We start from the raw sequence: 922746 nt of genomic DNA on the forward strand, positions 1-922746 counted from the left end.
CAATGGTCCGGCGGCGGAGCCTCCGAGCCCGGCCAGGGCACGGCTGAGACTCCGCTGTACGTCCGTGCTCCCACGACCGAGTTCGCCGGCCAGTTCGTTCGCGAGCCAGGTCTCCCGCCCGGACGGGACCAGGCCGACGGCGGTCCGCCACGCGGCGCGCGCCACCTCGTCGTCCGTGTCGTGCAGGAGCGCGACGGTGATCGACGTCCACGCCGATCGATCCCCGATCTTCGACAGGGTGTGCAGGGCCTGGGCCCGCGCCTGCGCAGACGCCGACCCCAGCTCGGTCACGAGTCCGGGAACCGTGAGATCGGCGGGCAACCGCGTGAGGGCCCAGGTCAGCATGTCCCGCACGAAGAAATCCGGCTCGACGCCGCAGCGTCGGATCAGCTCCTCGGCGTAGCCGGGATGGGGGTTGCTGCCCGCCGCCATCGCGGCCCGCAGCCTCGTCGAGGCGTCGTCGGCGGCGAGCGCCGCCAGCAGGGCAGGGTCGGACGCGTGGGTTGTCTGGTCGGTCATCGTCGACCACCTCCTTCGCCACCCATCTGAGCGCTTGACACAGTGAGAAGGTCAAGCGCTGAGATGTAGTGGTGTGTCTCGGAAATAAGCGACTGGTCTCCGGCGCTCGATCGGTGCCTGGCGGCGTTGTCGTCGGTCGAGATAGCTCCGCTATCCCTCCCTCCTCCGCCTTGCCAGACCACCGATCGCTCCACCGGATACCGGCCACCTATTTCCGAGACACACCACTAGATCTCCCGGCGATACGGTTCGCACCCCGGCGGGGCCTTCGGCGGTTCGCGGTATTCCAGCTCCGGAATGTGCATGGTCATCGGCGCGGACTCGAGTGTGAACTTCTCGCCGTGGTGCGCCAGGTCGATCGGCGGACCCGACAACAACCGGTACGTCGCATTGTCCTTGTCGACGGCCACCACGATCTTCGAGTCCCGGATGATCATGCGGAAGGACATGTAGGTCAACCGCTTCGGGAGCCGCGGTGCGAACGTGATGTTCCCGCCGAAGTCGCGCATACCGCCGAAACCCGCCACGCAGTCGGTCCAGGCACCGGCGAGAGCCGCGATGTGCAGGCCACTGCTGACGTTGTTGTGCAGGTCGTGCAGGTCGGTGAACACGGACTCGGCGAGCAGGTCGTAGGCGAGATCGGGGTAACCGACCTCGGCGGCGGTGACCGCCTCGCAGCAGGCCGACAGCGACGAGTCACGAACGGTCAGCGGGTAGTAGTAGTCGAAGTTGCGCAGCTTCTGCTCGGGCGTGAAGGCGTCGCCGAACAGGTAGGTCGCGAAGACCAGGTCGGCCTGCTTGACCACCTGCTTGCGGTAGAGGTCGTAGTACGGGTAGTTCAACAGCAGCGGATAGCGTCCCACCGAGGACTCGAAGTCCCAGGCGCCCAACAACGTGAACGACTCACACTGCTGGTGCACGCCGAGCGCGTCGTCGAAGGGGATCGTCATGTCGTCGGCGCACGCTTCCCAGTGCGCTGCCTCGGCGGTCGTGACCCCGAATTGCTCGGCGAGATCCGGACGGCGATGCACCGCCGCCACGGCGTCGCGCAGATTCTGTTGCGCCGCCAGGTTGGTGAAGGTGTTGTTGTTCACGACGGCGGTGTACTCGTCGGGACCGGTGACCCCGTCGATGCGGAACTTGCCGTTCACATCGTGGTGCCCGAGACCGGCGAACAGCCGGGCGGTCTCGACGAGAAGTTCGACGCCGCATTCGGTTTCGAACTGTTCGTCGTTGGTGGCCCGCAGGTAGCGCGCGGTGGCGTTGGCGATGTCGGCGGAGACGTGGACGCCCGCGGTGCCCGCGGGCCAGTACCCCGAACACTCGTCGCCGTTGATCGAGCGCCACGGGAACATGGCCCCGCGTTGCCCCAGTTCGGCGGCCCGGGACTTCGCTTTGTCCATGGTGGAGTGGCGCCATCGCAATTCCTCGCCGGCGGCGGCGGGCACGGTGTAGGTGAGCATCGGGAGGATGAAACTCTCGGTGTCCCAGAAGGTGTGACCGTCGTAGCCGGGGCCGGTGAGACCCTTGGCCGGGATCGCGCGGGACTGACCGCGCGCGCCGGCCTGCAGGACATGGAACAACGCGAAGCGAACCGCCTGCTGCAGTTCGGGATCGCCGTCGAGTTCGACGTCGGCGTCGCGCCAGAAGTCCTCGAGGTACCGGACCTGGTTGGCCTTGAGCGAATCCCAACCGGTCTCCATCGCCATCGCGAGGGCCGCGTCGACCTGGGCGCGCAGCGCCGGCACCGAGCGTCGGGCCGACCAGCCGTACCCCATGTACTTGGTGAGGGTGAGACTCTTGCCCTTCGGCACGTTGGCCGCGATGGTGAGCCGGGCCAGGTCGCCGTCGGCGCGGATGAAGGTGTCGGCCTTGTCGGGGAAATAGATCTCGTGGTCCATGCCGGCCGCCATGTGCAGGCCGGACTTCTTGGTGTGGTGGACCAGCATGCCCCAGTAGTTGCGGCAGGTGGCGAGGTCGGAGACCAGCGGGGCGTCGAGCGCCGCCGCCAGACGCGGGTCGTTGCCCGGTGCCGGAACCGGCTCGTTGGCCAGGAGATCGGACTGCAGAACGAGTTTCATGTCCTCGTCGACCGGCTCGACCTCGTACCGGATCGCGGCGATCGTGCGTTTGGTGAAGGACACGAGGCGTTCGGACTTGATGCGGACCTTCCGGCCGGTGGGTGAGGTCCACACCGTGTGACGACGCAGGGTGCCGGTCCGGAAGTCCAGCGTCCGCTCGTGCTCCTCGGTACGCCCGTACCGAAGGTCCATCGGCTCGTCCTCGACCAGCAGCCGGATGATCTTGCCGTCGGTCACGTTGACGACGGTCTGTCCGGATTCGGGATATCCGTAGCCGCTCTCGGCATAGGGCAGGCCGCGCAGCTCGTAGAAGCCGTTGAGGTACGTGCCGGGATGATCGACCGGCTCACCCTCTTCGAAGGACCCGCGTAAACCGATGTGCCCGTTGGACAGTGCGAAGAGCGTCTCGGTTCGGCCCAGCATGTCCAGATCGACGCCGCCGCGCCACTTCAGCTGCCACGGATGGATCTCGAAGCCGAAGTCGTGGCCGTGCTCGGCGGTCATGCGGGGAGCAATTCGACGAGGTCGTTCACGACGATGTCGGCGCCGGCGGCACGCATCGCCTCGGCTTGGCCGCCACCGACCCGGTCGATGCCGACGACGTAGCCGAAGGCTCCCGCGCTGCCGGCCGCGATGCCGGAGATGGCGTCTTCGAAGACGACCGCCGCGGCGGGCTCGACGCCCATCAGTTCGGCGCCCAGGAGGAACGAGTCGGGTGCGGGTTTGCCCTTCAGCCCTTTCGACACGATGTCGAGTCCGTCCACCCGGACCTCGACGAATTTCGACAGGTCGGCCGCATCCAGCACTGCTGCTCCGTTCTTCGAGGAGGTCACCACGGCGATCCGGAGACCGGCGTCGCGCGCCGCCTCGAGATATCGCACGGACCCCGGATAGGCCTGCCCACCGTCCTCGGCCAGGCTGACCAGGAACATGTCGTTCTTCCCGTCTCCGATCGCGGTCACGGTCTGCGCGTCGACATCGTCGATTCCGCGAGAGGCGAGGAAGGCCCGGACGCCGTCCTCGCGGGGACGTCCGTCGACGTAGTCCAGATAGTCCTGATCGGTGAACTCGACGAAGTCGGCGTGGTCTGCGCCGCCCGCACGGGCGGCGAGAAAGGCGTCGAACGCCTTCTTCCACGCCTTGCGGTGCAGCACCGCGGTCTCGGTGAGAACCCCGTCGAGGTCGAACAGTGCGACGGTGATCGAATCTGGCAATCCCAACACGCTTCGCCACGCTACCCGTCCCGGGCGACTCCGGCGCGATTTGCGTGGCCACCCCGGGCGTTTTCTGCCGGCCGCGGGCGCGCGATCGCACGCGTCGTCCCGGACAGCGGTTCCGCCGGCGACGCCTGCGCGCCCGAAAAGGCTTTGACCGGGCGACAACTGGAGGTGAGACGATGGTCCGATGACTCGACGATTCGCTCAGATCGATGTGTTCTCCGCTACCGGGACCGGTGGTAACCCGGTTGCCGTGGTGCTCGATGCCACCGACATCCCCGACGACCGGATGGCCGCGTTCGCGCGCTGGACGAACCTGTCGGAGACGACCTTCGTGCTGCCGCCGACCGACCCTGCCGCCGATTACCGTCTGCGCATCTTCACCCCGGACGGCGAGTTGCCGTTCGCCGGGCATCCCACCCTCGGCTCGGCACATGCCTGGCTGACGACGGGCGGCCGGCCTGCGGGGGAGGACATCGTGCAGGAGTGCGGCGTCGGCCTGGTGCGACTGCGGCGCACTGGTGCACGGCTGGCCTTCGCGGCGCCGCCGTTGCGGCGGTCCGGACCCGTCGACGCCGCCGTCGTCACCGAGGTCGCCGCGGCGCTACGGGTCGACACGGCCGAGGTCCGCGCGGCCGAGTGGGTCGACAACGGGCCGGAATGGATGGTGTTGCAACTCGAATCGGGCGAGCGGGTGCTCGAGGTGACCCCGGACATCCCTGCCCTCGGCGATCACAAGGTCGGGTTGTTCGGGCGGTACGGCTCGGGGGACGGAGAGGTCTTCGGCGAGGTGCGCGCGTTCGTGCCGGGCATCGGGGTCCCCGAGGACCCGGTGACGGGCAGTCTCAACGCCGGCATCGCCATGTGGTTGCGGGCCACCGGGCAGGCGCCGGCGTCCTACGTCGCCGCGCAAGGTGCGGCGCTCGGTCGGGCCGGCCGCATCCACGTCCACGACGACGGCGAGCACATCTGGGTCGGTGGCGACACGACGACGGTGATCGAGGGGACCGTGACGCTCTAGCGATGTCGGGACCGCAGGGGAAGGTTCCGACGCGCTGTGCCAAGGTGGGTGCCATGAGCGACGCCCCGGAGAACTCGGCGCTGGGTGATGCCGAGAGCGGTGGCGGCGAGACCCTGAGCAACAAGGCTGCCAAGAAGCGACGTCGACGCGAACCGCCACCGGACCCGGCGCCGCTGCCCGGCCTCGTCGACGCGCACACCCACCTCGCTGCATGCGGCGGACGCGACGCCGAGACGGTCCGCGCGATCTGCGACCACGCGCAGGGCGTCGGCGTCGGCCATGTGGTCACCGTCGCCGACGACATGGTCGATGCACGGTGGGCGGTCGCCGCCGCGGAGTGGGACGATCGCGTCTACGCGGCGGTGGCCCTGCACCCGATGCATGCCGGCGATCTGAACGACGAGACCGCCGCCGAGCTCGAGCGGATGGTGCGTCACCCGCGAGTCGTCGCGGTGGGCGAGACCGGGCTCGACTACTACTGGCCCGGGAGGTCCGACGACTGTGCGTCGCCCGAGGTGCAGCACGAGACGTTCCGCTGGCACATCGACCTCGCGAAGCGGGTCGGCAAGCCGCTGATGATCCACAACCGCGAGGCCGACCGGGATCTACTCGACGTCCTGGCCGCGGAGGGCGCCCCGGAATCCGTGATCATGCACTGCTTCTCCGGTGACCGAAATGTTGCACGCGAATGTGTCGAGCGTGGGTTCATGCTCAGTTTCGCCGGCACTGTGAGCTTCGCCAACGCCGATGAGCTCCGGGTCGCGGCCGAGTTGGTCCCCGACGACCAGATCCTCGTCGAGACCGACGCGCCGTTCCTGACCCCGCATCCCTACCGTGGCCAGCCCAATCAGTCCTATTGTCTGCCGTACACGGCCCGGGCCCTCGCGGCCGTGCGCGGCGTGGCGGACGAGGAGATGGCTCGCATCCTCGGGGCGAACGCACGGCGCGTCTACGGCATCCCTTTGCCATAATCTGGCCGGTTCGTTATCGTACTGTGATCCAGCTGGCCGACGTGCTGATCCACTCGGCCGGCGTGGTGCCAGTGTTGCCTATCAGGATGTCGTGCCCTTGTCTTCTCTGCCCAACCCAGAGCTGCAAAACCCCGAACTCTCGAACCCGGAGCCGTCCGCTCCGACATCGTCCAATTCGGTGTTCGCCAAGATCAACGGCTCGAAGTCGTTGCGTGTCCGCGTCGCCGTCGGCGCCGTGTGCGCCACCGTCGCGGCCGGCGGGGTCATGGGCGTCAGCATGCACAAGAACGTCGCGATCGACGTGGACGGCGACATCCGGCACGTGTCCACCATGGCGATGTCCGTCGAGAGTCTCCTCGAGTCGGAGGGGCTGGCGCCCGCCGACGGTGACAAGGTGAGCCCGGCACCCGACTCGGGCTTCGGCGACGGCCAGACCATCAAGGTCAACAAGCTCAAGGAACTCACCCTCGACATCGAGGGCAAGCGCGAGACCATCGTCACCAACGCCTCGACCGTGGACCAGTTGATGGCCGAACGCGGACTGACCCACGCCGCCGAGGAGACCGCCTTCGGCGAGGAACTGCCGGTCGACGGCGGTCAGATCGAGGTCGCGCTGCCCAAGCCGGTGAACCTCGTCGACGGACCGGCCCGCAAGCGCCCGACCGTCGCCGCGCACACCGTCAAGGATCTGCTCGAGTCGCTCGGCACCCCGCTGGGCGCCGAAGACAAGGTCACCCCGGCCGCCGACACCAAGATCACCCCGAACCTCAAGATCGTCGTCACCCGGATCAAGACCGAGGACGTCACGCTCACGGAACCGGTCGCCCCGCCGGAGGTCAAGAAAGAGGACCCGACCCTCGTCCGCGACCGCAAGGTCGTCGAGAAGAAGGGCACGCCCGGCGAGGCGCGTGTCACGTACAAGGTGACCACCGTGAACGGCCGGGTCGTCAAGCGCGACAAGCTGACCAGTGAGGTGCTCAGCGAGCCCGTCGCGGCCACCGTTCGCATCGGCACCAAGCCGGGTGCGCCGTTCGTGCCGCCGGGGTCGGTGTGGGACGCGCTCGCCGCGTGCGAGGCGACCGGCAACTGGGCGATCAACACCGGCAACGGCTTCTACGGCGGCGTCCAGTTCGACCAGAACACCTGGGAACGCTGGGGCGGACTCGAATACGCGCCGCGCGCCGACCTCGCCACCCGCGAAGAACAGATCGCCATCGCGAAGAAGACCCAGGCGGTCCAGGGCTGGGGCGCATGGCCGTCCTGCTCGTCCAAGCTGGGCCTGCGCTGATCAGCGACTCGACAGCGGGTTCACCCGACAGCGCGCCCGACGAGGCTCCGCGTCTCCTCGGGCCGGCACAGATCAGGGAGCTCGCGGCGGAGGTCGGCGTCCGGCCGACCAAGACTCTCGGACAGAACTTCGTCCACGACGCGAACACCGTGCGAAGGATCGTCGCGGCATCGGGGGTCGGGCCTGACGACACCGTCCTCGAGGTCGGTCCGGGCTTGGGCTCACTGACCCTCGCCCTCCTCGGGGCGGCGGGCAGGGTCGTCGCCATCGAGATCGATCCGGTGCTCGCAGAACGTCTTCCGGCGACGATCGCGGAGTATGCCCCGAGTCGGCAGGGCAACTTCGAGGTCATCCTCGCCGACGCGCTACAGGTGACGCGCGACGACCTGCCGGTGGTCCCCACCGCTCTGGTCGCGAACCTGCCGTACAACGTGTCGGTGCCGGTCCTGTTGCACCTGCTCGGACTCTTCCCGGAGATCACCACCGCCCTCGTGATGGTGCAGGCCGAGGTCGCCGACCGCCTCGCCGCCGGCCCGGGCAGCCGCACCTATGGGGTGCCGAGCGTCAAGGCGCGCTACCACGGTCGTGTGAGCCGGGCCGGTGCGGTGGGACGCAACGTCTTCTGGCCCGAACCCAAGGTGGAGTCGGGTCTCGTCCGCATCGAACGAACCGACGACCACTCGACCGATCCCGTTGTGCGGCAACAGGTGTTCGCCGCGATCGACGCTGCATTCGCCCAGCGACGCAAGACGATGCGCTCGGCGCTGGCCGGCTGGGCCGGTTCGGCGGCCGAAGCCGAACGCCGGCTCCGTGAGGCCGGTATCGATCCGGGTGTGCGGGGCGAGAAGCTCGACGTCGACGACTTCGTCCGCCTCGCTCGCACGACCTGATTTCGACGCCGGGTCGCTGATCGCCGGAGACCACGGCTCGTCGTGGGGGCGGGCGCAAAACCGCTCGCCGTCGGCGGGGAGAAGCTCGTACCGTGTTGTGCATCCGCAGCATCGACGACGAGGTCCGACATGGTTCCACCACAGACTCTGACGACGCCGAGGCTGAGGCTGCGCCCACCCGCCGACCGTGACATCGAACCGATCTTCCGCGCCTGCCAGGACCCGGACATCCAGCGCTTCACACTGGTCCCGGTCCCGTATACGCGTGCGCACGCCGAACATTTCGTCCGCGACATCGCCCCGGCCGCCGGGTCGTCGGTGTGGACGATCGAGATCCCCGTCGGTGAACTCGTCGGCACCATCGGACTGCGAACCGTCGAGAAAGGCGTTGCGTCACTGGGCTATTGGTGCGCGCCGTCGCATCGGGGCCATCGCTACCTCACCGAGGCGCTCGCCGCGGTCCTCGACCACGCCTTCGCCGACCCCGCCGACGGCGGAGCCGGGTTCGATCGCGTGATCTGGCGGGCGCTGGTCGACAACGTGGCCTCGGCGCGGCTGGCGGCGTCGGCCGGCTTCCGCTACACCGGCCGACGCCCCGAGGACGAGATCGATCAGCTCCCGTCGGGTCGCCACGTCGGCGATGTGCACACCGCCGTGCTGCGGGTGGGCGAAGACCGCACCCCGCAGTCCTGGAACCTCGAGCAATCGGACTCAGTTCGACGCGGCGCGCAGTTTCTCCAGTAGCTCGGGAGCGGCGTCGCGCAGGAACGCATCCTGGGTGTCGCCCCCGATCTGCACCAGCGCGATGTCGGTGAACCCCGCCTCCCAGAAGGGTTTCACCGCCTCGACGATCTGGTCGAGGTCCGGGCCGCAGGGGATGTTGCCCGCGACGTCGTCCGGCGTGACGAACTGCGTCGCTGCGGCGAAGCCCGCGGTGGTGCGCAGGTCGGCGTTGACATCCCACCCGCCGGCGAACCACCGGAACTGATCGTGGGCGCGCTCGATCGCCTTGTCGCGGTCGGGATCCCAGCTGATGGGGATCTGCCCGATCGCGCGGGACCGCTGCCCGTCGACGGTCGGGGTCGACGAATGTTCGTTCCACGCCTTGATGAAGTCGGCGTCGGGTTCGACGGCGATCAGGTGGTCGGCCAGTGGCCCGAAGGTCTCGATACCCGCATTGCCCGCCACTGCGACGCCGATCGGGACGGGCTGGTCGGGCAGATCCCAGATCCGGGCGGCGTCGACCTGGAAGAACTCGCCGCGGAAGTCGACGAGCTCACCGGTGTGCAGTTTGCGGATGATCTCGATCGCCTCGGCGAGCATGTCCTGGCGGTCGGCGACCGAGGGCCAGCCCTCGCCGACGACGTGCTCGTTCAGGTTCTCGCCCGAGCCGAGGCCGAGAGTGAAGCGACCGTCGGCGAGGATCTGCAGCGTCGCAGCCTTCTGCGCGATGATCGCCGGGTGGTAGCGGATCGTCGGGCACGTCACGTAGGTCATCAGGTCGACCCGCTCGGTCGCGTGGGCCACGGCTCCCAGGACCGTCCACGCGTACGGTGCGTGTCCCTGGGCCGAGAGCCACGGGAAGTAGTGGTCGCTCGACACCTCGAAGTCGAAGCCGGCGTCTTCGGCGCCGACGGCGTACCGCACCAGCTCTTTCGGGCCTGCCTGCTCGGTCATCAGGGTGTAGCCGAAACGTGTTGCCATGGAGGTCTCCTCTGCGAGATGGGTCGCTTCGGTGTAGCCATGAGTCATGGGTCCGAAACCCGGGACGCTCGAGACGGTGGTGCCCGGACGACGGACGTTCGACGACGGGGCGCGGTTCTCGACCCCGGAAACGAGGCGCAGATGCCAGACCAGAACGCGGATGGGTCGGTCGACACCGTGCTGCTCGATGTCGACGGTACGCTCGTCGACTCCACCTACCTCCACGCATTGGCGTGGATGCGGGCCTTCGCTGCTCACGACCTGATCCCGCAGTGGTGGCAGGTGCACCGGGCGATCGGCATGGGCGGCGACCGTCTCGTCGGCGAGCTGCTCGGCGAGACGTGGAGGAATCGCTCGGTGACACCTTGCGCGACGAGTGGGAGGACGCCTATCGCGACCTGCTGCCCGACGTGCGGCCCCTGCCCGGCGCGGCCGATCTGGTGCGGGGACTGCTGGACGCCGGCTACCGGGTGGCGCTCGCGTCGTCGGGCAAGTCGGAGTTCACCGACGCCGCCCTCGAGTCGATGGGATTGTCGCGGAACGACTTCGCCGCCGTGACCACCTCGGACGACGCCGATTCGTCCAAACCGGCGCCCGACATCCTGTCGGTCGCCCTGGACGAGGCCGGCGGCGGTAAGGCCGTCGTCGTCGGCGACACCGTGTGGGATGTGGCCTCGGCGCATCGCCTGCCGGCGGAGTGCGTGGCGGTACGGTCCGGTGGATTCGCGGAGGGTGAGTTGCGCGACGCGGGCGCGGTGCTGGTCGTCGAGCACGTCGGTGAACTCGTCGACCGCGGCTGGCGCCCCTGATCGACGGCGGCTGGATCGCCGGACCGACCGCATCGGTGGGCGCGGGGCCGACGCCGGGGCGCTAGGCTGGATCATTGTGTCGCGAACGTCGCTGTCGGTGGTGTCGGACTCCGTCACCGCGCGGGCTCCGTCGAAAGTCAATCTGCACCTCGGGGTCGGTCCGCGCCGCGAGGACGGCTACCACGACCTCGTGACCGTCTTCCAGGCGCTGTCCCTGCACGACGACATCAGGGTCGCCCGGGCCAACGAGATGAGCATCACGGTTCGTGGCGAAGGCGCCGGGTCGGTCCCGACGGACGAGTCCAACCTGGCGGTCCGGGCGGCGCTGGCACTTGCCGAGTGGGCGGACCGTCCCGGCAAGGTCGCGATCGACATCGACAAGACGATCCCGGTGGCCGGGGGCATGGCCGGTGGCAGCGCGGATGCCGCCGGGGCGCTGGTCGCACTCGCCGCCCTGTGGAAGCTCGACATCGGCCGCGACGACCTCGCCGCGATCGCGGCGGACCTGGGCAGCGACGTCCCGTTCGCGTTGCACGGCAACACCGCCCTGGGTACCGGACGCGGGGAGCGGCTGATGCAGGTCCTCTCCCGCGGTGACTTCCACTGGGTGCTCGCGCTCGCACGCGACGGACTGTCCACGCCCGCGGTGTACCGCGAACTGGATCGGCTGCGCGACAGCCGTTCCGGAGAATGCGCCACCGACGACGAGCGGGACCTCCTCCGCCGCCCGGACGAACTCATGCAGGCTCTGGCGTCCGGTGACCCGCACGCGGTGGCGCCCCTGCTGCACAACGACCTACAACCGGCGGCGCTCTCGCTGCAGCCCACCCTCCGCCGGACGCTGCGTGCCGGAATCGACGCCGGAGCACTGGGCGGCATCGTGTCCGGCTCCGGTCCGACATGCGCCTTCCTGTGCGCCGACGAGACCGGCGCGGTGAACGTCGCCGCCGAACTGTCCGGCGCCGGCGTCGCCCGGTCGGTCCGCACCGCCAGCGGTCCCGCCGCCGGTACGCGCGTCCTCGGAGCCGACGTCCGCCACTGATCGCCTACGGTTGCCTGATGTCCCGCAGACCCGCCGCAGTCGTCGCCCCACTGCTCGCGGTCAGCGCCGTCGTCACTCTGCTGCTCGCGCTCTGCATCGTGACGGCCGGCCCGTCGACGGCCGCCGCACCCGCCGACGGTTTCGTCTTCACCACCTCCGAGGTTCCCGACGACGAACTCCCATCGGCGGCCGGCTCGGGCACCCGCCTGACCTATGCGACGCGCGATCAGAACGGCCGCCCGGCGATGTCGAGCGGCGTGTACTGGGTGCCGAAGGGTACGCCGCCCGCCGGTGGCTGGCCCGTCGTGTCCTGGGCACACGGGACGGTGGGCCTGGCCGACGAGTGCGCGCCGACCCTGCACCGGCTGGGTGACGGTGTCGAGGCCCCGGTGCGCGCGGCGCTCGACGCCGGGTTCGCGGTCACGGCAACCGATTACGCGGGGCTCGGGTCGGCGGGGGAGACCGAATACCTCGGCGGTCGCGCGGCGGCTCACTCGGTGATCGACATGATCCGCGCGGCGCGGTCGGTCGACGCCTCGCTCGGATCACGCTGGGTGTCGACCGGGCACTCCCAGGGCGGCCACGCTGCGCTGCACGCGGGCCGTCTCGCCGCGGAATTCGCACCGGAACTGCCGGTCGCCGGCATCATCGCGATCGCCCCGGTCTCGTCGCTGGAGAACCTGTTCGGTCTGTTCGGTCCCCGCGTGCCCGGCCTCGGCGCGCTCAATGTGCTGAGTGCGCCGTTCCTGTTCACCCTCGCCGGTCTCGACCACGCGAATCCAGAACTCCGCGTCGCCGATTCCCTGACGTCGGACGGCAAGCGTTTTCTCGACCGCGCGCGTGCCCGGTGCAACGGGGATCTCGTGGATGCGTTGCGGTCGGTGCCGCCGGGCTCACTCGTGGCGTCGTCGTTCACCGCGGAGCAGGACTTCCGGGACGCCCTGCGGGAGTACGCCGAGGTGCCCGTCTCTGGCTACCCGGTGAAAGTCACGCTCGCACATGGTCTTCTCGATCCCGTGCTGCCGTACCCGCTGAGTCGTTCGCTGCGGTCCGCGATGCGCGACGCCGGCACGGATGTGGACCTCAAGACCTACGCGCGGGCCGATCACAGCGGCGTCGTCGACGAGTCGCTGCCGGACGTGCTGGCCGCGATCCGGGAGTCGTTCGGCCGTTGAGGTCGGGCCGACCGGTTCTCGCGGAGTCGATCACTCGACGCTCTCGCCGAGTTCCATCCAGCGTTCCTCGAGTTCCTCGAGTTCGGATTCCATGCTGCGGATGCTCTCCGTCTCCGCGGCGAGGCCTTGGTAGTCGGACTGATCATGGTCGGCGAGCGCGGTCCGGGCAGCATCGATCTTGCTGTGCAGCTTGTCGATCCGACGCTCGAGCGAGGCGAGCTCCTTGTTGGCCGCGCGCAGCTCGGCGCCGCTGAGGGTGGAGCCCGACACGCCGCCGTTCCCCGAAGCTGTGGCGCTCGTACCGGATCCGCCCGATGTCGATCCGGAACCCGACGTCTTCGCCTGTGCCGAGCGGAGTCTCAAGAACTCGTCGACGCCGCCGGGGAGGTGGCGGAGCCCGCCGTCGAGGACGGCGAACTGCTGATCGGTGACCCGCTCCAGGAAGTACCGGTCGTGCGAGACGACGATCAGCGTGCCGGGCCACGAGTCCAGCAGGTCCTCGAGCGCGGCGAGCATGTCGGTGTCGAGGTCGTTGGTCGGCTCGTCGAGGATCAGCACGTTCGGCGCGTCGAGCAGGATGAGCAGCAACTGCAGCCGCCGCTTCTGCCCGCCCGAGAGGTCGCGGACCGGGGTCGAGAGCTGCGCGCCGTCGAAGCCGAGGCGCTCGAGCAACTGCGACGGCGACAGTTCCTGTGCCTTCGACCCGGAGCCGAATAGGTACGTGGTCTGCAACTGGGCGATAACGACACGGACGGGGTCGTCGAGGTACCGGTCGAGGTCGTCGAGGCGTTGGGTCAGGGTGGCGACCTTGACCGTCTTGCCGCGTTTGACCCGGCCGCCGGTCGGTTCCACGGTTCCGGCGATGAGGCCGAGCAGCGTCGACTTGCCCGCGCCGTTGACCCCGAGGATGCCGGTGCGCTCACCGGGCGCCAGCCGCCACTCGACGCCGTCGAGGACGGTGCGGTCACCGTAGGAGACCGACACGTCGAGCAGGTCGACGACGTCCTTGCCCAGACGAGCGGTGGCCAGTGACTGCAACGCAACCGTGTCGCGGACCGGTGGGACGTCGGCGATGAGGGCATTGGCCGCGTCGATGCGGAACTTGGGCTTCGACGTCCGGGCCGGCGCGCCGCGGCGGAGCCAGGCCAGTTCCTTGCGGGCGAGATTCTGTCGTCGTGCCTCGATCGCGGCGGCCTGCCGGTCCCGTTCCACCCGTTGCAGGATGTACGCCGCGTAACCACCCTCGAAGGGTTCGACGATGCGGTCGTGGACCTCCCAGGTGACCGTGCACACCTCGTCGAGGAACCACCGGTCGTGGGTGACCACCAGCAGTCCGCCGGCGTTGGCCGGCCAGCGTCGCTTCAGGTGGTCGGCGAGCCAGGTGATGGCCTCGACGTCGAGGTGGTTGGTCGGCTCGTCGAGCGCGAGGACGTCATGCTCGCCCGCGAGGAGTCGTGCCAGCGACACGCGGCGGCGCTGACCACCCGACAACGAACTGGTGGGCGCTGTCCATTCGACGTCGCCGAGCAACCCGCCGATGACGTCGCGGACCTTCGCGTCGCCCGCCCATTCGTGTTCGGGACGGTCGCCGACGACGGCGTGCCCGACGGTCTCGTCGTCGTCGAAGACGTCGACCTGGTCCAGCACGCCGATGCGGACGCCGCCGCGGACGGTGACGCGACCGGAATCGGGTTGCATCCGTCCGGCGAGCATCGCCAGCAGGCTCGACTTACCGTCGCCGTTTCGGCCCACGATGCCGATCCGGTCGCCCTCGTTGACCCCGAGGGACACCGACTCGAAGACCTTGGTGGTCGGGTATTCGAGGCCAAGGGTTTCCGCGCCGAGTAGATGAGCCACCCGACAAACGCTAGTGGGTGACCGGTCTCGACCTAACGGCGGATGGCCCCGTTGATCATGGCCGCGAACGCGACGGCGCCGGCCTGGTTGACGTGGAAGGGCAGCGCGATCCGATTCGACAGCGCGCTCTCGTACCAGGGATTGATGAGGTTGCAGGCATCGTGTCCCGCCGATCCTCGGTTGGCGTCGATGAAGGTGCCGCCGACCTCGGTCGACGCCCGCCAGAGCGCGCCGTTGGCGCGGTTGAAGACCTCGCGCATCCACCGGGCGTCGGGGTCACTCAGCGGGACCAGCGGCCAGCACCCGGTGAACCCGATGAAGCCGCCCAGACCGACGACGATGATCTGGGCGTGCGGCGCCTTGTTCCGGATCGCGCGCAGAGCGGGGGTGACGCGGTTCTCCATGAGTTCGATCCGCCACCGGACCTCGTTCTCGAGGGCACGGTTGTGGCGGCAGCGCCGGTCGGTGAACGCCGGGGTCCGGCACTGGCCGAAGATCGCGCCCCACCGCATGTCGTTGCCGCCGATGCTCACGGTGATCAGCTGAGCGTCGCGCGGAACCAGGTGCAGCTGAATGGGTTTCGTGCCACCGCTGGTGTGCTGCGGGGCCCGGTACAGATGTGCCGACTGCGCGCCCGCACACGAGGCGTCGATGAAGCGTCGCGGCAGGGTCGCGGCGGCGACGAGGGTGGGGTAGTTGAACGCCGACCGCTTGCACCCGCCGAAGTAGGCGGGCGTCGGGGTGTAGAAGCTGCCGGACGCACGCGAATCACCGAGAGCGACGTAGGTACCGCCGGTGTAGCGCGTCGGGGCCGCCTGCGCGGGCGCGGCCACCGCCGCCATCATCGACACCACGAACGCGGTGACCAGCACCGTCGCCAAGATCTGGACCCCGCCCCGAAACCTGCCTACCACCGAACACCGCTTCCACTGCCCACCGAGTTTGCTCAGGGAATCGTAAGGCACGACCTCGGGTCCGACGACAGAGTGCGGGATCCGTATTGGAAACCGGCACGAATCCCGCACTCTGCGGGAAGTGGAACCGGCGCGATCCCGGGTGCGTCTACAACCACATGGCTACTGCACCTGCGTTGCGGACCTTCATCCTCACGCGCGACGGCGTGATCACCGCGGCGCAGGCCCGCGAGCAAGGTCTAAGTCGTGCCTCGGTGGCCCGGCGGGTGAAGTCCGGTGAGTGGGTTCGTGCGAGTTCCGGCGTCTATCGCCTGGCCGATCATCCGGTGACCGCACGGACCCGGACCCGACTGGCGACCCTGCAGGTCTCCGCGGACGCCGTTCTCAGCGGACTCGCGGCGGCGTGGTGGCATGGCCTCGTGACCAAACGGCCGACGACGATCACCGTCACCGCTCCCCGAAGCTGGCACGGTTCGCCGGAGAAGGGGACGGTGGTCATCCGGAGATCCCTCGACGCGGCCGACGTCGTGGTCGAGAAGGGACTCACGGTGACCGCGGTGCCGTTGTCCGTCCTCGAAGGCGCCGTTGAAGGAAAGATGGACGTACTCGACCGGGCACTTCAGAACAAGAAGGTCACGGTTGACGCTCTCCTCGAGACCTACCAGCGGCGACGCCGCTGCCGTGGTGCAACCGAGATGGCGAAGATGCTCGTGCTCGTCGGTTCTGGTGCCCGTTCGGCTGCCGAACGGCTGACCGTGAAACTGTTCGCCGAGCACGACATAGCGGGTTGGGTCGCCAACCACCCGGTGTCCGGTTACGAAATCGACTTCGCCTTCGTCGGGAGGAAGGTGGCGGTCCCATCACCCCTCCGCAAAGTGCGGGATTCGTACTGGAAACCGTTACGAATCCCGCACTTTGGAAGAGCTCTGGACCACCTACAGGCCGAGATCCTTGGCGATGATCGTCTTCATGACCTCGCTGGTGCCGCCGTAGATCCGCGTGACGCGGGTGTCGGCGTAGAGCCGGGCGATGGGGTACTCCAGGACATAGCCGTACCCACCGTGCAACTGCAGGCACTTGTCGATGACCTTGCCGGCGGTCTCGGTGGCGAACAGTTTCGCGCGGGCCGCATCGGGGACGGTGAGCTCACCCTCGTTGTGGAGTTCGAGTGCGCGGTCGACGAACTGCCGGATGGCCTCGACCTCGGCGGAGCACTCGGCGAGGACGAACTTGGTGTTCTGGAACGCCGCAACGGGTTTGCCGAAGACGTCGCGCTCCTTGGTGTAGGCGATCGCGTGCTGGACGGCCGCGGCGGCGGTGGCCGACGCCCCGATGGCGATGGTGAGTCGTTCCTGTGCGAGATTGTGCGCCAGGTACGAGAAGCCGGCACCCTCCTCGCCGAGCCGGTCCTCGACCGGCACCTTGACCGAGCTGAACGAGAGCTCGGCGGTGTCGGAGGCCTTGAGGCCGATCTTCTCGATCTTGCGTCCGACGGCGAAACCCTCCGACGAGGTGTCGACCACCAGGATCGACAGGCCCGCACGACGATTCGACTCGTCGAACGGTGCGGTCCGGGCGACGACCAGGATGCGGTCGGCCAAGGCGCCGCCGGTGATGAACGTCTTCGCGCCGTCGAGTACGTAGTGCGACCCGTCCTCGGACAGCTTGGCGGTGGTCGAGATGTTGGCGAGGTCCGACCCGGTGCCGGGTTCGGTCATGGCGATCGCGAACATGAGTTCGCCGGAACAGAATCCGGGCAACCACCGCTGCTTCTGCTCGTCGGTGGCGTACTCGACGAGGTAGGGGAGGATCAGGTTCGAGTGCACCGAGTAACTGCCGAAGGTGACACCGGCCGCCGATGTCTCCTCCGCGATCACCATCGAATAGGTGAAGTCCGAGACGCCACCGCCCCCGAACTCTTCGGGTGCCTCGATGCCCAGGACGCCGAGTTCGCCCAGCCTGTTGTAGAACTCGCGCGGCGGATGGCCCTGCTTCTCCCAATCGTGGTACACCGGCGCGACCTCTTTGGCGATGAAGTCACGGATGGTCTTGCGGAAGGACTCATGGTCCTCGGTGAAGATGCGACGCTGCATTGGTCCCTCGAAACTGTTGTGGGCGGACGGGTCTGACGACATTCACCTCAAGTGGTCATCGCTCCTGATATTCGCGTAGGAGCCCCTTGGAGATGATCTGTTTCTGGATCTCGCTGGTGCCCTCGCCGATCAGCAGGAAGGGCGCGTCGCGCATGAGGCGCTCGATCTCGAATTCCTTCGAGTAGCCGTAACCGCCGTGGATGCGGAAGCTGGCCTGGGTGACCTCGGAGCAGTACTCACTGCACAGGTACTTGGCCATCCCGGCGGCGACGTCGTTGCGCTCGCCGGAGTCTTTCAGTCGTGCCGCATTGACCATCATCAGGTGTGCCGCCTCGACCTTCGTCGCCATCTCGGCCAGCGAGAACGCAACGGCCTGGTGTTCGGCGATGGGTTTGCCGAAGGTGGACCGCTGCTGCGCGTACTTCACCGCGAGTTCGAAGGCGCGCTGGGCGATTCCGCAGGCGCGGGCCGACACGTTGACGCGCCCGACCTCGACGCCGTCCATCATGTGCGCGAAGCCGCGGCCGGGTTCGCCCCCGAGGATGTCGGTGGCGGGCGCGCAGTAACCGTCGAAGATCAGCTCGGTGGTGTCGATGCCCTTGTAGCCCATCTTGTCCAGCTTGCGCGGGATGGTCAGGCCGGGGAGTACCTCGCCGAAGCCGGCCGGCTTCTCCACCAGGAACGTCGTGAGGTTCTTGTGTGGCTTCTCGTTGCCCTCCTCGGTACGGACAAGAGCGGCAACGAGAGTCGACGACCCGCCGTTGGTCAGCCACATCTTCTGACCGTTGATGACGTATCCGTCGTCTCCGTCCCGCTTCGCGCTGGTCTTGATCGCCGCGACGTCGGACCCCAGTTCCGGTTCGGACATCGAGAACGCGCCGCGCACCTCGCCCGTCGCCATGCGGGGGAGGAAGCGCTGTTTCTGCTCGTCGGTCCCGTGCTGGCGGATCATGTACGCCACGATGAAATGGGTGTTGATCACGCCCGACACGCTCATCCATCCACGTGCCAGTTCTTCGACGCACAACGCGTAGGTCAGCAGGGACTCGCCGAGTCCGCCGTACTCCTCGGGGATCATCAGGCCGAACAGGCCCATCTCGGCCATGCCGTCGACGATGGCCTGCGGATACTCGTCGGCGTGCTCGAGTTCCTGTGCGGTGGGGATGATCTGCTTGTCGACGAACGAGCGGACGTTGGCCAGGATCTCCGTCTGGATCTCGGTGAGGCCCAGGGTCTGCGCGAGGCGGGTCATGGTGGCTGTTCTCCGAAGTCGGTCGGGGTGCGCTCGCACCGTCGGGCGGACGCGGTGCGCGACTCGCCACGCGTCCGTCTCACAGCATGCCCGGCTGCGGCCCGGCGAAGTAGTCGCGGTGAACTAAGGGAGCGATAGCGCGAGCCAATGGCACTCGGGTGCGCCAGCGGCGCCTATCGATCCGATAGCCACCGCCGATGACCCCGCTCGCATCGCCGTGTCCTCGACACATAGGCAGCGACAGTCAGGTCGTTCGCCGAGCGAACGTTGTCAGATGGGTTCGACCCTGGTTTGAATCGGAACGGATGTGAGCCATAACACTGACGGAGCGCATCGCAACCCAGATCGCTCGGCTGGAAGAGGTAATGCCCATGACGGTCTCCACCGCCTCCGGATCAGGAGCCGGCGACAAGCCCGGGTCAGCGGCGCGCACGGGACCCGATGGTCCCGCCCACACCGTCGATTTCGAAGCGGCCCAGACGCCGCGAGGTCTCGGCCCACGCGGCGAATCACGCGCCGGCGCCTGGGGTCTCACGGCTCTGCTGGTCAGCCTCTACGTCATCAACTACGCCGACAAGGCAGTGCTGGGCATCATCGCGCAACCGCTCCGCGAGGAGTTGGGCCTGAGCTCATCGCAGATCGGTCTCGTCGGCAGCCTGTTCTTTCTGACGTTCACGATCGGCGGATTCTTCGCGGGACTGCTCAACCGCTGGATGACCCTGCGCTGGTCGCTGGTCCTGCTGGCCCTGTGCTGGGCCGCGGCCATGCTCCCCATGGTGGTGGTGGCGTCGTTCGCGGTCCTCGTCCTCAGCCGGCTGTTCCTCGGTCTCGCCGAAGGCCCGAGTTCGGCGCTCCTGCACACGGCGGCCTACTCCTGGCATCCGCCGGCCCGGCGCGCCTTGCCCGGTGCCCTCCTCGCCGGTGCCGCGTCGATCTCGAAGATCGCGATCGCTCCGCTGCTCGCCGTGATCACAGTGAGCTTCGGGTGGCGCTGGGCACTGATCGCCCTCGCCGCCGGGGGTCTCATCTGGTGTGTCATCTGGCTGTCGACGTGGCGCAACGGCCCGTACATCGCGAGTGGGAAGACGTCGAAGGACGCGTCCACCGCGAGCGCCGACGCCGAACCCGCGACGCCGTGGATCTCGATCTTCCGCTCACGCACCTTCGTCACCGGCGCGCTCGTCGTGATGAGCGTTTATGCGCTGGTCAGTGTCGTGCTCACGTGGTTGCCGTCGTACTTCGAAGAGGGGCTGGGGTACAGCCGCCTGCAGTCCGGGTCGATGTTCGCGTTCCCCTCGATCGTCGGCCTGGTCCTGATGGTGCTGAGTTCGATCACGAGTGATCGGATGATCTCGAACGGGGCGACCTCGCGGATGCTGCGCATCGTCGTGCCGTCGGTCGGGGTTCTCGTCTCCGGCGTCCTGCTGTTCCTGCTTCCCTCGGTCGGCACGCCGATCGTCGCGGTCGCGATCCTGTCGATCGGTTATGGCTTCGCGGCCACGGTGTTCCCGCTGTTCAATGCGGCCGTCGCCGAGATCTGCCCGCCCCGGCAGACCGCCGGAACGCTGGGTGTCTTCCTGGCGATCATGGCGATCGGCGGTCTCGTCGCGCCGTACGCGACGGGTGTCATCGTCGACGCGGCCGCCACGCCGGCCGAGGGTTACGCCACCGCGTTCCAGGTGCTCGGAATCGTCGCCGCGGTGTGCGCGGTGCTCGCGCTGGTCTTCGCCGATCCCGAGCGCGATCGTGCTCGGTTGCGTCCGCACGCGCCGACCGTCGAAGGCGCCACCTCGTGACTTGCGCGTCCCATAGGTAGGGCCTCATCGACTGTGAGTGTGAATCGACTTGTCTGCCAAGCGCCCCGGTGGTCGGCTCGTCACAGCGGGCGATCGGCGTCCGCCGGCGTGGTGCACGTCGGACACAACTTCATCCCTTGCCCTGACATCGAGGAGTCCCCATGCGTGATGCAGTGATCGTCGACGCGGTCCGCGCGCCCATCGGCCGCCGCCGCGGCGCCCTGTCCGGTATCCATCCCGCCGACCTGTCCGCCCACGTACTGGAGGCGCTCGTCGAGCGGACCGGCATCGATCCGGCCGTCGTCGACGACGTCGTCTGGGGATGTGTCAGCCAAGCCGCCGAGCAGGCGGGCAATGTCGCGCGGACGGCCGTGCTCGCCGCCGGCTGGCCCGAGAGCGTCCCCGGAACCACCGTGACGCGCGCCTGCGGGTCCAGCCAGCAGGCGGTCAGCATGGCGGCCGCGGCGGTGGTGTCCGGCCAGCAGGATGTCGTGATAGCCGGCGGGGTCGAGTCGATGAGTCGTGTCCCGATGGGCAGCGCCGCACCGAATGGCGAGCATCAGCCGCCCACGGTCCTCGACCGTTACGGCGTCGACAAGTTCAGCCAGGGGATCGGCGCCGAGATGGTCGCCGCGAAATGGGGATTGGACCGCACCCGCCTCGACGAGTACTCGCTGCGCTCGCACGAACTCGCTGCGCAGGCGGCCGACCGTGGTGCGTTCGACGCCCAATTGGCGCCGATCCCGGGGGTGCTCGAGGGTGACGAGGGCATCCGCCGCGGTGGGACGCTCGAATCGCTCGCCAAGCTCAAGCCGGCCTTCAGCGAGGACGGCGTGATCCACGCCGGCAACTCCTCGCAGATCTCCGACGGGTCGGGTGCCCTGCTGATCATGTCCGGCGAGACCGCGAAGTCGCACGGTCTCACGCCGATCGCCCGCATCCACACCGCGGTCGTCGCAGCCGATGACCCGGTGATCATGCTGACCGGGCCGATCCCGGCCACGGCCAAGGCGCTCAAGCGATCCGGGCTGTCGATCGACGACATCGGGGCCTTCGAGATCAACGAGGCGTTCGCCCCCGTCCCGCTGGCCTGGCAGGCCGAGACCGGTGCCGACATCGAGCGTCTCAACCCGCTCGGCGGTGCGATCGCCGTCGGTCACCCGCTCGGCGGCTCGGGCGCCATCCTCATGACGCGGCTCGTGCACCACATGCGTGACAACGGAATCCGGTACGGACTGCAGTCGATGTGCGAAGCCGGTGGCATGGCCAACACCACCATCCTCGAACTGCTCTGATTCGACAGAAGCGCAGCACCGCTGGCCTCCTGCTCCCTGCTCCCTGATCCGAAAGAAGCGACCCCATCCCATTGCTCCCTGAGGTGTGAGGAGCGATAGCCGCCGGGCCGAGCAAGCGACGAAGGAGCGCGTCGAGGTCGACGAGCCACGAAGGGCCTGGTGAGACACGTTGCGGAGCCCTTCGTGGCTCGCTTCGCTCGCACCTCAGGGAGCAACGGGGCTCGCTTCGCTCGCACCTCAGGGAGCAACGAGGGCTCGCTTCGCTCGCACCTCAGGGAGCAACGGGGGCTCGCTTCGCTCGCACCTCAGGGAGCCGGGCCGGGCTCGCGAGCTCGCTCATCTGGGAGCACGAAAATCTCATCGAAAGGTGCTGGATAACAATGAAACTCAATGGACTGTCGGTCGCGATCACCGGTGGCGCGTCCGGTCTCGGGCTCGCGACGGCCCGGCGCGTCATCGACGCCGGCGGCCTGGTCACCCTGATCGACCTGCCGACCTCGGACGGTCAGGCCGTGGCCGACGGACTCGGCGCCGCAGCGTCGTTCGCGGCCGCCGACATCACCGACCGCGAACAGTTCGCCGCCGCACTCGATGTCGCCGACGACCGAGGTGGCCTGCGCGGACTCGTGCACTGTGCCGGGGCGGGCCGGCGCATGCGCATCCTGGACAAGGAGGGCAGGGCGGGTTCGGTGGAGGACTTCGAGTTCGTCATCAAGCTCAACCTCGTGGGGTCGTTCCATGCGCTCTCGCTCGGCGCGGAACGTATTGCGCGACAGGAGCCCGTCGACGGGGAGCGGGGCGCCATCATCATGACCGCGTCGGTCGCGGCGTACGAGGGACAGATCGGCCAGATCAACTACTCGGCGTCGAAGGCGGGCATCGTCGGGATGACGCTGGTCGCCGCGCGGGACCTGGCCAGCAAGCTCATCCGCGTCAACACCATCGCGCCGGGCACGATGGACACGCCGTTGCTCGCCCGGTTGCGCGACGACGTGCGCGATGCGCTCGCCGCGAGCATTCCCAATCCGGCGCGGCTCGGTCGGCCGGAGGAGTTCGGTCAACTCGCCGCGTCGATCCTGGAGAACACCTATCTCAACGGCGAGACCATTCGACTCGACGGGGCGATCCGGATGGCACCGCGGTAACCCGAACCCCGGCACGTCCGTTCTGCGGCTTCCACAACGCCTTTCGAGAGGATTCATCGCGATGTCTGCCACGGCGCCCACCACTCTCAGCTATCCCGACGCCACGATGGCGGTGCTGCCCGCGAGTATGGCCGCCCTCTACGGCGAGCGCGCGGCCGTCGTCGACGGCGCGACGACGCTCACGTTCACCGAGCTCGACGTGCGCTCGGCCGCCGCGGCGTCGGCGTTGCGTGCGGCCGGAGTGAGCGATCGCGATGTGGTCCTGCTGTACCTGACCAACAGCGTCGAGTTCGTCGTCGCCTACTACGGATCACTGCGGGCCGGTGCGGCGGTGACCCTGGTCAATCCGTTGCAGCCCGTACCGGGTCTGCGACGTCAGATCGCGGAAACCGGTGCGGTGGTGGGTTTCACGCAGGTCGAGCAGTCCGCGCGTCTCCGGTCCGCCGCCGTCGGCACGGCGTTGACGACGGTGGTGACGGTGGACGGGACCGCGAATGCGCCGGAGGGCATCGACTCCGTCCCCCTCGCGGAGTTCGTCGTCGGGCACGAGGCGGCCCCGCCGGTCTCGACCACGAGCGACGACGTCGCGCACCTCGCCTTCACCGGCGGCACCACGGGTGTCTCGAAGGGCGTTCGGGTCCTGCACCGCAACGTGCTCGGCAACGTCACGCAGATGATCGCCTGGCGGGCAGGCTATTCCGTGGCGGTGGGAACCGACGGTCTCCTGACCCTCACTCCCCGGTCGTCGGAGAACCCGGGGGTGGTGCCCGGGCATGCGGCGACGGTCGTCGTGTCCCCGCTGTTCCACGCGCACGCCCTCATCAACATGTCGTTTCTCCTGCTGTGCGGTGCCACGCACGTGTTCGCCGGTCGTTTCGAGCCCGGGCGGATGCTGGCTCTCATCGAGGCGCATCGGGCGTCGTACGTGACCGGGAGTCCCGCGATGTGGCATGCGCTCGCCGTGCACCCCGACGTCTCCACACGGGACCTGACCTCGGTGCGGGTGGTCTCCTCCGGCGCGGCGCCGATCGATCACGTGACCCTGGAGCAGCTCGAGAAGGCGTTCCCGGCAGCGGCGATCGTGGAGGGATACGGCCTCACCGAGGCGACGTGCCTGGTGTCCTCGGCGCCCCTGACGTCCGGGGGTCGATACCGGCTCGGGAGTGTGGGTCTGCCGACGTTCGACACCCAGATCGAGATCCGCGCCGTCGACGATCCGGCCGTGGTCCTCGCGCCGGGGGAGAAGGGACAGTTGTGGGTGCGCGGCCCGCAGGTCACCGACGGCTATCTCGATCACCCTGAGAAGACGGCCGAGCAGTTCGTCGACGGGTGGCTCGACACCGGTGACATCGCCTACCGCGACGCCGACGGGTACCTCTACATCTGCGACCGTGCGAAGGACATGCTGATCTACAAGGGCTACAACGTGTATCCGCGCGAGCTCGAGGAGATCCTGGTGACGCATCCGGACGTCGGTGCGGCAGCGGTCGTCGCCCGGGAGGCGGGTGCGGTGGGGCAGGAGCCGGTGGCCTTTCTCGTTGCCCGGGACGGTCACGTCATCGACGCCGATGCGGTGTCGGACTTCGTCGCCGCGCAGGTGTTGCCCTACAAGAAGATCCGGGACGTGTACGTGGTCGACGAGCTGCCCACCTCGGCGGCCGGCAAGGTCCAGAAGGTGGCGTTGCGGGAGCGCCTGGCGAACGCCTGACAGGGTCAGCGCCGGCGCCGGCGCACGCGCTTGTGGTCAGCGCTGCGCGCGCTTGACCAGGTTGCGCCCGATGATGAGTCGCTGGATCTCGCTGGTGCCCTCGTACAGGCGCAGCAACCGCACCTCGCGGTAGATGCGTTCCACCGCGACATCGCGCATGTAACCGCTGCCGCCGTGGATCTGCACGGCGAGATCGGCGATCTTGCCGACCATCTCGGTGCAGAACAGCTTGGCAGCCGACGGGGCGATGCGGCGGTCGGTGTCGTCGACCCACGCCCGGGCGGCCTCGCGCACCAGTGCGCGCCCGGCCATCACCCCGGCCTGCTGGTCGGCGAGCATGGCCTGGACCAGTTGGAACTCGCCGATCGCGGTACCGCCCTGGGTGGCGGTGGCGGCCCAGGTGACCGACTCGTCGAGCGCACGCTGCGCGGTGCCCACCGAGAGAGCCGCGATGTGCACCCGGCCTCGGGCCAGGCTCATCATCGCGGCCTTGTAGCCCACGTCCTCGCTGCCGCCGACCAGTGCCGACGCCGGCACCCGCACGGCGTCGAAGTGCACGTCCGCGGTCCAGGCGCCCTCCTGGCCCATCTTGCGATCCTTGGCGCCGACGCTGAGGCCGGCGGCGTCGGCGGGGACGAGGAACACCGCGATTCCGGTGCCGTTCTCGTCGGCCGGGCGGGTACGTGCGAACACGACGAACAGATCGGCCAGCGGCGCGTTGGTGATGAACCGCTTCTCGCCGGTGATCACCCAGTCGTCACCGTCGCGGACGGCCTTCGTGCGCAGTCCGGCCGGATCGGACCCGGCCCCCGGTTCGGTCAGCGCGAACGAGGCGACGACCTCGCCGGACGCGATCTTCTCCAGCCACGCCGACTTTTGCGCATCGGTGCCGAAGTGGACGAGGACCTGGCCGGCGATGCCGTTGTTGGTGCCGAACATCGAGCGCAGCGCCAGGGAGGTGTACCCGAGCTCCATCGCGAGTTCGACGTCCTGGGTCAGATCGAGGCCGAGACCGCCCCACTCCTGCGGGATGGCGTAGCCGAACAGGCCCATGCTCTTCGCTGTCTGGCGGATGTCGTCGGGGATGGCGTCGGTGTCGAGGATCTCCTGCTCCCGCGGGACCACCACCTCGCGGACGAACTCGCGCGTCGCGGCGAGGATGTCGGCGAAGTCCTCGTCGCCCACCTCGGAGGAGGTCGTCCGCGCTGAATGCATCACTCCGGTCATGCTGTCACTCTCGCGGCCGGCGGGCGAGGGGTCCAATACGAAACCGGGATCGCTGCGATAGCCGTTGCGTATGAGCGCGGAGGGGTCGATCGGGGCGGAACCTCGATAGATTTGTCCCCGCGGCACTCACCACGGGCCGGCGCTTCGCGACCGGTTGCCCGACGACCGTCACCCCGCCGCCCTCGAAAGGACTCCGATACATGTCATCGCACCCGCCCGCCGCCGCGTTGCTGGAGGGTCGTACCGCCGTCGTGACCGGCGGCGCCCAGGGCATCGGTTTCGAGATCGCCCGCTCGTTCGTCGACGCCGGCGCGCGAGTCGTGCTCGGTGACCTCAGCCTCGACGCCGCGCAGGCGGCCGCGGACGAGCTCGGCGGCCGCGACGTGGCCCGCGCGGTGAGGTGCGACGTCGTCGACGCGGGGGAGGTCGACGCGCTGCTCGCGGCCGCGGTCGACGGGTTCGGGTCACTCGATGTGCTGGTGAACAACGCCGGGATCACCCGGGACGCGACGATGCGCACCATGACCGAAGACGATTTCGATCAGGTCATCTCGGTGCATCTCAAAGGCACCTGGAACGGCACACGCAAGGCGGCGGCGATCATGCGCGAGGCCAAGCGTGGTGCGATCGTGAACATCTCGTCGCTGTCGGGCAAGGTCGGCATGGTCGGGCAGACCAACTACTCGGCCGCCAAGGCGGGCATCGTCGGCCTCACCAAGGCCGCGGCCAAGGAGATGGCCCATCACGGCGTGCGGGTCAACGCGATCCAGCCCGGCCTCATCCGGTCGGCGATGACCGAGGCGATGCCGCAGAAAGCGTGGGACCAGAAGATGGCGGAGATCCCGATGCGGCGCGCCGGCGAGGTCGGTGAGGTCGCGAGCGTCGCGCTGTTCCTGGCGTGTGACATGTCGTCGTACATGACGGGCACTGTCCTCGAGGTGACCGGCGGCCGTTTCATGTGACCGCCGGCCCTGCTCCACGCCTCCTCTGACACCGAAAGGTCACCCATGCGCGACGTCGTCATCTGCGAACCGGTCCGTACCCCGATCGGCCGTTACGGCGGGATGTTCAAGAATCTCACCGCCGTTGATCTCGGGGTCGCCGCGCTGACGGGGATGCTCGACCGGACCGGACTCGACCCGGAGAAGGTCGAGGACGTCATCCTCGGTCACTGCAACGGGAACAGCGAGGCGCCCGCCCTGGGACGAGTCATCGCACTCGATGCCGGGTTGCCGATCACAGTGGGCGGCATGCACATCGATCGTCGTTGCGGGTCGGGACTACAGGCCGTCATCCAGGCCGCCTACCAGGTGTCCTCAGGGGACAACGACGTCGTGGTCGCCGGCGGTGCCGAGTCGATGAGCAACGCGTCGTTCTACTCGGTGGACATGCGGTGGGGCGGGGCCCGCACCGGAATTGCCATGCACGACAGCCTCGTCCGGGCGCGCTCGACCGCCGGCGGCAAGAACTATCCGGTGCCCGGCGGCATGATCGAGACGGCCGAGAACCTGCGCAAGGAGTATGAGATCTCCCGGGAGGAGCAGGACGAGCTGGCTGTGGCATCGCACGAACGCGCGGTCCGCGCCCAGAAGGATGGCGTACTGGCCGAGGAGATCGTCCCGGTCACCGTGGCTTCCGGTGCGAGTGGGCCCGCTCGCTCCGCTCCCGGCGCCCGGTCTGGTGATCAGGTCATCGACACCGACGAGCATCCGCGCCCCGATGTCTCGGTCGAGTCGCTGTCGAAGCTGAAGCCGATCATGGGCAAGACGGATCCGGACGCGACGGTGACGGCGGGCAACGCCAGCGGTCAGAACGACGCCGCGTCGATGGCGATCGTGACCACCCCCGAGGTCGCCGAGAAGCTGAGTCTACGCCCGCTGGTGAAGCTGGTGTCGTGGGGTCTGGCCGGTGTGCCGCCGCGCACCATGGGGATCGGGCCGGTCCCCGCGACCGAGAAGGCGCTTGCCAAGGCCGGTCTGACGCTCGCCGACATCGACGTGATCGAGCTCAACGAGGCGTTCGCCGCGCAGGCACTCGCCGTCACCCGCGAGTGGGGTTTCGGCCGTTTCGGTGCCGGCGGCGATTTCGACCGCACCAACGTCAACGGCTCGGGCATCTCGCTGGGCCACCCGGTCGGCGCCACCGGCGGACGCATGCTGGCCTCCCTGGCGCGTGAACTGCACCGGCGCGAGGCCCGCTACGGCCTGGAGACCATGTGCATCGGCGGTGGCCAGGGCCTCGCCGCGGTCTTCGAACGCGTCAGCTGACCCCGAGACTCACCGGGCCCCACCTGATCCACACCGGTGGGGCCCGGTGTTCCACCCGTCATCCCGCAGTTTCGCGCACGAGGTCGACGAAGGCCTGACCGACGGCCGACAGCGACGGCGGGTGGAATGCGATGGCGAAGGGTCGCACCACATTCGGTTCGATCTCACGGATCACGACCGGCTCGTCGGCCGACTCCGCCACCGATCGTTCGAGTAGAGTGCCGCCGATTCCGGACTCCACCATCGGGAGCCGTTCCTCGCGGATCTCCGACAGCACAGCCAGCGGCGGACGGACGCCCCCGACGCGGATCGCCTCCTCGAACTCGTCGGCCACCGAGTAGCCGCGTGGCACGAACACCATCGGGATCGCCGGCAGATTGTTCAGCGGGATCGGGCCCTCGGGTACGTCGGTGCCCGGCGGGTAGACGAGCACGTGTTCGTGTTCGCCGATCACGATCACCTCGAGGTCGTCGCCGGCGATGGGTAGGTGGGCGACGGCGAACTCGCAATGACCGTCCTCGATGGCCGACGCGGCCCTGGTCTCATCGCGTAACTCGCCGAGTCGCACCGAAACCCGCGGATAGGCGGCCCGGAACCGGGCGACCAGATCGACGACGGGCCCGACCGCGGTCGCGGCGAAGGCCAGGATCTCGAGGTGGCCGGCGAGTTCGTCCGCCGAGGCGGAGAGCAGATCGTCGACGGCGTCCATGTCGCGCACGATCTGTCGCGCGGGACCGACCATCGTGCGCCCGGCCGCCGAGAGGACCATCCCGCGACCGATGCGGTGAAACAGCTGGACTCCGAGTTCGCGTTCGAGCGCCCGGAGTGCTTGGGACACGGTGGGTTGCGCGACACCGAGAGCCGACGCGGCCCCGCCGATGCCCTTGTTCTCGACCACCGCCAGGAAGTACTCGACCTGTCGCAATTCCATGGCGTGTCACCAATCCCGTGGTTCGGCGGGGTCCGGCGCGATCCCGCAGTGGACCTTCGCCGCGGAGATGAAGGCGAGGGCGGCCGGCGAGGGGAGCCCGGATCGCAGCACGAGACCCCACGGTCGGGTGAGCGGTGGGTCGAGCGCGATCCGGCGGAGTCCCGCAAGCTGCCGGTCGGCCACGGTGCGTGGGAGAACCGTTGCGCCCGTGCCCTTCTTGACCAGACTCCATACCGCGGACGGTAATTGGCAGTCGACCACCACGTTCTTGGCGTCGTCGTCGAGGAGTCCGCCGAGGAGTTCCGCGGTGATCGGGTCGCTGTGATCGACGACGAGTGGCAGCGAGCGCACCGCCGACTGCGGTATCGGTTCGGGCAGACCGTCGGCGAGCGTCGTCGGCGCCGCGACGATGAGTTCCTGCTCGGCCATCGGGATGGCGGTGAAGGTCGCGTGCTCGGCGGCCGAGTCCATGATCCCGATCTCGGCGTCCCCGGATCGCAACGCCGACAACACCCCGGTGGGACTGTCGGCGGAGACGACTCGAACCGACAAGCGTGGGAACCGTTCCCGGAACAGTCGGACGATGTTGACCACCGGGTCCACACTGAACGCCGCGTAGGTCACGATGTCGACGCGACCGGCGCGCAGTTCCCGAACCGCGTCGACCTTGGCCTTGGCGCGGTCGACGTCGGCCAGGATGCGCCGGGCGGCGACGTCGAGTTTGCGCCCGGCCTCGGTGAGTTCGAGGCGTCGTCCGGTGCGGTCGAACAGGGTGACGCCGAGACGTCTCTCGAGCGTGCGGATCGCCTGGGACAGCGACGGCTGTGAGATGTAGAGCGACTGGGCGGCCTTCGTGATGCCGCCGTGGTCGACCACGGCGACGAAGTAGGTCACGAGGTGCAGGTCCACCCCGGTCACTCTAGTGACCCGAGTGTCAGGTCACTTGCCGGTCCAGCGCGGCGCGCGTTTCTCGGCGAAGGCGATCGCACCTTCCTTGGCGTCGTCGGAGACGAACACCGGACCGAGGAAGTCCCACTGCTTCTTGATGAGTTCGGGATCGGTGTAGCCGATCGCCATGGAGGTGACCTGTTTGGTGGCGCGGACGGCGAGGGGGCCGTTGGCGGCGATGACGGCGGCCAGTTCGCGGGCCCCGGCGAGTGCCTCGCCGGGTTCGGTGATCCGGTTGACCAGGCCGAACTGGTGGGCGCGTGCCGCGGTGAGCGGGTCGCCGGTGAGCGCGAGTTCCATGGCGAGCTGGTAGGGGAGGATCTTCGGGAGGCGTAGGAGGCCACCGGCGGCGGCGGCGAGTCCGCGCTTGACCTCGGGGATGCCGAACTTGGAGTCGTTTGCCGCGACGACGAGGTCCGCCGACAACGCGAGTTCGCATCCGCCGGCCAGCGCCCAGCCCTCGACGGCGGCGATGAGGGGCTTGGTCGGCGGGGCCTCGGTGAGGCCGCCGAACCCGCGTCCGTCCAGCGCGACCTTCTCGCCGCGAGCGAAGGCCTTGAGGTCCATCCCGGCGCAGAACGTGCCACCGGCACCGGTGATGATGCCGATGGTGAGGTCGTCGCGCGAATCGAGTTCGTCGATCGCGGCGGCGATACCCTCCGACACCTCGAGATTCACGGCGTTCTTCGCCTCGGGGCGGTTGATCGTGATGACGGCGACGCCGTCGGCGAACTCGGTGAGCACGGCACTCATGGGGACTCCTGGAGTTGGTGGACGGGACGGGCGGTCAGGTGTTCTCGGATGTGGAGATCTGTTGCGGCTCAGCCGGTGTGGGCTCGCCGGCGGCAAACCAGCGGATCGGCTCCGGGGTGGTCGGATCGGTCGCCGTCTCATCGGGAACGCGGGCGTCGAGGACGCCGCGTTCCTGCAGGACGACGAGATGGGCGTGGGTCTCCCGCAACGCGAGTCGGCTGAGGGTGAGGGACAGCTCCTCGAACGGACGCGACCACGTCACCGACCGGGTGATCTCCCAGGCCGTGCTCTCCGGATACCGGGTCACGGTCGAGGCGATCTCGTCGAGCCGCTCCTCGTGATGCGTGAGGAGACCGGTGACGCGGTCGCCGAGGCCTCGGAACCGGTACTCGTGGGACGGCAGCGCCTCGTGGTCACGCATCTTCTCGGTGTTGGCCAGCGAGATCAGGTAGTCGGCGAGGGGACTGTCGGTCTGCATGGGATTGGTCGAGATGTTCGGACTGATCCGCGGCAGCAGGTGGTCGCCGGTGAAGACGATGCCGGCGGTGTCGTCGGCGAAGCAGAGGTGCCCCGCGGTGTGGCCCGGGGTCCAGACGGCGCGGAGATCCCAGCCGGGGATGTCGAGCGGGGCGTCCCCGGTCAGCTCGCGGTCGACGGTCCGCCCGTCGGGCAGGCGGATGAAACCGACCAGCCCCTCGTCGGCGACCTCGGTCGGTGCGCCGAGAGCGCGGAGTTCGGATCGCGCCTGGCCGAGTTGGGTCTCCACCTCGGTATCGGAGTAGTGGCGCAGGTACCGGGAATCGTTGCGATGCATCCACAGCTCGGCGTCCACGTGCTCGAGTAGACGCGGCACGAGCCCGAAATGGTCGGGGTGCAGATGGGTCACGCCGATGGACCTGATGTCGGCGAGGTCGTGGCCGGTGGAGCGGATGCCTGCGACGAGGATGTCCCACGACTTGTCGGACGGCCAGCCGGCGTCGATCAGTGCGAGACCGCCGTCGGGCAATCCGAGGGCGTAGACCAGGACGTATCGCAACGGATTGGATCCCATGGGGACCGGGATCGACCACAGCTGCGGCCGGACCTCCTCGACCGGGGGCAACACCTTGTCGGCCCAGGCCTGCTTCTGCAGCGTGCCGGTGACCTCGATCGTGCCCATCCAGCCTCCCGCCGGGTCCGTCGCGTGGTGATACCGCTGATGATCGTTGCAGTGATCAACAGTCATCCGATCACGAGAGGCGATCGCGCTCAAGCTGTGGGCGGCTCAGACATCCTGAGGTAGGACCTATGGATCCAGGTCGGCGAGTCCGGCCGCGGCGCCGTCGCAGCTCGCCGCGACGTCGTGAACCAGTCGCCCGGTGAGTTCCGGTTGGATGAGCGGGAAGAGATGGCTCGCCCCGGGGACGATGGTCAGCGACGCGTGCTGTGCTGCCTCGACGAAACGTTGTTCGTGGACCCGGAACTGGTCTCGGCTACCGTTGACGAACATCGTTCGGCCGGGGTAGCGCCGGACCTCGCCGAGCGCGTCGAACCGCTTGATCTCGGCGACGACGTCGGCGATCGACCCCAGTGCCAGTCCGCCGATCTCCATGTCGGCGGACACCTGACGTCCCACGGCGAGGCGGGTGGCCACCTGACTGATGATCGCCGCCTGACGCGGCAGGAACGCGGTGACCGCACCGAACGTCTCGAACGGCGCGGCCAGCAGCGGACTGGGCTGCGCGGTCGCGCACATCGGGACGAGGGCCGCGACGGCTTCCGGATGGCGTCCGGCGACCGCCATCGCCACGTAGCCGCCCATCGACATCCCGGCCACGACCGCCGGCCGGCCGAACCCGCTGATCTCGGCGAGCACGGCGTCCACCGCGCCGGACATCGTGAACGTCTCGTCGCGGCGCTGCCCGTGGCCAGGGAGGTCGGGGGTGGCGACCGCGCGCCTCGGGTCGGGACCGGCCACAGCCGCCGCGACCCGGTGCAGGGTCCCGCCGCTCACGCGCAAACCGTGGACGAGGACGACGGGCGTGGGTTCGACCACCGGCGCGTCGACGGGAACGGGTGCGGGCTCGGCCATCGCACGCAGTATGCCGCCGAACGGTTCTCGACGCCGCCGGCGTCACCGACTGTTCGTCAGCGGTCTGCTTCGACGTCGGTTTGTTCGGCACCGGTCTGCCCCGGCGTTCCCGCCGGTTCGCCCGGTGGGGGCACCGGTGACACGCGCCGACCGATGCCGATGCGGTCGAGGAACCCGGCATCGTGGGAGACGACCAGCAACGCACCGGTCCAGGCCTCGAGTGCGTCCACGAGTTGCGTGACGGTGTCGAGATCGAGGTTGTTCGTCGGCTCGTCGAGGATCAGCAGCTTGGGTGTCGGGTCACCGAGCAGTGCGTCGGCCAGTGCGACGCGCAGCCGTTCGCCGCCGGACAGTTCGGCGAGTGCGCGATCGGCGCGCGCACCCCGGAACAGGAACCGCGCGAGATGCGCCCGCACCTCCTGCGTCGAGATGTCCGGGTGGGTCCGCGCGAGGTGCTCGGCGATCGAGACGGTCGGGTCGGGGAAGGTGATCTGCTGCGGCACGAAGGCGAACGGTACGACGACGGATTCGGAGACGATCAACTCCGCGATCAGTGTCGATTTCCCGGAACCGTTGGGCCCCACCAGAGCCACCCGCTCGGGTCCGTCCATGCGCAGGCGGTCGTCGACGGCGATCTGGGCGCGCGGGGCCACTTCCGGCGTCGGCACGACGATCCGCGCGGTGCGGTCGGTGCGGATGTCCTCGCGGGCCTCGTCGAGACGTGTTGCCGCAGAGGCCACGTCGTCACGATGGGCGTTGCGCAGTTTGCCCGCCGACACCTGCGCCTCGCTCCGGCGGTTGTGTGCCACGATCTTCGGCACCCGCTTCTCCCGCTCGGCTGTCGCGCCCGTCCGGGCCCGCCGATCGAGTTTGATCAACGCCTCGGTCATCTCGCGGCGCTGCTTGCGCAGATCGCCGGCCGCGGTGGCAACCGCTGCCTCGGCGGCGTCTTGTTCGGCGTCGATGATCTCGCGGTACCGGGAGTAGGGGCCGCCGAACAGCCGCACCCGACCTCGGTACAGCTCGACTGTCGTATCGACACGTTCGAGGAGTTCGAGGTCGTGACTGACCACGACCACCGTGCCAGGGAACGACTCGATGGCGTCGAAAAGCCGGGCGCGGGAGTCGATGTCGAGGTTGTTGGTCGGTTCGTCGAGGAGCAGGATCGTCGGGTCGGCGATGAGTGCGGCGACGATCGCCAGCAGGGTCGCCTCCCCGCCGGACATGGCGCCGACCGTGCGGTCGAGGTCGGGCGGCAGTCCCATCTGCTCGAGGAGTCCGATGGCACGCTCCTCGACGCCCCAGTCGTCCCCAACTGCGTCGAAGTCCTGCGGATCTACCGAACCGCTCTCGATTCGTCGTATCGCACAACGAATCTCGTCGATGCCGAGGGCGTGCGCCACGGTCGACGACGGGTCGGACTGCGGGTCCTGCACGACCACAGCGACATCGGTCGTCGACGTGTCGCCTGCGATCGTGATGCTGCCCGACGCCGGGCGTGATCGACCGGCGATCAGGCCGAGGAGGGTGGACTTGCCCGCACCGTTCGCGCCGATGAGGGAGTAGGTCTCGGCGCCCAGGGCGAGGTCGAGGTGTTCGAAGACGACTGTCCCGTCGGGCCAGGCGAACGAGACGTCGGACAGCACGATGGAAGACGGCATGAGCGCTCCTGAAGTGGGTCGGGTACACCGACAGGGCGTCGGTGGGGTCCGTCGGCGGTGCCGACGGCCGGGGCCACTTCAGTTCTTCATCGCGGTGGATCACTCCTGGCGGGTCTGGGGGCAAGTGGTGACCACCGTAGCGGACGCGCTCGGAGTTGCCAACGGAATTAACCGCCGACGAGTCGGTTCCGGGCTCACCGCTACGGTTGGGGTATGTCATTTCTCCGCACCTCGGTGTCCAACGGCGTCGGCGAGATCGTCCTGGACCGGCCCAAGGCTCTCAATGCGTTGGACCAGAGCATGATCGACGACATGTACGTCACGCTCGGCGAATGGGGTGACGACGACGCGATCGACACCGTCCTGGTCACCTCGGCGAGCGACCGGGCGTTCTGCGCCGGAGGCGACATCCGTGCGATCCGCGAGCACGCCATCGACGGCGACCACGCCTCGATCAGCCGCTACTTCGCCGGCGAGTACCGGCTCGATCAGCTCGTCGCCGACTACCCGAAGCCCTACATCAGCCTGATCGACGGGGCGGCCATGGGCGGGGGTCTCGGGATCAGCGTGCACGGCGAGATCAGGGTCGTCACCGAGAAGGCGATGATCGCCATGCCCGAGACCGCGATCGGGTTCTTCCCCGACATCGGTTCGACCTACTTCCTGCCGCGGCTCCCGGAGGGCGTGGGCATGTGGCTCGGACTCACCGGCGCCCGGATCCGCGGTGTGGACGCGGTCGCCGTCGGACTGGCAACGCATTTCGTGTCCTCCGCCGACCTGCCGGCGGTCGCCGACAGCATCCGTTCCGGTGCCCCGCTGGCCGACGCGCTGGCCACGTCGGGGACCGAGGACACCAGCGACGTGCCGTTGCGCAAGATCGGCGAGTACTTCGCCGACGACAACGTCAACGCCATCCTCGGCGGCCTGCGCGGCGCGGTCGGCGACGACTGGGCCCAGGAGATGGTCGGTCTGCTCGAGGGTGCCTCACCCACCAGTCTGTGGGTCACCGCGGCGATGATCAGCGCCGGGGCGAGGTCGGGGATCGACGAGTGCTTCGACCGGGAACTGCATGCCGCAGAGGAGATCACGAAGACCCACGACTTCCGCGAGGGGGTGCGGGCCGTGCTCGTCGACAAGGATCGCAATCCCGAATTCGATCCGGCGCGCATCGACGACGTCGATCCCGCCGTCGTGGCCCGGATCGTCGGTGCCAACGCTGGTTGAGGTGCCGCCCCGCTGGTTGAGTCGCCGCCCCGCTGGTTGAGTCGCCTCCCCGCTGGTTGAGTCGCCTCCCCGCTGGTTGAGCTTGTCGAAGCCACTGGTCGGGTTTGCGAGGTCGGTTGCCGAGGTGGCCTCGACGGACGCGGCGTCCTCGCTACGCTCGGTCGACGCTGCTCGACCAGCGGGGGGTGGCGTCCTTACCACGCTCGGTCGACGCTGCTCGACCGGCAGATCTCAGGGCGTGAGCTGAAACCACCCCGACAACGACACGCTGTCGGTCGAGTTGCCCTCGGACTCCGGCTGTTTCGTGGCCGACGACTCGTCGAGGTCGTAGCGGACGTCGTCGTCGGGTGCGAGCGGGTTGGCCTCGACCCGTGTCGCCGTCGGGCAGGTGAACGAGCCGGCCGCGAGTGAGCCCGACATGCCGCTCACGCTGAGCTGGCACGCGGACGAGTGGTGGTAGTCGCCGTTGATCGAGACCCCGATCTGGGCGTTGATCGGTCGTGTCAACGGCCCGACGGTCGGACGCGTCGCGCCCACCGGTGGCAACAGGCCGCCGGTCAGTTCGCTGATCAGGAACTCGATCTGCGCGCCGCCGGTGCCGGCGTCCTTGAACACGAAGAGCAGCGAGTCCGGCGGCACGTCGGGCCGCGCCGGGCCCCACCGGTCGAACTCATAGCAGTTGGGCTCGTCGGCGGGGGTGGCGCCCACCGCGGGTCCGCGTCGGGAGTCCGCCGGCGTGTCCGCGACCGCGATTCTGATGTTGCCGTGACGGAACTCGAAGTTCTGGCCACTGCGGTCGACGTTGCCCTGCGGTGGTTTCTCGGTGCAGAGCGTCGAGTCGACCGGGCGTGCGGTCGGCACCGGCGTCGAGGTGGTGGGCGTGGACTGGTGCGGGGCGTCGGAGCCACAGGCGGTGACGAGCGACGCCACCGCCGCGCACATCAGCACGGCGGCGCGCACCGGCCGGCGCCGTGTGCTCGTCGACCGGTCAGTCCGCTGCCGCGACAAGGGGTTCGAGAGTGAGGTCGGGGTGTTCCTTCTCGATGTACTGCAGGCGCCACTTGTCGCTGAAGAGCGCGAGAACGGCGCCGTCGGTGCGGGTGAAGACCTCGACGCCGCGTTGCCGATTCAGTTCGGGCGCGCTGTCGGCATCCGTGCGACGGGCGAGGGTGTAACCGAGCGGCTCGATGATGGTGTCGACGTTGTACTCGGCCTTCATCCGCGCGGTCACGACCTCGAACTGCATCGGTCCGACGGCGGCGAGCACCGGCGACGCATCACCGCGGGTGTCGTTGCGCAGGACCTGGACCACGCCTTCGCTCTCGAGCTGGTCCATGCCCTTGCGGAACTGCTTGTACTTGTCTGCGGTGGTGGCACGCAGGGTCGAGAAGTGTTCGGGCGCAAAGGACGGGATCGGCGGGAACTGCACCTTGGGGCCGTCGTAGAGAGTGTCGCCGGGAGCGAGCGCGGTCGCGTTCACCAGCCCGACCACGTCACCGGGGTAGGCGGTGTCGACCGTCGAGCGGTCGCGGCCGAAGACGGCCTGGGCATACTTGGTGGCGAACGGCTTTCCGGTCTGCGCATGGGTCACGACCATGCCGCGTTCGAACTCGCCGGACACGATACGCATGTACGCCAGGCGATCCCGGTGGCTGGAGTCCATCCCGGCCTGCACCTTGAAGACCACCGCGCTGAACGGGTCGGTCACCGGCCGTGGATTGCCCTCGACGTCGGCCCGCGGCCCGGGCGGGGGAGCGAGCTCCACGAGGACCTCGAGGAGTTGCCGCACACCGAAGTTCAGCATCGCGGACGCGAAGATCATCGGCGAGGTCTGCCCGGCGAGGAACAATTCCTGATCGTGGTCCTGGCCCATCTCGGTGAGCAGTTCGCTCTCCTCGAGTGCCGAGGTCCACTCGTCGCCCTCGCGAGCCAGCGCGTCGTCGGCGGACATGATCTCCTCGGGCGCGATCTTCGCGCCGCCCGCGGTACGGGTGAAGTGCACGTACTCGCCGGTGCGCCGGTCGAGGAGACCACGGAAGTCGCCGGCGATGCCGACCGGGAAGAACAGCGGGGTCGGGGTGAGGCCGATGCGCTCGGTGATCTCGTCGATCAGTTCGAGGGGGCTCTGACCCGGCCGGTCCCACTTGTTGATCACCGTGATGACCGGGATGCCCCGGTGGCGGCACACCTGAAAGAGTTTGAGGGTCTGCGGCTCGAGTCCCTTGGCGGCGTCGATGAGCATCACCGCGGCGTCGACCGCGGTCAGCACGCGGTAGGTGTCCTCGGAGAAGTCGGCGTGACCCGGGGTGTCGACGAGGTTGATGACGCTCGGGATCTCGGGGTCGGCCTGGGCTGCGGCCGAGTAGTTGAACTGCAGCGCCGTCGAACTGACGGAGATGCCGCGCGCCTTCTCCATCTCCATCCAGTCGGAGACGGTCGACTTACGTCCGGCCTTGCCGTGGACGGCGCCGGCCTCGCTGATCATCCGCGCGTGCAGCGCCAACGCCTCGGTCATCGTCGACTTGCCGGCATCGGGGTGGGAGATGATGGCGAAGGTACGACGACGCGTCACTTCGCGACTGATCACCTCGGAACTCACGAGGTTCCAGGCTACCGGGCGTGCAGGGGGCGGCCAAACTCGCTCGCGGCGGAGTGCCGGGGCAGGTTGTGCCGGTATGCGGCACCTTGTGCCCCCGCCCAAAAACTGGGAACCCGTCACCGTTGCTGTGCGTCTGATGGTCGTGCAGCTTCCACCGGGCCTTCGGCGCCGCGTTCTCGCCCGTGACGGGGTACTGACCATGGCGGATGCGCTCGAATTCGGCCTCACGCGGTCCGCGGTCCGGCGTCGAGTCGATTGCGGAGACTGGATGCCGCACACGCGCGGGGTGTATTTGCTCGCCGATCATCCGACGACGCCGGCCACCCGTGCGCGACTGGCAGTCGCGAGCGTGGGCCGCGGTGCGGCGCTGTCCGGATCGGGAGCGGCGTGGTGGCACGGGCTCCTCGACGAGCCGCCGAAGAAGTTCACGGTCACCGCACCGCGATCGCGGCATGGCTCTCCGGTCGAGGGCGTTCGGGTCCGGCGCCGCTGCCTCGCGGACGCGGAGGTGGTGACCCGCAAGGACTTGCTCGTGACAGCCTTGCCGCTGTCCGTGCTGGAAGCCGCACTCGAGCGCGACAGTGGAGTCCTCGACAACGCGCTGCTCGTTCGCAAGGTCTCGCTGCGCCAGCTGCGCGTCGCCGCTGATCGTCGACGTGGCAAGGAGGATGGACCCGCGATCGCGGCCCTCGTCGACGGCGTCGAATCCGGCGCGCGCTCGGTGGCGGAGCGGCTGGCTGTCGACGTGTTGAGCGCCGGAGGTGTGAGCGGTTGGTCGTGCGGTCACCCGGCCGGCGGGTACTTCATCGACCTCGCGTTCCCGGATCGGCTGTTGGCGGTGGAGATCGACGGGATGGCGTTCCACCGCGACGCGGAGACGTTCCAGCGAGACCGCCGACGCCGAAACGACCTCATCGCTTTGGGTTGGACCGTCCTCAACTTCACGTGGAGTGATCTGCGGGAGCGGCCCGACGACGTCGTGGCGCGTGTCCGCCAGGCGCTCGGCTTGCAGCACGACCGGCCGGCATGACAAATCCGGGGGCATCATGAGCCGCTGAGCGGATCAGATTGCCCCCGGACTCGATACGGCGCCCTACTCGAACGGAACCGGCGGCATGGTGACGACCTGCGCGGCGTAGGAGAGTCCGGCGCCGAAGCCGAGGAGTAGTGCGGTCTGGCCAGGCTGTGCCTTGCCGGTGGACAGCAGGTCTTCCATGGCGAGCGGGATCGAGGCGGCGCTGGTGTTGCCGGTGTACTCGATGTCCTTGGCGACGACCGCGTCGTCGCGGAGTTTGAGGTTTTTGGCGAGGAGTTCGTTGATACGGGCGTTCGCCTGGTGCGGCACGAAGACGTCGAGGTCCTCGGAACCGAGCTTCGCGGCCTCGAGGGCGCGGTGGGCGACCTTGCCCATCTCGAAGGCGGCCCAGCGGAACACCGCGGTGCCCTCCATGCGCAGGTAGGGGCGCTGGGTGCGGTCGCTGTCGAGGAAGGTGACCCAGTCGAAGTCCTGGCGGATCGCGTTGAACTGGGAGCCGTCCGAGCCCCAGATCACCGGGCCGAGCTGTTGCTGTTCGGTGGGTCCGACGACGACCGCGCCGGCCCCGTCGCCGAAGATGAAACAGTTGGTGCGGTCGGTCATGTCCATGGTCACCGAGAGTTGCTCGGCGCCGATGACCAGCACGTGGGTGGCGCTGCCGCCGCGGATCATGTCGGACGCGAGTGCCATGCCGTAGCCGAAGCCGGCGCAGCCGACGGTGACGTCGAAGGCGGGCACGCCGTTGCAGCCGAGTTCGGTCGCGACCTTGGTGGCGCCGGCCGGGGTCAGCAGCAGGTGGGTGTTGGTGGCGAGGATGACGGCGTCGATGTCCGAGCCCTGGAGCAGCGCATTGGCGATCGCCTTGCGGCCGGCGTTGACCGACATCTCCATGACGCTCTCGTCGCGACGCGCGAACCGGCGCGTCTTGATTCCCGTACGGGTGTAGATCCACTCGTCGGAGGAGTCGATGTGCTGGCAGATCTCCTCGTTGGTGACGACGCGTTCGGGGCGGTACGCGCCGATGCCGAGCATGCCGATGTTGTTGATGCCAGTGGTGTCTGCGATGACCGCCATGGTGAACCCTTCCCAAAACGTGCCCGGCGAATATGTGACCCGACATACGACGGTACTCACACCGCCTCTTACTGGGAAGTAGCGGGACCCCGCCCGCAATCGTTACGGAGTCGCGAAACGCGGACCGAAGTCGTCCTCGATGAGGGGAATGCTGGTCCGCAGGTCGGTCGACCACCGCCGGGGCGTCGGAAAGCGGCCCGCGGTCACGACGATCAGCACACGATGACGTGCGCGCAGCGCCGAACGCACGAGTCAGTACACCATTCGACGACATCGAGAAGGGGAGTCCGCATGATCCACGCACGCGGGTTGGTCCAGGTGTTCAGCACCGGGAAGGGAAAGAAGAAGCGCGAGGTGAGGGCCGTCGACGGCGTCGACCTCGACATCGCCGAGGGGGAGGTGGTCGGGTTCCTCGGGCCCAACGGCGCGGGCAAGACCACCACGCTGCGCATGCTGACGACCCTCCTGCGGCCGACGGCGGGAACCGCGACCGTCAACGGTTACGACGTCGTGGCCGACCCGGTCTCGGTCCGCCGCAGCATCGGTTACGTCTCGCAGGCCGGCGGCACCTTCAGCCAGGCGCAGGCGGGCGACGAGATCGTCGATCACGGCATGCTCTACGGGCTGTCCCGGGCCGAGGCGACCCGCCGCGGCCACGCCCTGTTCTCCCAGCTCCAACTCGACGGCCTGTGGGAACGCCAGCCCAAGAACATGTCCGGCGGGCAGAAACGCCGACTCGACATCGTGATGGGATTGGTCCACGAACCGTCCCTGGTCTTTCTCGACGAGCCGACCACCGGCCTCGACCCGCAGGCGAGGGCCAATCTCTGGGACCACATCCGGCGGTTGCGCACCGAACGCGGCGCGACGGTCTTCTTGACGACGCACTACCTCGACGAGGCCGACGAACTGTCCGATCGGATCATCATCATCGACAACGGCCGGATCGTCGCCGCGGACACCGCCGACAACCTCAAGGCGCAGGTGTCCGGCGACCTGGTGGCACTCGAGGTCGCCGACTCCGCGGCCGTGTCCACCGCCGCGGAGAAACTGGCCTCGGTCACCGGTGGCCGCGCGGACGGCCGGATCGAGATCGACGGCCGGCACGTCCGGAGCCGGGTGCCGCGGGCGGGCCGGGCCGTCCCCGGACTGCTGCGTGACCTCGACGCCGCGGGCATCACCCTCGACTCCATCGAGGTCATCCGCCCGACCCTCGACGACGTCTTCCTCACCCTCACCGGTCGGTCGCTGCGTGACGCCGAGACCGAGCGGGGCAACGAGATCCATTCGGAAACAACCGATTCGACGAACGCCGACGCCCAGTCGGCCGAACTCAACCAGCAGGGAGCCAGCCGATGACCACGTTCCTCCGCGAGAGCACCATCGTGTTCCGTCGACAGATCCGCATGAACCTGCGCAACCCGGCCTGGGTCCTCATCGGGGTGATGCAACCGGTCCTCTACCTCGTCCTCTTCGGGCCGCTGCTGAAGCCGCTCGTCGCGCAGTTCCCGGGCGGCGCCGACAATCCGTACACGTTCCTGGTCCCCGGTCTGCTCGTGCAGCTCGGTCTGTTCGGCGCGTTGTTCGCCGGATTCAGCCTGATCGGGGAATGGCGCGAGGGTGTGATCGAGGCCGAACGGGTGACCCCGGCCAGCCGCACCGCCCTGCTCACCGGTCGACTCATGCGCGACATGCTGCAACTTCTCGTGCAGGCGCTGATCCTGGTGGTGCTGGGCTATCTGATGGGCATGCGGGGTTCGGTGATCGGCGTGATCCTCGGCATCATCATCACGATGCTGATCGGTGGCGCGTGCGCCGCGGCGTCGAACGCCCTGGCGCTGACCACGAAGAGTGAAGATGTGATGGCGCCGCTCATCAACATGGTCATGATGCCGGTCCTGTTGCTGTCGGGCATCCTGCTCCCGATGACCCTCGGGCCGTCGTGGCTTCAGAGCCTCAGCGACTTCATGCCGTTCCGGTGGATCGTCGACGCGGTGCGCGACACCTTCTCCGGCGACCTCGCCAGTGCTCAGGTCCTCTGGGGCGTCCTCGCGTCGCTCATCCTGGCCGGACTCGGAACCCTGTGGGGCACTTCGGTGTTCCGCAAGGAGAATGCCTGAGGCGCGAGCCCGCCCCCTGCTCCCTGAGGAGCGAGCTTGCGAGCGTCACGAAGGGTCCTGGTGAGATTCGTCGCCAAGCCCTTCGTGGCTCGTCGCTAACGCTCCTCGCACCTCAGGGAGCAATGGCTATGTCGTTCCTTCGGATTAAGGGGGCGGGGGTCAGTCGAAACTGGTGATCGCCGGGGCCGGGGGAAGGCTGACGACCGCGCCCGCGTAGCTCAGGCCGGCGCCGAAGCCGAGGAGCAGCGCGGTCTGTCCGCCCCTCGCCTTGCCGGTGGCGAGCATCTCCTCCATGGCGAGCGGGATGGAGGCCGCCGAGGTGTTCCCGGTGTTCTCGATGTCGTTCGCCATCGGCAGGTCGTCGGGGAAGCCGAGGTTCTTCTTCATCAGGTCGTTGATGCGGGCGTTGGCCTGGTGGGGCACGAAGACCTCGATGTCCTCCACGCCGACGCCCGAGGTCTCCAGCACGGTGGCGAGGGCCCGGGGCAGGGTGACGGCCGCCCAGCGAAACACCTTGGGTCCCGCCATCGTCACCACCATGCGACCGACCGGGTCGGTCTCGGGGTCTTTGTCCTGGTAGGCCTGTGCGCGGTCCATGTATTCGGGGATGTCCCAGTTCTGCCCGATCGCCTCGGCGTTCTCGCCGTCGCTGCCCCAGACGGTCGGGGAGATGCCGTTCTCCTCGCTCGGACCGACGACGACCGCACCGGCGCCGTCGCCGAAGATGAATGCGGTGTTGCGGTCGGTGGGGTCCATGACCACCGACATGGTCTCGACACCGACGAGCAGGACATACTCAGCGCTGCCGGCACGGACGGTGTCGGCAGCGACCCCGAGGCCGTAGCCGAAGCCGCCGCACCCGGCGGCGACGTCGTAGGCGGGGATGCCGTTGAGCCCGATGTCGGAGGCGACGATCGGGCCACCGTGCGGGATCTTGGTCTTCCAACTGTTGGTGGCGAGGATCAGCGCACCGATCTTCTCCTTCGCCACCCCGGAGTTCGCGATGGCCCGCTCGGCGGCCGCGGCGGCCATCGAACGCGCCGACTCGTCGCCGCTGATCCATCGGCGGTTGCGGATACCGCTCCGCTCGAAGATCCACTCGTCGGACGAATCGAGGACCTGGCAGACCTCGTCGTTGCTGACCAGGCGTCGCGGACGGTAGGCGCCGATGCCGAGCATCGAGACGTTCTGGTGTCCGGTCTTCACCGAGAGGTTGACCACTGTTGCCGATCCCTTCATTGCCCGCCGCAGCGATTCTACGGCCGCGCGGCCGCCGAATTCGGTGTCCTCACCAGGCGTGCACGGTGTTCTGCGCGGACTCCAGATCCTGTCCGAGCAATAGTTCGACGGCGTCGCAACCGTTGGCGATGAGGAGTTCGACCTCGCTGCGAGCCGAGGACGGAAACGGTTTCAACACGAAATCGGCGGGATCCTGCCGGCCGGGTGGCCGGCCGATGCCGATGCGCACGCGCAAATAGTCGCGCGTACCGAGTACCTGACTGAGCGACCGCAGCCCGTTGTGGCCGCCCTCGCCGCCGCCCCGTTTGAGACGGACGGCGCCGAAGTCGATGTCGAGTTCGTCGTGGACGACGATCAGGTCGTCAGTCGTGACCGAGTAGAACTTGGCGAGCGGGCCGATCTGACGGCCGGACTCGTTCATGTAGGTGCGGGGTTTGGCCACGAGTACCGACTGGCCGCCGAGGCGTACCTCGGCGACCTCGGCACCGGACTTCTTGTGCACCTTCCAGCGCTCGCCGGCCGAGGCGACGAGGCCGTCGGCGACCATCGCGCCGACGTTGTGCCTCGTCTTCTCGTACTTGGACCCTGGGTTGCCGAGTCCGACAATGAGTTTCACCACTTACGCAGTTTCACCACCCGAACCGGGCAGTCGGTGGTCGGATTACTCCGACTCCGCAGCGGCTTCCTCGGTCGCCTCGCCCTCGGCGTCGCCCTCGGCTGCGGCGTCTGCCGAGCCGTCGGCGTCGGACTCGGTGGCGGCGAGCTGCGCCTCGGTGACCGACACGATGAGGGTCTCGGGATCGGCGGTGAGGGTCACACCCTCGGGCAGGTCCAGATCAGAGGCGTGCACGGACAGGCCGATCTCGGCGCCCTCCACGCTGACGACGATCTGCTCGGGGATCGACAGGGCGTCGGCCTCGACCTCGACGACGCTGGCGTCCTGGACGACGAGGGTGCCCGGGGCGGCGTCGCCCTCGACGATGATCGCGATCTCGACGGTGACCTTCTCGCCACGACGGACGATCAGCAGATCGGCGTGCTCGATGTAGTTGCGGATCGGGTGGACGTCGACCTGCTTGGTGAGCGCGAGCTGGCTGGAGCCCTCGATGTCGAGGTCGATGACGGCGTTGAGGCCGCTGTTACGCAGGATGGCGGCGAACTCACGGGCCGGGAGGTGCAGGTGCTGGGGGTCGGTGCCGTGGCCGTACAGCACGGCGGGGACCTTGCCCTCGCGACGCGCGCGGCGGGCTGCGCCCTTGCCCTTCTCGGTACGGGTGCTGACGGACAGCTTGCTGGTCTGGGTGGCCATGACGGTCTCCTCGCGATCGGTGGGTACGTTCTGTCGGCGTCGCGACGAGCAACACCGGGCACGAGTTCCGACCGCGGGCGTTCCATTCGCCCGGAGGGCGTGAGGAAGACCTGCGATGGCCGCGCCGATCACGGTGACTGGGTCACCCTCGCCGAGACAACGGCGATCAGAGTAGTCGATGACCTGCCGGGATGTCACATCGCCCGCTCGGTTCGCCGCGCTGGGGGATACTGGTCTGCCATGACCTCACAGACGCCGATCGAGATCGTGACGACCCTGCTGGACGAGTTCGCGCGGGGCGACGTGCCCGCCGCGCTGGAGACCATCGACGACGACATCGCCTACACGAACGTCTCGCTGCCGACGATCCGCGGGAAGCGGAAGGTGGCCGGTGTCCTGGGCGGGGTGGCGCGCAAGGAGTCGGTGGGCTTCAACTACCGGATGATCAACGTGTCCGCCGACGACACCGGCGTGGTGCTGACCGAGCGCGTCGACGAACTCCGGTTCGGGCGGCTGCATCTCCAGTTCTGGGTCTGCGGCCGGTTCGAGGTACGGGAGGGCCGGATCACGGTGTGGCGCGACTACTTCGACTACTTCGACATGACCAAGGCGCTCGCGCGGGGCGTCGCGGCACTGGCCGTGCCGTCGGTGCAGCGGCCGCTGCCCGCGCCGGCCGTGTCGGCCTGACCTGGGCGCTGCCGCGCCCCGGAGTCAGAGGATCTCGTCGAGCTTCTCGATGGGCCGGGGGATGCGAGTGCCCTTGTCGGTCACCACGATCGGACGTTCGACGAGGATCGGGTGCTCGACCATGGCGTCGAGGATCTGCTCGTCGGTGGCCGATGCGAGATCGAGCTCCTTGTAGAGGGCCTCGCGTTTGCGGACGGCCTGCGCAGGTGTGATCCCGGCGTCGGCGAACAGTTCGACGAGTTGTTCGCGGCTGTACGGCTCGTCGAGATACTTCACGACTGTCGGCTCGATCCCGGCGTCGCGCAGGGCCTGCAACGCCTTCCGCGAGGTCGAGCACTTCGGGTTGTGATAGATCGTCGCGTCCACGGGTGACACGGTACTCGGTGGGGCGCCGCTTGTTGGCTGAGGTGCGGGGAGCCGCAGCTTGCTCCCTGAGGAGCGCTAATCCCTCTGCTCCCTAATCCGAAAGAAGCGACCCCCATTGCTCCCTGAGGAGCGCCAATTCCTCTGCTCCCTGAGGTGCGAGGAGCGCAAGCGACGAGCCTCGAAGGGCTGGCGACGTCATCTCGCCAGGACCCTTCGTGACGGCCTCCGCAAGCTCCGGCCTCCTCAGGGAGCGGGGGAGGCTCGCTTCGCTCGCACCTCAGCCTGAATCTTTCACGGGTGGGTAGGGTTTCGCCGATCGGTTGTCGGTGTCGCCTTTTGATGGTTGGTGCTGGTGTGTGGGCAGGGTGGATCGCCAGCGTTGGGTTCGCTGGTTGTTCGGGTTCTGAGGTGGGGTGGGCGGCGGTGACGGGGCGCGGTGACCGAGGGGCTGGTTAGGCGGTGAGGCGTTGCCAGCCGTGGCGTATGTGGTGGTTGTAGGGCCAGTCGGTGGGTAGTCGCAGGGTGGTGGTGCGGGCGTGGGTGATGATCTTGCCGCCGACGGTGAACAGGCGGTGGCGCAAGCGTTTGGGTTCCCAGCGGCGGATGGGGTCGTGGCGGTGGTAGCCGAGGGTTTGAGTCCAGGCAATGAGGTCGGAGGCCAGGGCGACGATATCGAGCCACAGTTGGTTTTTGGCGAATGAGTCGAACGGTAGGTTGGCCATGCCGGTGTCTTTGAGGCAGCGGATACGGTCTTCGGCGCGGGCACGTTGACGGTGACGCAGTTCCAGGATCGGCAGTGTCCAGCCGCGGCCGCGGGTGTTGGTGGCGAACACGGTGTAGCGGCGGCCCTCGATGTCGGTGATGAGGTGTTGGGCTCCGTTGTGGGGATATTCGCGGCGCGCGATCAGCCGCATCCCGGGTGGCCAGGGCTCGTAGGCGGTTTCGGTGTCACGGACCGAGCGCGGCATGTGGTCGGTGATCTCGGCGACCTGGGCATCAGCTCGTGGATCGGCGTCGTCGGTGTTGATCGCGGTCACCCAGGCGGCCTCAGGCAGCACGTCCAATGCGTCTTTGACCAGTTCGGAGATGGTGAACCCGACCGAGTACTGCAGGCGTTGCTCGGCCAGGTGGGCCAGGAACTTTTTGGCACACCCGGCCGAATCGGTACGTATGAGCACCTGGGCGCGTTCAGCGGCGGGCAGCTGGGCCAACGCCGCCTCGAGGGCCGCGATGTGCATGTCCGCACCTTTGGGTGAGGCACCTCCACGCCGCAGGTCCAGGTTCAGTGTTTCCCCGGTGCCGAAGGCGCCGTGGTCGACGAACGAACACATCGGGGAATGCCCGAACACCCGCTTATACGTTTTCTGGGCCTGTTCTTTGGCCGAGCCGGCGGTCACGGTCGTGGCATCGAGATCAACGATCACCAGCCCGCCATCGATGCTGCCCGCAGTGCCCTCCAACGGGCGGGCAATGCCCCACACCCGCTCCCGCGCCGCGGCGCGAGCCGCGCTGATCGCGGTACTGACCGCCTCGACATCGGTAGCCAGCCTGCTGATCACCCGCGAAATCGTCGGATCAGAGGCCACCTGCCCGTACAACTGTGGCTGAGCCCGGACTGTGGCCACATCGGCCACACAGTCACCACCGGTCGCCAAGGTGAGCGCCAGATCCAGCACGATCTTGGCCGGATCATGGACCGTCGCCGCGGTCCGCCACGGCGCCATCGCCGCGGTCAGCTCGGCTCCCAGGCCCGAGACCTGCACGGTTTTCGTCAGCAACACCCCGCCCGAGGTCGTCAGCACCGACTCAGTGCGCGTAGGGTCCACCATCAACTCGGGATACACGTTATTCTTCACCTGCGAGGTGCCTTTCTTCTTGTGACTATTTGTTTGTGGTGAATCAATAATCACAAGGCAGACAGGCACTTTCGCGTATCACACGCCGAACACCAGCAACATCAGTGAAATATCCAGGCTCAGGGAGCGGGGGGTCAGGCGATGCCGTCGAAAAGACTTGTGACGGAACCGTTCTCGAAGACCTCGCGGATCGTCTGGGCGAGCAGCGGTGCGATCGAGAGGACGGTGAGGTTCTCGAAGCGCTTCTCGGCCGGGATCGGCAGGGTGTCGGTGGCGATGACCTCCTTGGCGCCGCAGGACGCGAGACGCTCGGCCGCGGGGTCGGAGAACACGCCGTGGGTGGTGGCGATGATGACGTCGCCCGCGCCGGCGTCCTTGAGGACCCGCACGGCGCCGGCGATGGTGCCGCCGGTGTCGATCATGTCGTCGATGAGGATGCAGGTGCGTCCCTCGACCTCGCCCACCACGCGATTGGACTTGACCTGGTTGGGCACGAGCGGGTCACGCGTCTTGTGGATGAACGCCAGCGGCGCGCCACCGAGGGTGTCGGCCCACTTCTCGGCGACGCGCACGCGACCGGAGTCGGGGGAGACGACGGCGATGTTGTCGGTGCCGTACTTGCCCCGGATGTACTCGGCGAGCTGTCCCTGAGCGTGCATGTGGTCGACCGGGCCGTCGAAGAAGCCCTGGATCTGGTCGGTGTGCAGGTCGACGGTGATGATCCGGTCGGCGCCCGCGGTCTTGAGCAGATCGGCGATGAGGCGGGCGGAGATCGGCTCACGCCCACGGTGCTTCTTGTCCTGGCGGGCGTAGGGGTAGAACGGCAGGATCACGCTGATGCGCTTCGCCGAGCCGCGCTTGAGGGCGTCGATCATGATGAGCGCCTCCATGACCCACTGGTTCAGCGGGTACGGGCAGCTCTGCAGGACGAAGGCGTCCGAACCGCGGACCGAGTCCTCGAAACGAACGAACAGTTCGCCGTTGGCGAAGTCGCGGGCGGTCTGCGGGGTGACCTTGATGCCCAGTTCATCGGCGACTGCTTCGGCGAGTTCGGGATGGGCACGACCAGAGAACAGCATCAGGTTCTTCTGGTTGTCAGTGGTCCAGGTCATGAAAACTCTTCTGTTCGTGTCGTTTCGGATCTGCAGGGTCGAGCGCGGGCGGGGTGTCAGGCCGTCCCAGGGTTCTTGTCGCGTGCCTCGAGGGCCGCGCGCGCCGCCGCGGTGTCGGGCCGCTTGCGCACGACCCAGTCCTCGATGACGCGTTGTTCGCCTGCCGAGACCGCGAGGGCTCCCGGCGGTACATCTTGCCGCACCACGGTTCCGGCGCCGGTGTATGCCCCGTCGCCGACGCTGACCGGCGCGACGAACATGTTGTCCGAGCCGGTGCGGCAGTGGTCGCCGATCACGGTGCGGTGCTTGGCAACCCCGTCGTAGTTGACGAAGACGCTCGACGCGCCGATGTTGGAGTGCTCGCCGATGGTGGCGTCGCCGACGTAGGTGAGGTGCGGGATCTTGGACCCGGCACCGATGGTCGCGTTCTTGGTCTCGACGAAGGTGCCGATCTTGCCCGCGTCCCCGAGGGCCGTGCCCGGTCGCAGGTAGGCGAAGGGCCCGACGGTGGCCTCGGCGCCGATGACCGCGTCACTGCCGTGCGTGCGGATCACCTGCGCGCCGGGTCCGACGGTGACGTCGGTCAGAGTGGTGTCAGGTCCGATCACGGCGTCGGCGGCGATGTGCGTGCGCCCGTGCAGCTGTGTGCCGGGCGCGATGTGCGCGTCGGGCTCGATGGTGACGTCGGTGTCGATCCAGGTGGTGGCGGGGTCGACGACGGTCACCCCGTCGAGCTGATGACGACGGATGATGCGGCGGTTCAGTTCGGCGCCCAGGGCGGCGAGCTGGGCACGGTCGTTGCAGCCGGCCACGAGCACCGGATCGGCGACGGTGTGTCCGCGGACGGCCCGTCCCTCGCCGCGGGCGATCTCGACGATGTCGGTGAGGTAGTACTCGCCCTGCACGTTGTCCGTCGACAGCTTCGACAACCCGTCGCGCAGCGCAGCGGCGTCGAAGGCGTACACGCCCGCGTTGACCTCGGTGATCGCGCGCTGCTCCGGGGACGCGTCCTTGTGTTCGACGATCGCGGTGACGGCGTCCCCGTCGCGGATGATGCGTCCGTATCCGGTCGGGTCGTCGGCGACGAAGCTCGTCAGCGTGACCGCGGCCCCGCCGTCGGCGAGATGGGTGTCGATGAGCGCGCGGAGGGTGTCGGCGTCGAGGAGGGGGACGTCGGCAGCGGTGACGACGACGGTGCCGTCGAACTCGTCGGGGAGTCCGCCGAGTCCCACCCGAGCGGCGTCACCGGTCCCGCGGGGCGCGTCCTGTTCGGCGATCCCGATCTCGACGCCGAGGCCTGCCCCGATCTCGCCGATGGCAGCCGAGACCCGTTCGCGTTCGTGGCTGACGACGGCGATGAGATGCTCGGGGTCGATGCCCGCGGTCCCGTGGAGCGCGTGGCCGACGAGCGAGCGGCCGCCGATGGTGTGCAGGATCTTCGGGGTCTTGGACTTCATGCGGGTACCGGCACCCGCGGCCAGGACGATCACGGCCACGGACGGCGACGTTCCCGTCATCGAATGCCCACCCTCTTCCTGATCGGTGACTGCCACGATCATGTCTGTCCGACGGCGCCGGCGGGGGTCGCTGACCGGGTTCGCGGTCGCACGTCGGGTGCGATCCTACGCATCGGTACCCGATGGCAGAAATGCAGCGCGCTGTTTGTGGCGAAACCTCGCGACCGGGCCTGATAGAACACATAGGGACCGCAACGCCGAGGGATCAATCGGTAGATCATTGCCGTTGTCGCTGACGGAACAGGGTGGGTGCGGGGGAACCAACCATGTGCGCCGGAGTTGTCCGGCTCGCGAAACGACCACACGGAGGTAGTGAATGAGCACGCAGAAGACGGCGATCGTCACCGGGGCCGCACGGGGGATCGGTGCGGCGGTGGCCAAGCGCCTGGCCGACGACGGGCTCGCGGTGGCCGTCCTGGACCTCGACGCCGACGCCTGCGCCGACACCGTCAAGGCCATCACCGACGCCGGTGGCAAGGCCGTCGCGGTGGGTGCCGACGTCGCCGACGAGGCGTCGGTGAACGCGGCCGTGGACAAGGTCGTCGCCGAACTCGGAAAGCCGACTGTCGTCGTGAACAACGCCGGCATCACCCGCGACAACCTGCTGTTCAAGATGACCGTCGATGACTGGGACGCCGTCATGGCCGTGCACCTGCGGGGCGCGTTCAACGTCACCAAGGCCGTACAGAAGTACATGGTCGAGGCGGAGTGGGGACGCATCGTCAACCTGTCGAGCACCTCGGCACTCGGCAACCGGGGACAGGTCAACTACTCGGCGGCCAAGGCCGGCATGCAGGGCTTCACCAAGACCCTCGCCATCGAACTGGGCCGGTTCGGCGTGACCGCGAACGCCATCGCGCCCGGGTTCATCGAGACCGAGATGACCGCCGCCACCGCCGAGCGCGTCGGCGTGCCCTTCGAGGACTTCAAGCGCGCCGCCGCCGGCCAGATCCCGGTCAACCGCGTCGGCGTGCCCGAGGACATCGCCCACACCGCGTCGTTCTTCATCAGCGAAGGTGCCGGCTTCGTGTCGGGGCAGGTCGTCTACGTGGCCGGCGGCCCCAAGGACTGATCACTCCCAGACGTCGACTCGACTCCCAGACCTCGATCGAAGTCTGTGAGTCGAGTTGACGTCGAGTGGTCACCTGGCGTGAGTGCCCGCGGGCTGTGGCACAATCGTCAGCGCAGTGATCCGCCATGGTGTAATCGGCAACACTCCTGATTTTGGTTCAGGCATTCTAGGTTCGAGTCCTGGTGGCGGAGCTCATGAGTCGCGGCGCAGCCGCGGCCTCCGGAGAGTCTCACGACGAGCAGCCCGGTCCCAGGCGAGGCTCAACCCCCCGGGCGCGCCAGTCCCAGATTGTTCCGCAGCGTCGATCCCTCGTAGTCGGTGCGATACACGCCCAGCTCCTGCAGCACCGGCACCACCTCGTCGACGAACCGGTCGAGCCCGCCGGGCACGATGTGGGGCACCAGGATGAAACCGTCGGCGACGTCGGCCTGCACGAAATCGTTGATCGTGTGCGCGATCGTCTGCGGCGAGCCGACGAACGACTGGCGGCCGGTGACCTCGATGATGAGTTCACGCGTCGTCAGGTTCTTCGCCTCGGCCAGGTCGCGCCATTCGCGCGCCACGGCGACCGGGTCACGGTGCATGCGCACGCTCGCGCGTCCCTTCGCGACCGTGTTCTCGCCCGGGATCGGATCCACCTGCGGCAGCGGACCGTCGGGGTCGTGGTCGGACAGATCCCGATTCCACAGCTGTTCCAGGAACTTGATCGCCGTCTGCCCGCTGACCTGTTGCAGGCGCACCTCGTGGGCGAGTTCGGCTGCCTGCGCGTCGGTGTCGCCGACGACGAAGGTGGCGGCGGGCAGCACGAGGAGTTGGTCGGGGCGTCGGCCGTACGTGGCGAGTCGTCGTTTGACGTCGGTGTAGAACGCCCGGCCGGCGTCGTAGGTGGCGTGCCGGGAGAAGATGGCGTCGGCGGTCGCGGCCGCGAACTCCCGACCCTCGTCGGAGTCCCCGGCCTGGAAGATGACCGGCCGCCCCTGTGGCGGACGAGGGGTCGGGAAGTGCCCGCGGATGTCGAACTGTGAACTGGTGAACTCGAATTCACCCGCCTCGAGGCGGGCCAGGAACCGGCCGCTCTCGGCATCGGCGACGACGTCATCGTCGCGCCATGAGTCCCAGAGAGACGCTGCGGCGGCGAGGAATTCCTTGGCGCGCGCGTACCGCTGGTCCTCGGGCAGATAACCGCCACGACGAAAGTTCTCGCCGGTGAACTCGTCCCACGAGGTCACCACGTTCCAGGCCGCGCGTCCGGCGGACAGATGATCGAGGGTGGCGAATTGCCGTGCGACGTCGACGGGTTCGTTGAAGGTCGAGTTGATGGTGCCGGTAAGGCCGAGGTGGGTGGTGACCGCGGCCAACGCGGACAGCACGGTGAAGGTGTCCGGTCGACCGACCACGTCGAGGTCGTAGATCAGCCCGTTCTGCTCGCGGAGCCGCAGTCCTTCGGCGAGGAAGAAGAAGTCGAACTTCCCGCGCTCGGCGGTCTGCGCGAGGTGGACGAACGAGTCGAACTCGATCTGGCTGCCCGACGCCGGGTCGCTCCACACCGTGGTGTTGTTGACCCCGGGGAAGTGGGCGGCGAGATGGACCTGTTTGGTCATGCGACACCGGCCTTTCCAGTGGTGAAACGATTGGACGGGCGCGCCAGGCCGAGGTGCCCGCGCAGCGTCGAATGGCTGTACTCAGCGCGGAACAGGTTGCGGCGCCGGAGTTCCGGTACGAGCTCTCGGGTGATCGCGCGCAGGTCCTCGGGCAAGGCGGCCGGGTGCAGTCGTATTCCGCTGATCCCTGCCACCGCGGCCCAGCGCTCGATCTCGTCCGCGAGCCCGACCGGGGTGCCGGCGAAGAGCGCACTGTCGGGCGTGAACGGTCCACCGGCCCAGTCGTCGAGCTGCGCCCGACGCTCGTCGGCCTCCGCCTCCGATGCGGCGAGCACGACGAACAGGTCGACGAACAGGAGTGCTGGATCGGTGCTCTCACGACCGGCGTCGGAGTGTGCGCTGCCCACGGCGTCCACCGCGCGCACGGCGTCGTCGACGTCGCGCGGGCTGATGAACCCGAGGTCGGCGCCCCGACCGATCAGCCGCAGATCGGTGGGGTGGGCGCCGGTCGCGGCGATGACCGGCCGGCCCTGCGGCGGGCGCGGCGTGATGGCGGGGCCGCGCACCGAGAAATGATCCCCGGCGAAGTCGATGTAGTGCAGCTTGTCCCGGTCGACGAAGCGACCGGTTGCGACGTCGCGGATCTCGGCGTCGTCCTCCCACGAATCCCAGAGCAGACCGAGCACGGTCGCGAAGTCGAGGGCCTCGGACGCGAGATCGGCGAGCACCGCCGGATCGTCGGGAAATCGTCGTCGGCCGAACAGCGCGGCCTCGTCCGGGTCCGCGGTCGTACGCAGCAGGACCCCGGCGCGACCCTGACTCACATAGTCGAGGGTCGCGATCGCCTTGGAGACGTGGAACGGCTCGGTGTGGGTGGCGGTCGCCGTCGGGATCAGCCCGATCGAACGGGTCGTGGGAGCGAGACGGGAGGCGAGCAGTACCGAGTCGAGTCCTCCCGTCGCCCGGTCGGTGCGGGAGTGCCCGCGATGCAGGGCGAAGGTGTCCGCGAGGGTGACGAAGTCGAGGAGCCCGGCTTCGGCCTCGCCGACCAGTTGCTGCCAGTGCGCCGCTGCCGTGAGCGCGTTTGCCCGGGCCCCGGGCGCACGCCACGCACCCGGATGCGACCCGCAACCGTCCAGCGCCACGGCGACGCGTACGTGTTCGGTCATCGAGTCTCCCCTCGAGTCGTGTCGTCGATGTGTGTCTCCGTCTCGAACAGTGGCGGCATGACACGGGATTCCAGGGCCCGGTCATCGGATCGGCGTGGGCCTAACCCTTCCGATGTCCCGCCGATGCCGCTTCGGTGATCAGGATGAGGTGTGTTCGGCACAGGACTCGAGACGGTCGGGGAGCGGTATGACGGGACATGAACCCATACCGCTGTCGGTGCTCGACCTCGCGCCGGTCACCGAGGGAAGTGACGCGGCGACGGCGGTGCGCCGCAGCGTTGCCTTGGCCCGGCACGCCGAACGTCTGGGATATCACCGCTTCTGGCTCGCCGAGCATCACTTCGTGGCAGTGGCCAGCTCGTCGACGACCACGCTCATCGGACTCATCGCCGGCGCGACCGAGTCCATCCGCGTGGGATCGGCGGCGGTCCAGAGCGGCCTGCACACCCCGGTGTCGATCGTGGAGGCCTTCGGGACCATCGACGCGCTCCACCCTGGCCGACTGGACCTGGGTCTCGGTCGTTCCGCGCAGCGTCGCACCGAGTTGGCGACCGCCGACCGGAAATCCGCACCCCGCGAGCCCGCACCCCGGCAGCCCGACGAGGTCGTCGACGGCCTGCTCATACCGTCGCCGTTCCCCGTCGAGTCGATCCTGAACGCACCGCGGGTCGTCGCCGCGTTCGACGCCTCGCAGTTCGACGGTGCGTCGCCGCCGGACTTCGACGACGCCGTCGGTGATGTCCTGGCGCTCCTGGCGGGCGGGTTCAGTCACCGCGACGTCGAACTGACCGCGGTGCCGGGGCAGGGCGCCGACGTGGCGGTCTGGATCTTCGGGAGCAGCAAGGGGCAGAGTGCCCAGACCGCAGGTGCGCGCGGGTTGCCGTTCGTCGCCAATTATCACGTCAGCCCGAGCACGGTCCTGGAGGCCGTCGAGGCGTACCGAAGTGCGTTCCGGCCGTCGCCGGTCCTGGCCGAGCCGTATGTGGTCGTCTCCGCGGATGTCGTTGTCGCCGCGGATGAATCGACCGCACGGCACCGTGCATCCACCTACGGACACTGGGTGTACGGCATCCGTAGCGGAGCCGGCGCGCAACCGTACCCGGACCCTGACACGTCGCGTCCGCTCGACGATGACGCGCTCCCGCTGGTCGACGATCGCGTGCGCACCCAGTTCGTCGGCGACCCCGACACCGTGGTGGACGGGCTGCGCACCCTCGTGCGGGTGACCGGCGCCGACGAACTGCTCGTCACCAGCGTCACCCACGACTTCGACCACCGGCTGGCGTCGCATGAGTTGCTGGCGGCCGCATGGGGATTGCGAGGGAAGTGAGATGACCGGCTACGCGGCAGAGGGTTTCGGACGACGCGCCGGTGTGCGGTCGTCGTTGAGGGTGTTGTTCACCGGCATCCGGCGTCGCGTCGACGTGGATTTACTCGCCGTGTGTGCGGCGCTGCATCCGGAGGCACCGCCCCTGGGTCTCCCGTTGGAGTCAGCAAGAACGGTCGGCCGCGGAAAGGTCTCATAACCGGGTCCCGGTGGCACCATGAGGTTCTCCGGTGACGACGGTCGTCGCCGACGAGCAGCCAACGAGGACGTCCACCATGTACGAGACCCCGGATGAACTACAAGAACTGCAGACCCTTCTCGACGCGTCTCTGTCCCGATCCACAGATCATCTGCGGTCCATCATCAGCAGCGAGAACACGGTCGACGCACCGCAATTGGTTGACATCCTGACCGGCATGCGTGTTCTCGCGCTCTCGACCGTGACCGCGGCGGGCGAGCCGAGGATCAGCGCCGTCGACGGGCATTTCCTCCACGGGAAGTGGATCTTCGGCACGGCGCGCACAGCTGCGAAGGCTCGGCACCTCGCCGCCCGTCCGGCCGCCAGCGCGGCTCACATCCAGGGCGAGGAACTCGGGGTGTTCACGCACGGGACGGTCGAGATCCTCAACCCGCTCGACGGCGACCGCGCCGATGACTGGCCCGAGTTGGTGGCCCACTTCAAGAAGATCTACGGCGATGATGCGTTCGACTGGGACGTCGAGGTCATCTACTTTCGCCTGCACCCGCATTGGATGACGGTCTACGCACCGAGCCAGTCTCATTGACTGTGAGTCGACGGTCAGTCGACCGGGACGATGAAGCCTTCTTTCACGAGCCAGTCGTAGGCGACGTCGGAGGGGTCGGCACCATCGATGTCGATGAGTCCGTTGAGTTCCTGCATGAGCTCGTCGGTGAGTTTCGCCGACACCGGAGCCATGAGTTCGGCGATCTCCGGGTTCGCGTTGTTGACGCCGGTGCTCACCACGAGGCAGCCGCTGTAGGGCAGGAAGAACTTCTTGTCGTCTTCCAGGACGACGAGGTCGAGGTTCTTGATGCGACCGTCGGTGGAGTAGACCATGCCGAAGTTGCAGGGTTCGCTCCGTGCGGTCGAGGTGTAGACGACGCCGGAGTCCATGGTCGTCACGTTGCTCTTGGGCACGCCGCCGGGGGCGTCGAGCGGGATGTCGTATGCCTCCAGCATGGGGATGAAACCGTCCGCGCGCGAGAGGAACTCGTCGTTGATGCAGAACGTCCGCTCGGATTCGGGCAGCTTCGCGATGTCGGACATCTTGGTGACGTTCAACCGCTCGGCCGTCGGTGCCGAGGCGGCGAAGGCGTAGGTGTTGTTGAACGACGAAGGCGGTAGCCACTCGACACCGTTGGCGCGTTCGGCGTCACGGACGCGCTCGTACAGCTGCTGCGGATCCGCGATGGTCTCCGTCTCACCGAGATAGGTCTGCCAGGCGGTGCCCGTGTACTCCCACACGATGTCGGCGTCACCGTTGAGAACCGCTTGCCGCGAGGACATCGATCCCGGTGCGTTGGTGAGGTCGTCGACGTCGGCCCCGGCCGCTGCCAGATAGGTCGCGGTGATCTTGCCGAGCAGGACCTGTTCGGTGAAGTTCTTCGACGTCACGGCCACCGACGTGCCCTCCAGCGGACGTTCGCCGCCGGGAAGGGAAGCGGGACGGAAGGTTCCGGACGAACTCACCAGACCACACGCCGACAGCGTCATCACGAGGGCCGCCGACGCGGCCAGGATTGCGAGTGCCCGGGAGCGGAGCGAGCGGGCCGAATGTGACCGGCGCCGGGAGCGCAGCGAGCGGGCCGAATGTGACCGGCGCCGGGAGCGCAGCGAGCGGGCCGAATGCGACCGTGTCATCATGCGATCCCCCGTGGTGTCGCGACGAGTTCGACGAGGCGGCCGAGCCAGTCGATCGTCATGGCGAGCAGGGCGACCAGGATCGCGCCCGAGACCAGCAGCTTGGGCAGGAACAGCGTGATGCCGGTGGTGATGAGCGTGCCCAGGCTGTTCGCGCCGATGAACGTGCTGAGGGTGGCGGTGCCGACCAGGATCACCAGTGCGGTCCGCACCCCGTTGAGGATGACGGGTACGGCGAGCGGTAGTTCGACCTGGACGAGGGTGCGGACGGCGGACAGGCCGATGCCCCGGGATGCCTCGACGGTCCGTTGATCGACCTGACGCAATCCGACGATGGTGTTCTGCAGGATCGGGAGCACCGCGTAGACGACCAGGCCGACGACGGCCGTGTTGAAACCGGTCCCGAGCCAGAAGGTGAACAGCACCAGCAGACCGATCGCCGGCGCCGCCTGCCCGATGTTGGCGATGTTCACCGCGATCGGGTTCAGCCACCGGAGCGACGGTCGGGTGAGCGCGATACCCAGTGGGATCGCGATCACGACGACGATGACGGTGGCGACGAGAGTCAGCTGGATGTGATCGAGGATGGTGGCGCGCAGCGCGGCCCACGACATCGACGCGCTCTCGGTGGTGGTGAACGTGGTGTTCGCGTACCAGATGGCGAAACCCACGCCGACGACCACGATCACGAGCGGTTCGAACCACACGTCGATGGGGATACGGGAGAGCCGTCGTCGAAAGCCGCTCGGGACCGACTCCGGGGCAGGGGGTTTCGCGGTCTCGGTGATCCTCGCCTCTTCGGCGATGAAACCCGTCACCGCTCGGCGCTCGTCTCGGGTGTGCCCACCGGCGCTGTCGCGGAACCGGCGCCTGCGGCCGGTTCCAGGCCGGGCTCGTCGTCGGCCGCGACGACCGGGGTCTCGACGGGAGCCGAACCCTCGGCGTGGTCGAGATAGCCGCCGTGGTCGTCGTCTTCCCGCACCGTCGCGAGTTGGCCGCGGATCGCCTCCATCACCGAGGCGATGTTCAGTGCCCCGACGACCGCGCCGCGTCCGTCGGTGACGAGCACGCCTCCCTGGCTCGTCGCGAGCATCGAGTCGAGAGCGTCGTTCAGCGTCGAGGACTTGGCGACGACCGGGAGGCGATGGTCGAGGTAGTCGGAGACCTCCGGCTTGGCGCGGATCTCCTCGACCGACGGCCATGCGCGTGGGCGGCCGTGTTGGTCGACGACGGCGACCCAGTCCTCGCCGGCCGCCTTCGCGCGGGTCACCACGGCACCGGACGGTTCTCCGACCCGGGCGGTGATCACCTCTTTGAAGTCGACATCGCGGACGCGGGTGAGGGTCAGGTGGGCGAGAGTCGCGCCCGATCCCACGAACTCCTCGACGAACGGGCTCGCCGGATTGGCCAGGATCTCCTCCGGCGGCGCGAACTGTTCGATGTGCCCGCCCTCGGAGAGGATCAACACCTTGTCGCCGAGTTTCGTCGCCTCCTCGAAGTCGTGGGTGACGATGACGATGGTCTTGGCCAGCTCGTGCTGGATCGCGATCAGCTTGTCCTGCAGGCGTGCTCGGGTGATCGGATCGACGGCGCCGAACGGCTCGTCCATCAGCAGCACCGGGGGATCGGCGGCGAGGGCGCGTGCGACGCCGACCCGCTGCTGCTGGCCGCCGGACATGTCCTTGGGGAGCCGTTCGGCGAAGGTCGCGGCGTCGAGTCCGACGAGGTCGAGCAGGTACTCGGTGCGCTCGGCGATACGTTTCTTGTCCCAGTTCAGGATTCGCGGAATGGCGCCGATGTTCTTGCTCACCGACCAGTGCGGGAAGAGTCCGCCGGACTGGATGACGTAGCCGATGGACTGCCGCAGCTTGTCCGGGTTCTCCGCGGTGACATCGCGTCCACCGATGTAGATGCGACCCTCGGTGGGTTCGATGAGGCGGTTGATCATCTTCAGCGTCGTCGTCTTGCCACATCCGGACGGGCCGACGAAGGCGACGATGTCACCGGCGTCGATCTCCAGGTCGAGACGGGCGACGGCCGGCGTGGTGGCTCCGCGGTAACGTTTGGCCACTCCGTCGAGGCGGATGGACTCCCCTGTGACGTTGCGGTTGTTGCCGTTCGGCGCGGACGAGGTGGCGGAGTCGGTCATGAGAGTCCCTTGGAGATGGTGAGTCGGCCGAGCAGAACCAGGAGAGCGTCGAAGACGAGGGCGATGATGACGATCAGGATCGTTCCGGCGAGCGCCATTTCGAGTGCATTGGCACCACCGAGGCGGGAAAGCCCGTTGAAGATCAGCGATCCCAGGCCGGGGCCGAGGACGTAGGCGACGATCGCGGCGACACCGACGATCATCTGGGTCGACACGCGGATGCCGGTCAGGATCACCGGCCAGGCGATCGGCAACTCGACGGTGAGCAGGATGCGCCATCTCGAAAGCCCGATGCCGCGGGCGGATTCGACCACGGCCGGCGGCACGGACCGTAGGCCGACGACCGCGTTGCCGATCACCGGCAGCGTGGCGAAGAAGGCCAGCATCAGAAACGACGGCGTCACACCGAGTCCGAACGGCACGATCAACAGGGCCAGGAGGGCAAGCGACGGAATGGTCAGTGCCACACGGCTCGACGTCAGCGTCAGCGCGCTGGCGAGCGGGAGGCGATAGACCACGGCGGCGATGAGGATCGCCACGGCCGTACCCACGAGCACTGTCTGAAATGACAGCGACGCGTGTTGGTAGGTCAGAAAAGTGAGTGATCGGGCGTTCTCGCTGAGGTAATCCCACAATTGCACTGTCGGTGTCCCATCCCCGGTGTCCCACCCCCGGTGTCTGCGTCGACATTACGCAGAGTTGAACGAGACTGCCGACATTTGGACCGATCCAGTGTGGCTTTCACGCGGCGTGGGTCGATCTCCGCTCGACGCGGTGCCATCCTGGATGGGTGAGTGAGACTGCGCTGACCAGCTCGGAGGTCGGACCCGACGACGATCGGGCCCACCTGGCCGAGGCCGTGCGTTCCTGGACGCGCATCGTCGCCTGGGTGCTGAGTGTCGGCGGGGCCATCGGCTTCGTCGCGGCGTTCGTGCTGACCGTGGAACGATTCGAACTGGCCGCCGACCCCGACTACGTGCCGTCCTGCAACTTCAACCCGGTGCTGAGCTGCGGTTCGGTGATGGCTCAGCCGCAGGCGGCGGTATTCGGGTTCCCCAATCCGCTGCTCGGGATTGCCGGTTTCGCGGTCGCGATCACCACCGGGATGGCCTTGCTTGCCGGGGCGCGCCTTGCCGGCTGGTACTGGGCGGGGCTACAGGTCGGGGTCACCGCGGCGATGGTCTTCATCGGGTGGCTGATCTATTCGAGCCTCTACTCGATCGGGGCGCTGTGTCCCTACTGCATGGTCGTCTGGGCGGTCACACTGCCGATCTTCGTCCTGGTCAGCGTGCGCAACGCGCACGCGAGCGGTCTCACCTCGCGGTCCCGTGTCGCGCTCGCCCTGGCCCGCAATCACGCCCCCATCCTCGTCGCGGGGGTCGGCCTCGTGATCGTGCTGATCGCGGTGCGATTCTGGTCGTACTGGTCCAGCCTGTACTGAACCCGACCTCGCGCGACCGCTCGGAATCTCCCGAGATGCACCACTACGCTGGGCCCATGGCTATCGGGCGTCCATCGGAGGGTTCGGCGGAGGTGCAGCGCGCGCCGCGGGCGCGGATGACCGGCGCGCAACGGCGATTGCAGCTCATCGAGGTGGCGCGCGGACTGTTCGCCGAACGGGGTTTCGAGGGCACGTCGATCGAAGAGATCGCGCAGCGCGCCGGTGTCTCGAAACCTATCGTCTACGAGCACTTCGGCGGCAAAGAAGGTCTGTACGCGGTGGTCGTCGACCGTGAGATGGAGACCCTGCTGGAGATGGTGACCTCGTCGCTGTCGAAGAACCGCTCGCTCTATCGCATCCAGCAGGTCGCACTCGCGCTGCTGACGTACATGGAGGAGCGCACCGACGGCTTTCGCATCCTGGTCCGCGGCGACAGCACCGCGAGCACGGACGAGACGGCGACCTACTCGAGTCTCCTGAACGACGCGATCAGTCAGGTCGAGCACATCCTGGCCGGGGACTTCGAACGACGCGGCTTCGATCCCGCCCTCGCACCGCTCTACGCCCAGGCGCTCGTCGGGATGGTGTCGGTGACGGCGCAGTGGTGGCTCGACGTCCGCGAACCGTCGAAGGAGGTCGTGGCGGCGCACCTGGTCAACCTGTGCTGGAACGGGCTCACCCGACTCGAACCCGATCCCGAACTCGTCGGGCCCGACTACGTCGAATCGCGCAAGCGGACCACCGTCGACGACGCATGACCGGGGGCCCGGCCCACACCCGACCCGAGGTGCCCGGCACGGGGCCCGGACCGCGTCTATTGTTGATTCACTCTGCGTCCCCCGGCCGGAAGGATCAACCGATGTCGACCCCGCACGGCGCCGGCCGGCCGGCCATCGCATCCCGCTGAGGCGCCGCGCGTGGAGACCGTCGGCATCTACCTGGTCGTCATCTTCGCGTGCGGGTTCCTCGCACGTGTGGCCCGCCTGCCGACCCTCGTCGGCTACCTCGCCGCGGGGTTCATCCTGCACGCACCGGGAATCGACGAACTGCCGATCATCGACACGATGGCCGAACTGGGCGTCACGATCCTGTTGTTCACGATCGGGCTCAAGCTCGACGTGCGGATGCTGCTCCGGCGCGAGGTCGTCATCACCACGGCGGCGAACCTGCTCGTCATCCTCGGGCTCACAATGGGTTTCCTCGGCGTCCTGGGTGCCATCGGGGTGCGGCTGCTCGCCGGCGAGGGCTGGGAGACGGTGGCGCTGTTGGGATTTGCGCTGTCCTTCTCGAGCACGGTGTTCGTCGTCCAGGTACTCGACGAGCGGTCGGAGTCGCATTCCCTCTACGGCCGGATCGCCATCGGCGTCCTCGTGCTGCAGGACATCGTCGCCGTCGTCTATCTGACCGCCATGCAGGGCGAGCCGCCGAGCCCCTGGGCGCTGGCCCTGGTGTTGCTGATCCCCGGCGCGTGGATCGTCCGGCGGTTGTGGAACACCCTCGGCCACGGCGAGTTGCAGACGTTGTTCGGGATCGTCATGGCGCTCGTACCCGGCTACTGGCTCTTCGAATCCGTGGGTGTCAAGGGCGACTTCGGCGCGATGATCATCGGCGTCCTCCTCGCTTCTCACCCCCGTGCGGGGGAGCTGTCGCGGACGTTGTTCGGTTTGCGTGAGCTGCTGCTGGTCGGGTTCTTCGTGTCGATCGGGCTGCACGTCACGCCGACGACCGAGACCGTGCTGCTCGGTCTGCTCCTGCTCATCCTGCTGCCGCTCGAGGGAGCGGTGTACACGCTGGTCCTCTCGCTGTTCGGCCTGCGTCGCCGGACGTCGATCCTCACCGGACTCGCTCTGGCCAACTTCTCGGAATTCGGGCTCATCGTGATCGCGACCGGTGTGGGGGCAGGCATCATCGGCGAGGACTGGCTGGTGGTGACATCGGTCGCGGTGGCGGGGAGCTTCGTGTTCTCCACCCTCGTCAACCGTCGCGGCACGGGCCTGGTGACCCGGCTCTCGGCGTTCGTCCCGACCACGGCCGCCGCCCGGGCGCACCCCGACGACGCGCCGATCGTCCTGGCACCGGCGCGCGTTCTCGTCCTCGGGATGGGTCGCGTCGGCCACTCGGTCTACGACCGGCTGGTCGACGAATACGGCCTACCCGTGATCGGCGTGGAGAACGACCCGCTCAAGGCGAGCGAACTGGCCGAGCAGGGTGTCCGGGTACTCGACGCCGACGCCACCGAGACCGACTTCTGGGACCGGGCCGTCGGCGTCGGCGAGCTCGAACTGCTCGTCCTGGCCATGCCCTTCCACGGCTCGAATCTCGTGGCTCTCGAACGGATCGAGGAGCTCGGCGTCACCGGGACCATCGCCGTCGTCGCGCAGTACGACGACGAACGCGACGAGTTACTCCAGCGAGGGGCCGACGTGGCGTTCCACATCTACGAGGGCACCGGCGTCGGACTGGCCGACGCGGCCGCCGAGGCCGCAGGTCTGGAACGCTGAGCGACGGTTCACCCCGACCCGGTGGCCAGGCCGGTCAGCTGCCCGCGCCGGAAGCGTCGTCGCCGCTCCAGAGGTCCTTCTGCATGTAGACGCAGTCGATCCACTGCTCGGCCTTGTGACCGATGGCGCGCAGGCGACCCACCTCGTCGAATCCGAACCGCCGGTGCAGTGCGATCGAGCCCTCACCTCCGGTCGCGGCGATGACCGCGACGATCTGGCGGACGTTGTCCGGGTCGGCGCGGGCGAGCAGCGCGGACATCAACGCGGTGCCGATCCCGCGTCCCCCGTGACCGGGCCGCACGTAGATCGAGTCCTCGGTCGACAGGTCGTACGCGGGCATCGTCCGGAACGTCCCCAGGTAGGCGTATCCGACGACGTGCTCGACCCCGTCGTCGACCGCGCGGGCCACCACGAACGGCCGGCCCGCAGCGGTGATCGCGGCGTGCTTGGCATGCCACTGCGAGACCGACGGAACCAGGTAGTCGAAGGTCGCGACGGTGTGCTGCACGTAGTGCGCGTAGATGTCCGCGACGGCCTCGCAATCGTCGATCGTCGCGTCTGACACGCGGATCGGGGGCGAGGTCGCGCCGGAGGTGCGGTCGCTCATGCCGATGAGGGTAGGGCAGGGGCGCCGACGGCGAGAACTCCGTCGGGACGAGTCCGCCGACCGGGCAGGGCGGGCCGATCGGCGACCCATACAATCGACGGAGTGTCGACGCTGTCTGCCCTGTCCGGTCTGGCCACACTCGCGTGTGCGGACAAGTCCTTCCGCGAGGTGCACAAGCACCGCGACGAGCGCCGACTGGACATCACCGCGCCGGATGCCGCGCGCCCCTTCCTCGTCTCGTGCCTGGTCACCGATGCGCAGGCGCCGCTGTTGGTCGTGTCGGCCAACGGCCGCGAGGCCGATGATCTGACGGCGGAGCTGGGCGAACTCCTCGACGACGCCGGGGCCGTCGCACAGTTCCCGTCCTGGGAGACGCTGCCGCACGAGCGGCTCTCCCCGAGTGCAGACACCGTCGGACAGCGACTGGCCGTGCTGCACCGCCTGGCGAACCCCGGCGACACCCCACTGCGGGTCGTCGTGACCACTGTTCGCTCGCTCGTCCAGCCGATGGCACCGGGCCTCGCCGACGTCGCCACGGTGACCCTGCGTGAGGGCATCGAGGTCGACTTCGACGCACTGCTGTCCCAGTTGGTCGAGATGGCCTACGAGCGCGTCGACATGGTCGGCCGACGCGGCGAGTTCGCGGTACGCGGCGGTATCCTCGACGTCTTTCCGACGACCGCCGATCATCCGGTGCGCGTGGAGTTCTGGGGCGACGAGATCACCGAGATGCGTGCGTTCTCGGTGGCCGACCAGCGCAGCCAGCCCGAGGTCGAGGCCAGCGAGGTGCGGATTCACCCGTGCCGTGAACTGCTCCTGACCGAGAAGGTCCGTGCGCGGGCCGCCGATCTCGCGGCCGCCGATCCGGGCGACACGACCATGACCGAGATGTTGGGCAAACTCGCCGAGGGCATCCCGGTGGAGGGGATGGAGGCGCTGATCCCCGCGCTCGTCGACGGCGACATGCAGTTGCTGACCGAGGTGATCCCCGACGGCACCCGGGTCCTCATCCTCGACCCGGAGAAGGTGCGGACCCGGGCCTCGGATCTGTCGAAGACGGGTGCGGAGTTCCTCGAGGCGTCGTGGACGGCGGCGGCCATGGGCGCCTCGGCGCCGATCGACGGCCGGTCGTCGGAGAGCCTCGGGATCGATCTGCAGGCCAGCGCGTACCGGTCTCTCGACGAGGTGCGGAAGGCGACACTCGCCGCGGGCCGGCCCTGGTGGACCCTGAGTCCGCTCGCGACCGGCAGCGGTGACGAACTCGAACTGGACCTGGCTCCCGGCCCGGCGCCACGGGGCGACGACCGCGAGATCGCGGCGACGTTCGCGCAGTTGCGCGCCCACGTCTCCGACGGCAAGACGGCGGCGATCGTGGTGGCGGGCAAGGGCACCGCGCAGCGTGTCGGCGAACGACTGTCCGACGCCGAGGTGCCCTACGTGATCGCCGAACCCGGACATCGGCCGCAGCCCGGCGAGGTGACCGTCTTCTGCGCGCCGCTGCGTGCCGGAATCGTCTGTCCCGACGCGGGTCTCGTGGTGGTCGCCGAGGCCGACCTCACCGGTACACGGGTCGCGAACGTCCGGGACGGCCGCCGGCTGCCGGCGAAGCGGCGCAACCAGGTCGACCCGCTCGCCCTGGCCGCCGGCGACCTGGTGGTGCACGACCAGCACGGCATCGGCCGGTTCGTCGAGATGATCGAGCGGACCGTCTCGGGTGCCCGGCGCGAGTACCTCGTCCTGGAGTACGCCTCGAGCAAACGCGGCCAGCCGGCCGATCGGTTGTATGTCCCGATGGACGCACTCGACCAGCTCTCGCGGTACGTCGGCGGCGAACAGCCGTCGCTGTCGAAACTCGGCGGGTCGGACTGGCAGAACACGAAGCGCAAGGCGCGCAAGGCTGTTCGCGAGATCGCCGGCGAGCTCGTACAGCTCTATGCCGCCCGCCACGCCGCGCCCGGACACGCATTCGGTCCCGACACCCCGTGGCAGCAGGAAATGGAAGACGCCTTCGACTTCACCGAGACCGTGGATCAGCTCACGGTCATCGCCGAGGTCAAGGCCGACATGGAACGTGCGGTGCCGATGGACCGCGTCGTCGTCGGCGACGTCGGTTACGGCAAGACCGAGATCGCCGTCCGTGCCGCCTTCAAGGCCGTCCAGGACGGCAAGCAGGTCGCGGTCCTGGTCCCGACGACGATTCTCGCGCAACAACATCTGCAGACCTTCACCGAACGGATGAGCGGCTTCCCGGTGCGCGTGCGCGGCCTGTCGCGCTTCACCGATGCCAAGGAGTCACGCGAGATCGCCGAGGCGATGTCGAAGGGCGAGGTCGACGTCGTCATCGGTACCCACCGACTGTTGCAGACCGGGATCGTCTGGAAAGACCTCGGACTCGTGATCGTCGACGAGGAGCAGCGGTTCGGTGTGGAACACAAGGAACACATCAAGTCGCTGCGCACCCATGTCGACGTGCTGACGATGTCGGCCACCCCGATCCCGCGCACGCTGGAGATGTCGATGGCCGGGATCCGCGAGATGTCGACGATCCTGACCCCGCCCGAGGAACGGCACCCGGTGCTCACCTACGTCGGTGCCTACGCGCCCAAGCAGGTCGCCGCCGCCATCCGCCGCGAGCTGTTGCGTGACGGCCAGGTCTTCTACGTGCACAACCGGGTGTCGACCATCGACAAGATGGCCAAGGACATCGCGGCGATGGTCCCGGAGGCGAGAGTTGTTGTCGCACATGGGCAGATGGGCGAGGATCAGCTCGAGCGCACGGTGTCGGGATTCTGGAACCGTGAGTACGACGTGCTGGTCTGTACGACGATCATCGAGACCGGTCTGGACATCTCGAACGCCAACACCCTGATCGTCGACCGCGCCGAGAACCTCGGCCTCTCGCAGCTACATCAGCTGCGTGGTCGCGTCGGTCGCAGCCGCGAACGTGGATACGCCTACCTGCTCTACAGCCCGGACCGGCCGCTGACCGAGACCGCCTACGACCGCCTGGCGACGATCGCGCAGAACAACGAGCTCGGCGCGGGAATGGCGGTGGCGCTGAAGGATCTCGAGTTGCGCGGCGCCGGAAACGTGTTGGGCGCCGAGCAGTCCGGGCACGTCGCGGGCGTCGGCTTCGATCTCTACGTCCGGCTGGTCGGCGAGGCGGTGGAGGCTTACCGTGCCGCCGCGGACGGGAAGCCCGTCGAATCCCGGGAGACGGGCGAGGTGCGCATCGACCTCCCCGTCGACGCACACATCCCGGTCGAATACGTCGATTCCGACCGCCTGCGTCTCGAGGCGTACCGCAAGCTCGCGTCGGCGACCGACGACGCCGCGGTCGACTCGGTCCTCGTCGAACTCAACGACCGCTACGGCCCACCACCGGTGGAGACCACGCGGCTGGCGTCCATCGCCCGGCTGCGCCTGCGATGCCGGGAGCGGGGGATCACCGAGATCGGTCTCGCCGGACAGGGAATGAAGATCTCGCCGCTGTCGCTGCTCGACAGCGAGCAGGTGCGTCTTCGTCGCCTGTACTCGTCGGCCACCTACCGGGCGACGACGTCGGTGGTCACGCTGCCCATCCCGCGCACCGGAGGCGTGGGGTCGGCGCGCCTGCGCGACGACGAGCTGATCGAGTATCTGACGACCTTCCTCACCCAACTGCGGCCGGAGCCGGTCACGTGACGGTGGTGCTGCTGGACCCGGCACGGCCAGATCTGATCCCCATTCGGGCACGCTCATGTCTCGCCGGGCCGGTGCAGGTCACCGAGGACGTGCCCGCGGCGATGCTGTGGGAGTTCGACCACGTCGAACCCGTCTTCGACGACGCACCCGTTGATCCGGGATCGGTGCTCGTCAGTACCGATCCCGAACATCCGCTGGTGCAGGCGCGAATCGCGCGCGGGGAAGACGTCATCGCGGCGCAGGCGGTCTCCGGCATGGCGCTTCTCGAGTCCGTGGCGTTGATGGACACATTGCGTCGGAACGGCCCGTGGGAGAGCACCCAGACGCACCACTCGTTGCGGCGTTACCTGCTCGAAGAAGTCTACGAGTTGCTCGACGCCATCGAGGCCGGTGACCCCGTGGAGCTCCGTGAAGAACTCGGCGACCTCCTGCTGCAAGTGCTGTTCCACGCGCGCATCGCCGCCGACGACCCGGAGTCGCCGTTCGACATCGACGACGTCGCACGGAGTTTCACGTCGAAGGTGACCGGCCGGACCCCGGGCGTGCTGTCCGGCGCCCACTCGGATCTGGAGACCCAGATCCGGGAATGGGAGGAACGCAAGGCGGCCGAGAAGCGCCGCGGCTCGGTGTTCGACGGCGTCGCCACGACCCAGCCCGCTCTCGCCCTGGTGCAGAAGGTCCTCGAACGGCTCACCGCGGCCGGTTATCCCGTCGACACCATCCCCGCGGAGACCCTGACCGTCACGGTCACCGCGGGCGGCGACAGTGTCGAGGCGCAGGCGCGGGACCGTGCGCTCGCGTTGATGGCCGACGTGCGCGCGGCAGAAGCGCGTGCGGCCGAGCGGGGCGTCACCCTCGACTCGCCCGAGGCGTGGTCGGCCGTGCTGGACGAGAGCCCTGCCTGATCCGATCATCAAGCGGCGCAGTTGTCGCGTTTCGTTGCGATCCGCGCAACGACACGCGACGACTGTCGCGGGGTTTGGGGGATGAACCGGATCGAGGCTCAAACGGACAACGCGGCCAGCTGTTTCGTCAACTCCGCCTCATCGATCCGCGTGTGGCGTCCGGCCTCGACGACGATCTCGCCGCCCACCATCACCGTGTCGACGATGGACCGTGATCCGGTGGTGAGCAACGACGCGCCGGGATCGCGGACGGGGAGGGTGGCGTAGTCGCGGTCGAACCGCACCAGTGTGAGGTCCGCGGGCGACCCGACCGTCACGCCGCCGGTCACCGGCGACAGACCGAGCGCGGAGTTGGCGCCGCCGCAGGCGATGTCGAGCATCTGGGGGAACCCGAGCAGGTCCGCACGCCGATGGACGGCGCGCTGTAGGTAGGCGGCGATACGCAGCGTCGCCAGCATGTCCTGGGTGTCGTTGCTGGCGGCGCCGTCCACGCCCAACCCGACGGCCAGGCCGCGTTCCAGCATCGCCGGGATCGGGGCCACCCCGCTGCCGAGCCGCATGTTCGACAACGGATTGTGTGACACCGCCACCTTTCGGGCGGCGAGGGTGCGCTGGCCGGCGTCGTCGAGCTCGACGCAGTGGACGGCGAGGACGCGGTCCCACAGGAAACCGTTACGGTCGAGGTGGTCGACGGCCCCGAAGCCGGTGTGCTGCCGACACATCTGTTCGTCGGTGCCGGTCTCGAGCAGGTGGATGGATACGGGGAGTCCACGCTCCTGCGCGAAGTCCCGGATCGTCCGCATCCCGGCGTCGGTGACCGAGCGCGGATTGGGTACCGCCAGGGCCATCGAGATCGCTGACCCGGCGACCTCGTTGCGGAGATGGTCGACGTGGTCCAGGACGTCGCCGAGGGGTTGCATCAGCCGCGGCTCGAACCCCCACTTGCGGCTCGGGTCGGCCCGGTCGGCGACCCCGCGGCCGAGGATCGCCCGGATTCCGGTGTCGCGCAGTGCCCGTACGACAGCGTCGTGGATCTCGTCCGACGGGTGCGGCCACATGTGTTCGACGACGGTCGTCGTGCCCGATCGCAACAGTTCGAGGCAGGCCGAGACGGCGGCGAGATAGGCCCGCTCGGGTGTGATCGCCACCGATTCCTCGCCCACGGCCAGCAACCATTCGAGCAGCGGCGTGCATTCGGCGATTCCCCGCATGAGCGACTGCTGGAGGTGCGTGTGGGTGTTGACGAACCCGGGAATGACGTAGCCGCCGCCGGTTGAACTACCGGGACGGTCGGTGGGTGCGATCGCGGTGACGATCCCGTCGACGACATGGACGTCGTGATGGGCTTTCCACTGCCCGGCCGTGTAGACGGTGACGTCGCGAAGGGCCGGGGCCGCCGCGGTGACGGCGGCCCCGGGCGATGATGTGTGGGTCACTTCGCGAAGTTCGCGGCGATGCGCTGGGCGAGATAATCGGCGGCCGTGATCGGCGGATAGGTGCCGCCTGCGCTCTCGATCAGTACGTCGGAGTTCGCCTGGGCGAAATACGCGAGCGTGTATCGCGGACCGGTGTACTCGCCCCGGCGGGGAGCCCGGACCCGATGGAAGTTCGACGGCAGCCGGTCGTCGGACCAGCGCATCAGCATGTCGCCGATGTTGCAGGTGATGGCGTCGTCGGACGGTTCCACCGACGTCCAGGCCTGGCCGTCGGCCTCGGCTCCCGGTAGCACCTGCAGACCCCCCTGGCCCGACCGCTGGAACAGCAGGGTGAGTGCGTCGAAGTCGGTGTGTGCGCCGGCGCGCCAACTGTTCTCGGAGTCGATCAGTTCGTCGGGGAACGCGTAGTAGTGCAGCAGCCGCAGGGTGCTCTGGTAGGTGTCCGCCGTCGGGTCGTGCGCCCGGGTGAAGAAGTCGCGGTCGAGACCCAGACGCTCGGCGAAACAGCTGAGCAGGGTCATGGCCACCGACCAGCACCGGTGCTCGAAATCCTCGATGGTGGAGCGGAATCCGGCGAGCTCGCTCTCACTCGGCCACAGTCCGTCCATGCGGGGCCGGGTGAACTGGTAGGACTCCTTCTGGTCCGGTGTGCCGATCGACGGGCGTACCTGGGTGCGGTACTCCCAGCCCGCGTTCTGGCCCTTCTTGAGCGGATACTGCTCCTTGACCGAACGGGGGAGCGCGAAGAACCGGGCGGACATCTCGAACGCGTGGTCCACCGCGGCCAGGTCGATGCCGTGGTCGATCACCTGGAAGAAGCCGATGTCGGTTGCGGCCGACCAGAGTTGGTCGGCGATCTCGTCGCGGCGGTTGTCCAGATCGGCCAGACTGATCCGGCGGATCTCGCGGTCGGTGGTTTCGGTCCCCAGCCCGCCCATCCGGCGTTCCCGGTCGAGCTCGGTCAGGCCGGCCGAGGCGGCCGGCGATGGGGGTGTGGTGGTCTCTGTCATCGTGTGTCTCTCTGTGGTCGGGGAAGACGTGGGCGTCGGGTCAGCGGATCTGCTCATCGATGAACTGGGTCGTGAACAGCTGGTCGGCGGGCAATGCGGCCGGCAGGTCGGCGCCTCCGCCGTTCAGGATCGGCACGAGGTCGTTGATCACGTTCTGCGCCTTCACCATGTCGTAGCTGCCGTAGACACCGTCCGCGCCCGGGGCGATGACCGCGCGATCCTTCAGCAGGCCCGCCGAGTACGCCGCCTCCCCGGCTGAATACGGGGTGAAGGAGACGTCCTGGGACACCCAGTTGACGATGGTGGCGTTGACCGCGTCGGGCGAGGCCACGTAGTCCTTACCGGTCTGCTGGATCATCGGGACCAGCTTCTCCAGACACGGCGACATCTCCTCGACGTCACCGGCGCGGACCGAGACGTTCGACGCGTAGACGTCGTACCCGGCGTCCTTGACCATCGCGTAGGCGACCGGCTTGTTCCACGACGGGGTCTCGTTCTCGTAGGTGTAGGGCTCGGAGTTGGCGAACCCCTGCTGGGTGATCGACGGGTCGCCGACGAAACGTGCCGGGGCGCCGTCGTAACTGGTGTCGAGCTGACCCTGCTGCAGCAGCCCCTTCGCGACCAGCCACTGCGGGAAGATCTGATCCTTCGACACCACCACGCTGGCGTCGGATCGGCCGATGTCGGCGATCGTCTTCACGTCCGGGTGGGTTGCGGGGTCCCACATGATGATCGAGGGGTTGTACTGCAGCAGGGGCGTCACACCGACCACGCGTTGGTCCTTGGCGGCGGAGATCATCTGGTCGCCGTGGACGAGACCGAGGTGGATGGAGTCGTCGGAGTACATGGCCGAGGGCACCGACTGGAATCCGATGGCCGGTCCGCCGGCGCGCAGCGTGATGTCGACGCCGGTGTCCATGCCGTCGAAGACGAGCGGGCCGGAGACCGACTTGTTGTCGGTGTCGACGGTGTACCCGGGTCCGAGAAGTCCGATGACCCCGGCCATGTCCGACTGCGGTTGCCACTGCAGTTGAACCACCGCGTTGTCGGGGCAGGTTCCGGCGAGGGTGGATTCGGCCGGCGCCGAGGGGAGGCTCGACGACGCGGTGTCGTCGGACCCGGAACTCGAGCAGCCGGCGAGAACCGCTGCGCAGATCGTCGCCGCTGTGGCGGCCACGGCCAGACGCGACGTGCGGAGGCGGGACGGTGGGTGAGGGGTCATGGGATCTCCTGGACTGATGCCGTTCATTCGCGACACATTCGCGATCTACATGTGAAAGCTAGGTCGACGTTCCGGATTGCGCCAGCCGGGAACGGTGCCGATCCGAGAGGGCTCCAGTTACATGTAGATAGGCTTTGAACTGCAACTATGTAGCGAATCGGGCCTCGGAACGACCCCGGCCCGCCCCAGCTGGTGACGCAGTGTTTACACATGGTCATCAACTTGAAATACATGTAACCAATCATCGAGTGGCAGTAAGACTGCAAAAGTTACATGTAGACAGCACAGGGGAAGGCCGGATGAAACTCTACGACACGGTGAGGGATGTGGATGCGCGTCATCTCACCAAAGATGTGGTCGCGTCCGTCTCCGGGGTGACGAAGCGATTCGAGTCCGGGACCCAGGCGCTGGACCGGGTGGACCTCGACGTGCGCGCCGGCGACTTCGTGGCCGTCGTCGGACCGTCGGGTTGTGGTAAGTCGACCCTGCTCCAGATGGCCGCCGGTCTCGAGAAGCCCACGGAGGGAAGCGTGGCACTGTCCACGGAGTCGGTCGGGTTCATCTTCCAGGAACCGACCCTCCTCGCCTGGCGCAGTGTGCGGGGCAATGTCGAACTCTGCGCCGAGATCGCCCGGCTGCCGCGGGGTGAACGACGACCCCGGGCGCAGGCCGCGATCGACGCGGTCGGTCTCACCGGGTTCGAGTCGCAATTGCCGCGCATGCTGTCCGGTGGCATGAAGATGCGTGCCTCGCTGGCCCGCGCGTTGACCTCCGAGCCCGAATTGTTGCTCCTCGACGAGCCTTTCGGCGCTCTCGACGAGATGACCCGGCTCGACATGCAATCCGAGCTGCAACGGCTCTACGCCGAACGCCGGTTCACCGCGATGTTCATCACGCATTCGGTGTCCGAAGCGGTCTTCCTCGCCAACCGGGTGATCGTGATGTCCGCACGCCCGGGGCGGATCGTCGCCGACATCGGCATCGACTTCGCTCACCCACGCCACCCGGATCTGCGCTACGACAGCCGTTTCACCGACCACGTCGCCGAGATCTCCGAGACCCTCCGAGGTGCACGATGACCACCGCCGCCCGATCTCGTCCCGCCGCCGGCGAGTACCACGGACCCGTCTCCGCGCCGCAGCCCGAACCCACACGGGGCGAACGGTCGTCGCGGAAGAGTGGCGCCCGCCGTGTCACGGCAGCCGTGCTGAGGTACGGAGCACCCCCGGTCCTCTCCCTCGCCGTGGGGATCGCCGCCTGGTACGCGGTCAGCTATCTCATCCTCACTCCGGAGCGGCGTTTCCTGCTCCCGCCGCCGCACACCGTGCTGACCGAGTCGCTGCTGGACCCGGACAGCGTCGGCCCCATGCTCGACGCGCTATGGGTCACCGCGAAGGTCTGTCTCGTGGGCTTCGCCTTCGCCGCGCTGATCGGGGTCGCCATCGGCGTCCTGATGAGCCGGGGGTCCTTCCTCGAACGCGCGATCTACCCCTGGGCCGTTGTGCTGCAGGTGATCCCGGTGCTCGCGATCGTTCCGCTGATCGGGCTCTGGTTCGGCTACGGGATGGTCGCCCGCACGATCGTGTGCGTGATCATCGCGATCTTCCCCATCATCGCCAACACGCATTTCGGCCTCGTCTCGGTCGACAAGTCCTCACACGAGCTGTTCACCCTGTCGAAAGCTTCACCGGTGCAACGCCTGCTGATGCTCGAGTTCCCGTCAGCTCTCCCGTCGATGATGACCGGCTTCCGGACGGCCTCGGGGCTGGTCGTGGTGGGCGCCATCATCGGTGACATGTTCTTCGCGAAGGGCGAACCCGGTATCGGGACCCTGCTCGACATCTACCGGGCTCGCCTGCAGTCCGACGACCTCATCGCGGCGATCGTCCTGGCCTCGGTGTTCGGCATCCTCGTCTTCGGTGCCTTCAGCATTCTCAACGCCGCCGTGAACCGTCGTCGCTGAGGCCATCTCCGCGCTCGCAACCACCTCGACCCGAACCGATTCGGAGGATTCATGTTCACCGTTCCCACCATCGACATCTCGCCCTACCTCGACCCGGACAGCTCGGCCGCGGCCCGGGACGGCGTGGCGCGCGCCCTCGACGACGCCTGTGGCGGAGTCGGTTTCGTCCAGGTCGTCGGTCACGGGATCGCACCTGGCGTCATCGACGGACTGACCGCGGCGCTCGACGAGTTCTACGCGCTGCCCCTCGAGGTGAAGAAGCAATACACCCGGCCGGGCAGAATCGTGGCTACAGCCCTCCGAAGAGTGAGTCGCTGAGCATGAGTCTGGGTGTGGCCGCGGCGAATCAGATGAACGACTTCTACGAGGCGTTCACCGTCGGCTCGGAGGGTTCCTGGTTCCCGGGCCTCGACCTGCCGGCGTCCAGCTACCCGACGAACACGTGGCCGGACGCGGCGCCGGGATTCCGCCCGGCGGTCGAATCCTGGTTTGACGCGGCGCGGGGCCTCTCACGAGTTCTGCTCACCGCCTTCACCGATGCGCTCGGTCTGCCGCCCGGGTACTTCGACGGGATGACCGATCACTCCATCGACGCGCTGAAGCTCAACAACTACACCCTCCCCGAAGGCGAGATCGAACTCGCCGGGGAGCTGACCGGGATGGGTGCGCACACCGACTTCGGCATCCTCACCGTGCTGTGGGCCGACCAGGTGCCCGGGCTCCAGGTGCTCGATCACGAGGGGCGGTGGCACGACGTGGCACCCGCCGACGGCGCGCTGCTGGTCAACCTCGGCGACGCCATGGCGCGGTGGACGAACGACCGGTGGCGATCGACTGTCCACCGCGTCGACCCGCCCGTCGTCGACGGCCGGATCCTGCGTCGTCGATCGGCAGCGTTCTTCTTCGACGGCAACGCCGATGCCGTCATCGAGACGCTGCCCGGGTGCGCGCGTACCGACCACCCGGGATATCCGCCGATCACCGTCGCCGAGAACATCGATGCGAAACTCGCCGGGATGAAGAGCGGAATCGCACCCGTCGGCGCCGAGCGCGAGGCGCAGCGCGTGATGGCCGCGGGATGAGGCCGGGGCATCGGCCTTCTACGCTGGGACGATCATGACGGGAAACGGAGACGACGGCGCGCTGCTCATGCAGTCGGTCCTGCGCCGGATACGAGACGAGATCTTCGACGGCACGCTCGAACCCGGTGCGTCGCTCTCGGTTCCCGGTCTGGCCGCCCGACTGGACGTGTCCCGCAGCCCGGTGCGCGAGGCGGTCCAACAACTCGTCATGGACGGGCTGGCGGTCTACACGCCTCGTGTCGGTGCGAAGGTGGCCGTCCTCGACGACGAGATGCTGCGGCACGTCTTCGAGGTTCGTGAGGTCCTCGACGGACTCGCCGCGCGCCAGGCCACCATCCGGGTGACCCGTGCCGAGCTGACCGGGCTCTGGGATCGGGTTCGTGAGCAGGAGCGTCTGCTGGAGACCGAGCCCGATCACCGACGCGACGCCGAACTCGATCTCGACTTCCACACCGCGGTCCGGTCGCTGTCGGGCAACGCCCCGCTGTGCGACGCACTGCTGAAGCTCGACACCCAGTCACATCTCTACCGATCCGACATGTGGTCGCACGAGGACAACCGTCGGCACGCCGTGACCGAGCACCGCCGGATAGTCGCGGCACTGGAGGTCGGTGACGCCGACGAAGCCGACCGGGCCGCGCGCGCCCACGCCGCCGGCGTGCTCGTCCGGCTGCTCCGTACCTGAGGCCCTTTCAGCGGCCACGGATCAGTTGAAGAGGTGTTGTCCCCACCATTCGCCGGGGGCGAGTCCGGGAGGTATCGCGAAGACCGACGACCCGTTGGGGATGAGGTACTCGGTCATCGCGTCCTTGCGGGCCAGGGCATGTTGCATCGGGACGAACTGGCGACCGGTGTCGCGGTTGAACGCGATGAAGAACAGGCCGGCGTCGAGGTGGCCGAATCCGTCCGAGCCGTCGGTGAAGTTGTACCCGCGCCGTAGGATCCGGACACCTCCGAGGTTGTCGGGATGCGCAAGCCGGATGTGGGCGTCGCGGGGGATCACCGGTGTGCGGCCGGAGGTGACCGCGAAGTCGGGTGTGTCGAATTCGTCGGTCTGTCCCAGCGGTGCGCCGGCCGCTTTCGTGCGGCCGACGATCTGTTCCTGTTCGAGTAGGTGGGCGCGGTCCCATGGCTCGATGTCCATGCGGATACGTCGGGCGACGAGGTAGGTACCGCCGGTCATCCAGCGGGCGGCCGGCGGGTTGTCCTCGGCACCGACCCACACCCAGCGGTCGAGCAGCTCGGTGTCCTCCGCCCGGAGGTTGTTGGTTCCGTCCTTGAATCCGAACAGGTTGCGCGGGGTCGACTGCGACTGGGTGGTCGACGAGGTGCGGCCGAAACCGAGTTGGGACCACCGCACCGCGGCCACGCCGAAGGCCATGCGGGCCAGGTTGCGGATCGCGTGGACCGCGACCTGAGGATCGTCGGCACATGCCTGGATGCAGATGTCGCCGTAGGACCGTGCCGGTTCGATCTTCTCCGCCGCGAAACCGGGGAGATCCTGCAGGGCAGCGGGTTTACGATCGCCGATGCCGAATCGGTCGGGGCGCGCGGGGTCGGCGGCGCTGGGACCGAACAGTCCCGGACCGAAACCGATGGTGAGGGTGAGGTTCGCGGCACCGAGGCCCAGTGCCTCGCCGGTGTCGGCCGGCGGTGTGTAGTCACCGAGTCCGGTCGCGCCGTCGTCGACGGTCTCTTCCCCGCGGGTCATCCGTTCGGCCGCCGCGGTCCAACGTTGCAGCATCGCGATGAGGTCGGCGCGGGAGTCGGTGACGACGTCGAAGCTGGCGAAGTGGAGCCGGTCCTGCGCCGCGGTGATGATGCCCGCCTGGCGCTCGCCGCGGAAGTCGACGATCTGGGTGGGCGGGGACTCCGAGGACGCGGACGCCCGCCCGATCGCGACCCGCCCGCGGCGACGACCAATCCGGCGCCGGCGCCGCCGATCACCGCGCGGCGGGAGAACCCGCGCCGTGGGGACCGGGGCGGGGCGTCGGACTCCGCGTCGCGCGGGTCGGGGGCCGGATCACTCACTGGGCCAACACGATCCCGGGAACCTGCGACAAGGTCGCCGACAGGGCGTCGATCTGGTTGGACATCGCCTTGCGCTGGTCGGCGGAAACCTCGGTGTAGGACACGTACCCGTCGCCGGAGCGGTAGGTGTTCACCGAGTCGCGGACCGTGGCGAACTGGGCGGTGATGGTGTCCATCAGCTGCGGGTTCTTCGCCGCGATGATCGGCTGCAGTGTCGCGATCGCCGTCTCCGAGCCGTCGAGGTTGCCGGCGAAGTCCCACAGGTCGGTGTGCGAGTACCGGTCTTCCTCGCCGTCGATCTTGGTGGCTGCGACCTCGTCGATGAGCGCCTGGGGGCCCTTCACGAACGACCCGGTCTCGAACTCGAACCCGGGTGCGTTGACCTCGTCGCGGAGCTTCGTCACATCCGCGAGCAGCTGGTCGGCGACCGGCGCAATCGTCTGCGGGTTGTCGGTGGCGGCCGCGTTCTGTGCATCGGCTGGGGTGATCTGGCCGGGCTGATCGCCGATCTCGGCCGGTTGCGGCGGCCACAGGAAACGTTCGATGCGGTGGAAGCCGGTGAACGGCTGGGCGCCGTCTTCGGTGTCGTCCCAACGCATGTCGATGGCGGGGTCGAGGTCGGGGAAGGACTCGGCGACCGGCTCGATGCGCTCGTAGGGCGTGCGCGCGAGCCCGAACTGGGCGCGAGCGGCGTCGAGATCGCCCGCTTTGACGCTGCCGACGAAGGTGGTCACCTGCGCGTGCAGGGTGTTGAGCTGGTTGCGGACGTACTCGAGGTACTGGCCTTTCGCGGCGGTCACGTCCGCGGGTACGTCGGCCTTCTCCTTGCGCTCGCCGCCGACGGTGAGTTCGGTACGGATACCGGTGCCGACCATGCCGGGTTTGCAGGCCACGGTGTACGTGCCGGGTTCGACGATCTCGACACTCAGGTTGCCCGACAGCCCGGGGCCGATGTTCTCGACCTCGCCGAGTACGCGGTTGTTGGTGCCGTACACGTAGAACTCGGTGACCTTGTCGCCGGAGTTGGTGACGGCGAAGTCGACGTCGCCCGTGGTCGCCTCGCTGCTCGCCAGTTCGCACGCATCATTGGTGGAGGTGACCGTGATCGCGCCGTCCGAGGTGGCCTTCTGGGTACAGCCGGCCAGCAGCACGGGCAACACGAGTGCCGCGGCCGCGCCGGCGGCCATCACGGTTCTGCGATTCACTGAGGGTTCCTTTCGGTTGCGGATTCCGCGGATGCGGGGTTCTGCGTGGTCGTCGTTCCCGGCGCGGAGGTGCCGGTGGGGGAGGCTTCGGGAGCCGGGGTCAGTTGCCGTCGGCAGAAGATCGTCAGCACGACGGCCACGTACACGACCCAGGCGACGACCTGCAGGACGGTGGGGTCGGGCCGAAAGTTGAAGATGCCGCCGAGCACGGTGCCGTACCAGGACGACGCGTCGTAACCCTCGGAGATGTCGAAGGCGACGGCTCCGTGCCCGGGCAGCCACCCGACGGTCTGCAGGGCGCCGATGCCGTACGTCAGGATCCCGGCCGCCACGAAGATCAGGAAGACCCCGGTGTAGATGAAGAACAGACGCAGATCCAGTCGGATCGCGCCCTGGTAGATCAGCACGGTCAGCGCGACCGCGGCCACGACCCCGAGCAGCAAGCCGATCAGCGGCCACAATCCGCCGGAAACACTCTCGGCGTAGCCGACCATCAGCAGGGCGGTCTCGAACCCCTCCCGCCCGACGGCGAGGAACGCCAACCCCATCACCGAGGCCCGGCCGGCGACGAGTGCCCGCGACATCCCGCTCTTGAGATCGGTGGAGATGTGCCGGGCGGCCTTGCTCATCCACAGCACCATGAACGTGACGATGACGACCGCGACCAGTGAGGCGATCCCGGCGATGGTGTCGGCCGCGAGCGGGGTCATGGTCGACGTGCCGAAGTGGATCACCAGGAACACCACGACGACCATCGCCACCGCGGCGGCCACGCCCGACCAGATCCACTTGAGCGCATCTCGCCGGCCGGTCTTGACCACATACGCGACGAGAACCATGACCACTATGCCGGTTTCGAGTCCTTCGCGTAACCCGATCAAGCCACTGCCGAACATCTGCGTGAACGTCGAAGGCGCGTCGCTCGCTGCTGCGAACAGGTGGATGTCCGATACGACCGGTGTCACGAATCCATCCCTCCCGGTGCCGTTCGCGCCCACTACTTTGCTGAGGCTTACCAAAGCGAAGACTAGACCCGAAAACGCGTACGGCATAGGGCATATCGGCTCATTCGGCCGGCCTGGCACCCCAAATCACGCCCGGCCAGGACTTTTGCGCACCGTGATTTGATGTCGTCTGTCTGTGCGGTGGGCGGATTGTCGGAATCAGCCTGGACGGGTCGGGCCCGCGACGGGAATCGCCTGGGTCATCATGGGTGGATGGTCTCTACTCTCGACACCGCGCGCCGTGACAACGTGATCCTGGTGCACTGGCACGATCTCGGTCGCCATCTGCGGTGTTACGGCGCCGATGGCGTCGAGAGTCCCGTCCTCGACGACCTCGCGGCCGCCGGCATCCGGTTCGCCGACGCACACGCCACGGCGCCGCTGTGCTCACCGGCCCGCGGTTCCCTGTTCACCGGGCGCTATCCGCACGGCAACGGGCTCGTCGGCCTGGCCCACCACGGGTTCGAGTATTTCCCGGACGTGCAGACCCTGCCGGCTCTCCTCGCGCGTGCCGGCTACAGCTCCGCACTCTTCGGGATGCAGCACGAGAGTGCGGACCCCGGCCGGCTCGGTTTCGACTCGGTGGACGTGTCCGACTCGCGCTGCGACTACGTGGTGGACCGGTCTCAGGACTGGTTGCGACGACATGCGCACGACGATCGGCCGTTCTTCCTGACGGCGGGCTTCTTCGAAACGCATCGGCCCTACCCGGTCGACGAGTACAAGCCGGCGGACACCAGCACGATCGCGGTGCCCGGGTTCCTGCCGGACACCGACGACGTGCGCGACGATCTGGCGGGTCTGCACGGCTCGATCACGAAGGCCGACTCGGCCGTGGGCCGGCTCCTCGACACCGTCGCCGAACTCGGTCTCGACGACTCCACCTGGATCGTGTTCGTCACCGATCACGGTCTGGCGTTCCCACGGGCGAAATCGACGCTGTACGCAGAGGGCACCGGGATCGCATTGATCATGCGCCCGCCGTCGCGGCTGGGGATCACGCCGACGGTCTACGACGATCTGTTCTCGGGGGTCGATCTCACGCCGACGCTGCTCGACCTGGTGGGCGTCGACATCCCGGACACGGTCGACGGTGACTCGCACGCCCCTGCGCTGGTGGGAACCGAATCCACGGCCGTTCGCACCGAGGTGTTCACCGAGAAGACCTACCACGATGCCTTCGATCCGATCCGGGCCGTGCGCACCAAGGACTTCAGCTACATCGAGAACTACGCGGCGCGGCCGGCGTTGTTGCTCCCGCTCGACATCGCCGACAGTTTGTCGGCGCGGTCGCTGGATCGGCAAGAGGTGCAACAGGATCGGTCGCGGGTCGAGCTCTACGACCTGCGTTCCGATCCGCATGAGCGCAACAACCTCGCCGACGACCCGTCGTATGCGCATGTCCGGGACGAGCTCGCGCGGGCGTTGGCCGACTGGCGCGAGCGCACCCATGACGACTTGCCCGATGAAGCGGCCGGCACGGCGACGGCGGAGGCCTTCATGGACGCATTCCACGCCAAGGCGGCGCAGGTCGAGGCCGAGGAGGAGGCATTGCCGTCCCGGCGTCCGCTGGGTGCCCGTCGCGAGTTGGCCGGGGACCTCACGTCGGGCGAGCGCTGAGGGGCGTCGGCGCGAAAGCGTCATCTCGGACACGCGATCTCACGCCACCCACAGCGCGGTCTCGGTGTCAATGGTTTCGACCCGGCTGCGCGTAAAAGGCCAGCTTGCGGTGCTTTTTCCGCTCGCTAGACTCGTCTTTCATGTCAGCGAAGTCCTCGTCGGGACCGGCAAATTATCTGGTGTGTGCCAGCCAGCGCAGCGGCAGCACGCTGCTGGTGGAGTCGCTCGCCGCGACCGGCGTCGCGGGTCGTCCGGAGGAGTTCTTCCAGTACTTCTCGGATTCCTCGGCGGCTCCGCAGCCGCGTGAATGGTTCGCCGGTGTCAGCGATCCCACCATCCTCGAGCTCCTGGAGCCACTCGATCCCGGGGTGGTGGACACCCGCGATTCGGCCACCTGGCGCTCGGATGTGCGGGCGGCGGGTCGCACGCCGAACGGGGTGTGGGGCGGCAAGCTCATGTGGAACCAGACGCCGCTGCTGATCTCGCGCAGCCGGGTCGCGTCGGGTTCGTTGCGCGGCGCCGTCCGCTGGCTGTTCGACGGAGCCGATCCGCTCTACGTGCACGTCCATCGAGAAGATGTTGTGCCGCAAGCGGTGTCGATGTGGCGCGCGGTGCAGACCCGCGTGTGGCGGCACGACGGCTCGGACACCGACGAGCACGACGAGGCGGTGTATCACGCCGGCGGTATCGCCCATCTCGCCGGCATCTTGAGCGACCAGGAACGACAGTGGCGCAATTGGTTCGCCGCCGAGGGGATCGAACCGCTCGAGATCGGGTTCCGGGGCCTGGTCACCGATCCCACGAAGGCGACCGCACTGGTGCTGGAGAAGATCGGGCAGGACCCGGAGCTGGCGCCGCCGCCACCGCTGAAGCCACAGTCCAATTCGCGGTCCAAGGAGTGGGCCCGACGCTATCGAGAAGACGCCGAACGAAACGGATACCCACTGTGACCGCTGTAGACGAGACCTCGCTCGACCGGGCGACCGGCGACCGGGCCGGCCCGGGGACGCCGACGACTTCGACCATGTGACCGCCATCCGGGTGTTGGAGGCCGAGGCGGTGCACATCATCCGCGAGGTGGTGGCGGAACTGGAGCGGCCGGTGCTGCTGTTCTCCGGCGGCAAGGACTCCATCGTCCTGCTCCGGTTGGCCGAGAAGGCATTTCGGCCCGCGCCCCTGCCCTTCCCGATCATGCACGTCGACACCGGCCACAATTTCGACGAGGTGATCGAATTCCGTGACCGACGGGTCGCGCCGACCGCCGAGAATCCCGAGGGCATCGAACTCATCGTGGCCTCGGTCCAGGAGTCCATCGACTCCGGACGAGTCGCCGAGTCCACCGACCCGTCGGGTTCGCGGAACCGCCTGCAGACCCGCACCCTGCTCGATGCGCTGGAGGAGGGCGGATTCGACGCCGCGTTCGGCGGCGCCCGCCGCGACGAGGAGCGTGCCCGCGCCAAGAAGCGCATCTTCAGCTTCCGCGACGAGTTCGGGCAATGGGATCCCCGCGCCCAGCGACCCGAACCGTGGTCGCTGTACAACGGGCGGATCCGTCGTGGGGAGTCGGTGCGTGTGTTCCCGCTCTCGAACTGGACCGAGACCGACATCTGGCGCTACATCGAGCTCGAGGGCCTCGAGCTGCCCTCCATCTATTTCGCCGCCGAGCGGGAGGTCTTCGACCGGGACGGCATCCTGCTCTCGGTCTCGGAGTACTCACGGCCCCGCGACGGTGAGGAGGTACGGACCGAGTGGGTGCGCTACCGCACCGTCGGTGACCTGACCATCACCGGGGCGGTTCGCTCGCGGGCCACCACGATCGCCGAGATCATCGCCGAGATCAGCGAATCCACCGTCTCCGAACGCGGGGAGACCCGCGCCGACGACCGCACGTCCAGCGCCGCCATGGAAGACCGCAAGCGCGAAGGATACTTCTGATGACTCTCACCTCGCCACAGCCGGTCGTCCCCGCCGGTGACGAAACAAGCACGTCCGCAAGGCAATTCCTGCGGATCGCGACCGCGGGCAGTGTCGACGACGGCAAGTCCACGCTCATCGGCCGGATTCTGCACGACACCGGCAGTCTGCCGACCGATCATCTCGCCGCGGTCACCGACGGCGACGGTGATGTCGACCTGGCCGCCCTCTCCGACGGCTTGCGCGCCGAACGCGAACAGGGCATCACGATCGATGTCGCCTATCGCTTCTTCTCCACGCCCACACGGAGTTACGTCCTCGCCGACACCCCCGGACACGAGCGGTACACCCGCAACATGTTCACCGGGGCGTCGAACGCGCACGTGGCGATCCTGCTCGTCGACGCCCGGCACGGCCTGCTGCGGCAGACCCGACGCCACGCCCGGATCGCAACTCTCGTGGGCGTGCCGCACGTGATCGCGGCGGTCAACAAGATCGACCTCGTCGATTACTCCGAGCACCGTTTCGACGAGATCCGGGCCGACCTCGCCGAACTCGCGGTGCAACTCGGGATCGGGGAGATCCCGGCGATCCCGGTGGCCGCCAAGCACGGGGACAACGTCGTGCACCGCTCGTCGAACACCCCGTGGTACTCCGGGACAACGCTGTTGGAGTACCTCGAGGACGTCGAGCTCCACGCGCCCGCGCCGGTGACCGAGGAACTGCGCCTTCCGATCCAGTGGGTGTCGCGTCCCAGCGAGTCGAACCGGCGTACCTACACCGGCCGGCTCGCTTCCGGAACACTGCGCGTCGGTGACGAGATCGTCGTGCTGCCGTCGGGAAGCCGGTCGACCGTCACGGCGCTCGATACCCTCGATCCCACGAGAGACGTTGCGGTGGCGCCTCTCTCGGTGGGAATCCAGGTCGCCGACGACATCGACATCGGTCGCGGCGACGTCATCGTGAGCGGTGCGGACGGAGCGCATGTACCGGTCCTGGCCCGCGAGATCGATGCGCACGTGTGCTGGTTGTCGAACTCGCCGCTGCGGGCCGGTGACCGCGTCGCCCTCAAGCACGGCCCGTCGACGGTCCGCGCCACCGTCCAGTCCCTCGAGCGGCGCCTCGACCCGGACACCCTCATCGAGCACGTCGCTCCCGGTGAGCTCGTGCTCAACGACATCGGCACCGTCACGCTGCGGACGTCGTCGGTGGTGCCGGCCGACCCCTATGCGAGCAACCGCGACACCGGCGCGTTCATCCTCATCGACGAGGCCTCGAACGACACGGTCGGCGCGGGGACGATCCTCGAGCCGCGCGAGGTCGTCCCGGGTAAGGCGACGCGCAACGACATCAAATGGCATCCGAGTTCGCTGGCGCGTGCGGAACGGTGGGCGCACACCCAGCAGCGCGGAGCGACGGTGTGGCTCACCGGTCTACCGGCGTCGGGCAAGTCCACCGTCGCCGTCGCGCTCGAGCGGGCCGTCGTCAGCCGCGGGCGCGTCGCCTACCTCCTCGACGGCGACAACATCCGGCACGGGATCTCCGACGACCTCGGCTTCTCCGCCGGTGACCGCGCGGAGAACATCCGCCGTGTCGGCCACGTGGCCCGACTCTTCGCCGACGCCGGGGTCATCGCGATCGCGTCGATGGTCTCGCCGCTGCGTTCCGACCGGGAGATCGCGCGTGAACTGCACCGCGCCGCCGACCTCGACTTCATCGAGGTCCACGTCTCCACGCCGGTCACCGAATGCGAACGCCGTGACCCCAAGGGCCTCTACGAACGCGCGCGTCGCGGCGAACTCCGCGGGCTGACCGGCATCGATGCGCCCTACGAGAGTTCGGAGAGCCCCGATCTGCGATTCGACACCACCGGCGCGGACATCGACCGGCTGGCGTCGCTCATCCTCGGTGCGCTGATGGATCGCGGCATCATGGCGGGGTGAGTTGCTGTCATCCCCCGGGACCCGCGCACGGCGGCCCGGGTGCGCCGTTCCCGCCGGCCGAGCACGCCGGTGGCGGTCCCGGAGTGCACCCGATCGAGACGGTGGACATCCCGGCCGGGGGCTTCGCCATGGGGGACGCGTTCGACGAGGGGTACCGCACCGACGGTGAGCGACCGGTGCACGAGGTCGAGCTCGGTGCGTACTCGATCGACGCGACGACGGTGACCAACGCCGCGTTCGCCACGTTCGTCGCGGCGACCGGACACCAGACCGATGCCGAGCGATTCGGCGGTTCCGCGGTGTTCCACACCTACGCCACCGCGCCGGGCGAACCCGTGCCGGGAACACCGTGGTGGCTCGCGGTCGAAGGTGCGTCGTGGCGCCACCCGGCGGGTCCCGGCAGCCGGGTCGACGATCTGGCCGACCACCCCGTCGTCCACGTCAGCCACCGCGACGCGCAGGCCTATTGCGCCTGGGCCGGACGTGTCCTGCCCACCGAAGCGCAGTGGGAGAACGCGGCGCGGGGTGGGTTGCGCGGGGCCCGATACCCCTGGGGGAATGAACCACCCACCGCAGAAGCGCCCCGCTGCAACATCTTTCGCGGCGAGTTCCCGGATGCGCCGACCGCCCGGGTCGGCACCGTGCCCGTGCGGGACTTCGAGCCCAACGGCTTCGGCCTGTACCAGTGCGCCGGCAACGTCTGGGAGTGGTGCGCCGACACGTTCAGCGCCCGGTACTACCGCGTGTCCGACCGCAGCAACCCGCTGGGGCCGGGCCGGGGAAGCGCTCGCGTCCTGAGGGGCGGCAGCCATCTCTGCCACGACTCGTACTGTCATCGCTACCGGGTCGCCGCGCGATCGCACAACACGCCGGAGTCGACGGCGAGCAACATCGGGTTCCGGACCGTCGGTCCCGCGGCCGGCTGACTTCCATCCGGCCGACAACCCGTCCTGCACGTCCCGGGACACAGGGCCCGCTCGCTGCGCTCCCGGCGCCCGGGACACAGGGCCCGCTCGCTGCGCTCCCGGCGCCCGGGAACCGAACTCCGCCGTGGTCAGTTGGATCAGCAGACTGTGTGTCGATTTCCGGGAGACCCGATCGGCTGTGCGATCGTGGTTCCCCTCGGGCGGTGTCCGCCCGAAAGTCGTCGGACCGGAGAGGGGAGTAGGGCAGGAATGCGTGTGGAGGGCCGGGATGCGGTGCGTCGGGAGTCGAGGCGGCCGAACCCGTGGAGGAACGGCCTCATGGCCTCGGCCGTGGCGGTCGCGTCGTCGGTGCTGCTGGCCGGCTGCATCGACCTGCCGTCGCTGACCAGGCCGGACATCCCGGAGGGCATCCCGCCGGGGGCAGGCGTGCCCCAGCCCTACATCGACATCAACGCACCCGGGCGTACCGCGGACAGGATGCACGACTGGGCCGTGCCCATCGCGGAGTCCACCGGTATCCCGGTCGTCTCGCTCCAGGCCTACGGCAACGCCGCCGAGATCCAGCGCCAGCAACACCCCGAGTGCGGACTGAACTGGACCACGCTGGCGGGGATCGCCGGCGTCGAGAGCAAACACGGCCACTACCGCGGCTCCGACGTGGCCGACAACGGCGACGTCAACCCGCCCATCCGGGGCGTCAAACTCGACGGCACCCGCGGCAACATGGAGATCCTCGACACCGACGGCGGCGCACTCGACGGCGACGCCACCCACGATCGAGCGATGGGGCCGTTCCAGTTCATCCCGGAGACGTGGAAGCGCTACGGCGTCGACGCCAACGGTGACGGCGTCCCCGACCCCGACAACATCGACGACGCCGCCCTCTCGGCGGCCCGCTATCTGTGTGTCTCCGCCGGCAACGACATGACGACGCCGGAAGGGTGGGAGAAGGCAGTCCGGACCTACAACAACTCGATGGCCTACGTCCTCGACGTGCGCGATCACGCCAACGCCTACTCGATCAACGTCCGCTTCTGAACCCTGCCGGGAAGGGCTTCAGCGCTTGCGTCGACCTTGTCACGTGCGGCTTCGGCGCAGCCACTAGGCTCTTGCCTATCGGCCGGCACCAGAACCGGCCGTCGTCGGCGTAGGCGGCCCCGTCGGAGGACACATCTCCTGGGATCACGCCGACGAACTCGTCCACCGAGATTGGGGTGCAACCGTGGCAATCATCGAGCAGGTAGGTGCGCGTGAGATTCTCGATTCGCGGGGCAACCCGACGGTCGAGGTCGAGGTCGTCCTGGATGACGGCACCTTCACCCGGGCCGCCGTGCCGTCCGGGGCGTCGACCGGCGAACACGAGGCCGTCGAACTGCGCGACGGTGGCGACCGGTACCTGGGCAAGGGCGTCACCAAGGCCGTCGAGGGTGTCCTCGGGGAACTGGCCCCGGCCGTGATCGGGATCGAGGCCGAGGAACAGCGCCTCGTCGACCAGGCACTGCTCGACTGCGACGGCACCCCCGACAAGAGCCGTATCGGCGCCAACGCGCTGCTCGGTGTCTCGCTCGCGGTCGCCAAGGGCGCGGCCGAATCGGCCGGGCTGCCGCTGTTCCGTTACATCGGCGGACCCAACGCCCACATCCTGCCGGTGCCGATGATGAACATCATCAACGGTGGCGAGCACGCCGACAACGGCATCGACTTCCAGGAATTCATGATCGCCCCGGTCGGCGCGCGACCTTCAAGGAGGCGCTGCGGTGCGGTGCCGAGGTCTACCACGCCCTCAAGGGCGTCCTGAGCAAGCAGGGCATGAGCACCGCACTCGGCGACGAGGGTGGCTTCGCCCCCGACCTGCCCAACACCGAGGCGGCCATCGCGGTCATCGGTGAGGCGGTCGGCAAGGCCGGCTACAACTTCGGCCGCGACGTCGTCATCGCGCTCGACGCCGCAGCGACCGAGTTCTTCTCGAACGGTGCCTACAAGCTCGAGGGCAAGGAACTCGGCGCCGACGAGATGGTGTCGTTCTACGAGAAGCTCATCAGCGACTTCCCGATCGTCTCGATCGAGGACGGTCTGTCCGAGGACGACTGGGACGGCTGGGCCAAGCTGACCGAGTCGATCGGCGATCGGGTGCAGCTCGTCGGTGACGACCTGTTCGTCACCAACCCCGAGCGTCTCGAGGAGGGGATCTCCAAGGGCATCGCCAACGCACTGCTCGTGAAGGTGAACCAGATCGGCACCCTGACCGAGACCCTCGACGCCGTCGCACTCGCGCACAACAACGGCTACAAGACGATGATGAGTCACCGGTCCGGTGAGACCGAGGACACCACCATCGCCGACCTCGCCGTCGCCTGCAGCTGTGGACAGATCAAGACCGGCGCCCCGGCCCGCTCCGAGCGCGTCGCCAAGTACAACCAGCTGCTGCGGATCGAGGAAGGACTCGGCGACGCGGCACGGTACGCGGGCGACCTCGCCTTCCCGCGTTTCTCGTTTGGTTCGTGATTAGCTGTCTGCATGGCTTCGCAGCGACGTCACCGCGGTGACGGGCGTCAGCGTGGGCGCGATCGTCGGGTAGACGCGCGCTCACGCGAACGCGCCCGTCGCACGCGGCGGCACGCTCGTCCTGCGTCGTCGACGGTGCCCGAGGAAGCGGTCGAGGCGGCGGGGCACGAGCTTCCCGCCGATCTCGACGCACCGGTCGCCGACGACACCTCGGATTCCGGGGTCCGTCGGGTGGCGCCGGAGCGCGTGCCTCGAACCCGCCGACGTCCGGTCCGCGCCGGCATCGGCGCCCGCCTGCGTGGTGTCGAGATGACCCCGGCCGGCCTTGCGACGCTCGTCATCACCGTCGTGGTGGTGTGCGTGGTGGCACTGACCCTCGCGATGCCGCTGCGGACGTACTTCAGTCAGCGTTCGGAATTCCGTCAGCTGACCGCGTCGAACGAGCAGCTGCAACGCGAGGTCGCGGACTATCAGCAGAAGGTCAACGAGCAGAACGATCCCGCCTACATCGAGGCCCAGGCGCGGACGCGTCTGCAGTTCGTCAAACCAGGAGAGATCCCGCTCGTGATGTTGTTCCCCGCCGACGAGGCACGGCGCGAGGCCGCCGAACGTGCCGAAGAGCGCGCTCGCGCACCGTGGTACGGAAATCTCTGGGACACCCTGTCGACCCCTCCCGGCGTGCAGTGAGTTCCTCCTCCGGCCACGGTGTCTCCGCGGAGGATCTCGCCACGGTGGCCGCCCAGCTCGGACGCGAACCGCGCGGGGTCCTCGAGATCAGCTACCGCACACCTGACGGGAAGCCCGCGGTCGTCAAGACCGCGCCCCGGCTGCCCGACGGCACACCGTTCCCGACGTTGTACTACCTGACCGATCCGCGTCTGACCGCCGAGGCGAGCCGCCAGGAGTCGGCCGGTGTCATGAAGGGCATGACCGCGCGCCTGCACGACGACGCCGAACTCGCCGCGGCGTACCGCCGTGCGCACGAGGACTATCTCGCCGAACGCGACGCGATCGAACCCCTCGGCACCGATTTCACCGGTGGCGGTATGCCGGACCGGGTGAAGTGCCTGCACGTCCTGATCGCGCACTCCCTCGCCAAGGGTCCGGGACTCAATCCGCTCGGTGACGAGGCGGTGGCGCTCGCGGCCGCGAACGGGTTGCGCGGCACCGCGATTCCGGAGGACTGGCCCGAGCCGTCGGACGCGGGGACCGACGAGTGACCGTCGTCGGAGCCGTGGACTGCGGCACCAACTCGATGCGCCTGCTCGTGGCGAAGCCGGGCCCGGACGGGCGCCTCGTCGATCTCCATCGTGAGATGCGTGTGGTCCGACTGGGTTACGGCGTCGACGCGACCGGGATGTTCGCCGCGGAATCGATCGAGCGGACGCGCGTCGCCCTCAGCGACTATGTCGACACGATGGAAGCGCTCGGCGTCGAGAGAGTGCGGATGGTCGCCACCTCCGCGACCCGTGACGCGTCGAATCGCGACGAGTTCTTCGCCATGACCGCCGATCTGCTCGGGTGCGTGTCCACCGGCGCGATCGCCGAGGTCATCACCGGCGACGAGGAGGCGCGGCTGTCGTTCCGCGGGCAGTCGGCGAATTGGATGCGGCGGATGGGCCGTTCGTGGTCACCGACCTCGGCGGCGGTTCGACGGAAGTCGTCCTGGGCGATGCGGACGGTGTGACCGCGGCGTACTCGGCCGACATCGGGTGTGTTCGGCTGACCGAGCGTGCCCTGCCGTCCGACCCGCCCACGCCGACGGAGCTGGCCGCGGCGACCGAGTTCGCGCGCGAACGTCTCGCCGAGGCGTTCGCCGCGGTGCCGGTTCAGTCCGCTCGCACCTGGGTGGGCGTCGCCGGCACGATGACGACGCTCGCCGCGCTCGGTGCCGGCCTCCCCGAGTACGACTCGGACGCGATCCATCTGTCGACGATCTCGCTGCCCGAACTCGACCGGGTCTGCCGGAACCTGATCGGTATGACACGCGCCGACCGCGCGGCGCTCGGACCGATGCACCCCGGGCGCGTCGACGTCATCGGCGGCGGATCACTGATCACCCTCGAGCTCGCGAGAGTGCTGTCGGAAAGTGCCGGTATCGACGAACTCGTCGTGAGCGAACACGACATCCTCGACGGGATCGCGTTGGGAATACTCGACTGAGCAGTGCTCGATCCAGTTACCATGCGTCGCATGGCATACAACCTGCGTTGCCCCTGCGGTGAGTCCATCACGGCCCTCGAAGCCGACTTCGTGCCGTCGGTCCAGGCCCACCTCGCCGCCGAACATCCCGGCCGCGACTACAGCGAGACCGAGATCATGATGATGGCCATGACCGTTCCCGACCGTTCGGTGAAGTCCGACGGCTGAGCGGCGTCGGATCAGACGGCAGCCGGATCGCGCAGCGAGATGTTGTTGCACGCCTCGCAGACCGACTCGGGGATGACACCGCGGCGCTGCAGGAATCCGAAGATCGTGCAGCCCAGGCAGAAGCCGAAGACGGCCTCGAGCGTAGCGGCGGCGATCAGCACGCCCGTGGCGAGTTGGGCGGCGAGCCCGTAGCCGAGCAGGCTGAGCACGAAGGCGGTCCCGCTGACGACGAGACCGATGGTCTGGGCGAACCGCTTGGGCGGCCCCGGGACCAGCTTCTCCTTGCGGATGATCTTCGGCACGAGGAAGCGCACCGAGAGTTGCCCGAAAGGCGACAGGGTCGGTCCCGATGCCACACGCATCGCGAACCCCAGGGCGAGGATGCCGTAGAGCACGGGCGTGTTCACCGACACCGCGATGATCGCGAGGACGACGACCAACCCGGCGGTACTGCGCGCGGCATAGTCGTTGACCGGGTTCGGGAACGTGAGGACAGAGCGCACCGACATCGGGCAACAACCTCCGGAGAGCGGGGACAATCGCCGACCAAGGTACGTGCGACGGCCCCATCGGGCAACGATTGCGCCCAGGGTGAATCGATCGGTGCCGGTCAGGACCCTGCGGTCGGGTCCATTCGCGGCTCGGACGCGGCGATGTCCCGCGGGTCGTCGACGTCCGGTTCGTCCTTGTCGGTCTCGCCGCCGTCGGAGGCGAGTTCAGCCTCGCGGGAGACCTCGCCCTCTTGGTCGATACCGGTCTGCTCACCGACGTCGATGCGGTCTGGCAGTTCGTCCATGTCCACTCCGGTCACCTCTCTGGCCTGTTCGGATTCGGCGTACGGGGCCGAGGTGTCCACCTCGGACGACGCGTCCGCGAACTCGGCATCGATGATGCCGCTCGCGTCGTATCGCGGGTGGGCGTCGGCTTTGGCCTTGCGGGCGGCCTCGCGCATCTCGAACCCGTCGGTCACGATCTCACCGATCTCGCGGGTCACGCCCGCGACGGCTCCGGTGATGATGGTTGCTATCCGGCCGACATGGGTGGCCGTGGACTCGATCAATTCCTGGAACAGATCCTTGTTGCGTTCGATGCTGTCGACCATCGCTTCGGGAATCCCCCTGCAGTTGGTTGCGGCTGGAGCCTGATCGGTGTGCCCAGAGCCTACCCCCGGGGCACACCGATCAAACCGGCGTCAGGCGACCGAGGCGGGCTTCTCGCGCTCGACGATGACGGTGAGATCGTTGTCGTCGCGCGTCATCCAATTGGGCAACGACAGCTTCGCGATCTTCTTCCAGGTCGACGCGAGCTGGTGGCTCAGCGAGCCGGTGTTGTACGGCAGTCCGTAGCGTTCGCAGATCTCCTGGACCTCCGCGGACATCTCGGGGTAGCGACTGGCCGGGATGTCGGGGAAGAGGTGGTGCTCGATCTGGTGCGAGAGGTTGCCGCTCATCACATGGAACAACGGGCTGCCGGTGATGTTGGCCGAACCGAGCATCTGCCGCAGGTACCACTGGCCCCGCGTCTCGTTCTGGCATTCCTCGGACGTGAATGTCTGTGCACCGCTGGGGAAGTGGCCACAGAAGATGATCGAGTAGGTCCACACGTTGCGCACCAGGTTGGCGGTCGCGTTACCGATGAGGGTCGGGACGAAGAGCGGGCCCGTGAGCGCGGGGAAGACGACGTAGTCCTTGAGGACCTGACGACCGGCCTTGCGCCACATGCCTTTCACCAGGCCCTTGATGTCACTCCACTTGCGCTTGCCGGCGATGACGTTCTCGGCTTCGAGGTCGTGCAGCATGACGCCCCACTCGAAGAGCAGCATGAGTGCGGTCGCGTAGCCGAGGTTGCCCAGGTAGTAGGGGTTCCACTTCTGATCGCGGTCCATTCGCAGGATGCCGTAACCGATGTCGCGGTCCTCACCCAGGATGTTGGTGAAGGTGTGGTGCAGGTAGTTGTGGCTGTGCTTCCACTGATCGGCCGGACAGACGGTGTCCCACTCGAACTCGCGGGAGTTGTAGGTGTCCTCGCGCATCCAGTCGTACTGACCGTGCATGACGTTGTGGCCGATCTCCATGTTGTCGAGGATCTTCGACACCGAGAGGGCGCCCACCGCGGCGATCCACGCGGGCGGGAAGAACCCGAGGTACATGAGTGCGCGTCCGCCGATCTCGAAGCCGCGCTGGGCGCGGATCACCGAGTAGAGGTAGTCGCGGTCCTTCTGGCCCAGGTCGGCGACGATCCGGGCCCGCAGGGCGTCGAGGTCTCGCCCGAGCGCCTCGACCTGCTCGTAGGACATGACGACGGTGTTGGGATCGTCCGCGACCTTCTGGTCGGCGCCGACGCGGTGCAGCGCGGGCAGGTTGTCGTCGATGGTGGTCTCGACGTCACGGCTGATGTCGATGGTCATGGCATTGCCTCCTTCTCGGAGAGGAGATGTGGCTGGGAAGGGTGGATCTGGGGGATCAGCTCGTGGACATCAGATGTCGATGTCGACCGAGCCGACCGGCGCGCTGATGCACAGCTGGATCTGGGTGTCGGACTCGTCGTCGATCTCGCCGGTCAGGACGTTGCGGGTGCACCCCGACTTCTTCGTCGCGACGCAGGAGAAGCAGATCCCCATCCGGCACCCGGATTCGGGCGTGAGCCCGGCCGCTTCGGCCTGGTCCAGGATCGGACGGCCGTCGTTGGTTGCCGACGTCCCCGACGAGGAGAACGTGACCTCGCCCTCGACGGAGTCCGGGTCGACGGCCGGGATGACCGGCGCGAAGGCCTCGCTGTGCAACGGCTGGGTGATGGCGAGCTCGGCATGGACCCGTGCGACCTCGTCCATGAGGGCGGCGGGGCCGCAGACGAACACGTCGGCGTCGGACAACCCCGGGATTCCCTCGAGGTGGTCGGCGCTGAAGTGTCCGTCGTCGCGCGTGTGGTACACGCGCAGGTCGAACCGGGGATGGCTGTCCGCGAGCTCACGCAGCTCGTCGCGGTAGGCGACGTCGGCCGGGGTGCGCGCATAGTGCACGAACGTGATCGGTCCCGCGTACTGTCGGGCGACGAGTGTTCGCGCCATTGAGAGTACAGGTGTAATCCCGCTGCCGCCGCTGACGAAGACCGCCGACGTCGGGTCGGTGTCGGGAAGCACGAACTCGCCGTCGGCGGCGGACAGCCCGACGACGTCCCCGGCGCGGGCGTGCTCACGAAGGTGGGTGGACACGAAACCGTCGTCGTGTGCGGTGATGGTCAGCTCGATCTCGCCGTCCGGGCCCGCGGCGGCGTTGGCCGGCGAGAAGCAGCGGGTGTGCCGAACGCCGTCGATGACGACCTTGAGCTGCACGAACTGGCCGGCCTCGTGGCCTCGCCACTGACGGGTCGGACGAATGGTGAGGCGGACGGTGCGCGCCGTGGGACGCTCGACACGGGTGATCTCGCCGCGCAGATCGCGCCAGGTGATCATCGGATCGAGCAACTCGAGGTAGCGGTCGACCGGATGCGGCGACAGCGCTGCCTCCACGATCGAACCGACCAGACGGCTCCACCGGCCGGGCTCGGCGCCGGTGTCGGCGCGGGTCTGGTCCTGGGGTGTGCGGATGCTCATGGGCTGGGCTCCGTTCGGTCTGTTTCGGTGTACAGGTGTACACCGGCAAGTGTGACACAGCGCGATGGTCGATCGTCAAGTGTTCGCTGATGTGACTGCCGTCACGACACCGCCTGTGCCTCTCCGCCGCGTCGGCCGACCCGACGCATAGACTCGGATGCGTGACACGCACGCGAGAGCCGAGCCGGCGCGATGCGCAGACCCGTGCGGACCGCAAGAACCAGACGCGACAGGCGTTGCTGGACACCACGCGGTCACTGGTCGGCGAGCGCAGTTTCGGCAGCATCAGCCTCCGTGAGGTCGCCCGTGGCGCCGGGATCGTGCCGACCGCCTTCTATCGCCACTTCGCATCGATGGAGGATCTCGGGGTCACCGTCGTCGAGGACTCGATGCGCGTCCTGCGACGGGCGCTGCGTGAGGGACGACGCGACCTGGCGGCGCGTGACGCCCTGCCCACCGCACAGAACTCGCTGGCCATCCTGCTGCGGCACGTCCGCGAGAACGAGTCGCAATTCCGGTTCCTGGTGCGCGAGCAGCGGGGCGGCATCGCCGAGATCCGTCGTGCGATCGACACCGAACTCCGGTTGTTCTCCAAGGAACTCGCGATCGATCTCGCCCGGATGCCGGACCTGGCACGGTGGCAATCAGACGACCTCGAACTGGCAGCGGAGCTGATCGTCATCATCATGCTCACCGCGGTGGCCGATCTGCTCGACGGTGAGTATCGCGGACGTTCCGCCGAGCAGGAGATCGTCGAGCGCACCGAGCGGCAACTCGTGATGGTCTTCCTCGGCATGGGTCAATGGCGTCCATCGACCGACTGAGCTGCGGGAATCGGACGCCCTGGTAGTCGCCGACCTACAGGTTGTCCGCGCTCTCGGTGAGTCCCGACCCGCCGGGCGGGAGTAGCGGGCGAGGTGGCAGCGGGGAGGAGTAGACCACATTGGTGGTGACGCTGCCGAGGGTTCCGACCATGCCGCTGACCCGTTCCAGGTGCTTCATGTCGGTGGCGACGACCTTCATGATGAAACAGTCGTCGCCGGTGACGTGATGCGCCTCGATGACTTCGGGTAGCTCCGCGAGCAGGGTGTGCAACGGCTCGTACCTGCTGCTGGGATACCGCAGCCGTAGGAAGGCCAGGATCGCGAACCCGAGCCGCTCGGGGTCGACGCTGGCGCTGTAGCCGCTGATCACCCCGGATTCTTCGAGGCGGGCTTCGAGACCGATGCGTCCGACGTGCACGCCGATCAGGAACGCGGTGTGAACTTCGTCTTGATCGACTCACGAGGTAAGGCGGCGTGGGGGCAGGGGCGCATCGTCGGAGCCGTGCACATGCCGACGGCACAGATCGCCGCGCGCGCTGTCGACGAGATAGCAACGAGCACACCGGTTGTGACGTACTGCTGGGGGCCCGGATGCAATGGTTCGACGCGGGCCGCGCTGGAGTTCGCCAAGCTGGGTTACCGGGTCAAGGAGATGATCGGCGGTTACGAGTACTGGGCGCGCGAGGGCTACCCCGTCGAGAATGATCACAGCAGGATCATCCGGTCCAAAGACCCGCTCACCGTGCCACTGGACTCGGTGGTCTGTGACTGCTGAAACAGTCGTGTCCGCCGACGCCTAGCGGCCGGGCCCCGCGGTTGTCGATTTGCCCTCAGGGCGATTTCAACTGTGGTCCGTCGACGCGATGGTGCCGGACACTGGGCCGAGGCACCGCGCCGGCCCACTCGCCTCGAGGCGGGAGTCGAGGCGGTGTCGTGCTCGTCACGTGCCGACCCGACCGAAAGGTGCCCTCGCGGTGTCTCTGCATTTCCACTGGTTCCTGCCCACCTACGGCGACTCGCGCAATCTGATCGCGGGCGGCCACGGCAGCCAGATGACAGGGGACCGGCCGCCGATCTGCGGTACCTCAAACAGCTCGCCGGCGCCGCCGAGGCCAACGGCTTCGAAGCCGTCCTGACCCCGGCAGGTCTCTGGTGCGAGGACGCCTGGCTGACCACCGCCGCTCTGATCGACGCCACCGAAAGCCTCAAATTCCTGGTGGCGTTCCGCCCCGGGCTCATCTCGCCGACGCTGGCCGCCCAGATGGCCGCCACGTTCCAGTGGCATTCGCAGGGCCGCCTTCTGGTCAACGTCGTCACCGGTGGCGAGTCGAGTGAACAGCGCGCCTTCGGCGACTTCCTGGCGAAGAACGCGCGGTACGAGCGTTGCGACGAGTACCTGGAGATCATCCGCCGGCTCTGGACCGAGGAAGCGCCCGTCGACGTGGTGGGGAAGTACCTGCGCGTCGAGGGTGCGCAGCTCGGACGTCGTCCCGATCCGACGCCGGAGATCTTCTTCGGCGGATCGTCGCCGGCCGCCGGTGACGTCGCCGCCAAGCACGCCGACACCTACCTCACCTGGGGCGAGCGTCCGGACGCGGTGGCCGAGAAGATCGCGTGGGTCAACGGTCTCGCGGCCGCGCAGGGCCGGGAACTCTCGCACGGCATCCGTTTTCACGTGATCGCCCGCGAGACGTCGGAGCAGGCCTGGGCCGAGGCGGCCCGTCTGCTCGGTGCGCTCGATCCGGCCCAGGTCGCGACTGCGCAGCAGAACCTGGCGCGCTCGGAGTCCGAGGGCCAGCGACGTATGTCCGAACTCCACGGTCGTGGAGCCGGTTTCGCCGACCACAACGATCCGCACTCGCTGGAGATCCACCCCGGCGTGTGGGCCGGGGTCGGGCTCGTCCGTGGTGGTGCGGGTACGGCGCTGGTCGGCTCCTACGACGAAGTGGCCGCACTCATCGCCGAGTACGCCGCGCTCGGACTCGACCACTTCATCCTGTCGGGCTATCCGCATCTCGAAGAGGCGTACCACTTCGGAGACGGGGTCCGGCCCGCTCTCGCCCGGCTCGGACTGCTCGACCCGGCGTCGGCCGGCCCGTCCGAAGCCGTGCGCACCGCGTTCCTGCCGCGCCTGCAGGCCGCATCATCCTGATCGACAACACTTTTCACCTTCACCACGTCCCTTCTCGCCTTGTAACCGACACCTCGCGGAGGTAGCCATGTCCACCGAGTCCATCGCGGACCAGATCAAGTTCGCCTACTGGGTGCCCAACGTCAGCGGTGGCCTGGTCACCAGCACCATCGAGCAACGCACCGGTTGGGACTACGACTACAACGTCAAACTCGCGCAGACCGCCGAGAACAACGGTTTCGAGTACGCGCTGTCGCAGGTGCGGTACGAGGCAAGCTACGGAGCCGAATACCAGCACGAATCCACCAGTTTCAGCCTCGCGCTCCTGCTCGCCACGCAGCGGCTGAAGGTGATCGCGGCGGTGCACCCGGGGCTCTGGCATCCGGCCGTCCTGGCGAAGCTCGGCGCCACCGCCGACCACCTGTCCAAGGGTCGCTTCGCGATCAACGTCGTCAGCGGCTGGTTCAAGGACGAGTTCACCCACCTCGGCGAGCCGTGGCTCGAGCACGACGAGCGGTACCGGCGCAGCGGAGAGTTCCTCGAGGTGATCCGCAAGATCTGGACCGAGGACGAGGTCGATTACCGCGGCGACTTCTACCGCATCCACGACTTCACGCTGAAGCCCAAGCCGCTCAACACCGTCGAGCGTCCGAACCCCGAGCTGTTCCAGGGCGGGAACTCCTCGGCCGCCCGCAACAACGGCGGACGCTACGCGGACTGGTACTTCTCCAACGGCAAGGACTTCGACGGCGTGACCGAGCAGCTCGACGACCTCCGCGCCGTCGCACGTGCCCACGAGCGCGAGGTGAAATTCGGGCTCAACGGCTTCATCATCGCGCGGGACACCGAGAAAGAGGCCCGCGACACTCTGCGCGAGATCGTCGAGAAGGCGAATCGCCCTGCGGTGGAGGGCTTCCGGGACGCCGTCCAGCAGGCCGGGAACTCGACAGGCGACAAGAAGGGCATGTGGGCCGACTCGTCGTTCGAGGACCTCGTCCAGTACAACGACGGCTTCCGGACCCAGCTGATCGGCACCCCGGAGCAGGTGGCCGAACGCATCGTCGCCTACAAGCGTCTGGGCGTCGACCTGATCCTCGGCGGCTTCCTGCACTTCCAGGAGGAGATCGAGTACTTCGGTGAGAAGGTGCTGCCTCTGGTGCGCGAGATCGAGGGCGCCCAGAGCGACACCGCCCCGACGCCTGCGGGAGTGGCGTGACCGCAGTGAGCCAGGCGCGGGTCCGGTCCGCCGTGCGGATCGGGTCCGAGGCCGAGGCGCTGTCGATGGCGCGCGAACTGGCCGCCGAATTCGCGGTCGGGGCGGCCGAGCGCGACCGCGAACGTCGGTTGCCCCATGCCGAGATCGACCGTCTGTCGCAGTCGGGGCTGCTGGCACTCACCGTCCCGGCTCGGTTCGGTGGTCTCGACCTGCGTCCCAGTGCGCTCGCCGAGGTGGTGTACATCCTGGCCGCCGCGGACGCGAGCATCGCGCAGATTCCGCACAGCCACTTCGTCTACCTCAACCTCGTCCGCCTGTCCGCGGGAGAAGTGTTGCAGGAGCGCATCTTCGCCGACGTCCTCGCCGGCGGACGGGTGGCCAACGCGCAGTCCGAGCGGGGCGGCAAGACCATCGCCGACATCTCGACACGGTTGAGTCCGGTGGCCGATCGAGCATCGACGCTATTCGTCCTCGACGGTGAGAAGTTCTATTGCACCGGTTCGTTGTTCGCGGACACCCTCGCCGTCCTCGCGCGGTTGGACGTCGCCGTCGGCGACGTCGCGCCCGGGGAGTACGTGGCGTTCGTCCCGGCCGATGCCGACGGCGTGGAGATCGTCGACGACTGGGATGCGGTGGGACAGCGCACGACCGGCTCTGGGACCGTCCGGTTCAGCGGGGTCGGCGTGGGTCTCGCGGATCTGGTGGCGCGCGCACCGGCAACATCTGCGCCCACCGGTTACGGCGCCTTCGCCCAGCTGCTCCATGTGGCGATCGACGTCGGTATCGCCCGCGGTGCGCTGCGCGCGGCGTCGGAGTTCGTGCGTGCGAAGTCGCGACCGTGGTTCGAGGCGAATGTCGAACGAGCAGTGGATGATCCGCTGTTGGTGCAGCGCTTCGGCGAGTTGGAGGTCGAGGTCGCGACCGCCGAGGCGACCCTCGCCGCGGCCGGTCGAAGAGTCGACGCGGCAGTGGGAGGTACCCCGGAATCGCCCTCGCGCGAGTTGGTCGCGGAGGCCTCGATCGCAGTCGCGACGGCGAAGGTGGTGGCCGACCGGGTGGCCCCCTCGGTGGCGTCGGCCCTGTTCGAGGTGAGCGGGACCCGCAGTGCCGCCGGTGGCGGGGGTCTGGATCGCTTCTGGCGCGACGCCCGGACGCACACGCTGCACGACCCCGTGCGATGGAAGTACCAGAACATCGGGCGCTGGGTTCTGCGCGGCGAGGAGCCGCCCCTGCACGGCGTGATCTGACCGCGGGGGCGTCCGGCGTCGGCGTCAGAGGTAGCGGCCGACGAGCGGCACGGCCTTCTTCGGGGTCTTCGCGTTGAAACCGTCGCCGATCGCACGCAGTTTCCACTCGCCGCCGTCGCGGGAGATGACCGCCATCGCGACCGCGGTGAACGGCATCCCGCCCTTGAGGGTGTAACGGGCCAGCTCGGCGGAGGTCGTCGCGTCGACGAGCCGGCAGTAGGCGTTCTCGATCTTCTCGAACGTGTGGCCCCGGTACGACGTGACGATGAACATCAACGCGTCGATCTGGGGTGGGACCGACTGCAGCGCAACGCGGATGACCTCGTCGTCGCCCTCGCCTTCACCGGTGAGGTTGTCGCCGGAGTGCAGGATCGAACGGTTCTTGCTGTTGAGGTGACCGTAGTAGACGGTCTCGACGCATTTCCCGCCCGAGAACATGAGCACCGAGGCGTCGAGGTCGATCGAGCCCCCGCGCCCGAATCCGCCGCGCACCGGATCCCACCCGAGTCCCATCTGGATGTCGGTGAGTGCCACGCCACCCTCCTTGCGGAGGGTGACCTTTTGGCCTTTCGCCAAGCTCACCGGGGCGCCCTTGCGCAGACTGACCTCGGCGGGCTGCGCCGGGGGTGCGGGAGCAGGCGGTGCGGGTGCCGGGGGCGCGGGAGTGGGCGGCGCCGCCGCCGGGGGCGTGGGTGCCGGGGGAGTCGGCGCCGACGGCCGCGAGTAGCTGATCGGCGTGGGCGGGGCGGGTATCGGTTGCGGCTCGTCGTCGACGCTCACCCCGTGGTCGCGGACCAGATCGGCGAAACCGCCGGCGTATCCCTGACCGACGGCACGTACCTTCCACTCGCCGTTGCGCCGGTACACCTCGAGGGCGATGACCACCGACTCGCTGGTGAGGCCGGTGACGGTGAAGTCGTACAGCGGCCGGCCCGCTTCGTCGGTGACGTGAGCGACCGGCGGTGCGAAACGGCCGAAGGTCGACGACGCGTCGTCGAGCGTGATGACCGCGCGGACCGCGTCGATGTCGGCAGGTACTCGAGCGGTCGAGATGTGCAGTCGCGCAGAACCTGGGGCGGCCTGTTCCAGCCGGACGCCGGGCCCGGTCGGCTGGTTGTAGAAGACGAAGTCGTCGTCGGTACGCACCACCCCCCGGTCGGTGACCAGCAGGGCCGACAGGTCGGCGGCGGTCGCGAGGTCCACCGAGACGATGACATCGGGGGTCGGCAACGGGCCGTTCTGGCCTTTGGTCAGAGCAGACATCTCCGGGCGTTTCCTCATTTCAGTCGGGCCGAATACGCACAGCGTAGTCATGTGAGGCGGCGACCCGCGTCTGAAGACCACCCGACCGAGAGGGGGCGACGACAATACGATGTTGGCTCTTTCGTGGAGGGTGGTTTTCAGCGCCAGGTTGGTCAGTGGGTGTGACCCCGGTCCCAGCAAGGTTCCGATTGGGTATACAGCCTGGTCCCTGGTGCGCGACCGCCCTAGTCTCATGTGTCTGAAGTGACTCAGGAGACAGATGTGAATGTTGTGACCAGGATCGGCGTGGTGTTCTGCGCGGTGGCGATGTCGATGGTGATCGGCGCGGGCTCGGCGACGGCGATACCGCTCCCCGTGCTGCCGCCGCTGCCGGAGCCCTTCGCCACGTGGTTCAAGCCCCCGGAACCGCTCGACAAGAAGCTCGCGAAGAGCTATGCCGCACTGACGAAGTCGATGCGGAAGTCCCTGCCCGGCCAGCTCGGGATCGCGATCGTGCCCGTCGGCGGGGACGAGGTCATCTCCCTCGGGTCGCTCAAATCGGGACGTGCATGGTCGACGATGAAGGTCCCGGTGTCGCTCGCCGCGCAGCGCGAGCGCGGTCCCGCGGTCGCCGCGATGGAGGACAAGGCGATCACGTTCTCCGACAACGATGCAGCCGGCGAATTGTGGGGGGTGCTCGGCGGCGGGCACGCGTCCGTCGACGCTGTCAGTGCGGTCCTCCGTGAGGGCCACGACGTCCGGACGCACGTGTCCTCCGAGGTCGACAATCCGCCGTCGTACCCCGGTCACACCGCGTGGGCGCTACGCGACCAGGCGATCTTCGGCGCTCACCTGCCGTGTCTGCCCGACAGCGAACACCTCATCCGGCTGATGAGCGCCGTCGCCCCGAATCAGCAGTGGGGTATCGCGAAGGTGGGGCGCAGTCAGGGAGCGGTGACCGCGGTCAAGGGTGGCTGGGGTCCGGCGACGTCGAAGTCGTCGGCGCATCTGGTGCGGCAACTGGGCATCATCACCACGACCAGCGGCCAGGTCGCGGTGTCGATGGCGGCGATCCCGCGGAGTGGATCGTTCACCGACGGGACCAAGATGCTGACCCGGCTCGGCAATTGGCTCGGAAAGAACCTGGCCGACCTCCCCAAGGGTCGATGCTGATCGCGGGCCGTGACCTCAGGCCGCGGCGTGCGCGGCCGGTGTACGTCCCGCGCCCGCCGGGGTCGTGAGCGCGGCGGCGATCGCCGTCGTGAGCGGAACCGACAGGGCGATCGCGATTCCGCCGACGAACGAGCGGGCCAACTCCACTGCCACGACGTCGGTGGTGAGCAGTCCGCCCAACGGCTGCTGGGCCACCGAGAACAGCAGCATCAGCGGCAGCGCACTGCCCGCGTAGGCGAAGACGAGGGTGTACACCGTGCTCGCGATGTGGTCGCGGCCCACGCGCATCGCGGCGCGGAAGGTCGCGAGCCGTGACGGTTCGCCGGCCGCGGCCAGTTCGAAGGCCGCCGAGGCCTGTGTGATCGTGACGTCGTTCAGAACACCGAGGGTGCCGATGATGAACCCGGCGAGCAGGAGACCGCTGACCGAGATGTTGCCCTGATACACCTGCAGATTGGTGGTCTGATCGCCCGAGAGCCCCGTGAGGTTCATGGTCCGGATGGCGAGCCAGCTCAGGAATCCCGCGAGCAGCAGGGAGGTCAGCGTCCCGAGCAGAGCCGAACTGGTCCGGAGACTGACACCGTGCGCGAGGTAGAGGACCACGAACAGGATCACCGCCGACGACACGACCGCCACCGCGACAGGGGACGACCCGTCGAGGATGGCCGGCAGCGTGAACACGGTGAGTACCCCGAAGGCGATCGCCAGCCCGATGATCGAGCGGAACCCGCGCCACGCCGCCACCAGCACGATCGCGGCGATGAACAGCACGGCCCAGAAGATGATCGCCGGCCCGCGCTGGAAGTCGAAGAAGCTGTACCGGTTGCTGCCGTCGGGGCCGGGGCCGGGGACGGTCGCGAGCCGGATGCCGTCACCGACGTTCAACGTCGGCTGGCCGGCCTGGGGCTCGTCGAGCGTGCCGGCGGCGGGGGCCACGGTGTCGGGCCCGGATCCGGCCTGTGCCCGGTTGGTGGGGATCTCCAGGACGGTGTACTGGCCGGCCACGTCGCCGGAGGTGAACCGGACCGCGTTGAGGATGCACGGCCCACCCGGCACCGGATTCACCGGTATGTCGGCGGTCTCGAGCACTGATCCCGCCACCGAGTTGAGGCAATTCGCATGGAACTGGTCCACGATCTCGCCGTCGACCGTGGTGATCGGCCCGCCGTCGGCGGACCGGAACTGGGTGGGGATCGGGTGTTCGGAATCCGACGGCCACAGGACGACCATGCCGACCGCGACCGCGACCGCGGTCACCGCGAGCGTGCCGATGACGAACCACCGGGCGATCGGCGACAGCGTGTGGCTGATGTCGGACAGCGAGTGCGCATGACCGTGCCCGTGATGTGTGCGGCTCACGCGGTGAGCCTATGCGCACCGCACCCGGGTCGCGATGGGCGACCCGGGTGCGGTGATGGGGTGTGCAGCAGTGCCGACGCTGGTCACAGGGGCAGCAGGATGCCCTTGACCCGCGGATCGGTCCGCAGGAATTCCTGCACGGCAGGGTCTTTGAACGCGGCGACCAGGTTCTTGATGTTCTCGGTGTCCTTCCACTGCGTTCCGATGGTCAGCTGCCCGGCGAACTCGTCGGGAGCGGGCGGAGCGTAGATCTGCTTGGCGATGTCGATGTTCGCGGCGAGGTAGTACTCGGTGTAGCCCACGGTGGCGTCGAGGTCGGCGAGCGAGCGCGACTGGGCGGCGAAGTCGAGCAGGACGAACTGCAGGTTCCGCGGATTCGTGGCGATGTCCTTCTGGGTCGCCTTCCACTTGTCCACGCCTGGTTTCAGCGTGATGAGTCCGGCGCGTTCGAGCAGCCAGAGTCCCTGGGCCTCGTTCGCGGGATCGGAGTAGAGGGAGACGCGGGCGTTCTGCGGCAGGTCGGCGACGTCGCGGTACTTGTCCGACCAGATGCCGAATCCCCAGCGGAACACCGGCGTCGCGGCTTCCTCCTGGAAGTCCGGGTTCGCCTCGAGGACCTGCGACAGCCACAGCTTGTGCTGATAGACGGTGCCCGCGACCTCCCCGTCGCTGACCGCACGGTTCAGCGTCGTGGAGTCGGACAGGCCCTTGAATGCGACCTTGATGTCATACCGGGGTGCGACCTCGTCGGCGATGAACTCGACCAGTGCCTGCTCGGAGGCGTTGCCCTCGGCGGTGACGACGGTCAGTGTCGCACCGGCGGTCTCGTTGGGCGACGTCGAGTCGGACCCGAGGAAGCGCCAGCCGACGACGGCGGCGATCACGGCGACCACGACCAGCGCGCCGACGATCAGCGGCCAGCGGCGACGTGTCGAGATCTCGATTCCGGAACTGCCGGGCGGAGAGGGAGTCTCGCCGGATTTCGATGAGGTGCCGGTGGTGGAACCGGTGTCCTGTGTCATGGGGTGCCTTTCGGGTGTGGCTGGGTGATGCGGTGACGAGCGCTCCGCCGCTCAGGGAGCAGAGCCGGCCGGCGGTTTTGTGGTTCTTCAGTGGTTGACCCGGCGGGACGTGACCGGGTTGAGGCTGCGGGCGAGGGCGTCGCCGGCGACCTGGATCACGGCCACCGTCACGATGAGCACGATGATGGTGGCGACCATGACCCCCTGATCGAATCGCTGGTAGCCGTAGGTGACCGCCACGTATCCGAGTCCGCCGGCGCCGATGGTGCCGGCGATCGTGGAGTACTCGATCATCGCGATGGTGTTGATCGTCAGTCCGCCGACGATGCTCGGCAGCGCCTCGGGAACCTGTGCCTTCCAGATGATCTGGGCGTTCGATCCGCCGGACGCACGTGCCACGTCGATCGTCGAGGCCGGGACCGACCGCAGCGAGTTCTCGACGATGCGTGTGAAGAAGGCGATGCCGGCGATCGACATCGGTACCACCGCCGCGGCGATGCCGATGTTCGTGCCCGTGACCAGGCGGGTGAACGGGATGATCGCCGTCATCAGCACCAGAAAGGGCAACGACCGACCGATGCTGATCACCCACGACAGGGGGGTGTGCAACGAGCGTCGTGCGAAAAGCCCGCCGGGAGCGAGGTTGTGGATGAGTGCGCCCAGCGGGACTCCCACCACCAGGACGACGACCATCACGATGCTCACCATCAGGACCGTGTCGATGGCCGCCGGGATGAGCAGGTCGGGGATCTCGTCGAGCGGCACCGTGATGTTCGCCGAATACGTGGTGCTCACGCGGCCACCTCAGAGCCGGTGACGGTCTCGACGGCGGTACCGCCCGCGGTCGCGGTGGCGTCGAGAAGGCGTGCGGCCAGGCCGAGTTCACCCGCGGCGCCGATGAATGCCGACGCGTGTCCGGTGGGCACCGACACGGTGAGATCGCCGAAGACGGTGCCGTCGATGGTCTGCACGTTGGCGCCCAGCACCGAGATCGAGATGTCGAGTCGCCTGCCCAGCTGGGTCAACCAGTCCGCGGGGACCGTCGCGGAGTGGTAGACCACCGAGATCGGGGTTTCGGCCGAGGCCGGTTGCGCACTCGGCCCGCGCGGCCGGAGTGCCCGTCCCAGAACCGAATCCGGTTCCAGGACCACCTGTTCCAGCCGGCCGTGCTCGACGATGCGGCCGCGTTCGAGACGGCCGACGGTGTCGGCGACCCGCACGACCGTGTCCATCTCGTGGGTGATGAACACCACCGCGAGATCCAGTTCGTCCCGAACGTCGGTGAGGAGCCGTAAGAAGGTGTCCGTGGCCGCGGGATCCAGACCCGAGGTGGCTTCGTCGGACAGCAGGACGGAAGGTTTGAGTGCGAGGGCCCGAGCGATGCCGACGCGCTGCCGCTGACCGCCGGACAGCTGATGCGGATACAGGTCCGCTTTGTCGGCGAGGCCGACCAGATCGAGAAGTTCGCCGACGCGTGCCGTGGTCGATCGCTTTGTCGCACCCAGATATTCGAGAGGCAAAGCGACATTCTGCGCCGCGGTTCGCCGGGACAGCAGACTCGCCGACTGGAACACGGTGCCGATCCGGCGCCGGGCGTCGCGAAGGCCCGACGTGCCCAGTGCGGTGAGATCCTCCCCGTTGACCACGACCTTGCCCGACGTCGGACGTTCCAGCAGATTCAGACACCGGGCCAGCGTGCTCTTGCCGGCACCGGACGGGCCGACGACGGCGAAGATCTCACCGGCGTCGACAGTGAAGTCGACCGCGTCGAGCACCGTCGTCGGGTCGGGCGAACCGACACCGAACACCTTCGTCAACCCGACCACCTCGATCATCGGAGGTCCCCGTTCGCGCCGGTGAGTTGAGCGACCTCCCTGATCGAATCGTCGATGGTCGAGTTGCTCCCACCGACCCGGTACGTGGACCCGCGATGGTTCGCCGGCAGTTGATCGCCGCGCCCGAAGAGCTTGTGGCGCAGGGTTCCCGGGACATAGTCCCGGTCGTAGAGTCCGCGCCGCTCGAGGGCGGGCACCACGTGGGTGATGATGTCCTCGAACGATCCGGGGGTCACCGCGTAGGCGACATTGAAGCCGTCGACGTCGGTCTCGGTCACCCAGTCCTGCAGGGCTTCTGCCACCTCGTCACCGGAGCCGATCAGGACCGGACCCATTCCGCCGATGCCGCCCCACGCCGCGATGTCCCGCACGCGCCATTCCTCGCCGGTGTCGCTCGCCTGCTGGAAAGCGGCGACCGCGGACTGGATCGCGTTGCTGTGCACGTTGCCGATCGGTTCGTCGATCTCGTAACTCGCGAGGTCGATGCCCATCCAGCCCGACATGAAGACCAGCGCACCCTCGGTGCTGGCGTAGGACTGGTACTCCGCGGCTTTCGCGCGGGCTGCCTCCGGAGTCGAGTCGGTGATGATCGTCAGCAGCGTGTAGATCTTCGCGTCGTACGGGTCGCGTCCGGCCAGGATCAGCTCGTCGCGCACCTTGCTCACCACATCACGCAGGATGGCCTTGGTCGGCGCGGCCACGAAGATGGCCTCGGCGTTCTCCGCGGCGAAACGTCGGCCGCGAGGCGAGGCCCCGGCCTGGTAGATGACCGGTGAACCCTGCGGCGACGGCTCGGCGAGGTGAATGCCGGGCACGGTGAAGTGCTTTCCGCGGTGCCCGATGTGATGGACCCGGGCCGGGTCGGCGAAGATGCCCGCCTCGCGATCGCGGAGAACAGCGTCGCGTTCCCACGAACCCTCCCAGAGCTTGTACAGCACGGTGAGGTACTCATCGGCCTGGTTGTAGCGCTCGTCGTGCTCGAGTTGATCGTCGGCGCCCATGTTGCGGGCTGCCGCAGGCAGGTATCCCGTCACCACGTTCCAGCCGATCCGGCCACGGGTGAGGTGGTCCAGCGTCGACAGACGCCGTGCGAAGGGGTAGGGATGCTCGAAACCCGTACCGGTGGTGACCCCGAAGCCGAGGTGCTCGGTGGCGTGCGCCATCGCCGAGACGAGCAACAGCGGGTCGTTCACGGGGATCTGCGCACCCTGGCGGATGGCGGCTTCGTCGTTGCCGGCGTACACGTCGTAGGTGCCCAGGACGTCGGCGATGAACAGACCGTCGAATCCGCCGGTCTCCAGCAAGCGGGCGAGGTCGACCCAGTAGTCGATGGTGTTGTAGTCCCACGACCGGTCGTCGGGGTGGCGCCACAGACCCGGTGACTGGTGCGCAACGCAATTCATGTCGAAGGCGTTGAATCGGATCTTACGTGGGGCATTCGGTTCTGACACCGGAGGAATGATGCTGACGGATCGTCGGAGTGGCCATCGTTGTGCCCACCGCGAACCTAAACTTGTGCCATGCGATCCACAGATGTGTTGCTCGACGGTCTCGGTCGAGTCGTCGAGAACGTTCACGCCGTCCTGGACGACATCTCCACCGAGGAATTGAATCGGGCTCCCGCGCCCGGTGCCAACACGATCGCCTGGCTCGTGTGGCATCTGACGCGCGTGCAGGACTCGCACGTCGCCGACGTCGCCGGAACCGACGAGGTGTGGGTGACCGGGGGATGGGTCGAACGGTTCGGTCTGCCGTTCGACCCCGGGGAGAGCGGGTACGGGCAGTCTGCCGACGAGGCGGCGCGGGTCGTCGTCGACGACCCGGACCTGTTGCGTGGCTACTACGACGCCACGCACGCGGTCAGCGTCGACTACATTGGCGCGCTGTCGGATTCAGATCTCGACCGCGTCGTCGACGAGAACTGGGACCCGCCGGTCACGTTGGGCGTACGACTGCTCAGCGTGATCGACGACGACACCCAGCACATCGGTCAGGCGGCATACGTCCGGGGCCTGTTGTCCTGATGTTCTGGTCCCGCAAACCCACCCCTTTTCCGTAAACCCACAGCGCTCGGACCGGGTGGGTTCACGGAAAAGGGGTGGGTTTGACGGAAGGTTGGTTCGAAATCGCGGTCGGGATCTAGACGGTCAGGACAGGCAGCCCTTGAAGGTCTGGAAGTCACCGGCGAAGGCGGGTCCCTTGCAGGTCGGCCCGTTCTTTCCGTCGACGACGACCTCGCCGCCGGGTCCGGCGATACCGATGGCCAGGCCGGGACGAATGCCGTCCATGGTGACCGTCGCTCCGGGACCGAGGGCGATGGCCGCGGGTCCGGCGAAGTTGTCGGCGGTGACGTTGGCTTTGCCGCCGTTGTCGGTGATGGCCAGCGAGAGTCCGGTCGGGCCGGAGTCGGCGCTACACGAGGCCGCAGAGGCGGACTGGCCGGGAAGTGCCGGACATACGGTGGGCGCGGCGCCGGCGGACGGCGCGGCGGCGAGCGATACTGCGGTCGCACCTGCGGCGACGACGAAACCCAGAGCTGTGTGCGTGACCGTCTTCATGTTGGGACTCCTTTGTCGAGGAACGGTGTCGTGCGTGGAGCGATTCGGAATGGCCGCCGGGCCGGATGGGGTCCGCTTCGCACGCCGCCTCGCCACCGGTCGTGTGCCCAGCGCGCGTAGGTTGAAAACGTGCAACTGCGAATCTTCACCGAGCCCCAGCAGGGTGCGACCTACGACGACCTGCTCACCGTCGCCAAGGCGACCGAGGACCTGGGCTTCGATGCCTTCTTCCGTTCCGACCATTTCGCCGGAATGGGCGGCGACGGCCTCCCCGGGCCGACCGACGCGTGGATCACGTTGGCGGGCTTGGCGCGCGAGACCTCGCGAATCCGGCTGGGGACGCTCGTCTCGTCGGCCACTTTCCGGCTACCCGGGCCGTTCTCGATCGCAGTCGCCCAGGTCGATCAGATGAGCGGTGGCCGTGTCGAATTGGGAATCGGAACGGGCTGGCACGAGGGTGAGCACGAGGCGTACGGAATCCCGTTCCCGCCGTTGAAGGAGCGGTTCGACCGCCTCGAGGAGAACCTCGAGATCATCACCGGGTTGTGGCAGACCCCGCTGGGCGAGGAGTTCGACTACGAGGGCACACACTTTCGTCTCTCGAAATCGCCGGCCCTGCCCAAACCCGTGCAGCACCCGCGCCCGCCGATCATCATCGGAGGCAGTGGCAAGAAGCGGACGCCCGCGCTGGCCGCGCGTTTCGCCGACGAGTTCAATGTCGTGTTCCAACCACTCGACGTCGCCGGGGATCTCATCGGGCGCGTCCGCACGGCGTGCGTCGACACCGGTGGCGACCCGGAGTCGCTGACCTACTCCGCCGCGCTCGTATTGTGTTGCGGCCGCGACGAAGCCGAGTTCCGACGCCGGGCCGAGGCCATCGGCCGGGAACCGGACGAGTTGCGCGAGAACGGGGCTGCCGGAACCCCGGACGAGGTCGCCGCAAAGATCGCGACCTACGGCGAGCTGGGCGTCACGCGCATGTATCTGCAGACCCTTGATCTGTCGGATCTCGGTCACCTCGAGCTCGTCGCGTCTAAGGTCGCCCCGCAGTTGGCGTGAGCGCCCTTGGGCACCCCGTCTGCTGGGTGCGGCGTTCGTAAAGCTTGCTCCGAAGTGTCAGCGGCCCGGCGGCCGTCGTGGACCATGAAAGGCACCCGCCCACGAGTATGAGTGGCTAGATCCCATGCTCCCTGAGGTGCGAGCGAAGCGAGCCACAATGGGTGTTGCAACGTGTCTCGCCAGGCCCTTCGTGGCTCGTCGCTTGCGCTCCTCACACCTCAGGGACCAGAGGTTTTGTGGTTCTTTCGGATTCGGGAGCAGGGGTTATGCGCCTCTTTCGGCACAGGGACCAGGGGTTTGGTGGTTCTGTCGGATTAGACAGTCGAGAGTCCTCGAAGGGTTCCCCCGACCCGGCACCCGGGCCGACCAGGATGGGCCATAATCCACCTCATGGCCGACAGGAGCGAGCACACATCATCGAGATCGCCGGAACGTCAACGGATCAAGAAGCTGGCCCAGGCCGCGCTCAACGCCGACGTGACCGTCGAGCAACTCGAGGGCATCATCGCCGACATGGGGGAGACCCTCGAAGGACTCGGTCCCACCCTGGACGGGCTGAACTCGACGATCGCGAAACTCGACGTGACGCTGGTGCGACTCTCCGGAACCCTCGACCAGGTCGACGCCACCGTCGACCGCATGTCCGACATCGTCGGGCGGCTCGAACGGGTGGTCGGGCGGGTCGAGGCACTCGTCGGTATCGGCGAGGCGGCCTTCCGTCCGCTCGGCGTCCTGGAGTCGGCAGGCAAGTCGGTCGCTGCCCGACTCGGCTGGCACTGAACATCGAAACGAGATCAGGGAATGACACCGGAAGAACACAGTTTTCGTGGCCGGCACGGGCACACCATCGTCTATGACGTCTACCGTCCCGCGGAGAGCCCGCGCGGCGTCGTCGTGGTGGTCCACGGCCTCGCCGAGCACGGTCGCCGGTATCTGCACGTGGCGCAGCGGCTCGTCGACGCCGGTTACCTCGTCGCGATACCGGACCACGTCGGTCACGGCCGGTCGGGTGGCAAGCGACTCCGGTTGCGCCGGTTCGGTGACTTCACCGACGACCTCGACACGGTGCTCGCCCATGTCGCCGACGGCAGCGTCCCGACGTTCCTGATCGGGCACAGCATGGGCGGGTGCATCGCTCTCGACTATGCGCTCGACCACCAGGACAAGCTCGACGGACTGATCCTGTCGGGGGCGGCCGTGCTGCCCGGTGACGACCTGCCCGATCTGGCCGTCCGATTCGCGCCGCTGATCGGCCGGATCGCACCGGGATTGCCCACCACCGAGTTGAGTTCGTCGAGCATCTCCCGGGATCCGGACGTCGTGGCCGCCTACGACGCCGACCCGCTGGTGACGCGCGGCAAGATCCCGGCCGGGCTGGGCGGGGCGATGATCGGCACCATGCGGTCGTTTCCCGAGCGCCTGCCGTCCCTGCAACTACCCATCCTGGTGATGCACGGCAGCGAGGACGCGCTCACCGACCCGCGCGGCAGCGAACTCGTCGAGCGGCTCGCCGGATCGGCGGACAAGACGCTCGTGATCTACGACGACCTGTTCCATGAGATCTTCAACGAACCCGAGCAGGCGGTGGTGCTCGACGCGGTGATCACCTGGTTGCGCGGTCACACCGCGCGCCCGTGACCGTCGCGCGCCCACTCAGGTCAGTCGCACCACTACCCCGGCCAGCAGCACCAGCACGCCGCCGATCTCGCCCACGATGAGCGCGAGCATGAACAGGTAGGTGCCGGGAGTCGGGTCGACGAACTGATTCGTGGTGTCCCGCAGGGCGCCGTGGATGCAATACGCGGCGATCGCCGCGACGAAGAAGACGATCGGGACCGCCGCGGCGATCACGTTGACGGTCGTCGGGAAGGCGCTGAGTTCGACCAGCGCGGCGAGCACCAGGGTGGCGAACGAGTACATCAGCGCGGCCCGATGCGCGATGTCGACATACACATGGGCCGTCCGGTCCGGTGAGGTGCGGATGCCGTGGTACTTCCACACGCCCAAGACGAGTGCCCAGACGAGGATCACACCGGACGCCACGACCACGACGATGGTGTCGACGCCGACGAGGTCGGCGAGAACGGGGTCGGCGGTCATGGCTGAACGCTAGCAGCAGGTGAGTCGACGGGATCGGTCCCTCACGCAGTCCGTTCCCGCTCACACCTCTTCCGGTGAGCGCGGGAACGGAGACTGTGAGCGGGAGAGCCGGTCAGCGGGACGGGACCGGGGTGCTGCTCGAGGTACCGGGTGTGACGGGCCCCGTCGGGGCGAGCTGGGGCACGGTCGGCGTGCTCGTCTCGGAACTGGTGGCCGATTCCGGGACGGACGCGTCCACCGACGCCGAGCCCGACACCGCGGACGGCGCGAGGTCGGCCGAGGACGACCCGGAGGCTGACGACTCCGCTGCGGACGACTCGGCGGACGAGGAGGCCGATTGCGAAGCGGACTCGGTCTCATCCGATCCACGGGCCGACAGACCCGACAGGTCGAGAGCCGGTGATTCCTCGGCCGCCTTCTTCGCCGCCAGGGTCACCTTCGCGGGGCCGTCGGGATCGGGGCTGCCCGAGGCGGAGACGACGGTCGTCTTCGTGGTCACCGGCGGGTTGTTGCGCAGTGTGGTCAGCACGTGCTCCTTGCCGTCACCGAGCGCACGTCCCCAGTTCTCCCACGTGTGGCCGCCGTAGTTCGGCAACGAGATCACCGATACGCCGGCCTGCTTGGCCTGCAACTGCATGAGCACGGTCGACACCGCGGACAGGATCTCCAGGGCCATCGCACTGAGCTGGTCCTGCGGCGACAGCTTGGCCATCTCCGACGGCGTCAGGAAACCGTTGCCCGAGGAGATGATGAGAACCTGGCCGTTGTCGGCCAGCTGCGTCAGGTTCTTCGACGGGTCGTTGTCGGTCCAGCGGGTGCCGCCCGGCGCGCCCCACATGTTGACGACGCCGTTGACGTAGTTGGACACCATGGTCTGCGTGGCGAACACGCCGAGGGCGCCGACCGGGTTGTCGGTCTGGTAGTAACCCGACATCGCCTGCACGACCTTGAACTGCTCGGGGTGGCGCTCGGCGAGGGTCACCGCGGGCCCGCCGGACATCGACAGTCCGATGATCGCGTTGTTGTTGCGGGCCACGCCGAACTCACGCTCGAGGTAACCGGGCAGCTCCGAGGTCAGGAAGGTCTCCTGCTTGATGACCGTGTTCTTGTCACCGGCGCCGCCGTCCCAGTCGGTGTAGAACGACGATGCGCCGCCCACCGGCATGACCAGGGTGGTGTCGGCCTTGGCGTCGTAGACCTTGGCGGCCTGCACGTCCGTGGTCCATGCCGAGCGGGTTTCGCTGGCGCGCATGCCGTCGAGCAGGTAGACGCCGCTGTCGCTGCCGCTCGAGGCGCGGATCTGCACGATCACGTGGCGTTTCTGCGACTCCGACCACACCTTGCAGTTCTGGACGTAGTTGCCGGAGGAGTCCCACGTGCAGCCCGGCCGCAGCACTTCGGGATGCCCACGCAGAGCGCTGGCGGTGTTCGACGAGTTGATCAGCGTGCTCGCGCCGAACAGGCCGAGCGTGAGGATCGCGACCACCGAGATGCCGGTGAAGAGTCGGCGACGAGGTGAGGGTCGGCGTGGCGACTCGGGGGTCTGGCCCGCGGGGGTGGAGGGGACGGGCGGTTCGCTGTGCGAGTGCGACATGGAGCTCCTGACATACGCGGCCACCCGACTACACGGTGCCGATGTCAGGGATGTCGTTCGGAGAGTGGACCGGCGTTACCGGGTGAGCGCATTTTCCGAATGATCTCGGCGGTCTCGTCCGGACGTTCCCACCAGAACATGTGTCCGACGTCGGACATCGCGCCAGGGTGGCCTGCGGGATGAGGTCGGCGAGCCGCTCGCCCTCGGCGAACGCGATCATCTCGTCGACGTCGCCGTGGATGACCGCCGTCGGCATGTCGAGTGAGCCGATCCGGTCGCGGGTGTCGTGTGCCGCGCAGGCGCCCGCCTGCCACGCGACGACTGCCGACGGAACGCGGCGCTGCCTCGACAGCGAGACGAAATGGTCGAAGGCGCCGGCGCGGGCGATGAACTCGGGAGACAGATTGACCTCGAACGCGATGCGGGCGACGCGGTCGGCGTCGCGCGACGAGATCGCCTCGACGAGACGAGCCGCGCCGGACGAGCCGGGTGCGCCGATGGCCCGGGGCCGCCCGCGGTGGTGCAACCGAGGACGAGACTGCGCACACGGTCCGGCGAGTTCAGGGCGAACTCCTGTGCGATCATGCCGCCCATCGAGGTGCCCAGCACATGGGCGGAGTCCCAGCCGAGGCCGTCGAGGATTCCGCGGGCGTCGGCGGCGAGGTCGGCGATGGTGAACGGCCCCTCGGCCCGACTGCTCGTGCCGATGCCGCGATGGTCGTAGGTGGCCACCGCGAAATGCGGGGTGAGGGCGTCGAGGAGTTCATCGGTCCACATCCCGCGGTGTGCGGACATGCCGCCGATGAGCAGCAGCGGTTCGCCGTCGCCGAACACCTCGGTGTCGAGGACGGGACCGGCATCGGACGCGACGGGGATCTGCATGCGGAGATGGTAGCCACGCGGATACCCGGATTCGGGGATTCGCCTCAGAGCGCCGGTGAGATGGCCGCCCACATGTGGGGGAGTTCCTTCTCCCAGTAGTACCAATGGTGGGTTCCGACCTCCTGCAACGCGTCGGTGAACGGCAGACCCGCACCGCGCAACAGCTCGGCGAACCGGCGCGAACAGTCGCTGGTCGCGATCTCGAACGCCGACGATGCGGCGAGTACCACCTGGTGGAGGCCTTCCTCGGGCGTCACGTTCCGCTTGAGGTCGGCGGGACCGAGCCGGCCGGCACCGGAGTACAGGTACAGGGCCTTGCCGCGGAGACGGTCGAGATGCAGCGCCGGGTCGTGGTCCCGCCATCCGGCCGAACCGACCGGCCCCCAGAGGTTGTCGGCGTTCGCCCCACCCCGGGCGAGGGTGGCCCGCACGTACGACTCTCCCTGCGGCGAGGACACCGGAGGACATCCGCTGATCGAGGCCACCGCGCGGTACAGCGACGGGGCCCGTGACGCGAGCGTGAACGCCGCCTGCCCGCCCATCGAGACGCCCGCGATCCCGCGCGAACCGTTCGACTCGAAGCGGGCGTCGATGAGGGGCGGGAGTTCCCTGGTCAGGAACGTCTCCCACATCGGTTGTCCGACGCGCGGATGCCGGCGCTGCCAGTCGGCGTACTGGCTGCCGTACGCACCCGTCGGGAGTATGACGTTCACGTCCTTGTCGGCGAAGAACTCGTCGGCATTGCCGGCTCCACGCCATCCACTGTCGTTGCCGCGCGAACCCGCCCCGTCCAGTAGGTAGAGCGTCGGCCGGGGTCCGGTCTTCGTTCGTGGCGTGAGGACGAAGAGCTTGATGTTCTTGGCCATCGCCGCCGAGTAGACCCAGACTACGGCGCGTGTGGGGGACTCCTGCACGACCGACACCACCCGCGGCGCCACGGGCGCTGCCGCCGCCGGCGCGGCGGCCAGACACAGCATCACCAGACATGCGGCACAGACCGCACGAAGAATAACTTGAAGCACCGTTCCCCCATGTGCGCCGCGCGGACGCTCTTCCCCCGAAGAATGTGGATTCGATCGGTAGGCGGCCGGGCCGCCGGATCGAAGTCGTTCGGCAAGCGTAGGACGTTCGCGCAGTCCTGTCCGGGCCTTGCGAAATCCCGGGGTACCGCGATGGGCGCGACTCCGCGGCTCTCGACGAACGACGCCGCCGGGCACATCCGTTGGGGATGCGCCCGGCGGCGTCGGGAGAGGGAACGGGCTGGGTTGTCAGGCCCCGAAACCGAGCAGCGACTTCACTTCGAGGAACTCGTCGAAGGCGTAGTCACTCCACTCGCGGCCGTTGCCGCTCTTCTTGTATCCGCCGAACGGTGCGCTCGGGTCGAGCTGGGCGCCGTTGAGCGAGATCGAACCCGCACGAATCTGCGATCCGATGCGGCGGACCTCGTCGACGTCCTTGCCGGAGACGTAGCCGGCGAGGCCGTACTCGGTGTCGTTGGCGACCTTGATCGCTTCGTCGATCGAGTCGTAACCGATGACGACGAGGACCGGGCCGAACACCTCGGTGCGGGCGATCTCCATGTCGTTGGTGACGTTGGTGAACACGGTCGGCTTCACGTAGTAGCCGGTCTCGAGACCCTCGGGGCGCCCGGGACCTCCCACGACCGCGGTCGCGCCGTCGGCGACGGCACGCTCGATGAGACCCTGGATCTTGTCGAACTGCGCCTCGGACACGACCGGGCCGAGCTTCACGTCGGTGGTGGGATCGCCGACGGTGAGCTCTGCGGCGACCCCCTTGGCGATCTCGGCGACCTCGTCGACACGCCCTGCCGGGACCAGCATGCGGCTCGGGGCGTTGCAGGACTGGCCCGAGTTCATCATCATCGTCGCGATGCCGCCGGCGACGTTCTTCGCGAAGTCGTCGTCGTCGAGGATGATGTTCGGGCTCTTGCCGCCGAGTTCCTGGGCGACGCGCTTCACGGTCGGCGCGGCACTCTTGGCGACCTCGATGCCGGCACGGGTGGACCCGGTGAACGAGATCATGTCGATGCCCTCGTGGCTCGACAGCGCGGCGCCGACGCCGGGGCCGTCACCGTTGACGAGGTTGAACACACCTGCGGGTACGCCTGCGGCGTCGAAGATCTCGGCGACGATCGCCGCGCTGAACGGCGCGACCTCGGAGGGCTTGAGGACCATGGTGCAACCGGTGGCGAGTGCCGGGGCGACCTTGCACATGACCTGGTTGAGCGGCCAGTTCCACGGGGTGATGAAGCCGCACACGCCGATCGGCTCCTTGGCGATGCGCGAGCTGCCGCGGTCCTCGACGAACTTGAAGTCGGGGAGTTGCGCGGCGGCGGTCATCAGGTGGCCGAGACCGATCGGCACCTGGGCGGCGTTCGTGAGGCCGACCGGCGAACCCATCTCCTCGGTGACCGCGGCGGCGAGGTCGCCCATGCGGTTCTGGTACTCGGCGATGATCCGGTTGAGGACTTCGAGACGTTCGGAGACGGTCGTCTGTCCCCAGGTGACGAATGCGCGACGGGCGGCGTCGACCGCTGCGTCGACGTCGGCCGCGCTGCCGATGGCGACCTGTCCGGCCGACTTCTCGGTGGCCGGGTTGATGACGTCGATGAGGTTGAGCTCGGCGGGCTCGACCCACTGACCGTCGATGTAGAACTTGGTGATGTCCGGCATGGTGCCTCCGTTGCAGCCTGAAGTGAGGACAATTGTTGTCTGTTTCACACTGTAGGCGCTGCCGCGACCGGGGTCTCGCGAATCCCGGCGTTCCGGGGGCGACACTTTGTGACCGGTTCTGGAACAGCCGTCCCAGTCGCATTCTGCGACGCTCGGCCCGGCCGCGAACGACTAGGGTCGAATCATGATCCTCATCGTCGTGAAGTTCCCCATCAAGCCCGAATTCGCCGACGAGTGGCCCGAGTTGTCCCGCGAGTTCACCGAGGCGACCCGCGCCGAACCGGGTAACAAGAGGTTCGACTGGTCGCGATCGCTCGAGGACCCCAACACCTACGTCCTGGTCGAGGCGTTCGACGACGACGCCGCGGAGGCACATGTCACCGCCCCGCACTTCAAGCAGGCCCAGCAGGAACTCCCCAAGTACCTCCAGCGCACACCCGACGTCATCAACACGACGATCGAGGGCGACACCTGGTCCGAACTCGGGGAGTTCCGGGTCGACTGACCTCTCTCAGCGGCCGGCGCGGACCTCGGAGTCCGTGTCGGCCCCCGCCGGGTCCGCCGGTCGCGCCGCGTCGTCACCGATGCCGAGCTTCTCGCCCTCGATGTCCACGTCGGGCAGGATGCGGTCGAGCCAGCGCGGAATCCACCACGCCTTGTCGCCGAGGACGGTGAGCACCGCCGGCATCAGGGTCATCCGGACGACGAAGGCGTCCAGGAACACCGCGGCGGCCAGGGCGAAGCCCATCACCATGATGAAGGCCATGTCCTGCAGCATGAATGCGGCGAAGACCGAGATCATGATGGCCGCGGCCGCCGCCACGACGCGGGCGCTGTGGCGATATCCCTCCACCACCGCGGTCTTCGCGTCGGCGCCGTGGACGTACGCCTCTCGCATCCGGGTCACCAGGAACACCTGATAGTCCATGGCGAGTCCGAACACGATGCCCACCAACATGATCGGCAGGAACGACACCAGCGGCTGCGGGTTGTCGACGATCCCCAGGGCGCCGTCGGTGAAGAGGGCGACGGTCACACCGAAGGTCGCGGCGACGCTCAGCAGGAAGCCGAGCGCGGCGGTCAGCGGCACGAGGATCGAGCGGAACACGATGATCAGCAGGATGAAGGCGAGACCCACCACGACCAGGAGGTAGGGGATCAGCGAACTCGACAGGCGGTCGGAGATGTCGAGTTCGATCGCGGTCTGCCCGGTCACCCCGTAGGAGATGCCCGTCGTGCCCTGTACCCGAGACTCCATCTCGCGGAGCGATTCCACGAGTGCGGGCGTCGCCTCGTCGGCCGGCGCGGTCGACGGGATGATCGTGATCTTCGCGGTGTCCTGGGCCTCGTTGAGCCCGCCGGCACCGATCTGCGCCACCTCGACGTTGTCGACGCGACCCAGGTCGTCGACGAGTGAGTTGAAGGCGCGCAGGCGCTCCCCGGTGTCCTGGATCTCGCGACCGTCCGCGACGACGACCAGCGGTCCGTTCACGCCGGGTCCGTAACCCTCGGCGACCATGTCGTAGGCCCGGCGCTGTGTCTCCGACGGCTCGGCGGTCCCGTCGTTGGGTAGCGCGAGCTTGAGCCCGGCCATCGGGACCGCGAGGACGACGAGGATGCCGACGATCGCGACCGTCACGGTGCGCGGCCGGGCCACGATGCGCTGGACCCAGCGCTGGCCGTTGTGCAACCGCTCCGCATCGTGCGGTCCGACATCGGGAGCGTTGAGGCGCGGCACCCGTCCGGCGAACGCCTTGCCGCCGAACAGGCCCAGGATGGCCGGCAGGAGGGTGAGCGCGACCAACACGGCAGCCACCACGGTGCCCGCGGCGGCGATACCCATCGCGGTGAGGAACGGGATGTTCACGATCGCCAGTGCGGCCAGCGCGATGACGACGGTGCTGCCGGCGAAGACGACCGCCGAACCCGCGGTGCCGACCGCCCGGCCCGCCGCGTCGGCGCGGTTCGCCGACCGGTGGATCTCGTGGCGGTAGCGGGACACGATGAACAGCGCGTAGTCGATGCCGACCGCGAGGCCGATCATCGTCGCGAGAATCGGTGTCTCGTTGCTGAGGTCGAAGAAGTGGGTGCCCATCTGCACGCCGAGCATCCCGATCGCCACGCCGACGATCGCGGTGATGATCGGCATGCCCCACGCGACCAGGGAGGCGAAGGTCAGGATGAGGATCAGCGCGCCGACCCCGATGCCGATCAGCTCAGAGGTGATCCCGAGCTCGAATTGCTGTGTGGCCGAACCCTTCATCTCGACGGTGAGGCCGGCGGCCCGGGCGTCGTCGGCGATGGCGTCCATCTGTTCGCGCATGGTCTCGGTGACGTCCGAGGATGCCTCGACGTCGAAGGAGGCGCCGAGCTGCGCAACGGTGCCCGCCGCGTTGATCGGCGAAGTGGCCTGCGCGTCGGCGGCGGCCTCGTCCGCGCTCTTGCCGAAGGTTTCCCGCTGGAAGGTCGCCGAGAGTTCACGGAGCTGACCGGGGGATTGCTCGGTGCCGTACGAGACGAACGGGTTGGCGATCGAATCGGGGCTCTTCACGTTCTCGACGGTCTTGAGGCCGGCCACCATCGAGTCGATGGCGCTCTGGAACCGGGGCTCGCTCAGCGTCGAACCCTCCGGTGCGCGGACGACATACGTGACACCGATGTCGGAACCGAACGTCGCTTCCCCGGGGAAGCGTTCGATCATCAGGTCCTGGGCGCGCTCCGACGGGATGCCCGGGATCGAGAACGACTCCGAGGTCGGTTTGGCCAGCAGGCTCGCGCCGATGCCCAGCCCGATCAGGACCAGAACCCAGATCGCGATGGTCTTGAGGCGGTTCTCGTACGCCCATCGCCCTAGTCGGTACAGGTGTGTTGCCACGTCAGTGCTCCTCGAGGGATGGGTCGGCGAGTTCGTTCAACGGTGGGATGGGTTGTGCGAGCCCGGACGCCAGCTGGTCGAAGGCGGACTCCAGCACGGTGGCCAGGTCGGCAGCGGTGCCCGGGGTGTCGTCGTGATGGGTCACCCAGAATTCGAGGGCGACGCGGATGGTGGTGATCGCGTTGTGCAGGACGAGGCGCGGATACAGGGTGTGTGCCGGCTGCCGCGCTGCGCGCACAGTTCGGCGAGACGCGCTTCGACGGTGTCGCCCAACTCCATGTCGCGGGACCTGGCCGTCAGCCCCGGATCCGTGTCGAGGAGGCGCAGGAGCGCGACGATCTCGGCGGGTTCGCCGACGTCGGGCGAGGTGGCGGCCTCGATGAGGGCGGTCCGGACCGAGCAGAAGAAGCTCTCGTCCGTCGGTCGGGCCTCGATCCGCGCCACGATCGTGTCGAACAGCGACGACACGAAGTGCAGCAGCGCATCCTCTTTGCCGCTGAAGTAGTTGTGGAACGTGCGGACCGAGACGTTCGCCTCCGCCGCGACGGCGTCGATCGTCACGTGATCCATCCCGGCGCTGGTGGACAACCGCAGCACAGCGCGGGCGAGCGCCGAACGGGTCGCCGCCTTCTTCGCCTCGCGGAGTCCGGGGGAGTTCACCTCACCCACGGTACGGAACTTGCAGAACCCTGCAAACTTGAAGGACTACGCAATATTAGGAGAGTCCTCACACCGTCTACCCGGCGATGGCGTGCGTCACACCATCAGCCCAGTGTCGATGCGCGGGCGACCAACTCGGGCTGGAACACGAGGTTCGACGGGACGTGGCGTTCGGCGGGATCGTCGGCCGCGCTCATCAGCAGATCGACCGCGGTGACGCCGATGCGGGAGGTCGGCTGCCGGATCGACGACAACGGGACGACGGCCGAGCGGGCGAAATCGATGTCGTCGTAACCGATCAGCGCGATGTCGTCGGGAACGCGGACGTCGCCGCCGAGCATCGTCAACGCCTGCAGGACCCCGATGGCCAGTAGGTCGTTGGCGCAGAACACCGCATCCGGTCGGTCTCGGGGGGCCCTGGCCAGCAGGGCCTGTCCCGCCTCGCGTCCGGCCAGCACACTCAGGTTCGCCGTCTGCACGACCTTGAGCGTGGCGTCGTCGACGGCGTCGACCGCCTCCTGCGCGCCCCGGCGGCGGTCCGCGACCTGCCGCAGTCCGGGCGGTCCGCCCACGAACACGATCCGGCGACGACCGGTCTCGCACAGGTGCGACACCGCGAGCCGCCCGCCCGCGATGTCGTCGACGGCGACGGAATCGAAGGGCGAGCCGCCGGCGTCCCGGTCAACGAGGATCACCGGGGTGCCGCGACGGCGCAGCGAGTCGAACCGCCGCAGGTCGTCGCCGATCGGCGAGACGAGCAGCCCGAACACCCGCTGCTCATCGAAGGTGTCGAGATAGGCCTGTTCGCGCGATTCGTCGTCGTCGGAGGTGCCGAGCAGCACCGTGAGGTCGTGCTCGCCGGCCCGTTGTTCGGCGGCGCGGGCGATGTCGGTGAAGAAGGGGTTACCCACGTCGAGTACCACCATGCCGACGCAACGCGAACGGCCCGCACGGAGTTGGCGCGCGGCGTCGTTGCGCACGAAACCCAGCTTGTCGATCGCCGCCTGGACCCGCGCGACGGTCGCGGGCGAGACCTTTCCGGGCGAGTTGAGCACGTTCGAGACCGTGCCCACCGACACCGAGGCCGCCGCCGCGACATCCCGCATGCTCACACCCATGTGTCCATCTCACCAGATGCGATGCCGGTACCCGCGTTTCGCGGACTCGGGAGGGTCGCCCATCTCGCGAGCTGATTGACTACGAACACCCGCGGTACCCCCTGTAGGAAAGGCGATCCATGTCGACTCCGGCCAGCCCGTTCTCCGCGGACTACGAACCCGACCCGCGGCGCTGGAAGGCGCTCGCGGTGTGCCTGGTGGTCGGCTTCATGACCCTTCTCGACGTCTCGATCGTCAACGTCGCGCTCCCGTCCATCGAATCCGGTCTCGGCGCGAACTCGGCCGACCTGTCGTGGGTCGTGTCCGGCTACGCCCTCGCCTTCGGCCTCGTCCTGGTCCCGGCCGGCCGGGTCGGGGACGCGCGCGGCCGCAAGGTGACCTTCCTCATCGGGCTGTCCCTGTTCGTGCTGGCGTCGGCGGCATGTGGGTTCGCCCAGGGCCCGACGCAACTCGTCGTCTTCCGCCTGATCCAGGGCGTCGCGGGCGGCATTCTCGCGCCGCAGGTCTCCGGGCTCATCCAGCTGCTGTTTCGCGGGGCCGAGCGTGGCCGGGCCTTCGGCATGTTCGCCGCGACCATCGGGATCTCGACCGCGGTCGGGCCGCTGCTCGGTGGGGTCCTCATCCAGCTGGGCGGGTCCGCCGACGGGTGGCGCTGGATCTTCTTCGTGAACGTGCCGATCGGCATCGCGGCCTTCGTCGCCGCGATACGGTTGATCCCCGCTCGGCCCGAGGAACTCAAACAACCACTGCGGGGGAGTTTCGATCCCGTTGGCGTCGTGCTCCTGGGTACCGGGGTGTTCGCACTGATGCTGCCGATGGTCCAGGAACAGGAATGGCCCGGCGGGCGTAAATGGTTGTTGCTCGTCCTCGCGGCCGTGCTGATCGGCGCGTTCGTCCTGTGGGAACGCCGGCAGGGCCGCGTCGGCCGCCAGCAACTCGTCGACCTCTCGTTGTTCTCCATGCGGTCGTACACGCTGGGGTGCATCATCGCGATGGTCTACTTCGCCGGGTTCACCACGGTGTTCTTCATCTACACGCTGTTCGTCCAGCAGGGCCTGGGCTATTCGGCACTGCAGGCCGGTCTGGCGGTGACCCCGTTCGCGCTCGGTTCGGCGGTGTCGGCCAGCGTCGGCGGCAACATCGTCAACCGGGTCGGGCGCTCGCTGGTGTTGCTGGGTCTGGGCCTGGTGGTCGTGGGGATGATCGCGACGATCGTCGCCGTCGCGTTCGTGTCCGGTCCCGGTGTCGGGTACGCCGCCGCGCTGCCGCTGCTGGTGGCGGGTATCGGTTCCGGTCTCGTGATCTCGCCCAACCTCACGCTCAGCCTCGACCAGGTGCCGGTCACCAAGGCGGGCATCGCCGGTGGCGTCCTGCAGACCGGTCAGCGCATCGGGGCCGCCGCGGGGATCGCGCTCGTCGGTGCGGTGTTCTTCGCCCAGGTCGCGAACACCGGCGGCGACTGGGCGCGGGCGTTCCAGATCGGACTGGCGACGGCCGCGGTCCTGGTGCTGATCGCGCTGGTGGTGGGCCTCGTGGATCACTTCGCCCACCGCCGCGAGGACGCGGAGGTCGCGTAGGCGGCCGGTCTGATGCCCACGCGACCTCGGCAGTCGAGCCTCAGGAACGCGCCCGGGGCACCAGCCGCTCGAGCTGGGTCACGTGCGCGGGGGTCAGCTCGTCGAGCGAGGCGACACCGAGCAGCCGCATCGTGCGTGCGATCTGCTCGCCGAGGATCTCGATCATCCGGTCCACCCCGGCCTCCCCGCCGGCCATCAGGCCGTACAGGTAGGCCCGGCCGACGAGCGTGAACCGCGCGCCGAGGGCGACCGACGCCACGATGTCGGCACCGCTCATGATGCCGGTGTCGAGCATGACATCGGTGTCCGCGCCGACCTCGCGGGCCACCTCGGGCAGGAGGTGGAACGGGATCGGTGCGCGGTCGAGTTGGCGCCCACCGTGATTCGACAATACGATGCCGTCGGCGCCGAGGGCAGTGACGGCCTTGGCGTCGTCGACGGTCTGGATGCCCTTGACCACCAGCTTGCCCGGCCACTGCGACTTGATCCACGCCAGATCGTCGAAGGTGACGGTGGGGTCGAACATCGTGTCCAGCAGTTCGGCCACCGTTCCTGACCATCGATCGAGCGAGGCGAACGCCAGGGGCTCGGTGGTGAGGAAGTCGATCCACCACTGCGGGCGCGGGATGGCGTTGAGCACGGTCTTGGCGGTCAGCGCCGGCGGGATCGACATGCCGTTGCGCTTGTCGCGCAGACGAGCCCCGGCGACCGGCACGTCGACGGTCACCAGCAGGGTGTCGTACCCGGCCTTCGCCGCGCGGTCGACCAGGGCCATCGAGCGCTCCCGGTCCTTCCACATGTACAGCTGGAACCAGTTGCGGCCGTGCGGATTCGCATCCCGGACGTCCTCGATCGACGCCGTACCCATCGTCGACAGCGAGAAGGGGATCCCGGCCCGGCCGGCCGCGCGCGCACCAGCGTATTCGCCCTCGGTCTGCATCATCCGGGTGAACCCGGTGGGTGCGATGCCGAACGGCAGTTCCGAACGCCCGCCGAGGATCGTGCACGAGGTGTCGACCTTGGACACGTCACGCAGGATGGCCGGATGGAACTCGATGTCGGCGAACGCCTGTCGTGCCCGTCCGATGGACAGCTCGGCCTCGGCCGAACCGTCGGTGTAGTCGAAGGCCGCCTTCGGGGTGCGGCGCTTGGCGATCGCGCGCAGGTCCTCGATGGTGAGGGCGGCGTCGAGGCGGCGCTTCTTCGCGTCGAACTGGGGCTTCTTGAACTGCATCAGCGGCGCGAGGTCGCGCGGCTTGGGAACTCGACGCTTCATGGGAGAACTGCCTTGCATGGTCATGCCTTTCCTGTCCCCACCGCGGTGCGGGAGCGCGTGCCGCGGGAGTGTCGGGGTGCGTAGTGTTGCGGCGGGAACCTGTCGACGACGATAGACCTCATCGCCTCGAGGTCGCCATCGATGAGACCGTGGGCGCGGGCGGTGATCAGCACGTTGCCCAGCGCGGTCGCCTCCACCGGACCGGCCTGCACCGGCAGGCCCAGCCGATCGGCGGTGAGTTGGCACAGCAGCCGGTTCTGCGAGCCGCCGCCGACGAGATGGACGGTCTCCACCGTCGTGCCGGACAGTTCGGCCGCTCGCGCCACCCCGTCGGCGAAGGCCGCCGCGAGGCTCTCGACGATCGTGCGCACCATCTCGGCGCGCGTCATCGGCGGACGCATGCCGCGCTCGTCGTACCAGTCGCGAATGCGTCCGGGCATGTCTCCCGGCGGGAGGAACCGGGCGTCGTCGGTGTCGAAGATCTCGACCGTCGCCGGCGCCTCGGCGGCCTGCGCGAGCAGTTCACCGAGTTCGGCGCGATACCCTTCGCGCTGGTACTGGCGGACCGTCTCGCTGAGCAGCCACAGGCCCATCACGTTGTGCAGGTAGCGGATACGGCCGTCGGCGCCGACCTCGTTGGTGAAGTTGGCCTTCCACCCGTCGCGGGAGACGACCGGCTGCTCGAGTTCGACGCCGACCAGACCCCAGGTCCCGCACGAGATGTACGCCGACCGCGACGGGTCCATCGGGATGGCGGCGACCGCCGACGCGGTGTCGTGGGACGCGACCGCGGTGACACGGGTCGACGTCGACAGTCCGAGGCGCTCGGCGACGTCGCCGAGCAACGGGCCCTGGTCGGTGCCGGTCTCCACGAGGTCGGGGAACAAGCCGACGGGCAATCCGAGACGCTCCATCATCGCGGTGTCCCACCGCCCGTTGATGCCGAGCAATCCGGTGGTCGAGGCGTTGGTGCGTTCGGTGCCGCGTCGGCCCGTGAGCCAGTATGTGATGAGGTCCGGGATCAGCAGGGCGGTGTCGGCCTGATCGAGCAACCCGTCGGCCTTTTCGGCGGCCAATTGGTACACGGTGGTGAACGGCAGGAACTGTAAGCCGTTGCGCACGTACAGGTCCGCGGGACCGAGTTCGGCGTGCACGGCGTCGACCCCGACCACGCTCCGGGTGTCCCGGTAGTGGTGCGGCAACCCGATCATGCGGCCCTCCCGCAGGAGCGCGTAGTCCACCGCCCAGGAGTCCACCCCGATCCCGACCAGATCGTCGGACTGCCTGCCCGCCTCGGCGAGGCCGGCCGACGCGGCGCGGAACAGCGCCGGGACATCCCAGTGCAGAGCGGACCTGCGCCCGTTCCAGATGTGGACCGGGTCGTTGGTGAACCGGGCGACCTGTTCGAGCTCGAGTCGTCCGCGCGAGACGTCGGCCAGCATGACCCGGCCGCTGGTCGCGCCCAGGTCGATCGCGGCGACCTGGGCGGACCGGGTGGATCGGCTCATCGCAGGAACGCGGCGGCGACGCCCGCGTCCACCGGCACGTGCAGGCCGGTGGTGTGCGAGAAGTCGGACGTGCAGAGTGCGAACGCGGCGTTGGCGATGTTCTCCGGCAGCACCTCGCGCTTGAGCAGGGTGCGCTGCGCGTAGAACTTGCCGAGATCCTTCTCCTCGACGCCGTAGACGGCAGCGCGCTTGGCGCCCCAGCCGCCGGCGAAGATCCCCGAACCACGCACCACGCCATCGGGATTGATGCCGTTGACCTTGACCCCGTGCTCGCCGAGCTCGGCGGCCAGGAGACGGACCTGATGGGCCTGGTCGGCCTTCGTCGCCGAGTAGGCGATGTTGTTCGGCCCGGCGAAGACCGAGTTCTTCGACGAGATGTACAGGATGTCGCCGCCGAGCTTCTGATCGATGAGGGCGCGTGCGGCGGCCTTGCTCACCAGGAACGAACCGCGGGCCATCACGTTGTGCTGGAGGTCCCAGTCGGCGGCGGTGGTGTCCAGCAACGACTTCGACAGCGACAGGCCGGCGTTGTTCACGACGAGGTCGATGCCGCCGAAGGCGAGCACCGTCGCGTCGATCGCGGACTGTACGGCCGCTTCGTCGGTGACGTCGGCGGCCACCCCGATGGCGACATCGGTCGAACCGATCTCCTCGGCGGCCGCCCGTGCCTTCTCGGCGTCGAGGTCGGCGATCACCACGCATGCACCTTCGGCGGCCAGACGCGTCGCGATGGCCTTGCCGATGCCGGATGCCGCCCCGGTGACCAGGGCGATGCGGGTCGCGAGCGGCTTGGGCTTCGGCATGCGGGCGAGCTTGGCCTCCTCGAGCAACCAGTACTCGATCCGGAACTTCTCCGACTCGTCGATCGGTGCGTAGGTCGAGATGGCCTCGGCGCCGCGCATCACCTTGATGGCGTTCAGGTAGAACTCGCCGGCGACACGTGCGGTCTGCTTGTCCTTGCCGAAGCTGAACATTCCGACGCCCGGGATCAGCACGATGGCCGGGTCGGCGCCGCGCATCGCGGGGCTGTCCGCGGTGGCGTGACGGTCGTAGTACGCGCGGTAGTCCTCGCGGTAGGCCTCGTGCAGTGCCGTGAGGCGCTCCTTGCACTCCTCGACGCTCGTGTCGGCCGGGAGGTCGAGGACCATCGGCTTGACCTTGGTGCGCAGGAAGTGGTCCGGGCAACTGGTGCCGAGTGCGGCCAGGCGCGGATGCTCCTCTGCCGCCAGGAATTCGAGGACCGGGTCGACGTCGGTGAAGTGACCGACCTGCGGCTTGTCCATCGAGGCGAGGCCGCGGATGAACGGGGCGAGCGCCGCGGCCTTGGCCCGGCGTTCCTCGGCGGGCAATGCGCCGTAGCCGTCGATCGGGCCGCCGAAGGGTTGCGGGCGACCGTTGGCGGCGATGTACTCCTCGGCGGTGCGGATGATCTCCAGCGAATGTGCCTGCGCCTCATCGGAGGTGTCGCCCCAGGCGGTGATCCCGTGGCCGCCGAGGATGCAACCGATGGCCTGCGGGTTGTCCTTCTTGATCGCCGAGATGTCCAGCCCGAGCTGGAAACCCGGACGACGCCACGGCACCCACACGACGCGGTCACCGAAGATCTTGTGCGTCAAGACCTCGCCGTCGGCCGCGGTCGCGATGGCGATACCGGAGTCCGGGTGCAGGTGGTCGACGTGCGCGGCGCCGACGAGGCCGTGCATCGCGGTGTCGATCGACGGTGCGGCACCGCCCTTTCCGTGCAGGCAGTAATCGAAGGCGGCGACCATCTCGTCCTCACGGTCGAGGCCGGGATAGACGTCGACGAGCGCACGCATGCGATCGAGCCGGAGCACGGCCAGGCCCTTCTCGGTGAGGGTGCCGAGATCACCGCCGGAGCCCTTCACCCAGAGCAGTTCGACGTCTTCACCGGTGACCGGGTCGGTGTCGGAGCCCTTGGCGGAGGTGTTGCCGCCGGCGTAGTTGGTGTTCTTCGGATCCGATCCGAGTCGGTTGGACCGCTCGATGAGGGCGGCGACTGCGGGATTGGTCATTAGGGGTGATCTCCTCGGGAGTTCAGGGAACTGGGGCTGGGGGAGGGCTCAGGCGCCCCAGGACGACTGGGTACCGCCGACACGCTCGGCGACGATGCGCTCGTGGTATCCGGAGTCGACGTATGCGGCCATCGGGTCTGCGGGCAGGCCGCGACGGACACGACGCTCGGCGAGCATCGGACGGACGTCGGTGTAGAACGCGTCCATCACGATCGCGTTCGCGCCCAACACGTCTCCGGCGGCCTGTGCCTCGGTCAGCGCATCGGTGTCGACGAGTAGTGCGCGGGCCGTCATCTCCTCGACGTTCAGCACCGAACGGAGCTGGCCGGGGATCTTCTCCTCGACGTTGTGGCATTGATCGAGCATGAGAGCGACCGGCGACCCGGCGTCGAGCCCGCCGCCGCGGATCACCTCGAACAGGATCCGGAAGAGCTGGAACGGATCCGCGGCACCGACGATGAGGTCGTCATCGGCGTAGAAGCGCGAGTTGAAGTCGAAGGAACCCAGCTTTCCGAGGCGAAGCAGCTGCGCGACGATGAACTCGATGTTGGTTCCCGGCGCGTGATGGCCGGTGTCGAGGCAGACCATCGCCCGCTCGCCGAGCGCGGTCACATGGGCGTAGGAGGTGCCCCAGTCGGGGACGTCGGTGACATACGTCGCGGGCTCGAAGAACTTGTACTCCAACACGAGTCGCTGGTCGTCGCCGATGTGCTGGTAGATGGTCGCGAGCGACTCGGCGAGCCGGTCCTGGCGTCCGCGGATGTCGCCCTGTCCGGGGTAGTTGGTGCCGTCGGCCAGCCAGATCTTCAGATCGCGCGAACCGGTCGCGTTCATCACCTCGATGCAGGCGAGGTGATGGTCGATGGCCATCTGCCGCACCGTCTTGTCGGTGTGGGTCAGGCTGCCGAACTTGTAGGCGTCGTCCTGGAAGGTGTTGGAGTTGACGGTGCCCAGGCCGACGCCGAGATCCTTAGCGTAAGCCGCCAGGGCGGTGTAGTCGTCGACGGTGTCCCACGGGATGTGCAGGGCGACGGTGGGTGCCAGCCCGGTCAGCTCGTTGACCTTCGCGGCGTCGGCGATCTTCTCGTGGATGGTGCGGGGGGTGCCCGGGGTGCCGAACACCTTGAACCGGGTGCCGGAGTTGCCGAACGCCCAGGAGGGGAGCTCGATCTCGAGGTTGTCGAGGATCGTCTCGTCAAAGGTGGCCATGAGATTTCTTTCGGTTGGGATTCCCCGCCGCCGGCGTCGGGGTCAGCCGGCGGCGGGGAGGTCTGAGTGGAACAGTCGAACTGGTGGAACGTTTCAATCGTGCACGGCGCGATCAGGCCCGTGGTGTCAGGCCGGGGCTTTGTGTCCCGACTCCGCGGCCGGGTTGGTGCCCGGGGTCGGGTGCGCGGCGGATGCCGGTGTCTCGATGAGCTCGGGTGACAGCGGAGCGCCGTAGCGCTCGACCTCGATCTGCTGCAGCGTCTTGCCCTGGGTGTCCGGAGCCGCGATGGCGCCGATGATCAGCGCGACGGTGAGCAGTGCGACCAGCAGGATGCCGACCGTGGTGAGTCCGGTGGCCGCGAGCATGGTGGGGAAGAAGTAGCTCAACAGACCGGTTGCGGTGCGGACGGCGAAGAACATGACGCCCTGGGCGCTGGCCCGATAGGGCGTCGCGAACATCTCGCTGGCCCAGAGGCTGTAGAACGCCTGCGCGCCGATGCCCGAGGAGATGCCCCACAGGACCGCGAAGACGAGCATCGTGGCGACACCGCTGTCGGTGAAGGCGACCAGCACGATCCAGGCGACGATGCCCAATGCGGCGCCGAAGACGTACAGGGCGCGCTGGGAGACCCGGTCGGCATATCGCATGAAGCCGAAGTAGGTCGCGAGGACGGTGCATCCCCAGACCAGCACCTGCAGCAGGTTCTGCTGGACCGCGCTCTCGACGCCCGCGGTCTCGTAGACACGCGGCATGAAGATGCCGGCCTGTCCGGCCACGGTGTTCCAGAAGAGGTAGATGCCACCGAGCAGGAGTAGTGCGGTGATGTTGACCTTCTTGGAGAACAGGCCCTTGATTCCGCGGGCGCCGACGGAAGCGGTGAGCTCACGGGTCTCGTTGACCGCCTCGTCGGACCAGATCTTGGACTCCGCGAGCCCTTGGCGAATCCACCAGACGACCGCGGCGACGACGAAGAGGTGCAGGAAGATGATCCGCGAACCCAGCAGGCCCATCGGGGCGAGCGCGGCCGCCAGTGCGAAGCCGATCAGGGGTCCGACCGACCAGGCGAGCTGGGCGGTGCCGACGTGTTTGGCGCGTTCGACCGATGGCGCCTCTTCGGCGATGTAGGTCCAGGACGCGGGTACGCCCGCGCCGACCGCGAGGCCGGTGATGATGAACGCCGCCAGCAGCATGGTGAAGTTGAGCGCGAAGGCGGCGAGCAACACGCCGGCCATGTAGACCAGCAGGTCGTAGGTGTAGATCGCCTTGCGGCCGTAGCGGTCGCACAGCGGTCCGCCGATGGCGGCACCGACCGCCGCGCCGAACGCGTTGGCGCTCAGTGCGGCCAACAGGCCGACGGCGAAGTTGCTGATGCCGAACTCGTCCTGCCAGAAGGTCAGGCTGGTGGCGATCGCGATGATCGAGCCGGCTTCGATGTAGTTCGACATGGCAACCGAGATGGTCGCCCGCCAGCCGGTGGTGGAGCGCGCTCCTACTTTCATGGGATTCCTAGCGTCGGAGATCAGTAGAGAGGGTCGGGATCGGAGGGGTCAAGCCGGGTTCGCTGATGTCGGTGTGCCCGTCAGTACGCGTCGTGTGTTCGATGTCGGTCAGTCGAGGTGGAAGTACTCGAGGAGTTCGGTGCGGATGGTGTCGGGATTGGCGCCGTCGGCGTCTCCGCCGGTAGCCGGGAGGAAGTACTCGGACATGCGCGCCTGCCACCGGGCGTTGACGTCCGTTGCTTCCATGGCGGCGGCGGTCGTCGCGAAGTCGTCGGTCTCGAGGTAACCCACGACCATGCCGTCGTCCTTGCGGAGGAACAACGAGTAGTTGCGCCATCCGGTCTCGCGCAGGGCGTCGAGCATCTCCGGCCACACGTCCGTGTGGGCGTCGAGGTAGTCCTCGACGCGCTCCGGGCGGAGCTGGAGCACGAAGCAGACGCGCTGGGGGTCGGACATGGCTGCTCCTGACAAACGACGTGATGGGAAACGCAGACCGTCGAGAGAGGATCAACCCGGCGAATTAAAACGTTTCAATTTGTGATGGCAGCAACACTAAGAGCGGCCTGTGAGGATGTCAAGACCCGGTTCGCACAAAGCGCACCCCGCCGGAACGGGATCGGTCATGCTCTGTTCGTGCTGGGATTCGGGAAGACGCGCGGAGCAGATGTCGGGGGCAGGATCGCGATCGTGACCGGGGGCGGGTCCGGTATCGGGGCCGCGCTCACGCGCGCGCTGGTGACCCGGGGAGCCCACGTCACCTGCGCGGACATCGACCTACCCGCGGCGCAGCGGGTGGCGGACTCATTGTCCGGTGGGCCGGGCACCGCACGGGCGGTGCAACTGGATGTGACGGATGCCGCCGCTGTGCGGCGGGTGGTCGACGAGGTCGTCGCCGAGTGGTGGCGCCTGGATCTGATGTTCAACAACGCCGGGATCACCTGGGGTGGTCCGACCGAGATGCTGACGCCGGAACAATGGGACGCGATCATCGACGTCAACATCCGGGGCGTCGTGCACGGGGTCGCGGCCGCGTACCCGGTGATGATCGAGCAGCGTTACGGACACATCGTCAACACGGCGTCGATGGCCGGGCTCGTCGCCGCCGGACTGATCACGAGCTACGTGATGACCAAACATGCGGTCGTGGGGCTGTCGCTCGCACTACGTACCGAGGCCGCGGGCCGCGGGGTGAACGTGCTGGCGGTGTGTCCCTCGGCAGTGGAGACCCCGATCCTGGACAAGGGTTCGGTCGGCGGATTCGTCGGCCGCTCTTATTATCTGGCGAGTCAGGGTTCGTCGACCGCGTACGACGCCGACCGCCTTGCCCGGGACACGCTCGCCGCCATCGAGCGGAATCAACCACTGCTGGTCGTCCCGCGTCGATCCCGGATCACCTGGCGCGTCCAGCGATTGGCGCCCGGCCTCACGAATCGGCTTGCCGCGCAATTCATCGATCGGCAACGCGCGGAGGTGCGGCCGGAGGGTTAACCGCCGGCGGTGCTGCTCAGGATGGCGATGATGACACCGGCCACGGTCAGTACACCGACGACCCAGGCCATCGTGATCGCGACCCGTCTGCGTCCGAACCGGGCCGCGTTGATCGCGATCCCGAGGCACGCCAGGACCGCGATCGAGTACACCGAGATACCGAGGGTGAGCAGGGCGACGGAGGAGTCGGCGAGCAGGACAACCCGAGTGGACATGACACCGAGTACATCATCAGCGGGCTCGGGGGATGCACGCGGATCGACTCGGAGGGGTGCACGGGCGCCGACGTCGTGACGTATGTCGTCGCGTTGGGTCACGCGGCCGCGGCACGCCGCGGCCGGTAGGCGACCACGAGCACGAGCAGGGCGACCATCGCGAACGACGAACCGACCAGAATCGTTGTGCCGGTAGCAGTTCCGGACGGATCGCTACGTTGGAGTGGGCCGAACACGGTCATCAGCGTGGCGAGTCCGAGCGCACCACCGACCTGCAACAGCGCCTGCATCAGGCCCGAGGCGGCGCCGGCGTCGGCTGCGGGCGAGTTGTCCACGATCAGGACGTTCGCCGGGACCACGGACAGGCCGATTCCCGCACCCATGATCATCGAGGGCGCCAGAATCGCTGCGGCGAAGGTGGAGTCGGGCCCAACGAACGACAACCACACGAGCCCGGCGATCGCCAGGGACAATCCCGCCATCAACACCGGTGCCGCACCGAAGCGCGCGACGAGGCGGGCGGTGAACCCGGTGACCGTCAATCCGATGTTGAGAACCATGAACGGCAGGAACGCGAACCCGGACGCCACGACGCTGTAACCCATCACGTCCTGCAGGTGCAGGGTCATGAACGTGAACATGCCCATCATCGCCCCGGGCAAGAGCAACATCACCACGAAGGGCGCGGCTTTGCGCGCGGAGTTCACCAACCGGGGCGGCAGCAGGGGATGGCTCGTACGACGCTGTCTGATCGCGAACGCCGTGAGTGTCGATGCGCCGACGGCGAGAGAAGCGATGGTCACCGGGTCGGCCCAGGAGACCTCGGAGGCGCGGATGAAGCCGAAGACCACCGCCGCGACACCCGCCGCGGACAGCAGGGTGTCCCAGAGACCCAGGTGACCGGGCTGTCGGGGTGTCTCATCGACGGTGAGCGGTGCGGCGATGAGGATCGCCACCCGATCGGGACGTTGACCAGCATCACCCAGTGCCACGACAGCTGTTCGGTGAGTACGCCGCCCAGCAGCAGGCCGAGCGCTCCGCCCGAGGCGGCACCCAGGGAGAACCAGCTGATGGCCCGGGCGCGATCGGGACCGGGCGGAAAGTTGGCGACGATCAGTCCCAGGGCCGTCGGCGCGGCGAGCGCGGCTCCCACGCCCTGCAGGACGCGAGCGATGAGAAGCATCCACGCGCTGGTGGCGAGTCCGCCGAGGAGCGAGGCCGCGGTGAACAGGGCGATGCCGTAGAGCAGCGCGCGACGCCGTCCGATCAGGTCGCCCAAGCGGCCGCCGAGCAGCAGCAGGCCACCCACCGCCAGCACGTAGGCGTTCATCACCCACGACTGAGACACCTCGCTGAAACCCAGGTCGTCACGGATGCGGGGGAGCGCGACGGTGACGATCGTGCCGTCGAGGATCACCATCAGCTGGCTCGCCACCACGACGACCAGTCCGATCCAGGTGCGGCGGTCGATCGTCGACCCTGCGGTGTCGGAACCTGTCGCGGGAGCGACGCGATCGGTGGTCTGGGACATCAGGGCCTCCCGGGCGGGTAAGGTCGAAAAGGAGAGTGTCTCCAATTGGAGACTGTCTCCGCTTATTGAAGCGGAGATGTTCTCCGGTTACAAGGGTTTTCTTCGGGAGGTGTCATGACCAGCGCATCCGCGCCGGCGAAACCGATGCGAGCCGATGCTCGACGCAACTACGACAAGGTCGTTGCCACGGCGGCCGAGGCATTTCGTGAGTCGGGAATCGACACGTCGCTCGATGACATCGCCAAACGTGCCGGCGTCGGCGCCGGCACGTTGTACCGACACTTCCCCTCTCGCGAGGCGCTCGTCGCGGCCGCGATGCGACAGGACACCGCCGCCCTTGTGGAGTCTGCGCGCGCCGACGAACCGGGGGACCCCGGCGAGCGTCTCGTCGAGTGGGTCCGGGCGCTCGCGCGCCACGTCGGGGCGTATCAGGGTCTGCCCGAGATCATCATCGCGTCGGCGGGCGACCCCGAGAGCCCGCTCTACACCAGTTGCGCCGACCTCCGTGTGGCCGGCGCGGACATCCTCGGTGCCGCCCAGCGGTCCGGCGGAATCCGCGCCGATCTCACCGTCGACGAACTGTTCACGCTCGCGAACATGATCGCTTTGGGCCGTAATTGCGTTGAGTCGCAGCGACTTCTGGATCTCGTGGTCGAGGGGATCAGCGGGCCCGGTATGTGAGTCGAGCCCGCGGGCCCGTCCGTTCATGCTCGGCGCGGACGGGTCCGCGCCCGCTCAGGAGTCGACGGTCACCTGCTCGAAGGTCAGCCGTTCCGGTGCCTCGCGGCCGGCGAAGACCTGACGAGTCGGGAAGCCGCCGGTCCAGAAGTCGTACAGGTACGAGACCAGACCGCCGCGGTGGTAGTCGCAGACCATGACGCCGTCGGTGACCAGGACCGGCCACCCGTCGGGGTCGTCGCCCGTCCGGTGCCAGTATCCCGAGTCGCCGTCGGTGGAACGTCCCCACCCGAACAACGAATCGCCGGACAGGTCGACGGCCGTGTCGGTGCCGTCGTCATGCGCCCACGTCACGATGCTCAAGTCCTCGAGAAGTGGCTCGAGGTCGGCCACCGCGTGGCGCCCCGCCTCCTCGATCGACGCGTCGGGCCAGGGGAGACCGGTCCACACGAGGAAGTCGTCGCAGAAGACTCCCGGTCCGTACGTGTCGGCGAGTGCCTTGTAGTCGGTCGGCAACCGGAATCCGAGTCGCTGTTCGATGAGCGCCCAGTCGACCGTCGCCGGCCGTGCCACCGGTGGTGGGATCAGCGCGATCAGATCCTCGATGGTGTGCTTCGGCATGGTGGTCACCTCACGTTCGGGATGATCTCGAAATGAGCGATGCCGCCCCGGAGGTCCCGAGAGTCGTTCGGTACCACCGGCAGTCATGTAACCGCGGGGATCGAAGCGGTGTCCACGTACGTATTCGGCTGAACGGCCATGCGTTTGATCGACGCGGATCGGGTCGAAGAACTTGGACGCGCCGCCGGAGGTGTCGACCCGAAACGGCGAGAATGCCCGGCCGGAAGTGCCCCCAGTCGGACTCGAACCGACACTGTGCCGATTTTAAGTCGATCAGACGTGCAGAGGTAAAGCTGTCGCAACCCCCTGACCAGCATGTTTACAACGGGGGTCTGTGCCACCTGAACCACATGTGTCATTTTTCGTGTCATGTTCGCACCGCCGACCGCCCCTTTATCACATTCGATAGCTTGTGTCGCCTCTTTCACGTACTCTGTCGCCGTGAGCTGACTCACAGCTCGCACGACCGAGAGAGGTGATCGCCATGAGCGACTACGACAACAAACCGTTGCCCCGGCGGATGGCCGAGGTGCAGGCGAACGTCTGGACCCCCGAAGGTCGGGCGATGATCCGCAACGACCGCGAGGCCGCCGTCGAGGCTCGCCGGATACAGAACGGTGCCGCCCTGCGCGAGCTGGAAGCGCAGTTGAAGCACGCCCAGAACAAGCGCGACATCTCCCGTCGTCTCATCGAGGCTCGTGAGGTCATGGCCGCGCAAAACATCCTCATGCACGCCGCCGACGATCTCGCCAGGGGGAGTGTTCCTGCATTGCTCGAACACAGCCAGGTATACGAAGCCTGGAAGATCGGCGAGCTGAACCGGTTGATGGACCCGTCATGACGAACGACGAAGAAGAAGCGTTCAAGCTGGCAGAGGTCAGGATCAAGAACTTCATGCTCAAGCGCGAAGCTGAGGACAAGGACCGCCGTCGGCAGATCAAGCAGATGCTCAAGGACATCGAGCCGGTGCGGATGGAGTCGCGCCTCATCGACCGGATGGCCGATCTATCGTGGGGCCGAGGCAGTTTCATTAGGGCCGAGAAGGTCAAGCCGAAGCGAATCGGCTGGGTTGATTTCGTCTGGGACATGCGTTACTTCCGCGACCGGGAAGAGAGCAACAACGCCTACTTCTACGAACGAGCGAACGAACTTATTGCCGAGATCGAAGCTGTCGAGCGCGGCAGCTAGTATACGGACTCCGCCGAGGCGAGATCGCCGGCCTCCGGTGGAAGTTTGTAGATTTTGACGCTGGGACGATCGAGATAGCTGAGAACCGCGTCTGTGTCGGCAAAGAGATCGTGACCAGCACGCCAAAGTCCGCGAGATCACGGCGAGTACTACCGATGCCGGTAGAGGTGATGGAAGTCTTGCGCGACGCCAAGGGGCGTATCGAGAGCGAGTTTGTCGCCTCCGACCAGAACGGCGAACCGTACCACCCCAACCTGCTGACATTCCGCTGGGAAAAGATGCTGGATCAGCTCGGTATCGAGCGGGTACGTCTCCATGACGCCAGGCACTCATGCGCAACAGTGATGCACCTGAGAGGCGTGCCTGTTGCGGTTATCGCGGCATGGCTGGGGCACGCAAGCGCAGCGTTTACGCTCGCCACCTATGCACACAGCCAGGAAGAAGCATTAAAAGAAGCCGGTATGAGCTTCGGGAGAACTAATGGATGAACGATCTGATTGACCAGATATTTCGTAGAGGTGACAACGTACTAGTTAAGAGTAAGAACAAGCCTCCCTATGAGGCCATCTATCACGGTCGGGTTCGATATCGACCAGGTGGGATTCATGGACCACTAGCAATCCATCCCACGATGGTCTTCGTAGATGTCAACGGTGATCTGAGGAAAGTTGAATCTTCGCGCCTCGAAAAGCCGCGTCTAACGAGACGCGATGACGGCACTCTTATCGTCCCAGGCTTCTGTCGCCACGCTTACCAGCTTGGGGACTGCAAAGTAGAGGCTGGAACTGCTCGCGGTGAGACGGGAGGCTAATATTGCCGCGCTAGCCCCAGTAGCCCAATTGGCAGAGGCAGGACACTTAAAATGTCTGTGTTGCGGGTTCGAGTCCCGCCTGGGGCACCGACTTAGCACCCGACATGTGTCAACTGTAGGTGTCAACTTCGACCTCGACCCCGGTAAAAACACCGGATGAAGTGCGAAAACGCGAATTTTCTGTGCACTTTTTAAGTCGGCTGCCTCTGCCAATTGGGCTATGGGGGCGAAGGGTCCGCTCGACGACGGTCCCCACGGTGAGCATAGTCAGCCGCGGCAGCGTGTCCGAATTCGTCCGGCGCTGCCACCGACAGACGTCAACTCGACCGCCAGACTTCGGTCGAGGTCTGGCAGTCGAGTCGACGTCTGGGAGTCAGCCGTCCTTGACCGGCCCAGTCGCCGGGGTGATCATGGGGCATGGACGCGGCAGCGGTGACCGGGGCACGCAATTGGGAGGCCGTCCGAGAGCGGCATCCCGCCATCGTCGAGCGCCTCGAGGCGGGTCTGACGCAGGGTGATCCGCTCGCCGACGCGGTGATCGTCGAGGCCAGAGAACGCGGAATCTCCTTCTCCACACTGGTCGCGCTCTTGGAAGAGCACACCTCCGCCGAGGAGGAGACCGATGTCGAACACCTCGAGATGCCCGCCTCGATGACGCATCTGTTGCAGGTCGCGAGCACCCCACCTCCGTGGTTCGACCCGGCCTGGGCAGAGGCCGGCGCCCGCGCCTGGTGGCGGTTCGGGACGTTGCAGTCGTCGACGCTGTATCAATCGCTGATCTACGGATTCAAGGCGCAGGGGTTCGTCCGTCCGCTGGTGGCCACCGGCCGGCTGGGATCGGGGACACGTGATCGGGTCGAGTCGACGGCCCGCTGGGTCGCCGAGGCGACCACGCCCGGATCGATGCTCCCGGGCCGTCCCGGTTGGGCTGCGACGCTTCGTATTCGGCTGCTACACGCCTACATTCGCGACGTCCTGCGGCACCCGCACGGCGATCCGACGGACGACGCCGGGGGCTGGGACGAAGGGGAGTGGGGCGCACCCATCAACCAGACGTATGCGGTGATGACCATCTCGTGCGGCTTCCTGGCTCTCCCTCTCGTCGTCGCACGGGATTTCGGGATCCACTACAGCAGTGCGGAATGTGAGGCGATCACACATCTGTGGCGCTGGATCGGCTGGGTCATCGGGGTCGACGACGACCTCCTGCCGCCGAGTTACGAGTCGTCGAGCGAATTGTTCCGTATCGCAGGCGAATTCGAGCTGCGGCCCGACGATTCGTCGAAGGTGCTGATCAAGGCGCTGCTTCGCGAGGGGTACGACCTTCCGCGCGTCGTGCACGGGGCCGCTCCGATTCCGGTGCCAGGGTTGCTGGTCTCCGCGGTGGATGCGATCACCAGACCCCTGCTCATGTCGTCGTTCTCGGCCATCAGCACACGATGGGTCGAGCGCCCGGTCGCCCGGCGGATGGGTTTGCGCCGGACGCCGTTGCACCATCTCGTCGACGTCGCGCGGCCCGCCGTCAGGCTGCGCGAGATCGCGCGCGCGACCGGACTGCTCGGATCGGAGTCGACGGTGATCGAGCGCGAACTGCGAACGGTCCGACGCGGACTCGGCATGCCGCACGTCTCGGAATCGTCCTTGACCACCTAAATTACTGCTGATAACTTAACGCCGTAAAGTCGACCGACGCGACAGGGGTCCGCATGCTGGTCAGATTGACACGGCTGGTCATATCCATGCCCAAACGAGTGCTGCTGGGCGCACTCATCCTGCTGGTGGTGTGCGGCGCGTACGGCGCGACCGCGGCCGAACATCTGCTGGCCGGAGGGTACAGCGATCCGAACTCGGGGTCGGCGCGGGCCGAGAGAACTCTCGACGAGACGTTCAACCGCGGCGGGGTCCAGGTCGTGCTCAAACTGGACGGTCCCGACGGAGTCGACATCTCCCGCGACCCGACGGCCCGAGCGGTCGGTGAGGACATCGTCGCCGACCTGAATCGCAATCAGTACGTGCAGGACCAGATCCTCTCAGTGTGGGCCAATCCGGCGCTCGACTCCGCGCTCGTCAGTCGCGACCGGACGTCGACTTTGATCATCGCCTCGCTCGACGGTGGCGAGGATTCGGCGCCGGGGCACGCCGAGGAGATCGCCGCGGCCCTGGCCGGTGACCGCGACGGGATCACCGTGCAGGTCGGCGGTCAAGGAATGGTCTTCGCGCAGGTCAACGATCAGACCGCGTCCGATCTCCTCGTCGCCGAGGCCATCGCGATCCCGATCACGTTCATCGTGTTGATCTTCATCTTCGGCGGACTGCTCGCGGCGGCCGTCCCGGTCGGCATCGGCATCGTCTCGATCATCCTCACCTTCGCGCTGCTCCGCGCGATCGGATCGGTCACCGACGTCTCGGTCTTCGCGCTCAACCTCACCACCGCACTGGGTCTCGCGCTCGCGATCGACTACACGCTGCTGATCCTGACGCGCTACCGGGAAGAGGTCGGACACGGTCTGAGCCGGCCCGACGCGATCGTCCGAACCCTGGCCACGGCCGGGCGGACGGTCGCCTTCTCCGCGGTGACCGTCGCCCTGTCGCTCAGCGCGCTCGTGCTGTTCCCGCAGTACTTCCTGCGCAGCTTCGCGTTCGCGGGTCTCGGCGTCGTGGCGGTGGCCGCGGTGTCGGCACTCGTCCTCACGCCGGCCGTGCTCATGCTCCTCGGTGATCGCATCGACGCGTTCGACGCCCGGAAGCCACTCCGGCGCCTGCTTCGGCTGCCGCCGGCGCGGCCCGTCGAACCCGAGGACACCTGGTGGTACCGGCTCGTCCAGTGGGTGCTGCGCCACGCCTTGCCGGTCGCCGCGGTCGTCACGGTCTTCCTACTGGTACTCGGTGCGCCGTTCCTGTCGATGAAGCTGGGGTTCCCCGACGACCGGGTGCTCCCCGAGTCGGCGAGCGCCCACGCGATCCAGCAGGAGATCCGAGACGACTACGAGGACGACCTGTCCGCAGCGGTCACCGTCGTCGTGCGGGGGCCGGTGGACGATGCGACCCTGGCGGGCTACACCCGCGCCCTGTCGACGGTCGGAGATGTCAACTCCGTAGGGTCGTCGGCCGGGACGTTCGTCCGGGGTGCGCCGGCCGCGCCCGGCAGCCCGGACGACACCCGGGGCGACGTACACGTCCTGCAGGTGTCGACCGACCGCGACCCGATGAGTGAGTCGGGGATCGCCCAGCTCGACGAGCTGCGGGCGGTGCCACCGCCGGCGGGAACGGAGACCCTGTTCAGCGGGCTCGCCGCCGCCACCGACGACACCGTCGGGTCGATCTACGCGCATCTGCCCTGGGTGCTCGGCCTCATCGCGATCGCGACGTTCGTGCTGCTGTTCCTGTTCACCGGGAGCGTCGTGTTGCCGCTGAAGGCGCTCGTCCTCAACATCCTGTCGCTGTCGGCGACGTTCGGCGCGATGGTCTGGTTCTTCCAGGAGGGGCACCTCGGAGGTTTGGGGACCACCGCCACGGGCACCCTCAGCGCGACCATGCCGGTGCTGCTGTTCTGCGTGGCGTTCGGTCTGTCGATGGACTACGAGGTGTTCCTGTTGGGACGGATCCGCGAGGAGTGGTTGCGATCGGACCGGACGCGCGCGGCCAGCGACCACGCGGTGGCGCTGGGCTTGGCCCGGACCGGCCGGGTCATCACGGCCGCGGCCCTGCTGATGAGCATCGTCTTCGCCGCCATCGCGGCGTCGGAGGTGTCGTTCATGCGGATGTTCGGGGTCGGTCTCACCCTGGCGGTCCTGATGGACGCGACGATCATCCGCATGTTCCTGGTCCCCGCCTTCATGCGGCTGGCCGGGCGGGCCAACTGGTGGGCGCCGGGTCCGCTGCGACGGCTACACGATCGGATCGGATTGTCCGAGGAGGCCCCGGAGGTCGGGCGTCCCGAGAAAGCGGCGCCGGACACTGCGCCGACGAGGGTCTGACACCGAATACGTCATACGACGGATGAACGGCGGCGGGACAGGTGCTGGAGTGCAGTGACGACACGTAGACGAGCGAGATCACCGCGCGGGTCCGGAGAGATCCTCGCGGAGGAGATCATCGAGGCCGCCGGTGAGTTGCTGGTCGAGAACGGCGACGACACCGCGATGTCGATTCGCGCGGTCGCCAACCGCGTGGGGGTCACACCGCCGTCGATCTACCTGCACTTCGCCGACAAGGAAGCCCTGCTCGACGCGGTGTGCGCCCGCTACTTCGAGCGTCTCGACGACGAGATGGCCGCCGCGTCGGAAGGCGTCGACGACGCCTTCGAACGAGCGCTGGGCCAGGGGATGGCCTATGTCCGCTTCGCCGTCGCCACGCCCGTGCTCTACCGGGTGGCGTTCGGCAAACCCACTCCCGAAGGGCATCCGTCGAAGGTCGACGAGGTACTCGCCGCCAGTGCGTACTCCCGGTTCGCCGGAACCGTCACCGAGCTGGCCGACGGAGGCGTGTTCGATCACGCCGAGATCGCCGACATCGTTCTCGAGTTCTGGGCCGCCGCCCACGGAATCGCGTCGCTGATGCTCGCCAAACCGGGTCTCGCCTGGGGCGACGACTTCGCGCGTGCGGAAGCCATGCTCACCGCCATGTGCCTGGGCCGGGCCTCGCTCGCGACCGACGGCGGCATCGATCAGACCGCAGTGGGCCGCCGGTTGAGGTCGCTGCGCGACCGGGTGAACTGACCCGGTGGCGGGTGTCTGACGACAGAAGGGTCAAGAGTCGGTAAAGTCGACATCGACTCGGTCGTTGCGAGCTCTCGCCAGGGAACTCTCAGAAACGGCCCGACGTTGAGACGGCAGACATCCGTACCGATGAAGGAGCGCTTCGTGCGAGAAAGCAGCAATCCGGTGATGCGCGGCGTGGTCCGCGACAATCAATCCGGATACGCGGGTTTCGGGGCCGGCATGGCCGGCGCCGGCGCCGCGGCCAACCAGTTCGGTCAGGCCACTGACCCCTACACCCAGCCGGCACCGCCGGCCACTCGTCAGCTCACGATCGACGACGTCGTCACCAAGACCGCGATCACCCTCGGAGTGCTGACGCTGGCCGCCGCCGCCACGTACTTCGCGATCAGCAGCCGCGCCACCGAGGCCGCCCAGGCAGCTCTCGCCACGCCGCTGATGCTGGTCGGCGCCATCGCCGGTCTCGTGCTCGTCCTCGTGGCGAGCTTCGGTCGCAAGCAGGACAACCCGGCCATCGTGCTGGCCTACGCCGCGTTCGAGGGCCTCTTCGTCGGTGCCATCTCGTTCGTGTTCGCGAACTGGGCGGTCGCCGGTGACACCTCGGCCGGTGCGCTGATCGGACAGGCGGTCCTCGGCACCTTCGGTGTGTTCTTCGGCATGCTGTTCGTGTACAAGGTCGGCGCCATCCGCGTGACGCCGCGCTTCACCCGCATGCTGTTCGCCGGCATGATCGGCGTCCTGGTCCTGATGCTCGGCAACCTGGTCATCGGTCTGTTCACCGGTGAGGCCGGAGTCCTGCGCGACGGTGGCCCGATCGCCATCATCTTCTCGCTGGTCTGCATCGCCCTCGCCGCGTTCAGCTTCCTACTGGACTTCGACGCCGCGGATCGCCTGATCCGTGCCGGCGCACCCGACCGGGCCGCCTGGGGCGTGGCACTCGGCCTGACCGTCACCCTGGTCTGGCTGTACGTCGAGATCCTGCGTCTGCTGACCTACTTCAACTCCGACTAGTCAGTCATGTGACAGTGGCCCCGCACCTCGGCAGGTGCGGGGCCACTGTCGTGTCAGGGTCGGTTGGCGACAAAGTGTGCCACCCGGTGCGTTTGCGGGAACAACCCCATCACCGCGGTTCTACCGTGCGGACATGGTGTTCTTTCTGATCCAGCTGGCGCTGATGATCATCGGCGCCGTCGTACACATACTGGTGGACCGATCGATGCGACGACGCACCGTCGGCCGCGCAGCCGAACTCGTGCTGCTCTGGATACTCGTCCCCGGCGGCGCATTCGGCATCCTCGCCGGGGTCGGCCACGTCGGCCCGAACGCCCCCGAGATCGCCGAGGGCATCGGGCCGGACTTCATCCCGTCCATGTTCCAGTGGGAGCTGGGGTGGAACGACATCGCCGTGGGCGTGCTCGGCGTGCTCTGCTACCGGGTGCGCAATCGTGGCGGATGGCTCGACGCCGCCGTGTGGGCACTGGCGATCAGCTACGGGGGAGACCTCGCCGGTCACATCTCGCAGTACTACATCCACGACAACACCGCGACGAACAACGTCTGGGCGATCCCCGCCGAGATCTACATCGTCGGCGCCGTCGTCATCGCCTGGTTCGTGTACCGACGAACGACCCCCCGCAGCGTCGCGATCCAGGGACCGAACGCGGCGAGGGGCGTCGACGAGAAGACGGCCTCGGTCAGCTGAGGCGCTCCAGCACTGATCAGCTGAGGCGCTCCAGCACCATGGCCATGCCCTGACCGCCACCCACGCACATCGACTCGATGCCGAAGGTCTTGTCGCGGGTCTGCAGGTTGTTGAGCAGGGTGGTCGTGATGCGGGCGCCGGTCATCCCGAACGGGTGACCCAGGGCGATGGCGCCACCCGACACGTTGAGCTTGTCGTGGTCGATGCCGAGATCACGGGCCGAACCGAGGACCTGGACGGCGAAGGCCTCGTTGATCTCGACGAGGTCGATGTCCGACAGGGACATCCCCGAGACCCGCAGCACCTTGCGGATCGCCTCGATCGGACCGAGCCCCATGATCTCCGGCGACAGGCCGGTGGCCGCGGTGGCGACAACGCGCGCCAGCGGGGTGAGGCCAAGCTCCTTCGCCTTGGTGTCGCTCATGATGACCAGCGCCGCGGCGCCGTCGTTGAGCGGGCACGCGTTGCCCGCGGTGATCGTGCCGTCCGGGCGGAAGACCGGCTTGAGCTGCGAGATCTTCTCGTAGGTCGTGCCCGCGCGGGGCCGTCGTCGGTGGTGACCAGCGAGCCGTCGGGCAGGGTGACCGGGTCGATCTCCCGCTCGAAGAAACCGGACTTGATGGCTTCTTCGGCGCGGTTCTGGCTCAGCACGCCCCACTTGTCCTGGTCCTCGCGCGAGATGCCGGTGAACGAGGCGACGTTCTCGGCGGTCTGGCCCATCGCGATGTACACGTCCGGGATGACCCCGTCCTTGCGCGGATCGTGCCAGATGCCGGCGTCACCGGCGGCCGCCTTCTCCGTGCGGGCCATCGCGTCGTCGAACAGCGGGTTCTTGGAATTCGGTGCGCCGTCGGCGCCGCCGGAGATGCCGAAGCTCGACACGCTCTCGACGCCACCGGAGATGAGGACGTCGGCCTCGCCGGCCTTGATGGCATGCAGCGCCATCCGGGTGGTCTGCAACGACGACGAGCAGTAGCGGTTCACCGTGACGCCCGGGATGTGGTCATGCCCCAGCTCGACCGCGATGACCCGGGCGATGTTGTAACCGCCCTGTCCGCCGGGCTGGCCGATGCCCCAGTGGATGTCCTCGATCAGCGCCGGGTCGAGCTCCGGCACCTTGGCGAGCGCGGCTTCGACCATCTGACGCGACAGTTCGTCGGGTCGGATGTCTTTGAGGGATCCCTTGGCGGCGCGGCCGATCGGGGAACGGGCGTGGGCGACGATGACGGCTTCAGGCATACCTCGAAACTACCCCACCAAGCATCTGCTTGGTCGCGAGGCCGGTCAGCCCGAGTCGTGGCTGGTCACCGGTGTGTCAGACGTCTCCTGAGACGTGTGACGAACCGTGTTTCTTCGACGGCCTCGGACACCTTCGGCGGTTCGGGCAGCGGCGTCGGACCCCACTCGCCGATCGAGGCGAGCACCTCGGGCACCAGGATGTCGGCGGCGAGCTCATACCCAGCGGCCGACGGGTGGAATCGATCGGGCGACAGCATGTGCTCGGGGCGCGCGAGGAACTCCTCGGTCAGCAGGTCGGCCAGTGGGACCGGCCGCCCCCCGGCGGCCCGGACCGCCGATCGCTGCGCCGCCGCCAGCGTGAGTCCCCAGCGTCGCAACACCATTCGCAGGGGCTGGGGGATCGCGGTCACCACGCCGAAATCCGGGCAGGTGCCGACGACGACCTTCGCACCCTCGTCGACGAGTGCGTGGACGGCATCTCCGAGCCGCCGCGCCGACGGGAGCGGACTGTTGCGGGCGGTGACGTCGTTGGCGCCGACGAGGATGACGGCCACGTCGGGTCGCTCGTGATGGACGAACATGGCCTCGATCTGGGCCGCGAGCCCCTTCGACGTCGCGCCGACGATGGCCTTGTTGGCGTAGCGGACCACCCGATCGGTCTCCGCGGCCACGCGGCGGGCGATCTGGACTCCTGGCGTCTCGCCCGCGGTCTCGGCACCCAGTCCGGCCGCGGTCGAGTCCCCGAACACCACGAGATACAGGTCGTACACGGTGTCCCGGGTGAAACGTGCGCTGGTGCCGTCGGGGCGGTACACGCCGTCGCCGTCCGGGGCGTTGTCGGTACGGTGCGGGATCACCACGCGGGCCTCGGCGGCCTGACTGTTCAGCAGGTTGTAGGCGGCCCAGCCGGCGCCGGCCGCGCCCGCGGTCGCAGCCGCTGTCGCGCCGACGTCGCGCACGATCCTGGCGGGGACGATTCCTCGACGACTCGAACCGGACACGAGTGCCAGTTTAGGCGACTTCGACACGACTCCTCGCTGCGCTCGTCGTCGGCTCAGCCAGCGGTAGAACCGACTGCCGACGTCGGGCAGCGGCCGGGTGTCGCTGTTCGCGGTGGCTCTGGGACCATGGACACATGCGCATCGCCAATCACGTCGTCGACCTGGTGGGCAACACCCCGCTGGTCAAGCTGAACTCGGTGACCTCACCCGGATCGGGCCTGGTCGCCGCCAAGGTCGAGTACCTCAATCCCGGTGGCAGCAGCAAGGACCGCATCGCCGTGCGGATGATCGACGCGGCGGAGGCCTCGGGTGAACTGAAGCCGGGCGGGACCATCGTGGAACCGACGTCGGGAAACACCGGCGTCGGCCTGGCGCTCGTCGCCCAGCAGCGCGGCTACAAGTGCGTGTTCGTGTGCCCGGACAAGGTCGGCGAGGACAAGCGCAACGTCCTGCGCGCCTACGGTGCCGAGGTCGTGGTCTGCCCGACCGCGGTGGAGCCGTCCCACCCGGACAGCTACTACAGCGTCTCCGACCGCCTGGTCACCGAGATCGACGGTGCGTGGAAGCCCAATCAGTACGCGAACCCGGCCGGTCCGCAGAGTCACTACGAGACCACCGGTCCCGAGATCTGGGCCGACACCGACGGCAAGGTGACGCACTTCGTGGCCGGCGTCGGCACCGGCGGCACCATCACCGGCACCGGCCGGTACCTCAAGGAGGTGTCCGGCGGCTCGGTGAAGATCGTCGGCGTCGACCCCGAGGGGTCGGTGTACTCCGGCGGGACCGGGCGCCCCTACCTCGTCGAGGGTGTCGGGGAGGACTTCTGGCCGTCGGCCTACGACCCGGACATCCCCGACGAGATCATCGCGGTCTCCGACGCCGACTCGTTCGACATGACCCGGCGTCTCGCCCGCGAGGAAGGGCTGCTCGTCGGCGGCTCGTGCGGGATGGCGGTGGTCGCGGCCCTGCAGGTCGCCGAACGCGAGGGACCCGACGCCGTCGTCGTCGTACTGCTGCCCGACGGTGGCCGCGGCTACATGGCCAAGATCTTCAACGACCAGTGGATGAGCAGCTACGGCTTCCTGCGGACGCCGCTCGACGCCAACACCAAGGAATCCCTCGTCGGAGATGTGTTGCGCGGCAAGACCGGCGCCCTGCCCGACCTCGTGCACACCCACCCGCAGGAGACCCTGCGCGACGCGATCGAGATCCTGCGCGAGTACGGCGTCTCGCAGATGCCGGTCGTCGGCGCCGAGCCACCGGTGATGGCCGGCGAGGTCGCGGGTGCGGTCACCGAGCGCGACCTGCTCAGCGCGGTCTTCGAAGGTCGTGCCAGCCTCGCCGACCCGGTGTCGGCACACATGGGAGAGCCGTTCCCGCTCATCGGTTCCGGCGAACCGGTGTCGGCGGCCACCAAGGCGCTCGGCGACTGCGACGCGCTGATGGTCGTCGAGGACGGCAAGCCCATCGGCGTGATCACGCGCCACGACCTGCTCGCCTTCGTGTCGAGCCACCCGATCGTCGGATAGGAGCATCACCGTGAGTGAACGACGCAGTGCCGCGGATTCGGTTCGCTGGCAAGGCTTCTCGACCCGCGCCATCCACGCCGGCTACGATCCGGATCCGCAGACCGGGGCGGTGAATGTCCCGATCTACGCCAGTTCGACCTTCGCCCAGGACGGCGTCGGCGGACTGCGCGACGGCTTCGAGTACGCGCGCACCGGCAACCCGACCCGACGCGCCCTCGAAGCCAATCTCGCTGCGCTCGAGAGCGGCACGTATGGACGGGCTTTCGCTTCCGGCATGGCCGCCACCGACTGCGTTCTGCGTTCGACGCTGCGGCCGGGCGATCATCTGGTGATCCCCAACGACGCCTACGGCGGGACCTTCCGGCTCATCGACAAGGTGTTCAGCCAGTGGGGCATCACCTACTCGGTGGCCCCGGTCTCTGACGTCGCCGCGGTGCGCGACGCCATCCGGCCGGAGACCAAGCTGGTCTGGACCGAGACGCCGACCAACCCGCTGCTCAACGTCGGCGACATCGAGACCCTCGCCGCCGTCGCGCACGAGGCCGGCGCGAAGCTCGTGGTCGACAACACCTTCGCCTCGCCGTACCTGCAGCAGCCGCTCGTCCTGGGCGCCGACGTGGTGCTTCACTCCACGACCAAATACCTGGGCGGGCACTCGGATGTCGTCGGCGGCGCACTGGTCACCGACAGCGAGGAGCTCGACGAGGCGTTCGCGTTCCTGCAGAACGGCGCCGGGGCGGTCCCCGGACCGTTCGACGGGTTCCTCACCCTGCGCGGCATCAAGACCCTCGGCGTCCGGATGGACCGGCACTGTGACAACGCGGAGAAGGTCGTCGACTACCTGAGCGGCCACGACAAGATCGACGCCGTCCTGTACCCGGGTCTGGCGAACCATCCGGGCCACGAGGTCGCGGGCAAGCAGATGAAGCGCTACGGCGGCATGGTGTCGGTGCTGGTCAAGGGCGGGCTCGACGCCGCCAAGGAGTTCTGCGCCCGCACCGAGGTGTTCACGCTCGCCGAATCGCTCGGCGGCATCGAGTCGCTGATCGAACACCCCGGTGCGATGACGCACGCCTCGACCGCCGGATCGCTCCTCGAGGTCCCCGCCAACCTCGTCCGACTCTCGGTCGGTATCGAGGACATCGACGACCTCCTCGGGGACCTGGAGAACGCGCTGCGCTGAGGCGTCGGTCGCAATTAGACCCGCGCCTCGAGGAGCAGGTTCGACGCAGTGGTCGCCGCGACACGCGCCGAGGTCAGACCGGCCGCCCGGAAGGTGTCGAGCAGTCGAGTGGGGCCGGCCTGGGCGCCCAGCGAGGTCGGGCCGTCGGCGATGCTGTGCGGTACGCAGAGGTATGAGCTACCCGAATAGAACAGCAGTGCAACGGGATTGGTCAGATTCTCGGCCAGTGTGTCGTGTGCCAGCGGTTCGACGGCGATCACCTGACCGCCGGGACGCAGTGACGACCGTGCGTGTGCGAGCGCACCCACCGGATCGCCGAAGTCGTGCAGGGCGTCGAAGATCATGATCGCGTCGTGGTCGCCGGCGTACGACTGGGCCGTCGCCACCTCGAAGCGGACCCGGTCGTCGACCCCGGCCGCCTGAGCGGCTGCGGTGGCGCGCCGGACGGACTCCTCGTGGCTGTCCACGCCGACGAACGTGGAGTTTGGAAAGGCCTCGGCGAGCAGGATCGTGGGGACCCCGTACCCGCACCCGACGTCGAGAACGCGGATGCCGTCGGTGAGGCGCTGTCCGAGGCCGTCGATCGCCGGAACCCACTCGCTGAGCAACGACGCGCGGTAGATCGTGCCGTAGAAGCGTTCGACGCCGGAGAACAGCCGGGAATCGTGCGCGTGCCAGGGCACGCCGTCGCCGGTCGCGTACGCATGCGCGAGTTGGTCGACCGAGGACCACACCGCGGCGGCGACCTCGAAGCCGGCCACGATCGCCGCCGGACTGTTGTCCTCGGCGAGCACCATCGCGTGCTCGGCGGGGAACACGAACACCTCTGGGCCTTTTGCGGCGTCATCGCCGGCGTCGTGGAGCAGGACGTATCCGGCCGCGGCCTGCACGCACAACCATTCGTGCACATACCGTTCGGCGAGTCCCGAGCGTTCGGCGAGCTCGGCGCTCGTCGCCGAACCGAGTTGCGCCAGCGCCCGCCACAGTCCCAGGCGGTCGCCCAGGTAGGTGCTGATCGAGTGGTAGGCATGGGTGAGATCGGCGCTCACCTGGCCGGCGAAGGCCTCGACCCGGGCGAGGTCGATCGCGGTGTCGGAACCGGCGGCGTGTGTGGTGGTCATGGGATGAACCTCTCGTGTGCGATGTCGTAACCACGCCGGGCGGCGTGTGCACCGAGCGTGCGCCGGCGTCCTGTCGCGGCGCTGTCATGACCGGACCGTGACCCGCTGGGCGGTGAGCCGATGGTGACAGCCCCGTGACAGCGGGCTCGGAGACCGTCGACGCATGAGAACAACACAGATCAGCGACCTGGGCACCGTGATGTCCATCTGGGCTCACCCCGATGACGAGACCTACCTCGCCGGCGGCGTGATGGCCGCCGTCCGCGACGCGGGTGGGCGCGTGGTGTGCGTGACCGCGACCCGCGGCGAAGCGGCCGACGAGAATGCCACCGCCGCAGAGCGTTCGGAGCTCGCCCTGGTCCGGACCGGCGAGCTTGAGAAGGCTTTTATCGAGCTCGGCATCCAGGAGCACCACTGGTTGGACCTAGCCGACGGTTCACTGGCGGCGATCGACGAGAGCGGCCCGGTCGGACGCATCACCGCCCTCCTCGACGACGTGTCACCCGACACCGTCCTGACCTTCGGTCCCGACGGCGTGACCGGACACCCCGACCACCGCACCGTCAACCGGTGGGTCCGCCTCGCCGTCGACCGTTCGTCGACCTGCCCGCGAATCCTTCACCCGGTGGGCACCGGGCGGGGGATCGAGTTCGACCTCGCCCGTGAGTTCGACATGTGGGCGCTGGGCGGGCCGCGCCAGTGTCCGAAGGAGATGGTCGCGTTGCGAATCGATCTCGACGGGGCCGAACTGGACCGTAAGGTGCGAGCCCTGCTGGCTCAGCGCTCGCAGACCGCGGACCTGGCCGCGGCGATCGGCCTCGAGCGATATCGAACATGGGTGTCGGTGGAGACCTACGCTCATCCTGCATAGGCCGTCGGAGAACAGAGAGCGACGATCGGGATGGTGGTGCGCGAAACCGAAGACGGGCACGTGTCGCCCGCGGTCGAGGTCGGCCTGCTGGGTGCACTGAGGTTGCGGGTCGACGGTGCCGAGGTCGCGGTCCCCGGGGAACGACGACGCGCCCTGCTCGCGCTGTTGACCGTCGCCGGCCGGCACGGCATGGGTATCGGGCGGCTCGTCGACGCGCTGTGGGGCGACGATCTGCCGCGGGAACCGATTGCCGCACTGCACAATCTGGTGTCCCGGCTGCGACGCCATCTCGGCCGACACGCCGATCTGTTGGAACGACGCCCCGACGGCTACCGGCTCCGGGTGTCCGTCGTCGATGTGACGATCGTGCGCGACCTGCTCGCATCCGCCGCCGACACGCCCGATCCCGCCGAGCGTCTCCGTCTGACCGTCCGGGCCCGCGAACTCTGGCGCGGCGAGCCGCTCGGCGAGTTCGCCGGCATCCCGGACCTGGACACCGAACGCGTTGCGTTGGAGGACCTCCACAACCGGCTCGCCGACACCCACGTCGAAGCGCTGGTGGAGTGCCGCGACCCGAGCGCGACCGCGACGGCGAGGGCCGGTGTCGCGTCCGCGCCGTTACGCGAGAGTTCGGCACGACTGCTCATCCGCGCACTCGCCGCCGACGGGCGTGTCGGCGACGCGATGGCTGTCGCGATGAACTTCCGCGAGCAGTTGCGTGAGCGGACGGGTCTCGATCCGAGTCCGGCCCTCGCGTCGCTCGAGCAGCGGGTGGCGGCGGGCTCCGAATACGGGCAGGCCGAGACGAATCCGGGACCCGGCGTGACCTCGCGGCGGCGACCTGCTCCGCCGGCCGGGCCTCTGGTGGGGCGGGAGCGAGAACGCGCCGAGATCATCCGGCTGTTGTCGGCGCATCGGGTCGTGACCCTGACCGGTACGGGCGGCGTCGGCAAGACCAGTCTCGCGCTCGACGTCGCCGCCGACCCCGCGGTGTTCCCCGGGAACGCCGTTGTCGTCGTCAACCTCGCCGCGGTCGCGCGAGCCGACCGCGTCCTCCCGTCGGTGGTGTCCACCCTCGGTCTCGAGGTCGGGGTGGGTGCTTCCGTGGACGCGATCGCGCGCGCCGTCGACGGGTCGCTCCTGCTCGTCCTCGACAATTGCGAACATGTGTTGTCGTCCTGTCGCGAATTGGTCGCGGCGATCGTCGAACTGGCTCCCGCGGTGCGGATCCTGGCCACCTCCCGAGTCGTGCTCTCACTCTCCGCCGAGTACGTCCTGCGTCTGCAGCCCCTGACCTTTCCCACCCGCGTCGACGACGTCGACGCGGTCGCCCGGCAGCCTGCGGTGCGCGCGTTCGTCGAGCACGCGCTGCGTCGCAATCCGGACTTCGCGGTGTCGAGTCGTGAGCTCACGGACCTCGTCGACGTCGTGCGCCGTGTCGACGGGCTCCCGCTCGGCATCGAGCTGGCGGCGCGTCAGGCCGCTGTGATGCCGATGTCGGCCGTGGCCCGAATGCTCGATGGTGCACTCGATCTCGCGACGGGAACCGGAGCCGACGACCAGCGGCGGCTGACGCTCCGCAGCAGCATCGACATGTCATTCCGACGGCTGAGCGTGGTCGATCAAGCCGTACTCGCCGCCCTCGCACCGTTTCCCGGCGGTGTGTCGCTGCGCACGTTCGAATCCGTCGCACTGAGCGTCGAAGCGGAGGTCGTCGGCGCAGCGGGCATCGGCACGCGAGGTGACGGCGGGCTCGACCCGGTGGAGACCCTGCACCGTCTGATCGACAGCTCGTTGCTCGTCGCCGACGCGTCGGGCGGCAGATACCGTCTCCTGCATCTCATCCGCACCCATCTGCTTGATCACCTCGACCGTGCGGGCGTGCTCGCCGCGGCCGAGGACCGGTTCCTCGACGAATGTGTCGCAACGGTGCGGGACATCGGCGACGAGTGGCTCGGCGTCGCGGAGTTCGAGGCGAATGAGCGTCTCCATGCCGAGATGGACAACCTGCGGTCGGCGCGGGACCTGGCACTGGCGCGCGGACGCGTCGACGTACTCGTGGCGATCACGACATCGCTGTCGCTGATCAGCACATGGCGCAACCTCAACGAATTGTGGACGTGGGCCGTCGAATCGGCGCGTTCGGCGTGGCTCGATGGTCATCCCGATCGCGCCGAGATGCTGTCCGCGGCGGCCGAGGCCGCGCGGCTCGTCGGCGAGTTCGACCTCGCCGTCGACTTCGCGACCTCCGCCCTACGTCCCGATGCCTCCGGGGCACCACCGGATCCGGATGCGCCCGCGTTGGTCGGCGCGCGGGCGGCCAGGGCGGCGGTCGCGCACTTCCGTGGCGACTTCGCGGTGGCGGTACGGGAATGGACCCGCTGCGGCACACACCCGTCCCTGGGGTCGGCGTTCCTCGCGTCTGCGGCGCTCGCCGCGTCGTACTCCGGTGACTCGAGCGGGGCTGCCCGGCTGTTGGCCGAGGCCCGGTCGACGCTGGACCCGTCGGCGGGGCCGTCGCAGCACGCCTTCCTCGACTACGTCCACGGCGAGCTGCTGTCCGCGCACGACCCGTCCAGCGCGCTCGCCCTCTACGAACGCGCCCACGAACGGGCCGCCGGCGTCGGGGCGACGTTCATCGTCGGGGTCGCTCGTGTCGGCGCGGCGGCGTGTCTCGTCCGCGTCGGCGATGTAGCGCGTGCCGCGGAGGCCTACGTCGTCCTGCTCGGGGCATGGCGCGACAGCGGTCAGCCGACGCAGCTGTGGACCACGGCGCGCGACGCCGCCGCACTGCTGCGCGTCCGGGGCCGGATCGACGTGGCCGACCTGCTCGTCGAGTGTGCCGATCTCGACCCCGCCGCGGCCTTCGACACACGCAGAGGTGCCGCGGACCGTGCTTTCGGGGACCTGGTGCACGCCGACAACACGGTCCACGCCGACACCGAAGTCGTGCTCGACCGGGCGATGCGCGAACTCCGAGAGATCAGGGAGTCGACGTCATCGGACGACCGCGGGAGCTCGGCGGCGCGATGACGTCTCCTCGGGTGGCTCCTGCAGGGCGGGGATGGCCGATACTGGTCGCATGCTGCTGACTGCCGACGACGTCGACCGCGCCACCGACGAGCTCGCGTCCGTGATCCGGCGGACCCCGACGATCGCGTCGCGGGTGGTGTCCGAGCGCAGCGGTGCGCAGGTGTGGCTCAAGTGCGAGAACCTGCAGCGCACCGGATCTTTCAAGCCACGCGGCGCGTACCTGCGTATCTCGCGGTTGTCGGTGGGGGAACGTGCCCGCGGGGTCGTCGCGGCCAGTGCTGGCAATCATGCGCAAGGAGTCGCCTGGGCGGCATCGGAACTGGGGATCGCCTCACGGGTCTACATGCCGGTCGGAGCCGCACTGCCGAAGATCGCCGCGACGAAAGCCTATGGCGCAGAGGTGGTGCTCGCCGGATCGACCGTCGACGAGGCGCTCGTCGAGGCCCAGCGTCACGCCGATACGACGGGCGCGGCTCTGATCCACCCGTTCGATCATCTCGACATCGTTGCCGGACAGTCGACGGTCGGCGTCGAGATCCTGGAGCAGATCCCGGACGTGTCAACGATTCTCGTGCCACTCGGCGGCGGTGGGCTGCTCGCCGGCGTCGCCGCGGCGGCGCGTCTGCGACGACCGGAGGTCGAGGTGATCGGCGTGCAGGCGGCGCAGGCCGCGGCCTGGCCGACGTCCCTCGCCGAGAAGCGGCCGACACCGGTCGCGGCGATGAACACCATGGCCGACGGCATCGCCGTCGCGACACCCGGGAAGGTCCCGTTCGCGCACGTCTCCGAGTTCGTCGACCGGATCGTCACGGTCAGCGAGGAAGAGTTGAGCACCGCGCTGCTGCTCATGCTGGAGCGGGCGAAGCTGGTGGTCGAGCCTGCCGGTGCCGCGGCGGTGGCGGCGGCGGTGAGCGGTCGGCTCGCGCTGTCCGGGACCGTGTGCGTCGTGTTGTCCGGCGGCAACATCGACCCGCTGCTGCTGCGCCATGTGACGACACACGGCCTGACCGCCGCCGGACGATTCCTCACCGTGACCGCGACCGTCTCCGACCGGCCCGGTGGACTGGTCGCACTGCTGGAACTGCTCCGCGACCTCGGCGCGAGTGTGCTCGACGTCGTCCATTCCCGCGTCGCCGACGATTTGTATCTCGGCGAGGTGCAGGTGACCGTCAGTGTCGAGACCCGCGGACACGACCACCAGCACGACGTCCGGCGGGCCCTCGCCGACGCGGGGTTCCTGCGGGACTGAGGGCGAACGTCGGCGCTAACCTGTCTGGGTGGCTGCCGACGGACCCGCCCTGATCGGTGTGCTGGGCCCGATCGCGGTCGGCGCGTGCCCGGTGGGCGCCGAGAGCCCCCATCGGCTCGTCGCGGTGCCGGGGCTCGGGCCCGACGCCTGCTCGTGTCGCTCGCCCTCGCCGACGGGCGCGTGATCTCGGCGGACCGCCTCATCGACCACGTCTGGGCCGACGATCCGCCGCGTTCGCCGCACAGTGCGTTGCACACCCAGGTGTCCCGGCTGCGCAAGCTCCTGCCCGAGGGGGTTCTGGAGGGCACCGAGAACGGTTATCGACTGCGCAACAGCCGCACCGACCTCGACGTGGTCGACACGCTGCTCGCCGAAGGCGGCCGGGATGCCCACGACCGGGCCCGGCAGTGGTGGCGCGGCGTGCCCGGAGACGATCTCGGGGACGGGTCCCCGGCGACGGCGACACTGTCCGCACGCATTCGACGCACCCAGGACGCGCTCGACGGTGCGCAACTGACGGCCGCGCTCGCCGAAGGTGACTTCGCGACCGCGCGATCCATCGCCGAACAGCGCTGCGCGCGAGACCCGTTCGACGAGTCGGCACACACCGCCCTGATGCGGGCGCTCGCCGGGGAAGGCCGCGCCGCCGACGCGCTCGTGGTGTTCGACCGGCTCCGACGGCGACTGTCGACCGAGCTGGGGACGGACCCGGGTGGCCGGGGAGTGGTTGTCGTTGTCATGCCGACAACTGTGCGCCGTAGCCTGTCGTCGGGCTTGCGTCGGCTTACGTGGTGCTGTCGTTGAGGCGGAGTGTTCCGCAGAACGCTCCCGAGGAACGTCCACGGGCGACCGACGTGTATTCGACGCGGCTGACACGAGGAGTTCTGTGGATGAGCGTCTGTGCTGTGGATTCTCGGTGCGGCTGCGAGGGCAGGGCGGATTACGTTGCCTGCCATGGGACGACGCACACACTCCGCAGAGGCGGCCTGGACACCACGGATTGCTCACCGCGTCCGTCACGAGCTCATGGATGACGTTCACGAGCAACGACGGAAGGCCTACCGGCGGCTGGACGAACTCGAGGCCGAAGCGAGTCTGCTGGCCGAAGATCTCAATGATGCGGACGAGGGCTCGCTGCATCTCGATCCGGACGAGTACGCCGACCGGGAGGCCGTCCTCGAGAAGGCGGACGGACTCCTCAGCCTCATCAACTGGTGGTCTTCGTCGCTCGCGGTGACGGTGTTGAATCTCGCCGACGCGCCGGTGCACTGGGTCACTGCCCCGGCAGTCGAGCTGATCACAGGCGTGCGGAACGAGGAAGCCACCGCCGGGGGTGGCGGTGTGGACACCCGCGTCCTACCAACATTGGGTAGCGCCGGTCTCGCCTTGTTCGAGAGGTCCGCCGGACGCCATCGACCATCGAAGAGATGTCCGGGTCTCGACAATCGCGACGTCGGGATCGACGGCTTGTGCTGGTGGCGAACAACACTCGGTGGGGAGAATTCGCCGCCCGTCGTGGACATGATCAGGCTGCACGTGCTGACCCGCGACCGGAAGCTCTGCCGCTCCGCAGAGATCGACGGGCGACGCCCGGCGGTCGTCGACGTGGACGTGTTCACCGTGGCGATCGAGCCTGCGTGGACGGGGAGCACACAAGCGTCTCCATCGGTTCGCGTGCTGATGCGTCTCGCCGATGACCTGGGCCGGGGCACGCTGACTGCCTCGCCTGTGCCGACGACGGGTCGAACGTCGGCGGCCGTCGCGGTGGTGGCCTGACAACCGGCCGGCGGCTCACTTCGCAGGTTCGAGGTTCGCGAAGTGCTTGAGGGTGTCGGCCTCGATGGTCTTGTAGACCGTCGACGACGCGGGACCGGAGAACGCGGTGACCACCCGCGACGAGGTGGGCAACTCGAGCGCGAAGGTCCACTTGAGTCGGCAGCCCACATCGGCGGGCAGGATCTCGGTCGCCTCGCCGAAGCGGCGGATGCCGGGAACGTTCGCCCTCAGGACCCGGAAACCGTTGCGGTAGTGGCCATTCGCCGGATCTTCCGTCCAGTCGAAGAAGTCCTCTTCGAGGGTCACATAGCCGGGACCGAGGACCGCGCGGCGTTGTGTTCCCACCCCGTACGGTTCCGGTGAGACGAACTCGATCTTCTTGATCGCGCGGCACCAGTCCAGCGTGTGCTGACGGGTGAACTCGGCCCACGCGCGTTCCGGCGCGACCGGCAGACGCACGTCGATGACGTGCCGCACCGGCGCATCGTCGAAGAAGTCAAGATCGAAGGACTCCAGCTCATGAGAACGTGCCATGTGTCACATTGAAGCACGGTGTTCCGGGTCGAGCCCCGGGCGAGCGTGGTCGAAACAGGGTCGGCCTCCTGTCGAGGTCCACCGGTGCACTTCAACTCGACTCCTGGACTTCGATCGAAGTCCAGGAGTCGAGTCGAGGTTCGCCGGTCGTGGGGTAAGCGACCCTCGCCAGCGGATCCGATATCGGCCCTGGTGCGTCCTAAAGTCATGACCTCTTTTCCCACCGACAGACACGGGCTAATTCGCCGCACGGCAACGCTGCGACTCGGCATCAACGACGACGCTGTGACAGCCGCCGTACGGCGCGGCGAACTGATTCGTCTTGCCCCGGGGGTCTGCGCACTGGCGGCCGACGAGGCGTCCGCCGAGGACCCGGGTGACCGTCTGTACCGACTGAGATCGATCGCGGTCGCGACGTCTGTTCGAGACTGTGACGCGTCGATCCTGAGTCACGACTCGGCGGCAGCCGTTCACGAGCTGCCGCTGCTGCACCCGGAACGCGAGGTCGTGCATCTGACGAAGAAGTCGAAGGTGGGCGGGTTCGGGCACGGGTTACGGATCGTCCATGCCGGGCCGGTGGCGCCCGACGAGGTGGTCGACATCGGCGGAATCAGGGTCACGTCTCGTGAGCGAACCGCCGTAGATGTTGCGATGTCCGGTGACTTCGCCCAAGCGCTGGCCGTGTTCGATCGCGCGCTAGCGTCCGGCGCCGACATCGCCACGATGACCCGTATCCTCGCGTCGCGGAACCGTTGGCGCGGTGCGGGGACCGCGCGTCGTGCCCTTGCGCATGCGGACGGTGCGTCGGAGAGTGTCGGGGAGTCGTGGAGCCGGGCGCAGATGATCGAGGCCGGGTTGCCGACTCCGCGACTGCAGCACACGTTCCAGACGGACGCCGGAGACGCGCGGACCGACTTCGACTGGGACGGAACACTTGTCGGTGAGTTCGACGGACTACAGAAGTACGGCCGACTGTTGCGCCAGGGTGAGAGCCCGCGCGATGCACTCATCCGGGAGAAGCGTCGGGAGGATGCGCTGCGCGCACAGGGGATCATGGTGATCCGATGGACGTGGGGAACGCTCGAGCGCGGCGGGCTCGCCAATCTGCTCCGGCCGTGGTTGGACAAACTGACCGCGGCTTGACCGATGAACCCCAACTCGACTCCTGGACTTCGATCGAAGTCCAGGAGTCGAGTCGAGGTTCGCCGGTCGGAGCACGACCGTCGTTGGCACGCCGTGTGTGGCCCCGTCTGATTGCCGGCGTGGTCGCGGTGTGCGGAATTGCGTTGGGAGTCAGTACGATCGGCATTCAAAGTGGCGTCGCTGTGACCGCTACCGGTTCGAGCCAGGTGTTCGAGCAGTCACCGACGACCGGGACTCCCGGTGCAGAGTCACTCGCGACCTGGGAGCAGACGAGCGCAGTGGCGAAGGCGAAGGAGTACCTCTCGATCATGGCGTTCTCGAGAGCGGGTCTGATCGATCAGCTGGAGTACGAAGGGTTCTCGACGGCCGACGCGACGTACGCCGTGACCGAGGTCGAGGCTCAGGGCGCCGTCGACTGGAACGAACAGGCGGCGCAGAAGGCCCGCGACTATCGTTCGATGACGGCGTTCTCGCGGCAGGGCTTGATCGAACAGCTCGAGTATGAGGGCTTCACGTCCACGCAGGCGACGTATGGGGTCGACCACGCGTAGGGCACGACCGATGAACCCCAACTCGACTCCTGGACTTCGATCGAAGTCCAGGAGTCGAGTTGAGGTTCGCCGGTCGCGCGACCGGCGGTAGCTCACGGACGAGAACCCCCGAAAACACGAAACCCGGGACGGTCATACCGTCCCGGGTTGTGTTCGTCGTCCGATCAGCCGTGGTAGGGCTCCGCGCTGACCAGGGTCACCTTGATGGTGGCACCGCTGGGCACGGAGTACTCGCGGGTCTCGCCGACCTTGGCGTCGATGAGGGCGGCACCGAGCGGGGAGCTCGGGGAGTAGGTCTCCAGGCCGCCCTGGCCGCTCTCCTCGCGGGTGGCGATGAGGAACGTCTCGGTGTCCTTCTCGTCACCGTCGTAGTAGACGGTCACGACGGAACCGGGCAGTGCGACGCCGGACTGGGTCGGCGCCTCGCCGACCTTCGCGTTGTTCAGCAGTTCCTGCAGCTGGCGGATACGCGCTTCCTGCTGGCCCTGCTCCTCGCGAGCGGCGTGGTAGCCACCGTTCTCCTTGAGGTCGCCTTCTTCGCGACGCTCGTTGATCTCGGCGGCGATGACCGGACGGTTGGCGATCAACGAATCGAGCTCGCTCTTGAGGCGGTCATGCGACTCTTGGGTCAGCCAGGTCACCTGGGTGTCGGTCATCGGTCACTCCTTTGTGTTGTCCGCGCCCCGGGCGACCGTTTACACCAGGGGCATATGGACTGCTGAAAATGCAGCAACACGACCCCTCGCGGAGCCGTGTATCCGTTCAGGGTACCAGGTGGTGAGACCTATGGCACATCGGTACTACCGCGCGACAGCGCGCCGAGAGCGTCCTGATACGTCGGTTCCATCCGTTTTAGCCATCCCACAACGAAATACGTCACAGGCATGAGGATGACCTCGACGAGTGTCTTCCACACGAACCCGACGATCGTGTAATTGATGAAATCTCCCCAGGTCGAGATACCCAGGGCGGTGGCGGCGATCGAACAGAAGACGATGGTGTCGGCCAACTGGCCGACAATCGTCGAACCCAGCAGGCGCGCCCAGAGGCGATTTTCCCCGGCGCGTTCCTTCATTTTCACCAGGACGAAGGAATTGAGGAATTCGCCCACGACGTAACCGGCCAATCCGGCGAGCAGGAATTGTGGGACGACCCCGGCAACCGTCTCGAAAGCCGCCTGGCCTTCGTAGAATTCGGCGGCCGGCAGGTGAATGGTCAACCAGAAACACAACGACGCGAGAATCAGGACCGCGAACCCGGCGAGGATCGTCCGGCGCATGGCACGGAACCCGTAGACCTCGCTGATCACGTCGCCCAGGACGTACGCGAGCGGGAACAGGAAGAAGGCGCCGTCGGTCACCAGGCCGTCCATCTGGATCGGCCCGAGATCGACCTGCAGCCATTCGTCGAACAGCACGACGCCCTTGGTGCCGGTGACGTTGCTGATGAGCATGACGCCGACGAAGACGGCGACCAGAAGGGGGAAGTAGCGGCTGCCGATGGAGGCGAAGGCGGCGCGCGGCGACGGCAGCTCGCTGCCGGTGGACGCGGCGGTCACGAGGCCGACGGCTTCAGGTAGGCCGGCACGTCAAGGGTGCACCCGAAGACCTCGCCGATGACCGGTGGTTTCGACGTCGTGACCTCGGTGCGGACGCCGATCCGTTCTGCGGAGTCCGCGGGGATCAGGATCTCGCGACGCCCGGTCTCGCCGCCGTCGCGGGAGCGGCCGCGCACCACACAGGCAGCCGCCCGGCTCGGATCGGAACGCTCGACGGTGAACTGCACCGCGACGGTCGAGCCGTCGATGATCTCGTAGCCGGTGGCCTCACCGGTCACGTCCGCCGACGAGAACTTGCTGTAGCCGATGACGGCGAGGGTCACGCCGGCCGCGACGACCAGGATCGACAGGGCGATGAACCAGCGACGACGCCCAGAGGCGGTCTCCGAACGCTCCGGATAGGTGGCGCGCGGACCGCTGTGCGGTCGCAAGGTGTCGGGTGTCGCGCGCGGCGCGTCACCGGCGTCTGCGGCGCCCCCATCCGAACTGTTCACGCGTCAATACCTACCATGGGAGGAGTAGCGATCCGAAGGTGAGGAACTGTGACCGAATCCCACGTCGGCGACCCCAAGTCGGGTGTGTTCCGGCTGATGGCGGTGCACGCGCACCCAGACGACGAGTCGAGCAAGGGTGCCGCCACGACCGCGAAGTATGCGGCCGAGGGCAACGAAGTGCTCGTCGTCACACTCACCGGCGGTGAGCGTGGCGACATCCTGAATCCGGCGATGGACCGCCCGGGCATCAAAGAGCGGATGACCGAGGTCCGTCGCGAGGAGATGGCCAAGGCCGCCGAGGCGCTCGGCGTCCGACAGACATGGCTCGGCTTCGTCGACTCGGGCCTCCCCGAGGGCGACCCGCTCCCGCCTGTTCCGGAGGGTTCCTTCGCCTCGGTGCCGCTCGACGAGGCCACCGAGGCCTTGGTGCGCGTGGTCCGCGAGTTCCGCCCGCACGTGATCGTCACCTACGACGAGCACGGCGGATATCCGCATCCCGATCACATCCGCTGCCATGAGGTGTCGGTCGCGGCGTACGAGCAGTCCGGCGATCCGGACGCGTTCCCGGACGCCGGCGAACCGTGGACGGTGTCGAAGCTCTACTACACCCACGGGTTCATCCGGGACCGGATGGTCCTGTTCTCCGACGAGTTCGCGCGGCACGGCCAGGAGAGTCCGTTCGCCGAGTGGCTCAGCAAGTGGGACCCGAGCCGTGGCGATCTGATGGGACGTGTGACGACCCAGGTCGAGTGCTCCAAGTACTTCCCGCAGCGTGACGACGCGCTGCGCGCCCACGCCACGCAGATCGATCCGAACGGGGTGTTCTTCGCGGTGCCGCTGGAGTGGCAACAACGCCTGTGGCCGACGGAGGAGTTCGAGCTCGCCCGGACCCGGGTCAAGACCGCGTTGCCGGAGACCGATCTCTTCGCCGGGATCGAGGCGTGATGGGCACCAGCACAGTCGTGAACGACACCCTGATGGTCCTGGCGCAGGAACCCCAGGGGCCGGAGTTCGGCAAGGCCTCACCGCTAGGTCTGCTCGTGATCCTGTTGCTGCTCGTCGGGACCGCGTTCCTCATCTGGTCGATGAACCGGCAGCTGAAGAAGCTGCCCGCGTCCTTCGACGCCGAACACCCGGAGGCCGACCAGGCCTTCGACGAGGGAACCGATTCGCCGGGCCCGGCCGGTTCGGACGCGGTCGCACCGAACCCGCCCGGGACCCCGGGTGCCACCAGTGCCGCGGGCACCGACGACCGGCGGCCCGCCGACACCTGAGTCGAGGCGTAGAAGTGGAGTCATGCGCATCTCCACTCTGATCGGGACGTCACTCGCGACCGCTGCGGCGGCAGCCATCGGCAGTGTGGTCACCAAGCCGGCGGTCGAGACCTGGTATCCGAAGCTGGCGAAACCGTCCTTCGTACCACCGAACTGGGCGTTCCCGCTCGCCTGGACCTCGCTCTACGCCGACCTCGCGGTGACCTCGGCAGTCACCCTCGACGACCTGGCCGACGACGGCGACCACGAACAACGTCAGCGGTATCTCGCGGCGCTCGGCGCCAACCTCGTGCTCAACGGCGGGTGGAGCTGGATCTACTTCGGCCGGGGCGCCCTCGGAACCGCGTCGGTCGCGGCGGCGGCGCTCACCGTGAGCAGCGCCGACCTCGCCCGGCGCACCGCACGTACGAACCGGACGGCAGGTGCCGCGCTCGCCGCCTACCCGGCGTGGTGCGCGTTCGCCACCGTGCTCTCGACGAGCGCCTGGTGGCTCAATCGTGGTCGGCGGTCACCGGCGCCTGCCTGAGCGTCGCGGCGAATCGGTCCATCGCCCAGTCGATCTCGGATTCCGTGACCACGAGCGGTGGTGCGAGTCGCAGCGTCGAGCCGTGGGTGTCCTTGGCGAGGACATTGCGTTCGGACAGCCGCAGACAGAAGTCCTTGCCGGTGCCGAGCGCGGGGTCGAGATCGATCCCTGCCCACAGGCCGAGGCCGCGCACCGCCACCACCCCGTTCCCGACGAAGTCGCGCAGTCGGGCGTGCAGATGATCGCCCAGTTCCGCCGCCCGTCGCTGCCAGGTCCCGTCGGCGAGCATGTCGACGACGGTGTGACCGACGGCTGCGGCGAGCGGGTTACCGCCGAAGGTCGATCCGTGCTGACCGGGATGCAGCACGCCGAGGACGTCGTGGTCGGCAACCACCGCCGACACCGGTAGGAGCCCGCCGCCGAGTGCCTTCCCCAGCAGGTAGACGTCGGGTTCGACGCCCCAGTGCTCTACTGCGAAGGTCCTACCGGTGCGGCCCAGACCGGACTGGATCTCGTCGGCGATGAACAGCACGCCGCGTTCGGAGCAGAGGGCCCGCGTGCCGGGCAGATAGTCGTCGGGAGGCACGACGACGCCGGCTTCGCCTTGGACGGGTTCGAGCAGGACGGCCACCGTGTTCTCGTCGATCGCGGCATCGAGGGCAGCCAGGTCGCCGAACGGGACGCGAACGAATCCCGGTGTGTAGGGGCCGAATCCGGCGCGCGCCTCGGGGTCGTCGCTGAACGAGACGATCGTCGTCGTGCGGCCGTGGAAGTTCCCGGAGGCCACCACGATCGTGGCGCGGCCGTCGGGTACGCCTTTGACGTCGTAACCCCACTTGCGGGCGACCTTGATCCCGGATTCGACCGCCTCCGCACCTGTGTTCATCGGCAGGACCATGTCCTTGCCGCACAGGGAAGCCAGTGCGGCGCAGAACGGTTCGAGTCGATCGGACCGAAATGCGCGGCTGGTGAGCGTGACCCGCGCCAGCTGATCGAGTGCGGCGGCGACGATGCGTGGATGGCGGTGGCCGAAATTGACCGCGGAATAGGCCCCGAGACAGTCGAGGTGGCGACGGCCGTCGATGTCGGTGATCCAGGCCCCCTCGGCGGTGGCCGCGGTCACCGGGATCGGCGAATAGTTCTGCGCCACATGAGGTTCGACGACGTCGAGCGGCGCACCCGCGCTGGCGTGGGTGCCGGTGCCGGGGCTCGTCCTCGTCATGAATCGAGGGTATCGTCGAGGTCTGGTGCAAACAATCGACGTCGATTGCGTCTGAACGCAACGGATCGCCGGTATGGACGCGAAGGGGAGCGGTCTGTTGCGGACACTGGACGACCTCGACGAGAGGGTGCTCGCGCACCTCACCCGGGACGCCCGGGCGACCTACCAGCAGATCGGGCAGCAGGTGGGGTTGTCGGCCCCCGCGGTGAAACGACGCGTCGACCGACTGGTCGCCGATGGCGTCATCCGGGGTTTCACCGCGGTCGTCGACCCGCACGCGATGCAGTGGACCACCGAGGCATACGTGTTGGTCTACTGCCGGGGCAACATCTCGCCCGACGAGTTGAAGGCGGCGTGGGAGCCCATACCGGAGGTCGTGGGCGCGGCGACGGTCACCGGTCAGGCCGACGCCGTCCTGCGCGTGATGGCCCGCGACGTACGGCACCTCGAGCAGGCGCTCGAACGCATCCGGCGGGCGGGCCCGGTGGATCGATCAGAGTCGATCCTCGTGCTCAGCGAGCTGATCGACCGGGGGCACCCGTGAGAATCGGGGTGTCGAAACCGTTGTGCTAGTGTGGTCGCCGTGATCAGCACCGTGCGCGCGTATTGGCGCTTTATCGAGGCTCCGGGTGGGGCCACGATGATGCGTTGACCTGACGCGCGCACGACACCCCCGGAGCCCGAGCAGCGACCCCACGGTCGCTGCTCTTGTCATTTGAGCGGGGCTCCGACCACACCCAGGGCATGCCTCGTCACCACAACGACACGGGCATGACCTCGAAAGGCACACAACGTGACCACCTTGCCGGACCTCCCGATCCGATCCGACGACAACGCCGAATCGACCTCCGACCGCCGCATCCGGGCGTTCCGTCCGATCCCGTCGCCCGACACCGTGCGCAGCGAACTGCCCCTCTCGGCACGACGAGCAGTCGCCGTCCAGCGCGACCGGGACGAGATCGCCGACATCCTCGCCGGCCGCGATGACCGGCTGCTCGTCATCGTCGGGCCCTGTTCGGTCCACGATCCGATCGCCGCCATCGACTACGCCCGGCGCCTCGCGCCGCTGGCCGATGCCTACTCCGAGCGACTCAAGATCGTCATGCGCGTCTACTTCGAGAAGCCGCGCACCACCGTCGGGTGGAAGGGCCTGATCAACGACCCCGGGATGGACAACACCTTCGATGTCGAGCGTGGCCTGCGCACCGCCCGGTCGTTGCTGCTCGACATCATCGACCTCGGTCTGCCCGTCGGATGTGAGTTCCTCGAACCGACCAGCCCGCAGTACATCGCCGACGCGGTCGCGTGGGGTGCCATCGGCGCCCGCACCACCGAGTCCCAGGTCCACCGGCAGCTGGCGTCGGGCCTGTCGATGCCGATCGGCTTCAAGAACGGCACCGACGGCAACGTCCAGGTCGCCATCGACGGCGTGAAAGCCGCTGCGGCCGAACACGTCTTCTTCGGAGTCGACGACTTCGGCAACGGTGCCGTGGTGGAGACCGCGGGCAACGAGGACTGCCACATCATCCTGCGCGGCGGCACGCGCGGCCCGAACTTCGACGCGGAGTCGGTGTCGGCGGCCGCCGAGGCGCTCGCCGCGGCCGGCCTGCCCGCCCGGGTCATGATCGACTGCTCGCATGCCAATTCGGGCAAGGATCATGTCCGTCAGGCGGAGGTCGCCACCGAGATCGCGACGCGCCTCCGGGCGGCGCGCGAGGCCGGTGAGCCCTCGAACGTCAGCGGCGTGATGCTGGAGAGCTTCCTCGAGCCCGGCGCGCAGTCGACCGAGGCCACCCCGCTGGTGTACGGCAAGTCCGTCACCGACAAGTGCATGGGCTGGGAGGCCAGCGCCCAGGTCCTGGCGGCGCTCGCGCGGGGCTGACCCTTCCCTCGCCTCAGTATCTGCGGCTCGGCGGCCGTCGTGGACCATGAAAGAACACTCGTGAGCGTCCGAATCTCATGCTCCCTGAGGTGCGAGCGAAGCGAGCCACGAAGGGTGTAGCAACGTGTCTCACCAGGCCCTTCGTGGCTCGTCGCTTGCGCTCCTCGCACCTCAGGGATCAGTGGGTTGTGTGCTTCTTTCGGACCGGGGAACGATGGGAGACGCTTCGCTCGGGTCAGACGACGTCGACCTCAGACGTCGAGTCCGGGATCGTGATCAGTGCTCGACGACGCAGTGTTCCGCGGGGCGACCGTACCGACGGCGCCACGCGGAACTCGGCCTCCCACCGATCGGAGTGGATCCGGTTGAGCAGGTAGCCGCGTTGCGAGTTGCCGAACCGGACGTGGGGTGACGCTTCCTTGAGGCGGCGGTCGCCGTCGTCGATGTCCTCCCCGTCCCCGCCGGAGGTGATCGACGTCGCGGCCAATTCGACGCCGCGCATGGGCGATTCATCGGTGTAGGAGGTCCGGAGGTCGGCGACCACGCTGCGATGGATATCGCCGGCGAGCGACACCAGGTTGCGCACGCCCCGGTCGGCGGCGCCGCCGAGGATGCGGGAGCGCGAGGCCTCGTAGCCGCTCCACCCGTCCATGCTGACCGCCCGGGTCGAGCCGACGGTTCGGGCGAGGTCGGCCATCGGTACCTGCTGGGCGAGGACGTTCCACCGGTGCCGGGACGAGGCGAAGCCGTCGAGCGCCCATCGTTCCTGTTCGGCACCGAGGATGGTTCGGGAGGCGTCCGCGGTGCGCGCGTTCTGCCCGGTGTCGTTGTCTCCGTTGGCCTGATCGCTGCGGTGACTGCGGGTGTCGAGCAGGGTGAGGTCGACCAGGTCGCCGAAGCCGAGCCGCCGATGCGCGCGGATGACGGTTCCGTTCGGTCGGGCCGCCACCCGCACCGGCGTGTTCTCCCACCACGCGCGCAGGGCGCGGGCGCGACGCAGCGCGAACGCGGTGAGTGGGGTGTGGTCCTCGGGAATCGCTGCGGCCCAGTTGTTGTCGACCTCATGATCGTCGAAGGTGATCACGAACGGTGTCATCGCGTGGGCGAGTTGGAGGTCGGGGTCGGACTTGTACAGCGCGTAGCGCTCGCGGTAGTCGTCGAGGTCGACTGCTTCCCGTGTTGCCGAGAGAGGAAGCACCGCCTCGGGTCTCGCGCCACCATGAACCGGGATCGGCTTCTCGTAGATGTAGTCACCGAGGTGGAGCACCACGTCGGGTGCATGCGCCGCCAGGTCAGCGTACGCATGGTAGTAGCCGTCGGACCAGTTCTGGCAGGACGCGACGGCGACCGTCATCTTCTCGACTCGTGCGAAAGGTGCTGGTGCCGTTCGGGTCCGGCCGATCGTCGAGACCTCGCCGAGTGCCCGGAACCGATAGAAGTAGTCGGCGGCGGGCGCGAGACCGCGGACATCGACGTGCACGCTGTGTCCCCATTCCGCGGTGGCGTGGACCGTACCCCGACGGACGATGCGGGTCATGGATTCGTCGGCGGCGATCTCCCAGTCGACCCGCACCGGGCGTGGTCCCATGCCGCCACCGGGCGCGAACGGGTTGCGCGACAACCGCGTCCACAGCACAACGCCGTCGGGGAGGGGGTCACCGGACGCCACCCCGAGTCCGAAGACGCCGGCGGGGTGAGCCGGTGTGGGTAGGGCCGGCGAGGTGCCGCCGAGGAGGCCGGGCGTGAACGCGAGACCGGCGACGAGTGCCGACCAGGTGAGGAAGCGGCGTCGGGAAGTGCCGCCGCGGAGCGTGAGGTCGGGATGACAACGGATGGTCGACGGTGTGAGAAGGGCCGGTGATGCGTCGGCCGGGTTTCCCCGCATGGCCTCAGCCGACCAGGATCACCTGACCTGGGCTCCACCTGCAGACGGCGGGGACATGATGCGGAGGTGAAGTCTCCGACCTCCACGCGTACGTCCCCGCCGCCTGCCCGACGGGCTACCGCGAGTCGACCGACCCGCTCGACTCGCTCCCGGCGCCGGTGACGACGCCGACTTGCTTGCGACGGGCGCGGATTCCGAGTGCGGCGTCGACCACGAGGAAGCCGAGGAGGCTGAGTCCGAGCAACGGCACGAACCAGCCCACCACCGCGGCCACCACCACGATCGCGACCGCGCCGGCCACCGGCACCCGACGCAGTGCACCCCGTGCCGGCGGGCGACCCACCGCGACCGCGCCGCCACGCTTCGGCCGCCGTTGCCACCACATCTGATAGCCGCGGACGATCAGCACCACGAGCGCGATCGCCAGGAGCAGGAGAACCAGCTGGCTCACCCAGCCGAACAGGATGCCCATGTGCAGTGCGATGCCCCAGGTCGTGAGTTTCGCGGCGAGCGGCCAGTCGGCGAACCGCAGTTCGTCGACAACGGCACCGGTCGCGCCGTTCACGGTGACGGTGTCCTGGGCGAACTGCCAGGGCTGCCTGGTCTCGGCGACGGTGAAGGCGGTGTCCGCATCGGTCGGGATCGAGACCTCCACCTGGCCGTCCACACCGGCGGCCCGAGCGGTGCCCAGCACCCGGTCGAGCTGCGCGATCGTCTGGCCGGACGTTTCCGGAACGCGCTGCCCGTGACCCGCGCCGCCGTGATCGCCGTGCCCGCTGTGATCACCCAGCCCGTCCGATCCGGACGTCGATCCGGACAGCGAGGTGTCGACCGTCGGGGTCGTCCAGCTCAGCGCCGTGCGCACATCGGAGACGTGCTCACCGGCGTACTTCGACCAAGTCAGACCGGTGGCCGACAAGAACACCAACCCCACCGCGATCCAGACGCCGATCACGCCGTGCCGGTTGCGGGTGCGGTTGCGTCCGGTCGCCGATCGGTCGAAGGCGACCAGGTCGGCGGCGCGTCGTTTTCGGCGCGCGCGATACGCGGAGATCCACAGCGCGAGGCCGGCCACGGCGATGACCCACAGCCAGGAGGCGGCGAGCTCGCTGTAGATCCGGCCGGGCTCGCCGAGATGGAGGTGACGGTGCAGTTCGCTGATCCAGGTGCGCATCGGCAACGCCGCGCTGCTGCCGTAGGACACCAGCTCTCCGGTCGATTCCAGGGTCACCGGATCGATGAACACGGCCTGGCGCTTCGACGCCCCGAGGGAGGGATCGTCGAACAGGACGCGGGTGGTGTCGCCGGGTTCGGCGGCCGGGCGCACCGCGGACAGGGTGAGGTCCGGCCGGATCCGGGCCGCCGCCTCGACCTGTTCGGAGATCGGACGTGCGTCGCCGGTGCTTTCGGTGGAGAGTTGATCGCGGTAGACGACCTGTTCCAGCGATGGGGAGATCGCGTAGAGCCCGCCGCTGACCGCCGCAACGATCAGGAACGGCGCGATGAAGACGCCGGCGTAGAAGTGCAACCGGCGCAGCAGAGGTTGCCAGCTGTTCGGGGTCACTCGCCGGTCTGGTGCGGCGGCTGGTGGAGTGGGGTTGTCGTCGGATGTTTCGGGACGGGGGTCGGGCGGCCCGGCGGGTTCACCGGGGCGGGACAGGTTCGACAGGGACACGGGTGGGCCTCTCATGCGGAAGACGGCGCGCGGCATTGACCGCGGTCAGGCGGGAGGGCAGACGCGCACCGACCGGCCCGTCGGGTGACGGGTCGGCGGAGTAGGGAATCAGCGCGTGAGGGCCGGGGGTCCGCGGGTGTCGAGAGCGGCGATGGCGCGCAGGCGGGGCCGCGCGTCGTCGTGGGTCGCCCGCGGGGCGCGCGGGATCGCGTCGTCAGCGGGCGGGTCGAGGACGGCCCGGATGAGTGCGACGACCGCGGTCAGGACGCTGAGCAGGGCGGGTTCGACGACGTGGATGGCGGCGGCGGTGAGCAGAGTCGCCACCGCGTGGACGAACATCATGGTCCCGCTCGGCGCGTGTGCAAGCGCACTCACGCCCGCGTGGTGCGCCGACGAGGCATCGAGCGCGGTGAGCGACACGTGTGCGAGCACCTGCCCGGCCGCGAGGAGCCCGATCGTGCCGAGCCACCCGGGACGACGACGGGCCGTCGCGCCGATCGCCCAGCCGAGTACGGTGCACGCCGCGATCATGAACACCAGAGATGAGGTGGCGGGGAGAGAACCCGCCGCGAGCCCGTGCGCGGCCACCGCGGTGCTCGCCGACAGCGCGCCGACGACCCCACCGCGAAGGCGGTGGAGGGCGCGCACGTCCGGGTTCACGGAAGGAGCATAGCGACGGCGGTCATGCCCGAACCGCGTGCGGTCACCGTACGGGCAGGTCAGCCCAACACCAGGAGCCAGGCGGCGACGTAGTGCAGCAGGGCCGCGACTGCGGTGCAGGCGTGGAACACCTCGTGATGACCGAAGGTCTCCGGCCAGGGGTCGGGCCAGCGTGCCGCATAGAGGACGCCACCGACGCTGTAAAAGACACCGCCGAGCGCGAGCAGGATCAGAACGGGCAGACCGGTCTCGCCGACGAGCGCCGGGGCGACGGCCACGATCACCCAGCCCAGCACGATGTAGAGGGTGACGCCGAGCCAGCGGGGTGCGCCGGGCCACGCGATCTTGAGGGTCGCACCGGCGGCTGCGCCGGCCCAGACGATGCCGAGGACCCACCAACTGGTCGGCGAGGGAAGCCCGAGGGCGCAGAACGGCGTGTAGGTGCCGGCGATGAAGAGGAAGATCATCGCGTGGTCGGCACGCTTCATCCGGGTCCGCGCGCGGGCGGTCTTCCACGGAATCCGGTGGTAGCCGGCGCTGATCGCGAAGAGTCCGAGCACGGTGACCGCGTAGACGGCACACGGTACGACGGCGACGGGGTCGCCGACCGTGGCCGCGCCGATCACCAGGGCCAGCCCCGCGACCGCGGCCACATAGGCGGAGTAGTGGTGGATGACCCCGCGCAGTCGTGGGCGGACGTCAGCCGGCGGGTTCAGCAACGTGCTCACCGAACCTACGGTACCGTAACTTCGCGCGTCCACAGCGTCACCGGCAAGGCGTGATGCGACGCGTAAGGTGTCCTGCGTGACACGAGGCCGACACGACGCGGGAACGACGCGACGATGAAGCTCCTGCCGGACCGGCTTCGACGACCCGTTCTCTCCGTCTACGAACGGCGGCTCATCCAGCTCCTCGACACCGAGCGTCTGCCGCGTCACGTGGCGATCATCTGCGACGGCAACCGGCGGTGGGCGCGTGAGGCTGGTTTCGAGGACGTCAGCCACGGACACCGCGTGGGTGCCCAGCGCATCGCGGACATGCTCGGCTGGTGCGCCGGCCTGGGCATCGAAGCCGTCACGATCTACCTGTTGTCGACCGAGAACCTCAACCGGTCGTCGGACGAACTCGACGCACTCCTCGAGATCGTGCCGGACATCGTCGACGAGATCTCCGCGCCCGAGGGCGAGTGGCGGATCCGCATCGTCGGCACCCTCGACGCACTGCCCGAGCTGGTGGCCGGACGTCTGCGGGCGGCCGCCGACCGCACCGCCGAACGGCAGGGGATGAACGTCAACGTCGCCGTCGGATACGGCGGGCGGCAGGAGATCGTGGACGCGGTTCGCGCGCTCCTGGAGGAGAAGGTGACCGCCGGGGCGACTGCGGCCGAGATGGTGGATGCGGTCACCGTGGAGGCGATCGACGCCAATCTCTACACCAAGGGTCAGCCCGACCCGGATCTCGTGATCCGGACTTCCGGAGAGCAGCGGCTGTCGGGATTCCTGTTGTGGCAGAGCGCCTATTCGGAGATCTGGTTCACCGACGCCTATTGGCCGGAGTTCCGTCGGGTGGACTTCCTGCGCGCCTTGCGCGACTACTCCGCGCGGAGCCGGCGGTTCGGCAAGTGACTCCGCCGGTGTCGATCCGCGCCGGGTTCAGCGTGCGGCGGAGTCGGCCAGGAGCCCGGTCAATGCGGTGAGATCGGCGCCGAAGGTCGACGCCGCGGGAGTGCCGAAGCCGACGCCGATCCCGCCGGAGGGCAGCGGGTCGGCGTCGGGATGCCGGAACAGGGACTGTCCGGTCACCGCGATTCCGCGTTCGTAGGCCCGGTGGACGATGGCTCCCTCGTCGGCATGGTCGACGGGGATCAACGCGTGCAGTCCGGCGGCGATGCCGGGGAGTTCGAGTCCGATTCCGGCCAGGGCCGACACCAGCGCATCGCGCCGGGTCCGGTACGCCTGACGACTGCGCCGGATGTGCCGGTCGTAGGCTCCGGAACCGATCAGTTCGGCCAGCGTGAGCTGATCGACGATGCTCGCGTCGGCCTCACGGAAGCCCTTGCCGCGCAACACCGGTTCGACCAGGTGGGCGGGAGTGGCCAGCCAGCCCGCGCGTACCGCCGGCGACAGGCTCTTGCTCAGCGAGCCGGTGTGGACGACGACGTCGGGGCCGAGCGCCTGCAACGCACCGACCGGTTCGCGGTCGTAGCGGAACTCGCCGTCGTAGTCGTCCTCCACGATGACCGCGCCGGTCCGCCGCGCCCAGTCGACGACCTGCATCCGGCGCGCCGGCGAAAGAGCGACACCGGTGGGGAACTGGTGGCTGGGGGTCAGCACGACCGCGGCCGCCCCGGTGCGTTCGAGCTCGTCGATCACCATGCCGTCGGCGTCGATGCGCACCGGTACGACCCGCGCGCCGCCGCGCTCGAGGGCGTGCCGGTGAAAGGGCAGACCGTGGCTCTCGACCGCGACGACACCACCGATCACCGTGCGCGCCAACAACTCCAGTGCCGACAGCACCGACGTCCCGAGAACGATCAGGTCCGGTGCGGTGCGGACACCCCGCGTGCGGGCCAGGTAACCGGTGAGGGCGTTCCGCAGCTCAAGGCGCCCGCGGGGGTGAGCCGGTCCGAAGGCGTCGTCGGGGGTCTCGGTCAGGGCGCGTCGGGTGGCGCGGATCCAGTCGTTGCGCGGGAACATCCCGGCGCAGGGTCGTCCCAGCGAGAAGTCGTGACGCAGGGCCGGCATGGCGGTGGACGCACCGGGATCGTCGATGGCCGGTGGCCGTGCCGCACCGTCGGCGACCCGGGTGGCCGAGCCCTGGCGCGCGGTCAGCCACCCTTCCGCGATCAGTTCGGAGTAGACCGCCGACACGGTGCCGCGAGCGAGACCGAGGTCCGCGGCGAGGGATCGGTACGGCGGCAATGCGGTGCCCGCGGGCAGTCGGTTGTCGAGGATGGCCGAGCGCAGCGCCTCGGTGAGGGCCCGACGCAGGGTGGCACCGCGCCCGCGTGCACCCGCGCCCGGATCGGGCTGCAGGTCGAGGAAAAGGTCCGCGCCCAGCCGCTCGGCCACTTCGGCCCAGGGATCCGCCGTCGAATTGACCCGCTTTTCTGCCATCGGATTGGACCACTTTCTTGAGCTAATTGCGGCATAGCCTAAACCCACAACACAGAGCTGTCCGTCCTTGAGGAGGAACGAGATGAAGATAGTGGTCGTGGGTGCCAGCGGTGCGCTGGGAAGTCGGGTCGCCGACCTGCTCGTCGAGCGGGGCCACGAGGTGGTGCGCGCCAGCCGGGCGACCGGCGTCGACGCCTACACCGGAACGGGTCTGGCGGCGGCGTTCGACGGTGCCGACGCCGTCGTCGACTGCCTCAGTCTCCAGACGCTGAAGGCGAAGGAGGCGATCGACTTCTTCGAGACCACGGCGACCAAGATCGGCCGTGCCGCGACGACGGCGGGTGTCGCGCACGTCGTCGTGGTGTCGATCGTCAACGCCGGCGATCCGGCGGTCAACGCCAAATTCGGTTACTACCAGGGCAAAGCGGCACAGGAGGCCGCCTACGGCGAGGTCGTCGACCCCGCGGCACTCACCATCCTGGCGTCGGTGCAGTGGTTCGAGCTCGCCGAGCAGATGATGTCGTCGATGGGGTTCGGTCCGATCGCCGCGGTGCCCAGGATGCGGTGCGCCCCGGCCGCGGTCGCCGACGTGGCCGTGGCGGTCGCCGACGTGGTGACCGCGGGTCCGACCGGAAAGCGGACGATCGAGGTGAGCGGACCGGTGGAGATGGACCTGGTCGATGTGGCGAAAGCGGTTGCTGCGCAGACCGGCTCACCACGATGGATATTCGGCGTCCGGTTCGGGGGGCCGGCGATACGGGAGGGCGGACTCGTGCCAGTCGATCCCGACGTCGTCACGTCGACGACGCTCGACGGGTGGCTGGCCGGTCGCGAGAATGCGAGCGCGGGGGAACGGCGATGAGCACCGCCGCCCGGCCTGCGACGAGAATGTGGATACCGCAGGACAATCCGTCCGTGTACAAGGCCCTCGTGGCGCTGCAGCGGGCATCGTCGGCCGGGGTTGACCCAGAACTCGCCGAACTGATCGTCATCCGGGCCTCGCAACTCAACGGGTGCGCCTACTGCCTGCACATGCACACCTCCGATGCCCTCGCCAAGGACATCGACCCGCACAAACTGATGCTGATCGCCGCGTGGCGGGAGGCCGGATCGGCGTTCACCCCGGCCGAACGGGCGGCGCTGGCTCTCACCGAGAGCGTCACGCTGATCGGCGAGAACGGTGTCCCCGACGACGTGTTCGATTCCGCACGAGCCCATTTCGACGCCGCCGCGATGGGTCAGCTGGTCGCGTCGATCGTGATGATCAACGCGTGGAACCGCATCGCGCTGGCCGGCGGGTACCCGGCCGGACTCGACGAACGCCGGGCCGCATCGTCGGTCAGAGCTTCCGCAGGCGCACCCGATTGATGGAGTGGTCGTAGTCCTTGCGCAGCACCAGTGACGCCCGCGGCCGGGTGGGCAGGATGTTCTCGATCAGATTCGGACGGTTGATCGAGGTCCACAGATCCCGGGCCGCGGCGGTCGCCTGATCGTCGGTCAGCGACGCGTACGCGTGGAAGTGCGAGTCCGGGTTGGCGAACGAGGTGGTCCGCATCTGCAGGAAGCGCGAGATGTACCAGGATTCGATGTCGTCGATCTTGGCGTCGACGTAGATGGAGAAGTCGAACAGGTCCGAGACCATCAGCGTCGCTCCGGTCTGGAGCACGTTGAGGCCCTCGAGGATCAGGATGTCGGGCTGGCGCACATAGTGATAGACGTCGGGCACGATGTCGTAGGCGAGGTGCGAGTAGACCGGCGCGGCGACCTCGCGCGCACCCGACTTCACCTCGGTGACGAAGCGCAGAAGGGCCCGGCGATCGTAGGACTCGGGAAATCCCTTGCGGTGCAGAATGCCCCGACGCTGCATCTCCGCGGTGCGCAGCAGAAAACCGTCGGTGGTGATCAGGTCCACCTTCGGGTGGGACTCCCAGCGGGCGAGCAGGGCGGCGAGCACGCGGGCCGTCGTCGACTTCCCGACCGCCACACTGCCCGCGATCCCGATGACGAAGGGCACCTGCCGATTGGTCTGCCGCTCACCGAGGAAGGTCGAGGTCGCGGCGAACAACCGTTGCCGCGCAGCGACTTGCAGGTGGATCAGACGAGAGAGCGGCAGATACACGTCGGCGACCTCGTCGAGGTCGATCTGCTCACCGAGGCCGACGAGCTCGGCCAGTTCGTCCTCGTTGAGGACCAGGGGCATCGACTCGCGGAGTTCGCGCCACTGCCTCCGGTCGAGTTCCAGGTACAGACTGGGATCCCGATCGGTGGCGTTGCGGGCCATCAGGGCAGCTCCGCCGATGTCGGTTCCGCCGCTCCCTGAGTGATCATGCGTACAGCTTAGGGCGACGTGTGACAGCGTCGATCGGTAGCCTGCCGGTATGCCGTCCCCGACCGTCGCCGACACCGACCACGCCTCGGACCCGCTGGTGGCCGAGTACCTCCGTCTCGGCCTCGCCTTCGATCGCCTCGAACGGGGCTTCGTCGACGCCTACACCGGCGATCCCGCGCTGAAGGCGGAGGTCGAGAACGCGCCCGCACCCGATCCCGCCCGGCTCGCCGACCGCGCGCGCGGGCTGCTCGCCGACCTGCCCGGCGCGCTCGACGCGGCGCGCGCCGAGTTCATCGGCGCCCACCTGCGCGCGCTGGAGTGCTCGGCGCGCAAGTTCGCCGGCGACGACGTCGGATTCATCGACGAGGTCCGCGCCTACTTCGACGTCGACATCGCGATGGCCGATCCGGACCGGTATCGGCAGGCGCACGCCGACCTGGCGGAGGCCCTCGGCGTCCCGGGCGCCACCGGCGACGAGCTCCGGGACATCTACGCCGCGCACCGGCGTGCCGACGAGATCCCACCCGAGCGGGTCGACGAGTGCGTCCGCGCGTTCAGCAGCGCGCTCCGCGAACGAGTACGGTCCGCATATCCGTTGCCGGACAACGAGATCGTCGAGTTCGAAGTCGTCACCGACAAGCCGTGGTCGGGATTCAACTACTACCTCGGCAACTATCGCTCACGCGTCGCCATCAACGCCGATCTCACGCAGTACATGTCCTCCCTGCCGGCCCTCATCGCGCACGAGGCCTACCCCGGTCACCACACCGAGCACTGCCGTAAAGAGCAGTTGCTCGTCGGCGCGGGGCACGACGAGCAGTCGATCTTCCTGGTCAACACCCCACAGTGCCTGATGGCCGAGGGCCTCGCCGACCACGCGCTGGCCGCGATCGTCGGTCCCGAGTGGGGAACGTGGGCACAGGAGATCTACGCCGACCTCGGACTCCGCTTCGACGCCGGGCGGGCGATGGGCGTCGGACGCGCCACCGCCGGGCTCCTCGGCGTTCGTCAGGACGCCGCGCTGCTGCTGCACGACCGCCACGCCGACGCCGACACCGTCGCCGAACATCTCCGGCGCTGGCTTCTCGCGCCCGAGGAACGGGCCCGACAGATGCTGCGATTCCTCACCTCGCCGCTCTGGCGCGCCTACATCAGCACCTACGTCGAGGGATACCGATTGCTCGAGGCGTGGCTCGAGCAGGCCGACGACCGCGCGGCCGCCTTCGGTCGCCTGCTCGACGAACCACTCATCCCGGCGAGTCTGCGGCGCGAACTGCTGTAGACCCTTCGTGACGTCCCTCCGCAGGCTCCGGGACTCCTCAGGGAGCGGGCGGCGAGTCTGCGGCGCGAACTCGGTGCCTAGAATCGGGGCATGACCGCGAACCCGTCATCCCTGAACTCGATGTCCCTGGCAGAGCTCGACCCCGACGTCGCAGCCGCCATGAACGGTGAACTCAGCCGCCAGCGGGACACCCTCGAGATGATCGCCTCGGAGAACTTCGTGCCGCGTGCGGTGCTGCAGGCCCAGGGCAGCGTGCTGACCAACAAGTACGCCGAGGGGTACCCGGGACGTCGCTACTACGGCGGGTGCGAGTACGTCGACGTCGTCGAGGACATCGCCCGCAACCGGGCGAAGGAGCTGTTCGGCGCCGACTTCGCCAACGTGCAACCGCATTCGGGTGCCCAGGCCAACGCCGCGGTGCTGCAGGCCCTGATGGAGCCGGGGGAGACCATGCTCGGTCTCGACCTCGCGCACGGCGGTCACCTCACCCACGGCATGCGCCTGAACTTCTCCGGCAAGCTCTACGAGAACGCCTTCTACGGCGTGAGCAAAGAGGACTTCCGCATCGACATGGACGAGGTGCGCAAGATCGCCCTCGACGTCAAACCGAAGGTCATCGTCGCCGGGTGGTCGGCCTACCCGCGCACGCTCGACTTCGAGGCGTTCCGCTCCGTCGCCGACGAGGTCGGCGCACACCTCTGGGTCGACATGGCCCACTTCGCCGGTCTCGTCGCCGCCGGCCTGCATCCGTCGCCGGTCCCGCATGCCGACGTCGTGTCCTCGACCGTGCACAAGACCCTCGGCGGCCCGCGTTCGGGGATCATCCTGGCCAAGCAGGAGTGGGCCAAGAAGCTGAACTCGGCGGTGTTCCCCGGTCAGCAGGGCGGGCCGCTCATGCACGCGATCGCCGGTAAGGCGGTGGCCCTGAAGATCGCCGCCACCGACGAATTCGCCGAGCGCCAGCGGCGCACCCTGTCCGGGGCGCGGCTCCTCGCCGAACGCCTCAACGGCTCGGATGTGGCCGGGGCCGGCGTCTCGGTCCTGACCGGCGGTACCGACGTCCACCTCGTGCTCGTCGATCTGCGGAACAGCGCCCTCGACGGCCAGCAGGCCGAGGACCTGCTGCATCAGGTCGGCATCACCGTCAACCGCAATGCGGTGCCGTTCGATCCGCGACCGCCGATGGTCACCTCGGGTCTACGTATCGGCACCCCGGCACTGGCCACCCGCGGCTTCGGCGACGAACAGTTCACCGAGGTCGCCGACATCATCGCCACCGCGCTCGCGGCCGGCGATGCCGCCGACGTCTCGGCCCTGCGCGGGCGCGTGTCCAAGCTCGCCCTCGACTTCCCGCTCTACGACGGTCTCGAGGAGTGGGGCCTGATGAGCCGGATCTGACCTGGATTGCCTGTCCCGGCGGCGCGTCCGTATCCTTTCAGCGATGAACGCCCTCACTGAAGACGACCTGATCATCGCGCTCGAGAAGGCTCTTCCCGAGATCGCCGAAGACCACCAGTCGGCCGCGGCTCCGTGGAATCCGCACGACTGGGTGCCGTGGGACGACGGACGCAACTTCGGGTTCCTCGGCGGAGCGGATTTCGATCCGTCGGAGGCCTTCCTGTCCGATGAGGCACGTGCGGGACTGCTCGCCCTCCTGCTGACCAAGGACAACCTGCCGTCGTACCACCGGGTGCTGGCCAAGCACTTCCCGGCCTTCTCCGACTGGCGACAGCTCGTGGGCGTGTGGACCGCCGAGGACAACCGCCACGCGATCGTCCTGCGCGACTACCTCGTCGTCCGGCGCGCGATCGATCCGGTGGACGCCGAGGAGCGCCGTCGCATCCACGTCACGCAGGGGTATCGGCAGACGCCGGAGCAGGTCGAGCCACTCGGCCCGCTCGACGTGCTCGCGCTGATGGCGGTACACGAGAACCAGTGCGTCCACTTCATCAAGCGCCTGTCCGCGGTCGCCGGCGACGAGGCACTCGTGGAGATCCTGACGAAGATCTCCAACGACGACCAGGGCCAGGCCACCACCTTCGGCGCGTTCCTCAACGCCGGCATTGTCGCCGACCAGGACGCCACCGTCCTCGCCATCGACCGGGCGCTGGCCCTCGACGAGCCGATCGGCCACGACATCGCCGACTTCGACGCCGAGCGCGCACTCATCGCCGACTACGAGAACGCCGAGGTGAAGGCGGCCATCGCGGCGGCCCTGGCCGACGCGGTCAAGCTCGACACCGTCTCCGGTCTCGGTGAGGAGGCGGAGGCCGCGCGCACCCGCATCCTCGCCCGCACCGGCCGCTGACGACTCGCGCCCAGTACGAACACGGCGCCACCGGGACGACGAAAGTCCTGGTGGCGCCGTGTTGCGTCTCCGGTGGAAACGATACGGCGGTTTACCCACAATTCACGCCGACACACCGGATTCCGGCGCGCCGCCAACGATTTTCGCGCGTACGTTGGCGAGTGACGGACCGCGGGGAAGCGGTTCGTTCGGGAGGTTCAATTCGTGGTTTGTGCGAGCAACGCGAGGGGACCGGCCCCGGTCCTCGTCCACCTCGGCTGACGCCGGGACAACGGACAACTGGACCGGCCGGTCGACCAACACTGGTTTGTGCGGGAGCCGCACGAACGTAGGAGCCCCACGTGACCACACGCACCTACGTCCTCGATACCTCCGTGCTGCTGTCCGATCCCTGGGCGGTCATGCGTTTCGCCGAACACCACGTCGTGCTGCCACTGGTGGTCATCAGCGAACTCGAGGGCAAACGTCACCACCACGAACTCGGCTGGTTCGCGCGTGAGGCGCTGCGCATGCTCGACGACATGCGACTCGAACACGGCCGGCTCGACCTGCCGCTCGAGATCGGCGACGAGGGCGGCACCCTCCAGGTGGAGCTCAACCACACCGACCCCGCCGTGCTGCCCGCCGGCTTCCGCACCGACTCGAACGACTCCCGGATCCTCGCCTGTGCACTGAACCTGCGCGCCGAGGGCAAGGACGTGACCCTGGTTTCGAAGGACACACCGCTGCGGGTGAAGGCCGGTGCGGTGGGCCTGGCCGCCGACGAGTACCACGCGCAGGATGTCGTGGTCTCGGGGTGGTCGGGCATGACCGAACTCGATGTCGCCACCGCCACGGTCGACACGTTGTTCGCCGAGGGCGTCGTCGACCTCGACGAGGCACGCGAACTGCCGTGTCACACCGGTGTTCGACTGCTCAGCGCCACGTCGAGTGCCCTGGGCCGGGTGAACGCGGACAAGCGGGTGCAACTGGTCCGCGGCGACCGCGAGGCCTTCGGACTGCACGGACGGTCGGCCGAGCAGCGGGTCGCCCTCGACCTGCTCCTCGACGAGAGCGTGGGAATCGTCTCGCTCGGCGGCAAGGCCGGTACCGGAAAATCGGCGCTCGCGCTTTGTGCGGGACTGGAAGCGGTCCTGGAACGGCGTACCCAGCGGAAGGTCGTCGTGTTCCGGCCGCTGTACGCAGTCGGCGGACAACAGCTCGGCTATCTGCCCGGTAGTGAGTCCGACAAGATGGGTCCGTGGGCGCAGGCGGTCTTCGACACGCTGGAGGGGCTCGCGTCGCCGGAGGTCATCGACGAGGTCTTGAGCCGCGGCATGCTGGAGGTGCTGCCGCTGACGCACATCCGCGGGCGGTCGCTGCACGATTCGTTCGTCATCGTCGACGAGGCGCAGTCGCTGGAGCGCAACGTGTTGCTCACCGTTCTGTCCCGCCTGGGATCGGGATCTCGCGTGGTGCTGACCCACGATGTCGCGCAACGTGACAATCTCCGCGTGGGCCGCCACGACGGCGTCGCCGCGGTCATCGAGAAGCTGAAGGGACACCCGCTCTTCGCGCACATCACGCTCACCCGCAGCGAGCGGTCGCCGATCGCCGCACTCGTGACCGAGATGCTCGAGGAGTTCGCGCCGTAGGGTCGGCGCGACCTCTGGGTTCCAATTGCTCGGTGGCCGTAAGGATTTCGCCGCCGGAAACTCGAAGGCCGCGTCGACACCGGAAGGGAGTCGACGCGGCCCTCGTGTGTCAGATCAGGCGGTCGGCGGTTCGATCGGGGTGAAGTCGCGGAGCGAATTCAAGAGGTCGACGATGGCGGTGAGCAGTTCGACGTTCTCCAAGGATGTCATTGTTCTCCCTTAATCGAATGGCTATCCGTTTCGACGGCCGCCTTTATTCGACGCCGTCGTTCGCAACAGTAATGATCTGATAACAAACGCGCAAACAAAGTCCAAGAGAATTCGACCCATTTCTCAGATTGATTCGTCGAATGCGTTTTTGTACTGCATTTCGAATCATGGCAATTCGGTGTTTTCGTATCGAGAAATCGACCTCGACCGCGTGAATACGGCTTCTGTCCATACGCCGACCGGCTCGTCGCCGACACCTGATCCGAACCGCACCGTGACCAGGACGTGACTCATGGTCTCTTGCGCACTGTCAGACTGGCATGGTGCAGAAGTTACTGATGAGGCGAATGAGACTGTTGGGACTGTTGGTGATCGCGGTGCTCGCCGCGATTGTCGGCGGCGCCGGGCAGTCGGTCGCCGCCCCGGAGACAACTACACCCGAGACATCCACGCCGGGGACGTCCACCACACCTAGTCCGGGAACGACGCCCGGGTCGGGCATGCCGCTGCTCGACGGCATTCTCGACCAGCTCGCCGGTGGGACCGGGTCGGACGACGGCACCGGCGGTGCCGGTGCACCCGGGGCGGGTGGGCCGACGAGCCAGATGATCGTGGTGACCGCGCCGAAGGCGTCCGACACCACCGCCACCCTGACGGCCTTCGACCGGGGCGCCGACGGCAGTTGGAAACCCGTCATCGGCCCGACGAAGGCCTACCTCGGTTCGCTGGGCATGGGCGAGCCGAAGGACGACGTCCACCGGACCCCGCAGGGCACCTTCCCGCTCGACCAGGCCTTCGGCCGTGCGGAGAATCCCGGGACCAAGATGCCGTATCGCAAGGTCGACCAGCAGGACTGGTGGGACTCGAACATGAAGTCGCCGACCTACAACACGCACGTGCGTCAGCCGCAGAGCCCCGGTGGGGACAGTGAGAACCTCTACAACTCCGGCCCGGTCTACGACTACGCGGTCAACATCGCGCACAACCCGCAACGCACCCCGGGTCGGGCGTCGGCAATGTTCCTCCACGTGACGAACGGTGAACCGACGATGGGCTGCGTCGCGATCGAACGCGAGCTGATGAAACAGATCCTCGTGTGGCTCGATCCGGCCAAGAGCCCGAAGATCACCATCGGTGTCAACCAGGGTGCACCCGCGGGCGACGCGCCCGGAGCAACCCCTCAAACCGCTCCGGGCACGACGCCGGGGACGACGCCTCCCACCACCTCGGGTGTTCCGGGTGCCGACGTCCTGACCGGTCTGCTCTCGCAGCTCGTCGGCGTGGTTCCGGCCCTCTTCGGGCTCGGCGGTCAGGCGGGCTGATCGGTCCGGCCGGGCCGGGCGCGAACGTCGGACAAACTCATCCGGGCACATCGGCAGCCGGGGCACCACGTGGCCTCGGTGCTGATGTGCCACCCGTTGACCCGGGCGAGATCGTCCAGATCGGACTGGCGGAGCGGCGTACGGATCGCGAACGCGCGTCCGCAACTACCGCAGTGCCGGTCGGAGGGGGAAGTTCCGGTTTCCACGAATGCGGAAACAACTGTTATCTCGATGGACCTTCTCTGTCACTTGTTGGGGCGTCGGGCCGCACTCGTCCGAGAGCCCTCCCTGTCGGACGAGCGACCATTTCAGTGTCGGCTTATGTGACGTAGATCTCAAGAGTCGAATGACACATCGTTCGATCGACCCTCCGCGTGGCGCTTCAGCGTCGTCGGTCGCGGTTCGCGGTCTTCGCCGCGTACACCGCCGCTTGGGTCCGACGCTCCATGCCGAGCCTGCCGAGCAGTCGCGAGACGTAGTTCTTGACGGTCTTCTCGGCGAGATGCATCCGCGCGGCGATCTGCCGGTTGGTCAGGCCCTCGCCGAGAAGGGCCAGCAGCGTCCGATCCTGCTCGCTGAGTCCGTCGTCCGCCGGTTCCGCGGCGTCCTGCCGGGCGCGTAGCCGATCCATCAACGCCGCCGCGGCGCGGTTGTCGAGCAGAGACCGGCCGGCGCCCACCTCGGCGATCGCACGCGCCAGTTCCATCCCGGTGATGTCCTTGATGACGTATCCGCTGGCCCCGGCCAGGATGGCGTCCATCATCGCCTCGTCGTCGGTCAGTGAGGTCAGCATGAGGCAACGCAGGCCGTCCACCCTGCTGAGGAGCTCACGGCACAATTCGATGCCGTTGCCGTCCGGAAGCCGGACGTCGAGCACGGCGACATCCGGAGACACCGCGGGAATGCGCGCGAGCGCCTGCGCGACGCTGGCGGCCTCGCCGACGACCTCCACGTCGGAAACGGAGTCGAGCAACTCGACGAGTCCCCGTCGGACGATTTCGTGGTCGTCCACCAGGAAAACCCTGATCATGCCGTCTCCCTCCGGATCGGACACCTGAATCGGATTGTAGGACGGGCCGGACGAATTCGACGAATGTGTGCAGGTCTACCAAATGTCATCGCTCGTGTCCCAACCCGAGCGAAACCGCGTTCGAACTCGAAGTGCAGCACCCGGAAATGAACCTGACTATGATCCGGTACATGGTTTCCGAATTCTCGGAACTGGATCCGAGATCGCTCGAATTGCAGAAAGCGCTGTCGCAGATGCGTTTGCGCGAACTGCTCGACGAGGTCTCCGACCGGATCAGCCAGATCGCCGAAGTACGCGATCAGACCGACGGACTCCTGCAGGCGATGCTGGTCGTCAGTTCCGGACTCGATCTGGAAACCACCCTCGAATCGATCGTGGCGTCGGCGATCCGTCTCGTCGACGCCGAGTACGGGGCGCTGGGCGTGCTCGGGAGCGGGCATCATCTGTCCGCGTTCCTCTCCCAGGGCATCGATGCCGAGACCCGGGTACTCATCGGCGACCTGCCCACCGGCGGTGGCGTCCTCGGTCAGCTCATCGACCAGCCCGAGCTCCTGCGGTTGTCCGACCTGTCCGAGCACCCCGAATCGGTGGGTTTCCCCGCCAACCACCCGCCGATGACGAGTTTCCTGGGCACGCCGATCCGGGTCCGCGACGAGATCTTCGGCAATCTCTATCTGACCGAGAAGAGGAACGGCGGCGTCTTCACCGAGGACGACGAGGTGGTCATCCAGGCACTGGCCTCGGCTGCCGGGATCGCGATCGACAACGCCCGGCTCTACGCGCAGGCGCAGAACCAGCTGGCCTGGATCGAGGCCAACCGCGACGTGATGACCGAGTTGCTGACCGGCGCCGATCATCAAGACGTCCTCGAGCAGATCGCGCGGAAGGTGCTGACCCTGGCCGATGCCGACCTGGTCTTCATCGCCGAGCCCCACGACACCGAAGAGCCTGTGGAGCTGATCGACGAACTGGTGATCACGGTCGCCGAGGGAGAGGACGGACACGTCTTCCGCGGCCAGAGCATCCCCATCACCGGGTCGACCTCGGGGACGGCATTCGTCCAACGACGGCCCGTGCTCCGGAATCACCTGGAGTACGACGTCGGCGATTCGACGCGCTACGGGCCGGTCATGGCCGCGCCGCTGCGGACCATCGATTCCACACGAGGCGTGTTGATCGCCATGCGGGCTGACGGGCGGGAGCCGTTCGCCCGGGATCTCCTCGGGCTGTGCGCCGACTTCGCCGACCAGGCCGCACTCGCGATGCAACTGGCCACCGCGACGTTGCAGGCCCATCACATGCGCGTGCTCGAAGACCGTGAGCGCATCGCGCGCGACCTCCACGATCACGTGATCCAGCGGATCTTCGCCGAGGGGCTCAGCCTGCAGGCGACGCTGCAGCGCACCCACTCACCCGATATCCGCTCGCGACTCACCCGGTCGATCAACAACCTCCAGGACATCGTCCAGGAGGTGCGCTCGACCATCTTCGACCTGCAGACCGAGGACATGACGGTCACGCGGTTGCGGCAGCGCGTGCAGGAGGTCATCGACCAGCAGATCGACGATCTGCCGATCCAGATGCACGTGCGGACCTCGGGTCCGCTGTCCGTGGTCGATCGCCCCTTGGCCGAGAACGTCGTCGCGGTGATACGCGAGGCGGTCAGCAACGTCGTGAAGCACGCCCGGGCCACGACGGTGACGGTGTCGATCACGGTCGCCGACGAGCTGGTCGTCGAGGTCATCGACAACGGCATCGGGCTGCCGGCGGACGTGACTCCGAGCGGTCTGGCCAACCTCGCGCTCCGGGCCGAGAAGGCCGGCGGGGCGTTCACGACGACCCCGCCGCCGGGCGGCGGTCTCGCGCTGCGGTGGTCGGCGCAGCTCTAGTGGAGACACCCCACTAGGGGGCATCCGCCTCGGCCGGTAGTCGCCATGCCGACATGCGCTCGGTCAGCCAGGCGACCGTTTGGAGTCCGGTGAGCACTCCGAAGAGCACGAGCAGCCACACGGACAATCCGATGACCGCGCAGACGGCGAATGCGGCGAGGAAAGCGACGAGAACGGCCGTGAGAGTGATGACGGTCCCCCTGGGAGAGCTTGCACCGAACGGTGTGCGGAGAGATTGACCCTCACACCATCCACCGGCGTCGCGCCCGCCGGGAGGGGCCGAAGGTCACCGATCCGAGGGGCCAAGGAAACGTCGGGTCGTCGCCGCTGCCGCTGCTGATGCGCGGCGGGTCGTGCCGACTCAGGCGGGCCGACCCCGTTTGAGCTCGAAGCCGGTCACATGACGGGCATCGCCGTCCCGCGGCGCGGTCGCCATCTCGATCTGCGCCCGCGCCTGGTCGAGGACCGGGGTGTCCGGATCGAGGACGGAGAGGTAGCGGTCGTGGGCGGCCAGTGCGCGAACGGCCGTGTCGAGTTGTTCCTCGACCTCGACGCCGTGGGTCGCCGCCGGACCGTTCTCGAACAACCACGACGGCGGGGCTTCCAGGGCGTCGTAGGCCTCGAGGACCGCCGCGGCGAACTCCATGTGGTCGCGTTGATTGGGCATGCCCGGCGCCCACTCGGGTCCACCGAAGAGCGAGACGATCACCTGCGGCCGCACCCGTTCGACGGTCTCGGTGATCTTGTCCCGCAACTCCGGCACGTTGCGGATGTCACTGTCGGGGAACCCCCAGAACTCCACCTCGTCCACGCCGACGATCGACGCGGACGCGCGCTGCTCCGCTTCCCGCAGGGGGCCGCACTCGGCGGGCGGCAGACCCTCGATGCCCCGCTCGCCGCTGGAGGCCAGCGCGTAGACGACGCGGCGGCCCTCGCCGGTCCAACGGGCGACGGCCGCCGCCATCCCGTACTCGGGGTCGTCGGGGTGGGCGACGAGCACGAGCGCGGTCTGCCAGTCGGTGGGGAAGGGGAGCAGCTGCGCCGTCACGGTTCTCAGCGCTCCCGGTCGAGATTGGCCATCTTCAGCACGTCGAGCCGGGCGTCCAGTTCGTCCTCGGTCAGCTTCTCGCCGACCAGGCCACGTTCGAGGACGGTCTCGCGGATGGTCTTGCCCTCCTTCAGTGCCTGCTTGGCGACGGCCGCTGCCTCCTCGTAGCCGATGGCGCTGTTGAGGGGGGTGACGATCGACGGCGAACTCTCCGCGAGCGTGCGCAACCGCTCGGTGTTGGCCTGCAAACCGGTAATACAGCGGTCGGCGAACAACCGCGAGACGTTCGCGAGCAGCTTCAGGGACTCGAGGACGTTGCGCGCCATCATCGGGATGTAGACGTTGAGTTCGAAGGCGCCGTTGCCGCCGCCCCAGGTGACTGCGGCGTCGTTGCCGATGACCTGCGCCGCCACCTGCGTGACAGCTTCGGGCAGAACGGGATTGACCTTGCCCGGCATGATGGAACTGCCCGGCTGCAGGTCGGGGAGCAGGATCTCGCCGAGCCCGGTGAGCGGACCCGAGCCCATCCAACGGACGTCGTTGGCGACCTTGGTCAGCGACACCGCGACGGTCTTCAACTGGCCGGAGAGTTCGACGAGCCCGTCACGGGCCGCCTGCGCCTCGAAGTTGTCCTTCGCGAGGGTGAGTGACTCGACGCCGGTGAGCGACACGAGTTCGGCGACCACCTTGGTGCCGAAGCCATCTGGCGCATTGAGGCCGGTGCCGACCGCGGTACCGCCGATGGGCAGTTCGCCGACGCGCGGGAGGGCGGCGGTGATGCGCTCGATGCCGGCCTCGACCTGACGCGCGTAACCGCCGAATTCCTGTCCGAGCGTGACCGGTACCGCGTCCATCAAATGCGTGCGCCCGCTCTTGACGACCTCACGCCATTCGGTTGCCTTGTCGGCCAACGTCTTCTGCAGATGTTCGAGCGCCGGGATCAGGTCGGTGACGGCGGCCTCGGTGGCGGCGACGTGCGTCGCCGTCGGGAAGGTGTCGTTGGACGACTGGGACATGTTGACGTGATCGTTCGGATGCACCTCGACGCCGTTGGACTTGGCGATCGACGCGATGACCTCGTTGGTGTTCATGTTCGAGCTGGTGCCCGAACCGGTCTGGAACACGTCGATCGGGAACTGGTCGTCGTGGCGTCCGTCCGCGATCTCGGTGGCCGCGGCGACGATCGCGTCGGCCTTCTCCTTGTCGAGCAGACCGAGGTCGGCGTTGACGGTGGCGCAGGCCGCCTTCAGCAGTCCCATCGCCCGGATCTGGGTCCGTTCGAGGGGGCGTCCGCTGATCGGGAAGTTCTCCACGGCACGCTGCGTCTGTGCCCGCCACAGGGCGTCGACGGGTACCCGGACCTCGCCCATGGTGTCGTGCTCGATGCGGTATTGCTCGCCCTGCGCGTCGGTCTGTGTTTCCTCGGTCATCGGCGTGCCTACTCCTTTGATCGAATCCTTATGCCGCTCAGCGGGACGTTGACGGCCCCACTCGGGTCGGTGAAAAAGTCGTTGCCCTTGTCGTCAACGACGATGAAGGCGGGAAAATTCTCGACCTCGATCTTCCACACGGCCTCCATGCCGAGTTCGGGGTACTCGATGATCTCCTGGCTCTTGATGCAGTCGAGCGCGAGACGTGCCGCGGGCCCGCCGATGGAGCCGAGGTAGAAACCGCCGTGCGCGCCGCACGCCTCGGTGACCTGCTTGGATCGATTCCCCTTGGCCAGCATGACCATCGAGCCCCCGGCGGCCTGGAACTGCTCGACATAGCTGTCCATCCGGCCTGCCGTCGTCGGACCGAACGATCCGGAGGCCATGCCTTCGGGGGTCTTCGCCGGCCCGGCGTAGTAGACCGGGTGGTCGCGCAGGTAGTCGGGCATCGGCTCGCCGGCATCGAGGCGTTCCTTGATCTTGGCGTGGGCGATGTCGCGCGCGACGACCAGCGGTCCGGTCAGCGACAGGCGCGTCTTGACCGGATACTGCGAGAGTTGCGCGAGGATCTCCGGCATCGGGCGGTTGAGGTCGACCTCGACCACCTCGCCACCCGAGATGTCCTCGGCCACACCGGCTGCGGGCATGTAGCGGGCCGGATCGGTCTCGAGCTGCTCGAGGAACACGCCGTCGGCGGTGATCTTGCCGAGGGCCTGACGGTCGGCCGAGCAGGAGACCGCGATCGCCACCGGGCACGACGCACCGTGGCGGGGCAGCCGGACCACGCGCACATCGTGACAGAAGTACTTGCCGCCGAACTGCGCCCCGATGCCGAACGACTGGGTCAGCCGGAAGACCTCCTCCTCGAGCTCGAGATCGCGGAAACCGTGCGCCGACATCGAACCCTGCGTGGGCAGGTTGTCGAGGTAGTGCGCCGACGCGTACTTGGCGGTCTTGAGCGCGAATTCGGCTGAGGTGCCGCCGATCACGACGGCCAGGTGGTACGGCGGGCAGGCCGCGGTGCCCAGCGAGCGGATCTTCTCGTCGAGGAACTCCAGGATGCTCGTCGGGTTCAGGATCGCCTTCGTCTCCTGGAACAGGAACGACTTGTTGGCGCTGCCACCGCCCTTGGCCATGAACAGGAACTTGTACTCCGGACCCTTGGGCCCCTGCTCGGTGGCGTAGATCTCGATCTGGGCGGGCAGGTTCGAGCCGGTGTTCTTCTCCTCGTACGTCGTCAGCGGGGCGAGCTGCGAGTACCGCAGGTTGAGCTGCGTGTAGGCGTCGTAGACACCGCGGGAGATGGCCTCGGCGTCGTCGGTGCCGGTCAGGACCCCTTCGCTCTTCTTGCCCATCACGATGGCGGTGCCGGTGTCCTGGCACATCGGCAGCACGCCGCCGGCGGAGATGTTGACGTTCTTCAGCAGGTCAAGGGCGACGAACCGGTCGTTGCCCGAGGCCTCCGGGTCGTCGATGATCTTGCGCAACTGCGCGAGATGAGCCGGGCGGAGATAGTGGCTGATGTCGTGCATGGCCTCCGCGGTGAGCCTCCGGATGGCCTCCGGGTCGACCTTCAGGAAGGTCCGACCGTCGACGGAGAACGTGGACACACCCTCGGTCGTGATCAACCGGTACGGGGTCTCGTCGGCGCCGGTCGGGAGCAGATCGGAGTAGAGAAACTCGGGGGCTGAGGCTGGTTTACTCACGGACCGCATCGTATCGCCCACGACATCGGCCCCACGCCAGAGGTTGACTCGTGAAGTCACCGGTGTTGGTGTGGGGCCGATGTCGTGTCTCAGAGATCGATTCGGGAGTAGCCGCGGAGCTTGGCCGGCTTGTGGACGGCCTCGATGCGGCGGACGGTGCCGGACTTCGAGCGCATCACCAGCGACCGGGTCGTCGCGCCATTGGGCCGGTAGGTGACGCCGCGCAGCATGTCGCCGTTGGTGACCCCGGTGGCGCAGAAGAAGGCGTTCTCGCCGCTGACCAGGATGTCGTTGGTCAGCACCCGGTCCAGGTCGTGGCCGGCATCGATGGCCTTCTGACGCTCTTCGTCGTTGCGCGGCCACAGCTTGCCCTGGATCTCGCCGCCCATGCACTTCATCGCGACGGCGGTGATGATGCCCTCGGGAGTGCCACCGACGCCCATCAGCATGTCGACGGTGGAGTAGTCGTCGGCGGCGGCGACCGCACCGGCGACGTCACCATCGGAGATGAGGCGGATCTTGGCGCCGGCCTGCCGGATCTCACCGATGAGATCGGCATGACGAGGACGGTCGAGGACGATCACGGTCAGATCGGCGACGTCGATGCCCTTCGCCTTCGCGACCGAGTTGATGTTCCACTCGACGGACTCGTTGATGTTGATGGCGCCCTTGGCCTCGGGTCCGACAGCGATCTTGTCCATGTAGAAGACCGCCGACGGGTCGTACATCGTGCCGCGCTCGCTGACCGCGATCACCGAGATCGAGTTGGGGCGGCCCTCCGCCATCAGCGTGGTGCCGTCGATGGGATCCACGGCGACGTCACAGTCGGGGCCTTCGCCGTTGCCCACCTCTTCGCCGTTGTAGAGCATCGGCGCCTCGTCCTTCTCGCCCTCTCCGATGACCACGACACCGCGCATCGAGACCGACGACAACAGTTCGCGCATCGCGTCGACCGCCGCGCCGTCGCCGCCGTTCTTGTCGCCACGACCGACCCAACGACCGGCCGCGAGTGCAGCCGACTCGGTCACGCGGACCAACTCCATCGCGAGGTTGCGGTCCGGGGCCTGATGGGTGCTGACGGTCATGGGCAATCGACTCCTCTGTTCGGCGCGGGTCGACTCCAGCGGCGCCGAGTGATGGTGGCGGTGGTCTCGACCACCATCCTTGCATGTCACACCGGGCATTCGGTCAGTGACCCTGCTGGTGGGATACTCGGCGCCATGGCAGACAAACCCCGCATTCTGAACAACGGCAAGGACATGTTCTGGTCGTTGGTCCCGTTGCTCGCGCTGTGTGCGCTGGTGGCGATCGCGTCGGGGAATTGCTCGATCGGGGCCTCCAAGGACGTGGCCGACAGCAAGCTACCGCCGTTCGACGTGGTCAGCGCATTGAACGCCGACGCCGCCCAGCTCCCGTTCCCGATCCGTCGCCCGCCGACGCCGGAGGGCTGGCGGCCCAACTCCGGTTCCTCGGACGCGATCGAGGGGCACCGGGTCAGCACGGTGGGATGGCTCAGCAGCGACGGCGCCTACGTCCAGCTCAGTCAGTCCGATGCGCCCGAGGACGTGTTCGTCCCCTACCTCGGCGGCGGTAGCGGGGGTGATTTCGCCGACATCTCCGGTACCGGTACGCGCCAGGCGGGCGGGCGGCAGTGGGTGACCTACGAGACGTCGGAGGGCAAGCGGTTCTGGATCACGGACCTGGGCAAGGTACGCATCGCGGTCCTGTCGCGCGGCAGCGACGCCGACATCGAGACGATCGCGTCGTCGGTCGTCGCCCAGCAGCCGCTGCAATTGGGGTAGCGCACTACTCGTGAGGACCCGGCCCGGAGTTCCTAGCGTCGTCGGCAGGAGGCGCTCATGGATGGGGGATCGGGGTTCGGCTTGCATCTCGTGTGGGCCAGGCTCGTGCTCGTCGCGGCCCTCGTGCTGCTCGTGGTGACCGTTCCGGTGCAACGGGCGGGCGCCATCGATGCGCTGACCGACCCGCGATCCGGGACCGTGGTGCCCGCACCCGGTCTTCCGTACATCGTCGGGCTGCCTCCGGATTCCGCTGTGGGGCGGCCGCTTTCCTCCTTGTCGAGGGGTGGGGAGGATCGTCGGCCGGTCCTCGCGCGGGTCGGTGCGCGACCGACCGCCGTGCACACGCGCATCAGTGTTCTCGACCGCGAGGCGCTCACCCGGTTCGACTGATCGGTCTCAGTCGTCCTCGGGGTCGTCGGGGTCGGAGCCGGTGCTGATGACCGCCTCGATGCGCTCGCGGGCACCGCGCAGGTGCTCCTCGCAGCGGGTCGCGAGGGCCTCGCCACGCTCCCAGAGCGCCAGCGAGGCGTCGAGGTCGAGTCCGCCGTGCTCTAGGGTGGTGACGATCTCGGCGAGTTCGTCGCGTGCTTCCTCGTAGCCGAGTTCCTCGATCGGAGTGGATGATTCGTCGGTGCTCACGCATTTCCTCCGTGTTCCGGCATGGTCGTGGGTTCGTCGACCCGGGCGGTTGCGGCGCCGTCGGCGACCCGGATGCGCAGGGGTGCACCCGCCGGCAGGTCCGCGAGCGTGCCGACCACATGAGGCGGGTCGGTGTCGGTGCGCTGTACCACCGCGTAGCCGCGCGCCAGGGTCTGCGCGGGACCGAGTGTCGACAGGCGCGCGCCGAGATGGTCGGTACGTCGTTCCTCGGAGTCGATGTGGCGCAACACATCTCGGCGCAAGGCGCGGACCAGCTCGGCCACTTGCCCGGCTTCGGAGTCCACGAGCACCCCGGGACGGGCGAGCACCGGCCGCGCCCGCAGCGCGGCGACGACGCCGGACTCGCGGCGCACCCAGTTGCGCAGGGCCTGCGCGCTGCGTCGACGCAGATCCGCGATGCCCGCGAGTTCGGCCTCGACGTCGGGAACGACCCGTTTCGCCGCATCGGTCGGAGTGGCGGCGCGCAGATCCGCGACGAGATCGAGCAGTGGATTGTCCGGTTCGTGCCCGATCGCGCTGACGACCGGGGTCCGGCACCGCGACACCGCGCGCAGCAACGCCTCGTCGGAGAACGGGAGCAGGTCTTCTACGCTGCCGCCGCCGCGCGCGATGATGATGACCTCGACATCGGGGTGGGCATCGAGGTCGGCCAGGTGGGTCAGGATGCGGGCGACCGCCGTCGGCCCTGCACGGGGGCCTCGCGGATGTCGAAGCGCACGTTCGACCATCGAGCGGTCGCGACACTCACGACGTCGTGCTGCGCTGCGCTCGCGCGGCCACTGATCAGGCCGACGGCGCGCGGCAGGAACGGCAGCGGCCGTTTGAGCCGTGAATCGAAGAGGCCCTCGGCGGCCATGAGCTGTCGCAGCCGTTCGATGCGCAGCAACAGCTCGCCGATGCCCACGGCCCGGATCTCGCTGACCCGCAGCGACACCGTGCCGCGCCCGGTGTAGTAACTCGGCCGGCCCAGGACCACCACGGAGCTGCCGTCCGTCAGCGGGACCTCGGTGCGTGCCAGCAGGTCGGGGCTGCATGTCACCGAGATCGAGATGTCGGCAGCGGGGTCGCGCAGGGTGAGGAACGCGGTGCGGGTCCCCGGCCGCCGGCTGATCTGGGTGACCTGTCCTTCGACCCAGATCTGTCCGAGCCGATGGATCCAGTCGGCGATCTTGGTGTTCACCGTCCGGACCGGCCAGGGATGCTCGGCCGAGTTCGGTGACGAGGAACGTCGCGGTGTGTCGCTCGTGTCGGCCCCGGTCACGCTTCGGTGGAGCGCTTGTTCTGCGCGGCGATCCGGTTCTCGAGCATTGTCACGAACGGCGCGCGGTCGCGGCGGGATTTCTCATAGTCGACAAGTGCGATCAGGTCCTCGACGGCGACCGACCGCAGACGGGCCCGGAGTTGCGCGAGGGTGAGGGTGTCGTAGTCGATGAGCTCGACGATCTCGGGCCCGGAGCCGTCGGCGGAACTCACCGCCTCGGTGCCCGGCACCTCGGCCGCGACGACCTCGTCGGGGGTCGAGCTGTACAGCGCGAACCGCCCGGCATCGGCGCGCGGCGGTGCGGCGAGATCGGCGTCGGCGGCCGCCTCCTCGATCTCCTCGTCGATGGTCGTGGGCGACGGGGTCGTCGCGGCGGCCTTCGGCTTCTCGTCCTGCACAGACGTATCGGTGGTCTCCGCGGGCGCGGCGGGCGTGACCGGGTCGGGACCCGCTGCGTCGTCCTCGTCGAAACGTGCCCACTCGGGCTGTTCGTCGGGCCGGTCGAAGAGCATCTCCAGGGCGGCGTCGCCCTTGATGGCCAGTTCGGCGATGTTCTGTTGCGCCCGCATACCGGCCTGGAGGGTCTGGCTGATGGCGGTCATCGGCAACGTGATGAGCAGCGCCGGGAGTTTCCGTGTCTCCTCGAGGGCGGTGACGATCAGACCTGCGGCTATCCGGGCGGGGTACGGTGCGCGATCCATGCCAACACTCTGCCATCACGGGCAACGCCGCGTAACCCGTACCCTGGGAAGCATGTCTGAGACGAAGCGTGTCCTGCTCGCCGAACCCCGCGGCTACTGCGCTGGTGTCGACCGTGCGGTGGAGACGGTCGAGCGTGCCCTCGACAAGCACGGCGCTCCCGTCTACGTGCGCAAGGAGATCGTGCACAACCGGCACGTCGTGGAGACCCTGGCCGAGCGCGGGGCGATCTTCGTCGGCGAGACCGACGAGGTGCCCGAGGGCGCGTTGGTCGTGTTCTCCGCGCACGGGGTGTCCCCGCTGGTGCACCAGACCGCCGCCGAGCGCAACCTGCGCACCATCGACGCCACGTGTCCGCTGGTCACGAAGGTCCATCAAGAGGCGAAGCGATTCGCGCGCGACGACTACGACATCCTCCTGATCGGCCATGAGGGCCACGAGGAGGTCGAGGGCACCGCCGGCGAGGCCCCACAGCACATCCAGCTCGTCGACGGTCCCGACAGCGTGGACGCGGTCGAGGTCCGTGACGAGTCGAAGCTGGTCTGGTTGTCGCAGACCACCCTGTCGGTCGACGAGACCATGGAGACGGTCCGTCGACTCCGCGAGAAGTTTCCGCTGCTCAACGACCCGCCCAGTGACGACATCTGCTACGCCACCCAGAACCGGCAGGTCGCGGTCAAGGCGATGGCTCCCGAATGCGACCTGGTGATCGTCGTCGGATCGCAGAACTCATCGAACTCGGTGCGCCTCGTCGAGGTGGCCCTGCAGGCCGGCGCGAAGGCCGGCCACCTGGTCGATTACGCCCGTGAGATCGACGACTCGTGGCTCGACGGTGTGACGACGGTCGGGGTCACCTCCGGCGCGTCGGTGCCCGAGGTGCTGGTCCGCGGGGTTCTCGACTACCTGGCCGAACGCGGCTACGGCACGGTCGAGACGGTCAACACGGCCAACGAGACGCTGACCTTCGCGCTCCCGCGCGAGCTGCGCCCCGCACGTTCGTCCAGCTGACCTCGGGCCACGGCCCGGCGTCGACAGGTCAGAACTCGTCCGGGTCGAGCTTGCGCACCCGTCGATGGGGTAGTGCGATCGCGAGGACGGCGGCGATGACGATCGCCGCGACGGCGCTGCCGATGATCGCGACGTTGCGCGCGGAATTGTCCGGTGGCTGCGCCACGGGAGGTGCGGCGATGGGCGCCGAGGCCCGGTCCGGCTGCTGATCGGCCGGCAGCTCGGCGGTCAGGGCGGCGACCGGATCGACGACACCGTGTCCGATCCGCTGATCGCGCCCGGGGCCCGGGGAATGGGCGGTGGCGATGATGCGGTCCATCACCTCGCGCGCGGTCAGATCCGGGAAGCGGGCCCGGATCAGCGCGGCAGTGCCCGCGACGTACGGCGCGGCGAAACTCGTGCCGATCAAGGGCACCGGCCCGCCGTCGCTCTGCTGGGCCGACGCCAGCCGGCTCGAACCACGCCGGCTGTCCAGGCTCACGATGTCCGTGCCCGGCGCCGCGACGCCCACCCACGGGCCATGCAGGCTGAAATCGCTCGGCGAGCCGGTATCGGCGTCCACCGAGCCGACCGTCAGCACGTACGGCGAGTACCAGGCGGGACTGGCGACGGTCGCCACCGACCGCCATCCGTCGGGGTCGTCGGCGGCGGGAGCCGGATTCTGGTTCTGGCAGGCGCCGTCGCGCGTCAGGTTGCCGGCTGCCACGACGACCACGACGTTCCGGTCGTAGGCGTGCCGGATGGCCGCACCCAGCGCCCGGTCGTCGACCGAATCCGACGCCGACGCGCACGCCACCTCGGAGATGTTGATGACGGTGGCGCGTAGATCGACCGCGCGCACGATGGCGTGCGCCAGCGTCCGGACGGACCCGTAACCCGAGCCGACCACCGGCGCGGCGTCGTCCCGGGCGCGGTAGTTCTTCTTCTGGAAAGCGCTGCTGGACTGGCGGATCGAGATGATCGATGCCGCGGGCGCGACGCCGACGAACGCGTCGGCGGTGCTGGGCCGGGCGGCGATGATCCCGGCGACCAGGGTGCCGTGGGCGTCGCAGTCGTCGAGTCCGTTGCCGCCCGAGACGTAATCGCCACCGGCGACGACGCGACCGAGACGAGGATGGGGCGTCACCCCGGTGTCGATCACGGCCACTCGCTGACCCTGTCCGCGACTGAACCGCCACGCCTCCGGGAGATTCATCATCGCCTGTGCCGCAGTCGGTTTCGTCACGGTGCGGGTCAGTTCCGGGATGTTGCACAGGTGGCGTTGCTCGGTCGGTTCCAGCGGGGCGACCGGGGCCGACCGGACGAGGGCGCCGGGATCGATCCGAGGTGGGGTGACCGCAGCAGCGGGCGTCGCCGAGGCCCCGACGAGTGCCGCGACGAGGGTCGTCGCGAATACTCCGGCACCACGGACACGGTTGTCGCGCATCAGATCTCGCGGACCATTCGGTACAGGTCGAGCAGCCACAACAGCAGGGGCACGATGAGGGCGACGAGGATGTACTCGCCGATCTCGGCCCACCGACGCATCACGGGTGAGAAGTCCTGGTTCGGCGCGACGACCCCGAAGACGAGGGCGCCGATCACCACGAGGATGCCGAGGGCGAAACCGATCACCGGCCACTGATCGTCGCCGAACGCGAGACCGGTGATCAGGGTGATCACCACGAGCGATCCGCCGATGACGAGGATTCCCGCCTGGAACAGGTCGCTGTGAGAGCGGCCCCGCAGACACAGCACGACGCCGATGATCGCGGCGTAGACGGCGTTGCGCCATTCGAACCCGGCGAGAGGGGCGGCGGTGAGCACGGCCGCGATGGCGGTGACGACGGTGAGCCCGCCGACGATGCCGGTCAGGTACGCGTTGGCGAGGTAGGAACGCCGTTCCAGCGCATCGGCTTTGGGAAGGGCGGTCGCGCCGATCGCCCCGATGCCCTCGATGGCCGGTCGCGGTTCGATGTCCTTGACGTCGATGGCGGCACCCGCGGTCGGCACCGGGGGCAGCGGCAGTTTCGCGAGCAGGATCGTCGTGCGGGGAGCCAGACCGATGCACAGCAGACCGACCGCGGCGATGACGGCGGCGACATCGGCCACCGGCGCATCGATGAGGAGTCGCGCCCCACAACCGGTGGCGCCGAGCAGCGCCGCGCTGGTCACGGCGCTGTGTGCGGTCGCCCCGGCCGCGGTCATGCGGTAGCTGACCACGGCGGCGGCGAGGGTGAACGCGAAGCCCAGGGTGAGGTGTGCGGCGCCGTATGACCCGGGCGTCACGATCATCCCGGTCACGAAGGCCATCGGCGCGGCACACAGGGACAGCACCGTCGAACTCTGCTCGTCGCGGTAGTAGCGGGACACGATCGTCGAGGCGGTGACGAATCCGACGACCGCCAGCCCGGACAACCCGGCGAACCACAGGGCGCCGGTGCCGGAGCGGACGGCGGCCAGGGACGCCGCCGCCGCGACCGCGGCGACGAGTGCCAGGGCGTAACCGACCTTGCGGGCGGACGCCGCGGTCCAGTCGACGAACTGCGATTCGTTCAATCGGGCGACAGCGTCGACCACGTCGTCGAACAGCACCGGGGACTCCCCGGTTCGCGTGGAGGTCAACAGCAGCAGATCGCCGTCACGGATTCCCGACTCCGACAGCGACCGGTGCAGGGGCAGCGGGTCCTGTCCGACGAGCGCGAGCGTCCACTTGTTCTGCCGGTCGTGCGGTCGGCCGGGATTGCGGGCGTCGGCATCCGGGTCGTCGGGGTCCGACCTCGTGGGATTGCGCGATTCGATCTGGGCGACAAGGTCACCGATGAGTCCGGCGATGGGGATGCCGGCCGGCAGTCCGACGTCGAGTTGGGTGTTGCCGCCCAGCACGGACACCCGTACGAGTTGAGGCTCGACGGCCCCCTCACCCCGCCGGCGGTCCCCGGTGTCCGCGTCGGCAGCGGTGGCCGGGTACCCCGGTGCGAATCCGTCCACAGACGACATCAGGTCAATCCTCCCCCTAGATTCAGCAGCTAACATAGCCAACCGCGGCGGGTTCGACCGCCCGGGGATACACAGCGCGACATGTCAGGGGGGACGTGTGGTCACGACGACGGAGGGCTTTGTGCGTCGCCCGCGCATCACGCCCCCACGCACGCCCGGAGGCGAGGTCAACATCCAGGCGCCGCCGGATGTGCCGCGGGTGGTGCCCGGCGGCCTCCTGATGAAACTGCTGCCGGTGGTGATGGTCGTCGCCGTCGTCGGCATGGTGGCACTGATGGTCGTCACCGGTGGGCGCAACATCCTGACCAACCCGCTGTTCATGATGTTCCCGCTGATGATGCTGATGTCGATGTTCGGCATGTTCGCCGCCGGCGGCCGTGGCGGGGGCAAACGCGCCGGAGAACTCAACGAGGAACGCAAGGACTACTTCCGCTATCTCGGCCAGCTGCGCGGCCAGGTCTTCGAGACCGTCGACAACCAGCGCGCGGCACGCACCTGGAGCCACCCGGACCCGCGTGCGCTGCTCGACGTGATCGGCAGCAGGCGCATGTGGGAACGCCGCCCCAGCGACGCCGACTTCGCCCATGTGCGCGTCGGGGTGGGTGTCCAGCGACTCGCCACGCGGCTCATGCCGCCGGAGACCGGGCCCCTCGAGGACATCGAGCCGGTGTCGATGGTGGCCCTGCGCCGGTTCGTGCGCACGCACTCCGCGGTGTACCGCCTGCCCACCTCGATCTCGCTGCGCGGCTTCCCGGCCATCAACATCGAGGGTGCGCGGCAGGAGACCCGCGAACTCATCCGGTCGATGGTCGTGGAGCTGTGTGCGTTCCACGGTCCCGATCATCTGCACATCGGCATCGTGACCGGTGATCCGGCGGGGGAGGCCTGGGACTGGGCGAAATGGCTTCCGCACGTGGGACATCCGACGCTGCGCGACGGCGTCGGGGCGATGCGGATGATCTATCCGACGCTGGCGGACCTCGAGAACTCGATGGCCGCGGACCTCCTCGAGCGCGGCCGGTTCAGCCGGTCGGCGCCGCCGAACGCCAACCGCGCACACCTCGTGGTGATCATCGACGACGGTTACGTCGTCGGCGACGAGCGGATCATCAACGACGCCGGCATGGAAGGCGTCACGATCCTCGACCTGACCGCGCCGCCGGACGGTCTCGCGGTGCGGCGCGGGCTGCAACTCGTCGTGCGCGGGGGCAAGGTCTCCGCGCGCAGTGCCGCCGGCGTCGAGGAGTTCGCCGACATGGACTCGTTGACGATTCCCGAGGCGGAGGCGATCGCCCGGCGCATGGCGCGCTACCGGCTGGCCACCGCGGCGACGCTGGCCCACCTCGAGTCCGAGGCGACCTCGGCCGACCCCGGCCTGCCCGCGCTGCTGGGCATCGACGACGCCGCACGCTTCGATCCGGCGACGGCCTGGCGCGGTCGTACCGGCCGGGAGCGCCTGCGCGTGCCGATCGGTTACACGCCGACCGGCGCGCCCGTGGAGATCGACATCAAGGAGAGCGCGCACGGCGGCATGGGTCCGCACGGGCTGTGCATCGGCGCCACCGGATCGGGGAAGTCGGAGTTCCTGCGCACGCTGGTCCTGGCGATGCTGGCGACTCATTCGCCGTCGGAGCTGAATCTCGTGCTCGTCGACTTCAAGGGCGGCGCGACGTTCCTGGGCCTGGAATCCGCGCCGCACGTCGCCGCGATCATCACGAACCTCGAGCAGGAACTCTCGATGGTCGACCGGATGAAGGACGCGCTCTCGGGCGAGATGAACCGGCGCCAGGAGGTGTTGCGGGCGGCGGGCAACTACGCCAACGTCGCCGACTACGAGCGCGCCCGCGCCTCGGGGGTGCGCCTCGATCCGCTGCCGGCGCTTTTCATCGTCGTCGACGAGTTCTCCGAACTGCTCTCGCAGAAGCCCGATTTCGCCGAACTGTTCGTCGCCATCGGTCGTCTGGGTCGCTCGCTGCACATCCATCTGCTGCTCGCCTCGCAGCGGCTGGAAGAGGGCAAGCTGCGTGGCCTGGACTCGCACCTGTCCTATCGGATCGGCCTGAAAACGTTCTCCGCCAACGAGTCCCGCTCGGTTCTCGGTGTTCCCGACGCCTATCACCTGCCGAGCGTCCCGGGTTCGGCATACCTCAAGTGCGATTCGGCGGACCCGATCAGGTTCAACACCTCCTACGTGTCGGGGGCCTACTACTCGCCGACGGTCACGGAGTCGGCCGATCCGACGACCACGGCGTCATCGCGTCGCGGAAACCTCAAGGTGTTCACCGCACTTCCGGTGCCGCTGGACGAGGGCGCGTCGCGTTCGCTGCTCGACCAGGCCGAGAGCCTGCTCGACGAGGAACCGCCGGCACCCGAGGCGCCCACCGAGTTCGAGCCGGTCTCGGCGCAGGTGCCCACGCTCATGGAGACCATCGTCGAACGCATGGAGCACGCGGGCCCGCCGGCTCACCGCGTGTGGCTGCCGCCGCTGGACGACTCGCCCACCGTGGAACATCTTCTCGGCGAGCGGGACTGGTCCCACCCGGCGGTGCCGGGGCATCTCACGGTTCCGATCGGCGTCGTCGATCGGCCCTACGACCAGCGACGCGACCCGCTCGTCATCGACCTCGCGGGGGCCGCGGGCAACGTGGCGGTGGTCGGCGGTCCGCAGTCGGGCAAGTCGACGACGCTGCGCACGATCATCATGTCGGCCGCCGCGTCCCACACGCCCGAACAGGTGCAGTTCTACTGTCTGGACTTCGGCGGCGGCAGTCTGGCCGGTCTCGCCGGCCTCCCGCATGTCGGCTCGGTCGCCTCGCGCGGCGACATGGACGCGGTCCGCCGTACGGTCGCCGAGGTGGCGGCCGTGGTCCGGTCGCGCGAACTGCTGTTCACGCGGCTGGGCATCGAGTCGATGCGCGACTACCGGTCCCGCCGGGAAGCGTGGTTCCGGTCCGGCGTCACCTCGCCGGCGTCGGACCCGCTGGCGCAGGACCGGTTCGGCGACGTGTTCCTCGTCCTCGACGGCATGAACGTGCTGCGGACCGAACTGGAATCGCTCGAGGAACAGATCACCGCGATCGTGGCCCAGGGGTTGAGCTACGGCGTCCACGTCATGGTCACCGCATCCCGGTGGGCCGAGGTGCGCCCGGCGGTCCGCGATCTCATGGGTACCCGGATCGAGCTGCGGCTGGGCGACCCGATGGATTCCGACATGGGTCGTCGCGCCGCCGCCCTGGTCCCGCAGAACCGACCCGGTCGCGGCCTGACCGGGCAGGAGCTGCACATGCTGATCGCGCTGCCCCGGCTCGATTCCGTCAGCAGTGCCGAGTCGTTGCCCGCGGGCGTCGCCCAGTCGGTCGAGAAGCTCACCGCCGCCTATCCGGGCCGCTCGGCGATGGCCGTGCGCAAGCTGAGCACCGCGATCGACTACGCATCGGTGCAGCGCGCGGTTGCCGCCGCCGGGCTGACGCTGGCACCCAATCAGGTGGCGATCGGTGTCGGCGAGCTCGAACTCGCCCCGGTGGTCCTCGATTTCACCGCCCAACCGCATTTCATGGCGTTCGCCGACGTCGAGCACGGCAAGACCAACCTGCTGCGGACGATCGTCACCGGGCTGGTCGCGGGTGCCACACCCGAGCAGGTGCGCATCGTCTTCGTCGACTACCGCCGCACGATGCTGGGGATCATCGACGGCGATCATCTCGCCGGCTACGCGAGTTCGCCCGACCGCGCGGCGTCGATGATGACGGAGCTGGCGGCGTATCTGAAGAACCGGATGCCACCCGAGGACGTGACCGTCCAGCAACTGCGGGACCGCACCTGGCTCGAGGGCCAGCCCGAGGTGTACGTGGTGGTCGACGACTACGACATGGTCGTCACCTCGACCGGCAATCCGATGCTGCCGATCGTCGAACTGGCCTCCCATGCGCGCGACATCGGGCTGCACATCGTGCTCGCCCGACGTTCCGGCGGCCTCGGTCGGGCGATGTTCGATCCGCTGATCGCGCGCCTCAAGGACCTGTCGTCGGACATCCTGCTGATGAGCGGTGACCGGGACGAGGGATTCATCACCGGCCGGTCGAGGATGCAGACGCTGGTGCCCGGCCGCGGCGAACTGGTGTCGCGCGTCCGGCCGCAGGAGATGATCCAGGTCGCCCATCTCCCGATCGGCGACTAGGGGTGGGTCGGGCCGGATGACACAGCCGGGCGAGGTGCAACCGATCGGCGACGGGATCCGTCCGATGGTGGTCGATCTCGCGTTCGGGACGCCGCTGGCCCATGACCCGGAGCACGGGCTGCGCCGGGTGGATCGCGATGTGCGGCCGCTGCTCGAGTCGGTGGACCAGATGAGTGTCGTGGTCGACGGTCGGCGCGAACACCTGCGGCAGGTGTGGCGGCGGGTCTTCGCCGGCCTCGACTTGCCCGCGGGCCGACCCCTCGTCGTCGGGCACCCGAGCACCTGGGGACCCCGTCGGGCATCGACGCTCGCCGACCTCGGCGACGGCCGCGCGCCGGTGGCACTCCTACCGCGGGCGGTGCTCGTCGCGCGCAGTCACGCCGACCTCACCGTGCGGCGGTGCGCCGTCGTCGAGACCACACATCTCCCGCGGCCGCCCGCCGATCCCGGCCACCCGCGACCGGCGTGGTGGGACGTGCAGATCGTCGGACGCGGTCCGGACGGCTGGGTGATCGAGCGCTCCGGGCTCATCCGTCCCGGCGCCGACCGTGCGCCGCGCTCCTCGCCGAACGCGGACGGCCTCGACGTCATCGACGACTCGGTCGAGGCGGTGTTCGTCGACGGGGACCGCCCGGACGAGGTGTCCGCGGCGATCGGCGTCATCGCCGGGCACGCGGTCGCGGGACGCGTGGTCGCCGTCGACCGCGAGCTCGTGGTCCGGCTCGGCCACCGCACCGGCGGTGCGGACGAGGACACGATGGCCCCGGGCGCCGATCCCGGACCCTCGCTCCCGGTCGGCGCCACCCGGCGCCGGTCGGGGACGCTGCTCGCCGCGGCGGTGATGGCGATCCTGGTCGTGAGCGGTGCGATCGGGGTGGGACTCTGGCAGCGCGGCACCGCACCGGACGCGGCGTCGACGGAGGTCGGCCTCGGGCGTGCGACGCTGGCGGTGCCCGGCGACTGGCGGCAGTCCGAACAGCGGACCCCGAGCGGTTCGGCCGACGACCCCTCGACCACTCGCGCGGTGTTCGTCGATCCCGACGACGGCCGGCGCATCATCGCCGTCCTCACCGAGGTGCGCGCCGGCTCCACCCGGGAATCGGTCGCGGGGAGCCTGCGCAACCGGATCGAGCAGCGCGGCGACGACGTCGTCACCGAGTTCTCCGCCGCCACCCGGTTCGGCGGGCGGGACGTGATCGGCTACCGCGAGTCACCGGCCTCGGGCGGCGCGATCCGCTGGTACGTCGTGGTCGACGATGGTCTGCAGGTCTCGATCGGCTGTCAGGCGGGTACCGCGGCCGAATCCGCCGACGACGAGTGCGCGGCGGCGGTGCGGTCGGTCCGGGTGTCGCCGTCGTCGTGAGGCCGAGTCCGTTTTGACCCTGACCAGCGCGGTCGCGTAGCCTGGATCGCTGGTGCTCGGCGCCCGGCGCACAGCTGTGTGTCCAGGTCAGCGGAGGCCCGGGTCCCCACTGGTCGCCGGGAACAACCTCTGCCGTGCACCCGACCAGCATCCATTCGACAAGAGTTGAGGACAACTGTGCCTACCTACACCCCGAAGGCCGGTGACATCACGCGTACGTGGCATGTCATCGACGCCGAGAACGTGGTGCTCGGCCGGCTGGCCGTGCAGGTCGCGAACCTGCTTCGCGGCAAGCACAAGCCGACCTACGCCCCGCACATGGACGGCGGCGACTTCGTCGTCATCATCAACGCGGAAAAGGTCGCGCTGACCAGCAACAAGGCTGATCGCAAGCTGAACTACACCCACTCGGGGCACCCCGGTGGCCTGAAGTCCCGCACCACCACCGAGCTGCTCGCAACCTACCCCGAGCGGGTCATCGAGAAGGCCGTCAAGGGCATGCTGCCGTCGACCAAGCTCGGCCGCGCCATGGCCTCGAAGCTGAAGGTCTACGCCGGCCCGAACCATCCGCACGCGGCCCAGCGCCCCGTCCCCTTCGAGATCAAGCAGGTGGCCCAGTGAGCAACGAGAACATCAACGACGCCGTCGAGGCCGTCGACGAGGCTGCCGTCGAGGTCGTGGAGGCCGTCGAGGTCGCCGCTGACGACTACGACGCCGCTGTCGTCGAAGAGGTCCGCGAGCCGGTCGTCATCGACCGTCCGATCCAGACCGTCGGCCGCCGCAAGGAGGCCGTCGTCCGCGTTCGCCTGGCGCCGGGTTCCGGTGAGTTCACCCTCAACGGCCGTTCGCTGGAGGACTACTTCCCCAACAAGGTGCACCAGCAGCTGATCAAGGCCCCGCTGGTCACCGTCGAGCGCACCGAGTCGTTCGACATCTACGCCAAGCTCGTCGGCGGCGGCCCCTCGGGCCAGGCCGGCGCGCTGCGTCTCGCCATCGCGCGTGCGCTCATCGAGGTCACCCCGGAGGATCGTCCCGCCCTGAAGAAGGCCGGCTTCCTCACCCGTGACCCGCGTGCGGTCGAGCGCAAGAAGTACGGCCTCAAGAAGGCCCGCAAGGCGTCGCAGTACTCCAAGCGCTGATCTTGGCACGCCTTTTCGGAACCGACGGCGTCCGAGGCCTGGCCAACGACGAGCTCACCCCCGAGCTCGCGTTGCGCCTGGCCTCGGCCGCCGCGGTCGTTTTCGCAGAGAGTTCGGCGACCGATTCGCACCGGCGTCCGCGCGCGGTCGTCGGACGTGATCCGCGCGCATCCGGCGAGATGCTGGAAGCCGCGGTGTGTGCGGGGCTCGCCGCCACCGGAGTCGACGCCATCTGCGTCGGCACCGTGCCGACCCCGGCGGTCGCCTTCCTGACCGCGGACTACCACGCCGACTTCGGCGTGATGATCTCCGCGTCGCACAACCCCATGCCCGACAACGGGATCAAGTTCTTCTCCGGCGGCGGGCACAAGCTCGACGACGCTGTCGAGGACCGCATCGAAGCGACCATGGACGGCGAGTTCATCCGCCCGATCGGGGCTGCGGTGGGCCGGATCGTCGCTGCGCCGGACGCCGGCGACCGCTACCGGCGCCACCTCGCACAGGCCGTCGACACCCGCCTCGACGGATTGACCGTGGTCGTCGACTGCGCGCACGGCGCGGCGTCGGAGCTCGCTCCGCAGGTCTACGCCGACGCCGGGGCGACGGTCATCGCGATCCACGCCGAGCCGGACGGCCTCAACATCAACGCCGACTGCGGGTCCACGCACATGGACAAGTTGCAGGCGGCCGTGCTCGAGCACGGAGCCGACCTCGGACTCGCTCACGACGGTGACGCAGACCGCTGTCTCGCAGTCGATTCCACGGGTCAGATCGTCGACGGCGATGCCATCATGGCCGTGCTGGCGACGTCCCTGAAAGACCAGGGCAAGCTCCACGACGATGTGCTCGTCGCGACCGTCATGAGCAATCTCGGACTGCACATCGCCATGCGCGAGGCCGGGATCACCGTGCACACCACCGGGGTCGGGGACCGGTACGTCCTCGAGGAACTACGGCGGGGTGGTTATTCGATCGGCGGGGAACAGTCCGGTCACATCGTCGTCCCGGGTTCGGGCACGACGGGTGACGGCATCCTGACCGGGCTGATGCTGATGGCGCGGATGGCCGCCACGTCGACGCGGCTCGCCGACCTGGCCGGCATCGTGACGGTGCTGCCGCAGGAGCTCATCAACGTGCGCGTCGGCGACAAACACGCAGTGGCCCAATCGCAATCGGTGAAAGAAGCGGTCGTGGCCGCCGAAGCCGAACTGGGGGAGACCGGTCGCGTCCTGCTGCGTCCGTCGGGAACCGAGCAACTCGTCCGCGTGATGGTCGAAGCCGCGACCGCCGATCAGGCGCTGGCGGTGGCCGGCCGTCTGGCCGACGTCGTCCAGGGGGCCGGGGCATGACCGGTGGGGCACCGCGCGCGGTCCTGTTCGACTTCTCCGGCACCCTGTTCCGCTTCGAGGCGCGCGACGAGTGGTTCGCCGACCTGCGCGACGACTCCGGTGCCGAGTTCGACCGCGACCGTCAGGCGGACATCATCCGGCGCATGGTCGCACCCGTCGGTCTGCCCGACGGCGTCGTCGGTGCCGACCAGGATGCCTGGGAACGTCGTGATCTCGACCCGGCGCTGCATCGGACCGGTTACCTGGCGTTGCTGCGCACGGTCGGGATGAGCAATGCCGACCACGCGAACGCTCTCTACAACCGGGTGCTCGACCCGTCCTCGTGGGTTCCGTTCGCCGACACCGTCGCGGTGCTGCAGAAGCTCGGTGCGGCAGGGGTTCCGGTCGGCATCGTCAGCAACATCGCCTTCGACCTGCGCAAGGTCCTGGCCCTGCACGGCGTCGAGGACCTCGTCGCCGCGTTCGCGCTGTCGTACGAGGTCGGGGCGATCAAACCCGACCCCCGGATCTTCCGCGCCGCGCTCGACCCGCTCGGCGTGCCGGCCGATGAGGTGCTGATGGTCGGGGACAGCGAGACCGCCGACGGCGGGGCGCGCGCCCTCGGCTGCGCGTTCGCGCTGGTCCACGACGTCCCGGCCGCCGACCGGCCCACCGCTCTGCTCGACGCCGTGACCTCGAACGGCATCGAACTGCCCGACTGAGCGCTCGTCTGATGCCGCTCTGGCGCCTCGTGCCTCCGTACGCGACAATTCCCTGCGTGTCCGGAGAAGTCCCGGGAACCGACGGCCGCTGCCGTGCGTCCAAGAATGCAGGCCGCGCGGACGGGATCGCGGTGAACTGGTGGGCGCACGTCGGGGAGGGGTGACATGAACGGCAACGGTGCGGACGGTGTCGGGTCGCGCCCGATCTCGATGGACACCGCCGCGGTGTCCGCGGTGTCGGCGTACTACCGCAGGTCCTCGCTGGTGCTGTCGGCGGTCGCCGACGATCTGGCCGCACACGACTTCGGGACCTGGGCTCGGGAGTCGATCGCAGCAGACGGGAACCCGGTCGCCTTCGGGCCGTCGGCCGCGGCGTACGCCGAGATGAGCGCGACGCTGTCGCGCCGGTTACGGGTGCAGGCCACGGCCGCTGCGGCGCTCGCTGACACTCTCCGTAACAGTGCGCTGACCATGGCGGACGGGGATCGGCGCGTGGCGGGCGAGATCTCGCGAGCGCTGCCGCCTTCGGAGGTGGACGTCCGGTGAGGCGCGGCGCGGACTCGCTGTCGGTGCTGAGGTCCGACGCCCGGGGTGGCGTCGAGACGTTGATCGAACTCGTGGCGGCCGGGCGTCTGATGGGGGTCGCCGCCCCCGACGATGTCACCCTCCGCAACGGACTCCGCGTGGTCGACGGATTCGACATCGCGGCCTTGTCCGCGGACAGCCGCGCCCTGGTGTCGGCGCACCGGGCCGTGTCCGAACAACTCCACCATCTCCCCGAACAGCAGGTCCGCCTCGACGACGGCTGGAACAGCGAGTCCGCGGCCGTCGCCCTCACGACGGTCATCGACCATCAGCGTCGCGCCGAATCGGATCTGCACATCCTGCGCACGCTCACCGACGCCACCTCGGCCGCGGCGTCGGGCATCGACCGCCTGCTGCGCACCTTCTATCTGGCCGTCGCCCGGTTGTCGGCACCGACCGCGGCCGGGGTGCCGCCGGCGGAACTGCCGCAGGCGGTGCTCACCGGTCGCGTGCCGATCGGGGTGGCGGTCGAGGACATCTCGTCCCGGCTGGCCCTGTTCAGCACCTCGCTCGAGACGACGACCCGCGGGATCGTCGGAATCCTCGACCTCCTGAACCGGTCCGTCGACGGCATCGACGACGAGGCTTATCCGGTCGACGCCGGGCCCCCGGGCGCCGTCCCGGTCGTGTCGCCGGGATCACCGTCCGCGGCGGCACCGGCGCAGACCGTCGCCGCGCCCGCACCGGGACCCCAGACCTGGATGGCCGAATCGACCACCGATGCCCGACCGGCGGAAACCGGGGCGGCGACCGCCGCGGCACGATCAGAGCCCCCGGTGTCGATGTCAGGTGTCGCCGCGTCCGAGCCCCCGGCGTCCGTACGGTCGTCGGAGCCCGACGAGTCGGCGCGCGCATCCCGCGACGACGGCGTCGACGTCCCGTTCCGGCTGGGCGGCGCCGAGGGACACGACGCGCCCGTCGCGTCGGGGCCGACGGCATCGGCCACCGTCGAGGCGGCAACCGGGGCGGTCGCCGAAACCGAAGCCGCGGAACCGAATCGGTCGGAACAGAATCGGTCGGGGCCGGAACCGGAGGCATCGCCGGACCGATCGTCGGGTGATCTGGCGTTGGCGGGTGACCAGTGAACCTCGCCGACCAGATCGAGGCCCTCGCCCGCACCGCGACCGCCGGCGTCGCGGAGGCGTCACACGTGTTCTCCGCTCGACAGCGGGACCTCGAACTCGCCATGGACGAGCATCGCCGCAACGCGGTGCGGTCGGAGACGCAGCAGCTCCGGGACGAGCTCGAGAACGCCGCCGACGCCGCGGACGCCACCCCGGGCATCATGTTGCCGGCCGACGTGGCCGACGCCAGTCCCCATCTGCCGCCGCGCAACACATAGGCTGTCTGCTGTGCCAGGCAAGAAGCAGCAGAAGCCGACGCAGTCGCCCGCGAAGCTGATGAAGGCGCTCGCCCGACGCGGCCCCCATCGCGTGTTGCGCGGCAACCTCGGGATCGTCGGGACCCCGGGTGTCGTGTTCACTCCCGCCGAGGGCGAACGACTCCCCGCCATCGCGTTCGGGCACGGGTGGATGACGTCGGTCGAGCGCTACCGCGACCTGTGCCACCACCTCGCGTCCTGGGGCATCGTCGTCGCCGTCCCGGCGGGTCAGCGAGGCGTGCTCGCGTCCGACGACACGATGGCCGCCCAGCTCCGTTCAGCGCTGTCGATCGTGACCCGGGTCCCGCTCGGCTTCGGCGAGATCACCGTCGACCCGCGCAAGATCGGGTTCGCCGGCCACGGCTTCGGTGCCGCCGCAGCGGTATTGGCCGCGTCGGAGGGCGTGCTGCACGGTCAGCCGCAACCGCCGGCCCGGGGGGTGGTCGCACTGTTCCCGGCGCCGACGACTGCGCAACTCCTGCCCGCGGCCCGCCGGGTGAGTGCTCCGGGACTCATCGTGTCGGCGATCGGCGAACTCGACACCATCGACGGCAACGCCCTGCCGCTGGCACAGGCGTACGGGTCGGAGTCGGCCGCCGATCCCCGTCCCGGTGTGGTGCTGCGTACCCCGCCGGCCGCGACGTCCCGCGGGCTGATCGAGCACCGGTCGATCAAATCACTCCTCGGCGGCAACGGCGCCGACAAGAAGACGCACACCGCCGCACGCGCCCTGACCACGGGATTCCTGCTGCACACCCTCGACGACGACAGCCGGTACAAGGCCTTCGCCGACGCCGACACCGAGCTCGGCAAGGTGCCCGCGGTGGACCTCGACGATCCGCCGGAGATCCAGGACAAGATCGCCAAGTTGCTCGGCGCGAAAGAACGCAAACGCCGCCGCGCGGCGAGCCCGGTGCCGTCCCGGGCCCCGAACGCGGTGGTGCCCGACACCATTGAGTGACGTCCGTGCCGCGGCACCCGACGGCGGCCTGCTGTGACCCCCGCTCGGCACCCGACGCGCCGCGCTGCCGCCCGCGCGTCCGCAGGTACCCTGACTAGCTATGTGTGGAATCGTGGGATACGTGGGGCGGCGCGATGCCCTGGACATCGTCGTCGACGCGTTGCGGCGGATGGAATACCGCGGGTACGACTCGGCGGGCGTCGCGATCCTCGACGGTGAGGGAAGCACTGCGATCCAGAAGAAGGCACTCCGGCTGGAGAACCTCGAGAAGCAGATCGCCACGGTCGGGCGCGAGTCGCTGTCGGGCACGACCGGGATCGGACACACGCGGTGGGCCACGCACGGCAAGCCGACCGATCGGAACGCGCATCCGCACGCCAGTGACGACGGCAAGCTCGCCGTCGTCCACAACGGCATCATCGAGAACTACGCCGAGCTACGCGCCGAACTCGAGGACGACGGCATCGAGTTCGTGTCCGAGACCGACACCGAGACCGCCGTGCACCTCGTGTCGAAGTACTACGCGTTCGGGCCGACCGCCGGCGACTTCGTGGCGAGCGCGTATGCGGCGCTGCGTCGCCTCGAAGGTGCGTTCACGCTCGTGTTCACCCATGCCGACCACGCGGACACCATCGTCGCCGCGCGGCGGTCGACCCCGCTCGTGGTGGGTGTCGGGCAGGGCGAGATGTTCCTCGCGTCGGACGTCACGGCCTTCATCGAACACACCCGGGACGCGGTCGAGCTCGGCCAGGACGAAGTCGTGGTGATCACCGCCGACTCGTACACGGTCACCGACTTCGACGAGAACGCCCGGGACGGCAAGCCGTTCCACATCGACTGGGATCTCGCGGCCGCGGAGAAGGGCGGCTACGACTTCTTCATGCTCAAGGAGATCGCCGAGCAGCCGCGCGCGATCGCCGACACCCTCCTCGGGCACCTGCAGAACGGTCGCATCGTGCTCGACGAGCAACGCCTGACCGACGACGATCTGCGCGACGTCGACAAGGTGTTCGTGGTGGCCTGCGGCACCGCCTACCACGCCGGGCTGCTCGCCAAGTACGCGATCGAGCACTGGACGCGCCTCCCGGTCGAGATCGAACTCGCCAGTGAGTTCCGCTACCGCGACCCGGTTCTCGACCGGTCGACCCTGGTGGTGGCCATCTCGCAGTCCGGTGAGACCGCCGACACGCTCGAGGCGGTCCGGCACGCGAAGGACCAGAAGGCACGCGTCCTCGCGATCTGCAACACCAACGGGGCACAGATCCCCCGGGAATCCGACGCGGTTCTCTACACCCACGCGGGCCCCGAGATCGGCGTCGCGTCGACGAAGTGCTTCCTCGCGCAGATCGTCGCCGCCTATCTCGTGGGGCTCGCGCTTGCGCAGGCACGCGGCACGAAGTACGCCGACGAGGTCGCCCGCGAGTTCGCGGCCATCGAGGCGATGACCGACTCGGTCGCGCAGGTGCTGGACACGATGGAGCCGGTCCGGGAGCTGGCGCGTTCGCTGGCGCACCACAACACGGTGCTGTTCATCGGCCGGCATGTCGGGTATCCGGTGGCGCTCGAGGGCGCTCTCAAACTCAAGGAACTCGCGTACATGCACGCCGAGGGGTTCGCGGCCGGCGAGCTCAAGCACGGGCCGATCGCGCTGATCGAGGACGGGCTCCCGGTGATCACGGTCATGCCCTCGCCGGACGGCCGCGCCGTGCTGCACTCGAAGATGGTCAGCAACATCCGCGAGATCCAGGCCCGCGGAGCCCGCACGATCGTCATCGCCGAGCCCGACGACGCGGCCGCCCGTGCCGTCGCCGACGAGTTCATCCCCATCCCGAAGACGCCGACGCTCCTGCAACCGCTGGTCTCGACCGTGCCGCTGCAGGTGTTCGCGGCGAGCGTCGCCCAGGCCCGTGGCTACGACGTCGACAAACCGCGGAACCTGGCCAAGTCGGTGACCGTCGAATAGCGGTTCCGCATGCCGATCCGGTACCTGACGGCCGATGAGGTCCGCGCCGCCGAGCGGGCGACGGGGAACCTGCTCACCGACGGCGTCCTGATGCGCCGGGCGTCGCACGGCGTCGCCCGGGTGATCGCGGCAGAGCTGAGCCGGACCGGCGGATGTTATGGACGGCCGGTCGGGCTGGTCGTCGGTGCGGGGGACAACGGCGGCGACGCGCTGTTCGCCGGTGCCGAGCTGTGCCGCCGCGGCGTGCGGGTCGACGCGGTCCTGCTCGCCCCGGACCGCGCCCACGCCGCCGGGCTGCGGGCATTCCGCGCCGCCGGCGGACGGATCGGCGAGCGGCTACCCGACGGCCTCGAGGTGATCGTCGACGGCGTGGTCGGACTCGGTGGCCAGGGGCCGCTGCGGGCGAACGCCGCCGAGGTCTTCGCGGCGGTCGGTCCGGAAACCACCGTCATCGCGGTCGACCTGCCGTCGGGCGTCGACGCCGACACCGGTGAGGTCCACGACCCGGCGGTCCGTGCCGACATCACCGTCACCTTCGGGGTCCTACGCCGCGCCCACCTGCTCGCCGCCCCACAGTGCGGGCGGGTCGTCCTCGTCGACATCGGCCTCGATGACGCCGGCCTCGGTGACCCCGCCGATTCGGCGCTCGCCACCTTGACCGACGACGAGATCGATTGGCCGACACCGGGTCCCGGGGACGACAAGTACACGCAGGGGGTGGTCGGGGTGATCGCCGGGTCGCATCGGTACCCCGGTGCGGCCGTCCTCGCCACCGGCGCGGCGGTGACCGCGACCTCCGGAATGACCCGGTTCGTCGGCTCCGCCCACGCCGAGGTGGTGGCGCAGTGGCCGGAGGTCGTCGCCACGCCCGACCTCGCCGGTGCCGGACGCGTGCAGGCGTGGGTCCTCGGCCCCGGCATGGGTACCGACGATGCGGCGGCGACGAGCCTGCGCACCGTCCTGGACACGGATCTGCCGGTCCTGGCCGACGCCGACGCGCTCACCCTGATAGCCCGCGACCCGGGCCTTGTCGACGGACGGACGGCACCGACGCTGCTGACCCCGCACGCCGGCGAATTCGCCCGCTTGACCGGTACCGAACTGGGCGCCGACCGTCTGACCGCCGTCTCCGGTCTCGCCGCGCGGTGGGGCGTCACGGTGCTGCTCAAGGGACGTATCACGCTGGTCGCCGACCCGACGGGTCACGTCCTGGGCAACGACGCGGTGTCGTCGTGGGCGGCGACCGCCGGGGCCGGCGACGTCCTGTCGGGGATCGCCGGGGCCCTGCTCGCCGCCGGGAGGTCGCCGCTGGTCGCCGGTGCGTCCGCGGCGCGCGTCCACGCCCGGGCGGCGCAGCTCGCGAGTGGCGGCGCGCCGATCGGGGCGTCGACGCTGCTGGCGGCGCTGCGGCCGGCGATCCGTGAGTTCACCACGCCGCCAGCGCGAACGCGAGCGGGTACAGCGCCGTCAGCACGCTGAACGCGGTGACCGACGACAGCACGATCGCGTCGGCGATGACGCCCGGGCGCCGAAAGGCGCCGTGCCAGACCCGCTGGACGAACGACACGACGAGACCCGCGCAGGCGACGATCGTCGCGAGTACTCCCACGCCGAAGGCGACGAGAGCCGCGACCCCGTACCCGTCGGCGGGTTCGCCCGCCATGGCGTGCCCGAGGGCGAGAAGGAAGAGCACCGCGGCCGTGGCGAACGCCACCCACCCGATGGTGTTGGCGGCCCACGACGTCAGCGATGCGCGCAGGCCCGGCCGACCGGGAGGCGCGGGCGGGACGACCGGGTCGACGGGCACGAAGCCGGCGGGCGTGAAGCCGGCGAGGTCGTGGGCTGGGCGCACGAGGCCGACCGGGGTGAGAACGGCGGGGTCCTGCGGATTCGAGTTCGTGTACATGGTGACTTCCGGTGGATGCGGCGGTTCGGGATCAGCGTCGGGGTCCACTCAACCGTCCTGCCCGACGCCGCACATCGGTGTGACTACTCAGACCATCTCCGCAGAACGACGCGCACCTCACGCCGGAGGCAGCCGGGACGAACCGCACCCGGCGATCTGGGACAATGGTCGACGATGACTTCCCCTGCTCTGACCGCGACCGTGGATCTCGGCGCGATCGCCCACAACGTCGGCGTGCTGCGCGCCGCTTCGGGCGCTGACGTGATGGCGGTCGTGAAGGCCGACGCCTACGGCCATGGCGCCCTGCCGGTGGCCCGCGCCGTGCTCGCCGCCGGCGCCGCCGAACTCGGGGTCGCGCACCTCACCGAGGCGGCCGCGCTCCGCGCAGCCGGCATCGACGCCCCGATCACCGCGTGGCTGCACACGCCGGGAGCCGACTTCGCCGGAGCGATCGCCGACGGCATCGACATCGCCCTCTCGTCGATCTCGCAACTCGACGCGGTGATCGCGGCGGCACACCGCACCGGCCGGTCCGCGGTCGTCACCGCGAAGGTGGACACCGGCCTCAATCGGAGCGGCGTCGCGGTGGACGAATGGGCGGATTTCGCCGAGCGGGTGGCGAAGGCGCACGTCGATGGCTCGGTGGCCCTGCGTGCGGCGATGTGCCACCTCGCGCGTGGCGACGAACCCGATCACCCGCTGAACGACGCACAGGCGCAGCGGCTCGACGCCGCGGTCGCCGACCTGACCCGACTCGGCGCTGCACCGCAGGTGGTGCACATCGCCAATTCGCCTGCCGCGCTGACCCGTCCGGATCTCGCCCGCGACCTGGTACGGCCGGGGATCGCCGTCTACGGCCGGACCCCGGTACCGGCACGCGGCGACTTCGGGCTGATCCCGGCGATGACCCTGACCGCGACCATCGCGCTCGTGAAGAGGGTCGCCGCGGGGCAGGGTGTGTCCTACAGCGAGACGTGGATCGCGCCGCGCGACACGGTGGTGGCCGTGGTCGCCGCGGGGTACGCCGACGGCGTGCCGCGACTGCTGTCGGGCCGGATCCGGGTCCGGATCGGCGAGCGGATGTTCGACGGGGTGGGCCGGATCTGCATGGATCAGCTGGTCGTCGACCTCGGACCCGACGGCGCGGGTGTCCGCGAGGGCGACCAGGCCGAACTGTTCGGCACCGGCGCCTCGGGCGGCCCCACCGCGAAGGACTGGGCGGACGCGATCGGCACCATCGACTACGAGATCGTCTCCCAGGTCGGGACGCGCGTGGTCCGTCGTTACCTCGGCGAGAGGCAGGTCGGGCTCGCCGCCGAGACAACGGAGACCGGACAGTGAGCGAGGCAGCAGTGGTGGAATCCGACCGGGTCGGACTGCTGGCCGGGGTGGCGGGGATCGCCGCCCTGGGCGGCATGGCAGCCGTCGGGGCAGCGCGCAACATCGCCCGCAAGAGCGTGGTGGGCCGTCCGGATCCGCACGCCGATGTCGATCTCACCGCGCTCTACCGCGAGCGGGGGACCACGGTCACCGCCGACGACGGGCTGGATCTCGCGGTGCGGATCGTCGACCTCGGGACGGTGTCGGAAGGCTCCGTGCCCGACCTCACGATCGTGTTCGTGCACGGCTTCAGCCTCCGGTTGTCGAGCTGGCATTTCCAGCGCGAGCAACTCGCCGCCGAGTGGCACGATCGCAACTACCGGCTGGTGTTCTTCGATCACCGGGGGCACGGGGAGAGCGACCCGGCCCCGACCGAGACCTGCACGATCGCGCAGCTGGCCGACGACGCGGCAGCGGTGATCCGTGCCACCGTACCTGTGGGACCCGTTGTCCTCGTGGGTCATTCGATGGGCGGGATGACGCTGATGGGGCTCGCGCGCCGGCACCCGGCATTGTTCTCGTCGCACGGTCCGGTCGCCGGGGTGGCGCTGGTGGCGACGGCGTCGCGCGGTGTCACCGACGCCGGACTCGGTGAGGGACTGCGCAATCCGGTGGTGGATGCCTTCCGGATGAGTGTGCGCCGCGCGCCGCGCCTGGTCCAGGCGGGCCGCGGACTGACCCGCGCCGCCCTCGAACCGGTGCTGGTCGCGGCGAGTTTCGGGCCGACGTTCTACAGTCCGGCCCTCGGCGCCGCGGTGGACACGATGATCCAGAGCACGCCGATCGAGACCATCGTGAACTTCTTGCACGCCTTGGAGATCCACGACGAGTCGACCGCCCTGCCGGTGGTCGCCCAGGTGCCGACCACGGTCGTGTGCGGAGACCGGGACCGGCTCACACCATTACGCAACTCGGTCCGGATGTACTCCCAGCTGGGCGCCGATTCCCGCCTGGTCGTCTCCAAGGGCGCCGGCCACATGGTCCAGATGGAGGAGCCCCGGCTCGTCAGCGACGCGATCGCCGAACTGGTGGATCGCGCGCGGATCGCTCTGCCGGCCCCCCGTCGGCGCTGGTGGAAGCGAGGCCGCCGATGAGCGGCGTGGGTCCCCGCGGTACGCGCGACCTCCCCGAGGTCGACGACACCGAGGCCTTCGGCGCCGAGCTGGCGTCGACCCTCGCAGCAGGTGACGTGGTCATCCTCGACGGTCCGTTGGGCGCGGGAAAGACGGCGCTGGCCCGCGGGATCGGTGCCGGTCTCGGCGTCGAGGGGCGGGTGACCTCGCCGACGTTCATCATCGCCCGCGAGCACCGGCCGGGCCGGCCCGACCGCCCGGGGATGGTCCACGTCGACGCCTATCGGCTCGGCGGTACGGGAAGCGGGTCCGGGATGCTCGACGAACTCGATGCCCTGGACCTGGACTCCGACCTGGACGAGGCGGTCGTCGTCGTCGAGTGGGGCGAAGGTGTGGCCGAGCGGCTCGCCGACCGGCATCTGGTCGTGCGGCTGCGACGGGACACCGAAACCGATGTGCGACACGCCGAGTGGGAGTGGGTGAGCGCGGAATGAGTCAGGGTCTGGTGCTGGCGGTCGACACCGCCACCGATTCGGTGGTGGCCGGAGTGGCCGAACTGCGCGACGGTGAGGTGCGCGTGCTGGCCGAACGGGTGGTCGCCGACCACCGACGGCACGCGGAACTGCTCACCACCCTGGTCGCCGAGTGTCTTGCCGAATCCGGCACGGCCCGAACCGAACTGACCGCGGTTGTCGTCGGCTGCGGGCCCGGGCCGTTCACCGGACTCCGGGTGGGGATGGCGACCGGCGCCGCCTTCGCCGACGCGCTGGGGATACCGGCGTATGGCGTGTGCTCCCTCGATGCGCTTGCCGTCGACGCCGGTCCGGACGACGCAGGATCGCGGGCTCTGGTGGTGACCGACGCGCGCCGGCGCGAGGTCTACTGGGCGCTCTACGAGGGTGGCCGCCGTGTGCGCGGCCCCGAGGTGACCGCGCCCGCGGTGGTCGCCGAGGAGCTCGCCCCCGATGTCGCCGGGGGGCGGATCGGTGCGGTGGCGGGTTCTGCGGCCCACCTCGAACTCGCCGGCTGGACCGGTGATCCACCCGCGACCGGCGTGCCGACCGTACGCGGGGTGGTCATGGCGGCTGCCGCCGACATCGTCGCGGGCGCCGAACCCGAACCCCTTGTGCCGCTGTATCTACGACGCCCCGACGCGGTCGAGCAGAAGGCCCGTCGGGCGGGTGCGGCGCGATGACCACACCGGAGCTGGTCATCGACGCGCTCACCTTCGGTGACATCCCGCGCTGCGCCGCGCTGGAACGGCGGATGTTCGCCGACGACTCACCCTGGCCCGCCGCGGCTTTCCGCGCCGAACTCAACGCCCCGTACAACACCTATTTCGCGGCTCGGGAGCGCCTCGGCGCCGACGTCATCGGTTACGCCGGGATCTCCACGCTCGGGCAACCCGACGCCTGGGAGTGCGAGATCCACACCATCGCCGTCGATCCGGACCATCGGGGACGGGGAGTGGGCCGGGCGCTGCTCGAGGCCATGCTCGCCGTCGCGGACGAGAACGACGCCGCGGTGTTCCTGGAGGTACGCACCGACAACGAGGTGGCTATCGGGCTGTACTCACATCACGGGTTCAGCACCGCGGGTCTTCGCCGCAACTACTATCAGCCGTCCGGCGCGGATGCCTACACGATGTTGCGGCTCCCGGTGTCGGGCCGGCCGCTCGAACCGGAGGAGGGCCCGGCGTGATCGTTCTCGGCATCGAAAGCTCCTGCGACGAAACGGGTGTCGGCATCGTCCGGTGGACGCCGGGCGACGGCGACACACCCGGATTCGCGACGATGCTGGCCGACGAGGTCGCGTCGAGCGTGGACGAACACGCCCGGTTCGGCGGCGTGGTCCCCGAGATCGCCTCCCGAGCGCACCTGGAGGCGATCGTCCCCACGATGCGTCGGGCGCGGGAGGCGGCCGGGATCGACCGCCCCGACGCCATCGCGGTCACCATCGGGCCGGGACTCGCCGGCGCGTTGCTCGTCGGGGTGGCCGCGGCGAAGGCCTACGCACTCGCCTGGGACGTGCCGCTGTACGCGATGAACCATCTCGGCGGGCACGTCGCGGTGGACACCCTCGAGCACGGACCGATGCCGGAGTGCGTCGCACTGCTGGTCTCCGGTGGACATACGCACCTGCTGCACGTCACCGATCTCGCCGAGCCCATCGTCGAACTGGGCACCACGGTCGACGACGCGGCCGGGGAGGCCTTCGACAAGGTCGCCCGCCTGCTCGATCTCGGTTTTCCCGGGGGGCCGGCGCTGGACCGCGTCGCCCGTGAGGGTGACCCGGGTGCGATCGCCTTCCCACGCGGTATGACCGGTCCCCGCGACTCGCGGCACGACTTCTCCTTCAGCGGACTCAAGACCGCGGTCGCACGGTATGTCGAGAAATGCGTGCGCGACGGTGTGGAGGTACCGGTGGCGGACGTCGCGGCCTCGTTCCAGGAGGCGGTGGCGGACGTGCTGACGATGAAGGCAGTCCGGGCCTGCGGTGACCTCGGGGTGGACACCCTGGTCCTCGGCGGCGGTGCCACCGCCAATTCGCGCATCCGATCGCTGGCGGAGGAACGCTGCGCGGCGGCCGGGATCGACCTGCGGGTTCCGAAGCCGCGCCTGTGCACCGACAACGGCGTCATGATCGCGACGCTCGGCGCTCATGTGATCGGCGGGGGCGCGGCGCCCTCGCCGCTGACCGTGGCGTCGGACCCGGCGATGTCGGTGCGTGTCAGTCAGCTGTAGCGGACGGAGCCCGGCCGTCTTCGCGGGGAGCGAACACGGCCGGGTTTTTGCAGCCTCCACCCTTGAGTGCTGGCACTCGCATGTATAGAGTGCTAGATGGCGCTGACCGAAGCCTCGGACACCCGCGACGACGGGGTTTTGCAGGGCCGTGAACGTGCAGATTCTTTCTCAGTACGAAAGTTGAGGACTCACATCGTGGCGAGCGTGAACATCAAGCCGCTTGAGGACAAGATCCTGGTGCAGGCCGTCGAGGCCGAGACGACCACCGCGTCGGGCCTGGTCATCCCGGACTCCGCCAAGGAGAAGCCGCAGGAAGGCACCGTCATCGCTGTCGGCGAGGGTCGGGTCACCGAGCAGGGCAACCGCGTCCCCGTGGACGTCAAGGAAGGTGACACCGTCATCTACAGCAAGTACGGCGGCACCGAGATCAAGTACGCCGGCGAGGAGTACCTGATCCTCTCGGCGCGCGACGTCCTCGCCGTCATCGGCAAGTAGGACCGGCACCGAACTCCGGCCGAGTTAGACCCCGCGAGCCTTCATCGCGTCTCACATCGCCCCGGCGCCCCGTGCAGGGGTACCGGGGCGATGTGCGTTACGCCGACAGGCTCCCGTTGCAGAAAGTGATTCATGGCCAAGCAGATTGAATTCAACGAAACCGCGCGCCGGGCGCTCGAGCGAGGCATCGACCAGCTCGCCGACACCGTGAAGGTCACCCTCGGCCCGCGCGGACGGCACGTGGTCCTCGCCAAGGCGTTCGGCGGACCGAGTGTCACCAACGACGGCGTCACCATCGCGCGCGACATCGAGCTCGACGATCCGTTCGAGAACCTCGGCGCGCAATTGGTGAAGTCCGTCGCCACCAAGACCAACGACGTGGCGGGCGACGGCACCACCACCGCGACCGTGCTGGCACAGGCGATGGTCAAGGCCGGCCTGCGCAACGTCGCCGCCGGGTCCAACCCGATCGCTCTCGGGCAGGGCATCAGCAAGGCTGCCGATGCGCTGAGCGAGGCCCTGCTCGCCGCTGCGACCCCCGTCGCCGGTGAACAGGCCATCGCCCAGATCGCCACCGTGTCCTCCCGCGACGAGGAGATCGGCGAGATGGTCGGCAAGGCGATGACCGCGGTCGGCGCCGATGGTGTCGTGACCGTCGAGGAGAGCTCGGGGCTGAGCACCGACCTCGAGATCACCGAGGGCGTCCAGTTCGACAAGGGCTTCCTCTCGCCCTACTTCGTCACCGATCTCGACAGCCAGGAAGCGGTTCTCGAGGACGCGCTGGTCCTGCTCTACCGCGACAAGATCAGCTCCCTGCCGGACTTCCTGCCGCTGCTGGAGAAGGTCGTCGAAGCAGGCAAGTCGCTGCTGATCATCGCCGAGGATGTCGAGGGCGAGCCGCTGTCGACCCTCGTCGTGAACTCGATCCGCAAGACGATCCGCGCCGTCGCCGTCAAGGCGCCGTTCTTCGGCGACCGCCGCAAGGCCTTCCTCGAAGACCTCGCGATCGTCACCGGCGGAACCGTCGTCTCCTCCGACATCGGCCTGAGCCTGCCGACGGTCGGTCTCGACGTGCTCGGCTCGGTCCGTCGCGTCGTCGTCACCAAGGACGCCACCACCCTCGTCGAGGGTGCCGGCACCAAGGACGCGATCGCGGACCGTTCGGCGCAGCTGCGACGGGAGATCGAGCAGTCCGACTCCGACTGGGACAAGGAGAAGCTCGCCGAGCGTCTGGCGAAGCTCTCCGGTGGTGTCGCGGTGATCCGCGTGGGTGCGGCCACCGAGACCGCGCTCAAGGAGCGCAAGCACCGCGTCGAGGACGCCGTCGCGGCGGCCAAGGCCGCCGTCGAGGAGGGGATCATCCCCGGTGGTGGCTCGGCCATCGTGCAGGCGTCGAAGAAGCTCGACGCCCTCGCCGAGTCCCTGACCGGTGACGAGGCCCTGGGTGTGCGGGTCGTCCGCGACTCCGCGCGGGCGCCGCTCTACTGGATCGCCGCGAACGCTGGACTCGACGGTGCGGTCGTGGTCGACAAGGTCGCCGGTGGGGCCGAGGGCTCGGGGTTCAACGCCGCGAGCCTGTCCTACGGCGACCTGGTCGCCGAAGGCATCATCGACCCGGTGAAGGTCACCCGGTCGGCGGTCGTCAACGCCGCGTCGGTGGCCCGCATGGTGCTGACGACCGAGACGGCGATCACCGATCAGCCGGCCGACGAACCGGCCGGTCACGCGGGACACGGGCACGCGCACTGACGTAACTCCGCGCAGTTCGACGAACACGAGAGCCGGGCATCCTCGCAGGGATGCCCGGCTCTCGCGGTCGTGGTCTGGTCGGGTTCGACGCCCCTGGCCTCAGCTGGCCATCCGGCGGCCGACGCCCCGCTTCATCAAGATGCTGCGCTCGGATTCGGACAGTCCGCCCCAGATGCCGTACGGCTCCGCCACCGCGAGTGCGTGCTCCCGGCATTGCGCGATGACCGGGCACTGGTGGCACATCTCTTTGGCGCGTCGCTCACGCTGCGCTCGGGCGCGGCCGCGTTCGCCGTCCGGATGGAAGAACATCGACGAGTCGACGCCGCGGCAGAGTCCTGACATCTGCCAGTCCCAGATGTCAGCGTTGGGGCCGGGGAGATGATTGGGCTGAGGCATGACAGCTACTCCTTGTCGTGGGCCGCACCGGGGTGCTTCGGTGGGAAACGTCGATTTCCTGCAACGCTGAACTCACATTAAGCGGGCCTGAGAAATTGCGTCAATAGCCCTGAAATGGGACCGGATTGCTGCGAAAGTCTCAGAAATGTTAACGGCGGGTTAGGTGATCGCGGTTGGATAGCACAGCGCGGATGCGTCGTTGCGGTGCCCCCTGATCCGGGGTGACCGACCCGGTGTGACCTGCAATGATGACTGCCGGGTCCAGGTGTCTGTCCAGTGCGTCGGACGTAGGGGTGTGGTGACGTCGATCGAACCGATTTACACGGCGGAAATCTTCCGATGATGCACCCGTGATCTGTCCAGAGAATTAACGTTGGGAATCGTTCGTTAAATTCATGCAAACCGAAAAAGATCGAGTGACCAAGAACACCTCCTCGACGCTCGACAAAGCCGTTGAGCTGCGTCGACACCCCTCGATGCGACCTTCGGTGGTCCCGCTGCTGCATGCGTGGGCCGCGGCGGTCTCCGCCGGCGGGGACGGGAACTACGCCCGCGCGCTCACCGAGCTCGCGTCCCTCGAACGGGTCGCCGGTGTGCGAGCGCGGGGATTCGCGCCCACCGACCCCCACCTCGCCGTGCTGTCTCTGTGTCAGAGCACGCGGGCCTCGCTGATCCGCCAGGCCGGGCGACACCACATCTCGCATGGGGTCGACGGTCGAGCCCTCCTCACCGTCGGCATCTCCGGCGCCCGGGCCGAGCCGGGTGCACCGGGCCCCGGGCCACGCGAGGTCTCGCTCATCCGAGCGGCGGTCGCGGACGGACTCGTCGGGCTCGCGGCCGACAATCTGGGTCTGCTGCGGTTCGATGCGTCCCGTCGGCTGCTCGACCGGGCGCGAACGGTCCTCGATCCCACGGACGAGCGGCCGGTCGGGGCGAACCCCGAACAGTGGTCCTGGCGGCCGGCGGACGCGGACTGGATGACGGCCACGCGCTGCCGCCTGCGCTGGGAATGGGTGAGCGCCGAACTCGGTCTGTACCGCGGTGACGTGGCGTCCGGGCTCGAACACGCCCGAGCGGGGGCACTGCTGGTGCGGGAGATGCACGACGCGGCGACTCCGGTCCCGGCCCGCCATCGAGTGAAGACCGCGTTGATCGCCGCGGCTGCCGCCGCGGGCGCGGGGGATCGGGGTGGCACCGCGAACGCGGCGCGGGACGTCGTCGCCGACGCTCGCGACGAGGCCCTCCTGCCCCTGGAGTGGGCGGCGATGAGCCTGCTGCTGGGCACCGGAGCCGCGTCCGGCGACGAGGCCGTTCACCACCGCCGGCTCCGCGCCACGCTGATCGGCAAGGGCATGGCGCTGATGCCGGACGGTTGATCGCTAAGGTGTGTTGGGGTCTGCCACGTCGTCGCCGCCGGAGACGTCGCCGGAACGCGCTCTCCAGCCGCGTGCCACGACGATCGCCACCGGCGGCGTCACCGTGCCGGGGCCCGGACCAGGACCGGCAATTAGACCGGTTGGCCGACTTGTAACACGGGGATTCCTACGCGCGATGAAGTTGACAGGTGGTGAGTTGAACGACGCCGTTCGGGCCGCGGGCCAAGGCGATCGGGCAGCTCTCACGTCAGTTCTCGAAAGCGTGCAGGAACCGATCCTGCGCTACTGCCGAGGACGCATCGGGGTAGGGGAACGGCATCTGTTCTCCGCCGACGACATCGCGCAGGAGGCATTGATGGCGGTGATGACCGCGTTACCACGGTACCGTGACCAGGGCAAACCGTTCATGGCCTTCGTCTACGGCATCGCCTCGCACAAGGTCGCCGACGCCATGCGGGTGGCGGCACGGGTGAAGTCGGACCCGGTCGAGGAGATCCCCGAGGTCTCACACGTCACCGGTGGCCCCGAGCAGTTCGCGATCGATGCCGACGGCAGCAGGCGGATGAGAGCCCTGCTGGGCATCCTCCCCGAGAAACAACGCGAGGTACTGGTCCTGCGGTTGATCGTCGGGATGTCGGCGGAGGAGACCGCGCAGGCGATCGGCAGCACCGCGGGAGCAGTACGAGTCGCCCAGCATCGAGCGCTGGCGAAATTGAAAGACGAGTTGAGACGGACAGGAGGTCACGATGAGCGGACAGTCTGATTGGCGTAGACGCCGTGTCGCCGGTGGTGACCAGCCGAATCGACCCGGTCAGCCGCCGGCGCACCGTCGCGCGCCCGGTTCGAGCGGCCCGGCGCCCGCCGGGCCCGGACCCCGCCCGGTTGACCCGTTCTCCTCGGACGCGGAGTCCGGACTCGACGCGTTCGATCTCTCCGCTTCCGATGACGCGCTCGATCTCTCCGAACTGAACTTCGACGAGAACTTCCTCGACGCGCTGACCCGCGATGTGCCGGTGCCGACCCGCGACGCGGCCGAGTATCAGCTGGCCGAGATGCTGTCGGGCTGGCGGTCGGAGATCGTGTCCACCCCCGAGCCCGAGCTGCTGTCCGTCGACGACGTCGAGCGGGCAATCGGGACCAGCGAGCGCGCGAGTCGCGGCCGCCGCATGGTCCGTCACCTGCGCGTCGTGTCGGGTGCCGCCGCGATCGTCATCGTTGCGGCTGCCGGCCTGACCGTGCTCTCCGAGGGCTCGCAACCCGGCGACCCGCTGTGGGGCATCAAACAGGTCGTGTTCGCCGAGGCCGCGTCGCAGACGCAGGCGGCCCACGACGTCCGGAACAACCTCGAGCGTGCCGAGGCCGCGATCGCCGCCGGTGATCCGGGTGCGGCGGCCAGCCTGCTGGCCGAGGCGCAGGAGCGCATGGGTCCGATGGACAACGAGATGCGTGACGAGATGACGGACTGGATGAACCGCATCCGCGCGGGTGCGGGTCTGCCGACCGAGACCACCGATCCCGCACCGTCGACCGGTGCGGAACAGCCCGGGACGATCGACCCGACCCGGCCCGATCTCCGGAACTCCGAGGACCAGCCCTCACCCGACGCGTCGACGCCTCCGGGCGGCGGGACGGATGAACCGACCACGCCGTCCGAGCAGACGAGCGACCCGCAGGAGCCGTCGTCGGTCCCGCCCTCGAGCGAGCCGGCAGAACCGTCGACGCCGTCGTCGAGCACGAAGGTCACCCGTTTCCCGGCCGAGTTCCCCGAGATCCCGTGGACGCCGCCGCCCGGCGTGGACGCCGGTCGGCCGATCGGCTGACGCGACCGCACCATCGCCGGCCCCAACGGTCGTTGGAGATCATGAGCGAGGCCCCGCACCGGATCGATCGGTGCGGGGCCTCGCTCATTGGTGGTGCCGGAGAGTCGGCGACAGTTACCGCCGCGTCCGTGGAGGATCAGCGCTCGTCGTCGAGATGACTACGGGCGTCGGCGTAACCGCGGCAGTAATCCCACGTGACGTAGGCGTCCGGACGGGGATCCACCGCGGGCTCGTGCGGCCGGACGGTGCCGTCGATGAGAAGCTGGATCAGGTTGGCGCGCAACATGTCCCAGTCGTGGTAGTGGTCCTCGCGGCAGTCCTCACACACGACGACCAGGCCGCGTACACCGCGATTGGCCAGTAGGGCCTCGTAGAGTGCGAGATCGGCGAGGTCTTCTTCGACCGCGAGCCGCTCGTTCTCGTCCAACGGGATACCCGGCTCCACGCTGTCCAATGCGGATGCGGGATCGCTGGGATCGTCGGCGAACGGATCCGGCGGGAGGCCGGGTGGCAGGTGGTCACGCACCACACCACCGTAGCCGATCCGCGGGTGCGCGCGCCGCAGGCGTTCACCGGTCGAGCGCACCTGTTGAGAGTGGGTCGGGCGACCTCATCGGCGCGAAGACTCCTGTGTGACGATCGCCGCAACAAGGGACTCGATACCATGGTCCGATGACTGCTGTTCGTACCGGTGGAGACGATCCCGGCAAGGTCGCGATGCTCGGCCTGACCTTCGACGACGTCCTGTTGCTGCCCTCGGCGTCGGACGTGATACCCAGCGAGGTCGACACCTCGTCGCGGGTGACCAAGAACGTGACGCTGCGTGTCCCGCTGGTGAGTTCGGCGATGGACACCGTGACCGAGTCCCGGATGGCGATCGCGATGGCGCGCGCCGGGGGTATGGGTGTCCTCCACCGCAATCTGTCGATCGAGGAGCAGGCCGGCCAGGTCGAGACCGTCAAGCGGTCCGAGGCGGGCATGGTCACCGATCCGGTGACGTGCACCCCCACGCACACGCTCGCCGAGGTGGACGCCATGTGCGCGCGCTACCGCATCTCCGGTCTGCCCGTTGTCGACGACAAGGGTGAGCTCGTCGGCATCATCACCAACCGCGACATGCGGTTCGAGGTCGACCAGAGCCGTCCGGTCGCCGAGGTGATGACCAAGGCCCCGCTCATCACCGCCCAGGAGGGCGTCTCCGCAGAGGCCGCACTGGGACTGCTCCGCCGGCACAAGATCGAGAAGCTGCCGATCGTCGACGGCAACGGTCGCCTGACCGGACTCATCACCGTCAAGGACTTCGTCAAGACCGAACAGCATCCGCTGGCGACCAAGGACTCCGACGGACGGTTGCTCGTCGGGGCGGCCGTCGGCACCGGTGACCCGCAGTGGGACCGGGCGATGGCGTTGGCCGACGCCGGGGCCGACGTGATCATCGTCGACACCGCCCACGCGCACAACCGGCTCGTGCTCGACATGGTGGCCAAGTTGAAGGCCGAGGTCGGCGATCGGGTGGACGTGGTCGGCGGCAACGTCGCGACCCGCGAGGCCGCGCAGGCCCTCGTCGACGCCGGCGCCGATGCGGTGAAGGTCGGCGTCGGACCGGGCTCGATCTGCACCACCCGCGTCGTGGCGGGTGTCGGTGCCCCGCAGATCACCGCCATCCTCGAAGCCGTGGCGGTCTGTCAGAAGGCGGGAGTGCCCGTGATCGCCGACGGTGGTCTGCAGTACTCCGGCGACATCGCCAAGGCCCTCGCGGCGGGGGCGTCGACCGCGATGCTCGGTTCGCTCCTCGCCGGCACCGCCGAGGCCCCCGGCGAGCTGGTCCTGGTCAACGGCAAGCAGTTCAAGAGCTACCGCGGCATGGGTTCGCTGGGTGCGATGCAGGGTCGCGGACAGGCGAAGTCGTACTCCAAGGACCGCTACTTCCAGGACGACGTCCTCAAAGAGGAGAAGCTGGTTCCCGAGGGCATCGAGGGACGGGTGCCGTTCCGCGGTCCGCTGTCGCAGGTGATACATCAGCTCGTCGGCGGCCTTCGTGCCGCGATGGGCTACACCGGCGCGTCGACGATCCCGGATCTGCAGACCGCGCGGTTCGTCCAGATCACCGCGGCCGGCCTGAAGGAATCCCACCCGCACGACATCACGCTGACCGCAGAGGCACCCAACTACTATTCCCGCTGAACTCCCCGAGGTCGTTCCCGCCGGACTCGTCCGGGGGGCCAGGCCGTAGGGTCGTTGTGCAGCTGAACTCCGCAGAAAGGCGCAGTGGTGCGTGACCTCGTCGAAATCGGCATGGGCCGGACAGCCCGACGGACCTACGAGCTGGGGGACATCAGCATCGTCCCGTCCCGTCGGACCCGTTCGTCCAAGGACGTCTCCACCGCATGGCAGATCGATGCCTACCGGTTCTCCTCGCCGATCCTGAGCCACCCGACGGATGCCCTGGTGTCGCCGTCGGTCGCGATCGAACTGGGCAAGCTCGGCGCGCTCGGCGTCCTGAACGGTGAGGGGCTGTGGGCCCGTCACCGCGACGTCGAGGCGAAGATCGCCGAACTCGTCGCCATCGCGGCGGAGGACCCGGATCCCTATGCGGCGGTTCGACACCTGCAGCAACTCCACTCGGCCCCGCTCGACAGCGGGTTGCTCGGCGAGGCCGTGGCCCAGGTCCGCGACGCGGGGGTCACCACGGCCGTCCGCGTCAGCCCGCAGCACGCACCCGAGCTGACCCCGGCGCTGCTGGCCGCCGGGGTGGAGATCCTGGTGGTGCACGGCACGATCATCTCGGCGGAGCACGTGGCGCAGGTCGATGCCGACGGCACGCAGCGGGAACCGCTGAACCTGAAGACCTTCATCGCCGATCTCGACGTACCGGTCATCGCGGGCGGCGTGCACGACCACCGCACCGCGCTGCACCTGATGCGGACGGGTGCCGCGGGCGTGATCGTCGGCTACGGTTCCGCCGCGGGAGCCACCACGACGGGCGAGGTGCTCGGCATCGGTGTGCCGATGGCCACCGCCATCGCCGACGCCGCCGCCGCGCGTCGCGACTACCTGGACGAGACCGGCGGTCGCTACGTCCACGTCATCGCCGACGGCGACATCCACAGCTCGGGCGACATCGTCAAGGCGATCGCCTGTGGAGCCGACGCCGCGGTCCTCGGAACCTCGCTCGCCGCAACGAGTTCCGCGCCCGGCAACGGATGGTACTGGCCGTCGGCCGCTGCTCACCCCGACACCCCGCGCGGCGCCCTCCTGCAGGTCGCCGCGGGTGAAGACCGACCGAGTCTCGAGCGGGTTCTCTACGGCCCCTCCGACGACCCGTACGGCGAACTGAATGTCGTCGGCGCACTGCGTCGGGCCATGGCGAAGGCCGGTTACTGCGACCTCAAGGAATTCCAGCGCGTGGGGTTGTCCGTCCGCGGCTGATAGTTAGGGTGACCTGGGTCTCTTTATGTGACAATGCGCGTTAGTATGTTCGGCATGGGATTCGACAAGTCGACCGAACACGCCACCGACTTCGACGTTCTGATCGTCGGCTCCGGGTTCGGCGGCAGCGTGAGTGCGTTGCGGCTGGTGGAGAAGGGGTACCGCGTCGGCGTGGTCGAGGCCGGGCGCCGGTTCGAGGACGAGGACTTCGCCAAGACCAGCTGGCGCCTCAACCGGTGGTTGTGGGCACCGAAGCTGGGCCTGTACGGCATCCAGCGCATCCACGCCCTGAAAGACGTGATGATCCTCGCCGGGGCGGGCGTCGGCGGCGGCTCGCTCAACTACGCCAACACGCTCTACAAGCCCCCGACGCCGTTCTTCACCGATCCCCAGTGGAATCACATCACCGACTGGGAGGACGAGCTCAGCCCGTACTACGACCAGGCCCGGCGGATGCTCGGCGTGGTCACCAACCCGACGGTCACCGCGTCCGACCGCGTGGTCGCCGAAGTCGCCGCCGAGATGGGTGTCGGGGACACGGTGACCCCGACGCCGGTCGGTGTGTTCTTCGGTGCGAAGACGGGTCTGTCCGGGGCGCCCGGCGAGACCGTCGCCGACCCGTACTTCGGCGGTGCGGGTCCGGACCGGACCGCCTGCACCGAGTGCGGCGCGTGCATGACCGGGTGCCGGGTGGGTGCCAAGAACACCCTGCTGAAGAACTATCTCGGCCTCGCGGAACGCCACGGCGCCACCATCATCGACCGGACCACGGTGGACTCGCTCCGGCAGCGCGCCGACGATGTCTGGGAGGTGGGCACGCATCACTCGTCGTCGTGGGGTCCGCTCGGACGCCGTCGACGCACGATCACGGCGGGTCAGGTCATCCTGGCGGCCGGCACGTTCAACACCCAACGACTGCTGCACCACGCGAAACTCGGTACGCTGCCGCAGATCTCGGACGCGATGGGTCGGCTCACGCGCACCAACTCGGAGTCGATACTGGGTGCGATGGGGTCGCGGATCGATCCGGAGAACGACTACTCGCGCGGCGTCGCGATCACTTCGTCGTTCTATCCCGAGCCGAACACGCACATCGAACCGGTGCGATACGGCAAGGGCTGCAACGCGATCGCGTACCTGCAGACCCTGCTCACCGACGGCGGGTCCCGGCGCAATCGGTTCGGGCAGTTCCTGCGTCAGGTCGCCCGCAACCCGTTCCTGCTGGTGCGGTTGCTCGTGGTGCGACAGTGGAGCGAGCGGACCGTGATCGCCCTGGTCATGCAGAACAACAACAACTCGCTGACCACCTTCGTCCGCAAGCGCGGACCGGTGCGGTACGTCACCAGCAAGCAGGGCCACGGCGAGCCGAACCCGACGTGGATTCCGAAGGGCAACGAGGCAACTCGCCGGATCGCGGCGAAACTCGACGGCGGCGTCGCCGGCGGGACCTGGGGCGACATCGTCAACATGCCGCTGACCGCGCACTATCTCGGCGGCTGCGCGATCTCCGACGACCCGGACAACGGCGTCATCGATCCCTACCAGCGCGTGTGGAACTACCCGACGTTGCACATCGCCGACGGCGCGTCGGTGTCGGCGAACCTCGGCGTCAATCCGTCGCTGACGATCTGCGCGCAGGCGGAACGCGCGGCGGCACTGTGGCCGAACAAGGGCGAACAGGACCGGCGTCCTGCGCAGGGCGACCCGTACCGCCGCATCGAGCCGACGACGCCGGCGTCCCCGGTGGTGCCGGCCGACGCACCCGGCGCCCTGCGGCTGCCGATCACCCCGGTCGTCCCCGCCACTCCACTCACGGCACAACGCATCTCGTAGCGCCGGTGCGCCGTCACGCGCACTGTGACCACGAAATCCCGGTCGGAGGCGTCGGCGGGTAGTGTCGTCGTCCAGTGCCGAACGGGGGGAGACGCATGTCGGGTACAGAGCCGCTGACCGTGGTGTTGGCGGGCGGAAGTGGCTCGCTGGGAACGCATCTGGCGACCGATCTCGCCGAGCGTGGATACCATCCGGTCATCCTGACGCGGCGGGTCGATCCGTCGTCGCCGTTCGAGCAGGTGGTCTGGGACGGCAGGACCCAGGGCGACTGGGTCGAGACGCTGGCCGCAGATCGTCCGACGGCGGTGGTCAACCTCGCGGGCAAACTCGTGGATTGCCGCCCCACGGACGCCAACATCGCCGCACTGCGGAACAGTCGGGTCGACGCGACGCGAGCACTCGTCACCGCATCGCGCGAACGCACGACGCCGATCTCGTACTGGCTGCAGTCCAGCACGACCGCGATCTGGAGCGACGCGGGTGAACTGTGGTGCACCGAATCGACGCCGATCCCGGTGGGCCTCCCGCAGATGACCGGTGTGGCGCAGCCCTGGGAGGAGGCGGTGGACGGCGCGAACACCGACCATCTGACCGTGCTGCGCACCTCGATCGTGCTCGATGCGGATTCGCCGGCCATCCGACGCCTCGTGGGCCTGACCAGGTTCGGACTCGGCGGGCGGGTCGGCGACGGCCGGCAATGGTTCAGCTGGATTCACATCGACGACTGGCTCGCGATCGCCCGCGCGGCGCTGCGGGTCGACGGCGCGGTGTCGCTGCCCGACGGTGTCGTCGTGGCGGCCAGTCCGAATCCGGTGCGCAACTCCGAACTCATGGCGATGCTGCGCGCGGAGATCGGACGGCCGCCCGCGCCGCCGACGCCCGCGTGGTTGCTGAAGCTCGGTGCGGTGGTGCTGCGCACGGACCCGGCCCTCGGACTCACGGGGCGCCGCGCGCGGTCTGATGTACTGGCCGACGCCGGTTTCGAATTCCGCTTCCCACGGCTCGAGGACGCACTCTCCGATCTGCTCTGAGAGGTCGCCTCAGTCCAGTCCGCGCGCGGTGAGGGTGTCGGCGAAACCGTCGGCGGTGCGCAGGGCGGCGAGGACAACCGGCGCGACGAGGATGCGTGGACCGGGCCGGAGCCCGCGAGCCTTGCGTGCCTCGTCGACCTCCCGCACCACCTCGACCATCAGCGGGATCGCCCGAATGGTCAGCGCCAGCGCGAGGGCGATGAGGTCCACGCGCACCCCGAGCCGTCTCAGGGGGCCGAGCGCACGGACGATCGTGTCGAGCATGTCCGTCGTGCGGGTGGTCAGCGAGACGGCCGCGGCGAGTGCGACCGACAGCGCGAGGACGCCGCAGACGATTACCGCCCGCCGCCAGTCGGTGAAGACGACCTGGAACGCGAAGATGAACAGCAGCAACCACATCAGTGGCCGCAGCTGCCGCCACGCCTCGCGCGGCCCGATCCCCGCCAGCGCGTAGACGACCGCGACCCCGGCCGTCGCGATGCCGAGGGCGGTGAGCGACCGGACCGTCAGCGACAGCACCAGGATCACCACGCCCATCGCGACGAACTTGACGCCTGCGGGCAGTCGGTGCAGCAGCGTGTTGCCGGGACGGTAGACGCCGAGGACGTTCACGACATCATCCCGCGGTAGGCGGCCAGCGCAGGCCGAGGTTCGTCGTCGACGACGACCCGCCCCTCGTCGATGACGATGACGCGGTCGAAGTCGGCCAGGATGTCGAGATCGTGGCTGACGACGACGAGTTGCTCGTCGAGGGTCGCGAACACGTCGGTGAGCATGCGGGTGTTGCGCAGGTCGAGCAGGGTGGTGGGTTCGTCGGCGACGATGATCGCGGGGTCGGTCACGAACACCGACGCCAGGGCGAGGAGCTGCTTCTGCCCGCCGGAGAGCCGCTGGGCCGGATGGTCCGCGTGGTCGGCGAGGCCGAATCGGGCGAGCACCTCGCCGGCACGCTCGGCGCGCGCGGACTTGTCGAGATCGGTTCGACGAAGCGACAGTTCGATGTCCTCGCGGACCGTCGGCATGATGATTTGACGGTCGGGGTCGGAGAAGATGAAGCCCACCCGGCGTCGGACCTCACGCTTGTTCTTCGCGACCGATAGCCCGTCGACGATGACGGTCCCGGAGTCGGGCACGACGAGCGCGTTGATCATCCGCGCCAGCGTCGACTTGCCGCTGCCGTTGGCGCCGACGATCCCGATCCGGTTCTCCGACAACGTCAGTGAGACCTCGCGCAGGACGACCCGGTCGCCGTAGGCGTGGGTGACATCGGTGAATTCGATCATCGCCGCTGGGGTGGGGCGGCTTCTCAGCCGGCCACGGTGCCGGATCGGCGCGCGCGCAACGGTTCGATGAGGCCCGGCCGGCCGCGGTGGACCTGGGCCGCGACCAGGGCCGCGATGACGCACTTGGCGATGTCGCCGGGGATGAACGAACCGTTGGTCGCGATGGCCGCCCACAGTGTCAGGTCGGTCCGCACCAGCAGGCCGAGCACCCCGCAGGCGTAGAGGACGACGATGCCGCCGAGCGCGTTGATGCCGATGCCCCACAGCACGCGATATTTCCCGGAGCCCGTCTTCCCGCCGGTCGAGACCATGAGTGCGGTCAGCACCCCGATGACGATGACCGCCGGGAGGAACCCGATGAAGTATCCGGCCGTCGGGGAGGACAGCGCGGTGAGGCCGTTGCGTCCGCCCGAGAGGATCGGGAGTCCGGCGATCGCCAGCACCATGAAGATGACCACGGCCAGCGTGCCCTTCCGCGGGCCGAGGACCGCCCCGGCGAGGATGACCCCGAGCGACTGGAACGTGATCGGCACACCGCTGGTGCCGATGTTGATGGTCCCGGGCAGGCCGAGCGCGGCGATCAGCGCGGCGAACACGGCGGCCTGGGTGAGGTCGCCGATGCTCAGCGACCAGCGGTTGGGGGATTTCGGCGATGCAGTCATGTCGATTCCGGAGTATTTCACGCGGCGGCGGCGCAGCCGCACCCACCGGGCGGGGTGACCAGGTATCGACGCCGGTCCGCCCACTAGACTCGGCCCGGTGACAGACACTTCTTCTGCGAACTCGTCCTCTCCCGAGGATTTCCTCGAGGGCCCGCGGCCGGTGCTCGTCGTCGACTTCGGCGCGCAGTACGCGCAGCTGATCGCGCGTCGGGTGCGGGAAGCGCGGATCTACTCGGAGGTGATCTCGCACGAGGCGCCGATCGCGGAGATCCAGGAGAAGGATCCGGTCGCGATCATCCTGTCGGGCGGACCGTCGTCGGTGTACGCGGAGGACGCGCCGGACCTCGATCCCGCCCTCTTCGACCTCGACGTCCCGGTCTTCGGCATCTGCTACGGCTTCCAGGCGATGGCGGACAAGCTGGGCGGCGAGGTGGCCAACACCGGCGGGCGCGAGTTCGGCCGGACGACGTTCACGACCAACGGCGAAGGCGTTCTCCACCAAGGTCTCTCGGACACCCAGCCGGTCTGGATGAGCCACAACGACGCCGTCCAGTCCCCGCCGGAGGGGTTCACCGTCACCGGGTCGACGCCCGGCGCGCCGGTCGCATCCTTCGAGAACCTGAAGCGCCGGATGGCCGGTGTGCAGTACCACCCCGAGGTGCTGCACACACCGCACGGCCAGCAGATCCTCACCCGTTTCCTGTACGAGATCGCCGGTCTCGAGGCCACCTGGACGGCGGCCAACATCGCCGACGCGCTGATCGACGCGGTCGCCGACCAGATCGGTGACGGGCGGGCCATCTGCGGGCTCTCCGGCGGCGTGGATTCCGCGGTGGCCGCCGCGCTGGTGCAGCGCGCCATCGGCGATCGTCTGACCTGTGTCTTCGTCGACCACGGTCTTCTGCGCGCCGGAGAACGCGAACAGGTACAGCACGATTTCGTCGGGGCGACCGGGGCGAAGCTGGTGACGGTCGACGCCGCCGACACCTTCTTGCGTGAGCTGTCCGGCGTCAGCGACCCCGAGACCAAGCGCAAGATCATCGGCCGCGAGTTCATCCGGTCGTTCGAGGGTGCGGTCAGCGAGGTCCTCGGCGAGGAGGCCGAGGCGGGGGAGAAGGTCGACTTCCTCGTCCAGGGCACGTTGTACCCCGACGTCGTCGAGTCCGGCGGCGGCAGCGGCACCGCGAACATCAAAAGTCATCACAACGTCGGCGGTCTGCCCGACGACCTCGAGTTCAGTCTCGTGGAACCGCTGCGTCTGCTGTTCAAGGACGAGGTGCGTGCGGTCGGCCGCGAACTGGGGCTGCCCGAGGAGATCGTCGCCCGCCAGCCGTTCCCCGGGCCCGGCCTGGCGATCCGCATCGTCGGCGAGGTGACCGGCGACCGACTGGAGACGCTGCGCAAGGCCGACCTGATCGCGCGCGAGGAACTGACCGCCGCCGGCCTCGACTCGCAGATCTGGCAGTGTCCGGTCGTGTTGCTGGCCGACGTGCGCAGTGTGGGCGTGCAGGGAGACGGCCGCACCTACGGCCACCCGATCGTGCTGCGCCCGGTGTCGAGCGAGGACGCGATGACCGCGGACTGGACGCGTGTGCCCTACGAGGTCCTCGAGATCATCTCCACCCGCATCACCAACGAGGTCGCCGAGGTCAACCGGGTGGTGCTCGACGTGACGAGCAAGCCGCCGGGCACCATCGAGTGGGAATGAGCTGACGAGAGCGGCCGGTGGCGTCTGCCACCGGCCGCTCTCGTCTGCGCGTGCCGGGTCTCAGCGCCGGGAACGCGTGCCGGACACGATCAGCACGAGTCCGACCAGCAGCCCGATCCCGACGACGACCCATCCGAGGTCGGCGGCGTCGGGAAGCGCCGGCCCGTCGGCGAGCCCCCACCCGGCCACGGCAAGGGCGGCGAGTCCGAGCAGCCCCAGACCGGGAGCGCGATGGGTGGCGCCACAACCTCGGTCGTCATCGGTGCCGGAAGCGTTCATCTCAGTGCTCATCGCAGGACCTCTACCTCTCCCAATCCGGTGCGGGCCTCGATCTGCAGGACCGGGCCATCGGTGCCGTCACGTCCGCCGTCGAGCCCGGTGGGGCAGTTGTAGTCGCCGACACCGGTCTGGCAGTCGGCACGCACGTTCATCGTCTCCGGCACGTGGACCGTGATCTTGCCGACCCCGCTCTCGAGTCGTACGGTCCGGTCGGCGGTGAGTTCGACCGCGCGCAGGTCCAGGGCCATCTCGCCGATGCCGAGTGAGTACTCGGCCTGGATGTCGTTCTCGGTCAACGGCTTCCACTCGCGGTCACCGACCCCGCCGGGCGGCAGCGGGCCGGACAGGCCGTTGACCCCGGAGATCACGGTGGTGACGATGACCGCGGCACCGAGAGAGACCGCGATGGGCGCCAGGCCCGTGCTGTGCTCGCCGGTGCGACGCTTGACGACGGCCGCGACGAGGAGTCCGGCTCCGATCACGGCGAGGGAGAGCGACAGGATGTGGGGGACGGTGAACCACTCGACACCCATCTGGTGCAGGCCCGCACCGATCGCACCCACGATGGTCGCCAGACCGACCACGATCAGGGTCAGCGGTGAGCGACGGTGCCGACGGACGGCCGGTTCGGCCGGGCGGGTCGGTTCGGGCAGATCCCAGGCGAACCGCGCCGCTCCCAACGGATCCCACGCGGGTGGACTCGCCTCGAGTGGTTCGTTCTTCGACAGTTCGACTTCCGGCACCGGGGTGGCCGGGTGTTCGGTGGCCGGATTCCCGCCGATCGCGGACGGGCCCGGTGCTTTGGTCATGGATACTCCTGGGGTCTGGGGGCCGTCCGTGGGGGTGACCGCGCCGGGGGCCGGGTGGCTCATCGCGCGCGGCACCCACCGTTCGAACTGCCCGGCCGCCGGTGGCGGGACGACGATGTCGGTGACCGCCGCGGTGTCGATGCTGGTACCGGCCGGTGGAGTCGGGGTCCGCAGGTACAGCAGGTACCAGCCGCCGAGCATCAGGATCGCGCCGACGAGCCCGCCCGAGCCCCAGGTGCGATTGGGGCCGAATGAGGTGACGATGACGATCGCGAGCACGACCAGCAGGATCACCTGCGGATTCCCCAGGCCGTGCATCGAGTTGTGCGACGCGGTGTGACCGGCCCGGGGGGAATCGACACGGAGCGCATCGGCGCGGGCGCGTCCGGCGCCCGGGAACGCGACCCAGGCCGCGAGGTAGAGGATGAGTCCGCTGCCGCCGAAGAAGGCGGCCACCACGAACGCGACCTTCACCAGAGTCGGGTCGACGCGATACCGGGCGGCGATGCCGGTGCACACGCCGGCAATCGTCCGATCGTCGGGCCGATACGGACGGGTCGCCCACAGGCCCTGGATCTGCTGCTGGAACTCCTTGGTGTCCATGACGATCATCGTGCCGCCCGTCCGGCCCCGGACACATCGGGTGATCCCCTGAATTGTCCCCCGGAGAATCCCGAGGCCCGGGGGCGGCGGAGCGGACACACCCTGAGATCGCGGCGCATGAACCGGGGTTGACCCCGATGTCGCGAAGCCGATCGCATGGGACGATCGAGGAGTGAGTCGAATGGAGGTCGAGCCGGTCCCGAAACTGGTGCGCCGCGACGGCGGCCGCGTCGTCGCCGGTGTCGCCGGCGGATTGGCCGATCATCTCGGGGTCGAGGTCTTCCGCGTGCGGATCGTCTTCGTGGTCCTGGCCGCGCTGGCCGGCGCCGGGGTCGCCGCCTACGGGCTGCTGTGGTTCTTCTGCCCGCAGGGCGACGACACCGCGTCACCGGCACCGGGAGAGCGTCGTCAATCCCTCGGTCTGGCGATGGTCGGGCTGGTGGCCATGGGCGTGGTCGGATTCGCGGCGTCGGGGACCCCGGCGGAGTACCTCATCCCGTTCGTCTTCATCGCGTTGGGCGCCGCCCTCGTGTGGCGCGAATTCGATACATCCCCGCGCGCACCCCGCACCCCACTGCGCACTTGGACGCGGTTGATCGGCGGCGTCGCGCTCGTTGTCGGCGGCCTCGTGGTCGTGGTGGTGGCCGGGGATCGCAGCTTCGGCGGTCTCAATTCCACGATCCTCGCGGTCGGGGCGACCCTGATCGGCGTCGTCCTGTTGACCGTGCCCCTGTGGATGCGGATGCTGCGCACCATCAACGAGGAGCGCTCGGCCCGCATTCGCAACGCCGAGCGCGAGGAGATCGCCTCGCATCTGCACGACTCGGTCCTGCAGACCCTGGCCCTGATCCAGAAGAAGGCGGGCCGCCCCGAGGAGGTGGCACGCCTGGCCCGGAGTCAGGAACGCGAGCTGCGGGCCTGGCTGTTCGGCGACCCGGCCACCGAACGCGGCTCGCTCGCGGCCGCACTCCGGAGTGTCGGCGCCGAGGTCGAGGACGCCTACGGTATCGAGGTGGAGATCATCACCGTCGGCGATCTGCGTCCGGACAACACCCGGGACGCCAAACGCTGGTCGGCTCTCGTGGGGGCCACCCGCGAGGCGCTGGTCAACGCCGCCAAGCACTCCGGTGAACGCACCGTGGACGTGTACGGCGAGATCACCGACGACGAGGTCGAGGTGTATGTCCGTGACCGGGGAATCGGTTTCGACCCCGACGCCGTCGACGACGACCGCCAGGGCATCTCCCGGTCGATCCGCGCACGTGTGGAGAGGATGGGCGGCCGCGTGCGGATCACGTCGACCCCCGGGCGCGGGACGAACGTGGGTCTGATGATGCCGCGTGGTGACGGGGGATCGGGATCGATCGACGAGAGAGCGGACGACACCCGACGCTCTGCCGAGGTGACCGTCGACGCGGTCGCCCCGACCGACAACAGGAAGGCACGATGACGCCGAGTTCCCCGAGTTCCGACCCGACCGGCCCCGGTCCGGTGACCTTCTATCTCGTCGACGACCATGCGGTCTTCCGCTCCGGGGTCCGTGCCGAACTGGCCGACGAGCCGGGCCTGCGCGTCGTCGGCGAGGCGGGCACCGTACCCGAGGCAATCGACGGGATCGTGGCGGCGGCTCCCGATGTGGTCCTGCTCGACGTGCACATGCCGGCCGGCGGCGGGGTGGCGGTCCTGCGCGGGGTGCTCGATCGACTCGGATCGAACGGAACGGGTTCGAATGCAACGGGTTCGACACCGCCGGTCTTCCTGGCCCTGAGTGTGTCGGACGCGGCCGAGGATGTCATCGCGACCATCCGGGCCGGTGCCCGCGGTTACGTGACCAAGACGATCGCGGGCCCGGAACTCGCCGACGCGGTCCGCCGGGTCGCCGACGGCGACGCGGTGTTCAGCCCACGTCTCGCGGGTTTCGTCCTCGACTCGTTCACCGGAAAATCCTCGGCACCCGAACCGCCGCTCGACCCCGAACTCGACTCGCTGACCAGGCGCGAACTGGAGGTGTTGCGCCTGCTGGCGCGCGGGTACACCTATCGGGAGATCGCCGAGGAGCTGTTCATCTCGATCAAGACGGTCGAGACACATGCGTCGAACGTTTTGCGGAAGACCCAGCAGTCCAACCGCAATGCCCTCACCCGATGGGCGGCCACCCGTCACATCGGCTGACCGCAGCGGCGCCGGCTCAGCGCAACAGCGCGATCGCGAGTACGACGACGACCGCGAGCACGGCGAAGAACACGAAGATCGACACCGCCAGTGCCGTGCTCGACGTGCCCGGCGCCGGCGGACCGGGGTTCGGTTGCCGGGATTCGGACGAGTACTGCTGGGAGGCAGGCGGTCTCGGCGTCGACGACTGTGGTTGCGGCGTCGACATCAGGGTCGGGGACATGCCGCGACGTGTGTCCGGAAGGTCGCGGGAGCCGCGATCGGCGGACATCGTCGGGGCGTAGGGGGGCAGGGTGGCACCGGCCGGACGATGCGAACCGGTCGTCGACGACCGGCCGCCGCGCTGTGACCAGGTCGGCGTGCCCGCTCCGGGCCGGGTGATGAGGCCGGTCAGGACCTGGTCGCGGGTGCCTCGGGAACCGGCCGCGAACGAGGTGAGCATGTCTCGTGCCTGACTCATCGTCGGGCGTTTGGTCGGGCTCGGTTCCAGGAGGCGCAGCAGGATCGGCTCGAGCTCGGCGGCATTCTGCATGGGATTGATGCGTGCGCGTGCGACCTTGTGTAGCAGCGCGATCGAGTTGTCGTCGACACCGAAGGGCGGCTGACCCTCCACCATCGTGTAGACGGTCGCGCCCAGCGAGTAGACGTCCGAGGCCTCCTGCGGATCGGCGCCGCGCGCGACCTCGGGAGCGAAATACGCAGGCGTTCCGGTGATCACGCCGGTCTGGGTGAGAGTGACATCGTCCTTCGCCCGCGAGATCCCGAAGTCGGTGATCTTGACCAGGCCGGTCTGCCGTCCGCCCTCGGCGATGAGGATGTTGCCGGGCTTGATGTCGCGGTGCACGATCCCCGCGGCGTGGGCCTCGACCATCGCATCGGCCACCTGGGCGCCGATCTGGGCAGCCTCGGCGGGCGCGAGAGTCTTTGTGGTGTGCAAGATCTGGGCCACACTGCGGGAGGGTAGGTATTCCATGACCAGCCAGGGCTCACCCCGGTCGAGGGCGACGTCGTGCATGGCGATCGCATTGCGGTGGGAGAGCTTCGCGGCGATCCGCCCCTCCCGCATGGCCCGCTTGCGCACGTTGTCGGCGGAGTCCTCGGTGAGGCCCTCGGTGGAGACGACCTGCTTGACGGCGACGTCACGGTCGAGGAGCTGGTCGCGGGCGAGCCACACGGTTCCCATGCCGCCGCCGCCGATGCGCGACTTCAGACGGTACCGGCCGGCCACCAGGTACTGGGGACCCGGCGCATGGTGGGTTCCGGCGGTCGTCGACATACGGAGATGATAGCGGCGAGGTCGACGCCGCGGGCACCGCACTTGACAGCCATCTCGTACGTATGTTCGACTCCCATCATGCGATGGTCGGATCAGGCGGTCGAGGTCGACGACGGGTCGCTCCCGGGGCTGAGCCGCTCGGGTCTGGTGCGGTCGGTGCGTACGCCCGATTTCGAGGGTGTCACATTCCACGAGGTGCTGGCCAAGAGTGCGCTCAACCGCGTGCCGGAGGCCTCGCAGCTCCCGTTTCAGTTCACGGTCAACACCTTTCGCGGGTGCACGCATGCCTGCCGCTACTGTTTCGCCCGTCCGACGCACGAGTACCTCGACCTCGACGCGGGCACCGATTTCGACACCCAGGTCGTGGTGAAGCTCAACGTCGCGGCGGTGTTGCGCAAGGAACTCAAACGCCGGTCGTGGACCCGGGAGACGGTGGCGCTGGGCACCAACACGGACCCGTATCAGCGTGCCGAGGGGCGGTACCGACTCATGCCGGGCGTGATCTCCGCGCTCGCCGAGTCCCGGACGCCGTTCTCCATCCTGACCAAGGGCACCTTGATCCGTCGGGATCTTCCGCTGTTGCGTCAGGCTGCGGGGGAGGTCTCGGTCAGCGTCGGGATCTCGCTGGCGATCCTCGATCAGGACCTGCAGAAGAAGATCGAACCGGGGACGCCGTCGCCCCAGGCGCGGCTGTCGGTGATCCGCGATCTCGCCGATGCCGGCATCGCGCCGCATGTGATGGTGGCCCCCGTCATCCCGTACCTCACGGATTCGACCGCGCATCTCGACTCGTTGCTCGAGGCACTCGCCGAGGCGGGCGCGTCTGGTGTGACCGCGTTCCCGATGCATCTGCGATCCTCGACCAAGCCGTGGTTCCTCGAGTGGCTGGCGGAGGAGCATCCGGCGCTCATCCGCCGGTACCGGGGGCTCTACGGGCGTGGCGCCTATGTCACCCCGGAGTACTCCTCGTGGCTGCGTGACCGGATGAAGCCGCTCGTGCACCGGCATGGCCTGGCCGGTTCCGGCGGTCTCCGGCAATCGGGTCCCGACTCGCCGGCGACGGTGGCCGCGCCCGAGCTGCAGCACGCCCTCACCCTGTTCTGACCCGTGCCGTCCTGACCGCGCCCCTGAGCTGGGCTGTTTTCGGCGTGGATGCAAACATCCTGTGCTGCGCAACGGCTTTCGGCTTCGGTTGACGCTTGTCGGTGGTTGGTTCTACTCTCGAACAATCGAAACAGTGTTCGAATGATCGGCGGACGAGGGGCCTCCTCGGGATCGTTCGGGAACTGTGTCGAGAACCCTGATGGCGCGCACCTTCCCGGCTCGCTCGAGAACTACTCATGTCGACTGGAGGGTGCCGGATGGATGTCTCTGCTGGTGTGGCCGTGACCGATGCCGTGACCGATACGGCGGCCGGTGGCCGGGCCGACGAGCTGGCGGGTTTGCGCCGGCGGATGGCGGCCATGTCCGGTCGGCCCGACCAGCGGGTGGTCGAGGTCCGAGACCGGTCGGTGGGTGTCCTTCCCGTGCCGGAATCGTTGTCGGACATCTTGCCGCACAACGGTATTCCGCGAGGGTCGGTGGCCCGGCTCGACGGCGCCCGTTCGGTGCTGATCGCGATGATCGCTTCGGTGACCCGTGCGGGTGGACAGGTGGGGATCGTCGGGTTGCCCCGGTTGAGTCTGCTGCCCGCGGCGGAGATGGGCGCCGACCTGTCCCGCATCGCCACCATCCCCGATCCCGGTCCCGACCCGGTCGAGGTGGCAGCGGTGCTGCTCGACGGTATGGACCTGGTGATCCTGGACCTGGGGAGCGGTGGCGAGGGTGCTCGCCCGCGGAACGAGATGGTGGCCCCCTCGCGTGCCCGGGTGGTCATGGGCCGCGTGCGCAAACAGTCGTCGGTGCTGCTGGTGACCGGTGGTGCATGGCCGGGTGCGCAACTGGCCCTCGAGGCCCGTGTCCTCACCTACCGGCACAGTCCGGGCCTGCCCGGCCGGTCTGCTCCCGCCTCCCGCGCGGCCGGTCTCGACTCCGCACGCAGCGGCTACGGCCGCATCGGCGGGATGCGGCTGGAGGTCACGGTGTCGGGCCGCGGCCGGCGATCCGAGAGCACCGAGGTCGAACTCCGGGCGACGGGCCACGGTGCCGATCGCACGGTCGAGATGGTCGCGGCGGCGACCGTCTCCCCGGTGCTCGCGGTGGCGAACTGATGCCCTCCGGAGAGCAGGGGTCCCGGCGTATCCTCGCGCTCTGGTGCCCGGACTGGCCGGCGATGGCCGCGGCGGCCGAGGCGGATCTGCCCCCGCTGCATCCGGTCGCGGTGCTGTCGGCGAATCGGGTGGTGGCCTGTTCGGCCTCGGCACGGGCCGCCGGTGTGCGGCGGGGAATGCGGAAGCGACAGGCGCAGGCGGCGTGCACGGAGATGACCGTGGTCGCCGCCGACGAGAACCGGGACGGACGGCTGTTCGAACCGGTGGTCGCCGCGGTCGCCGAGGTGATCCCCGCCCTCGAAGTGCTCCGGCCGGGTCTCCTGGTGATCGCCGGCGACCGTGCCGCCCGCTACTTCGGCGGGATGGAGGCCCTCGCGGAGGAGCTCGTCGACGTGGTGTCGGCGTGCGGCATCGAGTCGCAGGTCGGCATCGCCGACGAGATCTTCACCGCCGTCCTCGCCGCCCGGAACGGGCATCAGGTGGAGCCCGGGGGTGACCGGGAGTACCTCGCCGGCCGCCCCGTCGCCGACCTCGCCGTCGAACCCAGCATGAGCGATCCGTCCCGTGCCGATCTCGTGGAGTTGCTGCGCCGGTTGGGGATCGGCACGATCGGCGCCTTCGCCGACATGTCCGTCACCGACGTCGCCACCCGGTTCGCCCGGGATGCGGTCGTCGCGCACCGGCTGGCCAATGCGCTGCCGGGGCGTGTCCCGTCGTCACGTGGTGTGCCGGCCGAACTCGACGTCGACCACACCTGCGACCCGCCGGTCGACCGCATCGACGTCGCGGCGTTCATCGGTCGCACCCTCGCCGACGTGCTGCACCGACGCCTGCGTGATGCCGCGGTGGCCTGCACGCGACTCACCATCATCGCGACCACCGAACGCGGACAACAGCATTCGCGAACCTGGCGATGTGCCCAACCGCTGACGCCGGAGACGACCGCGGATCGTGTCCGATGGCAACTCGAGGGGTGGCTGACCGGCGCGGCGCGGCCCACCTCCCCGCGGGTCGAGCCGCGCGCAGCGAGGAGCAGTGCCCGACCCGACTCGCCGATCGTCCGGCTGCGGCTCGAACCGGTCGAGGTCGTCGAGGCCGGGGCCCTGCACTATCAGCTCACCGACGATCTCTCCCGTGGCGGGCTGGCCGGTGAACCGGATGTGGAGGAGCGCGCCCGGCGTTCGCTGGTGCGGATACAGGGGCTGCTGGGCGGGGATGCGGTCCGTATTCCCGTGCTGAGCGGTGGTCGTGGACCCGCCGAACGGATCACCATGGTCTCACTGGGCGACGAGCCGGCTCCGCGCCGGGATCCGTCGGCGCCATGGCCCGGACGCCTGCCACAACCCAGCCCGACGGTGCTGGTGGAGACCGCGATCCACGTGCTCGACGCCGTGGGGCAACCGGTGAAGGTGACCGATCGCGGGGCCTTCACCGCCGAACCGGTGACCGTCGCGCTGGCCTCGTCCCGGGCGCGCCGGTCGAGTTGGGGCCTGTGCTGGTGGGCCGGGCCCTGGCCGGTCGGAGGCGCCGACCTGCCCGCCGGGGCCTCGGTGCCGACCGGAGCCGCCGAGACCGGACTGACCGCGCGGGCGCAGGTGCTGCTCGACGATTCGCGCGCCCTGCTGCTGTGTTACCGCGCCGGGGAGTGGATCGTCGAAGGTGTCTACGAGTGACTGCGTCCCGCGGAGTGGCTTCGAGAAGAAACGCCGCGACCGAAAGCGTGCGCGTTCGCCTCTGAGATGCCACTCTCGACGCATGGCACGTACCTGGTTGTCGGTGACAGTGGAACTGCTCGGTGGTCGCGGCGTTGAGTTGTGGCCCTGGCCCGGAAGGGTTTTCGCGGTCGGACCGGCGCACACGTTCAAGGATCTGGCGACCGCCATCGATGACGCGTTCGCTCGATGGGATCGTTCCCATCTGTCACTTTTCACCCTGGACGACGGCAGGGTGGTCGCCGACGCCGCGCTCGGTGCCGACCTGGCCGGTGGTATCGGCGGCCCGATCTCCGAGCCCGTGGACATCGCCACGGCCAAGGTCGCCGCGTTCGCAGCGACCGGTTCCGAGTTCCAGTACACCTTCGATCTAGGCGACGAGTGGACCCATCGGTGCGTCGTGGGAGATCTGAAGGTCGACCCGGTGGACGTGTTGGGCATCAAGCCGACAGCGCCGCTGGCGTACTTCGGTTGGGGCGACATCCCGGATCAGTACGGTCGACGGACGGCCGATGGGGACGACGAGACGCCACCACGCCCCACCGTTCCTCATCCGATGCTCGTCGGCCAGTGGCCCGCGCAGAAGGAGATACGTGAACTCGATCTGGGCGAGGTACGCGGGTCGATCGCGTCGTCGGATGCCGATCGTTTCCTGGATGCCGTCATCGGATGCGATCTGCACGACGCACTCCAGCAGGTCGGCCCCGGGGTACCGATGGCACTGCAGAAGCGCCGCGAGCGAGCCGAACCGGTGGCTGTGTCGATCGTCGAACAACTCAAACGACGGGGAGAGGCCGGCGACGCCGAACTCGCCGAGGAACTGCTCGCGAGCCTGCGCGGGGAACCCGCGCCGGGACGGCCGATCGCGGTGGATCTCGAGATGCTCAGCGACGAGATGGAGGGTGATCCGAACCGGTCCACCGGCGGACTCATCGACCTGAGCACCGGCTTCGTGTACAACGACGAGATGCTCGACCCGGGCGTGCTCGATGAGGAGATCGACGTCGAGGAGGACCCGGACCGCTGGCTGCGCTTCGACTGCATCGGTTCGCGCGACAGCTGGCGGGACATGGCCGATTTCGCCACGCGCACCACCGATCCCGACCTGCGAAACCGTCTGGAGCGCGCGATCGAGGGACGAGGTGCGTTCCGCAGGTTCCGGGACGTCGTCCACGAAGCGGGTGTGAGTCAGCAGTGGTATGCGTTCTCCACCGACCGCAAGTTCGGACGGGCACGCAAATTCCTGGTCCGTGAAGGCATCCGACCGATCTGACTCAACTGTTGTGCCCCCGCGCGATGACCGGCCACCGGCTGTCCGAGCCGTCGATCGCCACCAGTTCGTCGACGAGATTGACCGCAGTGCAGACGTGGTTCGGCACCACCCGGATCACGTCGCCCAACCGGGGGGCTGACGTCGATTCCGCCGGGAACTCCACCACCGCGTGATGTTCGGACAACTGCACGACGCGGGCGTCGGGGTGATCGAGGAGGCGTCCGTGGCCGGTCGCCCAGGCGGCTCGGTCGGCGCCGAGGATCTTGCTGCCGGCGTCGAGGACGATCCGTCCGGGTTCGCTCCGCACCACGGTTGCCACCGCGGTCAGAGCGACGTCGTCGAATCCGCAGGTGCCGATCTCGACCTGCTGGGCGTCGTTGAGGGGATACACGCCCGGACGGATCTCGGTGAGCACGCCCGCATACGTGGGGTCGCCGACGAATTCGACGGTGGGTGTGGATCCGCCGCTGCGCACCCGCGGATCGATGCCCTGCGCTCGGAGACTCTCCGCCGCCGTACGCAGTGCCGCCACCTCCTGTTCCGCGGCCCGCCGGCGGGTGTCGCCGACGCCGTAGCCGTGGCCGGGGAAGGTGAAGACGCCGACGACGTCGAGCCCCGCTGACACGCCCGCCGCCGCGACGCCTCCGGCGTCCCCGGGTGCGGTCCCGGTGCGGTGTTGCCCGGAGTCGACCTCGACGAGTGCCTCGACCCGCTGCCCGCCGAGCAGCGCCCCGAGATGCCGTGCGCCCTCCGCCGAGTCGACACCCACCCGTAGCGACACCCGGTCTGCGAGGGCGCGTAACCGGGCGGCTTTCGCCGGGGTCGGCCAGATGGGATAGGCGATGAAGATGTCGGTGCACGAGGTGATGTCGGCGGCGTCGGCGAAGGCCTCGGCCTCGCCGATGGTGGCCACCGCCAGCCCCGTGGCACCGGAATCGATCTGCATCCGCGCGATCTCGGCGCATTTGTGGGTCTTCGCATGCGGCCGGAAGTCGACGCCCGCCGATCGCGCGCGGTCGGCGAGCACCGCGAGGTTGCGCGTCATGCGGTCGACGTCGACCTCGAGATACGGGGTGTCGATCACGCGTCCCGCCCGCCGGCGTCACGATCCGAACGGCCCAGCGCCGCCGCCGATTCGCCGAAGACCAGGTACTCCTGGTGCAGGATGCGGGTGGTCAGTCCGGGGGTGACGCGGTGCCCGATCTCGGCGACGAGCCCGACCAGCGAGTCGACGCGCTTGGGTCGATCGATGATCGCGTGCAGCACGCGCGCCGCGGCCCGGTCGACGTTCCAGGTCCCGGGCTGGTTGTCGTAGGCCTCGGTGGGCGCGATCATCCGCGTCTTCACGAGGGGGAGACGGACATTGGAGAAGGTCACGTGGTCGGACACCGTTTCGGTGCCGGTGACGTCGCTGAAGGCCTCCAGAGCGGCTTTTGACGCCGCGTAGGCACCGAACCGCGGGCCACGCGACTGCACCGCGATCGAGGTCACGTTTACCACATGACCCGCCTGCCGGGCGATCATGTGCGGCAGCAGTCCGAGGACGAGGTTCACCGCGCCGAAGTAGTTGACCGCCATCACCCGGTGGTAGTCGTGAGACCGATCCACCGAGTTGATCGTGGCACGACGGATCGACCGGCCGGCATTGTTGACCAGGACGTCCACGTGACCGTGCGCGGCGAGCACGGTCTTGACGAGCGCATTGACCGATTCCTCGTCGGTGATGTCGCACTGGTATGCGGTCACCTGACCGGGCGGGATGCCCTTCTTGCTCGTCGTCGAGTTCAATTCCTCGGTCGCCGATTCCAGTTCGTCGGCGTTGCGGGCGACGATGAGGACGTTGGCCCCGCGTGCGACGCACATCCGTGCGGTGGCCTTGCCGATCCCGCTCGACCCGCCGGTGATGAGAACGTTCTTGCCGACGAGCGGCCCGCGCGGATCGGTGCGCCGGTTGCGTGACCGGTCGAGGTGTCGTGACCAGTAGGTCCACAGGCGCGGGGCGTAGTCGGCGAAGTCGGGCACGGTGATGCCGAGGTCACCCAGGACCGCCACGGTGGTGTCGGCGCGGAAGTCGACCGGCAGCGTCACCGCGTCGAGTACTGCCCCGGGGATCCCCTGCTGGGCGGCTACGAGGTTGCGTCCGACGCGCGCGATCCCCATGCCGGACAACGTCATCACGGGTTCCACCGCAGCCCGTGGGATGGCGTCGAACCCCTTCGGCGCCTTGAACGCCGGTGCCAGCGCGTTGTACATCTCGGTGGTGGTGAGCGACTTCGGGTCGCTGAGATGGAACACCAAACCGCTGCGCGTGGGGTTCACGCCGAGGAGGGCGACCATCGCGGCGGCGACGTAATCGACCGGCACGATGTTGAGCGTCCCGAGATCGGGCATCGGCAGTCGCAGCATCGAGGGCAGTCGGCCGAGCGTCGCGAGGTGGCCGAAGAAGTAGTAGGGACCGTCGATCTTGTCCATCTCGCCGGTGCGCGAGTCGCCGACCACGATCGACGGCCGGTAGACGCGCCAGCGGAGTCCCTCGCGTTCGCGCACGACACGTTCGGCCTCGAACTTGGTGCGATGGTAGGCAGTCGGAAAGCCCTGTCCGACTTCGAAGTCCATCTCGGTGAACCGCCCGCGGTGGTCACCGGCCACGGCGATCGAGGAGACGTGGTGGAACAGCGCATCGTGCGCGATCGCGAAGTCGGCGGCGCGCGAGGTCCCGACGACGTTGGCGGCGCGCTGTGACTCCGCATCGGCGGCCATGTCGTAGATCGCCGCGAGGTGGATGACGTGATCGATCGCGGGGACGGTGTCCGGTGCGATACCGAGTCCGGGTGCGGTCAGGTCGCCGACCACGGGTGTCACGCGGTCGCCCGCGTCGAGGTCGTCGAGCATGGCGACGAACGCCGCGCGCGAGGTCTCGCGTACCAGTGCGTGGATGGTGGCGTCGGGAGCGACGGTCAGGAGACGTTCGAGTACGCGTCGCCCGATGAACCCGCTGCCCCCGGTGATGAAGTAGCTCGTCATGGAAGAGATCCCATCAGATGGGCGGGCCGACGGCCCGCTGGCTGTCCACGGTCCGCGGGCCGCGGATCTGTCTGGTACTCAGGGTGACACTAACTTGCGGCGATGGCAATGACTACGCGCGCGGCGTCGCGCGCCCGTACGCGTCGATCGTGCGTCTCATTCCGTCGACTGTGCGTTCGACCCCGTCGATTGTGCACCGCGATCGCCCGACCAGGCCGACTTCCGCAACAGGCGGGCGCCGTTGAGCGCGACGAGCACGGTCGAACCCTCGTGCCCGGCCACGGCCAGGGGGAGTGGCAGGGTGCCGATGAGATCCCAGGTCACGAGGGTGAGGATCACGGTGGCGGCGATGCACAGATTGGCGATGACGTAACGGCGGGCGAGGCGGGACAGCCGTATCAGCGCGGGGACCGCGGTGAGGTCGTCACGCACGATGATCGCGTCGGCGGTCTGGACGGCGAGGTCCGCACCGCGACGACCCATCGCGATGCCGGTCCCGGCCGCCATGAGTGCCGGTGCGTCGTTGATGCCGTCGCCGACCACGAGCACGTGTCCCTCGATCTCGCCGACGATCCGGACCTTGTCCTCCGGCAGCAGGTCGGCGTGTACCTCGCGGATTCCGGTCCGGTCGGCGACGTCCGCGGCGACCGATGGCCGGTCGCCGGTCAGCAGCAGGACCGAACCCGACGTGACGTCGCCGATAAGCCGCACCGCCTCGGCGGCGTCGTCCCGCAGGCGATCGACGAGTTCGATCCGGCCGATCTCCCGCCCGTCGACGAGTACGCCGACCACCGTCCCGGTCGAACCGGCGACGGTGCGCTCGACGGTGACGCGGCGCCCGCCGACCGCCCCCGTCACCCCGCGTCCGGGAAGCGCCCGGAAACCCTCCACCGATTCGACGTCCAGTCCGCGGTCGGCGGCGGCGGTGACGATCGCGCGACCGAGGGGATGCTCGCTGGGGTACTCGACCGCGGCGGCCAGCGCCAACACCTGCGACGGGTCGTGACCGTCGAGCGCCGCCACGTCGACGACCTGCGGGCGTCCCTCGGTGAGGGTGCCGGTCTTGTCGAACGCGACGACCGAGGTCCGTCCCACCGACTCCATCACCGCGGCGGACTTGACCAGGACGCCGTGCCGACCGGCATTGGCGATCGACGCGAGCAGCGGCGGCATCGTCGACAGGACGACGGCGCAGGGCGAGGCGACGATCATGAACACGATGGCACGAAGCAGCGCCTCGTCGAAAGTATTGCCGAACAACATCACCGGGATGCCCAGCACCAGCAGGGTGGCGACGACGACGATGACGGAGTACGTCTGCTCGACCTTCTCGATGAAGAGCTGGGTCGGTGCCTTCGTCTCGGATGCCTCGGCCACGAGCGTCGCGATGCGGGCGATGGCCGACTCCGACGCCGGACGGGCGACCTCGACGATCAGCGCGCCGGTGCCGTTGACGGTGCCGGACAGCACGTCGTCGCCCGCCGCCCGCACGATCGGGACCGACTCGCCGGTCACGGCCTGCTGATCGACCTCGCTGCGGCCGTCGACGACGACGCCGTCCGCGCCCACCCGTTCGCCCGGACGGACGAGGATACGCTGGCCGACTTCGAGTTCGCGGCAGTCGATCTCGCGTGTCGTGCCGTCGGGCGCATACAGGGTGGCACGTTCGGGGGCCAGTCCGAGCAGGGCGGTCACCGAATCGGCGGTGCGCTGGGTGACGACGACCTCCAGAGCTCCCGAGGTCGCGAAGATCACGATCAGCAGCGCGCCGTCGAAGACCTGCCCGATCGACGCGGCGGCGACGGCGGCGACGATCATCAGCAGATCGACGTCGAGTCGTCGTCCCCGCAGTTCCTGCAGGCCCGATCGGGTCGGTTCCCATCCGCCGGCCAGATAGCACGCGAGATACGCGGTCCACCAGGACCATTCGGGCGCCTGGCTGATCTGGAGCAACCAACCCGCGAGGAACAGTGCCAGCGCGAGGCCCGCCCAGCGCACCTCGGGTAGCCGGAGTCCCGTCCGGAGGATCGACGGCGGGGTGCTCCCGCGGTCGGCTCCCGCGCGCGTCGAGTTGCGGGCCGTTCGTTCCGTCGTCTCCGCCGTACCCATCGTGTCTCCCGTCTGTCGTCGGCCCTCCTGCTGGTTGAGCCGGCACCGAGCGTGAGCGAGGCGCCGAGTCGAAGCCACTTGCCGACAGCCGCCCTCCTGCTGGTTGAGCCGGCACCGAGCGCGAGCGAGGCGCCGAGTCGAAGCCACTTGCCGGCAGCCACCCTCCTGCTGGTTGAGCCGGCACCGAGCGCGAGCGAGGCGCCGAGTCGAAGCGACTCGCCGACAACCACCTTCCTGCTGGTTGAGCCGGCACCGAGCGCGAGCGAGGCGCCGAGTCGAAGCCACTCGCCGACATCCACCTCTCAGACAGTAACAGTTCATATGAAGAGGTTTTCATGTAATGTCCAGCCGGTAGCATCCGCTGCATGGGACACGGCATCGACGAGGGGATGCGGCCGGCTGCGCGGCTCGATCCGGAATCGGCCGTGCACGTCGCCACCACCCTGCAGGCGCTGGCGACCCCGAGCCGGCTGCTCATCCTCACCGAGTTGCGGTCCGGACCGCGCTCGGTGACCGATCTCGCCGACGCCGTCGGCATGGAGCAGTCCGCGGTCTCCCATCAGCTCCGGTTGCTCCGCAACCTCGGGCTGGTCACCGGCACCCGGTCGGGTCGGTCGATCAGTTACAGCCTCTATGACAGCCATGTCGCCCAGCTGCTCGACGAGGCGGTCTACCACAGCGAACACTTGCGGCTCGGGCTCGCCGAGCGTCCGCAATCGGCGGGTTGATCCGACGTCACCGAAAGGCATCGCATGACCAGTGACCACACGGCCACGTCGGGAGAACCGCTTCTGTGGATCGAGCAATCCGGGCGGGTGCGGACGTTGGTCCTCAACCGTCCGTAGGTCCGGAATGCGCTCAGCTTTGACCTGATCGTCGCTCTCCGTTCCGAATTGGCGAACGCGGATCACGACGATGACGTCGACGTCGTCATCCTCACCGGCGCGGGCTCGGCATTCTGCGCCGGCCTGGACCTGGCCGAGTTGGGCTCGTCGACCGACAGTGCTCGACTGCTCGATCATGCGGACGTACCTGTCGGGCATCCGTGGCGCCCCATCTCGAAGCCGATCATCGGCGCCGTCAACGGTGTCGCCGCCACCGGTGGTCTGGAGTTCGCCCTCGCGTGCGATGTCCTGATCGCGTCCGAACGGGCCCGCTTCGTCGACACCCATTCGCGGGTCGGGGTGCTGCCGGGCTGGGGTCTGACGTCTCGATTGCCGGCAGCGGTCGGCCGGGGTTTCGCGCGCCGCATGAGCCTGTCCGGGGAGTTCGTCGATGCCCAGACGGCGCTGCGGGTCGGTTTGGTGACCGAGGTGGTGGCCCACGATCAGCTGATGGCCTCGGCGATGGAACTCGCGGTGTCCATGGCCGGGAGTGACCAGCTCGCGGTGCGGACCATGCTCGACTCGTATCGGCGTGCCGAGCAGCATCTCGTCGGCCCGGCGCTCGACGTGGAGAACGACACGTCGGTCGAGTGGATGTCAGGTTTCGACCCCGCTCGGGTGGCCGATCGTCGGTCCGGCATCGTCGAGCGGGGCCGGGCCAACAGCTGACCCCTCCCCGCTGTCGCATCGAACTTGTGTTCGATAGGCTTGGCGGGTGGGCTGGGATCAAGGACCACCGACGTGGTCGGAGATGGAACGGGTGCTCGCCGGCCGAGCGCCCGGCAGTGCCGACCGGCCCGGCACCGAGTTCGGTCCCGACCTCAGCGAATGGGCGCCGTTCCCCGGGGATGGCGGCGACAGTCCGGCCTGGTCGCGCAAACGCGGCGCCTACCAGGCCGAGGACATCGCGCGCGGCTCGTCGGCGGTGCCCTACGCCGAACTGCACGCCCACAGTTCGTACAGCTTCCTCGATGGTGCGTCGATGCCGGAGGAGCTGGTGGAGGAGGCGCAACGGCTCGGACTCCGCGCACTGGCCGTCACCGATCACGACGGGTTCTACGGCATCGTGCGCTTCGCCGAGGCGGCCCGTGAGTTCGGCATGCGACCGTCTTCGGTGCCGAGCTGTCACTGGAACCCGACATCGCGCGGACAGGCCAGAACGATCCACCGGGCGAGCATCTGCTGGTCCTCGCCCGGGACGGTGAGGGCTACCGCCGTCTGTCACGGACCATCGCCGACGCGCACATGGTCGCGGGGGAGAAGGGCCTGCTCCGTTACGACCGCGAAGCCCTCGCCGCGGCCGGCGGCGGGCACTGGCTCATCCTCACCGGATGCCGGAAGGGTGCCCTCCGACGAGCACTCGATCGCGGCGGCGTCCCGGCCGCCGAGCAGGCGCTGCGAGAACTGATCGAGACCTACGGCCACGACAACATCGTCGTCGAGCTGACCGCGCAGGGCATGGCCGACGACGACGAAGGCAACGCGGTGCTCGCCGGCCTCGCCGCCGGGGCAGGCGTGCCGACCGTGGCCACCACCGGCGCCCACTTCGCCGCGCCCCGGCGCCGACGGCTGGCGATGGCGATGGCCGCCGTCCGGGCCCGCACCGACATCGACACCATCTCGGGGTGGATGCCCGGCGTTGCCGGATCACATCTGCGCAGCGGCGACGAGATGGCGCGGCTGCTGCCCGCACATCCCGATGCCATCGACAACGCGGTGGGCATCGCCGCGGACTGCGCATTCCACCTGGGCCTCATCGCACCGCAGTTGCCACCCTTCGACGTCCCCGACGGGTACACCGAGGCGAGTTGGTTGCGCGAACTCACCATGACCCGGGCACGCCGCCGGTACGGCACCCCCGCCGAACATCCGCAGGCCTACCGGCAGATCGAGCACGAACTCGCCATCATCGAGACGCTCACGTTCCCCGGCTACTTCCTGGTGGTCGCCGACATCGTCGATTACTGCAAGGCCAACGACATCCTCTGCCAGGGCCGGGGGAGCGCGGCCAACTCGGCCGTCTGTTACGCCCTCGGCATCACCAACGTCGACCCGGTCGCCAACACGCTGCTCTTCGAACGGTTCCTGGCCCCCGAGCGCGACGGCCCGCCCGACATCGACATCGACATCGAATCCGACCGACGCGAGGAGGCCATCCAGTACGTCTACCGCCGCTACACCCGGGAGCGCAGCGCGCAGGTCGCCAACGTCATCACCTACCGGGGGAAGTCGGCGATCCGGGACATGGCCCGGGCGCTCGGGTACGCGCCCGGTCAGCAGGACGCCTGGGCCAAGATGCCTGACACCGCGCCCGCCGACGTCGCCGAACTCGCCGGCGAGATCCTCGGCATGCCAAGGCATCTGGGTATCCACTCCGGCGGCATGGTGATCTGCGACCGGCCGATCGCCGATGTCTGCCCCACGGAGTGGGCGCGGATGGAGAACCGCAGCGTGCTGCAGTGGGACAAGGACGACTGCGCCGCCATCGGACTGGTCAAGTTCGACATGCTGGGTCTCGGCATGCTCTCCGCCCTGCACTATGCGATCGACCTGGTCGCCGAACACAAGGGGATCGACGTCGACCTCGCCACCCTCGACCTCGCTGAACCCGCCGTGTACGAGATGCTCTGTCGCGCCGACTCGGTCGGCGTGTTCCAAGTGGAGTCCCGTGCGCAGATGGCCACCCTCCCGCGGCTGAAACCGCGCTGCTTCTACGATCTCGTCGTCGAGGTGGCCCTGATCCGGCCCGGCCCCATCCAGGGCGGCTCGGTGCATCCGTTCATCAAGCGGCGCAACGGAGAAGAGCCGGTGACGGTCGAGCATCCGTCGATGAGCAGGGCGCTCGAACGCACCCTGGGGGTGCCGCTGTTCCAGGAGCAGCTGATGCAGTTGGCCGTCGACGTGGCCGGGTTCGACGCCTCCGAGGCCGACCAGTTGCGCCGGGCGATGGGTTCCAAACGGTCGCCGGAGAAGATGGAACGCCTGCGGCAACGTTTCTACGAGGGCATGGAGAACCTGCACGGCATCACCGGGGACACCGCCGACCGCATCTTCGAGAAGATGGCCGCGTTCGCCAATTTCGGCTTCCCGGAGAGTCATTCGCAGAGCTTCGCGTCCCTGGTGTTCTACTCGTCGTGGTTCAAGCTGCATCACCCGGCGGCGTTCTGCGCCGCGCTGCTACGGGCGCAACCGATGGGTTTCTACTCACCGCAGACCCTGGTGGCCGACGCCCGACGGCACGGTGTCGCGGTCCATCGCCCCGACATCAATGCCTCACTCGCGCACGCCACTCTGGAGAACGAGGGTCTCGATGTCCGGTTGGGTCTCGACGGTGTACGCGGGGTCGGGGAGGAGGCGGCGCAGCGCATCGTCGACCGCCGGTCCGACGGTCCCTACCTCGACATCACCGATCTCTCCCGGCGCGCCCGGCTGACGACCAAGGAACTCGAGGGGCTCGCCGGTGCCGGCGCCTTCGACGGGTTCGGCCTCAGCCGGCGTCAGGCCCTGTGGGAGGCCGGGGCCGCCGCGACGGTGCGCGACGATCAGCTGGCCCTGGAATCGGCGCAGGCGACCCCCACCCTTCCGGGTCTCTCCGACGTCGAGCTGGCGGCCACCGACGCCTGGGCCACGGGGATCACCCCCACGTCGTATCCGACGCAGTTCCTGCGTCCCCGGCTCGACGCGATGGGAGTGCTGGCCGCCGATCGCCTGCTGTCGGTGCCCGACGGTTCGCGCGTGTTGGTCGGTGGCGCGGTGACCCATCGGCAGCGTCCCGCCACCGCGTCCGGGGTGACCTTCATCAACCTCGAGGACGAGACCGGGATGGTCAACGTGGTGTGTTCGGTCGGTTTGTGGGCGCGGTACCGTGTACTCGCTCAGACGGCACCCGCTCTGCTGATCCGCGGCCGGGTGCAGAACGCCGAAGGCGCTGTGACCGTCGTCGCAGATCGACTGCAGCGCATGGATCTTCGGGTGGGGAGCAGATCCCGGGACTGGCAGTAGTCCTCCGGCGGACGCGCCGGGATGTCCGAGCCGGATCGGTGTTCACGAAGAACAGGAAGAGTCATGCCGCAACAGGTCGTGGTGACCGTCAAACCGAAGAGCAGCAAGGGCCCGTTGGTCGAGACGGGTCCCGGCGGCGCGATCACCGTCTACGTCCGCGAGCCGGCCACCGAGGGCCGGGCGAACAAGGCCGTCTCCGAACTGCTCGCCGCCCACCTCGGGGTCCCGAAGAGCAAGATCGCGCTCATCGGCGGTGCCACGGCACGCATCAAGCGCTACCGCGTCGGCTGATCACACCGCGCCGGCGAAACCGTGCTGACGCCACGCCTCGTAGACGACGATGCTCGCGGCGTTGGCGAGGTTGTGGGAACGACGTCCGGCGAGCATCGGGATGCGGACCCGGTCGGTCACCTCGGGTTCGTCGAGGACCTCCGCCGGTAACCCGGTCGGCTCGGGGCCGAACAGCAACACGTCGCCCGGCTGGTAGTCGACGTCGGTGTGATAGCGCTCGGCATGGGCGGTGAACGCGAAGACCCGTTCCGGCTTCAGCGTCGTCCAGGCGGTCACCAGGTTCGGATGCACGGTGACGTTGGCCATCTCGTGATAGTCGAGTCCCGCGCGCTTCACCTGCGCGTCGGACATCGAGAACCCCAGCGGTTCGATGAGGTGCAGTTCGCACCCCGTGTTGGCGGCCAGCCGGATCGCGTTGCCGGTGTTCGGCGGGATGCACGGCTGGTAGAACATGATTCGGAACATGATGGTGTCAGCGTAGTCGGTGACGACCGTCGCAGATGTCGCGCGATCGCGCCGGTCACACGGCGAGCGCGGTGTTGGCCCCGCAGAGCACGATGCACAGCGTCGAATCGGGTTGCGGCCGAACAGCTCCCGAGACCACACCGGCGACCGCGGTGGCGGTGCCGTGTTCGACGAGGATGCGGTGGGTGTCCCAGAGCATCCGTCGCGCCGCGATGATCTGTTCGTCGGTCACCAGGACGCTCCCGACCGCCGGGTTCCCGGCGACGGCGTTCCAACAGAGCCCGCCGACGCTGGTGGCGCCGAGCGAGTCCGCGGCGATGCTCTCGAGTTCGACGGGTACGGGAGTTCTCGCGGCGAGGGCCTGATGCAGACATGACGCGCCGAGTGGTTCGACGCCGACGATGCGGTCGCCCGGGCGCAGCGTCGCCGCGAGGCCCGCCAGAAGCCCGCCCCCGCCCACACAGACGACGGTCGTGAGCGGTCCGGGCACGTCGTCGATCATCTCGAGACCGATGGTGCGGCGCCGGCGACGACATCGGGGAGATCGTAGGCGTGCAGCGCGAGCGCTCCGGTCTGCTCTGCCAGCGCGACGGCGGCGTCGGCGGCCTCGGAATAGCGCCGTCCCATGAGGTGGACGCGCGCTCCCGCGGCGCGCAGCGCGTCGATCTTGACCGGCGGCGCGGTCTCGGGGATCACCACGGTGACCGGCACGCCGACGATCCGCGCCGCGATTGTCGCGCCGATCGCGGCGTTGCCGCCGGAGGCGACGAGCACACCGGCGTCGGTCAGCAATCCCTGGTCTTGGGCGTGCAGCGTCGCCCAGAGGCTGCCGCGCGGTTTGAAACACCCGCCGACTTGGGCGTACTCGAGTTTGAGAACCACCTCGACCGGCCCGTGGACGGTGTCGATGGTCGTGCGTAGTGTCGGCGTGCGACGGAGGTGGGGTGCGATCGCCGCGCGGGCGAGGTCGACGTCGCTGCGCACCACGGTCACCGTTCCGACAGTAGCGCCGTGGAAGAATGTCGGCGTGACCGCGATACGACTCGATGGCAAGACCACGCGCGACGAGATCTTCGCTGATCTGGCCGAGCGGGTGGAGAAGCTCAGGCTGGCGGGTATCACGCCTGGTCTGGGTACCGTTCTGGTCGGCGACGATCCGGGTTCGCACTCCTATGTCAAGGGAAAGCACGCCGATTGCGCCCGGATCGGCGTTGCCTCCATCCGCAAGGACCTGCCGGCCGATGCCACCACCGAGCAGCTCAACGCGGCGATCGACGAGCTCAACGCCGATCCGGCCTGCACGGGCTACATCGTGCAGTTGCCGCTGCCCAAGCATCTTGACGAGAATGCCGCCCTCGAGCGGATCGACCCGCTGAAAGACGCCGATGGACTCCACCCGATCAACCTCGGGCGGTTGGTGCTGGGCAAGGAGTCGACGCTGCCGTGCACCCCGCGCGGGGTCATCCACCTCCTGCGACGCTACGACGTCCCGCTGGCCGGCGCCCGGGTCACGGTGGTCGGGCGCGGGGTCACCATCGGCCGGCCCATCGGGCTGCTCCTGACCCGGCGGAGTGAGAACGCCACGGTCACGCTGTGCCACACCGGCACCACGGATCTGGCGTCGGAGATCGCCCGGGCCGACATCGTGATCGCCGCGGCCGGCGTGCCGCACCTCATCACCGCGGACATGGTGAAGCCCGGCGCCGCGGTGGTCGACGTGGGTGTCAGCCGTACTGACGAGGGTCGTCTCGCCGGCGACGTTCATCCCGATGTCTGGGAGGTCGCGGGCCACGTCTCGCCGAACCCCGGTGGTGTGGGTCCGCTGACGCGGGCGTTCCTGCTGGTCAACGTGGTCGAACGTGCTGAGCAGATGCTCGCCTCGGGGAGTGGTAGCGACGCGTGACCCGAGAGGAGCACCAGAGTGAGTCCGCTCACTCCGAACCGCCCGGCGCCGCGGACGCCCGTCCCGGACACCGGGGGCGTCGTGCCGCCGACTCCTCCCGGTTGCGGGCAGTGCTCATCCAGCTCCCGTACCTGCTGGTGATGTTGGGTGTGCTGGCCGCCGCGCTGCTCGTGATGTTCGATCGCTGGCGGCGTGGGTCCTTCGTCTTCGGGGCGGCTCTGCTCGTCGGAGCCGTACTCCGTGCCTTCATCCCCTCCTCGCAGGCAGGCCTGTTGCAGGTCAGGGGCAAATCGTTCGACGTGACGGCGATGGCCACGGTCGGCGGCGTGATGCTGTGGCTGGCGGCGTCGATCGACTCTTTGGGCACGGATTGATTACAATAGAGACCTGAGCGTGACCTGGCGGACCAGTCATGCGCTCAACCAGGCAATTTTCCGCTGCTCTGCGCAGACACACCGACCGCTGGAGTTTGTATCACCGCATCACCAACCGACGGCACCGTGAATGAAGTGACGTCCATGGGCGTGTCAGCAGGGGCTGGCATGATTCACTACGTCCTCTTGACGCGTGACGATCTCGGTCGCAGTGTGGTCGATTCCCGCGTGATCGACGTGGATCCCACCGACGGCCTCGATTCCGCCGGCCGGGTCAACGCCGGGATCGACGTGATGCTCAGCGCCGCCCGCGAGACCGGGACGCGAGTGGGCCCGATCGGGGTCGCCGCACGCACGGGGAGCCAGCGTCGGCAATTGCGTTCACGGGGCAGCGGACCCCGGCGTCAGGTCCGTCTCGCCGGCGAGGACGAGGCCGTGCTGGCCTACCTGACCGACACCGGGGAGATCGACCGTTTCTCGTCTGCCGTCGTCGTCGACTGCGGCGACACCGGCATGTCGCTCTACACCGTCGATCCCCGCGAGGGTCGCATCGGCGACGCCGAGCACTCGACCGTGCTGAGCGGTCGTCGTCTCGACCGGTCCATCGTCGACCAGCTGACCGCCGACAATCCCGTCCTGGGCGACGCCACTCGGACGCGGGCGGAGCGCAGCGAGTTGCGCAGCGCGTGCCGGACCGCGAAAGAAGAGATCGCCTACGGCGGCGTCGCGGCCGCCGAGTCGGTCGTCGCGGTCTCGGCGAACACCGGTCGTGTGGCGCTGTCCGCGACCCAGGTCGAGCAGGCGATCGCGCCGATGATCGGTGATGCGAAAGAAGTGTTCGCCCGCTATGTAGCGGCCGTCAGGTCACGCGGCGTACGACCGGACGCGGTGGTGTTCATCGGCGGACTCGCCAACCTCCCCGCGGTGCGCGCGATCGCGGCAGAGCATGAGCTCGAGGTCGTGAACCCGACGGCGCCGGAGCTGGTCGTGGCCACCGGCGCAGCCTTGCTGGCCCTCCAGAGTTATTCGGGCGCAGCGCGTCTGGCGTTCATCGGGGGCAAGCGGCAGCGCGAGTGGCTTTCCGCGACCCCAATTGCGGTTGCCGGGGCGGTCATCGCGGCCACATTGATGACGATCTACGCGGTGAGCTCGTCGTTCGCCGACCGTCCGGCCGTCGAGCCGCAGCCGTCGGTCAGCAGTGTGCCCCCCGCGGCGGCGACCAGCGAGGAGGAGCCGCCGTCCACCGCGCGGCCCACCTCCCAGCCGATCACCCGAATCCCGGCCGAACCCGTCGAGCCCACCGTCGTCACTCCCGTTCCGACGCAACGGCCCGCGCCCGAGACCGGCTGGAACGACCCGCCGGCATGGGCGACGACGGAGTTGCCGCCGACGCGGCCGTCCACGAGTACCAGCACCCGCACCCTCTCGCCGTTCCCGTGGCCGGACCTGACCTTCCCGCCCGGTTCGACACCGACGATCCCGCCGGACCTGCTGCCCCCGGGTATGCGTCCGCCGAGTGTGGCGCCCACTCCGCCGCCGCCCACGTACTCGACGTCGACGTTGCGCTCCGCGCCCAGCGGCCCGCCGCGGCCGAGCAGCACCCGCGCCACCGGGTCGACTGAGATTCCGGGTGTAGCCGAACCGGGGAAATCCGTTGACGGGGAGTCGGGCTCACCGGTGACCCCGGTACCTCGGTCCGGCAGCCCGGTCCCGTCGGTGCCGGCGCCGCGCTGACAGGACGCCGCCGACAGCTGGGTTACGGTCCGTCAGGCGTCGCGACGCGCGAGTTCGACAGTGCGCTTGAGTAGATCGCTGATGGCATCGAATTCGGTGAGGAATCCGTCGTGGCCGGTCTCGGAGTTGACGACCTGGAGCCCGCCGACGCAGTTGCCCAGCTCGTCGGCGAGTTCGACCTGCAGCCGGATCGGGTAGAGACGATCGGAGTCGATCCCCCCGACGATCACCGGAACGCGGCAATTGTTGAGCGCCTTGGCGACTCCGCCGCGACCACGGCCGACGTCGTGGTGGTTGAGGACCTCGGTGAGGACGACGTAGCTGGCCGGGTCGAAGCGGGACATCAGCTTCGACGCCTGGTGGTCGAGATAGCTTTGCACGGCGTAGCGCCCGCCGGTCAGGGGATTCTCGTCGCCCTGGGCGTCGTTGCCGAAGCGGGAGTCGAGCTCCGGCTCGCTGCGGTACATGAGGTGGGCGATCCGACGCGCGATCCCCATGCCCTGCAACGGAATGCGGCCGGTGCCGTGGTAGTCGCCGCCGCACCAGTCCGGGTCGGCCTTGATCGCGGCGATCTGTGCGGACTGGATACCGATCTGATCCGCGGTCGCGCGGGCGCCGACGGCGAGCACGAGGGCGCTGCGGACGCGGTCGGGGTACTCGATGGCCCACTCGAGCGCGCGGGCGCCGCCCATCGAACCGCCGAGAACCGCACCGACGCTGCGGATTCCGAGGCGGTCCAGCAGTGCCACCTCGGCGCGGACCTGGTCGAGCACGGTGATCTGTGGGAAGCGTGAGCCCCAGGGCCGACCGTCGGGGGCGATGGAGCCCGGACCCGTCGAGCCCTTGCATCCGCCCAGGACGTTGGCGGAGATGACGCACCATTCGTCGGTGTCGATGGCCTGTCCCGGGCCGATCAGCCCGTCCCACCATCCGGCCGAGTCGTGGTCGGCGTCGGCGGGTCCGGTGACGTGCGAGTCGCCGGTCAGTGCGTGGAGCGTGAGGATGACGTTGTCGCGGGACGGCGACAACGTCCCCCAGCGCTGGAACGCCAGGGTGACGTCGTCGATCCGTGCTCCGCTGTCGAGAGGCAACGAGCCGATGGGAATGCCGACGAGTCCCCCGTCCGGGAGGGTCTCCCAGTCGGGCTGATCAGATGCTGTCGCATTCAGGTCGATACTCACCGACAAAGCTGCCTCACCTGTTTCACTTGGCCGCCGCGAATCCCTGTTCGAGATCGGCCAAGATGTCGTCGATTCCCTCGATGCCCACGGCGAGCCGGACCAGTCCCGGGGCCACGCCCGCGGCGAGCTGCTCCTCGGGGGTGAGCTGGCTGTGTGTGGTCGAGGCGGGGTGGATGACCAGCGACCGCACATCGCCGATGTTGGCGACGTGGCTGTGCAGGCTGAGCGCGTCCACGAACTTCTTGCCGGCGTCCACTCCGCCCTGGATCTCGAAGGCGATGATCGCACCCTGACCCTTCGGGGCCAATTCCTGACCGCGCTTGTACCAGGGCGAGGACTCCAGACCCGCGTACGCCACGGACTCGACCTGCGGGTGTGCATCGAGGAAGGCGGCGACCTTCTGCGCGTTGGCGACGTGGCGCTCGATGCGCAGACTCAGCGTCTCCAGGCCCTGTGCCAACAGGAACGCGTTGAACGGGGAGATCGCCGCGCCGGTGTCACGCAACCACTGCACGCGTGCCTTGAGTGCGAAGGCGGGCGCGCCCAGGTCGGCGAAGACAGCACCGTGGTAGCTCGGGTCCGGCGTGGTGAAACCGGGGAACAGGTCCTTCCCGTCGCGCTGGACCCGCCAGTCGAAGGTGCCGCCGTCGACGATGACGCCGCCGATCGCGGTGCCGTGACCGCCGATGTACTTCGTCGCCGAGTGCACGACGATGTCGGCGCCGTGGGCCAGCGGGCTGATCAGGTACGGGGTGGCGACGGTGTTGTCGATGATGAGGGGTACGCCGTTGCGGTGCGCGACCTCCGCGATCCCCGAGATGTCGAGGATCTCGTTGTTGGGGTTGGAGATCGACTCACCGAAGAACGCGCGGGTGTTGTCCTTGACCGCGGCCTGCCACGACGCCGGATCCTCGGGGTCCTCGACGAAGCTCACCTCGACCCCGAGCTTGGGCAGTGTGTAGTGGAAGAGGTTGTACGTGCCGCCGTACAGGCGGGGGCTCGACACCACGTGCCCGCCGGTCTCGACGGCGTTGAGGATCGCGTAGGTCTCGGCGGCCTGTCCCGATGCGACGAGCAGCGCGGCGACGCCGCCCTCGAGCGCGGCGATCCGCTGCTCGACGGCATCCTGCGTGGGATTCATGATGCGTGTGTAGATGTTGCCCGGTTCGGCGAGCCCGAAGAGATTGGCCGCGTGCTGGGTGTCGTTGAAGACATACGACGTCGTCTGGTAGATCGGCAGCGCACGGGCGTTGGTCACCGCGTCCGCGGACTGCCCGACGTGGATCTGCTTCGTCTCGAAGCTCCAGTTCTCGCTGGGATCGTTGCTGTCGAGGGTGCCGTCAGGGACATCAGACATGGCGATTCATCACTTTCTACGGTCGGCAGGGCCAACTCGACCCTGTTGGGGTCCGACCTTCGGACCCGCGCTTGCCGGGGATCGCCACTGCGATCCCGCAACCCGGTCATCACCCGGAGCACCCCACCGCGGAAGGAGGGTTGCCGATCAGCCAGCCGGGGCTTCGCACTGATACTCATGACCTGGCGACAAGGATATAACACGGATGTGAGCGCCCGAGAACCGTCCCGGTCACGCCGCGCCCAACCCTTGAGAAGTGCACCGGAAGGGTGCCGGTGGCTGTCCTCCGACCGAGTGAAATCGGGTGTGGTCAGATACGAAACCACTGGTCAAGGTAGTTAGCGACGCTCAGCGTGCTGTCGGTTCCGCGATCGCGGATCTAGAGTTCGGGACAGCCCCGGCTGCACCGGAATGCTCCGCTCAGGTGGTCCGGGTTCGCACAGGAGCGCTCATGGCCGTGATGGCTCATCTCCGGACCCGACGCGTCGCTCTGTTGGCCGCCTCGATGTCGACGTTGTCGACCCTCGCCGCATTCGGCTTCACCGGGGTGGCGGCGGCGACAGCCGGCGGGCCCTCGTGCAGCGGTGCCGTCGTGGTGGTCGGGGGGACCGTCGACGCTGAGTCGCTATTGCTCGAGGGCGTCAAGGAGCGTTACCGCGAGCAGGGCTATGAGGTGATCAACGCGCCCTACCCGGCGACCATATGGCCGCTCGGAGCGACGGGGTACGACCGCAGTACCGAACAGGGGATCGCATCGACGGCGTCCGCGATCTCGTCGTATCGAGAAGCGTGCGGGTCCGAGGCGCCGGTGGTGGTGACGGGCTATTCGCAAGGGGCGCGCATCGCTGGAGACGTGCTCGCCGGTATCGGCAACGGCCGGAAGTTCGATGTCGCGAACACGCCCGACGATCCCAGCGACGACGTCGTGATCTCCGACGTCGGGGTGTCGGGCGAGCTGTATTCGGATCCGCGGCAGGCCGGTGACAAGACCGGGCGAGGTATCGAGCTGTCGCTGATCGGGATCATTCCCGGACTGACCATGTCGGGGCCACGTGGTGCCGGCAGCACGGACGCCGGCTTCGGGACGGTCAGCGACCGGGTCGTGTCGGTGTGCATCGAGGGCGACCCGATCTGCGACCTGCCCGATCCCGTCTACGACCCGATCGGCGCCATCGACGGCATCCTCGGCTACCAGGTCAAGCATTTCCTGTATCCAGAGGAGATGTCGGGCAACCCGCTGCAGCCGGGATACACGTGGGCGAAACGTCCGGTCGAATGTGCGGACGGCGTCTGTATGGTCGCTGCGGACTCCGCACTCGCCGAACTCGTCCAGGGCTGGGCTCGCAACCTCGGCTACCAGGGCGCCATCGGCGATTTCCTGTCGGATCGCCCGACCATCGGGCTTCCGTTCGGCATCGAACTGGCGAATCTGCAGCCGGTGGTCCGGCTGGTGCAGGGCTTGCTGCCGCCACTCCCACGTCTCGGGTACGGCGCATACCTACCCGACATCTTCGTCTTCGAGGACATCCTGCAGGGCATCGTCACCGCGACACCGGCTCGGTTCGTGCGCGGTGTCAGCGCCCTGGCTGCCAGCGTGCGCAGCATCGTCCTGCTGCCGGTCAACTTCGTCCGATACTGGGCGGGCGCGCTCATCGGGCCGGTGGCGTCGGAGGGCGGCGCCGTCACGATTCTCGCGGCGGACACGTCGCACCTGCGATCGTCCACGTTCGCGCGACTGGCAGCCGTACCCGACGAGTCCGTGGGGCCGGTCCGCGCTGAAGAAGTGGGCGGGTCCGGCCCCTCGTCCGAGCCGTCGGCGGCCCGGGGTGCCGAACCGGATGCCACCGACCCGTCACCGGCCGAGCAGCCCCCGGTGGGCCACACGACCGACACGTCGTCGGGGGCCGACACGGGCACCGATACCGAGACCGATACGCCCGACGCGGACCCCGCGCCTGCCCCGCCTCGCGACGACGACTCGCCGGCCGCCACCGATCCCTCGGGAAGCGATGTCAAGACGTCTGGAACCGACGGCCACGGGGGAGAGGACGGCGAGAAGGCCGGCTCGTCCGACACGGCTTCGGACCCGGACGGGCCTTCCGCAGACCCGTCCGACCCCGACAGCGATGCGGGCTCCGAAGCCGGCGACTGACACCCCGCGCGATGCTGAGGACACTGCGTGTGTGAATGAACTCACCACCGGCTGAGGAATCAGCGCTGACGGGCGCGGGTTGGCATCGACCGTGCCTGATGCTCTCTCGACGACCGAAGCCCCGGCCGACCCCTCACTGACGGGTCCGTCCACCGCCGGGGAACTCCGCAGCCCCGCGCGGGCCGAATCGGCCGAGGTGTCCCGCCGGGTGCGTCGGTGGACGATCCTCGCCCTTGCGCTGGGTGGATTCGGGATCGGGACGACCGAGTTCGTCGCCATGGGCCTCCTGCCCAACATCGCCGGATCTCTGGGTGTCTCGGAACCGACTGCCGGACATGTCATCTCGGCCTACGCGATGGGTGTGGTGGTGGGTGCGCCGCTGATCGCGGCGCTCACCGCGCGGATGTCCCGTCGGACGCTTCTGATCGGCTTGATGGTGGCGTTCACGGTCGGCAACCTCGCGACCGTCCTCGCACCGGATTACGGTTTGCTGCTGGTGGCGAGATTCGTCGCCGGCCTCCCGCACGGCGCCTACTTCGGTGTCGCGGCTCTGGTCGCCGCTCATCTGGCCGGCCCGCGCAACCGTGGCAAGGCCGTGGGACAGGTGATGCTCGGTCTGTCCGTCGCGAACGTCCTCGGCGTACCGGCGGCCGCCTGGCTCGGTGAGACGCTCGGCTGGCGGTCCGCGTTCGCGATCGTGGTCGTGATCGGAATCGCCACCGTCGTCGCGCTGATCCGGGTGCTTCCCACGCTCAGCGGGGTGAAGACCACCGACCCGCTCACCGAGCTCGGTGCACTCAAGCGGTCCCAGGTCTGGTTCACACTGGTCATCGGAACCGTCGGGTTCGGTGGGATGTTCGCGTTCTACACGTATCTCAACTCCGCGCTGACCACCGACACCGGGCTGTCGGTGTCGGTCGTGCCGTTCGCCCTGATGTTGTACGGACTGGGAATGGTGACCGGCAACTTCGTCGGCGGTTATGTCGCGGACCGCAGCGTGGCGGTGGCGATCCTCGGCGGACTCACCGCCACCGCACTCTCCCTCGGCGCTTTTGCGGTGCTGGCCGAGAATGCTTGGGCGGCATTGATCCTCACCTACCTCGTGGCGCTCACGGGATCGATGATGCTACCCGCGCTGCAGACCAGGCTGATGGATGTGGCGGCCGATGCACAGACCCTGGCCGCGGCCCTGAACCATTCCGCGCTCAACATCGCCAACGCGGCCGGAGCGCTGCTCGGTGGCGTGGTGGTCGGTGCCGGCTACGGATACCTGGCGCCGTCGGTGGTCGGGGTGATGCTCGCGGTGGCGGGTATCGCGGTCACCGTCGTGGCCCTCGCGACCGCGCGGCACCAGCCCGTCGGGTCCTGAACGAGCGCGGCCGTTCTACCTACGACGAGGGCCGACCGGATAAGTCCGGTCGGCCCTCGTGTCGTCGAGTCGGTGCAATCAGCCGTTCGTGGGCGGTGTGGCGATCGTCTTCGACAGGTAGAGCTGCTCGCCGAGCTTGTTGATCAGCTCGAGTTGCGTCTCGAGATAGTCGATGTGTTCCTCTTCGTCGGCGAGGATCTGCTCCAAGAGGTTGGCGCTGGTGATATCGCCCTTGGACCGGCACATCGCGATTCCGGGGCGGAGTCGTTCCACCACCTCGACCTCGATCGACATGTCCGACTCGAACTGCTCCCGGATCGACTGCCCAATACGCAGCGGCAGCAGGCGCTGATAGTTGGGCAGGGCGTCGAGGAACAGGATGCGATCGGTCAGGACCTCGGCGTGAGTCATCTCCTCGATCGACTCGGCCCGTGTCTTCGCGGCGATCTCGGTGAGACCCCAGCTCTGCTGCATCTTCGCGTGCAGGAAGTACTGGTTGATCGCGGTCAGCTCACTCGTGAGCTGTTCGTTGAGGAGGTCGATGACCTCGGGGTCGCCACGCATCTGTCCGCCTCCCATTTCCCGTGTATGTCCGTTCGAACCGTAACACGACAAAACCCCCCGCGCGTCGTCTCGCGCGAGGTTCGTCGGGTCGGAGGTCAGGTCATGCAGCGGTCGTCGCGGTTGACGCCCTTTCGCTCAGGATGGTGTGCAGTTCGTCCAGGCAGGTCCCGCAGCCTTCGCCCGCGCCGCAGCGGTCGCTGATCGCGTCGACCGTGTACGCGCCCGCATCGCAGTGCGCATGGACCTCGTCCACGGTGACGGCGCGGCATATGCAAACGAACATCTCGGAAACTCACCTTCGTGCCTGGATTAGGCAATGCTTACATATTTTAGGGTGTCCGCACAAGGGTTGCCTTACCTTTTATCGACGCTGTCCGAGTGGCGCGATCACGGCCGATGGGCTGTCGGACCGCCGCCGTAGGATGTGGCCCCGTGCCACTCACGATCTCCACGGTGAACGTCAACGGAATCCGCGCAGCGGTCAAACATCGATCGGAGGCCAACCGCGGCCTGCTGCCCTGGCTCGACACATCTGGACCGGATGTGGTCCTGCTGCAGGAGGTCCGCGCGAGCGAGGAACTCGCCCGCGACGCGCTGGCGCCGGTGCTCGACACCGGATGGCATCTGACGATGAGCGAGTCCTCGGTGAAGGGTCACGCGGGCGTCGGTGTGCTGACACGTAGCGCGCCGTCGGCGGTGCGCGTCGGATTCGGGAGCGCGGAGTTCGACGACCTCGGCCGCTATCTCGAAGTCGACGTCGACACCGACCTGGGACCGCTGACCGCGGGAAGCCTGTACCTGCCGAAGGGTGCCGCGCTCTCCGACGCCGAGAAGGACATCGCCAAGCACGACGAGAAGGTCCGTTTCATGCGTGAGTTCGGCGCATACCTGGATCGGTTGGTCCGTCGACGCCGCCACGTCGTCGTGGGTGGCGACTGGAACATCGCGCCCGCCGAAGCCGACATCAAGAACTGGAAGGGCAATCTCAAGAGCCCCGGCTTCCTACCGCACGAACGGGCCTGGGTGGCCGACCTGCTCGCCGCCGGGTGGCGCGACGTCATGCGCGAACTCTTCCCCGACGACGCCGGGCCCTACTCGTGGTGGTCGTGGCGCGGTAAGGCCTTCGACAACGATTCCGGATGGCGGATCGACTATCAGCTCACCAACAAGATGCTGGCCGGCCGGGCGACCAAGGCCGAGGTGGAACGTGCGGCGGCCTACGACCTCCGCTGGTCCGACCACGCTCCGGTCACCGTGCGGTACGAGTGACCGGGTCTGACAAACTGGGCGTCATGACCAGCGACGTAGAGCGCAACGGAGAGCCCGCGGCCGAGTCGATGCCGACCCGTCCGCGTGTGCTGTCCGGTATCCAGCCGACGAGTGACTCCTTCCACCTCGGGAACTATCTCGGTGCGGTCCGGCAGTGGGTGGCCTTGCAGGACGACTTCGAGGCGTTCTACTTCATCCCGGACATGCACGCACTCACGGTGCCGTTCGACCCCAAGGTCCTCGCCGAACGCACCCGCCTGAGCGTCGCGCAATTGCTCGCCGTCGGTGTGGACCCCGAGCGGTCGACGATCTATGTGCAGTCCCACATCCCCGAGATCGCCCAGCTGACGTGGGTCCTGTCGTGCATCACCGGTTTCGGCGAGGCCAGCCGGATGACCCAGTTCAAGGACAAGTCGGCCAAGCAGGGCGTCGACGCGGCGGGCGTCGGCCTGTTCACCTACCCCATCCTGATGGCCGCGGACATCCTCGCCTTTCAGGTCGATCGGGTTCCGGTCGGGGAGGACCAGCGGCAGCATCTCGAACTCACCCGCGACCTCGCCCAGCGATTCAACTCCCGGTTCGGCAAGGTGCTGAAGGTGCCCCAGGCGCACATCGTCGCCGAGTTCGCCAAGATCTACGACCTGCAGAACCCGACGGCCAAGATGAGCAAATCCGCCGAGACCGACAAAGGTCTGATCAATCTGCTCGACGATCCGAAACGTTCGGCGAAGAAGATCCGGTCGGCTGTCACCGATACCGGTTCGGAGATCCGGTTCGATGTCGTCGATAAGCCTGGTGTCTCCAACCTGCTGACCATCCAGTCGGCCCTGTCCGGTGTCGGCGTCGACGATCTGGTCGCCAAATACGAGGGCAAGGGATACGGCGACCTGAAGGTCGACACCGCGGAGGTGCTGACCGAGTTCGTCACCCCGCTGCGCGGGCGGGTCGAGGAGTACCTGTCCGATCCGGCCGAACTCGACGCCATCCTGGCTCGGGGCGCGGCCCGCGCGCGTGCCATCGCCTCCGAGACGCTGGCGTCGGTCTATGACAAGGTGGGGTTCCTGGCGCCTGGCCGGTGAGACCGCATCCGCCGGACGCCGTCCCGCGATCCGACCAGGAAGGCGATCCATGACCTCCGCGCGCGACTCGGCGAGATCACCGGTGGACACGGCGAAATCGGCGGTGGACAAAGGGATGACGACCGTCGACAAGGGCAAGTCGGCCTTCGCCGCGGCGCGGGAGAAGTGGCCCGCCGTCGAGCACCTGGTGCAGACCGTCGAACGCTACAACGACCGGCGCGGAAACGTGTATGCGGCGGCCATCAGCTTCAACGGCATCCTCGCGCTCGTCCCGATCATCATGGTGGTGTTCTCGGTCGCCGCGTTCGTGTTGGCGAATCAGCCACAGCTGCTCGAAGACCTGCAACAGGCGGTTGTCGACGCCGCGCCCGGCAAGATGGGCGAGCAGCTCAGTGAGGTCATCGATTCGGCGATCTCCTCCCGCGCCGCGGTAGGGATCGTCGGTCTGATCGGTGCCGCCTTCACCGGGATCGGGTGGATCTCCGGCGTCCGGGTGGCCTTCACCGAGATGTACGGGGGTCGCGTCGACCGCAACCCCGTGCTGTCGAAGGTGTGGGATCTCCTCACGTTCGCATTGCTGGGCATGGCCTTCGCCGTGACGATGGCGCTGACGACGCTGGGCAACAGCGGGCTCACCACCACGATGCTCTCCTGGGTGGGCCTCGACGACGCGTCATGGGCCCCGGTCGTGGTGCGGGCCGTCGCCATCGTCGTGTCGGTGTTCGCCAGCTGGCTGCTCTTCACCTTCGTGCTGGCGCGGCTACCGCTGGTGCCGCTGCCGATGACGCACGCCATGAAGGCCGGGCTGGTCATCGCGATCGCGTTCGAGCTGATGAAATCCCTTGGCGGGCTGTATCTCCAATCGGTCCTGGGTTCGCCGGCCGGGGTGGCGTTCGGTCCGATCTTCGGTGTGTTCGTCTTCGCGTACCTCGCGTCGCGGATCGTGCTGTATGCCACCGCGTGGTGCGCGACCGACCCCATCAACAGCAAGTACCAGGTGGTGGAAGAACCGGACGCGGAACTGCACCGGCCGGTCCAGATCTCGCCGACGGTCGAGGTGAGCCCGGCGCCCCGGCCCGGCGCCCTCGCGGCCGCCGTCGGACTGGGCGCAGTCGCGGCCGCGCTGATCGGAGCGCGTCGGCGGCGTTGACCTCCGGCGCTGGTCGTCTGATCAGCGGCGTCCGGCGAGCTTCAACCCGATGAGCAGGAGGATGACCGCCGCGAGTGCGGCCACGAGCCCGATGAGGATCTGGACGGAGGTCGACGACGCCTGGTCGGAACCTGTTGCGACGGCGCGGTTCTCGGTCCGCGTCGGCGCTGGTGTCGAGGACGGTCCGGACGCGGCCGACGGCTCGACGAGGCGGCCCACCGAGATGGCGGGGTCGGTTCGGAATCCGTAGTCGAACATCGCCTTCGCCTGGTCCCAGTACAGATCCCCGTCGACGGACAGGCCGAACATCTGCACGATGATCACCGTCCGGCCGTCGCGTTCGGCGGCACCCACGAACGTCTTCCGTGCGTCGTCGGTGTAACCGGTCTTGCCGCCGAGCATTCCCGGATACCCATCGACGAGGAGGCGGTTGGTGCTGTACATGTCGTAGGGCGGATGATCTCTGTCGCCGGGCACATCTGGACGCCGCGGGTAGCCCGGGAAACGGAACGTGGGCATCGCGATGATCTCGCGAAAGGTCGGCTCGGTCATCGCGGCCCGGAACAGCAGCGCCAGATCGTAGGGCGAGGAGGACATCCCGGCGGCGTCCAGTCCGGACGGGCTGGCAGCACGCGTGTCCGTCGCGCCCAGCTGCGCGGCCCGGTCATTCATCTTCTCAAGTGTCGCGTCGATGCCGCCGAGCTGACGCGCGAGCGCATGCGCGCAGTCGTTGCCGGACACCAACAACAGTCCGGTGAGCACGTCGCGAACGGTGTAGACACCACCGGGCCCCATGCCACAGGAGTCGCCTTCGGTGCTCCAGTCCTCGACGGTGGGCACGACCGGCGCGGCGAGGTCGAGTTCGTCGAGTGCGACCAGTGCGAGCAGCACCTTGATCGTCGACGCGGGCCGGTAACGGCCGTGGGGATCCTTGGCGGCGATGACTTGTCCGGACTCGAGATCGGCGATCAACCAACCCGCGGAGGTCAGCAGTGGCGGAACGGGACCGGCCGACGGATCGGCGATGACCCCGCAACCGGCGAGTTGGTCACCGCCGACGGCCGGTGCGGGAACAGGAAGGGGAGTGGGGGTCGTCGAACCCGGTGCGACGACCTCGGATTCGTCGACGGCCGGAGGCGTGGCGACTTTGTGCGGGCAGTGATCGGTGACCGGCGTGGTGATCGCCGGAGGCGGTACGGTCGGCAGCGGGACGGCCACGGCCGGGCCGACGCGAAGGACGAGGCCGAGCACTCCGACGGTCAGCACGGCGACGAGCGCGCACGCGGTACGACGAGTCCACGTCGGGGTCATCGGCCGCACGTTACCAGCGGGGCCGTGCGCTGCCGACGACATCGTGCAACCAGCGCCGCATCACTGCCTCCGCCGTCGGCACGGTCACTTTCTCGGCGGCCGCGGCGTCGATCGGGAAGCGGTCGGTGGCCGACTCACCCAGGACCTCGGCCACCGCGGACCGTGATTCCTGGTGTGACAGCCACCCCCGGACGAGATCGCCGCCGGCTTCGAGGTGGAACTGCACTCCGTAGCAGTTGTCCACGCGGAACAACTGATTGACGCAGGCGTCGGAGGACGCGAGCAGGGTGGCCCCGGGTGGCAGGGTGAACGTGTCGAAATGCCACTGGACTGTGTCGATGTCGCGTGGTGCGGGTGCGATGACCGCCCCGCCCCACACCGGGTCGGCCATCCCTGCGTCGTTGAGACGCACCCGGCGTACACCGAGTTCCGGTATGTCGCTCGTGTGCACCTCGCCACCGAGAGCCGCTGCCAGCATCTGCGCGCCCAGACAGACACCCCAGATGGGCACACCGCGTTCACGGGCACGGCGGAGCAGGTCGATCTCGTCGGCGATCCACGGGATGCGGTCCGCGTCACCGACTCCCATCGCTCCGCCGAGAACGAGGATGGCGTCGAAATCCGCTGGATCGACGGTCGCGGGTTCGCGCCAGATCCGCAGGGTGGCCGTCTCGGTGATCGCGTGCAGGGCGGGTCCGTAGGCGCCGGGTGGTTCGGACTCCGCGTGCCGGATCTCCAAGACCCGCAACCGCTCCCGCGGGCGCTCGACCGGCTGTGTTCTGGTGCTCATGACGAGTGCAAGAGTACGGTCTCGGTGGCGATTCCTCTCGCCGACGCGGGGTCGGAACCCACGCCGGGCTGCGTCAACCGGAATGACATGAACTCGTCGGACGGGACCCGTGCGCGGTGTGGTCGGCGACCCGTTCACCGTCGACGGTGATCTCGCACCGGGCGAACCGCCCGCCGGACTGGAACAGCGCGTCGACCGGTGCCTCGGCCGCGGCCCGCGTGTACACCAACGACGCCTTGAACTTGCCGTCTGGATCTCGTTGCGACAGCGGCACTTCGGACTGTGTGCGGAGTCTTCCGTCTGCGTCCGTCCACGCTGCGGCGCCGTTGTGCTCGTGGTCGGAGATCAGCGTGATCGTGATGCGTTGCGTGTCGGTGGTGGGTGCTGCCGCGGCCGGTGCGAACACCAGGAGGCACGCGAGCGCACTCACCGCGAGTGTCAGCAGCAGCCGGAACAGAAGGGCGCGGGCCATGAAGTACTCCGTTCGATGGGCGATCACCGGTCCGGCGACGGGCCGGGTTCCTCGGTCTTCCTTCGACGCATCGGACGGCATATCGGTTCCATCGCGCTGCTGAGCGAGCGGAAGTCGGGATTCTGCTGTCAGCGGGTGATCGTCAGCGGCAGCGTGGTGAAACGACGGACGAGAACCCCGGGCTCCCACGCCGTCTGCGTCAGATCAACCCGGAAAGCGGTCGTGGAGCGCAGCAGATGCTCGACCGCGAGGCGCGCCTGCAATCGTGCCAGTGTCGCCCCGACACACAGGTGCAGGCCCTTGCCGAATGCCAGGTGCGACCGCCGCGCCGCCGGATCGAGATCGATCGCGCCGGGATCGTCGAAGTGCCCGGGGTCCCGATTGGCGGCACCCCACATCAGGAACACATGTGACCCCGCCGGCAAGGCGGTGTCACCCAGCGTGGTGTCGGCGACCACATGACGGAAATGCCCACGGAACGGGGTCTCGAGCCGAAGGGCCTCCTCCACGAACACCGGGATGAGCCCGGGGTCGCTGCGTAACCGTTCGACGACGTCGGGATGGCGGTCCAACAGCCAGACGGCACTGTTGAGCAGGCTCGTGGTCGACTCGGCCCCGGCGGCGACCAGCTGGAACAGGATCATCACCGCGGTCTCGTGATCGAGACTGCCCTCGGCGACGCGGCGTGCCACCTCGACCAACGCGGTCGGCCCGCTCGCTTCGCTCCGGGCGTGTGCGTTGCGCAGCGCCGCCGACAGATACGCCGTCAGCTCACCGACCGCCGCGGTTGCCGTCGTCAGCTGGTCCGGCGTGATGACGCCGTCGATCAGGACGTTCGTCGCGATCGCCCACCGGGTCAGCGTGGCACGGTCGGCGACCGGCAATCCGATCACCGCCGTGGCGACCTCCATCGGAATCCGTTGCGCGACAGCGCTCACCCAATCGATCCGGCCACCACGGAGATCGTCGGCCCATGCCTCCGTGATGTATCGACGAATGGTCGGTTCGAGCTCGCGGGTACGTGCCGGAGACACCGACCGCATGGCGAGCTTCCGATGATCGCGGTGCCTGGCCCCGTCGGCGGTGGCGAGGACGTGCATAGCGTCGCCCAGGCCGGCGACCGGGAACTCCGAGACCGTGCCGTCGCCGTGCCACACCATCGTGGCGGTCAGGTTCGACGAGAAGTCCTCCGGGCGTCGGACCGCGTCGGCGATCAGGTCCCAGGAGCCGACGGCGAAGAACGATGAATCCCCGATTCGCTGCACGGGCGAACCGGTGTGCAGACGCGAGTAGAAGGTCGTGGGATCGGCGGTGGTGTCCATGGAGTCCAGCGTGGGCAACCCGGGCCGTCGACGCACGCATATCCCCGAAGTCGAGATCGGTGAGAAGTCACAGCACCATCCGGTGTCTCAGGCTAGCCTCGTGAACAGCTGGAACGTCCTTCATCGACAGGATGGTTCGTCTCACCATGAGAACGGGGGAGCGATGGCCCGGGACTGGCTGGTCGACGGAGACCGGCACGATGCTGCACGCGAGCGTCTGATCGCGCACGCGGCGGCCCTCATCGCACGCCGTGGCCTCGACGGGTTCGACCTCGACGAGCTCGGTCGTCGGGCGCACTGTTCGAGGGCGACGATCTACCGCCATGCCGGCGGTCGGTCCGCGCTGATCGAGTCCGTGCTGGCCACCACGTCGGCACCGGTGCTCGCCGCCATCCGTGCGACCGTCGCGGATCTCACCGGGCCCGATCGCGCCCAGACGGCGATCATCGAGACCCTGCGCGCACTACGCGGCGACCGGGTCATCCGGCAGTTCCTCCGGCCCGACAACCTCATCGGCGCGACGCCAACCGTCCTGTCGTCCCCCGCGGTGCACGCGGTGGCCGCCGATCTGGTCGGCGTCGACCCCGATGATCCCGCGGATGCACGGTTCCTCATCCGTTCCGTTCTCGCCCTGCTGCTCTGGCCCGCCGAACCCGACGAGGAGGCGCGGAGCGCGGAATCGATCGTCGCCGGCATCTTCCGTCGGGACCCCGGCACCGACGACGACGGCCCGCACCCCTGAGGGTGCGGGCCGTTGCCGGGCTGCAGAGAAAGTTCGAATCGGCTAGCGCGAGAACATGAGTGCGCGCTTGACCTCCGAGATCGCCTGGGTGACCTGGATGCCACGCGGGCACGCGTCGGTGCAGTTGAACGTGGTGCGGCAACGCCACACACCGTCGACGTCGTTGAGGATGTCGAGTCGCTCGACGGCCCCCTCGTCGCGGCTGTCGAAGATGAACCGGTGCGCGTTGACGATCGCGGCGGGACCGAAGTACGAACCCTCGGTCCAGAAGACCGGGCAGCTCGTCGTACAGCAGGCGCACAGGATGCACTTGGTGGTGTCGTCGAACCGGGCGCGGTCAGCCTGGCTCTGGATGCGTTCGCGGGTCGGCTCGTTGCCCGAGGTGATCAGGAACGGCTTGATCGCGCGGAACGCGTCGAAGAACGGTTCCATGTCGACGACGAGATCCTTCTCCACCGGCAGGCCGCGGATCGGCTCGATGGTGATGGTGATCTCTTTGGACTTGTCCTTGGGGAGCATGTCCTTCATCAGGAGCTTGCAGGCGAGGCGGTTGACGCCGTTGATCCGCATCGCGTCCGACCCGCACACGCCGTGGGCACAACTACGACGGAACGTGAGTGTTCCATCGAGGTAGCCCTTCACGTACAGGAGCAGGTTGAGCAGGCGGTCGGTCGGCAGCGCCGGGACGCGGAAGCTCTCGAAACCCTGGGCGTCGGGATTCTCCGGGTTGAAGCGGAAGATCTTGAGCGTCACCATGGTGGCCTCGTCGGGCACCGGAGGCAACGGCGGATCGTCGGAAGACGGTGCGGGCTTGTCCAGAACAGATGTCATCAGTACTTACGCTCCATCGGCTCGTAGCGGGTTTCCACGACCGGCTTGTACTCCAACTCGATGTCTGAAAGGAGGTCCGTGCCCTTTTTGTAGGCCATGGTGTGCCGCTTGTAGTTGACGTCGTCACGATCCGGGTAGTCCTCGCGTGCGTGACCGCCGCGCGACTCCTTGCGGTTCAGGGCTCCGGCCACCGTCACCTCCGCCATCTCCAGCAGGAAGCCGAGTTCGATGGCCTCGAGGAGATCGCTGTTGAAGCGCTTGCCCTTGTCATGGACTCGGATGTGGGCGTAGCGCTCCTTGAACCGGTGGATGTCGGTCAGGGCCTGCTTGAGGGTCTCCTCGGTGCGGAACACCGAGGCGTTCGCGTCCATCGAGGCCTGCAGCTCGGTACGGATGTCGGCGACGCGCTCGTGTCCGTGGTCGCTGAGCAGCAGCTCGAGCCACGAGTCGACCATCTCGGTGGGCGTCTCGGGGAGCTCGGCGAACTCGGCCGAGTTCGCGTAGTCCGCGGCCGCGATTCCCGCGCGTCGTCCGAAGACGTTGATGTCGAGCAGCGAGTTGGTGCCCAGCCGGTTGGCTCCGTGGACCGACACGCACGCACACTCGCCGGCGGCGTACAGGCCGTGGACGACCTCGTCGTTGTTGCGCAGCACCTGACCGTTGATGTTGGTCGGGATGCCGCCCATGACGTAGTGACAGGTGGGGAACACCGGCACGTACTCGGTGACCGGGTCGACGCCGAGGTAGGTACGGGCGAACTCGGTGATGTCGGGGAGCTTCTCGTTGAGGACGTCCTCGCCGAGGTGGGTCACGTCGATGTAGACGTAGTCCTTGTTCGGGCCGGCACCGCGACCTTCGAGCACCTCGAGCACCATCGACCGGGCCACGATGTCGCGCGGCGCGAGGTCCTTGATGGTGGGGGCGTAGCGCTCCATGAAACGCTCGCCGTCGGCGTTGCGCAGGATGCCGCCCTCACCGCGGACCGCCTCCGAGATGAGGATGCCGAGCCCCGCGAGACCCGTCGGATGGAACTGGTGGAACTCCATGTCCTCGAGGGGCAGGCCCTTGCGGAAGATGATGCCCATGCCGTCGCCGGTCAGCGTGTGCGCGTTCGAGGTCGTCTTGTACATACGGCCCGAGCCGCCGGTGGCGAACACGATCGACTTGGCGTGGAAGACGTGGATCTCGCCGGTCGCGAGCTCGTAGGCGACGACACCGGTCGCGACCTGCTCGCCCTTCTCGTTCTCCGTGAGGCAGATGTCGAGGGCGTAGAACTCGTTGAAGAACTCGACGTCGTGCTTGACGCAGTTCTGGTAGAGCGTCTGCAGGATCATGTGGCCGGTGCGGTCGGCGGCGTAGCAGGCCCGCCGGACCGGGGACTTGCCGTGATCGCGGGTGTGGCCGCCGAAGCGTCGCTGATCGATCTTGCCCTCGGGTGTCCGGTTGAAGGGCAGGCCCATCTTCTCGAGATCGAGCACCGCGTCGATGGCCTCCTTGGCCATGATCTCGACGGCATCCTGATCGGCGAGGTAGTCACCACCCTTGACGGTGTCGAAGGTGTGCCACTCCCAGTTGTCTTCCTCGACGTTGGCGAGTGCCGCACACATGCCGCCCTGGGCCGCGCCGGTGTGGCTGCGGGTCGGGTACAGCTTGGTCAGCACCGCGGTGCGAGCACGAGGGGCGGCTTCGATCGCCGCGCGCATGCCTGCGCCGCCGGCGCCCACGATGACGACGTCGTAGCGATGTTCCTGCATTGTTGTGGGTCTCCTCTAGCCGACGCTGTTGACGTCGAAGGTCAGGAGGGCGTAGGTGCCCATCGTGAGGACGAGGATCATCGACACGGCGAGCAGCACGTTCAGCCAGAAACGGGTCGAGTCCTTGCGGGAGTAGTCGGCGATGACGGTGCGCACACCGTTGCCGCCGTGCAGTTGGGCCAGCCACAGCATGGTGAGGTCCCAGATCTGCCAGAAGGGTGAGCTCCACCGCGCGGCGACGAACGAGGAGTCGATGCGGTGCACGCCGCCGTCCCAGGCCAGCATGATGAACATGTGGCCGATCGTCAGGACGACGAGCAGCAGCCCGGAGAACCGCATGAACAGCCATGCGTTCTTCTCGAAGTTGCCGCCCTTGGGCTTGCGGGGCGAGCGCGGGTTGTCCAGGCTCGCGGGACGGTCGTGCTGAGTACCGAGGGTCTTGGCGACACCGGTGGCTTCCGAGGTGGTCATCTCTGGTGTCTCCTACAGGTGGCTGAACATGATCTGCAGCAGGCGGACCGTGCCGGCACCGAAGACGATGACGAACAGGGTCATGGCCACCCACAGCATCTGTCGCTGGTACTTGGGTCCCTTGGACCAGAAGTCCACGAGGATCAGGCGCACACCGTTGAAGGCGTGGAACAGGACGCACGCGACCAGGGCAATCTCCATGAGACCGATGATCGGCGTCTTGTAGGTCTCGATGATCTCGTCGTACTGATTGGGGTCGACTCGGATGACCGCGGTGTCGAGCACGTGTACGAAGAGGAAGAAGAAGATCGTGACGCCGGTGATGCGGTGCAGGACCCACGACCACATGCCGGGATCGCCGCGATAAAGAGATCGTCTGCGCACCGGGTCGGGTGCGACTTCGGTCGAGGTGCTCATCGGGAAAGTGGCCTCCAACATCGTCGATGGACGCGTCGAATCGGCATGCTCCGACTCGACCATGGACCCATACGAAGAGACTCTAAACCCATGCACATTCCGGTGGTAAATTGCCCGAACCGATCTGGGCGACAAGACATTACGACTTAGGTTTGCCTTACCCAAGCTTTGCGGTGATGAAATCCGGATGAACGGCCGATGACGCCGGGCGACAGGAGATCCACGTGGTTACAGAAATCGATTGGGATGTGTTGCGGGACAAGGCCAGATCGATGATCGGTCGTGCTTACGCACCCTACTCCCGGTACCCGGTGGGCGCCGCCGGGATCACAGCCGAGGGCGGTGTCGTCGCCGGTTGCAATGTGGAAAATGTCTCATATGGCCTGGGTATCTGCGCCGAGGTCGCACTGGTCGCGGCCCTGGTGAACGACGGAGGCGGAGCGCTGCGGGCGGTCAGCGTCTGCGACGCCCGCGGGGCGGTTCTGATGCCGTGCGGACGGTGCCGACAGGTCCTGCTCGAACACGGCGGGCGCGAGCTCCTCGTCGACCACCCCGGTGGTCCCCGGATGCTCGCCGAGCTGCTTCCCGATGCCTTCGGACCCGACGATCTCGAGGCGGTCCGTTCATGACGGTCGACGCCCGGGAGATCATCCACGCGGTGTCGGTGATCGCCACCAAGCGGGGCGGACACGAACTCGCCGACGCACAGATCGCGTGGATGGTCGACGGCTACACCCGCGGCGAGGTGGCGGCGGAACAGATGTCGGCATTGCTGATGGCCATATATCTGCGCGGGATGAATCGCCGTGAGATCGCGTCCTGGACGCACGCGATGATCGACAGCGGGCGCCGGATGGACCTGTCCGGTCTGCAGCGGGACGGGCGGCCGCTGGCCACCGTGGACAAACACTCCACCGGCGGCGTCGGGGACAAGATCACCCTCCCGCTCACGCCGCTCGTCGCGTCGTTCGGTGTCGCGGTGCCGCAGCTGTCCGGTCGGGGGCTCGGTCACACCGGTGGGACGCTCGACAAGCTGGAGTCCATCCCGGGGTGGCGGGCCGAGGTGAGCACGTCTGACATGCTCGACCAGCTCGAGCGGGTCGGCGCGGTCATCTGTGCCGCAGGCGCCGACCTGGCACCCGCCGATCGCAAGCTCTACGCCCTGCGCGATGTCACGGGCACGGTCGAGTCCATTCCGCTGCTGGCGTCGTCGATCATGAGCAAGAAGATCGCCGAGGGCACCGGTGCGCTGGTCCTCGACGTCAAGACCGGGTCGGGTGCCTTCCTGCCCGACGAGGACGACGCGCGCGAACTGGCGTCGACCATGGTCGAACTCGGTCACGACGCCGGTGTCGACACCCGTGCGGTCATCACCGACATGGGCACACCGCTCGGACTCGCGATCGGCAACGCCGTTGAGGTGGCCGAGTCGGTGGAGGTACTCGCCGGCGGCGGACCCGCCGACGTCGTCGAACTGACCCTGGCCCTCGCCCGGGAGATGCTCGACGCCGCTGGGCTCGTCGACGCCGACCCCGCAACCCATCTCGCCGACGGCCGGGCGATGGACACGTGGCGGGCGATGATCGCGGCGCAAGGTGGCGACCCCGATGCGCCCCTGCCGACGGCGCGCCACCACGACACCGTGACCGCGTCGGGCGACGGCATCGTCACCGAGATGGACGCGCGCGCGGTCGGCGACGCCGCGTGGCGCCTCGGCGGCGGCCGATCGAAGCCGGGGGAGGCGGTCGCGGCAGAGGCGGGAGTGACCATCCATGCGAAGCCCGGTGATCGTGTCCGAGCCGGTCAACCGTTGTTCACCCTGCACACGCAGGATGAGGACCGGATCCCCGGCGCCCGCTCCTGCCTGGCCGGGGCGACGACCGTGGGGCCCGACTCCGCCGAACACGCGGGCGGCGCGCGCACCCGTCCACTGATCATCGACCGCGTTAGGTTTCCATCATGACGACGCTGACCCCGGCGAACATCTCCCTCGCCCCGAAGGTGCTCCTCCACGACCACCTCGACGGCGGACTCCGGCCCGCGACGGTCCTCGAGTTGGCCCACGAGGTGGGATACGACGGCCTCCCGGCGGATGAGAACGGCAGGCAGATCGATGACGCCGAGACGCTCGGGCAGTGGTTCCGACGTGCGGCCGACAGCGGCTCGCTCGAGCGCTATCTCGAGACCTTCTCGCATACGGTCGCGGTGATGCAGACCGTCGGCGGGTTGGAACGCGTCGCGCGCGAGTGCGTGGAGGACCTCGCCGCCGACGGGGTCGTGTACGCCGAGGTGCGTTATGCGCCCGAACAGCATCTCGAAGGTGGGCTGACCCTCGACGAGGTCGTCGAGGCGGTGCTGCGGGGCTTCGCCGAGGGCGAGGCGGTCGCGGCCGAGCGGGGCCGGACGATCACCGTGCGGTGCCTGGTCACCGCGATGCGCCACGCCGCCCGGTCACGCGAGATCGCCGAACTCGCGGTCCGCTACCGGGACCGGGGTGTCGTCGGTTTCGACATCGCCGGCGCCGAGGCGGGGCATCCGCCGACCCGCCATCTCGACGCCTTCGAATACATGCGGGCCAACTGTGCGCCCTTCACCATCCACGCCGGCGAGGCATTCGGGCTGCCGTCGATCCACGAGGCCATCGGCTTCTGCGGGACGGACCGGTTGGGTCACGGCGTCCGCGTCTTCGACGACATCGAACTCCCGGAGGGGGTCGATCTCGCGGCGCACTCGTTCGCGGGTGCGCGGCTGGGTCAGGTGGCGAACATCGTGCGGGACAAGCGGATTCCGCTGGAGCTGTGCCCGAGTTCGAATGTGCAGACCGGGGCGGTCGGTTCACTCGCCGAGCATCCGTTCAACGTGTTGGCGCGCCTACGGTTCCGGGTGACGGTGAACACCGACAACCGACTGATGTCCGACACCACCATGAGCAAGGAATTCGGCCTGCTCGCCGATCGGTTCGGCTACGGCTGGGCGGATTTCGAACGGTTCACGGTGAACGCGATGAAGTCGGCGTTCATCCACTTCGACGAGCGGCTGGCGTTCATCGACGACGTGATCAAGCCCGGCTACGCGGTGCTGCTCGGCTGAGCAGCACCGTCGCGGCCGGTTATGGGCGGAGAGGACTGCGCCCGTCAGCCCTTCTTGGTGAGCCGGGCCTCGAAGTCGTGCTCGAGCGCGCGCCACGCCTCGGCCTCGTTGTCGAACGGACCGCTGGGCGCCATGCGCTTGGGGTCGGGGTTGACGGTGTAGTCGACGAACCATCCCAGCGGGGTGGTGGTGCCGAGGGCCTCGGAGACCGTGTTGTCACCGGCGTAGTCGGCTGCGTCGGTGAAGAGTTCGACGGCGAGGTCGAGCTGGTCGCGATCCATTCGGCGGGGGCCGTCGGCGATGTCGTCGGCGAGACCCGGCAGGACGTAGACGTTGTCGTCGATGACGTCGAACTCGAGGGATCCGTTGGTCGCCTCGGTGCGGACCTCGTCGAACGTGGACAGGTCGGCGAGGTCGTGCGTGTTGTCGTCGGCGAGGAACCGCGAGAGCGAGCGCGCCGAGGTGAACACGAAGATCTTGCCCTTGGTGCCGAGGAACACCGGGTCGTCTCCGAGGTAACACCGCAGTGTCAGGTACTCGTTCGCGCTGGTGACGATCTTGATCGGGTCGATGCCGACCGACGCCCAGAAATCGTCGTCGTCGTAGTCGTCCTCGTCCTCCTCGTCCGTGTCCTCTTCGAGGTCATCGTCGTCGGCGGCGTCCGAGGACTCGGAGTCGGGGGCACCGACGATCTCGATGTCATCGTCGGTCGGCTCGTCCTCGTCCTCGGCGGACGCGGCGGCCTCGAGTTCGGCCTCGGCGGTCTCGACGGCCTTGGCGTCCACCTTCGGTGTGCTGATGACACCGTCGATGGCATCGAGCACGTCATCCCAGTGCTTGGCGATGAGCCGGCCGATGCGCACCCAGAGGTCGGTGCCCTCGCGGCCGTCGAAGTTGCGTGTGCCGGTGGTGACGGCGCCCAGGATCGGGTTGCCGTTGAAGAACTTGGTGACCGGTGTCAATTCGCAGACCTCACCGAGGATGCGGACGATCTCGAGTGCGTCTTCGAGTTCGGCGATGACCTCGGCGGTGGGGTCCTCCGCGGCGAGCTCGGGTACGCCGACGAGGTCGTAGCTGTGGCGCCCGTCGGGGACCAGTTCATCGGCCTGCAGGCCGACCACGGTCGACCACGCCGGGTGCTCGACGAGATCGTTGTCCTCGTTGGTGCGGATGAACGCGGCGAGCTCGGCGACAGAGGGCAGGACGTACAGGTCCTCGTCCAGTCCGAGGAAGGCCTCCCATTCATCGTCGCCCTCACGCCAGCGGGGTGCCCACAGGGTGAAGCTGTTTCCGTCGGTGAGTCCGAGCTCAATCGGGACGATGTCTCCGGCCATGGGGACACAGCCTAGCGATTGTCGGCGGCGGATCCAGTAGTGCCCCCACAGACGGTCGGTGGTGTGCCGACGACTTTTCGATGAACTCCTGACCCGCCCGCGGGTGCGACCATCGGCGCGGCTCTCATCGTGGACGGAAGAATCCTTCGAATGCCTGGTCGAGGTTCGAGGTGCGTACCGGCGAGACGCCCACGGGGTCACCGGCTTCGATCATTTGACCATTGCCGATGTACATCGCCACGTGGCCGGACCACACCGCGAGGTCTCCGGGCTGCAGCTGCGCCTGGGACACCTGATACCCGGCGGTGTCCTGCTCCTGGGCGAGGCGGGGGAGTTCGAGCCCGGCCTGCCGGTAAGCCCACTGTGTGAAGCCGCTGCAGTCGAATCCGTCGGGCGTCGTCCCGCCCCAGACATAGGGCACCCCGCGTTGACTCAGCGCGGCCCGCACCGCGGTCGCCGCGCGTTCGTTCGGAGCGTGGGCGACCGAGCCGTCGGGCAGCGTGATGGGGACGCCGCCGGGCGTGGGGACGGGCGACAGTCTGGCGGCGTCGCCGCCTGCGACTCCGACCATCTCGGCCGGCGCCGTGCGGCGGGCCAGGGCGGCCATCGCCTCGGTGTCGGAGCCGAGCTCGGCGCGAGCACGACCGATGATCTCCACGCCGCGGCTCAGATGCTCGACGGCGATCGGCAGGACCGCGAGAAGGACTGCCGGAGTGGCCAATCCGCCGGCGAGGCCACGGACATGCCGTTCCAGGGAGTCCACGAGGCCGTTCAGCGCGGTCGACGCCATGTGGACGGTACGGCCGGCGCTCTCGACGAGCCGGCCGAACTCGGCGGCGCATTCGGTGAGTTCGGTGAGTCGGCGCTGGTTCGCCGCGGTCGCGGCTGCGGCTCCGGCGGCCCCGGCTCCGTCCCACCGCGTGAGGACGGACTCGGCGGCCGACGTCGACCGCTGGCGCACCGACTCGACGGTGCCCGCTACGGTCCGGACCTGCTCGGCGGGGTTGCCCGGTGCCAGGATCCCGGTCCCCAGCGCGGCGATCAGTTGCCGCAGTGGCTCGATGAGGAGTTCGACGGGGATCACAGCGTCAGCTCACCGGCCGTCGCGATCCGGTCGGCGGCGGCGCAGTCGCAGTCGGCGTAGGACGTTGCGGCCGAGCTCGTCGTGAGTCCGACGCGTTCCTCGCGCGCCGTCGCGGCCTCGATGGTGCGACGGTGCAGGTCGAGGAACTCGACGACGGCGGTGAGGAACTCGATGCCGATGAGACCGAAGGTGATGGCGAGTTCGACCACGGCGGCGTCGTCGCTGCCGGTCCCGCCCTCGAGCATCTGGGCGTTCGTGCGGTGTGCGCCGGAGAACTCGTGCAGCGCAGACGAATCGGCGAACAGTCGGCCACCTGTGTCCGGGCCTGGCCGGGTGGGTGCGGGATAGGGATGGGGGGAGGACGGGCTCATGGGTTTTCGACGCGGCGCGGCCCCGTTGGGTTCCATCAAATTCTCGCGGCGACCCAGACCGGCGTGGTGGAGCTCGCCCAAGCGGCACGCGAGCGCCGGGGAGGAAATAGGGTGTCGGCATGGAGTCCCTGATCGTCGACCATCCCCTCGCAGCCGCGCGTCTGACCACGATGCGCGACGAGACCACCGACAACGCCGGATTCCGGGCTGCGCTGTCTGACCTCACCCAGATGCTGATCTACGAGGCGCTTGCCGGTGCGCCGCGCGCCGACGTCGCGATCAACACGCCGATGACCGCGCACACGGGATCGAGGCTGGCATCCCCGCCTCTCCTGGTCCCGGTCCTGCGGGCCGGACTCGGCATGGTCGAGCAGGCGCACGCGATGGTGCCCGAGGCGCATGTCGGTTTCGTGGGCCTCGCCCGCGACGAGGAGACCGCACAACCCGTGCCGTACCTGGAGTCGCTGCCGGAGGACCTGTCGGGACGGCCGGTGTTCGTCCTCGACCCCATGCTCGCCACCGGCGGCTCCATGCTCCACACCATCGAGTTGCTGGTCGCCCGCAACGCCACCGACATCACCGCCGTATGTGTCGTCGCCGCACCTGAAGGGGTTGCGGCGCTGGAGAATTCGGGACACCCGTGCCGGCTCGTCGTGGCTGCCGTGGACGACGGTCTCAACGAGGTCAACTACATCGTGCCCGGTCTCGGTGACGCGGGCGACCGGCAGTTCGGTCCGAGGTATTTGTGAGGGTCGGGACCACCCGAGCGAGCTCGTCGCGCCGCTTCTGACCGTTGGCTTGAACGCAGGGGATCGCTGAAACCGCATATCCAGCCGTCGATTCCGCTGACCGATTCGGGTCATTGAACTCGACTCGCCAGTGGCCGGACACCCAGGCGCGGCGGGGCATCCGGGTGTCTGCATCTCGGTGGGCGCCCAGTGCCGCGCCGGTGCGGCCGCGCGTTTGCGCCGAACCCCGCCTCCTCTGTCTCACGCCACACACGTTGCAAACACAGCCAAGCCATGGTCATCGACATCCACGCAATGATCACGGTCGCAGTAGCGAGGGGCCTCATGAGCCTGGCTCGACGACGATCAGTGACAGGGTCCGCCGACCTGGGAGCGCCACTTGTCGTGAGCGATCGCGGGGGCCGGGGCGGCGACATAGAAGCGCTGGATCGTGACGAATTATTCGCTTACAGAATGAAATCTGAAACGGGTGTGACTGAAGTTCACCGCTGTCAACGATCTACGCCAGTCAACGAGAATCAGCGCACAGTCGACGAAAAACGCTGCACAGTGGATAGTTTCGCTATTTCTGGGCCTGTGGAAACTCTTCGTGGTCGAACGCATGTTCCTGTACCTTGGAGTCATGTCAGAGCTAGCCACTCTCCTCGATCAACTCATCGGAACCACCCCGCCCACCAACGACCCAACCGGCAGAGCGACATTCGACGCCCTCGACACGTGGCGCCTGATCCGCAACCTTGCCGATCATCAAATCGCCACGAACGCAGCGCAACTCGATGCTCTCGGGGTCGCGCAGAAAGCCGGTAGCACCACCAAGAAGCTGCTGATCGAGTCAGGACATGCGCCGGCCTCCGCCCTCCGCACCATGCGGAGTGTCGACGCGCTGCCCAACCTGCCCGCTTTGGCGCGTCATGCCGCCGATGGGCGGCTGTCCGGCGAGATCGTCGATGCCATCGTCCGCGGCATGAACGAGATCGAGAAACGATGTGGTGAGGCGCTTTCCGACGACGATCGCTCCCGGTATGAGAGCGAGCTCGTCGCCCAGGCGCTGTCGGGCGCGACACCGACTGAAGTACTCAAGCACGCTCGAGCCATCAGCAACACACTCTGCGACGACTCTGACACCGGTGTACCGGCCACCGACGACCCATCGCTGAACGCGGTCAACGTGCACACCACCGACGACGGGCGCGTCGAGGTCCGCGCTGACCTCACCCAGTTGGTCGGCGAGAAGTTCCTGGCGATGATCGACGAACGGTCCTGTCCACGGCCCGAACCCGACGGCGCCGAGGATCGTCGCACCGCCGAGCAGCGTCGCGCCGACGCTTTCGAGTTGATCCTCGACCAAGCCGCGATCGGCGCGACCATCGATACCGTCGGAAGTCCACGCACGCAACTGATGCTGACCATCCCCGCCACCGGAGAACTCGCAACGCTGCCGTGGACCGGGACGGTCAGCCATGCCACCGCGAAACAGGTCTCCTGCGACGGATCCCTGACCGAGATCGTCCTCGACAGTGAGGGCGTACCGCTGCAGATGGGTCACACCCGTCGGTTGTATCCGGCGCACCTACGTAAGGCGGTGATCGTCCGCGACGCGTGTTGCGTCAAATGCGGTGCACCACCGTCACATACCCAGGTTCACCATATCAAGTCGTGGGCCGACGGTGGACCCACCGACCTCGACAACGGCTGTTTGCTGTGTCAGCGCTGCCATACGCAGGTCCACCACCACGGCTGGGACATCGTGATGGGATTCGACCGCCATCCCTGGCTCGTCCCACCCGCCAGTATCGACCCGCAACGCCGACCGCTACCCGCCTACAACCGGCGCACCATGCGCCTCGACGAGGCCGCCTGACCGGCCGTCCGACAACCACTTTCGCGTAGCACCTTCCGCACCCGGGCCATACCCGGGACCGCATCCGTCCTTTGACAACTCCACAGTGTCACCCCAGAGGCAACCGCCCCCCGTACGAGACCGGCCCGTCTCGACGCAGTGGATGGGAACTGTTGAGCGCTGAGCGAGCGTCCGGCTTTGTGTCAGCGCATTCCACCGGGTGATCTCGATATCGGCGTCGTCTGTGTTCCAAGCCAATTGGCGACGGCCCGAGCGGCGGGCGGCGACGTCGGACGCAACGGTCATCCCGTCACGCACGCTTCGCATTTCGGTGACCGGGCTGAGCCGAACCGCGGTCAGGGAGGTGCGGCGGGTCTCAGCCGGGCAGCGACCAGTACGCGAGCATCGGCTCCTCGGTGAGCACGGCGCCGCCGTCGACGATGGTGAGACTTGTCGGCGAGACGAGGTAACGCACCGAGCCGTTGCGCGCCTCGAAGGTGTCTCCGGTGCGGGTCGGGAACTGGAGTTCGATCCCGCCCTCGGGTGCGGCGCCCTTGTAGTACAAGCGGCCCGTCTGGGTGCCCACCTGGCAGATCACCACGCGCGACCGGGCGGTCTGTCCGACGGCCACGGCGGGGTCGTCGGCGGCGTTGCAGCGGGGACCGCTGGTGAATCCCTGCCAGTCCGCGCCGGCGACGGTGGGGGTCGGCCGAACCGGGGGCGGCGTCGTCGTGGTGGTGGTCGCGGTGGTGGGGGTCGTCGTCTCCGCGGGGCGGGTGACGGTACTCGTGAAGGTCGACGCCGACGGTTGTCCGCCGTCCGCGCTGTCGCGGTCCGCGGACTCGTCGTCCGCGGGGATCAGGAGCAGCGCCGCGAGGACGCCCACCACCACCAGCAGCACGCCCGCGCCGATCGCCACCAGCACCGCCGGCGACGACCACGGGGACCGCGGCGGGCCAGGTGGCACCGGGCCCTGCGGGTAACCGCCCGACGGATAGCCACCCTGGGGATGGCCGCCTGGACCGCTCGGTGGATAGGTCATCTCGCTCCTTCGGTTCGGCCGGCCGCCGGTTCCGTTCGGTCCTACAGTTCGCCGATGATCCGGGCCAACAACTCGCCCATCCTGGTTGCCGACGCGCGGCCGACCTCCAGGACCTCTGCGTGGCTCAGGTGTTCGCCGGTCATGCCGGCCGCGAGGTTGGTAACCAGGGATATGCCGAGCACGTTGAGTCCGGCGGCGCGCGCGCGATGGTCTCGTGCACGGTCGACATCCCGACCAGGTCCGCACCCATCGTCCGCAGCATCCGGATCTCGGCGGGGGTCTCGTAGTGCGGGCCGGGGAGCCCGGCGTAGACCCCCTCGGCGAGGCCCGGGTCGATGCCGCGCGCGATCTGTCGCAGCCGCGGTGAATAGGCATCGACAAGGTCGACGAACTGGGCACCGACCAACGGGGAGCGGGCCGTGAGGTTCAGATGATCCGTGATGAGCACGGGTTGCCCGACCGACATGTCCTCGCGCAGACCGCCCGCCGCGTTGGTGAGCACGACGGTGTGGACACCGGCCGCGGCTGCGGTGCGGACCGGGTGGACCACGCGAGCGAGGTCGTGGCCCTCGTAGGCGTGAATACGTCCCAGCATCAACAGGACTCGTCGATCACCGATCCGGACGGAGTGGACCACGCCGCCGTGGCCGGCGGCCTTGGGTGGGACGAATCCCGGGATCGACGCCATCGGCAACGAGCGGATGGGCCGCCCGAAGGCGTCGGCGGCGGGTGACCATCCCGACCCGAGGATGACGGCCACATCGTGTGTAGCGGCGTCGGTCTCGGCAGCGATCGTGGCCGCGGCGACGATGGCCGCGGCATCGGGGTCGGCGGTGGGCTCCATGCGCCAACCCTAAACCGTTCCCAGGCCCACACGGCCGCGCGTCGCAGCGCGCCGACCGATCGGGTCGGTGGCGACGAGACCGGGAGCGATAAGGTCGGGACATGCCATTTCTGAACGGTGACGGGGAGGTCGTCGAGCTCCATCTCGGAGCGCGCGGTGAGGAGATCAGCGAGTCCAATCCGGAGAACCGCTTCCGGACCCACTGGTTGGACGAGGTCGATGCACTGCTGGACCAGGTGGTCGCCGACCCGCCACGACCGCTGGTGATCACCGCCACCGGGAAGTTCTTCTCCAACGGCCTGGACACCGACCACATCTTCGCCGCTCCCGACCAGCTGCCCGGTTACCTCGACCGCGTGCACGCCCTGTACGCGAAGGTGCTCACCCTGCCCGTTCCGACGGTCAGCGCCGTCAACGGACACGCCTTCGGCGCCGGAGCGATGCTCGCGTTGTGTACCGACCACGTCCTGATGCGCACCGAACGCGGTTTCTGGTCGCTGCCCGAGGCCGCTCTCACCATGCCGTTCACCCGTGGGATGGCGACGTTGCTGCGCACCCGACTGACCGATCGCACCGCCACCGAGGCGATGTACACCAGCCGGCGGTACGGCGCCGACGACGCGGTGCGTGCGGGAATCGTCGACGAGGCCGTGGACGCCGAGCTCCTCGTGAAGCGGGCCACCGAGATCGCGGCCGCCCGCTCCGCGACCGCCGGACCCAACCTGGCGCTGATCAAGCGCGGACTCCGTGGCCCCCTGCTCGACGACCTCGCACGTCAGACCCCGCCCGGAGTCTTCTGATGTCGGCCGCGGGAGCGGACTTCGCCGCGGCGGACGATCCCATCGACGCCTGGCTCGCCGAGCACGGCGGCGATCTCATCGCGTGGCGCCGGCAGATCCATGCGCATCCGGAACTGTCCCGGCAAGAGGTCCGCACCACCGAGCTGGTGATGAGCGAGCTCACCGCCGCCGGACTCACCCCGCGCCGGCTGCCGCTGGGCACCGGAGTGGTGTGCGACCTCGGTCCTGCCGGTGAGCCCCGCATCGCGCTGCGCGCGGACATGGATGCCCTGCCGGTGACCGAACACACCGGCCTGCCGTTCACCTCGGCGGTGGAGGGCGCGTCGCACTCGTGCGGTCACGACGCGCACACGGCCATCCTGATCGGCGTCGCGAAGCTCCTCGCCGCGGCCGAACCACTTCCGGTCGGCGTGCGTCTGATCTTCCAGGCCGCCGAGGAGGTCATGCCCGGCGGAGCCCTCGACGCCATCGAGGCGGGCGTCACCACCGGTCTCGGCCGCATCTTCGCCTTGCACTGCGACCCTCGCCTGCCGGTCGGCACGGTCGGCCTGCGGTCCGGCCCGTTGACGTCCGCGGCCGACCACATCGATCTGCAACTGCACTCGGCCGGCGGGCACACGTCGCGGCCGCACCTCACCGGGGATCTCATCTACGCGATGGGCACGGTGATCACCGGCCTGCCCGGGGTGCTGTCGCGACGGATCGACCCGCGTTCGGGCACGGTGATGGTGTGGGGCGCGGCGAACGCCGGCAGCGCCGCCAACGCCATCCCGCAGGAAGGTCGCATGCGCGGCACGGTCCGCACCGGCGATCACGCCACCTGGGCCCAGCTCGAGCCGCTGGTCCGCAGCGTCGTCGGCGAGCTGCTGGCACCGCTCGGCGTCCGGTACGACCTCTCGTACTTCCGCGGGGTGCCGCCGGTCGTCAACGACGAGGTCGCGGTCGGGATGTTCGAACGGTCCGTCGCCGCAATCGGGTCCAAGGCGATCGCGGACACCCCGCAGTCACCCGGCGGCGAGGACTTCTCCTGGTATCTCGAACACGTCCCGGGAGCGATGGCCCGCCTCGGCGTGTGGGACGGATTCGGACCGCAGGTCGATCTGCACGCGCCCAACTTCGATCTCGACGAACGTGCCCTCGCGATCGGTGTGCGCGCGCTCGCCGGGATCGTGCTGAACGCGACCAGCGCCGCCGGCTAGGACACTCGGTCTATTCCGCGGGCCCCGGCCCGGGTCCGACATTGCGCGACTCGCGCAACCGGAGGTCCTGCACATACTCCGCGGGTGCGCCGGCGATCTCCGCGGCCTCGGCCATGACGCCGAGATAGCGCGCCGAGGGCAACCCGCCCTCGAAGGCGTCGAGGACGTACAACCAGGCCAGCACCGGGCCGTCGGCGGTGTCGACGCGGGCGCGGATCTTGCGGTGGATGCCGAGCTCGGAACCCTCCCACCGGTCGAGCAGATCCTCGTCCTCGGTGGTGACGTCGTAGAGAACGACGAACACCCGGGCGTCGGGGTCGTCGCGGTCCTCGGTGACCGTGGCCAGGGACCCCTCCCACCCGATGTCGCCGCCGCCGAACGTCAGACGCCAGCCGCGGAGCCATCCGGTGCCCGACATCGGGGAGTGCGGCGCGCGCTCGGCCATCTGCTCGGGATGCATGTTGGATCCATAGGCGGCATAGATGGGCACGGATGGAGCCTAGATGGTCTCCGCCGAGTCCGGAAGGCGACACCGTGGCCCGGCCCCGGTGTGCGACCACGTTCACAACGACGGACCCGCCCGACTAGTTTGGTAGGCGGCGCGAACGGGGTCGACCGTCTCGCGCGACCCGAGGAGCGTGTCACCCCGCGTTCCCGTCGAGCCACGACACACAGCCGGGCGCAGCTTCCCCACGAAGGACGCGGCGAGCCGGCGTGGAGAACAGGAGTCACAGTGACCAGGATCGTCATCATCGGCGGCGGACCCGCGGGTTACGAGGCGGCGCTCGCGGCGGCCGCCTACGGGGCCGACATCACGGTGATCGATTCGGACGGGATCGGCGGTGCCTGCGTGTTGTGGGACTGCGTCCCGTCAAAGACGTTCATCGCGTCCACCGGCATCCGCACCGAGGTCCGTCGCGCCGTCGATCTGGGTATCAACATCAAGACCGACGACACCTCCGTCACATTGCCGCAGATCCACCAGCGGGTCCGCGACCTCGCGTTCGCCCAGTCCGCGGACATCCGCTCACGACTCATCAGCGAAGGCGTGACACTCGTCTCCGGTACCGCGGTTCTCGACGAGCGGCAGGTCGGCGTCTCGACGCACACCGTCGTCGCGACCCTCGCCGACGGAACCACCGAACGCTACGACGGCGATGTGGTCCTGCTGGCGACCGGCGCCTCGCCCCGCGTGCTGCCCGACGCCGAACCCGACGGCGAGCGCATCCTCACCTGGCGTCAGCTCTACGACCTCGAGGAGCTGCCCGAACACCTCGTCGTCATCGGTTCCGGCGTCACCGGCGCCGAGTTCGTCCACGCCTACACCGAACTGGGCGTCAAGGTGACGCTCGTGTCGAGCCGCGACCGGGTCCTCCCGCACGAGGACGAGGACGCCGCGCTGGTGCTCGAGGACGCACTCGCCGAACGCGGCGTCGAACTGGTCAAGCACGCCCGCGCCGACAAGGTCGAGCGGCACGGCGATTCGGTCACCGCGCATCTGGCCGACGGCTCGACCGTGACCGGCAGCCACGTGCTGATGACCGTCGGTTCGGTCCCCAACACCACCGATCTCGGACTCGATCGTGCCGGGGTCGCGGTCGGCAAGGGCGGTTACATCGAGGTCGACCGGGTGTCCCGCACGTCGGTCGCGGGGATCTATGCGGCCGGCGACTGCACCGGGCTGTTCCCGCTGGCATCGGTGGCCGCCATGCAGGGCCGCATCGCGATGTACCACGCACTCGGCGAGGGCGTGAGCCCGATCAAGCTGAAAACCGTTGCGTCCGCCATCTTCACGCGTCCGGAGATCGCCACGGTGGGGGTGTCGCAGAACGCCATCGACACCGGTGAGTACCCGGCGCGCACCGTGATGCTGCCGTTGGCCACCAACCCGCGCGCCAAGATGAGCGGTCTGCGCCGGGGCTTCGTGAAGATCTTCTGCCGGCCGGCCACCGGTGTGGTCATCGGCGGCGTCGTGGTCGCACCGAACGCCTCCGAACTGATCCTGCCCATCGCCCTCGCGGTGCAGAACAAGCTCACCGTCGGCGACCTGGCCCAGACGTTCTCGGTGTACCCGTCGCTGACCGGGTCCATCACCGAGGCGGCGCGGCAGCTGGTTCGGCACGACGACCTGGACTGAGCGCCGCCCGCCCACTGTGCACAGCCGGTGCCGGTGTGCGCCGCCGGGTGCGTCGTCACGGTAGGGTCGGACGAATTCGTTCGTCCCGGCCGGCGACCAAGGGGGTGTCGTGAGCTCGCCGCAGCAGTCCTACAACACCTACGGCAGTCGCAACGACCGCGCGTTCGCTCGCGGTCGCACGCAGTGGGCGGGCATGAGCATCGACGAGATCCTCAACGTCCTGAGCACGATGGAACCCGGTCGTGCCGGCGGTGACGTCAACACGATCCTGCAGGCGATCGAGTCCGTCCGCCGCGCGGCCGAACGGATGCACGCGATGTTCGGCGACGGCATGCTCGGTCAGGCTTCCGACGCGGCGCTGGAGGCGGGCCGGTCGCTGTCGGCCGATCTGGCGACGACCTCGGAGACCGCCGGCCAGATCGGGGATGCGCTGGCCGGCGCGACAGGCATCCTCGGATCGGCTCGCGGTCAGGAGGGGCGGTTGCGTGAGCTGCAGCAGCACATCCGTGACAATCCCGAGGACGCGCCGGCTGTCCGGCATGAGGTCGACCGGGCGATGACGGGCGCCTACTCCTCGCCGATGATCGGGCTGCAGCGCTCCCTGCCGAACGACCCGACCGGGGCGAACGGGGTGACCGCAGGACTCGGCTTCGGGCCGACCGCCGGCGGTTCCGGCGCCGCGGGGTCCGGGCCGGACGCTCCCCGCGGTCAGGCCGCCAACACCGTCGACGCCGGCGACTTCGGGCGTGCCACTCCGACTGCCGGGCCGGTGCCGGTCGCTGCGGGCGGTCCACCACCCGGTGGCGGCGGACCCGGTGCGTCGTCGACGCCGCCAGGGCCTGCGGGTCCGGGCGGCGGACCATCCGGTCGTGGCAACACCGACGGCCCCGACGGGTTGGTGCGTGGTGGTCGGGCGACGCCCGAGTCGACGACCCGCGGCGCCGCGGCTCCCGAAACGCACCGGTCGGGAGGCGCCGACGGGATCGGCGAGAACAGCGGATCCGGTTCCGGTGGCGGTGCGCCGGCGAGTGGAGGCGCCGGGGTCCCGGTCGCGATGCCCGCTCCCGGCTTGCTCCCACCCGCGTCGGCGCCGACGCCGACCCCGGTCGCCGGCGGCTCACCGACGCCGGCGACCCCCGCCACCGCCGGGCCGGTTGCCCAGCGCCCGACGGGGATGCCGCTCGCCGGGGCCCCGGGCGGCGGACGGCGGCCCGGCGCCGACGACGACAGCCACCGGGCAGCGCCGTACCTGCACACTCGGGAACACGGCGCGCAGCTCGTCGGCGACATGCCGCTCGTCGGTCCGCCCGTCATCGGCGACTGGATCCGGCAGGCATCCCCGGCGGTCGACGACGCCGCGCCGGCCGGGCCGGATCAGGCCTTGTCCCTGCGGCCCGCGGCACCCGGCGACGCCGTCTCCCGGACCCCCGTCGACGGTGCGGCGCAGGAGGTCTCGGACGACACCGATGCACCGTCGGGCGGTTCGGCCACGTCGAGACCGGAGACCGTGTGAACGCCGGGCTGAAGCGTGTCGACCGGTTACCGGGCGGCGTCGCCCGCCTCGTCGACTCGGTGCCCGACGAGGACCTCACGGCGTGTCTGCACCTGATCGTCGCGACCGTCCTGGACGTCACGGCGGTCTCGACGCCCGAGATCCGGGAGGCGATCAGCCAGTGGCGGCGGCAGGGCGGTGCGTCGACGGCCGGCATCGCACGTCTGCGGCTCGTCGCGGCACAGCACGACTTCGACGCCTTCGCGCATCAGCGTCGTGGCGACGTGGACGCCCAGCGCGACAGCTTCCGCCGCGCCCGCGCCGTCGACTGCCTGGTGGCCGCGATGTCGACGCCCGCCGCTGGTGAGTCGCTGCGCGATGCGCTCCGCGAATCAGCCTACGAGGCCGCCGCGGCACTGGGCGGCACGGCCGGTGTGGTCGCCATCCTCGCCGACCACGTGATGTGAGGCGGCGGCACCGTCGCGCCGGTCAGGTCAGGCCGAAGCTGTGCTCGACGGCTCGGTTCCATCCCGCGTAGAGGCGGTCGCGGTCGTCGGCGGCCATCCCGGGCTCCCACCGGCGGTCTTCGGCCCAGTTGGCGCGGATGTCGTCCTCGCTCTCCCAGAAACCGACGGCCAGGCCGGCCGCGTAGGCCGCGCCGAGGGCGGTCGTCTCGTTGACGACCGGCCGCACGACGGGTACGTCGAGGATGTCGGCCTGGAACTGCATGAGCAGTTCGTTCACGACCATTCCGCCGTCGACCTTCAACGTCGACAGTTCGACCCCGGAGTCGGCCTGCATCGCCTCGATGACCTCACGCGTCTGAAAGGCGCTGGCTTCCAGTGCGGCTCGGGCGATGTGGCCCTTGTCGGCGAACCGGGTGAGACCCACGATGACGCCGCGGGCATCGGGGCGCCAGCGCGGCGCGAAGAGTCCGGAGAACGCCGGGACGAAGTAGACGCCGCCGTTGTCGTCGACCCCGCCGGCCAGTTTCTCGACGTCAGATGCCTGCGGGATCAGGCCGAGGTTGTCGCGCAGCCACTGGATGAGCGAACCGGTCACCGCGATCGAGCCCTCGAGTGCGTATCGTGCGGGCTGCTCGCCGATGCGGTAGCAGACGGTGGTGAGCAGTCCGTGCTCGCTGAAGACCGGCTCGGTGCCGGTGTTGAGGAGCAGGAAGTTGCCGGTCCCGTAGGTGTTCTTGGCCTCGCCGGGTTCCAGGCAGGCCTGGCCGAAGGTCGCGGCCTGCTGGTCGCCGAGGATGCCGGCGAGCGGTACCCCGGGGAGTGGGCCGTTGCCCCGGAGGGCGCCGAAATCGCCCGAGGAGCTCCTGATCTCGGGCAGCATGGCCATCGGGATGCCCATCTCGGCGCAGATGTCGGCGTCCCAGGTCTGGGTCCGCAGGTCCATCAACATGGTGCGCGATGCGTTGGTGACATCCGTGACGTGCCGGCCGCCGTCCACCCCGCCGGTCATGTTCCAGGCCATCCAGGAATCCATGGTGCCGAAACACAATTCTCCGTTCTCGGCGCGTTCGCGGAGGCCGTCGACGGAGTCGAGGAGCCAGCGGGCCTTGGGGCCGGCGAAGTAGGTCGACAACGGCAGGCCGGTGCGATCGCAGAACCGGTCCATGCCGACATCTCCGGCCAGCTCGGTGCACAGATCATCGGTTCGCGTGTCCTGCCACACGATGGCGTTGTGCACCGGCTTGCCGGTGTCGCGCTCCCAGATCACGGTGGTCTCGCGCTGATTGGTGAGGCCGCAGGCGACGATGTCCTTCGCGGTCAGTTCGGCCGACGCGAGGGCAGCGGCGCCGACGCGGCGGGTGTTACGCCAGATCTCGGCGGCGTCGTGTTCCACCCAGCCCGCGCGCGGGAAGATCTGTTCGTGTTCGAGCTGTTCGGCGCCGACGACGCGACCCTCGTGATCGAAGATCATCGCCCGGGTCGAGGTGGTGCCCTGGTCGATTGCCGCCACGTATTTGCCTGACCTACCCACGCCGGACAGTGTCGCACGCTGTCGAGGCCACAGAGATCAATTAGGCTCAGCAACCATGAACACCGAGTTCAACGCGGACCGGCCCGCCGACATGGGGCCCCTCTACCGCGCCGAGGCGTGGCGGAGGTTCGGGGAGGAACAGTTCGACGTGGTGGTCATCGGTGGCGGCGTGGTGGGTGTCGGTGCCGCACTCGACGCCGCGACACGCGGTCTGCGCGTCGCGCTGGTCGAGGCACGCGACATCGCCTCGGGCACATCGAGCCGGTCGTCGAAGATGTTCCACGGCGGCCTCCGCTATCTCGAGCAGCTCGAATTCGGCCTCGTGCGTGAGGCTCTACGCGAACGCGAGTTGTCGCTCCGGTTCCTCGCGCCACATCTGGTCAAGCCGTTGCCGTTCCTGTATCCGCTCACGCAACGGGTGTGGGAGCGGCCGTATGTCGGAGCCGGCATCTTCCTCTACGACCGGATGGGCGGCGCCAAGTCCGTTCCCGGACAGCGTCATGTCACCCGATCGGGTGCCCTGCGCGTGGCCCCGGCACTCAAGCGCAGCTCGCTCATCGGCGGGATCCGGTACTACGACACCGTCGTCGACGACGCGCGGCACAGCCTCACGGTCGCCCGCACAGCGGCCAATTACGGTGCGGTCATCCGGACCTCGACCCAGGTCACCGGATTTCTGCGCGAATCCGACCGGGTGCTCGGAGTCCGGGTGCGCGACACCGAGAACGGCGATGTGACCGAGATCCGTGCCCACTGCGTGATCAACGCCGCGGGCGTGTGGACCGACGAGGTGCAGGCACTGTCCAAGCAGCGCGGGCACTTCAAGGTCCGGGCCTCCAAGGGCGTGCACATCGTGGTGCCGCGCGACCGGATCGTCAGCGAGACCGCGATCATCCTGCGCACCGCCAACTCGGTGCTGTTCGTCATCCCGTGGGAGACGCACTGGATCATCGGCACCACCGACACCGACTGGAACCTCGACCTCGCGCATCCGGCCGCCACCCGCGCCGACATCGACTACATCCTCGAACGCGTCAACGAGGTCCTGGTCACCAAGCTCAACCACGACGACATCGAAGGCGTCTACGCCGGCCTCCGGCCGCTGTTGGCCGGGGAGGACGACGAGACCTCGAAGCTGTCCCGGGAACACGCGGTCGCGACCGTCGCGCCCGGACTCGTGTCGATCGCCGGCGGCAAGTACACCACCTACCGTGTGATGGCCGCCGACGCCGTCGACGCGTGCGACGACTTCATCCCCACCCGGGTGGCGCCGTCGATCACCGAACGCGTCCCGCTGCTCGGGGCGGACGGTTACTTCGCGCTCATCAACCAGTGCGAGCACCTCGGACGCCGATTCGGGTTGCACCCGTACCGGATTCGCCGGTTGCTGAACCGCTACGGCTCGCTGATCGACGACGTGCTGTACTACGCCGACGGCGACAAGAGCCTGCTGCAACCGCTGGCCGCGGCGCCGCAGTATCTGCGCGTGGAGGTGGTGTACGCCGCGGTCGACGAGGCGGCGCTGCACCTCGAGGACGTCCTCGCCCGGCGGACCCGCATCGCCATCGAGTACTCCCATCGTGGCGTCGACTGCGCCGACGAGGTCGCCGACCTGCTGGCGCCCCTCCTCGGCTGGACCACCGAGCAACGCGACTTCGAGGTGGCGACCTACGTCGCGCGCGTGGAGGCCGAGGTGGCCTCGCAGCAGCAACCCGACGACGACTCCGCCGACGCCCTGCGCGCCGCGGCCCCCGAGGCCCGGGCCGAGATCCTCGAACCGGTGCCCGTTCCGAAGTGACGGTGGCTCCGGTCAAGTCGGGACGTTGGGCTCTGTCGCCGTTCCCTGGTCGCGCGGGACGATCGGTGTGGGGAGAAGGAGACGAGATCATGGTCGACGAATCGGTTCGGGTGCTCACCCCCGACCAGGCCTGGGACCTGTTGGGAGGAGCGCAGCTCGGTCGGATTGCACTGAGCGTCGACGGCCAGCCCGACATCTTCCCGGTGAACTTCCACGCGACCGACGGCCGCATCATGCTGCGGTCCGGCGAGGGCACGAAACTGTCGGAGCTGGCGGTGAATTCGCGAGTGGCGTTCGAAGCCGACGGACATACCGAGACCGACGGGTGGAGTGTGGTCGCCAAGGGGACGGCACGCATACTGGTGTCGCTCCACGAGATCGAGGCGGCCGACCAGCTGCCGCTGCGCCCGTGGATCGCCACGATGAAGTACAACTACGTGGAGATCGCGGTCGACTCGATCACCGCCCGCCGCTTCGAGTTCGGCCGAGCCCGAGCGCTACCCCGTGTGAGGGGGCCTCGGCCGCCTCAGATCTGACACCGGGGACACCAGTAGACCGAGCGCTCCCCGCCGGGGGATTCGAGTTCGCCGCGCTTCACCGGGGTCGCACAGCGCCGGCACAACCGACCGTGACGGCCGTACACCCACATCCGCGCGTTGGGTGAGGTGTTGCCCGTGGTGGTGCGCGCCGAGCGCATCCGGTTGGCCCACAGGAGACGCCGGCTGAGATCGACCACCGGGCCGAGATCCACCTCGCCCACCGGCCGGGTGGGGAGGACACGGCGGAGGAAGCAGATCTCACTGCGGAAGACGTTGCCGATCCCCGCGATGAGGCGTTGATCGAGGAGTGCCGACCCGATGGTCTCGTCGGGGTGCGCGGCGAGTCGCCGGATCGCCTCTTCACGATCGAAGTCGTCGGCGAGCAGGTCGGGACCGAGGTAGGCGAGCGCCGCGTCCGGGTCGGCGAGGAGTTCAAGGACCCCCAGGTCGAAACCCACGGCCTCGTGGTCGGCAGTTCGCAGGACCGCACGCGCTTGATAGGCGGGCCGCCGCCACCGTTGCCCGCGAGGATGAACGTGCCAGGCCCCCTCCATCTTCAGATGCGAGTGGATGCTGAGGGTGTCGCCGACACCCGGACCGCTCTCGGCGACGTCGATCAGCAGGTGCTTGCCCACCGATCGCACCGCGAGGACCTCGCGTCCGGAGAGGTCCGCGGTGGCCAGCGACGGGATGCGGAAGTCCGACGACTCGAGCACCCGTCCCGCGAGCCCCGCCCGCAGTCGTGCGGCGGCCGCGTAGACGGTGTCGCCCTCAGGCATGGTCCACCTCAGGCATGATCACCGAAACGCAGCCGGATGCCGCGCGGGGTCGTCGAGAATCCCGCTTCGACGAGCACCTTGCCGAAGTCGGTGGCGCGCACGGGTTCCGAGTCGATGTGGTCGATCGTCAGACGCGCGATCCGGCCCCGCCGGACCAGTGCGACCAGCGCGCCTGCGGCCGACTCCAGCCGCGGGATCGAGTCGCTGAACGTCAGCAGCGTCTTGCCGCCGCGTTCGACGAAACACACCACGTCACCGTCGACGATCACCACGAGCGCCCCCGGTTTGCGGCCCGGGCGGTGACCGGCCTCGGCGTCGCGAGACGCCGGCCACTCGAGCGCCGCCCCGTAGGGATTGGCCGGGTCCGTCGCGGCCAGCACGGTTGCCTCGCGGGGCGCTTTGCGATCGGGCAGCGCATGCCGGCGCAATTCGTCGACCGTGGCCGGCGAGGCGAACTGCGCCCCGCCGAGGCCGTCGACGTAGTAGCCGCGACGAACATGTCCGTTGTCCTCGAACACGGTGAGCGCCTTGTAGACCCGCGCGAAGCCGCCGGTCACCTCCTCCGAGACCACGCTCCCGCGCGTGATCACGCCGTATCGGGTCAGCAACTGATCGCAGAGGCCCTGCGTGGCGATGGTCGGCTCGGTGGACGGGTGGTCGAGGGCGAACCAGCGGCCACTCGCCGTCGGCGACACCGGGGGAGCGACGGAGTGTTCGGTGAGGTACCGGGCCGACAGGCCGGCCCGGAGCCGGGGTGCGCGCCCGCGTGCCCGATGCGCGGGCGCCGAGCGCGGTGCGGACGGGCTGCGCCGCGGTTGCAGCAGGGCGCGGACGGGCGCGAAGCTGTCGTTGCTGACCCGGCCCGCCCACACGAGGTCCCACAGGGCACTCTCGATGTCGGCGGCCGGCGTGGTGGTGCCGGTGCTGATGTCGGCGGCGATCTGTGGGAACCGCAGGGCACCACCGGGTTCGAGTGCGGCGGTGACCCCGTCGTGGACCGGGGTGGTGTCGATCTCGTCGGCGTCGGGCAGCGTCAGGACGGCGACGTCCGCGGGATGCAGCGCCACCCAGCCGTCGGAGTTCCCGATGCGGCCGTGTCCGGACCAGATGACCTCACCGGCGCTGAGCAGTTCGTCGAGCATCGGCGCTGCGTAATCGGACACCCGGGCCGGCAGTACGAGGGACTCCCACGCGGACGCCGGCAGCGGGAACCCGGCCAGCTGGTCGATGACCGTCGCCACCCCGTCGACACCCCGGAGCTGGGTGCCCGACGACGCGTGCTGCCAGTCGAGGAGGAACCGGGTGAGGACGTCGGTACCGACGGGAGCCACCTCGGCGCGGCTCGCCGCCAGGGAACCGCGTCGGATCTGACCCAGCACGTCGGCGTGACACCATTGCCCGTCCCGGGGGCCGATACCGGCGTCGGGCAGGAAGTCACCCTCGACGACGCGTCGCTCCGATGCGAGACGGTTGAGGGTGTCGCGCACGACCCCGGTCGCGATACCCAGAGCAGCGGAGGCCTCGGGCACGGTGAACGGGCCATGGGTGCGGGCGTACCGGCCGATGAGGTCTCCGACTGGGTCGGGCACCTCCTCGAGATAGGCCGCCGGGATGCCGAGAGGTGCGGGCACCCCGAGAGCGTCACGGAGGCGGGCGGTGTCGTCGATGGCCGCCCACAGCGCACGTGCGTTGTGGTTGACCGAGATGATCTGCCCGACCCGGTGCAGCTCGGTGAGCAGGTCGGCGGCCGGCTCGTCGCCGCGATACCGGGCCGCGACCTCCTCGGTGGTGAGCGGGCCCAGCCATCGCAGCAGGTCGACGATGTCCTCGGCGTCGCGCGCCTGACGCTCGGGGGACAGGCGTTGGAGCCGGGCGATCACGTCGGCGATGACCGCCGGATCGAGGAGCTCGCGCAGGTCGACGCGCCCGAGCAACTGGGCCAGCAGGCTGGTGTCGAGGGAGAGGGCGGCCGCGCGGCGCTCGGCGAGCGGCGCGTCGTCGGCGTACATGAACGCACCCACGTACCCGAACAGCAGCGACGCGGCGAAGGGAGAGGGGCTTTGGGTCTCGGTCTCCACCACCCGGATCCGGCGCGTGCGGATGCGGTTCAGCAGATCGAGCAGGGCGGGGAGGTCGTAGACGTCCTGCAGGCATTCGCGGACGGCTTCGAGCACGATCGGGAAGTCGGGGAATTTGGATGCGACAGAGAGCAGTTGGGCGCTGCGCTGGCGCTGTTGCCACAGCGGGGCGCGCCGGCCCGGATCCCGGCGCGGCAGGAGCAGGGCGCGGGCGGCGCATTCGCGGAAACGGGACGCGAACATCGACGAGTCGGCCAGACCGTCGGTCACGAGTTGCTCGACCTCGTCGGGGTCGAGGAGGAACACATCGGCTCCGGGAGGGGCGTCGTCGGTGTCGGGCATCCGCAGGATGATGCCGTCGTCGGAGGCGGTGGTGGCGCCCTCGATGCCGAGGGTCTCCAGCAGGCGCTGCGAGATGGCACTGGCCCAGGGGGCGTGTACACGTAAGCCGTAGGGGGAGTGCAGGATCACCCGCCAGTCGCCGAGTTCGTCGCGGAACCTCTCGACGACCAGCGTGCGATCGGTGGGCAGGTGTCCGGTCGCCTCGCGCTGCTCGGCGATGAGTGTCGCGAGGTTGCTGCGGGCGTTCTCGGTGAGCCCGAGCCGGTCTGCCTGGTCGTCGAGCTTCCCGGGATCGGCGACCGACTGGGTGAAGGCACCGATCGCGGCGCCCAGTTCGGCGGGGCGTCCGATCGCGTCACCGATCCAGAACGGCAACCGGCCCGGTTGACCGAACGCGGGGGAGACGAGTACGCGGTCGTGGGTGATGTCCTCGATCCGCCAACTGGTGGCGCCCAGCGCGAACACATCGCCGACTCGGGACTCATAGACCATCTCCTCGTCGAGTTCGCCTACGCGAGTGGCCTTCTCGCCGACCATGAACACGCCGAAGAGTCCGCGGTCGGGTATGGAACCGCCCGAGGTGACGGCGAGCCGCTGGGCGCCGCGCCGGCCGGTGATGACTCCGGCGTCGCGGTCCCAGTTCACCCGGGGGCGCAGTTCGGCGAACTCGTCGGACGGGAAGCGGCCCGCGATCAGGTCGAGGGTCGCGTCGAAGACGCCCCGGCCCAGTTCGCGGTAGGGCGCCGCGCGCCGGACGACCTCGTACCAGTGATCGACCTCGAGGTCGTCGACCGCGGCCGCCGCGATGGTCTGCTGGGCGAGGATGTCGAGCGGATTCTGCGGGACCTTGATCTCCTCGATCGCGCCGTCGAGCATCCGGCCCACCGTCACCGTGCAGTGCAGCAGATCGGTGCGGTGCTTGGGGTAGAGGATGCCCTGGCTGATCTCGCCGACCTGGTGCCCGGCGCGGCCGATCCGCTGCAGTCCACTCGCCACCGACGGCGGGGACTCCACCTGGATGACGAGATCGACCGCACCCATGTCGATGCCGAGTTCGAGTGAGCTGGTGGCCACCACACACGAGAGGCGGCCGGCCTTCAGGTCGTCCTCGATCTGGGCGCGCTGCTCCTTGCTGACCGAGCCGTGATGGGCGCGGGCGAGAACCGGCTCGGCGCCGGAGCTCGCGCCGCTGCCCATCACGAACGCCGGGGCGCCGCCCGCGACCGACGGATTGCCGGTCGGTTCGGCAGGCTCGCCGTGGCGCTCGGCGTGGATCTCGTTGAGCCGAGCGGTGAGCTTCTCGGCGAGGCGTCGGGAGTTGGCGAAGACGATCGTGGCGCGGTTCGCCTCGATCTGGTCGACGATCGAGGCCTCGACGTACGGCCACAACGAGCCGGCAGTCGGCGAGAACGCGTCGTCCAGCGCCGCGGGGTCGGCATCGGACACCGGCGGCGGGATGTTGGCCATGTCCTCGACGGGGACGTCGACGCGCAGGTCGAATGTCTTGTCGGCCTTCGGTTTGACCACCTGGCACGGCGCGGCGCCGGACAGGAACCCCGCGACCACCTCGGGCGGGCGGACCGTCGCCGAGAGGCCGATCCGCTGGGCGGGTTTGTCCAGCAGTTCGTCGAGGCGCTCGAGGGTCAGCGCGAGATGGGTACCTCGTTTGGTCGCGGCGACCGCGTGGACCTCGTCGACGATGATCGCCTCCACGCCGGTGAGACTCTCCCGCGCGGCCGAGGTGAGCATCAGGTACAGCGACTCGGGGGTGGTGATGAGGATGTCGGGTGGGGTTTTGACCAGCGCACGCCGATCGGCGGCGGAGGTGTCGCCCGACCGCACGCCCACGGTGATGTTGGGCTCCGGAAGGTTCAGCTCCTGGGCCGCCCGGGTGATGCCGGTCAGCGGTGCGCGCAGGTTGCGCTCGACGTCGACTGCCAGCGCCTTCAACGGCGAGATGTAGACGACCTTGGTGCCCGCGGGACGATTGCCGGCGTCGGCGGCGAGCCGATCGAGAGCCCAGAGGAACGCGGCCAGGGTCTTCCCGGACCCGGTCGGTGCGATGACCAAGGTGTTCGCGCCGTCGGCGATGGAGGTCCAGGCGCCCTTCTGCGCAGCGGTGGGCGCGGTGAACGCACCCGAGAACCACCGCCGGGTGGGGGCGGTGAAGCGGTCGAGCACCGAGGGGCGGGGCATCTCTCCACTATGTCGCACTCGTACGACAGAACGCGGTATACAGTCTCCTCACGCCTGTACGGGGAATCCGGTGAGAGTCCGGAACGGTCGCGCCACTGTGAACGCAGCCCAGATCGACACGGTCGACGTGACGGGGCATGCGTGAGTCAGGATGCCGTGCCGGCGTGCACCACCCGTGAACTCTCCGACGCGAGATCGGCGAAAGGACCCACCATGACAGCTCCCCGTACCGAGGCGGCATCACCGGTCGCCCCGGCCCGTGCCCTGCCCGTACCGAACATCTCCGTCGCGAGCGCGGCGCTCTGGCTCAGCCTGACCGTGCTGCTCGCCGGGCTGGCGTACTACTTCCTCGGTTACGACCAGGGGGTCGTGTCGGTCTTCGGCTCCGACACCCACGTGCACGAGTTCGTGCACGACGCCCGCCATTTCCTCGGCTTCCCCTGCCACTGAGTCGACATGGAGAAGAAGTTCATCGGCGCCGGCCTGCTCGCAGGTCTGATCGCCGGCATCGTCTCGTTCGTGTTCGCGCGTTCTACCTCGAACCCGTCGTGGGCAAGGCCATCGACTACGAGAGCGCCCGCTCGGCGGCCGAGGAGGCCCTGGCCCATGCCGCCGAACCGGGTGGTCACACCCATGGTGAGGGCGGAGAGTTGTTCACCCGCGCGATGCAGGAGAACCTCGGCGCGGGGATCGGCAACGTCGTGTTCGCGGTGTGCATGGGCGCGTTCTTCGCGGTGGCGTTCACGGTCTTGTGGAGCCACGTCGGCAGCCGTCATCCGGCCACGGATCCCCGTGCGGTCGCGGGCGTGCTCGGCGGCATCGGTTTCGTCGCCGTCTTCGCCGTCCCGTTCTTCGCCTACCCGGCGAACCCACCCGCCGTCGGCGACGACGACACCATCGGCGAACGAACCGGTGCCTTCCTCACCATCACCGTGTCGTCGGTGATCCTCGCCATCGCGGCGGTGGTCCTGGCGTCGTGGTTGCGCCCGCGCATCGGTGGGTTGGTCTCGGCGGTCGCGGCCACGGTCGCCTATCTGGCCGGCATCGCGATCGTGCTCGCCTTCCTGCCGTCGTTCAGCGAGGTCCCCGGCCCGGTCCGCGACGACGCCGGACAGATCGTGTTCCCGGGCTTTCCCGGTGACGTGATCGGGGATTTCCGGGTGTATGCGATCGCCAACCAGGTCATTCTGTGGACGGTTCTCACCGTCTCGTTCGCTCTGATCGTGGGGGCGATGGCCCGGTCGCAGGCGACTGACCGCGCTCGCGCGGTCTCCGTGCCGAACTGAGGCGATCACTGCCCGGAATGCAGATCATCACCGCCGGTCGCACCGGCCCCAACCGGTCGGTGCGGTTCGGCGGTGACCCGGTTCTCGATCAGCGTGGTCGACGCGACGTGCTCGCTCTGAGCGCGTCGCTCACCCGCCCGATCGACATCTGCGGCCCGGAGGCGGCGACCCGCGCCACCGCCGAGATACTCGGCGCGACAGGCGGCCTCATCGTCGACGACGCGCTGCGGACGCTCGATGTCGGTGCGTGGTCGGGCCTGTCCCCGGAGGAGATCGACCCCGTCGACCTCGGCGGGTGGTTCACCGACCCGGAGGCCCGCCCGCACGGGGGTGAGAGTGTCGCGCAGTTCGTCGACCGAGTCCATGCCTGGCGTGCCGGGCAGGCCGAGCACGGCGATGGCTACGTGGTGGTCGCGATGCCGGTGGCGCAGGCCCTGCTGTGCGTCGATGCGGACGGGTTCTTCGCGCGGGAGGTGCGTCCGGCCACCCTCTACACCTGCACCGATGCTCGGTAGGAACAGATCTGCGACGACGTACCTAGACATCGGCAGTGACTCCTGACACAGTTGGGGACGACAAAACTGAAACGTGTTCGCCCCTGCGCGGACACCGGTCTGGGAGTGTGACGATGTTCGAGTGGTCCGAAGAAGATCTGATGGTTCGGGACGCCCTGCGGGCGTTCATCGACAAGGAGATCCGGCCACATCTCGACGAACTCGAATCCGGCACGCTGCCGCCCTACGACATCACTCGCAAACTGCTGTCGAGCTTCGGTGTCGACGCGATGGCCAAGGACGCTCTCGAGAAGGAACTCGAGGCCGAGGCCAACGGGGAGAAGAAGAAGCCCTCGGGCGACGGCGGCGGTATGGGCGGCTCGATGTTCATGATGGTCAACATCGAACTGGCGGGGGTCTGTCTCGGTCTCGTCGCATCCCTGGGCGTGAGCATGGGCCTGACCGCCTCGACCATCCGCGGCAAGGGCACGCTCGCCCAGAAGAAGCGGTGGCTGCCCGAACTGGTCACGATGGAGAAGGTCGGCGCCTGGGCGATCACCGAACCCGACTCCGGATCGGACGCGCTGGGCGGTATGAAGACAACGGTCCGTCGCGATGGTGACGACTACATCCTCAACGGGCAGAAGACCTTCATCACCAATGGCCCCTACGCCGACACCATCGTCGTGTTCGCCAAGCTCGACGACGGCAGCGGCACCCCGATGCGGGACCGTAAGGTCCTGTCGTTCGTCCTCGACAAGGGGATGCCGGGACTGACCCAGGGCAAGCCGTTCAAGAAGATGGGCATGATGAGTTCGCCGACGGGCGAGCTGTTCTTCGACAACGTGCGCGTCGGCAAGGACCGCCTGCTCGGCGAGACCGAGGACACCGGTTCGGACGCGCGCGGATCCGAAGGCGCCAAGGCCGGTTTCACCGCGGAGCGGGTCGGGATCGCGGCCCTGTCGCTGGGCATCATCAACGAGGCGCAACATCTTTCGATCGACTACGCGAAGAACCGCAAGCTGTGGGGCCAGGAGATCGCACAGTTCCAGCTCATCCAGCTCAAGCTGGCCGAGATGGAGGTCGCGCGCATCAACGTCCAGAACATGCTCTTCAGTGCCCTCGAGCGGGGCAAGGCGGGCAAGCCGCTGAGCTTGTCCGAGGCGTCGGCGATGAAGCTCTACTCGTCGAAGGCGGCCACCGACGTCGCGATGGAGGCGGTGCAGTTGTTCGGCGGCAACGGTTACATGGCCGAGTATCGCGTGGAGCAGCTTGCGCGCGACGCCAAGTCGCTGATGATCTACGCCGGCAGCAACGAGATCCAGGTGACCCACGTCGCCAAGGGGCTGCTGCGGGGCTGACGAACAGGCCCGGTCGTGTCGGACCATGCCGACACGATCGGGCCGGGTTCAGGCGACCTCGCCGGCCCGGACCTCGACCGTCTGCGGCGTGGTGCCGGGCGTCGGCGACACGAGCGTCAGGTGGTCCGGCTGTGCCAGGAAGTCCTCTATGTCGCGTCGAGCCGCCTTCTCGATCAGCAACGGCACGAAGATCCTGACCTTGCAGTCGGCGAATCGTCCGTAGACGGCGTGCACACGTGCGTCGATGTCGTCGACAGCCATAACCGGAAACCGTGCGATCAGGCGACGAATCACCTGTTCGACTTCGAGCATCTCCTCAACCCGAGCCATTGGGACATTCTGCGGGAAAACCTTTGCGGCTGCAGGCTCATCGGGGAAACGACTGGTCACGATCGAGCATGCGACGGTGTGCTCCGTACCTGCCACGACAATTGCGCGTCCTCTTCGTCGGTTACCGCGCGGATGCCTCGGACGTGGCACAGAATGACCAGTTAGTCATTCGGTCCAGCCACGGGAGCGTACGGCCATGCCAGATTACTCATCGTCCTCGGGTGAACTCCGAGGCCCGGATCACGGCGGCCCGGCGGGCCCGATGTCGGGCAAGAAGTACCGCAAGCATCTCGAACCGCTGCACGCCGAGTTGGTCGCCATGCAGGAATGGGTCCGTGCGACCGGGGCGAAGGTCTGCATCGTCTTCGAGGGCCGGGACACGGCGGGCAAAGGCGGAGTCATCAAGGCGATCACGGCCAGGGTGAGCCCGCGGGTCTTCCGCGTGGTCGCGCTGCCCGCTCCCACCGAACGGGAGAAGTCGCAGATGTACCTCCAGCGGTACATTCCGCATCTGCCCGCGGCCGGCGAGGTCGTCATCTTCGACCGCAGTTGGTACAACCGGGCCGGCATCGAACGAGTGCTCGGATTCTGCACGGAGAAGCAGGCACACCAGTTCCTGGAACAGGTGCCCACGGTGGAACGGTCGATGGTCGAGTCGGGGATCATCCTGCTCAAGTACTGGCTCGAGATCAGCGAGGAACAGCAGACCCTTCGCCTGCAGAGCCGGATCGACGATCCGCGGAAGATCTGGAAGCTCTCCGACATGGACCTCGCGTCCTACAGCCGCTGGTACGACTATTCGCGGCCGCGACGAGATGTTCCGGTTCACCGACACGGGCTGGGCGCCCTGGTATGTCGTCTCCACCGACGACAAGAAACGGGGTCGGTTGAATGTGATCGAGCACCTTCTCGGTCAGGTTCCCTACACGCCGCTCGAACGTCCCCGGATCGAACTGCCGAAGCGGCAGAAGGCCAAGGACTATCGGCCACCCGAGCAGGCCCTGCACTGGATCCCGACCCCGTATTGACGACCCGAAACCGAACCGCAGTCGAGTAGTCACGACACCGCCCGAGCCCGAGGCAGGAGAGTTGTATGGCCATCGCACGCCCGCCGTCGTCACCGGAACGTCGGGAGGACGACGCCCCCGCACCGGCCTGGCACGTCCAGGACGTCGAATCCGTCGTGTCGGCGCTCGAGTCCGACAGCACCGGTGGACTGTCGTCGGCCGAGATCGACGACCGACGGACGCGGTTCGGCGACAACGTGATCGCCGCGGAACCGGCCCCGTCGGTGGCTGCACTGGTGCTGCTGCAGCTCAAGGATCCGATGAACCTGATGCTGATCGCCGTGGTGATCGTCAGCCTGGTGATCGCGGAGGTCTCGACCGCGCTGGTGGTCGCCGCCCTGGTGGTGCTCAACCTGGTGCTGGGCACTCGGCAGGAGCTGAAGGCCCGGGCCAGCGTGGACGCCCTGGCGCGGATTCAGGTTCCGCAGGCCCGCGTGGTCCGGGGTGGAGTCCTGGTGAAAGTTCCCGCGGCGCAACTCGTTCCCGGGGACATCGTGCAGCTCGAAGCCGGCGACTTGGTGCCGGCCGACGGACGTCTGGTGCGGGCCGCCACGCTGGAGACGCAGGAGGCCGCGCTGACCGGCGAGAGCGCGCCGATCCCGAAGGACCCCGCCGCGCTCACCGATGTCGAGCTGGCCCTGGGTGACCGCAGCAACATGCTCTTCCAGAACACCTCGGTCACCCGCGGCACGGCGACGATGGTCGTCACCGAGACCGGGATGCGGACGCAGATGGGACAGATCGCGTCGATGCTGTCGGCGATCGCTCCACAGCGGTCACCCCTGCAGCGCGAGCTGGATTCACTCACCAAGATCCTGGGCGTGATCGCCTGGACCGCCGTGGCGATCATCGTGGTGATCGGGCTGGTGCGCGGACAAGACCTGGCGACGGTGATGCTGCTCGGTATCTCGATGGGCATCTCGGCGATACCCTCCGGTCTGCCCACTTTCGTCCAGGCGATGCTCGCCTTCGGGGCCCGGCAGCTCGCGGATGCCAAGGCGGTCGTCAAGAACCTCACCGACGTGGAGACGCTCGGCGCGACGAGTCTGATCAACTCGGACAAGACCGGGACACTCACCATGAACCAGATGATGGTGCGCTCGTTGTACTTCCACGGTCAGTGGTTCGCCGTCGACGGTGAGGGCTACGGCAAGACCGGGAGCATCACCCAGGCGGCGGGCGAGCCGGTTCCCGATTTCACCATGCTCGCGTACGGACTGTGCCTCGACAGCGACGCCACCGTGTCGGACGCCGGCGCCGTCATCGGCGATCCGACCGAGGCGGCGCTGATCGTGCTGGCAGCCAAGATGGGGGTCGACGCGCCACTCACCCGCCAGACCTATCCCCGTCTCGCCGAGGTTCCATTCGACTCGGCCTACAAGTTCATGGCGACGTTCCACCGGCTGCCGGTGGACGGCACCGTCCGTTTCGTCGAGATGGTCAAGGGCGGTCCGGATGTCGTGCTGAACCGCTGCCGCTGGGCGTTCCGCCCCGGACGGGAGAGGGTGGAGCTGGCGGAGGTCCGGGCCGAGATCGAGGCGGCCAACGAGCAGATGTCGGCCGAGGGCCTACGTGTGCTGGCCTTCGCCGCGCGCGTGCTCGACGGCCGGGAGGACGAGGTGACCGCCGACCCGATGGCGTTCGTGGACGATCTCGTCTTCGTCGGGATGGTCGGGATCATCGACCCGTTGCGTGCCGAGGCCGTCGACGCCGTCCGCACGGCGCACGCCGCGGGGATCGATGTGCGGATGATCACGGGGGACCACACGGGAACCGCGTCGGCGATCGGTGCGCAGCTGGGACTCGGTCCCGGGGCCATCAGCGGTACCGAACTCGCCGCGATGTCCGATGAGGAACTCGCCGAGGCGCTTCCGCGGTTGCATGTGTTCGGGCGTGTCACGCCGTCGGACAAACTCCGGCTCGCCGACGTGATGCAGCGCCAGGGCGCGGTCGTCGCGATGACCGGCGACGCGGTCAACGACGCGGCCGCGCTGAAGAAGGCCGACATCGGGGTGGCGATGGGCTCGGGCAGCGAGGTCACCAAGCAGGCCGGCAAGCTGATCCTCACCGACGACAACTTCGGGACGTTGATCACCGCGATCCGGTTGGGGCGCAGCGTCTACGACAAGATCGTCGCCTACATCCGCTACCAGATGTCCAAGCTGTTCTCACTGGTGCTCCTGTTCCTGGTCGCGAGCATCTTCGACATCAACGAGGGCGTCGCGCTGGCGCCGCTGATGGTGGTCTTCCAGCACTTTTTCATCACCCTGTTCCCGGTGATCGTGATCATGCAGGACCCGCCGGCACCGGATCTGATGGCCAAACCACCACGGGACCCGAAACAGCCGATCACGAATCGCGCGTCGTTCGTGCAGTGGTTCGCCTACGGGGTCCTGCAGTTCGCGGTGACCTTCGTCGCGATGATGGTGGCGCCCGGTCCGATGAGCCCGACCGAACCGAACGTCCCGATGACCATGGGCTTCGTGGTGCTGTCCCTGGGTTCGGTGTTCGCCGGGTTGGTGATGCGGCGCGATCCGGAGTCGGGCCTCACACCGCCGATCGTCAACGCCGTGAAGATCCTGTCGATCCCGATCATCGTCACCGTGCTCGCGGTGGAGCTCGGATTTCTGCAAGACCTGCTGCAGACGACCTCGCTGACCGGCGGCCAGTGGCTCGCCTGCATCGGATGGTCGCTGATCATCCCCGTCGTGGTGGAGGCGGAGAAGTGGGTGCGACGTCGCCGGAGTCCGGCGGTGTCCGCGATCTCGGCCGTGGAGGCGGTGGCACCCCGGCGAGCGCTTCGCTGACCGAACGGGCGGCTACGAGGCCCGGTGTGGGTTCCACGCCAGGTACCACAACTGCAGCCAGTCCAGTTGTGGTGGCGCGACCCGGGTCTCGGGCCGGTGCCGGGGAACCCGTACGCGGAGCGCGCCGGGCGTGATGGTGCACCGCACCGGCGTCGTGAGCTGCAACGATTCGCCGTCGACCCCGACCGGGATGACCTCGGCGTCGGCGTCGACGGTCACCTCGGTGGCGATGCGCTGGACGAGTCCGCGGTCGTGGGTGCGCCGCAGGAGGCCGACAGCCTGCCGGGTGTCGGACACCGAGACGGTGACGACCCCGAGCCGTCCCTCGTCGATGCGGGTGCGGCGACCGAGCCCAGCCACGTCGTTGGTGGCATAAGGACCGTTGCTGACGAGGACGGCCTGGGGATCGGCGACGGTCTCGTTGCCGATGAGGGCCCGCAGACCCGACCTCGTCCCTCTGCCCAGGAGGTCGGGGAGCATGCGTAACACCGTGCGCGTCTTGTCATCTCGATACTGCGGACTCTGGACCACCTCGGCGTAGATGCCGAACGACGCGTTGTTGACGAACGGCCGACCGTTGATGTGACAGAGGTCGACATGGAACTCGACGCCGTCGCGCAGCGCGTCGAGACACCGGGCGGGGTCCTGACGGTCGAGCCCGAGATCGAGAGCGAAATGGTTTCGGGTGCCGGCACTGATGACCAGGAAGGGTACGCCCGCCTCGGCCGCGACTCCGGCGACGAGGGCCTGGGTGCCGTCACCTCCCGCGACACCGAGCAGGTCGGCCCCGCGCGCCACCGCGTCCCGTGCCAATTGCTCCACGTCGATCTCCACCGGCCCGTCCAGCAATACGACTTCGGCGCCGAGGGATTCGGCCTTGCGCTGCAGATCGAATCGGACGACCTTCCCGCCACCCGAACGCGGGTTCATGATGATGAACGGGCGGTGGACGTCCGGCGCCGGGTGTTCGGGCATCAGGGAGTCGATGCGGGACGGCCGCAGCGCGCGCCGACCGCATCCGACCGCGGCGGCCGCCAGCAGCGCGGCGGCGATCACGACCCAGAGCTGTCGCTCGCGAAGGAGGAACACCACGAGAACCGCCACCGGCAGGACCGCGAGAGCGGCCGAGACGATGCGGAGGACACCACGGCTGATGAGGAACCAGTACACCGCGGCGACGATGACGACGGCACAGACACCACAGATCGCCAGGAGGCCCAGCAGGCGGAGGAGGCCGGCGGCGGCCACCGGCAGCAGGATCGCGGCGACGGCCAGCGCCATGGCCGCGCGCGCCCACCATCTGCGTGTCGTGGGCGGCGCGACCTCGGCGGCGACCGACGCCTGACTCATACCGTCTCGACGGCCGGCGTCGCCGCGCCGGGCGTCTCCTGATCCGGTGGATCGGACTCCTCGTTCCGATCCTTGGCGGCCCAGTCCTTCGCCGGCCTGATCACGAGTTCGAGGATCAGGAGTGCGAGGAGTCCGAAGACGGCGATGAGGAGGACCACCAGACCGGTCGGATAGCTCCAGAAGACGAGCAGCAGCGCCGCGATGCCGATGATCGCGCTGCGCAACGCGATTCGCGCGCGGAACAGGCTCTCCTCGAAGGCATTCGGCGGCCGCGAGCGTCGTATCCGCTGCACCGAGTCGAGTCCGTGGCCGAATCCGCGCCGGACGGCCGTGGCCGAGGCGGACCCGCCCAGCAGGTAGGCCCCGACGGCGACCACGAGCCCGAGGACCGCCACGGCACGCAGCGCCAACCGCAGCGGATCGAGCACCGTGTCGATGGTGGCGGCCGCGGCATCCGGGGCGAGGATGTCGGGCGGCATCGCGTCGAGATAGAGCGCTCGGCCGATCAGCAACGCGATGGCGAGGACGAGCATGGCGAGGACGAGTGACAGTCCGGCGAGCGAGAGGGCCCGCAGACGCCGACCGCGGGGTGCGACGGCCACGGCGGCGAAGGCGAGCGCGATCGTCAGCCAGGGCAGGACGTCGGCGGCGGTGTCGAGTGCCGAGACGGCACGCTGGGCGCGGACCAGTTCGGGTGAGCGGAACAGGACGAACTGCTTGTCGACGGCGGGGATCTTCTCGGCGAAGGTGAAGCCGCGGTCGAGGAGGCGTGCCTTGACGTTGTCGATCACGGTACCGAGCGAGATGCTGACGGTGCCGGAGTCGTCCACGGTCACCGACGACGGTCCGACGTCACCGGTCACGACCGCGACAAGGGCGGTGTGTGCGGCCCGATTCGCCTGCAGCCACAGGGATTCGAACTGATCGCTGGCGACGAACGACGACACGGTCTGTTGCACGAAGCCGCGGGCCTGGCCGGCCAGGACGGGAGCGAGACCCTCGACCGCCCGATCGACGCGTGGTGCGTTCTCGGTGGCCGGAACCGCGTCGGTCAGGGTCGTCAGCGCCGCCGCGGTGAGTCCCTCGACGTCGATGCGACTGAAGATCTCATCGGTGATCGTGTTCGAGATCTCGGCTTGCACTGCGGGATCCGAGGCGAGCGGAGCGACGGTGCTGACGTAGCGGTCGGTGTCGAGGATCTCGCCACGGACGAACCGCGAAGTCACCGAGGTGATGGCGAGTACGGCGACGAGGATGCACAGGACCGCGACGGCGAACCAGCGCCACCGGTTCCGCCGGGTCGGGTCGGGGGTCTTGGTGGCCGGCCCGGTGCCGGCCGCGTCGCGCAGGCGCGCGACCTCGGCTCGTAGTCGTTCGAGTTCGGCGCGCTCGGAGTCGGTGATGCCGACGCTCGGCTCCGCGCTCTGTCCGTTGGTGTCCGTGGTCATCTCGACGCCGCCCTTCCGGCCGCTGATCGTCTGGGGTTCCGGTGCTGACAGAACGCGCTCCACCGCCGAGGGGTGCCTCGACGGTGGAGCGTGGGTCGGGATCTAGCGGTATTCGGCCTTCGGCTGCCAGGTCGAGACGGCCCAGATGACCACGATGTCGAGAGCGATGATGAGGATCGACCACCAGGGGTAGTAGGGCAACCACAGGAAGTTGGCGATGATCGACAGACCGGCGATCACGATCGCGGTGAACCGTGCCCAGGTCGCGCCGGTGACGAGTGCGATGCCGACGCCGGCCATCACGACCCCGAGGGCGATGTGAATCCAGCCCCATGTGGTGAAGTCGAGCTTGTAGACATACTCGACGCCGCGGACGAAGACCTCGTCCTCGGCGACCGCGGCGATGCCCTGGAAGAGTTGGATGACACCGAGGACGATGAGGATGATCGCGGCGCCGATGGAGGTCCCCGCGGCGATGTTCTGTGAGGTGGATGGACGGTTGTTCTCGTGGGTGGGTGCGGTGTGAGTCATGACGACGCCCTTCTCTGGACAACCTTGACTGTGGACTACACGTACAGGGGGAGTGTCCTCCGAGTCATGCCGCCCCGCAACCGTTTCGGCGAGAGCGGGCCCAGAATTGTGACCATGGGCCGGAACTCGATGCCGTTGCCGCGCAAACCGATGCGCATTGCTAACGAAAAGGGGTCAGGTCTCTTGCCGAGCGAGTCGCCAGATGCGGTCGCGTGACATCGGCGTCTCACCGGGCCGGCTCCCGAGTGCGCGACGGATGGCGTTCGCGAGCGCCGGCGCGACCGGGTTGTACGGTGACTCGCTCATCGATTTGGCGCCGAACGGGCCGAGTTCGTCGCTGGTGTCGGCGAAGTAGACCTCCGTGACGGGGATGTCGGCCATCTGCGGGACGCGGTACACCCGGAAGACGTTCGTGATCGGCCGTCCGGCCTCGTCGATCATGATCTCCTCGTAGAGCGCGGTGCCGATGCCTTGCGCGACACCACCTTCCACCTGGCCGCGACATTGCTCGGGGTTCATCACGGTGCCCGCGTCGGCCGCGTGCACCGATTGCAGGATGCGGACGGTGCCGGTCTCGGTGTCGACCGCGACGCGGAAGGCCTGCACGTTGAACGCGATGGACCGCATCTCCCCGCGTTCGGCGCCCGCGGCGACGGCGCGCGGTCCCGCGGGGTGCTCGACCCGGTTCGACGGGTCGACAGCGCCGATGAGATCGGCGAACCCGACGATCCGGCCGTCGACGAGCGCGCCCTCCACGCCGAGGCCGACCTGTGCCGGGTCCGCTCCGGTGAGCTGCGCCGCGGCGTCGACAAGGGTGTCACGCAACGCGAGACATGCTGAGTGCAGCGCCTTCCCGGCCACGGTCGTGCCCGCCGAGGCGAACGCCCCGGTGTCGTGCACGACGGCATCGGTGTCGCCGTGCCACAGCGAGACCCGGTCGAGTCCGGTCGACAGCGCGGTGGCGACGATCTGGGCGTGGACCGTGGTCGTGCCGTTGCCGAACTCGGCGGTGCCCACGCCCACGTGGTACGTGCCGGCGGCGTCGACCGCGACGGTGACGTCGGCGAAGTGCCCGCGGGGGGCCATGGTGGCGATCGCGGCGATGGCCATGCCCTCGCCGACGCGCCAGCGGTCCCCCGACGGTGCCTCGACCCCGTTGCCGGCGTGCAATGCACGCTCGGCCAGATCGAGACACTGGTCGAGTCCATAGCTGCCGTAGACCAGGTCGACCTCGGGTTCGGCGCGTGCGATGAGGAGGGGATCGCCGTCGGCGACGGCGTTGCGGCGTCGGAACTCGAACGGGTCGATGCCGAGTTCGATCGCGAGTTCGTCCATCGCGCTCTCCACGGCGAAGACCACCTGGCCGAGGCCGTAACCCCGGAACGCGCCGGACGGCGGGTTGTTGGTGTAGACGACCTCCGCGTCGAGGCGCTTCATCGGGCAGTTGTACACCGACACCGATTCCGCGCACGCGTGGAACATCACGCCGATCGCGTGGTTGCCGTAGGCGCCGGTGTCCGACAACAGGTTCACGCGCAGGCCGGTGAGCCTGCCGTCCGCGTCGGCTCCGACATCGACGGTGACCCGCATCGGGTGCCGGTACGTGGTCCGGGTCAGTTCGTCGGTGCGGCTCATCTCGTAGGCGCAGGGTTTGCCGGTGCGGAGTACGGCCAGGGCGACGAGGTCCTCGGTCAGCATCTCCTGCTTGCCGCCGAACCCACCGCCCACCCGGGCGCTGAAGACCCGGATACGCTCCGGCGGCAGATCGAAGAGGAGCGCGAGCTCGTTGCGGACCAGGAACGGGACCTGGGTGCTGGTCCGGATGACGAGGCGCCCGTGTTCGTCGAACCACCCGATCGACCCGTGGGTTTCCAACTGGGCGTGGGAGACCCGCCCGCTGGACCAGGTGCCGTGCACAGTCGCCGACGATGCGGCGAGTGCGGCCTCGACGTCGCCGCCGAACCCCTCGTGAAAGGTGGCGATGACGTTGCGATGGGCCTCGGCGACCCGGTCGGCGGGAGTGCGATCGGGGTGCAGCAGTGGGGCTCCGGGGCTTCTGGCCGCTTCCGGGTCGAAGACCGCGGGCAGAACTTCGTAGGTGACGTCGATGAGCGCCAGGGCCTGGTCGGCGACGGCCGGGGACGACGCGACCACCGCGGCGACCCGCTGACCGACGAATCGCACCACCGGGTCGAAGACGAGTGTGTCGTCGGGATCCTCGAGGCGGCTCTCGTGGCGTCCCGTGGAAAACCGCGGAGTGGAGACGTTTTCGTGGGTGAAGATCAGCTCGACGCCGGGTAGCGCGGCGGCGTCGGTGGTGTCGATGGCGGTGATCCGTGCGTGCGCGTGCGGCGAACCGAGTACGTGGATGTGCAACGTCCCGGGCGTGGGGACGTCGAAGGTGTACGGCTCGGTTCCGGTCACCACGCGCCGGGCGGCGAGCGGAGCGACCGACTCGCCCACGAATGGCCGTTGCGCGGGCTCCGCGGGCGCAGCGGGGGATGCGGTGCCCGTGGCGGCCGCGGTGATCGCGTCCCGGATGGAGCGGTAACCGGTGCAGCGGCAGAGGTTTCCCTTCATCCGCCGCGGCAGGTCGGGGAGATGCTCGGCGGTGACGGTGGAGGCGGTCACGATCATTCCGGCGGTGCAGAAACCGCACTGGAATCCGAAGTTGTCGACGAAGGACTGCTGGACGGGGTGCAGGTCGTCGGGGGTGCCGAGCCCGGCCACCGTCGTCACCGACTTCCCGGCGGCGCGGTGAGCGGGATAGATGCAGGAGTGCACGGGCTGTCCGTCGACGAGCACCGAACACGCCCCGCAGTCGCCGGCGTCGCAGCCCTTCTTGACCTCGTAGTGTGCGTGTTCGCGGAGCAGCATCCGAAGGCACTGTCCCGCAGCGGGTTCGGCGTCGAGCGACTCTCCGTTGACCTCGAATCTCATGCGCCGGCTCCGAATCCCATGTCCTTGATTCCGTTCGTCGCCGACGACAACTCCGTGCGGATCTCCTCGCCCAGCACCGCCGAGACGCCGCGGCGCCAGTCGGCCGAACCCAGCGCGTCGGTGTAATAGCCACTTGCCGAGACGATGTCGTCGTGCAGCGCGTCGCGGGTCGGTAACCCGGTGTAGCGCAGAACGGTCGGCCATTCGGTGGCCGCGGTGATCCCGAAGGTGGCGGCGCCGTCGTCGTCGACCCGGCCGGTCACCACGGCCCCCGAGCGACCGAGCTCGGCGAGGGCGATCTTGCGCACGGAGGTGCGGGCGCGTAACGCGTGGGCGGGGAAGTCGATGGCGCGCAGGACTTCTCCCGGTGCCAGGAGGTTGATGCCGTTGCCGATGACCAGCTCGGCGACGGGTAGATCGCGGTCGGTGCCATCGGGACTCCACACGTGGGCGGTCGCGTCGAGCCCGACCGCCAGCGAGACCATCGACGCCGCCGCGTACGACCGGCAGATGTTGCCGCCGACGGTCGCCATGTTCCAGATCTTGAACGACGCCAGCAGTGCGTTCGCGCACTGCGCGAACATCGGGTGGGCCACGAAGCCGGAGCGCGGGGGGAGTGCGACGAGTTCGGCGATCGTGCAGGTGGCCGCGATCCGGAGACCACCTCCCGGCAGGTCTTCGACAGGTGCCCAACCCATCTCGCTCAGGTCGACTAGTCCCGTGGTCGCCGGCTGCGGCTCGGAGAACACCCAGGTGCCACCGGCGACGATCTGTTCGCCGGGCGCGGGGAACGCCTCATCCCGCGTGCGCGCGAACCGGTAGTGGGAGACGGCGGTGAGGTCCATCAGCGTGCCTTGTCGAGGAGGCGGGATGCGGCGGTGGGTGGCTCCCACCGTACGAGGCCGATGCGCCCGTCGGAGCGGATCGCGGAAGTCGACGTCGAGAGAAGCACGGCGTCACGCTACGTGCATCCGGTGCGGTCCGCATCTCGTGGGCCGGCGACCCGGCCCACAGGTGACCGGGTCGTCAGACCGGGGTCTCGGTGCTGCGGCCGTGCGCGGGAATCGCGAAGGCGACCACGGCGGCGATCGCACTCATGACGAGGGCGATGGCCGACGCCCACAGGTAGCCCTCGGCGGTCGGCACCTCGATCGCGGTGCCGTCGGCGACGGGAACCGAGATCATCGACCACGTCAGCAGCATGCCGACCGCGGCGGCGGCCGTCGAGGTGCCGATGATCCGCATGAGGGCGTTGACGCCGTTGGACTCGCCGGTCTGCTCGACGCTGACCGACTGCATGATGAGCGCCGGCATCGCGGAGTAGGCGATGCCGAGACCGGCGCCGATGCAGCAGGCGATGACCATCATGTGGATCCAGGTGAGGTCCCACGGGCCGGCGATCCCGACGATGAAGATCACGTAGCCGATGCCGATGATGACCGCGCCCAGGGCGAGGGAGATGCGGGCGCCGAAGACGGCGTTGATGCGACCGCTGATGTGTGAGAACACGAACATGACCAGACCGCTGGGCGCGAGGATGAGACTCGCGTGCACCATGTCGTACCCGAAGCCGTCCGGGCTGTTCGTCGGGGCCATCAGCAACTGGATCGGGATGAGTTGCATCGCGTAGAAGGCGAAACCGGTCGCGATCGACGCCAGATTCGTCAACAGCAGCGGGCGCTTGCCCAGGATGCGGAGATCGATCAACGGACTGTCGCGACGGAGTTCGACGAGGACCCACACGCCCAGCGACACGAGGAAGCCGGCGAACAGGCCGAGCGTCAGCGGAGCGGACCATCCCCACTCGGCGCCCTTGGACAACGGCAGCAGCAGACAGACGAGGAGCACCGTCAGACCGAGGGCGCCGAGCGCGTCGAACCGGCCGCCGGAGGGCTTGGCGGTGGAGCGGACCGTGAGGGCCACGCCGACACCGGCCAGCGTCGCGGCACCCGCACACGACCAGAACAGGGCGTGCCAGCTCACGTGTTGGGCGATGAGGGCGGCGACGGGGAGCCCGAGCGCACCGCCGATGCCGAGTGAGGCGCTCATCGTTCCCACCGACGAGCCGAGGTGGCGGGGCGGGACGATGTCGCGCATGACGCTGATGCCGAGCGCGACGATGCCGAAACCCAGCCCCTGGAGACCGCGGCCGATGATGAACAGCGGGAGCGACGTCGCGACCGCGCAGGCCACGGAACCCGCTGCGACGAAGCCGAGACTGACCAGGATGGCGAGGCGTTTGCCGTACATGTCGCCGATCCGCCCGCCGATGGGGGTGGCGACCGCGCCGAGCAGCAGCGTGATCGTGATCGCCCACGTGGTGTCGGAGGCATCGGCGTGCAGCAGCGCGGGGAGCTGAGGGATGAGCGGCACGATGATCGTCTGCATCAATGCGACAACGATGCCGGCGAGGCAGAGCACGGCCACCGCGAGCCGCGGGTGGGGCTTCTCGGCGGTGGGATCGGGGGGCGGGAGGTCCGGAGTGCTGTCCGTCGTTCCGTCGGCGTCGGTGCGGCTGGTCACGCCGTCATCCCGCTGGTTCCGCTCATCGATTGTGCACACCTCCGAACGACCAGGATATCCGGCGGGCCGCGGGTGCAGACGTTCGCACCCGGCGGGAAGCCTCGGCGTCCGGGCTACGCGAGGTCTGCCAGGCCGACGGGACGGGGCCAGCGCGGGGTGAGTCCGTCGCCCGACGAGACGCCGCGGATGCGGCGCACCACCCAGGGGCCGAGAAAGGTCCGCGCCCACTCCGCGTTCTGACGCCGCTGCTCCCGCCGGGTGGCGACCGCGGCGGCGGCCATCGTCTCGGGCGTGATGTGGTGGTCGACGCCGAGCAGGTCGAGGACCCGGCCGGCCATCTGTGCGTGACCGAGCGGCGACATGTGCAGGCGATCGGCGTCCCACATGCGGTAGTCGTCATAACCGGCCATCCGCCAGAAGTCGCAGATCAGTGCACCGTGCTTCTCGGCGACCGCCCGGACGAGTTCGTTGTAGATGGCGACCCGTCCACGCAGCATCCGGAACACCGGAGCCCATCCGGTGTCGTAGGCGGTGAAGACGACGACGGTGGCGCCCGTCGCGGTCAGGTCGCGCAGGGCCTCGTCGTACCGCGCGATCATCGCGTCGAGGTCGAGGGACGGGCGCATGAGATCGTTGCCGCCGGCGTAGATGGTGACCAGGTCGGGCTCCAGGGCGATCGCCGGACCGATCTGCTGGGCGAGCACCTCGTCGAGCAACCGGCCGCGGATGGCCAGGTTCGCATAGCCGAAGCCCGCCCCGCCCTCGGCGGACGCCGCGGCGGCGAGTTGTTCGGCGACACGGTCGGCCCACCCGCGTACCCCGTTGGGTCGGGCCGGGTCCGGATCGCCGACTCCCTCGGTGAACGAGTCGCCCAAGGCGACGTAACGGGTGAAGCCCACGGCAACGCCTTCCGGTCGGATCGGAGTGGTTCCGACGACGCTAATCCCGTGCGCCGTCGGCCGACAAAGCGAGCCCGTGACAGAGCGATCGGTCGGCATTCCGACGGAGCGATCGATCGGCATTCGCGAATTCCCGACGCTGCGGATCTCTCATTGTCGAATCCTGCTGGAGAGTATTTCTCAACACTGCGGCAATGAGTGCCACGTACATTGCGCGGCAATTGTTTTCGATCACCTTTCCCGAGGCGTCACAGTGCCGTGCCGCCGCCTTTCCGACGCGGTGGACGGCGTCGGGGAGCACGGTTTCCGAGGGGGTCGAAGGCGGTGTGAGGGGGTGGCCGAACGGCCGGTCTCGGTGAGTAGGATCACGACGTGAACTGCCCGTGGAAACGGGTCGGCGTCGTCGGGACATTCGCGTCGATCCGTGCCCGCCGGGAGTTTGTTCGCGCGATCTCCACCGCGATTGTGCGAGTCGCTGAGCACGCGCCGGACCGGCGCAGGCGTGAGAGAAAGAGAACACCACGATGTTCGACAAGGTTCTGGTCGCCAACCGCGGCGAGATCGCCATCCGCGCATTCCGCGCCGCCTACGAACTGGGCGCGCGCACGGTCGCGATCTTCCCGTACGAGGATCGCAACTCGGTGCACCGGCTGAAGGCCGACGAGTCCTACCAGATCGGGGTGCCGGGACATCCGGTTCGGGCCTACCTGTCGGTCGACGAGGTCGTCAGCGCGGCGGTCCGGTGTGGCGCCGATGCTATCTACCCCGGTTACGGATTCCTGTCGGAGAACCAGGGTCTCGCCGCCGCGTGCGCGGAGGCGGGCATCACCTTCGTGGGCCCGAGCGCCGAGATCCTGGAGATGACCGGCAACAAGGCGACCGCGGTGGCCGCGGCGAAGGCGGCTGGGATCCCCGTGCTCGCGAGCTCGGAGCCGTCGTCGGATCTCGACGAGTTGCTCGCCGCGGCGGAGGACATGCAGTTCCCGGTCTTCGTCAAGGCGGTCGCGGGTGGCGGCGGGCGGGGGATGCGCCGCGTCGACGAGCGTGCCGACCTCGCCGAGGCCATCGCGGCCGCGTCGCGCGAGGCCGAGGCCGCGTTCGGCGACGCGACGGTGTTCCTGGAGCAGGCCGTGGTCAACCCGCGGCACATCGAGGTGCAGATCCTCGCCGACACCTACGGCAACGTCATCCACCTCTACGAGCGCGACTGCAGCCTGCAGCGCCGCCATCAGAAGGTGATCGAGCTCGCGCCCGCACCGAACCTCTCCGACGAGTTGCGCGAGCAGATCTGCTCGGACGCAGTGGCTTTCGCGCGATCGATCGGCTACTCGTGCGCGGGCACGGTGGAGTTCCTGCTCGACGAACAGGGTCGCCACGTGTTCATCGAGATGAACCCGCGTATCCAGGTCGAGCACACGGTGACCGAGGAGATCACCGACGTCGACCTCGTCAGCGCGCAGCTGCGCATCGCATCGGGGGAGTCGCTGGCGGATCTCGGACTGACCCAGGACACGATCCGCATCCGCGGTGCCGCGCTGCAGTGCCGGATCACCACCGAGGACCCCGCCAACGGCTTCCGGCCCGATGTCGGGCGCATCACCGCCTACCGTAGCCCCGGCGGTGCCGGCGTCCGGCTCGACGGCGGTGCGAACCTCGGCGCCGAGGTGAGTGGCCACTTCGACTCGATGCTCGTCAAACTGACTTGTCGCGGACGGGATTTCCCGACCGCGGTGCGGCGTGCGCGCCGCGCCGTGGCCGAGTTCCGAATCCGTGGCGTCGCGACCAACATCCCGTTCCTGCAGGCGGTGCTCGACGATCCGGATTTCCGCGCCGGGCGCGTCACGACCTCGTTCATCGACGAGCGTCCCGGTCTGCTGACCTCGCGTTCGTCAGCCGACCGCGGTACCAAGATCCTGTCGTACCTGGCCGACGTCACCGTGAACAAGCCGCACGGTGAGCGGCCCACCACGGTGTACCCGCGCGACAAGCTGCCGACCGTCGAGCGTTCGGTGCTCGCCTCGCCGCCGAACGGCTCGCGGCAGCGTCTGCTGGAGCTCGGACCCGAGGGGTTCGCGCGCGACCTGCGCGAGAACCCGCGGCTGGGCATCACCGACACGACGTTCCGCGATGCGCACCAATCGCTGCTCGCGACTCGCGTGCGCACCAACGGGCTGCTCAACGTGGCGCCGTACGTGGCCGCGCTGACCCCCGAACTGCTGTCCGTCGAGTGCTGGGGCGGGGCGACCTACGATGTGGCGCTTCGCTTCCTGAAAGAAGACCCGTGGGATCGGCTGGCGCAGTTGCGGGAGGCGATCCCCAACATCTGTCTGCAGATGCTGTTGCGCGGCGCCAACACGGTCGGCTACACGCCGTATCCCACCAAGGTGACGACCGCGTTCGTGTCCGAGGCGACCGACGTCGGCATCGACATCTTCCGGATCTTCGACGCCCTCAACAACATCGACGCGATGCGACCCGCGATCGACGCGGTCCGCGAGACCGGCACGGCGGTGGCCGAGGTGGCGATGAGCTACACCGGCGATCTGTCCGACCCGGGCGAGGACCTCTACACGCTCGACTACTACCTGCGGCTGGCCGAACAGATCGTGGAGGCGGGCGCGCACGTCCTGGCGATCAAGGACATGGCGGGTCTGCTGCGCGCTCCCGCGGCGACCACCCTGGTGTCGGCGCTGCGGCGTGAGTTCGATCTGCCGATCCACGTGCACACCCACGACACCCCGGGCGGACAGCTGGCGACCTACATGGCCGCGTGGCAGGCGGGGGCCGACGCGGTCGACGGCGCCAGTGCCGCGCTGGCGGGCACCACGAGCCAGCCGCCGCTGTCGGCGATCGTCGCCGCGACCGCCCACACCGAGCGGGACAGCGGCATCGACCTCGCGCGGGTGTGTGACCTCGAGCCGTACTGGGAGGCGCTGCGAAAGGTGTACTCGCCGTTCGAGTCCGGTCTCCCGGCGCCGACCGGGCGGGTCTACTCGCACGAGATCCCGGGCGGGCAGCTGTCGAACCTGCGGCAGCAGGCCATCTCCCTCGGGCTGGGCAACCGGTTCGAGGCCGTCGAGCAGGCGTACGCCGCCGCTGATTCGATGCTCGGCCGACTGGTCAAGGTGACCCCGTCGTCGAAGGTCGTCGGCGACCTCGCGCTCGCGCTGGTCGGCCGCGGCATCACCGCCTCGGACTTCGCGGCCGACCCGGCGTCCTACGACATCCCGGACTCGGTGATCGGCTTCCTGCGCGGCGAGCTGGGCGACCCACCCGGTGGCTGGCCCGAACCGCTGCGCACCCTCGCGCTGCAGGGCCGCGCGCCGGCCCCCGAGGTCACCCCACTGTCCGCCGACGACGAGGCCATCCTCGACAAGCCGGGTCGTGACCGTCAGGTCCGGCTCAACCACCTGCTCTTCCCCGGTCCGGCAAAGGAATTCGAGGAGCACTACGAGGCCTACGGTGACACGTCGAGGCTCTCGGCCAACCAGTTCTTCTACGGACTGCGCTACGGCGAGGAACACCGCGTCGAACTCGAACCCGGTGTCGATCTGCTCATCGGGCTGGAGGCGGTCAGCGAACCGGACGAGCAGGGCATGCGGACCGTCATGTGCGTCCTGAACGGTCAGCTGCGCCCGATCGCGGTGCGCGACCACTCCGTCGACTCGGCTGTCGCGTCGGCGGAGAAGGCGGACCGCTCCAACCCGCACCACATCGGTGCCCCGTTCGCGGGCGTCGTGTCGCTGTCGGTCGACGTCGGCGACGAGGTCGCCGTCGGCGCGACGATCGGCACCATCGAGGCGATGAAGATGGAGGCGGCGATCACCGCCCCGGTCGCGGGCACCGTGACCCGACTCGCCATCGGACAGGTGACGCAGGTCGCGCCGGGGGATCTGCTGATCGAGATCCGCTGAGCAGATCGGCGGCGGGGCGCCTGGCCCCGCCGCCGGTTCAGCTACCCCGGTACGTCGAGTAGGCGAAGGGGCTCAACAGGATCGGTACGTGGTGATGTCGCCCGGGATCGTCGATCTCGAAACAGACGTCGATCTCGGGATAGAAACCCTTGATGTCGTTGTCGGCAAACCAGTTACCGGTGTCGAAGACGAGGTGGTAGATCCCGGGGACGAGCGCCTCGGTGTTCACTGCGGTGATGCGACCGTCCGAATCAGTGCTGCCGCTGGACAATTCGGTCCCCGACGCATCCTGCAGGGACACCTCGAGGCCGACGGCGGGTGAACCCGACACCGCGTCGAGGACGTGCGTGGACAGACCGGTCATCTCGAAATCCCTTCGTCGGCGGCGTGCTCGGTCGACAGCATACGGAGCAGGCGGGCGCGGTTGATCTTCGCCAGTTCCGCACGCAGTACCCGGCGTTCGGTGGAGGCGTCGTTGGTCATCCGTGTCCGGAGGATGGCGAGCAGCTCGTCGGCGGGCCGCTCGTTCGCGAAGACCAGGTAGACGTGCCCGAACCGCGCCTCGTAGGCGACATTGGCGTCTCTCAGCTCGGCGAGCACCGAGGCCGACGAGCCCGCCACCCCGGACTGTTCGCGCGCCGACGAGGCGTTGTCGGGCCGGTCGCCGATCCGCGGATGCCCGGCGAGCGCCTCGTCGAGGTCGTCCTCGCTGATCTCGGCCAGTGCTCGATCGGCGGCATCGAGCACAGCGGGTACATCGCCGAAGGGCCGCGCGAGCATCATGCGCTCGACCCAGGCCGTCGATGCGCAACAGCTGCGCAGTGCTGCACGGGCTTCGTCGTCGTCCATCTCGTTGAGCCGCATGATGACCAGCCTAGGAGGCGTGGTCGCTGACGGCGCGTGGAAGATGGGGCGATGGACGACGTCACCGGGACAGCGCCCCCGGACGACCCCGCGGGACGGGTGCTCGGTGTGGTACTCGCCGCCGGAGCCGGGACCAGGTACGGGATGCCGAAGATCCTCGCGCACGACGGCCAGTGGCTCGAGCGGGCGGTCGCGGCGTTGCGCGACGGCGGTTGTTCCGAGGTGACGGTCGCCATGGGCGCCGCGGTCGTCGAACCACCGGCCGGTGCCGAGACGCTGATCGTCGAGGACTGGGCCGACGGCGTCGGCGCCACGGTGGCGGCGGCCCTGCGGTGGGCGATGGCACGACCGGACGCGGCGGGGCTGACGGTGCACGTGGTCGACACCCCGGCCACGGGCGCCGACGTCGTAGCCCGCGTTCTGGGCGCGGCATCGGGTGACCGCGCACTTCTCGCGCGAGCGGTCTTCGACGGCAGTCCGGGGCACCCGGTGTACATCGGTGCCGACCATTTCGGACCGGCTCTGCGTGTGGTCGATGGTGACGTGGGTGCTCAGGTGTATCTCCGGTCCCGGGCGGTGACCCGCGTCGAGTGCGGGGATCTGGCGCCCGGCGTGGACATCGACGAGCGGCCCTGACCGGGGATCAGCGTGCCCATTTCGAGACCTTCTCGTCGCCGTTCCGGTGCACGGTGATCCCACGTGGGACGACGTCCATGTCTAGGGTGCAGACATAGCCGGGTAACGGAGCGCTATTCGTCGAAGCGGGTGATCACCGTGGCGCACGATCGTCGTCGACGCCTCACCGCGATTCTCGCCGCGCTCGTCGTGGGAGCCGGCCTCGCGGCATGCGCCACCGGGCCCGACGGACCGGAGCGGACACCGCCGGCCCACGCCGCGCAGGACGCGCATCTGCCGCCCGGATTCGACACCACCTTCCGCTGGACCGCGACCGGTGTCCTCGATCCACAGTCCGCCGAGGGCACCTTCGTCCGAGCCTTCACCGAGTCCTTCGAACTCGCCAACGCCGGACGGTCGGCGCGGTGGGGCTACCCCGGTTTCGCCGACGCCGCGCCGTCGAACATCGACCAGATGGTGACGGCGTACCCCCCGATCCAGTCGACCTCGGGCCGCGAGGTCGGCACCGCCTTCTATCAGGGGTTGCGCCGCGTCGACGACAACGGCTGGGCGCGAATCGTGATGTGCCGTCACGGGTATCGGTCGGTGCAGCAGAACGGCGAGTGGACCGTCGGATACGACACCCCGCGGCCGGTTGAGATCGACATCCGCCGCGTGGGAACCGATCCCGCGGCCGCACCACGCGGGGGCGAGCGGACCCCCGGCGCCGACGTGTTCGGCGGCTGGTACACCTCCCGCTACGACTTCGCGGCCCTGTATCCGACGCCGACCCCGGATCAGAAGGCGTGCGCCGCAATGACTCCGGACGGTATGCCGCAGTGGCTGCCGATGGCCGACACCGAGCCGTGGCCGGCCCAGCAGCCGGTACCGGGGTGGTCGAGCTATCCGGGCGCGGCCTGACTCCGCACCGCAGGGCAGCGACTACTGGTAAGGCAGTCCGCCGAGCAGATCGTCGAGGTGCGCCGGCAGGTCCCGGACCCGTACCCCGGTGGCGTTGTAGATCGCGTTGACCACCGCGGCGGCACTGCCGACGATCCCGATCTCGCCCGCACCGCGCGAACCCATCGGGGTGGCGTGCTCGTCGCGGTCGTCGAGGCAGATCGCGTCGACGTCGGCGATGTCGGCGTGCACGGGAATGTGGTACTCGGCGAGATCCTGCGTGACCACGTGTCCGAACCGGTGATCGCGGACGCTCTCCTCATGCAACGCCATCGAGATACCGAAGGTCATGCCGCCGATGAGTTGCGAACGGACGGTGCGCGGGTTGATGGCGCGGCCGATGGAGAACACCCCGAGCATGCGCGGGATGCGGATCTCCCCGGTGTCGATGTCGACGCCGACCTCGACGAAGTGCGCGCCGAACGAGGCCACGGTGAACTTCTCGAGATCGGGGTTGTCCGCCGCCTCCGCGCTGAGTTCGGCGTCCGGAGGCGGATCGTCGCCGAAACGTGCACGGAACTGATGCGCGGCGGTGACGATGGCCGATCCCCAGGACGAGGTGCCCGACGAACCGCCGGCGACGGTCGCGCTGGGCAGCGCGCTGTCGCCGATCTCGATGTCGACGACGTCGGTGGGTACGTCGAGCGCGTCGGCGGCGATGATCTTCAGGGTCGTCCACGCACCGGTGCCGATGTCGGTGGCGGCGATCCGGACCGTGTACCGCCCGTCGCGATGGGTGATCGACGCCGCGTTGCCCGGCTGCACCATGTGGGGATAGGTCGACGACGCGACCCCCAGGCCGACCAGCTGCCGACCGTTCCGGCGGGCCGCCGGCTCCGCCACACGCCGCTCCCAGCCGAATCGTCGGGCTCCCTCGCGGAAACAGTCGAGTAGCCGCCGCGACGACCACGGGTTGCCCGTCTCGGGGTCCTCGGGCGGTTCGTTGCGCACTCGCAACTCGATCGGATCGAGGTCGAGGGCATGTGCCAGTTCGTCCATGGCGACCTCGCCGGCGAACATCCCCGGAGCCTCGCCGGGCGCACGCATCCAGAACGGGACCGGGACATCGAGGGGGACGACGTGGTGATCGGTCCGCCGATGGTCGGCCGAGTACATCGATCGTGAGGTGACCGCGGCCTGCTCGGCGAACTCCCCGGCATGTGCGCTGTGGGTGAATGCCTCGTGCACCATCGCGGTGATGTGGCCGTCCCGATCGGCGGCCAGCCGCAGACGGGATCGGGTGGGCGCGCGGTGTCCGACGAAGACGAACATGTGCTGCCGGGTCACCGCGAACTTCACCGGACGACCGGGCAGGCGCATGGCCGCCATGGCCGCGAGCACGTCGTGCGAGTGCGGCGAGCCCTTCGACCCGAATCCACCGCCGACGTGCGGCGCCATCACCCTCATCTGCTCGGGTTCGAGACCCAGCACCGGCGCCAGCGAGGACACCACGCCCTGAGTCGACTGGGTCGAATCGTAGAGCGTGAGGACAGCGGCATCCGCATCCCAGGTGGCCACCACGGTGTGCGGCTCCATCGGGTTGTTGTGCTCCTCCGGGGTGGAGTACCACTGGTCGACCGTGACCGTGTCCCCGCCGGTGGTACTGGCCGCCTCGTCCAGGATTCGATCGGGGTCGCCGTCCTGTGAGGTGGGCTCGAACCCGCCGTTGACCTGTTCGGGCCGGTAGCTGTCGGGGTGATCGACGCGGAACTCGGTGTCGTGGGCGTCCTCGTCGTAGGTGACGGTCACCGCCGAGGCGGCTTCGCGTGCCGTCTCGGGACTCTCCGCGACGACGGCGCCGATCAGCTGCCCGCGGTAGGCGATTTCGGGCGACTGCAGGATCGTGAGGTCGCCGCTCGAGGTGTCGGCCAGTTCCGGTGCATTCTCGGGTGTGAGTACGTACAGCACACCGGGCGTCGATTCGGCTGCGGCCGTGTCAAATCCGGCGATGCGTCCGCGCGCGATGGTCGCGGTGATCGGCCACAGGTACGCGGCCTCGGTGAGGTGCTCGTAGGCATACGGCGCGGTGCCGCGCACCTTGTCGGCGCCGTCGATGCGGGCGTGGGAGGTACCGATCGCGGTCATCGAGTGCTCAGCTCCCGCAGGGTGGCGATCAGGGTGCGGCGGGCGAGGTGCACCTTGAACTCGTTGCCCTCGAGTGCACGGGCCTCGCCGAGTTCGGCATCGGCTGCCGCGGCGAACAATTCGGTCGACGGTCGCTGACCACGCAGCACCTCTTCGGCCCGCGCGGCCCGCCAGGGCTTGTGCGCGACACCGCCGAACGCGATCCGCGTTGCGCCGATGGCGTCACCGTCCATGCTCACCTCGGCCCCGACGGACACGAGCGCGAAGGCGTACGACGCACGGTCGCGCACCTTGCGGTAGGTCGACGACGAGTCCGGCAGGGGCGGTGGCACGTCGATGGCCACGATGACATCGTGCGGCTCGAGCACCGTGTCGCGCTCGGGATGCTCACCCGGGAGCCGGTAGAAGTCACCGATGTCCACCACGCGCTCGCCGTCGGGGCCTTGCACGACGATGCGCGCGTCGAGGGCGGTGAGGGCCACCGCCATGTCGGAGGGGTGGGTCGCGACGCAGGTCTCGGATGCACCCAGGATGGCGTGATACCGCGTGTATCCGCCGACGGCCGAGCAGCCCGAGCCCGGCGTCCGCTTGTTGCACGGGGTCGTGACGTCCTGGAAGTAGACGCATCTGGTGCGCTGCAACAGGTTTCCCGCATTGGTCGCGAGGTTGCGCAACTGCGGCGAGGCGCCCGAGAGCAGGGCGCGGGCCAGGACGGGGTAGCGGCGCCGGACAAGGGGATGGGCGGCGGTGTCGGCGTTGCGGGCGGTGGCGCCGAGCCGGAGCGAGCCGTCGGGGCGTTCGGTGATGTCGTCGAGCGGCAGGCGGGAGATGTCGAGCAGTGCCGGCGGGTCGGCGACGCCCAGCTTCATGTGGTCGACCAGGTTGGTGCCGCCGGCGATCAGCTTCGCGCCGTCGTGATCCCGCAGGAAGTCCACGGCGGCGAGGACGTCGGTCGCACGCTCGTAGGTGAACGGGATCATCGATCGGCCGCCTGTCGGATCGCCGCGAGGATGTTCGGGTACGCCGCGCATCGGCAGAGGTTGCCGCTCATCCGTTCCCGGATCTCGTCGTCGGCCAGCGGACTCGCGTCGCCGCTCGACGACGGGTCGAGGTCCTCGGTGACGTGGCTGGGATACCCCTGTTTCGCCTCGTCGAGCATCCCGATGGCCGAGCACAACTGGCCGGGGGTGCAGTAGCCGCACTGGAAGGCGTCCTCGTCGATGAACGCCTGCTGCATGTCGTGTAGCTCGTCACCGTCGCCCAGGCCCTCGGCGGTGACGATGTCGCTGCCCTCGTAGGAGACGGCGAAGGACAGGCAACTGACGATGCGCCTGCCGTCGACCAGCACGGTGCACGAACCGCACTGGCCGTGATCGCATCCCTTCTTGGGCGAGAAGATGCCCAGCCGGTCACGCAGACCGTCGAGCAGTGTTGTTCGCGTGTCCACGACGACGTCGTGTTCGGCACCGTTCACGGTCAAGGAGACTTTGGCTTCCACGTCGCGAGGCATACCCGTCCGTAGAGGCGGTAAACACCCGCCGAGAACCGCGAAATGTCTGGAACAATCGGTCGAATGGCCCCCTCGAGACCCAGAGTTGTTGTGATCGGTGCCGGATTCGCGGGTATGCACTGCGCCCGCAGGCTCAAGAACGAGCCGGTCGACGTCACCATCGTCGACCGCGGGACCAGCCATCTGTTCCAGCCGCTGCTGTACCAGTGCGCCACCGGTCTGTTGTCCGAGGGCGCGATCTCCAGCCCGGTTCGGCATCTGACCCGTCGGCACAAGAACCTCGACGTCGTCCTCGGCGAGGCGTCGGCCATCGACGTCGAGGGTCACGAGCTGACGGTCGACCGCATCGACGGGTCGTCGTTCCGTCTCGGCTACGACTACCTCGTGGTCGGCGCCGGCATGCGCACCGCCTACCGCGGCAACGAGACGTTCGCGGAGTTCGCGCCCGGGATGAAGACGCTCGATGACGCGCTGTCGATCCGCCGCAAGATCATGGCCGCGTTCGAGATGGCCGAGACGATCACCGACCCGGAGGAGCAGCGGTCGTGGCTCACCTTCGCGGTGGCGGGCGGCGGCCCGACCGGCGTCGAGCTCGCCGGACAGATCCGGGAGGTCGCGACCCTGGCGCTCGAGCGCGAGTTCGACGCGATCGATCCGGCGCAGGCGCGGGTGCTGCTGCTCCACGGCGGCGACCGCGTGCTGCCGTCGTTCTCGACGCGGCTCTCGGCCAGCGCCCAGCGCACGCTCGACAACCTCGGCGTCGAGACCCACCTCGGCGTGCACGTCACCGGGGTCGGAGAGGACCACGTCGAGACGACCCGCAAGGCCGACGGGACCAAGAACGTCTACCCGGCGCGCACGACGCTGTGGACGACGGGCGTCGAGGCCGTCCCCTTCGCCACCACACTCGCCCGGTCGCTGGGTGTCGAACAGGACCACGGCGGGCGGATACCGGTCGAGGACGATCTCTCGGTCCCGGGCCATCCCGACATCTTCGTCTGCGGCGACATGAGTTCCTACCGAGACCTGCCCGGGGTCGCCGAGGTGGCGATGCAGGGCGGCCGGCACGCCGGGGCGGTGATCGCGGAAACCGTTGCAGGGCAACAGGAAAGAAGTCCGTTCAGATACCGCGATCTGGGTACCGCGGCCTACATCGCCCGCCGCCACGCGATCGTCCAGTCCGGCCCGCTCCAGCTGTCGGGGTTCCTCGGCTGGGTGGCCTGGGGCGTCATCCACATCGCCTTCCTGGCGGGTGTCCGCAACCGGATGGGGACCGTCATGACGTGGGGCGCAACGCTGCTCACCGACACTCGGCGGGAGCGCGCCATCACCTACGGCAGCCCGGAGACGGCGAGGCAGCCCTACGGGCAGTGACCGGTTAGATTCGGCCCGCTCGCTTCGCTCCCGGCGCCGGTCGATTCGGCCCGCTCGCTTCGCTCCCGGCGCCGGGACCCGAGTTCTCCCCGATTGCTTGTCCGTGACCGCCTCGCCTGGTATTGAGAGTAGAACACGTTCTAATTTTGGTTGTTCTTCTGACGGGCGAGGAGTCCTCCATGCACACCCCGATCTGCGACGAGCTCGGTATCGAGTTCCCGATCTTCGCGTTCACCCACTGCCGGGACGTGGTGGTCGCGGTGAGCAAGGCGGGCGGTTTCGGAGTGCTCGGCGCGGTTGGCTTCACCCCCGAGGAGCTCGAGATCGAGCTCAACTGGATCGACGAGCACATCGGCGACCGTCCCTACGGCGTCGACATCGTCATCCCGAACAAGTACGAGGGCATGGACTCGAACATGTCGGGCGAGGAACTCACCAAGATGTTGCAGTCGATGGTGCCGGCGGAGACCCTCGACTTCGGACGCAAGCTCCTGCGTGACCACGGCGTGCCGCTCAACGAGGACAGTGACAACTCCCTGCAGCTTCTCGGTTGGACCGAGGCCACTGCCACGCCGCAGGTCGAGATCGCGCTCCAGCACCCCAAGGTCACCCTGATCGCGAACGCCCTCGGGACGCCACCCGCCGACATGATCGAGAAGATCCAGTCCGCCGGCCGCAAGGTCGCCGCGCTGTGCGGATCGCCGAAGCAGGCCCGCAAGCACGCCGATGCGGGTGTCGACATCATCATCGCCCAGGGCGGCGAGGGCGGCGGTCACTGCGGCGAGGTCGGCTCCATCGTGCTCTGGCCGCAGGTCGTCAAAGAGGTTGCGCCGGTTCCGGTTCTGGCCGCCGGTGGCATCGGCAGCGGTGAGCAGATCGCGGCGGCGCTGGCCCTCGGGGCGCAGGGCGCGTGGACCGGATCGCAGTGGCTGATGGTCGAGGAGGCTGAGAACACCCCGGTCCAGCAGCAGACCTACATCGACGCCTCCAGCCGGGACACCGTACGGAGCCGATCGTTCACCGGCAAGCCGTGCCGCATGCTGCGCAACGACTGGACCGAGGCCTGGGAGGATCCGAAGAATCCCGATCCGCTGGGGATGCCGTTGCAGTACATGGTCTCCGGGATGGCGGTGGCCGCGACGCACAAGTACCCCGACGAGAGCATCGACGTCGCCTTCAACCCGGTCGGGCAGGTGGTCGGGCAGTTCCGCAAGGTCGAGAAGACCTCTGCGGTGATCGAGCGGTGGGTGACCGAGTACATCGACGCCACGAGCAGCCTGGACTCGTTCGCCAACGCGAACGCCTAGCCGGGGCTAATTCGCGCGGCCTCGTTTCCGTCCCGCTGATTGGATTCAATCAGCGGGACGGAAACGGCGACGCGGGAGCCGGGGAGTGGCCGGCGCCGTCCTCGGCGATCGTCGCGAGGGGGAGAGTCACCTGGACGGTGGTGCCCGACGGTTCGTTCGGCAGGTACCGGATCGTCCCGCCGTGGCGCTCGACGATGTGCTCGGAGATGATGAGCCCGATTCCGGAACCGTCCTGCTTGGACGAGAACGCGCCGGAGGCGAGGCGATCGGTGGGCGCGCCGTCATGCCGCGTCCCTGGTCACGGATCCACACCGAGGCCAGTCCGTCGGACTCGCCGGTCTGGATCGTCAGTTCCTTCACCTCGGTTGTCGGACGGACGATCTCGTCGAGTGCGTTGACGCACAGGTTGATGATGACCTGTCCGATGAGCACGTTCTCGCCCTGGATCGGCAGGTCGCGGTCGGGGATCTCGGCGTACACGCGTACGCCCTGCTCGGCCGCGCGTAGTCGCACGAAGTACAGGCTCTCCTCGACGGTCTCGTTGAGATCCATGAGCGTCGAGGTGCTCTCGATGCGTCGTACGTAGCGGCGGACGGAGGCCACGATGTCGGCGGCGCGGTGGAGTTGCTTCTCGATCTGGTCGATGCCGTAGGCGAGGCTGCGGGCGTCGACGGTGTCGGCGGAGACGCGGGCCTTGAGCCCGCTCAGGTAGTTGGTCGACGCCGCGAGCGGTTGACCGAGCTCGTGGGCCAGGATCATCGCCATGTCACCCATCGCGTGGTAACGGCTCAGATATTGGAGGTTGGCCTCCTGGTAGGCGTTGCGGCGTTCCCATTCGACGCGGTCGGTCACGTCGCGCACGGTCAGGACCCGCGAGGAGATGCCGTCGTGGGCGACGATCTCGAGTTCGCCGGCCAGCCACACGGTGCTGCCGTCGTCCTTGATGATCTCCTGTTGGATCTCGACCGAGCCCGCTCCGTCCGTCAGCCGTTCGATGACAGGGTCACTGGTCAGCCGGGGCTCACACCGGCCGAGGTCTTCCAGATGGACGCCCGACAGCTCCGCGGGGGTGCGGCTGAACAGCTTGGCGGCCAGTGGGGAGATGTCGTCGATGCAGTTGTCGTCGTCGAGCACGACGATCCCGGCCGACGTGTGGGTCATGATGCGCTGCAACGACTCCGACACCCAGGTCAGTTCTTCCTGCAACTCGACCTCGTCGGAGATGTTGCGGAACTCGACCATCACGACCGGCCCGTCCTCGCAGCGCACCAGGGTCGCGCGGGCATCGGTGAGGAACTCGGTGCCGTCCTTGGCGCGGTACTTCCACTGTTTGCGGCTCGACCCGTGCACCACCGCGGACTGGAGCCATGCCACGCCGACCTCGCGACGGTACTGACGCTCCTGGGCGCTCATGTGGTGTGCCTTGAGGGGCTTGAGTTCCTCCAGGGTGAACCCGAAGATCCGGCACGCGGCCGGGTTGGCCCACAGGATGTTCTTCGAACTCGCCTCGTGGATGAGGATGCCGGTGCCGGTGTGCAGGATCATCTGCTCGAAGTCCCGACGGGCGGGGAACATCGCCATCACCTCACCTTCGCCGAGTTCTCGTCTTCGCCCCCGCCACGATGCCATGCAGGTGAGGACACGCAAGTAAGGAATTGCTTACCCGCGGCGCGGGAAATCCCGATACCGCGTCGGGTCTCGCGTCCATAGTGTCGGACTCGAGATCGAGAGTCGATTCCGAACGGAGACATGATGACCGCGGAGAGCCTGACCGAACGGGTGTGTGCGGAACCGGCGGGGGCGGCGCGCGACGCCGCGTTCGACCACGCGCTCGACGTGCTCCGGGATCGTCGGGACGAGTTCAACTCGCAGCGCTACGTGCCCGCCGACTTCATCGCGTTGCTGAAGCGTGCCGGGATGTACCGGGCCTCGACGCCGGCGGCGTTCGGTGGCGAGCCGATGGCACCGTCGGATTTCATGTCGCTGGTCGAACGCATCTCCGCCGTCGACCCTGCCACCGGGTGGGTGTCCAGTTTCGGATCGTCGCTGGTCTACTTCGCCGCGCTGCCGGCCGAGACCCAGCAGAAGATCTACGCGCACGGTCCCGATGTCGCCTACGCGGGCGGGCTGTTCCCCATGCAGGAGGCACAGCGGGTCGACGGCGGCTACCTGTGCTCGGGGGTCTGGCAGTTCGCCAGCGGATGTCGCGGCGCCGACCTCCTCGGGATCGGTCTGGCCGGCGGACCCGAGACCGGCGGCAAACCGCTGACCGCGCTGGTCGATCCGGCCGAGGTCGAGATCGTCGACAACTGGGATGTCGCCGGGATGAAGGCGACCGGCTCCCATGCCATCCGCGCCGACCGCGTGTTCGTGCCCGAGGAGATGACCTTCGTGCGCGGCGGCGCTCCGCAGATCGACGAACCCCTGACCCGGTACCCCGCGTTGGCCTACGCCGCGCAGGTGCTGGCGGTGGTGACCCTCGGCGCGGCCCGGGGCGCCCTCGACTACGCGATCGAGGTCGGCGCGGCGCGGACCTCGATCACCGGAGGTGCCAGCAAGGGCAACCGGCCGGCGTACAAGAGCGGCCTGGCGGTCGCCGAGGCCGAATTGCGTTCGGCGCGAGCGTTCTTCTACGACAGCACCGACCGGGTGTGGGCCAAGGCCGTCGCGGGACAGCACATCTCGACCGACGATCAGGCCCTGTTGCGGTTGAGTGCCACCCACGCCGCGCACGTCGGGCGCAGCGTCGTGCTGCAGGTGTTCGACCTCGCCGGCACCGGGGCCATCTACGAGACCCATCCGCTGCAGCGGTTCCTGCAGGACGCGTTGGTGCCCGCGCAGCACGCGATGCTGCAGACCAACACCTACGAGGCCGCCGGTGCACTGCTTCTCGGCCTCGAGGCCGGAATCCCCAGCTTTCCCTGACCCACCCGTCATCCAGCCCAGACGTCACGACCGCGAGGAGACCATCACCCATGTCCGACGAACCGTTGCGCACGCTGTTCTGTGTCGGGAACAACCAGAACTTCTTCGACCTGCCCAAGGCCGACATCGGTCCGGTGTGGGAGGCCACGATGGAGTTCCTCACGAGTCTGAAGAACCTCGACGGTGTCGAGATCATCGGGACCTTCGACGACGACGCCCACATGGTCGGCCCGTCCGACGGCTGGCCGTGGACGTTCTACGTCCTCGCCGACGTGCGCGACCAGCCGACCGTCCGGGCGGCCTGCAACCTGTTGCGCACCATCATGGTCGGTGAACATGCGCTCTGGAAGTACTTCAAGGTCGAGGCGCGGATGGGACGAGCCCTCACCATCCGCGACGACGTCCCCTCATGAGCACCGCCTCCTGATCTCTCGCGCACCGACAGCCCCTCTCCGCGCCCCGGCGCGGTCGACACACGAAGGAACATCGATGACCACCATCGAGCGGCCGACCCGCGGCTTCGCGGACCTCGCCGAGAAGGACCGCGTCGCCGGTCAGCTGTACACCGATCCCGAGATCTTCGCCGAGGAGATGCGCAAGATCTTCTACCGCACCTGGGTGTGGGTCGCGCACGAGAGCGAGGTCCCCGAGGCGGGCTCGTTCAAGACCACCCAGGTCGGGGACCAACCGGTCATCGTGACCCGGGATCGCAAGGGCAACTTCAACACCCTGCTCAACCGGTGCCGGCATCGCGGGGCGACGGTGTGCGACCAGCGCAGCGGCAAGGCCAACGGCTTCACCTGCCCGTACCACAACTGGTCGTACACCCTCGACGGTCGACTGCGCGGCATCCCGTACCCGGACGGTTACGAGGGCGTCGTCGAGAAGAACGACTTCCCCCTGCAGAAGCTGCGCACCGAGAGCTATCTCGGCATGATCTTCGCGACGTTCAACACCGAGATCGAACCGCTCGAAGACCACCTGGGTGATGCGAAGATCTGGATGGAGCGATTCCTGAAGCAGTCCAACGGATTCCCCACCAAGGTCCTCGGCAGTCACAAGTTCCGGTTCAAGGGCAACTGGAAGATCCAGCTCGAGAACACCACCGACGGTTACCACTTCCCGATGGTGCACAAGTCGTGGATGGCCTCTGTCGACGCCGAGACCGCGAACATGATGTCGTTCATGGACGATCCGGCCGCCGAGACGCACGCGCTCGGCAACGGTCACAGCGTCGCGATCATGGCGGCCGCGCACGCGGACCTCGACATCGACGACGGTTCCGAGGAGGTGCAGCCGCGGTTCCAGCATCTCGTCGACGAACTCGCCGAGGCGGGGGAGAGTCCCGAACGCATCCGTCGCTACATGCGCTCGATGCACGGCTGCGGGTTCAACCTCAACATGTTCCCGAACATCGCCATGTCGTCGTCGTTCTTCCGGGTTCTCATCCCGATCAGCGTGGACGTGACCGAGGTGTGGCACATGGCGATCGGCATGGACGGTGGGCCGGAGAGCATCAACCGCGAGCGCCTCCGGATCCACGAGCACTTCCAGGGCCCCTTCGGCTTCGGCAGCCCCGACGACGCCGAGGGATGGGATCGCGTCCAGATCGGCGCCGGTGGCAACCCGAACATGCCGATCCTGGTCAACCGCGGGGAGAACCGCGAGTACACGACCGAAGAGGGTTGGCCCACATCGCATGTCACCGACGAGACGGGGATGCGCGAGTCCTACGCCATGTGGAAGAAGATGATGAGCGATGACTGAACTGCACAGTTTCAACGACCCGCGCGTCCTGCGCGCGATCGCGCTCGTGTGGAAGGAAGCCGAACTCCTCGACGCCAAGGACTACCCGGCGTGGGAGGCCCTCTACACCGATGACGCGCACTACGTCATCCCGATCGATCCCGACACCGACGATTTCGACTCGTCGCTGAACATGGTGTACGACGACCAGCGGATGCGGCGCCTGCGCGTCGAACGGATGATGCAGGGTTACGCGCCGTCGGCGGTCGCCGCTGCCCGCACGGTCCGGGTCATCTCGCGGTTCACCGTGTCGGACGTCAGCGACGACACCGTCATCCTGCGGTCCGCGCAGATCCTCAACGCGTTCAAGCGCGATGCCTTCTCGACGATCGGCGCCGAGCTCACCCACACCATCAGCCTCGGTTCCGACGGTAACGACCGGATCAGTCTGAAGGTGGCCCGTCTCATCGACAGCGAGGACGCGGTCAGCGCCTCCGGTTACCTGGTGTGAGGACGGACCTGGACATGAGTTCGACGAACAAGGGGATCGCGGTCGTCACCGGTGCCGCCGGCGGCATGGGTTCGCACATCGCCCGCCGGCTGCACCGGGACGGTCATCGCGTCCTGCTCACCGACATCGCCCTCGATCCGGCCCAGCGCATCGCCGAAGAACTCTCGCCCGACGGGTCGACCGCACGGGCGGCCGTCCTCGACGTGGCGCACCGGCAGGGTTTCGTCGACGCGCTGGCGCATGTGCAATCCGTCTGGGGCACACCGACGATCGTCGTGAACAACGCGGCATTGACCCAGGCGGCCGATCTCATGACGCTCGACGAGCCGGACTTCACCCGCGTGCTGAACACCAACGTCAACAGCATCTTCTTCGGCTGCCAGGTCTTCGGGGCCGCGATGGCCGACGAGGGGTACGGCCGCATCGTCAACATGGCGTCGCTGGCCGGTCAGAACGGCGGCACCGCCACCGGCGCGCACTATGCCACGTCCAAGGGCGCGATCCTGACGGTCACCAAGATCTTCGCCAAAGAGCTTGCGGCCAAGGGTGTCACGGTCAACGCGATCGCGCCCGGGCCGCACGACCTGCCCGTCGTGAAGGCGACCGTGCCGCCGGAGAAACTCGACGCCGTGATCGCCGGCATCCCCGTCGGGAAGCTGGGCAGCCCCGAGTTCATCGGGGACATGGTCGGCCTGCTGACCGCCGAGAACGCCTTCTTCGTCACGGGTGCGTGCTGGGACGTCAACGGCGGGCTCTTCGTCCGCTGATCGCACCTCGAGAATTATTCGCCACCACCAGGAGCACCGCCATGGCCCTCACCGACGTCGTCGTCTCCGCGATCGTCCAGGAGACCCCGAGCATCAAGACCTTCTACCTGTCGAGGCCCGACGGCTCGACGATGGGGGAGTACACGCCCGGAGCGCACATCGATGTCGTCGGGCCGACCGCCATCACCCGCCAGTACTCGCTGTGCAGCCGGCCCGACGGGCGGGAGTCCTTCGCCGTGGCCGTCAAGCGCGAGGATCAGTCCCGAGGTGGTTCGGCCGCACTGCACGAACTGCGCGTCGGCGACCGGCTGCAGATCAGCGAGCCACGGAACCTGCTCGGGATCGATTCCACAGCAACGCATCACGTCCTGGTGGCGGCCGGCATCGGGATCACCCCGATGCTCAGCATGGCGCGCTACATGGACGTGCACGGGATCGGCTTCGAGCTGCACTACTTCGCCCGGACAGTCGATGACGCGGCGTTCCTGCCGCTGCTGCGGGAGCGTTGCCCGGACAAGCTGCACGCGCATGTCGGCGTCGGTCGTGAGGCCCACGGACCGATCCTGACCGCCGCGCTGGAATCGGCGCCGCAGGGCTCGCATGTCTATGTCTGCGGCCCGGACGGGTTCATGACCAAGGTCCGGGAATTGGCCGAACAGTTCATCCCGGCCGACGCGGTCCACTTCGAGAACTTCCACGCCACCGATCAGCCGGATGCGTCGGAGAACACGTCCTTCGACGTCGAACTCGACGGCGAGATTTATCACGTCCCGGCCGACCGGAGCATCGTCGAGGTCCTCGAGGAGAACGGCTGCGACGTCGACACCTCGTGTCAGGAGGGCATCTGCGGTACGTGCATCATGCAGGTCCTCTCCGGTGATCCCGAGCACCGCGACAACGTGCTGACCAAGGCCGAGCGAGAGTCCGGAGAGGTGATGGCGGTCTGCGTCTCGCGGACCACCGGCGAGAAGATCGTGCTCGACTATTACTGACCCGAGCGCGCCGGCCACCCCTATCCGTTGCCCTAGGGGTTGGTCGGCACCTCGACGTCGAACCGCAGGATGTCCCGGACCAGCGTGCTGATGCTGTCGGCGTCGGTCTTGCTCTTGATCCGGGCACGGTGCACGTCCACCGTCTTGACGCTCATGTCGAGGCGGCGGGCGATGTTCTGGCTGGGTAGACCTTCGACGACCAGCGCGAGGATCTCGCGTTCCCGCGGGGTCAACAGCGCGACCTTCGATTCCACCCACCGCTTCTGCGCGTGGGTGCGGAAGCGTTCGACCGCCTTCTCCATCCCCGCCTGGACGGCGTCGAGCAGCCGCTGCGGGTCGTAGGGCTTCTCCAGGAAATCCATCGCGCCGGCCTGCAGGGTGGACACCGACATCCGGATGTCGCCGTGCGCGGAGACGAAGATGATGGCGACGTGCGGTGCGAACTCGTTGAGCTTCTCCTGCAGCCGCGGGCCGCTCATCGTCGGCATGCGGACGTCGAGCACGATGCACGCGGGGGTGTCCCCGGAGTACTGCGCGAGGAAGTCGTCGGCACTGTGGCAGATCCGCGGCGAGATCCCGATGCTGCCGAGCAGCCAGTCGACCGATTCGCAGAGTTCCGGGTCGTCGTCGACGACGTACACCGCCGCGGTCACATCCGATGCGGTCACGTCCACGCCGCGTCGGCCGTCCAGTAGTTCATCCCGACGGCACTCACCAGATGGCGCCACTCCGACGTCCGGTTGAGCCAGGGTTCCTCGCGCCGGACCGACTCGTCGGCCGCCTCCGGGCCGTCGGCCTCGACGGTCCAGTGCACCCAGTTGACCTCCCGGCCGTACTCGTCGTGCACGAACAGGTCGACATGGTGCCAGCCGTAGTTGAAGGTGTCCTCGTAACACGTGAGGAACATCCGGTGGTGCGTCTCGGGACGGGGTTTGACTGTCATGCAGATCTTCTCTCTCGCAACCGGATCAGACCGGGACGACCGGATGGGACCGGAGCTCGTTCTCGAGCACCGCGGCGACCTCGAACAGGGCCGACTCCCGCCCCGGCAAGCCGATCACCTGTAGTCCGAGGGGCATCCCGGAGTCCGTGGTCGCCCCCGGGACGACGACGACCGGGCAGCCGAGCAGCTGCCACGGTCGGCTCAGGACCGGCGACCCGGTCGCGTCGAGGCCGCTCGGTGCGGGGCCGGGTGCGGCGGGACCGACGATCACCGTGTGATCGCCGAGCGTCTCGGCCAGCAGATCCCGCGAGCGGTCGCGGCGGATGAGGGCGGCCGCGTGGTCCGCGGGCCGGACCGCGCGGCCGGCGTCGACGAGGTCGAGCAGCGCGGGGCTGAGCGCGGCCGCATGGTCCCGGACGACCTCGTCCAGGGTCTCGGCCGCCTCATGGGACATGACGGTCACGTGGTCGTCGGCCAGGGTGCGGACATGATCGTCGAATTCGAGTGCGCGGGTCTCGACGTCGGCTCGCTCGAGCAGGTCCGGCAGCCGGTCGACCAGGTCTGCCATTGCCGGGTCGATCGGGTGCAGGTCGCTGCCGCCCCACACCACCACGGTCCGGACGGTGGAGCGACCGGGAACGATCGGCGAGCGGCCGGTGAAGGCGGTGTACACGTACTGCAGGTCGGCGATGTCGCGGGTGAGGATGCCCAGCGAGTCCAGCGACTCCGAGAGTCCGGTGACGCCGGACAGATCCGTCGAGCCGTGCGCGAGGACCATGCCCGCGGCGCCGCAGTAGGCGGCCGGCCGGGTCAACGAGCCGGCGGTCTGCGTACCCAGCGCCACCGGGATGACGCCAGCCCCGACGGCGGCGGCCGAACCGCTCGACGACCCGCCCGGCGTGTGCCCGGGGTGGTGCGGATTGCGCGTCGGCCCGGGCGAGAAGTAGCCGAACTCGGTCGTGACCGTCTTGCCCTGGATCACCGCGCCCAGATCGCGAAAACGACTGACACAGGGCGCATCCGACGCCGCCGGCGACGACGACGTGACGGGTGAACCGGCACGGGTCGGCAGACCCTCGACGTCGATGAGGTCCTTGACCCCGAGCGAGACGCCTCGCAGGGGCCGGCGACCCGGTATCCCATCCTGCCGTCGTGCCTCGTCGACGACGCCCGGGGACAGCTCGACCCACGCGCGCAGATCGGTGTCGGTGCCGACGATCTCCTCACGGACCTGTTCCGCGAGAATCTCCGCCGACACCACCTTCTCGTGGACCGCGGTCGCCTGCTCACTGATGGGCTGTTTCCAGTAGGCCGAGCTCACCGTTCCTCCTTCATGTGATGGGACCAGTCTGCCCTGTCGCGCATCGCGGCGACAGTAAAGATTTCCCTCGTATCCCCGTAGGGACGGGTGGCCATAACGTCGTTGCCAGCCCCCGACAGCCCGGCGTCTTCGCACCCTGCCAGTCCAAGGAAACCCAATGAGCCTCAGAGAACCCGCGGTGACGACGCCGTCGTCGCCGACCGCCCCCGATCGACGAATCGACTTCGGCCGCATGTCGAGACGGGCCTGGATCGTCACCGGCATGCTCGTGCTGTTCCAGATCATCGCCTTCGCCGACAAGGCGGTGCTCGGCCTGGTCTCGGCCGACGCGATGCCCGAACTCGGCTTGACCGCAACCGAATTCGGATTCATCGGCAGTGCCTTCTTCTTCCTGTACGCGATCGTCTCGGTCGTCACCGGGTTCCTGGCGTCGAAGATCTCGGTGAAGTGGATCCTGTTCGCGATGGGCGTCACCTGGGCGGTGCTGCAATTCCCGATGCTGCTCGGCGGCGGCGCCGCCATCCTGCTGGTGACGCGGATCATCCTCGGCGGCGCCGAGGGTCCCGCGACGGCCATGTCGCTCACCTCCGCGCACACCTGGTTCTCGCCCACACGTCGTGCGCTGCCGTCGAACCTGATCGCCGCCGGCTCCACGCTGGGTCCTGTCTTCGCGGCGCCGCTGCTGGCCTGGGTCATCGCCGTATGGGGTTGGCGCTGGGCGTTCGGTGTTCTGGGCATCATCGGCCTGGTGTGGGTGATCGCCTGGTGGGCGATCGGCGCGGACGGTCCCTACCGTCCCAAGAAGGCCTCGTCGCCGGACGAGCCGGCACTCGACACCGACGAGACGGTTGCCGATGCGAAGGAGGTCGCGACCTCCGCGGTCGACGAGCAGAAGCCGGTCAAGATCTGGCGTGCGCTGCTGAGCCTGGCGTTCATCTCCGCCGTGATCGGCGGGGCGTCGAACTTCTGGGTGCAGGGCTTCCTGACGACCTGGCTGCCCCAGTACCTGGGCACCGTGGTCGGGCTGTCGCTCGGTGAGGTCGGTGCGGTGACCACCGTGCCGTGGGTGGTCGGCGCGCTCGTCCTGCTCGGACTGGGTGCGCTCGGGCACCGGATGCTGCACCGGGGGAGTTCGGCACATCGGGCGATCGCCGTCCCGTTCGGCTGCGCCGCGGTCCTGGCCGGGTTGTGCTTCATCGCCATCCAGGCGTCGTCCGGGATCACTGCGGTTGCACTGCTGTGCCTCGCCGGTGGATGCAGCCTGGCGTTCCCGATGACCGCCACCGCGATCGGTTACGCGGTCGGCGCTCGGCAGCGACCGATCCTCATGGCCACCCTCGGAGGCGTGGCGTCGTTCGGCGCGGTCATCTCGCCGATCCTGGTCGGCTGGCTCATGACCGACGCGGGGTATGTGTCGCCGCCGAAGGGTGAGAAGCCCAGCGCGGAGATGGCCGACAACATGGCGGCCGGCGTGCACCAGGCGTTCACGATCACCGGCATCGTCCTGCTGATCGGCGGCGCACTGTGCATCGCCTTCCTCCGGCCGGAGCGACTCGGTGCCATTCTGCAGAAGCGTTACGTCAAGGAGCCGGTCGAGGCCCGGACCGCCTGAGTGCCCGACCACCGCGACGATTCGATCCCAGGAGAAGACATGTCCGACAACGTGATCAGTGCCATCGACCCAGGCATCTTCCGAAATGTGATGGGGCACTATCCCACCGGCGTGGTCGTGGTGACGGGACGAGGTGACGACGGCTCCGTGCTGGCCATGGTCGTCGGGACTTTCAGTTCGGTGTCGATGGACCCGCCGTTGGTGTCCTTCATGCCGATGAAGACCTCGCGCACCTTCGAGAAGATGCGGGCCTGCGAGTCGTTGTGCATCAACATCCTCGGCGGTGAACAGGAGGACGTCGTCCTCACCATCGCGCAGCGTTGGAAGGACAAGCTCGCGGGCATCGACTGGTTCCCTTCGCCGTCGGGCGATCCGGTTCTCGCGGATTCGGTGGCCTGGATCGACACCCGCATCAGCAACGTCGTCGAAGCGGGCGATCACTGGATAACGCTCTGTGAGGTGCGGGATCTGGCCGTGACCAACCCGGTGTCGCCGCTGATCTTCTTCCAGGGTGGCTACGGCAGCTTCGTGTCGACGTCGCTGATGGCCCGAATGGACCACGAGATCCTGCCGACGATCCACGCCGCGCACGCGGCGCGCCCGCAGGTGGAGGCATTGGCGACGTCCGTCGGCTGCGAGGTGTCGGTCCTCACCGCGGTCAGCCGCGACGAGATGGCCGTCGTGTTGTCGGCCACCGCGCCGGGCGTCGACCGTGAGGAAGGCCTCGCGTACCGCATCCCGATGGTGCCGCCCATCGGGGACACGTACGTGTTCGACCAGGACGACGAGACCCGGGAGCGGTGGCTGGCGAAGCTCCGGCATGCCGACGATGATGTGCGACAGGTACATCGCGACCGTCTCGACTTCGTGCGGCGGCACGGTTACCTGGTGTCCTTTCTGCCCGATGCCTCGTCGACTGCGTACGAGGAGATGCGAGAGGCGACGAAATCCTATGAGCGAGGGCGGTTGACGCCTTCGCAGGAACGCGAGATCTGCGAGTCCATCGGGAAGTCGGCCGTCGACTATCGCCTCCGCGAGGTGCGACCCGATCAGACCTACGACGTCGGTTCCGTCGTCCTGCCGATCCGGGACGCACGCGGCGGATACTCGATGACGCTCCGGTTGTCGCAGTTGCCGCTGGGCGTGAACGGCTCTGAGGTCGAGGCCTGGATCTCGGAGGCGCGTGCGGTGGTCGAGGTGCTTGGCCGATGAGCGACGACGATGCCAGGATCTCGGCGCTCGTCGCGCGGGTCGAGACCCTGGAGGCCGAAGCCGAGATCCGGCGAATCCAGGCTCGATACATGTTCCTCTGCGACACCCCGTGTCCCGAACCCGGTCTCGCGGATGACGCCGAGCGCATCGAGCGCATCCTTGACCTCTACACCGACGACGCGGTGTGGGAGGGCGTCGGCGAGTACTACGACGGACAGTTCGGGCGTGCCGAGGGCAAGCAGGCGATCCGCGAACACTTCCAGCGCTTCTGGAGTGAGAAGCGGGACCCGGCACTGGTGCTCAACGCGCACTACCTGACGTCGGAGCAGATCCATGTCGACGGCGATGACGCCGAGGGACAGTGGATTCACATGCAGCCGTGGCTCTTCGGCGACGGCTCGGCCCTGCTGCGGTCGAGCCGGCTGAACAACGCCTTCCGGAGGGATGAGGGCCGGTGGCGGATCACCCGCACCCGCACCGAGAACGTCTTCATCGCCCCGCTTCCCGACGGATTCGCCGAGAGCTACCCCTCGGCGTCGGTGTTGATGGGCTGAGGCGTTCGACGCCGGTGACGGGTCACGCGCCTGTGGTCAGTCGGATCATGTAGACCGTTGCCGCCACGCCGAGGAGCAGGAAGGCGCCCGGGAACGCGATGTTGTAGAAGATGCGGGCCCGCACATGGGCGATGACCGCGCCGACGAAGAACAGAGTGAGCCCGGTTCCGGCGGCGACGCCGATCCAGGGTTCGATCGTCAACCCGAGGACGAGCCCTGCTGCTCCGGCGGCCTTGAGTGTCGCGAGGTGGGGCAGGAACCGAGGTGGGACGTGGACCTCGGCCGAATTGTCCAGCACGAACTCGGCCCGGGCGAAGTCGGCGATGGCGATACCGGCATTGGCCACGATGCATATGATCGTGGCGACGAACAGGGGAATGGTCATCGCCGGGGGCCCTTCGCTGGTCGGGTTCCGCCGCGCGGTGGCCGGGTCGGTACGGTCGACATGTGTCCTCCTCTGAGGTGGGTTGTCGGATGGACGATGTGAGTGTGGTGCTCTCATCCGTACCGACGTCCTGCCCCACGAGAAGGTGACACCCGGTGGTACCGACCTCAGAGTTCGAAGATCTACGACCGCAGCTGACAACCATGGCGTTCCGGATGCTCGGCTCGATCCACGACGCCGAGGACGCCGTGCAGAGCACGTGGCTCAACTCGCTGCGTGTCGACGGCACCGAGATCCGCAACCCTGCCGCATGGTTGACGACAACACTCACCCGGGTGTGTCTCGATCAGTTGCGCGCCCGCGGCAGACGACAGGAAGATCCGCTGTTCGCCGACGCTCTCCCCGCGGAGGCTGTCGCGGCCGACGAGCTCTACCTGCAACGCGAGAACGTGTCGCGCGCGCTGATGGTGGTCCTCGATCGGTTGACGCCTTCGCAACGCGTGGCCTATGTGCTGCATGACCTCTTTGCGGTGCCGTTCGGCGAGGTCGCAACGATCCTCGACACCAGTGTGGACGGTGCGAAGAAGCATGCGAGCCGGGCACGCGGCCGGATCGCGTCTTCGCGGTTGAACTCCGAGCTGGACCCTGAACTGCCGTCGGGTGATGCGTCCCTGGTCGTCGACGCCTTTCTGGCCGCGGCGCGCGGCGGCAGTCTTGATGCGATGGTCGCGCTGTTGGCCGAGGATTGCATCCGTGTCGCCGACCGGTCACTGGTACCGCCGGACACACCGACCGTGGTCCGGGGCGCCCGGGCGGTCGCGGAGGAGACCCGATTCTTCGCCGACCGTATCCGGGCAAGCACGCCGATGTGGCTGGGAGGTCGGATGGTTCATGTGATCGCACCGGGCGGTCACCCGCTCGCCGTCATCGATGTTGTTGTGGTCGACGGCCGCGTCGCGAGAGTCGACATCCGTCGCATGACATTTGCCACCGTGTCAGAGTGGTCCTGACCGGCGATATGGGGAGCTGCTCCGTCCGGAGCGGAATCTCTAGAACGGTGGCGGGTTGGCGTCGTTCCAGCGCTTCTCGGCGCGTTGGTGGCGCCGGAAGTCGTTGTCGCGCTGCGTGTCGAGTCTGTCGCGGGCGGGATGATCGGGTGACCGTCTGGGGAAGAGCTTGTTGAACAGGTCGCGTCCGCTGAAGGCGTTGCCGACGAACATGTGCCCGGTGGGTGTGGTGAACCAGGCGGTGCGGGACTCGTCTTGGTGGTCCTGCCAGCTGGTGAAGGTCTTGATGCGGTGATGGAACCGGCACAGCGGTTTGAGGTTGCTAGCTAGTCGCTAAACTAACCTCTGTGAGGAGTTCGAAAACTCGGGTCCAGTCAGCGGCAGTGTACGCCCGAGTCTCGGCCGATCAGGAGGGGAAAGGCCTTGGCGTACAACGACAATTGGAAGACTGTCGGAAGTTGGCGGCAGGACGTGGCTGGACTATTGGTCGTGAATACGTCGACAACGACGTGTCCGCGTACTCGGGGAAAATGCGGCCGGCCTACCGGCAGATGGTTGACGATCTGGCGAATGGGTCGCGCGATGCGGTGATCGTTTACAACTTGGATCGGCTCCATCGCCGGCCGGTCGAGCTCGAAGAGTTCGTCACATTGTGTGAACAGGTCGGGGTGCGCGAGGTTGCGACGGTGACCGCCGACATCGATCTTGGCAATGACGATGGCTTGTTCATGGCGCGGATCTTCGCTGCGTTTGCGGCGAAGGAATCGGGTCGCCGGTCTGCCCGGATCAAGCGCAAGGCACTGGCGAATGCGGAGGCGGGACTACCGCACGGAACGGCGCAGCGCGCATTCGGGTACGAGCAGGGAAATCTGGTGCTGCGTGAGTCCGAAGCGGCGGTGGTACGGGATCTGGTGGCCCGGACGATCGCCGGGGAGTCGATGCGGTCGCTGGCGCAGTGGCTCAATGATCAGCAGATCCCGACCGTCAGTGGCAAGCCGTGGGTTACCTCGACACTGCGGACGTTGGTGCGTTCGGGTCGAATCGCAGGTTTGCGTGAGTTGCATGGTGAGGTGATCGCGCCGGGGGTGTGGGAGCCGATCATCACTCCTGCCGAGCGGGATCAGGTGTTGGCGGTGTTCGCGGCGAAAGCGCGGGCGAACAAGCGGGTGCCGCGCCGTTATGTGTTCTCGGGGATGCTGCGGTGCGGCCGCTGCGGGCACATGCTGTACTCGGTAGCGCGCATTGAGACGAAAGCCGAGAAGCGAGTACGCCGGTATGTGTGCAATTCCGGTCCGGATTTCGGTGGCTGCGGTCGGCTGACGGTCGTTGCGGTTCCGGTCGAGGAGTTGTTGGTGGACGCGGTGCTGACCCGGCTCGATTCGCCGGGGCTGCGGAAAGCGTTGGCCGGCAAGGCTGCCCAGAGCCCGGACACCGCACAGTTGACTGCGCAGGCCACGGCCGACACGGCCAAGCTTGATGAGTTGGCCGGGCTGTATGCGGATGGGGCGATCACCGCACGTGAGTGGATGGCAGCTCGCAACCCGATCGAGGAGCGAATTCGTCGCGTGCAGAAGGACATTGCGGCTATATCGTCCGACGGTGCGTTGTATGAGCTTGCCGGGACTGGACAGTCACTCCGGGAGGGTTGGGAGATCCTGTCGATAGACCGGCAACACGCCATCATCAAAACGGTCCTCGATCACGCGGTCATCGCGCCGGGCACCAAAGGCGCCCGAACACTGGACATCAACCGTGTCCAGCCGCAGTGGCGGGTATGACCGATCAATTGGGCCATTCGGCGGTGGCCGGTCAGATGCGCTGCGTGTCGCGGACGGCGGCGGTGATTTCCTCGCGGATCAGCAGGCGCAGCCGCTGATCATCGGCATGTTGGCGTTGTTCGTCTCCGCACGGTTTGAATCCTGCCGCATAGCTCAATGCGAGGACCATCACGGCGAGAAGCAGTGACGTGGATTCGCTGCTAGCGTCGTGGCTGGAAAAGTCGGTCGCCACCGCGGTGAACCATGCTGCTCCGGCGAGAATCCATCCGACATAGGTCGCGATCGTCGGCCGCCACCGGGGCCGCAGCCAAGTAGCGGTGCCCATCACCGCAATGAACGCGGCGACCAGGGCCAGCGCTCCACTGCGGTCGACCTGCCTGAGCGGGCCTTCGACTGACCAGATGAGCGCGTCCAACGGGATGACCGCAATGAGAGTGATGCAGAAGATCGCCATGAATCGGCCATAGACAGTCATCGGTGCTCCTCACAATTTTCCGGGGTGTCCGCTTTCTGGGGTGTCCGCCGATCGTCGCAGGTGCCACCGACAACTCTGCTCTGCGGCGACGTGCAGGCGCCGCCAGTCGCTTCCGCGTCGTCCGGGATGAATACGTTGATGCGGAGCCGCAGTCAGGTCGCACACGAACGATCGGCGTGGTCGTTGCCGTGGAGGTGATCTGCGGCCGCCTGCTCGTTGCTGGTGTCTGTCAGCGCGGCCGGTTCACGCCGTTTGTGAGTATCCGCCGAGGGTATCGGCGCAGTCCGCGCAGAGTGTTCTGATCCCTTGTCCCGTGCTGCGCTGCCGGATCCCGCCGTGCCCGCAGCGTTCGCATGTGTTGCAGCTGGCGGTTTCGGCGGCTGCGACGAGGTCGTCCATCCGCTGCTCATTCGTGGCGGGCAGGCCCGGCGAGGTGGCGAAGTAATATCGCAGTGCGCCGAACTTTTCCTTCACCTGGTGCACTTCGTAGCCGGGGTCGATGGCGGCGAGTTGGCGGTCCAGCTGGCAGATCAGCCGATACCAGCCCGCGTCGCAGGAGATCCACCGGCCCCAACCGTCGGGGATGCGGCACAGTATCGCCGTCAACGCCTCCCGGTAGGGCCCGGCATCGTCCGGAATGTGTAGCTTGTCGCCGGTGTGTTCCGGATCGATCTTTGTCAGCGACTGCCAGAGGGCGGCAGCCGCGGCCTGGCGCTCGTTCGTATCGCCGCCCGTATAGGCAGAGCGCATATCCGCGCCGGCGGCGAATGCGGCGCGGTACCGTGCGGCCTCAGTGGCCGACAGCTCTTCTGGCACATAGCCAGTGTGGCACCAGCTGCTGATCGCCGCCATCCAGTTTTCGTCGGTCAAACAGGCCGCCCGGGCGATCGCCTGATTCGGCCAGCTCGCCAGTGCGATGGAGTATCCGACAACCTGGTATACGCTGTGCAGTCCCTGCCCGATCCTCGTGCCGATCGACGAATGTTGGGTGAAATCGCCACGGACAAAACCGTTTTGGTGTTCGCGTGGCAGATATTGATGCGCGTACCGGTGATTGGTTGTCGGCGGCGCATGGTGCTGCCGCGACGCCGCGAGCATCGTCTTGCCCTCTGCGGTCGTTGGTTACCTCAGGTTTTGAGAAGTACGGCGATCTGGTTGACGATGGCGGGGTCGGTGATGGTGACAGGAACGCCTTGCTGCTTGCAAGAATCGGTCAACCATTTCCGAAACACGCTCTCGTCCAGTCGGTGTGACTGAGTGTGGACAGGTCGGTCCAGCGCTGCGATCATGGCGGACCACCCGCTGGCCATGCGTGTTCGCGCCTTGCCCAGAGTTGCTCCATGTGGCGATGGGCGGCGGCGAGGGTGAGTTGATAGTCGCCGTGGGTGAAATGTCCTGCGCCGGCGAATTCCCAAGGTTCGCAATCACTCTCACCCTGGTTGTCACCGTGACCGTCGGCGTTGTCAGCGGTGCCGTGTTGCTGGCGCCAGACGGCGCGGATCTGGCGCAGGTGCCCGAGGGTGGTCGAGTAGTGGCGGGATTTGGTGGTGACGTGTCCGCGATAGCCCAGTGTGTGGAGCCAACGGACCATCGCCGCGTACTCATCGGGTTGTTGGTCAGCGAGGTCGCGCAGGGTGTGCCATATCTGCAGGACATGACGGCTGACCTGGACAGCGATGGTCGGGTCATCGATCGCGGCGGGGCTGATCGGCCGCGGACTGATCCCGGCATCAGTGACGGATTTGGTGACGTATTTGGCGAGGTAGCCGGCGATCTTGCGTCGCTGCCGCTCCGGGATCGAGGCGTCGAGGGGGCGGGCATCGATTTGGGGCCCGAACCGTAGCTCCCGCACACCATCCGGCATCGATGTGTCAGGGACTGGGAGGACGATGCTGCGGACGGCTTCGGCGGCGAGTGCGGCGAGGTCGCTGCTGCTGACCGGAAAATCGATTGCGCCGCATTGCTTTCCGGTGGTGTCGGGGTGGTCGAGGCGAACGACCGCGTGGTAGTGCGGGATGAGCCGGGTCTGGTTTTCGTGCACTTTCAGGAATGACAGCCGCACAGCATCTTTCGCCAACCCCAACGCCTTCAGCTGGGCGGCAAGCAGTCGTCGCAGTCGCATGGTGAACCGCTGCCACAAGCTGGGCGCCCACCAGGTGAACAGCACATGCCCGCGATAGTCGTAGGTGTCGGGCCGGCGGGGCTGACCGGCATGGGTGCGGTGCGCGGTCGGATACACCGCCCCGAACGACGGCGCAGTCAAGGTCAGGAACACCTGCGGATGCTGCGTGACGGTGTCGGGGATGTTGTGGTGCCCACCGAGAATGCCGGCGTGCACCAGCTGCCAGGTATCCCCGGCATACAACCGCGAGCAGGAGATACAGACCGCGGCACGGCGATTCCCGCACCGCATGCTGAGCCTGTCGGCGGCGACGACACCGTGGCGCCGCTGCAGGTGGATCGGGTGCAGGCAGTAACCGGTCGCCCGTACCCTCGCTGCCCACCGCGGGTAGTGCTGGCCGCCGGCGCGGCGCAGCATCTCCCGGACGGTGGCGGCATCCAAGTCTGCTGCGGGTGTGGGCAGCAGCGTGGGTGGCGGGTTGGACGACACGATATCGGCCTTTCCCTACTTCTGGCCGTGGTCGGGGTGGCCGTAGCGGCGGACGAGGGCCGCGACGTCGTTGTCGGTGTAGTGGAAGGCGCGCACGAGGATGGGTGCGGCCGCGCGTCGACGGCGAGGTACCCGACCCCGGGCAGATCATCCGGGATCTGATTGGCGGCACCCCCACGGTCGATGGCGCCGGGACCGAGGATCATGGTGGTTTGGGTGGGTTCGGCCATCCGCAACGCCAGCCGTGCCGGGAACAGCTGCCGCATCGGCACAATCTCCTTAGACGGATCTTGCACGGCGGCAACCACACTGACCCCGACCGCGCGCCCTTGTGTGAGCAGCAGCCCGAGGTGCTTGTCGATGGCGGTTTTGGTGGTGCGGTCGGTGAACGCGGTCAGCGCCGCCAACTCATCGATGATGAGGATGATCAGCGGGTCTGCCGGTGTTGGGGTGTGCAGCCGAGTGACCCCACGCAGCCGCTCCGCCCGCTCGGTCATCAGCGCGGCGGCGTCCGCGAGCATGTCGGCGATCGTGTCGGGGGTGTAGGCGAACCGCGCGAACAGCGGTGCCCCGGCACCGAATTCCATGCCGCCCTTCGGGTCGGCGACCCAGAGCTGCACGTCGCCGGTAGCGGTCAGGGGTGCGATGGCACCGATCAACGACCACAACACGGAGCCTTTGCCGGAGCCGGTGACCCCGCCGATCAGCAGATGGGTGCCCAGGATCGGCAACCGCCACGGAGACCCGTCGTCGCGCTGCCCGAGTTGCAGTGTCCACCGCCGCGACCCACCACGACTGACCGACCCCGAGCCAGTCGGGGTCGGCGTGATGGGTTCTGCGAGCGGCTGAGCGCGGCGCACGGCCAGCTCGATGACCGCGGGCCCCGGACGGGTCACTGTGACGCTGTCGGCAGCGAAGGCGTCAGCGAGTGCGTCTGCGGCTTTGTTGAAGTCGGTAACGGTTTGGCCGCGTAGCGGGTGCACTGTGAGTACATCATCGGTCGCGGCGAACTGCACCCGCAGCAGTTTCGGCACGAGAACCTGATCACTGCGGGTGCGCGATAGCCCGCAGTCGGTGCAGACCGCGGTCCACGACCGGTAGCGCCGCCACACCAGATGATGGAACCGGATGCGGTCAATGGTGTAGCGCCGCAACGATATCGGCGAGTACACCGACCACGCGATGACGGCGGCACCCGTGGCGATGGCCGCGATGATGGTCCACACGGCTCCGGTCCGCCAATAGATGACGCCGAGGCCGATCGCCGGAACGGATACGACGGGTAGCCGCCACGCCCACACCAGGATGAAGCGGGCCAGACGCCATAGCCCGGTGGCGATCGATCCGGCGATCTCGTCGGCGGTGGTATCGGGTTTGCCGCCTTTGTTCGGCGTCGGCGAGGGCGTGTCGTTCATGAGTGGAATCCTTTGGAGTGCAAGAGAGTGTCAACTTGGGGATGGCTGAGTTTGATGGCCGGTCGGTAACGACTCGGCGGGCCGGCGGGCCAGGGCGATCACTCGCGGGATCGTCCTGGCCGAGCGGGTTACTTCTGCCGCCCCGCGGTAGCGGTGTCGGCAGGGACGATCGAGTCGGCGCGGAACGCGACACCCGAGCGGTCGCCCTGACTCCATGGAATCGCTACCAGCCCGGTGACGGTCACCTGCTGCGTGACAGTCAGTTTCGGGTCACCGGCCACGGTCACGGTGATGATCTCGCCGCCGGACTCGTCCAGGGCGAGCAGCTGCACGCCGTACTGGGCCAGACCCGTGACCGGGTCGAGTTTGGCGCCGCCGGTGTCGAAATTCGTCTTCGGCTCCGGCTCTTTGGTGACGAGGTGCCGCGTGGTTGCGGTATCGATCTTCAAACGCATGATGTTCCTGCCTTCTGTGCTGGTGGCCGCGTGTTCGGCCACCTGTTCAGCACAGCCGTCGCCGGCGCCGCAGAAAATTGACAGGGGTTAGCAGGGGTCAACATTCGGACACGCGATGACACCATCGACCGCTGGTGATCGGGCACAATCGGAAAGCGATGACAGCGCCGCTTCCGAATCTGCAGCCGATGACGCCGGGTCAGGCGATTCGCGCTGCACGCGCCCGGCGTAAGTGGTCGCAGAAGACGCTGGCACGGCATATCGCCAGGGTCAGCGAAGACCGGGGACTGATCGCCGACGTCGAATCGTACAAATCGCAGATTTCGCGGTGGGAGAATGATGTTGTCAATCCGTCGCCGGCGACACGAGAGATGCTGGCGGAAGTGTTCGAAACTAGCGTCGAGGAATTGTTCGGCCTCCCCACCGATTCACAGCTGCCGCGGCCACTAATCCTGGAAGCGCGTGTCACCCCAGAAACACTGGCGTTGTTGGAGGATCGGCGGTCGGTGACGGTGCGTACCGAACACACCTTCGGCCCGTACTGGGCCATTCGCCAGCTCAGCGACGATGTGGCGATGGCGCTCGACTTCCTGAAAATCGCCCCAGAGCAGCACCGTTCAACGTTGATCCATTTGGTTGCCCGGCTGATGGAGCTGCAGGGTTGGACCCTGCAGGAATCCGGGCACACCACCGAGGCGGTCATGAGGACCGATCAGGCCAAGATGTACGCCGAAATGTCCGGCGACCCTGCGCTGCACGCGATGGTCACGATGCGTCTGTCGAACACATTGACCGTAAGCAATCCGCAGCTGGCGGGCATGTACGCACAGAAGGCCCATGACCTCGCGGCACGCGAGGCCGAATCCCGTCTACATGCCATCCTCGCCCGCCAGTCAGCGCTCGCTGCCGCACACATGGGTGATCAGCATGCCGTCGCCGACCACCAAGCCCGCGCGGATGATTATGTCGACGCGACACCACACAAGCTGGTCGGCTACGTCGACCGGTCCTATATCGACAGCGAGATGGCATACGCCCATCTGCTCCTCGGGGACGCGGCCACCGCGATGACACTGCTGGCCGACCATGTCGCGCAATGGCGCAATCCCGGTCAAGCACGCGACCACGCCGTCGCCCGGGCACGCTATCTACATGCGCTCTGCCTCGCCGGGGACTACACCGGTGCCCACACTGAATACGAGACAACGCTGGCCGCCTACAGTGGTGCGCCATCAGCACGGGCCCGCAACTCCCTGCGCGGCGTCCTCGCGACTGCGGCGATCGCCCGGCCTGGTTCATGCCAAACCTCGATCGCCACAGCCATCCGGCGACATATCACCACCGTTTTGAGCGAAGGAGCCGCCACATGACCGTTTTGCCAACCACCACCAGCACCGACGACGCTGCCCGCGCTGCGATCGCAGTGCTCCCGGTCGGCGCGCTCGAACAACACGGCCCACATCTGCCACTGGTCACCGACACTCTCATCGCCACCGCCATCGCGGAAGCGGTCTGCCTGCGCCACAACCTCTTTCAGTTACCGCCGATCACCTTCTCCTGCTCACACGAGCACATCGCGTTTCCCGGTACCGTCAGTCTTAGCGCAGCGACCCTTACAGCGGTGATCGCCGACATCACCGCATCACTTAACGCCCAGGGAATCAGCCGCCTGCTGATCGTCAATGCACACGGCGGCAACTACGTGCTGTCCAACATCGTTCAGCAAGCCACCACCAGCGCGCCCACGACCGCGCTTTACCCCAGCCGCGACGACTGGGATCAAGCACGCACAGCAGCAGAGATGATCACGAACAGCCACGACGACATGCACGCCGGCGAACTCGAAACATCCATCCTGCTCGCCACCACACCCCAGTACCTGCGCGACGGCTGGCAGAACGATGATCACGAGGTGTCCGACCGGCGCCACCTCGCAACCCTCGGCATGCACGCCTACTCCAACTCCGGCGTCATCGGGCGCCCCTCGGCAGCAACCGCGGACAAAGGAACCGCCGCGCTCGACTACCTAGCGTCCAACTCCGACCACATCATCAGCATCCTTAACCAGAGTTCCTAACAGCGGCTCCGCCTCCGCTCGTTCTGCTCCCGTCCGCTGCGCTCCCGTCCGCGCCACTCGCTCCCGCTACGCCCGCCGTGCGGCCGCCCCGACCCCTATCCACGTGGAGACCACCAAGTCAGCGGCGTGTTCAAACTTTCTCTACTGCTATCAAGGCGCGCTTCGCGCGCGGTGCCGGCGCCGGGGCTCCGACTTCGTCTCGCCCCGGGCCGACACCAGCCACATAGGTCCGGATCCATCGGCGTCGAAACCAGGTTGCCCTGCCCCGACCAAGTGATCCGTTACTCGCAGCGGAGACCGACCCGATTCGACACCATGTATTCGCCGCCAGCCAGCGTCAACGACGCTTCGCGTCCCAGCGGGATGACCACCGGCCACCATTGACCCCGGCTGCCGGCGAGTCAAGCAGCCAGATATCGGATCGACGGACATCGGTGATCGAGGAGCCAAAATGGGAGCCAACCGAGTCGGACTGCATTTAGACATTTTCGGAACAAGGCGGACGAAACTACCGCAAGCGATTCGGCACAAATGTGGACCGGATGGGGCCTGCGGACGAGTACGGATCAGAAGGTTAGGAGTTCGAATCCTCTCGGGCGCACCACGTTGACAATGCCCCGTGAACAGCGGAAATGTAGTTCAAGGGCGTCGTTCCATTTCCAGCGAGAGTCGTGCGAGGTTCGCGGTCGACCGAGGAGCCGGGGAATGTGGCCAGATCGTCCGGCTACTAGGAAGCGTCCGTGCTGAGCGCGCGGGATTCCCTGTCATCTGCGTATGCGTGCACGACCAGCTGCGGCTTGCGCATTTCTGCCGTATCAAGCTGAGCCCACATGGCGTCGATCATTGGTTGCAGGAATAGGTGCCCCAGTTGCCTGACCATCATGCGGACGACCTGGTCGGGGATCGTTCGGTTAGTCGAGGCGCTGCCAGATGCTCGCATTTGGACGACCTGCTCGCGCGCAAGCTCGGTGAGACGCTCGAGAAGATGATTGTCATCGCCGGGATCGAGGAGCGCGCGACGCATATAGTCGACCAGCGCTGGGTGCTCGTCGTACATCTGGCGTACTGCGTTGTTTCGGCCGGTTGCCACTTGCTCGGGATTGCCGTCGCCGCGTATGGAGTCGATGGCGGCGGCATGACGGTCGACGATGTACTGCTCGACGGCTGATCGCAGCCCGTCTTTGGTTTTGAAATGGTGTTGAACCAGCCCGACGGCAACGCCCGCGTGCGCAGCAACGGCCCGCATTGATATGGCGGTAACCCCCTCGGCAGCAAAGAGTTCCAGCGCGGCGTTGCGGATCCGCGCCTTTGTGGTCAGGTCACGTTCGAGTGGTTCACCACTGCCCATGTCGTCTCCCCATATCAACCACTATACAAGTGAACTCATTTTCGAGTTCTTGCAGACTATACAGTACGAATGTATAGTTCGATCATCACATTCATAGTAGGAGGCGCGGTGCACGACATCGTTCATGGCCTGCCGTCCACGCATGGCGACCACTACCAGCTCAACACCGACACACTGATCCGGCATGCCGCACGCACCTACCCGGAGCAGGAGATCGTCTACCGCACCACCGATGGCGGCTGGGGCCGCTACACCTACGCGGACTGCTATCGGCGGGTGCGCCGGCTGGGCAACGCCTTGCGTGGCCTCGGCGTCGGCCCGGCGGACGTCGTCGGGGTGATCGACTGGAACAGTAAACGGCATTTCGAACTGTATTGGGCGATACCAGCATTGGGATCGGTGATGCTGCAGATGAATCTACGGCTGGCAACCGACGATCTCGCGTTCGTCACCGACCACAGTCACGCCAAGGTGATCTTCGTGGACGAGACACTGCTCCCGGTCGCCGAAGCGCTCGCCGCGGCCGGCGTCGGCGTGCAGACCTGGGTCGTGATGACCGACAAGCCGCTGTCGGAGGTGGCCACCACGCTGCCGAATGCGGTGTCGTTCGAGGAGCTGATGGACGATGCGTCCGAGGACATCGACTTCCCGATGATCGACGAAACCTCCGCCTACAGCGCCTGTTACACGACCGGCACCACCGGCAAGCCCAAGGGTATCTACTACTCTCACCGCGGGATCTACCTGCATTCGGTCTCGGAGGCGCAGGGATTGTCTCTGACGGTCGACGACACGATCATGCTGATCACCCCGATGTTCCATGGCAACTGCTGGGGTCTGCCGCAGGCCGGCGTGTTCGCGGCCACGCGGTTCGTGCTCCCCGGTCGCTACGCCGCGGAGGAGACATCCACCTTGGTGGACGCGATGATCGCCGAGGACGTCACCGTTGCCAACGGTGCGCCCGCCATCTTCGAGCCGATGCTCCGATATATCGAAACCCTGACCACGAAACCCGATTTCGGCAGGACCCGGCTGTTGTCTGGCGCCACTGAGCCGCCACTGACGATGATGCGCGGATTCCACGACCTGACCGGGGCGGACATCGTCCAGGGATACGGTGCCACTGAGACGACACCATTGGTCACCACCAATCGGGGTATCAAGCCATCGCTGAGGGGGCTATCTGACGAGCAACAGTGGAATCACAAGCGTTACCAGGGACTTCCGATGACCGGTGTTGATATCCGGATCGTCGACGCTGGCGGTGTCGACCTGCCGCACGACGGGGCATCCGCCGGCGAGATCCTGGTGCGCGGGCCGTGGATCGTCGAGAGCTATTACGACCTCGACGACAACGACTCGCGGTTCTTCGAAGGCTATTGGCGTAGCGGCGATGTCGGCACCATCGACGAGTACGGCTATCTCAAGGTTACTGACCGCATCAAGGATGTCATTAAGAGCGGCGGCGAATGGATCAGCTCGATCGACATGGAGAACGCGATCGTCGCACACCCGAATGTCGTTGAGGCGGCAGTGATCGGCGTGCCACATCCCAAATGGCAGGAACGGCCCGTGGTGTTGGTCGCCACCAAGGACGGCGCCGACCTGCCGCTGGCCGAGATCCACGCGCTACTCGACAGCCAGTTCGCCAAATGGCAGCTGCCCGACGTCATTATCCGTCTGGAATCGTTGCCACGCACCAGCGTCGGCAAGCTCGACAAGAAGGTTATGCGCGTGAATCATGCGGACGTCTACGCTGCGCGGTCGTGATGGCGCTGTGACAGCATCCGTCGACTGCCCGGTCCTGGCTGTCACTATCGGACACACCACTGTCCGCAACGCACACGTGGAGCCGGGAGCGTACTTGCATCTCACTGAAAGTAGAACGCAATGAGCACACTCTTTCCCGACTACCGCTCCCCGTGGGAGACCGACGAGCACGCCGCGCTGCGCAATCTGGCGCGTGACTTCTTCGCCAAAGAGCTGACGCCGCACGAGGAACGGTTCGCGCAGCAGCATCAGGTCGATCGAGACGTGTGGACCAAGGCCGGCGCCACCGGCCTGCTGCTGACCGATGTGCCCGAGGAATACGGTGGCGGCGGAGGCGATTTCGGCCACGAGGCGGTGGTGCTGCAGGAGCTGGCCTTCGCCCACGACAGCGCGCTGGCGATCGCTGTGCACTCCACGATCGTCGCGCATTATCTGCTCTCCTACGCGACCGAGGAGCAGAAGCAGCGGTGGCTGCCGACCTGCGCCACGGGCGAGAGCGTGCTGGCGATCGCGATGACCGAACCCGGCACCGGATCGGACCTGCAGTCGGTGCGCACCACCGCACGCCTCGACGGCGACCACTACGTCGTCAACGGCTCGAAGACGTTCATCTCCAACGGAACCCACTGCGATCTGCTCGTCATCGTCTGCAAGACCGATCCGTCCCAGGGCGCCAAGGGCATCTCGCTGCTGGTGGCCGAGGTCGACGGGCTCGAAGGATTCGAGCGGGGCCGGGTGCTGCAGAAGATGGGCCAGCACGGTCAGGACACCCGGGAGCTGTCGTTCACCGACATGCGGGTGCCGGCCGCGAACCTGCTGGGCGGCGTCGAGGGGCAGGGCTTCATCCAGCTGATGAGCCAGCTGCACCGGGAGCGTCTGGCCATCGGGCTGGGCGCGGTGGCCGCCGCCGAGGCCGCGGTGATCGAGGCGGTCGCCTACGCGAAGCAGCGCGAGGCGTTCGGTAAACCGCTGCTGTCCTTTCAGAACACGAAATACGTTCTGGCCGAATGCAAGGCGGAGGTGCTGGCCGGCAAGACGCTGATCGATCACTGCATCGGGCGGGCGATCGACGGGACGCTCGACCCGGCGACCGCGTCGATCGCGAAGCTGTGGGGCACCGAGAAGCAGATCGAGGTCACCGATCGCTGCCTGCAGATCTTCGGCGGCTACGGCTACATCATGGAATACCCGATCGCCCGGATGTACGCCGATGCGCGGGTCCAGAAGATCTACGGCGGCACCAGCGAGATCATGAAGGAACTCATCAGTAGATCCCTCTAAGGCAGGAGAATCCGATGCAATCGAGTGCCACTAGGCCCGTCCACGGAGTACCGGCAGCGGGCCAGGTATCGGACCGTGTCTCGGTTCTGGACCGTGCATCACAGCTCGAGCAGGCGATGGCCGGCATCAATGTTGCCCTCGCGGTACGCGTCCCACCGGCCGACCCAACTCGCGGTATCGACCTTGGCATGCAAAAGCGGACTTATCGCGAGCTGGCGGTGGTCAATATGCAGTGTGGCCCTCTGTCGGCTGCACGCACAAGCCGGCAGGCCGCCGAGTCGGATGGTGCTCTCATGACTGCACTCCTGGTCCGTTCTGGCACCGAATTGATCGGACAGGACGATTCGACGACTCTGCTGCGGAAAGGTGACCTGCTCTTGTGGAACTGCGAGCGACCCGCCCGATTTACGGTGGGCAATCTCGTCGAAAAGCGATTAATGGTGGTCCCTACTGGCTTACTGACCGCAGTGGGCTCCAGCCGATTGGTCGAGTCTGGTCTGATCGTTAGGCGACGATCACCGGCGACCGAGTTGCTGGACCATTTCCTGGAATCGCTGCTCGTAGCCGGCGAGGATCTGGGTTCTACGGCGGTATGCACCGTCCGCAATGCCGCGCTAGAGCTTCTCGTCGGTTCGCTGCACCCGAGCGACGGCGGGGGAGGTCCGGCACCGTCGATGGCTTTGCGACCAGCGATTGAAGACTGGATCGACCATCATCTTCCGGACACAGTGATCACTCCTGCGTCAGTGGCAGCGGCACACGCGGTCTCAGTCCGCACCGTCCATCGGATGTTTGCCGAAACCGGGGATACTCTCGGCTCAGTTGTGCGATTGCGGCGATTGATGCGTGCCCGGCGCGAGCTTGAGTGCACTCACCATTCGATCACGGCGATCGCGTCGCGCTGGGGGTACTCGGACTCGAGCCACTTCACCCGAACTTTCAAGCACCAGTTCGGCATGTCGCCAACTGATCACCGCGCACTATGTCGACAAGACGACGAGGGCCGCGAAGGCGAGGTTGTGGGCAACGGCGTTGCAGTCCAATCGCATGGCACTAGGGTTCACGCACCTACGACTGTGAGGCAGAACACTCTGACTTGATTGGGGAAGGCCCCCGATCGAGGAGGAATCATGAAACTCTCTTCGAAGGTCTGGTCGGCAGTCGGCGTCTTGCTCATTGCCCTGGCCCTGGCCATCTGGTTTGTCGTCGTGCCGAGTGCTACCAAATTTCCGTGCGGCGGCGATCTGCGCCCGACGCGCCGGTCGATGACAAGCAACCGGTGAACAGCCACTAGCCGAACGCGACGAATTGGTCCGCCCGCAAATGGCGCTCCTGTTCAAGCACGTGGCGTTGCGATCCACGCTTCGCGCGTGTGTGACGCAGCACACTATCCACGATGGGCGATCGCCCGAATTCTTTCATTGATTGGAGCAAGTAATGAAAATGCAAGCCGCAGTTCTCTGGGGTCCCGGCCAGGATTGGAGTGTCGAAGAAGTCGAGCTCGACGGGCCCCAGGAAGGCGAAGTGCTCATCCGCTACGAAGCGAGCGGGCTGTGCCACTCCGACGATCACGCTCGCACCGGCGACATGCCGATCGCCGTCCCCACCGTCGGCGGCCACGAGGGGGCAGGTGTCATTGAAGAAGTCGGTCCAGGAGTCAAGAACCTACGGCCCGGTGACAAGGTTGTGTGTTCGTTTCTTCCCGCATGCGGACAGTGCCGGTGGTGCTCGACTGGACAGCAGAATCTTTGCGACATGGGCGCATTCATCCTTGCCGGCACCATGCTCGACGGCAGCTACCGTCGCCGCGCCCGCGGAAAGGATCTCGGCGCCCTATCGCTGCTGGGAACTTTCGCTGAGTACGGCACGGTGCACCAAGAGTCCGTGGTGAAGGTAGACGACGACGTACCACTTGAGCGAGCGTGTCTACTTGGTTGCGGAGTAACCACGGGGTGGGGCTCGGCGGTGAACACCGCAAAGGTCCAACCGGGCGATACCGTCGTCGTCATCGGCTGCGGCGGCATTGGCGGCAGCGCGATCCAGGGCGCCCGGATAGCGGGCGCCGAGAATATCGTCGCGGTGGACATTGTCGAATCAAAGAGGCAGCAGGTAATGCCACTCGGGGCAACGCATTTCTGCACAAGCTTCGAGGAGGCCACCGCGCTTGTGGCCGACCTCACCCGCGGTGTAATGGCGGACTCGGCGATTCTCACAGTCGGAGTCGTCGCCGGCGAAATGATCGGGCAGACGCTGGAGTTGGTGCGAAAAGGCGGTGTGGGTGTTGTCACCGGTATTGCCCCGGCAACTGAGAACACTGCAACTATCCCGTTGATGATGTTCACACTCTTCCAAAAGCGTTTGGCTGGAAGTCTTTTCGGCGAAGCTAACCCGAGAGCCGACATTCACCGGCTGCTCCGACTGTACCGAGACGGCCAACTCAAGCTCGACGAGACCGTCACCGCCGAGTACCAACTCGGCGATATCAATCAGGGATATCAAGACATGTTCGATGGCAAGAACATTCGCGGGATCATCACGCACAGCCACTGAGATGCAAGCACTCACGGAGGAACACATGATCGACCAGAACGCACTGTTCATCGATGGCGCATTGTCACCAGCCCACGCGCCCGAACGCATCGAGATATTGTCCGCGGCCACCGAAGAAGTCATCGGACGCGCACCAGCAGCAGATGAGGACGACGTCGACGCCGCGGTTGCCGCGGCACGACGTGCATTCGACGATCCGCGTGGTTGGTCGGCGTGGAGCCCCGACGACCGCGCAGCGGCGATCGAGCGGCTTGCCGACGAGTTGGAGGCGCGCGCGCCGCAACTCACCGAATTGGTCTCGTCGCAAAACGGGATGCCGATTGCCATCGCCGGAACGCTCGAATCCGGGCTTCCCGCGACCGTGTACCGGTATTACGCCAACCTCATTCGGACCACAGAACTGGAGCAGACACGTCCAGGCGTACTCGGTGGCCGCGCCATTGTTCGGCAGTCCCCCGTCGGTGTGGTCGCCGCGATCGTGCCATGGAACTATCCAAACCTGGTCACTGCCTTGAAGGTGGCGCCTGCGTTGGCCGCTGGCTGCACCGTGGTGGTGAAGCCCAGCCCGGAAACAGTCTTGGACTCTTATGTTTTCGCAGAAGCGGTCGCCGCCGCGAACATACCCGCGGGAGTCGTCAACATCGTTCCCGGGCGGGCGAGCACTGGCTCCTACCTCGTGTCACACCGAGACGTCGACAAGGTCACGTTCACCGGATCGACCACCGTCGGCCGCCAAATCGCAAAGACCTGTGGTGAGTTACTCCGCCCAGTGACCCTCGAGCTCGGGGAAAGTCGGCAGCGATCATCCTCGACGATGCTGACCTCACTGCGAACATCGAAGGACTGTTTCAGGCGACGTTACTGAATAACGGTCAGACCTGTGTGCTGAATGGCCGAATTCTTGTCCCTCGCAACAGGTTCGACGAGTCGCTTGAGGTCTTCGCCGGACTCGTGAATGGTGCTGTCATCGGCGATCCACTTGATCCGAGTACACAGGTCGGGCCACTGGTCACTGATGCGCACCGCAACCGGGTGGAGGCACACATCGCAAGAGCCAAGGACGACGGCGCTCGCGTTGTTGCCGGCGGCGGTCGGCCGGCCCACCTCGATCGTGGTTGGTATGTACAACCCACCCTCTTCTCGGATGTTGATCCGTCGAGTCCCCTTGCGCAAGAAGAAGTGTTCGGACCGGTACTCGCTCTGATGCCATACGACGACGTCGGTCAGGCGGTTCAGATCGCTAACGATTCGGCATACGGGTTGGCCGGCACCGTGTGGACCGCAGATGAGGCTCACGGTATCCAGATCGCCGAGCAGATCGAATCTGGCACGGTAGGTGTCAACTACTACATGCTCGACCCGGTTGCGCCATTCGGCGGTATCAAAGCGAGCGGTTTGGGGCGCGAACTCGGCCCCGAAGGCCTCGCGGCATGCATGCGAACCCACACGACATATCTGTCGACCAGCGCGTAGCCACCCCGTGTGTCGTTCCTGCCGCAGTGCCCACCGGGCAGGAACGACACACGGACTGAGGGGAGGTTCCTGACATCACGGAGAGACATGACGGCTGGCGCTACGGGGACAAAGTCATCGTGCGCGCACGGCACGCAGCGGCGGTGCCAGCGTTTGGCTATGTGATCGGCAAACCCGACCGTTTGGGATCTATCCCTGTTCGCCTGGATGACGGATCCGCATGCTGGTATCACGCGGATGCACTCGTCCGGCTAGCAAGATGGTGAACCGTATTAGGATGCCTGACGATATTTTTGAGGACATTCTCTACTTTATTTTCAAGGCGCACTCGCGCGCGGTGCCGGCGCCGGGCTCCGACTTCGTCTCGCCCCGGACCTACACCAGCCATATAGGTGCGCCCGGAACCATCGGCGTCGAAATAGGTTGCCCTGCCCTGACCAAACGATCCGTCATTCACGGCGGAGACAGACCCGTTTCGATACGCCCATGGCCGGTGGCCGTTTCTCCGGCGCAGTTCCAGTGAAGCCCGTCGATGACGACGAAGACACTGCGAGCAGAGGCACGAAGCAGCCTGATCCGGCCACCGGAAGGGGTGTTGTTAGCGACTAGCGAGGTTGCGTGCATCGGTCGGGCCGCCGCGCCGCGGGTCGGTGTGGTCGAACGGTTCGGTGTGGTCGAGGTCGATCTGCCAGACCGGGGCGTTGCAGCCGGGGAAGGTGCAGCACAGTTCGCCGGCACGCACCAGGGCCTGGAGCTTCTTCGACGGGGTGTACCGCGTTGTCGAACTGTCCGCCTCGGGAGGCGATACCGGTGGCGCGTCGGGCGCGGCGGGGTTCGGTGCGGGATGGATGTAGGTGCGTCGGGCTTCGGCGAGCAGCTGCCGGGCGGTGTCGGCGTCGAGGATGCCGTGGCGGTCGAGGAATGCGGGGTCGTTGTCTAGACCGATCAGGGTCGACAGGTTGACCACGATGTGAAAGGTCGCGCGCGGCGCCGGCGATGACGACGGCGACGCGTCCGGACCCGGAGGGTCGGCGACAACCGTGTCGCTGTCCGGGGTGTCGGTGTCATCGTTCCCGGAGTGGCGCGCGGGTGCCTCAGTCGTGTGGTCGGCGGTGTCCACTGTCGCTGCGTCGACGTCGCCGGTGGTGTTGGCTTCAATGTCCATTGCGGCAGGTCGGCAGTCGTCGCATTCGCACGCGATAGAAGCTTCGCCCCGCGCGAGCGCTTTCAGAGCATCGACTCGGCGGTTGGCCAACTTTCGAGGGTCACCGGCGTGGACCGCGGTGGCCATCGCCGTCAGGCGGGCGTCGAACTCGGCGGAATCAGCAGTGGGCAGCGTGCCGGAGATCCGGGACTGCCCGGGTGTGAACCGGTCGGGGGTGACGGTCACCTTGCGGTCGGATTTCACTCGCTCCTTGCGTCGGCGGATCGCGTCGGGTGCCCACTTGGCGACGATGGAATCGACCATGGCGGTGAACCGGGCCGTGGACATCGGTGCGCGGGCGAAGATCGCCTCGGCGAGATGGGCGTCGACGGTCTGCATCTCTTCGTCGTCGGTGATGAGGTCGGTGCGTTTGAGGGCGATGAGGAAGCGGCGCTTGTCGATTCGACCGCACGCGAGTGCGTGTCCGGTGAAGGAGAGTCGGTAGCGCAGTGCGTCGCCGGCTTCGATGAGATCTTTCGCCTCGGCCGGCGTCACGGTGAGGGTGGCACCGACTTCGGCGATGGCCTGTTCGAGACCGTTGGGCCCGAACTGCTCGTAGGGATTCTCACCAGCGGCCACCCGCGCGGACAGGTGCTCGAAGGCTTCGATGGAGTCGAGTTCGCCGCTGTGCGTCTCGGCGCGCCGCTGCGCGTAGTCCATCTCGCGTTCGTCGTGAATGAGGCTGGCAACGACCATCATTCGATGCGCCGACGCTGCCGCCAAACCCGCGCAGTGGTTGAGGACCTCGACGAGTTCGGCAGCGGAGAGTTCATGGTCGGGACGAAAGCGCGGCTCGACCGACTCCTGTGATGGGTCCACAGATGTAGTGGACCCGGCCCCCGCCCCCGATGACATACCTCCACGATACTCGAATATATGTTCGAGTCAAGGGTGTATTTGTTTCTCCTTCGAATATCCGATGATGCAACCACGACGCACCGACAGGTCATCCTCAGATCGAGGTCAGCGATGTCCGCGTGGCAGGCCGATGCGGATCAGGCGTGGGTCCTGCGTGATCTCGCGTACCTCGAATGTCGGGTCGATCTCCTCCGCCACCCGATCGACGATCAGAGAACCGTTGCTGTCGAACCCGATTCGGTGGTGAGTCAACCTGGTCGTGAACTTCCAGACGGCCATCGCTTCGACCTCAGTGGTGACCGAGTCTTCGCATCGGACACAGTCGAGTGCTGCGTCACTGTCCGGATCGTCGGCGTGTTCGTCGCATGGCTCCCAGTCCGAGGTGACGAGGTATCCGGGGTCCCACAGGGAGCCCTCCGTCGGCGGCCATTCCACCGAGTACCACTCGCCGGCAGCGATTCCGTACGTTCCGATGGCCTCGTCGAGCACGGCCTTGCGGTCGGCTTCGGTCCATTCGATCCGGGGTGGAATCGCCACGTCCTCGATGGGGTCGATTCCGGCGTAGTCGGCGGGATCGCCGAGCAGTTCGGTATCGGTGGCCTCGTGCTGCGTTGCCCGACCGACGGATTCATGTGTGTCGAGCACTGCGGCCTCGGCTGTCGCAGCGTCGATATCCGCTGCCAGGTAGGCGGCGGAGTTCATCCGCTCATGAACCGCTCTCGCCGGGATCCGCGAGACGAGTTCGTCGACCACCGCTTGCTCGGCGTCGTAGAGCGCTCCGGATGCCAAGCGGAGTGCCGTCTTCCCAACCGGCACAGAGATTCCCGATGTCCGGCAGTCCCACAACTCGGCGGCGATCCGATCGCGCCGGTCGACCAACTCCCACGCGAGAGCTCTGGCTGATTCGCCGGATGTCGAGTGTGGGATCAGCGACTGCTCCTGCAACTCGGCGATGATCCGAGTGAACCGATCGGAGCCTTCGCCGGACGAGTCGATCCAGTGATCGTTCGTGAACGTGCCCAACGCGGCACCTCCTCCCTGACGTTCTGTCTCGGTCGTCCATTCCTACGCCGAGAACCTACTCGGGGCCAGTGACATCAATCGTGGGGTGACTCGTCGCAATCGGACGGCGATCGTTGTGGTGGATGTCGGTGCCGCGTCGCATTCTGGTGACGGAAGCCGACAGGTCAACTCGGCCGAACCGAGAGGAGGCGACATGGTGAACTCGAAAGCCCTCGCAGAATTCATTGATTCGGCCGAGGCCGGCGCTCGCGCGGGCATCGTGCGCGAGACCGGAGAGATGTGCCGTTCCCATCGACACCGCCATTCATCGTCTGCGATCGACTCGATGAGCCCACTGACGGGCGTGGATTTCGAGGGGCCCGCGGAGGCCGAGCGAGGCGTCGCCTGATGGCGCCCGAACCCGTCCGACTCCCCGCCGCGATGGCGTCCCCGGCAGTCGGCTGCACTGTGAACGCCGGCTGGTATCCGCTCTTGGTTCGCCTCCATCGCCGGCTCTCAGCCGTCACCGACGACTTCACCTACGCGCAGATCAAAGAGAAGTTCGGGGTTTTGCGCTGCTACCTCAATTACGGAAACTCGGTCGACGATTTCACGTGGAGCCTTTGCGAGCTCCTGGTCGACGCGACAACCGACGAGTCGAGCACCGTATGCGAATTCTGCGGCGACCGAGGAGAAACCCGGTACGACCTTTCCTGGATCAAGACGACCTGCGGAGATTGCTGACCGTAACGTTCGGCGGTGAGCAAGACCTGGGTCATCTGAAGCGGCGCGCAGATCGCCGAATGGACGAAGATCGCCCCGGGTACGACGAATGGTCGTGTGCTGACTCCGCGTCTCAGCCGATCCCGCGCGACAGCATTTGCCCGACAACCAGACCGAGTGCACCCTCGGCAAACCTCGAGACCGGCCCGACGGCGGTGTCCAGCGCCTCGTCGTAGCCGTCGCGTGCCTCGCCCCACAGGCGGCCCGACGAGCCGTTCGGCGTGACCCCGATCAGGGCGATGAGCTCACCGGTGGTGGGGATGCAGATCGCCCAGACGAATCGTGTCTCCGACTCCCAGTCACGCTGCGCCGCAGCGACGTACGCGGCGGGGTCGTCGACCTCGAGATGAGACAACGCCGGGACGTCGGTGATCCGCTCGTCCGCACGAAGCGCACGCAGATACCACGTCCCGGCGTTGATCTCGACTGGTTGCATTGCCTTGTTGTACGCCCGCCCTTCGAGGCTCGTCGCTTGCGCTCCTCGCACCTCAGGGAGCAGGGGCGCTCGCACCTCAGGCAGCGAGGGAGCGGTGTGTCTTACTTCAGCTCGAGCAGCACCGTGCCCTGGGTGACGGCAGCACCGGCCTCGATGGTGAGGCCGGTGACGACGCCGTCCTTGTGGGCGGTGACCGGGTTCTCCATCTTCATGGCCTCGAGGACGACGACCAGATCGCCGGCGGCGACCTCCTGGCCCTCCTCCACGGCGACCTTGACGACGGTGCCCTGCATCGGAGCTGCCACGGCGTCGCCGGAAACGGCTGCGCCGCCACCCTTCTTGCGCGAACGTGCCTTCGGCTTCTTGCGGACGACGCCGTTGGCCGAGCCGCCACCGCCACCGAGGGCGAGATCGCCGGGCAGCGACACCTCGACGCGACGGCCGCCGACCTCGACGACGACGTTCTGCCGCGGGGCGGCCTCGTCGTCTTCGATGGGCTCGCCGCCGGTGTACGGCTCGATCGGGTTCTCCCAATCGGTCTCGATCCACTTGGTGTAGACGTCGAACTTCTCGCCGTCGCCGATGAAGGCGGGGTTGGAGACGATGTGCCGGTGGAACGGGATGACCGTCGCCAGGCCCTCGACCTCGAACTCGGCGAGTGCGCGACGCGAACGCTCCAGCGCCTGCTCGCGGGTCTCGCCGGTGACGATCAGCTTGGCCAGCATCGAGTCGAACTGGCCGCCGATGACGTCACCCTCGACGACGCCGGAGTCGACGCGGACGCCGGGGCCGGTCGGCTCCTTGTAGACCGAGATCGGTCCCGGGGCGGGCAGGAAGTTGCGGCCGGCGTCCTCACCGTTGATGCGGAACTCGAAGGCGTGACCGCGCGGGGTCGGGTCCTCGGTGATCTCCAGCTTCTCGCCGTTGGCGATGCGGAACTGCTGACGCACCAGGTCGATGCCCGCGGTCTCCTCGGTGACCGGGTGCTCCACCTGCAGGCGGGTGTTGACCTCGAGGAACGAGACCAGCCCGTCGCTGCCGACCAGGAACTCGACCGTGCCGGCGCCGTAGTAGCCGGCCTCGCGGCAGATGGCCTTGGCGGACTCGTGGATCTTGGTGCGCTGCTCGTCGGTCAGGAACGGGGCCGGGGCCTCCTCGACCAGCTTCTGGAATCGACGCTGCAGCGAGCAGTCGCGGGTGCCGGCGACGATGACGTTGCCGTGCTGGTCGGCGATGACCTGGGCCTCGACGTGGCGGGCCTTGTCGAGGTAGCGCTCGACGAAGCACTCGCCGCGACCGAACGCCGCGACGGCCTCACGCGTGGCCGACTCGAACAGATGCGGGATCTCCTCGATCGTGTACGCGACCTTCATGCCACGTCCACCGCCGCCGAATGCCGCCTTGATGGCGACCGGCACGCCGTGCTCCTGGGCGAAGGCGACGACCTCGTCGGCGTCCTTCACCGGATCCTTGGTGCCGGGGGCCATCGGTGCGTCGGCCTTGAGCGCGATGTGGCGCGCGGTCACCTTGTCGCCGAGGTCGCGGATCGACTGCGGGGACGGACCGATCCAGATCAGCCCGGCGTCGATGACGGCCTGCGCGAAGTCGCCGTTCTCCGACAGGAAGCCGTAACCCGGGTGGATCGCGTCGGCGCCGGACTTCTTGGCCGCGTCGAGGATCTTGTCGAAGACCAGGTACGACTCCGCCGATGTCTGCCCGCCCAGTGCGAAAGCCTCGTCCGCGAGTTTGACGAACAGTGCGTTCGCGTCGGGCTCGGCGTACACCGCGACGCTCGCGATGCCTGCATCCCGGGCGGCGCGGATCACGCGGACAGCGATTTCGCCACGGTTGGCGATGAGGACCTTGCTGATTGCGGACGGAGTGTTCGCAGAGGTACTGGGCACTTGTTCTCCTGGGCCTTACTCGTACTCAGGTGCACGACGCGGTAGCGCACGCGACACGTTGGGCGGACGTCGGTCAAGTCTGGCGGCCCGCCGTCACCGGCCGGGATGCGGACGGCGAGGGCGATGCGACACCTTCGCGGTGCAGGTGTCGCGACCTTCCGGGCAATACCCTAGCCCACCGAGCAATCGTTCGGTGGAGCCCTGGGTCACAACGCCGGAGAGAATGTGCTCGCATCACCGAGGCGTCGGACCAGTTCGGCGAAAGCACGCAGGTAGGCGTGGACGGGACCACCTGTCGGGTCGATCGCCCAACCGTCTTCGGAACGGGCCTCGGCGGCGGGAAATGTGACGTTTCCCTCATGTTGTGCACCCGGAGTGTTCGCCGAGGCGGTGACGCCGAGCTCACGCAGCGGCGACTCGCGCGGGAACCGGGCGGAGTACCGCAGTCCCGACGGGGTGCGGTTGATCCAGATGTACACCTCGTCGGGCGAATAGCTGTGACTGCGGAGGACCTTCGCACGCCCCGCGTCGGCGGCCCCGGCGCCCGGTGCATAGCGCGTGTCGATGAACGAGATGACGAACCGCGGGCCACCCTCGTGCCCGATCAGGTCGGCCACCCGCAGGAACGGCAGCGAAGCGCCCTGACGCCCGTGCTTGAGCGCGGCGGTGGATCGGACGACGGCCTGGTCGAACGTCGGGGAGTCGGACATGTCGAGACAGAAGGGAGCGACCCCGACGAACCAGCCGAGGGAGGTCAGCCAGCGGGCGTCGTCGCGCGTGTGCCGCGGCAGCACACAACGGAACTGCCGATCGCCGGTCAGTTCGTGGTGCACCACGGCGAAGGCCGCCAGCACTCCGGCGGTCAGCGTGCCGCCGGCCTCCGAGCAGATCGCGGTGAACCGGTTGGCCGTCGCGTCGTCGGCGACCACACCCCACAGCGACTCCTGGGGGAGTGCCGCGTCCGTGTCGACATCGTCGGGGGTGCGGTGATCGTTGGCCGGGTCAGCCGTGTGCAGGCCGGGCATGTCACCGTTGCCGGCGGCCAGGAACTCCGACCACAGGCCGACGGCCGGATGATCGCGCCCGGTCTGGTCGGCGAGCCGGCGTTCCGCGGCGCTGAAGTCGACATAACTGCCGACCTCGGGCAGATTCGCGCCGCGATGCTCCCGCGCCGCCCGGTACATCGACACCAGCTCCTGCTGGGCCATGATCAGCGAGTACCCGTCGACCAGCGAGTGATCGGCGGCGAAGAGGAGCGTGAACGAGCGTTCGCGTCCGACCGTCGCGAACCGGTAGGCCGGCCAGTGCAGCGGCGCGGTGGCGCGATCGAACGAGCCCGCCAGTTGCTCCACGAGCGGACCCGACTCGGCGTACCAGCCGACCCGGCCCATCTTGAGTTTCACGGTCCCCGGCGCGGTGGTCAGCCGCTGCAGGCCGGAGCCCTTGATCACGACGTGACTACGCAGCACCTCGTGCCGGTCGATCCACTGGGTCAGCACCGACCGGATGGCCGGGATCGACAGCGGCTCGTCGAACTCGATGCTCAACCCGAGCCAGGCCTCACGTCCGCCCTCGCGACGCGTGCGGACCCGGTACTCGAACGCCGCCCGCAGATGCTGCTCGTGATTGTGCGAGGTCAGGCGCGAGTCGTAGTCCCAATTACCCAGTCCGCCCGGCACATACGGCGTCCACTCGACGAGACCGCCGGGCGCGATGGGTTCGTCGCGGATCTGGATGAACTTCATGCCCCGGGCGTGTCGGGCACCTGGGCGCGAACCTGCGCCTTGATGCGGCCCAGCATGCCCGCCATACCCCGCAGGCGCAGCGGACTCACGGCGCTGCCGAGTCCCAGGTCGTAATAGAAATCCGATGGCACGTCGAGGATTTCGCGCGCCGACGCGGTGTCGAGTCCCTGATGAAGGATGGCGGCGAAACCGCGGGTCGTCGGCGCCTCGCGCGGAGCGCTGAAATACAGCCGCACCGACGACGGGTCGGCGGCGTCGACGGACAGGAAGACCGGCGACTGGCACTCGGGTACCGGTTCCATCGCATCCTGCTCGAGATGCGCCGGTATGTCCGGCAATTCGCCGGCGAACTCGAGCAGGAGCGTGACCTTGTCGGAGTCGTCGAGTGCGCCGAAGTCGTCGACGATCTCGGCCAGGGCTGGAGGCAGACTCATCGTGCGGTCGGGTTCACTCGGTGCCGGGAACGGCGCCCGGCTCCTCGCCGACGGCGATCGGCACGCGCACCGCGTTGCCCCACTCGGTCCACGATCCGTCGTAGTTGCGGACCGCGGTGTGCCCCAGCAGATGTGTCAGCACGAACCAGGTGTGGCTCGACCGCTCACCGATGCGGCAGTAGGCGATCGTGGGCGTCTTCGGGTCGAGCCCGGCGTAGATCTCGTCGAGTTCGGCGCGGCTGCGGAAACGGCCGTCGGGGGCAGCGGACTTCGCCCACGGGATCGAGATGGCGGTCGGGATGTGCCCGCCGCGCAGCGCGCCCTCCTCCGGGTAGTCCGGCATGTGCGTGCGCTCGCCGGTGTACTCCTGCGGGGAACGGACGTCGACGAGGGGCTCGGTGCCCAGGGCCTCCAGGACCTGCGGCGCGAACGCGCGGATCTTGGCGTCGTCGCGCTCGACCACCGGGTAGTCCGACCGCGGGTAATCGGGGACGTCGAAGGAGGTGTCACGGTCCTCGGCCATCCAGGCGTCGCGGCCACCGTCGAGCAGGCGGACGTCCTCGTGGCCGAACAAGGTGAAGACCCACAGCGCGTAGGCGGCCCACCAGTTGCTCTTGTCGCCGTAGATCACGACAGTGTCGTCGCGTTCGATTCCCTTGCTGCGCATCAGTTCCGCGAACTGCTCGCCGTTGATGTAGTCGCGCGTGACCGGGTCGTTGAGATGAAGGTGCCAGTCGATCTTCTGAGCGGTCGGGATGTGGCCGATGTCGTAGAGCAGCACATCCTCGTCGGACTCGATGATCTTGAGTCCTTTGGCGCCGAGATGCGCCGACAGCCACTGGGTCGTCACCAGCCGCTCGGGGTGGGCGTAGTCGGCGAAGGCCGGATTCGGGTCGGTGTCAACGCTCACGGTGCTCTCCAGCTCGCTGTTCGGACGTTCCGCGTGGATCACGCGCGGACCATCTGCGGTCCCGCTGATAAAGCGTAGGGCATCGGCCGGAGCGTGCTTCGATCAGACGACAAACCCCAGGTGAAGCGGGTCCCGCCTGCTACGTTCGCCGAATGATCGATCGACGCGGGCCCCTCGCGATGCGGTGGGCGGTCGCTCTGGCCGCCGTGGTGACACTGACCGTCGGAAGCGGATGCGCACTCATCCCGTCCGAGAATTCCGGGGAGTCCCGTCCGTCGTCCGCGTCGACAAGCAGCGCACCGAGTCCGACGCCGTCGCGCTCAACGGACCCGACCGGCGACGCCGACGCGGCGCAGTGCCGGCCCGACGACTGCCCGAAGTTGCCGACGCCGACCGCGGAACTCATGACCAGCGGGGTCACCCCGGCCAACGTGGACACCGCGGTGCCCGACTACCTGACCACGCTCCTCGACGACCTCGACCAGACATGGGGTGGGTGGTTCGACGAACTGGGCTGGGGCGACCCGGCACCGGGACGGGTGCTGATCGAGTCCGGCACCTCCTTCGCCACGGAGTGCATTGCCGGCGACGAGGATTCGAACCCCGTACCGATCCCGTCCGACGAGGCCAACGCGTTCTTCTGTGGAGTGGACACCGAACCGAACGGAGAGGGCACCCCGACCGAGGGCAGCATCGTGCTCCCGGTCGACACCTTCGCGGCCATCTGGGACGGCAACGTCTTCGGGGTGCCATCGCCGATCGTCGGCGACTTCACCGCGGCGATCGTGGTCGCTCACGAATACGGCCACAACGTCGTGTTCCGGATGGCCGAGGCGTTCGACATCCCCGACAGCCGTCTCCCGGCCGGCAAGAACAGCGAGCTCATCGCCGACTGCCTGGCCGCGAACTGGGGTGCAACCGCCTACCAGCGTGATGCGCTCGGCGCGCGGGAGATCCTGCAGGTCGCGACGCTGCTGCCGATCATCGGCGACACCGGCGGCGCGTCCGGACACGGCTCGGCGCGCGAACGTGCGGTGGCGTTGACGGTCGGACTGACCGGCCCGCAGTTCAACCGCCAGGGTCAGCCGGTCGACTGCATCGAGCGGTACTGGCCGGAATTCTTCGAGGTGGAGTAGGGCCACCTCAGGGAGCGGGTCGTCGTCAGTGGCGCCAGAAGTCGGTGACCGAGAGCCCGACGTCGGCCAGGAGGGTGCGGACCAGCGGCAGGCCGATACCGATGACCGACGACGGGTCGCCCTCGATGCGCTCGACCAGCCAGCCACCCAGACCGTCGAGGGTGAATGCGCCGGCCACCTGTAGAGGTTCACCGCTGGCGACATACCGCTCGATGACGTGGTCGTCGGCGGCGGCGAAATGGATCGTGGTGGAGCTCGTCCCGCCGGCGGTCGCGGGCCGGTCGAGGCGGATCAGGTGATGGCCGGTCAGCAGGTCCGCGCTACGACCGCGCATCTCCGACCACTGCGCGACGGCGCGTTCGGGGGTGTGCGGTTTGCCGAGCAGCCGGCCGCCTAGATGGAGCATCGAGTCGCAGCCGATGACGGCCACGGCGCTGCCGGACCCGGCGAGTTCGGCGATCTCCGGAAGTGCCGCAACGGCTTCCGCCTTCGCGCGGGCGAGTTCGGCGACCACCACACCGGCCGGTGTGGAATCGGGGAGCGCGGCGAGGAGCGCATCCTCGTCGACATCCGACACCCGCACGACCGGCTCGACGCCTGCCGCCCGAAGGATGCGGAGCCGGGCAGGGGAGGCCGAACCGAGTACGAAGATCGGGCCGGGAGTACCCGGCCCGATCTCGGATTCGGATGTCATCGTCAGTAACGCAGGTTGGTGAAGCTTCCCGGGCCGCCCCACTGCGGACGCAGCCGGTCGATCGGGTGGCCCCAGTCGTTCCGGGTCTCGGGCTCGGCCGAACCGCCGCCCGAACCGGCACCGGCGAGGACGGTCACCAGCACGGCGAGGTCCTCGTCGGTCGGATTGCCGCCGACGACCGTCAGGAACGGACGCTCGGACTTCGTGGAGTCTTCGCTCACGGAATTCTCGCTCTCGGAACTGACCGCTGGTGTCACAGGGGGATGTTGCCGTGCTTCTTGGGCGGCAGGTTGACCATCTTGCGCTCGAGCAGCTTGAGCGCAGTGGCGATCTGACCGCGGGTGTGGCTCGGCGGGATCACCGCGTCCACGTATCCGCGGGCGGCCGCGACATACGGGTTGACGAGGGTGTCCTCGTACTCCTCCTGCAGCTGCAGACGCAGTGCGTCGACGTCCTCACCCTTGGCGGCCGCGTCCTTGAGCTGGCTGCGGTACACGAACCCGACCGCACCCGAGGCGCCCATGACGGCGATCTGGGCGGTGGGCCACGCCAGGTTCACGTCGGCACCCATGTGCTTGGAGCCCATGACGTCGTACGCGCCGCCGTAGGCCTTCCGGGTGATGACGGTGATCTTGCCGACCGTCGCCTCGCCGTAGGCGTAGAGCAGCTTCGCACCGCGACGGATGATGCCGCGGTACTCCTGATCGGTGCCGGGAAGGAAGCCCGGGACGTCGACCAGGGTGACGATGGGGATGTTGAAGGCGTCGCAGGTGCGCACGAACCGGGCGGCCTTCTCCGAGGCGTCGATGTCGAGGCAGCCGGCGAACTGCGTCGGCTGGTTGGCGACGATGCCGACGCTGCGGCCGTCCACCCGGCCGTAGCCGATGATGATGTTCGTCGCGTACTCGGCCTGCACCTCGAGGAACTCGTCGTCGTCGAGTATGCGACGGATGACCTCGTGCATGTCATAGGGTTGGTTCGGCGAATCCGGGATCAGGGTGTCGAGCTCGAGGTCTTCTTCGGTGAGGGTGTCCTCGATGGAACCGGCGGCCGGCTGCGCGACGGGCAGACGCGGGGCATCGGCGCGGTTGTTGCTCGGCAGGTAGCTCAGGAGTTCCTTGACGTACTCCAGGGCGTCCTCTTCGTCGGAGGCGACGTAGTGCGCGGTGCCCGACTTCGACATGTGCGTGTGGGCGCCGCCGAGCTCCTCCATCGTCACCTCTTCACCGGTGACCGTCTTGATGACGTCCGGACCGGTGATGAACATCTGGCTGGTCTGGTCGACCATGACCACGAAGTCGGTGAGCGCGGGGGAGTACACGTGACCGCCGGCCGCGGCGCCCATGATCAGCGAGATCTGCGGGATGACACCGGAAGCACGCACGTTGCGGTGGAAGATCTCGCCGTAGAGGCCGAGCGAGACCACGCCCTCCTGGATGCGGGCGCCGGCGCCGTCGTTGATGCCGATCAGGGGGCGACCGGTCTTGATCGCGAGGTCCATGACCTTGACGATCTTCTCGCCGTAGACCTCGCCGAGGCTGCCGCCGAAGACCGTCGAATCCTGCGAGAAGACGCAGACCTCGCGACCGTCGATGGTGCCGTAACCCGAGACGACGCCGTCACCGAGCGGGCGGCGCTCGGCGAGTCCGAAGTTGGTGCTGCGGTGCCGGGCGAGGGCGTCGAGTTCGACGAAGGACCCCTCGTCGAGCAGGTGGGTGATCCGTTCCCGCGCGGTGAGCTTGCCCTTGGCGTGGGTCTTCTCGACGGCGGCCTCACCCACCGGATGCTTGGTCTCCTCGAGACGATTGCGCAGATCGGCGAGCTTTCCCGCCGTCGTGTGGATGTCGGGAGCGGCGGCGTCGTCGCGCGAAGCAGTGGTCATGACTGACGATGCTAACTACCCGAGTGTGAGCCACGTCAACCGGATCAACGTGAGATATCCCTCAGGTTTACGAGCGATCGGTCGGTGGGCCGGCGGGTCGACCGTGAAACCGGTGGTATCCGTTCGTGCGGAGGCGGCGGCCAGTAGTTTCGTCAGGTATGAGTCTCGACGCCGATCTGCTCCGCACCCGTCTCACCGGCACCCGCTGGCACCGCATCGAGGTGGTCGAGGCGACCGGTTCGACCAATGCCGACCTCGTCTCGCGCGCCGCCGGCGAATCCGTCGGGGGCGCCGTGCGGATCACCACCGACCAGACCGCCGGACGTGGCCGCCACGCCCGCACCTGGACCGCGCCGGCCGGCACGCAGCTGGCCATGTCGGCCGCGCTCGACGTCGCCGACCACACCGAGGACCTGGGCTGGCTGTCGCTGCTGGCCGGACTCGCCGCCGTGCAGGGTGTCGACGACGCGATGGGGATCCGTCCGACGCTCAAATGGCCGAACGACGTGCTGATCGACGGCAAGAAGGTCGCGGGCATCCTCTCGGAATACACCCGCAGCGAGCATGCCGCAGGTGGCCCGGGAGGCGTGGCGGTGATCGGCACCGGGCTCAACACCACGATGGCGGAGGAGCAGCTGCCGGTCCCGACCGCCACCTCGCTCCGGCTCGCCACCGGCCGCGACGTCCCCCTGACCGAGCTCGCCGCGTCGTACCTGCGGGCGCTCTCCGAGCTGCTCGACCTGTGGCCGCACGACCTGGACGGGCTCGCGGCGCGGTACCGCGACGACAGCGACACCATCGGCCGCCGCGTACGGCTGGTCCTGCCCGGCAATCGTGAGGTCGTCGGCACCGCGACCGGTGTCGACCCCTCCGGCCGGATCGTCGTCGACGCCGACGGTGAGCAGGTGGTGGCCGCCGCGGGCGATGTCACCCACCTGCGGCCGGAGTGACTTCGACTCGGCTCGTCGCTCCGCTCCTCGCCGGCTCAGCCGGCGGGGCGCTGGACGCTCTTGCCGGCCATCGCCGGGATGATCGTCAGCGAAGGCAGACCGATCACCAGATGCACGATCGCGGTCTCGATGCCCACCGAGATCTGGTTGTAGGTCAGGATCGGGATCAGCACGGCCGCCACCAGCAGCAGGCCGACGATCCACCGGTAGAACTGATCGGGTGACGGCGTGACCAGGTGCAGCACGTACCAGAGCGCACCCGCGGCAAGCGCGCACAGGAAGCCGACGACGCCGAACCAGAGCTCGCTGGCGGCGACCGGGTTCCACACGCCGAACTTGCCCGACTCGTTCACCTTCTCCACGAATGCGGAGATGATCCAGGCGACGAGCCATGCCGCGAGACCGGTCACCACGCCGGTCATGACCACACCGCCGGCGAACGTGACGGGATTGATGTCCGGGCCACGACGGGGCTTGGCGGGCTGGCCCGGCCGGCCGTAGGCGCCCTGGCCCCCGTACGGATCTCCCGCATAGGGATCGGCGGCGTACGGATCGCGCGCATAGGGGTCGTTCTGGCTGCTGTAGGCACGCGACTCGGGTGTGTAACCGGACTCGTAGCGCGCGGTCCGCGGGTCGCGGGGATCCTGGTAGCTCATGGCGTTCTCCTCCCCGACCGGTCGTGAAAGCCGATGGTCGGATCTGGTGTCGGTCGGATCTGGTGTCAGGGCCCTGGCATGCTCACGGCACGAGGACGGCGGCGGTCGGCGTGATTGGCAGTCTACTGCGGCACCCGGCCGTTTATGCTGAGCCGCATGGCCTATCCGCGGGAGAACCTGGCGTCGGGGGAACGCGTCGTACTCCATCGGCACCCGCACTGGAAATGCCTGCTCGGGCCGTTCCTGTTGTTCGGGCTCCTCACCGCCGCCGCCGGCGTACTCCTCGGCGTCATCACGTCGTCGGGGTTGCGGTCGACACCGCAGACCGTGCTGCTCATCGCGGTCGCGGCGGTCTGGGCCATCGGCTTCTGCTGGTACTTCGTCCGCCCGCTGATGTCCTGGAAGACAACGCATTTCGTGCTCACCGACCGGCGGGTGATGTTCCGCAACGGAATCATCACCCGGTCGGGCATCGACATCCCGATCCGCCGGATCAACACCGTCGAGTTCCGGCACGGCCTCGTCGACCGGATGCTGCGCACCGGCACGCTGGTCATCGAGTCGGCCTCCGACGAACCGCTGTCCTTCGACGACATCCCGCAGGTGGAGAGGGTGCACGCGCTGCTGTACCACGAGGTGCTCGACGTCCACGACGACGAAGATCATCCGTGGGACGGACACCGGCGCGATTCCCACGACCAGCCCGCCGACGGTCCCGTGCACCCCGGTGACCGGGCGGAGAACCGGGGGGTCCGCGACCGATGACGACCGTGCTGCTCGCCGAGGACGACGCCGCGATCGCCGAACCGCTCGCGCGGGCGCTGTCGCGTGAGGGTTACGGCTGCGAGGTGGTCTCGACCGGGGCGGATGCCCTGGAGAAAGCCCTCGACACCCGCTATGAACTGCTCATCCTCGACCTCGGGCTACCGGTGCTCGACGGTCTGGAGGTGTGCCGGCGGGTACGGGCCCAGCGACCCGCGCTCGCGGTGCTGATGCTGACCGCACGCACCGACGAGGTGGATTTCGTGGTCGGCCTCGACGCCGGCGCCGACGACTACGTCGGCAAGCCGTTCCGCCTGGCCGAGCTGCTGGCGCGGGTGCGTGCCCTCCTGCGGCGTCGCCAGCCCGGCGACGTCGTCCTCGAGGGCGGTGCCCTACGCCTGGACGCGCGGGCACGCCGCGTCCTGGTGAACGGACACGACCTCACCCTGGCCAACCGCGAGTTCGACCTGCTGCGCTTCCTCATGGAACGCGCGGGCGAGGTGGTGACGCGCGAGGAGATCCTCACCGAGGTGTGGGGTTCGGCCGACCTGCGGTCGTCGAAGACCCTGGACATGCACATCTCGTGGCTGCGCCGGAAGATCGGCGACGACCGCCACGACCGTCCCCGCCACATCGTGACCGTGCGCGGCGTCGGATTCCGGTTCGACCCCTAGTCGTCTCATGCGCCGTCGCCTGCTCACGACCATGATCGCCGTCCTGCTGGCGGTCGGTGGGCTGCTGGGCATCCCGCTGAGTGTCGTCGCGTGGTGGTGGGTCGCCGACAACGCGCATCAGGACCTCGACAATCGGCTGAAGGTCATCGCAGACCAGCTGATCCGGCAGGAGGGGGCCGACGGCCGGATCCCGCCGGAGTCCCTCGACCGTGAGGCGTTCCAGCTGCTGCTGCCGCCGAACGGCAGCCTGATCGTCACCTTCCCCGACCTCACCGGCACCCTGCAGCGCACGGTGGTCGGGGCGGACATCAGCGAGCCCCGGCTCTCGGAGTCCATCGCGCTCGGCGCAGCCGGGACGCTGACCCTGTCCATCCCGCGCGACGAGGTGCGCAACGACCAGTTCACCGCCGCCTCGATCGTGGCCGTCATCGTCGTCGCGTCCGTCATCGGCGGCACGCTCGTCGCCGCGGTCACCGCGGGTCGGATCGTCGATCCGCTGACCGATCTCGCCGATCGGGCCGCGACCATGGGCCGGGGCGACTTCCGGACCCAGTGGAAGATGTACGGCATCGCCGAACTCGATCGGGTGTCGCGTGCACTGGCCGACGCGAACGCCGAACTCGCCCTACGCCTCGAGCGCGAGCGAGAGGTCGCCGGTGACGCCTCCCACCAGTTGCGCAGCCGCCTCACCGCGATCCAGCTGCGCCTGGAGGAACTCTCCCTGCACGATGACCCCGCGGTCGTCACCGAGGCCGAGGCCGCCCTCGATCAGATCGAGCGGCTCTCCGCCGAACTCGACGAGCTGGTCGAGGCGTCCCGGGCCGACGAACCCGCGCCCGAGTTCGTCGACGTGTCGGACATGCTGACGACGCTGGTCGGGGATTTCCGGCACGCCTTCGAGGCGAGGGGCCGCGAACTGCTGGCGACCTTCGACGGCGTCCCGCACGCGCTGACCGCGAACCCGGGTCGTCTCCGGGAGGCGGTCAGTGTGCTGGTCGACAACGCCCTGCAGCACGGCCGCGGGACCTGCCGGATCCACGTCGGCACCCTGCCCGCGGGCGATCTGGTGCGCATCACCGTCGCCGACGAGGGTGACGGGGTCGCCGACGAGATCGCCGCACACATCTTCCGTCGGGGTTTCTCGGCCGGGCGACGGCCCGGCGCGGGCCGGAGCGGGGTCGGCCTGTCACTCGCGCGGGCATTGATCGAATCCGACGGTGGCCGACTCGAACTGACCGTCCGGCGACCGCCGGTGTTCGCGATCGTCGTGCCCGCGCGGCTGGTCACCGGACGCGATCAGCTCGGCACCGACCGGGGCGACTCCGAACTCGCCGACGAGATCGACGAGAACTCCGGCCGGTCCCCGCGATCGGGCGTCAGGCGTGACCGAGTTCCTCATCGTTGAGCTCGGCGAGCGAGGGGTGCAGGTCGGTCGATCCGGCGTCCCCGCCGCGCAACTGTTCTTCGGGGAAGGCGAACTTGCGCAGTGCCCAGAACCGGAACGCCATCTGCATGAGGTTGCCGATGATGTAGCCGAGCACGAAGTCGATGACCACGATCTCGGACACGCTCAGGTTGGAGCGCATGTCGAAGATGTTGTTGGCGACGAACAGTGGAGCGGCCTGGAGGATGACGCCGATACCGCTGATGGCGAAGAACAGCATCGCCTCGTGGTGACGTTCGCGGCCGCCGCGGTTCTTGAACGCCCACTCGCGATTGAGGATGTAGCTCAGGATGGTGGCCAGGACGCCGGCAATGACCTTGGCGATGACCGGCTTGGTCTCCAGGACCGTGAGGCTCAGGCTGTAGAAGATGGCGAGGTCGAAGACGAAGGTGGTCCCGCCGACCATCGCGAACTTGATCAGTTCGTGGTGCCGCATCACGAGCCGACGGACCGGCGCTGGGAGGCGGGCGATCATCTCGTCGATCAATGGCACAAGATCCGAGTGTACGAAACGAAACCGCCGGGACACGTGCCGGGCGGTTGTGCGAATGATGCCGCATACATGCCACGATGGTGCGCGTGAATTCACGCGAGCAGGTCGGCGGGGCCGTGTCCCCGTCGTCGCAGGTGCCGCCGGTCCCTGAATCGGGGCGCCCGGGCGGCCGGGCGTCGGGGATGCCGACCGTGACGATGATCGGCGGCGGCCAACTCGCTCGGATGACCCACCAGGCCGCCATCGCCCTGGGCCAGTGCCTGCGGGTACTGGCGGCCTCGGAATCCGATCCGGCCGCCCAGGTGAGCGCCGACATCGTCCTGGGGTCGCACGACGACCTCGACGATCTGCGGCGCGCCGCGTCCGGGTCGGTCGCGGTGACCTTCGACCACGAGGGCGTCCCGCTGGCGCACCTGCAGGCACTCGAAGCCGACGGCGTCGCGGTGCTGCCGCCGTCGAAGGCGCTGCATTTCGCGCAGGACAAGCTCGCCATGCGGGTCCGGCTGGCCGAGCTCGGACTGCCCGTGCCCGACTTCGCCGACCTGTCCGGGGACCGGGCCGCGGCCCGGTCTCGTCTGATCGAGTTCGGCGAGGCCAACGACTGGGCCATCGTCGTCAAGGCGGTCCGCGGCGGTTACGACGGCCGCGGGGTGTGGCTCGTCGACGGCGCGGACGACGCTCTCGCGGTCTTCGACGAGTACCCCGACGACGCACCGGCGCTGCTCGCCGAACAGAAGGTGCCGATGCGACGAGAGTTGTCGGCGATGATCGCGCGGTCGCCGTTCGGTCAGGGTGGGGCGTGGCCGGTGGTCGAGACCATCCAGCGCCACGGGCAGTGCGCGGTCGTCCTGGCACCGGCTCCCGGGCTCGACGACGAGGTCGCCGCGCAGGCACAGCAGATGGCGTTGCGGCTGGCCGACGAGCTCGGTGTGGTCGGTGTGATGGCGATGGAACTCTTCGAGACCGTCGACGGCGAGCTGGTCGTCAACGAGCTGGCGATGCGTCCGCACAACAGCGGGCACTGGACGATGGACGGCGCGGTGACCTCGCAGTTCGAGCAGCACCTGCGCGCCGTCCTCGACTATCCGTTGGGCAGCACGGCACCGAGTGCGCCGGTGACGGTGATGGCCAACATCCTCGGCGCGGCGGACGCACCGGCGATGTCGATGGACGAGCGGCTGCACCACCTCATGGCCCGGATGCCCGAGGCCAAGGTGCATCTCTACGGCAAGGGCGAGCGGCCCGATCGCAAGATCGGGCATGTGAACATCGTCGGGCGCGAAGGGGATTCGCCGGAGTCGGTACGGGAGCGTGCCGAACGCGCGGCCCAGTGGATGTCGCGGGCGACGTGGACCGACGGATGGGATGAACATTCATGAGTGAGACGCACGGCCCGCGGGTGGGCCTGATCATGGGCAGTGATTCGGACTGGCCGACGATGAAGGCGGCCGCCGAGGCCCTCGCCGAGTTCGACGTGCCGTTCCAGGTGGGCGTCGTCTCGGCTCACCGCACACCGCAGCGCATGCTCGACTACGCGGCAGGGGCGGCGGGCCACGGCATCGAGGTGATCATCGCGGGAGCCGGTGGCGCCGCGCATCTTCCGGGCATGGTCGCGTCGGCGACCCCGCTGCCGGTGATCGGGGTACCGGTCCCGTTGCGGCATCTCGACGGACTGGATTCGCTGCTGTCGATCGTGCAGATGCCCGCCGGGGTCCCGGTGGCCACGGTGTCGGTCGGCGGCGCCCGCAACGCCGGGCTGCTCGCGGTCCGCATCCTCGCCGCCGCCGACGCCGACCTGCGCGCCCGGATGGTCGAATTCCAGCAGGGGCTCGAACAGATGGTTCTCGACAAGGACGCGGCACTCCAGCAGGAACTGCTGGGGGAGTAGCACTTCCGCCGATCAGATCGTCGGCTGCAGGCCGAGCTTCGCGGTGAAGAAGTCGATGACCCGATCGTAGGCCTCGCGGGTCGGTTGCCCTGGCTCGTCGCGGAGGTCCTCGGTGAGCACCGAATGTGGCCGCGGCAGCATCGAATCCGGGTTCGCGGACTCGTCGGGTAGCTCGATGCCGATGAAGGCGTCGCCGAGGATCTCCCGGAGATACGCGAATCGGGCTCCCGGCACCAGACGGTCGCCCTGGAAACGCAGACCCATCACCTCGAGGCCGCGTGCGCACCGCGCCTGCACCAGAGCGAGATCCGACTCGCTCACGTCGATGGCCCGCGCGCGTCCCGGCAACACCGCGAACGGCAGTGAGGGCTGGGACAGCACCGGGGCGAGCATCCGCTCGTCGGTGGCCATCGCGAGTGCGAACCCGCCGGTGAAACACATCCCGACGGCACCGACCCCGGGGCCGCCGCACCGGTCGTGTTCGCGGGCGGCCAACGCCCGCAGCCACGACGCGACCGGTGACGTCTTGCCGGTGGCCAGGATCGTGAACTCGCGGGTGATGCAGGCCCGGGCGATGGTGCCGAGCATGTTCGTCGCCGAGCCGACCGCGCCGAGGTTGTCCGGGCGAGGATCACGGCCGTCGACGCCGAACAGCGACGGCAGCACCGCGGTGGCGCCCGCCCCGGCCACCCGGCGCGCGACGTCGGCGACCTTGGGGCTGATCCCCGGCATCTCGGCGATGACGATGACGGCGGGACCACTGCCGAGGCGATGCACCCGGCGGGTGGTCCCGTACAGGGTCACGTCCTCGGCGACGAAGTCGTCGAGCGGGTCGTCGGCCATCAGATCACGCCGCGTGCAGTGTGCCGAGGAGCGCGGAGTCGAAGAGTCGCGCCGGGATGCGGGCACCCTGGGCGATGTCCGGCGAGTCCGACGGCACCACCCGCGGACCGGTCACCCGGTAGTGCCGGTTCTTGCGGATCAGGCCGAAGGTCCCGGCGGCCTGCACGTTTCGGACCCAATCGGTGTGCCGCCCGTACGTGAGGATGATGGTGAGACGATCGCCGTCGACCCACGCCATCACCGGGATGGAGTAGTGCCTGCCGGACTTGCGTCCGACGTGCTCGACCATCGCGTACGGAGCCAGTCTGGGCGCCCATTGTCGCTGGATGGGGTTGGTCACTCGCTTGTTCAGCCGGGCCACCACGCGGGGGATTCGCATGTCCCCACTGTGCCCGATCGGCGGCGTGCCCGCGGGGTTCACGACAGGATCAGGGTGGCCTTTTCCATCTCGGCGATCGCCGCGAGCCGTTCCGGTGAGGCCGCGGAGACGTGGACGAGGCTGCCGCCCGCCAGCAGAGGTGCCAGGAGGTGAGCGATCACCCGGTCGCCGGAGTACCACGGCCGGGTGGACACCACGCGGGCGCCCGGTCCGATTCCCTCGCGCTCAGCCGTCGCCCGGGCGTCGTCGAGCACCTCGCCGATGGGGGCGCCCTCCAGGGTGGCCGATGCAGGGTACCGAGACGAGAACTGATCGCCGTGGACGCGGACGACGCTGCCGTAGTCGCCGACGCCGGGCGGCAGGTCGCGCAGCGGCAGCGCGAACGGATCGAGCGAGGCGACCACGACCTCGTCGACGTCGGGATGGCTGTCCAGGCGATCACGGCTGGTGAACACGATCATCGGGTCTTCGGTGGAGTCGAAGTGCACCTCGGCGCCCGCCCAGAGCGCGCCCAGCAGGATGCCGGCCGTCTGCCAGTGCTCCGGGAGATCGACCGCGACGACATCGCCTTCGGCGACCCCGATCTCGTCGCGTAGGTAGTTCGCGGTCTTGGCCGCCCAGTTGCCGAGGGTCGCCGCCGAGAGCTCGGTGCGCTCACCGGTCGCGTCGTCGTAGTAGGTCAGCAGCGGACGCGAATGATCGGCGACCGCGGCGAAGATCGCGTCGGTGAGAGTGTTCGGAGTCAGTTCACGCACATGGGCCCCTCGTTGCCCGCGGTGATCGGCGGGCGCTTGTTGCCGACGCGCTCGCTCGCCGGCGTGTTGTCGGTCTGGTCGCCGGTGTCGCTGATCGAGCCCGGACCGGCGTAGGTGTTGGTGAGCACCACCTTCAACTGATCGTCGCCGAGGGCGGGATCGGCGACGACCTGGGCGCCGCCGAGATCCTTGGCGAGGAGCCGAGCGGCGTCGCTCTCCTCCTTGGCGTACACGATCGAGTCCTTCGTGTCGGCCTTGCCGCTGGAGGTGGCTCCGACCCGGAAACCCTTGTTGGTCAAGATGTTCGCGACGTTCGAGGCGAGCCCGTCGATGGTGCCGGCGTTGACCACGTCGACCGTGTAGTCGCCGCGCTGGATGCCCTGCGTCTGCTTCGGTGCCAGCAGGTCACCGGTGAAGGCCTGGACCTCGCGCGGGTCCACCTGGACGACGCTCTGCTGACCGTCCTCGCTCCAGCCCTGCTCGGTCACGATCGGGATGGTCGCGAACTTCACCCGGCCGCCGCTGAGATCCTTGAGCTGTTCGGCGAACCGGATGATGTCCCAGTCGTCGTCGATGACCACCGATCGCGACACCGCGTCCTGCAGCTCCGACAGCTTACCCGGATCGGTCAGGGTGTTCGCCGAGATGATCTTCTGCGTCAGCGACGCCATGAACGCCTGCTGACGGGTGATGCGGTCGAGATCGCCGCGGGGGAGGCCGTGGCGCTGGCGCACGAAGCTGAGCGCCTTGGGCCCGTCGAGAGTCTGACGGCCGGCGCGGAACCGCGCGCCCGTGAAGGGATCCCGGACCGCGTCGTTCAGGCAGACGTCGATGCCCCCGGCCGCGTTCGTCAGCAGCACGAACCCCAGCAGGCCCACCTCCGCGTAGTGGTCGACCTGCACGCCGGTCAGGTTGGCGACGGTGTCCACCAACGCCTTCCGGCCAGCCAGGGTGCCCTCGGACTCGGCCTCGCTCTCGGATTTGCCATCGGTGACCGCTTGCGCGCGAACGGTTTCGCGCGTCGTGCCGTAGGCGGCGTTGATCTTGCTCATCCCGACACCGGGTACGTCGACATACGAGTCGCGGGGGATCGAGATCGCGGTCGCCGACGAGCCGTCGTCGGGGATGCGGATCAGCAGGATGGTGTCGGTGTTGGTCGCCACCTCGTCGCCCGACCGCAGGAGTCGGAGTTCCTCCGGCGACAGCGGATTGCCCTTGGCGTCGGTCCGCGAATCGGTGCCCACGAGGAGGATGTCGACGGCCCCGTCTTCGGCGCCACCGCCGAGATCGAGTCCGCCGAGCTGGGTGATGCGGGTCTGCAGATCCGACATCGTGTTCCAGGCGTATCCGGTGCACAACAGCACCGCCACCGAGGCGACCGCGATGAGCGCACGACCCCAGCCGCCCCGGGGTCCGGGCACCTTTGCGTCGGCTGTCCGCCGGCGGCTTCGACGGTGGTTCCGGTGTCGACGACGTCGCCGCCGTGCGTCGGTCGCCGGACTTCGGTCCGGTCTGCTTCGGTCCGGCCGATTTCGGTCCAATCTGCTTGGGTCCGGTCTGCTTGGGTCCGGTCGGCTTCGGGTCGGTGGACTGACGTGCGGTCGGCTTCCGCGGGCTCGTCTTGGGGTCGCCCGGCTTCTGCTCGGACGTCCGCTTAGCGGCCGGGGCCGGGCGGGTGTGGATCTCGCCGGAGGTGCGTCGGACGGGCCGCGGCTCGCCGGGGCGGCGCTGCCGGGTAGGGGTGGGTTCCACGGCTTCTGGCGTGGCTCGTCGACCGCCGGGGGCGCGACGTTCGGAGTTGCGGGTGTCGGCGGCCGGCCGACGCCGGGGGTCGCGGGGGTCGCGTGGATCGGCAGCTCGACGTCGCGGGTCCGGCGGGGGCTGGCGTCGCGCTCGGGGTGGAGGATTGCCCGGTTCACCGGGGAGCGGTGCCGCGCGCCGCGGGGATTCGCGTCCATCTGGTCCACCGTCGTACGGGGGCCGGGCCGGGCGCCTGCGCGCACCGGGCTCCGGGGCGCGCCGATCGCCGGGCATCGGCTGACGCCCGTCGGGACCCGGCCGTGCCGGACGGCGCGGCTGCGCGCGCCGACGCGGGCCGTCGGATGGTGAATCCACTGGTGAGCGGTCCCTTTCGAGGTCGGCACATCGGGTCCGGGGTCGACGCGGCGAGCGTTACGCCTGAGGATGTCGATGCTGATGTGCAAGGCGGGTCGGCTGTTGTGTGCTGTCGCCAGGCTACTGAAGTGATTCGCGAATTCGAGAACGCAACGCCGGTCGTGTGAGTAGCCGTCGTCACGTGTTCCGGCGAGCGCGTCGTCGCGTGGGTACCGCCGGACTCCGGCACGATGGTGCTCATGCGTGTGACGCCGAGCAACCCCACCGTGTACATCGTCGGCGCCGGCGGGCAGCTGGGGACTGCCCTGCAAGCACGGTCGAGCGAGGTTCCCGACGTCGTCGTGCGGCCGCTCACCTCAGCCGACGTCGACATCGCCGACCCGACCTCGGTGGCCGCCGCACTGGGCGACCTCGGCCCCGACGACATCGTGGTGAACTGCGCGGCCTACACCGACGTCGACGGAGCCGAGGCCGACTCGGAAGGCTCGCGGCGGGTCAACACCACCGGGCCCGAGGTGCTCGCGCGCCGGACCGCCGACGCCGGCGCGTGGTTCGTGCACGTGTCGACCGACTACGTGTTCCCCGGGGGCGCCGCGGAGGGTTCCCGGCCGGTCGAGCGGAACGGATACGAACCCGACGACGTGAGCGGAACGCCCGCGACCGTGTACGGCCGCACCAAGCTCGACGGCGAACGCGCCGCGCTGTCGGCGGACCCGCGGGCCACCGTCGTGCGGACGGCATGGGTCTACACCGGCGGACCCGACAGCCGCGACTTCGTCGGCACGATGCGGCGGCTCGAACAGTCACGGGAGACGGTGTCGGTCGTCGACGACCAACTCGGGTCCCCGACCTACTCGTACGACCTCGCCGACGGGCTCTGGGAACTCGTCGTCGCGGGCCCCCGCGACGAGGTCTGTGGCGCGGTTCTGCATGCGACGAACTCGGGCACCGCCACCTGGTTCGACGTCGCCCGCGGGGTCTTCGAAGAGGTCGGGGCGCAGCCCGACCGGGTCCTGCCCACGACGACCGCCGAGTTCCCGCGCCCGGCCCCGCGGCCGGCGTTCTCGGTGCTCTCCGGCCACTCCTGGGAGGCCGCCGGTCTCACCCCGCTCCGGCCGTGGCGACCCGCGCTGCACGCGGCGATCGCCGCGTCGGACGCCGACCCCGGTTCGTTACCCTGAGCGGCGTGCCAGTTCAGCCAGCCGTGGTGACGGTGACCTATTTCTCCGGCGATCACCTCGTGACCTTCCTGCGCAGCCTCGACGCCGTCACCGACGTCATGCCGCAGGTCATCATCGCCGACAACGGGTCCGACGACGGCGCGCCCGAACGGGCCGAGCAGGAGTACGACACGGTCAGGCTGGTCCGCACCGGCGGCAACATCGGCTACGGCGGTGCCATGAACCGCGGTGTCGCCGAACTCGACCCGGATGTCGAGTTCGTGCTCATCTCCAATCCGGATGTCGAATGGAAGCCCGGTGCCATCGACGAGCTGATGGCCGCCGCCCAGCGCTGGCCGCGAGCGGGTTCGCTCGGCCCGCTCATCCGCGAACCGGACGGCTCGATCTACCCCTCGGCGCGGCGCGTTCCCGACCTCGTGTCGGGCACCGGACACGCGATCCTCGGCACGGTGTGGAAGTCCAATCCGTGGACTGCGGCCTACCGCGCGGACGACGAGACACCGTCGGAACGTCCGGTGGGGTGGCTGTCGGGCTCCTGCCTGCTCGTGCGGCGCGAGGCCTTCGACGCCATCGGCGGCTTCGACGCCCGCTACTTCATGTACATGGAGGACGTCGATCTCGGCGACCGCCTCGGCAAGGCCGGGTGGCAGAACGTCTATGTGCCGAGCGCGGAGGTCGTGCACACCAAGGGGCACAGCGCCGGCCGGCATCCGGAGAAGATGCTGCCCGCCCACCACCGCAGTGCCTACCGGTTCCAGGCCGACCGCAATCCGGGACCGTGGCGGGCGCCGCTGCGCCTGGCGTTGCGCATCGGCCTGGAGGTCCGATCCCGGCTCGCCGTGCGCGCGGCGCGACGCGCGTCGGCGAGCGAGAACTCCCGATGAATGCTGAAGTGAACACCAGTCACCTCGAGGAAGGACCCGATCCAGTGGACAACTACACCGTGCGTGAGTCGGTGGAAAGACCGTCCGTGGGGGGATCGGACAACATCAGGGAGGACGTCGAGGCCGTCGTCCTCGTCGGCGGGAAGGGAACCCGCCTGCGCCCACTCACCCTGTCGGCGCCGAAACCGATGCTGCCCACCGCCGGGCTGCCGTTCCTGACCCATCTGCTGTCCCGTATCCGGGCGGCCGGTATCCGCGACATCGTGCTCAGCACCTCGTTCAAGGCCGAGGTCTTCAGCGAGTACTACGGCGACGGTTCGAAGCTGGGCCTGCGCATGCGCTATGTCACCGAAGACGAGCCGCTGGGCACCGGCGGCGGTATCCGCAACGTCCTCGACGAACTGACCGCGAGCACGATCGTGGTGTTCAACGGCGACGTCCTCGGTGGCACCGATGTCGGCGACGTCATCGACAGTCACCGCGCCGCCGACGCCGACGTCACCATCCACCTCGTGCGGGTCAGCGACCCACGCGCGTTCGGCTGCGTCCCGACCGACGCCGACGGCCGGGTCACCGCGTTCCTGGAGAAGACCCAGGACCCGCCGACCGACCAGATCAATGCCGGCACCTATGTGTTCAAGCGCGAGGTCATCGAATCCATCCCGGCCGGCCTGCCGGTGTCGGTCGAGCGCGAGGTGTTCCCCCGGCTGCTCGCCGAGGGCAGTCACGTCCACGCACACGTCGATCACGCGTACTGGCGGGACATGGGTACGCCCGAGGACTTCGTCCGCGGCTCGGCCGACCTCGTCCGCGGGATCGCGCCGTCGCCCGCCCTGGGGGACCGTCGCGGCGAGTCCCTCGTGCACGAAGGCGCGGGAGTGGGCCCGGGTGCCCTTCTGATCGGCGGCACGGTGGTCGGCCGTGGCGCCGAGGTCGGCCCGCGCGCCCGTCTCGACGGCGCGGTCGTCTTCGACGGCGCCGTGATCGAGGCCGGCGCGGTCGTGGAACGGTCGATCATCGGCTTCGGTGCCCGCATCGGGCCGCGTGCGCTGGTCCGGGACACGGTCATCGGCGACGGTGCTGACATCGGCGCCCGTTGCGAGTTGCTGCGCGGCGCCCGGGTGTGGCCGGGAATCGAGATCCCCGACAACGGGATTCGATTCTCGACGGACGTCTAGTCCAGCAGGAGCGCGGCCGACTAGCGGATCTTCGCGGCGGCGAGCACGCCGGGCCCGAGCGGGATGACCACGGGAAGCAGCTGCTCGTCGTCGGCGATCAGCAGGGCCGCCTCGCGGGCCGCCGCCGTCGGCGGTTCGGTGCGGGCCGGGTCGCCGACCGTTCCGTGCGCGGTCGCGTTGTGGACGACCACGACACCTCCCGGTCGCAACATCCGGACGGCCTCACGCACGAACCGGGGCAGGTCCAGCAGTGGTCCGTCCACGAAGACCAGGTCATAGGACGCGTCGGACAACCGCGGCAGCACCTCGACCGGCGTGCCGTTGATCAGCCGGGTGCGGCCCGGGGCGATGTCGGCGCCGGCGAACGACGCCCGTGCGGCCCGGTGATGTTCGGGCTCGGGATCGATCGTGGTCAGCACGCCGTCGGCCGACATGCCGTTGAGCAGCCAGAGGCCGCTCACCCCGGTGCCGGTCCCGATCTCCACGACGGCGCGCGCATCGGCCGCGCGGGCCAGCAGAGCCAGTAGCGCGCCGACCGCCGGGCTGACCGGTGTCGCGCCAAGCTCCTCGGCGCGAGCGCGGGCGGCGATGACGGCGTCGTCCTCGACGATGGCCGACTCGGCGTAGGCGATCAGGTCGGGGCGTGTGGACGGCGTTGACTCGGTCACGCGTCGAGGTTAGTCCGGCCCCGCGGCGGAACCCGACCCGGCGCGCCAGACCTGGGCGAATCCGCTCGCGGCGAGACCGACGATGCATCCTCAGGCAACACTCAGGCGCCTCATACGGCGGCCACACTCCGATAGGAGAGGGTGAGAGCTGTTCCGGTTGGGACAGGTCCCGGGAGGTCGGTGAGAACTTCCTGGCAGCTCGGGAATACCCAGCCGGAATCATCCGTTCGTCTTCGGTGAGTGCTTGGGTCACCGGGTGCGTGTTTCACGAGAGAGGAACCGACCACCGACCATGACCGATCCCCGCGATCCCGCCGACGCCGTGCCCGCCGTTCCGGCGGGCACCGCAGGTTTCGACGCCACCGGCGACGAACTGCTCATGCCGTCCTGGGACGACCTGGTCCGCGAACACGCCGACCGCGTCTACCGTCTGGCCTACCGTCTGTCGGGGAATCAGCACGACGCCGAGGACCTCACGCAGGAGACCTTCATCCGGGTCTTCCGCTCGTTGTCGAACTACCGTCCCGGCACCTTCGAGGGCTGGTTGCACCGCATCACCACCAACCTGTTCCTCGACATGGTCCGTCGCCGCAGCAAGATCCGGATGGAAGCCCTGCCCGAGGAGTACGACCGGGTGCCGGCCGACACCCCGGATCCGCAGCAGGTCTTCGACGCGACGAACCTCGACCCCGACCTGCAGCGCGCCCTGGACTCGCTGGCTCCCGACTTCCGCGCGGCCGTGGTGCTGTGTGACATCGAGGGCCTGTCCTACGAGGAGATCTCCGCCACCCTCGGTGTCAAGCTGGGTACCGTCCGCAGCCGCATCCATCGCGGTCGGCAGAGCATCCGCGACGCACTCGCGGCCCAGGGCCACACCAGCAGCCGTTCGGTCGCGCTCGGCTCGCACGCCTGAGGTCGCTGCCGGGAACCCTGCTCCGCCGAGCATCGTTGCGAGTCTCGGATACGCTGAGACGTTGCCTGTGTCACGGGACACGATGCGATCGGAGTCCGTAGCCCGCGGACGCCACGCGTTCGGGGGACGGCATCGGATGCCGCCGGTCGGTACCGTGGCAGACAGCAGCAGAGCCCAGTGGCAACACAGGATTCATCGTGCGGCGGTTTCGTCGTGGAGAGGGGTGAACGACGATGATGGACGGCGATCGCGGGCGTCCGACCGGAAGCGGCGGTGTCGAACCGCCGACTCCCAACCTTCGTCGCCGGCGGTCCTCCTGGACCCCAGCCAGGTGGAATACGAACACCTGGAGTCCGGCTCCCTCGTCGTTCCTGCCCAACCGCGGCTACCGCGCGCCGGGTACGGCCGGCGGACGCGGCTTCGCACCCACCGAGCACCTGGCCCCCGAGGCGGTTGCCGCCTTCGTCGACGGCGAGCTCGGGATGTCGGCGCATGCGCGGGCCGCTCATCATCTGGCGCTGTGCCCCGAGTGCGTCACCGCGGTCGAGGCGCAGTCGTTGGCCCGCACCCGACTCCGCGAGTCCGGCCGCGTGTCGATCCCGGACTCCCTCCTCGGTCAGCTCTCCCAGATCCCCACGCGTGAGATCGATCTGAGCTCCGAGCCACCCCGCCCGGCAGGGTTCGGGCCGACGGTGTCGCCCGATGCGCCGACCGACGGCATCCCCGCGGCCCGCGGCCGCGCCTTCCGTCGCCGGGGCCGGTGACCGTGGCCCCCGACGCCGATTCTCCCGATACCGGTGACGCACAGTTCGCGCGGCGCGCCGAACCGCCCGAGTCACAACGTCTGACGCCGTCGCGGACCCGACACTGGCCCGTGTCGCCGTCGACCGCGCAGGTGTTCGGCCGCCCGTCGGGTGTGCGCGGCTCGTTCGCCACCTCGGATGGCGACAAGCGGCCGCCCGAGCCGCAGATCGCACCTCCGGACCCGGTGCTCGCCGAGGCCTTCGGCCGGCCGGCCGGATCGAGCGACACCCTGCAGCGGGATCCGCTCGCGACCTACGGCCACACCGAGCAGCCGCAGGCGCCGGAGGACCCGTGGCGCGACCCGGAGAGCCCGGCGCGGCTGGACGCACCCGCGCTGGCATCCGCATCGTCGGACATCCCGACCGAGACCGGCCCCAAGCTCGGTGTCCGCGACATCCTGCTCGGCAATCGCCTGAGCTGGGTCGCCCTTGCCACGCTCGCGGTGATCGCGTTGCTGATCGGGCTCGTCGGCGGGCTGATGGGCCGGTACACCGCGGAGGTGGCCGCGCCGCTCACCAGTGACACGGTCGAGTTGTCCACCGAGGACACCGGCGGCGACGCCGGACCGCGGTCGTCCGTGGCGGAGGTGGCCCGGGCGGTGGAGAAGTCGGTCGTCGCCATCGACGTCCGCGCGGCGGGCGCCTACGCCACCGGGTCGGGATTCGTCATCGACAAAGAGGGTTACATCCTCACCAACAACCACGTCATCTCGATGGCCGCGAACGACAAGAGCGCCAAACTGGAGGTCGTGTTCTTCGACCGTCAGCGGGTCCCGGCGCGCATCGTCGGTCGCGATCCCAAGACCGATCTCGCCGTGTTGAAGGTCGACAATGTCGAGAACCCGACGGTCTCGGTGCTCGGTAGCTCGGGCGACCTGCAGATCGGCGAAGAGGTGGTCGCCTTCGGATCTCCATTGGGGCTCAACCGAACCGTGACCAGCGGCATCGTCAGCGCGACCGACCGAGCCGTGGCGCTGACGCCCGACGCAGAGTCCGACACCGACGCGGTGATCGACGCGATCCAGACCGATGCCGCGATCAACCCGGGCAACTCGGGCGGTCCGCTGGTCAACGGCGAAGCCCAGGTGGTCGGCATCAACACCGCCGGGCGCCTCGGCGCCGGGGGCGGCAACATCGGTCTCGGATTCGCGATTCCCATCGACGAGGCCAAGCCCATCGCGGAGGCGCTGATCCGCGACGGCCGCGTGAACCACCCGCAGATCGGCGTCAACGCCAGTTCGGTGCGCAACGAGCGCGTGCTGGGCGCACAGGTCCGCAACGTCGTCGCCGGCAGCCCCGCCGAACGCGCGGGCATCCGGGAGAACGACGTGATCACCTCGTTCAACAATCGCCCGATCGAGAGCGCCGACGAGCTGAACGTCGCGATCCGAACCGCCAGCATCGGCGAGTCGGTCCCGTTCCAGTACTGGCGGGCGGGTCGCACGTTCAGCGGTACCATCACTCCGGCGAGCGACTAACCACACCACCGCACAGGTCAGGACGAGGCACATGTTCAGCAGCATCGGATGGGGCGAGATAGCGATCCTGGTGGTCGCGGCACTCGTCATCCTCGGCCCCGAACGTCTCCCCGGTGCCGTCTCCTGGACGATGCAGTCGGCCAAGAAGGTCCGTGATTACGCGACCGGTGCGAGCAATCAGCTGAAGGACGAGCTGGGTTCCGAATTCGACGACCTGCGCAAGCCGCTCGCCGACCTCAACGAACTGCGGGGCATGACGCCGCGGTCGATCGTCACGAAACACCTTCTCGACGGCGATGATTCACTGTTCCGGCTGAACGAGAGCGCCACCACGGTCGACCGGAAGGCCACCCCGGCGGCGCCGGAGATCAAGCCCGTGTCGGCGCCCCTGTCGTTCGAGAAGCAGGAGAGCGGGAATCAGGACTCCGCCGGCCCGGCGGGATCCGCGGCGTCGGACCGCCGGTCGCGGTCGGGGTCGCGTCCCGCCGCGGCCGACTGGGACGCGACCTGACCGGTCAGGAATTCCGGATGGTGTCGAGTCCCAGACTCATACCCGCCAGGCCGCGCTTACGCGCCGCGAGCTTGCCCGCGATGGCGCGCAGGGCGGAACCGGACGCCGATTCGGGTGCCGACAGCACCACCGGGACACCGGCGTCGCCGCCTTCGCGTAAGGCCGTCTCGAGCGGTACCTGACCCAGCAGGTCGACCTGGGCGCCCACCGCGCGCGTGAGGCGTTGCGCCACCTGCTCGCCGCCGCCGGACCCGAACGGTTCCATGCGGCTGCCGTCGGGCAGTTCCAGCCACGACATGTTCTCGACGACGCCGAGGATCTTCTGCCGGGTCTGCAGCGCGATGGCCCCGGCGCGCTCGGCGACCTCGGCCGCGGCCTGCTGGGGTGTCGTCACCACCAGGATCTCCGCGCCCGGGATGAGCTGCGCGATCGAGATCGCGACGTCACCGGTGCCCGGCGGGAGGTCGAGGAGCAAGACGTCGAGATCGCCCCAGTAGACGTCCGCGAGGAACTGCTGCAGGGCTCGGTGCAGCATGGGACCGCGCCAGGTCACCGGCGTGTTGCCGTCGGTGAACTGTCCGATCGAGATGAAGCGGACGCCGTGGTTGCTGGGCGGCATGATCATGCGCTCGACCTGCGTGGGTTTGGCGTCGCTCCCGAGCATGCGGGGGACCGAGTGGCCGTAGATGTCGGCGTCGAGAACGCCGACGGTGAGCCCGCGTTCGGCGAGCGCCGTGGCGAGGTTGACGGTCACGCTCGACTTGCCGACGCCGCCCTTACCCGACGCGACGGCGTAGACGCGGGTCAGTGAGCCGGGCTGGGCGAACGGGATGACCGGCTCGGCCTTGTCCCCGCGGAGCTTCTTGCGCAGCTCGGTGCGCTGCTCGTCGTCCATGACGTCGAGTTCGACGCGGATCGCGCCGACGCCCGGGACGTCGGCGACGGCCGTTTCCACGCGCTGCGAGATCTCGGTGCGCATCGGGCACCCCGATGTCGTGAGGTACACCCCGACATCGACGCTCGCGTCGTCGTTGATCGTGACCGACTTGACCATCCCGATGTCGGTGATGGGCTTGCCGATCTCGGGATCCTTGACCTTGCCCAGAGCGGCGCGAACTGCCGATTCCGTGGGCGCGACTCCTGTTGTCATCTGGCCCAGACTACCGGCGGCGCCGACGGTTCCGGGCGCAGGTCCTCCGGTGGCGCCGTCAGCGGACGGGAACCGGGGTGCTCGCCCCTCCCGGCCTGTTCGGGCCGGCGTTCCCCGTCGGTGCCTGTTGTACCGCCGGGGCCTCCCTCTTGGTGGGCGGGGGAGCGGGCTGGCCCGGGAACAGCGGCGGGATCGATGGCAGGCAGACGATGATGCACGGCGGCGGCGGAGGGCTCGGCCGCCGCGTGGTGGAGGACGACGACGAGGACGACCCGGACTCCGGCCGCCTGGGCTTGCTGGACGAGCTCGAGCTGCTCGACGGCTTGCGCTTCATCTCCGGGATGGGGTCGGTCGGCATCACGCCCGTCGCGTAGGCCCCGGCCCAGCCGAGGACGTTGGCGACATACTCCATCGAGCGGTTGTACCGCAGCACCGCCGACACGCGAGTGCGCTCGTTCATGATGTCGGTGACCCCGGCGCAGAGATACCGGCCGGCCGAGTACGTGGCGTCGAAGATGTTGTTGGGGTCGGGTTTCCCGTCGCCGTTGGCGTCGGAGCCCCACGCTGCCCACGTGCTCGGGATGAACTGCATCGGGCCCATCGCCCGGTCGTGTCCGGCGTCGCCGTCGATGCGTCCGCCGTCGGTGTCCTTGATGACCGCGTTGCCGGCCAGCGAGCCGTCGAGGACCGGCCCGGCGATCGGGTTGATCGTCGTGCCGTACTGATCGACCGAGCCGTTGCTCGCATGATTGGACTCGATGCGTCCGATGCCGGCCAGCAGGAACCACGGCAGTTTGCAGGCCGCGCTCTCGGCGGCGACGCGGTTGGCGGCCAGCTTGTAGGCCTGGAGTACGACGCCCGGGATCCCCAGTGGGCCCGAGGGGAGGTCGCTGGCGAGCCGGAACTGCGGCGCCGGCAGCGCGGTCGCGGGCTTCTCCGGCGGCGGCGCGAAGCCGAGGAGTGCACCCGGCGAACCCGCGACGAGTTCGGCCACCGTCACGGGGGCATCGGGCTCGACGACGGCCGACGCGACGTTGCCGCCGGAGGCGCTCGACGTCGCGGTCCCCAGGACCAGTGCACCGACCAGACCGCCGCCGACGACCAGCGTCGCGGCGCGTCGTGGGAACGAGGACGGACGGCGCGGACCACGGCGACGGCGGACGAGTTCGAGGGGCCTCACCGGAGGCCTCCTGCACATCGTGCGGCCCCGGGCCGCTGCCCGGTCCTGTTCACTCCGTTGTCAACACACACTTCTGCCCCCGAGAACGCGGCGATGCCCACCCGCGGCCCAGGTCCAGAGCCGCTCACATGGATGTGTCGGAGAATCTCGTCGCGCCGTGACAGACGCCGGGATCCGGTCCGAACTGTGACCCACCATACATATGGGTCTGACGTCCCAGACACGAACCCGGCTTTTGGTGTCAGTGATCCTTGGAACCGCGGCGGCCGGATTCGTCGCCGGCGGGGGCGCCGAGCCGTTCGGTGAGTTCGTCGAGCAGGTCGTCCAGTTCTTTGCGCAGGTAGTCGCGCGTGACGGTGTCGCCCACCGCGAGACGGACCGCGGCGAGCTCCCGGGCCAGGAACTCGGTGTCGGCCTTCGTCTGGGCGGACCGCATCCGGTCCTCTTCCAGCGACACCCGGTCGCGGTTCTCCTGCCGGTTCTGGGCCAGCAGGATCAGCGGCGCCGCGTACGCCGCCTGCGTCGAGAACGCGAGGTTCAGCAGGATGAACGGGTACGGGTCCCACTGGATCGACACCGCGACCAGGTTCAGCACGATCCACACGATGACGATGACCGTCTGGATCGCCAGATATCGTCCGGTGCCCAGGAACCGGGCGATCCGCTCGCTGTACATCCCGACGACGTCGGAGTCGAGATTGAACGAGATCGTGCGGCGGGTGCTGGGGGTGTCGAGCTTGCGTCCCGGTTCGCTCATCGGATCCGCACCTGGGGGCCGCCCGATGCCGGTTCCGGGCCACTCCCGACGCCGTACCCGTCGGCCTCGACGACGTCCTCGGGTTCGGTCTCACGCCAGTCGCGCGGCAGGATCTCGTCGAGCAGGTCGTCGACGCTCACCGCGCCGAGCAGGTGGCCGGCCTCGTCCACGACGGGGCCGCACACCAGGTTGTAGGTCGCGAAATATCTCGTCATCGTCTCCAGGGAGTCCTCGGGATGGAGTTGGGCGAGGTCGGTGTCCAGGATGCCGCCGACCAGGTGCGCGGGCGGTTCCCGGAGCAGGGCCTGCAGATGCACGCATCCGAGATACTTGCCGGTCGGTGTCGAAGTGGGCGGGCGGACGACGAACACCAGACTCGCCGCGGCCGGCGTCAGGTCGGGGTTGCGGACCCGGGCGAGGGCCTCGGCGATGGTGGTCGATGCGGTGACCACGATCGGCTCCGAGGTCATCACGCCGCCCGCGGTGTCGGGGGAGTGCAGCAGGAGTCGGCGGAGGGGCTCGGACTCCACGGGGTCCATCTCCTCGAGGAAGGCCTCGGCCTCGGTGTCGGGCAGTTCGCCGAGGAGGTCGGCGGCGTCGTCGGGGTCCATCGCCTCGAGGATGTCGACGGCGCGGTCGCGTCCGAGCGCGGCCAGCACCTCTTTCTGGTCGTCGGGCGGCAACTCCTGCAGCACGTCGGCGAGCCGTTCGTCGTCGAGGGCCGAGGCGATCTCGTCGCGTCGTTTCGCGGGCAGTTCGCGCAGGGCGTTGGCGACGTCGGCCGGGCGCATGCCCTCGAACTGCAGGAGGGCCTGCGCGACTCCTTGTCCGGGCAGGTTCAGCGAGCTCTGGGTGATGCCCTGCACGCTGGACCACTCCACGACCTGTGTCTCGTGGCGCCGGCGCAGGCCGCGACGTCCCGCCCGGATCGCGACGCGGGAGACGACCCAATCGCGGGTCCGGGTCTTCTCGATCCCGAGGTCGATCACCGTCACGTCGGCGTCGGCGAGCTCGGGGAGATCCGGATCGACGACCCGGACGTGGGTGTCGAGGACCTGTCCGATGGCGAGCGCCTCGCCGGGGCGCAGATGGAGTCGGCGGAGGCTCACGGTGCCGGTGTTGAGGGCCACGGCCTGGGGCTCGATCGCGGTCACCCGCAGCATCGGCACGAAAATCCTACGCCGAGTGGTCAATTCGACCGCGAGACCGAGGACGCGCGGTTGCTGCCCGGACATGCGGATCGAGATCACCACGTCGCGGACGCGTCCGATGGACTCGCCGTCGGGACCAAGGACGGCCAACCCGACTAATCTGGCCACGAACACCTTGCTCACCGACGACATGGGAGTAAGGGTAGTGCCATCGGTGCAACGGAGGCCGACGGCAGACACGAACGCCCACCGGTGGAGACCAGTCCCACTGTCGGGTCTCACCGCGACGTTCAGCACTGGAGTCTGACAACAGGGAAGGCCCCGATATGACCAATCCCATGCGCCCGAGCCGCGAGACGCCGGGACTCCCCACCCCGCCCAAGGGCTGGCCGATCGGTTCGTACGGAACCTACGCCGAGGCCCAGCGCGCGGTGGACTTCCTCTCCGACGAGAACTTCACTGTCCAGGACGTCACCATCGTGGGCGTCGATCTGATGCAGGTCGAGCGGGTCATCGGCCGGCTGACGTGGGGCAAGGTGATCGGCGGCGGGCTGGTCTCGGGTGCCTGGCTCGGCTTCTTCTTCGGCTGTCTGGTGGCGCTCGTCTTCGCCGGTTCGCCCATTGCGCCCATCCTGGTGGGCATCGTCGGCGGCATGGTCTTCGGTGTGATCTCCGCGACCATTCCGTACGCGGCGACCCGGGGCCAGCGGGATTTCGCGTCGACCATGCAGCTGGTCGCCGGCCGCTATGACGTGCTGTGCGACCCGAAAAGCGCAGAGAAGGCGCGCGACATGCTCGCCCGTCTCACCTTCTGACGTCGCCTCCCGCGGTCGGACACGGAGCGATCACAATCGCCCGCGGAATGGCACGCCCATGCCGAATGTGTTGCATGTCACGAATCCTCACGTATAGCGTTGCTCTTCGGACGCTCACGGCGGAGCACCGCTGCGGCGCCGCGTACGACATCGAGGAGGCTGCGTGCGGAGCAGGGTCAGCACGGACGGATCCATCAGCACCGACGGATCTACCAGGCGCGTGAGACGAAAGGTCCTCGCCGCGGCGGTGGCAGCGGTGGCCATGCTGCCCGTGCTGTCCGCGTGCGGCTCGGGATATGAAGCGGGCGTACTCAATTTCTATCCGCCGGCCGACGGTGCGGACACCTTCGCCGAGATCGGCGACAAATGCTCGGCCGATTCCGGTGGTGCGTACAAGGTCGTGACCACCCCGTTGCCCAAGGGCGCCGACGATCAGCGTTTGCAGCTCGCACGGCGCCTCGCGGGCAACGACAGCGGGCTGGACCTGATGGGCATGGACGTGGTGTGGACGGCCGAATTCGCCGACGCGGGTTGGATGGTGCCGGTCCCCGACGCCATGGCCGCCGAGGTGTCGGCGCGCACCCTGGGCGGTCCGCTCGACACCGCGGTCTGGAAGACCGACGACGACGAGCGGGAACGGCTCTACGCCATCCCGTTCTCCACGAACACCCAATTGCTCTGGTACCGACCGGATGTGCTCGTCGAAGACGTCGACCGCCGGCGCCCGGCGTCGACGTGGAACGGCATGCTCGAGGACGCGCTCGTCAGCGGTCGCAACGGCGGACCGACCTACATCATGGTGCAGGGCAGGCAGTACGAAGGCCTGATGGTGTGGTTCAACTCGGTACTCGCCAGCGCCGGTGGGCAGATCGTCGACCCGGACGACCCCGACAAGGTCACCCTCAACGACACCCCCGAACACCGCGCCGCGACGGTCCGCGCCCTGGAGACGCTGAAGCGGGTCGCCACCGCGCCCGGTGCCGATCCGTCGCTGACCAACTCCGACGAGGGCGCCGCACGGCTCGGCATGGAGAGCGGTGAGGCCCTGTACCAGGTGAACTGGCCGTTCGTCTTCGCCGGGATGCGCGAGAACGCCGTGGCGGGCAGCGTCGCCTTCCTCGACCTCACCGAATACGCGAACCTGTACGCGGACACCGCGAATCCGCCGACCCCGGCGCAGGTGGTCCCGCTCAACCGCGAGATGCGGCGGGTCTTCGATTTCGCGCCCTATCCGGGCTTCGAGGGACTTCCCACCAAGACGACCCTGGGCGGCATCAACATCGCCGTCGCGAGCACCTCGCAACAGCAGGACCTCGCCTACCAGGCCGCCGAGTGCATCACCAGTGAGGCATCGCAGAAGGCGTTCTCGTTCAGTGCGGGTCCGCCGCCGGTCATCGAGTCCATCTACGACGACGCCGATTTCCGCCTCGCGTACCCGATGGCCGACGAGATCAAGCGGCAGCTCGAACCCGAGCACGCTGCTCTGCGGCCGAAATCGCCCGACTATCAAGCAATCTCGACGCTGCTGCAGGCCAAGTTGAGCCCGGTCGGCGCCTGGGAGCCGGAGGCCCTGGTCGACGAGCTCGCCGAAGCGGTCCAGAAGGCCATCGACGGGGAAGGGCTAATCCCGTGAGCGACAACGACACTCCGCGTAACGACGCCGAGAACGCGGGCGGCAACCCCGACGACGCGGGGTTCCGTGCCGGGCGACACGCCCTCCCGGAGGATGCGCCACCGCAAACCGGTCCGATCCCGATCGTCGGTGACACACCCCCGGTGCAGTCCGATCAGGTGTGGACCGCTCCGCCGGGAGGTCGGCACGAGGTGACCGCGGCGTCGTCGCACACCGACCGGCCCACCCCGGATCCCGCGCCCGCCTCGCTGTCGAAGCCGGCGACCGGGACGGGCGGGGGTACCGCGGTGATCGATCGGCCCCGGGCCGACACGCCGCCGGCCGCCCCGCGCAGGCGCAGCGAGGGCAAAACCGCCGAGCGCCGGCTGGCCTTCTGGCTCGTGGCGCCGGCCGCACTGATGATGCTCTTGGTCACCGGATACCCGATCGTGTACGCGGTCTGGCTGTCGCTGAACAAGATGAGCCTCTCGGCGCCGGGGGAACGCGAGTTCGTCTGGTTCGCCAACTACGCCACCGTCCTCACCGACAACTACTGGTGGACGGCCTTTGCCGTCACGGTCGGCATCACGGTCGTGTCGGTACTCATCGAACTCGTGCTGGGCATGGCGATCGCGCTCGTCATGCACCGGACGATCTTCGGGCGGGGCACCATCCGCACCGTCGTCCTGATCCCGTACGGCATCGTCACCGTGGCGGCGGCGTTCTCCTGGTACTACGCGTGGACGCCGGGCACCGGATATCTCGCCAACCTGCTACCCGACGGCACCGCACCGCTCACCGAGCAGTGGCCGTCGCTGGCGATCATCGTCCTCGCCGAGGTCTGGAAGACGACGCCGTTCATGGCCCTGCTCCTGCTGGCCGGCCTCGCGCTCGTCCCGGACGATCTGCTCAAGGCGGCCCAGGTCGACGGCGCCGGGGCGTGGACGAGACTGTGGCGCATCATCCTTCCGCTGATGAAGCCGGCGATCCTGGTGGCGCTGCTGTTCCGCACACTCGACGCGTTCCGCGTGTTCGACAACATCTACGTCCTCACCAGCGGGTCCAACAACACCTACTCGGTGTCGATGCTGGGTTACGACAATCTGTTCGGCGCCTTCAATCTCGGCGTCGGCTCGGCGATCTCGATTCTGATCTTCATCTGTGTCGCGATCATCGCGTTCGTGTTCATCAAGGGGTTCGGCACCGCCGCACCGGGTTCCGACGACGAGGGGAGGTAAGCCGTTGAATGCGAGCGGAAAGTCCAAGGCCTGGTGGTCGATCGCCAACATCCTGGTGATCCTGTATGCACTCATCCCGCTGCTGTGGATCATCAGCCTGTCCTTCAAGCCGGCGAGCAGCGTGACCGACGGGAAGTTCTGGCCGAGTGAGTTCACCCTCGACAACTACAAGAGCATCTTCGAGACCAGCGCCTTCACCTCGGCGCTGATCAACTCGATCGGCGTGGGTCTGATCACCACGGTGATCGCGGTGCTCCTGGGGACGATGGCGGCCTATGCGGTGGCCCGCCTGGACTTCCCGGGCAAGAAGCTCCTGATCGGTGCCGCGCTGCTGATCGCGATGTTCCCCCAGATCTCGCTGGTGACACCGTTGTTCAACATCGAGCGGGCCATCGGGTTGTTCGACACCTGGCCCGGCTTGATCCTGCCCTACATCACCTTCGCGCTGCCGCTGGCGATCTACACCTTGTCCGCGTTCTTCCGCGAGATCCCGTGGGAGCTGGAGAAGGCCGCCAAGATGGACGGCGCCACCCCGTGGCAGGCCTTCCGCAAGGTCATCGCCCCGCTCGCCGCCCCGGGCGTCGTGACGGCGGCGATCCTGGTGTTCATCTTCGCCTGGAACGACCTGCTCCTGGCACTGTCGCTGACGTCGACCGAACGGGCGATCACCGCGCCGGTGGCGATCGCGAACTTCACCGGCAGTTCGCAGTTCGAGGAACCGACCGGGTCGATCTCGGCCGCCGCGGTGGTCATAACCATCCCCATCATCATCTTCGTGCTCTTCTTCCAACGTCGAATCGTGGCCGGCCTGACCTCCGGCGCCGTGAAGGGATAACCCATGGCAGACATCGTTCTGGACAACGTCTCCAAGCAGTATCCCGACGGCTCCACCGCCGTACACGGGGTCGACATCGAGATCGCCGACGGCGAGTTCGTGATCCTGGTGGGCCCGTCGGGATGCGGTAAGTCGACGACGCTCAACATGATCGCCGGACTTGAGGACATCTCCGGCGGCGAGCTGCGGATCGGCGGGGAGCGGGTCAACGAGCGCGCACCCAAGGACCGCGACATCGCGATGGTGTTCCAGAGTTACGCGCTCTACCCGCACATGTCGGTGCGCGAGAACATCGCCTTCCCACTGACTCTCGCGAAGATGCCGAAGGATCAGGTGGCCGCGAAGGTCGACGAGGCCGCGCGCATCCTCGACCTCGGGCAGTACCTCGACCGCAAGCCGGCCAATCTCTCCGGCGGTCAGCGGCAGCGCGTGGCGATGGGCCGGGCGATCGTGCGCTCCCCGAAGGCGTTCCTGATGGACGAGCCGCTGTCGAACCTCGATGCGAAGCTGCGCGTGCAGATGCGTACGGAGATCTCACAGCTGCAGCAGCGCCTGGGGACCACCACGGTCTACGTGACCCACGACCAGACCGAGGCGATGACCCTCGGTGACCGGGTCGTCGTGCTGCGCAACGGGTATGTGCAGCAGATCGGTACGCCGCAGGAGCTGTACAACAATCCGACCAACGTGTTCGTGGCCGGTTTCATCGGCTCCCCGGCGATGAACTTCCTGTCCGGTCGCCTCGGCAGCGAGGGTATCGAGACCGCGATCGGCACCATCGTCCTCGACGACCATCGTGCGGTGGTCTCCCGTGCCGGAGACGTCGGCAGTGGCGGCGACGTGCTCATCGGCATCCGGCCCGAGCACCTCGAAGACGCGTCGCTCGTCGACTCGACGACCCGTGGACACGGCGGGACCTTCGCCGCGAACATCGACGTGCTCGAGTCGATGGGTTCCGACATCTACGCCTACTTCGGCGTCGGGTCGAGCCGGGCGTCGAGCGACGCCCTCGCGGAGTTGTCCGCCGATTCCGGAACCGATCTCGGCGGCAACCAGTTCATCGCCCGACTGTCCCCGGACTCGAAGGTGAGCCGCGGCGGTTCGGCGGAGCTGTTCTACGACGCGTCGAAGATCGCGGTGTTCGACCAGAGCTCGGGGCAGTCCCTGCGCGTCCGCTAGTGTCCCGCCTGTCCCTGCAGGCGTCGGCTCAGCGCCGGCGCCTGCGGGAGTGGTCGAGCAGTTCGTCGAAGACGTGTTCGTCCCAGATGTGCCTGCGCACAAGCCGATACCGTTCGCAGGCCACCCACATGTACAGCTCGGCGTCGCTGTCGAGGTCGGGCCGGATGCCCGCCCGGCGCGCCATCCGCACGACCGGCAGGAACTCCTCACCGAACCAGCGCCGAGCGGTCTCGGTGCGGTTGAGGAACTCGCCGATCTCCTGGCTCAGGCGAAATCCCCACGCCTCGACGTTCTCGGCGAGTTCGGCGTAGTCGAACGGGAAGCTGAGTCGGATGGCCTCGGCCTGGGACCCCTCGAGCGGCACGCGTGACAGGAAGATCCGACGATGGTCCTTGAGGACCAGGTCGGAGGTCGCGGTGATGCCCTCGGGGGAGATGCGCGTGTGGATCAGGGTGACGTAGGCGTCGATCGTGACCCAGTTCCGCGCGATCGCGATGGACACGCGGTGATGGCCGTCGATGACGAAGTGCATCGATCCGATCCGGTACAGCTGTACCGGAGGGACGGATTCGCCGCGGCGTTGCGCGGCCGCCAGCCGCTGCCAGCGCTCCCGGCCGCGCGACGAGGTGGGCCGGAAGTAGCGGTCGAAATCCTTGGTGCGGTCGACACTTCCGACGATCGAGGACACCTCGACGACCTGCAGTCCGAGTGAGGTCTCCCCGGTCCGTCCGAGCGCGGCGACGACCTCGTCGAACGGGAGGATGGTGTTCACGTCGGCGGGCTGACGCATGAACCACTGCGCGAGCCGCGCGCGTTCGGCCTGGCGTCGCATCCGGGCGAAGTCGTTCTCCGCGTCGGCGTCGGGAAATCCGGTGTCACGCGCCATGTCTGCGCCTCACGATCTCGACCTCCCGGGTGGCGGGATCGAAGTCGAACTGGCAGTAGCCGACGACGTTCATCGAGGTCGTCGAGGAGCCGATGGGCAGATCAGCCGGTCGTTCGCCGTACGGATGGACGTGGCCATGGACCAGCAGCGCCGGTTGCAGCGACCGGACCAGCGGGTGGAAGCAGTCGAAACCCCGGTGGGGCAGATCGTCGCGGTCGCCGACGCCGCGGGCCGGGCTGTGCGTGAGCAGGATGTCGGCGCCGCGGGGAGGTGACAGGGCGGTGGTGCATCGCAACCGGAGGGACCGCAACCGCTGTTGGGTGTCGGTGTACTGGTTGGTGCCGTTGTTGTAGCGGCGGCTGCCGCCGAGGCCGCTGATGCGGAGTCCGGCGACCGTCACGGTCCGGCCGTCGGCGTTGACCGCACCGCACGGTCCGGGGTCCTCGACGGGGAGTCCGGCGCGCGTCCAGCCGGTGCGGCCGCGGCGGTACCCGCGCAGGTCCCGGTCGTGATTGCCGGGCACGAACACGCACGGCGCGTCGCACAGCGACGACAGGATCTCGAGGTACTCGAACGGGAGGTCACCCGCACCGAGGATGAGGTCGGGCCGGGACTCGATCCCCACCCCGAAGGTGAGGGAGTCCACCACCTCGTCGGCGACCGCCAGAACCCGGACCATTGCTCCAGGCTAGAGGAGCACCCCGGGTCCGTGCGCCGGAGTCGGTAGCCTGTCGGATGTGAGCGAAGCCGTGACTGAGGTCGTCGGACGATTTCTCGAAGACCGGCTGGGGGCGACTCCCCAACGTGCGTCGGTGACGTTCCTCGGTGTCGAACCGATCGACGTCCTGCGGTTCGTGCCCGACGAAGCCGGCGATCGGGACGAGGTGGTCTACGTGACGTCGGGGTGCGCGCGGCACCCGATGTCCGATCCCACCGACCTGCACGCCGATCCGGTCCGCGGACCCCGTGCCGAACTCGTCGTGCGCGTGTCGTCGGGAACGCCGCTGCCCGGTCTGCACAAGCGCATGGCGACGCTGGCGGCCGCGCCGGCGGTCGAGGGCCTCGTCATCGCCGCCGATGCGCTGGTCGACCTCGGCGAACCCCTGTGGGACGGTTCGCCGTTCACCGCGGTCCTGCTCGAGGCGGACGAACTCGGGACGGTCGAGCTGCCCACGCCCATGGACCCGGTCAGCATGCTCCGGGCGGTGCCGATCACCGCCAACGAGGCCGCGTGGGTCCGACTGAAGGGTGCCGACGCACTCCGCGAGGCCTGGCGTGAGGCGGGTATCGATGTACGGCGGCCGGATCGGGCCTCGGCAACACCGGCCTGACCGGCCGGCGAATTCCCGGCGCACTCATCCGCATCGAGGTTTCGGAACGTATGACAGAGGGAACATCTGACCAACTGAGCACGGTCCGTCTGAGAAGTGAGGGTGCATGGAGTCACGGGGAGCAGGGACCATCGGCACGACGAACGGGCGGTGCCCGGCGTGACCATCACCTCATCGTCGCTTCCCACAGCGACCGCAGCGCTACCCGAGCTCGATGTCTACCTGCCACAGCAGGACACTCAGCTGTTGATCGACACTCTCCGATCCCGCGGCGTCTCCGGGGCCCGCGTGCTCGATCTCTGCACCGGCAGCGGCGCCATCGCGATAGCGGCCGCAAGGTCGGGTGCGTCGCACGTGACCGCGGTGGACGCATCGGCGGACGCGGTTGCCTACGCTCGGCGCGCGGCAGCCGACACCGGCGTCCGGATCGAGGTGGCGCACGGTGATCTCCGGCGCCATCAGGGTCGCTACGACGTCGTCACCTGCAACCCCCCCGTATGTTCCGACCCCACCGGAGTCCGAGTCGGAGCTGCACCCGGCCGGCCCGTCTCATGCGTGGGACGCCGGACCCGACGGCCGAGCCGTCCTCGACCCGCTGTGCGCACGCGTTCCCGAGTTGCTGGTGCCCGGCGGAGCTTTCGTGCTGGTCCACTCGGAATTCGCGGACTCCGACGCCTCGCTGCGCGCCCTGCGCGCCGGGGGACTGACCGCAGAGGTGGTGGCCGAGCGGGTCATCCCGTTCGGTCCGGTCCTCACCGCACGCGCGGGCTGGATGGAAGAGTGCGGCATGCTCGAACGCAACCGTCGCATCGAGCGTCTCGTCGCGATCGTCGCCGTCGCCTCGGATGGTCTCGCCCCGGCCGGAGCGTCGCGGTGAGCGGGGACAAGAAACCCAATGCGGTGCGGGTGATCCGAGGCGGACCCGTCCTGGTGTCCGGTCCGGTCGACATCGAACTCCCCGACGGCGCCCGGGTGCAGTCCGACCGGTTCATGGTCGCGGTGTGTGCGTGCGGTCGGAGCAAGAACTACCCCCTGTGCGACACCAGCCATCGCAAGAAGCGCCGCCGCGCGACCTGACGGCTCACGAGCGCCGCCCGAACGAGCGCCTTGCCCGGATCAGATACCCGGGAAGGCGCTCTTTCCGTCGTCCCACGCGGACAGCACATGCCGGTCGAGGGCGTCCTCGACGAACAGGAAGGCGCGGATCCCGAAGATCACATCGGCTTCGGTGTCCGGCTCGGTGCGGACGAGATCGCCGACGACATCGGTACGCAGGATCTGCTCGTGCACGGCATCGGCCTCGACGTGTTCGCGATAGAACCGCCGGCACGCCTCCGGTGCGTCGAGCTGCTCCAAACCGGCCAGCAGCCGCTGCGAACCGGGCGGCGAGGTGATCTCGGTGGCGGCCAGATGCCCGACCGCAGCGCCCCGGTAGCGCCGGTGTAGTCCGAACAGCGACATCAGATTGACCGGCGTGAGGGCGACGCCGGGAACGGTGTCGAGGTAGCCCAGGTAGTCGGCGCTGAGATCGGAAGCGCGAAGCAGGTCGGCGAACAGCTCCTGATGCACGGCGTCGCCGCGTCCGCCGCCGAATTCGTCGAACTCGACGGCGACGTAGGCGGCCTTGGCGTGCCCGCGCAGACGTGGGATCGCGAAGGCGTGCGGGTCGGCCTCCTTGAGGTGGTACAGCGAGCGCAGGGCGAACAGCTGCCGGTACTGCTCCCACGTCCCGGCGTCGCGGAGCCGGTAGGAGGCGCCGTCACCGTCGGGGTTCTCGATGCACAGTTCTTCCATCTCGTGCTCGGCGGAATCGTCGGCGGTCATCGCCGGGACGTCGCGATGCAGAGCGGCGAGGAATCGCTGCTCGAGGGCGACCCGAACCGTGAGCAGGGCCGGACTCCATTCCCAACCGGCGTCGGCGTCGACGAACCCGACGTAGTGCATCTCGTAGCAGAGGTACAGCGCGAGCTGCAGATCGTCGCCGTAGGGGTCGGCGTCGACGACCCTCGGGTCGTCGGCCGGCAGGTCGAGGACCGACGCGGACGCAGGGTCACCGCGGAGGAGATCGATCACCATGGCCGAGAGCGATCCGCGCGCACCGGGCAACAGGGGGCGTCGGAAGGCCGTGTCGTGCGGCCTCGGATCGTCGACCATCGGGTCAGCTGACACCTGGGAGTCCTCCTGTCGGGTACGGGCGTCGGGCACCGCGGTGCGCGGCGGACGCCGGCTCTCCTGGGTAACCGGATCGGGGACGGCACAAACCATCACCGGGTGGTTGTGACCGTCGTCCCAGCCTAGGCCCGGTTGTCGGATCCGGCGATCTCCGCGCGCAACTGCTTGTCGAGCGAGACACGCACCAGCGCCGCTGCCAGCACCTCGGGCCGGCCGTCGGCGAGATCGGCGAGCCGTGCCGGGTCCTCGGGTAGTCCGAGGTCCCGGGCGGCGGCGAGCGCGCGTTTGTCGAAACGCGGTGCGACCCACTCCCACACCGACTGCACCTCACGCAAAAAGATGTCGGCCCCGACCGGACCGATGCCGGTGAAATCCTGGAGCAGTTCCGCCGCGCGGGTGGGGTCGGAGTCGGCGTCGTCGGCGAGCCGACGGAGATCGCCGTGGTAGTCGTCGAGGACCTTCTGCGCCGCCTCGCCGAGGCGGGTGGCGGTGCTCTCGTCGTAGCGGACGTAGTGGCCGCGGCCGAGCGCGTCGACCAGCTTCTGCCAGTCGGCGCGGGCCATCTTCTCCGGGGTCCGGTAACCGGCGGTGAACAGTTCGCGCGCGGCGGCCACCGCGATGTCCGCGGAGATCCGCGTACTGAGGAGCAGGGCGAGCACCAACAGCTCGAAGAGCGGTGACGGCGTGTTCTTCAGCGTGATGCCGGCGTCCTGCGCGTAGGTGCGGCCGGCGCGGTCGATCAGTTGTCGCGCCGTGTCCTCGGCGTGGTCCGTGCGGGTCATCGAAGCCGGTTACCCACGCCGGTGCGTGGGCAATCCCAGTCGCGGGTCACAACCAGTGACTGCGCCGGAACACGACGAACAGCGTCGCGCAGAGGGCCACCAGACAGCCCAGCACGACGGGATAACCCCACTCCTGGTGCAGTTCGGGCATGTGGTCGAAGTTCATGCCGTAGATCCCGGCGACCATGGTCGGCACCGCGGCGATCGCGACCCATGCCGAGATCTTGCGCATGTCGGTCGACTGCTGGATACCGACCTTCGCCGCCGCGGCCTGCAGGAGGGAGGTGAGCAGCTCGTCGTACTCGAGGACTCGGTCGATGACGGTGGTGAGATGGTCGGCGACGTCGCGGAACTGGCGTCGGATCTCTTTGGGCACCAACGGGTTACCGCTTGCCGTGAGACTCTGCAGCGGGGCCGCCAGCGGTGTCACCGCACGACGGAGTTCGAGCACCTCGCGCCGTAGGAGGTAGACGGGATCGATGTCGAGTGCGTGACCCTGCCGACCGAACACGACCTCCTCGATCGCCGCGACATCGGCGTCCATCCGGTCGGTGACGGCGAGGTAGCTGTCGACGACCTTGTCGGCGACGGCGTGCAGCACCGCGGTCGGGCCGAGGGCCAGACGCTCGGGGTGCGTCTCCAGGCGACGGCGCAGTTCCGACAGTTCGGTGTGCTCGCCGTGGCGCACGGTCAGTACGAAGTCCGGCCCCGCGAAGACCATGATCTCGCCGGTCTCGACGACCTCGCTCGCCTTGGCCATCGTCTCGTGCTCGATGTACTGCACGGTGCGCAGGACGAGGAACTGGGTGTCGTCGTAGACCTCGAGCTTCGGCCGCTGGTGCGCGTGTACCGCGTCTTCGACGACGAGTTCGTGAAGGCCGAACGTGGCGCCGACGTCGGCCATCTGAGCGTCGTCGGGGGCGTGGAGTCCGACCCATACGAAGCCCTCGCCGGCGGCCCGCACCCGGGCGAGACCTTCGGTGTAGCTCACCCGTCCCGGTTGCCGGTGGCCGTCGACGTACACCGCGCAATCGACGATCGCCCGCGCCACGGGGACGCGGATCTCGGGGAGCGGGCGGCGCTCGCGGCGCGGTGACAACCCGCGCGGACCAGGCCGGGGGATCGAGGGCACGAGTGCCGATGCTACCCGGCGGGCCCCGTACACTCTCCGAACGTGTCCTTCGACGTCACGGTGTACACGACGACGTTGATCACGCTGCTCGTCATCATGGACCCGCCTGGCCAGATCCCGCTGTTCCTCAGCCTGGTCGGTCAACGCTCGCCGGAGTACCGGCGGCGCGCGGCCTGGCAGGCGCCGCTCGTCAGCCTCCTGGTGATCAGTGTGTTCGCCGTCGCCGGCAAAGCCATCCTGAACTATCTCCACATCGGGATCCCGGCGCTGCAGGGCGCCGGCGGTTTGTTGTTGCTGCTCGTGGCGCTGCAATTGCTCACCGGCCTCGGCAACGCCGGCAAGCCAACGGCCGCCGACGACGTCAACGTCGCGCTCGTGCCGCTCGGCACCCCGCTGCTCGCCGGACCGGGTGCCATCGCCGCGGTCATCGTCGGTGTGAGCGGCGTCGACGCCGGATCGGGTGGTTATCTGGCCATCGCGGCAGCCATCGTCAGCGTTCACCTGGTGGTGATGTTGGTCCTGCGCTATTCGACGGCGCTCATCCGCATCCTGGGCATCGGCGGCATCACGCTACTCGCCAAGATCGCGGGCCTGCTCCTCGCCGCGATCGCCGTGCAGCTCATCGCCGACTCCGTCATGGGATTCATTGCCGAGGGAGCGTGAGCCGACCCGGGGACCCGCCTCGTTCGGACGTGGGACGTGCTGCGGATACGGTGGCGGGGTGACTGAACGTCGTGTCCGCAAACGTCTCATCACGGTGGCCGGTCTGATCGTCGTCCTGGCGGTGGTCATCGCCGGGTGCGCCGACGACTCGTCGTCTCCACCGCGCGGGGTGGTGATCGGCTCGTCGGAGGACCCGGCGATGCGCGTGATGGCCGAGGTGTACGCGGGAGCGTTGCGCAATTCCGGATCGGTGGTGTCCGGTGACCAGCTCCGTGGCGACGCGCCGGCGCTGCTGGACGAGATGGACCGCGCTGCGCTCGATCTCTTCCCCGCCTTCACCGGGGAACTGCTGACGTTGTTGTCTCCGTCGTCTACCGCGATCGGCGCCGAGGACGTCTACAACGACCTGAACCGCGCACTCCCGCAAGGGGTTTCGGTCGGCGATGAGACGCCGGTATCGGCGGCGCCGCAGATCTTCGTGTCGACGGCCCTCGCCGGGGACGTCGGCGCCACCGGACTCGAGGACTGCGGCCGACTGCCGGCGGGCCTGCCGGTCGTGGCCGTCGCCGAACCCGATGACTCGACGATGCGTGCCTTCGCCGACGCCGGTTGTGCCTTCGGTCCGGTCGAGGTCACCGCCACCGGAGAGGAGGTGCTCCGACGTGCCGCCGACGGCGGCGCGGTCGGACTGCTGACCCCCCTCGAGATCGCCGGCGAGGACGCCGACGGGGCGTCGTCGGAGGTCCAGGCGCTCCGCACATCACCGGGTGGCGGCGACACCGCGGACGGTGCCGCGGCTGCCGAACCCGCGGACGAGTCGGGTCCGCGGGCGGAGGTGCTGGTCCCGGTGTTCCGTTCCGCGGCGCTGAACCGCGATCAGGTGAAGGCCATGAACAAGGTGGCGGGCGAGATCACCACCGCCGATCTCGCCACCATGGCGGCCGAGGTCGACGGCGGTGCGGACCCGCGCGACGTCGCGCTGGCCTGGCTGGGCGAACACGGGCTGTAGGGAAGACACGACAACGCGGTGCTCATTCGGCCTCGCTCGCTTCGCTCCCGGCGCCGTGCTCATTCGGCCCGCTCGCTTCGCTCCCGGCGCCGTGACACCGACACGCCCCGACCGCGTGTCGGTGTCACGACCCGTGCGCGAACACGGACCTATTACGCCTTCGACAGCGCCCAGCCGGTGAGCTTCGCCGACACCCACTGGTACTTCGAGGCGACGAGGCGCACTGCGAGGTCGAGGATCTTGGCGTCGGTGCCGACCAGGATGCGTGCCTTGTTCTTCCGGACGCCCTCGATGATCACCTCGGCCGCATCCTCACTCGTCATCCGGGCGAGGTAGCGGTCGAAGAACGCGGCCGTGGCCTTCTGGTCATGGTCCCCGGACACGGTGGCGTTGCGGGCGATCGCGGTCTTGATCCCGCCGGGATGCACACACGACACCTCCACCGGGTGCTTGGCGATGATCATCTCCTGCCGCAGCGCCTCGGTGAATCCGCGCACCGCGAACTTGGCGGAGTTGTAGGCGGCCTGGCCCGGTTCGGCCAGCAAGCCGAACAACGACGAGGTGTTCACGATGTGCCCGTCCCCGGACGCGATCACGTGCGGCAGAAACGCCTTGGTGCCGTTGACGACTCCCCAGTAGTCGACGTCCATCACCCGTTCGATGTCCTTGAACTCGGTGCGCTCGATCTCACCGTGGTGGGCGATGCCGGCGTTGTTGAACACGACATTGACCACGCCGAAGTGCTCGGCGACGGTGTCGGCGTAGGTGAGTACCGCTTCGCGCTCGGCGACGTTCAGCAGCTGCGAATGCACCTCGGCGCCGGCCTCTGTCACCAGCTTCTCGGTGACGGCCAGGCCGTCGGGGGTGACGTCGGAGATGGCCAGCCGCGCACCGCGACGCGCGAGCTTGACGGCGATGTCACGGCCCATTCCCGAACCGGCGCCGGTGATCACGACGACCTTGCCGCGAAAGTCCTTCATGTCTTGTCTCCTGTGGGTGGGTTCGGTCAGGCGTTGGCGGTGGCGGGCGACGCGATGTCGTCGCCGGTGGCGGAAGCGGCCGGCACCGCGGGTGCGGCGGATCGCCGGGCACCGCGGGTCACATCGTAGGCGGCGACGTCGAAGGAACGGGTCGTCTGCCGGAACGCGAAGGTGAAGCCCGGCCACAGCGTGGTGATGTTGCCGTTGGCGTCCTTGTACCAGGAGGCACACCCGCCGTTCACCCACACGCTGTTGCGCAGCTTGTGCTGGATTCCGGCGTTGAACTCCTGCTGGGCGGACAGCTTCACCTCGGTCCGGGTGATCCCCAGCGCGCGAGAGGTTTTCAGATAATCGACGAGGTAGTTCAGCTGCGACTCGATCATGTACACCATCGAGGTGTGGCCCAGCCCGGTCGACGGGCCCACCATCAGCATCATGTTCGGGAAGCCGTGGACGAACGAGCCCTTGTAGCCCTGCATACCGATCTCGTTCCACACCTGCGCGAGGCTGCGGCCGTCCTTGCCGATGATCTTCTCGAACACGGGGGAGTCGGTGACGTGGAATCCGGTGGCGACGACGATCACGTCCACCTCGCGGACGGTGCCGTCCTTCGACACGATCCCGGTCGGGGTGATGCGGTCGATGCCGTCGGTCACGAGATCGACGTTCGGGCGGGCGAGGGCCGGGTACCAGTCGTTGGACCGCAGGATGCGCTTGCAGCCCACCTGGAAGGTCGGGGTGGCCTTGCGCCGCAGCTCGGCGTCGCGGCCGATGCCGCGCAGGATGTTGGCGCGGCAGAGCAACTCGACCGGCTTGAGGGCCTTGGGGGAGTAGGTCAGACCGAACGCGACGACCTCGTTGGCGGCGTAGATGCCACCGCGGACCGCGGACTGGTACCCGGGGACGTTCTTGTAGGCCCAGTGCTCGACGGAGCTGTAGGCGCGCTCGGTGCGGGGGACGATCCACGGTGCGGTCCGCTGGTACACGTCGAGGCGCCCGGCGACCTTCGCGACCTCGGGAACGAGCTGGATCGCCGACGCACCGGTCCCGATCACCGCGACGCGCTGCCCGCCGAAGTCGTGGTCGTTGTCCCAGCGCGCGGAGTGCACGATCTTGCCCTCGAAGGACTCGATGCCCTCGATGTCGGGGAGGTTGGGCTCGCAGAGCGGGCCGACACCGCCGACCAGGACTCGTGCCCGCACTTGATCGGTCTTGCCGTCCTGCAGGGTGTCGATGATCCAACGGCCCTCGTCCTCGTTCCATGCGGTCCGCGTCACCTCGGTGCCGAAGCGCGCCTTCGCGCCGATTCCGAACCGGTCGGCGACCCCGTTGATGTAGTCGTGGATCTCGGGCTGGTGAGAGTAGGACCGCGACCAGGTGGGGTTCTTCGCGAACGAGAATGAGTAGAGCTGCGAGGGGACGTCGCAGGCCGCGCCCGGGTAGGTGTTGTCGCGCCAGGTCCCGCCGAAGTCGCTGCCGCGATCGAGGAGGACGAAGTCGTCGAAACCGTTCTGCTTAAGACGGACCGCGGCGCCCAGACCCGAGAAGCCGGCACCGATGATGGCGATCTCTACATCGTTCGTTGTCATGGTGTCACCATAAGGTGGTACTGAACACGTGTCAATAGCTATTGAACAACCCTCAATAGAGGGTAGGCTGGCCGCGTGGCCAGTAGACGAGGATGTGCGCGGTGTCGGTGATCAACGGCAAGACGATCAGCGGCGAGACGACCGGCGACGACGGAGGTGACCACCGGCGCGCGCCGCACAAGCGCACGCGCATGAGTCCCGAGGCACGTCGTGACCAGCTCATCGACTACGGGCTCGCGATGGTCAGGGACCGGCCGTTGGAGGAGATCACGATCGACGCAATCGCCGATGCCGCCGGGGTGTCGCGCGCCCTGCTGTTCCACTACTTCGCGTCGAAGCAGGAGTTCCACGTCGCGATCGCACAGGCCCAGGCCGACCGGATGCTCGCCCGCACCGAGCCGGACGAGTCCCTCGGCGACCCGATCGCCATCCTCTCGGCATCGATGGCCGCGTTCGTCGACTACGTGAGCGAGAACCGCACCGCCTACACCGCGCTGATCCGCGGGGCCTCGAGTTCGGACGCCGCGATGCGCGAGGTCTTCGACCGCACCCGGGAGGTGATGGTCGCCCGCGTGCTCGACCACGCACCCGTGTTCGGGGTCGAGGTGACCCCGGTCGTCGTGATGAGCGTGCACGGCTGGATCGCGTTCGTCGAGGAGACGACGATCCGCTGGCTCACCGCCGAGCCGGTCGACGCCGAAGCGCTCACCCGGGACGAACTGCTCGCCCTGATCACCGCCGCGCTTCCCGCCCTCGCGGCGGCGACGATCCAGTAGAGGCCGGGGACCGGGTTCAGATCCGCTGACCGCCGACCGGTCCCGTGTCGCGGGTACCGGCCGGCACCGATCGGCCGCGCAGGAGCAGGCCGAGAGCGACCATCCCCTCGCGACCTCGCAAACCTGGTGGTCAGAGACCGACCACGTGCGCGGTGTCCGCGCCTCCGTCCAGCTCCTCGATGTCGGTGTCGCCGGCCGCCGCCAGTTCGACGCCCGCTCGCAGAGTACGGATCAGCTCGTCGGTGAACCGGCGGATGGTGCGGTGCGCGGTCAGCGTGTCGGGGTGCCGGGCCCGCAGCGCGAGTCCGTCGTCCGTGCGCGAGATCCAGAACTGCGCGTCGTCGGCGGTGGTCGCGTTCGAGATGTGATGGGCGTCGATGGTCCGGTGTCGGTCGGCGCCGGGCAGCAGCCGGTAGTCGACATAGGACACCATGAAGATGTCCGAGCGTGTGCGACGGAGTCCGCCCATCGCCTCGATCACCTGTGGGACGGGAACCTCGCCGAGCGTGACCGCGCGACGGAGTTCGGGCCCGGTACGCCGGATCGTCCCCAGCAGATCGCCGGTGCCCACGACCCGCAGCGGGGCATTGGTGGTGAACCATCCGACTGCGTTGCGCCATCTCTCTTCCCGTCGCGTGTGCATCGGGAACAGAAGGGGCAGTTCGGGTCCGCCGCCGCAGCGGCGCACGGCGTCGGCCATCGCGGCCAGCGTCCCGCCGAACACGCTCGCGCCGCTGCGCCGGCACAACTCGGCGAACTGCTCCGTCTCCCGCCGGCCGAGGAGTGCGCGCACCTCGGTGGCCTGTGGCGCGGTGGCGCCGGGTTCGACCCCGAGATCCAGCGGGAAGGTGGGCAGTGTGCCGTCCCGGTCGTCGAAGAACCGGAGCCACCGGCGCATCCGCGGGTCGGACAGTGCGACCGGGGGCGCTGTTGACTCCGCGGCGCAGAAGTCGACGAAACTCCCGCTCATCGCCAGGGTGGAGGGATCGAAAAGCTCTCCGTGGCAACGGTATCCGTCGTACAACCGGTGCAGGTCGTCGATGACGATGGAGATCGAGTAGGCATCCACATGGCAGTGGTCGAATCCGCAGATGATCGTCGACGCGTCGTCGCGGTCGATCGCCGCGAACAGGAACGCGGGGTAACCGAAGGGATGACACGCGTGATCGAGGGTGTCGCGAAGCCGGTCGCGTAGGACGGTGTCGGCGGTCGTGTCGACCACGCTGCCGAGGTGCAGGACGAGGTCGTCCGGATCGTAAGCGTGTCGCCGGATTCCCGTGGGACCCGCCGAGAACGACGACCGCAGGGTGCCGTGCCGGGCGATGAGCGCCCGGTAGGCGGACCCGAGCGCCGCACGGTCCACGCGCCCGCGGACGGTGAACGCGGCGGCCAGCCACGTACTCGAGTCACCGGCCGTGGCCAGGTGCACGGTCTGGTTGAACGACGGTGGTACGTCGGACATCTCGGGCCGGGCGGCCGAGACGTCCACGGTCCAGGTCAGCAGCTCGCCGGCGGGTGGGTGGTAGCGATCGATGGTGGTGACGTGCACGCCCGCTCACGCTCCTCTGCGTAGCGCCGAGTCGGTGGGCGGGGCAGATCGCCCGGAACCGGCCGCCGGCGCCTGGATCCGCCGGTCGCCGGTGGCGGCGATGTCGGTCATGATGTCGCGTAGCCGCTCGTAGTAGGGGCGGGCCACCGACTCGGCGAAGGGCGTGCCCGGGATCTGACTACCCAGGTAGAGCTCGTCGTGATCGCGATTGATCCACGCCGACGCGTTGGCCGTGCGCCCCTCCCCGGTGAACAGCGCACCGCGCCGGAAGGCCTCGCGCGAGGAGCCGGGAAACCAGCGAAAGTCGATGTACGACAACAGGTTCGGTGCGGTGATGATCGCGTCCGGGGTGGCCCCGGCGGCGGCGATGGCGGCCAGTGCGGCGGCGACCGGGACGGCGGCCAGGTCACGAGCGCGGCGACGGGCCGCATGGGCCGCCGGGATCAGTTCGGAGAACGTCGACGCGCCGGCGAGGGAGAACTCGACCGGGGCGAAGTTGCAGAACCATCCCTGCGACGTCGCGTACCCGTCGAGCGCGGCACGCGTGTTGAACACCGTCATGCCGTAGTAGTCGTCGGCGCCGGCCAGTTCGCGGTCGGCGACGGCGATGGCGGCGTAGATGCCGTCGACGAACCGACCCCCCGCCGCCCGGCAGACGGCGTCGAAGGCGACGATGCCGCCACGATCGAGCAGTGAGACCTCGACCCCGGCCACCTGCGCCGTCTCTCCCGGCCTCAGGCCGAGGTCCAGTGGGAAGCGCGGCATCTGCAGGTCGTGGCGTCGGAAGATGTCCTGCCACGCCCTGGTCTCGGGCGACCCGGCCAGATGCTCGGCGGTCACCTCCGCTTCCGCGGCCGCGTAGGCGAAGTAACTCCCGGCGGCCGGCGTCGCGGGGTCCGGCTCGGGGCGGCCGTGCCCGTTCGGCCGGATCAGTTCGGCGTAGATCTGCGCGATCTCGTCGAGGGCGAGGGCCTGTGAGGCGCCGTCGGAGAGCGCGTGATCGCACGCCAGGAAGATTGCGAAGCCGCCCGGGCGGCGGACGGCCCCGAAGGAGAAGCCGGGGAAGGAGTCGCTCGGGGTCTCGCGGTCGAATCGGTCGACGAGATAGGGGTGGATGTCCTCGGTGCTCGCCAGTTCGCCGTCGACGTGTGCCTCGAACTCGATGTCGAACGGGTCGACGACATGGGCGGCGACCTCTCCGTCGCGGCATTCGAACCAGGTGCGCAGCACCTCATGTCGCCGGACGAAGAGCGTCAGGGCGGTCCCGAGTGCCGCGGTGTCGAGGTCGCCGTCGATCTCCGTGCCCGATCCCAGGTATCCGCGATGGGTACGGCCCGCGGCCCGTGCCACCGCAGCTCCGCGGACGTGGTTCTGGGCCAGGAAGGTCACCGGTGCGGTGTGGACGGGTGTGGCCGCCGCGGCCGCGCGGCACGCCTCGGTCGGATCGAATCGCACGGCGGTCCCCGGTTGTGGGCGCCAGTTGCCCATGGCCGTGATTCTCATCGGGTCCTCTCGTCGGTCATGCGGGGCGGGCGCCGTCGATCGCGGTGGCGCCGGCGAAGTTCGCGTGGGTGTAGGAGGACAGGGGCAGTCCGGTGCCGGTGGTGGCGAGCGCTCGCAGCACTGTTGCGTAGGTCGTGAGGAGGTCGCGGATGCTCGCGTCGGCGGGGTCATGGCCGGGATGCCGGGCGGACAGGGTGATCCCGCCGGGTACACGCGCGATCCAGAGGTAGACCTCGCGGTCCGACCGTGAGCCGCCCCGCAGGATCTGCGCGCGGGCCGCCTCCCATTCGGCCGCCCCGGGGACGTGGCGGATGTCGAGATACGACACCACGAACTCGGGTTCGCCGCCGGTACCGAGCAGTTCGACGATGCGCTGGTAGGGGAAGGACGGCAGATGGCGCACGGTGTCGATGGCGGCCGCGGTCGCGTCGAGCGCGTCGTCGAACGTGTGGGCGGCGGTGAGGTCGACCTCCAGAGGCGCCAGACCGACATACCAGCCGACCGACCCGGCATACCGTGCCTCGGATCGGGTGTGCATCGGCATCGTGAGCCGCAGCGTGTCCCGGCCGGTGAGTGCGCGGAGGGTGACCGCGAGGGCGGCGAACACCGCGGTCTGGGTACCGTGTCCGCGCGCACGCGCCGCCGAGGTCATGAAGGTCGCCTGGTTGTCGGTGGCGACATACTCGGAGATGCCGCGCTGGCGCGGGGTGCGCGCACGGTCCCGGGTCTGCAGGTGCGGACGGACCAGCGGGAGGTCGAAGCCCGGGGTCTCGGCGGAGCTGTCCAGGAAGGCGCGCCATCGTGCGACGACGGGGTGATCGACGGTGAGTCCGAGTCCCACCGCCCGATCGTGGACGCTGAAGTCGAGGTGGCTGCCGACCTCCGCCATCTCGGTGGACGAGCCGCGCCGTGGGGAGAGGTAGAGCCGGCGGATCTCGCTCATGCTCAACAGGATCGAGTACGCATCCATCACCACGTGGTCGGCGGCGAAGGCGACGGTGAAGCCGCGCTCGGACTCGATCGTGGCCACGATGCAGTGCGGCCACCGCGTCGGCGCGAGCCTGGTGTCGAAGACCGCGGTGAGCAGCTCGCGGACGTCGTCTCCCGAGTCGAATCCGCCGACCGCCTCGGCGTCGACGCCGAGATGCGCACCGCGGTAGGTGCGGCGGCCGTCGTGCGGGTCGTCGGCTGTCGGGTCCGAGGTCGAGCGGAGGGCTTCGTGCCGGGTGATCCACCCCCGCAGGCAGGCATCGAAGTGCTCGTCGTCGAGATCATCGTCGATCTCGAAAATGGCCCCGAGCCAGGAGGTCTCGTCGGAGTCGTAGGCGGTCGACCGTCGTATCGAGGCGGACTGGTCGTAGGTGAACGGTCGCGGATCGGTGTGCCAGCCCGCGGAATCCGCGCGTGTGGTCGGTGTCCAGATCGTCACCGTCCCGGGCGGGACGGGATAGTCGGACAGTTCGGTGAACTTCATTCGCGGTCGTCCATGCGTCGGTCATCCGTTCTCGGGCCGCGACGCCATGCCACGCCTTCGCCGGCATGGCCCCCCGGCCCATGAGTTCTGATCTGAGACAACAGGAATCGCCCGTACCCCGATGCACGCGCACGACCTTGTCCGACGACGTTCCGGAGGTCTCTCCGGTCGAACGGACCGCATCACTGCCGCCTGTGTCTGAACCGAGCCTAAGCGGTCGCATCGGACATGTGCAGCGGCAGGAGTCCGTGAGCTTGATCACGGGGACGGTATCCGGGTGTGCACGGACGCACCGCCGGTTTCGGAATCGCGCTGCGAGACAGAGGGTTCTGATCCGTGCTGGGTGTTCGGCCTTGCGGTCAAGGGCGTTTCGTTGCGTTCATGTAAAGAACTCATGACGAGCGGCTGCCGCACAGGGGTGGCATCGGAGGGAATGCGCGGTCAGGCCGGGTTGCGCCGAAATGCATTGCCGGGCAGCACGGTATGCCGGGACAGGTCACGTTGCGGCACCCGGGGAGCTCACCTACCGTGGGCCGAGAAGGGTGCCGGCAGCGGAGCGAGCGGGCCCGTTCGAAGTCGACCACACGCATCGGGGGTGCCATGTCCACGACCGTCCCGGCCATCGAGGCCCACGGTCTGACCAAGCAGTACGGCGGGACGCGTGCGGTCGACGCCGTCGACCTCCACGTACCCGCGGGCGGGGTGTTCGCCCTGCTCGGAACCAACGGTGCGGGCAAGACCACCACCGTGCGCATGCTCGCGACCTTGCTGCGCCCGGATGCCGGGGACGCTCGGATCTTCGGGCACGACGTCGTCGCGGAGGCGACGGCGGTTCGATCGCTCATCGGGGTCACGGGGCAATATGCCTCGGTCGACGAGGATCTCACCGCTCGCGAGAACCTGATGATCTTCGGTCGTCTGATCGGGTCGTCGCGCCGCCGCGCCCGGGTGCGTGCCGACGAACTGCTCGAGGAATTCGGGCTGGGGGCGGTCGCCACCCGCCGGGTGGGGCACTTCTCCGGCGGGATGCGCCGGCGCCTCGATCTCGCGGCTTCGCTGATCACCCGGCCACGCCTGCTGTTCCTCGACGAGCCGACCACCGGACTCGACCCACGGACGCGGGCGCAGATGTGGCAGACGGTTCGTGAGATGGTGGCGCGCGGTTCGACCGTGCTGCTGACCACCCAATATCTCGACGAGGCCGATGAACTCGCCGATCACATCGCGGTCATGGATCGCGGCCGGGTGGTCGCCGACGGGACCGCCGACGAATTGAAAGCCGGAGTCGGCGACATGAGTGTGAAACTCGAATTGGCCGATGCGGACGATCTGATCGCCGCGGCAGAGGTGTGCGCGCCGTTCACCGCGAACGGCGAGGCGACGATCGCGCGCGGCGAGGGCATCCTCGTACTGCCCATGTCCGACATCGACCCCCTCGCCGACATCCTCGGTGCGCTCCGCGCGCGCGGGCTCGGGTTGACGTCGGTCAACGTCGTGCGCCCGACCCTCGACGAGGTGTTCTTCGCGCTGACCGACGGGGGCGACCCCACGCGATCGGCACCGATGGCGGCACAGGCGGATTCGGCGGGAGCCCGCGCATGACCACCGGTTCCCTGCAGCCGAGCGCACTCGCCGCCGGCGACGCCCCGGCCGAACCCCACGACCGGGTTCGGCCGACCGCCGCGGTGATGCAGTCACTCACCATGACCCATCGTGGCCTGCTGAAGATCAAACACAACCCGCAGCAGCTGTTCGACGTCATCGTGCTGCCCATCGTGTTCACGGTCATGTTCTCCTCGATCTTCGGCGGCGCGATCGCCGGGAACGTGGTGGGCTACCTGCCGCTGCTCATTCCCGGCGTACTGGTTCAGGTGTGTGTCGCGGCGTCGGTGGTCACCGGCGTCCAGCTGCGCGAGGACCTCGATCGCGGGGTGTTCGACCGGTTCAAGTCGCTGCCGATCGCGCGCATCGCGCCGCTGGCCGGCGCCCTGGTGGCCAACACGTTGCGGTACGTGGTGGCCTCGGCCATCACGGTCTGCGTCGGGGTGATCATGGGGTACCGGCCGGCGAGCCCCGTGGGGGTCGCCATCGCCTGTGTCCTGATCGTGGTGGTGGCATTCTCGCTGAGCTGGATCTTCGCGCTGCTCGGCGTCCTGCTCGACAAGGCGTCGACCGTCCAGGGCGTCTCGATGCTCGTGCTGATGCCGATCACCTTCGTGTCGAACGCCCTCGTCCCGATCGACACCATGCCCGGATGGATGCAGGCCTGTGCGTCGGCGAATCCGGTGTCCCATCTCGTCACGGCAGCGCGCGGACTGGCCGCGGGCGAAGACGTGGGAACCGACATCGCCTACACGCTCGTGGGCGCGGCGGCCGTCCTCGCCGTCGTGGTGCCGGTGACCCTGCGGACCTACATGCGGCGGACCTGAGTGTCCGCACCGAACCGATCAGCGCAAGGAGTAGCCATCATGGGCACGCCGCTCACCTTCTCGGTGGTCGTCCCGGTCTTCGACGAGGAGGACACGATCGGCGACTGTTTGACCCGCCTGGCCGCACAGTTCGACCAGATCACCGAGATCGTGGTGGTGGACAACAACTCGACCGACGGCGGCCGGGCGGTGATCGATGCCTGGTGTTCGGCTGATCCCCGTGTCCGGGTGATCGACGAAGCACGACAGGGGTTGGTCTACGCGCGCAACGCCGGACTCGACGCCGCGACCGGTGATCTCATCGCCCGCATCGACGCCGACACCCGGGTGCCGCCGGACTGGGCGCGGACGATCGTGGAGTTCTTCACCGCGGATGTCCGCGGTGACTGGGCGGCCCTGTGCGGGCGCGGGGAGGCCTACGACGTGCCGCTCGCCGGCAGGTTCGACCGGTGGAAGACCCGGCTGCACCCGCTGAACAAGTTGCGGAGCGAGAAGTCCGTGTCCGAGGTGCCTGTCCTGTACGGCTCGAACATGGTGCTGCGCCGTGCGACCTGGGTGCGGATCCGGGACCGTGTCAGCATGCGACGCAACATCTTCGAAGACGTCGACATGGGACTGTGTGTCGGTGACGCCGGGGGCCGTAACGCGTTTCTCCGCTCGCTGACCGTCGGGGTGTCACCGCGCCGGATGGAGACCGGCATGGTGCCGTTCGTCCGCTACATGAGTTTCCTGCCGCGAACGTTCCTGCTGCACCGTCGCTTCGGGTTGGCAGCGGGTTCGGCGGCGGTGTACGTGCCCGCTATCACGGTCGCGCATGCGCTACGACTTGTCGTGTTGCGGTCCTACGACTCCCGGACCGGGCGCGTCGACCCGCGAAACCTGTTGCGGGGCGGTGGTTCCGATCGAGTCCTCCCGTAGGGTCGGGCGGTCGGTCGGCGTTCCGGGATCAGCCGGCGCCGCGCACCGTCGTGACGCGCACCGTGTCCTCGACGATGTCGGCCGCCGTGTGTACGGCCTCGTCGGGGGCGATGAGTCGACTGCGGAGCTCGGCGGACCGTCCCCGGACCTCGGTGTCCAGGATCGTGTCGAGGGCGCCGATCAGCGACTCCGCTGTCACCCGAGCCATCGGCAGCGTGGCCCCGACCGCGGCCTTGCTCACCGCCCGGCCCCAGATCGGCTGATCGGCGCCGACCCACGTGATCAGCGTCGGCAGGCCGGCACGCAACCCGGCGGCCACCGAACCCGCGCCGCCGTGGTGGACCGCGGCCCGACACCGCGGCAGCACGGTGTCGTGATCGACGTGTCCGACGACGCGGATCGCATCCGTGAGTCCCGATGCCTCGGATTCAGATGTGGCAGAGCCGGATTCGGTCGACATGAAACCGCTCCAGCCGCCCGACACCAGCAGGCGGATCCCGAGTCGCCGCGCTGCGGTACGGAATGCATCGGCCAGACCGTCGGGGTCGGCGGGCAGCATGCTGCCGAAGCCGACGTACACCGGGGCGTCGCCGGCGTCGAGCCAGTCGGCCAGCGTCCCCGCTCCCGAGGCCCCGTCGAGTCCGGCGTCGCCCACCCCGGCGCGTTGCGCGGCCGCAAGGGTGAAGAACCCGACCAGCGGCCGGCGCCGGCCCCACTGGGTCGCGAGTCCGTCGAAGAGGGCCGGATCGTAGGCCTGGATCTCGGGAACGCCGGTACGGCCGATGAGTTCGGAATACGGGTGGTTCAGCGGCGACAGTCCGAGATCGGCCCGCAGCGTGGTCTCCGCCGAGCGGGTGGCGAGCCACAGGGCGCGTTCGGCGACGCGCCAGCTCAGGTCGTTGACGATCGCCGGGGCGTCGATGCCCAGGTGCGCGAGCAACGACACCGAGCTGTTGCGCCGGATGGGGCAGTAGTGCAACGGGATGTGGGGGATGCCGAGGACCGCCGAGACATTGTGGGCGCGTTCCTGACCGGCGCTGCTCGCGATGATCGCATCCGCGCCGTCGGCGAGTTCGAGCAACCGCTGCTGCATCGCCCGGCCGTCCCGCACCGACATCGCCGACACCGCACGCAACCGGGTCCGGGGGTTCTTCGACCGCATGTCCTCCCGGACCATCTCCGAGTCGAGCAGGGCACGGGTGCTCGACCCGTACGACTCGGTGGGAACCCCTGCGCCGCTGCCGAAGTCGACCAGGTCGGGTGGCAGCGCGAGAGTCGCCGTGTGGCCCCGGCCCACGAGCTCGGCGGCCAGGGCGACGGCCGGCTGGGCATCGCCGCGACTGCCGTTGACTGCGATCACGAACCTCAACGTCGAACCCCTCACGTCTGGGTGCGGTCGGATGGGCGACCCGTGCCCGGCGGTGGCGGATCGGGACCGATTCTAAACACGGTCGGCCACCGCGGCGCGCGGCCGGAGACCGGGATCACCACCCGGCCGGGAACCAGGATCACCGGGCGGTCGGCATGAGGATCTCGTTCGTGATCAACGGAACCCGCGGGGACGTCCAACCGGCGACGGTGCTGGCCTGCGCGCTCGCGCGGCGCGGACACGACGTCCGTCTCGGGGTGCCGCCCAACATGATCGGGCCGGCTCTGGATTGGGCAGACGGCATCACCGGGCTCGAGGTCGTGCGTCTCGGCGTGGACACCCGGGCCCACCTCGAGTCGGTGGCGCGAGCCCGGAAGCAGGCCGGCCGTCATCCGCTGCGACGGCTGCGCGTGCTGCTGTCGCTCCGGAACGCCGGGTGGGACCAGCTCGTCTCCGACATGGCCGAGGTCGTCGACGGTGCCGATGTCATCGTCACGGGATTGATCACCGAACAGCCCGCTCTCGCCTTCGCCGAGTCCGCCGGCGTCCCCCTGATCTCCCTTCATCACGCGCCGGTGCGGCGTAACAGTCGGGTCGCACCGGTGCCCGGTCACCTCCCGGGCGGACCGCGTGCCGTCCGGACGCAATGGGCCGCCTACGACGCCGCGTTCGCCGTCCTCACCCGACGGCGTGAGCGCCGGCTGCGCATGCACCTCGGGTCGACGGGGTCGTCGGCGTCCTACGCCGCCCGACTGCGGGCAGCGCCCGGCCTCGAATTGCAGGCCTACGACCCGATGTTCGGCGTGGAGCACGAACGCAGATGGACCGCCGACTCCGCGGTTCGTCGTCGTCCGACGGTCGGTTTTCTCGGATCGCCGGCAGACCAGCCCGTCACCGGCTCCGATGCGCTCGCGTCCTGGCTCGACGCCGGGGACGCCCCGATCTATGTCGGATTCGGGAGCATGCCGCTGCGGGGGGAGGCGGCCACCTTGCGCGTCGTCACCGAACTCGGTCGGCGGCTCGGTCGACGAGTCCTGGTGTGCGCCGGCTGGACCGAAATGGACGCCGAGGTCCGGGCCGAGATCGCATCCGAGGCGGTGCGGATCGAGTCCCAGGTCGATCACCGCACGGTCTTCGGCCGATGCGCGGTGGTGGTCCACCACGGCGGCGCCGGAACCACGGCGGCCGTTCTGCGCGCGGGCCGGCCGTCGGTCGTCTGCTGGTACGGCGCGGATCAGCCGTTCTGGGGCGCCGAACTCGAACGCCTGGGGGTCGGCGTGGCGATGCCCATGGCCGCGCGGGACGGGACCTGGACGTGGACCGGTTGACCGACGCCGTCGCGTCGATGCTCGATCCCGCAGCCGCCGAGCGGTCCGGACGGCTCCGCGACGCCCTGGTGGCCGAGGATGTGGCGCTCGGGGACGCCGTGCGCGAGATCGAGCGTACGGTGACAAGCTCGAGCACGGGGCCACGGCTCCCACAGGGACCACACAGTCACAGCGCAACGAAGGTGGACGTATGACGACGACGAAGTCGCCCATGGCCGAACAACCCGACGCCGGGCGGGCACCGGGTCTGCGTGGCCTCGCAGCCCGGCTCCGCGACGAGCGGGCGGCGATCCGAGGCGAGCGCCTGACCTCCGAGGACGCCCCGTTCTGGTTCGTCACGCCGGCACTCGGCTGGTCGGTGGTGCTCCAGCTCGTGTGGGTGTTCGACGAGGAGGTCTCGATCGAGACGCTGACCGCGATGAACGCCGCGTTCGCGCGAGGGCGCCTCAACCGCATGCTCGTCGTACCGGATGTCGTCGGAGCCCGCCCGCGGTGGGTTGCCGCGCCCGACGCACCCGGGCTGGCCGCCGACAGCCGACCGGTGCCGGAGGCGGAGATCGACGACTGGGCGACCGCCGAGATGTCCTCGGTTCCCCTCGACGCCGAGGGCGGGCGGTGCTGGCGCCTGCGGTCGGCGCCCACCGCGTCGGGTGGAACGGTGGTGTCCCTCTGTGCCCTGCACGTCGTCACCGACGGTCGCGGCATGCTCGCGGCGGCCGCCGAGGCCGCCTCGGCGTCGGAGGTGCCACTGGCTCGCGACGCGGACCGGGCGTCCGGGGCCGATCCGGCGGCGACGACGCGTCCGCCGGTCTCGTGGCGGCGGCAGCGGATCGGCGACCTCGCCGACGCCGGGTCGCAGGCCGGCGCGGTCCTCGCCGGGCTCGTGCGGGCGGCACTCGAGCAGCGCAAGGCCGGTGGCCCCGAACCCGACCCGCGTCCGGTCCGCGCGCCGATAGCCGAACGGTCGCCGGCCGCCGACTTCACCTGGGCGACCGCGACGGTCCCCGCGACGGACTTCGACCGGGTCGCCGCCGAGCACGACGGCACCGCGAACACGCTGTTCATCGCGGTGGTCACCGGCTTGCTGCGCTCCAGTGGCCATGCGCCGCTGCCGAATCCGATCAAGGTCGGGGTCCCCGTCGACCGTCGTGAGAGCGAGGCGGACACCCGGTCCAACCCGATCGCCGGTGTGTCGGTGTACCTCACCGACGAGCCGGTCGCCGGTGGCGATCTCGGCGGCATCCGGGCGGCGTGCAAGGCGGCTTTCGTCCGGCTGTCGGAGGGTCGCCGGGCACCGCACATCCACCTGCGGCCGTTGGCCTGGTTCCTGCCGCCCGCGGTCATCGTGAAGCTGGTCAGCGCGGGCAACGGGATCCCCGACGCGGTGATCTCCAACCTCGGCGACATCCCCTCGGAGGCAACGGTGCTCGGCGGGCGGTCGGCGCGCAAGGTCGCATTCCGCGGCATGGCTCAGGGCGTCGACGCCTCGGTCGGCCAGCGCTTCGGTGACGGCGTCCAGTCGTGGCTGGTCCGCACCCGTGATCAGGTGACCTTCACCGTGCTCGGTTGCGACGAGACGAGTTTTCCCTCCGATGCCGTGGTCGCGGACCTGCTCGACCGGGAACTGACGGCCTGGGGTCTGCCCCATGAGATCTGGTGATCATGACCCCTCGTGAAGCTGAGGAGCACACGTGACGGCAACGGCAACCGACACCCGTCCCGCCGAGGTACTCCGCGTGACCGGCCCCGACGAGTCGTACCTGCTCGTCGCGGAACTGTTCGGGATGGGTGCGCCCATCCAGATCACCTGGGTCTTCGACGACGACCCGGGGGACGCGGCGATCGAGTCGTTGTGCGCCGGACTCGCGGCCGGGCCGCTGCATCGTGCGGTGTCGCGCCGTCGGGTCCCGTTCGCCCGGCACCGCTGGGTGCGATCGACGATGCCGGTCCGACCCGGGCCGGTGGCGGTCGTCGAGGCCGACGCCGTCGGGGAGTGGGCCGACGCCGTCCTCCGCGCGAGCCGTCTCGATCCCGTGCGGGGAACCGGTTGGCAGCTCGACTCGGCTCGGATCCGCGGCGGCGGGCGCGCGGTGTCCCTGCTCGCCTCCCACATGATCACCGACGGTCACGGCCTCTACCGGCTGGTGGCCGACGCCGCGGCGGGCCGCACCGCCGGTCTGCCCGCTCCCGTCAGCGGACACTCTTGGGAGGCGGTCCGCGCCGACGCCGCCGACGCCGCCGAGTCGGTGCGCGCAGCCGCCCGATCAGCGCGAATCCTGATCCGCGAGGCCCGGGCGGCGCGAGGCACCGACACCGGGTCCGCCGACACCCGATCCGCGCCGGGATCGTCGCGTACCACGCGTCCGGCGAGACCACGGTCCGCGCCCGAGCCGGACACGACGCTGGCGACGGTCGACGTCTCGGCAACCGAATGGGCCGCGCGCGCCACCGAGCACGGCGGTACCGGCAACTCCCTGTTCACCGCCTTGCTCGCCGGTATCGTGCACCGTTCGGGTCGCCCGCTCGACGGTCCGATGAAGGTGTGCATCGCGGTCAGCAAGCGGGACGGCGACGACGACAACCGCGCCAATGCGTCGGGCGGGGTGTGGATCCGCCTTGCCGACCCCGTCGAACCGGACACCGACCTCACCGCCATCCGGTCATCGAGCAAACGGGCCTTCGTCGACTACGCCGAGTCCGGGGCCGATCAGGCCGCCGACAACCTGCAGCCGATCGTGCGCATCCTGCCGAGACGGCTCATCGGTCGGTTGATGCGCGGAATCCCCGGACCCGACACCACCGTGTCGAATCTCGGGGCCACGCCCGACTCGGCGATGCGGATCGGCGGTCACACGGCGTCCCGGTTCGCCATCCGCGCGGTGATGCAGGGGATGCCCGCCCAGGAGCGGCGCGAACGCGGCCCGGCGGTCGCCGCCTGGGCGGTCACCTACGGCGACACCGTCACGCTCACGTTCTTCGGCATCGACCCCGACGATTTCGGCGATCCCGTCCGGCTGCGCACACTGATCGCCGACGAGTTGACCGCCTGGCGGATCGGACATCGATTCTGGTGACGCCGGCACACATCGCGATCGTTCTGTACGGCAGCCGGGGCGACATCCAGCCCGGTATCTGCCTCGCCCTCGAACTCCAGGTGCGCGGCCACCGCGTGAGCGCCCTCGTCCCACCGAACCTGGCCGGTCTCGCGCGGGCAACGGGCGTGCGGGACGTCCACGAGATCGGCCTCGACTCCGGCACCGCGTGGTCGTCGGAGGACGCGCGGTCAGCGCGCAACAGTCGTAACCCATTGGCGCGGATGGCGTTTGCGCTGCGGACGGTCCGCGGCGGATTCGACGCCCTGGACGCCGCCCTCGAGCGACTCTTCATCGCGGGTACGGCGCCGCTGCGCGACACCGACCTCCTCGTCGTCGCGCCGCTGTGCCAGGACCGCGGGCTGGCGGTCGCCGAACATCTGGGCATCCCGCTGACCGTGCTGAGATACGGCCCGATGTCGGAGAACGGACTCCTCGGCGCCGTACCGGGACTCACCGACAGATGGTCGCCGGAGTGGAAGCGGCGCTCCTGGCGCCTCGCCGACCGGTTGACCTGGGCCGCGACCGGATGGAACGAGAATCGGTTCCGGCGCCGGATCGGCCTGGCCCCGGCCCGACGACCGCTGGCGCGACGGTTGAGCGCCGAGCGGATCCCCCAGATCCAGGCCTACGACGCGGAGCTGGTCCCGGGCCTCGCGGCGGAGTGGGACGACCGCAAACCGATCGTCGGGTTCTTCGACCTCCCGGCCGCGAGCCGGGCGGGCATATCCGAGATGAGCGCCACCGCAACCGATCTCGCCACCTGGCTGGACGCGGGCGAACCCCCGCTGTTCGTCACGTTCGGCAGCATGCCGATCCTCGACCCGGAGGCTCTGATCGCCCGCTGGCGGACAGCCGCCCGTGCCCAGGGGGTGCGCTGCCTCATCGCCATGGGAGATCCGACCGGAGTCGATCCCGACGACCCGGACGTGTTCTACGTCGCGGGTGTCGACCACGCGTCGGTCCTGCCGCGATGCGCGGCCGCAGTCCATCACGGCGGCGCCGGCACCACCGCGGCGAGTCTGCGGGCCGGCCTCCCCACCCTGGTCTGCGCGGTCACCGCCGATCAGCCGTTCTGGGGTGAACGGGTCCGTGCCCTGGGCGTCGGGGCGGCCGTCCGGCTGTCGAGTTTCACCGACGACGACGCGCGCGCGGGTCTCGCGGTCCTGTTCGACGACGGAACCCGTTCGGCCGCTGCTGCTCTCGCCCGCCGGATGACGCCCGCCGACAAGGCCGTCGCGGCGGCCGCCGACATCTGCGAAGCCCGGCTGACCTAGAACCGGCACCCACGACCGCTCAGACGACTGCGGCCACCGACCCTCTCGGGTCGGTGGCCGCAGTCGTCGTCTGGCAGGTTACTCGCCGAAGGCCTCGTCGAGGATCTCCTGCTGCTCCACCGCGTGGACCTTACTCGATCCCGACGACGGCGCGGACATCGCGCGGCGCGAGACCCGGCGCAGTCCGCCGAGCACATCCGGCAGCACCTCGGGCAGCCAGAGGCCGAGGAACGGCCACGGACCCTGATTCGCGGGCTCTTCCTGGACCCACCGGAACTCACTCGCGTTGCCGTACTGCTCGAGCGTCTTGCGCAGGCGGCGGTGCGGCACCGGGTAGAGCTGCTCGATGCGCACGACCGCGATGTCGTCGCGCCTCTCCTTGTCGCGTCGCGCGGCGAGTTCGTAGTAGAGCTTGCCGCTCACCAACAGGACGCGCTTCACCTTGCTGCGGTCCGCGCCGTCCTTGAGGAAGTGCGGGTCGTCGATCACCGAACGGAACTTGTCCTCGGTGAAGTCCTCGACCGGGCTCACCGCGGCCTTGTTGCGCAGCATCGACTTCGGGGTGAAGACGATGAGCGGACGGCTGATGCCGTCGAGCACGTGGCGGCGCAGCAGGTGGAAGTAGCTCGCCGGCGTCGACGGCAGGGCCACCGTCATCGAACCCTCGGCGCACAGCTGCAGGAACCGTTCGATGCGGCCCGAGGTGTGGTCGGGTCCCTGTCCTTCGTGACCGTGCGGCAGCAGCAGCACGACGTCGGAGAGCTGGCCCCACTTGGCCTCACCCGACGAGATGAACTCGTCGATGATGGACTGCGCGCCGTTGACGAAGTCGCCGAACTGCGCTTCCCAGACCACGAGAGCGTCCGGGTTGCCGACCGAGTAGCCGTACTCGAACCCGACGACCGCGAACTCCGAGAGCGGGGAGTCGTAGACCATGAACCGGCCGCCGTTGCTCTCCTCGTCTGCGGGCTGCAGGTGGTTGAGGGGGGTGTACTCCGAGCCGGTGCTGCGGTCGATGAGCACCGAGTGGCGCTGGGTGAAGGTGCCACGGCGCGAATCCTGGCCGGACAGACGCACGGTGCGCCCCTCCATGACCAGCGACCCGAACGCCAGCAGTTCGGCGAACGCCCAGTCGATGTTGCCCTTGCGGGCGGCCTCGGCGCGACGCTCCAGGACCGGCTTCACACGCGGGTGCGGGGTGAAACCGTCGGGCACGTTGACGAACGCGTCGCCGATGAGCTCGAGCGTCTTGCTGTCGACCGCGGTCACCAACTTCGTCGGCAGCGTCTGGTCGGCCTCGACCGAGGGCGACGGCTCGACACTGAACTTCTCGAGTTCCTTGACCTCGTTGAAGACGCGCTCGAGCTGTCCCTGGTAGTCGCGCAGAGCGTCCTCGGCCTCCTTGGTCGAGATGTCACCGCGGCCGATGAGGGCTTCGGTGTAGCTCTTGCGGACGCCGCGCTTGGTGTCGATCACCTCGTACATCGCGGGCTGCGTCATCGACGGGTCATCGCCCTCGTTGTGTCCGCGACGGCGGAAGCACACGAGGTCGATGACGACGTCCTTGTGGAACGCCTGGCGGTAGTCGACGGCGAGCTTCGCGGCCCAGACGCAGGCCTCGGGGTCGTCGCTGTTGACGTGGAAGATCGGTGCGCCGATCATCTTCGCCACGTCGGTGCAGTACTCGGTCGAGCGCGAGTGTTCCGGTGCGGTGGTGAAGCCGACCTGGTTGTTCACCACGATGTGCACGGTGCCGCCGGTGCGGTAACCGGGCAGCATCGCCATGTTGAGCGTCTCGGCGACCACACCCTGACCGGCGAACGCCGCGTCGCCGTGCAGCATAAGCGGGAGGATCGGGAACCGATCGTCCTCGTCCATGAGGTCCTGCTTGGCGCGCACCAGACCCTCCAGCACCGGGTCGACTGCCTCGAGGTGGCTGGGGTTGGCGGTCAGCGACACGTTGATCTCGTTGTCGCCGAACATCTGGTAGTACTTGCCCTCGGCGCCGAGGTGGTACTTCACGTCGCCCGATCCGTGCGCCTGCGACGGGTTCAGGTTGCCCTCGAACTCGGTGAAGATCTTCGAGTACGGCTTGCCGACGATGTTGGCGAGCACGTTCAGACGGCCGCGGTGCGGCATGCCGATGACCACCTCGGAGAGGCTGTGCTCGGCGCTCTGGTCGATCACCGCGTCCATCATCGGGATGACCGACTCGGCGCCCTCGAGCGAGAAGCGCTTCTGCCCGACGTACTTGGTCTGCAGGAACGTCTCGAACGCCTCGGCGGCGTTGAGCTTGCTCAGGATGTACTTCTGCTCACCGACCGGCGGCTTGACGTGCTTGATCTCGACGCGCTCCTGCAGCCACTTCTGCTGCTCGGGCTCGAGTATGTGGGTGTACTCGACACCGACGTGCCGGCAGTACGCGTCGCGCAGGATCGACAGAACGTCCCGCAGCTTCATCTTCTCCTGGCCGTGGAACCCGCCGACCTTGAAGCTGCGGTCGAGATCCCACAGCGTCAGCCCGTAGTTCTGGATGTCCAGATCCGGATGGCTGCTGCGCGCATCGCTGTCCATCATGAGGGGATCGATGTCGGCCATCAGGTGGCCGCGGCTGCGGTAGGCCGCGATCAGCTCGAGGACGCGGGTGCTCTTGTCGACGAGGCCGGCGGGCAGGTCGCGACGCCAGCGGATCGGCTCGTAGGGGACGTGGAACGCGGTGAAGATCTCGTCGTAGAAGGCGTCGTCGATCAGCAGCTCGTGGATCGTGCGGAGGAAATCGCCCGACTCCGCGCCCTGGATGATCCGGTGATCGTAGGTCGACGTCAGCGTCATGAGCTTGCCGACGCCGAGTTCGGCGATCTGCTCGTCGCTCGCGCCCTGGAACTCCGCCGGGTACTCCATCGCGCCGGCGCCGATGATGGCGCCCTGGCCCTTCATCAGGCGCGGCACCGAGTGCACGGTGCCGATGGTGCCCGGGTTGGTGAGCGAGATGGTCACACCGGAGAAGTCGGCCGCGCCGAGCTTGCCGTCGCGCGCGCGACGGACGATGTCCTGGTACGCCGTGTAGAACTCGGCGAAGCCCATCGTCTCGCATTCCTTGATCGCGGCGACGACCAAGGTGCGGTTGCCATCCTTGCCGACCAGGTCGATGGCCAGGCCGAGGTTGGTGTGCGCGGGTGTGACGACGTTCGGCTTGCCGTCGATCTCGGCGAAGTGCCGGTTCATGTTCGGGAACGCCTTGATGGCCTGCACGATCGCGTAACCCAGGATGTGGGTGAAGCTGATCTTGCCGCCTCGGGTGCGCGCTAGGTGATTGTTGACGACGATCCGGTTGTCGATCATCGCCTTGGCGGGCACCGCACGGACGCTGGTGGCCGTCGGGATCTCCAACGACAGCGCCATGTTCTTCGCGATGGCCGCGGCCGGACCGCGCAGGACCTTGTTGCCGTCGGCGCTCTCGGACTTCTGGGCGTCCGACTTCGCGGACCCGGACTTCTGTGCCTCGGGCGCGGCGGCCTTGCCCGCCTCGGGCTTGGGCTGCGAGCGGGCGGAACCGTCACGGCTGGCGACGCTGTGCCCCGACGCCGCCTTCGTGGCGGTCGACTCCTTGGCGGGGGTGGGCTTGCGCGGTGCCGTGCGCGCCGGGGTCTGATCCAGGGTGACCTGCTTGCGCGGCGTGGTCTCGGTGGCCGGCGCGGAGGTGTTGCGTGCCGACCCGTTGGTCGACGCACTCGTGGTCGAGGAGGAGGACGAGGTGGCCGCTGTGGTGGCCGAAGTCTTTGCGGCAGTGGGCTTTGCGGAATTCGAGGGCGGAGCGGCGGCCGGGGCGGAGCCACCGTTGTCGCCGGGTTCGTAGTTCTTCAGTAGTTCGTGCCAACTCGGGTCGACCGAGTTCGGGTCTTCTTGGTATTGCTGGTACATTTCCTCGACCAGCCACGTGTTCTGTCCGAAGTCTGAAATCGAACTGCTGCTCACAGCGGTATCTCGCCTCAATTCCCTGAAGGTGCCGGGTTCTCTGCCACGCGTCGTCTCTTGTGGAGACTATCGGTGAACCACCTGACGATGCTACGCGTCGTCGACTCGCTCACACCTACCGACCTGTTACTACGGAGTCAGTTCCGAGGTGGCCCGCGTGACCGTCGTGGCGGCCCTCCGTGCGCTGGTCGGAGCGGGTGAGTCGGGGCGGGGCACCGCCGGCTCGTCGGGATCGACACCGGCATCCCAGAAGCCGCGGTACCTCTGTCCCAACGCGAGCAGCTCCTCGTGTGTTCCGAGTTCGACGATCCGTCCGCCGTCCACCACCGCGATGGTGTCGGCGCGGGCGGCCGTGGCCAGTCGGTGGGCGACGATCACCGACGTGCGGTGCCGGGTCACCGCCCGACCGGCGGCGAGGACCTGCGCCTCGGTGGCCTGGTCGAGGGTCGCGGTCGCCTCGTCGAGCAGCAGCAGATCGGGCTCGACGAGTTCGGCCCGGGCCAGTGCGATGAGTTGGCGCTGGCCCGAGCTCAGCCCCTGGCCGCGTTCCCCGATGGGATGGTTCATCCGGCCGGGCAGGGCGGTGATCATGCGCAGTGCGCCGACCGCGGCGGCGGCGTCGACGATCGCGGCCCGATCGGCGTCGGGCCGGCCGTAGGCGATGTTCTCGGCGACGGTGCCGGTGAACAGGTGCGGCTCCTGCGGGACGAGGCCGAGCCGCCGCCGATATCCGGCGAGTTCGTAGTCACCGATGTCGGTGCCGTCGACCAGGACCCGTCCGGTGGTCGGATCGTAGAAGCGCGCCAGCAGCTTGACGATCGTCGACTTGCCGGCGCCCGTCCGGCCGACCAGGGCGAGCGACGACCCGGCCGGGATGTGCAGGTCGACGGCGGACAGCGCATCCGTCGTCGAACCTTGGTAGCGGAATCCGACCCGGTCGAAGTCGACGACGCCGTCAAAGCCCCCGTGTGGCGGGGACTCGGCTCTCGTCGAGGTGCGCAGCGAACTCGGCGTGCGCAGCAGGTCGCCGATCCGGCGGAGCCCCACGGCCGCCTGCTGGTAGCCGTCGAAGACCTGCGAGAGCTGTTGCACCGGACCGAACAGCATCGTCAGGTAGAGGACGAAGGCGACGAGTGTGCCCGCCGAGAGCGAACCCGACGCCACCTGCCCGGCGCCGACGCCGAGCGCGATCGCGGTCGCGATGTCGGACATGAGCTGGATGAGCGGGAAGTACGAGGCGATCGCCCGCTGCGAGACCATCCGGGCCTCGACCCATTCTCCGGAACGACGCGCGAACCGGGCCTGGGCGTCGTCGGTGCGCAGGTAGGTCTGCGTGGTCTTGATGCCGGCGATGTTCTGCTGGAAGTCCGCATTGACGACGCTGATCAGCTCGCGCGAGCGCGTGTAGGCGCGGCTCGCGACGCGGCGGAAGACGATCGTCGCGGCGATCAGGAGGGGGAAGACGGGCAGCACCAGGAGTCCGAGCAGGGGGCCGGTGATCAGGAGCGCGACACCGACGCCGACGAGCGTCAGCACCGCCACGATCGCCGAGGTCAGTCCGGTCTGCAGGAACGTCGACAAGGCATCGATGTCGGTCGTCATCCGGGTCATGATCCGGCCCGACAGCTCGCGCTCGTAGTAGTCGAGTCCGAGGCGCTGGATGTGGGCATAACTGCGGATCCGCAGTCCGAACAGCACCCGTTCGCCGGCCCTGGTCGAGGTGATCGCCATCGACGACGCGGCGACCCAGCCGACCCCGACCAGTACGACACCGCCGACCGCGGCCCATAGAAGGGTCGACCCCTCGGTGTGTCCGGTCGAGTCGATGACCGCCCGGGCGATGCTCGGGAAGGCCAGGCCGACGAGCGTGTCGACGGCGATGGCGAGCAGTGCGGCGGCGAGCAGCCACCGGACCGGCGCGAGGAGTCCGCGCAGGGTGAAGACCGGGTTCTCGCGTCGGGCGGCGGCGACGTCGACCTCCGGCCGCTCGACCGCCGGGGGGAGCGCGTCTACCGAGGCCTGGAGCTGGGGGGTGGCCGGCATCGAACCGAGCGCGCTGGCCACGCCGCCGCCGCGACCGGTCCGTGAGCCCGCCCCCATCGCCGGAGAGGTCCGGGCCGCGACGTCGATCGAGTCGGAAGCTACTTCGGGCCACAGGCTCTCGATCTCGGTCGGGCCCGGTCCGCGCAGCGGTGGCGCGGTGTCGGCGACCGGGGCCGCGCCGGGGATGTCGTCGTGGACGCCGTCGGGTGCCGGTTGCGTGGTGCTCGACATCAGCCCGCGGAAGCGCGGTGAGGTCGCCTCGAGTTCGGCGAGCGTCCCCAGCGCGGTGATCCGGCCGTTGTCGAGCACCGCGACGCGATCGGCGAGGACGAGCGTCGAACGTCGATGGGCGAGGACCAGCATCGTGGCGCGGCGGTCGCGGAGCCCGCCCAGGATGCGCGCCTCGGTGGTCGCGTCCACCGCGGACGTCGCGTCGTCGAGCACGAGGATGCGGGGGTCGGCGAACAGGGCGCGTGCCAGGGCGATGCGCTGACGTTGCCCGCCCGACAGGGTGAGTCCGCGTTCGCCGATGACGGTGTCGTATCCGTCGGGGAGCGCCTCGACGAATTCGGCGGCGTCTGCCGCGGCGGCTGCTGCCCGAACCCGGTCGGCGGTGTCGGCCCCGGCGGCTGCCGGGCCCATCGCGATGTTCGCGGTGATGGTGTCGGAGAACAGGAACGGCTCGTCGAACACGACGGCGACGGCACGGTGGAGTGCCTCGGGCGCGAGGTCGTCGATCCGGTACCGGGACGGCTCGTCACCGGCGCTCTCGCCGAGCAGCGAGATCGTCCCGGAGTCGGGTCGTTCGAACCGGCTGACCAGGTCGGCGATGGTCGACTTGCCGGAACCGGGCGGACCCACGATCGCCACACATTCGCCCGGCTCGATCCGCAGGTCGATACCGGACAGCACGGCGGGCGGGTCGTCGGCGTCGTGGGTGTGGTGGGCGAACCCCACACCGTCCAGTTCGACGCCCAGGGGGCCGTCGGGCAGCGTGCCGGTCGCGGTGTCGCCCGGATCGTGGGGATGGTCGATGACGTCGTAGACGCGTTCGACGGCCGCCCGCGCCAGCTGGGCGTTGACGATCAGGTTCGTCAGCAGTCGGGCGATGCCGGTCATGGTGGCGACGTACGTGCTGAACGCGACGAAGGTGCCGGCCGTGATCGCGCCGGTCATCGTGAGGTAGCCGCCCACGACGATCACCCCGACCATGCCCAGCTGCGGGATGGCGGCCAGGGTCGGGGCGAATCGAGCATTGATCCGGGCGGCGCGGAGTCGGCGAGCGAACACCGTCCGGCACCGGGTGATGAGGTCGTCGACCGCGCGTTCCTCCTGGCCGAAACCCTTCACGACCCGCACGCCGGTGACGGTCTCCTCCACGTGCTGGGCGACGTCGGCGGCGGCCTGCTGCGCCGACCACGTCGCCGCGAACAGCCGACGCCGGGTACGCCACACCTCGAGGGCGATGAGCGGGGCGATCAGCAACGCCACCCCGGTCAGGAGCGGCGACAGGTACGCCATGATGGCCAGGGCCACGACCATCTGCACCGCGGCGCCCAACGACAGTGGCGCCATGGCCAGCAGACTCTGGACGACCTGGATGTCGGAGATCGAGCGAGACACGATCTGTCCGGTGCGGATCTGGTGCTGGCTGCGGCCGTCGAGGTGCAACAGGGTGTCGAGGAGTCGGAGTCGCAGCGTGTTCTGCACGTTCACCGCGAGCCGTCCCGCGAACACCCGCCGGCCGAGATGGCAGGCGTAACGGACGACGGCGAAGACGACCAGCGCGATGATCACGGTGCGTAGCGAGAGGCCGTCGTCGACGACGCCGGTGGCGTGGTCGATCGCGGCCTTGGTCAGCAGCGGCATCAGGACGTCCACCCCAACGGCGACCAGGGTGAAGATCATCGTGACGACGACGACGCGTCGGTATCGCCATGACTCACCGAGGAGTCGGCGGATCCAGCCGGGCGCGGCTGCCGACGACTGCGGGTGCGGTGCGGCCGCCGCGGTCACCACGAACCGGGTGGGAGCGGATCCGGGGTGGGTGCTTCACTGAAGTCGACGTCGATGACCCACGTCCGGGGTGCCGGCCCGAACGCCTCGCGCGCGTTGTGGACGACCTTGCGGCCGAGGGCGCGACTCCCCACACCACCGATGACCGCACCGATACCGGCGGGCATGAGCTTGCCGAAGATCAGCGGCGCCCGGCGGATCGCGTACTTCTTGACGAGTTTGTTCACCAGGGTCTTGTTCAGTTTGGTGATCGCACCGGATGGCAGGGCGGCTCCACCGAGCCGGCGCAGCGCACCGCCTCCGGTGCCGACCACGCGACCGAGGGCCAGCACACCCTCTTCGCCCAGCGCGACGGTCATGACCAGGGCCTTGCGACGCTCGGACTCGTGCACCGGGATGCCGTGCACCTCGGCGATCGACAGCGCGAGCAGGGCCGACGCCTCGAGGAAGAACGCCGTGTCCCCGGTCATCGCCCCGAACGCGGTCATCGTGCCGACACCGGGCACCGCGGCCGCCGCGCCGACGGCGCCGCCGGAACCGGTGACCGCGTTCAGATAACGCTTCTCGAGCCGCTCGATGATCTGCGCGGGTGAGTCGTCGGGGTACTTCCGCCGCAGTGAATCGACGTACTTCTTCACCGCGGGTGCCTGCAGTCGCTGTGCCCGGTCCAGGATGCCGCCGGTCACCTCGACGGCCTTGCCGGGGGGCGTACGGCCGTGGTCTGCCGAAAGTCCTTGTGACGCCTTGTCTTTCATTCCGCCGCCGCTCGTTCCGTCGGTACCCAGTCCGCTGCGGGCACGACCTCGGCCGGTGGTGGGGGACCGGGGGGTGTGCCGTCACCGAACGGGCGACCGCCCAGGTCGTCGCGATGGTGTGCGGTGAGCCAGCCGCGGAGGTCCGGGCCCTTCGGCACGATCTGCGTGGGATTCACGTCGGTGTGGACGATGTAGTAGTGCTGTTTGATCTGGGTGAAGTCGGTGGTGTCGCCGAAGCCGGGCGTCTGGAACAGGTCCCGGGCGTAGGCCCACAGCACCGGCATCTCGCTCAACTTGCTCCGATTGCACTTGAAGTGGCCGTGATACACCGCGTCGAATCGCGCCAGGGTGGTGAAGAGCCGGACGTCGGCCTCGGTGATGGTGTCGCCGACCAGGTAGCGCTGCGTCGACAACCGCTCGGACAACTCGCCGAGTTTGGTGAACAACCGGTCGTACGCCGCGTCGTAGGCTTCTTGGCTGCCGGCGAATCCGCAGCGGTAGACGCCGTTGTTGACCTCCGTGTAGATGCCGTGGCTGACCTCGTCGATCTCGTCGCGCAGACGCTCCGGGTAGAGCTCCGGCGCGCCGTCGCGATGGAAGGCGGTCCATTCCAGCGAGAAGTCGATGGTGATCTGCGGGAAGTCGTTGGTGACGACCTCGCCGGTCGGCACGTCGACCATCGCCGGCACGGTGATCCCCTTCGGGTAGCCGGGGATCCGCTTCTCGTAGGCGTCCTTGAGTCGCGGGATCTGCAGGACCGGGTCCACTCCGCCGGGGTCGAGGTCGAAGGTCCACGAGTTCTTGTCGTGCGTGGGACCGCACAGCCCGAGCGAGATGGCGTCCTCGAGGCCGAGTAGCCGCCGCACGATGAGGGTCCGGTTGGCCCACGGGCAGGCCCTGGCTGCGACGAGCCGGTACCGACCGGCCTCCACCGGATAGCCGTCCCGGCCGTCGGCGGTGATGCGGGTCTCGATGTACTTCGTGTCCCGGACGAACTCCTCGCCGGTCATCACGTACGAACCCTGTTCGCCCTCGGACGCGGTGCTCTGCTCGGACTCTGTGCTCATGGGCTCCACAGTAATGATCCGGAGCGACATCCCGCCCCGAGCTGCCGCGAAACCCGTGATCGCGCGGGCCGTTCACGAATCGGACAGGTCTAGCATCGAGGAAATGCAGTCGAGCGACGCCGCCCGCGGCCAGAACGCGGGCATCGACGAGATGGTCACCGGCCGCCCGTGGGCCGCGATGCTGGCGCTCTGCGTGGGCTTCTTCATGATCCTCGTCGACATGACGATCGTGGCCGTGGCCCAGCCGCGTATCCAGGCCGACCTCGACACGAATGTCAACGGCGTCGTCTGGGTCACCAGTGCGTACCTGCTCACCTACGCGGTGCCGCTGCTGATCACCGGTCGCCTGGGTGACAAGTTCGGCCCCAAGACGATGTACCAGCTCGGTCTGGCGGTCTTCACCGCGGCCAGCCTCTGGTGCGGCCTGTCGTCGTCGATCGGTGAGCTGATCGCGGCCCGCGGTCTGCAGGGTGTCGGCGCCGCCCTCATCACCCCGCAGACGATGGCGCTGATCACTCGCATCTTCCCGGCCGAGAAGCGCGGCGCCGCAATGGGCGTGTGGGGCACGGTCGCCGGCGTGGCGACCCTCGTCGGTCCGTTGCTCGGCGGCGTGCTGACCGACGCGTTCGGCTGGGAGTGGATCTTCTTCATCAACCTGCCCGTCGGCCTCGCCGGTCTCGTCCTCGCGGCCGTTCTCGTCCCGCGGGTGAGCACGAACGACCACCAGTTCGACTGGATCGGGGTCGGCCTGTCCGCGGTGGGGCTGTCCGCGTTGGTGTTCGGCATCCAGGAGGGGGAGACCTTCGACTGGGATACCTGGATCTGGCTGCTCATCGTCGGCGGAGTCGTGGTCCTGGGGGTCTTCGTCTACTGGCAGTCCCGCATCCGCACCGAGCCCCTGGTCCCGTTGTCGCTGTTCCGCGACCGTAACTTCTCGCTGTCGACCATCGGCATCGCGTCGATGGGCTTCGCCGTGTCGGCGATGATGATCCCCCTGACGTTCTTCCTCCAGCTCGTCGGCGGGATGTCGCCGACGGAGTCGGCGGTCGTTCTGGTGCCGATGGCGGTGCTGACCGGTGTCCTGGCTCCGATCGTGGGCCGGGTGGTCGATCGCGTCCACCCGCGCACGATCGTGTCCTCGGCACTGCTGCTGAACGCGATCGCCATCGCGTGGTTGGGCTTCGTCGCCCGCCCGGAGACCCCGGTCTGGTTGATCGTGATTCCGTTGTGCCTGATGGGTGTGGCCTCGGCCGGTATCTGGGCGCCGCTGGCCGCGACCGCCACCCGCAATCTGCCGTGGCATCAGGCCGGGGCCGGGGCCGGCGTCTACAACACCCTGCGGGTCATCGGTTCGGTTCTCGGCTCCGCCATGATCGGAGCGCTTCTGCAGACCCGGCTGGCGGCCGAGCTGCCCGGCGTCGACGCCGAGAACGCCCAGGACGGTGCGGCCGGGCAACTGCCGGAGTTCCTGCGCGAGGGGTTCGCGACCGCCATGGGGCAGTCGCTCTACCTGCCCGCGGCCGCGCTGCTGATCGGCGTCGTGGCGACCTTCTTCTTCGTCCGGCCCGCGCATCAGACGGTCCCACCGCAGGTCGTCGACCCGTACGCGGTGGGCGCCGACGCCGGTCGGTCCGAGTCGGTGCCGGGGTCGACGGCGTAGGCGAGCGCGCGTCCCACGATCTGTCGGCACCCGACCGTAAGGTTGCGCCCATGCGGATCGTGCACACCTCCGACTGGCACCTGGGCCGGACGTTCCACGGGGTCGAGCTGCTCGCCGACCAGCGTCGCGCACTGTCGCATCTGGCCGCACTGGTCGCCGCGGAGTCGGCCGACGCCGTCATCGTCGCCGGTGACGTGTACGACCGGTCCGTCCCGTCCGCCGACGCGGTCCGCGTGTACGACGAGGGCCTGGCCGAGATCGCCGCTGCGGGAGCGCAGATCGTCGTCACCTCGGGCAATCACGACTCGCCCACCCGCCTCGGTGCGGGGTCGGGATTCGCCGCCGCCGGTGGCCTGCATCTGCGGACCTCGATCGCCGACATCGACCGTCCGGTCATCCTGTCGGACGCCCACGGAGACGTCGCGTTCTACGGCATCCCCTATCTCGAACCCGACACCGCGCGACGCCACCTCGGCGTCGAGTCGATCGGCGGGCACACCGCTGTCCTCGACGCCGCCATGACTCGCGTCCGCACCGATCTGGCTGCGCGCCGGGTTCGGTCCGTGGTCGTCGCCCACGCCTTCGTCAGCGGGGCCGCGGCCTCCGGTTCGGAGCGCTCGATCAGTGTCGGCGGGGTGGAAACGGTTCCCGCCGAGACGTTCTCGGGCGCCGACTACGTCGCCCTCGGGCATCTGCACTCGCCGCAACGTGTCACCGACACGGTCCGTTACAGCGGTTCGCTGCTGCCGTACTCCTTCGGTGAGCGAACCCACCGGAAGGCGGCCCTGGTGGTGGATCTCGACGCCGACGGCGTCGCCGAGGTCCGCGCACACGAGCTGCCCGTCGTCCGCGAACTGAGCTCTCTCACCGGCGTTCTCGGCGACCTGCTGACCGACGAAAGGTACGCCGCGGCGCAGGACCACTACGTCGAGGTGACGCTGACCGACCCGGTCCGCCCGACCGACGCGATGCGTCGGCTGCGCGAGCGGTTCCCGTTCGCGGTCCATGTGCAGTGGGAGCGGCCGCATTCCGGCTCCGGCGTCGACTACCGTTCCCGCGTGCGCGGCCGGACCGACGCCGAGATCGTTGCATCGTTCATCGAGGACGTACGCGACGAGCCGACGAAGGGGGAGCGGGTGCTCCTCGAACGCGCACTCCGCGCCGTGGTCGGCGAACCCGAATCGGATGCGGCCGAACTGACCCTGTTCGACATCGAGGCGATCGTCGCGGAGTCCGCATGAGGCTGCACCGTCTGCGCGTCCGGGCCTTCGGTCCGTTCGCCGACGAGATCAAGGTCGACTTCGACGACCTCGGCGGTGACGGACTGTTCCTGCTGCACGGCCAGACCGGCGCCGGCAAGACCACGGTCCTCGACGCGGTCGCCTTCGCACTGTTCGGTCGGGTACCGGGCGTGCGCGACACCAACCGGCGCCTGCACTCGGATCACGCTGCGGCCGAGGACATCCCGGAGGTCGAACTCGAGGCGACGATCGCGTCCCGCCGACTCCGGATCACGCGGTCGCCCGAACACGAACGACCCAAGAAGCGCGGCGACGGCACCCGCAAGGTGAACGCTCGGGCGACGCTCGTGTGGGTCGACGGATCCGGACCCGACCTGACCCGCATCCCCGAGATCGGCGACGCCGTGGTCCGGCTGCTGGGGATGAGTGCCGATCAGTTCTTCCAGGTGGTCCTGCTGCCGCAGGGCGACTTCGCCCGATTCCTGCGCGCGCACTCCGATGAGCGGGAAGCGCTGCTGGAGCGGTTGTTCGACACCGAGCGGTTCGGTGACCTCGAGGAGTGGTTGCGTGACCGCGCGCGGGAGAGCGCGGCGAAGCTGACCGAACAGACCGCCGTGCTCGACCGGGTCGCCGGTCAGATCGTGGCGGTGGGCGGGGTCGAACCGACCGCCGAACCCGACTTCGACTGGGCGCAGGAATGTCTCGAGCGTGCGCGCACCGCCGCGGAGCGCATGCGCCTCGAGTCAGGTGCGGCGCAGGCCGCGGCCGACCAGACGCAGGCCGCGTACGAGAGCGGGAGCCGGCTCGCCGAGCTGCGTCGCCGGGGGCGTGCGGCCACCGAGCGACTCGCACGGCTCGCGGACGGCGAAGCCGCTCTGAGCGCGGCGGCACAGGCTCGTCGGCAGGCCCTGCAGGCGGCGCCCATCGTGCCGCTCGCCGACGACGCCGACCGTGTCACTCGCGAACTCACGGTCGCCGAGCAGGCCGTCACGCGTGCGCACGCAGAGCTGTGCGCGCTGCCGGAGGGTGAGTCTCTGTGCGCCGGCGGGTCAGACGAGGATCTCGACGCACGCCTGGATGCGGCGATCGACCGCTGGACCGAGGAGTCGGGGCGGTGGGAGCCCCTCGCCGAACGCGTCGCGCAGCGGCCGGCTCTGGTCGCCGAGATCCAGACCCTGAACTCGGCGATCGTCGAGGCGGACCGCCGCACTGCCCAGACCCGGACCCTGCTCGACGCCGCGCCGGGCCGTCGCGCCGAGGCCGTCGCCGCACTGGCGGAAGCGGGGGAGTTGCGGATGCAGGCTCCGAAACTCCGGGCCGAGCGCGACGCACTCCGCCGCGTACGCGACGCACTCACCGACCGGGACGCGGTGCTGGTCCGGCTCGCGACCGCCGAGAAGGAGTTGCTCGACGCCCGCGACGCCCATGCCGCTGCGCGGGAGCGCGTGCTCGACGCCCGCGAGCGTCGCCTCGCCGGGATGGCAGTGGAACTGGCGGGCGGGCTCGTCGAGGGTGAACCCTGCGTCGTGTGTGGTTCAGTGACGCACCCTCGACCGGCCACCGACGACGGCGACGCCCCGGCGTCCGAGGTCACAGCCAACGAAGACGCGGCAGCGGCCGCCGAGGAGCGGGCGAGCGCGATCAAGGCCATCGCGCAATCCGCGGTGGCGGCTCTCGTCGAACGCCGTACGCATCTCGACGCCGTGATCGGTGGTGCTCGTTCCGACGCCGTCGACGCCGACCTCGCCCGGGTGGGCGCCGAACTGGCTGCCGCGGAACGTGCCGCGTCGCGACTCCCAGCGCTGCAGACGGCGGTCGATCGGATCGACGCCGAGGTCGATGGGTGGCGCACCACCCTCGCCGACGACGAGTCGGCCCAGTCCGCCCGTCGCGAGCGGGTGACCGCGTTGCGGCAGAACCTCACCGAGCTCGATGAGGCCGTCCGGGAGGCAACCGGCGGCCGCGGCGGGGTCGCCGAGCGGCGCCGTGAACTCGCCGAGCTGGTCCGTCGCACCCGTCGTCACCGGAACGCCCGGCAAGAAGCCGCGCGAGCGCGGGACCGGGTCGCCGAGGCGACCGATCGATTGTCCGCGGCGTGTGCCGACGCCGGGTTCGACGATGTCGCCGCCGTCCGAGCGGCATTCGCCCCGGACAAGCAGATCGCGGCGTGGGACACGTTGCTGCAGGAGGCCGCCAGTCTGCGCGCCGCTGCCGAGGAGACCCTCGCCGACGAGGATGTGCGCGCCGCGATGTCGACTCCGGAGCCGGATGTCGAACAGCTCACCGCAGACCGTGACGCCGCCCGCCGCCGCCTCGACACCGCCGCGAAGGAACACGCCGTGGCCGGCCGGCAGGCGGCCGACCTCCAGGAGTACGTCACCCACTTCTGGGAGGCCCTCGACTCCCTGGCGCCTCTGCAGGAACGTCACGCCGAACTCCAGGGACTCGCCGAATTGGTCAGCGGGCGCGGACAGAACGCACGCCGGATGTCGCTGCGGTCCTACGTGCTGGCCGCGCGTCTCGACGAGGTCCTCGTCGCCGCGTCGGGTCGTCTCCGCGAGATGTCCTCCGGGCGTTACGAATTCGTGCACACCGACGCCGCGGGTGTCCGGGGCCGGCGTGGCGGCCTCGGTATCGAGGTCCGCGACGAGTACACCGGCGCGCTCCGCCCGACGACGACGCTGTCCGGCGGCGAGACCTTCTTCGCATCGCTGGCCCTCGCACTCGGACTCGCCGACGTCGTCTCCGCGGAGTCGGGCGGGCGGGTGCTCGACACCATCTTCATCGATGAGGGTTTCGGCACCCTCGATCCCGAGGCGCTCGACCTCGTCATGGGGGTCCTGGATGACTTGCGGGCCGGCGGGCGTGTCGTCGGCGTGGTGAGTCACGTCGACGAACTCCGCGCACGAATTCCGGCCCAGCTGCACGTCCTCCGCGGCGAGCACGGGTCGTCGGTCCGAGTGCAGAGCCCGCTCGGCGTGTCCTGAGCTGCCGATTGGGATGTCGACGGATCGGTGCGCTAGGCTGAGTCCCGCCCGATGAGCCCCCGTAGCTCAGGGGATAGAGCGTCTGCCTCCGGAGCAGAAGGCCATAGGTTCGAATCCTATCGGGGGCACCAGTAGCACTGACCGGCGTAGCCGTTCTTCCCGGGAGTCTCCGGGGCCCGATCCCATAATCCCTGGCCTCCGCGCTGAACAGGTGGGCTTGGCGGGGTATGTGCCATTGTCAGGCGGCTTCTGCCGCGTTCAGCAATAGGTATCGGATACCGATACCTATTGCTGAACCGAGCAGCCCGGAGGATGTTCCCTCACACGTACGGCTCTCCCGGCGCCTCCATGCCTGATGCGGTCCGCCACCGGCACGCGGCGCTGGGCAGCAGCGTGCCACAGCCCCGGCGTGATCGCCACAGTTCCACGCGCACGCGGTGCTGATCTGCCTCAACTCGCCGGCAACTCGATGCGCCGCAACGGATCACCGCCGTCGACAAGCAGCACTCCGCCCGGACGCAGCGCCCGGGCCACGGCCCCCACGGCCGCGTCGTAGAGATCGGGGTGTCGCCCGTCTAGTGCGCCGACGCGCAGTGCGAACGCCACGTCGAACGGGATGCGCGCGCCGAGGTCGAAGTCCTCGATGGCGCTGCAGTCGAAGTCGAGTCGGTCCGGACCGAAGCCGCCGGCGATCGCGGCCCGGCGGGCGGCGTTCACGGCTTGAGGCGACCGATCGATGCCGAGTACGAAGCCGTCGGGTCCCACCCGGCGCGCCACCTCGCGTGCTGCCGGCCCGGGCCCGCAGCCGATCTCGAGGACTCGCAGACCAGGGGCCAGTGGCAACGCGTCGACCGCGGCCGCGAGGCGTGGTGAGAGCATGCCGCCATCATCGCCGTTCGGAGAGCCGCGTGGCCCGACCGAACTTGCTCACCTCACCGGCGTGCCCGCCGTGCGGGGCGCTCAGTTCAGCGGAAGTGGTTGTGCGCCACGCAGGGCCAGCATCTGGGTGATGATGGCGATCTCCTTGTCCTGGGTCCGTTTCATGCTCGACGCCAGGTCGCGGACGTAGGCCTGCTCGACGTTGGCCGGGTCGGCGGCGTATTCCATCATGTGCAGACCGCCCTCGTGGTGACGCAGCATCAGCTGGAGGAACCGGATGTCGACCTCGGGACCCCGCATCGCGCGGAACTGTTGCATCTCCGCCGACGTCGCCATCCCGGGCATCGGCGGCTGTTCTGCGTCGGAGTCCGCGGCACCTGAGGCGGGTGCGGACATGTCCCCGTGATCCATGTCCCCGTGGTCCATGTACCCGTGGTCCGAACTGCCGTCGCCACCGTGGCCGTGATCGTGACCGCCGGCGGAGTGATCCGCGGGATCGGAGTGGTCGTGTCCGTCGGTCTCGGAACCGCCGTGGCCCATCCACGCCATGGTCGCGCCGGGGTTGGTGACGGGCTGACCCCATCGCGTCAGCCACGACTGCATCTGGCCGATCTCATTGCTCTGGGCGGTGAGGATGTCGAACGCCATGCTCCGCACCTCGGGGTCGGTGCCGTGTTCGAGTTCGATGGCGGCCAGTTCCACACCCTGCTCATGGTGGCGGGTCATGTCCTGCGCGAAGCCGACGGCCGCCGAGTTCGCAGCCGGGGAATCGTCGCCGGTGGAGTCGTCGGCGAGGCTCGCCTGGATCAGCAGTCCCAGGCCGAGACCGAACAGTAGGAGGGCGGCGCCGCCCAGGGCGAGCAGGATCCGTGGGCGCGACGACGGCTCGGCGGTGTCGTCCGGACCCTCGGGAGTCGTTGTCTCGTCCCGGGATTCGGGCTGGTCGCTGTTGTCGGTCATCGCTGGTCCTCGCCGATCTCGTCGGGGCGTGCGGCCCGGTCCGTTACCTGGTCTGCTGCTCGCTGGGAACCCGCGTCAGCCCGCGGGCTGCTGGTTGCCGCCATCCATCGGGACGGCGTCGGGGCCGGGCTCACCCTCGTCGGCCGGCGGGGGGTTCGACGGATCGAACCCGGGGATGGCGGTACAGGTGGCCTGGGTCTCGGGGTAGGCGGCGGTCTGCGGGTTCTCCGGGTAGACCCCGGGCATCATGTTGCGGCGCAGCGCGGTGATGAACTGGTTGACGCGCGGATCGCGGGCGGATTCGAGCTTGAGCTGGTGTCCCCAGCTCTGCAGCGACACCGGCTGGTCTAGTCCGGGGTAGGGCGAGAGGAACAGGTACTGCTCACCGCGGACAAGCTGCTTGAGGTAGTCGAGGTCCTCCGGTGAGACGGTGTCCGGGTTGTAGGTGATCCAGACCGCGCCGTGTTCGAGGGCGTGGACGGCGTTCTCCGACCGCAGCGGGTTCGGGTACACGACGCCGGTACAGGTCGCCCAGATCTCGTCGTGCGGCCCGCCGAACGGAGGCGACTGGTCGTAGGCGACACGCTGGGTCGCGGTGACGTGCCGCGCGGCCTCGTAGTAGCGCTTCGTCACACCCGGGATGTTCGCCGACGGATCGGGATTCTGCGGTGAGGGCACGAACTCGGACACCGTTTCCACGGCGAAGTCGTCCTTCTGTTCGGCGCGCCGCTCGTTGAACTTGGGGACGAGGTAGATCGCGAGTCCGGCGATGAGGCCGATGACCACCACGACGGCGCCGATCAGCATCCAGTCGACCTGACGTCCCGTCGCCGAGGGAACGGATCCTGCTCGCTTGCGGGACTTGGGGACGTTGGCCCCTGGTTTGCGCGCCATTGACTTCTTTCCTCATCCGACTGCGGGGGCCGAGCGGACCTGCGGGAGACCCGGCCCGCGCTCGGCGCACACGAGTGTACTGGTGGGCCCGATGGGTGGAGCAGGGTGCGATTGTCGGTGTAGTGGCCGCGGCCAATAGGATGGTGTCCTGTGACTCCCGCCGACCTGGCCGCGCTGCTGCGCGACGTGACCCTGACCGTGGTCCGCGACCGCGGACTGGACGAGAACCTGGTGCCCGACTCCATCGTCGTCGAGCGCCCCCGTCACGCTGACCACGGCGACTATTCCACCAACGTCGCCCTGCAGATGGGCAAGCGGCTCGGCGTGAACCCGCGGGAACTCGCCGGCTGGCTCGCGGAGGCGTTCGCCGCGGCCGAGGGTGTCGCGAAGGCCGAGATCGCCGGTCCCGGGTTCGTGAACCTCTGGCTCGGGGCCGCCGCGCAGAACACCGTCGTCGCGGCGGTGCTGGCCCGGGGTGCGGACTACGGCCGCGGAAACGAACTCGCCGGTTCGGTCATCAACCTCGAATTCGTGTCGGCCAATCCGACCGGGCCGATCCACCTGGGCGGTACCCGCTGGGCGGCCGTCGGCGATGCTTTAGGCCGCGTGCTGGCCGCTCGCGGTGGTGCGGTCACGCGTGAGTACTACTTCAACGACCACGGTGCCCAGATCGACCGGTTCGCCCGGTCGCTGGAGGCCGCGGCACTGGGCAACCCGACCCCGGAGGACGGCTACGCGGGCGATTACATCGCCGACATCGCCGCGAAGGTCGTCGAGACGGTCCCCGAGGTGCTGTCGCAGCCCGACGCCGACCGCCTCGAGACGTTCCGTTCGGTCGGGGTGGACCTGATGTTCACCCACATCAAGCAGAGCCTCCACGACTTCGGCACCGACTTCGACGTCTTCACCCATGAGGACAAGATGTTCGCCACCGGCCTCGTCGACGAGTGCATCGGCGAGCTCAAGGCCAATGGCAACCTGTACGAGAAGGACGGCGCGTGGTGGCTGCGGTCCACCGAGTTCGGTGACGACAAGGACCGTGTGGTCCTCAAGAGCGACGGCAACGCCGCCTACATCGCGGGCGACATCGCCTACTACCGTGACAAGCGCAACCGCGGCTTCAACCTCTGCATCTACATGCTCGGCGCCGATCACCACGGGTACATCAGCCGGCTCAAGGCCGCGGCGGCGGCGCTCGGCGACGACCCGGCCACCGTCGAGGTGCTGATCGGCCAGATGGTCAACCTCGTGCGCGACGGCACGCCGGTCCGTATGAGCAAGCGTGCCGGCACGGTCATCACGCTCGACGACCTCGTCGACGCGGTCGGCGTCGACGGCGCGCGCTATTCGCTGATCCGCTCGTCGGTCGACGTCAACATCGACATCGATCTCGACCTGCTCACCAAACAGTCCAACGACAACCCGGTGTACTACGTGCAGTACGCCCACGCGCGGATGTCCGCACTGGCCCGCAACGCCGCTGACCTCGGGGTCGTGTCGTCGCTGGACCATCTCGACCTGCTCGACGATCCCGCCGAGGGCGAATTGATCCGCACCATCGGCGATTTCGACGATGTCGTCGCGACCGCCGCCACGTTGCGCGAACCGCACCGGGTCTGTCGCTACCTCGAGGTCCTCGCCGGCACCTACCACCGGTTCTATGCCAAGTGCCGTGTCCTGCCGCAGGGTGACGAGAAACCGGCGGACATCCACCGGGCCCGGCTCGCCCTGTGCGAGGCCACCCGTCAGGTCTTGGCCAACGGCCTGGGGCTCGTCGGCGTCACCGCGCCGGAGCAGATGTGAACGCACACCCCGCCGGCCCCCGGCACGCCGAACTGCTGGCCGCACCCCATCTCGCCGAGCGTCCGAACGACCCGGCGGTGCTCGCCGCCATCCCCGCACAGGTGTGGCCGCGCAACGCATCCCGCGACGAATCGGGCGAGCTACGGTTGGCCGGCGTGCCGGTGAGTCAGCTCGCCGAAGAGTTCGGGACGCCGGCGTTCGTCGTGGACGAGGCCGACTTCCGGTCGCGCTGCCGGGACATGATGGCGGCGTTCGGCCCGTACGGGCGAGTGCACTACGCGTCGAAGGCGTTCCTGAGTACCGAGATCGCGCGCTGGGTCGACGACGAGGGGCTGTCCCTGGACGTCTGCAGCGGTGGTGAACTCGCCATCGCACTGCGCGCCGGTTTCCCGCCGGAGCGAATCGCATTGCACGGCAACAACAAGAGCGTCGACGAGCTGCGCGCTGCGGTCGACGCCGGGATCGGGCACGTCGTCCTCGACTCGATGATCGAGATCGATCGGCTCGACGTGATCGCCGGCGAACGCGGTGTCGTCGCCGACGTGCTGGTGCGCGTGACCGTCGGTGTCGAAGCGCACACCCACGAGTTCATCTCGACCGCACACGAGGACCAGAAGTTCGGATTCTCGCTCGCCGGTGGGATCGCGATGGAAGCCATCCGGCGGGTCTTCGCGACCGACAACCTCAGGCTCGTGGGTCTGCACAGCCACATCGGGTCGCAGATCTTCGACATGGACGGATTCGAGCTGGCCGCCCACCGGGTGCTCGGACTGCTCCGCGACGTCGTCGGCGAGTTCGGTGTCGAGAAGACCGCGCAGATGTCGGTCGTCGATCTCGGTGGCGGACTGGGGATCTCGTACCTCCCCGACGAGCGTCCGCTGCCGGTGCAGAAGGTGGCGGAGACGCTCGCGGCGATCGTCGAGCGGGAGTCGGCAGCACTCGGGCTGCCCATGCCGACCATCGCCGTCGAACCGGGCCGCGCCATCGCCGGTCCCGGCACGATCACGCTGTATCGCGTCGGCACCGTGAAGGACGTCGCACTGGGCGGCGGCGCCGTACGACGCTACGTCTCCGTCGACGGCGGCATGAGCGACAACATCCGCACCGTTCTCTACGACGCCGAATACGACGTGCGGCTCGTGTCCCGGGTGTCGGAGGCCCGTGCGGTGGTGTGCCGGGTCGTGGGAAAGCATTGCGAGAGCGGCGACATCGTGATCAAGGACTGTTGGCTGCCGGAGGATCTCGGCCCCGGCGACCTGATCGCGGTGGCGGCGACCGGTGCCTACTGCTACTCGATGTCGAGCCGATACAACATGACCATGAGACCGCCCGTGGTGGCGGTGGCCGACGGGAACGCCCGGCTACTGCTGCGCCGGGAGACCATCGACGACTTCCTCAGCCTGGAGGTGGGCCTGTGACCGAATCCGTGCAGAACGCAAGTGGCGCAACCGATGCGGACTCGCGCACCATCGGTGTCGCGGTGCTCGGCATGGGCAATGTCGGTGCCGAGGTGGTGCGCATCATCACCGACAACGCCGACGACCTCCGGGCGCGCGTCGGGGCTCCCGTGGAGATCCGCGGCGTCGCGGTGCGGGATCTCGGCCGTCCCCGCAAGATCGCGCAGGATCTCCTGACCGACGACCCGGCGGCACTCGTCGCGCGCGACGACGTCGACATCGTCGTCGAGTTGATGGGCGGCATCGACCCGGCCCGCGGTCTGATCCGGTCGGCGCTCGAGAGCGGCAAGTCGGTGGTGACGGCGAACAAGGCGCTCCTCGCCGAATACACCGGCGAACTCGCGACCGCCGCGGCAGATGCCAAGGTGGACCTCTACTTCGAGGCCGCGGTCGCCGGCGCCATCCCGGTCATCCGTCCGCTGATGCAGTCCCTGGCCGGCGACACCGTCGAGCGGGTCAACGGCATCGTCAACGGCACCACCAACTTCATCCTCTCCGCGATGGACGAGACGGGCGCCGACTACGCCGACACCCTCGCCGAGGCCGGCCGCCTCGGATATGCCGAAGCCGATCCGACGGCCGACGTCGAGGGCTACGACGCCGCGGCCAAGGCGGCGATCCTCGCCTCGATCGCCTTCCACACGCGGGTCACGGCGGCCGATGTGCACCGCGAGGGCATCTCCTCGGTCACGTCCGCCGACCTGATCGCGGCCAAGAAGTTCGACTGCACGATCAAACTGCTCTCGATCTGCGAGCGCGTCCGCGACGCCAATGGCGCGCAACGGATCTCGGCGCGCGTGTACCCCGCGCTGATTCCGCTGACCCACCCGCTGGCGACCGTGAACGGCGCGTTCAACGCCGTCGTCGTGGAAGCCGAGAACGCCGGGCGGCTGATGTTCTACGGGCAGGGTGCCGGGGGATCACCGACGGCATCCGCGGTTCTCGGCGACATGGTCATGGCCGCCCGCAACCGCGTGCACGGCGGGCGCGGACCGCTCGAGTCGACCTACGCCTCCCTGCCCGTCGCCCCGATCGACGACGTGTTCACGCGGTATTACGTCTCGATGCGGGTGGCCGACAAGCCCGGCGTGCTGGCGCAGGTCGCGGGGGAGTTCTCGAAGCGGTCGGTCAGCATCGCCGCGGTGCGCCAGGAGGGCGCGGGCGACGACGCCCGCCTGATCCTGGTCACCCACCGCGCCCCCGACCGAGCTCAATCGGATTGTGTTGCGGCGCTCGAAGACATGGACGCCGTCATCAAGGTGTCGAGTGTTTTGCGATTGGAAGGTACCGATGACTGAAGCGACTTCTACGCCTGTGCACCGCGCGTGGCCGGGCCTCATCGAGGCCTACCGGTCGCGGTTGCCCGTCGCCGACGACTGGAAGGTCGTCACGCTGCTCGAGGGTGGCACCCCGCTGATCAGTGCGCCGCATCTGTCGTCGCTGACCGGCTGCGAGGTCTACCTCAAGGTGGAGGGCCTCAACCCCACCGGTTCGTTCAAGGACCGCGGCATGACGATGGCCGTCAGCAACGCGGTCAACAACGGCAAGACCGCGGTCCTGTGCGCATCCACGGGCAACACCTCGGCATCAGCCGCCGCATACGCCACCCGGGCCGGGATCACCTGCGCGGTCCTGATCCCGCAGGGCAAGATCGCGATGGGCAAGCTCGCGCAGGCGGTCATGCACGGCGCCAAGATCATCCAGGTCGAGGGCAACTTCGACGACTGTCTCGAACTCGCGCGCAAGGCGACCGCCGAGTTCACCGAGATCGAACTCGTGAACTCGGTCAACCCGGCGCGGATCGAGGGTCAGAAGACCGCCGCCTTCGAGATCGTCGACGTGCTGGGCCGTGCCCCCGACGTCCACGCTCTGCCGGTCGGCAACGCGGGCAACATCACCGCGTACTGGAAGGGCTACAAGGAGTATCACGCCGACGGCGTCTCGTCGTCGGTGCCGCGCATGCTCGGTGTCCAGGCCGCGGGCGCCGCGCCGCTGGTGAACGGCGCGCCGGTGAAGGACCCGGAGACCGTCGCCACCGCCATCCGCATCGGTTCCCCGGCCAGCTGGAACCAGGCCGTCGCCGCGAAGGACGAGTCGACCGGGCAGTTCCTGGCGGCCACCGACGAGAAGCTGCTCGAGGCCTACCGACTCGTCGCCGGCAAGGAGGGCGTGTTCGTCGAGCCGGCGTCGGCGGCCAGCGTCGCGGGCCTGCTCGCCGCGAGTGCCGACGGCTGGATCGAGCGGGGCTCGACCGTGGTGTGCACGGTCACCGGCAACGGTCTGAAGGACCCCGACACCGCGCTGGCGGGCATCCCGGCGGTCGAGGCCATTCCGGTGGACCCGGTGGCGGTCGCGAATGCTCTCGGTGTCGGCTGACGGGGCCGGGTCCGCGGCGGCTGCTGCGGGAACGGTGCCGGTAGGGCTCTCGACGAGGGTCCGCGTGCCCGCCTCCAGTGCCAACCTGGGGCCCGGATTCGACTGTCTCGGAATAGCTCTCGGAATCTACGACGAGGTGATCGTCGAGACGGTCCCGGATGGCGTCACCCTCGAGGTCGAGGGTGAGGGCGCCGACGCCGTGCCCCGCGACGACTCGCACCTCGTGGTGCGGGCGCTCACGCACGGACTGGCACACGCCGGGCTGCGGGCCCCCGGTCTGACATTGCGCTGCGTCAACCGGATCCCGCATTCCCGGGGTCTGGGTTCGTCCGCCGCCGCCGCGGTGTCGGGTCTCGCCGCCGCGTCGGGCCTGATCTCGGCCGCCGGCCTCGGTCCGGGGCTCTCGGCCGACGAACTGGTACAACTGTCCAGCGAATTCGAGGGTCACCCCGACAACGCGGCCGCGAGCGTGCTCGGCTCGGCGGTCGTCACGTGGACCGAATCAGCTGACGGCGTCGCCTCGTATCACGCGCACCGTCTCCCGGTGCACCCCGACATCTACGCAACGGTCTTCGTGCCCGACACCGAGTCGTCGACGTCGTTCACCCGCGGGCTGCTCCCGGATTCGGTCCCGCGCGCCGACGCCGTGTTCAACCTGAGCCGGTCGGCCCTCGCCGTCGTCGCGCTGACCACCGATCCGCGCAACCTCATGGCCGCGTCCCAGGATCGGTTGCACCAGCCGTACCGGGCGTCGGCGATGGCGCCGACGCACGATCTGGTCAGCGCGCTGCGTGCTCGGGGACATGCTGCGACGGTGTCCGGAGCGGGACCGACCGTCCTGGTGCTCGGTACGGCGCCGGTGCCCGCCGAGATCCGTCAGCTGGCGCAGGGCCTCGGGTTCGACGCCCGGTCGGTCGCCGTCGCCGGCGGCGTCGAGATCACCGTCGGCTGATCGGCGTCGTCCGCACGACCGCCGGAGTGAAAGCGCATTCATTTGGCGCTTCCGGCGTGTTGCCCCTATCATGCGAACGGGGTTACCATATTCTGGTCTAGCCGCGCAGGCTTGTCCTGCCGCTTCTCATCCTTCACCGATCGGAGATGACCGGCTGTGTATCCGGGCCGGGGTCATGGATCTCTGTCGACGGTGCCGAAGCGCAGGTGTTTCCGGGCACGCTCGCAGCGGACCACACATTCTCACCGTCCACCGCGGACGGACTCCCTAGCGCACAGAAGCAGGGAAACGTAGACCTCACGCAGTTCTCGTCTGCGGGAGGAACGAAAGGACTTCCGTGACCGATACGGACCTGATCACCGCACCTGCCGAGCAGGAATCCGCGGGTTCGGCCGGCCCCGACTCGGGACGACCGGCCACCAAGACACGTGCACGAACCGGCCTGTCCGGCATGGTGCTCAGCGAACTGCGGACGGTCGCCGGTGAACTCGGCATCAAGGGCACCTCCGGGATGCGCAAGGGCGATCTGATCGCCGCGATCAAGGAGCGCCAAGCGGGTGGCGACGCCCCGGCCGCGAAGAGCGCTCCCGCCCGGTCGAAGGCCGGCACGTCGAAGCCGGCGACGAACGACGACCAGCTGACCATCGGCGACTCCCCGGCCGCGACCGGGGCGGACACGACCGAGAAGAACGACGCCCCCCGGAGCGGCGCGCGCACCCAGCGCGGCGCCGGCCGCAAGGCCGCTGCCGCGGACGCACCGGCCGAGGCGTCGTCCACCGAGACCGCGAACGCCGACGCTTCGGGAACAACGAACAACCCGGCTGCCACCCAGGCCGACGGCTCGCGGAACGGCGCCGACGCGGCGAAGTCCGAGGCCCAGGCCGGGGATGCACCCAAGGGCGGCAGCGCTTCCGAGACCGACTCGTCGGAGACCGGTGCGGGACGCGAGCGACGCCGCGGCCGTGACGGCTCGGGCGAGGCCGCGGGTGACTCCGACGGCAACGACCAGCGCACTCGGCGCAACCGCAACCAGAACCGCGACAACCAGAATCGCGACGGGGGCCAGAACCGCGACGGGGGCCAGAATCGCGACAAGCAGAACCGCGACGGCAACCAGAACCGCGACGGCAACCAGAACCGCGACGGAAATCAGAATCGTGACGGGGGTCAGGACGACGACGGCGAGGGCGGCGGTCGCCGTCGGGGTCGCCGGTTCCGTGAGCGTCGTCGCGGCCAGAATCGCGACACCCCGAACGAGCCGCAGGTGTCCGACGATGACGTGTTGCAGCCCGTCGCCGGCATCCTCGACGTGCTCGACAACTACGCCTTCGTGCGCACCTCGGGGTACCTCGCCGGTCCGAACGACGTCTACGTCTCGATGAACCTGGTCCGCAAGAACGGACTTCGACGCGGCGACGCGATCACCGGTGCGGTCAAGGTGCCGCGTGAGGGCGACCAACAGAACCAGCGCCAGAAGTTCAACCCGCTGGTGCGGCTGGACACCGTCAACGGCGGAGACGTCGAGACGGCCAAGCGTCGCCCCGAGTTCAACAAGCTCACGCCGCTGTACCCGAACCAGCGCCTGCGGCTGGAGACCACCCCCGAACGACTCGACACCCGTGTGATCGATCTGATCATGCCGATCGGCAAGGGGCAGCGGGCCCTGATCGTGTCGCCGCCGAAGGCCGGTAAGACGACGATCCTGCAGGACATCGCCAACGCGATCGCGACCAACAATCCCGAATGCCACCTCATGGTCGTCCTCGTCGACGAGCGTCCCGAGGAGGTCACGGACATGCAGCGTTCGGTGCGGGGTGAGGTCATCGCCTCGACCTTCGATCGGCCGCCGTCAGACCACACCTCGGTGTCGGAGCTCGCGATCGAGCGCGCCAAGCGACTCGTCGAGAGCGGGAAAGACGTTGTGGTGCTGCTGGACTCGATCACCCGTCTGGGTCGTGCGTACAACAACGCGTCGCCCGCGTCGGGTCGGATCCTGTCCGGTGGTGTCGATTCGACCGCGCTGTACCCGCCGAAGCGGTTCCTCGGCGCGGCGCGCAACATCGAGAACGGCGGGTCGCTGACGATCATCGCCTCGGCGCTCGTCGAGACCGGCTCCACCGGCGACACGGTGATCTTCGAGGAGTTCAAGGGCACCGGCAACGCCGAGCTCAAGCTCGACCGCAAGATCTCCGAGCGCCGGGTGTTCCCGGCGGTGGACGTCAACCTGTCGAGTACTCGTAAGGACGAGCTGCTGCTGTCGCCGGAGGAATTCTCCATCGTGCACAAGCTGCGTCGCGTGCTCTCGGGTCTCGACTCGCAGCAGGCCATCGACCTGCTGATCAGTCAGCTGAAGAAGACCAAGACGAACATCGAGTTCCTGATGACGGTGCAGAAGACCGCACCGGGCGGGAACAACGACGACTGAGTTCTGCGACTGCGACGAGCCACGAAGGTCACCGGACCTTCGTGGCTCGTCGTTTTCGCTCCTCGGGAACTGCGGCCTGGCGGCCGTCGTGGACTACGACACAACACTCGAGCATCTGAACCTCATCCTCCCTGAGGTGCGAGCGAAGCGAGCCACGAAGGGTGTAGCAACGTGTCTCGCCAGCCCTTCGTGACTCGTCGACCTCGACGCGCTCCTTCGTCGCTTGCTCGGCCCGGCGGCTTGCGCTCCTCGCACCTCAGGGAGCAGGGGTTTTGTAGTCTCTTCGGATCAGCGAGCGATGGGGGTTCGCTTCTCTCGGATTGGGGAGCGGTGGGAGACGGACGGGGTTGCGCGACTCGCGCGGTGTCCTCTCAGCCGGCGAGGTCGGCCGCCAGGTGTTGCCACGCCTGCGCACTCGGCGGTGCGACGGCCCCGGTCTGGGTGACGATCAGCGCGCACTCGCCTCCGCGGCTGTAGATCTCGAGTGATCCCGTGCGGTCCCACACCCGCGGGGCCACGTCACCCAGCATTCGCTGACGAGGTCGAAGTTGATCATCACGCGGGCGCTGCCGGATGCCAGCACCATCTGGCCCCGATGCTCGCGGGCTCCGTCGAGACGGTCCTGGCGCATCTGGATGCATCCCGGCGCCGCCGTCGCGAAGGTCACGGTCATCCCCAGTCCCGCTGCGTGCTCGAGTGCGGCGATCACCGTACGTGTCTCGACGCGGACGGTACGCGCGCAGTCGAGATGGGGGAGGGCCGCCAGGCGGGCGACACCTCCGTCGGTGAGTACCGCGTCGAATTGTGCGACCTGATCGTCGTCGATCGAGGCGGACGGGTCCACGCACTGTGGCGCAGGCGAATCCACGAAGGGCCCATCAAGGACCGCGGCCGCGCCGGTGCAGGTCATCGCCTCGAACGCCAGCCGGTCGGAGTTCTCCGTCAGGTAGGTGGCGTGAGCGGTGTTGCCGCGGTGGTCGAACAGTCGCAGGGTCGGCGGAACGTGGGCGGCGGGATCGCTGAGCAACGCCGACGACAAGCGAGAGGGGTTGAGCCGCAGTGCGATCTGCTGCGAGTCGACACGAAGCGGACCGCCCACGGTCGTCGGGAGGTCATGGACTCCGACCGCGTTCATGATCACCGGACCGGCAACGGTGACGCCGACGACCTGGGCCAGGCCGGGCAGGCGCGCGGCGACCGCGGGGACGTCGTGATTCACCGAGGAGTCCGCGAATCCGGCTGTCCGCAGCAGGATCTCGAGATCGCTGCGGGCGTGCGGATGGTCCCCGGCGGAGTGGGTCATCTCAGTAGACGTCGCGTGAGTAGCGATTCTCCGCGCGCAGGCGATCGACGTACGCCGCGGCCTGGTCGGGCTCGAGACCACCGTGTTCGGCGACGATCTCGTGCAGCGCCGCGTCGACGTCGTCGGCCATCGTCGTGGCGTCGCCGCACACGTACAGATGCGCGCCGGCCTCGAGCCACGCGAACAGCTCACCGCCGTGTTCGCACATCCGGTCCTGGACGTAGATCTTGTGTTCCTGATCGCGGGAGAAGGCGAGGTCGAGCCGGTCGAGAAGCCCGTCGGTGACGAACCGGTCGAGCTCCTCGGCATAGAGGTAGTCGTGGCCGCGATGCTGGTCACCGAAGAACAGCCAGTTGCCGCCGGGTGCGCCGGCCGCGGCCCGCTCATGCAGGAAACCGCGGAACGGGGCGATGCCGGTGCCCGGGCCGATCATGATGGCCGAGACGTCGTCGGCGGGCAGCCGGAACTTCTTGTTGGGGGAGATGAAGACGGGCACGGTGTCGCCGGGCGCGCAGCGGTCGGCCAGGTGGGTCGAGCACACACCTCCGCGATCCCGGTCGGCGACGCGGTAGCGCACCGTGGCCATCGTGATGTGGACGGTGTCGCCGTGGACCCGCGGGCTCGACGAGATCGAGTACTCGCGGTGCGCGAGGGGACTCAACTCCTCGAGCAGTTCCTCGGGAGTCGGGGTGAAGGTCGGGTCCAGATCCAGGAGATCGAGGACGTCGAGTCCGTGGAGCCACGCGTCGAGTGCCTGCGGGTCACCGGCGTCGAGAAGTCGGGCGAGTTCGGGGTGTCCGGTGCGTTCGGCGACGGCCCGGACGAGGTACTTCGACGGCGCGCCGATCTCGTACCTGCTGGTCAGTGCCTCGCGCAGGGTGTAGGTCGCCTTGCGGTCGGCGATGATCTCGTCGCCCACCGCGCGCAGCCGGGCGAGCAGGAGATCGACCAGCGCGGGATCGTTCGTCGGAGCGATGCCGATGCCGTCGCCGGGCTCGTAGGTGATGCCGCTGTCGCCGAGATCGAGTTCGAGATGCCGGACCTCCTTGGCCGATCCGGGACCGGAGAGGAGTTCGTTCCGTACGACCGTCGCCGGGTAGGGATTGCGCCGGTTCCACGGCGATCGGGCCGTCTTGCCGGTACGACGGGCGGGGGAGGTCCGTGCGGTGTCGACTGCGAGGCTGCTGCCGGTGGAGGCGGCGTCGTACATCGAGGATTCCTTCGGGGACGGGGTGCGGGGGAGCGTGTGCCGCCGACAGGGCGGGCGACGCCACGGTACTACACTTAGGCAACCCTTACGAGGATCGCGATCTGCGTCACGTGCAGTGGAGTGCGGGTGGCCGTGCCGGGAATGGATCCGAGCGGCCTGCCGTTGAGGCACCTGCGACCGCGGTGACCGGGATTTTTCCCGGGTGATGCCCCCGTGGCATACTGATCGGTCGAGTCCGGTTCCGGTTCACACCGTCGACAAGCGACGGTGACCCGGCGACCTCAGAAAGGGACAGTCAGACATGAAGCAGGGAATCCACCCCGAGTACGCGACGACCACCGTCGTCTGCGGCTGCGGCAACACCTTCGAGACCCGCAGCACCGCTGCCAACGGTCGGATCAACGTCGAGGTCTGCTCGCAGTGCCACCCGTTCTACACGGGCAAGCAGAAGATCCTCGACACCGGCGGCCGCGTTGCCCGGTTCGAGAAGCGCTACGGCAAGCGCGCCAAGTAGACCACGCTGCGACGCCCGCCCGACGATGTCGGGACGGGCGTCGCTGTGTTTTCCGGTCAGAGTTCTTCCCGGTGTCGCCGATCATCCGGCGTGCGCCGGTCGACAAGTGAGGTCGCCTTCATGAGTACGCAGAGTCCCTCGGCCATCGACGACATCCTGGCCGAGCACTCGGGTCTCGAACGCCAGCTGGCCGATCCCGCCCTGCACGACGATCCCGCCGCGGCCCGTCGCGTCGGTAAGCGATTCGCCGAGCTCGCGCCCGTCATGGCGACCTACACCCGGTTGAAGGCGGCACGCGAGGATCTCGAGGCCGCACGGGAACTGGCCGCCGATGACGCGTCGTTCGCCGCCGAGATCCCCTCTCTCGAAGAGGCCGTCGAGGAACTCGACGCGACGTTGACCGACCTGCTCGCCCCGCGCGACCCCCACGACGCCGACGACGTGGTCCTGGAGATCAAATCCGGTGCGGGCGGCGAGGAATCGGCACTGTTCGCGGCGGACCTGGCCCGGATGTACCTCAAGTACTGCGAGCGTCACGGCTGGAAGGCGCAGGTGCTCGGCGTGACCGAGTCCGATCTCGGCGGCTACAAAGAGGCCACCTTCTCGATCAAGTCGAAAGAGGCCGTGCGCGACGGGGTCTGGTCGCGACTGAAGTTCGAGGGCGGTGTGCACCGCGTCCAGCGGGTGCCGGTCACCGAGTCGCAGGGCCGCATCCACACGTCGGCGGCCGGGGTGCTGATCTACCCCGAGCCCGAAGAGGTGGCCGAGGTGACGATCGACGAATCGGAACTGCGCATCGACGTCTACCGCTCGTCCGGCAAGGGCGGCCAAGGCGTGAACACCACCGATTCGGCGGTCCGGATCACCCACCTGCCCACCGGAATCGTCGTCACATGCCAGAACGAACGTTCGCAGTTGCAGAACAAGGCGCGCGCGATGCAGGTCCTCGCCGCCCGGCTGCAGTCCGCAGCCGAGGAAGAGGCGGAGGCCGCCGCCGCGCAGGGTCGTGCGGCCCAGATCCGCACCGTGGACCGGTCCGAGCGGATCCGGACCTACAACTTCCCCGAGAACCGCATCACCGATCACCGGATCGGTTACAAGGCCAACAATCTCGACGCGGTGCTCGCCGGTGACATGGACAACCTGCTCGACGCGCTCGTCGCCGCGGACCGGCAGGCCCGCATGGAAGCGGAATAGGAGTCGTGACCGGCAGGCCGACCCCGTTGTCGGACGAACTGCGTGCCGCGACCGCCCGTCTCGCCGCGTCCGGGATCGACTCCGCACGCCGTGACGCCGAATGGCTGATGGCGCACGTGCTCGGGATCGATGCGGGCCGACTGGTGCTGGTGGACACGATCGACGACGCGCCGGCCCGCGCGTTCCGGTCGGCGATCGACCAGCGGTCGCAGCGGATTCCCTTGCAGCACATCATCGGGACCGCCGCCTTCGGCCCCGTCGAGCTGGCCGTCGGCCCCGGGGTGTTCATCCCCCGGCCGGAGACCGAGTACCTCCTCGAATGGGCGGTCGACCGACTCCGCGCCACCCCCGGATCGCATTTCGCGGCTGATTTCTGCAGCGGCAGTGGGGCACTGGCGATCGGCATCGCCGCGATGAGTCCGGCGACCCGGGTCGTGGCGATCGAGGCCGACGAGGATGCGCTGGTGTGGTTGCGTCGCAACGTCGCCGACGCGACACCGGCCGTCGGGTCACGGGTCGACGTCGTCGCCGCGGACGTCACCGATCCGGATCAGGTCGCGGGAGCCGTCCCGGCCGGCAGCGTGTCGGTCCTGGTCACGAACCCGCCCTACGTGCCGCTCGACGCCGTGGTCGGACCCGAGGTCGCCCACGACCCGGCTCGCGCGGTCTTCGGCGGCGCGGACGGGATGTCGGTCATCGTGCCGATGGTGCCGGTCATCGCCCGCACGCTGACGCCGGGTGGCGTCGTCGGGATCGAACACGACGACACGACCGCCGACGCCGTCGTGTCGTGCCTGCACGCGCACGGCGACTTCGAGGAAGTCACCCGGCACACGGATCTGACGGCCGGCCGAGGTTCGTGACGGCGCGCCGACGGCAGCCGGGTCCGTCGGACGCGGCATGGCAGGATGATCGCGTGAGCACTGTTTTCGACTGCAACGATCCACAGAACCGCTGGTCGGGGATTCGGGCGGCGGTCGGGGCGGCGAAAGCCGGACGGCTGATCGTGATGCCCACCGACACGCTCTACGGAGTCGGTTGCGACGCCTTCGATTCCGACGCCGTCGGTGCACTCCTCGCGGCCAAGCACCGGGGACGCGACATGCCCGTGCCGGTCCTGGTCGGTTCCTGGTACTCGATCGACGGCCTGGTCCTGTCCGTCCCGCAGCCCGCACGCGACCTGATCGAGGCCTTCTGGCCGGGCGGCCTGAGTCTGGTTGTCCGACAAGCACCCTCGCTGGCGTGGGACCTCGGCGACACCGACGGCACCGTCATGCTCCGGATGCCGCTGCACCCGGTCGCGATCGACGTGCTGCGCGAGGTGGGGCCGATGGCGGTCTCGAGCGCGAACGTCTCGGGGCGTCCGCCGGCGACCACCGCCGACGAGGCGCGCGAACAACTCGGCGACGAGATCGCCGTGTATCTCGACGGTGGCCCGGCGCCGGCCGCGCAGGCGTCGACGATCGTCGATGTCTCCGGGCCGAGTCCGCGCATCCTGCGCGAGGGTGCGGTCTCGACGGACGCCGTCGCCGACGTACTCGACACCGACCCGGCCGCACTGCTCGCGGAGCGATGAGCCCCGACGCGCCGAGGTCCGGACCACACGGCGTCGAGGCGGGTGGCGCCCCGACCGGCGACGCCGCGGTCGACGCCATGGTGAGCCGCGAGGTCGGCCGGCGCCGCGACACCTTGCAGTTGCTCGCCAGCGAGACCGATCCGACGCCCGGGGTGCGGGCCGCGATGGCGTCGGTCTTCGACGCGAAGTATGCCGAAGGGTATCCCGGGGCGCGCTACCACGGTGGTTGTGACGTGGCCGACGAGCTCGAGGAGCTCGCCGTCGGCCGGGCCCGTGCGCTGTTCGGCGCCGAGTACGTCAATGTCCAGCCGCTGTCGGGCAGTGCGGCCAACCTCGCCGTCTATGCCGCCTTCGCCCAGCCCGGAGACCCGGTGCTCGCGCTGCGCCTCGAACACGGCGGCCACCAGACGCACGGTTCTCGGGCGAACTTCTCCGGGCGGTGGTTCTCGCCGTTGCACTACGAGGTCCGCCGCGACGACGAACTCGTCGACTACGACCAGGTCAGGGATCTCGCGCTGGTGCACCGCCCCCGCATCCTCGTCGCCGGCGCCGCGTCCTACTCGCGGACGTTCGACTTCCCGACCCTGCGCCGGATCGCCGACGAGGCCGAGTGCATCCTCTGGGTCGACGCCGCACATCTCGCCGGGCACATCGCGGCCGGCCTGCTGCCCTCGCCGGTGCCGCACGCCGACATCGTCACCCTGTCCACCAACAAGGTGATCCGCGGTCCGCGCGGCGGGGTCATCCTCGCGCGGGCCGAACACGGCGAGGCCCTGCGCAAGGCGGTCTTCCCGTTCGTGCAGGGCGGTCCCGCGATGCACGCCGTCGCCGCGAAGGCGGTCGCCTGCGCGGAATCCGGTACCGACGAGTTCGCCGGCTACGTCCGTCGTGCGGTGGACAACGCCCGCGGTCTCGCCACGGAACTGGCCTCTCGGGGCGCCCGGGTGGTGTCCGGCGGCACCGACATCCACCTCGCGGTCGTCGACGTCAGCGGCTTCGGCATCTCCGGGATGGAGGCGCAGCACCGGCTCGGCGCGGCCGGGATCGTCGTCGACAAGGCGGTCCTCCCGTTCGACACCCGCCCCGTCTCCGAGGGATCGGCGATCCGGATCGGTACGCCGGTGGCCACCGAGCGCGGCATGACCGCCGCGATGCATCCGATCGTCGCCGACGCGATGGCCGCCGCGATGTCGACGCGCGACCGTGAGACACACCAGCGGATCCGTCGCGAGATCGCCGCACTGGCCTACGGGTAGCGTGGTCGCAATGTCGGAGACCCTTGCCCGTCTGACACCGGTGGTGGCGCGATGACCGGTGCCGCACCGGTGTTGCTCGCCGCCGCCGCGGACGGGGGAGGGACGGGCGTTCCTCTGCGCGAGCTCCTGCTCGTGGGGCTCACGGCCGCGGCCATGACCTACCTCCTGACCTCGGCGGTCCGCGTCTTCGCGATCCGCGCCGGCGCGGTCGCCGTGCCGCGGGTCCGCGACGTGCACGTGATCCCGACACCTCGCCTCGGCGGGCTCGGGATGTTCGGTGGGGTGGTCGCCGGGATCGCGCTCGCCGCGAACCTCCCCGCGCTCAATCGCGGTTTCGCCTACACCACGGACATGACGGCGGTGATCGCCGCCGGCACGGTGATCGTCCTCGTCGGCGTCGTCGACGACCGGTGGGGCCTGGACGCGCTGACCAAATTCGTCGGTCAGCTCACCGCCGCCGGCGTCCTGGTGCTGCTCGGCATCAGCTGGCTGCAGCTCTACATCCCGTTCGCCGACATCGGCACGCTGGTGCTCGACCCGCTGCAGGCCGGTCTCCTCACGGTCGCGATCACGGTCGCGACGATCAACGCGATCAACTTCGTCGACGGCCTCGACGGTCTGGCCGCGGGATTGGGACTCATCGCCGCGGCGGCGATCTGCATGTTCTCGCTCGGTCTGCTGCGCGACCAGGGCGGCGACGTCAGCTACTACCCCCCGGCCCTCATCTCGGTGGCACTGGCCGGCGCGTGCCTCGGATTCCTGCCGCACAACTTCTCGCCCGCACGGATCTTCATGGGTGACTCGGGTGCGATGCTGATCGGTCTGCTGCTCGCCGCGGCCTCCACGAGCGCCTCGGGCCGTATCGCCGTGAACGCCTACGGACCGGCCGACATCTTCACGCTGCTGTCCCCGCTGATCCTGGTCGCCGCCGTCGTCTTCATCCCGATGCTCGACATGCTGCTGGCGGTGATCCGGCGGACCCGGGCCGGCGTCGGTTTCTACACCCCGGACAAGATGCACCTGCACCACCGGCTGCTCGAACTCGGGCACTCGCAGCGCCGGGTCGCGCTGATCATCTATCTGTGGGTCGGGGTTCTCGCGTTCTCGGCGGCGGCCAGCACGCTGTTCCCGCTGTCGGTCGTCGCGCCGGCCTTCGGTGCGGGCCTCGTCGTCGCGATGCTGGTGACGATGGCGCCGCGCCTGCATCGACGCCTCGCCGAACTGCGAACGTCGACGAAGGCGTACCACTGACCGGTGTCCGGCGACCCTGTGGTTACCGTGATGGCGGTACCTCGGCCTAAGGTAAGGAAACCGTAAATTTTCGTGTACTATCGCCCGTAGTAGTCAACATGTGCGCAGGCCCGGACACAAAGCCCCGGTTCTGTCTCACACGACGCAATACCCCCCGGTGAGACACCAAGAACGGTGTTGGTAGGGTCACAACGAAACGCGAGCTGACGCCCAGCGGCCATGTGCTGCTGCACGTACGCGGGTGATCCGTGCCATCGGTATGGAGTAGGAGAGCTGAGGAGGGACATGACCGCATCTGCCCCTGATTCGGCCCCCGTCTATCCCCAGGCGCCGACCGGACTCCGCCGCCCCGCGCTCATCGCGGGCGGGTTCATCGTGGTGGTGGCTGCCGTCTCGCTCGCCGTCGGACATCCGCTCTTCGCGGTGTTCTTCCTTCTCGGTGTCGCCGGGATCTTCGTCAACGCGATCCTCGTCCGACGTGCCGTCGACGTCGTGGTCGCCGACGAGAACCCGCGCAAGACCGCCCTTGCACTCAACTCCGCCATGCGACTCGGTGCCATCACGGCGCTCGCGCTGCTGGCGGCTTTCCTGGTCCAACCCGACGGGTTGGGCGCGATGTTCGGACTCGCCATCGGCCAAGTGGTCTTGGTGCTGAACACGGTCATTCCGGTGATGAAAGGACTTCGTAGCCAACCATGACGACCGCCTTCAACCTTGCCGCAGAGGATGGCGAACCGGCCATTCAGGTGGGTCATTACACCAAATTCGAGCTGTTCGGACTGACCTTCAACCTGGAGACCATCATCGCGACGGCGCTGGCCGCGGCGATCATGCTCGCGCTGGCGTTCTACCTGAAGTCGAAGGTCACCTCGACCGGCGTGCCGTCGGGTGTGCAGCTGTTCTGGGAGGCCATCACCATCCAGATGCGTGGGCAGGTCGAGAGTGCCATCGGCATGAAGATCGCCCCCTACGTTCTCCCGCTCGCGGTCTCGCTCTTCACCTTCATCCTGATCTCCAACTGGCTGTCCATCCTGCCGGTCCAGGTCGGTCACCACGAGATCCTCAAGCCGCCGGCCGCGGACGTGAACTTCGCCTACGCCCTTGCGCTCTTCGTCTTCGTCTGGTACCAGATCGCCGGCTTCCGGAAGCGCGGCCTGCTGGGTCACCCGAAGCGGATCATCAAGGGCCACGTCGCATTCCTCGCGCCGATCAACGTCATCGAGGAGTTCACCAAGCCGATCTCGCTCTCGCTGCGACTCTTCGGCAACGTCTTCGCCGGCAGCATGATGGTCGCCCTGATCGCACTCTTCCCGCCGTACATCATGTGGGCGCCCAACGCGATCTGGAAGTCCTTCGAGCTCTTCGTCGGTCTGATCCAGGCGTTCATCTTCGCGCTGCTGACGATCCTCTACTTCTCGCAGTCGATGGAGACCGAGGATCACTGACCCGCCCGAACCAGGGCACCGCGCGGAGACGGACACGGCCGCGCCCACAACCGAACATGACGACCTGCTCCGGCACCTGTCGGCGCAACTCCAGACCTGACACACCAGATGTCAGCAACGAAAGGGAAATATCACAATGGATCCAATGATTGGCCTCGGCGCACTCATCGGTGGCGGCCTGATCATGGCCGGTGGCGCCGTCGGTGCCGGTATCGGTAACGGTCTGGCCGGTAGCCAGCTGATCGCCGGTATCGCTCGCCAGCCCGAGGCACAGGGTCGCCTGTTCACCCCGTTCTTCATCACCGTCGGTCTGGTCGAGGCGGCCTACTTCATCAACCTGGCCTTCATGGCGCTCTTCGTGTTCGCCACCCCGATCAGCGCCGGCTGATCGTCGCTCTCCCTTTTGTCGCCGAGTAGAAACGACACCTCACCACAATGACGCTTGCTGCAGAGAACTTCCTGCTCCCGAATGGAACGTTCTTCGTTGTCCTGCTCATCTTCGTGATTTTGCTGCTGGTCATCCGCAAGTTCGTGGTTCCGCCGATCCAGCAGGTCCTCGAGGAGCGGGACGCGATGATCCACCGCACCGTGGAGGACAACCGGACCGCCGCCGCCGAATTCGAGGATGCGGACGTCCAGTTCCGTTCGCTCCTCAAGGAAGCGCGCGGTGAGGCCACCGCCAAGCGCGACGATGCTCGCGCCCAGGGGCGGGAACAGCTGAACGAGATGAAGCAGCGAGCGACCGCCGAGGCCGACGCCGCCCTGCAGTCGACCAGCTCCGAGCTGGCGACGCAGGGTGAGCAGGCCGCCTCGACGGCTGCAGCTGATGTGGACGCACTCGCCAAGACGCTTGCGGCGCGTGTGCTCGGTGTCGACTCGGCAACTCTTTCCGATACCCGATCGACGAGCGGAGCGGTGAACTGATCATGGCTGCCAACACTGAGACCGAATCCGACCAGGGCCCCATCGGCACCTGGCTGCACGACATCGGTGCTGCGTTCGACCCCGCGATCTTCATCGCTCAGCTCTTCGGCTTCGCGGTCATCCTCTTCCTCCTGTGGAAGTACGTCCGGCCGCCGGTGGCGAAGATGATGCGGGATCGACAGGAGACCGTGCGTCAGCAGCTCGCCGAGAGCGAGGCCGCTGCCAAGCGCGTCGCCGACGGCAAGCAGGCCCGCGAGAAGGCGGTCGCCGAGGCCAAGGCCGAGGCGGAACAGATGCAGAAGGACGCCGCGGCCGACGCCGAGGCGATCACCTCCGACATCCGCGCACAGGCCGACCACGAGGTCAAGCGCATCTCCGAGCACGGCCGCAACCAGGTCGCCCTGGTGCGCGCCAACCTCGTTCGTCAGCTGCGCACCGATCTCGGACTCACCGCGGTCGACAAGGCCGGCGAACTGGTGCGCAACCATCTCGCCGACGACTCGGCCCAGGCGGCCAGCGTCGATCGGGTCATCGACGAACTCCAGGAGATGTCGTCGGGTTCGGCGAACGCGGTTCCCTCGAGCGCCTCGCTCGTCGGTCTGCACGCGATGCGTGCCGCCAGCCGCGACGCCGCTCTCGCCGTGTCGGAGCACTTCGATTCGGCGGCAATCGATCTCGACGGTTCGGCACTGGCCGACGCCTCGGGTGACCTCACCGCGGCCATCAACTTCCTCGGCGAGAACCCGGTGCTGCGCAAGCGCCTGGTCGAGGACGACGAGAACCCCGAGGGCAAGAAGGCCATGGTGCACCGTCTGTTCGACGGCAAGCTCGCCCCGGTCGTCGTCGAGGTGCTCGCGACCGCGTCGAGTCAGCGGTGGTCGTCGTCGAGCGACTTCGTCGTCGGTCTGCGTCGTCAGAACTCCCTGATCGTCCTCACCGCCGCCGAACGCGACGGGGTCATCGAGCAGGTCGAGGACGAGCTCTTCCGGGTGAGCCGAGTCCTCGAGGCCAACCCGCAGCTGTCCTCGCTGCTGTCCGACCACGGCAAGGACGCCGACAAGCGCGTCGACCTGCTGAAGAAGCTGGTCGGCGACAAGGTCGGCACCCACACCTGGACGCTGCTGTCCTCGACCGTGCGCCTGCTGCACGGCCAGGCCGCCGACGTCGCTGTCGATCAGCTCGCCGAGCTGGCCGCCGCCCGTCGCGGCGAGTCGGTCGCCCACGTGGTGTCCGCCTCACCGCTGTCCGATGCCCAGATCGATCGACTGTCGGGCGTGCTCGGCGGAATCTACGGTCGGACCATCTCGGTGCAGACCGAGATCGCCCCGGAACTGCTCGGCGGTCTCCGGATCAGTGTCGGCGACGAGGTCATCGACGCCGATGTCGCGACACGGCTGGCCAAGGCCGCCGAGACGCTGCCGCGCTGACGACCACCCCGACACACCCGAACCCACGAAGCCCAGAGCTCAGAGCCTTCGAGACTCAGAGCCACATCAAGGAAAGACGAGAACCCATGGCGGAGTTGACGATCTCACCAGACGAGATCAAGGGAGCGATCGAGCAGTACGTCTCGTCGTTCGAAGCCGAAGCGTCGCGTGACGAGGTCGGCATCATCACCGATACCTCGGACGGCATCGCCCACGTCAGCGGCCTTCCGAGCGCAATGGCCAACGAGCTCCTCGAGTTCCCCGGCGGCGTCCTCGGCGTCGCACTGAACCTCGACGAGGACGAGATCGGCGCCGTGATCCTGGGTGACTACGAGTCCCTGGAAGAAGGCCAGCAGGTCAGCCGCACCGGCGACGTGCTCTCCGTCCCCGTCGGTGATGCGTTCCTGGGACGCGTCATCAACCCGCTGGGTGCCCCGATCGACGGCCAGGGCGACATCGAGGCCGACGAGCAGCGCGTCCTCGAGTTGCAGGCCGCCACCGTGCTCGAGCGCCAGCCGGTCGAGGAGTCCCTCGCCACCGGCATCAAGGCCATCGACGCCATGACCGCCATCGGCCGCGGACAGCGTCAGCTCGTCATCGGCGACCGCAAGACCGGCAAGACCGCGGTCTGCATCGACGCCATCCTGAACCAGAAGGCCAACTGGGAGACCGGCGACCCCACCAAGCAGGTTCGCTGCATCTACGTCGCGATCGGTCAGAAGGGTTCGACCATCGCCGGCGTCAAGTCCGCCCTCGAAGAGGCGGGCGCGATGGAGTACACCACCATCGTCGCGGCTCCCGCCTCGGACTCGGCCGGCTTCAAGTGGCTGGCCCCGTACACCGGCTCGGCCATCGGCCAGCACTGGATGTACCAGGGCAAGCACGTCCTCATCGTGTTCGACGACCTGACCAAGCAGGCCGAGGCCTACCGCGCCATCTCGCTGCTGCTGCGTCGTCCGCCGGGCCGCGAGGCATACCCCGGTGACGTCTTCTACTTGCACTCCCGTCTGCTGGAGCGTTGCGCGAAGCTGTCCGACGAGCTCGGCGGCGGCTCGATGACCGGTCTGCCGATCATCGAGACCAAGGCCAACGACGTCTCGGCGTTCATCCCGACCAACGTCATCTCGATCACCGACGGCCAGGTCTTCCTGGAGTCGGACCTCTTCAACAAGGGTGTTCGACCGGCCATCAACGTCGGTACCTCGGTGTCGCGCGTCGGTGGCGCCGCCCAGACCAAGGGCCTCAAGAAGGTCTCGGGATCGCTGCGTCTGGAGCTGGCCCAGTTCCGTGAGCTGGAGGCCTTCTCGGCCTTCGCCTCCGACCTCGACGACGCCTCGAAGGCACAGCTCGAGCGCGGTGCCCGCTGGGTCGAGATGCTGAAGCAGGACCAGTACAGCCCCTTCTCGGTCGAGGATCAGATCGTCTCGATCTACCTCTGCGGTGAGGGCCACTACGACTCGGTCCCGGTCGACGACGTGCGCAACTTCGAGACCCAGCTGCTGAGCCACCTGCACCACAACGCGACCGGTGTCTACGACTCGATCGCCGGCGGCAAGGTGCTCAGCGACGACCAGGCCGAGGCCCTGATCGCCGAGACCAACAAGTTCAAGAACGGCTACCTCACCCACGACGGCCGTCGCGTCGTCAACGAGGCCGAGGCCGAGGCGATGGATGCCGACAACGTCGAGAACGAAGAGATCAAGATCCGCAAGTGATCTCAGACGTCAACGGACATCGCGAAAAGGAAGGGGTGAGGGCTCATGGCCAGCATTCGTGAGCTGCGCTCACGCATCCGGTCGGTCCAGTCGACCAAGAAGATCACCAAGGCTCAGGAACTGATCGCGACCTCGCGTATCACCAAGGCCCAGGGACGGGTGGCGGCGGCCAAGCCGTACTCGCAGGAGATGACCGCCGTGCTCTCGGAGCTGGCGAGCAACTCGGGATCGCTGGACAACCCGCTGCTCAACGAGCGGGAGAACCCGAAGCGCGCGGCGATCCTGGTCGTGACCAGCGACCGCGGTATGTGCGGTGGTTACAACGCGAACGTGCTCAAGGCGACCCGCGAACTCATCGCGCTCCTGCGCGACGAAGGCAAGGAAGCGGTCCTGTTCGTCATGGGTCGCAAGGGTGTCGGGTTCTTCAGCTTCCGGGGTCTGGAGATCTCGGACTCGTGGACGGGCTTCTCGGAGTCACCGCAGTACTCGGACGCGGCGACGGCGACCAGCTTCCTGGTGGACCTCTTCCAGGCAGGATCGGGCACCGAGGTCGAGCGCCCAGAAGGAGACGGCACCCTCGAGGGTGTCGACGAGCTGCACCTGGTCTACACGCGGTTCCAGTCGATGCTGGCGCAGGTGCCCGAGGTCCGGCGGATCGCCCCGCTGGTCGTGTCGCACGACGAGGATTCGTCCGACGACACGCCGTCGCGCAACTACACCTTCGAACCCGGGGCCGACGCCCTGCTCGACGCGCTGCTGCCGAAGTACGTGGCGACGCGGGTCTACGCGGCGCTGCTGGATTCGTCGGCATCGGAGTCGGCCGCGCGCCGCACCGCGATGAAGGCCGCGACGGACAACGCCGAAGAACTGTCCAAGTCGTTGTCGCGCGAGGCCAACCAGCTCCGCCAGGCCCAGATCACCCAGGAAATCAGCGAGATCGTCGGCGGCTCGAGCGCACTGGCGAACTAGCGTGCGCGCCAGCCGAGTCCGGATCGACGAGAACCCATACTTCGATAAAGAGGAAGTGACCCAAGCACCATGACCGCAGCAGTAGAAACCCCCTCCGCGCAGTCGGCGGGTTCCGCCGACGGGCGGGTCGTCCGCATCATCGGCCCCGTGGTCGACGTCGAGTTCCCGCGGGGCTCGATTCCTGAACTGTTCAACGCCCTGCACGCCGAGGTCGCTCTCTCCTCGGTCGCCAAGACCCTGACCCTCGAGGTCGCGCAGCACCTCGGTGACAACCTGGTGCGCACGATCTCGATGCAGCCGACCGACGGCCTGGTCCGCGGCGCGGCCGTGTCCGACACCGGCAAGTCGATCGTCGTGCCGGTCGGTGATGTCGTCAAGGGCCATGTGTTCAACGCCCTCGGTGACTGCCTCGACAGCCCGGGCCTGGGTCGCGACGGCGAGCAGTGGAGCATCCACCGCAAGCCGCCGGCCTTCGACGAGCTCGAGGGCAAGACCGAGATCCTCGAGACCGGCATCAAGGTCATCGACCTGCTGACCCCGTACGTCAAGGGCGGCAAGATCGGTCTGTTCGGTGGTGCGGGCGTCGGCAAGACCGTCCTCATCCAGGAGATGATCACGCGTATCGCGCGTGAGTTCTCCGGCACCTCGGTGTTCGCCGGCGTCGGTGAGCGCACCCGTGAGGGCACCGACCTCCACCTCGAGATGGAGGAGATGGGCGTTCTCCAGGACACCGCGTTGGTGTTCGGTCAGATGGACGAGCCGCCGGGCACGCGTATGCGCGTGGCGCTGTCGGCGCTGACCATGGCGGAGTACTTCCGCGATGTGAAGCACCAGGACGTGCTGCTCTTCATCGACAACATCTTCCGCTTCACGCAGGCGGGCTCGGAGGTCTCGACCCTCCTCGGCCGTATGCCGTCCGCGGTGGGTTACCAGCCGACCCTGGCCGACGAGATGGGTGAGCTCCAGGAGCGCATCACCTCGACCAAGGGCCGTTCGATCACCTCGCTGCAGGCGATCTACGTCCCCGCCGACGACTACACCGACCCGGCACCGGCCACGACGTTCGCGCACCTCGACGCGACCACCGAGCTCTCGCGTCCGATCTCGCAGCTGGGTATCTACCCCGCCGTGGACCCGCTGACCTCGACCTCGCGCATCCTCGAGGCGTCGATCGTCGGCGACGAGCACTTCCGCGTCGCCAACGAGGTCAAGCGCATCCTGCAGAAGTACAAGGAACTGCAGGACATCATCGCCATCCTCGGTATGGACGAGCTCTCCGAAGAGGACAAGGTCACGGTGCAGCGTGCGCGCCGTATCCAGAAGTTCCTCGGCCAGAACTTCCTCGTCGCCGAGAAGTTCACCGGCCAGAAGGGCTCGGTCGTCCCGCTCGCCGACACCATCGAGGCCTTCGACCGTGTCGCCAAGGGCGAGTTCGACCACCTGCCCGAGCAGGCGTTCAACAGCTGCGGTGGACTCGACGACGTGGAGGCCGCCGCCGCCAAGATCAGCGGAAAGTAGCGGTTCGCCATGGCTGAGAAGTCCTTCCACGTCGAGGTTGTCTCCGCGGATTCGAGCCTGTACTCGGGAGAGGCCACGTTCGTGATCGCGCAGACCACCGTCGGTGAGCTGGGTGTCCTGGCCAACCACGAGCCGCTCCTGGGCCAGTTGGTCCCGGGTGGTTTCGTGGTCATCGTCGAGGAGAACGGCAACCGTCGTGCGGCAGCGGTCGAGGGCGGGTTCCTCTCCGTCACCGGCGAGGCCGTCACGGTGCTGGCGGAGTCGGCCGACTGGGCCGACGACGTCGACGTCAACGCGGAGAAGACCGCGCTCGACGAGGCGGAGCCGGATTCGCCCGAGTACCACCGTGCTCACGCGCGTCTGACTGCGGCACAACACCTTTCCCGGTAGAGCGAGCCGCGCGAGCGGTTCGGGTCAACGACCGACCTCGGCCGGCCATCGGAATTCTCCGATGGCCTGCCGAGGTCGTTTGGCGTCTCATGTGCACGTTCTGGCATGCTTGTTCCACAGCCCCCTGTCCCGCGTGTATGCAGCCCAAGCCGTCTGGAGCCCTACCGGGTTCGACGCTTCGCCTATCCGCGGTGACTGCACGAAGGAGTAGGTGATGTCGCTGGCGGTCGTGATGCTCAGTGTGCTGCTGGCGGTGGCGCTCCTGTTGTGTGGCTTCCTGGCGCTGCGTCTGGCGCAACTCCGACGCGCGGGTACTCCGGTCCTGCTGCGCACGGTGCCGGCCGGCGTCGACCAGGGATGGCGTCACGGCACCGTGCACTACAGCGACGACTCTCTGCGCTACTACCGGCTCACGTCGCTGAAACCGGGGCCGAACGTGACGTTCGCACGACAGGGCATGGAGATCTCCGGTCGTCGCGCCCCCGAGGGCACCGAGACGGATATCCTCGACGGCATGCTCATCCTGCAGGTGCAGACCGCCGGCCGCGCCGAGGACGACTACGAACTGGCGATGGGCCCGGGTGCGGTGACCGCGTTCCAGTCCTGGCTCGAATCCCGGCAGTCCGCGAGATCGCAGCGGCGCCGCAGCGCCTAGGATTCCGGCCGCGCCGGGGGACGTTGCCGGTTGCCGCCCGGAACCCACTTGACGTCGCCGGGCGAGTTCGCGCCCTGCTGGTCGCCTCCCGCGGCGGGGCGAGTGCGGTTCGCCACCCGCGACAGGATGAACAGCAGATCCGACAACCGGTTCAGGTATTTCGCGGGCAGCAGGCTGGTGTCGTCGGGGTGGGCGGCGACCGCGGCCCACGCCGAGCGCTCGGCCCGTCTGGTCACCGTACGTGCCTGATGCAGCAGGGCAGCCAGCGGTGTGCCGCCCGGCAGGATGAACGAGTCCAGTGCGGGCAGATCGACACCGAAGGAGTCGCACCAGCGCTCGAGGGCATCGATGTAATCCTGCGCGATGCGCAGCGGTGGGTACTCGGGGTCGTCGACGACCGGCGTGGAGAGGTCGGCGCCGGCGTCGAAGAGGTCGTTCTGGACGGTCGTGAGCACTTCCCGGAGGTCGTCGGGGACGTCACCCCCGAGTGCCAGGGCGAGACCGATGACGGCGTTCGCCTCGTCACAGTCGGCGTAGGCGACGACACGCGGATCGGTTTTGGGCACCCGGGAGAAGTCGCTCAGCCCGGTGGAGCCGTCGTCGCCCGTTCGGGTGTAGATCCTCGTCAGGTGTACCGCCATGCGTCGAATGTACTGCGCCGGACCCACGGGATCGGACGCACGGTCGGAGGACGTACTGGCCGGTGGGCCGGTGACCCCGGACGGTTAAGGTGGCAGTCGTGAGCGATCGGTTTCTGGTGTCCGGGGGAGCGCGTCTGTCCGGCGAGGTGGCAGTGGGGGGCGCGAAGAACAGCGTCCTGAAACTCATGGCCGCGGCCCTCCTTGCCGAGGGGACGACCGTGCTGACCAACGCACCCGAGATCGCCGATGTCCCGCTGATGGCGGACGTTCTCCGCGGTCTCGGTGCGGTCGTCGACATGGACGGCGAGACGGTCACCATCACGGCGCCGGCGGAGCCGAAGTTCCACGCCGACTTCGCGGCGGTCCGGCAGTTCCGCGCCTCGGTCTGTGTCCTCGGCCCGCTGATGGCGCGTTGTCACCGAGCCGTCGTGGCGCTGCCCGGCGGAGACGCGATCGGGTCGCGGCCGCTCGACATGCACCAGGCGGGTCTGCGCGCCCTGGGCGCCACCAGCTCGATCGAGCACGGCTGCGTGGTGGCCGAGGCCGACACGTTGGTCGGCGCACCGATCGCGCTGGAGTTCCCGTCGGTGGGGGCGACCGAGAACATCCTCATGGCCGCCGTGCTCGCCGAGGGACAGACCACCATCGACAACGCCGCCCGCGAGCCGGAGATCGTCGACCTGTGCGTGATGCTGCAGCAGATGGGCGCACAGATCGACGGCGCCGGCACCTCGACGCTGACCGTCGTCGGTGTGGACCGGCTGCATCCGACGACACACCGGGTGGTCGGAGACCGCATCGTCGGTGCCACCTGGGGGATTGCGGCCGCCATGACGCGCGGTGACGTCACCGTGCGCGGCGTGAAACCCGAACACCTGCAGCTGGTTCTGAACAAATTGGGCGACACCGGCGCGGTGGTCGACACCTTCGACGACGGCTTCCGGGTCCGGCACGATCGCCGGCCCACCGCCGTCAACGTCTCGACCCTGCCGTTTCCCGGATTCCCCACCGATCTGCAGCCGATGGCGATCGGCCTCGCCGCCATCTCCGACGGCATGTCGGTGATCACGGAGAACGTCTTCGAGGCCCGGTTCCGCTTCGTCGAGGAGATGGTCCGTCTCGGTGCGGATGCGCGGACCGACGGCCACCACGCCGTCATCCGCGGGATCGACCACCTGTCGAGTGCGCCGGTCTGGTGTTCGGACATCCGGGCGGGCGCCGGCCTCGTGCTGGCCGGGCTCGTCGCCGACGGCGTGACCGAAGTACACGACGTCGAGCACATCGACCGCGGGTACCCGCACTTCGTGGAGATCCTGCGCAGTCTCGGCGGTGAGATCGAGCGCGTGCGCGACTGAACCCTGTCCGATCGGACAGGTACCGGCCCGTCCGGCCGGGTGCACTCTGGTCGAGGACGGGCAGGACCCCTTGTCCCGGTTGTGATCTGGACGACATTCTCGTTGTGACAGACCAACCGTCACAAGGAGTTCACCACCATGGCCATTGAGCTGAACCAGATCTGGGACTTCCCGATCAAGGAGTTCCACCCGTTCCCGAAGGCGAAGCTGGGTGTCGGCGCGCACGACATGCTCGGTGTCGAGGCCAAGGACCTGGGCATGACCCGTGCGCTCCTGATGACGACGGGTCTACGCGGCTCCGGCATCATCGAGGAGCTGATCGGCAAGATCGAGTACCAGGGCGTCGACGTGGTGCTCTACGACCAGGTGGAGTCCAACCCCAAGGACTACAACTGCATGGACGCCGCGGCCCTCTACCAGTCGGAGAAGTGCGACGGCATCATCTCGGTCGGTGGCGGCTCCAGCCACGACGCCGCCAAGGGTGCACGTATGGTCATCGCCCACGACGGCCGCAACATCAACGAGTTCGAGGGCTTCTCCAAGGCCACCAACAAGGAGAATCCGAAGCACATCGCGGTCTCGACGACGGCCGGCACCGGCTCGGAGACCTCCTGGGCCTACGTCATCACCGATACCTCGGACATGAACAAGCCGCACAAATGGGTGGCCTTCGACGACACCTGCCTCGTCGACCTGGCGATGGACGACCCGCTGCTCTACTACACGTGCCCCGAGCACTTCACCGCCTTCTGCGGTTTCGACGTGCTCGCGCACGCGAGCGAGCCCTACGTGTCGCGTCTGGACTTCGCACCCTCGCTGGGCAATGCCAAGTACTCGATCGAGCTGATCCGCGACCATCTGCGCACCGCCGTGTACGACCCGCGAAACCTGGCGGCCCGCACCGGGATGATGTACGCGCAGTACATCTCCGCGCAGGCGTTCAACTCCGGCGGCCTCGGTCTCGTGCACTCGCTGTCGCATGCGGTGAGCGCGTTCTATGACAGCCATCACGGGCTGAACAACGCCATCGCCCTTCCCCGCGTCTGGGAGTACAACCTGCCGTCTCGCTACGAGCGTTACGCCGAGATCGCCGCGCTGCTCGGTGTCGACACATCGAAGATGACGACGGTCCAGGCCGCCGACGCCGCCGTCGAGGAGGCCATCCGCTTGGGCAAAGACCTCGGCATCCCCGACAACTTCGGTCAGCTGTCGACGAGCAGCTACGACAAGAACCGGATGAACACCGGCAAGTACGAGGGCCGCGGCGAGACCATGGACACCTCGGACAAGCAGATCCGCGCCATCGCCGAGCACATGATGGACGACTGGTGCACGCCGGGCAACCCGCGGGAGAGCACCGTCGAGTCGCTGATCCCGATGGTGGCGCACGCCTTCACCGGCAGCTACTGATCCGCCCGCTCGCCCGCCTGATCCGAGATCCCGACTGTTCCGAGAACCGCAGGCCGACAAGGAGTCCGACATCCGATGACGCACGTGTGCGCACCTCGGGAAACCGCCGAGGACATCACCCGGGACATCACCCCGGACAGCCGTTCCTTCCCGTCCGTGGAGGAGCTGACCGACGCGTTGGGTGAGCAGGGCTACCTGATCGGTCCGGAACTCGCGGTCGTCGTCCATCTCGCGACGCTCCTCGACCGGCCCCTCCTGCTGGAGGGGCCGGCCGGGGTCGGCAAGACGGAGCTGGCGAAGGCGTTGGCGGCGGCTTCGGGGCGCGAGCTGGTACGGCTGCAGTGCTACGAGGGTCTCGACGAGTCGCGTGCCCTCTACGAATGGGATTACGCACGACAGCTTCTCCATGTGCAGATGCTGCGCGATCGCATCAGTGCGGAACTCGCCGCCGAGACGACCCTCTCGGCCGCGAGTTCGGCGCTGGCGCGCGCCGAGGTCGGCGTCTACACCGAAGACTTCCTGGTGGCCCGGCCACTGATGGCGGCCATCACGTCGCCCTCGCCGACGGTCCTGCTCGTCGACGAGATCGACCGCACCGACGAGGCGATGGAAGCGGTGATGCTCGAGGTCCTCGCCGAGCGCCAGGTGACGGTCCCCGAACTCGGGACGTTCACGGCACGGTCGTCGCCGTGGGTCATCCTGACCTCCAACGACACCCGCGAACTCTCGCCCGCGCTCAAACGTCGCTGCCTGCACTTCCAGGTCGACTACCCGGATCCGCAGACCGAGCGGGACATCGTCGCGGTCCGCGCCCCCGACGTCGAGGAGACGATCATCGGCGAGGTCGTCGACCTCGCCCGGCGGCTTCGCGATCTCCCGTTGCGCAAGAGCCCGTCCATCGCGGAGGTGATCGACGCCGCGCGGGCCGCCTCGTACCTCGGAGCACGGGACGGACAGGTGGGCACGCCGATCGACGCCGAGCATCGCAGCGCTCTGCTGGCGTTGCTCGTGAAGTTCGGTTCGGACGGCGAGATCGCCCGTCGCGCTCTGTCTTCCGAACACGGAGGACGCCGGCGGAAGGCTCGCCGATCGGCGTGGACGGGACCACGCCCGGCGGGTCGGTGACCGCGCGCGCCTTCGGTGCCGGGCGCGCCCGCAGTGCGGGTGTCCGACCGGGACGATGACGCCGATGACTGCGGCGTCGGCCACCCCGGTACCCGTCGCCACCGCGAGGCGGGCGGACCCGCTCGACCTGCTCGCGGTCGCGTTCGGAAGGGTCCTGCGGAGCTCCGGGATCGCGGCCTCGCCCGCCGAGGTCATCGAGATCCGGCGGACCCTGTCGATGGTCGGCGCCGCCGAGCCGGCGGTCCTGCGTGCGGCGCTACAGAGCGTGTGCGTCAAATATGGCTACGAGACAGCGGGTTTCGAGCGGGCCTTCGAGCTCTTCTTCCTCGGCGCCGAACCCGATCGCGCCGACGAGGACGACCTTCCACGGGCCCGCGGCGTCGCGGCCGATCTGCCCGATGACGTGGTCTGGGACGAGGAATTCGAGGGCGCGGCCCGCCAGATCGGCGCCGACGAACACACCGACGAGATCGGCCACCTGATGGCCGACGATCCCGACGCCGCGCACCGGGACGCCGAGAGCGCTCACCGGGAGGAGAACGACTTCAGCGTCTCGGCCGGCGCCGAGCAGCTCGGCGTCGACCCGGACGGCGGCACGACCGGTGGGGGAGTGACCTACACGGTCGAGGTCGACACCGCCGACTCGTCGACCGTCGGCGAACTGACCGGATCGGCAGCCCGGGTCTCGAGCCGGCCGCTCGGGCTGACCGGGGCCCACGCAATCCTCGCCGCACTCGACGCCTACGATCCGCGCAAGGCATACGGCACCGACGGCAACGACGACCTCGGCGACGCCCGGAGGACCGAACTGGAACGGGCACTGGGTGCTTTCGTCGACGCGCTGGTCGCATGCCTGGACGCCGACGGCGGCGCCGAGGCGGTCTCCGGCGCCGACCGGTCGGCCGAGGGGTATGTCGACCAAGCTGAGATCGATCGCGCCTGCCACCGGCTGATCCAGCGCATGCGCGGCGCCCCGCGCCGGGTGGTCCGCCCGGTCGACCGGGGTGTCCTCGACATCCGGGCGACGATGCGCGCGTCGTCGCGACCGACGGTGTGCCCGCCGAACTGTGGCGGCGCCGCAGGCGGCCCGGCCCGGTCCGGCTGCTGGTCCTCGTCGACGTGTCGTTGTCGGTCCGGCCGGTCACCGGGTTCATCCTGCGTCTCGCGCAGACTCTGCATCGCTTCGGCGACCGTTGCGAGGTCGTCGCGTTCGTCGATCGGCCGGTGCGCGTCACGACCGCACTGCGGTCCGCGGCGGCCGACTCGGCTCTCGCGGCGGTGCTCGCCGCCGACGGTCTGGATCTTGCCGCGACGAGCGACTACGGGCGCATGTTCGGCGAACTGCTGGGCGGCTGCGGGGACCTGATCAGCAGGCGGACATCGGTGCTCGTCGTCGGGGATGCGCGCAGCAACGGTCTCGATCCGCGTGTCGACCTGGTGGCCGAGGTCGGTCGTCGATCGCACCGAATCGCCTGGATCACACCGGAACCCGAGCGCTATTGGGCGCAATCCGGGTGCGCGATGGCCGACTACGCCGAGCACTGCAGCGGAGTCGTCAGCGTGCGTGACGGCGCCGAGATGCTCGCGCGTTGTGACGAGCTGGGTGCGGCGCTGAGGTGACCTGGGTAGCGTCGGGGTACCGCCGGGGCGAGGTGGTCGGACGGTGCGGTCGGAGTGGATGGAACGGAGGCGGGACGAATGGTGGGTGACGTCCGTCGGCGCGCATCGGGCCAGGTCGCCAAGTTCCACACCCCGGAGATCGTGCTGGGCCCGGGCGCCTTCGGGGAGGTGCCGGTCGCGACGGCGGGACTCGGGATGCGCCGACCGTTCGTGGTCAGCGATCGTTGTCTGGAACGCACCCCCTGGTACGCACAGCTGATGGCCGGGCTGCGTGCCGGCGGCCTCGACGCGGCGTCGTACCTGGATGTCTCGCCCAACCCACGGTCCGGCGAGGTCGCGGCGGCGTTCCTCGCCTACAAGGCACACGATGCCGACGGCCTCGTCGCCCTGGGCGGCGGTTCGGTGATCGACGCCGCCAAGGGTGTCGCGGTGTTGGCGGCCAACGGCGGTCACATCCTCGAGTACGAGGGAATCGACCGTGCCCGACGACCGCTCCCGCCACTCATCGCGGTGCCGACGACGGCCGGCAGCGGCGCCGACGTCTCCCAGTTCTGCATCATCAACGACGCCGAGCGGCGTACCAAGGTGACCATCATCGGGCGTTCACTCGTGCCGGACGTGACGGTGAGTGACCCGACCCTGCTGATGACCGCGCCCGCCGCGGTCACCGCCCAGGTCGGCATGGATGTACTCACCCACTGCGTCGAGGCCTACGTCTCGCTCGCGCACGGACGACTCACCGATTCGCTTGCGCTGGAATCCATTCGTGGCGTGTGGACGCATCTCGAACGCCTCGTCGACGATCCGCGGGACCGGGTCGCGGCCGAGGAGATGTCGCTCGCGGCGCTACGGGCGGGGATGGCGTTCACCAACGCGATCCTCGGCGCCACGCACGCGATGAGTCACCCGGTCGGCGGGCACTGTGACGCCCCGCACGGCGCGATCAACGCCGTCCTGCTGCCGCACGTGATCCGCTACAACGCCCATGTGTGTGCCGACGGCTTCGTCGACCTGGCCGACGCCATCGGGGTCGAGACATCCGGCGACGCCCGGACCGTCGCCGACCGACTGGCCGATGCGATCGCCGCGCTCGGCGCCCGGGTCGGCATGCCGGCGTCGCTCGAACCGCTGGGCGTGCGCAGCGCCGACCTCGACCGCCTCACCGCCCACGCGCTGGCCGATTCGTGCATGACCACCAACCCGCGGCGTCCGCAGGCCGCAGGCATCCGGGACCTCTACGCCGAAGCGCTGTGATGACCGGTCCGTCGCCCGAGCGAAGCGCTCTCCCCGAACAGGCCGACCTCGAGAGCCTGGTCGGACTCCGCAGCGTCAAGGGCAGCCACTACGCGGCGCTGCGCGGGGTCGAGGCGCGGCTGAGTCGGGTGGTCGGTGCGCTGGAGCGGATCTCGCGTGCTCTCGTCCGTACCGCCGAAGGGCCCGAGGCTTTGGTCATCGCGGTCGTCGAGGCGGCACGGGACCATCTGGGCGCGGACTGGGTCGTCTTCGCGCTCGCGGACGGCCGACTCGAGCAGTCGGCCCCGCGCCACCTGATCAGCGCGAGCGGTGGTCGGCTCTACGCCTTCGAAGGGTCCGAGCGGGCCGCCACACCCGACGACCTGCCCGACGAGGTGCTCAACCGGCTCAACGACATCCTCCGCGGACACGAGACCGTCCTGCACGGCGCGATCCTCCAGGAGGACCACGTCCACGTCCCCGTCGAACTCGACGGCAACGTCGTCGGGGGACTGTCGGCCTGGACACCGGTCGGTCGCATGGTCGATCCCACCGATCTCGTCGTGCTGCGCATCCTGGCCAGCCAGGCGATCGTCGCACTGCTCAACGCCGAGCTGTTCTCCGAGACCGACCGCCACGCAATGGAACTCGCCGAGCGCAACACCGAACTGGAACGTACCCAGCGCGAACTGTCGGCGGCGATGCGGGCGACCGTGCTCAACGAGGAGCGCGGACGGATCGCCCGCGAGCTCCACGACTCGGTCACCCAGTCGGTGCTGTCGGCGGGGGTGCAGATCGAACTGTGCCGCGGCCTCGTCGAAGGTCTCGCACTCGATCGCCTGGAGATGGCGGGCCGGCTGACCAAGGAGGCCGTGGAGCAGTTGCGGTCGTTCATCTACGCGCTCAACAACGCCACGAACGCGCCGTCGCCGAGTGTGCGCGACGTCCTCACCGAGCTGTGCTCGCTGCACATGCCGCCGGACCTTCGCACGGCGGTCCATATGCGCGGCCGGGAGCGCGATCTCGCCGATGAGGTCCAGCACGCCCTGCTGCGGATCGCCGGCGAGGCCCTCTTCAACACCGCCGTCCACTCGCGTGCCCACCAGGTCACGGTGACCCTCACCTACGCCGTGGACACCGTCGCACTGTCGGTCGACGACGACGGCGTCGGTGATCCCGAACATCTGCGCCGGGTGATGCGCACCGCGTCGCTCGGCGATCTCACGGCCGGACGGCACCGCGGCCTGGCCAACATGTCCTCGCGCGCCGCCGAGCTCGGAGGCGAACTGCGGATCCGCCGGTCGCGCATCGGCGGTATCCGCGTCGCGGTCGTGCTGCCGATCGGCACGGCCGGCTCCGCGACGCCCGACGACCCGCTCAGAACGAAGGAGTTCGGTTGAGCGACAACGACATCAGGCGCCCCATCCGGACGCTTCTCGTCGACGACCACGCCCTCCTGCGCCAGGGCATGCGGTCGCTGCTGGAGCGCGAGGACGTCGTCGACGTGGTCGGTGAGGCGGGATCGGCCGACGCCGCGCTGGCCGAGGTGAACGCCCGACACCCCGATGTCGTCGTGGTCGACCTCAAGCTGTCGGCGGGCACCGAGTACGAGGGGCTGCGGCTCATCGAGCAGATCGCGCAGCGCCACCCGGAGGTCGCTGCGCTGGTGCTGACCACGTTCCTCGACGACGATCTGGTCGTACGCGCCGTGCGGGCGGGAGCCCGGGGGTACGTGGTCAAAGATGTCGACACGACCGAACTCGTGCGCGCGATCCAGGCGGTGTCCGGCGGCGGCAGCGCCTTCGACCCGCGCAGCGCGGCCGTCGTCCTCCGCGCGGTGTCCGGCGAGAACGAGAAGTCCGAGGCACTCAGCGACCGGGAGCGCGAGGTCTTGCGGCTCCTCGCCGACGGGCTGTCGAACAAGCGGATCGGCGAGACGCTCTACATCTCGGAGTCAACCGTGAAGTTCCACATTCGCAACATCATTCGCAAGCTCGGGGTGTCCAAGCGGACCGACGCGGTGTACATCGCCAGCAAACGCGGGCTGATCTGACGCGGTCGCTCGGTACCGCGGCCGGACTCGAGGAATCAGGACCGGGGGGTGAGGACGAGCCATCCGCCGTGATCGACGACGACCTCGGCGCCGGCATGCGGGACGGCTCGAGCCCAGCCGCACAGGTCGTTCTCGGTGAGCCGGACGAGGTGGCCGAAGTGCGGGCTCGGCTCGTCTTCGAACGGCACGCCGATGACCACGCGCTGCCGGGCGACCCGGAGGGCCTCGCCGATCGCGGCGTGCGCCCCCGCGGGATCGAGGTGCTCGAGGAGGTGGATGAGCGTGACGGTGTCGGCCGAGTCGTCGGCGTAGGGGAGAGCGGTCGCGTTCCCGACGGTTGCGACGACGGGCAGTCGGAGTCGGTGAGCGGCGTCGGAGAGCAACGACACCGCTCCGGGCGAGATGTCGCAGGCCGTGACCTGGAGACCGTCCAGGGCGCAGGCGAGAGCGAAGAAGCCGAAGCACGATCCCACCTCGAGGACGGCCCCGCCCGAGACCAGGCTCCGCGCGCGTTTGTGGACGGGAGCGAATGCCGATGTGCCCGTGCGCAGTTCGCGAAGCGAGTTGTCGTAGAAAGCCGCCCAGGCGTCGTCGGCCGTGCCCGCCGAGGTGCGGATGATCCCCATCGCGGCGCATTCGAACTGCGACTGGCCGGCCAGCACGCCGGCCTCGACGAGGGCGACGAGCCCGTCGACGACCACGCCGTCGGAGATGCTCTGCTCGTCGAAGGGATGGGCGATCTGCAGGACGCCGGCCTCCCGACGCCAGGAGAGGAGACCGCAACGCGTGAACCCCTCGGGGACAAGCGCGGACGAGACAACCCGCGGTGGGAGTCCGGGTACCGGCGATGAGCCGATGGGCGCGCTCGTCGGGGTCGTGGCCAGTTCGGTCGCGGTCATGTCTCGACCGTATGAGCGCTCTGACCTGCGCATAACTGACCGACCGGGGGTGATGACCTGTCCGAAAGGACGGTCTGCGACGCACGTCACATCGATGTGATTCACCGAAATCCGCGCGCAGCAGCGGGATTCGGTTCCGCGCGGCAGGCGATGACCTGCGCCGATGGCTGTTGGGGCGGGCGGCGAGCAGGCGATTTGACCCCGACGATCCGGTTGCGTAACTTTCTTCAAGTCAGCGAGCCACGGCGCCGCCCCGGAAGGGCCTGAGAGGGTCTGATGGTGGGGAGTGGAGACCGCGTTTCTTGGCTGGCCGCCCCTGAATGTTTTGGCTTGAGTTGTTGTGGCTCGGGTAGAGTGTTTGGGGTTGCTGGGTCTCTCAGTGGTTCGGAATTCTTCGGGGTTGCGGGCTGCGGGTGGGGTCTGGTAGGCTGGAAGAGTTGCCCCGGAGACGGGGTGGCTGGCAAGGTTGAATGCGAAGTCTGCTGGTGAGAGCCCTGATTTGGGGTGGGTAGCTGGTGGGTGTGTGTTCTTTGAGAACTCGATAGTGTGATGATGAATTGTCTGATGCCAATGTGGCATCGTGCATCTTTGTGGATGTAGATGTTTGTTTTTTTGTGTGGCGTCCGGGCCCCGTCCTGGGTGTCACATTTTGCTAGGTTTATTTTGGTCAGGTTGTGCTTTCCTGGTTGAAGATTTTGTGTTGAAACGCCGGCCTTTTTTGGGGTTGGTTTTGTTTCACTGTTTTTTCATGGAGAGTTTGATCCTGGCTCAGGACGAACGCTGGCGGCGTGCTTAACACATGCAAGTCGAACGGAAAGGCCCAGCTTGCTGGGTACTCGAGTGGCGAACGGGTGAGTAACACGTGGGTGATCTGCCCTGCACTCTGGGATAAGCCTGGGAAACTGGGTCTAATACCGGATATGACCAACTGTCGCATGGTGGTTGGTGGAAAGCTTTTGCGGTGTGGGATGGGCCCGCGGCCTATCAGCTTGTTGGTGGGGTAATGGCCTACCAAGGCGACGACGGGTAGCCGACCTGAGAGGGTGATCGGCCACACTGGGACTGAGACACGGCCCAGACTCCTACGGGAGGCAGCAGTGGGGAATATTGCACAATGGGCGCAAGCCTGATGCAGCGACGCCGCGTGAGGGATGACGGCCTTCGGGTTGTAAACCTCTTTCACCAGGGACGAAGCGTGAGTGACGGTACCTGGAGAAGAAGCACCGGCCAACTACGTGCCAGCAGCCGCGGTAATACGTAGGGTGCGAGCGTTGTCCGGAATTACTGGGCGTAAAGAGCTCGTAGGCGGTTTGTCGCGTCGTCTGTGAAATTCTGCAACTCAATTGCAGGCGTGCAGGCGATACGGGCAGACTTGAGTACTACAGGGGAGACTGGAATTCCTGGTGTAGCGGTGAAATGCGCAGATATCAGGAGGAACACCGGTGGCGAAGGCGGGTCTCTGGGTAGTAACTGACGCTGAGGAGCGAAAGCGTGGGTAGCGAACAGGATTAGATACCCTGGTAGTCCACGCCGTAAACGGTGGGTACTAGGTGTGGGTTCCTTTTCACGGGATCCGTGCCGTAGCTAACGCATTAAGTACCCCGCCTGGGGAGTACGGCCGCAAGGCTAAAACTCAAAGGAATTGACGGGGGCCCGCACAAGCGGCGGAGCATGTGGATTAATTCGATGCAACGCGAAGAACCTTACCTGGGTTTGACATACACCAGACGCGGCTAGAGATAGTCGTTCCCTTGTGGTTGGTGTACAGGTGGTGCATGGCTGTCGTCAGCTCGTGTCGTGAGATGTTGGGTTAAGTCCCGCAACGAGCGCAACCCTTGTCCTGTATTGCCAGCGGGTTATGCCGGGGACTTGCAGGAGACTGCCGGGGTCAACTCGGAGGAAGGTGGGGATGACGTCAAGTCATCATGCCCCTTATGTCCAGGGCTTCACACATGCTACAATGGCTGGTACAGAGGGCTGCGATACCGTGAGGTGGAGCGAATCCCTTAAAGCCAGTCTCAGTTCGGATTGGGGTCTGCAACTCGACCCCATGAAGTCGGAGTCGCTAGTAATCGCAGATCAGCAACGCTGCGGTGAATACGTTCCCGGGCCTTGTACACACCGCCCGTCACGTCATGAAAGTCGGTAACACCCGAAGCCGGTGGCCTAACCCCTTGTGGGAGGGAGCTGTCGAAGGTGGGATCGGCGATTGGGACGAAGTCGTAACAAGGTAGCCGTACCGGAAGGTGCGGCTGGATCACCTCCTTTCTAAGGAGCACACAACATCACCCATTTCTGCCGGCGTATGTCTGTGCGGTGGGTGTGTGTTCGAGGGTGAAACATCAGACAGGCTCACCTCTTCTACACCGGTAGAAGGATCGGGGGTTACCGCGGGTCCGTGAGGGCTGGCGGGTTCATTGTCACGCTATCGGGGTTCTGAGAGAACACATGCGTGTTGTCTCTGACCTAGCTCATGACTGGGGTGCGGGTGGTGATCGTGACTGTGATGGTCGCGGGAGCGCGTGCACGGTGGTGGGTGTGTGTTGTTTGAGAAGTGCATAGTGGATGCGAGCATCTTTATTTCAAACCAATGCTTCGACTGTTGTTGGAGTGCTGGTCTGTGATTTAGCAAATTTTGTAGTGTTTGTGATGTCTACATTCGATCCTCGTTCATGGCTGGCCTTGTGTTGGTTGTGGGTGGGGGGTTGTTTGTAGGTGTTGTTGTAAGTGTGTAAGGGCGTTCGGTGGATGCCTTGGTACCAGGAGCCGATGAAGGACGTGGTAGGCCGCGATAGTCCTCGGGGAGTTGTCAAACGAGCTGTGATCCGAGGGTGTCCGAATGGGGAAACCCAGCACGAGTGATGTCGTGTTACCACCAGCTGAATGTATAGGCTGTGTGGGGGGAACGTGGGGAAGTGAAACATCTCAGTACCCATAGGAAGAGAAAACAATTGTGATTCCGTGAGTAGTGGCGAGCGAAAGCGGAGGAGGCTAAACCATGCGCATGTGATACCGGGTAGGGGTTGTGTGTGTGGGGTTGTGGGGTTCGTCTTCTTCCATCTGCCTGTGGAAGCGTGAGTGAGAAAATCATGTGTTAGGTGAAGTGGCCTGGAATGGTCTGCCGTAGTCGGTGAGAGTCCGGTAGCTGAAAACACATGGTCTTGCGTGACGGTGTCCCCAAGTAGCAGCGGGCTCGTGGAATCTGCTGTGAATCTGCCGGGACCACCCGGTAAGCCTGAATACTTCCTGGTGACCGATAGCGGACTAGTACCGTGAGGGAAAGGTGAAAAGTACCCCGGGAGGGGAGTGAAATAGTACCTGAAACCGGACGCTTACAATCCGTCAAAGCCTGTGCCTTCGGGGCGGGTGATGGCGTGCCTTTTGAAGAATGAGCCTGCGAGTTAGTGCTCGGTGGCGAGGTTAACCCGTGTGGGGTAGCCGTAGCGAAAGCGAGTCTGAATAGGGCGTTTGAGTCGCCGGGTCTAGACCCGAAGCGGAGTGATCTACCCATGGCCAGGGTGAAGCGTCGGTAAGACGTCGTGGAGGCCCGAACCCACTTCAGTTGAAAATGGAGGGGATGAGTTGTGGGTAGGGGTGAAAGGCCAATCAAACTCCGTGATAGCTGGTTCTCCCCGAAATGCATTTAGGTGCAGCGTCACATGTTTCTTACTGGAGGTAGAGCTACTGGATGGCCGATGGGCCCCACAGGGTTACTGACGTCAGCCAAACTCCGAATGCCGGTAAGTGAGAGTGTGGCAGTGAGACTGCGGGCGATAAGGTTCGTAGTCGAGAGGGAAACAGCCCAGATCGCCGGCTAAGGCCCCTAAGCGTGTACTAAGTGGAAAAGGATGTGGGGTCGCGAAGACAACCAGGAGGTTGGCTTAGAAGCAGCCACCCTTGAAAGAGTGCGTAATAGCTCACTGGTCAAGTGATCCTGCGCCGACAATGTAGCGGGGCTCAAGTACACCGCCGAAGCCGCGGCACTCCACCATGACATCCGCAGAGGTTTACGGACTTCTGTGTAGTGGGTGGGGTGGGTAGGGGAGCGTCCTGCATCCGTGGAAGCGCCGGAGTGATCCAGGTGTGGAGGGTGTGGGAGTGAGAATGCAGGCATGAGTAGCGAAAGCAGAGTGAGAAACTCTGCCGCCGAATGACCAAGGGTTCCTGGGCCAGGCTAATCCGCCCAGGGTGAGTCGGGACCTAAGGCGAGGCCGACAGGCGTAGTCGATGGACAACGGGTTGATATTCCCGTACCCGTGTATCCGCGCCCATGCTGAATCAGTTGTACTAACCATCCTGATCCCCCGGGAGCACCTTCGGGTGCCGAGTGGGGTGATGCATGGGACCTTGGCTGGTAGTAGGCAAGCGATGGGGTGACGCAGGAAGGTAGTGGGGCCAGTCAGTGGTTGTACTGGTGTAAGCCTGTAGGGCGAGTGATAGGCAAATCCGTCACTCACAGAGCCTGAGAGGTGATGCGTAGCCGTTGTGGCGAATTCCATGATCCTATGCTGCCGAGAAAAGCCTCTAGTGAGTTGGTACACGGCCCGTACCCCAAACCAACACAGGTGGTCAGGTAGAGAATACTAAGGCGATCGAGAGAACTGTGGTTAAGGAACTCGGCAAAATGCCCCCGTAACTTCGGGAGAAGGGGGACCCATCCTGGTGACGATCTTTTCGGTCTGAGCTGGTGTGGGTCGCAGAGACCAGAGAGAAGCGACTGTTTACTAAAAACACAGGTCCGTGCGAAGTCGTAAGACGATGTATACGGACTGACGCCTGCCCGGTGCTGGAAGGTTAAGAGGACCGGTTAATCACCTTCGGGTGGTGAAGCTGAGAATTTAAGCCCCAGTAAACGGCGGTGGTAACTATAACCATCCTAAGGTAGCGAAATTCCTTGTCGGGTAAGTTCCGACCTGCACGAATGGCGTAACGACTTCTCTGCTGTCTCAACCACAGACTCGGCGAAATTGCAGTACGAGTAAAGATGCTCGTTACGCGCGGCAGGACGAAAAGACCCCGGGACCTTCACTATAGCTTGGTATTGGTGTTCGGTTCGGTTTGTGTAGGATAGGTGGGAGACTGTGAAGTGGGCACGCCAGTGTTCATGGAGTCGTTGTTGAAATACCACTCTGATCGTATTGGACTTCTAACCTCGGACCCTGATCGGGTTCAGGGACAGTGCCTGGTGGGTAGTTTAACTGGGGCGGTTGCCTCCTAAAAGGTAACGGAGGCGCCCAAAGGTTCCCTCAGCCTGGTTGGCAATCAGGTGTTGAGTGTAAGTGCACAAGGGAGCTTGACTGTGAGACGTACATGTCGAGCAGGGACGAAAGTCGGGACTAGTGATCCGGCACCGGCAAGTGGAAGCGGTGTCGCTCAACGGATAAAAGGTACCCCGGGGATAACAGGCTGATCTTCCCCAAGAGTCCATATCGACGGGATGGTTTGGCACCTCGATGTCGGCTCGTCGCATCCTGGGGCTGGAGTAGGTCCCAAGGGTTGGGCTGTTCGCCCATTAAAGCGGCACGCGAGCTGGGTTTAGAACGTCGTGAGACAGTTCGGTCTCTATCCGCCGCGCGCGTAAGAAACTTGAGGAAACCTGTCCCTAGTACGAGAGGACCGGGACGGACGAACCTCTGGTGTGCCAGTTGTCCCGCCAGGGGCACTGCTGGTTAGCTACGTTCGGAAGGGATAACCGCTGAAAGCATCTAAGCGGGAAGCCTGTTCCAAGATGAGGTTTCTCACCCCCTTCGCGGGGTTAAGGCCCCCCACAGACCATGGGGTTGATAGGCCAGAACTGTACGCACAGCAATGTGTTCAGGTGACTGGTACTAATCGGCCGAGGACTTACCAACAACACCCACAACATCACCAAACCTCAGGTTCGGTTGGTGTTCGCATCCACTATGTACTTCTGAAACAACACACTCCTCCGGGTGGCTTCGCCCCCCGGACACCCCCCACAACACCACGGTGTGACGGGGTGGTGAGAGGTGACAAACAAACACACGCACACTACGTGAGCGTGTTGTTTCACAAAGTTACGGCGGCTATAGCGGAGGGGAAACGCCCGGCCCCATTCCGAACCCGGAAGCTAAGCCCTCCAGCGCCAATGGTACTGCACCCTAATCAGTGTGGGAGAGTAGGACACCGCCGAACACAACATCCCATTGTGGCCCCTCGCGATTCGTGAGGGGCCACAATGCTTTTCTGGGTCGAGACGAGATCAGTCGGTGCCCTTCGGAACGACGATCATCGGAACCGACACCGCGCGAAGGATTTTCGCCGCGGTTGTGCCGAGGAAGAGCGTGTTGGGCGCCGCCAGCCGGCTGGAGCCGACCATGACCACATCGCCGTCCTGCCAGTCCAGGGAGCCGACTGCCTCCTCGATGGTCGACCCCTGGGCGATCGCCGAGCTGACCGGGAAGTCCGGTGGCAGTTGTTCTCTGGCCGCCTCGAGACTGCGTCGCGCGTGTTCGCGAGCGTGGTCGAGGGCCCGTTCTTCCGGCTCGGTGCGCCAGGGTAGGACGTCGTCGACGGCGACCAGCGAGATCAGCCGGATGGGCCGATGTGCACGGACACCGCTGCGCAACGCCGTCTGGAACAACAGCTGGGTGCCGGGCCTGCTGCCGATCGCGACCGAGATCTCTCGCACCTCGTCGGCGCCGAGATGCGCGAACCCCGGTGGCGCCACCGCCACCGGGACCGGTGCGGAATGCAAGATGTCGTTGACCACGGTCCCGAGTGTGTGCCGGCCGCGGATACCGCCACCCGCGCCGCCGATGACCAGCATGTCCGCCGATGTGCGCCGGGCCTGCACGATGAGACCCTCCCCGGGGTTGGCGTGTTCGGCGATCGTCGTGGTGGTCTCGATGTCGTCGGGGAGTCTGGCGGCAGCGGCGTCGAGCCAGCGGCGGGCCGCATTGTCCAGGGCGTCGGAGAGGCGTTCGACCGAGACCTGTTCGGACGGGTCGGCGCTGTCCGGCTCGGGTGGGATGACGATGCAGAGCTCGAGTTCGGCGTCGAAGGTCCGCGCGAGGCATGCGCCGAGGGCGACCGCGTCGTCGCCTCCCGAGGTGGCGATGTATGCGACGAGCAGCTTCATCGGTACTCCCAGCGTCGGTGTCTCGGTCCCGGTCATCGCCAGCCTAGTCATCTCCGACGGGGTGCCGGGGGACACGCTTAGATGGGGTCATGGACTCCCTCGTCGACGGTTACCTCAGCCACATCATGGACGAATGCCATTCGGACCGATCCGGTCATGTCGCCGACTACATCCCGGAACTGGCCGCCGTCGACCCCGAGGGTTACGGCCTGTCGATGTGCGTGCACGACGGCCACACCTACTCACATGGTGACTCCGCGACGGCGTTCACCATCCAGTCGGTCTCCAAGCCCCTCACCTATGCGATGGTCCTGAAGAAGCACGGCACCGCGGCGGTCGACGCGAAGATCGGCGTCGAGCCGTCCGGCGAGGCATTCAACGAGATCAGCGTGGACGAGCGCCGACGCCCGAAGAACCCGATGATCAATGCGGGGGCCATCTTTGATGAGACCCTCCCCGGGGTTGGCGTGTTCGGCGATCGTCGTGGTGGTCTCGATGTCGTCGGGGAGTCTGGCGGCAGCGGCGTCGAGCCAGCGGCGGGCCGCATTGTCCAGGGCGTCGGAGAGGCGTTCGACCGAGACCTGTTCGGACGGGTCGGCGCTGTCCGGCTCGGGTGGGATGACGATGCAGAGCTCGAGTTCGGCGTCGAAGGTCCGCGCGAGGCATGCGCCGAGGGCGACCGCGTCGTCGCCTCCCGAGGTGGCGATGTATGCGACGAGCAGCTTCATCGGTACTCCCAGCGTCGGTGTCTCGGTCCCGGTCATCGCCAGCCTAGTCATCTCCGACGGGGTGCCGGGGGACACGCTTAGATGGGGTCATGGACTCCCTCGTCGACGGTTACCTCAGCCACATCATGGACGAATGCCATTCGGACCGATCCGGTCATGTCGCCGACTACATCCCGGAACTGGCCGCCGTCGACCCCGAGGGTTACGGCCTGTCGATGTGCGTGCACGACGGCCACACCTACTCACATGGTGACTCCGCGACGGCGTTCACCATCCAGTCGGTCTCCAAGCCCCTCACCTATGCGATGGTCCTGAAGAAGCACGGCACCGCGGCGGTCGACGCGAAGATCGGCGTCGAGCCGTCCGGCGAGGCATTCAACGAGATCAGCGTGGACGAGCGCCGACGCCCGAAGAACCCGATGATCAATGCGGGGGCCATCTTTGCCGCATCCATGCTGTTGCCGCCGACCCGGGACGTGGCCGAGGCGGCGGTCGACGCCGCCTTCCGGGAGGTGCTCGAGTTCTACTCCGGATGTGCCGGACGGCGCCTCACGATGGACGAGGGGGTCTATGCCTCCGAGGCCGCGACGGGTTCGCGCAACCGCGCGATCGCCTACATGCTAGACAGCTTCGGGGCTCTAGAGACCAGCCCGGACGCCGCTCTCGACCTCTACTACCGACAGTGCTCGATTCGGGTGACGACCGACGACCTGGCCGGGATCGGCGCGACGATCGCGAACGGCGGGATGAATCCCCGCACGGGTCGGACGGTCTTCTCCAACGAGACCGCGCAGCGGTTGCTGAGTGTCATGACGACGTGCGGGATGTACGACGGCGCGGGGGACTGGGTCACCTCCGTCGGCCTGCCGGCGAAGAGCGGCGTCGGTGGCGGGATCCTCGCGGTGCTGCCGGGGCAACTCGGCATCGGCGTGTACTCGCCGCGGCTCGACGGTCACGGCAACAGCGTCCGCGGCGTCGACGTGTGTCGGCATCTGTCCACCGATCTGGGCCTGCACATGTTCAACGTGACACGGGAGAGTCGGGTGACGATTCGGTCGGTCTACGACCTCGCCGACACCCCCGTCAGCGCGGAATGGGGCGAGCAGGAGCGCAGCTATCTGCGGACCTGTCGCGACCGGATCCGTGTGTACGAACTCCAGGGAGATTTGACCTTCGCCGGCGCCGAGAGCGTTCAGCGGCGACTGGAGGCCGACATCGACGCATACACCGTCGTCATCGTCGAGATCTCCCGCATCGGGGTGATCGACGCGGTCGCACGCACGATGGTGCTGAGCATCAAACGGCTGCTGGACGACAGCGGCCGGCGGGCCGCGCTCGTCGACCCGGACGGGGTCGTCCGCGCCAGCGTCGATCGGCACCGTGACGACGCGGCGGTGCCCGATCTCGATGCGCCGCCGGAACTCCGGGGATTCGACCCGGCGCTTCCGCACGTGCACTCGACGATGGACGACGCGGTCGTCGACGCCGAGACGTTTCTGCTGAAGCACTACTACGACGAGTGAGCGGGCCGCGCCGCCTGGTCCCGGGACACACCACTAGGGTGGGCACGTGCGTCTCGTCATCGCGGAGTGTCAGGTCGACTACGTCGGGCGGCTGACCGCCCATCTGCCCATGGCCCGGCGGTTGCTGCTGATCAAATCGGACGGATCGGTGAGCGTGCACGCCGACGACCGGGCCTACAAGCCGTTGAACTGGATGAGTCCGCCGTGCTGGCTCACCGAGGCGCAGGTTCCCGACGGCACGCAGGCGGAGGCGTACTGGGTCGTCACCAACAAGGCGGGCGAGGAACTCCGCATCACCATCGCGTCGATCGAGCACGACTCCCAGCACGACCTCGGCATCGACCCCGGCCTCGTCAAGGACGGCGTCGAGGCGCACCTGCAGGAGCTGCTCGCCGAGCATGTCGAGACGTTGGGTCCGGGTCACACGCTCATCCGCCGCGAGTACATGACCGCGATCGGGCCGGTGGACCTGCTGTGCCGGGACGCATCGGGTGCCACGGTGGCGGTCGAGATCAAACGGCGCGGGGAGATCGACGGCGTCGAGCAGCTCACCCGGTATCTCGAGTTGCTCAACCGCGACACCACACTTGCCCCGGTGGCCGGCGTCTTCGCCGCCCAGCAGATCAAGCCGCAGGCCCGCACGCTGGCCGAGGACCGCGGAATCCGTTGCGTGGTGCTCGATTACGACGAGCTTCGCGGCGCGGAGAGCACGGAGTTCAGGCTCTTCTGAGGGGCTTCGACAAGCTCAACCAGCGGAGGGGACAAGCTCAACCAGCGGAGGGGACAAGCTCGATTAGCGGAGGGCCGTCAGGCGTTGGAGCGGGCCTCCGGCGACCGCGCCTCGGGCGAGAGCTTGCTGTTCAGGAGGTCGAGATCGTCGGCGTCGGACAGCACGGAGTACTCGGAGTCGTCGGGCTGGGCGAGCAGTTCCGGCAACTCGGCCAGCTCCTCGCGGAGCCGGCCGAGGTTGGCGGCGATGTCCTGACGCGTGCGGTCAGCGGCCTGCGCGAGTTCGCGTGATCGATCGAGTCGTTCGGTCGCGATGTCGAGCGCGGTCTGACGGATGTGTGCCGCCTCGTCGAGTGCGCGTTCGCGCTGATCGGCGAGTTCGGCGTCATGGCGTTCCCGCTCGGCCCGGCGTTCGGCGGCGCTGACCGCCTCGAGTTCGGCGACCTCGGCTTTCGCCTTCTCCACCACTCGGCGGGCCTCGTCCTTGGCGGCCTGCATGGTCTTGGTGTGTTCGGCCTCCATCGCGGCGGTGCGCTCGGCGATGAGGCGGGCGGACTCCGACTCGTTGGCGGCCGCGGTCTCCTTGACCTGCCGTGCCCGGGCGGCGGCCTCGTCGACCAGCTTCTTCGCGGCCGTGCGTGCCTCGCCCCGGACGCGCTCGGCGTCGGCCGCGGCCGACGACCGCATGTCGGCGGCCTCCTGGCGCGCGATGGACAGCGTCTCGGCGGCTTCGGCGGCCGCTTCGGCGCGCATCTCCGACGCTTCGTCGGACGCCAGCTGCAGCATCCGCGACAGTCGCTCGCTCATCCCTTGCGCGGTGGTCGGCGGGACCGAGAGCTTGTCGACCTCACGGCGCAGTTCGGCTATCTCGTCGCGCGCGTCCTCGAGATGCGCGGCGAGTTCGTGTGCGTTGGCGGTGGCGGCGTCGCGATCGGCGGCGAGGACGCGCAGATCGGCGTCGAGGCGCTGGAGGTGATCGGCGACCTGCTCACGGTCATAACCGCGCATCACGATCGCGAAGGGCAATTGCCGTGCGGGACCTGGCATGGCGGCCAGTGTATCGGAGAGAGTGCGGGATCTCCTCGACGTCGGCGACGCCGTGCGTGGAGGTGCCGAGCCGGCCGGTCCACGGATGGGAGCGGCCGGCTCGGCATGTCGAGTCAGCTAGCGGCGCAACGGTTTTCGGCCGCTGCGGCGGATCAGTGTGCGGTGGCGGCGGGTTCCACGAGTTCGAGCAGCACGCCGCCCGCGTCCTTGGGGTGGACGAAGTTGATGCGGGAGTCCGCGGTGCCCCGCTTCGCGGCAGGATAGAGGACCCGGACGCCGGCTTCGGTGAGTCGTGCCGTGACCGCGTCGACGTCGGTCACCCGCACGGCGAGCTGCTGGAGCCCAGGACCGTTGCGGTCGATGAACTTGGCGATCGTCGACGACTCGTCGAGCGGGGCGAGCAACTGGATGACCGCACCGGTGCCGCCGGCCGGGCCGACCATGGCCTCCTCGACGCCCTGCTCGGCGTTCGTCTCCTGATGCAGCGTCTCGAACCCGAGGTGGGTGGCGTACCACTCCTTGGCGGCGTCGAGATCGGGGACGGCGATGCCGACGTGATCGATGGCGACGATCAGGTCGGAGATGAGTGCGGTGGCGCTGGGGTCCGTTGCTGAGGAAGACATGGGACAACGGTAGCGTTGAGGTGTTGAGCGCACAGAGCGGGCGCTCGGTTGGCCCCCTATCTAGACACTTCCCGGAGGTTCCCTCATGACTTCGACTGCCGACAAGACCACGGTCATCGTCGCCGGCGCACGCACCCCCTTCGGCCGCCTGCTGGGCTCCCTGAAGGACTTCAGCGGGGTCGATCTCGGCGCGGTCGCCATCAAGGGCGCACTCGAGCGGGCCGGCGTTCCGGCATCCGAGGTCGAGTACGTGATCATGGGCCAGGTGCTGACCGCGGGGGCCGGTCAGATGCCCGCCCGCCAGGCCGCGATCAAGGCCGGTATCGGCTGGGACGTCCCGACCCTGACCATCAACAAGATGTGTCTGTCGGGGATCGACGCGATCGCGCTGGCCGATCAGCTCATCCGGGCCGGAGAGTTCGACGTCGTCGTCGCCGGCGGCCAGGAGTCGATGACCCAGGCGCCCCATCTCCTGCCCAACAGCCGCGGCGGCTTCAAGTACGGCAACACCGAACTCGTCGACCACATGGCTTTCGACGGGCTCTTCGACGCCTTCACCGATCAGCCGATGGGGGCGCTGACCGAGCAGGGCAACGACGCCGACGGGTTCACCCGTGAGCAACAGGACGAGTTCGCGGCACGAAGCCACCGGCTCGCCGCAGCCGCGTGGAAGAACGGCGTCTTCGACGACGAGGTCGTGCCGGTGGCCATCCCGCAGCGTAAGGGCGACCCGATCGAGTTCGCCGAGGACGAGGGGATTCGCGCCAACACCACCGTGGAGTCGCTGTCCGGGCTGCGGCCGGCCTTCCGCAAGGACGGCACGATCACCGCGGGCAACTCGTCGCAGATCTCCGACGGCGCGGCGGCCGTCGTGGTGATGAGCAAGGCCAAGGCCGAGGAACTGGGCGTCACGTGGCTGGCCGAGATCGGCGCCCACGGCGTCGTCGCCGGCCCGGACTCCAGCCTGCAGGCGCAGCCGGCCAATGCGATCGTCAAGGCCTGTGACCGCGAGGGCATCGCACCCGCGGACCTGGACCTCATCGAGATCAACGAGGCCTTCGCGGCGGTCGGGCTGTCCTCGACCAAGCAGCTCGGCGTCGATCCCGAGATCGTCAATGTCAACGGTGGTGCGATCGCCGTCGGACATCCGATCGGGACCTCCGGGGCGCGCGTCGCGCTGCATGTCGCGCTCGAGCTGAAGCGACGGGGCGGTGGCGTCGGTGCAGCCGCGCTCTGTGGAGCCGGCGGCCAGGGTGACGCGCTGATCATCCGGGTTCCGAAGTCCTGAACGAACGAGATGTCTACGACATCTTGTAGTAGTTTGCTGTCCGATTCGGCACAATGAGGGCCATGCTGTCATTCTTCGACCTGACCACTCCCGCCAAGCGCTTCCGGTTCGTCGCCGTCGCCGAGGCGATCACCTGGGCGGTCCTGCTGGTCGCCATGGTCGTCAAGCGGGTCAACGACGACGACGAGGCCATCGCCAAGCCGGGCATGATCCACGGGATCGTCTTCGTGATCTTCGTGGTCGTCGCTCTGATCACAGCGATCCAGCTCAAGTGGAACGCGGTGAAGTGGGAGCTGCCGGTGGGTTCGCGGCGGATCGGAATCCCGATCGTCACCCTGCTGGCGCTGGTCTCGAGCCTCCCGCCGTTCGGCACGATCGTGTTCGAGTGGTGGGCGCGCCGTAACGGCCATCTCGCCGAACTGTCCGCCGACCGCGCGCCCAGGCAGGCCACGGCCTGACCGCCCCGATCCCGCCTTCGATCGCCCCGACGCTCCGGCGCTCCCGCCGCAGCGTCGGGGCGATCTTCGCGCTCAACGGGTTTCTCGCCGCGATGTGGGTGGCCCACATCCCGGTCATCAGTGCGCGCACCGGAGTCGATCACGACCAACTCGGCGGACTGTTGCTGTTGCTCGGCGCGTCGGCGTTCGTCGGCATGCAGGTCTGCGGCCGTCTGATCGACCGTCGGGGGTCCCGGCCGGTGACGATCGGTGCCGCGCTGCTGCTGTCTGCGGTCATCGTCGCCCCGGTGCTCGCCGCCGACGCCCTGACGCTCGCCGCCGCGCTCGTCGCCTTCGGATTCGCCAACGGTTGCCTGGATGTGTCGATGAACGCGCAGGCGGTCGTGGTCGAACGGGCCTACGGCCGACCGATCATGTCGTCGTTCCACGGGTTCTTCTCGGCGGGCAGTCTCGTGGGTTCGGGAGTGGTCGCGGCAACCCTGTGGGCCGACGTCGGTGTCGTCCTCACCGTGGCCTGCGCCGCGGCGGCCGGCATCGGCGTCGTGGCGTGGAACGCGCGCGGTCTGGCTGGTCGCGAGGTGGGGACCGACGATGCGAGTGCACGCGGTGCAGACGCCGACGGCCCCGCGTCCGGGAAGTGGTGGCACACCGTGGACCGGCGCCGCCTGGTCCTGCTGGCGGTGGTCGCGTTCGCACTCATGCTCGCCGAGGGCACCGCCTACGACTGGAGTGCACTGCACGTGGTCGAGACCTTCGGTTCCGCCGAAGCCGTCGGCGCCATCGCGTTCGGCGCGTTCAGCGCGACGATGACCGTTGCGCGATTCGTCATCGATCCGGTCGTCGGGTCGGTGGGACCGGTGGCGGTCGTCCGCTACGGCGGCCTGCTCGGCACCGCCGGAATCCTGATCGCGGTGCTCTCGCCCGTACCCCTCCTCGCCATCGTGGGATGGGGCGTGTTCGGATTGGGTCTGGCGGGGCTGATCCCGCAGATCTTCACCGCGGCGGGCAATCTGTCGGGGGAGTCGAGCGGCCGGACGATCTCCGCCGTCGTCGGATGCGGCTATCTCGGCATGCTCGCCGGTCCCGCGGTCGTCGGCTTCATCAGCAGCCGGACCTCGCTGAACACCGGGTTGCTCGCGGCCGTGGCGGCGCTCGTCCTCGCCGTCGTGCTCGCGCCGGTCGTTCGCCCGGACCGCACGCGCACCGCCGCGCCGGACGGAACGCGTTCGCCCGACGTCGTCTGATTCCGCGTGGGCGTCGTGACACACTGGAGGGGTGACGCGACCAACCAATCGTCAGCAGGCCGCCGCCGCGGCCCGACAGCAGGCGGCAGCAGCCATGGCCATGTCCGGCGCGGTGGATCTCGGCGTACTCAAGGAGCGGGCCGAAGCCGAACGCGCACAAGCGCAACGGGCCCAGTCGCAGGCCGCAGCACGACCTGCCGCGCCCGGTGAGCCGCCCGCCGAGGGCGGGCAATCGCCGGCCGCCGGTGCGGGAACCGCGGCGGCCGCGGTCCTCGACGTCACCGAGGAGACGTTCGAGGCCGAGGTGCTCAACCGGTCGATGCAGCAGCTCGTGGTCATCGACCTGTGGGCGGAATGGTGCGGGCCGTGTAAGCAGTTGTCGCCGGTCCTCGAACGCCTCGCCGCGCAGTCGGGCGGGCGCTGGGTGCTGGCGAAGGTCGACGTCGACGCCAATCCCCGTATCGCACAGGCGTTCCGGGTGCAGTCGATCCCGATGGTCGTCGCGATCGTGCAGGGACAGCCGGTGACCGCCTTCAACGGGGTGCGCTCCGAGGCCGAGATCACCCAGTGGATCGACGACATCTTCGCCCAGATCGGCGACATCCTCCCGGGCGTTCCCGACGGGCCCGCACCCGAGCCGGAGCCCGAGGACCCGAGGCTGGTCGCCGCCGAGACGAAGCTGAACGACGGCGACTTCGACGGCGCACTCGCCGACTACCGGGCGATCGCCGAGGCCGAGCCGGAGAACCTCGAAGCGGTGTCCGCCGCGCGGAACCTCGAGTTCATCCTGCGGGCGCAGGCGCACGATCCCGCCATCGTGGAGACGGCGTCCCCGCGTGACGTCGATGCGCAGCTCGCGGCCGCGGACGTCCTGCTGCTCAACCAACAGCCCGAAGCCGCGTTCGACCGCATCATCGATGTCGTGCGCGTGACCGCGGGGGAGGAGCGCACCCGGGCGCGCACCCGGCTGCTCGAGCTGTTCGAACTCTTCGATCCCGCCGAGCAGTTCGTCGTGAGCGCCCGGCGCAAGCTGGCCAGCGCGCTCTACTGAGCGCCGCGTGCCGCGGGGCCTTCACTCCCGCGGCACCAGCCAGATCGCCGAGTTGGCGGGCAGCATGACCCGAGCCGACACGGGACGTCCGTGATAGGACGGCCCGTCCGCCGTGATCGAACCCATGTTGCCGCGCCCGGCACCGCTGTAGGCGTCGGCATCGGTGTTGAGGATCTCGTCCCAGACCCCGGCCGAGGGCAACCCGACCTGATAGTCGGCGCGGTCGGAGCCGCTCAGGTTGAACAGGCACGCGACGACCGATCCGTCGGTGCCGTACCGGAGGAAACTGATCACGTTGTTGGCGGTGTCGTTGGCGTCGATCCACTCGTAACCCAGTGAATCGATGTCCTGGGTGTACAGCGCCGGTCGGGACCGGTAGATCCGGTTCAGGTCGGTGACGAGGGCCGAGATGCCGGAGTGCAGTTCGCCCTCCCAGCCCTCCAGCTGATGCCAGTCCAGACTCCGGTTGTCGGCCCATTCGCCGGTCTGCCCGAACTCCTGTCCCATGAACAGCAGTTGCTTGCCGGGGTGGGACCACATGTAGGCGAGGTAGACCCGCACGCCCGCGGCCTTGGCGAACGAATCGCCCGGCATGCGCGTCCACAGGGTGCCCTTGCCGTGCACGACCTCGTCGTGGGAGAGCGGCAGCACGAAATTCTCGCTCCACGCGTACACCAGCGAGAAGGTGATCTCGTGGTGGTGGAAGCTGCGGTGGATCTGATCGCGGGACAGGTAGTCGAGGGTGTCGTGCATCCAGCCCATGTTCCACTTGAAGCTGAACCCCAGCCCGCCGAGATCGGTCATGCGGGTCACGCCCGGCCATGCGGTCGACTCCTCGGCCACCGTGATCACGCCCGGGAAATGTTTGTGCACAGTCGCGTTGGTCTCCTGGAGGAACTGCACCGCCTCCAGGTTCTCGCGACCGCCGTGCACATTGGGGCGCCATTGCCCGGCCGGTCGTGAGTAGTCCAGGTAGAGCATCGAGGCCACCGCGTCGACGCGGAGACCGTCGATGTGGAACTCGCTGAACCAGAACAGGGCGTTCGCCACGAGGAAGTTGCGGACCTCGTGCCGGCCGAAGTCGAAGACGTAGGTGCCCCAGTCGAGCTGCTCGCCGCGCATCGGATCGGCGTGCTCGTACAGCGGGGTGCCGTCGAATCGGGCGAGCGCCCAGTCGTCTTTGGGGAAGTGGGCCGGCACCCAGTCGACGATCACGGCGATGTCACGGGAGTGGAGGTGATCGACGAGGTAGCGGAAGTCGTCGGGCGTTCCGAAGCGCGCCGTCGGCGCGTAGTACGACGTGACCTGGTAACCCCAGGAACCGCCGAACGGGTGCTCGGCGACGGGCAGGAACTCGACGTGGGTGAAGCCCTTCTCGACGGCGTAATCGGCCAGCTCGTGCGCGAGTTCGCGGTAGCCGAGGCCCTGACGCCAGGACGCGAGGTGGACCTCGTAGACGCTCATCGGCTCACGCTCGGGCGCGGACCGTTCCCGGCGCGCGATCCACGCGTCGTCGGTCCAGACATGTTCGGACACGGTGACCCGGGACGCGGTTGCCGGGGGCGTGCTGGTGCGGAAGGCCATGGGGTCGGCCTTGTCGCGGATGACGCCGTCGGCGCCATGGACGCGGAACTTGTAGTGGGTCCCGTCGCCGACGTCGGGGATGAAGACCTCCCACACCCCGCTGACCCCGACCTTGCGCATCGGCGCAACGCGCCCGGTCCAGTCGTCGAAGTCGCCGATCACGGTGACACCGTGGGCATTCGGCGCCCACACGGAGAAGGCGGTGCCGTGCACATCGCCGTCGGTGGTCGTGTACGACGTCACCCGCGCACCGAGGGCATTCCACAGTTCCTCGTGGCGGCCCTCGCTGAACAGATGGATGTCGACGTCGCCGAGGCTCGGCAGGAACCGGTAACCGTCGGCCACGACGAATTCCGACGTGCCCCCGGTGGAATCGGGGTAGACGACGCGGTACCGGTAGTCCATCAGGTCGGCCATCGGCACGGTGACCACCCACAGGTCGTCGGTCTGACGGGTCATCGGATGATCGACTCCGCCGATGACCACCGACACCGAGATCGCGTTCGGGCGCAGGGTGCGCAGGATCGTCGCGCCGCCGGGCGCGTCGTGGGCGCCGAGGAAGGCGTGTGGATCGGGATGGGTCTGCGCCGCGAGCCGACGCAGGTCGTGGTCGGTCGCGTAGGGGTCGGGCAGGTCTGGCGGATCGGTGCGATCGGTCACTGATACCTCACTGGATCCGATAGGCGAGCTGTTGTGCGGCAACAGGTTCGAGGGGCGGCAAGGCGAGGATGTGCGCCACCGCCCGCCATGGCTCGAGCCGGACGTAGTTGTCCTGGCCCCACCAGTACTCCTCGCCGGAGACCTCGTCGCGGACGGGGAAGCGGTCGTACCACTCGAAGCCGAGCTTCGGCAGGTCGAGCCAGACCGTGGAGTCCTCGGGACCGAACGGGTTCAGGTTGATCACGACGATGACCCGGTCGCCCGACACCGGGTCGATCTTCGAGTAGGCGATCAGCGACGGGTTGTCGACATGGTGGAAATGGATGTTGCGCAGCTGCTGCAGTGCGGGGTGCCGGCGCCGGATCTCGTTCAGCGAGGTGATCCACGGCTCGAGCGACTCGCCGCGGCTCGCCGCCGCCTTGTAGTCACGGGGCCGCAGCTCGTACTTCTCCGAGTTGAGGTACTCCTCGCTGCCCTCGGTCACGGCGACGTGCTCGTACAGCTCGTATCCGCTGTAGACACCCCATGTCGGGGCCAGGGTCGCGGCGAGCGCGGCGCGCAGTGCGAACATGCCCGGACCGCCGTGCTGAAGACTCTCGTGCAGGATGTCGGGGGTGTTGACGAAGAGGTTGGGGCGGGCCTCGTCGGCGTGGTCGGCGATCTCCCGGCCGAACTGCTCGAGCTCCCACTTCAGCGTCTTCCAGGTGAAGTAGGTGTAGCTCTGGCTGAAGCCGAGCCGGGCGAGGCCGTAGAGCCGCGCCGGCCGGGTGAAGGACTCGGAGAGGAAGAGCACGTCGGGGTGGCGCTTCTTCACCTCACTGATCAGCCACTCCCAGAAGTTCGGCGGCTTGGTGTGCGGATTGTCGACGCGGAAGATGTCGACTCCGAGCCCGACCCAGTGCAGGACGACCTTGAGGACCGCTCGGTAGATGCCGTTGCGGTCGTTGTCGAAGTTCAGCGGGTAGATGTCCTGGTACTTCTTCGGCGGGTTCTCCGCGAAGGCGATGGTGCCGTCGGGCTGGGTGGTGAACCACTCCGGATGCTCGAGCGCCCACGGATGATCCGGTGCGCACTGCAGGGCCAGATCGAGCGCGACCTCGAGGCCGAGTTCGCGAGCCCGGCCGACGAAGTACTCGAAGTCCTCCTCGGTGCCGAGGAGGGGATGGATGGCGTCGTGCCCGCCGTCGGATGATCCGATGGCCCACGGCGAACCGACATCCTCGGGTCCCGCGACGAGGGTGTTGTTGGGGCCCTTGCGGTTGATCTCACCGATCGGGTGGATCGGTGGCAGGTAGACGACGTCGAAGCCCATGTCCGCGATGCGCGGCAGATCCTGGGCGGCGGTGAGGAACGTGCCGTGGACGGGATTGCCCTCACCGTCCCAGCCGCCGGTCGAGCGCGGGAACAGTTCGTACCACGAGCCGAACAGTGCGCGCTTGCGATCGACCCACACCCGGTAGGTACGGCTCTTGGTGACGAGCTCGCGGACGGGATGGGCGGTCAGCAGTTCGACGACCTCGTCGGAGACCGCCAGACCCACCCGGTTCTCGACACGGCGCCGACGTGCCCGGAGTTGGCGCGCGGCGTCGAGCAGGAGTTCTCGGTCATCACCGGCGACCAGGTCGGCTGCGGTGTCCAGTACCCGCGCGCCGGTCTCGATGTCGTTGGCGAGGTCGGCGGCGCCCTGCCCGGCGTCGAGCTTCTTCAGAACGGCCGAACGCCACGTCGCGTAGGGGTCGCTCCAGGCCTCGATCCGGTACGACCAGAATCCGACGGCGTCGGGGACGAAGGCTGCGTTGAAGGTGTCCGGTTCCGGCGCGGGAACCATCCGGACATCGAACGGCCCGCGTCGCGGAGCCTCGACGTGCAGTGTGACGCCGAGCGCGTCGTGTCCTTCGCGCCAGGCCGTGGTACTGACCGGGAAGTATTCTCCCACAACGGCTTTGGCAGGTTGCTGGCCCGCTGACACAAGGGGTGCGATGTCGTCGATACCCATGCGCCCGATCACGTGGAGCCTCCTGTCGTCAGCTCCCGTGAGTGGCCGGGGTGCGCTGTCGGTCTCGCCTTCGTTGGTATCACCGGTACCCAACCTAGTGCCCCGCGGACGGGATTGTCTTGTCATGGATCGCCCGCCGTGTCGGGCGGGCGGGGCGCGGCGGGGTCGGTCGAGGTCAGCCCACCGAACGGGCGGGATCGGTCAATCGGGTCAGTGCCGAACGGACGACCGCGGGGTCGGTGGTACGCCACATCGGGGGCAGCGACGCGAGCAGATAACCGCCGTACCCCGCCGTGGCCAGTCGGGAGTCGAGGACCGCGACGACCCCGCGGTCGTCGACCGAACGCAGCAGGCGGCCGGCGCCCTGGGCGAGCAGCAGCGCGGCGTGGTTGGCCGCCACCGACAGGAATCCGTTGCCGCCGCGCGCATCGACCGCACGCTGCCGGGCGGTCAGCAGCGGATCGTCGGGACGAGGGAAGGGGATGCGGTCGATGAGCACGAGGCTCAACGACGGGCCCGGCACGTCGACCCCCTGCCACAGGGACAAGGTGCCGAACAGGCAGGTCGCCGGGTCGTCGGCGAACCGCCGGACCAGGGTGGACGTCGTGTCGCCACCCTGGCACAGCACCGGGTGGTCGGTGCGGTCGCGGATCGCGTCGGCGGCTTCGCGCGCCGCGCGCATCGAGGAGAACAGACCGAGCGTGCGTCCGCCGGCGGAGTTCACGAGCTCGGCGATCTCGTCCATCGTCCGCGACGAGATGCCCGAGCGGTCGGGTCGGGGGAGGTGACGTGCGACGTAGAGGATCGCCGACCGCGGATAGTCGAAGGGCGAGCCGGCATCGAGGCCGGTCCAGCGTGCCGAACCCGAATCGGACGGGACCGCCTTCCCGCTGGCGGTGACGTCGGCTGTGCTCGACCCCGCTGCGGGGCTCGTCTCGTCTGTCACCGGACGGTCGGTCCCGCGCCCCGATGCCGGGAGTCCCCAGGTCGCGGCGAGGGCGTCGAAGGAGCCGCCGATCGTGAGGGTCGCCGAGGTCAGGATGACCGTGGCGTCGGCGAACAGGGAGGCCCGCAGCAGGCCGCCGACCGACAGCGGTGCGATGTGCAGGATGGGCCGGGGCTCGGCCCCGCGGCGTGAGGTGTCCAGTGACGCCCACACGACGTCGCGCCGCTTCGCCTCGTCGGGTTCGTCGAACGCACCGAGTACGCGGACGACGGTGTCGTGCATGTCCTCGAGTGAGGTCAGGGCCGCCGAGCGGGCGGCCGCCGCGCCGTCGTCGGCGCCGGCCATCCGTACCGGTCCGATCGCGGTGCGCGCCTGCCACAGCCGGTCCCGCAGCATCACGAGGACAGCGGTGGCGTCGGACGGCAGGCCGGTCCACTGGCGCATCGGCGCGTTGTCGAGCAATTCGCCCAGCTGTTCACCGGCGCCCAGGAGGGCGTCGGCGGTCTCCTCGTCGACGAGCTTCCCGCACCGGCGTGCGACGAGCGCCACCGAGGCCGCCGACAGTTCGTCGGTGGCCACCGACGTCATCCGGTCGACGAGCTCGTGGGCCTCGTCGATGACGACGACGTCGTGCTCGGGCAAGACGTTGGCCGGGCTCGTGGCGTTGATGGCCAGCAGCGCGTGGTTGGTCACCACCACGTCGACCTTCCCGGACCGACGGCGGGACTGCTCGGCGAAGCAGTCCTCGCCGTAGGAGCAGTTGGCCGCGCCCAGGCACTCGCGGGCGGTGACGCTGACCTGTCGCCACGACCGGTCGGAGACGCCGGGGACGAGGTCGTCCCGGTCGCCGGTCTCGGTCTCGCTGCTCCACTCCCGCAGACGCGTGACCTCCCGGCCGGTGCGCGACAGCTCGAACGGGTCGAACAGCTCGGTGTCCGGCTCGTCGGCGGTACCGGAGTGGATCTTGTTCAGGCACAGATAGTTTCCGCGCCCTTTGAGAATTGCGAAGGTGGGCTCGCGGCCGATCGGCTTCTTCAGCGCCTTGGCCAGGCGGGGGAGATCGCGCTCGATGAGCTGGCGCTGCAACGCGATCGTCGCGGTGGACACCACGACGGTGCGGCCGCTCTCGACGGCGTGCCGGATGGCCGGCACGAGGTAGGCCAGCGACTTGCCGGTGCCGGTGCCGGCCTGGACCGCGAGATGCTCGCCGGTGTCGATGGCATGCGCCACCGCGGAGGCCATCGCGACCTGACCGCCGCGGCGGTGACCGCCGAGTGCGGTGACCGCCGCGTCGAGAAGGTCGGTCACCGGGGGTGTGTTGGGCATGAGGTGTGTTCCGGTTGTCCTTGCTGGGTTCGCCGTGCGCGGGAACGGTGTTCTTTCAGACGTATCGCGGGCCCGGTCGGTTCCCGCTGTCGAGATCGGGATCGTGGTCGGGACCGCGGCGCTGCTACCCGGTCCGACTCGACCCGTCGTAGAGCAGGTCGCCCACGAGTTCGACACCCGCCTGCCGCAGCGCCGAGAGAGCCTTCGACGTCGTCTCGGGCGCGACACCGGCGGTGAAGTTGAGGAGGACGCGGGTGCTGAAACCGGCCTCCACGGCGTCGAGCGCGGTTGCCCGCACGCAGTGGTCGGTGGCGATGCCGACGATGTCGACCGACTTCACCTTCCGTTCCCGCAACCACACGGCGAGGGTGGAGCCGTCGTCGGCCGCGCCCTCGAAGCCGGAGTATGCGGCGCTGTACTCGCCCTTGGAGAAGACCTCGTGCGCCGCCGCGGCGTCGAATTCGCGGTGGAACGCGACACCGTCGGTGCCGACGCGGCAGTGCGGTGGCCAGGTGTCGACGTAATCGGGGTCGTCGGAGAAGTGCGCACCGGGGTCGATGTGATAGTCGCGGGTCGCGACGACGGTCTGGTATTCGTCGAGGATCGACGTGACCGCCCGTGCGACCGCGGCGCCACCGTTCACCCCGAGGGCGCCGCCCTCGCAGAAGTCGTTCTGCACATCGACGACGATCAGCGCGTCGGCGGGACGGGTGCCGTCGCTGCGTTCGGCGCTCATCCAATTCTCCTGTCGTCGGGGGACATCGGTTCCGGGCGTCGGGGTGCGGTCAGCCGAGCTCGTAGCGGGTCGGAACCGCGGGATCTCCATGGGACAGGCCGAGACCCTCCCAGGGCAAGCTGACCAGGCCGGCCGCGAGGTGCGCGCGGGCATCGGTGAGAGTGGGCAGCGACGCCACGGGCGTCCCACCGCGGACGAGCGGGATCTGCAGGTCCCGGATGCCGAGCCCGTCCGGCGCGGGGCGGGTGCCGTCGGCGCGATACACGATCTCCTCGACGATCGTGCCGCTGGACCGGGCCGCCCGCACGGCCGACTTGGCGCCGCCGCGTGACTCCTTGTGACTCGCCCGTTTGGCGACCGGCAGGCCGTCGACCTCGACGAGTTTGTAGACCATCCCCGCCGTCGGCGCCCCGCTCCCGGTGACCAGGGATGTCCCGACCCCGTAGGTGTCGACCGGCTCGGCGCGCAGCGAGGCGATCGCGTACTCGTCGAGATCGCCGGACACGACGATCTTCGTCTCCGTCGCGCCCAGGTCGTCGAGTTGCGCGCGGACCTGGCGCGCCAGCACCCCGAGGTCGCCGGAGTCGATGCGCACGGCACCGAGTCCGGGGCCGGCCACCTCGATGGCGTTGCGCACGCCCTGGGTGATGTCGTAGGTGTCGACAAGCAGCGTGGTACCGATCCCGAGGGCCTCGATCTGCGCGGCGAACGCGGCCTTCTCGTCGGGCCCGTCCGGGCCGGTGAAACCGAGGGTGAAGGCGTGGGCGGCGGTGCCGGCGCTGGGCACGCCGAAGCTCCGGGCCGCCTCGAGGTTCGAGGTGGCGGCGACGCCGGCGATGTAGGCGGCGCGCGCACTGGCGACCGCGGCGCGCTCATGGGTGCGCCGCGAGCCCATCTCGATGATCGGGCGCGACCCGGCCGCGCTGACCATGCGGGCCGCGGCCGACGCGATCGCGCTGTCGTGGTTGAGGATCGAGAGGATCAGGGTCTCGAGCAGGACCCCCTCCGCGAAGGGCGCGCGGACGGTGAGGATCGGCGAACCGGGGAAGTAGAGTTCGCCCTCCCGGTAACCGTCGATGTCACCGGAGAACCGGTAGTCCCGCAGCCAGGCCACCGTGTCCGCGTCGAGGAATCGCTCGACCACGGCGATCTCCTCGTCGCCGAACCGGAACGCTGCGAGTTCGTCGAGAACGCGGCCGGTTCCGGCCACCACGCCATAGCGCCGGCCGTCGGGGAGGCGGCGCGCGAAGACCTCGAATGCGCACTGGCGGTGCGCAACCGGGTGGCGAAGTGCCGCTGCGACCATCGTCAGTTCGTACTGATCGGTCAGCAGCGCGGTGTTGTCGTTGCTCACAATCGCCTACCCTGTCCTCATGGCGCCTGACGAAACTCGTGCGCACGAGGCTACCCCCGGCGGTACGGCGGTTGCCGAACCAGAGGTCGCCGACGGCGCGGCGGGACTCGACAAGCCCTGGATGACGATCGTGTGGGACGACCCGGTCAATCTGATGCGGTACGTCACCTTCGTCTTCCAGAAGATCTTCGGCTACTCCGAGTCCCGCGCCAACGAACTGATGATGCAGGTCCACACCGAGGGCAGGGCAGTGGTGTCCTCCGGAGACCGGGACAAGGTCGAGGCCGACGTCGCGAAGCTGCACGCCGCGGGGCTGTGGGCGACGATGCAGCGGGATTCGTGACCCGGACCGGCCGCGGACGACTCCGAACCGGTCGGTCGGCCTTCGCGGCGCGGCAGGCACACTGAGACGCGTGCGCACCTGGAAACGCAAGGGGCGCGGCGAGACGATGCGCATCGCATCGCAACTCGACGCGCACGAAGCAGAGCTGCTCGCGTCGATGGTCACGTCGATGTGCGAATTGCTCACCGAACGAGCCGATTCCGCGCCCCGCGACGACCTCGCGAGGCTGACCGGTATCGACGTCGGGCACTCGCAGGCACCCGACGATGTGACCCTGGGCCGTCTCCTCCCGGATTTCCACCGGCCCGACCAGGACGACGAACTCTCCGCCGAGGTCGTCAACGGCGAACTGAACTCGGCGCTGCGGAGCGTGCACGAACCACAGATCATCGACGCCAAGCTCGGCGCCGCCCGGGTGTTGCTCGACACCCTGCCGGCCGGCGGCGGGGACTTCGCCCTGACTCCCGACGAGGCCGCGGCGTGGCTCACCTCGCTCAACGACGTGCGACTGGCACTCGGCGCGATGCTCGGGATCTCCGAGGACACGCCCGAGCAGTTGCCACCCGACCACCCGCATGCGGCGCATCTCGACGTCTACCACTGGCTCACGGTGATGCAGGACCTCCTCGTCGAAGCCCTGATGTGACTAGTGGTGTGTCTCGGAAATAAGCGACTGGTCTCCGGCGCTCGATCGGCGCCTGGCTGCGTTGTCGTCGGTCGAGATAGCTCCGCTATCCCTCCCTCCTCCGCCTTGCCAGACCACCGATCGCTCCACCGGATACCGGCCACCTGTTTCCGAGACACACCATTAGGGTTCCGTTCGGGAACTTCGTCCGCTTCGACGTCAGGGGTCTCGTGAGCACACTCGGCCGACCGGCCCCGGCCGGCAATCGCATCACCGACATCGCCGGCCTCGCCGTCGGGCACGCGCACCGCGTCGACCCCGACGCCCGGGTCGCCGGTGCACCGGAGGCCCCCGACGGTCACGGGTGGGCCACCGGGACCACCGTCGTACGGGTGTCGGCGCCGGGCGCCATCGCCGCCGTCGACGTCCGCGGTGGCGGTCCGGGTACCCGCGAAACCGATCTCCTCGACCCGTCGAACACGGTCCAGACCGCGCACGCCATCGTGCTCAGCGGAGGTAGTGCCTACGGACTGGCCACCGCCGACGGGGTCATGCGCGCGCTCGAGGCCGACGGGATCGGACTCCCGCTCGACGACCGCGGGCACGTGGTGCCGATCGTCCCCGCCGCGGTGATCTTCGACCTCCCCGTCGGTGCCTGGGACCACCGACCCGACGCGGACTTCGGAGTGGACGCGGTCCGCGCAGCGGACACGGAATTCGCCGTCGGGTGTGTGGGTGCGGGTGTCGGCGCCCGGGCCGGCGCGCTCAAGGGCGGGGTCGGGACGGCGTCGATGACGTTCGACGCCGGTCCCGCGGCCGGCATCACCGTCGGCGCAGTGATGGTCGCCAACCCGGTCGGGGCGGTCATCGACCCGCAGACCGGGCTGCCGTGGGACCTCGGCGAGACCGAACTGGGCCGCCTGGGGTTGCGCCGGCCGTCGGCCGCCGACATCGACTCGCTCGCCGACCTCGCGGCGAAGCACACCGTGCTCAACACGACGATCGGTGTCGTGGCCACCGATGCCGCGCTCGACGCGCCGATGACCAAGCGGCTGGCGATGGCCGGACACGACGGTCTCGGGCGGGCGATCAGGCCCGCGCACTCGCCGCTCGACGGGGACACGATCTTCGGCATCGCCACGGGTGCGGCCCGGCCGTCGACACCGGTGCCGGCGCCGGCGGGTATGCATGCCGACGTCGCCGTGGTCGCCGAGGTGTGCCGGGCCGCGGCCGACGTCGTCCAGCAGGCCATCGTGAACGCGGTCCTCGCGGCGGAACCGGTCGCATCGATCCCCACCTACGCACAGACGGCGCCGTCGGCGTTCCGCTGACCGGGGTCGTCGCGAACGGCGAACGGAATAGGTGCCGCGGCGACGATGTTGCGCCTCGGGGAACCCCGGGGTCCCGGGTGTGGACACGTCTGGACAGGAGAATGCGACACCGATGCTGAAGATCGGGCAGGAGCTGGTCGACGCCATGGTCGCGCACGCGCGCGCCGACCATCCCGACGAGGCCTGCGGGGTGATCGCCGGGCCGGAGGGTTCCGACGATCCGCAGCGTTTCATCGCGATGATCAACGCCGAGCGGTCGCCGACCTTCTATCGTTTCGACTCGGCCGAGCAGCTCGCGGTCTGGCGGGAGATGGACCGCCGTGACGAGGAACCCGTCGTGATCTATCACTCGCACACCGCCACCGAGGCGTACCCGAGCCGCACCGACATCTCCTACGCCGGCGAGCCCGGCGCCCATTACGTGCTGGTGTCCACGCGCGACCCCGAGACCGCCGAGATCCGTAGCTATCGCATCGTCGACGGTGCGGTCACCGAAGAAGAGATCGAGATCAGGAGCTGAGCATGTCTGTCACCGTATCCATCCCGACGATCCTGCGTACTCACACCGGCGGGGAGAAGCGCGTCGAGGGGTCGGGTTCGACGCTGGCCGCCCTGATCGACGACCTCGAGACGGGCAACGCCGGGCTGAAGGAACGACTCGTCGCGCCCGACGAGAACGGCACCGCCAAACTGCACCGGTTCGTCAACATCTACGTCAACGACGAGGACGTGCGATTCTCCGGCGGCCTCGACACCCCGATCGACGACGGTGACGAGGTGACCATCCTGCCCGCGGTCGCCGGCGGCTGAGCGTGGCCCGCTACGACTCCCTGATCGACTCGGTCGGCAACACCCCGCTCATCGGTCTGCAACGGCTCTCGCCGCGCTGGGACGACTCCGACGAGGGCCCGCACGTCCGCCTGTGGGCCAAGCTCGAGGACCGGAACCCGACCGGATCCATCAAGGACCGCCCCGCGCTGCGGATGATCGAACAGGCCGAACGCGACGGATTGCTGCGGCCGGGCTCGACGATCCTCGAACCCACGAGCGGCAACACCGGCATCTCGCTCGCGATGGCGGCGAAACTCAAGGGCTATCAACTGATCTGCGTGATGCCCGAGAACACCTCGGAGGAACGGCGCTCGCTGTTGCGGATGTTCGGCGCGCAGGTCATCTCCTCACCCGCGGCGGGCGGCTCCAACACCGCGGTCGCGGTGGCCAAGGGCCTCGCCGCGGACAATCCCGACTGGGTGATGCTCTACCAGTACGGCAACGCGGCGAACGTCGCGGCGCATTACGAGGGCACCGGCCCCGAGTTGTACGCCGACCTGCCCGAGATCACCCACTTCGTCGCCGGGCTCGGCACGACCGGAACGCTGATGGGCGTCGGGCGGTTCCTGCGCGAACGCAACCCCGATATCGAGATCGTCGCCGCCGAACCCCGGTACGGCGACGAGGTCTACGGCCTGCGCAACATCGACGAGGGTTTCATCCCCGAGCTCTACGACGACTCGGTGCTGACCCGCCGCTTCTCGGTGACCGGCGTCGACGCGGTCGCGCGGGTGCGGGAACTGATCGACCTCGAGGGCATCTTCGCGGGGATCTCCACCGGTGCGATCCTGCAGGCCGCGCGCGGTATCGGCCGACGGGCACTGAAGGCCGGGACCCGCGCCGACATCGGCTTCGTCGTGCCCGACGCGGGATGGAAGTATCTGTCGACCGGGGCGTACGAAGGTAGTCTCGACGACGCGGAGCAGGCACTCGAAGGCCAGCTCTGGGCCTGACCCCGCTACCGAGGACTTTCCAGCCATGAGCTCGTACACCCCGCCGGTCGGGCAGCAGCCCGCGCGACGCGCGCGTCCGCTGTGGCTGCGTTCGGCGATCATCACCGCGTGCATCGTCGCGGTGCTGTTCGTCATCGAGGCCATCGACGTGGCGACCCACTACGACCTCGACCAGAACGGCATCGAACCACGACAGGTCGACGGACTGGACGGCATCCTGTGGGCGCCGATGCTGCACGGCGACTGGCAACACCTGTTCGCCAACCTGATGCCCGGCGCGGTGCTGTGCTTTCTCGTGTTGATGACGCGGCGGTTCCTCATCGTCACCGGCATCATCTGGGTGGTGTCGGGGGTCGGTGTGTGGCTGTTCGCAGCGCCGTACTCGATCACCGTCGGGGCGTCGGGCATCGTGTTCGGCTGGCTCACCTTCCTCATCGTCCGCGGCCTGTTCAACCGCGATCTGTGGCAGATCCTCGGCGGCCTTGTGCTGTTCCTCGTGTACGGATCGATCCTGTGGGGCGTCCTGCCCTCGGATCCCCTGGTCTCCTGGCAGGCCCACCTGTTCGGCGCGATCGCCGGCGTGTTCGCGGCGTGGGCACTCGCGGCCCGGGATCGACGGAAGCCGGCGGTCACCGCACCGGGGGTCGCGCCATAATCCCGGCGGGCGGCCAGGACGCACCCATCGGGATCTTCGACTCGGGTGTCGGGGGACTGACGGTGGCGCGCGCGATCATCGATCTGTTGCCGGACGAGGACATCGTCTACATCGGCGACACGGCCAACGGGCCGTACGGTCCGCTGACGATCCCCGAGATCCGACGCCACGCCCTCGCGATCGGCGACGACCTCGCCGAGCGAGGGGTCAAGGCCATCGTCATCGCCTGCAACACCGCCTCGGCCGCCTGCCTCCGCGACGCGCGCGAGCGATACGCCCCCATCCCGGTCATCGAAGTCGTGCTGCCGGCGGTGCGCCGCGCGGTGGTCGCCACCAAGACGGGCCGAATCGGCGTGCTGGGCACCGAGGCGACGATTTTCTCACGGGCATATCAGGATTCGTTCGCGGCGGCACGCGATGCGGTGATCACCGCGGTGCCCTGTCCGCGGTTCGTCGACTTCGTCGAACGCGGGATCACCAGCGGCCGACAGATCCTCGGGCTCGCGCAGGGCTACCTCGAACCACTGCAGCAGGCCGGCGTGGACACCGTGGTCCTCGGCTGCACCCACTACCCGCTGCTGTCCGGGGTCATCCAGCTGGCGATGGGCGACGAGGTCACCCTGGTGTCGAGCGCGGAGGAGACGGCGAAAGACCTCTTCCGGGTCCTCACCGAGGCCGACCTGCTGCACCCGCACACCGGCCGCGACGCCACCCGCGTCTTCCAGGCGACCGGTGACCCGGAGCTCTTCGCGAAACTGTCGAACCGATTCCTGGGGCCGGTGATCGGAGCCGTGCAGCACGTGTGAGGGGTCAACCGCGCATCGCCGCGCACTTGTGACCCGTATGCCGCCGCCCGCGCGCGGAATCGTGGCACAGTGGGGCCTATGCGTCTCACGGTCCTCGGGTGCTCGGGCAGTGTGGGCGGACCGGGAGCCGCGTGCTCCGGCTACCTGCTCTCCGTACCCGGTGAACAACCGGTCCTCGTGGACTGCGGCCCGGGTGTCTTCGGCGAACTGCAGCGCGTCACCGACCCCAACAATGTCGCCGTCGTCCTCAGTCATCTCCACGCCGATCACTGCCTCGATCTGCCCGCGATGCTCGTCTGGCGTCGGTACGCACCACAGCCGGCACGGCGGCGGGCGCCGCTCTACGGCCCACCCGGCACCGCCCTCCGGATCGGCTACGGGTCGTCGGAATTCCCCGGACAGCTCGACGACATCACCGACACCTTCGACGTCCACGAGTGGAGCGACGACCAGGAGATCACCCTGGGCGGGATGCGAATCCGGGCGATGAACGTCAATCATCCGCCCGACACCTTCGGTCTGCGGATCACCGGTCCCGACGGCCAGGTCATCGCCTACAGCGGAGACACCGCGCCGTGCGACGAACTCATCGACCTCGCGGCCGACGCCGACCTGTTCCTGTGCGAGGCGTCGTGGACGCATGCGCCCTCGGAGCGCCCACCGGATCTGCACATGTCGGGCATCGAGGCGGGGGAGGCCGCGACCAAGGCGAACGTCCGAACACTCGCGATCACCCACGTCGCCCCGTGGTCCGATTCGGCGGAGATCCTCGCCGAGGCCCGCAGCACGTTCTCCGGTCCGACGGAGCTCGTCAGCCAGGGACAGGTCTTCGACCTCACCTAGCTGTCGTGTCCGCGCCGGTCGTTACAGTGAGACCCGTGACCACACGAGCTGACGGCAGAGCCGACGACGAACTCCGTCCCATCACGTTCACCCGCGGTTTCACCAGCCATCCGGCGGGTTCGGTCCTGGTGGAATTCGGCAAGACGCGGGTGATGTGCACCGCGAGTGTCACCGAGGGTGTCCCGCCGTGGCGTCGTGGTTCAGGCTTGGGCTGGCTGACCGCGGAGTACGCGATGTTGCCCGCCGCCACCCACGACCGGTCGTCACGTGAATCGGTCAAGGGCCGGGTGGGTGGTCGCACCCACGAGATCAGTCGACTCATCGGCCGGTCGCTGCGTGCGTGCGTCGATCTCGGTGCCCTGGGCGAGAACACCATCGCCCTGGACTGCGACGTCCTGCAGGCTGACGGCGGTACCCGCACCGCAGCCATCACCGGTGCCTATGTCGCGCTGGCGGACGCGATCACCTACCTGCGTGCCGCGGGCAAACTGTCCGACCCGCAACCGCTTTCGTGCGCGATCGCCGCGGTCAGCGTGGGGGTCGTCGACGGCCGCGTCCGACTCGACCTTCCCTACGAAGAGGATTCGCGCGCCGAGGTGGACATGAACGTCGTGGCGACCGACGCCGGCACGCTCGTCGAGGTGCAGGGCACCGGCGAGGGTGCGACGTTCCCGCGCTCGACGCTCGATGCGCTGCTCGACGTGGCCGCGATCGGAACCGAGAAGCTGTTCGAGGCGCAGCGAGCCGTACTCGCCGAGCCGTACCCCGGCGAACTTCCCGGACGGGCCTGATGTCCTCGGTGCTTCTCGCGAGCCGCAACGGCAAGAAGCTCGCCGAGCTCCAGCGCGTCGTCGACGCCGCGGGCATCACCGGGGTCGAGATCGTCGGCCTCGACGCGGTGCCGGACTACCCGGAGGAGCCCGAGACCGGTGCCACCTTCGAGGACAATGCGCTGATCAAGGCCGCGCGGGTGCGAAGGCCATCGGAATCCCATGTCTCGCGGATGATTCCGGTATCGCGGTGGATGCCCTGAACGGCATGCCGGGCGTGTTGTCGGCGCGTTGGTCGGGCCGGCACGGGGACGACCCGGCCAACAACGCGCTGCTGCTCGCCCAGCTGTCGGACACCCCGGACGAACGACGCGGCGCCGCGTTCGTCTCGGCCTGCGCGCTCGTGCTGCCGGGCGGGACGGAGACGGTGGTGCGCGGCGAGTGGCGTGGGCGGGTCCTGCGGGAGGAGCGCGGGCCGCACGGTTTCGGGTACGACCCGTTGTTCGCCCCGGACGACGAGATCGCCGACGGCCGGTCCGCGGCGGAACTGTCGCCGGCGGAGAAGGACGGGCTCAGTCACCGCGGAAAAGCGTTGGCGCAGTTGGTTCCGGCGCTGCGGGCGCTCGCGGGCTGACCCCCCCTTGCGTCGGCGTCCGGACTCCGATCAGCTCGCGGCGCCGGTGTAGATGTAGACCCCCAGCGTGTGCGGTTCGCCGTCGAGCAGGATGTCCATGTCGTCGGCGCCGGCACGTGACATGCCCTGCCGCTCGTAGAATCCGAAGGTGCACAGCGAGTCTGTGTACAGGTGGAAGTCGGAGCGGCCGCGGCTTCGGAGATGGTCGAGGAACGCGCCGTACAGCGCCGCTCCGACGCCGTGTCCGCGTGTCGTCGAGGCGACGGCGAACAGGGTCAGTTCGTCGTCGAGCGACGTGCCCGTCGCGGCGCCGAGCCGGTGGGCCACCGACTCGAAAGCGAACAGGGCCCGCAGCGACTTCCACTGGGGTAGTCCGAGAATCGCGCCTCGAGCGGTGTGCGCCCAGAGCAGCGCTCGGTTCTTCGTCCGTTCGCGCAGGTGCGGCTCGCCGGCGACCCGTCCGAGAATGATCCCCACCACGTGGCCGCCCTTCACCGCGACGCGACTCCAGGTACTCGCGACGAGTTGATCGCGGAGGTAGACCTCGAGTGCCGCGTCCAGGACGTGTTGTCCGTGGACGTATCGGTGGATGTAGAACGCCTCGTCGATGATCTTCTTCACATCGTCGGCGTCGGTGGAACGGTAGGGGCGATAGGTGATGTCGGTCATGACCCCTTCTTTGCGTGTGTGTGGGTGAGAGCGATCAGGTCCGCTTCGAGGGTGGCCCGGTCGGAGTCGTCGAGGACGGCTCCCCACAGGGGAGCGGTGTTCGAGCCGTCGGCGGCCGCGATGATGAGTCGCGTGACCGCCGGGTCGAGACCGTCGTCGGACAGCGCGGCGCGCCAGTGATTGGCGTCCTGCTGGGCGAGGGCGGCCGGGCCCGGTTCGTACATCAGGCTGGCGGCCAGCGCGATCTGGTCGCGGAGGCCGGCGGAGTCCCGCGCGTCGGCGAAACTCACCCGGATGTAGGCCCTGGTCAGCCGTCCCGGCGCGTCGTCCTCCTCGTCGGCGAGTCGCTCGACGTCGACCGGAACTGGGCCATCAGGTCCGCCGCGAGTTCTTCGAGCAGGCCGTCCTTGGCGGGGAAGTGGTAGAGCAGCCCGCCCTTGGACACCCCGGCCGCGGCGGCGATCTCGGACACCGACACGGCGGCGCCGTGTCGCGCGACCAGACGGGCCGCGGCGTCGAGGATCAACCGTCGGGTGTCGGCGGCGGTGCGTCCGGTCGTGCGAGCCATCGAGTCCTCCCAATGTGGTGCCGTCATCCCACCCCCCGAATCCAGGGACCGCATAACCCGTGGTCCCTGAGGTGTGAGGAGCGATAGCGACGAGCCACGAAGGGCCTGGTGAGACGAGTTGCGAACACTTTCGTGCTCGCATCGCTCGCACCTCGGGGAGCAGGGATGGGCGCCTACGAGCGTCTGTGAAAGAACTATACCGTCCAGACGGTTTAGTTTCAAGCTCAGGTCGGTGCAGGGCGCTGCCTGCTCGTACAGGCGGCTCAGACGCCGGCGTGAACACCCAACATCCGCGCGACCGAGTCGGGCCAGGGGTACTGGGTCGCTCGATGACGCGCCGCCCGTTCGCGGTCGACGCGGGGGAGGCTGAGGACCTGCCGGATCGCGCTCGCGAAGCCCGGGCCGGAGTCCTCGGCAGCCGCGCCACACGTGTCGTCGACCAGGGTCGCGACCGCCGACGACTGCGACCCGATGACCGGTGTGCCGGCGGCCAGTGATTCCAGCGCGGAGAGGCAGAAGGTCTCGTGCGGACCGGGGGAGAGGGAGATGTCGGCGCTGGCGAGGAGGGCGGCGACCTGACTCCGCTCGGAGAGATGGCCCAGGAAGGTCACGGGCAATCCGCGGGCCAGATGCTGCAGCGGGGCTCGCATCGGCCCGTCGCCCGCGATCACCAGGTGCGCCGGCGTTCCCGACCGATGGAGTCTGCCGAGCGCGGCGATGCTGCGGTCGGCGCGCTTCTCCACCGAGAGGCGTCCGCAGTGGGCGATGAGCGCACCGGTGCCGTCGGACCACCGTGCGCCCAGGTTCGGGTCGAGGTGCCGTGGGTCGAAGACATCGAGGTCGACGCCGAGCGGGGCGCGTACGACGTTGGTCGCCCTCACGCGATCGAACTCCGCGGCCGCGAAGTCGGTGGTGCACACGACGGTGTCGTAGTCACGGGCGGTGGCCGCGTTCGCGCGGTCGGCCAGAGCACGTGCGGAGCGGCCGGGCATGACCTGGCCGAGCAGACGGTCGAGGCGTTCATGGGACACCATCGTCGAATGGATGTCTCGCGCGCGAGCCCACCGGCCGAAGCCGCGCAGGGTGAGGCGGTCGGACACCTCGAGGGCGTCGGGACGGAGATGGGCGAGGACGTCGGCGACGCGGCGGGCCGACGCCAGGCGGTAGCCGCCCGAGGCGGGAATCCGCGGTGCGGCCACGGTGATCCGCGTGACCCCAGAGTTCAGCGTCTCCTCGCCGGGATCGGCGCCGGGAACGATCAGGACGACGTCGTGACCGGCCCCGGCATACCCGGCGCCCCAGCGGTCCACCGCGGTGCGCAGACCGCCGGAGCGGCCGCCGTAGAAGTTCGCGAGCTGGACGATCCGCACGGGGTCCAGTCAGCCCGACCCGGGTGAACGGCCGACCAGCGCGAGAAGATCAGAGGTTGAACTGCGCCTTCACTTCCTTGGTGCGCTTGTGCTCGAACCAGAAGGACAGGAAGGGGATGGTGCCCGCGATCGCGGTGATGATGGTCTTGCCGACGCTCCAGCGGACCTTGATAGCGAGGTCGATGGCCATGATCAGGTAGACGAAGTACACCCAGCCGTGCACGAACGGTACGAAGTCCAGAGCGTGGTTGTCGTAGCCGTAGGTCAGGACGAGTTCGACGACGAGCAGCAGCAACCACACGCCGGTGATCCAGGCGAGGACGCGATACCGCAACAACGCGCCGCGGACCTTCTCCACCGGGGCGGCGAGGGCGGGGGCGGTGGGGTCGGTCTCGGTCACTGCGGGCCTTTCGATGAGGGGGTGGGTCGAGCGTCGGTGGTGTGAGCGTCCGCGTCGCGGAGCTCGGCGAGATAGCGGTTGTATTCGACCAGGGCGACATCGTTGGCGGGGTCCGGCGATGCCAACGACGACGCGCTGGGGGTGGTGGGTCGCTCGGGCAGGATGCCCTCCGGGATCTCGGCGACGGAGTTCTTCGCCGCGACCTTGCGGGCTTCCTCGGGATCGCTCTCCAGGATGACGAAGCGGCGATAGGCATAGATCACGGCCGCGGCGAACGCCGGCCACTGCAGGGCGTAGCCGAGATTGAGTCCGGAACCGGATGCGGACTCGTACCGTGACCACTGCCACCACGCGAGCACCAGGCACACCACCGCAGCGGATACGGCGAGCACCGTGAGCGCGGGCCGGTGGGTGCGGCGACGGGTGGGGGACATGGCTACGACGGTACCTGGCCTGCGATGATCAGAACGCGGCCGGTAGGGTGGTCGCCGTTACACTGCGTGACTCACACTCCGGCGAGTCGCGCCCACGCGCGAGTGGCGGAATTGGCAGACGCGCTGGATTTAGGTTCCAGTGTCTCAGGACGTGGGGGTTCAAGTCCCCCCTCGCGCACCATAAACTCGCACCCGCAGTTGCGCTCGAAAGCCCTGCATCGTGAGTCGACGGTGACAGTGCTCCTCGCGCCTGGTGCAGCCTTGCCTAGGTAACAGCTCAAGTCGCGGCGCACTCGGCGCAGCAGAACTACCGACGCGCCGAGCACCCGTCGGCATCCGGCATGCCAACATTTCAAGCCTTCTCAGAACGGAAACACTTGCGGCAACGGTTGGCAGTGACGCCCGCTGGGCATCTCAGATTCCGCCCATCTAGATTGTCAATGACTGCGACTGTCTGGATGTTGGACATAGTTTGGCGGTAGCGAACCGTCGCACAGAGAAGAAACTCCGATCTGGGAACGGCGCCGGCAAGGTCTGTTGTCGGGACTGGATCGACCTCAACAGACGGAATTGTGTCGTCGAGTGCAGCGCCGATGACGTCGTCGAATTCAGTCGACCGGCGTGCATATCGAGATTGCGCTCAACATGCTCGTCGCCCGTTCTTCGATCATCTTGGGCGGACGGTCGCGAACCCTTGGAGCGCCGTGGCCGCTGCATGCATCTCGCGGAGTTCCGCTTTCGATGCCATGACCCGTTCTCAATGGACGCGGACTCGGCGGCCGGCTAGCGCCTTCGACTGGCGGCGCCAGATCACTCCATGAATGTCAGGGGTCTTCGATATGGTCACCTTTCCAATCAGTTGCAACTTACCTTTGCGGTTTCTGCGTCGCTTTTAGGATGCAAGCCGCACTCGACGGGAAGAGCGGTACAGAATGACTCGAACAAGAGCGCAACGTCTGCTATTGACGATGATCGCTCTACTTTGTCTGCGTTTTGGATTCCTACGACCGCGTCTAGAACGAAGAAAAAAGCCTTGCGCCGATGAAGCCCGTCTCGAGGCCCGAAGACTGTCAGCGGAAGCCAGGCGCCACGTCCGCGATCGATTTCGCTCTCGCGTAATCGGGGACGTGATCGGAGCCTTCGTAGTCACCTACGGCGCAGGCTATTTGGTCTGGCTTTTGGGACACCCGGGGCAGACGGACGCTCAGATGTTTGAGCCGTATCAGTGGGTTCCTGACATCCGACCACACTTAGATGGCCTCGTAACACCTGAGACCGCGCGAAACTGGATCGGTATCGCGCTGGCTGCTTCGGTGTCGATAAGCATCACACTGTCGATGCGAAACAAGGGGAGCGAATCCTACATTGAGCAAGCCGCAATGGCCCTATGGCGACAGTGTATGGATGCGATGACATCGGCGTTAGCATGCGCGTGCGTTGTAGTAATGACAGTCGGTTGGCTTGGTGTGCATGACAAGTCAGACGTCGGCGCGATGGTGCTGGCGACTTTTGGGACGATCGCTATCTTCTTGATGAGCAGCATCCTGCTCGATGACTTCAGCTCGGCGAGTCGCTACCGCCGCCAGGAAGTACTAGAGCAGCGACTCGACCGACTGCACAAGTGGCGGACAGTCCTGCGAGACAAGGGAGTGCCAAGTGTCTCGAACGGCCAGCGGCATTCCCTTGTCGGCGCCCTCTTCGTTAGGACCGCAGCGGTGAGTGCCCCGTTATGGGTGGGCGTTGTACTGTATGTCTCAGTCGTGAGGGTGCTTCGGGATCAGGCGATGGCCGGGAGTTACCTCTGGCAAACGGCGATACTCGTACCCACCGTCGTCACATTCTTTCTGTTTGTGATCGGATTCTGCGCTCTTACATCCTGGTCATCATTCAACACGAAGAGAATGAAGCTGCATTTTGTGTTGCAGCCATTCGCAGCCTGGATTCTTTGGGGTAGCGTAGCCCTGCCGACTACCATGGTCGCAGCCGTAGAGCGCGGGATCTCCTCTGGCGCATTTGTCGGTTTTCTGCTATTCGGTCTCCCACTAGCAATACTCAGTCTTTTTAGAGCTTCACGGGCCGGCAAGGTTCACCTACGCCGACGTCGGCTCTATCAGTTGGCCGTATGGTTCTCGCTGCCCGTTTGGGTACGAGTTCACGCGAGGCTGGACCAATCCGAACTGTTGTCACGTGCTGACCTGCAGCGGGAGTCTGCGAACCCCCTATACCGGGCGGTAGATCCGTGCGGAGAAGGAGACCCTGCATCGTCACCGTCTTCGCATACGATCGCGCGGGCGGCGAGTAGGTCAGTGAAGAAACATGTTCATGGTGGTTGGCGACCAGGCCGGGGCGTTGATGATAAGCCGGAACCCGTGGGTCGTGATGGCGTGTTCGGGTGCGAGGGTGGTTGAGAGTCCATGCGGCGAGGGCTCATGGCTCGTGTAGGTCGCGCGAGCGGGCGTTGGCTCGGGGGCTTCATGAGCGCTATAAGCAGGGTGTGGGCTTCGGTACTGCACCGCTGTGCATTAGGCGGCCCATTGTGAACCCAGACGGCTATCGCGACCGTCTGTTGGCCGGCAGCGATGGCGTCACCCTCACGGCTGTCGACGTGACCACCGGCGAGGTCGCGTGGACAGCACCGTTCCTCGCCATCGATTTCGACGCGGATGCGTTAGTCACCGGCAAAGCACTCGAGCCCTACGGCGACGGGTGGATCTTCTCGTCGGACCGTCGAATGATCGGGCTCGCGCCGCTCTGAGTCACAGCTCGGCCGAGATGACCTCGACCGCGTCGTCGTCGGCGAAGACGATCTGGTGATCGTCGGTCGAGATCGCCCAGCGGCGTAGTCGTGCGGTGTGCTCGTCGTCGATACGGGTCTCGACGGTGGTGTCGCCGGCCAGGTCCGCGAAGTCGTCGACGACCTCGCCCTCCCTTGTCGAACCGTCGTCGAGCGTGACCCTGACCCGGGCCGCCACGGCGACCTCCCCTGGGGCCTCGCCGTCAGCGTGGTCGGCGTCGACCGACTCGTTCTCCGTTGTGCTCATCCGGTTGTCCTGTCCCCTCGGGTGGCCTCCGACGGTGACTGCGTTGCACGTCGGTGGCACACCATGCGTGGACATCAGTTTATCAAAGATGTCCATTGACAGGATGAAGACGGGGAAGGTGCTGATCGGTGGCGGAATCCGCGCGGCATCTCGATTCGACGCCGCCGCAGGGTTTTTCCGCCCTGCCGGCGGAAATCCTTAGGGCAGAACGTAATCGGCGGGGGATCGACAATCAGCCCCGCGGAAGAACAATCGCCAGAGTCCGAAGAATCGGGCTCTGGCGATCAATGTGACAATACGGTGGGCTATATCAGTGTGCGGAGTTGTAGGCCTCGACGATGTCGTTCGGAATGCGGCCGCGTGCGGACACCTCATATCCGTTCTCCGCTGCCCAGTCTCGAATCGAGGCATTCACCGACGCACCACTCCCGGCGGAATTGGTCTTCGTCCGTGCTGATGGCGACCGTCGTCGGCCGCCGACCCGGGTCGATGCCTTGAGTAGTTTCGCGACTGTCACCTTGCCCTGCTCGATCTTGTCGAGATTGGCCGCGGACACGTCGAGCTCGTAGTCGACGCCGAGCCACGACCACGAAACGGTCTGTGCGTCTTGGGGATCGAGTTCGCGACCGTCCAGGTCGTCGACAAAGGTCACCGTCTGAATTTTCGACACGCCCCCAACGGTAGTCGATAGACGCGCGGGAAGCATGAACCTGCGCTTTCCCGGTGTCGGGATTCTCGGGCGAATCGTCCGACATCGCGATTACCGAATGCGCAACACGGAGTCAATTGCGGCCGGGAATGGCGAATCGGGGCGGTTCGGGATGGCGAATGGATTCTTCCGGACGTGACGGTTCCGATGTTCTCGACGCCGATGACCGGGAGGCTTCCGGCTTTCGCGTCGGCTTGATGCGGGGAGTCGAGTCGGTTGTCGTCCGCCGATTGGCCTCCGCGCCGAGTCCGCTGCCCGTCGTGTCGTCGACGCGTAGGCACATCGACCGGATTACGTGGTGCGCGGTCACCAGTCCGTAGGTCATCGGCAGGCCCAGGGCCGTGACGAGCAGTCTGGTGGGTCGTAGCGGGCTGTCACCGACGATCGACGGCTCGATGACATTGCCTACTTCCCGGATCAAATGCAGCGCCAACTTGTACGCATAATGCGCCGCGGTGATCGGCTTGCTGACGGTGAGCTCGTCGAGCGACACCGTCTCCCATGGATCCGCGCCGTGGCCGAGGTTGTGTCCGATGCCGAGGAGGATGTCGAGCGGAGCGCCACCAAAGACCGGAATCAGCGAACCGAACAGCGACGCGCCCATCTCGCCGACGGAGCGGTCCTCCGCCGGGTCGAGCGGAATGAGGTTGTGGTGAATGCGAATTCCGCGCATGGCACCGAGAATTCTGGTGGTCTCGGCCCGGATGCGGGGTGCGTCGGCGGGGTTGTTCTCCTGCGCCTGCGCAGACACATACCGCACCAACCGGCCGAGTGTGAGCGACCCGATCGGCGTACACGTCTCGACATCCGCCAGTGCGAGGTGTTCGGCGATCTCGGCCACCATCGGCGGGATGGGGATGTCGAAATGCACGGTGTCGCTCGCGCGTCCGGCGAGGGCGCGCTGTTCATCGGTGACGCGTGCGAGGCACTGCTCGAGGACCGTTCTCGCGGTGGCCCGCAACAGGGCCTTCACCGCGAATTCCGACGAGAAGACGAAGGCCGTGATGAGCCAGTTGTAGGTGACGAACTGGGCGAGGCCGTCGGCCTCGGTCCCGGCGAACGGGCTCCCGAGGTCGGGTGCCGAGCCGATGAGGAGCCGTGCCGGGACCAGGACGGTGGTGAACATGTGGAGCCACACCGTCTCCACTGCCTGGATGACGGTGATGTTCCCGAGCGGAATCGCCTCGGTGTGGCGGCCGTCGCGGATCTTGAGGAGGTTCGAGACGAGCAGTTGGGAGATCGGGTCGCGGTAGTCGAGTGCGGGATCGTCGTCGTCCGCCCCAAGGGTCAGCGGATGTTCGGTGACGGCGAGGGTCGAGATGTGCAGGCGCCGCATGTCGCGGTGCGCCGCTATCCGACTTGCCCGGGCCGACGCGTGCATAGATGGCGGCAGGATGTCGTACACCGCATCGAAGATCGAGTCGTACACCACTGCAAGGGTCGTGAAATCACCGCTCGCGCAGCGTGTCTCGACGCCTTCGAGTGATTTCGGCGTCGGCAGCAGCGGGCGCGTCAGGGTCTCGATGCGCTCGAGTCGTTCAGGGTAGGTCTCGGTCTCCGGGTCGACGGTCGGAGTCAGTTCGTGGACCGGCGTCGCACGCAGGGGTGACGCGGAGAAGGGTGCCGGGCTGCCGAGCACCGCGGCGGTGCCCGACCCGCCGGCAAGTGTGGGCAACGACATCGCTAGTGTGAACACGGCGATCATCCGCAGAACCCATGGCGGTACACCCCGCGCCGCATTGCCCCGACCTGAACTCATGCACCCACTACCCGAATAGTCGTCCGATGACCCGGCGACGCCGCCGGCGATCGTGCGCCGCGGCGGCGTCGTGCGTGACCACAGCAGTCCGCGAAGGGAAAGTTAGTCGAACGAAGCTTAAGGTGCGCGGCGAGAACCCGCGCACCGGGTCGGCGAACGGGGATGTCGGCGCGCCGTGCAACGATTCCGGGGTGAGGCGTCGAGCGGCATGGTTGTCGGGAGTACTCGCCGCGGTGCCGGTCGCCGTGGCGCTCGTGTCGTGCGTCGACGTCGAACCCGCCCCGGGCCTCGAGCGCCCCTCATCCGAGCGCACCCAGTCCATGCCCTCGACGACGGGGCCATCGTCACCGCCGGCTGGTGTGTCACCCGATATGCCACCACCGGCGGCCGGCCGTGAACAGGCCGATCTCGCGTCGCTGCAGGTGAAGGGTCGCGCGCCCAAGACCGGATATGAACGGTCGCGATTCGGTAGGGCATGGGACGACGCGGTCGACGTGCAGTACGGCCGCAACGGTTGCCGGACCCGGGAGGACATCCTGCGGCGAGACCTCACCGGCATCACCTTCCACGCCGACGGGTGCCGGGTGCTCGCCGGCACACTGGCCGACCCGTACACCGGTACAACGATGCCGTTCACCCGAGGCGAGGACACCTCGGCGCTGGTCCAGATCGACCACGTCGTCGCATTGTCGGACGCCTGGCAGAAGGGCGCGGCCGGGTGGACCGCGGTGAAGCGCATCGAGTTCGCGAACGACCCGCGAAACCTCCAGGCCGTGTCGGGAGCCGTGAACCAACAGAAGAGCGACGGCGACGCGGCGACCTGGCTTCCCCCTAACAAGTCCTACCGGTGCACCTACGTGAGCCGGCAGATCGAGGTCAAGAAGTCCTACGGGCTGTGGGTGACGCCTGCCGAACGCGACGCCATCAGTCGGGTCCTCGCGTCGTGCTGAACCCGTCGAGCCGCGGGCGCGCCGGTCGTCGGTAGCCTTGGGGACCGTGACCGCGGACCAGGGACGACCCCAGCCACTCGCCGACCGCGCGGATCGTCATCCTCTGTCCGAGCCCGCCGCCGTGGCGGCCCTCGGTGCCGATCTGCGGTCGGCGGGATACACGAACGACGGTGTCACCGAACTGCTCGGCGAAGGCGCTCACGATGCCCTCGTCCGCGGCACCTGGTGGCCGGCCCTCGCCGCGACGCGTGATGTTGCCGGCGAGCACCGCCGGCTGGCGACCCTCATCCGACTGTTCCTGCTGGGCTCGGACGAACCCGAAGCCGCTGTCGCGGAGGCGTTTCCGACGACGGGCACGGACGCACTGGTCACGCAGGGCGTGCTGGCCCGGGTCGATGAATCGCTTCTGCGGGCCCGCCTTGACATCCGTCCGCACGCCGACGACACCCGCGACTACCTCGTGATCGCCGACCAGGATGCCGCGATGCGACCCGGACCCGTTGCCCACGACCACGTCCTGGGGATCGGCGGCGCGTCGATCTCGCTGGCCCGGGCCGTCATCCGCGAACCCGTCCGCCGCGCTCTCGACATCGGAACCGGATGTGGCATCCAGGCGCTGCATCTCGACGCGCACTGCGAGCAGATCGTGGCCACCGACACGAACGACCGGGCGCTGGCGCTGGCCGCCGCGACGGCCCGCCTCAACGGGATGTCGTGGGATCTGCGGGCGGGGAGCATGTTCGAACCCGTCGCGGGGGAGCGGTTCGACCTCATCGTGTCCAACCCTCCGTTCGTCGTCGGCGCGGGCGGGCGGGACTACATCTACCGCGACTCGGGCGTCGTCGGAGACGGGTTGTGCGAGCAACTCGTCCGCGAGTTGCCTGCCCATCTGAATCCTGGTGGCACCGCCCAGATCCTGGCCAACTGGGTCATCCGCGAGGGCGAGGACTGGCCGGAACGGGTCCGCTCCTGGCTCGCGGGCACCGGACTCGACGCCTGGGTCGTCCAGCGGGAGGTCGCCGACCCCATCAGCTATGTGTCGCTGTGGTTGTCCGATGCCGGTGAGGACGAGGCGACCGCCGCGCGGCGAGGTGCGGAGTGGCTCGAATGGTTCGAGGCCAACGGCATCGTCGCCATCGGGATGGGCTCGATCACCGCCCGCGCCCCGCTCGACGGTGAGCACCGCGAGCCCGACGTCGTGATCGAGGAGATCACCGGCGCCGGTGAAGAGGTGACCGGGCCCGAGGCCCAGGCGTTCCTCGCGCGACGGCGCTACCTGCGGGAGACCTCCGACGAACAGTTGCTCGCTCGGCGGCTGTCGGTGGCCCCGGTCATGCTCGAGGAGCTCTCGCTCCCGGGGGACGAGGGCTGGCAACAGGTGTCGGCCGCCGTCCGCCGGCCCGGGGGTCCCGGCGCCGTTCTCGGTGTCGACGAGGTCTCGCGCGCACTGCTCGCCGGCAGTCGGGGGCAGGTCCCGCTGGGCGTACTGCTCGAACTCCTCGCCGACTTCCACGGCGTCGACGCCGACGCACTCGCCGAGGCGGCGCTGCCCGTGGTGCGCGAGGCGATCGGCCGGGGGATTCTGTACGAGGCGACGTGACTCAGGCCGGGAAGGTCGCGTCCAGCGCCGCGGCGAGATCCGCGATGAGATCGTCGGCGTCTTCCAGCCCGACGGAGAACCGCAGATGTCCCCACTCGCGGAACGGTTCGGGGTAGGCCGCGACCCGTGGGCCGTCGGTGCCGACATGGACGATGAGTGACTCGTCGTGTCCCAACGACACCGCCGAGGTGATCGTCGTCAGCGCCGCGACGAATCGGTTCTGGGTGGCCGGATCGCCGCGCACCGCGAACGCGATCATGGCCCCGAAGCCGCGGCCGCCGAACTGTCGTGCCGCGAGGTCGTGTTCGGGATGCGACGCCAGACCCGGGTACCGCACGTAGGTGATGCGCGGGTCGTCGTCGAGGAAGGCCGCGACCCGCTCGGCATTGCGTTGATGCTGGGCGAACCGGAGCGGCAGGGTGATCGCGCCGCGGGCGATCAGCCATGCGTTGAACGGCGAGATGACGCCGCCGACGTCGACCATCGCCTGTTCCCGGATCTGCGACATGAGCTCCGACCGGCCGAGCACGGCACCGCCCATGGCGTCGCCGTGCCCGTTGATGTACTTGGTCAGCGAATGGACGACGAGGTCCGCGCCGTCGGCGAGCGGACGGTACAGAGTGGGCGGCGTGAAGGTGGCGTCGACGAGCAGCAGGGCCTCGGCGTCGGCGGCGATCTGCGCCAGCGCGCCGATGTCGGCGACCTTCGTCGTCGGATTGGCGATCGTCTCGGCGATCAGCATGCGGGTGCCGGGGCGCAGGGCGGCCCGGGTGGCGTCGAGATCGCCGACATCGACGAAGGTCGCCTCGATCCCGTACTTGGTCGGCAGCAGTTCCGACCAGAGCTTCCAGGTGGCCTCGTAGGTGGTGTCGGACACCACCACGTGGTCCCCGGCGGACAGGAATGTGAAGAACACCGCGTGCAGCGCGGCCACGCCCGAGGCCAGGACGACGGCGTCGTCGGCCTCCTCCAGCGCGGCCAACTTGTTCTGCAGCGCAACCTGATTGGCGCCGGTGTTGCGTGTGTAGAACAGTTGCTCGGTGCCCGACCAGCTCATCGCCTCGGGTTCGGGCGGGAGGTGATACGAGTTCGCCATCGTGATCGGCGTCCGCACCGACGGGCCCGACGAGTCGTTCCCGGCGTGCACGCTGCGTGTCATCTCACCCGTCACGGATGAACTCCCATCGGCTCGGTCGCACGTGTCCCGGCCGGTGCTGTTCCGGCCCGGACTGGCCCGTCTCGTTCTGGCCCGTCTCCGGCTGTCCCGGTCCGGTCGACGCCGGGCAGGTCGTCGACGACCGGTCCGGGTTCCCGGGTGACGTCCGAGCTCTCCGGGGTGGGGACGCCGGGCTCGGGGCCGAGGACGATGTCGGGTCGATGCGGACGCACGAGCCGGACCATCCGCAGCGGTAGTTTGTGCAGTTTGTCGACGTGCGCGAAGTACCGGAACTCGGCCCACCCCCAGCAGGCGGCGAACACCAGGAGCGCGACGGCGTCCATCGTGACGGTGTTCCAGGGGCGGTGTGCGATGTGGATCGGCACCACGACGAGGGCAATCGCCTGGATGACGTAGGAGTCGAGACTGCGGGTGCCGGCCATGACCAGTGGACGCAGCCAGTCGTGATGCCACCACCTGAGCAACAGTCGGAAGATCCCGTAGACGGCCGGGATGGCCAGATAGGCGCCGATCGCGCGGGCCGGGCGGAAGTCGAGTTTGTCGGCGACCGCCGGTTCGAGATGGGCCCACGGCCCGTAGTCGATGCCGAAGTGGAAGAACAGTGCCACCGCGAGCGCGACGGCGACGATCGCGATGATCCAGCGGTCGACGAACTCCGGCACACGCCACTGCGACCAGTTCCAGCCGATCACCAGTGCCGGGACGAACATGATCTGCCAGCCGGCGACGTTCTGGATGTGCGGTGCCGCCTGGTAGGCGCTCAGATAGAACCAGTCGGGGGAGTGGACCAGCGAGATCAGGTACAGGGCGATCGAACCGGCGAGCACCCAGCGCCACCAGCCCTGACGCAGGAGGGAGAACAGCCCGAACGCGGAGATGAGCAAGACCATGTACAGCAGCAGGATGTTGCCCCCGCTGGGCAGATAGTCCATGGTCAGCGCCAGGCGCAGGCCGTCACCCCACCCGTCGACCGGCAGCAGGAGCGTTAGCCATCGGTGACCGGCCAGGGCGGCCGCGACCGCGACGAGGGCGATCGCCAGCTGGCACAGATAGAGGACGACGATCCGCTTGGCAAGACGCTTGTAGGCGAAGGCCAGCCCATGGCGAGCGACCCACCGTTGATAGACCAGACCCAGCACGACGCCCGAGAGCATCACGAACGCGGACATGCCGTCGACGTACGGAAAGGCGTGGGTCGGGGTGGCCAGCACGGACTCATGCGCGAAGTGCGCGGTGATCATGCTCCAGATGGCCACCCCGCGGGTGGCATCGATGGCCAGGTCTCGTTTCATTGACTTGCACGATAGACAGCGCCGCGGCCCGGGGGCATCCCGGGCCGCGGCGAGTCGTGAAGAGAGATCCGCTCAGGTGTAGAGGTCGGCGATCGCTTCCTTGTGCGCGTCGTGGATGACGTTGCGCTTGAGCTTCATGGTCGGGGTGAGCTCACCGGTGTCGATGGTGAAATCGGTGTCCAGGATCGAGAACTTCTTGATCGCCTCGGCGTTGGAGACCTTGGTGTTCGCCTCCTTCACCGCGGCGTCGATCTCGGCCTTGAGATCGGCGTTGTCGACGAGGTCCGAGATCGGGGTGTCGGCGGGCAGGTCATGACGGTCCAACCAACCGGGCACGGCCTCGGGGTCGATCGTGATCAGCGCGGCGATGAACGGCTTGTTGTCGCCGACGACGAGGCACTGGCTCACCATCGGGTGCGCCCGGATGGTGTCCTCGAGCTGCGCCGGCGAGACGTTCTTGCCGCCCGCGGTGACGATCAGTTCCTTCTTGCGGCCGGTGATGAAGAGGTAGCCGTCGTCGAGGGTGCCGATGTCACCGGTGTGGAACCACCCGTCGCGGATCGCGTCGTCGGTGGCGGCCTGGTTCTTCCAGTACCCACCGAACACGACCGGCCCCTTGAGCAGGACCTCGCCGTCCTCGGCGATGGCGACGGTGACGCCGGGGATCGGGCGTCCGACCGAACCGACCTTCTGGTTCTCCTCGTTGTTGGCCGTCACCGCGGCCGTGGTCTCCGACAGTCCGTAGCCCTCGTACACCGGGATGCCGACGCCGCGGAAGAAGTGGCCGAGGCGCGCACCGAGCGGAGCGCCACCGGAGATCGCTCCCTCGCACTGGCCGCCGAGGGCGTCGCGCAGCTTTCCGTACACGAGCTTGTCGAAGACGGCGTGCCGGAGCTTCAGGCCGAGGCCGACCTTGCCGGCCGCCGTCGCCTTGCTGTATTCGATCGCCGTGTCGGTGGCCTTGTCGAAGATCGACCCCTTGCCGCCGTCGTAGGCCTTCTGCTTGGCCGAGTTGTACACCTTCTCGAACACGCGCGGCACCGACAGCACGTAGTTCGGCTTGAACACGCCCAGGTCCGCGACGAGGTTCGTCAGGTCGTTGGTGTGGCCGAGGATCACGCCGTTCTCGACGCAGCCGACGGCGACGACGCGGGCGAAGATGTGCGCCAGCGGCAGGAAGAGCAGCGTCGACTTGCCCTCCCGCATACCGGCGCCGACCGCGTCGCGGGTCGCGGCCGTCTCGGCGAGGAAATTCGCGTGCGTCAGGACGACGCCCTTCGGCCGTCCGGTGGTGCCCGAGGTGTAGATCAGCGTGGCGGCATCCGACGACAACGCATTCGCCTGACGCTGGTCGAGGTCCGCGTCGGCGGTCTTCGCGCCGCGCTTGGTGACCGTGGGGAGCGCGTGGTCGTCGATGACCAGGGTCTCCTTGAGGGTGGGCGTCTCGTCGATGACCCGGAGATGGCGGGTGTAGTGCTCATGGTTCTCGACGAACAGGAGCTTGGCGCCGGAGTCCTCGAGAATCCACTGGACCTGGTCGGGGGCGGACGTCTCGTAGATCGCGACGGTGCACGCCCCGGCGCGCCAGATCGCGTAGTCCAGCACGGTCCACTCGTAGCGCGTCGACGACAGGATCGCGACGCGGTCGCCGGCCTGCACACCCGAGGCGATCAGACCCTTCGCGACCGCGTCCACCTCGTCGGTGAAGTGCTTGGCGGTGACGTTGACCCACTGGTTGTGCGAGCGCTTGCGGAAGAGCGGCATCGTGGGGCGCTCCGCGCGGTAGCGCAGGATCGTGTCGACGGTCGTCGCCTTGTCGTCGATCGTCAGATCGGACGGGGTGGCGTACTGCTGCTGCATGGCACTCCTGAGACGAGAGAACAAATGGACATTCCGGACATCGGTGTGCGTGTGACCGGGACCGATGGCCGGATGAGTGGCACTGACAGTACCAGTATTCGTTAGATGCATCACACCGGTGACCGAACGTGGCTCGTGCCCTGCTCAGGGGGCTGATGCGACCCCGCCCGGGCGTGATGCCGACTTTCTGGTGGACGGCCATTACAGTTGAGGGCGATGAATGAGACTTCCGCCGCATGAGTACCTCGAATCACGGCGAGCACGACGCCCCCGCCGACCCGCAGGTCGGCTCGTTCGACGACCTCGAGATCGACCCGCGGGTACGCGCGGCCATCACCGACGTCGGCTATGAAACCCCGTCGCCCATCCAGGCGGCGACCATCCCGCCGCTCATGGACGGACGCGATGTCGTCGGCCTCGCGCAGACCGGTACCGGCAAGACCGCCGCGTTCGCCATCCCGATCCTGTCCCGCCTCGACACCTCCGCGCGTACCCCGCAGGCGCTGATCCTCGCGCCGACGCGAGAGCTGGCACTGCAGGTCTCCGAGGCCTTCGGCAAGTATTCGGCGCACATGCCCGAGGTGAAGGTGCTGCCGATCTACGGCGGGCAGTCCTACGGCGTCCAACTCGCGGGTCTGCGTCGCGGCGCGCAGGTCATCGTCGGCACACCCGGTCGGGTCATCGACCACCTCGATCGCAAGACCCTCGACATCTCCGGTCTGGAGTTCCTGGTCCTCGACGAAGCCGACGAGATGCTGACGATGGGCTTCGCCGAGGACGTCGAGCGCATCCTCGCCGAGACCCCGGACACCAAGCAGGTCGCGCTGTTCTCGGCGACCATGCCCAGTGCCATCCGGCGCCTCGCGCAGAAGTACCTGAACTCGCCGCAGGAGATCACGGTCAAGTCCAAGACCGCGACCGCGCAGAACATCACGCAGCGCTATCTCCAGGTTTCCCACCAGCGCAAGCTGGACGCGCTGACACGCTTCCTCGAGGTCGAGACCTTCGACGCGATGATCGTGTTCGTCCGCACCAAGCAGGCGACGGAAGAACTCGCCGAGAAGCTGCGCTCGCGCGGGTTCTCCGCGGTCGCCATCAACGGCGACCTCGCGCAGGCGCAGCGGGAACGGACCATCAACCAGCTGAAGAACGGCTCGATCGACATCCTCGTCGCGACCGATGTCGCGGCCCGCGGGCTCGACGTCGACCGCATCTCGCATGTCGTGAACTACGACATCCCGCACGACACCGAGTCCTACGTGCACCGCATCGGCCGTACCGGGCGCGCCGGCCGCTCGGGCAACGCGCTGCTGTTCGTCTCGCCGCGCGAACGCCACCTGCTGCGTGCGATCGAGCGCGCCACGCGGCAGACGCTGACCGAGATCGGCCTGCCCAGCGTGGACGATGTCAACGCACAGCGGGTCGCGAAGTTCGCCGACTCGATCACCCAGAACCTGTCCTCGGACAACCTGGATCTGTTCCGCGGGCTGATCGAGAACTACGCGCGGGACAACGACGTCGCGATGGCCGACATCGCGGCCGCGCTGGCGCTCGAGACACGAGACGGCGGTTTCCTGATGACGCCGGACCCGCCGCAGTCGGAGAAGCGCCCCGAGCGTGAGCGTGCTCCGCGGCGCCCGGGCGCGAGCTTCGCGACGTACCGCATCGCCGTCGGCCGCAAGCACAAGGTGTCGCCCGGTGCGATCGTCGGTGCCATCGCCAACGAGGGCGGCCTGACCCGTGCCGACTTCGGCAACATCAGCATCCGCGACGACTTCAGCCTCGTCGAGCTTCCCGATGATCTCGACAACGAGACCCTCTCGTCGCTGCGGCATACCAAGATCGGGAAGAACCCGATCGACATCCGCAAGGACATGGGCGCACCGCGCACGCGCGGGGGCGCCAAGCGCGGAGCCGGCGGGCACGGCGGCGGGCGGGACGGTCGTCGTGGCGACAATTGGGGTAAGCGTCCGTCCCCGCGTGTCGCGGGCCGCGGTCGCCATTCCTGACCCTGACGGTTCCGCTGCGGCTCGTCTAGCAGAGGGAGCGCATGAATGCGCCCTTCTGAGAGCTGTGTGAGAAAACTTGTCAATTCGAGATCGTTCCGTAACCTGGTCGACGGGGGTCATTCACGCCACGGCCGTCACCCGATGGCCGTCGCGAACGCATGAACACGGACAAATTCGAGCAACAGGATTGGTGAGTCACCGGTGTCAGTGGTGAATTCGATTTCGGCAGTCGAGGCAATGAATCACAGCCGCGAGGGGAACGCGGTCGTCGTCGACGCACGGCCCCAGGTGGTCCGGCATCAGGGGAGTCTGCCCGGTGCCCTCGTGGTTGACCCGACCGAGGTGCCGAAGCGGTTCACCCCGACCCCGTCGGGCACCTTCCCGGTGATCCGCGACCGCGACACCGAGATCGCCGTGGTGTCGGTCCGTTCGGAGGCCCCGCGGATCGCCGAACAGATCGCCGAGTGCGGATACACCAACGTGCGCTATGTCGACGGCGGATACCGCGCGCTGCGTTCGAGTTCCGTCGGCTGACCGGCCCGGTGTCGGGAATCCGGCCGACCCGCGCGGCGGCACGGAGTTCCTCTGACCAGCGTCTTGTAGCGTAGGAGTCGCCGGCGACGAGAGGAACACATCGGTATGCAGGATGACACGCGCGAGACGTTGCGCGATCAGGTCACCCGACTGATGACGTTTCTGGCCGATCTCGTCCGGTCTCGCTCCGGTGACGTCCACGACATCTCCGACCACCCCGGCCATGTCTGGGTCGGTCCGTCCACCGCCGTCGCCGTACGGTCGAACGCGGTGCCGGGCCAGGTCGTGGTGGAGGTCGGCCCGGACGATCCCGACGCCGCTCGGGCCGGCGCGGTCCACGCCGAACTCGCCGCGTTGGTCGACGCGCTCGGCGCGGAGCCCGAAGAACTCGAACTCGTCATCGCGTCCGCACTGGTCACGGTGCGGGACGCAACAGACGCGGACGCCGACCCGATGGTCCGCGAACACCTCCTCAGTCAGGTTCTGGTCGCCGACCGCGACGCGGACGACACGATCCGGTTGACGCTCGGGGCGGGCTCGTCTCCCGCGGTTCGCGATACCCATCTGCTCGCTGCTCTCGACGGTCTCGATCTCGCGGGTGCTGTCGGGATCCGCGGCAAGCTGTCCGCGCAGACCTCGGTGCTGTCGCCGAAGACCGCCGAGCTGACGGGCGAATGGCGCGAGGCGATCGAGGTCGACGCCGAGCGTGTGTCGTTGACGGTGGAGAGTCGGCCCGCGGTGGTCCTCCGTCGCCGCGGGGTGGAGAGTTCCCTCGCGTTCTACGACGCCATCATCGACGACCTGCGGGACGAGGAGTCGGAGGTACCGGTCGGGCTGACCCAGCTCGTCCGCCCGATCGAGGCTCCCGACCGTCTCGCCGCCCTCCGCGCCCCCGGCGTCCTCGATCCAGCGGACCTGGTCGCCGATGCGCTGTTCCCGTTGCCGTCCAATGCCGAACAGCGCGATGTGCTCGCCCGGCTCGGGTCCGACACCGGTGTGGTGGTCGAGGGTCCGCCCGGAACCGGCAAGACCCACACCATCGCCAACGTGACCTCGGCCTTGCTGGCGAAAGGACAGCGCGTCCTGGTCGTCAGCGAGAAAGCCCATGCGCTCCACGTGCTCCGGGACATGCTGCCGCCCGCTCTGCGGGCGCTCACCGTGTCGATCGCCGACGTGTCCCAGGACAGTTCCGAGGGCATCGTCGATGCGGTGACCGAGCTCGCCGAACGCAAGGCGTCGTTCACGCCGGGGGTCGCCGACGCGGAGATCGCCGACCTGGCCGCGCGCCGCGATCACGCTCTGCGACAACGGGATCAGCTGCTCCGCGAACTCTGGGAACTGCGTGCGGAAGAGACCGAGGTCCACGAATGGGTCGCGGGGGACTATCGGGGATCCCCGGCGGAGATCGTCCGCCGGGTGCGGGCGGACGCCGCCGCGTTCGACTGGATGCCCGGGCCGGTCCACGGCGCGGTGCCCCCGCTGGACTCGGCCGAGTTCGTCCGGCTGGCGGACCTGCTCGCGAGCACCGGTGGCTCCGGATCGCGTCTCGCGCAACGGTTCGTCGACCTCGACCACCACCTGCCCGAGCCGGGGGAGATGGACTCCGTCTGCACCCGGATCGCCGCGCGGCCCCGCGAGCCGATGGCCGGCGCCGGGACGCTGCTGTCCGTGCTCGACGGGGTCGACAGTGACCGGTTGGTCCGGATCAAGGACATCTGCGACGAACTCGCCGTCGCCTCCGGCGAGGTGGCGTCGTACCCGGAGCCGATCGTCGACATGGCGGATCGGCTGCTCGCCGGACGCGCCGCGCACCTCTGGTCGCGGGTGACGACGCTGTCACCGGTCATCGCCGAGGCCGCTCGTCGGGACCGTGACCTGGGCGCGCACGCGGTCGTCGTCGACGGGGCGCGGCCCGGCGACGCCGCGTTGTTCGACGCCGCCGCCGACTTCCTGCGGGACGGCGGTCAGTGGCGGGGACGGTTGCGGCGTTCGCCCGAGCAGCGCGCGGTCGAGGAGTCGCCGGTGCGGGCCACCGTGGACGGGCGGCCTCCTCGCGACGAGGCCTCGTTGCGCCGGGTCGCCGATCACCTCACCGTCATCGACGCGGTACATCAGGTGCATCGCATCCTGGCGGACCTGCACGTCCCGGTGGACGCGTCGGGGTCGCGGTCGGCGCAGCTCGACCACCTCGTCCGCCTGGACAACCAACTGGCGTGGATCTCGAGGCTGCTCACCGGCCGGGAGCATCTCGTCCGTGAACTCGAGGCGATCAGCCCCGGCGGCCCGAGACCACGTACCGTCGCCGAGGCAGCCGAGGTGGCCCATCAGGCGCGATCGGTGGCGGCCGCCAACGACGCGGTCCTCGCCGAACAGGAACTCGCCGACCGCGTGTACGGCCTGACGACCGAACTCGAACAGGGGCCGTCGCCGGAGGGTGACGCGCTGCTCTCGGCACTCGCCACGGCCGACCCGGTCGCGATCCGAGACGCGCGGCGCGCGTTCGCGGCCGCCGCAGCCGAGGCCGACGAGCAGAATGCCCTGGAGCTTCTCGGGCTCCGATTGCGCAGCCGGGCACCCGAACTCGCGAAGACGATGTGGTCGAGCGCGCAGGACCCGATCTGGACCGAACGCGCCCGGGACATGGGCGCGGCGTGGGCGTGGCGGTTCGCCCACACCTGGGCGGAGGAACGCAGCGATCCGTTTGCCGAGGACCGGCTGCAGTCCGACCTCGACGCCGTCGAGGTCGACATCGCGGCCCTCACCACCCGGCTCGCCTCTGCGCGCGCCGTCCGCGAGGTGCTGGCGCGCACCACGGCCGGCGAGTTGCAGGCCGTGCAGTCCTACCGCGACCACATGATCAACCTGGGCAAGGGATCGGGCAAACATGCCAATCGTTTCCGACGCGCGGCGCGCGAGGCCATGGCCGAGGCGCGCAACGCCGTGCCCGCCTGGATCATGTCGATCAGCCAGGTGGCCGAGACCCTCCCACCGCGCCGCAACTCCTTCGACGTCGTCATCGTCGACGAGGCGTCCCAGGCCGACATCACCAGTGCGTTCCTTCTCTGGCTGGCCCCGCGCGTGATCGTCGTCGGTGACGACAAGCAGTGCGCGCCCGTCGGTCTCAGCGGCACCAGCCTCGATTCCGCGTTCGCCGAACTCGATGCCACGCTGCCCGACCTCCCGACATACCTACGCGACGGGTTGACGCCGCGGTCCAGCCTGTTCTCGTTGTTGCGCAGCCGTTTCGGCAACGTCGTGGGACTGCGGGAACACTTCCGGTCCATGCCCGAGATCATCGAGTTCTCGTCGCGCCAGTTCTACGGGTCCGCGCCGCTGATCCCGGTGCGCCAGTACGGTTCCGACCGGCTCGAACCATTGCGGACGGTCGCGGTCGACGGAACGGCCACCGGGACCGGCAACGGCATCAGCAACGAGGCCGAGGCGGCCGCCATCGTCGACGCCCTCCGGGGGTGTCTGGCCGATCCGGCATACGACGATCTGGACTTCGGTGTGATCGCGTTGCAGGGCGTCAAGCAGGTGGAGACGATCGAGAAGGCGCTGCGCGCCGCGATCGACACCGAGACCTGGCGCTCGCGTCGTATCCGCGTCGGCTCACCCCCGGACTTCCAGGGAGACGAGCGGCGCGTGGTCTTCCTGTCGATGGTCGTCTCGGACGCCGGTGCGATCTCCGCGCTGACCCGCGCGGAGTCCCAACGCCGGGTCAACGTGGCGGCCACCCGGGCCATGGACCAGTTGTGGCTGTTCCATTCGATCGGACTCGACGAGTTGCGCCCCAACGACCTTCGTGCCTCGCTGCTGTCCTATGTGTCCGCCAACGAGGGTCCGTCGATCGGGGCCATGCCGTCCGACGTGCCCGACGATCGACGCGTGAGCCCGTTCGACAACCTCCTCGAACAGCGCGTGTTCAACCGTCTCGCGGCGCTCGGCTATCACGTGACCCCGAAGGTCACGGTCAACAACCGGATCGTCGACCTGGTCGTGTTGGGGGCCGATGCGCGCATGGCCGTCGAGTGTGATGCCGACGAGTTCGCCGGGACCGGGCAGCAGGCTCGGTCGGATCTGGAGCGCGAGCGTGAATTGCGCCGTTGCGGTTGGGAATTCGTCCGCGTGCGCGAGTCGGAGTTCGAACTCGATCCCGACCGCGTGCTCGATCATGTCGCCGCCGTGCTCGACGAGCGCGGGTGCAAGCCGGGGTCGCTCGTCGCGGTTCAGACGACGGACGACGTCGGGAGATGGCAGCCGATCGACCTCACCGCGGGGGAGTGACGCCGCACCTCGTCAGCCGAGTGACGCGAGCAACGCCGGCAGACCGACGGCGGCGGGCATCCGCAGACTGTGGGTCACGATGTCGGACAGCGCGGACGGCGACGGGTTGAACTCGATGACCGGGATGCCCGCACGCACCGCGCGTTCGGGTAGCGCGGCTGCCGGGTAGACGATCCCGCTGGTGCCCACGACGAGCACCACCTCGGCCGCACGGAACGCCTGATCCGCTCGCTGCCAATCCGATTCGGGCAGTGCTTCGCCGAACCACACGATGCCGGGCCGTACCCTCCCGCCGCAGCGCGGACACGTGGGCGGGTCGACGCGCGGGTCATCCGGCGCGGTACCGGTGTCGCCGGGATCGGGGAATGCGCCGGGGCCGTCGTACGGGGTCCCACAGACCGAACACCGGGGGGCGAACAGGCTGCCGTGCAGGTGGCTGACGACGTCGCCGCCGGCCCTCTCGTGGAGATCGTCGACATTCTGCGTCACGATCATGACGGTGCGGCTCGTGGCGAGTTCGGCGAGCGCGCGGTGGCCCGCATTGGGCTGCGCGGCAAGCACTTCGCGGGCGCGCCAGCGGTACCACCCCCAGACCAGTGCGGGGTCGCGCGCCCACGCTTCCGGGGTGGCGAGTTCGGCGGGATCGAACTTCTCCCACAAACCGGTCTGGGCGTCCCGGAAGGTGGCGATGCCGCTCTCGGCCGACATACCCGCGCCGCTGAACACCGTGATCCACTCCGCGCGACGCACGAGGTCGGCCACCGCGTCCGGAATCCGGGTCCCGGCCCCGGTGTCCGGGTCGGGCTCGCCGGCGAAGGTCATCCGACGGACTCGATCCCGGCGCGCACCGCAGCCGCGGTCTCGTCGGGGTCGGGGTCGCGGCGGACGAGGAAGCCCTTGGCGAAACTCAGCTTGTCCCCGTCGTGTCTGGGGACGACGTGCAGGTGGGTGTGGAAGACGGTCTGGAAGGCCGCGCGGCCGTCGTTCAGTGCCAGGTTGACCCCGTCGGCGGACACCGGTCCGGTCTTCATCGCGGTGGCGACTCGTTGGCCGGCGCGGAAGAGAGCGGCGCCGAGGGTGGGGTCGAGGTCGTCGAGCCCGGAGGAGTGGACCCGGGGCACGAGGAGGGTGTGCCCGCGGGTCACGGGCCGGATGTCGAGGAACCCGAGGACGTCGTCGTCGGAGTAGACGATGCGACCCGGGGAGGTGCCCGCGATGATGGCGCAGAAGATGCAACTGCTCATGCGGCCGACTCTAGTGGGGTGTCTCGATGGCACTCGGCCTGCGGCTCGGCTGGACCGCGACGCGCAGTGGTGCCCCACATCACATAACGGTTTGATAACGGTTGACCGAGCGAGAGTTCGGGCGCACGCGTACCCCTGGGTATGTTGCCTGGCCTGGCGGTTTTCCGACGCTTCCCATGGTGGTTGACACGGTGCCGAAAGTTACCCGCGCGGTTACTGGTCGGTATACCGACAGGTCACCGACAAACATGAGGGTTCCCTCACTTTCGTGTGTCATCATAGGTGTCATGTTCACGCCGACGCCGGCTCCGGACAAAACCGGTGCGCGCCAATGTTGTTGTGCGGCAGGCGTGTTCCTTTGTTGTACCAGCTAGTTCGATCCGGCGGTGTCGCCACCGCGGCCGGTCGTGCGCGACGGCGGCGAGACCGATCACGTCAGCGCACGGAAAGGCCGCTGCCGACAGCGTTTCTCGCGCCGCCGCGACTCGCAGACCAACCGCACAACACCCATAGACATCTACTGCACCGCACCTACGCACTCCGCAAATCCACACTCTGAGACCGACCACCACAGAGGAGTATCCGTGACCGTCGACCAGTTCCGCTCCGGCTCGCAGGGCGCCGCCAACGCAGAACGGCCCACCACCACGCTCATCGAGCGGCTCACGCAGGGCGAGCCCTACGCGATCAGCTTCGGCGGGCAGGGCGGCGCATGGCTGCCCACACTGACCGAGCTGGTCGTCGACGCCGACCTGGAACACCGGGTCGCCACCATCGTCGATTCCGCCGAACGGCTCGTCGAGCCGGTTGCCGACGAACTCGTCGTGGCACGGGTGTCCGGATTCCACCCGCTCACCTGGGTGCACGCGCACGACGCAGGCGAAGACGTGCCCGCCGAGGCCACTCTCGCCGACTTCACCCTCTCGGGTCCGGGTGTGCTGCTCACCCAGCTCGCCGCCGTGGAGGCACTCCGCAAGCAGGGCCTGGACACCGCCGTGCTCCCGCCGAAGGCCGTGGTCGGGCATTCCCAGGGCTCGCTGGCCACCGATGCGGTGGGCGCCGACGGCCGGATCGCCGAGTCCGGTCAGGGCCTGCTGCTGGCCGTCGCGCACCTCATCGGCGCCGCCGGTTCGTTGACCGCGCGTCGCCGCGGGCTGGGCGTCACCACCGACGGCACGCCGATGCTCGCACTGACCAACGTCAGCCCGGCTCGCGTCGACGAGATCCTGGCGCAGTACCGCGCCGGCCTGTCCGACAACGATCTGACGACCGCCCCGGTGGTCGCCATCAAGAACAGCCGCACCGCCGTCGTGCTGTCCGGGGCACCGCGGCACCTCGCCGCGTTCGCCGCCCTCTGTGAGCGGGTCGCCGCGACCGAGGCCGACGAGCGCAAGCGCAAGCGCACCGGCGGGGCGCCGTTCGCGCCGAAGTTCGACCACCTGCAGGTGTCGGTGGCCTTCCACCACCCGGCGATGGCCGAGGCTGTAGAGCTGGTCGGCCAGTGGGCCGACCGCTGCGGCATCGACCGTGACCTCGCCACCCGCCACGCCCACGACATCCTCGTCGGGCACGTCGACTGGGTCGCCTCGGTCGACTCGATCGTCGCCGGCGGCGCCAAGTGGGTCCTGGACTTCGGTCCCGGGGACATCGCGACCCGTCTCACCGCATCACTGGTCCGCGGGCAGGGTGTCGGCCTGGTGCCCGCCGCGCTGCGCGTCGGACAGCGCAACCTGTTCAGCCCCGGCGGCGTGCCCGAGGTCGCGACCCCGTGGTCGCAGTTCGCGCCGACCCTCGTCGAGCTGCCCGACGGCCGTACCGTCGTCGAGACCTCCTTCACCCGCCTCACGGGACGTTCGCCGATGCTGCTCGCCGGCATGACGCCGACGACCGTCGACCCGGCCATCGTCGCCGCCGCGGCCAACGCCGGACACTGGGCCGAGCTGGCCGGTGGCGGTCAGGTCACCGAGGAGATCTTCGCGCGCAACATCGCCACGCTCACCGATCTGCTCGAGCCGGGACGCGAGGCGCAGTTCAACGCGTTGTTCCTCGACCCCTACCTGTGGAAGCTGCAGCTCGGCGGCAAGCGCATCGTGCAGAAGGCCCGCGCGCAGGGAGCCCCGCTCGACGGCGTCATCGTCTCGGCGGGCATACCCGAACTCGAGGACGCGGTCGCGCTCGTCGACGAGTTCGTCGAGGCCGGACTCCGGTTCGTCGCCTTCAAACCCGGCACCGTGGAGCAGATCCGGTCCGTCGTGCGCATCGCGGCCGAGGTTCCGCATCACCCGATCATCGTGCAGATCGAGGGCGGCCGCGCCGGTGGCCACCACTCGTGGGAAGACCTCGACGACCTGCTGCTCGCGACCTACGGCGAGCTCCGCGCCCGCCCGAACGTCGTGATCTGCGTCGGCGGTGGCATCGGCACGCCCGAGCGCGCCAGTGAATACCTCACCGGCAGCTGGTCGGCCGGCTACGGCTACCCGACGATGCCGCTCGACGGCATCCTCATCGGCACCGCCGCCATGGCGGCCAAGGAAGCGACGACGACCCCCGAGGTCAAGCAGCTCCTCGTCGACACCGCCGGCATCGACGAGTGGATCGGTGCCGGTCACGCCACCGCCGGAATGGCCTCCGGCCGTTCGCAGCTCGGCGCCGACATCCACGAGGTCGACAACACCGCGTCGCGCTGCGGCCGGTTGCTCGACGAGGTCGCCGGTGACGCCGACGCCGTGGCCGCCCGCCGCGACGAGATCATCGCCGCGATGGCCGACACCGCGAAGCCGTACTTCGGCGACGTCGCCACCATGACCTACCGCGAGTGGCTCGACCGGTACGCCGCGCTGGCCGTCGGTGACGCTCGGGGCGAGCAGGCCCCGTGGGCCGACATCACCTGGCAGCAGCGCTTCGTGGAGATGCTGCAGCGCACCGAGGCGCGCATGCACCCGCAGGACTCCGGGCCCATCCCGACGATGTTCGCCGAGGTCACCGCCGCCGCCGATGCGTATGCCGCAATCGACGCGCTCGGCAGCGTGTACCCCGAGATCGACACCGACATCCTGCATCCCGCGGACGTCGCGTTCTTCCTGGAGCTGTGCCGCACCCCGGGCAAGCCCGTCAACTTCGTGCCGGTGATCGACAAGGACGTACGCCGCTGGTGGCGCAGTGACTCCCTGTGGCAGGCCCACGATCCGCGCTACGGCGCCGACGCGGTCTGCGTCATCCCGGGGCCGGTCGCCGTCGCGGGCATCACCCGCGTCGACGAGCCCGTGGGTGAACTGCTCGATCGGTTCGAGGCCCGTGTCGCGTCCGATCTGCAGGCCTCCGGGGAGCGCCCGGTCGCCGTCGCCTCCCGGCACCGGGCCGGGCTGGCCGAGGAAGCCGGCGTGCTGACCTCGGTGCTGGAGTCCGACGACGTCAGCTGGGCCGGCCGGATCGTGGCGAGCCCGATCGCGCTGCTCGGCGATCGCGACGCCTGGACCGTGGTCGGACCCGAGCGGGCCGAACACGCCGTCAGCGGCGCCGTCCTGGAGCAGGTCTCCGCCGACTCCGACGCCACCCGTTTCGACCTCGTCGTCCCCATCTCGGGCGCTTCCGTGCGTATCCCGCTGCTGGCCGGCGAGAGCCTGCGCGACGGTGGTTCGCCGCTGGTGGGCCTCGACGACGCGTCGACCGCGATGCGCGAGATCCTTACCGTGGCCGCCGGCGGCAGCCTGGCCGAGGTGACCGATGGCGTGTCGGTCACGACCGTCTCCTGGCAGCCGGACTCGGTCGCCGATCACGCTGCGGTGACCGGGTTCTCCCTGCCGCCGCACCTGCGTCCGACCACCCCGACCGACCCGTTCGGTTTCGCCGTGCCCGACACCCTGGTCGGCGCGTGCTGGCCGAGCGTGTTCAGCGTCATCGGCGCCGCCCGCACCGATTCCGGTGACCCGGTCGTCGAGGGTCTGCTCGACCTGGTCCACCTCGATCACGCGATCGCGCTGACCGGGGAGATCCCCGCGACCGCAGCCGAACTGACCGTCACCGCACGGACCGGCGCGGTCCGGGATGCCGACGTCGGTCGTGTCGTCGAGGTCACGGTGGAGATCGCCGGACCAGCCGGCCCGATCGCGACGCTCGAGGAGCGTTTCGCGATCCGTGGGCGTCTGGGCGCCGCCGAGCTCACCGACCCGGCCCGGGCCGGCGGTGCACCCGCCGCCGAGCAGTCGGCCACCCGCAAGCTGCTCCGGACGGCCACCATCACCGCGCCGAACCGGATGACCGGTTTCGCCGTCGTGTCCGGTGACCGCAACCCCATCCACACCGACGCCGCAGCCGCGAAGCTGGCCGGTCTCGGCGACCCGATCGTCCACGGGATGTGGCTGTCGGCCGCCGCGCAGCAGGTCGTCACCGCGACCGACGCGAAGAATCCGACGCCATCGCCTCGTCCGCTGATCGGCTGGACCGCACGCTATCTCGGCATGGTCCGGCTCGGCGACCGCATCTCGGTGCGCGTCGACCGCGTGGGTCTCGACAACGGCCGCGAGGTCGTCGAGGTCAGCGCCAAGGTCGGCGACAACCTCGTGATGAGCGCGACCGGTCTGCTCGCCGCGCCGCGGACCGTCTACGCGTTCCCCGGCCAGGGCATCCAGAGCAAGGGCATGGGACTCGACGCCCGCTCGCGGTCGAAGGCCGCCCGCAAGATCTGGGATCGTGCCGACAAGCACACCCGTGCGGCGCTGGGCTTCTCGATCCTCGCCGTGGTCCGCGACAACCCGACGACGCTCGTCGCCAACGGGACCACCTACAACCACCCCGACGGCGTGCTGTACCTGACGCAGTTCACCCAGGTCGCCATGGCGACGCTCGGTGTCGCGCAGATCGCCGAGCTCAAGGAGTCCGGTGGCTTCGTCGAGGGTGCCATCACGTGTGGTCACTCGGTCGGTGAGTACAACGCGCTCGCCGCATGTGCCGGCGTCCTCCCGCTCGAGGCCGTCCTCGAAGTCGTGTTCCAGCGCGGCGAGGCCATGCATCACCTCGTCCCGCGAGATGAGCAGGGGCGCAGTGACTATCGGATGGCCGCCATCCGGCCGAGCCAGTTCGGTCTGGCCGACGCCGAGGTCACCGACTTCGTGTCCGGCGTGGGCGCCGCGGGCGGCGAGTTCCTGGAGGTCGTCAACCTCAACCTCCTCGGCTCGCAGTACGCGATCGCCGGCACGGTTCGCGGTCTCGAACTGCTCGAGGCCGAGATCGACCGGCGGCGTGCGGAGTTCGGGGGCAAGCGCGCGTTCATCCTGATCCCGGGCATCGACGTCCCGTTCCACTCGAGCGTGCTGCGCGCCGGGGTCCCGGAATTCCGCGGCAAGCTCGCCGAGCTGCTGCCCGCCGACATCGACATCGACATCCTGATCGGCCGCTACATCCCCAACCTGGTGCCGCGCCTGTTCAACCTCGGACGCGACTTCGTCGAGGAGATCGCGGCGCTGGTGCCGTCGGATCCGCTGAACGAGGTCCTCGCCGACTGGGACGCCTGGGAGGCGACCCCGAGCGAACTGGCCCGGGTGATCCTGATCGAGCTGCTCGCCTGGCAGTTCGCCAGCCCGGTGCGGTGGATCGAGACCCAGGAACTGCTGTTCAGCGGTCCCGAGCGGAACGGGCTGGGAGTCCAGCGCTTCGTCGAGATCGGTCTGAAGGGCGCCCCGACGCTGTCGGGTCTGGCCACCAACACCCTCAAGCTCGACGACTACGCCGCGGCCACCACCGAGGTGCTCAACGTCGAGCGCGACACCGACACGATCCTGGCCAAGGACGCCGGGCACGAGCCCGACGAGGACGAGCTCGACGTTCCCGCAGCGGCCGAGACGTCGGCGGCGGACGCGGCTCCGGCCGCCGCGGCGGCGCCCGCGCCTGCTGCTCCCGCGGCACCGGCGGCACCAGCCGGCGGCCCGCGTCCCGACGACATCGCGTTCACGCCGTCGGATGCGGTGAAGTCCGTGATCGCGCTGTGGACCAAGATGCGCGTCGACCAGATCGGGTCCGCGGACACGATCGAGGCGCTCTGCGACGGTGTGTCGTCGCGTCGTAACCAGCTGCTCCTCGACATCGGCGGCGAGCTCGGACTCGGCGCCATCGACGGTGCCGCCGAAGCCGACATGACCGCGCTGTCGTCGACCGTGGAGACCCTCGCCCGTGGCTACCGGCCGCTGGGTGCGGTGCTCACCGATGCGGTCAGCGACCAGGTCCGCAAGGTGCTCGGCCCGCTGGGCAAGCGCCAGAACTACATCACCGACCGCGTGTCGGGTGTCTGGCAGCTGGGTCCGGGGTGGGGTCTGCACACCACCGTCGCGCTGGCGTTGGGCACCAGGGACGGCGCGTCCGTCCGCGGCGAGGCGCTGGGCAATCTGCTCGACGGCCCGCTGACGGACACCGATTCACTCGACACCCTCATCGACAAGGCCGTGTCCGCGGTGGGTGCGGTCAAGGGCATCCCGGTCGGCAAGCCGGCCGCCGAATCCGGTGGTGGCGCAACGGTCGACGCCGCGGCGCTGGGAGAGTTCACCGAGCAGATCACCGGCCGGTCCGGCGCGCTGGCCTCGGCCGCGTACACCCTGCTGGACAAGCTCGGACTCGCCGAGGTCGCCGATCTCGCCGAGGCCGTGGCCGACCCGAACGCCGAGCTCGCCGAGCTGGTCAGCGCCGAACTCGGGTCGGACTGGGCCCGTACGGTGGCGCCGGCCTTCGACGCGGCCAAGGTCGTCCTCATCGACGACCGGTGGGCAACCGCCCGTGAGGATCTCGTCCGACTCTGGCTGACCGACGAGCAGGACCTCGACGCCGACTTCGACACCATCGTCGGCGGGTTCGCCGGAGCCGGTGACACCGTCGCCGACCACGCCACCTGGTGGCAGGGCAAGGCCCTCGCGAACGGAAACGCCGTGCACGGCCGCATCTTCGGCGCGATCGCGCACGCTGCGGAGAATCCCGAGAAGGGTGCCTACAGCCGCGAGATCGCCGTGGTGACCGGTGCGAGCAAGGGTTCGATCGCCGCCGGCGTGGTCGCCGGGCTGCTGGCCGGTGGCGCGACCGTGATCGCCACGACGTCGCGCCTGAACTCCGACCGTCTCGCCTTCTACAAGAAGCTGTACCGCGAGAACGCCCGGGCCGGTGCCGCGCTGTGGATTGCTCCCGCGAACATGGCGTCGTACGCCGATGTCGACGACCTCGTCGGCTGGATCGCGGGGGAGCAGACGGAGAACCTCGGTGGCACAACGGCAGTGGTGAAGCCGGCGATGAAGCCGACGCTGCTGTTCCCGTTCGCCGCACCGCGGGTCGCCGGTGATCTCACCGACGCCGGTGGTCGCGCCGAGCTGGAGATGAAGGTGCTCCTCTGGTCGGTGGAGCGGCTCATCGGCGGTCTCGCCGACGTCCATTCCGATCACGACATCGCCGCCCGCGTGCACGTCGTGTTGCCCGGTTCGCCGAACCGCGGCATGTTCGGCGGCGACGGTGCCTACGGCGAGAGCAAGGCCTCGCTCGACGCACTCGTACAGCGCTGGTCGGCCGAGGAGTCCTGGGGTTCCAAGACGACGCTCGCCCACGCCCTGATCGGCTGGGTGCGCGGCACCGGGCTGATGGGTCACAACGACGGGATGGTCGACGCGGTCGAGGCGGCGGGTGTGCGCACCTGGAGCACCGACGAGATGGCGGCGAACCTGCTCACCCTGTGCCGCCCCGAGCAGCGGTCGGCCGCGGTGAGTGCGCCGATCCTGGCCGACTTCACCGGCGGCCTGGACAGCTCGACCGACCTCAAGGCGCTCGCGGCCACCGCGGCGGCGGCCGCCGAGGAGTCCGCGGACACCGACGAGGTGTCGGCGACGACCGTCGCGGCGCTGCCGGCACCGGCGCGCGCCCCGAAGGCGATGCGTCCGCAGTGGCCGTCGATCGACGCCCGACCCGAGGACCTCGTGGTCATCGTGGGTGCCGGCGAGCTCGGCCCGTTCGGTTCGGCCCGCACCCGCTTCGAGATGGAGGTCGACGAGAAGCTTTCGGCCGCAGGCGTTCTCGAGCTCGCCTGGAACACCGGACTGGTGCACTGGGATTCGGCGCCGAAGCCGGGCTGGTACGACACCGCGTCCGGAGACCCGGTGCCGGAGAGCGAGATCGCCGAGCGGTACCACGACGAGGTCGTCGCCCGCTGCGGTATCCGCCGCTACGCCGACGACGGGGCGATGGTCGACAACACCTCGCCGCTGCTGACCTCGGTCTTCGTCGACGAGGACCTGACCTTCACGGTCAACTCCGAGGCCGAGGCGCGAGCATTCGCCAGTGCCAACCCGGAGAAGACCCGGGTCACGCAGAACGCCGACGGCGACTGGCAGGTCACCCGGTTGGCGGGCACCGAGATCCGCGTTCCGCGCCAGTTCGCGCTGACCCGGACCGTGGGCGGTCAGATCCCGACCGGTTTCGACCCGACCCGCTGGGGCGTCAGCCCCGACATGGTCGAGTCGATCGACCGGGTCGCCCTGTGGAACCTGGTGGCCACGGTCGACGCCTTCCTGTCGTCGGGCTTCACGCCGAGCGAACTGATGCGCTGGGTGCACCCCGGTCTGGTCGCCAACACGCAGGGCACCGGTATGGGCGGCATGACCTCCATGCGCGACCTGTACGTCAACACCCTGCTGGGCGAGGCCAACGCCAACGACATCCTGCAGGAGGCCCTGCCGAACATCGTTGCGGCACACGTGGTCCAGTCGTATGTCGGTAGCTACGGCGCGATGATCCACCCGGTGGCGGCATGTGCGACCGCAGCTGTGTCGGTCGAGGAGGGCGTCGACAAGATCCGCCTCGGCAAGGCGCTGTTCGCGGTGGCGGGCGGCTTCGACGACCTGGGTATCGAGGGCATCGTCGGCTTCGGCGCGATGTCGGCGACCGCCGACTCGGCGAAGATGACCGCGCGCGGCATCGACGATCGCCGGTTCTCGCGTGCCAACGATCGCCGACGCGGCGGGTTCGTCGAGTCGGCCGGCGGCGGCACGATCCTGCTCGCCCGCGGCGATGTCGCGGCCGAGATGGGTCTGCCGGTGCTCGGTGTGGTCGCGTGGGCGCAGAGCTTCGGCGACGGTGTGCACACCTCGATCCCGGCTCCGGGTCTCGGTGCCCTGGGCGCGGCTCGCGGGTCACTGTCCTCGCCGCTGGCACGTGCGCTCGGTTCGCTCGGCGTCAGCGCCGACGACGTGGCGGTCGTGTCCAAGCACGACACCTCCACCAAGGCGAACGATCCGAACGAGTCCGAACTGCACGAGCGGCTCGCGGCGGCCATCGGCCGCGGCAAGGGCGCACCGCTGTTCGTGGTGTCGCAGAAGTCGCTGACCGGTCATGCCAAGGGTGGCGCGGCGGCCTTCCAGCTCATCGGTCTGTGCCAGATCCTGCGTGACGGCGTGATCCCGCCCAACCGCAGCCTCGACTGTGTCGACGACAAGATGGCCGAGTACCCGCACCTGGTCTGGCCGCGGGAGACCCTCCAGCTCGGCGAGCGGTTCCCGCTCAAGGCGGGTCTGCTGACCAGCCTCGGCTTCGGTCACGTGTCCGGACTGATCGCGGTGGTGCACCCGGAGGCGTTCATCGCCTCGCTGAACCCGGAGGAGCGCGACGCCTACCGTCAGCGCGCCGACGAGCGGACCCGCCTGGGCAGTCAGCGCTTCCTGCAGTCGATCTGCGGTGGCGAGCCTGCCTACCAGCGTCCGCCGAACCGTCGCTTCGACGAGTCGGTCGACGAGCACGACGCCGAGGCGGGCATGCTCCTCGATCCGCAGACCCGTCTGGACGGCGCCGACGTCTACGTCGCCGGTGAGCCGGTGGCGGGTGGTCGGTGACACCCGGTGAGGCGAATGGCGCGAGCGACTACCAAGGGATGAGCGTTCTCGGTGTGGGAATCGACATCGTGTCGATCCCGGAGTTCGGCGAGCAGCTCCGGCAGCCGGGTACGACGTTCGCCGACCGGTTCACGGTCGGCGAGCGTCGGGACTCGGCCGCCGGGACCGGCGACGACGCCCGGCATCTGGCCGCCCGCTGGGCGGCCAAGGAGGCGGTCGTGAAGGCGTGGTCGGTGAGCCGCTTCTCGCGGTCGCCGCTGTTGCCGCTGATCCGGCACAGCGACATCGAGGTCGTGACCGACACGTGGGGCCGTCCGGCCATCCGTCTGTCGGGCGAGATCGGCGAGCATCTGCGCGACACGACCGTGCATGTGTCGCTGACCCACGACGGGGACACCGCTGCGGCGGTGGCCATCCTCGAGGGCAGGTAGCCCCGCGCGGCTCTCAGACCGTCGTCGACTCCTCGAGCAGCAGATAGCCGGCGAGCATCCGCTTGAGTTCGGCGACGGTCTCGTCGTGGTCGTGGCCGTCCTGTACGGAGAAGCTCAGGAGCGAGTAGGCCGTGTGGACGAGCACCTGGGACATCATCTCGCGGCGTTCGCGCTGCGACGGCGTGAGCGGCGCGATGATCCGCGCGACCTGTTCGGCGAGCACCCGTTCGTTCAGCGACGCCGTGGCGCGGGTCGCCGGTGTCGACTGGACGGCCAGCCACACCGCCCGCCGCGACGGGTCGGTGCGCCACAGGGCCGCCAGGTGATCGAGGAACTTCTCGAGCAGGCTGGGCCACTCCAGGGACGGCACCTCCGAGGAAAACGCCGTGAGTTCCTCGCGGACGTCGACGGTGTCCTGGCGGTCCAGCTCGCACACGATGACGTACTTGTTCGCGAAGTACTGATAGAGCGTGCCGATGGGGACCTCGGCCCGGGTCGCGATCTCCTCACAGGTCAGCGATTCGAACCCGACGTCGATCAACAGCTCGCGTGCTGCTTCGAGCATCGCCTGGAACTTGCGCTTGCTGCGTTCCTGAGTGGGCCGCTTGCGCGGCACCAGCGGTTCGGCGGACTCGGGCATCGGGGCCGGCTCAGACGGACAGGTCGCGGCGCAGCTTGGCGACGTGTCCGGTGGCCCGGACGTTGTACTGCGCGAGTTCGATCGTGCCGTCGGCGTCGACCAGGAACGTCGACCGGATGACGCCGGTGACGGTCTTGCCGTACATCTTCTTCTCTCCGAATGCGCCCCACTCGGTGAGCACCTTCTTCTCCGGGTCGCTGAGCAACGGGAACGTCAGGCCCTCGGCCTCGACGAACTTCGCCAGCTTCGCGGGCTTGTCGGGGGAGATGCCGAGGACCGCGATCCCGGCCTCGTTCAGCTCGCCGAGGTTGTCGCGGAAATCGCACGCCTGCTTGGTGCACCCCGGGGTGGCCGCTGCGGGATAGAAGTAGACGACGACCTTGCGGCCGGCGTAGTCCGACAACGAGACCGGGTCGCCGTTCGCGTCGGGCAGCGTGAACGACGGCGCCGTGTCGCCCACGGACAGTCGGGTGGTGGTCTCAGCCATGAGAGCCAGGCTAGTGCATGGCGACATGCCCGGATGCCGGGATGTCGTAGCATCGAGTCGCTGCCATCTGGCGGTTCGTCCCCGGCGCCGAGAGGTCGTGCGGCGGCCGGGAAGTGAGAAGACCAACGAGAAGCGCCGGAAGGATGCAACGTGGCCGGAGATACCGAACGTATCGAGCAGGACATCGCCAAGGCCCGTGAGGACCTCGCCAGCACGCTCGACGCGCTGGCCGAGCGCGCCAACCCCCAGCGGCTCGCCGACGACGCCAAGTCGAAGGCTCTCGCGACACTGCAGACGCCTGCGGTGAAGTACGCACTCGCCGGGGTCGGCGCCCTGGTCCTGCTCGTCGTCGTCCGCAAGGTCGCCTCGCGATGACCCGCTGATCCAGCAATCGGCGGCGCGACCTCGTCCGCACGGGCCCGTCGAACGGCAGAAGCCACTCCGACCAGGCGATTTCACTTCTGCCGCGGGGGTCCTGTAAGGTTCCATCTCGCACCGCCAAGCGCCATTAGCTCAATTGGCAGAGCAGCTGACTCTTAATCAGCGGGTTCGGGGTTCGAGTCCCTGATGGCGCACAGAGTACTCAAGACGCCTCGCATCGAGCGAGGCGTCTTGTGGCGTCTCAGACGGTTTCGACCGCGGCCGGTGGTCGATGAACGGCAGATGAACGTTCGGCGTTTCGGGTGCGCAACACGCCGCTCGAATGGATGACGGCCGAAGCGTTCGGTCCGATCTCTCGTACACTGGTCCGCGACATCGGGGTTCGGAATGTCCGTTTCGGATTCGGGGTGTGCAGTGTTCTCAAGGTTGCGGGGCAGCGTGACCGACCGGTTCGGGGTCGGGGCGTCGACAGGCGGGAGTGAGATGGGGATCGGTCGTACTCGGCGGATGCCGCTGATCATCAGCGGTGTGATGTTGGCAATCGTCGCGCTGGTGACGTCGTGCACGCAGGAGGCGTCGTACTCCGACAACGTCAGCAGTTCGAGTCTCTTCGACGATCTGCTCAAGCCGGGTCTCGAGATCACCGAGTGGGCCGAACGTCCCCTGAACGACAACGCCGTCGGCGTGCAGCCGGGTGCGCCCATCAAGGTGAAGACCAGTGAGGGCACCATCAGCCGGGTGCTGATCAAGAAGTCCGACGGCACCCCCGTCAAGGGCACCCTCGCCGACAACGACACGGTGTGGGTCAGCAACGAGGCCCTCGGCTACAACCGCACCTACACCCTGGAGACCGACGCGGTGGGCATCGGTGGTGCGGTCACCAAGAAGGTCACCTTCACCACGAGCAGCCCCAACAACCTGACGCAGGCGTATCTGACACCGAGCCCCGGCGAGACCGTCGGTATCGGACAGCCGGTCGCGGTGAAGTTCGACGAGCCGATCGCGGATCGTCGTGCGGCGCAGCGCGCCATCCGGATCACCACCGACCCTCCGGTCGAAGGGGCCTTCTACTGGATCAGCCCGAGCGAGGTCCGGTGGCGGCCGGCGGAGTACTGGAAGCCGGGCACCAAGGTGCGGGTCGCGGTCAACACCTACGGCATCGACCTGGGTGACGGACTCTTCGGCCAGGAGAACGTGCGGACCAACTTCACCGTCGGACGCTCGATGATCGTCACGGCCGACGACAACACCAAGCAGGTCGTCTTCGAACGCGACGGCAAGGTCATCCGGACCATGCCGACGTCGATGGGCAAGGCCGGCGACGAGACCGACAACGGCATCTACCTGGTCTCGGACAAGCACGACCACATCATCATGGACTCGTCGACCTACGGCGTGCCGGTCAATTCGTCGAACGGTTACCGCACCCCGGTCGACTACGCGACCCGGATGTCCTACAGCGGCATCTTCTTCCACTCCGCACCATGGTCGGTGTGGGCGCAGGGGAACACCAATACGAGTCACGGCTGCCTGAACCTGAGTCCGGAGAACGCTCTCTGGGTCATGGAGAACACCCTCCGCGGCGACCCGGTCATCGTGAAGAACACCACGGGCGGAACATTGTCGGGCACCGATGGTCTCGGCGACTGGAACATCCCGTGGTCGGTGTGGCGCAAGGGCAACGCCGACAACGCCTGACGCTCAGCACGCCTTCGGACGCCACCGAACCGCAGCGCGGTCGGTGGCGTCCGTGCGTCAGCGGGACCCGACGCGGAACGTGCGACTCGTCCCGGAGACGGGCCTCGTCGACCCGTTCGCATCGCGGCTGTCCCCGAAGTAGCGGATGCGGTACATCCCGGACGCGTCCGTCGGCGACCGCCAGGTGATCGTGATCCGCGACGTGTCGGTGCTGCCGGCCGGGCGCGCCCACCGGAACTCCGTGGACCAGTCGTTGTCGTCGGCGACCGTCGTCCACTCGCTGCCGGTACGCCGCTGCACCTCGAGATAGGTCCGGCCGTGCCGGAAGTCGTTGTTGGGATGCGCGCCGACGAACTGCACGGTCACGATCGAACCGGGGCGGTACGTGGCGTCGGGTTCACGCAGGACGTCGCCGTAGCGTCGGCCCGGTATCGGACGGTCGGCGGGGACCGGGGGCACCAGGTCGGGTTGCGGTCCGGACTTGTCGACCGGCGCCGGACCACGGCCGATCCGGCGTCCGGACGACATGGCCGCGGCGAGCGCGGCGAACTCCTGCAGGTAGGCGGACAGGGTGTACCGCCCGAATTGGGTCTCGCCGCCTTCGTAGTGCTGCAGGTCGTATTCCTCGGGCGTCGTGACGTACTGGGTGTAGGCGTTCGCGAACCCCTGCACGAGGACGTTGTCGACGTCGGTCCGCAGTTCGTCGGCGACCACTCGACGCAGCCGCAGACCCGCGACGACGGTGACCTCGGCGGGTACGGCGACGAGCACGAGTTCGCCGATGCGCATGAGCTGCAGCGGCACCACCGCCGGGATCCAGCCCGAGGGCGGCAGCAGACCGAGCGGGAACGCGATCAGTTTGGGCGCCTGCATGTCTCGCATCCACGGTGCGATCGGCGGGACGCGGTCTCCGCCGAGCGCGGTGACGAGGGGATTGGTCATGCCCTCCACGAGGAAGGGGAGCGGTTGCTCGTAGTTGTCCTCGCTGCTGGTCGCGACCGCGCCGGCACCCATCATCGCGGGGGTGGTCGACGCCGGTCGGCCGTCGGGTGTGTAGGTACCGGAGATCCGGACCGCCGACATGTCGACGTACCGCACGATGGAGTCGACGCCGCCCCGGGTCATCGGGCGGGCCGCCTCGAAGCCTCGCCGTCCGGCGACGTACTGACGCTCGCCGATGAGTTCGCAGTTGCGTCTGTTGTCCGATGTCGGTCCGCGCGGATCGAACTGCGCGAGTGCGAGGTTCGGCGTCATGTCGCCGGAGTTGGTCTGTGGGAACGCGGCCACGAACCCGGGCTGGGTTCGCTCCCACAGGTGGCTCGCGTAACCCTTGTTGTCGCCGGCGATGAGGACGTTGCGGTCGGTGAGAGACGTGCCGTGTGTCGGGAACCAGGTGATGGCACCGACATCCCGGCCGCCGGAGGCGTCGTGCTGCCGCAGTCGTAGCACCGTCACCTGAGGGTCGATCGCATCGGGGAAGTGCCGCTTGTCTGCCGACGGGTTCGCGTCGAAGGCGACCCGGGATCGATTCCGGCTGGCGTCGTGCAGTTCCTCGCGGCCGATCGTGACGCTGCCGGGCGCGAGATTCTCGTGCGCGCGAACGATCGCGGCGAACATGCCGTCGATCTCGGCGTCGTAGGAGTTCTTCTTGAACCCGAACGCGGCGAGCGAATACGCGTAGTCCCAGGACGTGCCGCCGCAGGAGGCGTGCGTGTGCTGTGCATTCAGATTCACGTTCGATTCGGTGTACAAGGAGCCGAATCGGTTGCGCAGCTTGACCATCAGGCCCATGTGGTGCGACTGGAACAGGCACGCGAGGTCGGCGGTCAGGAAGACGACGCGCTGCCCGGTGGCGGGATCGACGATGATGTAGGCCCGCGCCCAGCAACGCTGCAGGAGCCCGGCCGCGACCTGCTCTGGATTCGAATACCCCATCATGCCCTGGCCGGCGACCGCGCCCGTGACATCTCCGATGCCGCAGCCGACGAGGTAACTCGTCGACCCCGGGGGCGACGCGCCGGCCGGGGCGGCGGACAGGCCGGACCCGAGCCCGGCCGCGGCGGCGGTCGCGGCGGCACCGGCCATCAACTGTCTGCGCGTGAGGTCCACGTGCCGTCCTTCCGGGCGTCGGACGACACCGGCAGACGTGCGGTGTCATCGCGGCACACACCCTGACGGCGCGGCCGTGTGGTCGAGATCAGTTCAGGACGTCGAACTCAGTCGTTGTCGTCGCCGCCCGGGATCCCGATGATGAACCCGATCCCGATGATGATGCACGAGATCAGGGCAACGGCAGGCATGACCCAGTAGGAAGGCATGTGGTGAACGTTACTGCGAGGCATGCCCATGCGCCCGGCTTCGGGGACTTTCGGGGACGAAGGTCCCCGGGCGCCGTCGACCCCCGACCCCTGGACTTCAACTCGACCGGCAGACCTCGATCGAAGTCTGCCGGTCGAGTTAAAGTCTGGCGGTCGGGAGGTCACGCCTGGCAGACAACGACGGACCGTGAATTGTCCACAGCAACGACCTGACCGGAGACGCGTATTCGGCAGTGCACCGTCCCGTAGCCGATTGCGGCGATGTACATTGCGGCCGGCCTGGTCGCAGGTCCGGTGTTGAGTGTCAGTGAGTACCGTCCGGCGAGGTTCGAGTACGGAATCACATAGTCCTGCCACTGTCCAGGGGCATACGCGATCGACACGTGAGGGGCATCCGCCTCGATTGTGTAAAGCACGTTGACGCTGGCGTTCGCTGGCACAGCGTTCGTCAACCCGAGAGCAGCGCCGGCAAAAACGCAGAGCAGGGCGAGAATTCTACGCACGGGGATCTCCTAGACGGGGATCTCAGTGTGATACATCGCGGGTTCGGCGTAGTGAGGTTGACACCTATTCGTCCGACTGGACGACGGCTTCTGCAACGAGATCACACCTCGCCCAGCTTCCTGTCGTCTCGGACCGGGCCGGTGAAGAGCCCGGACAGTGCGTCGGCGAGATAGTCGTCCTCGGCGCCGTTGCCGGGTAGTTCGAGCGCGCGACGGTACGCGGTCGCCGCGCCGCGGTCGTCGCCCAGTTCGCTCAGCGTGAGGGCACGGGCGATGTGAAAGGGCCGGAACCGGTCGAGTTGTGTGTCCGACTGCAATCGATCGAGCATCGCGATACCGCGCGCCGGGCCGTACGCGCGTCCGACGGCGACTGCGCGACCGACGCGCACCACGGGTCCGGGATCGTGCACTTCGAGTAGTCGGTACAGGACGGCGATCTGGGTCCAGTCGGTCTCGTCCGCGGTGGCGGCCTCGGCGTGCACGGCCGCGATCGCCGCCTGGATCGTGTACAGACCGGCGTCTGCTTGTGCCGCAGCGTGTTCCGCGAGCGCGAGGCCCTCGGCGACGAGCGCCCGGTCCCAGAGCCGGCGGTCCTGGTCATCCAGCGGAACCGGTCGGCCGTCGGAGTCGAGTCGAGCCGGCCGGCGGGACTGAGTGAGCAACAGAAGGGCGAGCAGTCCGGTCGTCTCGGCGTTGGGGAGCAGTGCGCGCAGGGTGCGCGCGAGGGCGACGGCCTCGCCGGTGAGATCGTCGCGGATGTGCGCGTCCCCGGTCGAGCGCGCGAACCCCTCGGAGAACAGCAGGTAGATGACTCGCAGGACCCCGCCGAGCCGACGCGGGAGATCGCCCTCGCGCGGCGGCGCGAACGGAACACCCAGCGCGCCAATTCGCTTCTTGGCGCGCACGATTCGCTGCTGGGTCGTCGGTACCGGGATCAGCAGCGCATGCGCGACCTCCGCGGTGGTCAGCCCGGCGACGAACCGGAGGGTGAGCGCGATCCGGTCCTCGGCGCGTAGCACGGGATGGGTGCAGGCGAAGAACATGCCGAGGCGTTCGTCGGGCAACCCCGGTGGCGGCGCCTCGGCCGGGTCTCTGAACTCCGCAGGGGTGGAGGCACGTTCGGTCTCGGTGTGCAGCCGGGCCAGTTTCCCGGCCAGGACGGATTCACGCCGCACCACGTCGAGCGCCTTGCGTTTGGCCGTCGTCGTCAGCCATGCCTCCGGTGAATCCGGGACTCCGGTACGCGACCAGGTGATCAGGGCCTGCGCGATCGCGTCCTGCAACGCGTCCTCCGCGAGGTCGAGATCGCCGAACTTCTTCGTGAGCGTGGCGAGTACACGAGAACGGACGTCGCGATCGACGGCCGACACCGCCCGGCGGGCTACGGACCCTGCGGAATCCGTGGCCGCCGAACGGTGTGAATTGTTCGTCATCGCTCAGTACGGTGCGAGCGGCCGAATCTCGACATGGCCGCCGGGTGCCGAACCGGGGCTGCGGCGGGCCCACTCGATCGCCTCGTCGACATCGGCGACGTCGATGACATAGACCCCGCCGACGAACTCCCGGACTTCCGCGAACGGCCCGGACGACGCGACCACCCGCTCGCCGCTGTCGTCGGTGTGCACCACCGCGCGCTCGTCCTCCAGCGCGAAGGAGTTGACGACGACACCGGCTTTGGTGATCTCCTCGTCGAAGGCGAAGAACTCTTCGGGGCTGGCGCCACCGTCCTCACCACAGGCCGGATCGTTGACATGTCCCATGAGCAGCAATGCGTACTTCATCGTTCCTCCAGTCTCGGCCGACTGATGTGGCCATGATGCCGAACCGGATCGGTCCGACACCATGGTGACGTACGGCGATTCCGGATATCGACAGCGCTGCGAAAAGAGATTCGGGACATGAGACGTAGCGCGCGAACGACGTCAACGACATGGTCCTGTGGGAGCAGACAAACGCCGAATGAGATTGACGAACAACTCGGTCGAGGAACCCACACCGGGCGACGGCGCGGACTACGATCCACAGATCGACACCGCAGCCGACGACGCACCGCCCACCCTTCCGCCCCCGGGCGAGCCGTCCTCTACTCATTCCGGAGGCGCCCCGCTCGGCGGCCCCACCCACGAAGACGCCGCCCAACTCGAACAGGTGCTCAACGACGACTTCGAGTTCGATCTGACCGGCGATGAGCTAGAAGCGGTCAGACGCTGGCAGGGTACGGACCGCTTCTACCAGCGCGTACAGATGCGGATGCGCGAACAACTTGGGGAGTTCGACGACGACGAAGCCGATCACGTGGGGTTCACGGACCCCGGCAGCGCCCCGGTGCTCCTGCGAGTGCTAGCCACACGAGGAACACGAGCCCTGTGGGTGCCACCGGTGGGCCACCCGGAGCTTGCGAATCAGCGAGAACTCCTGCTTGGAGCGTCCGCGCTGTACATTGTGGGTGTACAGGCCACTGAAGAAGGACTGACCGAAGTGACCGTGGAAGTGAGGTGAGCGTGATGTCCAAGGAACGACTCTGGGACGATTCCGCGTTCACCCCTGTCGGACGAACCCCGCAGCCTCCCGCCTCACTGGACGCGCTCCTCGCCGACCTCGGCCTGGGACGCGCCGACGAGCGCGAACGCCGCCACGCTCTGAGTGACTGGCTCGCGAACCATGAACCGTCGAAGCGCCTCGTCCGAAGTTTCGAGCGTCGCGGGTACGGCGACCTCATAAGCGGCTGAGACCTTCTCCCACGCGCGCAACCCAGCGGGTGCGTGCGTCGAACGTCGATGTTGGGGATACCGTGCGGCAGCTACGGCGGCCATCACCCAGACGCTGGTCCACCGGGTGCCGGGAATCTTAGAACCAGGCCCACGTGTGGTGTCATCCGGATCGCTCTGATGCACAGCGTGTTGCATCACGGCCACGAAAAAGCCCCGCCTGCGGATCGCAGACCGGGGCTTCGTCGGGGTGGATGACGGGACTCGAACCCGCGACAGCCAGGATCACAACCTGGTGCTCTACCAACTGAACTACATCCACCATCGGCGTCGGAAACCTGGGCGTCAGCGCCGGGTCTCAGAGCCATCAACACTCTAGCGGGTCGGTGCCGCAGAACTCCAATCGGTTACCCGACCTGCGTGTTCAGGCGGGGCCGAGGTCCTTGACGATCTCGGCGAGGGCATCGGTGTCCGGGCCGGGGGCGGGCACGAACGCCGCGGCGCGGTAGTAGCGGAGTTCCCGGATCGACTCGCGGATGTCCGCGAGGGCCCGGTGCGCGAGCCCCTTCTCGGGCTGGCCGAAATAGACCTTGGGGTACCAGCGCCGGCACAATTCCTTGATCGAGCTGACGTCGACCATGCGGTAGTGCAGGTAGGCGTCGAGTTCGGGCATGTCCCGCGTGATGAATCCACGGTCGGTACCGATCGAGTTGCCCGCGAGGGGGACCGCGCCGGCGGTGGTCACATGCTTGCGGATGTAGTCGAGCACCAGCTTCTCGGCTTCGGCGAGGGTGACGGTGGACGCCCGCACCTCCTCGGTGAGACCCGAGGCCGCATGCATCTTGGTCACCACGTCGGGCATCGACGCCAGCGACTCGTCGTCGGCGTGGATCACGACATCGACACCGTCGCCGAGGATGTTGAGGTCGCCGTCGGTCACCAGGGCCGCGATCTCGATGAGTTTGTCCGACTCGAGTCGGAGTCCGGTCATCTCGCAGTCGATCCACACCAGTTTGTCCTGCACCCGACAACCTTAGCCAACCTCGCGCGCGAATCCGCGGGACATCGGCCCCCGAGGTCTATCGTGTGCTCGTGACCGAAGCCTCCAGTCCGGCGCAGCACATCGCCGCCGGATACGCGTTCAGCACCGCCGCACTCGAACTGGGCGCCGTCTCGGTGGCGGGGCAGGTGGATCCCGCGGCGAAGGTCCGAATCCCGCTGTCGATGATGAACCGGCACGGTCTCGTTGCCGGCGCGACCGGGACGGGAAAGACCAAGACGCTGCAGCTCATCGCCGAGCAACTGTCGAGCAACGGCGTTCCTGTCGTCATGGCCGACATCAAGGGCGACCTGTCCGGACTCAGCCGAGCGGGCGTGGGCAACGACAAGATCGCCGAACGCTCCCACCAGACCGGCGACGACTGGCAACCGGCAGCGCACCCGGTCGAGTTCGTCTCGCTGGGTGCGGAGGGAATCGGGGTACCGATCCGTGCGACCATCACCTCGTTCGGGCCGATCCTGCTCAGTAAGGTGTTGGGGCTCAACGCCACCCAGGAGTCGACGCTGGGCCTCATCTTCCACTGGGCGGACAAGAAGGCCTTGCCGCTTCTCGATCTGAAGGATCTGCGGTCGGTCATCGCCTTCCTCACCAGCGACGAGGGCAAGGCCGAACTGAAGGGGATCGGCGGGGTGTCGCGGCAGACCGCCGGCGTGATCCTGCGGGCGCTGTCGAATCTCGAGGCCGACGGCGGTGACACGTTCTTCGGCGAACCCGAGATCGATCCCGCCGACCTCATCCGGACGGCGCCCGACGGACGCGGCATCATCACGTTGTTCGAGCTCGGTACCCAGGCGGCCCGCCCCGCGCTCTTCTCGACCTTCCTCATGTGGATTCTGGCCGATCTGTTCGAGTTCCTGCCGGAGGTGGGCGACCTCGACAAACCGAAGCTGGTCTTCATCTTCGACGAATCGCATCTGCTGTTCGACGACGCGTCGAAAGCCTTCGTGGACCAGGTCGTGCAGACGGTGAAACTGATCCGGTCGAAGGGCGTCGGCGTGTTCTTCTGCTCCCAGCTGCCGACGGACATCCCGAAAGAAGTGTTGTCCCAGCTGGGTGCCCGGATCCAGCACGCGCTGCGCGCCTTCACCCCCGACGACCAGAAGGCGCTGCGTACGACGGTCAAGACCTACCCCGTGTCGAGGTCTACGACCTCGAGCAGGTGCTGACCTCTCTCGGTACGGGCGAGGCGGTCGTGACCGTGCTGTCCGAGCGCGGTGCGCCGACCCCGGTGGCGTGGACGGTGGTCCGAGCGCCCCGGTCGGCGATGGAGGCGATCGGCGCCGACGCTGTCACCTCGGCGGCGAAAGCCGGGCCGTTGTACGCGAAGTACGGCACGCCCATCGACCGCGAGTCGGCGTACGAGATCCTGGCCGCCAACACCCTCGCACCGGGGGAGCCCGCCGACGCACCGGCACCCGTGCCGCCGACGCCGGCCCCGGAGCCGATGCCGGAGGAGCCAGGGCTCCTGACCGAGGTGCTCACGAGCAAGCCGATGCAGAGTTTCCTGCGATCGGCGGCGAGCGCGGCCGGACGTGAATTCAGTCGCGCGATCTTCGGCACGGGGCGTCGCCGGCGGCGCTGAACGGCGCCCGGACGACTCCTACTCCGCGCTGAACTTGCGGTAGAACCCACCGACGATCGGGGCCACCACCCCGCGCGGTGTGTACCCGCCGGCCACCGACATCGCCTTGGACAGGGTGCCTGGCACGACGCGCATCTTGTTGTGCGCCAAGGCATCCAAGCTCATCTCGGCGACCTTGGCCGAGGAGTGCCACAGGAAGTCCGGGACGACCTTGTCGACGATGGACGCCTCGTCCGGGGTGGGAGTGTGCGTACGCACCGGGCCGGGCGCGAGCAGGGTGACGTGCACGCCCTGCCCGCACACCTCGCCGCGCAGGGACTCGCTGAAGCTGTTCACGAAGGCTTTCGATGCCGCGTACGTCGCGTTGTTGGGAATCGGCATGTTTCCGGCGGCCGACCCGACCATCAGGATGCCGCCCGAGCCGCGCCTGACCATGTGCGGGAGCACCGCCAGGGTGAGGTCGTGGACCGCGTTGACGTTGAGCCGAACCTGCGCGCGTTCGTAGTCGGCGTCGAGGTCGGCGACCGGCCCGAAGGTCGCGATGCCCGCGTTGTTGCAGAGGATCGAGATCTCGCGGCCCGCGAACTCGGCGGCGAGCACTTCCACCTTCGTCGGGTCCGACAGGTCGACCGCGCGGACCTCGACCGAGACCTCGTGTGCCGTGCGGAGTTCGCCGGCTAGTTCCTCGAGAAGGTCGCCCCGACGGGCGACGAGGATGACCGAATGACCCCGGGCGGCCAGCGCGCGTGCGAGTTCCCGTCCGATCCCGGACGAGGCCCCGGTGACGACGGCACGGGCGGTGGCGGAGGGCGGCGGTACCGGCATGTCGCAATGGTAGCCGCCGCCTCTCGCGCCGAGACCGAGCGTCAGTCGATGCCGGCGGCGACCTCGGTGCCCTGCCGGATCGCGCGCTTGGCGTCGAGCTCGCCGGCGTAATCGGCCCCGCCGATCACATGCGTCGTGACCCCGGCCAGCGTCAACGGATCGACCAGATCGCGTACCGACTCCTGGCCCGCGCAGATCACCACGTTGTCGACCTCGAGCACGCGGGTGTCGGTGACGTTGCCCTCGTCGTCGCGGAAGCTCAGATGCAGCCCCTGGTCGTCGATCTTGTCGTAGGTGGCGCCGCTGATCTGCTCGACGCCCTTCATCTTCATCGTCGCGCGATGGACCCAGCCGGTGGTCTTGCCGAGGGACTTGCCCTGCTTACCGACCTTGCGCTGGACCAGGTAGACCTGACGCACCGGCGGAAGCGGCCGCGGCTTGGTGACGAAGCCGGGCTTCTCCGGATCCTCCGTCACGCCCCATTCCTGTTCCCACTCTTTGAGATTCATCGTCGGCGACTCGTCGGTGGTGAGGAACTCGCTGACGTCGAAACCGATGCCGCCGGCACCGATCACGGCCACGCGCTTGCCGATCTCCCGATGTCCGAGCACGGCGTCGGCGTACGACATCGCCATCGGGTGATCGACGCCGGGGAAGCTCGGGATGCGCGGCACGACGCCGGTCGCGACGATCACGTCGTCGAACTTCTCGGCGATGATCTGCTCGGCGTCGGCGCGGGTGTTCAGCCGGACCTCGATACCGAGCACCTCGATCTGACGGGTGAAGTAGCGGATCGTCTCGCTGAACTCCTCCTTGCCGGGAATGCGTGCGGCGATGGAGAACTGGCCGCCGATGGAGTCGCCGCCCTCGAACAGGGTGACCTTGTGGCCGCGCTTGGCGCCGGCGACGGCGGACGACAGGCCGGCCGGGCCCGCGCCGATCACGGCGAGGCGCTTGGCCTTTCGTGTCGGACCCAGGATGAGCGTGGTCTCGCGTCCCGCGATGGGGTTCACCAGGCACGACACGTGTTTGCCCACGAAGGCGTGGTCAAGGCAGGCCTGGTTGCAGCCGATGCAGGTGTTGATCTCGTCGGAACGACCCTCGCGGGCCTTGTTCGCCAGGTGGGGATCGGCAAGGAACGGCCGGGCCATCTGGATGGCGTCGACGCGTCCGTTCGCGAGGATCTCCTCGCCGAGTTCCGGGGTGTTGATGCGGTTGGCCGCGATCAGCGGGATCGAGACCTCGTCGCGGAGCCGTTCGGTGAACTTCACGAATGCCCGCGCGGCACCGAGGTGACGATGGTGGGAACCTGGGCCTCGTGCCAGCCGATGTCGGTGTTGATGGCGTCGACGCCGTACTGCTCGGCCTTGCGAGCCATCAGCGCGACCTCGTCCCAGGTCTGTCCCTTGCGGATCAGGTCGGCGATCGACTGACGCAGGATCACCGGGTAGTCGCGGGGGACCTGACGGCGGATCTCCTTGATGACCTCGACCAGGAAACGCTGGCGGTTCTCGGTGTTGCCGCCCCATTTGTCGGTGCGGTCGTTGGTGTGAGGGCAGAGGAACTGGTTGATGAGGTAGCCCTCGCCGCCCATGATCTCGATGGCGTCGTAGCCGGCCTTGCGTGCCAGCTTGGCGGACTGCCCGAACGACCTGATGACGTGGCGGATGATCGGCTCGGTCATCTTCAGATGCTTGAAGGGGTGTATCGGCGACGGATCGGTGCCGGGAGCGACCTTGAACGGCGTGTATCCGTAGCGGCCGGCGTGGATCAGCTGCATCGCGATCTTGCCGCCTTCGTCGTGCACGGCCTTGGTCACGCGCTTGTGGCGGGTCATGTCGACGACGTTGGTCATCTTGCCGCCGGCGAAGGCGAGCAAACCCGTCCGGCTGGTGCCGAAGCCGCCGGTGATAATCAGTCCCGCACCGCCTTTGGCGCGTTCGGCGAAGTACGCGGCCAGCTTGTCGGTGTCCCAGAACCGGTCCTCGAGACCGGTGTGCATCGAACCCATGACCAGTCGGTTCTCGATGGTCATGCCGCCGATCTGCAGGGGCGTGAACAGGTGCGGATAGTGCTGGTTCGGTTGTGCCGTCGGGGCTGACATGGCGCGACCTTTCATCTCGGTGAACCTGGGTGGACGGATTTGGCGGTTTCGAAGGTGTTGCGGGACTGGCTAACTCAGCTCTCGGTCAATTCCCGTTCGAGTCCGTGGATGACCTCGTCGCACCATTCGATGTATCCCTGCTCCTGGCGGATGCCGCCGCGGAGGACGAGGTACTGGTGCAGCTTGCGGCCGGTGAGCGTGTCGGGATCGGGGTAGTAGTCGGCCTGGAAGCCGGTGTAGAGCTTCAGTTGCGCGAGGTGCTCGTCGCGGTGGGCCTTGAGTTCGCCGACGATGGCGGCGAGGTCGCCGAACTCCGCGGCCCGCAGCTTCACGCCGATGTCGCTGCGGAGCGGTTGCAGTGGGGTCGGACTCATCGCCCAGTCGGCCAGGGCGTCGCGCCCGGCATCGGAGATCGTGTAGACCTTCTTGTCCGGACGACCGTCCTGACTGATCGACTCGACGCTGACCAGTTCGTCGTCGAGGAGCTTCTTCAGCGTCCGGTAGATCTGCTGATGCGTGGCCGACCAGAAGTAGCCGATGCTGCGGTCGAATTGCTGACCGATCTCATAGCCCGTTCCCGGTCGCTCGGCCAGCGACACCAGAATCGCGTGTTCGAGCGCCATGAGAGCAAGCTAACACTGCAACAACGCACTATGCAACAAGGTGTATATGAGTCGAGTTGCATATCGGCGGCGGCGACGCCGACCGAGGAAGACCCGAAGTGAGGCGTCGTCAGCATCCGTGCCGCACACTGTTCGGCATGGGTGAACCGGAGACGAGGTCTCGGAATCTGCTGTCCTGGAAGCTGACCGACAACGCGGTCGTGGCACCGGAGGAACGGCTGACCTGGCCGCGGACGGTCAGCATCGGTCTGCAGCATGTGGTCGCCATGTTCGGCGCGACCTTCCTCGTCCCGGTGCTGACCGGATTCCCGCCGTCGACGACGCTGTTCTTCTCCGGCGTCGGCACGATTCTGTTCCTGCTGATCACCCGCAACCGCCTGCCCAGTTACCTGGGTTCGAGTTTCGCCATCATCGCGCCGGTGACAGCCGCCGTCGCCTCCGACGGGGCGTCGTCGGCGCTCGGGGGACTCGTGGCGGTCGGCGCACTGCTCGTCGTCATCGGGCTCATCAGTCATTTCGCGGGTGTGCGATGGATCGAGACCCTGATGCCACCTGTCGTGACCGGCGCGATCGTCGCCTTGATCGGGCTCAATCTGGCGCCGGCGGCCAAGAACAACTTCGTCGCCGATCCCGTCCTGGCGACGATCGTGCTGGTGCTGCTGGTGGCCTCCGCGGTGCTGTTCCGCGGGCTGCTCGGTCGCCTGGCGATCTTCCTGAGCGTCGTGGCCGGATATGTCCTCGCGCTGATCCTCGACCGGATCGACAGCGACAACGACTACATCGACACCTCCGCCATCGGCGACGCTGCCTGGATCGGACTGCCCGACTTCCAGACGCCCACGTTCGACCTGGGTGTCCTGCCGTTGTTCCTGCCCGTGGTGCTGGTGCTCGTCGTCGAGAACATCGGCCACGTGAAGTCGGTCGCGATGATGACCGGCAAGGACTACGACGCGACCATGGGTCGGGCGCTGGCCGCGGACGGCGTGGCCACGATGCTGGCCGGCAGCGGCGGTGGGTCGGCCACGACGACCTACGCCGAGAACATCGGTGTGATGTCGGCGACCAAGGTGTACTCGACGGCGGCCTACTGGGTGGCCGGCGGCGCGGCGATCCTGCTCGGACTGTCGCCCAAGGTCGGCGCCGTGATCGCCGCGATCCCCCCTGGCGTGCTCGGCGGTGTCACGACCGCGCTCTACGGTCTGGTCGGTGTCATCGGCGTCCAGATCTGGGTGACCAACAAGGTCGACTTCTCCAAGCCGATAAACCAGTTCACCGCGGCGATCCCACTCATCATCGGCATTGCCGACTACACCTGGCAGGTCGGCGACCTCGTGTTCGCCGGCATCTCGCTGGGCTCGGTCGCGGCACTGGTCATCTATCACTCCATGCGCCTCATCGGCGGGTGGCGGGGGACGGTGGACGTCGGCCGGACGGGCACTCACCACGGCGACGCATAGGTGTCCGACCGACGAACCTCAACTCGACTGATGGACTTCGATCGAGGTCCAGGAGTCGAGTTGAGGTTCGCAGGTGGACGGTCGCGAGGGGACCGGGATGGAACAGACGACTACTCGGAAGCCTGGCGTGTGTTCGAGTCGCGGCTCACCACGGCAGCCGTAGCGGGATGTCGGGAATCGGCCCCGGCAGGTCGATGTCCCCGTCGGCGCGATCGTTGACGAGATAGAGCCACCACAGGGGAGCGGGTGCGCCGACCGGTGGCGGGAGTTCGGCGACGTCGGGCTTGCGAGGGACGTAGAGGTCGGGTTCGGCGCCGACGATGACCTTCACCATGTTCTGGAAGGCCGTGGATTCCGTGTCGTTCCAATAAGCACCGTGGGTGACCAGACCCCCGTCGACTGTGCGCTCGTCGAGCTCGACTGTGCCGGTGTCGAGCCTGATCACGCCGGGCGCGGTGTCGGGGTCGTGGCCGTGCGGGTTCCCGGGAAAGGACTGGACGTAGTGGATCGGGTCGCCCGGGAAGGTCAGCGAGTATCGATCCACGCCGTCGGGATGCGGCGTGTCGTAGATGCCGGTGCCCGCCGACGACGCGTAGATGACGCGGTCGGGGGACAGGCCGAGTTGTTCGGCCGATCCCACGACCGACCCGCCGTAGCTGTGACCGATGTAGGTGGTGGTCGCACCGGGAGCGAGGTGCACGATCTCGGCGTCGAGTTCGGAACCGAACAACTCCAGGCGGTGCGCCATGGCTACGGCGAAGCTCGGACTCGCCGCCGCGCGGAGGTCGGGCGGGAGGTCGCCGTCGAGGTAGAGGAACACCGGTCCGCCGGTGCGTGCCGCGAGTTCGGCTGCGGCCGTGCGGTTGTGGCCGACCACGGTGTCGAGGTTCGTGCCGGTCCCGGGCACGTAAATCGCCGTGTTAGGAGCACCGGGCCGCAGCGACCCGATCATCTCGACGATTCGTCCGCGCGGAGTGTTGACGAAGGTGATGAAGGTCCGCTCGACGAGTCCGTCGTCGCCGCGGGGTGTCTCGTCGGCGATCGGGTCGGGGCGGGGCTCGAGGAGTCCGCGCAGGGTCCGAGCTCTTCGGCCGTGCCCGCGGCCGGCCGACATCTCGTCGAGAAGTGCGTTGCGGATGTTGATTTCGTTGGCCTGGGCGCGGATCGCGAACGGGACACCCGGTAGGTTCCCGATGACATGCGGGTCGGCCTGCACCAGACGTCGGACGTCGTCGGCACCCATCTGTTCGATGACGTCGCGGACCTGGGTCGGCGTGAGCGTCTCCAGCATGCGGACGGCCTGATCCGCGTCCATCTCGGCGCCCCCGGGCAGTGTGACGTCGGGTTGACCCGCCGTCATCGACGCGAGGTCGGCCGCGAACGTCTCGAGTCGTGCACCGTAGCGCTCGTCGAGGGCGTCGACGGTGTCGAGAGCCTCGGCGATGGATTCCGCGAGAAGGGCGGCCTGACCGTCGAAGTCACGCTCAGGATGGGTCACCTCGCCGTCGTCGAAGACGGTGAAGCCCAGCCCCTCTGCTCCCCGGACGACACCAAGTGCGAAGTCGCGGGCGTAGCCGAGGTCGGCGGCGGCATCGGTGGCCTCGTCGGCGATCATCTGCACCACGTTGCGGACCTCGCCGGCATGATCGTGTTCCGCCCAGATGGCCTGGTGCGCAGCATCATGCGTGGCACCCGACCACGTCGAGGCGTCGTCGAAGGCACGCACCGCGCGACCGATGCCGGTGTCGATGCACTCGGCCAGCGTCGAGGCAGCGGACCCGGTGGCGGCGATCGACTGCGGATCCCACGCGCGCAACTGCGAGAGGGTGGGTCGCATCAGCGGTTCCGAAGCGAGCGGAACCGGGTGCCCGACCGCGCGTCGGCGTCTGCCGTCGTCGCGTCGAACGTCCGCAGCATCAGGCTCATCGTCGTCAGGCGTTCACCGATGGAGTCCACCGCCGACCGTGCGGGTCCGATCGTGGCGGCGAGGGCACGCACGACGCGACTCGAGGGTCCGAGCGCCGCGCCGACGGCCTCGACATCCGCGGCGTGGATCGCGATCGCGGCGGCCCGCCAGGTGCGCGCGATGCCCTCGACCTCGGCGGGATCGACACCGAACAGCGATGTCTCTGAGTGATTGTGGGTTCGCCGGCCAGGTGACAGCGGCGGGAAACCGGACAAGGAGCGGGGGAGCGTCATGATCCTCCAGGGAGTCGCGACCCACCGAGGTGTGGGGCAGGACTATGACGCACGGCGTGCCCTGAACGGTTCCCGATCCACTTCGAGCGGTCGGCGACAGGCACATGACGTGCCCCCGGCAGGACTCGAACCTGCGACCTAGGGATTAGAAGGCCCTTGCTCTATCCACCTGAGCTACGGAGGCTGACCGGCGAGCGTGACGTGGCGCACGAGCGGCCGGGCAGAGAGAGTCTACGACACCGTCGTCGCTATGCCGTGCGCCACGGCGGGCCACGTCGAATTGGGATCACGTCAGTGGCCGGTCCTACAGTTGGAGGATGACCCGCACGTCGACGCCCGCCTCCGCGGAGCAGCATCGCGACGCGATGAACGAACCGCGCGGCGTCGTCACCGCGATCCTGTGGGCATCGGGTTGGCTCGCCGCGATCGTCGCCGTCGCCGTCACCGCGATCTCCGCGGCGTCGGCGCTCCGGTTGACCGGTGTGCCCGATCCGGGGCCGCTGACCACCTACGGCGCACCTGCTCTGACCGCGATCGGCGAGTTCGCCGCGGCGATCGCGCTCGGGTCGGCCGTGTTCGCCGCGTTCTTCGTGCCGCCCCAGGCGAGCGGCGTCCTCGACGTCGGGGGTTACCGCGCCATCCGGATCGCGGCGGCGAGCGCGCTGACGTGGTCGGTCTCCGCTCTGCTGTCGATGCCGTTCTCGGCGTCGGAGGTCAGTGGGGCGCCGCTGGCGGAGGCGATCCGCCCGGCGAACCTGCTGACCGCCTACGGCCAGGTCGCGGAGGTGCGCACCTGGTTCTGGACCGCGGTGTTCGCACTGGTCGCGGCCATCATCGCCCGGATGACCCTGCACTGGGGTCCGACCATCGCGGTCATCGCGTTCTCCGTGTTCAGCCTGATGCCGTCCGCGCTCGCGGGCCACTCCTCGTCGGGTGGCAACCACGACGTCGCCACCAACAGCCTGATCCTGCACATCATCGGCGCGACCCTGTGGCTCGGCGGTCTCGCCGCGGTCGTGGTCTACGCCCTCGCCGACGGACGATGGCGTGCCCTGGCGGTGCGCCGGTTCTCGCGCGTCGCGTTCTGGTGCATCCTCGTCGTGGGGGCCAGCGGTGTCGTCAACGCCCTGGTGCGGGTGCCGCTCGGCGACCTGTTCACCGACACCTACGGCCGTCTGGTCGTGGCCAAGGTGGTGGCCCTGGTCGTGCTCGGCGGACTCGGCGCGTGGCATCGTCGTGTCACCATCGCCCAACTGGACGCCGACGACAAGCCGTCGCTGTTCGTCCGCTTCGGACTGGTCGAACTCGCCGTGTTCGCCGCGACCTTCGGCCTGGCCGTCGGCCTGAGCCGTACGCCGCCTCCACTCGTGGACACCACCCAGATCTCGGCGACCGAGAACGCGATCGGTTACGACCTCGACGGGCCGCCGACGTTCGTCCGCCTTCTCACCGAGTGGCGCTTCGACCTGATCTTCGGGCTCGCGGCGATCGTGCTCGCCGTCGTGTATCTCCGGGGAGTCATCCGCCTGAGGCGCCGGGGTGATGCCTGGCCGGTCGGTCGCACCGTCGCGTGGCTCCTCGGGTGTCTGCTGCTGTTGCTGGCGACGTCATCGGGATTGGGCCGCTACGCCCCGGCGATGTTCAGCATCCACATGATCGCGCACATGCTGCTGTCGATGATGGTGCCGGTCCTGCTGGTGCTTGGTGGCCCGGTCACGCTCGCCCTGCGGGCACTGCCGCCGGCCGGTCGGGGCAATCCGCCGGGCCCGCGCGAGTGGATTCAGCTGGGCGTGCACTCGGCGCCGTCCCGGATCCTGACGCATCCGCTGATCGCCGCGGTCATGTTCGTCGGCAGCTTCTACGTTCTCTATCTCGGCGGTCTGTACGAGTCCGTGGTTCAGTACCACGCGGCGCACCTGTTGATGAATCTGCACTTCCTGATCAGCGGCTACATCTTCTACTGGCTGGTGATCGGCATCGACCCGGCCCCGCGTCAGGTGTCACCCGTGGCAAAGCTGGGCCTCGTGATGGCCTCGATCCCGTTCCACGCGTTCTTCGGCATCGCCCTCATGATGACGACCGCGGTCATCGCCGAGACCTACTACCGCGGGCTCAATCTCCCGTGGAACTACGGCCTCTTCGACGACCAACGTGTCGGGGGCGGAATAGCCTGGGCCGCAGGCGAGATCCCCCTGGTGGTGGTCCTGCTCGCGCTGTTCGTGCAGTGGCAGCGCAGCGATACGAAGCTGGCGCGACGCTTCGACCGCAACGCGGACCGCGACCACGACGCGGACCTCGGCAGCTACAACGAGATGTTGAAGGAACTCAACAAGCGCGGTTGAGCGGCAACAGGTCTCAGCCGGACCCCGTCGACACCGTGCATACCGACGACCCGGCCTGGATCAAGGCGCCGGTGTGCAGGGGATCGAAGCCGAAATCGGCAGCGGTGCGGCCGGTCGCAGTGATCAGCTCTGGGGGACACCGGAAGCTCGTCACGAGTTCGCCTGCGGCGGCAAGCTGGTCGACGATGGCCACGGTGAACTCGTTGATCGCGGTCCGGACCGGACCGAGATCGGACGTCGCAGGTGGAGCAGTCTGCCCAGGCAGCCGCCACTGCGCAAACAGTCCGCGTTGGACGGTCTTGCTAGCCTCGATCTGATTGCGGAACACACCGCGTACGTAGGCGGGGTCGAGACCGCGGTCGGTGGCCAGCTGCGACACGGTGTCGAGGACCACCTGTTCGCGCGCCGGGTCGTCGATGGCCGCGCCGGACGCCCATTTCGTCGCGGCGACGGTGTCAGCCAGTGCGAGCCGGCCCGCGATCGCCTCGGTCAGACCGGTCAATGTCGGCGAAGCGACCGGCGCAGCGCCTGCGAGGGGCGGGGCAACCAGCATTGTTGCCGCTGAGATGAGACCTACCAGGAGCCTTCGGATGCGCACCCTGCGAAGTGTATGGGCGGCGAGTGTCAGGTGCATCGCGATCTGTGGGTAACCCGTCGAGTTCTCCACAGTCGTGCGGCCTCGACGGTTGACGGCCCCGCTGCGGGTGATGCTGGTGCGGCCACACCTTCCCGTGGCCGACAACCGTAGGAGACGACCATGTTTGAGACGTACACGACCGTCATCGGAACCGTAGTGTCCGATCCCCGTCGGCGGCAGACGACCACCGGGGAGGACGTGATCTCCTTCCGCGTGGCGTGCACCTCGCGGCGGATCGACAAGAACACCGGCGAGTGGTCGGACGGACCCACGTTGTACCTGACGGTCAGCTGCTGGCGGCGCCTGCTGACCGGGGTCGGCCTGGCGATCGCCAAGGGTCGACCGGTGATCGCGCACGGTCAGATCAAGACCAACGAGTACCCGTCGGCGGACGGCTCACGTCGCTCCGATCTCGAGATGACGGCCGTGGCCGTCGGACTCGACCTGAGTCGCTGCGTCGTCACTTATCGGGGCACGCCCGCCCAGGGGCGCGCGGCCGACGCGCCGGTCGTCGCAACCGCGCCCGAGACCCGCGAGTCGGCGGCGTGAACGCACGATCGTGGGGTTGAGCCGATTACGACTCAGTCCGAACGGTTCCGGACCAGTCGCCAGTGGTTCTTGCCGTCGGCACGACGATAGGCGAGTTCGTCGAGGACGTTGATCGCGATGGCCAGGCCGCGGCCACGCTCGGCGAAGTCGTCGGGCAGGTTCACGGCGTCGAGATCGACGCGGGCGGGACTGCCGTCGTCGGAGTAGCGGGCTTCGATCCGGTCCGGTGCGACCTCCAGCTCGAGGCGCAGGGTGACGGTTGCGCCGTCCCCGGCGTGTTCGATGATGTTGGCGCCGATCTCGGCCACGGCGAGCTCGAACTGCATCGCGTCCATGTCGTCGATGGGGCACTCCGCGAGGAGATCGGCGAGGAGTGCGTGGATGTGGTCCATGGTCTCGAGCGAGGTGATCTCCTCGAGGGTGCGGGTCGCGGTGTTCTCGGTCATCGCCGGGTCCTCGATCTCTGGGTGAGTGGGACGGGTCCCGTCAGGCCCCGTCGAAGGCGTCGTCGGCCGACGGGTGGACGCGCAGAACGCGATTGAGATTGGTCAACTCCAGGACGGTGACCACCTGCGGCGTCGGGGCCGCGATCCGGAGGTCGCCGCCGGCCTGGCGTGCCACCTTCAACCCGGAGACGAGTGCGCCCAGGCCCGAGGAATCGATGAAGTCGGTGCCGGACAGGTCGACGACGATCCGGGCCGAACCGGACCCGACCAACTCGTGCAACTGGTCTCGGAGTCGCGGGGCGACAACCATGTTGAGCCGGCCCTCGGGCCGGATCGCCACGGCGCCGCCGTCGACGCTACGTGTTGCGAAATTCGCCATCACTGCCCTTCCTCATCGGGACCGCGGTACCGCACCGCGGTGATGACAACGCTCAGGATCACCAGATCGAACACTACCCAGAACAGGTTCACGCCGACGCCGAGAACGGAGACGGCGCCCCGGTACAGCTGCACGACACCGATGACCGAGGCCACCACGAGCAACGCCATCGCGATCAGCTGTGGCCGAACGATGTGCCAGGGCAACGCATCCTGCGACTGCTTGGTCTTCGGGGTCACCGCGAAACCGAGTGGACGGTTCATGTAGACGTTGCGAAATGCGGTGGTGCACGCCTTGATCCAGACGGGGAACAGAGCGAGGCTGTACTGCTGGCCGCGCCACGTCGGCGTGCCTCGTGCCACCACCAGGAACAGTATCTGGTTGACCACCAGGAACGGGATCAGCCGCAGGAAGAAGTCCCAGCTGTAGGCCTCGACCGGCAGGATGCCCAGCACCAGGTAGACCACCGGTGCCGCGATGTAGGCGATGGCCGCGAAACCGGCGAGGTAGCTCCACATCGTCGCCCAGTACATGAGTCGCTGGGTGAGGGTGAGGCCCTTCTGTACCAGCGGGTTCTCCCGCAGCATCACCTGGATCGTGCCCTGCGCCCACCTAAGCCGTTGCGTCACCATGGTTTTCAGGTCCTCCGGCGCCAGGCCGAAGGCAAGATTCTCGTGATGGTAGGCGGAGTTCCAGCCGAGGGCGTGCAACCGCATACAGGTCGCCATGTCCTCGGTCACCGAGATGGTGGCCAGGGGCAGCATGGGCTGGGCCTCGTCGGATCGCCCGACGTCGACCGCCGCGACCATGGCGCGGATGGATTCGATGGCGCCGAGCGGCGACCACTCGCGCTCGGCGAGGACCGCGAGTGCGTCGTAGTCGACGGCGCCGGCACCGGCTTCCTGCTCGCTCAGCTCGGTGAGCGCCTCGATGGCCTCGAGGTCGGCGCGCATGGCCTCGACGTCGGCGTCGACGAGCCCGCGTGCCGCCTCGTCGACGCGCGCCTGGAAGCGATAGGTGATCTCGGCCAGTGGCTCTTTCTTCTTCAGCTGCGCGCGAGCGTCTTTCACGGCCTCGTCGACGGCGTCGAGCGCGGCCGAGGCGGTGGGGTTGTCTTTCCCGACCTGCTTGCGCGTCGACTTGAGGACAGAACGCGCGGTGCGCAGGGCGCGATCGATGCCGTCGGAGACGGCGGAGACGTACTGGGTGATGCCGAGCTGCATCAGCGCCTCCCGGCGCAGCACGGCGTTGGATCCGCAGAAGAACGCGGCGTTCCACCCGTCCTTGCCCTGCTGGATCGGCCCGTAGAACAGCGGAGCCTGGCTGCCGAGCGGGTCCCCGGGCGGCACGTTCACGAAATACTGCGGCGTCTGGACGAGGGCCATCTTGTCGTCGTGGAAGTAGCCGAGCGTGCGGTCGAGGATCTGCGGTTCGGGGATCTGATCGGCGTCGAGGATGAGGAGGAACTCGCCGTCGGTCTGCATCAGGGCGTTGTTCAGGTTGCCGGCCTTGGCGTGTCGTGGTTTGTCGAGCCAGTTCGACGATCGCGTGATGTACCCGATGCCTGCCTGGGCCGCGGCCTCGGCGAGCTCGGGTCGATCACCGTCGTCGAGGATCCACGTGGTGTGCGGGTAGGTGATCGCCTTCGCCGCGACGGCGGTCTTCATCACCAGATCCAGGGGTTCGTTGTAGGTGGTGATGAAGACGTCGACGGTGGCGCCCTCGGGCGGGGGAGGCGGGTCGGGGCGATGCTGCAGTCGCCACATCGTCAGCCCGAACAGCAATGAGTCGATCAGGCTGTACGTTTCGGCGACGACCAGGGGAACCGCGATCCACCAGGCGTCCCAGTTCACCGACGCCAGCCAGCGCCACACGATGTAGTTGATCCCGAGGATCGCGGCGGCGACGATCAGCAGTCGCAGCCATGGCGACGGAGCCGTGCGCGCGAGGGTGGCCTCCTCGACGCTCTCGCTCATCCGGCGTCGTCTCGACAAATGGCCACGACGGTCACATCGTCGATCGGCGGCCGTGAGGCGACCAGTTCGCTCACCATCGAGCACACCTCCGACGGGGTCGAGGTGTCGGCGAAGAGTGCCCGCAACGCCGACTCGTCACCAGACGGTAGGAGGTCGAGCAACCCGTCGGAGGTGATGACGACCATGTCCCCGGGATCGAGGTGGGCCCGGGCGGAGTCCCAGGTGTCGTCGCGCAGGATGCCGATCGGCAGACCGCCCCCGGGGAGCGACTCCACATCTCCGGCGGCCCGGCGGACGATCGACAGGCCATGGCCGGCGTCCACGTACTCGAGCTGCCCCTCGTCGGTGTGCAGGCGTGCATGGAACGCGGTCGCGAACGTCTCGGTGCCGGCGAAGTCGTCGGCGAGCTGATCGGCCACCGTCCCGACCACCTTCGCGAGGTCGGCGTCGGCCGCACCATGTCCGGCGGCGTCGAGTGCGCGGGATGCGGCTCGGATCGCCGACCGGACCGTCGCCGTGAGGATCGCCGCGCCGAGTCCCTTCCCCATGACGTCGGCGACGGTGAACACCAGGCCGTCGCTCCAGGGGTAGTGATCGTAGAAGTCCCCGCCGACGGCGAAGGCGGGCAGGCACATCGCCGCGATCGACCATCCGGGGACGACTCCGAGGGGCGGCGGCAGCAATTGACGCTGCACCAGTGCCGCGCGTTCCAGGTCGTCGCTGTTCGCGATCTCCCGCTGCGCCCATGCGGCGAGCTCGCGGAACGCCGCCTCCTGATCGGTGGTGAGTTCCCGCGGCCGGGTGTCATAGAGACAGAAGGTCCCCACGGGATGTCCGCCGGGGCCGTACAGCGGATATCCCGCGTAGAAGCGGATTCCGTCGTCGGCGGCGATCTGCGGGATCGCGGCGAAGGCCGGGACCTTCGAGACGTCGGGGATGATCAGCGCCGGATCGTCGGGGTGGTCATAGGCGCGCGCGACCGTCACCTGGCAGACCGTCTGTTCCCGCGGCAGGTTCTGCAGCTCGATGCCGTCGACCGCCTTGAACCACTGCCGGTCTCGGTCGAGCAGCGACACCGTCGACATCGGTACGCCGAACACGGCTTTCGCCATCCGGGTGATCTGCGCGAACCGATCCTCCGGGGGCGAGTCGAGGACGTTCAACTGCTGCATCGAATGCAGTCGTGCCTCTTCGATGTCGGCATCGATGTGCGCGTCCACCAGGGTCACCTCAGTCCCGCTTTCTCGAGTGCGTGCGCCATCGCGGCGCCCGCTGCTGCCGTGCTGCCCAATCTCCAGTCCGCTTCTTTGTCGTGGTCGAACCAGACAAAGCCGGTAACGTCGTCGGCGTCGTCGAGGTAGGTCACCAGGTCGGCGATCCAGTCGGCTTTGGAACCACCGGCTTCTGTCGACCCGACCTCTGTGACGAGTATCGGTTTCTCGGAGGACAAGTTACGAAGCTGTGCAAACGAATCGGCGAACAACTCCGCCGGCGGAGTCCATCGGTGGCCGGGCACCGCGCCCCAGTTGTAGCCGTCGATCCCCAGGACGTCGACGTAGGTGTCGCCCGGGTACCAGCGTGACAGCGGAGCGTCGTCGGAAAGGGGGACATTCGGGGCCCACACCCACTTCACGTTGGTCGCGTTCTTGGACGCGAAGAGGTCGTGGACATGGCGCCACGCGGCGATGTACAGCTCGGGGGAGGTCCCGCCGGCGGGCTCCACGGGTACCAGTCGCCGTTCGGCTCGTGCGCGAACCGGAGGTAGACGATCCCGCCCCAGGAAACGAGTTCGTCGGCCCAGCGGTACAGGTAGTCGTCGTGGGCTCCGGCCACGATCGACGACATCGTGAACGCGCCCCAGTCGTAGTCGTCACCGCCGAGGTGGCGCCACGGCTCCCAGGTGACCACCGGTTCGGCACCCGAGGCGACCACGGCGTCGAGTGCGGCGATCGGGGGGATCGCGGTGAAGTCCTCGAAGAACAGGTTGACGGTCGGCCGGACCCCGACGAGGTCGGTGACCGCGGCGACCTCGGCCGGGCGGAGCGGGCCGCTCGGGGTGCTGACACCGAACCGCAGGCAGTCCCCGGCCGGGCCGTGCAGGGGAGAGATGGTCGGCGGACACTCGCGCGGCGCCGGCTCGCAGGCGACGACGCCCATCGACCCGACCATGACACCCAGGACCACGGACACGATCGTCCATCTGGGTACCGCACCCATCGACCGCTCCCATCGCCTCGCCGCCGCACACCGGCACGGCGCTCACCCATTCCCCCGTTCTCGTCCCCACGACATTCTCTCGGCAAACCTGCCCACCCGCGCGTCAACCGCGAAAGACGTGCACCGAACCGGCGCAGACGCACCGGACCGTCGCCCGGCATGCGACGGCGACTAGGCTTGTCCCCATTGTGTGTGCGCCCGGGCGCACACCCCCCGCGTCCGCGGCAGACAGATCACACGGCATCGAGCAGGTCCGAAGGAGTTTTCACGTGGCTGAGTTCATCTACACGATGAAGAAGGTTCGCAAGGCGCACGGCGACAAGGTCATCCTCGACGACGTCACCATGTCCTTCTACCCGGGCGCCAAGATCGGCGTCGTGGGACCCAACGGCGCGGGCAAGTCGTCGATCCTGAAGATCATGGCCGGCCTGGACCAGCCGTCGAACGGCGAGGCGTTCCTCGACCCCGACGCAACCGTCGGCATCCTCCTGCAGGAGCCGCCCCTCAACGAGGAGAAGACGGTCAAGGAGAACGTCGAGGAGGGCATGGGTGAGATCAAGGTCAAGCTCGACCGCTTCAACGAGATCGCCGAACAGCTCGCGACGGACTACTCCGACGAGCTGATGGAAGAGATGGGCAAGCTCCAGGAGGACCTGGACAACAACGACGCCTGGGACCTCGACTCCCAGCTCGAGCAGGCGATGGATGCGCTGCGCTGCCCGCCGGCCGATTCGCCGGTCACCCACCTGTCCGGTGGTGAACGTCGCCGCGTCGCACTGTGCAAACTGCTGCTGCAGAAGCCCGACCTCCTGCTGCTCGACGAGCCGACAAACCACCTCGACGCCGAGTCGGTGCTGTGGCTGGAGCAGTTCCTCGCGAACTACTCGGGAGCAGTGCTGGCCGTGACCCACGACCGGTACTTCCTCGATCACGTCGCGCAGTGGATCTGTGAGGTCGACCGCGGCAAGCTGCACCCCTACGAGGGCAACTACTCGACCTACCTGGAGAAGAAGGCCGAGCGTCTCGAGGTCCAGGGCAAGAAGGACCAGAAGCTGCAGAAGCGGCTCAAGGAAGAGCTCGCCTGGGTCCGCTCCGGCGCCAAGGCCCGCCAGACCAAGAACAAGGCCCGCCTCGCACGCTACGAGGAGATGGCGGCCGAAGCGGAGAAGACCCGCAAGCTCGACTTCGAGGAGATCCAGATCCCGACGCCGCCGCGCCTGGGCGACGTCGTGGTCGAGGTCTCGCACCTGGACAAGGGCTTCGAGGGCCGGGTTCTCATCAAGGACCTGTCGTTCACCCTGCCGCGCAACGGCATCGTCGGTGTGATCGGTCCGAACGGCGTCGGCAAGACGACCCTGTTCAAGACGATCGTCGGCCTCGAGCAGCCCGATTCGGGCACGGTGAAGGTCGGCGAGACGGTCAAGCTGAGTTACGTCGACCAGAGCCGCGCCAACATCGACCCCAAGAAGACGGTGTGGGAGGTCGTCTCCGACGGGCTCGACTACATCGAGGTCGGCCAGAACGAGATGCCCTCGCGCGCCTACGTCAGCGCCTTCGGGTTCAAGGGCCCTGACCAGCAGAAGCGCTCGGAGGTGCTCTCCGGTGGTGAGCGCAACCGCCTGAACCTCGCGCTCACCCTGAAAGAGGGCGGCAACCTGATCCTTCTCGACGAGCCGACCAACGACCTCGACGTCGAGACCCTGGGCTCGCTGGAGAACGCGCTGGAGCAGTTCCCCGGGTGTGCCGTGGTCATCAGCCACGACCGCTGGTTCCTCGACCGCACCTGTACCCACATCCTGGCGTGGGAAGGCAACGTCGAAGAGGGGCAGTGGTTCTGGTTCGAGGGCAACTTCGAGGCCTACGAGGCCAACAAAGTGGATCGCCTCGGCGCCGACGCCGCCCGCCCGCACCGGGTCACGCACCGCAAACTGACTCGCGATTAATCCCGGTTCCGCCCGGCGCGGGTGACTAGCATCGGCAGATGTGACGTCACTCGTTCCGGACGCGGTGGACCACTACTTCAGGTCGCGGACCGACGGGTCGGCAGGTGAGTCGGCCGCCGACCGGGTGCGCAGACATCTCGATGACGCGCGGGTCCGCCGCCGCGGAGAGGCGCTCGTCGGAGTGACCGCGGGCGAGGGCGGCACCGTCGAGATCCTCGTCGTCAACGACGACATGCCGATGCTCGTCGAAGCCGTCCTGGCCACGGTCGAGGCGCACGACCTCACCGTCGATCGCATGGACCACCCGGTGATACCCGTTCAGCGGGACCCCGACGGCACACTCGTCGCCGTCGACTCCGGCGAGACGACCCCGGAGTCCTGGATCGCGGTCTGCGGCCTCGCACGTCACCCGGGCATCGATCCTGAACCGCTGCGCGACGACCTCCGCGAGGTCGTCTCGCGGGTCATCGACGTCGACGCCGATGCGTCGGCGATGCGCTCTCGGATGGCCGAGTGCGCCGCCGGGATGGCCGAGGCGCCGCTGCCGGGGGCCGGAGTCTCCGACGCCGACCGTGGTGAGTACGCCGCACTGCTCGAGTGGTTCGCCGGCAACCACTTCCACCCGCTGGGCCATGTGCGGGTGGGCGGGGACGGGCCCGCCGGGGACGCCGCCCGTCTCGGTGTGTGGCGAACCGACTCCGTCAGCCGCGACTTCCCGTCGGTGACTGATCGTCCGCTGGTCCCGCGGGTCAGCCGGGTGTTCGTGGCGACCGGCATCCAGCGCACCAATTTCCCTGTGCTCGTGCAGGTTCCGACGTTCGATGCGAATGGCGAACACGACGGCGAGCATCGTTTCCTGGGTACCCTCACCTCCGCCGGCAATCATCAGGCGGTGCTCGACGTCCCGGTCCTGCGCGCCAAGGTGCACGACGTCCTCGCGCAGGCGGGCGTCGAGGAGGATTCCTTCGCCGGTCAGTCCATGATCGAGCTGCTGCAGAACTATCCGCTGGTGGAGATGTTCTCGTCCACCGAGGACGAGCTCGAACGCCGCCTGACCGAGATGCTGGACGCGGTGGCGACGCGGTCGCTGCGGCTGTTCCTGCGCACCAACTTCGACGGACGCACCGCCGTCGCCCTCATCTACCTGCCCCGGGACCGCTACAACACGTCCACCCGTCTCGCCCTCGAGCGCGCGCTCGTCGCCGAGGTGGACGGGACCGGGCTGGAGTACACGGCGCGTGTCAGCGAGATGCCGTTGGCACTGTTGCAGGTGCTGGTCTGTATCGACCCGACGACGGCGGCCGAACTCGGCTCGGTCGACACCGGATCACCGGCCCACGCACGCGTGCAGGCGGCGCTGGTCGCCGCCATCCGCGGTTGGGACGAGCGGGTGCGCGAACTGGCTGTCGCAGAAGACGTCCCGGCACTCGACGGCGGCCCGGACGTGCTGCTGCGCCAGTTGTCCTCGTTGTCGGAGGACTACAAGGAGCTCCGCGAGCCGCATGCGGCCCTCGCCGACCTCATCCGCGTCGTCGGTCTGGAACCGGGTGAGATCGACGTGACCCTCGACGCCGCCGAGACGGCGACCGACGGGCGCGAGCCGGACCGGTGGATCTTCACGCTGTACCTCTGCGGTGCGTCGGCGACACTGACCGATGTCCTGCCGGTGTTGCACAGTCTCGGTCTCGATGTCCTCGAGGAGCACCCGTACGAGATCCATCGGCTCGACGACACCGTCTGCTGGGCCTACGAATTCAGCGTCCAACTCGCGGCCGGGATGACCGTCGACCTCGACCACGCCGACGACCTCGCCGATCGGTTCACCGAGGCGTTCCGCCGGATCTGGCTCGCCGGTGCGGACGTCGACGCCTACAACGAACTCGTCATCAGGTCGGGCCTGGACTGGCGGTCGGCGGCGATGCTGCGCGCCTACGGGCAGTACCTGCGCCAATGCGGGTTCTCGTACAGTTCGGCCCACGTCGCCAGCGTCCTCGGCCAACACCTCGCCATCACCCGCGGCCTCGTCGACCTGTTCGTCGCGTCGTTCGATCCCGACACCGCCGACGAACAGCGCCGAAAGCGGGTACGCGACAAGCTCGACGAGGAGATCGGACTCGTGTTGGGCCTCGATGCCGACCGCATCGTCTCCGCGTTCGCGGCGGTGCTGTCGGCGACCGACCGCACGAACTACTTCGTCGACGGCGGGTCGTCGGACTCCGATCACTGTCCGGTCATCTCGTTCAAACTCCGTCCGCGCGACATCCCGCAGACCCCTAAACCCCGTCCGCTGCACGAGATCTTCGTCTACTCACCGCGCGTAGAGGGGGTGCACCTCCGATTCGGCTCGGTCGCCCGTGGCGGCCTGCGCTGGTCGGACCGCCGGGAGGATTTCCGCACCGAGATCCTCGGCCTGGTCAAGGCGCAGGCGGTGAAGAACGCGGTGATCGTGCCGCTCGGCGCCAAGGGCGGTTTCGTGGTCAAACAGCCGCCGCCGCCGACCGGTTACGCCGCGCGGGACCGGGAGGCGCAGCGGGAGGAAGGGATCGCGTGCTACCGGCAGTTCATCGCCGGCCTGCTCGACGTGACCGACAACATCGACCTCGCGACCGGGGAGGTCATCCCCGCCCGCGGGGTCGTCCGGCTCGACTCCGACGACACCTACCTGGTGGTGGCGGCCGACAAGGGCACCGCCTCGTTCTCCGACATCGCCAACGACGTGTCGAAGTCGTACGGGTTCTGGCTCGGCGACGCCTTCGCCTCCGGCGGGTCGGCCGGGTACGACCACAAGGCCATGGGTATCACTGCCCGGGGCGCGTGGGAGTCGGTCAAGCGGCATTTCCGCGAGATGGGGACCGACACGCAGTCGCAGGACTTCACCGTCGTCGGGATCGGCGACATGAGCGGCGACGTGTTCGGCAACGGGATGCTGCTCAGCGAGCATATCCGGCTCGTCGCCGCGTTCGATCACCGGCACATCTTCGTCGACCCCGATCCGGAGGCGGCGGCGTCGTTCACCGAACGGAAGCGGTTGTTCGGCCTCCCGCGGTCGTCGTGGGCGGACTACGACACCGACCTCATCAGTGCCGGCGGCGGGGTGTGGGAGCGCGACCGCAAGTCGATCCCGATCACCCCCGAGATGGTGGACGCGCTGGGCATGGAAGACGGCACGACAGAACTCTCACCACCCGAATTGATACGCGCGATCCTGCTCGCTCCGGTCGACCTCCTGTGGAACGGCGGCATCGGGACCTACGTGAAGGCGTCGACCGAATCACATGCGAGTGTCGGCGACAAGTCCAACGACGCGATCCGCGTCGACGGAAACGAGTTGCGTGCCAGGGTGATCGGAGAGGGCGGCAACCTCGGGGTCACCGAACGCGGGCGCATCGAGTTCGACCTCGCCGGGGGCCGGATCAACACCGACGCCCTCGACAACTCGGCCGGGGTCGACTGTTCCGACCACGAGGTGAACATCAAGATCCTGCTCGACGCGGCGGTCTCGGCGGGCGGCCTCGACGCCGACGAACGCGACCCCCTACTGGAGTCGATGACCGACGAGGTCGCCGAACTCGTTCTCGCCGACAACATCTCGCAGAACTCCGAGCTCGGATTCTGCCGCACATTCGAGCTGCTGCGAGTGGAGGTGCACGCCCGCATGCTCGAACACCTCGCCGCCAAACGGGGCGTCGACCTACGCCTGGAAGCGCTGCCCGAGCCGCGCGAGCTGCGCAAGCGGGTCGGCAGTGAGCTCCACCGCGGTCTCACGTCGCCCGAGTTCGCCACGCTCATGGCGCACGTCAAGCTCGAGTCCAAATCCGACCTGCTCGCCACCGACCTCCCCGACAACGACGTGTTCGCACCCCGCGTCGCGCGCTACTTCCCGGACGCGGTGCGCACCGAGCATTCCGACGCGATCAGCGGACACCGGTTGCGGCGTCAGATCGTGGCGACGACCCTCGTCAACGACGTGATCGACCACGCCGGGATGACCCACCTGTTCCGGTTGAGCGAGGGGAGCAGCTGCAGTACCGAGGAGGGCGTCCGCGCGTATGTGGTGTCCAACAAGGTCTTCGGCATGAACGAGGTGTTCGAGGGCATTCGGCATGCACCGGCTCCGGTCGAGGCCGTCGACGAGATGATGCTGTACGCGCGCCGTCTGCTGTTCCGCGCCTCGCGGTGGCTGCTCGCCTTCCGGCCGCAACCATTGGCCATGGCCGCCGAGATCACCCGCTACGGCGAGCGGGTGGCAGCACTGTCCGAGGTCATCGACGACTGGTACGGGCCGAGTTCGGCACGCGATGTCGCCGAGCGCGCCGACACCTACATCGAGCACGGCGTTCCCGAGGACCTCGCCCACACCGTCGCGGCTAGCCTGCACCGCTTCTGTCTGCTCGACATCATCGACGCGGCCGAGATCGCCGACCGGGACGCCGGCGAGGTCGGCGACCTCTACTTCGGGGTGATGGAGCACTTCGGTCTCGAACAGCTGCTCACGGCGGTGTCGGGACTCGAATTCGGCGATCGATGGCATGCGCTGGCCCGGTTGGCAGTGCGTGACGACATGCACGGTGCGCTCCGTGCGCTGACCCTGCGGATCCTGGAGGTCAGCGAACCCGGGGAGAGCACGGCCGACAAGATCGCCGAGTGGGAGTCCTCGCGGTCGAACCGGCTGAGCCGGGTACGTAGCGTGCTCCGGGAGATCGAGGAGACCGGGACCGCGGACCTGGCCACGCTCTCCGTCGCGGCCCGGCAGCTGCGGAGCGTGATCCGCTGATGCGCAGGCGACGGCTGCCGTCGTCGAATCCGTCGCAGTCAGGTGTGCCGAGCGCCTAGCCTGAGCACATGACCCGAACCGCACCGCGCATCTGCCCGCTCTGCGAGGCCACCTGCGGTCTGACCCTCACCATCGGCCGGGACCGCACGACCGGCGGCGAGATCGTCACCGCCGCGCGCGGTGACGCCGACGACGTGTTCAGTGCCGGCTACCTGTGTCCGAAGGGTGCGAGTTTCGCCCAGCTCGACAACGATCCCGATCGTCTCGACCGTCCGCTCATCCGGCGCGATGGTCGGCTCGTCGAAACCGATTGGGACACAGCGCTCACCGCTGCGGTCGACGGGCTGCGCGAGGTGATCTCGACCTCCGGCGGCGAGTCGATCGGCTTCTACCTCGGCAATCCGTCCGCGCACACCGTCGCCGGCACGATGTACGCGCCCTTGCTCATCCGGGCACTCGGTACCCGCAACGTGTTCAGCGCCAGCACCCTCGACCAGATGCCGAAGCAGGCGGCCACCGGTTACCTCGTCGGTCATGCGGGGACTTTTGCCGTCCCGGACCTCGACCGCACCGATCATCTCGTGATCATCGGAGCGAACCCGGTGGTCTCCAACGGCAGTGTGACCACCGCCGCCGACTTCCCCGGGAAACTGACCGCGCTGCGCCGCCGGGGCGGGCGCCTGACCGTCATCGACCCGGCACGCACCCGCACGGCGAAGTTGGCGGACACCCACATCGCGCCGCGGCCCGGAACGGATGCGGCGCTGCTGTGCGCGGTGGTGCAGTGCCTGTTCGACGAGGACCTCGTCGCCGCCGACCTCGGCGGGATCGCCACGCATGTCACCGGCGTGGAGGCGCTGCGCGACGAGCTGAGCGGTTTCACTCCCGAACGGGTCGCCTCGTTCTGTGGTGTGGCGGCCGCCGACATCCGGGCTCTCGCCCGGTCGATCGCCGCGTCGGAATCGGCCGCCGTCTACGGCCGGATGGGCACCACCACAGTGCAATTCGGGACCATCGGCAGTTGGCTCATCGACGTGGTGAACATCCTCACCGGCAACTTCGACCGGCCCGGGGGAGTGATGTTCCCGCTCGCACCGACCGCTCCGTCGCCCCGCCCGGCCCGTGCGGGCCGGGGGTTCCGTACCGGGCGGTGGCGCAGCCGGGTTTCCGGTCACGCGGAGGTCGGCGGTGAGCTCCCCGCCGTCGCGATGGCCGAGGAGTTCGAGACGCCCGGCGAGGGGCGGTTGCGGGCGCTGGTGACGGTGTCGGGTAACCCCGTCCTGTCCGCGCCGAACGGCGCACGACTGGGACGCGCACTCGACGACGCACAGTTCGTGGTCTGCGTCGACCCCTATCTGAACGAGACGACGCGGCACGCACACGTCGTGCTGCCGCCGCCGCGCCCGTCGCAGAGTCCGCATTTCGATGCCATCCTGAACAACCTGGCGGTCCGGGCCACCGCCCGCTACTCGCCGCCCGTGTTACCGCTGCCGGCAGGCCGTCCCGACGAGATCGAGATCGTGTGCCGGCTGATCATGGGCCTGTCCGGGGCCGGGGTCGACGCCGACCCGGGGCTCGTCGACGAACAGGTCATCGCGGCGACTCTGTCGAAGGAGGTCGCCGACCCCTATTCGCCCGTTGCCGGCCGTGACGTCGCCTCGCTCGTCGCGAAGTTGCCCGACGCGCCCGGGCACCAGCGTCGGCTGGACATGCTGTTCCGCCTCGGGGCGTACGGCGACGCCTTCGGCGCGCGCAACGGCCTCACGTTCGCGGATGTGCTGGCCGCGCCGCACGGCATCGACCTGGGGCCGATGCGGCCGCGCCTGCCCGGGGTGCTCCGCACGGCATCCGGCAAGATCGAACTCGCTCCCGACCCGCTCATCGGCGACCTCGCACGCCTGAGCGCAGCGGTGGACGCCGGGGGCGACCCGGCGCCGGCCGCCGACGGCAGCCTGCTGCTGGTCGGCCGCCGCCACCTGCGTTCGAACAACAGCTGGATGCACAATCTCCCGGCCCTCACCGGCGGTACCAATCGCTGCACCCTGCTCATGCATCCCGACGATGCCGACCGACTCGGCATCTCCGACGTCGCCAAGGTCCGCGGTGCGGGCGGTTCGCTGACCGTCCCCGTCGAGATCACCACCGACATCCGGCCCGGGGTCGCGTCGCTGCCGCACGGGTGGGGTCATGATGTCGACGGCATCAGACTGGGCGTCGCTGCCGCCGAGCCGGGTGTGAACGTGAACGACCTGAACGACGGCGCCCTGCTGGACCCGCTCTCGGGGACCGTCGTCCTCAACGGTCTGCCGGTGGAGATCGCGCCTGCTTGACCGGGTCGGGTAGTGCGTAGGGTTGGGCCGGGGTGGCCGCGCTGGCCGCCCGCCGACACCGATCTCACAGGGGATGACGCACGTGCTCAACGAGGACGCCGGGACCACGACCGCTGACGGATACCTGGTCAAGGTGCCGGTGCGCTGGTCGGACATGGATGTCTACGCGCACATCAACCACGCCCGGATGGTGACGTTGCTCGAAGAGGCGCGCATTCCCTGGCTCTTCTACGACGGCCGACCGACCGCGCCCCTGCGCGACGGCTGCCTCGTCGCCGACCTACACGTGAGATATCAAGCGCAGCTGCGTCATTCCGAGGGGCCGATCGAGGTCACCATGTTCGTCGAACGCCTGCGGGCCGTCGACTTCACCGTCGGCTACGAAGTGCGCGCGGCGGGTGCCGACCCCGCCTCTCGCCCCGCCGTGGTCGCCAGCACACAGCTCGTCGCCTTCGACGTGGCGGCCCAGCGCATCGCCCGGCTCACCCCGGAACAGAAGGTCTACCTCGCCGGATTCCGCCGCCCTGCCGGGGAATCGGCCACACGCGGCGGGCCGAGTTGATGGAGCGGTTCATCGAGTTCGCGTCCTCGGACCGATCGAACGCCCTCGCGTTCCTCTCGCACGCAGTACGTCTCGACGATGCCGCCGTCGTCCGGGTGGTCGCGCGTTCGGACGGTCTGGTGGCCTTGTGGGCACATACCGGGTTCGACGTCCTCGCCACCCGGTCGGTGACCGGACGAATCGCGCCGACCGACATCGTGTGCGACGCTTCGACACTGCGTGCGACCGTCGAATCGGCCGGCCCGGGCACCGCGGTCGATCCCGGCTTCTCACTCGACAGTGCCTGGCGCGGAGCGCTTCCCGCTGCGGTCGGGTTCCGGCACATCGACGACGTACCCGCCCGCAGCGTGGTCGAACTGTCCCGGGAAGGCGCCCGGGTGGCGCGCGAGGAGGGGAGCGGGCACGGTCCCGCAACGGGTCTGCTCGATCAGGATGTCCTCGAGGTCACGTCGGAGGAGGGTGCGCTGCGGGCCGCGGTGAGCATGCGATCGGTCTTCGCCCTGACCGGCATGGGATTCATCCGCGACGCGGACGGACGAGCGGTCACCGAGACCTCCGACACCGGGGCGATCGCAGCCGACGAACCGGTACGAATCCGGATGTCGGCGGCGTGGATTCGGATCGATGCACGCTTCGGCTCGGTGTATCAGCGCCGGCACCGCGATCTCGCGGTCACCGTCCTGAACTAAACGGTGTGTCTCACGATGATCTCTCTTGTCGCCTGAGCTCCAGCCATGGTGATTCGCACTGGCCGCCACGCAGACACGATTATCTCGAAGTCGGAGGCCTGTCAGTACGTCGTGGTTCGATTTGTAGGACGTCCGGGACTTGGAAAAATCAAGCCTTGACTCGAACATATTTTCGAGTACGATGGTGTCATGTCATCGGGGGCGGGGGCCGGATCCACGGCGGTGGACCCATCACAGGAGTCCGTCGAACCGCGCTTTCGTCCCGACCATGAACTCTCCGCATCCGAACTCGTCGAGGTCCTCAACCACTGCGCGGGCTTGGCGGCAGCGTCCGCGCATCGAATGATGGTCGTTGCCAGCCTCATTCACGATGAACGCGAGATGGATTACGCGCAGCGCCGCGCCGAGACGCACAGCGGCGAACTCGACTCCATCGAAGCCTTCGAGCACCTATCAGCGCGAGTGGCCGCCGGCGAGAACCCCTACGAGCAGTTCGGGCCCAACGGTCTCGAACAAGCCATCGCCGAAGTCGGCGCCACCCTCACCGTGACACCGGCCGAGGCGAAAGACCTCATCGAGGCCGGCGACGCACTGCGCTACCGACTCTCCTTCACCGGGCACGCACTGGCGTGCGGTCGAATCGACAAGCGCCGCTTCCTCATCGCTCTCAAGCGCACCGATCTCATCACCGACGACGAAGAGATGCAGACCGTCGACGCCCATCTCGCCGAAGCGATCTTCGCCCGCCCACCGATGTCGACGGCCCGGTTCACCGCCATGGTCGATTCGATCGTCGCCAAGTGGGCACCCGACGCGATCCGCCGACGCAAGGAGCGAGTGAAGTCCGACCGCAAGGTGACGGTCACCCCCGATCGGTTCACGCCGGGGCAGTCCCGGATCTCCGGGACGCTGCCCGATGCTGATGCCGCCGAGTTCGACGCCCGCCTGACGGCGATGGCCACCGCGGTCCACGCCGGTGACCCTCGAAAGTTGGCCAATCGCCGGGTCGATGCCCTCAAAGCACTTTCGCGCGGCGAAGCCGCCATCACCTGCCTATGCGACGACTGTCGACCTGCCGCAACCGAACCCGACACAGCACCAGATTTCGACCCAGCGACAGTGGATACCGCCGAGCCGCCTGCACCAGCTGCTGAGATGGTGGATGCGGACACCTTCGTCGACCCGTCAGCCCCCGACACCGCTGCCGATGACCCGGCCGCGCCGACCGACTCGGCGTCGGACTCGCTGGCGCCGCGCGCGACCTTTCACATCGTGGTGAACCTGTCGACCCTGATCGGTCTCGACGACGATCCCGCGTTCCTCGACCGCCATGGCATCATCGACGCCGACACCGCGCGAGAACTCCTCGCCGAAGCGCGACGCACCTACATCCATCCCGCACCGACCCCCGCCGCGCCACTGGCATCGGCTCCCGAGGCAGACAGTTCGACAACGCGGTACACCCCGTCGAAGAAGCTGCAGGCGCTGGTGCGTGCCGGCGAACTGTGCTGCACCTTCCCCGGCTGCAACGCCCCGGTCTGGCAGATCGACCTCGACCACACCGAACCCTTCGATCACACCGACCCGCGGCGCGGTGGCCCGACCGATGCGCGCAACCTCAAACCGCTGTGCCGCTTCCATCACCGCATCAAGACCTTCACCAGCTGGCAGGACCACCAAGACGAGTCCCGCACCGCCTGGTTCACCACACCCACCGGTCACATGTTCGTCGGCAACGCCTTCAGCGGACGCGACCTGTTCAACAAGCTCTTCCCCAGACGATCACCCGATCACCCCGCCCGCGACCGACTCACCAAGCAGCGCGACAACGACTTCCGACGCCACCAACGCGCCGAGAAGCGCTGGAACGACGCCAACCCGCCGCCCTTCTAGCAGCGTTTCACGATTGTCTTGCTTGCTATCGACGGCGGTGAGGTGCCTGCGTGCCCCTCACGTGGTCCGCGGCCGGCTGCCCGAGTTCAGTCACACCAGCCAGGCCGCTGCGTCCGGCGCCAGCATCCCGTCGACGAGAGGTGAACTGACGAGCAGCAATTCGCCGGGCGGAAGGGGCACCGGCTCATCGCCGGCGTTCAGCGCACAGACCAGCTGACCCTCGGAACGACGGAACGCCAGGCATCCCTCCGGCGCGCCGTACCACTCGAGGTGCTCACCGGTGAACTCCGGACGGGTCACCCTCAGGTCGATGGCTGCGCGGTACAGCGACAGCATCGACCCCACGTCCTCGAGCTGGGCTTCGACAGTGAGCGCGCGCCACGAATCCGGGATCGGCAGCCAGGTCTCGGACGTCGCACTGAATCCGAAGGGCGGCTCGGTCCCCTCCCAGGGGATCGGGACGCGGCAGCCGTCCCGCCCGCGTTCGGTGCGTCCGGACCGTTCCCACACCGGGTCCTGGAGTGCGTCGTCGGGCAGGTCGTCGACGTTCGGCAGTCCCAGTTCGCTGCCGTTGTAGAGGAAAACCGTTCCGGGCAGCGCCATTTCGACGACGAGCATCGCTCTTGCGCGCCTCGTGCCGCGCTCGAGGTCGAGTGCCCCGGTCTCCGGGTCGGCGACGGCGTATCGCGTGACCTCGCGGGCGACATCGTGATTGGACAGCGTCCACGTCGGAGTACCGGACACCGACAACACCGCGTCGAGTGAGTTCTCGATGGCCTCCCTGATCGCACCGGATTCGAACGGCGCCTTGGCGAGCCGGAAGTTGAACCCGAGGTGCAGTTCGTCGGGACGCAGGTACTCGGCGAATCGCTCGTTGTCGCTGACCCAGATCTCACCGACGTTGGCTGCCCCGGGATACTCGTCGAGGACCTTGCGGATCTTGCGGTGGATCTCGTGCACCGCATAGTTGTTGAAACGAGGGTCGTCGTCGGAGTTCTGCAGCAATTTGGTCGCCGACAGATCCATGTCGGGCAGGTCCGCGGGTTTGGCCATGCCGTGCGCGACGTCGATGCGGAAGCCGTCGACACCCCGATCCAGCCAGAAGCGCAGCGTCTTCTCGAGATCGGCGAAGACGTCCGGGTTCTCCCAGTTCAGGTCCGGCTGCTCCTTGGCGAAGATGTGCAGGTACCACTGTCCCGGCGAGCCGTCGGCCTCGGTGACCCGGGTCCAGGCAGGTCCGCCGAAGATGCTGTGCCAGTTGTTCGGCGGCTCGTCGCCGTCGTCACCGAGGCCGTCCCGGAAGATGTACCGCTCGCGTTCGGGACTGCCGGGGGCCGCGGCCAGCGCGGCCTGGAACCACTCGTGCTGGTCACTCGTGTGGTTGGGGACGAGGTCCATCGTCACCCGGATGTCGCGTTCGTGGGCCTCGGCGATGAGCTCGTCGAAGACGTCGAGGTCGCCGAAGAGGGGATCGACGTCCCGGGGATCGGAGACGTCGTAACCGTGATCTGCCATGGGAGAGGCCATGATCGGACTGAGCCAGATCGCATCGATCCCGAGGAGTTCGAGATAGCCGAGTTTGTCGATGACACCGGCGAGATCGCCGACGCCGTCACCGCTGACATCGGAGAACGAGCGCGGATAGATCTGATAGAACACCGCGGACTTCCACCACGTGGTGTCAGCCGGATCCAGCTGCGACACAACGGGTGGTGCGACCGGTGCGTCGGCGGCGACGACGGCCTCGCCGGCAGCCGGCTCCTCGAGCGCATCGACGTCGGACTCGATCGCGCCGTCGTCGGACTCGATCGCGCCGTCGTCGAACGCGACGTCGGACTCGATCGCGCCGTCGTCGAACGCGACGTCGTCGGGCTGACCCCCGTCGGATGGCTCGGCGGGGACGACCTCTGGTGTCTCATCGCTCACCGTGGTCATTGTGCCCTACCTGAGTTTTCTCGGAGAAATCCAGGTCAGTCGGCGAGTCGGGCGGCGTGTCGGGACAGAAAACGCTCTCAGATGGGTGAATTCATCATCGATTGCGCAGCCATCTCCATGTAGTCGATCAGCGCCTGGCGGTGGGGTGCGTCGAGCGTGTCGTCGTCGATGGAGGCGATTGCGGTGTGCATACAGCGCAGCCACGCGTCCCGCTCGATGGGACCGACGCGGAAGGGGTTGTGACGCATGCGGAGTCGGGGGTGGCCGCGCTCATCGGAGTAGGTTCGCGGGCCGCCCCAGTACTGTTCGAGGAACATCCGCATCCGACGCTCGGCCGGACCCAGGTCCTCCTCGGGATACAGCGGGCGCAGCACCTCGTCGCGCGCCACCTCGCGATAGAACACAGCCGTGAGTCGCCGGAACGTCTCGGCACCGCCGACCTCGTCGTAGAAGGTCCGCGCGGGGGTTGCCGGCGCCGGTGCGGTCGGAGGGGATGTGTTGGGTTCGCCAGTCACCCTCGCCATTGTCCTCACCCGGGCGCGGTGTCTCAACGTCGACGCCGGGTCGGCCCCGTGAGCTGGCCGGACACCGTGAAACAGCTGTCACGGGGACCGCCACCGTGGTGGACTTGTGCTCGGCGGGGTGGCGGGAGGCGAGATGACGCACAGATCACACGCGAAGACGGGACGCGGGCAGATCCGTCCCGCTCCCGGCGCCGGGGCCTGGACACGCCGCCGGGTGCTGCTCCTCAACGCCACGTACGAGCCGCTGACGGCCGTGACGGTCCGGCGTGCGGTCGTCCTCATCCTCCGTGATCGCGCCGATCTGGTGCACGCCGACGAACAGGGCGAGGCGGTGCACTCCGTGGGTGGTGCGGTCCCGGTTCCGACCGTGATCCGCCTCCGCAGATACGTCCACGTGCCGTACCGGGCGACCGTGCCGATGACTCGGGCCGCTCTGATGCGTCGTGACCTGAACGGGTGCGGCTACTGCGGTGCACGGGCGACGACGATCGACCACGTGGTCCCGCGGAGTCGGGGCGGGACGCACACCTGGGAGAACTGCGTGGCGTGCTGTGCCTCGTGCAATCACCGGAAGGCGGATCGTCTGCTCGGGGAGCTGGGGTGGACGCTGCGGACGGTTCCGACCGTGCCGAAGGGCAGGCACTGGCGTGTGCTGGCCACCATCAAGGACATCGATCCGGCGTGGCTGCAGTACCTCGATGCCGGCGCCGCGTGAGGGGCATGATCCGGTCGCACGGGGTCGCCTCACACGTCTACGACGCGCTGTAGGCCCCCGTGGGCCGGGCGGCGGCCAGTGGGTTAGATTGATCAACGATGACCTGCGCCGACAACCGGGCGGGTCCGGCGCGACCATCGAAAGGGTGACATGGACGTCGACAGCCTGATCGTCCCCATCGGAGTGCCAGTCACGATTCTCACGGTGCTTGCTGTTCTGCTCTGTGTTGTCGCGATGGTGTTCTCCTCCGGGGTCAAGTACCCGAAGGTCGAGGAATACACCCTCGACCAGCAGTGGGAACACGCACCGCTTCTCTTCAGTGCCACCGACATCGAACCGATGGCACTTCCGCGGCATGCGGAACCCGGCGACGTCGATGGGAGCTCGGCCAGTGGCAAATGGTGAGGTTACGCACGCAAATGTGAGCGCCGAGGTCGCGGCCCGGTCGGCCGCCGAACTGCCGCTGGGCGCCGTCTTCACCAACAGCGGTCGCATTTCCGCGGCACGCTACCCGGCCGACGCTCCGACGACGCCGCCGTTCAGCAAGAAGGATCTGATCGCGCTCGACGAGACGCTGAAGGCCGCCAGCGAGAAGGCCCTCGTGCGCTTCTCGGTCTACATCGGCGACCTCGACGGTGAGCTGGAGACCAGCGCCCGCGCGATCCTCGCGAGATCGCCCGAGCCCGCGTACGGCACCCTCATCGCCGTCTCGCCGAACTCGCGTGACGTGGTGATCGTCTCCGGCAACAAGGTGTCCACCCGCGTGAACGATCGCGTCGCGGCTCTCGGTGTCACCGCCGCGGTCACCGGCTTCCGTCAGGGCAACCTGATCGACGGGCTGATCGCCTCGCTGCGCGTGATGGCCACCGCCGCCGCCGGCGGCTGATCGCTCGCACACCCGGATACACGAAGGCCGCCCCACCATTCCGGTGGGGCGGCCTTCGTCGTCGCGGGTCGTCAGTGGGTGAGGACCTTCTCGTGGGCTCCGCGACCGGTGGGGTCGTCGTCGAGTTCGTCGTCGACCATGTTGCTCTCGTCGAACGGATCCCGGCCGGACAGCACGTCGTCGATGCGCTGCTTGTCGATGGTGCTGGTCCACGAGCCGACGAGCAGCGTCGCGACCGCGTTGCCGGAGAAGTTGGTGACCGCGCGGGCCTCCGACATGAACCGGTCGATGCCGACGATGAGGCCGACGCCGTCGAGCATGTCGGGGCGATGGGCCTGGAGTCCGCCGGCGAGGGTGGCCAGTCCCGCACCGCTGACGCCGGCGGCGCCCTTGGACGCGATGATCATGAACGCGAGCAGGCCGATCTGCTCACCGACCGACAGCGGGTCGCCCATCGCGTCGGCGATGAAGATCGACGCCATCGTGAGGTAGATGGCGGTGCCGTCGAGGTTGAACGAGTACCCGGTCGGCACCACGACGCCGACTGTGGTCTTCTCCACGCCGAGGTGCTCCATCTTCGCGATCAGGCGAGGCAGCGCGGACTCCGAGGACGACGTCGCGAAGATCAGGATGTACTCGCGGGTGAGGTACTTGACGAGTTTGAAGATCGAGACGCCCGACACGGTGCGCAGCAGCACCCCGAGCACGCCGAACACGAACACCAGGCAGGTCAGATAGAACGCGAGCATCAGCGTCAGCAGCTGCTGGACCGCAGCCCAGCCGGTCTGTCCCACGACGCTGGCGATGGCGCCGAACGCGCCGATGGGGGCCACCCAGAGCACCATGGTGAGCACCTTGAAGACGAGCTTCTGGAAGTAGGAGACCGCGGTGAGGATCGGTTCGCCGGTGCGGCCCATCGCCTGGATCGCGAAGCCCACGAGCAGCGCGACGAACAGCGCCTGCAGGACGCTGCCCTCGGTCAGCGCGGACAGCATCGATTCCGGAATGATGCCCTGGATGAAGTCGAGGGTTCCGCCGGACTCGTGTGCGTCCTCGGCGAGTTCCTGGCCCTTGCCCGACACCGAGTCGATGTTCAGGCCGTCGCCCGGCTGGATGATGTTGCCGACGACCAGGCCGATGGCCAGCGCAACCGTCGACATCGCCAGGAAGTAGACGAACGCGAGTCCGCCGACCTTGCCGACCGTCGCGGCCTTGCGAACCGAGCCGATGCCCAACACGATCGTGCAGAAGATGACCGGGGCGATCATCATCTTGATGAGGCTGACGAACATGGTCCCCAGCACTCCGAGGTCCTTGCCGACGCCCGGCGCGACGAGCCCGACCACGACGCCCGCGATCACCGCGATGATGACACCGATGTACAGCCAGTGGGTGCGGTCGCGCTTGGTCTTGGATGGCGTGTCGGCCGTATCGTCGGGCGTGGTCACGATGGGATCGGAGCCGTCCCCGGCCGGTGAGTCGCCGGACCTGCCTCGAATGTTCATCGGTGATTCTCTCCTCGTACACCTCGGACAACAGTGATGAGGATTGTGGCCCGATGTGGTGACGCGGGTCACGATTGTGTTCATTACGTTCATACCCAGCACGTCCGGAGTCATCACTGCGGACAGGAACGAGGTCGGCAGGGATGCGGTGGTACCCGCGCACGCTCGCCGGACAGGTCGCCGCGCTCGCATTGGCGGTCTTCGCGGTGGTCGTCGTCGCCGAGAGCGTTCTGGCGGCCGTCGACGCCCGCATCGACGCGGACCGCGCGGCGAGGGCCGAGGTGACAGCGGTGGCCGTCAGCCTGGCGGAGTCGCCGTCGACCGTCGCGGCCCTCACGTCTCCGGATCCCAGCGCGGTGCTGCAGCCGGTCACCGAGCGGGTGCGCGCGGCAACCGGGATCGCGTTCATCACCGTGCTGGCGCCCGACCGGACCCGCTACACCCACACCGACCCGGCGCGAATCGGCGAACCGTATCTGGGGAGCATCGACGCGGCACTGCGCGGGCAGACCGTGACCGAGAACTACACCGGCACGCTGGGCCCGTCGATCCGGACGATCGTTCCCGTCCGTGATGCCGACGGCCGGGTGGTGGGGATGGTCGCTGCCGGGATCACCCAGCGCTCGCTGACGTCGGCGTGGCGTGGCCAGCTGCCGCTGATCGCCCTCGCCGCGTTCGCGGCACTGCTCACCGCCGTCGGCGGCGTGTGGTGGATCCGGCGACGACTGCTGCGGCAGACCGGTGGACTCGCGCCCGACGAGTTACGGCTGATGTACGACCACCACGACGCCGTGTTGCGTTCCGTGCGCGAGGGATTGGTCGTCGTGGAGGACGGGCGACCGGCACTCGTCAACTCCGAGGCGCACCGCCTGCTCGAGATCGGACCCGACACGGCCCCCGCGGACCTGCCCGCCTTCCTCACCGACGGCGACGAGGAGACGGACGTGACCTACGCCGACCGCGGCCGGGTGCTGCTGGTGAGTCGTTCCCCGGTGGCCGGCCGACGCGCGTCGTCGGTGGTCACCATCCGTGACCGCACCGAGCTCTCGGAGGCGATGGGCGAACTCGACTCGATGACGCGGTTCGCCGAGGCCCTCCGATCGCAGGCGCACGAGGCGGCCAACCGGTTGCACACGATCGTCGCCCTCGTGGAGATGGGCCGGCCCGACGAGGCGATCCGGCTGGCGACGACCGAGTTCGAGCTCTCCCAGCACCTCATCGACCGGATGACCCAGGCGGTGGCCGAGCCCGCGCTGGTCGCCCTCCTGCTGGGGAAGACGGCGCAGGCGGCCGAACGCGGGATTGCGCTGTCCCTGACCGAGGAATCGCAGGTGAGTGACGCCGCCACCGGGCTCCTCACGCCCGGTGAGATGATCACGGTCGTGGGCAACCTGATCGACAACGCCCTGGACGCCTGCGACCCCGCGGACCCGTGGGTGGAGGTGACGGTCGTCGGGGACGACCGCGTGCTCGACATCGTCGTCGCCGACAGCGGCAGCGGCATGGATGCCGACCTGCTCGCACTGGCGACCACTCGGGGTTACTCGACGAAGCCCGGAGGTGACGCCGCCGGGCGCGGCCTCGGTCTCGCCCTCGTCGCCCAGGTCGTCGCGCGTCGGCACGGGACGATGAGCGCCGAGAACACCTACGGCTCGGTCATCTCGGTACGCGTGCGCGCCGACGCGGGGGAGCGCGGACGATGATCCGCGTCCTGATCGTCGAGGACGAACCCGTGATCGCCGAGGCGCACCGCGATTATCTCGTCCGGCTGGGCGGATTCGAGGTCGTCGGTGCCGTGTCCACCGCGCAAGAGGCGCTGCGGATGGCCACCGCCGGACCGGTGGATCTGGTGCTGCTCGATCTGGGTCTGCCCGACGCACGTGGCGTGGACCTCGCCTCGGCGCTGTCGGGTGTCCGCCCGGCGCCCGACGTCATCGCGATCACCGCCCAGCGCGACCTCGCCACCGTCCGGAGCGCGATGTCGCGCGGGGTGCTGCTCTACCTGCTGAAACCCTTCACCTTCGCCGCGTTCCGGGAGAAGATCGAGCAGTACCTGCGCTACCGCGAAGCCCTCACCGGCGACGCCGACGCGGTCAGTCAGCGCGACGTCGACCGGGCGCTCGCCGAGCTGCGCACGAGCGACACCCGTCGATCGGCGAAGAAGGGCGCGGCGCCGCAGACCGAGGACGCGGTCAGCCGGGCGGTCCGTGACAGCCCCGACGGGCTGACCGCCTCGGAAGTGGCGCGCGCCCTCGGATCGTCGCGGGTCACCGCCTGGCGCTACCTCGAGCGGCTCGCCGACGACCATGTACTCGAACGCGATACCGAGTACGGCTCGGCGGGCCGCCCGCAGGTGCGCTACCGGTGGCGACGGCGCTGAACCCGGCGTCCGCGGGGTTCAGCTCTCCTGCGCGTCGTAGGCGCGCGCCCGCAGCGAGCGGGCGACGCCGTCGCGGCCCTCGGAGATCAGCCGCTTCAGCGCAGACGGGTGGTCCCCGGACAGGAAGTCCTCGGCGAGGTCGAGGGCATGCTGCGACATCGCCCAACTCGGGTACAGGCCGATGACGACGGTCTGCGCGACCTCGCTCGACCGGCGTGCCCACACCTTCGGAACCGCCTCGAAGTACTTCTCCACGTAGGGCTCGAGGAGTTCGCCCTGGCCGGGACGGGCGAATCCGCCGATCATGGTGCGGGTGTACACATTCGACAACGAGTCGTCCTCGATGGCGCGAGTCCAGGTGTCCGCCTTGGCCTCTGCCAGCGGACGCGCCGCCCGCGCCAGCGCCGCCGAACGCGTGCCGGTGGCGGTGTTGTCCCGCTCGGCCTCGGCGTCGATGACCGGGGTCGACTCCGGATCGGTGTCGATCGCCCCGGCGGTGGCCAGCGCGGTCACCAGCTTCCACCGCAGGTCCGTGTCGACGGCGAGACCCTCGAGCCCGTGGTCGGCGGGATCCGCGCCCTCGAGCAGCGCCCGGGCCACCTCGGTGTGGTCGTCGTTGATAAGGCCGCCGAGCCAGGTGTTGACGAACGCCAGCTGATGGTCGGAACCCGGCTCGGCCGCGCGGGCGAGTTCGAGCATGCGCGAGCTGAATCCGGGACGGCCCGTGGTGGCCGCCCACTCCGGGTCGGCATAGGATTCGATGGCGGTCGTCGCCTGCAGCAGAACTCGTTGCACCACACCGATTTCCGACTCCCCAGCGATGCCCTGCCGAACGAGTTCGACGAAGTCACGGGCACGCATCTCGGCCTGACGGGTCATCTCCCACGCCGCCGACCAGACCAGGGTGCGCGGCATCGGATCGCTGATGTCGCCGATCCGGGCGGTCGCCGTCGCCAGCGACTCCGGATCGAGCCGAACCGAGGCGTAGGTGAGGTCACCGTCGTTGAGCAGCACCAGATCTCCACGATGCACACCGACGAGGTCGGCGACGTCGGTGCGCTCGCCCTCGATGTCGAGTTCCACACTGTGCGTCTGCTCGATGGCACCGGATCCGTTGTCGGCGTAGACACCGACGCGCAGTCGGTGTACCCGGGTCTCGCCGGCGCCCGGGGCGGCGCCGTCCTGGACGATGGTGAACCGCGTGAAGGCGCCGGAGTCGTCGACCTCGAAGTCGGGCCGGATGACGTTGATGCCCGTGGTGCGCAACCACTGGTCGCCCCAGTCCGACAGGTCCCGGCCCGACGACTTCTCCAATGCGCCGAGGAGATCGGCGAAGGTGGCGTTGCCGAACTGGTGCGCGGCGAAGTAGCTGCGCAACCCGGCGAGGAAGTCCTCGAGGCCCACGTAGGCGACCAGCTGTTTGAGGACCGACGCGCCCTTGGCGTAGGTGATGCCGTCGAAGTTGACCTCGACGGCCGCGATGTCGGGGATGTCGGCCGCGACCGGGTGGGTCGAGGGCAGCTGGTCCTGCCGGTAGGCCCAGGACTTCTCGACGTTGGCGAAAGTCGTCCAGGCGCTGGCGTATTCGGTCGCCTCGGCCTGGCACAGCACGGACGCGAAGGTAGCGAACGACTCGTTGAGCCACAGGTCATCCCACCACTGCATGGTGACCAGGTCGCCGAACCACATGTGGGCCATCTCGTGCAGGACGGTCTCGGCGCGGCGCTCGTAGAGGTATTTGGTCACGCGGGACCGGAAGACGTAGTCCTCGAGGAACGTCACGGCGCCGGCGTTCTCCATCGCGCCGGCGTTGAACTCGGGGACGAACAGCTGGTCGTATTTGCCGAAGGCGTACGGGATCCCGAAGTTCTGGTGGTAGAAGCCGAAGCCCTGTTTGGTCTCGGTGAACAGGCGCTCGGCGTCCATGTGCTCGGCGAGCGATGCGCGGCAGTAGATGCCGAGCGGGATGTCGCCGTGCTCGTCGGAGTAGACGTCGGTCCACTCCGCATACGGCCCCGCGATGAGTGCGACGAGGTAGGTGCTCATCGGTACTGTTTCCCGGAATCGGTGCACCACAGCGGATGTGGAGCCGTCCGGTTCGCCAGGAGCCTCCGCGTGCGCGGCGTTGGAGATGACCTTCCAGTCCGCGGGAGCGGTGACGGTCACCGTGTAGGTCGCCTTGAGATCGGGCTGATCGAAGCAGGCGAACATCCGCTTGGCGTCGGCCGTCTCGAACTGTGAGTACAGGTACACCGAGTCGTCGGACTGGTCGACGAACCGGTGCAATCCTTCGCCGGTGTTGGAGTACGCGCAGTCGGCGACCACGGTGAGCGTGTTCTCGGCGGCGAGGCCCGACAGCGGGATACCCACTGATTCGTCGAAACCGGAGACGTCGAGGTCGGCTCCGTTGAGGGTGGCCGAGATCAGCGTGGGTGCCACGAGATCGACGAACGTCTCGCTGCCCTCCGTCGCGGTGAACCGCACCGTCGTCGTCGAGCGGAAGGTCTCGGTCCCGGGCGCCCGGAACCGTCGGTGAGGTCGAGGTCGATCTGGTAGTTCGACACGTCGAGAATCGCTGCGCGGTCGCGGGCCTGGTCTCTGGTGAGGTTCGGAGCAGTCACGCAGGCCAGCTTATCCAGGTCAGGACTCCGGCGGTGCTCCACGCAGTCCGGCGGGGTTCAGGATCGCCCGTGCGATCGTCTCGAGTTCAGCGGTGACCCCGGGCCGGGACCGCAGCTGCGGCGACTCGATGATCTCGCACGTGTAGCCGAACAACGCCTGGGCGAGCGCATTCGCGTCGGCCGCGGTCAGCAGTGGGTTACGGGACCGGATCGCGTCGATCCATTCGGCCCGGTAATCCGTCTGCGCGTTCCGGAGCTGCGTCTGCTCGGTGTCCGGCAGATACATGAGGTCACTGGTGAAGACGGGCATGATGCGGCCGTGGACGTCGAGTGCGTACTCGACGAATACGCGGATGAGCACGTCGAGGGGGTCGTCGGAACCGGCGCGGCTCAACGCATGGGCGGTGACGTAGAGGATTCCCTGCACGCCGCGCCACAGAACGGCCAGCAGGAGATCGGATTTGCCCGACACCTCCTGATAAAGCGTCGCGATCGAGACGTCGGCCGTGCGGGCGATCTCGTCGATCCGGACGTCGGGGAACCCCCGCTCGGAGAACAACTGGGTGGCGGCGTCGAGAATGCGCTCGCGACGGGAGGCGGGGCGACGGTGCGCGGGTGCGCGCTCGGCATCGGGGTCCGGCTCCGGTGGCCCCGGCAGCCGGCACGCGAGGATGGAGTCCGCCACGGCGCGCTGGACCTCCATGAGGCGGGCGGGCGACAAGGAGCCCCGCATCCCGGAGGTGTTGGAGTACACGCTGAGTGCAGCGGCACCCAGCATCGCCGCGTCCGACGGCGCGACGTCGGGACGCGCCGCTGCGACCAGTGCGGCGAAGTGCTCACTCAACTGGGCGAAGTATCCGCGCATGACGTCGAGTTCGGCCGGCTGCAGATGCCGTTGCTCGCGACGCCACAGCGTCGACACGTCCCGATGGGCGGTGAGGTCACCGAGCCCGTCGAGCAGAAGTGCGAGCTGCTCGACCGGCGAGCGGCCGTGCTCCTCGGCGTCGGCCATGAGTGTCGCGACGAGCTCCACCTGCGTCGTCAGCGCTTGCGAGAGGATGTCGTGTTTGCCGGGGAAATGTCGGTACACCGCCGGCCCGGTGAGACCGACCGCGGCGCCGATCTGCTCGATGCTGACGTTTCGGAATCCCGCGTCCTGGAACAGTCTTGTGGCGGCCCGGACGATCTGTGCCGAGCGCTGTCCGAGAGATCGGGGTTCGAGCGGCCGGAGACGCGCGACCACCCGGGCGGGTTCGTCCGGATCGGACGGTGGCGACGACGGCATCCCGGGTCCTCTTCCTCGGCGGTTCTTGCACCATCTCACACCGTGCCCGGACCGGGCCCCGCGAATCCACAGCGCCGGCGACTGCTCCGCGCATCGGGAACAGTTCGAACCGCCGGGGTGTTGAGCCGTCCGACGGCGCCACCGGCCGATCGTCGGCGGCACGTGTTCAATGTCGACTCTCGAGAGGATGTTCCATGTCAGAGCAGGCCCAGCCCACCGATCGCGTCGATTTCTGGTTCGACCCGCTCTGCCCGTGGTGCTGGATCACCTCACGCTGGATCCTCGAGGCCGAGAAGGTCCGGCCGATCGAGGTCAATTTCCACATCATGAGCCTCGCCGTCCTCAACGAGGGCAAGGACATCCCCGAGGAGTACCGCGAGGGCCTCAAGCACGCCTGGCGTCCGGTCCGGGTCATCGCCGCCGCCGCCGCGCAGAAGGGCGACGAGATCCTGGCGCCGCTGTACACGGCGATGGGGACCCGCATCCACAACCAGGGCATCAAGGATCTCGACGAGGTCATCGCGGGCGCGCTCGAGGAGGTCGGCCTCGACGCCTCGCTCGCCGAGGCCGCCGACGGCACCGAGTTCGACGAGGTCATCCGCGAGAGCCACCACGCCGGGATGGACAAGGTGGGCGACGATGTCGGGACGCCCACCATCCACGTCAACGACGTCGCCTTCTTCGGCCCCGTGTTGTCGCGGATCCCGCGTGGTGAGGACGCCGGGACGGTGTGGGACGGTGCGCGCGCACTCGCGTCCTACCCCCACTTCTTCGAGCTCAAGCGCACCCGCAACGAGGATCCGCAGTTCGACTGATCGGGTTCGGTTGCGCGCTTGCGGTTCCGTACGTCAGAAGCGTGGTGGCGGTTCGATGCCGTTGGGCAGTCCGTCGGGCCCGAGGGTCGCCGGATGGGGAGGCGGCGGCACCGCCACCACGTTTCCGCTCCCGACGCCCCGGACGATCTGGCTGGGACGCAGCAGCATCGCCCCCGCGCGGGTCCGGTCGCGAAGTGCGGCTGCCCGCCAGGTCAGCACCGGATGCGACGACATCGCGTTGGTCAGGAAGGTGAAGAACCCGCGCTCGTGGGTCGCCCGGTCGGCGAACTGGTCGAAGTCCACCGCCGAGAGCATGTACTTGCCGGCGGCCAGGACCCCCATCGCCCCGGGCGCCCACCGGGTCTGGCGTAGTACCCGTAGTTGTCCGCGCTGTACTCCTGCGCGCGGGACAGGGCGGCGCCGAGCACGGGGATGTTCATGCCGACGATCGTCGAGAGCTGTCGCCAGTACGAGGTGTGCCCGGCGGCGATGTGCCCGACCTCGTGGCCGATGATGAACTCGAGCGCCTGCGGGTCCCGGGCGGCGCCGCCCACCTCGAACAGGTCGGAGTACACGACGACGAATCGCCGGAACCCGTGCCCGGAGGCGAATGCGTTGATCGCGCCGTTGCCGAGGACGACGTAGGCATCCGGCACGTACTCCAGTCCGAAGCGGGCTGCGGCTTCGACGACCATCCGGTGTCCGTCGGGGAACTGGGTCGGCGTCATCTGTACGCCGTTGACCCGCGGTGATGCATAGGTCAGGCCGCGGATCACGAACAGCAGGAGCGGAAACAGCAACGCGCCCAACAGGAGTTGGTCGAGGGTGCCCAGCGCGACGAGGACGATGATCGCCGCGTACCCGACCACCGTCGCGAGGATCACCAGCACGAGGGTGGGGATCTCCCAGGGGTGCAGCCGCGGCCGCGCGGCGTAGTGCGCCGGGCGCAGCCACCGTCGACCGGGGTCGGCGGGCGCGGGTGGCGGCGGGTCGGCGACGCCGGGCACGTTGGGGATCGGTGCCCCGGAGGCGGGTGTGCCGGCGGCCGGCTCGCGGGGGACGGGCAGGGGCGTGTCCACGCCCTCAATCTATAGTGACGCCATGCGTGTCTACCTCGGTGCCGACCATGCCGGATTCGAACTCAAGAACCAGATCGCAGACCATCTCGAGGCCACCGGCCACGAGGTCGTGGACTGCGGTGCCCACGAGATGGACCCCGCCGACGACTACCCGGCGTTCTGCATCGCCGCCGCGGCCAAGACCGTCGCCGACCCGGGCAGCCTGGGAATCGTGCTCGGCGGCAGCGGCAACGGCGAACAGATCGCCGCGAACAAGGTCCCCGGCGCGCGCTGCGCACTCGCCTGGAGCGTCGAGACCGCCCAGCTCGCCCGGCAGCACAACAACGCACAGCTCATCGGCATCGGCGGCCGGATGCACAGCACTGCCGAGGCGCTGGCCATCGTGGACGCGTTCCTGGCCACCCCGTGGTCGGAAGAGGCGCGGCACCAGCGGCGCATCGACATCCTCGCGGAGTACGAGCGCACCGGCGAGGCTCCCGAGGTGCCGGGGGCCCGGCCCAGTAGGTCTCGGCCGAGTTCGTGCCCGAGGGCCACACTCTCCATCGACTGGCCCGCCGGCAGCAGCGACTGTTCGGCGGGCAGCGGGTTCGCGTCAGCAGCCCGCAGGGTCGGTTCGCCGACGGTGCGGCGATGGTGGACGGACTCACCTTCCACGCGGCCGAGGCCTGGGGCAAGCATCTCGTCCATCGTTACCGGGACGGGCGTGCCGAACGAATGGTGCACATCCACCTCGGGCTGTACGGCTCGTTCACCGAACTCGCGGTGCCCGTGCCGGAACCGGTCGGGCAGGTTCGACTCCGCATCGAGACCGAGACCGCCGGAACGGACCTTCGCGGTCCGACGGCGTGTGAGATCTACCACCCCGCCGATCTCGAGGCGTTGGTCGCCCGACTCGGTCCGGATCCGCTGCGACGCGACGCCGATCCCGACCGGGCATGGTCGGCGATCTCGCGGTCCGCGCGGCCCGTCGGCGCCCTGCTGATGGACCAGAAGGTCATCGCCGGGATCGGCAACGTGTATCGCGCCGAGATCCTCTTCCGCGCCGGCATCGATCCGATGAGGCCCGGAAAGCGTGTTCTCCGAGACGAATTCGACGCTCTGTGGTCCGACCTGGTGACTCTCATGAAGATCGGCGTGCGTCGTGGACGCATTCACGTGATCCGGCCCGAAGACGATTCCGGGGCGCCGTCCTACGCCCCGAACCGTCCGCGGACCTACGTGTACCGGCGGGCGGGCGAGCCATGCCGGATCTGCGGGACACCCGTCCTGATCGCCGATCTGGAGGCCCGAAAACTGTATTGGTGCCCCGTCTGCCAGACCTGACAGGTTACTGCCCGGTCGGTGTGGATAGCCGAACCTTAGTAGCATGTGCGGAGCCGTGAGGTTCTTACTCATGCGAACGGTCGGGGAGACAAGAGGGGGCAGTGTGACAATCAGCGAAAGCATCCGGTCTCATGCCGGACTGATCTCGCGGGGCGAGGTGTCCCCACTCCGAGGCGTACCTTTCCACGGCGCGGCCGACGCGCCGATCACCCGTCGTGTGCTGGCCGGTGGGGACCTTTTCCCGGAGGCGGAGAAGCGCGTCGTGGCACATGAGATGCGGGCCGTCTCGGCGGCTTCACGTGACTACTGCGAGCCGCACGTACACGACTGCCCGGAGATCAACATCCTGCTGTCGCTCGACCGTCTGGTCTACGAGATCACGCTCGGGGACGAGGTCTATGAGGTCGAGGCGCCCGCGAGCATCTACATACCGGCCGGCCTGGTGCACAGCGCCAACGTGATCGAGGGCAGCGGTTTCTTCGTGGCGATCATCGAGACCGCCGACTACGTCGCCAAACCGCCACCGGCGCAAGCATCCTGATCGGTCACGGCTGCGAGGTGCGGGCCGCGGCGCCATGACACGGTCGAGGTGGGAATCTCAGGGAGCCCTCAGCGCTCCTGCGGGCGGTTCATACGTCCGGGACCCACCATGGGTGAGGTGCAGCATGTCAGAACCCGGCCCCGGCCCGGCAGGACGCCGACGATCACCGTCTTCGTGGTCGGCGGGACGGGGGAGTCGTACCCCGGTGACCCACGGGCCGAGGTGTCCGGGCTCCTCACCGGAGTGGCCGACGAACTCGATGACCGCTTCGACTGTCGGTGGATCGGATACCCCGCGAGCTATGGTCCCGCCCCGCGTCCGGGCGGGATGAGTTTCGTCGAGAGCGTCGGGATCGGTGCGGGCCGACTGCGGGCGGCCATCCGCGCCACGGCAGGACCGGTCGCGCTGGTGGGTTACTCGCAGGGGGCCGTGGTCATCCGATCCGCGGTCGCCGATCTGGCGACCGGGGACGCCGAGACTGCATCCGACCTGGACCGGGTACTCGGTGTCGGGCTGGTCGCCGACCCGCACCAGCCGCCGGGCGTGGTGCCCGGTTGCGACGGGTGGGGAGTCGCCGGCCCGGGAGCGGATCTGCCGACCGGGCTGCCCGTGTACTGGGTGGGCGCGTCCCAGGACGTGATCTGCAACGCCGACGCGGACTCGCTTGTCCGCGACGTCGCCGACCTCACCGGCTCTATGACGCTGGCCGGGCTCGGCCGATGGGGGAGGAGTGCGTGGGATGTGTTGCGCGCCAACGACTTGCAGAACGCACGGCGGACGTCGGTCCGGCCGGCGCAGTGGCGGCGCGACCCCGGGCGGATGCTGGCGGCGTGGCGTGAGGTCAGGTGCTACCTCCCGTCGCGCATCCGGGTGGGTGGTGTGTGGCTGACCAACGCCGTGGGTGGCCGGCACACGTCGTATCGGAGCGACCCCTATCGGCGGACCTCGGTCACCGATCCGGCGTCCACCGGTTGTCAGGTCATCGCCCAGTGGCTTCAGGTCCAGGCGACGTTCGCCGACCAGGCCGCCACCTGGTCACACGACAGAGGGCCGGTCACCTGACGGTGACCGGCCCTCGTAGTCTGCTCGAGACTAGGTGTTCTGATACTTCCCACCGATGGTGTTGCGCACCACGATCGGGGTGTTGCGGGGAACGTTGTCGTAGACCCACTTGGCGTGATCGTTGGTGACGTTGATGCAGCCGTGGCTCACGTTGCTGCGACCCTGCTGATTGACCGACCAGGGGGCGCCGTGGATGAAGATGCCGTCCCACGACATCCGGGTCGCGTACTCGACGTAGGTGCGGTAGCCCTCGGCGGAGTCGACCGGGACGCCGTACGTGGACGAGTCCATGTACATGTCGCGGTACTTCTCCTTGGTGTAGTACACGCCGTTCGAGGTGGGGTTCTTGTCCGAACCCATCGAGATCGGCATCGTCCGGACGACCTTGCCGTTGTGCCACCAGGTGATGGTGTGGGTGTTGTCGTCGGCCAGGGCGATGTAACCGGTCTCGGTCTTGACGTTCGGGATGACCGGCCCGGCCGGCTTCTCCTCGGTCGTCGACGGCGGCGGCTGCGGAGCTTCGGGGGTGGTCGGCGCCGGCGGGGTCGGCAGACCGGGGACCGCGGGGATCTCGACCGGCGGCAGGCCGGGGATCACGGTGACCGGGACGGCGTTGGCGACGCCGGGAAGTGCGAGGGTCATGGCCAGGACGCCGAAGACGACAGCCGCGAGTCGTCGAGCCGAACGGCGGCGCGAGGCGCGCGGGGTCGGCAGGTGAGAGTTCAACACAGGTCGTACCTTCGGTTCGATGGTTCGTTCGCGCATCGGCCTGAGCGCGGAACCATCGTTACACAACCGTTGCCTTGGGTCCAAGGAGCGGGTCACGCCGAATGACGCCGCCATCGCGAACCCTCAGTACGACGGGGCAAAACCCGAGGTAGCGCCGTTGTCGACACCGCGTGTGACGGTCGTCACATTCGAGGTCGCGCATACGCAGCGGGTTCCGGCGTGGACTCATTGTGGCCGCTGGACCCTCGTATGCAACAGGATCGTTTGTCCCACTGGGGACTGCTCGTTCGGGGCGCCGTGTTCCCGCTCAGGCGGGTTGTGGATGTTCGGTGCGAAGGTGTTGCGCAGGTTGCGAACACGCCTCGTCCCGGCAGACGAGCATCACGTCGACGCGACCGATGCCGGCCTCGGACTCGGTCACGTCTCGGCGGACGTACAGGGGTGCGCCGCAGGATCCGCACCGGCGTTGGGTTTTCGTGTGGCTGGAGGACATGGGTCAACGGTACGCCAGGTGTGGCGTGGATCACAGGACGAGTCCGGACCGGCGGGATGTGGTCCGGTTGGGTGACTTGGGCGGGGATCTGTGACATCGCCGACCCGAATCGCATGTGGTTCGCAGACAGCGGAGGAACGTGAGGGAAACGCCAGGCCAGTTCGCGCCCTGCCCACCACCGATCGTCTCGACCGGCCCCGGCGATTCGTCGGCACCCGGGCACCCGGAGGAGGAGGCGACTCCCGAGATCGTCTACGAGTACGCGCCCCTGCCGTTGCCGTGGAACAAGCCGCCGGAGCCGCCCAACTAGGCGCACGGAGTAGCCCGGACCGACGAAAAAGGCTCGGAGATAGTGTCTCCGAGCCGGTGGAGCGGGTGACGGGAATCGAACCCGCGTAGCTAGTTTGGAAGACTAGGGCTCTACCATTGAGCTACACCCGCGTTGCTCGCGGTGACCGTCGAGATCCCGGCGTCGCGTGCGATGAGTGACTGTACCGGCAGCGGCGCCGGAACCGAAATCGGGGTGGATGCGACGAGGTGGCATCCGACGGACGACCATCGGTTCCGGCGTCGCCGCGGCACCCGTGCGCGGGCCCGGCCGCGGTGGCACGTACTATCTCTTGTTGGCCCTGATGCGCGGTCGCCCTCCGGGGTTCCCTCGCGTGTTCGGACCCCGGGATGTGGCGCAGCTTGGTAGCGCATCCGCTTTGGGAGCGGAGGGTCGCAGGTTCAAATCCTGTCATCCCGACTTGATCGATGTGGCCCGACCGGTCACCCGGTGCACGGCCCGCGAACGACCGAACTTCCACCACCGTAGATATAAGGAGTATTCAGGCGTGAAGAGCACTGTCGAGCAACTCACCCCGACCCGGGTCAAGCTCAACGTCGAGGTCCCGTTCGAGGAGCTGTCGGCAGACTTCGACCGGGCCTACCGGTCGTTGGCCCAGCAGATCCGGATCCCCGGATTCCGTCCGGGCAAGGCGCCCGCGAAGCTGATCGAGGCCCGTGTCGGCCGCGATTCGATTCTCGCGCAGGTCGTGAACGACGCCATCCCGGCCAAGTACTCCGAGGCCGTCGCCGAGACCGAGACCAAGGCCATCGGCCAGCCCGAGATCGACCTGTCCGAGCTGAAGTACGGCGAGTCGGTCACCTTCACGGCCGAGGTCGACGTCCGTCCCGAGATCACCCTGCCCGACTACTCGACCCTGTCGGTCGAGGTCGACGCGATCGAGGTCGACGAGGCGGCGGTCGACGAGCAGCTCGAAGGCCTGCGCGCCCGCTTCGGCACCCTCAAGGGCGTCGAGCGCGGCGTGGAGAACGGCGACTTCGTGTCGATCGACCTGGCCGCGACCGTCGACGGCGAGGCCGTCGAGGAGGCCACCACGGAGGGGCTGTCCCATGAGGTCGGCTCCGGCCAGCTCATCGACGGACTCGACGAGGCGCTCATCGGCCTGAAGGCCGGCGAGGACAAAGAGTTCACGACCAAGCTCGTCGCCGGCGATCACGCGGGCGAGGAGGCCCTCGTGAAGGTGACCGTGCAGTCGGTCAAGGAGCGCGAGCTGCCCGAGGTCGACGATGAGTTCGCCCAGATGGCCAGCGAGTTCGACACCGTCGAGGAGCTGCGCGCCAGCCTCGCCGAGCGGGTCGAGCAGTCCGCGAAGCTGGAGCAGGCCAACAAGATCCGCGACGCGGTGCTCGACAAGCTCCTCGAGACCGTCGAGATCCCGCTGCCGGAGAAGGTCGTCGACGAAGAGGTCGAGGGTCAGCAGCACCAGGTCATCCACGCGCTCGGACACGACGACGAGCAGGTCGCCAAATTCCTCGAGGCGCAGGGTAAGACCCGCGAGGAGTGGGATGCCGAGTCCCGTGCTGAGGCGGAGAAGTCGGTCAAGCAGCAGCTGCTGCTCGACGCGATCGCCGATCAGCAGGACACCGAGGTCAGCCAGGACGAGCTGACCCAGCAGATCATCTTCACCGCCCAGCGCTACGGCATGCAGCCGCAGGAGTTCATCCAGCAGCTGACGCAGGCCAACCAGGTCGGTGCGGTCTACGCCGACGTCCGGCGCGGCAAGTCGCTGGCGAGCATCGTCGGCGACGTGACCGTCACCGACACCAAGGGCGCCACCGTCGACACCGCCGAGTACTTCGGCGGCAATGACGACGCCGACGAGTCCGCTGCGGACGAGTCCGACTCCGACAACTGATCGGGCTCCCGCGGTCCAGCACAGCCCGCACGTTTCCTCCGCGATCGCCGGTCCTCGAAGTACGAGGGCCGGCGATCGCCGTCGGTCCACCATCACGCACGGGCCGTTCACGGTGCCGAAGGCCGTTCTGCTCTCAGCGAAGAGGCGTGTCCTCGGGAGTGTCCGCGGGTGTCGATTGGTTAGTGTCGGTGAGGACGTCATCAGAGAAGCATTCGATGTGCGTGCGCGTCACCCGCGGGTGACGCGCAGGTCATGACAACAAGGCAAAGGTAGGAACCCGTGAGTGAGCCGACCATCCACACACCCACGATGAGTTCGGGTGTGGCTGGGTTGAACCTGACCGATTCGGTGTTCGAGCGTCTGCTGCGCGAGCGCATCATCTTCCTGGGCACCCAGGTCGACGACGACATCGCGAACCGGCTGTGCGCGCAGATCCTGCTGCTCTCGGCCGAGGACCCGCAGAAGGACATCCACCTCTACATCAATTCGCCCGGTGGGTCGGTGACCGCCGGAATGGCGATCTTCGACACCATGCAGCTCGCGGAATGCGACGTCGCGACGTACGCGATGGGTATGGCGGCGTCGATGGGGCAGTTCCTCCTCGCCGCCGGCGCCAAGGGCAAGCGACATGCACTGCCGCACGCGCGCATCATGATGCATCAGCCGTCCGCCGGCATCGGTGGTACCGCGGCCGACATCGCCATCCAGGCAGAGCAATTCGCGCTCACCAAGAAGGAGATGAACCGGCTCAACGCCGAGTTCAGCGGTCAGCCGCTCGAGAAGATCGAGGCCGACGCCGACCGCGACAAGTGGTTCACCGCGGAAGAGGCCAAGGAGTACGGCTTCGTCGACAAGGTGATCGCGCGCCCGGGTCGGTGAGACCCCGGTCCGACGACCGCTCCCGTACCCACCGCCGAGCCACCTCTACCCAATGGAGCAACAGATGACCAACTCCCTTTCCTTCGACGGCATGCCCGCCGAGGTCGCCGCCGGCATCCCCGCGTCGGCCCTCGCGCTGAAGAACATCGAAGCGCGGTACATCCTGCCGTCGTTCATCGAGCACACCCCGAACGGCCAGCGACAGTACGACCCGTACGCGAAGCTGTTCGAAGAGCGGATCGTGTTCGTCGGCACGCCGATCGACCAGGTCGTGTCCAACGACGTCATGGCGCAGCTGCTCGTCCTCGAATCGCAGGACCCCGACCGCGACATCACCATGTACATCAACTCGCCCGGTGGCAGCGTGCCCGACATGCTCGCCATCTACGACACGATGCAGTACGTGCACTGCGACATCGTGACCGTCTGCCTCGGTGAGGCGGCCTCGGCGGCGGCGATCCTCCTCGCCGGCGGAACCCCGGGCAAGCGTGCGGCGTTGCCGAACGCTACGGTCCTGATCCACCAGCCGCGCACCGGTGGCGCCTACCAGGGTCAGGTCTCCGACCTCGAGATCCAGGCCGCCGAGATCGAGCGCATCCGCGACCGCCTCGACGAGATCCTGGCCAGCCACACCGGTCAGGACAAGGAGAAGATCCGCAAGGACACCGACCGCGACAACATCCTGACCGCGGCCGCGGCCAAGGAGTACGGCATCGTCGACGAGGTCTTCGAGTACCGCAAGAAGTCGATGAAGAAGTAGTCCTGGCCAAGAAGTAGTTGTGGCAGTGCAGAAGTCCCGGTGATTTTCTGCCGCGACATTTGGCCTTATCGGTCGAAGTTCGAGCGACACGCGGGTACCGTCGGGTTACTGGGCATTCGAGTGTCGATCAAATGACCCATGCCCGGCTGCGTGCGACGCGACGGACCAGACACGACAGTCCGGCAACGAGGAAGTAGGTACAGCGCGAGATGGCACGAATCGGAGACGGCGGCGACCTGCTCAAGTGCTCTTTTTGCGGCAAGAGCCAGAAGCAGGTGAAGAAGCTCATCGCCGGCCCCGGCGTGTACATCTGCGATGAGTGCATCGACCTGTGCAACGAGATCATCGAAGAGGAACTGGCCGAGAACGGCGACGTCAAGCTCGACGAGTTGCCGAAGCCGACGGAGATCCGTGACTTCCTCGAGAAGTACGTCATCGGCCAGGACACGGCGAAGCGGACGCTCGCGGTCGCGGTCTACAACCACTACAAGCGCATCCAGGCGGGCGAGAAGAAGGACGCCCGGACGGGTGAGACCGTCGAGCTGATGAAGTCGAACATCCTCATGCTCGGCCCCACCGGATGCGGCAAGACGTACCTGGCGCAGACCCTGGCGAAGATGCTCAACGTGCCGTTCGCGATCGCCGACGCAACCGCGCTGACCGAGGCCGGATATGTTGGCGAGGACGTCGAGAACATCCTGCTCAAGCTGATCCAGGCCGCCGACTACGACGTCAAGCGTGCCGAGACCGGGATCATCTACATCGACGAGGTCGACAAGATCGCCCGCAAGAGCGAGAACCCGTCGATCACGCGCGATGTGTCCGGTGAGGGAGTCCAGCAGGCGCTGCTGAAGATCCTCGAGGGCACGCAGGCGTCGGTGCCGCCGCAGGGTGGACGCAAGCATCCGCATCAGGAGTTCATCCAGATCGACACGACGAACGTGCTGTTCATCGTGGCCGGCGCGTTCGCCGGTCTGGAGAAGATCGTGTCCGAGCGGATCGGCAAGCGCGGTCTCGGCTTCGGCAACGAAGTGGCGAGCAAGGACGAGGTGGACACCTCGGATCAGTTCGCCGACGTCATGCCGGAGGACCTGATCAAGTTCGGCCTGATCCCGGAGTTCATCGGCCGTCTGCCGGTCGTCGCCTCGGTGACGAACCTGGACAAGGACTCGCTGGTGAGCATCCTCTCGGAGCCGAAGAACGCGCTGGTGAAGCAGTACACCCGGCTGTTCGACATGGACAATGTCGAGTTGGAGTTCACCAAGGACGCCCTCGAGGCGGTCGCCGATCAGGCCATCCACCGCGGCACCGGTGCCCGCGGCCTGCGGGCCATCATGGAAGAGGTCCTGCTGCCGGTGATGTACGACATCCCGAGCCGTGACGACGTCGAGAAGGTCGTCGTGACCGGGGAGACAGTCCGCGACAACGTCCTCCCGACGATCGTGCCCCGCAAGGCTTCCAGCGACGAACGTCGCGACAAGAGCGCCTGACCCGCAGCTCACCACTCACCCGACGACAGCAGCGAGCCCCGCCCGGACGACCGGACGGGGCTCGCTGCTGTCGTCTCCGGCTAGGCGGATTCGGCCGGTTCGATGCGGATCACCACCGCCTTGGAGACCGGTGTGTTCGACTCCTTTGCCACCGATCCGAGCGGGACCAGCGGGTTGGTCTCGGGGTAGTACGCGGCCGCGTTGCCGCGCGGTGTGTCATACGGGACCACCTCGAAGCCGCGGACCCGTCGTTCCTCGACTCCGGCCTCGCCGTCGAACTCCGAGACGATGTCGACGAGTTGCCCGGCGCGCAGGCCGAGGGACGCGATGTCGTCGGGATTGACCATCACGATGTGGCGGTTGCCGGAGATGCCCCGGTAACGGTCGTCGTGGCCGTAGATGGTGGTGTTGTACTGGTCATGGCTGCGGAGTGTCTGCAGGACGAGGCGGTCGGCCGGGACGTCCACCCATTCGAGGGGATGGACTGCGAAGTTGGCCTTGCCGTTGGGCGTGTCGAACGACCGGGTGTCGCGCGGCGGGTGCGGCAGCACGAAACCGTCACTGCGGCGGACGCGGATGTTGAAGTCGTGGAAGCCGGGGACGACCCGCTCGATCCGGTCGCGGATGCGGTCGTAGTCGCGTTTCAGTTCCTGCCACGGAACCGGGTGAGCGGTACCGAGAACCCGGGTCGCCAGGTCGCAGATGATCGCGACCTCACTGCGCAGGTGCGCCGACACCGGCGGCAGCGACCCACGGGACAGGTGGACCGCCGACATCGAGTCCTCGACCGAGACACGTTGTGCCACACCGTCGATGATGTCCCGGTCGGTGCGCCCGAGGGTGGGCAGGATGAGTGCGCGACGGCCGGTGACGAGGTGGGATTCGTTGAGCTTGGTGGACACGTGCACGGTGAGTGCGCAGCGCCGCAGGGCGTCGGCGGTGACGTCGGTGTCGGGTGAGGCGGACACGAAATTGCCGCCCATCCCGACGAAGACGCGGACCTTCCCGGCGGCCATCGCAGTGATGGCGGCGACGGTGTCGTACCCGTGCTCGCGTGGGGACGTGATGCCGAACTCGGCGTCCTGAGCAGCGAGGAAGGACTCTGGCATCCTCTCGAAGATCCCCATGGTGCGGTCGCCCTGCACGTTCGAATGACCGCGCACGGGGCAGAGGCCGGCGCCGACGCGGCCGATCATGCCGCGCAGGAGCAGCAGGTTCGTGCCTTCGGCGATCGTCGCGACGCCGTGGCGGTGCTGGGTCAAGCCCATCGCCCAGCACAGCACGATGCGGCGCGAAGTGGCGACCGTCCGTGCGAGCTCGTCGATCTGGGTGCGGGTCACGCCGGTGACCTCGACGACCCGGTCGAGGTCGACGTCGTCGAGCAGGTCGAGGTACTCCTCGACCCCGGCGCACGACTCGTCGAGGAACTGGTGATCGAAAACCGTTCCGGGGGCGGCTCGTTCGGCGTCACGGAGCAGACGTGCGACGCCGCGGAACAGAGCCATGTCGGACCCGAGCCGGACCTGGAGGAAGTCGTCGGCCAGCTTGGTACCCGCGCCGATGACCCCGCCGACCTTCTGTGGATCCTTGAAACGCATCAGGCCTGCTTCGGGCAGCGGGTTGATCGCCACGATCCGGGCCCCGTTGTGCTTCGCCTTCTCCAGGGTGGCGAGCATTCTCGGGTGATTGGTGCCGGGATTCTGGCCGGCGATGAGGATGAGATCGGCCGCCTCGAGATCGGGGACGGTGACCGAACCCTTGCCGATGCCGATCGACGCGCCGAGAGCGGCGCCGGAGGACTCGTGGCACATGTTCGAGCAGTCGGGGAGGTTGTTCGTACCCAGGCTCCGGGCGAAGAGCTGGTACAGGAAAGCGGCTTCGTTGCTGGTGCGACCCGACGTGTAGAACACGGCCTCGTCAGGCGAGTCCATCGCGGCGAACTCGTCGGCGATGACGGCGTTGGCCTCGTCCCAGTTCAGCGGGCGGTAGTGGGTGTCGCCCGGACCGAGGTACATCGGGTGCGCCAGGCGTCCCTGCTGCGAGAGCCAGTAGCCGCTGCGTGTCCGGAGGTCGTCGACGCTGTGGGCGGCGAAGAACTCGGGGGCGACGGCTCGACGTGTGGCCTCCTCGGCGACCGCCTTGGCGCCGTTCTCGCAGAACTCGGCATGCTTGCGGTGGCCCGGCGTCTCCGGCCAGGCGCATCCGGGACAATCGAACCCATCACGTTGATTGAGCTTGATCAAGGTCTGTGCTGTCCGGAGCGCGCCCATCTGCTCGACTCCGCGCTTGAGGGCGACTGCGACGGCCGGGACTCCGGCGGCGTAGGTCTTCGGGTGTGTGCGCCGGACCTCGCGCGGCTCGTCGGCGGGGTGCGTCGCCGCAGTCTCGGTGTTGCGAGTGTTGCTCATGATGTCCATCTTGCCCCGCCCGTGCGCCAGATCGCGCACACTGAGCGATGTGACTCAACACGGATCGGATACCTCGGTGCTCGCCGGCCTGGTGCTGGCGGGCGGACGTTCGCGACGGATGGGCAGCGACAAGGCCGCGCTCGACTGGGACGGTGAACCCATGCTCGCGCGAGTGGTGCGGGTGGTGTCCCAGCGCTGCGATCCGGTGCTGGTCGTCGCGGGCGAGACGTCCGCCGCATTCCGCGGCGTCGACGACATCCGCGACCGGGCGGCGCCGGGGATCGACTCGTCGAAGGTGCACTGGGTGACCGACGAACAGGAGGGGACGGGTCCGCTCGGCGGGCTCGTCGCAGGCCTGTCCGCAGCGGCTGCCGCGGGTGCCGAGTTCGCGTTCGTCTGTGCCACGGACATGCCGCTGATCGCTCCGGAGCTGATCGACGAGCTGCGGCTGGGGCTGACCGACTCGACCCAGGCGGTCATCGCCCACGACGCCCAGCGGGATCATCCGATGGCGGGGATCTACCGCACGGATGCCGCGGCGATGATCGCGGATGTCGTCGCCGGCGGTGAACGGCGCATGCTGGGCGCGATCGAGGCGCTCAACACCCATCGGGTGGGGATCTCCGATCCGGACTGGCTGGTCAACGTCAACGCGCCTGAGGACCTGCACAGATTGCGCGTCTCTGCGGGTTAGCACGAAGCGCTCGGGCGCGGACGGGTCCCGGGCGAGGTCCGGCCCGGCGAAAACATAGAATAGCGGCCGTGACATCACCCGACCAGACATCCGCGTTGCCCGAGACAGCGTCGCCCCGGACTGCCGTACCCGAGACCGGGTTGCCGAAGTCCTGGGACCCCGCTGAGCACGAGGCGTCGCTCTACCAGGGCTGGGTGGACGCCGGGTACTTCACCGCGGACGCGGCGAGTGACAAGCCGCCGTTCTCCATCGTGATCCCGCCGCCGAATGTCAACGGCTCGCTGCACATGGGCCACGCCTACGAGCACGTCCTGATGGACGCGCTCTCGCGTCGTCGTCGGATGCAGGGCTACGAGGTGCTGTGGCTCCCCGGCATGGACCACGCGGCGATTGCGATGCAGACGATGGTCGAGCGCAAGCTCGCCGCCGAGGGCAAGACGCGCGACGACCTCGGCCGGGAGGCGTTCATCGACCGGGTGTGGGCCGAGAAGGCCGAGATCAGCGGCAACATCGGCGAGCAGATGCGCCGGCTCGGCGACAGCGTCGACTGGTCGCGCGAACGCTTCACGATGGACGAGGGCCTGTCGCGCGCGGTGCACACCGTCTTCAAGAAGATGTTCGACGACGGGCTGATCTATCAGGCTGAGCGCCTCGTCAACTGGTCGCCGGTCCTCAAGACCGCCGTCAGCGACATCGAGGTGAGTTACGCCGACGTCGAGGGCGAACTCGTCAGCTTCCGTTACGGGTCACTCGACGACACCGAGCCTCACATCGTCGTCGCGACGACCCGACTCGAGACGATGCTCGGCGACACCGCGATCGCGGTGCACCCCGACGACGAACGGTATGCCCACCTGGTCGGCACCGCACTGCCGCACCCCTTTGTCGACCGGATGATCCCGATCGTCGCCGACGATTACGTCGACCCCGAATTCGGTAGTGGCGCAGTCAAGATCACGCCGGCACACGACCCCAACGACTTCGCGCTCGGTCAGCGACACAACCTGCCGATGCCGACGATCATGGACGAATCCGCCCGGATCGCCGACACCGGAACCGAATTCGACGGCATGGACCGCTTCGAGGCGCGTGTCAAGGTGCGCGAGGCGCTGGCCGAACAGGGCCGGATCGTGAAAGAGGTGCGTCCGTACCCGCACAGCGTCGGGCATTCGGAGCGCACCGGCGAGCCGATCGAACCGCGCCTGTCGATGCAGTGGTGGGTGGCGGTCTCCACGCTGGCCGCGGCGGCCGGCGACGCGGTGCGGGACGGGTCCACGGTGATCCACCCGAAGTCGATGGAGCCGCGCTGGTTCAGCTGGGTCGACGACATGCACGACTGGTGTATCTCGCGTCAGCTGTGGTGGGGTCACCGCATCCCGATCTGGTACGGACCCGACGGCGAGGTGGTGTGCGTCGGACCCGACGAGCAGGCCCCCGAGGGTTACGTCCAGGAGACCGACGTCCTCGACACCTGGTTCTCCTCCGGGCTGTGGCCGTTCTCCACGATGGGCTGGCCCGATCAGACCGCGGATCTCGAGAAGTTCTATCCCACCTCGGTTCTCGTCACCGGGTACGACATCCTGTTCTTCTGGGTGGCCCGCATGATGATGTTCGGCACCTACGTGGGCAAGGATCTGGGTCCGGGCAACGAGATCCCGTTCCACAACCTGTTCCTGCACGGCCTGGTGCGCGACGAGCACGGCCGCAAGATGTCGAAGTCGAAGGGCAACGGCATCGACCCGCTCGACTGGGTGGAGCGCTTCGGGGCCGACGCCCTGCGCTTCACGCTCGCCCGCGGTGCCAACCCCGGTTCGGACATCTCGGTCGGCGAGGACCACGCCCAGTCGTCGCGCAACTTCGCCACCAAGCTCTACAACGCCACCAAGTTCGCGTTGATGAACGGCGCGAAGGTCGGCGAGCTCCCCGACGCCGAGACGCTGACCGACGCCGACCGGTGGATCCTCGGCCGGCTCGACGAGGTGCTCGCCGAGATCGACGCCGGGTTCGAGTCCTACGAGTTCTCGAAGGCATGCGAGGCGCTCTACCACTTCGCGTGGGACGAGGTCTGCGACTGGTACCTCGAACTCGCGAAGGTGCAGTTCGCCGAGAACGACGAGAAGCGTTCGGAAGCAACGTCGCTCGTGCTGGGCGCGGTCCTAGAGCCGTTGCTGCGCGCGCTGTCGCCGGTGATGCCGTTCGTCACCGAGGTGCTGTGGAAGGCGCTCACCGGGGGTGAATCGCTCGTGGTCGCCCCCTGGCCGACCACTTCCGGACGCGATTGGTCGTCGGATTCGGCCGCCCGCGTGGACGATCTGCAGCGACTGATCACCGAGGTGCGGCGTTTCCGCAGCGATCAGGGTCTCCGTCCGGGCCAGCGCGTCGCCGTGCAGTTCGACGGACTCGGCGAAGCCGGGCTCGAACACCTGCTGCCGTACGTGACCTCCCTCGCGCGCCTGGACCCGGCCGGTCCCGACTTCGGCGCGACCGCGACCATCGAGGTCCGCCTGAGCGTGGCCACCGTGGTCGTCGCGATCGACACCTCGGGCACCGTCGACGTCGAAGCCGAACGCAAGCGGCTCGCCAAGGACCTGGCGGTGGCCGAGAAGGAACTGTCGACGACCTCGGCGAAACTGGGCAACGAACAGTTCCTGTCCAAGGCGCCCGACCACGTGGTCGCCAAGATCCGGGACCGTCAGCGGATCGCGACCGAAGAGGTCGAACGGTTGAACGCGAAGCTGGCGAGTCTGGCCGGCGCGTGAGCGACGACACCGGTTTCCCCGAAGAGGATCCAGCCGTCCTGGGAATGGATGCGGCAGGCGACCCCCTGGGTCTCTCGGCGATCCTGGGGGAGGACGAACCCGATCCGGACGCCGAGCCGGCGCGGCTGCGCGTCACTGACAGCGCCGACGATCTCGCCGAACTCGCCGAGGTCGAGGCCGAGCTCGACACCCGGTGGCCCGAGACCAAGATCGAGCCGTCGCTGACCCGCATCGCGACGCTCATGGATCTGCTCGGATCCCCCCAGCACGGATACCCCGCGATCCACATCGCCGGGACGAACGGCAAGACGTCGGTCACCAGGATGGTCGACGCGTTGCTGTCCGCGCTGCACCGGCGCACGGGCCGGATCACGAGTCCGCACCTGCAGCGCGTCACCGAGCGGATCTCGGTCGACGGCAAGCCGATTCCGGCACGCACCTACATCGACACCTATCGGGAACTCGAGCCGTACATCACCATGGTCGACGATTCGTCGACAGCGGCGGGTGGACCCCGGATGAGCAAGTTCGAGGTGCTGACCGCGATGGCGTATGCGGTCTTCGCCGAGGCGCCGGTGGACGTCGCCGTCGTCGAGACGGGCATGGGCGGTCGATGGGACGCGACCAACGTCATCGACGGCACGGTCTCGGTCATCACACCGATCGCGATGGACCACGCGGACTATCTCGGCGACACCCTGACCGCCATCGCGGGGGAGAAGGCCGGCATCATCAAGCCCGCCGAACCCGATGCGGCCGGCACCGTCGATCCCGTCACGGTGATCGCCGAACAGAGCCCCGAGGTGATGGACGTCCTGCTGCGCGCGGCCGTCGATGCGGGCACCATCGTCGCCCGCCAGGGATCGGAGTTCGCGGTCCTCGACTCGGTCATCGCCGTCGGTGGGCAGATGCTCACCATCCAGGGCCTCGGCGGTGTCTACGACGAGATCTTCGTGCCGCTGCACGGTGCACATCAGGCGGCCAACGCGGCGCTGGCGCTCGCGGCGGTGGAGGCGTTCTTCGGTGCGGGCGCCGATCGTCAGCTCGACATCGACGCGGTGCGTACGGGTTTCGCGTCCGTCGCCAACCCCGGACGGCTCGAGCGACTGCGCAGCGCCCCGACGGTGTTCGCCGACGCGGCGCACAATCCCCACGGAGCCGCGGCGCTGGCGCAGGCGCTGGCCGAGGAGTTCGACTTCCGTCGACTCGTCGGCGTCATCGGCGTGCTGGGTGACAAGGACGCCCGCGGAGTCCTCGAAGCCCTCGAGCCGGTGCTCGACGCGGTCGTCGTCACCGACAACGGGTCGCCACGGGCCCTGGAGCCCGAGACGCTCGCGGAGTACGCGCGGGAGGTGTTCGGCGAGGACCGCGTGGTCGTCAAACCCTTCCTGCCCGACGCCGTCGAGGAGGCCATCGCACTGGCCGAGGAAGCCGACGGCGAACGCGTGTCCGGTGCGGGCGTGGTCATCACCGGGTCCGTCGTGACCGCCGGTGCCGCGCGAACACTCTTCGGTAAGGAACCCTCATGACCCGGTACACCCCACCCACGAACGATCCGTGGAAGGGGCTCCGCGGCGTGATGGCCGGCACGATGATCCTGGAGGTCATCGTCGTGATCCTGGCGTTCCCTATCGTGTGGCGCCTCGGCGACGGGCTGACCTGGTTGTCCGGCGGATACCTCACGCTCGTCGTCATCGCGATGATCCTGGCCGCCGGGATGCAGGGCCGGCCGTACGCGATCAACCTCGATCTCGGCCTGCAGGTCGTCCTGATCATCGGGGGGCTCTTCCACTGGTCGATCGCGGTGGTGGGAGTCGTCTTCGGGTCGGTCTGGCTGTACATCCGCTACATCAAGGCCGACGTCGAGAAACGGGTCGAACGCGGGATGCTGCCCGGCCAGGAGCCGATCGAGTAATCGGTCCGGCGGCCACGGCCGTCTCGCCGCCGGCTGTCCGACCAGCGGTGTTCTCGTTGCTCAGGGCGGGGTTTGGTGGCCGCAAGACCTGTGGCCGGACCGTTATCGCCGAACCCGGGCGGCCAGGTGGGCTTGCTGTAACAATGGCCCATGCCGCGGGGGCCGACAAGTCGATCCTCGCAGCTTGTCGAACCCCTTCTCGAGACACCCGATGTGAGGACATACGTGCAGTTCCAGCTCTTCCGGACCACCTCCGCCCGAACCCGACGCCCCGTGCTCCCCGTCGTCGTCCTCGCGGGCGCGGCGCTCGCACTGACCGTCCCGGCCACGGCGGCGGCCGAACCGGAGCAGGACCAGGCACCCATCGGGATCGCGAACCTCATACCCGCCGCGGACGCACCTGTTCCCGTCGGTCCGGGGGAGTACAGCTATGTCGCCACCCACGAGATCACCCAGCGTGCCGCGACCATGAAGGCGCCCGAGGCCATCGCCAGCCTCCCGGTGCCCGCCAGTACCGGCCCGCGAATCTCGGTCTGGCGCAACAGTTCGATCTCGCGCTCGCCGGCGCGCTCGCCTCGCCCGGCGGCTGTCTGCAGGTGGTCGTCGATCCGCGCTCGCGAACCGGCAGCCTTTTCGACTACGGCTTCTTCCCGGTCGCCGGCGAGTACTGCTCCTGACCGGTACGTGACCGTAGCCGGTCGATAGGGTGTCAGTCGTGACTGAACGCACTCTCGTACTCATCAAGCCGGACGGCGTCGAACGCAACCTCGTCGGCGACATCATCAGCCGTATCGAGCGCAAGGGCTTGACCCTGGTGGCTCTCGAACTCAAGACCGCGAGCGACGAGGTCGCTCGCGGGCACTACGCCGAGCACGAGGGCAAGCCGTTCCACCCCTCGCTGCTCGAGTTCATCACGTCCGGTCCGCTGGTCGCGGCCGTTCTCGAGGGGCCCCGCGCGGTGGCGGCGTTTCGCCAGATCGCCGGCGGTACCGACCCGGTCGAGAAGGCCGTGCCCGGAACGATCCGTGCCGACTTCGCGCTCGACACCCAGTACAACCTGGTCCACGGGTCCGATTCGCCCGAATCGGCACAGCGCGAGATCGCTCTCTGGTTCCCCGGACTCGAGGGCTGAACGCGAGCGCCTCGGCTCGACGCGCAACGTCAAACGCTCATCCTTTGCGGTCATCCGACCGCGGTGTGGGATACTTGCACAGTTATCGCCGACACACTTTGTCGACGACGACCGGATGACGCGCCCCGGTACCGGCGCGTCGCGGTGCGGCACTGACGCACCGCGACGCCACGGAACCGCAGCTGACCCCACCGAGTTCGCCCTGCTGCCAGCGGGCGAACACTCAGGTTCCGCCTGTGCCCGGTGGCGTGGAAAGCGATCAGGGACGCGGTCATCGACACAGCAAGAGCGTCGTCAGACGACCCGTGAGACGGACCGCCGCGACGACGCGCAGACCACACAACACCGGTCCGACGAGGACCGGGACACAGAGCAGACCCTCGCGTGGCCGCGTCAGCCCGACGCGCCCGGGGGTTCGAGGAGACTGAGTGACCGACAACGGGTCGCCGGCTGACGCGAACGCAGCGTCGGAATCGGCGGAAGAATTTCCCAGCAAACTTCGTGTGCACGCCCTGGCCCGCTTCCTGGGCCTCACGAGTCGACAGGTTCTGGCTCACCTGGCGAATCTCGGCGTGCAGACCCGCAGCCCGCAATCCAGCGTCGATCGTGACCTGGCGAAAGCCGTGGCCGAACGGGTGCGCTCCGGCGTCGACGAGACCGGCGAGACGCCGCCGCAGGCCGCCCCGGCCGGCGACGCGGCTCTGCCTGACGCCGCTGCCGACACGACGCCGGCCGAGGCCCCTGCCGACACCCCGCCGACGGACGCGGCACAGGCCGAGGCGGCATCGGTCGAAGCCGCACCAACCGAGGCGGTGTCCGCCGAAGCGGCGCCCGCCGACGACGCACCGACGGCCGAAGTCGCATCGACCGAGGATGCTGCACAGACCACCGCCGACGACTCGCCCGCGGCACCGACCGCAGCCCCGACGTTGTTCTCGGCCGCCCAGTACGACGCACCGGTGGCGACCCCGGCCGCGGAGACCGACGCCTCGACCGGCGCGCAGCCGCTGTTCCTGCAGCCTCAGGCCCCGGCCGACAAGCCCCGCGCCGCCCGCTCGGGTCGTGCGAAGACCCGCGCTGAGACGGGCGCGAAGGACGAGTCGGCGGACACCCCGGCAGACGAGTCCGTCGCTGCCGAGACCTCGACCTCGACATCAGCGGACGCGCCCGCCCGCTCGGACAGGTCGAGAGCCGATGATTCGACTGCGGCCGACCGGGACGCCGACGTCTCGACCCCTCACGAATCCGGCGCCGACGACGCCGATGATTCCAACGCCGATGATTCCAACGCCGATGATTCCGGGTCGGGCCGGAGTCGCCGGCGTCGACGCGGACGTCGTGGACGCGGGCGCGGTAGGGGAGACCAGGGGGGCGACTCTGATTCGGACACGGATGAGTCCGACGCCGAGGCGTCCGATGCCGACGAGTCGACCGGTGACGGGGCAACCGATGCCGACACGGACTCGGAGGACACCACGTCCGACGAGTCGGCCGAGGACTCGCGCTCGGAGGAGGGCCGTCCGTCGGGCAAACGCACCCGCCGCCGCAGCCGTCGTTCGGGTGCGGACAAGGCGGAGGACTCCGAGGCGTCCGGCGCCACGGGCGACCGCGCCGACGAGTCCGGTGACGATGCCGACTCCGCCGACGCCGAAGACGCATCCGATGACGACGACTCCGGTGACTCCTCGTCGACTCGCCGCCGCCGTCGCCGTCGCCGTCGCAAAGGTGGCGGCGAACCCGATGAGGCGTCTCCCGACGATCCGCCGAACACGGTGGTGCACGAGCGCGAGCCGCGCAGCAAGCGCGCCCGCGACGAGGTGCAGGGCATCTCGGGGTCGACCCGACTCGAAGCCAAGCGTCAGCGCCGGCGCGACGGGCGCGATGCCGGCCGGCGTCGTCCGCCGATCCTGACCGAGTCGGAGTTCCTGGCACGCCGTGAGGCGGTCGACCGCGTCATGGTCGTCCGAGAGCGCAGCGCGAACAGCCGCATCTCCGGCAACGACGGGCACGAGCACGCCGCGGTCGAGGACTACACGCAGGTCGCGGTCCTCGAGGACGGTGTCCTCGTCGAGCATTTCGTGACGACCGCGACGTCGTCGTCGATGGTCGGCAACATCTACCTCGGACGCGTCCAGAACGTCCTTCCGGGTATGGAAGCCGCATTCGTCGACATCGGTCGCGGACGCAACGGCGTGCTCTACGCCGGTGAGGTCAACTGGGACGCTGCCGGACTCGACGGCGGTTCGCGCAAGATCGAGCAGGCGCTCAAGCCCGGCGACAACGTGCTCGTCCAGGTCAGCAAGGACCCGGTGGGTCACAAGGGCGCCCGTCTGACCACGCAGATCTCCCTCGCCGGCCGCTACCTGGTGTACGTGCCCGGCGGTTCGTCGACCGGGATCAGCCGCAAGCTGCCCGACGTCGAGCGCAAACGTCTCAAGCAGATCCTGGCGAAGCTCGTCCCCGACGAGGCCGGGGTCATCATCCGCACCGCGTCGGAGGGAGTCAGCGCCGAGGAACTCGGTGCCGACATCGCCCGCCTCGAGTCGCAGTGGAAGTCCATCGACGAGGCGGTGGCCCAGGCCAAGAAGGGCGGGTCGTCGAGCCCGAAGCCGCTGTACGAGGAGCCCGACCTCCTGGTGCGCGTCGTCCGTGACCTGTTCAACGAGGACTTCAAGAAGCTCGTCGTCGAAGGTGACAAGGCCTGGAACCTGGTCGAGGGTTACGTCAGCTCGGTGGCCTCGGATCTCATGGAGCGGGTCGAGAAATTCGACAAGCCGCACGCCGACGCGCCGGATTCGTTCGTCGTGCACCGCATCGACGAGCAGCTCGCGAAGGCGCTCGACCGCAAGGTGTGGCTGCCCTCCGGCGGCACGCTGATCATCGAGCACACCGAGGCGATGACCGTCGTCGACGTCAACACCGGCAAGTTCACCGGCTCGGGGGGCAACCTCGAGGAGACGGTGACGCGCAACAACCTCGAAGCCGCCGAGGAGATCGTGCGGCAGATGCGGTTGCGCGACATCGGCGGGATGATCATCGTCGACTTCATCGACATGGTCCTCGAGTCGAACCGGGATCTGGTGCTCCGCAGGCTCACCGAGGCGCTCGCTCGTGATCGCACCCGTCACCAGGTGTCCGAGGTGACCTCGCTGGGCCTCGTCCAGATGACACGTAAACGTCTGGGAACCGGTCTGCTGGAAGCGTTCTCGACCACCTGCACCGCCTGCAGCGGTCGAGGCATCATCGTGCACGCGAATCCCGTCGAGGTGAAGACCGACGACTCTTCGCGTGGCGACGGTGCCGGTTCGAAGCGGTCCCGTCGAGGCAAGAAGAAGGCCGACGCGCAACCGGAGGCAGTCGCCCCGGCCGTCGCGCCCGCTCACAAGCCGGCCGAACACCCGATGTTCCGGGCGATGGCGGCGCACGCGCACGACGACGAACACGACCAGGAGTCCGGCGCGACCACCGACGGTGACACCACGAGTCGGGCCGAGGACGCGCCGAAGCCCGTCGTCGAGGCGTCGTCGCCGCAGCAGACGGCCGACAGCCGGGTGGACACCGCTGTTGCCGAGCCGACCGAGACCCTGCCGTATCCGGTGGCGACGGAACCGGCTGAGATGGATTCGGCTGGGACGGAATCGGCTGAGTCCGAACCTGCGGCGGTCGAGACGGAGCCAGAGCCGGCCGGCTCGGCCACCGACGGACAGGCTCCGGCGGCCGCACGGCGTCGTCGACGGGTCGTCCGGCGTCCGGCGCAGACGACCACACCGCCGGACACCGTGGTGATGACCGCGGCGGATGTCGCTGCGGAGACGCCGGTGACGACCTCGGGTCCGGTCTCCACCGGGAACTCGGAGGCGGCGGTCGCGGTACGGCGCCGGCCGCGCAAGCGCAGCGCGGGCCGTCCCGCGGGACCGCCACCGGCCGACGACTGATCCGGGTGACCGGGCCGCGTCGGACCCGGGTCGGGCTAGTTTGACCCGACCGCCGACGTTCCCGTAACCTTGGAAAGTCGCCTCCCGCGGAGGGTCTGCGCTGTTCTGCCCGCTTCGGCACAGCAACGGTGCGTAGTCCGTCGGCAGGCCCTCTGGTGCGAACCGCAGCTTCCCCGGCCACATGCCCGGGTGCCCTGCGGCCCGCCCCGGCACGCACAACACAAACGCCCCAGGAGCGCTCGCGCCCCCAGGGTCCGAGTAGACGAGTAAGAGGAATACTTCGATGGCAACGTACGCGATCGTCAAGACCGGCGGTAAGCAGTACAAGGTCGCTGAAGGCGACACTGTGAAGGTCGAGAAGATCGACGGAGAGATCGGCAGCACGGTGAGCCTGCCGGTCGCGTTGGTCGTCGACGGGTCGAACCTGACCACCGATGCCGACAAGCTGGCCAAGATCTCGGTCACCGGCGAGGTCGTCGACCACGTCAAGGGCCCCAAGATCCGCATCCACAAGTTCAAGAACAAGACCGGCTACCACAAGCGCCAGGGTCACCGTCAGAAGCTGACGGTCCTCAAGGTCACCGGCATCAAGTAGTTCGACCCGCTTCGAGAAGACCTCAGGAGGACTGACACATGGCACACAAGAAGGGCGCGTCCAGCTCGCGCAACGGTCGCGATTCCAACGCCCAGCGACTCGGCGTGAAGCGCTTCGGCGGCCAGCAGGTGAGCGCAGGTGAGATCCTGGTCCGCCAGCGCGGCACCAAGTTCCATCCCGGCGTCAACGTCGGTCGCGGTGGCGACGACACCCTGTTCGCGCTCGCCGCGGGCGCGGTGGAGTTCGGCTCCAAGCGTGGCCGCAAGACGGTCAACATCGTCCCGGAAACCGCTTCGGTCTGACCTGAGCAACCGGCACGACAAGCTCTTACACAGGGCGGGCAGGGTCATCGCGTACCCCGCCCGCCCTGTTCTTTTTTGACGGAAGAAGGATTTCGATGTCTCGGTTCGTCGACCGCGTGACCATCCACGTCGCCGCGGGGAACGGCGGCCACGGCTGCGCGTCGGTCCATCGCGAGAAGTTCAAGCCTCTCGGCGGACCCGACGGCGGAAACGGCGGCAACGGCGGGTCCGTGCGGCTCGTCGTCGACCCCCAGGTGCACACGCTCCTCGACTTCCACTTCCACCCGCACGCGAAGGCCTCCAACGGCAAGCCCGGGGCCGGAGACAACCGCGACGGCGCCACCGGCGGCGACCTCGTCCTCAAGGTTCCCGACGGCACGGTCGTCCTCGACGAGCGCGGCACGATCCTCGCCGATCTGGTCGGCGAGGGGACGGTCTTCGAGGCCGCGCAGGGGGGCCGCGGCGGGCTGGGGAACGCGGCGCTCGCGTCGAAGGCGCGCAAGGCCCCCGGCTTCGCCCTGCTGGGCGAAGAGGGGCAGCAGCGTTCGCTGGTCCTGGAACTCAAGTCGGTCGCCGACGTCGGGCTCGTCGGTTTCCCGTCGGCCGGCAAGTCGTCGCTGGTGTCGGTGCTCTCGGCCGCCAAGCCGAAGATCGCGGACTACCCGTTCACCACGCTGGTCCCGAACCTCGGGGTCGTGCAGACCGCGGGCGACGTGTTCACCATCGCCGACGTCCCCGGTTTGATCCCGGGCGCCTCGACCGGCCGCGGGCTCGGCCTCGAGTTCCTCCGCCACCTCGAGCGCTGCGCGGTGCTCGCGCATGTCGTCGACTGCGCCACACTGGAACCCGGGCGCGACCCGATCTCCGACATCGATGCGCTCGAAGCCGAGCTGGCCGCGTACGTCCCGGCACTCGACGACGACCACGGACTCGGCGACCTCGCCTCCCGCCCCCGCGTGGTGATCCTCAACAAGCTGGACGTACCCGACGCCGCCGAGCTCGCCGACCTCGTCGAACCCGAACTGGCCGAACGTGGTTGGCCGGTGTTCCGGATCTCGGCGGTCGCCCACGAAGGTCTGCGCGAGCTCACCTTCGCACTGGCGCGGATGGTGCGCGAATACCGAGATGCCCAGCCCGCCAAGGTCGCCCGGCGCGCGATCATCCGCCCCAAGGCCGTCGACGACACCGGCTTCACGATCGAGACCGACCCGGACAACGAGGGCGGCTTCATCGTCCGGGGTTCGCGCCCGGAGCGGTGGATCGCGCAGACGCAGTTCGACAACGACGAGGCCGTCGGCTACCTCGCCGATCGGCTCAACCGGCTCGGCGTCGAAGACGAACTGGTGAAGCGGGGTGCACAACCGGGTGCGCCCGTCACCATCGGTGCGGTCACGTTCGACTGGGAACCGTCCACGCCGATGGGCGACGACGTCCCAGTCACCGGGCGCGGCACCGACATCCGGCTCGATCGTTCCGATCGCGTCGGCGCCGCCGAACGCAAACAGGCGCGTCGCCTGCGGCGCGGGCTGCCGGACGAGGACGGCGGGGAGCGGGACCTCCCGTGAGCACCGGTTCCGCCGACCGCGTTCACGAGGGGTCGGTACGCGACCGGATCGCGCACGCGCGCAGCGTGGTCGTGAAGATCGGCTCGTCGGCACTCACCGACCTCACCGAGGGACTCGACCGCAACCGCCTCGACGCACTGGCCGACGCGCTCGAGGCCCGGATGCGGGCCGGCTCGGATGTCATCGTCGTGTCCTCGGGGGCCATCGGGGCCGGGATCGCCCCGCTCGGACTCAAGAAACGGCCCACGGATCTCGCCACCAAGCAGGCGGCGGCAAGCGTCGGGCAGCTGGCCCTCGCGCATGCGTGGGGTACGTCGTTCGCGCGCTACGGCCGCACGGTGGGTCAGGTCCTGCTCACCGCCGACGACATCTCCAACCGTAGTCACCACGCGAATGCCCAACGGACACTTGACCGTCTGCGTTCACTCGGCGCCGTGGCGGTGGTGAACGAGAACGACACCGTGGCCACCAACGAGATCCGTTTCGGGGACAACGACCGGCTGGCCGCGCTCGTCGCCCACCTGTCGGGTGCCGATGCGCTCATCCTGCTCTCCGACGTCGACGGCCTCTACGACGGTGATCCGCGCCGGGTCGACGTCGACGGCCGTCGCGCCCGGTTGATACCCGAGGTCAACGGCCCCGAGGATCTCGACGGGGTGATCGCCGGCTCCGGCGGCGCGCTGGGTACGGGTGGCATGGCCTCCAAGCTGGCCGCGGCCCGCTTGTCGGCGGATGCCGGCGTGCCCGTATTGCTGGCGGCCGCCTCGTCGGCGGCGCAGGCGCTGGCCGACGCCTCGGTGGGCACGGTGTTCGCCGCCCGGCCCGAGCGGCTGTCCGCGCGTCGGTTCTGGGTGCGTCACGCCGCCGACGCGCGGGGTCGGATCGTGCTCGACGACGGCGCCGTGGACGCGGTGTCGCGCAGGCGGCGTTCACTGCTCGCCGCGGGGATCGTCGGGGTCACCGGCAGGTTCTACGAGGGCGACGTCGTCGAACTCGTCGACCAGTACGACACGGTGCGGGCCAGGGGAGTCGCGGCCTACGGCGTCGACGACATCGCGTCGATGGTCGGCCGCTCCACCGGCGACCTCCCACCTGAACTACAGCGTCCGGTGGTGCACGCCGACGATCTGGTGGTCGTGGGCCGCTGACCAGAGGTCAGAACGTCGCCAGCGCCGGGAGCACGAAACCGGCCTCGTGATCGATCTTCAAGGTCGCGATCTCGTCGGCACGGGTGACCCCGCGGTTCACGATGATCAGCGGCTTGCCGGCGCGGTGCGCGCGCCGCGCGAATCGCAGGCCGGACATGACGGTGAGCGACGACCCGACGACAAGCAGGGCGTCGGCCTCGTCGACCACCGAATACGCCTCGTCCACAACGTCTTTCGTGACCGTCTCGCCGAAGTAGACGATGTCGGGCTTCAGGATGCCGCCGCAGTTCGGGCAGTCGATCATCATGAAGTCGGACGTGTCGGACAGGGTGGCGTCGGCGTCCGGCGCGACTTCGATGGCACCGCGGCCGCTGACCCGACGCGCGAACTCGGTGTTGATCTCTTCGAGTTGTCCGGCGAGCCGGTGACGGGAGATACGCCAGTCGCAGTTCACACAGCGGACACGGCCGTAGCATCCGTGGAGTTCGATGACCCCGCGGGTGCCGGCCTTGGTGTGCAGCATGTCGACGTTCTGGGTGAGCACCCGCGACATCCACCCGCGCTGCTGGAGTTCGGTGAGCGCCAGATGGGCTCTGTTGGGGACCGCGGCGTCCATGTGCCGCCAGCCGAGGTGGTTGCGTGCCCAGTAGTGGCGTCGGAAGTCCGGCGACGAGAGGAACATCTCGAGGGTCATGGGCGTCCGCGGCGGCGAGCCGGGACTCCGGTAGTCGGGGATGCCGGAGTCGGTGGAGATGCCGGCGCCGGTCAGAACCGCGAAACGGCGTCCGGCGAGGATGTCGGCGGCCAGTGCGATCCGGTCCGCGACGTCATCGTCGAGGGGGGTGTGTTCGGCCGGGGCGGAGCCGAGCTGGAGACGAGTACGCACCCTGCCCAGGATAGGCAGGGTGCGTACTCGAGGTGTCTGCGAGAGCCGTCAGGTGACGGGCGTCTCCGCGTGCTTGCCGGCCGGCTGCGGCACGGTCACCAGCGGATACACGCCGTTCTCGTCGTGGACTTCGGTGCCCACGACAGGCGGGTTGAACACGCACAGCATGCGCATCTCGGTGTCGGCGGTGACGGTGTGCCGCTCGTGGCCGTTCAGCAGGTACATCGTGCCCGGCGCGAGCGGATAGGTCTCGCCGGTCTCTCGGTCGAGGAGCGTGCCGGTGCCTTCGACGAGCCAGACGGCCTCGACATGGTTGGCGTAGTGGAACTCGTTGACCGAGCCGGCCTTGATCGTGGTCTCGTGGAACGAGAAGCCCACATTGTCGCCGCCGAGGATGATGCGCTTGGAGACCCAGTTGCCCTTGGGGTCGGCGACGTCGCGGTCGGTCCCGGTGATTTCTTCAGTGGTTCGGACGATCATCCGAGCACCTCCTTGACTGCATCGGACAGGATGGACAGGCCGCGGTCGAGGTCCTCGCGCGAGATGGTCAGCGGCGGGAGCAGCTTGACCACCTCGTCGGACGGGCCCGACGTCTCGGCCAAGAGTCCCGCGCCGAAGGCCTGCGCGCAGACCTTGCCCGCGGCGGTATGGTCCTCGAACGCGAGTCCGCGCACCATGCCACGCCCCCGGGTGGAGATGCCGTCGTAGCGGTTGCACAGGTCGGTGAAGACCTCGTGGATCCGCTCGCCCTTGGCATGGATGTCGCGGGTCAGCGCGTCGTCGGCCCAGTAGGTCTCGATCGCCTTGGCGGCGGTCACGAAGGCCGGGTTGTTCCCGCGGAAGGTGCCGTTGTGCTCGCCGGGGGTCCACACGTCGAGCTCGGGCTTGAACAGGGTCAGCGCGAACGGCAGCCCGTAGCCGCTGATCGACTTCGACAGTGTGACGATGTCGGGCTTGATGCCGGCTTCCTCGAACGAGAAGAACTCGCCGGTGCGGCCACAGCCCATCTGGACATCGTCGACGATCAGCAGGATGTCGCGTCGCCGGCAGAGATCCGACAGTGCCCGCAGCCACTCGGCACGAGCGACGTTCACGCCGCCCTCACCCTGGACGGTCTCGACGATGACCGCCGCCGGGCGGTTCAGGCCGCTGCCGGAGTCGTCGAGCACACGCTCGAACCAGGCGAAGTCCTCCATGACGCCGCCGAAGTAGTTGTCGAAGGGCATGGGCGTCGCGTGGACGAGCGGGATACCAGCGCCGGCACGCTTCATCGAGTTACCGGTCACCGACAGCGATCCGAGCGTCATGCCGTGGAAGGCGTTGGTGAAGCTGATGATCGACTCGCGACCGGTCACCTTGCGCGCCAGCTTGAGTGCCGACTCGACGGCATTCGTACCGGTGGGGCCGGGGAACTGGATTTTGTAGTCGAGTCCGCGCGGCTCGAGGATGTGACTGGTGAACTTTTCGATGAAGTTCCCCTTGGCGACGGTCGCCATGTCCAGACCGTGGGTGATGCCGTCGGCCTCGATGTACTCGAGAAGGGCCTTCTTCAGGACCGGGTTGTTGTGGCCGTAGTTCAAGGACCCGGCGCCCGCGAAGAAGTCGAGGTATTCGCGGCCGTCCTGATCGGTGATGTAGGAGCCCTTGGCGGTGGTGAACACAGCCGGCCAGTTACGGCAGTAGCTGCGCACCTCGGATTCGTGGGCGGTGAAGACTGAATCGTCCATGTGGGTGTCGAGAAGTGGCATGTCGTGTGCTTCCTTCTGGTGTGACAACGTGGGGTTCATGTGCCCGGCTCGAGGTCGCCTCATCGCGATCGCCGGGTTCGGCTGAGCCCTACGGGCTGGGGTCGGCCTTTGGTCGGGATGTCATGCGGGACTACCGATTACGGGGTCGGCAGGATGGAAACCTAGCGCGCGTGCCGCATCTGAGGCGTCGGCCCTGTGGTCATGGCGACGACCGGGATCGCGCAGGACTCAGGGCTCGGGGATCTCCGGCTCGAGCATGTAGAGATCTTCCGGCTCGTGGGAGTCGGGGAATGCGTTCGCCGCGAACAGGTCTCGACGTTCGAAACGAAGTCCGCGGGCCTTGGCCACCGAGGCGAACAAGCGTTGGGACGGGACGTTGTCCGGGCTGATCGTCGTGTGCATGGCGACCATGCCCTGACGGTTGACGCGGTCGAACAGCTCGTGCAGCATGGTCGCCGCGATGCCGTGTCCGCGCACCTCGTCGTCGACGGCGACCTGCCAGACCATCAGGGTGGAGGGGTCGCTCTGCCGCCGGTAGCCGGTGACGAAACCGACTGCGCGGCCATCGACTTCGGCGACGATCGAGGTGGTGGCGAAGTCGTGGCACCACAGCACGTAGGAGTAGCTCGAGTTGACGTCGAGAACCTGAGAGTCCGAAGCGATTTCCCAGAGGCGGATACCGTCGTCGACCGTGGGAACCCGGTAATCGACGGTGAGGGTTGTTGTCGGGGCCGTTCTTGTTTGGGAAGGGCTCATAACGCAAACGACGTTAACAATGCGTGTCGTAGAAGTCATGTACCTGCGGAAATTGGTCCGCGGAACGCCTACCTTGTCCCTGTTCAGACATACAATGTGAAGCGGGTCACAAAGACGTGAGTCCGGATTGGTTCGGGTGGCTTCCGGGATTGCAGAATGGCCTCATGACGAGGATCATCGCCGGCCGGCTGGGTGGGCGGCGACTGCGTGTTCCGGGCGAGGGTACCCGGCCCACTTCTGACCGGGTCCGCGAATCGGTGTTCAACATGTTGGCCGCCCGATCCGATCTGGACGGAGTCTGGGTCCTCGACCTGTACGCGGGATCGGGGGCGCTGGGTCTCGAGGCGATCTCGCGTGGTGCTGCAGGGGCGACGTTCGTCGACTCCGGGCGCCGGGCCGCGGTCACGATATCCGCCAACGTGCGGGCCTGTGGGGTGGCCCCGAACGCCACCGTACATACGCGCACGGTGTCGGCCTACCTCGCCGGCGCCGCGGAACGGCGGTTCGGCCTCGTCTTCTCCGATCCGCCGTACGACCTCCGGGCCGACCGGATCACCGCGGACCTGGAGCTACTGCGGTCACACCTGGACGACGACGCGCTGATCGTCGTCGAACGCTCGACGCGGTCCACCGGCGAGATCTGGCCATCCGAGTACGAGGTGGTCGTCGACAAGTCCTATGGCGACACCCGGGTGGAGATCGCCCGCCTGGTCTGACCGGTAAGTTCGGGCCATGACGACGGCAGTGTGTCCCGGTTCCTTCGATCCCTTCACCCTCGGTCACCGATACGTGGTGGAACGCGCTGCGGCGTGTTTCGACGAGGTCGTGATCACCGTGGTGGTCAACCCCAACAAGCGCGGCATGTTCGGTGTGGACGAGCGGATCGAACTCATCGAAGAGGACTGTGCGGACCTGGCGAATGTGCGGGTGGACCGGTGGGAGGGCCTGCTCGTCGATTACCTGCGGCAGGAGTCGATCCACACCATCATGAAGGGGCTGCGCTCCGCCGTCGACTTCGACTACGAGGTGCCGATGGCCCAGATGAACCGCGAGCTCGCCGATGTGGAGACGATCTTCCTGCTGACCGACCCACGATTCGCCCACGTCTCGAGCTCGCTGGTGAAGGAGGTGGCGAAGTTGGGTGGAGACGTGACGCCATTCTTGTCCGCACATGTCCACAAGAGCCTGATGAGCCGGTTGTCCGGCGAGCGCTCGGCCTGACCCACCGGTCGGGCGCGACACACCCCACGCGCTTCACGAGTCACAAGCGCAACATTCGGCACAATAGTCACAGAATCACCAACTGTTGCAACCAGGCAAGCGCCGGATTGGGGTGGCTGTGTACCGGGTATTTGAGGCTCTCGACGAGCTGGTCGCGATCGTCGAAGAGGCGCGGAGTGTGCCGATGACCGCCGGGTGCGTCGTGCCGCGCGGCGACGTGCTGGAACTCCTCGACGACATCAAGGACTCCATCCCCGGCGAGCTCGACGACGCGCAGGACGTCCTCGACCAGCGTGACACGCTGATCGGTGATGCCCGCGAGCACGCCGAGACGACGGTGTCCAAGGCGGATTCGGAGTCCGAGGCGGTGCTCGCGCACGCTCGCGCCGAGGCCGACCGGATCCTCTCCGAGGCGAAGGCGCAGGCCGACCGTATGGTCGACGAGGCGAGCGCGCACTCGGGCTCGCTGGTGGAGGACGCCGCCGAGGAGGCACACCGTCTGCAGACCAGCGCGGCGCGCGAGTTCGAGGCCGTCACCGGCCGGGCGCGGGCCGAGGCGCAGCGCACCATCGACGCCGCCAACAACTCCTACGACAAGTCGGTGGCCGACGGTATCGCCGAGCAGCAGCGCCTCGTCTCCGAGACCGAGGTCGTCGGCGCGGCGAAGTCCGAGGCCGAGCGGATCATCGACGCCGCCCACGCCGAGGCCGACCGCCTGCGCGGTGACTGTGACGTCTACGTGGACGAGAAGCTCGCGCAATTCGAGGAGATCCTGACCGGCACGCTGCGATCGGTGAACCGGGGTCGGCACCAGCTACGGACCGGCGCCGGCATGCACGACTATGTCGAGTACCCCCGTGGTGTCGACGAGTCCGGGCGTGGCGACGGTGCGCGTTCGCGCGAGTCCCGTGGCGACGATCCCCGCTCGCGCGAGACCTCGGCCCGCCACACCTACGACCGCGACCACGGTTCGCCGCTCGCGGTGTGACACGCTCGTCGACCCGGCTGTCCACACGCCGCCGGCGTCGGTCGATCATTCCCGGGTGCGAGCGTATGGTGGGCGTTTGTGGCTGATCATGCTGTGACATCAGAGCCGTCGCACGGTCCCGGTTCTACTCCCAGGCGCGAGCCCTTCGTGCTGGATGTGCGTTCGATGGGACGCCGCCCGGGCACGATGTCGGAGGTGCACCGTACTGTCCGGACACCCGAACGGCTGGGCGTCGAGATGGTCGGGATCCCAGCGGATTCCGATGTCGACCTCGACCTCCGTCTGGAGGCGGTGTCCGAGGGAATCCTGGTGACCGGGACGGTGTGCGGTGAAACCGTCGGTCAGTGCTCGCGCTGCCTCGAGCCGATCGACGGCACGGTGACGGTCTTCCTCACCGAGTTGTTCGCCTACCCGGACAGCGCGACCGAGCAGACCACCGACGCCGACGACATCCATCGCATCGCCGACGACCGTATCGACCTCGAACAGTCGATCATCGACGCCGTGGCACTCGAACTGCCGATGTCGCCCCTCTGTTCGTCGGACTGCGAGGGTCTGTGCCAGACCTGCGGGGTGCGTCTGGCCATCGCCGAACCGGGTCACTCCCACGAGGTCATCGACCCGCGCTGGGCCGGACTCGCCGACAAGTTCGCCGACCTCGGGAAGGACGATTCGCCGACGGACGGTGCCGCAAACGACCCCGACCCGGAACGACATCGTGACTGAGGCCGTGCGTGCGGACGGTCCGCGTGCGGCCCTGCTCGACGCGCTGGACACCGACATTCCCGACGACCTGCTGACGCTGGCACTGACCCATCGTTCCTACGCGTATGAACACGGCGGTCTGCCGACCAACGAGCGCCTGGAGTTCCTCGGGGACTCGGTGCTCGGTGTCGTCATCACCCAGCGTCTCTACCTGCGTTATCCCGATCGACCCGAGGGCGAGCTGGCGAAGATCCGGGCCAGCGTCGTCAACATGCATGCGCTCGCCGACGTCGCGCGTGGTCTCGGGGACGAGGGCGGTCTGGGCAAGTACCTGTTCCTCGGCCGCGGCGAGGAGATGACCGGCGGGCGCGACAAGGACTCGATCCTGGCCGATGGTCTGGAGTCGCTGTTCGGCGCGGTCTTCCTCAGTCACGGACTCGAGACCTCGCAGCGCGTCATCCTGCGTCTGTTCGACGAGCGCCTCGAACGTGCCGGCAACCTCGGCGCAGGGCTGGACTGGAAGACGTCGCTGCAGGAGTTGAGTTCGGAGCGCGGGTTCGGTCCGCCGCAGTATCAGATCAGCGCGACCGGTCCCGACCACAACAAGGAGTTCACCGCGACCGCGCTGGTCGCCGGCGAGAGCCTCGGCGAGGGTGTCGGCCGGACCAAGAAGGAAGCGGAGCAGCAGGCCGCCGCACACGCCTGGAAAGTGCTGACCGAGCGCGCGTCGGCGTCGTGAACCCTTCTGTCAGCCGGCTTTTCGCGATCTGCGATGCCTGAACTCCCCGAGGTCGAGACCGTCCGCATCGGTCTCGAGACCCATCTCGTCGGTCGGGTGGTGGCCTCGACCGAGGTCCTTCATCCGCGCGCGGTCCGTCGTCACGCCGGCGGTGAGCCGGATCTGATCGGTCGGCTCGCCGGCAAGCGGGTGACCGGCGTCCGGCGCCGCGGCAAGTACCTGTGGATCGATGTCGCCGACTCCGCCGACCGTGCGGCGCTCGTCGTCCACCTCGGGATGAGTGGCCAGATGCTGATCGCCCGGACCGGAACTCCCGATCACACGCACCTGCGGATCCGCGCGGTCCTCGACGACGAGAACGAACTCCGCTTCGTCGATCAGCGGACCTTCGGGGGTTGGCATCTCGACGACTACACACCCGATGTGTATGCGCCCTCGGGGAGTACGGACACGACCGACCCGTCGCCCGCCGACATCCCGGTCTCGGTGGCGCACATCGCAACCGATCCGTTCGACCCGGCCTTCGATCCCGTCCGCGTGGTGGATCGCATGCGCGCCAAACACTCCGAGATCAAACGGGTCCTGCTGGATCAGACGGTGATCTCCGGCGTCGGCAACATCTACGCCGACGAAGCGCTGTGGCGCGCACGTCTGCACGGCTCGCGGATCGCCGAGACGATCAGTCGCAAGAAACTGCGCGAACTCATCGATGCCGTCACCGACGTGATGGCGGATGCGCTGAAGGTCGGCGGTACCTCGTTCGACGCGCTCTACGTGAACGTCAACGGACAGTCCGGCTACTTCGAGCGGTCCCTGAACGCCTACGGACGGGCGGGGGAGCCGTGTCGTCGGTGCGGCGCGATCATGCGCCGCGAGCAGTTCATGAACCGTGGCTCGTTCTCGTGTCCGCGATGCCAGCGGGCGTCGAAGGCGAACCCGGGCTGACCGTCCGGTATCCGCGGCGGTGCTGCATCGGGAGTATCAGGCCTGGCGTTCGAGGCGGTAGTGCAGGCGAAGCGCCCGGAATCGTCCGACCTTCAACTCATGATCGGTGCGGAGTACGCCTTCCTCGTCGACGTATACCCGGAACGACTCCGCCAGTGTCGGCTGCGCCGAATACCACTGATCGCCGAACAGGACCGACACGTAGGCGCCGTCCGCCCCGAATCGTCGAGAGCGGGATGTCAAGGTGAGCGCCCCGTCGGCCTCGGCGCGTGGAGCAAGGAAAACGTGGATGTTGCCGAGTTCCAGGGGAAACGCGACGGCGACGTGCGGCTGCGGTTGTCCTGGAAGCGAAGCCGATCGATAGAACCCGCTGTACACAGGGGAATTGTCCAGGCGGAGCCGTCGCAGCCACGCCGCGCCCACTCTGTGTCCTGAGTGGTCGGTGACGACCCGGATCTCGCTGGACATGCCACGGCTGACAGATAGCGGTTCGGTCGGCAGAGCGAGTTGTTCGACGCGCCGCCCGAACAACGCTGCGACCGCCATCCCGCCGGGTGCGAACAGCGGGTTCCACTGCGACCAGACCTCCATCCGCCACGATCCGGTCCGTTCGTAGAAGTCTCGCACCGCGGGGTGCAGCGCTGATGCCCGGAAGTCCGGTCCGTCGAGCACTGCCATGTCTTCGAACAGGCCGGCGGTCGGCGACGGCGGCGCGACCGCACCCTGCTTCTCGTACTGGCGCAGCCAGGCGTCGCCGACCTCGTGCCGGCCATTGTGCGGCGCGCCCAGGAATGCGAACTCAGGCGTCGACATGTCGACCCGCCGGCCGACCGCTCGCCACCACCGACGGCTCAACGGATCCAGCACGTGCATCGTCGGTCGGTGGGTCCTCGTGACTGCGGTTCTGCGACGCATGCGGAAGACCCTAGCCACCAGGCAGACTCACCTCGGCAGACATGCGCCGGGAACAATCGACGTGCCGGGGCTCTTACTATTGGTCGCGATGCCGGCGGCGCCGGCCGACAACATCTTGAGAGGACCCGTCTTCGATGACCACCGAAGCAACTGCCCCCGCGTCCGGGGTTCCCGCCGACCAGGCCCACACCGATCTGTGGGTCGAGCGAACCGGCACGCGCCGGTACACCGGTCGCAGCTCGCGCGGCGCGGAGGTGCTGATAGGCTCGCAGGACGTCGAGGGCGTCTTCACCCCGGGTGAACTTCTCAAGATCGCGCTGGCCGCCTGCACCGGCATGTCGTCGGACCGGCCGCTGGCGCGACGCCTCGGTGACGACTACGACGCGACGATCCGCGTCAGCGGCGACGCCGACCGCGAGAACGAGGTGTACCCGCGCATCGAGGAGATCCTCGAGATCGACCTGTCCGAACTCGAGCCCGACGCCGCGGCCCGGTTGCTCGTCGTCGTCGAACGCGCCATCGACGCGGTGTGCACGGTCGGGCGCACGGTGAAGGCCGGCGCCGAGGTGGATCTGCGGATCGAGACGGAGTGACCGCATGAGCGAGGACGGCACCGACCGCGTCCGGCTCACCGCGCACGTCCACGGGCACGTGCAGGGCGTGGGCTTCCGCTGGTGGACCAGAGCGCGTGCTCTCGAACTCGGGCTCGTCGGCTACGCGTCGAACCAGGCCGACGGCCGGGTGCTGGTCGTTGCCGAGGGGCCACGGGACAAGGCCCTCGCCCTGCTCGACGCGCTCCGGTCGGGAACCACGCCCGGACAGGTGGACCTGGTGGTCGAGCGTGTGGATGAACCGCGCGGGGACCTCGACGGCTTCGTCGAACGGTGAGGAGAGCCGAAACACGTCGCGATGGTGAGTAGTCTGTACCGTCGTGCACCTCAAAAGCCTGACCCTGAAGGGCTTCAAGTCGTTCGCCTCGGCGACGACCCTGCGCTTCGAGCCGGGTATCACGTGCGTCGTCGGCCCCAACGGCTCCGGTAAGTCGAACGTCGTCGACGCCCTGACCTGGGTGATGGGCGAGCAGGGCGCCAAAGCACTGCGCGGCGGGAAGATGCAGGACGTCATCTTCGCCGGCACCTCGGGCCGTCCTCCGCTGGGCCGCGCCGAGGTCACCCTCACCATCGACAACGCCGACGGTGCGCTGCCGATCGAGTACTCCGAGGTGTCCATCACGCGCCGGATGTTCCGCGACGGCGCCGGCGAGTACGAGATCAACGGCAGTTCCTGTCGCCTCATGGACGTGCAGGAGCTGCTGTCGGACTCCGGTATCGGTCGCGAGATGCACGTGATCGTCGGCCAGGGACGGTTGTCGGCGATCCTCGAGTCCCGGCCCGAGGACCGCCGCGCGTTCATCGAAGAGGCGGCCGGGGTCCTCAAACACCGCAAGCGCAAGGAAAAAGCGGTCCGCAAGCTCGACGCGATGCAGGCCAACCTGGCGCGTCTGAACGATCTGACGGCCGAACTCCGTCGTCAGCTCAAACCACTGGGACGCCAGGCCGAGGTCGCCCGCCGGGCCCAGACCGTCCAGGCCGATCTCCGCGACGCACGGTTGCGCCTGGCCGCCGACGACCTCGTCACCCGCCGCGCCGAGATGGCCGAACACGCCGCCGTCGAGGACGAGGTCCGGCGTCGGCAGGACGAGGTGGCCGCCGAACTCGACCGTGCGAACGCGGAAGTGACCGAACACGAACAGCATCTCGCCGAGATCACGCCCGCCGCGGCCGCGGCCAACCGCGCCTGGTTCCGGTTGTCGGCGCTCGCCGAGCGCGTCGACGCGACCCGCCGGGTGGCCGCCGAACGCAGCCGGTACCTCAGCGAGCCGTCGAGCGAGGCGTCCGGGCCCGACCCGGAGGAGCTCGACGAGCAGGCCCTCGAGGCCGCCGAACTCGAAGCCGAGCTGACCGAGGGTGTCGAGATCGCCGCCGAACAGCTCGAGAGCGCCCGCGAGGTGCTTGGCGAACGCGAGTCGATTGCGGAGGCCGCGGAGGCGGCTCACCTCGCGGCTGTCCGCGCCATCGCCGACCGTCGCGAGGGTCTGGCGCGCCTCGAAGGGCAGGTGGACAACCTGCGGACGCGCTCGGAGTCGGTCGACGCCGAGGCGCAACGCCTCACCGCGGCCATCTCGGCCGCCACCGAACGCGCCGAAGTCGCAGTCACGCAACAGGATTCGGCGGCAAGCGAGCTGGCACAGCTGGAAGCCGCCGAACAGGCGCTCGACGAACACCACGAACGATGCGTGGCCGCGCTGAACCTGTCCAACGAGCGCGTGGCCACCCTGCAGGCCGCACACCGCGACGCCGAGCACGCCATCGCCTCCTTGTCGGCCCGGGTGGACGCACTCGCCATGGGACTCGAGCGGGGCGACGGCGGCGCATGGCTCCTGGAGAACGCGCCCGACGGCCTGCTCGGACCGATGTCGGAGCTGGTCACGGTCGAAGCGGGTTTCGAGACGGCCATCGCCGGGGCGCTCGGACCCGCCGTGGACGGCATCGTCACCGTGGACGGGATCGCCGCGGTGCGGGCGCTGGCGGCCCTGAAGTCGGGCGACGGGGGACGGGCCGCGCTGATCTGCGGCGGACTCACCGGCCCGGACCGATCGACCGACGTGGCGCTGCCCGACGGGGCGAGGTGGGCGGCCTCGGTGGTCGACACCCGGCCGGAGATCCGCGGTGCGATCGACACCGTCCTGGCCGACACCGTCATCGTCGACGACCCTGCGCAGGGCTCGAACTCGCCCGCCGTCTTGGGGTGCGCGCGGTGACGCCCGCCGGCGACCGCATCTCGGCGGCGTCGGTCGAGGGCGGTTCGTCACGCCGCCCCTCCACGCTGGAGGTCCAGTCGGCGATCGATGCGGCGACCGCCGAACTCGCCTCGACCCGCAGGCGCGTCGAAGAACTCGAGGCGGCGCTCGCCGGTGCGCTCACCGAGCAGCACGATCGGCGGGAGGCGGCCGAGGAGGCGCTCGCGGCGCTGCACGAGTCCGACGCCGGCGTCGGCGCCGCTTATGAGCAGATGGCCCGGCTGGGCCAGGAGATCAGAGCCTCGCGTGCCGAGGCCGACAAGCTGACCCGACAGCGCAACCTGCTCGAGAAGGGTCGCGAGGAAACCCTCGAGAACCTGCAGGAACTCACCGAGCGATTGCGTCTCGCCCGCGATGAGTCCGAGGTGGGGACCGAGATGTCCGCCGACGACACCGACCGCGCGAACGCCGCGACCGCCGTCGGCGTGGCACGCAGCGCCGAGATGGAGGCGCGCCTGACCTTGCGGACAGCCGAGGAACGCCTGGCATCCGTCCGGGGCAAGGCGGACTCGCTGCGGCGGGCCGCACAGCGCGAGCGCGAGGCACGCGAGCGGGCTCGTCGGCAGGACGAGATCCGACGCCAGGCCGCGGGCGTGGCGGCAGCCGTCGAACGCGCCGGTGCACAGGTCAGTGAGCGTCTCGCCGCGGCCGTGGCCTCGGCGCAGGCCGGGCGCGACGAACTCGAGGAGATCCGGACCGCCCGCACCGCGACCCTCGACGCGCTCCGGGTCCGGGCGGGCGAACTGACGACCACCCTCAATTCGCTGCGCGACACCGTCCACCGCGACGAGGTGGCGCGGGCCCAGGTCGCGCTGCGGATCGAACAGCTCGAAGAGCAGGTCCTCGAGACCTTCGCGATGGCGCCCGACGATCTGATCGCCGAATACGGTCCCGACGTGCCGATGCCCCCGTCGGCGCTGGAGATGGCCGAGTACGAGCAGGCCCGGGAACGCGGCGAGCAGGTCGTCGCACCGGCCCCGATGCCCTACAACCGGGCTACACAAGAGGCCCGCGCCAAGAAGGCACAGAAGGATCTCAACACGCTCGGCAAGGTGAACCCGCTGGCGCTCGAGGAGTTCGCCGCTCTCGAAGAGCGATACAACTTCCTGTCGTCGCAGCTCGAGGACGTCAAGGCGGCCCGCAAGGACCTCCTCGACGTCGTGGAAGAGGTCGACGCCCGGATTCTGCAGGTGTTCACCGAGGCGTACGCCGACGTGGAACGCGAGTTCGGCCAGGTCTTCCAGACCTTGTTCCCCGGCGGCGAGGGCCGGCTCGTCCTGACCGAACCCGGCGACATGCTCACGACGGGCATCGAGGTCGAGGCGCGTCCGCCCGGTAAGAAGGTCAAGAGGCTCTCGCTGCTCTCGGGCGGGGAGAAGTCGCTGACCGCGGTCGCGATGCTGGTGGCGATCTTCCGCGCCCGCCCGTCGCCGTTCTACGTCATGGACGAGGTCGAGGCCGCGCTCGACGACACCAACCTGCGGCGACTGATCACGTTGTTCGCCCAATTGCGGGAGAAGTCGCAGCTCATCGTCATCACCCACCAGAAGCCCACGATGGAGGTCGCGGATGCGCTTTACGGAGTCAGCATGCGCGGCGACGGCATCACGACGGTCATCTCGCAACGCATGCGCGGAGTGAACATGCCCGTCGGTCAACAGGAGGACACCAGCCAGTGAACACCGGAATCATCATCGGCATCGTCGTTGCGGTGCTCGTCGTGATCGCGCTGATCGTGCTGGGGCTGGTGCTGTCGCGCCGCCGGCGCATCTCGCTGACCGACGAGCGGCAACCGGAGATCGTCGACGGGACGACCCGCCAGGTCGACCGGTCCGGGGGCTACCAGGCCGGATCGGGGTTCAGCTTCAGTCGCGGGGAGGCCGCGGGTGACACCGCCCTCGCGGAACCGCCGCGACGGAGGCCGGAACCCCCGGCTCCGGAGTCTGCGACGCCGGCACCCGAGGTGATCCGGCCGCCCGGAGAGCGCACCGATGTCGACGGTCAGCCGGGCGTCGGTGACGACTCCGCGGTGCCGCGGGATTCGATCCGGCGCGGCGTCACCGAGGTGTCGCTGCCCGAGCCGGACACCACCGAACCCGAGACCGCAGAACCTGCCACCGCCCGCCCCGAAACCGTCGAGCCCGAGACGGCGAAGCCGGACGTGGCCGAGCCCGCGTCCGCCACAGCCGCAACCGCCGCACCCGAGGTCACCGAACCCGAACCGGCCACCGCCGAGCCGGCAACGACCGAGCCGGCAACGACCGAGCCCGGGACCCGGGTACCCGACGATGTCGCGGAGGCGACCACCGCGCCGCCGCTGGACGAGATCGCGCCGACGGCGGGCCGGATCGGTCGGCTGCGCGGCCGGCTGTCCCGGTCACAGGGCGCGATCGGCAAGGGTGTGCTGGGCCTGCTGGGCGCCGGCGATCTCGACGAGGACAGCTGGGAGGAGATCGAGGACACGCTGGTGATGGCCGATCTCGGTGCGTCCACGACGGCCACCGTCGTCGAGACCCTGCGCACCGAGCTCGCGGCCAACCCGGTCCGCACCGCGGGTGAGGCCCGGGCGTTGCTCAAGCGGGTCCTGGTCGAGCAGCTCGACCCGACGCTCGACCGGTCGATCCGGGCGCTGCCACACGCGGGCCGTCCCGCCGTCGTCCTAGTCGTCGGCGTCAACGGCACCGGCAAGACCACCACGACCGGCAAGCTGGCACGCGTCCTGGTCGCCGACGGGCGTCGTGTCCTGCTCGGCGCGGCGGACACGTTCCGCGCGGCCGCCGCCGACCAGCTGCAGACGTGGGGCGAGCGGGTCGGCGCCGAGATCGTGCGCGGCAAGGAACAGGCCGATCCCGCCGCCGTCGCATTCGACGCCGTCGACCGGGGCATCGAGAGCGGCGTCGACGTGGTCATGATCGACACCGCCGGCCGGCTGCACACCAAGACCGGCCTGATGGACGAGCTGGGCAAGGTCAAGCGCGTCGTGGAGAAGAAGGCGCCGGTCGACGAGGTACTGCTGGTGCTCGACGCGACCGTCGGACAGAACGGCCTGATGCAGGCCCGGGTGTTCGCCGAGGTCGTCAACATCACCGGCGTGGTGCTGACCAAGCTGGACGGCACCGCCAAGGGCGGCATCGTGTTCCACGTCCAGAAGGAACTCGGCGTGCCGGTCAAGCTCGTCGGACTGGGGGAGGGCGCGGACGACCTCGCGCCCTTCGAACCGGACGCATTCGTCGACGCCCTCCTCTGACGCCGGCGGACGCTGCCGTGAAGTCGGGATCTGTGATCGGAAATGTCGGGTCAGACATCGGCCGCGGAGTCTGAGAGACAGCTCAGAGCCGAACTGGGATGTTACATGGGCGAAATACAAACCGCCCAGGGGGTTACGCGCCCGAAACGTCAGGGCACCACGGCCGAAACCGACTGCCGACAATCTCTTTGGAGGCGCCGAGCCGTCGGCGCATCCTGAGGAGGTTTCGTAGTGGAGTTGGCTCAGTTGCCAAACGAATCGTTTGGCCCGATCGACACGGGTAACACGGCATTCATGCTCGTGTCGGCCGCGCTCGTGTTGCTGATGACCCCAGGCCTCGCGTTCTTCTACGGGGGGTTGGCGCGAGGCAAGTCCGTCCTGAACATGATGATGATGTCCTTCGGAGCACTCGCGTCGATCAGCGTCGTGTACGTGCTGTGGGGCTTCTCGATGTCGTTCAGCGACGGGATCACCGGCAGCAGCGACATCGGCGGCATCTTCGCGAACCCGTTCGCGCTCTTCGGGTCCGACCAGCTGATGAGCACCATCGGCGAGGGCGACACCGAGATGTACGTCACCGGCGGCCTGACCATCCCGGCGATCGTCTTCATGGGGTTCCAGCTGACCTTCGCGGTCATCACCGTCGCCCTCATCAGCGGTGCACTCGCCGAACGCGTCAAGTTCTCCACCTGGATGGTCTTCACCGTCCTGTGGGCGACGATCGTGTACTTCCCGCTGTCCCACATGGTCTGGGGCGGGCTCGTCGGTGGCGGCGGCCTCCTCGGCGGCGGTGAGGACGGTCTGGCGGCCAAGATGTTCGGGACCGACGAGGAAGGTGCGGCCAACGTCGCGCCGATCGACTTCGCCGGCGGCACGGTCGTGCACATCAACGCCGGTATCGCGGCGCTGGTCCTGGTCCTCATCATCGGCAAGCGCGTCGGCTTCGGCCGCACCGCCTACCGTCCGCACAACATCCCGTTCGTGATGCTGGGCGCAGCACTCCTCTGGTTCGGCTGGTTCGGGTTCAACGTCGGCTCCGAGCTGGGCGCCGACCTGCTCGCCGGTCAGGTGTGGGTCAACACCACCGCTGCCACCGCCGCGGCGATCCTCGGCTGGCTCGCGGTGGAACTCATCCGCGACAAGCACGCCACCAGCGTCGGCGCCGCCTCGGGTGTGGTCGCCGGTCTGGTCGCCATCACCCCCGCGTGTGGTTCGCTGACCCCGGTCGGCTCGCTCATCCTCGGTGTCATCGCGGGTGCTCTCGCCGCCGTCGCGATCGGCCTGAAGAACAAGTTCGGCTACGACGACTCGCTCGACGTCGTCGGTGTCCACCTCGTCGCCGGCCTCTGGGGCACGGTGGCCATCGGCCTGATCGGCGAGGACGTGGGCCTTTTCTGGGGCGGAGATTACAAGCAGCTGGTGGTCCAGGTCGTGATCGCCTTGTTCGCCCTCGTGTTCACCGGTGTTCTCACCGCGATCATCGCCCTGGTGCTCAAGCCGCTGGGTTGGCGCGTCAGCGACGAGGACGAGAAGAGCGGCATCGACGAGGCAGAACACGCCGAGACGGCCTATGAGCTGGCATGACGCTCGAAGCCATTCGCTACTACGCTGAATCCTGTGGAGAGGGATAACTAATGAAGCTGATCACTGCAATCGTCAAGCCGTTCACGCTCGAGGATGTCAAAGCCGGGTTGGAGCAGGCCGGCATCCTGGGCATGACCGTGAGTGAGGTCCAGGGCTACGGCCGCCAGAAGGGTCACACCGAGGTCTATCGCGGCGCCGAGTACTCGGTCGACTTCGTACCCAAGGTCCGCGTCGAGGTCGTGGTGGACGACGCCGCCGTGGACAAGGTCGTCGACGTGATCGTCGAGGCCGCCCGGACCGGCAAGATCGGTGACGGCAAGGTGTGGGTCTCGCCGGTCGAGTCCGTGGTTCGCGTCCGAACCGGCGAGCGCGGTGGCGACGCACTGTAGCGAGCCCGCCGAGGCGTCGACGAAATCCCGGTGAACGGCCCCGTGCCCGACGACCAGTCGGGCGCGGGGCCGTCGGAGTTCCACACCTCGTATTCCCTTCTCTCCCACACACTTTGGAGGCAGTCGTAAGCGCCGCAGACCTGGCCAAGACCCGACGGCAACTCACCGAATCCGGCCGATCGGGAAAACTCGACGCACCAGCACTGCGCCAGGTGCTCGTCGACCTGCACGAATTCTGGCTGACCAGCAAGGGCGCCGAACTCGGCATCAAGCCGCACAGCGGGTTCGCGATCGTCGCCGTGGGCGGACTCGGTCGCGGTGAGATGCTCCCGTATTCGGACCTCGATCTGATCCTGCTGCACGACGACATGCCCGCCGAGCGGGTGTCCGAGGTCGCCGACGGACTCTGGTACCCGTTGTGGGACGCCAACATCCCGCTCGACCACAGTGTGCGGACGGTGCCGCAGGCGCTGCAGGTCGCCGGCGACGACGTCACCGCGGCCCTCGGCCTCCTCGAGGCGCGCCACATAGCCGGCGACGAGGATCTGTCCACGTTGCTGATCGGCGGGGTCCGCCAGCAGTGGCGCAACGACATCCGCAATCGGTTCCCCGAAGTGGTCACGCACGCGCAGGACCGCTGGCGGCGAGCCGGCGACATCGCACATCGCGCCGAACCCGACCTCAAGAGCGGCCGGGGCGGCCTGCGTGACGTCCAGCTCCTGGGAGCGCTGGCGATCGCCCAGCTCACCAGCGGGATGGCGAGCCTGCGACCCGATTCGCCCGGTGCCGGACCGCAGGTCGCCTACACGCGGCTCCTCGACATCCGTACCGAACTGCACCGCATCGCCGGGCGTCCCCGCGAGCACGTGCAGGCCCAAGACGCCGACGAGATCGGGGCGGCCCTCCGGATCGGGGACCGGTTCGATCTCGCCCGCGTCATCAGCGACTCGGCCCGCACCATCAGCTACTCCATCGACGTCGGCCTGCGGACCGCGGGCAACGCCCTGCCGCGTCGCGGACTGGCCAAGCTGCGGCGCTCGCCGCTGCGCCGTCCGCTCGACGAAGGCGTCGTCGAGCACAGCGGAGAGATCGTGTTGGCGCGCAACGCGATTCCGAGCAAAGACCCGGGACTCATCCTGCGGGTCGCCGCCGCGTCGGCCCGAACCGGCCTCCCGATCAGCGCGTCGACGCTGAGCCGGCTGGCCGACTACGCGCCGGAACTGCGTGAGCCGTGGCCGGCCGAAGCACTCAGCGACCTGCTGGTCCTGCTCAGTTCGGGACATCACATGGTCGACCCGATCGAGGCGCTCGACCGCACCGGCCTGTGGGGCCGGCTCCTGCCGGAATGGGGTGCGGTGCGCGACCTCCCGCCGCGCGATGCCATCCACACCTGGACCGTCGACCGGCATCTCGTGGAAACCGCGGCGTACGCGAGTGCGATGACCACCCGGGTGTCCCGGCCCGACCTGCTCGTCCTCGGTGCGTTGATCCACGACCTCGGCAAGGGTCGGGGTGCCGACCACAGCATCGTCGGCGCTGATCTGGCGGTTCAGGTCGGCAACCGGTTCGGTCTCTGGCCGCAGGATGTGGCGATCCTCGCCGACATGGTGCGACACCACCTGCTGCTGCCGCAGGTCGCCACCCGCCGGGACCTCGACGACCCGGCCACCGCCGAGTCGGTCGCCGACACCCTGGGACACAACCGGGTGCTGTTGGAACTGCTTGCCGCACTTGCCGAAGCGGATTCGCTGGCCACCGGCCCGGGGGTGTGGGGGGAGTGGAAGGCCTCGCTCATCCACGACCTCGTCCGCCGGTCGATGCGACTCATCGACGGCGAAGAGCCGAGCGCGCCCGAGCCGCTGACGGCCGAGGACCTGGCCACGGCGGCGGAAGGGGACTACGCGGTCCGGCTCGTCCGGGCCGACGGGCAACACACGTACCGCGTCACCATGGTGGCGCCTGATCAACCCGGCCTGCTGTCGAAGATGGCCGGGGTCCTCGCCCTGGGCGGGTTGCGGTCCCACTCGGCGTGTGCCCAGAGCGCCGACGGGAAGGCGATCAACTCGTTCCTGGTCGTCCCGATGTTCGGCAGTCCGCCCGATGCCGGCCTGTTGCGCCAGCAGCTGATCGCGGCCGTCGACGGCAAGATCGACGTCCTCGCGCGGCTCGACGCGCGCGAGCGGGACTCGCCGATCCCGACGATCGGCACCGTCACCACGATTCCCGGCACCGTGGTGACCATCGGCGCCAGCGCCGGGAGCACCGATCCCGAGGTCGACGGGGCCGGGCATCCGAAGAACGCGGTACCCGCGCTCTTCGCCGTGGCGCCACCGCGGGTGACGTGGCTGGACGCCCCGGAGGGGGAAGCGGTGCTGGAGGTCCGTTCCGACGACCGGATCGGCCTGCTCAGCCGGGTCAGTGCCATCCTGGAACGCCACGGCGCCGACATCCGGTGGGCCAAGGTGGCGACCCTGGGCGCCACCGGGGTCGACATCTTCGGCCTGCGGCTGGCGACCGACACCGAGGACGCACGGGCAAAGCTGGCCGAGGCCGTCGTCGCGGTCTGCCCGCCGCCGCAGCCGGCGCGCGAGGAGGACGGCGACGGACCGCAGTCCTACGGCGGGACGGGACGGTCCGGAGTGCCGATCTCCTAGATGTTTCGTCCCGGGACCCGCATGGAAGGATGGGACCCATGTTCGATTCCCTCTCCGACCGGTTGACCGGTGCCCTGAAGGATCTGCGTGGCAAGGGGCGGCTGTCCGACGCCGACATCGACCGCACCTGCCGCGAGATCCGGCTCGCCCTGCTCGAGGCGGACGTCTCGCTCGCGGTGGTCCGGTCCTTCATCGCCCGGATCAAGGAGCGCGCCAAGGGTGCCGAGGTCTCCGCGGCACTCAACCCGGCGCAGACGGTCGTCAAGATCGTCAACGAGGAACTCATCGGAATCCTCGGCGGGGAGACGCGGCGGGTGCGGTTCGCCAAGAACCCCCCGACCGTCATCATGTTGGCCGGTCTCCAGGGTGCCGGTAAGACGACACTCGCCGGAAAGCTGGGCAACTGGCTCAAGCAGCAGGGTCACACCCCGCTGCTCGTCGCCTGTGACCTGCAGCGTCCGGGCGCGGTCTCACAGCTGCAGATCGTCGGCGAGCGCGCCGGCGTACCGGTCTTCGCGCCGCATCCGGGCACGAGCGTCGGCGGCGAGGGTGTGCTCGGTGTGACCTCGGGCGATCCGGTCTCGGTCGCGCAGGCCGGTGTCGACGAGGCGCGGAGCAAGCACTACGACGTGGTGGTCATCGACACCGCCGGCCGGCTCGGCATCGACGCCGAACTGATGAAGCAGGCCTCCGACATCCGCGACGCCACCTCGCCCGACGAGGTGCTGTTCGTCGTCGACGCGATGATCGGTCAGGACGCCGTCACCACCGCCGAGGCCTTCCAGGAGGGTGTGGGCTTCACCGGCGTCGTGCTGACCAAGCTCGACGGCGATGCGCGCGGCGGTGCGGCGTTGTCGGTACGCGAGGTGACCGGCCAACCGATCATGTTCGCGTCCTCGGGCGAGAAGCTCGAGGACTTCGACGTCTTCCATCCCGACCGCATGGCCAGCCGCATCCTCGGCATGGGCGACGTGTTGTCGCTCATCGAGCAGGCCGAACAGCACTGGGATGCGCAGCAAGCCGAGGCCGCGGCCGCCAAGATCACCCAGGGCGAGCTGACCCTCGAGGACTTCCTCGAGCAGATGCTGATGATCCGCAAGATGGGCCCCATCGGCAACATCCTGGGGATGTTGCCCGGCGCCGGCCAGATGAAGGACGTGCTGTCGCAGGTCGACGACAAGCAGCTCGACCGCGTGCAGGCGATCATCCGCGGCATGACCCCCGCCGAGCGCGACAACCCGAAGATCATCAACGCCTCACGCCGGATCCGGATCGCCAACGGGTCGGGTGTGACCGTCAGCGAGGTCAACCAGCTCGTCGACCGGTTCTTCGAGGCCCGCAAGATGATGGCGCAGATGTCGGGTCGCATGGGCATGGGCGCGATGAACCGCAAGTCCAACCGCAAGGGCAAGAAGGGCAAGAAGGGCAAGAGCCGCGGCCCCACCCCGCCGAAGGCGGCGCGCGGCGGCTTCCCTGGTATGCCCGGAGGCATGCCGGCCGGGTTCCCGGACCTGTCGAACATGCCGGCCGGTCTCGATCAGCTGCCCCCGGGTCTCGAGGGCATCGACGTGTCGCAGTTCCAGCAGCCCAAGAAGAAGAAATGACGGTGGGTGGCCCGGAACAGGGTGCAATGGCCCGCCACTACCGGGGCACCGATCCGCTCACGTCCGAACCGGTCGAGTTCTGGGTGTCCGACGACACCATCAGCCTCACCGCGGTTCCCGACGCCGAGACGGCCGTCGACGGCGGCTGGATCCTGCCGGGCCTCGTCGATGCCCACAACCACGTGGGGATCGCGCCGGGCCTCGGGGTCGACATCGAGCAGGCCCGTGGGTACGCCTACGCCGATGCGCGCGCAGGCACCCTGCTGATCCGCGAGGTCGGGTCGCCGCTCGACACACACCCGCTCGACGACGACCCCGCCTGCCCGCGCTTCATCCGCTCGGGCAAGCACATCGCCCGGCCCAAGCGGTATCTGCGCGACTACGGCGTCGACCTCGACGATCCGGACGAACTCGCGGCCGAGGTGGCCCGGCAGGCGCAGGCCGGCGACGGCTGGGTGAAGATCGTGGGCGACTGGATCGACCGCGAGGTCGGCGACCTGGCCCCGCTGTGGACCCGTGCACAGATAGAGGCGGCGGTGGCGGTGGCGCACGAGCACGGCGCCCGGATCACCGCCCATGTCTTCGGAACCGATGCTCTAGTCGACCTGATCGGGGCCGGTGTCGATTGCATCGAGCACGGCACCGGGCTGACTCCCGATCTCGTCGACCAGCTCGTCGACCGCTCGATCGCGTTGGTGCCCACCCTGATCCAGGTCGAGAACTTTCCCGGGATCGCCGACGGAGCCGAACGCTTCCCGACCTACGCCGCGCACATGCGCGCCCTGCATGCGGGCGCCCCGGCGGTGTTCGCCGCCGCGCGTGAGGCCGGTGTCCAGATCTTCGCCGGGACCGACGCGGGCGGATTCGTCGAGCACGGACGCATCGTCGACGAGATCGAGGCGCTCTCGGACGTGGGCCTGGGCCCGGCGGGTGCGATCGCGGCGGCGTCGACGAATGCGCGCGCCTGGCTGGGCGCCGACCTCCTGGAGGACGGGCACCGCGCCGACTTCGTCGTGTACGCAGACAACCCGTGCGACGACCTGGGCACGTTGCGACACCCGGTGGCAGTGGTCTCGTCTGGTCGCCACCTCGTGTGAGCAAAGCCACACGGTAGTGGCTGGTTGCCTTCCTTACCGCCGCGTAACGTAGCAACGGCGTTGCAACGGTTCGGCCAGGACGAACCGGATCAGTCCACCTCGGATCCGCGGCCCGGATCCGAGAGCGCGGGCCCGTCGGAGCCGGGGGTCGAGGGAGGCTCCGGCGGTGTCGCGCATCAGGACGCGGATGAGCCGACACCGACAGAGTGACGGAAGTGACGTTCGGCATGTGGTCGTCCTCGCGGGGTGGGTGACCACATGCCGGTCCATCGGCTGTTCCTTCTGCAGGCCGATCACCGGATTCGGAACTCACCGCCCGGTCTGGCACAATGATTCGCTGGTTCGTCGGATCCGGTCACGGCCGCCCGACGGTCACACCACTACAGACGCAAAACCGGGTCCGCCACTCCGGGCGGATTGCTGAATTGCGCAGTGACCACACGAAAGAGATGTAGACATGGCTGTCAAGATCAAGCTCACGCGGCTCGGCAAGATCCGCAACCCGCAGTACCGCATCGTCGTCGCCGACGCCCGCACCCGCCGCAACGGCCGGGTCATCGAGACCATCGGCAAGTACCACCCCAAGGAAGAGCCCTCGCTGATCGAGGTCGACTCCGAGCGCGCGCAGTACTGGCTGGGCGTCGGTGCGCAGCCGACCGAGCCCGTGGCCGCGATCCTCAAGGTGACCGGTGACTGGCAGAAGTTCAAGGGCCTGCCGGGCGCCGAGGGCACCCTGAAGACCGCCGAGCCCAAGCCGTCGAAGCTCGACCTGTTCAACGCCGCGCTCGCCGCCGCCGACAACGAGCCGGTCGCCGCCGCGACCACCCCCAAGAAGAAGGCCGCCAAGAAGGACGACGAGGCTGCCGAGGCTCCCGCCGCCGAGGGTGACGCGTGAGCGCAGTCGTCGCCGACGCGGTCGAGCACCTGGTCCGCGGAATCGTCTCCAACCCCGATGACGTCCGGGTCGACCTCGTCACCGGCCGTCGCGGCCGGCTCGTCGAGGTTCACGTGAACCCCGACGACCTCGGCAAGGTGATCGGTCGCAACGGTCGTACCGCCACCGCGCTGCGCACCCTGGTCTCCGGGATCGGCGGCCGCGGGATGCGCGTCGACATCGTCGACACCGACCGCTGACCGCGAACCCGAACACCGAGCGCATCGTGGATCTCGTCGTAGGCCGTGTGGTCAAGTCACACGGAATCCGTGGTGAGGTCGTCGTGGACGTCCGCACCGACGAGCCCGAGATGCGTTTCGCCCCGAACTCGGTGCTGCGTGGCCGTCTGCCGCGCGGTGCCGGGGAACGGGATTTCACCGTCACAGCCGCCCGGGATCATTCCGGGCGGCTGTTGGTGTCCCTGGCCGGCATCGCGGACCGGGATTCCGCCGACGCCCTGCGCGGCACCCTGTTCCTCATCGACAGTTCGCAGGTGGAGCCTTCCGACGACCCGGACGAGTTCTACGACCACGAACTCGAGGGCGTGCCCGTACAACTCACCGACGGCTCCGCGGTCGGCGTCGTCGAATCGGTCCTGCATCTGCCCGGCGGCGAGTTGCTGTCGGTACGTACCACCGACGACCGTGAGGTACTCGTGCCGTTCGTGCGCGAGATCGTGCCGAGTGTCGGTCGCGAGCTGATCGTGATCGACCCCCCGGAGGGGCTGCTGGATCCGGATTCGCTCGACGAGGCGCCGTGATGCGCCTCGACGTCGTGTCGATCTTCCCCGAGTACCTCGATCCGCTCCGAGTTGCCTTGCTGGGCAAGGCGATCGACGCCGGACGGATCACCGTGGCGGTCCACGACCTACGCAACTGGACGCACGACGTCCATCGCAGCGTGGACGACTCGCCGTACGGCGGCGGGCCCGGCATGGTGATGAAACCCGACGTCTGGGGGCCGTGCCTGGACGAGGTGTGCCCCGACGACGCGCTGCTGATCGTGCCGACCCCTGCCGGTGTGCCGTTCACCCAGGAGACCGCGCGTCGCTGGAGCACCGAGCAGCATCTGGTGTTCGCCTGCGGCCGGTATGAGGGTATCGACCAGCGTGTCTTCGACGACGCGGCCCGACGGGTGCGCGTCGAAGAGGTCTCCCTCGGCGACTTCGTCCTCATCGGGGGAGAGGTCGCGGTCATGGCCATGATCGAGGCGACCGTCCGGCTGCTCGACGGCGTACTCGGCAATCCCCGCTCGCATCAGGAGGATTCGTTCTCCGACGGGCTGCTCGAAGGTCCGAGTTACACGCGGCCGGTGTCCTGGCGCGGTCTGGACGTCCCGCCCGTACTCCTCAGCGGCGACCACGCGAAGGTGGCACGCTGGCGTACCGAACAGGCCCTCGAGCGGACGCGCGCGCGCCGGCCTGATCTCCTCCCGGACCCTGTGGACTCCTCCGCGGACCATCCGGGCGATACCGACTAGGATTCGGCAGAGGTTCGACTCGGACGGGGGTCCAGCAGACGATGCAGGGGTATTCGGCCATGGTCGAGGAACTCGACCGGCAGCGCACCGAACTCGAACGGGTCCGGAAGTCGTTGTCGCAGCTGACCTCCCGGGCGACCAGTCACGACCGGCTCGTCGCGGTGACGGTCGACGCGCGCGGCCGTGCGGTGGACATCACGATCGAACCCTCCGCAATGCGTCGATACCGCGCGGATCAACTGTCCGCCCTGCTGACCACGCTGATCGCCGAGGCGGACACCGCGCTGCGCACCAGATCCGCCGACATCCTCTCCGGCGCACCGGATCTGCCGATCGACTACGCCGACGCCCGCCTCGACAGTGTGGTCGCCGATGACCGACCCTGACCTCTCGCCGGCGGCCGACGCCGGTCCCCGGGTCGCCGCCGACCCCGGTGCCGCCGCCGTCGTGGCGACGCGACTGCAGGCAGCGGCGGCGGAACTCACGGCGATACAGACCGAGCTCGCCGCCCTGCTCATCGACGTCGACATGGCAGTAGGCACCGGGAAATCGGCGGGTGCGTTCCGGGCGGGGTTCTCGCCGGCGGCCGCGGCGTCGACGGATCGTCTGCACGACGTCGGGAACCGTCTCGGACAACGCCGCCGCGCCCTCGTCGCCGGCATCGACGACCTCCTCGACCGAGATGCCGAGGCCTCGGCGCGTATCGGCCGGGCCGACGCATGACGGCGCGTGGCGAGGCCGAGCGGATCGCCGAGGAACTGGCCCCGGGGGTGTGGCCGACCGCCGACGCGGCGGCACTGAGCGACTCGGCACAGCGCGTGCGGGCACTCGCCGAGAGGGTGGCCGGCCTCGCCGAGGCGGTGGCGTCGGTGACCGACTCGTACGCGACGGGGGACTCGACCGCGGGCGGGTTCCACGATGCCGTCGTCGACGGGCTCGGACAGATCGCCGGTGCCGATCTGCCCGGAGCGGCGGAACGGCTGCGCGCGCTCGGGACGTCGCTGGACGCGTATGCCCGAACGGTGATCGACACGCAGCAGCAGATGTCGGTGGTCGCACTGATCGCCGACCGCGACATCCGGCGGGCCGAGGTGAACGCCGCGATCGGTGACGACACGTGGCGGGTCGAGGCCGCGAGCACCGGCCGGATGGCCCTCACCGCGGCGGGGGATGATCACACCGAACGGTCGGGTGAGGCCGGGCAGAGCGCCGCTGCACCCGCGGCGACGAGCGGGATGATGCCGATGATGCCGCTCGGGGCACTGGGTGCGGCGGGTGCGATGGCTGCCGGTCTCGGGGGTCTGGCCGGCGCGCGGGCTCGCGCCGACCGCGACGTGATCGGCGCGAACGACCTGACCTGGTTGCGGGGGCGAGCCGAGCGACTCCAGACCACGGTCCCGGCATCGATCGCAGGTTGGTTCCGGACCGCGGTGGGCGTCGGGATCGGCCCGCGGGGAGCCCCGGTGGTCGTCGTCGGGACCAACGACCCGCAGCCGTATCAGCGGGTGGGGATGGAACTCGCCGACGACGAGGCACTCACCGCCAACGGCCAGGCGCCCGAACTCGCGGTCCGCGACCACATGGTGCATGCCGGTGTGACGCCGAGAGCGATCGCCGCGGCGACGCCGATGGAGCCCGCCACCATCTCGGCATTGCAGGCCGACGACGTCGTGATCGTGGCGCCACGGACGTAGCGGCTCCGCGATTTCGTCGGCCCGGGGTGTCTCTGGCACAATAGTCGGGTTGCCTGCCGACGATGCCCCGTGTCCGGGGCTGTCTCTCCGAGACCGCCGGCTGCGACGCCAACGACTCGGAGCACGAACCGGTCGAGCCCACGGGCCGCCAGGTTCCTCTGCTCAACGTTCTCCGCCAGACAAGGACCACGACACATGAACACGCTCGACTTCCTCGACAAGCAGTCCCTCCGCGACGACGTGCCGGACTTCGGCCCCGGTGACACCCTCGACGTCCACGTCAAGGTCATCGAGGGCAGCAAGGAGCGCGTGCAGGTGTTCAAGGGCGTCGTCATCCGTCGTCAGGGCGGCGGCGTGCGCGAGACCTTCACCGTCCGCAAGGTGTCCTTCGGCGTCGGCGTCGAGCGCACCTTCCCGGTGCACAGCCCGAACATCGCCAAGATCGACGTCCTCACCCGCGGTGACGTCCGTCGCGCCAAGCTCTACTACCTGCGCGATCTGCGCGGCAAGGCAGCCAAGATCAAGGAAAAGCGCTGACGCGTCTAACCTGACGAGGTGGCCGACACACAGCGACCCCACGATGCCCCCGACGACGACGCCAAGCGTCCGTGGAGGTTGAAGACCGACCCGGCCGAATCCGATGCCGACGAGCGCGGCAAGCGCAAGTCCGGCTCGGGTTCGCTCCTGCGCGAAGTCGTCATCATCGTGGGGTGCGTCCTTCTCCTCACCTGGGTGCTGCAGACCTTCATCGGTCGGCAGTACGTCATCCCGTCGGAGTCGATGGAGTCCACCCTCATCGGGTGCGACGGCTGCACCAACGACCGCATCGTGATCGACAAGCTCACGTACCGGTTCGGTGATCCGCAACCCGGCGACGTCGTCGTCTTCAAGGGCCCGTCGGAGTCGTGGAACGGCGCCTGGGTGTCGCCCCGATCGACGAATCCGGTGATGCACAAGGCGCAGGATGCGCTGTCGTGGTTCGGGTTCGCGCCGCCGGACGAGAACAACCTCGTCAAGCGGGTCATCGCGACCGGCGGTCAGACGGTGGAATGTCGCAACGACGAGGGCGTCGGCGTGAAGGTCAACGGTCGCCCGTTGCGCGAGCCCTACATCGACATGAAGCTCCAGGAGGAGACGGTTGCGTCGTTCGGGCCCGGTGTCGCCGGGCCGGGCGACCAGGTGCCTCCGTGTCTCGGGCCGGATTTCGGTCCGATCACCGTGCCCGAGGGCAACGTGTGGGTCATGGGTGACAATCGACTGAACTCGCAGGACTCGCGCTACCACGTCGAGGACCAGTACCAGGGCACCGTCCCGGTCAGCGACATCCGCGGCAAGGTCCGGTTCATCATCTACCCCTTCTCGCGGATCGGTGGTGTCGGTTCGTTCAATCCGCAGCAGGGGTGAGACAGCTGTGACGACTCGATGGCCACCCCGCTCACCCGTCCGCCGTGCCGCGGGCCTGCGGACGTTCGAATTCGCCTTGCACCGGCAGGGTCTGGGGCCCGTGGCGGGGGTCGACGAAGCCGGCCGCGGAGCGTGCGCGGGCCCGCTGGTCGTGGCGGCCTGCGTCTTGAAGCCGACGCAGCTCGTCTCCCTCGCCGACCTCGACGACTCGAAACGTTTGACCGAGCGCACCCGCGAGGAGCTGTACCGCTCGGTGACGCGCTACGCGCAGAGCTGGAGTGCGGTGATCATCGAAGCCGCCGAGATCGATCGCATCGGCATCCACGTCGCGAACATCGAGGGCATGCGCCGGGCGGTGGCCGCCCTCGACGTGAAACCGGGATACGTGCTGTCCGACGGTTTCGCGGTGCCGGGACTGACGGCCCCGTCTCTGCCGGTGATCGGGGGAGACGGGGCGGCCGCGTGCATCGCCGCCGCCAGCATCATCGCCAAGGTCACCCGAGATCGCATCATGGTCGCCATGGACGACGACCTGCCCGGGTACGACTTCGCCATCCACAAGGGGTACAGCACGGCGTTGCACATGTCGCGCATCGACGCCGCCGGCCCCACACCACAACACCGCATGTCGTACCGTAATGTCGCGGCACGTGTGGTCACCAGCGCAAACGACAACAGGGATAGGCTGACAGGATGAGTGCTGAGGATCTCGAGAAGTACGAAACCGAGATGGAACTCTCTCTGTACCGCGAGTACAAGGACATCGTCGGGCAGTTCACCTACGTGGTGGAGACGGAGCGGCGCTTCTACCTCGCCAACGCGGTCGAGATGATCCCGCGCAACACCGACGGCGAGGTCTACTTCGAACTCCGCATGAGCGATGCCTGGGTGTGGGACATGTACCGCCCGGCGCGGTTCGTCAAGCAGGTCCGCGTGATCACGTTCAAGGACGTCAACATCGAGGAACTCGAGAAGTCGGAACTCCGCCTGCCCGACGAGCCCTGACCACGCGCAACCTGTTGACAACGCCCTGATCGTTCACAGATCAGGGCGTTGCTCGCTTTCGGAAGGTCGACAAAATCGATTCTGCGCGAATCTGATCGGCATGAGTGCACAAGCGCGCGACCATCCTCGCCCCGATCGCCGCGGTCATATCGGCAGGCTCGGTGAAGACGTGGCCGCAGACTACGCGATATCCCTCGGCTGGACTGTCCTGGAGCGCAATTGGCGTACCCGCTATGGCGAACTGGATCTGGTGGCCGCGGATGGGTCGGTCCTGGTGATCGTCGAGGTCAAGACCCGCGCGAGCCGCACGTACGACGATCCGGTCATGGCGGTCACGCCGACGAAGCTCGCCCGGATGCGCCGACTCGCGGGGATGTGGCTGGCGGCGCAGGATCGGCGATGGACGCAGATCCGGTTCGACGTCCTCAGCGTGCGCCTCGACCAGGCCGCTCCCGACGATCTGGCTCGTGCGCAGGTGCGGCATCACCAGGGCGTGCACGTGTGAACCCGGGTGTCAGAGCTTGCTCAGATCGGTCCGGATCAGCATCACGTTGTAGTCGCTCCACCGCGATGCGTTGAAGTAGAGCTCCTTCGAATCTCCCTGCAGCGCGGGGGAGTTGGGGAGCATCATCGGTCCGTAGACGACGAGCGCACCACGGGGCACGATGGTCTTCGGTGCACTCCATGGGCCTTCGGGATGATCGGCGGTGCGCAGCGTGATGTCGTTGTCGCCATCGAGCATGACGTATTTCTCGAGGTACGGGCTCCAGGCGACCGAGAGTTCGGTGACCGGTTGTCTGACGACGACCGCCGAGCCGTCGTCGGGGATCGCGGCGATGTCGTCCACCCAACCGCGACTCTTGCCGGCCCAGTACTCGTACGCGTCGAGGTCGAGGATGTCCGTGGGTTTGAACCGCGCGAGAAAGGCGGCGCCGAATCGTCCGTTCGGGGTGCCGTATTGGTAGACGTACTCGGCTTCGGGTGTCCCGGGCCGGCCGCGGACGTACGCGTTCTGCTGGAACTTGCCGTTGTTGAACTCGATCGGACGGAACTCGCCGGGCAGTCGGAGCGAGACCGGAGCATTGATGAGGATGGTGTCCTGATCGGTGACCCAGGTCTGGCCGTTGTCGTCGGAATGGGCGATCGCCGAGAAATTGGTGACCCAGTTGCCCGGCGAACCCCAGGAGCGCACCGACATGTAGTTGATGTACTGGCGGAAGCCGTCGCCGTGCGGGAGGGAGATGGCCGCCGTCGGGATGGTGGTGACCTCGACATTGGAGATGCCCAGCGACGGGATCAGTTCCTGCGCGTAGTTCGGTTGGCCGGGCGCGATCACCGAACCCGACGTCACGTCGCCGGCGCGACCGGCCGGGACGGAGAGTCCGTTCGCGAGGTTGTCGTCGTCGGTGCGGAGCAGCACGTTGTGCCGCCACTGCTGTCCCGGCGCGTTGCAGTTGCCGAAGGTGTCTCCGAAGGCCATCAGCGTCTGGCCGCGGCCGTTGTCCCAGGAGACGCCGAGATCGGTGCCGCCGATACCGAACCGGCTGAATGTGCGGTTCGCGCTGAGCGGGCCCGTCACCCACCCGACGGTGCGGGATTTGGAACCGACATACGGGATCAGTGGTCGCTGCGGTCCCGGGTTCGGAATGCTCGAGCTGCCCGACGAGCCCTCCGACCCGCTGGAGCCACTCGAGCCGCTGGAACCGCTGGAACCGAAGCCCAGGAAGCTAGAGCCCGTGGTCGCGTTGCCGCACGGCGCGGCGTGCGCGACACCGGCACCGGTCGTCAGCGCGACCGCGGTGCCGCTGAATGCGATGACCCCGGCGAGGGCCAGTCGGACACTCGTGGTGAGACGGCTCGACACGCGCGTCCTCCAGTTACTCTTGCGATAGAAGTGATTGACGTGACTATTGTTACTGGAGTTACATGCGGATCGCGCGGTCCGCGGGGTCACGATCTGGTGTCAGCGCACGAAGAAGCGTTCCCCGGCGGACGTCCGTGACTGCCAGCCGACACGTTCGAGTTCCGGTGTCTCCGAGTCGTGCGCGGGGTAGCCGATACACAGGTAGGCGACAAGCTTCCAGGCCGGCGGTACCGCAAGTGCCTCGGAAACCTCCTCGGGTTCGAGGATGGACACCCACCCCACCCCGACGCCTCGGGCCCGCGCCGCCAGCCAGAGTGTGGAGATCGCGGTGACGACCGAATACTCCAGCGTCTCGGGCACTGTCTGTCGGCCGAGTCCCCGGCCCTGCTCGACACCGGGTTCGCAGAACACGGCGAGGTGGACGGGAGCGTCGTCGAGACCGGCGAGCTTGAGCGACGAATACAGCTGTGCGCGTTCGCCCGTATAACCGTCCAGCGCGTCGGCGTTGCAGCGAGTGAAGCTGTCGCGCACCGATTGCCGGGCTTCGGCGGACCGGACCTCGACCCAGCGCCACGGTTGGCTGTTGCCCACAGACGGAGCCAGTTCGGCTGCGTCGAGGATGTCGGGGAGCACGTGGGGTTCGAGTGGTTCGCGGCGGAAGCAACGGACGTCGCGCCGCCATCGGAGTAGTCGGTCGAGATCGCCGACGAACGCATCGTCGAATGTTCCGTCGTCCATCGGTTGTCGAGCCTAGTCGGGCTGCTGTGAACGGTGGTGCACAACCGCGAGGTCATCCACAGATCGGCTGTGTGAGTGGTTCGGCGCCGCCCGCCACGCGTGTTTCCGGTGAGACTGTGCCCATGTTGGGGCAAACACAGGCGGTGGGGCTCAATGCCTTTGTCGCGCAGGTCGTCGACGTGCAGGCGAGTGTGAGTTCGGGTCTGCCGGGGTTCGCGGTGACGGGTAATCCGGATTCGTCGGTTCGGGAGGCGCGGGATCGGGTGCGGGCTGCGATCAAGAACTCCGGGTTCAGTTTTCCCGAGTTGAAGGTGACGGTGGCGTTGTCGCCGGCCGATATGCCGAAGATCGGTCCGGGGTTCGATCTGTCGATGGCCGTGTCCATTCTGGCTGCCACGCAACAGGTGTCGGCGGAGAAGTTGTCGTCGACGGTTTTTCTGGGCGAGCTCGGTCTGGACGGCACCGTGCGGCCGATCCGCGGGGTGTTGCCGGCGGTGATCGCGGCGCGGCAGGAGGGGTATCGACGGGCGGTGGTGCCGATCGAGACCGTTGCCGAGGCCGCGCTCGTCGAGGGGATGGACGTCGGTGGAGCGAGCAGTCTGAAAGAGGTGACGCAGTGGCTGGCCGGTGACCACGTGCTCGACACGGTGCACGCGGTGACGACGACGCAGGCGCCGCCGGCCCCCGACATGGCCGACGTCGTGGGGCAGCACGAGGCCCGGCACGCGCTCGAGATCGCTGCCGCGGGAGCTCATCACGTCCTGATGACCGGATCGCCGGGGATCGGCAAGACGATGCTCGCGCGGCGGCTGCCGGGCATTCTGCCGCCGCTGGGTCTGGAGGACTCGTTGGAGGTGACGGCGATCCATTCCCTGGTGGGGGAGCTGTCGCCCGGACGTCCGCTGATCACCGAACCGCCGTTCGTCGCCCCGCACCACAGCTCATCGATCACGGCCCTGCTCGGTGGCGGTACCGGTTTCGCCGGCCGGGCGCGGCGTCCAAGGCGCATCGGGGAGTGCTGTTCCTCGACGAGTGCGCCGAGATGAGTGTCAAGTCGCTCGAATCCCTGCGGGAACCCCTCGAAGACGGCGAGGTCCGGGTGCCCCGGCGTGACGGCATGGCGGTCTACCCCGCGCGCTTTCAGCTGATCCTCGCGGCGAACCCGTGCCCGTGCGCGCCCGCCCACGACGTCGACTGCGTCTGCACGGCCGTCGTGCGGCGGCGCTATCTGGGCAAGTTGTCCGGACCGCTGCTGGACCGCGTGGACATCCGCGTGCGGATGGACCCACCGGGCAACACCGCGCTGATGAGCGGTGCCGGGGAGTCGAGTGCCGACGTCCGGGCCCGCGTCACCGCGGCGCGAGCCACTGCGATCGAGCGTTGGTCGGAATTCGGGTGGCGCACCAATGCCGAGGTTCCCGGGTCCGCGCTGCGGCAGCGGTTCCGGCTGCCGCCCGACGTGCTGCGGCCCATCGAACTGTTCCTCCGAGACGGCCGCGTGACCGCCCGCGGTGCCGATCGCGCTCTGCGGCTGGCATGGACCCTCAGCGATCTGAGCGGGTCCGGGCGTCCCGTCGAAGACGATGTCGCACAGGCACTTCTGTACCGAGACCGAGGAGCGACCTGGTGATCTCCGCCCATTCGTCGGAACCCCGGTCGCCGGAATCCATCGCCTGGGCCTATCTGGCGCGGGTCGCCGAACCGCCGTGCGCCGCGGTCATCGCGCTCGTCGACGACATCGGTCCGGTCGAGGCGGCTGCGGCGATCCGTCGACGCACCGTGCCCGGCGGCCACGAGACGGTGCTCGCCGCCACCGCGGCTCGGAGCGAATCAGACTGTGCGGTCGACGATCTGGACGCCGCCGAGCGGGTCGGTGCGCGCCTGGTGACCCGTGCCGATCCGGAGTGGCCGGCCTGGTCGTTGCTGGCGCTGGGGCAGGCGGACACGGCCGCGCGCGGAGGCGAACCGCTGGCCCTGTGGGTGCGCGGTCCGGCCCGGCTCGACGACCTCGCCGCAGCGTCGATCGCGTTGATCGGGTCCCGTGCCGCGTCGTCGTATGGCGAACACGTCACGCAGACGCTCGCTTCGGGGTTGTCGGCCCAGGGTTTCGCAGTGCTGTCCGGCGGGGCGTTCGGCATCGACGGCGCCGCTCACCGCACGGTCGTCGCGGCGGGCGGGGTGACCGCGGCGGTGATGGCGTGTGGCATCGACCGCGACTACCCGGCGTCACACTCGTCGCTGCTGACCGCGATCGCGCGCACGGGCGCGGTGATCAGCGAGTACCCGCCCGGGACGACAGCGGCGAAACATCGGTTCCTCACCCGGAACCGATTGGTCGCCGCGATGAGCGGCGCGACCGTCGTGGTCGAGGCAGGGCGACGGTCCGGCGCGGCGAACACCGCCGCCTGGGCGCGCAAGCTCGGCCGGCCGCTGGGAGCCGTTCCAGGTCCCGTCACCTCGGCGACCTCGGTCGGATGTCACCGGATGATCGCCGACGAGCTCGCCGTACTGGTGTCCGACGTCGCGTCGGTGATCAACCTGGTACGACCCGACGGTGGGGGCGACATCGGCCGCGGCCGCGCGAAACCGACCGACGCGCTCGACGCCGAGCAACTACGGGTCCACGACGCCATTCCCGGCCGCGGTGGAGTGGGGATCGACGAGATCGCGTTCGCCGCCGGCCTCGACATCGGAACCGTCCGCGCGGCGCTCGCGCACCTCGACATCAAGGGGTACGTGCAGAACGTGGACGGACGATGGCGGCTGGCGTGACCTCAGCGGCGGGTGAGGACGTCGATGATGACATGCAGATCCTCGACCGTCGCCTCGTTCAGACGGCTATGAGCATGGACGTAACCGATTCCCGCGTACAGAAGCGTCGTCGCGCGAGCGTGTGCCTCGGCCTCCGAGAAACCGAGTTCACGCATCGCGGAGATCGCGATCGAGAAGATCCGGCAGTCGAGTGCATCGACCGAGTTCGCGATCGACTCGTCCGTCTGGGCCCAGCGGCGCAGGGCGGACTCCATCGCCCAGCGACGAGGATCCGACAGCAGACGGGCCATCCCTTCGACCCGTTCGACCGGTGGTAGGGCCTCCAGCGCCTCGATCCGGTCGGCCGCCGCCGACTGGGCACGTCGGCAGTGTTCGGCGAGCGCGGTCTTCAGCGCCCCGATGTCGGTGAAGTGCCAGTAGAAGCTGCCCTTGGTCACACCGAGGCGCGCGCTGAGGCGCGAGATCTTGAGGGCATCGATCCCGTCGTCGACCAGGATCTGGGTCGCGGCCTCCAACCAGTCGTCCACACTGAGCCGCGAGCTGCGGCGCGTGGTGGACTGGTCCACGGGCTGATCCGGCATGGAGTCACCTCTGGTCGGGTCTCGCGACGTCTGACTTTAGCAATGGCAAAGTCTCGAATTCACATCGCTTGATCGATAGAAAACCTTACAACCGCGGATGGGTGGTTCGCCGGCCTAAAGCTAAGGGTGGCCTAATCTCGTAGGCGTAGGGTTGACCCGAAAGGGAGGTTCGATGGCGAAACGCGTGAACACGATGACGGTGCTACGAAGAGAGCGGATCAGCCCGCATTTCGTACGCCTGTACCTGGGCGGGGAGGGGTTCGACGACTTCCGACCGGCTCTGGGCAAGTCCGGGGAACCCGACACCGACATGTATGTGAAGTTCGTCTTCGCACCGCCGGGTGTCAGCTATCCCGAACCGTTCGATCTCCAGGAGATCCGTACGAACGTGGCGCCCGAGCGGCAACCCGTCTTGCGTACCTACACGGTGCGCCGGGTCGACGCGGAGGCCCGCGAGCTCGTCGTCGACTTCGTCGTGCACGGCACCGAGGGCATCGCCGGCCCCTGGGCGGCCTCGGTGGAGCCAGGCGAGACGATCCGTTTCATCGGGCCGGGTAGCGGCTACCGTCCGCGATCCGATGCCCCCTGGCATCTCATGGCGTGCGACGAGGCGGGTCTCCCCGCGGTGGCCGCCGCACTCGAAGCCCTTCCCGCCGACGCCGTCGCCAAGGTCTTCATCGAGGTCGCCGGCCCCGACGACGAACTCGACCTGGACGCACCCGCCGGGGCACAGGTCTCGTGGGTGCACCGCGGCGGACCCGCGGCGGACGTCGACGATTCGCTCGCCGGTGACAACGCCCCGCTGATCGCGGCCGTGCGCGCGACGGAATGGCTCGAGGGCGAACCGCACGTGTTCATCCACGGCGAGGCGCAAGCGGTCATGCACAACCTGCGGGCCTACATCCGCAAGGAACGCGGCGTGAGTGCGGCCAACGCCTCGATCTCCGGGTACTGGCGGCGCGGCCGGACCGAGGAGGGCTTCCGACAGTGGAAAGCCGACCTGCGGGCCGAGGAGCAGGCCGTCGGCGCCCAGGGCTGAGGCCCACCGACCGGACACCGCACCGATTCGGCCACAACGCCGCGTGTGCGGTTGCACTCGGGTGTCCGACGCGGTGAGGTCGTGACCATGCTCGACGACTTCGCCGATCACCTGCGCCTGGAGAAAGGGCGCAGCGAGCACACGATCCGCGCCTATGTCGGTGGGGCTCGCGCCCTCGTCTCGTTCGCCGGTGCCCGCGGAATCGCGGTGGCCGACATCGATCTCCCGCTGCTGCGGGCCTGGCTCGCGGAACTGACCCGGCGCGGCGCCGCGCGCACGACCGTGGCCCGGCAGGTCTCCGCGGCGAAGACGTTCTGCGCGTGGGCGGTCCGCGAGGGCTACCTGGCGGCCGACCCGTCACAGCGGTTGAAGGCTCCCAAGGCGCACCGGACCCTGCCCGCGGTACTGGCCCCCGCCCAGGCAGAAGCCGCGATCGCGGCCACCGGAGTGGATCGTGCCCCCGACGACCCGATCGCCCTGCGGGATCGGGTCATCCTGGAGTTGTTGTACGCCAGCGGAGTTCGAGTGGGGGAGTTGTGCGGGCTGGACGTCGGCGACGTCGACGCCGGGCGACGGGTGGTGCGGGTGATCGGCAAAGGCGACAAGGAACGGTCGGTCCCCTACGGAGAGCCCGCCGCCCGCGCGATCGACGCCTGGCTGCGTTCCGGACGCCCGGCCCTGGTGACCGACGCGTCCGGACCAGCCTTGCTGCTGGGTGCCCGCGGGGGACGGCTCGACCAGCGGATGGCGCGCTCGGTCGTGTCACGCGCGGTCGAGGCGAGCGGAGGCCCGGCGACCGGGCCACACGGACTCCGGCACAGCGCCGCCACTCATCTGCTCGAGGGTGGTGCCGACCTGCGCGTCGTCCAGGAACTGCTCGGACACTCGTCGCTCGCCACGACGCAGATCTACACGCATGTGAGCGTCGAACGTCTGCGGGCCGTCCATCGACAGGCGCACCCGCGAGCGTGACCGCCGTCAGTCGACCGGTTTGAGTCGGACGCGCACGGCCCCGAGCAGGCCGAGCGGGTCCAGGTAGTCCGCCGCACGGCCGCTACCGCGTCGGGCGCCCCAGTGCAGGCAGGCGGGCACCGGGCATCCCGGATGACCTGTCATCACGGTCCCGATGACCTCACCTCGTGAGACGTGATCACCCGCGTCGACACTCGCCTCCACCGGCTCGTACGTCGTGGTCACGCCGTCGGGATGGGACACCGAGACCACCGGCCGGCCGGCGACCGTTCCCGCAAAGCGCACGCGACCGGCGCCCGCCGCGCGGACGGTCTGGCCGGGCCCGGCCGCGAGGTCGACGCCCCGGTGGCCGGGCTGCCATCGCTTCTCGGGCTCGTCGTAGGCGGTCACCACGGTGGGCCGGGGCGACAACGGCGCCGCGTACACACCGACGGACGCGGCGGTCGGGACCGGACCGACGACGCTGAGGACGGTCGGCAGGAGCGCGGCGAGGACACGCGGTAATCGGGATGGCACGCTGATTGGACGCGGCGGGAGCCGGATGGGATCCGCCGGGCGCGCGGTCGATGCCGATTCGACCGCCGACGGCATCACCACAACCGTCTCCGACGTGGGCGAAGGCGTTTTGGTGTTCCATCCGCCGCGGCGTAAACTCTCCCACGCACCTCATCGCTCGTTGATGAGGTGACTTCGCGCGCCTGCACTCAGGTCTGTGACGCTCCGGGCTTCGACGCCCTGACCAGCACAGTCGAGAAACACACGCCAAGTGAGCAGTCCCGGAACGGCCCATGCCGTCTCGGGTGGCACTCGGCCGCAGGCGCCAGGGTCGGTACCGACGGTACCGACGACAACTGCGAGAAAAGGACGATCATGGCTGTCGTGACCATGAAGCAGCTGCTGGACAGCGGCGCACACTTCGGGCACCAGACCCGCCGTTGGAACCCGAAGATGAAGCGATTCATCTTCACCGACCGCAACGGCATCTACATCATCGATTTGCAGCAGACGCTGACCTACATCGACAAGGCGTACGAGTTCGTCAAGGAGACCGTCGCCCACGGCGGCACCATCCTCTTCGTCGGCACCAAGAAGCAGGCACAGGAATCGATCGCCGCGGAGGCGACCCGTGTCGGCATGCCGTACGTCAACCAGCGCTGGCTCGGTGGCATGCTCACCAACTTCTCGACCGTCCACAAGCGCCTGCAGCGCCTGAAGGAGCTCGAGACCATGGAGCAGACCGGCGGTTTCGAGGGACGCACCAAGAAGGAAATCCTCATGCTCACGCGTGAGAAGAACAAGCTCGAGCGCACCCTCGGCGGTATCCGCGACATGGCCAAGGTTCCGTCGGCCGTGTGGGTCGTCGACACCAACAAGGAGCACATCGCCGTCGGCGAGGCGCGCAAGCTGAACATCCCGGTCATCGCGATCCTGGACACCAACTGCGATCCCGACCTCGTCGACTACCCGATCCCGGGCAACGACGACGCCATCCGCAGCGCAGCACTGCTCACCCGCGTCGTGGCCTCGGCCGTGGCCGAGGGCGTCCAGGCCCGTGCCGGCGCCGCCAGTGGCGACGCCAAGCCCGAGGCCGGCAGTGGCGAACCGCTGGCAGAGTGGGAGCAGGAACTGCTGACCCAGGCTGCGGCACCGGCCGGCGACGCCGCCGCGACCGACGCCCCGGCTGCTCAGTAGTCCCGACTGCTCGCAGTCCGGTCCCAACACTTTCTCTAAGGAGGCTCGCCGACGATGGCGAACTACACCGCAGCTGATGTGAAGCGTCTCCGTGAGCTCACCGGCTCTGGAATGCTCGACTGCAAGAACGCGCTGGCCAACAACGACGGCGATTTCGACAAGGCCGTCGAAGAGCTGCGTATCAAGGGCGCCAAGGACGTGGGCAAGCGCGCCGAGCGCTCCACGGCCGAGGGCCTGGTCGCGGCCAAGGGCGGCGCGCTCATCGAGATCAACTCCGAGACCGACTTCGTCGCGAAGAACGGTGAGTTCCAGCAGCTCGCCGACGACATCGTGAACGCGGCGGCCGCGGCGAAGACCAACGACCTCGACGAGCTGAAGAAGGCTCCGCTCGGCGACGGCACCGTGGACGAGGCCGTGGCGGCTCTCTCGGCCAAGATCGGCGAGAAGCTCGAGCTCCGGCGCGTGGCCTACTACGACGGTCCCGTTGCCGTGTACCTGCACAAGCGCGCGTCGGACCTGCCTCCGGGCGTCGGCGTGCTGGTGTCCTACACCGGTGAGGGCGAGGCCGCCGAGGAGGCCGCTCGCGGCGCCGCGATGCAGGTGGCCGCGCTCAAGGCGCGCTACGCCACCCGCGACGAGGTCCCCGCGGACGTCGTCGAGAACGAGCGTCGTATCGCCGAGCAGACGGCCAAGGAGGAGGGCAAGCCCGAGCAGGCCCTGCCCAAGATCGTCGAAGGTCGCGTCAACGGCTTCTACAAGGACGTCGTGCTGCTCGACCAGGCCTCGGTCCAGGACTCGAAGAAGTCCGTCAAGGCCCTGCTCGACGACGCCGGTGTGACCGTCAAGGCATTCACCCGGTTCGAGGTCGGCCAGGCCTGATCGAACGCGTTCCACATCGCCCCGTCTCCGTCGAGGAGACGGGGCGATGTGCGTTCATGGGGTCCGTCGCGTCCGCAGAGCGGCGGCGAGTGCCCCGATCGCCACGGCGACGAGACCCAGCATCATCAAGGTCGTCCTCAGCGCGGCCAGGAAGGTCCGAGCGGTCACCGACCGGGCCGCATCCTGAGTCGAGGGCCGTGCCTGCGCGGCGACCGCGGCGACCGCCGGCGAGGTCGGTCCGCCCGCGCAGGCGGGCGCCGGTCGCTCCGGATGTGCGGACCGCAGCTGATCGCTCGCGCAGGATGCGAAACGATCGGCGACCGCCCCGTGCAGCACCGGGCGAACCGGTGACTCCGACAGCGACGCAACGAGTTCGGCTCTCACCGCCGGAACCGTCTCGCTTGTCTGGCCGGCCACCTGACCGAAGAAGAAGAGGGTGACGACCGCCAGCCCGATCGAGGCGCCGATCTGCTGAACAGTGGGGATCGTCCCGGTTGCCGTGCCCACCGTGGCTTCGGTCGTGTCGGACAGGATCACGGCCTGCAGCGGTGCGATGAACACACCCGTCCCCAGACCGCCGAGTACGAGGGGACCGAGGATGCCGGGCACCGGCAGGGTCTCCGCAGCCGGTTCGATGATCATCGCGAGCCAGACGAATCCGGCTCCGACGGCGACGGATCCGGCCATCAGGGTGTGCGGGGCGGTGATGCGGGCGACCACGCGTGGTGAGGCGAGTGAGCCGACCGCGGCGCCGATCGCGAAGGGCAGGGCCAGCATCCCGGTCCCGAAGGCCGAGTAGCCGAGTCCGAACTGAGCCGAGATCGACACGGTGAAGAAGAACCCGGCGAACACGCTGAAGAACAGGAGCGACAGGAGAAGCCCGATCTACGTCTCGAACGGATCCGGGATGCCGGGCCGGTACGACACCCTCGACGGCCCCGGCATCGAGGGCAACGGCTCCAAGCTGTTCGACCAGATCGCAGTCGGGGCGGTGATCGAGACCGCCACGGCGCAGTGCACGAGGAACCTCCAGCGGCGGATGCGCGACATCGGTGTGCCGGCGACGTTCCACCTCTACGAGGGCGGGACCCATGCGTGGCCGTACTGGCAGGACGAACTGCATCGTGCCTGGCCGCAGTTCGACGCGGCCCTACGCGGCTGAATCCACAGGGCACCCTCGCGCGGCGCGCACGACGCGTATCGCGGGTCGGTTCCGGTGACGACGTACGATAGTTCACCGAACCGACGAGTGAGGAAGCCGATGAGTGAAGCGTCCGACCCCATCCGGCGGGATGGATTCCGTAGGGTCTTGCTGAAGTTGGGCGGCGAGATGTTCGGTGGCGGCGACGTCGGGCTCGACCCCGACGTCGTGGGTACCGTCGCCGACCAGATCGCCGACGTCGTCAATTCCGGTGTCCAGGTCGCCGTCGTGATCGGCGGCGGCAACTTCTTCCGCGGCGCCGAACTCCAGCAACGAGGGCTCGACCGAAGCCGCTCGGACTACATGGGCATGCTCGGCACTGTCATGAATTGCCTTGCGCTGCAGGACTTCCTGGAGAAGCGCGGGATCTCGACCCGGGTGCAGACCGCCATCACGATGGGGCAGGTCGCCGAGCCGTATCTCCCGCTGCGTGCCCAGCGGCACCTGGAGAAGGGCCGCGTCGTCATCTTCGGCGCCGGCATGGGGATGCCGTACTTCTCCACTGACACCACCGCGGCCCAGCGTGCGCTGGAGATCAAGGCCGAGGTGGTCCTGATGGCCAAGGCGGTCGACGGCGTGTACGACGCCGACCCGCGCACCAACCCCGACGCCACCCTCTTCACCGAGATCACTCACCGCGAGGTGCTCGACAAGGAGCTCAAGGTCGCCGACGCGACGGCCTTCAGCCTGTGTATGGACAACAAGATGCCGATCTTGGTGTTCAATTTGCTCCAGCAGGGCAATATCGCCCGTGCGGTCGCAGGCGACCGCATCGGCACCCTGGTCAGCACCTGAACCGGCGCCTGACCCCGAGATCGACGAGAACACCGACCGAACGGAACAAGGACGAAGATGATCGACGACGCGTTGCTCGACGCCGAGGAGAAGATGGAGAAGGCGGTCAACGTCGCCAAGGAGGACATGGGCTCCATCCGCACCGGGCGGGCGAACCCGGCCATGTTCAACAAGGTCAACATCGAGTACTACGGCTCGATGACCCCCGTGACCCAGGTCGCGAGCATCAACACGCCCGAACCGCGACTCGTCGTGATCAAGCCGTATGAGGCGTCGACGCTGCGCGACATCGAGACCGCGATCCGCAACTCCGACCTCGGGGTCAATCCGACCAACGACGGCACGATCATCCGCGTCGCCGTCCCGCAGCTCACCGAGGAGCGTCGCCGCGATCTGGTCAAGCAGGCCAAGGGCAAGGGTGAGGACGCGAAGGTCGCGATCCGCAACGTGCGCCGCAAGGCTGCCGACGAGCTCAAGCGCATCCAGAAGGACGGCGAGGCCGGCGAGGACGAGGTGTCGCGCGCCGAGAAGGAGCTGGACAAGACCACGGCGACCTACGTGCACCAGATCGACGACTTGGTCAAGCACAAAGAAGACGAATTGCTCGAGGTGTGAACGAGGTTCCGCAACGGGGCGGTGGGAAGAGGTCGCGCGCCGGCCGCGACCTGCCGGCCGCGATCGCGGTCGGCGGCACACTCGGCATCAGCATCATCGCGATCCTGATCTTCGTCCCGAAGGTCTGGTACGGCCTCGTGGCGGTCGCGTTCGCGGTCGCCACCTGGGAGGTCATCAAACGTCTCCGCACCGGCGGCTACGACGTCGCCCTCTGGCCGCTGCTCATCGGCGGCCAGGCCATCATCTGGGCGAGCTGGCCCTGGGGTCCGACCGGAGCCCTCGTCGCCTTCGTGGCGACGGCCCTGGTGTCGATGGTGTGGAAGCTGCTCGGGCAGGGCATCGACAAGGCGCCGGTCAACTACCTCCGCGACCTCGCCGTCACCGTGTTCGTGCTGGCGTGGTTACCGCTGCTCGCGTCGTTCGGCGCCCACCTGGTCGTGCAGGACGACGGGGCGGCGCGAGTGGCCACGCTGATGGTCGTCGTGGTGTGCTCCGACGTCGGCGGCTATGCCGCGGGTGTGATGTTCGGCAAGCACCCGATGGCGCCGGCGATCAGTCCGAAGAAATCCTGGGAAGGCATGGTGGGCTCGCTCGTCGTCGGCACTGTCGGTGCCGTCGGCTGCGTGGTGTTCCTGCTCGAGAGCCACTGGTGGATCGGCATCATCCTGGGACCGGTCCTGGTGGTCTGCGCGACCCTCGGCGATCTCGTCGAATCCCAGGTGAAGCGCGATCTCGGGATCAAGGACATGGGCACGCTGCTGCCCGGCCACGGTGGCATCATGGACCGGCTCGACAGCCTGCTGCCGTCGGCGTTCGTGGTGTGGGTCGTGCTCACCGCGCTGCTCTGAGCACGCGCCACCGCGCCGCCGGACGCTACTTGGCTGCCTTCTTCAGCGCGCGCCGCAGTTGCAGCATCCGCAGGCCGCCCACGAGCGCGACGACCAGTGCACCGGCGATGGCCGCGATCAGCAGGCTGACCCCGAGGGGCAGGTTGACCTCCCAGAACAGCAAGTCGATGGTCTGCGACTGGAGGTTCTGCACGATGAAGACGAGCAACAGGACCAGGATGATCGCGCCGATCACCACGCCGAACCAGGTGGCGCGCGTCCGCGTGTGCTCCACGTCGGCGACCGTGCGGCGGAGACGATCGCGATGGTCCGGGTCAGGGGCGTGCTGCTCCGGGGTGTGCGCGTGACCGGTCGCCGGTGGCGGTGACGCGGCGGGCTGTTCGCCCCACGCCGGTACCGAACCCGTGTGCCGTCGGTCCTCGGGTGTCGTCATCACTTCATCATGACATGCGACAATGGCGAAATGACCTCATTGCCACTCGTGTTCGACGCGCCCAAGCGTGGGCGGCCGCCGACACACTTCGCCGACCTCGACCCCGCCGGTCGCGTCGCGGCGCTGGCCGACCTGGGGCTGCCGAAGTTCCGGGCCGATCAACTGGCCCGCCAGTACTATGCGCGCCTCAACGGTGACGTCGACGAGATGACGGATCTGCCGGCGGCGTCGCGCGAATCGGTGCGGGACAAGCTCTTCCCGCAGCTGCTCACCCCGGTCCGGCACATCTCCTGCGACGACGACTCCACCCGCAAGACGCTCTGGCGCCTGCACGACGGCACGCTCCTCGAGAGCGTCCTCATGCGCTACACCGATCGCAACACGCTGTGCATCTCCAGCCAGGCGGGCTGCGGCATGGCCTGCCCGTTCTGTGCCACCGGGCAGGGCGGACTGGACCGCAACCTGTCGACCGCCGAGATCGTCGATCAGGTGCGGGCCGCGGCCCGCGCGCTGCGCGACGGGGAGCTCGGCGAGCCCGGACGCCTGTCGAACGTCGTGTTCATGGGTATGGGTGAGCCGCTGGCCAATTACAAGCGCGTGGTCAGCGCCGTCCGGCAGATCACTTCGCCGGCGCCGGAGGGCCTCGGGATCTCCGCGCGCTCGGTGACCGTGTCGACCGTCGGTCTCGCGCCGTCGATCCGCCGTCTCGCCGACGAGGGGCTCGCGGTGACGCTCGCCGTCTCCCTCCACACGCCCGACGACGAACTGCGCGACACCCTCGTCCCGGTCAACAACCGGTGGTCGGTCGCCGAGGTGCTCGAGGCGGCCCGCTACTACGCCGACACCACCGGACGGCGCGTCTCCATCGAGTACGCCCTCATCCGCGACGTCAACGATCAGCCCTGGCGGGCCGACCTGCTGGGGGAGAAGCTGCACCGGGCCCTCGGGTCACTCGTTCACGTGAATCTCATCCCGCTGAACCCGACGCCGGGTTCGGAATGGGACGCCAGTCCCAAACCGGTCGAACGCGAATTCGTCCGCCGGGTCCGTGAGCAGGGAGTCTCGTGCACCGTTCGCGACACGCGCGGGCAGGAGATCGCCGCCGCGTGTGGTCAGCTGGCGGCCGAAGAGCGCTGACACCGAGGCGCCGACCCGGGGCGTGTTGAGAGGCAGATGCGACGAACGCCGAGCGGATCACCGCTCGGCGTTCGTCGTAGATGAGGCGATCTGGCTGGTCAGGACCACTTTCCGCGGTTCATCCACCAGCCGCGCACCACGAGGAAGATCGTGCCCGCGGCGAAGGCGATGAGATACAGGTCCTCGATGTGCCCGGTGTGGTTGCCGATGATCATCGCGAGCAGGAACAGCGCGAAGAAGATGGCCGCACCGTAGAAGGTCTTGGTCGCTGCTCCGTGCCAGCCGAACCGGGCGGACGGGGCATCGGCGGGCTCGCGGCGCCAGCCGGTGTCGATGACCTCGACTTCGCCATGCCCCCCATCGCCGTGCCCCACAGTGTGCTCCACATCGGTGCTTGCCACAGCCACTCCTCACAGCGCGGACGTCAGATGTCTGACGATCGGTAGTAGTTCTCCGAGCAGCATAGCGGCACCTCCTGCCCGCAGGTCGGTCCGGTGTCACCGGCGGCGGCGGTTCGTCGACGAGCATGGTCCAGAATGGGTGCGTGCCCACACGCGTGCTGATCCTCGGCTCCACCGGTTCCATCGGCGTCCAGGCTCTCGAGGTGATCGCCGAACATCCGGATCGTTTCGAGGTCGCCGGTCTGGGTGCCGGCGGGTCGAATCCCGATCTGCTCGCCGATCAGGCCGCCGCGTTCGGCGTGCCGGCCTCGCGGATCGCCGTCGCCGACGCCACGCGGGCGCAGGAACTCGGCGAACGTCTCGGCGGCCGGGTCCTGAATGGACCGGACGCCATGTGTGATCTGATCGACGTCGTCGCCGCGGACACCGGGGTCGATGTGATCCTCAACGCCGTCGTCGGCTCGATCGGTCTGGCGCCCAGCCTCGCCGCACTCCGATCGGGTGCCCGGCTCGCGCTGGCCAACAAGGAGTCGCTCGTGGCGGGCGGGGCACTGGTCCTCGACGCCGCCGCGCCCGGGCAGATCGTCCCGGTCGACTCCGAGCACTCCGCAATCGCACAGTGTCTGCGAGCGGGGACGGCCGCCGAGGTGGACCGACTGGTCCTCACCGCGTCGGGCGGCCCGTTCCGCGGATGGACCCGTGCGCAACTCGAGGACGTCACCCCCGAGCAGGCCGGCCGACATCCCACGTGGTCGATGGGCCCGATGATCACGCTCAACTCCGCGACCCTGGTCAACAAGGCCCTCGAGGTCATCGAGGCGCACCTGCTGTTCGACGTGGACTACGACCGCATCGACGTCACCGTCCACCCGCAGTCGATCGTGCACTCGATGGTGACCTTCGTCGACGGGGCGACGGTGGCGAAGGCCTCACCGCCGTCGATGAAGCTACCCATCGCCCTGGCACTGGGATGGCCGGACCGGGTGCCCGGATCGTCGACGGCCTGCGACTTCTCGACCGCGTCGGCGTGGACGTTCGAGCCCGTGGACGACGCGGTGTTCCCGGCGATCGAGCTGGCTCGACGCGCCGGTGCGGCGGGAGGCAGTCTGACGGCTGTCTACAACGCCGCCAACGAGGCCGCCGCAGCAGGGTTCTTCGCAGGTGCGATCCGGTTCCCGCGCATCGTCGAGGTCATCGAGGAGGTGCTCGGCGAGGCAGACCAGTGGCGCCGGACGCCAGGTACTGTGGAAGAGGTCTTCGCCGCCGATCGGTGGGCCCGGGATCGCGCTGCGCAGCTGGTTGCGGCCGCATCCGTCTGATCGGCGGCTCTCGTGAGCGGGTGCGCCCCGTGATCCGGATGGAGTGGGTACGTGAGTTTCGCGATCGGCGTCACGCTGTTCGCCGTGGCGCTGTTGCTGTCGGTCGCATGGCATGAGTGCGGCCACATGTGGGCCGCGCAGGCGACGGGCATGAAGGTCCGGCGGTACTTCGTCGGCTTCGGTCCCACGATCTGGTCCACCCGGCGCGGCGAGACCGAGTACGGGATCAAGGCGCTGCCGCTGGGCGGTTTCTGCGACATCGCCGGGATGACCCCCCACGAGGAACTCGCCTGGGACGAGAAGGACCGGGCGATGTACAAGCAGAAGGCCTGGAAACGCCTGGTCGTGCTGTTCGCCGGACCGGCCCAGAACTTCCTCCTCGGTTTCGTCCTCATCATCATCGTCGGACTGACGTTCGGCCTGCCCAATCTCAACCCCGGCCCGACCCCGGCAACCGTCGGCAAGACCCAGTGCGTCCCGTCGACGATCACCATCGAAGGCAACAAGCAGACCGACGCGCCCTGCACCGGCACCGGCCCGGCGGGCGCCGCCGGGCTGCTCCCCGGTGACGACATCGTGGCGATCAACGGTCAGCCGGTCGGGCAGGCGTCGGATCTGACCCCGGTGATCCGCGAGTCCAGCGGCCCGGTCGCGCTGACGGTCGACCGCGACGGTCAGCGACTCGACCTGACGATGACCCCCGAGCCCACCACGGTGACGGCGACGAACGCCGACGGCACCTCCGAAACCCAGACCTACAACATGGTCGGCATCGCCTACGACGTCCCGCCGAACGTCATCACCTACAGCGGCCTCGAGATCGTGCCCGGCGCGATCGGATTCACCGGCGAACTGGCGGTCGAGACCTGGAACGCGCTGCTGTCCCTACCCTCGAAGATCGGTGCGCTGTGGACGGCGGTCACCGGCGGTGAGCGCGCCCTCGACACCCCGGTCAGCGTGTACGGCGCCTCGGTGCTCGGCGGTCAGGCCGTCGAGCGTGGACTGTGGGACATGTTCTGGATGCTCCTGATCAGCATCAACTTCTTCCTGGGACTGTTCAACCTGGTCCCGCTCCTCCCGCTCGACGGCGGCCACATGGCGATCGTCGGCTACGAGAAGGGGCGCGACACCGTGCGGCGCTGGTTCGGCCGGGCACCCGGTGGGGCCGTCGACTACTACAAACTGCTCCCGATCACCTACGCCGCCGTCGTGATCATGGCCGGCTTCATGGTGCTCACGCTCACCGCCGACATCATCAACCCGATCAACCCGTGGCAGTGACCCGGACGATCCGGGTCGCCGTCCGGCGCCGAATACCACCAGAGAACCGAAACCCCCAGAGGTGAACGAGATGAACGCCCCGACTCCCGCGACCGCTGTGCCGATCGGACTCGGCATGCCCGCCGGACCACCGCCGGTGCTCGCCCCGCGTCGGAAGACCCGGCAGTTTTTCGTCGGCTCGGTCGGCGTCGGCAGCGACCACCCGATCTCGGTGCAGTCGATGACGACCACCAAGACCCACGACATCAATGCCACCCTGCAGCAGATCGCGGAGTTGACGGCCTCGGGGTGCGACATCGTGCGTGTCGCGTGCCCGCGTCCCGAAGACGCCGAGGCGCTGCCGATCATCGCCAAGAAGTCCAAGATCCCGGTGATCGCCGACATCCACTTCCAGCCGAAGTACATCTTCGCCGCGATCGACGCCGGCTGTGCCGCCGTGCGTGTCAACCCGGGCAACATCAAGGAGTTCGACGGCCGGGTCAAGGAGGTCGCCAAGGCGGCCGGTGATGCCGGGATCCCCATCCGGATCGGCGTCAACGCCGGGTCCCTCGACAAGCGGATCCTGCAGAAGTACGGCAAGGCGACCCCGGAGGCGCTCGTCGAGTCGGCGCTGTGGGAGGCCGGGCTGTTCGAGGAGCACGGCTTCGGCGACATCAAGATCTCGGTGAAGCACAACGACCCGGTGATCATGGTGGAGGCCTACCGCCAGCTCGCCGCCGCCTGTGACTACCCGCTGCACCTCGGGGTCACCGAGGCCGGGCCCGCCTTCCAGGGCACGATCAAGTCCGCCGTCGCCTTCGGCGCGCTGCTCAGCGAGGGCATCGGCGACACCATCCGGGTGTCCCTGTCGGCCCCGCCGGCCGAGGAGATCAAGGTCGGCGACCAGATCCTGCAGTCGCTGAATCTCCGCCCGCGCAAACTCGAGATCGTCTCATGCCCGTCGTGCGGCCGCGCCCAGGTCGACGTCTACAAGCTGGCCGACGAGGTCACCGCCGGACTCGAGGGCATGGAGGTCCCGCTGCGCGTGGCCGTGATGGGGTGCGTCGTCAACGGCCCCGGTGAGGCCCGCGAGGCCGACCTCGGCGTGGCCTCCGGAAACGGCAAGGGGCAGATCTTCGTCAAGGGCGAGGTCATCAAGACGGTTCCCGAGGCGCAGATCGTGGAGACCTTGATCGAAGAAGCGCTGCGGATCGCCGAGGAATCAGGAGAAACTGGAGACGGTACTCACGTGGGCCCGCCCGTGGTGACCGTTTCCTAGGTCGGCGGGAGGCTCGAGAGGGAGGAGCGGCGTTGCTGAAGCTACTGGGCGACAAGCCGCTCGGCGCTCGTGATGCGGCTGCTGTCGAACGTGTCCTCACCTCGGACCCGGTGGCGATGTGCATGGTCGCGGCCCGCTTCGAGACGCACGGGATCAACCCCCGGCTGCTGGGCGGCGAGCTGTGGACCGCGCAGAATCCCGCGTCGTCCCTCTGCTTCTCCGGCGCCAACCTGATCCCGCTCACCGGTTCGCCCGAGGATCTCGACTACTTCTCCGACCGCGCCATCGCCGGGCCGCGGGCATGCTCCTCCATCGTCGGCCGCGCCGACCTCGTGATGCAGATGTGGGAACAGATCGAGCCGGTGTGGGGTCCGGCGCGTGAGGTCCGGCCGGTGCAGCCACTGCTCGCCCTCACGTGTTGTGCGGCGGTACCCGCCGACCCGCTCGTGCGGTTGGTGACCCTCGACGACCTCGACGCGTACATGCCCGCGGCCATCGACATGTTCATCGGCGAGGTCGGTGTCGATCCGACGGCCGGCGACGGCGGTCGTTCCTATCGTCGGCGCCTCGCCTCGCTCATCACCGCGCAGCGGGTGTTCGCCCGGTTCGACGGCCCCGACGTCGTGTTCAAGGCCGAGATCGGCTCGCTGTCCCGCCGGGTCGGCCAGATCCAGGGAGTCTGGGTGGATCCCGACCGGCGCGGTGAGGGACTGGGACTGGGTGGTACCGCGGCCGTCGCCGAGGCCGTCGCCGCTCACGGCCGCATTCCGAGTCTGTACGTCAACAGCTTCAACGTGACCGCGCGCGCGGTGTACGACCGCATCGGGTTCACCGAGGTCGGCACCTTCGCGACCGTCCTCGTCGACTGAGCGCCCGCCCCGCGTGGCGTCGCGGGATTCCGGCCGGGCCACCCTAGACTCGACTGCGATGTGGCGCATGCGAACTCGATGGACCCCGGCGGTGATCGTCGCGGTGTGTGCTGCCGTGACGGTGGCCACGGTCGGTTGTTCGGCCTCCGAGGACGACGGGCCGCGCCGCGCCGCGGAGCGCTTCCTGCAGGCCTACGCCGATCGTGAGGTGGCGTCCGCGGCGGCGCTGACCGACACACCCGCTGCCGCGGAGTCCGCGATGGAGTCGGCCTGGGCCGGGCTGGGTGCCGAGCGCTCGAGTCGCAGGCCGGGCGGGTCCGCGTCACCGGGGACACCGCCGAGGTGGACGTCGACTACACGTGGGCGCTGCCGCGGGGCCGCGACTGGGCCTACGACGCCACCCTGCGGATGGGCCGGTCCGACGACGGCTGGGCGGTGCGCTGGGCGTCGACGAACATCCATCCGAAACTCGGTGCCGATCAACGCCTTTCGCTCCAGATCGTCGAGGCGCCGCGCGCGACGGTCAATGAGTCCGACGGCTCGGAGGTGATGGTCAACGGCACCGTCGTGGGCGTCAACTTCGATGCGACCGCCGCCGCCGAACAGGGCGCGTCGGTCGCCGAGTCGGTGACCGGTGCGGTCGCGGTACTGCGCCGGTTCAGTCCCTCGCTCAACGAGCAGACGATCATCGAACAGGTCACCGCGAACCGGCAGCAGTACCCGCTCGCCCGGCTGTCCCACGACCAGTTCGACCGCTTGCGCGACCAACTGGCGATCCCCGGCGTCGTGACCAACGAACAGGCCGAACTGGTCCCCGAGGACCCGAGATTCGCGCCCGCCCTGCTGACCGAGGTCAAGAAGGTCGTCGACTCCGAGGTGTCGGGGCGGGCGGGCTGGCGGGTGGTGACGGTCAACCCCAACGGCCTCGACGCCGACGTCCTCGCCGACCACGACCCGGACCCCGCGCCGGCGGTCTCGCTGAGTCTGTCGCGGACGGTGCAGAACGCGGCCCAGCGAGCGGTCAACGCCACCAACCGGTTCCAGATCGCGCTGGTCGTCGTGCAGCCGTCCACCGGTCGGATCCTCGCGGTCGCCCAGAATCCCGCGGCCGACCGGTCGGGGCCCATCGCGACGACCGGTCTGTACCCGCCCGGGTCGACCTTCAAGATGGTGACCGCCGCGGCCGCGATCAGCCATCGGATGGCCACCCCCGACACTCCCGTCGGATGTCCCGGCGCCATCCAGATCGGTCCGCGCCTGATCCCGAACTACGACGGGTTCTCGCTGGGGACGGTGTCGATGCTGCGGGCGTTCGCGCAGTCCTGCAACACCACGTTCGCCAAACTCGCCAGCGAGATGGGACCGTCGGATCTCGCGCACGCCGCGGCCGCGATGGGCGTCGGACAACAGTACGAGATCGCCGGCCTCGACGCCGTGTCCGGCTCGGTGCCGATCGAGAACGAACTCGTCGCCCGCAGTGAGGACGGCTTCGGGCAGGGCAAGGTCCTCGTCTCGCCGCTGGGGCTGTCCCTGGTGGCCGCCACCGTGGCGAACGGTCGGAAGGCGCCGGTGCCGCAACTCATCCTGGACAAGCCCACGAAGGTCGAGGGTCCGACGCCCACGATGGCGCCCGAGGTCTACGCCCAGCTGCGCCCGATGATGCGTGAGGTCATCACGAGCGGTACGGCGTCGGTGATCGACGGCCAGGGTGCGGTCTTCGGCAAGACCGGTGAGGCGGAGTTCGCCGGCGGGTCACACGCCTGGTTCGCCGGCTACCGTGGCGACATCGCGTTCGCCACCCTCGTCGTAGGTGGCGGTGATTCGAACAACGCGGTGGCCGTCACCCGCGACTTCTTCGCCGGTCTCGGACCGGGCTACGCGGTGCGCCCTCTCTCCTGAGACGCCCTCACCAGTGCGCACCATCTTCTAGGCGCTACCGGGTGTCCGGACGGGGAGGATCACCCGTCGCCCGGCATGTTCGATCACCTCGACGGGGTGGTCGTAGGTGTGGCTGAGCAGGTCGACGGTCATCACCTCCGGCGTCGGCCCGATCGCGAGCAGCCGGCCGTCCTTCATCACGGCCACCCGGTCGGCGTAGGCGGCCGCGAGGGTGAGGTCGTGCACCACCAGCAGCACGGCGTTCCCGGCATCGCGGTGGACGCGCAGGATGTCGAGGACCTGCTCCTGATGGTGGATGTCGAGTGCCGCGGTCGGCTCGTCGAGCATCATGACGGGGGTGTCCTGGGCGAGGGCACGACCCAGGGAGACGCGTGCCTGCTGGCCGCCGGAGAGCTGTCCGAACGGCCGGTCGGCGATGTCGCCGAGTTCGCACAGTGCCATCGCGTCGGCGATGACCGCTGGGGAGTTCGCCGCGCGCGGTGTCCGCAGCCACGGGTAGCGGCCCATCGCGACGACCTGGGCCACGGTGAAGGGGGTGTCCACCCGGTTCTGCTGGGTCACCAGCGAGCGGTGGCGGGCGAGTTCGCGCATCGAGGTCGTCGCGACGTCCCGGCCGTCGACCTCGATGTGACCGCGCTGCGGTGTGCGGGTGCCGGACAGGGCCGACAGCAGCGTGGACTTGCCACACCCGTTGGGGCCGACGAGGGCGACGAGTTCACCGCGCCCGACGTCGAGGGTCACCTCGCGCACCACCTCGCGTCCGCCGAGAACGACCGAGACGTCTCGGGCGTGGATACCCAGGGCCGTCGTCGCGGCGGTTTCGGTCGTCACCATCCGGCACCCGCGTGACGGCTGCGACGCAACAGGATGAAGAAGACCGGGCCACCGATCAGGGACGTGAACATGCCGAGCGGGAGGTCGGCGTCACCGAGCATCGTCCGGGCGGCGAGGTCGGCACCGGTGATGACCAGCGCTCCACCGATCACGCTGGTGGGTAACAGGATCGCGTGGCGCGGTCCGACGATGAGGCGCATCACGTGCGGCACGATGAGGCCGACGAAGGCGATGATCCCGGCGAAGGCGACCGCCGCGGCGGTCAGCACCGCGGTGAGCACGATCGCCTGCCGGCGGACGGCCTCCACGTTCACGCCGAGGGAGGCGGCCTGGATGTCGCCCAGCGCGAGCAGATCGAGCTTCGAGACCAGGAACAGGCAGGCCGCGACACCCACGACGACGAGCGGTGCGACGACCCAGATCTCGCTCCAGGTGCGTCCGGCGAGCGAGCCGAGCTGCCAGAAGATGATCTGCTCGCGGGCGGCGGTGGTGGCCACGAAGGTGAGGAAGGCGATGACCCCGGCCGCGAACGCGTTGACCGCGATACCGGTGAGCACCAGCATGATCGCCGACGACGAGCCGTCGCGAAGGGACAACACGTACACCGCCGCCGCGGTGATGAGGCCGAACACGAAGGCCGCCCCGGCGAGAGCCCAATTGCCCGCCGCGCCACCGGCTCCGGCGGTCCCGCCGGCGAGCACGATCATCAGACAGGCGCCGACCGCGGCGCCGGAGGAGACGCCGATGATCCCCGGTTCGGCCAGCGGGTTCGCCAGCACTCCCTGCAGGAGGCAACCCGCGGCGCCGAGCGCGGCTCCGACGAACAGTCCGAGCACGATGCGCGGGAAGCGCACATTCCACAGCGCGCCTTCGCCGTTCGGGTGGGAGGGGAGCGGTCCGAGATCGAGGTGGAAATGGTGGGCGAGGCTGCCGAGCACCTCGAGCGGCGGCACCGACACCTTTCCGGTGCCCGCGGACACGATGACGAGCACGACCAAGGCGACCAGCATCACCGCCACCACCGTGAGGTCACGGACCCGATGCGACGTGCCGGCCGGGGGAGCGACGACGGCCGACGGGGTCGTCGGCTCGGTCGCCGGGTCCGTCGTGGTCCGCGCTGGGTCGGTCATGCGTAGATCGACCTCGCCAGCGCACCCAGCACCAGTCCGACCTCGGGACCGAACGCCAGGATCTGACTCTCGTCCATCTGCACGACCCGTCCGTTGCGGCCGGCCTCGGTGTCGGCCACACCCGGCAGGGTCAGCACCCCCTCGGGTCCGCCGACGGTGGCCGCGCCCTGGGTCATCACGAGGATCACGTCCGGGTCGGCGGTGATCATGGCCTCGGCGCTGATCGCGGTGAACGCGCCGGTGAGATCGGCTGCCGCGCCGGCATCCCGGCCACCGAGCGCCTCGATGAGGTCGTCGGCACCCGATCCGGGCCCGGCCAGCAGCAGCAGGTTGCGTCCGCGGATGTAGAGGAACGCCATGGTGGGATCTCCGGACGGATCCGGGACCAGCGCGCGCGCCTCCTGGATCTGGGCGTCGGTCCGGGCGACGAGCTTCTCGCCGGCATCGGCGACACCGAGTGCGGCTGCGACCGAGCGGATCAGGGTGTCGTTCGACTCCAGATTGCGGGCGGCCGGGAACACGACGACCGCGACGCCGGAGTCGCGGATCTGGTCGACGGCGGCGGTGGGCACAGTGGACTCGCTGACGAGCAGGACGCTCGGGTCAAGGGCGAGAACGGATTCGGCGTTGAGGCTGTGTCCGCGGTTGGTCACCACCGGCAGCGATCTCGCCGAGGGGAAGGCGGTGGACGTGTCGCGCCCCACCACGTGCGACCCGAGTCCGAGGGCGTACACGATGTTGCCGAGGGTTCCGTTGATGTCCACGGCGATGATCCGGTCGGCGTCGTCGACGGTCACGTCGCCGTACCGCAGCGAGTCCACGGTCGCGGGCAGCCGGGGAGCGGGATTCTCGACGACGGGCGTGACGTCGGACTCCGCGAGCGTCGCAGTCTGCGGGCCGTCGCGCAGATGTGCGCCCGGCGAGTGCCGCTCCTGCTCGATCGGGGTGACGAAGCACGCCGACAGGCTCAGCACGGTCAGCACCATCACCAGCGCCGCCCGTAAGCCCCTGGTCCGCACCGCACACCTCCATCGTCGACTCCGATGCCCTCCCATCGGCTCCTCCCGGCGAGCTTAGTGACGTTCGCCGCGGTGTCCGCCCACGGGCCTCGCCGCGACGGGCCGGGATAGTCTGGTCGCATGCCAGTTCGCAGTGCCCTCACGCCGGGGATCGTGTCGCCCATCCGGTCCGTGCCCGACTCCATCGAACGTCCCGAATACGTGTGGAAGCCGACGGTGAACGAGGGCCATGAGCCCTGGGTGCAGACCGCCGAGACGATCGAGAAGATGCGCATCGCGAGCAAGATCGCGGCCAATGCACTCGCCGAGGCGGGCAAGGCCGTCGCCCCGGGCGTGACCACCGACGAACTCGACGCGATCGCGCACGAGTACATGATCGACCACGGTGCCTACCCGTCGACGCTGGGCTACAAGGACTTTCCGAAGTCGTGCTGCACCTCGTTGAACGAGGTGATCTGCCACGGCATCCCGGATTCGACGGTGATCGAGGACGGGGACATCGTCAACATCGACGTCACCGCCTACATCCACGGCGTGCACGGCGACACCAACGCGACCTTCCTCGCCGGCGACGTCGACCAGGAGGCCGCCGATCTCGTCGAGCGGACGCGGATCGCGACCGAGCGGGCCATCAAGGCCGTCAAACCGGGTCGCGAGCTGAATGTCATCGGTCGGGTCATCGAGTCCTACGCGAACAGGTTCGGCTACACGGTCGTGCGCGATTTCACCGGCCACGGCATCGGTGAGACCTTTCACAACGGGCTGATCGTGCTGCACTACGACGAACCGAACGTCGACACGGTCCTCGAACCCGGGATGGTCTTCACCATCGAGCCGATGATCAACCTCGGCGCACTGCCGTGGGAGATGTGGGACGACGGCTGGACCGTGGTGACCGCCGACCGCCGGTGGACCGCGCAGTTCGAGCACACCCTCGTCGTCACCGACGACGGCGCCGAGATCCTCACTGTGCCGGACAACTGACATCGGGCCCGACAACTGAGGTTCGGTCCGACAGCCGAGACGTTCAGGCGGGGAAGCGGACGGGTTGCGGTTCGCTGCTCGTCGTGGTCGTCCCGCTGCCGAGCTGACCCTGGCCGTTGAGGCCCCAACAGTACATCTCGTCGTCCGCGACCGCGCACACGTTCGCCGAACCGGTGGTGACCTCGGTGACCCCCGACAGTCCGTTGACGCGGTCGGGGCTCTTGTCCGGCTGATCGCTGCGCGAACCCCAGCAGTAGGCGGAGCTGCCCGCGGCGGCGCATCCGCCATAGGCCGCCGTGGACACCTCGGTGGCCCCGCGGACGTCGATGCGGGTCGGGGTGCGCCGGTTCTGCTCGGTGCCGTCGCCGAGCTGGCCGCTGGTGTTCTGGCCCCAGCAGAACACGCCGCCGGAGCCGGCGACCGCACACGTCGAGTACAGGCTCGTGCTGATCGACGTGGGCGAGTCGAGTCCGAGGACCCGGGTCGGGGTGAGGCGGTCGAGTGTGGTGCCGTCGCCGATCTGGCCTTCCCGGTTGTTGCCCCAGCAGTAGGCCGAACCGCCGGCGATGGCGCAACTCGTGGTGTGCGACGTGGACACGGCGGTCACGTCCGAGAGGCCGGCCACGCGGGTGGGCACGTCCACCGACCCGGTACTGCCGTTGCCGACCTGGCCGCTCGCGTTGTTGCGCCAGCAGTAGGCGTCGCCGTCGCTGATCGCGCAGATCGTGAGCCCGACCGACACCGCCGACACCCGGGACAGGCCGGACACCTTTGTCGGCAGCGGCACGTTCTGGCCGGGCGGTCCGATGCCGTAACCCCAGCAGTAGAGGTCTCCGGAACTGATCGCGCAGGTCGTCCCGAGGCCGCCCATGCTGACCGCCGAGACGTCGGAGACACCGGTGACCGGGACGGGTCGCGGACGGTCGGTGGTCGTACCGTCGCCGAGCGTGCCCCGTTCGTTGTCGCCCCAGCAGTACAGTCGACCGCCGCGCACCGCGCACGTACTGTCCCCGCTGGAGGCGATGGACTCGAACTCATCGCTGCCGCCGGATGATCCGCCGGAACTGCTGGGCGCCGTCGTCGATGACCCGGCGACCGGCGCCGTCTGAGGATCCGATACCGATCCGCTGAGGGCGATCGCGGCCCCGACGACACCGACGACGAGGACGACGACACCGAGCACCGCGGCGACGATCCACGCGGTGCGTGAGCCCGTTCCCCGTGACCCCGGGCCGGGTCCGTGGGGTCCGCCGGGCCCGGTCACATATCCGGGTGGTGGACCCGGCGGCGGTCCGCCGGGACCGTACGCCGGGAACGGTGGGTGAACGCCGGGTGGCTGGGCACGGTGGTTCACCGGGTGCACCGGCGCCTGCTGGGTGGGCGGCGGTGGGGAGAACGGACGGCCGGGTGCCTGCGCCGCGACGACGGAGGGCGCCGTCGACGCGATCTCGACCGCCCGGGCGAGCGCCGCGGCAAACTCGGAGCAGGACGCGAACCGGTCGGCGGGGTTCTTGGCGAGGGCGCGCGCGAACACGGCATCGACGTGGACGAGGTCGGGGCGGCGCTCGGAGATCCGCGGTGCGGGCGTGTTGACGTGGCCGGCGATCAGGGCCATCGGGGTCTGCCCGGGGTAGGGCTGCGATCCGGTGAGCAGCTGGAAGGTCGTGCACGCGAGCGCGTACTGGTCCGACGCCGGGATCGCCGGTTCGCCGGTGAGGATCTCGGGTGCGGCGTAGGCGAGGGTGCCGACGAACAGGTTGGTCGCGGTCATCTTCGCGCCGTCCATCAGGCGGGCGATGCCGAAGTCGAGCACGGTGACCCGGGTGATCCGGCCGTCGGGGCCGCGGGCGACCACGATGTTCGCGGGTTTGATGTCGCGGTGGATGACGCGCCGGGTATGGGCATAGTCGAGCGCGTCGGCGACCTTGCCGACGACCGTCACCACGTCGTCGACCGGCAGGGCCGACGCGGCGGCGAGGTCCTCGCCTTCGAGGTAGGACATCGAGAACCACGGGCTGCCGTTCTCCACGCCGTGGGTGTAGACCGTGACGATGCCGGGGTGATCGAGGGCCGCGGCGGTGCGGGCCTCGTTGCGGAACCGCTCGGCGAAACTGGGATCGGCGGGGTTCGGCGAGATGATCTTGAGGGCCTCGCGGCGGCCCAGGGTCGGGTGTTCGACGAGCCAGACCTGTCCCATGCCGCCGCGCCCGAGCATCGAGAGGACGCGATATCCGGCGAACACGGACCCGGGCTTCACGACCTCCACGTCCGATGACCCCCCTTGACTCCGAACGACCGGCTGTCGACCTGTTCGTCCGGGTCACTGTATCCAGACCCGCACGACCGCGAGGTGAACGGTGGGACTTGTGAACGACGCCACCGTGGTCGCGGCCTCGGGTCCGGCCTCTAGTCTGTTCCGGGTGGACGGACTCGGTGGCGCATTGCTCGTGGGCGGTACCAGCAGCGATGCCGGGAAGAGCCTCATCGTCGCCGGGCTGTGCCGTGCGCTGCGGCGCACCGGTGTGCGGGTCGCACCGTTCAAGGCGCAGAACATGTCCAACAACTCGGTGGTCACCCTCGACGGCGGCGAGATCGGTCGTGCCCAGGCGTTGCAGGCGTTCGCCTGTGGCCTCGAACCCTCCACCAGGTTCAACCCGGTGCTGCTGAAACCGGGCAGTGACCGTCGCTCGCACGTGATCCTCCGCGGTCGGCCCGCCGGAGACGCCGGGGCCGCCGACTACCTGCACTGGCGGTCGCGGCTGCGTGCCGTCGTCGCCGACGAGTTGGCCGGTCTCCGACGCGACTTCGACGTCGTCATCTGCGAAGGTGCGGGTTCGGTCGCCGAGATCAACCTGCGCGCCAACGACATCGCGAATCTCGGTCTCGCACAGGCGGCGGACCTCCCGGTGGTGCTGGTCACCGACATCGACCGCGGCGGGTCGCTGGCCCATCTGTTCGGTACCACCGCGGTCCTCGACGACGCCGATCAGCGGCTGATCGCGGGGTTCGTGGTCAACAAGTTCCGTGGTGACCCGTCGATCCTCGAGCCGGGACTTCGGCAGGTCGAGGCGATCACGGGACGGCCGACGCTCGGGGTGGTGCCCTTCGCCGACGACCTGTGGCTCGACGCCGAGGACTCGCTAGCGGCGCCGGTCGGGCGGCGGGTCGGGCCACCGCGCTCGTTCACCGAATCCTCCGCGACCGGAGGACCCCGATTGCGGGTCGCCGCCATCCGCCTGCCGCGGATCTCCAATTCGACCGATGTCGAGGCGCTGGCCTGCGAACCCGGTGTCGACGTCACCTGGGTCGACGACCCGGCCGGGGTGGCGGCCGCCGACCTCGTCGTGTTGCCCGGCACCCGCGCCACCGTGACCGACCTCGAGTGGCTGCGGGCGCGCGGTCTGGGGGAGGCGCTCACCGAACGCGCGGCCCGCGGACGTCCGATCGTCGCCGTGTGCGGCGGATTCCAGATGCTGGGCCGCACCCTCGACGACCGGGTGGAGTCCGGTCGCGGGCGGGTGCCCGGACTGGGGTTGTTCGACCTCGACATCGAGTTCCACGCCGAGAAGACCGTGCGGCAGGTGACCGGGACCGGCGGCGACGCGTCCGGCGTCGCGATCAGCGGCTACGAGATCCATCACGGCCGGGTGACCCGATCGGCCGAGAACACGTGGATCGTCGACGACCGGCACGGTCCGGAGGGCGCGGTGCGGGGGGCGGTCCGGGGTACCCACTGGCATGGACTGCTGGCGTGCAACGACTTCCGGCGTCGACTTCTGGCCGACGTGGCGGCCGAGGCCGGGGTCCGGGGATTCCGCGTGGCGCCCGACACCGATGTCGACGCCGTACGTCGGCGACAGGTCGACGCGATGGCCGACCTCGTCACCGAACACCTCGACCTCGACGCTGTCATGCGGCTGATCCGACAAGGGCCGCCGCGCCACCCCAAGGTCATCCGTCACCACCTCGAGGACTTGTAGACGCCGGGGTCGTGGAGACGGGTTATCGTGGGCGCCATGACTGAAGACCGCCCCATGATCGACGACCGACGTCAGGTGACCGTGGGCGGCCTCACCTTCGACGTCCGGATCGGGGGACCGGAGACCGGTCCGTGGGTTCTGCTGCTGCACGGGTTCCCGGTGAACGGGAGCTGCTACGACGACGTATTGCCGCGCCTGCACGAGTCGGGGCTGCGGACACTGGTCATCGATCAACGTGGGTACAGCCCCGGCGCGCGGCCGCCCGGGGTGGACGACTACCGGCTCACCCACCTCGTGTCCGATGTGATCGGGGTTCTCGACGCCCTCGGCATCGGTTACGCGATCCTCGTCGGGCACGACTGGGGCGGCATCGTCGCGTGGCATCTCGCCGGGAAGTACCCCGACCGGTTCACCGGTCTCGTCGTCGCCAGCACCGGGCATCCGTCGGCCATGCGCGACGCTCTCGTCGGTAGCGACCAGCGTGAACGTTCTTCGTACATCCTCGATTTCGTGGCCGACGGGGCCGAAGAGAGGCTGCTCGCCGACGACGCCGCCGAGCTGCGGGCGGTGGGGATCTCCGAGGACGAACTCGCCCCGCTGCGGGAACCGGGCGCCCTGACCGCGGCGCTGAACTGGTACCGCGCGAACTTCACCGGCGACATCAAGGCGACGATGGCGTGCCCGCCGGTCGAGATCCCGACCACGCTGCTGTGGAGCGACGCCGACACCGCCCTGGGTCGCGAACAGGCGCAGGGCAGCGGCCGGTACGTCTACGGCGACTTCCGCTACTGCGAACTCGCGGGCGTGGACCACTGGATTCCGCAGCGCGCGGCCCCGGCCCTCGCCAGCGAGATCGCCCTGCGCTCAACGATTTTCTGAGCTCGCGCGGAGGGCCTGGCCGTCAGATGTCCAGGCCGAGGATCGCGTTCTCCAGGACCTCGGGCATCGCCGGGTGGATCCAGTACTGGCCGCGGGCAAGTTCGTGTGCGGTCTGGCCGAAGTGCATCGCCTGGATGACCGGCTGGATGACCGTCGGTGCCTGCGGGCCGATGAGGTGTGCGCCCAGCAACCGGCCGGTGCCGCGTTCGGCGATCAGCTTGCAGAATCCGGTGGTGTCCTCCATCGCCCAGCCGTAGGCGACATCGCCGTAGGCCTGGACCTTGACGGCGATGTCGTGGCCGGCCTCGCGAGCCTCGTCCTCGGTGAGGCCCACCGCGGCGATCTGCGGGTGGGTGAACACCGCCGCCGGGACGTACCGGTGGTCGAAGGCGTCCAGATCGGTTGCGTCCCAGCCTTTCAGGAGATTGGCCTGCACCACCCGCTGTTCGTGGTTGGCGACGTGCTTGAGCTGGTACGGCGAGCTGACGTCGCCCAGCGTCCACACTCCGCGGGCGGCGGTGCGACCGTGCTGATCACAGCGCACGCGACCTTCGTCGTCGAGCTCGATACCGACGGAGTCGAGGTTGAGCCGGTCGCCGTTCGGCTGCCGGCCGGTCGCGATCAGCAGGACGTCGGCCTCGAGTGTCGCGCCGTCGGAGAGCCCGACCCGCACACCGCCGTCGGGCAGATCCTCGGCCTCGGTGATCGTGGTCTCCAGCCGCACGTCCCACTTCTCCCGGGCCACCTGGGTGAAGCGGTTGGAGATGTCGGCATCCTGCTTGCGGAGCAGACCCGGGCCGCGCGCGATGATCGACACATGTGAGCCCAGCGCGCCGAAGACGTGTGCGAATTCCGCTGCGATGTAACCGCTCCCGACGATGATCAGGCGTTCGGGCAGCTCGGGAAGACGCATGACGTCGTTGTTGGTGTAGTAGGTGACCCCCGAGTCGGCGATGATCTGGGGGATGACCGCGCGCGATCCGGCGGCGAGCACGACCTCGTCGGCGAGAACGGTGTCGCCGTCTCGCGTGACCAACCGGTACCGGCCGTCGTCGTCGCGCCCGTCGAATTCGACATGGGAGTCGTACACGGTGATGTTCTCGCACCGATCGACCCGGTACTCCTTGCCGCCCTGCGACAGCGGGTCGATGCGGCCGAACACGCGCTCGACGATGCCGGGCCAGTCGACCGAGTCCACCTTCGAGTGCACGCCCAGGCGAGCACCGTGCCTGGCGATCTCGGCCACCTCGGAGGCGTAGACGAACATCTTGGTCGGGATGCACCCCACGTTGAGGCAGGTGCCGCCGTAGACGCCCTCCTCGAAGATCGCGAGGGTCTTGTCCGCGAAGCGGTCATCGGGAATGGCGTTGCCGCTGCCGGAGCCGATGATGGCCAGGTCGACGACCTGCGTGGCGGTCATAGAGGATTCTCGCTTTCGGTTGAGAGGACGGCGGACAGCCAGTGGTCGACCTCGCGATAGGCGTGCTCGCGTGCGTGTGCGACGGAGAGGAAGACGTCGTGCCGGGCGTCGGGGATCGGTACCGCGGTCACGCGGCCGCCGAGGCACCCGCTCCAGCGGGCGATGTGGGTGACGTCGAGGACGGCATCGGCATGATCGGTGGACGCCGAGTAGGTCCTGGCGAAATGCGTTTTGTCCGAACGTAACACGAGCGCGGGAACACCGACGTCGATGCCGCGGTGCAGGCGACGCTGACCGCTGCGCACCGCGTCGAGGAAACCGAAGGTGACCGGGAATCCGCCCAGCGGTTTCGCCGACAGGTCGTAGTTCCATTCGCCGTGAGCGCTGTCGTGCAGGCTCTCGCCGTAGGCCTGCGAGAGTTCCTTCGGTATCACCCTGGTCGGCGCGACGGCGGCGATCGCCTTGACGAGCAGCGTGACCGGGAGGGTGCGGAGCACCGCGTCGCCCTGCAGATCGAACCAGGGTGAGTTGAGCAGGAGTCCGTCAACTGCCGCGTGCAGCGCCGGCTCGCGCTGCCGCAACCGGTCGAGCCAGAGTGCGGTGATGAGGCCGCCCGTCGAATGCCCGGCCACCACGACCCGGCAGTCGGGTCCCAGCTCGTCGAGGATGATCCGCAGCGACGCGTTGAGCTCTTCGTCGTACATCGCGAGGTCGGTGGTGAAGTGCGGCGTGTGGTGCGATTGCCACGATCGCCCGCATTTTCGCAGGTCGACAGCATAGAACGCGTACCCGCGGTCGACGAAGAAGTCGGCGAGCGGCTCGTGGAAGAAGTAGTCGGTGAACCCGTGGACGTAGAGCACTGCGCCGCGCGCGGGTGACGACTCGGCGCGTCGCACCAGGGTCGCGGTGATCGGCGATTCACCGTCGGGATCGGGGCCCAGGGGGAGGACGCGTTGCCGGTAGTCCTCGAGAAATCGGTCGGGCTGCCAGTCGGCGGCTGCGGATGCGCTCACGGCGACCAGCATAGTGACAGGTCAGGACTGCCCGGATGTCGTGCAGCACACAGTTGCGAAGGTCGATTCTCGTGCTGGACGTGCCATGCTGGACAATGACGGTTGAGAAGGACCGGGTGAGAAGTGCCCGGTCGACAAGTTGCCATCCGGGACGACGTGCCGCGACGAACACCGGTCACAGTGTCCCTCCAGGTGAAGTGGAGTCCAGGTGTCGAAAACGGTGATCACGACCGACGTCGCGTTGGTGGGTGCGGGAATCATGAGTGCGACGCTCGGAGCGCTGCTCCGACAGCTTCAGCCCGACTGGTCGATCAGCCTGTTCGAGCAGCTCGACGCCGCCGCCGCCGAGAGCAGCGACCCGTGGAACAACGCCGGCACCGGACACTCGGCACTCTGCGAGCTGAACTACACGCCGAAGACCGCCGACGGCGACGTCAACATCGACAAGGCGCTCACCATCAACGAGCAGTTCCAGGTGTCGCGCCAGTTCTGGGCCCACGCCGTCGACAACGGCATCCTCGGTGACCCGTCGGAGTTCATCAACCCCATCCCGCACGTCGCCTTCACCCACGGCGCCGAAGGCCAGAAGTACCTCCGCAAGCGCTACGACAATCTCGCGACCCAGACCCTGTTCGAGGGCATGGAGTTCATCGACGATCCGGCCGAGTTCACCGCGCGACTGCCGCTGATGTCGGAGGGACGCGACTTCGCCGACCCGGTCGCGCTGAACTGGTTCGACCAGGGCACCGACGTCGATTTCGGCGCGCTCACCCAGCAGCTCCTCAATCATGTCGCCCAGGGCGCCGACATCTACTTCGGTCATTCGGTGACCAATCTGTCCAAGCAGTCCGACGGCAGCTGGATCGTGAAGGTCCGTAACGGCCGGACCGGGCAGAAGCTGTCCGTGCACGCGAAGTTCGTGTTCGTCGGTGCCGGCGGCGGTGCGCTGCACCTGCTGCAGAAGTCGGGCATCAAGGAGGCCAAGGGGTTCGGCGGGTTCCCGGTGTCCGGTGAGTTCTTCCGCTGCACCAACCCCGATCTCGTCGCCGAGCATCACGCGAAGGTCTACGGGCAGGCCGCCGTCGGTGCCCCGCCGATGTCGGTGCCGCATCTCGACACCCGCGTCATCAACCACAAGCCGGGCTTGCTGTTCGGCCCGTACGCCGGATGGTCGCCGAAGTTCCTCAAGAGCGGCAAGATCACCGACCTGCCCGCCTCGATCAAGCCGGGCAACCTGCTCCCCATGGTGTCGATCGCTCCCAAGGAGTTCGGGCTGCTCAAGTACCTCATCAGCGAGCTCGCCGCCGGGCCGGCCGACCGGGTGAAGACGCTGTCGGAATTCGTCCCCCGCGCGCTCGGCGCCGACTGGGAGCTCATCACCGCCGGACAGCGCGTGCAGGTCATACGCAAGACCGGGATGGGTGGTCAGCTGGAGTTCGGCACCGCGGTCGTCGCGGCCGGCGACGGCACCATCGCCGGGCTCCTCGGTGCGTCCCCAGGCGCCTCGACCGCCGTGCCGGCGATGATCTCGGTGCTCGAACAGTGCTTCCCGAAGGAGTACGCGGGCTGGTCGTCGAAGCTGACCGCGATCATCCCGTCCTTCGGTCAGAAGCTCAACGACAACCGCGACCTGTACCGCCAGGTGTGGGACTGGACGAACAAGACGCTGCAGCTGACCGACCGGAACGAGGTCCCGGCCGAGACCGGCCGGCTCGCGCCCGCCACTGCCGGCTGATCGCGCGAGGTGAAGTCCGGTCGCCTTGTGTGCTAACCACGACACATGATCCCTGAACCGCGGGTCCACCGCGCCCTGGCCGACGACATGGACGCAGCCACGCTCTATCGGGTCCTCCGGCTGCGGGTCGAGGTCTTCGTCGTCGAGCAGGCCTGTCCGTATCCCGAACTCGACGGCCGAGACCTGGAACCGACGACGCGCCAGTTCTGGATCACCGACGGTGGGGACCGGGCCGACGGAGGCGACGAGGACGGGCCAGACCCCGGGGCGGTACTGGCGACGCTTCGTCTGCTCGAGGAACCGGAGGCCGACGGCGGACAGGTCTTCCGGATCGGCCGCGTCTGCACCGAACGCAACCATCGGGGTCACGGCCTCGTGGCGACCCTCATGACCGCCGCGCTCGCCGAGGTCGGGGAGCGCCCGTGCCGGATCGAGGCGCAGACCTACCTCACCGAGATGTACGGCAAGTTCGGCTTCGTCCGTGACGGCGACGACTACCTCGAGGACGGAATACCCCACGTGTCGATGCTCCGCGCCGGGTCACGATGACGACCCTCGGTGAACTCCCCGCTTCCGTGGACCCCCTCGCTGATGTGCGCTATCCGTTCAGCGCCGTCGTCGGGCAGGAGCAGCTCAAGCTCGCACTGATCCTGTCGGCCATCTCGCCGGGCATCGGGGGTGTCCTGATCCGCGGGGAGAAGGGCACCGCGAAATCGACCATCGTGCGCGGGCTCGGCCCGCTGCTCAGCGTCCCCGGTCCAACGGACGACACCACCGGCCGCGTGGTCGAACTGCCCATCGGTGCAACCGAGGACCGTGTGATCGGCTCGCTCGATCTCACCTCGGTGCTGCGGGACGGCCGTGCCGAGTTCACTCCCGGTCTGCTCGCCCGGGCGCACCGCGGGGTGCTGTACATCGACGAGGTCAACCTGCTCGCCGATCACCTCGTCGATGTGCTGCTGGACGCGGCGGCCAGTGGACGGGTCACGATCGAACGCGATGGTGTGTCGCACACCATGGCGGCCGATTTCGTACTCGTCGGCACCATGAACCCGGAGGAGGGAGAGCTGCGCCCGCAGCTGCTTGACCGGTTCGGACTCGCCGTCGACGTGGCCGCCGACCGCGAGGTCGACGAACGCGTGGAGGTGGTGCGCCGCCGCATGGCATACGACGCCGACCCGGCGTCGTTCGTCGCCGCCCACGCCGCCGCCGAACACGAACTGACACAACGGATCGCGAGCGCACGAGCCGCCGTGGGTGCGGTGGCCCTCCCGGACCGGGAGTTGCGCCGTATCGCCGGGATCTGCGCCCACCTCGACGTCGACGGACTCCGCGGCGACATCGTGGTGGCCCGGACCGCGCTCGCTCATGCCGCCTGGCGCGGGGCCACCGCCGTCGAGGACGTCGACGTCCGGGCGGCCGTCGAGCTCGCGCTGCCGCATCGGCGCCGCCGCAACCCCTTCGACGAGTCGGGGCTCAGCCGCGACCAGCTCGACGAGGCGATGTCGGCGGGCGAGGACGCGGCCGGACCCGACACACCCGATGACGACCCGGAACCGCCCGAGACACCACCGCCCGGTGGCGGCGGCGAGGCCCCGGACTCCGCATCCGACACCGGCCCGGCGCCCGACACCGACCCCGATGCGGCTCCCGAGACCGGCGACACCGACGCCCCGCAGCACGCGCCCGGCCCGGCGTTCGGGTCCGTGCCGACCTCGACGGCTCGCCGCATGCCGACCCTGCGCGTCGAGGGACTCGGCGACGGTGACCCGGGTCGCCGCTCGAAGGCGCGGAGCCGTCGCGGACACACCACCCATGCGGTGGACTTCGATGCCGGCCGACCGGTGCATCTGTTCGGCACGGTGCTCGCCGCCGCGGGGCGGGCCGGTCGCGGCGGGGACGGGTTCGAGCGCGGTGTGCGGATCGCCGCCCCCGACCTGCGGTCGGCGCAACGGGTCGGCCAGGAGGCCAACCTCGTCGTCTTCGTGGTCGACCTCAGCGGGTCGATGACCGCCCGGCGTCGGCTGGCCGCGGTGTCCGAACTCTGCGTGGAGATGTTGCGCGACTCATATACCCGCCGCGACCGCGTCGCGGTGGTCGTGGCGCGGGGTTCCTCCGCGACGCTTGCGGTGCCGCCCACCAAATCGGTCGAGATCGCGGTGCGCCGCCTCGAGGAGATCCGTACCGGCGGCCGGACACCGCTCGGCGAGGGCCTGCAGCTCGCCGCCGATGTCGTGCAGCGGTGTCGCCGCGCCGAGCCCGACCGGCGGCCGCTGCTGGTGGTCCTCACCGACGGTCGTGCCACCTCAGGACGAGGCGCGATGGCACGGGCGCGGGAAGCCGCGGACGGTATCCGTCGTCGCGGCATCGGGTCCGTGGTCGTCGACTGCGAGCAGGGGATGGTCCGGCTCGGACTCGCCGGCGATCTCGCGGCCCACCTCGGCGCGAGCCTGATCCCGATGGACGAACTGTCCGCCACCGCGCTGACGGGACACGCACCCGCGCGGGAGCGGCCTGACCGCCCCCGCCACCCCGAACTGAGACCAGAGGAGAAGTCGAGTGCCCCAGGGAGTTCCGGTCAGCATCCCCGATGACGGCTTGACGACGCGACAGCGCCGCAATCAGCCCGTCCTCGCGGTGCACACCGGCGACGGCAAGGGCAAGTCGACCGCCGCTTTCGGGATGGCGATGCGCGCGTGGAACGCGGGTATGCGGGTCGCGGTGTTCCAGTTCGTGAAGAGTGCGAAATGGAAGGTGGGGGAGGAGTCGACGATGCTCACCCTCGACCGGGTGCACGCGGAGACCGGCGCCGGAGGGCCGGTGGAATGGCACAAGATGGGTCAGGGCTGGTCCTGGTTGCGGGCCAACGACGACCAGGACGACGACCACGCCGCCGCCGCCCGGGCCGGGTGGTCGGAGATCGCACGCCGTCTCGATGCCGGCGAACACGACTTCTACGTCCTCGACGAGTTCACCTATCCGCTGCACTGGGGCTGGGTGGACACCGCTCAGGTGCTCGACACCCTCGCCCGCCGACCCGGACGCCAGCATGTGGTCATCACCGGCCGGCGCGCCCCGCAGGCCCTCGTCGACGCTGCCGATCTCGTGACCGAGATGCACAAGATCGCCCACCCGATGGACGCCGGACGCAAGGGGCAGAAGGGGATCGAATGGTGACCTCCGTGCGGGCGTCGACGCCCGCCGTCGTGATCGCCGCGCCGTCGTCGGGCAGCGGCAAGACCACCGTGACGACCGGCCTCATCGGCGCTCTGCGGGCGGCCGGACACCGGGTGGCGCCGTTCAAGGTCGGCCCCGATTACATCGATCCCGGATACCACGCCGTCGCGGCCGGACGACCCGGACGCAATCTCGACCCGAATCTCGTGGGCGCCGAACGCATTGCGCCGCTCTTCGCCCACGGCGCCGCGGGCGCCGACATCGCGGTCGTCGAGGGCGTGATGGGCCTCTTCGACGGCCGGATCGTGGATTCCGACAGCGGCAACGGCACGGGCGGCAGTCCAGGTGGCGATGCCGGTTCGCTCGGCGTCGGCTCCACCGCGCACGTCGCGTCGATCATCGGTGCGCCGGTGATCCTCGTCGTCGACGCCGCGGGCCACAGCCAGTCGCTGGCCGCCGTGCTGCACGGGTTCCTCTCCTACGACCCCTCGGTGTCGATCGCGGGCGTCATCCTCAACCGGGTCGGTTCGCCGCGCCACGAGATGGTGCTGCGACAGGCCGCCGCGCGGGTGGGACTGCCGGTTCTCGGTGTGCTGCGGCGCCACCCGTCGCTGACGGTGCCCTCCCGGCACCTGGGCCTGATCCCGGCCGCCGAACGCAACGCCGACGCGGTCGCCGCCGTGAACGCGATGACCGCGCACCTGCGCGGCGCCCTCGACCTGCCGGCGATCGTGGCCGCCGCCCGCGGACGTGCGGTCCCCGACGCCGCGGCCTGGTCGGCTGCGGAAGCCGTCGCGCCGTATCGTCCCGCCGCGTCGGCCGGTTCGCCGGTGATCGCGGTCGCCGGGGGCGCGGCGTTCACCTTCGGTTACGCCGAGCACGCCGAGATGCTGACCGCCGCCGGCGCGCGCGTCGTCGTCTTCGACCCGCTCGTGGACCGGTTGCCCGCGGAAGCGGCCGGCGTGGTGATCGGTGGCGGATTCCCGGAAGAACACGCCGAGGCGCTGGCCGCCAACGATCTCCTGCGCGCCGACCTCCGGGCGCACGCCGCGGCGGGTCGGCCGATCCACGCCGAGTGCGCGGGCCTGCTGTACCTGTGCACCGAACTCGACGGGCACCCGATGAGCGGCGTCCTCGACATCCCCGGCCACTTCGGCCCGACCCTGACGCTGGGATACCGCGATGCCGTGGCCGTGGGCGACTCGGCCCTGTTCCGGACCGGCGAACGCGTCACCGGTCACGAGTTCCACCGCAGCGGAGTCGGCGACGGCGCGCTCGCCCCGGCCTGGGCCTGGCGGGATTCGGCGGGCCGCGCGTCGATGCACGGGGTCGCGACGGCCGCAGTGCACGCCTCGTACCTGCATCTGCATCCGGCCGCGATCCCGGAAGCGTTGTGCCGCTTCGTGTCCCGATCCGCCGATAGTGGGCGGGTGCCGACGCCCCAGTCCGTCGGCGACGCCCCCGGGGCGTCCTGATGCTGGCGCACCGGCTCCGCGAGACGCTCGACGCGCTCGCCGATCACGGTGCCGACGATCCCGCCCTGCTCCGGGAACTGCTGGAGGCGGTGCTGGTGGTCGGGCAGGGGGTCGAACTCGACCGCGCGCTGCAGCGCATCGTCGAGGTCGCGGCGGGACTCGTGGATGCCCAGTACGGTGCCCTCGGCGTGCGCGGACCGGACGGCGGGCTGAGTGAATTCGTGCACATCGGCATCACCGACGCGCAACGCGCCACCATGGGACATCTGCCGGTCGGCCGCGGGGTCCTCGGCCTGCTCATCGACGACCCCCGCCTGCACCGCATCCACGACCTCGGCGCTCATCCGACGTCGGTCGGGTTCCCGCCCAACCACCCGCCGATGCACACCTTCCTCGGTGCTCCGATCATGGTGCGCGGCGAGGTGTTCGGCAGTCTGTACCTGACCGAGAAGCGGTCCGCGGAGGACTTCTCCGAGGTCGACGAGACCGTCGTCGCGGTGCTGGCGGTGGCCGCCGGGATCGCCGTCGACAACGCGGGTCTCTTCGAACGGGCCCGCACCCGCCACCGCTGGATGCAGGTCCTGGCCCGGCGTGGGTCGGAGCCGCTGGCCGGAATCGCGCTGTCGGACACCATGTCCCGGATGTGCGCCGATGTCGCCGGTCTCGTCGGCGCGGTCGATGTCTACCTGCTCACCGAGATGGCGGGGGAGGTGGAACTACGCGGGCACACCGGCGATCCGGTGGAGATCGAGAACTTCATCCCGCCGGACGCCACGGCGCTGCGGGTGCAGCGTTCCGGCCAGATCGCCGAGTCGCTGATACGGGGCGGCGCCCGCTGGACCTCGGTGCAACCCCTCCAGCGCGCATCGGGGGCGTTCGGCTGGATGCTCATCACCCACCGTAACCGCCCCTACTGGGACGACGAGGAGATCGCCGGGCTCGCCGGTGTCGCCGAGGTCGCCTCGCTGGCGGTCGTCTACGCCGAGCAGCAACAGATCGCCCGCGATCTCGAGGTCCTCGAAGACCGGCACCGCATCGCCCGCGACCTGCACGATCATGTGATCCAGCGACTCTTCGCGGTCGGGATGTCGGTACAGACGTTGCTGGCCGGGACCACCGATCCGGCCGCCGCGGCCGCGCGCCTGGAGCAGATCATGACCGACCTCGACCGCACGATCGCGCAGATCCGCACCTCGATCTTCGACCTGCAGACGCCCTACGGAACCGACATCGGCCCGACGCTGCGGCGGCGGGTGCTCGACATTGTCTCCGAACTGTCCGGGCACGCGTCGATCTCGCCGAGCGTGGAGTTCGACGGCCCCGTCGACACGGTGGTCCCGGACTCCCTCGGACCACACATCGACGCCGTCCTGCGAGAGGGCTTGAGCAACGCGCTCCGGCACGCGCGGGCCGACCACATCGCGGTGTCGGTGACCGCCGACGACGTCCTGACCGTCGAGATCAGCGACGACGGGGTCGGCATCGGCGCCGACGTCACCTATCGGGGTCTCGAGAACCTGACGCGCCGCGCCGAGGACTGCGACGGGACGTTCAGCATCGTCACCCGCCCGCGGGGGACGAGTGGGGGCGGGACGAGCGAGGGCCGGACCAGCGGCGGCGGGACGACGCTCACCTGGTCGGTGCCGCTGGTGGGTTGACTCACTCCTTGCCGTCGCGGAGTCTGGTCGCCATCACGGCGACCTGGGTGCGTCGCTGCATGTCCAATTTGCCCAGGATGCGGGACACGTAGTTCTTGATCGTCTTCTCCGCCAGGAACATCCGGCCGGCGATCTGCCGATTGGTCAGGCCCTCGCCGATGAGGGCGAACACCTCGCGCTCCTGATGGGTGAGCTCGGCGAGCGGATCCTTCTCGGTCTGCTTCTCGTTGCGCAGCTTGGCGAGCAGGGCCGCCGTGGACCGATCGTCGAGCAGTGAACCGCCCCGACCGACGGTCCGGACCGCGGCGACCAGGTTGTGCCCCAGGATCTGTTTGAGCACGAAACCCGAGGCGCCGGCGAGGACCGCGGCGAGCAGTGCATCGTCGTCGGCGTAGCTCGTGAGCATCAGGCACTTGATCCCCGGTTCGGCCGCGCGGACGTCCCGGCACAGCTCGACCCCGTTGCCGTCGGGCAACCGGACGTCGAGCACGGCGACATCGGGCTTGGTCGCCAGGATGCCGACGAGGGCTTCGCCGACCGAGGCCGCCTCGCCCACCACCTCGATGTCGCCGGCGGTCCCGAGCAGGTCGCGCAGACCGCGCCGGACGAGTTCGTGGTCGTCGACGAGGTAGGCGCGGACCGGATTCGGGGACGGGGTCGGATCGGCGGTGGCCGAATCGGTCGTGGCAGGGGACATGGGTCTGAAAGTACCGGATGTGCGGCGCCGGGAAGTCGCGACGTCGGACCCCATACAGGCGGGACCTTCGCCTCACGAGCACCACCCGTCCCGCCGCGCAGAGTGGATGGTACGACCCCCGCTGTGATCAGGAGAGCACGTGACCACCCTCATCGGACCCCCCGACGCCGAACCCGCCGACCGCGGCATGACCGGTTCGGATCTACTGCGTGAACTGCTGCCCGTGTGCGAGACCGAGGTCGAGCGGCACATGAAGATGACGCGCGACTGGCACCCGCACGACTACGTGCCCTGGGACGACGGACGCAACTTCGCGGCTCTCGGCGGACTCGACTGGGATCCGGCACAGTCCCGGCTCTCCGACGTCGCCAAGGCCGCGATGATCACCAACCTGCTCACCGAGGACAACCTGCCGTCGTACCACCGGGTGATCGCCGACAACTTCACCCTCGACGATGCCTGGGGCTGGTGGGTGGGGCGCTGGACGGCCGAGGAGAACCGCCACTCGATCGTGATGCGCGACTACCTGGTGGTGACCCGCGGTGTCGACCCGGTCGAACTCGAAGAGATCCGCATGGCGCACATGACGTCGGGGTTCAACCCCCTGCCCGACGACGACGGGCAGCGCGACCACAGCTTCGACATGCTGTTCGCGGTCGCGTACGTCAGTTTCCAGGAACTGGCCACCCGGGTCTCGCACCGCAACACCGGGAAGGCATGCGGGGACCCGATCGCCGACCGCATGCTGCAGCGTGTCGCGGCCGACGAGAACCTGCACATGCTCTTCTACCGCAACATCGTCGCCGGCGCGCTCGACCTCGTTCCCGACGAGACCATGGCCGCCATCCACGCGATCGTGACCAACTTCCAGATGCCCGGCGCGACCATGCCGAACTTCCGGCGCAACGCCGTGTTGATCGCCAAGGGCGGCATCTACGATCTGCCGCAACACATGTCGGACGTCGTCATGCCCGTGCTGCGGAAGTGGCGCATCTTCGAGCGCGACGACTTCGGGCCGGTCGGCGAGCACTACCGCGAACGCCTCGCGGAGTTCCTGGAGGAGATGGACGTCAAGGTGCGCAAGTTCGAGGAGTCGCGGGAGCGGGCGCTGCAGCGCCAGCACGCACGAGAACTGCGGGCCCGGTGACCGACGTGACCGTGACCGAAGTGAGGGGGACCGGCGCTGGGAAGTCCGCCTCCGCCCCTGCCGGCTTCGCCACCGCGATCGCCATGGCCGAGGCCGCCGTGGATCGGAACCCGCTGTGGTGGAACCAGATCCGGATCAACGCCGACGACTCGCTGGATGCCGCGTTCTGCACGTCGAGCCTGCTCGGGGCGCTCCTGCAGTCCGCGGCCCACCGGCTCGGTGTCCCGGCTGCCGATGTGTGGGCCCACGTCCGCCGGACGGGTGAGTTGCCGCTCTAGATCAGCTGTCCCGGTAAGGTCAGCTCCCATGTCCGAGCCTGCCTCCGCCGTGTCTAATGTCCCGGGGTCGAATGTATCGGGGTCGAATGTCCCAGGACCCCCGAACGTCCCCGGGCCCGATGCTTTCCCCTCCGGCGAGGGGCACTACCTGGTCGGCCTCGACCTCCGCGGACGCAAGGTCGTCGTGGTGGGCGGCGGGTCGGTGGCGCAGCGGCGGCTGCCCAATCTGGTCGCTGCGGGTGCCCACGTGCACGTCATCGCGCTCGATCCCACCCCGGCCGTCGAATCCTTCACCGGCATCACCGTCACCCAGCGCCGCTACGCCGACGGTGATCTCGAAGGCGCCTGGTACGCGATGGCCTGCACCGACGATCCCGCCGTCAACGAGGCGGTGGTGGCCGAGGCCGAGCGCAGGCACACGTTCTGCGTCCGGGCCGACGACGCCCGCCACGGCACCGCCGTCACCCCGGCATCCGGCCGTCACCGCGACGTCCAGTTCGGCGTCCTCGCCGGCGGCGACCACAAACTGTCGGCCGCACTCCGCGCCGCGATGAGCCGTGCCCTCGCCGAGGGGGCGCTGAGTGTCGACGACGCCGCCCCGCACGCCGCCGGCGTGGCCCTCGTCGGTGGCGGTCCCGGCGACCCCGACCTGATCACCGTCCGCGGCCAACGGCTCCTCGCCGAGGCCGACGTGGTGGTGGCCGATCGGCTCGCGCCCCCCGAACTGCTCGCCGAACTCGGCCCGCAGGTCGAGGTGATCGACGCCGCCAAAGTGCCCTACGGCCGCGCGATGAAGCAGGAAGCCATCAACGACGTCCTCGTGGAGAAGGCCAAGGAGGGCAAGTTCGTGGTCCGCCTCAAGGGCGGCGACCCCTATGTCTACGGGCGGGGTTTCGAGGAACTGCAGGCTTGTGTGGCCGCCGGGGTCCCGGTCACCGTGGTGCCGGGGATCAGCAGCTCGATCGCCGCACCGGCATCGGCGGGCATCCCGGTGACGCACCGCGGCGTCACCCACGAGGTCGTGATCGCCTCGGGCCACGTGCCGCCCGGCCACCCCGACTCGCTGATCGACTGGTCGGCCATGGGCAAGCTGCGCGGCACCCTGGTCCTGATGATGGCGGTCGAACGCGTCGAGGTGTTCGCCGACGCGCTGCTCGAGGGCGGCCGGCGGCCCGACACCCCCGTCGCGATGATCGAGAACGGATCCCTGCCGACCCAGCGTCTGCTGCGTACCGATCTCGCCCACGCCGGCGAGGTCGCGGAGGCGCAGGGCCTGCGTCCGCCCGCGATCGTCGTCATCGGCGACGTGGCCGCGTTCACCGAGGGCGCCTGACCAGATCAACCCAGACCGAATCAACGCAGATTGGCATGTCCCGGCGGTCGGCCGGTACGGTCGTTCACTATGTCGACTCTCGGAGCTGCGAACACCGGAACCGTGAACACTGGAACGGTGAACACAGGAACTCCGAACAGCGAGCAGTTCCGTCCGGTCTTCGGCCTGCCGATCCTGGTGCTGTCCGGGATGCAGTTGCTCGTCGTGCTCGACGGCACCGTGGCCGCGCTGGCGCTCCCGAGCATCCGGGACGCGCTCTCGCTCTCGGAGTCCAGCGCCAACTGGGTCATCAGCAGCTACGTGCTGGCGTTCGGCGGTCTCATGCTCCTCGGCGGCCGTCTCGGTGACACGTTCGGCCGCAAGCGGATGTTCATCGTCGGCGTGGTCGCCTTCACCCTCACCTCGCTGCTGTGCGGACTGGCCTGGAACGAGGCGAGCCTCCTCGCCGGCCGGGCCCTGCAGGGCGCGTCGGCGGCGATCGCGGCGCCGACCGCCATGGCCCTGGTCGCCACGACCTTCGCGCCCGGCAAACCGCGCAGCCAGGCCTTCGCGATCTACGCGGCCATGACCGGCGTGGGATCGGTCGCCGGGCTCATCCTCGGCGGGGTGCTGACCGAGCTGTCATGGCGCCTGGTCTTCCTCATCAACGTGCCCATCGGCCTGATCGTCGTCGTCGGGGCGATCGTCGCGCTACGGGAGTCCCAGGGGGAGCGACTGCCCCTCGACGTACCCGGCGCAGTACTGGGCACGCTCGGTTGCACTCTGCTGGTGCTCGCGGTGAACGAGGGGCCCAACGGATGGACGGCGCCGGTCGTGGTCGGCTCGTTCATCCTCGGCGCCCTCGCCCTGGCCGCGTTCATCGTGGTCGAACGGCGCGCCCGGAACCCACTGCTGCCGTTCTCCCTCTTCGACAACAGCTCACGCGTCGCAGCCCTGCTCGCCATCCTGCTCGCCAGCATGATCATGATGTGCATGGCGGTGTTCATCTCGCTGTACCTGCAGGGCATCCTGCAGTACTCGCCGATCCAGAGCGGGCTCGCGGTCGTGCCGTTCGCGTTCGGGCTGGGCATCGCCGCGGCGATCGCGTCGAAGCTGGCGCTGATGATCCAGCCGCGCTGGCTCGTCCTGGTCGGCGGCGCGGTGATCCTCGTCGGCTGCCTCTACGCATCGTCGATCGCGACCGACTCACCGGACTACTTCCCGAGCATCTTCGTCCCCGTCGTCGTGATCGGCTTCGGCGTCGGTCTGGCGGTCATCCCGCTGACCCTGTCCGTGGTGGCCGGGGTGGGCACCACCGAGATCGGCCCCCTGACCGCGCTCGCGCAGGTCGCACAGAACCTCGGCGGGGCCGTCGGCCTGGTCGTCGTCGGTGCGATGGTCACCTCGCGCGCGCTGTCGAAAGGCGGCACCACCGCGCCGGTCGAGACGATGAACCCCACCCAGCTCGCCGCGCAGGCCGAGGGTTACGGGCTGGCCTTCGCCGCCTGCGCGGGCATCGCCGTCCTCGCCGCGGTCGTGGTGTTGTTCATGCGGTTCACGCCGGAGCAGGTCGCCGAGGGACAGGCCGCCCAGGAAGCCGCCGACGCCGGGCTCGACGCCGATACGAGCACCCCGGGGTCCGACACCCGGCGATGAATTCCGGGCGGACGCACGGTCGGTCCCGCTATGGAGGCCAAGAATCTCGCTGAGCTCTACGACATCGGCACGCTCGACTGGCAGCCCGTCGCGGCCCGACTGACCGCCGGGGTGTCCCAGGCACCCGGGACCGGTGGGCCCGACCGGCACACGTGGTGGATCGCCACGATCAACGCCGACGGCAGCCCGCACGTCACCGGCATCGGGGCGCTGTGGCATCGGGACGCGATATGGCTGGAGACCGGTCCGTCGACCCGGAAGGCGCGCAACCTCGCCCGCGACCCGCGCTGCACCCTGTCGGTGGCACTCGACGAGGCCGACCTGGTGGTCGAGGGCGACGCGAACCTGGTCACCGAGCCCGCCGTCGTCGCCGAGATGGCGGAGCTGGAGCTGTGGGTGAGCGACGGGTGGCCGTGCCGCGTCGACGAGTCGGGTGCCGCGCTGACCGCCGACTTCAGTGCGCCGTCGGCCGGCCCGCCGCCCTGGTACGTCTACCGGGTGACGCCGCGACGGGCGACCGTCCTGCAGACCGTGGAGCCCGGTGGCGCAACCCTCTTCGACTTCGACGCGCAGTAGCGTCGCGGACCTCGGTGCCGGGTCAGTCGGTCAGTACGACGATGCGGTCCGGCGCTTCGATCTCGACCCGCTGCCCGGCGTCGGCGAGGACCGCGGCCACACCGTTCACGTCGCGTACGGAACGCCGCGTGCGGACCAGCTCGCGGGCCATCAGACCTTTGTAGTGCTTGTTGAAATGGCTGACCACCTTGCGTGAGCCGTCCGGTTGTTCGGTCATCACGGTCGCCGTCACCGCGCCGCGCATCGGACCGAGCTGGTGGTAGACGCCCGAGCGCAGGTCCACGACGAAGTCGTCGACCGCGTCCAGCGCGGGGGACAGGTCCGGTTTCCACAGCGCCGCCAGGGTCGGCATCCCGGGCAGCTTGGACCCGCCCGAGAGTCGATACGCGGGAATCGGATCCGGTGCCCGCACGACACCGAACAGCGCCGACCCGATCGCCAGCCGGTCGGCGGCCTTGGTCTTGCCCGCCCGGGTCAGCGACCGGTGATCGAGGGCGTCGTAGAGGACGCCTGTGTAGCGCTCGAGAGCCGGCCGGGTGGGGGACAGCCACAGGTCGGCGTTGCGGTCGACCTCGTCGAGCTGGGTGGCGCCGAGCCCGAGCGCGGTACGACTGGCCTCGAGGTCGGCGGCCAGGGCGACGAGCGCGTCGGCGACCTGCTTGCGGACCGGGTTCAGCTCGGGGAAGGACAGCGTGTCGAGATCCAGGGGAGCGCCGCGCCCGCCGTCGGATTTTGTCTCGGAGGGAGGCAGGATGACGAGCACCGCAACACCATAACTAAGCTGGTTGGTCGTGATCACACGCATGTCGACCCTGTTCCTGCGGACCCTGCGCGACGACCCCGCCGACGCGGAGGTCCCCAGCCACAAGCTGCTGGTCAGAGCCGGCTACATCCGCCGAGTCGCGCCCGGTGTGTACTCGTGGCTGCCGCTCGGTCTACGCGTGCTGAAGGCGATCGAGAACGTCGTCCGCGAGGAGATGAACGCCATCGGCGGCCAGGAGATCCTGCTGCCCGCCCTGCTGCCCCGCGAGCCCTACGACACCACCAACCGCTGGACCGAATACGGCGACTCGCTCTTCCGCCTCAAGGACCGCAAGGGTGCCGACATGCTCCTCGGCCCGACCCATGAGGAACTGTTCGCGACGCTGGTCAAGGGCGAGTACTCGTCGTACAAGGACATGCCGGTCATCCTCTACCAGATCCAGACCAAATACCGCGACGAGGAACGGCCGCGCGCGGGCATCCTCCGCGGACGTGAGTTCGTGATGAAGGACGCCTACTCCTTCGACCTCGACGACGACGGACTCAAGACCGCCTACAACGCGCACCGTGAGGCGTATCAGAAGATCTTCGAGCGGTTGCGGATCGAGTACGTCATCGTCGCCGCGACCTCCGGCGCGATGGGTGGCAGCGCCTCCGAGGAGTTCCTGGCCGAGTCGGCGGTCGGCGAGGACACGTTCGTGCGATGCGTCGAATCCGGCTACGCCGCCAACGTCGAAGCGGTCATCACCCGCGCGCCCGACCCGCTGCCCTACGACGACCTGCCCGCGGCGGTCGTCCACGACACGCCCGGTACCCCGACGATCGACAGCCTGGTCGACTGGGCGAACGCGACGCTCGACGGTCAGTACACCGGCGCCGACACCCTCAAGAACGTGCTCGTGAAACTCCGTGTGCCGGGCGGTGACTGGGAGATCACCGGCATCGGTGTTCCGGGCGATCGCGAGGTCGACTTCAAGCGTCTCGAGGCGTCCGTCGAACCCGCCGAGGTCGAATTGCTCACCGACGCCGACTTCGCCGCCAACCCGTTCCTGGTCAAGGGATACATCGGACCGAAGGCGCTGGCCGAGAACGGCATCCGCTACCTCGTCGACCCGCGGGTGGTCGAGGGGACGTCCTGGATCACCGGCGCCGATGAGCCGGGCCGGCACTACGTCGGTCTGGTCGCCGGCCGCGATTTCACGCCCGACGGGACGGTCGAGGCCGCCGAGATCCGCGACGGCGATCCGTCGCCGGACGGCGCCGGACCGCTGGTGAGTGCCAAGGGCATCGAGATCGGGCACATCTTCCAGCTCGGCCAGAAGTACACCGACGCCTTCGAGGTGGACGTCCTCGGCGAGAACGGCAAGCCGGTCCGCCTGACCCAGGGTTCTTACGGTGTCGGGGTGTCGCGCCTCGTCGCGGTCATCGCCGAGCAGTCCCACGACGACAAGGGCCTGCGCTGGCCGAAGTCGGTGGCGCCGTTCGCGGTTCACCTCGTCATCGCCAACAAGGACGAGGCCGCCGTCGCCGGCGCCGAGCAGCTCGCCGCCGACCTCGACGCGGCCGGTCTCGAGGTGCTCCTGGACGACCGGAAGGCGTCGCCCGGAGTGAAGTTCAAGGACGCCGAACTCCTGGGGATGCCGACCGTGGTGGTCGTCGGTCGCGGATATGCCAACGGCACCATCGAGATCCGCGACCGCTTCACCGGTGAGGCCACCGAGGTCGCGGTCGACACCGCGGTCGACGCGGTGGTGGCGGCCGCCCGCGGCTGAGGCGGCTCAGCCGTCTGCGGGAGACCCGGGGAACGCCACCGTGACCGGGCTCTCCTGCAGAGCCACCCGCCAGCGCGCGGCGCGCACCGCGCTCTCCGACAGCCCGTCGGCGCCGATCCGGCGTCCGGTCTCGTCGTCGGCCTGCTCCAGCAACGCACGATAGGCGCTCGCACAGTCGATCTCGGCGCCGAGCGCGGCGCGGGCCGCCGTGGTCGGGTCGGTGACCTCGACCGGCAGCGTGTAGCCGGCGGCCGCCAGCGGCGGTGTGTTCCCCGCCGCCTCGATCGTCCGGTCGATCTCGTCGCGTCGGGCGCGATGGGCGTCGGCGTACTCGGCGACGGTTCGTCGACGGGAGGCGGCGACGAAGGCGGTGATGACGCCGTAGGTGAAGATCGCGGCGTTCTCGGTCTCGGCGGCGACGACCAACGGGTCGTCGGGATCTGCTTGCGCGGCCGGTGAGTTCGACGCCGGTGTGTTCACGGGGGACGTCATGCCAGTTGCACCTCTCGCATCGAAGTGACGGCCGCGGCGACCGACCCGGTCAGCCCGGCTGCGTACCCGGCGGCGCCGAGCGCGACCCGGCGGGCCTGCCCGGCCGCGGCGTCGAGATCGACGCGAAGTCGAGCCAGGGACGGTGCCGCCGGTGGGGCACCCGCCGGGGATGTCGAGGCGGTCGCCGAGGTGGCGGGACGGTCGAGTGTCGCCGCCACCTCCTGGTCGAGCCGGATGATCTCCTCGCGCAGTGCGCGAGCGTGCTGGGCGCGCTGATCGGCCACGACACCGAGTGCGGTGGCGTAGGCGGGCTCGACGGCGACCAGGGCGCGCGCGGTGCTCTCGTCCGCGGACGCCGAGCGCACCAGGGGCACCAGGCTCTCGGCCAGCAGGGTCTCCGCGGAGGGCGACGAATCGCAACCGGTCAGTCCGACGCCGGCCGCCCCGGCACCGACGACGACGGCGCCCGCGAGGAGTCCGCCGCGCAAGGCGGTGCGCCGGTCGATCGGGTGCCGCAGGGTCCGTCGCTCGATCGGGGGCATGCTCACCCGGGACATCATGCCAGCAGTTCTCCGCGCGATCGATCCACTAGGATGTTCGGAGCAACGTCGTGCGAGACCCGGCACGGCCCGACAACTGAAGACGAGGGGAGTGGCATGCCGATCAGCCCGACGCAGGTGCGCGAACTCGTCGAAAAGCTCGTCGCCGAGCGGGGATTCGACCTCGAGGACATCACGGTGCGCAGCCGGGACGGCCAGGAGGAACTGTCGATCGTGGTCGACCGCGACGGTGGCAGCGACCTCGACGTCCTCGCCGGACTCAGCACCGAGATCTCCGACCTCCTCGACGCCACGCCCGACTTCGCCGACCTCGCCTATGTGCTCGAGGTCACCTCGCGCGGCGTCGACAGCCCGCTGACCCTGCCCCGGCACTGGCGTCGCAACACCGGTCGGCGCGTCGTCGTGGAGGTCGACGGCGGACCCGGATCGCAGCCGCGCACCGTCGCCGGACGCATCGGCAGGCTGCTCGACGACCCGGCGCCGGCGGTCGAGGTGGTCGCGAACCACAAGGGGCGGATCGCGGTGGAGACCGTCGACCTCGCCTCGGTGACCAAAGCCGTGGTGCAGGTGGATTTCTCTCAGCCGAGCGTCCGCGAGCTCGAACTGTGCGGCCTCGAACCCGACGAGATCGAAGCGCGCCGCGCCCCCGCCGCGCGACAACTGAACACCACAAATGAACACGACAAGTGAATAGGAGACCGACGACATGAACATCGACATCGCCGCCCTGCGCATGATCGAGGCCGACAAGGGCATCTCGATCGAGACCGTCATCACCGCCATCGAGACCGCTCTGCTGACGGCCTACCGACACACCGACGGTTTTGCACCGCACGCCCGTGTCGACGTCAACCGCAAGTCCGGCGCCGTCCGCGTGATGGCGCAGGAGGTCGACCAGGACGGGAACGTCGTCCACGAATGGGACGACACCCCCGAGGGTTTCGGCCGCATCGCGGCGACGACCGCACGGCAGGTCATCCTCCAGCGCCTGCGCGACGCCGAGAACGAGAAGAACTTCGGCGACCTCGTCGCCCACGAGGGTGAGATCGTCGGCGGCGTCGTGCAGCAGGACTCGCGCGCCAATGCGCGCGGGATGGTCGTCGTCCAGATCGGCAGTGACGCCAACTCGACGGAGGGGATCATCCCGCCGGCCGAGCAGGTGCCGGGCGAGGTCTACACCCACGGCGACCGGATCAAGTGCTACGTCGTCGGCGTGAGCCGCGGACCGCGCGGTCCGCAGATCACCCTGTCCCGGACCCATCCGAACCTGGTGCGCAAACTGTTCTCCCTCGAGGTGCCCGAGATCGAGGACGGCAGCGTCGAGATCGTCGCCGTGGCGCGCGAGGCCGGCCACCGGTCGAAGATCGCGGTGCACACCGGCGTGGCCGGCCTCAACGCGAAGGGCGCGTGCATCGGTCCGATGGGCCAGCGCGTACGGAACGTGATGAGCGAACTCGCCGGCGAGAAGATCGACATCATCGACTTCGACACCGACCCGGCGGTCTTCGTCGGGAATGCGTTGTCGCCCGCGAAGGTTGTCTCGGTGACGGTCGTCGACGCCGCCGCCAAGGCGCGCGGGTCATCGTCCCGGACTATCAGCTGTCGCTGGCCATCGGCAAAGAGGGCCAGAACGCCCGGCTCGCGGCCCGGCTCACGGGGTGGCGGATCGACATCCGGTCCGACGCCGCGCCGGCGGCCGAGGGCGGGCCGGAGTGACGCGCAGCGGCCGATTGTCCCCGCCGGGCCCGCTCGCGCTAGACTGATCGATGGTTCAGCGATCCGCCCCCCGTTCGCGAGCCGGCGGCACACCCATCCGGATGTGCATCGGTTGCCGGCAGCGGGCAGAGGCCGGCGAGTTGGTCCGTGTCGTCGCACAGCTGTGCGGTGACACCCCGACAGTCGTGGTCGATCCCGCGAAGACCATGCCGGGACGAGGCGCGTGGCTGCACGCGCGGTCGGAGTGCATCTCCACCGCGACGCGACGCCGGGCCTTCGCCGCGGCACTCCGGACCCCCGGTCTGACCGTGGACCCGGACGATCTCACCGAACAGCTCGGCGCGATCACCCACCAGAGGATGGCTCCCCGGAGCCGGAACAGGTAGCAGAAGACATGAGCACACCGTGAAGTCACGATGAGCATGTACCGGACTTAAATCGAGGCCGTAGCGGGTGAGCCGCTTGGCCTCCAAGTGAGGAGAGCAGTGGCAGGCAAAGCCCGCGTGCACGAACTGGCCAAAGAGCTCGGCGTCACGAGCAAGCAGGTGCTCGAGCGTCTGAAGGAGCAGGGCGAGTTCGTCAAATCGGCGTCGTCGACGGTGGAGGCCCCCGTGGCCCGTCGACTGCGTGAATCGTTCCCCGGCAAGGACGGGGGAGCCAAGGACTCCAAGTCGTCCCCGGCCCCCGGCCCGCGCCAGAGCGCCAAGCCCGGACCCAAGCCGTCCGGCAACACGAACGCACCGAAGCCCGGTGCACCCGCAACCCCGTCGGCGCCGGTCGCCGACCGTCCGAGCCCCGGCCCGCGCACCAACGCGCCGAAGCCGGGCGCACCCAAGCCCGCACCCGCATCGGCGGAGACCCCGGCCCCGGCGCCCGCCCCCGCGGCGGAACGTCCCAGCCCGCGTCCCGCTCCCGCGGCACCGGCGCCGCAGGCCCCGGCCGCGTCGGCAGCACCGTCTGCCCCCACGTCGAGCCCGGGTCCGCGTCCCGGCCCGAAGCCGGGTCCGCGTACGCCGCGGGTGGGCAACAACCCGTATTCGTCGGCACCGGCGCCCGCGCCGCGTCCGGCTGCCCGTCCCGGACCGGGTCAGGGCGGTCCGCGTCCCGGCGGTGGCCGTCCCGGCGCCGCCGGCCAGGGTGGTCCGCGTCCCGGTGGCGGTCGTCCCGCTCCCGGCCAGGGCGGTCCCCGTCCCAATCCCGGCAACATGCCCCCGCGTCCGAGTCCCGGCGCCATGCCGTCGCGTGCGGCCCGTCCTGACGCCCGTCCGGGTGGTCGCGGCGGTGCCGGAGGAGGCCGTGGTGGCCCCGGCGGCGGCGGTGGTTACCGCGGCGGCGGCGGAGCCGGTGCACCGGGAGGACCTCCCGGTGGCGGTTTCCGCGGACGTCCCGGCGGCGGTGGCGGTGGCGGCCGTGGACGCGGCGGCGCAGCAGGCGCCTTCGGTCGTCCCGGTGGTGCACCGCGCCGTGGTCGCAAGTCGAAGCGGGCGAAACGCGCCGAGTACGAGAACATGCAGGCACCGGCCGTCGGTGGCGTCCGGCTGCCGCGCGGCAACGGCGAGATCATCCGTCTCGCCCGCGGTGCGTCGCTGTCCGACTTCGCCGACAAGATCGACGCCAACCCGGCTTCGCTGGTCCAGGCGCTGTTCAACCTCGGCGAGATGGTGACGGCGACCGAGTCGGTCAACGACGAGACGCTCGAGCTGCTCGGCTCGGAGATGAACTACCGCGTCCAGGTGGTCAGCCCCGAGGACGAGGACCGCGAGCTGCTCGACAGCTTCGACCTCACCTACGGCGAGGACGAGGGCGGCGAGGAAGACCTCGAACAGCGTCCGCCGGTGGTCACCGTCATGGGCCACGTCGATCACGGTAAGACCCGACTGCTCGACACGATCCGTAAGGCCAACGTCCGGGAGGGCGAGGCCGGCGGCATCACGCAGCACATCGGTGCCTACCAGGTGAACACCCACCTCAACGGCGAGGATCGCCTGATCACCTTCATCGACACCCCGGGTCACGAGGCGTTCACCGCCATGCGTGCCCGCGGCGCCAAGGCGACCGACATCGCGATCCTCGTGGTCGCGGCCGACGACGGCGTCATGCCGCAGACGGTCGAGGCGGTCAACCACGCCCAGGCGGCCGACGTGCCGATCGTGGTCGCGGTGAACAAGATCGACAAGGAAGGCGCCGACCCGCAGAAGATCCGCGGGCAGCTGACCGAATACGGTCTGGTCCCCGAGGAGTACGGCGGCGACGCCATGTTCGTCGACATCTCGGCCAAGCAGGGCGAGAACATCGACGCACTGCTCGAGGCCGTCCTGCTCACCGCGGACGCGTCGCTGGACCTGCGTGCCAACCCGGACATGGACGCCCAGGGTGTCGCCATCGAGGCGCACCTCGACCGCGGCCGCGGCCCGGTGGCGACCGTGCTGGTCCAGCGCGGCACGCTGAAGGTCGGCGACTCGATCGTCGCCGGCGACGCCTACGGACGTGTCCGACGCATGGTCGACGAACACGGCGACGACGTCCCCGAGGCGCTGCCGTCGCGTCCGGTCCAGGTCATCGGCTTCACCTCGGTCCCCGGCGCAGGCGACAACCTGCTCGTCGTCGAGGAGGACCGCATCGCCCGGCAGATCGCCGACCGGCGCAATGCGCGCAAGCGCAACGCGCTGGCCGCACGCAGCCGCAAGCGGATCAGCCTGGAAGACCTGGATTCGGCTCTCAAGGAGACCAGCCAGCTCAACCTCATCCTCAAGGGTGACAACTCGGGTACGGTCGAGGCCCTCGAAGAGGCCCTGCTGAACATCGAGATGGGCGACGAGGTCTCGCTGCGGATCATCGACCGCGGTGTCGGTGGCGTCACCGAGACCAACGTCAACCTGGCCGCGGCCTCGGATGCGATCATCATCGGCTTCAACGTCCGGGCGGAGGGCAAGGCCACCGAGCTGGCCAACCGCGAGGGCGTCGACATCCGGTACTACTCGGTGATCTACCAGGCCATCGACGAGATCGAGAGCGCGCTCAAGGGCATGCTCAAGCCGATCTACGAAGAGGTGGAGCTCGGCCGCGCCGAGATCCGCGCGATCTTCAAGTCGTCGAAGGTCGGCAACATCGCCGGTTGCCTCGTGCAGTCGGGCATCATGCGGCGTAACGCCAAGGCCCGCCTGCTGCGCGACAACGTGGTGGTCGCCGAGAACCTCACCGTGTCGTCGCTCAAGCGTGAGAAGGACGATGCCACCGAGGTTCGCGAAGGCTACGAATGTGGTCTCACGCTGACCTACTCGGACATCAAGGTGGACGACGTGATCGAGACCTACGAGCTGCGGGAGAAGCCGCGCGACTGATCGCGGCGACGACCACCCTCGTACGACATCTCGACAGCTGTGGTGCGCGCCGACCGGTCTCCGGTCGGCGCGCACGCAGCGCTATGGAAGGAGTCCTGGAATGGCAGATCCGGCACGGGCTCAGCGCCTGGCCAAGCGGATCTCGTCGATCGTCGCGTCGGCGATCGCGCACGAGATCAAGGATCCGCGACTGGCGTATGTGACGGTCACCGATGCCCGGGTGACCAATGATCTCCACGATGCGACGATCTACTACACCGTGATGGGCGAATCCATCGACGCCGAACCCGACTTCGAGGCCGCGGCCGCGGGTCTGGCGAAGGCGACCGGCGTGCTGCGGTCGAAGGTCGGAGCGGGTACCGGGGTGCGCTTCACCCCGACCCTGCGCTTCGTGCTCGACACGGTTCCCGACGCCGCGCGTCAGATGGAGGAGCTCGTCGCCCGCGCCCGCGCGAACGACGAACTCGTCGCCCGCCGCGCCGCCGAGGCGAAGCCGGCGGGGGAGTCCGACCCGTACCGCTCGGCGGACGACGACACCACCGGTACCCGCGAGTGAGCAGTTCGTCGAGTGCGGCGATCGCCGCGACGCTGGCCTCCGCGACCGCGGTGACCATCTGCTGTCATGTCCGCCCCGATGCGGACACGATCGGCAGCGGTCTGGCGCTGGGGCTGGCACTCGACCGCCGGGGCGTCGACGTCGAGGTCTCCTACCCGGGCACCGAACAACTCCCGGCCTCACTCGCCGGACTGCCCGGCGGCAAGTTGCTGTGCGATCCCGCGCAGGTCGTCGGACACCCACTGGTGGTCGCGGTCGACGCCGCCAACCTCGAGCGGCTGGACTCGCTCGGTGAGACGTTCACCGCGGCGCAGACCTCGATCGTCATCGACCACCACGCCTCGAACCCCGGTTTCGGCGACCTCGACCTGGTGGACCCGGCCGCCGACTGCACCGCCGTACTGGTGCTCGACGTCCTCGACGACCTGGGTGTCGAACTCGACGCCGACATCGCCACCTGCATCTACGCCGGCCTCAGCACCGACACCGTCTCGTTCCGCTGGGCCCGTCCGGCGTCGTTCCGGGTCGCGGCCCGGCTCCTGGAGACCGGCGTCGACACACGGAAGTGGAGCCGGATCCTGTTCGACTCCCATCCGTTCGCCTGGTTCTCGATGATGTCGGGTGTCCTGGCGTCGGCGCAGCTCGTACCGACCGCCTGCGACGGTGAGGGTCTGGTGTACGCCGTGGTCGACCAGCAGGCGCTGGCCGGGATGAGCTGGGAGGAGTCCGAGAGCGTCGTGGACACCATCCGGACCGCCCGTGAGGCCGAGGTGGCAGCGGTGTTCAAGGAGGGCGAGCCGGGTGTCTGGACGGTCTCGCTGCGGTCCAAGGACATCGTCGATCTCGTACCGATCGCCCGGGCGCACGGCGGCGGCGGGCATCGTCAGGCCTCCGGGTACAGCGACACCGGTACCGCCGACGAGGTGGTCGCCAGGTTGCTGGAGTCGCTCTGAGCCTCGCGTCGGAGCCGGACGCCGGGGACGCCCCGGGCGTGGCACGCATCGCCACCCTCACCGTCTCGGCTCTCGCCGTCCTCATCGCGCCGCCGCTGTACCTCCTGCTGGACCTGGCGGTCGTCGGACGCCTCGGCGGCGAACAACTGGCCGCTCTCGGCGTCGGCACCCTGGTGCTCTCGATCGTCAGCACGCAGCTGACCTTCCTGTCCTACGGCACCACCGCCCGCTCCGCGCGTCGCTTCGGCTCCGGTGACCGGCCCGGCGCCGTCGTCGAAGGCGTACAGGCGAGCTGGATCGCGGTGGCGGTCGGCGTCCTGATCGTCGCCGTCGCCTACCCGTGCGCCCCGGTCGTGATGCGTCTGCTGGTCGGGACGTCCTCGCCGGAGTCCGCCGCGGTGGCCGAGGACGCGGCGGGCTGGCTGCGGATCGCGATGTTCGGCGTCCCGCTGATCCTGCTGTCGATGGCCGGGAACGGGTGGATGCGCGGCGTCCAGGACACTCGTCGTCCCGTCGTCTACGTCGTGGTCGGGTTGTCCCTCGCCGCGGTCCTCGTCGTCGGACTGGTCCACGGCGTCGGCCCGTTCCCGCGTCTCGGTCTCGACGGCAGCGCGGTGGCCAACGTGATCGGACAGGGTGTGACGGGCGTGCTGTTCGCCGTGCGGGTGGTCCGCGAGGCACGGCGGGTCGCCGTGGGTGCCGGCCACGGGCCCGGCTCGCGCGCCTTCGCACCCGACTGGTCGATCATCCGCGCGCAACTGGTCATGGCGCGGGATCTCATCGTGCGCAGTCTGTCGTTCCAGATCTGCTTCGTCTCGGCGGCCGCGGTCGCGGCGCGATTCGGGGTCGCCCAGGTGGCGGCGCACCAGCTCGTGCTGCAGCTGTGGGAGTTCATGGCTCTGTTCCTCGACTCGGTGGCCATCGCCGCCCAGGCGCTGGTGGGCGCGGCGCTGGGAGCGGGACGACTCGGCGCAGCCGACTCCGTCGCCCGGCGCGTCACCGCGGTGTCCGTGGTCGCCGCCACCGCGATGGCTGCCCTCTTCGCGGCCGGTGCGACGCTGATCCCGCGTATCTTCACCTCCGACGCCGCCGTCCTCGACGCCGTCGGGGTGCCCTGGTGGTTCTTCGTCGGCATGTTGCCGATCGCCGGCGTGGTCTTCGCGCTCGACGGCGTGCTCCTCGGCAGCGGCGACGCCGCCTTCCTGCGCACCGCGACCCTCGCCGGCGCCCTCATCGGGTTCCTGCCGCTGATCTGGCTGTCGCTCGTGTTCGACTGGGGACTCGCGGGTGTGTGGTCCGGCCTGGTGGTGTTCATGCTCGTGCGTCTGGCCACCGTGGTGTGGCGGATCCGCTCGGGGCGATGGCGCCGGGCAGGTGCGGTCCGCGCCTGATCGCGATCCTCTGGCACGATGGATCCTCGTGGCTACTCTGTGGGCGATCAGCGATCTGCACATCGCGCATCGGGGCAACGAGCACATCATCGACAGCATCCGGCCGACCTCGCCGGACGACTGGCTCATCGTCGCCGGTGACGTCGCCGAACGCACCGACGACATCGTCGACACCCTGCGTCGTCTGCGGACGCGGTTCGCCACCGTCGTGTGGGTCCCGGGCAACCACGAGCTGTATACGACGGCGAAGGACCCGCTGCAGGTGTTCGGGGTCGCGCGGTACGACTACCTCGTCCAGGCCTGCCGCGACATCGGCGTGGTGACCCCGGAGGACATCTACCCGCTGTTCGATCCGGGCGATGGCTCCGATCCCGTCCGCGTGGTCCCGATGTTCCTGCTGTACGACTACACCTTCCGCCCGGAGGGCACGGCCAACAAACTGACCGCGCTCGCGCTCGCCCGGGAACGCAATGTGGTGGCGACCGATGAGTTCCTCCTGTCACCCGAACCGTTCCCGACTCGCGACGCGTGGGGACGGGCGCGGATCGAGATCACCCGGCGTCGGCTGCAGGCCATCGACCCCGCCGAGAAGACGGTCCTCATCAACCACTGGCCGCTGCGCCGCGAACCGTGTGACGCGCTCATCTACCCGGAGTTCGCGCTATGGTGCGGCAGTGAGCTGACCGCCGACTGGCATACCGAGTTCAACGCGGCCTGCTGCGTGTACGGACACCTGCACATCCCTCGGACCACCTGGTACGACGGCATCCGGTTCGAGGAGGTGTCGGTCGGCTACCCGCGGGAGTGGAAGCGCCGGGGACTCCCGAACCCCCTGATGCGCAACATCGTTCCCGGAGACGGGCTCGGCGCCTCTGATCTGCCCGAGCACGGCGTCCGGTTCGATCTGCCGCCCGACTACGCCGAGCGGGCCGCCGAGTTCCGGCAGCGGGTCGAGCAGCGGCAGGCGGAACGACGAACACGACAGGCCGAGCGGCAAGCGGAACGGCAAGCGCGAGAGGACAACCGATGATCGAACAACTCCTGCCGGCCGGCGTCGCCTCGGCGGAGGCGTTCGCCGATCCACCGGATCTCGTCCTGCTGCCGGCCGAGCAGAGCCTGATCTCGCGCGCGGTGGAGAAGCGTCGTCGCGAGTTCACCACCGTTCGGCATTGCGCCCGGCAGGCGCTGGGGGAGCTGGGCTACGAGCCCGTCCCGATCCTCAAGGGGGACAAGGGGGCACCCGTGTGGCCGGCCGGGATCGTGGGCAGCCTCACCCACTGCGACGGTTATCGCGCCGCAACGGTCGCCTACGCGATGTCGGTGCGTTCCCTCGGCATCGACGCCGAGCCGCACGACCGCCTGCCCGACGGTGTGCTCGAGCACACCAGCCTGCCCGCCGAGCGCGAGGTGCTCGCGACCCGGTCGGGTGACCTGCACTGGGACCGGTTGCTGTTCTGCGCCAAGGAGGCCACCTACAAGGCCTGGTTCCCGGTCGCCAAGCGCTGGTTGGGTTTCGAGGACGCCCACATCACCTTCGAACAGTCCACCCCGACGTCGGGACGTTCACCTCCCGCATCCTCATCGACCCGGCCGCCGCCGACGGTGGGCCGCCGCTGCTGAAGTTCTCCGGACGCTGGCTGGTCGAGCGCGGTATCATCACCACCACGATCGCGCTGACCTGACGTGGCCGACGCAACCATCGAGAACGCCGGCCTGCTCGTCGTCGACAAGCCGGCCGGGATGACCAGCCACGATGTCGTCTCCCGATGCCGGAAGATCTTCAACACCCGCCGCGTCGGGCACGCCGGCACCCTCGACCCGATGGCCACCGGGGTCCTGGTCGTCGGGATCGAGCGGGCCACAAAGCTTCTCGGACTGCTGTCGCTGACGACGAAGTCGTACACGGCGACGATCCGACTCGGCGCGTCCACCACGACCGACGACCGCGAAGGCGAGATCCTCGATACGGCAGACGCATCCGGGGCCCTCGACGCCGACATCACCACGGCCATGGCCGATCTCACCGGTGACATCCAGCAGGTCCCGGCGAAGGTCAGCGCCATCAAGGTCGACGGCCGGCGAGCGCACGCACTGGTGCGGACGGGTGCCGACTTCGACCTCGCGCCGCGCCCGGTCACCGTGTCCCGCTTCGAGCTGCTCGACGCCCGGCGCGATGCGGAGTTCGTCGATCTCGATGTGGCCGTTGACTGTTCGTCGGGCACGTACATCCGGTCACTGGCGCGCGATCTCGGCGCCGCGCTCGGGGTCGGCGGGCACCTGACCGAACTCCGGCGGACGGCGGTCGGCCCGTTCACCCTCGACCATGCGCGGACGCTCGACGATGTCCGCGACGAGCCGCGCGTCAGCCTCGACATCGACGAGGCGGTCAAGATCTCGTTCCCGCGCCGCGACATCGACGATGACGAGGCCGAGTCGATCAGTCAGGGTCGATGGCTGGAGCCGATCGGCCGCAAGGAGATCTATGTCGTCGTCGATCCGCGGGAACAGGCGATCGCGCTGATCCAGGAAAAGGGTCGCCGCGCGAGTTCGGTGATGGTGGTGCGCCCGGCGACCCTGCGCTGACGCGCCCTGCCGAAGAAACGGGTCAGCCGCGCGGGACGACGAAGATGGCGCGCGCGGCGATGTCGCCGAGGTCGATGGGATCGCCGTCGTCGAGCGACACCGAGATCGTGCCCGCGAACGGGCGCTTCTCGGCGACGGTCACCACACAGTCGAGGGCGACGCCCACCTGGTCGAAGTAGCGCAGCATCTCGGGATCGGTGTCGGAGATCCGGGCGATGGCGCCCGACGCCCCGACCTCCAGGTCGGCCAGGAGTGCCGCGTCCGGTGCGGGGATCGAGCCGTCGAGTGCGGGAATCGGGTCGCCGTGCGGATCCCGGTCGGGGAAGCCGAGTTTCGCATCGAGCCGGGCCATCAGCCGGTCGGACACCGCATGTTCGAGGATCTCCGCCTCGTCGTGGACCTCGTCCCAGCGGTAGCCCAGCTCGCGCACCAGGAAGGTCTCGATCAGCCGGTGGCGGCGCACCATCAGGATGGCCGCGGACCGTCCAGCGGCGGTGAGGGTGACCGCGCCGTACGGTTCGTGCGAGACGAAGCCCTGGTCGGCGAGTTTGCGGATCGCCTCCGACGCGGTCGATGCGGACACGCCGAGGGATTGCGCCAGCAGCTTGGTGGTGACCTTGACGTCTTCCCACTCCTGGCTGGTCCAGATCACTTTCAGATAGTCCTGGGTCACCTGTGACAGTTCTGTCACCGGACGATCCGTTCCCCGAGGCATGACCAAGAGCTTAACCCCACCGCAAACGCGAGTGGCGGTGGTGGTTTGGAACACCGGGTGCCCGTAGTCTGGTCGCGTGTTGCGTTGGCGAGGTCTGGACGACATCCCCGCGGGCTGGGGACGGTGCGTGGTCACCATAGGTGTCTTCGACGGTGTTCACCGGGGACATGCGGAGCTCATCAACGCCGCCACGAATGCGGCGAAGGAGCACGGCGTCCCGGCGGTGCTGATGACGTTCGACCCGCACCCGTCCGAGGTGGTCCGCCCGGGATCCCATCCGCCGCAACTGACGACGCTGACACGACGCGCCGAGCTGGCCGAGGAGCTCGGCATCGACGTCTTCTGCGTCATGCCGTTCACACCCGAACTCGCCGCCCGGTCGCCCAAGGACTTCGCCCACGACATCCTCGTGGAGACGTTGCACGCGGCCGTCGTGGTCGTCGGCGACAACTTCACGTTCGGACGCAAGGCGGCCGGCGACGTGGCCAAGCTCGCCGAACTCGGTGGGAAGTTCGGCTTCTCGGTGGAATCGGTCTCGCTGTTCGGTGAACATGCGGTGACCTTCTCGTCGACCTACATCCGCTCGTGTGTCGCGGCCGGTGACGTCGACCGCGCGACCGAGGCGCTCGGCCGCCCGCATCGGGTCGAGGGTGTGGTGGTGCGCGGCGACGGCCGTGGCCGCGACCTCGGGTACCCGACGGCCAACGTGGCCCCGCCGATGTACGCCGCGATTCCCGCCGACGGCGTTTACGCCGCCTGGTTCACGATCCTGGGCGCGGGCCCGGTCGTCGGCGAGGTCGAGCCGGGGGAGCGCTACCAGGCCGCGGTGTCGGTCGGCACCAACCCCACCTTCTCCGGCCGAACCCGAACGGTCGAGGCATTCGTTCTGGACAAGAGCGCCGACCTCTACGGGCAGCACGTCGCCGTCGACTTCGTGCACCGCATCCGCGGGATGGAACAGTTCGACGGCGTCGACGACCTGATCACCGCCATGGGTGACGACGTGACGAAGACGCGCGAGATCCTGGCGGCGGCCGAGAGCTGAGCCCTGGATTTGGGCCGGGTCCCACCCGGGCGGTAGCCTGATCAGTCGGTGTTGCTGCAGTCCGCGGTGGCGCACCGTGGTTGTTTCGGACGCGGTACTGAGAAACAGGAGTATCTCCATGGCTTTGACTGTCGAGCAGAAGAAGGAAATCCTCGCCGAGTACGGTCTGCACGAGACCGACACCGGCTCGCCCGAGGCCCAGGTCGCGATGCTGACCAAGCGCATCACCGACCTCACCGAGCACCTGAAGCAGCACAAACACGATCACCACAGCCGCCGCGGTCTGCTGCTGCTGGTCGGCCGTCGCCGTCGTCTGTTGAAGTACGTCGCCAAGGTCGACATCAACCGCTACCGTTCGCTCATCGAGCGTCTCGGCCTCCGTCGCTGACTCCACCGTCGCTGATCTCCCGACTTCCACCGGCCGCCCCCGAAACGGGGCGGCCGGCTTTGTCGTATCGGGGGTCGTCGTATTGAGGTATCGACAGTCGGCGGTGATACGCTGACAGACGGATCGTGCCGGAACTCGAGGCAGTGCGGAACGACCAGCCAGATCGGTCCTCGGTAGTGGCCGCCGGAACCCTCGCCCGGGCAACCCTCGGGCGCGCAGGATTCCGGCCGCTTCGATCGAAGGCCGTCTGAGCACTCAGCCGGCGCAGACACGCTGCGCCATTCACCGTGCTGCCGCACATTCTCGGCGCGTTCTGGGTAGGTCCGATCCGCGCGTGCGCTGCTGTGCGAGCTCGCTCGACGTCACACGTGAGTTCTTGCTGCGCACCTCCGCGAAGGCCACCCCCAACCGCACAAGCGGCCACCTTCTCGTGGCCGCGTCAGACGGCCGCCACCGGCAGCCGCTACGAAGGGATTCCACCCCACATGACAGATGTGAACACCACCGAAGACTTCGCCGACGACTACGACGACGCGATCACCGAGGCGACCGCCGTCATCGACAACGGCAGCTTCGGCACCCGCACGATCCGTTTCGAGACCGGGCGCCTCGCGCTGCAGGCCGCCGGTTCGGTCACCGCATACCTCGACGACGAGAACATGCTGCTCTCGACCACCGCGGCGTCGAAGCACCCGAAGGAGCACTTCGACTTCTTCCCGCTGACCGTCGACGTGGAGGAGCGGATGTACGCCGCGGGCCGTATACCCGGGTCGTTCTTCCGCCGCGAGGGTCGTCCGTCGACCGACGCGATCCTGACCTGCCGTCTCATCGACCGTCCGCTGCGTCCGTCGTTCGTCGACGGTCTCCGCAACGAGATCCAGGTCGTCGTGACCGTCCTCTCGCTGAACCCGAACGACCTCTACGACGTCGTCGCGATCAACGCCGCGTCCGCCTCCACCCAGCTCGCGGGTCTCCCGTTCTCCGGTCCGGTCGGCGGCGTGCGTGTCGCGCTCATCCCGACCGAGGAGAACAAGGCCGGCCAGTGGGTGGCGTTCCCGACCGTCGAGCAGCTCGAGGGCGCCGTGTTCGACATGGTCGTCGCGGGCCGCATCGTCGCCGGCTCCGGTGACAGCGCCGACGTCGCGATCATGATGGTCGAGGCCGAGGCCACCGACAACGTCATCGACCTCATCGCCGGCGGCGCGCAGGCACCGACCGAGGCGATCGTCGCCGAGGGCCTCGAAGCCGCCAAGCCGTTCATCGCCCGCCTCTGCGAGGCACAGAAGTCCCTGGCCGCCGCCGCGGCCAAGGAGACCGCCGAGTTCCCGCTGTACCCGGCATACCAGTCGGATGCCTACGACGCGGTGGCGGCCGCCGCCACCGATCGCCTGTCGGAGATCCTGACGATCGCCGGCAAGCAGGAGCGCGACGACAAGACCGACGAGCTCAAGGCCGACGTCCTCGAGCAGCTCGGCGAGCAGTTCGCGGGCCGCGAGAAGGAGATCGGCGGGGCCTACCGGTCGCTGACCAAGAAGCTCGTCCGGCAGCGCATCCTGACCGACCACTTCCGCATCGACGGCCGCGGCATCACCGACATCCGTGCCCTCTCGGCCGAGGTCGCGATCATCCCGCGCGCCCACGGCAGTGCGCTGTTCGAGCGCGGCGAGACCCAGATCATGGGTGTCACCACACTCGACATGGTCAAGATGGCGCAGCAGATCGACTCGCTCGGACCCGAGACGTCCAAGCGGTACATGCACCACTACAACTTCCCGCCGTATTCGACCGGTGAGACCGGTCGCGTCGGATCGCCCAAGCGTCGCGAGATCGGCCACGGTGCGCTCGCCGAGCGTGCCCTGATGCCGGTGCTGCCGAGCGTCGAGGACTTCCCGTACGCGATCCGCCAGGTGTCCGAGGCACTGAGCTCCAACGGTTCGACCTCGATGGGCTCGGTCTGCGCGTCGACCATGTCGCTGCTGAATGCCGGTGTGCCGCTGCGCGCCCCGGTCGCCGGTATCGCCATGGGCCTCGTCTCCGACACCGTCGACGGCGAAACCCGTTATGTCGCACTGACCGACATCCTCGGCGCCGAGGATGCCTTCGGCGACATGGACTTCAAGGTCGCGGGCACCAAGGACTTCGTGACCGCCCTGCAGCTCGACACCAAGCTCGACGGCATCCCGTCGCAGGTGCTCGCGGGTGCGCTCAGCCAGGCCAAGGACGCCCGACTGACCATCCTCGACGTCATGGCCGAGGCCATCGACGAGCCCGACGAGATGAGCCCGTTCGCGCCGCGGATCACCACCATCAAGATCCCGATGGACAAGATCGGCGAGCTGATCGGCCCGAAGGGCAAGACGATCAACGGCATCACCGAGGAGACCGGCGCCAACGTCTCCATCGAGGACGACGGCACCGTGTTCGTCGGCGCGGCCGACGGTCCGTCCGCGCAGGCGGCGATCGACCGCATCAACGCTATCGCCAACCCGCAGCTGCCCAAGGTCGGGGAGCGCTTCCTGGGCACCGTCGTCAAGACCACCGCGTTCGGCGCCTTCGTGTCGCTGCTCCCGGGTCGCGACGGCCTCGTGCACATCTCGAAGCTCGGCAAGGGCAAGCGCATCAACAAGGTCGAGGACGTGGTCAACGTGGGCTCCAAGCTCCGCGTCGAGATCGCCGACATCGACGAGCGCGGCAAGATCAGCCTCGTCCCGGTCGACGACGACGCCGACAAGGCCGACGCGCCCGCCCCCGACGCGGTCAAGGATGACGCGGTGAAGGCCGACGCCTGATCTGAGAACGACCCACCGGGGCCCGCCGTCCATTGCGGACGGCGCGCCCCGGTGTCGTCTGGAAGCCGGCGTCAGGATCGGTCGGCGGTGTCGAAGCTGATCTCGAAGCCGTCGGTCCAGGCCGACCCGGATCCGGCGATCTGCTCGTAGAGGCCTTCGATGGTCTGGGCCGTCGAGATCGCCTGGTCGGGGTTCTGCGTGCCGAAGTTGCCGCTCGAGGAGATCCCGACGAGGACATACCGTCCGCCACGGGTCTCCTGGTACCACGGTGAACCCGAATCCCCGCCGAGGACGACGAGTTCGGCGTTGACGAGACGATGCTCGGGCGCGGCGTCCTGATGCAGCAGGGCGGTCACGGTGCCGACGGTCGTCCCGGTGCGTTCGCCGGTCTTGGCGACCGGTTCGCCGACCTCGGGGTCGGCCGCCGTCGCGAAGACGGGGTCCACCTCCCAGTCGTCCTCGATCGCGATGACGGTGTAACCGCGGGGATCGGCGAGCGTGATCGACCCGTCGGGGGTGCCGCCGTCGTCCTGCCAGTCCACGACCTCACCGATCGTCTCGCCGTCGGTGGTGGTGACCTCGTCGCCGACGCCCTCGGCGCAGTGCCCGGCCGTGACGGCGAGGCGATCACCGTCGGCGTTGGTCCCGAAGAAGCCGATGGAACACAGGCCGTCGCCGATCAGGATGCCCTGGCCGGCGGTGAGTGTGTCGGCGTATTCGGGCGTGATGGCGGCTGCGGGGGCGGTCGTGCCCATTGCCACGGCCAGAGCGGCCAGCAGGGTGGTCGCGGCGGCGACGTGAGGCTTGATCATCGGGGGTCCTTTGCTCCGAGAGGGTGTCTGCTCCCTTCGAGCCGAACCCTGGCCCCGCGGTGTGCCGGCCGGACTCCGAATCATTCGACCGGCCGACGGTCTTCGAAGACCTCGGGCCCGCCTAGACTCTGCAGACATGGCCGGTGAGGAGAAGCCGCAGCTGACGGTGGCGCGGCGTCGGGACGCCGGCGGGATCTCTGCGGCGAGCACGGTCGCCGAACTGCTCCGCACCGCACCGGTGATCGGCCGGGCCGACATGACCGTCCGCCAGGCGGCCGCGCTGATGACCGAGCGCGGACAGGACTACGTGGTGATCCCGCTGCCGGACCGGCGCTTCGGCGTGCTGACCGACGGCGACATCCGGGCCGAGGTGGTCGCGGCCGGACGCAGCGTCGACACCTCGGTCGGGGAGATCGTCACGGAACCGGCGTTCGTCGTCGATGCCGGTGCAGCGTCGATGGACGTGCTGACCGAGCTCGTCGACCGCGATCTGGCGATCGTCCCCGTCCGTGGCGCCGACGGCGAGGTGATCGGTGTCGTCGGGGCGGGGGATTTCGTCGCCGACCCCGTCGGTGCGGGCATCCCGCTGCGCGAACAGATCCGACGTTCGATCGCCGTCGAGGAGCTGCAGGGGCACGCGCGCAGGCTGCCGCAGTTCGTGGCCGATCAGGTTCGCCGGGACCGACCGCCGTACGAGATCTCGCGCGCGGCTTCCATGATCGTCGACGCGGTCGTCGGTCGCGCGCTCGATGTCGTCCTGACCGCACACCCCGAACTCGATCCCGCGGCGTTCACCTGGTTGTCGCTGGGCAGCAACGCCCGTCGGGAGCCGGTGCTGAGTTCGGACGTGGATTCGGCTGTCTCCTTCGACGATTCGGCCGGCGGCGAGATCGAACGCTATCGGGCAGCCTTCGGTGAGGTCGACGAGGTGTTGCGGAACGCGGGACTGCGGGTCGACGACAACGGCGCCGTCGCGTCGAAGCCGCTGTTCGCGCGGACCCACACGCAGTGGCAGACGGCGGCGCGTGCGTGGATCGATGATCCGCTCGCCGGCAAGGGCATGATCTTCACATCGCTGATGCTCGACGGCCGGCCTGTCCGTGGGCGCGACGCGGTGTCGGCGACGCCTGCGGTCGCGATGATAGCCGGGTTGCGGCGTGACCCCCGGACGATGAATCTGCTGCTGGCCGAAACCCTTTCGACGCGTGCCCGGTTGCGGTCCCGGCGGGATGTGTTGACCGGTCGGGGCAACATCGTCGACATCAAGGGGCATGCGGTGACACCGCTCGTCAACATCGCGCGGTGGGCCGCGGTCAGTGTGGGTTCGACCGACGTCGACACCCGTGGCCGTCTGCGCGCGGCGTCCGGCAGCGAGATGCTGCCGAGCGATCAGGCGTCGACGCTCATCGAGGTCTTCGATGTGCTGCAGCGTGTTCGGCTGCGATATCAGGTCGCACAGTTCGACAACGGTGATCCGCCCGGCGATCGGTTCGATGTCAGGCAGTTGTCCCCGCTGGACCGCAGCCTGCTCGGGCAGGCGGTCCGCGAGATCGCCGGAGTGCAGCGCCGCATGTCGACCATGAGCCGACTTCTTCCCGGACCCGAGCAGGTGACCTGAATCCCGATGTGCCTGATCCTTTTTGCGTGGAACGCGCACCCCACTCAGCGGTTGATCGTGGCCGCAAATCGGGACGAGCAGCACCGTCGCCGCACCTTCGCGCTGTCGCATTGGGACGACCTGCCGATCCTCGGCGGTCGCGATGCCGTCGCCGGCGGTACGTGGATGGCTGTCTCGGCCGAGGTCCCCGACCGGGTGGCCATGGTCACGAACGTCCGGGTCGGGCCGGCTCGACGGGCCGGAATCCGTTCGCGCGGACAGCTTCCGGTGGACTATCTGATCGGCGACGACGGCCCGAAGGTGTACGCCCACCGGGTCCTCGACGATGCGGGGGCGGCGTACGATCCGGTGAATCTGCTCGTCGCCGATCGGGGCGAGCTGTGGTGGATGACCAACTGGCCGGAACCGCGCGCCGAGCGGGTGGCCGACGGCGTGCACGGTCTGTCCAACGGGGCCCTGGACAACGACTGGCCGAAGGTCGTCGACGGCGCGGCGGCGTTGAGTGGGCTGGTCGAGGCAGACGGTGGCGGGTCGGTGGGGTCTGCGGACGAGTCCTACTTCGCCATGCTGGCCGACCAGGATCGGCCCGACCCGACGCGTCTGCCCGACACCGGCGTCGGGCCACAGGCCGAAGCGGCGTTGTCGCCGATGTTCATCAACATCCCCGGGTACGGCACCCGGGCATCAACCCTGCTGCGCGTCGGGTACGACGGCCACGGATCGATGACCGAGCGCCGCTACGGTTGGCGGGGCCGACGCCGGGGAACCACCACGCTGACGTTCTGATCAGTTGTGCGCGAAGGGGTTCGGCGACACGTCCAGGTCGAGTGCGGCGCCGACCTCGGCGGTGAACAGTTGACCGTGCCGCGTGCTCAGTCCCGAGGCGAGTGCCGGGTCGGCTGCGCACGCCTGCTCCGTTCCCGAGTCGGCCAGCCGGAGGACGTAGGGGAGGGTCGCACCGGTGAGCGCCTGTGTCGACGTACGCGCGACGTTGCCGGGCATGTTCGCGACGCAGTAGAAGACGGTGTCGTGGACGGCGAAGGTCGGGTCGTCGTGGGTGGTGGGTCGAGAGTCCTCGAAGCAGCCGCCCTGGTCGATCGCGACGTCGACGAGCACCGCGCCCGGCTTCATCTGGGCGACCGTGCTGTTCGAGACGAGGACCGGTGCCTTGGCGCCCGGCACTAGGACGGCTCCGATGACGAGGTCGGCACCGACGACCGCCTCCTCGACCGCCAGGGCCGTGCTGTACCGGGTGTGGGCGCGGCCGCCGAAGCGGGCGTCGATCGAGCGGAGTTTGGCGATGTCGATGTCGAAGACGGTGACCTGGGCGCCCATGCCGAGGGCGATCTGCGCCGCGTTCACGCCGCTGACGCCACCGCCCAGAACGACCACGTCGGCGGGCTCGGTTCCCGGCACGCCGCCCATGAGTACGCCCCGACCGCCCGCCGAACGCATCAGGTGATAGGCACCCACCTGCGGTGCGAGGCGTCCGGCGACCTCGCTCATCGGGGCCAGCAACGGGAGCGCGCCGTCGGCGGTCCGGACCATCTCGTAGGCGATGGAGGTGATGCCCGACGCCAGCAACGCGTCGGTGCAGGCCCTGCCGGCGGCCAGGTGCAGGTAGGTGAACAGCGTCTGATCCCGACGTATCAGCGCGAACTCCGAGGCGATCGGTTCCTTGACCTTCAGCAGTAGTTCGGCCTGCTCCCAGACCGCGGCGGCGGTTCCCAGGATCTGTGCACCGGCGGCCTTGAAGTCGTTGTCGGCAATGGCGGATCCCTCGCCCGCGCCGGCCTGGACGATCACGTCGTGGCCGCGCTGGTGGAGTTCGGCGACGCCGGCGGGGGTGATGGCCACGCGGTATTCGTGATTCTTGATCTCGGTGGGGATGCCGATGCGCATGATGACTCCGTCGGGTTGTGGTCTCCTGAACGTTCCTCGATGAACTGGTTTTCAGCGTGAAGGAACATCGGCCATGACACAATCGTGCGGAAGAATATTCTCGATGAGCGCGGTCTGCCGACGATCGTGTGAGGAGGGAGGGCGCGATGGCCACCACACCGAAGGATGTTCGGGCCGGTGAACTCGACGCGACGGACCGGGAGCTGCTCCGCCTGCTGCAGTCCGATGCGCGGATGCCGAACAGCGAACTGGCGCAGCGCGTCGGCATCGCCGCGTCGACCTGCCACGGCCGCCTGCGTCGGCTCGTCGACCTCGGCATCATCCGCGGCTTCTTCGCCGACGTCGACCCGGCGGCGCTGGGGCGCCCGCTGCGTGCCATGGTCGCCGTCAGTCTGCAGTCCGACGCGCGCGGTCAGATCCGGCGCTTCGTCGGCGAGATCGCCACCCACGACGAGGTGATCGACGTGTTCTTCCTCGCCGGCACCGACGACTACCTGCTGCATGTCGCCGCCGCCGACACCGAGGCGCTGCGCCAGTTCGTCGAACGACTCAACGGCCGACCGGAGGTCGCCGGAACCACCACGTCGCTGGTGTTCGAACACCGCCGCGGCGGTGCCCCGATCTTCTGAGGCGAGACGCCACTAGACTGGCCCGGCAGCGACTCGGCCGGCAGGACACGACACGAAGAGGTGGACATGAGCGGTATCAAGGTGGGCGTCCTGGGCAGCCAGGGCAAGGTCGGGCAGGCGATCGTCGCCGCGGTCGAGAATGCCGACGACCTCACCTACACCGTGGGCGTCGACAAAGGTGACTCACTCGAGTTCTTCACCGACACCGAAACCCAGGTCGTCGTCGACTTCACCCACCCCGATGTGGTCATGGACAACCTGAAGTTCCTCATCGCCAACGGAATTCACGCCGTCGTCGGGACCACCGGATTCACCGAGGAACGCCTCGACACCGTCCGCGGCTGGTTGTCGGAGAACCCCGGCGTCGGCGTCCTCATCGCACCCAACTTCGCGATCGGCGCAGTGCTGTCCATGCGTTTCGCCGCCCAGGCCGCCAAGTACTACGACTCGGTCGAGGTCATCGAGTTGCATCACCCGCACAAGGCCGACGCGCCGTCGGGAACCGCCTATCGGACGGCAGAGCTGATCGGGCGCGCGCGAGCCGAGGCCGGTGTCGGACGCAGTCCCGATGCCACGACCGAGGAACTCGACGGCGCCCGCGGCGCGGTCGTCGACGACGTACGTGTCCACTCGGTGCGCCTCGCGGGACTCGTGGCACATCAGGAGGTGCTGCTCGGCACCGAAGGCGAGACGCTGACCATCCGGCACGACTCCCTCGACCGGGCGTCGTTCGCACCCGGAGTGCTCCTGGGCGTGCGGAGCATCGCCGGCCGTCCCGGACTCACGATCGGGCTCGAAGAACTGATGGACCTCTGACGATGACCTCCTCCGGCCCGCCGAACGAACCAGCCCACGACGACGACACCGAGGGCGGCGCACCCCGACTCGGCCCGCGGAAGAAGGACTCCCGTCCGATCGTCTGGATGATCGCATTCCTCGTCGTGGCGCTCATCGTGTACTTCGTTCTGCTCGGATGGCGTGGCTTCCAGCTGATCGCCTCTGGGTCGGCCGCCGGGATCGGTCTCGGTCTGGGCGTGATCGCGCTGCCGCTGATCGGGGCGTGGCTGGTCTACGCGACGCTGCGGGCGGGCCTCGAGCACCAGAAACTCGCCGCCATCATGGCCGACGAGGGACGTGAACTCGACATCTCGAACCTGCCGCACCGCGCATCGGGCCGGATGGAGCGCGACGCGGCCGACGAGCTCTTCGCCCAGGTGAAGGCCGAATGGGAGGCCGACCCGAGCGACTGGCGCAACACCTACCGCATCGCCCGTGCCTACGACTACGCCGGCGACCGCACCCGTGCCCGCTCGATGATGAAACGGGCTGTCGCCCAGTACCACGGCCGGGAGCAGTAGTCCGATGAGCCGGCTGCTCATCGTCCACCACACCCCGTCACCGGCATGCCAGGAGATGTTCGAGGCAGTCGTGTCCGGTGCGACCGACCCCGAGATCGAAGGCGTCGAGGTGATCCGACGCGCGGCGCTCGCCGTCACCGCCTCCGATTTCCTCGACGCCGACGGGTACCTCCTCGGCACGCCCGCCAACCTCGGATACATCAGCGGCGCACTGAAACACGCCTTTGACGTCAGCTACTACCAGATCCTCGACTCGACCCAGGGTCGGCCGTTCGGGCTGTACCTGCATGGCAACCAGGGCACCGAAGGGGCTGTGCGGGCGGTCGATTCGATCACCTCCGGCCTCGGCTGGACCAAGGCCGCCGAGCATGTCATCGTCTCCGGCGCCCCGGGCAAGGACGACCGCGAAGCGTGCTGGGAGTTGGGTGCGACGGTGGCAGCGGGGTTGATGGAGGGGTGAGCGAGTGGGGAGCGGCCGCTGGTGCGCTTATTGTGTCGACTAAGAGCGCCTGGATCTCCCTCGAGCGGCCTGAATGACAACGCATTCTTCGATAGGATTGATTGTGGCGCAGCATCATTCATTCGGTCCGTGTCGATCGACCCCCGGTGCACTGTTCTCGGCGTGCTCGGTGTCGGCGTTGATGACATGCCCAATCTCGTCGGAGTCGATCAACCCTGCGTCGATGAGTGCCTGGTGAATTGATTGCCACTGGGTGGAGTCGAGATCCTGTGACGGGTCGCTGGGCATCGGCGGTGGTTTTCCGTCCTCGCCCGCGGGAGCCGTGTAGACCTTTGCTTCACGGTCCACGCTTGTCTTAGTGACCACCACCTTTTCGGCGAACACTTGCGGATCGACCGCGAGTTTCCCTGTCGATCAAGCTCATGATCATGAGGTGGGTGGTAATAACCAGATGACAGATCCGCGCGATCCCGGGGCGGCTGCGTGGTAGCGGTCGTCGATGCTGAGCTCTTTGATCACTGGGATCGCGGCGTGGTGGCGTGAACCAAGTCGCCGTAGATCCAGGCGTACATGAGCTTGCGGTCGGTGATTTGGCCGCTGGCGGTGCCGACTAGGTACGCCTGTGCCTCGCCGCTGCCGTCGATGATCGTTCTCCAGCTGTCGCGCCACCAGTCTGGGTCGATCTCCTCATCGAGCGCGTCGGTGCCCACCACTTCCTCGAGGGCGTCGAGCACCTTGACGCAATAGATCGGCTCCCTGGCTAGAACCAGCGGACGTACCCGGCTCGCCAGGGATTCCATCGCCTCCTCGGGGGGATACTCGATCTTGATCCGGTGGGATTCGTCCCCCGTCTTCACATTCCGGGTGACCGAAATCTGCACAGTGCCGTCATGAAGTCGGGCCATGAGGTCAGCCTGTTCACGGATCAGCGAGTGGGCCATGATGCGACGCACCCTCAGCAAGAACCCCTCGATGACCGCCTGAGGCGTTGATTGTGGCATGGCTCGAACTCTGGGACCAAGGTCCGACACCCGCCGTAGGTAAGGTTGCCTCGAACCCGCGACCTCCGTGGCTTGATAGTGGACGACTCCGGCGCGCTGCCGGATTGGATGACTGCGAGGGCGTGATGGCGTGAGTCTTGGTCGTCTCGGATGAGCCGAAGAGCGCGGTCTAGGTCGGCGTTGGTTGCCGCTCGTCGATCAGCGCTCTCTCGGCCACCTGTGAAAGTACAGAGATGCGGCGGAGATGGACACGGGATCGACGTCATCGCGACGATTCGTTTGAGCTTCTGGAGTAGCTCGCGAGTGTTCCGCGGAACACTCTGAACCTTGGGTTGAGGCTCGAGGAATTGTCGGTGCCTGGCGATACCTTGTTGCTGTACTTCTCGTTCGGTTCTGGGGGTTGCGGTGCGGGTCAGTGCTTTTCGTTCCGGTGGAGATGTGTCGTCGATGTTCGACGGTGCGGATCCGGAGTCGCTGTCGGATGAGGTGCTCGAGGCTCGGGTGCTGGGTTATGCCGCTCAGATCACGGCTCTGACAGCGAACTTCCTTGACCTGGTGGCGGAATTGGATGAGCGGGAGTCGTGGCGGGGGCCGGGGATTCACTCGCTGGCGCACTGGTTGTCGTGGAAGGCCGGCATCGCACCGCGAACGGCGCATGAGCAGTTGAGGGTCGCCAAGGCGCTACGAGAATTGCCGGTGATCCGCAAGGCTTTTCGCGAAGGTCGGCTGACGTATTCGAAGGTCCGCGCGTTGACACGGGTAGCTACACCGGAGCGTGAGGCGGAGTTGGTGAATCTGGCGTTGTCGTGCACGGCGAGTCAGTTGGATCGGGCGGTGCGGGCGATGGCCCAGATCGACCGCAACCGTGGCGTCGAGGAGAACAGCCGGCCACCGGTGGAGTCGACCGGCCGGTGGAAGTGGAACGATGACGGGTCGTTGTCGGTGTCGCTGCGGTTGAGTCCGTTGGATGGGGCGCGGTTCCTTGCTGGGACGGTGCGGGCGGAATATGAACGCACCCGGACGTGTGATGACCCGGATCTGCCGTCGGTCGAGCGTGTTCCGCGGAACACTGAATCCGGTTCAGAATCAGAGGATTCGGAGGTGGTTCCGTCTCGGCGTCGGGATCTGTGGCGGCAGGTGCCGTCGAATGTGGCGCCGGCGGTGGTGGCGATGGCCGACATGGTGCATGAGGGGATCGCGATGCCCGATCTTGCTCCGGGCGCGGAGATCTTGATCCATGCCGGTGAGGGGGTGGAGTCGGCTCATCTCGATGATGGACCCGGGTTGTCGGAGGCTGAGGTGGACGAGGCCCGGTGTGGGGCGTCGACGCGGGAGGTGGTGAGCCGCCGGGTTCCCGGTCAGCCGGGGAAGTTGGCGTTGTTGGGGGTGGGTCGTCGGAAGCGGGCGCCGAACAAGGCGTTGGTGCGGGCGTTGTTCGTGCGGGATCGGTGTTGTCAGGTGCCGGGGTGTGGTCGGACGCGTCATCTGCATGCCCATCATGTGGTGTTCTGGTCGGCGGGTGGGCGGACGGATCCGGACAATCTGATCTTGTTGTGTGGGTCGTGTCATCGGTCGTTGCATCGGGGCGAGTTTGCGATCACCGCGCATGGGTTGCAGCGGTTCACGTTTCATCGCCCGGACGGCACTGAGATCGAGGCGGCGCCACCTACGTCGAAACCGGGCGGGTGGCGACCCGATCAACGGATCGGCGTAGATGCGACGGTGCCGGTCGGCGGTGGTCGAATGGACCTGGGATACACCACCGAGGTGCTCTTCGCGGTGTGGGAATGGAAGCAGCGCAACACAACTCACCTAGAGCCCGCCGTGCACAGGGCCGCGTAGGCGCCTAGCTGTTAGACTGACACGCGGTGTGCCGGGAAGTCTGGTCGGCTGCGCGTTGACGGTGAGCCCCGCACGAGGGGGCGGCCACGACGCGTACGTAGCCCACCCGACGAAGGACTCCGTACGCACCATGACTGACACCGACTCCCGTCGGGCCACCCCGACGCTCTTCTCGCGCGGCTCCTGGCCCGAAGCTTCCCGCATCGCCGACATCTTCCGGCGCGAAACCATCGGCGGCATGCTGCTGCTCGTCGCCGCGGTCGTAGCCCTTCTATGGGCCAACTCGCCATGGTCGGCCGCCTACTTCGGCCTCGGCGACATCCATGTGGGGTCCGACGCGCTCGGTCTGCACCTCGATCTCTCCCTGGCCACCTGGGCGGCGGACGGTCTGCTCGCCATTTTCTTCTTCGTCGTCGGTCTGGAGCTGAAACGCGAGTTCGTCGCCGGCGACCTCCGCGACCCCGCGCGGGCCGCGCTGCCCATCGCCGCGGCGGTCGGTGGAATGGCTGTTCCCGCACTCATCTTCGTTGCGGTCACCATGCGGGCGGGCGACGGAGCGGTGCAGGGCTGGGCCATTCCCACCGCCACCGACATCGCGTTCGCGGTCGCCGTGCTGGCCGTGCTCTCCACGCACCTGCCCGTCGCGCTGCGCACCTTCCTGCTCACCCTGGCCGTCGTGGACGACCTGCTGGCCATCACGGTGATCGCGGTGTTCTACACCGAAACCATCAACGGCACCGCGCTGGCCCTGGCCCTGATCCCACTCGCGGCGTTCGCCGTTCTCGTGCAGCGGCGGATCACCGCGTGGTGGCTCCTGCTCCCGCTGGCGGCCCTCACGTGGGCATTCGTCCACGAGTCCGGCGTTCACGCCACCGTCGCCGGCGTCGTCCTCGGCTTCACGGTCCCGGTGCTCCGGCGGGTCGGGAGCGATGAGACGGATACCCGGCATTGCCTGGCAGAGCATTTCGAACACCGGGTCCGGCCCATCTCGGCAGGCTTCGCCATCCCGGTGTTCGCCTTCTTCGCCGCCGGCGTCACGATCGGCGGTCTCAGCGGACTCCGCGAGGCGCTCACGAACCCCGTTGCGCTGGGCATCATCTTCGGTCTGGTGGTCGGCAAGACGGTGGGCATCGTCGGCACCACCGCACTTCTCGCCAGGTTCACGCGCGCCACCCTCGACGCCAGCATCCGGTGGATCGACGTCACCGGTGTCGCGATGCTCGCCGGCATCGGTTTCACCGTGTCGCTGCTCATCGGCGACCTGGCGTACGACCCGGAATCCGACCGCGCGGAGTACGTCAAGATCGGTGTGCTGGTCGGTTCACTGGCGGCCGCCTCGGCCGCGGCGGTCATCTTGCGGATGCGCAACCGCCACTATCGCCGGGTCGCCGAAGAGGAGATGCGCGACGACGACCACGACGGCATTCCGGATGTCTATCAGCGGGACAGCTGATCGGTGGGACTCGAAGTCGTCGCCATCGCGGCTGCCGCCAGGCCGGTGGCGTAGTCGTCGATGGTCGTCGGCCCGGTGAGCACCGTGGTCCCCGGACGTCGGCCGACGACCCGGCCGTCGTTGATGGCCCGTGTCATGCCCACATGATGGCCTGCGACATCGGGACTGAATCCGGCCTCGTCGACGAGCGTCGCGACCATGTCGTCGTCGGACAAGCGCTCATACCGCAGCTTCGGAAGGCCGAAGGCACGTCCCAACGCGGCCGTCACGGTGGCCTGGTCGACGTTCACCGGACCCAGGATTTCCCGGCTCAGATGTTTACCGCCCCAGCCTGTTCCGACCAGCGCATCCACCGCTGCCGCGGCGATGTCCCGCGTGGCGACCATCGGAACCGCCACATGCGGATCCAGCGAGTCCGCGACGATGCCCGCATTCTGCATCAGCGGGAGGTACGAGCGGGCGTTGTCGTAGAACCAGCCGGCACGCAGAGCGAGCACCTCGACGCCGGACAACTCCGCCAGCCGCTGCTCCAGGATGTGCAGACCGACCAGAAATCCGGTGCCGGAGCTGATCTCGGCGCCGACGCTGCTGAGCGCGACCACACGCGGCACACCCGACTCGCGGAGGGCGCGGACGATCGCGTCGGTCATCGTCCGCTGCGAGGCGAGGTGGTCGGCGGCAGTGTGATCCACGGGTTGCATCACGAACACCGCGTCCGAGTCGCGCATGGCGGTGGCGAGCGCGGACGAATCGGTGGTGTCGGCTACCGCGGTGTCGGCACCGAGCCGAGCGAGGGCGTCGAGCCGCTCAGAAGAACGCCCGACCGCCCGAACCCGGTGTCCGGCGTCGAGCAGGCGGGTGGTGACCTGTGCGCCGACGGTGCCTGTTGCCCCGAGGATTGTGTACATGAGGACCTCCTGAATCGTTCGATGTCGTATGTCCAGAGTGAAGCGGAGTTGCCGGACGAAACAGCGCTCACAGTCCGCAATGCATGCTCAATCGTCCGAAACGGCAGACGATCGGATCACGATGACCGATCATGGACGGGTGCGCAGACCCGACGGCAGTCACCCGGACCCGTTCCACAGCCCCGACCCGCTCGGGGAGGCCCTGCACTTCTTCCGGTTGAACGGCGCCTTCTACTGCCGGTCGGAGCTCACCGAGCCCTGGGCGCTGACCATGCCGGTCTGGGAGGACTGTCTGTGCGTGCACCTCGTCGTGTCGGGGTCGCTGCGGTTGTCCGCGCCGGACGGTGAGTCGCTGCGATTCGCACCGGGAGATCTCGTCGTCGTGCCGCACGGCCGGTCGCACGTCATCCGCGGAGACGGCGAGGCGACGTTCGCCCCGGTCGTCACCGATCTGCCGCACGACTACCTGAGCGATCGGTATGCCGTCCTGCGCCACGGCGGCGACGGGCCCGAACGCTCGGTCCTGATCTGTGCCGTCGTCCGGTTCGACCATCCCTCGGCACGGTCGCTGACCTCGATGCTGCCGCCGATCCTCGCCATCCGCGCCACCGATTCCCGTGCGGGTGCGAGCAACTCGTGGCTGCGGGACCTCATGCGCATCGTGATCGACGAGGCCGGCGAACTCCGGCCCGGCGGGGAGGCGGTCATCACCCGGTTGTCCGACATCATCGTCATCCACGCCATCCGATCGTGGTTGCAGGACGCGGAGGGCACCCGCACCGGCTGGCTCGGGGCTCTCGCCGATCCACAACTCGGGCGTGCGGTCGCCGCGGTCCATCGCGATCCGGCGGGGGAGTGGAGCGTCGAACGACTGGCCCGTGAGTGCGCGATGTCGCGGTCGACGTTCGCGGCCCGGTTCACCGCCGTCGTCGGCGAGCCGGCGATGCAGTACGTCACCCGGTGGCGGATGTGTGTGGCGGCGGATCGTCTTCGTGACCCGAACGCGTCTGTCGCGTCGGTGGCGGGCGGACTCGGCTACTCGTCCGAGGCGGCGTTCAGCCGGGCGTTCAAGCGGGTCAACGGGTCCTCGCCCGGGCGAGTACGACGCGCGGCGCGGGCCGGCTGATCACTCGTCCTGGCCGGCGGCCGGGTCGACGGCGGCGGCGAGCGCGCGGCTCACCTCGAATTGCCGGACCAGGAACGCCTTCTCGTCCAGCTTCTTCCGCCGCATCCACGTCGTGACCTCGGAATTGCACTTGCTCGCATTGCACGAACCGCAGCACGGCACGACGTTGGCGACGGTGTACCGGCCGCCGCGGGAGATGGCCAGCATGCAGTCGCGCTGCAGCGCGACGCCCACCGCACCGCAGTACGCGCACCCACCCCAGGCCTCCTGCAGCGCGAGCCACTGGGCGTCGGTGAGGTCGTTGTCGCGGGCGGCGACACGCTTGCGACGACGCTTCGCGTACCGATTGGCGCGGGTGGTGCTGCGGGTGGCCACGGGAGGAGCCTACCGCTCGGATCACACGTGTCACAGCCGTCACAGGCCGAGTCGGGGCCGTGTCGTGCGCCCGGCGGTGCGACTACTGCTTTGCCTAGACTGGCACCCGTGAGCACGGCCATCCGCGACATGTCATCGACCGGGACCATCCCGACTCCGTACGAGGACCTGCTGAGCCTCGTCATGGAGACAGGGACGCCGAAGGCCGACCGCACCGGGACCGGGACGCGCAGCCTCTTCGGCAGGCAATTGCGCTACGACCTCGCCGAGGGTTTCCCGCTGATCACCACCAAGAAGGTGCATCTGAAGTCGATCGTCTACGAGTTGCTGTGGTTCCTGCGCGGCGACTCCAACGTCCGATGGCTGCAGGAGCGCGGGGTCTCGATCTGGGACGAGTGGGCCGACGAGAACGGTGAACTCGGACCCGTCTACGGCGTGCAATGGCGGAGCTGGCCGACACCGTCCGGTGAGCACATCGACCAGATCGCGGCCGCCCTCGACCTGCTCAAGACCAACCCCGATTCGCGCCGGAACATCGTGTCCGCATGGAACGTGGGGGAGATCCCGCAGATGGCACTGCCGCCCTGCCACGCGTTCTTCCAGTTCTACGTCGCCGACGGCAAACTGTCGTGCCAGCTGTACCAGCGCAGCGCCGACCTGTTCCTCGGCGTGCCGTTCAACATCGCATCGTATGCGCTGCTGACGCACATGATGGCCCAGCAGGCGGGCCTCGAGGTCGGCGAGTTCGTGTGGACCGGCGGCGACTGCCACATCTACGACAACCACGTCGAGCAGGTGACGTTGCAGCTGTCACGCGACCCGTATCCGTACCCGAAACTCGAACTGCGCAAGCGGGATTCGATCTTCGACTACGAGTACGACGACATCGCCATCATCGACTACCGGTCCCATCCCGGGATCAAAGCCCCGGTGGCGGTGTGACGTCCGACCTCGCGGGGGAGGGCTCGCGTGAGGTGCGCCTGGTCTGGGCGCAGGGACGCGGCGGGGCGATCGGCCGGGACAACACGATCCCGTGGCGGGTCCCCGAAGATGTGGCGCGGTTCAAGGAACTGACGGTCGGGCACCCGGTTGTCATGGGCCGCAAGACATGGGATTCGCTGCCGCCGCGATTTCGGCCGCTGCCCGGTCGCGCCAATGTGGTCGTCACCCGCGACGCGAGCTGGTCGGCCGACGGCGCGTCGGTCGCGGGATCGGTCGCCGAGGCGCTCGAGCTGGCCGGTGGCGAACGGGTCGGAATCATCGGCGGCGGCGAGATCTACCGCTTGGCAATGGAATTCGCGACCGAACTGTGTGTCACGGAGATCGACGTCGAGGTCGACGGCGCCGACGCGTTCGCTCCGGAGATCACCGACGAGTGGGCTTTGGCACATCGCGGTGAGTGGCAGACCTCGACGAGCGGCATCGGGTATCGCTTCGTCGACTATCGGCGCGCTCGGCAGGGCTGATGGCGCCGGATCGTCTCTCGATCGCGCAGGCGCGTCGAATCGCGCTCGCCGCACAGGGTTTCACCGACCGCCGGCCCGCTGCCGCGCCCACCATGGCACACCTGAAGCGCGTCGTCGGCCGGACGCGGCTGCTGCAGATGGACTCGGTCAACATTGCCGCGCGTGCGCACTTCATGCCGCTGTTCTCTCGCCTGGGTGCCTACGATCCCGACCTGTTGCACTGCGCCGCGTGGCAGCCGGGGCGCGGTCGACGGCTGCTCGTCGAGTACTGGGCCCACGAAGCCGCGCTGATCCCGGTGCCCGACTGGCCCCTCTTCCGATGGCGGATGGACGACTTCGCCGACGGTCGGTATCGGCACACGCGAGACGTGATGCGTCGCAACCGTTCTCTGGTCGGCGACATCCGGGCCGTGATCGAGGCGGTCGGCGCGACCACGCCCCGTGCCATCGAAGCGGAACTGGGCATCGAACGTGAACCCGGTGCAGCCGGGAGCTGGTGGCAGCGCGGTGAGGTCAAGCACCTGTGCGAGGCCATGTTCGCCGCCGGTGACCTGTCGGCGGTCCGCAACGGGAACTTCGTGCGGCACTACGACCTCACCGAACGGATCGTCGGCGCGGACATCGTCGCGCTGCGACCCGACCGTGGGCAGGCGCACCGTGAACTCGTCAGCCGTGCCGCCCAGGCGCTCGGTGTCGCCACCGTGGCCGATCTGGCCGACTACTACCGGCTCCGGCCGGCCGACGCGCGGCCTGCGGTCGCCGAACTCGTCGAGGACGGTGTGCTGCAGGAGATCTTCGTGGACGGCTGGCGCGACCCGGCCTACCTGACCGCCGGCGCGGTGATTCCGCGGCGCGTCGACGCCTCGGCGATCCTGTCGCCGTTCGACCCGCTCGTGTTCTTCCGCCCCCGCGCCGAACGACTCTTCGACTTCCACTACCGCATCGAGATCTATGTGCCCGAACACAAACGCGTGCACGGCTATTACGTGCTGCCGTATCTGCTGGGCACCGACATCGCCGCGCGCGTGGACCTGAAGGCCGACCGCAAGAACCGCACCCTGCAGGTGCTCGGGGCCTACTGCGAGCCGGGTCGTTCCCGAGGCCTCGTCGCCGAACGGCTGTCCGCGGATCTGCGGAGCTTCGCCGGCTGGCAAGACCTCGACGATGTCGTCGTGTCCGGACGCGGCGACCTGGCGCCCGACCTGCAACGGGTGCTGCACGGCGCGTGACCCACACCGGGTGATGCAATGCTGAGGATCGAAAGTTCACGACAGCGATGGGAGACGAAGCGATGACCGTGTCGTATGAGGGTAACGACTACCGATTGGTGATGTTCGATCTCGACGACACCCTGGCCCCGTCGAAGAGCCCGCTCGACGACCAGATGGTCGATCTGCTGCGTCGGATGCTCGACGTGAGCCTGGGCTGCATCATCTCCGGCGGCAACTTCACCCAGTTCGAGAAGCAGGTTCTCGCGCGGCTCGGCAACTTCGACAGCGTCGCCAACCTCCACCTCATGCCGACGTGCGGAACGCAGTACGTGCGGTGGTCCGGGAACGACTGGGAGACGGTCTACGCGGAGTTCCTCACCGACGACGAGAAGCAGCGCACGCTCGACGTGCTGGAGGCCGGCGCGAAAGAGCTCGGCCTGTGGGAGAGCGAGACGTGGGGTGACATCCTCGAGGACCGCGGCAGCCAGATCACCTTCAGCGCGCTGGGGCAGAAGGCGCCCGTCGACGCGAAGGCGGCCTGGGACCCCGACGGAGCGAAGAAGGAGTCCCTGCGGGCCTACGCCGCCGAGCGACTTCCCGACCTCGAGGTGCGCAGCGGCGGTTCGACGTCGGTGGACGTCACCAAGAAGGGCATCGACAAGGCTTACGGCGCACTGAAGTTGATGGACATCCTCGGCCTCAGCACCAGCGACATCCTGTTCTTCGGCGACCGGCTCGACGAGGGCGGCAACGACTATCCGGTCAAGGCCCTCGGGATCACCTCGATCGCCGTCCACGGCTGGCCCGACACCCACGCGAAGTTGTCGGCGCTGCTGGATCAGGTTGAGACGGGCAGCTAGTCGACCGGCCCACCCGCCGGGACGACCCGCTGGGTGCCGTTCGCGACCCGGTAGGACTTCGCGTAATACTGGCCGGAGCGCGGATTCGTCTTGTCGTGCACGAAGTACCAGTCCATCTGCGTCGCCGCCGGCGTCACGGTCAGGACCGAATACCCGTGCGCGTCGAACTCGCTCCAGCGCACGTGGTGGTTCGTGGCAGCGAAGGCCGAGGACACCGCGACCCCGGCGGTGTTGGCGGGCACGTTCAGCATGTCGTCGATGTTGGTCGACGTGATCGAGGTGCCGACCAATTCCGTTGCGACACTCCCGCCGCCGGGATAGTTCGCCGGGTCGGCCGGGATGTCGCACGCCCACGACGAGTGGATGTCACCGGTGATGAAGACGACGTTGTCGACGCGATTGCGGCGCAGCGATTCGAGGAGACGTCGACGATCGGCGGCGTAACCGTCCCACTGGTCGGCGTTGTACGGGATGCCCTCGCGCGGGATGCCGAGCAGTGCGGTGACCGCGCCGGTTGTCTGCGGATCCAGCGGGGGGATCAGCACCGGGGCGATCATCACCGGGTTGCCGACGATCTTCCAGCGGGTCTCCGACGACGTGAGTCCATTGGTCAGCCAGGACATCTGTGCCCGGCCGAGGATCGTGCGGGCGGGATCGTCGATGGCCGCCGACCGGGCGCTGACCTGCAGGTCGCGGTAGGAGCGCAGATCCAGCATGGACAACTCGAGCAGACGGCCGAAGCGGAGCCTGCGGAACAGGTGCCGGCCCGCGGTGTCGACGGCGGGGCGGATCGGCATCCACTCGGCGTACGCGCGAAGCGCGGCGGTGCGCCGCGCGGCCCAGGAGCCCTCGCCCGCCTGATGGTTCTCCGCCCCGCCCGACCACGAGTCGTTCGACGACTCGTGGTCGTCCCAGATGCAGATGAACGGCAGGTCCCGGTGCAGCCGGGCGAGGTCGGGGTCGGTCTTGTACTGCGCGTGGCGTGTCCGGTAGTCGCGCAGGGTGACGATCTCGTGGCGGGGGTCGTGCGGCCGGACGGTTCCGGTCTTGCCGGTGTATCGCCCGGTCTCGTACTCGTAGAAATAGTCGCCCAGGTGGACCACCGCGTCGAGTGCCGGCTGCGCGGCCAGATGCCGGTAGGCGGCGAAGTATCCGGCCTCCCAGTTGGCACACGACACGACGCCGAATCGGATCTTCGCGACGTCGGCACCGGTCGCGGGGGCGGTGCACGTGCGACCGACGGGCGACACCGCGCCGGTGGCGGGTCCGGACAGCACCGTGAAGCGGTAGTGGTACCAGGTGCGCGGCGCCAGACCCGACGCGTCGATCTTCACCGTATGGTCGGAGTCGGCGGACGTCCGCACCTCGCCCGCGGCCACGACGGCGCCGAAGCCGGGGTCCCGGGCGATCTCCCAGCGGACGAGGCTCTGCGGCCCCAGGCCGGAACCGGGTGTCGCAGCCGGGGTCGGGGTGATGCGGGTCCAGAGGACGACGGCGTCGGGGAGCGGGTCGCCGGACGCGACGCCGTGGCGGAACACTGCCGCCGACGGGGGCCCGGGCGACCGCGGCGCGCCCTGGGCGACGACGGCGGGGGAGGCGAGCGCCGCACCGGTCACGACCGCACCCGTGCGCAGGAAGTCGCGTCGCGTCGTCATCGCATCCACCCCCGGGTACTCGCCCACGCCTGCAGGGACTCTACCGCGGACGGAACCCGACGGTGCGGTACTCACGTGGTGGGGGAGAATCGGATACCGCGCGGCACGCGGACGTGTGGCCGCGACGGACGACAGGAGACATGCGTGTCCGAATTGGTGCCGCTGAAGGTGCAGATGGTGGCGATGACCCAGTTCACCCCGCCGGAAGACGTGCCGTGGAGCACCGACGCCGAGGGCGGTGAGGCGCTGGTCGAGTTCGCCGGTCGGGCGTGCTACCAGAGCTGGGACAAGCCGAACCCGCGTACCGCCACCAATGCCGGCTACCTGCGGCACATCCTCGAGGTCGGGCACCTGTCGCTGCTCGAACACGCATCGGTGACGTTCTACATCAGCGGCATCTCCCGCTCGTGCACCCACGAACTGATCCGGCACCGCCACTTCTCGTACTCGCAACTGTCCCAGCGGTTCGTGCCCGAGCACGACTCCAACGTGGTGGCGCCGCCGGCGATCGTGGGCGACCCAGAGCTCGAGGACCTCTTCGCCGCGGCGACCGACGCGAGCCGGGCGGCCTACACCGAGCTCCTCGCGGCGCTGGAGGCGAAGTTCGCCGACGTCCCCAACGCCATCCTGCGTCGGAAACAGGCACGTCAGGCTGCTCGCTCCGTGCTGCCCAACGCCACCGAGACGAAGATCGTCGTCACCGGCAACCATCGCGCCTGGCGGCACTTCGTCGGCATGCGCGCCACCGAGCACGCCGACGTCGAGATCCGCCAGCTCGCGGTGGAGTGTCTACGCCAGCTGATGCGGGTGGCGCCCACCGTGTTCGGCGATTTCGAGATCGGCACCCTGGCCGACGGGACCGAGGTCGCCACCTCACCATTCGTGCTGGAAGGGTGAGGATCGTCACCAACAGGGAGGCGGTAGCCTTGAGCACCATGAACGCAGTCCAGGAACCGCTGCACGAGCATCCCTTCGGGACGAACGTGGTTGCGATGGTCACCCCCTTCCGTCCGGACGGAAGCCTCGATCTGGACAAGGCCGCCGCCCTCGCCGACCATCTGGTCGCCAAGGGATGTGACGGGCTGGTCGTGTCCGGCACCACCGGTGAGTCGCCGACCACCACCGTGCCGGAGAAGCTCGAGTTGCTGCGGGTGGTCCTCGACGCGGTGGGCGATCGGGCCCGGATCACCCAGGGCGCAGGCAGTTACGACACCGCCGAGAGCGTCCGGTTCGCGATCGAGTCCGAGAAGATCGGTGCTCACGCGCTCCTCGTGGTGACCCCGTACTACTCGAAGCCGCCGCAGGCCGGGCTCCTCGCGCACTTCCGGACCGTCGCCGACGCCACCGCGCTGCCGGTGCTGCTCTACGACATCCCGCCGCGATCGGTGGTCCCGATCATGAACGAGACTATGCTCGCCCTGGCCGAACACCCGAACATCCGCGGGGTGAAGGACGCCAAGGGCGACCTGCACTCGGCGGCCGGCCTGATCGCCAGCACCAGCCTGGAGTACCTGTCCGGCGAGGACGCACTCAACCTGCCGTGGCTGTCGATCGGCGCGACCGGTTATGTCAGCGTCATCGGCCACCTCGTTCCGGATCGCCTGCGCGACATGCAGATCGCTGTCGAGAAGGGCGATCTGCCGACCGCCCGCGCGATCAACACCTCGATGCTGCCGCTGGTGAACGCCATGGGGCGCCTCGGCGGGGTCACGATGGTGAAGGCGGCACTGCGCATCCTCGGGCTGGAGGTCGGCGACCCGCGCCTGCCGCAGGTGCCCGCGAACCCGGCGCAGATCGAGGAACTGATCGTGGATCTGCGCGCGGCGGGTGTGCTGGTCTGATGACGGACAACGACACCACCGGCCCCCACACCGGCAACGACACCACCGGCAACGACACCACCGGCACCGTCCGCCCCCGGACCCGACGCCGGGCCGCCGCCCGCAAGGCCGGCCCGCCGAGTCCGCCCCCCGCCGAGCCGACCCCGCCCGCCGAGCCGACCCCGTCCGCCGAGCCCACCCCGTCCGCCGAGCCCACCCCGTCCGCCGAGCCTGTCGAGGTGACCTCGAAGGCACGGGAACCCCGGCGCGCGCGAGCCGAGCGGACCGGATCATCGGAACCGAAGTCCGACGCGAACTCGCCGAAGCACGCGGCCAAGCGTCCGGCGAGCCCCGCGTCGAACACCCGTCGCCCCCGCCACGAGCGCGGCGACGCCCGCGGCGGCCGCCGGCCCGAACCGGCGACCCCGGCCCCCGTGGACCGACTGGGCACACCCCGCCGACTGCCCAAGGGCGGTCTGCGCGTGGTGGCGCTCGGCGGCATCGGCGAGATCGGCCGCAACATGACCGTCTTCGAATACAACGGCCGTCTGCTGATCGTCGACTGCGGTGTGCTCTTCCCCGAGGACGCCCAACCGGGCGTCGACCTGATCCTGCCGGACTTCCGCTACATCGAGGACCGCATGGACGACGTCGACGCGGTGATCCTGACCCACGGCCACGAGGACCACATCGGCGCTCTGCCGTTCCTGCTCCGGCTACGCAGCGACATCCCGGTGATCGGCGCGAAGTTCACGCTCGCCCTGGTCGAGGCCAAGTGTCGCGAGCATCGCCTGCGACCCAAGCTCGTCGAGGTCGTCGAAGGTCAGAAGACCTCGCACGGCCCGTTCGAGTGCGAGTACTTCGCCGTCAACCACTCGATCCCGGACGCCCTGGCCGTCGCGATCCGGACCCCCGCCGGCGTCGTGCTGCACACCGGCGACATCAAGCTCGACCAACTGCCCCTCGACGGTCGCCTCACCGACCTCGCCGGGTTCAGCCGCCTCGGCGACGAGGGCGTCGACCTGTTCCTGGTGGACTCGACCAATGCCGAGGTGCCCGGTTTCGTGACCCCGGAACGTCAGATCGGCGGGGTGCTCGACCAGGTCATCGGCAAGGCCACACAGCGGGTCATCGTGGCGTCGTTCGCGAGCCACGTCCATCGCATCCAGCAGATCATCGACGTGGCGCACACCCACAATCGGCGGGTCACCTTCGTCGGCCGTTCGATGGTGCGCAACATGCAGATCGCGCAGGATCTCGGCTACCTCTCGGTACCCGACGGCGTCGTCGTCGATCTCGACACCGCGGCAACCCTCCCGGACCACCGCGTCGTGCTGATCTCCACCGGCTCGCAGGGCGAGCCGCTGTCCGCGCTCTCCCGGATGGCGCGTGGAGAGCACCGGCAGATCAACATCCGGGCCGACGACCTCGTCGTGCTGGCGTCCTCGCTCATCCCCGGCAACGAGAACTCGGTGTTCGCCGTCGTCAACGGGCTGGCCAAGCGCGGCGCGACCGTCATCACCCAGCAGAGCGCGAAGGTCCATGTCTCGGGCCACGCCTCGGCCGGTGAGCTGCTCTACCTCTACAACGCGGTGCGTCCCTCGAATGCGATGCCCGTGCACGGCGAATGGCGGCACCTGCGCGCCAACGCCGCGCTCGCGGTCGCGACCGGTGTGCCCGAGGACCGGGTCGTCCTCGCCGAGGACGGCGTGGTGGTCGACCTCGTCGACGGACGCGCCGACATCGTCGGACGGGTTCCGGTCGGGCACGTCTACGTCGACGGCCTCTCGGTCGGTGACGTGGGGGAGTCGACGCTCTCCGAACGGCTCGTGCTGGGGGAGGGCGGATTCATCGCCATCACCGTCGCCGTGGACGTGACGACGGGCCGTGCGGTGAGCACACCCGAGGTCTCCGGACGCGGCTTCTCCGACGACCCGGACGCGCTCAAGGAGGCGGCGAACATCGTCAACCAGACGCTGGATTCGCTGGCGGCCGAGGGTGTCTCCGACACACACCGGATCGCCCAGGGGATTCGCCGTGCGGTCGGGCGCTGGGTGTCGACCGCTTATCGTCGCCGTCCGATGATCGTGCCGACGGTCATCGCGGTCGGGGACTGACCGGCGCGGAGGAACGAGACCACCTCTTTGCCGCTACCGTGGTCGTGTGACCGGAGCGCAGAAGGAAAGAGCAGCCCTCGTCGAGACCCTTCGAAAGGTGGGCCCCGACGCGCCCACCTTGTGTGAGGGCTGGACCACCCGCGATCTGTTGGCGCATCTCGTGGTCCGCGAACGACGCCCCGACACCGGGCCGGGCATCCTCATCCCGGCTTTCGCCGGCCACACCGAGAAGGTGCGGGCCCAGGCGACGTCGAAGGACTGGGATGCCCAACTCGCGTTGCTCGCCTCCGGACCGCCGGTCTACTCGCCGTTCAAGCTGATCGACCGATTCGCCAACCTCGCCGAGATGTTCGTCCACCACGAAGACGTCCTGCGTGGCGGCGCCGACCCCGACGGGCCGTGGACGCCCCGGTCGCTGGCCCCCGAACTCGAGGCGGAGTTGCGAACGCCGGCCAAGTCGATGGGCCGGATGACGCTCAAGAAGGTCCCGGCCCGCGTGACCCTGCGCACCCCGGACGGCGAGGATCTGGTGACGGCGGGATCGGGTGACGACGTCATCGTGACCGGTCGCGTCGGTGAGCTGGTGCTGTTCGCGTTCGGCCGTACACCGGTCGACGTCACATTCGCCGGCGACGCCGCCGCGATCACGGGCGTCCGCGAGAGTTCGCGCGGCCTCTGAGCGATCACAACTTCGACACGCATTCGTTGTCTGTGTTGCCCGTGTGACTGATGTGACCGCTGCCCACTAGTCTGTCGGTATGGCTTCGAAGGCAAGCACGGGTACACGCGCGTCCTCCGCGCGCGGCGCTGCTGGTTCCACGCGCGGTGGATCCGCACGCGGTGGTTCGGGGCGGGCGAGTTCGGCTCGAGGGAGTTCGACCGCCGCTCGCCGCTCGACGGGTGACGGTTCGAAGAGCGGCGGTTCGAAGAGCGGTGGTTCGCGTCGTCAGACGGGCGCCGGTGCCTCGACGAGGTCGAAGGCCGGGGCATCGCGGAAGAGTTCCCGGTCCGCTGCACCAGCGGAGTCGGTGGACCTGCATCGTCGTTCCGTCGCCGCGGCCGGGGCGTCCGCGGTGGGCAAGGGCATCGGCGCCGGATGGTCGTTGTTCGCGCGGGGCGTCGGCAGCGCCGCCCGGGCGGGCTCGGGCGTCGGCCGCGGACCGCGCACCGAAGCCGTCGGAGAGTTCGACGACATCGACGACACCGACCCGGACTTCGAGGAGTTCGACGACGGGTCCGACGGCAACGGTCGACCCCGGCCCGGCGGTCACAGCCATCGGCGGGACGGGACAGCACTCGGTCTCCTCGCCTTCGGTCTGCTCGTCGGCGCCAGTGTCTGGTTCGGTGCGGCGGGTCCGGTGGGCGCCTTCATCGAGGCCCTCATCCGCGCGGTCATCGGGTCGGCGGCGGTGCTCGTGCCGGTCGGTCTGCTCGCGCTGGCAGTGGTCCTGATGCGACGGCCGGCCGCCCCGGAGCGACGCGGCCGCTACCTGTCGGGTGGGTTCCTGGTGATCCTTCCGCTGCTCGGTCTGATGCACCTCGTCGCCGGTGCGCCGGTCGACCTCCCCGGACGGTCCGGCGCGGCCGGGTTCGTCGGCTTCGCGGTGGGCACGCCGTTGACCGCGGGTGTCACCGCGTGGGTCTCGGTGCCGATCCTGTTGTTGTGCATGGCATTCGGCGTACTCATCCTCAGCGGCCGAACCGTCCGCGAGGTCGTCGACGCCGCCGCCGGTTACCTCGGTCTGGGTGTCGGACGAGGCGACGACGCGCCCTGGGACGACGACGAGTGGGATGCCGACGCCGAGAACTACGACGATCCGGATTTCGACGAACCCGATACCGAGACCGACAGCGCCGAATCGGATCCCTGGGACTCCGGCGCGCTCGAGTCGCGGTCCCGGCGTCGGCCGTACTCGTCGAACCCGTACGACAACTACCCGCCGGATTCGGCGCCGACGCGGACCTCGGGACGGACGTCGCGGCGCAAGCCCGCCGACGTCGCCGACGTCGCCCCGCTCGAGGAGGCCGTCACCGAGAACTTCGCGGATGCCGACCAGCAGGTCACCGAGGTGATCGCGTCGAGCCCCCGTACCCGTGCCACCCCCGCTCGGCGGGCCGCCGCGCGATCCGCGCCGCGCCCCGCACCCGAACCCGAGCCCCGGCACGAACCCGATCTCGACGACGAGATGACGGACGAGGGGATGTCGGACGACGAGGCGTTCATCCCGTCCGATCCCACCGCCGACGGGGACTATCGCCTGCCGCCCGCCGACCTTCTCATCGAGGGCGATCCGCCGAAGATGGGCAGCAGCGCCAACGACGACATGATCGACCGGATGACCGGCGTGCTGGAGCAGTTCAAGATCGACGCCGCGGTCACCGGATACACCCGCGGGCCGACCGTCACACGATACGAGATCGAGCTCGGCCCGGGCGTGAAGGTCGAGAAGATCACCGCGCTGCAACGCAACATCGCCTACGCCGCGGCAACGGACAACGTGCGCCTGCTCGCGCCGATCCCCGGCAAGTCCGCGGTCGGTATCGAGGTCCCCAACTCCGACCGTGAGATGGTTCGCCTGGCCGACGTGCTGAATTCGCCGTCGACCCGGAAGGACAAGCATCCGTTGGTGATCGGGCTCGGCAAGGACATCGAGGGAGATTTCGTCAGCGCCAACCTGGCGAAGATGCCGCACCTGCTGGTCGCCGGGTCGACCGGCTCGGGCAAGTCGAGCTTCGTCAACTCGATGCTCGTGTCGCTGCTCAGCCGTGCGACGCCGGAGCAGGTGCGGATGATCCTGATCGACCCGAAGATGGTCGAGCTCACCCCGTACGAGGGAATCCCGCACCTCATCACGCCGATCATCACGCAACCGAAGAAGGCCGCTGCCGCACTCGCCTGGCTCGTCGAGGAGATGGAGCAGCGCTATCAGGACATGAAGGCCTCGCGGGTGCGCCACATCGACGACTTCAACTCGAAGGTCCGGTCGGGAGACATCACCGCCCCGCTGGGCAGCGAACGCGTCTACAAGCCGTATCCGTACATCTTGGCCATCGTCGACGAGCTCGCCGACCTGATGATGACCGCGCCCCGCGACGTCGAGGACGCGATCGTGCGGATCACCCAGAAGGCGCGCGCCGCCGGCATCCATCTGGTGCTCGCGACGCAGCGTCCGTCGGTCGATGTCGTCACCGGTCTGATCAAGACCAACGTGCCGTCGCGGCTGGCGTTCGCGACGTCGTCGCTGACCGACTCACGCGTCATCCTGGATCAGCCGGGTGCCGAGAAGCTGATCGGCATGGGCGACGGCCTGTTCCTCCCGATGGGCGCCAACAAGCCGATCCGCATGCAGGGTGCCTACATCACCGACGAGGAGATCGCCGCGGTCGTCGATTTCTCCAAGGAGCAGGCCGAGCCGGAGTACACCGAGGGTGTCACCGCGGCGAAGGCGGGCGACAAAAAGGACATCGACAGCGACATCGGCAACGACCTCGACGATCTCCTGCAGGCGATCGAACTGGTCGTGTCGAGCCAGTTCGGGTCGACGTCGATGCTGCAGCGCAAGCTGCGGGTCGGGTTCGCCAAGGCCGGCCGTCTCATGGACCTGATGGAGACGCGGGGAGTGGTCGGCCCCAGCGAGGGATCGAAGGCGCGTGAGGTGCTCGTGAAGCCCGACGATCTGGCGGGGGTGATCGCCTCGATCACCGGCGGCGGCGACGAAACGGACAGTTCCGGCACCTGACTCGGGTCGCTGACCTGCGGTTTCTGCAGGTTTCCTGCAGTTTGTATAAGGTAGCCGGAGATCCATGAGGGGAGTATCCCCAAAGCGGCGTCTCCGTCAATACGGTCACGATTCGCAACGATGCCGATCATCGTCGCGGCCCTGACCCGGAGCGTCGGCCCCCGTTCGGTGGGAGAGACCTCTGGCTCGTCAGCTCATGCTGCCTGCTGGAGGTTACAAGTGGATGTTTCGCTGTCCGTATGGCTGATCACCTGTGCGGTGATCCTCGCCCTGTTCGCGTTCGACTTCTTCACCCACGTGCGCGTGCCCCACGCGCCGTCGCTCAAGGAGTCGGGCATCTGGTCGGCGATCTACATCGCTTTCGCCGTCATCTTCGGTCTGTTCGTCTGGTGGAACTGGGGTTCGACCTTCGGCGGTGAGTACTTCGCCGGTTACGTCACCGAGAAGGCGCTGTCGGTGGACAACCTGTTCGTCTTCGTCATCATCATGGCGAAGTTCGCGGTGCCCAAGGAGTACCAGCAGAAGGTCCTGCTGCTCGGCATCTTGATGGCCCTCATCATGCGCGGCATCTTCATCGCCGTCGGTGCGGCCGCGATCAACGCCTACAGCTGGGTCTTCTACCTGTTCGGCGCGTTCCTGATCTTCACCGCCGTCAAGCTGCTCCGCGAGAGTGACGACCCGGTCGAGCACGAGGAGGAGCGCGAGACGCGCCTCGAGCGCTTCGTCAAGCGCTACCTGCGCACGCATGACTCGTACGACCGCGACAAGCTGTTCACCCGCGTCAACGGCAAGCGCCTCGCGACCCCGATGCTGATGGTTCTCATCGTCATCGGCTTCACCGACGTGCTGTTCGCGCTCGACTCGATCCCGGCCATCTACGGCCTCACGTCCGAGCCCTACCTGGTCTTCACCGCCAACGCGTTCGCCCTGATGGGTCTGCGTCAGCTGTTCTTCCTCATCGGCGGACTGCTCGACCGCCTGGTGTACCTGTCCATCGGCCTGTCGATCATCTTGGCCTTCATCGGCGTCAAGCTGGTCCTCCACGCCCTGCACGAGAACACCCTGTCCTTCATCAACGGTGGCGAGCACGTGGCGGTCCCCGAGATCTCCACCGGGCTGTCGCTGTCGGTGATCCTCGGTGTCCTGGTGATCACCACGGTGGCCAGCCTGATCAAGAGTCGCGGGATGGCGAAGTCGCCGGAGGTCGAATCCGCCGGCGACACGACCGACTCGCCGGCACCGAAGTCCAAGGACTCCTGACCCGTCCACGTCCACCCGTCGCCGACGGGTGGACGTGGCATCAGCCCGGGAACGGCCCGAACACCTGCGTCCACTCGTCGATGCGGATGGCATCGACGGCTTGATGCGCCTGGAACGGGTCGTTGGCCAGGAATGCCTCGGCCGCCTCGAGGTCGGCTGCGCGGATGACGATGAGCGCGCCCGACCCGTCGGGATAGGGGCCGGCGATCAGCACGTTGCCCGCCGAGTGTTCTTCCGCGAGCCACTCCCGGTGCAAAGGCCGGTGCTGATCCCGCAGGGCGGCCTTGGCGGGGCGATAGGTGTACTGCACGGCGAAGAACGGCATGGTCACCCCTGCTCGATGGTTGCCAGCATCCGGGTGTTGCCCAGGGTGTTGGGTTTGACATAACTGAGGTCGAGAAACTCTGCGACGCCGGTGTCATAGGACCGGCACATCTCCTCGAACACCTCGCGCGTGACCGGGGTGCCCTGGATCTCGGCGAAACCGTGCCGCGCGAAGAAGGCCGTCTCGAACGTGAGCACGAAGACGCGCGAGAGCTGCAGTTCGCGGGCGACCGCCATGAGCCGGTCGACGAGGAGGTGGCCGATGCCGCGCCCGGCGTGGGCGTTGTCGACGGCGACCGTGCGGACCTCGCCGAGATCGGCCCAGAGCACATGCAGCGCACCACAACCGACGACCAGGCCGTCGACGTCGGCGACCCAGAACTCCTGGACGGACTCGTAGAGCGTGACGAGGTTCTTCTCGAGGAGGATTTTCCCGGCGTACTGGTCGATCAGTTCTTTGATCCGCGGGACGTCGGAGGTGCGCGCACGACGGATGACGACGTGATCGGCGGGGGACATGGGAATTCAGCTTAGTCTCTGCGATGGGGCGACCTGTGCACGTCGTTCCTCGGGACTGCCGATACCCTGATGGGCGTGTACTTGAGGACTGCCCTGAACTGCGGCACGACGCCGCGGTCAGGAGCGAGCTCATGACCGACCGGATCCGGCGGGCCGTCGAAGAGAACGGCATCGCCAATGTGGGCCGCGGGCCCGACCACATCACCGACCCGGTGGACCCGGTGCCGGTGGTCAACATCGCCAACGCACTCACGGTGTTCCGGATCGTCCTGGTGCCGGTGTTCCTGGTGGCGCTGTTCATGGAGTCGGGCGAGTCGACGCTGTGGCGCACGATCGCCACGATCGTCTTCGGGGTCGCGGCGCTGACCGACCGGTACGACGGGATGATCGCGCGGCAGCGCGGCCTGATCACCGACTTCGGGAAGCTGGCCGACCCCATCGCGGACAAGGCCCTGATCGGCGGTGCCCTCGTCGGGCTGTCGATCCTCGGCATCCTGCCGTGGTGGGTCACCGTGGTGATCGTCGCCCGCGAGGTGTGGGTGACGGCGCTGCGTTTCTGGGTGTTGCGGCACAAGGTCATACCGGCCAGCCGCGGCGGCAAGCTCAAGACGCTGCTGCAGGCGCTCGCCATCGGTCTGTACCTCCTCCCGCTCGGCGGACCGTGGCAGCTCGCCGCCGACATCCTGATGGGACTGGCGGTGGTGGTGACGATCTACACGGGTCTGGACTACACCTGGCAGGCGGTCAAGGTCCGGTCCGATCGCGATGAGACCGCACCCCGGCCGGTGGCACCGCGCGGACGTGCTGTGGGAGGAACCGGCGGCGGTCACTGACTTCGACTATCGTCGATCAGACGGTGCTGCCCCGACCGTGGGTGCCGACGCCGCCGGTGCCGCGGGGAACCCGTCGGGACCGCGAAGCGTTGGGGAGGGCAGCAGGCGCGCCGCCGGTTCGGTGGGCGCCGAGCAGTTCCGTTGGGCCGAGACGTTCAGTAGGGAGGAGACTCGATGGCGATGCTCTTACGCGAGGCGCTCGGCGACAGCCTGCGTCGGGTCCGGACGCAGCAGGGCCGGACCCTGCGCGAGGTGTCCACCGGTGCGCGGGTGAGTCTGGGCTACCTCTCGGAAGTCGAACGCGGTCAGAAGGAGGCGTCGAGCGAACTGCTCGCCGCGATCTGCGACGCGCTCGACGTCGAGATCGCCGACCTGCTCCTCGAAGTCGGCAGCGCAATGCGTCCGGCCGGTGCCGAACCCGTCGTGGTCGGCGCCGAGCCGATGGGCGAGGGCGTCGAGGCCACCGAGGCCGGACTGACCGCGACCAAGGTCGTGATCCCGGCTCCCGCCGGTCGCCGGGAGGCCACGGCTCTCGCGGCTGCCTGACCCGCACCGTCTGAACGACACCGACTCAACACCGGACTCGCAGACGCTAGATTGGTCACCAGAGTTCTCAGACCCCTGAATGGAGTACGACGAGCATGGCGAACCCGTTCGTGAAGTTGTGGCGCTACCTCACAGCACTCGGCAACGCGAAGATCGACGAGCACGCTGACCCGAAGGTCCAGATCCAGCAGGCGATCGAGGACGCCCAGCGTCAGCACCAGGCGCTCTCGCAGCAGGCGGCCTCGGTGATCGGCAACCAGCGGCAGCTCGAGATGAAGCTGAACCGGCAACTCGAGGACGTCGAGCGGCTGCAGGCGAACACCCGCCAGGCGCTGACGCTGGCCGATCAGGCCGCCGCGGCCGGCGACACCCAGAAGGCGACCGAGTACACCAACGCCGCCGAGGCGTTCGCGGCCCAGCTGGTGACCGCCGAGCAGAGCGTGGAGGACCTCAAGTCCTTGCACGACCAGTCGCTCCAGGCGGCCGATCAGGCCAAGAAGGCCGTCGAGCGCAACGCGATGATCCTGCAGCAGAAGCTGTCCGAGCGTTCGAAGCTGCTCAGTCAACTCGAGCAGGCGAAGATGCAGGAGCAGGTCTCGGCGTCGCTCAACCAGATGAGCGAGCTGTCGGTGCCCGGGAACACGCCGAGCCTCGACCAGGTCCGCGACAAGATCGAACGACGCTACGCGAACGCGCTCGGTTCGGCGGAGCTGGCCAAGAACTCCGTGCAGGGCCGCATGCAGGAGGTCGAGCAGGCCGGCGTGCAGATGGCCGGACATTCTCGTCTCGAACAGATCCGCGCGAGCATGCGCGGTGACGCGCTGCCCGCCGCCGGGACGACCGCACCGGGTCTGCAGAAGCCGGCGACCCAGTCCGCGCCGCCGACCACCGAGCCGCCCCAGCAGAACTGACAGATCGCGCACGCGTGCACGACGAACCCGTGCGCGTCGCGATCGTCGCGGGCTCCGACGCCGGGCATGCCTTCCCGGCTTTCGCGCTGGCCGAGCGGTTCCGCTCCGCCGGTGACACACCGGTCGTGTTCACCTCCCTCGCATGGTCGGAGGCCGCGCGCCGCCGGGGGATCGACATCGCTGATCTCCCGGGGCTGCGCGCCGAGGACTCCGACGACGACTCCGACGCCGGAGCCAAACTGAGTGCCCGCGCCGCGCGCATGGCCCAGCAGCTCGTCGGGCCGCTGCGTGCGGCCGGGTCGCAACTCGTCATCTCCGACGTCATCACCGTGGGCGGGGGCTGGGCCGCTCAACTGTGTGGACTGCCCTGGATCGAGCTGTCGCCGCATCCGCTGTACCGGCCGTCCCGGGGACTACCGCCGATCGGGTCCGGGCTCGAACCGGGTCGCGGCGTCGGGGGTCGGCTGCGCGACACGCTGATGCGCGCCGCCACCGCGTCGTCGATCCGCCAGGGCGTGCGGCAGCGGGACGCTGCCCGGCGGACGATCGGGCTGGGTGACGTCGACGCGGAACCGGCGGCGCGACTCATCGCCACCCTTCCCGGCCTCGAGGTCCCGCGCCCCGACTGGCCGACCGACGCGCATCTCGTCGGACCCCTGGTGTGGGAGCCCACCGACGATCACTTCACCGTGCCTCCCGGCGATCACCCCCTCGTCGTCGTCGCCCCGTCGACCGCGCAGACCGGCGCCGCCGACATGCTCGGCGAGGCTCTCGAAGCGCTGTCGCCCGACACACTGGGCCGGACCGTGCGGGTGGTGGTCTCGGGGCTCCGAGACCCCGACGGGGCTGATCTCGCCCGCTTCCGCGGGGAACTGATCACGGCGGGGCCGGGCCGGCAGGACGAGGTGCTCGCGCACGCCGACCTGCTGATCTGTGGCTCCGGGCACGGGATCCTCGCGAAGGCGATGCTCGCGACGGTGCCGGTCGTCGCGGTACCCGGTGGGGGTGACCAGTGGGAGCTCGCCGCCCGGATCCGACGAGCCGGCGCGGGGCAGGCGGTGCGTCCGGTCACCGCGGACGCGGTTGCCGACGCCGTGCGGGCCGTCCTGGACGATCCGGCACATGCACGCGCGGCGGGTGCGATCGGGGAGTCGGTGACCGACGTCGTCGACCCGGTGGCGGTCGCGCATCGCGTTCTGGCGGCGTCACCTAGGCTGGACCCGTGCGTCTGACCGAGTTCACCGAGTTGATGACCACCGAATTCGGTGTGCCGTCGGCGGATTCGATCCTGTCCGATCACATCCTGATCGAGGTCGGCGGACGCACGGGTGCCCAGGCGATCGACGACGGGGTCGACCCGCGCGACGTCTGGATCGCGATCTGTCGCGACTTCGACGTACCGCGCCATCGCTGGTGACACGCCACCGCGTGTCACACTTGCCATCGAACAGGTGTTCGTCCATCCTGGTGCCCAGAGGTGAAATCAGACGGAACCACACGGGCCGAGTCTGCGTCTGAAGAGTTGTCGGACCCACCGGCTACTTTCATCACATGAACGCCCGGACCGCACAGACCGCCCGCCGGAAATCCGGCTCACAACCGAGGAGAACTCCCATGGCACCTGCGCCCCAAGACCGCGAGAAGGCTCTCGACCTCGCCCTCGCGCAGATCGACAAGAACTTCGGCAAGGGTTCGGTGATGCGGCTCGGCGAGGAGACCCGTCAGCCGATCGAGATCATCCCCACCGGGTCCATCGCGCTCGACGTCGCCCTCGGTATCGGCGGACTGCCCCGCGGCCGCGTCGTGGAGATCTACGGTCCGGAGTCCTCGGGTAAGACGACCGTCGCCCTGCACGCCGTCGCCAACGCCCAGGCGCAGGGCGGCATCGCCGCGTTCATCGACGCCGAGCACGCACTCGATCCCGACTACGCCGCCAAACTCGGCGTCGACACCGACGCGCTGCTGGTGTCCCAGCCCGACACCGGTGAGCAGGCGCTCGAGATCGCGGACATGCTGATCCGATCGGGCGCGCTCGACATCCTGGTCATCGACTCGGTGGCCGCGCTGGTCCCCAAGGCCGAGATCGAGGGCGAGATGGGCGACAGCCACGTCGGTCTGCAGGCCCGCCTGATGAGCCAGGCCCTGCGGAAGATGACCTCCGCGCTGAACCAGTCGAAGACCACCGCGATCTTCATCAACCAGCTACGCGAGAAGATCGGCGTCATGTTCGGTTCGCCCGAGACCACCACGGGCGGAAAGGCGCTGAAGTTCTACTCGTCGGTGCGCCTCGACGTCCGCCGGATCGAGACCCTCAAGGACGGGACCGACGCGGTCGGTAACCGCACACGCGTCAAGGTCGTCAAGAACAAGGTCGCACCGCCGTTCAAGCAGGCCGAGTTCGACATCCTCTACGGCCAGGGCATCAGCAAGGAGGGCTCGCTGATCGACATGGGTGTCGCGGAGGGCTTCATCCGCAAGTCCGGTTCGTGGTTCACCTACGAGGGCGATCAACTCGGCCAGGGCAAGGAGAACGCGCGCAAGTTCCTGCTCGAGAACGTCGACATCCGCGACGAGATCGAGAAGAAGATCAAAGAGAAGCTGGGCATCGGCGCAACCGTCGACGCCGACGACATCGCCCCCGCCCCAGTCGAATTCTGACATCGAAGGCGAGTTCAGGTAGACCGTGAGCGAGGCAACGGACCCCGGGCAGACGCGCACACGGCGGGGCAACGACCCCGACCGTAAGGGACCCAGCGCATGGGACTCGGCGCTCCGACTGCTCGGGGTCCGTGCGCGTTCACGCCAGGAGATGCGAGAGCGATTGACGCGCAAGGGTTTCGAACCCGAGGCGGTCGACGACGTGATGGCGCGCCTGGAGCAACACAACCTCCTCGACGACGAGGAGTTCGCCTCCGAGTGGGTACGATCCCGCCACCTCAACTCCGGTAAGGGGCGCGTCGCGTTACGACACGAGCTCCGCACCAAGGGGATCGACGAGTCGATCATCGCCGAGGCCCTCGCCGACATCGACCCCGACGACGAACGTGAGATCGCGTCGGGTCTGGTCGTGCGCAAACTCACGCCCTCGGTCGTCGACCGGATAGCCGAGGATCGCGCCGAACGCGACAAGGCGATGCGACGTCTCGTCGGAATGCTGGTGCGGCGCGGCTATTCCCAATCCCTGGCGTTCGACGTCGTGGGGGAGGCGCTCAGCGAGCTGCGTAGCGGCTGAGCGCCCCCACACGACGATCGTGCGGGTGTCACCTGCCGGTCGGCAGGTTCTCCGACGCAGCGAGTTCGGTCTCTTCCGGATCCGCGGGCGGTGCGGACGACCGGCGCCCCTGCCGGAGCCGGCGTTCGAGGCTGGTGGCGAAGGTCGAGAGCCCGAAGTTGATCAGGATCATGATGATGGCCACGACGATCAGTGCCGGGATGTAGTTGCCGTAGCGCGACGCCGAGAGCAGGCCGCTGCGGACCACCTCGGAGTAACCGATGATGTAGCCCAGCGCACTGTCCTTCAGCGCCACGACCATCTGCGAGATCAGTGCGGGCATCATCGCCGTGATCGCCTGTGGCAGGAGGATGATGCGCATCATCTGGCTCTTGCGCAGACCCAGGGCCATCGACGCCTCGGTTTGTCCCTTGGGCAGTGAGTTGATACCGGATCGCAGGATCTCGGCCATGACCGACCCGTTGTACAGGGTGAGTCCGGTGACCACCGCCGCGAACGCCAGGAAGGACGACGGGAAGACCCCGTAGATCGCGAACAGGAACCAGGTGAACACCATCAGGATCAGCACCGGGATGGCGCGGAACACCTCGACGAACAGGCCCGCGATGGTGCGTACCCACAGGTGATCGGAGAGTCGGCCGATACCGAGGACCGCACCGAGCAACAACGACAGCACGATCGAGACCGCCGCGGCCGCGAGGGTCCGCCACAGGCCCGGCAGGATGTAGCCGGTCCAAGTGCTCCACGTGACGAACGGCGACCACTTCTCGGCGGTGAACTGTTCGTTGGCGGCGAGGACGGCGATCACGTAGATCGCGATCGCGGCCAGGACCGCGATGAACGCGATCGCCAGCAAGCGGTTCCGGGTGCGGGCGCGTGGTCCCGGGGCGTCGTAGAGGACGGTCGAGTCAGCGCTCATCGTTTCACCGCCAGTCGCTTGGCGAGGTAGCCGAAGACGGCACCCTCGCTGAGTGTGATGATCATGAATCCCGCCGCGATGACGCCGAAGATGACGAACAGCTGGTCGGAGTAGGTCTCGATCTCGGTCTTCATCAGAGCCGCCGCCTCGGCGACGCCGATCACCGAGGCGACCGTCGTGTTCTTGGTGAGCGCGATCAGGACGCTGCCCAGCGGACCGATCACCGACCGGATCGCCTGTGGCAGCACGATGACCCCGAAGACCTGCGTGAACGAGAGGCCGAGGGAGCGAGCGGCTTCGGCCTGCCCGAGCGGGACCGTGTTGAAGCCGGAGCGCAGCGTCTCACAGACGAACGTCGAGGTGTACAGCACGAAGGCGAGGACGGCGAGCCAGAAGTTGTTCGACTCGATCGTCGGCGCGAAGGTCAGGCCCAGGTTCTGGTACAGGCCGATCGCACAGAACAGCACCACGAGTGTCAGCGGCGTGTTGCGGACGATGTTCACGTAGACCTCGGCGAAGCCGCGCATCACCGGCACGGGGGAGACCCGCATGGCCGCGAGGATCGTGCCCCACACCAGCGAGCCGATCGCCGAGTAGAAGGTCAGCTGGATGGTCACCCAGAAGGCGGGCCACAGCTCTGGACCCATGCTCTCCCACAGAGAGACGTCATTCATCGGTAGCTCCGTCGCTCACTGCAGCCCGGGCGGGCACGGTGTGGAGGGCGAGTCGAGGAAGTCGAGGTCGCCGGGATCGGGCAGGTAGGGGAACTTCGAGTCCGGACGGTCGGCGCGGGCGATGATCTCGTCCACGTAGGGATTGCCGAGTGCCTCGCGCAGCGCGGCGTTCCAGGCCGACTCGCCGTCGACGGAAGGCGCGAGCATCGCGTCGAGTGCCGTGTTGACGGCGTTCTGCGACGCCGTGTCGTCCAGAGCCAGCCCCACGCCGTAGCGCTCGGTGGAGAACGGACTGCCCGCGGTCTTCAGGGCATCCTTCACGCAGGCGTCCTTGAGGTAGGTCATCTCGACGAGCTTGAACTCGCCCTCCCAGAAGTTGGAGTAGCCGGCGAGGATCGCCTCGTCGGTGGTCACCGCGTCGACCTTGTCGCGACGCAGCGCCTCGACGCAGGCCGAGTAGGAGTCGTACTCCTGCAACTGGACCGCGGGCAGCTGTGCCTTGACGTTCTGCGCCGGTGTCGAGCCGGTCACCGAGCAGAGCTTCTTGCCCTTGTCGAGGTCGGCGAGTTCGTCGATCGTGTTGTCGTCGGCGCGCACCATCAGACCCTGGTACGTGACGAGATAGGGACCGCCGAAGGACACCTTCTTCGAGCGCGCCGCGTTGATCGAGTACGTGGCCGCGATCAGGTCGACCTCACCGTTGTCGATCATCGCCTCGCGGCGCGCCGAGGGGGTCTCGCGCCAGGTGACCTCGGGATGGGGGACACCGAGGTCGTCGGCGATGTGGTTGACGACATAGCGCGACACCGAGGCGTCGAATCCCTCGACGTTGCCGTCCGGCTCGTAGAGGCCGAGACCGGGCTGGTCGAACTTGACGCCCAGCACGACCGATCCCTCGCGGATGGAGTCGAGCAGGTTGCGCGGTTCGGTGCTGCCGCAGGCGGACAACACGGTGGCGAGCAGGGCGCCGACCGCGAGGACCAGGCCCGCGGTCCGCATCGGGCGGGTGGTTCGCTGTGTCATGTCAGTGCCCCAGGATCTTGCCGAGGAAGTCCCGGGCGCGATCGGTCGACGGGTTGCTGAAGAACGTCTCCGGATCGGAGTCCTCGATGATCGCCCCGTCGGACATGAAGATGATGCGGTCGGCGGCCTTGCGCGCGAAGCCCATCTCGTGGGTGACGACCACCATCGTCATGCCCTCTTTCGCGAGGGACACCATCACGTCGAGCACCTCGTTGACCATCTCCGGGTCGAGGGCCGAGGTCGGTTCGTCGAACAACATGATCTTCGGGTTCATCGCCAGCGACCGGGCGATGGCCACGCGCTGCTGCTGGCCGCCGGAGAGTTGGGCGGGGTACTTGTCCTTCTGGCTGGCGATGCCGACGCGCTCGAGCAGTTCGAGGGCGCGCTTGCCGGCCTCGTCCTTGCTCTTCTTGCGCACCTTGATCGGCGCGAGCGTGACATTCTCGAGGATCGTCTTGTGCGAGAACAGGTTGAAGGACTGGAAGACCATTCCGACGTCGGCGCGGAGCCGGGCGAGGTCCTTGCCCTCGGCGGGCAGCACCTGACCCTCGACCAGGATCTCGCCGCCGTCGATCGGCTCGAGGCGATTGATCGTGCGGCAGAGGGTGGACTTGCCCGAGCCCGACGGTCCGAGGACCACCACGACCTGACCGGCGGGGACCTCGAGATCGATGTCCTTGAGGACGTGCAACGACCCGAAGTGTTTCTGCACCCCGCGCATCGCGATCATCGGCTGGGACCCTGGGTCCGCGGACTTACTCGGCGAAACGGTCATTGGGGCACCCTATCGGCCGACGTGGAACAGGGTGTCCTGTGGGAGTCGATTTGCGTGCGCCCCGTACCCTCGTAGGGGTGAGTATCGAGTTGTCGGATCGGCCTGAGCAGGCAGCACCCGCCGCGCGCAGTTATCAGGTCCGTACCTACGGCTGCCAGATGAACGTCCACGATTCCGAGCGCATCGCCGGTCTGCTCGAGGACGCCGGGTACGTGCGCGCGGGTGAGGACGACCCCGCCGATCTCGTCGTCTTCAACACCTGCGCGATCCGGGAGAACGCCGACAACAAGCTGTACGGCAACCTGTCGCACCTCGCCCCGGTCAAATCCGACCGGCCCGGCATGCAGATCGCCGTCGGCGGCTGCCTCGCGCAGAAGGACAAGGACACGGTGCTGTCCCGGGCCCCGTGGGTCGACGTCGCCTTCGGCACACACAACATCGGGTCGCTGCCCGCGTTGCTCGATCGAGCCCGCCACAACGACGCCGCCCAGGTGGAGATCCTCGACGCGCTCGAGCGGTTCCCGTCGACCCTGCCGGCCAAGCGCGACTCCGCCTACTCGGGCTGGGTGTCGGTGTCGGTGGGGTGCAACAACACCTGCACGTTCTGCATCGTGCCGTCGCTGCGCGGCAAGGAGGTCGACCGCCGGCCGGGCGAGGTGCTCGCCGAGGTACAGGCCCTCGTCGACCAGGGTGTCGTCGAGGTGACGCTGCTGGGCCAGAACGTGAACGCCTACGGGATGTCCTTCGCCGATCCCGATCAGCCCCGCAACCGGGGCGCCTTCGCCGAACTGCTGCGCGCCTGCGGTGACATCGAGGGGCTCGAACGCGTCCGGTTTACCTCACCGCACCCCGCCGAGTTCACCGACGACGTGATCGAGGCGATGGCCCAGACGCCGAATGTGTGTCCGCAACTGCACATGCCGCTGCAGTCGGGGTCCGATCGCATCCTGCGCGCGATGCGCCGCAGCTACCGGCAGACCAAGTTCCTGGGCATCCTCGACAAGGTCCGCGAGGCCATGCCGCATGCGGCGATCACCACCGACATCATCGTCGGCTTCCCCGGCGAGACCGAGGAGGACTTCCAGGCCACCCTGGACGTCGTCGAGCGCGCCCGCTTCTCGAGCGCGTTCACCTTCCAGTACTCGCCCCGCCCCGGCACGCCCGCCGCGACGATGGCCGATCAGGTGCCGCCCGAGGTCGTGGCCGATCGCTACCGGCGTCTCATCGCGCTGCAGGAGCGGATCTGCCTGGCCGAGAACGAGGCGCTGGTCGGGACCGAGGTGGAGTTGCTCGTGGTCGCCGACGAGGGGCGCAAGTCGGCGAAGACCCAGCGCATGACCGGCCGCGCCCGGGACGGCCGCCTGGTGCACTTCGCGCCCGGAACGGCGTCGGGGATCCGCCCGGGTGACGTCGTGCACACGCAGCTCACCGCAGCGGCACCACACCATCTGATCGCCGATTCCGGCGTTCTCGCGCACCGCCGCACCCGCGCCGGCGACGCACACGAACAGAGCCGTACCCCCACCACCGCGCCCGTCGGCGTCGGGCTCGGGCTGCCGGGGTTCGGTGCCCCCGCCGCCGTCCCGGCCGACGCCGGCTGCGGCAGTGGCTGCGGCAGCTGACCACCATCACGAAGTGAGGCGATGACCATGTCCGAGAATTCGGCGTCCGACAACGAGGCGTCCGGCAGCTCTGGGTCCGAGAAGGCCGCGTTCGAGCAGTACGAGAACGACCTGCGCAAGGCGGAACGGCGGGTGGCCGGCGAGATCGACCCGGGTGCGCGCGCGGTCGTCGTCGCCGTGGCAGTCGTCCTCGCCATGGTGTCGATGGTGTTGCCGCACACGGGATCCGTCACCGGGCTCGAGGTCCTCACCTTCACGCCCGAGGCGGCCGCCGAGCGCGTCACGATCGTGTCGAGGATCTTCGTCTACCTGGTGACGATCTTCGGCATCGTCGTCTCCATGCTCGCGCTGCTCACCCGCCGGTGGTTCCTGGCGTGGATCGCGCTGTGCGGGTGCGCCATCGCGTGCGTCGCCGGGATGCTGGCGTGGTGGTCGCGGAACACGCCGGGCGTCGGTGGCGTCGAGCCGCCGTCGGGCGTCGGCATCGGCCTCGTGCTGGGCTGGATCGCGGTCTTCGTGCTCACGTTCCACTGGTCCCGCGTCGTGTGGGCGCGGAGCTCTTACCAGCTCGCGCTCGAGGACGAGCGGCGCCGGCAGGCCGCCGAGCAGGAGGCCTACGCCGCAGCGCTGTACCGCAAGAACCCGCACGAGGACTGATCCGGCCGGCCCCGACCGGACTCAGCGGTCGGTGACGGCACTCTCCGCGGCGGCGGCCCACTCGCGCCACTGCGCAGCCTGATCGCGCAACTTCGCGGCGTCGCGGTCCTTTCCGCGTTCGGCCGCCTTGCGTGCCTGGTCCTCGAGTTGCGCTGCGCGATCGGCGAATTGCGCCGCCCGCGCCAGTGCCTCGGGATCGGTCCGTTGCCACTGAGCGTCCTCGGCGTCGCGGATGCGCTTCTCCAGGGCCGCGCGCGGGCCTCCAGGCTGTGCATCTGATCGCGCGGGACCTTGCCCAGTTCGTCCCACTGATCGCGGAACGACCGGAACTCGCGGCGGCCCGCGTCGAGATCGGCGGCCGGGTCGATGGCCTTCTCGGCGGCATTGAGCAGGGCGACCTTGGCGGTCGCGTTCGCGGAGAATTCCGCGTCGCGTTCCGACGACGCCGCGTTGCGGGCGCCGAAGAAGACGTCCTGTGCGGCCTTGAACCGCTGCCAGAGGGCCTCGTCGGTGTCCCGCGGGGCGCGGCCGGCCGCCTTCCACTCACCGAGCAGTTCCCGGAACTTGGCCGACGTCGGACCCCAGTCGGTGGAGCCGGACAGCTCCTCGGCGCGGGCGATGAGTGCTTCCTTGCGTTCCTTCGCACCGGCGCGCTCGCGGTCGAGTTCGGCGAAGTGCGCACCTCGCCGGCGATTGAAGGCGTCGCGCGCTTTGGCGTACCGCTTCCACAGCGCGTCGTCGGTCTTGCGGTCGACGCCCTTGATGGACTTCCACTCGTCGAGGATCTCGCGCAGCCGGTCGCCCGCGCTCTTCCAGTTGGTCGCGTCGGCGCCGATCTGCTCGGCCTCGGCGGCGAGGACCTCCTTGCGCGCGATGGCCTCCGACCGGGTCTTCTCGCGCTCGGCGCGGATGGTCTCGGCGACCTCGTCGGCGCTGCCGACGATGGCCTCGAGGCGGCGCTGCAGCGCGGCGACGTCACCGATCACATGCGCGTTGGGCAACTCGTCGAGCAGGTGTTTGGCGGCTTGCTGGGCCTTACGCGGGTCTCCCGAGCGGGCGGTGAGCCGTTCCTCGAGGATCTCGACCTCGGTGGCGAGGTCGTCGAACCGGCGTCCGAAGTGCGCAAGCCCCTCCTCGACTGTGCCGGCCTGCCACGAACCGATCTCGCGTTCGCCCTCGTCGGTCTTGAGCCACACGACACCCGACTCGTCGATACGACCGAAGCGGTGCGGATCGCCGGTGACGAGATGCGTGACGACCGGTTCGGACGCGATGCCGGGGCGGGGTCCGGGCTTGGGCCGGGGTCCCGGCTTGGGTCCCGGCTTCGGTGTGTCCTGCCCGGCGGGTGCCTGCTGGGGTTCGGAAGCCGATTCGGTCGGGTTGCTCATGTGCACGTGTCCTGCCGCTCAGTGGTGCCGCGCGTCACGGCTGCCGGTCGCTGGAGTCGGTTCTCGCCGGGCATCCTACGCCCGCGATCGCCGACAAGTACCGTTCCATTCAAGCAGTTCAGGCCCGTCGATGTGGCGTCCATGCCGAGTTGGTGGGTCGCGGCGCGGGGTAACCGGCGCCGGGAGCGGAGCGAGCGGGCCGAATGTCACCGGCGCCGGGAGCGGAGCGAGCGGGCCTCGTGTTGTCGACTAGCGTCGTGGTGTGCTTGCGGCCGTCGTCTTCGTTCCGAGTGCCCCGCTGCTCGTCCCTGAGTTGGCCGGACCGGCCGCCTCCGACACCGAGCCGGTGCGGCGCGCAGCTCTCGACGCGGTCGCGGGCGCGCTCGGCATCGACCGCTGGGTGGCGATCGGAACCGCCGACGAGTCGACCGCTGGCCTCGTGGGCGAGCCCTTGCGCGGCACCTTCGCGCGGTTCGGCGTGGATGTCCCGGTCACGATCGACTCCGCGATCACCGATGTTGCTATCGCCGATGTCGCGGTCACCGACCCGCTGCCCCGGATGAGTCTGTCGGCGCTGATCGCCGGGTGGATCGCCGAGCGGATGTCGCTGGGTCCGCTGAGCGTGTGCAGCGTCGGTTCCGCCACGCCGCCCGCGGAGTGCGTCGCGGTGGGTACCCGGCTGGCCGCCCGTCTCGACGAGGGCTCGGACGCCGTCGGGGTCCTGGTGGTGGGCGACGGGTCGACGGCGCTGACCGACAAGGCCCCCGGCGGGGGGCGTCGGGAATCGGCGGTGGCGCTGAACGACGCGATCGTGGCTGCGCTCGGATCGGCGGACACGGACACGCTGATGGCACTCGACCCTGCGAAGTGCGATGCCGAGGGCGTCGGCGGCCGGGTCGCGTGGCAGGTGGCGGCCGGTCTCGTCGGCGACCGGTCGGTCCGGGCGGTACCCGACTTCGCCGACGCGCCCTTCGGCGTGGGTTACGTGGTCGTGACCTGGACCGTCGACGACGGCGAGCACGCCCGATGACCGCGCCGCCCACCCCGATCGCTGTTGTCGGACCCACTGCCGGCGGCAAGTCCGATCTGGCCCTCGACCTCGCCGAACGGCTCGGCGGCGAGATCGTCAACATCGACGCGATGCAGCAGTACCGCGGCATGGACGTCGGGACGGCCAAGCTCCCGCCCGACGAACGCCGTGGCATCCCGCACCACCAGTTGGACGTGCTCGACGTGACCGAGGTGGCGACCGTCGCGCGCTATCAGCAGGCCGCGCGGGCCGACGTCGATCGGTTGCGCGCCGCGGGTCGGGTCCCGGTGATCGTCGGGGGATCCATGATGTACGTCCAGGGACTCCTCGACGACTGGCAGTTCCCGGCCACTGACCCGCAGGTACGCCGGCGTTACGAGGATCTGCTCGACGAGCGCGGAGTGGACGAGATGCACCGGCTGCTCGCGGAGGTCGACCCGGCCGCGGCGTCGACCATCCTGGCCACCGACGGTCGCCGCATCGTGCGGGCGCTGGAGGTGGTCGAGCTGACCGGTGCGCCCTTCGCCGCGTCGCAGCCCACCATCGGCGAACCGCGCTGGGGCACGCTCATCCTCGCCCTCGACCGGGACACCGAGGAACTCGACGACCGGATCCGCCGTCGGACGAGAGCGATGTTCGAGCAGGGCCTCGTCGACGAGGTGGAGGACCTCTGTTCCCGCGGCCTGCGAGAGGGACGCACCGCGTCGCAGGCGATCGGTTACAAACAGGTCCTCGCGGCCCTCGACGGCGAGTACGACCTCGCGCAGGCCGAGGAGCTGACCTTCATCGGCACCCGGCGTTATGTCCGTCGGCAGCGCTCGTGGTTCCGTCGCGATCACCGGGCGCAGTGGCTCGACGCCGCCGCACCCGATCTGCTCGACCGAGCGCTGCGCATCGTCGACGCGCCTTCCCCGTAGGCTGTGATCCGTGACTTCCGCCCCGCAGAGCAGTGCGAGCGACGGCCTGCACTTCGTCAAGGGTCATGGCACCCAGAACGACTTCGTGGTCCTCGCCGACCCCGACGCCGAGATCGCGCTCGACGCCGCGACGGTCGCGGCGCTGTGCGACCGGCAACGGGGGATCGGCGCCGACGGATTGCTGCGCGTCGCCCGCTCGGGCGCCCTCGTCGCGACCGGTGTCCTCGACGCCCTGCCGGACGGGGTGTCGGCCGACGACTGGTTCATGGACTACCGCAACGGCGACGGTTCGGTCGCGGAGATGTGCGGCAACGGGGTACGCGTCTTCGCCCACTACGTCCGGGCGTCGGGACTCGTCGACACCGACACGTTCTCCGTCGGTTCCCGTGCGGGTGCCCGCGGCGTCACCATCCACTCCTTCGACGCCGTGCACGCCGAGGTCACGGTGGAGATGGGTCCGGCGCGGCTCGACGGGTCGTCGGTGGTCCGCATCGGTGACGACATCTACCCCGGCGCGATGGTCGACGTGGGCAACCCCCACCTGGCGTGCGTCGTCGCGGACATGACCGCGGCCGACCTCGACGCGGTCGACTTCTCCGCCGGCGTGACCATCGAGGCCGCCGACTTCCCGCACGGCGCGAACGTCGAGCTGCTGACCCCACCCGCGGAAGGGCCCGACGGCAGCCTGACCGCGCGGATGCGGGTGTTCGAACGGGGCGTCGGGGAGACGCGCAGCTGCGGAACCGGCCTGGTCGCGGCGGCGCGCGCCGCTCTCGACGCCCGCGGCGCGGACACCGGCGAGCTGCGCATCGGCATCCCCGGCGGTGAGGTCACCGTGACGATCCGTCCCGATGGCTCGACCCTGCGCGGGCCGTCGATGCTGGTCGCCGACGGGGTGCTGCGGCCCGGCTGGGAGCGCTGAGCTCGATATTCGCGTGCTCGGTCCTGGACGGTCGTGAGACCATGGTTCCCGTATGACCGAATCAGAAGCACAGATCATGTCCGCGGCCGATCTCGGGATCCGCGACACCGCGGATCCCACCACCGGCGAACTCCAACTGTCCGAGCGCGCCTCACTGCAGCGCATCGCGGGACTCTCCACCGAACTCACCGACGTCACCGAGGTCGAGTACCGGCAGCTACGACTCGAACGCGTGGTCCTGGTCGGCGTGTGGACCGAGGGCAGCGCGGCTGCCGCGAAGGCCAACATGACCGAGCTGGCCGCCCTCGCCGAGACGGCCGGTTCCCAGATCCTGGACGCGGTGATCCAGCGTCGCTCCAAACCCGATCCCGCCACCTACATCGGCAGTGGCAAGGCCGAGGAATTGCGCGAGATCGTCCTCGCGACCGGCGCCGACACCGTCGTCTGCGACGGTGAGCTCACGCCCGCCCAGCTCAATGCGCTGGAGAAGGTGGTGAAGGTGAAGGTCATCGACCGCACCGCGCTGATCCTCGACATCTTCGCCCAGCACGCGACCTCTCGCGAGGGCAAGGCGCAGGTCTCCCTCGCGCAGATGGAGTACATGCTCCCGCGTCTGCGCGGCTGGGGTGAATCGATGTCCCGGCAGGCCGGTGGCCGGGCGGGCAGCAACGGCGGTGTGGGCCTTCGCGGTCCCGGTGAGACCAAGATCGAGACCGACCGTCGCCGCATTCGGGAGCGGATGGCCAAGCTGCGGCGCGAGATCCGTGGCATGAAGAAGGCGCGGACGACGAAACGTGCTGCGCGCAAGAGCGGTTCGATCCCGACGATCACCGTCGCCGGCTACACCAACGCGGGCAAGTCCAGCCTGGTCAACGCGATGACCGGCGCCGGTGTCCTCGTGCAGGACGCGTTGTTCGCGACCCTGGATCCCACCACCAGGCGGGCGACGCTCGACGACGGCCGCGCGGTCGTCTTCACCGATACGGTCGGGTTCGTCCGGCATCTGCCGACCCAGCTCGTCGAGGCGTTCCGGTCGACGCTCGAGGAGGTCGTCGACGCCGATCTGCTGCTGCACGTCGTGGACGGTGCGGACGCCTTCCCGATGGAGCAGATCTCGGCCGTCCGTCAGGTCATCAACGAGATCGTCGCCGAAGAGGGCGTCACCGCGCCGCCGGAGTTGTTGGTCATCAACAAGATCGACGCCATCGACGGCAACCGCCTCACCGAGTTGCGTGGCGCGCTCGGTCCGGATGCGGTGTTCATCTCCGCCCGAACCGGTGAGGGACTGCCCGAACTCTTCGGGCGGGTGCGCGAGTTCGTCGGTCGCGAGGACGTCGAGATGACCATCGAGGTGCCGTTCGACCGGGGTGATGTCGTGTCTCGCGTCCACAGCGAGGGCGAGGTCATCTCGTCGGAGCACACCGAGACCGGCACCACGATGAAGGTCCGCGTCCCGGCCGCTTTCGCGGGCGAGATCGCGGACCTCCGGATCTGAGCGCTTCGCCGGTTGTACGGACCCAGTCGGCTGTACGGACCCAGTCGGCTGTACGGACCCAGTCGGCTGTACGGACCTAGTCGGCGTCGAGATCCTTCTCGACGAGACCGACGATGGTGTCGAGCGCGGCCTGGTCGTCGGCCGTCACGACCACGCGGGTGCCCTTCTCGGCCCCGAGCGTCATGATCATCAGCGCCGACCCCGCGTCCACCGGGTCACCGCCCTCGAGGCCCAGCGTCACCGGGCTGCCGGTCTCGGCGACCGCCTCGGCGATGATCGTGGCGGGGCGGGCGTGCAGTCCGACTGCGGAGCCGACGGTGGCGGTGGTGCTGGGCATGGGAACTCCTTCGAGTGTTGTCGTGTGTTCTGTGGTGGTTGTCGGGCGATTCGGTGCCGGGGAGCGCCCCGGATGTCAGGTGGTCGTGTGATCGGGTGTCAGACGGCGACCGCCTCGAGTTCGTCGAAGGCGACGGCGTCGCGACTGCGGTGCACCTGCTTGGCCGCGACCACCAGGACAGCGGACAGCACCGTACCGGCGACCAGCGCGACGAGGAACAGGACCCAGTTGTTCATGGCGAAGAAGACGAAGATGCCGCCGTGCGGGGCGCGCAGTTCGACACCGAAGGCCATGATCAGCGCACCGCTGAGGGCACCACCGGCCATCATCGACGGGATGACCCGGAAGGGGTCGACCGCGGCGAACGGGATGGCACCTTCGGAGATGAACGACGCGCCGAGGAGCCATGCGGCCTTGCCGTTCTCGCGCTCCGGTTCGGTGAACAGGCCCGGTCGGACGACGGTGGCGAGAGCCAGGGCGAGCGGGGGCACCATGCCGGCACACATGACCGCCGCCATGATCTGGAACTGCGCGGGTCCGGCAGTCGCCGCGTCGGCGATCCCGGCGGTGGCGAACAGGTACGCGCTCTTGTTGACCGGTCCGCCGAGGTCGAAGCACATCATCAGGCCGAGCACGATGCCGAGGGCGATGGCCGATCCGCCGGACATGCTCTCGAGGCCGCTGTTCATCTGCTCGGTCAGCCAGGCGAGCGGTTTGCCGAGGACCATGTAGAGCAGTCCGCCGACGATCATGCTGCCGAACAGCGGGATGACCACGACCGGCATGAGACCACGAGCCCACTGGGGCACCGGGGTCCGCGCGATCCACAGGCACACCACGCCGGCGATGAGACCGCCGATCAGTGCGCCGATGAAGCTGGCGCCCACGGCGAGCGAGACGATGCCGGCCACGAAACCGGGTGCGATACCGGGGCGGTCGGCGATCGCGAAGGAGATGTAGCCCGCGAGGACCGGTACGGCCAGGCCCATCACGCCCGAGCCGATCGCGAAGCTCACCGCGCCCAGGTACTGCAACAACCCGCCCGCCGGCAGATCCCAGAGGCTGTTGTTCAGGGCGATGAACGCGCCGTCGCTGAGGGTGCCGCCGTCGTCGAGGTTCGTGTTGGCGACCTCGTAGCCGGCGAGCAGGAAGCCGAGCGCGATGAGCAGTCCGCCCGCCGCGACGAACGGGATCATGTAGCTCACACCGGTCATGAGTGCCTGGCGTGTACGGCCGGCGAGACCGATGCCCGACTTCGACGAGTCGGCCGCGTCCGCGTCCGCGCCGTCGCCGGTGACGCGCGCCGCGTTCGGGTCGCGCCCCGCCGCGACCGCCTCGGCGATCATGGCGTCGGGCTCGTTGATGGCGCGCTTCACCCCGGATGCGATGACGGGTTTGCCGCGAAACCGGTTGCGGTCCTTGACCCCGACGTCGGTGGCGAAGATGACGGCGTCGGCCGACGCGATCACATCCGGATCGAAGGCCGTGGTCGCCGAGGACCCCTGGGTCTCCACCGCGAACTCGACGCCGGCCCGCTCGGCGGCGTACTTCAGGGCGTCGGCCGCCATGTAGGTGTGGGCAATGCCGGTCGGGCATGCGGTGATCGCGACGATGCGCGGCGTGGCCGGTCCCGGGTCCGGGGTCCGGTCCGAGTCCGGATGGGCCGGCGCACCTTCGGGTTCCGTGGTCGACGTCGCTGGTGCTGCCGCGGCGGCCGGGGCAGTGGTCGACGGGGCAGGGTCGACGGGGTGGCGGTCGGCGCGGTGGCGGGGCCGGGGGTGCGGGGTCGATGGCCTCGTTGACCAATTCGATGACCCGCTCCTCGTTCTCGGCCGCGCGGAGCGAGGCCACGAAGTCGGGCCGGACGAGTGAGCGGGCCAGCGAGCTGAGGAGCTTCATGTGCGCACTGGCACCCCCCTCGGGCGCGGCGATGAGGAAGACCAGGTCGGCCGGCCCGTCCGGTGCGCCGAAGTCGACCGTGCGGGACAGCCGCGCCATGGCGAGACTGGCCGCGGTCACCGACGCGGTACGGGCGTGCGGGATGGCGATGCCGCCGGGAAGTCCGGTGGCGGACTTGGCTTCTCGGTCCAGTGCGGCCCGCGCGAGGTCGGCGGGATCGGTGGTCCGGCCGGCCGCGGCGAGGGCGTCGGCGAGCGTGGTGATGACGGCGGCGGGATCGCCGCCGGCGTCGACGTCGAGACTCACCGTCTGCGCGGTGATGATCTGCTCGGTCATGGCATGTCCTTCGGTGGAAAGGGTGGGGTCGGTGCTGGGTGGGTCGATGGTGGATGGAGTCGGTGCTGGATGGGCGCGGTGTTGGATGGATGTGGGGACCCGCCGGGACGGTGCCGTCAGGTCATGCGCGCGGCTCCCGACAGTTCGGTCACCCGCACGCCGGGGAGGTCGAGGTGGTCGGGCGTGGGGGCCTGGGTGCCGGCGAGCGATGCGGCCGCCGCGCCGTACGCCACGGCCGACCGGAGGCAGTCGGCGGGCGCGGCCCCGGTGCTCTGCGCGATGAGGTAGCCGGCCAGTGACGAGTCGCCGGCGCCGACGGTGCTGCGCGGGACGATCGGCGGCGGGGTCGCCGACCACACGCCGGATGCGGTGACCAACACGGCCCCGACGGCGCCGAGGGTGGCGAGGACGTTGCCCCCGATCTGTTCGGCGATGGTCGCAGCGGCGTCGATGACCGGTCCGAGATCGTTGCGCGCGAGTGCTTCTCGGAGCTGTCCGGGGTCGGCGCCGGTCAGTTCGGCGAGCTCGTCCTCGTTGGGCTTGATCAGGTCGACGCGACCGGTGACGCTGGCACGGAGGGGAGCGCCCGAGGTGTCCACCGCGACCCGGCAGCCGGCGAGGACGAGGTCGTCGGCGATCGAGCGGTACCAGTCGTCGGGGACGCCGGGAGGCAGCGACCCGCAGAGGGTGACCCACTGCGCGGAGCCGGCGTGCTCACGGATCAGCCCGACGAGCGCCTCGCGGTCCGGGCCCGTCAAGGTGACGCCCGGTGCGTTGATCTTGGTGGTCGTCCCGTCGGATTCGGCGATGGTGATGTTGGACCGGACCTCGCCGTCGACCGGCACGGCGTCGTAGGGGAGTGCGAGGTCGTCGAGTGCGGCCCGCAGCGGGTCGCCCGGCCGCGCCGGGAGCAGTGCGCGGGTGGCCAGGCCCGCGGCCGCGACGACCCGGGCCACGTTGACGCCCTTGCCGCCCGGCTCGGTGCGGACCACGCCGGCGCGCTGCACCTCGCCGCGGGCGAGCGGTGCGCCGAGTTCGAGGGTGCGGTCGAGACTCGGGTTGGCGGTGACGGTGACGATCATGCGATCACGACCTCGACGCCACGCGCGGACAGGGCCGCCGAATAGGCCGGGTCGATCCCGGAGTCGGTGATGAGGACGTCGACGTCGTCGAGTCCGGCGAAGGAGGTGAGGTCCTCGCGGTCCATCTTCGAGCTGTCGGCAAGGACCACGACCCGTTGCGCGGCTGCGACCATCGCCGCCTTGACCGCGGCCTCGTCGGGGTCGGGTGTCGACAACCCGTGGGCCTCGCTCAGGCCGTTCGTCCCGATGAAGGCGGTGGTCACGCGCAGTCGGCGAAGCGCGTCCACGGTGTCGACGCCCACGGTCGCCTGGGTGAGACCGCGTACGCGTCCGCCGAGGGCATGGAGACCGTCGGGATGGGTTCCCGCGAGCAGGCCGGCGATGGGCAGGCTGTTGGTGAACAGGGTGAGCCTCCGATCGGGAGCGGTCGCCTCGGCCGCGCGGTAGGTGGTGGTGCCGGCGTCGAAGAGCACCGAGCCGCCGTCGGGCGGCAGGAACCGGATGGCCGCCCGGCCGATCGCGGTCTTCTGCTCGATCTGGCTCGACTCCCGTTCGTCGATCCCGAGCTCGCCGAGGGTGCGCATGATCTCGGCGCGCACGGCGCCGCCGTGGACCCGCTGGAGATGTCCGGCGCGTTCCAGTACCGCGAGATCGCGTCGGACGGTCTCGCTGGTGACGTCGAATTTCTCGGCGAGCGCGGCCACGGATGCCCGCCCCGCGAGTCGCACCTCGTCGACGATCGCCTGTTGTCTCTCCTCGGCGTACACACCGCTCCGATCTCCGGTTTCGACCAACCCGCTTGTTGAGGCGTGTGGGATTGGATGTTGTAGTAATTGTGTTTACGCCTGTTTGTGTTGACAAGTCAAGCACTTTTTGTAACGGTGGTCACATCGGTAGTCGAGTGAGAGGCAAGACGATGGCGCAGATCCTGACGGGAACCCCGGTGGTCGGCGGGTTGGCCCACGGTCCCGCGCTGTGGCCGGGCGAGCGACCCGACCACTCGCCGGAGAAGCTCGGCGTCGGTGTGGAGATCGCCGAGGAACGGCGCGCCGACGAGGTCACGCGCTTCGCCACCGCGGCCGGCGCCGTCGCCGCGCGGCTGCGCACGCGCGCGTCGCAGAACACCGGGGTGACGGCCGAGGTGCTCGCCGCGACGGCGGGCCTGGCCGAGGACCGCGGCTGGATCGGTGCCGCGACCGCGCTCATCGGCAAGGGCGCCCCCGCCGAGGCCGCTGCCGTCGCGGCCACCGAACAGTTCGCGGCGGTGTTCACCAAGCTCGGCGGACTGATGGCCGAGCGGGTCACCGATCTCAACGACGTGCGCGACCGGGTCCTCGCCGAACTGCTCGGCCTACCCGAACCTGGTGTGCCCACTCCGGAGGTGCCGTCGGTCCTGCTCGCCGACGACCTCGCGCCCGCCGACACCGCGGGCCTCGACCCCACGAGCACCATCGCCCTCGTCACCCGCCTCGGCGGACCGACCAGCCACACCGCGATCATCGCGCGCCAGCTGGGGATCCCGTGCGTGGTGGCGGTGGCCGACCTGGACGAGATCGAGCCCGGCACAACCGTTCTCGTCGACGGCAGCACCGGGCGGATCGAGGTGGAGCCCGATGCGGAGGCGGCCCGGGCTCGCGTCGACGAGGATCGGCGGCATGCCGCACTCGTCGCCGGCTGGACCGGTCCGGGGCAGACCGCCGACGGGGTGGCCGTGGCGGTGCTCGCCAACGTCGCCGACGGATCGTCGGCACGCGCCGCGGCCGGGTACCCCGTCGAGGGCGTCGGGCTCTTCCGCACCGAACTCGCGTTCCTCGAGCGTGCCGACGAACCGTCGGTGGACGAGCAGGCCGCGATCTACCGGGAGGTGCTCGATGCGTTCGACGGGCAGAAGGTGGTCATCCGCACCCTCGACGCCGGGTCCGACAAACCGCTCCGGTTCGTGACCCATCCCGACGAATCGAACCCAGCGCTCGGCGTGCGGGGCGATCGGATCGCGCTGGCGCACCCCGAGATCCGCGCGCATCAGCTCGACGCGATCGCGCAGGCCGCGTCGGGGTCGGCCGTCGCGCCGTGGGTCATGGCGCCGATGATCGCCTCGCCGGCGGAGGCGCGCACCTTCGCCGCCGAGGTCCGCGGCCGTGGTCTGGTCGCCGGGGTGATGATCGAGGTGCCCGCGGCGGCGATCCTGGCCGAAGCCGTCCTCGCCGAGGTGGACTTCGTGTCCATCGGCACCAACGATCTGACCCAGTACACGATGGCGGCCGACCGGATGTCGGCCGATCTCGCCGGACTGACCGACCCGTGGCAACCGGCCGTGTTGAGCCTCATCGCGGGTGTCGCGGCAGCGGGTGCACGTCAGGGAAAGCCGGTCGGGGTGTGCGGCGAGGCCGCCGCCGATCCGAACCTCGCCTGCGTGCTCGTCGGTCTCGGGGTCACCTCGCTGTCCAGCGCGCCGGCTGCTGCGGCGGCCGTGGGGGCCCGGCTCGGCGAGGTGTCCGCACCGGACTGCCGGGCCGCCGCCGAGGCTGCCCTGTCCACCTCGGATCCCGCCGCGGCGCGCGAGGCGGCCGCGGCGGTGCTCGACGGTTCGGTCGGTGGAGAGGTCAGACTCGCCGCATCACGGTGACGACCTTGCCGAGGATGACGGCATCGTTGCCCGGGATCGGATCGAACAGTTCGTTGTGCGGCATGAGCCAGACGTTCGGGCCCTGACGCTTGAAGGTCTTCACGGTGGCCTCGCCGTCGATCATGGCCGCGACGATGTCGCCGTTGTCGGCGACGTTCTGCTGCCGGACCACGACCCAGTCGCCGTCGCAGATCGCGGCGTCGATCATCGACTCGCCGACGACGCGCAACAGGAAGAGCGATCCCTCGCCGACGAGCTCACGGGGCAGTGGGAAGACGTCCTCGACGGCCTCCTCGGCCAGGATCGGACCGCCGGCCGCGATACGGCCGAGAACCGGCACGAAGGTCGGCTCGGGAAGCTGGCCGGCCGTCGGGGTGTCCGGCGACGGGGTGTCACTCGGGGCGATGTTGACCGCACGGGGACGGTTCGCGTCGCGCTTGAGCAGCCCCTTGCGTTCCAGCGTCCGCAACTGATGGGCCACCGATGACGTCGAGGCCAGGCCGACCTCGTCGCCGATCTCCCGGATGCTCGGCGGATAACCGCGCTCGCGCACCGAGCGGCGGATCACCTCCAGGACCCCGGCCTGTCGCGGGGTGAGTGAGGCCTCGGCGGCGGCGGCGTCGAACGGGGCCTCGTCGTCGGCGCCCCGCGCTCGGCCGCGCCTATCGCCGGTGTCACTCATGTTCGGTTCCTCTCGTCTTCGGAACGTGCTGGTAGATGGCTTGCGCCGGGTCCGAGCCTAGCGGAGTGCGACCGGCACCTCAAACATTTGTTCGATGTGTCGCGAGACTTTGTCGGGACGTCGTGCTACAAATTCGAACATCAGTGCATCGAACATCTGATCGATGTTCGAACACCGACCACCACACCCGCACGATCCCAGACACCCGAACACCGGAGGGCACCATGCGCACCGCCACTCTCGTCGCTCCCGTCCGCACCGACCGTCCCGACGCCGTCCGGCCGCGCACCGACCGCGCCGATCGCGTCCGGACCCGCGCCCCGCTGTCCGACGGCGGCCGACCGGTCGACAACCGGCCGGCCGGCACCCGGCCGCGGGGGGCATCGCCGGTGACCCCGCGGGTGGGCGGTACCCACTGTGGCTCTCCGGTCGGGGTCCGGGGACGTGGCCCGGTCGGGCCCGACGCGGCGGTGTTCCGTCGCCGCCGCCGCACCGCGGTCGCGCTCCTCGCCGGTGTCGGGCTGGCGTTCGTCGTGTGGGTGTTCGGTGTCGTCGGCCAGAATTACTCGGACTCGCTGACACCGTCCGCCGTGAGTTCCGAGGTCGTCCATGTGCGCTCGGGGGACTCGCTCAGCTCGATCGCCGGCCGGGTGGCACCCGAGATGCCGCGCGAGGTCGTGATCGACGAGATCGTCGCGATGAACGATCTGGGGTCGAGCGCGCTGCAGGTGGGCCAGCCCCTGCTCACCCCCCGGTACCGCTGAGGCCGGGCGGTATCCTCGATGTCACAGGGGCCGGCCGACAAGCGGCGGGGCGCACGCTTCGGGTGCGTTCCAGCGTCCCGCGACCTGCGTGAGGACACGATGCGCTGCCCCTTCTGCAAGAACGACGACACCAAGGTCATCGACTCGCGTGTCGCAGATGAAGGGCAGGCCATCCGCCGCCGTCGCTCCTGTGTTGAGTGCGGTCGCCGGTTCTCGACCGTGGAGAGCGCCGTGCTCGCGGTGGTCAAACGCAACGGCGTGACCGAGCCGTTCAGCCGGGAGAAGGTCATGCGTGGCGTGCGGCGAGCCTGTCAGGGCCGCCACGTCGCCGAGGACGCGCTCGCGCAGCTCGCCCAGCAGGTCGAGGACACGGTGCGCGCCAGTGGATCGGCCGAGATCCCCAGCAACGAGGTCGGACTCGCCATCCTGGGCCCGCTCCGCGATCTCGACGAGGTGGCGTATCTGCGCTTCGCCTCGGTGTACCGGTCGTTCGACTCGGTGGAGGACTTCCAGCGCGAGATCGACGACCTGAAGGCGGCATCGGGATCCGGGAGCGCGCTCGCCGAACCCGTGTCAGCCGAGTCGGTCCAGAGCTCGTAGGACCCGTTTCTCCGACACCGGGAACGCGGTGCCGAGACGCTGGGCGAACAGCCCCACGCGCAACTCCTCGACGAGCCACTGCGCTTCGTCGTCGACCACCGCCCGCCGGTGCTCGGGTACCTGTTCGAGGCGTTGGGCCCACCGTTCGACGACGCGATCGACGGCGGCCACCCCGGCCTGGTCGCGTGCTGCGGACGCGGGTAGTGCCTCCAGACGTGCTTGCGCGCCGTCGAGATAGCGCGGCAGATTCTCCAGGTGGCGTCGCGCGGTAGCCGCCACGAATCCGTCGAACACGAGGTGGGCGACCTGTTCGGCGACGTCGTCGGCAGCCAGCGAACCGGCGTGCCGGTCGATCGCCGCCCGCAGCGGGGACATCCGTTCGAGGGCTGCGACGGCCAGCGAGAAGTAGTCCGGTGCGGCCGCGGCGACCCGTGGCCGGATCCGTTCGAGCAGCGCCGAGAAGGATTGTGGTGAGCGAACCGCGGCGAGCTCTGCGTCGTCGATGTCGGCGACCGTGTCCCGAATGGCCCGTCGGGTGCAGTCGGCGAGCAGTGCCTCGGTGGTCGAGTACGGGCTCTGGCTCAGGGCGAGTCGTTCGACCGGACTCAGCGAGCCGGCGATCCGCTTGTGCAGCGGAGGTATCGCGAGGTCGAGGAGGGCGACGATCCCGCGTCGCAGGAGGCGGTCCCGTGTCTCCGGGCTAGCCGCATCGACGACGACAACGCCGCGCGCGTGGCCCTTCGCGTCGGAGACCACGTCGATCGTCGGGTACCGGGTCAGCCGCTGCCCCGCGACATCGACCGTCGTCTGCTCGGCGAGCGAGCCGATCCCATCGGCGGTCCAGGTCTTATACAGGTTGCGCGACACCGTCTTCGGCGCCGCGGGCGTTCCGGTCTGCTGGAGTTCGGGCAACGAGTCGGCGCGGGCGACGATCCGTCCGGAGTCGTCGGCCACCGCGAAATGCATGCGCAGGTGCGGCGGTACCCGGTCGGTGTCGAAATCGCCCGCGGTCACCCGCATCCCGGTGATCGCCGAGAGCTCGCGGGCCAGCCCGGTGGTGAGCGGCTCCTTGCGCGGGGTGAGCCGGCCGAGCGCGAGTTCGGCGAATCGCTGCGCGGGCGACATGCTCTTGCGGAGCTGTTTCGGCAGCGACTTGACCAGTGCGGTGGCCAGTTCGGCGCGCATGCCCGGGACCGACCAGTCGAAGCCGGCCGGTCGGACATGGGGGAGCAGTGCCTGCGGGATCACGACGGTGACGCCGTCGTCGGGTGCGCCCGGTTCGAACCGGTAGCGCAGTTCGAGTCGGGTGTCGCCCTGCTGCCAGGCGCCGGGATAGTCCGTGGGGGCGACGTCGGTGCCTCCCGTGACGTCCTCGGGGCGCAGATCCAGCAGATCCGGTTCGCCCGGCGGGCCTTCTTCCACCAGGTGTCGAAGTGCCGGGCCGAGGTGACGTCGGACGGTAGCCGCTGGTCGTAGAACTCGAAGAGCTGGTCCTCGGTGATCACGAGACCCCGGGTGCGCGTGCGGTTCTCGACGTCCGAGGCGGCCTCGAGAAGCGTGCGATTGCGGTCGAAGAAGGCGTGCTGCGTCCGCCAATCGCCCTCGACGAGAGCGTGCCGGATGAACAGCTCCCGGGAGACCACCGGGTCGATGGGGCCGTAGTCGACGCGCCGGCGGGCGACGAGCGGGACCCCGTAGAGGGTCACGCGTTCGTAGGCCATCGCCGCTCCGCGTTTCGCCGACCAATGCGGCTCGCTGTGGGTGCGCTTCACGAGATCCCCGGCGAGTTTCTCGGCCCACAGCGGATCGATCCCGGCGACGGTGTGGGCGAACAGGCGCGACGTCTCGAGGACCTCGGCCGCCATGATGAAGGCGGGCGGCTTCTTGGCGAGCGGAGAAGCGGGGAAGATCATCAGCGTGGTGTTGCGCGCACCGGTGAACTCGCGGCCCTCGGTGTTGCGGGCGGCGATGTTGCTGAGCAACCCGGACAGGATGGATCGGTGGACGGCGTCGGCGTCGAGTTCGGTGGGCGCGACCGACCAGTCGAGGTTCTTGACGATCTCGGTCAGCTGCCGGTGGAGGTCCTGCCACTCCCGGATGCGCAGGAAGTGGAGGTACTCGCGCTCACACATGCGCCGAAAGCGGCTGCCGGACAACTCCTTGCGCTGTTCGCCGAGGTACCGCCACAGCTCCACGTAGGACAGGAAGTCCGACTGCGGGACGACGAAGCGCCGGTGCTGGGCGTCGGCGGCCTCCCGGTGCTCGGCCGGCCGTTCCCGTGGATCGGGGAGCGACATCGCGGCGGCGATCACGAGAAGGTGGTCGAGACAACCCAGTTCGTGTCCGGCGATGAGCATCCGGGCGACCCGGGGATCGACCGGGATCCGCGACATCGACCGGCCGATCGGGGTCAGTCGCGGGGGCCCGCCCTCGCGCGGGACGGTGATGGCGCCGAGTTCGGTGAGAACACCCATACCGTCGCGGATCGCGCGGTCGTCGGGCGGCTGGACGAACGGGAACTCGGCGATCTCACCCAGTTTCAGCGAGGTCATCTGGAGGATGACCGCCGCGAGGTTGGTGCGCAGGATCTCCGGGTCGGTGAAGGCCGGCCGGGAGTCGAAGTCGTTCTCGCTGTAGAGACGGATGCAGACGCCCGGGGCGACACGACCGCATCGACCGGCCCGCTGCCGGGCACTGGCCTGTGAGACCGGTTCGATGGGAAGACGATTGACCTTGGTCCTGGTCGAGTACCGACTGATACGGGCGGTGCCGGTGTCGATGACGTAGCGGATGCCGGGCACGGTCACCGACGTTTCGGCGACGTTGGTCGCCAGCACGATCCGGCGTCCGTCGGAGGGGGAGAACACCTTCTGCTGCTCGGCGATCGAAAGTCGCGCATAGAGCGGCACGATCTCGGCACCGGGACCCTTGCTGCCGCCGGTTCGTCGACGGAGCGCCTCGGCGGTCTCTCGGATGTCCCGTTCGGTGGGCAGGAACACGAGGATGTCGCCGCGGCCACCGGCCCACAGTTCGTCGACGGCGGCGTCGATGCCCTGGATCTGGTCGAGATCCGCATGTTCGCCGCCGCCGGCGTCGTCCCCGTCGTCGGGGCGTTCCTGCAGGCTCAGCGGTCGATACCGGATCTCGACCGGATAGGTGCGTCCGGATACCTCGATGACCGGGACCGAGGTCTTCGGCGTGCTGAAATGCCGTGCGAAGCGCGCCGGTTCGATCGTCGCCGAGGTGATGATCACCTTCAGATCGGGGCGTCGGGGCAGCAGGCGGCGCAGATAGCCGAGGATGAAATCGATGTTGAGGCTGCGCTCGTGGGCCTCGTCGATGATGAGGGTGTCGTAGCGGCGCAGCATGGGGTCGGTGGCGATCTCGCGGAGCAGGATGCCGTCGGTCATGACCCGGACGAGGGTGTCGGCGCCCGACCGGTCGGTGAACCGGACGGAGTAGCCCACCGCGTCGCCGAGTTCGGTGTCGGTCTCGTCGGCGATGCGCTTGGCGACCGAGCTCGCGGCGATGCGCCGGGGCTGGGTGTGCCCGATCGACCCGCGGATGCCACGCCCGAGTTCGAGGCAGATCTTGGGGAGCTGGGTGGTCTTGCCCGAGCCGGTCTCGCCCGCGACGACCACGACCTGGTGGTTGCGGATCGCCTCGGCGATCTCGTCGCGTGCGGCGGAGACCGGTAGTTCGTCGGGGAAGCGCATAATCGGCACGGTCGCGCGCCGCCGGTCGAGACGGGCGCGTGCCTTGTCGACATCGGCGACCAACTGTCGCCACTTCGCGGCATCCGGGCGCGCGGCGAGCCGATCGATGCGACGACGCAACCGGTCGGCGTCGACGAGGCCCACGTCGTCGAGTGCGCGGAGCAGATCCGAGCGGGGGATGTCCGATGCAGCGGTGTCCGGTGGAGACGGGGACGGGTCAGGTGACGAGGACGGGGCCGACATGATCACTCCAGGATATGGGGAAGCGCCGAGGCCGGTTCACCCCAGTGGCCGCGTGGGCCGCGTGGACCGGCATCATGGGGCCATGGCTGATGGTTCGAGCACTGGTACTGGATCGTTGTGGCACGGTTTCGCCGACATGGGTGCGGTGACCGCGAGCGGGCCGTTCGTCGTGACCAGGGGAGAGGGTGCGCGGATCTTCGACCGCGACGGCAACTCCTACCTGGATGCGACCGCCGGACTGTGGTTCACCAACGTCGGGCACGGCCGGACCGAGATCGCCGATGCCGTCGCGCGCCAGCTCGGCACCCTCGCGCACTACTCCAACTTCGGTGACTTCGCGAGCGACGTCACCCTGCAGCTCGCCGAGGAGCTCGGCGCCATCGCGCCGGTACCCGGATCGAAGATCTTCTTCACCTCCGGCGGCAGCGACTCCATCGACACCGCGGTCAAACTCGCCCGCCGCTACTGGGTGGAGCAGGGCCGCGAATCCAAGCGGGTCGTCGTCAGCCGCACCAAGGCCTATCACGGGATGCATGCCGCGGGTACCTCGCTGGCGGGCATCCCGCTCAACCACGACGGCTACGGCGAACTCATGCACGACGTCCAGAACGTCGAATGGGACGACGCGAAGAGCCTGCTCGGTCTCATCGAGCGCGTGGGCGCCGACAACATCGCCGCGTTCTTCTGCGAGCCCATCATCGGGGCCGGCGGCATCTATCTCCCGCCGGAGGGCTACCTCGCCGAGGTGCGGGACATCTGCCGCGACCACGACATCCTCTTCGTCGTCGACGAGGTCGTCACCGGCTTCGGCCGCATCGGCGGCGAATCCTGGTTCGCCTCCGCACGATTCGGCCTCGAACCGGACATGATCACCACTGCCAAGGGGCTCACCTCGGGGTATGTCCCGATGGGCGCGGTGTTCATCGCACCGCGGATCGCCGAGCCGTTCTTCGCCGGTGGCGTCTGGTGGCGGCACGGGTACACCTACGGCGGCCACGCGGGCGCGGCGGCGGCGGCCCTCGCGAACCTCGAGATCATCCGGCGAGAGAACCTGCTCGCCGAGGCGACACGGCTCGAGGGCGACCTCGCCGCCGCGCTGTCGCCGCTCGCCGACCTCGACACGGTCGCCGAGGTCCGGACCGGACTCGGCGCGGTCACCGCGGTACAGCTGGCTGACCCCGCGACGGCCCCGGCGACGGTGGTCAAGCTGCGCGAACACGGGGTGAGCACCCGCGCCGCAGGTCAAGGGGCGCTGCAGATCTCGCCCGCGTTCGTGATGACGACCGCCGAGGTCGGCGAACTCGCCGACCGGATGCGCGCGGCGCTGAGCTGACCCTGGGGCGCCCGTTCGTGCTGCTCCCTGAGGAGCGCCTGGAGCTTGCGGAGGGCGCGTCTCGTTCTGCTCCCTGAGGAGCGCATGGAGCTTGCGGAGGGCGCGTCACGAAGGGGCCCGGCTGCGTAGCGCAGCCGGGCCCCGTCGTCGTCTCACATGCGACGGATCAGGCGTTGGCGAGCACCTCGGTGGTCGCGATTGCCTGGGCGACACCGCTGACGATCGACGCGACCTTGAGCGCCTCGAGGATCGCCTCACGGTCGACGCCGGCCTCGCGCAGGGTGTTCTCGTGCGCGGCGACGCAATGACCGCAGCCATTGATCGAGGACACCGCGAACGACCACAGCTCGAAAGCGGCCTTGTCGACGCCGGGGTTGCCGATGATGTTCATCCGCAGGCCCGGACGCAGGTCGTCGTACTTGCCGTCGAGGAAGCCGCGACCCCGGTAGAACACATTGTTCATCCCCATGATCGACGCGGCCCCGAGCGCGGCGTTGTAGGCCTCGGCGGACAGCGTGTCGGCGGCCTCGTCGGCGATCTCGCTGAGCACCTTGGCGTTTCGCGTGGCGGCAGCGGTCGACAGCAGGGTTCCCCAGAGCTGCTCCTCGGTCAGCGCGGTGGTGCGGCTGATCGAACCGAGGTTGAGCTTGAGGTCCTTGGCGTACTCGGGAAGTGCTTCCTTCAGGTTGTCGATGCTCATCTGTTCTCCTCTCAGACGCCGGCCGTCATGAGCTCGCCGGCGTCGATCGTCGGGTCACCCTTCTTCCAGTTGCAGGCGCACAGTTCGTCGGACTGCAGTGCGTCGAGGACGCGCAGGACCTCGTCGACGTTGCGGCCCACGGAGCCCGCGGTGACCGACACGAACTGGATCTCGTTGTTCGGGTCGATGATGAAGGTGGCGCGGTCGGCGACGCCGTCGGCATTGAGAACGCCTGCGGCGGTGGCGAGTTCGCGCTTGAGGTCGCTCAGCATCGGGAACGGGAGGGTCTTGAGGTCCTCGTGCTGTGCGCGCCACTGGAAGTGGACGAACTCGTTGTCCACCGAGGCGCCGAGCACCTGGGTGTCGCGGTCGGCGAACTCGTCGTTCAGCTTGCCGAACGCGGCGATCTCGGTCGGGCACACGAAGGTGAAGTCCTTGGGCCAGAAGAACACGACGCGCCACTGACCGGGGTGATCGTCGGACGACACGGTGGTGAAGTAGTCGTCGGGCTGCTGGGCATTGACCTTGCTGAGGTCGCCACCGATGACGGCGGTGAGGTTGTAGGCAGGGAACTGGTCACCGATGGTGAGCAGGGCCATGTATCGCTCCTTCAGCTGGTGAATGTACGGAATCTGCGCGCGAATGAGTTTCGCGACGTACAGGTACCATCGTGCCGGATTACGGTCGAAAACGAAACGTGATTACTAGCACTACACTGATAAGCATGTCCGATAGAACTTATCAGCCGACCATGGCCGGGTTGCGTGCCTTCGTCGCACTCGCGCATCGACGCCACTTCGGCACTGCGGCAGCCGATCTCGGTGTCAGTCAGCCATCGCTGTCGCAGGCGTTGTCGGCGTTGGAGTCCGGTCTCGGGGTGACCCTCGTCGAACGCACCACGCGGCGTGTCCTGTTGACCGCCGAGGGTGACGAACTCCTCCCGCGAGCGATCGCGGTGACCGAGGCCATGGACGAGTTCACCTCGGCGGCCGCCGGAACGGGCCGACCGCTCAGCGGGCCGCTGCGGCTGGGGGTCATCCCCACGGTGGCGCCCTACGTCCTGCCGACGCTGCTGCGCGGACTCGGGCAACGGCTCCCGGACCTCGTACCCCGGGTGGTGGAGGAACAGACCGCCCGCCTCATCGAACAACTGCGCACCGGCACGCTCGACGTCGCGCTGCTCGCTCTCCCCGTCGACATGCCCGGCATCGTCGAAGTTCCCATCTATCGTGAGGATTTCGTTCTCGCACTCCCGTCCGGTCACGCGCTGGCCGGACGCCGCCGCGTCGATCCCACCGCGCTCGCCGACCTGCCGCTCCTCCTCCTCGACGAGGGGCACTGTCTGCGCGATCAGGCGCTCGAGGTGTGCCGGCTCGCGGGCGTGCGGCCCGATCTGGGTCAGACCCGGGCCGCCTCGCTGACCACCGCGGTGCACTGCGTCGTCGGCGGACTCGGCGTGACGCTCATCCCGCAGACGGCGGTGGCCTCCGAGACGGCGTCGGGTGATCTGGCCACCGCGACCTTCGCGGCCCCGCGGCCGGGGCGGCGGATCGGCCTGGTCTTCCGGGCGTCCGCGCGCCACGACGAGGCCTACCGCGAACTGGGCTCTCTCATCGGCGATCTCGTCGGCGCGACCGGTGCCGTGACCGCGCTCTAGACCGTGCCGCCGGCCATCTCGGCCGCGGCCGCCTGTGCGGCGAGAGCCTCCCACTCGTCGACGAGACTCGAGTCGACCTCGCGGACCATGGTGCCCAGCTCCTCGACGATCCGCTCGATCTCGGGGGTCACGACGCTCGTCGGAACGCCCTGCCGGAGAACGCGATAGCAGTCCGACAGATAGCGCAGCAGCACGCCCTCGCTGCGCGCCAGCCCGTACGCGGAGATCAGCTCGGTGAAGGTCATGGCCTTCTCCAGCATCTCGCGGAGCACCGACTTCGGCGCCGGCGGGAACGACGACACCCACGGGTGCCCGCGACGATAGATGTCGAACGCGGCGTAGATCTCCTCGGCCAGCGGCGGCGGCCAGGTGATCTCCTCCAGGCGCGACATCCGCTCCTCGTACTCGATGCCGTCGGCCTTCATCTCCGCGATCGCGGCGTCGCGCGCGACCTTGCGCTGGGCCAGCAGCAGCGGTCGCGGGTTCTCCAGGGTCGATTCGAGGATGGAGACCACATCGAGTGCGTGAGTGGACGACTCGGGGTCGAGGATCTCGAACGTCGCCAGCGCGAAGGCGGACAGCGGGTTGGTCAACGCGAAGTTCTCCGGCATGTCCACGCTCAGGGCGATGTGCCGGCCGGTGTCGTCGGGTTCGGCGAGTTGCACGACGATGCCCGCGTCCCGGAGCCCCCGATAGAGCTCGATAGTGTGCTTGATGGTGCGCAGCTGGCGGTCGCGCGGTTCGTGATTGTCCTCGAGAAGGTGGCGGACCGCGGCGAAACAGTCGCCCGGTCGGCCGAGTACCTCGAGGAGCATGGCCGTCGTCATCTGGAAGTGGCTGCGCAGGGGCTCGTCGGGCGCATCGACGAGCTGGAGGAAGGTCTTCTCCCCCCACGAGACGAAACCCTCGGGAGGCTTCTTGCGCACCAGCTTTCGGAGCTTCTTGGGATCGTCGCCGGCCTTGGCCACCGCACGGGCGTTCTCCACGTCGTGGTCGGGAGCCTGCGCGACGACGTAGCCGATCGTGTCGAAACCGGCGCGCCCGGCCCGGCCGGCGATCTGATGGAACTCGCGTGCCCGCAGGCGACGGACCCGCCGTCCGTCGTATTTGCTCAGGGCCGCGAACAGGACCGTGCGGATCGGCACGTTGATGCCGACGCCGAGGGTGTCGGTGCCGGCGATCACCTTCAGCAGCCCTTGCTGCGCAAGACGTTCGACCAGACGGCGGTAACGGGGGAGCATCCCGGCGTGGTGGACGCCGATACCGGCGCGCAGCAGTTTGGACAGCGTGTTGCCGAAGCCGGTGGAGAACCGGAAGTCGCCGATCGCCTCGGCGATCGCCGCCTTCTCCGCCTTGTCGCAGATCCGGACGCTGAGCAGCGCCTGCGCGCGCTCCACCGCGGCGGCCTGGGTGAAGTGCACCACGTAGATGGGCGCCCGTCCCCGGTCGACGAGCTCCTCGATCGTCTCGTGGATCGGGGTCATCGCGTAGGCATGGTCCAGGGGGACCGGACGCTCGGCGCCGGTGATCTCGACCGTCTCGCGTCCGGTGCGCCGGGTCAGGTCGTCGACGAAGAACGACACGTCGCCGAGCGTCGCCGACATCAGCAGGAACTGCGTCGACGGCAATTCGATGAGCGGGACCTGCCAGGCCCAACCGCGGTCGGGTTCACCGTAGTAGTGGAACTCGTCGGCGACGAGGGTGCCGATGTCGCTCGCACCGCCGGCGGCGAGGGCGAGGTTGGCGACGATCTCGGCGGTCGCACACACGATGGGCGCGTCGGCGTTGACCGCGGCGTCGCCGGTCAGCAGTCCGACCTGGTCGGCGCCGAACATGGCGCACAGCTCGAAGAACTTCTCGCTGACGAGCGCCTTGATGGGTGCGGTGTAGAACGCACGCTCGCCGCGGCAGCGCGCGAAGTACAGCGCGCCCGCCGCGACGAGTGATTTGCCCGAGCCGGTCGGCGTCGCCAGGATCACGTGGCTGCCGGCGAGGAGCTCGAGAAGCGACTCCTCCTGATGCGGGTAGAGGTCGAGGCCGCGTCCCGTCCACCACTCGGTGTACCGCTCGAGTGCGGTGTCCTCGTCGTCGGTGGGGACCAGGACGTGCGGCGCGGGTATCGGTGCGGTGTCCGGGATCAGATCGGTGATTGCGGACCCTCGTCCCCGGGGCCGGCCTCGCCGTCGCCGGTCTGCTCGGCCAGGAACCGTTCGAGTTCGGCGCCGAGTTCGTCACCGCTGGGCAGCGATTCCTCGGCGGCGAGCAGCGACGAGCGTTCCTGCGCGGCCTGGGTGAACGTGTCGTACTGGGTCTCCAGCGCCGCCACCACGGACTCGATCTCCGAGTTGCCCTCGACCTCGTTGTCCACCTGTGCGCGTACCTTCTCGGCGGCGCTGTCGAGAGCGGCGAGGGGGAGGTCGAGACCGGCGAGCTCGGCGACCGCCGCCAGCAGGCGTGCGGACGCCGCCGGGTAGTTGGTCTGCGCGAGATAGTGCGGGACATGTACCGACAGGCCCGACGCCCGGTAGCCGTGTTCGCCCATCCGCAACTCGAGGAGCATCGACGCGCTGGCGGGCAGCTTCATCGCCGATCCCCACCGGGGCAGGTCACCGAGGGCGTCGGGATCACTGCCGTGCGCCGTGATCGACGGCGGTCGGGTGTGCGGCACGGCCATCGGGATCGCGTTGAGGCCGATGACATCGGTGACGCCGAGTCCGTCGCTCAGGCGTCGGACCGCGTCGACGAACTGCTCCCACCGGAGGTCGGGTTCGGAACCGGCGAGCAGGAGAAAACCCTTGCCCGAGTTGTCGCGGATCGCGTGCAGCGCCAGCGTCGGCATCTCGACGTCGGTGAAGGTCTCGCCGCTGAACGAGATGGTCGGCCGGCGTGACCGGTAATCCATCAGCTCGTCGGAGGAGAAGGTCGCGACCAACTCGGACTCGAGGCTGTCGCGGAGATGCGTCGCGGCCAGCGCGACCGCGTGCCCGGCGTCGGCGAAGCCCTCGAGCGCGTGGATCAGTACCGGACCCGTGCCGTCGGGCCGGGTCACCTGCGGAGCGGGAAAGGCGAGTTCATACAGCGCGTCGTTGCGCGCGGGCTGCTCGTCCACGTCGTCCCTCCTTCTGCTGGCAGCTGTCCCGGAAGAGACAGCTGAACGTCCATTGTCTCGCACCGCACCCGGCGGTGGCCACTCGCCTCGGTGCAACCACCGCGACACACCGGTGATTCCCCCCGTTGGTGTTCCTGTTTGTTGTTCCCCAGGGGTGTGTCCTCGACACCTGGCGGAGACGCCGGTGGCACAGTAGACCGTTGTGATCGAGCCGCATGCGCCCCGACTGCGCCTGTCCCTGCCCGGCCGCCTCGTTCCCGGCACGGTGGCCGGTCTCGTCGCCGCGGCGCTCGTGCTGTCCGCCTGCTCCGTCGGCGGTCAGCCGGAGCCGTCGAGTCCGGACCTGTCCGCGCGATCGGTCGAGGCCGCGGACTTCCCGGACGGCGCCGCGAGTCCCATCCCGACGTCGGCGGTCGCGAACGCCCTGGCCGACGTGACCGGGGCGCCGATGCCCGGACGGACGGGCACCGAGGTGTCGCCGCCGGAGTGTGCACCCGCGTCCGTCCCCGCGGACGGAGCGGTCGCGTTCCTGGGTCCCGGCCCGGGGGAGCGGGCCACCCTCACCTCGGTCGTGGCCGGTGTCGAGACGCCGCTCGACGACGTGGTCGAATTGGCCGAGCGCTGCCCCGAGACCACCACGACCACGTTCGGGGCGTCCTCGACGATCACCACCGAGGTGCTGCCCCCGCCGCCGGCGCCGGACGGGGTCGACACCGCGACGCTCCGCCGCACGATCGTGACCGGCGGCGGTGTCCCGTCCACCACGAGCGCTCTCACGCTGCTCGGCGAGCGGGACGGCGTCCGGGTGTACACCGAATACCGTTGGCCCGCAGCAGGTCCCGTACCTCCCGAAGCGTCCGCCGCGCTCGACACGCTGTTCGGAAAGGCGCTCGCGGCCGCGTTCGGCTGACCAGTACCGCCCTGTGGATGACCTCTCCTGGTTGTCCACAGCGTGTGTCGACCGCCGTTCGAGCGGCTCGGCCACGGGTGACGCTGTCGCCATGCAGATCCTCGAACCGCCACCGCATGGCCCCCACGACCCGACGACGCTGCTCACCTCGATCCCCGCTCGACTGGGGTTCGTCCCCGAGCGGTCGATCATCGCGATCGCCATCGCCGGCGATCGCACGGTGAACGCGACCATGCGGCACGACCTGGCCCTCGAATCCGACGGCAGCCCCACGCGCGAACTGGTCGTCGTCCTCGCCGGACTCGGGGAGATCACGTCCACCTACGGCATCGAGGAGATGCTGGTCGTGATCGCCGATGACCGCTACCCGGCGGACGACCGTCGCTATCGGCGGATCCTCGCGATGAGCGACCGGTACTTCGGCGATGTCGGTGGTGTCGCCGCCGGGTTCGTGGTGCCGGGCTTCGATGCCGGCGTGCACTGGTCGACCATCTGGTGTCCGGAGGACCGAGCCTGGTCGGTCGACGTGTCCGCGGGGTCGGCCGGACAACTCGACGATCCGCACACGAGTCCGACCGCGGTCGCGGAGGCGGTGCGTTCGGGACGGCGGATTCTCGCCCGGCGCTCGGAGATGCGGACGATGCTCGAACCGCTCGACGGCGAATGCGGTCCGGGACGTCCGCTGCCGGACTGTCGGGCATGCCGGGGCATCGACCTGGATCAGAGCGATCTCGACTTGTTCGATCCCGACGAGGAGGACGTCGAGGCCTCGACGCGCGCACTCGACCTGGTCATCAGCGCGATGATCGAAACGGAACAACCACTGGATTGTGGCGAATTGGACCGACTGGAACAGGCGATCCTGCGCCCCGACGTCCGCGACGCCGCGCTCGCCCTGTCGGTCACCGAACTCCGGGGAGCCGCCGAACACCTCTGGCGAGAACTCACCCGGCGGCTGACCGGACGCGGACGGTCCACCGCCGCAACACTTCTCGCGCATCTGCACTACATCGGCGGGGATGGCGCCTACACCGGTGTCGCCCTCGACGTCGCGCTTGCGGGCACGGACACCGACCACCTGGCCACGCTGCTCGACACCGCCCTGCGGGCCGGTGTCCGCCCGGCCAGGCTGTGGGGCACCATCGAGAAGTCCTACGACGCCGCGAAACGCCTCGGCGTCGTCATCCCGGCGGCGACACTGCGTACCGCCGGGTGACCACTGCAGACCTTGCTGTGTCAGACCTTTGCTGTGTCAGACCTTTTCGACGACCTTCTCGACGAACAGCGAGTGCGCCATGTCGGACGAAAGTTCGAGGCCGTCGTGACCGGGTGTGTCGATCGTGATCGTGCCGGCCGTGTTCGACACCGTCACACGGGCGTTGGGAACCACGCCCGCCTCGCGCAGCGCGCCGATCAGTTCGGTGTCGGACTGGGCGTGTTCGGACAGGCGACGCACGATGACCGGCACCGTCTCACCCGGCGGGAGGTCGGCGAGGCGGGTGGCGCCGTCGTCGGAGCTCGGCACCTCCACGCCCAGCAACTCCAGTCCCGGGATGGGGTTTCCGTAGGGCGAGGTCGTCGGGTATTCGAGGACCGCGAGCAGGCGGCGTTCGACGTTCTCACTCATCACGTGCTCCCAGCGGCAGGCCTCCTCGTGGACCTGATCCCAGGGCATTCCGATGACGTCGACCAGAAGGCGTTCGGCGAGGCGATGCTTGCGCATCACCGCGACGGCGAGCGTGCGTCCGCGGTCGGTCAGTTCGAGGTGTCGGTCCCCGGCGACCCGGAGGAGGCCGTCGCGCTCCATGCGGGCAACGGTCTGCGACACGGTGGGACCGGACTGGTCCAGACGCTCGGCGATCCGCGCCCGCAGCGGCACGATGCCCTCTTCTTCGAGATCGTAGATCGTTCGCAAGTACATCTCGGTGGTGTCAACCAGGTCGTTCACTGTGCGCAATCCCTTTCGTCCCCGCCAAGATTACCCTCTTCGGGAGTGGTGACCGCGATCTCACCGCGACCGGGGAGTCCCGGGGCGGCGGTACGTGGCGCGCACTCGTGTCCGACGCGACATCCGTGGCCGCTGCGCGATGTGTACCACTAGCCTGAGGTCGTGATCAACACTACGAGCGCCCGATGACGACGGCCGTCATCTGGAGCGAGGACTTCCTGTCCTACCGATGGGCCCACACGCACCCGATGAACCCGGTCCGACTCGCCCTCACGATGACCCTCGCGCAGAGCCTCGGAGTCCTCGACGACGTCGAGACGATCCCGCCGCAGGCCATCGACGACGACGCCCTGACCGTCGTCCACAGCCGCGACTACATCGACGCGGTCCGTGCGGTCGGTTCGGGGACGGCGTCGCTGTCGGGGCCGTTGCTCGAGCGGTTGTTCGGCCTCGGCGACGCCGACAACCCGGTTTTCACCGGGATGCACGAGGCCGCGCGCCTGCTCGTCGGCGGCACGCTGGCCGCGGCGCAGACGGTCGTCTCCGGGGCGGCGACGAGAGCGGTCAACATCGGCGGCGGCATGCATCATGCGATGCGCTCGCGCGCCGCCGGATTCTGCATCTACAACGACTGCGCCATCGCGATCAGATATCTGCTCGACCACGGCTTCGACCGCATCGCCTACATCGACGTCGACGCCCACCACGGCGACGGCGTCCAGGTCGAGTTCGCCGCCGACCCGCGGGTGATGACGGTCTCGCTGCACCAGCACCCGGCGACCCTGTGGCCCGGCACCGGATGGCCGACCGAGGTCGGGGACGGCGACGCGGCGGGCAGCGCGGTCAACCTGGCCCTCATGCCCAACACCGAGGACCGGTTGTGGCTGCGCGCCTTCCACGCCGTGGTGCCGTCGCTGATCGCCGAGTTCCGGCCGCAGATCATCGTCAGCCAGTGCGGTGCCGACAGCCACCGCGCCGATCCGCTGACCGACCTCTCGCTCACCGTCGACGGACAGCGGGCGGCGATGATCGCCATGCGCGACCTCGCCGACAAGTACTGCGAGGGCCGCTGGATCGCGGTCGGCGGCGGTGGCTACGGCGTCGTCAACGTGGTGCCGCGCAGCTGGACGCATCTGCTGGGCGTCGCCCTCGGTCGCGAGGTCGACGTATCGTCGGTCATCGACGAATCCTGGTGTGCCACAGCCGAACAGATCTCCGAGCAGGTGCACTCCGACTATGCCGCCCCGCCCGTTCGGGTCATGGGCGACGGGGGCATCGTCGACTACCAGCCGTGGGCCGGCGACGCCGGCCAGGAACCACCCGACGGTGTCGCGGCCAACGCCCAACGCCAGACCGACCGCGCGATCCTCGCCACCCGACGCGCGGTCTACCCGCTTCACGGTCTCGACCCGGAGGACCCCCGTGACTGACGACACCTCGACCGCCGACGCCACCGCGCCCGCAGGCACTCCCGCCATGGCCGATCAGCCGGAACCGCGTAGCCCGTGGGATTATCCGCGGCACTGGATCGCAGATGTGCTGGCCTCCGATGGCGGCGTCGTGCACCTGCGACCGATCGTGCCCGACGACGCCGACCGCATCGTGGCCTTCCACTCCAAGCTCTCCGAGCGCACCCGGTACATGCGGTACTTCGGTCCGACTCCGACCCTGCCGCCGCGCGAGGTGGCCCGGATGACGACCGTCGACCACCAGCAGCGTGTCGCGATCGTCGCCGAACTCGGGGGCGAGATCATCGCGGTCGGCATCTACGAGGGTCTCGGCTTCGACGGCAAACCCGAATCGGCCGAGGTGGCGTTCGTCGTCGCCGATGAACACCAGGGCCGCGGCCTCGGACCCATCCTGCTCGAACACCTGGCCGGTGCGGCGGCGGAGAACGGTTTCACCCGTTTCGAGGCCGAGGTCCTCAGCGAGAACCCGAACATGGTCGCGGTGTTCCGCGACGCGGGGTATCAACTCGCACGGAGCTTCGACGGCTCGACCGTGCACGTTGAGTTCCTCATCGACCCCACCGAGGCGCTGCTGTCGGTGCGCAACGCCCGTGAACGCGCGTCGGAGGCCCGCAGCGTCGCCAATCTGCTGCGACCCGCCTCGGTCGCGGTGATCGGGGCCTCGACCGACCCGAACAAGGTCGGAAACGCCCTGTTGGCCAACATCATCGCCGGGGGATTCACCGGGCCGGTGTTCCCGGTCAACGGCCCCGCCCGGGTCGAGGAGGAGCCCGAGCCGGGACGGCCCGGTGTCGGCCGCGAACCGACGCCGGCGCGTCGTCGCACCCGGGAACGACCGCCGTCGGTGCGGGGGATCCGGGCCTACGAGACCGTCCGCGACATCCCCGACCCCGTCGACCTCGCGGTGGTCGCGGTGCCGGCCGCGCGCGTCGACGACGTGCTCGACGACTGCCTGGTCAAGGGTGTGCGCACGCTCGTCGTGGTGTCGTCGGGCTTCGGCGAGTCCGGCGAGGAGGAGGGCCTCGAGAACGAGCGCCGCCTGGTCGCCCAGGTCCGCGAGCACGGGATGCGACTGGTCGGGCCGAACGCGCTGGGCGTTGCGAACAACGACCCGGCGGTCGCGCTCAACGCGACCCTGGCGCCGCGCATCCCGGCCGCCGGCCGGGTCGGGTTCTTCTGTCAGTCGGGCGCCCTGGGCATCGCGATCCTCGACACCGCGGCCCGTCGCCAGATCGGCCTGTCGACGTTCGCCTCGGCCGGCAACCGCGCGGACGTGTCCGGCAACGACCTCCTGCAGTACTGGGACACCGACGCCACCACCGACGTCATCCTGCTCTACCTGGAGAGCTTCGGTAACCCGCGCAAGTTCTCCCGGATCTCGCGGCGGGTCTCACGCTCGAAGCCGATCATCGCGGTAAAATCCGGCCGGGGTGCGATGACGCCGGTCCGGGCGGCGCGCTCGGCGGCCACCCTCGACGACCAGATCGCCCGCATGATGCTCGAACAGGCCGGCGTCATCCAGGTGGACACGATCCCCGAGTTGTTCGACTGCGCGGCCGTGTTCGCCTATCAGCCGCTGCCGCGCGGCCCGCGCGTCCGCATCATCGGCAATTCGTCGGTGCTGGGCAGCCTGGCGGCGGACACCGCGCGCAACGGCGGCCTCGAGGTCGTCGACACCGTCGATCTCGGTGCCGGCGCCTCGGAGGAGGAGTTCGAGTCGACGGTCTCGGCGGCCATGGCCGACCCGGGCGTGGACGGGATCATCGTCGTGTTCGTGCCGCCGGTCGCGGTCGGGGCCGACTGGCACGCCCGGGCGCTCATGGCGGCGGCCAACACCCCCGACGCCGACGCCGACAAGCCGATCGTCACGACCTTCCTAGCCGTCGACGGCATCCCGCCGGGGTTGACTCGGCCCGGCCCGAACGGCATGCCGACCAAGGGGTCGATTCCGTCGTACGGCTCGCCCGAGCGCGCGGCCGCCGCACTGGCGAGGGCGTGGCAGTACGCCCGGTGGCGCCTGCGGCCGGAATCGGTGGTCCACCGTCCCGACGGCACCGATCCCGAGGCCGCGCGGATGTTCGTGCGCGAGGCGATGGTCGGCGACGGTGCGACCGGTCGTCCCGCCGAGCGGTTGCTGGGGCATGTGGAGTCGGCGAAGCTGTTGCGCTGGTACGGGATCGACGTGGTCCCGTTCCGCGAGGTGACCACGATGCACGAGGCATCCGCGGCGGCCCGTGAACTCGGGCTGCCGGTGGCGGTGAAGGCGACGTCGGACAAGTGGCGCGGTCGTCTCGACCGCGAGGGCGCGCGCCTGGACCTACCCGACGCGACGACGGTGGTGACGGCGTTCGCCGAACTGACCGAACTCACCGGCGACCGCGTGCTGCACGTGCAGAAGATGGCGCCGAAGGGCGTCGGTACGGTCATCCGGGTGCGCGACGATCCGTCGTTCGGTTCGGTGATGTCGTTCGGTCTGTCCGGGCGGACCTTTGACCTGCTGGGCGACCACGGTTACCGCGCCGTCCCGCTGTCCGAACTCGATGCACGGGAACTGATCGAGGAGCCGCGTTCGGCACCGCTGCTGTCGGGCTACCGCGGGGAGGAGCCCGCCGACAAGGAGGCGCTCGCCGATCTGCTGCTGCGCATCTCGACGCTCACCGACGACATCCCGGAGGTCCGCGAGGTGGTCTGCGATCCGATCCTGGCCTCGGTCGACGGCGCGGCCGTTCTCAATGCCCGGATACGCGTGGGCCCGGTGCCCGACAGGCGGGACACCGGACCCAGGCGACTCGGGTGACCGAGTGGACTCAGTGAAGGAGGCGGCGGAGCGTGCGGGGACGCTCAGCTGGCGTAGGCGCGCAGGCGCTCGGCACGGTCGCCGTGGCGGAGCTTGCCCATGACCTCGCGCTCGATCTGGCGCACGCGCTCGCGCGACAGCCCGAACATGCGGCCGATCTGATCCAGGGTGCGCGGCTGGCCGTCGTCGAGGCCGTAGCGCATCCGGATGACCTGCTGCTCACGCTCGTCCAGCGTCGCCAGGACGGCGCGGATGTCGGAGTGCAACAGGCCGGCGATGACGGCGTTCTCGGCGGAGGTGGCCTCGGCGTCCTCGATGAAATCGCCCAGGGGAGCTTCCTCGTCGCTGCCCACCGGCATGTCGAGGCTCACCGGATCGCGGCTGTGGTCGAGCAGGTCGGCGATCTTCTCCGCGGGGATGCCCGATTCGTTGGCCAGCTCGTCGTCGGTCGCTTCGCGGCCGAGCTGCTGGTGCAGCTCGCGCTTGATGCGGGCCAGTTTGTTGACCTGCTCCACGAGATGGACGGGGAGCCGGATCGTGCGGCTCTGGTCCGCCATTCCGCGGGTGATCGCCTGACGAATCCACCAGGTGGCGTAGGTCGAGAACTTGAAGCCCTTGGCGTAGTCGAACTTCTCCATCGCCCGGATCAGACCGAGGTTGCCCTCCTGGATCAGGTCGAGGAGAGGCATGCCGCGGCCGGTGTAGCGCTTGGCCAGCGACACGACCAGGCGGAGGTTCGCCTCGAGCAGGTGGGCCCGGGCGGCCTCGCCTTCACGGACGATGACCGCGAGGTCACGCTTCTTGGCCGCGGACAGCCGCTTCTTGGTGGCCAGAACGTGTTTGGCGTAGAGCCCGGCCTCGATCTGCTTGGCGAGTTCGACCTCCTGCTCCGCGTTGAGAAGGGCGGTGCGACCGATTCCGTTCAGATAGACACGGACCAGATCCGCCGCTGGAGACTGGGCGTCGAGATCCTGTTCGGTCATCGCCGGCCGGGTACCCGGAGGGGTGACTTCGGCGAAACCTTTGGTCGGGGTCGAACGTGCAACTGTCGAGCGTGACATGCGGCCTCCTGACTTGAGTGCGTTCACTGGGTCCAACGCCCTTGTGTGGGCGATAGTTCCCGAGAGTGGTTCGGAGCAAACCTCGCCGAGGCTTGGTGACCTGCGCATTCTTTTTCGCGACTCGACAACCGGCTGAGAAGTTGCTGAGATGTCGCGCGCGGGGGAACCCGAGGGAACGCGGGAACGCACGGGGCCGCGGTGCCGACCCGTCTGGTCCGGAGGTGTCAGGCGCGGGGGTCGTCGGGATCGACGACCTGCCCGTCGATGGTGCGCGACAGCTGGTGGTCGGTGCCGGTATCGGTCAGTGCCGGGGGTCCGACGACGTGATGGTCGGCGCCGTACTTGTACTGGGGGACCTCGCCGCGCTTGCGCGGCGGACGGTCGTTGGCGATCAGGACCGCCGCCCATGGCAGCGGGATGGAGATCGCGACGATGGCCAGCGCCAGTAGTCCGGACCCGGTGATGCCGTAGGCGATACCGGCGATGACGAGCGCCGGCACGCGGAAAGCCATGAGGAACAGATACTTACGCACACGCGCTCGGTGCTGGGCCTCGAGCGAGTCCGGTGCGTCGGTGATCAGGTACGCCTCGGCGCCCGGACGTTTCGACGCGGGATGTCCGTGCTCGTCGACGTGCGGCGACGTGCTGTTGCGGCCGTGCTGTCCGCGAGCGGACTCACCCATGGATTCCCATTGTTCGAACACCCTCTCCACTGTCCTCCTTTTGGCGGTCTATTGCACCCGCCGCCGGGAGCGTAGTGAGCGGGGCGAATCGGGTCCCGCCGCCGGGAGCGTAGCGAGCGGGGCGAATCGGGTCCCGCCGCCGGGAGCGTAGCGAGCGGGGCGAATGAGCACTCGGGTGTTCCGTCGGCCCGGTTGTGACGCACAATGGACGAATGGGAACCGAAACCATCGAACGCCCGGACCTCGACGAATGGTCCGACACCAAGACCGACGAGCGTCCCGATGCCGACGCGACCGACCGGGGTGACGACGACCGCCCCAAGTTCTTCCACTACGTGAAGAAGAACAAGATCGCCGAGAGTGCGGTCATGGGTAATCATGTCGTCGCCCTCTGCGGCGAGACCTTCCCGGTCACGCGGTCGGCCAAGCCCGGGTCGCCGGTCTGCCCGAAGTGCAAGAAGATCTACAACAAGATGCGCAAGTGACGCGAGGCGGCTGATCGGCGGGCGTCGCCGGTCAGCCGCGGTCGCGGTGCCGCGCCTGCCGGCGGATCGGGCCGGAGGACAGCCGGTCGGGCAGGGTCCGGAGTTGGCCGGTGAAGTCGGAGGTCTGGGAGTTCACCCAGTGCCGGACCTGCGTGGTGGTCGACGCCTTCGCGGGCCAGAATTGTTGCACGGCCGCGTTGAACTCGGCGCCGATCACGATGCCGAAGCCCAGCGAAAACGTGAAGAGCAGGAACGCGATCGGTGTGGCCAGCGCCCCGTAGGAGACCCCGGCCTCGGTGATCTTGGTCAGATAAATGCGCAGCACGTAGCTCGCGACCCAGAAGAACACGCCGGCCACGATCGCCCCGCCGATGAGCCGATGCCACGGCAGGGGATTGGGCAGCGCGAGGTGGTAGAGCGTCGTCAGGACGAACAGCAGGAGGACGGCGACGAACGGGAAGTAGCCGTAGTCGATGAGGGTGGTGACGAACGATCCCCACGACTCCGGCACGATCGCGCGCAGGTAGTTCGGTCCGAGCGCGACGAGGGGCAGCAGGAACACCGCGACGCTCAGGAAGCCGACGTAGAGGAACAGCGCGAAGAACCGCTGCCACACCGGGTGTCGGACCTCGTGCTGGTCGTGTGCGTGCGCGATCGAGGCGATGAAGCACGAGACGGCCGACGATCCCGCCCACAATGAGATGACGAACCCGACCGACATGAGGCCGATCCGGCCGCGCCCGAGCACGCTGTCGACCGTCGGGGTGATCAGGTCGTCGACGACCGTGGGGGTGAAGGTCCGGCCGGCGAGGTCGATGATGCGGGCGTAGACGACGTCGACGGTGTCGGGGCCGAACCAGCCGGCGACGTAACCGACCGAGCCGAGCAGACCCAGCAGCAGCGGCGGCAGCGACAGCGCCTGCCAGAACGCGGCCTGTGCGGCCCAGCCGATGATCCCGTCGTCCCAGGACTTGACGATCGTGCGCCAGACCACGCGATGAATGTTCGGCAGGACCGGCAGGCCCGGTCCGGACGCCGCCTCGGTTCGTTCCGGATCGTCGTTCCCGGTCTTCTCCGACCCAGCGTCCGGTTCGGTCGACCCCTTCGCGCCGCGGAGGACTTCGACGTCCCCGGAGGCCGGGGCGGACCGCAGCGGCGCGCGCAGGGGTTCGGTCGCGGCCCCGACATCGGCGAGTGGGTCGCCGATCGGCGCGGTGACCGCAGTCGACACGGGACCCGGCGGGACGGCGGGCGGGCTCGCGGCAACCACCGACGACGGGTCGTCGGCCAGTGGGACCGGATTCCTCTTGCGCGTTGTGATGTGTTCAATATCCCCGATCGGGAGGCCGATTGGGTACCCGGGTCACCAGGCGAGTCGTTCGGATCGCCCACGGGCGCCCGTCGCGGCGGACGCCGCGGCCCGGTGTCGGGATGCGGGAGCTGTCGCGCTTCGGCGGTACCATTGGCGGGTCCCCTCGGGCGCGGGCCCCGCACGCGAGGGGTCGTTTCATGTCCGGCCGGAAACCCGCACGCGTGGAGGAGCAGCCCAGAAGGTGACGTCAGCCGAACCCTCCGGATCCACCGCCGGCCCGAAACTCCAGCTCCGCGCCTGGCAGCGTCGTGCGCTGACCAAGTACCTGACGCAGAAGCCGAAGGACTTCCTCGCCGTGGCGACGCCGGGCGCCGGCAAGACGACGTTCGGCCTGCGTATCGCCCGCGAACTCCTCGATGACCGCACCGTCGACAAGATCACCGTGGTCGCCCCGACCGAACACCTCAAACACCAGTGGGCCGAGGCCGCCGCGCGGGTCGGGATCGCGCTCGACTCCCGGTTCACCAACGCCGCCGGACAGACCAGCTCGGACTTCCACGGCGTCGTCGTCACCTATGCACAGGTGGCCGCCCATCCGGCCCGGCACCGGGTGCGCACCGAGAACTATCGCACCCTGGTCATCCTCGACGAGATCCACCACGGTGGCGATGCCAAGTCGTGGGGCGAGGCGATCCGGGAGGCCTTCGACGACGCCGAGCGCCGGCTCCTGCTGACCGGTACACCCTTCCGCTCCGACGACTCGCCGATCCCGTTCGTCACCTACGAACCGGAGGCCGGCGGGCATCAGCGCTCCAAGGCCGACCACACCTACGGCTACGCCGACGCACTGAAGGACGGCGTCGTCCGTCCGGTCGTGTTCCTCGCCTACTCCGGTGAGGCCAGCTGGCGCGACAGCGCGGGCGAGGAGTACACCGCCCGGCTGGGTGAACCGCTCTCCGCGGAGCACACCACCCGCGCCTGGCGTACCGCGCTGGACGCCCACGGCGACTGGATTCCGGCGGTCCTCACCGCCGCACACACGCGGCTGGGACAGCTCCGTGCGACCGGCACACCGGATGCGGGCGGGCTGGTCATCGCCACCGATCAGACCGCGGCCCGCGACTACGCCGAACTCCTCACCGCCATCACCGGCAAGCCGCCGACGCTGGTGCTCTCCGACGACCCGAAGTCGTCGTCGAGGATCGGCCAGTTCGCCGCGTCCACCGACGAGTGGATGGTGGCGGTCCGCATGGTGTCCGAGGGTGTCGACGTCCCCCGCCTGGCCGTGGGTGTGTACGCCACCAGCTCGTCGACGCCGCTGTTCTTCGCCCAGGCCATCGGACGATTCGTGCGATCGCGTCGTCCGGGTGAGACCGCGAGCGTCTTCCTGCCGTCGGTCCCGGTGCTGCTCGACCTCGCCAGCCAGATGGAGGTCGAACGCGATCACGTGCTCGGCAAGCCGCACCGCGAGAGCGACGGCCTCGACGACCAATTGCTGATCGACGCCAACAAGCAGGAGGACGAGCCGGGGGAGGACGAGCCGAAGTTCCAGTCGCTGCATGCCGACGCCGAACTCGATCAGGTCATCTTCGACGGCACCTCGTTCGGCACGGCCACGTTCGCCGGTAGCGACGAGGAGTCGGACTATCTGGGGTTGCCCGGGCTGCTCGATGCCGACCAGGTGCGTGCCCTCCTGCGCAAACGCCAGGAGGAACAGGTCACGGCGCGGACGGTCGCGTCGTCCTCGGAATCGTCGGCTGCCGAGCCGCCCACTCCCGGCCGGCCGGCGGGAACCACCGGCGAGAACCTGCACGCCCTGCGTAAGGAACTGAACACGCTCGTCGCGATGCATCATCACCGCACGGGCAAACCACACGGCATGGTGCACAACGAGTTGCGGACTCGGCTGGGCGGGCCGCCGACCGCGATGGCGAGCGCCGATCAGCTGAAGGAACGGATCGCCGCACTGCGCGAGTGGCGCTGATAGACACTGCGCGAGTGGCGCTGACAGAGGCTTCGCAGCGGCGCTGGTCGGGCGGGCCGGAACAGGCCCCGGACACGACAGAGCCCGGCCGGATTGTTCCGGCCGGGCTCTGTGCGCGTAGGGAAAGCCCGCGTTCGATCGTCGGAGGTGTCAGACCAGCTCGCCGGCGGATTCGACGACGGTGGCGCTCAACTCGACAAGGCGGGCCTCGTGCTCGTTGAAGTGGTGGCGGCAGAAGAGAAGTTCGCCGCCCTTGGGCAGGACGGCCCGTACCTTGGCTGCGGCGCCGCAGCGATCGCAGCGATCGGCGGCAGTGAGCGGCAGGTAGATCGGGGCTGTGGTGGCGATGTCAGTCATGGTTCGTTCCTCCGTCCCGGTCCGGCGCCGGGTGTCCGGTCGCCTTCCCTTCGAGCCGACACATCCGGGCGATGCGTCAACCTCACTCTGTCAGACGCTCGGGGCGTTCGTATTGTTCCGAGGGTGCTCTCGGTGTGTCGTCACTCACCGTTTACACCAGGCAACAACTCAACAACGATCGCCCGAACGCAATGCGACCCGGCCATGGGGCCGGGTCGCACCACTCTACGCGTTGTGCGCGGGACGAGTCGTTCGGTCAGCTCGTCCGCGTGGGGGTGTGTGTTCCGCTCGCACCCGCATCGGGTTCGGGTGCGGACTCGGCGGCCGGGATGTCCGACGTCGACGTTCCCTCGGAGCCGGGGCGTTCCGCGCCCTCGGCGCCCACGAGCGCCTCTTCCTGCTCCTCGCGGAAATGGGTGACCGCGTCGGAGGACTCGTTCTCCCGGTCGCGCAGGTACTCGCGGAGCGAGTAGGCGAACGCCGCGGCCCAGGCGATGGCGATCACGATGTAGAAGACGTTGCGCACCGAGCCGGGGGCGTCGATGAAGTCGCTCTTCAACAGACTGCGGGTGTTCGTGAGGACGATCAGGCCGCCGACCGAGGCGCCCAGCAGACGCGGCGGGATGTGACGCACGAGCCAGGCCGCGATCGGTGCGGCGATCACGCCGCCGACGAGGATGGCGGCGACCCATGCGAAGTTGATTCCCTGCGAGCCGAGACTGAACAGGAAGCCGAGGCTCGCGGCGACGGCGATGATGAACTCGCTCGTGTCGATCGAACCGATCACCTTGCGGGGCTCGAGACGGCCGCTGGCCAGGATGGCCGGGGTGCCGACCGGACCCCAACCGCCGCCACCGGTGGCGTCGACGAATCCGGCGACGAATCCGAGCGGGCTGAGGAATCGCTTGCGCAGCGGCTTGCCGAGGTTGTGGCGGGGGATGCCCTGGAAGGTGAACCGCACCAGGATGTAGAGCCCGAGCAGCAGCAGGATCACGGCCATGACCGGCGCGGCGGTCTCGGTGGAGAGACTCGACAGGATCGTGGCGCCGAGGAAGGCGCCGATGGCTCCCGGAATCGCGATACGGCGCACGACGCGCCAGTCGACGTTCCCGAACTTCCAGTGCGAGACGCCGGAGACCAGCGTCGTGCCGATCTCGGCCAGGTGCACGGTGGCCGAGGCGGCAGCCGGGTTGGTACCGATGGCGAGGAGGAGGGTCGTGGTGGTGACGCCATAAGCCATGCCGAGACTGCCGTCGACGAGCTGAGCAGCGAAGCCGACGAGGCCGATCAGGACAATCGTTCTCATAGTGGGTCTTTCCGGGAAGTCACGCCGTCAGGGACGTGACGAGGCTGGGGCAGGCACTCAGTGCCCGCGACGAAGTGGAACGCGGAAGAGGGGAATCGCAGGTGGCGTTCTCGCCCTCGGGTGGGGTCTGTCGCGTCACAGACACAGCATCGATGCTGTGCGCAGCAGGTCGACGGTGGCACGACGCACCAGCATGGCGCCGCGTCTGCTCCCGGTCACTGCGTAAGTCACCGCGCCATCCTATGTAGTGCGTCCCCGAAAGCCCGAGAATCCGGTCGTGTCCAAATCGGAGCGCGCAGAACTATTGACAGATCGATGTCTATGTGGATGACACAACGACATCGCCCCCGGAACCGTGAGGTTCCGGGGGCGATCAGGGTGTTGTCGTCACCGACTAGTCGAGATAGTCACGCAGGACCTGCGAGCGCGACGGGTGGCGCAGCTTCGACATCGTCTTCGACTCGATCTGACGGATGCGCTCGCGGGTCACGCCGTAGACCTGCCCGATCTCGTCAAGGGTGCGGGGCTGGCCGTCGGTCAGTCCGAAGCGGAGGCGGACCACGCCGGCCTCACGTTCGGACAAGGTCTCGAGCACCGACTGCAGTTGATCCTGCAACAGCGTGAAGCTGACCGCGTCGACCGCGACGACGGCTTCGGAGTCCTCGATGAAGTCGCCGAGCTGGCTGTCGCCCTCATCGCCGATGGTCTGGTCCAGCGAGATGGGTTCCCGGGCGTACTGCTGGATTTCCAGCACCTTCTCCGGGGTGATGTCCATCTCCTTGGCGAGTTCTTCCGGCGTCGGCTCGCGGCCGAGGTCCTGGAGGAGTTCACGCTGGATGCGACCGAGCTTGTTGATGACCTCGACCATGTGCACCGGGATACGGATGGTGCGGGCCTGGTCGGCCATGGCGCGGGTGATCGCCTGACGGATCCACCAGGTGGCATACGTCGAGAACTTGTAGCCCTTGGTGTAGTCGAACTTCTCGACCGCGCGGATCAGACCGAGGTTGCCCTCCTGGATGAGATCCAGGAACGCCATGCCGCGGCCCGTGTAGCGCTTGGCCAGCGACACGACGAGGCGCAGGTTCGCCTCGAGCAGGTGGTTCTTGGCGCGGTTGCCGTCGCGGGAGATCCAGTTCAGGTCACGCTTCTGGGCGGTGCTGAGCTTCTCGCCGGCATCCATGATGCGCCGAAGACGTTCGGTGGCGAACAGTCCGGCCTCGATGCGCTTGGCGAGTTCGACCTCTTCCTCGGCGTTGAGGAGGGCGACCTTGCCGATCTGCTTCAGGTACGCGCGGACACTGTCGGCGGAGGCGGTGAGCTCGGCGTCCTTGCGGGCCTGACGCAGCGCCTCGGACTCCTCTTCGTCCCAGACGAAGTCGCCGGACTTCGCGGCGGCGGCCTCGTCCTTGGACGCGGCCTTCGCGGCGGCCGGGGTTGCGCCGCCGGCGGCGGGCGCGGTCGCCTCCTCGGACTCGTCGTCGTCCTCCGACTCGTCCTCGGAGTCGTCGTCGTCGACCTCCAGGTCGTCGTCGATCTCGACGTCCTCGAGTTCGGCGTCGGGACCGTCGATGTCGTCGATCGAGTCCGGGTCGTCGGGCTCGGCGTTCGGATCGTCGCCGGAACCCTCCGCGGACGCGGCCTTCTTGGCGGCCTTCTTCGGTGCCGCCTTCTTGGTGGCCTTCTTCGCCGGGGCCTTCTTGGCGGGGGCCTTGCGGGCAGCGGTCTTCTTCGCAGCCTTCTTGGCGGTTCGCTTCGCCGGGGCGTCGGTCGCGGCTGGGGTCGACTCCGTCGACTCGGCCTCTGCATCACCCTGGTGGGTCGTGATGGCTGCCACGTACAACCTTTCGAACTGTCTTCTGTGGTGTCTTCTGTCGTCTGTCACCAGACGCGACACGGCAGCATGAGCCGCCGTGGACGAGGTCTTGGTTTCTCGGTTGGAATGACCGGTGACGACCATTGTAACGACATCGCCGTCCCCGGTGTGTCAAAGCCCTGGTCACGCCCTGCGCGGCGTCACGTCTTCAGCCCCTGGGACACTGCCATGGCCGCACCGACGATGCCGGCGGTGTTCAACAGCGTCGCCGGTACCACGGGCGTCTTGTTGGTCAGCAGCGGAATCCACTTGTCGGACTTGCGGCTGATACCGCCGCCGGCGATGAAGAGATTCGGCCAGAACAGCGCCTCGTAGGTCTTGAGGACCTCGGAGACCTTCTCGGTCCACTTCTCGTACGACCAGCCCTTCTCCTCGCGGACACGCGAAGACGCCTGGTGCTCGGCCTCCTTCTTGCCGACCTGTAGGTGACCGAGCTCGGTGTTGGGCACGAGGGTGCCGTTGATCAGGATCGCCGACCCGATACCGGTTCCGAACGTCAGCAGCATCACGACCCCCGCGACGCCCTTGCCCGCGCCGTACGCGTCCTCGGCCATACCCGCGGCGTCGGCGTCGTTGAGGACCGACACCTGCCTACCGCCGAGGTGTCCGCTGAAGAGGTCGTAGACGTCGGTGCCGATCCAGGCCTTGTCGATGTTCGCCGCCGTGCGCATGATCCCGTCGGTCACGACCCCGGGGAGGGTGACACCCACCGGGCCGGTCCAGTCGAAATGCGCGACCACCTCGGCGACGCCCCGGGCCACGGCCTCGGGTGTCGCGGGCTGCGGGGTGAGCACCTTGAACCGTTCGCCGACGAGTTCACCGGTGTCGAGATCGACGATGCCGCCCTTGATCCCGGAACCGCCGACGTCGACCCCGAAACCGAGGTTCGTCGGAGGTGTCGGATCATCGGGGCCGGCGACATCGGAGTCGGACGATCCGGGGACGGACGTGTCGGTCATGGCGGGCTCCCTGTCCGGGTCGGTGTCTGAGGGTGGGGGCAATCCGAGACCAGCCTATTCACGCGACCGGCGCAACGCCCGTCATCGCAACGCATGTCGACACGATTCGACCACGCAAGGGGAGAGATCGGTCACCGCGATCGGTGGTGCGCACCGGCCATGTGCTCACATGGAGGGCGTGGATCAGACAATTCCGGTGGACGAGCTCGCCGCGGTCGCCGGCGCCGTGGCCCGGGAGGCCGCCGCGCACGTACGTCGCCGCCGGCCCGAATTGTTCGGTGCGACACCGGGACACGGCGAGCCGCCGCAGCCCGCCGCGGTGAATTCCACCGTGCAGCCCGTCTCGACGAAGTCGACGGTGCAGCCTGTGTCGACGAAGTCGACGGAAACCGATCCGGTCACCCTCGCCGACACCGAGACCGAACGCCTGATCCGCTCCCTGCTCCGTGAGGCGCGCCCCGACGACGAGGTGCTGGGCGAGGAGGACGGCGGGAGCCGGGCGGTGCCATCCGGTGTCCGGTGGGTGGTCGATCCGATCGACGGGACCGTCAACTTCATGTACGGCGTGCCGGCCTATGCGGTGTCCATCGCGGCCCAGGTCGACGGACAGTCGGTCGCCGGGGTCGTCGTCGACGTCGCCCGCGACGTCACGTACGGCGCGACCCTCGGCGGGGGAGCGTGGGCGGCGGACTCCGCCGGGGTACGCCGGCCGCTCCGCTGCAATCCGGTCGACAGGGCCGAACTGGCGCTCGTCGCAACGGGTTTCGGGTACGACGCGGCGCGCCGCCGGCAGCAGGGACGCATCGTCGCCGAACTGCTCCCTCGTGTCCGCGACGTCCGACGCATCGGCGCCGCGGCCCTCGACCTCTGCATGGTCGCGGCCGGCGCGGTCGACGCCCACTACGAACACGGTCTGAGCCCGTGGGACTGGGCCGCCGGCGGGCTGATCGCCGCCGAGGCCGGCGCCGTCGTCCAGACTCCGCCACCGGATTCACGGGCCGACGAGGGTCACATCACCGTCGCTGTCGCGCCCGGGGTGGCCGACGAATTCCTCGCGCTGCTCGACGAATTCGACGCCCGCAGCCCGCTCACCTGACGGCACTCCCGCGTCTCGCCATGGGGTCGGCGGCCGCCGCACGGCGCTTGGAGGTCAGCAGGGGGCGGAGTGCACGGCCTCGACGAGGACCGGGTCGACACCACTCGCCGGATTCTTCGGATCCGCCGACCGCAGCGCCTCCAGGGCGGCCTGCGCGTCCTGCGACATCTCGCCACCCGAGTGGTGGACCCCGAGTGCGACGTCGATGGCCGTACCGCGCCGGCCGTCGTCGACCAACTGGGCGCACGGGAACGCCAGCCACGTGGCCGCCGCCGCCGCGCGACCGGCCGGCCCGAACCGGATCTGTGCGACACAGTTGAGATCCCGGTTGGGATAGACCGGGTCATCGGCGTACGGCGTGTCCGGCACCGGGCTGAACCCCTGCGCGGTCAGGTCGTCGGACACCGTGCGGGCCGCGCCTCGTTCGTCGGAGGCGTTGAGGACGCGGACGCCGAAGGTCGACAGCGGGGCCGGAGCGACTCCGAGCATCTCGTCCCGTCCGACGACGGTGAGGGTCGGCGGGGCCGGCGGAGGTGGCGCGCCCGCTTCCACCGACGTCGGCGGAGTAGGTTGATTGCACGCTGTCGGAACGGATTCGGACTCGCCGCCGCCCAGCGCAACCGCCCACACCACCACGCCGACGACCATCAGGACGACGACCGTGACGATCGCCGGTGCGTAGCGCCGCCGACGGTAGGGTCGGCCCTGCTCGTCGGTCGGATAGCCGACCGTAATCTTCGACACCACCGTGGACTGACTCCTCACTGGGCGTTGCGTGACCTCGGATCACTGTAGAGGGTGACCCCGCAGTGCCCCGCGAGCCTCGCCGGGAGCGGTACGACTGGGGTGTACCGGGGCAATGGATCGGGCGCCGAACCGAAACTTACCGACGAGTTGGGTCCCGGGTATTGACCTTCGATAGCGTGTCGACTATGCTTCGGGCGCCCGCGCTTCCAGACCCGGGGTGCGCCCGATATGAAACCGTGATCGAAATCACGCAATACGTCTGATCCTCTGGTACGAATCTCGCCCGAGACGACGTTGCAGTGACCCCATCGGTAAGACAATCCCGGCGGAGTCGTGCGCAATAACACCGGGTGGCGACGTCAGCGCCGTCACCGTGAGCGCCCCTCACACTCTCGACAAGTTAGGCAAGGAATGGCTACAGATTACGACGCGCCACGACGGACGGAGACCGAGGACCTCAACGAGGACTCGCTCGAAGAACTGAAGGCTCGACGCAGCGAGGCGCAGTCCTCGGCAGTGGATGTCGACGAGAGTGATACCGCGGAGTCCTTCGAACTCCCGGGCGCCGATCTCTCGGGCGAGGAACTGTCCGTGCGTGTCATCCCCAAGCAGGCCGACGAGTTCACCTGTACCAGCTGCTTTCTCGTCTACCACCGCAGCCGGTTGGCCGAGGAGAACGGAAGCTCGCTCATCTGCGTCGACTGCGCGTGAGATGAACTGAGTCCAGCTGTCACAGCTGATGAAGGGGGCCGACGCCGAATACGGCGCGGCCCCTTCGTCGTGTCTCGGGTAGAGAGTCGTGCCCGGGTCAGGCGGTGGGTGCGGGACGGTCGGCCGCGGCGTCGTCGACGCCCAGCGCCGCAAGGAGTTCGGCGGGCCGACGTGTCGAGACCAGCCAATACGGTGTCGGGTCGTCGGGGTCGTCGAGCACGATGAGGACCATCGTCTTCACCCAGGAGCGGTGCACGAGATAGGCCGCCGGGTCGAGCTGCCGCCCGAGTGCGGCGCTCTTCGCGGTCGCCGGGACCGTCGCCGCCCGCGCGACGACGGCGCGCGGCAGGACCGCACGGTGGGCATGCAGCTCCCGATCCGCGGTCACCCGGATGCGGGTACGGCTCATCGACCACAGCATCACGACGCACAGCACGCCGGTGGCCACGTATCCGATGATGCTCCAGGCGCTCCCGCGCGCCGACAGCTGGATCTCGTAGCCCACCACGCCGGTGAGGACCACGGCTGCCAACCACCACCACCACGGCACGTACAGGCGCTCGTCGAACAGATCGGCGGTCGAGTCGGTGACGCCGGCGTTCCGCCCGGTGGGTGCGGGGGAGGCGTCCGAGGGTCCTCCGGGGCGCTCGGGCGAATGATCTGCGGTCACGTGACCAGCGTAGTCTGCCTGCGTGGCCTCAGATCTCCCCCCCCGCGCACCCCGCTGACCCGGCGCCGATCGCGCTCCGACGCCTCGATCCCGACCTACCGCTGCCGACCAGGGCGCACCCCGGGGACGCGGGGGTCGATCTCTATTCGACGATCGATCTCGAACTGCCCGCCGGACGCCGTCAACTCGTCGGGACCGGGATCGCCGTGGCGTTGCCGATCGGCACCGTGGGGCTGATCCACCCGAGGTCGGGACTGGCCGCCCGGGCCGGCCTGTCGGTCGTGAACACCCCCGGCACCATCGACGCGGGCTATCGCGGGGAGATCAAGGTCTGTCTGATCAACCACGATCCGGAGCAGACGATCTCCATCTCGCGGGGAGACCGCATAGCCCAGCTGATCGTGCAGCGCGTCGAGCTGCCCGACTTCGTCGAGGTCGACGAACTCGACGACACCGCACGCGGCGACGGCGGGTACGGATCGAGCGGGGGATCGGCGATTCTCGCCTGACCGCTGCGGTGAACCGTCGCCCGGGGCTCTCCCCGACGGGAGTCGATTAGTGTTTCCCGTGTGTCCGGCGGATCGCTGTCGCCGGCGGTGACGAACGAGGAGTGACGCGATGGCACAGGACGGATCAGAGGAGCTGCGGGTCGGTCAGGCGCGCGGCCCCTACGACATCGACGCACTGGCGACCCGGCCGCAGGAGCTCGAGAACTCCCATCTGGACCTCGGATCGGTGCTGGTCCCGGTGGTCGAGGGCGGACAGGTCACCGTCGAGATGTCCGAGGCCCACCAGCCGCAGAACGTGTACCTGGTGACCCCCATCGGCCGGATCTCGGTGAGCGCCTTCGCCGCACCCAAGTCCCCCGGGATGTGGCGTGAGGTGGTCCGTGAGCTGGCCGCTTCCCTCCGCGACGACGGCGCGGCCACGAGTGTCGAAGACGGGCACTGGGGGCGTGAGGTGGTCGCCGAGACGGACGGTGCGACCCACCGGTTCATCGGGGTCGACGGCCCGCGCTGGCTCGTCCGGTGCGTGGGCAGCGGACCCACCGAGCATGCGGACGACCTCGCACGGTTGAGCCGCGCCGTACTGGCCGAGACGGTGGTCCGACGCGGGTCCGAGCCGTTCCCCCCGCGGGATCCGCTGCCCGTCGTGTTGCCGCCGGTGCTCGCCGAGCAGGTCGCGGCCGCCCAGCAGCAGATGTTCGCCGGCCCCCCGGCCGGACAAGAATCCCCGGACCCCTCCGCCCAGAACCCCACCGCCCCGAACCCCACCGCACAGGACGCGGGCCCGGGTGCCGCGACCACCGAGGACGCGACCGACGATTCGGTACCCGTTGCCGGGGGTGCGCTCGATCAGGTAGCCCACGCCACCGTCTATGGGGAGAACGCCTACCGCGACGAGCCGGAGGCGGCCGCCGCCCCGGAAGTGGAGTCCGCGGCTCCCGCCGATCCCGAGGTCGACGAGGAGCCGTTGCCGCCGTCGTCGGGCTCGGCGATGCAGCGCTTCCGCCGCCGCCGCTGAAGCTCCGGCCACACCGGGCTCCGATCACCCCGGCGGGTCGGTGAGTGCGACAAGCCCGGCCCGGAGCTCGTCTCCCAGCACACCCGGATCGTGGCCCCAGTCGTCGAGCGTGATCTCGACGAGGGTCGATTGCGGTGCGGCAGCATGCCATTCGCGGGCGACGGCGATGGGGTGGACCGGATCGTCGGCGGCCGCGACGATGGCCAGCGGCACCGTGAGCCCGGCGATCTCGGCCGGCGTCGGCGCCCGATGACGAGCCGCCTCGCGCAACATGCCGGCGAGGCCCGGGTACAGACCCCGCCACGACCGGGTCAGTTCCGCGGCCAGCCAGGCCGGGCTGCTGCTCGCCATCGCCGCGATGGTCGCCTCGAGTCCGTCGCGTTCGAGCGCCTCGGCGGTGGCGCCGGCACTCGCGGCCGCGGGTGCCGAGTGGGCGTCGCCGCTCCATGCCGGCAGTGCGGCGAGCACCCCGGCGCAGCGTCGGTCGGTGTCCTGCAGGGCCCACTCGAGCGCGATCGCGGCCCCGATCGACACCCCGCCCACGAGGATCGAGCGGTGGGCTCCGGCGGCCCGCTCCAGCCCGCGGAGGTGGCCGTCGATCAACGGCGTTGTCGGGTCCAGCGCGATGAGCTCTACCTCCAGGTCAGCTGCGGCGCGCTGAAAGGAACGGGTGACGTGATCGGCGTCGGAACCCGTTCCGGGTATGCCGACCAGAGCCGTCGGGCGAGGGCGGTGCGGACCGTCGGTGCCAGGCATCAGGGCATCATCCCCTAGTGGTGTGTCTCGAAAAGAGGCGGCCGATATCCGGTGGAGCGATCGGTGGTCTGGCAAGGCGGAGGAGGGAGGGATAGCGGAGCTATCTCGACCGACGACAACGCGGCCAGGCGCCGATCGAACGGCGGAGACCAGTCGCCTGTTTCTGAGACACACCACTAAGGTGTCCCGAGGCCCCCGCGCAGACCTGGACAGCGGGGGTCCGGCGACCACGGAATGGCCCCGCGGTCGCCGACGTTGTCACTGGCCGAGGCCGAGGTCTACGCTGGCGGGCAGGTCACCGATCACTCGTTCGGCGACCCACGGACACCGCTCTGTACAGCCCTGCGGTGCCGGCCGAAATCCATTGGGAGGGTCGAGATGCCCACTGCCGGCTATCTCAAACGACTGACCCGTCGGCTGACCGAAGATCTCGGTGACGCCGACGCAGAGAAGATCGCCGAGGAATCCAAGGCGACAGGCGCTCAGCGCGCGTCCGAGTGCTGCCGCGGTGACGAGGTCACCATGCACGGCGAACTGCGTGCCGTCGAGACCTGTTCGCGGTCGGCCAAGGCGGGGGTGAAGGCCGAGTTCTTTGACGGCTCCGACATCGTGATGCTGAAGTGGCTGGGCCGTAACCGCATCACCGGCATCGAGCCCGGCCGCAAGGTCACCGTCCGGGGCCGGCTCGCCGAGCAGGACGGCCACAAGGTGATCTACAACCCTTATTACGAGTTGCACGGCGTCGACGAGTGACCGGTCCGGTCCCCGAGCATCCGGCCTCGAGACAGCCGGACGCCGAACCGTCGGCACCCGGACAGTCAGCACCCGAGCAGGCGGCGCCCACGGTGCTCGAACAGATCGGTGGCGTCTCCGGCCTGGTCAATTCGACGGTGCCCGTCGTGGTGTTCGTCCCCGTCAACTCCTTCTTCGACCTCCGGACCGCCATCTACGCGGCGCTCGGCGTGGCGGCGCTGCTCTTCGTCGTACGGCTCGTGCGCCGCGAACCCCTGACCCCCGCGATCTCGGGTCTGCTCGGCGTCGCCATCTGCGTCTTCATCGCCGACCGGGTGGGGGATGCCAAGGGCTACTTCCTCTTCGGGATCTGGAGCACCCTCGTCTATGCGATCGTGTTCGCCGTCTCGATCCTGGTGCGGTGGCCCCTCATCGGGGTGGCCTGGCATCTGATCAACGGCGAGGGTTCCGGCTGGCGCAAGCAGCGTTCCATCCTCCGCGCCTACGACATCGCCACCGCACTGTGGGCAGTGCTCTTCGCGGCGCGCTACCTGACGCAGTCGGAACTGTACGACGACGGGGCCACCGGGTGGCTGGCGTTCGCGCGCATCGCGATGGGGTGGCCGCTGACCGCGCTCGTGGTGCTCGCGACGATCCTCCTGGTCCGCCGGGCACAGCGAGCCGAGGCGGCGCGCGCCGGCACCCCGCCGGACGCGGACGTCACCGCGCGATCTGCATAGCCTCGTAGAGGGCGGGCTCGGCCTCGGTGGGCGCGATGAAGACCAGTTCGTCGCCGCCCTCGAGGGGGTCGTCGCGCTGCGGGACGATGACGCGGCCGCCGCGCAGGATCGCGACGAGCGCGGCGTCGCGCGGCAGTTCCAGCTTCCGGACGGGCTTGCCGGCGAGGGGAGTGTTCGACGGCAGGGTGAGTTCGACGAGGTTGGCCTGCCCCTGACGGAACGTCATCAGCCGGACCAGATCGCCGACGGACACCGCCTCCTCGACCAGGGAGGCGAGCAGGCGCGGGGTCGAGACGGCGACGTCGACCCCCCAGTCCTCGCCGAACAGCCACTCGTTACGCGGGTCGTTGACGCGGGCGACGACCCGGTTGACGGCGAACTCGGTCTTCGCGAGCAGGCTCACGACGAGGTTGGCCTTGTCGTCGCCGGTCGCGGCGATCATGACGTCGTAGGTCTGTAGTTGCGCCTCTTCGAGATTGGCGAGTTCACACGCGTCGGCGAGCACCCAGCCCGCGCCGACGACCGCGTCGGTGTCGATGTGGCCGGCGTTACGCTCGAAGAGCGTGACCTCGTGGGCGTTCACCAGAAGTTCGCGGGCGATCGAGCGCCCGACCGCGCCGGCTCCGGCGATGGCGACCTTCACTTCGGGACTCCTTCGGCCCGGGTCATCCGGACTCGTTCTGGGTGAACGGCCGCGCAGCGACGCCGCGGGCGTTCTTGAGGTTGTCGAGCATGACCGCTCCGTAGACCACATCATCTTGTTGCAGAACGGTTTTCGCCTCGGGGAGGACCGGACGTCCGACGCGGCTGAGGAAGGCCACCCGCGCGCCGGTCTGCTCCTGGAACTTGCCGACCGAGATCCCGATCCACGAGTCGTCGACGTCGATCTGGGCGACCGCCAGCGAACCCGACGGGTCGCGCCACTCCATCGTCGTCGTCTCGCCGAGCGCCGAGACGAACCGCTCGGTCGTCCAGGGGACGGTCGCCACCGTGGGGATGCCGAGCCGCTCGTACACCTCGGCGCGCTTGGCGTCGTAGATCCGGGCGACGACGCGCTCGACGTCGAAGGTCTCGCGGGCCACCCGCGCCGAGATGATGTTCGAGTTGTCCCCGGAGGACACCGCGGCGAACGCGTCGGCGTGCTCGATGCCCGCCTTGACGAGGATCTCGCGGTCGAACCCGACCCCGGTGATCGTGCGGCCCGCGAAGTCGGGACTCAGCCGCACGAACGCGCTCGGATCCCGATCGATGATCGCGACGTCGTGTCCGCGCTTCTGCATCGACATCGCGAGCGCGGATCCGACCCGCCCACAACCCATGATGACCACCTGCACGGCATTCCTCTCCACACGCGGCTCGTCTGCCGCGAGTCGAACCTACCCGCCTCGGCGCCAACGCTCTAGGGTTGCCTGGTGTCCACCGTCTCCAAGGTGTCCGTCGCGACGAAACGCCTCCTGCTCGGCAGGCCTTTTCGCAGCGACACGCTCGGTCACACGCTGCTGCCCAAGCGGATAGCCCTGCCGGTGTTCGCCTCCGACGCGATGAGCTCGGTGGCGTACGCGCCGCAGGAGATCTTCCTGGTCCTGTCCGTCGCCGGCATCAGCGCGCTGGCGTTCACGCCGTGGGTGGCGATCGCCGTCGCCGTCGTCATGGCCGTGGTCGTCGCGAGCTACCGCCAGAACGTGCACGCCTATCCCTCGGGTGGCGGCGACTACGAGGTCGCGACCGTCAATCTCGGTCCCAACGCGGGCCTGACCGTCGGCAGCGCCCTGCTGGTGGACTACGTGCTCACGGTGGCGGTGTCGGTCACGTCGGCGGCGGAGAACATCGGTTCGGCGATCCCGTTCGTCGAAGAGCACAAGGTGTGGTTCTGCGTCGGTGCGATCATGCTGCTCGCCGCGGTCAACCTGCGTGGCATCAAGGAGTCCGGGGCCGTGCTCGCGATCCCGACCTACGGGTTCATCATCGGTGTCCTGGGCATGCTCATCTGGGGGTTTACCGAGATCTACGTGCTCGGTCAGGACATCCATTCCGAGACCGCCGACTTCGGCATCGTGCCCGAACAGGACAATCTCACCGGGCTGGCGCTGATCTTCCTCGTCGCCCGGTCGTTCTCCTCGGGCTGTGCGGCGCTCACCGGGGTGGAGGCCATCAGCAACGGGGTGCCGGCCTTCCGGAAACCGAAGTCGCGCAACGCCGCGACGACGCTGCTGCTGCTGGGTGCGTTCTCCATCACCCTGCTGATGGGCATCGTGCTGCTGGCGGAGAAGATCGGCGCGAAGTACGTGATGAACCCGGAGCAGGATCTCATCGGGGCGCCGGAGGGTTACCAGCAGAAGGCCATGATCGCCCAGCTGGCCCATGCCGTCTTCGACTCGTTCCCGCCGGCCTTCTTCTTCGTCGCCACCGTCACCGCGCTGATCCTGCTGCTGGCCGCCAACACGGCGTTCAACGGTTTCCCGGTGCTCGGCTCGGTACTCGCGCAGGACCGCTACCTGCCGCGCCAGTTGCACACCCGAGGCGACCGCCTGGCGTTCAGCAACGGCATCCTCTTCCTCGCGATCGCCGCGATCGTCTTCGTCGTCGCGTTCGGGGCGCAGGTGACAGCGCTGATCCAGCTCTACATCGTCGGCGTGTTCGTGTCGTTCACCCTGAGCCAGACCGGCATGGTGCGGCACTGGACCCGCCTGCTGCGTACCGAGACCGACCCGAGCGCGCGGCGTCGGATGATGCAGTCCCGGGTGGTCAACACGGTCGGCCTGGTGATGACCGCGACCGTCCTGGTCGTCGTCCTGATCACCAAGTTCACCGAGGGTGCCTACATCGCGGTGATCGCGATGGTCTCGCTGTTCGTGATCATGAAACTCATCCATCACCACTACGCGTCGGTGCAGCGCGAACTCGACCGCGCCGAGGACGACGACGAGGCCGTCCTGCCCAGCCGCACGCATTCGATCGTGCTCGTGTCCAGCCTGCACATGGCGTCCAAGCGGGCCCTGCGGTACGCGCGGGCCACCCGTCCGGACGTGTTGGAGGCGATCACGGTCAACGTCGACGACCGCGACACCCGCAAGCTCGTCTCGGAGTGGGAGGCCAGCGACATCACCGTCCCGCTGAAGGTCATCGCCTCGCCCTATCGCGAGATCACCCGGCCCGTCATCGAATACGTGCGCCGGGTGCGGCGTGAGTCGCCGCGCGACGTCGTGACCGTGTTCATCCCGGAGTATGTCGTCGGGCACTGGTGGGAGCAGATCCTGCACAACCAGTCGGCGCTGCGCCTCAAGGGCCGGCTGCTGTTCGAGCCCGGCGTGATGGTGACCTCGGTGCCGTGGCAGCTCACCTCGTCGGACCGGCGCAAGGAAGACCGCGCGTACTGGGCGCCGGGGGAGACCCGTCGTGCGCTCGGCGAACCCGAACGGCGACCGTGAGCGGCCCGGCAACACCGCGCCGGGTCGAGGTGACCGTCGACCGTCCGGCCAACGGCGGTGAGTCCGTGGGCCGCGCCGACGGCCGCGTCGTGTTCGTCCGCGGGGCGATCCCCGGCGAACGGGTGGTCGCCGACATCACCGACGACCGGCACGACTCGTACTGGCGGGCTGAGGTGGCGGAGGTGCTCGACGCCTCGCCGCACCGGGTGGCGCCGCGGTGTCCGGCGGCTGCGGCCGGGGCCGGGTGCTGTGATCTCGCGCACGTGACGCCCGACCATGCGCGGGACCTGAAACAGGATGTGCTGCTCGATGTCCTGGATCGCGTGGGTCGTCTACCGGGCGAGATCGTGGCCGGCACCGAGCTGGCGACCGACGGCGTGCGGCGTCTCGGGGACGCCGAGGTGGGGTGGCGAATCCGGACCCGCCTGGCCGTGGACGGCCGGGGGCGCCCGGGGCAGTCGGCGTTCCGCGGCCGCGGCGTCGTCACCGAGGCCTGCGTCCAGCCCGCCCCGGGAATGCTCGACGGACTCGCCGACCGCGGTTTCACCACGCACTCCGAACTCGCCGTCGTGCTCGACGCCGACGGCGCGCGCCACATCACCGAACTCGCGCCCGTGGCGGAGCCGCGCCGGGGCCGCGCCGACAGCCGGCGCCGGGCGCAGCAGAACCGCGCCCGGCACGCACGGCCTCGTGCCCAGCGGGTCGTCGAGGGCGAGGCGACGGCCGTCCAGCGGGTCGGCGGGCGGTCGTGGGACATTCCCGTCGCGGGGTTCTGGCAGGCGCATCGGAACGCGCCGCGGACCTATGCGGAGACCGTCGTCGACTTCGTCGGTGCGCATCTCGGGGGACCGCCGCGGGTGGCGTGGGATCTGTACGGCGGGGCAGGGGTGTTCGCGGGTGCACTGCTCGACGGCCCGGCCGGTGCGCCGGACACGGTGCACATCGTCGATTCGGATCCGGCCGCACTCGACGCCGCCGAGCGGGCCTTCGCCGGCGACGGCGATGGGGTGCACACCCACCGCGGGGAGGTGGCGGCCCGGATCACGGACCTCACCGCGCGGCCGGACGTCGTCGTCCTCGATCCCCCGCGTACCGGAGCCGGGGAACGGGTGATCGGGGCGATCGCCGACGCCCGGCCCGGCATCGTGGTCCACGTGGGCTGCGACGCCGCCCGATTCGCACGTGATCTCGGATACTTCGCCGCACGCGGATACCGTGTCGTCGACATACGCGGTTTCGACGCTTTCCCGCTGACACACCACGTGGAGGCGGTGGCCTGCCTCATTCCGGCCGCCGACGGGTGAGCGGGGCGCGCTCGCGAGGTCCGGATCCCGACGCGTCGGCCATCCGTCGATCGGGCTCGCGACGAATGCTTCCGTAGACTGACCAGACATGTGCCGGACGTTCTCCGGCTCGACAGCCGACCTGGCGTCTCGCCGGTGATGGAGGAAACGATGGGTGTGCTCGACCGGATCAGCTCGCCGGCCGATCTCCGGCCGCTGTCGGACGAGGAGATGCAGGTCCTCTCGGCCGAGATCCGGACGTTCCTGATCGAGAAGGTCGCCGCCACGGGCGGACATCTCGGACCGAACCTCGGAGTCGTCGAGTTGACGCTCGGCATCCACCGCGTCTTCGACTCGCCGTCGGATCCGATCCTGTTCGACACCGGCCACCAGTCCTACGTCCACAAGATCGTCACCGGACGCAAGGACGGCTTCGATCAGCTGCGCCAGCGCGGCGGGCTCACCGGCTACCAGGAGCGCGCGGAGTCCGACCACGACTGGGTGGAGTCCTCGCACGCGTCGGCGGCGCTGTCGTATGCGGACGGGCTCGCGAAGTCCTTCGAACTGACCGGTCAGCCGGATCGCACGGTGGTCGCGGTGGTCGGCGACGGCGCCCTGACCGGCGGCATGTGCTGGGAGGCGATCAACAACATCGCCGCCTGCAACCGCCGGGTCGTCATCGTGGTCAACGACAACGGTCGGTCCTATGCGCCGACGATCGGCGGACTCGCGAGTCACCTGTCGGGGCTGCGCCTGCAGCCCGGGTACGAGAAATTCCTCGACGAGGGTCGCCGCGTCGTCAAGCAGGTGCCGGTCGTCGGGGAGCCGGCGTACGCCGTGCTGCACGGGATGAAGAGCGGGCTCAAGGACCTCCTGGCCCCGCAGGCGATGTTCACCGATCTCGGCCTGAAGTACGTCGGGCCCGTCGATGGTCACGACATCGACGCGGTCGAGTCGGCGCTGCGGCAGGCCCGCGACTTCGGCGGCCCGGTGATCGTGCACACCGTGACCCGCAAGGGCATGGGCTACGCCCACGCCGAGAACCACGTCGCCGACCTCATGCACGCGACCGGCATCATCGACCCGGTCACCGGCCGGCCCACGAGCGTCTCACCCCAGGACTGGACCGCCGTGTTCTCCGCCGCACTGCTCGACGCCGGCGCCAACCGTCCCGACGTCGTCGCGATCACCGCGGCGATGCCCGGGCCGACGGGGCTCACCCCCTTCGGCGAACGCTACCCGGACCGCATGTTCGACGTCGGCATCGCCGAACAGCATGCGATGACCTCGGCGGCCGGACTCGCGCTCGGCGGACTGCATCCGGTTGTCGCGATCTACTCGACGTTCCTCAACCGCGCGTTCGATCAGCTGCTGATGGACGTCGCGCTGCTGAAGCAGCCGGTGACGCTCGTCCTCGACCGTTCCGGCATCACCGGACCCGATGGCCCCAGCCACCACGGCATGTGGGATCTCTCGCTGATGGCGATGGTGCCCGGCCTGCGGGTCGCCGCACCCCGTGACGCCGTCCGACTGCGCGAGGAGTTCGACGAGGCTCTCGGCGTCGCCGACGGCCCCACAGCCCTCCGGTTCTCCAAAGGTGCTGTCCCCGAAGACATCCGGGCGGTCGAGCGGCTCGACGACGGTGTCGACGTGCTGCACCGGACGGACCGGGACCTCGGTCCGGCGGGCGGCGATGTGCTCATCGTCGCGGTCGGTGCCTTCTGCGGGCTGGCCGTCGACACCGCCGAACGCCTGGCCCGTCAGGGAATCGATGCGACGGTCGTGGATCCGCGCTGGGTACTGCCGGTGCCCACCTCGGTGGTCGAGGTCGCGCGCCGCCACCGGCTCGTCGTCACGCTCGAGGACGGGTGCACCAGCGGCGGCGTCGGGTCCGCGGTCGCCGCCGCGCTGTCGGCGGCGGAGGTGCTCGTCCCGGTCCAGATCAAGGGCATCCCGCAGGAGTTCATCGCACACGCCTCGCGCAACGAGATCCTCGCCGATATCGGGTTGACCGCGCAGGACCTCGCCCGGTCGATCACCGCGACGGTCTCGGGCATGCAGGCCGGTCCCGGCCTGGACCGGGCGATCGAGAACACGCCCGATCCGGCGGAGAGCCGCGCCGAGGACTGACGTCCCGTTTGACCGATGCCGCCGCTGGGCATTTTCGCCGTGTGAACGACGAGTACGGTTCCGCGGGCGGGGATTTCCGGGGCATTCCGGCGCCGACCCTCGGGGTCGAGGAGGAGTTCGTCCTCGTCGACCGGGAGACCGGACGGCCGGTCGGGAGCAACCGCGAGGTGGCGACCGCGGCATCCGCGCGCGGCCTCGACCTCGAGTTGGAACTCACCTCGTCGCAGGTGGAGATCGCCACGCCGACCGCGGCGACGAGCCAGGAGATCGGCGACCACCTGCACCGGCTGCGGGGCATCCTGGCGGCGGCGGCCGGTGAGGTAGGCGTCGACGTGGTCGCCTGCGGGGTGCCGCCACGCGTGCCCGAGTCGTTTCCGGTGACCGACACCGGCCGCTACCGGGCGATCGCGGCGCGGTACGGCATGCTGGCCCACGAACAGGGCATCAGCGGCTGTCACGTCCACGTGGGTGTCCCGGACACCGACACCGCCGTCGCGGTGTGCAATCGCCTGCGCCCGTGGCTACCGATACTGCTTGCGCTGTCGGCGAACTCGGCGATCTACCGCGACGCCGACTCCGGCCACGCCAGTTGGCGCTCGGTGCTCTGGTCGCGATGGCCGGCGGCGGGACCGCCACCGCACCTGCGCTCGGCCGAACACTTCGCTGAGACGGTCGAACTCCTCGTGGCCACGGGCACGATCCTGGACCCGCACATGCTGTATTGGGACGCTCGGCCGTCGGATCACCTGCCCACGGTCGAGGTGCGGGTCGGGGACGTGCAGATGCGGGTGGAGGAGACACAGACCTTCGCCACCCTCGTCCGTGCGGCGGTGATGACCGCCCTCGACGACCTGCGCGCGGGGGACCGGCGGTTCCCGGCCGCGGACCTCGATCCGGCGCTGCTGTCGGCCGCGTACTGGATCGCCGCCCACGACGGCGTCGACGGGCGCGCGCTCGACCCGACGACCGGCGCGTTGGTGCCGGTCTGGACGCGGGTCGAGCAGTTCCTCACCGTGCTCGCGCCGGCGCTGGACCGACTCGGTGAGCGGGACGGCGTCATGCAGGCGCTGGACCGGCTGCGTCTGGATGGCAACGGGGCCTCTCGCCAGCGGCGCCTCTTCGAGGAGTCCGGATCGGCTCTCGCCGTGGTCCGGGCCGCGACGCTGCACCCGCCCGTCTGACGACGGACGCCTGCCCTTCGTGGGGCTCGTCGCTAGGCGCTCCTCGCACCTCAGTACCAGCGGCCTGACGGCCGTCCTGGACTACGAAAGAAACCCGTGTGCTCGCGGCGAGCCTTACTACTGCTCCCTGAGGAGGCCGGAGCTTGCGGAGGCCGTCACGAAGGGTCCTGGCGAGATGCGTCGCGAACCCTTCGTGGCTCGTCGCTGGCGCTCCTCGCACCTCAGGGAGCGGAGGGAGGGTGTCGCTTGCACCCCACAGACCAGCGGTTTGGTGGTTCCTCGGGTTAGGGTGCAGAGGGGTCAGGTCGGCCCCGATCGACTCAGCGCAGTGTCGCCAGGTTCGAGATCGACTTGTGCACATCGGATTCCAGGATCTTGGCGACGAGCCTGCCGACCGAGCCGTTGAGCAGACCGCCGGACAACTCGGCCGACAGGTCGAAGTGCGAACCGTCGGCGATCTCGTCGACCTTCATCGCCAGATCGATGTTCACCCCGCCGCGGCCGGTTCCCGACAGCGCGATGAGCCGCGGCTCGTCGTAATCGGTGACGGTCCAGTGGATCACATTGCGGAAGCCCTTGACCTTGATGAGGGAGGAGATGGTGGTGCCCTCGGCGATCGTGTCGGGGACCGGCGAGCGCCACCCGCCGAAGATGGTCATCCACTCGTCGAAGCGCGAGAGGTTGCTGGCGAGCGCCCATGCTGCGCTCGGTTCGAGGTCGGAGTCGATGCCGACGGAGACTGTGGCCACGGAACTGCTCCCATCGCGGAAGGTGGTGTGCACACCGGAGGTGACTTCCCGGTGGCTCGCGTACTCGGGTGATGGCATTCGGGTCGTGACCCCCGAATGTACGCGAAGGTCGGCACCACAGCGCGATGGCCGGGGGTCTCGTCGGGCTGGGCGATCTACTCGGCGGCCGCCGTCGGCCCTGGTCGGGCGGCGTCGAGGAGGGCCTCGGTCAGGGCCTCCGCACAGAGCGTCCGCTGCCACGTGCGGGCGCCGGCGGCGGCCAGATGTGCATCGAGCGCCTCGGTCGTGATCGGTTCCGGCAACCCGTCCCAGCACAGCTGTCGCACCACGTCGGGTGCGAGGAGGTTCTCCACCGGCAGGGTGTGGTCTTCGGCGATCTGTTTGAGCACCGGCCGGACCGCCTGCAGCCGCGCCGCGGCCTCCGGGTTGCGCTGATCCCACCGGCTGACCGGGGGCAGGCCCGGTCCGGTCGACTTCCGCGAGGGCAGCTTGCTGTCGGGGATCTCGCGCGCCCGCTGCAGCGCGGACATCCAGATCCCGGCCTGACGGCGCTGGCGCGGACCGCCGAAGACCGGCAGCTTGGTGAGTTCGGCGATGGACTGGGGGTTCACGGTCGCGGCGTTGACGATGGCCGTGTCGGGCAGGACACGTCCGGGCGCGACATCCCGACGCTGCGCCAGTTCCTCACGCGCGGTCCACAATTCGCGGACCGCGGCGAGGGCGCGGGTGGATTTGACGGTGTGCACGTTCGACGTCTTGCGCCACCGGTCGGTGCGCGGCGGTGCCGGTGGCCGGCCCAGGACGTAAGCGAATTCCTCTCGCGCCCAGCCGTCCTTGCCAGCTTCCGCGAGTGCGGCGTCCATGGCGTCGCGCAGTTCGACGAGGACCTCGACGTCGAGCGCGGCATAGTTCAGCCATTCGTCGGGCAGCGGGCGGCGCGACCAGTCGGCGGCGCCGTGTCCCTTGAGGAGTCCGAGCCCGAGGAACTCCGCCACCATCGCGGCGAGGTTGACCTTCGCCAGGCCCAGGAGGCGTCCGGCCAGCTCGGTGTCGTACAGCTCGACGCACTCGAAACCGAGTTCGCGGAGGCACGGGAGGTCCTGATCGGCCGCGTGCAGCACCCATTCCGGTCCGCGCATCGCGTCGATGACGGGCGCCAGCGCGCCGGGATCACCGATCGGGTCCAGCAGGAAGCTCCCCGATCCGCGTCGTTTGATCTGGATCAGATAGGCGCGTTGTGAGTACCGGTAGCCCGACGCGCGTTCGGTGTCGACGGCGATCGGCCCGTCGCCGGCTGCCAGAGCGGCTGCCGCGTCGGCGAATTCGGTGGCGGTCGCCAGTACCGGGGGCACGCCGTCGGCCGGCCGGAGCAACGGGGTGACCTCCGGCGCGGGGTCCGGCTCGATCGGGTTCTCGGCCGCATCCCCGGGGGCGGAGTCGTTCACGTCGCGCCGAGTTCGGTGACCCCGACCGGCGGGAGGCCGGCGGCGGAGGCGAGCACGTCGCAGAACGCCTCGAGGTGGTTGTTCAGGCCGTCCGAGCTCAGGGCGGTCCACGAGGCGCGCACCTCGAGCTGATGTGCGCGCGGAGGTCCGGCGATGTCGCCGTACCGGACCGACGTCGTGGAGGTGACGGTGCCGCCGAGCGCGGTCACCTCGACGCGGTGGGCGGAACCGTCGGGCGTGGCGGTCGCGCCCACCGGGACGCCGAGGGCGTCGCTGAGCCAGCTCCAGGCCACCTCGGGCAGCAGCGGATCCATGGCCAGGGCCGCCTCCACCTCCGCCTGGAGGAACGCGACGAGGCGCATGGTGCCGTTCCACGCGTCCTGTCCAGCGGGATCGAACAGCAGGATGAGGCGCCCGAAGGCGCTTCCCTGCGAATCCGTGGGCACCACGTCGAGGTCCTCGGGCGGGCGCACCTCGGCGCCGACGGCGTAGCTGTACGGCGCCAGGCGCTGCGGCGGGCGGATGGGCCCGACCTCGATCTCGCGGCGCACCCGGGCAGCATGCAGCGACTCCACCGCCGCGCGGAAATCAGCAGGCTCGTCCGGAGCTCCCGAAGAGGTCACCGTTCGACCGTAGGGCTGGGGTGCCCGGCCACGGCGGAGGCGCGCCGAGGACCACCCGTGCGCAGATCGAGGGGCATGGCAGAGTAAGCGGTGATGTCGAACGCAACTGGTACCCGGGTCCATAGGTCGAACCTGCCGCTCGTCGCCGCGGCCACCGGCGCGACCCCGTCACGCCGGCCGGTGTGGTTCATGCGGCAAGCAGGCCGCTCGCTGCCCGAGTACCGGGCCATCCGCGCCGATCACGGCATGCTGGAGTCCTGCTTCGACGCCGAACTGGTCTGCGAGATCACCATGCAGCCCGTCCGCCGGCACGACGTCGACGCGGCGATCCTGTTCTCCGACATCGTGGTGCCGCTCAAGGCCGCCGGCATCGACCTCGACATCGTCGCGGGCACCGGGCCGGTGATCGCCGAGCCGGTGCGCTCGCCCGACGCGGTGTCGCGCATCCCGCGGCTGGAACCGGCGGCGGTCGGCTCGATCGCGCGGGCCATCGAACTGCTGCTCGGCGAGCTGGGGGACCAGGTGGCGCTGATCGGCTTCGCCGGAGCGCCGTTCACCCTGGCCTCGTACCTCATCGAGGGCGGCCCGAGCCGCAACTACGAGCGGACCAAGGCGATGATGCACGGCGACCCGGAGACGTGGGCCGAGCTGATGGCGCGTCTCGCCGACATCACCATCGCGTTCCTGCGCGTCCAGCTGGAGGCCGGGGTCGACGCGATCCAGCTCTTCGACTCGTGGGCGGGCATGCTGTCGGCCGCCGACTACCAGCGTTTCGTCGCACCGCACAGCGCCCGTGTCCTGGCCGAGGTCGCCGGGTACGGCGTCCCGCGCATCCACTTCGGCGTCGGCACCGGTGAGCTGCTCGCCCCGATGGCGCATGTCGGTGCCGATGTCATCGGCGTCGACTGGCGTGTGCCGCTCGAGGAGGCCGTGCGCCGGGTGGGTCCGGGTAAGGCAGTGCAGGGCAACCTCGATCCGACACTGCTGTTCGCCGGCCCCGACGTCGTCGACGCCGAGGTCCGCCGGGTGGTCGCCGACGGTGACCGGGCGATCGCCGCCGGGGCGGTCGGGCACATCTTCAACCTCGGACACGGCGTGCTGCCCGGCACCGACCCGGACGTGCTGACACGCGCCGTCGAAGTCATCCACAGCCTCTGATGTCCCCGCGGGTCCGAATCGCGATCGTCGGCGGCGGGATCTCCGGTCTGACCGCCGCCTACCGCCTTCGTCGTGCGCTCGGGCCCGACGCGCACCTCGACCTGCTCGAGGCCTCCGGACGGGTGGGCGGGGTCCTGCACACCACGACGGTGGGCGGTCGGGCCGTCGACGTCGGGGCCGAGGCGTTCATCGTCCGGCGACCCGAGGCGCTCGAACTCGTCACCGAACTGGGCCTCGCCGACCGGATCGTCTCGCCGACGCCGCGCCGTCCCGCGGTGTGGTCGGGTAAGCGGTTGCATCCGTTGCCCAGTCCGGCGCTGATGGGCATCCCGGCCGGACCGGCCGTCGTCGACGGTCTCGCCGACCCCGAGGACGTCGACCGCATGTCCGGTGAACCCGACCGTTCGATGCGGTGGGAAGCCGGGACCAATACGTCGGTCGGGCAGCTGGTCGCCGACCGGTTCGGGCCCTCGGTGGTGGCGCGCAGCGTCGACCCGATGCTCGGGGGTGTGTACTCCAGTCTCGCCTCCGACATCGGGGTCCGCGAGGCGCTACCGGCGCTGGCCACGCGCCTCGACGCGGGCGCGCCGTCGCTCACCGCTGCCGTCGGCGACCTCATCGCCGCGGGGGCCGGGGCCTCGGGGCCGGTCTTCGGCGCCCTCGTGGGCGGATACCAAGTCCTCCTTGACGCCCTGCGGGCCGCGGCCGGCGTCGAACCCGAGATCTCGTGTCCGGTCACCGATGTCACTCCGTCGGGGGCCGGGTGGGTGCTCGACTTCGGTGCGGCTCGCGACCCGCGACCGTACGACGCCGTGCTCCTGGCCGTGCCGGCCTGGCGGGCGGCGGAGCTACTGGGTCGGTCCGCGCCGGACCTGTCTGCGCCGTTGCGCTCGGTCCGGGGCGCCTCGTCGGTGGTGGTGTCGATCGCGCTCGCGCCGGGGACCGAGCTGCCCGATCACTCCGGTGTGCTGGTGGGGACCGGAGAAGGATTGCGCGCCAAGGCTTTCACGTTCAGCTCGCAGAAGTGGGCGCATCTGTCGGATGCGGACCGGCCGGTCTCGGTGCGGGCGTCTTTCGGGAGGTTCGGTGCGGTGGTACCGGATGAGACGACCGAACCCGGCGTCGACGACCGGCTGCGTCGTGAGGCACTCGAAGACCTCGACGAGGTGTGCCGCGCCGCCGGTGTCGCGCCGGTGTCGTCGCGGGTCGTCGACGCATACGTCCAGCGTTGGGACGACGGACTGCCGGTCTATGCGCCCGGGCACCTCGCCGCGATGTCGCAGGTGCTGGCCGCGCGGCCGTCGCGTCTGGCCTTGGCCGGGTCGTCGTATGTCGGGGTCGGGGTGCCGGCCTGTATCGGTCGGGCCGGTCGCGCGGCGGCCGAACTGCTGGCAGATCTGACGTGACCCGACTCCGCTGACCTGCCTGGTCGCCGGGTGGGCGCCGGTGGCACGATGGCATCCATGAGCCGCTTGGATTACGCAGAACTCAACTCGACGATCCGCTACCTGATGTTCTCGGTGTTCGCGGTCCGCCCAGGTGAACTGGGTGCTGATCGCGATCAGGCCAAATCCGACGCCGCGGACTTCTTCAAGTCCCTCGAGGACACCGGCGTCGTCGTCCGCGGTGTCTACGACGTGTCGGGCCTGCGCGCCGACGCCGACTTCATGATCTGGTGGCACGCCGAGGACGTCGAGCCGATCCAGGCCGCCTACGCGAAGTTCCGTCGCGAGACCGTTCTGGGACGGGCGTGCAACGCGGTGTGGAGCAACGTCGCGCTGCACCGGCCCGCCGAGTTCAACAAGAGCCACATCCCGGCGTTCCTCGCGGGCGAGGACCCCGGCAACTACATCTGCGTGTACCCGTTCGTGCGGTCCTACGAGTGGTACCTGCTGCCCGACGAGGAGCGGCGCAAGATGCTCGCCGACCACGGGAAGGCAGCGCGCGCGTACAAGGACGTCCGCGCCAACACGGTGTCGTCGTTCGCGCTGGGTGACTACGAGTGGCTGCTGGCCTTCGAGGCGCCGGAGCTGCACCGCATCGTCGATCTCATGCGTGATCTGCGCGCCACGGAGGCGCGGATGCACGTGCGCGAGGAGACCCCGTTCTTCACCGGACCGCGGGTCGAGGTGCCGGCGCTGATCGACGCCCTGCCCTGAGCAGAGCGCGGGACCGGCCGCTACTCGGCCGGTTCCAGCGTCAGGCTGATGGAGTTGATGCAGTAGCGCAGGTCGGTGGGGGTGTCGTAGCCCTCACCGGCGAAGACGTGGCCGAGGTGGCTCTTGCAGTTCGCGCAGAGCACCTCGACGCGCCGCATGCCCAACGAGTTGTCCTCGACCTCGATGATCTTGTCGCCGGCGAGCGGGGAGAAGAACGACGGCCAGCCGCAGTGCGATTCGAACTTCTGCTCGCTACGGAACAGTTCGGTGTTGCAGGCGCGGCACCGGTAGATGCCGACCGTCTTGGTGTCGGTGTACTCACCGGTGAACGGCGCCTCGGTGCCCGCCTGGCGGAGGACACGGTACTCGGCCGGCGTCAGGCGCTGGCGCCATTGCTCGTCGGTGAGTTCGGCGAGATTCTCGGCGTCGGTCGACGGGGTGCTGTCGGTCATGTCCTCCACGGTAGCGCGCTGCCGGACCGGCTTTGGCAGCACTATTTCGACAGGCCCACGGTCTCGCTCGTGGAAGTCGTGGTCTCGGTGGCGGGGATGCTCGGCGCGTCGGTCTCCGAGCGGACCGGCGGCACCATGCCGGCCACCCCGTCGGACCGCATGTCGAGGTAGCGGAACAGCAGCGAGCAGAACACCGCGATCATCAGGAGTGACCAACCCCAGGTGACCTTGTTGTACTCGACCATCCAGCCGAACGCCGTCCAGCGGTCGGAGTAGAAACCGTCGAAGGTCATGCACCCGTAGACACCGAGCCAGGCGGGCCAGTTGCGCATCGGCGATCCGGGCAGCAGCACCGTCATCAGGAGCGGGAACAGGAGCATCGAGTAGTAGCCCTGGCCGAGCGAACCGACGAGGAAGGTCGTGCACAGCAGCACCCCCGACGATGCCGTGATCCACAGCAACTCGTTGGTCTTGCGGTAGTAGCGGTACAGGAACCACAGCGAGAACGCGGCCATCGCGACGAAGGCGACGCGGAGCAGTAGTACCAGCCAGGGTGCGACGCCGAAGTACGCGCCGTTGCCGGCGATCGAGCTGTTGTAGTAGTCGCGCGCCTCGCCGAGGTACGGGACGGTCCGGCTGATGAAGTCGTTCGCGTCGACCGACAGGGGCCAGGCGACGATCGTCAGGACGACCGGAACCACGATGGCGAGCGCGAACACCCGCCACTGCCGGTTGAGCAGCGGGAGCAGCATGAGCGGCGCCAGCACCGGTTTCACCGCGAGGGTGAGGCCCATCGGCACGCCCGCCCACCAGTCGTGCCGGCTGAGCATCAGCATCAGGAAGGCGAGGAGGCCGAGGAGCACGAACGAGTTGAAGTTCGTGAAGATCAGTGTGTGCGAGACGGTCTCGGTGCTGAAGAAGAAGAACAGGACCGTCGGCATGACCCACGAGTTGAACGCGAACCCGAACATACGGGTGAGCAGGTAGGCGCAGATCAGCAGCGCGATGACGCTCGCGGCGATGAAGGCCCAGCGGGCGCGCTCGTAGTCGATGACGGCGACCGGCGCCATCAGCAGGGTGCCCGACGGCGGGTAGAGGTAGTGCGGGTCGACCGTGGCGTAGTTCTCGCCGTAGACCGGCAGGCCGTTGAGGAAGTTGTAGGCCGCGGCGTACACCGGTTTGAAGTCGTCGGTGCGGTCACCGTTGACACCGAGGAACACCGAGCGGTGCACGACCATGAGCAGGCTGATCGGCCACAGGACCATCGGGATGATCCGCTGAGCACTCATCGGGGGATAGAGATACCTGTCGAGATTGGCCACCCGCGAACCGTACTACGCGCGCCGCCGAGCTCAGAACCGTGCGGCGTGGTCCGGGGACTCAGGTGGGGCAGCCCCGCTGGGTCGGACCCTGCAGCGGCGCCCGATCGACGTACTCCGCCACGACCCCGGCGGCGCACGCACTGCGTCCCAGGACCGAATACCCGAGGCCGTCCCAGGTGACGGTCACTGGCTCGGCCTCGGCGTTCATGAACAGCGGCACCAGCGCATTGGCTCCCTCGCCACCGTTGATCGGGTCGCGCGTCCCGTTGAGGATCAACGGGTCGGCGGGCAGCGACGTGGGTGGCCGGACCGGATTGCCCGACGCCCAGCCGTTGCACCGGACGAGTGACAGCGCACTGTTCGCGCCGGTGAGGGGGTTCTGCTTGGACCACGCGTCCACCAGACCCGGCACCTCGTTCTGACCGACCGGGCCGGTCACGTCGTTGCAGCGGGACACCAGGGCGCCGTCGGGGAGCCGCAGGGTCGCGGCGCGATCGGCGAGGCGGACCAGCGCCGCGGTCTGGCCGCGGTCGGCCGCTGCGATGGCATCTGCGAGGTCGAGCAACGATTGCGGGCGGTCCGGCGCCAGGGCCAGGGTCGTGGTGATCGCATCGAGAGCGGCCGTGTCGGAGAGCGACTCGAGGTCGCCCGCCCGTGCCTTGCCCAGCATGCGGGTCATCGTCGCGACCCCGTTGGACCCGAGCGCGCAGCCCGGTAGGGCCGAGCACCGCTGTGCGAAGCCCTGGAGCGCCACCTGGACGCCCTGCGCCTGCGACTGCGCGCGATCGCGTGCGTTCGCGCCGAACGGGGTCGGGGTGTCGAGGATGATCCGCCCGGCACGTCCGCCGTACATGGAGGCGTAGGTGAGCACGACGTCGGAACCCTCACCGGTGCCGATGAGCCCCAGATGTTCGACGCCCCAGCGCTGGCGAAGGGACTCGAGGTCCGCGGCGGCGTTCGCGGCCCCGAAACTCAGTTGGTAGGGGGTGAGCGTCTCCGTGCACCCGTCCGAGGCCGATGATGCGGCCGCGGACAGGCGCGAGATCCGCGCGTCCGTCGTCGTGGCGCGGTCGACGAGGCCGTTGTTGGCGATCGTCGTGCGTTCGAGTCGGGTCATGCAGTCGATGTCGCTGCTGAGCGGGATGCCGCGATGGTCGACCGCGACCACGGGGTGCGAGGAGAGGAACGCCCGGCCCTGGCCGGCGGCCATCACCATCAGGGTCCGCGACGACGGCAGATCGGAACCGGAGGTGAGGACGAGCGGCGCGGCGTCGGGTGGGGTGTCCGCGGTCCGGGCGCGCGTCACCGCGATCGACACGACCTCGCCGTCGGGCTGGTCGCGGTCGATGGGCGAGTCGTATTCGGCGCATTCGATCGTCACGCCCTCCGGACGCGGCACCCCGTACCGTTCGCTGGTCTCGGCGGCGCACTCGCTCCACTCGAGGTCGGTCTTCGGCACCGCCAGCGCCGGGGCGGGCGGGGCGGTCGACGACGACGGTGCCGGCCCCTCCTGACCGCCGCCGCCCGGGATCAAGTCGGGACCACGATCGGGACCGACGGCGCAAGAGGACAGGACGATCGCCGCGATCACGCCGGCGACCACACCCGCGAGAGCCCTCGGGCGTGTGTTCGGTGCTGCGCCGACGGCCGGGGTGTGCGCTCTTGGCATGTCCGCGAGCGTAGTCAACGAATCCGGGAGGACGCTCGAGCCGGGTGTCGGGGTGAGTCCCGGACCGGGAGCGGACAGCTCATCCTGTGGACGGGCGGCCGTCGCGGACCCAGCGGGTGAACACGAACCCGTCGTCATCGGTCATGATCGACGCCGGGTGCAGTGCGCGCAGGACCGCCGCCCCCTCGTCGGTGACCGCGATACGGCCGGCGATCCCGCCGACGAGGTGCGGGCTCGTGGTCAGACACAGCTCGTCCACGGCATCGGCCGCCACGAGCGAACCGAGCAGACTCGGACCGCCCTCGCAGAGCACCCGGGACCATCCGCGAACACCGCAGTGCTCCAGGATGGCCGCGGTCGACACGGCGTCGTCGCCGCAGTCCACCAGCGTCGCGCCGGCATCGAGCAGAGCCCGCCGGCGATCGGCGGGCGCGTTCGAACAGGTGAGGACGACGGTGTTCTCGTGGGACACGGGCTCGAAGTCGGGCGGTATCGACAGCGACCGGGACACAAGCGCGAGTGCCGGGGCGGGCGCCTGCCCCAGCGATCGCCGGACTGCGGCGAGGGCGTCGTCGGGCTCGGGTTGCCCATATCCCTCGGTGGTCGCCGTGCCCGCACCGACGAGGACGACGTCGGCGAGCCCTCGCAGCACGCGGAACACGGCTTTGTCGCCGGGACCGCCGAGACCGCCGGACTTGCCGTCGACGGTGACCGCACCGTCGATCGACGACACCATGTTCGCCCGCACGAACGGCGCGCGTCGTCCGGATCCGTGGACGATCGAGGTGGGTACGAGTAGAGCTCGGCCAGCCGGACCAGCTCGTCCTCGGATGTGACCTGGGTCGCTTTCTGCAGGTGGAACATGCGTTCATCATTCCGCGCCTGGCTACTCTCCACACATGGTGGCCCGACTCTGCGATCGCAACCCTGCGACCTCGCCCGACGCACTCATCGACGAGATGGTGCCCCCGTCGACCTTCGACGACGTGAGCTTCGACTCCTACATCCCCGACCCCAACGAGCCGTCGCAGGCCGAGGCGGTGGCCAAGGCGCGCGACTTTGTGGCGCGGGCGTCGAAGGCGCGCTCGGGCAAGAAGGGCCTGTTCTCCCGGAAGGCGCCGGCCCAAGGGGTCGGTCTGTACCTCGACGGCGGCTTCGGCGTCGGCAAGACCCACCTGCTGGCGTCGATCTACCACTCGATGCCCGCACCGAAGTCGTTCGCCACGTTCGTCGAGGTCACACACGTGGTCGGCGCGCTGGGCTTCGTGAACGCCGTCGAGCGGCTCTCGCAGCACACGGTGCTGTGTATCGACGAGTTCGAGCTCGACGACCCGGGCGACACGATGCTCGTCTCCCGGCTGCTGACCGAACTCACCGCCAAGGGCGTGTCGATCGTCGCCACCTCCAACACGCTCCCCGGCCAGCTGGGGGAGGGCCGGTTCGCCGCCCAGGACTTCCTACGGGAGATCCGCAAGCTGTCCTCGGTGTTCGAGACGATCCGCGTCGACGGTCCCGATTATCGTCACCGCGATCTGCCGCCGGCGCCGGAGCCGCGCAGCGAGTCCGAACTGACCGAGATCGCCGAGTCCACCGACGGCGCGACCCTCGACGACTTCGACGCACTGTGCGACCACCTCAGCACCCTGCACCCGTCGAAGTACAAGGACCTCGTCGACGGCGTCTCCCTGGTCTGCATCTCTGGGGTGCACCCGGCCGAGGACCAGTCGGTCGCCCTGCGCCTGGTGGTGCTCGCCGACCGTCTTTACGACGCCCACATCCCGGTGACCGTCTCGGGCGCGAAGCTCGACGAGATCTTCACCGAGGAGATGCTCGCCGGCGGTTACCGCAAGAAGTACCTACGCGCCACGTCGCGCCTGCTGGCTCTCTCGCGGTTCGCGGAGTCGGCGGCCTGACTTCGGGGTAGAGGCCGTCGTCGGCGGCCCTCACACTGTGGAGTTGTCAATGTACGTGGAGCAGCCCGGGTTTCGGGCCCCCCGCGACAACGTGCCACCAGCAGGCGGCCGAGGTTGTCGAGGTCCGGTGACTCAGGCGGCGTCGTCGAGGCGCATGGTGCGTCGGTTGTAGGCGGGGAGCGGTCGGCGCGCGGGGTCGACTTCGACGGGTGGTATCAGCCACGGATGTCGGTCGTAACCCAGGACGACGTCCCAGCCATGGAGGTGAACCTGCGTGTGGCATCGCTGGCAGAGCAAGCAGCCGTTGTCCAGGCTGGTCGTTCCGCCGTCCGCCCAGTGTTCGAGATGGTGGACCTGGGTATGTGACGGTGGCGCACCACATTTGATGCAGCAGGCGTCCCGGACGACCACGGCCTTGCGCAATTCCGGTGGGAAGACCCGCTTTTCGCGACCCATGTCGAGGGGCACGGTGGCCGAGTCGACCACGATCTCGGTCAGGGTGCCGTCGCACGTGAGAGCGCGGGCGGTGGTGTCGGTGATGGTGCCCGTCCATGGCAGGGTGCCGAGGTCGGTGGCGTCGGCGGGGATGGTCAGGATCAGTTGTGTGCGTGGGGCTCCCGCGGTCTGGACGGTGGCGCCCAGGCATGCCTGGTCGAGGATCAGTTCGAGCGCATCGGCGCGCCGTTCTGCGGGCGAGCGGCGATCGCCGGCGCCGTCGGGTTCGGGTCGCGGGACGGAGCGCTCGTCGATCATGGCGATGAACTTCTCGCCGATGACGTTGGTCAAGTCGGCGGCGATCTCGACCCGGCCATCGTCGGTGACGTTGTGGACGACGGCATTGAGTGTCCGATCCTCGGCGGCCGGGACTCCGCCGTTGGTCTCGGCAACCGTGTTGCCGAGGGCTCGAGCACGTCGCAGCACCTCTGCGGGCGTGGCCCCGGACAGTGCCTGGGTGATCAACTCGGTCTCGAAGGCGGCTCGGTCGTCGTCGACAAGCGCAGTGGCCGAGCGCTTCTCGATGTGATCCAGGCCGCGGGCGACGGCGTCGACGATCTCGGCGGAAAGACGGCCGTCGGCGGCGTGGCCGGCAACCTTGGGTAGATCTTCTAGTCTGTCAACGATCCGCACGATTCGCGAGGCCACAGCGGGCGCGAAGCCCATCTCGATCAGCAGTCTCCGTAGCGTCGAGTGGTTTCGCTCAGCGACTCGTAGGCGACCCAGTTTTGCTGAGCGCATGGCGATCCGGTGATCGATCACGTTCCGCATAAGCCGCAGCGTCTCCAGCTCGATGAAAGCTGCACGCCCGGCGGGATCATCAGCTGGTGACTCGGCGTCGACCAGTTGATCGAGAAGCAGTGTGAGATCGGTCATGCCTCCAAGGTACTCGACATCCTGGCGAGCGCCAGGGGTTTTGCACATGAATACTGTTGCACTGCAATCACTCTGAGAATGTGGATCGAGGCGTGATTACCACGAGAACGCACCTTCAGTCACAGGAGTATCCGGTTGTCCCGTGATGTGGCGCGAACTTAAGTTGGTTCGACTCAAGAAAACGCCAGGGATTCGACCACGACGGCGGAACGCCGCGATTACGGAGTCGAGCGGATCAACCGCAGACGACTGGTCATACGAAATGCATCGGGACGGGAGGCCGTTGCGGCGGCGCAGAAGTCGGGCAAGGAGTGGGGCGAGGTGAACGTGACGGCGATGTCCTCGTCGACCAGGATGTCCACAAGGTTGATGAACCGCTGCTGCGCCTCCTCGTCGGCGACATCGAATGTCGGTACGTCGGTGATCGTCCATCGGGGATACATTCGCGCCCACGTCAGATACTCGATGGTTGACACCGGCGCGTCACACAAGTGCGCAAACGAGGCCTGCAGACACCCGTCACGCTCGGAGTGGACCTCGAAACGTCGCCCACGAACAGTGAGCCCGACTGTCTGGGTGGTCTCGGACACGCGACCTGACGGCGGCACTGTGATCCAAGTTCCCGCGGCGAAGCCGACGGAGTCCCCGCGGGAGATGTGCGGTAGTCGGTCTGCCCGTTCAGGTGATGGACGTCGAAATGATTCTTGATCAGCGTGATGCCGGGCTCGAAGAGGTGATGCCAGATGGGGTTCGGCAGAAGGTCATCCGGGGCGTAGTTCGACGTCGCGAGGACGGTGATCCGGCGGGCGAGCACGTACTCCAGCAATCGGATGAGGAGACGTGCGTCCCCGGAGTCGTGCACGTGAAGCTCGTCGAAGTACAACAGCTCGCTGTTGCCGAGGACATCGTCCATGCCCAGGCGTAGCGAGTGCGGGTCGTGCCGGTGCTCGTGTACTCGGCGCTGGAGTTCCTCGAAAAAGCTGTGGAAATGGATCCGCGTCTTCCTCGGTACGGGGCTCACGTTGTAGAAGGCATCGGCCAGCCACGTCTTGCCCCGACCGGCCGAACCGTGGACATAGAGCCCGCGCGGGCCCGACGAGCGTCGTGTCCGCCGGCGTCCCTCCGGAACGAGGACGGCGAGCCGATCGACGAGTAGCCGTTGCTGAGGGTCCAGCACGATCCCGGCGTCGGCGGCCGCCGCCGAGATCGCGGTGACTACTGCATGACGCTCTGCGGACACTCTCGAATGGTCACACGGAAAGCGTGGTGTCTTGACAGCGCGTGGCCGAAGTCACCAGTCCAGGTGCGACGTCCGATCGAACCGAAGGCTCACAGCCGCTGCGTGAACACGTAGTCGTGCTCGATGCTGTCACCGAGGGTGAAGGTCTTCGCGCCGGCGCGTTCGAAACCCATCTTCGTGTAGAACCGCTGGGCCCGGACGTTGAGCTGGTTCACGCCCAACCACACCAGAGCGCTGCCGTGCGACCGTGCGCGATCGAGCGCGGCACCCATGAGCAGGTGCGACGGAGTCGCGCCCTGCCGCGAATGATGGTCGCGCAGCACATACATCTTCGAGATCTCGCTCACCGGACGCTCGGTCACGACCGCACACACGTCGGGGTGCCTTGGGTCGCCATGCAGCACCAGCGCGTAGCCGAGGATCGGTCCGCCGACACCGTCGCGCGCGACCAGGACATCGGCAGTCGGATCGGCGATATGATCACGAAAGCTGTTCTCCCGCAGGTTGTCGGCGACGAAGTTCTCGATGTCGGCCGGTGCAGCGTGCGGCGGGCACGCGAGCGGGAACGTGACGGCGGCGACCTCGGCTACTCCCGCCGCCGCTGCGGGGTCGGTCACGACCTCCACGGTGACATCGGCGAGGTCGGCGGCACCGGGGTCGGTCACGACAGCGGACGAGCCGGATCGGCGGTCCAGGCGTTCATCGATCCGTCGTAGACCGCGACGTCGTCGCGTCCGAGGCTGTGCAGCGCGAAAGCCGCTGCGGTGGCGGCGATCCCGCCGCCACAGTAGGTGACCGGGCGTACCGACGGATCGAGGGCGCCGACGTCTGCGAACAGTGCGCGCAGCTCCTCGAGCGGCCGGAGTCGCCCCGCGTCGTCGACCAGTTCGGCGAACGGCACGTTGACACTGCCGGGAATGTGGCCGCCCGCGAACGACTCCCGGTCGAGCGCGTTGACCAGCAGGACGGAGGACTCGCCGGTGGCGGCGGCGACCTCGTCGGTGGAGACGATCCGCTGGGGCCGGCGGCGCGGGGTGAACGATGCCGCGGTGGTCGTCACCTCGCCGGTCTCGACCGGGAGGCCGGCCGCGGTCCAGGCGCCGTACCCGCCGTCGAGGACGAGTACGTCGTCGAAGCCCTCGAGTCCGAACTGCCACCACAGTCGCGTGGCCCAGATGCCGTTGGCGGTGTCGTACACGACGACGGTGGAGTCGTCGCCGATGCCGAGGCGGCCGACCGCATCGGCGAAACGCGCGGAGTCTGCTGCGGCGAACGGTGCCTCGCCGTCGGGGTCGCTGAGGTCGGTGATCTGATCGGCGAACACCGCGCCGGGCAGGTGCCCGGCCAGATAGGTCTCCCGACCGGAGGCGACGTGTGCGCCGTCGGCATCGAAGGTCAGATGGACGGTGGCGTCGACGATGCGGAGGTTCTCCTCGCCGAGGCGGGCGGCGAGATCGGTGGCGGAGATGAGGGGCGTCATGACAGCCACGGTAGTCCCGTCAGTCGACGAGGGGTTCGGCGACGAAATCGTCGAGGTCGACACTGCGCGTCCGCGCCCAGTAGTCGACGATCCGCCATGGCAGGACGGCGACGACGCGTCCGTCGGGGTTGCGATACCAGTTGGTCATCGCCGGATGCGTCCACACCATCTGCGCGTGGGCGCGGTCGACGGCGTCGTTGTATTCCTCGGTGACGTCACGTCGGACTTCCAGTACGCCCAGCCGGTTCTCGATCATCGCGCGGAGAGCGTCGCAGACATAGCGCACCTGGTATTCGAGGATGCTGATGAAGCTGCCGCCGTGTCCCAGTGCGGTGTTCGGCCCGGTGAGGATGAACAGGTTGGGGAAGTCGGGTGCGGTGATCCCCAGGTAGGCGTACGCGTCGTGATCACCCCACGCGTCGACGGTGTTCTGCCCGCTGCGTCCGACGATGTCCATGGGGTAGAGGTAGCGGTCGCTGTGGAATCCGGTGGCGAAGACGATGATGTCGAAGTCGTGGGCGGTGCCGGTGCCGTCGACGAGTCCATCGGAGGTGACCCGTTCGACGCCGTGTGGAACCAGCTCGACGTTCGGCCGGCGCAACATGCGAAACCAGCCGTTGTCCAACAGCATCCGCTTGCCGAAGGGCGGGTAGTCGGGAGTCGACAGGTCGATGAGGTCGTCGCGGTCACCCAGTTCGCTGCGCAGGTAGCGCAGGTAGAACTCGCGGTGACCGTGATTGACGGCGTTGATCGACGCGGTCGGCTCGGGCCAGTCCGGGTCGATGCGCAGGGTCGAGTGGACCTTGTCGTTGAAGATCCACGACAGTCGTGCGCGGTACCACTCCCGGTACCCGGGGAGGTTGTCCATCAGCCAGTGCACGTCGTCGCCGACCGGGGCGAAGTAGTCATCGTTCGGCGCGATCCACTGCGGCGAGCGCTGGAAGATCGTCAGCGATCCGACCCGATCGGCGATGGCCGGCCCGATCTGCATCGCGCTGGCACCGGATCCGACGATGGCGACCCGTTTGCCGGTGAGCGCGCCGGGCCCGTCGAGTTCGTCCGGCCATTGTGCGGAATGGAAGATCGGACCGGTGAAGTCGTCCATCCCCGGAAGTTCGGGAAGCTTCGGGCGGTTGAGGAGACCGACTGCGCTGATGAGGATCCGGGCGGTCAGGGTGTCCTGGTGGCCCTCGCGGTTACGGACGTGGACCGTCCAGCGCTGGGTCTCGGCGTCGTAGGCGGCCGAGAGGACCTCGGTGCCGAAGCGGACGCGATCGCGCACCGCGTGCCGGTCGGCGAAGGCCTGTAGGTAGCCCTGCACCTCGTCGCGCTTGCCGAAGTGCGTGGACCACGGGTGGTCGAAGGACGAGATCGAGTACAGGTAGCTCGGCGTGTCCACGCCGGCGCCGGGGTACCGGTTCTCGTACCACGAGCCGCCGACCTCGTCGTTCTTCTCCAGCACGGTGTGCTCGACGCCGGCTCCGGCGAGTTGCGTGGAGATCAGCATGCCGGCCACACCGGCGCCGATGACCAGCGCGTCCATCGACGTGGCGAGATCATCGGGCAACGCCGGCAGATGCATATCCCGGAGGTCGCCACGGACGATCTCGGTCATCATCGGCGCGAATTCCGGGGCCACCTGCTCGCCCGCCGTGAACGACATCAACGATGCGACGAGTGCCTCGTCGGCCGGCTTCCGCGCAGGCCGGCCACGGTCGTACCAGTCCTCGAGGGCGTCGACGACCGCCGCGCGGATCTCCTGCTGGACGTCCTCTCCGAGCCCGCCCGAGGAGTTGTCGTCCATGCCTCGGCTCCGCGTCGGGCGGAATCGATCGGCCATCCACCGGTGGTCACCCGTCATCTCCACGAGGACCGCGAGCAGGGTCGGGATGTTGCCCGCCGCCACGAATGCCCGGATCTCCGCTGTGGTCGGGCGCGTCTCCGGACGCAGCGAAACAGATGTCATAACCAAAACTAACCACTGTTAGTAGTGCGACGTCAACACCGCCTTCAACTCCGTCTGACGGCTCTTGACGACCAAAGCCGGCTGTGCCACTGTGTCCTCAGTCATACTAACAACGGTTAGTGAGCACGGAGGATTGACATGGATCTCAGCGAGGCAATGCGCACGACGGGCACCTGCCGCTACTTCAGCGACCGCCCGGTGGAGGACGAGGTGCTGTACCGGGCGTTCGACGACGCGCGATTCGGCCCGCAGGGCGGCAACCGCCAGCCCGTCCGTTGGGTCGTCGTCCGCGACGAGGTGACCAAGAAGGCTCTCGCCGACCTGTACCTGCCGTTCTGGGAGGGCTACTACGCCGCGGTCGTCGAGGGGTCGAAGAAGGTCGGCGCCATCCCCAAGACCGTGGAGAGCGCCAACTATTTCGCGCACCACCTCGCCGAGGTGCCCGCCCTGATCGTGGTGTGCGCCCAGATGGACGGACTGCACCCGACCGACCACGAACTGGGCAGGCTCAGCGTCGTCGGCGGGGCGTCGATCTATCCGAGCGTCCAGAACCTCACCCTTGCGCTCCGGCAGCAAGGCGTGGCCACTGCGCTGACGACCCTGCTCTGCGCCGCCGAGAACGAGGTGAAGAACCTCCTCGGCATCCCCGAGGGTTATCTCACCGCCGCCCACATCGCCGTCGGCTATCCGCGTGACGACTTCCCCCGCAAGCTGTCCCGGACCCCGGTCGAGGAGATCGCCTTCCTCGACCGCTTCGACAACCGGATGTTCGCGTGAGCGCCCCCGCCGTGAACCCCTCGACGCGCGCCCTGTCTCCCGCTCAGACCTCGATGCTGGGCCGGGCCACCATCGGTGACCAGCTGCGTCGCCTGGCCCGGTCCCAGGGTTCGACCCCGGCGATCGTGGCCTACGACGCGGAAGGCGGACGTACGTCGACGTCGTACGCGGAGCTGAACACGATGGCCAACCGGGTCGCCCATGTGCTGCTCGACCTCGGCGTCGGGCGCGGGGATCGCGTTGCGGTGATGAGTCGTAACCGGGTCGAGACGGTCGCCACCTACTACGGCGCCCTCAAGGTCGGTGCCGCGTATTCCGGCGTCAGTCCCATGTTCCGGGAGGGCGAGGTCGCCCAGCAGCTCCGGCACCTGGAACCGACGGTGCTCGTCGTCGAGCAGCCGCTGTCCGCGTTGGCCGGCCCCATCGCCGACAGTCTCGGCATCTCGGTTCTCGTCGTCGGCGACGACGAGGCGAACTCGTGGAACTCGTTCGACGAGTCCGTCGCGGCGGCTGACGATTCCGAACCCGACTGCGAGGTCGACAACACGATCTCGCGATGATCGTCTACACCAGCGGCACCGAGTCGACGCCGAAGGGCGTCGAGATCGCCCATCGGAACTACCTCATCTCCACCTCGCCGGCGTACACGTGGGGGCTGCGCTGCCGCAACGACGACGTGTGGCTCTACGTGATGCCGTTCCACACGATCGCCGGGATCGGCTCGCTGACCTCGTTGACGCTGCTGGGCGCCACCCTGGTGCTGCCGGCCGCGGTCGACCCGGCGACGGCGTTGCGGATGATCCGCGACGAGAAGATCTCGGTGCTGGCCCAGACGCCGACCTTCTTCATCGCGCTCGCCAACCACCCGGACTTCGGGGCCGACACCGTCGGTTCGGTGCGCCGCTGCCTGACCTACGGCGGTCAGGTGTCGCCGCACGCGGTCGACGCGTGGGCCGCGGCGACCCCGGAATCGGTCTGGGGTACCTACTGGGGACAGTCCGAACTCACCCAGCTCGGCTCCGTCGGCTGGTTCCGGCGACTCGAGGACGTACCGGACCAGGACCCGACCTGGATCGGGAAGCCGGTCGGGCACCTGGAGGTCCGGGTCGTCGACGCCGACGGCAACGACGCCGAAGAGGGCGAACTGCTCTGCCGCACACCGTCGGTCATGCTCGGCTACCACAAGGACCCCAAGCGCACCGCTCAGGTCTTCGAGGGTGGCTGGGTGCACACCGGTGACATCGTGCGCATCGACGCCGACGGCAACCTGTTCTTCCGCGACCGGCGCAAGGACATGATCAAGACAGGCGGTTTCAACGTCGCGTCACAGGAGGTCGAGCGAGTTCTGCAGGCGCACCCCGACGTCGAGCGTGCCGCCGTCGTCGGGCTGCCCGACCCGTACTGGTCGGAGGCGGTCACCGGATTCGTGGTGCTCCGCGCCGGCGCGGAACACACCGGCGCGGACATCCGTGAGTACTGCCGAACCGACCTGGCATCGTACAAGGTGCCCAAGGAGGTCCACGTGGTCGACGCGTTGCCGACCGACGCCCAGGGCAAACTGCTCAAACGCGAGTTGAGGAAGGCCTATGGAACCGGTCAGGGCTGAGATCGACGCCGACGCTGCCACCGACGAAGACCGGACGCCGCCGGCGCGGCGGCCCCGCCGACGCCGCGACGAGATCGTCGAGGCCGCGGCCCGCTACTTCGCCGATCACGGCTACTCCAACGCGGGGATGCGTGACATCGCCCAGGCGGTCGGTATGCGGGGTGCGAGCCTCTACAACCACTTTCAGTCCAAGGAGGAGATCCTCTACGCCATCGCGCTGCGGATGACCGAGGATCCCCAGCAGGATCTGCTGCTGCTCGACGCCGAGGGCGGTCCCGTCGAACGGCTCACGAACCTGATCGAGGCCCACGTCCGGCGTCTGGCGCGGCACCGGGTGGAACACCTTGTCGCCCTTCGGGAATTGTCGGCGCTGACACCCGAGCACCGACGGGTGGTCACCGACTATCGGAAGTACTACCAGCGTCGAATTCGCGATGTGATCGCCGCCGGCGCCCGACTGGGGCTGTTCGAGGTCCGCGACCCACACCAGTCGGCGATCGCGGTGCTGGACCTGATGAACGGGATCAGCTGGTGGCTGAACGACTCTCACGATGTCGACCAGTTGGTCCGCGATTACGTCGACTTCACGATCGGTGGCGTTCTCCACCATCGTCCGACGTCGTGAGCGGACCACTCGCCGGCGTGCGGGTGGTCGAGATGCCCGGGCTCGGGCCGACCCCGCACGCCTGCATGCTGCTCGCCGATCTCGGCGCCGACGTCATCCGGATCCGGCGGCCCGGCCCGGATCTGCCCGGGCCCGACGGTATCCCGGATGCCGACGCCGGTCTGTACCGGTCGCGACGCACGGTCGACGCCGACGTCAAGGACCCCGACGACGTGGCCCGCATCCGTGAGCTGATCCGGCGCGCCGACATCGTCGTGGAGGGCTTCCGTCCGGGCGTGATGGAACGCCTCGGCCTGGGTCCCGAGATCTGCTCCGACGCACCGCAACTCATCTACGCGCGCATGACCGGGTGGGGTCAGGACGGGGATCGTGCCGCGAGCGCCGGACATGACATCAACTACCTGGCGGTCACCGGCGTGCTCGAGGCGATGGGTCCGGCCGGCGCCCCGCCGGTGCCGCCGCTCTCGCTCGTCGGCGACTTCGGCGGGGGATCGATGCTGCTCGTCGTCGGCGTGCTGGCCGCTCTGCACGACCGCACGCGCACCGGCCGAGGCCAGGTCATCGACGCCGCCATGGTCGACGGTGCCGGACTGCTCGGCGCGCTGCAGTGGTCGTGGAAGGCCGCCGGACGCTGGGGGTCTCGGGACCAGGGCAATCTCCTCGACGGCTCGGCGCCGTTCTACGCGACATATCGGTGCGCCGACGACAAGTTCGTCGCCGTCGGCGCGCTCGAGGAGAAGTTCTGGCGGAACCTGATCGACACCCTCGGCATCGGCGACCTGCCCGACCGGTGGGACCGGGCCTCGTGGCCGGTGATCAGCGCGGCATTGCACGCCCGCTTCGGGTCGCGTACGCGCGACGAATGGGGGAGTGTGTTCGATGGTGTGGACGCCTGTGTGACACCGGTTCTCGACTTCGACGAAGCCGCGGCAGACCCGGTCGCGGTGCAACGCGGTTCGTTCGTGCGCGTCGACGACGCGATCGCCCCCGCGCCGGCACCGCGGTTCTCCCGGACCGTACTGCCCGCGCCCTCGGGTCCGTCGGCGGCGTCGTTGGGGGAAATCGTCGACGAGTGGTCGGCGGGCAACTGAGACGCCGATGAGCCAACGAAAAACCCCCGGATCGATCCGGGGGTTTTGTCGTGGTGCGCGATACAAGGATTGAACTTGTGACCTCTTCCGTGTCAGGGAAGCGCTCTCCCACTGAGCTAATCGCGCGGGTATGGAATTGTGCAGCGGTGGAGGTGGCGACGGGAATCGAACCCGTGTACACGGCTTTGCAGGCCGTTGCCTCACCACTCGGCCACACCACCAGATGCGAGTCGACTCGCGCCGAGCGGATGACGGGATTCGAACCCGCGACCCTCACCTTGGCAAGGTGATGCGCTACCAGCTGCGCTACATCCGCATGCCCACGAGCGATCTTGTGGATCGTGCTGCTCGCGGTGCGAAGAGAAACTTACGCGATGGTTTCCGAACTATCCAAATCGCCTGGTCAGGGGCGTGGCCGCGAGTGAATCACCAGCGTGTGATTCGCTCCCGTGCCGCATAGGCGGGTTTGTGACGTGGCCCACCGCGGTGATTTGGGACTTCTGCGCAACCCGTGTAATCTTCTGGCTCGTGCGCAGGCGCCCCCGGCACTGACCGAAGGCGCCCGACACGGTCCCGTGGCTCAGTGGAAGAGCGTCCCGTTCACACCGGGAAGGTCGCTGGTTCGATCCCAGCCGGGACCACCAGGTGATAGCGGCTGTCAGGTCATCGGGCCATCACTCGACCTCTCGCCAGCCACGACGCGCCTTCGTTCTTCAACAGCAACCGCACCGCCACCGTCTAAGGTTTGCTCCGTGCCCTGTCGGAGTTGTGCGCGGTGACCATTCCTGATTTCCAATCCCTAATGCGGCCAGTGCTCGCCTTTCTCGCCGACGGGCAGGTCCACAGATCTCGCGATGTTGTCGAGGCCATGGCTGATCAGTTCGGTTTGACCGAGGCTGAGCGCGCCGAGATGTTGCCCAGCGGTGCGGCGAAACGAATCAACAACCGAGTTGGGTGGGCGACGACCTACCTCAGCCAGGCCGGCCTGATCGAACGCCCTGGCCGAGGGCAGATTGTGATCTCACAGCAGGGGCGTGGCGCCTTATACAGCAATCCCGAGCGCATCGACATGAAGGTCTTGGAGGAATACGAGTCGTATCGCGCGTTCAAGATGCGGAAGCGGAAGCGCGAGGATGACTCTCACGAGGACCACGACATCGTCGAACCGACTGTGACTGACGACGATGGGGCGGCGACGCCGAACGACCTCCTGGAGCGTGCGGTCGCACTTAATCGGGCGGCCGTTGAGAGCGAGGTGCTGGCAACGGCACTTAAACTCTCGCCGACCGGGTTTGAGGAGCTGGTCGTGAGGCTCCTGGACCGCATGGGATATGGGCGTGCCGGATCGGTCGAGCGAACGAGCGCGTCGGGTGACGCAGGAGTGGACGGGATCATTAGCCAGGATCCGCTCGGCCTCGATCGCATCTATGTTCAGGCGAAGCGGTACGCCGAGGACCGTGCTGTCGATCGACCGAGGATCCACGAGTTCGCGGGAGCGCTCCTTGGAAAGCAGGGCGACCGTGGCGTGTACTTAACTACATCGAGATTCACCCACGGCGCTCGCGACGAGGCAGAGCGAATCAACGCCCGCATCGAACTCATCGACGGTTCCCGGCTCGCCGAGTTGCTGGTGCAGTACGAGGTCGGCGTTCAGCCCGAGCAGGCTGCGACTCTGTATCGCCTGGACGAGGACTTCTTTGAGTCGATCTGATGATGAACGGGGTGATGAATGCAAGGGCGGGTGTTTCCGCACAAGTGGACATCGGATGTCGAGATCGAGGAGTCGAAACGTCTTGCTGCCGCTGGCGGTGTCGGAAAGAAGCATCACCACGTGCCTCAGGTTTACCTCCGGCGGTGGGCTGACTCCGAAGGTGCGGTCCGAGTCACGAAAGTCTCGACGCGTGACACATATGTCCAGCCCACCAAGGACATCGCCAAGAAATCGAATCTGTACAGGATCTCCGCGTCCGATTTGGAATCTGACTACCCTGAGCTGTGGTTCGAGAAGCACATGTCGAGGATCGAGAGCGACGCCGCCGCATGGCTCGGCGCGTTAGACGAGCTTCCCGATGGGCAAATTCGTGATCGGCAATTGATCGCTAATCTTGGTGTGTTCGTGGCGCTGCAGGAGCAGCGGACACTCAAACATCACGCGCAGAATTTGCGGATTGAAGACGCGTTGAATCGGTTTGGTCGCGCTGAGACGGTCAGTCGAGTGCTGCCCTGGCTTGCTCCGTTGTATGGGATTCCTTACTCGGCGGAGCGCCACGACGAGCTGTTGGACGAGATTCTGAATGTTCAGTTGCTCAGTAGCGAGCGGAAGCCCCGGGCTTTGGAAAGTGCCATAGGCGTCTGGCGGTCGCAGGCTATTCCGCACCTCGTGGCGGCGCGAAGTTGGTGGCTTGTGTCGAGTGCGGGTCCATTGGTCACATGTGATGAGCCCACCATCTGGTTGGGAGGTCCGGCTCGTGGCCGGTGGGAGCCCCCTGCCTGGGCGCGTTCCTCGCACATGGTGTTTCCGCTCGGTCCGCATCGACTACTGGTACTGGCAGCGCGCAAGTTTCATCCATTGCCGCCGCCGTTTGAACTAAGTGCCAGTGAGGCTCGGCAGATCAACTTCGAGATCGTGGCTGCCTCTCACGAGTTCGGTTACGAGACCCCGGGCACTAGCGCTGCAGCGGCGTTTGAAGTGCCGCCGTGGCCGCCTCATAGCCCGGATAGTGCCCCGACATTTATGGAGGCAGTCCTAGAGCCGTCGCGATGGGCGCAGGGCGAAGGTCCTCCGTGGGCTGTCCGCCGCTGGTACGGGTAGCGGCTTGTCGGCACTGAGGACGTAAACGCGTTGCTTGCATGTCAATCGGAACTCAGCCGGTATTCGTCGTCGTACCAGCGAATGAACCGCTCAACGGAGCCCCAACCTTCCGCTACGCGGTCGTGAAGTGCACGCTGGTCGTGGCCGGGAACCCAGCGGCGGCCAGGTGGCAATTCACTGCCACACCCGCACATACAGCCAAGGTTGGAGTTGTCGTCCGGCAGATACCGGACAGGATTGCGGAATGGCTCGATCGCGGTGTCGATGAGACGGTCGTAATCAGGGTGCCCCCTGCGCAGAACGTGTCCGACAACGGCCTGCTTGACGCCTCCTGAGCGAAGCGGAACGTCTTCGATGTGATCGATCTCGGCAACGATACGAATGACGTGCCCGACGCTCATCGTGGCGATCCGCTCTCGATGACCGCGTGGCCCAATCTTGTACACGCCGCGGTTCTGATTGAAGTTCACGCTGTCGCTTGCGTGTGGGTCGAACCCGGCCCAGTTGCGATTCCAATCCGACGGATCCTCGCCGACTGATGTCCCGGGTCCGACCAAGAACTTCTCACGCAGATTGAGATTCAGCATGCGCCTGCCTTCCCAAGGAGTGATGCAGACAATACGTTACAGCAGGACGTAAGGGCAAGGCAATATCTTTAGATTAAAGTCGCTTCCTAGGATCAATCTTTAACCATCGAGCTACTGCGATCCTGATGACAGCCTCAGCCCGCGTACGAGCAGGACTCGTGCTTACGTGACCCAGGACCTCTGTCCTCGCACGCGTGTCGCTACTAGGACTTCTGAAGACGTTGATGGCGAAGAACGCCGTCGCCGGTTTGCGATGGCAGTGGTAATCGCCACGCCGACGTCCCGTGGGTGCGGCGCGACGATCGGACGCTTTCAGTGCGGACTGCACCCATGAACGAACACGGGCCGGTATGGCTGTCCCGCAACCGCATCGACGTCGGCGAGAGCCCGGGCCAGCACGACGACCGCGGCGTCCGCGGACCGCTGCAGCGGCGCGGCGAGGAGGCCGTAACCGTGCCGCATCGTCACCGTGGCGACGATGCGCGCCTGCCAGCCCGGCGCGTCGGCCGGCGGTGACTGGATGCCGTCGAGAACGCGGCAGGTCGAACGCTGCGCGAGCTCCTCACCGTCGTTCCCGGTCGAGAGATCGATGAGTACGTCGACCACTCGCCGCTGGTCGGGTCGTAGCGCAGAGTCGTCGGGGAGTGGCCAGGGGTTGAGCCGCGGGCGCACGACCTCGGACGGGGTCTCGAGTGCGATGTGGATCGGTGGAACCGGACCGTCGGCGGTGCTCGACGAGGTGTCGCGCGTCATCGCGACCGGCTCGATGCCTTCCCCGACGCATGCGACGGTCAGCGTTGATGATGCCGCGATGACCAGTACGACTCCGAGGGTTGCTCGTAGTGATGACATGGTGTCGTCCCCCAGGTGATCTCGTCACCCACCGAGGTCAACGGTAGTCCGGCACGGACCGTCGCGATCCAGCTGTCCACCGAACAACCGACCAGGCGCCACGGCGTTGCGCGTGATGCAGCTCACATACAGGGCGTACGCTCGCCGCGTGGCCGCGAAGACTGCCGTCGATCTGCCGGAGTCGTCTCGTCCTGTGCCCGCACGGATCCCGACGGCGGCGATCGTCGTGGCGGCCGTCGTCGCGGTCGGGGTGATCGCCTGGCACGTCGCGGCGTTCCCCATCGCCAACCCGTTCTACGGACTCTTCGAGAACGCCACCGATGCCCGCGTCTACCGCGCGGGCGCGGCCACCGTGCTCGACGCGGGTCCGCTGTACGACGCACCCGTCCTGTGGCGTCTGCACTTCACCTATCCGCCGTTCGCCGCGGTCGTGTTCGTCCCGCTGGCTCTGCTCACCGAGGCCGTCGCCAACATCGTCTGGTGGACAATCGGTTTCGCCGCGCTCATCGGCGTGATCGGGATGTGCCTTCGGAGCCTGCGCTACCGGCCGGACGGTCGCCTGATCACGTTCGCCGCCTTGCTCGCGATCTCGTCGACCGCCCTCGAACCCATCCGAACCACCATCTGGCTCGGACAGGTCAACCTCCTGGTGATGACCCTGATCCTCGTCGACCTGGTGTTCCTCTCGACGACATCGCGGTGGCGCGGAGTCGCCATCGGCATCGCCGCCGGGATCAAACTGACACCGCTGTTCGCCGTCGTCTACCTGTTGGTGACCCGCCAGTGGCGCGCGGCAGCCACGGCGCTGGCGACGTTCGCGGCGACCGTGATGATCGGATTCCTCGCCGTCCCCGCCGACTCGTGGGCCTACTGGACCCGCCACCTCACGGACACCGAACGCATCGGCCGGGCCGACTCGCCGGCCAACCAGTCGGTGCGCGGATTCGTGTCACAGATGCTGTCCCACTTCGACATCGGGCGGTTCGCCGAGCCCGCACCCGGCGGGCCCGTCTTCGTCGCGCCGACGTGGCTGTGGCTCCCGCTCGCGCTGGTCGTCGCCGCGCTCGGACTGCTCGCCGCGGTGGTCGCCGACCGCGATGCGCGCAACGTCCTCGCGGCGACGATCGTCGGGATGACGATGTGTGCGGTCTCGCCCTTCGCGTGGGGACACCACTGGGTCTGGTGCGTGCCGCTGTTCGTCGTCGCGCTGGATCTGGCGATGCGGCGGGGGAGTACGGCTCGTACGTGGTGGTACTGGCTCGCGCCGGCCGGCGTGGCGACGCTGACGTTCACCTGGTGGCGGCACTGGTGGGACAGCGGGCCGTACCTGACCTCCGACCACGCCATCGCGTTGGGGCTTTTAATGATGCCGCGAAATGGTGACGACTCTGTCGTGGGCGATCTGCTCGTCGTGCTGTATTCGGGCTGCTATCCGCTGCTTCTCGCGGTCACCGTGTCCGCGACTCTGATCGACGGCGCGCGGCGGAGGCGACGGCGCCGCTCGACCACCCTGCCGACGCCGGAGGCCCACACCTGCATCGCGTAGCCTGGACGTCACTTTCCAGGCCGAGACGAACACCGGGCCGAAGTGCGCAGCGGGCCGAATGAACGAGGTGGGAGACGATGCCGACACCGGGGGCGAGCGAATCCGGAGTGAACGAGACGTCCACACCGAGCGGCGCGCGGACGTCGGCCGACGCGGACCGCGGGTCTCTCCGGCATCGCCTGCGCATCCGCGCACGCCATCGTCGCTACGTCGTGCGAAGCAACCCGAAGTGGCACGGCATGTACCGCATCGCGGTCGGGACCATCGGCACGATCGTCCTGCTGTGCGGAATCGTCGCGGTCCCGTACCCGGGCCCGGCTGGCTCATCGTGTTCCTCGGACTGGGCATCCTGGCGTCCGAGTTCGACTGGGCGCACCGGTTGCTGAAGTTCGCGCGGGCGAAATACGACGCCTGGATGGACTGGATCGGTCGGCAACACTGGTCGGTACAGGCCGTCTTCTGGCTCGCAACCTGTGCCATCGTCATCGCCACCCTCTGGGTTCTCGGCGCGCTCAACACCGTCGCCGGGTGGGTCGGCCTCGACTACGGCTGGCTGGCGAGTCCGATCTTCGGCTGATCTCCGACGCCGCAAGGTAGGGGTGCACTCCACGACGACCCGTCGCGGATACCATCAGAGTCGCAAACGTCCGACCCGGACGCGTCTTCGCGTGTCCGCCCCAACCCGAGGAGCGCCCCCGTGCCCGACGACGTCCAGGTGACCAGCCCCGCCACGATCCGTGTGCCGGCTGGGACGACCGCGGGCACCGCACTGCGCGAGGCCGAGCTGCCCAACAAGGGCCCGGAGGCCATCGTCGTCGTCCGTGACGCGGGCGGGGACCTCCGCGACCTGTCGTGGGCACCCGACGCCGACACCGATGTCAAACCGGTCGCCGCGAACACCGAGGCCGGCCGCAGCGTGATCCGGCATTCCACCGCACACGTTCTCGCGCAGGCGGTCCAGGAGCTGTTCCCCGAGGCCAAGCTCGGCATCGGCCCGCCGATCAAGGACGGCTTCTACTACGACTTCGACGTCGCCGAACCCTTCACCCCCGAGGACATCACCGCCCTCGAGAAGAAGATGAAGCAGATCATCAAGTCGGGTCAGCGGTTCTCGCGGCGGGTGTACGAGTCGAAGGACGAGGCCCGCGCCGAACTGGCCGGGGAGCCGTTCAAACTCGAACTCATCGACGACAAGGGCGCGGCCGACGACGCCGAGGTGATGGAGGTCGGCGGCGGGGAACTGTCGGTCTACGACAACCTCAATCCGCGCACCGGAGAACGCATCTGGTGCGACCTGTGCCGCGGACCGCACGTCCCGACGACCAAGTACATCGCGGCCTTCAAGCTGACCCGCAGCTCGGCGGCGTACTGGCGCGGCGATCAGGCCAACGCCGGTCTGCAGCGCGTCTACGGCACCGCGTGGGAATCGTCGGAGGCGCTGGACGCACACCTGGAGATGCTCGCGGAGGCCGAGAAGCGCGATCACCGCAAGCTCGGCGCCGAACTCGACCTGTTCAGCTTCCCCGACGAGCTCGGCTCGGGACTCCCGGTCTTCCACCCGAAGGGCGGCATCATCAAGCGCGAGATGGAGGACTACGTCCGCGCGAAGCACATCGAGAACGGCTTCAAGTACGTCGGCACCCCGCACATCTCGAAGGAACATCTGTTCCACCTGTCGGGCCATCTGCCGTACTACGCCGACGGCATGTTCCCGCCGATCCACGTCGACGAGGAACGCAACGAGGCAGGGGAGATCACCCGCCAGGGGCAGGACTACTACCTCAAGGCAATGAACTGCCCGATGCACAATCTGATCTTCCGGTCGCGCGGACGGTCGTACCGTGAACTGCCGCTGCGGCTCTTCGAGTTCGGTCACGTCTACCGCTACGAGAAGTCGGGCGTCGTGCACGGTCTGACCCGCGTCCGCGGGTTCGCCCAGGACGATTCGCACAGCTATGTGACGCCGGAACAGGCCAAGGACGAGATCAAGCATCTGCTCGACTTCATCCTCGGGTTGCTGCGCGACTTCGGCCTCGACGAGTTCTACCTCGAGCTGTCCACCCGTGACGACTCGCCGAAGTTCATCGGTTCCGCGGAGCAGTGGGCCGCCGCGACCGCCATCCTCGAAGAGGTGTGCGTCGAATCAGGTCTCGACCTCGTGCCCGACCCGGGTGGTGCCGCCTACTACGGACCGAAGGTCTCGGTTCAGGCGAAGGACGCGATCGGGCGTACCTGGCAGATGTCGACCATCCAGTACGACTTCAACCAGCCGGCCGGATTCGACCTCGAGTACACCGCCGCCGACGGCACCAAGCAGCAGCCGGTGATGATCCACTCGGCGAAGTTCGGCTCCATCGAGCGGTTCTTCGGCGTGCTCACCGAGCACTACGCGGGCGCGTTCCCGGCGTGGCTCGCACCGGTCCAGGTGGTCGGCATCCCGGTCGCGGAAGCGTTCGAGGAGCATCTGTACGACGTGGCAGCCGACCTTCTCGCCGCCGGTGTCCGTGCCGAGGTCGACGCCTCCGACGACCGGATGCAGAAAAAGATCCGCAACCACACCACCGGCAAGCTGCCGTTCATGCTGCTGGCCGGCGAACGCGACGTCGAGGCCGGGGCGGTGAGCTTCCGGTTCCGCGACGGCACGCAGGTCAACGGCGTGCCGGTCGCCGATGCGGTGTCGGTGATCGTCGGGTGGGTCCGGAGCAGGCGCAACGAGTCGCCCACCAAGGAGTTGGTCGAGGCCGCGCTCGGCGAGGTGGAGACGGTCGTGGTGGCGGGAGCGCTCGATGAGTGACGCCGCGTTCGGTGAGGCGCCCGGCGAGATCCGGGACGAGGGTGTCGGTGTGGCGGATCGCCTGCAACGGCTGTGGAGTCCCCACCGGATGACCTACATCGCCGACCCGCAACCGGCCGAGAAGACGGGGCACCCGTTCCTCGACATCCCGACCATGAGCGATGAGGACGGTCTCATCGTGGCGCGTGGTGACACCGTCTACGCGGTGCTGAACCTGTACCCCTACAACCCGGGGCACACCATGGTGGTGCCGTACCGGCAGGTCGCCGACCTCGAGGATCTGACCGCCGCGGAGTCCGCGGAACTGATGGCGTTCACGCAGCGGATGATCCGCACGATCAAGGCGGTGTCGAACCCCAACGCATTCAACGTGGGTCTGAATCTCGGCTATGCGGCGGGCGGTTCGTTGTCCGAGCACCTCCACCAGCACATCGTGCCGCGATGGATGGGCGACGCGAACTTCATCACCATCGTCGGCGAGACGAAGGTCATGCCCCAGTTGCTCCGGGACACCCGCGGACTGCTGGCCACCGCCTGGCAACGGCTGGACGACTGACCCCGCTGTGAGCGATCGGGTGCCGGTGCGATCAGGTGAGGCGATGTCAGACGAGAGCGATCGGGAAGCGCTGAGGCACGACGCGGCGCGAGATGGGGGAGGAACTCGGCGATGCTGAGCATTCTGGGTCGGGCATCGGTCTCGAAGGTGACCCTCCCGATGGGTCGCGCGCTCCTGCGGACCGGGCTCACGCCGGACTCGGTGACGGTGATCGGCACGCTGGCCGGCGTCGCAGCCGCCCTCACGCTGTTCCCGATGGGGGAGCTGTTCTGGGGCACGCTGGTCATCTGGCTGTTCGTGATGTTCGACATGCTCGACGGCGCGATGGCCCGTGCCCGGGGCGGCGGCACGCGATTCGGCGCGGTTCTCGACGCGACCTGTGACCGCGTCGCCGACGGCGCCATCTTCGCCGGCCTCGCCTGGTGGTGCGCGGTCACCGAACCCCACGATCTGCTCCTCGTCGCGACCCTCATCTGTCTGGTGACCTCCCAGGTCATCTCTTATGCCAAGGCCCGCGCGGAGGCGAGCGGCCTGTACGGCGACGGCGGTCTCATCGAGCGGCCCGACCGGCTGATCATCGTGCTCGTCGGCGCCGGTCTCACGGGTCTCGGCCTGTGGTGGGCCATCCACGTCGCGATGTGGTTCCTCGCGGTCGCCAGTGTCATCACCGTCGGGCAGCGGATGTGGTCGATCGCGCAGCCGCCGGGTGCGCGGGACCTCATCCCCATCGCCTCGGAACCCGCAGACACCGAGCCCGCAGAAGCCGAGAACGGCGATGCCGAACCCTCGTCCGGCTCGGACGGTCAGACCCCGCCCGCGGGACAGCGATGACCGATCTCGGCGCGATGGCCGCCGATCTCGGGTACCGGGCCGGCTGGGCCGCCGTCCGCTGGGCTCCGGAACGGGCGGCGCGGGGTCTGTTCGACCGTGCCGGCAGCTACGCGGGTCGTCGTGGCGGTGGCCCGGACCAGTTGCGCCGCAACCTGGCCCGTGTCCTGGGCGTCGAACCCGCGCAGGTGCCCGACGACCTCGTCGCCGACGCCATGCGGTCCTACGCCCGGTACTGGTGCGAGGCGTTCCGCCTGCCGACCCAGGATCGTGCGACCGTCACGTCCACCGTTGCGCTCCCCGACGAGGACCGGGCCCGCCTGGACGCCGCGCTGGCCCGGGGTAAGGGAGTCATCCTGGCTCTGCCGCACACCGGCAACTGGGACATGGCCGGTGTCTGGCTCGTCCACCACTACGGCAGGTTCGCGACGGTCGCCGAACGCCTGAAGCCGGAGTCACTGTTCAACCGGTTCGTCGCCTACCGGGAATCACTGGGCTTCGAGATCTTCCCGTTGAGCGGCGGCGAGCAACCCCCGTTCGGGCAGCTGGCGACCGGCTCCGCGCCGGCGGCATCGTGTGCCTGCTCGGCGAACGCGACATCGCCCGGCACGGGGTTCCGGTGACCTTCTTCGGCGAACGAACCCGCATGCCGGCGGGGTCCGCACGGCTGGCGATGGAGACCGGTGCCGCGCTGATGCCCGTCCATCATTGGTTCGAGGAGGCGCCGCGTTCGATGATGTGCTGCGGGGAGCAGATCGACGTCTCCGGCGGGATCGAAACGGCCACCCAGGCCCTCGCCGACGCCTTCGCGGTCAACATCGCCGCGCATCCGGCGGACTGGCACATGCTGCAGCCGCTCTGGGAGAGCGACTGGACCGACCGTCAGCGCGGTCGCGTCGAGCAGGACGGGACGCCGACATGACGACGACCAGGGGAGTGCCATGCGAATCGGAATGATCTGCCCTTACTCGTTCGACGTGCCCGGGGGTGTACAGGCCCACGTCACCGAACTCGCCGACGTCTTCCTCGACCGGGGCCACGAGGTCAGCGTGCTCGCCCCGGCCGGCCGCGACACCGAACTGCCGGACTACGTCGTCCGGGCGGGGCCCGCGCTGGCGATCCCGTACAACGGCTCGGTCTCCCGGGTGAATTTCAGTCCCAAGGGCTACCTGCGCTTGCGTCGCTGGGTCGCCGAGAACGGCTTCGACGTCCTGCACGTCCACGAACCGAATTCGCCGAGCATCTCGATGCTGTCGTTGATGGTGGCCTCCGGGCCCATCGTCACCACCTTCCACACCGCCACCTCGAAATCGTTGTGGCTGAGCGTGTTCCAGGGAATCCTACGGCCGTATCACGAACGGATCGCGGGCAAGATCGCCGTCTCCGAGCTCGCGCGTCGCTGGCAGATGGAGTCACTCGGCTCCGATGCCGTCGAGATCCCGAACGGCATCAACGTCGCGTCCTTCGCCGACGCCGAGCCCTCGAGGGTATCCGCACCCGGGTGGCACGATCCTGTTCCTCGGCCGTTTCGACGAACCGCGCAAGGGCATCGATGTGCTCATGCGTGCGCTGCCCGCGGTCGTGGAGAGGTTCCCGTACGTGCGGTCCTGGTCGTCGGCGGCGGCAACCAGGCGGCGCTGCGGCGGCGGGCGGGTCCACTCGCCGAACACCTGGTGTTCCTGGGACAGGTCGACGACGCGACCAAGGCGCGGGCGCTGGCCTCCGCCGACGTCTACTGCGCACCCAACCTCGGCGGCGAGAGCTTCGGCATCGTCCTGGTCGAGGCGATGGCGGCCGGGGCGGCGGTGATCGCCAGTTCCCTGAACGCCTTCCGGCGAGTGCTCGACGACGGCCGGGCCGGGCGACTCGTCGAGACGGGGTCCCCCGATCAACTCGCCGCCGGCCTCGTCGAACTCCTCGCCGACCCGGAGGCGCGCGGCGATCTCGTCGCCGCCGGACGGATTCGGGCCGACAAGTACGACTGGTCGCGGGTGGCCGACCAGATCCTCCGGGTCTACGACACCGTCACGGTGGGAGCCGGTCCGGTCGTGGTGTCGGACTGATGGCCACCTGGATCGTCCTCGGCGTGGTGGCCGTGCTGCTCGTGGCGGGATGGGCCTACCACACGGCCAACCGCCTCGACCGGCTCAACGTCCGTGTCGATCTCGCCCGCCAGGCGCTCGAATCGAACCTCGACCGGCGCGCGGTGGTCGTGCGTGCCGTGTCCGCGGAGATGATCGCCGGCGACGGCGCCGCGAACTCCCGCACGTCCGTCGACGACGGCGTCGCCGCCCAGGCGCGAGAGCTCGCCACGCTGGCCGATCGCGCCGAGCGGGCCGCACCGGCGGCACGTGAGGACGCCGAGAACGCGCTGTCGGCCGCACTGGCGCGCACCGACCCGAATCGTCGGTCCGCGGCCCTCGTCGTCGAACTCGCCGACGCCGAGACGCGGGTGATGATGGCGCGTCGGTTCTACAACGACGCCGTGCGTGACACCAGGGCTCTCGCGCAACGACGGCCCGTTCGATGGCTGCGGCTCGGCGGCCACGCGGCACCCCCGGAGTACTTCGAGATCATCGAGCGCGTCACCCCAGGCCAGGCGGACTGATCCCTCGTCAGGGGCCCTCGGCCCCTCACCTAGACTGGTGGGCATACCGCCGCCGCGAACGCGGCAGGTCGGGACTGCGACACGAGGAGATCTTCAGTGAGTCACAACGGCGCGACCGTTCCCGAGGTCGGCCAGGGCACGGCCCGGGTCAAGCGCGGCATGGCGGAGATGCTCAAGGGCGGCGTGATCATGGACGTCGTGACCCCCGAGCAGGCGAAGATCGCCGAGGATGCCGGCGCGGTGGCCGTCATGGCTCTGGAGCGGGTGCCTGCCGACATCCGTGCCCAGGGCGGGGTGTCGCGGATGAGCGATCCCGACATGATCGACGGCATCATCGCCGCCGTCTCGATCCCGGTGATGGCCAAGGCCCGCATCGGTCATTTCGTAGAGGCGCAGATCCTGCAGAGCCTCGGCGTGGACTACGTCGACGAATCCGAGGTCCTGACCCCGGCCGACTACAGCAACCACATCGACAAGTGGGCCTTCACGGTGCCGTTCGTGTGCGGTGCGACCAATCTCGGTGAGGCGCTGCGCCGGATCACCGAGGGCGCGGCCATGATCCGCTCGAAGGGCGAGGCCGGCACCGGCGACGTGTCGAACGCGACGACCCACATGCGCAAGATCCGCGACGAGATCCGGCGTCTGACCTCGTTGCCGAAGGACGAACTGTACGTCGCGGCAAAGGAATTGCAGGCTCCCTACGAGCTGGTGGTCGAGGTGGCCGAGGCCGGCAAGCTGCCGGTCACCCTGTTCACCGCCGGCGGGATCGCCACCCCGGCCGACGCCGCGATGATGATGCAGCTCGGCGCCGAGGGCGTGTTCGTCGGATCTGGGATCTTCAAGTCGGGCAACCCGGCACAGCGGGCCGCGGCGATCGTGCAGGCGACCACGTTCCACGACGATCCCGACGTGCTGGCGAAGGTCTCGCGCGGCCTGGGCGAGGCGATGGTCGGCATCAACGTCGACGACATCCCGCAGCCGCACCGCCTCGCCGAGCGCGGCTGGTGACCGCTTCGTCCGGATCGTAGGTGGTCAGACCGACCGCCTCCCGCCGCGGGGCCCCTTCTCAACACGCCGGAGACCGAACAGTCGACATGCGTGGCGGGTCAGGGGCTTCGCGGCGGTAGTATCTGCTGATCATGGATGCGGCGACCATCGTTCGAGACGCTTCGGTCTCGGGCACACACATCGTGGGTGAATTGCGGCTCGAGTGGTCCGCGGCGTGCAATGTGGGACGAGTCCGGGAGACGAACGAGGACGCGGCACTCGCGCTGCCGGGGATGTACCTGCTCGCCGACGGCATGGGCGGGCACGACAGCGGCGAACTGGCCAGCGAGGCCGCACTGCTCACCTTGTCGGAGGCCACCAGCGCGGGTGAACTCAAGGCGACCCAACTGCAACTCGACGATCTGTTGCTCGCCGCCCAGCGGCGCATCGGCGAGATCGACACCGAGACCGAGCGACGCGCGGGTACCACCGCCACCGGCATCGTGCTCGTCACGCACGAGCAGAGCCCGCACTGGCTGGTGCTCAACATCGGCGACTCGCGGACCTATCGCTTCCAGAACGGGTCGCTCAACCAGCTCACCACCGACCACTCGCAGGTCCAGGAATTCATCGACGCCGGATTCCTCACGCCCGAGCAGGCCCGAACCGATCCGCGCCGCAACGTGATCACGCGTGCGCTCGGCGCGGGCATGGTCGACCCGGTCGCCGACTACTCGAGTACGCCGGCATTCCCGGGGGATGTGCTGCTGCTGTGTACCGACGGTCTGACCGGGGAGCTGCCCGACGAGGAGATCGGTGACATCCTGCGCAATGCGGAGGACTCCCGGCAGGCGGCCGAACGGCTCGTCGACGCCGCGCTGGCGCTCGGCGCGCACGACAACGTCACCGTCATCGTCGTGAGTGTCCACGAATCGGTGCCGACCCTCACGATGCCCGCGCTCGACGACTCGGCGCAGGGAGAGGCCGCCGGAGCTGCTCCGGCCCCCGACCCGAGCTGATCGGAGGACTGATGACCACGGGTCAGGACCGGGCCGAGACATCCCCCGCAGAGTCCGGCGACGCCGCGCTGGACGCCGGGGCGACCTACGTCGAATACTGCGGCGAGCGCATCGCGCTCGACGCCGACCGACGGTTCTTCATCGGCCGCGAAGCGGATCTGTCCATCGACGACAACCCGTACCTTCATCGCCGATTCCTGGTGATACACAACGAGAACGGGCTCTGGTGGCTCACCAATCTCGGCACGCACCTGTCGGCGAGCGTCTCGGCGGGCGACGTCGGGTTCTCGGCGACCCTGGGCCCCGGTGCGCGCATGCCGCTCGTCTTCGGTGAGACGACCATCGTGTTCACCGCCGGCCCGACGACCTACGAGCTGAGCCTGTTCGCCCGCGCGCCGCAGGTGAAATCGGTGACGCGTCCGGAATACAGCGGCGGGCACACGACGCAAGGCGTGCCCACGCTCACGGAGAGTCAGAAGCTGCTGATCATCGTGCTGGCCGAGGAGATCCTGCGGCGTGAGGGGACCGGGTCGAGTGCCATCCCGTCGTCGGCGCAGGCGGCGCGCCGGCTGGGCTGGCCGCTGACCAAGTTCAATCGCAAGCTCGACAACGTCTGCGACAAACTCGATCAACTCGGGGTGAGCGGAATGCGCGGCGGGGGCGGGAAACTCGCGAGCAACCGCCGGACCAAACTGGTGGAGTACGCGGTGTCGTCACGCATCGTCACGCGAGAAGATCTCCCCCTCATCGACGCCGAGGCGGCCCGAAACGCGGCCGACTGAGTCAGCCGCCGCGTATGCACGTCGCTGACCTGCGGTTTCACCGTGGGTAGTTCTCCCCACGGGTAGGGGAGTTCTCCCCATCGACCACCCGGGCCGCAGCCCATAATCTTCATCTCATCGCCGGGAGAACCCGGAAGACCACCGGTTGAATGAGTGAAGAGGAAGCACACATGACTGCGATCGCCCATCAGGCCCCCCAGCACCTGCGCTCGGTCAGCGCTCGTCGTGACGCGGAGGCCATCGCCCGCCGGAAGGAAGCCCTGGCGCGTCTGGCGGCTCGCCGGATGCCGTTGCCCGGCCACCAGATCCAGACACCGCGCGCGGGTCAGCCGCTCGGCCTGGGCCATCGTCCGGGACACCCCCACCTGCACCGTGCGGTCGCCGTTCCCGCGCTCGCCGAGTTCCCCGAGGTCGCGGAGGCCACGGCCGACCGCGCCAAGCCGAATCTCACCTCGCGCGAGGTCGAGGTCCTGCGCACCTGGATGCTCGTCGACTCCAAACCCGCTGTGGCCCAGCAGCTCTACATCTCGCTCGGTACGGTGAACACCCACCTCACCCGGATCCGGGCCAAGTACGCCGAGATCGGCCGTCCGGCCCCGACGAAGGCATCGCTGGTCGCCAGGGCCATCCAGGACGGGATCATGACCCTCGACGAACTCTGATCGCCGGCCGCGCTTCGGCGGGCAGGGGAGTGCCCACCGGCGCCGTGCGCGATACTGGTCTGCGTGGCAGCCATCGAGGACATACTCCAGGTCGAACAGATCGAGACCGACATCTACCGCGGCGGTGCGTTCCCGAGTCACCTTCAGCGCACCTTCGGCGGCCAGGTCGCCGGCCAGGCCCTGATGTCGGCGACCCGCACGGTGTCCGACGAGTTCGACGTTCATTCCCTCCACGGTTATTTCCTGCGTCCCGGTGACCCGGATCGTCCGGCGGTGTTCCTCGTCGACCGCATCCGCGACGGACGGTCGTTCGTCACCCGGCGGGTGACCGGCATCCAGAACGGCGAGGCGATCTTCACCATGTCTGCGTCGTTCCATGTACGGACCGACCAGGGCTACGAGCACCAGGACCGGATGCCGCCGGCGCCGCAACCGGACGAGCTCACCGACCGCCTCGACGAGCTGGCCGAGGAAGAGCGCGCGGTGTTCAAGGAGTGGCGCAACTTCGATCTGCGCATCGTGCCCCCGGAGATGATGGTCACCTCGTCGTATTTCGCTGCGCAACAACGAGTCTGGTTCCGCTACCGCCATCGGCTGCCCGACGACACCGTGTTCCATGTCGGCACCCTCGCCTACATGAGCGACATGACCTTGCTCGGCTCCTCGCGCGTGCCCCATCCGGAGTCCAACCCGCAGGTCGCCTCCCTCGACCACGCGATGTGGTTCATGCGCCCCTTCCGGGCCGACGACTGGCTCCTCTACGACCAGACGTCGCCGTCGGCGGGCGGTGGTCGCGCGCTGACCCAGGGACGGATCTTCGATCGACAGGGCCGCCTGGTGGCGGCGGTCACCCAGGAGGGGCTGGCGCGCACCGGTCGTGTGATGCCCGACGACCAGCACGCCCGGACCGATCGGTGAGCGAAGGCAACCGGCCGCGGATCGGGGTTCTGGCACTGCAGGGCGATGTGCGCGAGCACGTCTTCGCGCTCGAGGCGGCCGGCGCCGACGCCGTGGCGGTGCGACGCCCGGCCGAACTCGACGAGATCGACGGAATCGTCATCCCCGGCGGTGAATCGACGACGATGAGCAAACTGCTCGGCATCTTCGACCTGTTCGACCCGCTGGTCGACAAGCTGTCCGACGGCCTCCCGGCGTACGGGTCGTGCGCGGGCATGATCATGCTGGCCTCCACGATCCTCGACACCCGGCCAGACGCACGGCATCTGGACGCCCTCGATGTCACGGTGCGGCGCAATGCATTCGGGCGACAGGTGGAGAGTTTCGAAACCGACCTGGAGTTCACCGGGATCACCGACACCGAGGGTGCCGCGCCGATGCGTGCGGTGTTCATCCGGGCGCCGTGGGTCGAGTCCGTCGCCCCGGAGGTCGAGGTCCTGGCGCGTGTTCCCGACGGCCCGGCGGCCGGGCGGATCGTCGCGGTCCGCCAGGGGAACGTGCTCGCGACGTCGTTCCACCCGGAGGTGACCGGCGACCGGCGCGTACATGAATACTTCGTGGAGATGGTGCGTCGGTAAGATCGTGCCGAACCAGCGGTAGACCACGAGCCCGGCACCGCGCCGGAGACAACCAACAGGGCGACCGAGTAGACGTAGGAGTGCGCCGGATGCGGGCCACGGCCCGCCGCACGTGCCGGCGCCGGGAAAGGAATCGACGGACATGAGCGGCCACTCCAAATGGGCCACCACCAAGCACAAGAAGGCGGCCATCGACGCCAAGCGCGGCAAGATGTTCGCCAAGCTCATCAAGAACATCGAGGTGGCGGCGCGGACCGGCGGCGGTGACCCGGCGGGTAACCCCACGCTGTTCGACGCGATCCAGAAGGCGAAGAAGTCCTCGGTTCCCAACGACAACATCGAGCGCGCACGCAAGCGCGGCGGTGGTGAAGAGGCCGGCGGCGCGGACTGGCAGACCATCATGTACGAGGGCTACGGGCCCAACGGCGTCGCCGTGCTCATCGAATGCCTCACCGACAACCGCAACCGTGCGGCCGGCGAGGTCCGGACCGCGATGACGCGCAACGGCGGCAACATGGCCGACCCGGGTTCGGTCTCCTACCTGTTCACCCGCAAGGGCGTGGTGACGCTGGAGAAGAACGGCCAGACCGAGGACGACGTCCTGATGGCCGTGCTCGACGCGGGCGCCGAAGAGGTCACCGATCTCGGCGAGTCCTTCGAGATCGTCAGCGAGCCAAGCGATCTCATCGCCGTCCGCAGCGCGCTGCAGGAGGCCGGGATCGACTACGACTCCGCCGAGGCCAGCTTCCGCGCGTCGGTCGAGGTCGCGGTGGACGCCGACGGCGCACGCAAGGTGTTCAAGCTGATCGACGCCCTCGAGGACTCCGACGACGTCCAGAACGTCTACAGCAACGTCGACATCAGCGACGAGGTCCTCGCCGAACTCGAGAACGACTGACAGCCGCCTCCTCTCCGGTGTGTTGATCACCGGACTTGTCCGTCCTCCCCGATAAGATCTCGAACAACTGTTCGCAGATCACCATGCCTGGGAGGGTACGAGTGCGCGTCATGGGCGTCGATCCGGGTCTGACCCGGTGCGGTATCGCGCTGGTCGAGTCGGGTCGGGGGCGGACGGTGACCGCACTCGACGTGGACGTCGTGCGCACCCCGAGCGACATGGAACTCGCCGAGCGACTGCTCGCGATCTACACCTCGGCGTGTCACTGGCTCGATGTGCACCAGCCCGACGTGGTGGCCATCGAACGGGTCTTCGCGCAGAACCAGGTGTCCACGGCGATGGGGACCGCGCAGGCCGGCGGCGTCATCGCGCTCGCGGCGTCCCAGCGCGACGTCCCGGTGCGCTTCCACACCCCGTCGGAGGTGAAGGCGGCGGTGACCGGCAGCGGACGAGCCGACAAATCCCAGGTCACCGCGATGGTCACCCGGATTCTCGGCATGCAGACAAAGCCGCGTCCCGCCGACGCCGCAGATGCGCTCGCGCTGGCGATCTGTCACTGCTGGCGCGGACCCATGATGGAGCGGATGGCAGCCGCACAGAAGCAGGCCGACGCGGCCGCGGCGCGGCACCGCGCGCGGGTGGCCCAGGCACGAGAAGGGAGTCGCGCATGATCGCGTCAGTCCGCGGACCGGTGCTCGAGATCGCGCTCGACCACGCCGTGATCGACTGCGGGGGAGTGGGATACCGCGTGCTGGCGACGCCCGCGACGCTGTCCCGGCTGCGCCGCGGCGACGAGGCGACGCTGCTGACCTCGATGATCGTCCGCGAGGACTCCATGACGCTCTACGGCTTCACCGAACCCGACGCCCGTGCGCTGTTCGCGCTGCTGCAGACGGTCACCGGCGTCGGCCCGCGACTCGCGATGGCGACCCTCGCAGTCCTCGAGCCGGATGCGTTGCGACGCGCGCTCGCCGAATCGGACACCAAGTCACTGACCTCGGTACCCGGCATCGGCAAACGCGTGGCCGAACGGCTGTGCGTCGAACTGCGGGACAAGGTGGACCGGCCCACGGGCGAGGCGTCGACCGGTGTGACCGTCGTCGGCGGTATTCGCGAGCAGGTCGCCGAGGCGCTCGTCGGGCTCGGGTTCACCGCCGGTCCGGCGGAGAAGGCGGTCACGGCGGTACTGGCCGAGAATCCCGACGCCGATGCGTCCACCGCGCTGCGTCACTCGCTGTCACTGCTCGGCAAGGCGTCGTAGATGGGCGGCGATCCGGACGACGTCGACGACCGGGACGTGAGCGCGATGCCGGTGCGCTCCGACGGCGACCTCGACGCCGGTCTCCGTCCCCGGTCACTCGCTGATTTCATCGGCCAGCCGCGGGTCTGCGAACAGCTCGAACTGGTCCTGCACGGGGCCAAGGGCCGCGGTGGCACCCCCGACCACATCCTGCTGTCGGGACCGCCCGGGCTCGGCAAGACGTCGCTGGCCATGATCATCGCCTCGGAGATGGGCGCCGCCATCCGGGTGACCTCTGGTCCGGCACTCGAGCGCGCCGGCGACCTCGCGGCCATGCTGTCGAACCTCGTCGAGGGCGACGTGCTGTTCATCGACGAGATCCATCGCATCGCGCGCCCGGCCGAGGAGATGCTGTACCTCGCGATGGAGGACTTCCGCGTCGACGTCGTGGTCGGCAAGGGCCCGGGAGCGACTTCGATTCCGCTCGACGTCGCGCCGTTCACGCTGGTCGGGGCGACAACACGGTCGGGGTCGCTGACCGGCCCGCTGCGCGACCGGTTCGGGTTCACCGCGCACATGGAGTTCTACGAGCCCGACGAACTCGTCCGGGTGCTGCACCGCTCGGCCGGGATTCTGGGCATGGAACTCCGCGGCGACGCCTCGGGCGAGATCGCGCGCCGGTCGCGGGGCACGCCCCGCATCGCGAACCGGCTGCTCCGCCGGGTCCGCGACTACGCCGAGGTAAGGGGAGACGGGTCGATCACCGTGGACGTCGCCCGCGCGGCGCTCGCGGTCTACGACGTCGACGAACTCGGCTTCGACCGTCTGGACCGAGCCGTCCTCGACGCCCTGATCCGCGCCTTCGGCGGGGGGCCGGTCGGGGTGTCCACGCTGGCCGTGGCCGTCGGCGAGGAACCGGCGACCGTGGAGGAGGTCTGCGAGCCGTTCTTGGTGCGCGCGGGCATGATCGCGCGGACGCCGCGCGGGCGGGTGGCCACTGCCGCCGCCTGGCATCATCTCGGACTCACCCCGCCCGCCGGTGCGATGAACGCCACCTTCGGGGTGCGTCCCCGTGACGTGGCGGCCGACACGCTGTTCGACGACCTCTAGCCGGATCTTCGACGACCGTCGAGGACACCGGCACCACCTGCGGGGATGAGCTCCGCGCAAGACGTGGCACACTGTGTGGAGCACAGCTGAGCTGATGCTGCCCGGATTTGTCCGGACAGGCCGCTCGCTCACGCCGTACCCACTGATACCCAAAGGACTGACTCGCACTCATGGACGCTCTGCTCTTCCCGCTTCTGCTCGCCCTGCTGGCCGGCTTCATGTTCTTGTCGATGCGGAAGCAGAAGAAGCGTGTGGCCGAGATGCAGGAGATGCAGAACTCGGTGTCCACCGGTACCCGCGTCCAGCTGACCTCGGGTCTCTTCGGCACCGTGATCGACGCGAGCTCGCCCGACGTCGTCGATGTCGAGATCGCCACCGGCGTGGTCACCCGCTGGAACCGGCTGGCCGTCATGCGCGTCGTCCCGACGGATGAGGCCGCGGCCACCTACGCCGGCCACGTCGCCCCGGAGATCGAGTCCGACGACTACGACGACGCCGACTCGGTCAGCCTGGACAAGCCCGCCACCGACGACGCGCGCGACAACGACAAGTAAGCCGCATCCGCGCCGCGTCGATCCACGACGCGGCGCGCCCATCCGTCTGCACCGCCTCCGACGCGTTTCCGGCGTGTCCCGGCCAGGAGTGGACGATGGGTCATGCCGGTCGGGCTGCTCGTCGGCCGGTTGACGCTCTCAAGGAGACCTGAACAGCTGTGACAACTCCCTCTCGGACTTCGGGGAAGGGCCGGACTGCAGGGAAGCGGTCGCGACCGGCTCGAGAGATCCCGCCGTGGCGTCCGCTCGTGGCCTTCATCGGCCTGCTCGCGGTCGTCTACGGACTGATCTTCTTCACCGGACCCCAGACCATCGAACCGAAGCTCGGTATCGACCTCCAGGGCGGTACGCGCGTCACGCTGACCGCGCGGACCGAGGACGGTCAGGCGGCGACCCGAGAGCAGCTCGATCAGGCCAAGCAGATCATCGAGCAGCGCGTGAACGGGCTCGGCGTCTCCGGTTCCGAGGTCGTCGTCAGCGGTGACAACCTGATCATCACGGTCCCCGGCCAGGACGGCGCGCAGGCCAAGTCACTCGGCCAGACGGCGCGCCTGTACGTCCGACCGGTCGTCGGGCAGCCGGCCATGGCGACTCCGCAACCGCCGAAGCCCGAGAGTGCCGACGATCAGGCCGACGCCCTGCCCACCGAGGCCGCGGCAGCCGCCATCGACGAGCAGCGCAAGCTCCGTCAGGCGCCGGGGAACGCGACCCCGCAGCAGCTCGAGGCACTCCAGCAGCAGATGGCGAAGATGGACTGCTCGACGACGGCCAACGACCCGCTGCTGGGCAACGACCGCCCCGATCAGTACCTCGTGGCCTGCTCGACGGACGGCTCGGAGGTCTACCTCCTCGGCCCGGAGATCATCGACGGTCGCGACATCAAGAACGCGAACGCCGGTACCGATCCGCAGACCGGCGAATGGGTGGTGACCCTCGAATTCGAGGGTGAGGCCGCCAGCTTCTGGCCCAGGTACACCGCCGAGCAGGCCCCCAACCGGACCCAGACCGCCTTCACGCTCGACTCGCGCGTCGTCTCGGCGCCGGCGATCAACGAGCCCATCCCGGGCGGTCAGACCCGAATCAGCGGCGGTAGCGCCAGTCCGTTCACCGAGTCGTCGTCGAACGAACTCGCCAACGTGCTGAAGTACGGCTCGCTGCCGTTGTCCTTCACCGCCTCCGACGCCGAGACGATCTCGGCGACACTGGGTCTCGCGTCGTTGCAGGCCGGTCTGATCGCCGGTCTCGTCGGCCTGATCGCGGTCTTCATCTACGCTCTGGCCTACTACCGAATGCTCGGCATCCTGACGGTGCTGTCGCTCGTCCTCGCCGGGGCGATGGTCTACGGCATCATCGTGCTGCTCGGTCGCTGGATCGGGTTCACCCTCGATCTGGCCGGTATCGCAGGTTTGATCATCGGCATCGGTATGACCGCCGACTCGTTCGTCGTCTACTTCGAACGAATCAAGGACGAGATGCGCGAGGGGCGCAGCTTCCGGTCCGCGGTGCCCCGCGGTTGGGCGAGCGCGCGCCGCACGATCTGGTCCGGCAATGCGGTGAGCTTCATCGCCGCCGCGGTCATCTACATCCTGGCGATCGGCGAGGTCCGCGGCTTCGCGTTCACATTGGGTCTCACCACGATCCTCGACGTCATGGTCGTGTTCCTGGTCACCCACCCGCTGGTCGTCTACGCGAGCCGTTCGACATTCCTGTCGAAGCCGAGCGTCAACGGACTCGGGGCGATCAGCGAGGTCGCCCGCCAGCGTCGCGTCGCGGCACACCGACAGGCGAGTGCTGCCCCCGATGGCACGCCCGCGGGCACTGCGGACGCCGACGACACCACTGATGCCACTCGGGAGAAGGGGACGGTGCGATGACCGGGCCGGACAACAAGGCAGCCGGCGACTCGGCCGTTCTCGACGCCGACAAGGCCCAGCCCGGCGCGGACGCCGACTTCGTCGCCGATCGCAACCGCTCGTTCCTGTCCCGGCTCTACACCGGTACCGGTGCCTTCGAGATCGTCGGGCGCCGCCGCATGTGGTATGGCGTCACCGCGGCGATCCTGCTGATCTGCCTGGCCTCGATCGGAATCCGCGGGTTCACCCTCGGTATCGACTTCGAGGGCGGTACCCAGATGTCGGTGCCGGTCGTCTCCTCGGAGATCACCGCGGAGTCCGTCGAAGAAGTTGTCACCGCGACCCTCGGCGAGGCGCCCGAATCGGTACAGACCGCGGGAGCCGGTGGCAGCCAGACGGTCCAGGTGCGCACCGAGACCCTCGATCTCGCCCAGGCGGAATCGGTGACGCGCGCGCTCGCAGACGAATTCGGTCCCGAACTCGCGCCCGCCGAGGTGAGCATCTCGGATGTGAGCTCGACGTGGGGCAGCGAGATCACCGAGCGCATGCTGATCGCGCTGGCCGTGTTCCTGGTCATCGTCTTCGTCTACATCGCGGTGCGATTCGACCGGGAGATGTCCATCGCGGCGATGGGGTCGCTGTTCTTCGACCTGATCGTGACCGCCGGTATCTACTCGCTCGTCGGGTGGGAGGTCACCCCGGCGACCGTCATCGGCCTGCTCACCATCCTCGGCTTCTCGATCTACGACACGGTGGTCGTGTTCGACAAGATCTCCGAGAACACCCGCTCGGTGCTCCAGACCACCCGGCGCACCTACGCCGAACAGGCCAACCTGGGTGTGAACCAGACCCTCATGCGATCGATCAACACCACCGTCATCTCGGTGCTGCCGATCATCGCGTTGATGGTCATCGCGGTCTGGCTGCTCGGCGTCGGAACGCTCAAGGATCTCGGGCTAATTCAGCTCGTCGGTGTCCTCGTCGGTACGTTCTCGTCGGTCTTCCTCGCCGCGCCGCTCCTGGCGACACTGAAGGAACGTCGCCCCGACATCGGCCGGCACACCGAGAAGGTCCTCCGGCGTCGCGCCGGGCTCCCGTCCGACGAGCCGCGGCCGGTCCGGACGCGCCGAGGGGCGTCCGCCGGGGCAGCAGTCGACACCGACGACGCGGACCGCGCGGTCCCGACCGGCAAACGCCGTCGCAACCGCTAGTCTCTGCGACGTGAGCGTTGGACGCCGGGAGTTCGTCAGGGTCCTGAGCCTCCTCGTCGGGCTCGTCACGGTCGCCGGGCTGGTGACGGCCTGCGGCGACGACGGGCCGCCGACGATCGACTACGTGGTCGACGCGCGGATCACGACCTACAACGCGAACACGGTGAGCGGCAACGCCGATGGCGTCCTCATGGCGACCACCCGGCTGCTGCCCGGCTTCAGTCTGCTGGGCCCGGCCGGCCAAGTCATCCCGGATCGCGACGTCGGCACGGTCACCCAGGTGCCCGGCCGCGTGCCGACCCTGCGGTATGACTTCAACCCCGAGGCGGTCTTCTCCGACGGGGTGGCCCTCGACTGCGACGATCTCGTGCTCGCCTGGGCGGCGATGAGCGGACGGCTGCCCGGCTTCACCCCGGCGACCACCGCCGGCTATCGCGACATCGACTCGGTGAACTGCGGGGCCGGCGACAAGAGCGCGACCGTCACCTTCGCGCCCGGACGGGAGTACCGGAACTGGCTCTCGCTCTTCGGCGCCGGGGCGATGATGCCCGCGCACGTGGTGGCCCGCGTGGCAGGCCTCTCCGACGTCATCGACCCGATCCGGGCGATGGACCGGGCCGCCGTCGGACGCATCGCGGACGCATGGAACACCGGCTTCGACCTGACGTTCGGACCGGTCGATCACGCGCACTATCCGGCGTCGGGTCCGTATCGCATCGACCGGTACTCGCGCTCGGGCGGACTCGTCCTGGTGCCCAACGACGAGTGGTGGGGCGACAAGCCGGAGACCTCCCGCATCGTCGTCTGGGGGCGCGGGACCGACGCGACTCGCCGGCTCCCCGACGGGCGGTTCGACGTCGTCGACGTGACGGCCGGCCTTGTCGACGGTGACATCGCCGGTTCGGCGGGGGCCGCCGGGCCGTCCTCGCCGGCGCGCGCGCTGGGCGTCGAGGAACTCGTCCTGGCCGGCCGCGGCTTGTTCGGCGATGTCCGGATGCGCCGGGCGTTCGCCTCCTGCGTCCCGCGAGCCGACCTCGCGCGCGACTTCGGCGCCGGCGCGCAGGTCTGGAATCTCCGGGTGCTCTCCCCGGCAGACAACCTGGCCGCACAGATGAACACCGAATTCGGCCAGGCCTATCAGCGGCCGGACATCGAACGAGCGCGCGGACTCGTCCGGGCGGCCACCGGGCAGGGCGCGGTACAGGACCCGGCCGGCGGCGAGGCGGCCGGTTCGGAGGTCGCGCTGCGACCGCGGACGGTACGCATCGGCTACGTCGCGCCGACTCCGCGGTGGCAGCAGATGACCGCGGCGATCGCGGCGTCGTGCCGCGCCGCCGGGATCGTCGTCGAGGACGCGTCCTCACCTGACCTGCGGCCCGACGCTCTGGGCCGCGATGTCGACGCACTCATCGTCGCCGGGGGCGCGTCATTCGCCGCGGCCGGTGCCGCCGACCCGAGCCGGGACGCCTACGCGTTGCGCGGCGGAGACCCGTTGAACCTGTCCGGCATCCGGGAGCCGATGGTGAGTCGGGGAGTGGATCAGCTCGCGACGACCGTCTCGGCGCCCGACCGACTCCGTCTGGCCCGGTCCATCGAGAACGCGACCTGGGCGACGATGCCGTCGGTGCCCCTCTTCGCGGCGCCGCGGATACGGCAGTGGAAGGATCGGGTGGGCAACGTGGTGGCCGGTCTCGGCCGCGACGGCACCGGATGGAACATGGATCGGTGGACGATCCGTGGTTGAGCAGGGGAGTGAAGCGATGGGTGGTGTCGTGCCCGACCGTACGGCGGAGGCGGTCTCGCGAGCGCAGGCGGCGATCGCCGAACACGCTCGCCTCGTCGACGACTTCCCGGCTCCCGGAATCGCTTTCAAGGACCTGACACCGGTCCTCGCGGACCCGGAAGGGCTGTCGACGATCGTCACCGCGCTCACGCATGGTTGTTCGTCGATCGACCTCGTGGCCGGTATCGACGCGCGCGGGTTCCTGCTGGGCGGCGCGGTCGCGCGTGAGCTCGAGGTCGGGGTGCTGGCGGTCCGCAAGGGCGGCAAGCTGCCGCCGCCGGTCCTCGCCATCGACTACAGCCTCGAATACGGACAGGCCACGCTCGAGATCCCGGCCGACGGCCTCGACCTCAGCGGCCGGCGTGTCCTGCTCGTCGACGATGTGCTCGCCACCGGTGGGACGGCGGTCGCCGCGGCCGAACTGCTCCATCGTGCGGGTGCGCACGTCGTCGGGGTCGCGGTGATCATGGAACTCGCGGGTCTCGGCGGCCGGGACACGATCGCCCGTGGCCTCGGACCGGATGTTCCCGTCCATGCGGTCGCACTGGACTGACGGCGTCGACCCGGTCATGGGCGGGCCGCGACTAGAATCGGCTGAGCCCGCCCGGTAGGCCGGACGGGTCACCGTATGCCGACAGACAACCGTGAGGAGGACCGCTGATGCCCGATGAATCCGACACGGCGCAGCGTGGCGTGACCCCCGCGGGTACCCCGGACGCCGGAGCGACGTCGGCCGAGACCGCCGACCGGCCGAACGCACCGGCCGCGGTCGGCTCCATCCAGCCGGGTGCGTCGGCCTCACGCCGGGTGCGCGCCCGCCTCGCGCGCCGTATGACCGCGACCCGCAGTCAGGTCCGGCCGGTCCTCGAACCGCTGGTCACTCTGCACCGCGAGATCTACCCGAAGGCCGACGTGGCGTTGCTGCAGCGCGCCTACGACGTCGCCGACGAACGGCACAGCGGCCAGAAGCGCAAGTCCGGCGATCCCTACATCACCCATCCGCTGGCGGTCGCCACGATCCTCGCCGATCTGGGCATGGACACCACGACCCTCATTGCGGCGCTGCTGCATGACACGGTCGAGGACACCGGCTACTCCTTGCAGGCGCTGGAGAAGGACTTCGGACCCGAGGTCGCACACCTCGTCGACGGCGTGACCAAGCTCGACAAGGTCGCCCTCGGCAGCGCCGCGGAGGCCGAGACCATCCGCAAGATGATCATCGCGATGGCGCGCGATCCGCGCGTTCTCGTCATCAAGGTCGCCGACCGGTTGCACAACATGCGCACGATGCGCTTCCTGCCGCCGGAGAAGCAGGCGCGCAAGGCCCGCGAGACCCTGGAAGTCATTGCGCCACTTGCTCATCGACTCGGCATGGCGACGGTCAAATGGGAACTCGAGGACCTGTCGTTCGCGATCCTGCACCCCAAGCGCTACGAAGAGATCGTCCGGCTCGTCGCCGACCGCGCGCCGTCCCGCGACACCTACCTGGCCCGGGTGCGAGCCGACATCAACAGCGCGCTGGCCGGTGCGCGTATCAACGCCACCGTGGAGGGGCGGCCCAAGCACTACTGGTCGATCTATCAGAAGATGATCGTCAAGGGCCGCGACTTCGACGACATCCACGACCTCGTCGGGATGCGCATCCTCTGCGAGGAGGACCGCGACTGCTACGCCGCCGTCGGTGTCGTGCACTCGTTGTGGCAACCCATGGCGGGGCGCTTCAAGGACTACATCGCCCAGCCGCGCTTCGGCGTCTACATGTCGTTGCACACGACCGTGATCGGACCCGAGGGCAAACCGCTCGAGGTGCAGATCCGCACGCACGAGATGCACCGCACGGCCGAGTTTGGGATCGCCGCGCACTGGCGCTACAAGGAGAACGGCTACCGCAAGTCGGGCAAGAAGTCCGACACCGCCGAGATCGACGACATGGCCTGGATGCGCCAGCTGCTCGACTGGCAGCGGGAGGCCGCGGACCCGGGTGAGTTCCTGGAGTCGCTGCGCTACGACCTCGCCGTGCGCGAAATCTTCGTGTTCACCCCGAAGGGCGACGTCATCACGCTGCCCGCCGGATCGACCCCGGTCGACTTCGCCTACGCGGTCCACACCGAGGTCGGGCACCGCTGTATCGGCGCGCGCGTCAACGGTCGGCTGGTCGCGCTCGAGCGCACGCTCGAGAACGGCGAGGTGGTGGAGGTGTTCACCTCCAAGGCGCCGACCGCCGGTCCGTCGAAGGACTGGCAGACGTTCGTGGTCTCGCCGCGCGCCAAGGCCAAGATCCGGCAGTGGTTCGCCAAAGAGCGACGCGAGGAGGCCCTCGAGGCCGGCAAGGACGCGATCGCCAAGGAGGTCCGCCGCGGCGGGCTCCCGCTCCAGCGGCTCCTCAGCGCGGAATCGATGTCGGCGATCGCCCGCGAGTTGCGCTACACCGACGTCACCGCGCTCTACACCGCGGTCGGTGAGAACCACGTCTCCGCACGGCATGTCGTCAACCGGCTGGTCGCCTCACTGGGTGGCATCGAGGACGCCGAAGAGGCGATCGCCGAGCGGTCGACGCCGTCGACGATGCCCACCCGGGCACGCCAGGGCGGCGACGTGGGCGTCATGGTCGACGGCATCGACAACGTCGTGATCAAACTCGCCAAGTGCTGCACCCCGGTGCCCGGCGACGACATCCTCGGTTTCGTCACCCGCGGCGGCGGGATCAGCGTGCACCGCACCGACTGCACCAACGCCGAATCGCTTCGGCAGCAAGAGGAACGAATTCTCGACGTGTCCTGGGCCCCGTCGCCGGAATCGGTGTTCCTGGTGGCGATCCAGGTGGAGGCGCTCGACCGGCACCGGCTGCTGTCGGACGTGACCAAGGTGCTCGCCGACGAACGCGTCAACATCCTGTCCGCGTCGGTGACGACGAGCCGGGACCGGGTGGCCATCAGCAAGTTCACCTTCGAGATGGGCGACCCGAAGCATCTCGGGCACGTGCTCAACGTGGTGCGCAACGTCGAAGGAGTCTACGACGTCTACCGGGTGACCTCGGCGGCGTGATCGGGAGGCTCTGTTCTGATTCGCCAGCCCACTCCCTCTGCTCCCTGAGGTGCGAGCGAAGCGAGCCACGAAGGGCCGGGTGAGCTGCCTCGCCAGGCCCTTCGTGGCTCGTCGCTCGCGCTCCTCGCACCTCAGGGATCACGGGTTTCGAGGTTCTTTTGGATTAGGGATTAGAGTTCCCGGCGCCTAGTTGATCGTGGCCGTCTCGATGGTCACCGGGAGCTTCGGCTCGCCGTCCCCGGGCTGACTGCCGATCGGGCCGGGGTTGATGCCGCCGGCGTAGACCTTGTCGAGCACCGCGAGTCCGGGTTCGTCGACCTTGCCGACGATCGAGTAGTCCGGGCCCAACTGGCTGTCGTTGATCACGATGAAGAGCTGGCTGGACCCGGTGTTCGGGTTCTGCCCGCCCTGGCTGCTGTTGGCGATCGCGATGGTGCCGCGCGGGTAGATGACGGGCTGCGAACCGGTCGTCGGATCCGGCTGCCCGACCGTCTGCAGATCGGTCGGCGGCTCGTCGGGGCTGGTCCAACCGGGCCCGCTCATGCCGGTGCCGGTGGGGTCGCCGCACTGCAGGATCTTCAGCGTCTCGCTGGTGGTCATGCGGTGGCAGGTGGAGTCGTCGTAGAACTTGTTCTCGATCAACGAGGTGACCGCAGCCGTGTTGCACGGCGCGCCATCGCGTTCGAGCGTGATCGGTAGGGTGCCCTGGGAGGTGACGAACGTGGCCTTCTCGGTGCCCGACTTGAGGACGCGCTCGTCGGGCTTGGGCGAGGTGCGCTCGTTCTCCGCGGCCGCCTTCAGCTCGTCGAGTTCGGCTTGGTACTGCGCTCGCTGATCGGCCGGGACGTTGTCGGGCACCTGATCGGGCAGCTGGTCGAAGCGGCTCGGGGAGTCCTCGTAGGCGCAGGTCGTCCAGCGTGCGGCCTCGCGGTCGTCCATGATCTTCTTCACCACGACGGCGGTCACGCCCGCGACCACGGCGACCACGACGGCGGTCGAGACGGAGGCGATGACGATCTTCCGCTTGCGCCGGGCGAGGCGCTCGGTCTCGAGGCGTTCTTCGAGCTTCCGCTTCGCCGCCTCGCGGCGCTCCTCATTGGTGGACACGCGGGTGGATCCTCCTGAAACCTCGGCATGGCTGTGCCGACATCGTCGTGGATGTCACTTACTCGGGGGCAAGTGTGCCAGTTGTACCTGAGAACGGGGTGCGGCGGGTCGCGAGCCATGCCGCCTACGCAACAATGGACACCGACGTGTGTGCGTCGTCCTGTCCGCGCCGACCCGAGGAGCAGCATGCTCATCACCGGATTCCCCGCCGGGATGTTCCAGACAAACTGCTACATCGTCGCCGCCGAGGCGGGATCGGAGGCGGTGATCATCGATCCGGGCCAGGATGCGGCGCCGCGGGTCCGGGAACTGCTCGCCGAACACGACCTCACCCCGGTGGCGGTGCTGCTCACGCACGGTCATCTCGACCACACCTGGAACGCGACGGAACTCTGCGACGAGTACTCGATCCCGGCCTACATCCATCCCGCGGATCGTCCGATGCTCGCCGATCCCGGTCTCGGCATCGGACGGGCGTTGGGCGCGATGATCGGCGACCAGGTGTTCACCGAGCCGGAGAAGGTGGTCGAGTTCGCCGACGGCGAGTCGGTGGAACTCGCCGGGGTCGCGTTCTCTGTCGATCTCGCGCCCGGGCACACACAGGGCTCGGTGCTGCTCGGGGTCGACGTCGACGTGCCGGACGAGGCCCGGGATCAGGCCGGGCCCGACACGCCGTCGGTGGTCGGGGTCTGCTTCTCCGGTGACGTATTGTTTGCCGGTTCGATCGGCCGGACGGATCTCCCCGGGGGCAACCATCAGCAGTTGCTCGACTCGATAGCGGCGAAACTCCTGCCGCTGCCCGCGGAGACGCTGGTCCTGCCCGGCCACGGACCCCAGACCACCATCGGCCAGGAGAGTGCGAGCAATCCCTTCCTGGCCGGCCTCGAACGCCAGAGCACTCGACCGAAGGGACGACACGGACTGTGAGCGGAGCATTTCAGGCCCCCCGGGGCATCCCGGACTACCTCCCGCCGAACTCGGCGGACTTCCGGAGGGTCCGGGACACGCTCACCAACGCGGCGCGTCGTGCCGGCTACGGCCACATCGAACTGCCGGTGTTCGAGGACACCGCGCTGTTCGCACGCGGGGTCGGGGAGTCGACCGATGTCGTGAGCAAGGAGATGTACACCTTCGCCGACCGCGGCGACCGCTCGGTGACGCTGCGTCCCGAGGGCACCGCGGGCGTGGTGCGCGCGGTGATCCAGCACGGTCTCGACCGCGGCCAGCTGCCGGTGAAGGTCTGCTACGCCGGGCCGTTCTTCCGCTATGAGAAGCCGCAGACCGGCCGGTATCGCCAGCTGCAGCAGGTCGGCGTCGAGGCGATCGGTGTCGACGACCCGGCGCTGGACGCCGAGGTCATCGCGATCGCCGACGAGGGTTATCGCCGCCTCGGCCTGACGGGGTTCCGGCTGGAGATCACCTCGCTGGGTGACGACGAGAGCCGTCCGCGCTATCGAGAGGCGTTGCAGGAGTTCCTGTTCGGGCTAGACCTCGACGAGGCCACCCGGATGCGCGCCGAGATCAACCCGCTGCGTGTCCTCGACGACAAGCGGCCGGAGATCAAGGCGGCGACCGCGGGCGCGCCGCTGCTCATCGACTATCTGTCCGACGACGCGAAGGCGCACTTCGACCTCGTCCTGGCGCACCTGGACCGGCTGGGTGTCGTCTACGAGATCAACCCGCGTCTGGTGCGCGGCCTGGACTACTACACGAAGACCACGTTCGAATTCGTCCACGACGGTCTCGGTGCGCAGTCGGGCATCGGCGGCGGCGGGCGCTACGACGGTCTGATGCGACAGCTGGGCGCCAAGCAGGATTTGTCGGGCATCGGGTTCGGGATCGGCGTCGACCGGACGATGCTGGCGCTGGAGGCCGAGGGTGTCGCGGGCACCGAGGCGGCCCGCTGCCAGGTCTTCGGAGTGCCGCTGGGCTCGGCGGCCAAAGCCGAACTCGTCGGTGTCGCAGGCGCTCTGCGCGCCGCCGGGATCAGTGTCGACCTGGCTTACGGCGATCGTGGCCTCAAGGGCGCGATGAAGGCGGCCGACCGTTCGGGGGCGCGGCTGGCGCTGGTGCTCGGGGAGAACGAACTCGCCGAGCGCCGGCTGGAGATCAAGGACCTGAGCAACGGCGAACAGCACCGGGTCGCCCTGGACGACGTGGTCGCCGAGGTCCGTCGTCTCCTGGGCTGAGGTCAGCGCATACATTCGCAGCTGAAAACCGCCCAGTGCAGGACCGGCGACTGCTCAAAGGCGTCGGCGAAGCTGCGGAGGGTGGTTTTCAGCGGCGCGTCTCCTGGTCCTCGCCGGCGACCTCGGCCGCGAGGACGTCCAGCGAGACACCGCCGAGAGCCAGTGCGCGCGAATGGAAGTCCTTGAGCGTCCAGTCCGGGTGCCGGCGGAGGGCGGCGGTACGCGTCTGCTCCCACACGCGCTGGCCGAGCGCATACGAGGGCGCCTGGCCGGGCCAGCCCAGATAGCGGTCGAGTTCGAAGCGCAGCACGGCGTGGTCCATCGCGACCGACGAGGTCAGGAACGTCCAGGCCTTGTCGGCGTCCCAGATCCCGCCGCCGAGGGACTCCGGCGCGGGCAGGCGGCAGTGGACGCCGATGTCGACCACGACCCGCGCGGCCCGCAGCCGCTGCGAGTCGAGCATCCCCATACGGTCGCCCGGGTCCTCGAGCCAGCCGAGCTCGTCCATCAGGCGTTCGGCGTAGAGCGCCCAGCCCTCGCCGTGTCCGGAGGTGAACGACGCGAGCTTGCGCCAGGCGTTGAGGTCGGGGTCGACGATCGCTGATCCGAGCTGGAGATGATGCCCGGGCACGCCCTCGTGGTAGACCGTCGTCTTCTCCTGCCAGGTGTGGAAGACGGTCTGGTCGTCGGGCACCGCCCACCACATCCGTCCCGGACGGGAGAGATCCTCGCTGGGCTGGGTGTAGTAGATGATCCCGGTCGACGACGGGGCGAGCCGACACTCCAGCCGGGACAGCCGGGCCGGGAGGTCGAAGTGCGTGCCCGCCAGACCGGCGACCGCCGCGTCGGACGTCGCCTGCATCCAGTCGACGAATTCCGCGCGATCGTGGATCTGGTACTGCGGCTGACGATCCAGCCAGGCGAGCGTCGCCGCGACCCCCTGTCCGGGGAGCAGTCCCTCCGCGATCTCCTGCTGCTCGGCGACGATCTGCTGCAACCGGGTCATCGCCCAGGCATAGGCGTCGTCGGGGTCGGCGTCGGCGCCCAGGTAGGCCGGCAGGTGCAGCAGGTAGCGGTCGCGGCCGACCGCGTCGTCGTCGACGGCCTGAGCGAGAACGCCGGTGCGCAGGTAGTGGGCGAAGGTCCCGAACGAGGTCCGCGCCGCGTCGAGCGCGGTGGCGAGGGTGCCGGCGAGCGCCGGGTCGGCCGCGATCGGTGCGGTGTTGCCGGCGATGGCATCGGCCGCGGTGTCGGCCTGCCGGGCGACCGCCGCCACCTGTCGACGGGCCGGCGGCGGACCGTGACGAAGCCGGTGGGCGAGGCCGTCGACGACGTCGGTGAGCGACGCCGGGATCGCGGTGAGGCGGGACAAGAAGGTCTCCCGCTGCTCGCGGGTGTCGGTGGGCATGAGGTCGAAGACGTCGCGCAGCGCCTGCAACGGTGACGCGATGACATTGCAGTCGCCGATGTGCTCGCCCGCGTCGGCGAGTGCGAGCTCGCGACGCAGCGAGGCGCTCATGGTCGCGACGGTGACGCGGTCGATGGCATCGACGACGTCGGCGCCGCCCAGGGCGGAGAGGGTGCCGGCGGCGACCTCGGCGCGTTCGGCGCACCCCTGCGCGGAGAAGTCGGTCAGCCGGTCGTCGTGCCCACCGCGCCCGATCTCGGTGGCGAACAGCGGATCGAGCGCGCACAACCGGTCCAGGTGCGCCTCGGCGATCGCATCGACGGCGGTGGGCCTGCGCGGGCCGGTCCCGCCGGGGTCGGTGGCGTTCACAGGTCGTCGGTGGCGAAGGTGTCGCAGCGATCCGGATCGCCCGACTGATAGCCGACGGTGAACCACCGCATGCGCTGGGCGGCCGAACCATGAGTCCAGCCCTCGGGATTGGAGCCCGCGCCCTGGATGGTGTCGTCGCCGATGGCCTTCGCGGTCTGGATGACCGTCGCTATCTGCTCCTCGGTGATGGGCGCTAGGAGGGCGTCTGGGCCGTCGTCGGCGTGATGGGCCCACACCCCGGCGAGGCAGTCGGCCTGCAATTCGACCCGCACCGAACCCGATCGCGGTCCCTGCGAACCCATCCGCTGCCCCTTGGCGAGGGCGCCGGTGAGGTTCTGCACGTGGTGTCCGTACTCGTGGGCCACGACGTACTCCTGCGCGAGGGGCCCGTCGCTGCCGCCCATGCGACGCAGCTGGGCGAAGAACGTCGGATCGAAGTACGCCGTCGAATCGGCGGGACAGTAGAACGGGCCGGTCGCCGAACTCGCCGCGCCGCATCCGGTGTTCACCGCGTCGGAGAAGATGACCGTCTGCGGTGGCTCGTACTCGGGCCACAGATCCGACCACACCTTGTCGACGCTGACGGTGGTCGCCTTGATCCGGCAGATCGTGTTCTCGTTGGCCATCTCATAGGTGCACTCGTCCAGTTGCTGCTGGATCTGCGCGGCGTCCGACGAGGTGCCGGGAGCGGGGCCGCCGGCGCCGAGCAGATCGCCGGGATTCACCCCGAAGAACAGCGCGACGATCGTGATGAGGAGTCCCGCGCCGCCGCCCAGCGCGATCCGGCCCCCACCGCCTCCACCGCCGCCGGAGACGTTGCCGGTGTCGATCGATCCGCTGCCTTGGAAGGTCACGCGGCCATTCTGGCACGATCGGCACCCGCCCTCGGCGCAGTCGCGGAGGTATGCGATTGACGGCCGGGGGCGTGGATACGGCACCATGGACACCTGGTCTGCGTTTCCGCCGACCGATTTCGACTCCTGGAAGGATTCTCAGTGCTCCGCACGCATTCCGCAGGTTCGCTGCGCCGCGCCGACGCGTCGCAGACCGTCACCGTCGCCGGGTGGGTCGCACGCCGACGCGACCACGGTGGCGTGGTCTTCATCGACCTGCGCGACGCCACCGGACTGGTCCAGGTGGTCTTCCGCGACGAGTCGGTCGCGCCGGCCGCCCACCGTCTGCGCGCCGAGTACTGCGTCACCGTGACCGGCGTCGTCGAGGTGCGTCCCGAGGGCAGCGAGAACCCCAACCTGAGCTCCGGCGAGATCGAGATCAACGCCGTCGAGCTCGAGGTCCTCAACGAGTCCGCGCCGCTGCCGTTCCAGCTCGACGAGTCGCCGGGCGAGGAGGCGCGCCTGCGTCACCGCTACCTCGACCTGCGGCGTGCGGGGCCCAGCGCGGCGCTCCGCCTGCGGTCCAAGGCGAACGCGGCGGCGCGCGGCGTGCTCGCCGCCCACGACTTCACCGAGATCGAGACGCCCACGCTGACCCGGTCGACGCCGGAAGGGGCACGTGACTTCCTGGTCCCGGCGCGCCTGCAGCCCGGCACCTTCTACGCCTTGCCGCAGAGCCCGCAGCTGTTCAAGCAGCTGCTGATGGTCGCGGGCATGGAGCGGTACTACCAGATCGCGCGCTGCTACCGCGACGAGGACTTCCGCGCCGACCGGCAGCCGGAGTTCACCCAGCTCGACATCGAGATGAGCTTCGTCGACCAGGACGACGTCATCGCTGTCGCCGAGGAGATCCTCGTCGCGCTGTGGAAGCTCATCGGCGTCGACATCACCACCCCGATCCCGCGGATGACCTACGCCGATGCGATGCGCCGATTCGGTTCGGACAAGCCGGATCTGCGCTTCGGTATCGAACTCGTCGAGTGTGCCGAGTACTTCAAGGACACCCCGTTCCGCGTGTTCCAGGCACCGTACGTCGGAGCGGTCGTCATGCCCGGCGGTGCGTCGCAGCCACGCCGCCAGCTCGACGCATGGCAGGAATGGGCGAAGCAGCGCGGGGCACGCGGTCTGGCGTACGTCCTCATCGCCGAAGACGGGACCCTCAGCGGGCCGGTCGCCAAGAACTCTCCGAGGAGGAGCGCTCCGGTCTGGCCGCCCATGTCGGCGCGGAGCCGGGTGACTGCGTGTTCTTCGGTGCGGGAGAGGTGAAGTCGACCCGCGCCCTGCTCGGTGCCGCGCGCGGTGAGATCGCCTCGAAGCTCGGGCTCATCAAGGACGGGGACTGGGCGTTCACCTGGGTGGTGGACGCGCCGATGTTCGAGCCGGTTGCCGACGCGACGGCGTCCGGCGATGTCGCACTGGGACATTCGGCCTGGACCGCGGTGCACCATGCGTTCACCTCGCCCAAGCCGGAGTCGATCGACGCCTTGGAGTCCGATCCGGGTTCGGCCCTGGCCTACGCCTACGACATCGTGTGCAACGGCAACGAGATCGGCGGCGGATCGATCCGTATCCATCGGCGGGACGTGCAGGAGCGCGTCTTCGAGATCATGGGCATCGGCCACGACGAGGCGCAGGAGAAGTTCGGCTTCCTGCTCGACGCCTTCGCCTACGGCGCTCCGCCGCACGGCGGCATCGCCTTCGGATGGGACCGCATCACCGCCCTGCTCGCCGGCGAGTCGTCCATCCGCGAGGTGATCGCGTTCCCCAAGTCGGGTGGCGGCGTCGACCCGCTGACCGACGCCCCCGCGGCGATCACCCCGCAGCAGCGCAAGGAATCGGGGATCGACGCCAAGCCCGCACCGCGGGGCGGCGCCGACCAGAAGGACGCCGAGCAGAAGGGCGCCGACCAGAAGGACGCCGGGAGCACTGCCTGAGCCGAAAAGCGGTGGGCCGACGTGAGTTCGGCCACCGTGTTCCCGGCGCGGTGCTCGTCACCCGGCGCCTGGAGGTCATCTGTGATGAGATCTCCACCATGGCGCACAGCGGTGGGATCGAGTCGGCTGCCGGAATAGTAATGACGGGCCCGGGCGGGGAGTTCCGCCGGTGACGATCAAGGTTGCCCTCGAGCATCGGACGGTGTACTCGTTCGACCGGCCGACCAAGATCTACCCCCACGTCGTCCGCCTGCGTCCGGCGCCGCACTCGCGCACACCGATCGAGGCGTACTCGCTCACCGTCGACCCCGGTGAGCACTTCCTGAACTGGCAGCAGGACGCGTTCAGCAACTATCTGGCGCGCCTGGTGTTCCCGGAACCCTCGACCACCCTCGGGATCACCGTGAGTCTGGTCGCGGACCTCACCGCGATCAATCCGTTCGACTTCTTCATCGAGGAGTGGGCCGAGTTCTACGGGTTCGACTATCCGGCCGAGCTGCGGCGCGACCTCGAGATCTTCCTCCGGCCGGCCGGGGTCACCGACGGTGAATTCGCCGGTGCGCCGGTGCATCCGGAGATCGCGAGGTTCGCGGCGAAGCATCGGCGGCCGGCCGCACGCGGGTCATCGACTTCCTGGTGCGCCTCAACGCCGCGGTGCGCGACGCCGTCGGCTACACCGTCCGCCTCGAGGCCGGCGTGCAGTCGCCGGAGTACACGCTCTCCAGTGCGATCGGTTCCTGCCGGGACTCGGCCTGGTTGCTGGTCGCCCTCCTGCGCGAACTCGGGTTCGCGGCACGCTTCGTGTCCGGATACCTCGTCCAGCTGACCTCGGACGTGAAGTCGCTCGACGGTCCGTCGGGTCCCGACGCCGATTTCACCGACCTGCACGCGTGGACCGAGGTGTACCTCCCCGGGGCCGGTTGGGTCGGACTGGATCCGACGTCGGGTCTGTTCGCCGGCGAGGGGCACATCCCCTTGGCGGCCACCCCGCATCCGGTCGGCGCCGCACCGATCACCGGTTCGACCGGCCCGTGCCACGCCACTCTGGATTTCACCAACACGGTCACGCGGTTCCACGAGGACCCACGCGTCACGCTGCCCTACACCGCGGAGCAGTGGGGCCGGGTCACCGATCTCGGCGCGCTGGTCGACGAACGGATGGAACGCAACGACGTACGCCTGACGATGGGCGGCGAGCCGACATTCGTGTCCATCGACAACCAGACGGACCCGGAGTGGCGCACCGCCGCGGACGGTCCGCACAAACGGTTGCTGGCCGGGCGGCTGGCCGACCGCCTCATGACGGCGTACGCGCCGGGCGGCCTGATGCGGCGCAGCCAGGGCAAGTGGTATCCCGGTGAACCGCTGCCGCGGTGGCAGCTCGAACTGATGTGGCGCGCCGACGGTCTGCCGATCTGGCGGAATCCGAATTTGCTCGCCGACCCGTGGGCGACGCCCGACGATTGTGCCGCGGCGATCGACCGCGAGACCCACGGCCCGAACCCCGACGACCTCGGCGACGCCGGCCCGGCACGGGAACTGCTCACCGCCTTCGCGACGCGACTGGGACTCCCGGTCGGTCAGGTCGTGCCGGCCTATGAGGACCCGCTGGTCCGGATGCGGGAACTCGCCGCGATGCCGCCCGGTGACCCCGGAACCGACCCCACCCTGCCCGCCGCACGGTCGTTCACGCAGGCCGAGATCGCCGTCGACGCCGATTCGGCGGACGGCGACGACGACGAGAGCCTCGCTCCGACAACGGATTCCGTCCGACGCAGACGAGCCCTGATCGAGCGGCTCGACGCCGCCGTCACCCAGCCGAGTGCGCACGTGTTGCCGCTGAGCCGCTCGGAGGACCGGACCGCGTGGCAGAGCGCGGTGTGGACGACCCGGCGGGGACGGATCGTGCTGACCCCCGGCACCTCGCCGGCCGGCTTGCGGCTGCCGCTCAACTCGCTGTCGTGGGGTCCGGCCCCGACGCTGTTCGAAGCCGATCCGTCCGCACGCCACGACGACCTGCCGACCGACCCGTCGGCGGCGCTGGGGCACACCGTCCGCGAGGTGGACCCCGCGCAATTCCTGCCCCGGACCGCCCTCGTCGCCGAGGTCCGCGGCGGCGTGCTCCACGTGTTCATGCCGCCGACCTCGACCCTGGAGGAGTATCTCGCGATCGTCGAACTCGTCGAGGACGCCGCCGCCACGGTGTCAACGCCGGTCGTCGTCGAGGGGTACGGACCGCCCGCCGACCCGCGACTCGTCTCGTTGTCGGTGACCCCGGACCCGGGGGTTGTCGAGGTCAACATCCAGCCGACCGGGAGTTTCGCCGAGCAGTCCGAGCTGCTCGAATCGCTCTACGACCATGCCCGACAGGTGCGGCTGGGCACCGAGAGCTTCGACCTCGACGGGAGCCACGGTGGCACGGGCGGCGGCAACCACATCACCCTCGGCGGCGTCACGCCCGCCGATTCGCCGATGCTGCGCCGCCCCGACCTGCTGGTGTCGATGCTGACCTACTGGCAACGTCATCCCGCGCTGTCGTACCTGTTCTCCGGCCGGTTCATCGGCACCACCTCGCAGGCGCCGCGTGTCGACGAGGGTCGGGAGTCCTCGCTCTACGAGCTGGAGATCGCCTTCGCCGAGATCGACCGGCTCGCGGTCAAGAATTGTGGCGACGGTGCCCGGGCCGGCGGACGCTTCGACGGCGCGCCCCCGAACCCCTGGGTCACCGACCGGGCGCTGCGGCATCTGCTCACCGACATCACCGGCAACACGCACCGGGCCGAGTTCTGCATCGACAAGCTCTACAGTCCCGACTCGGTGCGCGGCCGGCTGGGCCTGCTGGAGCTGCGGGCTTTCGAGATGCCGCCCCACCACCGGATGGCTATGGTGCAGTCGCTGCTGGTGCGGAGCCTGGTGTCGTGGTTCTGGGAGAAGCCCTACCGGGCCCGGTTGATCCGCCACGGCGGCGACCTACACGGCAAACACCTGTTGCCGCACTACGTCATCGCCGACATCGCGCTGGTCGCCGAGGAACTCCGCGAGGCCGGCTATCCGTTCGAGACCGCCTGGCTGGACCCGTTCACCGAATTCCGCTTCCCGCGTCTGGGGACCGTGCAGATCCGGGACCAGGAGATCGAGCTGCGCGGTGCCATCGAGCCGTGGAACACGTTGGGGGAGGAGGCAACCGGAACGGGCACGGCCCGGTACGTCGACTCCTCTGTCGAGCGCGTGCAGGTGCGCGTCCTGGGTGGTGAGGACGATCGTTACCTGTTGACCTGCAACGGTTTCCCGATTCCACTGCGCGCCACCGGTCGCACCGGTGAACGCGTCGCCGGTATCCGGTTTCGGGCCTGGCAGCCGCCGAGCTCGCTGCACCCGACGATCACCATCGACACCCCGCTCACCTTCGACCTGATCGACACGGTCAACGGCCGGTCGGTGGGCGGTGCCACCTACCACGTCGTGCATCCCGGAGGACGTGCCTACGATCGGCCGCCGGTGAACGCGGTCGAGGCCGAGTCCCGGCGCAACGGGCGGTTCGAGGCGGCCGGTCACACGACCGGCACCGTCGACGTCGGGCTGTTGCGCGAACGACAGTCCCGGCAGGCCACCGACTTCGGGGTGCCCGGGATCCTCGACCTCCGGCGGGCACGTACAGTTCTTCGGTGACCTCTTCGCCGGGCAACGCTTCCGCGGTGTTCGACCGCTACCGCGCCGAGGGCCACACTCTCTTCGATCCCGACCGTCTGACCCGTCTCGCCGCATCCGCGGACCGGCCGGCCGACTCCTACGACGAGCTCTTGGAAGCCGACGGCGCGATCCGTCCGGCGTGGGCCGACCTGGCCCGCATCTACCAGCTGCGCGGTCCGGACCGCCTCCGCGAGTCCGCGGCCCGGCTGGCCGCAGCCGTCAGCGACGACGGCGTGGTCTACAACGAGTTCGACGGTCAGCACACCGTGACCCGCGACTGGGATGTCGACGCGGTGCCGCTGGTGATCGACGGCGTCGAATGGGCCGAACTCGAAAAGGCCATCACGCAGCGGTCGATGCTGCTCGACCTGCTCCTGCGTGACCTCTACCGCGATCAGAAGACGATCGCGGCCGGACTCGTCGCGCCCGAGATGGTGTTCGGCCATCCCGGTTACATCCGCAAGGCCGCCCGACTCGAGGTCGCCGGGCCGCACGCGCTGTTCCTGCACGCGGTCGACATCTCGCGCACCGCCGACGGCCGGTTCGTCGCCTACCGGGACCGCACCCAGGCGCCGTCGGGGATCGGTTATGCGATCGTCGGGCGGCGGCTGATGTCGAAGACCTTCCCCCAGCTGTTCCAGGCGTGCGCACCGCGGCCGATGACCACCTTCGCCGGCACGATGCGGCTGGCACTCACCGAGTACGCGCCGCCCGGGGTCGACGACCCGACGGTGGCGGTCCTCAGCCCCGGCAGCATGTCCGAGACCGCCTTCGACCAGGCCTATCTCGCGTCGGTACTCGGCTTCCCCCTCGTCGAGGGCGCCGACCTCACCGTCCGGGACGGCGCGGTCTACATGCGCTCGCTGGGTCGCTACAAGCGGGTGGACGTGCTGCTGCGACGGGTCGACGCCGCCTACTCCGATCCGCTGGACCTGCGGACGGACTCCCAGCTCGGCGTCGCCGGGCTGGTCGAGGCGATCTCGCGCGGCACGGTGACGGTCCTCAACACCCTCGGTTCGGGGGTGCTGGAGAACCCGGCGCTGCACACCGTGCTGGAACGTCTCGCGCCCGTCCTGCTCGACGAGGACCTGCGGCTGGGTTCGGTCACCACGTACTGGGCCGGAGATCCGTTGCAGCGCAGCCTGATCCGTGATCGTCTGGCCGCCCTGGTCCTGACGAACACGAGTACGGGGGAGGAGTTCATCGGCCCGTTGCTCGCCGCGACCGACCGCGCCGAGCTCGTCGCCCGGATCGAGGCCCAGACCTGGCAGTGGGTGGCCCGCGAGCTCGAGGCGTTCTCGGTGGCCCCGACGATCACCCCCGGCAGCGGTTCCGGTGGACCGATCGCGACGCTGCGGGCGGCGCCGGTGTCGGTGCGCGCGTTCAGCGTGGCACAGGGTCCCGGGTACGCGGTCATGCCGGGCGGCCTGGGGGCCGTTCTCGCCGACGGGGTCGCCGGCGCCGCCCACCACGTGGTGGCCGCCAAGGACGTGTGGGTCACCAGCACCGAGGTGGGCGGGCACGTGTCGCGGCGGTCGGAGACCCGCGGTGAGCCGGCCGGGGAGGTCGTCGCGGGCACGTCGGCGGGTCGCCCGGTGACCCGGGAGTACTCCGACGTCGCGGCCGCGGCCAGTCCGCGCGTCCTGGCGGACCTGTTCTGGCTGGGCCGCTACGGGGAGCGCACCGAGCTCGTGACCCGCCTGGCCAAGGTGCCCCGCGAGCGTTATCAGGACTTCCAGTACCGGCCGTGGATGTCGGGCACGCCGGCGGTGCCGCTGCTGTTGCACGCGGTCGCCACGGTGACGGGCACCGCGCGCTACCTGGACACCGCCGACCTGCTGTTGCCGGGTTCGGACCGACCGCCGTCACCCGATCAGGTCAATGAGGCGATCGAGAAGATCGCCGACCTGACCGTGTCGCGATCGGTGCCCGGGACCATCGCCTACTCGGTCGACCGGCTGATCAGTACGGTCCGGGCGGTCCGTGACCAGATGTCCACGAGCACCTGGATGGTGCTCGCGCCGGTCGAACGGATCATGGCGAGCACGACCCGGCTGGTCCTCCGGTCGCGCGCGGACGCCGGGGCGGGCGACGCCGCGCTGGACCTAGGACCCGATCTGGCCCGCGCGCACGACGAGATCCTGCACGGCGTCCTGGCGCTGACCGGGCTGCAGGCCGAGTCGATGGTGCACGATCCGGCCTGGATGTTCATGGACGTCGGCCGACGCATCGAACGGGCCGTCACCCTCGCCGACCTCACGCTCGCGATGTTCGCCGACGCGCAGGACACCGACGTCGAGCAGGCGCTGCTGGAGTCGTACCTGGTGGCCAACGAATCGTCGGTGATCTACCGTCGCCGCAACCGCGGGCTGTATCAGGCGGCCAGTGTCGCCGAGCTGCTGCTGTTCGACCCGACCAATCCCCGGTCGATGATCTTCTGCCTCGACAAGATGAACGCCGACCTGTCGTCCGTACCGGAGACCCTGCGGTCGGCCGGCGCCGAACGGGCCGTGCAGGACATGATCGCCGAACTGCGCCGCGGCGACCCCGCCGACCTCGTGCGGGTCGACGCCGACCGGAGGCGCCCGGAACTCGTCGAACTGATGACGACCCTGCGCACCGGGGCGCGTGAACTCTCCGATCTGCTCACCCGGACCCGCTTCGCCACCCCGCGCCAGGCGCGACCGATCTGGGCCGGTGGGGAATCGTGAGCACGCGCGTCTACCGTGTGCTGCACCGGACCAGCTACACCTACGACGACGACGTGTCGTCCTCGTACGGGCGCTGCCATCTGACCCCGCGCGACCTGCCCGGCCAGCGCGTGCACTCGACGTCGGTCGAGATCGACCCCGAACCCGACGACCGGTCGACGGGGCTCGACGTCTACGGCAACCACGACAGCTATTTCCATGTCCGGACCGCGCACCGCGAGCTGACCGTGACCGCGCGGTCGGTGGTCGAGGTGGATCCCGTGGACCCGGGCGTCCTCCTCAGTCCGGCGGCCCGGGGTCCGTGGGAACAGGCGCGACCGTGCGTGGTGGACGGGCGGGACAGTGCCCTGGCTGCCGAGTTCGTCCTCGATCTCGACCCGCCGGAGATCACCCCCGCGGTGCGCGACTACGCCGCCGGCATCTTCACGCCCGGCCGGCCGCTGGTGGAGTCGGTCATCGATCTGACCTCGCGCATCTTCACCGACTTCACCTACCGGTCCGGGTCGACGGCCATCTCCACCCGGGTCGACACCGTCCTGCAGCGTCGCGAGGGTGTCTGCCAGGACTTCGCCCGGATCGCGATCGCCTGTCTGCGGTCACAGGGTCTCGCCGCGCGGTACGAGTCGGGATATCTCGCGACCGAGCCGCCGCCCGGCAAGGAAAAGGTCTTCGGTGCCGACGCCAGTCACGCCTGGGCGGCCGTCTGGATGCCCGACGGCCGCTGGCTGTCGTTCGATCCGACCAACGACAAGCTGGTCGACGAACGCCACGTCACACTGGCGTGGGGGCGGGATTACGACGACGTGCCGCCTCTCCGAGGGGTCATCTACACCGATTCCACGAAGAGCCGGATCGACGTGTCGGTCGACGTCCGGCCGACAGATGACCTCACCGCGGGCTGAACCGGGCACATCGGACTCGCCTGCTCGGTAAGTCGCTGTGCCACAGTGTTTTCGGCGCACGTTTTCGGGTCATACCGGTAACGACGTGGTACAGATGGACGAACGCGCTGTTGCGACAACGTTGCAACGGGTAGGTTGGTTGGCGACATGACGGTCATTACGGAAAGCCGCATCACCAGCGTGGTGCGGGCGGCAGAGGCGCTGCTGTCACACCGCGCCGGATCAGCAGTGGTTCTCGACGATCCCGAGGACCTCGGCGGCAGCGGACGCACCACGGTCGTGCGGGTCCGCGTCGCCCAGAACCCCCTCAGCCTGGACCGCTCACTGGTGATCAAGGCCCTTCCCGAACACGAGGACCCTCAGGCCTTCCACCGGGAGATCGCGTCGTACAAGTACGCGACCGCCCTCCCGAACGAATCGCGCCCGGGGCCGCAACTGATCGCCTCCGACACCGATCTCCGCATCATGGTGCTCTCCGACCTCGGCCACGGCCGGACGATGCTCGAGTACCTGGCCGGCGTCGACCCGGTCGAGACCTCACGTGCTGTCAGTGCCTGGGGCCAGGCACTCGGCCGGATGCACGCGGCGACGGTCGGCGGCGAGGGCGACTTCCTCGCGCTGCTGCGGCGCGGACCGTCGGGGATGCAGGGACGCGACATCCTGCGCGACGAGGCGTTGCGGTCGATCGACTCGGTGGTGGGGCACGCGGCCGCGCTCGACGTCGAGGTCCCCGAGCAGGTGGTGGAGTCGCTGCGTACCGCGGCGACGCTGTTCGACGAGGGCGATCACCGCGCATTCAGTCCGTCGGATGTCGGGCCCGAGAACATCCTGCTCAACGACGACGGCGTGCAGTTCATGGACTACGAGTGGGGCGGCTTCCGCGACGCCACCCTCGACATCGCCTACGCCCTCGTGACCATCACCGCGCAGCTTCCGCCCCGGACCACTGCTCGGGCCACCGACCTCGAGGTCTCGATGGTCGACGCCTGGCGCTCGGAGGTGCACTCGATCTGGCCGGCGCTCGCCCATGAGCGGGAGATGCAGCGCAAGGTGCTGCTCGCCCGTCAGCTGTGGGTGTGGCTGTCGACGGTGTGGATGCTGCCGAGCGACCCGCTGGCTCCCACCGGCCCGGACGCGGACGTCGAGGCGACCGACTTCGAGCCGGCCGACGTCACTGCCGCCGGCTTCACGCATGACTGGGCGCTGCACACGAACGACCCCCGCGTGATCGTCAGCCGCTGGACCGACCTCGCCGCCGCCGCGGGACGCGCGGGCGACGAGGAGATCGCGGTGTTCGCGACCGCGATGGGCGTCGCGCTGCAGCGCATCTGGCTGGCCTGACACGCTCGTGGACGGACTGTTCGACCCACCCGACGATCCTCGGGCCGGCTCCGACGGGCATGGCAACGCCGGTGGTCTCACCGCACCACCGGCCCCGACCGCACCCCTGGCGGTCCGCATGCGGCCGCAGACCCTCGACGAGATCGTCGGACAGCAGCACCTGCTTGGTACCGGTTCGCCGCTGCGCAGGCTGATCAGTGGCTCGGGCGCGGCGTCGGTGCTGCTCTACGGGCCGCCCGGAACCGGCAAGACCACCATGGCCTCGCTCATCGCGCGCGCCACCGGCGGCCGCTTCGAGGCCCTGTCCGCGCTGTCGGCGGGGGTCAAGGAGGTGCGCGCGGTCATCGACGTGGCCCGGCGCCGGCTCATCGGTGACGGCAAGAACGGCGGTCAGCAGACGGTCCTGTTCATCGACGAGGTCCATCGGTTCTCGAAGACCCAGCAGGACGCGTTGCTCGACGCCGTGGAGAACCGGATCGTGCTGCTCGTCGCGGCCACGACCGAGAACCCGTCGTTCTCGGTGGTCGCGCCGCTGCTGTCCCGGTCGCTGGTCCTGCAGCTGCGGTCGCTGACCGATGCCGACATCCGGGAGGTGCTGACTCGTGCGGTCGCCGACCCGCGTGGGCTCGACGGCAAGGTCGAGGTGACCGACGCCGCCTACGACCACCTCGTCGCGGTGTCCGGTGGGGACGCGCGCCGGGCGCTGACCGCGCTGGAGGCCAGCGCCGACGCCACCGACCGGATCGACCTCGCCGATGTGGAGACCGCGATCGACCGCGCCGCCGTCCGGTACGACCGGGACGGCGACCAGCACTACGACGTGACGAGTGCTTTCATCAAGTCCATCCGGGGTTCCGACGTCGACGCCGCCGTCCACTATCTCGCCCGCATGATCGCGGCCGGGGAGGACCCGCGGTTCATCGCGCGGCGCCTCATGATCCACGCCAGCGAGGACATCGGCATGGCCGACCCGACGGCCCTGCAGACCGCGGTCGCGGCCGCTCAGGTCGTGAACCTCGTCGGGATGCCGGAGGCCAAACTCGCGCTCACACAGGCCACCATCCACCTCGCGACGGCACCGAAGTCGGCGGGCGTGGTGTCGGCGATCGGCGCGGCCCTCGCCGATGTCGGGTCGGGCAAGGCCGGCGCGGTTCCGGCCCATCTGCGTGACAGTCACTATCCGGGGGCCAAGAAGCTCGGTAGCGGTGTCGCATACCGATATCCGCACGATGATCCCGACGGGGTTGTGCCGCAACAGTATCCGCCCGACGACCTGGTCGGCCGGGACTACTACGAGCCCACCGACCATGGGCTGGAACGCGAAATCGGGCCGCGGGTCGCGAAGTTGCGATCGATCGTGCGTGGCGCGGTGTCGCGGCGCCGGTCGCGCTGACCGTCCGTGGGGCGTTTCCCCAGTGCAGAGTCCCTGCGCCCCCGGCGACTCGCCGACGGTAGGCTGGGATGTCGCGACAAACAACGGCCGCTACCACCGAACGGCTGGGACCACCAACGGCTAGGACGAAACCCACAGTGCAGACGCATGACATCCGGAAGCGCTTTCTGGACCACTTCATCAAAGCCGGGCACACCGAGGTGCCGAGCGCTTCGCTGCTCCTCGACGACCCCAATCTGTTGTTCGTCAATGCCGGCATGGTCCCGTTCAAGCCGTTCTTCCTGGGTGAGCAGACGCCCCCGTACTCGCGGGCGACCAGCGTGCAGAAGTGCGTCCGCACCCTCGACATCGACGAGGTCGGCATCACCACCCGCCACAACACCTTCTTCCAGATGGCGGGCAACTTCTCCTTCGGCGACTACTTCAAGCGCGAGGCCATCACCTTCGCCTGGACGCTGCTGACCAACAGCGTCGACGACGGCGGTTTCGGTATCGACCCGCAGAAGCTGTGGCCGACGGTCTATCTCGACGACGACGAGGCCGAGGCCATCTGGCGCGACGAGATCGGCGTGCCGGCCGAGCGCATCCAGCGACGGGGCATGAAGGACAACTACTGGTCGATGGGCGTCCCGGGTCCCTGCGGGCCGTGCTCGGAGATCTTCTACGACCGCGGACCCGAGTACGGCGTCGAGGGTGGGCCGGAGGCCGACGAGGACCGCTACATCGAGATCTGGAATCTCGTCTTCATGCAGAACGTCCGCGGTCCCGGGGGCGGCAAGGACAACTACGAGATCCTGGGCCCGCTGCCCAAGCAGAACATCGACACCGGTATGGGCGTCGAGCGCGTGGCCTGCATCCTGCAGGGCGTCGACAACGTGTACGAAACCGACCTGTGCAAGCCGATCATCGACCTCGCCGCGGAATTGTCCGGACGTGCATACGCCGCCGGTTCGCATGCCGACGACGTCCGGTTCCGGGTCGTCGCCGACCACGCGCGGACCTCGGCGATGCTGATCGGCGACGGCGTGCTGCCCGGCAATGACGGCCGCGGGTACGTCCTGCGCCGCCTGCTGCGTCGGGTCGTCCGGTCGATGCGGTTGCTCGGCGCCGGTGACAATCAGCCGACCATGGGCACGATCATCGGCAAGGTCATCGACCTGATGTCACCGTCATACCCCGAGCTGGAGACGCAGCGCTGGCACATCGTCGACGTGGCCGTGGGCGAGGAGACCTCCTTCTCCAAGACCCTGGCCGCGGGGTCGAAGCTGTTCGCCGACGCGGCGACCGCCACCAAGAGTGCGTCGCGTACGACCATCACCGGTTCCGACGCCTTCACGCTGCACGACACCTACGGCTTCCCGATCGACCTCACCCTGGAGATGGCCGCCGAGGCCGGTCTCTCGGTGGATCAGGAGGGCTTCACCGCCCTGATGGCTGAGCAGAAGCAACGCGCCAAGGCCGACGCGACCGCCCGCAAGACCGGGCACGCCGACCTGAGCGTCTACCGGGACTTCCTCGATCGCGGGCCGACCGAGTTCACCGGCTTCGACGAGCTGGTGTCGGAGGCGCGGGTGCTCGGCCTCGTCGCCGACGGCGCACGGCTGCCGGCGGCGTCGGCCGGCCAGGAACTGACGGTCGTCCTCGACCGCACCCCGCTCTACGCCGAAAGCGGTGGCCAGATGGCCGACGTCGGCACCATCACGACCGGGTCGGGAGTGCGCATGTCGGTGACCGACGTGCAGAAGGTCGGCAAGTCGGTGTGGCTGCACAAGGTCCGCATCGACGAGGGGGAGATCGAGGAAGGCGACGAGGTCCTCGCAGCGGTCGACACCGCGTGGCGTCACGGCGCCACGCAGGGCCATTCCGGCACCCACATGGTCCACGCCGCGCTGCGCGAGGTCCTCGGCCCCGGCGCGACGCAGGCCGGTTCGCTGAACCGGCCCGGTTACCTGCGCTTCGACTTCAACGCCAGCGGCCCGGTGACCGAGGCCCAGCGACGCGAGATCGAGGAGATCAGCAACGCCGCGGTCGAGGCGAACTATCAGGTCAACACGTTCGAGACGGGTCTGTCCGAGGCCAAGGCGATGGGCGCGATGGCGCTCTTCGGCGAGAACTACGGTGACGTCGTCCGCGTGGTGGAGATCGGCGGGCCGTTCTCCATGGAGCTGTGCGGCGGCACGCACGTGGCGTCGTCATCGCAGATCGGACCCATCACGCTGATCGGGGAGTCCTCGGTCGGGTCGGGTGTCCGGCGCGTCGAGGCCTACGTCGGCATGGACTCGTTCCGGTTCCTGTCGAAGGAGCGTGCGTTGCTGGCCGGCCTGGCGTCGTCGCTCAAGGTCCCGTCGGAAGAGGTGCCCGGCCGGGTCGAGCAGCTCGTCACCAAGCTGCGTGACGCGGAGAAGGAACTCGAGCGGGTACGTGCCGAGGCGGCCCGGGCCGCGGTGTCCGGTCTCCTCGACACGGCGACGACCGTCGGTGCCACCCTCGTCGTCGAGGGACGGGTGCCGGGCCTCGACGCCAACGGGTTGCGCTCGGTGGTGACCGACCTCCGCGGCCGAGTCGCCGACCGCCAGGCGGTGATCGCGCTGTTCTCGCCGAGCGGTGACGGACCGGATGCCAAGGTGCCGTTCGTGATCGCCACCACGGCGGCCGCCCGCGACGCCGGGATCAAGGCCGGTGACCTCGTCAAGGAGGTCGCGCCGTTGGTGGGCGGTCGTGGCGGTGGCAAGCCGGATCTGGCCCAGGGCGCGGGCACCGATCCCGCGGGGATCGACGCGGCACTGACGCGAATCCGCGAGTTCGTCGCCTGATGCCGGATCCGCACACCCGGGCCGACGGTCACCAGCGGACCCGCGGGCGACTCCTCGGGATTGACGTCGGAAGCGTCCGGATCGGCGTCGCCGTGTGCGATCCCGACGGCATCCTCGCCACACCGGTCGAAACGGTGCGTCGAACCCCTTCGCGCACAGACGATCTCGACCGCATCGCGGCTCTGGTCGTGGAGTACGAGGCCGTCGGCGTGGTCGTGGGGCTACCGAAGACGCTCAAGAACACCGCGGGGGCGGCGGCCGAGACCGCACAGGAATTCGGGGACCGTCTCGCGACCCGGATCGACCCGGTGGCCGTGCATTGGCACGACGAACGTTTCACGACGGTGACCGCACAGCAGGCACTGCACGCCAGCGGCCGGACGGTGAAGTCCTCGCGCGCGGTGATCGACCAGGCCGCGGCGGTCGCTATTCTGCAGGGGTGGTTGGATGCGCGACGGTGAGTCAGGGGAGCCTCCGGTGACCGATGATCGGCGTCGCACCCGGCACCGAGACGGCCAGGGACGCCGTGCCGAGGGCATGGATCCCGAGCGTCTGCGGTACTTCACGCAGTCGGCCGACGGGTCGCCCCACACGCGGCACCGCCGCCGGCGCGCCGGTGGCGAGAATGCCGAACCGGCTCCCCGGCGCCCGGCCCCGCCGAATGTCCCGCCCGCCGAACAGGCGCGGCCGGTATCCGGCACGCCCGGCCCCCGCGCGACGCCGGTCCGCATCCCGCCGGGGCAGCCGCCCACCCCGCCGCCGGTGGCACCACCGCGGCCCGGTCCGCCGCAGCCCGGTCCGCCGCAGCCCGGTCCATCAACGGCTGCCGGGGGTCCGGTCGAAGACGACGTCGACACCGACTTCACCATGGCCCGTCCGGCCGCTCCGGCGCCTCCGGCCCGGGGTCCTCGCCCCGACGAATCTCGTTCTTTCCCGGACGATCACGCCGCGGAGGAGTTCACCGCTGCCGACTACGAGCCGGCGGGTCACGGGGCAGAACGCCATGACGCCGAGCTGTACGACACCGGGCGCTACGACACCGGTGGCCACGACGCCGGGCGTTTCGAGACCGGGCGTTTCGAGACGCCGGGCACCGCACGCCCGATCCGCGACGACGATCGCGTCGCCCGACGAGACCGGCGCTTCGACGAGCACGACGAGCACGACGACTGGTGGCCCGGCGCCGACGACACCGAACCCGACCAGCAACAGCGCCGTACGCCGCGCCGCAAGCGCAGCCGGGGCAAGCGTCGTGCGGTCCTCGCCGTCGCGATCGTCTTCATGCTCGCGCTGATCACCGGGGTCGGCTACTACGGTGTGCGCGCCACCGGCCTGCTCGAGTCGCGCAAGGACTACACCAACGCCGCCGGTTCCGGCGATGTCGTCGTCGACATCCCGGACAACTCCACGCTCGCCGACTTCGGCCGCATCCTCGTCGACGCCGACGTGGTGGGCAGCGTGCGGGCGTTCGTCGACGCCGCCGGTGGACAGCCGATGTCCGGCGGCCTCTACAAGATGCGCACCCAGATCCCGGCCACCACGGCCGTGGAGATGCTGACCGCCGACGGCGCCGTGCACCGCGTCGGGCGGGTGGTGATCCCGCCAGGGCTGCAGCTCGATTCGAAGACCGGTATCGACGGCAAGGTCACCCCGGGCATCTTCCAGCTCATCGAGAACGCCACGTCGTTCTCGTTCAACGGGCAGCAGGAGGGGGTGACGGTTGCCGACCTCGAGAAGGCCGCCGCCGAAACCACCCCGGCCGAGCTCGGTGTGCCCGCGTGGGCCGAACAGAACGTCGCCGAGATGACGGGCGATCACCGCCGGATCGAGGGGCTCATCGCGCCGACCACCTGGGAGCGCATCGAACCCGATCACACCGCCACGCAGATCCTGCGGGAGATGATCTCCAGCAGCGCGACGATGTTCGAACAATGGGGACTGCTCGACCGCAACAACTCCGGACTCGAGCCGTACGACACCCTGATCGCGGCGTCGATCGTCGAGCGCGAGGTCCGGCATGTCGAGGATGCGCCGAAGGTGGCGCGGGTCATCCGTAACCGCCTCGACCGCGACCAGCTGCTGCAGATGGATTCGACGCAGAACTACACGGCCGACATCACGAACATCGATGTCCACGGCGAGGCGTACAAGAACGACAACGAGTGGAACACCTACCGGTACAAGGGGTTGCCGCCCACGCCCATCGCGGCGGTCGGCGTGCCCGCCCTGGAGGCGATGCTCAACCCGGCGCCCGGCGGATGGCTGTACTTCGTCACCGTCGACACCGCCGGGACCACGTTGTTCGCGAACACCTTCGAAGATCACATCCGCAACCGCCAGGTCGCCTGCCGCAACAAGCTGGTGGCCACCGGCTGCAGCCAGTGAGCAGCGGACCCGCCATGAACACCGTGCCCGCCGACGTCCGCTCACCGCACGGTGACCACCGTCGGGCCGCGGTTCTGGGGTCGCCGATCACGCACTCGCGCTCGCCGCGTGTCCATCTGGCCGCCTACCGGGCACTCGGGCTGGTCGACTGGCGGTACGACCGGATCGAGTGCACCGCCGACCGTCTGCCCGAGATCGTCTCGGGAGCCGACGCCGACTTCATCGGGTTCTCGGTCACCATGCCCAACAAACGCGCTGCCCTCGAGTTCGCCACCGAACGCACCGAACGCGCCGAACTGGTCGGGTCGGCGAACACCCTGGTGCGCGTGGCGACCGGTTGGCGCGCGGACTGCACCGACATCGACGGCGTGTCGGGAGCGCTCACCGACCTCGCGGTCGACGCGGACCTCGCCGCCGGGACCTCGCCGGTCGCCGTGGTCGTCGGAGCGGGTGGCACGGCACTTCCGACCATCATGGCGCTCGCCGAGACGGGCATCACCGACGTCACGGTGGTCGCCCGCGACGCCGGCCGGGCCGCGCCCGTCCTCGAACTGTGTGAGCGGTTGGGGATGAACGGAGACGTCGTGCCCTTCGAACCCGCCGAGGCGCTGGCCCGAAGGTGTCGCGAGTCCGCGGTCGTCGTGTCGACGGTGCCGGCCGACGCGGCCGCGGTCCTGACGCCCGCCGTGGCGCGGGCACGCAAGGTCGTGGACGTGATCTACGACCCCTGGCCGACTCCGCTCGCGTCCGCGGTCGTCGCGGCCGGTGGAACCGTGGTCGGTGGTCTGGTCATGCTCGTCAATCAGGCATTCCGACAGGTCGAGCAGTTCACCGGGCTGCCCGCACCCCGCGACGTGATGGTCGCGGCACTCACCGCCGACTGATTCCGGGCGAGCTCCGACTCCGTCCACAGGACGTGCCGGTTGTGGACGGGCGAACAGTACCGATCAACCACCCCGACATGCTCGACGGATGGCCGAGTGCGTGATCCTGATCTGGCTGTCGGTCGTCGCGATGACCGACGCCGACACCCGCCGGATCCCGAACGTGCTCGTCTGGCCCGGTATCTGCGGTGCGGTGGGCGCGTGCGCAGTCCACCCCGGCGCGGCGGTGGCCGCGCTCGTCGCCGCGGCCCCGTACGCGCTCGCCTTCGGGATGCGATGGTGCGGCGGTGGGGACGTCAAGCTCGCCATCGCGTGCGGTGCGCTCGCCGTACGGTGGGACGCCGCCCTGCTCGTGGTGGCGCTCGCCTCGGTCATCGCGGTGGGCACGGTGGTCGGGCATCGCGTCGGTCGCCGGGACCCCGCCGGCCGCGGGTCTCATCCGCACGGACCCGCGCTCGTCGCCGCCTCGATCGTGGTCGCCGATCTCTTGTGACGCGTGCTACGCGTGGTTCGGCGGCGCCGCCGTCGGTCCGGGCTCGGCAGCATGGAACAATCGATCACTGTGTTGCGCTGGATAACTGCCGGAGAATCTCACGGTCCCGCCCTGGTCGCCATCGTCGAGGGCATGGTGGCCGGTGTCGAGGTCACCTCGTCCGACATCGCCGGGCAACTGGCACGCCGCCGGCTCGGCTACGGCCGCGGTGCGCGGATGAAGTTCGAGGCCGACCAGGTCACCGTGCTCGGCGGGGTTCGTCACGGCCAGACCATGGGCGGCCCGGTCGCGATCGAGATCGGCAACACCGAGTGGCCCAAGTGGGAGACGGTGATGGCGGCCGATCCAGTGGACGCGGCCGAACTCGAGGGCAGCGCCCGTAACGCACCGCTGACGCGTCCCCGCCCCGGGCACGCGGACTACTCCGGCATGCTCAAGTACGGCTTCGACGACGCCCGTCCGGTGCTCGAGCGCGCGAGCGCCCGCGAGACCGCCGCGCGTGTCGCCGCGGGCACGGTCGCCCGCAACTTCCTCCGCCAGGTACTGGGCGTCGACGTCATCTCCCATGTCATCTCCATCGGCGCGAGCGATCCCTATGTCGGCCCGCCGCCGCGCATCGCCGACCTCGAGGCCATCGACGCCAGTCCGGTCCGGGCGTTCGACGCCGACGCCGAGAAGTCCATGATCGCCGAGATCGAGGCGGCGAAGAAGGACGGCGACACCCTCGGCGGCGTGGTCGAGATCGTCGCCACGGGGGTGCCAGTCGGCCTCGGCTCGCACGTCAGCGGCGACACCCGGCTGGACGCCAAGCTGGCGGCCGCGCTGATGGGCATCCAGGCGATCAAGGGTGTGGAGGTCGGCGACGGCTTCACCACCGCCCGCCGGCGTGGCAGTGAGGCCCACGACGAGATGGTGCCCGGTGCCGACGGTGTCCTGCGATCGACCAACCGCGCGGGCGGACTCGAGGGCGGCATGACCAATGGCGAGGACCTGCGCGTGCGCATCGCGATGAAGCCGATCTCGACGGTGCCGCGTGCGTTGTCCACGATCGACATGTCGACCGGGGAGACGGCCAGCGCCATCCATCAGCGTTCCGACGTCTGTGCCGTGCCCGCGGCGGGCGTCGTCGCCGAGGCGATGGTCGCGCTCGTCGTGGCCCAGGCCGCTCTCGAGAAGTTCGGCGGCGACTCGGTGACCGAGACCGGCGCGAACCTCGCCGCCTACCGGGCTGCCATCGACGCGCGTCCGCCCCGGGCATGACCCAGCCCCCGGCACCCCGACCCCGGCACCCCCGACACCGACCACGCACCCTGGACGGTGGTGACCCCGACGCGTCCGACGACCGGTCGCCGCCCGGCGGCCGTACTGATCGGTTTCATGGGAGCCGGGAAGTCCACCGTCGGTCGTATGCTCGCCGACCGGCTCGGCGTCGACTTCATCGACACCGACATCGAACTCGTCCGGCGCACCGGCCGCAGCATCCCGGAGATCTTCGAATCCGACGGTCTCGAGGGATTCCGGACGATCGAGGCGAACGTCGTCACCGATGTCCTGGACAATCACGGCGGGGTGGTGTCGCTCGGCGGCGGCGCGGTGACGACCGCCGGGATCCGCGAGGCACTGGCCGACCAGCGCGTCGTATACCTGCGGGTGTCGCCCGATCGCGGGTACGACCGCGTGTCGGGTACCGACCGCCCGCTCCTGGGGACGGACGACCCCGCCGCTCGGTACGCCGAACTGCTCGCCGAGCGGACACCCGTCTACGAGGCGGTCTGCACCTTCGACGTCGACGCCGACCCCGACCCCGACGCGGTTGCGGACGCCGTGGTCGTCCAACTCGCCCGTGAACTGATGTGAGGAAGCCGAGTATCACCGTGAACGAACAGGCAGCGAACGAACCCATCGCCATCCGGGTCAACGCCGGCGCACCGTACGACGTGACCATCGGCCGGGGACTCCTCGGTGAGGTGGCCGCGGCCGCGCAGGGCGCCGACCGCATCGCGATCCTGTATCAGCCGCCGCTGGCCAAGACCGCCGAACAGATCCGAGAGTATCTGGCGGACAAGGGGTTCGACGCCCATCGCGTCGAGATCCCCGACGCCGAGGCGGGCAAGGACCTCTCGGTCGCGTCGTTCTGCTGGGAGGTGTTCGGCCGGATCGGCCTCAAACGAAACGACAAGGTCATCAGCCTCGGCGGGGGAGCCGCCACCGACCTCGCCGGGTTCGTCGCGGCGACCTGGATGCGCGGCATCGGGGTCATCCACATCCCGACGACCCTGCTGGCGATGGTCGACGCCGCCGTGGGCGGCAAGACCGGCATCAATACCGAGGCGGGCAAGAACCTCGTTGGTTCGTTCCACGAACCCGACGCCGTCCTGATCGACACCGGCACGCTGGAGACCGTCCCGCGCAACGAGATCGTCGCCGGACTCGCCGAGGTCATCAAGACCGGGTTCATCGCCGATCCGACGATCCTCGACATCATCGAGGCCGACCCCGAGGCCGCCCTCGACCCGACGTCGCCGGTACTGCCCGATCTCATCCGGCGCTCGGTGCAGGTCAAGGCCGACGTGGTGTCGGCCGACCTCAAGGAGTCGTCGCTGCGCGAGATCCTCAACTACGGGCACACTCTCGGCCACGCGATCGAGCGCCGCGAGCGTTACCGCTGGCGTCACGGCGCGGCGGTGTCGGTGGGTCTCGTGTTCGCTGCCGAACTCTCGCGCCTGGCCGGCCGCCTCGACGACGCCACGGCGGATCGGCACAAGGCGATCCTGGATCTCGTGGGGCTGCCGACGACCTATGACCCGGATGCGTTCGCCGATCTCCTGCAGGGGATGGCGGGGGACAAGAAGAACCGTTCCGGCGTGCTGCGTTTCGTCGTGCTCGACGGACTCGCCAAGCCGGGCCGGCTCGAAGGGCCCGACCCCGGCTTGATCGCCGCTGCCTACTCGGCAGTGGCCGGTGGCTCAGCGGAGAAGAGCACGTCGATATTGCTCTGAGGCGAGGTCCTGGCGAGACGAGTTGCGAAGACCCTTCGTGACGCGCCCTCCGCAAGCGCCGGGCGCTCCTCAGGGAGCAGGAGGTGGCTCGCTTCGCTCGTACCTCAGGGAGCTGAGAATTCGGCCACTCGCACGCGGGCTCTTTCCTGAGCCTCAGCGAATGCGCTGTGTCGGCGCGTCCGAGTCGGCCTCAGTCCCGCCGTCGTGGCGGTGCGAACGATCCTCGTGCACCGACCAGTCGTCGTCGGCTGCGCCCTTGTTCTGGTCGCGCCGGACGAGGAAACGGCCGATCGCCGCGCCGACGAAGGCCGGGACGAAGACGAGCAGTGCGGTGAACGACGCCCCGGCGATGAGCTCGATGAACAGGCTGGCCTGCCCGATGCCGGCCAGGACGACCGTGCCGAGGATCCAGGAGATCAACCCGGCGAGAACGCCGGCGAGGACACCGGCCTGCAGCCAGCGCACGGTCAGATCCTCGTAGTCATCGGGATCCGGGTTGGCGCGGGCGTCGCGGATGCCGTCGTAACCACCCCACACCAGGGCGATGAGCACGACGACCGCGATCGCGATGGTGCGCCAGATCGTCGAGTTCAGCGGCGCCTGCACCACGGCGAATCCCAGCAAGACGCGGGCGAGGACGTGAACTGCGGTCATCGTCAGACCGCGCACCAACCACGAAGACATGCGCGTCATCTTACGCACGGGGGTGGTGACAGCGGACACACCCTGGTCGAAGTGGTCGGGTTTCGCGGGTCGGGCGGGTTCGCGCGGCTCGGGCGCCGGCCGTAGCGTGGCCAGGGTGCCGATCAACCATGACACCGCAGGCCGCCGCGCCCGGCTGCGTGCCGAACTGCGTACCGCGGACGACCCGGTCTCGTTCCTCGTCGTCTCCGACCTCGTCAACGTCCGCTACCTGACCGGGTTCACCGGCTCCAACGCCGCCGTGCTGATCGACGTCGACGATCCGGCCGGTGACCGGATCGCCACCGACGGCCGGTACCTCACGCAGGTCGCCGAACAGGTGCCCGACGTCGAGCCGATCATCGAACGCGCGGCGGCGCGTGCCCTCGTCGACCACGCCCGGGCCGCCGGGGCGGGTCGCGTCGGCTTCGAAGCCGACACCGAGACCGTGGCCGGGCACCGAGCGCTGTCCGCGGCTGTCGGGGACTCCGGGATCGAACTCGTCAGCACGACCGGTGTCGTGCAGAACCTGCGCGCGGTCAAGGAACCGGGGGAGATCGAGCTGCTCCGGGCGGCGTGCGCGATCGGGGATGCGGCCCTCGCGCAGGTCGTCGCCGACGGCGTCCTGCGGGCCGGGACGACCGAGCGGCAGGTCGCTCGTGCGCTCGAGTGGGAGATGTATCGCCTCGGGGCCGACGGGATCGCGTTCGAGACCATCGTGGCCGCCGGCGCCCACTCGGCGATCCCGCATCACCGGCCCACCCACACGGCTCTGGCGGACGGCGATCTGGTCAAGATCGACTTCGGCTCGGTGGTCGGCGGGTATCACTCCGACATGACCAGGACCTTCGTCCTGAGGCGCGCGGCGTCGTGGCAGCGGGACCTCTACGAACTCGTCGCCACCGCACAGGCCGCCGGCCGCCGGGCCCTCACGCCCGGGGCCGACCTGCGGGCGGTCGACGCCGCGGCCCGCGACGTGATCGCCGACGCCGGCCACGGCGAGAACTACGTGCACGGTCTCGGTCACGGAGTGGGGTTGGAGATCCACGAAGCGCCGGGAATCGGCAAACTCGCGGCGGGTACACTGCCATGCGGTGCTGCGGTCACCGTGGAGCCCGGTGTCTACCTACCCGGATGGGGTGGGGTCCGGATCGAGGACACATTGGTGGTCACCGACGGCGACCCCGACCTGCTGACCGCCACCGACAAGACATTCACCGTCATCTGACTGCAAGGGAACGAAAACCACATGGCATCCACCGCCGACTTCAAGAACGGCCTCGTGCTGCGCATGGACGACCAGCTCTGGCAGATCATGGAGTTCCAGCACGTCAAGCCGGGCAAGGGCCCCGCGTTCGTGCGCACCAAGATCAAGAACGTGCTGAGCGGCAAGACCGTCGACAAGACCTTCAACGCGGGCGTCAAGGTCGAGACCGCGACCGTCGACCGTCGAGACATGACCTTCCTCTACAACGACGGCACCGACTACGTGTTCATGGACGCGCAGGACTACGAGCAGTTCTCCTTGCCGCCGGCCACCGTCGGCGACGGCGCCCGCTTCCTGCTGGAGAACATGACCGTGCAGGTCTCGCTGAACGAGGGCAACCCGTTGTTCGTCGAACTGCCGGTCACGGTGGAGCTGATCGTCGCCCAGACCGATCCCGGACTCCAGGGCGACCGTTCCACCGGCGGCACCAAGCCCGCCACGCTCGAGACCGGCGCCGAGATCCAGGTTCCGCTGTTCATCAACACCGGTGACAAGCTCAAGGTCGATTCGCGCGACGGCAGCTATCTCGGCCGCGTCAACTCCTGACCTGTGAAACAACCCGGAACCCGACACAAGGCGCGGCGGCGCGCGGTGGACCTGCTCTTCGAGGCCGAGGCCAAGAAGGTCAGTCCCGCGCAGCTCGTCGCCGAACGTCGTGAATACGTCCGCTCGGACGAGAGCGTCGGCTCGATCCACGACTACACCGCGACCGTGATCCAGGGACTCGCCGAGGACCAGGGTCAGGTCGACGCGGTCATCTCGTCGTATCTGCGTGACTGGACCCTCGAACGCCTCCCGGCCGTCGACCGCGCCATCATGCGACTGGCGACGTGGGAGCTGTTCAACTCCCTCGACGTCGACACGATCGTCGTCGTCGACGAGGCGGTCGAACTCGCCAAAGAACTCTCGACCGACGACTCGCCGGCCTTCGTGAACGGCGTGCTGGCCAAGATCGCCGAGCTCGCGCCGCAGGTCCGCGCAGCCGCTTCCGCCGAACCCGGTGGGGCCGCACCCGGACGGCCGGAGCCCAACTGATCCGCACCGGGTGTGGCGTACGTCGCGGGAATTCGTCGGCGTCGCCGCCCGGTGTAGAGTGTCGCGAGACAGACATCCTTTAACGATCCGTCCTGCGAGGCGGAGAAGGAGGTCGGCCTTGGCCAGCCCCGCTCCCAGGGTGCTGCTCGATGCCGCTGACGTGTCGCGCACGATTGCCCGTGTCGCACACCAGGTCATCGAGAAGACTGCTCTGGACTCGCCCGACGCACCTCGCGTCGTCCTCATCGGAATCCCCACTCGCGGAACATCTCTCGCCACCCGGTTGGGTGCCAAGATCGGCGAATTCGCGGGTGTCGACGTGCCGGTGGGATATCTCGACATCACGCTCTACCGCGATGATCTGCGCGGCAAGCCACACCGCCCGCTCGAGCGGACGATGGTGCCGGCCGGTGGCGTCGACAGCGCCATCGTGATCCTGGTCGACGATGTCCTCTACTCCGGACGGACGGTCCGTGCCGCGCTCGATGCACTGCGCGATCTCGGTCGTCCCGCGGCCGTGCAACTCGCGGTCCTCGTCGACCGTGGCCATCGCGAACTCCCGTTGCGCGCAGACTATGTCGGCAAGAACATCCCGACGGCCCGCGACGAACAGGTCTCGGTCCATCTCGTCGAACACGACGGCATCGACGAGGTCGTCCTCGCCTCGGCGTCGAATCCGATTGCCGCGGAGAGTGATTCATGATGCGGCATCTGTTGTCGACGCAAGACCTCAGCCGTGACGATGCCACCGCCCTCCTCGACGACGCCGAGCGTTTCGAGCAGGCCCTGACCGGGCGTGAGGTGCGCAAACTGCCGACGCTGCGCGGTCGGACGGTGATGACCGTGTTCTACGAGAACTCCACCCGCACCCGGGTCTCCTTCGAAGTCGCGGGCAAGTGGATGAGTGCCGACGTCATCAATGTCAGTGCTTCGAGTTCCTCTGCGGGCAAAGGGGAGTCGTTGCGCGACACGGCCAAGACCCTGCACGCGGCGGGCGCCGACGCGCTGATCGTCCGGCATCCGGCGTCGGGCGCGCCGGCCCAGATCGCCGACTGGACGACCACGCCCGACGGTGACGGTCCCGCGGTGATCAACGCCGGCGACGGAACGCACGAGCATCCCACGCAGGCGCTCCTCGACGCGCTGACCCTGCGACAGCGGCTCGGTTCGCTCGAGGGCAGGCGGATCGCGATCGTCGGCGACATCATCCACTCCCGCGTCGCGCGGTCGAACGCCCACCTGCTCTCGACGCTCGGCGCCGAGGTCGTCCTGGTGGCGCCCCCGACGCTGCTGCCGGTCGGGGTGGACCAGTGGCCGGTGAGCGTCTCGGGAAGTCTCGACGCCGAACTGCCGGCCGTCGACGCCGTCATGATGCTCCGCGTCCAGGCCGAACGCATGAACGGCGGCTTCTTCCCGAGTGCCCGCGAGTACTCGGTCCGCTTCGGGCTCAACGATCGTCGGATGGCGTTGCTGGCCGACGATGCCGTGGTCCTGCATCCCGGACCGATGTTGCGCGGCATGGAGATCGGCTACTCGGTGGCCGACTCGCCGAAGGCGACCGTTCTCGAACAGGTCCGCAACGGCGTGCACGTCCGCATGGCGGTCCTGTTCCGGCTGCTCGTCGGCTCCGATTCCGCGGGAGCGCACCTGTGACCGCCCACGACATCGTGTCAGGAGATGTGAAGTGACCGCCCGCACCGGATCCGTTCTTCTCCGCGCCGTTCGTCCATACGGCGAGGGTGACCCGATCGACGTCCTCTTAGTCGACGGCGTCATCAGCGAGATGGGTTCCGCGGTCACCGCGCCCGACGGCACCGAGACGATCGACGGCAAGGGCGGCGTGCTGCTGCCGGGGTTCGTCGACCTCCACACCCACCTGCGGGAGCCGGGCCGCGAGGACACCGAGACCATCCGGTCGGGTTCGGCAGCCGCCGCGCTCGGCGGTTACACCGCGGTCTTCGCGATGGCCAACACCAGCCCGGTGGCCGACAACTCGACCGTCACCGACAACGTGTGGCGGTCCGGGCGCGAGGTCGGACTCGTCGACGTGTACCCGGTCGGCGCCGTGACCGTGGGTCTGGCCGGCAAGCAGCTCGCCGAGATGGGCATGATGGCCGCCGGTGCCGCCGGCGTCCGGATGTTCAGCGACGACGGCAAGTGCGTCGACGATCCGCTCCTGATGCGCCGCGCGCTCGAGTACGCGACCGGGCTCGGCGTCCTCATCGCCCAGCACGCCGAGGAGCCGCGACTGACCGTCGGAGCCGTTGCCAACGAGGGGCCCACGGCCTCGCGCCTCGGCCTGGCGGGCTGGCCGCGGGCGGCCGAGGAGTCGATCGTGATCCGCGACGCCCTGCTCGCGCGCGACGCGGGTGCGCGCATCCACATCTGCCACGCCTCGACCGAGGGCACCGTCGAACTTCTCCGCTGGGCGAAGGACCAGGGGATCGCGATCACCGCCGAGGTGACCCCGCATCACCTGCTGCTCGACGACTCGCGGCTGGAGACGTACGACCCGGTCAACAAGGTGAATCCGCCGCTGCGCGAGGTCCGCGACAAAGAGGCGTTGCGACAGGCGCTGGCCGAGGGGATCGTCGACTGTGTGGCCACCGACCACGCGCCGCACGCCGCGCAGGAGAAGTGCTGCGAGTTCGCCCAGGCCAAGCCCGGCATGCTCGGCCTGCAGACCGCCCTGCCGATCATCGTCGAGACCCTCGTGAAGCCCGGCCTGCTCGACTGGCGCGGCGTCGCGCGAGTGATGAGCGAGCGGCCCGCGCAGATTGTCGAACTCACCGATCAGGGTCGTCCGATCGAGGTCGGCGAGCCGGCGAACCTGGCCGTCGTCGACCCGGACACGTCCTGGGTGGTGCACGGTCCCGAGCTGGCGAGCTTGTCGGCCAACACCCCGTTCGAGTCGATGACCATGCCCGCCACCGTCACCGCGACGGTGCTGCGCGGCGTGGTGACGGCCCACGACGGGCAGGTGACCCGATGACCGCGAGACCCAGGCGTGGACTGGTACCGGCGATCCTCGCGGTGCTGGTGGTCGCCTCGGTGCTCGCGTCGCTGCTCGGATACGGCAAAATCGTCTTCAACGCCTGGTTCATCGGCGTGGTCGCACTGCTCGCCCTCGGGGTGGCGTCGGTGTTCTACCTGCTGGCGACCGGGAATCGGAAGAAGACCGCGGCGCAGGCCGACGTGATCGGCACGCTGCCGACGATCCCCACCGAGCCGGGCGCGGTACTCAGAGGTCCAGATACCGGCCTCTACCTCGGCAGCACCATCGCGCCGAGCTGGCAGAACCGGGTGACCGTCGGTGACATCGGCGACCGGGCGTCCTCGGTGCTGACCGAGTTCGAGACGGGCATCCTCATCGCGCGTCAGGGAGCCAGTGACCTCTGGATTCCCCGGGAATCGATCACCGCGGTCCGGACCGAACGCGGCATCGCGGGCAAGGTGATGACCGCCGACGGCGTCCTCGCCATCCGCTGGGTCCTGCCCAGCGGCACCGAGATCGACTCCGGGGTGCGCGCCGACGACAAAACGATCTACCCCGGCTGGGTGAGCGCCTTCGCCGGGACGCATGACAGTGGACACGGGCCACAGGGACAAGGGGCACAGGAATGAACACAGCGGTCTTGGTGCTGGAGAACGGCCAGGTGTTCACCGGCCGGAGCTTCGGCGCAGTCGGCCAGACCCTTGGCGAGGCGGTGTTCTGCACCGCGATGACCGGCTATCAGGAAACCCTGACCGATCCGAGCTACCACCGGCAGATCGTGGTCGCCACGGCGCCGCAGATCGGCAACACCGGCTGGAACACCGAGGACGGCGAGAGCACGGGCAGCGCCGGGAGCACCGGCGTCGACGGTGACTCGGGCAAGATCTGGGTCGCGGGGTATGCGGTTCGCAACCCCACCCGACGCGTCTCCAACTGGCGCGCGACGACCTCCCTCGCAGAGGAGCTGGACCGTCAGGGCATCGTCGGGATCGGCGGTATCGACACCCGCACCGTGGTGCGCATCCTCCGCGACCACGGGTCGATGAAGGCCGGGATCTTCTCCGGCCCGGCGCTCGCCGACACCGACGAACTCGTTGCCCGCGTGCGCAACCAGCCGGACATGGAGGGCGCCCGGCTGGCCGACGAGGTCACCACCGACAGCGGTTACGTGGTCGAACCCCTCGACCAGCACCGGTTCACGGTGGCCGCCATCGACCTGGGCATCAAGACCAACACGCCGCGGATGTTCGCCGAACGCGGCGTCCGCACCCACGTGCTGCCCGCGACCGTCGCGCTCGACGCCATCGCCGACCTCAAGCCCGACGGGGTGTTCCTCTCGAACGGTCCCGGCGACCCGGCCACGGCCGACGACATCGTCGAACTCACCCGCGGGGTGCTCGGCCAGGACATCCCGCTGTTCGGCATCTGCTTCGGCAACCAGATCCTGGGCCGCGCGCTCGGCCGGTCGACCTACAAGATGAAGTTCGGCCACCGGGGCATCAACATCCCGGTCGTCGACCACGCCACCGGCAAGGTCTCGATCACCTCGCAGAACCACGGCTTCGCGCTCGAAGGCGAGGCGGGCGAGGAGTTCGACTCCGACTTCGGCCGCGCCCGGGTCAGCCATGTCTGCGCCAACGACGGCACCGTGGAGGGCGTCGAGCTGCTCTCCGGCCGCGCCTACTCGGTGCAGTACCACCCCGAGGCGGCCGCCGGTCCCCACGACGCCGCCTACCTGTTCGACAAGTTCGTCACCCTGCTCGAAGGGGACAAGTCCCAAGGAGCGAGTGCCTGATGCCGCGCCGCGAAGACATCAACCACGTCCTGGTCATCGGGTCCGGGCCGATCGTGATCGGTCAGGCCTGCGAGTTCGACTACTCCGGCACGCAGGCCTGCCGGGTCCTCAAGGCCGAGGGCCTGCGGGTCAGCCTGGTCAACTCGAACCCGGCCACGATCATGACCGATCCGGAGTTCGCCGACGCCACCTACATCGAGCCGATCACAGCCGAGTACGTGGAGAAGGTCATCGAGGCCGAGCGCGACGCCGGGCATCCCATCGACGCCGTGCTGGCGACCCTCGGCGGTCAGACTGCACTCAACACCGCTGTCGCACTGCACGATCGCGGCTCGCTGGAGAAGTACGGCATCGAGCTGATCGGCGCCGACTTCGACGCCATCCAGCGCGGCGAGGACCGGCAGATGTTCAAGGACATCGTCGAGAAGGTCGGCGGGGAGAGCGCGCGGTCCCGCGTCTGCCACACGATGGACGAGGTGCGGGACACCGTCGCCGAACTCGGGTTCCCGGTCGTCGTCCGGCCGTCGTTCACCATGGGCGGTCTCGGCTCGGGCATGGCCTACGACGACGAGGACCTCGACCGGATCGCGGGCGGCGGTCTCGCCGCCTCCCCGACCGCGAACGTCCTCATCGAGGAGTCGATCCTCGGGTGGAAGGAGTACGAGCTCGAGCTCATGCGCGACAACCGCGACAACGTGGTGGTCGTCTGCTCGATCGAGAACCTCGACCCGGTCGGCGTCCACACCGGCGACTCGGTGACCGTCGCCCCGGCGATGACGCTCACCGACCGCGAGTACCAGATCATGCGCGACCTCTCCATCGACATCCTGCGCGAGGTCGGCGTCGACACCGGTGGCTGCAACATCCAGTTCGCCCAGGACCCGCGCGACGGGCGCCTCGTCGTCATCGAGATGAATCCGCGCGTGTCGCGGTCGTCGGCGCTCGCGTCGAAGGCCACCGGCTTCCCGATCGCGAAGATCGCCGCGAAGCTGGCCATCGGCTACAGCCTCGACGAGATCGTCAACGACATCACCAAGGAGACCCCGGCCTGCTTCGAGCCGACGCTCGACTACGTCGTGGTGAAGGCTCCGCGGTTCGCGTTCGAGAAGTTCCCGGGCGCCGACGACACGCTGACCACCACGATGAAGTCGGTGGGCGAGGCGATGAGCCTCGGTCGCAGCTTCGCCGAGGCGCTCGGCAAGGTCATGCGGTCGCTGGAGACGAAGGCCGGTGGCTTCTGGGCCGAGCCCAACCGCCCAGACCCGTCGACCGTCGACCTGCCCGCACTGCTCGAGGACATCAAGACCCCGCGCGACGGCCGGTTGTACAAGCTGATGCTCGCCTTCGAGGCCGGCGCGACGATCGAGGACCTCTACGAGGCCACTGCGATCGATCCCTGGTTCCTCGCCGAGATCGGCGGGATCGCCGCGCTCGGAGTGGAGATCCGCGACGCCGACACGCTGGATGAGGCGTTGCTGCGCGAGGCCAAGTCCACCGGCTTTTCCGACCGTCAGATCGCCGCTCTGCGTTCGGATTTCGCCGACGAGGCGGCCGTTCGCGCCCACCGGATCGGGCTGGGCGTACGGCCGGTCTACAAGACCGTCGACACCTGCGCGGCCGAGTTCGAGGCGAAGACGCCGTACCACTACTCGAGCTACGAACTCGACCCCGGGGCGACCAGTGAGATCGCGCCCCAGACGGAGCGCCCCAAGGTCCTGATCCTCGGATCGGGCCCCAACCGCATCGGTCAGGGCATCGAGTTCGACTACTCGTGCGTGCACGCCGCACTGACCCTGTCGGACGCCGGATACGAGACCGTCATGGTCAACTGCAACCCGGAGACGGTGTCCACCGACTACGACACCGCCGACCGTCTCTACTTCGAGCCGCTGACGTTCGAGGACGTCCTTGAGGTCTACCACGCCGAATCGGAGTCGGGCACCGTCGAAGGTGTCATCGTCCAGCTCGGCGGCCAGACGCCGCTCGGTCTCGCGCACCGTTTGGAGGAGGCCGGGGTGCCGATCGTCGGCACCAGCCCGGCGGCCATCGACCTCGCCGAGGATCGCGGCGAGTTCGGCAAGGTGCTGACCGCCGCCGGACTACCGGCCCCGGCGTTCGGTACCGCGACGAGCTTCGACGAGGCCCGCGACACCGCCGCCCGGATCGGGTACCCGGTGCTCGTCCGGCCGTCGTACGTCCTCGGTGGACGCGGCATGGAGATCGTCTACGACGAGAAGTCCCTGGAGGACTACATCTCTCGCGCGACCGAGCTGACCCCGGATCATCCGGTACTGGTCGACCGGTTCCTCGAAGACGCGGTGGAGATCGACGTCGACGCCCTCTGCGACGGCGACGAGGTCTACATCGGCGGCGTGATGGAACACATCGAAGAGGCCGGAATCCACTCCGGTGACTCGGCGTGCGCGTTGCCGCCGGTCACTCTCGGCCGAGCCGACCTCGAGATGGTGCGGACCTCGACCGAGGCGCTGGCCAAGGGCATCGGCGTCAAGGGTCTGCTCAACGTCCAGTACGCGCTCAAGGACGACATCCTCTACGTGCTCGAGGCCAATCCGCGTGCGAGCCGGACGGTCCCGTTCGTCTCCAAGGCCACCGCGGTGCCCCTGGCCAAGGCGTGTGCGCGCGTCATGCTCGGCGCGACGATCGCCGATCTGCGGGAGCAGGGCATCCTGCCCGCCACCGGCGACGGCGGAGAGGCTCCGGCGACGGCGCCGATCTCGGTGAAGGAAGCGGTCCTGCCGTTCAATCGGTTCCGTCGCCATGACGGCAGCGGGGTCGACAACCTGCTGAGCCCCGAGATGAAGTCGACCGGCGAGGTCATGGGCATCGACGCCGACTTCGGTCGCGCATTCGCCAAGTCGCAGACCGCCGCCTACGGCTCGCTCCCGACCAGCGGCAAGATCTTCGTGTCGGTGGCCAACAAGGACAAGCGGGCGCTGATCTTCCCCGTGAAGCACCTCGCCGACCTGGGGTTCGACATCCTGGCCACCGAGGGGACCGCGGACGTGTTGCGCCGCAACGGGATCAAGTGCGAGACGGTGCGCAAGCACTTCGAGGCCGCCGAGGGGCAGCGCACGATCGTCGACATCATCCGCGCCGGCGAGGTGACGATGGTGATCAACACCCCGTATGGCAACTCGGGGCCCCGCGTCGACGGCTACGAGATCCGTAGCGCCGCGGTGTCGGTGAACATCCCGTGTATCACCACGGTGCAGGGTGCCTCGGCCGCCGTGCAGGGCATCGAGGCCGCGATGACCGGCGACATCGGGGTGCGGTCGCTGCAGAACCGGCACGCCGACCTGGCCGGCCGCTCGTGACGGACGCGTCCGGGTTCGGCGGCCGCTACACGAGGGCGGTCGTCGAGCGCGGGCGTCTGTGCGCCGGGATCGATCCCCACGCCGCGTTGCTCGAGGAATGGGGCCTCTCGGTGGACATCGACGGACTGTCGGCGTTCGCCGACATCTGCGTCGAGGCGCTAAGTCCGGTGGCCGCCGTCATCAAACCTCAGGTCGCGTTCTTCGAGCCGTTCGGTTCGGCGGGTTTCGCGGTGCTGGAACGCGTCGTCGCGGGCTGTCGCGAGGCGGGCGCCCTCGTCATCGCCGACGCCAAGCGCGGTGACATCGGTTCGACGATGGCCGCCTACGCGCAGGCCTGGTTGTCCGAGTCGTCGCCGCTGTGCGCCGACTCGGTCACCGCGTCTCCCTACCTGGGTTACGAATCCCTGCGCTCTGCACTGGATCTCGCGCGGTCCGGCGAGCGCGGCGTCTTCGTGCTGGCGCGGACGTCGAACCCGGAGGGCGGCGAGCTGCAGCGGGCACAGGTGGGGGAGCGGACGGTCGCGCAATCGATCGTCGACGCCGCGGCCGCCGAGAACACGGACGGGACCGCGACCGTCGGCCTGGTCGTCGGGGCGACACGTGAGCACGGGCTCGATCTCGCCGGCCTCCGCGGCCCGATCCTGGCCCCCGGGCTGGGTGCCCAGGGTGCAACGGCCGCCGACCTGCCGATTGTGTTCGAGGGGGCCGACCCGGCCTGGGTGCTGCCCGCCAGTTCCCGCGGCGTGCTCCGAGCCGGGCCCGATCCCATCGCCCTGCGCGACGCTTTCGTCCGCGCCCGCGACGAGGTCGAGGCCGCGCTGGGCTGAGGTGCGGTCAGGGTTTCGTGCTCAGGGGGAGCGGGTTTCGACGGTTACCAGCATCGGCGGATCTGAGTCGGTTTCCGCAGTGAGTGGCTCATCACGCCGGATGGTGGTGCTATCACCCAACGCGCGCATGATCTCGGTGGCCCCGTCCCAGTGCATGCTTTGGACGGGACGAGGGCCGTCGAAAAAGATGTAGTCGCCCTGTGCGCCGAAATCGGGATCGCTGCGGCTTACCCCGAGAAAGCAGATGCCGGTAGTTCCGGCGGAGGCGTTGATCGACGCGGAATCGGTGTTGTCGAAAGCCTGCAGCACTCGGTCCCACGCCCCGGTCCACCCTGCTTCGCGAGCAACGTCGTGCAGCGTTGTCACCTGTGTGCCCGTTGAGGCTGACTGAATGGCTGCGTGTCTAAAACGCTCGGACGATCCCAGTGGTTGCGAATTGTCGTCGATACGGAACTCGGTCTCACACTGCATCTGCTTCTGCTCGGGACCCCCAGAGGCAAGTCCTGAACACCCGTTAATCGCCGTAGCGGTGAAGCAGACCACGAAAAGCCCGATCATCGCGCGGCACCACCTGCCGTGTTGATACGAGGTCACCGCTCACCTGCCGGTAGCGGGATATCCGTGAGTGACGGGGCACCGGTGCTGTGCTCAGCCACTCGGTCACTCCAAGCGATCTCGTCGTCGGCCCCGATGACGAGAGTCCTGCCGTCCCGGACTGCCCGATCGACGGCGGCGGCCAGTTCTTCGGGACTCGCTTCGGGGTGTTCCCGCGCCAACTGACGGCCGATCTCGTTGTTGTACAGATCCATCGCCTCTCGGTGAGGCGGGTTGCCGCCCAATTGCTCGTGCGCGGTTGCGAACTGTCGAGTCCAATCTTCCCCGAACCGCTGGGTCATGAGCGCATTCCAGTAAGTGTGCCGGAAGGCGTCGCCATGTCCATCGGAAATGCTGCGCGGTCCGGCATGCTGCTGTTCTGCGGCGCCGCTGGCCTGTGAACGAATGGCGAAAAAGTCGACCAGATCGTCCAAGCCGTTCGGCCGAGCCCCCATCGTCGCCAGCATGACGATCTCTTCTGGGGTCATGAAAACCGGCTCAACCGCCGGGTCCACCGCGCGGATTGCCTGCAACAGAACGCCGCTCGGCCACAACCGGGCACCGCCTTCGGACGGCGCCGTTTGGTATCGGCGAAGGATTTCGGCGAGTCTCGGATCGTCGGGTGTGCCGACCACCCCGTATTTCACTCTGTCGGAGAGGCCCTCAAGGACGGTTCGGAGCTCTTCGGCGCCTCGTCGATCGATGTCTTCGATCCGTGCCAGCGAGAGTAGTGCCCCATAGAGTGGTGTAACTCGGTGGCCGAGATCGTCTGCGATTCCGTGTTGTGTACGGATGTAGAGCGGCCACCGTGTGATCCTTCGAGTCAACCTTCTACCGAATCCTCGAACGGAGTCATCACGATGACCGCACCCCATATTGTCGACCCTGCAGGCCTGCTTAGCCAAGCCCTGACCGACGCGTCACCGGATCTGATGCGCGAGCTGCTGCAGACCATGATCAACGCCCTGCTGTCCGCGGACGCCGACGCCGTGTGCGGCGCCGAGTGGAACGCCCGCTCGTCAGAGCGCACCAACTACCGCAACGGTTATCGCCACCGGCCCCTGGATACCCGGGTCGGCACCGTCGACGTCGCCATCCCCAAGCTCCGCTCGGGCTCCTACTTTCCCGAGTGGCTGCTCGAGCGTCGCAAGCGGGCCGAATCCGCGCTGATCACCGTCGTGGCGGACTGCTACCTGGCCGGGGTCTCCACCCGCCGGATGGACAAGCTGGTCAAAACTCTCGGCATCGACTCGCTGTCCAAGTCCCAGGTCTCCCGCATGGCCGAAGACCTCGATGAGCAGGTCGCGGCGTTCCGGCACCGGCGCCTGGACGAGGCCGGACCGTTCACGTTCGTCACCGCCGATGCGCTGACGATCAAGGTCCGGGAGAACAAGCAGGTCGTCAAAGCCTCGGTGCTGCTGGCCACCGGGGTCAACGGTGACGGCCACCGCGAGGTCCTGGGCATGCAAGTCGCCACCAGCGAGACGAAGGCCTCGTGGAACACCTTCTTCGCCGACCTGGTGGCCCGTGGCCTGGGCGGAGTCCGGCTGGTGACCTCCGATGCCCACGCCGGGCTGATCGAGGCGATCGCGGCGAACCTGCCCGGGGCCGCCTGGCAGCGCTGTCGCACCCACTACGCCGCAAACCTCATGGCCGCGTGCCCCAAGTCGATGTGGCCGGCCGTGAAGGCGATGCTGCATAGCGTCTACGACCAGCCCACCGCCGAGGCTGTCAATGCCCAGTTCGACCGGCTCTTGGACTACACCGAAGGCAGACTGCCCGAGGTTGCTGACCACCTCGGCGATGCCCGCGAGGACCTGCTGGCGTTTATCGCGTTCCCCGACGATGTGTGGCGGCAGATCTGGTCCAACAACCCCACCGAGCGGCTCAACCGGGAGATCCGACGCCGCACCGACGTGGTCGGGATCTTCCCGAACCGGGATGCCATCGTTCGCCTCATCGGCGCCGTCCTGGCCGAGCAGACCGACGAATGGGCCGAAGGCCGCCGCTACCTCGGTCTCGAAGTCCTCAGCCGCTGCCGACTCACCCTGACCACCGACCCCGCCACCAGCTCGCCGACGGAGGTGAGCACCGATGACCTGATGCAACTACCCGCCTGACCACCCACGAAGGATCACCATTCAGTTACACCACTTCCAGGGGCTTGACCGCCAGCGAGCCACGAATAGCGATTGTCAGGAAGTTCTCCAACCCTTCCTTCTCCGCGAGTTTGGACAGATAGTCCGACTTCCACACACGCAACCACTCCATGTTCGACCGCTCGGAATTGACGGTGCCGTCGTCTTCGACGTAGAAATCGAACTCAGAGGAGAGTGCTTCGGTCACCTTGCTTGGAAGGTTCGAGACCTCGCCTTCGAGTTCGGACACCCGAGTGTCGAACTTCTCGGCCACCGCACCGATCACGGAGGCGCTGCGAACTGCGTCATCAGCGTGGGTCCGCGACGACTCGCGAGCGTCCTCTCCGCCGTGCCCGCGCCAGTATTCGTGCGACGCGTCGAAAGTACTGCCCGCGCTCTTGAAGTCGGTGGACATCTGCTTGGACGCGGACGACAGAAGACGACTGACCGATTTCGCACTGTCCAGGGACCACCCCATCACAAGGGGAACCGTGTACTTCGAACCTTCGCCGGACACTAGCCTCCACCCCCTCGACGATCGGGCTCAGCCGAAGTTCGGCCATGCGCCAGGTCGCTGCGGAGTCGCTGGCCGCTGGCATCGTCGGCGTTCTCATAAGAGTCCGCCCCGCGCGTGCAAAGGTGGGCGAAGCCGACGTACTGACCTGCGTGGTAGTCGACGACTCTATCCAGTGCTGCAGCTGCGTCGCGAAGGCTGACCGCTAGTTCATTGTCGTCAGCGCCGGCCACCGGATTGGCGCCGCCGCTCAGCGTGCGCGTTGCCGGGTCGCCTCTGCGACGGCCCGGGTTGCCCTTGCCAGGCCACGAACTCGCGGCGGATCCACAAACATGTCACTGACCCCCGATCAGTGTTCAGGTGAAAAGTCTGCTCACAGTAACCGAGGCACCCGACGATGCCGGCGCATGTGCTCACACTGCGCACAGGGCTGCCCGCGACACGCGCGGTGCCTCGGTCCAATCCCAGAATTTCCGGCCACATCACTGGTGTCACACGCGTCTCAGTCGAGGGACGTCCGGGCGGGAGGTCGTTCGCTTTGCTATCGACCGCCTTGTCGCCTGGTGTTGCGCTGACCTGCGAGAATGCTACGAAACACGTAGTCAGCGCGATGGGGGCGGCACTGAATCGGTGCTGTGCTCCCGTGAACGCACACGAGGCCCTACAACATGAGAAAACGCTCCGAAAATGGGGGGTCGCACTCGCAAATGCCTGCTCACGTGGGTACGGTCGCATTCGCCGCCAACATTTTGATGGCGTCGGCCGGGTGCAGACCCGGCTGACAGGCCGGCGACGGCGATCCAGCCGCGGTCGCACGGCAACAGAGCCTCGGACGCCCCCGGGCGAACGATGCAGTCCCACTCGAGAACGAAAGACGGAGGAACCCCGTGGCCCTTCCCCAGTTGACCGATGAGCAGCGCGCCGCTGCGTTGGAGAAGGCAGCTGCCGCTCGTCGCGTCCGCGCGGAGCTCAAGGAGCGCCTCAAGCGCGGTGGCACCGATCTCCAGCAGGTGCTCAAGGATGCCGAGAACGACGAGATCCTGGGCAAGATGAAGGTCTCGGCCCTGCTCGAGGCCCTGCCCAAGGTCGGCAAGGTCAAGGCGCAGGAGATCATGACCGAGCTCGAGATCGCCCCGACCCGCCGCCTGCGTGGTCTCGGCGACCGTCAGCGCAAGGCTCTGCTCGAGAAGTTCAGCTCCTGAGCGTGAGCAACCGAACCGGATACGGCAGCGGAACGAACCCGTGGACGCGGCGGTGAACCACCGCCCGGACCACGAGGGAACCGGACGCACGAGGGGTCGACTGATCGTTTTGGTCGGCCCCTCGGCCGTCGGCAAGTCCACCGTGGTCGCGAGGGTCTGCGCCGCGGTACCCGATGTCTACTTCAGCGTCTCGGCGACAACCCGGGACCCACGGCCCGGCGAGGTCGACGGCCGCGACTACCACTTCGTGTCCGCGGGCGACTTCGACAAGATGATCGCCGCCGACGAACTCCTGGAATGGGCCGAGATCCACGGCGGGCTGCAGCGCTCGGGCACCCCCATCGCCCCCGTGCTCGCCGCTCTGGAAGCCGGCAAACCGGTTCTGGTCGAGGTCGACCTGGTCGGTGCGCGCAACGTCGTGGCCCGGCTCCCGGAGGCGATCACCGTCTTCCTCGCGCCGCCCAGCTGGGACGAACTCGTAGCCCGCCTGACCGGGCGGGCCACCGAGACGCCCGAGGCGATCGAGCGCCGACTGGCCACCGCGCGCACCGAGATGGCCGCGCAGGACGAGTTCGACCACGTTATCGTGAACAGCGAAGTCGACCGCGCCGTCGATGAGTTGGTATCCTTGCTGGTCGGACCTGAACAGCCGGCCGCATCCGCGACCTGACCGGCCCTTTCCGACACCCAGACCTCGACGCAGGAGTTCGTGTGAGCACCCCGACCAATTTCGACATCACCGAGATCGCCGACGCACCGGCCTACGACACGCCGCTGGGGATCACCAATCCGCCGATCGATGATCTCCTCGACCGCGCGTCGTCGAAGTACGCACTCGTCATCTACGCAGCCAAGCGTGCGCGCCAGATCAACGACTACTACAACCAGCTCGGCGACGGCATCCTCGAGTACGTCGGCCCGCTGGTCGAGCCCGGCCTGCAGGAGAAGCCGCTGTCGATCGCGATGCGTGAGATCCACTCCGACCTGCTCGAGCACACCGAGGGCGAATAGTCGTCGTCGGTGATGACCAAACCGACCGGAACCCGGCGCCGCATCCTGATTGGCGTCGGCGGCGGGATCGCGGCCTACAAGGTCTGCTCGGTGATCCGACACTTCACCGAGTCCGGTCATGACGTCCGCGTCGTGCCGACCCCGGCTGCGCTGGAGTTCGTCGGCAAGGCGACCTTCGAGGCGCTGAGCGGTAACCCCGTCTCCACGACCGTGTTCGACGACGTCGACGAGGTCGCGCACGTCCGGCTCGGGCAGGGGGCGGACCTCGTGGTCATCGCCCCGGCCACCGCCGACCTCATGGCCCGCGCCGCACAGGGGCGTGCCGACGACCTGCTGACCGCGTCGCTGCTGACCGTGCGGTGCCCGGTGCTGTTCGTGCCCGCGATGCACACCGAGATGTGGGAGCACCCCGCCACGCAGGCCAACATCGCAACGCTGCGGTCGCACGGCTCGGTCGTGATGACACCCGCGTCGGGCCGTCTCACCGGCACCGACTCGGGCCGCGGTCGTCTACCGGATCCTCAGGAGATCGCCCTGGTGGGCGAGCTGTTGCTCGATCGCGCCGACGCACTCCCGTACGACCTTGCCGGCGTCCGCGTGCTCATCAGCGCCGGCGGCACCCGGGAACCGCTCGACCCGGTCCGGTACCTCGGCAACCACAGCTCCGGCAAACAGGGCTTCGCGCTGGCCCGCGCCGCGGCCCAACGCGGCGCGAGCGTCACCGTCGTCGCCGGGTCCACTGCCGACCCGGGCGACCCGGCCGGGGTCACCATCGTGCGGATCTCCACCGCCGAGCAACTCGCCGACGAGATGACCAAGCGCGCCGCCGACGCCGATGTCGTGATCATGGCCGCCGCGGTCGCCGACTTCCGACCCGTTGCGGTCGCCGAGTCGAAGATCAAGAAGGGCGACGAGGGGCCGGCGCCGATCCATCTCACCACCAATCCCGACATCCTGCGCGGACTCGTCACCGCACGCGACGAGGGCCGCATTCCCACTGCCACCGTGATCGTCGGGTTCGCCGCCGAGACCGGCGACGAGACCGGCGGTGTCCTCGACCACGGCCGCGCCAAGCTCGCCCGCAAGGGCTGCGACCTCCTCGTCGTCAACGCCGTCGGCGACGGCAAGGCCTTCGGGACCGAGGACAACACCGGCTGGTTGCTCGCCGCCAACGGCGACGAGACCGCCTTGCCCTTCGGGTCGAAAACACTCATGTCGAGTCGGATACTTGACGAAGTGCGGCAACTGGTGCCTGATGGTCGAGGAGCTCGACCGACCGATTAGGTTGGAAACATCCCCGGCCAGTCGGACTGGCCGACACCGCCAGCGGCGCGGCGACCATCGACGCGCGTAGATCTCGAGAGGATCTGATGACCACCTCGTCACGCCTGTTCACGAGCGAA

The 922746-nt window shown here is 68.6% G+C and carries 783 protein-coding genes, 13 tRNA genes, 3 rRNA genes, 53 pseudogenes and 2 riboswitches (2 of these 854 running past the window's edge); of the genes and pseudogenes, 516 read left to right on the forward strand and 336 right to left on the reverse strand.

Annotation, left to right across the window (positions count from 1 at the left end; genetic code table 11):
- The 3 genes from QAD21_RS07065 to QAD21_RS07075 all read right to left on the reverse strand — a co-directional run.
- On the reverse strand, positions 1-519 hold the 5' portion of the coding sequence (locus tag QAD21_RS07065) for a HEAT repeat domain-containing protein (RefSeq protein WP_280361011.1). The gene continues 177 nt to the left of window position 1, outside the view; only the first 519 of its 696 coding nucleotides appear in the window; its start codon is at positions 517-519; its stop codon lies off the left edge, out of view.
- A 227-nt stretch (positions 520-746) separates the two neighbouring features.
- Entirely contained in the window at positions 747-3104 is a 2358-nt protein-coding gene (locus QAD21_RS07070; RefSeq protein WP_280361012.1) for a glycosyl hydrolase family 65 protein, read from the reverse strand.
- Complete coding sequence (locus QAD21_RS07075) at positions 3101-3823, reverse strand: beta-phosphoglucomutase family hydrolase (RefSeq protein WP_058251450.1); 723 nt, start codon at positions 3821-3823, stop codon at positions 3101-3103. Before QAD21_RS07075 ends, QAD21_RS07070 begins: the two co-directional genes overlap by 4 nt.
- Before the next feature lie 181 nt (positions 3824-4004).
- Here QAD21_RS07075 and QAD21_RS07080 point away from each other — a divergent pair, with 181 nt between their 5' ends.
- The 5 genes from QAD21_RS07080 (at position 4005) to QAD21_RS07100 (ending at position 8731) form a co-directional block, all read left to right on the forward strand.
- Positions 4005-4838, forward strand: a complete 834-nt coding sequence (locus QAD21_RS07080) for a PhzF family phenazine biosynthesis protein (RefSeq protein WP_159370385.1) — start codon at positions 4005-4007, stop codon at positions 4836-4838.
- 53 nt (positions 4839-4891) lie between these two features.
- Complete coding sequence (locus QAD21_RS07085; protein WP_159370386.1) at positions 4892-5809, forward strand: TatD family hydrolase; 918 nt, start codon at positions 4892-4894, stop codon at positions 5807-5809.
- 121 nt (positions 5810-5930) lie between these two features.
- A complete protein-coding gene (locus QAD21_RS07090; RefSeq protein WP_203235936.1) occupies positions 5931-7097 on the forward strand; it encodes a resuscitation-promoting factor in 1167 nt (388 codons plus the stop codon).
- Positions 7061-7987, forward strand: coding sequence for a 16S rRNA (adenine(1518)-N(6)/adenine(1519)-N(6))-dimethyltransferase RsmA (rsmA, locus tag QAD21_RS07095; protein ID WP_247451781.1), 927 nt, complete (start codon positions 7061-7063; stop codon positions 7985-7987). Before QAD21_RS07090 ends, rsmA begins: the two co-directional genes overlap by 37 nt.
- 129 nt (positions 7988-8116) lie before the next feature.
- Entirely contained in the window at positions 8117-8731 is a 615-nt protein-coding gene (locus QAD21_RS07100; protein WP_280361019.1) for a GNAT family N-acetyltransferase, read from the forward strand.
- Here the strand turns inward: QAD21_RS07100 and QAD21_RS07105 are convergent.
- Complete coding sequence (locus QAD21_RS07105; protein WP_058251659.1) at positions 8699-9691, reverse strand: LLM class F420-dependent oxidoreductase; 993 nt, start codon at positions 9689-9691, stop codon at positions 8699-8701. The two genes, QAD21_RS07100 and QAD21_RS07105, sit on opposite strands and share 33 nt — an antisense overlap.
- A gap of 141 nt (positions 9692-9832) precedes the next feature.
- On the opposite strand from QAD21_RS07105, the pseudogene QAD21_RS07110 reads away from it, so the two are divergent.
- The 3 genes and pseudogenes from QAD21_RS07110 (at position 9833) to QAD21_RS07120 (ending at position 12717) form a co-directional block, all read left to right on the forward strand.
- Positions 9833-10500, forward strand: a pseudogene (locus QAD21_RS07110) (HAD family hydrolase).
- 76 nt (positions 10501-10576) lie between these two features.
- Positions 10577-11542 (forward strand): 4-(cytidine 5'-diphospho)-2-C-methyl-D-erythritol kinase, encoded by a 966-nt coding sequence (locus QAD21_RS07115; protein ID WP_058251444.1) that lies wholly within the window; start codon positions 10577-10579, stop codon positions 11540-11542.
- Between the two features lie 17 nt (positions 11543-11559).
- Positions 11560-12717, forward strand: coding sequence for a lipase family protein (locus QAD21_RS07120; RefSeq protein WP_280361021.1), 1158 nt, complete (start codon positions 11560-11562; stop codon positions 12715-12717).
- Positions 12718-12747: 30 nt separating this feature from the next.
- Here the strand turns inward: QAD21_RS07120 and QAD21_RS07125 are convergent, their stop codons facing one another.
- Positions 12748-14574, reverse strand: coding sequence for an ABC-F family ATP-binding cassette domain-containing protein (locus QAD21_RS07125; protein ID WP_280361022.1), 1827 nt, complete (start codon positions 14572-14574; stop codon positions 12748-12750).
- 32 nt (positions 14575-14606) lie between these two features.
- Entirely contained in the window at positions 14607-15488 is an 882-nt protein-coding gene (locus tag QAD21_RS07130) for an SGNH/GDSL hydrolase family protein (protein WP_065630932.1), read from the reverse strand.
- 158 nt (positions 15489-15646) lie between these two features.
- Between QAD21_RS07130 and QAD21_RS07135 the strand changes: the two are divergent.
- Positions 15647-15793, forward strand: a pseudogene (locus QAD21_RS07135) (type IV toxin-antitoxin system AbiEi family antitoxin domain-containing protein); the annotation flags it as partial.
- 630 nt (positions 15794-16423) lie between these two features.
- On the opposite strand, the gene QAD21_RS07140 reads toward QAD21_RS07135, so the two are convergent.
- Both QAD21_RS07140 and QAD21_RS07145 read right to left on the reverse strand, forming a co-directional pair.
- Positions 16424-17581, reverse strand: a complete 1158-nt coding sequence (locus QAD21_RS07140; RefSeq protein ID WP_065630893.1) for an acyl-CoA dehydrogenase family protein — start codon at positions 17579-17581, stop codon at positions 16424-16426.
- 55 nt (positions 17582-17636) lie between these two features.
- Positions 17637-18833, reverse strand: a complete 1197-nt coding sequence (locus tag QAD21_RS07145; RefSeq protein ID WP_259936808.1) for an acyl-CoA dehydrogenase family protein — start codon at positions 18831-18833, stop codon at positions 17637-17639.
- Positions 18834-19204: 371 nt separating this feature from the next.
- Here QAD21_RS07145 and QAD21_RS07150 point away from each other — a divergent pair, with 371 nt between their 5' ends.
- The 4 genes from QAD21_RS07150 to QAD21_RS07165 all read left to right on the forward strand — a co-directional run bounded on the left by QAD21_RS07150 (position 19205) and on the right by QAD21_RS07165 (position 24777).
- On the forward strand, positions 19205-20629 hold the full coding sequence (locus tag QAD21_RS07150; protein ID WP_280361025.1) for an MFS transporter: 1425 nt from the start codon (positions 19205-19207) through the stop codon (positions 20627-20629).
- 161 nt (positions 20630-20790) lie between these two features.
- Positions 20791-21924, forward strand: a complete 1134-nt coding sequence (locus QAD21_RS07155) for a thiolase family protein (RefSeq protein ID WP_058251438.1) — start codon at positions 20791-20793, stop codon at positions 21922-21924.
- A 380-nt stretch (positions 21925-22304) separates the two neighbouring features.
- Positions 22305-23069: an SDR family NAD(P)-dependent oxidoreductase gene (locus tag QAD21_RS07160; protein ID WP_065630897.1), complete on the forward strand. Its 765-nt coding sequence runs from the start codon at positions 22305-22307 to the stop codon at positions 23067-23069.
- Positions 23070-23130: 61 nt separating this feature from the next.
- The gene (locus QAD21_RS07165) at positions 23131-24777 is read left to right on the forward strand and encodes a class I adenylate-forming enzyme family protein (protein ID WP_165630300.1); all 1647 of its coding nucleotides are present in this window, start codon (positions 23131-23133) and stop codon (positions 24775-24777) included.
- A 36-nt stretch (positions 24778-24813) separates the two neighbouring features.
- On the opposite strand, the gene QAD21_RS07170 is transcribed toward QAD21_RS07165, so the two are convergent.
- The gene (locus QAD21_RS07170) at positions 24814-26004 is read right to left on the reverse strand and encodes an acyl-CoA dehydrogenase family protein (protein WP_165630299.1); all 1191 of its coding nucleotides are present in this window, start codon (positions 26002-26004) and stop codon (positions 24814-24816) included.
- Positions 26005-26204: 200 nt separating this feature from the next.
- Between QAD21_RS07170 and fabG (QAD21_RS07175) the strand changes: the two genes are divergently transcribed.
- Positions 26205-26966, forward strand: coding sequence for a 3-oxoacyl-ACP reductase FabG (gene fabG / locus QAD21_RS07175; RefSeq protein ID WP_078112146.1), 762 nt, complete (start codon positions 26205-26207; stop codon positions 26964-26966).
- A 45-nt stretch (positions 26967-27011) separates the two neighbouring features.
- The gene (locus tag QAD21_RS07180) at positions 27012-28271 is read left to right on the forward strand and encodes an acetyl-CoA C-acetyltransferase (protein ID WP_165630298.1); all 1260 of its coding nucleotides are present in this window, start codon (positions 27012-27014) and stop codon (positions 28269-28271) included.
- Positions 28272-28329: 58 nt separating this feature from the next.
- On the opposite strand, the gene QAD21_RS07185 is transcribed toward QAD21_RS07180, so the two are convergent.
- The 6 genes from QAD21_RS07185 to QAD21_RS07210 all read right to left on the reverse strand — a co-directional run bounded on the left by QAD21_RS07185 (position 28330) and on the right by QAD21_RS07210 (position 34635).
- Positions 28330-29202 (reverse strand): LysR family transcriptional regulator, encoded by an 873-nt coding sequence (locus QAD21_RS07185; RefSeq protein WP_165630297.1) that lies wholly within the window; start codon positions 29200-29202, stop codon positions 28330-28332.
- 6 nt (positions 29203-29208) lie between these two features.
- Positions 29209-30111, reverse strand: a complete 903-nt coding sequence (locus tag QAD21_RS07190; protein WP_165630296.1) for a LysR family transcriptional regulator — start codon at positions 30109-30111, stop codon at positions 29209-29211.
- A 30-nt stretch (positions 30112-30141) separates the two neighbouring features.
- Positions 30142-30903, reverse strand: coding sequence for a crotonase/enoyl-CoA hydratase family protein (locus tag QAD21_RS07195; protein ID WP_165630295.1), 762 nt, complete (start codon positions 30901-30903; stop codon positions 30142-30144).
- Positions 30904-30937: 34 nt separating this feature from the next.
- Complete coding sequence (locus QAD21_RS07200; RefSeq protein ID WP_165630882.1) at positions 30938-32062, reverse strand: MBL fold metallo-hydrolase; 1125 nt, start codon at positions 32060-32062, stop codon at positions 30938-30940.
- Between the two features lie 126 nt (positions 32063-32188).
- Positions 32189-32974, reverse strand: a complete 786-nt coding sequence (locus QAD21_RS07205) for an alpha/beta hydrolase (RefSeq protein WP_165630294.1) — start codon at positions 32972-32974, stop codon at positions 32189-32191.
- Positions 32975-33030: 56 nt separating this feature from the next.
- A complete protein-coding gene (locus QAD21_RS07210; RefSeq protein ID WP_240198837.1) occupies positions 33031-34635 on the reverse strand; it encodes an ABC-F family ATP-binding cassette domain-containing protein in 1605 nt (534 codons plus the stop codon).
- Between the two features lie 213 nt (positions 34636-34848).
- Between QAD21_RS07210 and QAD21_RS07215 the strand changes: the two genes are divergently transcribed.
- On the forward strand, positions 34849-35859 hold the full coding sequence (locus QAD21_RS07215; protein WP_165630293.1) for an enoyl-CoA hydratase/isomerase family protein: 1011 nt from the start codon (positions 34849-34851) through the stop codon (positions 35857-35859).
- A gap of 231 nt (positions 35860-36090) precedes the next feature.
- On the opposite strand, the gene QAD21_RS07220 is transcribed toward QAD21_RS07215, so the two are convergent.
- Positions 36091-36819, reverse strand: a complete 729-nt coding sequence (locus tag QAD21_RS07220; RefSeq protein WP_242696990.1) for a hypothetical protein — start codon at positions 36817-36819, stop codon at positions 36091-36093.
- A 28-nt stretch (positions 36820-36847) separates the two neighbouring features.
- Complete coding sequence (locus QAD21_RS07225; RefSeq protein WP_058250853.1) at positions 36848-38458, reverse strand: peptide chain release factor 3; 1611 nt, start codon at positions 38456-38458, stop codon at positions 36848-36850.
- Between the two features lie 142 nt (positions 38459-38600).
- On the opposite strand from QAD21_RS07225, the gene QAD21_RS07230 reads away from it, so the two are divergent.
- On the forward strand, positions 38601-39488 hold the full coding sequence (locus QAD21_RS07230; protein ID WP_165630880.1) for a DUF559 domain-containing protein: 888 nt from the start codon (positions 38601-38603) through the stop codon (positions 39486-39488).
- Between the two features lie 63 nt (positions 39489-39551).
- Here the strand turns inward: QAD21_RS07230 and QAD21_RS07235 are convergent, their stop codons facing one another.
- Together QAD21_RS07235 and QAD21_RS07240 are read right to left on the reverse strand one after the other, a co-directional pair.
- Positions 39552-40568 carry a beta-ketoacyl-ACP synthase III gene (locus tag QAD21_RS07235; protein ID WP_004022635.1) on the reverse strand — a complete coding sequence of 339 codons (1017 nt, stop codon included), beginning with the start codon at positions 40566-40568 and terminating at the stop codon, positions 39552-39554.
- A 102-nt stretch (positions 40569-40670) separates the two neighbouring features.
- On the reverse strand, positions 40671-40817 hold the full coding sequence (locus QAD21_RS07240; protein ID WP_165630292.1) for a hypothetical protein: 147 nt from the start codon (positions 40815-40817) through the stop codon (positions 40671-40673).
- A 42-nt stretch (positions 40818-40859) separates the two neighbouring features.
- On the opposite strand from QAD21_RS07240, the gene QAD21_RS07245 reads away from it, so the two are divergent.
- Both QAD21_RS07245 and QAD21_RS07250 read left to right on the forward strand, forming a co-directional pair.
- Positions 40860-41927 carry an ATP-binding cassette domain-containing protein gene (locus QAD21_RS07245; RefSeq protein WP_065630906.1) on the forward strand — a complete coding sequence of 356 codons (1068 nt, stop codon included), beginning with the start codon at positions 40860-40862 and terminating at the stop codon, positions 41925-41927.
- Complete coding sequence (locus QAD21_RS07250) at positions 41924-42688, forward strand: ABC transporter permease (RefSeq protein WP_058250851.1); 765 nt, start codon at positions 41924-41926, stop codon at positions 42686-42688. Before QAD21_RS07245 ends, QAD21_RS07250 begins: the two co-directional genes overlap by 4 nt.
- Before the next feature lie 159 nt (positions 42689-42847).
- Here QAD21_RS07250 and QAD21_RS07255 read toward each other — a convergent pair whose 3' ends face one another.
- The 3 genes from QAD21_RS07255 to QAD21_RS07265 are packed head-to-tail and all read right to left on the reverse strand — an operon-like array spanning position 42848 to position 45236.
- Positions 42848-43927, reverse strand: a complete 1080-nt coding sequence (locus QAD21_RS07255) for a beta-ketoacyl-ACP synthase 3 (RefSeq protein WP_165630291.1) — start codon at positions 43925-43927, stop codon at positions 42848-42850.
- A 49-nt stretch (positions 43928-43976) separates the two neighbouring features.
- The gene (gene pth, locus QAD21_RS07260) at positions 43977-44543 is read right to left on the reverse strand and encodes an aminoacyl-tRNA hydrolase (protein WP_065630937.1); all 567 of its coding nucleotides are present in this window, start codon (positions 44541-44543) and stop codon (positions 43977-43979) included.
- A gap of 45 nt (positions 44544-44588) precedes the next feature.
- Entirely contained in the window at positions 44589-45236 is a 648-nt protein-coding gene (locus QAD21_RS07265) for a 50S ribosomal protein L25/general stress protein Ctc (RefSeq protein ID WP_065630909.1), read from the reverse strand.
- Positions 45237-45476: 240 nt separating this feature from the next.
- Here QAD21_RS07265 and QAD21_RS07270 point away from each other — a divergent pair, with 240 nt between their 5' ends.
- Positions 45477-45923, forward strand: coding sequence for a limonene-1,2-epoxide hydrolase family protein (locus QAD21_RS07270; protein WP_065630910.1), 447 nt, complete (start codon positions 45477-45479; stop codon positions 45921-45923).
- A gap of 24 nt (positions 45924-45947) precedes the next feature.
- Here QAD21_RS07270 and arsC read toward each other — a convergent pair whose 3' ends face one another.
- From arsC to glmU, 4 genes are all read right to left on the reverse strand, one after another.
- A complete protein-coding gene (arsC, locus tag QAD21_RS07275) occupies positions 45948-46289 on the reverse strand; it encodes an arsenate reductase (glutaredoxin) (protein WP_065630911.1) in 342 nt (113 codons plus the stop codon).
- Between the two features lie 452 nt (positions 46290-46741).
- On the reverse strand, positions 46742-48118 hold the full coding sequence (locus QAD21_RS07280; RefSeq protein WP_275892326.1) for an IS1380 family transposase: 1377 nt from the start codon (positions 48116-48118) through the stop codon (positions 46742-46744).
- Between the two features lie 161 nt (positions 48119-48279).
- Positions 48280-49257: a ribose-phosphate diphosphokinase gene (locus tag QAD21_RS07285; protein ID WP_004022643.1), complete on the reverse strand. Its 978-nt coding sequence runs from the start codon at positions 49255-49257 to the stop codon at positions 48280-48282.
- Between the two features lie 56 nt (positions 49258-49313).
- Entirely contained in the window at positions 49314-50774 is a 1461-nt protein-coding gene (glmU, locus tag QAD21_RS07290; RefSeq protein ID WP_165630879.1) for a bifunctional UDP-N-acetylglucosamine diphosphorylase/glucosamine-1-phosphate N-acetyltransferase GlmU, read from the reverse strand.
- A gap of 316 nt (positions 50775-51090) precedes the next feature.
- Between glmU and fabG (QAD21_RS07295) the strand changes: the two genes are divergently transcribed.
- Both fabG (QAD21_RS07295) and QAD21_RS07300 read left to right on the forward strand, forming a co-directional pair.
- On the forward strand, positions 51091-51846 hold the full coding sequence (gene fabG, locus QAD21_RS07295; protein ID WP_086535129.1) for a 3-oxoacyl-ACP reductase FabG: 756 nt from the start codon (positions 51091-51093) through the stop codon (positions 51844-51846).
- 119 nt (positions 51847-51965) lie between these two features.
- A tRNA-Gln gene (locus QAD21_RS07300) sits at positions 51966-52037 on the forward strand.
- Between the two features lie 69 nt (positions 52038-52106).
- Here QAD21_RS07300 and QAD21_RS07305 read toward each other — a convergent pair.
- A complete protein-coding gene (locus tag QAD21_RS07305) occupies positions 52107-53447 on the reverse strand; it encodes an NtaA/DmoA family FMN-dependent monooxygenase (protein ID WP_165630290.1) in 1341 nt (446 codons plus the stop codon).
- Positions 53444-54616, reverse strand: coding sequence for an LLM class flavin-dependent oxidoreductase (locus QAD21_RS07310; RefSeq protein ID WP_165630289.1), 1173 nt, complete (start codon positions 54614-54616; stop codon positions 53444-53446). The genes QAD21_RS07305 and QAD21_RS07310 overlap by 4 nt, the downstream gene beginning before the upstream one ends.
- A gap of 187 nt (positions 54617-54803) precedes the next feature.
- Here QAD21_RS07310 and QAD21_RS07315 point away from each other — a divergent pair, with 187 nt between their 5' ends.
- The 3 genes from QAD21_RS07315 (at position 54804) to QAD21_RS07325 (ending at position 56728) form a co-directional block, all read left to right on the forward strand.
- Positions 54804-55946, forward strand: a complete 1143-nt coding sequence (locus QAD21_RS07315) for an LLM class flavin-dependent oxidoreductase (RefSeq protein WP_165630288.1) — start codon at positions 54804-54806, stop codon at positions 55944-55946.
- 1 nt (position 55947) lies between these two features.
- Positions 55948-56142: a hypothetical protein gene (locus tag QAD21_RS07320; protein ID WP_137808838.1), complete on the forward strand. Its 195-nt coding sequence runs from the start codon at positions 55948-55950 to the stop codon at positions 56140-56142.
- Positions 56143-56218: 76 nt separating this feature from the next.
- A complete protein-coding gene (locus QAD21_RS07325; RefSeq protein WP_165630878.1) occupies positions 56219-56728 on the forward strand; it encodes a pyridoxamine 5'-phosphate oxidase family protein in 510 nt (169 codons plus the stop codon).
- 14 nt (positions 56729-56742) lie between these two features.
- Here QAD21_RS07325 and QAD21_RS07330 read toward each other — a convergent pair whose 3' ends face one another.
- The 4 genes from QAD21_RS07330 to QAD21_RS07345 form a co-directional block, all read right to left on the reverse strand.
- Positions 56743-57678, reverse strand: a complete 936-nt coding sequence (locus QAD21_RS07330) for a glycine betaine ABC transporter substrate-binding protein (protein WP_207624970.1) — start codon at positions 57676-57678, stop codon at positions 56743-56745.
- Between the two features lie 146 nt (positions 57679-57824).
- Positions 57825-58643 carry an ABC transporter permease gene (locus tag QAD21_RS07335; RefSeq protein ID WP_058250826.1) on the reverse strand — a complete coding sequence of 273 codons (819 nt, stop codon included), beginning with the start codon at positions 58641-58643 and terminating at the stop codon, positions 57825-57827.
- On the reverse strand, positions 58640-59974 hold the full coding sequence (locus QAD21_RS07340) for an ATP-binding cassette domain-containing protein (RefSeq protein ID WP_165630287.1): 1335 nt from the start codon (positions 59972-59974) through the stop codon (positions 58640-58642). The genes QAD21_RS07335 and QAD21_RS07340 overlap by 4 nt, the downstream gene beginning before the upstream one ends.
- Positions 59971-60615 (reverse strand): ABC transporter permease, encoded by a 645-nt coding sequence (locus tag QAD21_RS07345; protein WP_058250824.1) that lies wholly within the window; start codon positions 60613-60615, stop codon positions 59971-59973. The genes QAD21_RS07340 and QAD21_RS07345 overlap by 4 nt, the downstream gene beginning before the upstream one ends.
- Positions 60616-60764: 149 nt before the next feature.
- Here QAD21_RS07345 and QAD21_RS07350 point away from each other — a divergent pair, with 149 nt between their 5' ends.
- The 3 genes from QAD21_RS07350 (at position 60765) to QAD21_RS07360 (ending at position 63916) form a co-directional block, all read left to right on the forward strand.
- Complete coding sequence (locus QAD21_RS07350; protein WP_159370413.1) at positions 60765-61415, forward strand: vitamin K epoxide reductase family protein; 651 nt, start codon at positions 60765-60767, stop codon at positions 61413-61415.
- 56 nt (positions 61416-61471) lie between these two features.
- Positions 61472-62173 carry a TetR/AcrR family transcriptional regulator gene (locus QAD21_RS07355; protein ID WP_068971913.1) on the forward strand — a complete coding sequence of 234 codons (702 nt, stop codon included), beginning with the start codon at positions 61472-61474 and terminating at the stop codon, positions 62171-62173.
- A 159-nt stretch (positions 62174-62332) separates the two neighbouring features.
- A complete protein-coding gene (locus QAD21_RS07360) occupies positions 62333-63916 on the forward strand; it encodes a cation:proton antiporter family protein (protein ID WP_159370414.1) in 1584 nt (527 codons plus the stop codon).
- A 34-nt stretch (positions 63917-63950) separates the two neighbouring features.
- Here the strand turns inward: QAD21_RS07360 and QAD21_RS07365 are convergent, their stop codons facing one another.
- The gene (locus tag QAD21_RS07365) at positions 63951-64523 is read right to left on the reverse strand and encodes a GNAT family N-acetyltransferase (protein ID WP_159370415.1); all 573 of its coding nucleotides are present in this window, start codon (positions 64521-64523) and stop codon (positions 63951-63953) included.
- Between the two features lie 102 nt (positions 64524-64625).
- On the opposite strand from QAD21_RS07365, the gene mfd reads away from it, so the two are divergent.
- Positions 64626-68207: a transcription-repair coupling factor gene (mfd, locus tag QAD21_RS07370; protein WP_159370416.1), complete on the forward strand. Its 3582-nt coding sequence runs from the start codon at positions 64626-64628 to the stop codon at positions 68205-68207.
- Complete coding sequence (locus QAD21_RS07375) at positions 68204-69112, forward strand: MazG family protein (RefSeq protein ID WP_277242741.1); 909 nt, start codon at positions 68204-68206, stop codon at positions 69110-69112. The genes mfd and QAD21_RS07375 overlap by 4 nt, the downstream gene beginning before the upstream one ends.
- 98 nt (positions 69113-69210) lie before the next feature.
- Here the strand turns inward: QAD21_RS07375 and QAD21_RS07380 are convergent, their stop codons facing one another.
- The 3 genes from QAD21_RS07380 to QAD21_RS07390 are packed head-to-tail and all read right to left on the reverse strand — an operon-like array spanning position 69211 to position 72780.
- Positions 69211-70548 (reverse strand): amidohydrolase family protein, encoded by a 1338-nt coding sequence (locus tag QAD21_RS07380; RefSeq protein WP_068971909.1) that lies wholly within the window; start codon positions 70546-70548, stop codon positions 69211-69213.
- Positions 70545-71558: a 2OG-Fe(II) oxygenase family protein gene (locus tag QAD21_RS07385; RefSeq protein WP_280361049.1), complete on the reverse strand. Its 1014-nt coding sequence runs from the start codon at positions 71556-71558 to the stop codon at positions 70545-70547. The genes QAD21_RS07380 and QAD21_RS07385 overlap by 4 nt, the downstream gene beginning before the upstream one ends.
- 40 nt (positions 71559-71598) lie before the next feature.
- Positions 71599-72780 (reverse strand): nitrate ABC transporter substrate-binding protein, encoded by a 1182-nt coding sequence (locus QAD21_RS07390; protein ID WP_280361051.1) that lies wholly within the window; start codon positions 72778-72780, stop codon positions 71599-71601.
- Between the two features lie 299 nt (positions 72781-73079).
- Between QAD21_RS07390 and QAD21_RS07395 the strand changes: the two genes are divergently transcribed.
- From QAD21_RS07395 to QAD21_RS07410, 4 genes and pseudogenes are all read left to right on the forward strand, one after another.
- Positions 73080-73859 carry an ABC transporter ATP-binding protein gene (locus QAD21_RS07395; protein ID WP_280361053.1) on the forward strand — a complete coding sequence of 260 codons (780 nt, stop codon included), beginning with the start codon at positions 73080-73082 and terminating at the stop codon, positions 73857-73859.
- The gene (locus QAD21_RS07400; RefSeq protein ID WP_280361055.1) at positions 73856-74743 is read left to right on the forward strand and encodes an ABC transporter permease; all 888 of its coding nucleotides are present in this window, start codon (positions 73856-73858) and stop codon (positions 74741-74743) included. Before QAD21_RS07395 ends, QAD21_RS07400 begins: the two co-directional genes overlap by 4 nt.
- A 51-nt stretch (positions 74744-74794) precedes the next feature.
- Positions 74795-75825, forward strand: a pseudogene (locus tag QAD21_RS07405) (2-oxoglutarate and iron-dependent oxygenase domain-containing protein).
- Between the two features lie 34 nt (positions 75826-75859).
- Complete coding sequence (locus QAD21_RS07410) at positions 75860-76510, forward strand: GntR family transcriptional regulator (RefSeq protein ID WP_058250812.1); 651 nt, start codon at positions 75860-75862, stop codon at positions 76508-76510.
- A gap of 21 nt (positions 76511-76531) precedes the next feature.
- On the opposite strand, the pseudogene efeB reads toward QAD21_RS07410, so the two are convergent.
- The 3 genes and pseudogenes from efeB to efeU form a co-directional block, all read right to left on the reverse strand.
- Positions 76532-77856, reverse strand: a pseudogene (gene efeB, locus QAD21_RS07415) (iron uptake transporter deferrochelatase/peroxidase subunit).
- Positions 77853-79061: an iron uptake system protein EfeO gene (gene efeO, locus QAD21_RS07420; RefSeq protein ID WP_280361058.1), complete on the reverse strand. Its 1209-nt coding sequence runs from the start codon at positions 79059-79061 to the stop codon at positions 77853-77855. The pseudogene efeB and the gene efeO overlap by 4 nt, the downstream one beginning before the upstream one ends.
- Complete coding sequence (gene efeU, locus QAD21_RS07425; protein ID WP_259935521.1) at positions 79058-79957, reverse strand: iron uptake transporter permease EfeU; 900 nt, start codon at positions 79955-79957, stop codon at positions 79058-79060. The genes efeO and efeU overlap by 4 nt, the downstream gene beginning before the upstream one ends.
- 321 nt (positions 79958-80278) lie before the next feature.
- Here efeU and QAD21_RS07430 point away from each other — a divergent pair, with 321 nt between their 5' ends.
- The 11 genes and pseudogenes from QAD21_RS07430 to QAD21_RS07480 all read left to right on the forward strand — a co-directional run bounded on the left by QAD21_RS07430 (position 80279) and on the right by QAD21_RS07480 (position 91343).
- Positions 80279-81685 (forward strand): sulfatase, encoded by a 1407-nt coding sequence (locus QAD21_RS07430; RefSeq protein WP_280361059.1) that lies wholly within the window; start codon positions 80279-80281, stop codon positions 81683-81685.
- Between the two features lie 140 nt (positions 81686-81825).
- A complete protein-coding gene (locus QAD21_RS07435; RefSeq protein ID WP_280361061.1) occupies positions 81826-82635 on the forward strand; it encodes a Stf0 family sulfotransferase in 810 nt (269 codons plus the stop codon).
- A 76-nt stretch (positions 82636-82711) separates the two neighbouring features.
- Positions 82712-83620, forward strand: a complete 909-nt coding sequence (cysD, locus tag QAD21_RS07440; protein WP_280361063.1) for a sulfate adenylyltransferase subunit CysD — start codon at positions 82712-82714, stop codon at positions 83618-83620.
- Positions 83620-85542 carry an adenylyl-sulfate kinase gene (cysC, locus tag QAD21_RS07445; protein WP_280361065.1) on the forward strand — a complete coding sequence of 641 codons (1923 nt, stop codon included), beginning with the start codon at positions 83620-83622 and terminating at the stop codon, positions 85540-85542. The genes cysD and cysC overlap by 1 nt, the downstream gene beginning before the upstream one ends.
- A 101-nt stretch (positions 85543-85643) precedes the next feature.
- Entirely contained in the window at positions 85644-86468 is an 825-nt protein-coding gene (locus tag QAD21_RS07450) for a formylglycine-generating enzyme family protein (RefSeq protein WP_083229358.1), read from the forward strand.
- Between the two features lie 318 nt (positions 86469-86786).
- Complete coding sequence (locus tag QAD21_RS07455) at positions 86787-87506, forward strand: lytic murein transglycosylase (protein ID WP_171011689.1); 720 nt, start codon at positions 86787-86789, stop codon at positions 87504-87506.
- Between the two features lie 184 nt (positions 87507-87690).
- Positions 87691-88973 (forward strand): annotated as a pseudogene (eno, locus tag QAD21_RS07460) (phosphopyruvate hydratase).
- Between the two features lie 12 nt (positions 88974-88985).
- On the forward strand, positions 88986-89660 hold the full coding sequence (locus tag QAD21_RS07465; RefSeq protein WP_280361067.1) for a septum formation initiator family protein: 675 nt from the start codon (positions 88986-88988) through the stop codon (positions 89658-89660).
- A complete protein-coding gene (locus QAD21_RS07470) occupies positions 89657-90193 on the forward strand; it encodes a DUF501 domain-containing protein (RefSeq protein WP_137810720.1) in 537 nt (178 codons plus the stop codon). The genes QAD21_RS07465 and QAD21_RS07470 overlap by 4 nt, the downstream gene beginning before the upstream one ends.
- Positions 90190-91136: pseudogene (locus tag QAD21_RS07475) on the forward strand (Ppx/GppA phosphatase family protein). Before QAD21_RS07470 ends, QAD21_RS07475 begins: the two are co-directional and overlap by 4 nt.
- Before the next feature lie 30 nt (positions 91137-91166).
- Positions 91167-91343 (forward strand): hypothetical protein, encoded by a 177-nt coding sequence (locus QAD21_RS07480; RefSeq protein ID WP_171011688.1) that lies wholly within the window; start codon positions 91167-91169, stop codon positions 91341-91343.
- Positions 91344-91354: 11 nt separating this feature from the next.
- Here QAD21_RS07480 and QAD21_RS07485 read toward each other — a convergent pair whose 3' ends face one another.
- From QAD21_RS07485 to QAD21_RS07500, 4 genes are all read right to left on the reverse strand, one after another.
- On the reverse strand, positions 91355-91852 hold the full coding sequence (locus QAD21_RS07485; RefSeq protein ID WP_280361069.1) for a DUF4395 domain-containing protein: 498 nt from the start codon (positions 91850-91852) through the stop codon (positions 91355-91357).
- 101 nt (positions 91853-91953) lie between these two features.
- On the reverse strand, positions 91954-92445 hold the full coding sequence (locus QAD21_RS07490; protein WP_065631996.1) for a hypothetical protein: 492 nt from the start codon (positions 92443-92445) through the stop codon (positions 91954-91956).
- 90 nt (positions 92446-92535) lie between these two features.
- The gene (locus tag QAD21_RS07495; protein ID WP_280361071.1) at positions 92536-93750 is read right to left on the reverse strand and encodes an acyl-CoA desaturase; all 1215 of its coding nucleotides are present in this window, start codon (positions 93748-93750) and stop codon (positions 92536-92538) included.
- Positions 93751-93819: 69 nt separating this feature from the next.
- Positions 93820-94935, reverse strand: a complete 1116-nt coding sequence (locus QAD21_RS07500) for an FAD-binding oxidoreductase (RefSeq protein ID WP_280361073.1) — start codon at positions 94933-94935, stop codon at positions 93820-93822.
- A gap of 161 nt (positions 94936-95096) precedes the next feature.
- Between QAD21_RS07500 and QAD21_RS07505 the strand changes: the two genes are divergently transcribed.
- Positions 95097-95759 carry a TetR family transcriptional regulator gene (locus QAD21_RS07505; RefSeq protein WP_065631999.1) on the forward strand — a complete coding sequence of 221 codons (663 nt, stop codon included), beginning with the start codon at positions 95097-95099 and terminating at the stop codon, positions 95757-95759.
- Positions 95760-95793: 34 nt separating this feature from the next.
- On the opposite strand, the gene QAD21_RS07510 is transcribed toward QAD21_RS07505, so the two are convergent.
- On the reverse strand, positions 95794-96177 hold the full coding sequence (locus QAD21_RS07510; protein ID WP_280361075.1) for an Lrp/AsnC family transcriptional regulator: 384 nt from the start codon (positions 96175-96177) through the stop codon (positions 95794-95796).
- Between QAD21_RS07510 and QAD21_RS07515 the strand changes: the two genes are divergently transcribed.
- The 4 genes and pseudogenes from QAD21_RS07515 (at position 96172) to QAD21_RS07530 (ending at position 100353) form a co-directional block, all read left to right on the forward strand.
- Positions 96172-96534: a rhodanese-like domain-containing protein gene (locus QAD21_RS07515; protein WP_280361077.1), complete on the forward strand. Its 363-nt coding sequence runs from the start codon at positions 96172-96174 to the stop codon at positions 96532-96534. The two genes, QAD21_RS07510 and QAD21_RS07515, sit on opposite strands and share 6 nt — an antisense overlap.
- Before the next feature lie 199 nt (positions 96535-96733).
- Positions 96734-97911: pseudogene (locus tag QAD21_RS07520) on the forward strand (LLM class flavin-dependent oxidoreductase).
- Positions 97912-97978: 67 nt separating this feature from the next.
- Complete coding sequence (gene sfnG / locus QAD21_RS07525; protein ID WP_058250796.1) at positions 97979-99106, forward strand: dimethylsulfone monooxygenase SfnG; 1128 nt, start codon at positions 97979-97981, stop codon at positions 99104-99106.
- The gene (locus QAD21_RS07530) at positions 99103-100353 is read left to right on the forward strand and encodes an SfnB family sulfur acquisition oxidoreductase (protein WP_280361080.1); all 1251 of its coding nucleotides are present in this window, start codon (positions 99103-99105) and stop codon (positions 100351-100353) included. The genes sfnG and QAD21_RS07530 overlap by 4 nt, the downstream gene beginning before the upstream one ends.
- Positions 100354-100377: 24 nt before the next feature.
- On the opposite strand, the gene QAD21_RS07535 is transcribed toward QAD21_RS07530, so the two are convergent.
- Entirely contained in the window at positions 100378-101616 is a 1239-nt protein-coding gene (locus QAD21_RS07535; protein ID WP_280361082.1) for a TerD family protein, read from the reverse strand.
- Between the two features lie 306 nt (positions 101617-101922).
- Between QAD21_RS07535 and QAD21_RS07540 the strand changes: the two genes are divergently transcribed.
- Complete coding sequence (locus tag QAD21_RS07540; RefSeq protein WP_171011574.1) at positions 101923-102768, forward strand: hypothetical protein; 846 nt, start codon at positions 101923-101925, stop codon at positions 102766-102768.
- 15 nt (positions 102769-102783) lie between these two features.
- Here the strand turns inward: QAD21_RS07540 and QAD21_RS07545 are convergent, their stop codons facing one another.
- From QAD21_RS07545 to QAD21_RS07565, 5 genes are all read right to left on the reverse strand, one after another.
- The gene (locus tag QAD21_RS07545; protein ID WP_280361084.1) at positions 102784-104127 is read right to left on the reverse strand and encodes a YibE/F family protein; all 1344 of its coding nucleotides are present in this window, start codon (positions 104125-104127) and stop codon (positions 102784-102786) included.
- Positions 104128-104210: 83 nt separating this feature from the next.
- Entirely contained in the window at positions 104211-105149 is a 939-nt protein-coding gene (locus QAD21_RS07550; RefSeq protein WP_058250790.1) for a MetQ/NlpA family ABC transporter substrate-binding protein, read from the reverse strand.
- Positions 105150-105236: 87 nt separating this feature from the next.
- Entirely contained in the window at positions 105237-105944 is a 708-nt protein-coding gene (locus tag QAD21_RS07555; RefSeq protein ID WP_065632009.1) for a methionine ABC transporter permease, read from the reverse strand.
- Positions 105941-106984, reverse strand: a complete 1044-nt coding sequence (locus QAD21_RS07560) for an ATP-binding cassette domain-containing protein (protein ID WP_280361087.1) — start codon at positions 106982-106984, stop codon at positions 105941-105943. The genes QAD21_RS07555 and QAD21_RS07560 overlap by 4 nt, the downstream gene beginning before the upstream one ends.
- Positions 106981-108435, reverse strand: a complete 1455-nt coding sequence (locus QAD21_RS07565) for an LLM class flavin-dependent oxidoreductase (RefSeq protein WP_280361089.1) — start codon at positions 108433-108435, stop codon at positions 106981-106983. The genes QAD21_RS07560 and QAD21_RS07565 overlap by 4 nt, the downstream gene beginning before the upstream one ends.
- Positions 108436-108504: 69 nt before the next feature.
- Between QAD21_RS07565 and QAD21_RS07570 the strand changes: the two genes are divergently transcribed.
- A complete protein-coding gene (locus QAD21_RS07570; RefSeq protein WP_078112110.1) occupies positions 108505-109008 on the forward strand; it encodes a DinB family protein in 504 nt (167 codons plus the stop codon).
- Positions 109009-109131: 123 nt separating this feature from the next.
- Here the strand turns inward: QAD21_RS07570 and QAD21_RS07575 are convergent, their stop codons facing one another.
- Entirely contained in the window at positions 109132-109542 is a 411-nt protein-coding gene (locus QAD21_RS07575) for a hypothetical protein (protein ID WP_280361092.1), read from the reverse strand.
- A 129-nt stretch (positions 109543-109671) separates the two neighbouring features.
- Here QAD21_RS07575 and QAD21_RS07580 point away from each other — a divergent pair, with 129 nt between their 5' ends.
- From QAD21_RS07580 to QAD21_RS07590, 3 genes are all read left to right on the forward strand, one after another.
- Positions 109672-110601: an LLM class F420-dependent oxidoreductase gene (locus tag QAD21_RS07580; protein WP_165630275.1), complete on the forward strand. Its 930-nt coding sequence runs from the start codon at positions 109672-109674 to the stop codon at positions 110599-110601.
- A 390-nt stretch (positions 110602-110991) separates the two neighbouring features.
- The gene (locus QAD21_RS07585) at positions 110992-111381 is read left to right on the forward strand and encodes a hypothetical protein (RefSeq protein WP_259935497.1); all 390 of its coding nucleotides are present in this window, start codon (positions 110992-110994) and stop codon (positions 111379-111381) included.
- A gap of 21 nt (positions 111382-111402) precedes the next feature.
- A complete protein-coding gene (locus tag QAD21_RS07590; protein WP_137809273.1) occupies positions 111403-112239 on the forward strand; it encodes an alpha/beta hydrolase in 837 nt (278 codons plus the stop codon).
- Positions 112240-112254: 15 nt separating this feature from the next.
- Here the strand turns inward: QAD21_RS07590 and QAD21_RS07595 are convergent, their stop codons facing one another.
- The 6 genes and pseudogenes from QAD21_RS07595 to QAD21_RS07620 all read right to left on the reverse strand — a co-directional run bounded on the left by QAD21_RS07595 (position 112255) and on the right by QAD21_RS07620 (position 117870).
- Positions 112255-112701 carry a hypothetical protein gene (locus tag QAD21_RS07595; RefSeq protein WP_280361095.1) on the reverse strand — a complete coding sequence of 149 codons (447 nt, stop codon included), beginning with the start codon at positions 112699-112701 and terminating at the stop codon, positions 112255-112257.
- 112 nt (positions 112702-112813) lie between these two features.
- Positions 112814-114295 carry an alpha/beta hydrolase family protein gene (locus tag QAD21_RS07600; protein ID WP_280361096.1) on the reverse strand — a complete coding sequence of 494 codons (1482 nt, stop codon included), beginning with the start codon at positions 114293-114295 and terminating at the stop codon, positions 112814-112816.
- A gap of 28 nt (positions 114296-114323) precedes the next feature.
- Positions 114324-114821 (reverse strand): alpha/beta hydrolase, encoded by a 498-nt coding sequence (locus QAD21_RS07605; RefSeq protein WP_280361871.1) that lies wholly within the window; start codon positions 114819-114821, stop codon positions 114324-114326.
- 20 nt (positions 114822-114841) lie between these two features.
- Positions 114842-115177: pseudogene (locus tag QAD21_RS25345) on the reverse strand (alpha/beta fold hydrolase); the annotation flags it as partial.
- A gap of 44 nt (positions 115178-115221) precedes the next feature.
- Positions 115222-116199 (reverse strand): alpha/beta hydrolase family protein, encoded by a 978-nt coding sequence (locus tag QAD21_RS07615; RefSeq protein ID WP_348534501.1) that lies wholly within the window; start codon positions 116197-116199, stop codon positions 115222-115224.
- A gap of 246 nt (positions 116200-116445) precedes the next feature.
- Complete coding sequence (locus QAD21_RS07620) at positions 116446-117870, reverse strand: aldehyde dehydrogenase family protein (RefSeq protein WP_068971039.1); 1425 nt, start codon at positions 117868-117870, stop codon at positions 116446-116448.
- A 184-nt stretch (positions 117871-118054) separates the two neighbouring features.
- On the opposite strand from QAD21_RS07620, the gene QAD21_RS07625 reads away from it, so the two are divergent.
- A complete protein-coding gene (locus tag QAD21_RS07625; RefSeq protein ID WP_280361098.1) occupies positions 118055-118375 on the forward strand; it encodes a putative quinol monooxygenase in 321 nt (106 codons plus the stop codon).
- A 6-nt stretch (positions 118376-118381) separates the two neighbouring features.
- Here QAD21_RS07625 and QAD21_RS07630 read toward each other — a convergent pair whose 3' ends face one another.
- The 4 genes from QAD21_RS07630 to QAD21_RS07645 all read right to left on the reverse strand — a co-directional run bounded on the left by QAD21_RS07630 (position 118382) and on the right by QAD21_RS07645 (position 122523).
- A complete protein-coding gene (locus QAD21_RS07630; RefSeq protein ID WP_280361100.1) occupies positions 118382-120745 on the reverse strand; it encodes an MMPL family transporter in 2364 nt (787 codons plus the stop codon).
- A 1-nt stretch (position 120746) separates the two neighbouring features.
- On the reverse strand, positions 120747-120890 hold the full coding sequence (locus tag QAD21_RS25350) for a hypothetical protein (RefSeq protein ID WP_348534504.1): 144 nt from the start codon (positions 120888-120890) through the stop codon (positions 120747-120749).
- Positions 120887-121405, reverse strand: coding sequence for a TetR/AcrR family transcriptional regulator (locus QAD21_RS07640; RefSeq protein WP_280361103.1), 519 nt, complete (start codon positions 121403-121405; stop codon positions 120887-120889). The genes QAD21_RS25350 and QAD21_RS07640 overlap by 4 nt, the downstream gene beginning before the upstream one ends.
- A gap of 104 nt (positions 121406-121509) precedes the next feature.
- Positions 121510-122523: a LacI family DNA-binding transcriptional regulator gene (locus tag QAD21_RS07645; RefSeq protein WP_280361105.1), complete on the reverse strand. Its 1014-nt coding sequence runs from the start codon at positions 122521-122523 to the stop codon at positions 121510-121512.
- A 119-nt stretch (positions 122524-122642) separates the two neighbouring features.
- Between QAD21_RS07645 and QAD21_RS07650 the strand changes: the two genes are divergently transcribed.
- Positions 122643-124100, forward strand: a complete 1458-nt coding sequence (locus tag QAD21_RS07650) for an MFS transporter (RefSeq protein ID WP_055474929.1) — start codon at positions 122643-122645, stop codon at positions 124098-124100.
- A 40-nt stretch (positions 124101-124140) separates the two neighbouring features.
- On the opposite strand, the gene QAD21_RS07655 is transcribed toward QAD21_RS07650, so the two are convergent.
- The 6 genes from QAD21_RS07655 to QAD21_RS07680 all read right to left on the reverse strand — a co-directional run bounded on the left by QAD21_RS07655 (position 124141) and on the right by QAD21_RS07680 (position 132082).
- Entirely contained in the window at positions 124141-125376 is a 1236-nt protein-coding gene (locus tag QAD21_RS07655; protein ID WP_055474928.1) for an alpha-hydroxy acid oxidase, read from the reverse strand.
- 20 nt (positions 125377-125396) lie between these two features.
- Complete coding sequence (locus QAD21_RS07660) at positions 125397-126884, reverse strand: rhamnulokinase family protein (RefSeq protein ID WP_055474927.1); 1488 nt, start codon at positions 126882-126884, stop codon at positions 125397-125399.
- A complete protein-coding gene (locus QAD21_RS07665; protein ID WP_280361108.1) occupies positions 126881-128917 on the reverse strand; it encodes a bifunctional aldolase/short-chain dehydrogenase in 2037 nt (678 codons plus the stop codon). The genes QAD21_RS07660 and QAD21_RS07665 overlap by 4 nt, the downstream gene beginning before the upstream one ends.
- Before the next feature lie 48 nt (positions 128918-128965).
- A complete protein-coding gene (gene rhaI / locus QAD21_RS07670) occupies positions 128966-130126 on the reverse strand; it encodes an L-rhamnose isomerase (protein WP_055474925.1) in 1161 nt (386 codons plus the stop codon).
- A 126-nt stretch (positions 130127-130252) separates the two neighbouring features.
- Positions 130253-131626: an MFS transporter gene (locus QAD21_RS07675; protein WP_055474924.1), complete on the reverse strand. Its 1374-nt coding sequence runs from the start codon at positions 131624-131626 to the stop codon at positions 130253-130255.
- A 108-nt stretch (positions 131627-131734) separates the two neighbouring features.
- Positions 131735-132082, reverse strand: a complete 348-nt coding sequence (locus tag QAD21_RS07680) for an L-rhamnose mutarotase (protein WP_068972361.1) — start codon at positions 132080-132082, stop codon at positions 131735-131737.
- A 177-nt stretch (positions 132083-132259) separates the two neighbouring features.
- Between QAD21_RS07680 and QAD21_RS07685 the strand changes: the two genes are divergently transcribed.
- Positions 132260-133114 (forward strand): SDR family oxidoreductase, encoded by an 855-nt coding sequence (locus QAD21_RS07685; protein ID WP_280361112.1) that lies wholly within the window; start codon positions 132260-132262, stop codon positions 133112-133114.
- Here the strand turns inward: QAD21_RS07685 and QAD21_RS07690 are convergent.
- The 3 genes from QAD21_RS07690 to QAD21_RS07700 all read right to left on the reverse strand — a co-directional run bounded on the left by QAD21_RS07690 (position 133111) and on the right by QAD21_RS07700 (position 134860).
- Entirely contained in the window at positions 133111-133329 is a 219-nt protein-coding gene (locus QAD21_RS07690) for a hypothetical protein (protein WP_259935487.1), read from the reverse strand. The genes QAD21_RS07685 and QAD21_RS07690 overlap by 4 nt on opposite strands.
- 98 nt (positions 133330-133427) lie before the next feature.
- Positions 133428-134225, reverse strand: a complete 798-nt coding sequence (locus tag QAD21_RS07695; protein ID WP_348534518.1) for an MFS transporter — start codon at positions 134223-134225, stop codon at positions 133428-133430.
- Positions 134129-134860 (reverse strand): MFS transporter, encoded by a 732-nt coding sequence (locus QAD21_RS07700; RefSeq protein ID WP_280361114.1) that lies wholly within the window; start codon positions 134858-134860, stop codon positions 134129-134131. Before QAD21_RS07700 ends, QAD21_RS07695 begins: the two co-directional genes overlap by 97 nt.
- A gap of 114 nt (positions 134861-134974) precedes the next feature.
- Between QAD21_RS07700 and QAD21_RS07705 the strand changes: the two genes are divergently transcribed.
- Positions 134975-135541 (forward strand): TetR/AcrR family transcriptional regulator, encoded by a 567-nt coding sequence (locus tag QAD21_RS07705; protein ID WP_280361115.1) that lies wholly within the window; start codon positions 134975-134977, stop codon positions 135539-135541.
- Positions 135542-135595: 54 nt separating this feature from the next.
- On the opposite strand, the gene QAD21_RS07710 is transcribed toward QAD21_RS07705, so the two are convergent.
- On the reverse strand, positions 135596-136159 hold the full coding sequence (locus QAD21_RS07710) for a hypothetical protein (RefSeq protein WP_280361117.1): 564 nt from the start codon (positions 136157-136159) through the stop codon (positions 135596-135598).
- Positions 136160-136643: 484 nt separating this feature from the next.
- On the opposite strand from QAD21_RS07710, the gene QAD21_RS07715 reads away from it, so the two are divergent.
- The 9 genes from QAD21_RS07715 (at position 136644) to QAD21_RS07755 (ending at position 144578) form a co-directional block, all read left to right on the forward strand.
- Positions 136644-137000: a hypothetical protein gene (locus tag QAD21_RS07715; RefSeq protein ID WP_280361119.1), complete on the forward strand. Its 357-nt coding sequence runs from the start codon at positions 136644-136646 to the stop codon at positions 136998-137000.
- Positions 136997-137347, forward strand: coding sequence for a hypothetical protein (locus QAD21_RS07720; protein ID WP_280361121.1), 351 nt, complete (start codon positions 136997-136999; stop codon positions 137345-137347). Before QAD21_RS07715 ends, QAD21_RS07720 begins: the two co-directional genes overlap by 4 nt.
- Positions 137239-137835, forward strand: coding sequence for a site-specific integrase (locus tag QAD21_RS07725; RefSeq protein WP_280361648.1), 597 nt, complete (start codon positions 137239-137241; stop codon positions 137833-137835). Before QAD21_RS07720 ends, QAD21_RS07725 begins: the two co-directional genes overlap by 109 nt.
- A gap of 336 nt (positions 137836-138171) precedes the next feature.
- A tRNA-Leu gene (locus tag QAD21_RS07730) sits at positions 138172-138245 on the forward strand.
- Positions 138246-138575: 330 nt separating this feature from the next.
- Positions 138576-139811 carry an oxygenase MpaB family protein gene (locus QAD21_RS07735; RefSeq protein ID WP_165630267.1) on the forward strand — a complete coding sequence of 412 codons (1236 nt, stop codon included), beginning with the start codon at positions 138576-138578 and terminating at the stop codon, positions 139809-139811.
- Between the two features lie 53 nt (positions 139812-139864).
- Positions 139865-142135 carry an MMPL family transporter gene (locus tag QAD21_RS07740; RefSeq protein ID WP_055474905.1) on the forward strand — a complete coding sequence of 757 codons (2271 nt, stop codon included), beginning with the start codon at positions 139865-139867 and terminating at the stop codon, positions 142133-142135.
- A gap of 54 nt (positions 142136-142189) precedes the next feature.
- Positions 142190-142876 carry a TetR/AcrR family transcriptional regulator gene (locus QAD21_RS07745; RefSeq protein WP_055474904.1) on the forward strand — a complete coding sequence of 229 codons (687 nt, stop codon included), beginning with the start codon at positions 142190-142192 and terminating at the stop codon, positions 142874-142876.
- Positions 142877-143020: 144 nt separating this feature from the next.
- Entirely contained in the window at positions 143021-143887 is an 867-nt protein-coding gene (locus QAD21_RS07750) for a Bax inhibitor-1/YccA family protein (RefSeq protein WP_055474978.1), read from the forward strand.
- A gap of 133 nt (positions 143888-144020) precedes the next feature.
- Entirely contained in the window at positions 144021-144578 is a 558-nt protein-coding gene (locus QAD21_RS07755; protein ID WP_055474903.1) for a DUF6790 family protein, read from the forward strand.
- 16 nt (positions 144579-144594) lie between these two features.
- Here the strand turns inward: QAD21_RS07755 and QAD21_RS07760 are convergent.
- Positions 144595-145817 (reverse strand): annotated as a pseudogene (locus QAD21_RS07760) (acetyl-CoA C-acetyltransferase).
- Positions 145818-145882: 65 nt separating this feature from the next.
- Positions 145883-146794, reverse strand: coding sequence for an SGNH/GDSL hydrolase family protein (locus tag QAD21_RS07765; RefSeq protein ID WP_189340150.1), 912 nt, complete (start codon positions 146792-146794; stop codon positions 145883-145885).
- A gap of 158 nt (positions 146795-146952) precedes the next feature.
- Here QAD21_RS07765 and QAD21_RS07770 point away from each other — a divergent pair, with 158 nt between their 5' ends.
- Positions 146953-148347: a cystathionine beta-synthase gene (locus QAD21_RS07770; RefSeq protein ID WP_055474900.1), complete on the forward strand. Its 1395-nt coding sequence runs from the start codon at positions 146953-146955 to the stop codon at positions 148345-148347.
- 10 nt (positions 148348-148357) lie between these two features.
- Positions 148358-149530, forward strand: a complete 1173-nt coding sequence (locus QAD21_RS07775) for a cystathionine gamma-synthase (protein ID WP_280361126.1) — start codon at positions 148358-148360, stop codon at positions 149528-149530.
- 14 nt (positions 149531-149544) lie between these two features.
- On the opposite strand, the gene QAD21_RS07780 is transcribed toward QAD21_RS07775, so the two are convergent.
- Positions 149545-150651, reverse strand: a complete 1107-nt coding sequence (locus QAD21_RS07780; protein ID WP_280361128.1) for a class I SAM-dependent methyltransferase — start codon at positions 150649-150651, stop codon at positions 149545-149547.
- A 163-nt stretch (positions 150652-150814) separates the two neighbouring features.
- Here QAD21_RS07780 and QAD21_RS07785 point away from each other — a divergent pair, with 163 nt between their 5' ends.
- The 6 genes from QAD21_RS07785 (at position 150815) to QAD21_RS07810 (ending at position 157580) form a co-directional block, all read left to right on the forward strand.
- Positions 150815-151522, forward strand: coding sequence for a PIG-L family deacetylase (locus QAD21_RS07785; protein ID WP_280361130.1), 708 nt, complete (start codon positions 150815-150817; stop codon positions 151520-151522).
- A 30-nt stretch (positions 151523-151552) separates the two neighbouring features.
- On the forward strand, positions 151553-154555 hold the full coding sequence (locus tag QAD21_RS07790; protein ID WP_068972356.1) for a BTAD domain-containing putative transcriptional regulator: 3003 nt from the start codon (positions 151553-151555) through the stop codon (positions 154553-154555).
- A 49-nt stretch (positions 154556-154604) separates the two neighbouring features.
- Complete coding sequence (gene ilvA / locus QAD21_RS07795; RefSeq protein WP_226512883.1) at positions 154605-155804, forward strand: threonine ammonia-lyase; 1200 nt, start codon at positions 154605-154607, stop codon at positions 155802-155804.
- A 28-nt stretch (positions 155805-155832) separates the two neighbouring features.
- The gene (locus QAD21_RS07800; RefSeq protein WP_226514408.1) at positions 155833-155988 is read left to right on the forward strand and encodes a hypothetical protein; all 156 of its coding nucleotides are present in this window, start codon (positions 155833-155835) and stop codon (positions 155986-155988) included.
- Entirely contained in the window at positions 155958-156608 is a 651-nt protein-coding gene (locus tag QAD21_RS07805) for a BTAD domain-containing putative transcriptional regulator (protein WP_264186747.1), read from the forward strand. The genes QAD21_RS07800 and QAD21_RS07805 overlap by 31 nt, the downstream gene beginning before the upstream one ends.
- Before the next feature lie 222 nt (positions 156609-156830).
- A complete protein-coding gene (locus QAD21_RS07810) occupies positions 156831-157580 on the forward strand; it encodes a hypothetical protein (RefSeq protein ID WP_065629944.1) in 750 nt (249 codons plus the stop codon).
- A 15-nt stretch (positions 157581-157595) separates the two neighbouring features.
- On the opposite strand, the gene QAD21_RS07815 is transcribed toward QAD21_RS07810, so the two are convergent.
- Positions 157596-158114, reverse strand: coding sequence for a hypothetical protein (locus QAD21_RS07815; protein ID WP_065629943.1), 519 nt, complete (start codon positions 158112-158114; stop codon positions 157596-157598).
- 207 nt (positions 158115-158321) lie between these two features.
- Here QAD21_RS07815 and QAD21_RS07820 point away from each other — a divergent pair, with 207 nt between their 5' ends.
- Together QAD21_RS07820 and QAD21_RS07825 are read left to right on the forward strand one after the other, a co-directional pair.
- Positions 158322-159257 (forward strand): type IV toxin-antitoxin system AbiEi family antitoxin domain-containing protein, encoded by a 936-nt coding sequence (locus tag QAD21_RS07820; protein WP_068971446.1) that lies wholly within the window; start codon positions 158322-158324, stop codon positions 159255-159257.
- A 119-nt stretch (positions 159258-159376) separates the two neighbouring features.
- Positions 159377-159808: an Ltp family lipoprotein gene (locus tag QAD21_RS07825; protein ID WP_238995045.1), complete on the forward strand. Its 432-nt coding sequence runs from the start codon at positions 159377-159379 to the stop codon at positions 159806-159808.
- A 164-nt stretch (positions 159809-159972) separates the two neighbouring features.
- Here the strand turns inward: QAD21_RS07825 and greA are convergent, their stop codons facing one another.
- From greA to QAD21_RS07840, 3 genes are all read right to left on the reverse strand, one after another.
- Complete coding sequence (greA, locus tag QAD21_RS07830; protein WP_004020945.1) at positions 159973-160464, reverse strand: transcription elongation factor GreA; 492 nt, start codon at positions 160462-160464, stop codon at positions 159973-159975.
- A 128-nt stretch (positions 160465-160592) separates the two neighbouring features.
- A complete protein-coding gene (locus QAD21_RS07835) occupies positions 160593-161366 on the reverse strand; it encodes a queuosine precursor transporter (RefSeq protein WP_055474888.1) in 774 nt (257 codons plus the stop codon).
- Positions 161363-161797: a DUF4307 domain-containing protein gene (locus QAD21_RS07840; RefSeq protein WP_091344282.1), complete on the reverse strand. Its 435-nt coding sequence runs from the start codon at positions 161795-161797 to the stop codon at positions 161363-161365. The genes QAD21_RS07835 and QAD21_RS07840 overlap by 4 nt, the downstream gene beginning before the upstream one ends.
- Before the next feature lie 111 nt (positions 161798-161908).
- Here QAD21_RS07840 and mca point away from each other — a divergent pair, with 111 nt between their 5' ends.
- From mca to QAD21_RS07855, 3 genes are read left to right on the forward strand one after another with little or no spacing between them, the layout of a single operon-like run.
- On the forward strand, positions 161909-162805 hold the full coding sequence (mca, locus tag QAD21_RS07845) for a mycothiol conjugate amidase Mca (protein ID WP_055474886.1): 897 nt from the start codon (positions 161909-161911) through the stop codon (positions 162803-162805).
- Positions 162805-163134, forward strand: a complete 330-nt coding sequence (locus tag QAD21_RS07850) for a hypothetical protein (protein WP_058250739.1) — start codon at positions 162805-162807, stop codon at positions 163132-163134. Before mca ends, QAD21_RS07850 begins: the two co-directional genes overlap by 1 nt.
- 22 nt (positions 163135-163156) lie before the next feature.
- The gene (locus tag QAD21_RS07855; protein ID WP_058250738.1) at positions 163157-163660 is read left to right on the forward strand and encodes a TspO/MBR family protein; all 504 of its coding nucleotides are present in this window, start codon (positions 163157-163159) and stop codon (positions 163658-163660) included.
- On the opposite strand, the gene rocD is transcribed toward QAD21_RS07855, so the two are convergent.
- Positions 163626-164882, reverse strand: a complete 1257-nt coding sequence (gene rocD / locus QAD21_RS07860) for an ornithine--oxo-acid transaminase (protein WP_068970465.1) — start codon at positions 164880-164882, stop codon at positions 163626-163628. The genes QAD21_RS07855 and rocD overlap by 35 nt on opposite strands.
- A gap of 97 nt (positions 164883-164979) precedes the next feature.
- Between rocD and QAD21_RS07865 the strand changes: the two genes are divergently transcribed.
- Together QAD21_RS07865 and QAD21_RS07870 are read left to right on the forward strand one after the other, a co-directional pair.
- Positions 164980-165426 carry an Lrp/AsnC family transcriptional regulator gene (locus QAD21_RS07865; RefSeq protein WP_058250893.1) on the forward strand — a complete coding sequence of 149 codons (447 nt, stop codon included), beginning with the start codon at positions 164980-164982 and terminating at the stop codon, positions 165424-165426.
- Between the two features lie 249 nt (positions 165427-165675).
- The gene (locus tag QAD21_RS07870) at positions 165676-166764 is read left to right on the forward strand and encodes a 3-deoxy-7-phosphoheptulonate synthase (RefSeq protein WP_058250736.1); all 1089 of its coding nucleotides are present in this window, start codon (positions 165676-165678) and stop codon (positions 166762-166764) included.
- A gap of 235 nt (positions 166765-166999) precedes the next feature.
- On the opposite strand, the gene QAD21_RS07875 is transcribed toward QAD21_RS07870, so the two are convergent.
- The 4 genes from QAD21_RS07875 to QAD21_RS07890 form a co-directional block, all read right to left on the reverse strand.
- A complete protein-coding gene (locus tag QAD21_RS07875; protein WP_068970144.1) occupies positions 167000-168649 on the reverse strand; it encodes an alkaline phosphatase D family protein in 1650 nt (549 codons plus the stop codon).
- A gap of 115 nt (positions 168650-168764) precedes the next feature.
- A complete protein-coding gene (locus QAD21_RS07880; RefSeq protein WP_083229305.1) occupies positions 168765-170339 on the reverse strand; it encodes a PepSY domain-containing protein in 1575 nt (524 codons plus the stop codon).
- Positions 170340-170432: 93 nt separating this feature from the next.
- A complete protein-coding gene (locus QAD21_RS07885) occupies positions 170433-170984 on the reverse strand; it encodes a hypothetical protein (protein ID WP_223258833.1) in 552 nt (183 codons plus the stop codon).
- A gap of 59 nt (positions 170985-171043) precedes the next feature.
- Entirely contained in the window at positions 171044-171712 is a 669-nt protein-coding gene (locus QAD21_RS07890; RefSeq protein ID WP_068970146.1) for a hemolysin III family protein, read from the reverse strand.
- Between the two features lie 114 nt (positions 171713-171826).
- On the opposite strand from QAD21_RS07890, the gene QAD21_RS07895 reads away from it, so the two are divergent.
- Positions 171827-172609, forward strand: a complete 783-nt coding sequence (locus QAD21_RS07895) for an isoprenyl transferase (RefSeq protein ID WP_068970147.1) — start codon at positions 171827-171829, stop codon at positions 172607-172609.
- A 27-nt stretch (positions 172610-172636) separates the two neighbouring features.
- Here the strand turns inward: QAD21_RS07895 and QAD21_RS07900 are convergent, their stop codons facing one another.
- On the reverse strand, positions 172637-174100 hold the full coding sequence (locus tag QAD21_RS07900) for a PLP-dependent aminotransferase family protein (RefSeq protein WP_068970148.1): 1464 nt from the start codon (positions 174098-174100) through the stop codon (positions 172637-172639).
- A gap of 82 nt (positions 174101-174182) precedes the next feature.
- Here QAD21_RS07900 and QAD21_RS07905 point away from each other — a divergent pair, with 82 nt between their 5' ends.
- Complete coding sequence (locus QAD21_RS07905) at positions 174183-174962, forward strand: SDR family oxidoreductase (protein ID WP_068970149.1); 780 nt, start codon at positions 174183-174185, stop codon at positions 174960-174962.
- A complete protein-coding gene (locus tag QAD21_RS07910; RefSeq protein WP_068970150.1) occupies positions 174959-175468 on the forward strand; it encodes a carboxymuconolactone decarboxylase family protein in 510 nt (169 codons plus the stop codon). Before QAD21_RS07905 ends, QAD21_RS07910 begins: the two co-directional genes overlap by 4 nt.
- Here the strand turns inward: QAD21_RS07910 and coaA are convergent.
- The gene (gene coaA, locus QAD21_RS07915) at positions 175440-176381 is read right to left on the reverse strand and encodes a type I pantothenate kinase (protein ID WP_058250729.1); all 942 of its coding nucleotides are present in this window, start codon (positions 176379-176381) and stop codon (positions 175440-175442) included. The two genes, QAD21_RS07910 and coaA, sit on opposite strands and share 29 nt — an antisense overlap.
- A 97-nt stretch (positions 176382-176478) precedes the next feature.
- On the opposite strand from coaA, the gene QAD21_RS07920 reads away from it, so the two are divergent.
- The 5 genes from QAD21_RS07920 (at position 176479) to QAD21_RS07940 (ending at position 183185) form a co-directional block, all read left to right on the forward strand.
- The gene (locus QAD21_RS07920) at positions 176479-177711 is read left to right on the forward strand and encodes a DUF885 domain-containing protein (RefSeq protein ID WP_068970151.1); all 1233 of its coding nucleotides are present in this window, start codon (positions 176479-176481) and stop codon (positions 177709-177711) included.
- Positions 177712-177801: 90 nt separating this feature from the next.
- On the forward strand, positions 177802-179109 hold the full coding sequence (gene glyA, locus QAD21_RS07925; protein ID WP_068970153.1) for a serine hydroxymethyltransferase: 1308 nt from the start codon (positions 177802-177804) through the stop codon (positions 179107-179109).
- Between the two features lie 43 nt (positions 179110-179152).
- Entirely contained in the window at positions 179153-180019 is an 867-nt protein-coding gene (locus QAD21_RS07930) for an acyl-ACP desaturase (protein WP_068970154.1), read from the forward strand.
- A gap of 341 nt (positions 180020-180360) precedes the next feature.
- Complete coding sequence (locus QAD21_RS07935) at positions 180361-181653, forward strand: PhoH family protein (protein WP_058250725.1); 1293 nt, start codon at positions 180361-180363, stop codon at positions 181651-181653.
- Positions 181654-182210: 557 nt separating this feature from the next.
- Positions 182211-183185, forward strand: a complete 975-nt coding sequence (locus QAD21_RS07940) for a L,D-transpeptidase family protein (protein ID WP_068970155.1) — start codon at positions 182211-182213, stop codon at positions 183183-183185.
- A 382-nt stretch (positions 183186-183567) separates the two neighbouring features.
- Here QAD21_RS07940 and QAD21_RS07945 read toward each other — a convergent pair whose 3' ends face one another.
- Complete coding sequence (locus QAD21_RS07945; protein WP_068970176.1) at positions 183568-184215, reverse strand: response regulator transcription factor; 648 nt, start codon at positions 184213-184215, stop codon at positions 183568-183570.
- 170 nt (positions 184216-184385) lie between these two features.
- Here QAD21_RS07945 and QAD21_RS07950 point away from each other — a divergent pair, with 170 nt between their 5' ends.
- Complete coding sequence (locus tag QAD21_RS07950) at positions 184386-186104, forward strand: GAF domain-containing protein (protein WP_068970177.1); 1719 nt, start codon at positions 184386-184388, stop codon at positions 186102-186104.
- 361 nt (positions 186105-186465) lie between these two features.
- On the opposite strand, the gene QAD21_RS07955 is transcribed toward QAD21_RS07950, so the two are convergent.
- The 4 genes from QAD21_RS07955 to glpX all read right to left on the reverse strand — a co-directional run bounded on the left by QAD21_RS07955 (position 186466) and on the right by glpX (position 191373).
- Positions 186466-187152, reverse strand: a complete 687-nt coding sequence (locus QAD21_RS07955) for a PIG-L family deacetylase (protein ID WP_068970156.1) — start codon at positions 187150-187152, stop codon at positions 186466-186468.
- Between the two features lie 5 nt (positions 187153-187157).
- Positions 187158-188582: a class II fumarate hydratase gene (locus tag QAD21_RS07960; RefSeq protein WP_137809247.1), complete on the reverse strand. Its 1425-nt coding sequence runs from the start codon at positions 188580-188582 to the stop codon at positions 187158-187160.
- Between the two features lie 8 nt (positions 188583-188590).
- Positions 188591-190288 (reverse strand): fumarate hydratase, encoded by a 1698-nt coding sequence (locus QAD21_RS07965; protein WP_068970178.1) that lies wholly within the window; start codon positions 190286-190288, stop codon positions 188591-188593.
- A gap of 89 nt (positions 190289-190377) precedes the next feature.
- Complete coding sequence (gene glpX / locus QAD21_RS07970; protein ID WP_065629922.1) at positions 190378-191373, reverse strand: class II fructose-bisphosphatase; 996 nt, start codon at positions 191371-191373, stop codon at positions 190378-190380.
- Positions 191374-191508: 135 nt separating this feature from the next.
- On the opposite strand from glpX, the gene QAD21_RS07975 reads away from it, so the two are divergent.
- Both QAD21_RS07975 and QAD21_RS07980 read left to right on the forward strand, forming a co-directional pair.
- Entirely contained in the window at positions 191509-192090 is a 582-nt protein-coding gene (locus tag QAD21_RS07975; protein WP_068970157.1) for a DUF4245 domain-containing protein, read from the forward strand.
- A 57-nt stretch (positions 192091-192147) separates the two neighbouring features.
- Positions 192148-192480 carry a hypothetical protein gene (locus QAD21_RS07980; RefSeq protein ID WP_068970158.1) on the forward strand — a complete coding sequence of 111 codons (333 nt, stop codon included), beginning with the start codon at positions 192148-192150 and terminating at the stop codon, positions 192478-192480.
- A 6-nt stretch (positions 192481-192486) separates the two neighbouring features.
- Here QAD21_RS07980 and QAD21_RS07985 read toward each other — a convergent pair whose 3' ends face one another.
- From QAD21_RS07985 to QAD21_RS07995, 3 genes and pseudogenes are all read right to left on the reverse strand, one after another.
- On the reverse strand, positions 192487-192729 hold the full coding sequence (locus QAD21_RS07985; RefSeq protein WP_068970159.1) for an exodeoxyribonuclease VII small subunit: 243 nt from the start codon (positions 192727-192729) through the stop codon (positions 192487-192489).
- Positions 192726-194011, reverse strand: a pseudogene (gene xseA / locus QAD21_RS07990) (exodeoxyribonuclease VII large subunit). The gene QAD21_RS07985 and the pseudogene xseA overlap by 4 nt, the downstream one beginning before the upstream one ends.
- Positions 194008-194712 carry a lipid droplet-associated protein gene (locus QAD21_RS07995; RefSeq protein WP_137809246.1) on the reverse strand — a complete coding sequence of 235 codons (705 nt, stop codon included), beginning with the start codon at positions 194710-194712 and terminating at the stop codon, positions 194008-194010. The pseudogene xseA and the gene QAD21_RS07995 overlap by 4 nt, the downstream one beginning before the upstream one ends.
- A gap of 52 nt (positions 194713-194764) precedes the next feature.
- Here QAD21_RS07995 and QAD21_RS08000 point away from each other — a divergent pair, with 52 nt between their 5' ends.
- Positions 194765-195718, forward strand: a complete 954-nt coding sequence (locus QAD21_RS08000) for a 4-hydroxy-3-methylbut-2-enyl diphosphate reductase (protein WP_058250715.1) — start codon at positions 194765-194767, stop codon at positions 195716-195718.
- A gap of 28 nt (positions 195719-195746) precedes the next feature.
- Here the strand turns inward: QAD21_RS08000 and mycP are convergent, their stop codons facing one another.
- Complete coding sequence (gene mycP / locus QAD21_RS08005) at positions 195747-197144, reverse strand: type VII secretion-associated serine protease mycosin (protein ID WP_068970161.1); 1398 nt, start codon at positions 197142-197144, stop codon at positions 195747-195749.
- Entirely contained in the window at positions 197144-198697 is a 1554-nt protein-coding gene (eccD, locus tag QAD21_RS08010) for a type VII secretion integral membrane protein EccD (protein ID WP_068970162.1), read from the reverse strand. The genes mycP and eccD overlap by 1 nt, the downstream gene beginning before the upstream one ends.
- A 97-nt stretch (positions 198698-198794) precedes the next feature.
- Between eccD and eccCa the strand changes: the two genes are divergently transcribed.
- From eccCa to QAD21_RS08070, 12 genes are all read left to right on the forward strand, one after another.
- On the forward strand, positions 198795-202874 hold the full coding sequence (eccCa, locus tag QAD21_RS08015) for a type VII secretion protein EccCa (protein ID WP_068970163.1): 4080 nt from the start codon (positions 198795-198797) through the stop codon (positions 202872-202874).
- Positions 202875-202890: 16 nt separating this feature from the next.
- Entirely contained in the window at positions 202891-204237 is a 1347-nt protein-coding gene (locus tag QAD21_RS08020; RefSeq protein ID WP_065629914.1) for a type VII secretion-associated protein, read from the forward strand.
- Positions 204238-204414: 177 nt separating this feature from the next.
- On the forward strand, positions 204415-204858 hold the full coding sequence (rplM, locus tag QAD21_RS08025) for a 50S ribosomal protein L13 (RefSeq protein ID WP_058250710.1): 444 nt from the start codon (positions 204415-204417) through the stop codon (positions 204856-204858).
- Complete coding sequence (gene rpsI / locus QAD21_RS08030) at positions 204855-205376, forward strand: 30S ribosomal protein S9 (protein ID WP_065629913.1); 522 nt, start codon at positions 204855-204857, stop codon at positions 205374-205376. The genes rplM and rpsI overlap by 4 nt, the downstream gene beginning before the upstream one ends.
- A gap of 2 nt (positions 205377-205378) precedes the next feature.
- Complete coding sequence (gene glmM / locus QAD21_RS08035) at positions 205379-206725, forward strand: phosphoglucosamine mutase (protein WP_068970164.1); 1347 nt, start codon at positions 205379-205381, stop codon at positions 206723-206725.
- On the forward strand, positions 206722-207426 hold the full coding sequence (locus QAD21_RS08040) for an HAD-IA family hydrolase (RefSeq protein WP_068970165.1): 705 nt from the start codon (positions 206722-206724) through the stop codon (positions 207424-207426). The genes glmM and QAD21_RS08040 overlap by 4 nt, the downstream gene beginning before the upstream one ends.
- A 165-nt stretch (positions 207427-207591) precedes the next feature.
- A complete protein-coding gene (locus tag QAD21_RS08045; protein ID WP_068970166.1) occupies positions 207592-207972 on the forward strand; it encodes a hypothetical protein in 381 nt (126 codons plus the stop codon).
- The gene (locus tag QAD21_RS08050; protein WP_280361159.1) at positions 207969-209096 is read left to right on the forward strand and encodes a hypothetical protein; all 1128 of its coding nucleotides are present in this window, start codon (positions 207969-207971) and stop codon (positions 209094-209096) included. Before QAD21_RS08045 ends, QAD21_RS08050 begins: the two co-directional genes overlap by 4 nt.
- Positions 209093-209353 carry a hypothetical protein gene (locus QAD21_RS08055; protein WP_058250705.1) on the forward strand — a complete coding sequence of 87 codons (261 nt, stop codon included), beginning with the start codon at positions 209093-209095 and terminating at the stop codon, positions 209351-209353. The genes QAD21_RS08050 and QAD21_RS08055 overlap by 4 nt, the downstream gene beginning before the upstream one ends.
- Before the next feature lie 10 nt (positions 209354-209363).
- The gene (locus QAD21_RS08060; protein ID WP_068970168.1) at positions 209364-210353 is read left to right on the forward strand and encodes an alpha/beta hydrolase; all 990 of its coding nucleotides are present in this window, start codon (positions 209364-209366) and stop codon (positions 210351-210353) included.
- Positions 210354-210453: 100 nt separating this feature from the next.
- Complete coding sequence (gene glmS, locus QAD21_RS08065; RefSeq protein WP_058250703.1) at positions 210454-212316, forward strand: glutamine--fructose-6-phosphate transaminase (isomerizing); 1863 nt, start codon at positions 210454-210456, stop codon at positions 212314-212316.
- A 9-nt stretch (positions 212317-212325) separates the two neighbouring features.
- Positions 212326-213795, forward strand: a complete 1470-nt coding sequence (locus QAD21_RS08070) for an NAD(P)H-hydrate dehydratase (RefSeq protein ID WP_068970169.1) — start codon at positions 212326-212328, stop codon at positions 213793-213795.
- On the opposite strand, the gene QAD21_RS08075 is transcribed toward QAD21_RS08070, so the two are convergent.
- Positions 213743-214270, reverse strand: a complete 528-nt coding sequence (locus QAD21_RS08075) for a hypothetical protein (RefSeq protein WP_242696987.1) — start codon at positions 214268-214270, stop codon at positions 213743-213745. The genes QAD21_RS08070 and QAD21_RS08075 overlap by 53 nt on opposite strands.
- 126 nt (positions 214271-214396) lie before the next feature.
- On the opposite strand from QAD21_RS08075, the gene alr reads away from it, so the two are divergent.
- From alr to groL, 8 genes are all read left to right on the forward strand, one after another.
- The gene (gene alr, locus QAD21_RS08080; RefSeq protein ID WP_068970171.1) at positions 214397-215563 is read left to right on the forward strand and encodes an alanine racemase; all 1167 of its coding nucleotides are present in this window, start codon (positions 214397-214399) and stop codon (positions 215561-215563) included.
- Entirely contained in the window at positions 215560-216696 is a 1137-nt protein-coding gene (locus tag QAD21_RS08085; RefSeq protein ID WP_068970172.1) for an alpha/beta hydrolase, read from the forward strand. The genes alr and QAD21_RS08085 overlap by 4 nt, the downstream gene beginning before the upstream one ends.
- On the forward strand, positions 216693-217169 hold the full coding sequence (tsaE, locus tag QAD21_RS08090; protein ID WP_068970173.1) for a tRNA (adenosine(37)-N6)-threonylcarbamoyltransferase complex ATPase subunit type 1 TsaE: 477 nt from the start codon (positions 216693-216695) through the stop codon (positions 217167-217169). Before QAD21_RS08085 ends, tsaE begins: the two co-directional genes overlap by 4 nt.
- Positions 217166-217870, forward strand: coding sequence for a tRNA (adenosine(37)-N6)-threonylcarbamoyltransferase complex dimerization subunit type 1 TsaB (tsaB, locus tag QAD21_RS08095; protein ID WP_137809234.1), 705 nt, complete (start codon positions 217166-217168; stop codon positions 217868-217870). The genes tsaE and tsaB overlap by 4 nt, the downstream gene beginning before the upstream one ends.
- Positions 217867-218376 (forward strand): ribosomal protein S18-alanine N-acetyltransferase, encoded by a 510-nt coding sequence (gene rimI / locus QAD21_RS08100; RefSeq protein WP_065629901.1) that lies wholly within the window; start codon positions 217867-217869, stop codon positions 218374-218376. Before tsaB ends, rimI begins: the two co-directional genes overlap by 4 nt.
- On the forward strand, positions 218373-219419 hold the full coding sequence (gene tsaD / locus QAD21_RS08105; RefSeq protein ID WP_068970174.1) for a tRNA (adenosine(37)-N6)-threonylcarbamoyltransferase complex transferase subunit TsaD: 1047 nt from the start codon (positions 218373-218375) through the stop codon (positions 219417-219419). Before rimI ends, tsaD begins: the two co-directional genes overlap by 4 nt.
- Positions 219420-219614: 195 nt before the next feature.
- Complete coding sequence (gene groES / locus QAD21_RS08110; RefSeq protein WP_004019185.1) at positions 219615-219914, forward strand: co-chaperone GroES; 300 nt, start codon at positions 219615-219617, stop codon at positions 219912-219914.
- 132 nt (positions 219915-220046) lie between these two features.
- Positions 220047-221663: a chaperonin GroEL gene (groL, locus tag QAD21_RS08115; RefSeq protein ID WP_058250696.1), complete on the forward strand. Its 1617-nt coding sequence runs from the start codon at positions 220047-220049 to the stop codon at positions 221661-221663.
- A 99-nt stretch (positions 221664-221762) separates the two neighbouring features.
- Here the strand turns inward: groL and QAD21_RS08120 are convergent, their stop codons facing one another.
- Positions 221763-222059 (reverse strand): WhiB family transcriptional regulator, encoded by a 297-nt coding sequence (locus QAD21_RS08120; protein WP_010841865.1) that lies wholly within the window; start codon positions 222057-222059, stop codon positions 221763-221765.
- 416 nt (positions 222060-222475) lie between these two features.
- On the opposite strand from QAD21_RS08120, the gene QAD21_RS08125 reads away from it, so the two are divergent.
- The 3 genes from QAD21_RS08125 to QAD21_RS08135 all read left to right on the forward strand — a co-directional run bounded on the left by QAD21_RS08125 (position 222476) and on the right by QAD21_RS08135 (position 225255).
- Positions 222476-223435: a hypothetical protein gene (locus QAD21_RS08125; protein WP_058250695.1), complete on the forward strand. Its 960-nt coding sequence runs from the start codon at positions 222476-222478 to the stop codon at positions 223433-223435.
- A 175-nt stretch (positions 223436-223610) separates the two neighbouring features.
- Positions 223611-224198 carry a sigma-70 family RNA polymerase sigma factor gene (locus tag QAD21_RS08130; RefSeq protein ID WP_010841867.1) on the forward strand — a complete coding sequence of 196 codons (588 nt, stop codon included), beginning with the start codon at positions 223611-223613 and terminating at the stop codon, positions 224196-224198.
- The gene (locus QAD21_RS08135; RefSeq protein WP_068971738.1) at positions 224182-225255 is read left to right on the forward strand and encodes an anti-sigma-D factor RsdA; all 1074 of its coding nucleotides are present in this window, start codon (positions 224182-224184) and stop codon (positions 225253-225255) included. Before QAD21_RS08130 ends, QAD21_RS08135 begins: the two co-directional genes overlap by 17 nt.
- 136 nt (positions 225256-225391) lie before the next feature.
- On the opposite strand, the gene QAD21_RS08140 is transcribed toward QAD21_RS08135, so the two are convergent.
- Complete coding sequence (locus QAD21_RS08140) at positions 225392-225781, reverse strand: DUF5319 domain-containing protein (protein WP_058250883.1); 390 nt, start codon at positions 225779-225781, stop codon at positions 225392-225394.
- Between the two features lie 146 nt (positions 225782-225927).
- On the opposite strand from QAD21_RS08140, the gene guaB reads away from it, so the two are divergent.
- The 4 genes from guaB (at position 225928) to QAD21_RS08160 (ending at position 231548) form a co-directional block, all read left to right on the forward strand.
- Complete coding sequence (gene guaB, locus QAD21_RS08145) at positions 225928-227439, forward strand: IMP dehydrogenase (RefSeq protein ID WP_058250693.1); 1512 nt, start codon at positions 225928-225930, stop codon at positions 227437-227439.
- Positions 227440-227526: 87 nt separating this feature from the next.
- On the forward strand, positions 227527-228684 hold the full coding sequence (locus QAD21_RS08150) for a GuaB3 family IMP dehydrogenase-related protein (RefSeq protein WP_058250882.1): 1158 nt from the start codon (positions 227527-227529) through the stop codon (positions 228682-228684).
- Positions 228685-228738: 54 nt separating this feature from the next.
- A complete protein-coding gene (locus QAD21_RS08155) occupies positions 228739-230517 on the forward strand; it encodes a GMC family oxidoreductase (RefSeq protein ID WP_280361168.1) in 1779 nt (592 codons plus the stop codon).
- A gap of 95 nt (positions 230518-230612) precedes the next feature.
- Positions 230613-231548 carry a DUF1731 domain-containing protein gene (locus QAD21_RS08160; protein ID WP_058250691.1) on the forward strand — a complete coding sequence of 312 codons (936 nt, stop codon included), beginning with the start codon at positions 230613-230615 and terminating at the stop codon, positions 231546-231548.
- Between the two features lie 9 nt (positions 231549-231557).
- On the opposite strand, the gene QAD21_RS08165 is transcribed toward QAD21_RS08160, so the two are convergent.
- From QAD21_RS08165 to QAD21_RS08175, 3 genes are read right to left on the reverse strand one after another with little or no spacing between them, the layout of a single operon-like run.
- Complete coding sequence (locus QAD21_RS08165) at positions 231558-232160, reverse strand: energy-coupling factor transporter transmembrane protein EcfT (RefSeq protein ID WP_058250690.1); 603 nt, start codon at positions 232158-232160, stop codon at positions 231558-231560.
- Positions 232157-232831 carry an ABC transporter ATP-binding protein gene (locus tag QAD21_RS08170; RefSeq protein ID WP_058250689.1) on the reverse strand — a complete coding sequence of 225 codons (675 nt, stop codon included), beginning with the start codon at positions 232829-232831 and terminating at the stop codon, positions 232157-232159. Before QAD21_RS08170 ends, QAD21_RS08165 begins: the two co-directional genes overlap by 4 nt.
- Before the next feature lie 23 nt (positions 232832-232854).
- Entirely contained in the window at positions 232855-233493 is a 639-nt protein-coding gene (locus QAD21_RS08175; protein ID WP_058250881.1) for a biotin transporter BioY, read from the reverse strand.
- A 160-nt stretch (positions 233494-233653) separates the two neighbouring features.
- Between QAD21_RS08175 and guaA the strand changes: the two genes are divergently transcribed.
- Entirely contained in the window at positions 233654-235201 is a 1548-nt protein-coding gene (guaA, locus tag QAD21_RS08180; protein ID WP_058250688.1) for a glutamine-hydrolyzing GMP synthase, read from the forward strand.
- Between the two features lie 60 nt (positions 235202-235261).
- Here guaA and QAD21_RS08185 read toward each other — a convergent pair whose 3' ends face one another.
- Together QAD21_RS08185 and QAD21_RS08190 are read right to left on the reverse strand one after the other, a co-directional pair.
- Positions 235262-235492 (reverse strand): hypothetical protein, encoded by a 231-nt coding sequence (locus tag QAD21_RS08185; protein ID WP_058250687.1) that lies wholly within the window; start codon positions 235490-235492, stop codon positions 235262-235264.
- Complete coding sequence (locus QAD21_RS08190) at positions 235489-236901, reverse strand: PspC domain-containing protein (protein WP_078112081.1); 1413 nt, start codon at positions 236899-236901, stop codon at positions 235489-235491. Before QAD21_RS08190 ends, QAD21_RS08185 begins: the two co-directional genes overlap by 4 nt.
- A 172-nt stretch (positions 236902-237073) precedes the next feature.
- Between QAD21_RS08190 and QAD21_RS08195 the strand changes: the two genes are divergently transcribed.
- Both QAD21_RS08195 and QAD21_RS08200 read left to right on the forward strand, forming a co-directional pair.
- Positions 237074-238342 (forward strand): ATP-binding protein, encoded by a 1269-nt coding sequence (locus tag QAD21_RS08195; protein WP_058250685.1) that lies wholly within the window; start codon positions 237074-237076, stop codon positions 238340-238342.
- Entirely contained in the window at positions 238339-239064 is a 726-nt protein-coding gene (locus QAD21_RS08200; protein ID WP_058250684.1) for a response regulator transcription factor, read from the forward strand. The genes QAD21_RS08195 and QAD21_RS08200 overlap by 4 nt, the downstream gene beginning before the upstream one ends.
- 16 nt (positions 239065-239080) lie before the next feature.
- Here the strand turns inward: QAD21_RS08200 and QAD21_RS08205 are convergent, their stop codons facing one another.
- Positions 239081-240340 carry a serine/threonine-protein kinase gene (locus QAD21_RS08205; RefSeq protein WP_280361172.1) on the reverse strand — a complete coding sequence of 420 codons (1260 nt, stop codon included), beginning with the start codon at positions 240338-240340 and terminating at the stop codon, positions 239081-239083.
- Between the two features lie 78 nt (positions 240341-240418).
- On the opposite strand from QAD21_RS08205, the gene QAD21_RS08210 reads away from it, so the two are divergent.
- The 4 genes from QAD21_RS08210 (at position 240419) to QAD21_RS08225 (ending at position 245535) form a co-directional block, all read left to right on the forward strand.
- Positions 240419-241444 carry an Rv2578c family radical SAM protein gene (locus QAD21_RS08210; RefSeq protein ID WP_058250682.1) on the forward strand — a complete coding sequence of 342 codons (1026 nt, stop codon included), beginning with the start codon at positions 240419-240421 and terminating at the stop codon, positions 241442-241444.
- A 257-nt stretch (positions 241445-241701) separates the two neighbouring features.
- The gene (locus QAD21_RS08215) at positions 241702-242550 is read left to right on the forward strand and encodes a hypothetical protein (protein ID WP_175404281.1); all 849 of its coding nucleotides are present in this window, start codon (positions 241702-241704) and stop codon (positions 242548-242550) included.
- Positions 242550-244223 (forward strand): DNA polymerase Y family protein, encoded by a 1674-nt coding sequence (locus QAD21_RS08220; protein ID WP_058250680.1) that lies wholly within the window; start codon positions 242550-242552, stop codon positions 244221-244223. The genes QAD21_RS08215 and QAD21_RS08220 overlap by 1 nt, the downstream gene beginning before the upstream one ends.
- Before the next feature lie 82 nt (positions 244224-244305).
- Positions 244306-245535, forward strand: a complete 1230-nt coding sequence (locus QAD21_RS08225) for a UPF0158 family protein (protein WP_058250679.1) — start codon at positions 244306-244308, stop codon at positions 245533-245535.
- A gap of 1 nt (position 245536) precedes the next feature.
- On the opposite strand, the gene QAD21_RS08230 is transcribed toward QAD21_RS08225, so the two are convergent.
- The 3 genes from QAD21_RS08230 to QAD21_RS08240 all read right to left on the reverse strand — a co-directional run bounded on the left by QAD21_RS08230 (position 245537) and on the right by QAD21_RS08240 (position 250668).
- Entirely contained in the window at positions 245537-246619 is a 1083-nt protein-coding gene (locus QAD21_RS08230) for an alanine racemase (RefSeq protein ID WP_165630260.1), read from the reverse strand.
- Positions 246616-248559, reverse strand: a complete 1944-nt coding sequence (locus tag QAD21_RS08235) for an SDR family oxidoreductase (protein WP_078112079.1) — start codon at positions 248557-248559, stop codon at positions 246616-246618. Before QAD21_RS08235 ends, QAD21_RS08230 begins: the two co-directional genes overlap by 4 nt.
- Before the next feature lie 156 nt (positions 248560-248715).
- A complete protein-coding gene (locus tag QAD21_RS08240) occupies positions 248716-250668 on the reverse strand; it encodes a heavy metal translocating P-type ATPase (protein WP_078112078.1) in 1953 nt (650 codons plus the stop codon).
- A 365-nt stretch (positions 250669-251033) separates the two neighbouring features.
- On the opposite strand from QAD21_RS08240, the gene QAD21_RS08245 reads away from it, so the two are divergent.
- From QAD21_RS08245 to QAD21_RS08260, 4 genes and pseudogenes are all read left to right on the forward strand, one after another.
- Positions 251034-251396 carry a metalloregulator ArsR/SmtB family transcription factor gene (locus QAD21_RS08245; RefSeq protein WP_078112077.1) on the forward strand — a complete coding sequence of 121 codons (363 nt, stop codon included), beginning with the start codon at positions 251034-251036 and terminating at the stop codon, positions 251394-251396.
- 24 nt (positions 251397-251420) lie between these two features.
- Positions 251421-252221, forward strand: a pseudogene (locus QAD21_RS08250) (enoyl-CoA hydratase).
- Positions 252222-252267: 46 nt separating this feature from the next.
- A pseudogene (locus QAD21_RS08255) lies at positions 252268-255554 on the forward strand (error-prone DNA polymerase).
- Positions 255555-255617: 63 nt separating this feature from the next.
- Positions 255618-255845, forward strand: a complete 228-nt coding sequence (locus QAD21_RS08260; RefSeq protein WP_058250673.1) for a DUF167 domain-containing protein — start codon at positions 255618-255620, stop codon at positions 255843-255845.
- Here the strand turns inward: QAD21_RS08260 and QAD21_RS08265 are convergent, their stop codons facing one another.
- Together QAD21_RS08265 and QAD21_RS08270 are read right to left on the reverse strand one after the other, a co-directional pair.
- Positions 255846-256310 carry a tRNA (cytidine(34)-2'-O)-methyltransferase gene (locus QAD21_RS08265; protein ID WP_058250672.1) on the reverse strand — a complete coding sequence of 155 codons (465 nt, stop codon included), beginning with the start codon at positions 256308-256310 and terminating at the stop codon, positions 255846-255848.
- Between the two features lie 55 nt (positions 256311-256365).
- Positions 256366-257303: pseudogene (locus QAD21_RS08270) on the reverse strand (serine/threonine dehydratase).
- 34 nt (positions 257304-257337) lie between these two features.
- On the opposite strand from QAD21_RS08270, the gene QAD21_RS08275 reads away from it, so the two are divergent.
- From QAD21_RS08275 to QAD21_RS08285, 3 genes are all read left to right on the forward strand, one after another.
- Entirely contained in the window at positions 257338-258213 is an 876-nt protein-coding gene (locus QAD21_RS08275; protein WP_175404280.1) for a bifunctional methylenetetrahydrofolate dehydrogenase/methenyltetrahydrofolate cyclohydrolase, read from the forward strand.
- A 101-nt stretch (positions 258214-258314) separates the two neighbouring features.
- Positions 258315-258587, forward strand: a complete 273-nt coding sequence (locus tag QAD21_RS08280) for a DUF3017 domain-containing protein (protein WP_058250878.1) — start codon at positions 258315-258317, stop codon at positions 258585-258587.
- Between the two features lie 168 nt (positions 258588-258755).
- Positions 258756-260321 carry an Hsp70 family protein gene (locus tag QAD21_RS08285; RefSeq protein ID WP_058250671.1) on the forward strand — a complete coding sequence of 522 codons (1566 nt, stop codon included), beginning with the start codon at positions 258756-258758 and terminating at the stop codon, positions 260319-260321.
- Between the two features lie 32 nt (positions 260322-260353).
- On the opposite strand, the gene QAD21_RS08290 is transcribed toward QAD21_RS08285, so the two are convergent.
- The gene (locus tag QAD21_RS08290; RefSeq protein WP_165630258.1) at positions 260354-261508 is read right to left on the reverse strand and encodes a homoserine O-acetyltransferase; all 1155 of its coding nucleotides are present in this window, start codon (positions 261506-261508) and stop codon (positions 260354-260356) included.
- A 16-nt stretch (positions 261509-261524) separates the two neighbouring features.
- On the reverse strand, positions 261525-262859 hold the full coding sequence (locus QAD21_RS08295) for a bifunctional o-acetylhomoserine/o-acetylserine sulfhydrylase (RefSeq protein ID WP_058250669.1): 1335 nt from the start codon (positions 262857-262859) through the stop codon (positions 261525-261527).
- Between the two features lie 62 nt (positions 262860-262921).
- A riboswitch (SAM riboswitch) is annotated at positions 262922-263042 on the reverse strand.
- 268 nt (positions 263043-263310) lie between these two features.
- On the opposite strand from QAD21_RS08295, the gene QAD21_RS08300 reads away from it, so the two are divergent.
- Both QAD21_RS08300 and QAD21_RS08305 read left to right on the forward strand, forming a co-directional pair.
- The gene (locus QAD21_RS08300; protein ID WP_068971755.1) at positions 263311-265011 is read left to right on the forward strand and encodes a cutinase family protein; all 1701 of its coding nucleotides are present in this window, start codon (positions 263311-263313) and stop codon (positions 265009-265011) included.
- Between the two features lie 91 nt (positions 265012-265102).
- Complete coding sequence (locus QAD21_RS08305) at positions 265103-266380, forward strand: MFS transporter (protein WP_058250668.1); 1278 nt, start codon at positions 265103-265105, stop codon at positions 266378-266380.
- Between the two features lie 78 nt (positions 266381-266458).
- Here the strand turns inward: QAD21_RS08305 and bfr are convergent, their stop codons facing one another.
- Positions 266459-266944 carry a bacterioferritin gene (bfr, locus tag QAD21_RS08310; protein WP_058250877.1) on the reverse strand — a complete coding sequence of 162 codons (486 nt, stop codon included), beginning with the start codon at positions 266942-266944 and terminating at the stop codon, positions 266459-266461.
- Positions 266945-267044: 100 nt separating this feature from the next.
- Positions 267045-267227, reverse strand: a complete 183-nt coding sequence (locus QAD21_RS08315) for a (2Fe-2S)-binding protein (protein WP_058250667.1) — start codon at positions 267225-267227, stop codon at positions 267045-267047.
- Positions 267228-267376: 149 nt separating this feature from the next.
- On the opposite strand from QAD21_RS08315, the gene QAD21_RS08320 reads away from it, so the two are divergent.
- From QAD21_RS08320 to QAD21_RS08330, 3 genes are read left to right on the forward strand one after another with little or no spacing between them, the layout of a single operon-like run.
- Positions 267377-268213, forward strand: a complete 837-nt coding sequence (locus QAD21_RS08320; protein ID WP_058250666.1) for an exodeoxyribonuclease III — start codon at positions 267377-267379, stop codon at positions 268211-268213.
- Between the two features lie 23 nt (positions 268214-268236).
- Entirely contained in the window at positions 268237-269292 is a 1056-nt protein-coding gene (gene trpS / locus QAD21_RS08325; protein ID WP_058250876.1) for a tryptophan--tRNA ligase, read from the forward strand.
- A gap of 49 nt (positions 269293-269341) precedes the next feature.
- The gene (locus QAD21_RS08330; RefSeq protein ID WP_058250665.1) at positions 269342-270442 is read left to right on the forward strand and encodes a YhjD/YihY/BrkB family envelope integrity protein; all 1101 of its coding nucleotides are present in this window, start codon (positions 269342-269344) and stop codon (positions 270440-270442) included.
- Between the two features lie 21 nt (positions 270443-270463).
- On the opposite strand, the gene QAD21_RS08335 is transcribed toward QAD21_RS08330, so the two are convergent.
- The 4 genes from QAD21_RS08335 to QAD21_RS08350 all read right to left on the reverse strand — a co-directional run bounded on the left by QAD21_RS08335 (position 270464) and on the right by QAD21_RS08350 (position 274337).
- Entirely contained in the window at positions 270464-271753 is a 1290-nt protein-coding gene (locus QAD21_RS08335) for a D-alanyl-D-alanine carboxypeptidase family protein (RefSeq protein ID WP_058250875.1), read from the reverse strand.
- A 10-nt stretch (positions 271754-271763) separates the two neighbouring features.
- Entirely contained in the window at positions 271764-272543 is a 780-nt protein-coding gene (locus tag QAD21_RS08340) for a type 1 glutamine amidotransferase (protein WP_058250664.1), read from the reverse strand.
- Between the two features lie 73 nt (positions 272544-272616).
- Complete coding sequence (locus QAD21_RS08345) at positions 272617-273096, reverse strand: hypothetical protein (protein ID WP_223258988.1); 480 nt, start codon at positions 273094-273096, stop codon at positions 272617-272619.
- 47 nt (positions 273097-273143) lie between these two features.
- On the reverse strand, positions 273144-274337 hold the full coding sequence (locus QAD21_RS08350) for a cytochrome P450 (RefSeq protein ID WP_068971756.1): 1194 nt from the start codon (positions 274335-274337) through the stop codon (positions 273144-273146).
- A gap of 163 nt (positions 274338-274500) precedes the next feature.
- Here QAD21_RS08350 and QAD21_RS08355 point away from each other — a divergent pair, with 163 nt between their 5' ends.
- Positions 274501-275079 (forward strand): TetR family transcriptional regulator, encoded by a 579-nt coding sequence (locus tag QAD21_RS08355; RefSeq protein ID WP_058250662.1) that lies wholly within the window; start codon positions 274501-274503, stop codon positions 275077-275079.
- Positions 275080-275121: 42 nt separating this feature from the next.
- Here QAD21_RS08355 and QAD21_RS08360 read toward each other — a convergent pair whose 3' ends face one another.
- Genes QAD21_RS08360 through sdhC form a run of 4 tightly spaced genes read right to left on the reverse strand, consistent with a single transcriptional unit; the run spans position 275122 to position 278552 of the window.
- The gene (locus QAD21_RS08360) at positions 275122-275910 is read right to left on the reverse strand and encodes a succinate dehydrogenase iron-sulfur subunit (protein WP_058250661.1); all 789 of its coding nucleotides are present in this window, start codon (positions 275908-275910) and stop codon (positions 275122-275124) included.
- Positions 275910-277664 (reverse strand): succinate dehydrogenase flavoprotein subunit, encoded by a 1755-nt coding sequence (sdhA, locus tag QAD21_RS08365; protein WP_058250660.1) that lies wholly within the window; start codon positions 277662-277664, stop codon positions 275910-275912. Before sdhA ends, QAD21_RS08360 begins: the two co-directional genes overlap by 1 nt.
- Positions 277665-277679: 15 nt before the next feature.
- Positions 277680-278135, reverse strand: coding sequence for a succinate dehydrogenase hydrophobic membrane anchor subunit (locus QAD21_RS08370; RefSeq protein ID WP_058250659.1), 456 nt, complete (start codon positions 278133-278135; stop codon positions 277680-277682).
- 12 nt (positions 278136-278147) lie between these two features.
- The gene (sdhC, locus tag QAD21_RS08375) at positions 278148-278552 is read right to left on the reverse strand and encodes a succinate dehydrogenase, cytochrome b556 subunit (RefSeq protein ID WP_058250873.1); all 405 of its coding nucleotides are present in this window, start codon (positions 278550-278552) and stop codon (positions 278148-278150) included.
- A gap of 224 nt (positions 278553-278776) precedes the next feature.
- Between sdhC and QAD21_RS08380 the strand changes: the two genes are divergently transcribed.
- The 3 genes from QAD21_RS08380 to QAD21_RS08390 are packed head-to-tail and all read left to right on the forward strand — an operon-like array spanning position 278777 to position 281642.
- Positions 278777-279181 (forward strand): cytidine deaminase, encoded by a 405-nt coding sequence (locus QAD21_RS08380; RefSeq protein ID WP_058250658.1) that lies wholly within the window; start codon positions 278777-278779, stop codon positions 279179-279181.
- Entirely contained in the window at positions 279178-280515 is a 1338-nt protein-coding gene (locus QAD21_RS08385) for a thymidine phosphorylase (protein WP_068971757.1), read from the forward strand. The genes QAD21_RS08380 and QAD21_RS08385 overlap by 4 nt, the downstream gene beginning before the upstream one ends.
- Complete coding sequence (locus QAD21_RS08390) at positions 280512-281642, forward strand: adenosine deaminase (RefSeq protein WP_068971758.1); 1131 nt, start codon at positions 280512-280514, stop codon at positions 281640-281642. Before QAD21_RS08385 ends, QAD21_RS08390 begins: the two co-directional genes overlap by 4 nt.
- Positions 281643-281686: 44 nt before the next feature.
- Here QAD21_RS08390 and QAD21_RS08395 read toward each other — a convergent pair whose 3' ends face one another.
- From QAD21_RS08395 to QAD21_RS08405, 3 genes are all read right to left on the reverse strand, one after another.
- Entirely contained in the window at positions 281687-282976 is a 1290-nt protein-coding gene (locus QAD21_RS08395) for a primosomal protein (RefSeq protein ID WP_065630717.1), read from the reverse strand.
- Between the two features lie 124 nt (positions 282977-283100).
- Entirely contained in the window at positions 283101-284060 is a 960-nt protein-coding gene (locus QAD21_RS08400; RefSeq protein ID WP_068971759.1) for a C40 family peptidase, read from the reverse strand.
- Positions 284057-284431, reverse strand: coding sequence for a type VII secretion target (locus tag QAD21_RS08405; protein WP_068971760.1), 375 nt, complete (start codon positions 284429-284431; stop codon positions 284057-284059). Before QAD21_RS08405 ends, QAD21_RS08400 begins: the two co-directional genes overlap by 4 nt.
- Positions 284432-284550: 119 nt before the next feature.
- Between QAD21_RS08405 and upp the strand changes: the two genes are divergently transcribed.
- Together upp and QAD21_RS08415 are read left to right on the forward strand one after the other, a co-directional pair.
- Entirely contained in the window at positions 284551-285180 is a 630-nt protein-coding gene (gene upp / locus QAD21_RS08410) for a uracil phosphoribosyltransferase (RefSeq protein WP_068971761.1), read from the forward strand.
- A gap of 601 nt (positions 285181-285781) precedes the next feature.
- Entirely contained in the window at positions 285782-287041 is a 1260-nt protein-coding gene (locus QAD21_RS08415) for an HNH endonuclease signature motif containing protein (protein WP_068971762.1), read from the forward strand.
- Between the two features lie 355 nt (positions 287042-287396).
- On the opposite strand, the gene QAD21_RS08420 is transcribed toward QAD21_RS08415, so the two are convergent.
- The gene (locus QAD21_RS08420; RefSeq protein ID WP_068971763.1) at positions 287397-288062 is read right to left on the reverse strand and encodes a hypothetical protein; all 666 of its coding nucleotides are present in this window, start codon (positions 288060-288062) and stop codon (positions 287397-287399) included.
- Positions 288063-288103: 41 nt separating this feature from the next.
- Positions 288104-288906, reverse strand: a pseudogene (locus QAD21_RS08425) (purine-nucleoside phosphorylase).
- Positions 288907-289007: 101 nt separating this feature from the next.
- On the opposite strand from QAD21_RS08425, the gene QAD21_RS08430 reads away from it, so the two are divergent.
- Both QAD21_RS08430 and QAD21_RS08435 read left to right on the forward strand, forming a co-directional pair.
- Positions 289008-289706, forward strand: a complete 699-nt coding sequence (locus QAD21_RS08430) for an enoyl-CoA hydratase/isomerase family protein (protein WP_068971765.1) — start codon at positions 289008-289010, stop codon at positions 289704-289706.
- Positions 289706-290905, forward strand: a complete 1200-nt coding sequence (locus QAD21_RS08435) for an amidohydrolase (protein ID WP_068971766.1) — start codon at positions 289706-289708, stop codon at positions 290903-290905. Before QAD21_RS08430 ends, QAD21_RS08435 begins: the two co-directional genes overlap by 1 nt.
- 10 nt (positions 290906-290915) lie before the next feature.
- On the opposite strand, the gene QAD21_RS08440 is transcribed toward QAD21_RS08435, so the two are convergent.
- Positions 290916-291395 (reverse strand): gamma-glutamylcyclotransferase, encoded by a 480-nt coding sequence (locus QAD21_RS08440; protein ID WP_004021668.1) that lies wholly within the window; start codon positions 291393-291395, stop codon positions 290916-290918.
- A gap of 243 nt (positions 291396-291638) precedes the next feature.
- Here QAD21_RS08440 and QAD21_RS08445 point away from each other — a divergent pair, with 243 nt between their 5' ends.
- From QAD21_RS08445 to QAD21_RS08455, 3 genes are all read left to right on the forward strand, one after another.
- Positions 291639-293042, forward strand: a complete 1404-nt coding sequence (locus QAD21_RS08445) for an NAD(P)H-quinone dehydrogenase (protein ID WP_065630726.1) — start codon at positions 291639-291641, stop codon at positions 293040-293042.
- Between the two features lie 109 nt (positions 293043-293151).
- Positions 293152-294555, forward strand: a complete 1404-nt coding sequence (locus QAD21_RS08450; protein ID WP_065630727.1) for a hypothetical protein — start codon at positions 293152-293154, stop codon at positions 294553-294555.
- A complete protein-coding gene (locus QAD21_RS08455) occupies positions 294552-295001 on the forward strand; it encodes a hypothetical protein (protein WP_223258846.1) in 450 nt (149 codons plus the stop codon). The genes QAD21_RS08450 and QAD21_RS08455 overlap by 4 nt, the downstream gene beginning before the upstream one ends.
- A gap of 22 nt (positions 295002-295023) precedes the next feature.
- Here QAD21_RS08455 and glpK read toward each other — a convergent pair whose 3' ends face one another.
- Positions 295024-296511, reverse strand: a complete 1488-nt coding sequence (gene glpK, locus QAD21_RS08460) for a glycerol kinase GlpK (protein ID WP_065630728.1) — start codon at positions 296509-296511, stop codon at positions 295024-295026.
- 76 nt (positions 296512-296587) lie between these two features.
- On the opposite strand from glpK, the gene glpD reads away from it, so the two are divergent.
- Together glpD and QAD21_RS08470 are read left to right on the forward strand one after the other, a co-directional pair.
- On the forward strand, positions 296588-298330 hold the full coding sequence (glpD, locus tag QAD21_RS08465; RefSeq protein ID WP_065630729.1) for a glycerol-3-phosphate dehydrogenase: 1743 nt from the start codon (positions 296588-296590) through the stop codon (positions 298328-298330).
- 89 nt (positions 298331-298419) lie between these two features.
- Positions 298420-298840, forward strand: a pseudogene (locus tag QAD21_RS08470) (pyridoxamine 5'-phosphate oxidase family protein).
- Between the two features lie 16 nt (positions 298841-298856).
- On the opposite strand, the gene QAD21_RS08475 reads toward QAD21_RS08470, so the two are convergent.
- Together QAD21_RS08475 and QAD21_RS08480 are read right to left on the reverse strand one after the other, a co-directional pair.
- Positions 298857-299648, reverse strand: coding sequence for a DNA-formamidopyrimidine glycosylase family protein (locus QAD21_RS08475; RefSeq protein WP_068970324.1), 792 nt, complete (start codon positions 299646-299648; stop codon positions 298857-298859).
- A gap of 8 nt (positions 299649-299656) precedes the next feature.
- Positions 299657-304264, reverse strand: coding sequence for an ATP-dependent helicase (locus QAD21_RS08480; protein ID WP_165630256.1), 4608 nt, complete (start codon positions 304262-304264; stop codon positions 299657-299659).
- Positions 304265-304281: 17 nt separating this feature from the next.
- A riboswitch (cobalamin riboswitch) is annotated at positions 304282-304442 on the forward strand.
- A gap of 35 nt (positions 304443-304477) precedes the next feature.
- Here QAD21_RS08480 and QAD21_RS08485 point away from each other — a divergent pair.
- The 4 genes and pseudogenes from QAD21_RS08485 (at position 304478) to QAD21_RS08500 (ending at position 307405) form a co-directional block, all read left to right on the forward strand.
- The gene (locus QAD21_RS08485) at positions 304478-304714 is read left to right on the forward strand and encodes a CbtB-domain containing protein (protein ID WP_058250870.1); all 237 of its coding nucleotides are present in this window, start codon (positions 304478-304480) and stop codon (positions 304712-304714) included.
- A 6-nt stretch (positions 304715-304720) separates the two neighbouring features.
- Positions 304721-305550: pseudogene (locus QAD21_RS08490) on the forward strand (CbtA family protein).
- Between the two features lie 17 nt (positions 305551-305567).
- Entirely contained in the window at positions 305568-306065 is a 498-nt protein-coding gene (locus QAD21_RS08495) for a histidine phosphatase family protein (protein ID WP_068970322.1), read from the forward strand.
- A gap of 113 nt (positions 306066-306178) precedes the next feature.
- Positions 306179-307405, forward strand: a complete 1227-nt coding sequence (locus tag QAD21_RS08500; protein WP_068970321.1) for an acyl-CoA dehydrogenase family protein — start codon at positions 306179-306181, stop codon at positions 307403-307405.
- A 48-nt stretch (positions 307406-307453) separates the two neighbouring features.
- Here the strand turns inward: QAD21_RS08500 and QAD21_RS08505 are convergent, their stop codons facing one another.
- On the reverse strand, positions 307454-307795 hold the full coding sequence (locus tag QAD21_RS08505; protein WP_280361194.1) for a hypothetical protein: 342 nt from the start codon (positions 307793-307795) through the stop codon (positions 307454-307456).
- Positions 307796-307931: 136 nt separating this feature from the next.
- Here QAD21_RS08505 and ppk2 point away from each other — a divergent pair.
- Positions 307932-308763 (forward strand): annotated as a pseudogene (gene ppk2, locus QAD21_RS08510) (polyphosphate kinase 2).
- Positions 308764-308828: 65 nt separating this feature from the next.
- The gene (locus QAD21_RS08515) at positions 308829-311609 is read left to right on the forward strand and encodes a cation-transporting P-type ATPase (RefSeq protein WP_068970319.1); all 2781 of its coding nucleotides are present in this window, start codon (positions 308829-308831) and stop codon (positions 311607-311609) included.
- A 12-nt stretch (positions 311610-311621) separates the two neighbouring features.
- On the opposite strand, the gene QAD21_RS08520 is transcribed toward QAD21_RS08515, so the two are convergent.
- The 7 genes from QAD21_RS08520 to QAD21_RS08550 all read right to left on the reverse strand — a co-directional run bounded on the left by QAD21_RS08520 (position 311622) and on the right by QAD21_RS08550 (position 321300).
- Positions 311622-312959 carry a diacylglycerol kinase family protein gene (locus QAD21_RS08520; protein ID WP_068970318.1) on the reverse strand — a complete coding sequence of 446 codons (1338 nt, stop codon included), beginning with the start codon at positions 312957-312959 and terminating at the stop codon, positions 311622-311624.
- Positions 312956-314407 carry a hypothetical protein gene (locus QAD21_RS08525; RefSeq protein ID WP_068970326.1) on the reverse strand — a complete coding sequence of 484 codons (1452 nt, stop codon included), beginning with the start codon at positions 314405-314407 and terminating at the stop codon, positions 312956-312958. Before QAD21_RS08525 ends, QAD21_RS08520 begins: the two co-directional genes overlap by 4 nt.
- 102 nt (positions 314408-314509) lie before the next feature.
- Positions 314510-314938 (reverse strand): hypothetical protein, encoded by a 429-nt coding sequence (locus tag QAD21_RS08530; protein WP_055475098.1) that lies wholly within the window; start codon positions 314936-314938, stop codon positions 314510-314512.
- A 174-nt stretch (positions 314939-315112) separates the two neighbouring features.
- Positions 315113-317878 carry a molybdopterin cofactor-binding domain-containing protein gene (locus QAD21_RS08535; RefSeq protein ID WP_068970317.1) on the reverse strand — a complete coding sequence of 922 codons (2766 nt, stop codon included), beginning with the start codon at positions 317876-317878 and terminating at the stop codon, positions 315113-315115.
- Complete coding sequence (locus tag QAD21_RS08540) at positions 317875-318723, reverse strand: FAD binding domain-containing protein (protein ID WP_055475096.1); 849 nt, start codon at positions 318721-318723, stop codon at positions 317875-317877. The genes QAD21_RS08535 and QAD21_RS08540 overlap by 4 nt, the downstream gene beginning before the upstream one ends.
- A 181-nt stretch (positions 318724-318904) precedes the next feature.
- On the reverse strand, positions 318905-320401 hold the full coding sequence (locus QAD21_RS08545; protein WP_055475095.1) for an MFS transporter: 1497 nt from the start codon (positions 320399-320401) through the stop codon (positions 318905-318907).
- Between the two features lie 113 nt (positions 320402-320514).
- On the reverse strand, positions 320515-321300 hold the full coding sequence (locus QAD21_RS08550) for an SGNH/GDSL hydrolase family protein (RefSeq protein WP_055475094.1): 786 nt from the start codon (positions 321298-321300) through the stop codon (positions 320515-320517).
- Between the two features lie 524 nt (positions 321301-321824).
- Here QAD21_RS08550 and QAD21_RS08555 point away from each other — a divergent pair.
- Positions 321825-325214: a pyruvate carboxylase gene (locus QAD21_RS08555; RefSeq protein WP_055475093.1), complete on the forward strand. Its 3390-nt coding sequence runs from the start codon at positions 321825-321827 to the stop codon at positions 325212-325214.
- A 37-nt stretch (positions 325215-325251) separates the two neighbouring features.
- On the opposite strand, the gene uraH is transcribed toward QAD21_RS08555, so the two are convergent.
- A complete protein-coding gene (gene uraH / locus QAD21_RS08560) occupies positions 325252-325578 on the reverse strand; it encodes a hydroxyisourate hydrolase (protein ID WP_055475092.1) in 327 nt (108 codons plus the stop codon).
- The gene (uraD, locus tag QAD21_RS08565) at positions 325575-326078 is read right to left on the reverse strand and encodes a 2-oxo-4-hydroxy-4-carboxy-5-ureidoimidazoline decarboxylase (protein ID WP_055475091.1); all 504 of its coding nucleotides are present in this window, start codon (positions 326076-326078) and stop codon (positions 325575-325577) included. Before uraD ends, uraH begins: the two co-directional genes overlap by 4 nt.
- A 51-nt stretch (positions 326079-326129) precedes the next feature.
- Between uraD and QAD21_RS08570 the strand changes: the two genes are divergently transcribed.
- Complete coding sequence (locus tag QAD21_RS08570) at positions 326130-326714, forward strand: NTP transferase domain-containing protein (protein WP_055475090.1); 585 nt, start codon at positions 326130-326132, stop codon at positions 326712-326714.
- A gap of 129 nt (positions 326715-326843) precedes the next feature.
- Positions 326844-327614 (forward strand): hypothetical protein, encoded by a 771-nt coding sequence (locus tag QAD21_RS08575; protein ID WP_055475089.1) that lies wholly within the window; start codon positions 326844-326846, stop codon positions 327612-327614.
- Positions 327615-327635: 21 nt separating this feature from the next.
- Here QAD21_RS08575 and QAD21_RS08580 read toward each other — a convergent pair whose 3' ends face one another.
- Genes QAD21_RS08580 through QAD21_RS08590 form a run of 3 tightly spaced genes read right to left on the reverse strand, consistent with a single transcriptional unit; the run spans position 327636 to position 331236 of the window.
- Positions 327636-329738, reverse strand: coding sequence for a xanthine dehydrogenase family protein molybdopterin-binding subunit (locus tag QAD21_RS08580; protein ID WP_055475088.1), 2103 nt, complete (start codon positions 329736-329738; stop codon positions 327636-327638).
- Positions 329735-330718 carry a xanthine dehydrogenase family protein subunit M gene (locus QAD21_RS08585; RefSeq protein ID WP_055475087.1) on the reverse strand — a complete coding sequence of 328 codons (984 nt, stop codon included), beginning with the start codon at positions 330716-330718 and terminating at the stop codon, positions 329735-329737. Before QAD21_RS08585 ends, QAD21_RS08580 begins: the two co-directional genes overlap by 4 nt.
- Positions 330715-331236 (reverse strand): 2Fe-2S iron-sulfur cluster-binding protein, encoded by a 522-nt coding sequence (locus tag QAD21_RS08590; RefSeq protein ID WP_055475121.1) that lies wholly within the window; start codon positions 331234-331236, stop codon positions 330715-330717. The genes QAD21_RS08585 and QAD21_RS08590 overlap by 4 nt, the downstream gene beginning before the upstream one ends.
- A gap of 75 nt (positions 331237-331311) precedes the next feature.
- Between QAD21_RS08590 and QAD21_RS08595 the strand changes: the two genes are divergently transcribed.
- Positions 331312-332622, forward strand: a complete 1311-nt coding sequence (locus tag QAD21_RS08595; RefSeq protein ID WP_055475086.1) for an NAD(P)/FAD-dependent oxidoreductase — start codon at positions 331312-331314, stop codon at positions 332620-332622.
- Between the two features lie 179 nt (positions 332623-332801).
- Complete coding sequence (locus QAD21_RS08600) at positions 332802-333929, forward strand: nitronate monooxygenase family protein (RefSeq protein ID WP_055475085.1); 1128 nt, start codon at positions 332802-332804, stop codon at positions 333927-333929.
- Between the two features lie 49 nt (positions 333930-333978).
- Here the strand turns inward: QAD21_RS08600 and QAD21_RS08605 are convergent.
- Positions 333979-335504: pseudogene (locus QAD21_RS08605) on the reverse strand (PAS domain S-box protein).
- A 174-nt stretch (positions 335505-335678) separates the two neighbouring features.
- On the opposite strand from QAD21_RS08605, the gene QAD21_RS08610 reads away from it, so the two are divergent.
- The 6 genes from QAD21_RS08610 to QAD21_RS08635 all read left to right on the forward strand — a co-directional run bounded on the left by QAD21_RS08610 (position 335679) and on the right by QAD21_RS08635 (position 340870).
- A complete protein-coding gene (locus QAD21_RS08610) occupies positions 335679-336854 on the forward strand; it encodes an acyl-CoA dehydrogenase family protein (protein WP_055475084.1) in 1176 nt (391 codons plus the stop codon).
- A 50-nt stretch (positions 336855-336904) separates the two neighbouring features.
- Positions 336905-337267, forward strand: a complete 363-nt coding sequence (locus QAD21_RS08615; RefSeq protein ID WP_055475083.1) for a hypothetical protein — start codon at positions 336905-336907, stop codon at positions 337265-337267.
- A 76-nt stretch (positions 337268-337343) separates the two neighbouring features.
- The gene (locus QAD21_RS08620; protein WP_055475082.1) at positions 337344-338621 is read left to right on the forward strand and encodes an aromatic ring-hydroxylating dioxygenase subunit alpha; all 1278 of its coding nucleotides are present in this window, start codon (positions 337344-337346) and stop codon (positions 338619-338621) included.
- A complete protein-coding gene (locus QAD21_RS08625) occupies positions 338614-339111 on the forward strand; it encodes an aromatic-ring-hydroxylating dioxygenase subunit beta (protein WP_055475081.1) in 498 nt (165 codons plus the stop codon). Before QAD21_RS08620 ends, QAD21_RS08625 begins: the two co-directional genes overlap by 8 nt.
- A 14-nt stretch (positions 339112-339125) precedes the next feature.
- A complete protein-coding gene (locus QAD21_RS08630) occupies positions 339126-339878 on the forward strand; it encodes an SDR family oxidoreductase (protein WP_055475080.1) in 753 nt (250 codons plus the stop codon).
- Between the two features lie 41 nt (positions 339879-339919).
- Complete coding sequence (locus QAD21_RS08635; RefSeq protein ID WP_055475079.1) at positions 339920-340870, forward strand: PDR/VanB family oxidoreductase; 951 nt, start codon at positions 339920-339922, stop codon at positions 340868-340870.
- Positions 340871-340902: 32 nt separating this feature from the next.
- Here QAD21_RS08635 and QAD21_RS08640 read toward each other — a convergent pair whose 3' ends face one another.
- From QAD21_RS08640 to QAD21_RS08650, 3 genes are read right to left on the reverse strand one after another with little or no spacing between them, the layout of a single operon-like run.
- Positions 340903-341544 carry a response regulator gene (locus tag QAD21_RS08640; protein ID WP_083229336.1) on the reverse strand — a complete coding sequence of 214 codons (642 nt, stop codon included), beginning with the start codon at positions 341542-341544 and terminating at the stop codon, positions 340903-340905.
- A complete protein-coding gene (locus tag QAD21_RS08645) occupies positions 341535-341813 on the reverse strand; it encodes a hypothetical protein (protein ID WP_055475078.1) in 279 nt (92 codons plus the stop codon). Before QAD21_RS08645 ends, QAD21_RS08640 begins: the two co-directional genes overlap by 10 nt.
- A 25-nt stretch (positions 341814-341838) precedes the next feature.
- Positions 341839-343134, reverse strand: coding sequence for an amidase (locus QAD21_RS08650; RefSeq protein WP_055475077.1), 1296 nt, complete (start codon positions 343132-343134; stop codon positions 341839-341841).
- 157 nt (positions 343135-343291) lie between these two features.
- On the opposite strand from QAD21_RS08650, the gene QAD21_RS08655 reads away from it, so the two are divergent.
- Genes QAD21_RS08655 through QAD21_RS08665 form a run of 3 tightly spaced genes read left to right on the forward strand, consistent with a single transcriptional unit; the run spans position 343292 to position 346512 of the window.
- The gene (locus QAD21_RS08655) at positions 343292-344746 is read left to right on the forward strand and encodes an MFS transporter (protein ID WP_055475076.1); all 1455 of its coding nucleotides are present in this window, start codon (positions 343292-343294) and stop codon (positions 344744-344746) included.
- A 39-nt stretch (positions 344747-344785) separates the two neighbouring features.
- The gene (locus QAD21_RS08660; RefSeq protein WP_055475118.1) at positions 344786-345958 is read left to right on the forward strand and encodes a flavin reductase family protein; all 1173 of its coding nucleotides are present in this window, start codon (positions 344786-344788) and stop codon (positions 345956-345958) included.
- A complete protein-coding gene (locus tag QAD21_RS08665; protein ID WP_055475075.1) occupies positions 345955-346512 on the forward strand; it encodes a nuclear transport factor 2 family protein in 558 nt (185 codons plus the stop codon). Before QAD21_RS08660 ends, QAD21_RS08665 begins: the two co-directional genes overlap by 4 nt.
- Positions 346513-346534: 22 nt before the next feature.
- On the opposite strand, the gene QAD21_RS08670 is transcribed toward QAD21_RS08665, so the two are convergent.
- A complete protein-coding gene (locus QAD21_RS08670) occupies positions 346535-346897 on the reverse strand; it encodes a DoxX family protein (RefSeq protein WP_055475074.1) in 363 nt (120 codons plus the stop codon).
- Between the two features lie 155 nt (positions 346898-347052).
- Between QAD21_RS08670 and QAD21_RS08675 the strand changes: the two genes are divergently transcribed.
- Positions 347053-347907: a sigma-70 family RNA polymerase sigma factor gene (locus QAD21_RS08675; protein WP_055475073.1), complete on the forward strand. Its 855-nt coding sequence runs from the start codon at positions 347053-347055 to the stop codon at positions 347905-347907.
- A 39-nt stretch (positions 347908-347946) separates the two neighbouring features.
- On the opposite strand, the gene QAD21_RS08680 is transcribed toward QAD21_RS08675, so the two are convergent.
- On the reverse strand, positions 347947-348117 hold the full coding sequence (locus tag QAD21_RS08680; protein ID WP_223258865.1) for a hypothetical protein: 171 nt from the start codon (positions 348115-348117) through the stop codon (positions 347947-347949).
- Positions 348118-348287: 170 nt separating this feature from the next.
- Between QAD21_RS08680 and QAD21_RS08685 the strand changes: the two genes are divergently transcribed.
- Positions 348288-349682, forward strand: a complete 1395-nt coding sequence (locus QAD21_RS08685) for a recombinase family protein (RefSeq protein ID WP_055475072.1) — start codon at positions 348288-348290, stop codon at positions 349680-349682.
- 31 nt (positions 349683-349713) lie between these two features.
- Here QAD21_RS08685 and QAD21_RS08690 read toward each other — a convergent pair whose 3' ends face one another.
- From QAD21_RS08690 to QAD21_RS08715, 6 genes and pseudogenes are all read right to left on the reverse strand, one after another.
- A complete protein-coding gene (locus QAD21_RS08690) occupies positions 349714-350157 on the reverse strand; it encodes a hypothetical protein (protein ID WP_137809918.1) in 444 nt (147 codons plus the stop codon).
- 243 nt (positions 350158-350400) lie between these two features.
- Positions 350401-351255 carry a hypothetical protein gene (locus QAD21_RS08695; RefSeq protein ID WP_055475070.1) on the reverse strand — a complete coding sequence of 285 codons (855 nt, stop codon included), beginning with the start codon at positions 351253-351255 and terminating at the stop codon, positions 350401-350403.
- A 29-nt stretch (positions 351256-351284) separates the two neighbouring features.
- The gene (locus tag QAD21_RS08700; protein WP_156354182.1) at positions 351285-351446 is read right to left on the reverse strand and encodes a hypothetical protein; all 162 of its coding nucleotides are present in this window, start codon (positions 351444-351446) and stop codon (positions 351285-351287) included.
- Positions 351443-352696, reverse strand: a complete 1254-nt coding sequence (locus QAD21_RS08705; RefSeq protein ID WP_055475068.1) for a replication initiator — start codon at positions 352694-352696, stop codon at positions 351443-351445. The genes QAD21_RS08700 and QAD21_RS08705 overlap by 4 nt, the downstream gene beginning before the upstream one ends.
- Before the next feature lie 308 nt (positions 352697-353004).
- Positions 353005-354183: pseudogene (locus QAD21_RS08710) on the reverse strand (FtsK/SpoIIIE domain-containing protein); the annotation flags it as partial.
- Between the two features lie 128 nt (positions 354184-354311).
- Positions 354312-354638, reverse strand: a complete 327-nt coding sequence (locus QAD21_RS08715; protein ID WP_055475117.1) for a hypothetical protein — start codon at positions 354636-354638, stop codon at positions 354312-354314.
- A gap of 158 nt (positions 354639-354796) precedes the next feature.
- Between QAD21_RS08715 and QAD21_RS08720 the strand changes: the two genes are divergently transcribed.
- The gene (locus tag QAD21_RS08720) at positions 354797-356008 is read left to right on the forward strand and encodes a helix-turn-helix transcriptional regulator (RefSeq protein WP_055475066.1); all 1212 of its coding nucleotides are present in this window, start codon (positions 354797-354799) and stop codon (positions 356006-356008) included.
- Positions 356005-356715, forward strand: a complete 711-nt coding sequence (locus QAD21_RS08725) for a creatininase family protein (protein ID WP_055475065.1) — start codon at positions 356005-356007, stop codon at positions 356713-356715. Before QAD21_RS08720 ends, QAD21_RS08725 begins: the two co-directional genes overlap by 4 nt.
- A gap of 727 nt (positions 356716-357442) precedes the next feature.
- Here QAD21_RS08725 and QAD21_RS08730 read toward each other — a convergent pair.
- Positions 357443-358063 (reverse strand): TetR/AcrR family transcriptional regulator, encoded by a 621-nt coding sequence (locus QAD21_RS08730; RefSeq protein WP_055475064.1) that lies wholly within the window; start codon positions 358061-358063, stop codon positions 357443-357445.
- Between the two features lie 108 nt (positions 358064-358171).
- Here QAD21_RS08730 and QAD21_RS08735 point away from each other — a divergent pair, with 108 nt between their 5' ends.
- From QAD21_RS08735 to QAD21_RS08765, 7 genes and pseudogenes are all read left to right on the forward strand, one after another.
- Positions 358172-359833 (forward strand): long-chain-fatty-acid--CoA ligase, encoded by a 1662-nt coding sequence (locus tag QAD21_RS08735; protein WP_223258868.1) that lies wholly within the window; start codon positions 358172-358174, stop codon positions 359831-359833.
- A gap of 120 nt (positions 359834-359953) precedes the next feature.
- Complete coding sequence (locus QAD21_RS08740; protein ID WP_055475062.1) at positions 359954-361114, forward strand: acyl-CoA dehydrogenase family protein; 1161 nt, start codon at positions 359954-359956, stop codon at positions 361112-361114.
- A 116-nt stretch (positions 361115-361230) separates the two neighbouring features.
- Positions 361231-362214, forward strand: coding sequence for a helix-turn-helix domain-containing protein (locus QAD21_RS08745; protein ID WP_165630250.1), 984 nt, complete (start codon positions 361231-361233; stop codon positions 362212-362214).
- 30 nt (positions 362215-362244) lie between these two features.
- Positions 362245-362397, forward strand: coding sequence for a hypothetical protein (locus QAD21_RS08750; protein WP_205333738.1), 153 nt, complete (start codon positions 362245-362247; stop codon positions 362395-362397).
- 154 nt (positions 362398-362551) lie between these two features.
- A complete protein-coding gene (locus QAD21_RS08755) occupies positions 362552-363664 on the forward strand; it encodes an NDMA-dependent alcohol dehydrogenase (RefSeq protein WP_055475060.1) in 1113 nt (370 codons plus the stop codon).
- A gap of 25 nt (positions 363665-363689) precedes the next feature.
- Positions 363690-365137, forward strand: a pseudogene (locus QAD21_RS08760) (aldehyde dehydrogenase).
- 277 nt (positions 365138-365414) lie between these two features.
- A complete protein-coding gene (locus QAD21_RS08765; protein WP_137809920.1) occupies positions 365415-365660 on the forward strand; it encodes a hypothetical protein in 246 nt (81 codons plus the stop codon).
- Positions 365661-365735: 75 nt separating this feature from the next.
- Here QAD21_RS08765 and QAD21_RS08770 read toward each other — a convergent pair whose 3' ends face one another.
- Positions 365736-367160, reverse strand: coding sequence for a DUF222 domain-containing protein (locus QAD21_RS08770; RefSeq protein WP_223258869.1), 1425 nt, complete (start codon positions 367158-367160; stop codon positions 365736-365738).
- A 144-nt stretch (positions 367161-367304) separates the two neighbouring features.
- Positions 367305-368222 (reverse strand): hypothetical protein, encoded by a 918-nt coding sequence (locus QAD21_RS08775; protein WP_055475058.1) that lies wholly within the window; start codon positions 368220-368222, stop codon positions 367305-367307.
- A gap of 193 nt (positions 368223-368415) precedes the next feature.
- Here QAD21_RS08775 and QAD21_RS08780 point away from each other — a divergent pair, with 193 nt between their 5' ends.
- Both QAD21_RS08780 and QAD21_RS08785 read left to right on the forward strand, forming a co-directional pair.
- Positions 368416-368610 (forward strand): hypothetical protein, encoded by a 195-nt coding sequence (locus QAD21_RS08780; RefSeq protein ID WP_137809921.1) that lies wholly within the window; start codon positions 368416-368418, stop codon positions 368608-368610.
- Positions 368610-368945, forward strand: coding sequence for a hypothetical protein (locus QAD21_RS08785; RefSeq protein ID WP_055475056.1), 336 nt, complete (start codon positions 368610-368612; stop codon positions 368943-368945). Before QAD21_RS08780 ends, QAD21_RS08785 begins: the two co-directional genes overlap by 1 nt.
- Positions 368946-369057: 112 nt before the next feature.
- Here QAD21_RS08785 and QAD21_RS08790 read toward each other — a convergent pair whose 3' ends face one another.
- From QAD21_RS08790 to QAD21_RS08810, 5 genes are all read right to left on the reverse strand, one after another.
- Positions 369058-369420, reverse strand: coding sequence for a hypothetical protein (locus QAD21_RS08790; protein WP_055475055.1), 363 nt, complete (start codon positions 369418-369420; stop codon positions 369058-369060).
- A 101-nt stretch (positions 369421-369521) separates the two neighbouring features.
- Positions 369522-371324 (reverse strand): acetyl/propionyl/methylcrotonyl-CoA carboxylase subunit alpha, encoded by a 1803-nt coding sequence (locus tag QAD21_RS08795; protein ID WP_055475054.1) that lies wholly within the window; start codon positions 371322-371324, stop codon positions 369522-369524.
- Between the two features lie 206 nt (positions 371325-371530).
- A complete protein-coding gene (locus tag QAD21_RS08800) occupies positions 371531-373069 on the reverse strand; it encodes a condensation domain-containing protein (protein ID WP_055475053.1) in 1539 nt (512 codons plus the stop codon).
- Positions 373066-373503, reverse strand: coding sequence for a SufE family protein (locus QAD21_RS08805; RefSeq protein ID WP_055475052.1), 438 nt, complete (start codon positions 373501-373503; stop codon positions 373066-373068). The genes QAD21_RS08800 and QAD21_RS08805 overlap by 4 nt, the downstream gene beginning before the upstream one ends.
- Before the next feature lie 13 nt (positions 373504-373516).
- Positions 373517-374413, reverse strand: a complete 897-nt coding sequence (locus QAD21_RS08810) for a sulfurtransferase (RefSeq protein ID WP_055475116.1) — start codon at positions 374411-374413, stop codon at positions 373517-373519.
- Between the two features lie 152 nt (positions 374414-374565).
- On the opposite strand from QAD21_RS08810, the gene QAD21_RS08815 reads away from it, so the two are divergent.
- Complete coding sequence (locus tag QAD21_RS08815; RefSeq protein ID WP_231632652.1) at positions 374566-375549, forward strand: metalloprotease; 984 nt, start codon at positions 374566-374568, stop codon at positions 375547-375549.
- Between the two features lie 25 nt (positions 375550-375574).
- On the opposite strand, the gene QAD21_RS08820 is transcribed toward QAD21_RS08815, so the two are convergent.
- From QAD21_RS08820 to QAD21_RS08830, 3 genes are read right to left on the reverse strand one after another with little or no spacing between them, the layout of a single operon-like run.
- The gene (locus QAD21_RS08820; RefSeq protein ID WP_055475051.1) at positions 375575-376243 is read right to left on the reverse strand and encodes a Maf family nucleotide pyrophosphatase; all 669 of its coding nucleotides are present in this window, start codon (positions 376241-376243) and stop codon (positions 375575-375577) included.
- 2 nt (positions 376244-376245) lie between these two features.
- A complete protein-coding gene (locus tag QAD21_RS08825) occupies positions 376246-376464 on the reverse strand; it encodes an acyl-CoA carboxylase subunit epsilon (RefSeq protein ID WP_171011626.1) in 219 nt (72 codons plus the stop codon).
- A 32-nt stretch (positions 376465-376496) separates the two neighbouring features.
- Positions 376497-378125, reverse strand: a complete 1629-nt coding sequence (locus tag QAD21_RS08830; protein ID WP_055475049.1) for an acyl-CoA carboxylase subunit beta — start codon at positions 378123-378125, stop codon at positions 376497-376499.
- A gap of 158 nt (positions 378126-378283) precedes the next feature.
- Between QAD21_RS08830 and QAD21_RS08835 the strand changes: the two genes are divergently transcribed.
- Positions 378284-379075 carry a biotin--[acetyl-CoA-carboxylase] ligase gene (locus QAD21_RS08835; RefSeq protein WP_055475048.1) on the forward strand — a complete coding sequence of 264 codons (792 nt, stop codon included), beginning with the start codon at positions 378284-378286 and terminating at the stop codon, positions 379073-379075.
- Positions 379076-379110: 35 nt separating this feature from the next.
- Here QAD21_RS08835 and QAD21_RS08840 read toward each other — a convergent pair whose 3' ends face one another.
- Positions 379111-379731, reverse strand: a complete 621-nt coding sequence (locus QAD21_RS08840; RefSeq protein WP_055475047.1) for a hypothetical protein — start codon at positions 379729-379731, stop codon at positions 379111-379113.
- A 144-nt stretch (positions 379732-379875) separates the two neighbouring features.
- Here QAD21_RS08840 and QAD21_RS08845 point away from each other — a divergent pair, with 144 nt between their 5' ends.
- From QAD21_RS08845 to QAD21_RS08855, 3 genes are read left to right on the forward strand one after another with little or no spacing between them, the layout of a single operon-like run.
- Positions 379876-380496, forward strand: a complete 621-nt coding sequence (locus QAD21_RS08845) for a PH domain-containing protein (protein ID WP_055475046.1) — start codon at positions 379876-379878, stop codon at positions 380494-380496.
- The gene (locus QAD21_RS08850) at positions 380493-381167 is read left to right on the forward strand and encodes a response regulator transcription factor (protein WP_004572230.1); all 675 of its coding nucleotides are present in this window, start codon (positions 380493-380495) and stop codon (positions 381165-381167) included. Before QAD21_RS08845 ends, QAD21_RS08850 begins: the two co-directional genes overlap by 4 nt.
- Before the next feature lie 7 nt (positions 381168-381174).
- A complete protein-coding gene (locus QAD21_RS08855; RefSeq protein WP_055475045.1) occupies positions 381175-382572 on the forward strand; it encodes a HAMP domain-containing sensor histidine kinase in 1398 nt (465 codons plus the stop codon).
- On the opposite strand, the gene QAD21_RS08860 is transcribed toward QAD21_RS08855, so the two are convergent.
- Positions 382544-383104 carry a GtrA family protein gene (locus QAD21_RS08860; protein WP_197282748.1) on the reverse strand — a complete coding sequence of 187 codons (561 nt, stop codon included), beginning with the start codon at positions 383102-383104 and terminating at the stop codon, positions 382544-382546. The genes QAD21_RS08855 and QAD21_RS08860 overlap by 29 nt on opposite strands.
- Before the next feature lie 77 nt (positions 383105-383181).
- Here QAD21_RS08860 and QAD21_RS08865 point away from each other — a divergent pair, with 77 nt between their 5' ends.
- The gene (locus tag QAD21_RS08865; protein WP_055475044.1) at positions 383182-384483 is read left to right on the forward strand and encodes a 5-(carboxyamino)imidazole ribonucleotide synthase; all 1302 of its coding nucleotides are present in this window, start codon (positions 383182-383184) and stop codon (positions 384481-384483) included.
- Positions 384480-384992 carry a 5-(carboxyamino)imidazole ribonucleotide mutase gene (gene purE / locus QAD21_RS08870; protein WP_055475043.1) on the forward strand — a complete coding sequence of 171 codons (513 nt, stop codon included), beginning with the start codon at positions 384480-384482 and terminating at the stop codon, positions 384990-384992. The genes QAD21_RS08865 and purE overlap by 4 nt, the downstream gene beginning before the upstream one ends.
- 12 nt (positions 384993-385004) lie before the next feature.
- Here the strand turns inward: purE and QAD21_RS08875 are convergent, their stop codons facing one another.
- The 4 genes and pseudogenes from QAD21_RS08875 to QAD21_RS08890 all read right to left on the reverse strand — a co-directional run bounded on the left by QAD21_RS08875 (position 385005) and on the right by QAD21_RS08890 (position 389084).
- Positions 385005-385835: a dienelactone hydrolase family protein gene (locus QAD21_RS08875; RefSeq protein WP_055475042.1), complete on the reverse strand. Its 831-nt coding sequence runs from the start codon at positions 385833-385835 to the stop codon at positions 385005-385007.
- Positions 385836-385839: 4 nt separating this feature from the next.
- On the reverse strand, positions 385840-386214 hold the full coding sequence (locus QAD21_RS08880; RefSeq protein WP_055475041.1) for a nitroreductase family deazaflavin-dependent oxidoreductase: 375 nt from the start codon (positions 386212-386214) through the stop codon (positions 385840-385842).
- Between the two features lie 38 nt (positions 386215-386252).
- The gene (locus QAD21_RS08885; RefSeq protein ID WP_055475040.1) at positions 386253-386969 is read right to left on the reverse strand and encodes a TIGR03089 family protein; all 717 of its coding nucleotides are present in this window, start codon (positions 386967-386969) and stop codon (positions 386253-386255) included.
- Positions 386957-389084: pseudogene (locus tag QAD21_RS08890) on the reverse strand (LCP family protein). The gene QAD21_RS08885 and the pseudogene QAD21_RS08890 overlap by 13 nt, the downstream one beginning before the upstream one ends.
- Before the next feature lie 230 nt (positions 389085-389314).
- Between QAD21_RS08890 and rfbD the strand changes: the two are divergent.
- The 3 genes from rfbD to QAD21_RS08905 are packed head-to-tail and all read left to right on the forward strand — an operon-like array spanning position 389315 to position 392327.
- On the forward strand, positions 389315-390265 hold the full coding sequence (gene rfbD / locus QAD21_RS08895; protein WP_055475038.1) for a dTDP-4-dehydrorhamnose reductase: 951 nt from the start codon (positions 389315-389317) through the stop codon (positions 390263-390265).
- Between the two features lie 5 nt (positions 390266-390270).
- Positions 390271-391149 (forward strand): glycosyltransferase family 2 protein, encoded by an 879-nt coding sequence (locus QAD21_RS08900; protein ID WP_171011636.1) that lies wholly within the window; start codon positions 390271-390273, stop codon positions 391147-391149.
- A gap of 44 nt (positions 391150-391193) precedes the next feature.
- On the forward strand, positions 391194-392327 hold the full coding sequence (locus QAD21_RS08905; protein WP_055475036.1) for an NDP-sugar synthase: 1134 nt from the start codon (positions 391194-391196) through the stop codon (positions 392325-392327).
- Positions 392328-392347: 20 nt separating this feature from the next.
- On the opposite strand, the gene QAD21_RS08910 is transcribed toward QAD21_RS08905, so the two are convergent.
- Positions 392348-392995: an O-methyltransferase gene (locus tag QAD21_RS08910; RefSeq protein WP_055475035.1), complete on the reverse strand. Its 648-nt coding sequence runs from the start codon at positions 392993-392995 to the stop codon at positions 392348-392350.
- Positions 392996-393287: 292 nt separating this feature from the next.
- On the opposite strand from QAD21_RS08910, the gene sigE reads away from it, so the two are divergent.
- The 4 genes from sigE (at position 393288) to tatB (ending at position 396700) form a co-directional block, all read left to right on the forward strand.
- Positions 393288-393908 (forward strand): RNA polymerase sigma factor SigE, encoded by a 621-nt coding sequence (gene sigE, locus QAD21_RS08915; protein ID WP_055475034.1) that lies wholly within the window; start codon positions 393288-393290, stop codon positions 393906-393908.
- A gap of 233 nt (positions 393909-394141) precedes the next feature.
- Positions 394142-394672, forward strand: coding sequence for a hypothetical protein (locus QAD21_RS08920; protein ID WP_055475033.1), 531 nt, complete (start codon positions 394142-394144; stop codon positions 394670-394672).
- A complete protein-coding gene (locus QAD21_RS08925; RefSeq protein ID WP_055475032.1) occupies positions 394669-396189 on the forward strand; it encodes a trypsin-like peptidase domain-containing protein in 1521 nt (506 codons plus the stop codon). The genes QAD21_RS08920 and QAD21_RS08925 overlap by 4 nt, the downstream gene beginning before the upstream one ends.
- Before the next feature lie 31 nt (positions 396190-396220).
- Positions 396221-396700 (forward strand): Sec-independent protein translocase protein TatB, encoded by a 480-nt coding sequence (tatB, locus tag QAD21_RS08930; protein WP_055475031.1) that lies wholly within the window; start codon positions 396221-396223, stop codon positions 396698-396700.
- 4 nt (positions 396701-396704) lie between these two features.
- Here the strand turns inward: tatB and QAD21_RS08935 are convergent, their stop codons facing one another.
- From QAD21_RS08935 to QAD21_RS08950, 4 genes are all read right to left on the reverse strand, one after another.
- Entirely contained in the window at positions 396705-397850 is a 1146-nt protein-coding gene (locus QAD21_RS08935; protein ID WP_055475030.1) for an Mrp/NBP35 family ATP-binding protein, read from the reverse strand.
- Between the two features lie 58 nt (positions 397851-397908).
- A complete protein-coding gene (locus tag QAD21_RS08940) occupies positions 397909-399030 on the reverse strand; it encodes a lytic murein transglycosylase (RefSeq protein WP_055475029.1) in 1122 nt (373 codons plus the stop codon).
- 241 nt (positions 399031-399271) lie between these two features.
- Positions 399272-399787: a DUF1003 domain-containing protein gene (locus QAD21_RS08945; protein ID WP_055475028.1), complete on the reverse strand. Its 516-nt coding sequence runs from the start codon at positions 399785-399787 to the stop codon at positions 399272-399274.
- Entirely contained in the window at positions 399784-401130 is a 1347-nt protein-coding gene (locus QAD21_RS08950; RefSeq protein ID WP_055475027.1) for a CBS domain-containing protein, read from the reverse strand. The genes QAD21_RS08945 and QAD21_RS08950 overlap by 4 nt, the downstream gene beginning before the upstream one ends.
- Positions 401131-401264: 134 nt before the next feature.
- Here QAD21_RS08950 and QAD21_RS08955 point away from each other — a divergent pair, with 134 nt between their 5' ends.
- The 5 genes from QAD21_RS08955 to ugpC all read left to right on the forward strand — a co-directional run bounded on the left by QAD21_RS08955 (position 401265) and on the right by ugpC (position 406617).
- Positions 401265-401753, forward strand: coding sequence for a general stress protein (locus QAD21_RS08955; RefSeq protein WP_055475026.1), 489 nt, complete (start codon positions 401265-401267; stop codon positions 401751-401753).
- Positions 401754-401973: 220 nt separating this feature from the next.
- Positions 401974-403386: an extracellular solute-binding protein gene (locus tag QAD21_RS08960; protein ID WP_176455882.1), complete on the forward strand. Its 1413-nt coding sequence runs from the start codon at positions 401974-401976 to the stop codon at positions 403384-403386.
- Entirely contained in the window at positions 403383-404603 is a 1221-nt protein-coding gene (locus QAD21_RS08965) for an ABC transporter permease subunit (RefSeq protein WP_078112022.1), read from the forward strand. Before QAD21_RS08960 ends, QAD21_RS08965 begins: the two co-directional genes overlap by 4 nt.
- Before the next feature lie 4 nt (positions 404604-404607).
- Entirely contained in the window at positions 404608-405438 is an 831-nt protein-coding gene (locus QAD21_RS08970) for a carbohydrate ABC transporter permease (RefSeq protein ID WP_055475025.1), read from the forward strand.
- 3 nt (positions 405439-405441) lie between these two features.
- Positions 405442-406617 (forward strand): sn-glycerol-3-phosphate ABC transporter ATP-binding protein UgpC, encoded by a 1176-nt coding sequence (gene ugpC, locus QAD21_RS08975; RefSeq protein WP_055475024.1) that lies wholly within the window; start codon positions 405442-405444, stop codon positions 406615-406617.
- 28 nt (positions 406618-406645) lie between these two features.
- On the opposite strand, the gene QAD21_RS08980 is transcribed toward ugpC, so the two are convergent.
- Entirely contained in the window at positions 406646-407503 is an 858-nt protein-coding gene (locus tag QAD21_RS08980) for a hypothetical protein (protein ID WP_055475023.1), read from the reverse strand.
- The gene (locus tag QAD21_RS08985; protein ID WP_068969932.1) at positions 407493-408182 is read right to left on the reverse strand and encodes a metallophosphoesterase; all 690 of its coding nucleotides are present in this window, start codon (positions 408180-408182) and stop codon (positions 407493-407495) included. Before QAD21_RS08985 ends, QAD21_RS08980 begins: the two co-directional genes overlap by 11 nt.
- A 58-nt stretch (positions 408183-408240) precedes the next feature.
- Between QAD21_RS08985 and QAD21_RS08990 the strand changes: the two genes are divergently transcribed.
- From QAD21_RS08990 to QAD21_RS09000, 3 genes and pseudogenes are all read left to right on the forward strand, one after another.
- Positions 408241-408834 (forward strand): suppressor of fused domain protein, encoded by a 594-nt coding sequence (locus tag QAD21_RS08990; protein WP_068969931.1) that lies wholly within the window; start codon positions 408241-408243, stop codon positions 408832-408834.
- Positions 408835-408993: 159 nt separating this feature from the next.
- Positions 408994-409711: pseudogene (locus QAD21_RS08995) on the forward strand (HemK2/MTQ2 family protein methyltransferase).
- The gene (locus tag QAD21_RS09000; protein WP_058252716.1) at positions 409708-409911 is read left to right on the forward strand and encodes a CDGSH iron-sulfur domain-containing protein; all 204 of its coding nucleotides are present in this window, start codon (positions 409708-409710) and stop codon (positions 409909-409911) included. The pseudogene QAD21_RS08995 and the gene QAD21_RS09000 overlap by 4 nt, the downstream one beginning before the upstream one ends.
- Before the next feature lie 39 nt (positions 409912-409950).
- Here the strand turns inward: QAD21_RS09000 and QAD21_RS09005 are convergent, their stop codons facing one another.
- The 3 genes from QAD21_RS09005 to QAD21_RS09015 all read right to left on the reverse strand — a co-directional run bounded on the left by QAD21_RS09005 (position 409951) and on the right by QAD21_RS09015 (position 412920).
- Complete coding sequence (locus QAD21_RS09005) at positions 409951-410988, reverse strand: iron-containing redox enzyme family protein (RefSeq protein WP_137810086.1); 1038 nt, start codon at positions 410986-410988, stop codon at positions 409951-409953.
- A gap of 140 nt (positions 410989-411128) precedes the next feature.
- Positions 411129-411788, reverse strand: coding sequence for an endonuclease (locus tag QAD21_RS09010; protein WP_065632810.1), 660 nt, complete (start codon positions 411786-411788; stop codon positions 411129-411131).
- Positions 411789-411834: 46 nt separating this feature from the next.
- On the reverse strand, positions 411835-412920 hold the full coding sequence (locus QAD21_RS09015; RefSeq protein WP_058252770.1) for a magnesium and cobalt transport protein CorA: 1086 nt from the start codon (positions 412918-412920) through the stop codon (positions 411835-411837).
- A 42-nt stretch (positions 412921-412962) separates the two neighbouring features.
- Here QAD21_RS09015 and QAD21_RS09020 point away from each other — a divergent pair, with 42 nt between their 5' ends.
- A complete protein-coding gene (locus tag QAD21_RS09020; RefSeq protein ID WP_058252719.1) occupies positions 412963-413583 on the forward strand; it encodes a MarC family protein in 621 nt (206 codons plus the stop codon).
- A gap of 58 nt (positions 413584-413641) precedes the next feature.
- Positions 413642-414592, forward strand: a complete 951-nt coding sequence (locus QAD21_RS09025; protein ID WP_137810057.1) for a glycine betaine ABC transporter substrate-binding protein — start codon at positions 413642-413644, stop codon at positions 414590-414592.
- Between the two features lie 152 nt (positions 414593-414744).
- On the opposite strand, the gene QAD21_RS09030 is transcribed toward QAD21_RS09025, so the two are convergent.
- Together QAD21_RS09030 and QAD21_RS09035 are read right to left on the reverse strand one after the other, a co-directional pair.
- Entirely contained in the window at positions 414745-415572 is an 828-nt protein-coding gene (locus tag QAD21_RS09030; RefSeq protein ID WP_137810058.1) for an SDR family NAD(P)-dependent oxidoreductase, read from the reverse strand.
- A 26-nt stretch (positions 415573-415598) separates the two neighbouring features.
- Positions 415599-417161: an NAD(P)/FAD-dependent oxidoreductase gene (locus QAD21_RS09035; protein WP_137810059.1), complete on the reverse strand. Its 1563-nt coding sequence runs from the start codon at positions 417159-417161 to the stop codon at positions 415599-415601.
- Between the two features lie 191 nt (positions 417162-417352).
- Between QAD21_RS09035 and QAD21_RS09040 the strand changes: the two genes are divergently transcribed.
- Positions 417353-417937, forward strand: a complete 585-nt coding sequence (locus QAD21_RS09040; RefSeq protein WP_240198985.1) for a TetR/AcrR family transcriptional regulator — start codon at positions 417353-417355, stop codon at positions 417935-417937.
- A gap of 130 nt (positions 417938-418067) precedes the next feature.
- On the opposite strand, the gene QAD21_RS09045 is transcribed toward QAD21_RS09040, so the two are convergent.
- The 3 genes from QAD21_RS09045 to QAD21_RS09055 are packed head-to-tail and all read right to left on the reverse strand — an operon-like array spanning position 418068 to position 422463.
- A complete protein-coding gene (locus QAD21_RS09045) occupies positions 418068-419486 on the reverse strand; it encodes a condensation domain-containing protein (protein ID WP_137810060.1) in 1419 nt (472 codons plus the stop codon).
- 6 nt (positions 419487-419492) lie between these two features.
- A complete protein-coding gene (locus QAD21_RS09050) occupies positions 419493-420989 on the reverse strand; it encodes a condensation domain-containing protein (protein WP_277244450.1) in 1497 nt (498 codons plus the stop codon).
- Between the two features lie 16 nt (positions 420990-421005).
- A complete protein-coding gene (locus tag QAD21_RS09055) occupies positions 421006-422463 on the reverse strand; it encodes a condensation domain-containing protein (protein WP_277244449.1) in 1458 nt (485 codons plus the stop codon).
- Positions 422464-423063: 600 nt separating this feature from the next.
- Here QAD21_RS09055 and QAD21_RS09060 point away from each other — a divergent pair.
- From QAD21_RS09060 to QAD21_RS09070, 3 genes are read left to right on the forward strand one after another with little or no spacing between them, the layout of a single operon-like run.
- Entirely contained in the window at positions 423064-424065 is a 1002-nt protein-coding gene (locus tag QAD21_RS09060) for an ATP-binding cassette domain-containing protein (protein ID WP_259936349.1), read from the forward strand.
- Positions 424062-424892 carry an ABC transporter permease gene (locus QAD21_RS09065; RefSeq protein WP_159370558.1) on the forward strand — a complete coding sequence of 277 codons (831 nt, stop codon included), beginning with the start codon at positions 424062-424064 and terminating at the stop codon, positions 424890-424892. Before QAD21_RS09060 ends, QAD21_RS09065 begins: the two co-directional genes overlap by 4 nt.
- Positions 424893-424931: 39 nt before the next feature.
- A complete protein-coding gene (locus QAD21_RS09070) occupies positions 424932-425810 on the forward strand; it encodes a glycosyltransferase family 2 protein (RefSeq protein WP_058252728.1) in 879 nt (292 codons plus the stop codon).
- A 28-nt stretch (positions 425811-425838) separates the two neighbouring features.
- On the opposite strand, the gene QAD21_RS09075 is transcribed toward QAD21_RS09070, so the two are convergent.
- The gene (locus QAD21_RS09075) at positions 425839-427170 is read right to left on the reverse strand and encodes a glycosyltransferase (protein WP_231742518.1); all 1332 of its coding nucleotides are present in this window, start codon (positions 427168-427170) and stop codon (positions 425839-425841) included.
- A gap of 179 nt (positions 427171-427349) precedes the next feature.
- Between QAD21_RS09075 and QAD21_RS09080 the strand changes: the two genes are divergently transcribed.
- From QAD21_RS09080 to QAD21_RS09100, 5 genes are read left to right on the forward strand one after another with little or no spacing between them, the layout of a single operon-like run.
- A complete protein-coding gene (locus QAD21_RS09080) occupies positions 427350-428507 on the forward strand; it encodes a glycosyltransferase (protein WP_280361241.1) in 1158 nt (385 codons plus the stop codon).
- Positions 428495-428701 (forward strand): hypothetical protein, encoded by a 207-nt coding sequence (locus tag QAD21_RS09085; protein ID WP_280361242.1) that lies wholly within the window; start codon positions 428495-428497, stop codon positions 428699-428701. Before QAD21_RS09080 ends, QAD21_RS09085 begins: the two co-directional genes overlap by 13 nt.
- Positions 428698-430167, forward strand: coding sequence for a hypothetical protein (locus QAD21_RS09090; RefSeq protein WP_277244447.1), 1470 nt, complete (start codon positions 428698-428700; stop codon positions 430165-430167). Before QAD21_RS09085 ends, QAD21_RS09090 begins: the two co-directional genes overlap by 4 nt.
- A 31-nt stretch (positions 430168-430198) precedes the next feature.
- A complete protein-coding gene (locus tag QAD21_RS09095; RefSeq protein ID WP_068969921.1) occupies positions 430199-431581 on the forward strand; it encodes a hypothetical protein in 1383 nt (460 codons plus the stop codon).
- Positions 431578-432876 (forward strand): nucleotide disphospho-sugar-binding domain-containing protein, encoded by a 1299-nt coding sequence (locus QAD21_RS09100; protein ID WP_068969920.1) that lies wholly within the window; start codon positions 431578-431580, stop codon positions 432874-432876. Before QAD21_RS09095 ends, QAD21_RS09100 begins: the two co-directional genes overlap by 4 nt.
- 78 nt (positions 432877-432954) lie before the next feature.
- Here QAD21_RS09100 and QAD21_RS09105 read toward each other — a convergent pair whose 3' ends face one another.
- The 4 genes from QAD21_RS09105 to QAD21_RS09120 all read right to left on the reverse strand — a co-directional run bounded on the left by QAD21_RS09105 (position 432955) and on the right by QAD21_RS09120 (position 442732).
- On the reverse strand, positions 432955-436851 hold the full coding sequence (locus tag QAD21_RS09105; protein WP_083207520.1) for a multifunctional oxoglutarate decarboxylase/oxoglutarate dehydrogenase thiamine pyrophosphate-binding subunit/dihydrolipoyllysine-residue succinyltransferase subunit: 3897 nt from the start codon (positions 436849-436851) through the stop codon (positions 432955-432957).
- 129 nt (positions 436852-436980) lie between these two features.
- Entirely contained in the window at positions 436981-440910 is a 3930-nt protein-coding gene (locus QAD21_RS09110) for an ABC transporter ATP-binding protein (RefSeq protein ID WP_083229289.1), read from the reverse strand.
- The gene (locus QAD21_RS09115; protein WP_058252736.1) at positions 440907-441665 is read right to left on the reverse strand and encodes a hypothetical protein; all 759 of its coding nucleotides are present in this window, start codon (positions 441663-441665) and stop codon (positions 440907-440909) included. The genes QAD21_RS09110 and QAD21_RS09115 overlap by 4 nt, the downstream gene beginning before the upstream one ends.
- Positions 441662-442732: a glutathione S-transferase C-terminal domain-containing protein gene (locus QAD21_RS09120; RefSeq protein WP_065632829.1), complete on the reverse strand. Its 1071-nt coding sequence runs from the start codon at positions 442730-442732 to the stop codon at positions 441662-441664. Before QAD21_RS09120 ends, QAD21_RS09115 begins: the two co-directional genes overlap by 4 nt.
- 103 nt (positions 442733-442835) lie before the next feature.
- On the opposite strand from QAD21_RS09120, the gene QAD21_RS09125 reads away from it, so the two are divergent.
- From QAD21_RS09125 to QAD21_RS09140, 4 genes are all read left to right on the forward strand, one after another.
- A complete protein-coding gene (locus tag QAD21_RS09125; protein WP_065632830.1) occupies positions 442836-444392 on the forward strand; it encodes an MFS transporter in 1557 nt (518 codons plus the stop codon).
- Positions 444393-444442: 50 nt separating this feature from the next.
- A complete protein-coding gene (locus tag QAD21_RS09130) occupies positions 444443-445633 on the forward strand; it encodes an exonuclease SbcCD subunit D (RefSeq protein WP_226512999.1) in 1191 nt (396 codons plus the stop codon).
- Entirely contained in the window at positions 445630-448620 is a 2991-nt protein-coding gene (locus QAD21_RS09135; protein ID WP_280361243.1) for an SMC family ATPase, read from the forward strand. The genes QAD21_RS09130 and QAD21_RS09135 overlap by 4 nt, the downstream gene beginning before the upstream one ends.
- A gap of 55 nt (positions 448621-448675) precedes the next feature.
- A tRNA-Arg gene (locus QAD21_RS09140) sits at positions 448676-448751 on the forward strand.
- 319 nt (positions 448752-449070) lie between these two features.
- On the opposite strand, the gene QAD21_RS09145 is transcribed toward QAD21_RS09140, so the two are convergent.
- The 3 genes from QAD21_RS09145 to QAD21_RS09155 all read right to left on the reverse strand — a co-directional run bounded on the left by QAD21_RS09145 (position 449071) and on the right by QAD21_RS09155 (position 451353).
- Positions 449071-449499 carry a methyltransferase domain-containing protein gene (locus QAD21_RS09145; protein WP_065632833.1) on the reverse strand — a complete coding sequence of 143 codons (429 nt, stop codon included), beginning with the start codon at positions 449497-449499 and terminating at the stop codon, positions 449071-449073.
- Positions 449500-449580: 81 nt separating this feature from the next.
- Positions 449581-450459 carry a DUF305 domain-containing protein gene (locus QAD21_RS09150; RefSeq protein WP_065632834.1) on the reverse strand — a complete coding sequence of 293 codons (879 nt, stop codon included), beginning with the start codon at positions 450457-450459 and terminating at the stop codon, positions 449581-449583.
- Positions 450460-450534: 75 nt separating this feature from the next.
- Positions 450535-451353 (reverse strand): DUF3105 domain-containing protein, encoded by an 819-nt coding sequence (locus QAD21_RS09155; RefSeq protein WP_065632835.1) that lies wholly within the window; start codon positions 451351-451353, stop codon positions 450535-450537.
- 150 nt (positions 451354-451503) lie between these two features.
- Between QAD21_RS09155 and argS the strand changes: the two genes are divergently transcribed.
- The 6 genes from argS (at position 451504) to rho (ending at position 460366) form a co-directional block, all read left to right on the forward strand.
- Positions 451504-453156, forward strand: coding sequence for an arginine--tRNA ligase (gene argS / locus QAD21_RS09160; RefSeq protein ID WP_058252745.1), 1653 nt, complete (start codon positions 451504-451506; stop codon positions 453154-453156).
- A complete protein-coding gene (lysA, locus tag QAD21_RS09165; RefSeq protein ID WP_065632836.1) occupies positions 453153-454574 on the forward strand; it encodes a diaminopimelate decarboxylase in 1422 nt (473 codons plus the stop codon). The genes argS and lysA overlap by 4 nt, the downstream gene beginning before the upstream one ends.
- Complete coding sequence (locus QAD21_RS09170; protein WP_280361244.1) at positions 454571-455911, forward strand: homoserine dehydrogenase; 1341 nt, start codon at positions 454571-454573, stop codon at positions 455909-455911. Before lysA ends, QAD21_RS09170 begins: the two co-directional genes overlap by 4 nt.
- Positions 455904-456989: a threonine synthase gene (gene thrC / locus QAD21_RS09175; protein ID WP_068969916.1), complete on the forward strand. Its 1086-nt coding sequence runs from the start codon at positions 455904-455906 to the stop codon at positions 456987-456989. Before QAD21_RS09170 ends, thrC begins: the two co-directional genes overlap by 8 nt.
- Positions 456970-457941, forward strand: a complete 972-nt coding sequence (thrB, locus tag QAD21_RS09180) for a homoserine kinase (protein ID WP_068969915.1) — start codon at positions 456970-456972, stop codon at positions 457939-457941. Before thrC ends, thrB begins: the two co-directional genes overlap by 20 nt.
- Positions 457942-458278: 337 nt before the next feature.
- The gene (gene rho / locus QAD21_RS09185) at positions 458279-460366 is read left to right on the forward strand and encodes a transcription termination factor Rho (protein ID WP_068969914.1); all 2088 of its coding nucleotides are present in this window, start codon (positions 458279-458281) and stop codon (positions 460364-460366) included.
- Between the two features lie 371 nt (positions 460367-460737).
- Here rho and QAD21_RS09190 read toward each other — a convergent pair.
- Together QAD21_RS09190 and QAD21_RS09195 are read right to left on the reverse strand one after the other, a co-directional pair.
- Positions 460738-461669 (reverse strand): annotated as a pseudogene (locus tag QAD21_RS09190) (heme transporter).
- Between the two features lies 1 nt (position 461670).
- Positions 461671-462879, reverse strand: a complete 1209-nt coding sequence (locus QAD21_RS09195; RefSeq protein ID WP_280361245.1) for a sulfite reductase subunit alpha — start codon at positions 462877-462879, stop codon at positions 461671-461673.
- A gap of 301 nt (positions 462880-463180) precedes the next feature.
- On the opposite strand from QAD21_RS09195, the gene rpmE reads away from it, so the two are divergent.
- From rpmE to QAD21_RS09275, 16 genes and pseudogenes are all read left to right on the forward strand, one after another.
- Positions 463181-463393, forward strand: a complete 213-nt coding sequence (gene rpmE, locus QAD21_RS09200; protein ID WP_010842972.1) for a 50S ribosomal protein L31 — start codon at positions 463181-463183, stop codon at positions 463391-463393.
- A 120-nt stretch (positions 463394-463513) separates the two neighbouring features.
- Positions 463514-464590, forward strand: coding sequence for a peptide chain release factor 1 (prfA, locus tag QAD21_RS09205; RefSeq protein WP_055474996.1), 1077 nt, complete (start codon positions 463514-463516; stop codon positions 464588-464590).
- 5 nt (positions 464591-464595) lie between these two features.
- Positions 464596-465467, forward strand: a pseudogene (locus QAD21_RS09210) (HemK/PrmC family methyltransferase); the annotation flags it as partial.
- A gap of 39 nt (positions 465468-465506) precedes the next feature.
- Positions 465507-466166, forward strand: a complete 660-nt coding sequence (locus QAD21_RS09215) for an L-threonylcarbamoyladenylate synthase (protein WP_055474994.1) — start codon at positions 465507-465509, stop codon at positions 466164-466166.
- A complete protein-coding gene (locus QAD21_RS09220) occupies positions 466163-467422 on the forward strand; it encodes a serine hydroxymethyltransferase (RefSeq protein ID WP_084817209.1) in 1260 nt (419 codons plus the stop codon). Before QAD21_RS09215 ends, QAD21_RS09220 begins: the two co-directional genes overlap by 4 nt.
- 51 nt (positions 467423-467473) lie before the next feature.
- The gene (locus QAD21_RS09225; RefSeq protein WP_055474993.1) at positions 467474-468673 is read left to right on the forward strand and encodes an MraY family glycosyltransferase; all 1200 of its coding nucleotides are present in this window, start codon (positions 467474-467476) and stop codon (positions 468671-468673) included.
- Positions 468674-468958: 285 nt separating this feature from the next.
- The gene (locus QAD21_RS09230; RefSeq protein ID WP_004021250.1) at positions 468959-469372 is read left to right on the forward strand and encodes a hypothetical protein; all 414 of its coding nucleotides are present in this window, start codon (positions 468959-468961) and stop codon (positions 469370-469372) included.
- Positions 469369-470118 (forward strand): F0F1 ATP synthase subunit A, encoded by a 750-nt coding sequence (atpB, locus tag QAD21_RS09235; protein ID WP_055474992.1) that lies wholly within the window; start codon positions 469369-469371, stop codon positions 470116-470118. The genes QAD21_RS09230 and atpB overlap by 4 nt, the downstream gene beginning before the upstream one ends.
- Positions 470119-470254: 136 nt before the next feature.
- Positions 470255-470506: a F0F1 ATP synthase subunit C gene (locus tag QAD21_RS09240; RefSeq protein ID WP_004021252.1), complete on the forward strand. Its 252-nt coding sequence runs from the start codon at positions 470255-470257 to the stop codon at positions 470504-470506.
- A gap of 47 nt (positions 470507-470553) precedes the next feature.
- Positions 470554-471042, forward strand: coding sequence for a F0F1 ATP synthase subunit B (locus QAD21_RS09245; RefSeq protein WP_055474991.1), 489 nt, complete (start codon positions 470554-470556; stop codon positions 471040-471042).
- Positions 471043-471044: 2 nt separating this feature from the next.
- On the forward strand, positions 471045-472469 hold the full coding sequence (locus QAD21_RS09250) for a F0F1 ATP synthase subunit B/delta (protein ID WP_055474990.1): 1425 nt from the start codon (positions 471045-471047) through the stop codon (positions 472467-472469).
- A gap of 86 nt (positions 472470-472555) precedes the next feature.
- On the forward strand, positions 472556-474184 hold the full coding sequence (atpA, locus tag QAD21_RS09255) for a F0F1 ATP synthase subunit alpha (RefSeq protein WP_055474989.1): 1629 nt from the start codon (positions 472556-472558) through the stop codon (positions 474182-474184).
- Between the two features lie 45 nt (positions 474185-474229).
- On the forward strand, positions 474230-475153 hold the full coding sequence (locus QAD21_RS09260; RefSeq protein ID WP_055474988.1) for a F0F1 ATP synthase subunit gamma: 924 nt from the start codon (positions 474230-474232) through the stop codon (positions 475151-475153).
- A 69-nt stretch (positions 475154-475222) separates the two neighbouring features.
- A complete protein-coding gene (gene atpD, locus QAD21_RS09265; RefSeq protein WP_010842985.1) occupies positions 475223-476671 on the forward strand; it encodes a F0F1 ATP synthase subunit beta in 1449 nt (482 codons plus the stop codon).
- Between the two features lie 9 nt (positions 476672-476680).
- Positions 476681-477061 carry a F0F1 ATP synthase subunit epsilon gene (locus QAD21_RS09270; RefSeq protein WP_055474987.1) on the forward strand — a complete coding sequence of 127 codons (381 nt, stop codon included), beginning with the start codon at positions 476681-476683 and terminating at the stop codon, positions 477059-477061.
- A 214-nt stretch (positions 477062-477275) separates the two neighbouring features.
- Positions 477276-477716, forward strand: a complete 441-nt coding sequence (locus QAD21_RS09275; RefSeq protein WP_055474986.1) for a DUF2550 domain-containing protein — start codon at positions 477276-477278, stop codon at positions 477714-477716.
- Here the strand turns inward: QAD21_RS09275 and QAD21_RS09280 are convergent.
- Positions 477713-478357, reverse strand: coding sequence for a cob(I)yrinic acid a,c-diamide adenosyltransferase (locus tag QAD21_RS09280; RefSeq protein WP_055474985.1), 645 nt, complete (start codon positions 478355-478357; stop codon positions 477713-477715). The two genes, QAD21_RS09275 and QAD21_RS09280, sit on opposite strands and share 4 nt — an antisense overlap.
- Positions 478358-478455: 98 nt before the next feature.
- On the opposite strand from QAD21_RS09280, the gene murA reads away from it, so the two are divergent.
- The 7 genes and pseudogenes from murA (at position 478456) to QAD21_RS09315 (ending at position 487153) form a co-directional block, all read left to right on the forward strand.
- Positions 478456-479712 carry a UDP-N-acetylglucosamine 1-carboxyvinyltransferase gene (gene murA, locus QAD21_RS09285; protein ID WP_205333585.1) on the forward strand — a complete coding sequence of 419 codons (1257 nt, stop codon included), beginning with the start codon at positions 478456-478458 and terminating at the stop codon, positions 479710-479712.
- Positions 479713-479850: 138 nt separating this feature from the next.
- The gene (gene mdo, locus QAD21_RS09290) at positions 479851-481122 is read left to right on the forward strand and encodes an NDMA-dependent methanol dehydrogenase (RefSeq protein ID WP_004021262.1); all 1272 of its coding nucleotides are present in this window, start codon (positions 479851-479853) and stop codon (positions 481120-481122) included.
- A gap of 75 nt (positions 481123-481197) precedes the next feature.
- A pseudogene (locus tag QAD21_RS09295) lies at positions 481198-482306 on the forward strand (MoxR family ATPase).
- A gap of 5 nt (positions 482307-482311) precedes the next feature.
- Positions 482312-483867: pseudogene (locus tag QAD21_RS09300) on the forward strand (VWA domain-containing protein).
- 78 nt (positions 483868-483945) lie between these two features.
- Positions 483946-485121 carry an iron-containing alcohol dehydrogenase gene (locus QAD21_RS09305; RefSeq protein ID WP_065632850.1) on the forward strand — a complete coding sequence of 392 codons (1176 nt, stop codon included), beginning with the start codon at positions 483946-483948 and terminating at the stop codon, positions 485119-485121.
- Positions 485121-486500, forward strand: a complete 1380-nt coding sequence (locus QAD21_RS09310; RefSeq protein ID WP_205333582.1) for a GAF domain-containing sensor histidine kinase — start codon at positions 485121-485123, stop codon at positions 486498-486500. Before QAD21_RS09305 ends, QAD21_RS09310 begins: the two co-directional genes overlap by 1 nt.
- Complete coding sequence (locus QAD21_RS09315) at positions 486497-487153, forward strand: response regulator transcription factor (protein WP_058252764.1); 657 nt, start codon at positions 486497-486499, stop codon at positions 487151-487153. Before QAD21_RS09310 ends, QAD21_RS09315 begins: the two co-directional genes overlap by 4 nt.
- A gap of 35 nt (positions 487154-487188) precedes the next feature.
- On the opposite strand, the gene mftM is transcribed toward QAD21_RS09315, so the two are convergent.
- Positions 487189-488052 (reverse strand): mycofactocin oligosaccharide methyltransferase MftM, encoded by an 864-nt coding sequence (mftM, locus tag QAD21_RS09320; protein WP_137810085.1) that lies wholly within the window; start codon positions 488050-488052, stop codon positions 487189-487191.
- Positions 488053-488797: 745 nt separating this feature from the next.
- Here mftM and QAD21_RS09325 point away from each other — a divergent pair.
- From QAD21_RS09325 to rrf, 3 genes are all read left to right on the forward strand, one after another.
- Positions 488798-490320, forward strand: a 16S ribosomal RNA gene (locus QAD21_RS09325).
- A gap of 453 nt (positions 490321-490773) precedes the next feature.
- Positions 490774-493904, forward strand: a 23S ribosomal RNA gene (locus tag QAD21_RS09330).
- A gap of 187 nt (positions 493905-494091) precedes the next feature.
- Positions 494092-494208 (forward strand): 5S ribosomal RNA (rrf, locus tag QAD21_RS09335).
- The 16S, 23S and 5S rRNA genes sit together here, the layout of an rRNA operon.
- A 67-nt stretch (positions 494209-494275) precedes the next feature.
- Here the strand turns inward: rrf and QAD21_RS09340 are convergent.
- Entirely contained in the window at positions 494276-495154 is an 879-nt protein-coding gene (locus tag QAD21_RS09340; RefSeq protein ID WP_159371882.1) for a universal stress protein, read from the reverse strand.
- A gap of 89 nt (positions 495155-495243) precedes the next feature.
- Between QAD21_RS09340 and QAD21_RS09345 the strand changes: the two are divergent.
- Positions 495244-495597: pseudogene (locus QAD21_RS09345) on the forward strand (glutaminase); the annotation flags it as partial.
- Here the strand turns inward: QAD21_RS09345 and QAD21_RS25355 are convergent.
- A pseudogene (locus QAD21_RS25355) lies at positions 495598-495882 on the reverse strand (universal stress protein); the annotation flags it as partial.
- A gap of 89 nt (positions 495883-495971) precedes the next feature.
- Between QAD21_RS25355 and glsA the strand changes: the two are divergent.
- Entirely contained in the window at positions 495972-497405 is a 1434-nt protein-coding gene (gene glsA, locus QAD21_RS09350; RefSeq protein WP_159370583.1) for a glutaminase A, read from the forward strand.
- A 46-nt stretch (positions 497406-497451) separates the two neighbouring features.
- Entirely contained in the window at positions 497452-498135 is a 684-nt protein-coding gene (nucS, locus tag QAD21_RS09355) for an endonuclease NucS (RefSeq protein ID WP_058249976.1), read from the forward strand.
- 77 nt (positions 498136-498212) lie between these two features.
- Here nucS and QAD21_RS09360 read toward each other — a convergent pair whose 3' ends face one another.
- Together QAD21_RS09360 and mce are read right to left on the reverse strand one after the other, a co-directional pair.
- Positions 498213-499181 (reverse strand): hypothetical protein, encoded by a 969-nt coding sequence (locus QAD21_RS09360; RefSeq protein WP_065629063.1) that lies wholly within the window; start codon positions 499179-499181, stop codon positions 498213-498215.
- A 152-nt stretch (positions 499182-499333) separates the two neighbouring features.
- On the reverse strand, positions 499334-499804 hold the full coding sequence (gene mce, locus QAD21_RS09365) for a methylmalonyl-CoA epimerase (protein WP_058249978.1): 471 nt from the start codon (positions 499802-499804) through the stop codon (positions 499334-499336).
- An 85-nt stretch (positions 499805-499889) separates the two neighbouring features.
- Between mce and QAD21_RS09370 the strand changes: the two genes are divergently transcribed.
- The 4 genes from QAD21_RS09370 (at position 499890) to QAD21_RS09385 (ending at position 503845) form a co-directional block, all read left to right on the forward strand.
- The gene (locus QAD21_RS09370) at positions 499890-501092 is read left to right on the forward strand and encodes an acetyl-CoA C-acetyltransferase (RefSeq protein ID WP_065629062.1); all 1203 of its coding nucleotides are present in this window, start codon (positions 499890-499892) and stop codon (positions 501090-501092) included.
- Between the two features lie 62 nt (positions 501093-501154).
- The gene (locus QAD21_RS09375; RefSeq protein WP_058249980.1) at positions 501155-501550 is read left to right on the forward strand and encodes a DUF3817 domain-containing protein; all 396 of its coding nucleotides are present in this window, start codon (positions 501155-501157) and stop codon (positions 501548-501550) included.
- Between the two features lie 92 nt (positions 501551-501642).
- On the forward strand, positions 501643-502794 hold the full coding sequence (locus tag QAD21_RS09380) for an MFS transporter (protein ID WP_205333116.1): 1152 nt from the start codon (positions 501643-501645) through the stop codon (positions 502792-502794).
- Positions 502795-502888: 94 nt separating this feature from the next.
- Positions 502889-503845, forward strand: coding sequence for a tetratricopeptide repeat protein (locus tag QAD21_RS09385; RefSeq protein ID WP_277244668.1), 957 nt, complete (start codon positions 502889-502891; stop codon positions 503843-503845).
- 21 nt (positions 503846-503866) lie between these two features.
- Here QAD21_RS09385 and glgB read toward each other — a convergent pair whose 3' ends face one another.
- The 5 genes from glgB to QAD21_RS09410 all read right to left on the reverse strand — a co-directional run bounded on the left by glgB (position 503867) and on the right by QAD21_RS09410 (position 512447).
- The gene (glgB, locus tag QAD21_RS09390; protein ID WP_159370585.1) at positions 503867-506089 is read right to left on the reverse strand and encodes a 1,4-alpha-glucan branching protein GlgB; all 2223 of its coding nucleotides are present in this window, start codon (positions 506087-506089) and stop codon (positions 503867-503869) included.
- Between the two features lie 7 nt (positions 506090-506096).
- Complete coding sequence (locus tag QAD21_RS09395) at positions 506097-508097, reverse strand: maltotransferase domain-containing protein (RefSeq protein WP_058249983.1); 2001 nt, start codon at positions 508095-508097, stop codon at positions 506097-506099.
- Positions 508098-508260: 163 nt separating this feature from the next.
- Positions 508261-510357, reverse strand: a complete 2097-nt coding sequence (locus tag QAD21_RS09400) for an ATP-dependent DNA helicase (protein WP_159370586.1) — start codon at positions 510355-510357, stop codon at positions 508261-508263.
- A gap of 124 nt (positions 510358-510481) precedes the next feature.
- On the reverse strand, positions 510482-511093 hold the full coding sequence (locus QAD21_RS09405; protein ID WP_159370587.1) for an isochorismatase family protein: 612 nt from the start codon (positions 511091-511093) through the stop codon (positions 510482-510484).
- Positions 511094-511142: 49 nt separating this feature from the next.
- A complete protein-coding gene (locus tag QAD21_RS09410; RefSeq protein ID WP_065629058.1) occupies positions 511143-512447 on the reverse strand; it encodes a nicotinate phosphoribosyltransferase in 1305 nt (434 codons plus the stop codon).
- A 19-nt stretch (positions 512448-512466) separates the two neighbouring features.
- Between QAD21_RS09410 and clpS the strand changes: the two genes are divergently transcribed.
- The 11 genes and pseudogenes from clpS to QAD21_RS09465 all read left to right on the forward strand — a co-directional run bounded on the left by clpS (position 512467) and on the right by QAD21_RS09465 (position 520238).
- Positions 512467-512790 carry an ATP-dependent Clp protease adapter ClpS gene (gene clpS, locus QAD21_RS09415; protein WP_033203522.1) on the forward strand — a complete coding sequence of 108 codons (324 nt, stop codon included), beginning with the start codon at positions 512467-512469 and terminating at the stop codon, positions 512788-512790.
- A gap of 70 nt (positions 512791-512860) precedes the next feature.
- Positions 512861-513436, forward strand: coding sequence for a DUF2017 domain-containing protein (locus QAD21_RS09420; RefSeq protein ID WP_137810879.1), 576 nt, complete (start codon positions 512861-512863; stop codon positions 513434-513436).
- A gap of 209 nt (positions 513437-513645) precedes the next feature.
- Positions 513646-514746: a P1 family peptidase gene (locus tag QAD21_RS09425; RefSeq protein ID WP_159370588.1), complete on the forward strand. Its 1101-nt coding sequence runs from the start codon at positions 513646-513648 to the stop codon at positions 514744-514746.
- A gap of 112 nt (positions 514747-514858) precedes the next feature.
- Positions 514859-515266, forward strand: coding sequence for a M67 family metallopeptidase (locus QAD21_RS09430; RefSeq protein ID WP_065629055.1), 408 nt, complete (start codon positions 514859-514861; stop codon positions 515264-515266).
- 2 nt (positions 515267-515268) lie between these two features.
- Positions 515269-515556 carry a MoaD/ThiS family protein gene (locus QAD21_RS09435; RefSeq protein WP_065629054.1) on the forward strand — a complete coding sequence of 96 codons (288 nt, stop codon included), beginning with the start codon at positions 515269-515271 and terminating at the stop codon, positions 515554-515556.
- Between the two features lie 2 nt (positions 515557-515558).
- Positions 515559-516530 carry a cysteine synthase gene (locus QAD21_RS09440; RefSeq protein WP_065629053.1) on the forward strand — a complete coding sequence of 324 codons (972 nt, stop codon included), beginning with the start codon at positions 515559-515561 and terminating at the stop codon, positions 516528-516530.
- A gap of 25 nt (positions 516531-516555) precedes the next feature.
- The gene (locus tag QAD21_RS09445; protein ID WP_137810875.1) at positions 516556-517185 is read left to right on the forward strand and encodes a rhomboid family intramembrane serine protease; all 630 of its coding nucleotides are present in this window, start codon (positions 516556-516558) and stop codon (positions 517183-517185) included.
- Complete coding sequence (gene murI, locus QAD21_RS09450; RefSeq protein WP_203235942.1) at positions 517185-517991, forward strand: glutamate racemase; 807 nt, start codon at positions 517185-517187, stop codon at positions 517989-517991. Before QAD21_RS09445 ends, murI begins: the two co-directional genes overlap by 1 nt.
- 78 nt (positions 517992-518069) lie before the next feature.
- Entirely contained in the window at positions 518070-518834 is a 765-nt protein-coding gene (locus QAD21_RS09455) for a cyclic nucleotide-degrading phosphodiesterase (protein ID WP_058249993.1), read from the forward strand.
- Between the two features lie 35 nt (positions 518835-518869).
- Entirely contained in the window at positions 518870-519625 is a 756-nt protein-coding gene (gene rph, locus QAD21_RS09460; RefSeq protein WP_058249994.1) for a ribonuclease PH, read from the forward strand.
- Positions 519625-520238: pseudogene (locus tag QAD21_RS09465) on the forward strand (non-canonical purine NTP pyrophosphatase). The gene rph and the pseudogene QAD21_RS09465 overlap by 1 nt, the downstream one beginning before the upstream one ends.
- 30 nt (positions 520239-520268) lie before the next feature.
- Here the strand turns inward: QAD21_RS09465 and QAD21_RS09470 are convergent.
- From QAD21_RS09470 to QAD21_RS09495, 6 genes are all read right to left on the reverse strand, one after another.
- The gene (locus QAD21_RS09470; RefSeq protein ID WP_159370590.1) at positions 520269-520907 is read right to left on the reverse strand and encodes a GNAT family N-acetyltransferase; all 639 of its coding nucleotides are present in this window, start codon (positions 520905-520907) and stop codon (positions 520269-520271) included.
- A complete protein-coding gene (locus QAD21_RS09475; RefSeq protein ID WP_280361263.1) occupies positions 520904-521197 on the reverse strand; it encodes a hypothetical protein in 294 nt (97 codons plus the stop codon). Before QAD21_RS09475 ends, QAD21_RS09470 begins: the two co-directional genes overlap by 4 nt.
- Positions 521198-521214: 17 nt before the next feature.
- Positions 521215-521475: a TetR family transcriptional regulator gene (locus tag QAD21_RS09480; RefSeq protein WP_280361265.1), complete on the reverse strand. Its 261-nt coding sequence runs from the start codon at positions 521473-521475 to the stop codon at positions 521215-521217.
- Positions 521476-521738: 263 nt separating this feature from the next.
- Positions 521739-522845, reverse strand: coding sequence for a glycosyltransferase (locus tag QAD21_RS09485; protein ID WP_068971348.1), 1107 nt, complete (start codon positions 522843-522845; stop codon positions 521739-521741).
- Between the two features lie 49 nt (positions 522846-522894).
- A complete protein-coding gene (locus tag QAD21_RS09490; RefSeq protein ID WP_058249999.1) occupies positions 522895-523245 on the reverse strand; it encodes a DUF3817 domain-containing protein in 351 nt (116 codons plus the stop codon).
- Positions 523242-523679: a hypothetical protein gene (locus QAD21_RS09495; protein WP_058250000.1), complete on the reverse strand. Its 438-nt coding sequence runs from the start codon at positions 523677-523679 to the stop codon at positions 523242-523244. The genes QAD21_RS09490 and QAD21_RS09495 overlap by 4 nt, the downstream gene beginning before the upstream one ends.
- A gap of 96 nt (positions 523680-523775) precedes the next feature.
- Between QAD21_RS09495 and QAD21_RS09500 the strand changes: the two genes are divergently transcribed.
- Together QAD21_RS09500 and QAD21_RS09505 are read left to right on the forward strand one after the other, a co-directional pair.
- A tRNA-Leu gene (locus QAD21_RS09500) sits at positions 523776-523860 on the forward strand.
- A gap of 2355 nt (positions 523861-526215) precedes the next feature.
- The gene (locus QAD21_RS09505; RefSeq protein WP_058250001.1) at positions 526216-526434 is read left to right on the forward strand and encodes a hypothetical protein; all 219 of its coding nucleotides are present in this window, start codon (positions 526216-526218) and stop codon (positions 526432-526434) included.
- Position 526435: 1 nt separating this feature from the next.
- Here the strand turns inward: QAD21_RS09505 and QAD21_RS09510 are convergent, their stop codons facing one another.
- The 3 genes from QAD21_RS09510 to QAD21_RS09520 all read right to left on the reverse strand — a co-directional run bounded on the left by QAD21_RS09510 (position 526436) and on the right by QAD21_RS09520 (position 529110).
- Positions 526436-526720 (reverse strand): hypothetical protein, encoded by a 285-nt coding sequence (locus QAD21_RS09510; protein ID WP_159370592.1) that lies wholly within the window; start codon positions 526718-526720, stop codon positions 526436-526438.
- Between the two features lie 310 nt (positions 526721-527030).
- Positions 527031-527390: an Lsr2 family protein gene (locus tag QAD21_RS09515; protein WP_226513021.1), complete on the reverse strand. Its 360-nt coding sequence runs from the start codon at positions 527388-527390 to the stop codon at positions 527031-527033.
- Between the two features lie 112 nt (positions 527391-527502).
- Positions 527503-529110: a hypothetical protein gene (locus QAD21_RS09520; protein WP_277244656.1), complete on the reverse strand. Its 1608-nt coding sequence runs from the start codon at positions 529108-529110 to the stop codon at positions 527503-527505.
- Between the two features lie 269 nt (positions 529111-529379).
- Between QAD21_RS09520 and QAD21_RS09525 the strand changes: the two genes are divergently transcribed.
- Positions 529380-530138 (forward strand): HNH endonuclease family protein, encoded by a 759-nt coding sequence (locus QAD21_RS09525; protein WP_277244653.1) that lies wholly within the window; start codon positions 529380-529382, stop codon positions 530136-530138.
- 46 nt (positions 530139-530184) lie between these two features.
- Positions 530185-531738, forward strand: a complete 1554-nt coding sequence (locus QAD21_RS09530) for a methyltransferase (RefSeq protein WP_159370594.1) — start codon at positions 530185-530187, stop codon at positions 531736-531738.
- Between the two features lies 1 nt (position 531739).
- Here QAD21_RS09530 and QAD21_RS09535 read toward each other — a convergent pair whose 3' ends face one another.
- The 3 genes from QAD21_RS09535 to QAD21_RS09545 all read right to left on the reverse strand — a co-directional run bounded on the left by QAD21_RS09535 (position 531740) and on the right by QAD21_RS09545 (position 536067).
- Entirely contained in the window at positions 531740-532897 is a 1158-nt protein-coding gene (locus QAD21_RS09535; protein ID WP_068971349.1) for an aminotransferase class I/II-fold pyridoxal phosphate-dependent enzyme, read from the reverse strand.
- An 8-nt stretch (positions 532898-532905) separates the two neighbouring features.
- Positions 532906-534207, reverse strand: coding sequence for an OpgC domain-containing protein (opgC, locus tag QAD21_RS09540; RefSeq protein ID WP_159370595.1), 1302 nt, complete (start codon positions 534205-534207; stop codon positions 532906-532908).
- 72 nt (positions 534208-534279) lie between these two features.
- Positions 534280-536067 carry a long-chain fatty acid--CoA ligase gene (locus QAD21_RS09545; protein ID WP_159370596.1) on the reverse strand — a complete coding sequence of 596 codons (1788 nt, stop codon included), beginning with the start codon at positions 536065-536067 and terminating at the stop codon, positions 534280-534282.
- A gap of 236 nt (positions 536068-536303) precedes the next feature.
- Between QAD21_RS09545 and QAD21_RS09550 the strand changes: the two genes are divergently transcribed.
- The 3 genes from QAD21_RS09550 (at position 536304) to QAD21_RS09560 (ending at position 542897) form a co-directional block, all read left to right on the forward strand.
- Positions 536304-538076 carry a DEAD/DEAH box helicase gene (locus tag QAD21_RS09550; protein ID WP_065629041.1) on the forward strand — a complete coding sequence of 591 codons (1773 nt, stop codon included), beginning with the start codon at positions 536304-536306 and terminating at the stop codon, positions 538074-538076.
- 201 nt (positions 538077-538277) lie between these two features.
- The gene (locus QAD21_RS09555) at positions 538278-538610 is read left to right on the forward strand and encodes a rhodanese-like domain-containing protein (protein WP_058250009.1); all 333 of its coding nucleotides are present in this window, start codon (positions 538278-538280) and stop codon (positions 538608-538610) included.
- Between the two features lie 105 nt (positions 538611-538715).
- Positions 538716-542897, forward strand: a complete 4182-nt coding sequence (locus QAD21_RS09560) for an AAA domain-containing protein (RefSeq protein WP_137809292.1) — start codon at positions 538716-538718, stop codon at positions 542895-542897.
- 12 nt (positions 542898-542909) lie between these two features.
- On the opposite strand, the gene QAD21_RS09565 is transcribed toward QAD21_RS09560, so the two are convergent.
- Positions 542910-543719, reverse strand: coding sequence for an NAD-dependent deacylase (locus tag QAD21_RS09565; RefSeq protein WP_137809293.1), 810 nt, complete (start codon positions 543717-543719; stop codon positions 542910-542912).
- Complete coding sequence (locus tag QAD21_RS09570) at positions 543716-544141, reverse strand: HIT family protein (RefSeq protein ID WP_065629038.1); 426 nt, start codon at positions 544139-544141, stop codon at positions 543716-543718. The genes QAD21_RS09565 and QAD21_RS09570 overlap by 4 nt, the downstream gene beginning before the upstream one ends.
- A gap of 584 nt (positions 544142-544725) precedes the next feature.
- Here QAD21_RS09570 and QAD21_RS09575 point away from each other — a divergent pair.
- Both QAD21_RS09575 and QAD21_RS09580 read left to right on the forward strand, forming a co-directional pair.
- On the forward strand, positions 544726-553989 hold the full coding sequence (locus tag QAD21_RS09575; RefSeq protein ID WP_280361275.1) for a type I polyketide synthase: 9264 nt from the start codon (positions 544726-544728) through the stop codon (positions 553987-553989).
- A gap of 38 nt (positions 553990-554027) precedes the next feature.
- Positions 554028-554420, forward strand: a complete 393-nt coding sequence (locus QAD21_RS09580) for a holo-ACP synthase (protein WP_055474732.1) — start codon at positions 554028-554030, stop codon at positions 554418-554420.
- 13 nt (positions 554421-554433) lie between these two features.
- Here QAD21_RS09580 and QAD21_RS09585 read toward each other — a convergent pair whose 3' ends face one another.
- Together QAD21_RS09585 and bcp are read right to left on the reverse strand one after the other, a co-directional pair.
- Complete coding sequence (locus QAD21_RS09585) at positions 554434-555060, reverse strand: TetR family transcriptional regulator (RefSeq protein WP_055474733.1); 627 nt, start codon at positions 555058-555060, stop codon at positions 554434-554436.
- 10 nt (positions 555061-555070) lie between these two features.
- A complete protein-coding gene (bcp, locus tag QAD21_RS09590) occupies positions 555071-555547 on the reverse strand; it encodes a thioredoxin-dependent thiol peroxidase (RefSeq protein WP_055474734.1) in 477 nt (158 codons plus the stop codon).
- 150 nt (positions 555548-555697) lie between these two features.
- Between bcp and QAD21_RS09595 the strand changes: the two genes are divergently transcribed.
- The 3 genes from QAD21_RS09595 (at position 555698) to QAD21_RS09605 (ending at position 557626) form a co-directional block, all read left to right on the forward strand.
- Entirely contained in the window at positions 555698-555922 is a 225-nt protein-coding gene (locus QAD21_RS09595) for a DUF3618 domain-containing protein (RefSeq protein WP_058250014.1), read from the forward strand.
- 127 nt (positions 555923-556049) lie between these two features.
- A tRNA-Lys gene (locus tag QAD21_RS09600) sits at positions 556050-556122 on the forward strand.
- Positions 556123-556435: 313 nt separating this feature from the next.
- Entirely contained in the window at positions 556436-557626 is a 1191-nt protein-coding gene (locus QAD21_RS09605) for an Ig-like domain-containing protein (protein WP_058250283.1), read from the forward strand.
- 57 nt (positions 557627-557683) lie between these two features.
- Here the strand turns inward: QAD21_RS09605 and QAD21_RS09610 are convergent, their stop codons facing one another.
- The 3 genes from QAD21_RS09610 to QAD21_RS09620 form a co-directional block, all read right to left on the reverse strand.
- Positions 557684-559735: a neutral/alkaline ceramidase gene (locus tag QAD21_RS09610; RefSeq protein WP_247451917.1), complete on the reverse strand. Its 2052-nt coding sequence runs from the start codon at positions 559733-559735 to the stop codon at positions 557684-557686.
- Between the two features lie 813 nt (positions 559736-560548).
- Positions 560549-561880: a DUF6596 domain-containing protein gene (locus tag QAD21_RS09615; protein ID WP_247451918.1), complete on the reverse strand. Its 1332-nt coding sequence runs from the start codon at positions 561878-561880 to the stop codon at positions 560549-560551.
- Positions 561881-561883: 3 nt separating this feature from the next.
- A complete protein-coding gene (locus tag QAD21_RS09620; RefSeq protein ID WP_137809297.1) occupies positions 561884-562228 on the reverse strand; it encodes a YciI family protein in 345 nt (114 codons plus the stop codon).
- A 178-nt stretch (positions 562229-562406) separates the two neighbouring features.
- Here QAD21_RS09620 and QAD21_RS09625 point away from each other — a divergent pair, with 178 nt between their 5' ends.
- Both QAD21_RS09625 and QAD21_RS09630 read left to right on the forward strand, forming a co-directional pair.
- Positions 562407-562946, forward strand: coding sequence for a hypothetical protein (locus QAD21_RS09625; protein ID WP_159370600.1), 540 nt, complete (start codon positions 562407-562409; stop codon positions 562944-562946).
- Between the two features lie 5 nt (positions 562947-562951).
- The gene (locus tag QAD21_RS09630) at positions 562952-563176 is read left to right on the forward strand and encodes a hypothetical protein (RefSeq protein ID WP_159370601.1); all 225 of its coding nucleotides are present in this window, start codon (positions 562952-562954) and stop codon (positions 563174-563176) included.
- Between the two features lie 228 nt (positions 563177-563404).
- Here QAD21_RS09630 and QAD21_RS09635 read toward each other — a convergent pair.
- Together QAD21_RS09635 and orn are read right to left on the reverse strand one after the other, a co-directional pair.
- Positions 563405-563477: transfer RNA gene (locus QAD21_RS09635), tRNA-His, on the reverse strand.
- Between the two features lie 102 nt (positions 563478-563579).
- Positions 563580-564179 carry an oligoribonuclease gene (gene orn, locus QAD21_RS09640; RefSeq protein ID WP_065629033.1) on the reverse strand — a complete coding sequence of 200 codons (600 nt, stop codon included), beginning with the start codon at positions 564177-564179 and terminating at the stop codon, positions 563580-563582.
- Between the two features lie 68 nt (positions 564180-564247).
- Here orn and QAD21_RS09645 point away from each other — a divergent pair.
- Positions 564248-565797: pseudogene (locus QAD21_RS09645) on the forward strand (helicase HerA-like domain-containing protein).
- Between the two features lie 18 nt (positions 565798-565815).
- Here QAD21_RS09645 and cmrA read toward each other — a convergent pair.
- The 3 genes and pseudogenes from cmrA to QAD21_RS09660 all read right to left on the reverse strand — a co-directional run bounded on the left by cmrA (position 565816) and on the right by QAD21_RS09660 (position 569349).
- Positions 565816-566622 carry a mycolate reductase gene (gene cmrA / locus QAD21_RS09650; protein ID WP_065629032.1) on the reverse strand — a complete coding sequence of 269 codons (807 nt, stop codon included), beginning with the start codon at positions 566620-566622 and terminating at the stop codon, positions 565816-565818.
- A gap of 41 nt (positions 566623-566663) precedes the next feature.
- Positions 566664-568726, reverse strand: a pseudogene (locus tag QAD21_RS09655) (NADPH-dependent 2,4-dienoyl-CoA reductase).
- Positions 568727-568800: 74 nt separating this feature from the next.
- Complete coding sequence (locus QAD21_RS09660) at positions 568801-569349, reverse strand: PadR family transcriptional regulator (protein WP_159370603.1); 549 nt, start codon at positions 569347-569349, stop codon at positions 568801-568803.
- A gap of 137 nt (positions 569350-569486) precedes the next feature.
- Here QAD21_RS09660 and QAD21_RS09665 point away from each other — a divergent pair, with 137 nt between their 5' ends.
- Positions 569487-570806, forward strand: a complete 1320-nt coding sequence (locus QAD21_RS09665; protein WP_137809305.1) for a solute carrier family 23 protein — start codon at positions 569487-569489, stop codon at positions 570804-570806.
- 145 nt (positions 570807-570951) lie between these two features.
- On the opposite strand, the gene QAD21_RS09670 is transcribed toward QAD21_RS09665, so the two are convergent.
- From QAD21_RS09670 to QAD21_RS09680, 3 genes are all read right to left on the reverse strand, one after another.
- Positions 570952-572643, reverse strand: a complete 1692-nt coding sequence (locus QAD21_RS09670; protein WP_159370604.1) for a hypothetical protein — start codon at positions 572641-572643, stop codon at positions 570952-570954.
- Positions 572643-573005: a hypothetical protein gene (locus tag QAD21_RS09675; RefSeq protein WP_159370605.1), complete on the reverse strand. Its 363-nt coding sequence runs from the start codon at positions 573003-573005 to the stop codon at positions 572643-572645. Before QAD21_RS09675 ends, QAD21_RS09670 begins: the two co-directional genes overlap by 1 nt.
- Positions 573006-573115: 110 nt before the next feature.
- Positions 573116-573189: transfer RNA gene (locus QAD21_RS09680), tRNA-Arg, on the reverse strand.
- 133 nt (positions 573190-573322) lie between these two features.
- Between QAD21_RS09680 and QAD21_RS09685 the strand changes: the two genes are divergently transcribed.
- Complete coding sequence (locus QAD21_RS09685) at positions 573323-575347, forward strand: cytochrome c oxidase assembly protein (protein ID WP_137809308.1); 2025 nt, start codon at positions 573323-573325, stop codon at positions 575345-575347.
- A gap of 13 nt (positions 575348-575360) precedes the next feature.
- Here the strand turns inward: QAD21_RS09685 and QAD21_RS09690 are convergent, their stop codons facing one another.
- Positions 575361-575945 carry a chorismate mutase gene (locus QAD21_RS09690; RefSeq protein WP_137809309.1) on the reverse strand — a complete coding sequence of 195 codons (585 nt, stop codon included), beginning with the start codon at positions 575943-575945 and terminating at the stop codon, positions 575361-575363.
- Positions 575946-576104: 159 nt separating this feature from the next.
- Here QAD21_RS09690 and QAD21_RS09695 point away from each other — a divergent pair, with 159 nt between their 5' ends.
- The gene (locus QAD21_RS09695) at positions 576105-576533 is read left to right on the forward strand and encodes a single-stranded DNA-binding protein (protein ID WP_058250025.1); all 429 of its coding nucleotides are present in this window, start codon (positions 576105-576107) and stop codon (positions 576531-576533) included.
- Positions 576534-576565: 32 nt separating this feature from the next.
- On the opposite strand, the gene QAD21_RS09700 is transcribed toward QAD21_RS09695, so the two are convergent.
- The 5 genes and pseudogenes from QAD21_RS09700 to QAD21_RS09720 form a co-directional block, all read right to left on the reverse strand.
- Entirely contained in the window at positions 576566-576979 is a 414-nt protein-coding gene (locus QAD21_RS09700; protein WP_159370606.1) for an ATP-binding protein, read from the reverse strand.
- 40 nt (positions 576980-577019) lie between these two features.
- Positions 577020-577358, reverse strand: a complete 339-nt coding sequence (locus tag QAD21_RS09705) for an STAS domain-containing protein (RefSeq protein ID WP_058250027.1) — start codon at positions 577356-577358, stop codon at positions 577020-577022.
- Positions 577358-579334, reverse strand: coding sequence for a glycosyltransferase family 2 protein (locus QAD21_RS09710; protein WP_159370607.1), 1977 nt, complete (start codon positions 579332-579334; stop codon positions 577358-577360). The genes QAD21_RS09705 and QAD21_RS09710 overlap by 1 nt, the downstream gene beginning before the upstream one ends.
- Positions 579331-580563, reverse strand: coding sequence for a SpoIIE family protein phosphatase (locus QAD21_RS09715; protein WP_159370608.1), 1233 nt, complete (start codon positions 580561-580563; stop codon positions 579331-579333). Before QAD21_RS09715 ends, QAD21_RS09710 begins: the two co-directional genes overlap by 4 nt.
- A pseudogene (locus QAD21_RS09720) lies at positions 580560-581551 on the reverse strand (glycosyl hydrolase). The gene QAD21_RS09715 and the pseudogene QAD21_RS09720 overlap by 4 nt, the downstream one beginning before the upstream one ends.
- A gap of 269 nt (positions 581552-581820) precedes the next feature.
- Here QAD21_RS09720 and ettA point away from each other — a divergent pair.
- From ettA to QAD21_RS09750, 6 genes are all read left to right on the forward strand, one after another.
- Complete coding sequence (gene ettA, locus QAD21_RS09725; protein ID WP_065629023.1) at positions 581821-583494, forward strand: energy-dependent translational throttle protein EttA; 1674 nt, start codon at positions 581821-581823, stop codon at positions 583492-583494.
- A 40-nt stretch (positions 583495-583534) separates the two neighbouring features.
- Positions 583535-588268, forward strand: coding sequence for an NAD-glutamate dehydrogenase (locus QAD21_RS09730; RefSeq protein WP_159370610.1), 4734 nt, complete (start codon positions 583535-583537; stop codon positions 588266-588268).
- Between the two features lie 68 nt (positions 588269-588336).
- Positions 588337-590598 carry a molybdopterin-dependent oxidoreductase gene (locus QAD21_RS09735; protein WP_165630212.1) on the forward strand — a complete coding sequence of 754 codons (2262 nt, stop codon included), beginning with the start codon at positions 588337-588339 and terminating at the stop codon, positions 590596-590598.
- Between the two features lie 73 nt (positions 590599-590671).
- A complete protein-coding gene (locus QAD21_RS09740; protein ID WP_065629020.1) occupies positions 590672-591160 on the forward strand; it encodes a thioesterase family protein in 489 nt (162 codons plus the stop codon).
- Positions 591160-591849 carry a hypothetical protein gene (locus tag QAD21_RS09745; RefSeq protein ID WP_058250035.1) on the forward strand — a complete coding sequence of 230 codons (690 nt, stop codon included), beginning with the start codon at positions 591160-591162 and terminating at the stop codon, positions 591847-591849. Before QAD21_RS09740 ends, QAD21_RS09745 begins: the two co-directional genes overlap by 1 nt.
- Before the next feature lie 189 nt (positions 591850-592038).
- Complete coding sequence (locus QAD21_RS09750; protein ID WP_068972481.1) at positions 592039-593742, forward strand: HNH endonuclease signature motif containing protein; 1704 nt, start codon at positions 592039-592041, stop codon at positions 593740-593742.
- A 90-nt stretch (positions 593743-593832) separates the two neighbouring features.
- On the opposite strand, the gene QAD21_RS09755 is transcribed toward QAD21_RS09750, so the two are convergent.
- Together QAD21_RS09755 and QAD21_RS09760 are read right to left on the reverse strand one after the other, a co-directional pair.
- Positions 593833-595677 carry a glycoside hydrolase family 13 protein gene (locus QAD21_RS09755; RefSeq protein WP_083229507.1) on the reverse strand — a complete coding sequence of 615 codons (1845 nt, stop codon included), beginning with the start codon at positions 595675-595677 and terminating at the stop codon, positions 593833-593835.
- Between the two features lie 77 nt (positions 595678-595754).
- On the reverse strand, positions 595755-596201 hold the full coding sequence (locus QAD21_RS09760; protein ID WP_223259061.1) for a globin: 447 nt from the start codon (positions 596199-596201) through the stop codon (positions 595755-595757).
- 133 nt (positions 596202-596334) lie between these two features.
- Here QAD21_RS09760 and QAD21_RS09765 point away from each other — a divergent pair, with 133 nt between their 5' ends.
- From QAD21_RS09765 to QAD21_RS09775, 3 genes are all read left to right on the forward strand, one after another.
- Entirely contained in the window at positions 596335-596916 is a 582-nt protein-coding gene (locus tag QAD21_RS09765) for an HNH endonuclease (RefSeq protein WP_058250289.1), read from the forward strand.
- 150 nt (positions 596917-597066) lie between these two features.
- Positions 597067-597321 carry a hypothetical protein gene (locus QAD21_RS09770; protein ID WP_058250036.1) on the forward strand — a complete coding sequence of 85 codons (255 nt, stop codon included), beginning with the start codon at positions 597067-597069 and terminating at the stop codon, positions 597319-597321.
- The gene (locus tag QAD21_RS09775; RefSeq protein ID WP_189340153.1) at positions 597308-597802 is read left to right on the forward strand and encodes a DUF5130 family protein; all 495 of its coding nucleotides are present in this window, start codon (positions 597308-597310) and stop codon (positions 597800-597802) included. Before QAD21_RS09770 ends, QAD21_RS09775 begins: the two co-directional genes overlap by 14 nt.
- 71 nt (positions 597803-597873) lie before the next feature.
- Here QAD21_RS09775 and QAD21_RS09780 read toward each other — a convergent pair whose 3' ends face one another.
- On the reverse strand, positions 597874-599307 hold the full coding sequence (locus QAD21_RS09780) for a cation:dicarboxylase symporter family transporter (protein WP_068972585.1): 1434 nt from the start codon (positions 599305-599307) through the stop codon (positions 597874-597876).
- Positions 599308-599450: 143 nt separating this feature from the next.
- Between QAD21_RS09780 and QAD21_RS09785 the strand changes: the two genes are divergently transcribed.
- Both QAD21_RS09785 and QAD21_RS09790 read left to right on the forward strand, forming a co-directional pair.
- Complete coding sequence (locus QAD21_RS09785) at positions 599451-601010, forward strand: ATP-binding protein (RefSeq protein ID WP_205333127.1); 1560 nt, start codon at positions 599451-599453, stop codon at positions 601008-601010.
- Positions 601007-601687: a response regulator gene (locus QAD21_RS09790; RefSeq protein WP_058250040.1), complete on the forward strand. Its 681-nt coding sequence runs from the start codon at positions 601007-601009 to the stop codon at positions 601685-601687. The genes QAD21_RS09785 and QAD21_RS09790 overlap by 4 nt, the downstream gene beginning before the upstream one ends.
- An 18-nt stretch (positions 601688-601705) precedes the next feature.
- On the opposite strand, the pseudogene pepN reads toward QAD21_RS09790, so the two are convergent.
- Positions 601706-604308: pseudogene (gene pepN / locus QAD21_RS09795) on the reverse strand (aminopeptidase N).
- Positions 604309-604327: 19 nt separating this feature from the next.
- Positions 604328-605593: a TetR/AcrR family transcriptional regulator gene (locus QAD21_RS09800; protein WP_083229513.1), complete on the reverse strand. Its 1266-nt coding sequence runs from the start codon at positions 605591-605593 to the stop codon at positions 604328-604330.
- A gap of 194 nt (positions 605594-605787) precedes the next feature.
- On the opposite strand from QAD21_RS09800, the gene QAD21_RS09805 reads away from it, so the two are divergent.
- Positions 605788-606408 (forward strand): DsbA family protein, encoded by a 621-nt coding sequence (locus QAD21_RS09805; RefSeq protein ID WP_058250042.1) that lies wholly within the window; start codon positions 605788-605790, stop codon positions 606406-606408.
- A gap of 33 nt (positions 606409-606441) precedes the next feature.
- Here the strand turns inward: QAD21_RS09805 and QAD21_RS09810 are convergent.
- Positions 606442-607487 (reverse strand): annotated as a pseudogene (locus tag QAD21_RS09810) (M48 family metallopeptidase).
- Between the two features lie 22 nt (positions 607488-607509).
- On the opposite strand from QAD21_RS09810, the pseudogene QAD21_RS09815 reads away from it, so the two are divergent.
- From QAD21_RS09815 to QAD21_RS09830, 4 genes and pseudogenes are all read left to right on the forward strand, one after another.
- Positions 607510-607980 (forward strand): annotated as a pseudogene (locus QAD21_RS09815) (ribose-5-phosphate isomerase); the annotation flags it as partial.
- A gap of 26 nt (positions 607981-608006) precedes the next feature.
- Positions 608007-608810, forward strand: a complete 804-nt coding sequence (locus QAD21_RS09820; RefSeq protein ID WP_068972584.1) for a DNA-formamidopyrimidine glycosylase family protein — start codon at positions 608007-608009, stop codon at positions 608808-608810.
- Positions 608811-608913: 103 nt separating this feature from the next.
- Positions 608914-609351 (forward strand): homocitrate synthase, encoded by a 438-nt coding sequence (locus QAD21_RS09825; RefSeq protein ID WP_083229512.1) that lies wholly within the window; start codon positions 608914-608916, stop codon positions 609349-609351.
- A 108-nt stretch (positions 609352-609459) separates the two neighbouring features.
- Positions 609460-610413 (forward strand): PE-PPE domain-containing protein, encoded by a 954-nt coding sequence (locus QAD21_RS09830; protein ID WP_065629012.1) that lies wholly within the window; start codon positions 609460-609462, stop codon positions 610411-610413.
- Positions 610414-610443: 30 nt separating this feature from the next.
- Here the strand turns inward: QAD21_RS09830 and QAD21_RS09835 are convergent, their stop codons facing one another.
- Both QAD21_RS09835 and QAD21_RS09840 read right to left on the reverse strand, forming a co-directional pair.
- The gene (locus QAD21_RS09835; RefSeq protein ID WP_065629088.1) at positions 610444-611142 is read right to left on the reverse strand and encodes a L,D-transpeptidase; all 699 of its coding nucleotides are present in this window, start codon (positions 611140-611142) and stop codon (positions 610444-610446) included.
- A 307-nt stretch (positions 611143-611449) separates the two neighbouring features.
- Positions 611450-611635 (reverse strand): hypothetical protein, encoded by a 186-nt coding sequence (locus QAD21_RS09840; RefSeq protein ID WP_058250048.1) that lies wholly within the window; start codon positions 611633-611635, stop codon positions 611450-611452.
- 139 nt (positions 611636-611774) lie between these two features.
- On the opposite strand from QAD21_RS09840, the gene QAD21_RS09845 reads away from it, so the two are divergent.
- Entirely contained in the window at positions 611775-611945 is a 171-nt protein-coding gene (locus QAD21_RS09845; RefSeq protein WP_175401035.1) for a hypothetical protein, read from the forward strand.
- Between the two features lie 57 nt (positions 611946-612002).
- Here QAD21_RS09845 and QAD21_RS09850 read toward each other — a convergent pair.
- Positions 612003-612076 (reverse strand) — tRNA-Gly (locus tag QAD21_RS09850).
- Between the two features lie 233 nt (positions 612077-612309).
- On the opposite strand from QAD21_RS09850, the gene QAD21_RS09855 reads away from it, so the two are divergent.
- From QAD21_RS09855 to clpX, 5 genes are all read left to right on the forward strand, one after another.
- Positions 612310-612383, forward strand: a tRNA-Pro gene (locus QAD21_RS09855).
- 88 nt (positions 612384-612471) lie between these two features.
- The gene (gene tig, locus QAD21_RS09860) at positions 612472-613839 is read left to right on the forward strand and encodes a trigger factor (protein WP_068972583.1); all 1368 of its coding nucleotides are present in this window, start codon (positions 612472-612474) and stop codon (positions 613837-613839) included.
- Between the two features lie 279 nt (positions 613840-614118).
- Positions 614119-614718, forward strand: a complete 600-nt coding sequence (locus QAD21_RS09865; RefSeq protein WP_078113597.1) for an ATP-dependent Clp protease proteolytic subunit — start codon at positions 614119-614121, stop codon at positions 614716-614718.
- A 64-nt stretch (positions 614719-614782) separates the two neighbouring features.
- Complete coding sequence (locus tag QAD21_RS09870; RefSeq protein WP_058250292.1) at positions 614783-615478, forward strand: ATP-dependent Clp protease proteolytic subunit; 696 nt, start codon at positions 614783-614785, stop codon at positions 615476-615478.
- A gap of 209 nt (positions 615479-615687) precedes the next feature.
- The gene (gene clpX, locus QAD21_RS09875; RefSeq protein ID WP_058250051.1) at positions 615688-616968 is read left to right on the forward strand and encodes an ATP-dependent Clp protease ATP-binding subunit ClpX; all 1281 of its coding nucleotides are present in this window, start codon (positions 615688-615690) and stop codon (positions 616966-616968) included.
- A gap of 80 nt (positions 616969-617048) precedes the next feature.
- Here the strand turns inward: clpX and QAD21_RS09880 are convergent, their stop codons facing one another.
- On the reverse strand, positions 617049-619385 hold the full coding sequence (locus QAD21_RS09880) for an FdhF/YdeP family oxidoreductase (protein ID WP_139115599.1): 2337 nt from the start codon (positions 619383-619385) through the stop codon (positions 617049-617051).
- Between the two features lie 40 nt (positions 619386-619425).
- Between QAD21_RS09880 and QAD21_RS09885 the strand changes: the two genes are divergently transcribed.
- The 11 genes and pseudogenes from QAD21_RS09885 to proB all read left to right on the forward strand — a co-directional run bounded on the left by QAD21_RS09885 (position 619426) and on the right by proB (position 633421).
- A complete protein-coding gene (locus QAD21_RS09885; RefSeq protein WP_264186770.1) occupies positions 619426-620070 on the forward strand; it encodes a molybdenum cofactor guanylyltransferase in 645 nt (214 codons plus the stop codon).
- 95 nt (positions 620071-620165) lie between these two features.
- Positions 620166-622829: a valine--tRNA ligase gene (locus QAD21_RS09890; RefSeq protein ID WP_139115598.1), complete on the forward strand. Its 2664-nt coding sequence runs from the start codon at positions 620166-620168 to the stop codon at positions 622827-622829.
- The gene (locus QAD21_RS09895; protein WP_068972581.1) at positions 622826-624358 is read left to right on the forward strand and encodes a folylpolyglutamate synthase/dihydrofolate synthase family protein; all 1533 of its coding nucleotides are present in this window, start codon (positions 622826-622828) and stop codon (positions 624356-624358) included. The genes QAD21_RS09890 and QAD21_RS09895 overlap by 4 nt, the downstream gene beginning before the upstream one ends.
- The gene (locus QAD21_RS09900; RefSeq protein WP_058250055.1) at positions 624355-624744 is read left to right on the forward strand and encodes a DUF4233 domain-containing protein; all 390 of its coding nucleotides are present in this window, start codon (positions 624355-624357) and stop codon (positions 624742-624744) included. Before QAD21_RS09895 ends, QAD21_RS09900 begins: the two co-directional genes overlap by 4 nt.
- Before the next feature lie 273 nt (positions 624745-625017).
- Positions 625018-625421: pseudogene (locus QAD21_RS09905) on the forward strand (hypothetical protein).
- Between the two features lie 38 nt (positions 625422-625459).
- Positions 625460-625876 (forward strand): nucleoside-diphosphate kinase, encoded by a 417-nt coding sequence (gene ndk, locus QAD21_RS09910; protein WP_058250057.1) that lies wholly within the window; start codon positions 625460-625462, stop codon positions 625874-625876.
- A gap of 428 nt (positions 625877-626304) precedes the next feature.
- Positions 626305-629811, forward strand: coding sequence for a translation initiation factor IF-2 N-terminal domain-containing protein (locus tag QAD21_RS09915; RefSeq protein WP_068972580.1), 3507 nt, complete (start codon positions 626305-626307; stop codon positions 629809-629811).
- Between the two features lie 283 nt (positions 629812-630094).
- Positions 630095-630406: a 50S ribosomal protein L21 gene (rplU, locus tag QAD21_RS09920; RefSeq protein ID WP_004019625.1), complete on the forward strand. Its 312-nt coding sequence runs from the start codon at positions 630095-630097 to the stop codon at positions 630404-630406.
- Between the two features lie 38 nt (positions 630407-630444).
- On the forward strand, positions 630445-630708 hold the full coding sequence (gene rpmA, locus QAD21_RS09925) for a 50S ribosomal protein L27 (protein WP_004019626.1): 264 nt from the start codon (positions 630445-630447) through the stop codon (positions 630706-630708).
- A 95-nt stretch (positions 630709-630803) separates the two neighbouring features.
- Positions 630804-632273, forward strand: coding sequence for a GTPase ObgE (gene obgE / locus QAD21_RS09930; RefSeq protein WP_068972579.1), 1470 nt, complete (start codon positions 630804-630806; stop codon positions 632271-632273).
- A complete protein-coding gene (gene proB, locus QAD21_RS09935; RefSeq protein WP_068972578.1) occupies positions 632270-633421 on the forward strand; it encodes a glutamate 5-kinase in 1152 nt (383 codons plus the stop codon). The genes obgE and proB overlap by 4 nt, the downstream gene beginning before the upstream one ends.
- Before the next feature lie 7 nt (positions 633422-633428).
- Here the strand turns inward: proB and QAD21_RS09940 are convergent, their stop codons facing one another.
- From QAD21_RS09940 to ectA, 4 genes are all read right to left on the reverse strand, one after another.
- Positions 633429-634307, reverse strand: coding sequence for a Sir2 family NAD-dependent protein deacetylase (locus QAD21_RS09940; protein ID WP_068972577.1), 879 nt, complete (start codon positions 634305-634307; stop codon positions 633429-633431).
- 48 nt (positions 634308-634355) lie between these two features.
- On the reverse strand, positions 634356-634787 hold the full coding sequence (locus QAD21_RS09945) for an ectoine synthase (protein WP_058250063.1): 432 nt from the start codon (positions 634785-634787) through the stop codon (positions 634356-634358).
- Positions 634784-636055, reverse strand: coding sequence for a diaminobutyrate--2-oxoglutarate transaminase (ectB, locus tag QAD21_RS09950; protein WP_068972586.1), 1272 nt, complete (start codon positions 636053-636055; stop codon positions 634784-634786). The genes QAD21_RS09945 and ectB overlap by 4 nt, the downstream gene beginning before the upstream one ends.
- 228 nt (positions 636056-636283) lie before the next feature.
- Positions 636284-636811: a diaminobutyrate acetyltransferase gene (gene ectA / locus QAD21_RS09955; RefSeq protein WP_068972576.1), complete on the reverse strand. Its 528-nt coding sequence runs from the start codon at positions 636809-636811 to the stop codon at positions 636284-636286.
- A gap of 164 nt (positions 636812-636975) precedes the next feature.
- On the opposite strand from ectA, the gene rsmD reads away from it, so the two are divergent.
- The 6 genes from rsmD to mutM all read left to right on the forward strand — a co-directional run bounded on the left by rsmD (position 636976) and on the right by mutM (position 641409).
- Positions 636976-637527, forward strand: a complete 552-nt coding sequence (gene rsmD / locus QAD21_RS09960) for a 16S rRNA (guanine(966)-N(2))-methyltransferase RsmD (RefSeq protein WP_068972575.1) — start codon at positions 636976-636978, stop codon at positions 637525-637527.
- A 16-nt stretch (positions 637528-637543) separates the two neighbouring features.
- Positions 637544-638032 (forward strand): pantetheine-phosphate adenylyltransferase, encoded by a 489-nt coding sequence (gene coaD, locus QAD21_RS09965; protein WP_068972574.1) that lies wholly within the window; start codon positions 637544-637546, stop codon positions 638030-638032.
- A gap of 118 nt (positions 638033-638150) precedes the next feature.
- Complete coding sequence (locus QAD21_RS09970; protein WP_058250067.1) at positions 638151-639020, forward strand: DivIVA domain-containing protein; 870 nt, start codon at positions 638151-638153, stop codon at positions 639018-639020.
- 93 nt (positions 639021-639113) lie between these two features.
- Entirely contained in the window at positions 639114-639746 is a 633-nt protein-coding gene (locus QAD21_RS09975) for a DUF177 domain-containing protein (protein WP_171011583.1), read from the forward strand.
- Positions 639739-640464: a ribonuclease III gene (gene rnc / locus QAD21_RS09980; RefSeq protein WP_065628999.1), complete on the forward strand. Its 726-nt coding sequence runs from the start codon at positions 639739-639741 to the stop codon at positions 640462-640464. Before QAD21_RS09975 ends, rnc begins: the two co-directional genes overlap by 8 nt.
- A 33-nt stretch (positions 640465-640497) precedes the next feature.
- Entirely contained in the window at positions 640498-641409 is a 912-nt protein-coding gene (gene mutM / locus QAD21_RS09985; protein WP_165630198.1) for a bifunctional DNA-formamidopyrimidine glycosylase/DNA-(apurinic or apyrimidinic site) lyase, read from the forward strand.
- 36 nt (positions 641410-641445) lie between these two features.
- On the opposite strand, the gene QAD21_RS09990 is transcribed toward mutM, so the two are convergent.
- The gene (locus QAD21_RS09990; RefSeq protein WP_083229499.1) at positions 641446-642324 is read right to left on the reverse strand and encodes a hypothetical protein; all 879 of its coding nucleotides are present in this window, start codon (positions 642322-642324) and stop codon (positions 641446-641448) included.
- 134 nt (positions 642325-642458) lie between these two features.
- Between QAD21_RS09990 and QAD21_RS09995 the strand changes: the two genes are divergently transcribed.
- From QAD21_RS09995 to QAD21_RS10095, 21 genes and pseudogenes are all read left to right on the forward strand, one after another.
- On the forward strand, positions 642459-642917 hold the full coding sequence (locus tag QAD21_RS09995; protein ID WP_058250071.1) for an OsmC family protein: 459 nt from the start codon (positions 642459-642461) through the stop codon (positions 642915-642917).
- A 4-nt stretch (positions 642918-642921) separates the two neighbouring features.
- A complete protein-coding gene (locus QAD21_RS10000) occupies positions 642922-643212 on the forward strand; it encodes an acylphosphatase (protein WP_068972345.1) in 291 nt (96 codons plus the stop codon).
- A 43-nt stretch (positions 643213-643255) separates the two neighbouring features.
- Positions 643256-646863: pseudogene (smc, locus tag QAD21_RS10005) on the forward strand (chromosome segregation protein SMC).
- Positions 646860-648431, forward strand: a complete 1572-nt coding sequence (gene ftsY / locus QAD21_RS10010) for a signal recognition particle-docking protein FtsY (RefSeq protein ID WP_068972343.1) — start codon at positions 646860-646862, stop codon at positions 648429-648431. Before smc ends, ftsY begins: the two are co-directional and overlap by 4 nt.
- A gap of 231 nt (positions 648432-648662) precedes the next feature.
- Positions 648663-650015 carry an ammonium transporter gene (locus tag QAD21_RS10015; RefSeq protein ID WP_189340149.1) on the forward strand — a complete coding sequence of 451 codons (1353 nt, stop codon included), beginning with the start codon at positions 648663-648665 and terminating at the stop codon, positions 650013-650015.
- Between the two features lie 50 nt (positions 650016-650065).
- Positions 650066-650404, forward strand: coding sequence for a P-II family nitrogen regulator (locus tag QAD21_RS10020; RefSeq protein ID WP_004572306.1), 339 nt, complete (start codon positions 650066-650068; stop codon positions 650402-650404).
- Positions 650405-650517: 113 nt separating this feature from the next.
- Entirely contained in the window at positions 650518-653058 is a 2541-nt protein-coding gene (locus QAD21_RS10025; protein WP_068972341.1) for a [protein-PII] uridylyltransferase, read from the forward strand.
- 38 nt (positions 653059-653096) lie between these two features.
- Entirely contained in the window at positions 653097-654662 is a 1566-nt protein-coding gene (gene ffh / locus QAD21_RS10030) for a signal recognition particle protein (RefSeq protein ID WP_068972354.1), read from the forward strand.
- A gap of 26 nt (positions 654663-654688) precedes the next feature.
- A complete protein-coding gene (locus tag QAD21_RS10035; RefSeq protein WP_068972353.1) occupies positions 654689-655759 on the forward strand; it encodes an amidohydrolase family protein in 1071 nt (356 codons plus the stop codon).
- Between the two features lie 457 nt (positions 655760-656216).
- Positions 656217-656654, forward strand: a complete 438-nt coding sequence (gene rpsP / locus QAD21_RS10040) for a 30S ribosomal protein S16 (RefSeq protein ID WP_058250078.1) — start codon at positions 656217-656219, stop codon at positions 656652-656654.
- Positions 656651-656893: an RNA-binding protein gene (locus tag QAD21_RS10045; RefSeq protein ID WP_004572301.1), complete on the forward strand. Its 243-nt coding sequence runs from the start codon at positions 656651-656653 to the stop codon at positions 656891-656893. Before rpsP ends, QAD21_RS10045 begins: the two co-directional genes overlap by 4 nt.
- Positions 656894-656919: 26 nt before the next feature.
- A complete protein-coding gene (rimM, locus tag QAD21_RS10050) occupies positions 656920-657453 on the forward strand; it encodes a ribosome maturation factor RimM (RefSeq protein WP_065628991.1) in 534 nt (177 codons plus the stop codon).
- Positions 657453-658172, forward strand: a complete 720-nt coding sequence (trmD, locus tag QAD21_RS10055) for a tRNA (guanosine(37)-N1)-methyltransferase TrmD (protein ID WP_065628990.1) — start codon at positions 657453-657455, stop codon at positions 658170-658172. The genes rimM and trmD overlap by 1 nt, the downstream gene beginning before the upstream one ends.
- A 41-nt stretch (positions 658173-658213) precedes the next feature.
- Entirely contained in the window at positions 658214-658558 is a 345-nt protein-coding gene (locus tag QAD21_RS10060) for a YbaB/EbfC family nucleoid-associated protein (RefSeq protein WP_065628989.1), read from the forward strand.
- Positions 658545-658895 (forward strand): hypothetical protein, encoded by a 351-nt coding sequence (locus tag QAD21_RS10065; protein ID WP_065628988.1) that lies wholly within the window; start codon positions 658545-658547, stop codon positions 658893-658895. Before QAD21_RS10060 ends, QAD21_RS10065 begins: the two co-directional genes overlap by 14 nt.
- The gene (locus QAD21_RS10070) at positions 658892-659866 is read left to right on the forward strand and encodes a hypothetical protein (RefSeq protein ID WP_065628987.1); all 975 of its coding nucleotides are present in this window, start codon (positions 658892-658894) and stop codon (positions 659864-659866) included. Before QAD21_RS10065 ends, QAD21_RS10070 begins: the two co-directional genes overlap by 4 nt.
- Before the next feature lie 195 nt (positions 659867-660061).
- On the forward strand, positions 660062-660403 hold the full coding sequence (gene rplS, locus QAD21_RS10075) for a 50S ribosomal protein L19 (protein WP_004572295.1): 342 nt from the start codon (positions 660062-660064) through the stop codon (positions 660401-660403).
- Between the two features lie 18 nt (positions 660404-660421).
- Positions 660422-661270, forward strand: a complete 849-nt coding sequence (gene lepB, locus QAD21_RS10080) for a signal peptidase I (RefSeq protein WP_068972340.1) — start codon at positions 660422-660424, stop codon at positions 661268-661270.
- A gap of 7 nt (positions 661271-661277) precedes the next feature.
- On the forward strand, positions 661278-661967 hold the full coding sequence (locus QAD21_RS10085) for a ribonuclease HII (protein ID WP_068972339.1): 690 nt from the start codon (positions 661278-661280) through the stop codon (positions 661965-661967).
- On the forward strand, positions 661964-662275 hold the full coding sequence (locus QAD21_RS10090) for a DUF2469 domain-containing protein (RefSeq protein ID WP_004572292.1): 312 nt from the start codon (positions 661964-661966) through the stop codon (positions 662273-662275). Before QAD21_RS10085 ends, QAD21_RS10090 begins: the two co-directional genes overlap by 4 nt.
- A gap of 100 nt (positions 662276-662375) precedes the next feature.
- The gene (locus QAD21_RS10095) at positions 662376-662780 is read left to right on the forward strand and encodes a YraN family protein (protein WP_068972338.1); all 405 of its coding nucleotides are present in this window, start codon (positions 662376-662378) and stop codon (positions 662778-662780) included.
- A gap of 9 nt (positions 662781-662789) precedes the next feature.
- Here the strand turns inward: QAD21_RS10095 and QAD21_RS10100 are convergent, their stop codons facing one another.
- Together QAD21_RS10100 and bluB are read right to left on the reverse strand one after the other, a co-directional pair.
- Complete coding sequence (locus tag QAD21_RS10100; RefSeq protein ID WP_068972337.1) at positions 662790-664139, reverse strand: DUF4185 domain-containing protein; 1350 nt, start codon at positions 664137-664139, stop codon at positions 662790-662792.
- Positions 664140-664238: 99 nt separating this feature from the next.
- The gene (gene bluB, locus QAD21_RS10105) at positions 664239-664877 is read right to left on the reverse strand and encodes a 5,6-dimethylbenzimidazole synthase (RefSeq protein WP_068972336.1); all 639 of its coding nucleotides are present in this window, start codon (positions 664875-664877) and stop codon (positions 664239-664241) included.
- A gap of 122 nt (positions 664878-664999) precedes the next feature.
- On the opposite strand from bluB, the pseudogene QAD21_RS10110 reads away from it, so the two are divergent.
- Both QAD21_RS10110 and dprA read left to right on the forward strand, forming a co-directional pair.
- Positions 665000-666507, forward strand: a pseudogene (locus QAD21_RS10110) (YifB family Mg chelatase-like AAA ATPase).
- The gene (dprA, locus tag QAD21_RS10115; RefSeq protein ID WP_165630862.1) at positions 666507-667649 is read left to right on the forward strand and encodes a DNA-processing protein DprA; all 1143 of its coding nucleotides are present in this window, start codon (positions 666507-666509) and stop codon (positions 667647-667649) included. The pseudogene QAD21_RS10110 and the gene dprA overlap by 1 nt, the downstream one beginning before the upstream one ends.
- Before the next feature lie 2 nt (positions 667650-667651).
- On the opposite strand, the gene QAD21_RS10120 is transcribed toward dprA, so the two are convergent.
- Positions 667652-668230, reverse strand: coding sequence for a TetR/AcrR family transcriptional regulator (locus QAD21_RS10120; RefSeq protein ID WP_165630197.1), 579 nt, complete (start codon positions 668228-668230; stop codon positions 667652-667654).
- Between the two features lie 172 nt (positions 668231-668402).
- Here QAD21_RS10120 and QAD21_RS10125 point away from each other — a divergent pair, with 172 nt between their 5' ends.
- Positions 668403-669269, forward strand: a complete 867-nt coding sequence (locus QAD21_RS10125) for a siderophore-interacting protein (RefSeq protein WP_280361315.1) — start codon at positions 668403-668405, stop codon at positions 669267-669269.
- An 87-nt stretch (positions 669270-669356) separates the two neighbouring features.
- Entirely contained in the window at positions 669357-670241 is an 885-nt protein-coding gene (locus QAD21_RS10130) for a tyrosine recombinase XerC (RefSeq protein WP_058250297.1), read from the forward strand.
- A 6-nt stretch (positions 670242-670247) separates the two neighbouring features.
- Here the strand turns inward: QAD21_RS10130 and QAD21_RS10135 are convergent, their stop codons facing one another.
- The gene (locus tag QAD21_RS10135; RefSeq protein ID WP_223258935.1) at positions 670248-670721 is read right to left on the reverse strand and encodes a M23 family metallopeptidase; all 474 of its coding nucleotides are present in this window, start codon (positions 670719-670721) and stop codon (positions 670248-670250) included.
- A 390-nt stretch (positions 670722-671111) separates the two neighbouring features.
- Here QAD21_RS10135 and rpsB point away from each other — a divergent pair, with 390 nt between their 5' ends.
- Positions 671112-671933, forward strand: coding sequence for a 30S ribosomal protein S2 (gene rpsB / locus QAD21_RS10140; RefSeq protein ID WP_058250093.1), 822 nt, complete (start codon positions 671112-671114; stop codon positions 671931-671933).
- A gap of 54 nt (positions 671934-671987) precedes the next feature.
- Complete coding sequence (gene tsf, locus QAD21_RS10145; RefSeq protein ID WP_058250094.1) at positions 671988-672812, forward strand: translation elongation factor Ts; 825 nt, start codon at positions 671988-671990, stop codon at positions 672810-672812.
- A 54-nt stretch (positions 672813-672866) separates the two neighbouring features.
- Here the strand turns inward: tsf and QAD21_RS10150 are convergent, their stop codons facing one another.
- Positions 672867-673664 carry a hypothetical protein gene (locus QAD21_RS10150; protein ID WP_223258937.1) on the reverse strand — a complete coding sequence of 266 codons (798 nt, stop codon included), beginning with the start codon at positions 673662-673664 and terminating at the stop codon, positions 672867-672869.
- A gap of 31 nt (positions 673665-673695) precedes the next feature.
- On the opposite strand from QAD21_RS10150, the pseudogene QAD21_RS10155 reads away from it, so the two are divergent.
- From QAD21_RS10155 to QAD21_RS10170, 4 genes and pseudogenes are all read left to right on the forward strand, one after another.
- Positions 673696-673974: pseudogene (locus QAD21_RS10155) on the forward strand (alpha/beta hydrolase-fold protein); the annotation flags it as partial.
- A gap of 99 nt (positions 673975-674073) precedes the next feature.
- Positions 674074-674808 carry a UMP kinase gene (gene pyrH / locus QAD21_RS10160; RefSeq protein WP_068971256.1) on the forward strand — a complete coding sequence of 245 codons (735 nt, stop codon included), beginning with the start codon at positions 674074-674076 and terminating at the stop codon, positions 674806-674808.
- Between the two features lie 57 nt (positions 674809-674865).
- A complete protein-coding gene (gene frr, locus QAD21_RS10165; protein WP_058250099.1) occupies positions 674866-675423 on the forward strand; it encodes a ribosome recycling factor in 558 nt (185 codons plus the stop codon).
- Positions 675420-676271, forward strand: a complete 852-nt coding sequence (locus tag QAD21_RS10170; RefSeq protein ID WP_068971257.1) for a phosphatidate cytidylyltransferase — start codon at positions 675420-675422, stop codon at positions 676269-676271. Before frr ends, QAD21_RS10170 begins: the two co-directional genes overlap by 4 nt.
- A 25-nt stretch (positions 676272-676296) precedes the next feature.
- Here the strand turns inward: QAD21_RS10170 and QAD21_RS10175 are convergent, their stop codons facing one another.
- Positions 676297-676704, reverse strand: coding sequence for a lipopolysaccharide assembly protein LapA domain-containing protein (locus QAD21_RS10175; protein WP_068971258.1), 408 nt, complete (start codon positions 676702-676704; stop codon positions 676297-676299).
- Between the two features lie 30 nt (positions 676705-676734).
- Between QAD21_RS10175 and rlmN the strand changes: the two genes are divergently transcribed.
- Positions 676735-677841 (forward strand): 23S rRNA (adenine(2503)-C(2))-methyltransferase RlmN, encoded by a 1107-nt coding sequence (gene rlmN / locus QAD21_RS10180; RefSeq protein ID WP_065628976.1) that lies wholly within the window; start codon positions 676735-676737, stop codon positions 677839-677841.
- Positions 677842-677939: 98 nt separating this feature from the next.
- Here the strand turns inward: rlmN and QAD21_RS10185 are convergent, their stop codons facing one another.
- Positions 677940-678242, reverse strand: a complete 303-nt coding sequence (locus QAD21_RS10185; protein WP_058250103.1) for a DUF2631 domain-containing protein — start codon at positions 678240-678242, stop codon at positions 677940-677942.
- A gap of 143 nt (positions 678243-678385) precedes the next feature.
- Here QAD21_RS10185 and dxr point away from each other — a divergent pair, with 143 nt between their 5' ends.
- From dxr to QAD21_RS10210, 5 genes and pseudogenes are all read left to right on the forward strand, one after another.
- Positions 678386-679561: a 1-deoxy-D-xylulose-5-phosphate reductoisomerase gene (gene dxr / locus QAD21_RS10190; RefSeq protein WP_068971259.1), complete on the forward strand. Its 1176-nt coding sequence runs from the start codon at positions 678386-678388 to the stop codon at positions 679559-679561.
- 51 nt (positions 679562-679612) lie between these two features.
- Positions 679613-680842 carry a M50 family metallopeptidase gene (locus QAD21_RS10195; RefSeq protein ID WP_068971260.1) on the forward strand — a complete coding sequence of 410 codons (1230 nt, stop codon included), beginning with the start codon at positions 679613-679615 and terminating at the stop codon, positions 680840-680842.
- Positions 680843-680912: 70 nt separating this feature from the next.
- Positions 680913-682100, forward strand: a complete 1188-nt coding sequence (gene ispG / locus QAD21_RS10200; protein WP_078112440.1) for a flavodoxin-dependent (E)-4-hydroxy-3-methylbut-2-enyl-diphosphate synthase — start codon at positions 680913-680915, stop codon at positions 682098-682100.
- A gap of 32 nt (positions 682101-682132) precedes the next feature.
- A complete protein-coding gene (locus QAD21_RS10205; protein ID WP_065628972.1) occupies positions 682133-682969 on the forward strand; it encodes a GNAT family N-acetyltransferase in 837 nt (278 codons plus the stop codon).
- A gap of 58 nt (positions 682970-683027) precedes the next feature.
- Positions 683028-684868, forward strand: a pseudogene (locus QAD21_RS10210) (penicillin-binding transpeptidase domain-containing protein).
- Positions 684869-684895: 27 nt separating this feature from the next.
- On the opposite strand, the gene QAD21_RS10215 reads toward QAD21_RS10210, so the two are convergent.
- From QAD21_RS10215 to QAD21_RS10225, 3 genes are read right to left on the reverse strand one after another with little or no spacing between them, the layout of a single operon-like run.
- Complete coding sequence (locus QAD21_RS10215) at positions 684896-685702, reverse strand: heme ABC transporter ATP-binding protein (protein ID WP_068971261.1); 807 nt, start codon at positions 685700-685702, stop codon at positions 684896-684898.
- Positions 685696-686832, reverse strand: a complete 1137-nt coding sequence (locus QAD21_RS10220; protein WP_205333128.1) for an iron ABC transporter permease — start codon at positions 686830-686832, stop codon at positions 685696-685698. The genes QAD21_RS10215 and QAD21_RS10220 overlap by 7 nt, the downstream gene beginning before the upstream one ends.
- Positions 686829-687851, reverse strand: coding sequence for an ABC transporter substrate-binding protein (locus QAD21_RS10225; RefSeq protein ID WP_068971262.1), 1023 nt, complete (start codon positions 687849-687851; stop codon positions 686829-686831). The genes QAD21_RS10220 and QAD21_RS10225 overlap by 4 nt, the downstream gene beginning before the upstream one ends.
- Before the next feature lie 120 nt (positions 687852-687971).
- Between QAD21_RS10225 and map the strand changes: the two genes are divergently transcribed.
- Positions 687972-688835, forward strand: a complete 864-nt coding sequence (map, locus tag QAD21_RS10230; protein WP_058250111.1) for a type I methionyl aminopeptidase — start codon at positions 687972-687974, stop codon at positions 688833-688835.
- Between the two features lie 43 nt (positions 688836-688878).
- Here the strand turns inward: map and QAD21_RS10235 are convergent, their stop codons facing one another.
- Positions 688879-691092: a protein kinase gene (locus tag QAD21_RS10235; protein ID WP_223258938.1), complete on the reverse strand. Its 2214-nt coding sequence runs from the start codon at positions 691090-691092 to the stop codon at positions 688879-688881.
- 163 nt (positions 691093-691255) lie between these two features.
- Between QAD21_RS10235 and QAD21_RS10240 the strand changes: the two genes are divergently transcribed.
- Both QAD21_RS10240 and QAD21_RS10245 read left to right on the forward strand, forming a co-directional pair.
- Complete coding sequence (locus tag QAD21_RS10240) at positions 691256-692815, forward strand: cobyric acid synthase (RefSeq protein ID WP_068971276.1); 1560 nt, start codon at positions 691256-691258, stop codon at positions 692813-692815.
- A 54-nt stretch (positions 692816-692869) separates the two neighbouring features.
- Positions 692870-693694 (forward strand): alpha/beta hydrolase, encoded by an 825-nt coding sequence (locus QAD21_RS10245; protein WP_058250113.1) that lies wholly within the window; start codon positions 692870-692872, stop codon positions 693692-693694.
- A gap of 22 nt (positions 693695-693716) precedes the next feature.
- On the opposite strand, the gene mtr is transcribed toward QAD21_RS10245, so the two are convergent.
- Both mtr and QAD21_RS10255 read right to left on the reverse strand, forming a co-directional pair.
- A complete protein-coding gene (mtr, locus tag QAD21_RS10250; protein WP_068971264.1) occupies positions 693717-695114 on the reverse strand; it encodes a mycothione reductase in 1398 nt (465 codons plus the stop codon).
- Positions 695111-696139, reverse strand: a complete 1029-nt coding sequence (locus QAD21_RS10255) for an alpha/beta hydrolase (protein WP_068971265.1) — start codon at positions 696137-696139, stop codon at positions 695111-695113. The genes mtr and QAD21_RS10255 overlap by 4 nt, the downstream gene beginning before the upstream one ends.
- Before the next feature lie 196 nt (positions 696140-696335).
- Between QAD21_RS10255 and mqo the strand changes: the two genes are divergently transcribed.
- From mqo to QAD21_RS10285, 6 genes are read left to right on the forward strand one after another with little or no spacing between them, the layout of a single operon-like run.
- A complete protein-coding gene (mqo, locus tag QAD21_RS10260) occupies positions 696336-697862 on the forward strand; it encodes a malate dehydrogenase (quinone) (RefSeq protein WP_065628965.1) in 1527 nt (508 codons plus the stop codon).
- 45 nt (positions 697863-697907) lie between these two features.
- Positions 697908-698411, forward strand: coding sequence for a GNAT family N-acetyltransferase (locus QAD21_RS10265; protein ID WP_068971266.1), 504 nt, complete (start codon positions 697908-697910; stop codon positions 698409-698411).
- Positions 698408-700456, forward strand: coding sequence for a VWA domain-containing protein (locus tag QAD21_RS10270; RefSeq protein ID WP_280361324.1), 2049 nt, complete (start codon positions 698408-698410; stop codon positions 700454-700456). Before QAD21_RS10265 ends, QAD21_RS10270 begins: the two co-directional genes overlap by 4 nt.
- Complete coding sequence (gene cobO / locus QAD21_RS10275) at positions 700422-701039, forward strand: cob(I)yrinic acid a,c-diamide adenosyltransferase (protein ID WP_065628962.1); 618 nt, start codon at positions 700422-700424, stop codon at positions 701037-701039. Before QAD21_RS10270 ends, cobO begins: the two co-directional genes overlap by 35 nt.
- The gene (locus tag QAD21_RS10280; RefSeq protein WP_065628961.1) at positions 701033-702514 is read left to right on the forward strand and encodes a cobyrinate a,c-diamide synthase; all 1482 of its coding nucleotides are present in this window, start codon (positions 701033-701035) and stop codon (positions 702512-702514) included. The genes cobO and QAD21_RS10280 overlap by 7 nt, the downstream gene beginning before the upstream one ends.
- A complete protein-coding gene (locus QAD21_RS10285; RefSeq protein ID WP_065628960.1) occupies positions 702514-704172 on the forward strand; it encodes a GAF domain-containing sensor histidine kinase in 1659 nt (552 codons plus the stop codon). Before QAD21_RS10280 ends, QAD21_RS10285 begins: the two co-directional genes overlap by 1 nt.
- A gap of 1 nt (position 704173) precedes the next feature.
- Here the strand turns inward: QAD21_RS10285 and QAD21_RS10290 are convergent, their stop codons facing one another.
- On the reverse strand, positions 704174-704869 hold the full coding sequence (locus QAD21_RS10290; protein ID WP_065628959.1) for a response regulator transcription factor: 696 nt from the start codon (positions 704867-704869) through the stop codon (positions 704174-704176).
- A gap of 139 nt (positions 704870-705008) precedes the next feature.
- Here QAD21_RS10290 and QAD21_RS10295 point away from each other — a divergent pair, with 139 nt between their 5' ends.
- From QAD21_RS10295 to QAD21_RS10315, 5 genes are all read left to right on the forward strand, one after another.
- Positions 705009-706016, forward strand: coding sequence for an acyl-ACP desaturase (locus tag QAD21_RS10295; RefSeq protein ID WP_065628958.1), 1008 nt, complete (start codon positions 705009-705011; stop codon positions 706014-706016).
- Between the two features lie 11 nt (positions 706017-706027).
- Complete coding sequence (locus tag QAD21_RS10300) at positions 706028-706294, forward strand: hypothetical protein (protein ID WP_139104503.1); 267 nt, start codon at positions 706028-706030, stop codon at positions 706292-706294.
- 28 nt (positions 706295-706322) lie between these two features.
- Positions 706323-707627, forward strand: a complete 1305-nt coding sequence (gene cobA / locus QAD21_RS10305; RefSeq protein ID WP_280361329.1) for a uroporphyrinogen-III C-methyltransferase — start codon at positions 706323-706325, stop codon at positions 707625-707627.
- Positions 707628-707816: 189 nt separating this feature from the next.
- Positions 707817-709262 (forward strand): DHA2 family efflux MFS transporter permease subunit, encoded by a 1446-nt coding sequence (locus tag QAD21_RS10310; RefSeq protein ID WP_189340092.1) that lies wholly within the window; start codon positions 707817-707819, stop codon positions 709260-709262.
- A 30-nt stretch (positions 709263-709292) separates the two neighbouring features.
- Positions 709293-709838, forward strand: a complete 546-nt coding sequence (locus QAD21_RS10315) for a pyridoxamine 5'-phosphate oxidase family protein (protein WP_068971273.1) — start codon at positions 709293-709295, stop codon at positions 709836-709838.
- 22 nt (positions 709839-709860) lie between these two features.
- Here the strand turns inward: QAD21_RS10315 and yaaA are convergent, their stop codons facing one another.
- Positions 709861-710643, reverse strand: a complete 783-nt coding sequence (gene yaaA, locus QAD21_RS10320; protein WP_189340091.1) for a peroxide stress protein YaaA — start codon at positions 710641-710643, stop codon at positions 709861-709863.
- On the opposite strand from yaaA, the gene QAD21_RS10325 reads away from it, so the two are divergent.
- Positions 710642-712372: a proline--tRNA ligase gene (locus QAD21_RS10325; protein ID WP_068971277.1), complete on the forward strand. Its 1731-nt coding sequence runs from the start codon at positions 710642-710644 to the stop codon at positions 712370-712372. The two genes, yaaA and QAD21_RS10325, sit on opposite strands and share 2 nt — an antisense overlap.
- A 6-nt stretch (positions 712373-712378) precedes the next feature.
- Here the strand turns inward: QAD21_RS10325 and QAD21_RS10330 are convergent, their stop codons facing one another.
- Both QAD21_RS10330 and QAD21_RS10335 read right to left on the reverse strand, forming a co-directional pair.
- Complete coding sequence (locus QAD21_RS10330) at positions 712379-712864, reverse strand: ferritin-like domain-containing protein (protein ID WP_068971275.1); 486 nt, start codon at positions 712862-712864, stop codon at positions 712379-712381.
- Positions 712861-713424 carry a hypothetical protein gene (locus tag QAD21_RS10335; protein ID WP_058250128.1) on the reverse strand — a complete coding sequence of 188 codons (564 nt, stop codon included), beginning with the start codon at positions 713422-713424 and terminating at the stop codon, positions 712861-712863. The genes QAD21_RS10330 and QAD21_RS10335 overlap by 4 nt, the downstream gene beginning before the upstream one ends.
- Before the next feature lie 96 nt (positions 713425-713520).
- On the opposite strand from QAD21_RS10335, the gene rimP reads away from it, so the two are divergent.
- From rimP to truB, 10 genes and pseudogenes are all read left to right on the forward strand, one after another.
- Positions 713521-714114 carry a ribosome maturation factor RimP gene (gene rimP, locus QAD21_RS10340; protein ID WP_165630191.1) on the forward strand — a complete coding sequence of 198 codons (594 nt, stop codon included), beginning with the start codon at positions 713521-713523 and terminating at the stop codon, positions 714112-714114.
- A 16-nt stretch (positions 714115-714130) separates the two neighbouring features.
- A pseudogene (gene nusA, locus QAD21_RS10345) lies at positions 714131-715140 on the forward strand (transcription termination factor NusA).
- Positions 715141-715241: 101 nt separating this feature from the next.
- Complete coding sequence (locus tag QAD21_RS10350) at positions 715242-715526, forward strand: YlxR family protein (RefSeq protein WP_058250131.1); 285 nt, start codon at positions 715242-715244, stop codon at positions 715524-715526.
- A gap of 99 nt (positions 715527-715625) precedes the next feature.
- Positions 715626-718481, forward strand: a complete 2856-nt coding sequence (gene infB, locus QAD21_RS10355) for a translation initiation factor IF-2 (protein ID WP_280361333.1) — start codon at positions 715626-715628, stop codon at positions 718479-718481.
- 100 nt (positions 718482-718581) lie between these two features.
- Entirely contained in the window at positions 718582-719037 is a 456-nt protein-coding gene (rbfA, locus tag QAD21_RS10360; protein WP_065628950.1) for a 30S ribosome-binding factor RbfA, read from the forward strand.
- Positions 719034-719990, forward strand: coding sequence for a bifunctional oligoribonuclease/PAP phosphatase NrnA (locus QAD21_RS10365; RefSeq protein ID WP_280361336.1), 957 nt, complete (start codon positions 719034-719036; stop codon positions 719988-719990). Before rbfA ends, QAD21_RS10365 begins: the two co-directional genes overlap by 4 nt.
- 38 nt (positions 719991-720028) lie before the next feature.
- Positions 720029-721381 (forward strand): MATE family efflux transporter, encoded by a 1353-nt coding sequence (locus tag QAD21_RS10370; protein WP_247451962.1) that lies wholly within the window; start codon positions 720029-720031, stop codon positions 721379-721381.
- A gap of 28 nt (positions 721382-721409) precedes the next feature.
- Positions 721410-722411, forward strand: coding sequence for a metallophosphoesterase (locus tag QAD21_RS10375; protein WP_269552298.1), 1002 nt, complete (start codon positions 721410-721412; stop codon positions 722409-722411).
- Positions 722408-723063, forward strand: a pseudogene (locus QAD21_RS10380) (4'-phosphopantetheinyl transferase). Before QAD21_RS10375 ends, QAD21_RS10380 begins: the two are co-directional and overlap by 4 nt.
- Position 723064: 1 nt before the next feature.
- Positions 723065-723964 (forward strand): tRNA pseudouridine(55) synthase TruB, encoded by a 900-nt coding sequence (gene truB / locus QAD21_RS10385; RefSeq protein WP_259937589.1) that lies wholly within the window; start codon positions 723065-723067, stop codon positions 723962-723964.
- Positions 723965-723986: 22 nt separating this feature from the next.
- Here truB and QAD21_RS10390 read toward each other — a convergent pair whose 3' ends face one another.
- A complete protein-coding gene (locus tag QAD21_RS10390) occupies positions 723987-724655 on the reverse strand; it encodes a metal-dependent transcriptional regulator (RefSeq protein ID WP_082652845.1) in 669 nt (222 codons plus the stop codon).
- A 100-nt stretch (positions 724656-724755) separates the two neighbouring features.
- On the opposite strand from QAD21_RS10390, the gene QAD21_RS10395 reads away from it, so the two are divergent.
- From QAD21_RS10395 to QAD21_RS10405, 3 genes are all read left to right on the forward strand, one after another.
- The gene (locus QAD21_RS10395; RefSeq protein WP_280361345.1) at positions 724756-725724 is read left to right on the forward strand and encodes a bifunctional riboflavin kinase/FAD synthetase; all 969 of its coding nucleotides are present in this window, start codon (positions 724756-724758) and stop codon (positions 725722-725724) included.
- Between the two features lie 118 nt (positions 725725-725842).
- Positions 725843-726112: a 30S ribosomal protein S15 gene (gene rpsO, locus QAD21_RS10400; protein WP_004021887.1), complete on the forward strand. Its 270-nt coding sequence runs from the start codon at positions 725843-725845 to the stop codon at positions 726110-726112.
- 485 nt (positions 726113-726597) lie between these two features.
- Positions 726598-728901, forward strand: coding sequence for a polyribonucleotide nucleotidyltransferase (locus QAD21_RS10405; protein WP_058250140.1), 2304 nt, complete (start codon positions 726598-726600; stop codon positions 728899-728901).
- Positions 728902-728972: 71 nt separating this feature from the next.
- Here QAD21_RS10405 and QAD21_RS10410 read toward each other — a convergent pair whose 3' ends face one another.
- Positions 728973-729713 (reverse strand): hypothetical protein, encoded by a 741-nt coding sequence (locus tag QAD21_RS10410; RefSeq protein ID WP_058250141.1) that lies wholly within the window; start codon positions 729711-729713, stop codon positions 728973-728975.
- 136 nt (positions 729714-729849) lie between these two features.
- Between QAD21_RS10410 and QAD21_RS10415 the strand changes: the two genes are divergently transcribed.
- Together QAD21_RS10415 and QAD21_RS10420 are read left to right on the forward strand one after the other, a co-directional pair.
- Entirely contained in the window at positions 729850-731331 is a 1482-nt protein-coding gene (locus QAD21_RS10415) for a putative nucleotidyltransferase substrate binding domain-containing protein (protein ID WP_280361349.1), read from the forward strand.
- 6 nt (positions 731332-731337) lie between these two features.
- Positions 731338-732117: an NRDE family protein gene (locus QAD21_RS10420; RefSeq protein WP_280361350.1), complete on the forward strand. Its 780-nt coding sequence runs from the start codon at positions 731338-731340 to the stop codon at positions 732115-732117.
- Here QAD21_RS10420 and ald read toward each other — a convergent pair whose 3' ends face one another.
- The gene (ald, locus tag QAD21_RS10425) at positions 732118-733233 is read right to left on the reverse strand and encodes an alanine dehydrogenase (protein ID WP_280361352.1); all 1116 of its coding nucleotides are present in this window, start codon (positions 733231-733233) and stop codon (positions 732118-732120) included.
- Positions 733234-733379: 146 nt separating this feature from the next.
- Here ald and QAD21_RS10430 point away from each other — a divergent pair, with 146 nt between their 5' ends.
- The 4 genes from QAD21_RS10430 to QAD21_RS10445 all read left to right on the forward strand — a co-directional run bounded on the left by QAD21_RS10430 (position 733380) and on the right by QAD21_RS10445 (position 735680).
- A complete protein-coding gene (locus tag QAD21_RS10430; RefSeq protein ID WP_058250145.1) occupies positions 733380-733862 on the forward strand; it encodes an Lrp/AsnC family transcriptional regulator in 483 nt (160 codons plus the stop codon).
- A 66-nt stretch (positions 733863-733928) separates the two neighbouring features.
- Positions 733929-734678 (forward strand): 4-hydroxy-tetrahydrodipicolinate reductase, encoded by a 750-nt coding sequence (gene dapB, locus QAD21_RS10435; protein WP_058250146.1) that lies wholly within the window; start codon positions 733929-733931, stop codon positions 734676-734678.
- Positions 734679-734680: 2 nt separating this feature from the next.
- Positions 734681-735220 carry a hypothetical protein gene (locus tag QAD21_RS10440; protein WP_065628941.1) on the forward strand — a complete coding sequence of 180 codons (540 nt, stop codon included), beginning with the start codon at positions 734681-734683 and terminating at the stop codon, positions 735218-735220.
- Positions 735221-735224: 4 nt separating this feature from the next.
- Positions 735225-735680, forward strand: coding sequence for a flavodoxin family protein (locus QAD21_RS10445; protein ID WP_280361355.1), 456 nt, complete (start codon positions 735225-735227; stop codon positions 735678-735680).
- Between the two features lie 114 nt (positions 735681-735794).
- Here the strand turns inward: QAD21_RS10445 and QAD21_RS10450 are convergent, their stop codons facing one another.
- Together QAD21_RS10450 and QAD21_RS10455 are read right to left on the reverse strand one after the other, a co-directional pair.
- The gene (locus QAD21_RS10450; RefSeq protein ID WP_139115403.1) at positions 735795-736028 is read right to left on the reverse strand and encodes a hypothetical protein; all 234 of its coding nucleotides are present in this window, start codon (positions 736026-736028) and stop codon (positions 735795-735797) included.
- A 167-nt stretch (positions 736029-736195) separates the two neighbouring features.
- Positions 736196-736681, reverse strand: coding sequence for a hypothetical protein (locus QAD21_RS10455; RefSeq protein ID WP_065628939.1), 486 nt, complete (start codon positions 736679-736681; stop codon positions 736196-736198).
- 447 nt (positions 736682-737128) lie between these two features.
- Between QAD21_RS10455 and QAD21_RS10460 the strand changes: the two genes are divergently transcribed.
- Both QAD21_RS10460 and nhaA read left to right on the forward strand, forming a co-directional pair.
- A complete protein-coding gene (locus QAD21_RS10460) occupies positions 737129-738523 on the forward strand; it encodes an HNH endonuclease signature motif containing protein (RefSeq protein ID WP_280361358.1) in 1395 nt (464 codons plus the stop codon).
- Between the two features lie 130 nt (positions 738524-738653).
- The gene (gene nhaA, locus QAD21_RS10465) at positions 738654-739976 is read left to right on the forward strand and encodes a Na+/H+ antiporter NhaA (RefSeq protein WP_065628937.1); all 1323 of its coding nucleotides are present in this window, start codon (positions 738654-738656) and stop codon (positions 739974-739976) included.
- Here nhaA and QAD21_RS10470 read toward each other — a convergent pair.
- Entirely contained in the window at positions 739961-740884 is a 924-nt protein-coding gene (locus tag QAD21_RS10470) for an NAD(P)H-binding protein (RefSeq protein WP_065628936.1), read from the reverse strand. The genes nhaA and QAD21_RS10470 overlap by 16 nt on opposite strands.
- Before the next feature lie 121 nt (positions 740885-741005).
- Between QAD21_RS10470 and QAD21_RS10475 the strand changes: the two genes are divergently transcribed.
- Positions 741006-742010 carry an AraC family transcriptional regulator gene (locus QAD21_RS10475; protein WP_083207187.1) on the forward strand — a complete coding sequence of 335 codons (1005 nt, stop codon included), beginning with the start codon at positions 741006-741008 and terminating at the stop codon, positions 742008-742010.
- Here QAD21_RS10475 and QAD21_RS10480 read toward each other — a convergent pair whose 3' ends face one another.
- Positions 742011-742385: an HNH endonuclease signature motif containing protein gene (locus tag QAD21_RS10480; protein WP_058250166.1), complete on the reverse strand. Its 375-nt coding sequence runs from the start codon at positions 742383-742385 to the stop codon at positions 742011-742013.
- A gap of 108 nt (positions 742386-742493) precedes the next feature.
- On the opposite strand from QAD21_RS10480, the gene QAD21_RS10485 reads away from it, so the two are divergent.
- The 4 genes from QAD21_RS10485 (at position 742494) to QAD21_RS10500 (ending at position 745922) form a co-directional block, all read left to right on the forward strand.
- Positions 742494-743327, forward strand: coding sequence for a thymidylate synthase (locus tag QAD21_RS10485; protein ID WP_065628935.1), 834 nt, complete (start codon positions 742494-742496; stop codon positions 743325-743327).
- A complete protein-coding gene (locus QAD21_RS10490; protein ID WP_065628934.1) occupies positions 743324-743851 on the forward strand; it encodes a dihydrofolate reductase in 528 nt (175 codons plus the stop codon). Before QAD21_RS10485 ends, QAD21_RS10490 begins: the two co-directional genes overlap by 4 nt.
- Positions 743851-745080, forward strand: coding sequence for a crosslink repair DNA glycosylase YcaQ family protein (locus QAD21_RS10495; protein WP_280361364.1), 1230 nt, complete (start codon positions 743851-743853; stop codon positions 745078-745080). The genes QAD21_RS10490 and QAD21_RS10495 overlap by 1 nt, the downstream gene beginning before the upstream one ends.
- A 62-nt stretch (positions 745081-745142) precedes the next feature.
- Positions 745143-745922, forward strand: a complete 780-nt coding sequence (locus QAD21_RS10500) for an HAD-IIB family hydrolase (protein WP_058250306.1) — start codon at positions 745143-745145, stop codon at positions 745920-745922.
- Here QAD21_RS10500 and QAD21_RS10505 read toward each other — a convergent pair.
- Positions 745919-747577 (reverse strand): alkaline phosphatase D family protein, encoded by a 1659-nt coding sequence (locus QAD21_RS10505; protein WP_165630178.1) that lies wholly within the window; start codon positions 747575-747577, stop codon positions 745919-745921. The genes QAD21_RS10500 and QAD21_RS10505 overlap by 4 nt on opposite strands.
- 144 nt (positions 747578-747721) lie before the next feature.
- Here QAD21_RS10505 and thyX point away from each other — a divergent pair, with 144 nt between their 5' ends.
- From thyX to QAD21_RS10535, 6 genes are all read left to right on the forward strand, one after another.
- Entirely contained in the window at positions 747722-748474 is a 753-nt protein-coding gene (thyX, locus tag QAD21_RS10510; RefSeq protein ID WP_058250170.1) for an FAD-dependent thymidylate synthase, read from the forward strand.
- 38 nt (positions 748475-748512) lie between these two features.
- On the forward strand, positions 748513-749418 hold the full coding sequence (gene dapA / locus QAD21_RS10515; RefSeq protein WP_280361367.1) for a 4-hydroxy-tetrahydrodipicolinate synthase: 906 nt from the start codon (positions 748513-748515) through the stop codon (positions 749416-749418).
- The gene (locus QAD21_RS10520; protein ID WP_280361369.1) at positions 749418-751514 is read left to right on the forward strand and encodes an RNase J family beta-CASP ribonuclease; all 2097 of its coding nucleotides are present in this window, start codon (positions 749418-749420) and stop codon (positions 751512-751514) included. Before dapA ends, QAD21_RS10520 begins: the two co-directional genes overlap by 1 nt.
- Before the next feature lie 46 nt (positions 751515-751560).
- Complete coding sequence (locus QAD21_RS10525) at positions 751561-752193, forward strand: TIGR03085 family metal-binding protein (RefSeq protein WP_068969877.1); 633 nt, start codon at positions 751561-751563, stop codon at positions 752191-752193.
- Between the two features lie 79 nt (positions 752194-752272).
- On the forward strand, positions 752273-755254 hold the full coding sequence (locus QAD21_RS10530; RefSeq protein ID WP_280361371.1) for a DNA translocase FtsK: 2982 nt from the start codon (positions 752273-752275) through the stop codon (positions 755252-755254).
- A gap of 219 nt (positions 755255-755473) precedes the next feature.
- Entirely contained in the window at positions 755474-756514 is a 1041-nt protein-coding gene (locus tag QAD21_RS10535; RefSeq protein WP_159370669.1) for a TerC family protein, read from the forward strand.
- Between the two features lie 40 nt (positions 756515-756554).
- On the opposite strand, the gene QAD21_RS10540 is transcribed toward QAD21_RS10535, so the two are convergent.
- Together QAD21_RS10540 and QAD21_RS10545 are read right to left on the reverse strand one after the other, a co-directional pair.
- Positions 756555-756839, reverse strand: coding sequence for a YciI family protein (locus QAD21_RS10540; protein WP_068969879.1), 285 nt, complete (start codon positions 756837-756839; stop codon positions 756555-756557).
- A 2-nt stretch (positions 756840-756841) separates the two neighbouring features.
- The gene (locus QAD21_RS10545; RefSeq protein ID WP_159370670.1) at positions 756842-757357 is read right to left on the reverse strand and encodes an amino-acid N-acetyltransferase; all 516 of its coding nucleotides are present in this window, start codon (positions 757355-757357) and stop codon (positions 756842-756844) included.
- Positions 757358-757488: 131 nt separating this feature from the next.
- On the opposite strand from QAD21_RS10545, the gene pgsA (QAD21_RS10550) reads away from it, so the two are divergent.
- The 7 genes from pgsA (QAD21_RS10550) to QAD21_RS10580 all read left to right on the forward strand — a co-directional run bounded on the left by pgsA (QAD21_RS10550) (position 757489) and on the right by QAD21_RS10580 (position 762879).
- A complete protein-coding gene (pgsA, locus tag QAD21_RS10550; protein ID WP_065628926.1) occupies positions 757489-758190 on the forward strand; it encodes a CDP-diacylglycerol--glycerol-3-phosphate 3-phosphatidyltransferase in 702 nt (233 codons plus the stop codon).
- A 174-nt stretch (positions 758191-758364) separates the two neighbouring features.
- Entirely contained in the window at positions 758365-758736 is a 372-nt protein-coding gene (locus QAD21_RS10555) for a helix-turn-helix transcriptional regulator (RefSeq protein WP_280361374.1), read from the forward strand.
- A gap of 95 nt (positions 758737-758831) precedes the next feature.
- The gene (gene pspA, locus QAD21_RS10560; protein WP_058250180.1) at positions 758832-759647 is read left to right on the forward strand and encodes a phage shock protein PspA; all 816 of its coding nucleotides are present in this window, start codon (positions 758832-758834) and stop codon (positions 759645-759647) included.
- Between the two features lie 29 nt (positions 759648-759676).
- Positions 759677-760879 carry a glycosyl transferase gene (locus QAD21_RS10565; protein WP_159371894.1) on the forward strand — a complete coding sequence of 401 codons (1203 nt, stop codon included), beginning with the start codon at positions 759677-759679 and terminating at the stop codon, positions 760877-760879.
- Positions 760870-761064, forward strand: a complete 195-nt coding sequence (locus QAD21_RS10570) for a DUF3046 domain-containing protein (protein WP_058250181.1) — start codon at positions 760870-760872, stop codon at positions 761062-761064. Before QAD21_RS10565 ends, QAD21_RS10570 begins: the two co-directional genes overlap by 10 nt.
- A gap of 197 nt (positions 761065-761261) precedes the next feature.
- Positions 761262-762305, forward strand: coding sequence for a recombinase RecA (recA, locus tag QAD21_RS10575; protein ID WP_006866461.1), 1044 nt, complete (start codon positions 761262-761264; stop codon positions 762303-762305).
- A gap of 25 nt (positions 762306-762330) precedes the next feature.
- Positions 762331-762879, forward strand: a complete 549-nt coding sequence (locus QAD21_RS10580) for a regulatory protein RecX (RefSeq protein ID WP_277242953.1) — start codon at positions 762331-762333, stop codon at positions 762877-762879.
- A gap of 28 nt (positions 762880-762907) precedes the next feature.
- Here the strand turns inward: QAD21_RS10580 and QAD21_RS10585 are convergent, their stop codons facing one another.
- Genes QAD21_RS10585 through QAD21_RS10600 form a run of 4 tightly spaced genes read right to left on the reverse strand, consistent with a single transcriptional unit; the run spans position 762908 to position 766225 of the window.
- Positions 762908-763798, reverse strand: coding sequence for an amino acid ABC transporter permease (locus tag QAD21_RS10585; RefSeq protein ID WP_068969884.1), 891 nt, complete (start codon positions 763796-763798; stop codon positions 762908-762910).
- The gene (locus tag QAD21_RS10590) at positions 763795-764472 is read right to left on the reverse strand and encodes an amino acid ABC transporter permease (protein WP_058250184.1); all 678 of its coding nucleotides are present in this window, start codon (positions 764470-764472) and stop codon (positions 763795-763797) included. Before QAD21_RS10590 ends, QAD21_RS10585 begins: the two co-directional genes overlap by 4 nt.
- Before the next feature lie 15 nt (positions 764473-764487).
- The gene (locus QAD21_RS10595; protein ID WP_065628923.1) at positions 764488-765495 is read right to left on the reverse strand and encodes a glutamate ABC transporter substrate-binding protein; all 1008 of its coding nucleotides are present in this window, start codon (positions 765493-765495) and stop codon (positions 764488-764490) included.
- A 1-nt stretch (position 765496) separates the two neighbouring features.
- Complete coding sequence (locus QAD21_RS10600) at positions 765497-766225, reverse strand: amino acid ABC transporter ATP-binding protein (RefSeq protein ID WP_165630857.1); 729 nt, start codon at positions 766223-766225, stop codon at positions 765497-765499.
- 134 nt (positions 766226-766359) lie between these two features.
- On the opposite strand from QAD21_RS10600, the gene miaB reads away from it, so the two are divergent.
- Positions 766360-767892 (forward strand): tRNA (N6-isopentenyl adenosine(37)-C2)-methylthiotransferase MiaB, encoded by a 1533-nt coding sequence (gene miaB, locus QAD21_RS10605; RefSeq protein WP_280361671.1) that lies wholly within the window; start codon positions 766360-766362, stop codon positions 767890-767892.
- A 27-nt stretch (positions 767893-767919) separates the two neighbouring features.
- Positions 767920-768549, forward strand: a complete 630-nt coding sequence (locus tag QAD21_RS10610; RefSeq protein ID WP_068969902.1) for a hypothetical protein — start codon at positions 767920-767922, stop codon at positions 768547-768549.
- Positions 768550-768570: 21 nt separating this feature from the next.
- Here the strand turns inward: QAD21_RS10610 and QAD21_RS10615 are convergent.
- Positions 768571-769937: pseudogene (locus tag QAD21_RS10615) on the reverse strand (DUF349 domain-containing protein).
- Positions 769938-770199: 262 nt separating this feature from the next.
- On the opposite strand from QAD21_RS10615, the gene QAD21_RS10620 reads away from it, so the two are divergent.
- The 4 genes from QAD21_RS10620 to hflX are packed head-to-tail and all read left to right on the forward strand — an operon-like array spanning position 770200 to position 774301.
- The gene (locus tag QAD21_RS10620) at positions 770200-770967 is read left to right on the forward strand and encodes a hypothetical protein (RefSeq protein ID WP_277242950.1); all 768 of its coding nucleotides are present in this window, start codon (positions 770200-770202) and stop codon (positions 770965-770967) included.
- Entirely contained in the window at positions 770964-771884 is a 921-nt protein-coding gene (gene miaA, locus QAD21_RS10625) for a tRNA (adenosine(37)-N6)-dimethylallyltransferase MiaA (protein ID WP_280361381.1), read from the forward strand. The genes QAD21_RS10620 and miaA overlap by 4 nt, the downstream gene beginning before the upstream one ends.
- Before the next feature lie 10 nt (positions 771885-771894).
- Positions 771895-772806, forward strand: a complete 912-nt coding sequence (gene dapF, locus QAD21_RS10630; protein WP_280361383.1) for a diaminopimelate epimerase — start codon at positions 771895-771897, stop codon at positions 772804-772806.
- Positions 772807-772858: 52 nt separating this feature from the next.
- Positions 772859-774301 carry a GTPase HflX gene (hflX, locus tag QAD21_RS10635; protein WP_205333972.1) on the forward strand — a complete coding sequence of 481 codons (1443 nt, stop codon included), beginning with the start codon at positions 772859-772861 and terminating at the stop codon, positions 774299-774301.
- 76 nt (positions 774302-774377) lie between these two features.
- Here the strand turns inward: hflX and QAD21_RS10640 are convergent, their stop codons facing one another.
- The 4 genes and pseudogenes from QAD21_RS10640 to QAD21_RS10655 all read right to left on the reverse strand — a co-directional run bounded on the left by QAD21_RS10640 (position 774378) and on the right by QAD21_RS10655 (position 778722).
- Positions 774378-774638, reverse strand: a complete 261-nt coding sequence (locus QAD21_RS10640; RefSeq protein WP_058250193.1) for an HPr family phosphocarrier protein — start codon at positions 774636-774638, stop codon at positions 774378-774380.
- 98 nt (positions 774639-774736) lie between these two features.
- Positions 774737-776873 (reverse strand): annotated as a pseudogene (locus QAD21_RS10645) (fructose-specific PTS transporter subunit EIIC).
- Between the two features lie 116 nt (positions 776874-776989).
- Positions 776990-777955, reverse strand: coding sequence for a 1-phosphofructokinase family hexose kinase (locus tag QAD21_RS10650; protein ID WP_065628914.1), 966 nt, complete (start codon positions 777953-777955; stop codon positions 776990-776992).
- On the reverse strand, positions 777952-778722 hold the full coding sequence (locus QAD21_RS10655; RefSeq protein WP_058250196.1) for a DeoR/GlpR family DNA-binding transcription regulator: 771 nt from the start codon (positions 778720-778722) through the stop codon (positions 777952-777954). The genes QAD21_RS10650 and QAD21_RS10655 overlap by 4 nt, the downstream gene beginning before the upstream one ends.
- A 149-nt stretch (positions 778723-778871) precedes the next feature.
- Between QAD21_RS10655 and QAD21_RS10660 the strand changes: the two genes are divergently transcribed.
- Positions 778872-780581: a putative PEP-binding protein gene (locus QAD21_RS10660; RefSeq protein ID WP_165630170.1), complete on the forward strand. Its 1710-nt coding sequence runs from the start codon at positions 778872-778874 to the stop codon at positions 780579-780581.
- Here QAD21_RS10660 and lexA read toward each other — a convergent pair.
- Positions 780559-781263 (reverse strand): transcriptional repressor LexA, encoded by a 705-nt coding sequence (gene lexA / locus QAD21_RS10665; protein WP_058250198.1) that lies wholly within the window; start codon positions 781261-781263, stop codon positions 780559-780561. The two genes, QAD21_RS10660 and lexA, sit on opposite strands and share 23 nt — an antisense overlap.
- A 224-nt stretch (positions 781264-781487) precedes the next feature.
- On the opposite strand from lexA, the gene QAD21_RS10670 reads away from it, so the two are divergent.
- Together QAD21_RS10670 and nrdR are read left to right on the forward strand one after the other, a co-directional pair.
- Positions 781488-782027: a LysM peptidoglycan-binding domain-containing protein gene (locus tag QAD21_RS10670; protein WP_065628912.1), complete on the forward strand. Its 540-nt coding sequence runs from the start codon at positions 781488-781490 to the stop codon at positions 782025-782027.
- A 99-nt stretch (positions 782028-782126) separates the two neighbouring features.
- Positions 782127-782627 carry a transcriptional regulator NrdR gene (nrdR, locus tag QAD21_RS10675; protein WP_058250310.1) on the forward strand — a complete coding sequence of 167 codons (501 nt, stop codon included), beginning with the start codon at positions 782127-782129 and terminating at the stop codon, positions 782625-782627.
- Here the strand turns inward: nrdR and hrpA are convergent.
- Positions 782601-786586, reverse strand: a pseudogene (gene hrpA, locus QAD21_RS10680) (ATP-dependent RNA helicase HrpA). The gene nrdR and the pseudogene hrpA sit on opposite strands and share 27 nt — an antisense overlap.
- 82 nt (positions 786587-786668) lie before the next feature.
- Here hrpA and QAD21_RS10685 point away from each other — a divergent pair.
- Positions 786669-787919, forward strand: coding sequence for an aminotransferase class III-fold pyridoxal phosphate-dependent enzyme (locus tag QAD21_RS10685; RefSeq protein WP_065628911.1), 1251 nt, complete (start codon positions 786669-786671; stop codon positions 787917-787919).
- Between the two features lie 166 nt (positions 787920-788085).
- Here the strand turns inward: QAD21_RS10685 and QAD21_RS10690 are convergent, their stop codons facing one another.
- Both QAD21_RS10690 and QAD21_RS10695 read right to left on the reverse strand, forming a co-directional pair.
- The gene (locus tag QAD21_RS10690; protein ID WP_065628910.1) at positions 788086-788619 is read right to left on the reverse strand and encodes an alkyl hydroperoxide reductase; all 534 of its coding nucleotides are present in this window, start codon (positions 788617-788619) and stop codon (positions 788086-788088) included.
- Positions 788620-788630: 11 nt separating this feature from the next.
- A complete protein-coding gene (locus QAD21_RS10695) occupies positions 788631-789218 on the reverse strand; it encodes a peroxiredoxin (protein WP_058250204.1) in 588 nt (195 codons plus the stop codon).
- A 125-nt stretch (positions 789219-789343) separates the two neighbouring features.
- Here QAD21_RS10695 and QAD21_RS10700 point away from each other — a divergent pair, with 125 nt between their 5' ends.
- Complete coding sequence (locus tag QAD21_RS10700) at positions 789344-790276, forward strand: hydrogen peroxide-inducible genes activator (RefSeq protein ID WP_247451979.1); 933 nt, start codon at positions 789344-789346, stop codon at positions 790274-790276.
- Here the strand turns inward: QAD21_RS10700 and QAD21_RS10705 are convergent.
- Positions 790273-792396 carry a DUF3516 domain-containing protein gene (locus tag QAD21_RS10705; protein ID WP_280361673.1) on the reverse strand — a complete coding sequence of 708 codons (2124 nt, stop codon included), beginning with the start codon at positions 792394-792396 and terminating at the stop codon, positions 790273-790275. The genes QAD21_RS10700 and QAD21_RS10705 overlap by 4 nt on opposite strands.
- Positions 792397-792413: 17 nt before the next feature.
- Positions 792414-793385, reverse strand: a complete 972-nt coding sequence (locus QAD21_RS10710; protein ID WP_280361391.1) for a PAC2 family protein — start codon at positions 793383-793385, stop codon at positions 792414-792416.
- 238 nt (positions 793386-793623) lie between these two features.
- On the opposite strand from QAD21_RS10710, the gene QAD21_RS10715 reads away from it, so the two are divergent.
- Positions 793624-794295, forward strand: coding sequence for a hypothetical protein (locus QAD21_RS10715; RefSeq protein ID WP_280361675.1), 672 nt, complete (start codon positions 793624-793626; stop codon positions 794293-794295).
- Positions 794296-794386: 91 nt separating this feature from the next.
- Entirely contained in the window at positions 794387-795511 is a 1125-nt protein-coding gene (locus QAD21_RS10720) for a DUF4192 domain-containing protein (protein WP_280361393.1), read from the forward strand.
- Positions 795512-795547: 36 nt separating this feature from the next.
- On the opposite strand, the gene QAD21_RS10725 is transcribed toward QAD21_RS10720, so the two are convergent.
- Positions 795548-796243, reverse strand: a complete 696-nt coding sequence (locus QAD21_RS10725; protein ID WP_065628906.1) for a metal-dependent transcriptional regulator — start codon at positions 796241-796243, stop codon at positions 795548-795550.
- A gap of 185 nt (positions 796244-796428) precedes the next feature.
- Between QAD21_RS10725 and QAD21_RS10730 the strand changes: the two genes are divergently transcribed.
- Both QAD21_RS10730 and QAD21_RS10735 read left to right on the forward strand, forming a co-directional pair.
- Positions 796429-797673, forward strand: a complete 1245-nt coding sequence (locus QAD21_RS10730) for an acetoin utilization protein AcuC (protein WP_065628905.1) — start codon at positions 796429-796431, stop codon at positions 797671-797673.
- Between the two features lie 46 nt (positions 797674-797719).
- On the forward strand, positions 797720-800509 hold the full coding sequence (locus QAD21_RS10735) for a bifunctional GNAT family N-acetyltransferase/acetate--CoA ligase family protein (RefSeq protein WP_226514220.1): 2790 nt from the start codon (positions 797720-797722) through the stop codon (positions 800507-800509).
- Positions 800510-800553: 44 nt separating this feature from the next.
- Here QAD21_RS10735 and QAD21_RS10740 read toward each other — a convergent pair whose 3' ends face one another.
- Both QAD21_RS10740 and QAD21_RS10745 read right to left on the reverse strand, forming a co-directional pair.
- A complete protein-coding gene (locus tag QAD21_RS10740) occupies positions 800554-801492 on the reverse strand; it encodes a sigma-70 family RNA polymerase sigma factor (RefSeq protein WP_175401036.1) in 939 nt (312 codons plus the stop codon).
- 302 nt (positions 801493-801794) lie between these two features.
- Entirely contained in the window at positions 801795-802253 is a 459-nt protein-coding gene (locus QAD21_RS10745) for a DUF3099 domain-containing protein (protein ID WP_065628902.1), read from the reverse strand.
- A 212-nt stretch (positions 802254-802465) separates the two neighbouring features.
- Between QAD21_RS10745 and QAD21_RS10750 the strand changes: the two genes are divergently transcribed.
- Entirely contained in the window at positions 802466-802738 is a 273-nt protein-coding gene (locus QAD21_RS10750) for a DUF3039 domain-containing protein (RefSeq protein ID WP_058250213.1), read from the forward strand.
- Between the two features lie 31 nt (positions 802739-802769).
- Here QAD21_RS10750 and QAD21_RS10755 read toward each other — a convergent pair whose 3' ends face one another.
- Complete coding sequence (locus tag QAD21_RS10755; RefSeq protein ID WP_065628901.1) at positions 802770-804008, reverse strand: YihY/virulence factor BrkB family protein; 1239 nt, start codon at positions 804006-804008, stop codon at positions 802770-802772.
- Between the two features lie 283 nt (positions 804009-804291).
- Here QAD21_RS10755 and QAD21_RS10760 point away from each other — a divergent pair, with 283 nt between their 5' ends.
- The gene (locus QAD21_RS10760) at positions 804292-806034 is read left to right on the forward strand and encodes a DEAD/DEAH box helicase (RefSeq protein WP_159370683.1); all 1743 of its coding nucleotides are present in this window, start codon (positions 804292-804294) and stop codon (positions 806032-806034) included.
- Between the two features lie 150 nt (positions 806035-806184).
- Here the strand turns inward: QAD21_RS10760 and QAD21_RS10765 are convergent, their stop codons facing one another.
- The 4 genes from QAD21_RS10765 to ppgK all read right to left on the reverse strand — a co-directional run bounded on the left by QAD21_RS10765 (position 806185) and on the right by ppgK (position 810532).
- Positions 806185-806391: a hypothetical protein gene (locus tag QAD21_RS10765; RefSeq protein WP_004018852.1), complete on the reverse strand. Its 207-nt coding sequence runs from the start codon at positions 806389-806391 to the stop codon at positions 806185-806187.
- 256 nt (positions 806392-806647) lie between these two features.
- Positions 806648-807697, reverse strand: a complete 1050-nt coding sequence (locus tag QAD21_RS10770) for a sulfite exporter TauE/SafE family protein (protein ID WP_068970903.1) — start codon at positions 807695-807697, stop codon at positions 806648-806650.
- Positions 807698-808091: 394 nt separating this feature from the next.
- Entirely contained in the window at positions 808092-809657 is a 1566-nt protein-coding gene (locus QAD21_RS10775; protein WP_137808735.1) for an RNA polymerase sigma factor, read from the reverse strand.
- Between the two features lie 56 nt (positions 809658-809713).
- The gene (gene ppgK / locus QAD21_RS10780; protein WP_277242943.1) at positions 809714-810532 is read right to left on the reverse strand and encodes a polyphosphate--glucose phosphotransferase; all 819 of its coding nucleotides are present in this window, start codon (positions 810530-810532) and stop codon (positions 809714-809716) included.
- Between the two features lie 169 nt (positions 810533-810701).
- On the opposite strand from ppgK, the gene QAD21_RS10785 reads away from it, so the two are divergent.
- A complete protein-coding gene (locus QAD21_RS10785; RefSeq protein WP_280361402.1) occupies positions 810702-811628 on the forward strand; it encodes an inositol monophosphatase family protein in 927 nt (308 codons plus the stop codon).
- A 54-nt stretch (positions 811629-811682) separates the two neighbouring features.
- Here the strand turns inward: QAD21_RS10785 and cei are convergent, their stop codons facing one another.
- Entirely contained in the window at positions 811683-812375 is a 693-nt protein-coding gene (gene cei, locus QAD21_RS10790; RefSeq protein ID WP_277242941.1) for an envelope integrity protein Cei, read from the reverse strand.
- A gap of 411 nt (positions 812376-812786) precedes the next feature.
- Here cei and QAD21_RS10795 point away from each other — a divergent pair, with 411 nt between their 5' ends.
- Positions 812787-813086: a DUF4193 domain-containing protein gene (locus QAD21_RS10795; RefSeq protein WP_004018846.1), complete on the forward strand. Its 300-nt coding sequence runs from the start codon at positions 812787-812789 to the stop codon at positions 813084-813086.
- Between the two features lie 97 nt (positions 813087-813183).
- Here the strand turns inward: QAD21_RS10795 and QAD21_RS10800 are convergent, their stop codons facing one another.
- Positions 813184-813756: a DUF3093 domain-containing protein gene (locus QAD21_RS10800; RefSeq protein WP_065628894.1), complete on the reverse strand. Its 573-nt coding sequence runs from the start codon at positions 813754-813756 to the stop codon at positions 813184-813186.
- Positions 813757-813788: 32 nt separating this feature from the next.
- Here QAD21_RS10800 and dut point away from each other — a divergent pair, with 32 nt between their 5' ends.
- Together dut and QAD21_RS10810 are read left to right on the forward strand one after the other, a co-directional pair.
- Entirely contained in the window at positions 813789-814265 is a 477-nt protein-coding gene (gene dut, locus QAD21_RS10805; protein WP_280361678.1) for a dUTP diphosphatase, read from the forward strand.
- A 109-nt stretch (positions 814266-814374) separates the two neighbouring features.
- A complete protein-coding gene (locus QAD21_RS10810; protein WP_205334525.1) occupies positions 814375-815280 on the forward strand; it encodes a DUF3710 domain-containing protein in 906 nt (301 codons plus the stop codon).
- A gap of 24 nt (positions 815281-815304) precedes the next feature.
- Here QAD21_RS10810 and QAD21_RS10815 read toward each other — a convergent pair whose 3' ends face one another.
- Complete coding sequence (locus tag QAD21_RS10815; RefSeq protein ID WP_159370687.1) at positions 815305-816036, reverse strand: alpha/beta hydrolase; 732 nt, start codon at positions 816034-816036, stop codon at positions 815305-815307.
- A gap of 378 nt (positions 816037-816414) precedes the next feature.
- Between QAD21_RS10815 and QAD21_RS10820 the strand changes: the two genes are divergently transcribed.
- Together QAD21_RS10820 and QAD21_RS10825 are read left to right on the forward strand one after the other, a co-directional pair.
- Positions 816415-816789 (forward strand): OB-fold nucleic acid binding domain-containing protein, encoded by a 375-nt coding sequence (locus tag QAD21_RS10820; RefSeq protein WP_004018839.1) that lies wholly within the window; start codon positions 816415-816417, stop codon positions 816787-816789.
- Between the two features lie 92 nt (positions 816790-816881).
- Positions 816882-817508, forward strand: a complete 627-nt coding sequence (locus tag QAD21_RS10825; RefSeq protein WP_238995087.1) for a DUF3159 domain-containing protein — start codon at positions 816882-816884, stop codon at positions 817506-817508.
- On the opposite strand, the gene QAD21_RS10830 is transcribed toward QAD21_RS10825, so the two are convergent.
- Positions 817489-818151 (reverse strand): TrkA family potassium uptake protein, encoded by a 663-nt coding sequence (locus QAD21_RS10830; protein ID WP_205334454.1) that lies wholly within the window; start codon positions 818149-818151, stop codon positions 817489-817491. The genes QAD21_RS10825 and QAD21_RS10830 overlap by 20 nt on opposite strands.
- Positions 818152-818173: 22 nt before the next feature.
- The gene (locus tag QAD21_RS10835; protein WP_205334458.1) at positions 818174-818842 is read right to left on the reverse strand and encodes a TrkA family potassium uptake protein; all 669 of its coding nucleotides are present in this window, start codon (positions 818840-818842) and stop codon (positions 818174-818176) included.
- A gap of 78 nt (positions 818843-818920) precedes the next feature.
- Here QAD21_RS10835 and QAD21_RS10840 point away from each other — a divergent pair, with 78 nt between their 5' ends.
- The 4 genes from QAD21_RS10840 to QAD21_RS10855 all read left to right on the forward strand — a co-directional run bounded on the left by QAD21_RS10840 (position 818921) and on the right by QAD21_RS10855 (position 825530).
- Positions 818921-820936 (forward strand): APC family permease, encoded by a 2016-nt coding sequence (locus QAD21_RS10840; protein ID WP_137808743.1) that lies wholly within the window; start codon positions 818921-818923, stop codon positions 820934-820936.
- On the forward strand, positions 820933-822240 hold the full coding sequence (locus QAD21_RS10845) for a TRAM domain-containing protein (protein ID WP_205334455.1): 1308 nt from the start codon (positions 820933-820935) through the stop codon (positions 822238-822240). The genes QAD21_RS10840 and QAD21_RS10845 overlap by 4 nt, the downstream gene beginning before the upstream one ends.
- A gap of 150 nt (positions 822241-822390) precedes the next feature.
- Positions 822391-824349: a 1-deoxy-D-xylulose-5-phosphate synthase gene (gene dxs / locus QAD21_RS10850; RefSeq protein WP_280361407.1), complete on the forward strand. Its 1959-nt coding sequence runs from the start codon at positions 822391-822393 to the stop codon at positions 824347-824349.
- A 41-nt stretch (positions 824350-824390) separates the two neighbouring features.
- Positions 824391-825530, forward strand: coding sequence for a glutamate--cysteine ligase (locus tag QAD21_RS10855; RefSeq protein WP_280361409.1), 1140 nt, complete (start codon positions 824391-824393; stop codon positions 825528-825530).
- A 320-nt stretch (positions 825531-825850) separates the two neighbouring features.
- Here QAD21_RS10855 and QAD21_RS10860 read toward each other — a convergent pair whose 3' ends face one another.
- The 3 genes from QAD21_RS10860 to QAD21_RS10870 all read right to left on the reverse strand — a co-directional run bounded on the left by QAD21_RS10860 (position 825851) and on the right by QAD21_RS10870 (position 828347).
- Positions 825851-826279, reverse strand: coding sequence for an SRPBCC family protein (locus tag QAD21_RS10860; protein WP_068969826.1), 429 nt, complete (start codon positions 826277-826279; stop codon positions 825851-825853).
- Between the two features lie 155 nt (positions 826280-826434).
- Positions 826435-827724, reverse strand: coding sequence for an HRDC domain-containing protein (locus tag QAD21_RS10865; protein ID WP_068969823.1), 1290 nt, complete (start codon positions 827722-827724; stop codon positions 826435-826437).
- Positions 827721-828347, reverse strand: coding sequence for a DUF3000 domain-containing protein (locus QAD21_RS10870; RefSeq protein WP_058250234.1), 627 nt, complete (start codon positions 828345-828347; stop codon positions 827721-827723). Before QAD21_RS10870 ends, QAD21_RS10865 begins: the two co-directional genes overlap by 4 nt.
- Positions 828348-828440: 93 nt before the next feature.
- Between QAD21_RS10870 and hemE the strand changes: the two genes are divergently transcribed.
- Genes hemE through hemQ form a run of 3 tightly spaced genes read left to right on the forward strand, consistent with a single transcriptional unit; the run spans position 828441 to position 831664 of the window.
- Positions 828441-829505: a uroporphyrinogen decarboxylase gene (gene hemE, locus QAD21_RS10875; RefSeq protein WP_078112320.1), complete on the forward strand. Its 1065-nt coding sequence runs from the start codon at positions 828441-828443 to the stop codon at positions 829503-829505.
- Positions 829505-830911 (forward strand): protoporphyrinogen oxidase, encoded by a 1407-nt coding sequence (gene hemG / locus QAD21_RS10880; protein WP_068969822.1) that lies wholly within the window; start codon positions 829505-829507, stop codon positions 830909-830911. Before hemE ends, hemG begins: the two co-directional genes overlap by 1 nt.
- A gap of 57 nt (positions 830912-830968) precedes the next feature.
- Positions 830969-831664 carry a hydrogen peroxide-dependent heme synthase gene (hemQ, locus tag QAD21_RS10885; protein ID WP_058250316.1) on the forward strand — a complete coding sequence of 232 codons (696 nt, stop codon included), beginning with the start codon at positions 830969-830971 and terminating at the stop codon, positions 831662-831664.
- Positions 831665-831684: 20 nt separating this feature from the next.
- Here the strand turns inward: hemQ and msrB are convergent, their stop codons facing one another.
- From msrB to QAD21_RS10905, 4 genes and pseudogenes are all read right to left on the reverse strand, one after another.
- On the reverse strand, positions 831685-832116 hold the full coding sequence (gene msrB, locus QAD21_RS10890) for a peptide-methionine (R)-S-oxide reductase MsrB (protein ID WP_058250317.1): 432 nt from the start codon (positions 832114-832116) through the stop codon (positions 831685-831687).
- A gap of 41 nt (positions 832117-832157) precedes the next feature.
- Positions 832158-833438, reverse strand: coding sequence for a glycosyltransferase family 87 protein (locus QAD21_RS10895; RefSeq protein WP_068969821.1), 1281 nt, complete (start codon positions 833436-833438; stop codon positions 832158-832160).
- 58 nt (positions 833439-833496) lie between these two features.
- The gene (locus QAD21_RS10900; RefSeq protein WP_280361415.1) at positions 833497-835107 is read right to left on the reverse strand and encodes an alpha/beta fold hydrolase; all 1611 of its coding nucleotides are present in this window, start codon (positions 835105-835107) and stop codon (positions 833497-833499) included.
- A 79-nt stretch (positions 835108-835186) separates the two neighbouring features.
- A pseudogene (locus QAD21_RS10905) lies at positions 835187-835971 on the reverse strand (pyrimidine reductase family protein).
- A gap of 35 nt (positions 835972-836006) precedes the next feature.
- On the opposite strand from QAD21_RS10905, the gene zapE (QAD21_RS10910) reads away from it, so the two are divergent.
- Positions 836007-837020 (forward strand): cell division protein ZapE, encoded by a 1014-nt coding sequence (zapE, locus tag QAD21_RS10910; protein ID WP_058250238.1) that lies wholly within the window; start codon positions 836007-836009, stop codon positions 837018-837020.
- A 132-nt stretch (positions 837021-837152) separates the two neighbouring features.
- Here the strand turns inward: zapE (QAD21_RS10910) and QAD21_RS10915 are convergent, their stop codons facing one another.
- From QAD21_RS10915 to QAD21_RS10940, 6 genes and pseudogenes are all read right to left on the reverse strand, one after another.
- Positions 837153-838391 (reverse strand): HNH endonuclease signature motif containing protein, encoded by a 1239-nt coding sequence (locus QAD21_RS10915; protein ID WP_211540518.1) that lies wholly within the window; start codon positions 838389-838391, stop codon positions 837153-837155.
- Between the two features lie 218 nt (positions 838392-838609).
- On the reverse strand, positions 838610-838999 hold the full coding sequence (zapE, locus tag QAD21_RS10920; RefSeq protein ID WP_348534513.1) for an AFG1/ZapE family ATPase: 390 nt from the start codon (positions 838997-838999) through the stop codon (positions 838610-838612).
- Positions 839000-839049: 50 nt separating this feature from the next.
- Positions 839050-839631 (reverse strand): annotated as a pseudogene (gene zapE, locus QAD21_RS10925) (cell division protein ZapE); the annotation flags it as partial.
- An 89-nt stretch (positions 839632-839720) separates the two neighbouring features.
- A complete protein-coding gene (locus QAD21_RS10930) occupies positions 839721-840296 on the reverse strand; it encodes a GNAT family N-acetyltransferase (RefSeq protein ID WP_205334116.1) in 576 nt (191 codons plus the stop codon).
- Positions 840293-841111 (reverse strand): sulfurtransferase, encoded by an 819-nt coding sequence (locus QAD21_RS10935; protein WP_205334115.1) that lies wholly within the window; start codon positions 841109-841111, stop codon positions 840293-840295. Before QAD21_RS10935 ends, QAD21_RS10930 begins: the two co-directional genes overlap by 4 nt.
- Positions 841112-841130: 19 nt before the next feature.
- Positions 841131-843077: an NAD(P)/FAD-dependent oxidoreductase gene (locus tag QAD21_RS10940; RefSeq protein ID WP_068969818.1), complete on the reverse strand. Its 1947-nt coding sequence runs from the start codon at positions 843075-843077 to the stop codon at positions 841131-841133.
- A gap of 138 nt (positions 843078-843215) precedes the next feature.
- Between QAD21_RS10940 and QAD21_RS10945 the strand changes: the two genes are divergently transcribed.
- The 4 genes and pseudogenes from QAD21_RS10945 to QAD21_RS10960 all read left to right on the forward strand — a co-directional run bounded on the left by QAD21_RS10945 (position 843216) and on the right by QAD21_RS10960 (position 847176).
- Positions 843216-843854 carry a nitroreductase family protein gene (locus tag QAD21_RS10945; RefSeq protein ID WP_068969817.1) on the forward strand — a complete coding sequence of 213 codons (639 nt, stop codon included), beginning with the start codon at positions 843216-843218 and terminating at the stop codon, positions 843852-843854.
- A pseudogene (locus QAD21_RS10950) lies at positions 843851-845460 on the forward strand (class I adenylate-forming enzyme family protein). Before QAD21_RS10945 ends, QAD21_RS10950 begins: the two are co-directional and overlap by 4 nt.
- Positions 845441-846085: a TetR/AcrR family transcriptional regulator gene (locus QAD21_RS10955; RefSeq protein ID WP_065632091.1), complete on the forward strand. Its 645-nt coding sequence runs from the start codon at positions 845441-845443 to the stop codon at positions 846083-846085. Before QAD21_RS10950 ends, QAD21_RS10955 begins: the two are co-directional and overlap by 20 nt.
- The gene (locus QAD21_RS10960; protein ID WP_068969816.1) at positions 846082-847176 is read left to right on the forward strand and encodes a CaiB/BaiF CoA-transferase family protein; all 1095 of its coding nucleotides are present in this window, start codon (positions 846082-846084) and stop codon (positions 847174-847176) included. The genes QAD21_RS10955 and QAD21_RS10960 overlap by 4 nt, the downstream gene beginning before the upstream one ends.
- Before the next feature lie 51 nt (positions 847177-847227).
- Here QAD21_RS10960 and QAD21_RS10965 read toward each other — a convergent pair.
- The 3 genes from QAD21_RS10965 to QAD21_RS10975 form a co-directional block, all read right to left on the reverse strand.
- Positions 847228-847302: transfer RNA gene (locus tag QAD21_RS10965), tRNA-Val, on the reverse strand.
- Positions 847303-847323: 21 nt separating this feature from the next.
- Positions 847324-847397, reverse strand: a tRNA-Cys gene (locus QAD21_RS10970).
- Positions 847398-847419: 22 nt separating this feature from the next.
- Positions 847420-847492, reverse strand: a tRNA-Gly gene (locus QAD21_RS10975).
- A gap of 253 nt (positions 847493-847745) precedes the next feature.
- Here QAD21_RS10975 and QAD21_RS10980 point away from each other — a divergent pair.
- The 3 genes from QAD21_RS10980 to QAD21_RS10990 all read left to right on the forward strand — a co-directional run bounded on the left by QAD21_RS10980 (position 847746) and on the right by QAD21_RS10990 (position 849988).
- Positions 847746-847820 (forward strand) — tRNA-Val (locus QAD21_RS10980).
- 131 nt (positions 847821-847951) lie between these two features.
- Entirely contained in the window at positions 847952-848887 is a 936-nt protein-coding gene (locus QAD21_RS10985) for a restriction endonuclease (protein ID WP_065632217.1), read from the forward strand.
- A gap of 30 nt (positions 848888-848917) precedes the next feature.
- Positions 848918-849988: a DUF4238 domain-containing protein gene (locus QAD21_RS10990; protein WP_189340125.1), complete on the forward strand. Its 1071-nt coding sequence runs from the start codon at positions 848918-848920 to the stop codon at positions 849986-849988.
- Positions 849989-850029: 41 nt separating this feature from the next.
- Here the strand turns inward: QAD21_RS10990 and QAD21_RS10995 are convergent, their stop codons facing one another.
- Positions 850030-850575, reverse strand: coding sequence for a hypothetical protein (locus QAD21_RS10995; protein ID WP_065632094.1), 546 nt, complete (start codon positions 850573-850575; stop codon positions 850030-850032).
- 312 nt (positions 850576-850887) lie between these two features.
- Positions 850888-851427, reverse strand: coding sequence for a hypothetical protein (locus tag QAD21_RS11000; RefSeq protein ID WP_065632095.1), 540 nt, complete (start codon positions 851425-851427; stop codon positions 850888-850890).
- 148 nt (positions 851428-851575) lie between these two features.
- On the opposite strand from QAD21_RS11000, the gene QAD21_RS11005 reads away from it, so the two are divergent.
- The 24 genes and pseudogenes from QAD21_RS11005 (at position 851576) to QAD21_RS11120 (ending at position 876438) form a co-directional block, all read left to right on the forward strand.
- Complete coding sequence (locus QAD21_RS11005) at positions 851576-852973, forward strand: glycosyltransferase 87 family protein (protein ID WP_068971784.1); 1398 nt, start codon at positions 851576-851578, stop codon at positions 852971-852973.
- A 77-nt stretch (positions 852974-853050) separates the two neighbouring features.
- Positions 853051-853550, forward strand: a pseudogene (locus tag QAD21_RS11010) (TIGR02611 family protein).
- A gap of 120 nt (positions 853551-853670) precedes the next feature.
- Positions 853671-855767 (forward strand): threonine--tRNA ligase, encoded by a 2097-nt coding sequence (gene thrS, locus QAD21_RS11015; RefSeq protein WP_280361426.1) that lies wholly within the window; start codon positions 853671-853673, stop codon positions 855765-855767.
- Positions 855760-856323, forward strand: a complete 564-nt coding sequence (locus tag QAD21_RS11020; protein WP_058250257.1) for an HIT domain-containing protein — start codon at positions 855760-855762, stop codon at positions 856321-856323. Before thrS ends, QAD21_RS11020 begins: the two co-directional genes overlap by 8 nt.
- 111 nt (positions 856324-856434) lie before the next feature.
- A complete protein-coding gene (pgsA, locus tag QAD21_RS11025) occupies positions 856435-857154 on the forward strand; it encodes a phosphatidylinositol phosphate synthase (protein ID WP_280361429.1) in 720 nt (239 codons plus the stop codon).
- Positions 857151-858073 (forward strand): annotated as a pseudogene (locus tag QAD21_RS11030) (phosphatidylinositol mannoside acyltransferase). The gene pgsA (QAD21_RS11025) and the pseudogene QAD21_RS11030 overlap by 4 nt, the downstream one beginning before the upstream one ends.
- Before the next feature lie 19 nt (positions 858074-858092).
- Positions 858093-859214, forward strand: a pseudogene (locus QAD21_RS11035) (glycosyltransferase family 4 protein).
- The gene (locus QAD21_RS11040) at positions 859214-859759 is read left to right on the forward strand and encodes an NUDIX hydrolase (protein ID WP_280361431.1); all 546 of its coding nucleotides are present in this window, start codon (positions 859214-859216) and stop codon (positions 859757-859759) included. Before QAD21_RS11035 ends, QAD21_RS11040 begins: the two are co-directional and overlap by 1 nt.
- Before the next feature lie 96 nt (positions 859760-859855).
- Positions 859856-860767, forward strand: coding sequence for a pyridoxal 5'-phosphate synthase lyase subunit PdxS (gene pdxS, locus QAD21_RS11045; protein ID WP_058250262.1), 912 nt, complete (start codon positions 859856-859858; stop codon positions 860765-860767).
- A 131-nt stretch (positions 860768-860898) separates the two neighbouring features.
- The gene (locus QAD21_RS11050) at positions 860899-861765 is read left to right on the forward strand and encodes a protein phosphatase 2C domain-containing protein (protein WP_058250263.1); all 867 of its coding nucleotides are present in this window, start codon (positions 860899-860901) and stop codon (positions 861763-861765) included.
- Positions 861766-861776: 11 nt separating this feature from the next.
- Positions 861777-862547, forward strand: a complete 771-nt coding sequence (locus tag QAD21_RS11055) for an FHA domain-containing protein (RefSeq protein WP_058250264.1) — start codon at positions 861777-861779, stop codon at positions 862545-862547.
- 170 nt (positions 862548-862717) lie between these two features.
- Entirely contained in the window at positions 862718-863209 is a 492-nt protein-coding gene (locus tag QAD21_RS11060) for a LuxR C-terminal-related transcriptional regulator (RefSeq protein WP_065632102.1), read from the forward strand.
- 63 nt (positions 863210-863272) lie between these two features.
- A complete protein-coding gene (locus QAD21_RS11065) occupies positions 863273-864127 on the forward strand; it encodes an acyl-CoA thioesterase II (protein ID WP_065632103.1) in 855 nt (284 codons plus the stop codon).
- Positions 864124-864744, forward strand: coding sequence for a pyridoxal 5'-phosphate synthase glutaminase subunit PdxT (gene pdxT / locus QAD21_RS11070; RefSeq protein WP_137808769.1), 621 nt, complete (start codon positions 864124-864126; stop codon positions 864742-864744). Before QAD21_RS11065 ends, pdxT begins: the two co-directional genes overlap by 4 nt.
- A 142-nt stretch (positions 864745-864886) precedes the next feature.
- A complete protein-coding gene (locus QAD21_RS11075) occupies positions 864887-865642 on the forward strand; it encodes a YebC/PmpR family DNA-binding transcriptional regulator (RefSeq protein WP_058250268.1) in 756 nt (251 codons plus the stop codon).
- 101 nt (positions 865643-865743) lie between these two features.
- The gene (gene ruvC, locus QAD21_RS11080) at positions 865744-866313 is read left to right on the forward strand and encodes a crossover junction endodeoxyribonuclease RuvC (protein ID WP_058250269.1); all 570 of its coding nucleotides are present in this window, start codon (positions 865744-865746) and stop codon (positions 866311-866313) included.
- Positions 866310-866903 carry a Holliday junction branch migration protein RuvA gene (gene ruvA / locus QAD21_RS11085; protein ID WP_065632105.1) on the forward strand — a complete coding sequence of 198 codons (594 nt, stop codon included), beginning with the start codon at positions 866310-866312 and terminating at the stop codon, positions 866901-866903. The genes ruvC and ruvA overlap by 4 nt, the downstream gene beginning before the upstream one ends.
- A complete protein-coding gene (ruvB, locus tag QAD21_RS11090) occupies positions 866904-867992 on the forward strand; it encodes a Holliday junction branch migration DNA helicase RuvB (protein ID WP_058250271.1) in 1089 nt (362 codons plus the stop codon).
- Between the two features lie 170 nt (positions 867993-868162).
- A complete protein-coding gene (gene yajC, locus QAD21_RS11095; protein WP_065632106.1) occupies positions 868163-868546 on the forward strand; it encodes a preprotein translocase subunit YajC in 384 nt (127 codons plus the stop codon).
- A 248-nt stretch (positions 868547-868794) separates the two neighbouring features.
- Positions 868795-870420: a protein translocase subunit SecD gene (secD, locus tag QAD21_RS11100; RefSeq protein ID WP_280361440.1), complete on the forward strand. Its 1626-nt coding sequence runs from the start codon at positions 868795-868797 to the stop codon at positions 870418-870420.
- Positions 870417-871610: a protein translocase subunit SecF gene (secF, locus tag QAD21_RS11105; RefSeq protein WP_065632108.1), complete on the forward strand. Its 1194-nt coding sequence runs from the start codon at positions 870417-870419 to the stop codon at positions 871608-871610. The genes secD and secF overlap by 4 nt, the downstream gene beginning before the upstream one ends.
- Before the next feature lie 10 nt (positions 871611-871620).
- Complete coding sequence (locus QAD21_RS11110; protein ID WP_280361442.1) at positions 871621-873354, forward strand: ABC transporter substrate-binding protein; 1734 nt, start codon at positions 871621-871623, stop codon at positions 873352-873354.
- 16 nt (positions 873355-873370) lie between these two features.
- Positions 873371-873946, forward strand: a complete 576-nt coding sequence (locus QAD21_RS11115) for an adenine phosphoribosyltransferase (RefSeq protein WP_058250276.1) — start codon at positions 873371-873373, stop codon at positions 873944-873946.
- Between the two features lie 107 nt (positions 873947-874053).
- Positions 874054-876438, forward strand: a complete 2385-nt coding sequence (locus tag QAD21_RS11120; protein WP_280361444.1) for a RelA/SpoT family protein — start codon at positions 874054-874056, stop codon at positions 876436-876438.
- Positions 876439-876624: 186 nt separating this feature from the next.
- On the opposite strand, the gene QAD21_RS11125 is transcribed toward QAD21_RS11120, so the two are convergent.
- Entirely contained in the window at positions 876625-877545 is a 921-nt protein-coding gene (locus QAD21_RS11125) for a peptidylprolyl isomerase (protein ID WP_058250323.1), read from the reverse strand.
- Between the two features lie 186 nt (positions 877546-877731).
- Between QAD21_RS11125 and QAD21_RS11130 the strand changes: the two genes are divergently transcribed.
- Positions 877732-878472 (forward strand): MBL fold metallo-hydrolase, encoded by a 741-nt coding sequence (locus tag QAD21_RS11130; RefSeq protein WP_068972466.1) that lies wholly within the window; start codon positions 877732-877734, stop codon positions 878470-878472.
- Positions 878469-879734, forward strand: a complete 1266-nt coding sequence (gene hisS / locus QAD21_RS11135; RefSeq protein ID WP_068972467.1) for a histidine--tRNA ligase — start codon at positions 878469-878471, stop codon at positions 879732-879734. The genes QAD21_RS11130 and hisS overlap by 4 nt, the downstream gene beginning before the upstream one ends.
- Positions 879735-879822: 88 nt before the next feature.
- Here the strand turns inward: hisS and QAD21_RS11140 are convergent, their stop codons facing one another.
- Positions 879823-881511 (reverse strand): DUF885 domain-containing protein, encoded by a 1689-nt coding sequence (locus QAD21_RS11140; RefSeq protein WP_165630141.1) that lies wholly within the window; start codon positions 881509-881511, stop codon positions 879823-879825.
- Positions 881508-882365 carry a neutral zinc metallopeptidase gene (locus tag QAD21_RS11145; protein ID WP_165630140.1) on the reverse strand — a complete coding sequence of 286 codons (858 nt, stop codon included), beginning with the start codon at positions 882363-882365 and terminating at the stop codon, positions 881508-881510. The genes QAD21_RS11140 and QAD21_RS11145 overlap by 4 nt, the downstream gene beginning before the upstream one ends.
- A gap of 141 nt (positions 882366-882506) precedes the next feature.
- Between QAD21_RS11145 and aspS the strand changes: the two are divergent.
- The 14 genes and pseudogenes from aspS to aroB all read left to right on the forward strand — a co-directional run bounded on the left by aspS (position 882507) and on the right by aroB (position 903949).
- Positions 882507-884338, forward strand: a pseudogene (gene aspS / locus QAD21_RS11150) (aspartate--tRNA ligase).
- Positions 884339-884507: 169 nt separating this feature from the next.
- Positions 884508-888007, forward strand: a pseudogene (locus QAD21_RS11155) (transglutaminase family protein).
- Positions 888004-890739 (forward strand): circularly permuted type 2 ATP-grasp protein, encoded by a 2736-nt coding sequence (locus QAD21_RS11160; protein WP_280361447.1) that lies wholly within the window; start codon positions 888004-888006, stop codon positions 890737-890739. Before QAD21_RS11155 ends, QAD21_RS11160 begins: the two are co-directional and overlap by 4 nt.
- Positions 890736-891641 (forward strand): transglutaminase family protein, encoded by a 906-nt coding sequence (locus tag QAD21_RS11165; protein WP_165630138.1) that lies wholly within the window; start codon positions 890736-890738, stop codon positions 891639-891641. Before QAD21_RS11160 ends, QAD21_RS11165 begins: the two co-directional genes overlap by 4 nt.
- Before the next feature lie 147 nt (positions 891642-891788).
- Positions 891789-892982, forward strand: coding sequence for a hypothetical protein (locus QAD21_RS11170; RefSeq protein WP_247451997.1), 1194 nt, complete (start codon positions 891789-891791; stop codon positions 892980-892982).
- A 7-nt stretch (positions 892983-892989) separates the two neighbouring features.
- Positions 892990-894375, forward strand: coding sequence for a replication-associated recombination protein A (locus QAD21_RS11175; protein ID WP_058250333.1), 1386 nt, complete (start codon positions 892990-892992; stop codon positions 894373-894375).
- 137 nt (positions 894376-894512) lie between these two features.
- On the forward strand, positions 894513-897188 hold the full coding sequence (alaS, locus tag QAD21_RS11180; RefSeq protein ID WP_280361450.1) for an alanine--tRNA ligase: 2676 nt from the start codon (positions 894513-894515) through the stop codon (positions 897186-897188).
- A complete protein-coding gene (ruvX, locus tag QAD21_RS11185; RefSeq protein ID WP_247451999.1) occupies positions 897188-897649 on the forward strand; it encodes a Holliday junction resolvase RuvX in 462 nt (153 codons plus the stop codon). Before alaS ends, ruvX begins: the two co-directional genes overlap by 1 nt.
- Positions 897636-899573: an endolytic transglycosylase MltG gene (gene mltG / locus QAD21_RS11190; RefSeq protein WP_280361453.1), complete on the forward strand. Its 1938-nt coding sequence runs from the start codon at positions 897636-897638 to the stop codon at positions 899571-899573. The genes ruvX and mltG overlap by 14 nt, the downstream gene beginning before the upstream one ends.
- 14 nt (positions 899574-899587) lie before the next feature.
- Positions 899588-900457, forward strand: coding sequence for a shikimate dehydrogenase (locus QAD21_RS11195; protein ID WP_165630133.1), 870 nt, complete (start codon positions 899588-899590; stop codon positions 900455-900457).
- Positions 900458-900545: 88 nt separating this feature from the next.
- Positions 900546-900950, forward strand: a complete 405-nt coding sequence (locus tag QAD21_RS11200; RefSeq protein WP_159370723.1) for an A24 family peptidase — start codon at positions 900546-900548, stop codon at positions 900948-900950.
- Between the two features lie 51 nt (positions 900951-901001).
- Positions 901002-902210, forward strand: coding sequence for a chorismate synthase (gene aroC / locus QAD21_RS11205; protein ID WP_280361456.1), 1209 nt, complete (start codon positions 901002-901004; stop codon positions 902208-902210).
- Positions 902211-902327: 117 nt separating this feature from the next.
- Positions 902328-902807, forward strand: coding sequence for a shikimate kinase (locus tag QAD21_RS11210; RefSeq protein WP_205333462.1), 480 nt, complete (start codon positions 902328-902330; stop codon positions 902805-902807).
- A gap of 17 nt (positions 902808-902824) precedes the next feature.
- Positions 902825-903949 (forward strand): 3-dehydroquinate synthase, encoded by a 1125-nt coding sequence (gene aroB / locus QAD21_RS11215; protein ID WP_068972555.1) that lies wholly within the window; start codon positions 902825-902827, stop codon positions 903947-903949.
- A gap of 153 nt (positions 903950-904102) precedes the next feature.
- Here the strand turns inward: aroB and QAD21_RS11220 are convergent, their stop codons facing one another.
- On the reverse strand, positions 904103-904633 hold the full coding sequence (locus QAD21_RS11220; RefSeq protein ID WP_078112454.1) for a B-4DMT family transporter: 531 nt from the start codon (positions 904631-904633) through the stop codon (positions 904103-904105).
- Between the two features lie 115 nt (positions 904634-904748).
- Between QAD21_RS11220 and QAD21_RS11225 the strand changes: the two genes are divergently transcribed.
- The 10 genes from QAD21_RS11225 (at position 904749) to pyrF (ending at position 915884) form a co-directional block, all read left to right on the forward strand.
- Positions 904749-905858 (forward strand): aminopeptidase P family protein, encoded by a 1110-nt coding sequence (locus QAD21_RS11225; RefSeq protein WP_280361459.1) that lies wholly within the window; start codon positions 904749-904751, stop codon positions 905856-905858.
- 21 nt (positions 905859-905879) lie between these two features.
- Positions 905880-906443, forward strand: a complete 564-nt coding sequence (gene efp / locus QAD21_RS11230) for an elongation factor P (RefSeq protein ID WP_058250342.1) — start codon at positions 905880-905882, stop codon at positions 906441-906443.
- A 3-nt stretch (positions 906444-906446) separates the two neighbouring features.
- Entirely contained in the window at positions 906447-906932 is a 486-nt protein-coding gene (gene nusB / locus QAD21_RS11235; RefSeq protein WP_058250343.1) for a transcription antitermination factor NusB, read from the forward strand.
- Between the two features lie 118 nt (positions 906933-907050).
- Positions 907051-907635, forward strand: coding sequence for a bifunctional pyr operon transcriptional regulator/uracil phosphoribosyltransferase PyrR (gene pyrR / locus QAD21_RS11240; protein ID WP_065632130.1), 585 nt, complete (start codon positions 907051-907053; stop codon positions 907633-907635).
- Positions 907635-908585 (forward strand): aspartate carbamoyltransferase catalytic subunit, encoded by a 951-nt coding sequence (locus tag QAD21_RS11245; protein ID WP_058250562.1) that lies wholly within the window; start codon positions 907635-907637, stop codon positions 908583-908585. The genes pyrR and QAD21_RS11245 overlap by 1 nt, the downstream gene beginning before the upstream one ends.
- 31 nt (positions 908586-908616) lie before the next feature.
- Positions 908617-909924 (forward strand): dihydroorotase, encoded by a 1308-nt coding sequence (locus QAD21_RS11250; protein WP_165630128.1) that lies wholly within the window; start codon positions 908617-908619, stop codon positions 909922-909924.
- Positions 909921-910556, forward strand: a complete 636-nt coding sequence (locus QAD21_RS11255; protein ID WP_065632132.1) for a hypothetical protein — start codon at positions 909921-909923, stop codon at positions 910554-910556. Before QAD21_RS11250 ends, QAD21_RS11255 begins: the two co-directional genes overlap by 4 nt.
- The gene (carA, locus tag QAD21_RS11260; RefSeq protein WP_280361461.1) at positions 910553-911722 is read left to right on the forward strand and encodes a glutamine-hydrolyzing carbamoyl-phosphate synthase small subunit; all 1170 of its coding nucleotides are present in this window, start codon (positions 910553-910555) and stop codon (positions 911720-911722) included. Before QAD21_RS11255 ends, carA begins: the two co-directional genes overlap by 4 nt.
- Positions 911722-915057 (forward strand): carbamoyl-phosphate synthase large subunit, encoded by a 3336-nt coding sequence (gene carB, locus QAD21_RS11265; protein WP_280361463.1) that lies wholly within the window; start codon positions 911722-911724, stop codon positions 915055-915057. Before carA ends, carB begins: the two co-directional genes overlap by 1 nt.
- Positions 915054-915884 (forward strand): orotidine-5'-phosphate decarboxylase, encoded by an 831-nt coding sequence (gene pyrF / locus QAD21_RS11270; protein WP_280361465.1) that lies wholly within the window; start codon positions 915054-915056, stop codon positions 915882-915884. The genes carB and pyrF overlap by 4 nt, the downstream gene beginning before the upstream one ends.
- Before the next feature lie 21 nt (positions 915885-915905).
- Here the strand turns inward: pyrF and QAD21_RS11275 are convergent, their stop codons facing one another.
- Positions 915906-916478 (reverse strand): hypothetical protein, encoded by a 573-nt coding sequence (locus tag QAD21_RS11275; protein WP_247452006.1) that lies wholly within the window; start codon positions 916476-916478, stop codon positions 915906-915908.
- Complete coding sequence (locus QAD21_RS11280; protein WP_280361468.1) at positions 916475-917113, reverse strand: hypothetical protein; 639 nt, start codon at positions 917111-917113, stop codon at positions 916475-916477. The genes QAD21_RS11275 and QAD21_RS11280 overlap by 4 nt, the downstream gene beginning before the upstream one ends.
- A 225-nt stretch (positions 917114-917338) precedes the next feature.
- Here QAD21_RS11280 and QAD21_RS11285 point away from each other — a divergent pair, with 225 nt between their 5' ends.
- Positions 917339-918598: an IS256 family transposase gene (locus QAD21_RS11285; protein ID WP_096905832.1), complete on the forward strand. Its 1260-nt coding sequence runs from the start codon at positions 917339-917341 to the stop codon at positions 918596-918598.
- A gap of 25 nt (positions 918599-918623) precedes the next feature.
- On the opposite strand, the gene QAD21_RS11290 is transcribed toward QAD21_RS11285, so the two are convergent.
- Positions 918624-919031 carry a hypothetical protein gene (locus QAD21_RS11290; protein WP_280361470.1) on the reverse strand — a complete coding sequence of 136 codons (408 nt, stop codon included), beginning with the start codon at positions 919029-919031 and terminating at the stop codon, positions 918624-918626.
- A 986-nt stretch (positions 919032-920017) separates the two neighbouring features.
- Between QAD21_RS11290 and mihF the strand changes: the two genes are divergently transcribed.
- From mihF to metK, 5 genes are all read left to right on the forward strand, one after another.
- The gene (gene mihF / locus QAD21_RS11295; RefSeq protein ID WP_004021989.1) at positions 920018-920332 is read left to right on the forward strand and encodes an integration host factor, actinobacterial type; all 315 of its coding nucleotides are present in this window, start codon (positions 920018-920020) and stop codon (positions 920330-920332) included.
- 40 nt (positions 920333-920372) lie between these two features.
- Positions 920373-921002 (forward strand): guanylate kinase, encoded by a 630-nt coding sequence (gene gmk / locus QAD21_RS11300; protein ID WP_137808803.1) that lies wholly within the window; start codon positions 920373-920375, stop codon positions 921000-921002.
- A 41-nt stretch (positions 921003-921043) separates the two neighbouring features.
- A complete protein-coding gene (rpoZ, locus tag QAD21_RS11305) occupies positions 921044-921343 on the forward strand; it encodes a DNA-directed RNA polymerase subunit omega (protein ID WP_004021987.1) in 300 nt (99 codons plus the stop codon).
- Between the two features lie 12 nt (positions 921344-921355).
- Positions 921356-922627, forward strand: a complete 1272-nt coding sequence (gene coaBC, locus QAD21_RS11310) for a bifunctional phosphopantothenoylcysteine decarboxylase/phosphopantothenate--cysteine ligase CoaBC (protein ID WP_068971593.1) — start codon at positions 921356-921358, stop codon at positions 922625-922627.
- An 83-nt stretch (positions 922628-922710) separates the two neighbouring features.
- Positions 922711-922746 carry the 5' end (the start) of a methionine adenosyltransferase gene (gene metK / locus QAD21_RS11315; protein WP_226514223.1) on the forward strand. It continues 1176 nt past the right edge of the window, so the window shows 36 of its 1212 coding nt (coding positions 1-36); it begins with the start codon at positions 922711-922713; its stop codon lies off the right edge, out of view.

The sequence above is a fragment of the Gordonia sp. SMJS1 genome (assembly GCF_029866425.1).
GTDB lineage: Bacteria > Actinomycetota > Actinomycetes > Mycobacteriales > Mycobacteriaceae > Gordonia > Gordonia hongkongensis.

Coding starts and splice junctions, on each gene's coding strand:
- QAD21_RS07070 (WP_280361012.1), bottom strand. CDS start 3,104: ATGACCGCCGAGCACGGCCACGACTTCGGCTTCGAGATCCATCCGTGG.
- QAD21_RS07080 (WP_159370385.1), top strand. CDS start 4,005: ATGACTCGACGATTCGCTCAGATCGATGTGTTCTCCGCTACCGGGACC.
- QAD21_RS07085 (WP_159370386.1), top strand. CDS start 4,892: ATGAGCGACGCCCCGGAGAACTCGGCGCTGGGTGATGCCGAGAGCGGT.
- rsmA (WP_247451781.1), top strand. CDS start 7,061: ATGGCCGTCCTGCTCGTCCAAGCTGGGCCTGCGCTGATCAGCGACTCG.
- QAD21_RS07100 (WP_280361019.1), top strand. CDS start 8,117: ATGGTTCCACCACAGACTCTGACGACGCCGAGGCTGAGGCTGCGCCCA.
- QAD21_RS07105 (WP_058251659.1), bottom strand. CDS start 9,691: ATGGCAACACGTTTCGGCTACACCCTGATGACCGAGCAGGCAGGCCCG.
- QAD21_RS07120 (WP_280361021.1), top strand. CDS start 11,560: ATGTCCCGCAGACCCGCCGCAGTCGTCGCCCCACTGCTCGCGGTCAGC.
- QAD21_RS07140 (WP_065630893.1), bottom strand. CDS start 17,581: ATGCAGCGTCGCATCTTCACCGAGGACCATGAGTCCTTCCGCAAGACC.
- QAD21_RS07145 (WP_259936808.1), bottom strand. CDS start 18,833: ATGACCCGCCTCGCGCAGACCCTGGGCCTCACCGAGATCCAGACGGAG.
- QAD21_RS07150 (WP_280361025.1), top strand. CDS start 19,205: ATGACGGTCTCCACCGCCTCCGGATCAGGAGCCGGCGACAAGCCCGGG.
- QAD21_RS07155 (WP_058251438.1), top strand. CDS start 20,791: ATGCGTGATGCAGTGATCGTCGACGCGGTCCGCGCGCCCATCGGCCGC.
- QAD21_RS07160 (WP_065630897.1), top strand. CDS start 22,305: ATGAAACTCAATGGACTGTCGGTCGCGATCACCGGTGGCGCGTCCGGT.
- QAD21_RS07165 (WP_165630300.1), top strand. CDS start 23,131: ATGTCTGCCACGGCGCCCACCACTCTCAGCTATCCCGACGCCACGATG.
- QAD21_RS07170 (WP_165630299.1), bottom strand. CDS start 26,004: ATGACCGGAGTGATGCATTCAGCGCGGACGACCTCCTCCGAGGTGGGC.
- fabG (WP_078112146.1), top strand. CDS start 26,205: ATGTCATCGCACCCGCCCGCCGCCGCGTTGCTGGAGGGTCGTACCGCC.
- QAD21_RS07180 (WP_165630298.1), top strand. CDS start 27,012: ATGCGCGACGTCGTCATCTGCGAACCGGTCCGTACCCCGATCGGCCGT.
- QAD21_RS07185 (WP_165630297.1), bottom strand. CDS start 29,202: ATGGAATTGCGACAGGTCGAGTACTTCCTGGCGGTGGTCGAGAACAAG.
- QAD21_RS07195 (WP_165630295.1), bottom strand. CDS start 30,903: ATGAGTGCCGTGCTCACCGAGTTCGCCGACGGCGTCGCCGTCATCACG.
- QAD21_RS07200 (WP_165630882.1), bottom strand. CDS start 32,062: ATGGGCACGATCGAGGTCACCGGCACGCTGCAGAAGCAGGCCTGGGCC.
- QAD21_RS07205 (WP_165630294.1), bottom strand. CDS start 32,974: ATGGCCGAGCCCGCACCCGTTCCCGTCGACGCGCCGGTGGTCGAACCC.
- QAD21_RS07210 (WP_240198837.1), bottom strand. CDS start 34,635: ATGCCGTCTTCCATCGTGCTGTCCGACGTCTCGTTCGCCTGGCCCGAC.
- QAD21_RS07215 (WP_165630293.1), top strand. CDS start 34,849: ATGTCATTTCTCCGCACCTCGGTGTCCAACGGCGTCGGCGAGATCGTC.
- QAD21_RS07235 (WP_004022635.1), bottom strand. CDS start 40,568: ATGGCGGTCATCGCAGACACCACTGGCATCAACAACATCGGCATGCTC.
- QAD21_RS07245 (WP_065630906.1), top strand. CDS start 40,860: ATGATCCACGCACGCGGGTTGGTCCAGGTGTTCAGCACCGGGAAGGGA.
- QAD21_RS07250 (WP_058250851.1), top strand. CDS start 41,924: ATGACCACGTTCCTCCGCGAGAGCACCATCGTGTTCCGTCGACAGATC.
- QAD21_RS07255 (WP_165630291.1), bottom strand. CDS start 43,927: ATGAAGGGATCGGCAACAGTGGTCAACCTCTCGGTGAAGACCGGACAC.
- QAD21_RS07265 (WP_065630909.1), bottom strand. CDS start 45,236: ATGGCCACCCAGACCAGCAAGCTGTCCGTCAGCACCCGTACCGAGAAG.
- QAD21_RS07270 (WP_065630910.1), top strand. CDS start 45,477: ATGACCTCACAGACGCCGATCGAGATCGTGACGACCCTGCTGGACGAG.
- QAD21_RS07280 (WP_275892326.1), bottom strand. CDS start 48,118: ATGGTGGACCCTACGCGCACTGAGTCGGTGCTGACGACCTCGGGCGGG.
- QAD21_RS07285 (WP_004022643.1), bottom strand. CDS start 49,257: ATGACCTGGACCACTGACAACCAGAAGAACCTGATGCTGTTCTCTGGT.
- glmU (WP_165630879.1), bottom strand. CDS start 50,774: ATGACGGGAACGTCGCCGTCCGTGGCCGTGATCGTCCTGGCCGCGGGT.
- fabG (WP_086535129.1), top strand. CDS start 51,091: ATGAGCACGCAGAAGACGGCGATCGTCACCGGGGCCGCACGGGGGATC.
- QAD21_RS07305 (WP_165630290.1), bottom strand. CDS start 53,447: ATGACCAAACAGGTCCATCTCGCCGCCCACTTCCCCGGGGTCAACAAC.
- QAD21_RS07310 (WP_165630289.1), bottom strand. CDS start 54,616: ATGACCGAACACGTACGCGTCGCCGTGGCGCTGGACGGTTGCGGGTCG.
- QAD21_RS07315 (WP_165630288.1), top strand. CDS start 54,804: ATGACGGGACATGAACCCATACCGCTGTCGGTGCTCGACCTCGCGCCG.
- QAD21_RS07320 (WP_137808838.1), top strand. CDS start 55,948: ATGACCGGCTACGCGGCAGAGGGTTTCGGACGACGCGCCGGTGTGCGG.
- QAD21_RS07325 (WP_165630878.1), top strand. CDS start 56,219: ATGTACGAGACCCCGGATGAACTACAAGAACTGCAGACCCTTCTCGAC.
- QAD21_RS07330 (WP_207624970.1), bottom strand. CDS start 57,678: ATGACGCTGTCGGCGTGTGGTCTGGTGAGTTCGTCCGGAACCTTCCGT.
- QAD21_RS07340 (WP_165630287.1), bottom strand. CDS start 59,974: ATGACCGACTCCGCCACCTCGTCCGCGCCGAACGGCAACAACCGCAAC.
- QAD21_RS07355 (WP_068971913.1), top strand. CDS start 61,472: ATGGCTATCGGGCGTCCATCGGAGGGTTCGGCGGAGGTGCAGCGCGCG.
- QAD21_RS07365 (WP_159370415.1), bottom strand. CDS start 64,523: ATGAGCGACCGCACCTCCGGCGCGACCTCGCCCCCGATCCGCGTGTCA.
- QAD21_RS07385 (WP_280361049.1), bottom strand. CDS start 71,558: ATGACAGAGACCACCACACCCCCATCGCCGGCCGCCTCGGCCGGCCTG.
- QAD21_RS07390 (WP_280361051.1), bottom strand. CDS start 72,780: ATGACCCCTCACCCACCGTCCCGCCTCCGCACGTCGCGTCTGGCCGTG.
- QAD21_RS07395 (WP_280361053.1), top strand. CDS start 73,080: ATGAAACTCTACGACACGGTGAGGGATGTGGATGCGCGTCATCTCACC.
- QAD21_RS07400 (WP_280361055.1), top strand. CDS start 73,856: ATGACCACCGCCGCCCGATCTCGTCCCGCCGCCGGCGAGTACCACGGA.
- QAD21_RS07410 (WP_058250812.1), top strand. CDS start 75,860: ATGACGGGAAACGGAGACGACGGCGCGCTGCTCATGCAGTCGGTCCTG.
- efeU (WP_259935521.1), bottom strand. CDS start 79,957: ATGTTCGGCAGTGGCTTGATCGGGTTACGCGAAGGACTCGAAACCGGC.
- QAD21_RS07430 (WP_280361059.1), top strand. CDS start 80,279: ATGGTCTCTACTCTCGACACCGCGCGCCGTGACAACGTGATCCTGGTG.
- QAD21_RS07435 (WP_280361061.1), top strand. CDS start 81,826: ATGTCAGCGAAGTCCTCGTCGGGACCGGCAAATTATCTGGTGTGTGCC.
- cysC (WP_280361065.1), top strand. CDS start 83,620: ATGACTCTCACCTCGCCACAGCCGGTCGTCCCCGCCGGTGACGAAACA.
- QAD21_RS07455 (WP_171011689.1), top strand. CDS start 86,787: ATGGCCTCGGCCGTGGCGGTCGCGTCGTCGGTGCTGCTGGCCGGCTGC.
- QAD21_RS07465 (WP_280361067.1), top strand. CDS start 88,986: ATGGCTTCGCAGCGACGTCACCGCGGTGACGGGCGTCAGCGTGGGCGC.
- QAD21_RS07480 (WP_171011688.1), top strand. CDS start 91,167: ATGGCATACAACCTGCGTTGCCCCTGCGGTGAGTCCATCACGGCCCTC.
- QAD21_RS07485 (WP_280361069.1), bottom strand. CDS start 91,852: ATGTCGGTGCGCTCTGTCCTCACGTTCCCGAACCCGGTCAACGACTAT.
- QAD21_RS07490 (WP_065631996.1), bottom strand. CDS start 92,445: ATGGTCGACAGCATCGAACGCAACAAGGATCTGTTCCAGGAATTGATC.
- QAD21_RS07495 (WP_280361071.1), bottom strand. CDS start 93,750: ATGACCATCGACATCAGCCGTGACGTCGAGACCACCATCGACGACAAC.
- QAD21_RS07500 (WP_280361073.1), bottom strand. CDS start 94,935: ATGAGCATCCGCACACCCCAGGACCAGACCCGCGCCGACACCGGCGCC.
- sfnG (WP_058250796.1), top strand. CDS start 97,979: ATGTCCACCGAGTCCATCGCGGACCAGATCAAGTTCGCCTACTGGGTG.
- QAD21_RS07535 (WP_280361082.1), bottom strand. CDS start 101,616: ATGTCTGCTCTGACCAAAGGCCAGAACGGCCCGTTGCCGACCCCCGAT.
- QAD21_RS07540 (WP_171011574.1), top strand. CDS start 101,923: ATGTCGATGGTGATCGGCGCGGGCTCGGCGACGGCGATACCGCTCCCC.
- QAD21_RS07550 (WP_058250790.1), bottom strand. CDS start 105,149: ATGACACAGGACACCGGTTCCACCACCGGCACCTCATCGAAATCCGGC.
- QAD21_RS07560 (WP_280361087.1), bottom strand. CDS start 106,984: ATGATCGAGGTGGTCGGGTTGACGAAGGTGTTCGGTGTCGGTTCGCCC.
- QAD21_RS07570 (WP_078112110.1), top strand. CDS start 108,505: ATGCGATCCACAGATGTGTTGCTCGACGGTCTCGGTCGAGTCGTCGAG.
- QAD21_RS07575 (WP_280361092.1), bottom strand. CDS start 109,542: ATGAAGACGGTCACGCACACAGCTCTGGGTTTCGTCGTCGCCGCAGGT.
- QAD21_RS07585 (WP_259935497.1), top strand. CDS start 110,992: ATGGCCGACAGGAGCGAGCACACATCATCGAGATCGCCGGAACGTCAA.
- QAD21_RS07590 (WP_137809273.1), top strand. CDS start 111,403: ATGACACCGGAAGAACACAGTTTTCGTGGCCGGCACGGGCACACCATC.
- QAD21_RS07595 (WP_280361095.1), bottom strand. CDS start 112,701: ATGACCGCCGACCCCGTTCTCGCCGACCTCGTCGGCGTCGACACCATC.
- QAD21_RS07600 (WP_280361096.1), bottom strand. CDS start 114,295: ATGTCGCACTCGCACAGCGAACCGCCCGTCCCCTCCACCCCCGCGGGC.
- QAD21_RS07620 (WP_068971039.1), bottom strand. CDS start 117,870: ATGCCGGACATCACCAAGTTCTACATCGACGGTCAGTGGGTCGAGCCC.
- QAD21_RS07625 (WP_280361098.1), top strand. CDS start 118,055: ATGATCCTCATCGTCGTGAAGTTCCCCATCAAGCCCGAATTCGCCGAC.
- QAD21_RS07645 (WP_280361105.1), bottom strand. CDS start 122,523: ATGGGTGTGAGCATGCGGGATGTCGCGGCGGCGGCCTCGGTGTCGGTG.
- QAD21_RS07650 (WP_055474929.1), top strand. CDS start 122,643: ATGTCGACTCCGGCCAGCCCGTTCTCCGCGGACTACGAACCCGACCCG.
- QAD21_RS07655 (WP_055474928.1), bottom strand. CDS start 125,376: ATGAAGCGTCGAGTTCCCAAGCCGCGCGACCTCGCGCCGCTGATGCAG.
- QAD21_RS07660 (WP_055474927.1), bottom strand. CDS start 126,884: ATGAGCCGATCCACCCGGTCCGCCCAGGTCGCCGCGATCGACCTGGGC.
- QAD21_RS07665 (WP_280361108.1), bottom strand. CDS start 128,917: ATGACCAATCCCGCAGTCGCCGCCCTCATCGAGCGGTCCAACCGACTC.
- rhaI (WP_055474925.1), bottom strand. CDS start 130,126: ATGGCCACCTTTGACGAGACGATCCTCGACAACCTCGAGATCGAGCTC.
- QAD21_RS07675 (WP_055474924.1), bottom strand. CDS start 131,626: ATGAAAGTAGGAGCGCGCTCCACCACCGGCTGGCGGGCGACCATCTCG.
- QAD21_RS07680 (WP_068972361.1), bottom strand. CDS start 132,082: ATGTCCGACCCCCAGCGCGTCTGCTTCGTGCTCCAGCTCCGCCCGGAG.
- QAD21_RS07690 (WP_259935487.1), bottom strand. CDS start 133,329: ATGTCCACTCGGGTTGTCCTGCTCGCCGACTCCTCCGTCGCCCTGCTC.
- QAD21_RS07700 (WP_280361114.1), bottom strand. CDS start 134,860: ATGTCCCAGACCACCGATCGCGTCGCTCCCGCGACAGGTTCCGACACC.
- QAD21_RS07705 (WP_280361115.1), top strand. CDS start 134,975: ATGACCAGCGCATCCGCGCCGGCGAAACCGATGCGAGCCGATGCTCGA.
- QAD21_RS07710 (WP_280361117.1), bottom strand. CDS start 136,159: ATGCCGAAGCACACCATCGAGGATCTGATCGCGCTGATCCCACCACCG.
- QAD21_RS07715 (WP_280361119.1), top strand. CDS start 136,644: ATGAGCGACTACGACAACAAACCGTTGCCCCGGCGGATGGCCGAGGTG.
- QAD21_RS07720 (WP_280361121.1), top strand. CDS start 136,997: ATGACGAACGACGAAGAAGAAGCGTTCAAGCTGGCAGAGGTCAGGATC.
- QAD21_RS07735 (WP_165630267.1), top strand. CDS start 138,576: ATGGACGCGGCAGCGGTGACCGGGGCACGCAATTGGGAGGCCGTCCGA.
- QAD21_RS07740 (WP_055474905.1), top strand. CDS start 139,865: ATGCTGGTCAGATTGACACGGCTGGTCATATCCATGCCCAAACGAGTG.
- QAD21_RS07755 (WP_055474903.1), top strand. CDS start 144,021: ATGGTGTTCTTTCTGATCCAGCTGGCGCTGATGATCATCGGCGCCGTC.
- QAD21_RS07770 (WP_055474900.1), top strand. CDS start 146,953: ATGCGCATCGCCAATCACGTCGTCGACCTGGTGGGCAACACCCCGCTG.
- QAD21_RS07780 (WP_280361128.1), bottom strand. CDS start 150,651: ATGACCACCACACACGCCGCCGGTTCCGACACCGCGATCGACCTCGCC.
- QAD21_RS07785 (WP_280361130.1), top strand. CDS start 150,815: ATGAGAACAACACAGATCAGCGACCTGGGCACCGTGATGTCCATCTGG.
- QAD21_RS07790 (WP_068972356.1), top strand. CDS start 151,553: ATGGTGGTGCGCGAAACCGAAGACGGGCACGTGTCGCCCGCGGTCGAG.
- ilvA (WP_226512883.1), top strand. CDS start 154,605: ATGCTGCTGACTGCCGACGACGTCGACCGCGCCACCGACGAGCTCGCG.
- QAD21_RS07810 (WP_065629944.1), top strand. CDS start 156,831: ATGGATGACGTTCACGAGCAACGACGGAAGGCCTACCGGCGGCTGGAC.
- QAD21_RS07815 (WP_065629943.1), bottom strand. CDS start 158,114: ATGGCACGTTCTCATGAGCTGGAGTCCTTCGATCTTGACTTCTTCGAC.
- QAD21_RS07820 (WP_068971446.1), top strand. CDS start 158,322: ATGACCTCTTTTCCCACCGACAGACACGGGCTAATTCGCCGCACGGCA.
- greA (WP_004020945.1), bottom strand. CDS start 160,464: ATGACCGACACCCAGGTGACCTGGCTGACCCAAGAGTCGCATGACCGC.
- QAD21_RS07850 (WP_058250739.1), top strand. CDS start 162,805: ATGGGCACCAGCACAGTCGTGAACGACACCCTGATGGTCCTGGCGCAG.
- QAD21_RS07855 (WP_058250738.1), top strand. CDS start 163,157: ATGCGCATCTCCACTCTGATCGGGACGTCACTCGCGACCGCTGCGGCG.
- rocD (WP_068970465.1), bottom strand. CDS start 164,882: ATGACGAGGACGAGCCCCGGCACCGGCACCCACGCCAGCGCGGGTGCG.
- QAD21_RS07875 (WP_068970144.1), bottom strand. CDS start 168,649: ATGCGGGGAAACCCGGCCGACGCATCACCGGCCCTTCTCACACCGTCG.
- QAD21_RS07880 (WP_083229305.1), bottom strand. CDS start 170,339: ATGAGAGGCCCACCCGTGTCCCTGTCGAACCTGTCCCGCCCCGGTGAA.
- QAD21_RS07895 (WP_068970147.1), top strand. CDS start 171,827: ATGAAGCTCCTGCCGGACCGGCTTCGACGACCCGTTCTCTCCGTCTAC.
- QAD21_RS07900 (WP_068970148.1), bottom strand. CDS start 174,100: ATGGCAGAAAAGCGGGTCAATTCGACGGCGGATCCCTGGGCCGAAGTG.
- QAD21_RS07905 (WP_068970149.1), top strand. CDS start 174,183: ATGAAGATAGTGGTCGTGGGTGCCAGCGGTGCGCTGGGAAGTCGGGTC.
- QAD21_RS07910 (WP_068970150.1), top strand. CDS start 174,959: ATGAGCACCGCCGCCCGGCCTGCGACGAGAATGTGGATACCGCAGGAC.
- coaA (WP_058250729.1), bottom strand. CDS start 176,381: ATGGCCCGCAACGCCACCGATCGGGATCCCAGTCTGTACCTGGAACTC.
- QAD21_RS07920 (WP_068970151.1), top strand. CDS start 176,479: ATGCCGTCCCCGACCGTCGCCGACACCGACCACGCCTCGGACCCGCTG.
- glyA (WP_068970153.1), top strand. CDS start 177,802: ATGACCGCGAACCCGTCATCCCTGAACTCGATGTCCCTGGCAGAGCTC.
- QAD21_RS07930 (WP_068970154.1), top strand. CDS start 179,153: ATGAACGCCCTCACTGAAGACGACCTGATCATCGCGCTCGAGAAGGCT.
- QAD21_RS07940 (WP_068970155.1), top strand. CDS start 182,211: ATGAGACTGTTGGGACTGTTGGTGATCGCGGTGCTCGCCGCGATTGTC.
- QAD21_RS07945 (WP_068970176.1), bottom strand. CDS start 184,215: ATGATCAGGGTTTTCCTGGTGGACGACCACGAAATCGTCCGACGGGGA.
- QAD21_RS07950 (WP_068970177.1), top strand. CDS start 184,386: ATGGTTTCCGAATTCTCGGAACTGGATCCGAGATCGCTCGAATTGCAG.
- QAD21_RS07960 (WP_137809247.1), bottom strand. CDS start 188,582: ATGACCGAGGAAACACAGACCGACGCGCAGGGCGAGCAATACCGCATC.
- glpX (WP_065629922.1), bottom strand. CDS start 191,373: ATGACCGTCAGCACCCATCAGGCCCCGGACCGCAACCTCGCGATGGAG.
- QAD21_RS07975 (WP_068970157.1), top strand. CDS start 191,509: ATGGCAGACAAACCCCGCATTCTGAACAACGGCAAGGACATGTTCTGG.
- QAD21_RS07980 (WP_068970158.1), top strand. CDS start 192,148: ATGGATGGGGGATCGGGGTTCGGCTTGCATCTCGTGTGGGCCAGGCTC.
- QAD21_RS07995 (WP_137809246.1), bottom strand. CDS start 194,712: ATGGATCGCGCACCGTACCCCGCCCGGATAGCCGCAGGTCTGATCGTC.
- QAD21_RS08000 (WP_058250715.1), top strand. CDS start 194,765: ATGTCTGAGACGAAGCGTGTCCTGCTCGCCGAACCCCGCGGCTACTGC.
- mycP (WP_068970161.1), bottom strand. CDS start 197,144: ATGCGCGACAACCGTGTCCGTGGTGCCGGAGTATTCGCGACGACCCTC.
- eccD (WP_068970162.1), bottom strand. CDS start 198,697: ATGTCGTCTGTGGACGGATTCGCACCGGGGTACCCGGCCACCGCTGCC.
- QAD21_RS08020 (WP_065629914.1), top strand. CDS start 202,891: ATGACACAGCCGGGCGAGGTGCAACCGATCGGCGACGGGATCCGTCCG.
- QAD21_RS08040 (WP_068970165.1), top strand. CDS start 206,722: ATGACCGGTGGGGCACCGCGCGCGGTCCTGTTCGACTTCTCCGGCACC.
- QAD21_RS08045 (WP_068970166.1), top strand. CDS start 207,592: ATGAACGGCAACGGTGCGGACGGTGTCGGGTCGCGCCCGATCTCGATG.
- glmS (WP_058250703.1), top strand. CDS start 210,454: ATGTGTGGAATCGTGGGATACGTGGGGCGGCGCGATGCCCTGGACATC.
- QAD21_RS08070 (WP_068970169.1), top strand. CDS start 212,326: ATGCCGATCCGGTACCTGACGGCCGATGAGGTCCGCGCCGCCGAGCGG.
- alr (WP_068970171.1), top strand. CDS start 214,397: ATGACTTCCCCTGCTCTGACCGCGACCGTGGATCTCGGCGCGATCGCC.
- tsaE (WP_068970173.1), top strand. CDS start 216,693: ATGAGCGGCGTGGGTCCCCGCGGTACGCGCGACCTCCCCGAGGTCGAC.
- tsaB (WP_137809234.1), top strand. CDS start 217,166: ATGAGTCAGGGTCTGGTGCTGGCGGTCGACACCGCCACCGATTCGGTG.
- rimI (WP_065629901.1), top strand. CDS start 217,867: ATGACCACACCGGAGCTGGTCATCGACGCGCTCACCTTCGGTGACATC.
- groL (WP_058250696.1), top strand. CDS start 220,047: ATGGCCAAGCAGATTGAATTCAACGAAACCGCGCGCCGGGCGCTCGAG.
- QAD21_RS08120 (WP_010841865.1), bottom strand. CDS start 222,059: ATGCCTCAGCCCAATCATCTCCCCGGCCCCAACGCTGACATCTGGGAC.
- QAD21_RS08130 (WP_010841867.1), top strand. CDS start 223,611: ATGAAGTTGACAGGTGGTGAGTTGAACGACGCCGTTCGGGCCGCGGGC.
- QAD21_RS08135 (WP_068971738.1), top strand. CDS start 224,182: ATGAGCGGACAGTCTGATTGGCGTAGACGCCGTGTCGCCGGTGGTGAC.
- guaB (WP_058250693.1), top strand. CDS start 225,928: ATGACTGCTGTTCGTACCGGTGGAGACGATCCCGGCAAGGTCGCGATG.
- QAD21_RS08155 (WP_280361168.1), top strand. CDS start 228,739: ATGGGATTCGACAAGTCGACCGAACACGCCACCGACTTCGACGTTCTG.
- QAD21_RS08160 (WP_058250691.1), top strand. CDS start 230,613: ATGTCGGGTACAGAGCCGCTGACCGTGGTGTTGGCGGGCGGAAGTGGC.
- QAD21_RS08170 (WP_058250689.1), bottom strand. CDS start 232,831: ATGATCGAATTCACCGATGTCACCCACGCCTACGGCGACCGGGTCGTC.
- QAD21_RS08175 (WP_058250881.1), bottom strand. CDS start 233,493: ATGACTGCATCGCCGAAATCCCCCAACCGCTGGTCGCTGAGCATCGGC.
- QAD21_RS08185 (WP_058250687.1), bottom strand. CDS start 235,492: ATGAGCACTGAGATGAACGCTTCCGGCACCGATGACGACCGAGGTTGT.
- QAD21_RS08190 (WP_078112081.1), bottom strand. CDS start 236,901: ATGATCGTCATGGACACCAAGGAGTTCCAGCAGCAGATCCAGGGCCTG.
- QAD21_RS08195 (WP_058250685.1), top strand. CDS start 237,074: ATGGAGGTCGAGCCGGTCCCGAAACTGGTGCGCCGCGACGGCGGCCGC.
- QAD21_RS08200 (WP_058250684.1), top strand. CDS start 238,339: ATGACGCCGAGTTCCCCGAGTTCCGACCCGACCGGCCCCGGTCCGGTG.
- QAD21_RS08205 (WP_280361172.1), bottom strand. CDS start 240,340: ATGTCGACGACCGCCGGAACCCACCATGCGCCGGGTCCCCAGTACCTG.
- QAD21_RS08210 (WP_058250682.1), top strand. CDS start 240,419: ATGCGATGGTCGGATCAGGCGGTCGAGGTCGACGACGGGTCGCTCCCG.
- QAD21_RS08215 (WP_175404281.1), top strand. CDS start 241,702: ATGGATGTCTCTGCTGGTGTGGCCGTGACCGATGCCGTGACCGATACG.
- QAD21_RS08220 (WP_058250680.1), top strand. CDS start 242,550: ATGCCCTCCGGAGAGCAGGGGTCCCGGCGTATCCTCGCGCTCTGGTGC.
- QAD21_RS08225 (WP_058250679.1), top strand. CDS start 244,306: ATGGCACGTACCTGGTTGTCGGTGACAGTGGAACTGCTCGGTGGTCGC.
- QAD21_RS08235 (WP_078112079.1), bottom strand. CDS start 248,559: ATGACGAGCTACTTCATCACCGGGGGCAGCGGGTTCATCGGGCGACGC.
- QAD21_RS08240 (WP_078112078.1), bottom strand. CDS start 250,668: ATGGGTACGGCGGAGACGACGGAACGAACGGCCCGCAACTCGACGCGC.
- QAD21_RS08245 (WP_078112077.1), top strand. CDS start 251,034: ATGGGACACGGCATCGACGAGGGGATGCGGCCGGCTGCGCGGCTCGAT.
- QAD21_RS08260 (WP_058250673.1), top strand. CDS start 255,618: ATGCCGCAACAGGTCGTGGTGACCGTCAAACCGAAGAGCAGCAAGGGC.
- QAD21_RS08265 (WP_058250672.1), bottom strand. CDS start 256,310: ATGTTCCGAATCATGTTCTACCAGCCGTGCATCCCGCCGAACACCGGC.
- QAD21_RS08285 (WP_058250671.1), top strand. CDS start 258,756: ATGATTCACTACGTCCTCTTGACGCGTGACGATCTCGGTCGCAGTGTG.
- QAD21_RS08295 (WP_058250669.1), bottom strand. CDS start 262,859: ATGTCTGATGTCCCTGACGGCACCCTCGACAGCAACGATCCCAGCGAG.
- QAD21_RS08300 (WP_068971755.1), top strand. CDS start 263,311: ATGGCCGTGATGGCTCATCTCCGGACCCGACGCGTCGCTCTGTTGGCC.
- bfr (WP_058250877.1), bottom strand. CDS start 266,944: ATGCGTGGCGACCCCGAGGTCATCGACCTCCTCAACGAACAGCTCACG.
- QAD21_RS08315 (WP_058250667.1), bottom strand. CDS start 267,227: ATGTTCGTTTGCATATGCCGCGCCGTCACCGTGGACGAGGTCCATGCG.
- trpS (WP_058250876.1), top strand. CDS start 268,237: ATGACCAGCGACGTAGAGCGCAACGGAGAGCCCGCGGCCGAGTCGATG.
- QAD21_RS08330 (WP_058250665.1), top strand. CDS start 269,342: ATGACCTCCGCGCGCGACTCGGCGAGATCACCGGTGGACACGGCGAAA.
- QAD21_RS08335 (WP_058250875.1), bottom strand. CDS start 271,753: ATGACCCCGACGTGGACTCGTCGTACCGCGTGCGCGCTCGTCGCCGTG.
- QAD21_RS08340 (WP_058250664.1), bottom strand. CDS start 272,543: ATGAGCACCAGAACACAGCCGGTCGAGCGCCCGCGGGAGCGGTTGCGG.
- QAD21_RS08345 (WP_223258988.1), bottom strand. CDS start 273,096: ATGCCGTCCGATGCGTCGAAGGAAGACCGAGGAACCCGGCCCGTCGCC.
- QAD21_RS08350 (WP_068971756.1), bottom strand. CDS start 274,337: ATGGACACCACCGCCGATCCCACGACCTTCTACTCGCGTCTGCACACC.
- QAD21_RS08355 (WP_058250662.1), top strand. CDS start 274,501: ATGGCCCGGGACTGGCTGGTCGACGGAGACCGGCACGATGCTGCACGC.
- QAD21_RS08360 (WP_058250661.1), bottom strand. CDS start 275,910: ATGACATCTGTTCTGGACAAGCCCGCACCGTCTTCCGACGATCCGCCG.
- sdhA (WP_058250660.1), bottom strand. CDS start 277,664: ATGCAGGAACATCGCTACGACGTCGTCATCGTGGGCGCCGGCGGCGCA.
- QAD21_RS08370 (WP_058250659.1), bottom strand. CDS start 278,135: ATGACCACCTCGGAAGCCACCGGTGTCGCCAAGACCCTCGGTACTCAG.
- sdhC (WP_058250873.1), bottom strand. CDS start 278,552: ATGAGCACCTCGACCGAAGTCGCACCCGACCCGGTGCGCAGACGATCT.
- QAD21_RS08385 (WP_068971757.1), top strand. CDS start 279,178: ATGACGGTCGACGCCCGGGAGATCATCCACGCGGTGTCGGTGATCGCC.
- QAD21_RS08390 (WP_068971758.1), top strand. CDS start 280,512: ATGACGACGCTGACCCCGGCGAACATCTCCCTCGCCCCGAAGGTGCTC.
- QAD21_RS08395 (WP_065630717.1), bottom strand. CDS start 282,976: ATGGCCGGAGACATCGTCCCGATTGAGCTCGGACTCACCGACGGAAAC.
- QAD21_RS08405 (WP_068971760.1), bottom strand. CDS start 284,431: ATGAGCCCGTCCTCCCCCCATCCCTATCCCGCACCCACCCGGCCAGGC.
- upp (WP_068971761.1), top strand. CDS start 284,551: ATGGAGTCCCTGATCGTCGACCATCCCCTCGCAGCCGCGCGTCTGACC.
- QAD21_RS08415 (WP_068971762.1), top strand. CDS start 285,782: ATGTTCCTGTACCTTGGAGTCATGTCAGAGCTAGCCACTCTCCTCGAT.
- QAD21_RS08420 (WP_068971763.1), bottom strand. CDS start 288,062: ATGACCTATCCACCGAGCGGTCCAGGCGGCCATCCCCAGGGTGGCTAT.
- QAD21_RS08430 (WP_068971765.1), top strand. CDS start 289,008: ATGCCATTTCTGAACGGTGACGGGGAGGTCGTCGAGCTCCATCTCGGA.
- QAD21_RS08435 (WP_068971766.1), top strand. CDS start 289,706: ATGTCGGCCGCGGGAGCGGACTTCGCCGCGGCGGACGATCCCATCGAC.
- glpD (WP_065630729.1), top strand. CDS start 296,588: ATGAACACCGAGTTCAACGCGGACCGGCCCGCCGACATGGGGCCCCTC.
- QAD21_RS08475 (WP_068970324.1), bottom strand. CDS start 299,648: ATGCCTGAGGGCGACACCGTCTACGCGGCCGCCGCACGACTGCGGGCG.
- QAD21_RS08480 (WP_165630256.1), bottom strand. CDS start 304,264: ATGCCCCGCCCCTCGGTGCTCGACCGCTTCACCGCCCCCACCCGGCGG.
- QAD21_RS08485 (WP_058250870.1), top strand. CDS start 304,478: ATGACAGCTCCCCGTACCGAGGCGGCATCACCGGTCGCCCCGGCCCGT.
- QAD21_RS08495 (WP_068970322.1), top strand. CDS start 305,568: ATGCAGATCATCACCGCCGGTCGCACCGGCCCCAACCGGTCGGTGCGG.
- QAD21_RS08500 (WP_068970321.1), top strand. CDS start 306,179: ATGTTCGAGTGGTCCGAAGAAGATCTGATGGTTCGGGACGCCCTGCGG.
- QAD21_RS08515 (WP_068970319.1), top strand. CDS start 308,829: ATGGCCATCGCACGCCCGCCGTCGTCACCGGAACGTCGGGAGGACGAC.
- QAD21_RS08520 (WP_068970318.1), bottom strand. CDS start 312,959: ATGAGTCAGGCGTCGGTCGCCGCCGAGGTCGCGCCGCCCACGACACGC.
- QAD21_RS08525 (WP_068970326.1), bottom strand. CDS start 314,407: ATGACCACGGACACCAACGGACAGAGCGCGGAGCCGAGCGTCGGCATC.
- QAD21_RS08530 (WP_055475098.1), bottom strand. CDS start 314,938: ATGACTCACACCGCACCCACCCACGAGAACAACCGTCCATCCACCTCA.
- QAD21_RS08535 (WP_068970317.1), bottom strand. CDS start 317,878: ATGAGATTCGAGGTCAACGGAGAGTCGCTCGACGCCGAACCCGCTGCG.
- QAD21_RS08540 (WP_055475096.1), bottom strand. CDS start 318,723: ATGGACCTCACCGCCGTCTCCCACTACCGGTTCGCGCGCACGCGGGAT.
- QAD21_RS08555 (WP_055475093.1), top strand. CDS start 321,825: ATGTTCGACAAGGTTCTGGTCGCCAACCGCGGCGAGATCGCCATCCGC.
- uraH (WP_055475092.1), bottom strand. CDS start 325,578: ATGACCGGTCTGTCCACGCACGTCCTCGACGCGGTGTCGGGTTCACCC.
- uraD (WP_055475091.1), bottom strand. CDS start 326,078: ATGCGGCTCAACGAGATGGACGACGACGAAGCCCGTGCAGCACTGCGC.
- QAD21_RS08570 (WP_055475090.1), top strand. CDS start 326,130: ATGGACGACGTCACCGGGACAGCGCCCCCGGACGACCCCGCGGGACGG.
- QAD21_RS08580 (WP_055475088.1), bottom strand. CDS start 329,738: ATGACCGCGATCGGTACCTCCCACGCCCGCATCGACGGCGCCGACAAG.
- QAD21_RS08585 (WP_055475087.1), bottom strand. CDS start 330,718: ATGATCCCGTTCACCTACGAGCGTGCGACCGACGTCCTCGCCGCCGTG.
- QAD21_RS08595 (WP_055475086.1), top strand. CDS start 331,312: ATGGCCCCCTCGAGACCCAGAGTTGTTGTGATCGGTGCCGGATTCGCG.
- QAD21_RS08600 (WP_055475085.1), top strand. CDS start 332,802: ATGCACACCCCGATCTGCGACGAGCTCGGTATCGAGTTCCCGATCTTC.
- QAD21_RS08610 (WP_055475084.1), top strand. CDS start 335,679: ATGATGACCGCGGAGAGCCTGACCGAACGGGTGTGTGCGGAACCGGCG.
- QAD21_RS08615 (WP_055475083.1), top strand. CDS start 336,905: ATGTCCGACGAACCGTTGCGCACGCTGTTCTGTGTCGGGAACAACCAG.
- QAD21_RS08620 (WP_055475082.1), top strand. CDS start 337,344: ATGACCACCATCGAGCGGCCGACCCGCGGCTTCGCGGACCTCGCCGAG.
- QAD21_RS08625 (WP_055475081.1), top strand. CDS start 338,614: ATGACTGAACTGCACAGTTTCAACGACCCGCGCGTCCTGCGCGCGATC.
- QAD21_RS08630 (WP_055475080.1), top strand. CDS start 339,126: ATGAGTTCGACGAACAAGGGGATCGCGGTCGTCACCGGTGCCGCCGGC.
- QAD21_RS08635 (WP_055475079.1), top strand. CDS start 339,920: ATGGCCCTCACCGACGTCGTCGTCTCCGCGATCGTCCAGGAGACCCCG.
- QAD21_RS08645 (WP_055475078.1), bottom strand. CDS start 341,813: ATGACAGTCAAACCCCGTCCCGAGACGCACCACCGGATGTTCCTCACG.
- QAD21_RS08655 (WP_055475076.1), top strand. CDS start 343,292: ATGAGCCTCAGAGAACCCGCGGTGACGACGCCGTCGTCGCCGACCGCC.
- QAD21_RS08660 (WP_055475118.1), top strand. CDS start 344,786: ATGTCCGACAACGTGATCAGTGCCATCGACCCAGGCATCTTCCGAAAT.
- QAD21_RS08665 (WP_055475075.1), top strand. CDS start 345,955: ATGAGCGACGACGATGCCAGGATCTCGGCGCTCGTCGCGCGGGTCGAG.
- QAD21_RS08670 (WP_055475074.1), bottom strand. CDS start 346,897: ATGACCATTCCCCTGTTCGTCGCCACGATCATATGCATCGTGGCCAAT.
- QAD21_RS08680 (WP_223258865.1), bottom strand. CDS start 348,117: ATGTTCGTCGGCAACGCCTTCAGCGGACGCGACCTGTTCAACAAGCTC.
- QAD21_RS08690 (WP_137809918.1), bottom strand. CDS start 350,157: ATGACTGTCTATGGCCGATTCATGGCGATCTTCTGCATCACTCTCATT.
- QAD21_RS08695 (WP_055475070.1), bottom strand. CDS start 351,255: ATGCTCGCGGCGTCGCGGCAGCACCATGCGCCGCCGACAACCAATCAC.
- QAD21_RS08700 (WP_156354182.1), bottom strand. CDS start 351,446: ATGATCGCAGCGCTGGACCGACCTGTCCACACTCAGTCACACCGACTG.
- QAD21_RS08705 (WP_055475068.1), bottom strand. CDS start 352,696: ATGCTGCGCCGCGCCGGCGGCCAGCACTACCCGCGGTGGGCAGCGAGG.
- QAD21_RS08715 (WP_055475117.1), bottom strand. CDS start 354,638: ATGCGTTTGAAGATCGATACCGCAACCACGCGGCACCTCGTCACCAAA.
- QAD21_RS08720 (WP_055475066.1), top strand. CDS start 354,797: ATGACAGCGCCGCTTCCGAATCTGCAGCCGATGACGCCGGGTCAGGCG.
- QAD21_RS08725 (WP_055475065.1), top strand. CDS start 356,005: ATGACCGTTTTGCCAACCACCACCAGCACCGACGACGCTGCCCGCGCT.
- QAD21_RS08730 (WP_055475064.1), bottom strand. CDS start 358,063: ATGGGCAGTGGTGAACCACTCGAACGTGACCTGACCACAAAGGCGCGG.
- QAD21_RS08740 (WP_055475062.1), top strand. CDS start 359,954: ATGAGCACACTCTTTCCCGACTACCGCTCCCCGTGGGAGACCGACGAG.
- QAD21_RS08745 (WP_165630250.1), top strand. CDS start 361,231: ATGGCCGGCATCAATGTTGCCCTCGCGGTACGCGTCCCACCGGCCGAC.
- QAD21_RS08750 (WP_205333738.1), top strand. CDS start 362,245: ATGAAACTCTCTTCGAAGGTCTGGTCGGCAGTCGGCGTCTTGCTCATT.
- QAD21_RS08755 (WP_055475060.1), top strand. CDS start 362,552: ATGAAAATGCAAGCCGCAGTTCTCTGGGGTCCCGGCCAGGATTGGAGT.
- QAD21_RS08765 (WP_137809920.1), top strand. CDS start 365,415: ATGCCTGACGATATTTTTGAGGACATTCTCTACTTTATTTTCAAGGCG.
- QAD21_RS08780 (WP_137809921.1), top strand. CDS start 368,416: ATGGTGAACTCGAAAGCCCTCGCAGAATTCATTGATTCGGCCGAGGCC.
- QAD21_RS08785 (WP_055475056.1), top strand. CDS start 368,610: ATGGCGCCCGAACCCGTCCGACTCCCCGCCGCGATGGCGTCCCCGGCA.
- QAD21_RS08790 (WP_055475055.1), bottom strand. CDS start 369,420: ATGCAACCAGTCGAGATCAACGCCGGGACGTGGTATCTGCGTGCGCTT.
- QAD21_RS08800 (WP_055475053.1), bottom strand. CDS start 373,069: ATGAAGTTCATCCAGATCCGCGACGAACCCATCGCGCCCGGCGGTCTC.
- QAD21_RS08805 (WP_055475052.1), bottom strand. CDS start 373,503: ATGAGTCTGCCTCCAGCCCTGGCCGAGATCGTCGACGACTTCGGCGCA.
- QAD21_RS08815 (WP_231632652.1), top strand. CDS start 374,566: ATGATCGATCGACGCGGGCCCCTCGCGATGCGGTGGGCGGTCGCTCTG.
- QAD21_RS08820 (WP_055475051.1), bottom strand. CDS start 376,243: ATGACATCCGAATCCGAGATCGGGCCGGGTACTCCCGGCCCGATCTTC.
- QAD21_RS08830 (WP_055475049.1), bottom strand. CDS start 378,125: ATGACCACTGCTTCGCGCGACGACGCCGCCGCTCCCGACATCCACACG.
- QAD21_RS08835 (WP_055475048.1), top strand. CDS start 378,284: ATGAGTCTCGACGCCGATCTGCTCCGCACCCGTCTCACCGGCACCCGC.
- QAD21_RS08840 (WP_055475047.1), bottom strand. CDS start 379,731: ATGAGCTACCAGGATCCCCGCGACCCGCGGACCGCGCGCTACGAGTCC.
- QAD21_RS08845 (WP_055475046.1), top strand. CDS start 379,876: ATGCTGAGCCGCATGGCCTATCCGCGGGAGAACCTGGCGTCGGGGGAA.
- QAD21_RS08850 (WP_004572230.1), top strand. CDS start 380,493: ATGACGACCGTGCTGCTCGCCGAGGACGACGCCGCGATCGCCGAACCG.
- QAD21_RS08855 (WP_055475045.1), top strand. CDS start 381,175: ATGCGCCGTCGCCTGCTCACGACCATGATCGCCGTCCTGCTGGCGGTC.
- QAD21_RS08865 (WP_055475044.1), top strand. CDS start 383,182: ATGGTGCGCGTGAATTCACGCGAGCAGGTCGGCGGGGCCGTGTCCCCG.
- purE (WP_055475043.1), top strand. CDS start 384,480: ATGAGTGAGACGCACGGCCCGCGGGTGGGCCTGATCATGGGCAGTGAT.
- QAD21_RS08875 (WP_055475042.1), bottom strand. CDS start 385,835: ATGGCCGACGACCCGCTCGACGACTTCGTCGCCGAGGACGTGACCCTG.
- QAD21_RS08880 (WP_055475041.1), bottom strand. CDS start 386,214: ATGCGAATCCCCCGCGTGGTGGCCCGGCTGAACAAGCGAGTGACCAAC.
- rfbD (WP_055475038.1), top strand. CDS start 389,315: ATGGTGCTCATGCGTGTGACGCCGAGCAACCCCACCGTGTACATCGTC.
- sigE (WP_055475034.1), top strand. CDS start 393,288: ATGACCGATCCCCGCGATCCCGCCGACGCCGTGCCCGCCGTTCCGGCG.
- QAD21_RS08920 (WP_055475033.1), top strand. CDS start 394,142: ATGATGGACGGCGATCGCGGGCGTCCGACCGGAAGCGGCGGTGTCGAA.
- tatB (WP_055475031.1), top strand. CDS start 396,221: ATGTTCAGCAGCATCGGATGGGGCGAGATAGCGATCCTGGTGGTCGCG.
- QAD21_RS08935 (WP_055475030.1), bottom strand. CDS start 397,850: ATGACAACAGGAGTCGCGCCCACGGAATCGGCAGTTCGCGCCGCTCTG.
- QAD21_RS08945 (WP_055475028.1), bottom strand. CDS start 399,787: ATGAGCGAACCGGGACGCAAGCTCGACACCCCCAGCACCCGCCGCACG.
- QAD21_RS08950 (WP_055475027.1), bottom strand. CDS start 401,130: ATGTCGTCGGTGAGCAAGGTGTTCGTGGCCAGATTAGTCGGGTTGGCC.
- QAD21_RS08955 (WP_055475026.1), top strand. CDS start 401,265: ATGACCAATCCCATGCGCCCGAGCCGCGAGACGCCGGGACTCCCCACC.
- ugpC (WP_055475024.1), top strand. CDS start 405,442: ATGGCAGACATCGTTCTGGACAACGTCTCCAAGCAGTATCCCGACGGC.
- QAD21_RS08980 (WP_055475023.1), bottom strand. CDS start 407,503: ATGGCGCGTGACACCGGATTTCCCGACGCCGACGCGGAGAACGACTTC.
- QAD21_RS08985 (WP_068969932.1), bottom strand. CDS start 408,182: ATGGTCCGGGTTCTGGCGGTCGCCGACGAGGTGGTGGACTCCCTCACC.
- QAD21_RS09005 (WP_137810086.1), bottom strand. CDS start 410,988: ATGGTCGACGATCCGAGGCCGCACGACACGGCCTTCCGACGCCCCCTG.
- QAD21_RS09010 (WP_065632810.1), bottom strand. CDS start 411,788: ATGACCCGCACGGACCACGCCGAGGACACGGCGCGACAACTGATCGAC.
- QAD21_RS09030 (WP_137810058.1), bottom strand. CDS start 415,572: ATGAAGGACTTTCGCGGCAAGGTCGTCGTGATCACCGGCGCCGGTTCG.
- QAD21_RS09035 (WP_137810059.1), bottom strand. CDS start 417,161: ATGACAACGAACGATGTAGAGATCGCCATCATCGGTGCCGGCTTCTCG.
- QAD21_RS09040 (WP_240198985.1), top strand. CDS start 417,353: ATGAGTCCCGAGGCACGTCGTGACCAGCTCATCGACTACGGGCTCGCG.
- QAD21_RS09050 (WP_277244450.1), bottom strand. CDS start 420,989: ATGAGAATCACGGCCATGGGCAACTGGCGCCCACAACCGGGGACCGCC.
- QAD21_RS09055 (WP_277244449.1), bottom strand. CDS start 422,463: ATGAAGTTCACCGAACTGTCCGACTATCCCGTCCCGCCCGGGACGGTG.
- QAD21_RS09060 (WP_259936349.1), top strand. CDS start 423,064: ATGTCCACGACCGTCCCGGCCATCGAGGCCCACGGTCTGACCAAGCAG.
- QAD21_RS09065 (WP_159370558.1), top strand. CDS start 424,062: ATGACCACCGGTTCCCTGCAGCCGAGCGCACTCGCCGCCGGCGACGCC.
- QAD21_RS09070 (WP_058252728.1), top strand. CDS start 424,932: ATGGGCACGCCGCTCACCTTCTCGGTGGTCGTCCCGGTCTTCGACGAG.
- QAD21_RS09090 (WP_277244447.1), top strand. CDS start 428,698: ATGACGACGACGAAGTCGCCCATGGCCGAACAACCCGACGCCGGGCGG.
- QAD21_RS09115 (WP_058252736.1), bottom strand. CDS start 441,665: ATGAAAGACAAGGCGTCACAAGGACTTTCGGCAGACCACGGCCGTACG.
- QAD21_RS09120 (WP_065632829.1), bottom strand. CDS start 442,732: ATGAGCACAGAGTCCGAGCAGAGCACCGCGTCCGAGGGCGAACAGGGT.
- QAD21_RS09125 (WP_065632830.1), top strand. CDS start 442,836: ATGCAGTCGAGCGACGCCGCCCGCGGCCAGAACGCGGGCATCGACGAG.
- QAD21_RS09130 (WP_226512999.1), top strand. CDS start 444,443: ATGCGGATCGTGCACACCTCCGACTGGCACCTGGGCCGGACGTTCCAC.
- QAD21_RS09135 (WP_280361243.1), top strand. CDS start 445,630: ATGAGGCTGCACCGTCTGCGCGTCCGGGCCTTCGGTCCGTTCGCCGAC.
- QAD21_RS09145 (WP_065632833.1), bottom strand. CDS start 449,499: ATGCTCTCACCACGCCTCGCGGCCGCGGTCGACGCGTTGCCACTGGCC.
- QAD21_RS09150 (WP_065632834.1), bottom strand. CDS start 450,459: ATGACCGACAACAGCGACCAGCCCGAATCCCGGGACGAGACAACGACT.
- QAD21_RS09155 (WP_065632835.1), bottom strand. CDS start 451,353: ATGGCGCGCAAACCAGGGGCCAACGTCCCCAAGTCCCGCAAGCGAGCA.
- thrC (WP_068969916.1), top strand. CDS start 455,904: ATGACTGAAGCGACTTCTACGCCTGTGCACCGCGCGTGGCCGGGCCTC.
- thrB (WP_068969915.1), top strand. CDS start 456,970: ATGCTCTCGGTGTCGGCTGACGGGGCCGGGTCCGCGGCGGCTGCTGCG.
- QAD21_RS09195 (WP_280361245.1), bottom strand. CDS start 462,879: ATGTACGACGCCGCCTCCACCGGCAGCAGCCTCGCAGTCGACACCGCA.
- rpmE (WP_010842972.1), top strand. CDS start 463,181: ATGAAGCAGGGAATCCACCCCGAGTACGCGACGACCACCGTCGTCTGC.
- prfA (WP_055474996.1), top strand. CDS start 463,514: ATGAGTACGCAGAGTCCCTCGGCCATCGACGACATCCTGGCCGAGCAC.
- QAD21_RS09220 (WP_084817209.1), top strand. CDS start 466,163: ATGAGCCCCGACGCGCCGAGGTCCGGACCACACGGCGTCGAGGCGGGT.
- QAD21_RS09225 (WP_055474993.1), top strand. CDS start 467,474: ATGACCGGTGCCGCACCGGTGTTGCTCGCCGCCGCCGCGGACGGGGGA.
- QAD21_RS09230 (WP_004021250.1), top strand. CDS start 468,959: ATGACCGCATCTGCCCCTGATTCGGCCCCCGTCTATCCCCAGGCGCCG.
- atpB (WP_055474992.1), top strand. CDS start 469,369: ATGACGACCGCCTTCAACCTTGCCGCAGAGGATGGCGAACCGGCCATT.
- QAD21_RS09240 (WP_004021252.1), top strand. CDS start 470,255: ATGGATCCAATGATTGGCCTCGGCGCACTCATCGGTGGCGGCCTGATC.
- QAD21_RS09245 (WP_055474991.1), top strand. CDS start 470,554: ATGACGCTTGCTGCAGAGAACTTCCTGCTCCCGAATGGAACGTTCTTC.
- QAD21_RS09250 (WP_055474990.1), top strand. CDS start 471,045: ATGGCTGCCAACACTGAGACCGAATCCGACCAGGGCCCCATCGGCACC.
- atpA (WP_055474989.1), top strand. CDS start 472,556: ATGGCGGAGTTGACGATCTCACCAGACGAGATCAAGGGAGCGATCGAG.
- QAD21_RS09260 (WP_055474988.1), top strand. CDS start 474,230: ATGGCCAGCATTCGTGAGCTGCGCTCACGCATCCGGTCGGTCCAGTCG.
- atpD (WP_010842985.1), top strand. CDS start 475,223: ATGACCGCAGCAGTAGAAACCCCCTCCGCGCAGTCGGCGGGTTCCGCC.
- QAD21_RS09270 (WP_055474987.1), top strand. CDS start 476,681: ATGGCTGAGAAGTCCTTCCACGTCGAGGTTGTCTCCGCGGATTCGAGC.
- QAD21_RS09275 (WP_055474986.1), top strand. CDS start 477,276: ATGTCGCTGGCGGTCGTGATGCTCAGTGTGCTGCTGGCGGTGGCGCTC.
- QAD21_RS09280 (WP_055474985.1), bottom strand. CDS start 478,357: ATGGCGGTACACCTGACGAGGATCTACACCCGAACGGGCGACGACGGC.
- mdo (WP_004021262.1), top strand. CDS start 479,851: ATGGCCATTGAGCTGAACCAGATCTGGGACTTCCCGATCAAGGAGTTC.
- QAD21_RS09305 (WP_065632850.1), top strand. CDS start 483,946: ATGGTGGGTGACGTCCGTCGGCGCGCATCGGGCCAGGTCGCCAAGTTC.
- QAD21_RS09310 (WP_205333582.1), top strand. CDS start 485,121: ATGACCGGTCCGTCGCCCGAGCGAAGCGCTCTCCCCGAACAGGCCGAC.
- mftM (WP_137810085.1), bottom strand. CDS start 488,052: ATGACCGCGACCGAACTGGCCACGACCCCGACGAGCGCGCCCATCGGC.
- QAD21_RS09340 (WP_159371882.1), bottom strand. CDS start 495,154: ATGAAGCTGCTCGTCGCATACATCGCCACCTCGGGAGGCGACGACGCG.
- glsA (WP_159370583.1), top strand. CDS start 495,972: ATGGACTCCCTCGTCGACGGTTACCTCAGCCACATCATGGACGAATGC.
- QAD21_RS09360 (WP_065629063.1), bottom strand. CDS start 499,181: ATGCCAGGTCCCGCACGGCAATTGCCCTTCGCGATCGTGATGCGCGGT.
- mce (WP_058249978.1), bottom strand. CDS start 499,804: ATGTCTTCCTCAGCAACGGACCCCAGCGCCACCGCACTCATCTCCGAC.
- QAD21_RS09370 (WP_065629062.1), top strand. CDS start 499,890: ATGACTTCGACTGCCGACAAGACCACGGTCATCGTCGCCGGCGCACGC.
- QAD21_RS09375 (WP_058249980.1), top strand. CDS start 501,155: ATGCTGTCATTCTTCGACCTGACCACTCCCGCCAAGCGCTTCCGGTTC.
- QAD21_RS09380 (WP_205333116.1), top strand. CDS start 501,643: ATGTGGGTGGCCCACATCCCGGTCATCAGTGCGCGCACCGGAGTCGAT.
- QAD21_RS09385 (WP_277244668.1), top strand. CDS start 502,889: ATGGCCATGTCCGGCGCGGTGGATCTCGGCGTACTCAAGGAGCGGGCC.
- QAD21_RS09400 (WP_159370586.1), bottom strand. CDS start 510,357: ATGCCCAACACACCCCCGGTGACCGACCTTCTCGACGCGGCGGTCACC.
- QAD21_RS09405 (WP_159370587.1), bottom strand. CDS start 511,093: ATGAGCGCCGAACGCAGCGACGGCACCCGTCCCGCCGACGCGCTGATC.
- clpS (WP_033203522.1), top strand. CDS start 512,467: ATGGCGCCTGACGAAACTCGTGCGCACGAGGCTACCCCCGGCGGTACG.
- QAD21_RS09430 (WP_065629055.1), top strand. CDS start 514,859: ATGCTGAAGATCGGGCAGGAGCTGGTCGACGCCATGGTCGCGCACGCG.
- QAD21_RS09435 (WP_065629054.1), top strand. CDS start 515,269: ATGTCTGTCACCGTATCCATCCCGACGATCCTGCGTACTCACACCGGC.
- QAD21_RS09445 (WP_137810875.1), top strand. CDS start 516,556: ATGAGCTCGTACACCCCGCCGGTCGGGCAGCAGCCCGCGCGACGCGCG.
- QAD21_RS09455 (WP_058249993.1), top strand. CDS start 518,070: ATGCGTCTCACGGTCCTCGGGTGCTCGGGCAGTGTGGGCGGACCGGGA.
- QAD21_RS09470 (WP_159370590.1), bottom strand. CDS start 520,907: ATGACCGACATCACCTATCGCCCCTACCGTTCCACCGACGCCGACGAT.
- QAD21_RS09480 (WP_280361265.1), bottom strand. CDS start 521,475: ATGGCTCGCACGACCGGACGCACCGCCGCCGACACCCGACGGTTGATC.
- QAD21_RS09495 (WP_058250000.1), bottom strand. CDS start 523,679: ATGTCCCCCACCCGTCGCCGCACCCACCGGCCCGCGCTCACGGTGCTC.
- QAD21_RS09510 (WP_159370592.1), bottom strand. CDS start 526,720: ATGAGCACAACGGAGAACGAGTCGGTCGACGCCGACCACGCTGACGGC.
- QAD21_RS09520 (WP_277244656.1), bottom strand. CDS start 529,110: ATGTCGTTGCCCACACTTGCCGGCGGGTCGGGCACCGCCGCGGTGCTC.
- QAD21_RS09535 (WP_068971349.1), bottom strand. CDS start 532,897: ATGACACGCAGCGTGCACGCCGGGAACGACTCGTCGGGCCCGTCGGTG.
- opgC (WP_159370595.1), bottom strand. CDS start 534,207: ATGAAACGAGACCTGGCCATCGATGCCACCCGCGGGGTGGCCATCTGG.
- QAD21_RS09545 (WP_159370596.1), bottom strand. CDS start 536,067: ATGCAGCAGCAGTACGCCACCCCGTCCGATCTGACGATCGACGACAAG.
- QAD21_RS09550 (WP_065629041.1), top strand. CDS start 536,304: ATGAGTACCTCGAATCACGGCGAGCACGACGCCCCCGCCGACCCGCAG.
- QAD21_RS09560 (WP_137809292.1), top strand. CDS start 538,716: ATGCAGGATGACACGCGCGAGACGTTGCGCGATCAGGTCACCCGACTG.
- QAD21_RS09565 (WP_137809293.1), bottom strand. CDS start 543,719: ATGACCTTCGCCGGCGAGCCCGACCCGGACACCGGGGCCGGGACCCGG.
- QAD21_RS09570 (WP_065629038.1), bottom strand. CDS start 544,141: ATGAGCAGTTGCATCTTCTGCGCCATCATCGCGGGCACCTCCCCGGGT.
- QAD21_RS09580 (WP_055474732.1), top strand. CDS start 554,028: ATGAGCGTTCTCGGTGTGGGAATCGACATCGTGTCGATCCCGGAGTTC.
- QAD21_RS09585 (WP_055474733.1), bottom strand. CDS start 555,060: ATGCCCGAGTCCGCCGAACCGCTGGTGCCGCGCAAGCGGCCCACTCAG.
- bcp (WP_055474734.1), bottom strand. CDS start 555,547: ATGGCTGAGACCACCACCCGACTGTCCGTGGGCGACACGGCGCCGTCG.
- QAD21_RS09605 (WP_058250283.1), top strand. CDS start 556,436: ATGCCGCTGATCATCAGCGGTGTGATGTTGGCAATCGTCGCGCTGGTG.
- QAD21_RS09615 (WP_247451918.1), bottom strand. CDS start 561,880: ATGACGAACAATTCACACCGTTCGGCGGCCACGGATTCCGCAGGGTCC.
- QAD21_RS09620 (WP_137809297.1), bottom strand. CDS start 562,228: ATGAAGTACGCATTGCTGCTCATGGGACATGTCAACGATCCGGCCTGT.
- QAD21_RS09625 (WP_159370600.1), top strand. CDS start 562,407: ATGAGATTGACGAACAACTCGGTCGAGGAACCCACACCGGGCGACGGC.
- QAD21_RS09630 (WP_159370601.1), top strand. CDS start 562,952: ATGTCCAAGGAACGACTCTGGGACGATTCCGCGTTCACCCCTGTCGGA.
- cmrA (WP_065629032.1), bottom strand. CDS start 566,622: ATGCCGGTACCGCCGCCCTCCGCCACCGCCCGTGCCGTCGTCACCGGG.
- QAD21_RS09660 (WP_159370603.1), bottom strand. CDS start 569,349: ATGGCGCTCGAACACGCGATTCTGGTGTCGCTGGCCGAGCGACCGGGA.
- QAD21_RS09665 (WP_137809305.1), top strand. CDS start 569,487: ATGGGTGAACCGGAGACGAGGTCTCGGAATCTGCTGTCCTGGAAGCTG.
- QAD21_RS09670 (WP_159370604.1), bottom strand. CDS start 572,643: ATGCGACCCACCCTCTCGCAGTTGCGCGCGTGGGATCCGCAGTCGATC.
- QAD21_RS09675 (WP_159370605.1), bottom strand. CDS start 573,005: ATGACGCTCCCCCGCTCCTTGTCCGGTTTCCCGCCGCTGTCACCTGGC.
- QAD21_RS09685 (WP_137809308.1), top strand. CDS start 573,323: ATGACCCGCACGTCGACGCCCGCCTCCGCGGAGCAGCATCGCGACGCG.
- QAD21_RS09695 (WP_058250025.1), top strand. CDS start 576,105: ATGTTTGAGACGTACACGACCGTCATCGGAACCGTAGTGTCCGATCCC.
- QAD21_RS09700 (WP_159370606.1), bottom strand. CDS start 576,979: ATGACCGAGAACACCGCGACCCGCACCCTCGAGGAGATCACCTCGCTC.
- QAD21_RS09705 (WP_058250027.1), bottom strand. CDS start 577,358: ATGGCGAATTTCGCAACACGTAGCGTCGACGGCGGCGCCGTGGCGATC.
- QAD21_RS09710 (WP_159370607.1), bottom strand. CDS start 579,334: ATGAGCGAGAGCGTCGAGGAGGCCACCCTCGCGCGCACGGCTCCGTCG.
- QAD21_RS09735 (WP_165630212.1), top strand. CDS start 588,337: ATGACCCGAACCGCACCGCGCATCTGCCCGCTCTGCGAGGCCACCTGC.
- QAD21_RS09740 (WP_065629020.1), top strand. CDS start 590,672: ATGACGCACGTGCTCAACGAGGACGCCGGGACCACGACCGCTGACGGA.
- QAD21_RS09745 (WP_058250035.1), top strand. CDS start 591,160: ATGGAGCGGTTCATCGAGTTCGCGTCCTCGGACCGATCGAACGCCCTC.
- QAD21_RS09750 (WP_068972481.1), top strand. CDS start 592,039: ATGTCATCGGGGGCGGGGGCCGGATCCACGGCGGTGGACCCATCACAG.
- QAD21_RS09755 (WP_083229507.1), bottom strand. CDS start 595,677: ATGACCACGGTGAGCGATGAGACACCAGAGGTCGTCCCCGCCGAGCCA.
- QAD21_RS09760 (WP_223259061.1), bottom strand. CDS start 596,201: ATGGCGAGGGTGACTGGCGAACCCAACACATCCCCTCCGACCGCACCG.
- QAD21_RS09765 (WP_058250289.1), top strand. CDS start 596,335: ATGACGCACAGATCACACGCGAAGACGGGACGCGGGCAGATCCGTCCC.
- QAD21_RS09770 (WP_058250036.1), top strand. CDS start 597,067: ATGGACGTCGACAGCCTGATCGTCCCCATCGGAGTGCCAGTCACGATT.
- QAD21_RS09780 (WP_068972585.1), bottom strand. CDS start 599,307: ATGAACATTCGAGGCAGGTCCGGCGACTCACCGGCCGGGGACGGCTCC.
- QAD21_RS09785 (WP_205333127.1), top strand. CDS start 599,451: ATGCGGTGGTACCCGCGCACGCTCGCCGGACAGGTCGCCGCGCTCGCA.
- QAD21_RS09790 (WP_058250040.1), top strand. CDS start 601,007: ATGATCCGCGTCCTGATCGTCGAGGACGAACCCGTGATCGCCGAGGCG.
- QAD21_RS09800 (WP_083229513.1), bottom strand. CDS start 605,593: ATGCCGTCGTCGCCACCGTCCGATCCGGACGAACCCGCCCGGGTGGTC.
- QAD21_RS09805 (WP_058250042.1), top strand. CDS start 605,788: ATGTCAGAGCAGGCCCAGCCCACCGATCGCGTCGATTTCTGGTTCGAC.
- QAD21_RS09830 (WP_065629012.1), top strand. CDS start 609,460: ATGGGTGAGGTGCAGCATGTCAGAACCCGGCCCCGGCCCGGCAGGACG.
- QAD21_RS09840 (WP_058250048.1), bottom strand. CDS start 611,635: ATGTCCTCCAGCCACACGAAAACCCAACGCCGGTGCGGATCCTGCGGC.
- QAD21_RS09870 (WP_058250292.1), top strand. CDS start 614,783: ATGACCAACTCCCTTTCCTTCGACGGCATGCCCGCCGAGGTCGCCGCC.
- clpX (WP_058250051.1), top strand. CDS start 615,688: ATGGCACGAATCGGAGACGGCGGCGACCTGCTCAAGTGCTCTTTTTGC.
- QAD21_RS09880 (WP_139115599.1), bottom strand. CDS start 619,385: ATGGACATCATGAGCAACACTCGCAACACCGAGACTGCGGCGACGCAC.
- QAD21_RS09900 (WP_058250055.1), top strand. CDS start 624,355: ATGACCCGGTACACCCCACCCACGAACGATCCGTGGAAGGGGCTCCGC.
- rplU (WP_004019625.1), top strand. CDS start 630,095: ATGGCAACGTACGCGATCGTCAAGACCGGCGGTAAGCAGTACAAGGTC.
- rpmA (WP_004019626.1), top strand. CDS start 630,445: ATGGCACACAAGAAGGGCGCGTCCAGCTCGCGCAACGGTCGCGATTCC.
- obgE (WP_068972579.1), top strand. CDS start 630,804: ATGTCTCGGTTCGTCGACCGCGTGACCATCCACGTCGCCGCGGGGAAC.
- QAD21_RS09945 (WP_058250063.1), bottom strand. CDS start 634,787: ATGATCGTCCGAACCACTGAAGAAATCACCGGGACCGACCGCGACGTC.
- ectB (WP_068972586.1), bottom strand. CDS start 636,055: ATGCCACTTCTCGACACCCACATGGACGATTCAGTCTTCACCGCCCAC.
- ectA (WP_068972576.1), bottom strand. CDS start 636,811: ATGAGCCCTTCCCAAACAAGAACGGCCCCGACAACAACCCTCACCGTC.
- rsmD (WP_068972575.1), top strand. CDS start 636,976: ATGACGAGGATCATCGCCGGCCGGCTGGGTGGGCGGCGACTGCGTGTT.
- coaD (WP_068972574.1), top strand. CDS start 637,544: ATGACGACGGCAGTGTGTCCCGGTTCCTTCGATCCCTTCACCCTCGGT.
- mutM (WP_165630198.1), top strand. CDS start 640,498: ATGCCTGAACTCCCCGAGGTCGAGACCGTCCGCATCGGTCTCGAGACC.
- QAD21_RS09990 (WP_083229499.1), bottom strand. CDS start 642,324: ATGCGTCGCAGAACCGCAGTCACGAGGACCCACCGACCGACGATGCAC.
- QAD21_RS09995 (WP_058250071.1), top strand. CDS start 642,459: ATGACCACCGAAGCAACTGCCCCCGCGTCCGGGGTTCCCGCCGACCAG.
- QAD21_RS10000 (WP_068972345.1), top strand. CDS start 642,922: ATGAGCGAGGACGGCACCGACCGCGTCCGGCTCACCGCGCACGTCCAC.
- QAD21_RS10020 (WP_004572306.1), top strand. CDS start 650,066: ATGAAGCTGATCACTGCAATCGTCAAGCCGTTCACGCTCGAGGATGTC.
- ffh (WP_068972354.1), top strand. CDS start 653,097: ATGTTCGATTCCCTCTCCGACCGGTTGACCGGTGCCCTGAAGGATCTG.
- QAD21_RS10035 (WP_068972353.1), top strand. CDS start 654,689: ATGGCCCGCCACTACCGGGGCACCGATCCGCTCACGTCCGAACCGGTC.
- rpsP (WP_058250078.1), top strand. CDS start 656,217: ATGGCTGTCAAGATCAAGCTCACGCGGCTCGGCAAGATCCGCAACCCG.
- trmD (WP_065628990.1), top strand. CDS start 657,453: ATGCGCCTCGACGTCGTGTCGATCTTCCCCGAGTACCTCGATCCGCTC.
- QAD21_RS10060 (WP_065628989.1), top strand. CDS start 658,214: ATGCAGGGGTATTCGGCCATGGTCGAGGAACTCGACCGGCAGCGCACC.
- QAD21_RS10065 (WP_065628988.1), top strand. CDS start 658,545: ATGACCGACCCTGACCTCTCGCCGGCGGCCGACGCCGGTCCCCGGGTC.
- QAD21_RS10070 (WP_065628987.1), top strand. CDS start 658,892: ATGACGGCGCGTGGCGAGGCCGAGCGGATCGCCGAGGAACTGGCCCCG.
- rplS (WP_004572295.1), top strand. CDS start 660,062: ATGAACACGCTCGACTTCCTCGACAAGCAGTCCCTCCGCGACGACGTG.
- QAD21_RS10090 (WP_004572292.1), top strand. CDS start 661,964: ATGAGTGCTGAGGATCTCGAGAAGTACGAAACCGAGATGGAACTCTCT.
- QAD21_RS10095 (WP_068972338.1), top strand. CDS start 662,376: ATGAGTGCACAAGCGCGCGACCATCCTCGCCCCGATCGCCGCGGTCAT.
- bluB (WP_068972336.1), bottom strand. CDS start 664,877: ATGGACGACGGAACATTCGACGATGCGTTCGTCGGCGATCTCGACCGA.
- QAD21_RS10120 (WP_165630197.1), bottom strand. CDS start 668,230: ATGCCGGATCAGCCCGTGGACCAGTCCACCACGCGCCGCAGCTCGCGG.
- QAD21_RS10125 (WP_280361315.1), top strand. CDS start 668,403: ATGGCGAAACGCGTGAACACGATGACGGTGCTACGAAGAGAGCGGATC.
- QAD21_RS10130 (WP_058250297.1), top strand. CDS start 669,357: ATGCTCGACGACTTCGCCGATCACCTGCGCCTGGAGAAAGGGCGCAGC.
- rpsB (WP_058250093.1), top strand. CDS start 671,112: ATGGCTGTCGTGACCATGAAGCAGCTGCTGGACAGCGGCGCACACTTC.
- tsf (WP_058250094.1), top strand. CDS start 671,988: ATGGCGAACTACACCGCAGCTGATGTGAAGCGTCTCCGTGAGCTCACC.
- pyrH (WP_068971256.1), top strand. CDS start 674,074: ATGAGTGAAGCGTCCGACCCCATCCGGCGGGATGGATTCCGTAGGGTC.
- frr (WP_058250099.1), top strand. CDS start 674,866: ATGATCGACGACGCGTTGCTCGACGCCGAGGAGAAGATGGAGAAGGCG.
- QAD21_RS10175 (WP_068971258.1), bottom strand. CDS start 676,704: ATGACGACACCCGAGGACCGACGGCACACGGGTTCGGTACCGGCGTGG.
- rlmN (WP_065628976.1), top strand. CDS start 676,735: ATGACCTCATTGCCACTCGTGTTCGACGCGCCCAAGCGTGGGCGGCCG.
- ispG (WP_078112440.1), top strand. CDS start 680,913: ATGAACGCCCCGACTCCCGCGACCGCTGTGCCGATCGGACTCGGCATG.
- QAD21_RS10215 (WP_068971261.1), bottom strand. CDS start 685,702: ATGGTGACGACCGAAACCGCCGCGACGACGGCCCTGGGTATCCACGCC.
- QAD21_RS10220 (WP_205333128.1), bottom strand. CDS start 686,832: ATGACCGACCCAGCGCGGACCACGACGGACCCGGCGACCGAGCCGACG.
- map (WP_058250111.1), top strand. CDS start 687,972: ATGCCAGTTCGCAGTGCCCTCACGCCGGGGATCGTGTCGCCCATCCGG.
- QAD21_RS10245 (WP_058250113.1), top strand. CDS start 692,870: ATGATCGACGACCGACGTCAGGTGACCGTGGGCGGCCTCACCTTCGAC.
- mtr (WP_068971264.1), bottom strand. CDS start 695,114: ATGACCGCCACGCAGGTCGTCGACCTGGCCATCATCGGCTCCGGCAGC.
- QAD21_RS10255 (WP_068971265.1), bottom strand. CDS start 696,139: ATGCTGGTCGCCGTGAGCGCATCCGCAGCCGCCGACTGGCAGCCCGAC.
- QAD21_RS10265 (WP_068971266.1), top strand. CDS start 697,908: ATGATCCCTGAACCGCGGGTCCACCGCGCCCTGGCCGACGACATGGAC.
- QAD21_RS10270 (WP_280361324.1), top strand. CDS start 698,408: ATGACGACCCTCGGTGAACTCCCCGCTTCCGTGGACCCCCTCGCTGAT.
- QAD21_RS10280 (WP_065628961.1), top strand. CDS start 701,033: ATGGTGACCTCCGTGCGGGCGTCGACGCCCGCCGTCGTGATCGCCGCG.
- QAD21_RS10285 (WP_065628960.1), top strand. CDS start 702,514: ATGCTGGCGCACCGGCTCCGCGAGACGCTCGACGCGCTCGCCGATCAC.
- QAD21_RS10290 (WP_065628959.1), bottom strand. CDS start 704,869: ATGTCCCCTGCCACGACCGATTCGGCCACCGCCGATCCGACCCCGTCC.
- cobA (WP_280361329.1), top strand. CDS start 706,323: ATGTCCGAGCCTGCCTCCGCCGTGTCTAATGTCCCGGGGTCGAATGTA.
- QAD21_RS10310 (WP_189340092.1), top strand. CDS start 707,817: ATGCAGTTGCTCGTCGTGCTCGACGGCACCGTGGCCGCGCTGGCGCTC.
- QAD21_RS10315 (WP_068971273.1), top strand. CDS start 709,293: ATGGAGGCCAAGAATCTCGCTGAGCTCTACGACATCGGCACGCTCGAC.
- QAD21_RS10325 (WP_068971277.1), top strand. CDS start 710,642: ATGTCGACCCTGTTCCTGCGGACCCTGCGCGACGACCCCGCCGACGCG.
- yaaA (WP_189340091.1), bottom strand. CDS start 710,643: ATGCGTGTGATCACGACCAACCAGCTTAGTTATGGTGTTGCGGTGCTC.
- QAD21_RS10330 (WP_068971275.1), bottom strand. CDS start 712,864: ATGACGTCCCCCGTGAACACACCGGCGTCGAACTCACCGGCCGCGCAA.
- QAD21_RS10335 (WP_058250128.1), bottom strand. CDS start 713,424: ATGATGTCCCGGGTGAGCATGCCCCCGATCGAGCGACGGACCCTGCGG.
- rimP (WP_165630191.1), top strand. CDS start 713,521: ATGCCGATCAGCCCGACGCAGGTGCGCGAACTCGTCGAAAAGCTCGTC.
- QAD21_RS10350 (WP_058250131.1), top strand. CDS start 715,242: ATGTGCATCGGTTGCCGGCAGCGGGCAGAGGCCGGCGAGTTGGTCCGT.
- rbfA (WP_065628950.1), top strand. CDS start 718,582: ATGGCAGATCCGGCACGGGCTCAGCGCCTGGCCAAGCGGATCTCGTCG.
- rpsO (WP_004021887.1), top strand. CDS start 725,843: ATGGCTTTGACTGTCGAGCAGAAGAAGGAAATCCTCGCCGAGTACGGT.
- QAD21_RS10405 (WP_058250140.1), top strand. CDS start 726,598: ATGACAGATGTGAACACCACCGAAGACTTCGCCGACGACTACGACGAC.
- QAD21_RS10410 (WP_058250141.1), bottom strand. CDS start 729,713: ATGATCAAGCCTCACGTCGCCGCCGCGACCACCCTGCTGGCCGCTCTG.
- QAD21_RS10415 (WP_280361349.1), top strand. CDS start 729,850: ATGGCCGGTGAGGAGAAGCCGCAGCTGACGGTGGCGCGGCGTCGGGAC.
- QAD21_RS10420 (WP_280361350.1), top strand. CDS start 731,338: ATGTGCCTGATCCTTTTTGCGTGGAACGCGCACCCCACTCAGCGGTTG.
- ald (WP_280361352.1), bottom strand. CDS start 733,233: ATGCGCATCGGCATCCCCACCGAGATCAAGAATCACGAATACCGCGTG.
- QAD21_RS10430 (WP_058250145.1), top strand. CDS start 733,380: ATGGCCACCACACCGAAGGATGTTCGGGCCGGTGAACTCGACGCGACG.
- dapB (WP_058250146.1), top strand. CDS start 733,929: ATGAGCGGTATCAAGGTGGGCGTCCTGGGCAGCCAGGGCAAGGTCGGG.
- QAD21_RS10440 (WP_065628941.1), top strand. CDS start 734,681: ATGACCTCCTCCGGCCCGCCGAACGAACCAGCCCACGACGACGACACC.
- QAD21_RS10445 (WP_280361355.1), top strand. CDS start 735,225: ATGAGCCGGCTGCTCATCGTCCACCACACCCCGTCACCGGCATGCCAG.
- QAD21_RS10455 (WP_065628939.1), bottom strand. CDS start 736,681: ATGCCACAATCAACGCCTCAGGCGGTCATCGAGGGGTTCTTGCTGAGG.
- QAD21_RS10460 (WP_280361358.1), top strand. CDS start 737,129: ATGTTCGACGGTGCGGATCCGGAGTCGCTGTCGGATGAGGTGCTCGAG.
- nhaA (WP_065628937.1), top strand. CDS start 738,654: ATGACTGACACCGACTCCCGTCGGGCCACCCCGACGCTCTTCTCGCGC.
- QAD21_RS10470 (WP_065628936.1), bottom strand. CDS start 740,884: ATGTACACAATCCTCGGGGCAACAGGCACCGTCGGCGCACAGGTCACC.
- QAD21_RS10475 (WP_083207187.1), top strand. CDS start 741,006: ATGACCGATCATGGACGGGTGCGCAGACCCGACGGCAGTCACCCGGAC.
- QAD21_RS10495 (WP_280361364.1), top strand. CDS start 743,851: ATGGCGCCGGATCGTCTCTCGATCGCGCAGGCGCGTCGAATCGCGCTC.
- QAD21_RS10500 (WP_058250306.1), top strand. CDS start 745,143: ATGACCGTGTCGTATGAGGGTAACGACTACCGATTGGTGATGTTCGAT.
- QAD21_RS10505 (WP_165630178.1), bottom strand. CDS start 747,577: ATGACGACGCGACGCGACTTCCTGCGCACGGGTGCGGTCGTGACCGGT.
- dapA (WP_280361367.1), top strand. CDS start 748,513: ATGAACGCAGTCCAGGAACCGCTGCACGAGCATCCCTTCGGGACGAAC.
- QAD21_RS10520 (WP_280361369.1), top strand. CDS start 749,418: ATGACGGACAACGACACCACCGGCCCCCACACCGGCAACGACACCACC.
- QAD21_RS10530 (WP_280361371.1), top strand. CDS start 752,273: ATGGCTTCGAAGGCAAGCACGGGTACACGCGCGTCCTCCGCGCGCGGC.
- QAD21_RS10540 (WP_068969879.1), bottom strand. CDS start 756,839: ATGCCGTTCTTCGCCGTGCAGTACACCTATCGCCCCGCCAAGGCCGCC.
- QAD21_RS10545 (WP_159370670.1), bottom strand. CDS start 757,357: ATGTCCCCCGCCGATCACGTCGTCATCCGTCGTGCGCGCACCTCCGAC.
- pgsA (WP_065628926.1), top strand. CDS start 757,489: ATGACCGACCGGATCCGGCGGGCCGTCGAAGAGAACGGCATCGCCAAT.
- QAD21_RS10555 (WP_280361374.1), top strand. CDS start 758,365: ATGGCGATGCTCTTACGCGAGGCGCTCGGCGACAGCCTGCGTCGGGTC.
- pspA (WP_058250180.1), top strand. CDS start 758,832: ATGGCGAACCCGTTCGTGAAGTTGTGGCGCTACCTCACAGCACTCGGC.
- recA (WP_006866461.1), top strand. CDS start 761,262: ATGGCACCTGCGCCCCAAGACCGCGAGAAGGCTCTCGACCTCGCCCTC.
- QAD21_RS10585 (WP_068969884.1), bottom strand. CDS start 763,798: ATGAGCGCTGACTCGACCGTCCTCTACGACGCCCCGGGACCACGCGCC.
- QAD21_RS10590 (WP_058250184.1), bottom strand. CDS start 764,472: ATGAATGACGTCTCTCTGTGGGAGAGCATGGGTCCAGAGCTGTGGCCC.
- QAD21_RS10595 (WP_065628923.1), bottom strand. CDS start 765,495: ATGACACAGCGAACCACCCGCCCGATGCGGACCGCGGGCCTGGTCCTC.
- QAD21_RS10600 (WP_165630857.1), bottom strand. CDS start 766,225: ATGATCGCGATGCGCGGGGTGCAGAAACACTTCGGGTCGTTGCACGTC.
- QAD21_RS10610 (WP_068969902.1), top strand. CDS start 767,920: ATGTCCGAGAATTCGGCGTCCGACAACGAGGCGTCCGGCAGCTCTGGG.
- miaA (WP_280361381.1), top strand. CDS start 770,964: ATGACCGCGCCGCCCACCCCGATCGCTGTTGTCGGACCCACTGCCGGC.
- hflX (WP_205333972.1), top strand. CDS start 772,859: ATGACCGAATCAGAAGCACAGATCATGTCCGCGGCCGATCTCGGGATC.
- QAD21_RS10640 (WP_058250193.1), bottom strand. CDS start 774,638: ATGCCCAGCACCACCGCCACCGTCGGCTCCGCAGTCGGACTGCACGCC.
- QAD21_RS10650 (WP_065628914.1), bottom strand. CDS start 777,955: ATGATCGTCACCGTCACCGCCAACCCGAGTCTCGACCGCACCCTCGAA.
- QAD21_RS10660 (WP_165630170.1), top strand. CDS start 778,872: ATGGCGCAGATCCTGACGGGAACCCCGGTGGTCGGCGGGTTGGCCCAC.
- lexA (WP_058250198.1), bottom strand. CDS start 781,263: ATGAGTGACACCGGCGATAGGCGCGGCCGAGCGCGGGGCGCCGACGAC.
- QAD21_RS10670 (WP_065628912.1), top strand. CDS start 781,488: ATGCGCACCGCCACTCTCGTCGCTCCCGTCCGCACCGACCGTCCCGAC.
- nrdR (WP_058250310.1), top strand. CDS start 782,127: ATGCGCTGCCCCTTCTGCAAGAACGACGACACCAAGGTCATCGACTCG.
- QAD21_RS10685 (WP_065628911.1), top strand. CDS start 786,669: ATGGCTGATGGTTCGAGCACTGGTACTGGATCGTTGTGGCACGGTTTC.
- QAD21_RS10690 (WP_065628910.1), bottom strand. CDS start 788,619: ATGAGCATCGACAACCTGAAGGAAGCACTTCCCGAGTACGCCAAGGAC.
- QAD21_RS10695 (WP_058250204.1), bottom strand. CDS start 789,218: ATGGCCCTGCTCACCATCGGTGACCAGTTCCCTGCCTACAACCTCACC.
- QAD21_RS10700 (WP_247451979.1), top strand. CDS start 789,344: ATGTCCGATAGAACTTATCAGCCGACCATGGCCGGGTTGCGTGCCTTC.
- QAD21_RS10720 (WP_280361393.1), top strand. CDS start 794,387: ATGCAGATCCTCGAACCGCCACCGCATGGCCCCCACGACCCGACGACG.
- QAD21_RS10730 (WP_065628905.1), top strand. CDS start 796,429: ATGACGACGGCCGTCATCTGGAGCGAGGACTTCCTGTCCTACCGATGG.
- QAD21_RS10735 (WP_226514220.1), top strand. CDS start 797,720: ATGGCCGATCAGCCGGAACCGCGTAGCCCGTGGGATTATCCGCGGCAC.
- QAD21_RS10740 (WP_175401036.1), bottom strand. CDS start 801,492: ATGACCGAACAGGATCTCGACGCCCAGTCTCCAGCGGCGGATCTGGTC.
- QAD21_RS10745 (WP_065628902.1), bottom strand. CDS start 802,253: ATGGGTGAGTCCGCTCGCGGACAGCACGGCCGCAACAGCACGTCGCCG.
- QAD21_RS10750 (WP_058250213.1), top strand. CDS start 802,466: ATGGGAACCGAAACCATCGAACGCCCGGACCTCGACGAATGGTCCGAC.
- QAD21_RS10765 (WP_004018852.1), bottom strand. CDS start 806,391: ATGACTGACATCGCCACCACAGCCCCGATCTACCTGCCGCTCACTGCC.
- QAD21_RS10770 (WP_068970903.1), bottom strand. CDS start 807,697: ATGAGAACGATTGTCCTGATCGGCCTCGTCGGCTTCGCTGCTCAGCTC.
- QAD21_RS10775 (WP_137808735.1), bottom strand. CDS start 809,657: ATGGTCGTCACCGGTCATTCCAACCGAGAAACCAAGACCTCGTCCACG.
- ppgK (WP_277242943.1), bottom strand. CDS start 810,532: ATGACCGACACGTCCGTCCCCGGATCGTCCGACTCCGATGTCGCCGGC.
- QAD21_RS10785 (WP_280361402.1), top strand. CDS start 810,702: ATGGAGGGCGTGGATCAGACAATTCCGGTGGACGAGCTCGCCGCGGTC.
- QAD21_RS10795 (WP_004018846.1), top strand. CDS start 812,787: ATGGCTACAGATTACGACGCGCCACGACGGACGGAGACCGAGGACCTC.
- QAD21_RS10810 (WP_205334525.1), top strand. CDS start 814,375: ATGGCACAGGACGGATCAGAGGAGCTGCGGGTCGGTCAGGCGCGCGGC.
- QAD21_RS10815 (WP_159370687.1), bottom strand. CDS start 816,036: ATGCCTGGCACCGACGGTCCGCACCGCCCTCGCCCGACGGCTCTGGTC.
- QAD21_RS10820 (WP_004018839.1), top strand. CDS start 816,415: ATGCCCACTGCCGGCTATCTCAAACGACTGACCCGTCGGCTGACCGAA.
- dxs (WP_280361407.1), top strand. CDS start 822,391: ATGGGTGTGCTCGACCGGATCAGCTCGCCGGCCGATCTCCGGCCGCTG.
- hemE (WP_078112320.1), top strand. CDS start 828,441: ATGTCGAACGCAACTGGTACCCGGGTCCATAGGTCGAACCTGCCGCTC.
- hemG (WP_068969822.1), top strand. CDS start 829,505: ATGTCCCCGCGGGTCCGAATCGCGATCGTCGGCGGCGGGATCTCCGGT.
- hemQ (WP_058250316.1), top strand. CDS start 830,969: ATGAGCCGCTTGGATTACGCAGAACTCAACTCGACGATCCGCTACCTG.
- msrB (WP_058250317.1), bottom strand. CDS start 832,116: ATGACCGACAGCACCCCGTCGACCGACGCCGAGAATCTCGCCGAACTC.
- QAD21_RS10900 (WP_280361415.1), bottom strand. CDS start 835,107: ATGCCAAGAGCGCACACCCCGGCCGTCGGCGCAGCACCGAACACACGC.
- zapE (WP_058250238.1), top strand. CDS start 836,007: ATGGTGGCCCGACTCTGCGATCGCAACCCTGCGACCTCGCCCGACGCA.
- QAD21_RS10915 (WP_211540518.1), bottom strand. CDS start 838,391: ATGACCGATCTCACACTGCTTCTCGATCAACTGGTCGACGCCGAGTCA.
- QAD21_RS10935 (WP_205334115.1), bottom strand. CDS start 841,111: ATGACGCCCCTCATCTCCGCCACCGATCTCGCCGCCCGCCTCGGCGAG.
- QAD21_RS10940 (WP_068969818.1), bottom strand. CDS start 843,077: ATGACATCTGTTTCGCTGCGTCCGGAGACGCGCCCGACCACAGCGGAG.
- QAD21_RS10945 (WP_068969817.1), top strand. CDS start 843,216: ATGGATCTCAGCGAGGCAATGCGCACGACGGGCACCTGCCGCTACTTC.
- QAD21_RS10955 (WP_065632091.1), top strand. CDS start 845,441: ATGGAACCGGTCAGGGCTGAGATCGACGCCGACGCTGCCACCGACGAA.
- QAD21_RS10995 (WP_065632094.1), bottom strand. CDS start 850,575: ATGCTGAATCTCAATCTGCGTGAGAAGTTCTTGGTCGGACCCGGGACA.
- QAD21_RS11000 (WP_065632095.1), bottom strand. CDS start 851,427: ATGTCATCACTACGAGCAACCCTCGGAGTCGTACTGGTCATCGCGGCA.
- QAD21_RS11020 (WP_058250257.1), top strand. CDS start 855,760: ATGAGTGACGCCGCGTTCGGTGAGGCGCCCGGCGAGATCCGGGACGAG.
- pgsA (WP_280361429.1), top strand. CDS start 856,435: ATGCTGAGCATTCTGGGTCGGGCATCGGTCTCGAAGGTGACCCTCCCG.
- QAD21_RS11040 (WP_280361431.1), top strand. CDS start 859,214: ATGGCCACCTGGATCGTCCTCGGCGTGGTGGCCGTGCTGCTCGTGGCG.
- QAD21_RS11050 (WP_058250263.1), top strand. CDS start 860,899: ATGGATGCGGCGACCATCGTTCGAGACGCTTCGGTCTCGGGCACACAC.
- QAD21_RS11055 (WP_058250264.1), top strand. CDS start 861,777: ATGACCACGGGTCAGGACCGGGCCGAGACATCCCCCGCAGAGTCCGGC.
- QAD21_RS11060 (WP_065632102.1), top strand. CDS start 862,718: ATGACTGCGATCGCCCATCAGGCCCCCCAGCACCTGCGCTCGGTCAGC.
- QAD21_RS11075 (WP_058250268.1), top strand. CDS start 864,887: ATGAGCGGCCACTCCAAATGGGCCACCACCAAGCACAAGAAGGCGGCC.
- ruvA (WP_065632105.1), top strand. CDS start 866,310: ATGATCGCGTCAGTCCGCGGACCGGTGCTCGAGATCGCGCTCGACCAC.
- ruvB (WP_058250271.1), top strand. CDS start 866,904: ATGGGCGGCGATCCGGACGACGTCGACGACCGGGACGTGAGCGCGATG.
- yajC (WP_065632106.1), top strand. CDS start 868,163: ATGGACGCTCTGCTCTTCCCGCTTCTGCTCGCCCTGCTGGCCGGCTTC.
- secF (WP_065632108.1), top strand. CDS start 870,417: ATGACCGGGCCGGACAACAAGGCAGCCGGCGACTCGGCCGTTCTCGAC.
- QAD21_RS11115 (WP_058250276.1), top strand. CDS start 873,371: ATGGGTGGTGTCGTGCCCGACCGTACGGCGGAGGCGGTCTCGCGAGCG.
- QAD21_RS11120 (WP_280361444.1), top strand. CDS start 874,054: ATGCCCGATGAATCCGACACGGCGCAGCGTGGCGTGACCCCCGCGGGT.
- QAD21_RS11130 (WP_068972466.1), top strand. CDS start 877,732: ATGCTCATCACCGGATTCCCCGCCGGGATGTTCCAGACAAACTGCTAC.
- QAD21_RS11170 (WP_247451997.1), top strand. CDS start 891,789: ATGACGGTCATTACGGAAAGCCGCATCACCAGCGTGGTGCGGGCGGCA.
- ruvX (WP_247451999.1), top strand. CDS start 897,188: ATGCCGGATCCGCACACCCGGGCCGACGGTCACCAGCGGACCCGCGGG.
- mltG (WP_280361453.1), top strand. CDS start 897,636: ATGCGCGACGGTGAGTCAGGGGAGCCTCCGGTGACCGATGATCGGCGT.
- QAD21_RS11195 (WP_165630133.1), top strand. CDS start 899,588: ATGAACACCGTGCCCGCCGACGTCCGCTCACCGCACGGTGACCACCGT.
- QAD21_RS11200 (WP_159370723.1), top strand. CDS start 900,546: ATGGCCGAGTGCGTGATCCTGATCTGGCTGTCGGTCGTCGCGATGACC.
- aroC (WP_280361456.1), top strand. CDS start 901,002: ATGGAACAATCGATCACTGTGTTGCGCTGGATAACTGCCGGAGAATCT.
- QAD21_RS11210 (WP_205333462.1), top strand. CDS start 902,328: ATGGGAGCCGGGAAGTCCACCGTCGGTCGTATGCTCGCCGACCGGCTC.
- QAD21_RS11220 (WP_078112454.1), bottom strand. CDS start 904,633: ATGTCTTCGTGGTTGGTGCGCGGTCTGACGATGACCGCAGTTCACGTC.
- efp (WP_058250342.1), top strand. CDS start 905,880: ATGGCATCCACCGCCGACTTCAAGAACGGCCTCGTGCTGCGCATGGAC.
- QAD21_RS11245 (WP_058250562.1), top strand. CDS start 907,635: ATGCGGCATCTGTTGTCGACGCAAGACCTCAGCCGTGACGATGCCACC.
- QAD21_RS11255 (WP_065632132.1), top strand. CDS start 909,921: ATGACCGCGAGACCCAGGCGTGGACTGGTACCGGCGATCCTCGCGGTG.
- carA (WP_280361461.1), top strand. CDS start 910,553: ATGAACACAGCGGTCTTGGTGCTGGAGAACGGCCAGGTGTTCACCGGC.
- carB (WP_280361463.1), top strand. CDS start 911,722: ATGCCGCGCCGCGAAGACATCAACCACGTCCTGGTCATCGGGTCCGGG.
- QAD21_RS11285 (WP_096905832.1), top strand. CDS start 917,339: ATGACCGCACCCCATATTGTCGACCCTGCAGGCCTGCTTAGCCAAGCC.
- QAD21_RS11290 (WP_280361470.1), bottom strand. CDS start 919,031: ATGTCCACCGACTTCAAGAGCGCGGGCAGTACTTTCGACGCGTCGCAC.
- coaBC (WP_068971593.1), top strand. CDS start 921,356: ATGACCAAACCGACCGGAACCCGGCGCCGCATCCTGATTGGCGTCGGC.